This window comes from Serratia sp. szju, from assembly GCF_044594185.1.
Lineage (GTDB): Bacteria > Pseudomonadota > Gammaproteobacteria > Enterobacterales > Enterobacteriaceae > Serratia > Serratia bockelmannii.
In genome coordinates this window covers 3081438-4004183 of the sequence record NZ_CP172576.1, presented here as the reverse complement: position 1 = coordinate 4004183, position 922746 = coordinate 3081438, and the positions used below count along the sequence as shown (strand labels likewise).

General features: G+C 59.5%; 837 protein-coding genes, 7 tRNA genes, 1 other RNA gene, 7 pseudogenes, 4 riboswitches and 1 other annotated feature (2 of these 857 running past the window's edge). Of the genes and pseudogenes, 399 read left to right on the top strand and 453 right to left on the bottom strand.

Annotation, left to right across the window (positions count from 1 at the left end; genetic code table 11):
- Together RE418_RS18845 and RE418_RS18840 are read right to left on the bottom strand one after the other, a co-directional pair.
- On the bottom strand, window positions 1-6033 hold the 5' portion of the coding sequence (locus RE418_RS18845; RefSeq protein ID WP_399675439.1) for an RHS repeat domain-containing protein. Its footprint begins 1914 nt before the window's first position; only the first 6033 of its 7947 coding nucleotides appear in the window; it begins with the start codon at window positions 6031-6033; its stop codon lies beyond the left edge, outside the window.
- A gap of 355 nt (window positions 6034-6388) precedes the next feature.
- The gene (locus RE418_RS18840) at window positions 6389-6598 is read right to left on the bottom strand and encodes a hypothetical protein (RefSeq protein WP_049207659.1); all 210 of its coding nucleotides are present in this window, start codon (window positions 6596-6598) and stop codon (window positions 6389-6391) included.
- A gap of 556 nt (window positions 6599-7154) precedes the next feature.
- Here RE418_RS18840 and adhP point away from each other — a divergent pair.
- Entirely contained in the window at window positions 7155-8171 is a 1017-nt protein-coding gene (gene adhP, locus RE418_RS18835) for an alcohol dehydrogenase AdhP (protein ID WP_004928541.1), read from the top strand.
- A gap of 52 nt (window positions 8172-8223) precedes the next feature.
- Here adhP and RE418_RS18830 read toward each other — a convergent pair whose 3' ends face one another.
- On the bottom strand, window positions 8224-9744 hold the full coding sequence (locus RE418_RS18830; protein ID WP_025302811.1) for an aldehyde dehydrogenase family protein: 1521 nt from the start codon (window positions 9742-9744) through the stop codon (window positions 8224-8226).
- Between the two features lie 276 nt (window positions 9745-10020).
- Between RE418_RS18830 and RE418_RS18825 the strand changes: the two genes are divergently transcribed.
- Window positions 10021-11799, top strand: a complete 1779-nt coding sequence (locus RE418_RS18825) for a sigma-54-dependent Fis family transcriptional regulator (RefSeq protein ID WP_089180894.1) — start codon at window positions 10021-10023, stop codon at window positions 11797-11799.
- A 55-nt stretch (window positions 11800-11854) separates the two neighbouring features.
- Here RE418_RS18825 and RE418_RS18820 read toward each other — a convergent pair whose 3' ends face one another.
- Complete coding sequence (locus RE418_RS18820) at window positions 11855-12772, bottom strand: ABC transporter substrate-binding protein (protein ID WP_021504584.1); 918 nt, start codon at window positions 12770-12772, stop codon at window positions 11855-11857.
- Between the two features lie 149 nt (window positions 12773-12921).
- Here RE418_RS18820 and RE418_RS18815 point away from each other — a divergent pair, with 149 nt between their 5' ends.
- Window positions 12922-14118, top strand: a complete 1197-nt coding sequence (locus RE418_RS18815; protein WP_043137426.1) for an MFS transporter — start codon at window positions 12922-12924, stop codon at window positions 14116-14118.
- On the opposite strand, the gene RE418_RS18810 is transcribed toward RE418_RS18815, so the two are convergent.
- Window positions 14115-16208: a bifunctional diguanylate cyclase/phosphodiesterase gene (locus RE418_RS18810; protein ID WP_043137424.1), complete on the bottom strand. Its 2094-nt coding sequence runs from the start codon at window positions 16206-16208 to the stop codon at window positions 14115-14117. The two genes, RE418_RS18815 and RE418_RS18810, sit on opposite strands and share 4 nt — an antisense overlap.
- A gap of 907 nt (window positions 16209-17115) precedes the next feature.
- On the opposite strand from RE418_RS18810, the gene RE418_RS18805 reads away from it, so the two are divergent.
- Complete coding sequence (locus tag RE418_RS18805; RefSeq protein WP_089180895.1) at window positions 17116-20151, top strand: autotransporter domain-containing protein; 3036 nt, start codon at window positions 17116-17118, stop codon at window positions 20149-20151.
- A 140-nt stretch (window positions 20152-20291) separates the two neighbouring features.
- Here RE418_RS18805 and pqqF read toward each other — a convergent pair whose 3' ends face one another.
- From pqqF to RE418_RS18765, 8 genes are all read right to left on the bottom strand, one after another.
- Window positions 20292-22607: a pyrroloquinoline quinone biosynthesis protein PqqF gene (gene pqqF, locus RE418_RS18800; RefSeq protein WP_089180896.1), complete on the bottom strand. Its 2316-nt coding sequence runs from the start codon at window positions 22605-22607 to the stop codon at window positions 20292-20294.
- Between the two features lie 2 nt (window positions 22608-22609).
- A complete protein-coding gene (gene pqqE / locus RE418_RS18795) occupies window positions 22610-23746 on the bottom strand; it encodes a pyrroloquinoline quinone biosynthesis protein PqqE (RefSeq protein WP_089180897.1) in 1137 nt (378 codons plus the stop codon).
- Complete coding sequence (gene pqqD / locus RE418_RS18790; RefSeq protein WP_016927749.1) at window positions 23739-24017, bottom strand: pyrroloquinoline quinone biosynthesis peptide chaperone PqqD; 279 nt, start codon at window positions 24015-24017, stop codon at window positions 23739-23741. The genes pqqE and pqqD overlap by 8 nt, the downstream gene beginning before the upstream one ends.
- The gene (pqqC, locus tag RE418_RS18785) at window positions 24017-24772 is read right to left on the bottom strand and encodes a pyrroloquinoline-quinone synthase PqqC (RefSeq protein WP_025302820.1); all 756 of its coding nucleotides are present in this window, start codon (window positions 24770-24772) and stop codon (window positions 24017-24019) included. The genes pqqD and pqqC overlap by 1 nt, the downstream gene beginning before the upstream one ends.
- A 9-nt stretch (window positions 24773-24781) precedes the next feature.
- Window positions 24782-25693, bottom strand: coding sequence for a pyrroloquinoline quinone biosynthesis protein PqqB (gene pqqB / locus RE418_RS18780; RefSeq protein ID WP_043137388.1), 912 nt, complete (start codon window positions 25691-25693; stop codon window positions 24782-24784).
- 58 nt (window positions 25694-25751) lie between these two features.
- Window positions 25752-25829 carry a pyrroloquinoline quinone precursor peptide PqqA gene (pqqA, locus tag RE418_RS18775; RefSeq protein WP_004937827.1) on the bottom strand — a complete coding sequence of 26 codons (78 nt, stop codon included), beginning with the start codon at window positions 25827-25829 and terminating at the stop codon, window positions 25752-25754.
- Window positions 25830-25946: 117 nt separating this feature from the next.
- The gene (locus RE418_RS18770; RefSeq protein WP_049207640.1) at window positions 25947-26996 is read right to left on the bottom strand and encodes a dipeptidase; all 1050 of its coding nucleotides are present in this window, start codon (window positions 26994-26996) and stop codon (window positions 25947-25949) included.
- Window positions 26997-27077: 81 nt separating this feature from the next.
- On the bottom strand, window positions 27078-27740 hold the full coding sequence (locus RE418_RS18765) for an O-methyltransferase (RefSeq protein ID WP_089180898.1): 663 nt from the start codon (window positions 27738-27740) through the stop codon (window positions 27078-27080).
- Between the two features lie 93 nt (window positions 27741-27833).
- Between RE418_RS18765 and RE418_RS18760 the strand changes: the two genes are divergently transcribed.
- Complete coding sequence (locus tag RE418_RS18760) at window positions 27834-28475, top strand: TetR family transcriptional regulator (RefSeq protein ID WP_089180899.1); 642 nt, start codon at window positions 27834-27836, stop codon at window positions 28473-28475.
- A 7-nt stretch (window positions 28476-28482) separates the two neighbouring features.
- Here the strand turns inward: RE418_RS18760 and RE418_RS18755 are convergent, their stop codons facing one another.
- Window positions 28483-29415 (bottom strand): LysR family transcriptional regulator, encoded by a 933-nt coding sequence (locus tag RE418_RS18755; RefSeq protein ID WP_089180900.1) that lies wholly within the window; start codon window positions 29413-29415, stop codon window positions 28483-28485.
- A 69-nt stretch (window positions 29416-29484) separates the two neighbouring features.
- Complete coding sequence (locus RE418_RS18750) at window positions 29485-30291, bottom strand: AraC family transcriptional regulator (protein WP_226905806.1); 807 nt, start codon at window positions 30289-30291, stop codon at window positions 29485-29487.
- Here RE418_RS18750 and RE418_RS18745 point away from each other — a divergent pair.
- Both RE418_RS18745 and RE418_RS18740 read left to right on the top strand, forming a co-directional pair.
- Window positions 30290-31207, top strand: coding sequence for a cyclase family protein (locus RE418_RS18745; protein WP_235614442.1), 918 nt, complete (start codon window positions 30290-30292; stop codon window positions 31205-31207). The genes RE418_RS18750 and RE418_RS18745 overlap by 2 nt on opposite strands.
- Before the next feature lie 3 nt (window positions 31208-31210).
- A complete protein-coding gene (locus RE418_RS18740; RefSeq protein ID WP_089180901.1) occupies window positions 31211-31738 on the top strand; it encodes a carboxymuconolactone decarboxylase family protein in 528 nt (175 codons plus the stop codon).
- Window positions 31739-31814: 76 nt separating this feature from the next.
- On the opposite strand, the gene RE418_RS18735 is transcribed toward RE418_RS18740, so the two are convergent.
- From RE418_RS18735 to RE418_RS18725, 3 genes are all read right to left on the bottom strand, one after another.
- Window positions 31815-33284 carry an aspartate aminotransferase family protein gene (locus RE418_RS18735; RefSeq protein ID WP_043137457.1) on the bottom strand — a complete coding sequence of 490 codons (1470 nt, stop codon included), beginning with the start codon at window positions 33282-33284 and terminating at the stop codon, window positions 31815-31817.
- Between the two features lie 18 nt (window positions 33285-33302).
- The gene (locus RE418_RS18730) at window positions 33303-34685 is read right to left on the bottom strand and encodes a diaminobutyrate--2-oxoglutarate transaminase (protein WP_071826114.1); all 1383 of its coding nucleotides are present in this window, start codon (window positions 34683-34685) and stop codon (window positions 33303-33305) included.
- 505 nt (window positions 34686-35190) lie between these two features.
- On the bottom strand, window positions 35191-36411 hold the full coding sequence (locus tag RE418_RS18725) for an NADH:flavin oxidoreductase/NADH oxidase family protein (protein WP_025302830.1): 1221 nt from the start codon (window positions 36409-36411) through the stop codon (window positions 35191-35193).
- A gap of 70 nt (window positions 36412-36481) precedes the next feature.
- Here RE418_RS18725 and RE418_RS18720 point away from each other — a divergent pair, with 70 nt between their 5' ends.
- Window positions 36482-36889 carry a MerR family transcriptional regulator gene (locus RE418_RS18720; RefSeq protein WP_025302831.1) on the top strand — a complete coding sequence of 136 codons (408 nt, stop codon included), beginning with the start codon at window positions 36482-36484 and terminating at the stop codon, window positions 36887-36889.
- On the opposite strand, the gene eno is transcribed toward RE418_RS18720, so the two are convergent.
- The 3 genes from eno to RE418_RS18705 are packed head-to-tail and all read right to left on the bottom strand — an operon-like array spanning window position 36886 to window position 39583.
- A complete protein-coding gene (eno, locus tag RE418_RS18715) occupies window positions 36886-38169 on the bottom strand; it encodes a phosphopyruvate hydratase (RefSeq protein WP_043137369.1) in 1284 nt (427 codons plus the stop codon). The genes RE418_RS18720 and eno overlap by 4 nt on opposite strands.
- 16 nt (window positions 38170-38185) lie before the next feature.
- Window positions 38186-38614: a universal stress protein gene (locus tag RE418_RS18710; protein ID WP_025302833.1), complete on the bottom strand. Its 429-nt coding sequence runs from the start codon at window positions 38612-38614 to the stop codon at window positions 38186-38188.
- 3 nt (window positions 38615-38617) lie between these two features.
- Window positions 38618-39583, bottom strand: coding sequence for a DHHA2 domain-containing protein (locus tag RE418_RS18705; RefSeq protein ID WP_080287115.1), 966 nt, complete (start codon window positions 39581-39583; stop codon window positions 38618-38620).
- A gap of 40 nt (window positions 39584-39623) precedes the next feature.
- Window positions 39624-39699, bottom strand: a riboswitch (Fluoride riboswitch).
- Window positions 39700-39879: 180 nt separating this feature from the next.
- Between RE418_RS18705 and RE418_RS18700 the strand changes: the two genes are divergently transcribed.
- From RE418_RS18700 to RE418_RS18690, 3 genes are all read left to right on the top strand, one after another.
- The gene (locus tag RE418_RS18700; protein ID WP_043137367.1) at window positions 39880-41760 is read left to right on the top strand and encodes a diguanylate cyclase domain-containing protein; all 1881 of its coding nucleotides are present in this window, start codon (window positions 39880-39882) and stop codon (window positions 41758-41760) included.
- Window positions 41761-41831: 71 nt separating this feature from the next.
- Window positions 41832-42680: an AraC family transcriptional regulator gene (locus RE418_RS18695; protein ID WP_043137364.1), complete on the top strand. Its 849-nt coding sequence runs from the start codon at window positions 41832-41834 to the stop codon at window positions 42678-42680.
- A gap of 58 nt (window positions 42681-42738) precedes the next feature.
- Window positions 42739-43146: a DUF2000 family protein gene (locus tag RE418_RS18690; RefSeq protein ID WP_043137360.1), complete on the top strand. Its 408-nt coding sequence runs from the start codon at window positions 42739-42741 to the stop codon at window positions 43144-43146.
- 82 nt (window positions 43147-43228) lie between these two features.
- Here RE418_RS18690 and RE418_RS18685 read toward each other — a convergent pair whose 3' ends face one another.
- Window positions 43229-44098: a LysR substrate-binding domain-containing protein gene (locus tag RE418_RS18685; protein WP_043137356.1), complete on the bottom strand. Its 870-nt coding sequence runs from the start codon at window positions 44096-44098 to the stop codon at window positions 43229-43231.
- 181 nt (window positions 44099-44279) lie between these two features.
- Between RE418_RS18685 and RE418_RS18680 the strand changes: the two genes are divergently transcribed.
- The 5 genes from RE418_RS18680 (at window position 44280) to RE418_RS18660 (ending at window position 49918) form a co-directional block, all read left to right on the top strand.
- On the top strand, window positions 44280-45452 hold the full coding sequence (locus RE418_RS18680; RefSeq protein ID WP_225735576.1) for a nitrate/nitrite transporter: 1173 nt from the start codon (window positions 44280-44282) through the stop codon (window positions 45450-45452).
- A 38-nt stretch (window positions 45453-45490) separates the two neighbouring features.
- Window positions 45491-46837: an FAD-binding oxidoreductase gene (locus tag RE418_RS18675; protein WP_235211361.1), complete on the top strand. Its 1347-nt coding sequence runs from the start codon at window positions 45491-45493 to the stop codon at window positions 46835-46837.
- On the top strand, window positions 46830-47147 hold the full coding sequence (locus tag RE418_RS18670) for a cupin domain-containing protein (RefSeq protein ID WP_025302841.1): 318 nt from the start codon (window positions 46830-46832) through the stop codon (window positions 47145-47147). The genes RE418_RS18675 and RE418_RS18670 overlap by 8 nt, the downstream gene beginning before the upstream one ends.
- A 357-nt stretch (window positions 47148-47504) precedes the next feature.
- Complete coding sequence (locus tag RE418_RS18665) at window positions 47505-48296, top strand: helix-turn-helix domain-containing protein (RefSeq protein ID WP_025302842.1); 792 nt, start codon at window positions 47505-47507, stop codon at window positions 48294-48296.
- A gap of 86 nt (window positions 48297-48382) precedes the next feature.
- Complete coding sequence (locus tag RE418_RS18660) at window positions 48383-49918, top strand: phospholipase D family protein (protein ID WP_043137350.1); 1536 nt, start codon at window positions 48383-48385, stop codon at window positions 49916-49918.
- Here the strand turns inward: RE418_RS18660 and RE418_RS18655 are convergent.
- A complete protein-coding gene (locus RE418_RS18655; RefSeq protein WP_050505128.1) occupies window positions 49899-50255 on the bottom strand; it encodes a thioredoxin family protein in 357 nt (118 codons plus the stop codon). The two genes, RE418_RS18660 and RE418_RS18655, sit on opposite strands and share 20 nt — an antisense overlap.
- Window positions 50252-50674, bottom strand: a complete 423-nt coding sequence (locus RE418_RS18650; protein ID WP_025302848.1) for an MAPEG family protein — start codon at window positions 50672-50674, stop codon at window positions 50252-50254. The genes RE418_RS18655 and RE418_RS18650 overlap by 4 nt, the downstream gene beginning before the upstream one ends.
- A 185-nt stretch (window positions 50675-50859) precedes the next feature.
- Here RE418_RS18650 and RE418_RS18645 point away from each other — a divergent pair, with 185 nt between their 5' ends.
- Window positions 50860-51174 carry a helix-turn-helix transcriptional regulator gene (locus RE418_RS18645; RefSeq protein WP_025302849.1) on the top strand — a complete coding sequence of 105 codons (315 nt, stop codon included), beginning with the start codon at window positions 50860-50862 and terminating at the stop codon, window positions 51172-51174.
- A gap of 30 nt (window positions 51175-51204) precedes the next feature.
- Here RE418_RS18645 and RE418_RS18640 read toward each other — a convergent pair whose 3' ends face one another.
- Complete coding sequence (locus RE418_RS18640; protein WP_049207593.1) at window positions 51205-51618, bottom strand: energy transducer TonB; 414 nt, start codon at window positions 51616-51618, stop codon at window positions 51205-51207.
- Window positions 51619-51911: 293 nt separating this feature from the next.
- Between RE418_RS18640 and RE418_RS18635 the strand changes: the two genes are divergently transcribed.
- A complete protein-coding gene (locus RE418_RS18635) occupies window positions 51912-52997 on the top strand; it encodes an NAD(P)-dependent alcohol dehydrogenase (protein ID WP_043137344.1) in 1086 nt (361 codons plus the stop codon).
- A 43-nt stretch (window positions 52998-53040) separates the two neighbouring features.
- Here the strand turns inward: RE418_RS18635 and RE418_RS18630 are convergent, their stop codons facing one another.
- The 3 genes from RE418_RS18630 to RE418_RS18620 form a co-directional block, all read right to left on the bottom strand.
- Window positions 53041-53982 (bottom strand): sugar phosphate isomerase/epimerase, encoded by a 942-nt coding sequence (locus RE418_RS18630; RefSeq protein WP_025302851.1) that lies wholly within the window; start codon window positions 53980-53982, stop codon window positions 53041-53043.
- A gap of 10 nt (window positions 53983-53992) precedes the next feature.
- The gene (locus tag RE418_RS18625; protein WP_043137340.1) at window positions 53993-55168 is read right to left on the bottom strand and encodes a Gfo/Idh/MocA family protein; all 1176 of its coding nucleotides are present in this window, start codon (window positions 55166-55168) and stop codon (window positions 53993-53995) included.
- Between the two features lie 67 nt (window positions 55169-55235).
- Window positions 55236-56159: a substrate-binding domain-containing protein gene (locus RE418_RS18620; protein ID WP_043137335.1), complete on the bottom strand. Its 924-nt coding sequence runs from the start codon at window positions 56157-56159 to the stop codon at window positions 55236-55238.
- Between the two features lie 317 nt (window positions 56160-56476).
- On the opposite strand from RE418_RS18620, the gene RE418_RS18615 reads away from it, so the two are divergent.
- The 3 genes from RE418_RS18615 to RE418_RS18605 all read left to right on the top strand — a co-directional run bounded on the left by RE418_RS18615 (window position 56477) and on the right by RE418_RS18605 (window position 58506).
- Entirely contained in the window at window positions 56477-57487 is a 1011-nt protein-coding gene (locus RE418_RS18615; protein ID WP_043137331.1) for a LacI family DNA-binding transcriptional regulator, read from the top strand.
- 39 nt (window positions 57488-57526) lie between these two features.
- Entirely contained in the window at window positions 57527-58039 is a 513-nt protein-coding gene (locus RE418_RS18610; protein ID WP_043137327.1) for a hypothetical protein, read from the top strand.
- Between the two features lie 86 nt (window positions 58040-58125).
- Window positions 58126-58506: a DUF4440 domain-containing protein gene (locus tag RE418_RS18605; RefSeq protein WP_043137323.1), complete on the top strand. Its 381-nt coding sequence runs from the start codon at window positions 58126-58128 to the stop codon at window positions 58504-58506.
- Between the two features lie 181 nt (window positions 58507-58687).
- On the opposite strand, the gene RE418_RS18600 is transcribed toward RE418_RS18605, so the two are convergent.
- Complete coding sequence (locus RE418_RS18600) at window positions 58688-59050, bottom strand: GrpB family protein (RefSeq protein WP_233494392.1); 363 nt, start codon at window positions 59048-59050, stop codon at window positions 58688-58690.
- 354 nt (window positions 59051-59404) lie between these two features.
- Between RE418_RS18600 and RE418_RS18595 the strand changes: the two genes are divergently transcribed.
- Entirely contained in the window at window positions 59405-59782 is a 378-nt protein-coding gene (locus RE418_RS18595) for a VOC family protein (RefSeq protein WP_043137320.1), read from the top strand.
- An 85-nt stretch (window positions 59783-59867) separates the two neighbouring features.
- On the opposite strand, the gene RE418_RS18590 is transcribed toward RE418_RS18595, so the two are convergent.
- Window positions 59868-60326 carry a YbaK/EbsC family protein gene (locus tag RE418_RS18590; protein ID WP_025302859.1) on the bottom strand — a complete coding sequence of 153 codons (459 nt, stop codon included), beginning with the start codon at window positions 60324-60326 and terminating at the stop codon, window positions 59868-59870.
- Between the two features lie 168 nt (window positions 60327-60494).
- Between RE418_RS18590 and RE418_RS18585 the strand changes: the two genes are divergently transcribed.
- The 5 genes from RE418_RS18585 (at window position 60495) to RE418_RS18565 (ending at window position 65568) form a co-directional block, all read left to right on the top strand.
- Window positions 60495-60920 carry a DUF2231 domain-containing protein gene (locus RE418_RS18585; protein WP_025302860.1) on the top strand — a complete coding sequence of 142 codons (426 nt, stop codon included), beginning with the start codon at window positions 60495-60497 and terminating at the stop codon, window positions 60918-60920.
- A gap of 10 nt (window positions 60921-60930) precedes the next feature.
- Window positions 60931-62232 carry a sorbosone dehydrogenase family protein gene (locus RE418_RS18580; protein ID WP_043137316.1) on the top strand — a complete coding sequence of 434 codons (1302 nt, stop codon included), beginning with the start codon at window positions 60931-60933 and terminating at the stop codon, window positions 62230-62232.
- Window positions 62233-62570: 338 nt separating this feature from the next.
- Complete coding sequence (locus RE418_RS18575; protein WP_072008230.1) at window positions 62571-62972, top strand: DUF2946 domain-containing protein; 402 nt, start codon at window positions 62571-62573, stop codon at window positions 62970-62972.
- A gap of 226 nt (window positions 62973-63198) precedes the next feature.
- The gene (locus RE418_RS18570; RefSeq protein ID WP_399675429.1) at window positions 63199-65265 is read left to right on the top strand and encodes a TonB-dependent copper receptor; all 2067 of its coding nucleotides are present in this window, start codon (window positions 63199-63201) and stop codon (window positions 65263-65265) included.
- 141 nt (window positions 65266-65406) lie between these two features.
- On the top strand, window positions 65407-65568 hold the full coding sequence (locus RE418_RS18565; RefSeq protein WP_162837924.1) for a hypothetical protein: 162 nt from the start codon (window positions 65407-65409) through the stop codon (window positions 65566-65568).
- Between the two features lie 22 nt (window positions 65569-65590).
- Here RE418_RS18565 and RE418_RS18560 read toward each other — a convergent pair whose 3' ends face one another.
- Window positions 65591-66484, bottom strand: a complete 894-nt coding sequence (locus RE418_RS18560; RefSeq protein WP_043137307.1) for a LysR family transcriptional regulator — start codon at window positions 66482-66484, stop codon at window positions 65591-65593.
- An 84-nt stretch (window positions 66485-66568) separates the two neighbouring features.
- Here RE418_RS18560 and RE418_RS18555 point away from each other — a divergent pair, with 84 nt between their 5' ends.
- The gene (locus tag RE418_RS18555) at window positions 66569-67345 is read left to right on the top strand and encodes an NAD(P)H-dependent oxidoreductase (RefSeq protein ID WP_025302865.1); all 777 of its coding nucleotides are present in this window, start codon (window positions 66569-66571) and stop codon (window positions 67343-67345) included.
- A gap of 15 nt (window positions 67346-67360) precedes the next feature.
- Here RE418_RS18555 and RE418_RS18550 read toward each other — a convergent pair whose 3' ends face one another.
- Together RE418_RS18550 and RE418_RS18545 are read right to left on the bottom strand one after the other, a co-directional pair.
- A complete protein-coding gene (locus tag RE418_RS18550; RefSeq protein ID WP_072008229.1) occupies window positions 67361-68011 on the bottom strand; it encodes a LysE family translocator in 651 nt (216 codons plus the stop codon).
- 92 nt (window positions 68012-68103) lie between these two features.
- Entirely contained in the window at window positions 68104-68658 is a 555-nt protein-coding gene (locus tag RE418_RS18545; RefSeq protein ID WP_089180911.1) for an NAD(P)H-dependent oxidoreductase, read from the bottom strand.
- Window positions 68659-68760: 102 nt separating this feature from the next.
- Between RE418_RS18545 and RE418_RS18540 the strand changes: the two genes are divergently transcribed.
- On the top strand, window positions 68761-69120 hold the full coding sequence (locus tag RE418_RS18540; RefSeq protein ID WP_025302868.1) for a helix-turn-helix domain-containing protein: 360 nt from the start codon (window positions 68761-68763) through the stop codon (window positions 69118-69120).
- 4 nt (window positions 69121-69124) lie between these two features.
- Here RE418_RS18540 and entS read toward each other — a convergent pair whose 3' ends face one another.
- Genes entS through fes form a run of 4 tightly spaced genes read right to left on the bottom strand, consistent with a single transcriptional unit; the run spans window position 69125 to window position 80590 of the window.
- Window positions 69125-70408 carry an enterobactin transporter EntS gene (gene entS / locus RE418_RS18535; RefSeq protein WP_089180912.1) on the bottom strand — a complete coding sequence of 428 codons (1284 nt, stop codon included), beginning with the start codon at window positions 70406-70408 and terminating at the stop codon, window positions 69125-69127.
- Window positions 70409-70466: 58 nt separating this feature from the next.
- Window positions 70467-78977 carry an amino acid adenylation domain-containing protein gene (locus tag RE418_RS18530; RefSeq protein WP_399675425.1) on the bottom strand — a complete coding sequence of 2837 codons (8511 nt, stop codon included), beginning with the start codon at window positions 78975-78977 and terminating at the stop codon, window positions 70467-70469.
- Between the two features lie 51 nt (window positions 78978-79028).
- A complete protein-coding gene (locus RE418_RS18525) occupies window positions 79029-79253 on the bottom strand; it encodes an MbtH family protein (RefSeq protein WP_049295632.1) in 225 nt (74 codons plus the stop codon).
- A 29-nt stretch (window positions 79254-79282) separates the two neighbouring features.
- Complete coding sequence (fes, locus tag RE418_RS18520; protein ID WP_233494393.1) at window positions 79283-80590, bottom strand: enterochelin esterase; 1308 nt, start codon at window positions 80588-80590, stop codon at window positions 79283-79285.
- Between the two features lie 201 nt (window positions 80591-80791).
- Here fes and RE418_RS18515 point away from each other — a divergent pair, with 201 nt between their 5' ends.
- Window positions 80792-82981: a TonB-dependent siderophore receptor gene (locus tag RE418_RS18515; RefSeq protein WP_089180915.1), complete on the top strand. Its 2190-nt coding sequence runs from the start codon at window positions 80792-80794 to the stop codon at window positions 82979-82981.
- Window positions 82982-83157: 176 nt separating this feature from the next.
- Here RE418_RS18515 and RE418_RS18510 read toward each other — a convergent pair whose 3' ends face one another.
- Window positions 83158-83934: an SDR family NAD(P)-dependent oxidoreductase gene (locus tag RE418_RS18510; RefSeq protein WP_049204054.1), complete on the bottom strand. Its 777-nt coding sequence runs from the start codon at window positions 83932-83934 to the stop codon at window positions 83158-83160.
- A 176-nt stretch (window positions 83935-84110) separates the two neighbouring features.
- On the opposite strand from RE418_RS18510, the gene RE418_RS18505 reads away from it, so the two are divergent.
- Window positions 84111-85025, top strand: a complete 915-nt coding sequence (locus RE418_RS18505; RefSeq protein ID WP_043137436.1) for a LysR substrate-binding domain-containing protein — start codon at window positions 84111-84113, stop codon at window positions 85023-85025.
- A 67-nt stretch (window positions 85026-85092) separates the two neighbouring features.
- On the opposite strand, the gene RE418_RS18500 is transcribed toward RE418_RS18505, so the two are convergent.
- A complete protein-coding gene (locus RE418_RS18500) occupies window positions 85093-85713 on the bottom strand; it encodes a transcriptional regulator (protein WP_016927684.1) in 621 nt (206 codons plus the stop codon).
- Between the two features lie 110 nt (window positions 85714-85823).
- Window positions 85824-87281 (bottom strand): amino acid permease, encoded by a 1458-nt coding sequence (locus tag RE418_RS18495; protein WP_025302876.1) that lies wholly within the window; start codon window positions 87279-87281, stop codon window positions 85824-85826.
- Window positions 87282-87899: 618 nt separating this feature from the next.
- Between RE418_RS18495 and RE418_RS18490 the strand changes: the two genes are divergently transcribed.
- Window positions 87900-89174, top strand: coding sequence for a Glu/Leu/Phe/Val dehydrogenase (locus RE418_RS18490; RefSeq protein ID WP_043143546.1), 1275 nt, complete (start codon window positions 87900-87902; stop codon window positions 89172-89174).
- A 67-nt stretch (window positions 89175-89241) separates the two neighbouring features.
- On the opposite strand, the gene RE418_RS18485 is transcribed toward RE418_RS18490, so the two are convergent.
- A complete protein-coding gene (locus RE418_RS18485) occupies window positions 89242-90231 on the bottom strand; it encodes an ankyrin repeat domain-containing protein (RefSeq protein ID WP_089180916.1) in 990 nt (329 codons plus the stop codon).
- Between the two features lie 336 nt (window positions 90232-90567).
- Between RE418_RS18485 and RE418_RS18480 the strand changes: the two genes are divergently transcribed.
- The 7 genes from RE418_RS18480 (at window position 90568) to RE418_RS18450 (ending at window position 100471) form a co-directional block, all read left to right on the top strand.
- Window positions 90568-91137, top strand: a complete 570-nt coding sequence (locus RE418_RS18480; RefSeq protein WP_043143542.1) for a DJ-1/PfpI family protein — start codon at window positions 90568-90570, stop codon at window positions 91135-91137.
- 171 nt (window positions 91138-91308) lie between these two features.
- Window positions 91309-92469, top strand: a complete 1161-nt coding sequence (locus tag RE418_RS18475) for an efflux RND transporter periplasmic adaptor subunit (protein ID WP_272932650.1) — start codon at window positions 91309-91311, stop codon at window positions 92467-92469.
- Complete coding sequence (locus RE418_RS18470; RefSeq protein ID WP_089180917.1) at window positions 92466-95639, top strand: efflux RND transporter permease subunit; 3174 nt, start codon at window positions 92466-92468, stop codon at window positions 95637-95639. The genes RE418_RS18475 and RE418_RS18470 overlap by 4 nt, the downstream gene beginning before the upstream one ends.
- Entirely contained in the window at window positions 95623-97101 is a 1479-nt protein-coding gene (locus RE418_RS18465; protein ID WP_089180918.1) for an efflux transporter outer membrane subunit, read from the top strand. The genes RE418_RS18470 and RE418_RS18465 overlap by 17 nt, the downstream gene beginning before the upstream one ends.
- Before the next feature lie 61 nt (window positions 97102-97162).
- On the top strand, window positions 97163-99733 hold the full coding sequence (locus RE418_RS18460; RefSeq protein ID WP_089180919.1) for a heavy metal translocating P-type ATPase: 2571 nt from the start codon (window positions 97163-97165) through the stop codon (window positions 99731-99733).
- Window positions 99730-100200: a Cu(I)-responsive transcriptional regulator gene (cueR, locus tag RE418_RS18455; RefSeq protein WP_049295646.1), complete on the top strand. Its 471-nt coding sequence runs from the start codon at window positions 99730-99732 to the stop codon at window positions 100198-100200. Before RE418_RS18460 ends, cueR begins: the two co-directional genes overlap by 4 nt.
- 70 nt (window positions 100201-100270) lie before the next feature.
- A complete protein-coding gene (locus RE418_RS18450; RefSeq protein WP_049295648.1) occupies window positions 100271-100471 on the top strand; it encodes a heavy-metal-associated domain-containing protein in 201 nt (66 codons plus the stop codon).
- A gap of 14 nt (window positions 100472-100485) precedes the next feature.
- Here the strand turns inward: RE418_RS18450 and RE418_RS18445 are convergent, their stop codons facing one another.
- The 7 genes from RE418_RS18445 to RE418_RS18415 form a co-directional block, all read right to left on the bottom strand.
- Entirely contained in the window at window positions 100486-100839 is a 354-nt protein-coding gene (locus RE418_RS18445) for a DUF1493 family protein (RefSeq protein WP_025302880.1), read from the bottom strand.
- Between the two features lie 155 nt (window positions 100840-100994).
- Window positions 100995-102437 (bottom strand): efflux transporter outer membrane subunit, encoded by a 1443-nt coding sequence (locus RE418_RS18440; protein WP_145956980.1) that lies wholly within the window; start codon window positions 102435-102437, stop codon window positions 100995-100997.
- Between the two features lies 1 nt (window position 102438).
- Complete coding sequence (locus RE418_RS18435) at window positions 102439-105576, bottom strand: efflux RND transporter permease subunit (RefSeq protein ID WP_089180921.1); 3138 nt, start codon at window positions 105574-105576, stop codon at window positions 102439-102441.
- 1 nt (window position 105577) lies between these two features.
- On the bottom strand, window positions 105578-106720 hold the full coding sequence (locus RE418_RS18430) for an efflux RND transporter periplasmic adaptor subunit (protein ID WP_089180922.1): 1143 nt from the start codon (window positions 106718-106720) through the stop codon (window positions 105578-105580).
- Window positions 106721-106844: 124 nt separating this feature from the next.
- A complete protein-coding gene (locus tag RE418_RS18425; RefSeq protein WP_049207561.1) occupies window positions 106845-107495 on the bottom strand; it encodes a hypothetical protein in 651 nt (216 codons plus the stop codon).
- A gap of 56 nt (window positions 107496-107551) precedes the next feature.
- Window positions 107552-108232: a bifunctional 2-polyprenyl-6-hydroxyphenol methylase/3-demethylubiquinol 3-O-methyltransferase UbiG gene (locus RE418_RS18420; protein ID WP_049207558.1), complete on the bottom strand. Its 681-nt coding sequence runs from the start codon at window positions 108230-108232 to the stop codon at window positions 107552-107554.
- A gap of 76 nt (window positions 108233-108308) precedes the next feature.
- On the bottom strand, window positions 108309-109448 hold the full coding sequence (locus RE418_RS18415; RefSeq protein WP_049207556.1) for an agmatine/peptidylarginine deiminase: 1140 nt from the start codon (window positions 109446-109448) through the stop codon (window positions 108309-108311).
- Window positions 109449-109591: 143 nt separating this feature from the next.
- Between RE418_RS18415 and RE418_RS18410 the strand changes: the two genes are divergently transcribed.
- The 3 genes from RE418_RS18410 to RE418_RS18400 all read left to right on the top strand — a co-directional run bounded on the left by RE418_RS18410 (window position 109592) and on the right by RE418_RS18400 (window position 114791).
- Complete coding sequence (locus RE418_RS18410; RefSeq protein WP_025302888.1) at window positions 109592-110455, top strand: LysR substrate-binding domain-containing protein; 864 nt, start codon at window positions 109592-109594, stop codon at window positions 110453-110455.
- Window positions 110456-110616: 161 nt separating this feature from the next.
- A complete protein-coding gene (ggt, locus tag RE418_RS18405) occupies window positions 110617-112290 on the top strand; it encodes a gamma-glutamyltransferase (RefSeq protein ID WP_089180923.1) in 1674 nt (557 codons plus the stop codon).
- A gap of 206 nt (window positions 112291-112496) precedes the next feature.
- Window positions 112497-114791, top strand: coding sequence for an FdhF/YdeP family oxidoreductase (locus RE418_RS18400; protein ID WP_089180924.1), 2295 nt, complete (start codon window positions 112497-112499; stop codon window positions 114789-114791).
- Between the two features lie 48 nt (window positions 114792-114839).
- Here RE418_RS18400 and RE418_RS18395 read toward each other — a convergent pair whose 3' ends face one another.
- From RE418_RS18395 to RE418_RS18385, 3 genes are all read right to left on the bottom strand, one after another.
- Window positions 114840-115610, bottom strand: coding sequence for a DeoR/GlpR family DNA-binding transcription regulator (locus RE418_RS18395; protein ID WP_049205697.1), 771 nt, complete (start codon window positions 115608-115610; stop codon window positions 114840-114842).
- Between the two features lie 113 nt (window positions 115611-115723).
- Complete coding sequence (locus RE418_RS18390; RefSeq protein ID WP_089180925.1) at window positions 115724-116947, bottom strand: FAD-dependent oxidoreductase; 1224 nt, start codon at window positions 116945-116947, stop codon at window positions 115724-115726.
- Window positions 116937-118340: an NAD(P)/FAD-dependent oxidoreductase gene (locus RE418_RS18385; RefSeq protein WP_049207552.1), complete on the bottom strand. Its 1404-nt coding sequence runs from the start codon at window positions 118338-118340 to the stop codon at window positions 116937-116939. The genes RE418_RS18390 and RE418_RS18385 overlap by 11 nt, the downstream gene beginning before the upstream one ends.
- Before the next feature lie 257 nt (window positions 118341-118597).
- Here RE418_RS18385 and RE418_RS18380 point away from each other — a divergent pair, with 257 nt between their 5' ends.
- The 3 genes from RE418_RS18380 to RE418_RS18370 all read left to right on the top strand — a co-directional run bounded on the left by RE418_RS18380 (window position 118598) and on the right by RE418_RS18370 (window position 121739).
- On the top strand, window positions 118598-120058 hold the full coding sequence (locus RE418_RS18380) for a glycerol kinase (protein ID WP_089180926.1): 1461 nt from the start codon (window positions 118598-118600) through the stop codon (window positions 120056-120058).
- Window positions 120051-121283, top strand: a complete 1233-nt coding sequence (eutH, locus tag RE418_RS18375) for an ethanolamine utilization protein EutH (protein ID WP_033643135.1) — start codon at window positions 120051-120053, stop codon at window positions 121281-121283. Before RE418_RS18380 ends, eutH begins: the two co-directional genes overlap by 8 nt.
- 99 nt (window positions 121284-121382) lie before the next feature.
- A complete protein-coding gene (locus tag RE418_RS18370; RefSeq protein ID WP_089180927.1) occupies window positions 121383-121739 on the top strand; it encodes a DUF1937 family protein in 357 nt (118 codons plus the stop codon).
- Window positions 121740-121777: 38 nt separating this feature from the next.
- On the opposite strand, the gene RE418_RS18365 is transcribed toward RE418_RS18370, so the two are convergent.
- Window positions 121778-123703 carry a DUF3857 domain-containing protein gene (locus tag RE418_RS18365; RefSeq protein ID WP_089180928.1) on the bottom strand — a complete coding sequence of 642 codons (1926 nt, stop codon included), beginning with the start codon at window positions 123701-123703 and terminating at the stop codon, window positions 121778-121780.
- Between the two features lie 123 nt (window positions 123704-123826).
- Window positions 123827-124396 (bottom strand): helix-turn-helix domain-containing protein, encoded by a 570-nt coding sequence (locus RE418_RS18360; RefSeq protein ID WP_043143518.1) that lies wholly within the window; start codon window positions 124394-124396, stop codon window positions 123827-123829.
- A 129-nt stretch (window positions 124397-124525) separates the two neighbouring features.
- Here RE418_RS18360 and RE418_RS18355 point away from each other — a divergent pair, with 129 nt between their 5' ends.
- Window positions 124526-125422 (top strand): DMT family transporter, encoded by an 897-nt coding sequence (locus RE418_RS18355; protein ID WP_089180929.1) that lies wholly within the window; start codon window positions 124526-124528, stop codon window positions 125420-125422.
- Window positions 125423-125619: 197 nt separating this feature from the next.
- Here the strand turns inward: RE418_RS18355 and RE418_RS18350 are convergent, their stop codons facing one another.
- The 5 genes from RE418_RS18350 to tetR form a co-directional block, all read right to left on the bottom strand.
- On the bottom strand, window positions 125620-126237 hold the full coding sequence (locus RE418_RS18350; protein ID WP_089180930.1) for a nitroreductase family protein: 618 nt from the start codon (window positions 126235-126237) through the stop codon (window positions 125620-125622).
- Window positions 126238-126306: 69 nt separating this feature from the next.
- Window positions 126307-127605 (bottom strand): cytochrome c, encoded by a 1299-nt coding sequence (locus RE418_RS18345; protein ID WP_089180931.1) that lies wholly within the window; start codon window positions 127603-127605, stop codon window positions 126307-126309.
- Window positions 127606-127633: 28 nt separating this feature from the next.
- Window positions 127634-129892, bottom strand: coding sequence for a molybdopterin cofactor-binding domain-containing protein (locus RE418_RS18340; protein ID WP_089180932.1), 2259 nt, complete (start codon window positions 129890-129892; stop codon window positions 127634-127636).
- The gene (locus tag RE418_RS18335; protein ID WP_025302897.1) at window positions 129889-130362 is read right to left on the bottom strand and encodes a (2Fe-2S)-binding protein; all 474 of its coding nucleotides are present in this window, start codon (window positions 130360-130362) and stop codon (window positions 129889-129891) included. Before RE418_RS18335 ends, RE418_RS18340 begins: the two co-directional genes overlap by 4 nt.
- A gap of 175 nt (window positions 130363-130537) precedes the next feature.
- Complete coding sequence (tetR, locus tag RE418_RS18330; RefSeq protein ID WP_043143511.1) at window positions 130538-131179, bottom strand: tetracycline resistance transcriptional repressor TetR; 642 nt, start codon at window positions 131177-131179, stop codon at window positions 130538-130540.
- Window positions 131180-131255: 76 nt separating this feature from the next.
- On the opposite strand from tetR, the gene tet(41) reads away from it, so the two are divergent.
- The 4 genes from tet(41) (at window position 131256) to RE418_RS18310 (ending at window position 136137) form a co-directional block, all read left to right on the top strand.
- Complete coding sequence (tet(41), locus tag RE418_RS18325) at window positions 131256-132422, top strand: tetracycline efflux MFS transporter Tet(41) (RefSeq protein ID WP_399675414.1); 1167 nt, start codon at window positions 131256-131258, stop codon at window positions 132420-132422.
- A 198-nt stretch (window positions 132423-132620) separates the two neighbouring features.
- A complete protein-coding gene (locus tag RE418_RS18320; RefSeq protein WP_089180934.1) occupies window positions 132621-133577 on the top strand; it encodes a sulfonate ABC transporter substrate-binding protein in 957 nt (318 codons plus the stop codon).
- A gap of 258 nt (window positions 133578-133835) precedes the next feature.
- Complete coding sequence (locus RE418_RS18315; protein WP_025302900.1) at window positions 133836-134570, top strand: MurR/RpiR family transcriptional regulator; 735 nt, start codon at window positions 133836-133838, stop codon at window positions 134568-134570.
- A gap of 130 nt (window positions 134571-134700) precedes the next feature.
- Entirely contained in the window at window positions 134701-136137 is a 1437-nt protein-coding gene (locus RE418_RS18310; RefSeq protein WP_089180935.1) for a 6-phospho-beta-glucosidase, read from the top strand.
- 48 nt (window positions 136138-136185) lie between these two features.
- On the opposite strand, the gene RE418_RS18305 is transcribed toward RE418_RS18310, so the two are convergent.
- From RE418_RS18305 to RE418_RS18285, 5 genes are all read right to left on the bottom strand, one after another.
- A complete protein-coding gene (locus tag RE418_RS18305) occupies window positions 136186-137523 on the bottom strand; it encodes a D-serine ammonia-lyase (protein WP_049205680.1) in 1338 nt (445 codons plus the stop codon).
- Between the two features lie 109 nt (window positions 137524-137632).
- A complete protein-coding gene (locus RE418_RS18300) occupies window positions 137633-138322 on the bottom strand; it encodes a VIT family protein (protein WP_049205678.1) in 690 nt (229 codons plus the stop codon).
- A 27-nt stretch (window positions 138323-138349) separates the two neighbouring features.
- Window positions 138350-138823: a VOC family protein gene (locus tag RE418_RS18295; RefSeq protein WP_025302904.1), complete on the bottom strand. Its 474-nt coding sequence runs from the start codon at window positions 138821-138823 to the stop codon at window positions 138350-138352.
- 11 nt (window positions 138824-138834) lie between these two features.
- Window positions 138835-139185: a DUF1428 domain-containing protein gene (locus tag RE418_RS18290; protein ID WP_025302905.1), complete on the bottom strand. Its 351-nt coding sequence runs from the start codon at window positions 139183-139185 to the stop codon at window positions 138835-138837.
- A 104-nt stretch (window positions 139186-139289) separates the two neighbouring features.
- Entirely contained in the window at window positions 139290-140732 is a 1443-nt protein-coding gene (locus RE418_RS18285) for a diguanylate cyclase (RefSeq protein WP_025302906.1), read from the bottom strand.
- 387 nt (window positions 140733-141119) lie between these two features.
- Here RE418_RS18285 and RE418_RS18280 point away from each other — a divergent pair, with 387 nt between their 5' ends.
- A complete protein-coding gene (locus tag RE418_RS18280; RefSeq protein ID WP_233494394.1) occupies window positions 141120-143258 on the top strand; it encodes a TonB-dependent siderophore receptor in 2139 nt (712 codons plus the stop codon).
- A gap of 50 nt (window positions 143259-143308) precedes the next feature.
- On the opposite strand, the gene RE418_RS18275 is transcribed toward RE418_RS18280, so the two are convergent.
- Entirely contained in the window at window positions 143309-144124 is an 816-nt protein-coding gene (locus RE418_RS18275) for an alpha/beta fold hydrolase (RefSeq protein WP_089180936.1), read from the bottom strand.
- Window positions 144125-144253: 129 nt separating this feature from the next.
- Here RE418_RS18275 and RE418_RS18270 point away from each other — a divergent pair, with 129 nt between their 5' ends.
- Window positions 144254-144421 (top strand): hypothetical protein, encoded by a 168-nt coding sequence (locus RE418_RS18270; protein WP_164550866.1) that lies wholly within the window; start codon window positions 144254-144256, stop codon window positions 144419-144421.
- A gap of 48 nt (window positions 144422-144469) precedes the next feature.
- Here RE418_RS18270 and RE418_RS18265 read toward each other — a convergent pair whose 3' ends face one another.
- The gene (locus tag RE418_RS18265) at window positions 144470-146899 is read right to left on the bottom strand and encodes a DUF3772 domain-containing protein (RefSeq protein WP_065424061.1); all 2430 of its coding nucleotides are present in this window, start codon (window positions 146897-146899) and stop codon (window positions 144470-144472) included.
- A gap of 450 nt (window positions 146900-147349) precedes the next feature.
- On the opposite strand from RE418_RS18265, the gene RE418_RS18260 reads away from it, so the two are divergent.
- The 3 genes from RE418_RS18260 (at window position 147350) to RE418_RS18250 (ending at window position 150480) form a co-directional block, all read left to right on the top strand.
- Window positions 147350-149080, top strand: a complete 1731-nt coding sequence (locus RE418_RS18260) for an ABC-F family ATP-binding cassette domain-containing protein (protein ID WP_089180937.1) — start codon at window positions 147350-147352, stop codon at window positions 149078-149080.
- Window positions 149081-149127: 47 nt separating this feature from the next.
- Complete coding sequence (locus RE418_RS18255; RefSeq protein ID WP_043143491.1) at window positions 149128-149568, top strand: GNAT family N-acetyltransferase; 441 nt, start codon at window positions 149128-149130, stop codon at window positions 149566-149568.
- A 66-nt stretch (window positions 149569-149634) separates the two neighbouring features.
- A complete protein-coding gene (locus tag RE418_RS18250; protein ID WP_025302913.1) occupies window positions 149635-150480 on the top strand; it encodes an inositol monophosphatase in 846 nt (281 codons plus the stop codon).
- Here the strand turns inward: RE418_RS18250 and RE418_RS18245 are convergent.
- From RE418_RS18245 to RE418_RS18225, 5 genes are all read right to left on the bottom strand, one after another.
- On the bottom strand, window positions 150423-151799 hold the full coding sequence (locus RE418_RS18245; RefSeq protein WP_043143489.1) for a cation diffusion facilitator family transporter: 1377 nt from the start codon (window positions 151797-151799) through the stop codon (window positions 150423-150425). The two genes, RE418_RS18250 and RE418_RS18245, sit on opposite strands and share 58 nt — an antisense overlap.
- A gap of 26 nt (window positions 151800-151825) precedes the next feature.
- Entirely contained in the window at window positions 151826-152005 is a 180-nt protein-coding gene (locus RE418_RS18240) for a hypothetical protein (protein ID WP_025302915.1), read from the bottom strand.
- A 107-nt stretch (window positions 152006-152112) separates the two neighbouring features.
- A complete protein-coding gene (gene mgtS, locus RE418_RS18235) occupies window positions 152113-152205 on the bottom strand; it encodes a protein MgtS (RefSeq protein WP_004938109.1) in 93 nt (30 codons plus the stop codon).
- Between the two features lie 132 nt (window positions 152206-152337).
- The gene (locus RE418_RS18230) at window positions 152338-153360 is read right to left on the bottom strand and encodes a magnesium transporter (RefSeq protein ID WP_025302916.1); all 1023 of its coding nucleotides are present in this window, start codon (window positions 153358-153360) and stop codon (window positions 152338-152340) included.
- Window positions 153361-153435: 75 nt separating this feature from the next.
- Window positions 153436-153609, bottom strand: a riboswitch (M-box (ykoK) riboswitch).
- 142 nt (window positions 153610-153751) lie between these two features.
- Window positions 153752-155371 (bottom strand): ABC transporter substrate-binding protein, encoded by a 1620-nt coding sequence (locus tag RE418_RS18225; RefSeq protein WP_089181678.1) that lies wholly within the window; start codon window positions 155369-155371, stop codon window positions 153752-153754.
- Window positions 155372-155782: 411 nt separating this feature from the next.
- Between RE418_RS18225 and RE418_RS18220 the strand changes: the two genes are divergently transcribed.
- From RE418_RS18220 to RE418_RS18210, 3 genes are read left to right on the top strand one after another with little or no spacing between them, the layout of a single operon-like run.
- The gene (locus RE418_RS18220; RefSeq protein WP_043143486.1) at window positions 155783-156799 is read left to right on the top strand and encodes an iron ABC transporter substrate-binding protein; all 1017 of its coding nucleotides are present in this window, start codon (window positions 155783-155785) and stop codon (window positions 156797-156799) included.
- A gap of 33 nt (window positions 156800-156832) precedes the next feature.
- Window positions 156833-158416, top strand: coding sequence for an iron ABC transporter permease (locus RE418_RS18215; protein WP_043143484.1), 1584 nt, complete (start codon window positions 156833-156835; stop codon window positions 158414-158416).
- Window positions 158413-159450, top strand: a complete 1038-nt coding sequence (locus tag RE418_RS18210; RefSeq protein WP_025302920.1) for an ABC transporter ATP-binding protein — start codon at window positions 158413-158415, stop codon at window positions 159448-159450. Before RE418_RS18215 ends, RE418_RS18210 begins: the two co-directional genes overlap by 4 nt.
- 30 nt (window positions 159451-159480) lie before the next feature.
- Here RE418_RS18210 and RE418_RS18205 read toward each other — a convergent pair whose 3' ends face one another.
- The gene (locus RE418_RS18205) at window positions 159481-160977 is read right to left on the bottom strand and encodes an alpha/beta hydrolase (RefSeq protein WP_043143479.1); all 1497 of its coding nucleotides are present in this window, start codon (window positions 160975-160977) and stop codon (window positions 159481-159483) included.
- A 221-nt stretch (window positions 160978-161198) separates the two neighbouring features.
- Between RE418_RS18205 and RE418_RS18200 the strand changes: the two genes are divergently transcribed.
- Together RE418_RS18200 and fusA are read left to right on the top strand one after the other, a co-directional pair.
- Window positions 161199-161447 (top strand): CsbD family protein, encoded by a 249-nt coding sequence (locus tag RE418_RS18200; protein ID WP_016927634.1) that lies wholly within the window; start codon window positions 161199-161201, stop codon window positions 161445-161447.
- Window positions 161448-161696: 249 nt separating this feature from the next.
- On the top strand, window positions 161697-163802 hold the full coding sequence (gene fusA, locus RE418_RS18195) for an elongation factor G (protein WP_049205661.1): 2106 nt from the start codon (window positions 161697-161699) through the stop codon (window positions 163800-163802).
- Window positions 163803-163829: 27 nt separating this feature from the next.
- On the opposite strand, the gene RE418_RS18190 is transcribed toward fusA, so the two are convergent.
- Complete coding sequence (locus RE418_RS18190) at window positions 163830-164798, bottom strand: DMT family transporter (RefSeq protein ID WP_089180939.1); 969 nt, start codon at window positions 164796-164798, stop codon at window positions 163830-163832.
- Between the two features lie 98 nt (window positions 164799-164896).
- Entirely contained in the window at window positions 164897-165724 is an 828-nt protein-coding gene (locus RE418_RS18185; RefSeq protein WP_089180940.1) for an AraC family transcriptional regulator, read from the bottom strand.
- A gap of 196 nt (window positions 165725-165920) precedes the next feature.
- On the opposite strand from RE418_RS18185, the gene RE418_RS18180 reads away from it, so the two are divergent.
- Window positions 165921-167354, top strand: a complete 1434-nt coding sequence (locus RE418_RS18180) for an NAD-dependent succinate-semialdehyde dehydrogenase (RefSeq protein ID WP_089180941.1) — start codon at window positions 165921-165923, stop codon at window positions 167352-167354.
- Window positions 167355-167403: 49 nt separating this feature from the next.
- Here the strand turns inward: RE418_RS18180 and RE418_RS18175 are convergent, their stop codons facing one another.
- Genes RE418_RS18175 through RE418_RS18165 form a run of 3 tightly spaced genes read right to left on the bottom strand, consistent with a single transcriptional unit; the run spans window position 167404 to window position 170271 of the window.
- Entirely contained in the window at window positions 167404-168306 is a 903-nt protein-coding gene (locus RE418_RS18175) for an alpha/beta hydrolase (protein ID WP_089180942.1), read from the bottom strand.
- Window positions 168296-169189, bottom strand: coding sequence for an alpha/beta fold hydrolase (locus RE418_RS18170; RefSeq protein ID WP_089180943.1), 894 nt, complete (start codon window positions 169187-169189; stop codon window positions 168296-168298). The genes RE418_RS18175 and RE418_RS18170 overlap by 11 nt, the downstream gene beginning before the upstream one ends.
- Before the next feature lie 26 nt (window positions 169190-169215).
- The gene (locus tag RE418_RS18165; protein ID WP_089180944.1) at window positions 169216-170271 is read right to left on the bottom strand and encodes a sugar phosphate isomerase/epimerase; all 1056 of its coding nucleotides are present in this window, start codon (window positions 170269-170271) and stop codon (window positions 169216-169218) included.
- 140 nt (window positions 170272-170411) lie between these two features.
- Between RE418_RS18165 and RE418_RS18160 the strand changes: the two genes are divergently transcribed.
- Window positions 170412-171002, top strand: a complete 591-nt coding sequence (locus tag RE418_RS18160) for a TetR/AcrR family transcriptional regulator (RefSeq protein WP_043143468.1) — start codon at window positions 170412-170414, stop codon at window positions 171000-171002.
- Here RE418_RS18160 and RE418_RS18155 read toward each other — a convergent pair.
- Both RE418_RS18155 and RE418_RS18150 read right to left on the bottom strand, forming a co-directional pair.
- A complete protein-coding gene (locus tag RE418_RS18155) occupies window positions 170999-171301 on the bottom strand; it encodes a cupin domain-containing protein (RefSeq protein ID WP_043143548.1) in 303 nt (100 codons plus the stop codon). The genes RE418_RS18160 and RE418_RS18155 overlap by 4 nt on opposite strands.
- Window positions 171302-171378: 77 nt before the next feature.
- The gene (locus RE418_RS18150; RefSeq protein ID WP_043143466.1) at window positions 171379-172311 is read right to left on the bottom strand and encodes a LysR substrate-binding domain-containing protein; all 933 of its coding nucleotides are present in this window, start codon (window positions 172309-172311) and stop codon (window positions 171379-171381) included.
- A gap of 170 nt (window positions 172312-172481) precedes the next feature.
- Here RE418_RS18150 and RE418_RS18145 point away from each other — a divergent pair, with 170 nt between their 5' ends.
- The 9 genes from RE418_RS18145 to RE418_RS18105 all read left to right on the top strand — a co-directional run bounded on the left by RE418_RS18145 (window position 172482) and on the right by RE418_RS18105 (window position 179915).
- A complete protein-coding gene (locus RE418_RS18145) occupies window positions 172482-173432 on the top strand; it encodes a branched-chain amino acid ABC transporter permease (RefSeq protein WP_043143464.1) in 951 nt (316 codons plus the stop codon).
- A gap of 10 nt (window positions 173433-173442) precedes the next feature.
- Window positions 173443-174555: an ABC transporter ATP-binding protein gene (locus RE418_RS18140; protein ID WP_089180945.1), complete on the top strand. Its 1113-nt coding sequence runs from the start codon at window positions 173443-173445 to the stop codon at window positions 174553-174555.
- A complete protein-coding gene (locus tag RE418_RS18135) occupies window positions 174552-175322 on the top strand; it encodes an ABC transporter ATP-binding protein (protein ID WP_089180946.1) in 771 nt (256 codons plus the stop codon). The genes RE418_RS18140 and RE418_RS18135 overlap by 4 nt, the downstream gene beginning before the upstream one ends.
- On the top strand, window positions 175315-176028 hold the full coding sequence (locus RE418_RS18130) for an ABC transporter ATP-binding protein (RefSeq protein WP_089180947.1): 714 nt from the start codon (window positions 175315-175317) through the stop codon (window positions 176026-176028). The genes RE418_RS18135 and RE418_RS18130 overlap by 8 nt, the downstream gene beginning before the upstream one ends.
- A gap of 76 nt (window positions 176029-176104) precedes the next feature.
- Window positions 176105-177214 (top strand): branched-chain amino acid ABC transporter substrate-binding protein, encoded by a 1110-nt coding sequence (locus tag RE418_RS18125; protein WP_375547450.1) that lies wholly within the window; start codon window positions 176105-176107, stop codon window positions 177212-177214.
- An 18-nt stretch (window positions 177215-177232) separates the two neighbouring features.
- Window positions 177233-177724, top strand: coding sequence for an L-2-amino-thiazoline-4-carboxylic acid hydrolase (locus RE418_RS18120; protein WP_043143456.1), 492 nt, complete (start codon window positions 177233-177235; stop codon window positions 177722-177724).
- Complete coding sequence (locus tag RE418_RS18115) at window positions 177721-178947, top strand: Zn-dependent hydrolase (protein ID WP_399675404.1); 1227 nt, start codon at window positions 177721-177723, stop codon at window positions 178945-178947. The genes RE418_RS18120 and RE418_RS18115 overlap by 4 nt, the downstream gene beginning before the upstream one ends.
- A gap of 83 nt (window positions 178948-179030) precedes the next feature.
- Window positions 179031-179378: a helix-turn-helix transcriptional regulator gene (locus RE418_RS18110; RefSeq protein ID WP_004938187.1), complete on the top strand. Its 348-nt coding sequence runs from the start codon at window positions 179031-179033 to the stop codon at window positions 179376-179378.
- A 3-nt stretch (window positions 179379-179381) separates the two neighbouring features.
- A complete protein-coding gene (locus RE418_RS18105; RefSeq protein WP_025302939.1) occupies window positions 179382-179915 on the top strand; it encodes an SRPBCC family protein in 534 nt (177 codons plus the stop codon).
- Here the strand turns inward: RE418_RS18105 and RE418_RS18100 are convergent, their stop codons facing one another.
- Window positions 179916-180944, bottom strand: a complete 1029-nt coding sequence (locus tag RE418_RS18100) for a transporter (protein ID WP_089180949.1) — start codon at window positions 180942-180944, stop codon at window positions 179916-179918.
- 186 nt (window positions 180945-181130) lie between these two features.
- Here RE418_RS18100 and RE418_RS18095 point away from each other — a divergent pair, with 186 nt between their 5' ends.
- The 5 genes from RE418_RS18095 (at window position 181131) to RE418_RS18075 (ending at window position 186288) form a co-directional block, all read left to right on the top strand.
- Window positions 181131-182741, top strand: coding sequence for an inorganic phosphate transporter (locus tag RE418_RS18095; RefSeq protein ID WP_025302941.1), 1611 nt, complete (start codon window positions 181131-181133; stop codon window positions 182739-182741).
- A 26-nt stretch (window positions 182742-182767) separates the two neighbouring features.
- Entirely contained in the window at window positions 182768-183682 is a 915-nt protein-coding gene (ppk2, locus tag RE418_RS18090; RefSeq protein WP_025302942.1) for a polyphosphate kinase 2, read from the top strand.
- Between the two features lie 120 nt (window positions 183683-183802).
- Window positions 183803-184228 (top strand): nucleoside triphosphatase NudI, encoded by a 426-nt coding sequence (gene nudI / locus RE418_RS18085; RefSeq protein ID WP_049207497.1) that lies wholly within the window; start codon window positions 183803-183805, stop codon window positions 184226-184228.
- Between the two features lie 93 nt (window positions 184229-184321).
- A complete protein-coding gene (gene pbpG, locus RE418_RS18080) occupies window positions 184322-185158 on the top strand; it encodes a D-alanyl-D-alanine endopeptidase (protein ID WP_089180950.1) in 837 nt (278 codons plus the stop codon).
- A 143-nt stretch (window positions 185159-185301) separates the two neighbouring features.
- Window positions 185302-186288, top strand: a complete 987-nt coding sequence (locus tag RE418_RS18075) for an MsnO8 family LLM class oxidoreductase (protein ID WP_043143445.1) — start codon at window positions 185302-185304, stop codon at window positions 186286-186288.
- Here RE418_RS18075 and RE418_RS18070 read toward each other — a convergent pair.
- On the bottom strand, window positions 186285-187589 hold the full coding sequence (locus RE418_RS18070; RefSeq protein ID WP_043143443.1) for an aminotransferase class I/II-fold pyridoxal phosphate-dependent enzyme: 1305 nt from the start codon (window positions 187587-187589) through the stop codon (window positions 186285-186287). The two genes, RE418_RS18075 and RE418_RS18070, sit on opposite strands and share 4 nt — an antisense overlap.
- A gap of 66 nt (window positions 187590-187655) precedes the next feature.
- Here RE418_RS18070 and RE418_RS18065 point away from each other — a divergent pair, with 66 nt between their 5' ends.
- The 3 genes from RE418_RS18065 to pdxY are packed head-to-tail and all read left to right on the top strand — an operon-like array spanning window position 187656 to window position 189469.
- Window positions 187656-187910, top strand: coding sequence for a hypothetical protein (locus tag RE418_RS18065; protein ID WP_025302947.1), 255 nt, complete (start codon window positions 187656-187658; stop codon window positions 187908-187910).
- Window positions 187907-188623, top strand: coding sequence for a glutamine amidotransferase (locus RE418_RS18060; protein WP_043143441.1), 717 nt, complete (start codon window positions 187907-187909; stop codon window positions 188621-188623). Before RE418_RS18065 ends, RE418_RS18060 begins: the two co-directional genes overlap by 4 nt.
- Before the next feature lie 3 nt (window positions 188624-188626).
- A complete protein-coding gene (gene pdxY, locus RE418_RS18055; RefSeq protein ID WP_025302949.1) occupies window positions 188627-189469 on the top strand; it encodes a pyridoxal kinase in 843 nt (280 codons plus the stop codon).
- Between the two features lie 43 nt (window positions 189470-189512).
- Here pdxY and RE418_RS18050 read toward each other — a convergent pair whose 3' ends face one another.
- The 4 genes from RE418_RS18050 to RE418_RS18035 form a co-directional block, all read right to left on the bottom strand.
- Entirely contained in the window at window positions 189513-190226 is a 714-nt protein-coding gene (locus RE418_RS18050) for a flagellar brake protein (RefSeq protein ID WP_025302950.1), read from the bottom strand.
- 76 nt (window positions 190227-190302) lie between these two features.
- The gene (locus tag RE418_RS18045; RefSeq protein WP_025302951.1) at window positions 190303-191085 is read right to left on the bottom strand and encodes an N-formylglutamate amidohydrolase; all 783 of its coding nucleotides are present in this window, start codon (window positions 191083-191085) and stop codon (window positions 190303-190305) included.
- 101 nt (window positions 191086-191186) lie between these two features.
- A complete protein-coding gene (olsF, locus tag RE418_RS18040; RefSeq protein WP_049295692.1) occupies window positions 191187-192908 on the bottom strand; it encodes an ornithine lipid synthase OlsF in 1722 nt (573 codons plus the stop codon).
- Between the two features lie 155 nt (window positions 192909-193063).
- Window positions 193064-194734: a DUF4091 domain-containing protein gene (locus tag RE418_RS18035; RefSeq protein ID WP_099817216.1), complete on the bottom strand. Its 1671-nt coding sequence runs from the start codon at window positions 194732-194734 to the stop codon at window positions 193064-193066.
- Window positions 194735-195200: 466 nt separating this feature from the next.
- On the opposite strand from RE418_RS18035, the gene RE418_RS18030 reads away from it, so the two are divergent.
- The 13 genes from RE418_RS18030 (at window position 195201) to uspE (ending at window position 208311) form a co-directional block, all read left to right on the top strand.
- Complete coding sequence (locus RE418_RS18030; protein ID WP_025302954.1) at window positions 195201-196454, top strand: sugar ABC transporter substrate-binding protein; 1254 nt, start codon at window positions 195201-195203, stop codon at window positions 196452-196454.
- 78 nt (window positions 196455-196532) lie between these two features.
- Complete coding sequence (locus RE418_RS18025; protein WP_025302955.1) at window positions 196533-197474, top strand: carbohydrate ABC transporter permease; 942 nt, start codon at window positions 196533-196535, stop codon at window positions 197472-197474.
- A gap of 10 nt (window positions 197475-197484) precedes the next feature.
- Window positions 197485-198303, top strand: coding sequence for a carbohydrate ABC transporter permease (locus RE418_RS18020; protein WP_004938251.1), 819 nt, complete (start codon window positions 197485-197487; stop codon window positions 198301-198303).
- Window positions 198304-198324: 21 nt separating this feature from the next.
- Window positions 198325-199437, top strand: coding sequence for an ABC transporter ATP-binding protein (locus RE418_RS18015; protein ID WP_025302956.1), 1113 nt, complete (start codon window positions 198325-198327; stop codon window positions 199435-199437).
- A gap of 19 nt (window positions 199438-199456) precedes the next feature.
- Window positions 199457-200740 carry a Gfo/Idh/MocA family protein gene (locus RE418_RS18010; protein WP_399675395.1) on the top strand — a complete coding sequence of 428 codons (1284 nt, stop codon included), beginning with the start codon at window positions 199457-199459 and terminating at the stop codon, window positions 200738-200740.
- Between the two features lie 18 nt (window positions 200741-200758).
- Complete coding sequence (locus RE418_RS18005; protein WP_049275861.1) at window positions 200759-201664, top strand: ROK family protein; 906 nt, start codon at window positions 200759-200761, stop codon at window positions 201662-201664.
- 332 nt (window positions 201665-201996) lie between these two features.
- Window positions 201997-202767, top strand: a complete 771-nt coding sequence (gene agaR / locus RE418_RS18000) for a transcriptional repressor AgaR (RefSeq protein ID WP_025302959.1) — start codon at window positions 201997-201999, stop codon at window positions 202765-202767.
- A gap of 26 nt (window positions 202768-202793) precedes the next feature.
- On the top strand, window positions 202794-203960 hold the full coding sequence (locus tag RE418_RS17995) for an SIS domain-containing protein (protein ID WP_043144075.1): 1167 nt from the start codon (window positions 202794-202796) through the stop codon (window positions 203958-203960).
- Between the two features lie 9 nt (window positions 203961-203969).
- The gene (locus RE418_RS17990; RefSeq protein WP_025302961.1) at window positions 203970-204824 is read left to right on the top strand and encodes a tagatose bisphosphate family class II aldolase; all 855 of its coding nucleotides are present in this window, start codon (window positions 203970-203972) and stop codon (window positions 204822-204824) included.
- Between the two features lie 306 nt (window positions 204825-205130).
- Window positions 205131-205442, top strand: coding sequence for a hypothetical protein (locus RE418_RS17985; protein WP_197758779.1), 312 nt, complete (start codon window positions 205131-205133; stop codon window positions 205440-205442).
- Between the two features lie 219 nt (window positions 205443-205661).
- Window positions 205662-206186 (top strand): methylated-DNA--[protein]-cysteine S-methyltransferase, encoded by a 525-nt coding sequence (gene ogt, locus RE418_RS17980; protein WP_025302963.1) that lies wholly within the window; start codon window positions 205662-205664, stop codon window positions 206184-206186.
- A 271-nt stretch (window positions 206187-206457) separates the two neighbouring features.
- Entirely contained in the window at window positions 206458-207222 is a 765-nt protein-coding gene (locus tag RE418_RS17975) for an FNR family transcription factor (protein WP_004938278.1), read from the top strand.
- A gap of 126 nt (window positions 207223-207348) precedes the next feature.
- Window positions 207349-208311, top strand: coding sequence for a universal stress protein UspE (uspE, locus tag RE418_RS17970; protein WP_004938281.1), 963 nt, complete (start codon window positions 207349-207351; stop codon window positions 208309-208311).
- Between the two features lie 57 nt (window positions 208312-208368).
- Here uspE and pntB read toward each other — a convergent pair whose 3' ends face one another.
- Window positions 208369-209763, bottom strand: coding sequence for a Re/Si-specific NAD(P)(+) transhydrogenase subunit beta (gene pntB, locus RE418_RS17965; protein WP_089180957.1), 1395 nt, complete (start codon window positions 209761-209763; stop codon window positions 208369-208371).
- Window positions 209764-209773: 10 nt separating this feature from the next.
- The gene (gene pntA / locus RE418_RS17960) at window positions 209774-211303 is read right to left on the bottom strand and encodes a Re/Si-specific NAD(P)(+) transhydrogenase subunit alpha (protein WP_043143611.1); all 1530 of its coding nucleotides are present in this window, start codon (window positions 211301-211303) and stop codon (window positions 209774-209776) included.
- Between the two features lie 537 nt (window positions 211304-211840).
- On the opposite strand from pntA, the gene ydgH reads away from it, so the two are divergent.
- The 4 genes from ydgH (at window position 211841) to RE418_RS17940 (ending at window position 215559) form a co-directional block, all read left to right on the top strand.
- Entirely contained in the window at window positions 211841-212791 is a 951-nt protein-coding gene (gene ydgH, locus RE418_RS17955; RefSeq protein WP_025302966.1) for a DUF1471 family protein YdgH, read from the top strand.
- Window positions 212792-213035: 244 nt separating this feature from the next.
- Complete coding sequence (locus RE418_RS17950; RefSeq protein ID WP_025302967.1) at window positions 213036-214427, top strand: amino acid permease; 1392 nt, start codon at window positions 213036-213038, stop codon at window positions 214425-214427.
- 217 nt (window positions 214428-214644) lie between these two features.
- Window positions 214645-215130: a hypothetical protein gene (locus tag RE418_RS17945; protein WP_089180958.1), complete on the top strand. Its 486-nt coding sequence runs from the start codon at window positions 214645-214647 to the stop codon at window positions 215128-215130.
- Window positions 215131-215163: 33 nt separating this feature from the next.
- Window positions 215164-215559, top strand: a complete 396-nt coding sequence (locus RE418_RS17940) for a pyridoxamine 5'-phosphate oxidase family protein (protein WP_089180959.1) — start codon at window positions 215164-215166, stop codon at window positions 215557-215559.
- Window positions 215560-215658: 99 nt separating this feature from the next.
- Here RE418_RS17940 and RE418_RS17935 read toward each other — a convergent pair whose 3' ends face one another.
- Window positions 215659-216069 (bottom strand): hypothetical protein, encoded by a 411-nt coding sequence (locus RE418_RS17935; protein WP_025302970.1) that lies wholly within the window; start codon window positions 216067-216069, stop codon window positions 215659-215661.
- Window positions 216070-216253: 184 nt separating this feature from the next.
- Between RE418_RS17935 and folM the strand changes: the two genes are divergently transcribed.
- The 4 genes from folM (at window position 216254) to RE418_RS17915 (ending at window position 220613) form a co-directional block, all read left to right on the top strand.
- The gene (folM, locus tag RE418_RS17930) at window positions 216254-216976 is read left to right on the top strand and encodes a dihydromonapterin reductase (RefSeq protein WP_025302971.1); all 723 of its coding nucleotides are present in this window, start codon (window positions 216254-216256) and stop codon (window positions 216974-216976) included.
- A 75-nt stretch (window positions 216977-217051) separates the two neighbouring features.
- Window positions 217052-217777: a two-component system response regulator RstA gene (gene rstA / locus RE418_RS17925; RefSeq protein ID WP_004938307.1), complete on the top strand. Its 726-nt coding sequence runs from the start codon at window positions 217052-217054 to the stop codon at window positions 217775-217777.
- The gene (rstB, locus tag RE418_RS17920) at window positions 217774-219078 is read left to right on the top strand and encodes a two-component system sensor histidine kinase RstB (RefSeq protein WP_089180960.1); all 1305 of its coding nucleotides are present in this window, start codon (window positions 217774-217776) and stop codon (window positions 219076-219078) included. Before rstA ends, rstB begins: the two co-directional genes overlap by 4 nt.
- A gap of 35 nt (window positions 219079-219113) precedes the next feature.
- Window positions 219114-220613, top strand: coding sequence for a carboxypeptidase M32 (locus RE418_RS17915; RefSeq protein WP_025302973.1), 1500 nt, complete (start codon window positions 219114-219116; stop codon window positions 220611-220613).
- A gap of 166 nt (window positions 220614-220779) precedes the next feature.
- Here the strand turns inward: RE418_RS17915 and RE418_RS17910 are convergent, their stop codons facing one another.
- Window positions 220780-221685 carry an alpha/beta fold hydrolase gene (locus RE418_RS17910; RefSeq protein ID WP_049207473.1) on the bottom strand — a complete coding sequence of 302 codons (906 nt, stop codon included), beginning with the start codon at window positions 221683-221685 and terminating at the stop codon, window positions 220780-220782.
- Window positions 221686-221870: 185 nt separating this feature from the next.
- On the opposite strand from RE418_RS17910, the gene asr reads away from it, so the two are divergent.
- Window positions 221871-222146, top strand: coding sequence for an acid resistance repetitive basic protein Asr (gene asr / locus RE418_RS17905; protein ID WP_025302975.1), 276 nt, complete (start codon window positions 221871-221873; stop codon window positions 222144-222146).
- Between the two features lie 294 nt (window positions 222147-222440).
- Window positions 222441-223253 carry a serine protease gene (locus RE418_RS17900; protein WP_043143623.1) on the top strand — a complete coding sequence of 271 codons (813 nt, stop codon included), beginning with the start codon at window positions 222441-222443 and terminating at the stop codon, window positions 223251-223253.
- A gap of 98 nt (window positions 223254-223351) precedes the next feature.
- On the opposite strand, the gene hrpA is transcribed toward RE418_RS17900, so the two are convergent.
- A complete protein-coding gene (gene hrpA, locus RE418_RS17895) occupies window positions 223352-227239 on the bottom strand; it encodes an ATP-dependent RNA helicase HrpA (RefSeq protein ID WP_089180961.1) in 3888 nt (1295 codons plus the stop codon).
- A 269-nt stretch (window positions 227240-227508) separates the two neighbouring features.
- Here hrpA and azoR point away from each other — a divergent pair, with 269 nt between their 5' ends.
- A complete protein-coding gene (gene azoR / locus RE418_RS17890) occupies window positions 227509-228114 on the top strand; it encodes an FMN-dependent NADH-azoreductase (RefSeq protein WP_015377994.1) in 606 nt (201 codons plus the stop codon).
- Here the strand turns inward: azoR and RE418_RS17885 are convergent.
- From RE418_RS17885 to RE418_RS17865, 5 genes are all read right to left on the bottom strand, one after another.
- Window positions 228111-228248 (bottom strand): hypothetical protein, encoded by a 138-nt coding sequence (locus tag RE418_RS17885; RefSeq protein ID WP_127145959.1) that lies wholly within the window; start codon window positions 228246-228248, stop codon window positions 228111-228113. The genes azoR and RE418_RS17885 overlap by 4 nt on opposite strands.
- Window positions 228233-228556 carry a YdbL family protein gene (locus RE418_RS17880; protein ID WP_025302978.1) on the bottom strand — a complete coding sequence of 108 codons (324 nt, stop codon included), beginning with the start codon at window positions 228554-228556 and terminating at the stop codon, window positions 228233-228235. Before RE418_RS17880 ends, RE418_RS17885 begins: the two co-directional genes overlap by 16 nt.
- Window positions 228557-228564: 8 nt before the next feature.
- Window positions 228565-228762, bottom strand: coding sequence for a YnbE family lipoprotein (locus RE418_RS17875; protein WP_025302979.1), 198 nt, complete (start codon window positions 228760-228762; stop codon window positions 228565-228567).
- Entirely contained in the window at window positions 228759-231371 is a 2613-nt protein-coding gene (locus RE418_RS17870) for a YdbH family protein (RefSeq protein ID WP_089180962.1), read from the bottom strand. The genes RE418_RS17875 and RE418_RS17870 overlap by 4 nt, the downstream gene beginning before the upstream one ends.
- Before the next feature lie 324 nt (window positions 231372-231695).
- Window positions 231696-232520: a LysR family transcriptional regulator gene (locus RE418_RS17865; RefSeq protein ID WP_089180963.1), complete on the bottom strand. Its 825-nt coding sequence runs from the start codon at window positions 232518-232520 to the stop codon at window positions 231696-231698.
- Between the two features lie 139 nt (window positions 232521-232659).
- Between RE418_RS17865 and RE418_RS17860 the strand changes: the two genes are divergently transcribed.
- From RE418_RS17860 to hslJ, 3 genes are all read left to right on the top strand, one after another.
- Window positions 232660-232950, top strand: a complete 291-nt coding sequence (locus RE418_RS17860) for a putative quinol monooxygenase (protein WP_089180964.1) — start codon at window positions 232660-232662, stop codon at window positions 232948-232950.
- Window positions 232951-233091: 141 nt separating this feature from the next.
- Window positions 233092-234084: a 2-hydroxyacid dehydrogenase gene (locus RE418_RS17855; RefSeq protein WP_089180965.1), complete on the top strand. Its 993-nt coding sequence runs from the start codon at window positions 233092-233094 to the stop codon at window positions 234082-234084.
- A 50-nt stretch (window positions 234085-234134) separates the two neighbouring features.
- A complete protein-coding gene (gene hslJ / locus RE418_RS17850; RefSeq protein ID WP_049205463.1) occupies window positions 234135-234563 on the top strand; it encodes a heat shock protein HslJ in 429 nt (142 codons plus the stop codon).
- A gap of 21 nt (window positions 234564-234584) precedes the next feature.
- On the opposite strand, the gene RE418_RS17845 is transcribed toward hslJ, so the two are convergent.
- Entirely contained in the window at window positions 234585-234839 is a 255-nt protein-coding gene (locus RE418_RS17845) for a DUF333 domain-containing protein (RefSeq protein ID WP_015377999.1), read from the bottom strand.
- Between the two features lie 500 nt (window positions 234840-235339).
- Entirely contained in the window at window positions 235340-235672 is a 333-nt protein-coding gene (gene ssmE, locus RE418_RS17840; protein ID WP_025302985.1) for a multidrug efflux SMR transporter SsmE, read from the bottom strand.
- Between the two features lie 238 nt (window positions 235673-235910).
- On the opposite strand from ssmE, the gene nifJ reads away from it, so the two are divergent.
- Complete coding sequence (nifJ, locus tag RE418_RS17835) at window positions 235911-239444, top strand: pyruvate:ferredoxin (flavodoxin) oxidoreductase (protein ID WP_089180966.1); 3534 nt, start codon at window positions 235911-235913, stop codon at window positions 239442-239444.
- An 87-nt stretch (window positions 239445-239531) separates the two neighbouring features.
- On the opposite strand, the gene RE418_RS17830 is transcribed toward nifJ, so the two are convergent.
- Window positions 239532-239846: a hypothetical protein gene (locus RE418_RS17830; protein ID WP_025302987.1), complete on the bottom strand. Its 315-nt coding sequence runs from the start codon at window positions 239844-239846 to the stop codon at window positions 239532-239534.
- 294 nt (window positions 239847-240140) lie between these two features.
- On the opposite strand from RE418_RS17830, the gene ttcA reads away from it, so the two are divergent.
- Window positions 240141-241079: a tRNA 2-thiocytidine(32) synthetase TtcA gene (ttcA, locus tag RE418_RS17825; protein WP_025302988.1), complete on the top strand. Its 939-nt coding sequence runs from the start codon at window positions 240141-240143 to the stop codon at window positions 241077-241079.
- Window positions 241080-241225: 146 nt separating this feature from the next.
- Entirely contained in the window at window positions 241226-241624 is a 399-nt protein-coding gene (locus RE418_RS17820) for a VOC family protein (protein WP_049205465.1), read from the top strand.
- A 218-nt stretch (window positions 241625-241842) separates the two neighbouring features.
- Here RE418_RS17820 and zntB read toward each other — a convergent pair whose 3' ends face one another.
- Window positions 241843-242826 (bottom strand): zinc transporter ZntB, encoded by a 984-nt coding sequence (zntB, locus tag RE418_RS17815; protein ID WP_025302990.1) that lies wholly within the window; start codon window positions 242824-242826, stop codon window positions 241843-241845.
- Window positions 242827-242980: 154 nt separating this feature from the next.
- On the opposite strand from zntB, the gene RE418_RS17810 reads away from it, so the two are divergent.
- From RE418_RS17810 to RE418_RS17800, 3 genes are all read left to right on the top strand, one after another.
- Entirely contained in the window at window positions 242981-243682 is a 702-nt protein-coding gene (locus RE418_RS17810; protein ID WP_089180967.1) for a hypothetical protein, read from the top strand.
- Window positions 243634-244725, top strand: coding sequence for a hypothetical protein (locus RE418_RS17805; RefSeq protein ID WP_213928067.1), 1092 nt, complete (start codon window positions 243634-243636; stop codon window positions 244723-244725). Before RE418_RS17810 ends, RE418_RS17805 begins: the two co-directional genes overlap by 49 nt.
- A 194-nt stretch (window positions 244726-244919) precedes the next feature.
- A complete protein-coding gene (locus RE418_RS17800) occupies window positions 244920-245168 on the top strand; it encodes a hypothetical protein (RefSeq protein ID WP_004930507.1) in 249 nt (82 codons plus the stop codon).
- Between the two features lie 159 nt (window positions 245169-245327).
- On the opposite strand, the gene RE418_RS17795 is transcribed toward RE418_RS17800, so the two are convergent.
- Both RE418_RS17795 and RE418_RS17790 read right to left on the bottom strand, forming a co-directional pair.
- Complete coding sequence (locus RE418_RS17795; protein WP_049205471.1) at window positions 245328-246962, bottom strand: ABC transporter substrate-binding protein; 1635 nt, start codon at window positions 246960-246962, stop codon at window positions 245328-245330.
- Between the two features lie 158 nt (window positions 246963-247120).
- Complete coding sequence (locus tag RE418_RS17790) at window positions 247121-247471, bottom strand: hypothetical protein (protein ID WP_025302994.1); 351 nt, start codon at window positions 247469-247471, stop codon at window positions 247121-247123.
- A 206-nt stretch (window positions 247472-247677) separates the two neighbouring features.
- Here RE418_RS17790 and mpaA point away from each other — a divergent pair, with 206 nt between their 5' ends.
- Complete coding sequence (gene mpaA, locus RE418_RS17785) at window positions 247678-248385, top strand: murein tripeptide amidase MpaA (RefSeq protein WP_060433156.1); 708 nt, start codon at window positions 247678-247680, stop codon at window positions 248383-248385.
- Window positions 248386-248388: 3 nt separating this feature from the next.
- Here the strand turns inward: mpaA and ycjG are convergent, their stop codons facing one another.
- Entirely contained in the window at window positions 248389-249363 is a 975-nt protein-coding gene (ycjG, locus tag RE418_RS17780; protein WP_043143636.1) for an L-Ala-D/L-Glu epimerase, read from the bottom strand.
- Between the two features lie 225 nt (window positions 249364-249588).
- On the opposite strand from ycjG, the gene tpx reads away from it, so the two are divergent.
- The gene (gene tpx / locus RE418_RS17775) at window positions 249589-250092 is read left to right on the top strand and encodes a thiol peroxidase (RefSeq protein ID WP_004930536.1); all 504 of its coding nucleotides are present in this window, start codon (window positions 249589-249591) and stop codon (window positions 250090-250092) included.
- Window positions 250093-250149: 57 nt separating this feature from the next.
- Here tpx and tyrR read toward each other — a convergent pair whose 3' ends face one another.
- The 7 genes from tyrR to pspA all read right to left on the bottom strand — a co-directional run bounded on the left by tyrR (window position 250150) and on the right by pspA (window position 256149).
- The gene (gene tyrR, locus RE418_RS17770) at window positions 250150-251721 is read right to left on the bottom strand and encodes a transcriptional regulator TyrR (protein ID WP_025302997.1); all 1572 of its coding nucleotides are present in this window, start codon (window positions 251719-251721) and stop codon (window positions 250150-250152) included.
- Between the two features lie 313 nt (window positions 251722-252034).
- Window positions 252035-253096 carry a YcjF family protein gene (locus RE418_RS17765; RefSeq protein ID WP_004930545.1) on the bottom strand — a complete coding sequence of 354 codons (1062 nt, stop codon included), beginning with the start codon at window positions 253094-253096 and terminating at the stop codon, window positions 252035-252037.
- Window positions 253093-254490 carry a YcjX family protein gene (locus RE418_RS17760; protein WP_025302998.1) on the bottom strand — a complete coding sequence of 466 codons (1398 nt, stop codon included), beginning with the start codon at window positions 254488-254490 and terminating at the stop codon, window positions 253093-253095. Before RE418_RS17760 ends, RE418_RS17765 begins: the two co-directional genes overlap by 4 nt.
- Window positions 254471-254737 carry a phage shock protein PspD gene (gene pspD / locus RE418_RS17755; RefSeq protein ID WP_072008280.1) on the bottom strand — a complete coding sequence of 89 codons (267 nt, stop codon included), beginning with the start codon at window positions 254735-254737 and terminating at the stop codon, window positions 254471-254473. The genes RE418_RS17760 and pspD overlap by 20 nt, the downstream gene beginning before the upstream one ends.
- A 96-nt stretch (window positions 254738-254833) precedes the next feature.
- Window positions 254834-255193 carry an envelope stress response membrane protein PspC gene (gene pspC / locus RE418_RS17750; protein WP_004930552.1) on the bottom strand — a complete coding sequence of 120 codons (360 nt, stop codon included), beginning with the start codon at window positions 255191-255193 and terminating at the stop codon, window positions 254834-254836.
- Between the two features lie 5 nt (window positions 255194-255198).
- Window positions 255199-255420 carry an envelope stress response membrane protein PspB gene (gene pspB, locus RE418_RS17745; RefSeq protein WP_213928069.1) on the bottom strand — a complete coding sequence of 74 codons (222 nt, stop codon included), beginning with the start codon at window positions 255418-255420 and terminating at the stop codon, window positions 255199-255201.
- A gap of 63 nt (window positions 255421-255483) precedes the next feature.
- Window positions 255484-256149, bottom strand: coding sequence for a phage shock protein PspA (pspA, locus tag RE418_RS17740; protein ID WP_025303000.1), 666 nt, complete (start codon window positions 256147-256149; stop codon window positions 255484-255486).
- 184 nt (window positions 256150-256333) lie between these two features.
- Between pspA and pspF the strand changes: the two genes are divergently transcribed.
- Window positions 256334-257341: a phage shock protein operon transcriptional activator gene (pspF, locus tag RE418_RS17735; protein WP_025303001.1), complete on the top strand. Its 1008-nt coding sequence runs from the start codon at window positions 256334-256336 to the stop codon at window positions 257339-257341.
- Between the two features lie 193 nt (window positions 257342-257534).
- On the opposite strand, the gene zigA is transcribed toward pspF, so the two are convergent.
- Genes zigA through folE2 form a run of 3 tightly spaced genes read right to left on the bottom strand, consistent with a single transcriptional unit; the run spans window position 257535 to window position 260209 of the window.
- Window positions 257535-258722, bottom strand: a complete 1188-nt coding sequence (gene zigA / locus RE418_RS17730) for a zinc metallochaperone GTPase ZigA (RefSeq protein ID WP_025303002.1) — start codon at window positions 258720-258722, stop codon at window positions 257535-257537.
- 10 nt (window positions 258723-258732) lie between these two features.
- Window positions 258733-259293 carry a carbonate dehydratase gene (locus RE418_RS17725; protein WP_148123490.1) on the bottom strand — a complete coding sequence of 187 codons (561 nt, stop codon included), beginning with the start codon at window positions 259291-259293 and terminating at the stop codon, window positions 258733-258735.
- Window positions 259283-260209 (bottom strand): GTP cyclohydrolase FolE2, encoded by a 927-nt coding sequence (gene folE2 / locus RE418_RS17720; RefSeq protein WP_025303004.1) that lies wholly within the window; start codon window positions 260207-260209, stop codon window positions 259283-259285. Before folE2 ends, RE418_RS17725 begins: the two co-directional genes overlap by 11 nt.
- A gap of 204 nt (window positions 260210-260413) precedes the next feature.
- Between folE2 and sapA the strand changes: the two genes are divergently transcribed.
- The 6 genes from sapA to RE418_RS17690 all read left to right on the top strand — a co-directional run bounded on the left by sapA (window position 260414) and on the right by RE418_RS17690 (window position 267317).
- Entirely contained in the window at window positions 260414-262063 is a 1650-nt protein-coding gene (gene sapA / locus RE418_RS17715) for an ABC transporter substrate-binding protein SapA (protein WP_025303005.1), read from the top strand.
- Window positions 262060-263025: a putrescine export ABC transporter permease SapB gene (sapB, locus tag RE418_RS17710; RefSeq protein ID WP_004930575.1), complete on the top strand. Its 966-nt coding sequence runs from the start codon at window positions 262060-262062 to the stop codon at window positions 263023-263025. The genes sapA and sapB overlap by 4 nt, the downstream gene beginning before the upstream one ends.
- Window positions 263012-263902: a putrescine export ABC transporter permease SapC gene (sapC, locus tag RE418_RS17705; RefSeq protein ID WP_004930580.1), complete on the top strand. Its 891-nt coding sequence runs from the start codon at window positions 263012-263014 to the stop codon at window positions 263900-263902. Before sapB ends, sapC begins: the two co-directional genes overlap by 14 nt.
- Window positions 263902-264894, top strand: a complete 993-nt coding sequence (sapD, locus tag RE418_RS17700; RefSeq protein ID WP_019452674.1) for a putrescine export ABC transporter ATP-binding protein SapD — start codon at window positions 263902-263904, stop codon at window positions 264892-264894. Before sapC ends, sapD begins: the two co-directional genes overlap by 1 nt.
- A 1-nt stretch (window position 264895) precedes the next feature.
- On the top strand, window positions 264896-265708 hold the full coding sequence (gene sapF, locus RE418_RS17695) for a putrescine export ABC transporter ATP-binding protein SapF (RefSeq protein WP_004930589.1): 813 nt from the start codon (window positions 264896-264898) through the stop codon (window positions 265706-265708).
- Window positions 265709-266132: 424 nt separating this feature from the next.
- Window positions 266133-267317 (top strand): peroxidase, encoded by a 1185-nt coding sequence (locus RE418_RS17690; RefSeq protein WP_025303007.1) that lies wholly within the window; start codon window positions 266133-266135, stop codon window positions 267315-267317.
- Window positions 267318-267360: 43 nt separating this feature from the next.
- Here RE418_RS17690 and RE418_RS17685 read toward each other — a convergent pair whose 3' ends face one another.
- Window positions 267361-268266, bottom strand: coding sequence for a LysR family transcriptional regulator (locus RE418_RS17685; protein WP_025303008.1), 906 nt, complete (start codon window positions 268264-268266; stop codon window positions 267361-267363).
- Between the two features lie 64 nt (window positions 268267-268330).
- Entirely contained in the window at window positions 268331-269500 is a 1170-nt protein-coding gene (dacD, locus tag RE418_RS17680) for a serine-type D-Ala-D-Ala carboxypeptidase DacD (protein ID WP_049207451.1), read from the bottom strand.
- Between the two features lie 282 nt (window positions 269501-269782).
- Here dacD and RE418_RS17675 point away from each other — a divergent pair, with 282 nt between their 5' ends.
- Window positions 269783-272089, top strand: coding sequence for an FdhF/YdeP family oxidoreductase (locus RE418_RS17675; protein WP_099817199.1), 2307 nt, complete (start codon window positions 269783-269785; stop codon window positions 272087-272089).
- A gap of 15 nt (window positions 272090-272104) precedes the next feature.
- Here RE418_RS17675 and RE418_RS17670 read toward each other — a convergent pair whose 3' ends face one another.
- Entirely contained in the window at window positions 272105-272959 is an 855-nt protein-coding gene (locus RE418_RS17670) for a LysR family transcriptional regulator (RefSeq protein WP_049207449.1), read from the bottom strand.
- A gap of 99 nt (window positions 272960-273058) precedes the next feature.
- Here RE418_RS17670 and gloA point away from each other — a divergent pair, with 99 nt between their 5' ends.
- Complete coding sequence (gene gloA / locus RE418_RS17665; protein ID WP_025303012.1) at window positions 273059-273586, top strand: lactoylglutathione lyase; 528 nt, start codon at window positions 273059-273061, stop codon at window positions 273584-273586.
- Between the two features lie 187 nt (window positions 273587-273773).
- The gene (locus RE418_RS17660; RefSeq protein ID WP_043140667.1) at window positions 273774-275708 is read left to right on the top strand and encodes an exoribonuclease II; all 1935 of its coding nucleotides are present in this window, start codon (window positions 273774-273776) and stop codon (window positions 275706-275708) included.
- A gap of 65 nt (window positions 275709-275773) precedes the next feature.
- Here RE418_RS17660 and RE418_RS17655 read toward each other — a convergent pair whose 3' ends face one another.
- Entirely contained in the window at window positions 275774-277084 is a 1311-nt protein-coding gene (locus RE418_RS17655; protein ID WP_060447740.1) for an MFS transporter, read from the bottom strand.
- A gap of 30 nt (window positions 277085-277114) precedes the next feature.
- Window positions 277115-278278, bottom strand: a complete 1164-nt coding sequence (locus tag RE418_RS17650) for a M20 aminoacylase family protein (protein ID WP_262237119.1) — start codon at window positions 278276-278278, stop codon at window positions 277115-277117.
- A 385-nt stretch (window positions 278279-278663) separates the two neighbouring features.
- Between RE418_RS17650 and RE418_RS17645 the strand changes: the two genes are divergently transcribed.
- Window positions 278664-280730, top strand: a complete 2067-nt coding sequence (locus RE418_RS17645; RefSeq protein WP_213928070.1) for a carbon starvation CstA family protein — start codon at window positions 278664-278666, stop codon at window positions 280728-280730.
- A gap of 48 nt (window positions 280731-280778) precedes the next feature.
- Here RE418_RS17645 and fsa read toward each other — a convergent pair whose 3' ends face one another.
- Window positions 280779-281444 carry a fructose-6-phosphate aldolase gene (gene fsa, locus RE418_RS17640; protein ID WP_049205488.1) on the bottom strand — a complete coding sequence of 222 codons (666 nt, stop codon included), beginning with the start codon at window positions 281442-281444 and terminating at the stop codon, window positions 280779-280781.
- Between the two features lie 149 nt (window positions 281445-281593).
- On the opposite strand from fsa, the gene RE418_RS17635 reads away from it, so the two are divergent.
- The 4 genes from RE418_RS17635 (at window position 281594) to osmB (ending at window position 286226) form a co-directional block, all read left to right on the top strand.
- Window positions 281594-282493 (top strand): glycyl-radical enzyme activating protein, encoded by a 900-nt coding sequence (locus RE418_RS17635; protein WP_399675370.1) that lies wholly within the window; start codon window positions 281594-281596, stop codon window positions 282491-282493.
- A 4-nt stretch (window positions 282494-282497) separates the two neighbouring features.
- A complete protein-coding gene (locus tag RE418_RS17630) occupies window positions 282498-284930 on the top strand; it encodes a formate C-acetyltransferase/glycerol dehydratase family glycyl radical enzyme (protein WP_399675368.1) in 2433 nt (810 codons plus the stop codon).
- Window positions 284931-284980: 50 nt separating this feature from the next.
- Window positions 284981-285727 carry a DNA-binding transcriptional regulator YciT gene (locus RE418_RS17625; RefSeq protein WP_004930631.1) on the top strand — a complete coding sequence of 249 codons (747 nt, stop codon included), beginning with the start codon at window positions 284981-284983 and terminating at the stop codon, window positions 285725-285727.
- A gap of 280 nt (window positions 285728-286007) precedes the next feature.
- Window positions 286008-286226 (top strand): osmotically-inducible lipoprotein OsmB, encoded by a 219-nt coding sequence (gene osmB / locus RE418_RS17620; RefSeq protein ID WP_004945176.1) that lies wholly within the window; start codon window positions 286008-286010, stop codon window positions 286224-286226.
- 190 nt (window positions 286227-286416) lie between these two features.
- Here the strand turns inward: osmB and yciH are convergent, their stop codons facing one another.
- Window positions 286417-286743: a stress response translation initiation inhibitor YciH gene (yciH, locus tag RE418_RS17615; RefSeq protein WP_025303019.1), complete on the bottom strand. Its 327-nt coding sequence runs from the start codon at window positions 286741-286743 to the stop codon at window positions 286417-286419.
- Window positions 286744-286753: 10 nt separating this feature from the next.
- Window positions 286754-287482 carry an orotidine-5'-phosphate decarboxylase gene (gene pyrF, locus RE418_RS17610; protein ID WP_301480317.1) on the bottom strand — a complete coding sequence of 243 codons (729 nt, stop codon included), beginning with the start codon at window positions 287480-287482 and terminating at the stop codon, window positions 286754-286756.
- 329 nt (window positions 287483-287811) lie between these two features.
- Between pyrF and RE418_RS17605 the strand changes: the two genes are divergently transcribed.
- Together RE418_RS17605 and RE418_RS17600 are read left to right on the top strand one after the other, a co-directional pair.
- Entirely contained in the window at window positions 287812-288072 is a 261-nt protein-coding gene (locus tag RE418_RS17605) for a YdgH/BhsA/McbA-like domain containing protein (RefSeq protein WP_025303021.1), read from the top strand.
- Between the two features lie 172 nt (window positions 288073-288244).
- A complete protein-coding gene (locus RE418_RS17600; protein ID WP_025303022.1) occupies window positions 288245-288544 on the top strand; it encodes an Arc family DNA-binding protein in 300 nt (99 codons plus the stop codon).
- A gap of 61 nt (window positions 288545-288605) precedes the next feature.
- Here RE418_RS17600 and lapB read toward each other — a convergent pair whose 3' ends face one another.
- The 11 genes from lapB to RE418_RS17545 all read right to left on the bottom strand — a co-directional run bounded on the left by lapB (window position 288606) and on the right by RE418_RS17545 (window position 299473).
- Window positions 288606-289778, bottom strand: coding sequence for a lipopolysaccharide assembly protein LapB (gene lapB / locus RE418_RS17595; protein ID WP_025303023.1), 1173 nt, complete (start codon window positions 289776-289778; stop codon window positions 288606-288608).
- 6 nt (window positions 289779-289784) lie between these two features.
- On the bottom strand, window positions 289785-290087 hold the full coding sequence (locus tag RE418_RS17590) for a LapA family protein (protein ID WP_025303024.1): 303 nt from the start codon (window positions 290085-290087) through the stop codon (window positions 289785-289787).
- 292 nt (window positions 290088-290379) lie between these two features.
- Window positions 290380-291177 carry an SDR family oxidoreductase gene (locus RE418_RS17585; protein WP_060433167.1) on the bottom strand — a complete coding sequence of 266 codons (798 nt, stop codon included), beginning with the start codon at window positions 291175-291177 and terminating at the stop codon, window positions 290380-290382.
- Window positions 291174-292697: an FGGY-family carbohydrate kinase gene (locus tag RE418_RS17580; RefSeq protein WP_337147133.1), complete on the bottom strand. Its 1524-nt coding sequence runs from the start codon at window positions 292695-292697 to the stop codon at window positions 291174-291176. Before RE418_RS17580 ends, RE418_RS17585 begins: the two co-directional genes overlap by 4 nt.
- Window positions 292690-293754, bottom strand: a complete 1065-nt coding sequence (locus RE418_RS17575) for an ABC transporter permease (RefSeq protein WP_049295734.1) — start codon at window positions 293752-293754, stop codon at window positions 292690-292692. The genes RE418_RS17580 and RE418_RS17575 overlap by 8 nt, the downstream gene beginning before the upstream one ends.
- Before the next feature lie 10 nt (window positions 293755-293764).
- Window positions 293765-295264, bottom strand: coding sequence for a sugar ABC transporter ATP-binding protein (locus tag RE418_RS17570; RefSeq protein ID WP_046898951.1), 1500 nt, complete (start codon window positions 295262-295264; stop codon window positions 293765-293767).
- 9 nt (window positions 295265-295273) lie between these two features.
- A complete protein-coding gene (locus RE418_RS17565) occupies window positions 295274-295891 on the bottom strand; it encodes a DUF2291 family protein (protein WP_025303029.1) in 618 nt (205 codons plus the stop codon).
- A gap of 64 nt (window positions 295892-295955) precedes the next feature.
- Window positions 295956-296888: a D-ribose ABC transporter substrate-binding protein gene (locus tag RE418_RS17560; protein WP_025303030.1), complete on the bottom strand. Its 933-nt coding sequence runs from the start codon at window positions 296886-296888 to the stop codon at window positions 295956-295958.
- Between the two features lie 63 nt (window positions 296889-296951).
- Complete coding sequence (locus RE418_RS17555; protein ID WP_025303031.1) at window positions 296952-297752, bottom strand: GolD/DthD family dehydrogenase; 801 nt, start codon at window positions 297750-297752, stop codon at window positions 296952-296954.
- Window positions 297753-297761: 9 nt separating this feature from the next.
- A complete protein-coding gene (locus RE418_RS17550) occupies window positions 297762-298667 on the bottom strand; it encodes a transketolase family protein (protein ID WP_141998208.1) in 906 nt (301 codons plus the stop codon).
- A gap of 2 nt (window positions 298668-298669) precedes the next feature.
- Complete coding sequence (locus tag RE418_RS17545; protein WP_004930671.1) at window positions 298670-299473, bottom strand: transketolase; 804 nt, start codon at window positions 299471-299473, stop codon at window positions 298670-298672.
- A 398-nt stretch (window positions 299474-299871) separates the two neighbouring features.
- Between RE418_RS17545 and RE418_RS17540 the strand changes: the two genes are divergently transcribed.
- Entirely contained in the window at window positions 299872-300666 is a 795-nt protein-coding gene (locus RE418_RS17540) for a DeoR/GlpR family DNA-binding transcription regulator (RefSeq protein WP_164063296.1), read from the top strand.
- A 22-nt stretch (window positions 300667-300688) separates the two neighbouring features.
- Here the strand turns inward: RE418_RS17540 and pgpB are convergent, their stop codons facing one another.
- Window positions 300689-301450, bottom strand: a complete 762-nt coding sequence (pgpB, locus tag RE418_RS17535) for a phosphatidylglycerophosphatase B (protein WP_167324350.1) — start codon at window positions 301448-301450, stop codon at window positions 300689-300691.
- Window positions 301451-301729: 279 nt separating this feature from the next.
- Here pgpB and ribA point away from each other — a divergent pair, with 279 nt between their 5' ends.
- Complete coding sequence (ribA, locus tag RE418_RS17530; protein ID WP_025303036.1) at window positions 301730-302323, top strand: GTP cyclohydrolase II; 594 nt, start codon at window positions 301730-301732, stop codon at window positions 302321-302323.
- Between the two features lie 56 nt (window positions 302324-302379).
- Here ribA and acnA read toward each other — a convergent pair whose 3' ends face one another.
- The 5 genes from acnA to topA all read right to left on the bottom strand — a co-directional run bounded on the left by acnA (window position 302380) and on the right by topA (window position 312259).
- Window positions 302380-305052 carry an aconitate hydratase AcnA gene (acnA, locus tag RE418_RS17525; RefSeq protein WP_399675360.1) on the bottom strand — a complete coding sequence of 891 codons (2673 nt, stop codon included), beginning with the start codon at window positions 305050-305052 and terminating at the stop codon, window positions 302380-302382.
- A 218-nt stretch (window positions 305053-305270) separates the two neighbouring features.
- Window positions 305271-305666: a hypothetical protein gene (locus tag RE418_RS17520; protein WP_043142513.1), complete on the bottom strand. Its 396-nt coding sequence runs from the start codon at window positions 305664-305666 to the stop codon at window positions 305271-305273.
- A gap of 17 nt (window positions 305667-305683) precedes the next feature.
- Entirely contained in the window at window positions 305684-307993 is a 2310-nt protein-coding gene (locus RE418_RS17515) for a type VI secretion system Vgr family protein (RefSeq protein ID WP_060447748.1), read from the bottom strand.
- 333 nt (window positions 307994-308326) lie between these two features.
- A complete protein-coding gene (gene cysB / locus RE418_RS17510; RefSeq protein ID WP_004930690.1) occupies window positions 308327-309301 on the bottom strand; it encodes an HTH-type transcriptional regulator CysB in 975 nt (324 codons plus the stop codon).
- Window positions 309302-309661: 360 nt separating this feature from the next.
- Window positions 309662-312259: a type I DNA topoisomerase gene (gene topA, locus RE418_RS17505; protein WP_004930691.1), complete on the bottom strand. Its 2598-nt coding sequence runs from the start codon at window positions 312257-312259 to the stop codon at window positions 309662-309664.
- Between the two features lie 427 nt (window positions 312260-312686).
- Here topA and RE418_RS17500 point away from each other — a divergent pair, with 427 nt between their 5' ends.
- Window positions 312687-312938, top strand: coding sequence for a YciN family protein (locus RE418_RS17500; protein WP_025303039.1), 252 nt, complete (start codon window positions 312687-312689; stop codon window positions 312936-312938).
- Between the two features lie 51 nt (window positions 312939-312989).
- Here the strand turns inward: RE418_RS17500 and sohB are convergent, their stop codons facing one another.
- Complete coding sequence (sohB, locus tag RE418_RS17495) at window positions 312990-314036, bottom strand: protease SohB (RefSeq protein WP_004930703.1); 1047 nt, start codon at window positions 314034-314036, stop codon at window positions 312990-312992.
- 359 nt (window positions 314037-314395) lie between these two features.
- Between sohB and RE418_RS17490 the strand changes: the two genes are divergently transcribed.
- Window positions 314396-315157: a YciK family oxidoreductase gene (locus RE418_RS17490; protein WP_025303040.1), complete on the top strand. Its 762-nt coding sequence runs from the start codon at window positions 314396-314398 to the stop codon at window positions 315155-315157.
- A 13-nt stretch (window positions 315158-315170) separates the two neighbouring features.
- Window positions 315171-315761, top strand: coding sequence for a cob(I)yrinic acid a,c-diamide adenosyltransferase (cobO, locus tag RE418_RS17485; RefSeq protein ID WP_049200634.1), 591 nt, complete (start codon window positions 315171-315173; stop codon window positions 315759-315761).
- 38 nt (window positions 315762-315799) lie between these two features.
- Here the strand turns inward: cobO and rluB are convergent, their stop codons facing one another.
- The 5 genes from rluB to RE418_RS17460 all read right to left on the bottom strand — a co-directional run bounded on the left by rluB (window position 315800) and on the right by RE418_RS17460 (window position 319839).
- Window positions 315800-316705, bottom strand: a complete 906-nt coding sequence (gene rluB / locus RE418_RS17480; RefSeq protein ID WP_025303042.1) for a 23S rRNA pseudouridine(2605) synthase RluB — start codon at window positions 316703-316705, stop codon at window positions 315800-315802.
- A 162-nt stretch (window positions 316706-316867) separates the two neighbouring features.
- Window positions 316868-317665, bottom strand: a complete 798-nt coding sequence (locus tag RE418_RS17475; RefSeq protein WP_049205501.1) for an alpha/beta fold hydrolase — start codon at window positions 317663-317665, stop codon at window positions 316868-316870.
- Between the two features lie 149 nt (window positions 317666-317814).
- Window positions 317815-318174 (bottom strand): Rap1a/Tai family immunity protein, encoded by a 360-nt coding sequence (locus tag RE418_RS17470; RefSeq protein WP_025303044.1) that lies wholly within the window; start codon window positions 318172-318174, stop codon window positions 317815-317817.
- Between the two features lie 115 nt (window positions 318175-318289).
- Window positions 318290-318910: an L-threonylcarbamoyladenylate synthase gene (locus RE418_RS17465; RefSeq protein WP_025303045.1), complete on the bottom strand. Its 621-nt coding sequence runs from the start codon at window positions 318908-318910 to the stop codon at window positions 318290-318292.
- A 47-nt stretch (window positions 318911-318957) separates the two neighbouring features.
- Window positions 318958-319839, bottom strand: a complete 882-nt coding sequence (locus RE418_RS17460; protein ID WP_043142502.1) for a PHP domain-containing protein — start codon at window positions 319837-319839, stop codon at window positions 318958-318960.
- Window positions 319840-320091: 252 nt separating this feature from the next.
- Window positions 320092-320195, top strand: a sequence feature (Trp leader region).
- 24 nt (window positions 320196-320219) lie between these two features.
- Between RE418_RS17460 and RE418_RS17455 the strand changes: the two genes are divergently transcribed.
- The 6 genes and pseudogenes from RE418_RS17455 (at window position 320220) to RE418_RS17430 (ending at window position 327313) form a co-directional block, all read left to right on the top strand.
- Window positions 320220-321782: an anthranilate synthase component 1 gene (locus tag RE418_RS17455; protein ID WP_025303047.1), complete on the top strand. Its 1563-nt coding sequence runs from the start codon at window positions 320220-320222 to the stop codon at window positions 321780-321782.
- Window positions 321782-323378, top strand: a pseudogene (gene trpD, locus RE418_RS17450) (bifunctional anthranilate synthase glutamate amidotransferase component TrpG/anthranilate phosphoribosyltransferase TrpD). Before RE418_RS17455 ends, trpD begins: the two are co-directional and overlap by 1 nt.
- 3 nt (window positions 323379-323381) lie before the next feature.
- On the top strand, window positions 323382-324743 hold the full coding sequence (gene trpCF / locus RE418_RS17445; RefSeq protein WP_342116479.1) for a bifunctional indole-3-glycerol-phosphate synthase TrpC/phosphoribosylanthranilate isomerase TrpF: 1362 nt from the start codon (window positions 323382-323384) through the stop codon (window positions 324741-324743).
- A 41-nt stretch (window positions 324744-324784) separates the two neighbouring features.
- Window positions 324785-325975, top strand: a complete 1191-nt coding sequence (trpB, locus tag RE418_RS17440; protein WP_025303051.1) for a tryptophan synthase subunit beta — start codon at window positions 324785-324787, stop codon at window positions 325973-325975.
- Window positions 325975-326781: a tryptophan synthase subunit alpha gene (gene trpA, locus RE418_RS17435; RefSeq protein ID WP_025303052.1), complete on the top strand. Its 807-nt coding sequence runs from the start codon at window positions 325975-325977 to the stop codon at window positions 326779-326781. Before trpB ends, trpA begins: the two co-directional genes overlap by 1 nt.
- Window positions 326782-326998: 217 nt before the next feature.
- Window positions 326999-327313 (top strand): BON domain-containing protein, encoded by a 315-nt coding sequence (locus RE418_RS17430; protein WP_025303053.1) that lies wholly within the window; start codon window positions 326999-327001, stop codon window positions 327311-327313.
- A gap of 44 nt (window positions 327314-327357) precedes the next feature.
- Here RE418_RS17430 and ompW read toward each other — a convergent pair whose 3' ends face one another.
- Window positions 327358-327990 (bottom strand): outer membrane protein OmpW, encoded by a 633-nt coding sequence (gene ompW, locus RE418_RS17425; protein WP_016927514.1) that lies wholly within the window; start codon window positions 327988-327990, stop codon window positions 327358-327360.
- Window positions 327991-328276: 286 nt separating this feature from the next.
- On the opposite strand from ompW, the gene RE418_RS17420 reads away from it, so the two are divergent.
- Entirely contained in the window at window positions 328277-328717 is a 441-nt protein-coding gene (locus tag RE418_RS17420; protein WP_025303054.1) for a YkgJ family cysteine cluster protein, read from the top strand.
- Between the two features lie 34 nt (window positions 328718-328751).
- The gene (locus RE418_RS17415) at window positions 328752-329504 is read left to right on the top strand and encodes a YciC family protein (RefSeq protein WP_016927513.1); all 753 of its coding nucleotides are present in this window, start codon (window positions 328752-328754) and stop codon (window positions 329502-329504) included.
- A gap of 53 nt (window positions 329505-329557) precedes the next feature.
- On the opposite strand, the gene RE418_RS17410 is transcribed toward RE418_RS17415, so the two are convergent.
- Entirely contained in the window at window positions 329558-331261 is a 1704-nt protein-coding gene (locus RE418_RS17410) for a SulP family inorganic anion transporter (protein WP_399675353.1), read from the bottom strand.
- 222 nt (window positions 331262-331483) lie between these two features.
- Between RE418_RS17410 and RE418_RS17405 the strand changes: the two genes are divergently transcribed.
- Both RE418_RS17405 and yciA read left to right on the top strand, forming a co-directional pair.
- Window positions 331484-332023: a septation protein A gene (locus tag RE418_RS17405; protein ID WP_004932082.1), complete on the top strand. Its 540-nt coding sequence runs from the start codon at window positions 331484-331486 to the stop codon at window positions 332021-332023.
- A gap of 76 nt (window positions 332024-332099) precedes the next feature.
- Window positions 332100-332528, top strand: coding sequence for an acyl-CoA thioester hydrolase YciA (gene yciA, locus RE418_RS17400; protein ID WP_004932085.1), 429 nt, complete (start codon window positions 332100-332102; stop codon window positions 332526-332528).
- A gap of 69 nt (window positions 332529-332597) precedes the next feature.
- Here the strand turns inward: yciA and bioB are convergent, their stop codons facing one another.
- From bioB to RE418_RS17385, 3 genes are all read right to left on the bottom strand, one after another.
- Window positions 332598-333620 (bottom strand): biotin synthase BioB, encoded by a 1023-nt coding sequence (bioB, locus tag RE418_RS17395; protein ID WP_117286753.1) that lies wholly within the window; start codon window positions 333618-333620, stop codon window positions 332598-332600.
- Between the two features lie 581 nt (window positions 333621-334201).
- Window positions 334202-334945 (bottom strand): TonB system transport protein TonB, encoded by a 744-nt coding sequence (gene tonB / locus RE418_RS17390; protein ID WP_049295747.1) that lies wholly within the window; start codon window positions 334943-334945, stop codon window positions 334202-334204.
- A gap of 236 nt (window positions 334946-335181) precedes the next feature.
- Window positions 335182-335835 carry an epoxyqueuosine reductase QueH gene (locus tag RE418_RS17385; protein ID WP_025303057.1) on the bottom strand — a complete coding sequence of 218 codons (654 nt, stop codon included), beginning with the start codon at window positions 335833-335835 and terminating at the stop codon, window positions 335182-335184.
- 175 nt (window positions 335836-336010) lie between these two features.
- On the opposite strand from RE418_RS17385, the gene RE418_RS17380 reads away from it, so the two are divergent.
- A complete protein-coding gene (locus RE418_RS17380; RefSeq protein WP_004932096.1) occupies window positions 336011-336307 on the top strand; it encodes a YciI family protein in 297 nt (98 codons plus the stop codon).
- 108 nt (window positions 336308-336415) lie between these two features.
- Here RE418_RS17380 and RE418_RS17375 read toward each other — a convergent pair whose 3' ends face one another.
- Window positions 336416-337270: a LysR substrate-binding domain-containing protein gene (locus tag RE418_RS17375; protein ID WP_261456413.1), complete on the bottom strand. Its 855-nt coding sequence runs from the start codon at window positions 337268-337270 to the stop codon at window positions 336416-336418.
- Between the two features lie 91 nt (window positions 337271-337361).
- Here RE418_RS17375 and RE418_RS17370 point away from each other — a divergent pair, with 91 nt between their 5' ends.
- Window positions 337362-338318, top strand: a complete 957-nt coding sequence (locus RE418_RS17370) for a DMT family transporter (RefSeq protein ID WP_151428584.1) — start codon at window positions 337362-337364, stop codon at window positions 338316-338318.
- A 24-nt stretch (window positions 338319-338342) separates the two neighbouring features.
- Here RE418_RS17370 and RE418_RS17365 read toward each other — a convergent pair whose 3' ends face one another.
- Together RE418_RS17365 and RE418_RS17360 are read right to left on the bottom strand one after the other, a co-directional pair.
- Complete coding sequence (locus tag RE418_RS17365) at window positions 338343-339344, bottom strand: LacI family DNA-binding transcriptional regulator (RefSeq protein ID WP_025303060.1); 1002 nt, start codon at window positions 339342-339344, stop codon at window positions 338343-338345.
- Between the two features lie 70 nt (window positions 339345-339414).
- Window positions 339415-339969 (bottom strand): D-lyxose/D-mannose family sugar isomerase, encoded by a 555-nt coding sequence (locus RE418_RS17360; protein WP_025303061.1) that lies wholly within the window; start codon window positions 339967-339969, stop codon window positions 339415-339417.
- Between the two features lie 228 nt (window positions 339970-340197).
- On the opposite strand from RE418_RS17360, the gene RE418_RS17355 reads away from it, so the two are divergent.
- The 5 genes from RE418_RS17355 to RE418_RS17335 all read left to right on the top strand — a co-directional run bounded on the left by RE418_RS17355 (window position 340198) and on the right by RE418_RS17335 (window position 346351).
- A complete protein-coding gene (locus RE418_RS17355) occupies window positions 340198-341232 on the top strand; it encodes an NAD(P)-dependent alcohol dehydrogenase (RefSeq protein WP_043142480.1) in 1035 nt (344 codons plus the stop codon).
- Between the two features lie 4 nt (window positions 341233-341236).
- Complete coding sequence (gene xylB, locus RE418_RS17350; RefSeq protein WP_151428586.1) at window positions 341237-342754, top strand: xylulokinase; 1518 nt, start codon at window positions 341237-341239, stop codon at window positions 342752-342754.
- On the top strand, window positions 342751-344256 hold the full coding sequence (locus RE418_RS17345) for a sugar ABC transporter ATP-binding protein (RefSeq protein WP_060433196.1): 1506 nt from the start codon (window positions 342751-342753) through the stop codon (window positions 344254-344256). Before xylB ends, RE418_RS17345 begins: the two co-directional genes overlap by 4 nt.
- A gap of 76 nt (window positions 344257-344332) precedes the next feature.
- Complete coding sequence (locus RE418_RS17340; protein WP_016927501.1) at window positions 344333-345310, top strand: ABC transporter permease; 978 nt, start codon at window positions 344333-344335, stop codon at window positions 345308-345310.
- Between the two features lie 33 nt (window positions 345311-345343).
- Entirely contained in the window at window positions 345344-346351 is a 1008-nt protein-coding gene (locus RE418_RS17335; RefSeq protein WP_025303066.1) for a substrate-binding domain-containing protein, read from the top strand.
- Window positions 346352-346493: 142 nt separating this feature from the next.
- Here the strand turns inward: RE418_RS17335 and RE418_RS17330 are convergent, their stop codons facing one another.
- Window positions 346494-347057, bottom strand: a complete 564-nt coding sequence (locus tag RE418_RS17330) for a TetR/AcrR family transcriptional regulator (protein ID WP_025303067.1) — start codon at window positions 347055-347057, stop codon at window positions 346494-346496.
- A 127-nt stretch (window positions 347058-347184) separates the two neighbouring features.
- On the opposite strand from RE418_RS17330, the gene smfY reads away from it, so the two are divergent.
- A complete protein-coding gene (smfY, locus tag RE418_RS17325; protein WP_399675347.1) occupies window positions 347185-348657 on the top strand; it encodes a multidrug efflux MFS transporter SmfY in 1473 nt (490 codons plus the stop codon).
- 200 nt (window positions 348658-348857) lie between these two features.
- Complete coding sequence (locus RE418_RS17320; protein ID WP_043142470.1) at window positions 348858-349349, top strand: Dps family protein; 492 nt, start codon at window positions 348858-348860, stop codon at window positions 349347-349349.
- 45 nt (window positions 349350-349394) lie between these two features.
- Here RE418_RS17320 and RE418_RS17315 read toward each other — a convergent pair whose 3' ends face one another.
- Window positions 349395-349571 (bottom strand): YciY family protein, encoded by a 177-nt coding sequence (locus RE418_RS17315; protein ID WP_025159792.1) that lies wholly within the window; start codon window positions 349569-349571, stop codon window positions 349395-349397.
- Between the two features lie 242 nt (window positions 349572-349813).
- Between RE418_RS17315 and cls the strand changes: the two genes are divergently transcribed.
- Together cls and RE418_RS17305 are read left to right on the top strand one after the other, a co-directional pair.
- On the top strand, window positions 349814-351274 hold the full coding sequence (gene cls / locus RE418_RS17310; RefSeq protein WP_025303070.1) for a cardiolipin synthase: 1461 nt from the start codon (window positions 349814-349816) through the stop codon (window positions 351272-351274).
- Between the two features lie 56 nt (window positions 351275-351330).
- Entirely contained in the window at window positions 351331-351654 is a 324-nt protein-coding gene (locus RE418_RS17305) for an HI1450 family dsDNA-mimic protein (RefSeq protein ID WP_004932139.1), read from the top strand.
- Between the two features lie 72 nt (window positions 351655-351726).
- Here the strand turns inward: RE418_RS17305 and oppF are convergent, their stop codons facing one another.
- The 7 genes from oppF to RE418_RS17270 form a co-directional block, all read right to left on the bottom strand.
- Entirely contained in the window at window positions 351727-352728 is a 1002-nt protein-coding gene (oppF, locus tag RE418_RS17300; protein WP_025303071.1) for a murein tripeptide/oligopeptide ABC transporter ATP binding protein OppF, read from the bottom strand.
- On the bottom strand, window positions 352725-353741 hold the full coding sequence (locus RE418_RS17295; protein WP_043142468.1) for an ABC transporter ATP-binding protein: 1017 nt from the start codon (window positions 353739-353741) through the stop codon (window positions 352725-352727). The genes oppF and RE418_RS17295 overlap by 4 nt, the downstream gene beginning before the upstream one ends.
- Before the next feature lie 11 nt (window positions 353742-353752).
- Window positions 353753-354661 (bottom strand): oligopeptide ABC transporter permease OppC, encoded by a 909-nt coding sequence (oppC, locus tag RE418_RS17290; protein ID WP_025303073.1) that lies wholly within the window; start codon window positions 354659-354661, stop codon window positions 353753-353755.
- A 14-nt stretch (window positions 354662-354675) separates the two neighbouring features.
- Window positions 354676-355596 carry an oligopeptide ABC transporter permease OppB gene (gene oppB / locus RE418_RS17285; RefSeq protein ID WP_004932150.1) on the bottom strand — a complete coding sequence of 307 codons (921 nt, stop codon included), beginning with the start codon at window positions 355594-355596 and terminating at the stop codon, window positions 354676-354678.
- A gap of 83 nt (window positions 355597-355679) precedes the next feature.
- Window positions 355680-357317 (bottom strand): oligopeptide ABC transporter substrate-binding protein OppA, encoded by a 1638-nt coding sequence (gene oppA / locus RE418_RS17280; RefSeq protein ID WP_399675343.1) that lies wholly within the window; start codon window positions 357315-357317, stop codon window positions 355680-355682.
- A 147-nt stretch (window positions 357318-357464) separates the two neighbouring features.
- On the bottom strand, window positions 357465-359102 hold the full coding sequence (locus RE418_RS17275) for an ABC transporter substrate-binding protein (protein WP_089180989.1): 1638 nt from the start codon (window positions 359100-359102) through the stop codon (window positions 357465-357467).
- Between the two features lie 696 nt (window positions 359103-359798).
- Window positions 359799-360443 (bottom strand): YchE family NAAT transporter, encoded by a 645-nt coding sequence (locus RE418_RS17270; RefSeq protein ID WP_015378089.1) that lies wholly within the window; start codon window positions 360441-360443, stop codon window positions 359799-359801.
- A gap of 531 nt (window positions 360444-360974) precedes the next feature.
- On the opposite strand from RE418_RS17270, the gene adhE reads away from it, so the two are divergent.
- A complete protein-coding gene (gene adhE, locus RE418_RS17265) occupies window positions 360975-363647 on the top strand; it encodes a bifunctional acetaldehyde-CoA/alcohol dehydrogenase (protein ID WP_399675340.1) in 2673 nt (890 codons plus the stop codon).
- A gap of 119 nt (window positions 363648-363766) precedes the next feature.
- On the opposite strand, the gene RE418_RS17260 is transcribed toward adhE, so the two are convergent.
- Window positions 363767-364351, bottom strand: coding sequence for a thymidine kinase (locus RE418_RS17260; RefSeq protein WP_015378091.1), 585 nt, complete (start codon window positions 364349-364351; stop codon window positions 363767-363769).
- A 700-nt stretch (window positions 364352-365051) separates the two neighbouring features.
- Here RE418_RS17260 and hns point away from each other — a divergent pair.
- Window positions 365052-365459: a histone-like nucleoid-structuring protein H-NS gene (gene hns / locus RE418_RS17255; RefSeq protein WP_004932170.1), complete on the top strand. Its 408-nt coding sequence runs from the start codon at window positions 365052-365054 to the stop codon at window positions 365457-365459.
- 186 nt (window positions 365460-365645) lie between these two features.
- Here the strand turns inward: hns and RE418_RS17250 are convergent, their stop codons facing one another.
- The 5 genes from RE418_RS17250 to rssA form a co-directional block, all read right to left on the bottom strand.
- Window positions 365646-366656, bottom strand: coding sequence for an NAD-dependent epimerase (locus RE418_RS17250; protein WP_049205526.1), 1011 nt, complete (start codon window positions 366654-366656; stop codon window positions 365646-365648).
- Between the two features lie 9 nt (window positions 366657-366665).
- Window positions 366666-368009, bottom strand: a complete 1344-nt coding sequence (locus RE418_RS17245) for a UDP-glucose/GDP-mannose dehydrogenase family protein (RefSeq protein WP_025303078.1) — start codon at window positions 368007-368009, stop codon at window positions 366666-366668.
- Window positions 368010-368049: 40 nt separating this feature from the next.
- Window positions 368050-368967 (bottom strand): UTP--glucose-1-phosphate uridylyltransferase GalU, encoded by a 918-nt coding sequence (gene galU / locus RE418_RS17240; protein ID WP_025303079.1) that lies wholly within the window; start codon window positions 368965-368967, stop codon window positions 368050-368052.
- Between the two features lie 212 nt (window positions 368968-369179).
- Window positions 369180-370193 carry a two-component system response regulator RssB gene (gene rssB, locus RE418_RS17235; RefSeq protein ID WP_025303080.1) on the bottom strand — a complete coding sequence of 338 codons (1014 nt, stop codon included), beginning with the start codon at window positions 370191-370193 and terminating at the stop codon, window positions 369180-369182.
- Between the two features lie 103 nt (window positions 370194-370296).
- Window positions 370297-371199: a patatin-like phospholipase RssA gene (gene rssA / locus RE418_RS17230; protein WP_025303081.1), complete on the bottom strand. Its 903-nt coding sequence runs from the start codon at window positions 371197-371199 to the stop codon at window positions 370297-370299.
- A 118-nt stretch (window positions 371200-371317) separates the two neighbouring features.
- On the opposite strand from rssA, the gene RE418_RS17225 reads away from it, so the two are divergent.
- From RE418_RS17225 to RE418_RS17190, 8 genes are all read left to right on the top strand, one after another.
- Window positions 371318-371782: a YchJ family protein gene (locus RE418_RS17225; protein WP_025303082.1), complete on the top strand. Its 465-nt coding sequence runs from the start codon at window positions 371318-371320 to the stop codon at window positions 371780-371782.
- A gap of 68 nt (window positions 371783-371850) precedes the next feature.
- Window positions 371851-372699 (top strand): formyltetrahydrofolate deformylase, encoded by an 849-nt coding sequence (gene purU, locus RE418_RS17220; RefSeq protein ID WP_004932187.1) that lies wholly within the window; start codon window positions 371851-371853, stop codon window positions 372697-372699.
- A 175-nt stretch (window positions 372700-372874) separates the two neighbouring features.
- Window positions 372875-372959 (top strand) — tRNA-Tyr (locus RE418_RS17215).
- Between the two features lie 189 nt (window positions 372960-373148).
- Window positions 373149-373233 (top strand) — tRNA-Tyr (locus RE418_RS17210).
- Window positions 373234-373280: 47 nt separating this feature from the next.
- Window positions 373281-373408: non-coding RNA, RtT sRNA (locus RE418_RS17205), on the top strand.
- Window positions 373409-373675: 267 nt separating this feature from the next.
- The gene (locus tag RE418_RS17200) at window positions 373676-374248 is read left to right on the top strand and encodes a TIGR00730 family Rossman fold protein (protein WP_060447756.1); all 573 of its coding nucleotides are present in this window, start codon (window positions 373676-373678) and stop codon (window positions 374246-374248) included.
- A gap of 101 nt (window positions 374249-374349) precedes the next feature.
- Window positions 374350-375156 carry an exodeoxyribonuclease III gene (gene xthA / locus RE418_RS17195; RefSeq protein WP_025303083.1) on the top strand — a complete coding sequence of 269 codons (807 nt, stop codon included), beginning with the start codon at window positions 374350-374352 and terminating at the stop codon, window positions 375154-375156.
- A gap of 44 nt (window positions 375157-375200) precedes the next feature.
- Window positions 375201-375602 carry a pyrimidine (deoxy)nucleoside triphosphate diphosphatase gene (locus RE418_RS17190; protein WP_025303084.1) on the top strand — a complete coding sequence of 134 codons (402 nt, stop codon included), beginning with the start codon at window positions 375201-375203 and terminating at the stop codon, window positions 375600-375602.
- 21 nt (window positions 375603-375623) lie between these two features.
- On the opposite strand, the gene RE418_RS17185 is transcribed toward RE418_RS17190, so the two are convergent.
- From RE418_RS17185 to RE418_RS17165, 5 genes are all read right to left on the bottom strand, one after another.
- A complete protein-coding gene (locus tag RE418_RS17185) occupies window positions 375624-375920 on the bottom strand; it encodes a YnjH family protein (RefSeq protein WP_025303085.1) in 297 nt (98 codons plus the stop codon).
- Window positions 375917-377842, bottom strand: a complete 1926-nt coding sequence (locus RE418_RS17180) for a DNA topoisomerase III (protein ID WP_043142985.1) — start codon at window positions 377840-377842, stop codon at window positions 375917-375919. Before RE418_RS17180 ends, RE418_RS17185 begins: the two co-directional genes overlap by 4 nt.
- A complete protein-coding gene (gene mnmH / locus RE418_RS17175) occupies window positions 377842-378951 on the bottom strand; it encodes a tRNA 2-selenouridine(34) synthase MnmH (RefSeq protein ID WP_043142988.1) in 1110 nt (369 codons plus the stop codon). Before mnmH ends, RE418_RS17180 begins: the two co-directional genes overlap by 1 nt.
- Before the next feature lie 8 nt (window positions 378952-378959).
- Window positions 378960-380003, bottom strand: coding sequence for a selenide, water dikinase SelD (selD, locus tag RE418_RS17170; protein WP_025303088.1), 1044 nt, complete (start codon window positions 380001-380003; stop codon window positions 378960-378962).
- Window positions 380004-380160: 157 nt separating this feature from the next.
- Entirely contained in the window at window positions 380161-380712 is a 552-nt protein-coding gene (locus RE418_RS17165; protein ID WP_004932204.1) for an NAD(P)H nitroreductase, read from the bottom strand.
- Window positions 380713-380872: 160 nt separating this feature from the next.
- On the opposite strand from RE418_RS17165, the gene sppA reads away from it, so the two are divergent.
- The 4 genes from sppA (at window position 380873) to RE418_RS17145 (ending at window position 386005) form a co-directional block, all read left to right on the top strand.
- Window positions 380873-382729 (top strand): signal peptide peptidase SppA, encoded by a 1857-nt coding sequence (gene sppA / locus RE418_RS17160; protein ID WP_025303089.1) that lies wholly within the window; start codon window positions 380873-380875, stop codon window positions 382727-382729.
- A 93-nt stretch (window positions 382730-382822) separates the two neighbouring features.
- Window positions 382823-383839 carry an asparaginase gene (ansA, locus tag RE418_RS17155; protein WP_025303090.1) on the top strand — a complete coding sequence of 339 codons (1017 nt, stop codon included), beginning with the start codon at window positions 382823-382825 and terminating at the stop codon, window positions 383837-383839.
- 22 nt (window positions 383840-383861) lie between these two features.
- Window positions 383862-384494 (top strand): bifunctional nicotinamidase/pyrazinamidase, encoded by a 633-nt coding sequence (gene pncA, locus RE418_RS17150; protein WP_049203352.1) that lies wholly within the window; start codon window positions 383862-383864, stop codon window positions 384492-384494.
- A gap of 233 nt (window positions 384495-384727) precedes the next feature.
- Window positions 384728-386005, top strand: a complete 1278-nt coding sequence (locus RE418_RS17145) for a glycoside hydrolase family 18 protein (RefSeq protein ID WP_025303092.1) — start codon at window positions 384728-384730, stop codon at window positions 386003-386005.
- 42 nt (window positions 386006-386047) lie between these two features.
- Here RE418_RS17145 and RE418_RS17140 read toward each other — a convergent pair whose 3' ends face one another.
- Both RE418_RS17140 and msrB read right to left on the bottom strand, forming a co-directional pair.
- Window positions 386048-386320 (bottom strand): YeaC family protein, encoded by a 273-nt coding sequence (locus RE418_RS17140; RefSeq protein WP_025303093.1) that lies wholly within the window; start codon window positions 386318-386320, stop codon window positions 386048-386050.
- A gap of 63 nt (window positions 386321-386383) precedes the next feature.
- Window positions 386384-386797, bottom strand: a complete 414-nt coding sequence (gene msrB, locus RE418_RS17135; protein ID WP_004932219.1) for a peptide-methionine (R)-S-oxide reductase MsrB — start codon at window positions 386795-386797, stop codon at window positions 386384-386386.
- Window positions 386798-387145: 348 nt separating this feature from the next.
- Here msrB and gapA point away from each other — a divergent pair, with 348 nt between their 5' ends.
- Window positions 387146-388141, top strand: a complete 996-nt coding sequence (gapA, locus tag RE418_RS17130) for a glyceraldehyde-3-phosphate dehydrogenase (RefSeq protein WP_004932222.1) — start codon at window positions 387146-387148, stop codon at window positions 388139-388141.
- Between the two features lie 83 nt (window positions 388142-388224).
- The gene (locus tag RE418_RS17125) at window positions 388225-389100 is read left to right on the top strand and encodes a D-hexose-6-phosphate mutarotase (RefSeq protein WP_025303094.1); all 876 of its coding nucleotides are present in this window, start codon (window positions 388225-388227) and stop codon (window positions 389098-389100) included.
- A 94-nt stretch (window positions 389101-389194) separates the two neighbouring features.
- On the opposite strand, the gene RE418_RS17120 is transcribed toward RE418_RS17125, so the two are convergent.
- Together RE418_RS17120 and RE418_RS17115 are read right to left on the bottom strand one after the other, a co-directional pair.
- Window positions 389195-389959 (bottom strand): MipA/OmpV family protein, encoded by a 765-nt coding sequence (locus RE418_RS17120; RefSeq protein WP_025303095.1) that lies wholly within the window; start codon window positions 389957-389959, stop codon window positions 389195-389197.
- Between the two features lie 108 nt (window positions 389960-390067).
- Window positions 390068-390343, bottom strand: coding sequence for a hypothetical protein (locus RE418_RS17115; protein ID WP_160310831.1), 276 nt, complete (start codon window positions 390341-390343; stop codon window positions 390068-390070).
- 42 nt (window positions 390344-390385) lie between these two features.
- Between RE418_RS17115 and yeaG the strand changes: the two genes are divergently transcribed.
- The 3 genes from yeaG (at window position 390386) to RE418_RS17100 (ending at window position 394287) form a co-directional block, all read left to right on the top strand.
- Complete coding sequence (gene yeaG, locus RE418_RS17110) at window positions 390386-392320, top strand: protein kinase YeaG (RefSeq protein WP_025303096.1); 1935 nt, start codon at window positions 390386-390388, stop codon at window positions 392318-392320.
- Window positions 392321-392452: 132 nt separating this feature from the next.
- Window positions 392453-393721 carry a YeaH/YhbH family protein gene (locus RE418_RS17105; RefSeq protein ID WP_004932234.1) on the top strand — a complete coding sequence of 423 codons (1269 nt, stop codon included), beginning with the start codon at window positions 392453-392455 and terminating at the stop codon, window positions 393719-393721.
- A gap of 335 nt (window positions 393722-394056) precedes the next feature.
- A complete protein-coding gene (locus tag RE418_RS17100; protein ID WP_004932237.1) occupies window positions 394057-394287 on the top strand; it encodes a hypothetical protein in 231 nt (76 codons plus the stop codon).
- Window positions 394288-394487: 200 nt separating this feature from the next.
- Here RE418_RS17100 and RE418_RS17095 read toward each other — a convergent pair whose 3' ends face one another.
- Window positions 394488-395177 carry an alpha/beta hydrolase gene (locus RE418_RS17095; RefSeq protein ID WP_043142997.1) on the bottom strand — a complete coding sequence of 230 codons (690 nt, stop codon included), beginning with the start codon at window positions 395175-395177 and terminating at the stop codon, window positions 394488-394490.
- 821 nt (window positions 395178-395998) lie between these two features.
- Between RE418_RS17095 and RE418_RS17090 the strand changes: the two genes are divergently transcribed.
- Window positions 395999-396175, top strand: coding sequence for a GhoT/OrtT family toxin (locus RE418_RS17090; protein ID WP_025303098.1), 177 nt, complete (start codon window positions 395999-396001; stop codon window positions 396173-396175).
- A 265-nt stretch (window positions 396176-396440) separates the two neighbouring features.
- Here RE418_RS17090 and RE418_RS17085 read toward each other — a convergent pair whose 3' ends face one another.
- Window positions 396441-396734: a hypothetical protein gene (locus RE418_RS17085; protein ID WP_043142999.1), complete on the bottom strand. Its 294-nt coding sequence runs from the start codon at window positions 396732-396734 to the stop codon at window positions 396441-396443.
- 225 nt (window positions 396735-396959) lie between these two features.
- Between RE418_RS17085 and RE418_RS17080 the strand changes: the two genes are divergently transcribed.
- The 3 genes from RE418_RS17080 to RE418_RS17070 all read left to right on the top strand — a co-directional run bounded on the left by RE418_RS17080 (window position 396960) and on the right by RE418_RS17070 (window position 399581).
- A complete protein-coding gene (locus RE418_RS17080) occupies window positions 396960-397442 on the top strand; it encodes a hypothetical protein (RefSeq protein ID WP_025303100.1) in 483 nt (160 codons plus the stop codon).
- Window positions 397443-397749: 307 nt separating this feature from the next.
- A complete protein-coding gene (locus tag RE418_RS17075) occupies window positions 397750-398304 on the top strand; it encodes a 3'-5' exonuclease (protein WP_038629407.1) in 555 nt (184 codons plus the stop codon).
- A gap of 83 nt (window positions 398305-398387) precedes the next feature.
- Complete coding sequence (locus RE418_RS17070; RefSeq protein ID WP_025303101.1) at window positions 398388-399581, top strand: multidrug effflux MFS transporter; 1194 nt, start codon at window positions 398388-398390, stop codon at window positions 399579-399581.
- Window positions 399582-399589: 8 nt separating this feature from the next.
- Here the strand turns inward: RE418_RS17070 and dadX are convergent, their stop codons facing one another.
- Both dadX and RE418_RS17060 read right to left on the bottom strand, forming a co-directional pair.
- Window positions 399590-400663: a catabolic alanine racemase DadX gene (gene dadX / locus RE418_RS17065; RefSeq protein ID WP_043143003.1), complete on the bottom strand. Its 1074-nt coding sequence runs from the start codon at window positions 400661-400663 to the stop codon at window positions 399590-399592.
- Between the two features lie 76 nt (window positions 400664-400739).
- Window positions 400740-402044, bottom strand: a complete 1305-nt coding sequence (locus tag RE418_RS17060) for a D-amino acid dehydrogenase (RefSeq protein WP_043143005.1) — start codon at window positions 402042-402044, stop codon at window positions 400740-400742.
- A 539-nt stretch (window positions 402045-402583) separates the two neighbouring features.
- Between RE418_RS17060 and RE418_RS17055 the strand changes: the two genes are divergently transcribed.
- Entirely contained in the window at window positions 402584-402901 is a 318-nt protein-coding gene (locus RE418_RS17055; protein ID WP_025303104.1) for an antibiotic biosynthesis monooxygenase, read from the top strand.
- A 45-nt stretch (window positions 402902-402946) separates the two neighbouring features.
- On the opposite strand, the gene zinT is transcribed toward RE418_RS17055, so the two are convergent.
- Window positions 402947-403597 carry a metal-binding protein ZinT gene (gene zinT / locus RE418_RS17050; RefSeq protein WP_025303105.1) on the bottom strand — a complete coding sequence of 217 codons (651 nt, stop codon included), beginning with the start codon at window positions 403595-403597 and terminating at the stop codon, window positions 402947-402949.
- Window positions 403598-403893: 296 nt separating this feature from the next.
- Between zinT and RE418_RS17045 the strand changes: the two genes are divergently transcribed.
- Window positions 403894-405429 carry a SpoVR family protein gene (locus tag RE418_RS17045; protein WP_025303106.1) on the top strand — a complete coding sequence of 512 codons (1536 nt, stop codon included), beginning with the start codon at window positions 403894-403896 and terminating at the stop codon, window positions 405427-405429.
- Window positions 405430-405489: 60 nt separating this feature from the next.
- On the opposite strand, the gene fadR is transcribed toward RE418_RS17045, so the two are convergent.
- Window positions 405490-406209 (bottom strand): fatty acid metabolism transcriptional regulator FadR, encoded by a 720-nt coding sequence (gene fadR, locus RE418_RS17040; protein ID WP_025303107.1) that lies wholly within the window; start codon window positions 406207-406209, stop codon window positions 405490-405492.
- Between the two features lie 242 nt (window positions 406210-406451).
- Between fadR and nhaB the strand changes: the two genes are divergently transcribed.
- The 3 genes from nhaB (at window position 406452) to RE418_RS17025 (ending at window position 410069) form a co-directional block, all read left to right on the top strand.
- Window positions 406452-408017 (top strand): sodium/proton antiporter NhaB, encoded by a 1566-nt coding sequence (nhaB, locus tag RE418_RS17035; RefSeq protein ID WP_025303108.1) that lies wholly within the window; start codon window positions 406452-406454, stop codon window positions 408015-408017.
- 119 nt (window positions 408018-408136) lie between these two features.
- Window positions 408137-408667 carry a disulfide bond formation protein DsbB gene (dsbB, locus tag RE418_RS17030; RefSeq protein ID WP_004932277.1) on the top strand — a complete coding sequence of 177 codons (531 nt, stop codon included), beginning with the start codon at window positions 408137-408139 and terminating at the stop codon, window positions 408665-408667.
- A 640-nt stretch (window positions 408668-409307) separates the two neighbouring features.
- Window positions 409308-410069 carry an aspartyl/asparaginyl beta-hydroxylase domain-containing protein gene (locus tag RE418_RS17025; protein ID WP_049209184.1) on the top strand — a complete coding sequence of 254 codons (762 nt, stop codon included), beginning with the start codon at window positions 409308-409310 and terminating at the stop codon, window positions 410067-410069.
- Between the two features lie 120 nt (window positions 410070-410189).
- Here RE418_RS17025 and RE418_RS17020 read toward each other — a convergent pair whose 3' ends face one another.
- From RE418_RS17020 to RE418_RS17005, 4 genes are all read right to left on the bottom strand, one after another.
- A complete protein-coding gene (locus tag RE418_RS17020; RefSeq protein ID WP_025303110.1) occupies window positions 410190-410636 on the bottom strand; it encodes a YcgN family cysteine cluster protein in 447 nt (148 codons plus the stop codon).
- 122 nt (window positions 410637-410758) lie between these two features.
- Entirely contained in the window at window positions 410759-411415 is a 657-nt protein-coding gene (locus RE418_RS17015) for a fumarylacetoacetate hydrolase family protein (RefSeq protein WP_004932286.1), read from the bottom strand.
- Window positions 411416-411473: 58 nt separating this feature from the next.
- The gene (locus RE418_RS17010) at window positions 411474-412424 is read right to left on the bottom strand and encodes a lytic transglycosylase domain-containing protein (protein ID WP_233494404.1); all 951 of its coding nucleotides are present in this window, start codon (window positions 412422-412424) and stop codon (window positions 411474-411476) included.
- Between the two features lie 88 nt (window positions 412425-412512).
- The gene (locus tag RE418_RS17005) at window positions 412513-412785 is read right to left on the bottom strand and encodes a YcgL domain-containing protein (protein ID WP_033643340.1); all 273 of its coding nucleotides are present in this window, start codon (window positions 412783-412785) and stop codon (window positions 412513-412515) included.
- A gap of 136 nt (window positions 412786-412921) precedes the next feature.
- Between RE418_RS17005 and minC the strand changes: the two genes are divergently transcribed.
- The 3 genes from minC to minE are packed head-to-tail and all read left to right on the top strand — an operon-like array spanning window position 412922 to window position 414728.
- On the top strand, window positions 412922-413617 hold the full coding sequence (gene minC / locus RE418_RS17000) for a septum site-determining protein MinC (protein WP_025303113.1): 696 nt from the start codon (window positions 412922-412924) through the stop codon (window positions 413615-413617).
- 25 nt (window positions 413618-413642) lie between these two features.
- On the top strand, window positions 413643-414455 hold the full coding sequence (gene minD, locus RE418_RS16995) for a septum site-determining protein MinD (RefSeq protein WP_016927452.1): 813 nt from the start codon (window positions 413643-413645) through the stop codon (window positions 414453-414455).
- A gap of 3 nt (window positions 414456-414458) precedes the next feature.
- A complete protein-coding gene (gene minE, locus RE418_RS16990; protein ID WP_004932303.1) occupies window positions 414459-414728 on the top strand; it encodes a cell division topological specificity factor MinE in 270 nt (89 codons plus the stop codon).
- A gap of 237 nt (window positions 414729-414965) precedes the next feature.
- Here the strand turns inward: minE and rnd are convergent, their stop codons facing one another.
- The 5 genes from rnd to RE418_RS16965 form a co-directional block, all read right to left on the bottom strand.
- Window positions 414966-416087 (bottom strand): ribonuclease D, encoded by a 1122-nt coding sequence (gene rnd, locus RE418_RS16985; RefSeq protein ID WP_089180993.1) that lies wholly within the window; start codon window positions 416085-416087, stop codon window positions 414966-414968.
- 81 nt (window positions 416088-416168) lie between these two features.
- On the bottom strand, window positions 416169-417857 hold the full coding sequence (gene fadD / locus RE418_RS16980) for a long-chain-fatty-acid--CoA ligase FadD (protein WP_025303115.1): 1689 nt from the start codon (window positions 417855-417857) through the stop codon (window positions 416169-416171).
- A 209-nt stretch (window positions 417858-418066) separates the two neighbouring features.
- Window positions 418067-418657 carry a Slp family lipoprotein gene (locus RE418_RS16975; protein ID WP_021503867.1) on the bottom strand — a complete coding sequence of 197 codons (591 nt, stop codon included), beginning with the start codon at window positions 418655-418657 and terminating at the stop codon, window positions 418067-418069.
- Between the two features lie 100 nt (window positions 418658-418757).
- Window positions 418758-419459, bottom strand: coding sequence for a tRNA (adenosine(37)-N6)-threonylcarbamoyltransferase complex dimerization subunit type 1 TsaB (gene tsaB / locus RE418_RS16970; protein ID WP_025303116.1), 702 nt, complete (start codon window positions 419457-419459; stop codon window positions 418758-418760).
- A 79-nt stretch (window positions 419460-419538) separates the two neighbouring features.
- The gene (locus RE418_RS16965) at window positions 419539-421455 is read right to left on the bottom strand and encodes an ATP-dependent DNA helicase (RefSeq protein WP_004932318.1); all 1917 of its coding nucleotides are present in this window, start codon (window positions 421453-421455) and stop codon (window positions 419539-419541) included.
- Window positions 421456-421588: 133 nt separating this feature from the next.
- Between RE418_RS16965 and RE418_RS16960 the strand changes: the two genes are divergently transcribed.
- Window positions 421589-421933: a RidA family protein gene (locus tag RE418_RS16960; RefSeq protein WP_025303117.1), complete on the top strand. Its 345-nt coding sequence runs from the start codon at window positions 421589-421591 to the stop codon at window positions 421931-421933.
- Between the two features lie 62 nt (window positions 421934-421995).
- Here the strand turns inward: RE418_RS16960 and mdtI are convergent, their stop codons facing one another.
- The 4 genes from mdtI to zwf all read right to left on the bottom strand — a co-directional run bounded on the left by mdtI (window position 421996) and on the right by zwf (window position 425504).
- Window positions 421996-422325, bottom strand: coding sequence for a multidrug/spermidine efflux SMR transporter subunit MdtI (gene mdtI / locus RE418_RS16955; protein ID WP_016927446.1), 330 nt, complete (start codon window positions 422323-422325; stop codon window positions 421996-421998).
- Window positions 422312-422680, bottom strand: a complete 369-nt coding sequence (gene mdtJ, locus RE418_RS16950; RefSeq protein WP_089180994.1) for a multidrug/spermidine efflux SMR transporter subunit MdtJ — start codon at window positions 422678-422680, stop codon at window positions 422312-422314. The genes mdtI and mdtJ overlap by 14 nt, the downstream gene beginning before the upstream one ends.
- Window positions 422681-423232: 552 nt before the next feature.
- Complete coding sequence (locus RE418_RS16945; protein ID WP_025303119.1) at window positions 423233-423874, bottom strand: bifunctional 4-hydroxy-2-oxoglutarate aldolase/2-dehydro-3-deoxy-phosphogluconate aldolase; 642 nt, start codon at window positions 423872-423874, stop codon at window positions 423233-423235.
- 154 nt (window positions 423875-424028) lie between these two features.
- Window positions 424029-425504: a glucose-6-phosphate dehydrogenase gene (gene zwf, locus RE418_RS16940; protein WP_019452799.1), complete on the bottom strand. Its 1476-nt coding sequence runs from the start codon at window positions 425502-425504 to the stop codon at window positions 424029-424031.
- 448 nt (window positions 425505-425952) lie between these two features.
- Here zwf and RE418_RS16935 point away from each other — a divergent pair, with 448 nt between their 5' ends.
- The 3 genes from RE418_RS16935 to RE418_RS16925 all read left to right on the top strand — a co-directional run bounded on the left by RE418_RS16935 (window position 425953) and on the right by RE418_RS16925 (window position 429424).
- Window positions 425953-426825: a MurR/RpiR family transcriptional regulator gene (locus RE418_RS16935; RefSeq protein ID WP_025303120.1), complete on the top strand. Its 873-nt coding sequence runs from the start codon at window positions 425953-425955 to the stop codon at window positions 426823-426825.
- 190 nt (window positions 426826-427015) lie between these two features.
- Complete coding sequence (gene pyk, locus RE418_RS16930) at window positions 427016-428458, top strand: pyruvate kinase (protein WP_004932339.1); 1443 nt, start codon at window positions 427016-427018, stop codon at window positions 428456-428458.
- An 84-nt stretch (window positions 428459-428542) separates the two neighbouring features.
- Window positions 428543-429424: a leucine-rich repeat domain-containing protein gene (locus RE418_RS16925; RefSeq protein WP_043143025.1), complete on the top strand. Its 882-nt coding sequence runs from the start codon at window positions 428543-428545 to the stop codon at window positions 429422-429424.
- Window positions 429425-429473: 49 nt separating this feature from the next.
- Here RE418_RS16925 and lpxM read toward each other — a convergent pair whose 3' ends face one another.
- The 3 genes from lpxM to znuA all read right to left on the bottom strand — a co-directional run bounded on the left by lpxM (window position 429474) and on the right by znuA (window position 432882).
- Entirely contained in the window at window positions 429474-430442 is a 969-nt protein-coding gene (lpxM, locus tag RE418_RS16920; RefSeq protein WP_015378127.1) for a lauroyl-Kdo(2)-lipid IV(A) myristoyltransferase, read from the bottom strand.
- 151 nt (window positions 430443-430593) lie between these two features.
- Window positions 430594-431916 (bottom strand): murein DD-endopeptidase MepM, encoded by a 1323-nt coding sequence (gene mepM / locus RE418_RS16915; protein WP_004932347.1) that lies wholly within the window; start codon window positions 431914-431916, stop codon window positions 430594-430596.
- Window positions 431917-431937: 21 nt separating this feature from the next.
- Window positions 431938-432882 (bottom strand): zinc ABC transporter substrate-binding protein ZnuA, encoded by a 945-nt coding sequence (gene znuA, locus RE418_RS16910; RefSeq protein WP_025303123.1) that lies wholly within the window; start codon window positions 432880-432882, stop codon window positions 431938-431940.
- A gap of 78 nt (window positions 432883-432960) precedes the next feature.
- Between znuA and znuC the strand changes: the two genes are divergently transcribed.
- A complete protein-coding gene (gene znuC / locus RE418_RS16905) occupies window positions 432961-433719 on the top strand; it encodes a zinc ABC transporter ATP-binding protein ZnuC (protein WP_089180995.1) in 759 nt (252 codons plus the stop codon).
- Window positions 433716-434501, top strand: a complete 786-nt coding sequence (znuB, locus tag RE418_RS16900; protein WP_089180996.1) for a zinc ABC transporter permease subunit ZnuB — start codon at window positions 433716-433718, stop codon at window positions 434499-434501. The genes znuC and znuB overlap by 4 nt, the downstream gene beginning before the upstream one ends.
- Before the next feature lie 61 nt (window positions 434502-434562).
- On the opposite strand, the gene ruvB is transcribed toward znuB, so the two are convergent.
- From ruvB to RE418_RS16865, 7 genes are all read right to left on the bottom strand, one after another.
- Complete coding sequence (gene ruvB / locus RE418_RS16895) at window positions 434563-435567, bottom strand: Holliday junction branch migration DNA helicase RuvB (RefSeq protein WP_049209179.1); 1005 nt, start codon at window positions 435565-435567, stop codon at window positions 434563-434565.
- Window positions 435568-435586: 19 nt separating this feature from the next.
- Complete coding sequence (gene ruvA, locus RE418_RS16890) at window positions 435587-436201, bottom strand: Holliday junction branch migration protein RuvA (RefSeq protein ID WP_025303126.1); 615 nt, start codon at window positions 436199-436201, stop codon at window positions 435587-435589.
- Between the two features lie 112 nt (window positions 436202-436313).
- On the bottom strand, window positions 436314-436835 hold the full coding sequence (gene ruvC, locus RE418_RS16885; RefSeq protein WP_004932367.1) for a crossover junction endodeoxyribonuclease RuvC: 522 nt from the start codon (window positions 436833-436835) through the stop codon (window positions 436314-436316).
- Between the two features lie 57 nt (window positions 436836-436892).
- Window positions 436893-437636 (bottom strand): YebC/PmpR family DNA-binding transcriptional regulator, encoded by a 744-nt coding sequence (locus RE418_RS16880; RefSeq protein WP_004932370.1) that lies wholly within the window; start codon window positions 437634-437636, stop codon window positions 436893-436895.
- 22 nt (window positions 437637-437658) lie between these two features.
- A complete protein-coding gene (gene nudB, locus RE418_RS16875; protein WP_399675315.1) occupies window positions 437659-438102 on the bottom strand; it encodes a dihydroneopterin triphosphate diphosphatase in 444 nt (147 codons plus the stop codon).
- Window positions 438102-439886 (bottom strand): aspartate--tRNA ligase, encoded by a 1785-nt coding sequence (aspS, locus tag RE418_RS16870; RefSeq protein ID WP_025303127.1) that lies wholly within the window; start codon window positions 439884-439886, stop codon window positions 438102-438104. The genes nudB and aspS overlap by 1 nt, the downstream gene beginning before the upstream one ends.
- Before the next feature lie 74 nt (window positions 439887-439960).
- Window positions 439961-440152 (bottom strand): FmdB family zinc ribbon protein, encoded by a 192-nt coding sequence (locus RE418_RS16865; protein WP_033632845.1) that lies wholly within the window; start codon window positions 440150-440152, stop codon window positions 439961-439963.
- Between the two features lie 254 nt (window positions 440153-440406).
- On the opposite strand from RE418_RS16865, the gene RE418_RS16860 reads away from it, so the two are divergent.
- The 5 genes from RE418_RS16860 to cmoB all read left to right on the top strand — a co-directional run bounded on the left by RE418_RS16860 (window position 440407) and on the right by cmoB (window position 444166).
- Window positions 440407-440985: a hydrolase gene (locus RE418_RS16860; protein ID WP_089181680.1), complete on the top strand. Its 579-nt coding sequence runs from the start codon at window positions 440407-440409 to the stop codon at window positions 440983-440985.
- Window positions 440986-441038: 53 nt separating this feature from the next.
- Entirely contained in the window at window positions 441039-441854 is an 816-nt protein-coding gene (locus RE418_RS16855; RefSeq protein WP_089181681.1) for a DUF72 domain-containing protein, read from the top strand.
- 102 nt (window positions 441855-441956) lie between these two features.
- Window positions 441957-442352 (top strand): MAPEG family protein, encoded by a 396-nt coding sequence (locus RE418_RS16850; RefSeq protein WP_004932387.1) that lies wholly within the window; start codon window positions 441957-441959, stop codon window positions 442350-442352.
- Between the two features lie 102 nt (window positions 442353-442454).
- Entirely contained in the window at window positions 442455-443198 is a 744-nt protein-coding gene (gene cmoA / locus RE418_RS16845) for a carboxy-S-adenosyl-L-methionine synthase CmoA (protein WP_089180997.1), read from the top strand.
- Entirely contained in the window at window positions 443195-444166 is a 972-nt protein-coding gene (gene cmoB, locus RE418_RS16840; RefSeq protein WP_025303131.1) for a tRNA 5-methoxyuridine(34)/uridine 5-oxyacetic acid(34) synthase CmoB, read from the top strand. Before cmoA ends, cmoB begins: the two co-directional genes overlap by 4 nt.
- 36 nt (window positions 444167-444202) lie before the next feature.
- On the opposite strand, the gene RE418_RS16835 is transcribed toward cmoB, so the two are convergent.
- Both RE418_RS16835 and RE418_RS16830 read right to left on the bottom strand, forming a co-directional pair.
- Entirely contained in the window at window positions 444203-446035 is a 1833-nt protein-coding gene (locus RE418_RS16835; RefSeq protein WP_399675312.1) for an FKBP-type peptidyl-prolyl cis-trans isomerase N-terminal domain-containing protein, read from the bottom strand.
- Window positions 446032-446436: a hypothetical protein gene (locus tag RE418_RS16830; RefSeq protein WP_025303133.1), complete on the bottom strand. Its 405-nt coding sequence runs from the start codon at window positions 446434-446436 to the stop codon at window positions 446032-446034. Before RE418_RS16830 ends, RE418_RS16835 begins: the two co-directional genes overlap by 4 nt.
- A 437-nt stretch (window positions 446437-446873) precedes the next feature.
- Between RE418_RS16830 and RE418_RS16825 the strand changes: the two genes are divergently transcribed.
- Entirely contained in the window at window positions 446874-448694 is a 1821-nt protein-coding gene (locus RE418_RS16825) for a hypothetical protein (protein ID WP_060447816.1), read from the top strand.
- A 131-nt stretch (window positions 448695-448825) separates the two neighbouring features.
- On the opposite strand, the gene cutC is transcribed toward RE418_RS16825, so the two are convergent.
- Window positions 448826-449584, bottom strand: a complete 759-nt coding sequence (gene cutC / locus RE418_RS16820) for a copper homeostasis protein CutC (RefSeq protein ID WP_043143046.1) — start codon at window positions 449582-449584, stop codon at window positions 448826-448828.
- 101 nt (window positions 449585-449685) lie between these two features.
- Here cutC and RE418_RS16815 point away from each other — a divergent pair, with 101 nt between their 5' ends.
- On the top strand, window positions 449686-450834 hold the full coding sequence (locus RE418_RS16815) for a MalY/PatB family protein (RefSeq protein WP_049203941.1): 1149 nt from the start codon (window positions 449686-449688) through the stop codon (window positions 450832-450834).
- Here RE418_RS16815 and RE418_RS16810 read toward each other — a convergent pair.
- Window positions 450831-451397 carry a VOC family protein gene (locus RE418_RS16810; protein ID WP_025303137.1) on the bottom strand — a complete coding sequence of 189 codons (567 nt, stop codon included), beginning with the start codon at window positions 451395-451397 and terminating at the stop codon, window positions 450831-450833. The two genes, RE418_RS16815 and RE418_RS16810, sit on opposite strands and share 4 nt — an antisense overlap.
- 829 nt (window positions 451398-452226) lie before the next feature.
- Here RE418_RS16810 and argS point away from each other — a divergent pair.
- Entirely contained in the window at window positions 452227-453957 is a 1731-nt protein-coding gene (argS, locus tag RE418_RS16805) for an arginine--tRNA ligase (RefSeq protein WP_025303138.1), read from the top strand.
- Between the two features lie 62 nt (window positions 453958-454019).
- Here the strand turns inward: argS and murJ are convergent, their stop codons facing one another.
- The 4 genes from murJ to rimJ form a co-directional block, all read right to left on the bottom strand.
- Entirely contained in the window at window positions 454020-455555 is a 1536-nt protein-coding gene (gene murJ, locus RE418_RS16800; protein WP_399675308.1) for a murein biosynthesis integral membrane protein MurJ, read from the bottom strand.
- 106 nt (window positions 455556-455661) lie between these two features.
- Window positions 455662-456582: a Gfo/Idh/MocA family protein gene (locus RE418_RS16795; RefSeq protein ID WP_089181000.1), complete on the bottom strand. Its 921-nt coding sequence runs from the start codon at window positions 456580-456582 to the stop codon at window positions 455662-455664.
- Entirely contained in the window at window positions 456575-457222 is a 648-nt protein-coding gene (locus RE418_RS16790) for a YceH family protein (RefSeq protein ID WP_089181001.1), read from the bottom strand. Before RE418_RS16790 ends, RE418_RS16795 begins: the two co-directional genes overlap by 8 nt.
- 9 nt (window positions 457223-457231) lie before the next feature.
- Window positions 457232-457816, bottom strand: coding sequence for a ribosomal protein S5-alanine N-acetyltransferase (rimJ, locus tag RE418_RS16785; protein ID WP_025303142.1), 585 nt, complete (start codon window positions 457814-457816; stop codon window positions 457232-457234).
- Between the two features lie 346 nt (window positions 457817-458162).
- Between rimJ and mdtH the strand changes: the two genes are divergently transcribed.
- The 5 genes from mdtH (at window position 458163) to RE418_RS16760 (ending at window position 462856) form a co-directional block, all read left to right on the top strand.
- Window positions 458163-459368, top strand: coding sequence for a multidrug efflux MFS transporter MdtH (gene mdtH / locus RE418_RS16780; RefSeq protein ID WP_043143594.1), 1206 nt, complete (start codon window positions 458163-458165; stop codon window positions 459366-459368).
- Window positions 459369-459441: 73 nt separating this feature from the next.
- A complete protein-coding gene (locus RE418_RS16775; protein WP_043143592.1) occupies window positions 459442-459690 on the top strand; it encodes a hypothetical protein in 249 nt (82 codons plus the stop codon).
- 127 nt (window positions 459691-459817) lie between these two features.
- Window positions 459818-460465 (top strand): glutaredoxin 2, encoded by a 648-nt coding sequence (grxB, locus tag RE418_RS16770; RefSeq protein WP_043143590.1) that lies wholly within the window; start codon window positions 459818-459820, stop codon window positions 460463-460465.
- A 34-nt stretch (window positions 460466-460499) separates the two neighbouring features.
- Window positions 460500-462140, top strand: coding sequence for an AarF/ABC1/UbiB kinase family protein (locus tag RE418_RS16765; protein WP_089195965.1), 1641 nt, complete (start codon window positions 460500-460502; stop codon window positions 462138-462140).
- A gap of 152 nt (window positions 462141-462292) precedes the next feature.
- On the top strand, window positions 462293-462856 hold the full coding sequence (locus RE418_RS16760; protein ID WP_089181003.1) for a lipoprotein: 564 nt from the start codon (window positions 462293-462295) through the stop codon (window positions 462854-462856).
- 56 nt (window positions 462857-462912) lie between these two features.
- On the opposite strand, the gene yebF is transcribed toward RE418_RS16760, so the two are convergent.
- From yebF to cspC, 5 genes are all read right to left on the bottom strand, one after another.
- Window positions 462913-463272: a protein YebF gene (yebF, locus tag RE418_RS16755; protein ID WP_089181004.1), complete on the bottom strand. Its 360-nt coding sequence runs from the start codon at window positions 463270-463272 to the stop codon at window positions 462913-462915.
- A 70-nt stretch (window positions 463273-463342) separates the two neighbouring features.
- Complete coding sequence (gene yqfB, locus RE418_RS16750; RefSeq protein WP_004927562.1) at window positions 463343-463651, bottom strand: N(4)-acetylcytidine aminohydrolase; 309 nt, start codon at window positions 463649-463651, stop codon at window positions 463343-463345.
- A gap of 39 nt (window positions 463652-463690) precedes the next feature.
- A complete protein-coding gene (locus RE418_RS16745; RefSeq protein ID WP_025303149.1) occupies window positions 463691-464014 on the bottom strand; it encodes a YebG family protein in 324 nt (107 codons plus the stop codon).
- Between the two features lie 88 nt (window positions 464015-464102).
- The gene (gene dbpA / locus RE418_RS16740; protein ID WP_043143580.1) at window positions 464103-465485 is read right to left on the bottom strand and encodes an ATP-dependent RNA helicase DbpA; all 1383 of its coding nucleotides are present in this window, start codon (window positions 465483-465485) and stop codon (window positions 464103-464105) included.
- Window positions 465486-465632: 147 nt separating this feature from the next.
- Window positions 465633-465842 (bottom strand): cold shock-like protein CspC, encoded by a 210-nt coding sequence (cspC, locus tag RE418_RS16735; protein ID WP_004927572.1) that lies wholly within the window; start codon window positions 465840-465842, stop codon window positions 465633-465635.
- Window positions 465843-466088: 246 nt separating this feature from the next.
- On the opposite strand from cspC, the gene purT reads away from it, so the two are divergent.
- The gene (gene purT, locus RE418_RS16730) at window positions 466089-467267 is read left to right on the top strand and encodes a formate-dependent phosphoribosylglycinamide formyltransferase (RefSeq protein ID WP_089181005.1); all 1179 of its coding nucleotides are present in this window, start codon (window positions 466089-466091) and stop codon (window positions 467265-467267) included.
- 34 nt (window positions 467268-467301) lie between these two features.
- On the opposite strand, the gene RE418_RS16725 is transcribed toward purT, so the two are convergent.
- Together RE418_RS16725 and RE418_RS16720 are read right to left on the bottom strand one after the other, a co-directional pair.
- Window positions 467302-467541: a YoaH family protein gene (locus tag RE418_RS16725; protein WP_025303152.1), complete on the bottom strand. Its 240-nt coding sequence runs from the start codon at window positions 467539-467541 to the stop codon at window positions 467302-467304.
- A 70-nt stretch (window positions 467542-467611) separates the two neighbouring features.
- A complete protein-coding gene (locus RE418_RS16720) occupies window positions 467612-468613 on the bottom strand; it encodes a glycosyltransferase (RefSeq protein WP_049209167.1) in 1002 nt (333 codons plus the stop codon).
- 524 nt (window positions 468614-469137) lie between these two features.
- Between RE418_RS16720 and pabB the strand changes: the two genes are divergently transcribed.
- The 4 genes from pabB (at window position 469138) to RE418_RS16700 (ending at window position 474752) form a co-directional block, all read left to right on the top strand.
- A complete protein-coding gene (pabB, locus tag RE418_RS16715; protein ID WP_060447825.1) occupies window positions 469138-470511 on the top strand; it encodes an aminodeoxychorismate synthase component 1 in 1374 nt (457 codons plus the stop codon).
- Window positions 470508-471086 (top strand): CoA pyrophosphatase, encoded by a 579-nt coding sequence (locus RE418_RS16710; protein WP_025303155.1) that lies wholly within the window; start codon window positions 470508-470510, stop codon window positions 471084-471086. Before pabB ends, RE418_RS16710 begins: the two co-directional genes overlap by 4 nt.
- Before the next feature lie 446 nt (window positions 471087-471532).
- Window positions 471533-472897 carry an L-serine ammonia-lyase gene (gene sdaA, locus RE418_RS16705; RefSeq protein ID WP_043143577.1) on the top strand — a complete coding sequence of 455 codons (1365 nt, stop codon included), beginning with the start codon at window positions 471533-471535 and terminating at the stop codon, window positions 472895-472897.
- Window positions 472898-473165: 268 nt separating this feature from the next.
- On the top strand, window positions 473166-474752 hold the full coding sequence (locus RE418_RS16700) for an EAL domain-containing protein (protein ID WP_089181006.1): 1587 nt from the start codon (window positions 473166-473168) through the stop codon (window positions 474750-474752).
- Window positions 474753-474768: 16 nt separating this feature from the next.
- On the opposite strand, the gene RE418_RS16695 is transcribed toward RE418_RS16700, so the two are convergent.
- Window positions 474769-476313 carry a TerC family protein gene (locus RE418_RS16695; protein ID WP_089181007.1) on the bottom strand — a complete coding sequence of 515 codons (1545 nt, stop codon included), beginning with the start codon at window positions 476311-476313 and terminating at the stop codon, window positions 474769-474771.
- A 562-nt stretch (window positions 476314-476875) separates the two neighbouring features.
- Here RE418_RS16695 and manX point away from each other — a divergent pair.
- The 5 genes from manX (at window position 476876) to mntP (ending at window position 481042) form a co-directional block, all read left to right on the top strand.
- The gene (manX, locus tag RE418_RS16690) at window positions 476876-477835 is read left to right on the top strand and encodes a PTS mannose transporter subunit IIAB (protein WP_025303159.1); all 960 of its coding nucleotides are present in this window, start codon (window positions 476876-476878) and stop codon (window positions 477833-477835) included.
- A 56-nt stretch (window positions 477836-477891) separates the two neighbouring features.
- Window positions 477892-478692 carry a PTS mannose/fructose/sorbose transporter subunit IIC gene (locus RE418_RS16685; RefSeq protein WP_015378156.1) on the top strand — a complete coding sequence of 267 codons (801 nt, stop codon included), beginning with the start codon at window positions 477892-477894 and terminating at the stop codon, window positions 478690-478692.
- 15 nt (window positions 478693-478707) lie between these two features.
- Window positions 478708-479550 (top strand): PTS mannose transporter subunit IID, encoded by an 843-nt coding sequence (locus RE418_RS16680; RefSeq protein WP_015378157.1) that lies wholly within the window; start codon window positions 478708-478710, stop codon window positions 479548-479550.
- 50 nt (window positions 479551-479600) lie between these two features.
- The gene (locus RE418_RS16675; RefSeq protein WP_025303160.1) at window positions 479601-480059 is read left to right on the top strand and encodes a DUF986 family protein; all 459 of its coding nucleotides are present in this window, start codon (window positions 479601-479603) and stop codon (window positions 480057-480059) included.
- A gap of 218 nt (window positions 480060-480277) precedes the next feature.
- Window positions 480278-480465, top strand: a riboswitch (yybP-ykoY riboswitch).
- Between the two features lie 7 nt (window positions 480466-480472).
- Window positions 480473-481042 (top strand): manganese efflux pump MntP, encoded by a 570-nt coding sequence (gene mntP, locus RE418_RS16670; RefSeq protein ID WP_025303161.1) that lies wholly within the window; start codon window positions 480473-480475, stop codon window positions 481040-481042.
- Between the two features lie 61 nt (window positions 481043-481103).
- Here the strand turns inward: mntP and rlmA are convergent, their stop codons facing one another.
- A complete protein-coding gene (rlmA, locus tag RE418_RS16665) occupies window positions 481104-481922 on the bottom strand; it encodes a 23S rRNA (guanine(745)-N(1))-methyltransferase (protein WP_089181008.1) in 819 nt (272 codons plus the stop codon).
- A gap of 161 nt (window positions 481923-482083) precedes the next feature.
- Here rlmA and pgeF point away from each other — a divergent pair, with 161 nt between their 5' ends.
- On the top strand, window positions 482084-482800 hold the full coding sequence (gene pgeF, locus RE418_RS16660; protein WP_089181009.1) for a peptidoglycan editing factor PgeF: 717 nt from the start codon (window positions 482084-482086) through the stop codon (window positions 482798-482800).
- A gap of 52 nt (window positions 482801-482852) precedes the next feature.
- Here pgeF and cspE (RE418_RS16655) read toward each other — a convergent pair whose 3' ends face one another.
- The 3 genes from cspE (RE418_RS16655) to RE418_RS16645 all read right to left on the bottom strand — a co-directional run bounded on the left by cspE (RE418_RS16655) (window position 482853) and on the right by RE418_RS16645 (window position 484935).
- Window positions 482853-483062 carry a transcription antiterminator/RNA stability regulator CspE gene (cspE, locus tag RE418_RS16655; RefSeq protein WP_002221949.1) on the bottom strand — a complete coding sequence of 70 codons (210 nt, stop codon included), beginning with the start codon at window positions 483060-483062 and terminating at the stop codon, window positions 482853-482855.
- A gap of 41 nt (window positions 483063-483103) precedes the next feature.
- On the bottom strand, window positions 483104-483220 hold the full coding sequence (locus RE418_RS16650; RefSeq protein WP_002211058.1) for a DUF2627 domain-containing protein: 117 nt from the start codon (window positions 483218-483220) through the stop codon (window positions 483104-483106).
- 680 nt (window positions 483221-483900) lie between these two features.
- The gene (locus RE418_RS16645) at window positions 483901-484935 is read right to left on the bottom strand and encodes an MBL fold metallo-hydrolase (protein ID WP_089181010.1); all 1035 of its coding nucleotides are present in this window, start codon (window positions 484933-484935) and stop codon (window positions 483901-483903) included.
- Between the two features lie 220 nt (window positions 484936-485155).
- On the opposite strand from RE418_RS16645, the gene RE418_RS16640 reads away from it, so the two are divergent.
- Window positions 485156-485446, top strand: coding sequence for a hypothetical protein (locus RE418_RS16640; RefSeq protein WP_025303165.1), 291 nt, complete (start codon window positions 485156-485158; stop codon window positions 485444-485446).
- 45 nt (window positions 485447-485491) lie between these two features.
- Here RE418_RS16640 and RE418_RS16635 read toward each other — a convergent pair whose 3' ends face one another.
- The 3 genes from RE418_RS16635 to RE418_RS16625 all read right to left on the bottom strand — a co-directional run bounded on the left by RE418_RS16635 (window position 485492) and on the right by RE418_RS16625 (window position 487642).
- Entirely contained in the window at window positions 485492-486853 is a 1362-nt protein-coding gene (locus RE418_RS16635) for an amino acid permease (protein WP_089181011.1), read from the bottom strand.
- Window positions 486854-487028: 175 nt separating this feature from the next.
- Window positions 487029-487265, bottom strand: coding sequence for a DUF4060 family protein (locus tag RE418_RS16630; RefSeq protein ID WP_025303167.1), 237 nt, complete (start codon window positions 487263-487265; stop codon window positions 487029-487031).
- Window positions 487266-487339: 74 nt separating this feature from the next.
- Window positions 487340-487642 (bottom strand): phage protein NinX family protein, encoded by a 303-nt coding sequence (locus RE418_RS16625; RefSeq protein ID WP_004927682.1) that lies wholly within the window; start codon window positions 487640-487642, stop codon window positions 487340-487342.
- A gap of 169 nt (window positions 487643-487811) precedes the next feature.
- On the opposite strand from RE418_RS16625, the gene fos reads away from it, so the two are divergent.
- Entirely contained in the window at window positions 487812-488219 is a 408-nt protein-coding gene (gene fos / locus RE418_RS16620; protein ID WP_025303168.1) for a fosfomycin resistance glutathione transferase, read from the top strand.
- A 39-nt stretch (window positions 488220-488258) separates the two neighbouring features.
- On the opposite strand, the gene RE418_RS16615 is transcribed toward fos, so the two are convergent.
- A complete protein-coding gene (locus tag RE418_RS16615) occupies window positions 488259-488537 on the bottom strand; it encodes a YebO family protein (RefSeq protein ID WP_025303169.1) in 279 nt (92 codons plus the stop codon).
- 81 nt (window positions 488538-488618) lie between these two features.
- Window positions 488619-488777, bottom strand: a complete 159-nt coding sequence (locus RE418_RS16610) for a PhoP/PhoQ regulator MgrB (protein WP_004927688.1) — start codon at window positions 488775-488777, stop codon at window positions 488619-488621.
- A 161-nt stretch (window positions 488778-488938) separates the two neighbouring features.
- On the opposite strand from RE418_RS16610, the gene RE418_RS16605 reads away from it, so the two are divergent.
- Entirely contained in the window at window positions 488939-489172 is a 234-nt protein-coding gene (locus RE418_RS16605; RefSeq protein ID WP_004927690.1) for a YobH family protein, read from the top strand.
- Window positions 489173-489212: 40 nt separating this feature from the next.
- Here RE418_RS16605 and RE418_RS16600 read toward each other — a convergent pair whose 3' ends face one another.
- Window positions 489213-489452, bottom strand: a complete 240-nt coding sequence (locus RE418_RS16600) for a DUF2766 family protein (RefSeq protein ID WP_025303170.1) — start codon at window positions 489450-489452, stop codon at window positions 489213-489215.
- A 183-nt stretch (window positions 489453-489635) separates the two neighbouring features.
- On the opposite strand from RE418_RS16600, the gene RE418_RS16595 reads away from it, so the two are divergent.
- Both RE418_RS16595 and RE418_RS16590 read left to right on the top strand, forming a co-directional pair.
- A complete protein-coding gene (locus tag RE418_RS16595) occupies window positions 489636-489848 on the top strand; it encodes a YccJ family protein (protein ID WP_004927694.1) in 213 nt (70 codons plus the stop codon).
- A 447-nt stretch (window positions 489849-490295) separates the two neighbouring features.
- A complete protein-coding gene (locus tag RE418_RS16590) occupies window positions 490296-490682 on the top strand; it encodes a helix-turn-helix domain-containing protein (RefSeq protein ID WP_004927697.1) in 387 nt (128 codons plus the stop codon).
- 21 nt (window positions 490683-490703) lie between these two features.
- Here RE418_RS16590 and RE418_RS16585 read toward each other — a convergent pair whose 3' ends face one another.
- From RE418_RS16585 to lysM, 5 genes are all read right to left on the bottom strand, one after another.
- Window positions 490704-491057 carry a DUF1304 domain-containing protein gene (locus RE418_RS16585; RefSeq protein ID WP_089181012.1) on the bottom strand — a complete coding sequence of 118 codons (354 nt, stop codon included), beginning with the start codon at window positions 491055-491057 and terminating at the stop codon, window positions 490704-490706.
- Between the two features lie 427 nt (window positions 491058-491484).
- Entirely contained in the window at window positions 491485-492426 is a 942-nt protein-coding gene (locus RE418_RS16580; RefSeq protein ID WP_089181013.1) for a pirin family protein, read from the bottom strand.
- Between the two features lie 100 nt (window positions 492427-492526).
- The gene (locus RE418_RS16575; RefSeq protein ID WP_162837923.1) at window positions 492527-492691 is read right to left on the bottom strand and encodes a hypothetical protein; all 165 of its coding nucleotides are present in this window, start codon (window positions 492689-492691) and stop codon (window positions 492527-492529) included.
- A 23-nt stretch (window positions 492692-492714) separates the two neighbouring features.
- Window positions 492715-492870, bottom strand: a complete 156-nt coding sequence (locus RE418_RS16570) for a hypothetical protein (RefSeq protein ID WP_016927390.1) — start codon at window positions 492868-492870, stop codon at window positions 492715-492717.
- A gap of 265 nt (window positions 492871-493135) precedes the next feature.
- Window positions 493136-493582 (bottom strand): peptidoglycan-binding protein LysM, encoded by a 447-nt coding sequence (lysM, locus tag RE418_RS16565; RefSeq protein ID WP_025303174.1) that lies wholly within the window; start codon window positions 493580-493582, stop codon window positions 493136-493138.
- Window positions 493583-493810: 228 nt separating this feature from the next.
- Here lysM and RE418_RS16560 point away from each other — a divergent pair, with 228 nt between their 5' ends.
- Both RE418_RS16560 and RE418_RS16555 read left to right on the top strand, forming a co-directional pair.
- Complete coding sequence (locus RE418_RS16560) at window positions 493811-494002, top strand: YebW family protein (protein WP_004934567.1); 192 nt, start codon at window positions 493811-493813, stop codon at window positions 494000-494002.
- Between the two features lie 123 nt (window positions 494003-494125).
- The gene (locus tag RE418_RS16555; RefSeq protein WP_016927388.1) at window positions 494126-494350 is read left to right on the top strand and encodes a biofilm development regulator YmgB/AriR family protein; all 225 of its coding nucleotides are present in this window, start codon (window positions 494126-494128) and stop codon (window positions 494348-494350) included.
- 242 nt (window positions 494351-494592) lie between these two features.
- Here RE418_RS16555 and RE418_RS16550 read toward each other — a convergent pair whose 3' ends face one another.
- From RE418_RS16550 to RE418_RS16525, 6 genes are all read right to left on the bottom strand, one after another.
- On the bottom strand, window positions 494593-495675 hold the full coding sequence (locus RE418_RS16550; protein ID WP_025303175.1) for a porin: 1083 nt from the start codon (window positions 495673-495675) through the stop codon (window positions 494593-494595).
- A 567-nt stretch (window positions 495676-496242) separates the two neighbouring features.
- On the bottom strand, window positions 496243-497226 hold the full coding sequence (gene astE, locus RE418_RS16545; RefSeq protein WP_089181014.1) for a succinylglutamate desuccinylase: 984 nt from the start codon (window positions 497224-497226) through the stop codon (window positions 496243-496245).
- 10 nt (window positions 497227-497236) lie between these two features.
- The gene (astB, locus tag RE418_RS16540; RefSeq protein ID WP_043143870.1) at window positions 497237-498577 is read right to left on the bottom strand and encodes an N-succinylarginine dihydrolase; all 1341 of its coding nucleotides are present in this window, start codon (window positions 498575-498577) and stop codon (window positions 497237-497239) included.
- A gap of 52 nt (window positions 498578-498629) precedes the next feature.
- Complete coding sequence (gene astD, locus RE418_RS16535; RefSeq protein WP_089181682.1) at window positions 498630-500102, bottom strand: succinylglutamate-semialdehyde dehydrogenase; 1473 nt, start codon at window positions 500100-500102, stop codon at window positions 498630-498632.
- On the bottom strand, window positions 500102-501136 hold the full coding sequence (gene astA / locus RE418_RS16530; RefSeq protein WP_049204091.1) for an arginine N-succinyltransferase: 1035 nt from the start codon (window positions 501134-501136) through the stop codon (window positions 500102-500104). Before astA ends, astD begins: the two co-directional genes overlap by 1 nt.
- A gap of 52 nt (window positions 501137-501188) precedes the next feature.
- Entirely contained in the window at window positions 501189-502403 is a 1215-nt protein-coding gene (locus tag RE418_RS16525) for an aspartate aminotransferase family protein (protein ID WP_025303180.1), read from the bottom strand.
- A gap of 676 nt (window positions 502404-503079) precedes the next feature.
- On the opposite strand from RE418_RS16525, the gene RE418_RS16520 reads away from it, so the two are divergent.
- Entirely contained in the window at window positions 503080-504054 is a 975-nt protein-coding gene (locus RE418_RS16520) for an alpha/beta hydrolase (protein WP_043143872.1), read from the top strand.
- A 2-nt stretch (window positions 504055-504056) separates the two neighbouring features.
- Here the strand turns inward: RE418_RS16520 and RE418_RS16515 are convergent, their stop codons facing one another.
- The 6 genes from RE418_RS16515 to RE418_RS16490 all read right to left on the bottom strand — a co-directional run bounded on the left by RE418_RS16515 (window position 504057) and on the right by RE418_RS16490 (window position 511219).
- On the bottom strand, window positions 504057-505025 hold the full coding sequence (locus RE418_RS16515) for an ABC transporter ATP-binding protein (RefSeq protein ID WP_043143874.1): 969 nt from the start codon (window positions 505023-505025) through the stop codon (window positions 504057-504059).
- Window positions 505015-506001 carry an ABC transporter ATP-binding protein gene (locus RE418_RS16510; RefSeq protein WP_043143876.1) on the bottom strand — a complete coding sequence of 329 codons (987 nt, stop codon included), beginning with the start codon at window positions 505999-506001 and terminating at the stop codon, window positions 505015-505017. The genes RE418_RS16515 and RE418_RS16510 overlap by 11 nt, the downstream gene beginning before the upstream one ends.
- Window positions 505998-506948, bottom strand: a complete 951-nt coding sequence (gene opp4C, locus RE418_RS16505; protein ID WP_025303184.1) for an oligopeptide ABC transporter permease — start codon at window positions 506946-506948, stop codon at window positions 505998-506000. The genes RE418_RS16510 and opp4C overlap by 4 nt, the downstream gene beginning before the upstream one ends.
- Before the next feature lie 4 nt (window positions 506949-506952).
- Window positions 506953-507909 carry an ABC transporter permease gene (locus RE418_RS16500; RefSeq protein WP_004934604.1) on the bottom strand — a complete coding sequence of 319 codons (957 nt, stop codon included), beginning with the start codon at window positions 507907-507909 and terminating at the stop codon, window positions 506953-506955.
- Between the two features lie 48 nt (window positions 507910-507957).
- Window positions 507958-509613, bottom strand: a complete 1656-nt coding sequence (locus tag RE418_RS16495) for an ABC transporter substrate-binding protein (RefSeq protein ID WP_399676294.1) — start codon at window positions 509611-509613, stop codon at window positions 507958-507960.
- Between the two features lie 187 nt (window positions 509614-509800).
- Window positions 509801-511219, bottom strand: a complete 1419-nt coding sequence (locus RE418_RS16490) for a PLP-dependent aminotransferase family protein (protein WP_025303187.1) — start codon at window positions 511217-511219, stop codon at window positions 509801-509803.
- A gap of 144 nt (window positions 511220-511363) precedes the next feature.
- Between RE418_RS16490 and RE418_RS16485 the strand changes: the two genes are divergently transcribed.
- From RE418_RS16485 to RE418_RS16475, 3 genes are read left to right on the top strand one after another with little or no spacing between them, the layout of a single operon-like run.
- Window positions 511364-512764, top strand: a complete 1401-nt coding sequence (locus RE418_RS16485; protein ID WP_016927376.1) for a cytochrome ubiquinol oxidase subunit I — start codon at window positions 511364-511366, stop codon at window positions 512762-512764.
- 2 nt (window positions 512765-512766) lie between these two features.
- The gene (gene cydB / locus RE418_RS16480; RefSeq protein ID WP_025303188.1) at window positions 512767-513774 is read left to right on the top strand and encodes a cytochrome d ubiquinol oxidase subunit II; all 1008 of its coding nucleotides are present in this window, start codon (window positions 512767-512769) and stop codon (window positions 513772-513774) included.
- 14 nt (window positions 513775-513788) lie between these two features.
- Window positions 513789-513941: a DUF2474 domain-containing protein gene (locus tag RE418_RS16475; RefSeq protein WP_071605360.1), complete on the top strand. Its 153-nt coding sequence runs from the start codon at window positions 513789-513791 to the stop codon at window positions 513939-513941.
- 9 nt (window positions 513942-513950) lie between these two features.
- Here the strand turns inward: RE418_RS16475 and RE418_RS16470 are convergent, their stop codons facing one another.
- The 27 genes from RE418_RS16470 to RE418_RS16340 form a co-directional block, all read right to left on the bottom strand.
- Window positions 513951-514217 (bottom strand): hypothetical protein, encoded by a 267-nt coding sequence (locus tag RE418_RS16470; protein WP_049204096.1) that lies wholly within the window; start codon window positions 514215-514217, stop codon window positions 513951-513953.
- Complete coding sequence (locus tag RE418_RS16465) at window positions 514214-514438, bottom strand: hypothetical protein (RefSeq protein ID WP_025303190.1); 225 nt, start codon at window positions 514436-514438, stop codon at window positions 514214-514216. Before RE418_RS16465 ends, RE418_RS16470 begins: the two co-directional genes overlap by 4 nt.
- A 106-nt stretch (window positions 514439-514544) precedes the next feature.
- A complete protein-coding gene (locus RE418_RS16460; RefSeq protein WP_089181015.1) occupies window positions 514545-515630 on the bottom strand; it encodes an acyl-CoA desaturase in 1086 nt (361 codons plus the stop codon).
- Window positions 515627-516709: an acyl-CoA desaturase gene (locus tag RE418_RS16455; protein ID WP_025303192.1), complete on the bottom strand. Its 1083-nt coding sequence runs from the start codon at window positions 516707-516709 to the stop codon at window positions 515627-515629. Before RE418_RS16455 ends, RE418_RS16460 begins: the two co-directional genes overlap by 4 nt.
- Entirely contained in the window at window positions 516702-517835 is a 1134-nt protein-coding gene (locus tag RE418_RS16450; RefSeq protein ID WP_025303193.1) for a sterol desaturase family protein, read from the bottom strand. Before RE418_RS16450 ends, RE418_RS16455 begins: the two co-directional genes overlap by 8 nt.
- Window positions 517832-518449 carry a phosphatase PAP2 family protein gene (locus RE418_RS16445; protein ID WP_089181016.1) on the bottom strand — a complete coding sequence of 206 codons (618 nt, stop codon included), beginning with the start codon at window positions 518447-518449 and terminating at the stop codon, window positions 517832-517834. Before RE418_RS16445 ends, RE418_RS16450 begins: the two co-directional genes overlap by 4 nt.
- The gene (locus RE418_RS16440; protein ID WP_049204099.1) at window positions 518446-519732 is read right to left on the bottom strand and encodes a F390 synthetase-related protein; all 1287 of its coding nucleotides are present in this window, start codon (window positions 519730-519732) and stop codon (window positions 518446-518448) included. Before RE418_RS16440 ends, RE418_RS16445 begins: the two co-directional genes overlap by 4 nt.
- Complete coding sequence (locus RE418_RS16435; protein ID WP_089181017.1) at window positions 519729-520535, bottom strand: MBL fold metallo-hydrolase; 807 nt, start codon at window positions 520533-520535, stop codon at window positions 519729-519731. The genes RE418_RS16440 and RE418_RS16435 overlap by 4 nt, the downstream gene beginning before the upstream one ends.
- The gene (locus RE418_RS16430; protein WP_089181018.1) at window positions 520528-521544 is read right to left on the bottom strand and encodes an NAD(P)-dependent oxidoreductase; all 1017 of its coding nucleotides are present in this window, start codon (window positions 521542-521544) and stop codon (window positions 520528-520530) included. Before RE418_RS16430 ends, RE418_RS16435 begins: the two co-directional genes overlap by 8 nt.
- The gene (locus tag RE418_RS16425) at window positions 521541-522548 is read right to left on the bottom strand and encodes a 3-oxoacyl-[acyl-carrier-protein] synthase III C-terminal domain-containing protein (RefSeq protein ID WP_025303198.1); all 1008 of its coding nucleotides are present in this window, start codon (window positions 522546-522548) and stop codon (window positions 521541-521543) included. Before RE418_RS16425 ends, RE418_RS16430 begins: the two co-directional genes overlap by 4 nt.
- Before the next feature lie 273 nt (window positions 522549-522821).
- Window positions 522822-523499, bottom strand: a complete 678-nt coding sequence (gene narI / locus RE418_RS16420) for a respiratory nitrate reductase subunit gamma (protein ID WP_025303199.1) — start codon at window positions 523497-523499, stop codon at window positions 522822-522824.
- Between the two features lie 2 nt (window positions 523500-523501).
- Complete coding sequence (narJ, locus tag RE418_RS16415) at window positions 523502-524224, bottom strand: nitrate reductase molybdenum cofactor assembly chaperone (protein ID WP_025303200.1); 723 nt, start codon at window positions 524222-524224, stop codon at window positions 523502-523504.
- Window positions 524221-525765: a nitrate reductase subunit beta gene (gene narH, locus RE418_RS16410; RefSeq protein WP_025303201.1), complete on the bottom strand. Its 1545-nt coding sequence runs from the start codon at window positions 525763-525765 to the stop codon at window positions 524221-524223. The genes narJ and narH overlap by 4 nt, the downstream gene beginning before the upstream one ends.
- Window positions 525762-529523: a nitrate reductase subunit alpha gene (locus RE418_RS16405; RefSeq protein WP_089181019.1), complete on the bottom strand. Its 3762-nt coding sequence runs from the start codon at window positions 529521-529523 to the stop codon at window positions 525762-525764. The genes narH and RE418_RS16405 overlap by 4 nt, the downstream gene beginning before the upstream one ends.
- 292 nt (window positions 529524-529815) lie before the next feature.
- Entirely contained in the window at window positions 529816-531675 is a 1860-nt protein-coding gene (locus tag RE418_RS16400; RefSeq protein WP_399676292.1) for a carbohydrate-binding protein CenC, read from the bottom strand.
- Window positions 531676-531686: 11 nt separating this feature from the next.
- A complete protein-coding gene (locus RE418_RS16395; protein ID WP_038876984.1) occupies window positions 531687-532430 on the bottom strand; it encodes a glycosyltransferase family 2 protein in 744 nt (247 codons plus the stop codon).
- 7 nt (window positions 532431-532437) lie between these two features.
- Window positions 532438-533493, bottom strand: coding sequence for a glycosyltransferase family 4 protein (locus RE418_RS16390; RefSeq protein ID WP_399675285.1), 1056 nt, complete (start codon window positions 533491-533493; stop codon window positions 532438-532440).
- A 1-nt stretch (window position 533494) separates the two neighbouring features.
- Window positions 533495-534400, bottom strand: coding sequence for a glycosyltransferase family A protein (locus tag RE418_RS16385; protein ID WP_025303206.1), 906 nt, complete (start codon window positions 534398-534400; stop codon window positions 533495-533497).
- Window positions 534401-534403: 3 nt separating this feature from the next.
- On the bottom strand, window positions 534404-535558 hold the full coding sequence (locus tag RE418_RS16380) for a hypothetical protein (protein ID WP_038629451.1): 1155 nt from the start codon (window positions 535556-535558) through the stop codon (window positions 534404-534406).
- Between the two features lie 6 nt (window positions 535559-535564).
- Window positions 535565-536413 (bottom strand): ATP-grasp fold amidoligase family protein, encoded by an 849-nt coding sequence (locus tag RE418_RS16375; protein ID WP_089195975.1) that lies wholly within the window; start codon window positions 536411-536413, stop codon window positions 535565-535567.
- Window positions 536394-537692 carry a flippase gene (locus RE418_RS16370; protein WP_049204106.1) on the bottom strand — a complete coding sequence of 433 codons (1299 nt, stop codon included), beginning with the start codon at window positions 537690-537692 and terminating at the stop codon, window positions 536394-536396. Before RE418_RS16370 ends, RE418_RS16375 begins: the two co-directional genes overlap by 20 nt.
- 4 nt (window positions 537693-537696) lie before the next feature.
- Window positions 537697-539880 (bottom strand): polysaccharide biosynthesis tyrosine autokinase, encoded by a 2184-nt coding sequence (locus RE418_RS16365; RefSeq protein WP_399675282.1) that lies wholly within the window; start codon window positions 539878-539880, stop codon window positions 537697-537699.
- Between the two features lie 27 nt (window positions 539881-539907).
- The gene (locus RE418_RS16360; RefSeq protein WP_025303211.1) at window positions 539908-541041 is read right to left on the bottom strand and encodes a polysaccharide export protein; all 1134 of its coding nucleotides are present in this window, start codon (window positions 541039-541041) and stop codon (window positions 539908-539910) included.
- Between the two features lie 45 nt (window positions 541042-541086).
- Window positions 541087-542136, bottom strand: coding sequence for a UDP-N-acetylglucosamine--undecaprenyl-phosphate N-acetylglucosaminephosphotransferase (wecA, locus tag RE418_RS16355; protein ID WP_025303212.1), 1050 nt, complete (start codon window positions 542134-542136; stop codon window positions 541087-541089).
- A gap of 174 nt (window positions 542137-542310) precedes the next feature.
- Window positions 542311-543273, bottom strand: coding sequence for an NAD(P)-dependent oxidoreductase (locus tag RE418_RS16350; protein WP_025303213.1), 963 nt, complete (start codon window positions 543271-543273; stop codon window positions 542311-542313).
- A gap of 180 nt (window positions 543274-543453) precedes the next feature.
- The gene (locus RE418_RS16345) at window positions 543454-544353 is read right to left on the bottom strand and encodes a helix-turn-helix domain-containing protein (protein ID WP_043138557.1); all 900 of its coding nucleotides are present in this window, start codon (window positions 544351-544353) and stop codon (window positions 543454-543456) included.
- A 772-nt stretch (window positions 544354-545125) separates the two neighbouring features.
- The gene (locus tag RE418_RS16340; RefSeq protein ID WP_049204107.1) at window positions 545126-546520 is read right to left on the bottom strand and encodes a NarK family nitrate/nitrite MFS transporter; all 1395 of its coding nucleotides are present in this window, start codon (window positions 546518-546520) and stop codon (window positions 545126-545128) included.
- Between the two features lie 350 nt (window positions 546521-546870).
- Here RE418_RS16340 and narX point away from each other — a divergent pair, with 350 nt between their 5' ends.
- The gene (gene narX / locus RE418_RS16335; protein WP_049204108.1) at window positions 546871-548655 is read left to right on the top strand and encodes a nitrate/nitrite two-component system sensor histidine kinase NarX; all 1785 of its coding nucleotides are present in this window, start codon (window positions 546871-546873) and stop codon (window positions 548653-548655) included.
- Window positions 548656-548665: 10 nt separating this feature from the next.
- Window positions 548666-549316: a two-component system response regulator NarL gene (gene narL / locus RE418_RS16330; RefSeq protein WP_025303216.1), complete on the top strand. Its 651-nt coding sequence runs from the start codon at window positions 548666-548668 to the stop codon at window positions 549314-549316.
- On the opposite strand, the gene RE418_RS16325 is transcribed toward narL, so the two are convergent.
- Window positions 549313-550824 carry a YchO/YchP family invasin gene (locus RE418_RS16325; protein WP_089180477.1) on the bottom strand — a complete coding sequence of 504 codons (1512 nt, stop codon included), beginning with the start codon at window positions 550822-550824 and terminating at the stop codon, window positions 549313-549315. The two genes, narL and RE418_RS16325, sit on opposite strands and share 4 nt — an antisense overlap.
- A 430-nt stretch (window positions 550825-551254) precedes the next feature.
- On the opposite strand from RE418_RS16325, the gene RE418_RS16320 reads away from it, so the two are divergent.
- Window positions 551255-551923 (top strand): A24 family peptidase, encoded by a 669-nt coding sequence (locus RE418_RS16320; protein WP_025303218.1) that lies wholly within the window; start codon window positions 551255-551257, stop codon window positions 551921-551923.
- On the opposite strand, the gene RE418_RS16315 is transcribed toward RE418_RS16320, so the two are convergent.
- The 10 genes from RE418_RS16315 to chaB form a co-directional block, all read right to left on the bottom strand.
- Window positions 551920-553530 (bottom strand): hypothetical protein, encoded by a 1611-nt coding sequence (locus RE418_RS16315; protein ID WP_025303219.1) that lies wholly within the window; start codon window positions 553528-553530, stop codon window positions 551920-551922. The genes RE418_RS16320 and RE418_RS16315 overlap by 4 nt on opposite strands.
- Window positions 553531-553761: 231 nt before the next feature.
- Window positions 553762-555336 carry an ABC transporter substrate-binding protein gene (locus RE418_RS16310; protein WP_089181023.1) on the bottom strand — a complete coding sequence of 525 codons (1575 nt, stop codon included), beginning with the start codon at window positions 555334-555336 and terminating at the stop codon, window positions 553762-553764.
- Between the two features lie 132 nt (window positions 555337-555468).
- Complete coding sequence (locus RE418_RS16305) at window positions 555469-556140, bottom strand: ABC transporter ATP-binding protein (protein ID WP_043138574.1); 672 nt, start codon at window positions 556138-556140, stop codon at window positions 555469-555471.
- A complete protein-coding gene (locus RE418_RS16300) occupies window positions 556137-556979 on the bottom strand; it encodes an ABC transporter ATP-binding protein (RefSeq protein WP_025303222.1) in 843 nt (280 codons plus the stop codon). Before RE418_RS16300 ends, RE418_RS16305 begins: the two co-directional genes overlap by 4 nt.
- Window positions 556969-557838, bottom strand: a complete 870-nt coding sequence (locus RE418_RS16295) for an ABC transporter permease (RefSeq protein WP_089181024.1) — start codon at window positions 557836-557838, stop codon at window positions 556969-556971. The genes RE418_RS16300 and RE418_RS16295 overlap by 11 nt, the downstream gene beginning before the upstream one ends.
- Entirely contained in the window at window positions 557835-558890 is a 1056-nt protein-coding gene (locus tag RE418_RS16290; protein ID WP_213928400.1) for an ABC transporter permease, read from the bottom strand. Before RE418_RS16290 ends, RE418_RS16295 begins: the two co-directional genes overlap by 4 nt.
- On the bottom strand, window positions 558890-560458 hold the full coding sequence (locus tag RE418_RS16285) for an ABC transporter substrate-binding protein (RefSeq protein ID WP_197770695.1): 1569 nt from the start codon (window positions 560456-560458) through the stop codon (window positions 558890-558892). Before RE418_RS16285 ends, RE418_RS16290 begins: the two co-directional genes overlap by 1 nt.
- A gap of 175 nt (window positions 560459-560633) precedes the next feature.
- Entirely contained in the window at window positions 560634-561587 is a 954-nt protein-coding gene (gene cbl / locus RE418_RS16280) for an HTH-type transcriptional regulator Cbl (protein WP_025303225.1), read from the bottom strand.
- A 301-nt stretch (window positions 561588-561888) separates the two neighbouring features.
- A complete protein-coding gene (locus tag RE418_RS16275) occupies window positions 561889-562584 on the bottom strand; it encodes a gamma-glutamylcyclotransferase (protein ID WP_025303226.1) in 696 nt (231 codons plus the stop codon).
- A 251-nt stretch (window positions 562585-562835) separates the two neighbouring features.
- Complete coding sequence (gene chaB / locus RE418_RS16270; protein WP_399675274.1) at window positions 562836-563063, bottom strand: putative cation transport regulator ChaB; 228 nt, start codon at window positions 563061-563063, stop codon at window positions 562836-562838.
- 130 nt (window positions 563064-563193) lie between these two features.
- On the opposite strand from chaB, the gene RE418_RS16265 reads away from it, so the two are divergent.
- Together RE418_RS16265 and chaA are read left to right on the top strand one after the other, a co-directional pair.
- On the top strand, window positions 563194-564012 hold the full coding sequence (locus RE418_RS16265; RefSeq protein ID WP_337147261.1) for a siderophore-interacting protein: 819 nt from the start codon (window positions 563194-563196) through the stop codon (window positions 564010-564012).
- A 294-nt stretch (window positions 564013-564306) separates the two neighbouring features.
- Window positions 564307-565410, top strand: coding sequence for a sodium-potassium/proton antiporter ChaA (gene chaA / locus RE418_RS16260; RefSeq protein ID WP_025303229.1), 1104 nt, complete (start codon window positions 564307-564309; stop codon window positions 565408-565410).
- A gap of 36 nt (window positions 565411-565446) precedes the next feature.
- Here the strand turns inward: chaA and lpxO are convergent, their stop codons facing one another.
- The 6 genes from lpxO to putP all read right to left on the bottom strand — a co-directional run bounded on the left by lpxO (window position 565447) and on the right by putP (window position 573131).
- Window positions 565447-566349, bottom strand: coding sequence for a lipid A hydroxylase LpxO (gene lpxO, locus RE418_RS16255; RefSeq protein ID WP_025303230.1), 903 nt, complete (start codon window positions 566347-566349; stop codon window positions 565447-565449).
- Window positions 566350-566583: 234 nt separating this feature from the next.
- The gene (gene phoH / locus RE418_RS16250; protein WP_015378226.1) at window positions 566584-567372 is read right to left on the bottom strand and encodes a phosphate starvation-inducible protein PhoH; all 789 of its coding nucleotides are present in this window, start codon (window positions 567370-567372) and stop codon (window positions 566584-566586) included.
- Window positions 567373-568088: 716 nt separating this feature from the next.
- Window positions 568089-569387 carry an iron uptake transporter deferrochelatase/peroxidase subunit gene (efeB, locus tag RE418_RS16245; RefSeq protein WP_060447835.1) on the bottom strand — a complete coding sequence of 433 codons (1299 nt, stop codon included), beginning with the start codon at window positions 569385-569387 and terminating at the stop codon, window positions 568089-568091.
- An 11-nt stretch (window positions 569388-569398) separates the two neighbouring features.
- The gene (gene efeO / locus RE418_RS16240) at window positions 569399-570535 is read right to left on the bottom strand and encodes an iron uptake system protein EfeO (protein ID WP_043138585.1); all 1137 of its coding nucleotides are present in this window, start codon (window positions 570533-570535) and stop codon (window positions 569399-569401) included.
- 20 nt (window positions 570536-570555) lie between these two features.
- Window positions 570556-571401 carry an iron uptake transporter permease EfeU gene (efeU, locus tag RE418_RS16235; RefSeq protein WP_049209047.1) on the bottom strand — a complete coding sequence of 282 codons (846 nt, stop codon included), beginning with the start codon at window positions 571399-571401 and terminating at the stop codon, window positions 570556-570558.
- A gap of 245 nt (window positions 571402-571646) precedes the next feature.
- Window positions 571647-573131, bottom strand: a complete 1485-nt coding sequence (putP, locus tag RE418_RS16230; protein ID WP_025303234.1) for a sodium/proline symporter PutP — start codon at window positions 573129-573131, stop codon at window positions 571647-571649.
- A gap of 571 nt (window positions 573132-573702) precedes the next feature.
- Between putP and putA the strand changes: the two genes are divergently transcribed.
- A complete protein-coding gene (gene putA / locus RE418_RS16225; RefSeq protein ID WP_025303235.1) occupies window positions 573703-577674 on the top strand; it encodes a trifunctional transcriptional regulator/proline dehydrogenase/L-glutamate gamma-semialdehyde dehydrogenase in 3972 nt (1323 codons plus the stop codon).
- 325 nt (window positions 577675-577999) lie between these two features.
- On the opposite strand, the gene tcyN is transcribed toward putA, so the two are convergent.
- The 7 genes from tcyN to RE418_RS16190 all read right to left on the bottom strand — a co-directional run bounded on the left by tcyN (window position 578000) and on the right by RE418_RS16190 (window position 583959).
- Window positions 578000-578752: an L-cystine ABC transporter ATP-binding protein TcyN gene (tcyN, locus tag RE418_RS16220; RefSeq protein ID WP_025303236.1), complete on the bottom strand. Its 753-nt coding sequence runs from the start codon at window positions 578750-578752 to the stop codon at window positions 578000-578002.
- 3 nt (window positions 578753-578755) lie between these two features.
- The gene (tcyL, locus tag RE418_RS16215) at window positions 578756-579418 is read right to left on the bottom strand and encodes a cystine ABC transporter permease (RefSeq protein WP_025303237.1); all 663 of its coding nucleotides are present in this window, start codon (window positions 579416-579418) and stop codon (window positions 578756-578758) included.
- Entirely contained in the window at window positions 579418-580218 is an 801-nt protein-coding gene (gene tcyJ / locus RE418_RS16210) for a cystine ABC transporter substrate-binding protein (protein ID WP_025303238.1), read from the bottom strand. Before tcyJ ends, tcyL begins: the two co-directional genes overlap by 1 nt.
- Window positions 580219-580333: 115 nt before the next feature.
- On the bottom strand, window positions 580334-581326 hold the full coding sequence (locus RE418_RS16205) for a D-cysteine desulfhydrase (RefSeq protein ID WP_025303239.1): 993 nt from the start codon (window positions 581324-581326) through the stop codon (window positions 580334-580336).
- Between the two features lie 125 nt (window positions 581327-581451).
- Complete coding sequence (gene fliZ / locus RE418_RS16200) at window positions 581452-581961, bottom strand: flagella biosynthesis regulatory protein FliZ (RefSeq protein WP_025303240.1); 510 nt, start codon at window positions 581959-581961, stop codon at window positions 581452-581454.
- A gap of 55 nt (window positions 581962-582016) precedes the next feature.
- Entirely contained in the window at window positions 582017-582739 is a 723-nt protein-coding gene (locus RE418_RS16195) for an RNA polymerase sigma factor FliA (RefSeq protein WP_004934752.1), read from the bottom strand.
- A gap of 182 nt (window positions 582740-582921) precedes the next feature.
- Window positions 582922-583959, bottom strand: coding sequence for a flagellin FliC (locus tag RE418_RS16190; RefSeq protein ID WP_025303241.1), 1038 nt, complete (start codon window positions 583957-583959; stop codon window positions 582922-582924).
- Between the two features lie 281 nt (window positions 583960-584240).
- Here RE418_RS16190 and fliD point away from each other — a divergent pair, with 281 nt between their 5' ends.
- From fliD to RE418_RS16170, 4 genes are all read left to right on the top strand, one after another.
- On the top strand, window positions 584241-585641 hold the full coding sequence (gene fliD / locus RE418_RS16185) for a flagellar filament capping protein FliD (protein ID WP_197790865.1): 1401 nt from the start codon (window positions 584241-584243) through the stop codon (window positions 585639-585641).
- A 26-nt stretch (window positions 585642-585667) separates the two neighbouring features.
- Window positions 585668-586078: a flagellar export chaperone FliS gene (fliS, locus tag RE418_RS16180; protein WP_043138600.1), complete on the top strand. Its 411-nt coding sequence runs from the start codon at window positions 585668-585670 to the stop codon at window positions 586076-586078.
- Window positions 586078-586446, top strand: a complete 369-nt coding sequence (gene fliT, locus RE418_RS16175) for a flagella biosynthesis regulatory protein FliT (RefSeq protein ID WP_004934765.1) — start codon at window positions 586078-586080, stop codon at window positions 586444-586446. Before fliS ends, fliT begins: the two co-directional genes overlap by 1 nt.
- Before the next feature lie 308 nt (window positions 586447-586754).
- Entirely contained in the window at window positions 586755-587615 is an 861-nt protein-coding gene (locus RE418_RS16170) for a helix-turn-helix transcriptional regulator (RefSeq protein WP_025303244.1), read from the top strand.
- A 479-nt stretch (window positions 587616-588094) separates the two neighbouring features.
- Here RE418_RS16170 and RE418_RS16165 read toward each other — a convergent pair whose 3' ends face one another.
- Window positions 588095-589024, bottom strand: coding sequence for a LysR family transcriptional regulator (locus RE418_RS16165; protein ID WP_025303245.1), 930 nt, complete (start codon window positions 589022-589024; stop codon window positions 588095-588097).
- Window positions 589025-589152: 128 nt separating this feature from the next.
- On the opposite strand from RE418_RS16165, the gene RE418_RS16160 reads away from it, so the two are divergent.
- The gene (locus tag RE418_RS16160; RefSeq protein WP_025303246.1) at window positions 589153-589752 is read left to right on the top strand and encodes an FMN-dependent NADH-azoreductase; all 600 of its coding nucleotides are present in this window, start codon (window positions 589153-589155) and stop codon (window positions 589750-589752) included.
- 173 nt (window positions 589753-589925) lie between these two features.
- Here RE418_RS16160 and RE418_RS16155 read toward each other — a convergent pair whose 3' ends face one another.
- Window positions 589926-590129: a hypothetical protein gene (locus RE418_RS16155; protein WP_141998313.1), complete on the bottom strand. Its 204-nt coding sequence runs from the start codon at window positions 590127-590129 to the stop codon at window positions 589926-589928.
- Between the two features lie 77 nt (window positions 590130-590206).
- Window positions 590207-590521: a flagellar hook-basal body complex protein FliE gene (gene fliE, locus RE418_RS16150; RefSeq protein ID WP_025159836.1), complete on the bottom strand. Its 315-nt coding sequence runs from the start codon at window positions 590519-590521 to the stop codon at window positions 590207-590209.
- Window positions 590522-590836: 315 nt separating this feature from the next.
- Between fliE and fliF the strand changes: the two genes are divergently transcribed.
- From fliF to sra, 14 genes are all read left to right on the top strand, one after another.
- A complete protein-coding gene (fliF, locus tag RE418_RS16145) occupies window positions 590837-592537 on the top strand; it encodes a flagellar basal-body MS-ring/collar protein FliF (protein ID WP_049209054.1) in 1701 nt (566 codons plus the stop codon).
- Window positions 592534-593526 (top strand): flagellar motor switch protein FliG, encoded by a 993-nt coding sequence (gene fliG / locus RE418_RS16140; RefSeq protein ID WP_025303249.1) that lies wholly within the window; start codon window positions 592534-592536, stop codon window positions 593524-593526. The genes fliF and fliG overlap by 4 nt, the downstream gene beginning before the upstream one ends.
- On the top strand, window positions 593519-594223 hold the full coding sequence (fliH, locus tag RE418_RS16135) for a flagellar assembly protein FliH (protein ID WP_025303250.1): 705 nt from the start codon (window positions 593519-593521) through the stop codon (window positions 594221-594223). Before fliG ends, fliH begins: the two co-directional genes overlap by 8 nt.
- Window positions 594223-595584 (top strand): flagellar protein export ATPase FliI, encoded by a 1362-nt coding sequence (gene fliI, locus RE418_RS16130; RefSeq protein ID WP_004934781.1) that lies wholly within the window; start codon window positions 594223-594225, stop codon window positions 595582-595584. The genes fliH and fliI overlap by 1 nt, the downstream gene beginning before the upstream one ends.
- A 21-nt stretch (window positions 595585-595605) precedes the next feature.
- The gene (fliJ, locus tag RE418_RS16125) at window positions 595606-596052 is read left to right on the top strand and encodes a flagellar export protein FliJ (protein ID WP_043138615.1); all 447 of its coding nucleotides are present in this window, start codon (window positions 595606-595608) and stop codon (window positions 596050-596052) included.
- Entirely contained in the window at window positions 596049-597278 is a 1230-nt protein-coding gene (locus RE418_RS16120) for a flagellar hook-length control protein FliK (protein WP_164067338.1), read from the top strand. The genes fliJ and RE418_RS16120 overlap by 4 nt, the downstream gene beginning before the upstream one ends.
- Window positions 597279-597443: 165 nt before the next feature.
- Entirely contained in the window at window positions 597444-597929 is a 486-nt protein-coding gene (gene fliL, locus RE418_RS16115) for a flagellar basal body-associated protein FliL (protein ID WP_025303253.1), read from the top strand.
- Window positions 597930-597934: 5 nt separating this feature from the next.
- On the top strand, window positions 597935-598939 hold the full coding sequence (fliM, locus tag RE418_RS16110; RefSeq protein WP_025303254.1) for a flagellar motor switch protein FliM: 1005 nt from the start codon (window positions 597935-597937) through the stop codon (window positions 598937-598939).
- Window positions 598932-599348 (top strand): flagellar motor switch protein FliN, encoded by a 417-nt coding sequence (gene fliN / locus RE418_RS16105; RefSeq protein ID WP_038876868.1) that lies wholly within the window; start codon window positions 598932-598934, stop codon window positions 599346-599348. The genes fliM and fliN overlap by 8 nt, the downstream gene beginning before the upstream one ends.
- Window positions 599348-599752, top strand: a complete 405-nt coding sequence (fliO, locus tag RE418_RS16100; protein ID WP_025303256.1) for a flagellar biosynthetic protein FliO — start codon at window positions 599348-599350, stop codon at window positions 599750-599752. The genes fliN and fliO overlap by 1 nt, the downstream gene beginning before the upstream one ends.
- Window positions 599749-600510: a flagellar type III secretion system pore protein FliP gene (gene fliP, locus RE418_RS16095; RefSeq protein ID WP_164067342.1), complete on the top strand. Its 762-nt coding sequence runs from the start codon at window positions 599749-599751 to the stop codon at window positions 600508-600510. The genes fliO and fliP overlap by 4 nt, the downstream gene beginning before the upstream one ends.
- Before the next feature lie 21 nt (window positions 600511-600531).
- Complete coding sequence (gene fliQ, locus RE418_RS16090; RefSeq protein ID WP_004934803.1) at window positions 600532-600801, top strand: flagellar biosynthesis protein FliQ; 270 nt, start codon at window positions 600532-600534, stop codon at window positions 600799-600801.
- A 2-nt stretch (window positions 600802-600803) separates the two neighbouring features.
- On the top strand, window positions 600804-601586 hold the full coding sequence (fliR, locus tag RE418_RS16085) for a flagellar biosynthetic protein FliR (protein WP_043138626.1): 783 nt from the start codon (window positions 600804-600806) through the stop codon (window positions 601584-601586).
- Window positions 601587-601942: 356 nt separating this feature from the next.
- A complete protein-coding gene (gene sra / locus RE418_RS16080) occupies window positions 601943-602077 on the top strand; it encodes a stationary-phase-induced ribosome-associated protein (protein ID WP_087763075.1) in 135 nt (44 codons plus the stop codon).
- A 272-nt stretch (window positions 602078-602349) separates the two neighbouring features.
- Here sra and flgL read toward each other — a convergent pair whose 3' ends face one another.
- The 11 genes from flgL to flgB all read right to left on the bottom strand — a co-directional run bounded on the left by flgL (window position 602350) and on the right by flgB (window position 612504).
- Window positions 602350-603309, bottom strand: a complete 960-nt coding sequence (gene flgL / locus RE418_RS16075; RefSeq protein WP_016927302.1) for a flagellar hook-associated protein FlgL — start codon at window positions 603307-603309, stop codon at window positions 602350-602352.
- A gap of 59 nt (window positions 603310-603368) precedes the next feature.
- Window positions 603369-605018, bottom strand: a complete 1650-nt coding sequence (flgK, locus tag RE418_RS16070; RefSeq protein WP_033643519.1) for a flagellar hook-associated protein FlgK — start codon at window positions 605016-605018, stop codon at window positions 603369-603371.
- 285 nt (window positions 605019-605303) lie between these two features.
- Complete coding sequence (gene flgJ, locus RE418_RS16065) at window positions 605304-606248, bottom strand: flagellar assembly peptidoglycan hydrolase FlgJ (RefSeq protein ID WP_399675262.1); 945 nt, start codon at window positions 606246-606248, stop codon at window positions 605304-605306.
- Window positions 606248-607348, bottom strand: coding sequence for a flagellar basal body P-ring protein FlgI (locus tag RE418_RS16060; protein ID WP_004934816.1), 1101 nt, complete (start codon window positions 607346-607348; stop codon window positions 606248-606250). Before RE418_RS16060 ends, flgJ begins: the two co-directional genes overlap by 1 nt.
- 10 nt (window positions 607349-607358) lie before the next feature.
- Window positions 607359-608060 carry a flagellar basal body L-ring protein FlgH gene (flgH, locus tag RE418_RS16055; protein ID WP_004934817.1) on the bottom strand — a complete coding sequence of 234 codons (702 nt, stop codon included), beginning with the start codon at window positions 608058-608060 and terminating at the stop codon, window positions 607359-607361.
- An 83-nt stretch (window positions 608061-608143) separates the two neighbouring features.
- Window positions 608144-608926 (bottom strand): flagellar basal-body rod protein FlgG, encoded by a 783-nt coding sequence (flgG, locus tag RE418_RS16050; protein WP_004934819.1) that lies wholly within the window; start codon window positions 608924-608926, stop codon window positions 608144-608146.
- An 18-nt stretch (window positions 608927-608944) separates the two neighbouring features.
- A complete protein-coding gene (locus tag RE418_RS16045; protein WP_043138634.1) occupies window positions 608945-609700 on the bottom strand; it encodes a flagellar basal body rod protein FlgF in 756 nt (251 codons plus the stop codon).
- Between the two features lie 12 nt (window positions 609701-609712).
- On the bottom strand, window positions 609713-610936 hold the full coding sequence (gene flgE / locus RE418_RS16040; protein WP_213928392.1) for a flagellar hook protein FlgE: 1224 nt from the start codon (window positions 610934-610936) through the stop codon (window positions 609713-609715).
- A 54-nt stretch (window positions 610937-610990) separates the two neighbouring features.
- Window positions 610991-611668, bottom strand: a complete 678-nt coding sequence (flgD, locus tag RE418_RS16035) for a flagellar hook assembly protein FlgD (protein ID WP_016927297.1) — start codon at window positions 611666-611668, stop codon at window positions 610991-610993.
- 12 nt (window positions 611669-611680) lie between these two features.
- Entirely contained in the window at window positions 611681-612085 is a 405-nt protein-coding gene (gene flgC, locus RE418_RS16030; protein WP_004934826.1) for a flagellar basal body rod protein FlgC, read from the bottom strand.
- Window positions 612086-612090: 5 nt separating this feature from the next.
- Complete coding sequence (gene flgB, locus RE418_RS16025; protein ID WP_025303263.1) at window positions 612091-612504, bottom strand: flagellar basal body rod protein FlgB; 414 nt, start codon at window positions 612502-612504, stop codon at window positions 612091-612093.
- A gap of 160 nt (window positions 612505-612664) precedes the next feature.
- Here flgB and flgA point away from each other — a divergent pair, with 160 nt between their 5' ends.
- The 5 genes from flgA to RE418_RS16000 all read left to right on the top strand — a co-directional run bounded on the left by flgA (window position 612665) and on the right by RE418_RS16000 (window position 615134).
- Window positions 612665-613318 carry a flagellar basal body P-ring formation chaperone FlgA gene (flgA, locus tag RE418_RS16020; protein ID WP_025303264.1) on the top strand — a complete coding sequence of 218 codons (654 nt, stop codon included), beginning with the start codon at window positions 612665-612667 and terminating at the stop codon, window positions 613316-613318.
- A gap of 129 nt (window positions 613319-613447) precedes the next feature.
- Window positions 613448-613759: a flagellar biosynthesis anti-sigma factor FlgM gene (gene flgM, locus RE418_RS16015; protein ID WP_004934832.1), complete on the top strand. Its 312-nt coding sequence runs from the start codon at window positions 613448-613450 to the stop codon at window positions 613757-613759.
- Between the two features lie 40 nt (window positions 613760-613799).
- Entirely contained in the window at window positions 613800-614234 is a 435-nt protein-coding gene (locus tag RE418_RS16010; RefSeq protein WP_025303265.1) for a flagella synthesis protein FlgN, read from the top strand.
- Between the two features lie 230 nt (window positions 614235-614464).
- Complete coding sequence (locus tag RE418_RS16005; protein WP_025303266.1) at window positions 614465-614839, top strand: type II toxin-antitoxin system RelE/ParE family toxin; 375 nt, start codon at window positions 614465-614467, stop codon at window positions 614837-614839.
- Window positions 614832-615134, top strand: a complete 303-nt coding sequence (locus tag RE418_RS16000; protein ID WP_015378258.1) for a DNA-binding transcriptional regulator — start codon at window positions 614832-614834, stop codon at window positions 615132-615134. The genes RE418_RS16005 and RE418_RS16000 overlap by 8 nt, the downstream gene beginning before the upstream one ends.
- A 2-nt stretch (window positions 615135-615136) precedes the next feature.
- On the opposite strand, the gene RE418_RS15995 is transcribed toward RE418_RS16000, so the two are convergent.
- From RE418_RS15995 to flhD, 17 genes and pseudogenes are all read right to left on the bottom strand, one after another.
- The gene (locus tag RE418_RS15995) at window positions 615137-615541 is read right to left on the bottom strand and encodes a flagellar protein FlhE (RefSeq protein ID WP_141998323.1); all 405 of its coding nucleotides are present in this window, start codon (window positions 615539-615541) and stop codon (window positions 615137-615139) included.
- Window positions 615541-617619, bottom strand: coding sequence for a flagellar biosynthesis protein FlhA (gene flhA, locus RE418_RS15990; protein ID WP_025303268.1), 2079 nt, complete (start codon window positions 617617-617619; stop codon window positions 615541-615543). The genes RE418_RS15995 and flhA overlap by 1 nt, the downstream gene beginning before the upstream one ends.
- Window positions 617612-618763 (bottom strand): flagellar biosynthesis protein FlhB, encoded by a 1152-nt coding sequence (gene flhB / locus RE418_RS15985; protein ID WP_043138644.1) that lies wholly within the window; start codon window positions 618761-618763, stop codon window positions 617612-617614. Before flhB ends, flhA begins: the two co-directional genes overlap by 8 nt.
- A 126-nt stretch (window positions 618764-618889) precedes the next feature.
- Window positions 618890-619287 (bottom strand): annotated as a pseudogene (vapC, locus tag RE418_RS15980) (tRNA(fMet)-specific endonuclease VapC).
- On the bottom strand, window positions 619287-619520 hold the full coding sequence (gene vapB, locus RE418_RS15975; protein WP_089195989.1) for a type II toxin-antitoxin system VapB family antitoxin: 234 nt from the start codon (window positions 619518-619520) through the stop codon (window positions 619287-619289). The pseudogene vapC and the gene vapB overlap by 1 nt, the downstream one beginning before the upstream one ends.
- A gap of 125 nt (window positions 619521-619645) precedes the next feature.
- Complete coding sequence (gene cheZ / locus RE418_RS15970; protein WP_004934858.1) at window positions 619646-620290, bottom strand: protein phosphatase CheZ; 645 nt, start codon at window positions 620288-620290, stop codon at window positions 619646-619648.
- A 10-nt stretch (window positions 620291-620300) separates the two neighbouring features.
- A complete protein-coding gene (cheY, locus tag RE418_RS15965) occupies window positions 620301-620690 on the bottom strand; it encodes a chemotaxis response regulator CheY (RefSeq protein WP_089195991.1) in 390 nt (129 codons plus the stop codon).
- Window positions 620691-620792: 102 nt separating this feature from the next.
- On the bottom strand, window positions 620793-621842 hold the full coding sequence (locus RE418_RS15960; protein WP_025303269.1) for a chemotaxis response regulator protein-glutamate methylesterase: 1050 nt from the start codon (window positions 621840-621842) through the stop codon (window positions 620793-620795).
- The gene (gene cheR, locus RE418_RS15955; RefSeq protein ID WP_399675256.1) at window positions 621842-622714 is read right to left on the bottom strand and encodes a protein-glutamate O-methyltransferase CheR; all 873 of its coding nucleotides are present in this window, start codon (window positions 622712-622714) and stop codon (window positions 621842-621844) included. Before cheR ends, RE418_RS15960 begins: the two co-directional genes overlap by 1 nt.
- A gap of 37 nt (window positions 622715-622751) precedes the next feature.
- Window positions 622752-624368 carry a methyl-accepting chemotaxis protein gene (locus RE418_RS15950; RefSeq protein ID WP_038629515.1) on the bottom strand — a complete coding sequence of 539 codons (1617 nt, stop codon included), beginning with the start codon at window positions 624366-624368 and terminating at the stop codon, window positions 622752-622754.
- 76 nt (window positions 624369-624444) lie between these two features.
- Window positions 624445-626115, bottom strand: coding sequence for a methyl-accepting chemotaxis protein (gene tsr / locus RE418_RS15945; protein ID WP_043138649.1), 1671 nt, complete (start codon window positions 626113-626115; stop codon window positions 624445-624447).
- Between the two features lie 196 nt (window positions 626116-626311).
- The gene (gene cheW, locus RE418_RS15940) at window positions 626312-626812 is read right to left on the bottom strand and encodes a chemotaxis protein CheW (RefSeq protein ID WP_025303271.1); all 501 of its coding nucleotides are present in this window, start codon (window positions 626810-626812) and stop codon (window positions 626312-626314) included.
- Window positions 626813-626844: 32 nt separating this feature from the next.
- The gene (gene cheA / locus RE418_RS15935) at window positions 626845-628866 is read right to left on the bottom strand and encodes a chemotaxis protein CheA (RefSeq protein WP_043138653.1); all 2022 of its coding nucleotides are present in this window, start codon (window positions 628864-628866) and stop codon (window positions 626845-626847) included.
- On the bottom strand, window positions 628863-629939 hold the full coding sequence (motB, locus tag RE418_RS15930) for a flagellar motor protein MotB (protein WP_043138656.1): 1077 nt from the start codon (window positions 629937-629939) through the stop codon (window positions 628863-628865). The genes cheA and motB overlap by 4 nt, the downstream gene beginning before the upstream one ends.
- Window positions 629936-630826 (bottom strand): flagellar motor stator protein MotA, encoded by an 891-nt coding sequence (gene motA / locus RE418_RS15925; RefSeq protein WP_015378266.1) that lies wholly within the window; start codon window positions 630824-630826, stop codon window positions 629936-629938. Before motA ends, motB begins: the two co-directional genes overlap by 4 nt.
- A gap of 145 nt (window positions 630827-630971) precedes the next feature.
- The gene (flhC, locus tag RE418_RS15920) at window positions 630972-631556 is read right to left on the bottom strand and encodes a flagellar transcriptional regulator FlhC (protein ID WP_016927281.1); all 585 of its coding nucleotides are present in this window, start codon (window positions 631554-631556) and stop codon (window positions 630972-630974) included.
- A complete protein-coding gene (flhD, locus tag RE418_RS15915; protein WP_004934891.1) occupies window positions 631556-631906 on the bottom strand; it encodes a flagellar transcriptional regulator FlhD in 351 nt (116 codons plus the stop codon). The genes flhC and flhD overlap by 1 nt, the downstream gene beginning before the upstream one ends.
- 1337 nt (window positions 631907-633243) lie before the next feature.
- On the opposite strand from flhD, the gene ydgT reads away from it, so the two are divergent.
- The 3 genes from ydgT to RE418_RS15900 all read left to right on the top strand — a co-directional run bounded on the left by ydgT (window position 633244) and on the right by RE418_RS15900 (window position 635193).
- Window positions 633244-633459: a transcription modulator YdgT gene (gene ydgT, locus RE418_RS15910; RefSeq protein ID WP_025303274.1), complete on the top strand. Its 216-nt coding sequence runs from the start codon at window positions 633244-633246 to the stop codon at window positions 633457-633459.
- 197 nt (window positions 633460-633656) lie between these two features.
- Window positions 633657-634076 (top strand): universal stress protein UspC, encoded by a 420-nt coding sequence (gene uspC, locus RE418_RS15905; RefSeq protein WP_025303275.1) that lies wholly within the window; start codon window positions 633657-633659, stop codon window positions 634074-634076.
- 85 nt (window positions 634077-634161) lie between these two features.
- A complete protein-coding gene (locus RE418_RS15900) occupies window positions 634162-635193 on the top strand; it encodes an NADP-dependent oxidoreductase (RefSeq protein WP_025303276.1) in 1032 nt (343 codons plus the stop codon).
- A 34-nt stretch (window positions 635194-635227) separates the two neighbouring features.
- Here the strand turns inward: RE418_RS15900 and pcp are convergent, their stop codons facing one another.
- Entirely contained in the window at window positions 635228-635875 is a 648-nt protein-coding gene (pcp, locus tag RE418_RS15895; protein ID WP_346402140.1) for a pyroglutamyl-peptidase I, read from the bottom strand.
- Between the two features lie 97 nt (window positions 635876-635972).
- On the opposite strand from pcp, the gene RE418_RS15890 reads away from it, so the two are divergent.
- The 40 genes from RE418_RS15890 to RE418_RS15695 all read left to right on the top strand — a co-directional run bounded on the left by RE418_RS15890 (window position 635973) and on the right by RE418_RS15695 (window position 682254).
- Entirely contained in the window at window positions 635973-636905 is a 933-nt protein-coding gene (locus tag RE418_RS15890; RefSeq protein WP_025303278.1) for a LysR family transcriptional regulator, read from the top strand.
- Window positions 636906-637417: 512 nt separating this feature from the next.
- Window positions 637418-639757, top strand: coding sequence for a type VI secretion system tip protein TssI/VgrG (locus tag RE418_RS15885; RefSeq protein ID WP_346402141.1), 2340 nt, complete (start codon window positions 637418-637420; stop codon window positions 639755-639757).
- Between the two features lie 10 nt (window positions 639758-639767).
- Complete coding sequence (locus RE418_RS15880) at window positions 639768-640157, top strand: DUF3592 domain-containing protein (protein WP_025303280.1); 390 nt, start codon at window positions 639768-639770, stop codon at window positions 640155-640157.
- Between the two features lie 100 nt (window positions 640158-640257).
- Window positions 640258-640758 carry a hypothetical protein gene (locus RE418_RS15875; protein ID WP_346402142.1) on the top strand — a complete coding sequence of 167 codons (501 nt, stop codon included), beginning with the start codon at window positions 640258-640260 and terminating at the stop codon, window positions 640756-640758.
- A 171-nt stretch (window positions 640759-640929) separates the two neighbouring features.
- A complete protein-coding gene (locus tag RE418_RS15870; protein ID WP_197822363.1) occupies window positions 640930-643482 on the top strand; it encodes a DUF2169 domain-containing protein in 2553 nt (850 codons plus the stop codon).
- Complete coding sequence (locus RE418_RS15865; RefSeq protein WP_043138675.1) at window positions 643479-644546, top strand: pentapeptide repeat-containing protein; 1068 nt, start codon at window positions 643479-643481, stop codon at window positions 644544-644546. Before RE418_RS15870 ends, RE418_RS15865 begins: the two co-directional genes overlap by 4 nt.
- Before the next feature lie 30 nt (window positions 644547-644576).
- Entirely contained in the window at window positions 644577-645212 is a 636-nt protein-coding gene (locus RE418_RS15860; protein ID WP_025303284.1) for a DUF3540 domain-containing protein, read from the top strand.
- A gap of 16 nt (window positions 645213-645228) precedes the next feature.
- Window positions 645229-645621, top strand: a complete 393-nt coding sequence (locus RE418_RS15855; RefSeq protein ID WP_004934933.1) for a DUF4150 domain-containing protein — start codon at window positions 645229-645231, stop codon at window positions 645619-645621.
- Between the two features lie 48 nt (window positions 645622-645669).
- Window positions 645670-646170 (top strand): type VI secretion system accessory protein TagV, encoded by a 501-nt coding sequence (gene tagV, locus RE418_RS15850; protein ID WP_197826500.1) that lies wholly within the window; start codon window positions 645670-645672, stop codon window positions 646168-646170.
- A gap of 29 nt (window positions 646171-646199) precedes the next feature.
- Window positions 646200-646730, top strand: coding sequence for a type VI secretion system lipoprotein TssJ (tssJ, locus tag RE418_RS15845; protein WP_049209066.1), 531 nt, complete (start codon window positions 646200-646202; stop codon window positions 646728-646730).
- A 40-nt stretch (window positions 646731-646770) separates the two neighbouring features.
- The gene (gene tssK / locus RE418_RS15840; RefSeq protein WP_025303287.1) at window positions 646771-648117 is read left to right on the top strand and encodes a type VI secretion system baseplate subunit TssK; all 1347 of its coding nucleotides are present in this window, start codon (window positions 646771-646773) and stop codon (window positions 648115-648117) included.
- A gap of 21 nt (window positions 648118-648138) precedes the next feature.
- Window positions 648139-649341 carry a DotU family type VI secretion system protein gene (locus RE418_RS15835; protein ID WP_049272050.1) on the top strand — a complete coding sequence of 401 codons (1203 nt, stop codon included), beginning with the start codon at window positions 648139-648141 and terminating at the stop codon, window positions 649339-649341.
- The gene (gene tssM / locus RE418_RS15830; RefSeq protein WP_399675248.1) at window positions 649341-652976 is read left to right on the top strand and encodes a type VI secretion system membrane subunit TssM; all 3636 of its coding nucleotides are present in this window, start codon (window positions 649341-649343) and stop codon (window positions 652974-652976) included. Before RE418_RS15835 ends, tssM begins: the two co-directional genes overlap by 1 nt.
- An 18-nt stretch (window positions 652977-652994) precedes the next feature.
- The gene (tagF, locus tag RE418_RS15825; protein WP_025303290.1) at window positions 652995-653714 is read left to right on the top strand and encodes a type VI secretion system-associated protein TagF; all 720 of its coding nucleotides are present in this window, start codon (window positions 652995-652997) and stop codon (window positions 653712-653714) included.
- 23 nt (window positions 653715-653737) lie between these two features.
- Window positions 653738-654769, top strand: coding sequence for a type VI secretion system protein TssA (gene tssA / locus RE418_RS15820; RefSeq protein ID WP_038629525.1), 1032 nt, complete (start codon window positions 653738-653740; stop codon window positions 654767-654769).
- A 120-nt stretch (window positions 654770-654889) separates the two neighbouring features.
- On the top strand, window positions 654890-655426 hold the full coding sequence (gene tssB / locus RE418_RS15815; RefSeq protein WP_016927260.1) for a type VI secretion system contractile sheath small subunit: 537 nt from the start codon (window positions 654890-654892) through the stop codon (window positions 655424-655426).
- A gap of 3 nt (window positions 655427-655429) precedes the next feature.
- Window positions 655430-656935, top strand: coding sequence for a type VI secretion system contractile sheath large subunit (gene tssC, locus RE418_RS15810; RefSeq protein WP_016927259.1), 1506 nt, complete (start codon window positions 655430-655432; stop codon window positions 656933-656935).
- 67 nt (window positions 656936-657002) lie between these two features.
- A complete protein-coding gene (locus RE418_RS15805) occupies window positions 657003-657386 on the top strand; it encodes a Rap1a/Tai family immunity protein (protein ID WP_043138684.1) in 384 nt (127 codons plus the stop codon).
- A complete protein-coding gene (locus tag RE418_RS15800; RefSeq protein ID WP_025303293.1) occupies window positions 657383-657874 on the top strand; it encodes a T6SS effector amidase Tae4 family protein in 492 nt (163 codons plus the stop codon). Before RE418_RS15805 ends, RE418_RS15800 begins: the two co-directional genes overlap by 4 nt.
- A 26-nt stretch (window positions 657875-657900) precedes the next feature.
- Complete coding sequence (locus tag RE418_RS15795) at window positions 657901-658329, top strand: T6SS amidase immunity protein Tai4 family protein (protein ID WP_025303294.1); 429 nt, start codon at window positions 657901-657903, stop codon at window positions 658327-658329.
- A 195-nt stretch (window positions 658330-658524) separates the two neighbouring features.
- Window positions 658525-659007: a type VI secretion system tube protein Hcp gene (locus RE418_RS15790; protein WP_004961372.1), complete on the top strand. Its 483-nt coding sequence runs from the start codon at window positions 658525-658527 to the stop codon at window positions 659005-659007.
- An 81-nt stretch (window positions 659008-659088) separates the two neighbouring features.
- Window positions 659089-659883, top strand: a complete 795-nt coding sequence (locus RE418_RS15785; protein WP_043138771.1) for a lysozyme inhibitor LprI family protein — start codon at window positions 659089-659091, stop codon at window positions 659881-659883.
- Window positions 659861-660235, top strand: a complete 375-nt coding sequence (locus RE418_RS15780; RefSeq protein ID WP_049206018.1) for a T6SS amidase immunity protein Tai4 family protein — start codon at window positions 659861-659863, stop codon at window positions 660233-660235. The genes RE418_RS15785 and RE418_RS15780 overlap by 23 nt, the downstream gene beginning before the upstream one ends.
- 69 nt (window positions 660236-660304) lie before the next feature.
- The gene (locus RE418_RS15775) at window positions 660305-660640 is read left to right on the top strand and encodes a T6SS amidase immunity protein Tai4 family protein (protein ID WP_227711491.1); all 336 of its coding nucleotides are present in this window, start codon (window positions 660305-660307) and stop codon (window positions 660638-660640) included.
- Window positions 660603-661196: a hypothetical protein gene (locus RE418_RS15770; protein WP_233494397.1), complete on the top strand. Its 594-nt coding sequence runs from the start codon at window positions 660603-660605 to the stop codon at window positions 661194-661196. The genes RE418_RS15775 and RE418_RS15770 overlap by 38 nt, the downstream gene beginning before the upstream one ends.
- Before the next feature lie 170 nt (window positions 661197-661366).
- Window positions 661367-663100 (top strand): type VI secretion system-associated FHA domain protein TagH, encoded by a 1734-nt coding sequence (gene tagH / locus RE418_RS15765; protein ID WP_089181038.1) that lies wholly within the window; start codon window positions 661367-661369, stop codon window positions 663098-663100.
- On the top strand, window positions 663100-663873 hold the full coding sequence (locus RE418_RS15760; RefSeq protein ID WP_025303297.1) for a PP2C family serine/threonine-protein phosphatase: 774 nt from the start codon (window positions 663100-663102) through the stop codon (window positions 663871-663873). Before tagH ends, RE418_RS15760 begins: the two co-directional genes overlap by 1 nt.
- A gap of 28 nt (window positions 663874-663901) precedes the next feature.
- Window positions 663902-664888 carry a type VI secretion system-associated protein gene (locus tag RE418_RS15755; protein ID WP_089181039.1) on the top strand — a complete coding sequence of 329 codons (987 nt, stop codon included), beginning with the start codon at window positions 663902-663904 and terminating at the stop codon, window positions 664886-664888.
- Between the two features lie 15 nt (window positions 664889-664903).
- Window positions 664904-665725, top strand: coding sequence for a type VI secretion system accessory protein TagJ (locus tag RE418_RS15750; RefSeq protein ID WP_043138708.1), 822 nt, complete (start codon window positions 664904-664906; stop codon window positions 665723-665725).
- A gap of 2 nt (window positions 665726-665727) precedes the next feature.
- On the top strand, window positions 665728-666303 hold the full coding sequence (locus RE418_RS15745) for a type VI secretion system baseplate subunit TssE (protein ID WP_043138711.1): 576 nt from the start codon (window positions 665728-665730) through the stop codon (window positions 666301-666303).
- A 4-nt stretch (window positions 666304-666307) separates the two neighbouring features.
- Window positions 666308-668194, top strand: coding sequence for a type VI secretion system baseplate subunit TssF (tssF, locus tag RE418_RS15740; protein WP_089181040.1), 1887 nt, complete (start codon window positions 666308-666310; stop codon window positions 668192-668194).
- On the top strand, window positions 668191-669261 hold the full coding sequence (gene tssG, locus RE418_RS15735; protein ID WP_049206010.1) for a type VI secretion system baseplate subunit TssG: 1071 nt from the start codon (window positions 668191-668193) through the stop codon (window positions 669259-669261). Before tssF ends, tssG begins: the two co-directional genes overlap by 4 nt.
- Window positions 669262-669317: 56 nt before the next feature.
- Window positions 669318-671972 carry a type VI secretion system ATPase TssH gene (tssH, locus tag RE418_RS15730; RefSeq protein WP_089181041.1) on the top strand — a complete coding sequence of 885 codons (2655 nt, stop codon included), beginning with the start codon at window positions 669318-669320 and terminating at the stop codon, window positions 671970-671972.
- Between the two features lie 49 nt (window positions 671973-672021).
- Complete coding sequence (locus tag RE418_RS15725; RefSeq protein WP_049209073.1) at window positions 672022-673467, top strand: serine/threonine-protein kinase; 1446 nt, start codon at window positions 672022-672024, stop codon at window positions 673465-673467.
- Window positions 673468-673609: 142 nt separating this feature from the next.
- Window positions 673610-675538 (top strand): type VI secretion system Vgr family protein, encoded by a 1929-nt coding sequence (locus RE418_RS15720; RefSeq protein WP_025303305.1) that lies wholly within the window; start codon window positions 673610-673612, stop codon window positions 675536-675538.
- Between the two features lie 54 nt (window positions 675539-675592).
- A complete protein-coding gene (locus RE418_RS15715; protein ID WP_025303306.1) occupies window positions 675593-676033 on the top strand; it encodes a DcrB-related protein in 441 nt (146 codons plus the stop codon).
- Between the two features lie 2 nt (window positions 676034-676035).
- The gene (locus tag RE418_RS15710) at window positions 676036-680457 is read left to right on the top strand and encodes an RHS repeat-associated core domain-containing protein (RefSeq protein WP_213928271.1); all 4422 of its coding nucleotides are present in this window, start codon (window positions 676036-676038) and stop codon (window positions 680455-680457) included.
- A 1-nt stretch (window position 680458) separates the two neighbouring features.
- A complete protein-coding gene (locus RE418_RS15705; RefSeq protein WP_071826121.1) occupies window positions 680459-680947 on the top strand; it encodes a hypothetical protein in 489 nt (162 codons plus the stop codon).
- Window positions 680948-681124: 177 nt separating this feature from the next.
- Window positions 681125-681502, top strand: coding sequence for a hypothetical protein (locus RE418_RS15700; RefSeq protein WP_049295879.1), 378 nt, complete (start codon window positions 681125-681127; stop codon window positions 681500-681502).
- A gap of 53 nt (window positions 681503-681555) precedes the next feature.
- Entirely contained in the window at window positions 681556-682254 is a 699-nt protein-coding gene (locus tag RE418_RS15695) for a hypothetical protein (protein ID WP_213928270.1), read from the top strand.
- A gap of 97 nt (window positions 682255-682351) precedes the next feature.
- On the opposite strand, the gene sbmC is transcribed toward RE418_RS15695, so the two are convergent.
- Together sbmC and kynA are read right to left on the bottom strand one after the other, a co-directional pair.
- Complete coding sequence (gene sbmC / locus RE418_RS15690; protein WP_049204947.1) at window positions 682352-682819, bottom strand: DNA gyrase inhibitor SbmC; 468 nt, start codon at window positions 682817-682819, stop codon at window positions 682352-682354.
- Between the two features lie 23 nt (window positions 682820-682842).
- Entirely contained in the window at window positions 682843-683685 is an 843-nt protein-coding gene (gene kynA / locus RE418_RS15685; protein WP_025303311.1) for a tryptophan 2,3-dioxygenase, read from the bottom strand.
- A gap of 297 nt (window positions 683686-683982) precedes the next feature.
- On the opposite strand from kynA, the gene RE418_RS15680 reads away from it, so the two are divergent.
- From RE418_RS15680 to RE418_RS15665, 4 genes are all read left to right on the top strand, one after another.
- Window positions 683983-685017, top strand: coding sequence for a LacI family DNA-binding transcriptional regulator (locus tag RE418_RS15680; RefSeq protein WP_025303312.1), 1035 nt, complete (start codon window positions 683983-683985; stop codon window positions 685015-685017).
- 270 nt (window positions 685018-685287) lie between these two features.
- Window positions 685288-686523, top strand: coding sequence for an MFS transporter (locus tag RE418_RS15675; RefSeq protein ID WP_016927236.1), 1236 nt, complete (start codon window positions 685288-685290; stop codon window positions 686521-686523).
- A 21-nt stretch (window positions 686524-686544) separates the two neighbouring features.
- Window positions 686545-687309 (top strand): SDR family NAD(P)-dependent oxidoreductase, encoded by a 765-nt coding sequence (locus RE418_RS15670; protein ID WP_025303314.1) that lies wholly within the window; start codon window positions 686545-686547, stop codon window positions 687307-687309.
- A 48-nt stretch (window positions 687310-687357) separates the two neighbouring features.
- Window positions 687358-687774, top strand: a complete 417-nt coding sequence (locus RE418_RS15665) for an RbsD/FucU family protein (RefSeq protein ID WP_213928269.1) — start codon at window positions 687358-687360, stop codon at window positions 687772-687774.
- 50 nt (window positions 687775-687824) lie between these two features.
- Here RE418_RS15665 and RE418_RS15660 read toward each other — a convergent pair whose 3' ends face one another.
- The 7 genes from RE418_RS15660 to RE418_RS15630 all read right to left on the bottom strand — a co-directional run bounded on the left by RE418_RS15660 (window position 687825) and on the right by RE418_RS15630 (window position 716534).
- Window positions 687825-688559, bottom strand: a complete 735-nt coding sequence (locus RE418_RS15660) for a thioesterase II family protein (RefSeq protein ID WP_167324405.1) — start codon at window positions 688557-688559, stop codon at window positions 687825-687827.
- Between the two features lie 146 nt (window positions 688560-688705).
- Window positions 688706-704752 (bottom strand): non-ribosomal peptide synthetase/type I polyketide synthase, encoded by a 16047-nt coding sequence (locus RE418_RS15655; protein ID WP_213928268.1) that lies wholly within the window; start codon window positions 704750-704752, stop codon window positions 688706-688708.
- The gene (locus RE418_RS15650) at window positions 704752-711882 is read right to left on the bottom strand and encodes a non-ribosomal peptide synthetase (RefSeq protein WP_213928267.1); all 7131 of its coding nucleotides are present in this window, start codon (window positions 711880-711882) and stop codon (window positions 704752-704754) included. The genes RE418_RS15655 and RE418_RS15650 overlap by 1 nt, the downstream gene beginning before the upstream one ends.
- Before the next feature lie 21 nt (window positions 711883-711903).
- Window positions 711904-712815, bottom strand: a complete 912-nt coding sequence (locus tag RE418_RS15645) for a class I SAM-dependent methyltransferase (protein WP_025303319.1) — start codon at window positions 712813-712815, stop codon at window positions 711904-711906.
- 14 nt (window positions 712816-712829) lie between these two features.
- A complete protein-coding gene (locus tag RE418_RS15640) occupies window positions 712830-713786 on the bottom strand; it encodes a diiron oxygenase (RefSeq protein ID WP_025303320.1) in 957 nt (318 codons plus the stop codon).
- Window positions 713787-713884: 98 nt separating this feature from the next.
- On the bottom strand, window positions 713885-715066 hold the full coding sequence (locus tag RE418_RS15635; RefSeq protein WP_049209473.1) for an MFS transporter: 1182 nt from the start codon (window positions 715064-715066) through the stop codon (window positions 713885-713887).
- A gap of 304 nt (window positions 715067-715370) precedes the next feature.
- Window positions 715371-716534, bottom strand: coding sequence for a colicin-like pore-forming protein (locus RE418_RS15630; RefSeq protein ID WP_225735639.1), 1164 nt, complete (start codon window positions 716532-716534; stop codon window positions 715371-715373).
- 485 nt (window positions 716535-717019) lie between these two features.
- Here RE418_RS15630 and RE418_RS15625 point away from each other — a divergent pair, with 485 nt between their 5' ends.
- Window positions 717020-718099 (top strand): transketolase-like TK C-terminal-containing protein, encoded by a 1080-nt coding sequence (locus RE418_RS15625; protein WP_213928265.1) that lies wholly within the window; start codon window positions 717020-717022, stop codon window positions 718097-718099.
- On the opposite strand, the gene RE418_RS15620 is transcribed toward RE418_RS15625, so the two are convergent.
- Window positions 718100-718537 carry a MarR family winged helix-turn-helix transcriptional regulator gene (locus RE418_RS15620; protein WP_025303324.1) on the bottom strand — a complete coding sequence of 146 codons (438 nt, stop codon included), beginning with the start codon at window positions 718535-718537 and terminating at the stop codon, window positions 718100-718102. It lies immediately after the preceding gene.
- A 154-nt stretch (window positions 718538-718691) separates the two neighbouring features.
- On the opposite strand from RE418_RS15620, the gene aceE reads away from it, so the two are divergent.
- Window positions 718692-721367: a pyruvate dehydrogenase (acetyl-transferring), homodimeric type gene (gene aceE, locus RE418_RS15615; protein ID WP_089181048.1), complete on the top strand. Its 2676-nt coding sequence runs from the start codon at window positions 718692-718694 to the stop codon at window positions 721365-721367.
- A 27-nt stretch (window positions 721368-721394) separates the two neighbouring features.
- Here aceE and umuC read toward each other — a convergent pair whose 3' ends face one another.
- The 7 genes and pseudogenes from umuC to RE418_RS15580 form a co-directional block, all read right to left on the bottom strand.
- Window positions 721395-722711 carry a translesion error-prone DNA polymerase V subunit UmuC gene (gene umuC / locus RE418_RS15610; RefSeq protein WP_089181049.1) on the bottom strand — a complete coding sequence of 439 codons (1317 nt, stop codon included), beginning with the start codon at window positions 722709-722711 and terminating at the stop codon, window positions 721395-721397.
- A 205-nt stretch (window positions 722712-722916) separates the two neighbouring features.
- A complete protein-coding gene (locus tag RE418_RS15605) occupies window positions 722917-723648 on the bottom strand; it encodes an energy transducer TonB (protein ID WP_158523380.1) in 732 nt (243 codons plus the stop codon).
- 250 nt (window positions 723649-723898) lie between these two features.
- The gene (locus RE418_RS15600) at window positions 723899-724816 is read right to left on the bottom strand and encodes a FecR domain-containing protein (RefSeq protein WP_038629539.1); all 918 of its coding nucleotides are present in this window, start codon (window positions 724814-724816) and stop codon (window positions 723899-723901) included.
- A gap of 17 nt (window positions 724817-724833) precedes the next feature.
- Entirely contained in the window at window positions 724834-725346 is a 513-nt protein-coding gene (locus RE418_RS15595) for a sigma-70 family RNA polymerase sigma factor (RefSeq protein ID WP_025303329.1), read from the bottom strand.
- 168 nt (window positions 725347-725514) lie between these two features.
- Window positions 725515-728052, bottom strand: coding sequence for a TonB-dependent receptor (locus RE418_RS15590; protein ID WP_025303330.1), 2538 nt, complete (start codon window positions 728050-728052; stop codon window positions 725515-725517).
- 96 nt (window positions 728053-728148) lie between these two features.
- Window positions 728149-728577, bottom strand: a complete 429-nt coding sequence (gene umuD, locus RE418_RS15585) for a translesion error-prone DNA polymerase V autoproteolytic subunit (protein WP_049209475.1) — start codon at window positions 728575-728577, stop codon at window positions 728149-728151.
- Window positions 728578-728772: 195 nt separating this feature from the next.
- A pseudogene (locus tag RE418_RS15580) lies at window positions 728773-728952 on the bottom strand (hypothetical protein); the annotation flags it as partial.
- A gap of 21 nt (window positions 728953-728973) precedes the next feature.
- On the opposite strand from RE418_RS15580, the pseudogene RE418_RS15575 reads away from it, so the two are divergent.
- Window positions 728974-729207, top strand: a pseudogene (locus RE418_RS15575) (resolvase); the annotation flags it as partial.
- A gap of 58 nt (window positions 729208-729265) precedes the next feature.
- On the opposite strand, the gene RE418_RS15570 reads toward RE418_RS15575, so the two are convergent.
- The 6 genes and pseudogenes from RE418_RS15570 to RE418_RS15545 all read right to left on the bottom strand — a co-directional run bounded on the left by RE418_RS15570 (window position 729266) and on the right by RE418_RS15545 (window position 733132).
- Window positions 729266-729637 (bottom strand): hypothetical protein, encoded by a 372-nt coding sequence (locus RE418_RS15570; protein WP_126502249.1) that lies wholly within the window; start codon window positions 729635-729637, stop codon window positions 729266-729268.
- A gap of 75 nt (window positions 729638-729712) precedes the next feature.
- A pseudogene (locus tag RE418_RS15565) lies at window positions 729713-730168 on the bottom strand (recombinase family protein); the annotation flags it as partial.
- A gap of 84 nt (window positions 730169-730252) precedes the next feature.
- Window positions 730253-730498, bottom strand: a complete 246-nt coding sequence (locus RE418_RS15560) for a hypothetical protein (RefSeq protein ID WP_025303333.1) — start codon at window positions 730496-730498, stop codon at window positions 730253-730255.
- Window positions 730499-730512: 14 nt separating this feature from the next.
- Window positions 730513-730704, bottom strand: a pseudogene (locus RE418_RS15555) (DNA polymerase V); the annotation flags it as partial.
- Window positions 730705-730967: 263 nt separating this feature from the next.
- Window positions 730968-731909 carry a LysR family transcriptional regulator gene (locus RE418_RS15550; RefSeq protein WP_025303334.1) on the bottom strand — a complete coding sequence of 314 codons (942 nt, stop codon included), beginning with the start codon at window positions 731907-731909 and terminating at the stop codon, window positions 730968-730970.
- Window positions 731910-732187: 278 nt separating this feature from the next.
- Entirely contained in the window at window positions 732188-733132 is a 945-nt protein-coding gene (locus RE418_RS15545; RefSeq protein ID WP_025303335.1) for a S9 family peptidase, read from the bottom strand.
- Window positions 733133-734028: 896 nt separating this feature from the next.
- Between RE418_RS15545 and fdhD the strand changes: the two genes are divergently transcribed.
- From fdhD to RE418_RS15530, 3 genes are read left to right on the top strand one after another with little or no spacing between them, the layout of a single operon-like run.
- The gene (gene fdhD / locus RE418_RS15540) at window positions 734029-734871 is read left to right on the top strand and encodes a formate dehydrogenase accessory sulfurtransferase FdhD (RefSeq protein WP_025303336.1); all 843 of its coding nucleotides are present in this window, start codon (window positions 734029-734031) and stop codon (window positions 734869-734871) included.
- Between the two features lie 58 nt (window positions 734872-734929).
- The gene (locus tag RE418_RS15535) at window positions 734930-735847 is read left to right on the top strand and encodes a bestrophin family protein (RefSeq protein ID WP_025303337.1); all 918 of its coding nucleotides are present in this window, start codon (window positions 734930-734932) and stop codon (window positions 735845-735847) included.
- A 34-nt stretch (window positions 735848-735881) separates the two neighbouring features.
- The gene (locus RE418_RS15530; protein ID WP_025303338.1) at window positions 735882-736844 is read left to right on the top strand and encodes a Dyp-type peroxidase; all 963 of its coding nucleotides are present in this window, start codon (window positions 735882-735884) and stop codon (window positions 736842-736844) included.
- 26 nt (window positions 736845-736870) lie between these two features.
- Here the strand turns inward: RE418_RS15530 and arsC are convergent, their stop codons facing one another.
- From arsC to RE418_RS15515, 3 genes are all read right to left on the bottom strand, one after another.
- Complete coding sequence (gene arsC, locus RE418_RS15525) at window positions 736871-737302, bottom strand: glutaredoxin-dependent arsenate reductase (protein WP_025303339.1); 432 nt, start codon at window positions 737300-737302, stop codon at window positions 736871-736873.
- A gap of 14 nt (window positions 737303-737316) precedes the next feature.
- A complete protein-coding gene (locus tag RE418_RS15520; protein WP_049295895.1) occupies window positions 737317-738606 on the bottom strand; it encodes an arsenic transporter in 1290 nt (429 codons plus the stop codon).
- A 70-nt stretch (window positions 738607-738676) separates the two neighbouring features.
- Window positions 738677-739003, bottom strand: coding sequence for a metalloregulator ArsR/SmtB family transcription factor (locus RE418_RS15515; RefSeq protein WP_025303341.1), 327 nt, complete (start codon window positions 739001-739003; stop codon window positions 738677-738679).
- A 151-nt stretch (window positions 739004-739154) separates the two neighbouring features.
- Here RE418_RS15515 and RE418_RS15510 point away from each other — a divergent pair, with 151 nt between their 5' ends.
- The 4 genes from RE418_RS15510 to RE418_RS15495 all read left to right on the top strand — a co-directional run bounded on the left by RE418_RS15510 (window position 739155) and on the right by RE418_RS15495 (window position 742124).
- On the top strand, window positions 739155-740264 hold the full coding sequence (locus tag RE418_RS15510; RefSeq protein ID WP_213928264.1) for a YbdK family carboxylate-amine ligase: 1110 nt from the start codon (window positions 739155-739157) through the stop codon (window positions 740262-740264).
- A 95-nt stretch (window positions 740265-740359) separates the two neighbouring features.
- Window positions 740360-740539, top strand: coding sequence for a hypothetical protein (locus tag RE418_RS15505; protein ID WP_019453520.1), 180 nt, complete (start codon window positions 740360-740362; stop codon window positions 740537-740539).
- Between the two features lie 212 nt (window positions 740540-740751).
- Complete coding sequence (locus tag RE418_RS15500) at window positions 740752-741348, top strand: hypothetical protein (protein WP_089181054.1); 597 nt, start codon at window positions 740752-740754, stop codon at window positions 741346-741348.
- A 2-nt stretch (window positions 741349-741350) separates the two neighbouring features.
- Window positions 741351-742124: a DUF3307 domain-containing protein gene (locus RE418_RS15495; protein ID WP_089181055.1), complete on the top strand. Its 774-nt coding sequence runs from the start codon at window positions 741351-741353 to the stop codon at window positions 742122-742124.
- A 48-nt stretch (window positions 742125-742172) separates the two neighbouring features.
- Here RE418_RS15495 and mgtA read toward each other — a convergent pair whose 3' ends face one another.
- Both mgtA and RE418_RS15485 read right to left on the bottom strand, forming a co-directional pair.
- The gene (gene mgtA, locus RE418_RS15490) at window positions 742173-744872 is read right to left on the bottom strand and encodes a magnesium-translocating P-type ATPase (protein WP_025303345.1); all 2700 of its coding nucleotides are present in this window, start codon (window positions 744870-744872) and stop codon (window positions 742173-742175) included.
- 241 nt (window positions 744873-745113) lie between these two features.
- A complete protein-coding gene (locus RE418_RS15485) occupies window positions 745114-745812 on the bottom strand; it encodes an MgtC family protein (protein WP_089181056.1) in 699 nt (232 codons plus the stop codon).
- A 724-nt stretch (window positions 745813-746536) separates the two neighbouring features.
- Here RE418_RS15485 and RE418_RS15480 point away from each other — a divergent pair.
- Window positions 746537-747922, top strand: a complete 1386-nt coding sequence (locus tag RE418_RS15480) for a CoA transferase (protein ID WP_049295897.1) — start codon at window positions 746537-746539, stop codon at window positions 747920-747922.
- On the opposite strand, the gene RE418_RS15475 is transcribed toward RE418_RS15480, so the two are convergent.
- Window positions 747919-748794 carry a LysR substrate-binding domain-containing protein gene (locus tag RE418_RS15475; protein WP_043140557.1) on the bottom strand — a complete coding sequence of 292 codons (876 nt, stop codon included), beginning with the start codon at window positions 748792-748794 and terminating at the stop codon, window positions 747919-747921. The genes RE418_RS15480 and RE418_RS15475 overlap by 4 nt on opposite strands.
- Before the next feature lie 101 nt (window positions 748795-748895).
- On the opposite strand from RE418_RS15475, the gene RE418_RS15470 reads away from it, so the two are divergent.
- Complete coding sequence (locus RE418_RS15470) at window positions 748896-750311, top strand: pyridoxal-dependent decarboxylase (RefSeq protein ID WP_049296076.1); 1416 nt, start codon at window positions 748896-748898, stop codon at window positions 750309-750311.
- 12 nt (window positions 750312-750323) lie between these two features.
- Here the strand turns inward: RE418_RS15470 and RE418_RS15465 are convergent, their stop codons facing one another.
- The gene (locus RE418_RS15465) at window positions 750324-750965 is read right to left on the bottom strand and encodes a GNAT family N-acetyltransferase (RefSeq protein ID WP_080352506.1); all 642 of its coding nucleotides are present in this window, start codon (window positions 750963-750965) and stop codon (window positions 750324-750326) included.
- 795 nt (window positions 750966-751760) lie between these two features.
- Here RE418_RS15465 and rcsA point away from each other — a divergent pair.
- A complete protein-coding gene (rcsA, locus tag RE418_RS15460; protein WP_025303351.1) occupies window positions 751761-752390 on the top strand; it encodes a transcriptional regulator RcsA in 630 nt (209 codons plus the stop codon).
- 217 nt (window positions 752391-752607) lie between these two features.
- On the opposite strand, the gene dsrB is transcribed toward rcsA, so the two are convergent.
- Both dsrB and cspE (RE418_RS15450) read right to left on the bottom strand, forming a co-directional pair.
- A complete protein-coding gene (dsrB, locus tag RE418_RS15455) occupies window positions 752608-752808 on the bottom strand; it encodes a protein DsrB (RefSeq protein ID WP_004935117.1) in 201 nt (66 codons plus the stop codon).
- A gap of 316 nt (window positions 752809-753124) precedes the next feature.
- Window positions 753125-753337 (bottom strand): transcription antiterminator/RNA stability regulator CspE, encoded by a 213-nt coding sequence (cspE, locus tag RE418_RS15450; RefSeq protein ID WP_004935122.1) that lies wholly within the window; start codon window positions 753335-753337, stop codon window positions 753125-753127.
- A 375-nt stretch (window positions 753338-753712) separates the two neighbouring features.
- Here cspE (RE418_RS15450) and RE418_RS15445 point away from each other — a divergent pair, with 375 nt between their 5' ends.
- The 3 genes from RE418_RS15445 (at window position 753713) to RE418_RS15435 (ending at window position 755973) form a co-directional block, all read left to right on the top strand.
- Window positions 753713-754090, top strand: coding sequence for a hypothetical protein (locus RE418_RS15445; RefSeq protein ID WP_025303352.1), 378 nt, complete (start codon window positions 753713-753715; stop codon window positions 754088-754090).
- A gap of 512 nt (window positions 754091-754602) precedes the next feature.
- Window positions 754603-754812 carry a hypothetical protein gene (locus RE418_RS15440; RefSeq protein ID WP_004935132.1) on the top strand — a complete coding sequence of 70 codons (210 nt, stop codon included), beginning with the start codon at window positions 754603-754605 and terminating at the stop codon, window positions 754810-754812.
- 153 nt (window positions 754813-754965) lie between these two features.
- A complete protein-coding gene (locus tag RE418_RS15435) occupies window positions 754966-755973 on the top strand; it encodes an NAD(P)H-quinone oxidoreductase (RefSeq protein WP_043140545.1) in 1008 nt (335 codons plus the stop codon).
- Window positions 755974-756017: 44 nt separating this feature from the next.
- Here the strand turns inward: RE418_RS15435 and RE418_RS15430 are convergent, their stop codons facing one another.
- Entirely contained in the window at window positions 756018-757070 is a 1053-nt protein-coding gene (locus RE418_RS15430; protein ID WP_049209440.1) for an SDR family oxidoreductase, read from the bottom strand.
- A gap of 110 nt (window positions 757071-757180) precedes the next feature.
- Between RE418_RS15430 and RE418_RS15425 the strand changes: the two genes are divergently transcribed.
- Window positions 757181-758113, top strand: coding sequence for a LysR family transcriptional regulator (locus RE418_RS15425; RefSeq protein ID WP_049209441.1), 933 nt, complete (start codon window positions 757181-757183; stop codon window positions 758111-758113).
- 3 nt (window positions 758114-758116) lie between these two features.
- Here RE418_RS15425 and RE418_RS15420 read toward each other — a convergent pair whose 3' ends face one another.
- The 3 genes from RE418_RS15420 to RE418_RS15410 form a co-directional block, all read right to left on the bottom strand.
- Window positions 758117-758506 (bottom strand): YidB family protein, encoded by a 390-nt coding sequence (locus tag RE418_RS15420; protein ID WP_025303356.1) that lies wholly within the window; start codon window positions 758504-758506, stop codon window positions 758117-758119.
- A gap of 95 nt (window positions 758507-758601) precedes the next feature.
- A complete protein-coding gene (locus tag RE418_RS15415; protein WP_004935146.1) occupies window positions 758602-758850 on the bottom strand; it encodes a GlsB/YeaQ/YmgE family stress response membrane protein in 249 nt (82 codons plus the stop codon).
- 14 nt (window positions 758851-758864) lie between these two features.
- Window positions 758865-759062, bottom strand: a complete 198-nt coding sequence (locus RE418_RS15410) for a membrane protein (protein WP_025303357.1) — start codon at window positions 759060-759062, stop codon at window positions 758865-758867.
- A gap of 628 nt (window positions 759063-759690) precedes the next feature.
- Here RE418_RS15410 and RE418_RS15405 point away from each other — a divergent pair.
- Window positions 759691-760611, top strand: a complete 921-nt coding sequence (locus RE418_RS15405) for a Kdo(2)-lipid IV(A) acyltransferase (protein WP_060447860.1) — start codon at window positions 759691-759693, stop codon at window positions 760609-760611.
- A 176-nt stretch (window positions 760612-760787) separates the two neighbouring features.
- On the top strand, window positions 760788-761207 hold the full coding sequence (gene yjdN, locus RE418_RS15400; RefSeq protein WP_025303359.1) for a VOC family metalloprotein YjdN: 420 nt from the start codon (window positions 760788-760790) through the stop codon (window positions 761205-761207).
- Window positions 761208-761222: 15 nt separating this feature from the next.
- Here the strand turns inward: yjdN and RE418_RS15395 are convergent, their stop codons facing one another.
- A complete protein-coding gene (locus RE418_RS15395) occupies window positions 761223-761417 on the bottom strand; it encodes a hypothetical protein (RefSeq protein ID WP_043140533.1) in 195 nt (64 codons plus the stop codon).
- A 160-nt stretch (window positions 761418-761577) separates the two neighbouring features.
- Here RE418_RS15395 and RE418_RS15390 point away from each other — a divergent pair, with 160 nt between their 5' ends.
- Both RE418_RS15390 and RE418_RS15385 read left to right on the top strand, forming a co-directional pair.
- On the top strand, window positions 761578-763131 hold the full coding sequence (locus RE418_RS15390) for a sensor domain-containing diguanylate cyclase (RefSeq protein WP_049209443.1): 1554 nt from the start codon (window positions 761578-761580) through the stop codon (window positions 763129-763131).
- A 479-nt stretch (window positions 763132-763610) separates the two neighbouring features.
- The gene (locus RE418_RS15385; RefSeq protein WP_399675228.1) at window positions 763611-764504 is read left to right on the top strand and encodes a Kdo hydroxylase family protein; all 894 of its coding nucleotides are present in this window, start codon (window positions 763611-763613) and stop codon (window positions 764502-764504) included.
- A 43-nt stretch (window positions 764505-764547) separates the two neighbouring features.
- Here RE418_RS15385 and paaZ read toward each other — a convergent pair whose 3' ends face one another.
- Window positions 764548-766614, bottom strand: a complete 2067-nt coding sequence (paaZ, locus tag RE418_RS15380; RefSeq protein ID WP_089181057.1) for a phenylacetic acid degradation bifunctional protein PaaZ — start codon at window positions 766612-766614, stop codon at window positions 764548-764550.
- Between the two features lie 317 nt (window positions 766615-766931).
- Here paaZ and paaA point away from each other — a divergent pair, with 317 nt between their 5' ends.
- The 13 genes from paaA to paaY all read left to right on the top strand — a co-directional run bounded on the left by paaA (window position 766932) and on the right by paaY (window position 778225).
- Window positions 766932-767870, top strand: a complete 939-nt coding sequence (paaA, locus tag RE418_RS15375) for a 1,2-phenylacetyl-CoA epoxidase subunit PaaA (protein ID WP_199559661.1) — start codon at window positions 766932-766934, stop codon at window positions 767868-767870.
- 21 nt (window positions 767871-767891) lie between these two features.
- Entirely contained in the window at window positions 767892-768179 is a 288-nt protein-coding gene (gene paaB / locus RE418_RS15370) for a 1,2-phenylacetyl-CoA epoxidase subunit PaaB (RefSeq protein WP_004935173.1), read from the top strand.
- 8 nt (window positions 768180-768187) lie between these two features.
- A complete protein-coding gene (paaC, locus tag RE418_RS15365) occupies window positions 768188-768946 on the top strand; it encodes a 1,2-phenylacetyl-CoA epoxidase subunit PaaC (RefSeq protein WP_049209445.1) in 759 nt (252 codons plus the stop codon).
- Window positions 768947-768955: 9 nt separating this feature from the next.
- Window positions 768956-769453: a 1,2-phenylacetyl-CoA epoxidase subunit PaaD gene (gene paaD, locus RE418_RS15360; RefSeq protein WP_025303365.1), complete on the top strand. Its 498-nt coding sequence runs from the start codon at window positions 768956-768958 to the stop codon at window positions 769451-769453.
- Window positions 769454-769466: 13 nt separating this feature from the next.
- Window positions 769467-770525 (top strand): 1,2-phenylacetyl-CoA epoxidase subunit PaaE, encoded by a 1059-nt coding sequence (gene paaE / locus RE418_RS15355; RefSeq protein ID WP_049209446.1) that lies wholly within the window; start codon window positions 769467-769469, stop codon window positions 770523-770525.
- An 8-nt stretch (window positions 770526-770533) separates the two neighbouring features.
- A complete protein-coding gene (gene paaF / locus RE418_RS15350; RefSeq protein WP_049203970.1) occupies window positions 770534-771307 on the top strand; it encodes a 2,3-dehydroadipyl-CoA hydratase PaaF in 774 nt (257 codons plus the stop codon).
- 3 nt (window positions 771308-771310) lie between these two features.
- Complete coding sequence (paaG, locus tag RE418_RS15345) at window positions 771311-772102, top strand: 2-(1,2-epoxy-1,2-dihydrophenyl)acetyl-CoA isomerase PaaG (RefSeq protein WP_025303368.1); 792 nt, start codon at window positions 771311-771313, stop codon at window positions 772100-772102.
- Window positions 772103-772104: 2 nt separating this feature from the next.
- Complete coding sequence (locus RE418_RS15340; protein ID WP_089181059.1) at window positions 772105-773637, top strand: 3-hydroxyacyl-CoA dehydrogenase; 1533 nt, start codon at window positions 772105-772107, stop codon at window positions 773635-773637.
- Window positions 773634-774074: a hydroxyphenylacetyl-CoA thioesterase PaaI gene (paaI, locus tag RE418_RS15335; RefSeq protein WP_016927190.1), complete on the top strand. Its 441-nt coding sequence runs from the start codon at window positions 773634-773636 to the stop codon at window positions 774072-774074. Before RE418_RS15340 ends, paaI begins: the two co-directional genes overlap by 4 nt.
- Window positions 774071-775276, top strand: a complete 1206-nt coding sequence (gene pcaF / locus RE418_RS15330; RefSeq protein ID WP_025303370.1) for a 3-oxoadipyl-CoA thiolase — start codon at window positions 774071-774073, stop codon at window positions 775274-775276. The genes paaI and pcaF overlap by 4 nt, the downstream gene beginning before the upstream one ends.
- Window positions 775277-775291: 15 nt before the next feature.
- Window positions 775292-776599, top strand: coding sequence for a phenylacetate--CoA ligase PaaK (gene paaK / locus RE418_RS15325; RefSeq protein WP_016927188.1), 1308 nt, complete (start codon window positions 775292-775294; stop codon window positions 776597-776599).
- Between the two features lie 78 nt (window positions 776600-776677).
- Window positions 776678-777616 carry a phenylacetic acid degradation operon negative regulatory protein PaaX gene (gene paaX / locus RE418_RS15320; RefSeq protein WP_399675223.1) on the top strand — a complete coding sequence of 313 codons (939 nt, stop codon included), beginning with the start codon at window positions 776678-776680 and terminating at the stop codon, window positions 777614-777616.
- Window positions 777617-777628: 12 nt separating this feature from the next.
- Entirely contained in the window at window positions 777629-778225 is a 597-nt protein-coding gene (paaY, locus tag RE418_RS15315; protein WP_021505794.1) for a phenylacetic acid degradation protein PaaY, read from the top strand.
- Window positions 778226-778275: 50 nt separating this feature from the next.
- Here paaY and RE418_RS15310 read toward each other — a convergent pair whose 3' ends face one another.
- The 5 genes from RE418_RS15310 to RE418_RS15290 form a co-directional block, all read right to left on the bottom strand.
- On the bottom strand, window positions 778276-779673 hold the full coding sequence (locus RE418_RS15310; protein WP_025303372.1) for an amino acid permease: 1398 nt from the start codon (window positions 779671-779673) through the stop codon (window positions 778276-778278).
- A gap of 20 nt (window positions 779674-779693) precedes the next feature.
- On the bottom strand, window positions 779694-780881 hold the full coding sequence (locus RE418_RS15305) for an amino acid aminotransferase (RefSeq protein ID WP_049209451.1): 1188 nt from the start codon (window positions 780879-780881) through the stop codon (window positions 779694-779696).
- 58 nt (window positions 780882-780939) lie between these two features.
- Window positions 780940-781311 (bottom strand): RidA family protein, encoded by a 372-nt coding sequence (locus RE418_RS15300; RefSeq protein ID WP_025303374.1) that lies wholly within the window; start codon window positions 781309-781311, stop codon window positions 780940-780942.
- 1 nt (window position 781312) lies between these two features.
- Window positions 781313-782110, bottom strand: coding sequence for an alpha/beta hydrolase (locus RE418_RS15295; RefSeq protein WP_049209452.1), 798 nt, complete (start codon window positions 782108-782110; stop codon window positions 781313-781315).
- A 147-nt stretch (window positions 782111-782257) separates the two neighbouring features.
- Window positions 782258-783169, bottom strand: a complete 912-nt coding sequence (locus tag RE418_RS15290) for a LysR family transcriptional regulator (RefSeq protein ID WP_089181060.1) — start codon at window positions 783167-783169, stop codon at window positions 782258-782260.
- Between the two features lie 98 nt (window positions 783170-783267).
- On the opposite strand from RE418_RS15290, the gene RE418_RS15285 reads away from it, so the two are divergent.
- Both RE418_RS15285 and RE418_RS15280 read left to right on the top strand, forming a co-directional pair.
- On the top strand, window positions 783268-783885 hold the full coding sequence (locus tag RE418_RS15285) for a glutathione S-transferase family protein (RefSeq protein ID WP_060447866.1): 618 nt from the start codon (window positions 783268-783270) through the stop codon (window positions 783883-783885).
- 4 nt (window positions 783886-783889) lie between these two features.
- Window positions 783890-784804 carry a pyridoxamine 5'-phosphate oxidase family protein gene (locus tag RE418_RS15280; protein ID WP_025303378.1) on the top strand — a complete coding sequence of 305 codons (915 nt, stop codon included), beginning with the start codon at window positions 783890-783892 and terminating at the stop codon, window positions 784802-784804.
- A 37-nt stretch (window positions 784805-784841) separates the two neighbouring features.
- On the opposite strand, the gene RE418_RS15275 is transcribed toward RE418_RS15280, so the two are convergent.
- Window positions 784842-785057: a glycogen synthase gene (locus tag RE418_RS15275; protein WP_004935234.1), complete on the bottom strand. Its 216-nt coding sequence runs from the start codon at window positions 785055-785057 to the stop codon at window positions 784842-784844.
- A 214-nt stretch (window positions 785058-785271) separates the two neighbouring features.
- Between RE418_RS15275 and gabD the strand changes: the two genes are divergently transcribed.
- The 3 genes from gabD to RE418_RS15260 all read left to right on the top strand — a co-directional run bounded on the left by gabD (window position 785272) and on the right by RE418_RS15260 (window position 787650).
- On the top strand, window positions 785272-786747 hold the full coding sequence (gene gabD / locus RE418_RS15270) for an NADP-dependent succinate-semialdehyde dehydrogenase (protein ID WP_049209454.1): 1476 nt from the start codon (window positions 785272-785274) through the stop codon (window positions 786745-786747).
- Window positions 786748-786845: 98 nt separating this feature from the next.
- On the top strand, window positions 786846-787259 hold the full coding sequence (locus RE418_RS15265; protein ID WP_025303380.1) for a GyrI-like domain-containing protein: 414 nt from the start codon (window positions 786846-786848) through the stop codon (window positions 787257-787259).
- Window positions 787260-787281: 22 nt separating this feature from the next.
- The gene (locus tag RE418_RS15260; protein WP_089181684.1) at window positions 787282-787650 is read left to right on the top strand and encodes a glyoxalase superfamily protein; all 369 of its coding nucleotides are present in this window, start codon (window positions 787282-787284) and stop codon (window positions 787648-787650) included.
- A gap of 6 nt (window positions 787651-787656) precedes the next feature.
- Here RE418_RS15260 and RE418_RS15255 read toward each other — a convergent pair whose 3' ends face one another.
- Window positions 787657-788052, bottom strand: a complete 396-nt coding sequence (locus RE418_RS15255; protein ID WP_089181061.1) for a cupin domain-containing protein — start codon at window positions 788050-788052, stop codon at window positions 787657-787659.
- A 172-nt stretch (window positions 788053-788224) separates the two neighbouring features.
- Between RE418_RS15255 and RE418_RS15250 the strand changes: the two genes are divergently transcribed.
- The gene (locus RE418_RS15250) at window positions 788225-789118 is read left to right on the top strand and encodes a LysR family transcriptional regulator (protein WP_043140030.1); all 894 of its coding nucleotides are present in this window, start codon (window positions 788225-788227) and stop codon (window positions 789116-789118) included.
- On the opposite strand, the gene RE418_RS15245 is transcribed toward RE418_RS15250, so the two are convergent.
- Window positions 789115-790104: an aldo/keto reductase gene (locus RE418_RS15245; RefSeq protein WP_089181062.1), complete on the bottom strand. Its 990-nt coding sequence runs from the start codon at window positions 790102-790104 to the stop codon at window positions 789115-789117. The genes RE418_RS15250 and RE418_RS15245 overlap by 4 nt on opposite strands.
- Window positions 790105-790409: 305 nt before the next feature.
- Between RE418_RS15245 and pqqU the strand changes: the two genes are divergently transcribed.
- The 4 genes from pqqU (at window position 790410) to RE418_RS15225 (ending at window position 795657) form a co-directional block, all read left to right on the top strand.
- Window positions 790410-792548 (top strand): TonB-dependent receptor PqqU, encoded by a 2139-nt coding sequence (gene pqqU, locus RE418_RS15240; RefSeq protein WP_025303385.1) that lies wholly within the window; start codon window positions 790410-790412, stop codon window positions 792546-792548.
- Window positions 792549-792695: 147 nt separating this feature from the next.
- On the top strand, window positions 792696-795068 hold the full coding sequence (locus tag RE418_RS15235) for a glucose/quinate/shikimate family membrane-bound PQQ-dependent dehydrogenase (RefSeq protein WP_025303386.1): 2373 nt from the start codon (window positions 792696-792698) through the stop codon (window positions 795066-795068).
- 227 nt (window positions 795069-795295) lie between these two features.
- Window positions 795296-795481 (top strand): hypothetical protein, encoded by a 186-nt coding sequence (locus RE418_RS15230; RefSeq protein WP_025303387.1) that lies wholly within the window; start codon window positions 795296-795298, stop codon window positions 795479-795481.
- Window positions 795478-795657, top strand: coding sequence for a hypothetical protein (locus RE418_RS15225; protein WP_019453466.1), 180 nt, complete (start codon window positions 795478-795480; stop codon window positions 795655-795657). The genes RE418_RS15230 and RE418_RS15225 overlap by 4 nt, the downstream gene beginning before the upstream one ends.
- 30 nt (window positions 795658-795687) lie before the next feature.
- Here RE418_RS15225 and RE418_RS15220 read toward each other — a convergent pair whose 3' ends face one another.
- The 3 genes from RE418_RS15220 to RE418_RS15210 all read right to left on the bottom strand — a co-directional run bounded on the left by RE418_RS15220 (window position 795688) and on the right by RE418_RS15210 (window position 797910).
- A complete protein-coding gene (locus tag RE418_RS15220; RefSeq protein WP_089181063.1) occupies window positions 795688-797121 on the bottom strand; it encodes an EmmdR/YeeO family multidrug/toxin efflux MATE transporter in 1434 nt (477 codons plus the stop codon).
- A gap of 113 nt (window positions 797122-797234) precedes the next feature.
- Entirely contained in the window at window positions 797235-797633 is a 399-nt protein-coding gene (gene gspS, locus RE418_RS15215) for a type II secretion system pilot lipoprotein GspS (protein ID WP_025303389.1), read from the bottom strand.
- 76 nt (window positions 797634-797709) lie between these two features.
- Complete coding sequence (locus RE418_RS15210) at window positions 797710-797910, bottom strand: hypothetical protein (protein ID WP_016927170.1); 201 nt, start codon at window positions 797908-797910, stop codon at window positions 797710-797712.
- Between the two features lie 217 nt (window positions 797911-798127).
- On the opposite strand from RE418_RS15210, the gene RE418_RS15205 reads away from it, so the two are divergent.
- Window positions 798128-798562: a DoxX family protein gene (locus RE418_RS15205; protein ID WP_025303391.1), complete on the top strand. Its 435-nt coding sequence runs from the start codon at window positions 798128-798130 to the stop codon at window positions 798560-798562.
- Window positions 798563-798619: 57 nt separating this feature from the next.
- On the opposite strand, the gene RE418_RS15200 is transcribed toward RE418_RS15205, so the two are convergent.
- The 4 genes from RE418_RS15200 to RE418_RS15185 form a co-directional block, all read right to left on the bottom strand.
- Complete coding sequence (locus RE418_RS15200; protein WP_025303392.1) at window positions 798620-799252, bottom strand: helix-turn-helix domain-containing protein; 633 nt, start codon at window positions 799250-799252, stop codon at window positions 798620-798622.
- 155 nt (window positions 799253-799407) lie between these two features.
- Window positions 799408-799878, bottom strand: coding sequence for a MarR family winged helix-turn-helix transcriptional regulator (locus RE418_RS15195; RefSeq protein ID WP_025303393.1), 471 nt, complete (start codon window positions 799876-799878; stop codon window positions 799408-799410).
- Entirely contained in the window at window positions 799868-801355 is a 1488-nt protein-coding gene (locus tag RE418_RS15190) for a UbiD family decarboxylase (protein WP_043140020.1), read from the bottom strand. The genes RE418_RS15195 and RE418_RS15190 overlap by 11 nt, the downstream gene beginning before the upstream one ends.
- 470 nt (window positions 801356-801825) lie before the next feature.
- Window positions 801826-801915, bottom strand: a tRNA-Ser gene (locus tag RE418_RS15185).
- Between the two features lie 92 nt (window positions 801916-802007).
- Between RE418_RS15185 and mtfA the strand changes: the two genes are divergently transcribed.
- Together mtfA and RE418_RS15175 are read left to right on the top strand one after the other, a co-directional pair.
- Complete coding sequence (gene mtfA / locus RE418_RS15180; protein ID WP_025303395.1) at window positions 802008-802808, top strand: DgsA anti-repressor MtfA; 801 nt, start codon at window positions 802008-802010, stop codon at window positions 802806-802808.
- Window positions 802809-802907: 99 nt separating this feature from the next.
- A tRNA-Asn gene (locus RE418_RS15175) sits at window positions 802908-802983 on the top strand.
- A gap of 54 nt (window positions 802984-803037) precedes the next feature.
- Here the strand turns inward: RE418_RS15175 and gap are convergent.
- From gap to RE418_RS15155, 4 genes are all read right to left on the bottom strand, one after another.
- Complete coding sequence (gene gap / locus RE418_RS15170) at window positions 803038-804048, bottom strand: type I glyceraldehyde-3-phosphate dehydrogenase (protein WP_025303396.1); 1011 nt, start codon at window positions 804046-804048, stop codon at window positions 803038-803040.
- A 77-nt stretch (window positions 804049-804125) separates the two neighbouring features.
- On the bottom strand, window positions 804126-805100 hold the full coding sequence (locus RE418_RS15165; protein ID WP_060447871.1) for a GlxA family transcriptional regulator: 975 nt from the start codon (window positions 805098-805100) through the stop codon (window positions 804126-804128).
- Window positions 805101-805226: 126 nt separating this feature from the next.
- A complete protein-coding gene (locus RE418_RS15160; protein ID WP_043140014.1) occupies window positions 805227-805961 on the bottom strand; it encodes an SDR family NAD(P)-dependent oxidoreductase in 735 nt (244 codons plus the stop codon).
- A gap of 13 nt (window positions 805962-805974) precedes the next feature.
- Complete coding sequence (locus RE418_RS15155; RefSeq protein WP_025303399.1) at window positions 805975-806997, bottom strand: LLM class flavin-dependent oxidoreductase; 1023 nt, start codon at window positions 806995-806997, stop codon at window positions 805975-805977.
- Between the two features lie 149 nt (window positions 806998-807146).
- A riboswitch (TPP riboswitch) is annotated at window positions 807147-807249 on the top strand.
- 62 nt (window positions 807250-807311) lie between these two features.
- Between RE418_RS15155 and RE418_RS15150 the strand changes: the two genes are divergently transcribed.
- The 4 genes from RE418_RS15150 to RE418_RS15135 are packed head-to-tail and all read left to right on the top strand — an operon-like array spanning window position 807312 to window position 810467.
- A complete protein-coding gene (locus RE418_RS15150) occupies window positions 807312-807995 on the top strand; it encodes a TenA family protein (RefSeq protein WP_043140011.1) in 684 nt (227 codons plus the stop codon).
- On the top strand, window positions 807992-808732 hold the full coding sequence (locus tag RE418_RS15145) for an ABC transporter ATP-binding protein (RefSeq protein ID WP_025303401.1): 741 nt from the start codon (window positions 807992-807994) through the stop codon (window positions 808730-808732). The genes RE418_RS15150 and RE418_RS15145 overlap by 4 nt, the downstream gene beginning before the upstream one ends.
- Entirely contained in the window at window positions 808729-809496 is a 768-nt protein-coding gene (locus tag RE418_RS15140) for an ABC transporter permease (RefSeq protein ID WP_049209462.1), read from the top strand. Before RE418_RS15145 ends, RE418_RS15140 begins: the two co-directional genes overlap by 4 nt.
- 35 nt (window positions 809497-809531) lie before the next feature.
- Window positions 809532-810467, top strand: a complete 936-nt coding sequence (locus RE418_RS15135) for an ABC transporter substrate-binding protein (RefSeq protein WP_089181064.1) — start codon at window positions 809532-809534, stop codon at window positions 810465-810467.
- On the opposite strand, the gene RE418_RS15130 is transcribed toward RE418_RS15135, so the two are convergent.
- The gene (locus tag RE418_RS15130) at window positions 810468-811208 is read right to left on the bottom strand and encodes a transporter substrate-binding domain-containing protein (protein ID WP_089181065.1); all 741 of its coding nucleotides are present in this window, start codon (window positions 811206-811208) and stop codon (window positions 810468-810470) included. It abuts the gene before it with no gap.
- 285 nt (window positions 811209-811493) lie between these two features.
- Between RE418_RS15130 and opgB the strand changes: the two genes are divergently transcribed.
- On the top strand, window positions 811494-813797 hold the full coding sequence (gene opgB / locus RE418_RS15125) for a phosphatidylglycerol--membrane-oligosaccharide glycerophosphotransferase (RefSeq protein WP_089181066.1): 2304 nt from the start codon (window positions 811494-811496) through the stop codon (window positions 813795-813797).
- A 137-nt stretch (window positions 813798-813934) separates the two neighbouring features.
- On the top strand, window positions 813935-815398 hold the full coding sequence (locus tag RE418_RS15120; protein WP_043139988.1) for an AMP nucleosidase: 1464 nt from the start codon (window positions 813935-813937) through the stop codon (window positions 815396-815398).
- Window positions 815399-815434: 36 nt separating this feature from the next.
- Here RE418_RS15120 and nac read toward each other — a convergent pair whose 3' ends face one another.
- Window positions 815435-816358: a nitrogen assimilation transcriptional regulator NAC gene (gene nac, locus RE418_RS15115; protein WP_043139985.1), complete on the bottom strand. Its 924-nt coding sequence runs from the start codon at window positions 816356-816358 to the stop codon at window positions 815435-815437.
- A 338-nt stretch (window positions 816359-816696) separates the two neighbouring features.
- On the opposite strand from nac, the gene RE418_RS15110 reads away from it, so the two are divergent.
- Window positions 816697-816772, top strand: a tRNA-Asn gene (locus RE418_RS15110).
- Between the two features lie 57 nt (window positions 816773-816829).
- Here RE418_RS15110 and RE418_RS15105 read toward each other — a convergent pair.
- Window positions 816830-817270 carry a DMT family transporter gene (locus RE418_RS15105; protein ID WP_025303411.1) on the bottom strand — a complete coding sequence of 147 codons (441 nt, stop codon included), beginning with the start codon at window positions 817268-817270 and terminating at the stop codon, window positions 816830-816832.
- Window positions 817271-817287: 17 nt separating this feature from the next.
- On the bottom strand, window positions 817288-817806 hold the full coding sequence (locus tag RE418_RS15100) for a GNAT family N-acetyltransferase (protein WP_089181067.1): 519 nt from the start codon (window positions 817804-817806) through the stop codon (window positions 817288-817290).
- Between the two features lie 38 nt (window positions 817807-817844).
- Here RE418_RS15100 and RE418_RS15095 point away from each other — a divergent pair, with 38 nt between their 5' ends.
- A complete protein-coding gene (locus tag RE418_RS15095) occupies window positions 817845-818414 on the top strand; it encodes an XRE family transcriptional regulator (protein ID WP_025303413.1) in 570 nt (189 codons plus the stop codon).
- Window positions 818415-818426: 12 nt separating this feature from the next.
- Here the strand turns inward: RE418_RS15095 and RE418_RS15090 are convergent, their stop codons facing one another.
- The 3 genes from RE418_RS15090 to RE418_RS15080 all read right to left on the bottom strand — a co-directional run bounded on the left by RE418_RS15090 (window position 818427) and on the right by RE418_RS15080 (window position 820406).
- A complete protein-coding gene (locus RE418_RS15090) occupies window positions 818427-818720 on the bottom strand; it encodes a DUF2623 family protein (RefSeq protein WP_025303414.1) in 294 nt (97 codons plus the stop codon).
- A 132-nt stretch (window positions 818721-818852) separates the two neighbouring features.
- Entirely contained in the window at window positions 818853-819440 is a 588-nt protein-coding gene (locus tag RE418_RS15085) for a nitroreductase family protein (RefSeq protein WP_043143183.1), read from the bottom strand.
- 69 nt (window positions 819441-819509) lie between these two features.
- Entirely contained in the window at window positions 819510-820406 is an 897-nt protein-coding gene (locus RE418_RS15080; RefSeq protein WP_089181068.1) for a LysR substrate-binding domain-containing protein, read from the bottom strand.
- 115 nt (window positions 820407-820521) lie between these two features.
- Between RE418_RS15080 and RE418_RS15075 the strand changes: the two genes are divergently transcribed.
- Complete coding sequence (locus RE418_RS15075; protein WP_025303417.1) at window positions 820522-821157, top strand: flavodoxin family protein; 636 nt, start codon at window positions 820522-820524, stop codon at window positions 821155-821157.
- 8 nt (window positions 821158-821165) lie between these two features.
- Here RE418_RS15075 and RE418_RS15070 read toward each other — a convergent pair whose 3' ends face one another.
- The 8 genes from RE418_RS15070 to ssuD all read right to left on the bottom strand — a co-directional run bounded on the left by RE418_RS15070 (window position 821166) and on the right by ssuD (window position 830666).
- A complete protein-coding gene (locus tag RE418_RS15070; protein WP_089181069.1) occupies window positions 821166-822383 on the bottom strand; it encodes an acyl-CoA dehydrogenase family protein in 1218 nt (405 codons plus the stop codon).
- 17 nt (window positions 822384-822400) lie between these two features.
- Complete coding sequence (locus RE418_RS15065; protein ID WP_043143179.1) at window positions 822401-823834, bottom strand: MFS transporter; 1434 nt, start codon at window positions 823832-823834, stop codon at window positions 822401-822403.
- Window positions 823835-824017: 183 nt separating this feature from the next.
- A complete protein-coding gene (locus RE418_RS15060) occupies window positions 824018-824893 on the bottom strand; it encodes a MetQ/NlpA family ABC transporter substrate-binding protein (protein ID WP_049203558.1) in 876 nt (291 codons plus the stop codon).
- A gap of 2 nt (window positions 824894-824895) precedes the next feature.
- Complete coding sequence (locus tag RE418_RS15055) at window positions 824896-825600, bottom strand: methionine ABC transporter permease (RefSeq protein WP_016927110.1); 705 nt, start codon at window positions 825598-825600, stop codon at window positions 824896-824898.
- Window positions 825597-826616 (bottom strand): methionine ABC transporter ATP-binding protein, encoded by a 1020-nt coding sequence (locus tag RE418_RS15050; protein WP_043143177.1) that lies wholly within the window; start codon window positions 826614-826616, stop codon window positions 825597-825599. Before RE418_RS15050 ends, RE418_RS15055 begins: the two co-directional genes overlap by 4 nt.
- A 7-nt stretch (window positions 826617-826623) precedes the next feature.
- Window positions 826624-828030 carry an LLM class flavin-dependent oxidoreductase gene (locus RE418_RS15045; protein WP_025303423.1) on the bottom strand — a complete coding sequence of 469 codons (1407 nt, stop codon included), beginning with the start codon at window positions 828028-828030 and terminating at the stop codon, window positions 826624-826626.
- A gap of 84 nt (window positions 828031-828114) precedes the next feature.
- Entirely contained in the window at window positions 828115-829494 is a 1380-nt protein-coding gene (locus RE418_RS15040) for an FAD/NAD(P)-binding protein (RefSeq protein WP_089181070.1), read from the bottom strand.
- Window positions 829494-830666, bottom strand: a complete 1173-nt coding sequence (ssuD, locus tag RE418_RS15035) for an FMNH2-dependent alkanesulfonate monooxygenase (RefSeq protein WP_049203566.1) — start codon at window positions 830664-830666, stop codon at window positions 829494-829496. The genes RE418_RS15040 and ssuD overlap by 1 nt, the downstream gene beginning before the upstream one ends.
- Before the next feature lie 277 nt (window positions 830667-830943).
- Between ssuD and RE418_RS15030 the strand changes: the two genes are divergently transcribed.
- Window positions 830944-832857 carry a sigma-54-dependent Fis family transcriptional regulator gene (locus RE418_RS15030; protein ID WP_089181071.1) on the top strand — a complete coding sequence of 638 codons (1914 nt, stop codon included), beginning with the start codon at window positions 830944-830946 and terminating at the stop codon, window positions 832855-832857.
- Window positions 832858-832936: 79 nt separating this feature from the next.
- On the opposite strand, the gene RE418_RS15025 is transcribed toward RE418_RS15030, so the two are convergent.
- Window positions 832937-833947, bottom strand: a complete 1011-nt coding sequence (locus RE418_RS15025; protein ID WP_089181072.1) for a GntR family transcriptional regulator — start codon at window positions 833945-833947, stop codon at window positions 832937-832939.
- Window positions 833948-834293: 346 nt separating this feature from the next.
- Here RE418_RS15025 and RE418_RS15020 point away from each other — a divergent pair, with 346 nt between their 5' ends.
- The 9 genes and pseudogenes from RE418_RS15020 (at window position 834294) to RE418_RS14980 (ending at window position 843388) form a co-directional block, all read left to right on the top strand.
- Window positions 834294-835661 (top strand): amidase, encoded by a 1368-nt coding sequence (locus RE418_RS15020; RefSeq protein ID WP_089181073.1) that lies wholly within the window; start codon window positions 834294-834296, stop codon window positions 835659-835661.
- Between the two features lie 65 nt (window positions 835662-835726).
- Window positions 835727-836608 (top strand): polysaccharide deacetylase, encoded by an 882-nt coding sequence (locus RE418_RS15015; RefSeq protein WP_025303429.1) that lies wholly within the window; start codon window positions 835727-835729, stop codon window positions 836606-836608.
- Between the two features lie 35 nt (window positions 836609-836643).
- Window positions 836644-837984, top strand: coding sequence for an MFS transporter (locus tag RE418_RS15010; protein ID WP_089181074.1), 1341 nt, complete (start codon window positions 836644-836646; stop codon window positions 837982-837984).
- Between the two features lie 43 nt (window positions 837985-838027).
- On the top strand, window positions 838028-838807 hold the full coding sequence (locus RE418_RS15005) for an SDR family NAD(P)-dependent oxidoreductase (RefSeq protein WP_089181685.1): 780 nt from the start codon (window positions 838028-838030) through the stop codon (window positions 838805-838807).
- A gap of 14 nt (window positions 838808-838821) precedes the next feature.
- Complete coding sequence (locus RE418_RS15000; RefSeq protein WP_025303434.1) at window positions 838822-839568, top strand: SDR family NAD(P)-dependent oxidoreductase; 747 nt, start codon at window positions 838822-838824, stop codon at window positions 839566-839568.
- Window positions 839569-839636: 68 nt separating this feature from the next.
- Window positions 839637-839894 carry a hypothetical protein gene (locus RE418_RS14995; RefSeq protein WP_225735623.1) on the top strand — a complete coding sequence of 86 codons (258 nt, stop codon included), beginning with the start codon at window positions 839637-839639 and terminating at the stop codon, window positions 839892-839894.
- Window positions 839891-840919 (top strand): GTP-binding protein, encoded by a 1029-nt coding sequence (locus RE418_RS14990; RefSeq protein ID WP_089181075.1) that lies wholly within the window; start codon window positions 839891-839893, stop codon window positions 840917-840919. The genes RE418_RS14995 and RE418_RS14990 overlap by 4 nt, the downstream gene beginning before the upstream one ends.
- A 29-nt stretch (window positions 840920-840948) precedes the next feature.
- Window positions 840949-842142: a PotD/PotF family extracellular solute-binding protein gene (locus RE418_RS14985; RefSeq protein WP_089181076.1), complete on the top strand. Its 1194-nt coding sequence runs from the start codon at window positions 840949-840951 to the stop codon at window positions 842140-842142.
- Window positions 842143-842286: 144 nt separating this feature from the next.
- Window positions 842287-843388, top strand: a pseudogene (locus RE418_RS14980) (glycosyltransferase family 9 protein).
- Here the strand turns inward: RE418_RS14980 and RE418_RS14975 are convergent.
- From RE418_RS14975 to RE418_RS14940, 8 genes are all read right to left on the bottom strand, one after another.
- Window positions 843327-844550 carry an O-antigen ligase gene (locus RE418_RS14975; protein ID WP_089181078.1) on the bottom strand — a complete coding sequence of 408 codons (1224 nt, stop codon included), beginning with the start codon at window positions 844548-844550 and terminating at the stop codon, window positions 843327-843329. The pseudogene RE418_RS14980 and the gene RE418_RS14975 sit on opposite strands and share 62 nt — an antisense overlap.
- Window positions 844528-845436, bottom strand: a complete 909-nt coding sequence (locus RE418_RS14970; RefSeq protein WP_025303440.1) for a sugar glycosyltransferase — start codon at window positions 845434-845436, stop codon at window positions 844528-844530. The genes RE418_RS14975 and RE418_RS14970 overlap by 23 nt, the downstream gene beginning before the upstream one ends.
- A gap of 291 nt (window positions 845437-845727) precedes the next feature.
- On the bottom strand, window positions 845728-846840 hold the full coding sequence (locus tag RE418_RS14965) for an alkylhydroperoxidase domain protein (protein WP_043143172.1): 1113 nt from the start codon (window positions 846838-846840) through the stop codon (window positions 845728-845730).
- Entirely contained in the window at window positions 846837-847880 is a 1044-nt protein-coding gene (locus tag RE418_RS14960) for a putative FMN-dependent luciferase-like monooxygenase (RefSeq protein WP_089181079.1), read from the bottom strand. Before RE418_RS14960 ends, RE418_RS14965 begins: the two co-directional genes overlap by 4 nt.
- Window positions 847877-849535, bottom strand: a complete 1659-nt coding sequence (locus RE418_RS14955) for an ABC transporter ATP-binding protein (RefSeq protein WP_049203573.1) — start codon at window positions 849533-849535, stop codon at window positions 847877-847879. The genes RE418_RS14960 and RE418_RS14955 overlap by 4 nt, the downstream gene beginning before the upstream one ends.
- A complete protein-coding gene (locus RE418_RS14950; protein ID WP_089181080.1) occupies window positions 849532-850422 on the bottom strand; it encodes an ABC transporter permease in 891 nt (296 codons plus the stop codon). The genes RE418_RS14955 and RE418_RS14950 overlap by 4 nt, the downstream gene beginning before the upstream one ends.
- The gene (locus tag RE418_RS14945) at window positions 850419-851363 is read right to left on the bottom strand and encodes an ABC transporter permease (RefSeq protein WP_049208728.1); all 945 of its coding nucleotides are present in this window, start codon (window positions 851361-851363) and stop codon (window positions 850419-850421) included. Before RE418_RS14945 ends, RE418_RS14950 begins: the two co-directional genes overlap by 4 nt.
- A 9-nt stretch (window positions 851364-851372) precedes the next feature.
- Window positions 851373-852932: a TIGR04028 family ABC transporter substrate-binding protein gene (locus RE418_RS14940; RefSeq protein ID WP_233494407.1), complete on the bottom strand. Its 1560-nt coding sequence runs from the start codon at window positions 852930-852932 to the stop codon at window positions 851373-851375.
- Between the two features lie 241 nt (window positions 852933-853173).
- On the opposite strand from RE418_RS14940, the gene RE418_RS14935 reads away from it, so the two are divergent.
- The gene (locus RE418_RS14935) at window positions 853174-853416 is read left to right on the top strand and encodes a hypothetical protein (RefSeq protein ID WP_025303447.1); all 243 of its coding nucleotides are present in this window, start codon (window positions 853174-853176) and stop codon (window positions 853414-853416) included.
- A gap of 15 nt (window positions 853417-853431) precedes the next feature.
- Here RE418_RS14935 and RE418_RS14930 read toward each other — a convergent pair whose 3' ends face one another.
- Complete coding sequence (locus tag RE418_RS14930; RefSeq protein ID WP_089181082.1) at window positions 853432-854061, bottom strand: hypothetical protein; 630 nt, start codon at window positions 854059-854061, stop codon at window positions 853432-853434.
- Window positions 854062-854146: 85 nt separating this feature from the next.
- Between RE418_RS14930 and RE418_RS14925 the strand changes: the two genes are divergently transcribed.
- On the top strand, window positions 854147-855082 hold the full coding sequence (locus tag RE418_RS14925) for a LysR family transcriptional regulator (RefSeq protein ID WP_197825220.1): 936 nt from the start codon (window positions 854147-854149) through the stop codon (window positions 855080-855082).
- On the opposite strand, the gene alkB is transcribed toward RE418_RS14925, so the two are convergent.
- A complete protein-coding gene (gene alkB / locus RE418_RS14920; protein ID WP_399675206.1) occupies window positions 855065-855712 on the bottom strand; it encodes a DNA oxidative demethylase AlkB in 648 nt (215 codons plus the stop codon). The two genes, RE418_RS14925 and alkB, sit on opposite strands and share 18 nt — an antisense overlap.
- A gap of 139 nt (window positions 855713-855851) precedes the next feature.
- Between alkB and rarD the strand changes: the two genes are divergently transcribed.
- A complete protein-coding gene (rarD, locus tag RE418_RS14915) occupies window positions 855852-856730 on the top strand; it encodes an EamA family transporter RarD (RefSeq protein WP_049295949.1) in 879 nt (292 codons plus the stop codon).
- A gap of 1 nt (window position 856731) precedes the next feature.
- On the opposite strand, the gene dhbA is transcribed toward rarD, so the two are convergent.
- The 11 genes from dhbA to citC all read right to left on the bottom strand — a co-directional run bounded on the left by dhbA (window position 856732) and on the right by citC (window position 867897).
- Window positions 856732-857490, bottom strand: coding sequence for a 2,3-dihydro-2,3-dihydroxybenzoate dehydrogenase (dhbA, locus tag RE418_RS14910; protein ID WP_346402145.1), 759 nt, complete (start codon window positions 857488-857490; stop codon window positions 856732-856734).
- 102 nt (window positions 857491-857592) lie between these two features.
- The gene (locus RE418_RS14905) at window positions 857593-858783 is read right to left on the bottom strand and encodes an isochorismate synthase MenF (RefSeq protein WP_141998473.1); all 1191 of its coding nucleotides are present in this window, start codon (window positions 858781-858783) and stop codon (window positions 857593-857595) included.
- A 190-nt stretch (window positions 858784-858973) separates the two neighbouring features.
- Window positions 858974-859666 (bottom strand): 4'-phosphopantetheinyl transferase superfamily protein, encoded by a 693-nt coding sequence (locus RE418_RS14900; protein ID WP_346402146.1) that lies wholly within the window; start codon window positions 859664-859666, stop codon window positions 858974-858976.
- A gap of 161 nt (window positions 859667-859827) precedes the next feature.
- On the bottom strand, window positions 859828-861057 hold the full coding sequence (gene agp / locus RE418_RS14895; RefSeq protein ID WP_089181085.1) for a bifunctional glucose-1-phosphatase/inositol phosphatase: 1230 nt from the start codon (window positions 861055-861057) through the stop codon (window positions 859828-859830).
- A 146-nt stretch (window positions 861058-861203) separates the two neighbouring features.
- The gene (locus RE418_RS14890; protein ID WP_016927089.1) at window positions 861204-862667 is read right to left on the bottom strand and encodes an anion permease; all 1464 of its coding nucleotides are present in this window, start codon (window positions 862665-862667) and stop codon (window positions 861204-861206) included.
- Between the two features lie 25 nt (window positions 862668-862692).
- A complete protein-coding gene (citG, locus tag RE418_RS14885; protein WP_399675205.1) occupies window positions 862693-863577 on the bottom strand; it encodes a triphosphoribosyl-dephospho-CoA synthase CitG in 885 nt (294 codons plus the stop codon).
- Complete coding sequence (gene citX / locus RE418_RS14880; protein ID WP_049204979.1) at window positions 863558-864106, bottom strand: citrate lyase holo-[acyl-carrier protein] synthase; 549 nt, start codon at window positions 864104-864106, stop codon at window positions 863558-863560. The genes citG and citX overlap by 20 nt, the downstream gene beginning before the upstream one ends.
- Window positions 864107-864109: 3 nt before the next feature.
- A complete protein-coding gene (citF, locus tag RE418_RS14875) occupies window positions 864110-865615 on the bottom strand; it encodes a citrate lyase subunit alpha (protein ID WP_060433538.1) in 1506 nt (501 codons plus the stop codon).
- Window positions 865615-866535: a citrate (pro-3S)-lyase subunit beta gene (citE, locus tag RE418_RS14870; protein WP_089181086.1), complete on the bottom strand. Its 921-nt coding sequence runs from the start codon at window positions 866533-866535 to the stop codon at window positions 865615-865617. The genes citF and citE overlap by 1 nt, the downstream gene beginning before the upstream one ends.
- Window positions 866519-866827: a citrate lyase acyl carrier protein gene (gene citD, locus RE418_RS14865; RefSeq protein ID WP_060433540.1), complete on the bottom strand. Its 309-nt coding sequence runs from the start codon at window positions 866825-866827 to the stop codon at window positions 866519-866521. The genes citE and citD overlap by 17 nt, the downstream gene beginning before the upstream one ends.
- Complete coding sequence (gene citC / locus RE418_RS14860; protein ID WP_154746495.1) at window positions 866827-867897, bottom strand: [citrate (pro-3S)-lyase] ligase; 1071 nt, start codon at window positions 867895-867897, stop codon at window positions 866827-866829. The genes citD and citC overlap by 1 nt, the downstream gene beginning before the upstream one ends.
- Window positions 867898-868210: 313 nt before the next feature.
- Between citC and dpiA the strand changes: the two genes are divergently transcribed.
- From dpiA to RE418_RS14840, 4 genes are all read left to right on the top strand, one after another.
- Window positions 868211-868897 carry a two-component response regulator DpiA gene (gene dpiA / locus RE418_RS14855; protein ID WP_021505854.1) on the top strand — a complete coding sequence of 229 codons (687 nt, stop codon included), beginning with the start codon at window positions 868211-868213 and terminating at the stop codon, window positions 868895-868897.
- A gap of 102 nt (window positions 868898-868999) precedes the next feature.
- The gene (locus tag RE418_RS14850; protein ID WP_399675203.1) at window positions 869000-872089 is read left to right on the top strand and encodes a beta-galactosidase; all 3090 of its coding nucleotides are present in this window, start codon (window positions 869000-869002) and stop codon (window positions 872087-872089) included.
- A gap of 114 nt (window positions 872090-872203) precedes the next feature.
- Window positions 872204-872279: transfer RNA gene (locus tag RE418_RS14845), tRNA-Asn, on the top strand.
- A gap of 294 nt (window positions 872280-872573) precedes the next feature.
- A complete protein-coding gene (locus RE418_RS14840) occupies window positions 872574-873539 on the top strand; it encodes a sugar-binding transcriptional regulator (RefSeq protein ID WP_089181089.1) in 966 nt (321 codons plus the stop codon).
- Between the two features lie 28 nt (window positions 873540-873567).
- Here the strand turns inward: RE418_RS14840 and hxlB (RE418_RS14835) are convergent, their stop codons facing one another.
- The 5 genes from hxlB (RE418_RS14835) to RE418_RS14815 are packed head-to-tail and all read right to left on the bottom strand — an operon-like array spanning window position 873568 to window position 876825.
- Window positions 873568-874089 carry a 6-phospho-3-hexuloisomerase gene (gene hxlB / locus RE418_RS14835; protein ID WP_089181687.1) on the bottom strand — a complete coding sequence of 174 codons (522 nt, stop codon included), beginning with the start codon at window positions 874087-874089 and terminating at the stop codon, window positions 873568-873570.
- 53 nt (window positions 874090-874142) lie between these two features.
- Window positions 874143-874601, bottom strand: a complete 459-nt coding sequence (locus RE418_RS14830) for a PTS sugar transporter subunit IIA (RefSeq protein ID WP_089181688.1) — start codon at window positions 874599-874601, stop codon at window positions 874143-874145.
- A gap of 7 nt (window positions 874602-874608) precedes the next feature.
- Complete coding sequence (locus tag RE418_RS14825) at window positions 874609-874893, bottom strand: PTS sugar transporter subunit IIB (protein ID WP_074054856.1); 285 nt, start codon at window positions 874891-874893, stop codon at window positions 874609-874611.
- Window positions 874894-874914: 21 nt separating this feature from the next.
- A complete protein-coding gene (locus RE418_RS14820) occupies window positions 874915-876285 on the bottom strand; it encodes a PTS galactitol transporter subunit IIC (RefSeq protein WP_089181090.1) in 1371 nt (456 codons plus the stop codon).
- Window positions 876286-876288: 3 nt separating this feature from the next.
- On the bottom strand, window positions 876289-876825 hold the full coding sequence (locus RE418_RS14815; protein ID WP_089181091.1) for an RpiB/LacA/LacB family sugar-phosphate isomerase: 537 nt from the start codon (window positions 876823-876825) through the stop codon (window positions 876289-876291).
- Window positions 876826-877204: 379 nt separating this feature from the next.
- Here RE418_RS14815 and RE418_RS14810 point away from each other — a divergent pair, with 379 nt between their 5' ends.
- From RE418_RS14810 to hxlB (RE418_RS14780), 7 genes are all read left to right on the top strand, one after another.
- Window positions 877205-877960 carry a DeoR/GlpR family DNA-binding transcription regulator gene (locus tag RE418_RS14810; RefSeq protein ID WP_089181092.1) on the top strand — a complete coding sequence of 252 codons (756 nt, stop codon included), beginning with the start codon at window positions 877205-877207 and terminating at the stop codon, window positions 877958-877960.
- Window positions 877961-878309: 349 nt separating this feature from the next.
- Window positions 878310-878759: a PTS galactitol transporter subunit IIA gene (gatA, locus tag RE418_RS14805; protein WP_089181093.1), complete on the top strand. Its 450-nt coding sequence runs from the start codon at window positions 878310-878312 to the stop codon at window positions 878757-878759.
- Window positions 878760-878779: 20 nt separating this feature from the next.
- Window positions 878780-879073, top strand: a complete 294-nt coding sequence (locus tag RE418_RS14800; protein ID WP_074053719.1) for a PTS sugar transporter subunit IIB — start codon at window positions 878780-878782, stop codon at window positions 879071-879073.
- A gap of 26 nt (window positions 879074-879099) precedes the next feature.
- Window positions 879100-880353: a PTS transporter subunit IIC gene (locus RE418_RS14795; RefSeq protein WP_089181094.1), complete on the top strand. Its 1254-nt coding sequence runs from the start codon at window positions 879100-879102 to the stop codon at window positions 880351-880353.
- 25 nt (window positions 880354-880378) lie between these two features.
- Window positions 880379-881023 (top strand): ribulose-phosphate 3-epimerase, encoded by a 645-nt coding sequence (gene rpe / locus RE418_RS14790; RefSeq protein WP_089181095.1) that lies wholly within the window; start codon window positions 880379-880381, stop codon window positions 881021-881023.
- Window positions 881024-881136: 113 nt separating this feature from the next.
- Window positions 881137-881889 carry an SDR family NAD(P)-dependent oxidoreductase gene (locus RE418_RS14785; RefSeq protein ID WP_089181096.1) on the top strand — a complete coding sequence of 251 codons (753 nt, stop codon included), beginning with the start codon at window positions 881137-881139 and terminating at the stop codon, window positions 881887-881889.
- A gap of 15 nt (window positions 881890-881904) precedes the next feature.
- Window positions 881905-882465 carry a 6-phospho-3-hexuloisomerase gene (gene hxlB, locus RE418_RS14780; RefSeq protein WP_089181097.1) on the top strand — a complete coding sequence of 187 codons (561 nt, stop codon included), beginning with the start codon at window positions 881905-881907 and terminating at the stop codon, window positions 882463-882465.
- A gap of 45 nt (window positions 882466-882510) precedes the next feature.
- Here the strand turns inward: hxlB (RE418_RS14780) and RE418_RS14775 are convergent, their stop codons facing one another.
- Window positions 882511-883089 carry a hypothetical protein gene (locus RE418_RS14775; protein WP_089181098.1) on the bottom strand — a complete coding sequence of 193 codons (579 nt, stop codon included), beginning with the start codon at window positions 883087-883089 and terminating at the stop codon, window positions 882511-882513.
- A gap of 129 nt (window positions 883090-883218) precedes the next feature.
- Between RE418_RS14775 and RE418_RS14770 the strand changes: the two genes are divergently transcribed.
- Entirely contained in the window at window positions 883219-884109 is an 891-nt protein-coding gene (locus tag RE418_RS14770; protein WP_089181099.1) for a LysR substrate-binding domain-containing protein, read from the top strand.
- Here RE418_RS14770 and RE418_RS14765 read toward each other — a convergent pair.
- From RE418_RS14765 to RE418_RS14735, 7 genes are all read right to left on the bottom strand, one after another.
- Window positions 884106-884834: a PA1136 family autoinducer-binding transcriptional regulator gene (locus RE418_RS14765; protein WP_089181100.1), complete on the bottom strand. Its 729-nt coding sequence runs from the start codon at window positions 884832-884834 to the stop codon at window positions 884106-884108. The genes RE418_RS14770 and RE418_RS14765 overlap by 4 nt on opposite strands.
- Window positions 884831-885706, bottom strand: coding sequence for a glyoxalase III HchA (hchA, locus tag RE418_RS14760; protein ID WP_016927070.1), 876 nt, complete (start codon window positions 885704-885706; stop codon window positions 884831-884833). Before hchA ends, RE418_RS14765 begins: the two co-directional genes overlap by 4 nt.
- A gap of 102 nt (window positions 885707-885808) precedes the next feature.
- A complete protein-coding gene (locus tag RE418_RS14755) occupies window positions 885809-886576 on the bottom strand; it encodes an ABC transporter ATP-binding protein (RefSeq protein ID WP_089181101.1) in 768 nt (255 codons plus the stop codon).
- Entirely contained in the window at window positions 886563-887573 is a 1011-nt protein-coding gene (locus RE418_RS14750) for an iron ABC transporter permease (RefSeq protein WP_043143129.1), read from the bottom strand. The genes RE418_RS14755 and RE418_RS14750 overlap by 14 nt, the downstream gene beginning before the upstream one ends.
- Window positions 887574-887615: 42 nt before the next feature.
- Window positions 887616-888692, bottom strand: coding sequence for an ABC transporter substrate-binding protein (locus RE418_RS14745; protein ID WP_025303468.1), 1077 nt, complete (start codon window positions 888690-888692; stop codon window positions 887616-887618).
- 46 nt (window positions 888693-888738) lie between these two features.
- A complete protein-coding gene (locus tag RE418_RS14740) occupies window positions 888739-889137 on the bottom strand; it encodes a hypothetical protein (RefSeq protein ID WP_100225590.1) in 399 nt (132 codons plus the stop codon).
- A 16-nt stretch (window positions 889138-889153) separates the two neighbouring features.
- A complete protein-coding gene (locus tag RE418_RS14735) occupies window positions 889154-890524 on the bottom strand; it encodes an MFS transporter (protein ID WP_089181102.1) in 1371 nt (456 codons plus the stop codon).
- Window positions 890525-890858: 334 nt separating this feature from the next.
- Here RE418_RS14735 and amiA point away from each other — a divergent pair, with 334 nt between their 5' ends.
- Together amiA and RE418_RS14725 are read left to right on the top strand one after the other, a co-directional pair.
- Window positions 890859-891701, top strand: a complete 843-nt coding sequence (gene amiA / locus RE418_RS14730; protein WP_025303471.1) for an N-acetylmuramoyl-L-alanine amidase AmiA — start codon at window positions 890859-890861, stop codon at window positions 891699-891701.
- Between the two features lie 54 nt (window positions 891702-891755).
- Window positions 891756-892808, top strand: coding sequence for a porin (locus tag RE418_RS14725; protein WP_025303472.1), 1053 nt, complete (start codon window positions 891756-891758; stop codon window positions 892806-892808).
- A gap of 120 nt (window positions 892809-892928) precedes the next feature.
- On the opposite strand, the gene RE418_RS14720 is transcribed toward RE418_RS14725, so the two are convergent.
- Complete coding sequence (locus RE418_RS14720; protein WP_399675196.1) at window positions 892929-893873, bottom strand: NAD-dependent epimerase/dehydratase family protein; 945 nt, start codon at window positions 893871-893873, stop codon at window positions 892929-892931.
- A gap of 67 nt (window positions 893874-893940) precedes the next feature.
- On the bottom strand, window positions 893941-894771 hold the full coding sequence (locus RE418_RS14715; RefSeq protein WP_089181104.1) for an alpha/beta fold hydrolase: 831 nt from the start codon (window positions 894769-894771) through the stop codon (window positions 893941-893943).
- Window positions 894772-894996: 225 nt separating this feature from the next.
- Between RE418_RS14715 and RE418_RS14710 the strand changes: the two genes are divergently transcribed.
- The 5 genes from RE418_RS14710 to RE418_RS14690 all read left to right on the top strand — a co-directional run bounded on the left by RE418_RS14710 (window position 894997) and on the right by RE418_RS14690 (window position 903499).
- Window positions 894997-896400 carry a coniferyl aldehyde dehydrogenase gene (locus tag RE418_RS14710; protein WP_089181105.1) on the top strand — a complete coding sequence of 468 codons (1404 nt, stop codon included), beginning with the start codon at window positions 894997-894999 and terminating at the stop codon, window positions 896398-896400.
- A 259-nt stretch (window positions 896401-896659) separates the two neighbouring features.
- On the top strand, window positions 896660-898855 hold the full coding sequence (katG, locus tag RE418_RS14705; RefSeq protein ID WP_089181106.1) for a catalase/peroxidase HPI: 2196 nt from the start codon (window positions 896660-896662) through the stop codon (window positions 898853-898855).
- A 630-nt stretch (window positions 898856-899485) separates the two neighbouring features.
- On the top strand, window positions 899486-900283 hold the full coding sequence (locus RE418_RS14700; protein WP_089181107.1) for a glyoxalase: 798 nt from the start codon (window positions 899486-899488) through the stop codon (window positions 900281-900283).
- Window positions 900284-900324: 41 nt separating this feature from the next.
- Window positions 900325-901614, top strand: coding sequence for an alginate export family protein (locus RE418_RS14695; protein ID WP_089181108.1), 1290 nt, complete (start codon window positions 900325-900327; stop codon window positions 901612-901614).
- 502 nt (window positions 901615-902116) lie between these two features.
- Window positions 902117-903499 (top strand): serralysin family metalloprotease, encoded by a 1383-nt coding sequence (locus RE418_RS14690; protein ID WP_089181109.1) that lies wholly within the window; start codon window positions 902117-902119, stop codon window positions 903497-903499.
- A gap of 107 nt (window positions 903500-903606) precedes the next feature.
- Here the strand turns inward: RE418_RS14690 and RE418_RS14685 are convergent, their stop codons facing one another.
- The 6 genes from RE418_RS14685 to RE418_RS14660 all read right to left on the bottom strand — a co-directional run bounded on the left by RE418_RS14685 (window position 903607) and on the right by RE418_RS14660 (window position 910526).
- Window positions 903607-904659 carry a nitronate monooxygenase family protein gene (locus tag RE418_RS14685; protein ID WP_049209250.1) on the bottom strand — a complete coding sequence of 351 codons (1053 nt, stop codon included), beginning with the start codon at window positions 904657-904659 and terminating at the stop codon, window positions 903607-903609.
- Between the two features lie 96 nt (window positions 904660-904755).
- The gene (locus RE418_RS14680) at window positions 904756-906366 is read right to left on the bottom strand and encodes an MFS transporter (RefSeq protein WP_049203315.1); all 1611 of its coding nucleotides are present in this window, start codon (window positions 906364-906366) and stop codon (window positions 904756-904758) included.
- Complete coding sequence (locus RE418_RS14675) at window positions 906359-906784, bottom strand: DoxX family protein (RefSeq protein ID WP_043143109.1); 426 nt, start codon at window positions 906782-906784, stop codon at window positions 906359-906361. Before RE418_RS14675 ends, RE418_RS14680 begins: the two co-directional genes overlap by 8 nt.
- A 9-nt stretch (window positions 906785-906793) precedes the next feature.
- Window positions 906794-907624 (bottom strand): alpha/beta fold hydrolase, encoded by an 831-nt coding sequence (locus RE418_RS14670; RefSeq protein ID WP_043143107.1) that lies wholly within the window; start codon window positions 907622-907624, stop codon window positions 906794-906796.
- 142 nt (window positions 907625-907766) lie between these two features.
- Window positions 907767-909161, bottom strand: coding sequence for an MFS transporter (locus RE418_RS14665; RefSeq protein ID WP_199559651.1), 1395 nt, complete (start codon window positions 909159-909161; stop codon window positions 907767-907769).
- Between the two features lie 174 nt (window positions 909162-909335).
- Window positions 909336-910526 carry a sugar transporter gene (locus tag RE418_RS14660; protein WP_025303485.1) on the bottom strand — a complete coding sequence of 397 codons (1191 nt, stop codon included), beginning with the start codon at window positions 910524-910526 and terminating at the stop codon, window positions 909336-909338.
- A gap of 268 nt (window positions 910527-910794) precedes the next feature.
- Between RE418_RS14660 and RE418_RS14655 the strand changes: the two genes are divergently transcribed.
- Window positions 910795-911481, top strand: a complete 687-nt coding sequence (locus RE418_RS14655) for an aspartyl/asparaginyl beta-hydroxylase domain-containing protein (protein ID WP_089181111.1) — start codon at window positions 910795-910797, stop codon at window positions 911479-911481.
- 17 nt (window positions 911482-911498) lie between these two features.
- Here the strand turns inward: RE418_RS14655 and RE418_RS14650 are convergent, their stop codons facing one another.
- On the bottom strand, window positions 911499-912446 hold the full coding sequence (locus tag RE418_RS14650; RefSeq protein WP_089181112.1) for an aromatic alcohol reductase: 948 nt from the start codon (window positions 912444-912446) through the stop codon (window positions 911499-911501).
- Between the two features lie 86 nt (window positions 912447-912532).
- Between RE418_RS14650 and RE418_RS14645 the strand changes: the two genes are divergently transcribed.
- Window positions 912533-912955 carry a helix-turn-helix domain-containing protein gene (locus RE418_RS14645; protein WP_089181113.1) on the top strand — a complete coding sequence of 141 codons (423 nt, stop codon included), beginning with the start codon at window positions 912533-912535 and terminating at the stop codon, window positions 912953-912955.
- A gap of 30 nt (window positions 912956-912985) precedes the next feature.
- On the opposite strand, the gene RE418_RS14640 is transcribed toward RE418_RS14645, so the two are convergent.
- The 5 genes from RE418_RS14640 to RE418_RS14620 all read right to left on the bottom strand — a co-directional run bounded on the left by RE418_RS14640 (window position 912986) and on the right by RE418_RS14620 (window position 918026).
- Complete coding sequence (locus tag RE418_RS14640) at window positions 912986-913702, bottom strand: ABC transporter ATP-binding protein (protein ID WP_025303489.1); 717 nt, start codon at window positions 913700-913702, stop codon at window positions 912986-912988.
- Window positions 913699-914574, bottom strand: coding sequence for an ABC transporter ATP-binding protein (locus RE418_RS14635; RefSeq protein ID WP_025303490.1), 876 nt, complete (start codon window positions 914572-914574; stop codon window positions 913699-913701). The genes RE418_RS14640 and RE418_RS14635 overlap by 4 nt, the downstream gene beginning before the upstream one ends.
- Window positions 914571-915857: a high-affinity branched-chain amino acid ABC transporter permease LivM gene (livM, locus tag RE418_RS14630; RefSeq protein WP_049209259.1), complete on the bottom strand. Its 1287-nt coding sequence runs from the start codon at window positions 915855-915857 to the stop codon at window positions 914571-914573. Before livM ends, RE418_RS14635 begins: the two co-directional genes overlap by 4 nt.
- A gap of 10 nt (window positions 915858-915867) precedes the next feature.
- Window positions 915868-916782, bottom strand: a complete 915-nt coding sequence (locus RE418_RS14625; RefSeq protein ID WP_004928592.1) for a branched-chain amino acid ABC transporter permease — start codon at window positions 916780-916782, stop codon at window positions 915868-915870.
- A gap of 125 nt (window positions 916783-916907) precedes the next feature.
- Window positions 916908-918026, bottom strand: a complete 1119-nt coding sequence (locus RE418_RS14620) for a branched-chain amino acid ABC transporter substrate-binding protein (RefSeq protein WP_016927040.1) — start codon at window positions 918024-918026, stop codon at window positions 916908-916910.
- A gap of 456 nt (window positions 918027-918482) precedes the next feature.
- On the opposite strand from RE418_RS14620, the gene RE418_RS14615 reads away from it, so the two are divergent.
- A tRNA-Asn gene (locus RE418_RS14615) sits at window positions 918483-918558 on the top strand.
- Window positions 918559-918631: 73 nt separating this feature from the next.
- On the opposite strand, the gene RE418_RS14610 is transcribed toward RE418_RS14615, so the two are convergent.
- The 3 genes from RE418_RS14610 to RE418_RS14600 all read right to left on the bottom strand — a co-directional run bounded on the left by RE418_RS14610 (window position 918632) and on the right by RE418_RS14600 (window position 920926).
- Window positions 918632-919840 (bottom strand): aldose 1-epimerase family protein, encoded by a 1209-nt coding sequence (locus tag RE418_RS14610; protein WP_060433584.1) that lies wholly within the window; start codon window positions 919838-919840, stop codon window positions 918632-918634.
- A gap of 425 nt (window positions 919841-920265) precedes the next feature.
- Complete coding sequence (locus RE418_RS14605) at window positions 920266-920568, bottom strand: XRE family transcriptional regulator (protein ID WP_016927038.1); 303 nt, start codon at window positions 920566-920568, stop codon at window positions 920266-920268.
- A gap of 4 nt (window positions 920569-920572) precedes the next feature.
- Window positions 920573-920926, bottom strand: coding sequence for a type II toxin-antitoxin system RelE/ParE family toxin (locus RE418_RS14600; RefSeq protein ID WP_089181114.1), 354 nt, complete (start codon window positions 920924-920926; stop codon window positions 920573-920575).
- 438 nt (window positions 920927-921364) lie between these two features.
- On the opposite strand from RE418_RS14600, the gene RE418_RS14595 reads away from it, so the two are divergent.
- Window positions 921365-922660 (top strand): MFS transporter, encoded by a 1296-nt coding sequence (locus tag RE418_RS14595; RefSeq protein ID WP_089181115.1) that lies wholly within the window; start codon window positions 921365-921367, stop codon window positions 922658-922660.
- A gap of 26 nt (window positions 922661-922686) precedes the next feature.
- Window positions 922687-922746, top strand: partial view of a substrate-binding domain-containing protein gene (locus RE418_RS14590; RefSeq protein WP_049203514.1) — the 5' end (the start) only. Its footprint extends 747 nt past the window's final position; only the first 60 of its 807 coding nucleotides appear in the window; it begins with the start codon at window positions 922687-922689; the stop codon falls past the right edge of the window.

The following is a 922746-nucleotide window of genomic DNA, read 5'->3' as shown; positions in this document are numbered from 1 at the left end:
GGCATGGTAACGGTAGCGAACGAACTTCTCCGGATCGTCCGGCGTGCCGATGGCGGCGGTTTGTCCCATGTCGTTATAGCGATAGGCCACGCTGGCGAGCGGCGCGCCGGCGGGATAATCGATGCGGATGACGTTGCCGAGGTTGTCGTAGGCATAGCCCGTGATGTAATCGCCAGCGTCCGGCAGACGCAGTTGCGACAGGGTCGCATTGCCTCCCGTATCGTAGCCATAGCAGTTTTCGACGCAGAGTCCGTCAGCGGCGCGACGGTACATTTTCCACAGGCGGCCGCGCAGAGTCGGCTCGTCGCCTTCGCCGTCATAGACGTTTTGCGTTTGCCAGTCATCATGGTGCGGGTAGTGCGGATCGTTATCGGCGATCGCCTGCAGCGCCGAACCGTCACCCCAGGCTTGCGCCACTTCGCCATCCTCGCTCAGGCGCCCCAGAACGTCATATTTTTTATACAACACGCGGTCTTTCGCGCGGCTCAGCGGCGTTGAGCTGAAACGCAGACGTCCGGCAGGATCGTAGATATACGTCGTTTCTCCGGCATCCGGCGTGACGCGTGCAGCGAGCTGACACAGGAAGTTGTAGCGATTGTGGCTGATGAAGGCGTCATCCGCCGGGGAAGACGACGGGTGGCGAACCTGCACGATATTGCCCGCCGCGTCGAAGATCTGTTGGACAGCGTCGCGAACAACGCCGCCGGCCTCGGTCTGCTTGCTCAGCGTCTGGCCACGGCGATCGTTGAGTGACAGCACGCCGGTGCCATCGGCATCGTACAGGGCGCTCACCCGCAATTCTCCAGGGCGACAGGCGATACCTGCCACCTGCGTGTGATCGGTGACGGCGTAAATGAACCGTGTAATATGCGGGTTGTCGCCGGTAATGGCGAAGATTTTGCCTGGCATGCCTTTGGCCACCGGGCGTTTCAGCGAGGAAGCCTCATAACGGGTGCCGCTATAGGGGTAACCTTCGTCCTGCGGGTAATAATCACTCACTTCACCGGTCATCACGCCGTTTGCGGCGTCCAGTGTGCGGACAAAGGCCGCCCGGTAGCCGAACAACGTGCGTTCAAAGGCGGCGATCTTGGTTTCGGCAACCGTATTGCCCAGCGCGTCGTACAGCGTTTCACGCACCAGGCATCGTCCTTCGTTCAGCACCTGATGCTGCGTTTCCTGCCGGTTGGCGTTTTTATACGTGATGGCCAGCTGTGGCGAGCGGAAGGTAACCGCATTGGCAAAATAGATTTCCCCCTGTGCCTGCAGGCTGAATTCACCGTCGATCCTCGCATCGGTCTGAAGGGCGAAAACCTGACGACCGTCGGCATATAACAGAACGGCATCGTCGCCCGGTACCAGCAGCACCGAGGTGGGCAGGCAGCCGTTGGTCGCGTCGTCAGTGTAGGTGTTGCCCGCCAGCGTCAGCCGCCATCCCGCAATGGCGTCCCACTGGGCGCTCAGACTGTCGCCGATCGTCAGGCCGAAGGCGAGGTTCTGCGTCGCCGGCGACGAAAGGGTGAAGCCCACCGCGTAGCGGCCGGCGGTGGCCAACCAACGCAGGCGGTTGAGCGTCGTACCGCAATGCAGTAGCCGGCCCTGGCTGAGACGCCAGGCGCTGTCGTCGTCGCGCCGCCAGTGCGTCCAGGTTTGTTCGCCCTGCGTGAAGGTTTCGTATTGCCCGCCGTCGGCGGCCAGAATTTCGCAGCTGCTGGCGGGATCGTGCTGCGGGTAGCTGAATGGCAGCGTATCGTGCCAACTGCGTGGCGCATAGTTCACCACGCCTTTCTTGCTTTCGCCTTGTGGCCCGGTCTCAACGAACTTTTGCCGCAGCGGATCGTAGCCGCAGCGCAGGACATCGGCGTTGTTACCCATAACGGCGATCTCATCCAGATACAGCGGATCGTAGCAGCGGGCCTCCATCTTGCTGGCCAACGGCGTGACGCTGACGGTGTTGAACAGCACATAGCCGACCGTTTTTTGGTTGTCGAAGGCGAGCGCGAGCGGACGCTCCGGATCGCCGCTATAGGGGATGACGCTTTGCCAGTAAACCCAAGCGCCTTCTGCCGTGGGGACGATCGGCGTGGTGTGCGGCGCGGCGTTGCCACTACGGCTGATCAAGTTTGCCGCACCGGGCGCCGCGTTGAAACCGGGCGAGGTTTTGATCCAGGCGGAGACAACGACCGGCTGCGTTTGCCGCAGCGGCGCCGTTCGGGTCAGGGTCGCACCGACGCCGAGTTTGAGGCTGCGGCTGCCGACATAGGCGTCGTCGTCGACGATCGCCGTATCGCCGTCGAGCCGCCAGGGATCGGTGCTGTGTTGATAGGGTTCGAAACCGATGAAATCGCACTCATCCGCCGCGCCGCTGACGAACGCCGCCACCGGCAGGATCTGGTTGTTGTCCCACAGCGTGCTTTCGACCTGGCTTTCGCTGTTTTTCTGGGAGAGGATCGCACCATAGAATGTTCTGGCCAGTATCGTGCCTACCGGCAACCACGCGTCACCCGGATCGCTTGCCAGCGCCGGCGGGCTGGGGGGCTGGGCGCCAATCGCGGCTTGCAGCACATAGGCTTGCGTGGCGGCCCACACTGTCGGCGCAGCTTCATCGGCAAGCGGCTGTTGCCGTTGCAGAGCGCCGTAGCGTTGCAGACTGCCGGCGTAGATTGGCAGCGCCTCTCCCAGCGCCGCGCTCCCCGCTGCGTCGAATTGGCTGAAGGGCGCGTCGATCGCATTTTTCAGTAAGAACCAGGGATAGGCTTCGAACGCATAGCCGTAGAGTTTGGCAACGCCCTGCGTTTCTCCGGTGGCGGTCACATTGTCAAAGCGCTCGCGGATCAATTTGCCGAAGCGTGAGTCATAGCGATAATCGGTACGTATCGCCAGGCCATCATTAAGGCTGTTGTCGGCGATGCAGCGCGTATAACCGCCGAACAGCGGTCGCTCGACGCCGTCGATCGCTACGGAGGTGAAGGCCATCAGGTTTTTTTGTTCGTGAACCAACAGATTGCCGTCGGCGTCAAACACCTTTTGCTCGATCAATTGGCCGTCCAACAGCCCGGATGACGCTTGATCTGCAGCGCGAACTCGCTCGCCGACCTGCGGATCCTGGCGCGTCAGGCCATTGAAGTAATAGTTCTCGCGATAGCCGAAGCGCGGCGCGGACATGCTCTCGCTGCCGGGATAGCTGGCACTCTTGTAGTACTTGAAGACCGCGCCGGTAGGGTCGCAGGTCGCTGTCGCAATGTCGAACACGTAGCAGGTGGTGCTGACGGCGTAGCCGTCATCGATGCTGACCGTGTCGACGCAGTAATCCACCAGTGCGCCTTGCAGCGTGTTGTCGAGGTAGCGATTCAGCGTCAGGCTTTCCGCATTATCGAAGTCTTTGTTCAGCGGTAGATAGGTAACGAACGCGGACAGGCCGGCGGGATATTGGCCGTTGATATTGGGTTTGACCATGCCGGAGACGCCAATCTGCGTGAAATAACGTTGCGTGAGCGTGTCATCGCCGGCGAAGGCCTGATTGCGGAAGGTTTTCACGGTGGTGTTTTTGGCTGCCGTGCCGTCCAGGTTCAGATAAGAGATAAAGCGCGGTCCCTGATTGATCATGGTGGTGCTGTCTATCGCGTAGGGCACTTCGGCATATCCGGCTGCCGCGTCCAACCAATTGCACCAGGAACCGCGGTGATAGACGCGGTTGCCCATGGTGGCGATATCCGCGCCTGCCGTCGGGAAGTAGTGTCTTTTTCTTTCCGAAGTCGGATCGTCACGGGTATAGAGATCGCGCGCCGCATCGTTCCAGGCGGTGATTTGCCGGTTGGGATCGTAGGCTACCATGCGCGCCTGAGCCGCGAATTCGCGGTTGCTGACGGCGATTGCGTAATCGGCGCCGTAGGCGAACCAGTTGATGTCCTGATCGCTGCAGGTACTGCGTAACAGCAGGCTGTCGTTACGCAGCCAGTCTGCGCCGTTATAGCGCAGCAGATAGGGGCCGGACGCAATCATGGCGTTGTTGACGAATTTTGCCAGGAACGGAATGGTGAGGGTTTGCGACGGCGCGCTTTTCGGCAGGCGGCAGGGAAAGTCAGTGCTGGTCATGGCGCCGAATGCCGCGTCCCATCCGATGACCTTGACGGTGTAATCAACGCTGAGCGAAACCTCCTGCGTGGTGTAGGTCAGCGCGATAAACGAGGCGCCGGCGGCAAAACCGAAACGGGTGGCCGACGCATCGCCGCCGAGGGTGAACACCAGCGGGAGTGAGGCGCCGTTTCGCCATTGTTCTTGGCTATCCTGATAATAAAGCGCCAGCCGATTACGGTGTTCGCCGCCGGTGAGGGGGGCATAATCCAGGACGGCGTAATAGCCGTTGGCCGCCGCGATGTAGGGGCGGGCGGTGGCGTTGAGATCGCCAGACCTATCGGCGATCGCCCACCGTTTGGTGAAGTTATCCCAGGTGTAGCGCAGCAGCGTCCGTTGATCCTTGTCGCAGACCACAAAAAAGTTGTCGCCGGCGGCCAGCTGCAGTTGGGTGGTGTTGGCGGCGATTGGCGCGCTGTCGAACCACTCGCCCCATTTGCGGTTATCCTTGTGATAGACATGCGCATAGGATTTGCCGCTCTGCGGGGTGGCATAGGTCAGGCAGGCGAAATCACCGGCAGTGACGACGTTGACACTGTTGATGTCGAAAGCGGCCTTGATCGTTTGCTGCTCGGGAGCCCAGCATTGCCAGCGCCCAAGCCAGGTGTAAAACGTGACGTGGATTTGGTCGCTCGACTCGTTAAGCCACAGGCAGACCGCGTAATCGCCGCCGAACCATACGCGCGGTTTGGCGCTGCGCGGCCAGGGACTGACGATCTGCCGCTGGCGATCGCACAGCGGCAGCGTTTGTTGCTTATACCGGTAGGCGATTTTCGCACCGTCCGGCGTGACGGCGCCACTGAGCGCGCCGGCATTGACCGTACCCGCCGGCCAGTAGCTGAACTGCATCTGCGGCAGCGCACAATTTTCCGCATAGCGCCGCTGGACGCCGGTGAGCGTGCGTTTGACGGTATCACCGTAAAGCGGATCGCTTTGCGGGTAACCGCTGAAATTACTCTGCGTGTCATAGCTCAGCTGCACCGCATAGAGCAATGTGCCCTGCGAGTTTTTGACGACGATGTTGTCCAGATAGCGCGTTTCGTAGCGATCCTGATAGGCTGAAGCGGCGTTGGCGGGGGCCTTGCTGTAGGGGGTATCCCAATGCGGAGACAGGTATTCCCGTGGGCCTGCGGGCGACTGCGTGTCGTACCGCTTCTCCTGATAGCCAAAATCGACGGTGCGATCGAACATGTCGGTGATGCGCGTCAGGTAGCAGGCTTTGGTAAAACTTAAGCCTCGTTCGCCAACCGGCTGTTCAACGGCCTCGTAACGGAAGGCGATCCGATCGCCCCACAGGCTTTCCACCTGCGCCAGATTCCAGATTGCCGCAAAGCGAGACTGCAAGGCATCGCCCTGGGGAGAGTGGGTCAAAGCGGATTGTCCCGACCAGTTGCCCCAGCGCACTTTCCATTGAATGCTCTGATCATCCTGCGCGTTGCCGCCGTAGAAGTAGCTGACCCCGTTGTCCTTGACCAGCTCCCAGCGTTCGAACTGCGGATAATACAGGACCTTGCTGAAATCATAGTGGAAGCACTCAAACGCTTCACCGCCGGAGAAGACGGCGAGTTCGGCGTCCTGGCGCAGCACGTTGAAGGTGCGCTGATAGACTGGGTCGATAATTTCCCATTGTCGATCGTCGAACCGCGTGACGACCTGAGCATGGCAACCCAACTGCAGGCCGGCGGCGATGAAAGCGGATTGGATTTCGGTGTCCACTTTGCCGCTATTGAGCGCGGTGGTGGCGGCGATTGGTAATTTCGCTCTCAGCCAATCGTTGGGCGCGCGAATTAATTCTGATGAGGCGTTGTTGGTATAAATTCGATAAAGGTTGTCACCGGGTGTTGCATTATCCCGGTGATCGACTTCAATGCGTTCGAAAGGCAATTGCCAGCCTAATCCCATAATTCCGGTTGGTGCGCTAACATTTGATTGATAAATTTCATTTTTGATGTTGCTGCCATAAAATGCAGTGACTTTGACGTCGAGTTGATTCCTTCCGGTTAACGCAACCAAATCAAGCGATAAATTCACATCGCCGCGAAACAGATTGACGCTGTCTTCGAATATGTTTTTTTCATTGCTTTCGAATTGGCTTGGCCGTACTGGCGGGATCTGACCGTTGGTTTTGTCACTCATTTTTAAATACCCTCATCGATAAAGCGCAGGGAAACAAAATGGCTTTCAATCGCCAGGGGCGATTGAAAGCCAGGCGATGCGCCTCTGCGCCCAAACGGCGGGCCAGCGGCCGCTCAACGTCTCAGGATTCGCATTCGGCGATCACCAGCACTCTTACCGTACCTGAGGTTTTATTGTTGGATTTGTCCTCCATAAAGCAGGTGGCGGACACCGTGACACTGCTGCCGCTGAGGCCGGCGATCGCGCTGGAGACGTCGATTGTTTTCAGGTGGTGGTCGGTGTTGCCGTAAGAAACGTTAAACCCCTGAACGGCGACGGAAGCATTAATCACCCGTGAACCAAAATCCAAACTTTGAGTGGAGCCGGAACTGACGCTAATAACTTTAAATTGTGTCGTCGACATATATAACCTCGAATTTTTAGACAGCTGTGGGTAGCGCCGCTAAAAATAGCGGCGATGAAAAATAGAAGGTGAAGAAAAGTCTTATCAGAGATAAACAGCATAGTTAAAACTAGGGGAGGTAATTGATTCTGTCAATGCAAGTATAAATAAAATTAAACCATTTCAAAATCATGATGATAAATAAAATAACTTTTTTATCAATGATATTAAGCGTGTTAATTATAATCTTATTCAGTCGTTATTGAACTAAGGGTATTTCTGTGACAGGTGATGTTACATTAATTAGAGAGCGTTGTTTTTATTGTGTTAAGTGAATGGCACTCATGCTTCTGCAATGCCGTGCAATTAATTCAATAAAAAAAATTTCTCTGCTATATTTTAAAGCTAACCGTTTAGCGGAAAAAGAGAATGTGAATTGTCGCCCTGGGTGACAGTAACGACCGTGATCAAGACCGTTTTTATAATCCGGCTGGAGGAATACAGCATGAAAGCTGCCGTAGTGACGAAAAACCATACCGTAGACATTCAGGATAAAGTGCTGCGCCCGCTGAAGCACGGCGAGGCGGCGTTAAAAATGGAGTGTTGCGGGGTGTGCCACACCGACTTGCACGTGAAAAACGGCGATTTCGGCGAGGTGCCGGGCATTACGTTGGGACATGAGGGTATCGGCGTGGTCTCCGCCGTCGGTGAGGGCGTTACCTCGTTAAAAGTGGGTGACCGCGCTAGCGTCGCCTGGTTTTACCAGGGTTGCGGCCATTGCGAATATTGCGTCAGCGGCAACGAAACCCTGTGCCGCTCGGTGAAAAATGCCGGCTACAGCGTTGACGGCGGCATGGCGGAAGAGTGCATCGTGGTGGCGGACTACGCGGTGAAAGTGCCGGACGGGCTCGATTCTTTCGCCGCCAGCAGTATCACCTGCGCCGGGGTCACCACCTACAAGGCGGTGAAAATTTCCGATATCAAGCCGGGGCAGTGGATCGCCATCTATGGCCTGGGCGGGCTGGGCAACCTGGCGTTGCAGTACGCCAAAAACGTGTTTAACGCCAAAGTGATTGCCATCGACGTCAACGACGGCCAGTTGGAGTTCGCCAAACAGATTGGCGCCGATCTGACCATCAACTCCAAAACGCAAAATGCGGAGGAGATCATTCAGCAGCAAACCGGCGGCGCTCACGCGGCGGTGGTGACGGCGGTGGCGAAAGCCGCCTTCAACTCGGCGGTCAATGCGGTGCGCGCCGGCGGTAAAGTGGTGGCCGTGGGGCTGCCGCCGGAGAGCATGGATCTGAGCATTCCGCGCCTGGTGCTGGACGGCATTCAGGTGGTGGGGTCGCTGGTCGGCACACGCGAAGATCTGAAAGAGGCGTTCCAGTTCGCTGCCGAAGGCAAAGTGACGCCGAAAGTGACCAAACGGCCATTGGGCGATATCAACGCCATCTTCGACGAGATGAAGGCGGGCACCATTCGCGGTCGCATGGTGATCGATCTCGGCATGGCGAAATAAGCATCGCTAAAAAAGGCCACCCGCGGGTGGCCTTCTTGTCGCTATGCCCGGCTCAGAACAGGCCCAGCGGTTTGGCGTCGTAGCTGACCAGCAGATTTTTCACCTGTTGATAGTGCGACAACGCCGCCTTGTGGGTTTCGCGCCCGATACCGGAGTTCTTGTAGCCGCCGAACGCGGCGTGCGCCGGGTACAGGTGGTAGCAGTTGGTCCACACGCGCCCGGCCTTGATCGCGCGTCCCATGCGGTAGGCGCGGTTGATGTCGCGGGTCCAGAGCCCGGCGCCCAGTCCGAACTCGGTGTCGTTGGCCAACGCTAGAGCTTCGGCCTCATCCTTGAAGGTGGTGACGCCAATCACCGGCCCGAAGATTTCCTCACGGAAGAAACGCATACTGTTGTTGCCGGTAATCAGCGTCGGCTGCAGGTAGAAACCGTTTTGCACTTCGTCGCCGCGCTGAGCGGGTTCGCCGCCCGCAACGATTTTGCCCCCCTCGTTTTTAGCGATGTCGATGTACGACAGGATCTTGTCATACTGCTGTTTTGACGCCTGGGCACCGATCATGGTCTCGGTGTCGAAGGGATCGCCCTGGCGGATGGTGGCGATGCGTGCCAGCACTTTCTCCATAAACTGCGGGTAGATGGATTCCTGGATCAACGCGCGTGAAGGGCAGGTGCACACCTCCCCCTGATTGAAGAAGCCCAGCACCAGCCCCTCAACCGCCTTGTCGATAAACGCCGGCTCCGCCTGCATGATGTCTTCAAAATAAATGTTCGGCGATTTGCCGCCCAGCTCGACGGTGCTGGGGATGATGTTCTCCGCCGCACAGGCGAGGATGTGGCGGCCGACCGGCGTGGAGCCGGTGAAGGCGATTTTTTCGATGCGTTTGCTGCGCGCCAGCGCTTCGCCGGCCTCGGCGCCGAAGCCTTGCACCACGTTGAGCACCCCCGGCGGCAGCAGATCGCCGATCTCTTCCATCAGCACGCTGATGCCGAGCGGCGTCTGTTCCGCCGGTTTCAGCACCACGCAGTTACCGCCCGCCAGCGCCGGCGCCAGTTTCCAGGCGGCCATCAGCAGCGGGAAGTTCCACGGTATGATCTGACCGACTACGCCCAGCGGTTCATAGATATGGTAGGCCACGGTATTTTGGTCGATCTCCGCCGCAGTGCCTTCCTGCGCGCGCAGGCAGCCGGCGAAGTAGCGGAAATGGTCGACCGCCAGCGGCAAATCGGCATTCAGGGTTTCGCGGATCGGTTTGCCGTTGTCCCAGGTTTCGGTCAGCGCCAGCATCTCCAGCCGCGACTCGATGCGATCGGCGATCGCCAGCAGCACGTTGGCGCGTTCTTGCACGCTGGTTTTGCCCCAGGCGTCCGCCGCCGCATGCGCCGCGTCGAGCGCCAGTTCGATGTCTTTGGCGTCGGAACGTGGGAATTCGGCGATCGGCTGGCCGGTCACCGGCGAGGTGTTGGTGAAGTAGTTGCCGGATACCGGTTCGACGAATTTACCGCCAATGTAGTTGCCATAGCGTTTGCGGAACGAAACCAGCGAGCCAGGCAAACCGGGGTGGACATATTTCATGTGAAGCACCTCTCTGCAGATGATAACCGGCGCTATTGGGCTGCGCCTGTGAGTGCGGCATGTCGCCGCAGCACGGAGAAGCACGGCCCGTGCCAGATTGATGAATGGCGAAGATGATCGTTAAAAGATCTTATTTATTAACGCGTTAAAAATTGATATGACGTGACGAATCATGCGGTACCGCCGCTGGCGATGGGTTTTTGTGTTCCGTGTCGCAACGCCTGATACACATCTGTGATACATATTTGCAACACTCGTAAACGGGGGGAGAAACGCATGTTGCCTGATGACCGCTTGCCCACCGAGGGCGCCAGTTTGTTGACCCGCCCGCTGGCGGAATCCTGGCAGCGCAGCCGGGGCTACGGCCTGACGCGCGCCGATCAACATATCCCTTTTATCAAAGCCGGATTACTCGAAGAGCTACGCAGCCGCAATGACTGGGTGCCGCAACGGGTACAGCCGCTGATCGAGCAGCTGGGCGCGCAAATTACGCGCCAGCCCGCCATCGTGGTGATCGCCGACGCCGACGGACTGGTGCTGGAAACCCGCGGCAATACCGACTTTCTGCACAAGGCGTCGCGCTTTGCGCTGGCGCCGGGCAACCAGTGGGGCGAAGCGGATCGGGGTACCAATGCCATCGGCACCGCGCTGGCACTCGGCGCGTTCTGCGAGGTCCGCGGCGACCAGCATTTCCTCAACCAAAATGCCGGTTTGAACTGCACTGCCGCACCGATCTATCGGCCGGATGGCCGCATTGCCGGCATACTGGATCTCTCCGCCCCCGCGCAGCGCCCGTACCGTGATGCACAGCGCCTGATCATGCAGGCGGTGCGGCATATCGAACACCGCTGGGTCAGAAGCGCGATCGCCGACCGTCACTGGACGCTGCGCCTGCACGCCAACGCCGGGAGCCTGGGCAGCGCGCAGGAGCTGCTGCTGGTGTTTCACGACGAAGTGCTGGTCGCCGCCAATCGGCTGGCGATGCTGGAGTTCCGGCTTTCACCGGCCGCATTAGGCTCGGTTGAGTTTGCCCAGCTGTTTCCCGACCTGCTGCGACAGCCCTCCGGCGCACCGCACCAGACGCTGGCCGGCAATCAACGGCATTATTATTCGCTGCTCGAGGCGCCGCAGCGCCGCGTTAGCGCCCTGCGTTCGGTTCCGCCGCCGGCGGAACGGCATGACGAACAGCATCAGAAGGCGCTACGCATTCTCAACGCCGGCCTTTCGCTGTGCGTGACCGGCGAAACCGGCTGCGGTAAAGAGCATTTCAGCCGACGCTTGTTTCAACAGAGCCGCTGGCGCAACGGCAACTTCGTGGCGATCAACTGCGCGGCTCTGCCTGAGCCGCTGATCGAATCCGAACTGTTCGGCTATGCGCCGGGGGCGTTTACCGGCGCCAACCCGAAAGGGTATATCGGCAAGATCCGCGAGGCGGACGGCGGCGTGCTGTTCCTCGATGAAATCGGCGACATGCCGGCGGGCCTGCAAACGCGCCTGCTGCGGGTGTTACAGGAAAAAACGGTCACGCCGCTCGGTAGCCGCAGCGCTTATCCGGTCGATTTCGCGCTGGTCTGCGCCACGCACCACGATCTGCATCGGCAGGTAGAGGCCGGGGCGTTTCGTGAGGATTTGCTGTACCGCATACAGGAATACAGCCTGTGCATCCCGCCGCTCAGAGAGCGGGCGCAGCTGGAGACCTTCATTTTGCAGTTGTGGCGAGAGCTGGGCGGCGATCGGCGTGACATTCGCCTGTTGCCGGAGGCGCTGGCGATGCTGGTGCGCTATCCATGGCCCGGCAACGTGCGGCAGCTGTTGAGTACGCTCAAGGTGCTGCTGGCATTGGCGGACGATCATGCGGTGCTCACCCTGGACGATCTGCCTCAGTCCATCGCGGTGCTGGCGCCGCGCCAGGAGAACGCCGATACCGGCCAGGCGGATCTGCAGACGGCGATCGACAGGGCGGGCGGCAATCTCAGCCGGGCGGCGAAGGCGCTGGGCGTTTCGCGCAGCACGCTGTACCGCAAGTTGGGGAGGCAGAAAGCGGTGGCGGAATGAAACGTCATGATTGCTCATCAATAACCGGCCCCTCGATGCGGGGCCGGTTCATGCTCTAGTCCCCCAGCCCCGGCGGGTTAATCTCCGAATGGGCAATCTTCTCGTCGCTTTCCGCCCAGCGATCCAGCACCTGCAGATAGCTGCCGTTGGCGATGGCGCTGTTGAGCGAAGCCTGCACCGCGTCCACCAGACCGTTGCCTTTCTTCAGTGTGACGGCGATGTTGGCGGTCTTCGGCCAGCCGCCGGGCACAATGCCCACCAGCCGGGTTTTGCCGGTCAGCCGCGCCTGATAAGCGCCGGAGACGTTGGGCCCGAAGGTGGCGTCGGCGCGGCCAGACTGAATGGCCAACGTGGAGGCGGCCTTATCGGTGACGTACACCGGCTGCAGCGGCGCTAATCCCTTGGCGCGGTTCTCCTTGTCCCAGGCCAGCAGCACCGCTTCCTGATTGGTGCCGGAATCGACGATGATTTTTTTACCGGCGATATCCGGCGCCGTTTTGATCTGGGTGATTTTACTGTCGGACTTGACGTAGAAGCCCAGCGTATCCTGCCGATAGGTGGCGAAATCGAATTTGGTCTTGCGTTCGTTGGTCACGGTGATGTTGTAAACCGCGGCGTCATATTTGCCGGAGGCCACCCCCAGCGGCCAGTCTTCCCACGACGTGGGCACCAGTTTGAGTTTCAACCCCAAGCCGTCGGCCACCAGGCGTGCGATGTCCGCCTCGCTGCCGATCACCGTTTTATTGTCTCGGGCGTACAGGCCGAACGGCGGGCCGCTGCCCAGCAGGGAAATGGCCACCGTCAGCGTGCCGGGTTCCACGAACCGGAAGCCGGCGGGGATTTTGGCCACGGCTTCGGCGCTCTTCACCGTGTGGATCGGCGTTTCGTTAGCGACGAGATCCACGCCCGGTGCGGCGGCGGCGGAAAAACTCAGCAGCGCCGCAATCACTATCATCTTTTTGCTATATATCATTATGTTAATTACCTTCATTATTATGGGTGTCACACGGTCGTTGCACTATCTCTAAAGGCTGCAGATCTGTGAACGAACAAAATCAACTAACCAATCTTGGAAAAATCATGAGGCGCCTCTGGCGGCGCTGAATCGATCGAGGATGAAGCATGTCGTCGCGTTTCGCTACGTTGGGCCGCATACCGCGCGGCGTGTGGGTATTGGGTGGCGTGAGCCTGCTGATGGACGTTTCCTCGGAAATGATCCATAGCCTGCTGCCGCTGTTTATGGCGACGACGCTCGGTGCCAGCGTGATCGTCATCGGGCTGATCGAAGGGCTCGCGGAGGCGACGGCATTGATCGTCAAGGTGTTCTCCGGCGTGCTCAGCGATTACCTCGGTAAACGCAAAGGGCTGGCGCTGCTGGGCTACGGGCTGGGCGCCATCAGCAAGCCATTTTTCGCTATCGCATCGTCGTCCGGCATGGTGATGAGCGCGCGCCTGCTGGATCGCGTGGGCAAAGGCATCCGCGGGGCGCCGCGCGATGCCCTGGTGGCCGACGTTACGCCGCCGGAAATTCGCGGCGCGGCCTTCGGGCTGCGGCAGTCGCTGGATACCGTCGGCGCCTTTTTAGGGCCGCTGCTGGCCGTCGGCCTGATGCTGCTGTGGCACAACGATTTTCGCGCCATCTTTTGGGTGGCGACGGTCCCGGCGGCGCTGGCGATTGCGCTGCTGTTTTTCGGCCTGAAAGAGCCGACCGCCGCGATAACCCACAAGCGCACCAACCCGATCACCCGCGCCAACCTGCGGCTGCTGGGGCGCAGCTATTGGTGGGTGGTGAGCATCGGCGCGATCTTTACGCTGGCGCGCTTCAGCGAAGCGTTCCTGGTGTTGAAGGCGCAGCAGGGCGGCACGCCGCTGGCGCTGATCCCACTGGTGATGGTCGCCATGAATCTGGTCTACGCCTGCTCGGCCTATCCGTTCGGAAAACTGTCTGACCGCATGAGCCATGAAGGATTGCTGAAAGCCGGGTTGCTGGTGCTGGTCGCCGCCGACCTGGTATTGGCGCTGAGCGATCATTGGGGCGGGGTGCTGTTTGGCGTAGCGCTGTGGGGGGTGCACATGGGCATGACCCAGGGGCTATTGGCGGCGATGGTGGCGCATACAGCGCCGGCTCATCTGCGCGGCACCGCGTTTGGCATGTTCAATCTGATCAGCGGCGTGGCGCTGCTGCTGGCGAGTCTTGGGGCTGGAACCTTGTGGGAGCTGTTCGGTTCCGCCTCCACCTTCTACGCCGGGGCACTCATCTGCGTAGTGACGCTTATCGGTATGCAGCTGGCGCCGTTTGGCGCACGGCAGGGGGCTTAACGGCCCTCGACAGATTGCGGCACCGCTTGCAGCAGCTCGGGCACCCGCTGGGATTCCACCGCCCGGCTGAACAGAAAACCCTGGCCAATATGGAAACCGGCTTCGCACAGCGTTTGCCGCTGCTGCTCGGTTTCCACGCCCTCGGCGATGATATCGATCGACAGCTTCTGACCGAGGATACCGATGCTTTCTACGATCGCCAGGATCGCCGGTTCGGTGTTCATGCGTTGAACGAAATCGCAGTCCAGCTTAATGCAGTCCAGCGGGTAATCCATGATATGGCTGAATGAGGAATGGCCGGTGCCGAAGTCGTCCAGTGCGATGCGGATGCCCATCTCTTTGAGCATTTGCAGCGCGCGCAGCACGTACTTGGAGCCATGTTTGTTGAACGCGTGCTCGGTCACTTCCAGTTCGATCAGGTGGTGGGGAATATGGAATTTCAGCAGGCGCTGCAGGAAGGTTTCGGCGTAGTTGTCGCGTAAAAATTCGATCGGCGACACGTTCAGCGAGATAGGGCGTACCGCCACGCCGGCCGCGCGCCAGCGGGCGATATCGGCGAAGACCTTCAGCTGCATGGCTTCGCTGATCTTGGTCGCCAGCTCGTAGTCGTTGAAGGCTTCGCTGACCGTCGCCGGCAGCTGTATGCCTTTTTGCGGGCAATGCCAGCGCAGCAACGCTTCGAAGCCGACGATGCTGCCGTCGGAGAGGCTGACCTTCGGCTGGTAGCTGGGACGGATGCAGTTGTCGCGCACGATCTGGCGCGCGTAGTTGAGCTGGCTGGCGCGCGCGCGGGCCTTGTCCATCATCTTGCGATCGAACATATAGACGCCGCCGCGGCCGCCGTCTTTCAGCTCATACAGCGCGGTATCGGCGCATTTCATCAGTTCCGAAGCGTCGCGGGCATCTTTGGGGTAGATGGCGCCGCCGATGCTCATGCCGCAATGCAGCGTCTTGCCACCGTGGGTGATCGGCGTCTCCAGCTGCAGCAGAAACTTGTTGGCGATGCGGAAAATATCCTGCTCGTTTTCAACGTCGCTGATTACCACCGCGAATTCGTCCCCCCCGAGGCGGGAAACGAACGAATGCGTATTCATGCAGGCGCTGAGCCTTTTACCCAGAACCCGCAGCAGATGGTCGCCCGCCGCGTGGCCCAGCGTGTCGTTCACCAGCTTGAAGTGGTCAAGATCCAGCAGCATCAGCCCGAGGGACTTGTTGCCATGCAGGGCGCGCTTCATCTCTTGCTTCAGCTTTTTCTTGAATAAGCGCCGGTTGGGCAGGCCGGTCAATTCGTCATATTCGCTGGCGAGCAACAGACGCTGTTCCATCACGCGTTGCGACGTCACGTCGCGCGAGACGCACAAGATCTCGGCCACGGCGCCGTGTTCATCGCTGACGGGCGAGAGAATGTTGTCCCAATGCTGTTTTTTTCCTTGCGGCGTCACGCTTAATCCCGCGAAGCGCGCATTTTTACCGGCTCTGACGCTGTGCAGCGCCTTGCTGCCACGGCGGCGGACTTCGGGCGACAACAGCCCCAGCCAGGGCATGCCAAACTCTTTTTGCGCCGGATCCAGGCCGAGCGCCAGGCTGCCGGAGCGGTTCATGTGCCGCAGCGTGCCGTCGCGATTGATCACTTTGATGCAGTCGACGCTGGCGTCCAGCATGTCTTGCTGGATAGAGAGCGCCTGAACGTTTTGCTGACGTTGCAGCATTTGCGGGTGGATGTCGGTAGCGGTGAGGTACCAGCTGGGCTCCAGTGCCATGCCGTCCTGACGGGCGTTAAACGCCAGCATAAACCAACGGTAGGCGCCGCTGCGATCGCGCAGGCGTGCCTCGCCGGCGAATGAGGAGAGGGCAACGATCGCCTGGCGCCATTGTGTGGCTAGCCGATCGCGATCGTCGGGGTGCAGGGTATCGAGCCAATCAGCGGCGCCGTGTTCACCGGCGATTGCGCCGGTATAGTCGCGCCACTGTTTATTGAAGTAGCCGCCAAGGCGGTTGCCGAAGCAAATCAGACCGGGCAAGTCGTCTACGATTTCGCTATAGAGATCAATCGGATTTTTGTTATTGGTCTGCTTGGGCAACAGGGTCATGCGGCATTTCCTCGGAAAATTACCCATATTCTCGCTCTCTAGCAGAGCCTCTTTCAATATAGTCTTGCCAATGAAATTGGGAATAGCCAGCGGGCGCGGCTAAAAATCAGCCCGCTAGCATGGAATACATCCAGCGTGAACGCATTAGGAATACTCCTGTTATTTATAAGCCCCCCTTATATTGCAACGAAAAATAAGTGATCGGACCACGGTGGGTTTTTGCCATAAAAATTAATCAATCTGATGTTTCTATTTGATGAAATGTTCAGGTGTTTTTATGCTCTTCCACCGGCTGCTCTGCCGGCGCTATGCGTCTTCACTGACGAAAATCTCACTTATGGCGGCAATAACCGCCATTTTATGCACTCTTCAGCGGTTGTCGCAGCACCGTCGCCCGGCGTTTAGAGAAAAGTTATGATGCAAATCAAGAAATGTTTTGTTTCATCTGTTGACACTTTGCTTACGTATAAGATAGCCTCGCGAATGATAATCATTAGCAAAACTGGATGGTGAGGCGAAATGCACCCACAGCCTGATCCTTACGCCCGCACCCGATGGTCGGGGCATTTCGGCGCAACGGCGCCGGCAAGCGTACATTCGCCTCCTCTCCAAACGTCTGCGCCATAGGCGCCCGGCGCGATGGCATCTCTTTGTCTGTCTGCGCCCATTTGCATCTCTCAGCCTGTCTGTTCGCGCGGCCCGCGTCGGGCCCGCATGTGTTATCCGTCGTTTCACGATCATAGGAGGTTTCAGCGCGGTTAAAACGTAAGTTTTCTTCTGGGTATAAATAAACATGGAGCGTAAAATGATACTTAATAAAAGATTGAAGTTAGCGTATTGCGTTTTTCTGGGTTGTTATGGCTTATCCATTCATTCTTCTCTTGCCGCTTATCAGGATCCCGGTCGATTGGGCGTACCTGACAGTTGGAAAACCGCGGAGTTTAATCGCCAATGGGGGCTTAAGGCTATTTCCGCCGAATTCGCCTATGTCAGAGGCTATACCGGAAAAGGTATAACCATCGGCATTATCGATAACGCCATTCTTTCCCATTCTGAATTCGCCGGTAAACTGACGCGCCTGGATAACGGCAGTTATAACTTCTCGTATGATAAACAAGATAATATGTCTTTCGGCGATCACGGCACGCACGTAGCCGGTATCGCGGCGGCTAAAAGAGATGGCGCAGGTATGCACGGCGTTGCTTTCGACGCGGATATTATCGGCACCAAATTGAATGATTACGGTAATCGCAACGGCCGTGAAGAGCTGATTCAGAGCGCAGCCCGCGTCATCAATAACAGCTGGGGGATCGCGCCAGATATACGGCGAGACGCCAAAGGCGATATCATCTGGTTGCCGAACGGCAGGCCGGACTACGTGGCATTTGTAAAAAGCGAAGTGATCGCCGAGATGATGCGCAGCAAATCCAGCGTGGAATGGGGCAGCGAACAACCGGTGCCCACCGGCGGGCACAGCGCCATGTCGACGCTGCTGCGGGCGGCCAGGCATGGCAAGCTGATCGTCTTCTCGGCAGGAAATTACAACAACTACAATATCCCGGAAGCGCAAAAGTCACTGCCTTACGCTTTCCCGGACGTACTGAATAATTACCTGATTGTGACCAACCTGAGTGACGAAAATCAGTTAAGCGTTTCCTCGACCAGCTGCGGACAAACGGCCAGCTACTGCGTTTCCGCGCCGGGTTCTGATATTTACAGCACCGTTGGCCGGCTGGAATCCAATACCGGTGGCGCTGTGAATCGCGAAGCTTATAATAAGGGCGAGCTGTCGGTTAATCCCGGCTACGGCAATAAATCCGGCACCTCAATGGCGGCGCCGCACGTTACCGGCGTTGCCGCCGTATTGATGCAACGTTTCCCTTATATGAGCGCCGATCAAATATCCGCGGTAATTAAAACCACCGCCACCGATTTGGGTGTTGCCGGTATTGATAATCTGTTCGGCTGGGGACGTGTCAATTTACGCGATGCGATTAACGGTCCGAAAATGTTTATTACCCAAGAGGATATCCCGCAGGAATATTATGTACCGGGCTCCTACAGTGAAAAACAGTTCGTGGTGAATATCCCCGGCCTGGGAAATATCGTCGAACCCGGTACCTCTGTTGAGCGGCGCTGCACGTCGAGCGAATGCGACTTCGATTCGTGGAGTAACGACATCAGCGGGCACGGCGGCTTGACCAAAACGGGCGCCGGTACGCTGGCGTTGTTGGGTAATAACACCTATCGCGGTGATACCTGGGTGAAACAGGGCGTGTTGGCGATCAACGGTTCGGTGGCCTCCAACGTCTATATCGAAAATAGCGGCACGTTGTCCGGTGAGGGTACCGTAGGCGCCTTCAGAGCGGTTCGGGGCGGCAGCGTCGCGCCGGGTAACGGCATCGGCACGCTGCATGTGTTGCACGACGCCATTTTTGATCGCGGTTCGCAGTATAACGTGGAAGTGGCGGACAATGGCCGCAGCGATAAGATCGCCGCGCGGCGCGCTTTCCTCAACGGCGGCAGTGTGAATGTCAGCCTGGAGCGCAGCCAAAACCTGCTTTCGCAGAATGAGGCGCAGAGTCTGCTGGGCAACAAGTACACCATCCTGACCACGACGGACGGCGTCAACGGCCGGTTCGAAAACGCCAACCCATCGTATCCGTTTGTTAAAGTCGCGCTGGATTATCAGGGCAATGACGTCGGCCTTGGCATCACGCGCACCGACGCCAGCTTTGACAGCCTGGCCAGCACTGAGAACGAGAAAGCGGTAGCTCGTGCGGTGGAGACGCTCAACGCGACGGAACCAGTCACGGAAACGGTGAAGCGCAGCGTGGCGGCCCCTACCGCTGAGGCGCTAAGCGCACTGCAAGGTGATGAAGGCAAAGCGCAAGCCGCTACCGAAGATGCGGGCGTCGTAACCGGCCATCCGGTGTATGAAAGCTTCCTCGGCTTCACGTCGGCCAGAGAGCTGCAACAGGCGACCCGTCAACTGTCCGGCCAGATCCACGCGGATATGGCTTCCGCCCAGATTAACGAAAGCCGTTACCTGCGCGATGCCGCCACCGAGCGCTTGCGCCAGGCGGAAGGCCGCCGTATCGCTTCCGATATCAAGGCGGATGATAATGGGGCCTGGGCGAAACTGCTGGGCAACTGGGGGCATGCTTCCGGCAACGACAACGCCACCGGCTACCAGACCTCTACCTATGGCGTACTGTTAGGTCTGGACAGCGAACTGTTTGACGACGGCCGGCTTGGGGTGATGACCGGGTATACCCGCACTTCGCTGGATGGCGGTTATCAGTCAGATGCCCACAGCGACAACTACCATCTGGGGCTGTACGGCGACAAACGCTTCGGCGCGTTGGCCCTGCGAGCAGGCGGCACCTATACCTGGCATCGCATCGACACCTCGCGCTCGGTGAACTACGGCGCGCAGTCGGATCGCGAGAAGGCCAAGTATAACGCGCGTACCGGTCAGCTGTTCATCGAAAGCGGCTACGATTGGTCGAGCGATGCGGTCAACCTTGAGCCGTTCGCCAACCTGGCGTATACCCATTACCGTAACGAGGAGATCAACGAGCAAGGCGGGGCAGCGGCACTGCGCGGCGACAAACAAAGTCAGTCCGCCACCGCCTCGACGCTGGGTCTCCGCGCCGACACCGAGTGGCAAACCGACAGTGTGGCGATCGCGCTGCGCGGCGAGCTGGGTTGGCAGCATCAATACGGCAAGCTGGAGCGCAAAACGCAGCTGATGTTCAAACGCACTGATGCGGCGTTCGACGTAAACAGCGTGCCGGTTTCCCGCGATGGCGCGATTCTGAAAGCGGGCGTCGATGTGTCGATTAACAAAAACGCCGTCCTGTCCCTTGGCTACGGCGGGCAGCTGTCGTCCAACCACCAGGATAACAGCGTCAACGCCGGTCTGACCTGGCGCTTCTGATCGCGGTTAGCGTGCTTCGCTTTATTCAGCCCTCATCGTGACGATGGGGGTTTTTTTCGCGGCCAGCCGGCCTTCTTTGGCATGAGGTGATACTTTCTCCGCGTCCTATTCCCCCCGGCCGGTGTTCCCCGTCGGGTTAATCAATCAGAGGAAAGCAAACGCTGCTGCCAGTGCAACAGTTGGGTCAGCGTGACTGGCGCAGCGGCAGCCATGGCCGCGCGATCTTCCAAGGCAATTTCTCGGGCGCGCTGCAACGATTCGGTGCTGAGGCGCTGCAAGTTTTGTTGCGTCGCCTGTTGTATTTGCGCCAGTTCACCCGCGCTAACGTGCGGCAACTCATGACGCATCTGCAATAAGAATTCGTCGGTTAACTGCCTCAGCTGTTCAACGGTGAACGTCGGGGATTGCAGCGCGAACAGCAGGCCTTCGGCATCGGCGCAGCGGTGGAAGGCGCATTGCACCACGTAACCCACGTTGCGTTCCACGCGCAGCCGCTGAAAATAGCGCGGCGCGTAAAGCTGGGCCAGCACCCGCAGCGCCCAACGGCCTTCGGCTTCATCGTTTTGCAGCGGGTAAAACTGCAGTAAGGCACTTTCGGCGCCGCTTTCCGTCAGCGTGATGGGGCAATGATGTTGATGTGTCGGCAGCGGCGGCTCCGCGGCCACGAAATAGGGGAAGTCGTACAGCAGGTGCGACAGCTGCCGTTTTAACTCGTCATCGCCGCCGATCAAGGTGGCATGCCATTGTGCTGCTTCGGTTGGCGCACTGAGCGCCGCCGGCAATTGAGCTAACAGGCGGCGAATGGCGATATCGCTTTGTTCTTTCAGCTGCGTATGGCGCAGGTTTCTCGCCGCTTCGCTGAGAACGGTCGGCGGCAACACCGCCAGCGCTCGGTTCACCTCACTCAGCCCGTGGCAGATCAGCGCGTGGCTGCCCGCCAGTTGCAGCAGCCACACGCCCTGATGGCGCTCGAAGCTCAAATGTCCCTCCCGATGCGTCAGTTCTGCCGCCCCGGTGCGCAGCGCCGCCTGTAAGCCGTAGGCCTGTCCATCGCTGAAGCGGCTCGACGGCGCCGGCCGCAGCAGCAGCACAGGCTGCGCTTCGCCGGGGAGCAGATGCCGCAGCGGCGCCAGGCCGGAAGGCAATCTCGGGCTCGGCAGCGCCGCCGAGGTGGCGAAAAAGCGGAATAGTTCCGCGGCAGACGTCAGCGCGGCGCCGGCGAAGGGGCCAAGCGCCAGAGGCAGCCCTTGAATTTCACGGGTTTCGCCGTGGCCATCAGACCGCACGGCCAGGCGACGGCGCGGCGCGCTAATCAGCGCCGCAATATGCCGCGGCCAATCGTCGTTCGACTCCACCGGCGGTAGCCCAAGCGCTCTGGCCCGCAGCTGATCGAGCGGCGCCAAACGGTGGAAATCGCGATTTGCCAGCCGCTCGTAATGCGCAAGCTGAGCCGGTGTCAGCACCAGCAGCGCCTGTAGCCACGCCAGCAGAGCGCTTTCGATGTGGGCAGCTTCAGCGGCTGAACCGTGATTAACGGTAAAGATAAAACTCAGCAGGGCGTTGTTCTCACTGCAGCGCGAATAGTCCAGCCGAACGGCGTCACACCACGCCTGAGCGCGCAGCCGCGCCAGCAGCCCGCCGGGGGCTTCGTCCAACAGCAGGCGCTCCAGCCGCCGCAGCCAACCGCGTGAATGGGAACGCGACAGGGCAAACACCAGCCTCAGCTGTGGCGTGCCGGGAAGAGACAGGGTGTAATCTTTCGCAGCGGTCAGCGGCGGTGAGGCTTCGTGCGGTATGGCGCTGCCCGATGGCAAGCGGCTGCCGTAGCGCTGTGCCAGCGCATGCAGCTGCGCCAGCGATTGCGGGCCTTGCAGCCACAGCGTCATGTTTGGCGCGCGAAAATAGCACTGGTGAAACTGCCGCAGCGCCTGCTGCAACGCGGAAATGTCGTTGCCGAAAGCGGCGCGGCTGCCGATATGAAAGCGATGCATTGCACCAAGGCCGCCGAACATCTGCCGCTGCGCCGCTTCGCAGCGGGTTTCTACCTCGGCGCGCAGCAGGCGGTATTCGGCGTCGATGACCTCGATCTCCTGCTCAATCGCCTCGGTCGCCAGCTGTGGGGCGGCGAGCATATCGCTTAGCCGCGTCAACCCCTGCGCCAAATGTTCGGTGCCCACCTCGAAGAAAAACGCGGTTTGCGTAGCCTGGGTGGTGGCGTTCAGTCGGCCAGTGACCGACGGTACCCAGCTCATCAGGCCCTCTTGCGCGCTGAAGTTCGCGCTGCCGCGAAACAACATATGCTCCAGCAGGTGCGCCAGGCCCGGCCAGGCGACGGGCGCCTGAAAACTGCCCGCCTCAATGCGCACCAGCGCGGCGGCGCAGCCGACAGCAGGGTCGCTTATCGCCTTGACGGCCAAACCGTTCTCGAGCTGCCAAGAGGCGCCGGCGAGTGCCATCGTCAACCCTTGAAGATCAGACGGGAGTTGGTCTGATTGCGAAAACGCAGCTGATCGATACCGATCTGCGAACGGTTCGCCGCTTCCCGCGCCGCCAGAATGGTGCCGTGGTGCGGCGATTTGCCGCACACCGGGTCGGCGTTGTCGGCGTTGCCGGTTAGCATGAACGCCTGACAGCGGCAGCCGCCGTAGTCTTGCTCTTTCTCCGAGCAGGAACGGCAGGGCTCCGGCATCCAGTCATAGCCGCGATAGCGGTTAAAACCGAACGAGTGGTACCAGATATGCTGCAGATCGTGCTCCAGCACCGACGGGAAGGCGATCGGTAACTGACGGGCGCTGTGACAGGGTAACGCCATGCCTTCCGGCGTCACGCTCATGAAGATGGCGCCCCAGCCGCCCATGCAGCCTTTGGGGCGCTCCTCGTAGTAGTCCGGCGTGACGAACAGCAGGTTGGCCAGCTTGCCGTCGGCGGCCATGCGTTCGCGGTAGCGTTTCACCACGGTTTCCGCATCGGCGATCTGTTCGCGGGTCGGCAGCAGGCCCTCGCGATTGAGGTGCGCCCAGCCGTAGAACTGGCAGGTCGCCAGCTCGACGTCGTCGGCGTCCAGCTGGATCGCCAGTTCGATAATGCGGTCGATCTGGCCGATATTATGGCGATGCAGCACGAAGTTGAGCACCATCGGATAGCCGAGCGCCTTGACCGCCTTGGCCATGGCCAACTTCTGCTGAAATGCTTTGGCGGAGCCCGCCAGCGCGGCGTTCAACGTTTCATCGCTGGCCTGAAAACTGATCTGAATGTGATCCAGCCCGGCGTCGGCGAAGGTCTGCAGCTTTTTCTCGGTCAGGCCGATGCCGGAGGTGATCAGGTTGGTGTAAAACCCGAGATCGCGGGCGGCGGCGATCAGCTCGGGCAGGTCTTTACGCACCAGCGGCTCACCGCCGGAGAAGCCGAGCTGCACGCTGCCCATCGCCCGCGCTTGGCGAAACACCTCGATCCACTGCGCGGTGGTCAGCTCTTTTTCCTGCGCGGCAAAGTCGAGCGGGTTGGAGCAATAGGGGCACTGCAGCGGGCAGCGGTAGGTCAGCTCCGCCAGCAGCCAGAGCGGCGGGTTCACCGCCGGCGCGCGTGCTTCAGTCACGGAAGGTCACCCATTTTTGTTCGTAGGCGCGCTGGAAAAATTCCAGCACGTCGTCCGCTAACCCTTCGGCGCCGGGGAAGCGGGCGTTCAACTGGGCGATGATGCCGTTCAGCGTAGTGTGGCCGTCGACCAGTTGCAAAATGGCGGCGGCGCTGTCGTTCAGCTTGGCCATGCCTTCCGGGTAGAGGATCACATGGCTGTTTTGCACCTGCTCCCATTGCAGGCGGTAACCGCGGCGGAAGACGGGGGTGTGTTCAGGGTTCAGCGTCATTACACCAGCCTCTGGTTGTGCCATACCCGCGCGGCGGTCACGCTGTGGTAAGGTGGGCGGTTCAGGGTGTAGGCCATGCTCATGGCGTCCAGCATGCTCCACAGAATGTCCAGCTTGAACTGCAGGATCTCCAGCATGCGCTGCTGCTTTTCAACGGTGTCGCAATAGTCCAGCGCCAGCGCCAGGCCGTGTTCCACATCGCGGTTGGCCTGGCCGAGGCGGCTGCGGAAATAGTCGTAGCCGGCGGCGTCGATCCACGGGTAGTGCTGCGGCCAGCTGTCGAGGCGCGATTGGTGGATTTGCGGCGCGAACAGTTCGGTCAGTGAGCTGCAGGCTGCTTCCTGCCAGCAGGCGCGGCGCGCGAAGTTGACGTAGGCGTCCACCGCGAAGCGCACGCCCGGCAGTACCCGCTCTTCAGAGAGCAAAGTGTCGCGCTGCAGCCCAACCGCCTCGCCGAGGCGCAGCCAGGCCTCGATGCCGCCTTCGCTGCCGCCGTAACCGTCGTGATCCAGAATGCGCTGCACCCATTTGCGGCGTGTTTCCGGCTGCGGGCAGTTGGCCATGATCGCCGCATCCTTAATCGGAATGCTGGTCTGGTAGTAGAACCGGTTGGCCACCCAGCCCTGGATCTGCTCGCGGGTCGCTTCGCCGTTGTGCATCGCGATGTGGTACGGGTGGTGGATATGGTAATAAGCGCCTTTGGCGCGCAGCGCCGCTTCAAACGCCTGTGGGTCAAGGGGGAGTGGTTGCGTCATGGCGGTTCCCTATAGTTCGATATTCATGCCGTCCCAGCTCACTTCAATGCCGGCGGCGGTCAGGCTTTGTCGCTCTACCGAGTCTTCATTGAGGATAGGGTTGGTATTGTTAATGTGGATCAGGATTTTGCGCCTGGCGGGCAAGGTGGCGAGCAGGGCCGCCAGCCCATGTTCTTCCGCCAGCGCCAGATGCCCCATGTCCTTGCCGGTATTGCGGCCCACGCCGGCGTTGGCCAGCTCGTTGTCGCGCCACAGCGTGCCGTCGATCAGCAGGCAGTCCGCGCGGCGCAGCCACGGCATTAGGGCCTCGTCCGGCTCACCCAGGCCCGGTGCGTACAGCAGCCCGACCCCGCGTGCGGTATCTTCGATAAACAGCGCCACGTTGTGGCCCGGCAGCGGACGATCGCGGTACGGCGAATAGGGCGGCGCGTTGCTGAGCAGCGGAATGGCGGTAAAGCGCACGGTCGGACAGACCGCCGTGTGGAACGGTTCGCCGGGCGTCACCGGGTGGTGAATCAACCCGCCGTTCCAATGGGAGAGCATGGGAAACACCGGGAAGCCGGTGCTGAGATCGTCATGTACTTCAGGCGTGCACCAGACCTGGTGCGGACAGCCCTCACGCAAATTGAGTAAGCCCGCGCTGTGATCGATCTGGCTGTCGGTCAGCACGATCGCGCCGATGCCGGTGCCACGCAGCACGTCGGGGTTATTCAATTCGGGCGAGGCCAACAGTTGATGGCAAATGTCCGGGGAAACGTTGCACAGCACCCAGTTTTTACCGTCGTCGCTGATAGCGATGGAAGACTGCGTGCGGCGCGTGGCGCTGATGCTGTGGTCGCGAACGCCCCGACAGTTGTCGCAGTTGCAATTCCACTGGGGAAAGCCGCCGCCCGCCGCCGAGCCGAGAACTTTTATCTGCATGTCTAAACCAGAAAGAGAGGGAAAGAAATGCCCGCGCGAAGGGCGGGCAGACGGGCGATTAACGGTTGGAAATGTACAGCGTTACTTCCAGCCCCAGACGCAGGTCAACAAACTCAGGTTTAGTCCAGGTAGTCATAGCGGTGCTCCTTAGCATGCATCGTAATATGTCGAACCCAATGAGAAACGTTCGCATTCGGCCGGCACAATGTTGGCGAAATGTGACGGAGATCGCAACCTTTAAAGCGTAACCGGGTTATTCACCCCAGGTGGCGGCGAGCACGTTCAGCCAGTTGCGCCAGGTCAGCTTCTCCAGCAGCCGGTTATCGAACCCGGCCTGCGCCAGCGCTTGCGTCAGGCGCGGCAGGCCTGCGGCGTCCTCCAACGGTTGCGGTACGTTGACCCCGTCAAAATCAGAGCCAAACCCCACGCGATCTTCACCAAGTTTAGCGATCAAATACTCAACGTGTTTAACAATTTCTGTTAAGCCGGTCGTTGCACTGTCACGTTTACCGTCCGCCCGCAGGAAGGCGGTGCCGAAATTGACGCCGACCATCCCGCCGCTCTGGGCGATGGCGTCCAGCTGCGCGTCGGTCAGGTTGCGTGGCTGCGGGCAGAGGGCATGGGCATTGGAGTGGGTAGCGACCAGCGGTGCGGTGCTCAACGCGGCGGTTTGCCAGAAGGCTTTCTCGTTCATGTGCGAGACGTCTATCATGATGCGGCGCTGATTGCAGGCACGGATCAGCGCCTCGCCGGCCGGCGTCAGGCCGGGGCCGGTATCGGGTGAGCCGGGGAACGACCCGCTGACGCCGGTACCAAAGGCGTTTGGCAGATTCCAGAATGGCCCGATGCTGCGCACGCCCAGCCGGTAGAAGGCCTCCAACTGCGTCAGTTCTGCATCGATCATGCCGGCGCCTTCGATATGCAGCACCGCGGCGATTTGCCGGTTGAGGCGGCACTGTTCTATTTCGGTGGCGGTGCGACAGATGCGCAGCTGCCCCTGAGAAGCCTGCTCCAGCTGCTGCAGGATGGCGATCTGCCGTTCGGCGATCGCCAGCGGATCGAAGGCGGCCTGCGCCTCGTCTTGCGTTTGATTACGCATCTGGGCGATATAGCTGACCGGAGGAATAAATACCGCGAACAGCCCGCCGAAAAATCCGCCGCGCCGCATGCGGGAGAAATCGAGGTGGCCCGGCGTGACGCGGGAATAAAAGGCGGCGACCGGATCGTCGTCATGCTGCAGCCACAGATTGAGCAGCAGGTCGTTATGGCCGTCGAAGACCGGCCAGAGAGGGGGAAGCGTCATGGGCGTTTCACTGAGTCAGGCATCGTGAACGCTATGTTCTCCCATCGAGCGAGGGGGAACAACCCTCGCTCGATGGGGATTTTAAAGCCGAATTGTCAATTCGACGTCATCCGCGAACGGCGTGGAGAGATAGCCCGTCGCCGGATCGCGCACCCGCGCCAGGTAATCCGGGCTGTCATCGGCGTTGTCCGCGACGATCAGCGCACCGGGCCGCAGACGGCTCTCAAGCAGGTCGAGAATATCGGGATAAAGTCCCTTGGCGCCGTCGAGCAGCAGCAGGTCGACCGTGGCCGGCAGATCGCCGCGCAGCGTTTCCAGGGCGTCGCCGACGCGGATCTCCACCAGGTCGATGACGCCGCCTTCGGTCAGGTTGTCACGCGCCCGCGCCGCTTTGCTCGGTTCAAACTCGCAGGTAATCAATCGGCCGCCGCCGTTATCGCGCAGTGCGGCGGCCAGGTGCAGGGTCGAAATACCGAACGACGTGCCGAATTCGACGATGTTTTGCGCCCGACAACCCCGCGCCAACATGTAGAGCAAGGCACCGGTCGCCGGCGACACGGCCAGCGGGAAATCCTTCAGGCGGTGGTAGAGTTCGCGGTACTCGGTTTTGCTCTGCATCAGCCGGCTTTGCTCTGCGTCCGGCACGTCGCGGAACAGGGCGGCAAGCGCCGGGGACCGGCGGGATGCCTGTTGGAACAGACGGGTTAGCAGCGGCGCTAAGGGGGCAGTGGTCAGGGTACTCATGGCAAATTTCCTGTCGTAAATGGAGCGCGTTAGCGCATGCCGTTATAATATGACGAACTATTCGCATTCCTCTATTCGCATTGGCCGCCCGCTATGACTGAACGCCGCAGTAAGCAAATTTCTTCGAGAAAACAACCGCAACAGGCGCGCTCCGCCGAACTGGTGTCCGCTATTCTGACCGCCGCTATTCAGGTTTTGGCGCAGGAGGGGGCGGCGCGTTTCACCACCGCCAGGGTGGCCGAGCGTGCCGGCGTCAGCGTCGGGTCGCTTTATCAGTATTTCCCCAATAAGGCGGCGATCCTGTTTCGTTTGCAGAGCGACGAATGGCGGCAGACCACGGATATGCTGAGCCGTATTTTGGCCGATCGCGAGAAAACGCCGTTCGCGCGCTTGCGGTTGTTGGTGCAGGCGTTTATCCGTTCGGAATGTGAAGAGGCGCAGATGCGCGTAGCGTTGAATGATGCGGCGCCGCTTTACCGCGATGCGCCGGAGGCACAGGCGGTAAAGGCAGCCGGCAAGGATATCGTGCAGGTTTTCATGTGCGAAGCGTTGCCTGGTGTTCCGCAGGTCACTCGCCGGTTGGCGGGCGATCTGATCGTCGGCACGTTGGGGGCGGCGGGCAAGCAATTCTCCGAAACGCCGCGAACCGATACCGAGATCGCGGCTTATGCCGATGCGATGGCGGACATGTTTTGCGCTTATCTGGCCGATTTAAACCGGCATCAGAGGCCGTAAACGCTTTTTAGGTGACATTGTCATTCACCGAGGGCTGCGCCTCCCGATGACAAACCGACAACACCAACTGCCGCAGCCAGCGGTGATCTGCCTCGGCGTCCAGGCGCGGGTGCCACATTTGCGAGACGGTAATGGGCGGCGTTTTCACCGGCAGCTCGAAGACGCGCAGCGGGCCATCGGCAGGTTGAGCCTGCAGGAAAGAGGTGGGCAGCAACGCCAACAGGTTTGAGGCTTGCGCCACCGCCAGCGCGGCGGGAAAGCTTGGCACCACGGCGGCGATATGGCGTGCCAGCCCCAGCTCCGCCAGCGCGGCATCTACCGGCCCGAGAATGCGCCCGCTGCGCGAGGCCACCACGTGGCCGCAGGCGGCGTAGTCGGCGACGCCAATCTCTGGCTGTTGCGCCAGCGGATGTGCGGTTCTCATCACGCCAACGAAGCGATCGCGGAACAGCGCCTGCAGGCGGATTTCCGGGCCCATGTCACCCAACACGCCGATCTCCAGATCGACCAGACCTTCACGCAGGGGGCGGTCGCTTTTCTCCGGCTTGGGCGCAAAGCGCAACCGCACCCGCGGCGCCTGTTCGGCGGCGGCGGCGATCAGCGCCGGGCCGAAGGCCTCGACGAAGCCGTCATTGGCGCGCAGCGTGAAGGTACGATCCAGCGCGGCGGGATCCAATGCTCCCTGCGCCGGACGCAACACAGCGCGGGCTTCGAACGTCGCGTGCCGCGCCCGCTCGCGCAGCGTTTCGGCATAGGGCGTCAGCACCATATGACGGCCGGCGCGCACCAACAGAGGATCACCGGTGGCCGTGCGCAGCCGGCTGAGGGTGCGGCTCATCGCCGAGGCGCTTAAACCGAGACGCCGCGCCGCGCCGGCAACGCTGCCCGCCGTCAGCAGCGCGTCGAGTGCGATCAGCAGGTTGAAATCAGGGTCGGTCATGCGTGCGCATCCTGTCGTGCTGAATAGGGGGGAAGGCGTTCGATGCAGTTTGTGCGTGCGAATGCTGCATCAGTCGCCATGCATTATGCCTGAGCCTGTTTTCGCTGTGCCATGACTTACCGCTAAAAAACCGGAGGGGGACTGGCCCGTTTGCCGTCTGAACATGGCGATAAACGCGGACGGATCGTTATATCCCAGGGTAGAGGCGACATATTTGACGGCTTTCCCTTCCTGTAACAGCGTCATCGCCATGAGGGTTTTGCTTCTCAGCTTCCATTCATTGAAAGAGATGCCGGTAGCGGCGAGAAATCGCCGCGACAGCGTACGCTCACTCAAGCCCAGCATGCCCGACCATTGTGTCAGGGTGTTGAGATCGTGCGGCGCGGCGCTCATCTTTTCGGTCATGATCTTGACAACGTCATCGCTGCCGAGCGGCAGGTAGCTGTCAAAACGCTCCGACAGCGCCAGCTGCTCAAGCAACGCGGTAACCAGCGTCTGGTCCTGAGGCGTGTGCGGATAGCCAATAAGCCTTTCTGAAAAATCGGCCAGCACCGCTTTGACGATCTTATTCAGCCGCAGGGTTTGCGGTCTGCTCGGTAAGGATTGGCATAGCGAGGGGCTGACATGAAGAATGACATAGTCAATTGCACTCTTTGCTACGGATTCATGTTCGGTATTAACGGGGAGCCAAATGGCATATTCCGGTGTGGATAAATAAATATTGTTCTCAATATTTATTTCCGCCAACCCTTTCATGGAATACATCAGTTTGCCCCATGGCAACGCCTGTAAAGGGAATTGCGTTCCTGCCGGCCAGGATTTATTTCTGAACCAAATCGATATTGGGATTTCCCCGGTCAATTCTGACGGTTTCATGACGCCTTCCTGTCCGTTCATGGCTGCGCCTTCCTATTATAACAATAAGTTGTCTGATAATCGGCATTTCTATTCTATGGGGAAAGCTTACTCTGGGCAGGTCATTCCCCTGGATAAAGGTAACAATATGTACGGTAAAATCATTGATCTTTCGGTGCCGCTGATGAGCGGGATCGCTTCCGATCCGGAGCGGTTTCTGCCGGAAATCGAGTATGTTGACAACAAGCGCGGAGCGTTGCAGCTGGCGGAATCATTTCCCGGCCTGGATCCCTTAGCGCTGCCGCGTCAGGAGGGCTGGGCGGTGGAATTTGTCCGCATGAGCACCCACGCGGGAACGCATATGGACGCCCCGTATCACTACCATTCGCATATGGATGACGGATCGGCGTCAAAAACCATTGATGAAATACCGCTGGAATGGTGTATCGGCCCTGGCGTCAAATTGGATTTCCGGCATTTTCCCGACGGTTATGTGGCCACTGCGCATGATATTGAGCGTGAATTAGCGAGGATCGGCCATCCTATCGCCGCCGGCGATATTGTCTTGGTCAACACGGCGGCCGGCGGGCGTTACGGCAGCGAAGATTTTATCCATCGCGGTTGCGGCATGGGCCGTGAAGCGACGCTGTATCTTACTGAACGCGGAGTCAGGGTGGTGGGCACCGATGCCTGGAGCTGGGACGCGCCATTCAGCCATACGCGCACCAAATTTGAACAAAGCGGCGATATTTCGCTTATTTGGGAAGGGCACTATGCCGGCAGTCAATATCCTTATTGCCAGATTGAAAAACTGTGCAATCTTGAATTGCTGCCGCCCTGTGGATTTAACGTGATCAGTCTGCCGGTGAAGGTTTATAAGGCATCCGCCGGCTGGGCTCGGCCGGTTGCAATTATCGAAGCTCAAGCGGGAGAATAAGCGATGGCCAGAATAAAACTGCCGGCAGTGAGTGAATTAACGGCTGAGCAGCAGCAGCAATATGCCCGTTTTCCCGCCAATCTTACGCTGGGTCTGTTGAAAACCAGCCGTTCGGCGCAGGGATATCTGTCCCTGGGCGCTTCTTTTCCGGCCGGGCGACTGTGTGATAAAGATCGGGAAATGATCATATTAAGGGTTGGCGCGTTAAGCCACAGCGCTTATGAGCGTATGCAACACTATCCGCTGGCGATCCTTGCGGGGTGGCGCGATGACGACATCGAGAAAATAGAGCAGGGTGTGGGCATCGACGCCAGAGAGACGGCCATCTTGCATTTTGTCGATGAATGCGTGAAGCAGGTGAAGGTCTCTGCCGACACATTTAACGCGGTCAGGCGCTATTATGACGAGGTTCAACTGGCTGAACTGGCATTAATGATTGGGCACTACATGATGACGGCGCGCTTTTTGGAAACGCTGGAAATCGATCTGGACCTACAAGCGACATCCTGGGAAAACATGTCAACGGATTGAATACGCGCACGGCGTGAGCGCAATAAAAAAGCCGATAACCTGGGGTTATCGGCTTTTAATGCGCAGTGGCAGAGGGTTACGCGGGCAGCTGCTGGGCGGTTTTCTCGACCAGCGCCAGCAGCAGCTTGATGTCTTCCAGCGTCACGATCGGGTTCAGCAGCGTCATCTTCAGGCAGGTCACGCCATCGAACTCGGTCACGCCGACGTTGGCGCGGCCCGATTCCAACAGGGCGTCACCGATACGCTGGTTGAACAGCGCGACGGCCGCATCGCCGTTCGCCGCCAGTTGCGCCGGACGGTAGCGGAACAGCACGCTGGCCAGCTGCGGCTGCATCACCAGTTCCAGTGCTTCCTGATCGGCGATGTAACGCGCCACCTGTTGCGCCAGCGTCACGCCATGATCGATGATCTCGGCGTATTGCTTCTGCCCGAGCGCTTCCAGCCCCATCCACAGCTTCAACGCATCGAAGCGGCGGGTGGTCTGCAGCGACTTGGACACCAGGTTCGGCACGCCTTGCGCTTCGTCGAACTCGGAGTTCAGGTAGGCCGCCTGATAGCGCATCAGCTCATAGTGGCGCTCGTCTTTCAGCAGGAAGGCGCCGCAGCTGATGGTCTGGAAGAACTGCTTGTGGAAGTCCAGGGTGATGGAGTCCACCAGCTCCAGGCCGTCCAGGTAGTCGCGGTACTGCTCGGAAAGCAGCAGCGCGCCGCCCCAGGCCGCATCCACGTGCACCCAAATCTGCTGCTCCGCCGCCAGCCGTGCGATGTCGCGCAGCGGGTCAATGGCACCGGCGTCGGTGGTGCCGGCGGTGGCGACAATCGCCATCACCTGCTCGCCGTTGGCCTTGGCCTGCGCCAGTTTTTCCGCCAGATCGTTCACGTCCATGCGGGCGAAGCGATCGGTTTTCACCAGGGTGACGGACTGATAGCCGAGGCCCATCAGCGCCATGTTCTTCTGCACCGAGAAGTGGGCGTTTTCAGAACAGAACACCTTCAGCTTGCGCAGATCGCCCACCAGACCGTCCTGCTGCACGGAGTGGCCCTGACGCGCGAAGAACGCGTCGCGCGCCAGCATCAGCCCCATCAGGTTGCTCTGGGTGCCGCCGCTGGTGAACACCCCGGCGTCGCCGGACGGGTAACCGACCTGGGCGCGGAGCCACTCGATCAGCTTCATTTCGATCAGCGTGGCCGACGGGCTCTGATCCCAGGAGTCCATGCTCTGGTTGGTGGCGTTGATCAGCACTTCGGCAGCCTGGCTAATCACCAGGCTCGGGCAGTGCAGGTGCGCCACGCACTGCGGGTGGTGCACCGACAGGCTGTCTTTCAAAAAGTACTCGATGGCGCGCTCGATCGCCGCCTGGTTGCCCAGGCCTTGCGGGGTAAAGTCTAGCTGGATGCGCTCGCGCAGTTCGGCAACGCTTTTGCCCTGATACATTTCGGGCTGTTGCAGCCACTGCACGACGGCTTCACTGCTCTGTGCGATCGCCTGGCGGTAAGCCTCGGCGCTGTGCGCCGAGGAAGCCAGAATCGGGTTTAACTTGGACATCGCGGTCATTCGCTCCAATCAGACAGGCTTGACGCCGGCGGCCAACAGCGCCTGCTCAAATTTATCCAGGAAAATACCCAGCTCATCATTGGTGATCAGCAGGGAAGGCAACAGGCGCAGCACACAGCCGTTGCGCCCGCCGCGCTCCAGGATCAAGCCGGATTCGAAGCATTTTTTCTGCAGCAGCGCGGACAGCTCGCCATCGGCCGGGTAACAGCCCATGTGATCCTGCGCTTCGTTCGGCTTGACGATCTCGATGCCGATCATCAGGCCCAGACCGCGGACGTGACCGATCACCGGATAACGTTTCTGCAGCTCGGTCAGCTTGCCTTTGAGCCATTCGCCCTGAGCGGCCACTTTATCGGCGACCTTATGCTCTTTCAGGTACTGCAGGGTGGTCAGGCCGGTGGCCATCGCCAGCTGGTTGCCGCGGAAGGTGCCGGTGTGGTGGCCCGGTTCCCAGGCATCGAACTCTTTTTTGATGCCCAGCACCGCGAGCGGCAAGCCGCCGCCGACCGCTTTCGACATCACGATGATGTCCGGCTCGATGCCGGCGTGTTCGAAGGCGAACAGCTTGCCCGTACGGGCGAAACCAGCCTGAACTTCGTCGATGATCAGCAGAATGCCATGCTCCTGCGTCACTTTGCGGATGCGCTGCAGCCACTCGGCCGGCGCCGGGTTAACCCCGCCTTCGCCCTGAACGGCTTCCAGGATCACCGCCGCCGGTTTACGCACGCCGCTTTCCACGTCGTTGATCAGGTTGTCGAAGTAGTAGGTCAGCGCCTTGACGCCGGCTTCGCCGCCGATGCCCAGCGGGCAGCGGTATTCATGCGGATAAGGCATGAACTGCACTTCCGGCATCATGCCGTTGATCGCCGCCTTCGGCGACAGGTTGCCGGTGACTGACAGCGCGCCGTGGGTCATGCCGTGATAGCCGCCGGAGAAGCTGATCACGCCGGAACGGCCGGTGTGCTTTTTCGCCAGCTTCAGCGCGGCTTCCACCGCATCGGCGCCGGACGGGCCGCAGAACTGCAGGCAATACCCTTTGCCTTCGCCAGGCAACAGAGAGAGCAGGTAATCGGAGAAACGATCTTTCAACGGGGTCGTGAGATCGAGAGTATGTAACGGCAAGCCGCTGGTAATGACATTTTGGATGCTTTGCAGGACGTCGGGGTGATTATGTCCAAGAGCCAACGTTCCCGCCCCGGCCAGGCAATCAAGATATTGATTATTCTCAACATCAGTGATCCAAACGCCCTGGGCTTTCGCAATTGCCAACGGCAATTTGCGCGGATAACTCCTAACATTCGACTCAAATTCGGCTTGACGCGCCAAATAGGTTTCATTGTTTCCGTTTAATGAGTTTGCAACTAAAGTATCAATACGGACTTTATCCGTCATCATATCTCTCCTACAACCGAAGGTCTCAAGACGCAACGATTGAATTAATGAATTAGAAAAGTAACTGCCTTGTGAAAAGCGCGACCAATATATGGCTTTTTTGCCTGGGACTCAATAGCCGATTTTGTTTTGAATTGTTTAGTTTTTTCTTAGGCTCATCAATATGTTGTTGATTTGTTGACCGTTGGTTTTGCCAGCAAAAAACAACATTTCTTTAACATTGCGTAAAAATCCTTTTCTGCTTTCCTTTGGCTACTTCTTTAATGCATTTATTATTAAGGTGAATTTCCGATTAATAACATAAATAGAAAATAGCGGCTTATTTTCATCTATTCACCACCTTAAGTCCTATAGCGGTTATATACACAAAATTTGTGATGAATATAAGCGGTCGAGCGTTAAAAGCGCAGTACCCAGAGTGGTGATTTCTTGCAGATTTTACGTAGCGCGATCAAAAAAGCGGGATTTTTGTGCGGTGCCGGCGAGTCTGCCGGCACCGCGGTTATTAACGTTGCCGTAACCAGGCGTGATAGCGCCGCAGAGTGCGGCGGGTGCGCCACCGGTCGATGAGCAGCGACCACAGCGGGGAGTAACGCACGTTGCGCGTCCGATCGCGGCTCAGGGCGTGCATGCGGCGCTTGATCAGCGCCATACGGGCGAGCAGCGTCAGCGTTTTATCGCGCCATTTTACCGGCGCGGGCAGCGCATGAGGGGCTTCGCCGGTTTGCCAGCGGTGCGGCAGATCGGGAATTTCCGCCATGGCGGTGGCGATGCCGACCACCGCGATGCCGCTGTTCAGCACCCGTTGCGCCACCGACGGGCGGGCGATGCCGCCAGTAGTCATCACCGGCATGCGGGCCACTGCGGCGAGATCGCGGGCGAAGGTCAGAAAATAGGCTTCGCGCGCCAGGGTGCTGTCGTCCGCCGCTTCGCCCTGCATCGCCGGGCTCTCATAACTCCCGCCTGACAACTCCACCAGATCGACCGGCAGTTCGTTGAGCATCAACAATACCTGTCGGGCCTCGTCCGGCGAAAAGCCGCCACGCTGAAAATCGGCGGAGTTCAGTTTGACCGCCACGCAAAAGCCTGGCGAGACACGCTGGCGCACCGCGCGCACCACCTCCAGCAGCAGGCGGGCGCGATTCGCCAGCTCGCCCCCCCAACGATCGCTGCGCTGGTTAGACAACGGCGACAAGAACTGGGAGATGAGGTAGCCGTGCGCCGCATGGATCTGCACGCCGGTAAACCCGGCCTGTTCGGCGGCGTGCGCGCTGGCGGCGAAGCGGGCGATCACCTCGGCAATCTGCGCTTCGCTCATGGCCTGCGGCGGGGCAAACTGCTTGCTGTACTTGCCCATCGCCATTGGAATGGCGGAGGGCGCCCAGGCGTTACCGCCCATGTTGGCCATCACCTGACGGCCCGGGTGGCTGAGCTGCATCCATACCTGTGCGCCTTCTTGGCGCGAGGCCGCCGCCCAGGTTTTGAACGCCTCGAGCGGCGTATCCTGTTCCAACACTACGCCGCCGGGGCCGGTCATGGCGCGTCCGTCGATCATCACGTTGCCGGTGATGATGAGGCCGGCGCCGCCGATACCCCAGTGGCGATACAGGCGCCATAGCGCGGGGCCGGGCAGTTGGCCCTCATCGGCCAGATTTTCTTCCAACGCGGCCTTGGCCAGACGGTTGGGTAAGCGGCTGCCGTTGGGCAGAATCAGTGGGGTAAACATCGGGTACGTTCCTGTCGCAGGGGGAATGGCGCTATACTAGGGTTAAAGTTAACTTTAAGGTCAATAGGGCATGAAAATCGGAGAGTTGGCGGAGCGCGCCGGCATGGCCGCCTCGGCGATACGTTACTACGAACAGCAGGGTCTGCTGCCCAAAGCGGTGCGCGGCGTTAACGGATATCGGGTGTATAGCGAAAGCGCGCTGGAGCGGCTGCACCTGATCCAAATCGGCCAGAATCTGGGGTTTTCGCTGCAGGCGATCCGCGGGGTATTGGCGCTGCAGGGCAGCGCCTATCAGGATGGGTTGATACAGGGCGTCGACAGCCGGCTGGCGGAAATCGAGCGGATGATGGCGACGCTGAACGAGCAGCGTGAGACGTTGATGGCGACGCGGCGTATTCTGTTGGAATCCGGCGTGGCGGGATTATGCCGCGCAAAAAATGAAAAACAGGCCGGTGCGTGGCCGGCCTGCAAAGATTAACGGTGTTTAAAGGCGGCGCGCCCGGCATATACCGCCGCGATGCCCAATTGGTCTTCGATGCGCATCAGCTGATTGTATTTTTCGATCCGCTCGCCGCGGCACGGCGCGCCGGTTTTCACATGGCCAGCTCGCATCGCAACCGTCATATCGGCGATAAAGCTGTCGACGGTTTCGCCGCTGCGGTGTGAGATAAAGGCGCCCCAGCCATTTGCCTGGCAAAGCTGCACGGCGGCGAAAGTTTCGCTCAGCGTGCCAATCTGGTTCAGCTTGATCAGCGCCGCATTGGCCAATCTTTCATCAATCCCGCGCTGGATGTATTTCACGTTGGTGACGAACAGATCGTCACCGACCAGTTCCACCTGATCGCCCAGGGCGTCGCTGAGAATGCGCCAGCCCGCCCAGTCGTCCTCGGCCAAACCGTCTTCAATCAGCACGATGGGAAAATCTTGCACCAGCCGCTGGTAATAGGCCGTCATCTGTTCGGCATCCAGTTCAGCGTTTTCGCTGCGCAGGCGGTATTTGCCGTTGGCATAGAATTCACTCGAGGCCGGGTCCATGCAAATGGCGATATCGTCTCCCGGTTGATAACCGGCTTTCTCTATCGCCTGTACGATCAGCTCCAGCGGTTGCCGGTTCGAGGCAACCGCCGGCGCAAAACCGCCTTCGTCGCCAACGCCGACCGACAGGCCTTTCTCCAACAGAATTTGGCGCAGCGCCTGATAAACTTCACTGCCCCAGCGCACGGCCTCGCGCAGCGACGGCGCGCCCAGCGGCGCTATCATAAATTCCTGAAAGTCCGCACCTTGCCAGCGGGCATGCACGCCGCCGTTGATGATATTCATGCAGGGCACCGGCAGCAGGTTGGCGCCGAGACCGCCCAGATAACGATACAGCGGCAGCTGCGACAATTGCGCCGCGAGGCGGGCGGCGGCCAGAGAAACACCGAGCAGGGCGTTGGCCCCCAATCGGCTCTTGTTCTCGCTGCCGTCCAGTGCGATCAACCGGCGGTCAATCTCCCCTTGTTGGCGTACATCCACCCCGCGCAGCGCTTCATTGATCGCCGTTTTGACGCTTTGCACCGCCTCCAGTACGCCTCTGCCGCCGTAACGGTGCGGATCGCCGTCGCGGTGTTCCACCGCCTCGCGTGAACCGGTGCTGGCGCCGGAGGGAACCGAAGCCCGTGCCACGACGCCCGCCGCAGTCATTTCAACTTCGACGGTGGGGTTGCCGCGCGAATCCAGGATCTCTCTGGCGGTTACGTTTTCAATTTCATAGCTCATGGATGATCACCTCATTCTAGGGAGTGGGCACGTGCTTTATCAGCACGTCGATCGACAAATGGTTAATGAACTCGAAGCCGAAGGAGGCAAAGACGCCGAACGGACGGTTCTGATGGCCGAGCAGCAACAGATCGACGCCTTCACGGGCAATCAGGGCCTCGATGTCTTTGAAGCGGTGAATACTGACAATTGCGCGCACCTCCAGGGGGATTGTGCAGTCTTCCACCAGCCGGCTGAGCATGGCTTTGGCAGCGATCACCTCGCTGGACTGGCGATCTTTGGTTTGTGCATCGCTGAGGTAGTCCAGCTCGGCATAGTCGGCGCTGATGTGCGCCACGGTAATGCGCGTATTCATCTGCTGATTGAGGCGTTCGGCATGGCGTAACAGCAGCCGGCCGTCGCGTTCATCCTGCACCAGCAGTAAAGCATGTTGATAGAGCGACATGACTTATCTCCCTGCGTTAGCAATCTGTAGGGTTAACCACGGTAAAACCTCTTTTTTCCGGCTCGTCATGCCGGGCAGCGACACCTGCCGAATGGCGAGCACCCGGTTCGACGAGAAATACAGGGTAGAGCGGTGGCGGGTGATATCGGTAACCAGCAGCGCGGCCATCTCCAGCCCGGCCTCCTGCTTAGCCTGATCGAGCGCCTGTTGCAGCGCGGGCAACAGCGGATCGATATCGCTCATAGCCCGCACTTCTATCTGCGACAGCAGCAGCGAGACGCTATGGATGCGGTAATTCTTAGCGTCACGGTGCAGCAACTGCGGGGCGGATTGCCCCGAAAGATCGGTTTTGGCGGCAAGCAATCCGGCGGTGAAGGCGTCATAGTCAACGTGAGAGATTGCGCATAACCGCGCGACCGCCACCCGATCCTGTTCGGTGGTGGTCGGTGCGCTCAGCGCAACGGTATCGCTCAAAATCGCGCCCAGCAGCAGCGTGGCCTGGGCGGAAGAAAGCGGCATCGGCGTATCTGACGTCAGTATGGACAGGATCACGGTGGCGCAACAGCCAACGGCGCGGATCCAGACATCGGGCGGGTTGCGGGTGATCAAGGTGCCCAGCCGGTGATGATCGATAACGCCGACCACATCGCTGTCGGGCAATGAGGCCGGCCCTTGTTCGACGTCGGTAAAATCCACCAGCCAGACTTTGCGGTCACGGAGATCGCCTTTCAGCAGCGCAGGCGCTTGTACGCCGGCGGCGGCCAGTATGTAGCGGGTTTCCGGCGTCAATTCGCCAAGGCGGAAAGCGACGGCCGGTTTGCCGAGGTGATTGAGCCAGTCCGCGACCACCAGCGCGCTGCAGATGCTGTCGCTGTCGGGGTTTTTATGGCCGAAAACGTACAGCGGCATTTCCCGCACGGCGAGATCAGGCTGGGACGGAAAAGGGGTAATACGTGAGATTTCATTCATAGCGACTCCTGACATACCTGCCTAAAAAATAAAGCGAAGTTGTATATCAGGCGTCATCATCCGGTTCGAGCGAACGCGGCGGTTGGGAAAGGTGGAACACCATCACCTTGTGAACGACTGTAGCGCAGCGCGGTGGCAAACGCAACGCCCGGCAAAGCTGGCGAGAATGCGCAATCGGATTGATACTGAGTGAGTCTATGATGGACAAGGATATTTGCCGCTAACCGACGGATAGGCTGAACGGAATCACGCAGGCTGGCTGCGCCGGATCCGTGGGTGACACAATGGGAGACAACATGCTTGAACCCTGCTTCCCCGAAAACGAAGCCGAACGTCTGTCGGTACTGAACTCGCTGAACGTGCTGGATTCGAACTCGGTGGAAAAACTGGATCGTATTACACGGCTGGCGGCGAAATACTTCGGCGTCACCATTGCGCTGGTGTCATTGATCGACCGGGATCGCCAATGGTTTCTATCGCGCTACGGTCTGGATGTCCGGGAAACGCCGCGTAACATCTCATTTTGTGGCCATGCGATCTTGCAACGTGAAGCGCTGGTGGTGCCCGATACCGCCAACGACCCGCGTTTTTTCGACAATCCGCTGGTGATCGGCGGGCCGCGAATCGGTTTCTACGTTGGGCAACCGCTGCTGTCGCTCGACGGTTTGCCGCTCGGCACCCTGTGCATTATCGACAGCCAGCCGCAGCCGTTTTCTCCGGAACAGGTGGCCGACCTGCACGACTTCGCCGCCGTGGTGGAAGAGTACCTGCAGAGCATTGAACGCCATGTCTATACCGAAAACCTGAAGTCCAACCTGCAACGCTCGGAAGCCTTGTTCGAACAGACCTTCGCCCAGGCGGCGGTAGGGATGGCGCTGGTGTCGCTGCAGGGGTATTGGCTGCGGGTCAATCCGCGCATCTGCGAAATGTTGCACTATTCCGAGCGCGAGCTGATGGATCGCACCTTTCAGGACATTACCTATCCGCTCGATCTCAACACCGATCTAGAAAAACTGCAGCAACTGCTGAGAAACGAGATCAGTACTTACTCGCTGGAGAAACGCTATTTCCGTGCCGATGGCTCGATCGTCTGGGTGCAGCTGACGGTGGCGTTAAACCGGCTGCCTAACGGCAAACCGGATCATTTCATCTCGGTTATCGTCGATATCAGCGAGCGCAAGGCGGCGGAGGCCGATCTGTTCTCTCTGCAACACGAGCTGGAACAACGCGTCGAAATCCGCACGCGGGAGCTGAACGTGGTCGTCAAGAAACTCAACGAAGAGATTGAAACCCGGGTACTCGCCGAATATCAGCTCAGCACGGAGAAGGAACGCCTGCGGGCCATTACTGACAACATGCCGGCGTTGATCAGCCAAATCGACGGTAATGAACGCTACCTGTTCGCTAACAGCGCCTATAAAACCTGGTTTGGCCTGGAAGAAAGCCGCCTTAGAGGAATGACGGTGCGCGATTTTATGGGGGAGAACGTTTATCAGATAGCGAAACCGATGATAGACAGGGCCCTGGCGGGGGAAATGGTGAGCTTCGAAAATGAGCTCCAGACCCAGAAGGGGTTGCTGATGATCCACACTACGCTGGTGCCGTGCGAGGCTCAGGGGTTTTACATTCTGTCCATGGACATTACCGAGTTGAAGCGCCTGCAGCAACGGCTGGAGTACGATGCTACGCACGACATGCTGACTGGGTTGACCAACCGCCGCGCTTTTCTGCGTCGGTTGTCCAGCACGGTGCAGGCCTGTTGCGAACAGCGGCAAATGGCGCTGGTGTTCATCGATCTCGATGGTTTCAAAGCCCTCAATGACAGCTATGGCCATGACTTCGGCGATCTGATCCTCAAGACGTTCGCCAGGTTGCTCAGCGCCTGCGCCGGCGAGCGCCATAGCGTTTCGCGCCTGGCCGGTGACGAATTCACGGTCATCCTGTGGCCGTTGGCGGAACCGCAGCGCGAGGTCAGCGAATTTTGCGAAAACGTGTTGGCGCGGCTGGCTGATATTTCGCAGATCGGGCAGCAGACGGTGAGCCTGTCCGCCAGCCTGGGGGCGGCGATTTCCTCACACACTGACGTGACGGAGGAGATGCTGTTGACCCGCGCCGACGGCGCGATGTATCAGGCGAAATCGGCCGGTAAGGGCACTTATGCCATCTGCGAGTTATGAGCGTGAAACGGTGACCGTCTCGGGGTAAGCTGTTTTCTTCTTTCCTATGGGCAGAACTCCGGACTGACTGCATGGCGTCTAATCATCAACACAAAGACTGGCTGGAACTGCGGCGCGATGACGAAACCGGCATCGAAAGCGTCAATGCCCACTTTCAGGGGCATGCCTACGATCCCCACGATCATGACGAAATGCTGGTGGGCGTGACGCAGCAAGGTTTACAACGTTTCAACTGTCATCGTTCCTTGCATACCAGCCGGCCGGGACGTGCCATGCTGATCGAGCCGGGCGCGGTGCACGATGGTCATGCGCCGCAGGCCGAAGGGTTTACCTATGCCATGCTTTATCTGCCGCAGCATTGGGTTTCCGATGCGATGAACCGCCGCGGATTAGGGGACGTTTCTGTGCTGGAAGGCGCCTTCCACAGCACGTTGACCGACGATCCGATGCTGGCGACCGCGATACAACAGGCTTTTTTTGCGTTGCATCAGGGGGAAGGCCGGCTGGCGCGCGATCAAAGCCTGGATCAACTGCTGACGCTTTTGGCGCGGCATATTCGCGTCAGGCCGACTTCCCAAAGCGATGATGCTTTGATTGTGATGAATCGCTTACGAGACTACCTGCACGAGCACATGGCGGGTAACCCCAGCCTGGATGAACTTGCGCTTCAGTGCGGCCTGGACCGCTTCCGCCTGACTCGCCAGTTCACCCGGGCCTTCGGCCAGTCGCCGCATGCTTACCTGGTCCGGCTGAGGCTGCGGGCTGCACGCTTGTTGTTGGCGCAGGGGGAAGAACCGGCGCAGGTCGCGATGCAGGTGGGCTTTGCCGATCAGAGCCACTTGGGCCGCTGGTTCCAGCGCGCCTACCGTTTATCGCCGGCGGCCTATCAACGTCAGTGCACAAACGTTCTATACCGCTGATTCGCCCATCGCCGATGATGCGCTTTTATTTTAAGAGCACAACGGAGTAGAGCGAAACATGTTTGATACCAAGATAGCGTTTATCGTACGCGACGATCTGCAGACCTGGCAGCGGCTGAATGTGGTGGCCTTTCTGGCGACGGGCATCGCCGCCGCCGCCCCGGAAATCATCGGCGAGTGTTATGTGGATGCGCAAGGCAGACGCTACGGCGGCATTTCCGGGCAGCCGATGCTGATTTTTGCCGCGGATCTGCCGGGCCTGCAAAAGGTGCATCGCAAAGGGCTGGAGCGGGAATTGACGTTGGTTCCCTATGTGCACGCCATGTTTGCGACCGGGCACGATGCAGCCAACCGGCAGGTTTTTCTCGCTGAAGACGCGGACAATCTGGATTTGGTCGGCCTGGCGCTGCGCGGGCCGAAGAAAGCGGTGGATAAGGCGATAAAAGGCCTGACGCTCCACGCCTGAGAATGTCTTTGCCTGGTTTACCGAGTGGACGCGCGAAACGCTCGCGCATGTCCAGGAGGGTGACGCGTTTCCGATACGGCGCTTACGCCTGGAACGTTTGCAGCCAGGCGGCGAATTGGCTCACGACCTCATCGTCCCGATCGCGCAGCAGCAGGGAGTAAACGCCGGTTCGGATAGTCAACGCTGGGAAAGGCGACACCAGCCGGCCAGACGACAGATGTTTGGCGCAGAACAGGTAAGGCACGACGGCCAGTCCCAGGCCGTCTTCGGCCGCCTGAATGGCGGCGAAGGTATGGTCGAGCGTCAGCGGCGGCGGCGAGGCGTCCAGTGCCGTCGGATAGGTATTCAACCAGCTGTGCCATAAATCCTCACGGGCGCGGATGCGAATGGCGGTATGCCCGGCCAGATTGTCTGGCGCGCTGATCGGCATGGTGCGCAAATAGCTCTGGCTGCAGACCAGCAGGCTGTCTTCCTGCAAAAAAGGGATCGCTTTCAGTCCGGAGAAGTGCGCGGGATCGCGCCGGATCGCCAGGTCAAACGGCATATTGCGATCGACGGCCCCAGTGGCGGTGGTGATATCAATCGCGACCTCCGGATGAATCTCGTTGAACGCTGCCAATTTCGGCATCAGCCAGTGCATGGTGAACGTCGGCAGGCTGTGTACCACCAGCCGCTGCCGGCCGACGCTCGCTTTCAGTGCGCTTTCCGCCGAAAACAATTCGCTTATCACTCGGGACGCAGTGCGGGAAAAATTCTCGCCGGCCTGCGTCAGCCGCACGGACTTGTGTCCGCGATAAAACAGTTTGAGCTCCAGCTGTTCTTCCAGGCTGCGGATGTGGCGACTGACCGCGCCGGTGGTGAGAAACAGCTCATCCGCAGCGGCGCTGAAGCTGCCGAGACGGGCGGCGGCTTCGAAAGCGGACAGGTGCGGCAGGGAGTGAATTTTTTTCATAGGTTGAGTCTAGCTCAACCAAGTGAGGGAGGAAAGATCGTTTGTCAGCCGTTGATTTTGCTCACTATGATGAGGCATCTCCTTCTGATTGCTGAGTTTATGATGCGGATCTTTTGGCTATCGGTCATGCGTGTTAATGGCGTTATCCTCACCCTGCGGTTGACAGGGAGGCGCCCCTGAGATGCGAGCTTTCTTTTTGCTTTGCGTGAGCCGGGCCGGCCTCTGCCTGGGCACCATGATGTTCGCCGGCGCGCTGCCGACCATCAGAAGCGAGTGGCAGCTCGACGCCGCCTCCGCCGGTACAGTGCAAACGGTGTTCAGCCTGACCAACGCCCTGGCGTTGCTGGTGGCTTCCTGGTGGTGTGATTCGCTGGGCGCGCGTCGGGTGTATCTGCTGTTTTCCTGGCTGGGTGCCGGTGCGCTGATGCTGTTCGCCGTGTTTGCCCATTCGTATATCGGCGCACTGGTGTTGATGGCCTTCGTCGGCCTGACGCAGGGCGGCGCCTATACGCCGGCGCTGCTGTTAGCGATGGGGATGAACGGCCCGGCCCGACGCGGTTACGCCATCGGCATGATCCTGGCGGCCAGTTCGTTGGGGTATTTTCTGTCGGTTTTCATCGCCGGTTGGAGCGCCATGCGCTGGGGCGCCGGCGTGGCGTTTGCCCTGTGCGCCGCCGGTGCGCTACTGGGGGCGCTGGCGGGTTCGTTGGCCCTGGTCGGTTATCAGGAACCGCAACCGCGCACGCTGGGGAGGAAGACGAAACGAGAAAGCTATGCTATCACCTATGCGACCCTGCTGTTGCTGATCGGGTATATCGCTCACAGCTGGGAACTGCTCGGTAACTGGGCCTGGGCACCCAGCCTGGTCAGCGAGGCGTTGAGCGGTTTCTCTCTGGATCCGCTCAGCGCCGGATTGATCGCCGCGGCGGTGATCCACCTGGCCGGCATGATCGCCACGCTGATTGTCGGCACCGTTTCCGACTATTTCAATCGTGCCTCGGTGCTGACGTTTGTGGGCGCCGCCGGTGCGTTGGGATCGCTGCTGATGGGGTGGTCGGCGAACTGGGGGCCGGGCTGGACGCTGCTGTTCGTCAGCATCGGCAGTTTCTTTATTCTTGGCGACTCCGGCGTGCTGTCGGCGGCGATGGCGGACAACGTGCCGCCGCAACAGCTCGGCAGCGTGATGGGCTGGCGATCGTTGCTGGGGTTCGGCATCGGTTCGTTCGCCCCGTTATCCTTTGGCATCGTGATGGATACCACCCAGAGCTGGGGCACGTCTTATGCCGTGTTGGCCTGCGGCGGCGGGGTAGCCTGCCTGGCGGCAGGATTGCTTTGGCGACAACACTTGAAATGAGGTTCGGACATCATTAAATGAATGGAACATCATCACGCATGGTTATCGTGGGCGCCGGGATTGTCGGCGCATCGATCGCCTATCATCTCGCGCGCCAAGGGCAGCACGTTATCGTGGTTGAGCAGGCGCATCCCGCGGCGGGAGCCACAGGCCGCTCGTTTGGCTGGATCAGCGAAGGCGTGCCTGAGGGCGCGCCCGACGCGTTTCTGCGGCGCGAGATCGTGGCTGACTGGATACGCCTGGCGCAGGAGATCCCGGATCTCTGGGTGAATTGGTCCGGCGCGCTCAGCTATGGTCAGGCGCCGGCGACGCAAAACCCCGATAATCGGCTTTTGCCCTCCGCCGAGGTGACCGCGCTGGAACCGGGGCTCAGGCAGCCCGATAGTCAAGCCTATTTTGCGGCGCGTGACGGCGCCGTCGATCCGCAAGAGGTGACACAGCGGTTGCTCGAATGCGTTCGCGCGTGGGGCGGGGAGTTGTTCCTGGGGCGAACCGTCAGCGGATTTTTGCGTGAAGACGGGCAGATAATCGGCATCGTTACCGAGGAAGGCGCGATTACCGCCGATCGGGTGGTGCTCGCCTGTGGCACGGGGATCTCGGCGCTGTTGGACGGTAGCGGATTCTCGCTGCCGATCGAGGCGTCGCCGGCCATTTTGTTACGCTATCACGCGGCGGCGCAGGTGGTGAACACGCTGATTGCGGGCGACGACATCGAAGTGCGTCATGCACAAAATGGCGATCTGCTGGCGGCGGAAGATTATCCTGCGCACGGCGATGAAAATCGCGTGGAGGGCGAAGCGCAATCGGCGATTGAAGGGCGCCTGCCAGGCACGGCGCCCTTGAAACTGCAGGCGTGTTCGGTGGGGATGCGCCCCCGGCCGCGCGACGGTTATCCCATCGTTGGGCCGCTGGGCGCCACCTGCCTCTATGTGGCGGTGATGCATCCGGCCGTGATGTGCGCACCGACGCTTGGCCGGCTGATCGGAGACGAGCTGCTGCATGGCGTCAATTCCGCCATTCCGCACGCTTATCGCCCGGCGCGATTTATTAATGATGGGTGTGAAGGGGGAGACCATCGCGATCTCCGGCAGACGGCGCCTTGGTCTCGCCGTTCAGGTTTTCCGACTACGGATCAGCACCGTAATACGCTCAACCCTGCAGCGGTTTTTTGCGCCCTCGGCGAGGCTCTTATATATTTAGTAGCATGCCTGAGGCAGGTTAGGCATGAAACGGCGGTCGATCTGGCCGCTGCAAGTACGACAGTTAATCCGTTCGCCAAGAGGCTGCGAGCCGGTGCTTTCGGTAGGGACAGCCGCCAATCGTTTTTACGGCGACCGAAGGCGGAGCAGCTACTCACAGGTCACGAGGACACTTACCATGCATAAGAGAACACTGGCGTCACTGCATTACGAAAACATGCCTTACGATGGGGTACACTTTCACATTTTGAAACGGGAGACGCCTGGCCATACGGCGTTGCTGAAGCTCGATGCGGGCAGCCAACAACCGGCGCGTTTTCATCCGGGCTGGGTGAAACTGATGGTGCTGAGCGGTGAACTGAAGGTTGACGATCAGACGTTGCAACCCCATGAGATGTTAATCATTCCTGCCAAGACCGCCTATACGGTACAGGCCATCACGGAAGTGATTTGTCTGGCGATTTCCGAGCTGGACGGCGCCGAGTTGGCCCGTTGACGAGATAACCATTCTGGATGGAGGAGAGCCTAGGCGCTCTCCCTATCCCTTTAGCATTAAGCCGCCCCCCAGGCTGAGCTACCTGCTGATTGATGCGCATACCTCCTGATTTAAGCCACCGCGCTTTCCCTTTCCATCACTTTCGGCCGCGTCGCCCCCGCAACGAGCCGCCATTGCGCAGCGCATGCGCAACGTCATCGCCTTCGTTTTAAGCAGAACGATGAAATTTTGGTGTAAATAGTGAGTTTCTTTGCATAAGGCCCCTGGTGTGGCTTGCGAGAACGTCACTATATGGAGGATCATGCGGCCTCTCTATCAAATAAAAGACATTCGCGTTATCAAAAGGGACAAACGACCATGGGATTCGACGTCGACAACGCCGAAACGAAACGCATTGACCTCAGCAGCCACGAAAACTCTGCGTTCGAGGTGACGGGGCTGGTGAAACACTACCCGGCGGGCTTTGTCATTCCTTACCACTCGCATAAACGCTGCCATTTGCTCTATTCGCAACAGGGTGTTATGGCGGTCGAGGCGAGCTGCGGACGCTGGATCGTACCGCCTACCACCGCAGTCTGGCTGCGGCCGGGGGTAGAACATCAGCTGGTCATGCAGAGCAACATTTGCGTTTACGGGATTTTTGTTGATGAATTCACCGCCGCGCGGTTGCCGTTGCGCGACGGCGTCTTGCAGGTGTCGCCGCTGCTGCGCGAGCTGATCGCCCAGTTGGCGACGCTGGCGCCCGAGGGCGAGGAGACCAAACGCCACGCGTTGCTCAGAGCATTGTTCCTCGAGGAACTGAGCCTGCAGCCGCAGCTGGCGCTGCATCTCCCTTGGCCGATGGAAGCGAGAATGGCTGACATTTGCCGGCAGTTGGTCATCACGCCGGCCGACGATCGCGGCATTGAGATCTGGGCGGATTCATTGTCGATCAGCGCGAAAACCTTCCAGCGTCACTTCACTCAACAAACCGGCATCACCTTTGGTCAGTGGAAACAGCGTCTACGGCTGTTGTCGTCCATCCCGCTGCTGCTGGCGGGCAACTCGATCATCCACGCCGCCTTCGAAAGCGGTTATGAGAGCCACAGCGCCTATTCGGTGGCATTCAAAAAACTGTTTGGCGTTTCGCCTTCGCGCTTTACGCTATAGCCTTATGGCATAGCGCGCTTCTCCTATAGATTGAAGCAACCTAATGACGTATAAAGCAAAGCAGTCAACCTCCGAGGCCGCCTCCCGTGATAAAAATTGTCGTGTATCTGATTATCGCCGTGACGATCGCCATTATTGCGGCAAGAGTCATCTTTCGTTTGCCGGATATTTCGCAGCGTCTGCCGCAGGCGGCATTGCCGGCGGATCCTACCGCGCTATTGCCGGCGCGGGCCGCCGAACAGATGGCGGCACATTCCGGCCTGAGCGGCGTGGTGCCGCTGGTCAGCGGCCACGATGCGTTCGCCAGCCGCCTGGCGCTGGCGCGGATGGCGGAAAGGTCTATCGACGCTCAGTACTACATCTGGCATAACGACACCTCCGGGCAGATCCTGCTGAAAACCCTGTATGACGCGGCCCAACGTGGGGTGCGCGTGCGGCTGCTGCTGGACGATAACGGCGTCGCCATGGATGAGACGCTGGCGGCGCTGAACGCCCAGGAAAACGTCGAGATCCGTCTGTTCAATCCGTCCACCGTACGTACGCCGAAGCTGGCCGGTTACGCCTTCGACTTTATGCGCATGAACCGGCGCATGCATAACAAGTCCTACATCGTCGACGGCGCCGTGGCGATCATCGGCGGCCGCAACATCGGCGACGAGTATTTTCAGGTCGGTGACGAAAACTATTTCCTCGATCTCGACGTGTTGAGCGTCGGCAACGTGGTGGCGGAGACCGCCGAGGTCTTCGATCGCTACTGGAACAGCGCCTCGGTGTTCGGCGTTGAGCAGATTATTCGGGGAAAAGGCGATCTTTCCGCCTTCCTGACGCAGGCCGCCGCCACCGAAACCAGCGAGCGCGCCCGTAAACTGGCGGTGCAGCTGGAAACCAGCGCGGTGCGCTTTCGCGATGGCGCCGTACAGCCGGAATTCACCCAGGTAGAGCTGGTGGCCGACGATCCGGCGAAAGGGTTGGGCAAGGCTTCGCGCGATCGTTTGATGGTGACGCAACTGGGTAAGATCATCGGCGGCGTCAGCCAGCAATTGGATCTGGTCTCCGCCTATTTCGTGCCGGGGCGAGAAGGGGCGACTTTCTTTGAATCGCTTGCCAAACAGGGGAAATCCATTCGCGTGCTGACCAACGCGATGAACACCACCGACGTGCTGGTGGTGCATGCGGGCTACGCCAAATACCGACGTGAGCTGCTGCAGGCGGGCGTCGAACTGTTCGAGCTGAAGCTGCGCGCCGGTCAACCGTCCGGGCGCAAGGAGCTCAAGCCGCTGGGGCTGTCCGGCGCGGCGCTGCATGCCAAAACCTTCGCCATCGACGATAAGCGGGTGTTTATCGGCTCGTTCAATTTCGATCCGCGCTCGGCGCACCTGAACTGCGAAATGGGATTCTTGATCGACAGCCCGGCGCTGGCGGCCGACACCCGCCAACTGTTTGATGGCCCGCTTGAGTACGCCGCCTATCGGCCGGTATTGACGCCCGAAGGCAAAATGGTGTGGAAAGAAGCCTTCGAAGACGGCTATACCGAGGTACACCAGCAAGAACCCGGCGCCGGCTGGGTAAAACGCATCGTTCTTACCGTGGCCGGCTGGCTGCCTATTGAGTGGATGTTGTAACGCCGGCGAATGCCGCCGCCACCCGGTGAGATAGCCGTTGCAAGGGAACCTCGCCCGCAATGATCGCGATGAGGCACGCATCCTCAAACAGGGCGAGGGAGGGCACGGATTTAATACCGAATGCAGGGGCGAGCGTCGGCGCCTGCGCGACGTCAATGCTGCCGAAGGCGATCTCGTTGGCGTGACGGTGCAGCTGTTCAACGATCCCTTGCATATTCTGGCAGGGGCGACACCAGGAGGCGGAAAAGTAGAGGATGGCCCGCTGCCCCTTGGGTTTATCCGCATCATAGAGGAAATGGGCCATCTCATGGGGCTCTGCCAGGTTCGTTATCGTCATGGCAGGCTCCCGACGATCTCTATCCCCATCCAAAACATCGTGACGATTTGTGTGAAAAAGAAAGCGAAACGCCATGTGGCGACGTTTTCCGTCTGCTCGAAACCGATGTGAACCAGACTCTGCGCCATGCGCGCGCCGAGCAGCACCAGAGACAAGACATTCAGCGTCGTGCTTTCCACCTGAAATACGGCTATCGCCACGACGAGGGCCGTATAAACCGGTAAATTTTCAATGCAGTTGCGATGCGCCGCAATGGCGCGCTGGTAGCTATCGCTGCCCTGTGGTTTGTTCGCTTGCCATTCGCTCACCGTGGCACGGCCGGTTAAAATTCTGGACCAGCGATAAACGCCGACGGTGCCGAATAGAATCAATAATGTCCAGCCGGCAAACGCCAGCAGTACCAGGGTTGGCATATTCATAATGCATTCTCACTTGTGTTGGGGAAGGCCTGCGGCCTCAGGGAGAGCCACTTGGCATGAATACAAGGTTATATTAGATTTATATAAATTAGCAATATCTAATTTAAAGAGTGCTAATGTAATGCTGTGCCAGCGTCTGAAAGCCGCTATAATGCGGCTGAATGATGACGGGGCCGTGATTGACCATGAATGCAAAAGCTAACCAAGATCCCTTTCTGATCGAAGGGGCGATTGAAGCCGCCAGGCTGTTGAAAGCGATAGGCAACGAACACCGCTTGCTGGTGCTTTGCCTGCTATTGAAACACGATGAGATTGCCGTGGGGGAGCTACAACAATTGGTGCCGCTAAGCCAATCGGCGCTGTCGCAGCACCTGGCGAAAATGCGCAATGAAGGTCTGGTGACGTACCGACGCGAAGCGCAAACCTTGTTTTACCGCATCGATAACCCAAACGTGGCGAAAGTGATCGCCACGCTCAGAGAGATTTACGCGCCGAAGTGAACAGGGCGTTGATCGCCGGCCGAGATTCGCTTATCGGTTGGCGTCCGCATCACCAGAGAGTTTAAAAGTAAACAACGCCGTTTCATGAACACGGCCCGGTGTCCAGCAGCTGCGTGCGATGGCGCTTTTGGTGTCGCGATAGAACTCTGGGGTGCCCGTCAGCACGATATTTCTGGCTTTACCCTTATCATCAACATCAAACGTTGCGCTCACTTCGCCTTCGCGTTTTTCTGCCTTCGCAGAGGCGGAATAGTGCGGCCGCTCATAAAAAACTTGTCCGTCGCATCCCAAATTAGGCGGTTGCTTTGCCGTTGGAACATCGCTGCCTGCACGCCAGGCATAAACGCAATCATTCACCGCACTGGCTTTTTCACAGCCATCAGGCTGCATTGGCACGCAGCCGGCAAGTGCCAGGCTCAGCGGGAGGAGGGTGAGTCGTGACATGGCATTTCCTGCATGACTTATCAATCAGATAACGTATATTTTCGCTGAGCGTAGAGTATTTGGAAAGAGAAATGATGCAGCGTCTGTCGATATAAATCGACCGTGTTTTTCGGCAGCGTGACAAAGCAGAGTTTATTGGCTGTTATTTTATTGAATTATATTTTTTATATTATTTACCGATAAAGATTACTGGCGTGTTTAATTATTTCCCAAGGCGGTAAAATCGGAAAAAATGACCGATTGGATTATTCTTTTCTGTAGCCACTTCGGCAGAAACCAAAGGATCTTCCGCCATGCGCATGATGAAAGCCGCTGCCTTTATCGAAAAGGGGCGAATAGAACTCATTGAAAAACCTATTCCTTCCCCTGGTCCCAACGATGCCTTGCTCAAAATAACCACGACGACAATCTGCGGCACGGATATTCATATCCTCAAGGGAGAGTATGCGGTGCCGCGTAGGTTGACCATTGGCCATGAGCCGGTCGGCATTATTGAAAAGTTGGGAAGCAATGTTAAAGGCTTTCAAGAGGGGCAGCGGGCATTGGCTGGGGCTATTTGCCCCTCTTTTACCTCCTATTCATGTCAGGACGGCTTTCCCGCGCAGGACGGTTCCTATTTACCCGAATGCCGCTGCCATGGCTATAAAGCCACGGCGGGTTGGCGCTTCGGCAACGTTATCGACGGCACTCAGGCTGAATATGTCTTGGTGCCTGATGCGGAAGCTAATCTGGCGCTCATCCCCGACGGTCTGACAGATGAACAGGTGCTGATGTGCCCGGATGTGATGTCTACCGGTTTCAAAGGGGCAGAAAATGCCAACATTAACATTGGCGATACGGTAGCCATTTTCGCCCAGGGCCCGATCGGCTTATGTGCCACCGCGGGGGCTCGCCTGCGGGGCGCCAGCCTGATTATTGCCATCAGCAGCTCTCCCGAAAAGCTGATGATGGCGGGAAAAATGGGGGCAAACGTCTTGTTGAATTACAAGGAAACCGATGTGATTGATGAAATATTCAAGATTACGGCAGGGCGCGGCGTGGATGCCAGCATCGAGTGTTTGGGGACGCAGGCCACCTTTAATCAGGCGCTGCGAGTCTTAAAACCCGGTGGCACATTGTCCAGCCTTGGCGTCTATAGCGACGATATTCAATTCCCTGTCGAGGCGTTTGCCTATGGGCTTGGCGATCATACGATTCGGTCGGCTCTGTGCCCCGGCGGCAAGGAACGGATGCGCAGAATGATGAACGTGATCCAGCATGGCGGTTTGGATCTCACGCCGTTCGTGACGCATCGTTTTCAACTGGAGAATATTGCCGAGGCTTACCACCTGTTCTCCGAAAAGCGCGATGGCGTGATTAAGTTGGCGATAACCCCGTAACGTGATGAACTCTGCGCAGCGGCCGTGGCCGCCGCGCAGGGTGTTATTGGCTGATCGTCTGCTGTAGCGCCTGAACGGAAGAGACGATGCCGGCATCGACCGACATGGTCAAATCTTCCATTTCCAACGACACCCAGTCGTTGTAGCCCATCATGCGCACCACCGAGAAGAATTCCTTCCACCACTGCAGATCCCGGCCGCAGCCGACGGCGACATAGTTCCAGGCGCGGCCGGCCACCTCGTCGATCGGTTTGGTTTCCAGCAGTCCGTTAACTTCGACGACACCGCGTTCCAGGCGAACGTCTTTGCCGTGTACATGGTGAATGGCGGGGCCAAGGGCGCGAGCGACCGCGATGGGATCCGCGCCCATCCAGATTAAATGGCTGGGATCGAGGTTCAGGCCCACCATCGGGCCAACGGCCTCGCGCAGCCGGAACAGCGTTTCCGGGTTCCACACCAGCATGGCGCTGAAGTTTTCCAGCGCAAAGCGCTCAACGCCGCACGCTTTGGCTCGGGCGACCAGTGCCTGCCAATAGGGGATTGCCACCTCATTCCATTGATAATCCAGACAGTTTTTCACCGTCGGCGGCCAACTGACGGTATAGGTGATCCAGTTGGGGATGGTGTCATGCGGGCTGGCCGGCGGCAGGCCGCTCATCATGACGATCTTCTTCACCCCCAACAGGCCGGCCAGCTCCAGCGTATTGTCGGTTTGGCGCAGATGGCGCTGCCCCAGCTCGCCCGGATCGAGCGGATTGCCGGAGACATTGAGCGCGGCAATCTCCATGCCGCGGCTGGCCAGCGCCTGTTGCAGCTGCCGGCGTTTGGCGGGATTGGCCAGCAGATCGTCGGCATCCAAATGGGGCGCCGGGGACCAACCGCCGGTGGTCATTTCCACGCCGCGCACCCCCAGCTCCAGCAGCCGATCCAGCATCGGCTCGAAGGGTAAATGGCCCAGGCTGTCGGTACAGAACGAAAGTTTCATGGTGCTTTCCTTATTGGTAATTGACCCAGGTGGCGCCGTTGTCGGCGGAGCGAACGCAGTTTTCAATCCAGCGCACGCCTTCCAATCCGGCATCGATATCCGGATAGATCAGCGCGGCCAGCGTCTGCCGATCGCCGCGCTGACTGGCGCTGATCGCGATGGCGAACTTGAGGTAGATATTGGCCCAGGATTCGGCCAGCCCTTCGGTATGCAGCGCGCCGAGCCGCTCTTCGGCCAGCGCGCTGTCGTCCAGATAGGGCATGCCGTGGTGCAGCGTTTGGTTGGGCCGCCCCTGGATCTCATAGCGCAATTCGCCGGGCGTGGAATCGCTCCATTGCAGGCTGGCGCGTGAGCCCACCACGCGGATGCTTTGGCTGTCCATCGCGCCCGCGTTGATGGCGGAGGCCCACATGCGCCCGACGGCGCCGTTTTCGTAGTGCATGAGCACCATGGCGTTGTCTTCCAACGGAGCGCGGGAAGAGATAAAGCTTTGGCGATCGCACAGCAGGGAGGCAATTTTCATGTCGGGCATCACCAGCTGCGAGATGTAGAAGGTGTGGGTGGAAATATCACCCAGCACAAAAGAGGGGCCGGCGATTTTCGGGTCGACGCGCCACTTTTGTGCCTCGAACGTGTCCGCGCTTTCGTTGGCATTGAAGCCGTGGGTGTACTGCAATTCGACCATGCGTATTTCGCCGATGTCGCCGTTCGCGATCATGGCGCGCATCTGCATCAGCAACGGATGGCCGGAGAAGCCGTAGGTTACGCCGACGATAAGGCCTTTCTCCGCCGCCAGCGCCTTGATTTCTCTCGCCTCCGCCGTGGTGAAGAACAGCGGCTTTTCGCAGATGACATGCAGGCCGGCATTCAGCGCGGCGCGCGTGATTTCATAGTGGGTGCCGTTGGGAGTGGCGATGGTTACCACCTCAACGCCATCTTCGCGGTTAGCTTCTTGCTCCAGCAACTGTTGATAGTTGTCATAGCAGCGTTCGGCGGGCACGCCGAGATTGACGCCAAACTCACGTCCGCGCGCCGCGTCGATATCAAAGGCACCGGCAACCAGCCGATAGGCGGTGTTGTCGCGCAGTGCGCCGGAACGGTGTTTGTAGCCCACCTGGCTGAGGCGGCCGCCGCCGATCATCGCCCAACGCAGCGGGCGAGGGATGCTTCTTTCACCATTTAACATGCTGACTCCTGATACTGTGGTTTTGCACTCGGGTGCAAAGTGGGTTGAAAAAGAGAGTGGCAACGGCTTATTTCTGATTCATCTGTGCAAATTGCGGGTAGTTTTCTCGCGTCACGGTGGCGTAGGGTACCCAGTTATAGGGCTCGGTTTTGGCGTGATCCAACATCGCTCGGGTCACCTGCACCGCGCCGATCGCCTGGGCTTTGGCATCCTGGAAAATGGTCACCGCCAGGTCGCCATTTTTGATAAATTGCAGGCCGTCGGGTGTGCCGTCGATACCGGCAACCAGCACGTCGCGCTTTTTGGCCTGTTTCAGCGCCATGATCGCGCCGATGGCCATCTCATCGTTGTTGGCGGCGATCGCATCGATCGCCGCGCCGTTCAGCAACCAGCCGGAAACCACGTCGACCGCTTCATTGCGTTGCCATTTGGCGGTCTGTTTCTCTACCACTTTCAGGTCTTTGTATTTGGCGATCACCGTTTCCACTGCACGGGTGCGTTCGCGAGTTTCTTCGTTGGAGAGGGCGCCCATCAGGATCGCCACGTTGCCGCGGTAATTCATTTTTTTCGCCAGGGCCTCCATCTGCAGGCGGCCACTGAGCGCCGAGTCGGAGCCGACGTAGGCCGTCGCGCCGCTGAGCGGCACTTCGGGTTTGCGGTTGACGAAGATAAGGGGGATCGCGGCGCGTTGGGCGGCCGCTATCATCGGCTGGACGCCTTGCGTATCGACCGGGTTGAGGATAATGGCGTCCACGCCCTGATTAATCAGATCGTCTACCTGCTGCACCTGCAGGGCGACATCGCCTTTGGCATCGACGAACTGGCCTTGCAGCTGTTGCGCAGCCAGTTCTCGCGCCATTTGGCTGCGCAGGATGGAGACGAAGTTGAGATCGAAGTTGGCCAGCGCCACGCCGACCTGGTAGGTCTTGGCCTGGGCGGTCACGACAAACAGCGAGCAGGCTAACATCAACAGCAGTCTGGTTTTTTTCATTACGGTATCCTGTTGAGAAGAGAGGTGTTATGTAAAAACAGTTCTTTTGCAACCGGGTGCAAAGCAGGAGACAAAACCGCGATGAGTCTCTGAATGCCACCGTGAATGTCGGCCATGAAGAAAATTTGGTCAACAGGGGAAAGGTGAAAACAGCGCGGACGATCACAAACTCTTTACCTTTTGCACCCGGTTGCATAACAAATTGCAATCGGGTGCAAAAACGGGACATAATCGCAGCAGGTATGCCGGCAGGCGCTTAGGGGATCTGAGCGAGCAGGGTATAGTGTGACTTCACCGAAGCAGGGATCGACGCAACCATGACGAAACACCACAAAGCCACCGCCAGCGACGTCGCCGAAAAGGCCGGCGTCTCCAAATGGACGGTATCGCGCGCTTTTACGCCCGGCGCGTCGATCTCAGACAGCGCGCGTGAAAGCGTACTGGCGGCGGCGGCCGAGCTGGGCTATCGACCCAATCTGCTGGCGCGCAGCCTGTCGCAAAAACGCACGCACATCATAGGCGTAGCCATCGACGAGATGAAGAACCCGCATTCGATGATGATGCTCGATATGGTCACCAAACAGCTGCAAACCCGCGGCTATATGGCGCTGCTGCTGAACATCACCGCCGGGGAAAACTACCGGGCGGTAATGGCGATGGCCGACCAGCTGCAGGTCGATGGCATTCTGTTCCTGGCGACGGTGTTAACCCAAGAGTGGGCGGCGATTGCGCAAGATCTGCATCAGATCCCGCTGGTGCAGGTATGCCGCAATACGGAAAGTGAACACATTGATGTGGTGAACATCGACGGCTACCGCGCTGGCGAAGAGATCGCCACGCTGCTGATAGAGCAAGGTCATCGGCGCTTTGGCTACATGAAGGGGCCGGATACGCAAAGTAGCCATTTGCTGCGCATGGAAGGCTACCGCGACAAACTGATGGCCGCCGGTTTTCAGCTGGATCGGGTGCTCACCGCTGGCCACTACGATCGCCAGCGCGGTTTCCAACTGATGAGTGAATACCTGCAGGCAACGCCGGAAAGTGAGCGGGTTGAGGCATTGTTCTGCGAGAACGACGTGTTGGCGCTGGGGGCGCTCGAAGCGCTCAGGCAAGTGGCACCGTCGTCTTCGATGGCCGTGGTAGGTTTCGACGATATCGACGAGGCCGGCTCAGCCAACTGGGCGCTGACCAGCTACAGCCAACGTATTGACCGGCTGGTCGAAGAGGCCTTGAATCGCCTGATCGACAATCGCGCCACGGCGGACGGCGCCTGGCGGCACGGGGAATTGCGGGTTCGGCGGTCGCATTTGGCTGGGAAACCGGCGTAAGGATTTCTTTTTGTGTGACAATGTCACTATTGAGGCTTGATGAGAGCACATCGAGATGTAAAGAAGAAACTCTATAGAAGAGAAAGCGTTACATCCAGAGGGCCCATCGCCAGCGGTGGTAAGTACCGCTGGGAACGCCATGGCAAACAGGCAGACGATGAGCAGTTGCCACTGCGTGAAAGTATGCATGGGCAGATACAACATGGCATGGATTACACGCCGCTATTTCAATTTCTGCTCAGTAAAGTGGGCCAACCCTGGAATGAAGTACATAGCGAAGCGGTAAGTCGGTTGGATAAAGAAGCGCCTATTTTTTACCTGGTGGCGCTGCACCGTAAAAACTGGCAGAGCTATGTCCGCTGTGGTGAGTCGAGCTATTACAGCGGACTATGCATAGATGATCACGGGATACTGCAGAAAGTGAACCCGGCATTCACCGCAGAAGATGTGCCGGTGAGATGCCGCTGTTGTACCTATACGTTCAACGGGGAACTCGTACCCGTCACGGAAAAGAACTGGCAAAAACCCTATGAGAAGGAATCCTGGGAATAGTCAGGTTTCACGAGTGTCATTCTGGTGTAGATTGACTGCCGAAGTTTGCCAGATTTCACGTAGCGCGATCAAAAAAGGAGGGCATTTTGACCCATTTTGCACAGTGGCTTAGCCAAATTCAGGCGCTTGAGGTTGAACTGCACCAGCCAACAACGCGCTGCGATCCGAAACATGTCGCGGCATTGTTGCATGAAGACTTTGAAGAGATTGGTCGTTCAGGCCTACGTTATGACAAATGCCAAACCGTTGCGGCGCTGGAGATGGAAACGGATTATCCGCCGATTTTCGCCGAAGGGTTTAAGCTGGCGAAAATCAGTGAAGGCGCCGTGTTGCTGACGTATAAAAGTTTTCAGCGTGACGCGCAGGGCCGCGTCGTTCGTTGCACCGAACGCTCATCGATTTGGCTCCTGACGGAAAAGGCGGGTTGGCAGATGCGCTTTCATCAAGGTACGCCGACTAAGGGCTAAACTGAGATGGGTTGACAGATGGGCTTAAACATAAAAAAGGATGTCAGCCTGATAAGCCTTGAAGGTGAGGTGAGAAAGGACGGGCAGGATAATCCCGGTGCGTACCCAGTAATTCTATTTAACATAATATACATTATGCGCACCTGGGTGGTGATATGTGGATTCTGCCGTCCAGGCCTGATCATGGGCTTTCTCCTGCGGCCAGCCATGCCAGCGCCAGCTGCTCATGCCGCTGAACAAATTCGTTTTTCAACCGGCCATAAGCCGCCGGGTTTTGCCGGCTGTCTTCTGCTGCCTGGCGTTTGATTGCCGCATATTGCTGAGCAACACCCTGATGCTTGCGCAGATAATCTCTGAACGCCAAATGTCTGATCGCCTGTTCACTTCCTGTAGTAAATGCATGTACGTGATGCGTGCGATCGCCGTTTCCCTTGATGTAGTAACGTCTGCCAGCAATGCCGTTCTCGCCACGCGGCGTATATCCCATGTTACGCATCCCGTCATTCAAGCCATCCAACGCCGCCAGACTTTCAACCTCCAGCAAGGTATCAATCGCTGGTTTGGCCGGCAGCGCCGGCCTGCTGATGAATTGCCGTTAACATGCCGGCCGGTATGCGCTCTGCCATTTCCCGCTCCAGTAATGATGACCGGACATGATTTTCTATGGCGGCTACCTGCCGGTATTGGCCAGAAATCCTCTGCTTTTTTGATCGCGCTACGTGAAATCTGATAAAACGTGGCGGCTACGATACTGCAGATTTCATCCAAACGCGTCACTTAAACGGGCAGTATTTGCCTGTTAAATGCGCATTGGCGTGCGTTTGCATCGCTTTCTGCGTCCAACACGGCGTTGGCTATACTGAATGGGAACATTCTTTCACGCTCAAGGAGCCTCCCCATGTTTGATCATGTGAAATTTGGCGTCAGCGACTTTGCCCTCAGCAAAGCGTTTTTCCTCAATGCGCTGGCGCCACTGGGCGTAAAGATCGTTGCCGACGGCGAACCCGACTATGGCGTTGAGCTGTGCCGCGATCGAGATAACGTGTCATTATGCCTGTTTCAGACCGATGAAAAACCGGCGCATCTGCACCTGGCATTTGCCGCAAGCAGCCGTGAACAGGTCGATGCGTTCTATCACGCCGCGTTAAACGCCGGCGGCAAAGACAATGGCGCGCCCGGCTTGCGGCCCAATTACCATGCCCATTACTATGCGGCATTTGTGATCGCCCCGGATGGCCACAATATCGAGGCGGTTTGCCATCACCCGATGGATTAGTAATTTTCCCTGTTAAAACAGTCTATTAATTAAGAATTGATACAATCTATTTAACATAACGTAATTGTGACACGGTCACCTATAGTTACCCTGTCACGTCAATCCACTCCGCTCCGGTGATGCTGGCCAGACGTTGCGGCGCAATTCTCACGCCTGAGTTATCGCTGCCGCCTGCCGGAAGCACTTCACCGTAACTGCACAGGCTGCGGTCGCAGTAAATTCTCACCGTTTCCGGTGCGGCAAAGGGGCAAACGCCGCCGGGCGGATAGCCGGTTAATGCTTCAACCTCTTCCGCCGGCAGCATACGCGCCTTCACGCCGAAGAACTGCTTGTACTTCTTGTTGTCGATTCTGGCGGTTCCCGCCATCACCAGCAGCACCACGCCATCGTTCACGCGAAACGACAGCGTCTTGGCGATCTGCCCGCTCTCCACGCCAAAGGCTTCCGCCGCCAGCGCTACCGTCGCGGTGTTCTTTGCCAGCACCGTCACCGTCGTCTCCGGTGCGTGCTCGGCCAGAAATCGCTGAACGCGCTCTATACTCATGCCCTTCCTCCTGATATTGCTAAGCCATTGATAATGCCGCAGTGATGGTTTCGGTTTTAACATCGCATGCTAAAAATGAGAATCAAAATTGTTCAAATCGCTGGATCTGAACAAAGCTTTAAGGGGCCAATGGCCTTTTTACCCATCATTTTTCATGGAGATGCCTGCATGACCACGCAAACGACAGCAAGGCCCTCAGCGGCCGCAGTGGCCGTCTATGAATGGCTCAACCCGATACCTTATGGATTTTTCACCGCGGCGCTAATTTTCGACATCATTTATGCCTGCACTGCCAATATTCAGTGGGTTAATGGCGCCAGCTGGCTAATCGCCATCGGCCTGATTTTTGCCATCATTCCTCGCCTGATTAACCTGGTGCAAGTATGGTTCGGCAGCGGCCGGCTGCTGGGTTCGTCGGTCAAACTCCATTTCTGGCTGAACCTGTTGGCCATCGTTCTCGCCATTATCAACGCTTTCGTGCATAGCCGGGATGCGTATGCCGTGGTGCCCCAAGGCCTGGTGCTGTCTGCGATCGTGGTCGCGCTGCTCAGCCTGGCGAATATTCTGCTGGCCCTTGGCGCCCGCGCAAAATAAGGAGGTTTTCATGAAGCTCTCATCTCTGGCGCTCACCCTTTCCGCCGTATTGGCCTTGGCCGGCTGCGATAACAGCGCCGTCATTTCGCCAGAGCAACAAATGGGCCCGGACCCGACGTTGCCGGCGGCGCAAGACTTTCTGATGCCGCCGATGCAGGTGCCTAAGGGCGTTGGCTGGCAACAAGATCAGACGCCGAAAGTGGCGGAAGGCTTGAAAATCGATAAGGTGGCGGACGATTTGCTTCATCCGCGTCAGTTGCTCGCGCTGCCCAATGGCGATGTGTTGGTCGTGGAGGCCAACGGGCCGGGCACGGAAGCGGTGGGCACGCCCAAGCAGCTGATCGCCGGCCTGGTGAAAGGCCAGTCCGGTAAAGGCGGTAAAGGGGGCAATCGTATCACCCTTCTGCGCCCGACCGCCGGCAGCAACTGGGAAAAGCATGTCTTCCTCGAGGGGCTCGATTCCCCGTTCGGCGTCCAGCTGATTGGCAATACGCTGTACGTGGCCAACACCGGCAATATCATGCAGTACGCCTATCAACCGGGCGAAACGCGCATCAGCGATCCGGGTAAAGAGCTAGCCGATCTGCCGAACACGATCAATCACCACTGGACCAAAGCTCTGCTGGCCAGCCCGGACGGCAAAAAGCTGTATGTTGGCGTCGGCTCCAACAGCAACATCACCGAAAATGGCCTGGCCGTAGAGTACCGGCGCGCCGCGGTACTGGAAGTGGACACCGCCTCCGGCGCCAGCCGCATCTTCGCCAGCGGGCTGCGCAACCCGACCGGGCTACAGTGGGAACCGCACAGCGGCAAGCTGTGGGCCATCGTCAACGAGCGTGACGAGATCGGCGCCGATCTGGTGCCGGACTACCTGACCTCGGTGCAGGACGGCGGCTTCTACGGCTGGCCTTACAGCTATTTCGGCCAGCACGTCGATCGTCGGGTGCAGCCGGCGCGGCCGGATCTGGTGGCGAAGGCCATCAAACCGGACTACGCCCTCAGCTCGCACGTCGCACCGCTGGGGCTGCTGTTCTACACCGCGAGCGCTCTGCCGGCCGAGTATCGCGGCGGCGCCTTTGTCAGCGAGCACGGCAGCTGGGATCGCTCGCCGCTGAACGGCTACCGGGTCAGCTACGTGGCATTTGAACAAGGCAAACCGGTCGGTAAGCTCAAGGCCGTGGTGACAGGTTTTGTCTCCGATGATGAGAAGGAACTCTATGGCGCCCCTGTGGGCCTGGCGATCGACAAGACCGGCGCTTTGCTGGTTGCGGATGACGTCGGCAACACCGTCTGGCGCGTCAGCGCGAAGTAAGGTTACGGGCGGGTTCCGGTGAACTCGCCCGTGACATTGTCACTCATCCCTCTGCGCCAGCCAGATCGTCATAAAGCGGAATAATCGTGCTCGCCAGTTTTTCCGTCATTAATATTGTCCCCGTCATGTCATTGGCGCAAAAAAATAGCCTTTGGTCAGAATTAAAGCGCTTATCCGATAATATATTCATCAACAGAGCGTTGACCAGAAATAAAAGGTTTTAACATTTCGACATAAACCAGTACAATTCCCTACCCTGTGTTAACCCTTTTTTTAGGTTGATTGTGTCGTTAATTCAGCCCTCTGCATCGCGAAATCGGGCCGCCGCCTGGTTAGGGATGTTTGCCATTCTGATGCTGTTCATTGCGCCGGTGGTCTCGCGATCCCTGGAGCATGTACGCGCCGGAAGTGCTGGAACGACCGCCATGGCGGATTGCGGCATGGATATGCCGATGCATCACGGGATGCACTCGCCGCCGTCTGAACCTGAAAAAGCCTCGCAGCCGCTGATGCAGCACGGCGGCGGCCACCACAACATGGCGATGATGATGGACGACAGCGCCTGCGGCTACTGCGTGCTGTTGCTGCACGCGCCGCTGCTGGACGTGAGCCACGCCCCGCTGTTCTGGTCCCAGTCGCTGGCTTCGCGCCCGCCGCCGATCCATTACCTCGTTCCCCTGTTTGCCCACGTCGTTCACACCGAATTACAGCCGCGCGCGCCCCCCGTCTCTTTCCTCTGATTTAACAATAAGCCCATTGCCGTTCTCTGTATTGCCGTTGATTGCTTCAACCCGGCGGAATTAACTCGCCCAACGGTTAATCATCGAGACGACATTATTAGTCCGGTTATTTCCACGTCGATGGAATTAACCTCCCGTATTTACCGATGGTGATTTTCGCCAGGCCGCCCTACGCCTGAATAATCCCTCGGCCAAGAACGGAATAGAGTTAGCTTAAGGAAAGATGATGTTTAAACCGACTTATAAAAAGAACGCTGTCACCCGCGCCATTACCAGCGCCATGCCGTTGTTCCTGCTGGCTGGCCACGCGGCGCAGGCGCATCAACCCCCTACCGGCGCACAGGTTAATGATGGCGACGTGATCACCGTTACCGCACCGCTCTACTCTCCGCTGACCATCGTGACGTCACCGAAAACTCCGCGCCAGCCGGTGCCGGCCAGCGATGGCTCGGACTACCTGAAAACCATTCCCGGCTTTTCTCAGATCCGTAACGGCGGCACCAACGGCGATCCGGTGTTCCGCGGCATGTTCGGTTCGCGGTTGAAGATCCTCACCGACGGTTCGGAAATGCTGGGCGCCTGCCCATCGAGAATGGATGCGCCCACCTCTTACATCTCGCCGGAAAGCTTCGATCTGCTGACCATCACCAAAGGGCCGCAGACGGTGCTGTGGGGGCCGGGATCGTCGGCGGGCACCGTGCGTTTCGAACGCGAACGCCCACGCTTTGACAAGCCGGGCGTCAAGGGCAACGCCAGCGTACTGACCGGCTCCAACGGCCGCTGGGACGAGAATATCGACGCCAGCCTCGGCGCCGAGCAAGGTTACTTGCGGGTGATGGCCAACAAATCTCGTTCCAACGATTATCAGGACGGCACCAATACGCGTGTGCCGTCGCGCTGGGACAAGTGGAACGGCGATCTGGCGCTCGGCTGGACGCCGGACAACGATACGCTGCTGGAAGTGACCATGGGCCGCGGCAACGGCGAAGCGCGCTATGCCGGCCGCAGCATGGACGGTTCGCAGTTCAAGCGCGAAAGCCTGGGCATGCGGGTGGAAAAATACAACATCGGCGAGGTGCTGGATAAGCTGGAAGCGCAGGTCTACTACAACTACGCCAACCACGTGATGGACAACGTCACCCTGCGCTCGCCGGGCAGCGGTGGCATGGGGGGGCACGGCGGCCATGGCGGTATGAGCATGGGCGGTCACGGCGGGCACATGATGTCTTCCGGCATGACGATGCAGCTCGATCGCCGCACCGTCGGCGGCCGCGTGATGGGCACCTGGCAGTGGCAGGACGTGAAGCTTGAAAGCGGCCTGGACACGCAGACCAACACCCACCGCAGCATGAGCCGCGGTAGTTGGGAAAAAGACGCCCAGTTCAACAGCTACGGCGCCTTCAGTGAGCTGACCTGGTCCACCAGCGAGCAGGATAAACTGATCGGCGGCGCGCGTCTTGACCGCACCCTGGTGGAGAATTTCCGCAGCGGTAGCGATGGGGAGCGTTCAGACACCCTGCCTAGCGGCTTTATGCGTCTTGAGCATACGCTGGTCGACCTGCCGCTGATGTTGTATGCCGGCGTCGGTTATACCGAGCGCTTCCCGGATTACTGGGAGTTATTCTCGCCGAAGCGAGGCCCGAACGGCAGCAAGGATCCGTTCTCCAGCGTCAAGAGCGAGAAAACCACGCAGCTCGACATCGGCGCGCAGTACAACGGCAAGCGCTTCAACGGCTGGGTCTCCGCTTATGTGGGCCGCGTCGATGATTTCATCCTGTTCAAATACGATCCGCACAATGCGCGTCTCAGCCAGGCCGATAACGTCAACGCTAACATCATGGGCGGCGAAATGGGCATGGGTTATCAGTTGAGCGAGCAATGGAAAACCGACGCCAGCCTGGCCTACTCCTGGGGGAAAAACACCAGCGACGGCCGCCCGCTGCCGCAGATCCCGCCGTTGGAGGCACGCTTGGGGCTGACCTATGAGTACGGCGACTGGAGTGGCACCGGGCTGTGGCGTTTGGTCAGCAGCCAAAACCGCGTGGCGATCAACGAAGGCAACGTGGTGGGCAAAGACTTTGCCGAAAGCGCCGGCTTCGGCGTGCTCTCCGCCAACGCCGCCTACAAGGTGAATAAAAACGTCAAGCTGAGCGCCGGTCTGGATAATATCCTGAACAAGACCTACAGCGAGCACCTTAACCTGGCGGGCAACAGCGCCTTCGGCTATTCGGCCAACAGCGCGGTGAATGAACCGGGCCGCACCCTGTGGGCCAAGGTTAACGTCACCTTCTAAGCCATCCACCGGGCGATGGGCAACCGTCGCCCGGTCATGCGATATGCGATCCGGTTCTTAGGATATGAGTTTTAAGTTTTTCCCATTCGGTTTAGCGGCGATTACTATCACCCTCAACGTAATCAACGATCCGGAGGGAATATGCAAAAGCTCACTCGTTTTCTGGCCCTGCTCGGCGAGCTGATGATCGAAAAAGCCGACGATGTCGCGCCACAGGCTACTCAGCCAGACGATCGCGACGACGCGTTGCCACCGCGCCTCGAACGCGGCGTTCCGCTGGCCGACCGCTTCCTGTTCATGTAATTTCCCGCGCAGTTTAACCCGCTTACACTGACCGCACGATATGTTCGCGCAGCCACCGGTGAGCGGGATCCCGATGCGATCTTTCGTGCCACAGCATGGTCATTTCAAAACCCGGCACCGCCAGCGGCGGCTCGAGTTGTTGCAATAAAGGCTGGGTGCGCACCAGCCGCTCCGGCAGCATCGCCACCAAATCGGACTGCGTCAGCACCGAGATCACGAAGAGAAAATGCGGCACGGAAAGCACCACGCGCCGCGTCAGCCCCACGTCCGCCAGCGCTTGGTCGGTGATGCCGTAGAAACCGCCGCCGTCCGGTGAGACCATCACCTGCTCCAATTGGCAAAATTGCGTTAGCGTCAGGTTTTCATGCAGTTTAGGATGGCCGACTCTGCCCACCAGCACATAGCGTTCACTGAACAGCGTGCGCTGACGCAAACCGGGCGGCGCCCCTTCACGGGTGTGAAACGCCAGATCGATCTCTCCCTGTTCCGCCAGTTTGGCGATGCGTGACGGCGCGGTTTCCAGCACCGCCAGCCGGGTGCCGGGCGCCGCCGTGCGCAAACCGTTCAGCGCCGGCAGGACGATGGTGGATTCGCCGTAGTCGAAGGCGGCCACACGCCAGGTATCGGTCGCCACGGCGGGATCGAACGGCGTCGCCGGCGTTACCGCCAACTCAAGCGCCGCCAGCGCCTGGCGCAGCGGTTCCCGCAGCTGCTCCGCTCTGGCGGTAGGACGCATGCCGCGCGGGCCGGGCAACAGCAGCGGATCGTCAAAGATCGCCCGCAGTTTGGCGAGATGCACGCTGACCGCCGGCTGAGAGAAATTGAGCCGCTGCGCCGCGCGCGTAACGTTGTGCTCCGCCAGCAGCGCGTCGAGCGTCACCAGCAGATTGAGATCCAGCCGCCTTAAATTATTCATGGTTATACCTGGGATAACGGTAATTCATTTCTAATATACCTTGTGACGCCCTAACCTGCAGCTCTCACACCAAGGAGAGTTGCTATGAATGTGCTGATTGTTTACGCCCACCCGGAGCCGCAGTCGCTGACCGGCTCACTGAAAAACTTCGCCGTTGAGCGCCTGACGCAGGCCGGTCATCAGGTACAGGTGTCCGATCTGTACGCCATGAAGTGGAAAGCGGCACTTGACGCCAACGACAGCCTGGAAGGTGCATCAGGGCCCCGTTTCGATCCTTCGTTGGATTCCCAGCGCGCGTTTGCCAACGGCGTGCAGAGCGCCGATATCGAACGGGAGCAGCAAAAATTGCGCTGGGCGGACGCGGTGCTGCTACAGTTTCCGCTGTGGTGGTTCTCGATGCCGGCGATTCTGAAAGGCTGGTTCGAGCGTGTCTATGCCTATGGTTTTGCCTATGGCGTCGGTGAGCATTCCGATACGCATTGGGGCGACCGTTACGGCGAGGGTATGTTGGCGGGCAAACGGGCGATGCTGATCGTCAGCGCCGGCGGGTGGGAATCCCATTACGCCCCGCGCGGTGTCAACGGGCCGATCGACGATATCCTGTTTCCGATCCAGCACGGCATACTGCATTACCCGGGATTCGAGGTGTTACCGCCGTTTGTCACCTATCGTGCCGGAAAGACCGACGAGACGCGCTTCGCCGCCCTGTGTGAACAGCTCGGACAGCGGCTCGATAATCTGTGGCACACTGAGCCGATTCCGTTTCGGCGGCAGAACGCCGGTGACTACCTGATCCCGCAGCTGACGCTGAAAGCACATCTCGCGCCGGGGCAAGACGGTTTTAGCATTCACCTGAAATAGCGCGAACCGCTCCTCTTATCGCGGTGCTGACGCAGCGCCGCCCCCGAGGAGGAGTTTGGCGCCCAATCCCATCATGACCAAGCCCGTAAATCTCTGCTGCCACACCAACAACCGAGGATTGCGGGCGAGCCATTGCCCCACGGTGCCGGAGGCCATAGCGACAGAGCCCAGCGAAAGGATCCCCGCCAGCTTCTGAATGGAACCTAAAACGAGCAATTGCAACCAAACCGGCCCGGTTTCAGGGTTAACAAACTGCGGGAGGAAAGCAAACATGAACAGCAGCGACTTAGGGTTGGTCAGGCTGTTAATTGCCCCTTCTTTCACCGCCTGCCACCCGGTCATCATCCGGGGTTTCAGCACGGCATCGGAACGCTGCCGGCTTACCTTCAGCATTTTTATCCCCAGCCAGACCAGATAGGCGGCCCCAACCCAACGCAATACGTCCAACGCCAGCGGATAACTATGCAACAGCGTGGCGAGGCCGAGCACCAGCATGGAAACCTGCACCATACCGGCGACAAAAACCATGCCGAAAACATTGAGCAGCGCGATGCGACGGCCTTGGCCGATACCCCGGGCCAGCGTGAGCATCATGTCCGGTCCGGGAGAGAGTTCCAGAAGGGTGAGTGCAACAAGAAAAGCAATAAACGTTTCGGCTGAAGGCATGGGGGTTATCACCGGCGAGTCAAAGGATACGGCAATCATATTCCTCCCCGGACATTCGCAACAGCACTATCAGACGCATCCGGGGAGTGTCGTTAACTCAGGGCGGCGAGAAATGCCTGATAGCCTTGCGCGCTGCTATCCAATTCGTGGAATTGCAGCGGTTCCACCGTCCCGTCCGAAGCGGCTTCCTTGCCGTAAAAGGCAAAGAACGAGGCATAATCAGCCCGCACGTAATCGGCGGTCACTTCAAACGGCCGGAAGATCTCCTCCAGCGAGTAGCGATAACGCCCTTCACGCGCGTAATCTTCTGCGCGCACGCCCGCCGTGACCGCCAGCGCCAGTTTCTTGTTCTGCATCTTATAGCCGCTGCGGGAACCGTAGGCCCAGCCGTAAGTGAGCACGTCGTCCAGCCATTTTTTCAGCAGCGGCGGGCTGCTGAACCAGTAAATCGGGAACTGCAGCACGATGTTGTCATGCGCTTCAATCAACTGCTGTTCTTTGGCGACGTCGATCTGCCAGTCCGGATAGGCCTGATGCAGTTCGTGCACCGTATACCGCTCCGGATAGCGACGCAGTTCCTCCAGCCAACGTTTGTTAACCACCGAGTTCGCCATATCGGGATGGGCCACGATCACCAAGGTTTTCATACTGATTTCTCCAGTCAGGTGTTTCGACGCATCTTAGGGTATGCTGACAGAATGTAAAATACGCACACTCACGACACATACTTACCTTGGAGAAAGTATAAAATGACCGCCGAATCTCACTGCAGCCCAACGGGCATCAGTCTCGAAGACACCGGCTATGGCTACACCCTGTCGGTGATCAACGGCAAATATAAAATGATTATTCTCTACTGGCTGGCGCTGTATAAGCCAGTATTGCGGTTCAACGAGCTGCAGCGCTGCATCGGCACCATTTCGTACAAAACGCTGAGTTCGACGCTGAAAGAGCTGGAAAAAGATCGCCTGGTGGTGAGAAAGGAGTATCCGCAGATCCCGCCCAAGGTGGAGTACAGCCTGTCCGAACGCGGGCGTTCGCTGATCCCGGTGATCGACATGATGTGTAACTGGGGGGAACAGCACCGGCCGGAACAGCCGGTGCCCTGAGGGGTTAGTTGTCCGCCGCCGCTGAGGTTGCCGGAGCGGGATCGTCGTGCTCAACCAACGCGTCCGCCGGCTGGCACTGGCGCAGCGTGCGTACGCTGAAAGCCACCAGCACGCCCAACAAGGCGGCGAATGCACCAAACGACAGCACGCTCATCAACGGGGTGAACACCCTGCCCAGTACGCCGAGCCCCAGCGCACCGATCGAGTCGCCGGTTACGTCCTGCGCGGTGCCGAGGCTGTTCACCCGTCCCAGCAAATGATCCGGCGTATTGCTCTGGATCAGCATGAACTGCAGAAGTGAGGCGATAGCGTTGGCGTAGCCGTAGCACACCAGCGCCAGCAGCGCCGGCGCCAGGTGGCTGAACAGCCCCAGTGACGCGATGGCGGTGAACGCGACGATAGCGGCGATCAGGATCAGCACGCCAGGGCGAGCGTATCGCCCCACCCAGCCGCTGGTCAGCGCGCCCAGCATCGCACCGAGCGGCACCGCGGAGTACATCAGGCCGATAGAGGACGCGCCAACGTGGTAAGCGTCCTGCGCCAGCGCCGGGAACAGCACCCTGACGGCGCCGACGATGCTCATCAGCATCCCCAGCAGCACCACCGAGCCGACCACCTTATTGCGCCAGACAAACTGGAAGCCGCTGGCGAGCGCGCGCAGCGGGTGTTCCGGCTCCTGCAGCTGCGGCAGCAGCGTCGGCAAGCGCACCAGCGGGACCAGGGTGCCCAGCGTCCCTGCCGCCGCGACGGCGAAGGCGAGACCGACACCCCCGAACACGATGATAATCCCGCCCAGCGCCGGTGCGAGGATCGCGCCGATGCGCACCGTCACCATGCTCAAGGCCCCTGCCGCCGCCAGGTTTTCACGCCCGACCAGCAGCGGGATCACGGCCATCAGCGCCGTCATACCCAGCGCGCCGAAGAAGCCGTCCCAGGCCGCCAGCAGGTAGAGCGCCCACAACGACGGTGCCGGGGCGAAGGCGTTCAGGCTCAGGGCGACAAAACCCAGCCCGCAGGTGCCGCGCGCAAACAGGATAAGCTTGCGGCGATCGTAGCGATCGGCCAGCACCCCGCCCAGCATCAGGCCGATAAACATGCCCACCCCGTCCAGCGCCACCGCCACGCCCACCTGCAAGGTGGAGCCAGTCATCGCCTGGATCTGAATCGGCACCCCTACCGCCAACATGCCGAGGGAAAACACCGACAGCATGCGGGCGCAGAAAATCGCGCGGAAATGCGCATTGCTTCTCAGCAAACTGAAATCAAGAAAAAAAGAAGGTCTGGCCATAGTGTCCTGCATAATGTTTTTGTACGGGCCGGGACGCACGCCCCCCGGCCCGGTTGCGTTATACCAACCCGTATTGCCGCGTCAGCAGCGAATGCAACAGCGGCCCAAGCGTTTCCAGCGAAACCGGCGACAGAATGTCCGCGTGTTCGCAGCGCTGATGATGGCAGATCAATCCATCCAGATACGGCGCCCACACGGCGTCGATATCCATCTCCGGCGGTAGCGTCTGGTCGGCGACAAACAGCGTTGCCGTGCCGTGGAAGCGCCGGCTGCGCGCCTGAGACAGAATGCGCACCGCGTCGCGGTAGTTGGCGACGATGCTGTCGAACATCGCCGCCTTCTCCGCCATCAGCGCCGGATCGCCATGATCTTCCGCCATAAACTCGGCCTGTTCCTGTGCCACCTCTTTCTGCGCGTCCTCCTCGCTGGGGCCGGTCCAATCCTGGCCTTCCGGCGGATAGGTATCCAGCATGCCGAGGAACGCCACCTCTTCACCCTGCTGCTGCAGGCGCGCGGCCATCGAGTGTGCCAGCGTGCCGCCGAGCGAATAGCCCAGCAGGTAATAAGGTCCCTGCGGCTGCAGGCGGCGCAGATTGGCCAGATGACGATCGACCATCTGCTCAATGTCCTCGCAGGTGGCGATAGCGCCATCCGGCCTTGGCGACTGTAGGCCGATGATCGGGTAGTTCCCCGGCAGATAACGGCTCAGCCCCGAGTACTGCCAGGCGAAACCGGAAGCCGGATGCAGGCAGAACAGCGCGGGGCCTTGACCCGCCCGCAGCTGCAGGCACTCGCCGACGCCACGGCTCTCGGCCGAGTTGGCGGCCTGCGCGTCATCGAGCAGGTGCGCCATCTTCTCTAGGCTACGGGCAAACATGATCTGCCCGACGCTCAGTGGCCGAGGGACGCGCCGACGCAGTTCCGCCGCCAGACGCATCGCCAGCAGCGAATGGCCGCCCAGCGCGAAGAAGTCGTCGTCGGCATACACCGTCTCACGCCCCAGCAGTTCCCCGAACAGCGCTGCCAGCAGGCGCTCGCTGTCGCTCTCCGGCGTGCGGCCGCTCTGGTGGCTCAGCTGCGGCCGTGGCAATGCCTTGCGATCCAGTTTGCCGCTGGCACTGAGCGGGAAGCTGTCGGTCATGACATAGCTGACCGGCATCATGTGCGCCGGCAAACGTTGCTCCAGCGCCTGATGCAGAGCGCCGGTATCCAGCGTCACGCCCGGTTGGGCGATCAGCCAGGCAACCAGTTGGCGCATATCGGCCCCGCCCAGCCCCGTCGCGCCCTCGCCCAGTTCGATGGCGTGCACCGCCGCTTGCGCTACCCCCGGCTGCGCCAGCAGCGCCTGCTCGATTTCACCCAGCTCGATACGCTGGCCACGGATCTTCAGCTGATCGTCGCTGCGGCCCAAATACTCGACGCTGCCGTCTTCCAGCCAGCGGGCGATATCGCCGGTGCGATACATGCGCGCGCCGTTGCCGGCGGGATCGGCGACAAACCGCTGCGCCGTCAATCCCGGCCGATGCAGATAGCCATCGGCCAGCTGAATGCCGCGCAGGTAGAGATCGCCGGCGCAGCCGACGGGCACCGGCCGCAGCATGGCGTCGAGAATGCTCAGTTGGGTGTTCCAGACCGGTTTGCCGATCGGCACGCCGGCGCCGTTCACCGCCGCCAATGCCGCGCCGGACGCCGGTTGATAGGTGACATCGACCGCCGCCTCCGTCGGGCCATACAGGTTGTGCAGCGGTGCGGTAACCAACGCCTGATAGCGGGAAGCCAGTTCACACGACAGCGCTTCGCCGCTGCAGAACACGCGTTTCAGGCTGGCGGCGGCGCGCTGTGGCGCCCGCTCGTTCAAGGCCTCCACCCAGATAGCCAACATGGATGGAACGAAATGCAGCGTGGTCACCCCATAGTCGTCAATCAACGTCGTCAGCGCCTGCGGATCGCGGTGCGCCTCCGGCGGCGCCATCACCAGACGCGCGCCGACCATCAGCGGCCAGAAGAACTCCCAGACGGAAACGTCGAAGCTGCACGGCGTTTTCTGCAAGACCACGTCCCGCGCATCGAGCGCATACTCGTGCTGCATCCAGAACAGGCGGTTGACGATCGCCCGGTGGTTCACCACCACACCTTTCGGCCGCCCGGTAGAGCCTGAGGTATACAGCACGTAGGCGGGATGATCGCCGCTCCCCGCCGGTGGGCGCGGCGCCGGTTCGCGCCCGCTGTCGTCCAGCACATCGAACCGCAGCGTCGGCGCCAGTGCGGCAAAGCGGGCGTCCAACGCGCTTTCGGTGATAATCAACCGTGGCTTGGCGTCCTCCACCATGTAGGCCAGCCGCTCGTCCGGGTAGCCGGTGTCCAGCGGCAACCAGGCGGCGCCGGTCTGCACAATCGCCGTCAGCGCCAGGCTGAGTCGCACGGAGCGTGGTAACGCCACCGCGACAATATCGCCCGGCTGAATGCCGGCCGCCGTCAGCCGCTCGGCCAACAGCGCGGCCTGGCGCTGCATGTCACGGTAGCTGAGGCTGTGCCCGGCATCCTGCAGCGCGATGCGTTCCGGCGTGCGCCGCGCTTGATCGGCGATCGCCTGATGCAAGGTGGTGTCCGCCACCGCCTGTCCAGTGCGGTTGACCGCCGCGATCAGCGCCTGCTCCTGCGGGATTTGCAACTGCCAGCGCGGCAGCGGCAGATCCGGCTGGGCGATCCACTGTTGCAGCAGCGCCATCAGCCGCGCGGCGAAGCGCTCAGGCTGCGGCACCGAGGCGCGGTACTCCATCAACAGGCGCAGACGTTCGCCCGGCAGCACCAACAGCGTCAGCGGATAGTGGGTATAGCCTTTGTTGCGGATGGCGTCGCAGCGCAGCGACCCTTCGCCGCCCAGCAGAGCGTCGTTGTCCGGGTAGTTCTCTACCACCAACAGCGTATCGAACAGCGTGCCCGCCCCGGCCAGGTGCTGGATCTCCCCCAACCCCAAATCGTCGTGCTCCAGCAGTTCAATCTGCCGGTGCTGCAGTTCGGTCAGCTGTTCCGTCAACGAACGGTCATGCTGCAGACGAACCCGCACCGGCAGCGTGTTGCTGAATAGGCCAACGTGTTCCTCGACCCCTTCTATCTGGCCAAAGCGGCCGGAAACCGGCGAGCCGAACACCACGTCCTGATGGCCGCAATAGCTGGCCAGCTGCAGCGCCCAAATGCCCTGCATCACGGTATTGAGCGTCAACCCGCGTTCGCGGCACAGGGTCAGCAAGCGTCTTTCCTCGGCCGGCGGCAGCGTCATTTCCAGCTCATGCACGCGATCGTCCTGCACTTCACCGAACAGCAACGTTGGGCGCACATCCTGCAGCGTATCACGCCAGATGCGGCGCGAAGCTTCAGCATCCCGCGCGGTCAGGCGGCGCACGATATCGGCGTAGTTCGAACGCAGCGTCGGCAGCGCCTGCTCGCCTTCACGCAAGGCCAGCATCAGATCGTTGAGCACTACCGGCGTCGACCAGCCGTCGACGATCAAGTGATGGGCATTGAGGAACAGCGTGTGGCGTTCGCTATCGCCGTGTTTGACCCACAGCGCATGCAACATTGCGCCCGGCTGGTTGAACAGATCGCGCTGCAGCTCTTTCTGCTCCAGCTCATTCAGCGCCTGCATTTCTTGCTCGTCGGACAGCGGCAGCAGCCTGTGGCTGTCCAGCGGCCAATGGCTTTCCTGCGGTATCAGCTGCAGCGGTTCGCCCTCGCGGTTGAATCGGGTGGCCAGCTGCGGATGGCGGCGGATCACCGCATCCAGCGCCTGCTGAAGGCGATGTACGTCCAATTCTCCGCAGAGGCTCAGGCGCGTCAGCGAGTTATAGCTGCCGCCCTGCTGCGCCGTCTGTGCATGGAACAGCAGGCCGTGTTGCAACGGCAACAGCGGCAGCGCCGCGGCTAACGGCCCGCACTCCCGCTCCCAGGCGCGCACCGCCTCATCGTCGGCGCCCGGCTGGGCGATCTCGGCCGCCACCAACGTTGCCGCCGCGCGATCGGGATGCCGTTCGGCAAATTCGCACAGTGCACGCACCGCTTGCTCGATGTCGCTGTGCAGCTGCGTAATGTCGCTCTCGCTGAAAATCCCCTCCAGCCAGCTCCAGTTGATCGCCAGGCAGGCGCCGTCGCGCCGCTCTTCGACAAAGATATTCACCTCCAGGCCATACGACAGCGCCTGCTGCGCATCCTGCGCCACGGCGAAGGCGTCGCGGAAGCGGGTTTGGCTGCGTTGCGGCGCCCAGTTCCCCTCGTCCTGGCTGAAGCGCCCGAGGTAGTTGAATAAAATCTCCGGCGCATTGCGCTGCGCCAGCGCCGCCAGTTCGTCACGCCGCGGATGCAGATAACGCAGCTGGCCGTAACCGATGCCGCGATCGGCTACCGCACGCGTCGCCCGTTTCACCGCGCGCACGGCCTCATTGTGCTCAGCGTCATGCAGTTCGATGCGCAGCGGATACTCCGCCGTCAGCCAGCCGACGGTGCGGGCCAGATCGAGGCCGTCGTCCAGTTCGGCGCGGCCGTGCGACTCCAGAGAGAAACGCAGCGAAGCGGCCTGGAAACGCTGGCGACAGGCCTGAGCCAGCGCGCACAGCATGATCTCTTCAACCTGGGCGCGATAGTTCTGCGGCAAGGTGCCGAGCAACGCGGCGGTCAGCCGGCTGTCGATCAGCGTGCGCCGTTCGCTCACCGAGGCGAGGCGATCGGTCTGCGGATCCAGCGCGCGCCGGCCCAAACGCGGCACGTCGTCCGCCAGCATCTGCCGCCAGAACGGCAGCTCGGCTTCGCGGCGTTCGACGTCGGCTCGTAGGCGTGCAGACCACTCATAGAGCGAGGTTTCTTCCGGCGGCAGCATGATCGGCTGCCCCTGCATGGCGCTGTCGGCCACTTGCCGCAGTTCGTCGAGCAAGATGCGCCAGGAAACGCCGTCGACCACCAGATGGTGGATCGCCAGCACCAGCCCCAGGCTCTGCTCGTCGCGCTGCAGCAGGATGGCTTGCATCATGGCGCCGGCCGCCGGATCGAGATGGTCAAGCGCGGCATCAAACGCCTGTTCTGCCGCTGATTCCAGCTCACCGGACACGGTATTAACCTGCATCAGCTCACCGGCGGCGGCGGTTTCAACCACCAACTGACCGTCGCGGATCCGCGCGCCCAGCGCCGGGTGTGCCGTGTGCAGCTGTTCCAACGCATAACGCAGCTGTTGCGGCTGCAGCTCGGCAGGTACACGCAGGAAAACGCCGTGCGCGAAGCGGCGATGCATATCGCCCGTCTCGGCAAACCAGTGCAGGATCGGCAGCCCGTCGATCGGGCCTTGCTGTACGCTGCGTGCAGCCTGAGAGTCTACGGCCAGCGGCTGCATCGCCTGCGCCATGCGCGCGGGGGTGTGCAGCGCGAAGATCTCGCGCGGCCGCAACAGATACCCTTTGCGCCGCAGGGCGGTACCCAGCCCCATCGCCGAGATGCTGTCGCCGCCGAGCGCGAAGAAATCGTCGTCGGCGCCGACGCGATCCATCCCCAGCAGCTGCGCCATGGCGCCGCAAATCAGCCTTTCCTGCTCGGTGGCCGGCTCGCGAATGCTTTGCGCCAGCGTCTCCTGCGGTTTTGGCAGCGCCTGGCGGTCAATCTTGCCATTCACGTTAAGCGGCAGCTCCGGCATCACCACCAGGATCGCCGGCACCATATAATCCGGCAGACGCTGCGCCAATTGCCCCAGCAGCTCGCTTTGCAACGTTGGCGAAGCGCGACGCGCGTCATCCTGCACCGAGCAGTAACCGATCAAACGATAGGTGGCGCCGATCGGCTCGGCGATCACCACCGCCCGCCCCACGTCCGGCAAGGCGGCCAAGGCGCTTTCCACCTCACCCAGCTCGACGCGGAAGCCGCGCACCTTGATTTGGTGATCGGTCCGGCCAATGAATACCAGCTGACCCTCCGCGCTCCAGCGCATCAGATCGCCGCTGCGGTACATCACCTCGCCTTCGGCGAACGGGTTGGCGACAAAGCGCGCCGCCGTCAGATCCGGGCGCCGCAGGTAACCGCGCGCGATGCCTTTGCCGGAAATGTACAGCTCGCCCGCCGCGCCGATCGGCACCGGCTGCAGCCGGCTGTCGAGCAGCCAGACGGCGGTATTGGCGAGGGGACGCCCGATCACCGGCTGATCGGCGGCCGTGACCGGCGCGCCGAGGGTATCGACGGTATATTCTGACGGGCCGTAATAGTTGTGGATCTCCACCTCCGGATGCTGCTGCATCAGGTTCCACAGCGTCGGCGTTGCCGCCTCACCGCCGATCATCACGAACGCCGGCAGCGGGAACTGCCCCTTCAGCAGGCCGCAGTCCACCAGTTGTGAGAAGAACGACGGCGTGATGTCCAGCAGATCGATCGGCGTCTGTTGGGTTTGTTCCAGAAGCGCCCAGGGGTCGCGGCGCAGCTCCTCGTCGAAGATAACCAGTTCGCTGCCCATCATCATGCAGAACAGCGGTTCCCAGGAGGAGTCGAAAGAAAACGAGGCGGTATGGCCGGCGCGCAAGCGGCGCGCGTGGCGAGCCTGGAATTTTTCGATCGCCGGGCCAAACAGAGAGGCCTGGTGCGACAGGAACAGGTTCAGCAGCCCGCGGTGCGTGGACATCACGCCCTTGGGTTTGCCGGTCGAACCGGAGGTGTAAATCATATAGGCCAGATGCGCCTCGTTCAGCGGCGCACGCCGTTCGTCGTCCGTTATCGGCGTGGCCTCGGCAGCCGCGCAGCGCGCCAGGCACGCTGCGTCGTCCAGGCACAATACCTGCGGCAGATCCGGCATATTGAGCTGCGTCGCGCGGTGGGTCAGCAACATTACCGGCCGCGCGTCGTCGCACATCAGCGCCAGGCGTTCACGCGGGTAATCCAGATCGAGCGGCATATAGGCCGCGCCGCTGGCCAACACGCCGAACAGCGCGACCAGCGTGTCCACCGAGCGCGGAATGCCGATGGCAACCACGTCTTCAGCGCCGATGCCGCTTTCGATTAGCACTCGCCCCAACTGCATCACCCGTTCGGAGAGCTGCCGGTAGCTGAGGCGCTCGTCGCCGCAGGCCACCGCCAATGCCTCAGGCTGGCGTTCAACCTGGCGCTGGAACGCATCCAAGATTGACACCATGCCCGTCGGCGGCGTCAGATCGGCGCCGCGCCCCCAGGCCGCGAGTTGCCTTAGCTCCCCTTCGCCGATCAGCGCCAGTTGAGCGTTCGGCTGGTGCGGCTGTCGCGCCAACTGCTGCAGCCAATGGCCGATGCGCTCCGCGTGATGATGCAAGGTGCGCGGCGAGTATTTGGCCGGGTTGGCCACCAAAGACAGCGTCAGCACGCCGTTGCGAAAGCCGATCTCAAACTCCAGGTCATCGACCGGCCCCATCGCCAGCGTATGGGTAACGGCCGCTTGGCCGTCGAACGACAAGGCGCTGTGGTAGACCTTGACGTTGATCACCGGCCCGTACAGTTCCTGATGGCCACCGACCAGGCCGAGATCGCGCTTGATCTGCTCCGCCTCATAGCGTTGATGGCGGCGCGCCTGTTTGATCTGCGCTACGGTCGCCTGGCAGACGTCCGCCAGCGACAGCTCCGGCGTCACGTTCAGCAGCAGCGGCAGCACGTTGACCACCGGGCCGACCGCCGCCAGCGCCTGCGACCCCATCCGCCGCATGAAAGGAAAACCGACTGAGAAGCGGGTTTCGCCGCTCATGCGCGCCAGATACATCGCCAGCGCCGCCGTGACGATGTCGGCCGGTTGCAGCGCCTGCAACTCGTCGTCGCGCAGCGCTTCGTCAAACAGTGACTCCGGCAGCACCAGCACCTGTTTGAGCGGCCGGGCGCCCGGTTCAACCTCCCGGCTTTCCGTCGATAATGACAGCGGCGACGGCAGTTCGCGCAGATGCTGGCGCCAGAATTCGGCCGCCCGCTCACGTGCGGGCGACGTTTGCCATTGCTGAAACTCTTCCACTACCTTGCCGAACGGGGTAAACGGCGAGGCCACCGGCGACAGCCCGTGGCGCAGCGCGCGATAGATATCGGCGATCCGGCGGGTGATGGCTTCGAAACTGAAGCCGTCCAGGGTCAGATGATGAAAGCGCTGGTACCAAAACCAACGATCGGCGCTGACGCGGATTATCGCATGGCGATAAAGCGACCGTTCGCCGTCCGCAGGCAAATCCTGCGCCAGATCGTCGTTCATCAGCGCCAGCGCCGCCTGTTCGGCGTCCGGCTGCGCGCTGAAATCGAACCACTCCGGCGCCTGTACGCGCGCAGGGTCGGCTATCAACGGGAGACGCTGCACCGGCTGGCCGTCCTGCGCCTCAAAGAACCGCGCCTGAACCGTATCCGCTTCGGCCAGCCCCTGACGGATCGCGCGCTCCAGCGCCGAACGATCGATAGCGCCGTGCAATTCGGTGTAGTGCGCCACGGCGAAGCTGTTGCGCCGCAGCGCGATTTGGTCGGCGATCCAGATCCCCGGTTGCGCCGCAACCAGCGGATAATCCCGATACTCGACCTGAGTATCCGGTAAAGAAAGCGTTTCTGACATGGTGTCTGTCCTTTCCCTCAAACGGAATGTATCGATGTGGCTGCCTGGCGCTTAACGCGCCGCATCCGCCGCTTTCAGCGCCGCCGGCCGCATGTCCTGCCAGTGCGTTTCGATGTAGTCGATGCATTCGCCGCGCGACGCCGGCCCCATCAGCACGCGCCACCCCTGCGGCGTATCGGCAAACTGCGGCCACAGCGAGTACTGCTGTTGCGCGTTGATCAGCACGGAGAAACGGAGATTTTCGTCATCGAACGGGTTCTGTTGTTCCTGAGTCATTTGCCTTACCTGTCTGTCAAAATGTGGGATTACTTCATTGCGGAAAGCAGCTGGCGCACGCCGTCCACCAGGCCGCCACGCCAGCAGAGCGCATCATGTCCGCCGGAAAACACGCGGTATTCGGCGCGGTGCCCTGCCGCCGCCAGCGCCTGATGCATCTGGCGATTAACGAATTCGATGTCCGCCTCCCGATCGCCGGCTTGCTGAATCACGGTGAGCTTGGGCGCCGCCGGGTTGCGTTGCCGAACCTGGCGTATCAGCCAGCCTTCTTCCAGCTCGTGGCGTTTTTCGAACTGGGTAACGAATTGCACCGTAGGCCACCAGAAGGAGCCGGACTGGCTCAGCACGTGGCCGAAGCGCTCTGGCCAGTGCAAACCGGCATATAACGCCGCCAGCCCGCCGTAGCTCTGGCCGGCGACGACGGTGCGCGCCCCTGCCTCGCTGAACGGTTCGCGCCGCTGCGCCTGCGGCAACAGTTCGTCGATCACCGCCTGCCAAAACGCGGCGTTGCAAGGCAGCTCGTTTTCCCGGTGTTCGCCGTCGATCGCATCGATCAGCAGCCAACATGCGGCCGGCAGGTGCCCTTGTGCGGTTTCGTGCTCGATCACCGGCAACAGCGCGTGCTTTTCGATCCAGTTTTGGCCATCGAGCAGCAGCACCAGCGGGCGATTCGCTTTCATCGCCGCGTCGCCGCTGGCATACAGCCAAACTCGCCGCTGGTTATCCAGCCGTTCGCTCTGCCACTGGAAAAGCTGCAGCCGCGCCTCCTCCAATGGCCGATCGGCGGCCTGCCAGGCGCTTTGATCGTCGGCATCCGGCCCTTGCGCCAGGGATACGGGCCGCGGGCGATGAGACGGTCCCAACGAGAGACGATTCAGCGGATCGGCAATCGCCAACGGGAACAGCGATACCCACCAGGCGCGCTGTTGGCGATCGCGCAACGTTTCGTCGTCGCTAAAGACGGGGGGAAGATCCCGGTCGGTAATGGGGATCAGGCTGTAGCTGCCGCGCCAGCGGCGATCGATAACGACCGCGCCGTACCAAACGTCGGTGCCGGGGAGCCGGGTCAGGCTGCTGGGGGACGTGCTGTGGTGATCGGTAATGCCGTTGATATCGGCGTAAACGCGGCATATCGGCGAGTGCCGTTCATCGCCGTCGGGATCGCGCCACAGCCAGGTCATTTTGACGTGGCTGTCATCGTGCGGTTCGACCACGGGTGTGCCGTGAGCGGCAACCTTCTGCCACCACGCGGATTGCCCTGCCGCCTCTTCACGCAGCCACTGCGCCGCCAATCCCTCACGACCGTTTTCTGGCCTCTTTTCCGGCAAAAACTCCATAGCGCCCCTTACATAACATGAGTGTCTTTTACAAAACCTGACAATCGTATTGATACTCATTATCATTTTCAATACTATTTGTCGGATTTTTACCGTCGTGCAAACACGACGTCTCCACGTCGACGGGACAAGACCGCTTGTCGGCATTTCGGGGTTTATCAGGGTGGCATGACACACAAAAGTAGGTATTCAGGAGAGATAATGAAGATTAAAAACAAAGGGATAGCAAACGGAAGTGCGGAGGCGATGTCCGCCAAGCGTCTGTTGCTGGGATCGGCGCTGGCCTTACTGCCCTTGGCGCAACACGCGTCCGCCGCAGCGGACGAAACGATTTTGGTGACCGCCGACGCGCAAAACAGCGTGACCGCACCGGTCAAAGGGATCGTCGCCAAAGAGAGCGCTGCCGGCACCAAAACCGCCACCCCTCTGCGCAAGACGCCGCAGTCCATCTCGGTGGTCACGCGCGAGCAGATGAACGATCAGGAGCCGGCGTCGGTCGCCGACGCGCTGAACTACACCAGCGGGGTGATCACCACCTACCGCGGCAACTCCAACCGCAATGACGAAGTGATCAGCCGCGGCTTCCGCTATGCACCCAAGCTGCTCGACGGTCTGCACTTTGGCCTCTCGAGCCAAAACGGCGGCGCCGGGCAGATCGATCCCTGGTTGCTGGAGCGTGTGGAGATGGTGCACGGCCCGGCCGGCGTGCTGTACGGCCAGGTCAGCCCCGGCGGCGTGGTGGTGATGACCAGCAAGCGCCCTACCGCCCAGAGCATTCACGAGGTGAAATTCAGCACCGGCAACCGCCATCTGGCGGAAACGGCGTTTGATTTTGGCGGCAAGCTCAACGACGACAACACCCTGTTCTATCGCCTGAACGGTATCGCCCGAACCGAACATGAGTTTGTCAAAGACAGCAAGCAGCAACGGGTGGCCATCGCCCCGGCCTTCACCTGGCTGCCGAACGAAGATACCAGCTTTACGTTGCTGACCAGTTACCAGAACGATCCGAAAGCCGGATCGCGTAACTTCCTGCCGCGTTCCGGCACGCTGTTCCCGACCAGCGCGGGCTACGTGCCTTACGACTTCAACGTCAGCGAACCCAGCTTCAACAAGTCGCGGCGCGAGCAGGCGTCGATCGGCTACAGCCTCGAGCATAACTTCAGCGATGCGCTGTCGTTTACCCAGAACCTGCGCTTCACCCACCGTGATGAAGACTATAAATATCTGGTTTATAACGTAAACTCGACGGTCAACGACCACACCGTCACCCGCATGGCGCAGCATGAATCGCAGATGACCAACGAGTTTGGCGTGGATAACCAGCTGAAGGGTTTGTTCGACACCGGCGAGGTGAAGCACACGGTGCTGGGCGGGTTGGATTACCGCTACAGCCATATCGATTCGAAGATGTATCGCGATCGCGGTAACGATTACCCGATCGACTGGGCCAACCCGGTTCGCCCCAGCATCGATGGCAGCACGTTGGCGCTGGTTTCCAGCGATTTGAAGACGCTGAATCAGGTCGGGGTGTATCTGCAGGACCAGCTGGAGTGGAATAACTGGAACCTGCTGCTGTCCGGCCGTCAGGACTGGTCGCAGGTCAACACCCGCGATCGCACCAGCGGCGGCAAAGAGCAGACCTATAACGATGCCCAGTTCACCGGCCGCGCGGGCCTGCTCTACGCCTTCGACAACGGCATTTCACCGTATGTCAGCTACAGTACCTCGTTCGATCCTAACCTGTACCCAAGTGCCGCGGGCGCCGATCCGCTCAAGCCGACCACCGGCAAGCAAACCGAGGTGGGCGTGAAGTACCAGATCCCGGGCGGCAACACCCTACTGACCCTCTCCTGGTTCGACATTACCCAGCGCAATGTGGCGTCTTATAACCGTCTCACCTCCGCCTACGAGCAGATCGGTGAGGTGAAATCCAAAGGGATTGAGGCGGAAGTACACGCTCAGCCTACGCCGGAGATCACGCTGACCGCCGCTTATACCTACACCGACGTAGTGACCAAAGACTCCAACTCGGCGGATGAAATTGGCCACAGCCCGGCGGGCATCCCGCGCCACGCGGCCTCCGCCTGGGGCAGCTACAGCGTCCTGAGCGGTGCGCTGAACGGCCTGACCGTCGGCAGCGGCGTGCGTTACATCGGCGATGCGCCGGCCGACGCCACCGGCCAGTACGACGTGCCGCACTACACGCTGTACGATGCCATGGTGAAATATGACCTCGGCCAGGCTTCGTCGGCGCTGCGCGGTGCGGCGCTCCAGCTCAACGTGCAGAACCTGACGGACAAGAAATACGTCTCATCCTGCAGCGGCGAGTACGCCTGCTTCTACGGCAGCGGCCGCAGCATCATCGCTTCGGTCAACTACCGCTGGTAACAAAAAGGGGTGGCCAACATCGTAATGTTTGTCAGTTAGCGTTTTTCTGAAGGTATTGATGACGTTTTCGGGCGATAAATGAAAATGAGCAAGGGGCCGTAAGATGCTGCCCCTTGCAACCCACGCCTTTGTCCAATCCCCATGCCGCACGCGGGTTAACTCGTGCGGCATGGTCATCAGGCGTTACGCCCCGCCATCACGCCGCCATCGATATCCCAGATAGCGCCGGTCACCCAGCCAGTCTTGTCAGAAAGCAGGAAAGTGATGGTTTCCGCGATGTCGACCGGTGAACCCACGCGTCCGATCGGATGAAAGCTGTCGAAGCTGTTCATCACATCCTTCACGTCGTCTTTCGGAATGAAGCCCTCATAAATCGGCGTGTGAACGACAGCTGGAGAAACCGCATTCACACGGATCCCTTTTTCACCCAGTTCAATAGCCAGGTTTTTGGTCAGCGCGTGCAGACCGGCTTTGGCCATTGAGTAGGCTGAAGACGGTGTGGCACCGATGGCCTGTCGTGCCCACATAGAGCCAATATTGACGATAGCGCCTTTGATATCGGCCTCGACCATATTGCGCACTACGTCGCGGGTGATAAAAAACGTGGCGCGGTTAATGCTCATGTACATGTCATAGTCTGACGCTTCATGTTCTGTAAACGGTTTCGGGAAGAACACGCCAGCCGCATTGACCAGCAGGCTGATATCTTTGTGTTCGGCGTTAATGATGTTCACTACATGCTGCAGACCTTCTTCTTTCATCAGGTCTGCAACGATGACGGAAACCTGGCCGTCTGCAGCCAGCGCCTGACGGGCCTGCTCGGCTTTGTCCTGACGATGGCCAACAAGCACCACGCTGCCGCCGCTTTTCAGGACCCGCTTCGCCGTTTCGAAGCCCATACCGCTTGTACCGCCGACCACTAACAGTTTTTTGCCAGCAAAAGATGTATTCATCGCTAACCTCTTTACATTCATCTGGTTGTCATTAATAAGAAGCCTGGCTTCTCATCGTGTGAAACCAGATTGCCACCCTGAAAACCGATTGACGACTGAGAAGAAATTGCGACACAGGAAAGAAAATCTTTCTCGCCGGCGTATACTGAGGAAAAGAATGAATCAGGATGATCACAATGCGATCGTTAAACCGACTTAAATGGCTGCACGCTTTTGAAGCCACCGCCAGGCATGGCAGTTTTACCGGCGCGGCGCAGGAGCTGGGTGTCACACCCGCCGCCGTAGGTCAGTTGGTCCGTTCGCTGGAAGACTGGGTCGGACACCCGCTTCTTCACCGCACCCGCTCCGGCAAGGAGCGACTGACGCTGGTAGACGAAGCGCAGGAGGCCCTACAAGATATCACTCAAGGTCTCGATAAACTGGAAACCGGTTTAAGTAAGCTTCGTGGTCGCCGGTCACGCTCGGTGGTCGTGGTGACGGCGTCCCAGGTACTGATGATGAACTGGCTGATGGACCGCCTGAACCGGTTTGCGGAAACGCATGAGAATATCGATCTGCGGCTTAACGTCACGGAAAAGCTGATGGACGTGTCGTATGGCGAGGCAGATATCGGCATTCGCTGTGGACAGGGAGAGTGGCCCGGCGTGAGTAAAACCTGGCTAATGGATGAGGAAGCCGTGCTGGTCTGCAGTCCACGCCTGGCTCCCCCCGAGAAAATGGCCTGCAGTGAATGGCTCGCCACGCAAAAACTCATTCACGATGACACGCCGCATCCTGGTGCCGATTTTCCATCATGGGGTGATGTACTGAGAGCGGTCGGTGCGCCCGAAACGCGGGAAAGCGGGCTGCATATCAATTCTACTTCAGCAGTGATCCTGTCGGCGCTGAGCGGCAGGGGCGTGGCCATCGTTCGAAACGCTCTGGTAAAGCAGCTTATCGAGACCGGGCAGTTGGTTCATCTCCATCCCGACCATCGCTGGCCACTTAGATGGTCCTACTATCTGGTCACCCCGCAGCAACATGTCATGCGTGATGAAGTGAAAATTTTCCACGACTGGCTTCTTCAGGACGTCGTCTCAGACCGTTCATAAACGATCATCGCAGCTATTGCGCTACCTCGGCATTCGCCCTGGGGCGTCGTGCCCTTTCCCGCCGCCTTTACTCCTGCTTCAATTCCCGCAAGTGCTTGTACACCGTGGCGCGCCCCATCGACAGCACGTTGGCGATGTAGTCCGCGGCGCTTTTGGCCTTGAACGCGCCCTGATGGTAGAGATCGCTGACCAGTCGCCGTTTTTGTTCGCGGCTCAGCGCGCCGAGCGCGGCGTTTTCGCGCCGCAGCCAATCGTGCAGGAAAGTGTTGATCTTCTCCTGCCAGTCGTCTTTGAACAGCTCTTGTGGCTGAGGTTGCAATCGCGTGACCGACAGGAACATGTCCAGCGCGTTGCGGGCGTCCTCGAACATCGCGGTGCTCAGGTTGATGCACAGCAGATAGCTGGGCTTGCCCTGTTCGTCGCGTGCGGCAATGCTCACCGAACGCATCTTTTTGCCGTCCCAGTTCAGCTTCTCATAGGGGCCGGTCACGCCGGCGCCGCCATCGAGCTCGAAGTCTTCCAGCCCGGCGTCGTCGCCCGGTTTACGCTTTGACAGGTTGTTCGCCAGATAGGCAATTTTGTTGGTGGCCAGATCGTGGATCACCACTTCCGCATTCGGGAAAAACAGCGCCGCGATGCCGTCAGCGACCGAGCGCAAAAGTTCGAGTTGAGAAGAAGAGTTCGGCACGCTGGGGGTCTCCGTATGGCCCGGTTTGGTTTGCTGTTCAGCCGCTTAGCATACCGCAGTTGCCGCCGCTTGCCGAGTGGAGCGGCGGCAAGCGGCGTATCCTTTGCCGGTTATTCCGCCTCGGCGCCACGCCGATAAAACACGTAGCTCTCGCGCGCCACGCTGTCGCGGACCCGATAGCGCCAGATCAGCCCGAGCGTGGTAAACCACAGCGGCATGCTGCACAGCGCGATCAGCGTCTCGCTATCGAACACCATCAGCACCAGCGTAAAGGCGAAGAATGCCAGCGTCAGCCAGGCCATCGCGACCCCGCCTGGCATTTTGAAATTGGAATCGGCGTGCAGATCCGGTCGCTTCTGGCGATACACCAGGTAGGCGACCAAAATCATGCCCCAGCTGTAAACCACCAGGATTGCCGCCACGGTAGAGACGATGGTGAACAGCGTCATGACGTTCGGCACCAGTATCAGCAGCAAGGTGCCGGCCACCATGCAGAAGCAGGAAAACAGCAGGCTGCGGATCGGAATGGCCGTGGTGCGAGACAGAATGCGGAACTGACCGTGGGCGTGCTTTTCCATCGACAGGCTGTACAGCATGCGGGTGCTGGAATACACCCCGCTGTTGGCCGAGGACATCGCCGAAGTCAGCACCACGAAGTTGATCACCGCGGCGGCAGCCGGCAGCCCCGCCCGATCGAACAGCATCACGAACGGGCTGCTGTCCGGCGAGATGTGGCTCCACGAGGTGACGGCGATAATGGTCAGCATCGAGCACACGTAGAAGACGATGATGCGCGCCGGGATCGCGTTGATCGCCTTCGGCAACACCTTCTGCGGGTTTTTGGTCTCCGCCGACATCGTGCCCAACAGCTCGATGCCGGTACAGGAGAAAATGGCGATCTGGAACCCGGCGAAAAAGCCGAAGATGCCGTGCGGCATGAAAATGGCGGGATCGGTGACGTTATGCAGCGAAGCGGTCACGCCGTCCGGCGAGGTCCATCCGCTGAACACCATCCAGGCGCCGGTGGCGATCAACGCGACGATCGCCACCACCTTGATCATCGCAAACCAGAATTCGGCTTCGCCGAACATCTTGACCGACAGCATGTTGAACAGACACAGAAACCCCAGCGTCAGCAGCGCTGGCAACCAGGGCGAGACGTTAGGCAGCCAATACTGCACGTAGCCGCCGCACACCACCACGTCGGCAATGCAGGTCACGACCCAGCTCAGCCAGTAGGACCAGCCGAGAAAAAAGCTGGCGCGCGGCCCCAGGTATTCGGAGACGAAATCGGCGAACGAACGGTAATCGAGCCGCGTGAGCAGCAACTCCCCCATCGCCCTCATGACCATGAACATGAAAAAGCCGACGATGGCGTAAGTCAGTACGATGGAGGTGCCCGACAGCGCGAGGGTTTTCCCGGCGCCCATAAACAGCCCGGTGCCGATGGCGCCGCCGATCGAAATCAGTTGAATGTGGCGCGCGCTCAGCCCGCGCTGCAAGGTTTGGGCACAGTTTGGCCCCTCGGCTGAACCTGGGTTCAGCCGATCGCAGTGATTTTTTGTCATGGTGTTACCTGTCCGTCATTAAGGCGATTAAGCAACCGATATGCGGCTGCAGCAGGAGTGAAACGCCCGTGAGCGTTCTAACCGGCAAAAAAGTGAGACCGAACGCTGCCCGCCCCGTTGTAACAGGGAGGTAATAATAATGGGTACCGAGAAAATGCTCTCGTGAGCCGTCGTATCGCCCACGTTTGGCGAACATAGCCTGAGCGTGGTGGGTAAATACTACAATATCAAATAGTTATGCTTTCCCTTGTGCAACAAAAAAACGACGCCGGAGTCGTTTTAACATTAATTTAACTCTGGCGAGGGGAAATGCCATTGTCAACATGGCAGTTAAATAAAATGAAACTTTTTGATCACATTCAAGCTTCTGAAAAATAGATAAAAAGGGGTTTTATGCGCTTTATATGCATAAAATATGCATGAACTCGCTCACCGTCGACAAAAAGTAATTAACTATTCATTTGCCGCCCTGCAGGCGGCGAAAAACCGTCCGCTGGCCCGATGAGAGGGGGGCTAACAACCGGCATAATTAGTGGTAAATTTAGCGTCGCAAAGTGTTATGCGCTTGCTAATCCACGGTTAAACGAAATAAATACCTCTAAAATATAAAGGTTGGTTATGGAAAAGCTATCCTACGCTTCAGACAGCAGCACCACCGCTTGGGCTACATATCTGCAACAAATCGATCGCGTCGCCCCTTACCTCGGCGACCTCTCACGCTGGGTTGATACGCTGCGTCACCCTAAACGCGCTTTGATTGTTGATATCCCGCTGCAGATGGACGATGGCACCATCCGTCACTTCGAAGGTTTCCGCGTACAGCACAACCTGTCGCGCGGGCCGGGTAAAGGCGGTATCCGCTTCCACCCTGACGTCGATCTGAACGAAGTGATGGCCCTGTCCGCCTGGATGACCATCAAGTGTGCCGCGGTCAACCTGCCGTACGGCGGCGCCAAGGGCGGCATCCGCGTCGATCCGTTCAAACTGTCTGAAGGTGAACTGGAGCGACTGACCCGCCGCTACACCAGCGAAATCGGCTTCATCATCGGGCCACAGAAAGACATCCCTGCGCCGGACGTCGGCACCAACGCCAAAGTGATGGCCTGGATGATGGATACCTACTCCATGAACCACGGCACCACCATCACCGGCGTAGTGACAGGCAAGCCAATCCACCTCGGCGGTTCCCTGGGCCGTGAGAAAGCGACCGGCCGCGGCGTGTTCGTCACCGGCAGCGAAGTGGCCAAGCGTCTGGGCGTGCAGATCGAAGGCGCCAAAGTGGCGGTACAAGGCTTCGGTAACGTGGGCAGCGAAGCGGCCCGTCTGTTCGTCGGCGTCGGCGCGCGCGTCGTCACCATCCAGGACCACTCCGCTACCCTGTTCAACGCCAACGGTATCGATCTGGTCGCGCTGACCGAATACCAGGCCAAGCACAAGCAGATCGCCGGCTTCCCGGGTGCCAGCGAGATCGAGAGCGAAGCGTTCTGGTCGGTTGACATGGACATCCTGATCCCTGCGGCGCTGGAAGGCCAGATCACCCGCCAGCGCGCCGAAATCCTCAGCGCCAAGCTGGTGCTGGAAGGGGCTAACGGCCCAACCTTCCCAGAAGCGGACGACATTCTGCGCTCCCGTAACATCACCGTAGTTCCGGACGTTATCTGTAACGCCGGCGGCGTAACGGTCAGTTACTTCGAGTGGGTGCAGGATATGGCGAGCTACTTCTGGAGCGAGTCCGAGATCAACGAGCGTATGGACAAGATCATGACCGACGCGATGGTCCACGTCTGGAACAAGGCCGCAGAGAAAGAGTGCAGCCTGCGCACCGCGGCTTACATCGTGGCTTGTGAGCGCATCCTGACCGCACGTAAAGAGCGCGGCATCTACCCAGGTTGATGCCGGCTTATTTGGCCTGCGAGCGGGCCATTGTTTCAGGGGGCGAAAGCCCCCTTTTTCGTTTCACCTATTTTTGAAACAAGGCCACGATTTCTGGCGAATACAGGTCGGGATATTTTTCTGCCGACCCGAGTATATTCTGACGAACCGTTTTACCTTTTACGCTTGGATCTGCTGCCACATACTCTGCCGGGAAAGCCAGCGCATCTTTATCGGCACCCGCAGCCAACAACGCCTTGACGCAGTCAGGATTATTGCTGGTCAGGCTTTCCAGCAGTGGTGTGCCAACAGGCCAGGCCTGTTGCTGGGGCGGTTGAGCATCGATAGAGGTTCCGGGTTTATGCAACAAGGCGATACGCTGTGCCGCTTGCGGGTCCGGCTGGCCGTCTTGGGAAGCATCCCGCGTGCAAACAAAGTGCAAAGGCGTTGATCCTACCTTGCTGACGCCATAAGGATCTGTACCGGCGGCTACCAGCAGTTTGATGACCTCCAGATTAGTCGCCCCTTCCCCCATTATCGGTGAGAATCCCTGCGGGGTAACCTGCTTGGCATCCGCACCAGATTGCAGCAACAGTTTTACCAGCGCGGGCGCGGCTCCTTGGCTTTGGGCGGCGGCAATAAGTGGTGTATTAGTCCCCCCTTGTGCAATGACGTTGGTATTGGCACCTGCTTTTAGCAAGCTCTGTAAAATGTGAAGGTCATCATCGGATAATTCAGACTTGTCGGTATTTCCCAACGCTGACAACAATACGGTTTCTCCATTGTCACTGATGGCTTGATTCACATTCACCGACATATCAAGAAAACGATCGAGCAGCGCCGGCTGTTTGTAATAGGCGGCATACCATAACGTTTGAATAGTAGGGTGAGCGCCATTTTTTATCAGTTCATTAATGGTGTCCATATCGCTACTGCTCTTAGAGTAAGCATACGTCATTACCGACTCATCGAGTTTTTGGGTAAGTTCCTCTTGTTCCCCAGCGTGTGCTGCAACCGAGCTCCCCAGCAGGCTCAGCGCCAGTGCGCAGGCTGTGGCACAGCGATTTAAAATAGGCATTTTTTTGTTCCTTCAAAATAATAAAAAAATTAAACAAGTGCTTTCCATTATTACGCAATGGTCATAATCACAGAACTCTGAAGTATTCGTATGAAGCGTGCTAACAGATTTCTCTTCCATTTTAGTGGGGAGCCGTTTTTCTACCATAGGAAACAAACGAAAATCAAATTCATTACTGATTAGACCGCCAAGATAATTATGGCCTTTATTCTTGCCAAGAAAGTCAACTCAATTTTTACGCTTTTTAATCGTGTATTCCACAGCACTTTGCGGTTCGCATTCCCAGGGGGGCTGGGCTATACCTTAGGCATTCCCCCTCCTGCAGGAGTTGTGATCATGAGCAAGAAAAAAATCCTGATGCTGGTCGGCGACTACGCCGAAGATTACGAAACCATGGTGCCGTTTCAGGCATTGCAGATGATCGGCCATTGGGTGGACGCCGTGTGCCCCGGCAAAGCCGTCGGCGACTACATCCAGACCGCGATCCACGACTTTGACGGCGCACAGACCTACAGCGAGAAACCCGGTCATCGTTTCACCCTGAACGCCGACTTTGCCGCCGCCAAAGAAGAACACTATGACGCGCTCTTGATCCCCGGCGGTCGGGCGCCCGAATACCTGCGTCTGAACCCCGAGGTGATCGCGCTGGTGCAGGCGTTTGACGCCGCGAAAAAACCGATCGCCGCCGTTTGCCACGGCCCGCAGTTGCTGGCAGCGGCCGGGGTGTTGAAGGGCCGCACCTGCAGCGCCTACCCGGCTTGCGCCCCGGAGGTGCGACTCGGCGGCGGCCATTATGCGGAGATCGGCATCGATCAGGCCCACGTCGACGGCAATCTGGTCACCGCCCCGGCCTGGCCGGCGCATCCGCAGTGGCTGGCGAAATTCGCCGAGGTATTGGAGCAGTAAACGCGCAACCTCGTACCGCTCTTGCGGCACGAGGTTATTGTCACTCGTCATGCGGGTATCAGTGCCCCCGCCCTAAATCGCTTGACCTTGCCAACGTTGGAAGCCGGATAACGCAGGATGAGCTGCTGCTACGCAGTAAATTCCACAGTCGACGTCGGTAGAAAAGGTCAAATGATGAAAGCTAAAACTCTCCTCTCGACGGCAGCGGCGGTAAGCATCGCTTTCGCCGTTGCCGGATGCAACGACAGCGCACCGTCCGCCACCGCACCGCCGCCACCCGCCGTACCGGTGGCCGAGGTGCTGGTGCGTCCGGTCACCCCTTTTGTCGAATTCAGCGGTTCCCTGACCGCCGTCCAGCGCGTTGAGCTGCGGCCGCGGGTCGCCGGGTACATACAGGCCGTGAACGTCCCTGAAGGGCGCGTCATTGAAAAAGGCCATCCGCTCTTTCGTATCGATCCGCGGCCCTTCCAGGCGGCGCTGGACGCCGCAGCGGCGCGGCTGCAAGAGGCTGAAGCCACCGCTATGCTCGCCCAGGCCGACTTTGCGCGCGCCCGAACGCTGTTCAACCAAAAAGTCATCGCCCGCGAGCGTTTTGATGCCGCCACTGCCGCGATGAATGTGAGTAAAGCGCAGGTCAACGCGGCAAAGGCGGCGTTGACGGCGGCGCAACTGGACATGACCTTTACGCGCGTCACCGCGCCAATCACCGGGCGAGTCGGGCGGACGCTCATCACCGAAGGCAACTATGTCGCCAGCGGCGTCACGGCGCTCACCACCATCGTTTCCGTCACCCCACTCCACATCTACTTTGACGTCGATGAACGCACCTATTTTCAATCGCTGGCCGCCTGGCGCGACAAGACGGCAACGCATGAGATCAAGGTCATGACGGCGTTGATCGGCGACAAAACATACTCACGTCCCGGCCGCGTAGACTTTATCGCCAATGCTGCTGAACGGACGACCGGCACGGTACGCCTGCGCGCGGTGATCGATAACCCCGATGGACGGCTGTCCCCGGGGCTGTTCGCCAAGATCAAGCTGGAAACCGGCGCGCCACAGGCCAAGGTGTTGATCGCCGATCTGTCGATTGGCACCGATCAAAGCCGTCGTTATGTCCTGGTCGTCGATAAAAACAACCAGACCGAATACCGCCCGGTAGAACTTGGCCCGGTTGTTGATGGGATGCGCGTGATAGAGCGAGGGCTGCAACCGGGAGAACGCATCGTGGTGAAAGGGCTGGTGCGCCCCGGCATGGCGATCACACCCCGCCCTTCGATGATTGACGGCACGCCTGCAACACAACCGAACACGATGGGAGATGCGACATGACGTTTCCCCGCTTCTTCATCAAACGCCCGATCTTCGCCATTGTTCTTTCCATCTTGACGTTGATCGCCGGCATCGTGGCGCTGTTCCAATTGCCGCTGAGCGAATATCCGGCGGTCACGCCGCCCACCGTCCAAGTGACCGCCTCTTACCCCGGCGCCAATCCCAATGTGATCGCGGAAACGGTGGCCGCGCCGCTGGAGCAAGCCATCACCGGCGTCGAAGGTATGCTTTATATGTCTTCACAGGCGGCGACCGACGGCCGAATGACGTTGACCGTCACGTTTGCGCAAGGAACGAATGCCGACATGGCGCAGATCCAGGTGCAAAACCGGGTGGCGCGCGCGTTACCCCGGTTGCCTGCAGAGGTGCAGCATCAGGGCGTGGTGACGCAGAAAACCTCACCGGACATCCTGATGGTGGTGCATCTGCTGTCGCCCGACCAACGCTACGATCCGCTGTATATCTCGAATTACGCTTATCTGCAGGTTCGTGATGAGCTGTCCCGTATTCCGGGCGTCAGCGATGTCCAGGTTTGGGGAGCCGGCGAATACAGCATGCGGCTCTGGCTGGATCCGGATCTGATCGCCGCACGCGGGCTAACCGCCGGCGATGTGATCGCTGCGGTGCGCGAGCAAAACGTGCAGGTGGCGGCCGGTTCCGTCGGTCAGGCGCCCGATACCAATGCCGCATTTCAGGTTACGGTCAATACCCTGGGGCGGCTGGCCGATGAGAAACAGTTTGGCGATATCATCATCCGCACCGGCAGCGACGGCCAGGTGACCCGCTTGCGCGACGTCGCCCGTATAGACATGGGCGCCGATGCGTATGCGCTGCGCAGCCTGCTCGACGGCGAGCCGGCCGTCGCGCTGCAAATCATTCAGAGCCCGGGCGCCAACGCGCTGGACGTCGCTCAGGCGGTCAGAGCGACCGTCAAACGCCTGGAAGGCGACTTCCCAGCCGGGCTCAGCTCACGAATCGCCTATGATCCCACGGTTTTCGTGCGGGCATCGCTCGAGTCGGTGGTGACGACCCTGTTGGAAGCGATCCTGCTGGTGGTGATCGTGGTGGTGGTGTTCCTGCGTAGCTGGCGAGCCTCGCTCATTCCGCTGCTCGCGGTGCCGGTCTCGCTGGTCGGCACGTTCGCCATCATGCATTTGATGGGCTTCTCTCTCAATACGCTGTCTCTGTTCGGTTTGGTATTGTCTATCGGCATCGTCGTCGATGACGCGATCGTGGTGGTGGAAAACGTCGAACGGCACATCGAAAACGGTAAAACGCCGCAGCAAGCCGCACGGCTCGCCATGGATGAAGTCACCGGGCCGATCGTCGCCATCACCTCGGTGTTGGCCGCTGTGTTCATCCCAACGGCGTTCCTGAGCGGTTTACAAGGGGAATTTTACCGGCAGTTCGCACTGACTATCGCCATTTCTACCCTGCTGTCGGCGCTCAATTCCCTGACGCTCAGCCCGGCGCTGGCCGGCTTGCTGCTGCGGCCGCACCCGGCGGAACATCGCGCTCCCGGCCGCATTCAGCGTATCTTGCAAGCCGCCGTCCGGCCTTTCCAACGCGCGCCGGACGCGTATGCCAATGCCGTACGTAAAACGGTGCGCGTCAGCGGCGTGGCGCTGGCCATTTACGGCGGGCTGCTCGTTCTGACGTTTTTCGGCTTCCAGGCCGTACCGCCGGGCTTCGTGCCCATGCAGGATAAGTACTATCTCGTCGGCATCGCCCAACTGCCCAACTCGGCCTCGCTGGATCGCACCGATGCGGTCGTTAAACAGATGTCGAAGATCGCGCTGGCGGAACCCGGCGTGGAAAGCGTCGTGGCCTTTCCGGGGCTGTCTATCAACGGCTTCGTCAATGTGCCGAACGCCGCCGTGATGTTCGTTATGCTCGATCCGTTTAAAGAGCGCGCCACGCCCGATCTGGCCGCGTCAGCCATAGCGGGTCGGCTGCAGGCGAAGTTCGCCGACATTCCCGATGGTTTCCTCGGCGTATTTCCGCCACCGCCCGTCCCCGGTCTCGGCGCCACCGGCGGATTCAAGATGCAGGTGGAAGATCGCGGCGGCGTGGGGCTTGAGTCTCTGGTTGAGCACACGCGGCTCCTGATGGTGAAAGCCACCGAATCGGGACAGGTCGCCGGTCTGATGACCAGCCTGGACATCAATGCGCCGCAACTTGATGTGGTTATCGACCGTACGCAGGCGAAAAGTCAGGGTGTCAGCCTGGCGGATGTGTTCGAGTCGCTTCAAATTTACCTCGGCTCGCTTTACATCAACGACTTCAACCGATTTGGCCGCACTTACAAGGTGACCGCCCAGGCCGATGCCGACCATCGCATGCAGGCGGAAGCCATCGGCCGACTGCAGGTGCGCAACGCGGCCGGTGACATGCTGCCGCTGTCTTCCTTTGTTACCGTGACGCCCGGCTCCGGCCCGGATCGCATCATCCGTTACAACGGCTACCCATCGGCTGATATCTCGGGCGGCGCGGCGATAGGTGTCAGTTCCGGTCAAGCGGTGGCCTTGATGGAGCAACTGGCAAAAGAGACGCTGCCGGAAGGCATGACCGTCGAATGGACCGATCTCACCTATCAGCAAAAGCTCGCGGGCAACGCGGCGCTGTTCATTTTCCCACTGTGCGTACTGCTCGCTTATCTCATTCTGGCCACGCAATACAACAGCTGGCTGCTGCCTTTGGCCGTACTGCTGATCGTGCCGATGTGTCTGTTGAGCGCCATGATTGGCGTCTGGCTGTTGGGGGGCGACAACAACGTTTTCGTGCAAATAGGCCTCATTGTGCTGGTCGGTTTGGCCGCCAAAAACGCCATCCTGATCGTCGAGTTTGCCCGCGGTCTGGAGGATGAAGGTGCTAACACGCTCGAGGCTGTGATTAAGGCTTGCCGGCTGCGGTTAAGACCGATCGTGATGACTTCGATCGCGTTTATTGCCGGCGTCATTCCGTTGATCTTCGCCAGCGGCGCGGGTGCGGAAATGCGCCATGCCATGGGGGTTGCGGTATTCGCCGGCATGCTGGGCGTGACCTTGTTCGGCCTGTTCCTGACACCGGTGTTTTATGTGGTGATTCGCGGCCTGACGGCGCGATTCGAGCAATACCGTACCAAAGGCAAAGCCAACGTAAGGAGCGAGTCTGATGAGAAATCTTCGTAGAACCTTTTTATTGCCGCTGAGTGCGATCGCCTTGTTAGCCGGGTGTGCAGCGGTCGGTCCAGATTACTCGCCGCCCGCCCCCCGGGCTCTCTCCGGCTTCGGCCCATCGCCGGTGGGACTCGGCGCCGGCGATGTCGAGATCGCATGGTGGCGCATCTTCGACGATCCGGCGCTCACCGAATTGATTCGGCGCGCGTTGGCGGCGAACCATGATGTCGGCATCGCCGTCGCCCGGTTAGACGAAGCCAAGGCCCTGTTGCGTGAACAACGGCAGGATTTCCTGCCGCGCGGCGACGTCGCGTTGAGTTATGAGACGCGTCGACGGGGGGAGGCAGAAAAAATGGCCGCCCAGCCGCGCCATGCGGAAACCTACCGCGGCGCGCTTGACGCCGCATGGGAAATCGACCTCTTTGGGCGCGTTCGGCGCTCGGTTGAGCTCGCTCAGGCGCAAGCAGGGAGCCGTGAAGCACTGCTGCGGGGCGTTCAGGCGGGCGTCGCCGCCGAAGTGGCCGCCACCTGGTTCGAACTGCGCGGTTTTGAGGCCGAACTTAAGGTGGTCGCCGACATCAACCAAAGCCAGCGTGAAAGCCTGGCGCAGGTTGAAAGACAAATGCGCGCCGGCGTCGCCAGCGAAGTAGACCGATTGCGCGCCGAGGCGCTCTTGCTCAGCGTCGAAGCGACGACGCCGGAACTGGAACGTCGCCGATCCGCCGCCGTCAACGTATTGGCGACGCTGCTTGGCGAAACGCCCCAAACATTCCGTCCTCCGGCCACCGAACGGGGGAGTCAGCTGCCTGCGCTGCGGACTATCGCCGTGGGTACGCCCGGCGCCCTGCTTGCCCGACGCGCCGACATTGCGACGGCGGAGCGGGAGCTGGCCGCGGCCACCGCCCGGATTGGCGTTGAAACAGCAGATCTCTACCCGCACGTTGAGGCACGAGGCTCGATCGGGCTGGTCGCCGGCAATCTCGATGCGATAAATGGCGCCGGCGTGCTGTCTGGCTTCATCGCGCCAATCATTCGTTGGTCATTTCTTGATATCGGCCGCGTGCGCGCCAGGATCGCCGCCAGCGAGGCGCAGGCGCGACAGGCGTTATTGATTTATGACCAGACGGTGCTGCGTGCGCTGCGTGAAACGGATGATGCCTTCAAAGCCTACGCCGAAGCGGCCGACCTGCTTGCTCTGCGGTTGCTCGAAGCGGCGGCGAACCGCGAAGCGGCAAGGCTCTCACGGCTGCGCTTTGCGGCGGGACAGGGCATTTACCTGGAGGTGCTCGAAGCCGAACGGGCCGACTTCAGCAGTCGGCGGGCGGTGGAGCTCGCACACACCCGGCAGCGGCTTGCCGTGGTGAGCATCTATAAAGCGCTCGGCGGTGGCTGGGAAGTGTGCGCAACGGCGATGAGCGACTGCCGCGGCGCAGGCAATTCGGCCATAGCGAAAAAAGTTGGCGGTAAACCTTGACCTTCCCGCGATGGGAAGCTCTAGCCTTTTGATATCCGTTACTCTTTTAAGGGCACGTAACATGAACTCATCCCATACCCACTTACCTCAGCCTTCGTCCGCGCGTCTGAGCCTGCCGGTTGAAGGCATGACGTGCGCCTCATGCGTCGGGCGCGTCGAGCGTGCCTTGACCGCGATTCAAGGCGTACAGGCGGCAACGGTTAATCTCGCGACCGAACGCGCCGACATCACGTTCAACGGTCAGGCCGATCCGCAGGCAGCCGTTCGCGCTATTGAAGGCGCCGGCTATACGGTGCGAGAGGAAACTGCCGAACTGGCGATCGAAAACATGACCTGCGCCTCCTGTGTCGGCCGGGTGGAGAAAGCGTTGGCCCAGGTTGCCGGCGTGATCGAGGCCAATGTCAACCTGGCGACCGAACGCGCGCGGGTGCGCTACCTGGCCGGCACCGTATCCGCAGGCGATCTGGAAGCCGCCGTCACCCGTGCCGGTTATACGTCTCGTCGCTTGACGGCGGATAGCGCCAGCGCGGGCGACCAGGCCGCCGAACAGCGCGAAAACGAGGCGCGCGCGTTGCGGCGCGCCCTGTTCGGTGCCGCCCTGTTTACCCTGCCGGTATTCCTGTTGGAAATGGGCTCGCACCTCATTCCCGCCATACATGAGTGGGTCATGCAGGTGTTGGGCGCGCAGACGAGCTGGTACATCCAGTTTGTCCTTACCACCTTGGTTTTATTTGGCCCCGGCCTGCGCTTCTTCCGCAAAGGCGTTCCGGCGCTGCTGCGCGGCGCCCCCGATATGAATTCGCTGGTTGCGGTCGGCACGGCGGCGGCTTACGGCTATTCGCTGGTCGCCACCTTCGCCCCCGAGGTGTTGCCGCAGGGCACCGCCAACGTTTATTTCGAAGCCGCCGCCGTCATCATCACGCTGATCCTGCTCGGACGCGTGCTGGAGGCGCGCGCCAAGGGGCGTACCTCGCAGGCCATCAAACGGCTCGTCGGCCTTCAACCCAAGGTCGCGCGCGTCCAGCGGCATGGCGAAACGGTCGAAATCCCACTCGAGCAGGTGGTTGCCGGCGATGTGGTGTTCGTCCGGCCGGGGGAGAAAATCGCGGTGGATGGCGAGGTCATCGAAGGCGCGTCTTATGTCGATGAAAGCATGATCACCGGTGAACCGGTGCCGGTCGAGAAAATCGTGGGGGCCGACGTGGTCGGCGGCACCATCAACAAAACCGGCGCGTTCAGTTTCCGGGCGACAAAAGTCGGCGCGAATACCGTCCTGGCGCAAATCATCCGACTGGTGGAAGAAGCGCAGGGGTCCAAGCTGCCGATTCAGGCGCTGGTCGATAAGGTCACCATGTGGTTCGTTCCTGCGGTGATGGCCGCTGCGGCGCTGACGTTCCTGATCTGGCTGGTCCTCGGCCCCACCCCGGCGCTGACGTTCGCACTGGTCAATGCGGTCGCGGTGCTGATCATCGCCTGCCCTTGCGCCATGGGCCTGGCGACGCCAACCTCGATCATGGTCGGCACCGGGCGCGCCGCCGAACTGGGCGTATTGTTCCGCAAAGGTGAGGCTCTGCAGGCGCTGCGCGATGTCAGCGTTATCGCTCTCGATAAAACCGGCACGCTGACCAAAGGCCGCCCGGAGCTGACCGACCTCGAACCCGCAGAGGGCTTCGACTATGACGAGGTGTTGGCCCTGGTTGCCGCGGTCGAGACGCGATCCGAACACCCCATCGCGGAAGCGATCGTCGCGGCGGCAAAACAGCGTGATCTCACGCTCGCCATCGTCGACAGTTTTGATGCCGTACCGGGTTTCGGCGTCTCGGCCAGCCTCGGCGGCCGGGCGGTTTCCGTCGGTGCGGATCGCTTCATGACACGGCTCGGGCTTGATGTGACAAGTTTTCAGTCCGTCGCAGAACGCCTCGGTGCCCAAGGTAAAAGCCCGCTTTATGCCGCCATCGATGGCCGTTTGGCTGCGGTGATCGCCGTTGCCGATCCGATTAAGGAAACAACGCCGGAAGCCATCGCGGCATTGCATGCGCTCGGGCTCAAGGTTGCGATGATCACCGGCGACAACGCCGCAACGGCGGCGGCGATCGCCCGGCAACTGAGGATTGATGAAATCGCGGCCGAAGTGCTCCCCGAGGGCAAGGTGACGGCACTGAAATCCTTCCGCAGTAACGGCGCGAAAGTCGCCTTCGTCGGCGACGGCATCAACGATGCGCCGGCGCTGGCGGAAGCGGACGTAGGGTTGGCTATCGGCACAGGCACCGATGTGGCGATAGAAGCGGCCGACGTGGTGTTGATGTCGGGCGATCTGCGCGGCGTAGCGAACGCCATTGCGCTCAGCCAGGCGACGATCCGCAACATTCAGCAGAACCTGTTTTGGGCCTTCGCCTACAACGTCATACTGATCCCGGTAGCGGCGGGCCTGCTCTATCCGTTGAACGGCACGTTGCTTTCACCGATCTTCGCCGCCGCCGCGATGGCGCTTTCCAGCGTGTTCGTCCTTGGCAATGCGCTGCGGCTAAAACGTTTCCACGCGCCGATGGCCGTCGAGAGCCGCGCTGCAGCGGTGGCAGAAGCAGCCCCCCCACCGGGATATCGGCATCATCGTAACAGGAGGACAGGATGAATATCGGACAAGCCGCCAAATTATCCGGCGTTTCGGCGAAGATGATTCGCTATTACGAGCAAATAGGCCTGATCCCGAGAGCGGCTCGCTCCGATGCGGGATATCGCCACTACGGTATGCCTGAGGTGCATAGCCTGCGCTTTATCCGGCGCTCACGCGACCTGGGTTTTTCCGTTGAGCAGATATCTGCATTGCTGCTGCTGTGGCACGACCGCGAACGTGCCAGCGCTGATGTTAAAGCCGTCGCGCTGTCACATATCGCGGTGCTGAAAACCAAGATTGTTGAACTGCAGGCGATGGCGCAAACGCTGGAACGCCTTGCCGGCCATTGCCGCGGCAATGCGCGCCCCGACTGCCCTATTCTGGCCGATTTGGCGGAGCCGGAAGCCGCCGCCATACCGCGCCAAACGCCGCGTTTCGGGCTGATGCGCGAGCCGAAACCAAGGCGTCTGCGTGAATCGCCGTAAAAAGAGTTTGACCCTGCCATGCTGGCAAGCTTTACCGTTATCAAACACCGTAATCGACGAGGAGAGTAAAATGATTCGTTTTCATATTCCCGCCATGACCTGCGGCGGCTGCGCTAAATCTGTCACCCAGACGCTGCTGAGCGTTGACCCGCAGGCGCGCATTCAAACCGAGCCGGCCAAACGGGAAGTGCTCATCGAGAGTCTGTTACACAGCGATACCTTCATCGCCGCGCTGGACGAAGCCGGTTTTCCTCCGGCCGAGGCGGATTAAGCGCCGCATCAGGCTTAGCGCAATTGCTCGATCAGGAAATGGATGTCGTACAGCCAGCGTTTGGCGCGTGCGGAGCGTACCAGCATCGACACGCACAGCGGCCGGGGGTGTTCTTTGCAGGCGGAGGGGGAAAACCAGCGCCCGGTGTTGGCCGGCGGCTGGAAATACAGCTCGTGGTTGTAATTGCTGCTGTCGACGCCGAAGGTATCGAAGTAGCGGCGCATCAGCGTGTTGGAGTCGCTGAACGACAGACTGAGCGCGGTGTTGATCTCGGTTTCCGGGGTGATGACCACGCCCTTCTTCTGCCGCCCAGGCGCGTTGAATGCGGCGATAAGCGCGATGACCTGTTGCTGAATGTCTTCTGCCATGACGACCTCAAGCCGGTATGAATAAAGATGAATGCGGTTCTCTGTCTGACTCTGCTCGCCGCGGCGAGTTCGGGCCGCCGCGCGGGTTTTCTGTTTCTTTACACTTTCCATAAAAAACCGCGCGCAGCCACACTTCTGGCGCGCGCGGTCGATGGTTAGCGGCTGAGCGTCGTCTTGTCGGCGATGACGCCGTCCCCCTGCCGCTCGGCGGCAATGCCGCCGCCCAACACTTTATACAGGGTGGCCTGATTGTCGTACGCGGTCTGCTGCGCGGCGATCAGCGACTGCTGCGCCGTGTACAGCGTGCGCTGCGCGTCCAGCAGCGTCAGGTAGCTGTCCACGCCCTGGCGGTAACGCAACTCGGCCAGGCGATAATATTGCTGCGCCGCCGCCACATAGCCGGTTTGCGCCGCCAGCTGTTCCTGCAGAGTCGCTTTACGCGCCAACGCGTCGGCGGTTTCCTGAAATGCCGTCTGCACCGCTTTCTCATAGGTGGCGACATACAGATCTCTCTGCGCTTTGCTGTAGTTCAGTTGCGACGTGTTATAGCCACCGCTGAAGATCGGCAGGCTGATGCTCGGGGCGAACGACCAGACGCCCGCGCCGTGGCTGAACAGCGACGAGAGTTCACCGCTGCCCACGCCGCCGCTGGCGGTCAGGCTGATCGACGGGAAAAACGCCGCCCGCGCCGAGCCGATGTTGGCGTTGGCGGATTTCAGGTTATGCTCAGCCTGCAGCACGTCCGGCCGCGTCAGCAGCACCTGCGAAGACACCCCAGCCGGCAGATTGCGCATGATTTCGCCGAGCCCATCGATACCGCTCGGCAGCAGATTTTCCGGCACGCTTTGCCCCACCGCCAAATCCAGCGCGTTTTTCGCCTGCGCGGCGCTGGTCGCATAGCTGGCGGCGTCCGATCGCGCCTGTTGATAAACGGTCTCCGCCGACGCCACGTCAACCAGCGACGCAATGCCGTGCTGCTGGTTCTTACGCGTCACCTCCAGCGAACGTTTGGCGCTTTCCATCGTCTGCTGCGCCACCGCCAGATTGCTGCGCTCGGCCGCCACCGCCACCCAGTCGGTGACGATATCGGCGATCAGCGTCAGGCGAGTACTTTTCGCCGCCTCCGAATTGGCCAGATAGGTTTCGAACGCCGCGCGCGACAGGCTGGCGTTTTTGCCGAACAGATCCAGCTCGAACGCGCTGACGCCGACCTGCGCTTCATAACTCTGACTGATGGCGGTGGCATTGCCGCTACCGGTCAGCGAACGCCCGCGGCTGCCGTCGGCGGTGGCGTTGATCGTCGGGAACAGCGCCGAGCGCTGCTCACCGTACAGGGCGCGCGCCGAGGCGATATTGGCGATCGCCTCGCGCAGATCGCGGCTGCTGTCCAGCCCCAGCGCCACCACCTGCCGCAGCCTGGCGTCCTGCACATAGTCGCGCCAGGCGACGTCCGGGTAGCTCAACGCCTGCTTGCCGGCGGCCTCGCCCTGCGGCAGGTTGGCGGGCACCGGCGCCGCCGGGCGCTGGTAGTGTGGATCCAGCGACAGACACCCGCTCAGCAGCAGCGGTAAAGTTAACATCATGACTCGTTGCAACACGTTATTCTCCTGCCTGAGACGGCGAGTTGGTGGGCCGGCGGGTAAACATGCGGCGCACCAACACATAAAACAGCGGTACGAAAAAGATGGCCAATGCGGTGGCGGTGATCGTACCGCCGATAATGCCGGTACCGATGGCGATTCGGCTGTTGGCGCCGGCGCCGCTGGATACCGCCAGCGGCAGCACCCCGGCGGTGAACGCCAGCGAGGTCATCAGGATCGGCCGCAGGCGCATGCGTGCCGCGTGGACCGCCGCGCCAATCAGCGTTTCCCCCCGCTGGTGCATCTCCTCGGCGAACTCGACGATCAAAATGGCGTTCTTCGCCGACAGGCCGATGATGGTGAGCAGCGCCACCTGGAAGTAGATGTCGTTTTCCAGCCCGCGCAGCGTGATCGCCAGCAGCGAGCCCACCACGCCCATCGGCACCACCAACATCACCGCGAATGGAATCGACCAGCTCTCATACAGCGCCGCCAGGCACAGGAACACCACGATGAGCGAAATGGCGTACAGCGACGACGCCTGGCCGCTGGTCAGCCGTTCCTGATAGGACAGCCCGCTCCAGGAATAGCTGCTGCCGGCGGAGTATTTCGCCGCCAGTTTCTCCATCTCGCTCATTGCCGTACCGGAGCTGACGCCGGCGGCGCCCTGCCCGGTGATCTCGAACGACGACAGCCCGTTATAGCGCGACAGGTTCTCCGGCCCGTAGATCCAGTGCGAAGACGCAAAGGCGGAGAACGGCGTCATGCTGCTGGCGCCCGACGCATTGGTGCCGCGCACAAACCAGCGGTCGAGGTCTTCCGGCTTGGCGCGGTACTGCACGTCGCCCTGCATATAGACTTTTTTCACCCGGTTGCGGTCGATAAAGTCGTTGATGTAGGTGCTGCCGAACGCGCTGCTGAGGGTGCTGTTGACGTCACCGGCGCTCAGGCCGAGCGCCTGCAGCTTGCCGTTGTCGATCACCACCTGCAGCTGCGGGGTGTCCGGCAAGGTGTTGGCGCGCACTGCCAGCAATGCCGGATTGTTGCCGGCGGCGGCGACGATCTGGTCGCGCATCGCCTGCAACTCGGTGCGGGTGGTCGCCCCTTTGGCCTGCAGCTCGAAAGTGAAGCCGTCGGACTGACCGAAACCGTCGATCGCCGGTGGGCTCATGGAGAACACCTGGGCGTCGCGCAGCGAAGCGAAGTGCGCCATGGCGCGTTTGGCGATGGCGTCGGCGGTGTTCTCGCTGCCGCTGCGCTGGCTCCAGTCTTTGAGGCTGACGAACGCCATGCCGGCGTTTTGCCCGCTGCCGCTGAAGCCGAAACCGTTGATGGTGAAAATGGTGCTGACGTTGGCCTTTTCCTGATCGAGGAAATAGGCGGTCACCGCCTCGCTCACCGCCGAGGTGCGGGCGTTGGTGGCGCCGGCCGGCAAGGTGTACTGCACCATCACCGAACCCTGATCCTCATTGGGCAGGAAACCGGTCGGCAAACGCAGGTACATCACGGCCGCGGCGATCAACAGCAGACCGTACAGCAGCAGATAGCGCGTTGGCCGGTGGATCACTGCGCCGACCTTGTCGGCGTACTTCTCCTGCAGCCGGTTATAACCGCGGTTGAATCTACCCAGCAGCCCTTTGTCGGTCTGTTCTTCATGCGTCGATTTCAGCAATGTGGCGCACAGCGCCGGCGCCAGCGTCAACGCCAGCACCACCGACAGCACCATCGAGGAGACGACGGTGATTGAAAACTGACGGTAGATCACCCCGGTGGAACCACCGAAGAACGCCATCGGCAGAAACACCGCCGACAGCACCAGCGCGATGCCGACCAGCGCGCCGGTGATCTCGCGCATCGATTTCTCCGTCGCCTCGCGCGGCGGCAGTTTATCTTCACGCATCACGCGTTCGACGTTTTCCACCACCACGATGGCGTCGTCCACCAACAGCCCGATCGCAAGCACCATGCCGAACAGCGTCAGGGTATTGATCGAATAGCCGAACGCCGCCAAGACGCCGAAGGTGCCCAGCAACACCACCGGCACGGTGATGGTCGGGATCAGCGTGGTGCGCAGGTTTTGCAGGAACACGAACATCACCACCACCACTAACACCACCGCTTCAAACAGCGTTTTCACCACCTCCTCGATCGAGATGTTGATGAAGTCGGTGCTGTCTTTCGGGTAGGCCACCTTGTAGCCCTGCGGCATCGCGCTTTGGTATTCCGCCACCTTGGCCTTAACCAGTTTGGCGGTGCTCAGGGCGTTGGCGCCCGCCGCCAGCTTGACCGCGATCCCCGCCGCCGGGTGGCCATTGAGGTGCGCGCTGGCGGAGTAGTCTTCGTTGCCCAGCTCAACCCGCGCTACGTCACCCAGCCGCACCAGCGCGCCGCTGCTGTCGCTTTTCAGGATGATATTGCGAAACTGTTCCGGCGTTTGCAGCCGCGACTGCGCCTTTACCGTGGCGGTCAGCTGCTGATCGGCGGCGGCCGGTAGATCGCCGATCTTGCCGGCAGACACCTGGGTGTTTTGCGCTTCGATCGCCGTCTGCACGTCGGAAGGCATCAGCGCATAGCTCGCCAGCTTGGTCGGATCCAGCCAGATACGCATCGCATATTCCGAGCCGAACACCTGCACGTCCCCCACGCCCTCAATGCGCGACAGCGGATCCTGCAGGTTGCTGACCAGATAGTCGGAGATATCGGCCATTGTCGCCTTGTCGCTTTCGTCATACAGCCCGACGATCAGCAGGAAGCTGCTCTGGGATTTCTTGACCGTCACGCCCTGCGCAGTGACCGCGCTCGGCAAACGGCTTTCCGCCTGCTGCACCTTGTTTTGCACCTGCACCTGAGCGATATCCGGATCGGTGCCCTGATCAAAGGTGACGTTGATGCTGACCGAGCCGCTGGAGCTGCTGGTCGAAGAGAAATACAGCAGGCCGTCCAGGCCGGTGAGCTGCTGCTCAATCACCTGCGTGACGCTGTTTTCCAGCGTTTCCGCGTCCGCGCCCGGGTAAGTGGCGGAGATGGAAATCTGCGGCGGTGAGACATCCGGGTACTGCGAGACGGGCAATGAATTGATCGACATCAGGCCGCACAGCATGATGATGATGGCGATCACCCAGGCGAATACCGGCCGCCGGATAAAGAACTGCGCCATATCACTGCTCCCCGCGTTGGGTTTTGTCGACTGAAACCTCAACCGGCTTCACCGCGGCGCCGATCGTGACCTTGCCGGTGCCTTCGACGATCAGGCGATCGCCTTCGTTCAGCCCGCTGCCGATCAGCCAGTTGCTGCCCACCACCCGTTCGGCGCTGACGGTGCGCTGCGCCACGTTGTTTTGCTCGTCCACCACCAACGCGGTGGCTTCCCCTTTGGCGTTGCGGGTGATGCCCTGCTGCGGCGCCAGAATGGCTTTGGGCTCGACGCCGTTATCCACCGTGGCGTGGACGTACATACCGGGCAGCAGCTCATGCTCGGGGTTGGGGAACACCGCACGCAGCGTGACCGAACCGGTGGCCTCATCCACCGCCACCTCGGTCAACTCCAGCTTGCCGGCGTGGGCATAAGGCGTGCCGTCCTCCAGCTTGATGGCGACCGGCGTGACCGCACCGCGCTGCAAAGCGGCCTGCTGACGGCGCAGTTTAAGCAACTGGGCGCTGGACTGGGTCAGATCGACATAGATCGGATCCAACGCGCGGATGGTGGCCAACGCATCGGTCTGGCTGGCGGTGACCAGCGCGCCCGGCGTCACCGATGAGATGCCGATGCGGCCGGCGATCGGTGCCCGCACCTGGGTATAGGCGAGGTTGATGCGCGCCGTCTCCAGCGCTGCCTGATACTGGGCCACCGACGCCACGGCCGCCAAATAGGCGGCTTTGGCATCGTCCGCATCCTGCTGAGAAACGCCGTTCTCTTTCACCAGCGCCGCATAGCGCTGTGATTTGAGCCGGGTGGATTGCACCGTGGCCTGGGCGTTTTTCAGCTGGGCGGCGGCCTGATCGTAGCTGGCCTGATAGCTGGCGGGGTCAATTTGGTACAATACCTGCCCGGCTTTCACCTCGGCCCCTTCGGTAAACAGCCGCTGCTTGATGATGCCGTCGACCTGCGGCCGCACGTCGGAAGTCATGGTGGCGTTGACCCGGCCGGTCAACTCGCTGCTCAGGGTCACTGACTGGCCGCGCAGCGTGACGACGCCGACCTCCTGCTCACCGCCTGCGCCCGTCGGCGCACCGGCGTTTTGCCCATCGCAGGCAGCCAGCAACAGCGACAGCCCAAGCACCAAAAGCGTTTTTCTCTGCATTGCAATACGATCCCATTGAGAATGACTATTCTCAATATATCGAATGCAGACATTCGCTTCTGAAAGGGTTGCGTAAGGATAGCGTAAAATCTTGTCGAAGCGGGAAACGGTGGAGCAATATCGTTCAGCGTGGTTTCAGCACATTGGCGCAGCGATTTTTTGCCAATGCAATAAAGCGTTCCACTTCAGCCGGCGGCTGCGTCGTTTCAGTCGCATCAGGCTCTTGCTCCCGATGAGCATCGCTCGCCGGCTGTTTGCAACGATAAACCAGACCATACAGGGGATGACGTCCGTCTTCGGTCTGATAATAGTGGGCCACGCGGGCGAATGAATAGTAATAATAAGGCGTTGAATGTTCTTCGCCCCGATAAACGTTTTGCGTACCGCCGTAGTCGAATGTCAAGTTGGCGGTCTTTTCCATCAACCGATCCAGGTCGTCGATGACCTGTTCGGTACAACGGTTCAATTGTCGCCGCGCTTGTTCATTCAATTTATCGGCATCGTCGTCGGCGCATCGGGTGATATAGCCTTCATACTGGAGATTGTCGGCGAGCTGAAGTACGAAATAACGGTATGACTGCCCGGCGATTTTCACCCCCTCGCGTTCTTGAATCAGCTTCGCGTCCGGAATGAGATACACCGCCGCCGGATCCTGATTATCGAGCGTAAGCGTAGCGGCACTGGCCCCAACAACGGGCGCCAAGAGCGAGACCATAAGCAGGGATAACCGGGTGTTCAAACGAAAGTCCATTGTTTTCGCATCCTCATCCATCATAAATCTCGCCATCTTATCTCGTCAGCGGCGGCGTACCGAGCGCCGCGTGGGGATTTTTAGGGTTTAACCAGTCTAAACACCGTTTTGGTGTGCCAATAGTAGTCGATCGCCGCCGCGATATTCGGCATCCAGCCGTCCGGCTCATAGGGCACGAAGCCGGAAAAGCCCAGCCGGCGGGCAGAGACCTGGAATCCCGCGGCGGAGAAAATGCGCGCATAGTCGTCCAGAGCGCGATCCCGCACCACGGTATGCGTCTGTTCAGCCACCCTTTCGCGCCATTGCGGCCACAGCGGGTTGTCGGTGTGGCAACCGGTCACCGCATAATAAACACCGCCCGGTTTCAGCACCCGCAGCATATCGGCGGCATGCTGCGCGATATCTTCAATCAGGTAGATGACTTCATGACTGAAGGCGATATCGAAGTGGTTCTCATAACCCGTCAACCGCGTGTCGGTCTGATAACCGATCGGCAGGTTTCCTTTCAGGCGGTTGGCCTGTTCGACGGACTGGCGGGCGATATCGACGCCGAGTCCTTCACGAAATGGCCGGATTTGGTGCAACAGACGCAGAAAACCGCCCTGATTGCAGCCGAAGTCCAGCACCCTGACGCCGGACAATTCGTGTTCCGGCACCAGGCTCAGCAGATGCCGCCAGATGGGCGCATGGCCTTCGGCCATGGCCTGTTCTGCGTGCGGATCGCGATACCAGGTGGGAATGCTCAAGGGTGAGTCGTTCATTATGGCCTCCTTATGTTTCCACTCAGCCAATCACACCCTATGGCGACAAACAACCGCGTGCGCATTTTTTGAACATTCACTGGTCTGGCTTGCCATGCACCGGCAATTGGCTGGTCACGCAGTGAATGCCGCCGCCGCCGGCGGCGATGGCGTCGATCTCCAGCTGCACCACCTTGTGCTGCGGATAGAGCGCCGACAGCAGTTCAAACGCCGCCTTGTCCGCCTGCAGGTCGCCAAACTCCGGGGCGATCACCGCGCCGTTGATAACGAAATAGTTGATGTAGCCCGCCGCGAAATCGGGGTTGCGGCGACTGAATCGGCTTTCGCGCGGTGCCCGCGGCGGCGAAAGCGTATGTACCTGCAGCGTGCGGCCGTCGGCGTCGGTCGCTGCTTTGAGGATCGCCAGATGCGCTTGGGTAACCGCATGATCATAAGAGGCCGGATCGGTATCCAGGTTGGCCACCACCACGCCAGGCCGCACGAAACGGGCATAAAAATCGACGTGGGCATCGGTGATGTCCCGGCCTTTAATGCCCGGCAGCCAGATAATTTTGCGCAGGCCGAGCATCGCCTTCAGCTCTTGCTCAACCCGGTCTCGGCTCCAGCCCGGGTTGCGGTTCGCATTCACCCAACTGCTCTCGGTCATGATGCCGGTGCCGTGCCCATCCACCTCGATGCCGCCGCCTTCGCCTACCAGCGCGCTGCGGCGCGGTTGAGCGACGCCGTATCGCCTGGCGACAAACCCTGCCAGACGCGCATCCCTGGCATGTTGCTGCTTATCGCCCCAGCCGTTGAAGTTGAAATCCACCGCGCCCAGTTCGCCGGCGTCATTGACGACGAAATTGGCGCCGATGTCGCGCATCCAAATATCATCCAGCTCAGTGACAACATAGCTGACGTTGTGACTGCCGCAGGTGGCCTCAGCCAATTGCCGTTCATTGCCGCGGCAAAAAACCGTCAACGGCTGAAAGTCGGCGATGGCGCGGGCGATGCGCCCCTGCGCTGCCTGCACGTCCGCGGTGAACCCGCCCCAAATCGCACGCTGCGCGCCGAAAGCGAGAAACGCCCGCTGTTGCGGTTCCCCTTCGTCGGGCATCCGCCAGGCCGGATTAAGCGCAGCTTTCGCGTGACCGCGTAACGGGATGCCCAATGATGCCGTCAAGCTCACACCGGCCACCGCCGAAAGCTGCTTGATAAAGGTGCGACGCGTTGACATAAATAGCCTCTTTAAATTGATTTAAATTCAAACTGTTAGCCGGTTTTTTTACGCTCCAGCGCTTGAATCCCATGCTAGTCTTCCCCTGCCACCGCGACAAACGATATATTTAGCGGATATCTGATTAGACAGGCTTATCGATAATGTTAAAACACTGGCCCCCCTTGAGCGCCCTGCGCGGTTTCGAAGCGGCGGCGCGCCTGGGCAGTTTTCATCAGGCTGCCGAAGAGCTGCACCTGACTCAGTCGGCGATCAGCCAGCAAATCCGCAGCCTCGAGGCGTTTCTGGAGCAACCGCTGTTCTTCCGCACCGGCCGCAGCGTGGCGCTGACCGACGCCGGCCACGATCTGTTCAGCACCGCACAGGTGATGCTGCAACAGCTGGCCGTCGGCATTCGCCGTTTGGATCAGTACCGCAAACCCAACCAACTGATCGTTAACACCACCCCGGCCTTTGCCCGCCACTGGCTGACGCCGCGGCTGGGCGATTTCAATCGGCAGCATCCGCAGATCGATCTGTGGCTGTTCACCAGCTTTGAACCGCCGGATATGGCGACGGACAGCATCGATCTGGCGATCCGTGACGATCTCAGCGCGCAGGCGGACTGCACCTTTAACGTTCTCTGTACCGACCGACTCTACCCCGCCTGCCACCCCAGCCTGCTGGCGTTGACGCCGGAGCAGCGCGTGACCTTGCACGGCGAACGCGAGATGGATTGGAGCCACTGGGCGGTGGCGGGCGGCGCGCACGTCGGCCAGCGAGACAGCGGGCTGAACTTCTCCGATCCTGGTCTGCTGCTGGACGCCGCCTGCAACGGCCTCGGCATCGCGTTGGTCAGCCAATTGCTGGCGCAACACGCGCGCGACGCCGGGCTGCTGCAACCGTTAACCGAGCAACGCGTGCGCGGCGCCAACTGGGCGTGGCTGCTGCACCGCGACAGCGAACACAATCCGCTCGCCCGGCACTTCTGCCAATGGCTGCAGTCGGCGCTGCCCGCCGGCGCATAACGCGCCACGTCACGATTTGCTACTCTGGTCAGGCGGCCCCGCCTGCCCGCTGCTACTTTCAATAAAGCGTCGCAACAGCCCGAAGAAAACGCGCTAACCTGCTGTTTCAAAATAATTAGTTGAATTCACCTGATAACTGAACATCGCTAAAAGGATCTTCTATGTCTGCCGGTTTATTGAAAACGATAGCTCTGAGCGTGGCCCTTGCCTGCACCGTTCCCGCTGCCTTTGCCGCCGAACTGACCGCCGGCGCGGTCGCCGCCCCGGATCAGTATGGCGCCAAGGTCGCCGCGCACATTCTGCAGGCCGGCGGCAATGCGGTCGATGCGGCGGTCGCCACCGCCTTTACCCTGGCCGTTACCTACCCTGAAGCCGGCAATATCGGCGGCGGCGGCTTTATGACGCTGTACGTCGACGGCAAACCCTATTTCCTCGACTACCGCGAAGTGGCGCCCAAGGCCGCCGGCAAAACTATGTATCTGAACGAGAAAGGCGAAGTGATCGAGAATCTCAGCCTGGTGGGCAGCCGCGCCGCCGGCGTGCCGGGCACCGTGCTGGGATTGTGGGAAGCGCATAAACGCTTCGGCAAGTTGCCCTGGGCCGAGCTGCTTACGCCGGCGATCGGTTACGCCCGGCAAGGTTTCACCGTGGCGGATCAGCAGTATCAGTACCGTGAAGACGCCAACAAGCTGTTCGCCGGTAAAACCAACTTCGGCGACTATTTCGGCGCCATGAAGCCCGGCACGGTGTTCAAGCAGCCGGAGCTGGCCGCCACCCTTGAGCGCATCGCCAAATCGGGCGCCGACGATTTTTATCACGGCGAAACCGCTCGCCTGCTGGTGGCGCAAATGCAGCGCGACAACGGGCTGATCGGCGCGGCGGATTTGGCCGACTATCGGGTGAAATGGCGTGAACCGATGCGCATCAGCTGGCGCGGCAACACCGTGTATACCGCCCCGCTGCCCAGCTCCGGCGGCATCGCGCTGGCGCAGCTGCTGGGGATCAAAGAAGATCGCGCCGCCGACTTCAAGAGCGTGCCGCTGAATTCGGCGCGCTACATCCACCTGCTGGCGGAAATCGAAAAACGCGTGTTCGCCGATCGCGCCGACTACCTCGGCGATCCGGACTTCACCCAGGTGCCGGAAGCGCAACTGATCGCCCCCGACTACCTGAAAAAACGCGCCGCCGAGATCAACCCGACGGCGATCTCGCCGACCGAAAAGGTGCGGCCGGGGCTGGAAACCCACCAAACCACCCACTTCTCGATCGTCGATGCCGCCGGCAACGCGGTCAGCAACACCTATACGCTCAACTGGGACTTCGGCAGCGGCGTGGTGGTCAAAGGCGCCGGCTTCCTGCTTAACGACGAGATGGACGACTTCAGCGCCAAACCCGGCGTCGCCAACGCCTTCGGCGTGGTGGGCAGCGACGCCAACGCCATCGAGCCGGGCAAGCGCATGCTCTCCTCGATGAGCCCGACCATCATCACCCGCGACGGCGACGTCACCCTGGTGATCGGCACCCCGGGCGGTTCACGCATCTTCACCTCGATCTTCCAGGTGATCAACAACCTCTACGATTACCACCTGCCGCTGGCGCAGGCGGTCGCCGCCCAGCGCGTGCACCATCAGCTGTTGCCGAAGGACACCGTCTACTATGACAGCTTTGCGCCGCTGACCGGCAAACCGGCGGACGAGCTGAAGGCCATGGGTTACACCCTCGAAGACCAGGGCTGGAACATGGGGGATATTCAGGCTATCCGCATCGATGGCCGCACGCCGGAAACCGCATCAGATCCGCGCGGCCGCGGCGTCGGACTGGTGGTGAAAAAGTAACGCGCCGGCGGCCCGCTTCAGCCACGCCGGGCCGCCGTTCTCCCCGCACAGACTGACGTTGCTCCCTTTTTCACTCATCTATACTGAATCGACAGGCTCGCGTTTAACGGCGACGGCGCTTGCGTTCCATCTTGGACGATAAAAATAATATTTTCAGTAAATCAATCACCTGCATTTATCGTAAGCGATGTCGGAGGCAATCAACAATGGCGAAAAGACGAGCAGTACCTGGGGTGCATCCCTACGATGGGCCCGCCGGCGGTTGGGGCGCACTAAAAGCGACGGCCATCGCCGTGCGCACGCAGATGGACACCTTAGAAGCGCCGGTGACGCTGATGCGCACCAATCAACCCGACGGTTTTGATTGTCCGGGGTGCGCATGGCCGGATAAAGAACATCGATCTACCTTCCAGTTTTGTGAAAACGGCGCCAAAGCCGTGACCTGGGAAGCGACCAGCAAGCGCGTGACGCCCGAATTTCTGGCGCAGAACACCGTAACGTCGCTGCTGCAGAAAACCGATTACCAGTTGGAAGACTATGGCCGCCTGACAACCCCTCTGTGCTATGACGCCGGGACGGACACCTTGCGCCCGCTGGCCTGGGATGAGGCGTTTCAACGCATCGCCGCCGTTTTGCAAACGCTGCCGCCGGAGCAGGTGGAGTTTTATACCTCCGGCCGGGCGTCCAATGAGGCGGCCTATCTGTTCCAGCTGTTTGCGCGGGAGTTCGGCAGCAATAACTTCCCCGACTGTTCCAACATGTGCCATGAGCCGACCAGCGTTGGCCTGCCCCAGTCGATCGGCATCGGTAAAGGCACCGTGTCGCTGGACGACTTTGACAGCGCGGAGCTGATTATCTCCATCGGGCACAATCCGGGCACCAATCACCCGCGCATGATGGGCACGCTGCATGAACTGGCGCGTAAAAAGGTGCCGATTATCGTGTTTAACCCGCTGCGCGAGCGGGCGCTCGAGCGTTTCACCGATCCGCAAAACGTCATCGAAATGGCGACCTACAGTTCGACCCCTATCGCGTCCACCTACTATCAGGTCAAGGCCGGCGGCGACGCCGCAGCGCTCAAAGGCATCGCCAAAGCGCTGCTGCAGCTGGATGAAACACAAGGCAACGCCGTGGATCACGCCTTTATTGCCGAGCACACGCAAGGCTTTGCCGCTTTCGCCGCCGATCTGGCGGCCACCCATTGGGAGGCTATCGAAGTGGAGAGCGGCCTGGCGCGCCAGGACCTGGAACGGGTCGCCACCGCCTACGCAAAATCCAACGCCACCATCGTGACCTACGGCATGGGCATTACGCAGCACAATAAAGGGACGGCCAATGTGCGCCTGATCGCCGATCTGCTGCTGCTACGCGGCAACATCGGCAAACCGGGCGCCGGCATCTGCCCGCTGCGCGGCCACTCCAATGTGCAGGGCAACCGCACCGTCGGCATCACCGAAAAACCGTCGGCCGATTTTTTGGCAAAGCTGGAAACGGTGTTTGGCTTCACGCCGCCCAAAGCCCATGGTCACGATGCCGTGAAATGCATGCAGGCGATGATCGATGGTGCCTCGAAGGCGTTGATCTGCCTGGGCGGCAACTTCGCCGTAGCATTGCCGGACCCCGAGCAGAGCTTCCCGGCGATGAAAGCCCTGGAGTTAAGCGTGCATATCGGCACCAAACTCAACCGCAGCCATCTGTTGGTGGCAAAAGAAACCCTCATTCTGCCCTGCCTGGGCCGCACCGAACTGGACATGCAGGCCGGCGGGCGGCAATCGGTGACGGTGGAGGATTCGATGTCGATGGTGCATGCGTCATCCGGCAAATTAAAACCGGCGTCGGAACTGCTGCGTTCGGAACCCGCCATTGTGGCCGGCATGGCCAAAGCGGTGATGCCCGCCAGCAAGGTGCCCTGGGATGAGCTGATCGAAGATTACGACGTGATCCGCGAGCTGATCGAAAAAACCATTCCCGGCTTCGACGATTACAACGCGCGTATTCGCCAACCCGGCGGCTTCCGCATGCCGCTGCCGCCGACCGAACGCCAGTGGCCGACGGCGACGGGCAAGGCGATGTTTTCCGTGTTCAACGGGCTGCATGAGGACGAGATAACGACAGACAAAGACACGTTGCGGCTCATAACGCTGCGCAGCCACGATCAGTACAACACCACCATCTATGCTCTGGACGATCGCTACCGCGGGGTCTTCGGCCGGCGCGACGTGCTGTTCATGAATGACAGCGATCTGCAACGTTTGGGGCTGGAACATGGCGACGTGGTCGATCTGGAAACGGCGCTGCCCGGCAGCACCCAGCGCCTGGAAGGCATCACGGTGATCGCCTACAACATCTCAGCCGGTTCGGTCGGCGCCTACTACCCGGAGGCCAACGTGCTGGTGCCGCTGCATTACATCGATGAGGAGAGCGGCACGCCTTCGTATAAATCGGTGCCGATCCGCGTGAAGTTGAGATCCAAAGAGGTGCGCGCGGTCGATATCGCCTGACGGAAGCGGTTTGAGCCTTTCTCCGCATGGAGAAAGGCTTCTCCCCCTTTAGACCTGCGCCACCAACACATTAACGTTGGCGGGGAAAACCAAGCCTTCTAATGCGTTACCGCTGTCGGAGGTCACCAGATAATCGACCTCGGGCCATTTGGCCACCAGCGTCATCGCATGCCCGCGCAGCTTATTTTCGTCGGCCAGCACGATGCACTTGCGGCTCTGGGCAATCATTTTGCGCGCGATGGCCGCTTCATTGACGTTCTGATCCATTACGCCGGTCTGCACGTTGACCGCGCCGGCGCCGATGATGGCGTAGTCGGCGAAAAACGCCTCGATATTATTCAATGCGATCGCGCCCAGGCACGCCATTTTGGAGTCGATGAACTGCCCGCCGATCAGCACCACGTCAATGGAGTCATTCTCCAGACAGACGTTGGCAATCAACGGCGAGTTGGTGATGACCGTTAACTGATCGACCGTCGCCAACTGCCGGGCAAACTCCAGCGTGGTGGAGCCGAAATCCACGAACACCGTATCGCCCGGTTGGAGCAGCGTCGCCGCTTTCTCCGCGATGGCGCGCTTCTCGGCCTCGGCGATTTTGGCCCGCTCGTTGAATTCATGCTCGAATTTAAACTGGCTGCTCACCGCGCCGCCGTGGATCTTCTTGATCAGCCGATAGTCTTCCAGCTTGTTCAGGTCGCGCCGAATGGTTTCCTGCGAAACCTGGAATTTATCCGCCAGCTCATTCACGTAAACCCGGCCGTTGGCCTGGATCAGCGCCAGTATTTCATTGCGCCTTTCCACGGAATTAGAGATATCCATTCACATTACACTCGCTGCCTTTAGTAAGAGTGACTGCCTCCGCCGAGACTTGCGGCGTTAACTGACGGAATACTACGGGTTTCAGGGCGTTAGACGCAAGCCGTTGCCATCGTTCACCCGGCGGATTCTATGCTGATGTGCAGTGCGTCACGCTCGCCGTCGGGCGGCAAGGCGATGTTGCGCAGCAGGATCCGCCGTTCCGGCAGGCAGCGGTGCGTTTTGCGATACAGCACTTCGTCGCCCAGCCGCACCACCACCGAACCGGACACCGCCTGTTCCACGCGCATATTGATCGTGACCGTGGTGGCTTTGCCTGACAGCGCCACGTTGGTAGGCGCGGTCAGGCGGATCCGTTCGTCATGCCGCACCGGGAGGATTTGCCGCGCCGGTGGCAGCGTGCGCTGCAGCGAACGGGCAACGGCCTCGCCAACGCGCAGCCCTTCCTGATAGCACTGGTCGCCCATGTCCGCCGGATGCAGCATGTTGCCGACGGCGAAATAGGCGGCGTCGGAACAGCGGCCGAACTGGTCTGTCAACGGACAGCCGCTGTCCGGCCGCTGCGCCAGGTGGCTCTGGCGGATCAGCGTATACTCCCCGGTGAAGCGGCCGGTGAAGATCAGGCTGTCGCAGGCGATGCGCCGTTTCTCCCCCTGGCGGTTTTCCACCTCGATGGACTCAACCCGATCGCAGCCGGCAATATCGGTCACCCGCGAATAATAATGAATCGGCACCCCCATCAGACGCGCATAGAGCGCGCTCAACCGCCAGGCGACGGGCCTGCCGCCGCTTTCAATCATGGCGACGGCGCGCACGCCGGCGTTGCGCAGCGTCCATAGCGCGGAGAAACTGACCAGCTCGGTGCCGACCACCACCGGCGCCTTACCTGGCTGCAGCCCGCGCAGATAGACGAACTGCTGCAGCGCACCGGCGGTGAGTACGCCCTGCGGCCGCAGCCCGCTCACCAGTCGCGGATGGCGCGGCGTCTCGCGCACGCCGGTCGCCAGGATCACCCGCTGCGCTTTCAACGTGCTGACGCCGCGGCAGTCCGTGATGGTCAGCTCGCCGTCCGGCTTGATGGCGAGCACCGTCACGCCGGTACGGATCTCCACCTGCCCGGCGCGCGCCAGTATTTTATCGACATAGGTGGATCCCAGCATCGGCCTATAAAACGTTTGCAGCCCAAAGGTGGGGTGCCGACAGTGTCTGGGCACGCCGCCCGCCTGCCGTTCCCGCTCCAGGATCACCACATCCTCGATCCCCGCTTGCCGCAGCGCGGTCGCCGCCGCGATCCCGGCCGGCCCGGCGCCGACAATCGCCACCTGATACTCAGTTTTCATCAATGCTCCCTACGGCCAGCGTTTGGCCAAAACGATCGCCTACCATTTCCGCTACCCGGCTGCAGCAATAAAACCCGTTGCAGCGCCCCATCATCACGCGCGTGCGGCGCCGCAGCCCGCCGATGCACTCCGGCGGCACGGCGGAATCGAACGCCGCCTCGATCTCCCGTTGGGTCACCAGCTCGCAGTGGCAAACGATGCCGCCGTTGTCCGGGCGCGCGTAATCGCGCAGCGCGTAGTCGGCAAGCATCGGCATCTGCGGCCAATGCACAGTCTCCGGCGTTTTTGGCGTGAAGCACGGTGTAAAGTGGTCGCGATAGAGCTGTTCCACATATTGCGCGATGCCGAGCGCCGCCGTCAGGCCGGTGGAGCGAATGCCCGCCACGCAGATCCACTGCCGCTCGGGATAGTGCTGAATGCGGTAGTGTTTCTGTTCGGTCGCCGGGCGTAATCCGGCATAGCTAGCGGTCACGCTGTAATTCGCCAGCGAGGGCAGCAGCCGGGTGCCCTGTTCGATCAGTTCGCGCATTTTGGTTTCGTCTACCGTTGCCGTTTCTCGATCCTGCTGTTCTTCGGCGGTCGGCCCCAGCAGCAGATTGCCGAAGATGGTTTTCGACAGCAGCACCCCTTTGGTGATGGCCGTCGGCACCGGCAAGATAATGGCGTTGACCTGCCCGGCGGCGGCCTTGTCGAACACCAGGAACTGCCCTTTGCGAGGGCGAATTTCAAACTCGGGCTGGTGGCAGAAACTTTCTACCCGGTCGCCCTGATTGCCGGCGCAGTTGATGACGATTTTGCCGTGAAACTCGCCCCGGTTGCTGGTTAGCCGCCAGCCGGTCGGCAAGCGTTCGGCGCCGGTCACCTCGGTATTGAAGCGATAGTCGCCGCCGTGTTTAACGCCCTGCGTCAGGTAAGCCAGCGGCGTGCTCCAGGGATCGATCACGCTCTCGCCCGGCACCTCTACCGCCGCCAACGCGCCGGGCGCCAGCTGTGGCTCACGGCGATACAGCTCGGCGGCGTCGATCTGTGCCACGTCCAGCACGCCATTGTCGTGCGCCTGCTGCACGATCGCGGGCAGCGCCGCCAACTGCTGCTCATCCCAGGCCACAACCAAGGCGCCGGTGGGTAACAGCGGCAAATTCATCCGTTCGCGGATGGCGATAAATTCCCGGTACCCGGCCTGCATGCAATGCAGTTCCAGGCTGCCGCTGGGCGCATCGAAGCCGGTGTGCAGCAGCGCGCTGTTGGCTTTGCTGGCGCCAGACAGGATATCGCCTCCCTTTTCCAACAGCAGCGTTCGGGCGCCCATCAGGCAGAATTGGCGGAATACCGCACACCCGACCACACCGCCGCCAATCACGACAATGTCCCAATCCGTTTGTTCTTCCATCATGCTGATGTCCCGTTTTGATGTGATAACCACAATAAAACCACACAATAACCGCATTTGAAATGGTAAAAACAACACAACTCCCAAAAAAAAGCCGCAGAACGCGGTGATAAGCAAAAAGTATGAGGTCGATCACGCGGGGTTATTTTATCTTGTGATTTATGTTGCTTTAATGTGTGAAATTGAAGATAGATTATTAAAACAGTCATACAACCAACACCAGGCACAATAAAAAACAAAACCTATAAGAGAGCGAAGCAATGATGAATCAACGTTATGCCGCGATTGATCAGGGGACCACCGGCACCCGGGTCGTGGTGTTCGGCGAAGACGGCAGGCACCATTCGCCGGCCAGCATGCCGCACAAGCAGATCACCCCCAATCCGGGCTGGGTGGAACACGACGCCCTGGAGATTCTGGCGAATATCCGCCGCTGTCTCAGCCAGTGCGACATGGTGGACGCCATCGGTTTAGGGCATCAGGGCGAAAGTCTGCTGGCCTGGGACGCCGACAGCGGCCTGCCGCTGTACAACGCCATCGTTTGGCAAGATCAGCGCACCGAGCCGGAGATCCAGCGCCTGAAACGCGAAGGCGTCGAACCGCTGGTGATGGCGAAAACCGGCCTGCCGCTCGATACCTACTTCTCCGCCAGCAAGATGGGCTGGCTGATGAACAACGCGCCGGGGGCCAGGCAGCTGGCGCAACGCGGCCGCCTGCGGCTCGGCACCATGGACGCCTTCTTCCTGTTCCACCTGTGCGGCAGGCATCTCACCGACTATAACTCGGCCTCGCGCACCTCGTTATTCAACATTCATACCCTGCAGTGGGACGAGGAGCTGTGCCGTTTGTTCGGCGTGCCGATCGACAGCCTGCCCGAGGTCAGAGACAACATCGGCCACTTCGGCGACGTCGTGCTCAACGGCAAACCGGTACCGCTGACGGCCTGCATCGTCGACCAGTTTGCCGGTACATACGGCCACGGCTGCCATCAACCTGGGCAGATGAAGATCACCTTCGGTACCGGCGCTTTTTTACAGGCGATCACCGGGCCGCGTCCGATCGATGCCGGCGAGTCCGGCCTGTTGCCCACGCTGTGCTGGAAGCTGCCCGGCAGCGAGCCGGTGTATGGCCTGGACGGCGGCGTTTATAACGCGGCCTCCGCCATTAACTGGGCGAGAAAGATAGGCCTGTTCAACGATTTCGATGAATTCGGCGATTTCCCGGCCCAGCCGGCCATCGCGCGCGGCCTGGCCTTTGTACCGGCGCTCTCCGGGCTGGCCTGCCCGTACTGGGATCGCTCCGCCGCCGGGATGTGGGCCGGCCTGTCGCTGGAAACCGAACGCAAGGATCTGCTGCAGTCAATACTCGAAGGCATCGCCATGCGTTCCGCCGAGGTGATCAACGCCATGGATAAGTTGAAACCGATCGGCGACAGCATTTCGGTGGACGGTGGTCTGTCCGCCAACCGCTATTTCACGCAGTTCCTCGCCAACCTGATCCAAAAGCGCATCGTTACGCCCGCCAATAAAGAGATCACCGCTCAGGGCGTGGCTCTGTTGGCGCGTAAAGGGCTGGGCGTGGAACAGCCGCTCAAGGTGCTCAACCGCTATGAAGTGACGGAGCCCGCCGAGGTCGATATGGCGGTCTGGTTTGCCCGCTATCAGGAAATCATCGCGCGTTCGCGCGGCTTACGTTCATCGCAGGAGGAACACCATGGCTGAGTTCGGTAATTTCATCATCTATATCATCATGGCCGGCACTCTGATCGGGGCGTTGGCGTCGATCGTCAAACCGGAAGGCGAACTGGGACGTGAGTTCGTCAACGGCATTCACGCCATCGGCCCGGTGTTTCTCGCCCAGGCGGGCATCATGGCGGCGATCCCAATCATCTCTTACCTGATCATGTACAGCATCGGCCCCTTCTTCTCGGCGCTCGGCTCCGACGCCTCGATCGCGGCGCTGGCGGTGATCGCCGTGGACATGGGCGGCTATCAGTTGGCTGACGCCATCGCCGCCAACCGCGACATGTGGATCGTCGCCATGTTGGTGGGCTACACCTCCGGCGCCAGCATCGTGTACCTGATCCCGGTCGGGCTTATCATGCTGAACCGCGACGACCATAAATATCTGGCGCTGGGCGCCATGGCGGGCCTGATCAGCATTCCGTTCGCCGTGCTGATCGCCCTGGTGACCATCACCTTCAACAACCTGCCGGTCAGGGAGATTATCTCCACCACGTCACCTGCCGCGCACTATCTGCAGTTGGACTTGCTGCAGGCGCTGCGGCTGCTGTCCCCGCTGTTCGCCCTGTGCTTCCTGTTGGCGTTGGGGCTGAAGCTGCGGCCGGCGGCGATGGTGAAAGGGTTCCTGATCTTCGGCAAGGCGGCGGATGCCTTTATCAAGCTGGTGTTGGCGCTGTGCATCATCGAGCATTTCACCGGTGTGTTTAAAAAGGTGTTCGGCGGCTGGGTATTCGATCCGTTATTTGCCGACAAAGACGAATTATTCCGCGCTATCGAGATCGCCGGTTATATCGGCATTATGCTGGCGGGCACATTCCCCATTTGTTATTTATTCCAGCGCTATTGCCGCAAGCCGATGCATTTCATCGGTAAAAAGCTCGGTTTATCGGATACCGGCGCGCTGGGCTTTATTATGGTATTGGCCAATATCATCGCCGTTTATCACCTGTTCAAAGGCATGCGCGCCCGCGATAAGGTGCTGTGCGTGGCCTTCGGCATCTGCGCACAGGCCACGCTGGGCGATCACCTAGCTTTTACCGCCAACTTCCAACCTTCGCTGGTGTTGCCGATCATGATGGGCAAATTCCTCGGTGGCATGATTGCTGTCCTGATCGCCATCAAGATCTCGGTGCCGGAAGCCGAATTGCTGGAAAAAGAACAGACGCAAAGGCAATCGACGGCCATCGCCGCCGCCGCTCGCTAAATTTATCCCTAAGCCATAAAAATAAACGGGGCGCCGCCTCACGGGGAAGCTGCGCCCTTTTTTCGCCCCGACCATCAATTATTGAGAGAACAAACGGTAATGAGAAAAATATTTTTAGCCTGCCCCTACAGCCACGCCGACGCCAACGTCGTGCAGCAACGCTTTATCGCGTGCAACGACGTCGCCGCCGCTATCGTACGCGCCGGCAGCGCCGTTTTTAGCCAGGTCAGCATGTCACATCCGATCAACCTGTGTTTGCAAGAGCTCGACAAAACCGCCATCGGCAAGCTGTGGGCGCCGATCGACGCCCTGTTCATGGCGGCGATGGATGAGTTGATCGTGCTCGATTTGCCGGGTTGGCAAGAGAGCGGCGGCATCAAGCGCGAGATGGACGCTTTCGCCGCACGCGGCTGCCGCGTCAGCCTGTGGTCTGGGGTCGCGGGCGAGTTCAACTGAGGCGTGCGCCCCGCCGCTAAGCGCGACGGGGCAGCGGCTTATTTGCCGTTGGCCAATTCGCCGTACACCACCTGGCCGCGGAAACCGCGCCGCACCTGCTGGAACAGCTCGCGGAACGCCGGGTAATCCTGTGCCTGGCACAGCGCCTCCTTGCCGCGAATAGCGTTCACCTGCAGGCGGTGATTGACGATCACCTGCTGCCCGTCGCGCCGCCACGCCACGCGATAGTCGCCCGCCGCATTGCGGAACTGTCTGTCTTGCGGAATGGCGATGATCGGCACGTTGGCCGGCAGCTGCAGACGGTAGGTTTCGTCGTAGCGCTGCGCGCTGCAGTAGAACGGCGTTTCGTTGTCCGGTGCCGCCGTGGTGGTATACAGCGTGCGGAACGATTTGCCACCGGGCGGATTAGGTAGCGTCATGCCGCCCACCACGCCGAAATCGACGTAGTCGTCCGCCTTGAAGCGGAAGCGGTAACCGAACTGTTTTTTGAGATCCAGCGGATCGCTGTTCATCGCCACTTCGCCGCTGCCGTCGATACCGGAGGCGGACATGATCGACGCTTCGGCCTGCGCCCGGTTCTGCCGGTTGATCTGCGAGAAATAGCCCCGCAGGTCAATTTCTTCCACTTCGCTCAGCCGACGCTCGGTTTGTCCGTGCAGATTGCCCGCTTTGTCAAACACGAAATCGACGCTCAGCGCGCTCTTGACCGGCTGCTCATCGCTGCCCGGCGTGCGCGCCAGCTTGGCGTCGCGCGTCAGCAGCACCGGCGCCCCCAGATCGCCTTGCGGCAGTTGCCCGAACCGCGCCCAGGGGTTGGTGGAGTCCAGGTACAGTTTGAACTCCGGCACATAGGTGATGGCGTGATTAAAGCGGCTGAGCAGCGGCACTTTAGGCAGTAACGGGCCTTCATCCATACCGATCAGCACCGGTGAGCTTTCAATACCCTTGGCGGCGAGCAGCGCCTCCAGGATCACCACGTGGTCCTTACAGTCGCCGTAGTGGTTGTCGAGAATGCTCTGCGCCGAATTCGGCTCCAGCCCACCGTTGCCAAGATACACCGCCACGTAGCGAATGTTTTGCGCCACCCAGCGATAGAGGGCCTCCGCCTGCTCGCGCCGATCGCTGATGCCGGCGGTGATGTTGTCTGCCAGTGCCTGGACGCCCGGCGTCACCTTCGCCGCCGCACCGGCCTTCAGCTGATAGGCCTTGGCCAACTGCGGCCACTCGCGGTAGGTGCTCGCCATGATGGTCGGGCTGAAGGTCCAGCTGTCCGCTGCCCAGTTTTGTGATTTCATCGGCGCGCTGCGCGAATAATGCCAGCGCCAGTGCGCTTGGCCGTTGCGGATCTGCGGCTTGTCCCCGCCTTCCACGCCACGCGTGAAGATATGCATCGGCAGCTTGGCCGGTGCCTGCAGGGTCACTTCGGCGTCGTCGAACTGATCGAAAACGCTGAACGTCTCCCACAGGCCGAAATAGTCGGGGAAATACGGGGTGTTTTGCGTGCGGCGCAGCTCATACACCACCCGCGAGCCCGGCGCCAGGTTGGAGAACACGATGACGCGCACTTTGCGGTCGGCATACAGCGGGGCCGTGGCGCTGGAGTAACTCTCCTGGGTATAGATGCGATCGGGCGCCACGTCGTGCCGCTGGCCGTCGGCAGTCAGCGTGTAGGCGGCGACCACCTCCAGCGTTTCCATTTTTTCGCTGTAGCTCAGGCGGATCTGGCTGAATTTTTCGACCGCCGCCTTGGTCTTCAGCAGCACTTCGTAGCTTTCCGTCTTCACGTTGGTGGCGTTGGCGTTGACGCGGTAATCCGCGCGATAGCGCACGAAGCTGAAATCGTTGTTGGCCGTGTCGTTCTGGCCCTGATCCGCCGCGACGGGCGGTGTAGCGGCCAACACGGTGGCCGGGTGCGTTGCCGTCAAACCGGCGAATAACAGCAGGGAAGGAATAGCGATTTTCATCTTCGGTCCTTGAAGGGCAATAAACGGCGACGCCGGGCTACGCGCCTGCCCCGGCGTCAAAACAGGCGGGCACACTAATATAATTGAGAATCATTTTCAATAAACGGACCTTCAACGCCCGGGCTAACCCTGTTCTATCAACATCACGGCGGTGGTCTCCGGCTCCAGCGCTTCGAAAACGTGCTCGCGATCGGCGGAGTAGCTGATGTAATCGCCGGCGCTCAGCTCCAGCGGCTGCTCCGCCGGCCCGAGGCGCGCTCGCCCGCTGCTGATGATCACATGCTCGACGGTGCCGGGGGGATGTGGCCGGGAAAGTTTCGCCTCTCCGGGTTGCACCCGCAGCCGGTAAATGTCGCGCTGCGCGCCCGGCGGGCAGGTGGCCAGCAGCGTGGCGGCGTAGTTGCCCTGCTCCGACAGCGCCGGCGTTCCCTCATGGGCGCGGATCACTTGCACCGGCCTGCTGGGTTGCGAAATCAGTCGGCTGACCGGCACGTCCAGCGCCATCGCCAACGCCCACAGCGTTTCCAGGCTGGGATTACCGCTGCCGGCTTCGAGCTGCGACAGCGTGGACTTGGCGATGCCCGCGCGCTTCGCCAGCTCGGTCACCGACAGGTTCAATCGCTCACGCTCGCGGCGGATCGCCGCCGACAAGAGGCCGATCGGCGTAATGTTCTGCATCAGGTTATTGCTCATCGTTCGCTATATCATCCGATTGTTCGACTTGACGAACAGCTGCATGCATGTTCATCATAATGTCCAATTGTTCATTTTAATGATTAAGCGGCTTCACCACAAGTACGGTCAGGCAGCGAGGGCAACAACATGAAAACAAAGACGCGCGGCGCAGTGCAAATGTTCCTCGCCATGACCATCTCAGGCACCGTCGGTTGGCCGGTACTCGTTTTAGGGCAGCCGCCCACAACGGTGGTGTTTTGGCGCTGCGCGTTCGGCGCGCTGGCCATGCTGGCGACCTGCGCCGCGCTTGGGCAGTTGAAACCCGGCGCAATCAACCGGCGGCAACTGGCTGTCGCCATCCTCGGGGGTATCGCGCTGGTGCTCAACTGGACGCTATTGTTTGCCGCCTATCAGCATGCTTCGATCGCTGTCGCCACCGTGACCTACCATGTTCAGCCGTTTATGTTGGTGGCGCTGGGGGCGCTGCTGTTCGGCGAAAAACTAACGGCTAACCGGCTGGGCTGGCTTCTGCTGGCGTTCGCGGGGATGGTGTTGATCGTCGCCGGCCGGCAAAGCGGCGGCAGCGGCGATGACTACCTGCTCGGCGTGGTACTGGCGCTCGGTGCGGCCCTGATGTACGCCATTGCGGCGGCGATCGTCAAACGGCTGGCCGCGTTGCCGCCGCAGCTCATCGTGTTGATTCAACTGACCGTTGGCACGTTGGCACTGGCACCGTTCGCCGGTCTGGCCACGCCGCCTGCGGCCCCCATCGACTGGCTGCTGCTGGCAACCCTCGGCCTGGTGCATACCGGTTTGATGTCCACGTTGCTCTATGGCGCCATTCAGAAGATCCCCACGGCCCTGGTCGGCGCCCTGTCGTTCATCTACCCGGCGGTGGCGATCGTGGTGGACTGGGCAGTGTTCGGGCACCGTCTCAGCCTGCTGCAGTTGCTGGGCACGCTGGCCATTCTCGGCGCGGCAGCGGGCATGAACTTCGGCTGGCGATGGACGCTCGCCGCGCACCGGGCCGGTAAAATCGGTTAATCCCGCCCGACGGGCAAGCTATGCACAATAAGGCATTCGCCTTGTGTCCGGCGCGGTGCTATTTATTTAAACCGTGTAGGGTAGAAGGAGTTTTCTATGTGGCATCACCGCCTGCAACGGCGCATCCGTTTCAGCTACTGGAACGAACTGTGCGTCACCAAAAAATAAGGGAAGGCGCAAGCCTTCCCTTTTGTCATTCACCGCTCAGAGCAGAAACGGTCGGTTTTCACCACGTCGTCGAACGGCAGTTTGCCGATGCGCGGATAAGGTTGCCCCGCCGCCTTGCCGATGGCGACCATCAGCGCGATCTGATAGTGCGCCGGCTTATTGATAATCTCACCCACCGCGTCGAAATCAAATCCGTCCATCGGGCAAGAGTCGTAGCCCTGCGCCTTGGCCGCCAGCATCAGCGTCTGGGCGAAGATGCCGCTGCTGCGCATCACTTCGTCGCGCTGCACCTGCGGCTTACCGCGATAATACTGATCGACGGCCGGGATCATGAACTGCTGTACCGGCTCCGCCGCCTCGGCCCAGACGTTTTTAACCTGTGACTCCCAGCTCGACAGATCGCCGCACAGCACGACCAGCATCGATGCGTCGGTCACCTGCGCCTGCCCCCACGCCGCTTCGCGAATTTTCTCGCGCTGCGCGCGATCTTCGATCAGCAGCGGGCGCCAGTGCTGCAGGTTAAACGCGCTGGGTGCGCCCTGCAGCGCAATGTTCAACAGCGCTTTTTTCTCTTCGAGCGTCATCACGTACTGCGTATCGAACTGCTTGGTGGCGCGGCGTTGGCGGATCGCGTCTAACGTATTCATTTTACTGCCTCTGTCCATGTGAAAAGGTCTATTGTCGTCACCGCGGCGCGGCTGTCCAGCCCCAGGCGGCTATTTCTGCGCGGTTTCGGTGCGCAAACGGCTGACCTGCGCCGCCAAGTCCGGCCACGGCGCCTGACCGGCGTAATGTTGCCGCAGGTAGTTGAGCAGAATGGCGATCTGCGCGTCATTCAGGTTATGGCGAAAACCCGGCATATAGCCCAGCTCGGCGTTCGCCGGCCGCTGTATGCCGTCCAGCACCACACGAATGGCGTTGTCCGGCGCATCGGCGAACAGGTTGGTGTTCAGCGCCAGAGACGGCCGCACCCCCGCCATCTGCGCGCCTTTTTCCTGCGCATGGCATGCCATGCAGGCGCCGGAAAACAGCCGTGCCCCTTCCGAACTCAGAGGCTCCACCTGCCGTTCCGCCTGAGCGTTTAACGTTGCCGCCGTAGCGCCCGCCGCCGTTTCAGGATGATAGCTGCGCAGATAGACGGCGATCGCCTGCAGATCGGCCTGCGGCAAGCGCGACAGCCCTTCTTCGATCACCGGCGCCATCGGGCCGGCGGCGACGCCGTGGTTGGCCGAGTAGCCGGTGCGCATGAAATCGACCAGATCCTGCTTCGTCCAGGCGAGCGGCGCGGGTGAGCGGCCGGTCAACGCCGGCGCCGTCCATCCCTCCGCCACGCCGCCGGCCAGGTGCTCGCCGCCGGTTTTCTCGCCGAACAGCACGTTGCGCGGCGAATGGCAGGCGCTGCAGTGCCCCAGCCCTTCGACCAGGTACGCGCCGCGGTTCCAGTCGGCGCTTTGGGCCGCCTGTTCCGGCATCGCGCCCGGCGTCAGGAACAGCAGGTTCCAGGCAAAGATGCCCTGGCGAATATTGAACGGAAAGTGCAAATCGGTGGCCGGTGGCCGGTATTTGACCGCCGGCTGTGACATCAGGTAGGCGTACAGCGCCTGCAGATCCTCGTCGCGGGTGCGAGTAAAGGCGGTATAGGGAAACGCCGGATAGAGATAGCGGCCCTGGCGATCGACGCCGTGCCGCATGGCGCGTTCGAACGCCGCGTAACTCCAGCTGCCGATGCCGGTTTCCACGTCCGGCGTGATGTTGGTGGTGTAAATGGTGCCGAAGGGGATCTCCATCGCCAGCCCGCCGGTGTTGCGCTCACCACCCGCACGGGTGTGGCACACGGCGCAGTCGCCGAGGTCGGCCAGCGTTTTGCCGCGCGCGATCTGCGCCTCGCTGAAACGGTGGGTCGCATCGGCGGCGAGCGGCGCGATTTCCGGCTGCCAACTGGCGACCACGCCGGCCACCACAACGGCGATCACCGTGACGCCGCCCCACCCGACGATTTTTTTCATCTTACTCATCTTTGCTGTCCTTGTTCGTTACGGGGGATTAATGGCCGGCCTGGGCGCGCAGCGCGGCGAGCACCCGCGCCGGCGTAAACGGCACCTCGCGCAGACGCACGCCGAGCGCGTCAAACAGCGCGTTGCCGATCGCCGCCGCACTCGGTACCGAGGCGGACTCGCCGGCACCCATCGGCGCTTCGTCCGGGCGGTCAATCAGCTGGATATCGATCTGCGGCAATTCGTCGAAGCGCAGGATCGGATAGCCGCCCCAGTCCAATGACGTCACCCCCGTCTCGTTAAAGGTCACAAACTCTTTCAGTACCCGGCTGGCGGATTGGATAATGTTGCCGTGCACCTGATGGCGCACCCCGGCCGGGTTGATCATGCGCCCGCAGTCATGCGCCACGAAGATTTTATCGAGCGTGATCTGCCCGGAAAGGCGGTTGACGCTGAGATCGCACACCCAGGCCGCCCAGGCGGCGCCAAAGCCGGGGAATTTGCTGTGGAAGTAGCGGGCATAGGCGAAGCCGCGGCCGCTCACCACTTCGGCGCCGGCGGCGTGCGACCGGTACGCCGGGCCGTCTTGCCAGTTGGCTTGCCGCTTCAGGGCCTCAATCAAGGCCACCGCGCGCGGATCGCTCAGGTAACGCAGGCGAAACGCGATCGGGTCCTCGCCGGCGTGCCAGGCCAGTTCGTCGATCCAGGATTCATGGGCGAACACGTTGGGCAGCGCCGAAACGCCGCGCATCCACGATGCCCGCACGATCGGCGCGGCGTCCTGACAGATCACCCGCATGTGCGGATACGCGTATTGCGGAATGGCGGTGCGATCGCCCATCTGTTGCACGTCGGCCCGGTTGGCCACCTTGCCGGTCAACACCAGCGGCAAGGTCACCGCATTGTTGGAGGGATAGCTGGTTTTCAATTCGTAGGCCGCCACCCGGTTTTGCGCGTCGAGGCCGCCGCGCACCCGGATCAGCTGGCCGGTGCCCTTCGGCTCCCAGCCAGATTCCTGTTCGCGCATCAGCTGCACCCGCACCGGGCGGCCGGTGGCCCGCGCCAACAGCGCCGCGTCCGCCGAGACGTCGTCGGCGCAGTTGCGGCCATAGCAGCCGGAGGCCTCCATGCGGGTGATGTGCACCTGCTCAGGCGGCAATTCCAGCAGCGTGGCGATGTCTTTGCGCAGATCGTGCGGGTTTTGCGTGCCGGACCACACCTGCGCCCGCCCGTCTTTAACCTCCGCCACCGCGCAGGAAGGGCCGATCGAGGCGTGCTGATGGTAGGGCCAGACATAGTCGGCCTGCACTTCGGTATGCAGCGCCGCCAGCGCGGCGTCCGTTCCCGCATCGTCGCGCAGGACGCGGTCGGTTTTCGGGTTGGCTTCCAGCGCGGCGGGCAGCGCTTCCGGCGACAGATCCGGCAACCCGGCCCAGGGTTTCCATTTGGTTTTCAGCTGGCGCATGGCGGCGATCGCCTGCTCCTCGCGCTCGGCCACGATGCCGATGAAATCGTTGATCACTACCAGTTTCACGATGCCCGGCAGGTGCGCGATCGAATTTTCATCCACCGACAGCAGGCCGCCGCCCAGCGGGGCGCTGCTGTCGGCGCCTACGTAAGGCGGGCGCACCACCCGGCCATGCAGCATGCCGGGCAAGCGCAGGTCGTGCACGTAGGTCAGCCCACCGCTCACTTTGGCCGGAATGTCGACCCGGGCAACGGCGCGGCCGACGTAGCGATTCTGGTGTTCGCTGTTCAACTGAACGTTTTTATCCAGCATCACGTGCAGATTCTGCCCACTCGCCAGCTGCGCATAGCTCAGTGAGCGCCCCGGGTTTTTGGTCACAAATACCTGCCCCGCAGCCGCAGTCAGCTGTTCGGCCGGAAGTTCGAAGGCTTTGGCCGCCAACGCCGTCAGCATGTGCCGCACCTGCGCCGCCGCCTGTCGCAGCGGCACCGACGTGACCTGAATGGTGGCGCTGGCGATGGTCGGCCCCTGATCCGGCGTGCGCTGCGTATCGCCAAGGATCATCGTGACGTGCTTGAACGGCACGCAAATTTCTTCGGCGACGATCTGCGCCAGCGCGGTGCGAATGCCGGTACCCAGATCGACGTGACCATTGAAGGCCGTTACCCGGCCGTCGGCGGTGAGGCTGATAAAGCTGTCCACCCGATCCAGCGGCAGATCGGCAGGCGCTACAACCGCCTCGGCGGCGAAGGCGTTAAACGGCGCGGGCAGCAGGCTGCTGACCATCACCACCCCGCCGGCCTGCAACAACTGGCGGCGAGTCAGTTCGAGGCGGCTCATGCTTGCCTCCGTGCTGCCAACAGGTCGCGGGCGCGCTCGGCGGCGTGCAAGATCTCAAGGTGAGTGCCGCAGCGGCACAGGTTGTAGGCCAGCGCTTTCTTGATCGTTTGCTCGTCCGCCTCCGGCTCGCGTTCGAACAACGCGACCAGCGTCATGATCATGCCGTTGGTGCAGTAACCGCACTGCGCCGCCTGCTCATCGACAAACCCCTGCTGCACTGGATGCAGCGCGTCCGGTGTGCCTAAGCCTTCCAGGGTAGTGACGGATTTGCTTCCTACGGCGGACAGCGGCATTGAACAAGAGCGCGCGGCGACGCCGTCGATCAGCACCGTGCAGGCGCCGCATTCCCCCAAGCCGCAGCCGTATTTGGGGCCATTCAATTGCAGATCGTTGCGTAAAACGTACAGCAGCGGCGTGTCGGGCGCGAGATTGCCGAGTGGAACCACCCGGCCATTAACATTGATTTCCATCGTGAAACTATCCCTTAAACAAACGGATTTAATCCGTAACATCACTGCGAAGAACAATTGAGCAGCGTGCTAATAATTATTATCAAAAGACATGATAATGTTAAGGGAATGTAGCGGCCATGGCTTTAACGAAAAGTGGGTATTTCCTATAAATTTCCTATAGATAAGCCCGGTTTTATGATTGCTGGCCGTGATTATTGTCGATCGTCAATTCGGCCTCGGCGCCGTCAACCAACAGCCGCACGCTGGCTTCGAACAGCGCGTCTGCGCCCTTATCCTGCAATGTTTCCCAGCCTTCGCACAGCAGAGGGTAACGCCGGCGATCGGCGTCATTCAGCGCATCGTCCGACTGCATTTGTTGCTCTTCCAGCACCCAGCCCACCACGAAACGTCCGACGGCGAACAGCAGATTAACGGCGCGTTCCGGCGTCAACCCCGCCCGACACAACAGCGCCACCTTGGCCTCAATGATGGCGAATTGCGGTTCCTGCGGCCGGGTGCCGGCATGCAGACGCGCGCCGTCGCGGTAAGCCAGCAGCGCCCGACGGAAATGGCTCGCATTGGTAACGACCCAATCCTGCCAGGGCATGTCGGCGGGCACCTCTTCACGGTGATCCAACATGATGGTTTCCGCCATCGCCTTCAGCAGTTCGGCCTTGTTCTTGAAATGCCAATAGAGCGTGGGAGATTGCACCCCCAAATGTTGTGCCAGGCGACGGGTGCTCAGGGCATCGATGCCGATGTCATTCAACAACGCCAGCGCCCCGCGCAGGACGGTCTCTCGCGTTAAACGCGTCGCGGTATTTTTTTCGCTCATCTCTCTATCACTGATAGGGTTACTATGGAATACTCAATACTCTATCACTGTTAGAGTCGCAATTTTGAAAAAACCTATGCTGGTTATTTTGTTGACGGTATTGCTGGATGCGGTAGGCATCGGCCTGATCATGCCTATCCTGCCGGCGCTGTTGCGCTCACTGGGCGGCCTCGACGCCGGCAGCGTGCATTACGGCGCGCTGCTGGCGGCGTATGCGTTGATGCAATTCCTGTTTTCACCGATCCTCGGCGCACTGAGCGATCGTTTCGGCCGGCGTCCGGTGCTGTTGATTTCGCTCGCCGGCGCGGCGGCCGACTATCTGCTGATGGCGTTCGCGCCGACGCTGGCCTGGCTCTATCTGGGCCGGTTGCTGGCGGGCATCACCGGCGCCAACATGGCGGTCGCCACCGCTTACGTCACCGATATTACCCCCGCCGGTCAGCGCGCGCGGCGTTTTGGCCTGGTGGGCGCGGTGTTCGGCGTCGGTTTTATCGTCGGTCCGCTGCTCGGTGGATCGCTGGGCGAATGGCATCTGCATGCCCCCTTCCTGGCGGCGGCGGCGATGAATGCCCTCAACCTGATCATGGCGTTTTTCCTGCTGCCGGAATCGCGTAAACCCCGCGCCCGCGCCGCCGAGAAAATCCGCCTTAATCCATTTTCGTCATTGCGTCGGCTGCACGGCAAACCGGGCCTGCTGCCGCTGGCCGGTATTTACCTGATCATGGCGCTGGTTTCACAGGCGCCGGCCACGCTGTGGATTTTATACGGTCAGGATCGTTTCGGCTGGAGCATGATGGTGGCGGGCCTGTCGCTGGCCGGTTACGGCGCCTGCCACGCGCTGTCGCAGGCCTTCGCCATCGGCCCGCTGGTCGCACGGCTCGGCGAGCGCAAGGCTCTGCTGATCGGCCTGGCGGCCGACGCGCTGGGTCTGGTGCTGTTATCGATCGCCACCCGCGGCTGGGCGCCCTTTGCGCTACTGCCGTTCTTCGCCGCGGGCGGCATGGCGCTGCCGGCGCTGCAGGCGTTGATGGCGCACAAGGTGGACGACGACCATCAGGGTGAGCTGCAAGGGACGCTGGCCAGCATGGGCAGCCTGATCGGCGTCGCGGGTCCGCTGGTCGCGACGGCGCTGTATGCCGCCACGCGCGATGTCTGGCCCGGCCTGGTCTGGGCGTTGGCCGCCGCCCTGTATCTGTTGGTTCCGCTGTTGCTGGGGCGTTCGCGCGAGCGTGACGCGGCATAACGTCGAGTTTTCCCTCTCCCGCTTAAGTTGATTTATGGCTAAGCAAGGCATTATTCAGCATAAGCGGGCGCTTTACACGCCACTGCGCCGCTCATTATCATCGCCCTTATCCCGCCGCAGGAAAATTTAAATGCCGTTTCATGGCGTTACGCCCAGCGCGTCATCGCTACCGTTCACTTCGCCTATCGGAAAATCAGGATGAGAAAACTCACAACGCCGCTGATCGCCGCCCTGCTGCTCGGCCTGTTTGGCCTGCCGGCCGGCGCGCAGGAGAAACCGCAACAAATCACCATCGGTTACCAGAAAGCCAACATTTTTGCGCTGCTGAAATACCGCGGTACGCTGGAAAAAACCCTGGAGCCGCAGGGTATCAAGGTTCGCTGGATAGAATTCCCCGCCGGCCCACAGATGTTGGAAGGGTTGAACGTCGGCAGCATCGATCTGGCGGCGACCGGCGACGCTCCGCCGGCCTTCGCGCAAGCCGCCAAGGCCGATCTGGTTTATTTGGCGCATTCGCCGCCCAGCCCGAAAACCGAAGCCATCGTGGTGCCGCAGGATTCGGCGATCCGCTCCGTGGCCGATCTGAAAGGGAAACGCGTGGCGTTGAACAAAGGGTCTGACGTCAATTACCTGCTGGTGAGCGCGCTGGAACAGGCCGGCTTGAGCTACAAGGACATCACGCCGGTCTATCTGCCGCCGAGCGATGCCCGCGCCGCCTTCCAGCGCGGCAGCGTCGACGCCTGGGTGATTTGGGATCCCTACTACGCCGAGGTGGAAACCCATGCCAACGCCCGTCGGCTGAAAGACGCGGAAGGCCTCGTGCCGCACTACACCTTCTATCTCGCCAGCCGCCGCTTTGCCGAAACCTACCCGGACAGCGCCAAGCAGGTGATTCAACAGCTCGGCGTGCTGAGCGACTGGGCCAACGGCCATCCGCAGGAAGCGGCGGCGATCCTCGCTCAGAGCACCGGCCTGGATCAGGCCATTTGGGCCAGAGCCATCGCCCGCATGCCGTTCGGCAGCCAGCGCATGTCGCCGGAGGTGTTCAGGCAGCAACAGCAGTTGGCGGATAAATTCACCGCCATCGGGCTGCTGCCGGTTAAGGTGGACGTCAACGCCGCCCGCTGGTCCGAAGATAAACCCGAGACGCCATAGCCTTTGCCGCGCTTTGGCTTTAGAAAGCAGAAACCGGCATTTTGCCACCGGAATAAGCTGACCTATGCTAACCCTGTGTGATGAAACGCGTTTTCATGGCATGTCTTCCGGAACGTTTTGCTTTAATTTGTTCGTCGTGAACCCTGGGCCGCGCCTGACTGGTGCGGCTTTTCTTTTTGCCCGGCAGTGCCAGCGGCGGTGAATTTTGCTATGTTAACCCGCAGATAAGCTTCCCGTTTTCAGCCGCCGGACCGACTCATGTTTACCCATAAAGCAATCGCCGAGCTCAACGCCCTGGAGCTGATGGTTTATACCTACGTCAGCAAACACAAGAATCAAGTGATGTACATGACCATCCGCGAGCTGGCCGAGGCCGCCGGCGTCTCCACCACCACCGTGCTGCGGTTTTGCAAGAAAATGGGCTGTGACGGCTATTCGGAATTTCGCATCCGTTTCAAGCTGTATCTGGAACAAACCGATGCGCCACCGGTCGATTCTGGCATCGGCGAAATCCTCAGCTTTTTTAAAAGCGTCAGCAACGAAGAATTTAATCAGCTGATCGATCAGGCGGTGCAACATATCGCCGCCGCCGAGCGAATTATTTTCGTCGGCATCAGTACGTCGGGCGCATTGGGGAAATATGGCGCGCGTTTCTTTTCCAACGTCGGGAAATTCAGTACTCATATCGACGATCCTTATTATCCCGTCAACAGCGATATGTATAAAAACGCGGTGGCGATCATGCTGTCGGTCTCTGGCGAGACCGAAGAGATCCTGCGTTTGGCCAGCCAGTTCAGCCTGCACCACTGCAAGATCATCAGCATCACCAACAACGAAACCTCTTCGCTGGCGCGGCTGGCGGACTTCAACCTCTCCTACCACGTTCCACAGCATTTGATCGGCGGGCATCACAATATTACCACGCAGATCCCCGTACTTTACATTATTGAAACCATCGGCAAACGGCTCGGGCATATTAATTCGGAAAAATAAAACAGGCTGTTTTTTTATTGTGACAAATCACTTTTCACGGTGATTTGTTATATCGTGACATTTCTTTCGGTCTTGCTACTCTGTTCTCAACGCAGCGTTATTACCCTTCATTAAATAAACCGATGAGACATTGACGATGAAACAGTTGCCGAAGGATTTTCTGTGGGGGGGCGCGGTCGCCGCGCACCAGGTTGAAGGCGGTTGGGATCGGGACGGCAAAGGGCCAAGCATCGCCGACGTGCTGTCCGGCGGCTCACACGGCGTGGATCGCGTGATGACCGACGGCGTGCTCGACGGCTATCGTTACCCCAACCACGAAGCGGTGGACTTCTACGGCCGCTACAAGCAGGACGTGGCACTGTTCGCCGAGATGGGCTTCAAGTGTTTTCGCACCTCGATCGCCTGGACGCGCATTTTCCCGAACGGCGACGAAGCGACGCCGAACGAGGCCGGCCTGCAGTTTTACGACGACCTGTTCGACGAACTGCTGAAATACGGCATCCAGCCGGTGATCACCCTGTCCCACTTCGAAATGCCTTACCATTTGGTGAAAGCTTACGGCGGCTGGAAAAATCGCCGGGTGGTGGAGTTCTTCGTGCGCTTTAGCGAGGTGGTGATGCGTCGCTACCGCGAAAAAGTGAAGTACTGGATGACCTTCAACGAGATCAACAACCAGAGCAACTACCGCTACCCGCTGTTCGGCTACTGCTGTTCCGGCGTGGATTACACCCAGGAAGACAACCCGGAACAGGCGCTGTACCAGGTGTTGCACCACCAGTTCGTCGCCAGCGCGCAGGTGGTCAAACTCGGCCATCAGATCAACCCGGAATTCAAAATCGGCTGCATGCTGGCCTGCGTGCCGTTCTATCCTTATTCCTGTAAACCGGACGACGTGATGTACGCCGTGGAAGCGATGCACCAGCGCTATCTGTATACCGACGTGCAGATGCGCGGCTACTACCCAAGCTACCTGCTGCGCGATTGGGAACGCAAAGGGCTGAAGATCGAGATGCAGCCGCAGGACGCGCAGATCCTGCGCGAGGGCTGCACCGACTACATCGGTTTCAGCTACTACATGAGCAATGCGCTGCAGGCCAACGCGGTGGACGGCAGCGACGGCATGTTCGGCTTCCCGGGCAACGTGCCGAACCCGCACGTCAAGGCCTCCGACTGGGGCTGGCAGATCGATCCGGTCGGGCTGCGCTATTCGCTGAACGTGCTGTATGAACGTTACCAGAAGCCGCTGTTTATCGTGGAAAACGGCTTCGGCGCCTTCGACAAGGTGGAGGCGGACGGCCAGATCAACGATGACTATCGCATCGACTATCTGCGCGCCCATATCGAAGAGATGAAGAAAGCGGTGATTGAAGACGGTGTAGATCTGATCGGCTACACGCCGTGGGGCTGCATCGACTGCGTGTCGTTCACCACCGGTGAGTACAGCAAACGCTACGGGTTCATCTACGTCGACAAACACGACGACGGCACCGGCACGCTCGAACGTTCGCGCAAGAAAAGCTTCGACTGGTATCGCCAGGTGATCGCCAGCAACGGCGAACAGCTGTAACCGCACGACAGACAATCAGGGGCGATTTTCGCCCCTTTTTACTGTGCCTTACTCCGCCGCCTGCCCGGCGGCGAGGTACGTCGCCATTTCCGCCGACGGCACCATGCCGCCGCCGGTCGCCCACACCAGATGCGTCGCCTGCGCCAGGTGCTCGGCGCTGATGCCTTGCTCGCTGAGCGCCTTCGCATGGGCGGCAACGCGCCACGGTCCGGCCATGCCCGCCAACGCGGACGGCTCCAGTTGGATATGCTCGTACCGGTCCAACAACCCGAGCAGCGCAAACATCTCTTCATCGCTGAGAGTGTAAAACGCGTTCAGCAGACGTTCCATCGCCCGGCCGACAAAGCCGGAGGCGCGCCCCACCGCCAGCCCGTCCGCCGCCGTGCGGTTGTCGATGCCGAGATCTTGCACCGCAATGCCGTCATGCAACCCGCTGTAGACGCCGAGCAGCATGCAGGGCGAATGGGTCGGTTCGGCAAAAATGCAGTGAACGTGATCGCCGAACGCCAGCTTGAGGCCAAAGGCCACACCGCCCGGCCCGCCGCCAACGCCGCACGGCAGATACACGAACAGCGGATGCTGCGCGTCCACCACAATGCCCTGTTCGGCAAATTGCCGCTTCAGGCGACCGCCGGCCACCGCGTAGCCGAGGAACAGGGTTTGCGAGTTTTCATCATCGATAAAGAAGCAACTCGGATCGTCCGCCGCCTGTTTGCGCCCTTGTTCGACCGCCACGCCGTAATCGTCGGCGTACTCCACCACCGTCACGCCATTTTCGCGCAGCTTCTGTTTTTTCCACTCTCGCGCATCCGCCGACATGTGCACGCTGACGTCAAACCCCAACCGGGCGCTGATGATGCCGATGGATAATCCCAGATTGCCGGTCGATCCGACGGCGATGCGGTACTGGCTGAAGAATTGACGGAACTCGTCGGAAAACAGCCGGGCGTAGTCGTCGCCGGTGTGCAGCAGCCCCGCCTCCAGCGCCAGCTTTTCCGCGTGCGTCAGCACCTCATAGATGCCGCCGCGCGCCTTGATTGAACCGGAAATCGGCAGATGGCTGTCCTTTTTCAACAGCAGGCGTCCGCCCAACGTCTGCCCATAGCGCCGATCCAACGCGAGCTGCATGGCAGGGATCGCCACCAGCTCGGATTCGATGATCCCCTTTGTGGGTTGGGTTTCCGGGAAGGCCGCGGCGAGATAAGGCGCGAAGCGCGCCAGGCGCTGCTCCGCGTCGGCGACGTCGGCGGCGGTCAACCCGACGTGGGGCAAGCCTGCGGCCAGCGTTGTCGCGCGTGGATTGAACCAGGTGATCGGCTCTAGCGCGACCATGCGTTGCAACAGCGGATGCTGGGCGACCCACGATAGGATCTGTGATTTCTGCATAAGTGTCCCTGACTGAGGTTGGCGTTGCCGTCACCTTGCCGCGAACGCCGGCGGCTGACAAATGATAAATTCTGAGCTTGAGGTGCAATAGATTGATGCAAGTGCGACGTTAGCCGGCCGTCACGCCAAACAGCAGGCCGACGCCGGAAGAAACCGCCATCGCCAGTGCGCTCCAGATGAGGATGCGCGCCACGCCCGGCAAGATCGGCGCCCCGCCGGTTTTCGCGGCGATGCCGCCGAGAATGCCGAGGGAAATCAGCGCCGACGCCACCAGCGCCGGCCGCGTCCAGGCGACCGGTACCCACAGCGCCACCAGCAGCGGCAACAGCGCGCCGAGAGAGAAACTCAGGGCCGACGCCAACGCGGCCTGCAGCGGCCGGGCGCGGGTGGCAGAGGAAATGCCCAGCTCGTCGCGCGCGTGGGCCTCCAGCGCATCATGCGCCATCAGCTTTTCCGCTACCTGCCGGGCCAACGCCGGATCCAGACCACGATGCACGTAGATTGACGTCAGTTCGCGAAACTCCCCCGGGTAGTCTTCAAGCAGTTCCGCCTGTTCCTCCGCCAGCGCGGCCTTTTCGGTATCCGCCTGCGATGAGACCGACACATACTCGCCGGTGGCCATCGACATTGCGCCGGCCACCCACCCGGCGACACCGGCGATCATCAGCGCGGAATGCGAGGCGCTGGCCGCCGCGACGCCCAGCAGCAGGCTGGCCGTTGAAACGATGCCGTCGTTGGCGCCGAGCACCGCCGCCCGCAGCCAGCCGATGCGTTCAATACTGTGCCGTTCTCGGTGCATCCGTTCTCTCCCTCAGTGAGCGTTGCACTACTCGCGCGCCGCCGCTTCCAACCCGGCGATGTCGATTTTGCCCATCAACAGCATCGCTTCCGTGACACGCCGCACGCGGGCGGCGTCGGGATCGTTCATCAACTCCGTCAGGCGCCGCGGCACGATCTGCCAGCACAGCCCCCAGCGATCGCGCAGCCAGCCGCACTGCTCCGCCTCGCCGCCCTCGCTCAGCGCGCCCCACAGCCTGTCGACCTCCGCCTGATCGTCACATTCCACCATCACGGAGAAGCTGTGATTGAACGGATCCAACGGCCCGGCTTCGATCGCCGCATAGCGCTGGTCGCCCAACGTGAAGGAAGCCAGCTTCACGCTGCCGGCCGGGCCGCTCGGCGTATCCGCCGGCAGCTCGGAAAACCAGTTCACGGACGAACCGGGGATCAACGCGACATAGCAATTCAGCGCCGCTTCCATGTCTTTTTCAAACCACAGATGTTGCGTAATTCTGGCCATCTGTGCCTCCTTTACGCATCGAGGATCGGCGCGAAACCGCCGAAGATCATGCGTTTGCCGTCGAACGGCATCTCGCCCAGCGCTTTCATGCGCGGGTCGTTCATCATTTTTTCGTTGGCGGCGTCGCGTACCGCCTTGGAGGGGTACTCTATCCAACTGAACACCACCACTTCGTCTTCCTGGGCTTTCACCGCGCCGCGAAAGTCGGTAAGTTTGCCGTCGGGCACGTCATCGCCCCAACATTCCACGATGCGCGTGGCGCCAAACTCTTTGAACAGCGGCGCCGCTGCGGCCGCCAACCGGTGATAGGCCTCCTTATTGGCGGCCGGTACCGCCACCACAAACCCGTCTACGTATTTCATTCTGGCATCCTCTTGTCTGATTAAGGACAGTCGGTTCGGCGCAGGCGGAAATGCCCGCGCCCCCTACCAGTTTAGACGGCCGGGGCAGAGCGCGGATCGGAAGTTCAGCGGCCATGAGCAGCCGGCGGAGACGATTCCGGTGTGGCAACCCGGTTACGGCCGGCGTTTTTCGCTTTGTACACCGCCAGATCCGCCAGCTTCAGCAGATCCGCCAGGCTTTGGCCGGCGCCGCCCGGGCAGGTCACCATGCCGATGCTGACGGTGATCTGCAGCGGATGCCCGGCCGGCATGAGGATAGACTCCGTTTCGATGCGTTGCCGCAGGCGTTCGGCCAATTGCCATCCTTGCTGCGGCTGGCCGAGCGTCGAAACGATGGCGAACTCTTCGCCCCCCATGCGGCCGAACAGGTCACCGACGCTCAGATCGGCGGCGATCGCGCGGGTAAAGGCCATCAGTGCCTGATCGCCGCCGGCATGGCCAAAACGGTCATTAATCGATTTGAAATAGTCGATATCGAGCATCATGACGCACACCAGCTCGCCCTTTTGGTCTATCAACCGTTCGCCGCGCTGCATAAACGCATTGCGCGTCAGCACGTGCGTTAACGCATCGTGATTCGCCACGTGCTCCAGCGTGCGCAGCAGCGCATTACGCGCATAGTTCATGCTGGCCACGGCGATGGGCCCCAGCGCCAGCAGCGCGATGCCCAAACGCATCGATACCGCGTTTTGCAACACCTTCATGTCGAGCGTCGTGCTAAGCAACCCGAAATCGATCGCCAGATGGCACCACAGCACATAAATCAGCACCGCAATCATGGTGCAGAACAATGAGAAGGACATCGCCAGCCATAGCAGCACCGGCATGGGAAAGATCACCGCCCCGGGGCCGCCGATCAGCACGCTGCACACCGCCGCCAGCAACAGCAGCGCCAATACCGTGAGTTTTCGCCCCGCCCGCGGCCATTGGCTGCGCTGGGTGAACAGGGCGCCGGCCGCCGCAAGGCGACGTCGCCAATCGGCGGGAAACGCCAGAATAAACGGCATCAGCGTGACGTAGTTGGTGAACTCGGACGAGAACCACAGCGCCAGCGAGGTCAGATACGGTCTGCCGAACAGCCACTGCGAAGTTGCGGCGCCCACCGCGCCGGTCGCGGCGGCGGCAGCCAGGCAGATACCGAACAGGTACATGCTGGACGTGCCGCGCTGCAACGTGCGCGCCGGCGGCGACAGCCGCATGAACAACAGATACCCCACCACGACGCCGGTCAGATTGGCGACGTTCAGCAGCAGCGTCTTTTGCAGCGAACTGCCGGTCAACAGATCCGCCGCCAGATAGCCCAGCACCGCCATGCCCCAGCCGGCCCGCGTAGCCCACTGTGGCCGCCGCACCAAAACGGCCAGCAGTACAGCGTTCACCGGCCAGAATATCGCCAGAAAGCTGCCGGGGCGACTCACGATGCCCAGCAGACACAGGGTGAACACCAGCAAAAAAATGATGAGCGCGGGCCAGATTTTCCGGGTATCGGACAACGAGGTGGTTTGCATCTTGGATCCAGAGACTTCCGCTAGCATAAAGTGACCGTCTGTTCGCGTCACAACCGTCGGCGATGAGGCGAAGATAAACGGCCGACCCGCCTATTATTGCCAGTTTTGCCTGCCCGGACACCTGTTTATTCATCAAGGGAAAATATATTTGTGTATCAATATATTGACAGGAATCCCCCTTCCGGCGAACAAACTGCCGCGCCCCTCCCGTCACTACGATCGTTATTGCCACCCAGCCGATTTTTTACCGGCAAAATCGCCGCCTTTTACCGTAAAGACAAAATTAAATCGCGCAGTGAAGGGATACAGGCATTCCCCACTATTCAAAACGTATAAATGATAATTATAATGATAATCGTTACTATTTATTATTTTTTACGGAATTATATGCGCCAGTCAGTTCTTCGCCACCCCAACAAAAACAAAAAAAATCACGTTTTTCGCTCGCTGCCCCTGTTCGCCGGCCTGTTCCCCGCCCTGGCGAGCGCCGCCGCACCCGGCGCAAAAACGGAGGAATCCATTACGGTGACCGCCGCGGCCCAGCCTTCTGGCAGCTATAGCGCCGACACCGCCTCGACCGCCGGCAAGACCGCCGCGCCGATCGCCGAAGTACCGCAATCGGTCAGCGTCGTCACCTCTCAGGTCATTGACGACTTCCAGGTCAAAAGCGTCAATGACGCGATGAAGTTCGTCAGCGGCGTCACCCAGGGCAACACGCTCGGCGGCACGGAGGATGGCTTCGTCAAACGCGGGTTCGGGGTTAACTCCGACGGCTCGGTCTTCATCGACGGCGTGCGCAGCAATCAGGGGTTGAGCATGGACGCCACCACCGATCGCGTTGAGGTCCTGAAAGGTTCCGCTTCGCTGCTGTATGGCATCCTCAGCCCCGGCGGCGTCATCAATCTGATCAGCAAAAAACCGCAGTATGACTGGAACACCCGCATCAGCGGCGCCACCAACAGTGTTGGCGGCGGCAGCGGCAGCGTCGATGTGACCGGCCCGCTGGGCGGCGGCTTCGCCTTTCGCCTGATCGCCGAACGCCAGCACGCAGATTACTGGCGCAATTTCGGCAGCGACGAACACACGCTGATCGCCCCCTCGCTCAGTTGGTTCGGCGACCAGGCTTCCTTTAACATCGCCTACAGCGAATACAAGTACGACATTCCTTACGATCGCGGCACCGCATTTATCGACGGCAAACCGGTCGATGTGCCCTATGACCGCCGCTTGGATGACTACGCGAACCATGCCTGGGGCAAGAACAAACGTCTGAACGCCCATTATGAGTACGCGCTGGATCCGATCTGGACGACCCGCTTCAACTACGCCTGGCTGCAACGCCGTTACGACAGCAACGAAGTGCGCGCCACCGCGGTCGACACCACGACCGGCATCGTCTCGCGCCGCGCCGACGCCAATCGCGGTTTCAATCATCAAACCCACTATTACTCCTGGGATCTGACCGGTTCGCCGCAGCTGTTCGGCATGCAGCACGACCTGCTGCTGGGCGTGGACTTCGAGAAGAATCAGACCTACAAGGCCTATTCCTACCGCGGCAAGGTCTCGAAGACCTTCAACATGTACGATCCGGTGTATGGCGAAACGCCGGTCACCGACAGCACCACTTACAGTGACGCGTCAAGCAACCTGCGCGCCACGCTGTTCAGCCGTTCCCTGTACGCCAAGGACAGCATTCATCTCACCGATCAATGGATCGCGGTGCTGGGCGCGCGCTATCAGTCGTATTACCAGAACAACAGCAACGGTTTCCAGAAACCGAAAAATACGCTCAATGACAAAGACGACCAGTTTTTGCCGCAGGCGGGGTTGGTGTATAAGCTGACGCCGAGCCTGTCGCTGTACGGCAATTACAGCCGTTCGTTCACGCCGTCCACCGCCATCGACGACAATGGCGACGTCGCTACGCCGGAAACCGGCACCACCTATGAGGTAGGCGGAAAATGGCAGATCACTCCGGCGTTCGACGCCACGCTGGCGCTCTATCGCATCGATGAAAGCAATATGTCGATCTTTATCAACGGCGTGACCCGCAGCATTCCCAAAGCGCGCTCCACCGGTGCGGAATTGGAGTTGAACGGCGAAGTGGCGCCCAACTGGGATCTCACCGCCAACTACAGCTACGACAAAACCGAGATCGTCGAAGACAACCTCAATCCGACCAACGTCGGCAATCGGCTGGTCAACGCCCCGACCAACATGGGCGGCCTGTACCTCAGCCACCGCATGACGCTGCCGGTGGTGCCCGGCGAGGTGCGCATTGGCGGCGGCGCGCGCTACGTCGGTCGCCGCGCCGGCGATCCGGAGAACAGTTTCACCATGCCGGCCTATACCGTGGCGGATGCCTTTGTCGCCTGGGACAGCAAGCTGCTGGGGAAACATACTCAGCTGAAACTGAATGTGAAAAACCTGTTCAACCGCGAATACTATGCTTCCAGCGCCGGTAATTTACGCGTGATTGAGGGTGAGCCGCGCAGCCTGAGCCTGCAGGCGACGGTCGATTTCTAACCTGTCACGCCTTGGGCGCCGTTTGGCGCCCGTTTTCTTTGCGGCGGCCCTCAAAACGCCTTGCGACACATCACATCGGCGAGAAAATCCAACAGCGCGCGGTTGAACACCGCTGGCCGCTGCAGCGGCGCGAAGTGGCTGACACCCGGCAGCATCACCAGACGGGCGCCAGGGATGCTGCGGCTCAAGTAGACGGCATGCTCGACGCGGATAAACTCATCGTGCTCGCTATGAACGATCGTCACCGGCACGCGAATGGCTGCCAATTCCTGTACGCGGTAGTCTGGCTGGCTGCTCATCATCAGGCTCACGGCAGCGACGAACGCGTCGAACTCCTCCGGCGTCGGCGACAAGGCGGCATAGTCCTGCGCATGACGCGCAAAACAGCGCTCCACGATGGGGTTGGACGCGGGCGGTTTAACGCCGCTGGCGTCCATATTGCAACCGAAGAAAAAAACGCCGTCCACCCGCTGCGGCGCCCGATGGGCAGCGATAAGCGCAACACAGGCGCCATCGCTCCAGCCCGCCACCGCGGCGTGCGGGATCCGCAACGCATCCATCACCGCCAACAGATCATCGGCCATGCGAGCGTAACGATACGGCCGGGCGTCGCGCGTGCTGCGCCCGTGCCCGCGGCTGTCGATGACCAGCACGCCGTACCCGGCGGCCAGCAGCGTCGGCAGCTGATACCCCCAGTTGCCGCTGTGGCCTAGGCCGCCGTGCAGCAGGATCACCGTCGGATCCGCGCCATAGGCCGCATACCAGATGCGCGCGCCGTCATGTTCGACATCACCCTGCTTGGTAAAGGGCGGCAACGGCGGCGCACCCTGCGCGGCAAAGTGGGTCAAATCGTCGTCGGTTTGCATCTTTCCCTCCTCGTTCGCCGCCGTTGTGCGCCGAAACGTTATCAAAGGAGTATAGATTGCACCGGTGAGCGGTGCCGTTCGCTTTCCCGACATATACTTAAGGGAGGAATCGCAATGGAGGACGGTGAGATGAAGAAGATAATTCTCGTGTTTTTGATGCTGATGCTGAGCGGTTGTATCGGCGGAGGCGGCGGCCCATCGAATGCGCCTTCGGCATCGCCGAATGAACCTTACACCTGCACCAAATCCAGCGCCAACAGCGACTGCTCGCAATCGGTGGAGCCGTCGATGTACTAGCCACGTTCGGCGGGCCGTCACTTAACGGCCCGCCGCCTCAGGGCTGGATTAGGAGGAATGTTCCTCTTCGTTGGCCTGATACCGCGTCGCCTGCTGTTTCATAAACACCACTTCTTGCGGGCTGGACAGGCTCACTTCCTGCGCGCGCAGCAGCTTGAGGATATTGAACAGCAGTTCGCTCTTGGTGGCGCCGACCATGCGCGGGCTCGGCACGTAGCCAGTCACGCTCAGGATAATACCGTCCGGCCCCAGCTGGCTAAAGCGCACATAAGGTGCCGGCGTCTCCAGAATGGTTTCGTACTCGTTATAGGCGCTGAGCAAGATATTGCGCACCTGCTCCGGATCGATCGAGGTCGGGAACGTCAGCGCGATGGTCACTACCCCTTGCGCGTTGCCCATGGTGGCGTTGCGCACGTTCTGCGAGATCAGCTGCGAGTTCGGTACGATCATGGTGGAACGGTCGCTGAGCTGGATTTCGGTGGCGCGCACGTTGATGCGCCGCACGTCGCCTTCCACGCCGCCGATGCCGATCATATCCCCGACCTTCACCGGGCGCTCGGTTAGCAGGATCAGGCCGGAAATAAAGTTCTTCACGATCTCCTGTAAACCGAAACCGATACCGACCGACAAGGCGCTGACGATCCACGCCAGGTTGCTCCACTGGATGCCGAGCGCCGCCAGGGTGATCAGAATCACCAGCACATAACCGATATTGCTGAACAGCGTCACCAGCGAGGCCCGGATGCCGACGTCCGAAATGGTTTTCGGCAGCAGCTCAGAGCCCAGCCAGCGCCGCACCGCGCGCAGAATGTAGATACCGATCGCCAGACAGATCACGGCGTTGAGCAGGTTGCCGGGCACGATGTTGAAACGCTGCAAGCCTTCGCCGGTCAGGATCGAGACGATTTTCTCCATCAACGACCCCGGCGTGGTGCTGCCGAACGAGCCGTTGAACAACGCGACGATCATCAACAGCAACAGCGAACATTTGGCCAGCGCGGTGGTGATGATCGCCACCTGTTCGAGATGGCGATCCTTGAAGCTGAGCGTTTTCTTCAGCATCTTGCCGCTGACGGTCTGCGGCGAAAACAGCGCGGCGCACAGGTCAGTGGCGAACAACACCATGAAGTAGAACGCCATCAGCACCAGCACCACCCAGATCAGCTGGTAGGTCAGGAAGCGGGCGAAGGCGATGTAACCCACAAGCAAGGAAAGCAGGATCACCACCGAACACACCAGGGTGACGATGTGCACCAGCCCGCCGACCAGCGTGCGTTTTTCCAGGTGCGCGCCCTGCTGCTCCAGACGGCGACGAATGCGCTGGCCGCGCAGCGGCGCCGCCAGCAGCACCATGCCGATCAGCCCCGCTACCAGGCCGTTGCCGAAGATGGTGGTGGCCAATGAGGCGCTGACGACGTTGTTGATCAGCTCAACGGTGCCGAACGCCAGCGCCAGACCGGCCAGCAGCGGCGAGAAGTAACGCAGCCCGGCGGCCACTTCATTGTCCAGCGAAGCCAAACGCCACGACGGGCGATTCAGCGACAGCGCCGCACGCCCCAGCCCGGCGATCAGCGCGCAGAAAATCCCCAGACGGTTAAAGCCTTCGGCGAAGTCTTCCAGCATCACCGGCAGCGGCTGAACGCGAATAAAAACGTAATACAGCAAATTCAGCGCGATCGAGGTAGTGAACACCGTCACGGCCACGGTGATGATCGCCATAAAGCTGCGGCGCAGGCGCCCGTCCGGCAGGAAGCGAATGCTGACCCAGGCGAGGAAACGCTCGGACAAATAGCGCCCCCAGGACCAGACGATCACCGCCAGCGCCAGCAACGCCAGCGTGCCGTAACGCCATTCGTCCTGCCAACTGGCGTCCCAGGCCGCTTTCATCTCGGCGTTGAACTGGTCCAGCCGCTGCACGTCATCCGCTGACGGCTGCACCACCGGCGTCCAGAATTTGACGCCCAAAATGCTGCCGGTGTTCAGCGCCAGCTGGGTTTTAAACGCTACCCGGCGCAGATCGCTGATCTGCTGCCCCAGGTCGAAAGCGCTGGTCTTGATGGCCTGCGCGCGTTTTACCGCATCGTCCAGCTGCTTCTTGCTGCTGTTCAGCGCATTACGCTGCTGGGCGACAGCCGGGGTTTCCGGCAGCGCGCCGGCCGCCGGGGCCGGCCCCAGCACGTCCAGCTGTGCCTGCAGTTTTTCCTGCAGCGGCTGCAGATCGGCAGACAATTTATCCATGCTGGCGACCAGATCGTCGGTCGCCAGCCGCAGCTTGCTGAGCTGGGTGTCGGTGGTAGCCTTTGAAACCAGCTGCTTCATGCTGTCCAACTGCTTTTGCGCGGCTTTCAGCTGCGTAGCGGGATCGGGTGCGCTTTCGGCGGTGGGATCATCCTGGGGGGCGGCGACGGCGCCGAGCGGCGTCAGCTGCAAACCCAACAGCAATAACAACAACAGCAGGAACGAACGGGGCTTTAACATAAATTCAGTGCTCAGCATCATTATCTGATAGACAGACGAAAAGGCGGCGGATGAACCGTCGCTTAACCATAAACGCTAATTATAATAGCTGCTTAATGTCGGCCGAAATACAGTAATTATTCCCATTGTGTGCCACGCGCCCGTGCTCGCCTTAGCCTACTGATTATTCAGGCGCTTTTACACTGGCGATACGGCATAAAGCGCTCTATACTCCAGCCACCGATTAACCTGCAACCAATAAAAGGAGACTTACTATGCTGACGTGTGAATTGGTTTTTCACTCACACTTCTTTGGTAATCGTCGCCGCTCAAGCATTACCGGTATCGTGCTGCGATAACCCAGCTTGAGCGAAGCTTACTAAAATCCAGGATCTTCCCTCCGGCTTACCGGGTTGTCGTCAGCGATGTTTGACGATAGGCATTGTCATGCCTGTAACTCTTGAGTAAGCAATGAGCACATTACTGTCTGCACAATCTGTCGGTTACGACAACGCGTTCGGCGTCCTGCTGAGCGAGATTTCCTTCAGCCTGAAAAAAGGCGACCGCATCGGTTTGATCGGCGATAACGGCTGCGGCAAAAGCACCCTGCTGCAAATTCTCAGCGGTGACCTGCCTGTGCACACCGGATCGGTGACATTGTCACACCAATGTCTGATGGCGCGCATCGAGCAACACCTGCCGCCGGAGCTGCACGCCAGCACCCTGCTGGATGCGGTGCTGGCGCGGCTGCCTGCGGGCCAACACCTCAGTGAACGCTGGCGCTGTGAAGCGTTACTGGCCGAGCTGGGGTTTGAACCGGCGAGCTGGACGTTGACCGCCGGCACCCTCAGCGGCGGCCAGCATACGCGGCTGCTGTTGGCGCGCGCGTTGATCCGCCAACCCGATCTGCTGTTGCTCGACGAACCCAGCAACCACCTGGACCTGCCCACGCTGCTGTGGCTGGAACAGTTCTTGCGCAGCTGGGCCGGCAGCTTCGTGCTGGTGTCGCACGATCGCTACCTGCTCGATCAGGTGACTAACTGCACCTGGATCCTGCGCGACAAAACGCTGCAGTTCTTCCGTTTGCCCTGCTCTGCGGCGCGCACCGCGCTGGCGGAACAGGACGCCGCGGACGAACAGCGGCGCTACGCCGAGCAGAAAGAGATAGACCGGGTGGAAAAAAGCGCCAAACGCCTGGCGACCTGGGGCAAGGTCTACGACAACGAAGATCTGGCGCGCAAGGCCAAGCAAATGGAGAAGCGCGTCGATCGGTTGAAGGAAGAACAGACCCCCCTGACCGCCGGCAGCCCGTGGCGGTTGCGGCTGCAGGGAGAAGCGCTGGATGCCGATCGCCTGCTGGCGCTGCCGCACTGGGCGGTGCGCCCGGCGCCGGATGCGCCGGTGCTGTTCAGCCTCGAACATCTGCGCGTGAAAAGCGGCGATCGCATCGCCATCGTCGGGCGCAACGGCTGCGGTAAATCGTCGCTGCTGCGCCTGTTGTGGCGTGAGTATCAGCAACAAACGGAGCGCCCGGCGCTGTTCCATCCGCGCGTGCGCATCGGCTATTACGATCAGAGCCTGCAACAGCTGCGCGATGAAGACACGTTGAGCGACGCGTTGGCGCAGTTTGCACCGCTGACCGAGGAACAGCGGAAAATGGCGCTGATCGGCGCCGGTTTTCCTTACCTGCGCCACCATCAGCAGATCCGTTCGCTGAGCGGTGGCGAGCGTTCGCGGCTGCTGTTCGTCGGTCTGACGCTGGCCAACCATTCGCTGCTGCTGCTGGACGAGCCCACCAACCACCTGGACATGGCGGGCAAAGAGGAGCTGGCGGAAACGCTGCGCCAGTTCCCCGGCGCCGTCATGCTGGTTACCCACGACAGGATGCTGATCGAACAGAGCTGCAACCGCTTTTGGCTGATCGACCAGCAAAAACTGGAGGAGTGGCACGATCTGGCGCCGGTGTATCAGCGCCTGGCGGGCGAAGCGCCGGTACTGCCGACGGCGGACAGGGCTAATGCTGATGGCCCGATGCCGGACGATCGATTGGAAGGCGAAGAAGCGCTGTTGACCGCTCTGTTTGCCCTCGAAAGCAAATTGGAGGCCGACCTGGCGCGCAAGCCGAAGCATCAGAAACCGGAGCTTCAGGCGCGCTGGCGCCGCGAGATTGCCGACATCACCGCCCGGTTGCATCTGGGCTAACCTTGACAGGCCGCCATCCGGCGGCCTGTTTTTTGATGGAGTGCGACATGGCATTTTCCCTTGAGCAAGCCTCACTCTCGCAGCGGCCACTGCTGGCGGCCATGCTGTCCGATTGCCTTCGCGAGTTGGGCGCCGATGGAGATTACCCCTATCTGCCGCTCTACTGGCGCGAGGTCGGCCGCTACCCTTATTTGATGTTGAGCGATCGGCAAACCGCCGGTTTCGCGTTGGTCAGGCGTCTGGATAGCGCCACCGTCGAAATGGCGGAGTTCTACATCAAACCCGAATGGCGACGCAACGGGCTGGGACAACGGGCCGCTCATTCCTTGTTCGCGCAGCATCCCGGCGGTTGGTCGCTGTCGGTCAGCCAGGATAATCCGCGCGGGCTGGCGTTTTGGCGCTCGATAATACCGGCCGAGGCCAAGACCGAACCGCTTTCAGCCCACGACGCCCTGATACTGCTACGTTTTTATTATCCGCCGCGTTGAACGACACATTACGTTCATTCTTTTATGGCAGAGTAAATCGATTCGTTCTTTGCTATCGAGCCTGCCATGACTTCACTTTCCCCACGGGACATCGAGGCGCGCTACCGCTTCGCGCGTGAGATCGCCCGCGCCGCCGCCGATCTCGCTTTCAGTTTTTATCAACGGCGGCAAAGCCTGGCGGTCGACTTTAAACAGGGGCTGCAGGACGTGGTCAGCGAAGCCGACCGCCGCGTCGAAGCGCTGATCCGCCGCATGATCAATCGCCGGTTTCCCCAGGATGGCTTTCTCGGCGAAGAGAGCGGCAGCAGCGGCGAGCACGCCGCCTGCGTTTGGGTCGTCGATCCTATCGATGGCACCGCCTGCTTCCTGAACGGATTGCATACCTGGTGTATCGCGATAGGCGTGGTGATCGACGGCGAGCCGACGATCGGTGTGGTCTACGATCCCAACCACCGCGAGATGTTCCGCGCCTGCCGCGGCGGCGGCGCCTTCCTCAACGGGGAACCGATAGGCGTGCATGCCGGGCGCAGCGTTGCGGATGGCGTGATGGGCGTCGGGATATCACCACGCGCCTCGGCGGCGGAATTCAGCGGCTTTCTCTGTCGCCTGCTGCAGGCGGGAGGAATGTTTGTGCGCAGCGGCTCCGGCGCGTTGATGACCGCCCAGGTGGCCGCCGGACGGCTGCTGGGCTATTACGAACCGCACATGAATGCCTGGGACAGTCTGCCTGGACTGGTGCTGACGCGCGAAGCCGGCGGCGTGGCGAATGACTTTATGCACAACAACGGGCTGCGGCGCGGCAACCCGCTGCTGCTGGCCAACGCGGTGCTCTATCCGCAGTTGGCCGAGCTGATTCAAATGCCGGGCTTGATCGGCTCGACGTGCCCTATCGCGCGCGTGATGGCCGGATAAAGCGCGCGCAGCCGCCGCTCGACCCGATCGACCGCATCGTGCGCGGCGGCGATGGTTACCGCCGGCGACACGCGGCAGTGGAAGTTGACGATGATGCCGCCGTCGGTCTTGCGCGCACGGATGTTGTGTACGTCTTGCACATTCTCCCCCTGCTCCAGCGCCGATTGCAGGATGCGGCGAATAGCAGCCAGCTCCGCCGCATCGACATCCTCGCTGGTCAGCCAGTGCGGCGTCTGCGGCTCCAGGTGCGTCTCTATTTCAGTGTCTTCGCCGATCGCCTGGCGCAGGATCCCTTCTATTTCCGTGGCGATGTCATGCGCCTGCGCCACGCTGACGTGGGCCGGCACCGCCAAATCCATGCCGATCGCCATACGCGTCGGCAACTGCTGCAAGGTCACATTCTGCACCTGCGCGCCGTGGTTGGCGGCAATCGCCCGAATGCGCGTCGCCATGTCTTCGTCGCTGCGGGTCTGCGGCACCGCGATGACAGTGAATTCCGCCCTGGCGTACTGCTCCCGCAGCCGTTCGATGATTTCTCGCTTCAACGTATCGATGCGCTCCAGCGGCAAGGTGCGGCACACCGCCACCGTGATCTCGACAAACATTACGGCGCCGGCGTTGCGAATGCGCACGCTGTCGCAGGCCAGCACCGCCGGAAAGCTGTCCAGCGTGGCGCGAATCGCTTCGGTGGCTCCGGCGGGCGCAGTATCCATCAACGAGTCGAAGGAGCGTTTACCGAGCTTGATTGCGGCGACAAAGATAAAACCGGCGACGATCAGCGCGGCGATGGCGTCCGCACGGCCAAAGCCTAGCAGCACAAACACCATGCCCAGCAGCACCACGCCGGATGAAAGCATGTCGGAGAAGAAATGCAGCGCATCCGCCTCCAGCGCCGCGCTGTCGGTGGCTTTGGCGACGCGGTTGAGCGCCCGCACGCGGAAGAAATCGACGCAGATGGAGATCAGCAACACCGCGATCACCACCGGCGCCGCGACGATCTCATGCGGTTGCCCGAGCAGGCTGCTGCCCGCCTCATAGACAATCCAACCGGCGGCGCCCAGCAACAACAGCACTTCGAACAGCGCCGCCAGGTTTTCCACTTTGCCGTGGCCGAAGTGGTGATCGTCATCGGCGGGTTTATCGCTGATGCGCACCGCCAGCCAGGTGATGCTGGTGGCGATAAAATCGGTGAAAGAGTGGATCCCTTCGGATATCAGGCCAATACTGCCGGTAAAAATGCCGGCGACGAATTTGCCCGTGGCCAGCACCCCGCTGGCAATCATCGAGTTTCTGGCCACGGCCTGTTTTTCATTCTGCATGATGCTGCTCACATTCAGACGGTGATTTATTTTTTTACTTTAGCGGATAATTGCCAGACAAAGGCGATCAGCAGCATACTGCCAGAGAATGTCAGCATGAGGCTAGTAAGAAAATTGGATTTTCCGGTGGAATAAAAATAAATCTCATTAACGCCCACCGAGATCATTAAAATGGCGTAGAGCAATCCCAGAATAAGAATCGTCATTATTATCAACTCCCGTATCAGGCCGCGCGTTCAGCGCGCCACTAAATCCTCCCCATAATAAATAGCGGTTACGGGGAGGATGCATCTAGGCGGATCTTTAGCGTTCATCAATCATCCCATTTGGTGCTCATATAGGCCGCCAACAGGCCCAGCGAGCTGATCATTGCCAGGAATCCCATAAAAATAGTCATGTTTCCCATTATTTTGTCCTCAGGTTAAATGTTATCGATAAAAGCCCCTTGCGTTAAATATCGGGGTTGGTCGGTATCCATGGTTTTTTAACGTCCTCCTCTTTTTGGCAACATCCCCGCGCTTTCAAGCGCGGGACCCGTTTAAATTCCCAGGACGTGCTGGGCGATTTTGAAATAAATAATCAGGCCGGTGCCGTCGATAAAGGTGGCGATAAACGGCGCCGACACCACCGCTGGATCGATACCGAGCCGTTTCAGCAGCATCGGGATGATCGACGAAACAATGGCGCTCCATACGGTGATCGCCACCAGCGACAGGCTGACCACCAGCGTCACCTCCATGCCGACGCCCATGATCCAGGCGCGCACCCAGGCCGCCAGACCGATGGTGACGGCGATCAGCAGCGAGGTCGTGACCTCTTTGCGGATCACCGCGCCCAGATTGCGCAGGCTGACCTCGCCCAGCGCCATAGCACGCACCAGCGTCGAGGTGATCTGGGTGCCGCTGTTGCCGCCGGTGCCGATCAGCAACGGGATGAAGAACGCCAGCGCAATCGCCGCTTCGAGCTGATCTTCAAACGCTTTCAGCACGTTGCCGGTGTAAGCTTCGGCCACGAACAACATCAGCAGCCACACCGAGCGTTTGCGCCACAGCGCCCACGGGCTGGTCTCCAGATAAGGCTTGTCCAGCGGCAGGCTCGCGCCCTGACGCTGCGCGTCTTCGGTGTTTTCATCTTCGACCAGCCGAGCGATCTCGCGCTCGCCCAGCACGCCGACCAGCGTGTTGTTCGCCACGACCGGCACCACGTCCAAACCGCCTTTGCCCAGCAGATGCGCCACGTCATTGCGATCGTCGTCGGGTGAAACCTGGAAATAGCTGTAATCCATCATTACGCCGACCGCTTTATCCTCATCGTCGCACTGCAGCAGTTTTTTCACCGACAGCGTGCCGCGCAAATGATAGTCGTCCGCGGTAATAAAGACCCGGGTGGGAATTTCGTCCGTTTTTAGCTGCGAAAGTAAATATTCCCGGGCATGCGTGACCGTCATCGTCGCGGGAACGGTAATAAAATCGGCGTTCATATAACCGGCAACTGAAGTTTCATCGAGAGTTTCAGTCGCGCGCAGCGCCGGAGAAGAAGAGTATTGATGTGACTTGATCATTTTGTCAGTCCCTATTTCTGTTGTGAACTTCAACAGCGAATCGCATAGGGGCGTAACCACAGAGGGAGTGCAGACTGCCTATCTCCGCGTCCAGGTTTTAGCACTATACAACGTATCCGAATTGTTGCTCGGAAGTTACTTTGGGCTGAACCTTAATCCGATAAAGCCTGTCTTAACCTTGGGCATCTCTCGATGTCGTCAGATCAGTAACCTGTGTTTGTATAGGAGCCTCGCCAAACGAGATACTGCATATAAACTACCGGCGCAGTATAGGCGTTGTTTTATCCGGCGGGAAGAAAAGATTGCCCGTCGTTTATGGAGTATTTAGGATAATTTTATTAAATGTGAATCTATAAAAACGGCTGATATAAATCAGCCGTTTTTTTATTTCTCAGTGCGCGAGAATGTAGACGTTTTTATCGTATAGCGCGCCCTGACGGGTAAAGTCGATCCCCTTCACGTAAGGTTTGACCAGCGTGGCGTTGGCTTCGTAGTACACCGGCGCGACCGGCGTATCGACGGCCAGCACCGCCTCGGCCTGCTGGAAATACTGCTGCACCTGCTGCGGTGTCGGCGCCGCCGTCGCCTGATGCAGAATGCGATCGTACTCCGGATTGCGGTATTTGGGGCTGTTTTCGCTGCTGTCGGAACGGAACACGTTCAGGAAAGTAGACGGATCGTTGTAATCCGCCAGCCATCGAGTAAAGGCCACGCCGTACTGCCCGCGGTTGATATTATCCAGCGTCACTTTACGCTCCTGGCTTTGCAAGGTGGCCTCTACCCCGAGGTTCTTTTTCCACATGGCGGCGGCGGCGATGACGATCTTCTTGATGGTGGCGTCGTTACTGTACAGCACGGTAAAGCGCAGCGGATGCTCGGCGTTGAAACCGGCCTGCGCCAGCAGTTGCTTCGCCTGGGCGTGCCGTTGTTCCGGCGTCCAGCCGGCCGCGGCACCGGGCTGCAGGCGATAGCCGCCCGCCCCCGTTGGGGTAAAGGTCCAGGCCGGCTGCTGGCCATATCCCAGCACCTTGCCGGCGATGATCTCTTTATCCAGCGCCAGATTCAGCGCCTGACGCACCCGCACGTCGTTGAACGGCGCCTGGCGGTTGTTGAAGGCGAAATAGCTGGTGGAGAGCAGCGGATAGGTCACCAGCTGTTGCTCACCGAGCGTTTTTTTCAGCTGCTGATACAGCTCCGGCGGCGTGGTATACCCCAATTCCACCTCGCCGGCGCGAAAACGCGCCACTTCCGGGAATCCCTGTATCGGCAAGAACGTCACCTTGTTGAGCACGGTGTTGGCGTTATCCCAATACTGCGGATTGCGTTCCACCACCACCTTTTCGTTCACCACCCACTGGCTGAGGCGGAACGCGCCGTTGCCGACAAAATGCGCCGGTTGAGTCCAGTTTTTGCCGTACTGCTCCACCACCTTGCGGTTAACCGGCAAGACCGGAAAATGCACCAGTTGTTTGAGCAGATAGGAGTTGGGCTCCGACAGCGTCACCTGCAGGGTGTGCGCATCTAGCGCCTTGACGCCCAGCTCGCTCGGCGGCTTGCTGCTGGCGTTGATCGCCGCCGCGTTCAGCACGTAGGCCGAAGCCAGATAGCTGCCGTACGGCGACGCGGTTTTCGGATCGGTGAGGCGCTGCCAACTGTAGACGAAATCGTCGGCGGTGACCGGATCGCCGTTCGACCACTTGGCCTGCGGCCGCAGATGGAAAGTCCAGACGTTGCCCTGGTGCTCCCACTTCTGTGCCAGCGCCGGGATCACTTCGCCGTCTTTTCCGACGCGCAGCAAGCCTTCGAACAGATCGTTGAAGATGTAGAACTCCACATTGCTCTCGGCCAGGTTTGGATCCAGCGTCGCCGGTTCATACCCGTTGGCGCGCACCAGTTCTTGCGCCGCCGCCAGTTTAGCGCCCGCCGGCACCTCGGCCGCCTGTGCGACCGTCGCGTTAAAAGCCAGGATGATTAAACCAGCCAATTTCTTGCCATTGAATGAATATTTCACGTCGATATCCCTGATGAGTGTTTTATCGCGTTCAATATGCAATGAGGCAGTGGAATAAATTAAATCATTAATCGCTATGAGTCATAACCAAAAGCGGTGTTGAATTTCTTTCATTATCAAAGGAGTACTGGTGACGGAACGATAAAGAACACGAGGATAAACGCGGAGACCGGCATTGCCGCCGGGAACGCCGTGAATCGGCGGTGACATAAATTCAGGCAATCAATATAGATTATTCCAGCCGAAGCTTAACGTATCCTTAGGGCAATTCATTTTGTGAGCGATCGTCAAAAATAATTTAATACGAATCGTTTTCACTATCATTATTGATGTTCTTGGCTAAAATCGGCCTGCTTGCGCTTGCCAGGCGATATTCGTTTTCTTCATTCGAACGCTAAAAAGGATAACTGCATGAAGCTGCGTATTTCATCTCTCGGCCCCGTCGCCCTGCTCGCCTCCTCGATGATGCTGGCCTTTGGCGCTCAGGCGGCCTCCGCCGACCAGGGCATCGTTATTTACAACGCCCAGCATGAAAATCTGGTGAAATCCTGGGTCGACGGGTTTACCAAAGACACCGGCATCAAAGTCACGCTGCGCAACGGCGGCGACAGCGAGCTGGGCAATCAGCTGGTGCAGGAAGGCAGCGCCTCGCCTGCCGACGTGTTCCTGACGGAAAACTCCCCGGCGATGGTGTTGGTGGATAACGCCAAGCTGTTCGCCCCGCTGGACGCCGCGACGTTGGCCCAGGTAGAGCCGCAATATCGCCCCAGCCACGGCCGCTGGACCGGCATCGCCGCCCGTTCTACCGTGTTCGTCTACAACCCGGCCAAACTGACCGACGCGCAGTTGCCGAAGTCGCTGCTGGATCTGGCCAAGCCGGAATGGAAAGGCCGCTGGGCCGCTTCGCCATCGGGCGCCGATTTCCAGGCGATCGTCAGCGCGCTGCTGGCGCTGAAAGGCGAGAAAGCCACGCTGGAGTGGCTGAAAGCGATGAAAACCAACTTTACCGCCTATAAAGGCAACAGCACGGTGATGAAAGCGGTCAATGCCGGCCAGATCGACAGCGGCGTGATCTATCATTACTACCCGTTCGTCGACGGCGCTAAAACCGGCGAGAACAGCAACAACATCAAGCTGTATTACTTCAAACATCAGGATCCGGGCGCGTTCGTCAGCATCTCCGGCGGCGGCGTGCTGGCTTCCAGCAAGCATCAGCAGCAGGCGCAGGCCTTCATCAAGTGGATCACCGGCAAACAGGGCCAGGAGATCCTGCGCACCAACAATGCCTTCGAATACGCCGTCGGCGTCGGTGCGGCCTCCAACCCGAAACTGGTGCCGCTGAAAGATCTGGACGCACCGAAAGTAGACGCCGCGCAGCTGAACAGTAAAAAAGTGGTCGAACTGATGACCGAGGCCGGCCTGCTGTAAGGCCCGCCGGCAAACCGAGAGTTTTTGATCGTTATGTCAAACCTGAGTACCCACGCCGCGCAGACCGCGCGGCGTTATTCTGTTGTCCCCCTTCATCCGCGGCCAGGGGCGATCGTGATGGCCAGCGCTGTGTTACTGTCGCTGCTGGCGCTGTTGCCGCTGGGATTCGTTATCGGCGTGGCGTTTGAAACCGGCTGGCAAACGGTCAAAGCACTGGTTTTCCGCCCACGCGTGGCGGAACTGCTGTTGAATACTCTGCTGTTGGTGGTGTTAACGCTGCCGATCTGCGCCGTGCTGGGCGTGGCCCTGGCCTGGTTGACCGAACGCACCACGCTGCCGGGCCGCCGTCTCTGGGCGGTATTGGCCACCGCGCCGTTGGCGGTGCCGGCCTTTGTGCAAAGCTATGCCTGGATCAGCCTGGTGCCGTCGATGCACGGCCTGGGCGCCGGCGTTTTCATCTCGGTGCTCGCCTATTTCCCGTTCATTTACCTACCGGCCGCCGCGGTCTTGCGCCGTCTGGATCCCGGTATCGAAGACGTCGCTACCTCACTCGGCTCGCGGCCGCCGGCGGTGTTTTTCCGCGTGGTGCTGCCGCAGCTGAAGCTGGCGGTCTGGGGCGGTTCGTTGCTGATCGCGCTGCACCTGCTGGCGGAGTATGGCCTGTACGCCATGATCCGTTTCGATACCTTTACCACCGCGATCTTCGATCAGTTCCAGTCGACCTTCAACGGCCCGGCGGCCAACATGCTGGCCGGCGTGTTGGTGCTGTGCTGCCTGGGGTTACTGTTGCTTGAGGCGATAAGCCGCGGCCGCGCGCGCTATGCCCGCGTCGGTTCCGGCAGCGCCCGCAGCCAAACGCCGCGTCGCCTGTCAGCGCCGTTCGCCGCACTGGCGCTGCTGCTGCCGATCGCGCTGACCGCGTTGGCGCTGGGCGTGCCTTTCATCACCCTGGCCCGCTGGCTTTGGCTGGGTGGATTCGAGGTGTGGCGTAACGCCGAGCTGTGGCCCGCGCTGTGGCAAACGCTGTCGCTGTCCGCCGCTGGCGCATTGTTGATTACGCTGTGCGCCATTCCGATGGCCTGGCTGTCGGTACGCTATCCGGCCCGGCTGTATCGGGTGCTGGAAGGCTGCAACTACGTGACCAGCTCGCTGCCTGGTATCGTGGTGGCGCTGGCGCTGGTGACCATCACCATTCACAGCTTCCGGCCGATTTACCAGACCGAAATCACCCTGCTGCTGGCATATCTGCTGATGTTTATGCCGCGGGCGCTGATCAATCTGCGCGCCGGTATCGCACAGGCGCCGGTGGAATTGGAAAACGTGGCGCGCAGCCTCGGCAAATCGCCGGCGCAGGCGCTGTGGAGCACCACGCTGCGGCTGGCGGCGCCGGGCGCCGCTGCGGGCGCCGCGCTGGTGTTTCTGGCGATCGCCAATGAACTGACCGCCACGCTGCTGCTGGCGCCGAACGGCACCCGCACGCTGGCCACCGGATTTTGGGCGCTGACCAGCGAGATAGACTATGTCGCCGCCGCGCCTTATGCGCTGATTATGGTGGCGCTGTCGCTGCCGCTCACCTGGCTTCTTTACTCTCAATCTAAACGTACGGCGGGACTATGAGCACGCTCGAACTGCACGGTATCGGAAAATCTTACAATGCCATCAGGGTGCTGGAACACATCGACCTGCAGGTTGCCGCCGGCAGCCGCACGGCGATCGTCGGCCCTTCCGGCTCCGGCAAAACCACCCTGCTGCGCATCATCGCCGGCTTTGAAATCCCCGACGGCGGCCAGATCCTGCTGCAAGGGCAAGCCATGGGCAACGGCGGCGGCTGGGTGCCGGCGCATCTGCGCGGCATCGGCTTCGTCCCGCAGGATGGCGCACTGTTCCCGCACTTTACCGTTGCCGGCAACATCGGTTTTGGCCTTAAAGGAAGCAAACGCGAGAAACAGCACCGTATTGAGGCGCTGATGGAAATGGTAGCGCTGGATCGCCGCCTGGCCGCGCTGTGGCCGCACGAGTTGTCCGGCGGACAGCAGCAGCGGGTCGCGCTGGCGCGCGCTTTGTCGCAACAACCTCGGCTGATGTTGCTGGATGAGCCGTTCTCGGCGTTGGATACCGGCCTGCGCGCCGCCACCCGCAAAGCGGTGGCCGAACTGCTGACGGAGGCCAAAGTGGCGTCGATTCTGGTTACGCACGATCAGAGCGAGGCGCTGTCGTTCGCCGATCAGGTGGCGGTGATGCGCAACGGCCGGCTGGCGCAGGTGGGCGCGCCGCAAGATCTCTATCTGCGCCCGGTCGATGAACCGACCGCCAGTTTCCTTGGCGAAACGCTGGTGCTGACCGCCGAACTGGCGCAGGGCTGGGCAGACTGCGCATTGGGGCGCATCGCCGTCGACGATCGCCAACGCAGCGGCTCAGCGCGCATCATGCTGCGCCCGGAGCAGATTCAAATCGGTTTATCCGATCCGGCGCAGCGCGGCCAGGCGGTGATCACCGGCATCGATTTCGCCGGCTTCGTCTCCACCCTCAATCTGCAAATGGCGGCCACCGGCGCACAGCTCGAGATCAAAACCGTCAGCCGCGAAGGCCTGCGGCCCGGTGCACAGGTCAATCTCAACGTGATGGGCCAGGCGCATATTTTCGCCGGCTGACTCTCTTGTGGCCGGGCTGCCCCGGCCTCCTCAGCGGCAAACCTTGTCGCGGCGCGGCTTTTTCGGCGCCAGCAGATACTCCACCACGCTTTCGTCAACGCAGCTGTCGATGCCGTTCAGCGCCAGCGTATGTCCGTCGCGTTCGCGGGTGATCAGCGGGCTTTTAAAGGCGGCGGCCATCACCTGGGCGTTGCGGTACGGCGTGGTCGGATCGTAGCGCTGGGCGACGAACAGCAGCGGCGGCAGCGCGGCGGACGCCACCGGGGTGTGCGGCCGATCTTTGCCGCGGTACGGCCATAGATCGCACATTTCCAGCGGATACTCGTGTAGCGGCAGGTAGTGAGCGTACAAAGCGGCGGTATTGATCTCCTGCCGCTGCCTGCGCAACTGCTGCGGATCGGCCGTCGGGTTGGCGACGTCGGCGCAGGTGATGACGTTCAGGGCATCATCGGCATCCGGCGAATAGCTTTCGTCAATCAGATCGGAAACCTGCTGCCCGGCGATGCCGGCATCGAGTTGACGCAGCACGGTCGCCAGCTCATGCCAGCGCTCCGGCCACAGCAGCAGCGAACGCGTGACCGTCAGCACATCGTCGGCGGAGATTTCATAGCCCGCCGCAGTGACGAACGGTTGATCGTGCAGCTTGCGCAGTAAGGCATGATAGCGCTGCAGCGCCTGATTAGCGCCGCCGCCCAGCTGGCAGCTGTCGGTTTTGCCGCAGTAGGCGGCGAAGCGCAGGAAGCTTTGCTGGAAGCCCCGCTCCTGGTTCATGCGCTGGGTGAAGTCGTCCTCCGCCAGATCCACCACCCCGTCCAGCACCAGCGCGCGCGTCTTCTTCGGAAAACGTTCGGCATACAGCGCCGCCACCTTGGTGCCGTAAGAGTATGCCACCGCCGTCAGCCCCGGTTCGCCCAGCGCGTGGCGGATCGCGTTCAGATCGTTGACCGCCTCGTCGGTGCCGATGTGTTGCAACACGTCCGCGCCGGTCTGTTTGATGCAGGCGGCAATCAGGGTGCGCGTCTGATTCTCCGCGCCGGCAACGTCGTTATCGTCCGGCGTCGGGGTTTCGTCGCCTTCGGCCAGCTGACAAGAAATTTTCGGCGTCGACTGACCGACGCCGCGCGGATCGTAACCGATGATATCGTAGGATTTTCGCAGTCTGGCGACGTGGGCGTCGTTGCCCAGATAGGGGTTGATGCCCGGCAGGCCTGGGCCCCCGCTGATCATTACTACGCTGCCCTTTTTCGGCCCGGTAGCGGGCTGCAGGGTCAGTGCCAGACGCACGGTCTGTTCGCCCGCCTGCGCCGCATGGGCGGGCGGCGTGGCGTAGGCTAACGGCACCTCGAGGTAACCGCAGCGCAGCCCCGGCGGTGGCGCCTCATCGAACCAGCGCTGAAAACCGCTGTTGAGACAAGATTGCCAACGAATGCCGTTCTCGACCGCCATGCCGTGAGCCGCCGGCTTGGCCAGGGCGGGCAACGCGGCGGCGGTCGCGGCGAACAGCGCCAGAATACGCAGTACTGACATGGGGAGTCCTTTCAACTCAACGAATCGGTCAAAGGGTAAAGATACTCGGTTAAACCGCTAGCCAATAGAACATAAAAAAACGCGCGGGTGAAGCCGACGCCGTGCGTATGGAAAGACTTTTCTTTGCTCAGATTGATCTTATAACGCACAGAATGCTGCAAAAAATGCCATTCACCTGCTAGGCTTAGTGTTCGTTAACCCACAAGGAACAGGAGAGCAGCATGTTTGGTAAAGCGGAAGACAAAGCCAATGAAGCCGCAGGCGCGGTACAAGAAGCGTTCGGCAAAGCCGTTGATTCGCCGGAGCATCAGGTGCGCGGCGCGGCGCGCAAATACGCCTCCCAGGCCAGCTATGCCGCCCGTGACGCAGCGGACAGCGTAAGAACGCAGGTGGAAGCCAACCCGCTGGCCGGCGTAGCCGTTGCAGCAGCGGTCGGCATCGTTTTCGGCTTCCTGCTGGGACGCAAATAAGCGGCGAATGCGCCCTACGACAACAGGCCCGTTACGGGCCTTTTTTTTCGCCCTTTTCTGCACCGGCGCCGTTATGCGCGCAAACTTTCATCTATCACAGCCATCGCTTAAAAAAACTAACGCCTTCAACTACGATTAGTTTGTGACCAGAGCGAGGCTCTGCAATCCGGCGGATAACCCTATGAGGATTATCATCATTATCCATGCTGTTTAAGCCGCTCTCCTTCATGCGGCTAAGAAAGGTTAATTATGGCTCGCACCACCCCTATCGAACGTTACCGCAATATCGGCATCTCCGCGCATATCGATGCCGGCAAGACCACCACCACCGAGCGGATTCTGTTTTACACCGGGGTCAGCCACAAGCTGGGTGAAGTGCATGACGGCGCGGCGACCATGGACTGGATGGCGCAGGAACAGGAGCGCGGCATCACCATCACCTCGGCGGCCACCACCTGCTTCTGGAACGGCATGCAGCATAATTATCCGCAGCACCGCATCAATATCATCGACACCCCCGGGCACGTCGATTTCACCATTGAAGTGGAGCGTTCGATGCGCGTGCTGGACGGCGCCGTGATGGTCTATGACTCGGTGGGCGGCGTGCAGCCGCAGTCGGAAACCGTCTGGCGCCAGGCCAACAAGTACAAAGTGCCGCGGCTGGCGTTCGTCAACAAGATGGACCGCATCGGCGCGGATTTTTTCCGCGTGCGCAAAATGATGATCGAGCGCCTGAAAGCCAACCCGGTGCCGATCGTTATCCCTATCGGCGCCGAAGATCACTTCAGCGGCGTGGTGGATCTGGTGCGGATGAAAGCCATTCTGTGGGACGAGGCCTCGCAGGGCATGAACTTCAGCTTCGAAGAGATCCCGGCAGAGCTGCGCGACTCGGCGCAGGAGTGGCGTGAAAACATGATTGAGGCCGCCGCCGAAGCGTCGGAAGAACTGATGGAGAAATACCTCAACCAGGTGCCGCTGAGCGAAGAGGAGATCGTTCACGGGCTGCGGGTGCGCACCGTCGCCGGCGAAATCCAGCCGATGCTGTGCGGGTCGGCGTTCCGCAACAAAGGGGTGCAGCGCATGCTGGATGCGGTGATCGAGCTGATGCCCTCGCCGCTCGACGTGCCGCCGATGGAAGGCCACGGTGAACACGATGAAATCATCACTCGCAAAGCCGACGACAACGAAAAATTCTCGGCGCTGGCGTTCAAGCTGATGACCGATCCGTTCGTCGGCCAACTCACCTTCGTGCGCGTCTACTCCGGGGTGCTGGCCAAAGGCAGCAGCGTTTACAACCCAATCAAGGGCAAAAAGGAGCGCATCGGCCGCATCGTGCAGATGCACGCCAACGATCGTAAGGACATCGACGAACTACACGCCGGCGACATCGCCGCCTGCGTCGGCCTGAAGGACGTCACCACCGGCGATACGCTGTGCGACCCTGGCGCCATCATCACGCTGGAGCGCATGACCTTCCCCGAGCCGGTGATCGCCCAAGCGATCGAGCCGAAGACCAAGGGCGACCAGGAGAAAATGGGCATCGCGCTGCAGCGGCTCTCTTCGGAAGATCCGTCGTTCCGCGTGCGCACCGATGAAGAATCCGGCCAAACCATTATCTACGGCATGGGCGAGCTGCACCTGGAGATCATCGTCGATCGCATGCGCCGCGAGTTCGGTGTGGAGACCACCACCGGCAAACCGCAGGTGTCTTACCGCGAAACCATCCGCAAACGGGTGGCCGACGTGGAAGGCAAGTTCGTGCGCCAATCCGGCGGTAAAGGGCAATACGGCCACGTGGTGCTGACCGTCGAGCCGAACGAACCCGGCAAAGGCTTCGAGTTTTTCGATGAGATCAAGGGCGGCGTCATTCCGGGCGAGTTTATCCCGGCGGTGAAAAAAGGCGTGCTTGAGGCGCTGAATAACGGCGTGCTGGCCGGTTATCAGGTGGTGGACGTCAAGGTACACCTGACCTTCGGTTCTTACCATGATGTCGACTCGTCGGAACAGGCGTTCCGCATGGCGGCGATCTTCGGCTTCAAGGACGCCTGCCGCCTGGCGGACCCGGTGATCCTTGAGCCGATCATGTCGGTAGAAGTGGAAACGCCGGAGGATTATGCCGGCAACGTGATGGGCGACCTCTCCTCACGCCGCGGTCTGGTACAGGGTATGGAAGAGATCCCGGGCGGCGGCGGCAAGGAAATTCGCGCCAAGGTGCCGCTGTCCGAGATGTTCGGTTACTCGACCACCCTGCGTTCGATGTCGCAGGGCCGCGCCACCTACACCATGGAATTTAGCCACTACGCCGAAGCGCCGCGCAACGTGGCCGAAGAAATCATTCACCACAGCAAGCGTTAACCCTCGCGCCCGCCTTCGCGGCGGGCGTCACCTCGGCTTGTCCTCCAACGCCACCACCACCGGCTGCGGCTTGATACGCATGGCGTACACCACGCCGGCGATCAGGCAAACGATGCCGGCCAATGTCAGCAGCGGCGGCCAGGCCTGGCGCAGCAGAAAGGTATAGGCCAACCCCGCCAGAATTTCGAACACGATAAGCGGCCCCACCAACACCGTCGGCAGCCGCTGGCTGGCTTCGTTCCAGCACAGCGCCCCCAGCCAGGAGCAGAACACGCCAATAACTAGCATCAGCGGGATAAACACCTCAGGGCGCGGGCCGAACGGCAAGGCAAACGCCGGTTCGCTCAGCGCCAATTGGCCGCAGACCGCCAGATAGCCCAGCAGCGCCAGCGGCAGCGTCACCAGCCCCTGCGCCGTGGCCCAGGTGGCCGGCCGCTGCGTCGGGTTCTCCCGCAGCCAACGCGAATTGCGCAGCGGGAACCAGGTCCAGCACGCCACCGCCAACGCGGCCAGCCCAAGGCCGCTGAGATAGCGCCAGCCGTCGATCGGCACCGCATTGCCGCGCAGTTCGGCGATGTTTACGCACGCTAACCCGCAGACGATCAGCAGCAGCGCCGGCGCCAGCTTGCTCCAGGCCAGCCGCCCGTCGTGCCTGCCGTAAAACAGATTGGCGCAGATGGCGATCACCACCGGCAAGGTGCCGATGATCATGGTCGATACCGGTGCGCCGGTACGCTGAATGGCGCTGGCCAGGCACAGGTAGTACAGCAGATTGCCGATGGCCGTCAGTTTGAGCGCTTCCAGCCAATCCTGGCGCCGCAGCTTGCGCAGGCGGCGGCGATCGAACCACGCCAGCGGCAAGGTGATCAGCCCGAAGGCCAGATAGCGCCCGGTGGACTGCAGCGCGGCGGGATAATCCGGCACCAGCAGCGGGCCGACGAAAATCAGTCCCCACATCAGCCCGGCGGCCAGGGCAAACACAACGCCAATGAACATAACGACTCCGACAAACGGCCGGCGCGGCCAACCCGCCCGACAAGACAGCGGCAGAGTAACGAAAACGCGGGGAGGAATTATTGTAGCAGGTTGCTGTTTTAGCCCAATTTCACCTGTTTCTGGAAACGCACTGGCGTGACGCCGTAACGGTTGGCGAAGGCACGCGTCAGGTGAGCCTGATCGGTCAGCCCCGCCGCCGCCGCCACCTGTGCAGCGGGCATGCCGCGCTCCAGCATGCGTTTGGCCTGTGACAGCCGGATCGCCATCAGCATCTGCTGCGGCGAAACGTGATATTCGGCCTTGAACTTGCGCAGGAAATGGTACGGGCTGAGCGACACCAGCTCGGCCAGTTGGTTGAGGGTCACGGCCTCGGCGAAGTTATCGTGCAGGTAGCTTTTCACCACCTCGAAACGGTGCGCCGCCTCGGCTTTCTCTCGCCGCCCGGTACGGATGTGCGGGTGCAACACCTCGACCGCCTCCAACAGCAGGCCGTCGAGCGTGAGCGGATCGTCGGTTTGCCACAGCGTGGCGAGAATGGCGGACAGGCGCTGCGCCGCCCGCGGATCGTGGCGCACCGCATCGGTAAACCACTGGCACCGATCGCCGGACAGCTGCTCCAGCGCCTCGGGCGCCAGGTAGAGCATGCGATAACACCAGCCGCCCGGCGTTTCGGCTTCGCCGGTGTGCAGCTCGTCCGGGTTCATCAGCACCAGCGCGCCCGGCGCCGCCAGGTGCTGCGCCCCGCGATAGCGAAAACGCTCCGCCCCGGTGTCCACGGTGCCGATGGCGAAGGCGTCGTGGGTATGCGGCTCGAAGGCATAGCGTTCGATATGCGCCTGATAGAGTTCGACGCCGGGCAGATGCGACAAATGCCGGAACTGCGCGCAGTCCTTCTCGAACGGAAACTGTTGTGGAACCCCTTGCACCCGACCTCCTCATCCGTGCTGACAATCTGCTCAGCATAGCCAAAACATCGCCGGTTGAGTAGCCGCCCTGCTCCTTTCGTGCCCCTCGCCTGGACGATCGCCGCCATTCGGCGTAGGGTTAAGGTCCCTGTCCCTTTCAGACGGGCCGCATCGCGAAGCTCATCGGCCCCTGACACTCCGCAAACAAGAGGCAACAATGTATCCGGATACTCAACTGTATATCGATGGACAATGGCGCAGCGCACTGGCCGGAAAAACCCTGCCGGTCACCAATCCCGCTACCGACGAGGTCATCGGTCAAGTGGCGCATGCCGCCGCAGAGGATCTCGATCTGGCGCTGGCCGCCACCGAGCGCGGATTTAACGTCTGGCGCGACACCGCCGCGCACCAGCGCGCCAACCTGATGCGCAAAGCCGCGGCGCTGCTGCGCGAACGCGCCAACGCCATCGCCGCCGTCATGACGCAGGAACAGGGCAAACCGGTGGCGCAGGCCAAAGTCGAAATTCTCAACGCCGCCGACGTTATCGACTGGTTCGCCGGCGAAGCCACCCGCACCTACGGGCAGATCATTCCTTCCCGCGCCCGCGATGTACAGCAGCAAACCCTCAAGCTGCCGGTCGGCCCGGTGGCCGCCTTCACGCCGTGGAACTTCCCGATCAACCAGATCGTGCGCAAGCTGTCCGCCGCGCTGGCGGCGGGCTGTTCCATCATCGTCAAAGGCCCGGAAGAAACGCCGGCCTCACCGGCTGAGCTGATCAAAGCCTTCGCCGACGCGGGTATTCCGGCCGGGGTGATCGCGCTGGTGTACGGCACCCCGGCGGAAATCTCGGAATACCTGATCCCGCATCCGACCATTCGCAAGATCTCCTTCACCGGCTCCACCCGCGTGGGCAAGCATCTGGCGGCGCTGGCCGGCCAGCATATGAAAAAGGCCACCATGGAACTGGGCGGCCACGCGCCGGTGCTGATCTTCGACGATGCCGATCTCGACGCGGCGGCCAAAGAGCTGGCGCAGTCCAAGTTCCGCAACGCCGGCCAGGTCTGTATCGCCCCGACCCGCTTCCTGATCCAACAAGGCGTTTATGAGGCCTTCGTGGAGAAATTCACCGCCGCGGTGCGTGAGCTCAAGCTCGGCAACGGGCTGGAAGACGGCGTGACGATGGGGCCGATGGTGCTGGGCCGCAGCGTCGACAATATCGAGGCGCTGGTGCAGGATGCCGTCGCCCACGGGGCGAAGGCCAGCACCGGCGGCAAGCGCGTGGCGGGCAAAGGCAACTTCTTCGAGCCGACGGTGCTACGCGACGTGCCGCTGAGCGCGCGCGCCATGTCGGAAGAGCCGTTTGGCCCGGTCGCCCTGCTGCGCCCGTTCGCTACCTATGACGAGGCGATCGCCGAAGCCAACCGCCTGCCGTACGGCCTGGCCGCCTACGCTTACAGCCGCAACATCGCCACGGTCAATGCGCTGGGGCGCGACGTGGAGAGCGGCATGCTGAGCATCAACCACATCGGTTTCGGCCTGCCGGAAACGCCGTTTGGTGGCGTGAAAGACTCCGGCCACGGCACCGAAGGCGGCAGCGAAGCGATCAAATCCTACCTGGAAACGCGCTTTGTCACCGTCGCCGGCCGATAATCGCCCGGCGGATGAATAGCCAGAAGCCCCGCAATGCGGGGCTTTTTTTTTACTCACCGGCCAGTTCGAACAGCTGCCGCGCCGCCGGGGTCAGCCCCAGCATGTGAATACAGGCATGCACCATGCCCGGCAACCGTTCGCAGCGCACCGGCACGCCCGCCTCGCGTAGCCGCTGCGCATACTGCTCGGCCTCATCGCGCAGCGGATCGTATTCGCAGCTCAGGATGGTGGCCGGCGGTAACCCGCGCAGCGTGGCGGCATACAACGGTTCCGCGCCGGGATCACGCCGCTGGCCCAGATACTGCTGCCAACAAAACCCCATCGCGTCGCGCGTCAGAAAGTGCCCCTCGGCAAACTCGCGATAGCTCGTCGTCGCCATCTCGCGGCTGAGCGCCGGGTACAGCAGCAGCTGGCGCTCGATGTGCGGGCCGCCGCGATCCCGCGCCAACAGCGCGACCGCCGCCGCCAGATTACCCCCGGCGCTGTCGCCGCCCACCGCCAGGCGCTGCGCGTCGATCCCCAACTGCGACGCCCGTTGCGCCACCCAGCAGAGCGCCTGATAGACATCTTCCAGCGGCTGTGGAAACGGGTATTCCGGCGCCAGACGATAGTCAACCGACAGGATCACCCGGCCGGTGGCGTTAGCCAACGCCTGACAGGGCCGATCGTACAACGCCAGTGAGCCGAGGCACCAGCCGCCGCCGTGGGCGAACAGCATCGCCGGCTGCGCGGTCGTGCCGTTTTCCCCCGCCGGTAGATAGGCGCGCAGTGCAATCCGGTGTCCATCGGCGGCGACCACCGTATGGTCCCTGACGCCGCCGCTCGGTTCCGCCTCGCCCTGCAGCTGGCGTAAACCGGTTTCCGTGGCCGCGCGCATTGCCGCCAACGAAGCGGGTAGCGGCGCGTCGGCCGAGGCCGCCAAAAAGGCGGCGATGTGTTCATCAAGCGGCATGTTGCTCTCCCGCCAGGAACGGCGCAATCAGCGCGATAAACGCCTCATGACACTCCTCGGTGATGAAATGGCCGCAGCCGGCGACGGTTTCGCCCCGCAGATCGCGCGCATTGCCATGTAGCGTCGTCAGCGGCGCGTCGCCGGTGGCGTGCTCCGCTCCCACCGTCAACACCGGCATAGTCAACGGCGTGGCGGCGCGCAGCCGGTTCTGGCGAACGGTCTCCGGGATCGCCCGGTAATAGTCGAATCCGGCGCGCAGGCCGCCCGGCGCCGAATAGGCGGCGATATAGACCTCAGCCGCCACCCGATCGCGCCGATAAGACCAGCGGTTGAAGATATAGCCAAGATACTCCCGCTCGCGCCCCTGGGTCAGGGTCTCCGGCAAATCCGCCAGCTGGTTGAACATGAAATGCCACAGGAAGATATTCTCCTCCGGCGCGACGAAAATCGGCGGCGGCGGCGCCAGGCCGGGGATCACCGCCTCCGTCAGTACCAGACGCTCCACCGCCTGCGGGAAATCGCTCGCCATGGCGTAACCGATCCACATGCCGATGTCGTGGCCGACCAGTTGGTAACGTTGATGGCCCAGCTGCGCCATCATCGCGTGCAACGCCGCACCGATGCTGCCGGTGTCGTAGCCGCCAGCGGGCTTGTCAGAGTCGCCGATGCCCGGCGGATCGACGGCGATCGCCTGAAAACCGGCCGCCGCCAAGGCGCGCATCACATAACGCCAGGTGTACCAGGTTTGCGGCCAGCCGGGGATCAGCAGCACCGGCCGCCCTTCGCCGGCCACCACGCAGTGAAGGCGCCGGCCGTTGACCTGGGTATAGACGTGTTCCGCCGCGAGATCCTGCAACAGGATCTCGTTTTGACTGTGTTTCATGGGGTTAACTCCCTGTGGGGTCAGGCTCAGCGAATGCCGAGCAAGGCATTGATCTGCTGAGGATTGACCGGCGCACCGGCGAAGTCATCGAACACTTTGTCGGTGACGCGGATAATGCGATCGCGAATGAAGGCTGCGCCTTCGCGCGCGCCGTCCTGCGGGTTTTTCAGGCAACATTCCCACTCCAATGCCGCCCAGCCCGAATAGCCGTACTGCGTCAGGCGCGAAAAGATGCCGTTGAAATCAACCTGGCCGTCGCCCAGCGAGCGGAAGCGGCCGGCGCGATCGATCCAGGATTGATAGCCGCCGTAAATGCCCTGGCGACCGGTCGGATTGAACTCGGCGTCCTTGACGTGGAACATGCCGATAACGTCCTTATAGATATCGATAAACTCCAGATAGTTAAGCTGCTGCAGCACCATATGGCTCGGATCGAACAGCACCCGACAACGCGGGTGGTTGCCGACGCGCTCAAGAAACTTCTCGAACGTCACGCCGTCGTGCAGATCCTCACTTGGGTGAATTTCATAACACAGGTTGATGCCCTGTTCTTCGCAGGCGTCGAGCACCGGCAGCCAGCGTTTGGCGAGTTCGTCGAACGCGGTGTCGATCAATCCTTCCGGGCGCTGTGGGAACGGGAACAGATAGGGCCAGGCCAGCGAACCGGAAAAGGTGCCCAGCTCGCTGAGCCCGAGCCGCGCCGACGCCTTCACCGCCAGCAGCATTTGCTGCCGCGCCCACTCGCCGCGCGCCTGCGGATTGCTCTGCAGCGCCGGCGGCGCGAAGCTGTCAAACAGCGCATCGTAAGCCGGGTGTACCGCCATCAGCTGGCCGAAGATATGGCTGGTCAATTCACTGACCACCAACCCCTGCTCCGCCAACATCCCGGTCAGATCGTCGCAGTATGTTTGGCTTTCCGCGGCAGTGGCCACGTCGAATAAACGCCGATCCCAGGCCGGGATCTGCAAGGCGGTAAAACCGGTTTGCGCCGCCCACTCGGCGATGGCCGGCAGGCTGTTGAACGGCGCTGTCTCATCGCTGAACTGCGCGAGATGTAGGCTTGGACCTTTGAGGGTTTTCATCGTAAACTCCTATTGGTTGTCGATTGACAAACAATAGAGGCAAGGCGCGATGACCGCAAGCGAAATTTATAAAGACATTGGTATTCCCGCCGATTTAAGCGATCCTATGTCGCTGAATGGCAGGTAAATTGGAGCAGAGAATGGCTGGCAGACCGCGTGAGTTCGACCGCGAACAGGCGCTCTTGAAGGCGCGAAACTTATTTTGGCGGCAAGGTTACGAAGGCACCTCGATGTCGGATCTGGTGGCGGAATTGGGCATTGCTTCCGCGCGCATCTACAAGGCGTTCGGCTCCAAAGAGCAGCTGTTCCGCGAGGCAATCGCCAGTTACGAAACCGAGGAAGGCGGCTTCGCCGATCGCGCCTTCGCGCAGGAAAGCGGCATTCGCCCGGCGATCCAACGTATGCTGGAAGATGCCGTGCGCCTCTACAGCCGGCCAGATCTGCCGCAGGGCTGCATGGTGGTCTCCGCCGCCGCCAGCGTCAGTGCGGAAAACGATGGGCTCAAAACCTGGCTGGCAGAGCATCGGTTGCAGCGTACGCAGCAGATCGTCGAACGGCTGCGGCAGGCGATGCAAACCGGCGAATTGCCGGCCGATACCGACGCCGACAGCCTGGGTGACTATTTCGCCGTCTTCCTGCACGGCCTGTCGATTCAGGCACGTGACGGCGTCACTGAAGAGCGGCTATTGGCAGCGGTAAAGGTGGCGCTGGCGGTCCTGGGCGCCGCTTAATCCTCCGGCAGATCGACAATCACCAGCGTGCCTTCGCTGCCCGGCAACACGCGATGCGGCACGCCGGCCGCGGCCTGATACAGCTGGCCGGCGCGCACCACCACCACTTCCCCCGCCACCTGCAGCCGCAGGTGGCCGCTGATCACCAGCAATCCTTCGCTGTAATCATGCACTTCATCCGCAATGCTGCGCGCGTCCATGCGCAGCACTTTGATATTGGCCGCACCGACGCGGCCCAGCACGGCAGAACGCCAAGCCTCGGGCAGTTCGGCCGCCTGCTGGTTTAAATCGAACAGCATCGTCATACCTTATCGCGACACAGGAACCCGCACTCTACTGCAAGCCGCCAGGTGCTGAAAGACGCGTTGGTTGTAGATTATGCCCCGACGTTCTGAGCCGCCGCCTCACGCCGCAGCCATTGCCGCAGATTTTCGCCTTCCTGCGACAGCTCGCTATCCAGTCGAGCGCACAGGTAATAATCGCGGCCGTCGTCGATCGGCAGATCGAACATTTTGATCAACTCACCGCTCTCAAGGTACTGGGCGATTAACGGTTCACGCATCAACGCGCACCCTAGCCCCGCCTGCACCGCCGCCAGTGTCAACAATCCGTCTTCAAACATCGGCCCGATGCTGCGCAGCGGGCGTTTAACGCCGGCCAGCTGAAACCATTGCATCCAGGTATTGCGCTCCTCGTCGTGCAGCAGCGGCAGCGTCGCCAGCTGATCCGGCGTATCCAGCAAACCGTGCAGTTTACTGAATGCCCGGCTGCACACCGGCACCATTTGGCCAGACATCAGCTTTTCGCTGCGATAGCCGGTCCACTGCCCAACCCCGAAGCGAATCGACAGATCGGCGGCGTCGCTCAGGTAATTGCGGTGGTTGGCGTAAACCACATTGATGTCGATATCCGGATTTTCGCGCAAAAAGCCACGCAGCCGCGGAATGAACCAGCCCATGCCGAACAGCGGGATCAGGCTGATGGTCACCTGCCGCGATGCGGACTGCTCGCGCACGTGTTCGGTCGCCTGGCGCAGCACGTTGAACGCCGAGCGAATCGAACGGTAATACTCCCGCCCCTCGCTGCGCAGCACCAGGTTACGCCCCTGCCGTTCGGTCAACGGCATCTGCAAAAATGCCTCCAGCGTTTTGAGTTGATGACTGACCGCCGAAGGCGAAATCATCAGCTCGTTAGCCGCCGCGCTGATGCCACCCAGGCGCGCGATGGCTTCGAACGCCCGCACGGCGCGCAGCGGCGGATCGTTCGGCAGCATCGGCAATGGCTCATCGTACTGTTCTGTTTTTTTCATATATTGACTGTTTTTGGGAAATCGACACTGAAGGGATGGGTTCAATATACATAAAAATCAACGTATTAAAATCACTCGTTTTTTGTATAAGAAAGTATTTTTCCGTATTTTACAATTTTTTTAAATTCTCTACTGTGAGCCTCCTGACTCATTATCTCCGGACTCTCCTTATGGATACGCTGGTACAGCAAACCGTCAACGGTTTGATGCTCGGCAGCATCTATGCGCTGATCGCGCTCGGTTACACCATGGTGTACGGCATCCTACGCATCATCAATTTCGCGCACGGCGACGTGCTGATGGTCGGTGCCCTGAGCGCGTTGTCGGCGATCGGCGTGTTGCAACACCACTTTCCCGCGTTATCGCCGTACGCCACGCTGCTGCTGGCGGCCCTGTTCGCCATGGCGGTCTGCGCCATTACCTCGATGGCGATCGAGCGTCTCGCCTACCGCCGGTTGCGCACTGCGCCGCGCCTGGCTCCGCTGATCAGCGGCATCGGCGTCTCGCTGCTGCTGCAAACCCTGGCGATGCTGATCTGGTCACGTAATCCCCTGATGTTTCCGCAGCTGCTGCCAATGACCCCCATCGCCCTGACCGCAGGCAGCGGCGGGCATGCGCCGGCGGTGATCACCGGCACGGCGATCGTCACGCTGGCGGTGGCCGTCGCGGTCATGGCCGGCCTCTGGCTGCTGGTCGAGCACAGCCGTTTCGGCCGCGCCATGCGCGCCACGGCGGAAAACCCGCAGGTCGCCGGCCTGATGGGCATCAGTCCTGACCGCATCATCGTTCTGACCTTTGCGCTCGGCGGCGCGCTGGCGGCGGTGGCCGGCATCATGATGGCCAGCAACTACGGCAACGCCGGTTTCTCGATGGGCTTTCTGCCGGGCATCAAGGCGTTTACCGCCGCCGTGCTCGGCGGCATCGGCAACCTGCGCGGCGCGATGCTCGGCGGATTGCTGCTGGGCCTGTTCGAATCGCTGGGCACCGGCTATCTCGGCGAGCTGACCGGCGGCGTGTTCGGCAGCAACTACCAGGACGTGTTCGCGTTTCTGGTGCTGATCGCCGTGCTGGTCTTCCGCCCCTCCGGGCTCTTGGGCGAACGCATCGCCACGCGCGCATAAGGACATCACCATGACCGTTTTGACTCCCCCCGTTCCTCTGGCCACGCCGCGTCGCGCCAGGCTGGGGCTGACGCTGTTCATTCTCGCGCTGCTGCTGGCGCCCTGGGTGGCGGGCGCCACCGGCGGCAACTACTGGGTGCGGGTCGTCGACTTCGCCCTGCTGTACCTGATGCTGGCGCTCGGGCTGAACATCGTGGTGGGCATGACCGGGTTGCTGGACATGGGCTTTATCGCCTTTTACGCCGTCGGCGCCTATTTGGCCGCGCTGCTGTCGTCACCGCATCTGACGCAGCAATTCCCGCTGCTGCTGCAGTGGTTCCCCGACGGGCTGCACCTGTCGATGCTGTGGCTGATCCCGCTGGCGGCGCTGCTGGCGGCGGCGTGCGGCATCCTGCTTGGCGCGCCGACGCTGCGGCTGCGCGGCGACTATCTGGCGATCGTCACGCTCGGTTTCGGCGAGATCGTGCGCATTCTGATGCGTAACCTCGATCGCCCGGTCAACCTCACCAACGGCCCTAAAGGCATTTCCGGCATCGACCCGGTCAGCCTGTTCGGCCTGAAGTTCTCCGGCATGCATGAGTGGTTCGGCGTGCGTTTCTCCGGGCTGCATCTCTATTACTACCTGTTCGCCGCACTGCTGCTGGCGATCCTGTTTATCAGCCTGCGGCTGCAAAACTCGCGCATTGGCCGCGCATGGACAGCGATCCGCGAAGACGAGGACGCCGCGCGGGCGATGGGCATCAATACCCGCAACTTCAAGCTGCTGGCCTTCGCCATCGGCGCCACCTTTGGCGGTGTGGCCGGCGCGTTGTTTGCCGCGTTTCAGGGCTTCGTGTCGCCGGAATCGTTCACTCTGCAGGAATCGATCGCCGTACTGGCGATGGTGGTGCTCGGCGGCATGGGGCACATCCCCGGCGTGATCCTGGGCGCGCTGCTGCTGGCCGCCCTGCCGGAGCTGCTGCGCAGCAGCATGGGGCCGCTGCAGCAGGCGCTGTTCGGCCAGGTGCTGATCGACCCGGAAATCATTCGCCAACTGTTTTACGGCCTGGCGTTGATCCTGGTGATGCTGTATCGCCCGGCGGGCCTGTGGCCGGCTCGCCATGCTGGGAGGACCGCCGCATGACGCCACTGCTCGCTTTAAATCACGTCAGCAAACGTTTCGGCGGCCTGACGGCGGTGGATGACGTCAGCATGAGCATCCGCCAGGGGGAAATCTACGGCCTGATCGGGCCGAACGGCGCCGGTAAGACCACCTGCTTCAACCTGATCACCGGCCTGTATCGCGCCGACGCGGGCGAATTCCGCCTGGCGGGCCAGCGCTATAAGCCCCAGGCGATCGACAAAGTGGCGCAGGCCGGCATTGCCCGCACCTTCCAAAACCTGCGGTTGTTCAATGAAATGAGCGTGCTGGAAAACGTGATGGTCGGCTGCCACGTGCGCACCCGCAACGGCCTGTGGGCGACGATCGCCCGGCACCGTCGCGCCAGGGAGGAGGAACAGGCGGTGCGCGATAAATCTCATGCGCTGCTGGAGTACGTCGGCATCAGCCAATTCGCCCATTACCGCGCCGGCGATCTCGCCTACGGCCATCAGCGGCGGCTGGAGATCGCCCGCGCGCTGGCGACCGAGCCCCGGTTGCTGGCGCTGGACGAACCGGCGGCCGGCATGAACGCCGGAGAAAAAGTGGCGCTGCGCGAACTGCTGCTGCGCATCCGCGACAGCGGCAAAACGCTGCTGCTGATCGAACATGACGTCAAGCTGGTGATGGGCCTGTGCGATCGGCTGACGGTGCTGGATTACGGCAAAGCGATCGCCGAAGGCGAACCGGCGCAGGTGCGACGCGAACCGGCGGTCATTCAAGCCTATCTGGGAGGCGGCGCGCATGTCTGAAGCCCTGCTGAGCGTTAAACGACTCAAAGTGTCTTATGGCGGTATTCATGCGGTCAAAGGCATCGATTTCACGGTGAACGCCGGCGAACAGGTGACGCTGATCGGCGCCAATGGCGCGGGAAAAACCTCCAGCCTGCGGGCGCTGACCGGCCTGCAGCCGTTTGAGGGCGACATCCTGTTCGACGGCCGTTCGATTCGCGGCATGCCGCCGCACCGCTTGCTGCAACAAGGGCTGGTGATGGTGCCGGAGGGACGCGGCATTTTCACCCGCCTGACGGTGCGAGAAAACCTGCAGCTGGGCGCCTATGCGCGGCGTGACGCATCGGCGGTGCGGCAAGATTTCGAACGCGTGTGCGCCACCTTCCCACGGCTGAGCGAGCGCCTGCATCAACCGGCCGGGCTGCTTTCCGGCGGTGAACAACAGATGGTGGCGATGGGCCGCGCGCTGCTCAGCCGCCCGCGGCTGCTGATATTGGACGAACCGTCGATGGGGCTGGCGCCGATTGTGGTGGAGGCCATTTTCTCGGTCATCAAGCAGTTAGCCCGTGACGGCGTCACGCTGCTGTTGGTCGAGCAGAACGCCCGCCTGGCGCTGGCGTCCACCGATCGCGCCTACGTATTGGACAGCGGCAGCCTGAGCCACAACGGCCGCTCCGCCGACATGCTGGACGATGAAAAAATCAAACAGATCTATTTGGGTGAATAACCGTTGTTACCTTTAACCGCACCAGGAGTATGACATGCAGCAGAACATTCGCATCAAGCCGTTGGCGCTGGCCGCCATGACAATGATCCTGAGCCTCCCGGCGCTGGCGGACGACACCGTGCTGATCGGCCTGGCCGGGCCGCTGACCGGCCCTTCCGCGCGCATCGGCAAAGATCTCGAAAACGGCGCACGGCTGGCGATCGCCGACGCTAACGCACAGAAACCGACGCTGAACGGCAAACCGGTCACCTTCAAATTACTGTCCGAGGACGATCAGTCCGACCCGCGCACCGCCGTGGCCGTGGCGCAGCGCTTGGTCGACGAAGGCGTCGCCGGCGTGGTCGGCCACTGGAACACCGGCACCAGCATCCCGGCGGCGCGCATCTACCACGACGCCGGTATCGCTCAGGTGGCGCCGGTGGCGACCGGTCACGGCTACACGCAGCAAGGCTTTGACACCAGCTTCCGCGTGATGGGCCACGACGACGACGGCGGCAACTACGCCGGGCAATATGCGGTGAAAACGCTGAAAGCCAAGCGTATCGCGGTAATCGACGATCGCACCGCTTTCGGCCAGGGGCTGGCGGACGAGTTTATCAAATCGCTGCAGGCCCAGGGCGTGCAGCCGGTCACCCGCGAGTATGTGGATGACAAGACCGTCGATTTCAGCGCCGTGCTGACCACCGTGCGCAGTAAAAACGCCGATCTGATTTTCTTCGGCGGCGTGGATTCTCAAGCGGCGCCGCTGGCGCGCAAACTGAAACAGCTGGGCATGAACGCGCAGCTGATGGGCGCCGGCGGCTTTGTCAGCCAGACCTTCCTGACGCTGGCGCAGCGGGAAGGCGAAGGCGTGGTGGCGCTGGAGCCAGGGCTGCCGCTGGAACAGATGCCGGGCGGCAAGGCGTTTGAACAAGCCTACCGCGATCGTTACCACACCCACATCGAACTGCATGCGCCCTTCGCCTACGACGCCACCCGGGTGCTGATCGCCGCCATCGAACAGGCCGGCTCGGCCGATCCGGCCGATTATCTGCCGACACTGCGCGCCATACATTACCAGGGCGTGACCGGCGCCATCGCCTTCGATGCGCAAGGCAACCTGCAGCAGCCGAGCTTCACCCTGTACCGGGTGGTCGACGGCAAATGGCAGCCGCAAACCGTGTTGGGCGGCGCCAAACCACAATAAATCAAGAGGAGCAAGGCGATGAGCTGTGCAAATAACGAATTGGGCATTTTGGCCCGCAGAAAGATTGAAGCGGAGATCATCAAACCGATCTACCAGATCCTGGTGCGTGAAATCGGCAAGGCGCGCGCTCAGGCGGTGATCGGCGAAGCCATCGAGAATGCCGCCATCGCGGCGGGCAAACAGTTCGCCGCCCAGGAGCCGAACGGCGCGGATCTGCGCAGCTTCGCCGCCTTGCAGTACCTGTGGGAAAAAGACGATGCGCTGCGCGTCGAGGTGATCAACCAGGATGCGCAGCACTTCGACTATAACGTCACCCGCTGCCGCTACGCCGAGATGTATCACGAGATGGGGCTGGGGGAGATCGGCCACCTGCTCTCCTGCGCCCGCGACAGCCAGTTCATCGTCGGCTATGCCCCAGAGGTTGACCTGCAGCGCAGCCAAACCATCATGTCCGGCGCCCCCTGCTGCGATTTTCGCTACACCGCCAAAACGTCGGGAGAAGAACAATGACGTATCGGGTCAACGGCGAGCGCCTGTGGCAAAGCCTGCAGACGATGGCGCAGTTCGGCGCCATCGCCGATAACGGCGTCACCCGGCTGGCGCTGAGTGAAGAAGATCGCCAAGCGCGCGAGCAGCTGCGCGCCTGGGCGCTGGAGGCAGGTTGTAACGTGCGCGTCGATCGGATGGGCAACATGTTCCTGCGCCGTGAAGGCGCGCGCCCCGAATTGCCACCGGTGGTCACCGGTTCTCACGGCGACTCGCAGCCCCGCGGCGGCCGTTTCGACGGCATCTACGGCGTGCTGGCCGGATTGGAGGTTATTCGTACCCTTAACGATCGGCAGATCGTCACCGAACGTCCGATTGAAGTGATCAACTGGACTAACGAAGAAGGCGCACGCTTTGCGCCGGCGATGATCGCCTCCGGGGTGTTCGCCGGGGTATTCGACCTGGAATACGGCCTGACGCGCCGCGACGAGCACGGCGTCAGCCTTGGCGACGCACTGGAACGCATTGGTTACGCCGGCGAGCACCCGGTGGGCGGCACGCCGATCCACGCCGCCTTCGAACTGCACATCGAACAGGGGCCGATTCTGGAAGCGGAACATCTCGACATCGGCGTGGTGACCGCCGCACAAGGGCAGCGCTGGTATGAGCTGGAGGTCGTCGGCTTCAGCGCCCATGCCGGCACCACGCCAATGGATCGGCGCCGCGATGCCCTGCTGGGCTTTACGGCGCTGGTCACGGCGGTCAACCGCATCGGTTGGGATTTTGCGCCCGATGCGCGCGCCACGGTGGGCATGGCGCAAATTACCCCCCATTCACGCAACGTGGTGCCGGGACGCGTCTTTTTCAGCGTCGAATTCCGCCATCCGCAAGAGTCTACCCTGGAGCAGATGGAGCAGCGTCTGCTGACGGCGGTAAACCACGTCAACGGCGACGGTCTGACCGCCCGCGCCGACCGCATCTTCCAGTATCCCCCTATCGCTTTTGATCGGGGCTGCATCGACAGCGTACGCCACGCCGCGCAAGCATTGGGCTATCGCCATCGCGACATGATTTCCGGCGCCGGCCACGATGCCTGTTACCTTAACCGCGTCGCCCCGACCGCCATGATTTTCATTCCCTGCGTGGATGGCATCAGCCACAACGAGCGGGAAGATATCACCCCCGCCTGGGCCGCCGCAGGCGCCGACGTGTTGCTCAACGCCCTGCTGGCGCACACCTGCGCCTGATCCTCGCCCCGGTTTCTCGCCGGGGCAAAAAAATATTCAACAAAACGGTTGAATATTAGCCCACCTGTTCTATATTCAACCATATGGTTGAATTATCTTCCTCACAGCTGGACGCCATTTTTCATGCGCTGGCCGACCCGACCCGCCGCTCGATGTTACGCGCGCTGGCCGGCGGTGAGCGCAGCATCGGCGAACTGGCCGCGCCGTTGCAGATGTCGTTCGCCGGCGCCTCCAAGCACGTGAAAGCACTGGAACATGCGGGCCTGGTGCAACGCACCGTGCAAGGAAGAAACCATATCTGCCGGCTCGAACCCGAGCCTATGGCGCAGGCCATGCACTGGCTGCAAACCTATGAACATTTCTGGACTGAACGGCTGGATGCGCTCGAACAGGCGCTGCTACAGCCCGAACAGCTTCCTCCCAAGGAGTGAACCATGAATGATTACGGCATGATTATCGAACCCGGCACGCTGCGCATCCAGCGGCTGCTGCCCGGGCCCATCGAGCGGGTGTGGGCTTACCTGACCGAATCCGACAAGCGCGCCACCTGGCTGGCGTCCGGCGCCATGAAGTTGGAAAACGGCGCACCGCTGGAGCTGGAGTTTCGCAACTCCGATCTGGCCGGCGAGCACGAGCAACCGCCGGCCAAGTACAAACAGCACGGCGGCTGTGTCAGCAACCGCGGCCACATCACCTGCCTGTTCCCGCCGCGCCTGCTGAGCTTTACCTGGGCCGAACAGGATCAGGGGCGCCCTTCCGAAGTGACCTTCGAACTGACGGAGCAGGGAAACGCGGTGCTGCTGACGGTCACCCACCGGCGCTTGGCCAACCGCGACGAGATGCTCAGCGTCGCCGGCGGCTGGCACACTCATCTGGATATCCTGCTGGATCGCCTGCACGACCGGGCGCCGCAGCCGTTCTGGAGCACCCATGCCCGGCTGGAAGAAGAGTACCGCGCCCGCCTGTAATTACGTCTCGTCCCTGCGCCTGAACGCCAAATAACCGGCGATCAGCGTAAAACTGCCGACCAGCAACACCAGCAGGATAAAACCGTGGTGATTGCTGGCCAGCGGGATCCCCCCCACGTTCATACCAAAGAAACCGGCGACGATATTGATCGGCAATGCCAGCACGGTGATCACCGTCAGCGTATAGAGCGTGCGGTTATTCTGCTCCATCAGCTTGGCGCTCAGCTCCTCCTGCAGCAGCCGAATGCGTTCGGTCAAACTGGCCAGATCGTTCAACACCACGGTGAACTCTTCGGTAAACTGCCGCAGATCCTGCACCACCTCACGGCTCAGCCAGCTCGGCGGCCGGTTCAACAGGCGAAACAGCGCGGCCGGCTCAGGCGCCAACAGGCGCTGAAAGCGCAATAGCATGCGGCGCATGCGCCCCAGCTCGGCGCGGTTGCGTTTGACGCGTCGAGTCAGCAGACGATCCTCGATGGTATCGACATACTGGTTGGCCTGCCGCACCACCTGCTCCAGCACGTCCTCCTGCTCTTCCAGCAGGTGCGCCAGCAGCTCGGTAGACGACGCCAGCTGCAGCGCCGTCAGGCGGCCGAGCAGCCGTTCAATCAGTCGCACCGGTTTGTGACGCACGGTGACCACCAGCCCACGGCAGCAATAGAGCCACAGTGTCGCCGTTTCCGGGTTACTGTCCTCGGGGTGGAAAATCACGTCGTTGAGTACGGCGAACAGATCGTCGCCCTGGCGCTCGATGCGCGTGGTGTGGGAACCGTGGCGAATTTCGTGAAAGAAAAAATCGGAAATGGCGAAATGGTTTTTCAACCACTTCTCCGCCGCCGCGTGGTTGAGATTGAGGTGCAGCCAGACAAAACCGTCGCCGGGCGGCAACGCTTGGTAGGCCTGACAAACCTGCTGCGAGTTCAGGCGCGCCGGCACCTCACCGGAGCGGAACACATGGCCGTAGATCAGCCCGGTCACCTCATCATCAAAATCCAGCTTGTGCATCTTTTCCGCTAACCGTTGCACCATAACGCCATATCCTGCCTGTTGCCGTTAACCCAAGACCTTCCCCGCTGTTATAACAATCTTTATTTATCGGCGTTAATGATTTTCGCCGTTCCCGATGATTAATATTTTCGTCATAAAAAGGCCACATTCATTCAGAATACTTTTCAGGCGACAGCTACCGCATTCAATCCTTTCAGGAAGGTCATTATGAGCGATAACAGCGCCGTTCAAACGGGTGTGCCGGCCGCATCCAGCCTGCCCAAGCTGCATCAAAAGAACAGTCGACTCACTGTTCTTTTTTTTGTTTTCTTATTAATTCTGGGGATCGCGTTTGCCGGGGTGAACTTATTTAACGACGTCAGCGATGCCGGCGCCGTCTATACCAGTTACATTCCGTTTTTATTATTGGGGCTGGCGCTGCTGATCGCGCTGGGCTTTGAATTCGTCAACGGCTTCCACGATACCGCCAATGCGGTCGCGACGGTGATTTACACCCACTCGCTGTCGCCGATGGTCGCCGTGGTGTGGTCCGGTTTCTTCAACTTTCTCGGCGTGTTGCTCTCCAGCGGCGTGGTGGCCTTCGGCATCATTTCACTGCTGCCGGTCGAGCTGATCCTGCAAGCCGGCACCGGCAACGGTTTCGCCATGGTGTACGCCCTGCTGTTCTCCGCCATCATCTGGAACCTCGGCACCTGGTGGCTCGGGCTGCCCGCCTCGTCGTCGCATACGCTCATCGGCTCGATTATCGGCGTCGGCGTGGCCAATGCCCTGATCCACGGCCGCACCGGCACCAGCGGCGTGGACTGGGGCCAGGCGATCAAGGTGGGCTATGCGCTGCTGCTGTCGCCGGTGATCGGCTTCGTATTCGCCGGCCTGCTGCTGCTGGCGCTAAAGCTGTTCGTCAAGAACCGCCAGTTGTACAGCGCGCCTAAAGGCAATACCCCGCCGCCGCTGTGGATCCGCGGGCTGCTGATCCTCACCTGCACCGGCGTTTCCTTTGCCCACGGCTCCAACGACGGGCAGAAAGGCATGGGCCTTATCATGCTGATCCTGGTGGGCACCATGCCGATCGCCTACGCCCTGAACCGTTCGATGCCGCCGGAGCAGATCCCCCGGGTGGCGGCGCTGGCGGAGGTGACCAAAAACGAGCTGCTGCGCCAGTTCCCGGCCGGCGGCCAAACCCCGCCGCGTGAGGTGTTGACCGGCTATGTGCGCACCAGCGAACTGACGCCGGAAGTCGTACCGGCGCTGGCGCAGCTGGCCGGCGCGATCGGCGATCAAATCCGTCAGTACGGCTCGGTCGACAAGATCCCGGCGCAGGCGGTGTCGAACACCCGCAACGACATGTACCTGGCGTCCGAGACCATCAAGCACCTCAAAGCAGAGCGTCAGCTGCAGATCAATCCCGATGCGCAGCGCAACCTCGACGCGCTGAAGGGTGAACTCGATAACGCCACCCGCTTCATTCCCTTCTGGGTGAAAGTGGTGGTGGCGATTGCACTGGGGCTCGGCACCATGGTCGGCTGGCGCCGTATCGTGGTGACGGTGGGCGAAAAGATCGGTAAATCGCACCTGACCTACGCCCAGGGCGCCAGCGCCGAACTGGTGGCGATGACCACCATCGGCGCGGCCGACGCCTTCGGTTTGCCGGTTTCGACCACTCACGTACTCTCGTCCGGCATCGCCGGCACCATGGCCGCCAACCGCTCCGGCCTGCAGATGGCCACCCTGCGTAATCTACTGATGGCCTGGGTGCTGACGCTGCCGGCCTCGGTGCTGCTGTCGGCGGTGCTGTACTGGATCTTCAACCATTTCTAACACCGGGATGATACGGAGAAAATCTGATGACCATGCATGAATTCAACCGCGATGACGGTTTCAACCAGCGCCTGCTGCAAGAATTTTACGACAGCTACGATGAAGAGCTGGAAATGGAGCTGGACGACCTGCGCTTCGACGCGGCAGAAGTCGACAGCGACGCGAAAAAAGCCTGGCGCAAACAATACTTCCGCGAACTGCTGCGCCTGCAGGGCGAACTGGTGAAGCTGCAGGATTGGGTGATGCGCACCGGCCACCGGCTGGTGATCATCTTCGAAGGCCGCGACGCCGCCGGCAAGGGTGGCGTGATCAAACGCATCACCCAGCGCCTCAACCCGCGCACTTGCCGCGTGGCGGCGCTGCCGGCGCCAAACGATCGCGAACGCACCCAGTGGTATTTTCAGCGTTACATCGCGCATCTGCCCGCCGCCGGCGAAATGGTGCTGTTCGACCGCAGCTGGTATAACCGCGCCGGCGTGGAACGCGTGATGGGCTTTTGCAACGACGAAGAGTATGAGGAGTTTTTCCGCAGCGTGCCGGAATTCGAAAAAATGCTGACGCGCAGCGGCATCCAAATCGTCAAATATTGGTTTTCGATCACCGATGACGAGCAGGAGCTGCGGTTCCTCAGCCGCATTCACGATCCGCTCAAACAGTGGAAGCTCAGCCCAATGGATCTGGAAAGCCGCCGCCGCTGGGAAGACTACACCGAAGCCAAAGAGATCATGTTAGCGCGCACTAACATTGCCGAGGCACCCTGGTGGGTAGTTCAGGGCGTCGACAAGAAAAAGGCCCGCTTGAACTGCATCACTCACCTGCTGCAGCAGGTGCCTTATGAGGAGGCCGAAGGCAACGTCATCACGCTGCCGCAGCGCAAACGCAGCCCGGAATACCACCGTAGCCCGGTGCCGGACAACATGGTGGTGCCGGAAATCTACTGACCTTAGCGCAGAGAAGCGGTTGCCGCTTCTCTGTACGAGGACAACGCTTTGATTTCTCTCACGCTACTGTGCCAAACCCCATGTTAAAGTGGTTGTTTTCCATTTTGACAGGAGTCTTCCATGCGCCAACGCATCATTGTTTGCCCGCTGATTGAAAACGATAACGCCTTCCTGCTGTGCAAAATGGCGGCGCACAAAGGCGTGTTTCCCGGCCAGTGGGCGCTGTCCGGCGGCGGCGTCGAGCCGGGTGAACGAATAGAACAGGCGCTGCGGCGCGAAGTGCGCGAAGAGCTGGGCGCCGCGCTGATCCTCGACAACATCACGCCCTGGACCTTCCGCGACGACGTGCGTATGAAAACCTACGCCGACGGCCGCCAGGAGCAAATCTACATGATTTACCTGATTTTCGACTGCCATGCCGCCAACCGCGACGTAACGATCAACGACGAGTTCGACGACTACGCCTGGGTGCCGCGCGAGCGCCTGGGGGACTACGATTTGAACGAGGCTACCCGCTTCACGCTGCAGCAAAAGGGATTGTTGTAACAGTTTGAGCGATTATCGCCCTATTTCCTTCACATTTGCCGGGCAGACTCTTTTGATATTTTTTAATCACTTAGGGTCACTATTTCCGCCGTTATGCTTTTATCTCACGCTTTTCTCCGTCTGCCTGTCCGGCGCTTCGGCGCCGCCCTTCTGTTCAGCCTGCTGTTCGTTTTGGCGCCCGTGTATGCCGCTGCGCCACCGCTGGTGCTGAATGCCAAATCGGTGCTGGTCGTCAATCAACGCACCGGAAAGACCCTCTATCAGAAGCAGCCGAACCGCGTACTGCCGATCGCCTCGCTCACCAAGCTGATGACCGCCATGGTCGCCCTGGACAGCAAACGTCCGATGGCCAGCAAGCTCAAAGTCACCGCCGCCGATCGCGATCTGCTGAAGAAAACCCATTCGCGCCTGACCATCGGCTCGGTGCTCAGCCGCCGCGACATGCTGCACATCGCCCTGATGTCTTCGGAGAACCGCGCCGCCGCGGCGCTGAGCCGCAATTATCCCGGCGGGCGCAAGGCCTTCGTGGCGAAAATGAATCAGAAAGCGCGCGCCATCGGCATGAAACGCGCCCGCTTCTACGATCCGACCGGGCTGACGCCGCGTAATGTGGCGAGCGCCAACGATCTGCTGAAAATGGTCAATCACGCCTATCGCTATCAGTCGATTCGCCGCTTCAGCACCGACAAGCAGCAGATCGTACGCCCCGGCCGCGGCCAACTGGTCTACCGCAGCTCCAATGGCTTAATCAATAACCCGGCCTGGAAGATCCAGCTGCAGAAAACCGGCTTTACCGACGAGGCCGGCCACTGCCTGGTGATGCGCACCACCATCAAAGGCCAACCGGTGGTGATGATCCTGCTTGGCGCGCAGCCGCGCTACGGCCATTACCGTGACGCCATTCGTCTGAAGGCCTGGCTGGAGGGGTAACACCGCGGCGCTTTACCGGCCTGCGCATATCCAAATCCGTTTTGGATCAATGGAATATTCTATCGCCAATCAGTATTAAGGTACGCGCCGCCCGCATGGTATTTGTCAGGCATATCTGATGATGAAAGGAAAGGAGCGGGAAAATGGCTTATGCCTTGAGCATATTGGAAAAAAGTCCGATCGCCGACGGGGAAAGCGCCGCGCAGGCGTTGGCGCGCACGCTGCATCTGGCGCAACAGGCGGAACGCTGGGGCTATCGGCGTTTCTGGCTGGCGGAACACCACAACACGCCGCAGCTCGCCTGCCCGTCGCCGGAAATACTGATCGGCTACCTGCTCGGCCAGACGTCGCGCATTCGCATCGGCTCTGGCGGCGTGATGCTGCAACACTACAGCGCCTACAAGGTAGCCGAAAACTTTAACCTGCTGGCGGCGCTGGCGCCGGGGCGCGTCGATCTCGGGGTAGGCAAAGCGCCCGGCGGGCTGCCGCTCGCCACCCAGGCGCTGCAGGCCGCCCATGACCGACAAAACAAACCGGCATTCCCGCAGCAGCTGTCGCAGCTGACCGCCTACCTGAACGACGACGCCGAACCGGGCCTGAGCGCCACACCGCTGCCGCCGCACGCCGCCCAGCGCTTTCTGCTCGGCGCCAGTAAAGAGAGCGCGACGCTGGCGGCCGAATCCGGCTGGGCCTTCGTGTTTGCCGCGCATCTGAACGGCAATCCGCAAGATATCCGCGAGGCGCTGGCGCACTACACCGCACTGAGCGGCGGCCGCAAGGCGCTGCTGGCGGTGGCGGCGATCGTGGCGCAGAGCCCGGAGCAGGCCGCGACGCTGGCGGCGGATATTCAGCAATACCGCGTGCACGTCGCCGGTGAGCAGAGCGTGACCGTCGGTAGCCTGGCGCAGGCAGAGAGTTTCGTGCAGCAGGCCGGCGCGACCGACTACCGCATCGAGCCGCGGGAAAGCCATATCCTGCTTGGTACCGCGCCGCAGGTACATCAGCAACTGGCGCAGCTGCAGCAGCGGTACGACGTGGACGAGTTCATCATCGACACGCCGATCGGCGAACCGAGCGCCCGGCTCACTTCGCTACAGCTGCTGGCGGAGGAGAGCCTGACGCCGGCCTAGTTGATCGCCGCGCTGGCCCGCATGGCGTCGGTCAGATCCTGCGCCAGCGGCGCCAACTGCGCCGGCGTGACGTTAGCCAGGCTGACGCGGAGCGCCGGGCCGCCCTTCAGGCGGAAAGGTTCACCACCCTGCACCAACCACCCCCGCTGCGCCATCAGCTGCGCGGCGGCGGTTTCTGATCTCACCGGCAACCACAGATGCAGCCCTTCACCCGCCGCCAGCGCCGTGTGATTCAACGTATTGAGCCGCTGCACCAGTTCATCCCTTCTGGCCTGATACGCCTGTTGAGCCCGCTGCAGTTGCCCTTCCTGCAACGCCTGTTCCCACAGTCTGGCGGCGATCTGCTGCAAAATATGGCTGACCCAGCGTTCGCTGATGTACTGATCGGCGCGCATCGCCTGCAGCAACGTCGGGTCGCCGCAGGCCAGCGCGATACGCAGATCCGGGCTGAGAAACTTGCTCAGCGACAGCACGTACAGGCCGCGATCGCCGTCGAACGGCAGATGCAGCGGCTGCTGCGACAGCGGCCCCCAGAAATCGTCGACGATCGCCAGACACTGCGGGTTGTCGTGCAGAAAACGCCGCCACTGCTGCGCGCGTTGCGCAGAGAGCGAGGCGCCGGTCGGATTGTGGGCGCGCGGCGTCAGGATCACCGCAGCGGCCGCCCCGCTTTCCGGCAACCGACAGCCCTGTTCATCTACCGCCAGCGGCAGCGGCCGCAGGCGCAGGTGGCGCAACAGCGTCAATAGCGGCGGCCAGCAGGGATCTTCCACCCACACCGCCGCGCCCGGCTGCACATGGCAGCGCAGCGCCTTTTCCATCGCATCCAGCGCGCCGGAGAACACCGCCGGCTCCCCCAGCGCGACGCCCTGGCGGCCGAGCCACTCGCGACCCAGACCGGTCAATATCGGCAGATCACCGCTGATGTCATAGCCGTTTTGCTGCGGGAACACCTCCGCCGTGCCAAGCGCCAGCACCGGCAACAATGCGGCATCCAGGTTACCGCTGGCCAGATCGCACATCCCTGCAGGCACCTGACGCGGCACATAGGCCGCACTCACCGCCGCCAGCGGCGGCTCCAGCACCACCGTTCCGGCCCGCCCGCGCGTCGCCACCAGACCGGCGTCGCGCAATCGGGCGTAAGCGCTGGCGACGGTATTCGGATTGACCTCCAGCTCCGCCGCCAGTTGGCGTACCGGCGGCAACAGCTCACCTGGCCGCAGCGCGCCATCTTTGATGCGTGCGGCGATCTGCTCGGCAATCTGGACAGCGCCGCCGCCTTTTGCATACAATGAATTCATACATAAATCCTTTTGTACTAGTTCAAAATAGATTACCCGTTTCCGCGGCCAAAAGTAAGGGGTTCCATGGATAAACATTACGTGCTCGACATTCAGTATGCAGGAAAAGCCTTTGCCCGCCTGCAGATGTTCACTCCCTGGGCAGCCGATCAGCTGGAACAGGCGTGCGCGCTGTTCCCGGCCGCTCAGGGTTATCAGGTGCAGCTCAGCCAGGTCAGCGAACGTCGCATCGTCTACCAGAGCGGTGCGCAAGGCATCACTGTGCTGGGCGAGTCGCTGGCGCTGACCCCTTTCACTCACGCTAGCGAGGTTGAACAATGAAAAAAGCCGTCGCCATTCGACACGTCAATTTTGAAAACCTGGGTATCCTCGGTTCTCTGCTCTCGCTGCGCGGCTATCAGATCGACTATTACGATGCCGGCCGCGATGATATTCGTGCTATCAATAATGAAGAGACCGATCTGTTGGTAGTGCTCGGCGGGCCGATCAGCGCCGCCCAACACTTTTCCGGTGAGCAGCGCTATGATTTTCTCGACCATGAATTAGCGCTGGTCAAACAGCGCCTGGCGCAGCGGCGACCGACCCTCGGGGTTTGTCTCGGCGCGCAGGTGATCGCCCAGGCACTGGGCGCCGACGTGATCTCGCTCGGCGTCAAAGAGATCGGCTTCGCCCCGCTGAGCACGCTCGCGGCGGAAGACGACTCGGTGCTGGCCCCGCTGGCCGATACGCCGGTGCTGCATTGGCACGGCGATATGTTCATGATCCCGGACGGTGCCCGCTGCCTGGCCGGCACGGCGATTTGCCCACATCAGGCTTTCGACTATCAGGGGTTCGCGCTCGGCCTGCAGTTCCATCTGGAGGCGGATCATCGCGATATCGAACGCTGGCTGATTGGCCATGCCTGCGAGCTGGAACTGGCCGGCGTTGCGCCACAGAGCCTGCGCGAACAGGCGGCGTGCCACGGCGCACAGCTGGAACAACGCGCGCGGCAGGTGTTCGCACGCTGGCTGGATAATAACGAACCAAGGATGTAACTCATGCAACAGTCTTCACCCTTGCGGTCACCGTCCATCGACGTGATCAGCATTCAATCTCAGGTGGTCTACGGCAGCGTCGGCAACGGCATCGCCTACCGCGCCCTGCTGAAAAAGGGGCTGGAAGCGCTGCAGGTGCCGAGCGTGCTGTTCGGCTGCCCGCCCTATTACGGCAAGCCGCACGGCGGCGTCATTTCCGGCGAGTGGTTCGGCGGCTTTCTCGACGATCTGATTGCCCGCGGCGTGATGAAGCGCACCCGGGCGGTGATTGTCGGCTACCTGGGCGATGTGATGCAGTGCCATATTCTGGCCAACTGGCTGCAGCGGGTGCGCTCGCTCAATCCTCAGATAAAAATCTATATCGATCCGGTGATGGGCGATTACGGTGAAGGGATCTACGTGGATGAGCGCATCGTCAACTGCTATCGATCGCCGTTCCTGCGGCTGGCCAACGGCCTGACGCCGAACGGCTTTGAACTGGAACAGCTGTGCGGCCGACAACTGAGCAGCCGGGAGCAGACGCAGCACGCCGCGCAGGCGCTGTTGAACGACACCACCGAATGGGTGCTGGTCACCAGCGCGCCGGGCGTCGCGCAGCACGAAGACGAGGTGGGATTGATGCTGGTCACCCGGCAGGAAACACAGTGCTTTACCCATCCGAAGGTTAAATCGGCGGTCAAAGGCACCGGCGATCTGTTCGCCGCATTGCTGGTCAGCCATCTGCTGCACGGCGCTGCGCTCGACGCGGCCGTGGTCGCCGCCGGGGGTGAAGTGTGCGACGTGCTGGCCGAAGCGGCACATTTCGGTTGGGAAGAAATCGGCAGCCTGCGGGCGTTAAAGCCGTAAGGCCGGTGGAGAGTCAGGGGCAGCGTGCCGCCCCTGATCACTATCAGCGTTTTTTCTTTTTGTTGAAATCCAGCTCGAAGGCGAACACGGCGCTCTGAATTTTGCGCTCCATCGCCAACCCCAGCTTGAGGAAACGGCATGACAGGCGCGAGAAGTGCACCACCTGATCGTTATCGTCGGTTTCCTGATCGTCGTTGACCACCACCAGCTCCATGTTGACCTTGAAGCTGCCGTAGCTGCCCAGATCCAACTCCGCTTTCTTGAACTGCAGGCCCGGCTGGAAGAAATCCGGTAGCGGCCCGTCGAAGCGCAAACCGACGCCGCCGGCAGACAGATCGTGGATCCGCAGCTCATAAGGCGTGCCGTCCGGGTATTCGCCGGTACAGAAGAATTGGCGCCAGTGTGGCGTGGTGATGCGGAACTGACGGCGGCGCTGGATGTAGACCAACTCCTGCGGCAGCCGGGTCGAGCAGGCCTGGACGCCTTGATGTTCGGTCAGTTCCGCCTGGCCGACGGAAAACTCGATTTTGGCGTCGTTGCTTTCAATCACGATGGTGCAGGCGCCGTCGATGGCATTTTCCGCTTCCTCACCGCTAAACACGATATTGTCCGGCCCGACGCTCAATAACAGACTTTGAAACCGGTGCTGCTGATTTTCTACGCGCAGCGGCGTGCGTTGTTTGCAAATTTCACGCAGAATCGCCAGAACTTCAAAACGCTCCCGTTTGATAAACAGTCCGTTATCGCTGTGCTCCACACGTCTCTCCTGACTTTTTTTCTAATGACGTATTACGTATTCCTTACGGTTATCATCTCTGGGAATATTCCTAAAGTCAAATTTGCCAACGCTGCCAGGCCTGCGGCAGCAGGCGTGCGAAACGTTTCGCCCACGCCTGCTGCCCGCGTTCATCGGCGATCAGATCCTGGCGGATTTCGATGCCGACATAAGGCAAACCGCGACGTTCCGCATGCACCGGCAACGTGTAGTCGGTGGCGTCGGTCATAGCATAGGGTTCGTTGATCCCCACCTGCAAATCCCCCTCTTCGCGCAGCAGTTCGGCCAGCAGCAGCGCAAATTCCGGGTAGCGGTTAAACAGCAGGCCCACCTGCCAGGGGCGCGATTCGCCCTTGAACACCGGCGTGAAGCTGTGCATGGCGATCACCGCCGTCGGCAGTTCGCGCAGTTGGCGTTGCCCCAGATGATCGTCGATGGCGTGGTGATACGGCAAAAATACCTCACGCTCGCGCGCCAGCGCGTGTTCGCCGTCGATGCCGATATTGCCGGGGATGGGCGTCAGTTCGGACAAAGGCGGGATCGAGCTGGCGATGCCGGGCGCCCGGTTGCAGTCGATCACCAGCCGTGAGTAACGCTGATGGATCAACGTGGCGTCCAGTTGGCGGCTCAGATGGCGCGACACGCTCAGCGCGCCGATATCCCAGCCGATGTGGCGTTCAATCTCCCCCGGCGGCAAACCGAGGTCGCCAAGGGACTGCGGTATCGCCTTGCCGGCGTGATCGCACAGCAGCAAAAAAGGCGCTTTGCCGCGCGGGATTTCAACGGCAGCTGCGGGCGGTTCATCGGCGGACAATAACGGCGGGATAAACGAATGGGGCATGACGGGCTCCGGCGGTGGAAAGCAAAACGTTTATCGTAGCGCTATCCCGTCGCCGGCCCCAAGGTCGTGCTTAGATCAAAAAGGCATGAGTCAGACTGTAGTCATGCCGTCTCGGCTGGCTGTGGCTGGTGCACCGCGATATAACGCTGATAGCGCGACGGCTTGAGCCGCGTGGTATCCACCAGCACCAGTCCGTCGATACAGTTGTTGAACGCCGGATCGGTGCCGAAGTCGATGAACTGCACCCCACCCGGTTCGCACAGCTCGGTGTATTGCTTGTACAGCGTCGGGATCGAGCAGCCGATGTTGCTGAGCAGGCTCTTTAACCGCACCAGGTCTTCCTGGTAGTTGTCCCCGGCAAACTGCGCCAGCACCTGCGGCAGCGACGCCGGATAAGGCCGACGCGACTGTGCGAAGGCGTGATCCGGCGAGAAATAAAGCCGGTAGAAGGCAATCAGCAAATCGCGCGCCGCCAGCGGCATGCCGCCGGAGATCGACACCGGGCCGAACAGATAACGGTACTGCGGGTATTTCGACAGGTAGGCGCCGATGCCCAGCCACAAATAGTCCAGCCCACGTTTGCCCCAATAGGCCGGCTGAATGAAGCTGCGCCCCAGTTCAATGCCCTGCGCCAGGATCGGTTCCATATCGCGGTCGTAGTGGAACAGGCTGTTGCTGTAGATGCTTTCCAGCCCTTTGCGTTCGATTTGTTCGGCGGTGGGGATAAAACGGTAGGCGCCGACGATCTCCAGCTCCTCCTCATCCCACAGCACCAGGTGGTAGTAATCGTCGTCGTAGCTGTCCAGATCGCGGCGGCGGCCGGAACCTTCCCCCACCGCGCGGAAAGCGATCTCGCGCAGGCGCCCCAGCTCACGCAGGATCGGCGTGCGTGCTTCATCGTGGCGACGATAGAGGTAGATAGTTTTGCCGTCCGGCGTGACCCCCAGCCGTTCGCAGTTCGCCAACGCCTTTTTCAGTTCCAGGCGCTCTTCCGGCAGCGCGATCGGCGATTCGCTGGCGAACAGCCCCGGCTTACCCTGGCCCAGGCGATAGACGTGGCGGCGAAAACGCTCCGCCAGATCCTTGGCGCTGGTGTGGCCGTCGTGCCAGTTGGCGAACGGCACGCGGCCGCCGACGCGGATCTTGATGCGCCCGCCCCGCTGCTGGAACATTTCGCGCACCAGCAGCAGCGTCGACAGCGGACGGTAGACCAGCGACGTAAAGTAGAACAGGTTGCTGTTGCGCGCGCTGATATGAATAGGCACGATCGGCGCGCGCGCCTTGGCGGCCAGGCGCAGAAAGCCGGTATGCCAGTGGCCATCGCGGATGCCTTTCGGGCTCATGCGCGACACTTCGCCAGCCGGGAACAGGATCAGCGCGCCCTGATTGTCCAGTTGCTGCTGCATCCCTTCAATCTGTTTGCGGCTGGTTTTATAAGCGACGTTATCCACCGGCACGAACAGGTTGCGCAGCGGTTCGATATAGGTCAGCAGCTGGCTGGCCACCACTTTCACATCCGGGCGCACCGCCGCGACGGCACGCAGCAGCACCAGGCCGTCGAGCGAACCGATCGGGTGATTGGCGACGAGCACCACCGGCCCCTGGCTCGGGATGTTTTCCAGATCGCCGTCCACCAGCTCGCAGCTGAGGTTGAAGTAGTCCACCACCTGCTCGATCAGATCGAGCCCTTTCAGGTGGGGATAGTCGGCAGCGAACTGTTTGAATTCTTTTTCGAAGAGAAGGGTTCTTAGCAGGCTGCGCTGCCAGGCAGGGGTATTGCGGTGTGGAAATGCATCTTGCAACAGAGAATCCAGGCTGAACATCGCGTTATCTCCTGACGTAGTCGCTGCAAACTTAAGCCAGAGCCGTGACTCTGACGTGTCAGTTACATGACAATAAAATGAATCCATCGACTATCAGGTATAGCAAAGTAATGACGAATTGGGAGCGAAAGACGCATTTTCGCCCCCACTTGCCCTCACATCGGCGCCAGCAGCGCTTCAATGCGGCGGTTCACCGCTTCGCGCAAGCGCAGCAGCGGCCCGGCCTGGTGCGGATAACGTTTGAAGGTAATGCGCATGCCCAGCTCGCGTTCGATCAGCGCCTCAACCGTTGCCCGGTCGGTCAGACTCTCCAGCAGCTGCAGCGCGCGCATGTCCTGCAGCCCCTGATGCAGCACCCGCAGGCGCAGCGACTCCAGCGGCTGCAGATCCTCGCCCGGATAGACCACGAACGGATCGCCGGAGGGAAACGCATGGCCGCTGTCGGTCACGGCGTAAGGGTTGATGCGCTCGCGCGAATGAGCGCTGTTATAGAAGTTGAATCCCCAATGCAGGAAGCCGGCGATGCGGTACAGATAGAGCTGCACGCCCAATATGCGGTTGCGCGCCGAAGGCTGGGCGAAGAACCGGTTGGCGACCTCGGTCTTCTGTACGCAGCAATAATAGGCCCACAGGCCAGGCACCCGGTGTTCGATAAAGGGTTCGATATGATCGGTGGCAGCGACCGGGATTTCCACCAGGCCTCGCTGATAGAAAGCGAAATCCGACAGCGCATCGAAGGTGCGAAAGCCATCCAGCAATGGGCGTAGCGCGGCGCTGGCGCGCTGGTAGGCCGCCAGGTTGTCCAGCGTCGGCTCATCGGAAACATGGAACCACACCTGCCGTTCCAGCCCCCGTTCGCGGAACCAGGCGGTCAACGCCGGCAGCAGCGCCTGCAGGAAACGCTGATACGCCTCGCCCTGCGCATCGGTGTGCCAGCCGAAAAGCGGTCGCGCCTCGCCCTGCTCCTCCACCACGATCTTCGGCGCATGTGCCGCGCCCCATTGGGTAAACAGCGGCGCGATTTCGAAGTGCTCGATGCCCTCTTCCTGCGCCAACGCTATCCACTGCGCCAGGAGACTGAAATCGAAGTCATACCCCTGCGCCGAACGCGACACCCTCACCAACTGCACCGTGGTGCGTTCACCGCCGACGGCGGTATCCAGCGGCGGCGTAAACAGCGGCGTCAGCAGCATATTAACCCCGGCCTGCACCGCACAGCGCACAAAGTTGCGCACCGCGCGCCAGTAATCCGGGCTGAACACCGCCAGACGGTAGTAATCCGCCAGGCAGTCGGTGTGCAACCACTCGGTGTGCAACAGCGTTTGCGGCGGCAACGCCGCCGGCACCAGATGCAGCGTCAGCGTGGCCTCGGCCAGCGCCTCGCCGCTCTGGGCATCCCGCAGCCGCAGGGTCAACGGAAAGTCACCAGCCAGTTGCGCGTCGGCCGGCGGCGTCAAGGTCAGCCACAGGCTGCCATAATAGCGGCAGGCGGCAAAAAAACGCCGTTGCGGCAGCGGCATCAGCGGATCGGGAAATAAGCCCGGCTCGGTCGTCAGGTAATTCTCATCGATCTCGCGATAACAGGGAAAACCGCTCGGTACCGATTGCACCTGGCGCACGCTGATATACGCCGCCAGCGGTCCGTCAAGTTGATAACTGAGCTCATGGCGAGTCTCGTTGCCCGGGGTTTGCAAACAGTACACCGCCTGCCAGGAAAGCACCTCGTTATTTAACCCGCTCAGCCGATTTTCTACGGCAACGGGCGGCATATTTTGGCAATGAAATACTTTCTCCAGGCAATGCGTAAATACCAGAGACAGGCGCATGATAATAGGGCCTCTTTATTTTGGATAAGTCAATATTGTGAAATTCAGGCTAACGTCTTTTATCGCCACAGACAATAGCCGGCAATAAAAAACGTTCCTGCACCCTCCTCTGACAGCCACAGCAAGATTTTTTTTGTTTATTTGCATCACAAAAATGAAAGAAGCAGAAGCTTGCACAATAAAAATGTTTTTAATCCCCATTATGGTGCAAGGGTTATCAGTTATTCCTATGCCTGCGAAGGCCGCTAAATGCCGCGCCACCGGGGAAAAAACCCGTCAAAAGGTTAACAAATTGTGAATAAACACACCTTTCACTTGGCCGTCAAAGCCTTTCTATTTTAACAACAATGAAACATCAACGCCCCATTGTTGGGCGTTTGGGTGTGTATTGACACATTGAAAGTTAAGGGATAGAAAGAATTTACGTTGCGAAAAACGCTATTCGTCGCTCACCGAGGGGAAAGCAATGTCACCGATAAAAAATACCGGCCGCCTGCTGGCGCACTCTATTCTTGCCAGCGCATTATTATTACCCACGCTGCTCCACGCCGCAGATAAAATAACATTGCGCTATGCCGTTTGGGACAGAAATCAATTATCATCCGAACAGGAGATTGCTAAGCGATTTGAGCAGGCCAACCCGGATATAAAAATAGAAATAGAATTAACCCCCTCGGCACAATATTTCGTTAAATTAGATTCCGCAGCCGCCGGCGGCGTGGCGCCGGATATATTCTGGATCAATATGCCTTATTTTGTGCAGTACGCCAAAAACGGCATTATGGAGCCGCTGGCACCCTATATTAAAGACAGCGGCCTTAAGCTGGACGACGTGGTCGCCAGCTCGGTGAAAGCCTACCAGTACGACGGCCAGCAGATGGCCATCCCGCGCGACGTCGATTCCATCGCCGTGTGGTACAACAAAAAACTGTTCGATCAGGCCGGCGTCAGCTACCCCACCAGCGACTGGAGCTGGGACGATCTGAAAAGCAAGGCTACCGCGCTGAAAAACGGGCTGAAAGGCACGGCCTTCCCGCTGGTGATGGATCTCAGCATCGACGGTCAGGACAGTTACATGAACCTGCTGTTCCAAAACGGCAATCACATCGTGCCGAAAGACGGCCAGCCCACCGACATCGCCAACGACAAATCCCTCTGGGTCTACCAGCAGCTGCAGGGCATGATGAAAGACGGCCTGATGCCAAGCGCCCAGCAGATGAGCGAAGTCAAAACCGAGAACATCTTCCAGTCCAACCGCGCGGCGATGGTCTATGCCGGTTCCTGGCTGGCGGCACCGTTCGCCAATAACCCGCTGATCAACGACCACATCGGCGTGGTGATGATGCCCAAAATTGAACGCCAGTCCGGCGTGGCGCACAGCCTGGCCTTCGCCATGTCGGCCAAAAGCGCCCATAAGCAGGCCGCCTGGAAATATATTGCCTTCATGAGCAGCGAAGCCTCACAGGCTGAGCTGGCCAAGGTGGTGATCCCGGCCAACAAGACGGCGGCCAAGGTCTGGGCGCAGCAGATTCAGAAAGTCGACGTTTCACCTTATATCCAGACCCTTGAAGTGACCCAGGCTTACCCCACCGCCGGCACCAATACGCCGAAGTGGCAGAACATGTGGATCGCCAGCCTGAAGAAGATCTTTATGGGCGCGGACGCTAAGCAGGAAATGGACAAATCGGTCAAGAAGATCGCGCGCGTCATGGAGCAGTAATCGCCCCGCCGCGGCGCGCTGCCCCGAGCGCGCGCCGCGGTGGACCCACGCTGAACGTCATAGGTGAGGAATGGCAACATGTCGCTGGCAGAAACGGCTACGGTCACCCTGAAACCATCCCGGCGCACCGCCCGCCCCGCGCTCAATCGGCTCGAACGCGCCGAACGCTTCTGGGGCTGGGTGATGATCCTGCCGCTGTTGTTGGGGGTGACGGTGTTTTACCTGATCCCCTTTTTGCAAAACATTTTTTACAGCTTTACCGATCTGAACCAGTTCATGCGCTGGAGCAGCATCAGCGTCGATAACTATCTCAACCTGTTCGAAGACGACGACTTCTACACCGCCGCCGCCAACACCTTGTTCTACGTGGTGGTGTGCGTACCGATCAGCCTGAGCCTGTCGCTGCTGCTGGCGATCGGCCTCAATCAGAACATCCGTGGCAAAGGCCTGCTGCGCACCCTGCTGTTCCTGCCGGCGGTCACCATGCCTGCGGCGGTGGCCATGGTGTGGCAATGGCTGTTCAACAAGGATTTCGGCCTGATCAACCAGGCGCTGGGCCTGCTGCACATTGCGCCGGTCGCCTGGCTGTCCGATCCGGACGTGGTGCGCATCAGCGTGTCCATCATCATCATCTGGTCGTCGCTGGCGCTGAAGATCATCATTTTGCTGGCCGGGCTGCAGAGCATTCCGCGCCAGCTGTACGAGGCGGCGGATATCGACGGCATCGGCACCCTGCGCCGCTTCTTCTGTATCACGTTGCCGATGATGGTGCCGACGCTGTTTTTCGTGTCGGTGATGAGCTTTATCGAGATCCTGCAAATCTTCGACGTGGTGTTCCTGATGTTCGACCGTGCGCTGGTGGAAAACGACGTGATGACCGTCACCAACCTGTTCTACAAGTACGCGTTTTACCTGCAGGAAAAAGGCTACGCTTCCGCCATCACCGTGGTGCTGTTCGCCGTCACGCTGGTGATCACCCTGATTCAAATGGCGATCGGCAAGCGCCTGAAAGTCAGCTGAGGAGCTGCACATGAACGCAAGCAAGAAAACGCTGGTGTACCTGTTTATGGGGCTGGCGGCGCTGGCCTCGGTGGTGCCCTTTATCTGGATGCTGGTGACCTCGCTGAAAACCCAGGCCGAGAGCATTCAGATCCCGCTGACGCTGCTGCCGGCGCACCCTAGCCTGCAGGCCTACGGCCGGGTGATGCACGAAATCCCGTTCGCCGGCTTTTACCTCAACTCGCTGCTGGCGACTTTCTTCACCGTCACCCTGCAGATGGCGATCGCTACCCTGGCCGCCTATGGCTTCTCGCGCCTGCATTTTCGCGGCCGCGACGCGGTGTTTCTGGTATGCGTGTCGATCCTGATGGTGCCCGGCCAGGCGTTTCTGATCCCGCAATTCCTGGTGGTCCAGAAGCTGGGGCTGGTCAACAGCATCACCGGGTTGGTGCTGCCGGGCATTTTCAGCGTTTACGCCACCTTCCTGCTGCGCCAGTTCTTCCTGGCGGTACCGAAGGAAATGGAAGAAGCGGCTTTGATCGACGGCTACAGCTACTTCGCCATCTTCTGGCGCATCATGCTGCCGCTGATCCGGCCAGGCATTATCGCCTGCGTCATCATCAATGGCCTGTGGAGCTGGAACAACCTGATGTGGCCGCTGATCGTCAATACCACCACCGAGAAGCTGACGCTGCCGGTTGGCCTCGCCTCGCTCTCCAGCCGCGCCGGGGTGGAATACCCGTTGCTGATGGCCGGGGCGCTGATGGCGGTGATCCCGATGTTGATGCTGTTCATTATTTTCCAACGCTATTTCATCCAGGGCATCGCCAGCGCCGGGGTGAAAGGCTAACGCGCAGACAAGGTAAACGACATGGCCGGAATTCAGTTAAACAGCGTTAAAAAAGTCTACCCCAACGGTTTCCACGCGCTGCACGGCGTCGATCTGGAAATTGAAGACGGGGAATTTATGGTGTTCGTCGGCCCGTCCGGCTGCGCCAAGTCTACCCTGCTGCGGATGATCGCCGGGCTGGAGAGCGTCAGCGAGGGGCAGATCCTGATCCACGATCGCTGCGTCAACGACAGCATGCCGAAGGATCGCGGCATCGCCATGGTGTTCCAGAACTATGCGCTGTACCCGCACATGACGGTGTACAAGAACATGGCGTTCGGCCTGATCGGCAAAGAGAGCAAGGCCGAGATCGACCGCCGGGTGCGCGACGCGGCGGAAAAACTGGAGATCACCAACCTGCTGCAGCGTAAGCCGGGCCAGCTCTCCGGCGGCCAGTGCCAGCGGGTGGCGGTCGGCCGAGCCATCGTGCGCAAGCCCAAGGTGTTCCTGTTCGATGAGCCGCTGTCCAACCTCGACGCCAAGCTGCGAGTGTCGATGCGCGTACAGCTGATCGAACTGCACAACCAGCTGAAGCAGGAAGGCGCCGCCGCCACCATGGTGTACGTCACCCACGATCAGGTCGAAGCGATGACCATGGGCGATCGCATTTGCGTGATGAATCGCGGCGCCATCATGCAGGTGGATAAACCGATCAATCTGTACCACCACCCCGCCAACCGTTTCGTCGCCGAGTTTATCGGCAGCCCGTCGATGAATTTGCACGATCTGGCGATCGTGCGCGACGGCCAAACGGTGCGGCTGCGTATCGGCCTGCAGCACCAGCTCGATCTGCCGCCGGCGCTGCAACGGCAGTTGGCCGACTACCCGCATGCGCGGGTGTGTCTCGGCATCCGGCCGGAGTCCCTGCGGCTGTGTGCGCCCGGCAGCGCCAACTGTTTCCCGGCGCAGATCGTCACCATCGAGCGCATGGGCAACGAAGAGTTGCTGCACTGCGAACTGGCTGACCTGCGCTTCGTGCTGCGCATGGCGTCGCTGCCGGACTGGGAGCCGCGCCTCGGCGAAAGCATTCATCTGGCATTCGATCTGACGCGCGCGCATTTGTTCGACGAGCTCAGCGGCCAAAACCTCAAATAACAACAGCGGAGTATCAGCAATGTCGTCAACACAACCCAACAACGTTGCCCAGCGCCCGGTGCGAGTGCTGGTCGTCGGCGCCGGTGCGCGCGGTGAAATCTACTCGCGCTATGCGCTGGCGCACCCCGATTTGATGCAGGTGGTGGCGGTGGCGGAACCGCGCGATGCCTACCGCGAGCCGTTCGTGGTGCAGCACGCCATCGCGCCGGAAAGCATCTTCACCGACTGGCGCCAGGCCGCCGACGCCGGCAAGCTGGCCGACGCGGTGCTGATCTGCACTCAGGATCAGATGCACCTGGAGCCGGCGCTGGCCTTCGCCCGTCAGGGCTACGCCATGCTGCTGGAAAAACCGCTGTCGCCGGACGCCGACGAGTGCCGGGCCATCGTCGCCGAGGTCGTGCGCCAAAAGCTGATCTTCTCAGTCGGCCACGTACTGCGCTATACCCGCTATACCCAAAAGCTCAAACAGCTGCTGCGCGATGGCGCGATCGGCGACATCGTCAGCCTGCAACACTTAGAACCGGTCGGCTACTGGCATCAGGCGCACTCCTTCGTGCGCGGCAACTGGCGCAACGATCAACAGGCCGCGTTTATGCTGTTGCAGAAATCCTGCCACGACATCGACTGGATCCGCTACGTGATGGAACAGCCCTGCGAACAGGTCAGCTCCTTCGGCAACCTGCACCACTTCCACCAGGAAAACCAACCGGCCGGCGCGGCGGACAACTGCCTGGATTGCGCGGTGGAGGCAGCCTGTCCCTATTCCGCCAAACGCATTTATCTGGGCGACGACCACAAGGCCACGCCCGGTTTTCTGCGGGTGCTGACGCCGGAACCCGACCAGACGACGCTGCGGGCGGCGCTACGCGACGGGCCCTACGGCCGCTGCGTCTACCGCTGCGACAATAACGTGGTCGACCATCAGGTGGTCAACATGCAGTTCGCCGGCGGCCGCACTGCGTCGTTCACCATGACGGCCTTCACTCGCCACGAAGATCGCCACACTCGCATCTTCGGCAGCCGCGGCTGCCTGGAAGGCGACGGCCGCCATATCCGCATCACCTCGTTCCTCGACGACGGCGAAACGCATTACGACACCGACGCCGGCCAGGATCTGCACGCGATGGGTGGCCACGGCGGCGGCGACTACTACCTGATGCAGCACTTTATCGCGGCCATTCGCGCCAACGATCCGAGCCAGGTGCTGGCCGGCCCGGCCGAAGCGCTGGAGAGCCACCTGATGGTGTTCGCCGCCGAACGCGCACGCCGTGAAGCGGCGGTGATCGCCCTGAACGGAGCCTGAAGCATGGCCACGACAGAGATGCGTTACGGCTTCGACATCGGCGGCACCAAGATTGAAATGGCCGCTTACGATCGCCGGCTCAATCAGGTGCTGATCCAGCGGGTGCGCACCCCTACCAGAGATTACGGCGAATTCGTGGCCTGCATCGCCGGGCTGGTCGAGCAGGCGGATCGCGAACTGCATACGCGCGGCAGCATCGGCATCGGTTTACCGGGGATCACCGATCCCGTCAGCCGCCGCCAGCTGGCGGTCAACGTGCCCTGCCTGACCGGGCATTGCCTGGCGGATGATTTAACGCGGGCGCTGGCGCGGCCGATCGCCATCGAGAACGATTGCCGCTGTTTCGCGCTGTCGGAAGCCAGTACGCCGCAAACCGCACACCTGCCGCTGGTGTTCGGCGCCATCATCGGCACCGGCGCCGGCGGTGGCCTGGTGGTGAACCGGCAACTGCATAAGGGACGCAGCGGCGTGGCGGGTGAATGGGGCCATATGCCGATCTCGGCCCAGTTGGCGCAGCGTTACGATCTGCCGCTGTTCGGCTGCAACTGTGGGCTGACCGGCTGCTTTGAGCGCTACGTCTCCGGCAGCGGACTGCTGGCGCTGAGCCGCCATTTCGCCCATCCGGCCGCCGACGTGCCAGCGCTGGTCGCCAGCTATCGTGCCGGTGATGCGCTCGCGCATCGGCTGATGACGATTTACGTCGACATTCTGGCCAGCGCACTGGCCGGCTTACAGCTGCTGCTGGATGTTGATGCCTTCGTGCTGGGCGGTGGATTGTCCAACGTCGGCGAGCTTTACCGGCTGTTGCCGCCGGTGATGCGGCGCTGGCTGCTGCCGGGCGTGGAACCGGCGGCGGTGTTCCCGCCGGTGCACGGTGACAGCAGCGGCGTACGCGGCGCGGCGCTTTTACGCGCGCCGGCATAAAAAAACAGTGAAAGCCTGGCGGTTGTCGAGCGATCGTTGCGGCTTTCGGCCTCGACGGGCTGAATAATTAAATGCCGGGAATTGGCGACTGAAAAATAACGAATTTGCCGTTTTCACTTTGCGTTAACACCGCTTTCGGTTGGCATTAAACTGAAAGCAAAATTAAATATAAACGTCTGATAGATATAGATATTTTAAAATTAATCGATTGCATTTCAGTGTTTCGTTTGCTGTAATTCGCCACGAACTACTGAAAGCGCTCCGGTCGGTATCGCTGCGGCTTATTAAGCCGCGGTCGGGCACGGCTACAGGTAAATCAGGAGTCTGCGTTAATGATCAATACCGCAAAACGCCGGGAATTAATTATCGACCAGCTGTGCCGCGAGGGCACGGTGCGCGTGGAGCAGCTCAGCCAGCAGTTTTCGGTGTCCAGCGTCACCATCCGCAGCGATCTGCGCCAGCTGGAAAAGCACGGCTGCGCGGTGCGCGCCTACGGCGGCGCCATGTTGAACAAACAGTTCGCCTTCGACCGCCCATTGCAGGACAAGGGCCGCCTCAATCGCGACGTAAAACACGTCATCGCCTGCGCGGCCGCGGCGCTGATTGAAGACGGCGATGCCGTCATCCTCGACTCCGGCTCCACCACCAGCCAGATGGCGCCGCAGTTGGCGGGGAAAAAGGATCTGGTGGTGATGACCAACGCGCTCAACATCGCCTTCGAATTAGCCAGCAACGAGCAGATCGATCTGATGGTGGTCGGGGGCAGCGTGCGCCGCAAAGCCTGGTCGCTTTACGGCCCTGCCGCCGAACAGCAGCTGCGCCAATACCGGTTCGACAAGCTGTTTCTCGGCGTCGACGGTTTCGATCTCACGAGCGGCATCACCACGCCGGATCCGGGCGAAGCGCAGCTGAACCGCGTGATGTGCGAGGTGGCGCGTGAAGTGATCGCCATCGCCGACGCCAGCAAATTCGGCCGCACCAGTTTTTGCATGATCCGCGAAATCGGCCAGATCCACCGCCTGGTCACCGACAGCCGCATTCCGGCGCACTACCTGCAGGCGCTGCACCATTTAGGGATCGACGTGATTATCGCCGACCGTTAACCGAGGCTTTTTAAGGAGCTGTCATCATGAACGCGTATTTCTCTTACGAGGCGGATTGGCTGAAGCAGCGCAACGCCTGGCACACCGCCGCAGAAATTTGGCAACAGCCGGATCTGTGGGCAGCGCTGCACCGGCAGCTGCAGGATCAACAGGCGCAGTGGCAGCCGTTCCTGGCGCCGCTGCTGGCCAATCCGCGCCTGCAGATCGTCCTGTGCGGCGCCGGCAGTTCGGCATTTGCCGGCCGTGCCCTGGCGCCCTGGCTGCGCGAACGCACCGGCCGCGACGTGGTAGCCTACGGCACCACCGATATCGTCGCCAACCCGCTGCAGTATCTCGACCCTGATCGGCCGACGCTGCTGGTCTCTTTCGCCCGCTCGGGCAACAGCCCCGAAAGCGTGGCGACGGTGGAGCTGGCCGACCAGCTGCTGCCGGAAAGCTATCACCTGATGCTGGTGTGCAACCCGGACAGCCGGCTGGCGCAGTACGCGCATCGGCGTGACAACGTCTGTTCGCTGGTGATGCCGCAAGGCTCCAACGATCAGAGCTTCGCCATGACCTCCAGCTTCAGCTGCATGATGCTGAGCGCCGCGCTGCTGCTCGGCCCAACGTCGCTCGAGGCCGCCCAGGCACCGCTGAGTGCCATGGTGCAGCGCTGCCGAGAACTGCGTGAAACGCTGCAGGCGCAGGTGAAAGCGCTGGCCGCCAGCGGCTTCCGCCGCTACATCACCCTCGGCGGCAGCTGCTTTACCGGCCTCGCCGAAGAAGCCTCACTTAAGATGCTGGAGCTGACCGCCGGCCGCATCGTTACACGCTACGACTCGCCGCTCGGCCTGCGCCACGGCCCGAAATTCATGGTCGACGGCCAGACGTTGGTGGTGCTGATGTTCTCCCACGACGACTACGCCCGCCAGTATGACCGCGATCTGTGGAACGAGCTGCAGCGCGACGGGCTGGCGATGCAGTTGGTCGGATTGACCGGCGAACGCCAACCCCTGTCCGACGCTCTGCTGAATATGCACGACGCGGCTGACGATATCTGGCTGCTGTTCCCGTATCTGCTGTTCACCCAGATGCTGGCCTTCGAGAGTTCGCTGGCGCTGGGGCTGACCCCGGACAACCCTTGCCCGACCGGCGAGGTCAACCGGGTGGTGAAAGGCGTGACGATTTACCGTTTTCCCTCCCCTGAGTTGTAAGGAGATCCCATGTATCTGATAGCCAATCGAGAAATGCTGCTCAAGGCACAGCGCCAGGGTTACGCCGTTCCGGCGTTTAACGTCCACAATCTGGAAACCGTGCAGGTGGTGGCGGAGACCGCCGCCGAGCTGCGCTCACCGGTGATCATGGCCGGCACGCCCGGCACCTTCAGCTACGCCGGCACCGACTACCTGATCGGCATTTGCCAATCGGCCGCGCACCGCTACGATTTGCCGCTGGCGCTGCATCTGGATCATCACGAAGAGCTGGACGACATCGAGCACAAGGTGAAAAGCGGTATCCGCTCGGTGATGATCGACGGTTCCCATCTGCCGTTCGAGCAGAACATCGCCAAGGTGGCCGCCGCAGTGGCCCTGTGCCACCGCTATGGCGCCAGCGTGGAGGCGGAGCTGGGCCGCCTGGGCGGGCAGGAAGACGATCTGATCGTCGATACCGCGGACAGCTTCTATACCGACCCGATGGCGGCACGCGAGTTTGTCGCCGCCACCGGCATCGATTCGCTGGCGGTGGCGATCGGTTCCGCCCACGGCCTGTATCACGGCGAGCCGAAGCTGGACTTCGAGCGCCTGGCGCTGATCCGCGAACAGGTGGACGTGCCCCTGGTGCTGCACGGCGCCTCCGGCATTCCGGAAGCGATGGTCAAGCGCGCAATTTCGCTCGGCGTCTGCAAGGTCAACGTCGCTACCGAACTGAAAATCGCCTTCGCCGATGCGGTAAAAAGCTACTTTTCGCAGCACCCGGATGCTAACGATCCGCGCAAATACATCGTCCCCGGCAAGCTGGCGATGAAAGAAGTGGTGGCGGAAAAGATCCGCATCTGCGGCAGCAGTGGCATGCTGTAAGCCCGCTCTCGCCCCCGGTTCCTGCCGTTACACCACGGGGGCGAAAACATCCCGCCATTCCCCGCTTTCCTGAGAGAACGATCACAGCCTTTTACCCTGCTCGCACCGGAAACCATTAACCGGTCTTCACTATGATCCAAATCATGGTTTTGCTCACCCTACCTCCCTATTATCAAATCCATTGGATGAAGGCAGTAGGAATTTTGCCCATTCGTTTTTATTTCGCCACACGAAATAGCTTATTTAATGAAAACAAGCATGCTTGTTTTTAATTGGCAGCATTCTTTACTCTAAGAGGAACAGCGTATGAACCATTACTTAGCCGTATTAAGCGCATTGGTCATTCTGCCCTTCGCTCTGCAAGCAAAACCGCTTTCCGGAAGCCAGGTCGCCTCCGGCGCCGTGCGCTTCACCGGCGCCATTACTACGCCAACCTGCGCCATCACACATCAGGATGAACAGCTTATCTCCAACTGTTTCGGCAAAGTGACGGAATATCAGAACGGGTATATTTCTTCTTCGTTAAAAGAGATGCCAAAAGAATTAGTCTCTGCCGTCACCAGTGAAATGGTGAATAACAATCCCCATTTAAAGCGTGTGACCATCAGCTATAAGTAACCCCAATGTGTCAATGCTTGATGAAATAATAAACAAGAAACAACTTGTCTTGATAACTTATAAATTTATTTTACAAATTCGTCGAACAATGCCTCCCTGGCTTCCCCTGAGCCGCCTATTTGGGTAACCCTGCGGTTGCCCATCAACATGTCCGAAATCCGCCATCGTCTCCCTCCGTTTCATGCGATAATCCCCACACTAAACCGAGGAGTGATCCAGATGCAGACTTTTTTGATTGATCGTACCGCTACGCCGGTGGGTGAACTGGTGCTGATTGCCGATGAACAGGGGCGCCTGCGGGCGATTGACTGGACCGATCACGAAGCGCGCCTCATGAAGCTGCTGAATACCCACTACCGCGCCGATCGCTTCACCCTGCGCGAACAGCGCGATCCCAGCGGGCTGACCGACGCCATGCAGCGCTATTTCGCCGGTGAACTGAGCATTATCGATCGGTTGCCGGTGATGACTGCCGGCACCGAGTTCCAACGCACCGTGTGGCAACAGCTGCGCCAAATCCCCTGCGGCGAGATCCTGACCTACGGCCAACTGGCGCAACGCATCGGCCGTCCGACCGCCTCGCGCGCGGTCGGCATGGCCAACGGTTCAAATCCGATCAGCATCGTGGTGCCCTGCCACCGAGTGATCGGTTCGCAGGGCGCGCTGACCGGCTATGCCGGCGGCGTACAACGCAAGCAGTGGCTGCTGCAGCACGAAGGCTACCTGCCGAAAAATTTGCTGTAGCCACCTATCCAGCGCCATTGTTTGGCGCTGCTTAATAAAACACATTGCTCTACGCCGCGCGCGTGACCACTTGGGTACTATTAATAGCTTGTGTGAATAAAACGCATAAGTCACAAATAATACTCATAACTTCAGTCCCATACAGAATAATCGGCGGCATGTGTGCGCAAAATTCGCACACAATACCCCTATTCATGCTAATGCCACCCTTATCAGCTGCAGCAAAAGATGTTAAAATTGACTCATATCAATTATTGAATGAGCGTAATCTATGATCCCGGAAAAACGCGTGATTCGTCGTATCCAGTCTGGTGGTTGTGCGATCCATTGCCAGGACTGCAGCATCAGCCAGCTGTGCATTCCTTTCACCCTTAATGCTCACGAGCTGGACCAGCTCGACAACATTATCGAGAGGAAAAAGCCCATCCAGAAAGGCCAGACCCTGTTCAAGGCCGGCGACGAGCTGAAATCGCTGTACGCGATCCGTTCCGGGACCATCAAAAGCTACACCATCACCGAGCAAGGCGACGAGCAAATCACCGGTTTCCACCTGGCGGGTGACCTGGTGGGCTTCGATGCCATCGGCGGCCTGAAGCACCCGAGCTTCGCCCAGGCGCTGGAAACCTCGATGGTGTGCGAGATCCCGTTCGAGACCCTCGACGATCTGTCCGGCAAAATGCCCAACCTGCGTCAGCAGATCATGCGGCTGATGAGCGGCGAGATCAAAGGCGACCAGGACATGATCCTGCTGCTGTCGAAGAAAAATGCCGAAGAGCGCCTGGCGGCGTTCGTTTACAACCTGTCGCGTCGCTTCGCGGAACGTGGCTTCTCACCGCGCGAGTTCCGGTTGACCATGACCCGTGGCGACATCGGCAACTACCTCGGCCTGACGGTGGAAACCATCAGCCGCCTGCTGGGCCGCTTCCAGAAAAGCGAAATTCTCAGCGTGAAAGGCAAATACATCACCATCGAAAATGCCGACGCCCTGTCGGTGCTGGCCGGAACGCCACGTATCAACGTGACCGTCAACGCCTGATCCCCCTGCCGGATCAACATTTCCCCGAAATTGTTGATCCGGCACGCTTCTGTTGTTGTTCTGTTTTTCAATGTTGGGTTACTCTGTAAATTAACAGACTGTTGATTTCAGCTGTAAGGAGGCCCTATGGCGAAGTATCAGAATCTTCTGGTGGCTATTGACCCCAATCAGGACGATCAGCCGGCATTGCGCCGCGCCGTGTACCTGGTAAAACGGAACGGCGGGCGCATCAAAGCCTTCCTGCCCATTTACGACTTCTCTTACGAAATGACGACCCTGCTCTCCCCGGACGAAAGAACGGCGATGCGGCAAGGTGTGATCAGCCAACGCGCCGCCTGGATCAATGAACAGTGCCGCTTCTACCTCAACGACGGCGTGCCGATCGAAATCAAAGTGGTCTGGCATAACCGCCCCTTCGAAGCCATCATTCAGGAAGTGCTTTCTGGCCAACATGACCTGCTGCTGAAAATGGCGCACCAGCACGACCGGTTGGAGTCGGTGATCTTTACCCCCACCGACTGGCACCTGCTGCGCAAATGCCCTTGCCCGGTGTGGATGGTGAAAGACCAGCCCTGGCCGGAAGGCGGCAAAGCGCTGGTGGCGGTCAACCTGGCCAGCGAAGAACCCTATCACGACCCGCTCAATATCAAACTGGTGCAAGAAACCGTCGAACTGGCGCAAAACGTCAACCAGACCGAGGTTCACCTGGTCGGCGCCTATCCCGTCACGCCGATCAACATCGCCATCGAACTGCCCGACTTCGACCCGAGCGTCTACAACGACGCCATTCGCGGCCAGCACCTGATCGCCATGAAGGCGCTGCGGCAGAAATTCTGCATTAAGGAAGAGTTCACCCACGTAGAAAAAGGCCTGCCGGAAGAGGTGATCCCCGATCTGGCCGAACACCTGCAGGCCGGCGTGGTGGTGCTGGGCACCCTGGGCCGCACCGGCATTTCAGCCGCCTTTATCGGCAACACCGCGGAACATGTGATCGATCATCTGAAATGCGACCTGCTGGTGATTAAACCGGAAAACTTCAACTGCCCGATCGAAGCGGATGAAGACGACGAACACGACGACGAAGATTAAGCTTCGCGTATAAAAAACGGGCCGCTAAGCGGCCCGTTTTTCTTTGGTTGCCCAATTTTACTTCTGCAACGCCCGCAGAATCGCTTCCACGCTGTCTTTGGCGTCGCCAAACAGCATCTGAGTGTTCTCCTTGAAGAACAGCGGGTTCTGCACGCCGGCGTAGCCGGTGTTCATCGACCGTTTGAACGCGATCACGTTCTGCGCTTTCCACACTTCCAGTACCGGCATGCCAGCGATCGGGCTGCGCGGATCTTCCAGCGCCGCCGGGTTCACCGTGTCGTTGGCGCCGATCACCAGCACGGTGTCGGTATCCGGGAAATCTTCGTTGATTTCATCCATCTCCAGCACCACATCGTACGGCACCTTCGCCTCCGCCAGCAGCACGTTCATGTGGCCCGGCAAGCGCCCCGCGACCGGGTGAATACCGAAACGGACCTTCACGCCGCGCGCCCGCAGTTTCTCGGTGATTTCCGCCACCGGATATTGCGCCTGTGCCACCGCCATGCCGTAACCCGGGGTGATGATCACCGAGGTGGAGTTCTTCAACTGCTCGGCCACCTCTTCCGCCGTGGTTTCACGGTATTCGCCCATCTCTTCGGCGTCGCCGGTGGATGAACCGTCACTGCCGAAACCGCCGGCGATCACGCTGATAAACGAACGGTTCATCGCCTTACACATGATGTAAGACAGGATCGCCCCCGAAGAGCCCACCAGCGCGCCGGTGACGATCAGCAGATCGTTGCTCAGCATGAAGCCCGCCGCGGCCGCGGCCCACCCCGAGTAAGAGTTGAGCATCGACACCACCACCGGCATGTCGGCGCCGCCGATCGAGGCAACCAGATGCCAGCCGAACGCCAGCGCGATCGCCGTCATCAGCAGCAGCGTCACCACCTGCCAGCCCACGCTGTCGGCGCGCACGAACGCCACCAGCAGCAGGAACGAGATCACCAGCGCCGCCAGGTTCAGCTTGTGGCGATTCGGCAGCATCAGCGGCTTGGAAGAGATGATGCCGCGCAGCTTACCGAAGGCGACGATCGACCCGGTGAAGGTCACCGCACCGATAAAGATGCCGAGGAACACTTCGGTCAGATGGATATTCGCCATCACCGGTTCCATCGGCGCGCCGTGATCCAGGTAGCTATTGAAACCGACCAGCACCGCGGCCAGGCCAACGAAGCTGTGCAGCACCGCCACCAGTTCCGGCATTTCGGTCATCTCGACCTTCTTCGCCAGATAGACGCCGATCGAACCGCCGATGATCATGGCGATGATGATCCAGCCGACGTTGCCGGAATCCGGCCCCAGAATGGTGGCGAGCAGCGCGATCGCCATACCGGCGACGCCGAACAGGTTGCCCTGCTTCGACGTTTCATGACGCGACAGGCCCGCCAGGCTGAAAATAAACAAAATAGCGGCAACAATGTATGCAGCTGTAACCAATCCTCCAGACATTTGTTACCCCTTAGTTCTTGCGGAACATCTTCAGCATGCGCTGAGTGACGGTGAATCCACCAAAAATGTTGATGCTGGCGATCAGCACGGCGATAAAGGAGAGGAAACTCACCCAGCCGCCGTGGCCAATTTGCAGCAGCGCACCGACCACGATAATCCCTGATATCGCGTTGGTGACCGACATCAACGGAGTATGCAGCGCATGGCTGACGTTCCAGACCACGTAGTAACCGACCACGCAGGCCAGCGCGAACACGGTAAAGTGCGACAAGAACTCTTTCGGCGCCGCGTCCGCCAGCCAGCCGAACAGCAGGATCGCCAGGGCCATCAGGCCGTACTTCAGCCACGGCGAGGTCGGTTTGGCTTCGGGTTTGGCGACCGGTGCAGCGGCAGGTGCCGCTTTCGGCTGGGCGGAGACCTGGATTGGCGGCGCTGGCCAGGTGACTTCACCGCTGCGCACCACGGTAACGCCGCGGATCACCGTATCGTCGAAATCGATGTCGATCTCGCCGTTTTTCTCTTTCGATAGCAGCTTCAACAGGTTGACCAGGTTGGTGCCGTACAGCTGCGAAGATTGGGTCGGCAAGCGGCTCGGCAGGTCGGTATAGCCGATGATTTTCACGCCGTTGTCGGTCACGGTAATGGTGTCGGCCACGGTCAGTTCGCAGTTGCCGCCGGTTTGCGCCGCCAGATCGACGATCACGCTGCCCGGCTTCATCGACGCCACCATCTCTTTGGTGATGAGCTTCGGCGCCGGTTTGCCTGGGATCAGCGCGGTGGTGACGATGATATCAACCTCCGCCGCCTGTGCGGCAAACAGCGCCATCTCGGCCTTGATAAAGGCTTCGGACATCACTTTGGCGTAACCGTCGCCGCTACCCGCTTCCTCTTCAAAATCCAGCTCGAGGAATTCCGCGCCCATGCTCTGCACCTGCTCTTTCACTTCCGGGCGGGTGTCGAAGGCGCGCACGATGGCGCCGAGGCTGCCCGCAGCGCCGATCGCCGCCAGGCCGGCCACGCCGGCGCCGATGATCATCACCTTAGCCGGCGGCACTTTGCCGGCGGCGGTGATCTGGCCGGTGAAGAAGCGGCCGAACTCATGCGCCGCTTCGACGATCGCGCGGTAGCCGGCGATGTTGGCCATCGAGCTCAGCGCATCCATCGACTGGGCGCGCGAGATGCGCGGCACCGAATCCATCGCCAGCGCGGTGACGTTGCGCGCCGCCAGCTTGGCCATCAGCTCGGGGTTTTGCGCCGGCCAGATAAAGCTGACCAGCGTGCTGCCTTCGCGCATCAAGGCGACCTCGTCGTCTTGCGGCGCGTTGACTTTCAGGATCAGATCCGACTGCCACACTTCGTTTTCGTCGACCAGCGCCGCACCGGCGGCTTCGTAGGCGACGTCGTCAAAACTGGCCAGTTTGCCCGCCCCGCGTTCAATCGCGACGGTAAAACCCAGCTTCAGCAGTTGTTCCACCGTTTTCGGCGTGGCTGCGACCCGGGCTTCATTGGCCAACCGCTCTCTTGGTACACCAATACGCATAATGTTCCCTTCTCACCTGTCTTGGATGATGTTTATTATTTTCCTGCCCATAGCACGACGCCACCGGCGAGCAAGGCGTTAACTTGCCCGCACTGATTTCAGACGCCAACTATAACCTACTGAAAATAAGGTCGATGATCCATAATTGCTTACGCATTCAGCTCTGTTTTTACATAAAAATGCCGCGCGTGATATGACAAATCGCAATTTACTGTGAAAAAATCCATACAGAACAGCACATTCTGCGTGACAAGAGGTTTACGCCCGGCGTAACGATTGATGGCCACGTGCGGCGAAAGAGCATAAAAGTTATCATTTTGTGAATAATTAACATTAATGACACCAAAGCCTTTATTATGGAAACTTATGATGATGGCGCCATCCGTGCGGCCCGCGTCAACGTAAGCGATTTGTCGCACGGGATAACATAAAATGCTGAGACAGTTTTCAGAATTACATGTAATAATCGACGGCTGAATTACACTTAAACAGTTCAGTACGTTATAAACGTTAATGCGCTAGGCGAAAGGATTTTTTATGAAGCTGAAGACCACGATCATCGCGTCAGCCTTGTTATCACTCACCGCGCTGTCTGCTCATGCGGCGCAAGAGTTAACTCCTGAGAAAGCAGCGGCGCTGAAGCCGTTTGATCGCATCACGATTACCGGCCGCTTCAATGCCATCAATGAAGCCGTCGACGCCGTATCCCGCCGTGCAGACAAACTGGGTGCCGATTCCTTCTATATCCAGGACAGCAACAACAGCAACAACGGCGGCAACTGGCGCGTCACCGCAGACCTTTATCATAAAGATGCGCCAGAAGTGAGCAAAACACCAAAATACCGCGTATTTAACGGCGTGAATGAACTGCCTAAAGAGGAAGCCTACCTGCTGGAGCCTTACGATACCGTGAGCGTCAGCGGTTTCTACCGCAGCCAGCCGGACATCAACGACGCCATATCCAAAGAAGCGCAGAAAAAAGGCGCCGCCTCGTTCTTCATCGTGCGCCAGGTTGACGCCAACTCCGGCGGCAACCAGTTCGTCACCGCGTACATCTATAAGGCCGATGCGCCGAAACGCCGCGTGCAGAGCCCGGACGCTATCCCGGCTGATTCTGACGCCGGCCGCGCCGCACTGGCCGCCGGTGGTGCCGCAGCCGCGAAAGTCGAAATCCCTGGCGTCGCGTCTTCCGGTTCGCCAAGCCGCGAAGTGGGCCGTTTCTTCGAAACGCAGTCCTCTACCGGCCAGCGCTATACCGTCACGCTGCCTAACGGCACCAAGATCCAGGAAGTGAACAACGTGACCGCCGCGCAGATGGTGCCGTTCGATTCCGTCACCTTCACCGGCCACTTCAACAGCATGACCGACGTGTCCACCGAAGTGGCGAAACGCGCGGCCGAGAAAGGCGCCAAGTACTATCACGTCACTCGCCAATGGCAGAATAAGAGCGGCGGCAACCTGACCGTCAGCGCCGATCTGTTCAAATAAAACCCGCTTTTCGGTTTACCATCGGGCAGCCCTTGAGCTGCCCGTTTTTATTGCCGTTCTTTTCGCCGCTCGTTGAATAGTTTTTTGTAAATTCCGCATATTCAATCATTGCATCTCTAATCATCCCTCCGTAGAATTTGCGCCAATTTTTAGGGCTATTGTCTATTCGCGCAGTGTTTGTTAACACATTGCTGCCGCCAAGCAGTTCCCTTCCAGTTGTTTATTCTGCGTTCAGGATCCGTCATTGGAAAAAAAACTCGGTCTTACCGCGCTAACCGCTTTGGTGCTCAGCTCGATGCTGGGCGCCGGCGTGTTCAGTCTGCCGCAAAACATGGCGCAGGTCGCCAGCCCCGCCGCGTTGCTGCTGGGTTGGGGGATCACCGGCGTCGGCATTCTGTTTTTGGCGTTCGCCATGCTGTTGCTTACGCGTCTGCGCCCGGATCTGGACGGCGGCATCTTCACCTACGCCAAAGAAGGATTCGGCGAGCTGATGGGCTTCTGCTCCGCCTGGGGTTACTGGCTGTGCGCCGTGATCGCCAACGTCTCGTATCTGGTGATCGTGTTTGCGGCGCTGAGTATTTTTACCGATCGCGGCGGCAACGTGATTCTCGGTGACGGCAATACCTGGCAGGCGCTGATCGCCGAATCCGCCCTGCTGTGGATCGTGCACGCGTTGGTACTGCGCGGCGTGCAAACTGCCGCCAGCATTAACCTGGCGGCCACCCTCGCCAAGCTGCTGCCATTGGGGATGTTCGCCGTTTTGGCGGCGATCGCCTTCAAAATGGACGTGTTCACGCTGGATTTCAAAGGTATCGCCCTCGGCAAGCCGGTGTGGGAACAGGTCAAGGACACCATGCTGATCACCCTGTGGGTGTTTATCGGCGTGGAAGGCGCCGTGGTGGTTTCTGCTCGCGCCCGCAATAAGAAAGACGTGGGCCGCGCCACCATGCTGGCAGTGCTGTCGGCGCTGGCGGTGTACCTGATGGTCACCTTGCTGTCGCTGGGCGTGGTGCCACGCAGCGAACTGGCCGACATGCGCAATCCGTCGATGGCGGTGCTGATGGTGGAACTGATTGGCCCGTGGGGAGACGTGATCATCGCCGCCGGTCTTATCATCTCCGTGTGCGGCGCCTACCTCAGCTGGACCATCATGGCGGCGGAAGTGCCGCTGCTGGCCGCACAGCACGGCGCGTTTCCGCGCGTGTTCGGCAAGCAGAACCGCCATCACGCCCCAGCGTCTTCGCTGTGGCTGACCAACATCGCGGTGCAGCTGGCGCTGGTGCTGATCTGGCTGACCGGTAGCAACTACAACTCGCTGTTGACCATCGCGTCGGAAATGATCCTGGTGCCTTACTTCCTGGTCGGCGCATTTCTGTTCAAGGTGGCTTACCGCCGCCGCGACAAACGCCTGATCTTCGCCGCCACCGGCGCCTGCGTCTATGGTTTATGGCTGCTGTACGCTTCCGGCCTGATGCACCTGCTGATGTCGGTGCTGCTGTATGCGCCGGGCCTGTTGGTGTTCATGTACGCCCGCCGCGGCCATCAGGATATCAATCTGCTGAATCGCCTGGAAAAAGGCAGTATCTTACTGCTGTTGGTGGCCACGCTGCCCGCCGGCTGGTTTATGCTGCACTAAAGTGCCCCGTCAATGCGGCTGCCCGTCAGCCGCATTTTGCTTCCTCTTTTCCCTGCTACCACGCTCCCCCCCTTTGCACAGTCAGCCATGCGCCACGCTTGCGATCTCAAATGCAATTAATTATCATTATCATTTATTGATTAATGGTAAGACGCGAGTGCCCCTGGCGAGAGGCGTCAGGCGGCGGATGAAGACAGGCTAAAATGGAAGGCATTTCATGGCTGAGAAACTGCTGCACGCATTACCTTTGTTTGCCGCCTGGGAGGCGCTGATCGCCGAGGGCAACACGGCGTTTAATCAGCGGCACGATCGCCAGGCGATGACCAGCTATCAACAGGCGCTGGAGGGGGCTCAGGCGATCATCGCCGAGAAGCCTTGGCTGAATGCGGACTATACCGCCAGATTTGAAGCGCTGAATATTTTCGAGTCTGCCCTTGCCGCGCTGATCGTCACGTTCAACAACATCACCCATCTGCGCCTGCGGCAGAAGCCTCTGCGCGGCGTCGAGCTGCATGTTCATCGGGCCCGAGTCGCTATCGAGCAACTCTTGGCCGATTCGTCGCTGTGCGAACAGATGCAGCAGACCGCTGAGCGGCACCTGCTGCGCTTCAGGATTGAAACCCTGCACTTACTGCGCGAGCACCGTCTGCCGGAAACCAGCATCTGCGCGCCCGCTACCCACCATTCCGCCACCGTGCATTAACAGTGACACATCAACCTGAGGGGTAATCTGCCCATGAATGAATTGAATGACGAGATGAAGAAGATGCTGGCTAAACAGCTGCCAGTGCAGGCAACCAGCAGCCCGAGCGGCGTGCCCGATATCGGCCCCAAGCGTTCTCTGCGCCCCTATGATGACCGTACACTGATTTACAACGAAAATACCGGTGGCCAAACGCTGCAAAACATCAAGGAAGGCTCGAAAATGGCCGTTGTGGTCATCGACCGCGAGGCACTGGACGGCTACCGCTTCGTTGGTACACCCGAACTGTTTCTGACGGGCAAACCGTTTGACGAGGCGCTGGCATTTGCAGAAAAAAACGGGATGAATCCGCCGAAATACGCGGTGTTAATACATATAGACAGTATTTACACCCTGCGTTCCGGTCCCAATGCCGGGACCCGACTTTAGACAGCACGCGTCACGCGGCGTGAGATTTCACGTTCATGGTTAGGCCATCTCAGCAGGTCAATTGCCTAACCATGAACGGGCGGCCGGGTTGATTCCCGGTCAGCTTTTAGGGGGAATGGTGACGGTCATACGCTCACCCACCAGGGCGATCGCAATGCCTTCCGCGCACTCTTTTTGAATGGCCGCCAGCTGTTGCGCCTCCAGCGCATAGGGCAGCTGAATATCAAATACCGTCAGGCCCTGCTGCTGCGCCAGGTCAATCAGGCGCACGATATTGGTTTCATCGCTAACCTGCGTTGACACCACCTGCAACGCCAGCTCTTTCAACTGCTCTTTGCGCGTTTGTGACGTGGTCACGCGCGATTTCAACACCATGCCGAAGATCGGCATCACACCATAAATAGCATCAACAAAGCGCCAGTGCTTCCTGCACGATGCGGACAGAAAATCCATGTAGTCAAAACAGATTTTCTCACTGCGCGCGATGGATGCAAGGTGATTGCTGTTCATCCCCTCATTCCTCTCATGGCCAGTGTTAACCCGTGGTCTTTCAAGCCGCCGCCGGACGGCAACCTGAAATGCATTGGGGATCTTACATCCAGAAATGGATAATCATGCGAAGCTTTAACGACTTTCCGCCGTATGATGGCATAATTCCCCTATTGTTTGCCAGTCTGTCCAGGAGCTTTAATCAATGGAACACCCCAACTCTGCCCCGGTGCTGATTACCGGCGGCGCGCGGCGCATAGGGCTGGCGCTCGCCAGAGCGTTTCTCCAGCGCGGCGTTCCGGTCATTATCGCCTATCGCAGCGAATATCCGGCGATGGCCGAGTTGCAGGCCTTGGGCGCCCGCTGCATTCAGGGCGACTTTGCCACACATGAAGGTATCTACCGTTTCGCCGACCAGGTGCGGCAAGTGGCGCCCAAGCTGCGCGCGATGATCCACAACGCCAGCGCCTGGCAGGCCGAGTCACCGGAGGTGCCGCCGGAACAGGTGATGGCAGCAATGCTGCAAATTCACGTTTACACGCCCTATTTGCTCAACCAGCTGCTCGAATCCTGTCTGACCGGCCAGGGCCAGGCTGGCGCCGACATTATCCATCTCACCGACTACGTGGTGGAAAAAGGCAGCGACAAGCATATCGCCTACGCCGCCAGCAAGGCTGCGCTGGACAATATGACTCGTTCGTTTGCCCGCAAGCTGGCGCCGGAGGTCAAGGTCAACGCCATCGCGCCGGCGCTGATCATCTTCAATCCGGGCGACGACGAAGCCTACCGCCAGCAGGCGCTGGCGAAATCGCTGATGAAGGTCGCACCCGGCGAAAGTGAAGTGGTCAATCTGGTGAACTACCTGCTGGAGAGCCGCTACGTCACCGGCCGCACCCACGGCGTCGACGGCGGGCGGCCGCTGCGCTGACGCCAAGATCCGCATGGCGCAACGTCGCGGGCCGCGCTATGCTCAAATCCGCTTTTTATATTAAAACACGGGCATATGCATAAAATTGTTTTTGTGGAAGACGATCCTGAAGTCGGCAAACTGATCGCCGCCTATCTGGGCAAACATGACATCGAGGTGCTGATCGAACCGCGTGGCGACAGCGCGCAGGCGCGCATCGAGCGCGAGCAACCCGATTTGGTGCTGCTGGACATCATGCTGCCCGGCAAAGACGGCATGACGCTGTGCCGCGATCTGCGCCCTACCTTCCCCGGCCCGATCGTGCTGCTCACTTCGCTCGACAGTGACATGAACCATATCCTGTCGCTGGAGATGGGCGCCAACGACTATATCCTGAAAACCACGCCACCGGCGGTGTTGCTGGCGCGCCTGCGTTTGCACCTGCGCCAACACAGCCAACAGCCGAAAGAAGAGTCGGTTCAGCCGCTCACCCAGCATAACGCGCTGCATTTCGGGCTGCTGTGCATCGATCCGGTCAACCGTCAGGTTACGCTGGGCGAAGAAACCATCACCCTGTCCACCTCGGATTTCGATCTGCTGTGGGAGCTGGCGACCCATGCCGGGCAGATCATGGATCGCGAGGCGTTGTTGCAAAACCTGCGCGGCGTGAGCTACGACGGTATGGATCGCAGCATCGACGTGGCGATCTCCCGCCTGCGTCGTAAGCTGTACGACAATGCGCTGGAGCCTTTCCGTATCAAGACGGTGCGCAACAAGGGCTATCTGTTCGCCCCTAACGCTTGGGCTTCGGTGCAACAATGAGAAAACTTTTCGTCCAGTTCTTCCTGCTGCTGTTCGTCTGTTTTCTGGTGATGGCGATGCTGGTCGGCCTGGTGTACAAGGTGACCGCCGAGCGCGCAGGCCGCCAGTCGATGGACGATTTGATGAAAAGCTCGCTGTACCTGATGCGCAGCGAGCTGCGCGAAATCCCGCTGAAGGACTGGAACAAGACTATCGCCACGCTGGATCTCAATCTGTCGTTCAAGCTGCATATCGAACCGCTCGGCAAACAGGAACTGAGCGAGGATCTGAAAAAGCGGCTGCGGCTGGGTGAAATCATCGCCCTCGACGATCAGTACACCTTTATGCAGCGCATTCCGCGCAGCCACTATGTGTTGGTGGTCGGCCCCATTCCTTATCTGTTCTATCTGCACCAGATGCGCCTGCTGGATCTGGTGTTGCTGGTGTTTATCGGCATGTCGCTGGCGCTGCCGGTGTTTCTGTGGATGCGGCCGCACTGGCAAGACCTGCTCAAACTGGAAAACGCCGCCCAGCGGCTCGGTGCCGGGCATCTGGATGAACGCACCCACTTCGATCCCACTTCCAGCCTAAGCCGGCTCGGCGTGGCGTTCAACCAGATGGCCGACAGCGTCAACACCCTGATCGCCAGCAAGAAACAGCTGATCGACGGCATCGCGCACGAGCTGCGCACGCCGCTGGTGCGCCTGCGCTATCGGCTCGAGATGAGCGATAACCTGTCCGAAGGCGAACAGCAGGCGCTGAACCGCGATATCGGCCAGTTGGAGTCGCTGATCGACGAGCTGCTGACCTATGCCCGCCTGGACCGGCCGCAGGTTGCGCTAAACATTGAACCCATCGATCTGCCAAAGTGGCTGGAGGACAAGATCGACGATATCCGTCTTATTCATCAGGAACGCGACATCCAGCTCGATATCCCGCACGTCGGCGACTTTGGCGGCGTCGATCTGCGCCTGATGGAACGCGTGCTCGATAACCTGGTCAATAACGCGCTGCGCTATTCCGAGCAGCGTCTGCGCGTGGGTCTGTGGTTCGACGGCGACCTCGCCTGTTTGCAGGTCGAAGATGACGGGCCGGGTATCCCGCCGGAAGAGCGCGAGCGGGTATTCGAGCCTTTCGTTCGCCTCGATCCCAGCCGCGATCGCGCCACCGGCGGCTGCGGACTGGGGCTGGCCATCGTCCATTCCATCGCCGTCGCCTACCAGGGACAGGTGTTCGTCGAGAGCAGTTCGCTCGGCGGCGCCAGTTTCCGTTTCTGTTGGCCGGTGAAGCCGACATTCAGTTTAAAAGCCGATCTGGCGTAATACCGCCGGACCCTTCTCATTGGAGTCGAATAATAATGACATCTGCACATTCCAACACGTCTGCTTACGATCACCTGCGCGCGCTTTTTAGCCGTCTGTCGCGTTTCGGCCACCTGTCCGCCATCGCCGGTTGGGACATGCAAACCATGATGCCGCCGGGCGGCAGCAAGGCGCGCTCCGAAGCACTGGCCGAGCTGAGCGTGCTGCAGCACCAGCTTTTAACAGCGGAAAGCACCGGCGCGCTGTTGGATCGCGCGCAGCAAGAGACGCTGGACGAGATCGACCGCGCCAACCTGCGCGAAATGCGCCGCCAGTATGAAGACGCGGTGCTGCTACCGGCGTCGCTGGTCGAAGCCAAATCGCTCGCCGGCGCGCGCTGCGAACACGCCTGGCGCGCCCAGCGCCCGGCCAACGACTGGGACGGCTTCGCCGAGAACCTGCGCGAAGTGGTCAAACTCAGCCGGGAAGAGGCGCAGATCCGTGCGCAGGCGGCCGGCACCAGCCGTTACGACGCCCTGCTCAATCTGTATGAACCGGGCATGCGCAGCAGCGATCTCGACCGCATCTTCGGCGATCTGAAAACCTGGCTGCCGGATCTGCTGCAGCGCGTGGTGGCCAAACAGGCTAATGAGCCCTGCCAGGCGCCACAAGGCCCGTTCAATGTGGACACCCAGCGTCAGCTGAGCCTGAGCGTCATGAAACTGCTCGGTTTCAATTTCGACAACGGCCGTGTCGACGTCAGCGCCCACCCGTTCTGCGGCGGCGTGCCGGAAGATGTACGCATCACCACGCGCTACAACGAGAAAGAGTTTTTGACCGCGCTGCTCGGTATCGTGCACGAAACCGGCCACGCCCGTTACGAACAGAACCTGCCGCGCGATCTGCTCGGCCAGCCGGTCGCCCTGGCCCGCTCTACCGCCATCCACGAATCGCAGAGCCTGCTGTTCGAAATGCAGCTGGCGCGCGGCAATGAATTCCTGAAAATCTTGCGTCCGCTGGTCACCGCGCAATTTGGCGAACAGCCGGCGCTGGAAGAAGCCAACTTCATTCGCCTCAACCAGCGCGTTAAACCGGGCCTGATCCGCGTCGACGCCGACGAGGTGAGCTATCCTGCCCACGTCATCCTGCGCTACGAAATTGAAAAAGCGTTGATCGAAGGCGAGGTCGAAGTGGAAGACATTCCGGCATTGTGGAATGAAAAGATGCACGCTTACCTCGGCCTCGACACCATCGGCAACTATCGCAACGGCTGCATGCAGGATATCCACTGGACAGACGGCGCGTTCGGCTACTTCCCGACTTACACCCTCGGCGCGATGTACGCCGCGCAGCTGTTCCACAGCGTGCGCCAGGCCCTGCCTTCGCTGAGCGAGGATATCGCCGCCGGCAATCTGCAGCCGCTGTTCCACTGGCTGCAGCACAACATCTGGCGCCACGGTAGCCGCTTCCCGACCGAGACGCTGATCGCCAACGCGACCGGCGAAGCGCTCAACCCACGCTACTTCCGTCAGCATTTGGAAAACCGCTACCTGTAATCTCTCCTGGCGCGGCCCTGCCGCGCCCTTTTTTCCTCTGGTTGACCTGACACTGTTCCATAGTGCACTTTCCTGCGGGTAACGCCTTGGCTACAGAGTGGCGGGTGGCCACCCACCATTAGTATGTTGTAACTAAAAAAGCAAAAATACCGAACCAACCGGCCTCTCATCCCAATGCATGGCGGGCGATCATCGCCGCCAGCTGCGGCCTCAACGCGGCGGGCAGGTCATGCCCCATGCCCGGCATAATCTGCAATCTGGCGTTGGCGACGGCCCGAGCGATCGCCACCCCGCCGGCCTTGCGCACCAGCCGATCGCGATCGCCGTGAATCACCAGCGTCGGCGCGGCGATGCGCCGGCTGTAACGCCGCAGATCGCCGCTGCCGAGCAACGCGGAAAGTTGCCGCTGCATGCCTGCCGGATCCACACCCCGCTTCAGCAACCGCGTCACCAGGGCATCCAGCTCCGCCTCCTCCGGTGGATAAGTCGCGGTGCCAAGCGCGCGCAGAAAGGCCTTCATCCCTTCCTGGCGCTGCTGCAGCGTCATATCGGCGGCAGGCCGGCGCACCAGCAACCACAGCAGCGAAGGCGCCGGCGGCGGCAACAGCGGCTGATTGGTGCTGGAAAACAAGATGCATAACGAGGCGACGCGCTGCGGGTATTCGGCGGCCAGCACCTGGGCGATCATCCCCCCCATCGAAGCGCCCAGTACGTGAGCCTGCGGAATTCGTAAATGATCGAGCAGATGCGCCGCGTCCGTTGCCATGTCCGCCAGGGTATAAGGCACCGGCGTTTGCCAGCCAAGCTGGGCGCGCAACATCAGCAGCCACAATGGCTGTGAGCGTTGTGCCTGCGTTTTTCCTGAAAGGCCGACGTCGCGGTTGTCATAACGGATCACCCGAAACCCCATGGACACCAGGGCGCGGCAGAAGTCGTCAGGCCACAACAGGAGCTGCGCGCCGATGCCCATGATGAGCAACAACGGCGGGTGCGTCTCATCGCCCCAGTCCTCATAGGCCAGCGGCACCTCGCCCTGTTCAGTCACGCCACAACGAATCGTTATCTCGTTCATTTTAAATCCCTTTTTCCTTGTCTGGCGGTCATTATAGCAGCAATCCCCCTCGCCACCGCCGCCCTGTACATTAGGTTACATGCCGAAACCAATCACTCACGGAAAGCCGGACGCCGTTTGCCTACTATCATCTCAACGGCCCCGCAGTGGGGTTGGTACCCAAAAGTCATGTTGAGGATTCTGCGATGAAAAAAGTATTAGCTCTGGTTGTTGCCGCTGCAATGGGTCTGTCTTCCGTGGCTTTCGCTGCCGAGGCTGCCACCACCGCACCTGCGGCTACCGCAACCACCGCCACCGCTGCGCCGGCTAAAGCTCAGGTGAAACACCACGGCAAGAAAGCCCCGGTTCAGAAAGCTCAGGCGGCCAAAAAGCATCACAAAAAAGCCGGCAAGAAAGCCCCGGCGCAAAAAGCCCAGGCGGCTAAAAAGCACCACAAGAAAGCCAGCCACAAAAAAGCGTAATATCGTGAGGGTCCCCTCACCGTTTCAGGCTTGACGTGTACGACACCCGGTTCACCGGGTGTTTTTTCATCGGGGGGTTCTCATTGATGCTGCGCCGCTACCTGTTCGAGATCGTTCTGACCGCCCTGATCCTTTGCGGACTGATCGCCGTCTTTTTTTACCTGTAGCCTGCCGCATCGCCGGCGGGAAATTATTGAAAAATCAATTATTGCCCATCCACATGGCTGCTAAATCAGTCTATAGTTAGCATTCAGTGTGTTTATGGATGATCCGTATTTGTCAGGCAAGAGATCTATGCGCATATCCGTTTTACTGTTGCTGTGTTCACTCCCGCTCATCGCTTCTCAGGCGGCACGCGCAGACGGCCCGTCCAAGGCCGAGCAAACGCGTCTGTTTTTCGGCAAAGATGAACGAATCAAGGTCACGGATACCGCCGCCAAGCCGTGGCAGGCCATCGGCCAGGTCGAAACCGCCAGCGGCAATCTGTGTACCGCCACGCTGATCTCCCCACACCTGGCGTTGACCGCCGGCCACTGCGTGCTGGCACCGCCGGGGCAATTGGATAAAGCCATCGCTCTGCGCTTCGTGGCGGGTGATAAGTCGTGGCAGTATCAAACCGACAATATCGAGACCCTGGTCGACAGCAAACTGGGCAAAAAGCTGAAGCCGGACGGTGATGGCTGGATCGTCCCGCCCGCCGCGGCCGCTTATGACTTTGCGCTGATCCGTCTGAAAGACAAAAAACCGCTGCCGATCGCACCCTTGCCGCTGTGGCAAGGCGACAGCAAGGCGCTGACTCAGGCCCTGAAACAGGCCAAACGGCTGATAACTCAAGCGGGCTACCCGGAGGATCATCTGGATGACCTCTACAGCCACCAAAACTGCAAGGTCACCGGCTGGGCCCAGCAAAGCGTACTGTCGCACCAGTGCGATACTCTGCCCGGCGACAGCGGTTCGCCGTTGCTGTTGAAAACCGCCGACGGCTGGCAACTGATCGCCATCCAAAGCTCGGCACCGGCGGCGAAAGATCGCTATCGCGCCGATAACCGTGCCCTGGCGGTGCCCGGTATCCGCGAAGCGCTGGACGCGCTGGCGGCAGGCAAATAATCCTCTCTCAACGGCGCATTATGCGCCGTTGCTGTTTCTCTGCTCTGCGAATTTCAACTTGCGCTGCGCCGGCCGCTTGCCGGCCGGTGCACCCGAGCTTAGCTCGAAAGCTGCTCGATAGTTTGCAGAATGCGCTTATCGGAGATCGGGTAAGGCGTGCCCAACTGTTGCGCGAACAGGCTGACGCGCAGCTCTTCTATCATCCAGCGCACCGCTTTTACTTCTTCCTCCTGCTGTCGCTTCGGCGGCAGCTTGTTCAGCCACTGCTGCCAGGCCTGCTGCACCTGCTCCACCCGCAACATCTGCGCGCGATCGCGGTGCGGATCAATAGCCAATTTTTCCAACCGCCGCTCGATCGCCTGCAGGTAACGCAGCGTATCCGGCAGGCGTTTCCACCCGTTGCCGGTCACGAAGCCGCGGTAGACCAGCCCGCCGAGCTGGGTCTTGATGTCCGACAGCGCCAGCGCCAACGACATGTCCACCCGGCCTTTCAGCCGTTTGTTGATGTTGAAGACCGCCGTCAGGATCTGTTCAACCTGCTTGGCCACCTCGACGACCGTGTCGTTCAGCTCGGCGCGGATCTGCTCCTGCAGCCGTGCAAAGTCTGCTTCTTGCCAGACCGGGCCGCCGTGTTCGGCGATCAGCTTGTCGATGCCGCACGATATGCAGTCGTCGATCAGCTCCAGCACCTTGCCGTACGGGTTGAAATAGAGCCCCAGCTTGGCTTTGTTCGGCAGTTTCTCATGCAGGTATTTGATCGGTGAAGGAATATTCAACAACAGCAGGCGACGCGTGCCCTGCCACATCGCCTGTTGCTGCTCGCTTTCGCTGTCGAACAGGCGGATCGCCACGCTGTCCTTTTCATCCACCAGCGCCGGGTATGCCTTCATCGAATAGCCGCCGCGCTTCTGCTCGTAAAACGCCGGCAATTGGCCAAAGCTCCAGACATGCAGGTTACTCTGCTCCAGTCCGTCATCGGCCACCGCCGACAGCGTCTCCTGCACCTTCTCTTTCAACTGCAGGCGCAACGCGGCCAGATCTTTGCCTTCGCGCAGCGTCTGGTTTTTCTCGCCCACCACGCGGAAGGTCATCTTCAGATGATCGGGCACCTGATCCCACTGCCAGTCATCACGTGACACGGTCACGCCAGTCATGCGCCGCAGCTCGCGCTCCAGCGCGTCCAGCAGCGGCAATTCCAGCGCCGTTACGCGGCCAAGGAACGCCTCGGCGTAGTTCGGTGCCGGCACGAAGTTGCGACGCACCGGTTTCGGCAGCGACTTGATCAGCGCAATCACCAGTTCACGGCGGATGCCGGGGATCTGCCATTCGAAGCCCTGCTCTTCCACCTGGTTGAGGATCGGCAGCGGGATGTGCACCGTCACGCCGTCAGCGTCGGTGCCCGGTTCAAACTGGTAGCTCAGCCGCAGCTTGAGGTTGCCCTGATGCCAGAAGTTCGGGTAATCCAGCGCGCTGATCTTGTTGGCGCCGTCTTTGATCAGCATCTCTTTTTCGAAGTTCAGCAGATCCGGCTGCTGCTTGGCCGCGCTCTTCCACCAGCTGTCGAAATGACGGCCGGACACCACGTCGTTGGGGATGCGGCGATCGTAGAAGCCGAACAGCATTTCGTCATCCACCAGAATGTCGCGGCGGCGCGATTTATGCTCCAGTTCTTCCACCTCGGCGCGCAGCTTTTGGTTTTCGCGGAAGAAGGCGTGGCGCGTCTGCCAGTCTCCCTCTACCAGCGCATGGCGGATAAACAGCTCACGGCACAGCAGCGGATCGATGGCGCCGTAGTTGACCTGGCGCGCCGCAACGATCGGCAGACCAAACAGCGTGACCTTTTCGCTGGCCATCACCGCCCCCTGCGACTTCGACCAGTGCGGTTCGCTGTAGCTGTGTTTCACCAAGTGCTGAGCCAGCGGCTCGATCCATTCCGGTTCGATGCGCGCGGCGATGCGTCCCCACAGGCGGCTGGTTTCCACCAGTTCGGCCACCATGGTCCACTTCGGTGGCTTCTTGAACAGGCCGGAGCCGGGGAAGATCGAGAAGCGGGCGTTGCGCGCGCCGGTAAATTCCTGCTTGTCCGTATCCTTCTGGCCGATGTGCGACAGCAGGCCGGTCAGCAGCGCGGTGTGGACGCTGCGATAATCGGAAGGCGTGCTGTTGATCGGCAGCCCCAGTTCTTTCACCACCTGGCGCAGTTGGGTATAGATATCCTGCCACTCGCGCACCCGCAGGTAGTTGAGAAAATCGTTGCGGCACAGCCGGCGGAACTGACTGGAAGAGTTCGCCTTTTGCTGCTCCTGCAGATAATCCCACAGGTTGACGAACGCCAGGAAGTCCGAGTCTTTGTCGGCAAAACGGCGGTGTTTTTCATCCGAGGCCTGCTGCTTATCCATTGGGCGCTCGCGCGGATCCTGAATCGACAGCGCGGCGGTAATGATCATCACCTCGCGCACGCTGCCGCTCTTCTGCGCTTCCAACACCATGCGCGCCAGACGCGGGTCGATCGGCAACTGCGCCAGCTGCCGGCCCTGCGGCGTCAGCTGATAGTGGCCGTTATCGGCGGTGGTGATCGCCCCCAGCTCTTCCAGCAGGCGCACGCCATCCTGAATGTTGCGCTTGTCCGGCGCCTCGACAAACGGAAACGCGGCGATGTCGCCCAGCCCCAGCGAGGTCATCTGCAGAATGACCGACGCCAGGTTGGTGCGCAGAATTTCCGGATCGGTAAACGCCGGCCGCGAGAGGAAATCCTGTTCAGAGTACAGACGGATGCACACGCCCTCCGACACGCGGCCACAGCGCCCTTTACGCTGGTTGGCGGAGGCCTGCGACACCGGCTCGATCGGCAGGCGCTGCACCTTGGTGCGGAAGCTGTAGCGGCTGATGCGCGCGGTGCCCGGATCGATGACGTATTTGATGCCCGGCACCGTCAGCGAGGTTTCCGCCACGTTGGTGGCCAGCACGATGCGGCGGCCGTGGTGCGACTGGAAAACCCGGTTCTGCTCGCTGTTCGACAGGCGCGCATACAGCGGCAGCACCTCGGTGTGCGGCAAATTGAGGCGGTTCAAAGCGTCGGCGGTATCGCGGATCTCGCGCTCGCCGCTCATGAAGATCAGAATGTCACCCGGCCCTTCGCGCCCAAGCTCGTCCACCGCATCGAAAATCGCCTGCAGCTGGTCGCGGTCGGTATCATCGCCGTCGTCCACCACCGGGCGGTAACGCACCTCCACCGGGTAAGTGCGGCCGGAAACCTCGATGATCGGCGCATTGTTGAAGTGGCGCGAGAAACGCTGCGGATCGATGGTCGCCGAGGTGATGATCACCTTGAGATCCGGGCGCTTCGGCAGCAGTTCGCGCAGGTAGCCGAGAATAAAGTCGATATTCAGGCTGCGCTCGTGCGCTTCATCGATGATCAACGTGTCGTACTGCATCAGCAGGCGATCCTGCTGTATCTCCGCCAGCAAGATACCGTCAGTCATCAGCTTGACCAGGGTGCTTTCCCCCACCTGATCGTTGAAGCGCACCTTGTAGCCGACGCTGCCGCCGAGCGGGGTTTCCAGCTCGTCGGCGATGCGGTTGGCGACGGTGCGCGCCGCCAGGCGGCGCGGCTGGGTATGGCCGATCAGCCCTTTCACCCCACGCCCCAGCTCCAGACAGATCTTCGGCAACTGGGTGGTTTTTCCCGAGCCGGTCTCCCCGGCGACGATCACCACCTGGTGGTCGCGGACAGCGTTTAAGATGTCCTGCTTTTTCTGGCTGACCGGCAGGCTTTCCGGATAGGTAATGCGCGGGCAAGACGCGGCGCGCGCCTGCACTTTTTGCCGCGCCGTCGCGATGTCGCTTTCCACGTCGGCGGCGACCGCCAACTGGGCATCGGGATTTTTGATTTTTCGTGCGCCCTGCAGGCGACGACGCAGGCGTTGTTGATCGCGGAGCATCAGCTCGCCCAGTTGGGCCGGCAGTGCCTCGAGCGGAGATTTCACGTTCGGTGTTCCTTGTTTCTTCGCCGCCAAGGCCAGGCTTGGCAACGGTTTAATGTTTTTTTAGCGATTTTTTTGCTTTAGCCGCACAGCCTATCACAAACGGCTTTCTCCCCCTACTTCCGCGAGTAAAGCGTCGCCATGTCATTCAATAAAATTGAACGGAGATCTCGAAATATTGCGCTATCACTGTTGGGGGAATGTGAATAGCATGTACTTCATGCAAGGGACGCTGAGTCCTGATGTCACTGTCACAACGTAAGGAATTATCGATGAGCAACGTATTGGTTCTGAAATCAAGCATCCTGGCGACCTACTCTCAGTCTAACCAACTGGCCGATTTCTTCGTAGAGCAATGGAGCAACGCCCACAGTGGCGACACCATCACCGTGCGCGATCTGGCCGCACAGCCAATCCCGGTGCTGGACGGTGAACTGGTCGGCGCGCTGCGTCCTTCCGATGCTCCGTTGACTCCACGTCAACAAGAAGCGCTGGCCCTGTCGGACGAGCTGATCGCCGAGCTGCAGGCCAATGACGTCATCGTGATTGCCGCACCGATGTACAACTTCAACATTCCGACCCAGCTGAAAAACTATTTCGACCTGGTTGCCCGCGCCGGCGTGACCTTCCGTTACACCGAAAACGGTCCGGAAGGCCTGGTAAAAAACAAACGCGCCGTGATCCTGACCAGCCGCGGCGGCATCCATAAAGGCACCCCGACCGACCTGGTAGAACCTTACCTGCGTCTGTTCCTGGGCTTCATCGGCATCACCGACGTGGAGTTCGTCTTCGCGGAAGGCATCGCCTATGGCCCGGAAGTGGCGACCAAAGCACAGGAAGACGCCAAGGCGGCCCTGTCTCAGGTGGTTGCTGCCTAAGACCCTGCGCAGGGGCGCCGAGCCCCTGCCGGACAAGAGGCAAGTCCTGTCAAACCTGCACTACCCTCATAATAATCATCTATCCGTATCTTTTGGCGCGCCAGACGGCGCGCTTTTTTTATTTCTTCAGCCACTGCCCGTTGATGCCGCGCACATACTCGCCGCTCTGCGCCCGCGTCACCAGCTTCTGCCCGGCCATGCGCGCCACTTCGTCGACGGCGATATGGTTGCCGTTCGCCACTTCCTGATACTTCTCGGCGCGGCCGGCGTTGATGCGTTTCACCAGCGCCAGGGTTTCCGCGTCCTGCTTCACCGGCGCGATGTAGCCGCTCAGGGTTTCACCTACCCGCCCTTGCTGCTTCGCCTCATCCAGCGTCAACGCCATCGCCATGCCACTGAACAACCAGGCGGCGCCGGCCAGCCACAAATAACGTTTTTTCATGTCGGCTCCTAGAACAGACCGCTTTGGGTTTTCAGCAGGTTTTCGACGTCCTTATCCACCTTGATATGAATTTCATGCTCGATCTTGACGTTCATATTGATGGTGATCGGATCCTTCGGCGTCGCCACCTCGATGCGCGGCACGCAGCCGCTCAGCAGCGAAACGCACAGCACCGCTGCCAGCGTCGACACACTCATGATTTTCATTGTTGCTCCCCAGGTTGTGAGAGGGCCTGCTCCAGCCACTCCTGTAAATTGTCGCCGAAGCGCAAACTGCGCCACAGCTGAAACACGTTTTCCTGATGGCGATAGTTCAGGATCACCTCGCGCTTGGCGCTTTTCTGCGGGTTGATGCCGTCGATGCGCGCGCTTAGCGTCAACTCGCCCAGGTTGTCGAGATCGACCCGGGCATGCGAACGGTTGATTTCCATGTAGCGCAGCCAGTCGATCGCCGCGCCGGTCGCCAGGTTATTGCTGCCGATGGCGTCGGCCATGTCTTTGTCCAGGCGCAGCGTCAACGTGCCGGCGTTGGCGATCCAGCCGTTTTGCACCAACCACTTCGGATGGTTCAGGAACAGCGGCAGCTCGCCGTCGACCCGGCCGGACATGGCGAACTGCTTCGGTTTCAGGGCGGTAAACAGCGCGCTGAGATCGACCTTATCCAGCTTCAGTACCGCGGCGTCATGCTGCGGCAACCGCAGCGCCGACAAGCTGATATGCCCGTTGAGCATGTCCACGCCGACGTTGCTCAACGTCAGCGGCTGCCCTTCGCTATAAGGATAGGTGCCCTGCAGATCGGCGGAAATGTTCTGCATCTCGAATAGGTTGGTGAAAGACTTGATGCGCAGCGATACCGGCTGTTTAGCTCCCAATTGCCAGTGATGCTGCTTGAAACGGTACGACAGGATGAAATCCAGGCCGCTCATTTCGCCGTCTTTCAGCCACATGCCGCCGTTTTTCACCACCCAGTGGCCACCGGCCTCGAACCCTTGTTCACGGGCGGCGGAAAACGCCGACTGCGCGTAAAACTCGCCGTCGCGCAGCGTGAGATTGAGATCCGGTGCCAACAGCGGTTGGAAGACCTTCAGCGACTGTTTCGGCCACCAGCCTTCGCCGCGCAGACGTTCGCCGTCCCAACGGCCGCGCAGCGCGATCGGCCCGATCTGTTGCGCCTGCAGCTTGCCCTGCATCTGGAAACTGTTCGGCGAACGGCCGTTCACCTGCAGCGCCAGCACCGGCGCCGGCAGATAGCCACCGTCGCTGAAGCTGACCTTATCCGCCGCCAGCTGGAATTCGCCGTTGAACTGCGGGCTTTGTTCATCACGCTGCCAGCGCAGCGGCTGGTTGAGGCTCAAGCGCGGCGCGGCGACCGTCACCAGACCGTACTTCAATTTGTCGAAACCGGTGGAGAGCTTGTCGAGCACCAGCTCGCTGTCCTGCCAACGACCGCTGCCGGCGACGTCCCAGGCGGCCTGCAGCGGCGGCAACCGGCCGTTGCCCCAGTAACGCCACTGCCAGTCGCCCTTGTCCGGCCAGAAATCCTGCGCCTGGCCGTCCAGGTGGAGCTTGAAACGCCCCCAATAACTGTCGCTGGCGCTCAAAATCGCCTGCAGGCGGCCGGTGATGCCGGCGGCGGTCACCTTCACGCCGGCCAGCGGTAGACGCGCCTCTTCCAACGTCATTTCCGGCGTCGCTTTGCCCCACAGACGCAGCAGCGAACCTGGCTGCAGAACCAGCGTCGGGTTAAGAATGCTGCCGCCGATCACGCCCGGGATCGACGCGGTGGTGGAGAAATCGGCCAGATTGGCCTGCCCGGTCAGTTGGAAGCGCAGATCGCTGTCGGTCAACCCCACCTTGCCCGGCCCGAGGGTGAGCACCGCATTACCCTTGCCGTTGTGGCCGGCGGTGATCACGTTCAGCCGCGCGCTGATCTCCGTTTCATCCAATCCCTTGCTCCAGTCGTGCAGCGCGATGCTGAGGCCGCCGTTCAACGGCTGTCCGCTGTAGGGCCAACGCCACTCGCCCTGCTTGATGCTGACCCGCTGCGGGGTCACTTCCCACGGCAGCACCGCCAGCGGCCGATCGTCGCCTTTCTCGCTCACCGTCAACACGCCCTGCTGCTGTTGCCAGCGCATATCCAGCAAAACCGGTTTTTCCAGATAGGCCGTCTGCATTTCACCCTGCAACGCGCCCTGCTTCGGCAGGCTGGCCAGATCCAGCGGGAGAGTTATCTTACCGGCTAGGTGCAGCGGTTGCGCGCTGTTGGGCGGGACGACGGTCAGACTCTGCAACGTCAGCTGCTGTTTTTCATCCAGCCGCGCCTCGGCGCTGAGATTCGGTCCCCGATAATGCAGACGTTGCCCGTCGGGGCCGGAGGAAATCTGTAGCTTGCCGGCATAGCGCTGCCAGGGAATAAGCGTCAGATCATTAATGGTGAGATCCAGCGCCGGCAGTTGCCGCTGCAATTGATCGAGCGCGAGCGGCGCGCTGTTGGCGTCGCCGCCCGGCAGTTTTGACAAACAGGCGCTATCGACGCTGACCTTATCGCTCGACAGCTGCCAGCGGCCTTGGCGGTAAGCCAGCCGCGTCGGACCGACGTTGGCCAGCAGGCAATCTTGCGCGGTGAAACGTGCCCCCGGCAACGCCAGGCCGCCTTGGCGCCAATGCAACTTGCCCTGTAACTCAAGTCGGCTTCCCGCCGGGAACCAATGCGATAACACCCCCGGCAGCCAGCGCGGCAAAGTTTGCCATAACGCCAGCACCAGAATTGCACAGCCCGCCACGGTCCCTATGAATACTTTCAATCGCCTGGTCATTAAATGATTGCTTCGTTCCTGAGTTAGGCATTGGTTAAGTCTATGCCTGAATTGACAATAATGATGGCACGAATTTGACATAGGGTGAAGCTGAGCGGGGTCGCAAAGGCGATTTGCACCTTTTTAGCGCAAACGTGTGCGAAGTTGTAGATTTTCGTTACATATACATCACATAAATAGGACGGTTTTCAGACTTTTGTTATTGTCGTTACCGTTGATGATTAATAGTCTTGCAACCATTCTAATAAAAGTTTAGCTGCTAGCTAACTGTGTACTAGAGAAGCCATTCCCCACACCCCCGTGGGGATTTTTTTGCCGCTAATTTCAAATCACGGCCTCAATAAAAGCCTGTACTATGCGGTTGTCGCTCGCTTTACGCCAGATAGCATAAATATCGCTGCGCATTTCATTCCCGCACTCGGTATACGCAACCTCCCGCTGTCGCGCCAGGCTCTCAGGGACAAACGCATACCCCAACCCCGCGCTTACGCAGGCGAATATCACGTCATAGCATTCCACCTCCAGCAGCGCGGCGGGGATCACTTGCTGCTTTTGCAGCCAGGCGTCCACCAGATGGCGATAGTGGCATTGACGCGAATAAACATAGAGATCGCTTTTTGCCAACAACGCTGGCTGATACGCCCCGCCAATGAAGACCAAACGCTCCTGAAAAGCACGCCGGCTCTGCAGCTGCGGATGTTCTATCGGCCCATCTGAAAACACCACGTCCAGAGTTCCTTTTTGCAATTGAAACTCCAGATCCAGCGAATAGCCCTGCACCACACTCAACTGAACGCGGCGGTTCTGCGCACGGTAATGCGCCAACTTTTGCGGCAGATGATGACTCAAGGCGATATCCAGCGCGCCAAGCTTCAGTTCACCCTGCACCGGATCCTGTTCAAGCTGCGCTCGCGCCCGCTCTTCGATAGCCAAAAAGCGCTTGGCTTTATGGTAAAGCGCCCGACCTTCCGGTGTGAGCGACAGTCGATTGCGCTCACGATCAAATAGCGTAACGCCACACGCCATTTCCAACTCTTTTAATTTCTTGGTCACGTTAGAGGGCACGCAAAACAGCCTCTCAGCCGCTGCCGTGAGACTCTCTGACTCAACCACCATGCAAAAGGTCACCAACTGAGCACGTTTCAACATCACAAACCTTCACCAAAAATGAATAGCAACGGAACTTTATTTCACTTTTAGTCAACCATCAAGTCCGTAGAATCCTCGCAGTCAGCACATTGCTGCCACCTGGAAATTCCAGTTTCATTATCGACTGAGGAAATAAACCATGATCACGCTCAATGTCTTTTTTCAGGTCAATCCGGCCAAACGCCCCGCGTTTCTCAGCCTGCTCAACACCATGGTGCAGGAATCCAATAAAGAAACCGGCTGCTCTTTTTACCAGCTTTGGCAATGCCAGAACGATGAAAACAGCTACGCGCTGATCGAAAACTGGGACGATAAGGTGGCGCTTTCGGCACACCAGAAAACCCCGCATTGGGTCGCCTTTAACGATGCCGTCAACGGGTACTTGACCCATGACTACGATGAGCATCATTACACAGAAATCGCTCGCTAACATCGCGTGAACCGGCCCTATGGGGCCGGTTTCATCCTCCTGGTTGACCGAACAAACCCCACGCTGGCCAAACCGCTAACCAATTGTCGAATTTACTAAAATCTGTTAAATTGATCACAAAATCACGGTGGAGAAACCACGATGAAATTGGCGATATACAGTACCAAACAGTATGACCGTAAATATCTCGAACTGGTGAATCAGCAGTTTGGCTATGAGCTGGAATTCTTCGACTTTTTACTCAGCAAAAAAACCGCCAAAACGGCCGCCGGTTGCAAGGCGGTGTGTATCTTCGTCAACGACGACGGCAGCCGTGAAGTGCTCGAAGAACTGGCGGCACTGGGCGTCGAGATCCTCGCCCTGCGCTGCGCCGGTTTTAATAACGTCGATCTGGACGCCGCCAAAGAACTGGGCATCAAGGTAGTACGCGTGCCGGCCTACTCGCCGGAGGCCGTGGCAGAACACGCGGTAGGCATGATGATGTGCCTGAACCGCCGTATTCACCGCGCTTATCAACGCACTCGCGACGCCAATTTCTCGCTGGAAGGGCTGATCGGTTTTAACATGCACAACCGCACCGCCGGCGTGCTCGGCACCGGTAAAATCGGCGTGGCGACGATGCGCATTTTGAAAGGCTTCGGCATGAAGCTGCTGGCCTACGATCCGTTCCCGAGCGAACAGGCGCTGGCGCTGGGCGCGGAGTATGTCGACCTGAAAACGCTGTACGCGCAATCCGACGTGATTACCCTGCACTGCCCGTTGACGCCGGAAAACCACCATCTGCTGAATGCCGACGCCTTCGCGATGATGAAAAACGGCGTAATGGTGATCAACACCAGCCGCGGCGCGCTGATCGACTCTACCGCCGCCATCGACGCGTTGAAGCAGCAAAAAATCGGCGCGCTCGGGATGGACGTCTACGAGAACGAACGCGATCTGTTCTTTGAAGACAAGTCTAACGACGTGATTCAGGATGACGTGTTCCGCCGCCTGTCGGCCTGCCACAACGTGCTGTTCACCGGCCATCAGGCTTTCCTGACCGAAGAGGCGCTGACCAGCATTTCGCAAACCACGCTGCAGAACATCAGCCTGTTGGATCGCGGCGAAGCCTGCCCGAACCAGCTGAACGCCTGAGCGTAACTTCGGGGCGCCCTTGCGGCGCCCTGTTTATTTGAGAGAACGCAATGAGAAAAACCACGGTGGCCGCCCTTGCGACGCTGGTCCTAGGGGGATGCAGCATGAAACCACAGTCTACCGTCACACCCGGCGATCTGTTGCATCACAACTTCGTGTTGCAGAGCGTAGATGGTGAAGCGGCACAATCACGAACGGATGGCGGCCTGCTCAATTTGGAATTTGGCGAGAACCTGCATGTCTCCGGCGCGATGTGCAACCGCTTCTTCGGCCAGGGGCAGTTACGCGACGGCGTGCTGACGGTAAAACCGTTGGCCTCGACGCGCAAGCTGTGCCCTGATGAGCAGCGCAACCGCTGGGATCGGGTGATCGGCACCGTGCTCGAAAACGGCGCCGACGTGATGCTGAACGCGCAGCAACTGACGCTCAACGGCAGCGGCCACACGCTGGTTTATACCCTGCGCGACTGGGTGTATTGATCCGGGCCTGTCGCTGCGGGCTTACCCGGCGCAGCTGCCCAGGCCCAGCGTGCGTTCTTCGCACTGCTTGCCATTCGGCATTTGGCACATGCGCAGCGCTTCACCGTTCAGGTTATGCGCGATGGTAGTAACGCCACCGACCGCCGCGCAACCGGCGCTGGTCTGCAACGTATTGATTCTGGCACTGTTGCCCTGCTGTACTGGCTCTTCGTTATTGCTGCTGCAGGCGGCTAAAAGCAGCACGGCGCTGGCAAGCAACCATTTTGATGTCGTCATTATCCCACTCCTGAACCCGGAACTGCGCTGTGTAAAATCGCCATTGCTGATAACGCGCGTCACTTAGCGGACACGTTTCGCTATCTTTGATGCAAACTTGTTTAATCTAGCTCGATATATAAATAATGAAAATATATTCCAGCCATTATTTGTCATTTTTTTGCACCGGCCGGACATTTATTTTGTTTGCAGAATATTTCCGCCCCGGAGCGATACGCCAAACGTGACAGCGCCACCCTGTGCCTGGCCCCGGCCGCACGCAGAAAGTGATAACGTCACCGCTGCTGACGAAGAGATTTCTCCCGCGATGTCGGTATTCATTATCTTCACGTGCTTTCAGTGAGACGACGCATTTTTTGCTACCGGAGAGGACGATATTTACGTCTATGCTGGCGGCGCTAAGTAATTAGCATTCCACTATTTTCAGTGAATGATGGCTGAATTCTTCAACCGGCGCGACTTGCTGTCACGCCGGCCTTTTTTTCACATTAAAATAACACTCAGTGCACCGAGGCTTTCGACAGTAAATTAATCACCAGCACGCCGGCAATAATTAATCCCATGCCGACAATCGCTGGCCAATCCAATTTTTGCTGGTAAACGAATACCGCGGCGATCGACACCAGCACGATCCCCATACCCGACCAAATCGCATACACGATGCCCAGCGGCATGCTCTTGACCACCATCGACAGCCCCCAAAAGGCCACGCCGTAACCCAGCACCACCAGCAGCGACGGCCACAGGCGGGTAAAGCCCTCGGAGGCTTTCAACATGGTGGTGGCGATCACTTCCGCGACTATCGCCATCGTCAAATACATAAATGCGCTCATGATTTTCTTCTGTCAGTTTGCCGATGCGCAATTATGACGCGCCGGAAATAAATTGTCTTTAAACGGTGAAAACAATTTATTGCCACCACATCTCATTCGGCGAGGAAATACGCCATTGACGATTGTTCACCCGCCACACAAACGCGATAAAGCCACGTTCAAACCCTCTGTTAGACTTTTTCCCATTACTGCGAAAGTGTGCTTTCGCGGCTTTGTGAGCAATGAAAAGGTAACGTCGATGATAACTACAGATGGTAATAACGCAGTCGCTTCCGTGGCCTATCGCACCAACGAAGTGATTGCCATCTACCCTATCACGCCAAGTTCCACCATGGCGGAGCAAGCAGACGCCTGGTCCGGCGATGGCCGGCAAAACATCTGGGGCGACATCCCCCGGGTGGTGGAAATGCAGTCTGAGGGCGGCGCGATCGCCACCGTGCACGGCGCCTTGCAAACCGGCGCGCTGTCGACCTCATTCACGTCATCGCAGGGTCTGCTGCTGATGATTCCGACGCTGTACAAACTGGCCGGCGAGCTGACGCCGTTCGTGCTGCACGTCGCCGCGCGCACCGTGGCCACGCACGCGCTGTCGATCTTCGGCGACCATTCGGACGTGATGGCGGTGCGCCAAACCGGCTGCGCCATGCTGTGCGCCGGCAACGTGCAGGAGGCGCAGGACTTCGCGCTGATCTCACAGACCGCCACCCTCAACGCGCGCGTGCCGTTTATCCACTTCTTCGACGGGTTTCGCACCTCGCACGAGATCAACAAGATCGTACCGCTCAGCGACGATACGCTGCGGCAAATGCTGCCGCAGGCGGCGATCGACGCCCACCGCAGCCGGGCGCTGTCGCCGGATCATCCGGTGGTGCGCGGCACTTCCGCCAACCCGGACACCTATTTCCAGTCGCGCGAAGCCACCAACCCGTGGTATGACGCCACCGGCCAGCACGTGATCGACGCCATGGCGGCCTTCGCCGCCCTCACCGGCCGCCACTATCGGCCGTTCGACTACTACGGCCACCCGCAGGCCGAACGCGTGGTGGTGGTGATGGGTTCCGCCGCCGGCACCTGCGAAGAAGTGATCGACACCCTGTTGACCCGCGGCGAGAAAGTCGGCGTGCTGAAAGTCCGGCTGTTCCGACCGTTCTCCGCCAAATACCTGCTCGACGCCCTGCCGGACAGCGTGCGCAGCGTCGCGGTGCTCGATCGCACCAAAGAACCGGGCGCGCTGGCCGAACCGCTGTATCTGGACGTGATGACCACGCTGGCGGAAGCCTACAGCCAAGGCGAGCGCGCCACGCTGCCTCGGGTGATCGGCGGTCGTTACGGCCTGTCGTCGAAAGAGTTCGGTCCGGATTGCGCGCTGGCGGTATTCCGCGAGCTGGCCCAGCCGCAGCCGCGCCCGCGCTTTACCGTCGGCATCTTCGATGATGTCACCGGGCTTTCACTGCCGCTGAGCGACGAAATCCTGCCGCAGCGCGCCTCGCTGGAAGCGCTGTTCTACGGTTTGGGCAGCGACGGTTCGGTCTCGGCCACCAAGAACAACATCAAAATCATCGGCAACGCCACGCCGCTGTATGCCCAGGGCTATTTCGTCTACGACTCCAAAAAGGCCGGCGGCCTGACGGTGTCGCACCTGCGCGTCAGCGAGCAGCCGATCAATTCGGCCTATCTGGTCAGCCAGGCGGATTTCGTCGGCTGCCACCAGCTGCAGTTTATCGATAAGTATCAGATGGTTGAGCGCCTCAAACCCGGCGGCACCTTCCTGCTCAATACCCCTTACGGCGCCGACGAAGTCTGGTCGCGCCTGCCGCAGGAGGTACAGGCGCTGCTGCACCAACGCCAGGCGCGTTTCTATATCATCAATGCCGCCAAGCTGGCGCGCGAATGCCGGCTCGGCGCGCGCATCAACACCGTAATGCAGATGGCGTTCTTCCACCTGACGCAGATCCTGCCGAGCGATGTGGCGCTGCAACAGCTGCAGGACGCCATCGCCCGCAGCTACAGCAGCAAGGGCCAGGAGATCGTCGAGCGCAACTGGCAGGCGCTGGGCGCCACTCGCGGCGCGCTGATTGAAATCCCGCTGCAGCCGATCGACGACAGCAGCCCGATGCGCCCGCCGGTGGTCTCGGACGCCGCGCCGGACTTCGTCAAAACCGTTACCGCCGCGATGCTGGCCGGGCTGGGCGATGCGCTGCCGGTTTCCGCCTTCCCGCCGGACGGCACCTGGCCGGTGGGCACCACCCAGTGGGAAAAGCGCAACATCGCCGAAGAGATCCCGGTCTGGCAGCCCGATCTGTGCACCCAGTGCAACCACTGCGTCGCCGCCTGCCCGCACTCCGCCATTCGCGCCAAAGTGGTTCAGCCGGCGGAGATGGAACACGCCCCCGCTTCCCTGCAGTCTCTGGATGTCAAATCACGCGATATGCGCGGCCAGAAATACGTACTGCAAGTGGCGCCGGAAGATTGCACCGGCTGTAACCTGTGCGTCGAGGTCTGCCCGGCGAAAGATCGCCAGAACCCAGAGATCAAGGCGATCAACATGGCTTCGCGCCTCGATAATCTGACGGCGGAAAAAGACAACTACGACTTCTTCCTGCAGCTGCCGGAAATCGATCCAGCGCAGCTGGAGCGCATCGACATTCGCACCTCGCAGCTGATCACGCCGCTGTTCGAATACTCCGGCGCCTGCTCCGGCTGCGGCGAAACGCCGTACATCAAGCTGCTGACCCAGCTCTATGGCGACCGTTTGCTGATCGCCAACGCCACCGGCTGTTCCTCGATCTACGGCGGCAATCTGCCGACCACGCCGTACACCACCAACGCCGAAGGGCGCGGGCCGGCGTGGGCCAACTCGCTGTTCGAAGACAACGCCGAATTCGGCCTGGGCTTCCGTCTGACGGTCGATCAACATCGCGCACGGGTGCTGCGCCTGCTGAATTCGCTGGCGCCGCAGCTGCCGGAGCAGTTGGTCAATGCCCTGCAGATGGAAGATGTGGCGCCGGAGCCGCGCCGTAAGCAAATCGCCGAACTGCGCACGCTGCTGACGAGTATTGAAGGTGAAGACGCACGCCAACTGGCGGCCGACGCCGATTACCTGGTCGATAAATCCATCTGGCTGATCGGCGGGGACGGCTGGGCCTACGACATCGGCTTCGGCGGGTTGGATCACGTCCTCAGCCTGACGGAGAACGTCAACGTGCTGGTGCTCGACACCCAATGCTACTCCAACACCGGCGGCCAGCAGTCGAAAGCCACGCCGCTCGGCGCGGTGACCAAGTTCGGCGAGCACGGCAAGCGCAAGGCGCGCAAGGATCTGGGCGTCAGCATGATGATGTACGGCCATGTCTACGTCGCGCAGATCTCGCTGGGGGCGCAGCTTAACCAAACGGTGAAAGCGATTCAGGAGGCCGAGGCCTATCCGGGCCCGTCGCTGATCATCGCCTACAGCCCGTGCGAAGAACACGGCTACGATCTGGCGCTCAGCCACGATCAGATGAAACAGCTGACCGCCACCGGCTTCTGGCCGCTGTACCGCTTCGATCCGCGCCGTAGCGCCGAGGGCAAGGCCGCGTTAGCGTTGGATTCGCGGCCGCCAAACAGCAACCTGTCGGAAACGCTGCTGAAAGAACAGCGTTTCCGACGCCTGAACGCGCAGCAGCCGGAGGTGGCCAGCGCGCTGTATCAGGCCGCCGAGAAAGAGCTGAAGGAGAAATACGATTTCCTCAGCCTGCTGGCCGGTAAGGCGGAAAAGTCCGCTGCTGAGTAACCTCCCTCAGGGCGCGAGCGATTCGCGCCCTGTTTTTCACATACCGTTTGAATCAGCGGTGGGCCTCAATGCTCAGGGGTTTCACACTTAGCGAGCCGCACTTTTTTCTTTTATCCATTGGGCCATGACGCGTGCCGAGAACGGCTTATCCGTTTTAATCTCCGCTAAAGCGCAAACCTTGTCTTTGAACGTGGCGCCCAGCGAGAATAATTTCCCGTCATAATAACAATAAAGTGCATCTCCCTTATCCTTGCCATCAAGACGCTCTTTTTGCTCGCGCGGTACCAGTACCACGGTTTCGGTCGGTTCGCTCAGACCAACAGGTATCGTGTCAAACGCCAGTGCGTTTTCTGCGTAGGCAAAAAACGATGCGTAAAATCCAACAACAGCGATTCCTTTCATGCTCTCAGTGCCTCTCGAAGTAAGTTCTGTCTGAGATGAGACCTGCACCGCGAAACAACGTTCCCTCAAGGCCTTCGTTCAAATGACGGCGAAGGCTTTTAAGGGAAACCGATAAAGCGGCGAGCTGAAAAACCTGCTGGTATTCATCGCTACAATCCGTACCATACAGACCTCGCGTCGGGTGCGTGGCGGCTGGATGATGAATAATGATCAAAATCGGCCGGTTGAATGGTAAACTCGCGGTCTACAACGCCATGCCCCTAGTGCCCCCTATTGAGAATGAGCACGATTTAAATGTCAGAAAAGCAATCCGTTAGCCAAAAAGAGCAGTACAACCTGAACAAATTGCAAAAGCGCCTGCGCCGCAACGTGGGCGAAGCGATCGCCGATTTCAATATGATTGAAGAAGGCGACCGCATCATGGTCTGCCTGTCCGGCGGTAAAGACAGCTACACCATGCTGGAGATCCTGCGTAACCTGCAGCAGAGCGCGCCGATCAACTTCTCGCTGATCGCGGTGAATCTCGATCAGAAACAGCCCGGCTTCCCTGAGCATATTTTGCCTGCCTACCTGGAAAGCCTGGGGGTGGAATACAAGATCGTCGAAGAGAACACCTACAGCATCGTCAAAGACAAGATCCCGGAAGGCAAAACCACCTGTTCACTGTGCTCGCGCCTGCGCCGCGGCATTCTGTACCGCACCGCCACCGAACTGGGTGCCACCAAGATCGCGCTGGGCCATCACCGTGACGACATTCTGCAGACGCTGTTCCTCAACATGTTCTACGGCGGCAAGATGAAAGGCATGCCGCCCAAACTGATGAGCGACGACGGCAAGCACGTGGTCATTCGCCCGCTGGCCTATTGCCGCGAGAAAGACATCGAGCGTTTCTCGATCGCCAAAGCGTTCCCGATCATTCCATGCAACCTGTGCGGCTCGCAGCCTAACCTGCAGCGCCAGGTGATCGGCGATATGCTGCGTGACTGGGACAAACGCTATCCTGGCCGGCTGGAAACCATGTTCAGCGCTATGCAAAACGTGGTGCCTTCGCACCTGAGCGATATCAATCTGTTCGATTTCAAGGGCATTCACCACGGGAGCGCCGTGGTAGACGGCGGCGATTTGGCCTTCGATCGCGAAGACATCCCGATGCAGCCGGTCGGCTGGCAGCCGGAAGACTCGGACGACGCGATACCTGCGCCAGAACGTTTGAACGTGCTGGAAATCAAATAAGCCCCCTCGCCGCTTGCCATCCTGCGAGCGGCGACATTTCCCTTTCTCGACGATCTCGATCCTGTTCACAGTTTGCGCAAAATTTACTGGGCAGTGCCGTTTTTACCCTATACTGTTTATTTATACAGTCATATGGAGATCGCGCAATGAATATTACCCCCTGCCTGTCCCACATCTCGCTGGGCTCCAACGATTTCGAGGCCGCCGCCGCCTTTTACGATCGTGCGCTGGCCGCCTTGGGATGCCGACGGGTGCTGGAGCATCCCGGCGCCATCGGTTACGGCCGCGACTACCCGGAGTTTTGGCTGCAGGTGCCGATCGACGGCCGCCCGGCCTCACCCGGCAACGGTACGCACGTCGGTTTTTTCGCCACCAGTAAGCAACAGGTGGAGGAATTCCATCGCCAGGCGCTGCTGGCCGGTGCCGTCGATGAAGGCGCGCCCGGTTCGCGGCCGCATTACGGTGAGGCTTACTACGGCTGCTTTGTCCGGGATTTGGATGGGCACAAGATTGAAGCCAGCTTCTGGGATGAAAGCGCGGCCTGAAGAAGAAGGGAAGCCGAATAAAAAAATGCCGGTGATTAAACCGGCATTGTACGAATCAAATGTGCTATGCAGTAATTCAAAAATAAGAAAGTAAGACAATTATGGAGCGCAACGCCCATCGCTTGACGTTGCATTCACCTGCGAGAGAGATCATGCCCCATTTCCCCCGGCTAAATGTTGATTTTGCTCAATGTTAACCGGGTTTTCGTCATTTTCACCTACAGCCAGCGGCTGCGCTTCAGCCACCAGGCGACGCCAAGCACCAACCCGACCAGCATCAGGCAAAATGCCGCGAAACCGAAGGGGTTACCGCCGCCCGGTATGCCGCCAAGGTTGACGCCAAACAGCCCAGTCAGGAAGGTGGTAGGTAAAAAGACCATCGCTAACAATGACATGGTGTAAGTGCGGCGGTTCATCGCGTCGGCCATCACTGTGGTGATTTCGTCGGACAAGATAGCGGTGCGCGCGATGCTGCCGTCCAGATCGTCCAACCCGCGCCCCAGGCGATCGGCGATGTCCTGCATGCGGCGGCGATCGTCGTCGCTCATCCACGGCAGGCGATCGCTGGCCAGCCGTGCGAAAACGTCACGCTGCGGCGCCATGTAACGGCGCAGCACGATAAGCTGTTTACGGATCAACGCCAGCTGACCACGCTCCGGCACCTGCTGTTCCAGCAAGGCGTCCTCCAGATCGATAATCTTGTCGTGCAGATCCTCAATGAATTCGCTGGTGTGATCGGTCAACGCATCGGAAATCTCCACCAGCCAGTTGCCGCTGTTGGTCGGCCCGGCGCCGCTTTGCAAATCGTTCACCACCTGATCGATGGAATACACCTTGCGGTGCCGCGTGGAGATAATCAGTTTATCGGTGATGTACACACGGATGGTGACCAACTGGTCCGGCCGTGAGTTGGCGTTGAAGTTGATGCTGCGCAGGGTGATCATGGTGCCTTCGCCCTGGCGGCTGACGCGTGGCCGAGAGCTTTCGCCGGAGAGCGCTTCGCGCACCGAGTCCGGCAGCAGCGGCGTGGTGCTCAGCCATTCGGCGCTGGCCGGGTGCGCGTAATCAAGATGCAGCCAGCACGGCGCGTCGCAGGTGATCTTGTCATCTTGCTCGATCGGCGTGACGCCGCCCTTGCCGTCCAACTGGTAGGCGTAAACCGCATCGGCGATCTGCAGCTCGCTCCCCTCAATCACATCCATTCATTTATCCCCTCAGTCTTACTTATGTTGCTGAGTCTAGCCTTAACGCCTTGGAGATCAAAGGCCAAGCTGTAACGCCAGTTTTCACGCCAGGTGAAAAACGTGCTCTATACTTCTGGCCTTAGGGAACACATCGCAACGACAGGAAGCCCCCATGTTTGAGATCAGCGCCGCAGATATTCTCAAAGTCAGTTTGACCGTTATCACCCTGTTTATCGCCGTTGTTAAAACGCCATTTCGTATTCGGCGGGAAAACCATGACAAGCTGCTCAAGCTACTCGAATCCGTCGAGAAGCCCCACAGTGAGCGCATGCAGCTCTTACTGTTTAGGGATTACATCGGTAGCAAAACCGTCGGGCTGGCGGAGTTGCAGCAATTGCTGGCACTGCCGGACGGCGTAACGGCGCTGGAGCGCTACAGACCTACTGGCGGCCGACAGCAGATCCTGCGCACCACGTCCGAGGGTTTCGTTTTGCAACGACGCGCCGACAGTGCGTTAAAACGCTCGCTGCTTTCCTGTCGCTATCTGTTGAAATACCTGCTATTCGTCACTCTATTGGTGCTAATGCCTGTGCTGGCGCAATGGGGCTTGCGGCAGCTTGGCGTGCTGGTTATCGCGCCGTCGCTGGTGTTTATGTCCGGTGCGCGCATCACCGACGGCTGGCAGCTGCTGTTCCCCGGCTTTATATTTATTATCATCATGCTCAGTCTGACATACTTAATCTTCAGGCAACTGGCGCTGGCGGGTAACCTCAGTTCGGAACGCGCCTTTTATCGCTACTATCAACGAGCGCGTGAGGAACAACGATGCCGGGAAGTCCTGAGACAACTGCGCACTGCGCTGCGCCGAACCTGACGAGGATGCGCCGCCTGCGCTGCATCGCAATGGCCGCCCTGCTGCTGTTCGACCAATCGGTTCGTGCAGAGCCGGTATTAGAACGCCTCGCCACGCCCTATCACGCGCCGACGGCAGCGGGTTCACTGCCTTATTTTGTCGCTCACACTCACTCCCGCCAGCCGCGCACCGCACTGGTGGTGATGCACGGCCGCCCGCGCGATGTCGCCAAGACGTTGCAAGCGGCGATCGATGCCGCACAGGGAGCGGGAGACAACGGCTTATTGGTCGCCCCGCTGTTCCAGGTGCCGGAGAAACTTGCCGTTCATTGCCATTCCGCCGGGCTCCCGTCACCGCAAGACGGCGAGGCCCTGTGGCGCTGCGGCTCCTGGATCGCAGGCGATTTGGATAATAGCGGGAAAACCGGTTCGTTCAACGCCCTGGATAACCTGCTGGCCGATCTGAAACGGCGCTGGCCATCGCTGCAGTCGATAACCGTGGCCGGTTTTTCTGCCGGCGCCCAGTTCGTGCAGCACTATGTCGGCTTTGCCCATCCGCCAAACGGGGTGCGTCTGCGCTATGTGGTGGCCGATCCCGGCAGCTGGCTCTACTTTGAGAATCTGCGTCCTCAGCCCACAAGCTGGGGAAGCTGCGGCAGTGAAAAAACCTGTCGATTCCGTTGGCAAACGGTGAATGGCGGCCAGTGCCCACAGGCTAACCAGTGGAAATACGGTCTGGAAGCGCTTCCCGCTCATCTGCAACGCACCGCAGACACGGCACGCCGGCGTTACGCCGCAGCCGATATCACCTATCTGGCTGCCGCCGAGGATACCGGCACCGCGCCGGGCGCCTACTATCGGATACTCGACAAATCCTGCGCCGCCCAGCTGCAGGGCCCCTACCGGTTGCAGCGCGCCCTGGCCTATGCCGACTACGATCGGCGTTACCTGGCGCCGAAGAAGCCACATCGGTTAACGATCGTTCCCGGCTGCGGGCACAACGTCGCCTGCGTCTTTCCCGCCCCAGCGGCCAGGCAGGCGCTTTTCCCGATTAATGCAGACTAATAATAACGGTAATGAAATAAACCATTGCCGATAAATCGGGCAATATCGCCGATAAAGCACTGGTAATGCCGTTATTATTATGACTTAACATATTACTATCACTTTTAATTCAAAATGATAATAATAAATCAACATAAAGCTGTTTCAGCGCAAATTTTAGGGGCATATACTTTTCTCACTACGAGGAGGTAGTTATGTTACGCGACCATTTAAAAATAAACGCCAGCGATACGCTGGAAAAAATCAGCAATATCCATTTGCAAAACCAGGGGCAGGAAGAGATCAGTGAATTCGTGGTAAAAAACGCCGCCGGCCTGCAGATTGGCAAGGTCTCCGTCCACGATCGTTTCAGCACTCGCCGCTCTTATCCCACCAGCTATCGCATCACCCAAACCGACATGAGCGGCCGTGTGGTGGTGGATGCCATGCGGGACTGTCTATAAGCGTAACCGCTCTCTGAAATAGCAAAAAATAATGTGATGATGGCAACCCTGTTTATTATTAAACGGGGTTTATCGCGTGGGTAAATTAATTACCTTCTTCATTTAACCGTCAATAAAAATAAATCCCCCGCGTTACGCGGGGGTGAAAAATAAGCCCAATCAGTGTTTGATAATATACATCGTTTGGCTATAGGCCACGTCTTCCGGATTGGTGATCGGGTAGCCTTTTACCCACGGTTTGATCAGGCGGCCGTTGGTGTACTGGTAGATCGGCGCGATCGGTGCCTGATCGGCAATGATTTGCTCCATCTTGTTGTAATCGGCGGTCACCGCCGCCGGGTTGGTTTCCCGCCCCGCCTGCGCCAGCAGCTTGTCGTAGTCCGCGTTCTTGAACTTGGCAATGTTGCCGCTGTGGGTAGAGGTCAACAGCGACAGGAAGGTCGACGCCTCGTTATAGTCACCTACCCAGGAGGCGCGGATCACGTCGAAATTACCGGTATTGCGGCTGTCGATATAGGTTTTCCACTCCTGGTTTTGCAGCTTGACGTCAATGCCGAGCTTTTTCTTCCACATTGAGGCCACGGCGATGGCGATCTTCTGGTGGCTTTCCGAGGTGTTATACAACAGCGTCAGCTTCAACGGGTTGTTCGGGCCGTAACCGGCCGCCTGCAGCAACGCCTTGGCCTGCGCATCCAGCTCCGCCTGCGATTGCTGTTGCAGCAAACTCGCCTCCGGTTTGAACCCGGCAGTCACGTCCGGCGTGAAGTGATAGGCCGGTTTTTCGCCGGTGCCCAGCACTTTTTCCGCGATAATCTTGCGATCGATGGCGTAGGACAAGGCCTGGCGCACCCGCACGTCGTTGGTCGGCGCGCGCTGGGTGTTGAACGCGTAGTAATAGGTGCCGAGCTGATCCGGCGTGTACACCTGCCCCGGAATATCTTTCAGCAGCTTCTGATACATGTTTTTCGGGAAGGATTCGGTGATGTCGATATCGCCCGCCAGGTAACGCTTGGTGGCGTTGGATTCCTGATTGATCGGCACGAAGGTCACTTTGGTCAGCACGGTTTGCGCATGATCCCAGTAATGATCGTTAGGCGTCAGCACCAGCTTCTCGTTCACCACCCGCTCTTGCAGTTTGAACGCGCCGTTGCCCACCAGATTGCCGACCTTGGTCCAGTCGTTGCCGTATTTTTCCACCACCGCCTTATTCACCGGGAACAGGCTGAAGTTAGCCGTCAGGCTGACGAAGTACGGCACCGGCTTGTCCAACTGCACCTTGAGCGTATAGTCGTCCGGCGCCGACACGCCCAAGCGATCGGCCGGCAGTTTGCCGCTGATGATCTGCTCGGCGTTCTGGATCCCCGCTAACTGCGCGAACCAGGCGAACGGCGACAGGTTTTTCGGTTCGACCAGCCGCTGCCAGCTGTAGACGAAATCCTTCGCCGTGACAGGGTCACCGTTTGACCACCGCGCATCTTTGCGCAGATGGAAAATATAAGTCTGGTTATCGCTGGTCTGCCAGCGCGTGGCGACGCCGGGGATCACTTTCCCATTGGCGTCCTGATTGACCAGCCCTTCGAACAGGTCGCGCGCCAGCTGGGCCTCCGGCAGGCCTACCGCTTTAATCGGATCGAGCGAGGCCGGTTCGTCTTTAATGTGGCGCACGATTTCCTGTTTGGCCGCCAACGCGGTGCCCGGGGGAACCTGCGCCGCCATAGCGCTGCTCATACAGGCGCCGATCGCCGCCGCGCAAAGCGCCAAACGAAAACCCCGTTGCATTTTTCTTCCCGTCATTATGATTTACCCCCGTTAACCATCTGAATTTTTTATCATATAGCACAAGATCCGTCCGGCCTAGCGCTCACGGCCGAGAAGTTGCAAAAAGTGCGATTCAGGCAATAAAAAACCCGTGCGGCGCAGGGCGGCACGGGCGGTGTTTGCAGCGGCGACCGTCAGTCGTACAGGTGGATGCTGTTGATGCGGTAGCTGAACTCTTCACCCTCTTCTTCATCGAACACGGTGAAAAAGCCTTTCTCGGCCAGCGGACGGGCCGAGATATCGGTTTTTTGCAGCTGGCGCGCGTCGGCGTCGTCGTAGCCGTAGTCGAGGTAGAAGACATCTTTTTGGTAATCGATATGCAGGGTGAACGGATAGTTCGATTCGTCCCCGCGCCCGTCGTCATTTTTCACCACGCCGAACCATTCCCCCTGACGGATCTGGTTTTCAGCATCCACGCCGCACAGCAGCGTGATGGTGTCATTTTCATTTTCGCTATAGCTGGCGATGATTCTGGCTACTGGCATGTTAAATCCTCTTGCGGGTGATTGGCTTAGCTCTGCCGTTAGTATAACAACAGCGTCAGGCCAGGTGCGGTTTAATTGGCGTTTTCACCGCCGCGGCGTCACAGATTGCGCAAACGTCGCACAATTGCGATGGGAAAGATGCCTCAAAGCGTAATACACTGAATAAAATGACAATGACTCTCGACCTTTAATCCAGGGACAACACCATGACCGAACATCGACCACGCAGTGAACGTGGCCAGTTGGCCATCGCAGGAGAGAACTACGGCAGCTCGCTGCTGGGCGCGCCGCTGCTCTATTTCCCGGCGGCGATCAGCGGCCCGGAGACCGGGCTTATCATCGCCGGCACCCACGGCGATGAGAGCGCCGCCATCGTGACCCTATCTTGCGCGCTGCGCAGCATCGCCCCCGAACAGTTGCGCCACCACGTGGTGCTGGCGGTCAACCCCGACGGCTGTCAGCTGGGGCTGCGCGCCAATGCCAACGGCGTCGATCTGAACCGCAACTTCCCGGCTGCCAACTGGCGCTCCGGCGACACCGTCTACCGCTGGAACAGCGCGGCGCCGGTGCGCGACGTCAAGCTCTCCACCGGTGGGCGCCCCGGTTCCGAACCGGAAACCCAGGCGCTGTGTCATCTGATCCATCGTCTGAAGCCGCACTGGGTGGTGTCGTTCCACGAACCGCTGGCCTGCATCGAAGATCCCGCCAGCTCGCGGCTCGGCGTTTGGCTGTCGCACAAGTTCGAACTGCCGCTGGTGACCAGCGTCGGCTATGAAACGCCCGGTTCGTTCGGCAGCTGGTGCGCAGATCTGTCGCTGCCGTGCATCACCGCCGAATTCCCGCCGATCTCCGCCGATGCCGCCAGCGAGCGCTACATCGACGCGATGATCGAGCTGCTGACCTACCCGAATTAATCCCTACGGGGCGATATCGACGATCGCCCCGCATTCGAACGCCAGACCCGGTTCGACGTCCCGCGCCAGCCAGGTCGGGCCGTCCAGATCGACGAAGCGCGCCGCCGGCGCCAGCGGCAAGGCGGCGGATATCGCCCGTGACGTGCACAACATGCAGCCGAGCATGATGGCGAACCCTTGTTCGCGCGCGGCCTGCGCCAGCGCCAACGCCTCAGTCAAGCCGCCGGTTTTGTCCAGTTTGATATTGACCATCTGATAGCGTTGCGCCAGCCGCGGCAGATCGGCACGGGTGTGGCAGCTCTCATCGGCGCAGATCGGCAGCGGATGGATAAAGTGCTCCAACGCAGCGTCGTCACCGGCCGGCAGCGGCTGCTCCAGCATCGCCACGCCGAGATCGGCCAGCAGCTGGCAGCGCGCCGCCAGCCCTTCCGCCTGCCAGGATTCATTGGCGTCGACGATCAGCGTCGCCTGCGGGACCGCGGCGCGGATCGCTACCAATCGTTCGCTGATATAGTGATCGTCGAGTTTGATCTTCAGCAGCGTGGCGCCCTGCTGCTCCAGTTCACGCGCGGCGAAGGCCATCGCTTCCGGCGTGCCGATGCTGACGGTCTGCGCCATACGGATATGCGCCGGGGCCGTCACACCGCTGCGCTGCCACAGGCTCTGCCCGTGCAGGCGGCACTCCAGATCCCACAGCGCCGAATCCAGCGCGTTGCGGGCGGCGCCCGCCGGCATCTGCACCAGCAGCTGTTCGCGGGTCATGCCTTGTGCGATCGCCGGCGCCATCTCTGCCAGCTGTGCCATCACCGATTCCTCGCTCTCGCCGTAACGCGGGTACGGCGTACATTCACCGGTGCCGCGCACGCCCTGCTGTTCGATTTCGACCACCACCACCCGGGCTTCGGTGCGGCTGCCGCGCGCAATCACGAAGGCAGTATGCAGCGGCCAGGCTTCCGGGTAAAAACGCATGTCTCTCATAACGGCTCCTGAGCGAAAACTGCGCATTCAGCCAGGCTGATGCGCCGGTGATGTTTTATAGAACAGCCTAATATATACAACTATTTAGCAAACTTTGATATCCAATCCGCCCCGGTTGTCATAAACTGGCGCCAGGGTGTGAACCTGATGTTAAATGCCGTTGCCGGCGCGCCGTTTCATCAGGTTCATACCCTTTGTATAAACACCTGTAAAAGGAATCTAGCAATGACTCAGACAGTACATTTTCAAGGCAATCCGGTCAGCGTAGCAGGCAAACTGCCACAGCAGGGCGAACAGGCCAAGGCCTTCTCGCTGGTTGCCAAAGACCTGTCAGACGTGGCGCTGAGCAGCTTCGCGGGTAAACGCAAAGTCCTGAACATCTTCCCAAGCATCGATACCGGCGTCTGCGCGACGTCGGTGCGTAAATTCAACCAGCTGGCCAGCGGCCTGGATAACACCGTGGTGCTGTGCATCTCCGCCGATCTGCCGTTCGCGCAGTCTCGCTTCTGCGGCGCGGAAGGCCTGAGCAACGTGGTTACTCTGTCTACCCTGCGCGGCGCCGAGTTCAAGCAGGCGTACGGCGTCGAAATCGCCGAAGGCCCGTTGGCAGGCCTGACCGCGCGTGCGGTCGTGGTGCTGGATGGCCAGGACAACGTGCTGTACAGCGAGCTGGTGAACGAAATCACCACCGAGCCTGACTACGACGCGGCGCTGGCTGCGCTGAAATAACAAAGCCGGCGAACGCCGGCTTTGGATACCCATTAAAGGCGCCGCAAGGCGCCTTTCTTATTCTTCGCCCTCAGCGCCGCCTTTGCGGCTGCTCAGGCCATACTCGCGCAGCTTGTTGGCGATGGCGGTATGGGAAACGCCCAGCCGCTTCGCCAGCTTGCGGGTGCTGGGATAGGTGCGATACAGGCGCGTCAGCACCGAGCGTTCGAAACGCTTGCTGATGTCGTCCAGCGAACCGTCCAGCACCTCGTCGCCCAGCGACATCTCCACCTCAAACTCCGGCAACACGATATCCTGTGGCCGCAGTTCGTAGCCTTCGGTTTGCGTCAGCGCGCGGTAGATAGCGTTTTTCAGCTGACGCACGTTGCCCGGCCAGCCGTACTTGCTGAGGAAGCCGCCCAGATCGTTCGCCAGCTTGGGCCGCGCCACGCCCTGCTCATCGGCGAAGCGCGCCACGAACAGCTCGGTCAACGGCATGATGTCCTGCGGACGTTCGCGCAGCGGCGGGATGGTGATGGTCAGTACGTTGAGGCGATAATAGAGATCTTCGCGGAATTCGCCGCGCTGCACCAGCTCGGTAAGGTTTTTCTGGGTGGCGCAGATCACGCGCACGTCGACATGCACCTCATGCTCTTCGCCAACGCGGCGGAACGTGCCGTCGTTGAGGAAACGCAGCAGCTTGGTCTGCATACGCGGCGACATTTCGCCGATCTCATCCAGCAGCACCGAACCGCCGTTGGCCTGCTCGAAGAAGCCCTTCTTGCCTTCCAGCGCGTTGGGATAAGCGCCCGGCGCATGGCCGAACAGTTCGCTCTCCACCACGTCATCCGGCAGCGCGGCGCAGTTCAGCGCCAGGAACGGCTGTTTGCCACGCGGGCTGCGCAAATGGCAGGCGCGGGCCAGAATATCCTTGCCGGTACCGGTATCGCCGACGATCAGCAGCGGCGCATCGAGCATCGCCAGCTTGCGCGCCTGCTCCAGCACGTGACGCATCTTGGCGCTCACCGCCACGATGTGGTCGAATTCGGTATCGTCGTTCACCGATAGATTTTGCAACTGGCGGCCCATGCGCGCGGTGGACTTCAGCATCACCACCGCGCCGACCGCGGCCGCCTGCTGCTGTTCGTCTTCCAGATAGATGGGCGTGATGTCCATCAGGAAGTCCTGGCTGCGGATCACCACCCGCTCGGCGTGCGGCGCCGTATGCTCGCTCTCCAGCCAACGGCTGAAGTTATAGCCGCCGATCAGCGCCCCGGCGGTCTGGTTGCGGATCTTGTCTTCGTTCAGGCTGAACAGCGCCTGCGCCGCCGGGTTGGCCAGCTCGACCTTGCCCTTCATGTCGATAGAGAACACCGGTTCCGGCATCGATTCCAGCAGCGCGCGCAGCGCGCGATGTTCGCGTTCGGAAGGCATAAAGCTGACGGTGCGCACGTCGGTCACGCCGGCGATGCGGCGGATCTCCGCCATCAGGGCGCGGAAAGTATCGAAATCCAGCTGGGAGAAATTGAGGTAAATGCGGCCGATGGGATCGATCTCGATGCCACGTAAGTCAATGCTGCGCGATACCAAAAGATCGAGTAATTCTCGAGTGAGACCGAGGCGGTCTTCGCAAAATACTTCCAAACGCATCAGTGTTGGCCTTATCTCTGCAGGTGCGGGGATCGTTGACGATGATGATACTCCCTCGCACCGGGCGGTAGAAGCGATCTGTCAGCAAAAGTTGACAGAACTCTGATTTATTGCCGTGGTTGCTGATTTTAAACGCAAGCGGATAACAGCATCGGCGTCATTTTAGCCTACAAACAGAGAGTTATCACAATCAGAATTAATTTTGCAGAGATTTATCACGCAATCACAGGGGGATCGACTGTCGTCAAGTCTCGATTACGTCCGGCGTCGGTGCCGTTGAGAAAACGGCGCTCCTGGGAGCGCCGTCGCGGGGTTATTTGGCCTTGCCGTCGCTCTTTTTCAGCGTGTCTTTCAACTGGCCGATCAGCTGGCTGCGGAAATCGCCAAGCTTCGGTTTTTCCCCTTCCAGCCACGGCAGCGGGCGACACAGCTCCATCGCCTTGATGCCCAACCGCGCGGTCAACAACCCCGCGCCGATGCCCTGCGCCGCGCGCGCCGACAGCCGCGCCGCCAGATCCTGCGACATCCAGTCCATGCCCACTTCACGCACCAGTTCAGAGGCGCCGGCGAAGGCGATGTTGAGCAGCACCAGCCGGAACAGACGAATGCGGCTGAAGTAACCCAGTTCGATGCCGTACAGCGCCGCGATGCGGTTAATCAAACGGATGTTGCGCCAGGCGATAAACGCCATATCCACCAGCGCCAACGGGCTGACGGCAATCATCAGCGTCGATTCGGCGGCGGAGCGGCTGATTTCGCGCCGCGCCTGGTTGTCGAGCACTGGCTGTACCAGCTTGGCGTACAGCTCCACCACTTCACGGTCATTTTGGGTTTCATGCAACGAGGCCTGCCAGCGCTGCAACGCCGGATGCCCCTGATCCAGCCCGGCCTGACGCGCCAGCTTCTCGCAGAATTCGCGCCCTTGCCCCAGCCCGTGGCTGTGCAACAGCTCGCGCGCCACGTCGCGCTCTTCCGCGCGCTGGCGCAGCCGATACAAACGCCGCCATTCGGTGACCACTGAACCGACGCCGGCGAACACGATCAGGCCGCCGGCCACGCCGCCGCCCATGGCGATCCAGTCCTGTTGCACCCAGGCGGTATGCACCCACTGCACGCCCTGCGCCACCACGCTGACGCCGAACAGCGCCAGCCCGGCAGTGACCATTTTGCGCCACAGGCTGCGTTTAGGTTTCAGCGCGGCGTTGATGATGCCTTCGGCGCGCCCTTCTTCCTCTTCCTGCTGCAGTTCCGGCGCCGCCGGGAAAAAGCTTTCTGCCTGTTCGGCATCGAAAGCGACGCCGGCGCGCAACGCCGGCTCCTGCGGCGGCTGCAGCGGCTCGTCAAAATCGATACGCGGTTTGATCGGCTCGCTCATCGCAATTTGTCTCCCAATAAAAACTCCATCACCGCATCCAGGCGGATGTGCGGCAACGGGCTGTCCACGCTCATGGCGCGCGGACGAAACTCATCGAAGTGGAACCCCTGGTTCTGCCAGAACGCCGGTCCCGGCAGGCGGGCGGGCACTTCGCCGGGGAACACCGTCAGCGGTGCGCCGTCGCTCAGGCGGTTGCCCTTCAATGCCGGAATGCGTTGCCCCTGGTGATCGACGATGCCGCTCTCGGTCGCCTGCACCGAGGCCAGGCCGACGCAATCCATGCTAATGCCCTCGAACGCCGCGTTCTGCCACGCCTCTTGCACCAGCTGCTGCAGCAATGACACCAGATTGGCGTGCTGATCGGCGGTGATATGGTCCGCCTTGGTGGCGGCGAACATCAGTTTGTCGATGGTCGGCGAGAACAAGCGGCGAAACAGCGTGCGCTTGCCGTAATGGAAGCTCTGCATCAGTTGGGTCAGCGCCAGGCGCATGTCGTTGAACGCCTGCGGGCCGCTGTTGAGCGGCTGCAGGCAGTCAACCAGCACGATTTGCCGATCGAAACGAACGAAGTGTTCTTTGTAGAAGTTTTTGACGATCGACTGGCAGTAATAGTTGAAGCGAGCGCGCAACATGCCGATGTTGGTGTGTTTGTCGGCCTGCGCCAGCTTCGATTCGCCGATCGCGGCCACGTCGGGCCACGGGAAAAACTGCAGCGCCGGCGCGCCGGCCATGTCACCCGGCAGCACGAAACGCCCCGGCTGAATGAAGTGCAGCCCTTCGCTTTTGCAGCGCAACAGATAATCGGTGTAGGCCTGGGCGATCGCCGCCAGCCGGTTTTCGTCGGCCGGAGCCAGCGGATCGCAGGCCTTGCACAGTTCAAGCCAGGGCTTGGCCCATTCGGCGCGTTCGCCCTGCAGCAGCCCGGTCATCTGGCGCGACCAGGCCAGGTAATCCTGTTCGAGCATCGGCAGATCCAGCAACCATTCGCCCGGATAATCGACGATCTCCAGGTACAGCGTGGAAGTGTCTTTGAAGTGCCGCAGCAGCGAGTCGTTGGAGCGGTAACGCAGCGCCAGCCGGATTTCGCTGACCCCGCGCGTCGGCGTCGGCCAGGCCGGCGGCGTGCCGTACAGCTGCGCCAGCCCTTCGTCATAGGTGAAACGCTGGATGCCGAGATCGCGTTGCGGGATGCGTTTGACGCCCAGCAGGCGCTCTTCGCGCACCGGTGAAAACAGCGGCATGCGCGCGCCGCTGTGCACATGCAGCAGTTGGTTGACGAAGGCGGTGATAAAGGCGGTTTTGCCGCTGCGGCTCAGGCCGGTCACCGCCAGGCGCAGATGGCGATCCATTCCGCGGTTGACCAGCGAGGTTAACTCATTTTGCAGTCGTTTCATTGCTCTCCTTGACGTAACGCCCGAATGCCTTGTTCAGGCCTTTACGGAACAGCGGTTCCAGCACCAGCGCCAGCACGACGCGCACCGGTTTACGGCCGACGGTTTTCAGCAGCCAGCCGGCGGCGCCCGCCGGGCCATAGTTCAATAACACTATGATGATGACTTTAGCCAATGTCTTCAACATTGCCGCCGCTCCTCGTTTAAATCCACCCGTTCTGGCGGTGTTTGCAACATCGATTTTATTCATGACAATGCCCTCCGGCACAAGAGATTAAGGTTACATTCAACGGGATAACGGCGGCGAAGATGCCCGGCCTGCGCAGGCCGGGTATCGCAAGAAGGGTTACAGCTTGCGGAAACGGCTCTGTACGCCGAAGGTATCGGACGTCACGTAGCGCTCGACCTGACGCAGCTGCTGCTCGCCGCTGCCCAACTCATACTCCAGCTGATCGAGCAGTTGGCGCGGCGTCTTCTGATGCTCGCCTTCGAAACGGCTGGCCGGCGCTTCATCCAACACGAACACCAGCGCGATATAGGCCACCAGCGTGAAGAAGAACAGCCCGAAGAACAGCGACAGCACCACCATCACGCGGATCAGTCGCACCGGTACGTCGAAATAGTGCGCCAAACCGGCGCAGACGCCTTTCACCATGCCTTCTTCGGGAACGCGATAAAGCTTTTTACTGCCCAGCGTCGTGCTCATCAGGACTATCTCCAGTTCGGGTGTTCCGCATCGAGGATCTCTTCCAGCGCCTGAATGCGTTCACGCATGCGTTTGGCATCTTCCGCCAGCTGCGCCAGGCGCTGCATTTCTTGCTGACTCAGCTGTATGCCGGTCTGTTGCCGATTGCTGTAATGCAGCCAAAGCCAAATCGGCGCGACAAACAGCACGAAAATTGTCAGCGGAATGGCAAGTAATAAAGCACTCATTGTTGTTCCTTCTTATCGGATCCTGGATAGGCGGCCACCTCCGGCGTGTGGCCGCGGCTCGCCTTACTCGGAGCGGTTCATTTTGGCTTTCAGCGCCGCCAGCTGCTCACTGATGGCGTCGTCGGCTTTCAGCTCGGCAAACTCCTGGTCCAGCGACTTCTTTTTACCAATGCTGATGCTTTCCGCTTCGGCTTCCATATGGTCGATGCGACGTTCGAACTGTTCGAAACGCGCCATCGCCTCATCCAGCTTGCCGCTGTCGAGCTGGCGGCGCACGTCACGAGAAGAAGATGCGGCCTGATGACGCAGCGCCAACGCCTGCTGCCGCGCACGGGTTTCGGTCAGTTTGTTTTCCAGCTCGCCGATTTCGCTCTTCATGCGCGCCAGCGTTTCTTCTACGGTCGCCACTTCCTGCGTCAGCGTAGCGATCAGATCGGCCACTTTTTGTTTTTCGATCAGCGCCGCACGGGCCAAGTCTTCTTTATCTTTGCGCAGCGCCAGTTCGGCTTTTTCCTGCCAGTCACTGACCTGGTTTTCACCCTGCTCGATGCGACGCAGCAGCTGCTTTTTCTCCGCCAGCGCACGCGCCGACGTAGAGCGAACTTCAACCAGCGTGTCTTCCATCTCTTGGATCATCAACCGCACCAGCTTCTGCGGATCTTCCGCCTTGTCCAGCAGGGTGTTGATGTTGGCGTTCACGATGTCGGCAAAACGAGAAAAAATACCCATAATTCACTTCCTCTTGGTTCTGATGGCGTCTGAAGCGCCGCGTTAAGTCGTACAGCTTGCCCAAAGAGATAATCAAAACCCGTGCCAACTTTTAAATTATTGAAAAACAACAACTCTTTATTTTTGACTCTCTGCGCGCTTGCTGTAGAGTGATTATTTTCACCAAACATTGGCGAATTTCATCATGAACGAACAGCCAGAGAATTTGTTGGGCGAGGCAAACGCCTTTGTCGAAGTCTTGGAGCAAGTCTCCCAGGTCGCCAAGCTGAACAAGCCGGTGCTGGTGATCGGCGAACGCGGCACCGGAAAGGAGTTGATCGCCCACCGTCTGCACTACCTCTCCAACCGTTGGCAAGGGCCGTTCATCTCGCTTAACTGCGCGGCGCTGAATGAAAACCTGCTGGATTCCGAACTGTTCGGCCACGAGGCCGGCGCGTTTACCGGCGCCCAAAAGCGCCATCTGGGCCGCTTCGAACGCGCCGACGGCGGTACGCTGTTCCTCGATGAGCTGGCAACCGCACCGATGCTGGTGCAGGAGAAATTGCTGCGGGTGATCGAATACGGCCAGCTGGAACGCGTGGGCGGCAGCCAGCCGCTGCGGGTGGATGTGCGCCTGGTGTGCGCCACCAACGACGATCTGCCGGCGCTGGCGGCGGCGGGCAAATTCCGCGCCGATCTGCTAGATCGGCTGGCGTTCGACGTGGTGCAACTGCCGCCACTGCGCCAACGGCGGCCCGATATCATGCTGTTGGCCGAGCATTTCGCCATTCAAATGTGCCGCGAGCTGGCGCTGCCGCTGTTTCCCGGCTTTACCGAACGTGCCAGGCAAACGTTGCTCGAGTATGGCTGGCCGGGCAACGTGCGCGAACTGAAAAACGTGGTGGAGCGTTCGGTCTATCGCCACGGCGACAGCGACAGCCCGCTGGATGAGATCGTCATCAACCCGTTTGCGCCACGCGAGGCCACGCCGGTCGCGCCCATTCCTGAAGACGCCGGCGCGTTACCGCCGCTGCCGTTGGATTTGAAACTCTGGCAGCTGGAGCAGGAGAAGGCATTGATCGAGGCGGCGCTGCAGCAGGGGCGGTTCAATCAGCGCAAGGCGGCGCAGCTGCTGGGGCTCACCTATCATCAGCTGCGCGGTATGCTGAAAAAGCATGCGCTGCTGCAAAACGGCGAAGCGGACGAGGAATAACAGGCAAAAAAAAAGCCAGCACCCGAGCTGGCTTAAAAAACACTGGAAGCAATGTGAGCAATGTCGTGCCTTCCACATCAGAGCCGCAAACTGTGGCCTTCCGTGAACTGCCAGGCGATGATAATAGTTATCAGTATCGTCTGTAAAGCACTTTGTTGAGAATTTTTCTCATTTCCACACGAAGATTGCGCAATTACCACTCAGGGAACGGGTCTGCCATGTCCAGCCAATAGTCCACGCCGGCGGCCATTTCATCGTCGCTCAACAAGCAGTCGTCCAGCAGACGCACGATCGTCGCCTGCTGCAAATGCTGGCCGATAAACACCAGCTCCTGGCGCATGTCGCCGAACGGTTCCACCCATTTCTCCTGAATATGCGCCCGCGTTTCGGGATCCTGTGGCCAGTTGTCTTGCGGGATGGCGCGCCAAAAGGTGCCCGCGAGGCCATAATGGGCGATGCCGCCCGCCTGGCTCCACTGCCCGGCCTGCCGCGGCCGCGTCGCCAGCCAGAAGAAGCCCTTCGACCGCAGCAGCTTGCCGCCTCCCCAGTCGCCGTTGATCACGCGGTAGAACTTGTCCGGCGCAAACGGCCGCCGAGCCTGATAGACAAAGCTGCTGATGCCGTAGCTTTCCGTTTCCGGCACGTGTTCGCCGCGCAGCTCTTTCAGCCAGCCGGGTGCCTGCTGAGCCTTTTCAAAGCTGAAGCTGCCGGTATTCAGCACTACCTCCAGCGGCAGTTTGCCCGGCGCGATCGGCACAATGCGGGCGTCCGGGTTCAGGCTGGCCAGCAGCGCCATCACTTCGCCCTGCTGGGTTGGCGTCAACAGATCGGTTTTGCTGACCAGGATCACGTCGCAGAATTCGATCTGCTCAATCAACAGGTCCGCCACGCTGCGCAGATCGTCCTCGCCCAGGCTTTGACCGGCCTCCTGAAGGCTTTGCGCCTGCTGATATTGCTGGATGAAATTCACCCCGTCGACCACCGTCACCAGGGTATCCAGCCGGGCGAACTGCGACAGGCTTTCCCCTTCTTCATCCTCGAAAGTAAAGGTTTCCGCCACCGGCAGCGGTTCGGAGATGCCGCTCGATTCGATCAGCAGATAATCGAAGCGCCCGTCCTGCGCCAGCTCGCGCACCGACACCAGCAGGTCTTCGCGCAGCGTACAGCAGATGCAGCCGTTGCTCATCTCCACCAGCTTTTCCTGCTGGCGATCGAGGTGCACTTCATTCTCCACCAGCGCGGCGTCGATATTCACCTCGCTCATGTCGTTGACAATCACCGCCACGCGCATGCCCTGCCGGTTGTTCAGGATGTGGTTCAGCACCGTGGTCTTGCCGGCGCCGAGAAAGCCGGAAAGCACGGTCACGGGAAGTTGTTTCATGAGAGCCTCACTAAAATTCATTGCGTAATGCCTGGTAACCGCGCACCAGCTCGACGTTGGTGGCGGCCACTTCTTCCGAAAACTGCAGCGCGCCGCGGTCGACCTGGCGATAGCGCGACAAATCACTGTCCGACCCCACGCGCTCGGTCGAGGGGATATAGCGGTTTTCCGGCAGCGTCACGCCATCCACCACCGCGTTATAACGCACCACGCAGCCGGACTGGATGTGGCAGTTGAACAGCACGCTGTTGAAACCGATAAACACCCGATCGTCGATGCGACACGGGCCGTGAACGATGGCGCGGTGGGCGATAGAGCTGTAACGGCCAATGGTGACCGCCGCCCCGCTCTTGGAATGGATCACCACACCGTCCTGAATATTGGAGTGCGAGCCGATGACGATAGGTTCCATGTCGCCGGCGGCGTTCAACTCGTCGGCGCGAATTACCGCATACGGCCCGACGTAGACGAAATCTTCGACGATCACCCGGCCGCAAATAATGGCGGTGGGATCGATGTAGGCCAGCGGCGAGACCTGCGGCAGATGGCCGCTGGGATTTTTACGCAGCATGGTGTTCTCCCCGCCAGCTCAGCTCCGCCACCGCATTGTGGGCATGCAGGCTCTCCTGATGCTCGACGCGCAGCGAAAAAGCGCGGTAGTCGCACTGGCTGCGCAGCATGCCATACAGACGGCGCGCCGCGTCCTCACAAAACATCAGGTTCTGACCGTTGGCCAATGCGAAAGCCTGTTCGTCGCGGCGTTTCACCAGCGTTTGTACCGGCGTGCCCAGCGCGTGTTCGATGCGGTCAATCAGTTTCACCGGTTCGAACGCCCGTTCATTCTCGGGCGTCACGGTGATCCAGGCCCAGCTGCGTTGGCTGTGGGGCGTGGCCGGCATACCTTGCTCCAGCAGCCACTCGCTCACCTGGCGTTGGCTGACCCGCTCCGCCGCCTGTTCAAAATCAAACTGAAACTGTTGCTGCGCCAACTGACGGCTGAGCGCCGCCGAACTCGGGCAGGTAGAGGAATAAGGCACGCCGACGGTCAGCGCCAGCGTCAGCGTGCCTGCCAGGGTGGCCTCGATGCGCAGTGGGTAAGCCTTCCAGCCACGCTGTGGCGACAGCAGCGCCGGACGTGACAGCAACAGCTCGCCGCCGATCGACAAGCTGGCGCGATCGCTGTGTTCTGGCTGCGAATCCAGAAAGGCCTGCAGCGTCCGGCCGATGCGCTGCGGCGTCAGCTCGCCCTGCGTCAATTCGTCCAGCGCCAGATACAGCCGCGACATGTGAATACCGCGTTCGCCCGCCGCTTCGGCGCGCAGGTTGATGCCGGCGTCGACCTTCGCCATCAATGGCTTGCCAGCCAGTTCCAGCGGCAGCGCGATCCCTTGCATCCCGACCCAATCGAGCCCGACATCACTCATTTCGCCGCGCCATGCCTGAGCGTCCGGCAGCGAACGGCGTGGTGGAAGTGCAACTTCGTTCATACATCCCCTTGCGTTATTGTGACTTTGCCGGGGAACGGTAACACGGTTTTGTTATATTATAACATAACATGAAAAACTTTTTTCTTGCCGCTGAACGGCCTGATTAATCAAGTCGCAGAAAACTCAGCGATTTTGTTCAATGGATTGGGCTGCTGGTCAGAGTACGATACACTAACGCTATTGCTGATTAACCCATGAGCCTCTATGCGTGGTTTACCCTTTTGGATACTGTCGTTGTGCCTGACGGGCTCTGCCCTGGCCGCGACAACACCGCCCGTGCCCAGCGCGGCGCCGCTGCCGGACATTCGCCAGAGCGGCTTTGTTTATTGCGTCAGCGGCATACTGAATACCTTCAACCCGCAAATGGCCAGCAGCGGCCTGACGGTGGATACCCTGGCCGCCCAGCTGTACGATCGCCTGCTGGACGTCGACCCGTACACCTACCGGCTGATCCCCGAACTGGCGCAAAGCTGGGAGGTGCTGGACAACGGCGCCACCTACCGCTTCCATCTGCGCAAGGACGTACCGTTCCAGACCACCGCCTGGTTTACGCCCACCCGCAAGATGAACGCCGACGACGTGGTGTTCAGCTTCGCGCGCGTATTTGACCAAAAACACCCGTATCACGACGTCAACGGTGGCGAATACCCCTATTTCGACAGCCTGCAGTTCGGCGATTCGGTGCAGAGCGTGAGAAAGCTCGACGACTACACGGTGGAGATTCGCCTGCAGTCACCGGACGCCTCGTTCCTGTGGCACCTGGCGACCCACTACGCGCCGGTGCTGTCCGCCGAATACGCCGACACGCTGACGCGCCAAGGCCATCAGGAGCTGATCGACCGCGAGCCGGTCGGCAGCGGCCCGTTCCTGCTCAACGAATACCGCTCGGGGCAATATATTCGCCTGGCGCGCAACGCCGCCTACTGGAAAGGCCTGCCGCGCATGCCGCAGGTGGTGATCGATCTGGGCGCCGGCGGCACCGGCCGCCTCTCCAAGCTGCTGACCGGCGAGTGCGACGTACTGGCTTATCCGGCGGCCAGCCAGCTGTCGATCCTGCGCGACGATCCGCGCCTGCGCCTGACGCTGCGCCCTGGGATGAACATCGCCTATCTGGCGTTCAACACCCGCAAACCGCCGCTCGACAACCTCAATGTGCGCCAGGCGATTTCGCTGGCGATCAACAACCAACGATTGATGCAGTCGATCTATTACGGCACGGCGGAAACCGCCGCCTCAATCTTGCCGCGCGCCTCCTGGGCCTATGACAACGACGCGCACGTCACCGAGTACGATCCGGCCAAATCGCGCGAGATGCTGCGGCAGGCCGGCGTCGGCCAGCTGAACCTGAAGCTGTGGGTGCCGACCGCCTCGCAGTCTTACAACCCGAGCCCGCTGAAAACCGCCGAGCTGATCCAGGCCGATCTCGGCCAGGTGGGCATCAACGTCACCATCGTGCCGGTAGAAGGCCGTTTCCAAGAGGCGCGCCTGATGGAAATGAACCACGATCTGACCCTGACCGGCTGGGCCACCGACAGCAACGACCCGGACAGCTTCTTCCGGCCGCTGCTGAGCTGCGCGGCAATCCGTTCGCAAACCAACTATGCTCACTGGTGTGACCCAGGCTTCGACGAGGTGCTGCAGAACGCGCTGTTGTCGCAGCAGCTGTCTCAGCGCATCGACAACTACCGCAAGGCGCAGAAAATCCTCGAGCAGCAACTGCCGGTGCTGCCGCTGGCCTCTTCTTTGCGTCTGCAGGCCTACCGCTACGACATCAAGGGATTGGTGCTGAGCCCGTTCGGCAACGCCTCGTTCGCCGGGGTGTACCGTGAATCCGCGCCGGAGGTGAACAAGTGATTATCTTTACCCTGCGCCGCATTCTGCTGTTGTTGATCACGCTGTTCTTCCTGACGCTGGTCAGCTTCAGCCTGAGCTATTTCACGCCGCGCGCGCCGCTGAACGGCGCCGCCCTGCTGGACGCCTATCAGTTCTACTTCGTCAGCCTGCTCCATTGGGACTTCGGCGTCTCCAGCATCAACGGCCAGGCGATCAGCGAACAGCTGCGCGAAGTATTCCCGGCCACCATGGAACTGTGCCTGCTGGCGTTCGCCCTGGCGCTGTTTATCGGCATTCCGCTGGGCATCATCGCCGGCGTGCTGCGCGGCAAGTGGCAGGACACCGCCATCAGCACCTTCGCGCTGCTGGGCTTTTCAATGCCGGTGTTCTGGCTGGCGCTGCTGCTGATGCTGTTCTTCTCGCTGCATCTCGGCTGGCTGCCGGTTTCCGGCCGTTTCGATCTGCTGTATCAGGTGAAGCCTATCACCGGTTTCGCGCTGATCGACGCCTGGCTGTCGGACTCGCCGTACCGCGCCGAGATGATCGGCAGCGCCCTGCGCCACATGATCCTGCCGATCGCCGCGCTGGCGGTGGCGCCCACCACCGAAGTGGTGCGGCTGATGCGCATCAGCACCGACGACGTGCTGAGCCAAAACTACATCAAGGCCGCCGCCACCCGCGGCCTGTCGCGCTTCACCATCATTCGTCGCCACGTGTTGCACAACGCGCTGCCGCCGATCGTGCCCAAACTGGGGCTGCAGTTCTCCACCATGCTCACGCTGGCAATGATCACCGAAGTGGTGTTCAGTTGGCCGGGCCTCGGCCGGTGGCTGATCAACGCCATTCGCCAGCAGGACTATGCGGCAATTTCCGCCGGCGTCATGGTGGTCGGCACGCTGGTGATCACCATTAACGTTCTGGCCGACATTCTGGGTGCGGCAACCAACCCGCTGAAACATAAGGAATGGTATGCCCTTCGATAACGTATACCGCGAGAAAAAGATGCCGAGCCCGCTGCGCTACACCTGGCGGATTTTCTATGGCGACGCGCTGGCGATGATCGGTTTTTACGGGGTGATTGCCCTGCTGCTACTGTCGCTGTTCGGCAGCCTGCTGGCGCCCTACGCGCTGGATCAGCAGTTCCTTGGTTATCAGCTGCTGCCGCCGTCGTGGTCGCGCTATGGCAACGTGTCGTTTTTCCTCGGCACCGACGATCTCGGGCGCGACATCCTTAGTCGCCTGTTGACCGGCACCGCCGCCACCTTCGGCTCCGCGCTGGCGGTGACGCTGGCCGCGGCGTTCTGCGGGGTGATCCTCGGCGTGTTCGCCGGCGTCACCCACGGGCTGCGCTCTGCGGTGCTCAACCACATCCTCGATACCCTGCTGTCGATTCCCTCGCTGCTGCTGGCGATCGTGGTGGTGGCGTTTATCGGCCCCAAACTTGAACACGCCATGCTGGCGGTGTGGCTCGCCTTGTTGCCGCGCATGGTGCGCACTATCTACAGCGCGGTGCACGACGAACTGGAGAAAGAGTACGTGGTGGCGGCCCGGCTTGACGGCGCTTCCACGCTGCAGATCTTGTGGTACGCGGTCATGCCGAACATCGCGGCGGTGTTGGTGACCGAATTCACCCGCGCGCTGTCGATGGCCATTTTGGATATCGCCGCACTCGGCTTCCTCGATCTCGGCGCGCAGCTGCCTTCGCCGGAATGGGGAGCGATGCTCGGCGATTCGCTCGAGCTGGTGTACGTTGCGCCCTGGACGGTGATGCTGCCCGGCGCGGCCATCCTCGTCAGCGTGCTGCTGGTTAACCTGTTAGGCGACGGTATGCGCCGCGCAATCAATGCCGGGGTGGAATAATGCCGTTACTCGATATCCGCAATCTGACGATTGAATTTATGACCGCCGAAGGGCCGGTCAAGGCGGTCGATCGCGTCAGCATGACGCTGACCGAGGGCGAGGTGCGCGGCCTGGTGGGTGAATCGGGCTCCGGCAAGAGCCTGATCGCCAAGGCCATCTGCGGCGTGACCAAAGACAACTGGCGCGTCACCGCCGATCGCTTTCGCTTCGACGACATCGACCTGCTGCAGCTAAGCCCGCGCGAGCGGCGCAGGCTGGTGGGCCACAACGTCTCGATGATCTTCCAGGAGCCGCAGTCCTGTCTCGATCCTTCCGAAAGCATCGGCCGCCAGCTGGCGCAGGCCATACCGGGCTGGACCTACAAGGGCCGCTGGTGGCAACGCTTCAACTGGCGCAAACGCCGCGCCATCGAACTGCTGCACCGCGTCGGCATCAAGGATCACGACGACATCATGGGCAGCTTCCCGTACGAGCTGACCGAGGGCGAGTGCCAGAAAGTGATGATCGCCATCGCGCTGGCCAACCAGCCGCGCCTGCTGATCGCCGATGAGCCGACCAATGCCATGGAGCCGACCACTCAGGCGCAGATTTTCCGCCTGTTGGCGCGCCTCAACCAGAACAACAACACCACCATTCTGCTGATCAGCCACGACCTGCAGATGATGAGCAAGTGGGCCGACCGGGTGAACGTCTTGTACTGCGGGCAAACGGTGGAGAGCGCCCAGTGCGAAGAGCTGCTGGCGGCGCCGCACCACCCTTATACCCAGGCGCTGATCCGCGCCATGCCGGACTTCGGCCGCTCGCTGCCGCACAAAAGCCGGTTGAACACGCTACCGGGCGCCATTCCTTCGCTGGAACACCTGCCGATCGGCTGCCGCCTGGGGCCGCGCTGCCCTTACGCGCAGAAGAAGTGCATCGAAACGCCGCGCCTGCGCCCGGTCAAAAACCACTTCTTCGCCTGCCACTTCCCGCTGAACATGGAGGAGCAATAACATGGAAACGCTGTTGGAAGTGCGCAACCTGAGCAAAACCTACCGCTACCGCACCGGGCTGTTCCGCCGTCAGCACGTCGAGGCGGTGAAATCCGTCAGCTTTACCCTGCGTGAAGGTCAGACGCTGGCGGTGATCGGTGAGAACGGCTCTGGCAAATCCACGCTGGCGAAAATGCTCTCCGGCATGGTGGAACCGACCGCCGGCGAACTGCTGATCGACGATCATCCGCTGGAGTTCGGTGATTATCGCTACCGCAGCCAGCGCATTCGTATGATTTTTCAGGATCCGAGCACCTCGCTCAACCCGCGTCAGCGCATCGGCCAGCTGCTGGATGCGCCGCTGCGGTTGAACACCGATCTGGAACCCGCCGAGCGCGAGCAGCGTATCAACCAAACGCTGCGCCAGGTCGGCATGCTGCCGGATCACGCTTACTACTATCCGCACATGCTGGCTTCCGGGCAAAAACAGCGCGTCGCGCTGGCCCGTGCGCTGATCCTGCAGCCGAAGGTGATCGTCGCCGATGAGGCGCTGGCCTCGCTGGACATGTCGATGCGCTCGCAAATCATCAACCTGATGCTGGAACTGCAGGAAAAACACGGCATTTCCTATATCTACGTCACCCAGCACCTCGGCATGATGAAGCATATCAGCGACCAGGTGCTGGTGATGCACGAAGGGGAAATCGTCGAACGCGGCAGCACCGCCGAGGTGTTGGCGGCGCCGCTGCACGAATTGACCAAGCGTCTTATCGCCAGCCACTTCGGCGAGGCGCTGACCGCCGACGCCTGGCGACGCGACGGCGGCCGTTTCTGAGCCCCGTCCTGGCCTGCAACAAACCCGCTGCGGCGGGTTTTTTATTGCTGCGCGCCTCGGTCGCTTAGCGAGAAAATGCACATACAAATTACATTCTTGTTATATATCCTTATATTTTATTCCTTTCAGTTATTGATTAGTCCGTAACATTATTTTATCTCGCCAGGGCGATCGGTGAGGATATCCCCTACGTTGAGCCTCTCATACGACAGGATATCGCACTGATGAACAGCCTTCGCCATCGCCGCCTCGCGCAGTTTCTGCTCACGCTGGCCACCGGTTTCTCTGTTTACGGCCACGCACTGTACTGCGATGAGCTGCGCTAAATCCGCCTTTCGCCCCGCCTGCGGGCATGTTGCCTCTTTGTCCAGCCACCGCTGCCGTACGCAGCGGTGGTTGTTGATCATGATTAAGGATTGACCCTATGGAACGACTCCGTCGACAACATAATGCCCAGTGGTATCACGAAACCCAAAGCAGCGTGCGGGGCGATACGCCGTTGGAGCCGCAGGCGGCTACCCTGCGCGATCGTTTTCTGCTGGGGCTGGGTGCCTTCGCCGATGAAGCGTTAAACAGCGCGCTCGGCGCCCGCGCCGGGGTATTCAACGCCTCACTGGCCGGTTACCACGCCCTGTTTCCCGACCAGGTGTCGCTATCACGATACGTGACATTGTCACCCTACGATCGCCTCAGCACCGCACTGACCGTCGCGCAGGTGACCGGCGTGCAGTCCCTCTGTAGCCACTATGCCGCCCGCCTCGCCCCGCTGCACAGCCCGGACGCCTCCCGGGAAAGCAATATCCGGCTCGCCCAGATCACCCAATATGCCCGCCAGCTTGCCAGCCAACCCACGCTGATTTGCCGCAAGGCGCTGCAACAGCTTGTCGACGTCGGGCTGAGCCCTGCGGATATCGTCACCTTTTCGCAAATCATCGGTTTTGTCAGCTATCAGGCGCGTGTGGTAGCTGGCATCGCGGCGTTAGCCGGCCGACCGGCGGTAGTGGTGCCCGGCTTCCCGAATGTCGAAGACGCCGATGGCGTCGCTTTCAGTACCGAAGAATTGAGCTGGACTGCGCGGCTGTCGCCGATCGACACGGAAACCGCCGCCGCCGAACAGCTTGACGTGTTGGATCAGAGCCACCCGCAGGCGCGCGCCGAATCTTATTATCTGCTGTTAGCGCACGATGCCGCCGCACTGCGCGAACGCAACGGCGTGTTCAATGGCATCAATGCCGAAGGGTATGGGTTATCGAGCCGCCTGAAGGCGCTGGCGACGCTGGTGGTCTCGCGCATCAACGGCAGCCGTTACTGCGCGGCCACGGTGGCGCATGAAATGCAGGATGACGGATTGGTACAGGCGCTGTTCACCGGGCTGCCTCAGGGATTGGCCTCTACCGAGGATACGGTCAAACGCGCGGTGATCCACACCGCCGCCGAGCTGACGCGCGCACCGGAGAAATTTACCCCGCAGAGCGTGCAGCCGTTGTTCAACAGCGGTCTGAATCAGGCGCAGGCGCTGGAAGTGATCCTCACCGCCGCACTCTACGCCTGGGAAAATCGCCTGCGCCAAACGTTGGGCGATGCAACATCTTCCATCACCGCCGACTGAATACCGCTATGCGGCCTTATTACCGGCCGCAATACGGCGCGTTTTAGACATTCTGCTGACGCAGCCACTCGCTGGCGGCATCGAAGAACTTTTGCGCCAACGGCGTAGCGCGCTCCGCCATATCGACGACCACCGCCGCATGACGCGGCATGGCGCCGATGGCCACCGGACGCCGCTGCAACGCCGGCATCAACGGCGATTGCAGCTGGCCGCGCGGGAACAGTCCGCAGCCCAAACCGACGAAAATACCTTCGAGCAGTTGGAAGATCGACGCGGTCTCAAGCCGCGTGTGCAGCGTCAACCCGGCGTCGCGAAAGTGTTGATCGAGATAGCGGCGGAAATAACGCGTCGGCTCGGCGAGACACAACGGCAAGGCGGCCACCGCCTCCAGCGGCAACGGCGTATCGCCCACCAGCTTCGGGAAATGTTGCGGATGAAATACCAGCTCGACGCCGGTTTCCACCAGCGGTTGCGATTGGAAATGCAGCTCCTTCAAGGTCGACAGCTCGAAAAAGCCGATGCCGATGTCGACGGTGTGCGCCGTCAGCGCCTCCAACAGCTGATCGGCGCTCAGCACCGCCAGCCGGTAATCGAGATGCGGGTAACGTTCGCTGACCGCCTTGAGCATTTCCGATACCGAGATACTGCACTGCGGCACCACGCCGAGGCGCAGCGTGCCGTGCAAACCGTGCTTGAGCGACTCCACTTCCAGCTTCAGCCCCTGATAAACCGAGACGATCTCACGCGCCCACGCCAACACCCGCTCGCCTTCGGCGGTAAAACCGCCGAAATGGTTGCCGCGGTTAATCAGCGAAACGCCCAGCTCTTTTTCCAAATTTTTCAATCGCATGGATAGCGTCGGCTGGCTGACGAAGCTGGCCTCCGCCGCCCGGCCGAAGTGGCGCTCTCGTTCCAGATTGCACAAATAAATCAGTTGTTTAATATCCATAGCGCAGCTCAATGATCGGCATTCGCACCAGTATACCACCGGGGGCCGCCGCCCGCCCGACGAGTCAGAGCCTCAGCTTCACGTAATCCACCAGGCGCGAGAACACGCCGCCCTGCGGTACCGCCTGCAGCGCCACCAGCGGTAGGGTTTTCACTACCTGGCCATTGTCGCTGATGCGGATCTCGCCGACGGTTTGCCCTTTACCAATCGGCGCTTCCAGCCGCGCGGTATTGATCACGTACTGCGCCTTCAGCTTGTCCGCTTCGTTTTTTGGCAGGCTGAGCGACTGCTCTTGCACGCTGCCGACCGGTAACCGGTGATTCTCGCCGTACCAGACTGGCTCTTCCCCCAGGCTCTGGCCGGCGCTGAACAGGTGTACCGTGGTAAAATCGCGCAGCCCCCAGCTCAGCAGCTTGCGCGCCTGTTCCTCGCGGCCTTTGGAACTTTTGCCGCCCATCACCACGGCAATCAGGCGGCGATCCCCTTCGGTGGCGGAGGCGATGATGTTGAAGCCGGCAGAGGCGGTGTGCCCAGTTTTCAACCCATCGACGTGCAGCGTCTTATCCCACAGCAGGCCGTTGCGGTTCTGCTGCGTGATACCGTTCCAGGTCAGCGATTTCTCGCTGTACATGTGGTATTCCGCCGGCTCACTCATGATGATGGCGCGCGCAATCACCGCCAGATCGCCGGCGGTGGTGAATTGCCCCGGCGCATCCAGCCCGTGTACCGTTTCGAAATGGGTGTTCTGCAGGCCCAGCTGCGCGCTCTTCTCGTTCATCAGCTTGACGAAGTTGGCCTGGCTGCCCGCCACATAGTCCGCCATCGCCACGCAGGCGTCGTTACCGGAATCGATAATGATACCGCGGCTGAGATCGCGAACCGTGACCCTGTCACCAGGCTTCAGGAACATCAACGAAGAGCCTTTGAACACCGGGTTGCCCTGCGCCCAGGCGTCTTTCCCCACGGTGACGACATCGTCGAGGCCAATCTTGTGCTGATCGAGCGCGTGGTCGATCACCAACCCGGTCATGAGTTTGGTCAAGCTGGCCGGGTTGCGCCGTTCGTCGGCATTGCCGGCCGCCAGTACCTGGCCGGTGGTGTAATCCATCAAAACGTAAGAGGCGGCGTCTATCGCCGGTGGGGTCATGGTGGGAAAATGGGGCGTTGTTTCCGCCGCCTGCGCCGCTAAAGGCAGTAATATACCGCCGATCACCACTGATACTGAACGCTTCACGCTGTGTTCCTCAGGCCCGCAGGCTGAATAAAATGCCAATATAATCCGCGAGATAGACTGCATGAATTCACTTTCAGACGAAACCATTACTCTTTTGCAGCGGGTGTCTTTATGCAACCATTTGTTTAGGTCAGCGTCCGCCTGCGATAGATACGCTCTATGCCGCCATTGCCCCATTCGATTAGACGCCTGCCTGCCACGCCCCTAAACTTGTGACATAAATACGCAAGACGCATAAAAAAGCGTTTACTTTTTAGCTACAACCACCTGCGAAGTGTCACCATGAAATTCAAACCGTCAATCAAGCCTTATACCGGCCCAGCGGGCGGCTGGGGTTCGCTTGAAGCCACCACCCGCTTTGTCCTCGACAGTAAACAAACGCTAAAAAACATGCGCAACCTGATGCGCGTCAACAAGGCACGCGGCTTCGACTGCCCCGGTTGCGCCTGGGGCGACGACAACCACAGCACCTTCAGCTTCTGCGAAAACGGCGCCAAAGCGGTCAGTTGGGAAGCGACGCGCAGCGCCGTGGAGCCTGAGTTCTTCGCCGCCCACAGCGTCAGCACCCTGCAGCAGCAGAGCGACTATTTCCTCGAATACCAGGGTCGCCTCACTCATCCGATGCGCTACAACGCCGAAACCGACCACTATGAGCCAATCCATTGGCCGGACGCGCTGGCGCTGATCGCCAAGCACATCAACGGTATGGACAACCCGAACCAGATCGAGCTGTATACCTCGGGCCGCGCCAGCAACGAAGCGTCGTACCTTTATCAGCTGTTCGGCCGCATGCTCGGCACCAGCAATTTCCCCGACTGCTCCAACATGTGTCACGAAGCGAGCGGCGTCGGGCTGAAGCAGAGCATCGGCGTTGGCAAAGGCACCATACGCATCGATGACTTCGAAAAGGCCGACGCCATCTTCGTGTTCGGTCAAAACCCCGGCACCAACCACCCGCGCATGTTGCACAGCCTGAAAAACGCCGCCCGACGCGGCGCGCGTATCGTCAGTTTCAACACCCTGCGCGAACGTGGGCTGGAAAGGTTCGCCGATCCGCAGGATCCGGTACAGATGCTGACGCCAAAATCCTCGCCGATCAGCTCTTCCTATTACCAGCCAAATCTGGGCGGCGATATGGCAGCGGTGCGCGGCATGGTGAAAGCGCTGCTGGAAACTCACCGCCAGCGTATGGCCGCTGGTGAACCCGCCCTGTTCGACCTGGCATTTATCGAACAGCACAGCGTCGGCGTGGAGGCTTACCTGGCGCAGGTGGACGCGACCGAGTGGCAGACCATTACCGCGCAATCGGGCCTGAGCGAAGCGCAATTGCGCCAGGCGGCGGCCACCTACCAGGGTGCCGAACGGGTGATCTGCACCTGGGCGATGGGCGTGACTCAGCATAAACACTCTATTGCGACGGTGCGTGAAATCACCAACCTGCAGCTGCTGTTCGGGCAACTGGGCAAACCGGGCGCCGGTCTGTGCCCGGTGCGCGGCCACAGCAACGTCCAGGGTAACCGCACCATGGGGATTGATGAGAAGTCGCCGAAGGCACTGCTCGACAGCCTGGAACGCCACTTTAACTTCACCGCCAATCGCGCGATGGGGCACAACACGGTGGAAGCGATCGAAGCGATGCTGCGCGGCGAAGTGAAAGTGCTGATCGCGCTGGGCGGCAACCTGGCCGCCGCAGCGCCGGACACCGAACGCACCGCCCGCGCCCTGCGCAACTGCGATTTGACGGTGCATATCAGCACCAAGCTTAACCGCAGCCACCTGGTGACCGGCAAAGACGCGCTGATCCTGCCGACGCTCGGCCGCACCGAACTGGACATGCAGGCCAGCGGCTCGCAGTACATCACGGTCGAGGATTCATTCAGCATGGTTCACGCTTCGGAAGGCATCGGCAAACCGCTGGCGGATACTCAACGTTCGGAGACGGCGATCGTCTGCGGCATCGCCGACGCCGTGCTAGGTACGCAACAGCTGGACTGGCTGGAACTGGCCGACGACTATTCGCTGATCCGCGATCATATCGCCGCCACCATTCCCGGCTTCGAGGATTTTAACCGGCGCTGCGACCAGCCCGGCGGTTTCTACCTGGGCAATGCTGCCGCCGAACTGCGCTTCGCCACGCCGAGCGGCAAGGCGGAATTCAGCGCCGCCGCGCTGCCGACCACCCTGTTCCCGCAGCTGGGCGACGAGCAAGCGCCGTTTACCCTGCAGACGCTGCGCTCGCACGATCAGTACAACACCACCATCTATGGTCTGGATGACCGCTATCGCGGCGTTTACGGCCAGCGCGAAGTGTTGTTCATCCATCCGGAGGATCTGGCGGCACTGGGCCTACAGGATGGCGAACGGGTAGAGATAGAAACCCTGTGGAACGATGGCGTGGTGCGTAAAGTGGACGGGTTCAAGCTGGTGAGTTACGACATTCCGCGTGGCAACCTGGCGGCCTACTACCCGGAAACCAACCCGCTGGTGCCGCTGGCCAGCTTCGGCGACGGTACCGGCACCCCGACCTCGAAGTCGATCCCGGTGGTGATTCGCCGCAGCGAGCAGCAACCCTCGCTGCGTATTGCCTGAACATGCGCGCCCGGTTCACGCCGGGCGCGCCAATATTTCCAGGATAGTCTGCAACTCGTCGGACAGCTGATGCCGTCGCCAGACGAAGTACAGATCGCTCACGCCCTCCTCACCCATTTCCACCACCTTCAACCCTGGTGCCGGCAAGATCAGCGGCAGCAACGAACCGGGCACGCAGGCCACGCCGCAACCGGCCTGCACGCAGGCCGCCATCGCGGCATAAGACTCCATTTCCAGCGTCATGCGCGGTTTCAGCCCGCGCGAGGCCAGCCAGTGATCCACCTTCAGGCGAAACGAACATTCGCGGCTGAACGTGTAAAACTCCAGCGGCACCAGTGTGGCGGCGTCGGGTTCCCCGACATCGGCCGGCATCAGCAATACCAGCCGTTCATCGAATGCCTTTTGGCTGGCCAGTAACGGATGCTCAATCGGGCCGTCGGTGATCGCCAGGTCGAGATCGCTGTCGATCAGCATGCGTTCCAGCACCAGCGAGTCGCGGCTCAGTACGTTGATGTGCAGATGAGGCTGTAAACGGCGCAGCCGGGCAATACGCGCCGGTAAATGGCTGACCAGCGAGAAATCCAGCGCCCCGAGGTTCAGCAGCCCATGCTGATGCTCGCCGGCGAACAGCTGCTTGCTGCGCTCCGCCTGCGCCACGATGTCGCGCGCCTGCTGGTAGAACAGCCGCCCTTTGGGATTGACGTACAGCCGGTTCTTGTCGCGGAAAAACAGCTCGCCGCCCAGCGACTCCTCTAGTTCGCGCAGCCGCAGCGTGACGTTGGAAGGCACGCAGTGCAGCTCGCGGGCGGCGGCGGCGATGGTTTTTTGTTCCACCACGGTGCAGAAATACTTCAGTTGGCTCAGCTTCATCTATCATTCACTTTTAGTTAGTGTTTTAGTTAAAAACAATTACTTTAGATTAGCATCGATTTCACCTACAGTCTGCCGACACCCTGAGGAGGATCACTGATGCCACTGAATGATTTACTGACGCTGCCCGGCGTGGCGGCCCAACCGGACGCGGTAACCGACGGTTACGTGTTCAACCACACCATGATCCGCGTGAAGGATCTGGCCAAAGCGCTGGATTTCTATACGCGCGTGCTGGGCTTTACCCCGGTCTATCTGGAAGAGTTCAAAGAAGCCGCTTTCACCATCTGCTACCTGACGCGCAGCCCGCGCGAGCAGATCCCGCAGGATGACGACGAACGCAAACGCTGGGCGCTGAGCCAGCCGGGTATTCTCGAGCTGACCCATAACCACGGCACCGAAAATCAGGCGGATTTCCACTACCACAACGGCAACAGCGAACCGCGCGGCTTTGGCCACCTGTGTGTCACGGTGCCGGACGTGCGCGCCGCCTGCGAGCGGTTTGAGCGCCTGGGCGTCACCTTCCAGAAACGCCTGCATGAAGGCCGCATGAACTACGTGGCGTTCATTCGCGATCCGGACGATTACTGGATTGAAATCCTGCAGCCGACGCCGCTGCGGGACTGATTGTCCCACGCCCTTCACCCCGGCCTGCGCGCCGGGGTTTTTCATCGTTCGCCCTTCGATTGACCATTCTTGCGCAAAATCGCGCGGCAACGCGGGGTTCCGTGACGTTAGGCTTGCTCGCAGCGGGTGATTCGCGTAAAACTGTCAGCCGCAAATCTTGCCACTCACAACCCATTCACTGGACGATATGTTTCAAGATAACCCGCTGCTGGCGCAGCTTAAACAGCAACTTCACTCTCAGACCCCGCGCGTTGAAGGCGTCGTGAAAGGGACCGAGAAAGGCTTTGGCTTTCTTGAAGTAGACGGTCAAAAAAGCTACTTCATTCCACCGCCGTACATGAAGAAAGTCATGCACGGGGATCGCATTATCGCCACCCTGCACACCGAGAAAGAGCGCGAAATCGCCGAGCCGGAAACCCTGGTCGAGCCGTTCCTGTCGCGCTTTGTCGGCCGCGTGCAAAAGCGCGACGATCGCCTGTCCATCGTGCCCGATCATCCGTTGCTGAAAGATGCGATTCCGTGCCGCCCGGTGCGTGAACTGACCCACAATTTCCAGGCCGGCGACTGGGCGGTGGCGGAAATGCGCCGCCATCCGCTGAAAGGCGATCGCGGCTTCAACGCCGACCTGACCCACTTTATCACCGAAGGCGAAGACCATTTCGCCCCGTGGTGGGTGACGCTGGCGCGTCACAACCTGGAAAAAGAGGCGCCGGAGATGCAGGCCCTCAGCGAGCCGGACGCTGCGCTGGTGCGTGAAGATCTGACCGCGCTCGAATTCGTCACCATCGACAGCGCCAGCACCGAGGACATGGACGATGCGCTGTACGTGACCGACAACGGTGACGGTTCGCTGCAGTTGACCATCGCCATCGCCGATCCGACTGCCTACGTCGAACAAGGCAGCAAGCTGGACGATATCGCCCGCGTGCGCGCCTTCACCAATTACCTGCCGGGCTTCAACATCCCGATGCTGCCGCGCGATCTGTCGGACAACCTGTGCTCGCTGCGCCCTAACGAGCGCCGCCAGGTGCTGGCTTGCCGCGTGACCATCGCCGCCGACGGCGCGCTAGGCGACGATATTCAGTTCTTCGCCGCCGAGATCGAATCCAAAGCCAAACTGGTGTACGACGAAGTCTCCGACTGGCTGGACGGCATTGCCGGCTGGCAACCGCCGAGCGACGCCATCGCGCAACAAATCACCCTGCTGAAGCGCGTTTGCGATGCGCGCAATGCCTGGCGCCACCAGCATGCGCTGGTGTTCAAAGATCGTCCGGACTACCGCTTCGTGCTGGGTGAAAAAGGCGACGTGCTGGAGATCGTTACCGAGCAGCGCCGCAGCGCCAACCGCATCGTTGAAGAGTGCATGATCGCCGCCAACGTCTGCGCCGCCATCGTGCTGCGCGATCGCCTGGGCTACGGCGTGTACAACGTGCACACCGGTTTCGATCCTGCGCTGGTTGAACAAGCGGTCACCGTGCTGCAGGCCAACGGCGTGGAAGCCGAAGCCGAGAAGCTGCTGACCCTCGACGGTTTCTGCGAACTGCGCCGCCACCTGGATGCGCAGCCGACCCAATTCCTCGACAGCCGCATCCGTCGCTTCCAGACCTTCGCCGAGATCAGCACTACGCCGGGGCCACACTTCGGTCTGGGGCTGGAGGCTTACGCCACCTGGACATCGCCGATCCGTAAATACGGCGATATGGTCAACCATCGTCTGCTGAAGGCGATCATCAACCAGCAACCGGCGGAAAAGCCACAGGATGACGTCACGGTGCAGCTGGCGGAGCGCCGCCGCCTGAACCGCATGGCGGAGCGCGACGTCGGCGACTGGCTGTACGCCCGCTTCCTGCAGGACAAGGCCGGTACCGATACCCGCTTCAACGCCGAGATCATCGACGTGACCCGTGGCGGCCTGCGTGTACGCCTGCTGGACAACGGCGCGGTTGCCTTCATCCCGGCACCGTTCATTCACGCGGTGCGTGACGAGATGCAGTGCAGCCAGGAAACCGGCACCGTGCAGATTAAAGGCGAAGTGGTTTACCGCCAGAGCGATACCTTGCAGGTCACCATCGCCGAAGTGCGCATGGAAACCCGCAGCGTGATCGCCCGCCCGGCGGCCTGAACGCCAGCCTGAAACGGTCGCAACGCAAAGCGCCGACGGTGAAAACCGCCGGCGTTTTTTTTCGGCTAGCGCAGCGGCTCTCCGCCGGTTTCACGCAGCAATGGCAGCACCGCCAGCGAAGCCAGCGTAGCCACCATCAGATAGACGGCGGGCGCCAGCAGCGAACCGCTCAGCGCGATCGACTGCGAAGCGATGTACTGGGCGAAGCCGCCGAAGATCGCCACCCCGAGGCTGTAGACCAACGCAAACCCCAGCGCACGAATGCGCTGCGGGAACAGCTCCGAAATCATCAACATGGTCGGCACCGAACCGAGCGTGGTCAACCCGACCAGCACCGCGACGATCAGCAGCAGCACCGCAGGATGCGGCACCGCGCTCAGCCACCAAAACGCCGGCAGGGCCACGATCAGAATCGCGATCCGCGACCCGCGGATCAGCGGCAGACGGCCGTAACGATCGCACCAGTGCCCGACCAGCAGACTGCCGCCGAAGGTGATGAGCCCCGCCAATAGCATCGCGGCATAACCGTAGGCCTGCGCCATTCCCAGGTATTTCACCGCGTAGGTGCCGAGATAATACATCGAGATGTAAGTGGCGACGGTGGCGCCGATGGTCAGCATCACACCGAGCACTACCGCCCGCGAGTGCTGGCGCAGCTGAGCAGGCGGCTCGTGAGCCCGCGCCACCGACGGCCGATCGCTTTCCAGCCCGAGACGCAGCCAGCAACCGAGCGGCGCCAGCGCCACGCCGATAAAGAATGGAATGCGCCACCCCCACTCGGCCATGGCGTTCGGTTCGCCGGAAAGCACCGGCAAGGCCGCACTGAGCGCCAGCGCGGTGACGCCGCCAACCACGGTGGCGATGCCCTGCGTCGCCAGTGACCAGCTGGAATAGAAACCGCGCCGATGGGGCGGCGCCGACTCCACCAGCAACGACATCGACGCCCCCACCTCGCCGCCCGCCGCTACGCCCTGGATCAGACGCGCGGCCACCAGCGTGGCGGTTCCCCAATAGCCGGCGCTGGCGTAGGTCGGCGCAAAGCCGATCATCGCCGTGCCCAGGCTCATCAAGGAAATCGTCAGGATCATCGCCGGCTTGCGGCCACAGCGATCGGCATAGGCGCCAATCAGAATGCCGCCCAGCGGCCGCATGAAAAAGCTGACGCCGAACGTGGCAAACGCCAACAGCAACGCCAGATGCGGATCGCTAGACGGGGGAAAAAACAATACGCTGATATAAATAACGAAGAAGTTATAAATACCGAAATCGAAAAACTCCAGCGCATTACCGAAGGAGGCGGCGAATATGACCTTTTTGCCACCGACCTTCGGGGCCGATATTATTTCCGTTTGGGTTTCAGCCGTATTTTCACTCATCATTATCTTCCCTGTTATTATTTTTCGCGTTTATTTTAAATACGCTTCCGCCAACGCTCCCCAATACTGGCTGCCGGCCGCCAGACAGCCGTCATTGAAGTCATATCCCGGGTTATGCACCATGCAGCTGCCTTCGCCATCGCCGTTGCCAACGATCAGGTAGCAGCCCTGCGGATGTGCATCGAGCATGAAGGCGAAATCTTCGCTGCCCATCAGCGGCCGGGCACCGTAGTGCGCGCGGGCGGCGCCGAACTGCTGCTCCGCCACACGGTGGGCAAAGCGGGTCATCGCTTCGTCGTTGACCAACACCGGCGTACCGTTAACGTGCTCCACCACCGCGTGGGCACCGAAGCTTGCCGCCTGCGCCTCGATCAGCGCCGGAATGCGCGCCAGCAGGATTGCGCGCGCCTGACGATCCAGAGAGCGTACGCTGAGCTTCATTTCCGCGCTGTCCGGGATCACGTTGGCCGCCTCACCGGCCTTGATGCTGCCGACGGTGATCACGGCCGCCTCCAGCGGATCGATATTACGCGAAACGATGCTCTGTAGGGCGACAGTGATATGCGAGGCCACCAGCACGGGATCGACCGCCAGCTGCGGGATGGCGCCGTGGCCGCCACGCCCCTGCACCCGCACGTTGAACTGATCCATCGAGGCCATAAACGGACCGTGTTGGAAGAAGAACTCGCCGAGCGGCATCCCCGGCATGTTGTGCATGGCGAAGATGGCGTCGCAGGGGAAGCGCTCGAACAGCCCCTGTTCCACCATGCGCGCGCCGCCGTTCAGCATCTCTTCCGCCGGTTGGAAAATCAGGTGCAGCGTGCCGTTGAAGTTGCGCATTTGCGCCAGATAGCGGGCGGCACCGAGCAACATAGTGGTGTGACCATCATGGCCGCAGGCGTGCATGCGGTTGGCCACGCTGCTGCTCCAGGGCTTGCCGTTGTTCTCTTCGATCGGCAGAGCGTCCATATCGGCACGCAATCCGAGGCGTTTAACGCCGTCGCCCACCCGCAGCGTACCCACCACGCCGGTGCCCGCCAATCCGCGGTGCACCTCATAGCCCCACGAACTCAGATAATCCGCCACCAGATCGCTGGTGCGAAACTCTTCGAAACCCAATTCAGGGTGCTGATGAATATCGTGCCGAATGGCCGTGAGCTGCGGTAAATACCCTTCGATGATTTTATTTATCATAATTAAATTCCTTTCGTAGCTTTATTATTTATTTGATGAATGATTAAGCCTGCGGGTGAAAATAAAGGTATAACACGGCATGAATAATTTTATTTCGGCACGCCTCGACAGATAAAATAATAATCCGCCAGACACCGTGCCCAGATAAAAAACGACGATAATTCGCTGTGCGCGCCGTGAAAATGCAGAATGAATAACTGCTCAGGATGGTGTGGGCGACAGCCTGCGCCAACGCGGTTTCATCACGTTGTTTTTACACTAAAACCCCACCTGCTTCACATTTCTCATCCGACCTGCCGCGGTTCGGCGGCAAAACTTCTACTGTTAAAACGTCATTCCTAATAACAACGTTGATTTTTACCTCTGCACGCCAAGGAGTTGTTTCATGAAAAACATCAGGTCCGGATTTATCTGGCTGCTGGTGGCGTTGGTCGGCGCCTTCGCTTTCGCCATGCTGGCGCTCAGCCGTGGCGAGCACGTCAACGCCGTCTGGCTGGTGGTCGCCGCCGTCGCCTGCTACAGCATCGCCTACCGCTTCTACAGCCGGTTCATTGCCGACAAGGTCTTTGAACTGGATGACCGTCGTCTGACCCCGGCAGAACGTCACAACGACGGCCTGGACTACGTGCCCACCAACAAATGGGTGCTGTTCGGCCACCACTTCGCCGCCATCGCCGGTGCCGGGCCGCTGGTGGGGCCGATCCTGGCCGCGCAGATGGGCTTCCTGCCGGGAACCATCTGGATCCTGGTCGGCGTCATGCTGGCCGGCGCGGTGCAGGATTTCCTGGTGCTGTTCATCTCCACACGCCGCGACGGCCGTTCGCTGGGGGAAATGGCCAAGCAAGAGCTGGGCGCATTCGCCGGGGTGATCACCATGCTCGGCGCACTGGGGGTGATGATCATCATCCTGTCGGCGCTGGCGCTGGTGGTGGTAAAAGCGTTGGCCGACAGCCCATGGGGGCTGTTCACCATCGCCGCCACCATCCCGATCGCCCTGTTCATGGGCATCTACATGCGCTTTATCCGGCCGGGCAAAATCGCTGAAATTTCGGTGATTGGCTTCGTGCTGATGCTGCTGGCGATCGTTTACGGCGGCAACGTGGCGCAAGATCCCTATTGGGGGCCGTTCTTCACGCTGCACGGTACCACCCTGACCTGGGTGCTGGTGATCTACGGCTTCGTCGCCTCGGTGCTGCCGGTGTGGCTGCTGCTGGCGCCGCGCGATTACCTTTCCACCTTTATGAAAATCGGCGTCATCATCGGCCTGGCTATCGGCATCGTCTTCGCCATGCCGGAGATGAAAATGCCGGCGGTCTCGCGCTTCATCGACGGCAGCGGCCCGGTGTTCGCCGGCGCCCTGTTCCCGTTCCTGTTCATCACCATCGCCTGCGGCGCCATTTCCGGCTTCCACGCGCTGGTCTCCAGCGGCACCACGCCCAAGCTGGTGGAACGCGAAAGCCACATTCGCTTTATCGGTTACGGCGCCATGCTGATGGAGTCTTTCGTCGCCATCATGGCGCTGATCTGCGCCTCGGTGCTGGATCCGGGCGTTTACTTCGCCATGAACTCGCCGGCGGCACTGATCGGCACCACGGTGGAAAATGCTTCGCAGGTGATCAACAGCTGGGGCTTTATCGTCACGCCGGAAACGCTGGCGCTGATCGCCAAAGAGGTGGGCGAGAACTCCATCCTGTCGCGCGCCGGCGGCGCCCCGACCTTCGCCGTGGGCATGGCGCACATCATCAGCGAGGTATTCAACAGCCGGGCGATGATGGCCTTCTGGTACCACTTCGCCATTCTGTTCGAAGCGCTGTTCATCCTGACCGCCGTCGACGCCGGTACCCGCGCCTGTCGCTTTATGGTGCAGGATTTGGTGGGCGTGGCGGTACCGCAGTTGGCCAACAACCGCTCCTGGTTCGGCAACCTGGCGGGCACCACGGTGGCGGTGGCCGGTTGGGGTTTCTTCGTGTATCAGGGCGTGGTCGATCCGCTCGGCGGCATCAATACCCTGTGGCCGCTGTTCGGTATCGGCAACCAGATGCTGGCGTCGATGGCGCTAATCCTCGGCACCGTGGTGCTGTTCAAGATGAAAAAACAGCTCTACGCTTGGGTGACTATTCTGCCGACCGCCTGGCTGTTTGTGACCTCCATGACCGCCGGCTGGCAGAAGATCTTCCACGAAAAACCGAGCATCGGCTTCCTGGCGCAGGCGAAGAAGTTCTCCACCGGCATCGAGCAAGGCACGATCATTGCGCCGGCCAAGTCGCTGAAAGACATGGAAACCATCGTGTTCAGCAACCAGATCAACGCCGCGCTGTGCGGGTTCTTTATGCTGGTGGCGGTAACCATGCTGATTGCCGCCTTCTTCGCGATCCGCCGGGCGTTGCGTTCCGAACAGCCGACGACGCACGAGGTCGGCGCCGCGCTGCGAGAGGAGACCGGCCGCGGCTAAACGAACCGAGCATCAAGCAAGGGCGCCGCGGCGCCCTTTTTACTGGCTTTAGCCTAACAGCGTTGAGCCGAACGCCCCCTGCCAATCCTGCTCGAACTTCTCGACCGCGGCCTGCACCGCCGGCGCACTGAGGAACTGCTCCGCCACATCCACCGGCAGCGTGATGGCCTGGCAGCCCGCCAGCAGGCATTCCAGCGCCTGGCGCGGTGTTTTGAAGCTGGCGGCCAGCACCTGCGCCGACGGCGCGTGCAGGCTCAGCAGCTGCTGCAACTCGTGCACCATTTCAATACCGTCGCCGCCCTGCGCGTCAACCCGATTGACGTAAGGCGCCACATATTCCGCCCCGGCCAAGGCGGCCAACAGCCCCTGCCCGGCACCGTACACCGCGGTGCCCAGCGTCGGGATGGACATCGTTTTAAGCTTCTTGATCGCCGCCAATCCCTCCGCGGTTGCCGGGATCTTCACCACCAGCCCCGGTACCCGCTGGCTGAGCAGCGACGCCTCCGCCACCATGCGCTCCGCATCGGCCGCCATCACCTGCGCGAATAGCTTGCCGGTGCCGCCAAGGGCGTCGCGCAGCGCAGGCAGCACTTCCCAGATCGGCTTGCCTTCCTTCGCCACGATGCTCGGGTTGGTGGTGACGCCGTGCAGCGGCAGAATGCGCGCCAGGCGTTTTACCGCGGTCACATCGGCGGTATCGAGATAAAGCTCCATCACGGACTCCTGTGTCATGTTCTGTGGGCGGATTCAAACTCTGATCATCATAGGGCAAAAACCCCGTCAACTTTTGATCAAAATCAATTCAACTTTCATTCGAAAGATCTTTAATGGCGAAAGATTCAGCAACGCCAAACGGGTGATTCATGTTCTTCAATCTGCAGCGCTACTCGACCCATGATGGCCCCGGCATCCGCAGCGTGGTCTTTTTAAAAGGGTGCCCGCTGAGCTGCCGCTGGTGTCAGAACCCGGAAAGCCGCTCGCGCCACGCGGATCTGCTGTTTGACGAGCGCCTGTGTCTGAGCGGCTGTACGCTGTGCACCGAGCGTTGTCCGCAAGGGCTGCAGCGCACCGACGGGCCGCTCACGCTGCAACGCGAGCTGATTAGCGCAGACGACTACGCGGCGCTGGCCGCCGCCTGCCCAACCGGCGCGCTCAGCCTGTGCGGCAGCGTGGTCAACCCCGACGATATCATGGCCGAGGTGATGCGGGATAAGCCTTTCTACCTGCGCAGCGGCGGCGGTTTAACGCTGTCCGGCGGCGAACCCTTTATGCAGCCGGAAGTCGCGGCGGAGCTGCTGCGGCGCGGCCGCGAAGCCGGCATCCACACCGCCGTCGAATCCTGTCTGCACGTGCCGTGGCATTACATCGCCCCTTCGTTGCCCTGGCTGGATCTGCTGTTGGCCGATCTCAAACACACCGATGAAGCGCGTTTCAAAACCTGGACCGGCGGCTCGGCCCGCCGGGTGATGAACAATTTTCGCCGGCTGGTGGCGCACGGCGTGCCAATGACCGTGCGCGTACCGCTGATCCCCGATTTCAATGCCGATCGCCACTCTGTCCGCGCGATTGTCGACTTCGCCGCCGACGAGATCGGCGTATCGGAGATCCACTTTCTGCCGTACCACACGCTGGGCATCAACAAGTATCACCTGCTCGGCGAACCCTACCGCGCCGCCCGCACACCGCTGGACGCGCCCGATCTGCTGGCCTTCGCCGAAACGTACGCCGGCGCCAAAGGCCTGACCGCCATTTTGCGAGGATAACGCCATGACCACATTGGATTTGACCACCCTCAGCGCCCGTATTCAGGCGCATAAGAACGCGCTGATCCACATCGTCAAACCGCCGGTGTGCACCGAACGCGCGCAGCACTATACCGAGGCCTATCAGCAGCATCAGGATCGGCCGCTGCCGGTGCGCCGTGCGCTGGCGCTGGCCAACCACCTGGCGAAGCGCAGCATCTGGATCGCCAACGACGAGCTGATCGTCGGCAACCAGGCCAGCGAGCTGCGCGCCGCGCCGATCTTCCCCGAATACACCGTCGGCTGGATAGAAAACGAAATAGACCAGTTGGCCGACCGGCCGGGTGCCGGTTTTTCGGTCAGCGAAGAGAATAAGGCGATTTTGCACCGTCTGTGCCCATGGTGGCGCGGCCAAACGGTGCAGGATCGCTGCTACGGCATGTTCACCGACGAACAAAAGGCGCTGCTGGCCACCGGCATCATCAAGGCCGAGGGCAACATGACCTCTGGCGACGCCCATCTGGCGGTCAACTTCCCGCTGCTACTGGAACAAGGCCTCGACGGCCTGCGCGAAAAAGTGAACGCGCGCCGCAGCCGCCTGCGCCTGACCGAGTGGGAAGATCTGCACAAAGCGCAGTTTCTCAACGCTATCGATATCGTGCTGACGGCGCTGAGTGAGCACATCCTACGCTTCGCACGCCTGGCGCGCGATATGGCGCAACGCGAAACCCGCGACTGGCGTCGCACCGAGCTGCTGGCTATCGCAGACAACTGCGACCTGATCGCCCATCGCCCGCCGCAAACCTTCTGGCAGGCGCTGCAACTGTGCTATTTCATCCAGCTGACGTTGCAGATCGAATCCAACGGCCATTCGGTTTCCTTTGGCCGCCTCGATCAGTATCTCTATCCCTGGTATCGGCGCGACGTGGAGCTGGAGCAAAACCTGGCGCGGGAAGACGCCATCGAGCTGCTGCACAGCTGCTGGCTGAAGCTGCTGGAGATCAACAAGATCCGCTCCGGCTCGCACTCCAAGGCCTCCGCCGGCAGCCCGCTGTACCAAAACGTCACCATCGGCGGGCAAAAACGGGTCGATGGGCGGCCGTGTGACGCGGTCAATCCGCTGTCCTACGCCATTCTCGAATCCTGCGGCCGCCTGCGTTCCACCCAGCCCAACCTCAGCGTGCGTTACCACGCCGGGATGAGCGCCGATTTCCTCGACGCCTGCGTACAGGTGATCCGCTGCGGCTTCGGCATGCCGGCATTCAATAACGACGAAATCGTCATTCCCGAGTTCATCAAGCTGGGGGTCGAGCCGCAGGACGCTTACGACTACGCCGCCATCGGCTGTATCGAGACCGCCGTCGGCGGCAAATGGGGTTATCGCTGCACCGGCATGAGCTTCATCAACTTCGCCCGCGTGCTGCTGGCGGCGCTGGAACAAGGCCGCGACGCCACCTCCGGGCAGATCTTCCTGCCGCAGGAACAGGCGCTGTCCAAAGGAAACTTCGCCGGTTTCGAACAGGTCTTAACCGCCTGGGATCGGCAAATTCGCTACTACACGCGCAAGTCGATCGAGATCGAGTGCGTGGTGGACAGCGTGCTGGAGGAGAACGCCCACGATATCCTCTGCTCCGCGCTGGTGGATGACTGCATTGAACGCGGCAAAAGCATCAAGCAAGGCGGCGCCAAATACGACTGGGTTTCCGGCCTGCAGGTCGGCATCGCCAACCTGGGCAACAGCCTGGCGGCGGTGCGCAAACTGGTGTTCGACCAAGGGGCAATCGGCCAGCAGCAGCTGGCGGCCGCGCTGGCCGAAGACTTCGCCGGACTGGATGGCGAACAGCTGCGTCAGCGGCTGCTCAACGCCGCGCCCAAATACGGCAACGATGTGGACGAGGTCGATCGGCTGCTGGTGCGCGCCTACCAAACCTACATCGAAGAACTGAAACAGTACCGCAACACCCGCTTCGGCCGCGGGCCGATCGGCGGCGGCTACTACGCCGGCACCTCGTCGATTTCGGCCAACGTGCCCTTCGGCGCCGCCACCCTGGCCACGCCGGATGGGCGCAAGGCGCACCAGCCTCTGGCGGAAGGCGCCAGCCCGGCGTCCGGCACCGACCACCTGGGGCCAACGGCGGTGTTCAATTCGCTCGCCAAGTTGCCAACCGAGGCGATCCTTGGCGGCGTGCTGCTCAATCAGAAGCTGAATCCGGCGACGCTGGACAACCCGCGCGATCGGGAAAAGCTGATGCTGATGTTGCGCACCTTCTTCGAGAGCTATCGCGGTTGGCATGTGCAGTACAACATCGTGTCGCGCGAAACGCTGCTGGCGGCGAAGCAACACCCTGACCAATATCGTGATTTAGTGGTTCGCGTAGCTGGCTATTCCGCTTTCTTTACCGCATTATCCCCTGAGGCGCAGGATGATATTATTGCGCGCACAGAACATACTCTTTAAACCTTTGACTCTTAGCGGCCGCGCCTTGGCGGCCGCATCATCAGGCCGATATGAATTTACGACAACAGACCATATTGCAGTTGGTTAACGATCGCCGGCGGATCAGCGTCAATGAGCTGGCGCGGGCCTCGGGCGTATCGGAAGTCACCATCCGGCAGGATCTCAACCTGCTGGAAAAACGCAGTTATTTGAAGCGCGTACACGGTTCCGCCGTGGCGTTGGAAAGCGACGACGTCGACGCTCGCATGATGTCCAATTTCACCCTCAAACAACGATTGGCACAGTACGCCGCGGCGCAGGTCAACGACGGTGAGACGATCTTCATCGAGAGCGGCAGCGCCAACGCCCTGCTGGCGCGCTACATCGCCGAACGCAAGCGTATTACGCTGATCACCGTCAGCCACTATATCGCCAACCTGCTGAAAGAAACCGACTGCGACGTGATTGTCCTCGGCGGCATGTATCAGAAGAAAAGCGAGACCGTGGTCGGCCCGCTCACACGGCTGTGCATTCAGCAGGTGCATTTCAACAAGGCGTTTATCGGCATTGACGGCTTTCAGGCCGAAACCGGCTTTACCGGCCGCGACATGATGCGCGCCGACGTGGTCAGCGCGGTGCTGGCCAAGGGCGTGGAGAATATCGTGCTGACGGACTCCAGCAAATTCGGCCAGATCCAACCCAACCCGCTGGCGCAGCCGGGGCAAATCAGCCGAGTGATCACCGATTCACGCCTGGCGCTGGAGTATCAGCATCAGCTGAAACGCCAGGGCGTACAGGTGGAGCTGGTCAACGAATAACGCGGGCCGCCACCGCACCTCTCGCGTCGCGCGGGCCACGCCGCGCGCCGTTTCCCTTGTGCAACGGGATTTTAAGACTATTTACCTGTTTATCCTTTCAGAGAAACCTATACTCAGTTTCGGTCACTTTTGGGCCGTAACCTGCTAATTATTCGGCCGTTAACAAAAAGTGCCATTTTTTATATCGATACTGTACGGGAATCAACAGCAGGCCTGATTTATGGTTAGCGCCTATACTTAGAGGGCACTTCCATATAGCCAATGCTAAGGAGAAGTCATTATGATGATTATCAATAAACGTTTCGCCACCGCCGCTCTGGCTCTTACTCTGGCATTTTCACTGAGCGCCTGTTCCAACATGTCCAAACGCGATCGCAACACCGCTATCGGCGCCGGCGCCGGTGCAGTCGGCGGCGCAGTGCTGACAGACGGCAGCGCGTTGGGCACGCTGGGTGGGGCTGCGGTAGGGGGCATCATCGGTCACCAGGTTGGCAAATAACCTTTCCGATGTTCCTCTGCCGACAGGCGGGCAAAAGCGCCGAGGCGCTTTGACGTATTAACCAGAATAACGATGATTTCAGGTCTGCTTTACTTTAAGTCTATGGTTCTTTCGCCGTTAACGGGCTAACCCCCGGCAGCAACAGCCTCAAGCCATGCCGCAGCATTGCACTGCGGCATGGCGATTCGCCTCAACCGCCCGCCAGTTTGACCTTCATGCCTTTGGCTTCCAGTAGCTGTTTGAGCAGATCGCGTTTATCGCCCTGGATCTCGATGATCCCGTCTTTCACCGAACCGCCGCAGCCGCATTTCTTTTTCAGTTCGGCCGCCAGTTTGTCGAGCGCAGCGTCATCCAGATCGACGCCGGTAATCAGGCACACGCCCTTCCCCTTGCGGCCGCTAGTCTGACGCTGGATGCGCACGATGCCGTCGCCCTTGGCGCGTTGCGGTTTAACGTCTTCCTGCTTGATGCGGCCGGTGTCCGTGGAATACACCAGGCGGCTGTTATCGTCATTCATCGGCGGTTCCTCAGGCCAAAGAGGCGCGGATCGCGCGCAGCGTCGCGGCCGGATCCACAGATTGGGTGATCGGACGCCCAATCACCATGTAGTCCACGCCAGCGGCCTGCGCCTGCACTGGCGTCATAATGCGGCGCTGATCGCCCGCCGCGCTGCCTTCAGGGCGGATCCCCGGCGTCACCAGCTGGAAAGCCTGCCCGCAGGCGGCCTTCAGGCGCTGCGCTTCATGAGCCGAACACACCACGCCGTCCAGCCCGCAGTCGCGGGTCAGGCGCGCCAGGCGCTCGGCGTGTTCCGCCGGGCTGGCTTCGATACCAATGCCGCGCAGGTCTTCCGCTTCCATACTGGTGAGCACCGTCACGGCGATCAGCAGCGGCGCATCCGCCCCGAATGACGTCAGCGCTTCTTTAGCGGCGGTCATCATGCGCGCGCCGCCGCTGGCGTGGACGTTGACCATCCAAACGCCCAGCTCGGCCGCCGCCGCGACCGCATGCGCGGTGGTATTGGGAATATCGTGGAATTTCAGGTCAAGAAATACGTCGAAGCCACGCCCGTGCAGATCGCGCACCAGCTGCGGCCCGAACAGCGTGAACATTTCTTTGCCCACTTTCAGCCGGCAGTCTTGCGGATCGATACGGTCGGCGAACGCCAGCGCGGCATTCTTATCGGCGTAATCTAACGCCACAACGATTGGAGATGATTTTAAGTCATTGTTATTAGCGTTATTTTCAGACTTCATTTCTTCTACCTTCTGTAAAATAGACATAATCAGGGACTCACCCGCGAAACTGACCGCCGCATTCTACATGCCGGGGGCCAGAAATCCCAGCCGCAGCGCGCACCGGCGCTCTGTCATGTTACCTCTCACCTTTGTCATGGTGCGTCAACGAAAGCGCGCCAGCGATAAACCACGCAGCGTAAAACGCCGTAAAGATGCGTAAATTATCAATCAAATATTTTGAATAAATTACTCAGCATTATCAGATTTTCAATCGGCCAAGATGCTTTATTATTCACCACATCGGAAGCGAATGGCTTCCTTCCTAAATAAACAGACTGGAGTCACCTATGAAAACCATCAAATATTTTGCAGCCGCTGCCGCTATCGCACTGACCTCTTTCGCCACTTTCGCCGCTGAGCCGATCAGCAGCCAGCAGGCCGATAGCCTGACCGCCACCGGCGTCGTTTCCGCAGGTCATGCGACCACCCTCAGCAGCCTGGAGAAAAAACTGGCCGCTAAAGCGGATGCCCAGGGCGCCAGCAGCTACCGCATCATCTCCGCCGGTGGTAACAACATGCTGAGCGGCACCGCGGTCATCTACAAATAATGTTTCCGGTACAGGGCCCGCTCGCTCGGGCCCTGCCTCTGTTTCCCGCCTGAAAAAACCGCATCTTGCTCGCCTTACACTGTTACAAAAATATTAAATTTTTATTACACACTAGACACCCGATCGCCAGTGGCTTAGCTTGAAGGCATCTTCCTGCAGAAAGGCTTTCAAAATGAGCGAGATATCGACACTTACCATTAAAATTCCTCTGGCACTGAAGGAAAAAATCCGCGCCGCCGCCGCTGAAAACGAGTTTTCATTGAGCGTGGAAGTGTGCCAGCGCCTGGAAAGCAGCTTCAGCGCCCCCGCCGCCAAGGCAGAAAAACCGACCAAAAAGGCGGATGAGCTGCACCACGGCGAGATCGACAATCAAAGCACTGAAGAAGAGATTGAACAGCCGCTGAGCCAGAAAGAGCTGAAGAAACTGCGTCAGCTGTTGAAAACTGGCGCCAAAGGCGGCAAGAAAAAGTAAGCGATGAACGTAGAAAAACGGGGCGATGAATCGCCCCGTTTTATTTTGTCGCGCCGCCGCGTTATTGTCCGTCCAGACCGCGGATCGGTTTGACCGATGACCAGGCGCGGCACGACGGACAATGCCAATAGAGCGAGTGTGCGGTAAATCCGCACTTGTGGCAGCGGTAACGCGGCTTGGTGCGAATTTGCTCGCCGACCATATCGCGCAACAACAGCAGACTCTCTTTCGCACGGCCGTCTTCGGCGTCCGCCAGGTGATAATCCATCAACCGATAAAACACCCGCATAGTAGGATGACGCTGTAGCTGACGGTTGATATAGACCTGCACCACGTCGCGCCCTTCGTGCTGCTCGATGATCTCGGCCAACATCAGATCGGCGGTAGCGCCGGTGTTCTCTTCTACGCAGCGCTTAAGGAATTCAGCCCAGTTGTGCTGTTGTTCCGGCAGATGCGTGTAGCATTCCTGCAGCATCGGCAGCGTTTCGCTGACCAATTCTTTGTCCTGGCTCAGTACGCGCTGCAGCGACTCTGCCGCTTTGGCGTAGTCGTTTTGCGCCATGTAGATGCGCCCGAACATGATGGATACTCGTGCACACTGTTTATCGGCCGCGTCCGCACGCTTAAGTAAGCTCATCGCCCGATCGAGATCGTCACTGCCCATCGCCTGCAATGCCAGCTCACAGTAGAAATGCGCAATCTCGACGCGCTGTTTCTCTTTGCCCAGCTTGACCAGCTTTTCCGCCACGTCGATGGCTTTCTGCCAATCGCTGGTGGCCTGATGGATCACCAGCAACTGCTGCAGCGCCGATACGCGGAAATCCGCTTCGTCAGTCAACTGGCTGAACATGTCTTCCGCGCGATCGTACAGCCCGGCCGCCATATAGTCGCGGCCCAACTGCTGTACCGCCAGCAGGCGCTGTTCGAAGGTCAGGGAAGCGCTTTCCATCAAAGCCTGATGGATGCGGATGGCGCGGTCGACTTCACCGCGCGAACGGAACAGGTTACCCAGCGTCAGGTGGGCTTCAACGGTGTTGCTGTCCTCTTTCAACATGTCGAGGAACAGATCGACCGCCTTGTCCTGCTGGTTGGAAAGCAGAAAGTTCACCCCTGCCACGTATTCGCGCGACAGGCGGTTGGCTTCTTGCTGTTTATCCTGCTGAGCGCTTCTGCGCCCCATGTACCAACCGTACGCGGCAGCCACGGGCAGCAACAGAAACAGCAGTTCTAACATAGAGGGTTATTCCTTGCTGACAACGGCCTGAGCCGCCGGTTCAGCGGGCTGCTCAAGCTGCAGCTCCAGCCTTTTGATCTTGCGCTCGGCGCGGCCCAGCGCAATGCGCGTGCGCAGGTAGAACAGGCCGCAAATGATCCAACCGAGAACGAAGCCGGCGCCAAACAGCGTGGCCAACAGGGTCGATACGCGATAATCGCCCTGCGCAACCAGATAGTTAAAATTGACCACCTGATCGTTATGCGCACCCAAAGTGACGGAAATCACGAAGATCACCAGAACCAACAAAAAAATCAGCAAATATTTCACATTCTTTCCCGCGATGCCGAGTGAATCGGATGAACGATGCCAAAACGTGGCGTCCCTAACCCTTAAGTTAGCATTTCCCGCTGCGGCAGGGAAACCCTGCGGCACGATAAAACCACATATCTGCTGGCATATTCGGCAGTAAACGGCTTTAGCGAACAAATTGATGAGAAAGCTTCTCAAAACGTCGAATTTATAAGGATATGGGGGCAACCGCGTGGATTGCAATGGCGGGAAAATGTAAGCGATTGATGCGGCGCCGATCCGACGCCGCGCTTTTTGTGACATCGTCACGTTAAGACATGATTAACCCGCCATCCACATTGATGGTTTGGCCGGTGATATAATCGGCATCATCTGAGGCAAGGAAGGCCACGAGACCCGCCACATCTTCGGGTTGCCCGGCACGCTTGAGCGGAATACCCGCCACCCACTCGGCCATCAACTCCCCTTTGCCGTAAGTTTTTTCCGGGCCGCTGAGAATTTCTCCCCAAACGCGGTCGTTATATTCCCACATCTCGCTTTCAATGATGCCGGGGCAGAATGCATTGACGGTGATGCCATGTGGCGCCAGCTCAAGCGCTAAACTCTGCGTAATGCCGATCACCCCCATTTTGCTGGCGGCGTAATGCGGTGTGTAAATAAACCCGTTACGCCCCTGGCCGGAAGAGGTGTTGATCAGGCGCCCCTTGCGCTGGCCGACCATATATTTAGCCGCCTCCCGGCAACAGAGCCAGACCGCCGTAGTATTTACCGCCAACACTTTCTCAAAATCGCTTTTGGGCATCTGGTCAAAACGATCGATAGTGATCACCCCGGCGTTCTGAATAGAAACGTCGATCGCGCCAAATCGCTCCCAGACCTGACGATAAAAATCAACTACCTGTGCTTCATCGGTAACGTCGAGGATGACCGGCAGCACCGCCACCCGATAACGCTGGCGCAGCGTTTCCGCCGCGGTCAGAATGCGCTCCGCATTCGATGCGATCGCCAGATTGGCACCCAAACTGGCGAAATGCTCGGCGATACCGGCGCCAATGCCGCGGCATGCGCCGGTAATCACCACGGTTTTCCCCGTGAAGTCACGATTCATGATTGTTCTCCTGTTATCAATGAGGCCGTCTGCGGCCGCCACAAGGTGCGCTGTACCGCCTGCCGCCACGCGCTGTAGTTTTCCTGCAGCTGGTGGTGGCGCTGCATATCGGGTTTAAACTCATCATGTTGAGGCAACAGTGCCGCCAGTTCCCGATCGGTAGCTCCCCACAGGCTGCGCATCGCCATCAACGCCGCCCCCAGGGCCGACAGTTCCGCCGTGTTGCTGCGCCACACCGGGCAACCCAGCAGATCGGCCTGAAACTGCATCAGCCAGTCATTGCGGCTGGGGCCGCCATCGGCCATCAGCCCCTGCAGCGCAAAACCCGGTTGTTGCCGCAGTACGCCGATCACATCGGCGATTTGATAAGCCACCGATTCAAAAGCGGCCCGCACCAAATGTTCTCGCCGCGTGCCGCGGCTGAGCCCGCAAATCACGCCGCGCGCCTGCTCATCCCACCAGGGTGCGCCGGCACCGGTCAGCGCCGGTACAAAATAGACGCCACCGCTGTCGGGCACGCGAACAGGCAGTTCACTCAACGGCGCTTCGTCCTCCGACGGCATGGCGGCGATATCCAGCATCCAGGCGATAGCGTCGCCGGTGTGGGGAATATTGCCCTCCAGTGCGTACTGCATGCGTCCACCGTCATGCCAAGCGATGGTCGTTGCCAGAGCGCTCGTATCGCATTGCGCGTCGGCGATTGGCGCCATCACCGATGATCCGGTGCCATAGGTGGCTTTGACCTGCCCAGCCTGACCCAGCGCATGGCCATAAAGCGCCGCATGCGAATCCCCTACCATCGCAGCAATTGGAATGCCGTCGGCAATGCCGTCCAATCCCAACGTCGTACCGAACAGATGGCTGGAGGGATGGATCGTCGGCAGCGCCTGACGGGGAATATTGAACAGCGCCAGCATCTGCTCGTCCCAATCGCCGGAAACAAGGTTCAGCAGCTGAGTGCGAGCGGCGTTGGAGATATCGCAACCGAATGCCCGCCCCCCGCTCAACTGCCACAGCAGCCAGGCATCGATGGTGCCCAGACACAGCTCGCCGTTCTCCGCCAACCGCTGTCCCTCTTCGCAGTGATCGAGCAACCAACGCATTTTCGACGCCGAGAACAAGGGTGAAAGCGGCAAACCGGTGGCGCGACGCACTGCTTCTTCCTGCCGATCGCGTCGTAACCGCTCACAAAAGTCAGCAGAACGTGCGCATTGCCAGGTCAGTGCTGGCCCGATCGGCTGGCCATTGGAACGCCGCCAGCCGATGGCGGTTTCACGCTGGTTGCTGATGGCGATACCGGCAATGCGGGATGCTCCGGCCAACGCAATAGCCTCCCGCAATACCGCCAGAGAGGCCGCCAGCAAGGTCTCGCCCCGTTGCTCCACCCAACCGGGCTGCGGCGTCTGCAACGTCAGTGGCCTGCTGGCCCTGGCGACGATCGTACCCTGCGCATCCACCACCACGGCCTTGGCGTTGCTGGTGCCCTCGTCCAACGCGACAATGCAGTCTGCTTTAACCATGGCTCACCTCAACCAGCGGCTGCACCGCTTTTTTTTCCTGGCGCTGCATCAGAATGACCTTGCTCTGCAAACGCTGCTGGAACTGGTCAATCACCACGGCGGTGACGATCACCAGCCCTTTAATCACCATTTGCCAGAACTCGCTGACGCCCATCATCACCAAGCCGTCCGCCAGAAAAACGATCACAAAGGCGCCGATGATCGAACCGAATACCCTGCCGCGACCACCGCTGAGCGCCGTACCGCCCAGCACCGTCGCGCCGATGGCGTCCATTTCGAACATATTGCCGGTCATCGGGTGCGCGGTTTGCAATTGTGAAGCGATGACCAGCCCCACCAGCGCCGCGCACAGCCCGGAAAACGCATAGACGAACATTTTCACTTTGACGATCGGCACCCCCGACAACCGCGCCGCCGGCTCATTGCCGCCAATGGCATAGATATAACGGCCCAGCGGCGTTTTCTTAGTGAGATAGATCCCCAACAACACGATGGCCAACATCAGCCAAATCGGGTTGTAAATCCCCAAAAAGGTGCCGGACCCCAGGGCCGCGAAACCGGTGTTGCCCAGCGCTTCCATGCCCACCAGATTGGGATAGGTTTTGCCGTCCGCCGTCAGCAACGCCGCCCCACGCGCCACGTACATCGCCCCCAGGGTGCAGATGAATGGCGCAACGCCGAGCCGCGTGATCAGCGTGCCGTTGATCAAACCCAACAACACGCCTAACAGCGCCACCGCGCCGATCACTTCAAAAACGTTGAGAAACAGCCGATTGCCCTCCCACAGCGGGATACCGACGGTCAATAGCGCACCGGCAATCATCCCGCACAAACCTGCCACCGCGCCGACCGACAAGTCGATGCCGCCGGTGAGGATCACCAGCGTCATGCCAACCGCCAGCAGCCCGGTAATCGCCACGTGCTGTGTCATGATCAGCAGATTAGAGACGGTCAGAAAATTCGGCACCATGCTGCTGAAGAACAGCACCACCAGCAACAGGGCGATGAAGGTGCGCGCCTGCAGCAAATACATATACAACCGATACTTGGTTTGCATTGCCTTATCCTTATGCATGAGGGGTTGAGGCGCGGATCAGCGTTTCGCGATCGGCCCGTTCACGCGGCAGATCGGCCGTCAGCTGCCCGTCCGCCATCACCATCACCCGGTCGGCCAGTGAGACCACCTCATCCAGCTCCGACGAAGAGAACATCACCGCCAACCCCTGGCGCGCCATCGCGCCAATCAGGTGGTAAACGTCCGTTTTGGCACCGACGTCAATTCCGCGCGTCGGCTCATCAAGAAACACCACCTGCGGCCCGGTCAGCAGCGCCTTGCCCAACACCACTTTCTGCTGATTGCCGCCGCTCAGGCTGGTAATTGGCAGCTCCCGGTCACTGACCTTGATCGCCAGTTTTTCGATCATGCCATCGACCAACGTACACTCCCCGGCCGACGCCAACGGCCGTAGCGCATTACGTCCCAGGCTGGCCAGGGTCATGTTGGCCTTGATCGACATCATCTGCACCAACCCCTCCGCCTGCCTGTCTTCCGGCACCAGCGCCATGCCCAACGCCATGCGTTGACGGAATCCCAGCCGCTCCACGCTTTTGCCATTGAGCAAAATGCGACCTGCCGTCTGGCGCATCACGCCGTTGAGCACTTTGAACAGTTCGGTACGGCCGGCCCCCAGCAGGCCATAAATGCCGATCACTTCCCCTTTGCGCAGTGAAAAACTGACGTCGTTAAGGCAATAGCCGCCGTTTTCACGCGGCAGCGTCAGCTGTTCGACCTTCAACACTTCATCCCCTTGTTCTGCCGCGCAATAATCAAAGTGCTTGCTCTTTTCCCCCACCATCTTTTCGATGATCCACGGAATGCTGACGTTACTGACCGGTTCGGCGGCAACAAAACGCCCGTCGCGAAACACCGTGATGCGATCGCCAATCTCCATCAGCTCTTCCAGTCGGTGAGAAATGTAGATGATGGTGACGCCGCGTTTTTTCAGATCGGCGATCACCCGAAACAGCGTGCGCACTTCGGCCTGACTCAGCGCCGACGTCGGCTCATCCATGATCAGCACCCGGGTGTCCTTCGCCAGGGCACGGGCAATTTCAACCAGCTGCTGATGACCGATACCGAGGCTGCCCAACGGCGTATGCGGATCGATATCCAACTCCAGCCGCTGCAGCAAGGATTTGGCCAGCTGATACTGATAGTCCACATTGATACGGCCGCGCTGGAAGAACTCGTTGGCCATAAAAATGTTGTCCATGACCGACATGTTGGGGAACAGGTTCAGCTCCTGAAAAATAATGCTGATCCCGAGCCGCTCCGCCTGCTGCGTGGAGGTTAACGTCACCGCTTTCCCCTCCAGCTCGATAGTGCCGGAGGACGGGGTTTCCACCCCCGCCAGCAGCTTCATCATGGTCGACTTGCCGGCGCCATTCTCGCCGATCAGCACGTTGACCTGGTTGCGAAACACTTGATAACTCACGCTATCCAACGCGGTGACGCCCGGATAGAGACGCGAAACGTTGCGCGTTTGAATAATGATCGGATCGCTCATCACGCCCCCTTAAGGTTGAATGCGCACCGGCGTGATCAACAGCGGCTCGGCAGGTGCCTGCCAGCTGCTGAATACGCCATACACGGTAATGTGGTCACCCACCTTGGGCTGGGATCCGGTCAGTTCGTCGATCGAAGCCTGGTTAATCGCCCTGGCAAAATCGCCGAACAGCGCTTGGTCATTGAAATCGCTGTAGCTCAGGCCGCGATAGCTGTCGCGTAACGCCGTACCGCGGTAGACCGGCCCGATCTGCACCTCCACGCTGCTGAGCGGCGCATCGGTCAGTGCGAGCGTTAATTTTCCGCTGCGCGAGCGGGTGTTGACCGCCGCGACTTCACCACTGACCTTGACGTTGAAGTAACAAGGAAACTCCGGTTGAGCACGGTACCCCAGCAGGCCGCAAGCGCTGTCAAAATCCTTGGCTTGGGCGATCCGGGCGATCAGCTCGCCCAGCGGCTGCGCCGTTTTGACCGTTTGCGGGGCGATTTTGCTGCGGTAAATCTCCGCTGCCTGCGCCACATGTGGATTCACCGGGGAGCGAAGCTCCGCCAGCTTTTTCTCCGAGACGATACGGCAACCGCTCAACGTCAGGACGACGATGACGGTCAACGCAATGCGCATCGACATAACAACACCTCCGATCGCACCCCGCCACCAGGACGGGGTGGTGAAAGACGCCGCTCAGCGCGGGTTACGGTTTGAAGTTGAAGTCACTGACCCGTTGCGCATTGTCTTTGCCGATCAGGATGCCGCGGAACATCACGCGTTCCTTGCCGGTATAGCTGCCGGATTGGAAATAACCGTCGAGGATTTCAACGCCCTGCGCAGCGATAGCCTGCGCCTGCAACATCACGCTGGCGTAGAGGTTGCCGTTAAGAATGGCGTCACGTTCATCGTTGCTGCCGTCGATGCCCACCACGGTGACATCCTGCCGGCCAGCGGCCTTCAGCGCCGCCACTGCGCCCAGCGCCACCGGGCCGTTGCCGCAGATCACGCCCTTGATGTCCGGATGCGCCTGCAAAATGCTGTCCATGATGCGTTTCCCCTCCAGCAGATTACCCTTGGCATCCTGACGCGCCACGCTGACCATCTCAGGATATTGGTCGATCACGTTGTGGAACGACTGCGAACGCGTAACGCAGTTATTGTCCGCCAGGTTGCAGGTCAGCTCGGCGTATTTGCCGGTTTCCCCCATTTTTTCCACAAACTGGTTGGCGACGTCCGAGCCGGCCTGGAAGTTGTTATGGGTGATCTGCGCCAACGCCACGCCATCAACCGGGATCTCGCGGTTGATCAGCACCACTGGAATGCCGGCGTTTTTCGCCTGCTGTACGGCGGCGACGCTGGCCTGGGAATCGGCGTTATCCAAAATGATGCCCTGAACCTTACGGCCGATAACCAGGCTGATGAGCTCTCCCTGGCGCTTAACGTCTTCGCCGTGCGACAGCACCAGCGTCTGATAGCCGAGAGACTTGGCTTTGGCCTCGGCCCCCTTGGCTTCCGCGGAGTAATAAGGGTTGTCCAATGAGTTGACGAGGATGGCGATCGTGCCCTTTTCCGCCGCCATGGCAGAGGTGAAGGCAAAACCGGTGAGCAGGGTAAGGTAAGTGGCTATTTTTCTCATGATGGTGTTCTCTTATCGTTGTGTTGAACATCGTCTGGTGTTGGCGATCGCTGCGGTTGCCGCTTACCAAATGGTAAAACCGCCGTCGATCATCAGGTCCGCGCCGGTAATCATGTCGCTGCCGTTGCTGGCAAAAAACAGGATCGCCGCCGCGATTTCATCGGTATAAGCAAAACGCCCCAGTGGGATCAGCTTTTTCATCGCCTCGCCCTTTTCGCCTCGCCAGGCTTTCTCTCCCATAGGCGTCAGCACCACGGTGGGCGATAACGTATTGACGGTGATGCCGTGCGGCGCCCACTCTTTGGCCATCACCTTGGTCATGCCTAGCAGCCCCGCCTTGGCGGAGGTGTAAGCACAGTGATCGTCAATGGCGATGGAAGCCGCCTGCGACGCGATGTTGATGATTTTCCCGCCGTGGCCGGCGGTTATCGCGCGGCGCGCCAGTTCTTGTGAGCACAGGAAAGGCCCGGTGAGATTGACCGCCAGATGGCGCTGCCACTCCTCGAGCGTGACTTCTGTCGCCGGCTGCAAATTAACGTAGCCGGCGCAGTTGACCAGGATATCGAGCCGGCCAAAGCGCCGCTCAGCCGCGTTGAAGGCGGCAGCCACCGAGTCGGGTTCGGTCACGTCGCACACCTGACAGAACACCTGTTCATCGCCCAACTCTCGCAGCGCTGCCGCGGCCTTGTCTTGTTCAAAGGCCGGATACATCAACACCAGGCGCGCGCCCTTTTCCAACAGCAGGCGATTGGCTGCCATCGCGATGCCGCCCAAACCGCCGGTGATTACCGCAACCTTCCCTGCCAGCGACATCCGGCTATCGACACCGTAGCGTAAATTAACGTCATATTCGTTCCGCTCCATCGCATCCCCCTATTGAGTTAACTGTGCATGCAATCCTGCCGCATCGATGGCGTATTGCCGCCGCAGCGCCGCCCGGCTGCTGCTGTGGGTAAATTCGTAAGCCGGCATGCCCAGCGCGGTAAACGGCCGCGGCAGCTGATGCCGCAGCAACAATTCACCGATGATGGTGCCTAAACCACCGCTGAGCGCATGCTCCTCCATAGTCAGCACCTGGCGGTGCGAGCGCATCAACGCCACCACCGCCTCCTCATTGAGCGGCCAGAGCGAAGGGAGAGAGACAATGGTCGGGTTATCGCCCAATGCCAGCACCTTCATCGCCTCATGAGCCACCGTGCCCAAACAGAACACCAGGTTATCTTCCCCCTGGTGCAACACCTCCGGCTCTCCCGGACGGAATTGGTAATCCGCGTTCAACACCGGCAGCTTGTCACTGTCCATACGGATATAGGCCGGACCGGGTTGCGCGATGACATGACGGACAATCTCTGCCGCTTGCCTTGCATCCGCCGGCGCATAGACGCTGAGATTGCCCAACGTACGGGCGATGGCGATATCGTTCATGCAGTGGTGCGTCGCACCCAGTGGCCCGTAACCAAATCCGGCATTCAGGCCAAGCATTTTCACGTTGGTCTCCGTGTAGCAAACATCGTTTTTCATCTGTTCGTTTGAACGAGCGAACAGGAAAGGTGCCGCGTTGGCGGTAAAGACCGTACGGCCGCTGAGCGCCATGCCGGCAGCCATGCCAACCATGTTCTGTTCGGCGATACCGACGTTCACTACCCGCTCCGGATAAGCCTGCTCAAAGGGCGCGATTTTCGACGTGGACGTGGAATCCGCCACCATCACGCTCAGATCCGCACCCGCCCGTTGCTGTTCGATCAACACCGTCACAACGGCATCGCGTAAATCCTGCATGTTTACCCCTCCAGTTCCGCCAGCGCCTGCGCCAGCTGTTGTTCGTCCGGTACCGCGTGATGCCAGGCGGCAACGTTAGCCATAAACGACACACCGTGCCCCTTTTCGGTATTGGCCAAAATCACTCGCGGCTTGTCCTGGCTCGGGCGTTGGATCGCCGCCACCAGCGCCGCCGGATCGTGGCCGTCACATTCCAGAGTTTCAAAGCCGAAAGCGCGCCATTTTTCCGCCAACGGTTCCAGCGGCATGATGGCCTCTGTCTTTCCCGCCAGTTGCAGCCGGTTGCGATCAACGATGGCAATCAGGTTATCCAGCTTAAATTTGCTGGCCGCCATCGCCGCCTCCCAATTGGAACCCTCTGCCAGTTCGCCGTCGCCCAGCAGTACGAAAGCGCGACGATGCGCACGCCCCGCCAGCTTGTTGCCCAGCGCCAGCCCCACGGCGATCGGCAGCCCATGCCCCAAACCGCCAGAGTTGATCTCCACCAGCTCCGGCAGCTTCTGCCGCACCGGATGCCCGGCCAACAAGGTGTCGTCGCCCATGAACTGATCGAGCACCGCTGGATCCAGCAAGCCCATCGCCGCGCAACTGCAATAGAAACCGCCGGCGCCATGCCCTTTAGACAAAATGAACCGATCCTGATCGGGCCGGGCATTGCTGCGATCCATCACTGCCATATACAAAGTGCAGATGATGTCGATTTCCGACAGATCGGCGCCGGTATGACCCTTGCCTGCCTTATGGTTCATGGTCACCACATATCGGCGCGCCTGGCGTGCCGTGTTTTTAATCGCCTGAAAGTCCATCGTCACCTCTGCATAAGCGCCCTGATTATCGTTATCGCATCGAAATTGATCCGTTAACTCACCATTGATTTTCGAATGGAAATCATATGCAGCAAAAACGATAATTAATGTGGGCAAGATCAAATTTCAAGCAAAAGCGCTTACCAGACAACACCCATGCCGATAAAAACCAATAAATAACAACACGATAAAAATCACCCGGCTGCTTTGATTTAGTTTTTACCGTTGATTTGATCGGATGCCAATGATTTTCGAATAAAAATCAATACTGCTTAGCCGGGTTTATCCGTGGCTTTATCAATAATCGCGAGCTAAAATTCAACGCATCAATAAGGAGTTGCCGTAGCAAACCGCGCGGCGGGAACTGACAGGTACTGATAGGTGCAGGAGTCTTTCGATTGAAAAGCAAAAGCGAACAGCTGGCGGAAATGCAGCAACGGCGCGAAAAGATCCTCGACATGATCCGCGAAGACGGCTCGGCGACGGTCAAAATGCTTACCGATACCTTCAAGCTGACCGAGGCGACCATTCGTACCGATCTGCGCGTCCTGCAGCAGCAAGGCTATGTGCAGCGCTTCCACGGTGGTGCAACTCTGGTTGATGGCAAGCAAAATACTCATGCCATGCTGCTGGAACGCCAGGTTAACCTGACCGCCAAAGATCGCATCGGCAAGCTCGCCGCCGGTTTTATCGAGCCCGGCGACACCATCATTCTTGATTCAGGCACCACCACCACGGCTATCGCCAATCACCTGAATCACATAAAGAAACTGTCCGTTATCACCACCGGCGTCAATATTGCACTGCAGCTGGGCGGCGAACCGGGTGTGAATATTTTGCTGACCGGGGGCTCATTCAAATTCCCCACGCTCTCCACCTCCGGGGACAAAGCCGCCAGCTTCTTCGAAAACGTGCTGGCGCAAAAGCTGTTCCTCGCGACGGCCTGCATCTCGCCCCGCCACGGGCTCAGTTTCCCAAGCGAAACCGACATCAAACTGAAAATGGCGATGATCAATGCAGCCAACACGGTGTATGTGGTGGCCGACTCAAGCAAGATCGATAAGGTTTCAATGTTTGCGCTGCCTTGTGACTGGCAGCATATCGACTATTTGATTACCGACAACGGAATTAGCGATTCCGCACTGCAGGCATTTGAAAAGGTAGGCGTTAAGGTCTTGGTGGCAGGCGCCTGAACGGCGTCTGTGAAAGAAGTGATTATTCCGGCTTGCGCGCCGCGATTTCCTGCTGCTCTTGCGGCGGCGGCGTCAGCGGACCGAACCAACGCTGCGCCAGCCAGCAGGTGATCACCACCAGCAACCAACTGATCAACGTGGCCATTGCCAGATCGCGCGGCCAGTGCATGCCCAGCAGCAGACGGCTGCCCATCACACCCGTTGCCCACACCATCAGCAGCGCGACAGTTTTATAATGGCGGCGCGGCCACAGCAGCCCTACGCCCAACAGTGCCCAGGTGGCGGCGAACATCGTATGCCCCGACGGGAAAGCGAAGCCGGTTTCAAACTGCCAGTGCTTACGCAGCCAGTTCGGCACCAGCGTCTGGTCTTGCAACTGCTCGCGCACCAGCGCGCTGCGCTCTTTGCGGTGCAGCGAATAGAAATATTTTCCGTCCACACCGTGGGTTTGCTCGAGCCATACCACAAACGGTCGCGGTTCTTGCACCCGATCCTTGATCAACGATTTGACCCCCTGCCCAATCAACAGTGCGGCGAAAAGCAGGATTGCCAGACCGATGGCCGCCTTCAACCGAAAGCGCAGGCACCACAAAAACCAACCGCAAAGGATCGCGCTGGTCAGAATGCCCCACGGCGAGGTCACGGTTTCGGTCACCCAGTACAGCGCTTTGAGCAGCCGATCATTGCCGCCGGGCTGCCAGTGCCAGCCGGATGCCCATACTACCAGCGGCATCAACAGCAGCAGCAGCGCGCCGCCCGCCGTACGTTTCGCTATCTCATACATTCCCGTTTTCCTCTGCGTGAATCAGTCTGCAGTGTAACAAGAGTGCAATATTGATAACACGCGAAAAATTAAACAGATAGGCAACCTATCGCAATAATAGGTGGTCAGAAAACGCCATCTGCTGGTTTGCTGAGCACCGCCCGGCAAGAAGTTGTGGCAAAATAGCCGATAATTAACGAAATAGAGATCGGCGTAGCACGTTTTAGTCTTGGTCAATTCACTGAACCGGACTTAGGATGCGCGACAATGATTGAATCGTAGGTTTTTGTGGAGAATGACATGCAGCTTAAACGGGTGGCAGAGGCTAAACTGCCGACACCTTGGGGCGATTTCCTGATGGTAGGATTCGAAGAACTGGCGACCGGGCATGACCATCTGGCACTGGTATTCGGTGATATTTCCGGCGAAGTGCCGGTACTCGCACGCGTGCATTCCGAATGTCTGACCGGTGACGCCTTATTCAGCCTGCGCTGCGACTGCGGTTTTCAACTCGAAGCCGCACTGGAACAGATCGCCGAAGAAGGCCGCGGCATCCTGCTTTATCATCGCCAGGAGGGCCGCAATATCGGCCTGTTGAACAAGATCCGCGCCTACGCCCTGCAGGATAAGGGCGCAGACACCGTGGAAGCTAACCATCAGCTCGGCTTCGCCGCCGACGAGCGCGACTTCACCCTGTGCGCCGATATGTTCAAACTGCTGGGCGTCGACGCGGTGCGTTTGCTGACCAACAACCCGAAAAAGGTCGAGATCCTGACCGAAGCCGGTATCAATATCAGCGAGCGCGTGCCGCTGATCGTCGGCCGCAATCCGAAGAACGAACGCTATCTGGCCACCAAGGCCGCCAAAATGGGCCATTTGCTCGACCAGAAGTGATCGCTACCGCGGTGGAAACAATCAGGGCGCCTCGCGGCGCCCTTTTTATTGCTTAATTACAGCATTTTCCTGATCACATAGTGCAGGATACCGTCGTTTTCGTAGTAGGTCAGCTCATTGCCGGTATCGATGCGGCAACGGGTGTCGACCACTTCCTTGCGCCCGTCGGCATAGGTGATATGCACCGGCACCGTCTGGCCCGGCTGCAGCTGTTGCAGGCCGCCAACGCTGATCTGCTCATCCCCGGTCAGCCCCAGGGTTTTGCGCGTCACCCCTTGCGGGAACTCCAGCGGCAAAATCCCCATGCCAATCAGGTTTGAGCGGTGAATGCGCTCGAAGGATTCGGCTATCACCACCCGCACGCCCAGCAGGCGCGGCCCCTTCGCCGCCCAGTCGCGACTGGAGCCGGAACCGTACTCTTTACCGGCGATCACCGCCAGCGGCACTTTCTCCTGCTGGTACTGCATGGCGGCGTCGTAGATAGACAGCTGCTGTTGCGACGGAATATGGCGGGTATAGCCGCCTTCCACGCCCGGCACCATTTCGTTGCGAATGCGGATGTTGGCGAAGGTGCCGCGCATCATCACTTCGTGGTTGCCGCGGCGTGAACCGTAGGAGTTAAAATCCTGCGGCGCCACGCCGTGCTCGCTCAAGTAACGCCCCGCCGGGCTGTCGCGCTTGATGTTACCCGCCGGCGAGATGTGGTCGGTGGTCACCGAGTCGGCCAGAATCGCCAGAATGCGCGCGTCCTTGATGTCCTGCACCGGATCCGGCTTCACCTTCATGGTGCTGAAGAACGGAGGATGGCGGATATAGGTAGAATCCTCCTGCCATTGATAAGTCGCCGAACCGGTCACCTGGATCGCCTGCCAGTTGGCGTCTCCGTCGAACACTTCGCCGTATTCCTTGTGGAACATCTCGGTGCGCACTTCTTCCACCGCCTGAGCGATGTCCTGGCTGCTCGGCCAGATGTCCTTCAAATAGACCGGCTGACCGTCATTACCCTCGCCCAGCGGCTCTTTGGTCAGATCGATCTTCATGCTGCCCGCCAGCGCATAAGCCACTACCAGCGGCGGCGAGGCCAGCCAGTTGGTTTTCACCAGCGGGTGGATGCGCCCTTCGAAGTTACGGTTGCCCGACAGCACCGCGCCCACGGTCAGATCGCCCTCTTTGATCGCCTGCTCGATGGGATCCGGCAGCGGCCCGGAGTTGCCGATACAGGTGGTACAGCCATATCCCACCAGGTTGAACCCCAGTTCTTCCAGATAGGCGGTGAGTTTGGCACTGTCAAAGTAGTCGGTCACCACTTTGGAACCCGGCGCCAGCGAGGTTTTTACCCAGGGTTTGCTGCGTAGCCCTTTCTTGACGGCGTTTTTCGCCAGCAGGCCGGCCGCCATCATGACGCTCGGGTTGGAGGTGTTGGTGCAAGAGGTGATCGCCGCGATCACTACCGCGCCGTCGCGCAGTTCGTGCTGCTGCCCGTCCAGCGTGAAGGTTTTGCTGTCGGCATTGGCCTTGTGTCCCCCGATATCCAGCTCGGTGGCGGCCTTGAACGCCTGCGGCACATTCGGCAGCGCAACGCGATCCTGCGGGCGCTTTGGCCCGGCGAGGCTGGCTTCCACGGTTGACATGTCCAGCGCCAGCGAGCTGGTGAAGACCGGTTCATCACCCGGATTACGCCACATGCCCTGCGCTTTGGCGTAGGCTTCCACCAGCGCGATTTGTTCGGCGCTGCGGCCGCTGAGCTTCATATAGCCGAGCGTAACGTCATCCACCGGGAAGAAACCGCAGGTGGCGCCGAACTCCGGCGACATATTGGCGATGGTTGCCCGGTCCGCCAGCGGCAGATCGGCCAGCCCATCGCCGTAAAACTCGACGAACTTGCCGACCACGCCATGCTTACGCAGCATTTGAGTCACCGTCAGCACCAGGTCGGTGGCGGTAATGCCCTCGCGGAGCTTGCCGGTCAGCTTAAAGCCGACCACGTCCGGGATCAGCATCGACACCGGCTGGCCCAGCATCGCCGCTTCCGCTTCGATACCGCCGACGCCCCAGCCGAGGATACCCAGGCCGTTGATCATGGTGGTGTGGGAATCGGTGCCCACCAGCGTATCGGGATAAGCCACGCGGCGGCCGCTTTCGTCGCTGTGCCAGACCGTTTGGCCGAGGTATTCGAGGTTGACCTGGTGGCAGATGCCGGTGCCCGGTGGCACCACGCGGAAGCGGTTGAAGGCTTTCTGCCCCCAGCGCAGGAAGGTGTAGCGCTCGTGGTTGCGCTGCATTTCGATACGCACGTTGTCTTCGAAGGCGTTATCGTCGCCAAATTCATCGACGGTAACCGAGTGGTCAATCACCAGATCCACCGGCGACAGCGGATTCACCTGGTCGACGTTGCCGCCCAGTCGCCGTACCGCTTCGCGCATCGCGGCCAGATCCACCACCGCCGGAACGCCGGTAAAATCCTGCATCAGCACGCGCGCCGGACGATAGGCGATCTCACGGTCAGCATGGCCGGTTTGCAGCCAGGCGACGATGGCCTTGAGGTCGTCAACCTGCACGGTATCGCCATCCACATGGCGCAGCAGGTTCTCCAACAGCACTTTCATTGATTTCGGCAACCGGTCGATATCACCCAGCTGCTTCGCCGCCAGCGGCAGACTGTAGTAGTAATATTCGCTATTCAGTGCAACCAGCTTATCCAGACTTGTTTCACGAAGATCGGACGACATAGCTCCTCCATTTCTTATTGTGACTAAAACAGGGTAATCAGTGAGGTCTTGTTTAAAGATACCACAAAGATAAGTTAACGTTTTGATAACAACACGATTTGATCACAACGATAGGTGGGAACAATCAGCGGAAAGGAAGTGCGAGCCCAGCCAAGGGGTTAGGCAATACGCCAACAAAAACGCCGCAACGATGCGGCGCTTTGGCAGGGAAAGGTTAGCTACAACAGCTCAGCGGGGAAATCCATCTCCACAACCGCCAGCTGATTCTTACGCCCCTTCTTTACCTTGATGTCCATCCCTTTGCGCAGTAGATGCATCTGGCCTGGTTGAACCAGGGCCTTGGCAGTGTGGAGTCGGGTGTCGCCCGGGAGATAAAAATCAACGTCAAAGAAAAAGTCATTGCCATATCGAGTGTTGGTTTGCCGACAGGATTCGAGGTGTGAGGCGATAATTTCACCTTGCCAGCTGTCCTTGTTGAGATAGTTTTTAACTGCAGACATCTCGGTCGAGTTACCGCCGTTGTTTTTAAAAATACAGTAAAAGAAAATGCCCATCACGACAGGGGTGGCGATCCCCGCATACAGGAAGTACTTCGACATATCAGCCAGAGACATAAGCGTGCTGCTCCATTTTATGTAATTATAAACAATGAGTTATTCGTTACATTCAGCGTTCTGTTGCTGATATTGGTCACCTCGACATTCACCACCACCCCGTTCGTTTCCGTTTTGAACGCCGTCTTTGAAAACTCTTTCAGCTTATAAGAATTGGATAGCCCCGTCAGGCCGTTGGACACGCCAACGATGCTGCTGGCTATCGCCGATGCCGATACGCTATTACCGGTAATGCTTTCACTGAAGGCAGTCACGGTCAGGCTGTGCAGCTTGGGATTGAACACGGACTCCGGCGCTTCGAGGCTGATCTTTTCGCCGCTGACAATTTTTATCTGATGCGGGCTGTAAATCGTAATGGTTCCCGCGTTGACGTTTTGCGTCCAGTCGCCGCTATTGATATTGGTGGTAACGCCGTCTTTGATCGTTTCGTTGACGCCGCCCTTGATCTCGCGGGTAACGCCCCCCGTGATGTTCTCTTTATGGCCGCCAGCGCCGATCGTAACGTCCCGCCCTTTATCCAGGGTCTCAGTCAGTTTGCCGGAGACATGGTGGCTTTCATTCCCGTCGATATCGCTGGTACGGTCGCCTTTGATCGTTACCTTGTCACCGCCGTCCTTAATGTCGAACGTCCGCCCTGCCTTGATCTCCGTAGCGACACCGCCATTAAAATAGCCGGTTTCTTTTTTATCCACCGTGGTGGTGCGCTGGCTCTTGTAATGGAAGGTGGCATTGCCCGTCACTTCGTCTTGCTGTTGCTTGAGGATAGTTGTCGACCGGTTACCGTCAATATTGACCTGCTGGTCATTTTCCACCGAAACCTTCATATCCTTTTCGGAGTGCAGTTCCACGGCCTCGCTGCCCACCTTATCTTCGAAAAAAAGATAGCTGGCGTTGTCCCGGCTTCCGTCCTTACTGCGAGTCATAAAACCCATTTGCGTAGCCGCCGCCGGCAACACCCACGGCGGCATGCTCGCTTCATTGTAGACGCGCCCGGTGACAATCGGCCGATCCGGATCGCCATTAATAAAGTCCACCACCACTTCATCACCGACGCGCGGTATCTGTACCGAACCGAACCCTTGCCCCGCCCAGGCACTCGAGACCCTCACCCAGCACGAACTGGTATCATCCCCTTTGGCGCGGCGATCCCAGTGAAACTTCACTTTTATCCGGCCGTATTTGTCCGTCCAGATATTCTCGCCGACGGGCCCCACCACCTTGGCCGTTTGCGGGCCATAGGTGCGCGGCCACGGCGTCACCGTCAGCGGACGAAAGACGGTAGCAGCCGGGATAACCGTAAAGTCGATGCGATGAATCGTCTCTCCTTCTTCGCCGCTGGCGTAGCGGTTCTCGGAGAACGTATAATCGGCGGCCGTCGTCAGGTATTCGCCGTTATCGCTGAAATACGGGGCGTTGATCAGGGTAAAGGTATAGCCCGGCGCGATTCCGATCGCCGTTGCTGTGCCATGTACCTGCTGATGTTCCACCTGCCAGCGTTCCTGGCGCACGCGTGCGTAGAATTCTCCATCGGCGTGCTCGACATAGCGGCCCGGCCAATCGTAGACGTCGATGCTGCCCGGCATCGGCGAGGCCGGGTTTTGGCGAGCCTGGAACAGCCAGGCGTTCGGTTTGCGAAAGTCATAGTCGTCCAAACCGTAAATGCCCGGCGTTACGCTGTCTTCCGGTGCCCATTGGCCGATGCCCTGCTCGAGGGTGCTGCCGCCAGACGGAGTCTGATGGTAAGGAATCGTCTCGTAGCCGCTAAACGGCTGATACTGCCCTGCCGCATCCGTCAGCACCAGCGTGTGGCGGCCCGCCTCATGGCGAAAATGGTAAACAATACCCTCCAGCTCCATGAGGCGGCTGATAAAATCGAGACTGCTCTCCTGATACTGAACACAGTAATCCCACACCCGATAGCGACCGGTGAGTTTATCCTCTACGTTAACCTGATATTCGCTGAGCAAAGCATGCACCGTTTGCGGCACCGTCTGGCCCTGGAAGATGCGCAGATTGCGATCCCGCTTCATCGGCCATAGATCCGATTCCACCGTCAGCGTATACACAGCATAACGCGTGCCACTTAATTCGACGGCACTGACGGCAACGCGGGTCACTTTGCCATTGATATGGCGATCCGCTGACAGCAGTCCCGTCGGTAGATTCACCGTGACCGGTTGCCCCAACAGCTCGCTGCGATTAATGCGGGCATCCCGGCCCAGCAAGGTCAGCGTAAGCGCAAACGGCTCGGACAAGGCCTCACGGCCCGCCAGCTTCCAAAAAAGCAGGCCCTCAACGGGCAATTGAACAGAGATACGGCTGGTCATGAGATAAGCGGCTCCGCTGGCAATTGGTTAGCATTACTTTAACTTCCGAGAGAAAAAAAACTCTTTGCCAGAACAAAAACACTTTGTTTTCAGATGATTCCTAACAAGGAAGACATAAGCTGTCTTAAGGCAGAATGGGCGTTATTCAGAAACTTAGTGGAAATGACAGAGGGAGTCGGTCTGACGTTAAAGCGCCATTACGCGTTCCCCCAACCAAGATTGGATTAGCGCAGCTTGCGAATGGGGTGTGTTATGGCGCAGGGTTTTACGCATAAAAAACCCGGAGAGGCGCAGGCCTGTCCGGGTGTTGTTTGATGTCGTCAACGCTGGCGGCTATTTAATCGGCAGCTTGATGTCCTTGAACATCGCTTCAATCTCTTCGTTGGAACGCAACGCCACCGCGCTGTCGACCACGTCGCGCGTCAGGTGCGGCGCGAAGCGCTGAATAAAGTCGTACATGTAGCTGCGCAGGAAGGTGCTGCGGCGGAAGCCGATCTTGGTGGTGCTGTAGGTGAAGATATCGCGCGCATCCACCGTCACCAGATCCGGATCCTGCACTGGATCCACCGCCATGCTGGCGATCACCCCCACCCCCAGTCCCAGACGCACATAGGTTTTGATCACGTCGGCGTCGGTGGCGGTAAAGACGATGCGCGGCGTCAGGCCGGCGCGGTTGAAGGCGGTGTCCAGCTCCGAGCGGCCGGTAAAGCCGAAGGTGTAAGTGACGATCGGGTAAGCCGCCAGTTCTTCAATGCTGATGCTGCTTTTGCCCGCCAAAGGATGATCGGGCTTCACCACCACCGCACGGTTCCAGTGGTAGCACGGCAGCATGATGAGATCGTCGTACAGGTGCAGCGCTTCGGTGGCGATGGCGAAATCGGCGGTGCCCTTGGAGACCGCTTCGGCGATCTGCGTCGGCGACCCCTGGTGCATGTGCAGCGAGACGCGCGGGTAACGCTCGATAAAGCCCTTAATCACGTTGGGCAAGGCGTAGCGAGCCTGCGTATGCGTGGTGGCGACGTACAGCGAGCCTTTGTCCGGGTAGGTGTGTTCACCGGCAACGGCTTTGATGGCGTCCACTTTGGACAATACTTCACGCGCGATGCGAATGATTTCCTGGCCGGCGGGGGTGACCTGGGTCAGGTGCTTGCCGCTACGGGCGAAAATCTGGATGCCCAGCTCATCTTCGAGCATGCGCACCTGTTTACTGATGCCGGGTTGCGAGGTATAGAGCCCTTCTGCCGTCGAGGAGACATTCAGGTTGTGGTTAACCACTTCCACAATGTAACGAAGCTGCTGCAATTTCATATCTTATACCATCCTAGGTTAAACACTGCGGCTTACCCGCAGCCAGGTATATCGGTGTCGCCCCGGTATGCTGAAACTCACAAGCCATAAACACCGTGTTCTACCCTGATGGTGAAGAAAGCGCCGTTGTTAATAAGCTTTAATAATAAAAAAACTTTTTATATAACCACTATACCACGTTGCAGCTTCAAGTATAGATCCGCGTCACACTATGATAACGATTATTTTGCATTGGTATCAACGTGAAACGGCGGTGTCGGAGGGATAAAAACAGCAAAGGATAGATCCGTTTGCCCCTTTTCACCAATAAAAAACCAGCCGCCAGGGCTGGTTTTTCATCTTGCAGGCAGGACATCAGCCTTACTTCTTGCCTTCAACCCACTTGCCGTCCACGTAGAACGCAGACCAACCGGTCGCCTTGCCGTCTTTTTCAGAGGAGACGTACTGCTGCTTGGTTTTACGGCTGAAACGCACCAGCGTTTTATTGCCTTCGGCATCCGCGACCGGCGCATCGGCCAGATAACGCAGTTTCTCCGGCAGACGATCCTTGAAGCGAGCCAGCTCTTCCACCAGCGGCGCACGGGTTTCGCGCGATTTAGGGAAGGTATTGGCCGCCAGGAACACGCCGGCAGCGCCGTCACGCAGCACGAAATAGGCGTCGGACTTCTCGCACGGCAGCTCTGGCAACGGTACCGGATCTTCCTTCGGCGGCGCGACATCGCCGTTACGCAGGATCTTACGGGTGTTTTTGCAGTTCTCGTTGGTGCAGCCCATGTACTTGCCGAAGCGCCCCATTTTCAGGTGCATTTCCGAGCCGCATTTGTCGCACTCCACCACCGGGCCGTCATAGCCTTTCAGACGGAACTCGCCCTCTTCGATCTCATAACCGTCACACGCCGGGTTGTTACCGCAGACGTGCAGCTTACGCTGGTTGTCGATCAGATAGCTGTCCATCGCCGTACCGCATTTCTGGCAGCGGCGGCGTGCGCGCAGCGCGTTGGTTTCCGCGTCGTCGCCTTCGAGGATGTTGAGCACTTCCGCTTCAGGCACCAGGTTGATGGTGGTTTTGCAACGCTCCTTCGGCGGCAGCGCGTAGCCGGAACAGCCGAGGAACACACCGGTGCTGGCGGTACGGATGCCCATCTTGCGGCCGCAGGTCGGGCAGTCAATGCTGGTCATCACCATCTGGTTAGGCCGCATGCCGCCTTCTTCCGGATCCTTCTCCGCCGTTTCCAGCTGCTCGCTGAAGTCGACGAAGAATTCGTCCAACACCGCTTTCCACTCGGCCTGGTTGTTGGCGACCTCATCAAGGCCGTCTTCCATGCGCGCGGTGAAGTCATAGTTCATCAGCTCGCGGAAGTTCTCTTCCAGGCGATCGGTGACGATCTCGCCCATTTTCTCGGCATAGAAGCGGCGGCTTTCCACCCGCACATAACCGCGATCCTGAATGGTCGAGATGATGGAGGCGTAGGTGGACGGACGGCCGATACCGCGTTTTTCCAGCTCTTTCACCAGTGAGGCTTCGCTGTAGCGCGCCGGCGGCTTGGTGAAGTGCTGGCTTGGGATCAGTTTCTGCAGATCAAGTTCGCTGCCGATTTCGACGTATGGCAGAGTGCGATCTTCATCGCCCTTGCGCAGCGCCGGCATCACCTTGGTCCAGCCGTCAAAGCGCAGCGTACGGCCCTTGGCGCGCAGTTGATAATCGCCGGCTTTCACCGTCAGCGTGGTGGAATCGTATTGCGCCGGCGTCATCTGGCAGGCAACGAACTGGCGCCAGATCAGCTGATACAGCTTCTGCGCGTCCGCCTCCATGTCTTTCAACTGCTCGGCGAGCACGTTCACGTCCGAAGGACGGATCGCTTCGTGCGCTTCCTGCGAATTCTCTTTGCTGCTGTACTGATTCGGCGCCTTCGGCAGGTATTTGTCGCCGAAGTTGTCACCGATGTAGCCACGCACCATGTTGAGCGCATCCTGGCTCAGGTTGGTGGAATCGGTACGCATATAGGTGATGTGGCCGGCTTCATACAGCCGTTGCGCCATCATCATGGTTTTCTTCACGCCGAAGCTCAGGCGAGTGCTGGCGGCCTGTTGCAGCGTGGAGGTAATGAAAGGCGCGCCCGGCTTGCTGCTGGTCGGTTTATCTTCGCGATCCAGCACCGTGTAGCGGGCTTTTTCCAGCAGCTTGACCGCGGCGTGAGTCTGCTCGCGGTTGACCGGCTTGAACGGTTTGTCGTGCGCATGGGTCACTTCCATCTGCAGCGCGGTTTCACCCTTCGCCAGCAGATCGGCATGCAGCTCCCAGTACTCTTCCGGCACGAAGGCCTTGATGTCGCGTTCGCGCTCAACCACCAGGCGCACCGCCACCGACTGCACGCGGCCGGCGGACAGGCCGCGGGCGATTTTCTTCCACAGCAGCGGCGAGACCATATAGCCCACCACGCGGTCCATAAACCGGCGTGCCTGCTGCGCGTTGACGCGGTCAATGTTCAGCTCGCCCGGCTGTTTGAACGCCTGTTGGATTGCGTTTTTGGTGATTTCGTTAAACACCACGCGGCTAAAGCGTTTGTCATCCCCACCGATCACTTCCCGCAGGTGCCAGGCGATGGCTTCCCCTTCGCGGTCAAGGTCGGTTGCGAGATAAATGTGGTCGGCGTTTTCCGCCAACGATTTTAACTCGGCGACCACTTTTTCTTTACCCGGCAGGATTTCATAATGCGCTTTCCAGCCGTGGTAAGGGTCGACGCCCATGCGATTTACCAGCGCCGCCTTCTCATCTTTTTTAACTTTTTTCTTGGCTTTGTCTTCGGTTGAGTCAGCGCTCTTTTTGCTGGCTGAGCCACTGGTCGGCAAATCACGGATATGACCGACGCTGGACTTCACCACGTAGTCACTTCCTAAATATTTATTAATAGTTTTGGCTTTTGCCGGGGACTCAACTATTACGAGAGCTTTACCCATATTTACCTTTACCTAATTTATTTCTTCTAAAAAGAAGTCTTTTATCTCGCCGTGCCGCGGCAATTCGTGTCTCTTTTTTTATATTGCGGCAGTCTGGCAAGAGATCAACAGATTTTTTTCTTTTGGTTGCCCAACTGCTCAACCTGAACGCAAGTTGTTGATCCTGCCTGCTATTCACCCATGCCCCAGAAGTATGGCTGTGTGAGTTTTATTCATGGCGTAAACAAAACCTTCCACCCGACGCCGCAAAATCCCACACTGTACCTGATAAAAAGCGTCACGCAACCTAATTAGCACGGAAAGGCAGATTTCGCCAACCGGCGGCCGCCCATGGCCATCCAGACGGCAAATAAACCTTAGTCGGTTTGCGGATAAAAGCGAACCGGCGTTAGAATATGCGCAGCGTTTTTTGTTTGGAGTCTAATAAATGCACAAGAATACTGCACCTATCGGCCGCGAGGCCCTACTGGCGGAAGCAAATAACATCATCCGCCAACACGAAGATTATCTGCACGGCATGCTCGCCACCGACGTTGAACAAAAAAGCGGCGTTTTAGTTTTTCGCGGCGAATACTTTTTGGATGCCGACGGATTGCCCACCGCCAAAACCACCGCGGTATTTAATATGTTTAAACATTTGGCCCATCTGCTTTCGGAAAAATACCACCTGGTCGATTGAGTAAAGAAAACGGGGGCACCTGGCCCCCGTTGATTCCTGCTCTCATCGCCGTTACAACAACGGCTTTTCCCCACGCTGCCACCAGCGCAACAGTAAACGATCGACGCTTTCCGCCGCGCTGCCGGTGAAGCGATCCATCAGGCGTTTGCGGCGCGTGTAGCGCACGGCGATCACTTCGTGGTTATCCAACTCGGCGATCAGCAAATCGTCGCTGGTGCCGATGGCGTCGATCAGCCCCTTTTCTTTGGCCTGAGAACCGAACCAGTGCTCACCGGTGGCGACGCTATCGATATCCAGCGACGGGCGCTGCTCATGCACGAAGCGCTTGAACAGTTCGTGGGTTTCGTTCAGATCTTCGCGAAACTTCTCGCGCCCTTGCTCGGTGTTTTCACCGAACAGCGTCAGCGTGCGTTTGAACTGCCCGGCGGTGTGCAGCTCCACGTCGATGTCATTCTTTTTCAGCAGGCGGTGGAAGTTCGGGATCTGCGCCACCACGCCGATGGAACCGATGATGGCGAACGGTGCCGCCACGATGCGATCCGCGACGCAGGCCATCATGTAGCCGCCGCTGGCCGCCACTTTATCCACCGCTACCGTCAGGCGAATGCCGCCCTTGCGCAGGCGCTCCAACTGCGAGGCCGCCAGGCCATAGCCATGCACCACCCCGCCAGGGCTTTCCAGGCGCAGCAGGACTTCATCCTGCGCCGACGCCACCGCCAGCACCGCCGAGATCTCTTCACGCAACGACGTCACCTCATGCGCGTCCATGCTGCCTTTGAAATCCAGCACATACAGGCACGGCTTGGCCACTTCCACCGCGCCGGACTTGGCGCGCTGCTTCTTCAATTTGTCATCAGATTTGGTCTGCTTCTTGAACTGTTTCAGCCAGACCTTCTGCTCGGCGGCATCCATGCGCGCCAGGCGCATATCGCGCTGCATCTCGCGATACTGTTCGCCGAGGTCGGTCAGCTGCAACTCCCCTTTTTGGCGGCTCTTGCGTTGCCCCAGGCTGACCGCCAATATGGCCAACGCGGCGATGGCGAGCACCACCGTGGCGACCTTGGCCAGAAACAGGCCATAAACAGATATAAACTCCACAGATTCCGCCTTTATTTACAGGTTGTTAGTATACTTCTTTCCATTCTAGCCAACCGCAGCGGCTGCTGTCGCGGCTAAATGAAAATTCATTGCGCACGGAGCATCACTATGGGGACGATTTACGGTCGAACCAAGCCGCCGCTGCCGCGCTTTTGTTACAAAAGAATGCCATTTCAGCCTGCTACGCATTGAAAATGCCCGCGGATTAAGGCATATAACACCCATTATTCATCAATACGATGAGACGGATTCGCTGCGCGGCCCGCAGACGGTCGAGCCTTTGCTCCCGCCCCGGCCGCGCGTTTCACCCTTGCTCCCCGATATTCGCGGGAGAACAGCCACCCAGGCGAGGATGTATCGTGCATTACCAACCCAAACAAGACCTGCTCGAACAACGTATCATTTTAGTTACCGGCGCCGGTGACGGCATCGGCCGTGAAGCGGCGCTGACCTACGCGCGCTTCGGTGCCCAACTGGTGCTGCTGGGCCGTACCGAGAGCAAACTGCTGGCGGTACAACAAGAAATTGCGGCCCAGGGCGGCGCCCCGGCCTTGGTGGTGACGCTGGACTTGCTGCACGCCACTCAGGAGCAATGCCGGCAGATAGCCGACGATCTGGCTAGCCAGATCCCCCGCCTTGACGGCGTGCTGCACAACGCCGGCCTGCTCGGCGACATCGCGCCGATGGCCGAGCTGTCGATGACCATGTGGCAAGAGGTGATGCAGGTTAACGTCAACGCCACCTTTATGCTGACCCAGGCACTATTGCCACTGCTGCTGAAATCCCACGCCGGTTCGCTGGTGTTCACCAGCTCCAGCGTCGGGCGTACCGGCCGCGCAGACTGGGGTGCCTATGCAGTGTCGAAGTTCGCCACCGAGGGCATGATGCAGGTATTGGCCGACGAGTACAAAACTCGCAATTTGCGGGTGAACTGCATCAATCCGGGTGGCACCCGCACCAAAATGCGCGCATCCGCCTTCCCACACGAAGACAAGAACAAACTGAAGACCCCCGCCGATATCATGCCGTTGTACCTGTATCTGATGGGCGAGGACAGCCGCCGCAAAACTGGCATGAGCTTCGACGCGCAGCCGAACCGTAAACCCGGCGCGGCCGAATAATAAGGAGCGTTTCATGGCGGAAGATCGTCATCAACAGCGCCAGCAGCGCCTGAAAGAACAGGTCGATGCGCGCATCGCCGCGGCGCAGGATACCCGCGGCCTGCTGCTGGTGTTTACCGGTAACGGCAAGGGTAAAACCACCGCCGCCTTCGGCACCGTCACCCGGGCGGTTGGCCACGGCATGCGCGCCGGGGTGATCCAGTTCATCAAGGGCGAGTGGCCCAATGGCGAAAAGAATCTGCTGCAGCAACACGGCGTTGAATTCCAGGTGATGGCCACCGGTTTTACCTGGGAGACGCAGAATAAAGCCGGCGATACCGCCGCCTGCCAGGCGGTGTGGCAGCACGGCAAGCGCATGCTGGCCGACAGCAGCCTGGATCTGGTGCTGCTGGACGAAGTGACCTACATGCTGACCTACGGCTATCTGGAACTGGAAGAGCTGAAGGCAGCGTTGCTGGGGCGCCCTGCGCACCAAACGGTGATCTTGACCGGGCGCGGTTGCCATCGCGATTTGCTGGAACTGGCGGATACGGTCACGGAGATGCGGCCGGTGAAACACGCGTTCGATGCCGGCGTGAAGGCGCAGCAGGGGATCGATTGGTAACAAAAAGTTCTGGCCCCGAACGGGGCCAGAATGAGGAATTAGCTGCGTTTGCTTGGCTTGCCCGGTTTACCCGGCTTGCTGCCTGGCGCACTGCGGCGGCCGCTGCCGGCCACCTGAGAGTGGCGCTTGACCGCACGGCGGATCTGGTTAGCCTTCACGCGGCGGCGCTCACGCTCCACCGGCATTTTGCTGACCGTTTCCGGTTTCAATTCAACCAGCTCGCGCAGGTAGTTGATCGCCGGCAGATCCAGTTCCGCCCAGCCGCCACGCGGCAGGCCTTTCGGCAGATCGATGTCGCCGTAGCGCACGCGGATCAGGCGGCTCACCTGCACGCCCACGGCTTCCCACAGGCGACGCACTTCACGGTTGCGGCCTTCGGTCAGGGTCACGTTGTACCACTGGTTGAGGCCTTCACCGCCCTGGAAGCTGATGGTGCGGAACGCGGCCGGGCCGTCTTCCAGCTGCACGCCCTTGCTCAGCTGCTTCACTTTCGCATCGTCGACCTGGCCGAACACGCGTACCGCGTACTCACGTTCCACTTCACGGCTTGGGTGCATCAGACGGTTCGCCAGTTCACCGTCGGTGGTGAACAACAGCAGACCGGAGGTGTTGACGTCCAGTCGCCCTACCGCCACCCAGCGTGAACCGCGCAGCTTCGGCAAGCGATCGAACACCGTCGGGCGGCCTTCAGGATCGCTGCGGGTACACAGCTCGCCTTCCGGTTTGTAGTAAGCCAGCACCCGGCAAACCACCTCTTCGGATTCTTTGATCGACAGGACATGGCCATCCAGACGAATTTTCATCGCCGGGGTCACTTCAACGCGGTCGCCCAGCTTGGCGACCTTGCCGTCGACGCTGACGCGCCCGGCTTCAATCATGGTTTCGATTTCACGACGCGAGCCATGCCCGGCGCGCGCTAATACTTTCTGTAACTTTTCGCTCATTGAGCAACCTCTAATGTCGCCTTCACAGGCGTCGGGGGGATACCGTCGTGGCCAACAGCCACAACGGTCATAATACGTTTATCAGGATCGAACCGCGTATTATACAGGCTTTCTAAGGTGTTGAAACCCACTTTATCGGCGGTGCCCCCCTTCAGACGGCGTTCACGGCGCCAAAAAATCCTCCACAGCCCACAGCACCGAGTCAGGCCGTTCCAGAATGCCGAGGTGAGTGCGGGCCTCCCCGAGACGCACCACGGAGAAAAACGGCTGCTCGGCGGCAAAGGCCTGCTGTTGCCGCAGATAGTCGTCACGGCGATCCAACGAGTAGATGTGCCGGCACGGCGGCGGTGCGCTCATTCCCGCCAGGCGTTGCAGCGGTGAGCCGAATTGCCGATAGGCCTGTTCGATGGCCACGCCGGCGGCACGCCAGAGCCGGTAATCTTCCTGCGCCATCTCAACCTCCAGATGGCGTTTGACCCGATCGTGGCGGATGCCGCCCTGCCAGAAGTCGAACAAGGCGTCGCGCGCCGCCAGCCACTGCTGCGGCTCCTGCATGCGGCTCACCGCCGTAAAGAACGCCGGTTCCGGCTGCGTCATGATCCAGTCGAGAAACACCATGCCCTGCACCCGCTGCGGCAACGCTTCAGCCAACGCTACCGCCAGCCAGCTGGCGTGCGCCACCGACAGGGTGACCACGTTATCCAAACGCAGCGCCGTCAGCAGTTGGCGCACATCCTCCAGCAAATCGTCCGCCGTCAGCGACATCTCCGCGGCTTTCGACGACAGGCCATGGCCCCGCCAGTCGATGTTGATCACCCGATAACGTTCGGCCGCCAAAGCAATGAACGGCTCGAACACGGTTTTCGGTTCGCACCAGCCGGGCAACAGCACCAGCGTGAGCGGCCCTGAGCCGATATCCTGATAGTCGAGCATCATGTTGGCACTGTGAAATGCGGTCATATTACCTCCTGCGCGTCTCTCCCCGACCCGTTCGGGAAATACCGACGGGAATAAGGTGACAGCGCAGCAGGCATTGATCTATTGAAGTTCGTGCGGAATGCGCCCCGAGCGCACCTTAAGAAAAAATGCGCACTAATTGGAACGGGAACTTAATGGCGCACGCAGGGATAGGCAGCGCTTAATGCCAGCATGATCACCGACGGAGCGGAATAATGCAGTTGCTCTGGGTGCTCGTTCAAATACTTCATCACCGCGTCGGCGGCGACACCGATGCTCATCCCGGCAGCCGGACAGATATTGCGATTGCCCTGCATAGAATAGGTATCGAATACGCCGGCGACGTATCCCATAAACATGCCACCATTCAGCGCTTCGGCCACGGTGGCTTCACCGCTTTTATTTTTTACGTAACCGCCGGATTCCGCCAGCAAACCGCTGCCTGAATAAAAACCCGCATTTGCCATTGAGGAAAATAATAAGGCCGCTAAAAAAGAAACCTGTTTAATCATTGCTGCGCATCCTGCCCATTATCAATTCTGAAGTAATCAAGAATAGCGGCTTTCACGCGAAATAGCCTCGCTTCAGCCGATTTTCAGACAATGGGCAAGGTGGCAACCTTTTACATCAGCGGAAAGGCGCCGCGTCGCCCGCCCCTTCGCGCACCACTTCTGGCGTGGATTCGGTCAGATCGATAACCGTTGTCGGCTGTTGGCCGAGGAAGCCGCCGTGGATCACCAGATCGACCACCTTGCCCAAATGATCGCTGATCTCTTCCGGATCGGACTCGGCAAAATCATTGCCCGGCAGCATCAGGGTGGTGGACATCATCGGTTCGTTCAACGCCTCCAATAGCGCCAGCGCGATCGGGTTTGAGGGCACGCGCAGGCCGATAGTTTTACGCTTTTCATTCATCAGACGGCGCGGCACTTCTTTGGTCGCCTTCAGAATGAACGTGTAGTGGCCCGGCGTATTGTTTTTGATCAGGCGGAAGGCCGTGTTATCGACGTGCGCATAGGTCGATAATTCGGACAGATCGCGGCACATCAGGGTAAAGTTGTGGTTGCCGTCCAGTTGACGGATGCGGCAAATGCGCTCCATCGCCGCCTTCTCTTCCAGCATGCAACCCAACGCATAGCCGGAATCGGTGGGATAAACGATCACTCCGCCCTTGCGTAGCACGTCGACCGCCTGGTTAATCAAACGCGGTTGCGGGTTGTCCGGATGAATATAAAAAAGCTGACTCATGACTTGCTCCTAAAATGATGCCCGCGCGCGTTGCCACGCGCGTAAAATCAGACCGCCTGGCCCGGTTGCGGCCAATCGCGCCACACTGGCTCGACACCGCCCGGCAGCCACAGCTTGCGCCCCAGTTCGATCCACGAACAAGGTTGATGGAAATCAGAGCCTTGCGAGGCCAACAGGTGGTAGTCCTGCGCGTATTTCGCCAGCTGCGCGCGCTCATGCGGCGCCTGCTGACACTGCGCCACTTCCATGGCGTCGCCGCCGTGTTCGGCGAAATGCGCCAGTAAACGTTTCAACCACTTCGCGGTCAGATCGTAACGGCCGGGATGCGCCATCACCGCCTGACCGCCCGATTGATGAATCGCATCAATGGCTTGTTCTATTGTACACCACTGCGGCGGCACGTAGCCGGTTTTGCCCTTGGCCAAGTATTTCTTGAACACCTGCGCCATGTTGTTCGCCACGCCAAGCTCCACCAGGTAACGGGCGAAATGGCCGCGGGTGACCGCGCCGGCGCCCGCCAGCCGTTGCGCGCCGGCATAAGCGTCAGGGATCCGCGCTTTACCCAGGCGCACGCCAATCTCCTGCGCCCGCCAGTTGCGGCGTTCGGTTTGTTCCGCCAACAGTGCCACCAGCGCCGGATGCGTGACGTCCATGCCCAACCCAACGATATGAATTTCATGATTTTCCCACAGCGTCGAGATTTCAACCCCGTTGACCAACCGCAGCGGCAACGCCTGCTCCGCAATGGCCGTGGCGGCCTCGGCCAATCCGGCGGTGGTATCGTGATCGGTGATCGCCAGCACGCCTACACGCATCTCGACCGCCCGCAGTACCAGCTGCGTCGGCGTCAGATAACCGTCGGAGGCGGTCGTGTGGCTGTGGAGATCGTACAGAGTAAAAGCGGTGGATGGGGGGTTACTGTCTGTCAAAACGGCTATCCGGCAATGGCTTGGTTTTCTATCATACCCGCGATCGACGGCCGGACGGAAATCTATTCTGCCCTGGCCGCAGGCGCCAGGCGGATGATGAATAGAATTCACGCTGGCCGCTAAAACATTGTGCAAAAAGAGGGTTGACTTTGCCGCCACGAACCAGTTAACTAGTACACAAGTTCACGGCAACGGCCGTGTCAGATGAGCGTTAACAGAGAGAGTCGGCAAATGAACAACTATATTTCTCTTCACGGTTGGTGGCGTACCTCCCTCTTGCGGGCGGTGTAATCGCGCATAGCTGTCATCTGACAATGCAGATTTCCTGAGCCCGCACTTGATGCGGGCTTTTTTATGGACAGAATTCACTGGAACCACCGATGATGAACACCAAACCACAACTGACATTGCTGAAGGCGCAAGCCAGCTACCGGGGCGACCCCACCACCCTTTTCCACCAGCTGTGCGGCGCCCGTCCGGCCACCCTGCTGCTGGAATCGGCGGAAATCAACAGCAAACAGAATCTGCAGAGCCTGCTGGTGATCGACAGCGCGCTGCGCATTACCGCACTGGGCCACACCGTCAGCGTGCAGGCACTGACCGCCAACGGCGCGGCGCTGCTGCCGCTGCTGGACGAAGCGCTGCCGCCTGAGGTACGCAACCAGGCACGCCCCAACGGCCGCGAGCTGACCTTCCCGGCGATCGACGCGGTGCAGGACGAAGATGCCCGCCTGCGCTCACTGTCGGTGTTCGACGCGCTGCGTACGCTGCTGACCCTGGTGGACTCTCCGGCGGACGAGCGCGAAGCCGTGATGCTGGGCGGCCTGTTCGCCTACGATTTGGTCGCCGGTTTCGAAGACCTGCCGGCACTGCGCCAGGATCAGCGCTGCCCGGACTTCTGCTTCTATCTGGCTGAAACGCTGTTGGTGCTTGATCACCAACGCGGTACGGCCCGTCTGCAGGCCAGCGTCTTCAGTGAACAAGCGAGTGAAGCGCAGCGTTTGCAGCAACGTCTGGAACAACTTCAGGCCGAGTTGCAACAAACCCCGCAGCCGATCCCGCACCAAACGCTGGAAAACATGCAGCTGAGCTGTAACCAGAGCGACGAAGAGTACGGCGCGGTGGTCAGCGAGCTGCAGGAAGCGATCCGCCAGGGCGAGATTTTCCAGGTGGTGCCGTCGCGCCGCTTCACCCTGCCGTGCCCGGCGCCGCTGGCGGCCTACCAGACGTTGAAAGACAACAACCCCAGCCCGTACATGTTCTTCATGCAGGATGATGACTTCACCCTGTTCGGCGCTTCGCCGGAGAGCGCGCTGAAATACGACGCGGGCAATCGCCAGATCGAAATCTACCCGATCGCCGGCACCCGCCCGCGCGGACGCCGTGCCGATGGTTCGCTGGATCTGGATCTCGACAGCCGCATTGAGCTGGAAATGCGCACCGACCACAAAGAGCTGGCCGAGCACCTGATGCTGGTCGATCTGGCGCGCAACGATCTGGCACGCATCTGCCAGGCCGGCAGCCGCTACGTGGCCGACCTGACCAAAGTGGATCGCTATTCGTTCGTCATGCACCTGGTTTCCCGGGTGGTGGGCACCCTGCGCGCCGATCTCGACGTGCTGCACGCCTACCAGGCCTGCATGAATATGGGCACCCTGAGCGGCGCGCCAAAAGTGCGGGCGATGCAGCTGATCGCCGCCTCAGAAGGCACGCGCCGCGGCAGCTACGGCGGCGCGGTAGGCTACTTTACCGCCACCGGCGATCTGGATACCTGCATCGTCATTCGCTCAGCCTACGTCGAAGACGGCATCGCCACCGTGCAGGCCGGTGCCGGCGTGGTACTGGACTCCATCCCGCAGGCGGAAGCCGACGAAACCCGTAATAAAGCCCGTGCCGTGCTGCGCGCCATCGCCACTGCGCACCATGCCAAGGAGGTGTTCTGATGGCCGATATCCTGCTGCTCGACAACGTCGACTCCTTTACCTACAACCTGGTCGATCAGCTGCGCGCCAGCGGCCACCAGGTGGTGATTTACCGTAACCAGATCGCCGCCGAGGTGATCATCGAACGCCTGGAGCACATGACCCAGCCGGTACTGATGCTGTCGCCCGGCCCCGGCACGCCGTCCGAAGCGGGCTGCATGCCGGAACTGCTGCAGCGCCTGCGCGGTCGGCTGCCGATTATCGGCATCTGCCTCGGCCACCAGGCGATCGTCGAAGCCTACGGCGGCCAGGTCGGCCAGGCGGGTGAGATCCTGCACGGCAAAGCCTCGGCGATCGCTCACGATGGCGAAGGCATGTTCGCCGGCATGGCCAACCCGCTGCCGGTGGCGCGCTACCACTCGCTGGTCGGCAGCAACATCCCTGCCGATCTCACCGTCAACGCCCATTTCGGCGAGATGGTGATGGCGGTGCGCGACGACCACCGCCGCGTGTGCGGCTTCCAGTTCCACCCGGAATCGATTCTGACCACCCATGGCGCGCGCCTGCTTGAGCAGACCCTCGCCTGGGCGCTGGCGAAGTAATATAAGGAACACGACGATGCAACCTATTCTTGAGAAACTGTACCGCGCCGAGTCGATGAGCCAGCAGGAAAGTCAACAGCTGTTCAGCGCTATCGTGCGCGGCGAACTGGAACCTAGCCAACTGGCGGCGGCGTTGATCAGCATGAAAGTCCGCGGCGAGCGCCCGGAAGAGATCGCCGGCGCCGCCAAAGCGCTGCTGGACGACGCTCAGCCGTTTCCGCGCCCTGACTACCCGTTCGCCGATATCGTCGGCACCGGCGGCGACGGCACCAACAGCATCAATATTTCCACCGCCAGCGCCTTTGTGGCGGCGGCGTGCGGCGCGAAAATCGCCAAACACGGCAACCGCAGCGTCTCCAGCCGTTCCGGCTCTTCGGATCTGCTGGCGGCGTTCGGCATCCGTCTGGATCTGCCGGCGGAAGAAGCGCGCAAGGCGCTGGACGACCTCGGCGTGTGCTTCCTGTTCGCGCCGCAGTACCACACCGGTTTTCGCCACGCCATGCCGGTGCGCCAGCAGCTGAAGACCCGCACGCTGTTCAACGTGCTGGGCCCGCTGATTAACCCGGCGCGTCCGCCGCTGGCGCTGATCGGCGTATACAGCCCGGAACTGGTGCTGCCGATTGCCGAAACCCTGCGCGTGCTGGGTTATCAACGTGCGGCGGTGGTTCACGGCGGCGGCATGGACGAGGTGGCGATCCACGCCCCGACGCACGTAGCGGAATTGAACAACGGCGAAATCAGCAGCTACCAGCTCACGCCGCAGTCCTTCGGATTGGAAACCTATCCGCTGGAAGCCTTGCTGGGCGGCACGCCGGAAGAAAACCGTGACATTTTGGCGCGGCTGTTACAAGGTAAAGGCGAGCCGGCGCACGCCGCGGCGGTCGCGGCCAACGTCGCGTTGCTTCTGAAGTTATTCGGACATGAAGACCTGCGCCAAAATGCGCGGCAGGCACTGGATATGATCAACAGCGGGCAGGCCTATGAGCGTGTCATCGCACTGGCGGCAAGAGGATAAATGATGCAGGAAACCGTGCTACACAAGATTGTCCGCGACAAAGCGCAATGGATCGCGGCGCGACAACAGCAACAGCCCCTGGCCGGCTTTCAGAATGACATCGTACCGAGCGAACGCAGCTTCTACCACGCGCTGCAGGGCACCCGGACGGCTTTCATTCTCGAATGCAAGAAGGCCTCGCCTTCCAAGGGGCTGATTCGCGAAAACTTTGATCCGGTGGAGATCGCCACGGTCTATAAAGATTTCGCCTCGGCGATCTCGGTGCTGACCGACGAGAAATACTTCCAGGGCAGCTTTGATTTCCTGCCGCTGGTCAGTAAAACCGTCAGCCAGCCGGTATTGTGCAAAGACTTTATCATCGACCCGTATCAGATTTACCTGGCGCGCTACTATCAGGCCGACGCCATTCTGCTGATGCTGTCGGTGTTGACCGACGAGCAGTACCGCCAGCTGGCCGCGGTGGCCCACAGCCTCAATATGGGCGTGCTGACCGAAGTGATCAGTGAAGAAGAGCTGCAGCGGGCGATCGCGCTGGAAGCGCGCGTGGTCGGCATCAATAATCGCGATCTGCGCGATCTGAGCATCGATCTGGACCGTACTCGTCAACTGGCGCCGCGCGTGCCGCATGGCGTGACGGTGATCAGCGAGTCGGGCATCAACAACTACGGGCAGATCCGCGAGCTGAGCCATTACGCCAACGGCTTTCTGATCGGCAGCGCGCTGATGTCTGAACCCGATCTGCGCGCCGCCGTGCGCCGCGTGATCCTGGGCGACAACAAAGTGTGCGGCCTGACCCGCCCACAGGACGCCGCCGCCGCGTATCAGGCGGGCGCCATCTACGGCGGGCTGATTTTCGTCGGCCGCTCCCCGCGCTACGTGGATATCACCCGCGCCCGCGAAGTGATTTCCGGCGCGCCGCTGAAGTACGTCGGCGTATTCTGCGACGCCCAGGTCGAGACCGTGGCGTTGACCGTTGAGCGCCTCGGTCTGCACGCGGTGCAATTACACGGCGCGGAAGACCAGGCTTATATCAGCGCCCTGCGCGCCCGCTTGCCGGCCGATTGCCGCATCTGGAAAGCGCTGAGCGTGAAAGATCAGGTGCCGGCGCGCGATTTGCAGTATGTCGATCGCTACCTGCTCGACAACGGTGCCGGTGGCACCGGCCAACGCTTCGACTGGTCGGTATTGCAAGACGAAGATCTGACTAACGTGATGCTGGCGGGCGGCCTGCGCGCCGACAACTGCGTCGAAGCGGCCAAGCTCGGCTGCGCCGGGCTGGACTTCAACTCCGGCGTGGAAAGCGAACCGGGCATCAAAGATCCCGCGCGCCTGGCCTCGGTCTTCCAGACCCTGCGCGCCTACTGAATACGGCTCAACATTAATAACGGATAATAACGGGAACTCTCATGACGCTGCTTAACCCCTACTTCGGCGAATTTGGTGGCCAGTATGTGCCGCAAATTCTGATGCCGGCCCTGAAACAACTGGAAGAAGCCTTTGTCAGCGCTCAGCGCGATCCGGCGTTTCAGGCGGAATTCATCGATCTGCTAAAGAACTACGCAGGCCGCCCGACGGCGCTGACGCTGTGCAAAAACCTCACCGCCGGCAGCAACACCAAGCTTTATCTGAAGCGTGAAGACCTGCTGCACGGCGGCGCACACAAGACCAACCAGGTGCTGGGCCAGGCGTTGCTGGCCAAGCGCATGGGCAAAACCGAGATCATCGCGGAAACCGGCGCAGGCCAACACGGCGTCGCGTCGGCGCTGGCCTGCGCGCTGCTCGGCCTGAAATGCCGCATCTATATGGGCGCCAAAGACGTCGAGCGCCAGTCGCCGAACGTGTTCCGCATGCGGCTGATGGGCGCGGAAGTGATCCCGGTGCACAGCGGCTCCGCCACCCTGAAAGACGCCTGCAACGAAGCGTTGCGCGACTGGTCCGGCAGCTATGAAACCGCGCACTATATGCTCGGCACCGCCGCCGGCCCGCATCCGTACCCGACTATCGTGCGTGAATTCCAGCGCATGATCGGCGAAGAAACCAAAGCGCAGGTGCTGGAGCGCGAAGGCCGCCTGCCGGATGCGGTCATCGCCTGCGTCGGCGGCGGCTCCAACGCCATCGGCATGTTCGCCGATTTTATCGATGACGCCGACGTTGGGCTTATCGGCGTGGAACCTGCCGGCCTGGGTATCGAAACCGGTCAGCACGGCGCGCCGCTCAAGCACGGCCACGTCGGCATCTACTTCGGCATGAAGGCGCCGATGATGCAGACCGACGAAGGCCAGATTGAAGAGTCCTATTCGATTTCCGCCGGGCTGGACTTCCCATCCGTCGGGCCGCAGCACGCCTACCTGAACAGCACCGGCCGCGCCGAATACGTGTCGATCACCGACGACGAAGCGCTGGAAGCGTTCAAGGCGCTGTCGCGCCATGAAGGCATTATCCCGGCGCTGGAATCCTCACACGCCCTGGCGCACGCGCTGAGAATGATCCGTGAAACGCCGCAGAAAGAGCAAATCTTGGTGGTCAACCTGTCCGGCCGCGGCGACAAAGACATATTTACCGTTCACGACATTTTGAAAGCTCGGGGAGAAATCTGATGGAACGTTATCAGCAACTGTTCACGCGTCTGGAAAGCAGCAAGGAAGGCGCCTTCGTCCCGTTCGTGACGTTAGGCGATCCCAATCCGACGCTATCGCTGCAGATTATCGACACCCTGATCGAAGCCGGTGCGGACGCGCTGGAGTTGGGCATCCCCTTCTCCGATCCGCTGGCGGATGGCCCCACTATCCAGAGCGCGACGCTGCGCGCTTTCGCCGCCGGCGTCACGCCGACCCAGTGCTTCGAGATGCTGGCGGCCATCCGCCAGAAGCACCCGACCATTCCCATTGGGCTGCTGATGTACGCCAATCTGGTGTTCCATAAAGGCATCGATGCGTTTTACCAACGCTGCGCCGAAGTGGGCGTGGATTCGGTGCTGGTCGCCGACGTGCCGTTTGAAGAGTCTGCGCCGTTCCGCGCCGCGGCCATTCGCCACGGTATCGCACCGATCTTCATCTGCCCGCCGAACGCCGATGACGATCTGCTGCGTGAAATCGCGTCGCACGGCCGCGGCTACACCTACCTGCTGTCGCGCGCCGGCGTCACCGGCACCGAAAGCCGAGCGCAGCTGCCGTTGCATCACCTGGTGAACAAGCTGCGCGAGTATCACGCCGCGCCGCCGCTGCAGGGCTTCGGCATCTCCGAACCCGAGCAGGTGAAGGCGGCGCTGCAGGCCGGGGCCGCCGGCGCGATCTCCGGCTCGGCAATCGTCAAAATCATCGAACAGCACCATGCCAACCCGGCGGAGATGCTGACTAAGCTGGCGGCCTTTGTCAGCAATATGAAGCGCGCCACCCGGGCGTGATCCTCTTTAGCGAGCGCCCTGCCGGCGCTCGCTTTAACAGCTTGTTTCCCTTCAAAGTTTGTTCCATTTATTTACAGCAAAAATTTGAACAAAACCCAGTCTTGTCTCACAATGAACTTTGTTCGCTATGCATTTCTTCGTTTGATTTGGGGAATGCGCTCGCTGCGGCGAAAAACCGTAGCGAATTTCAACCATAACATTGCATGGAGAGTAATTTATGAAGCTGTTTAAAACCCTTTCGGCCTTGTGCATGGCAGCCGTTGTGGCGGTCGCGGTGAGCGCTTGCGCGCCGACGGCAAAATCAGAGGGAACAGGCGGTTATATCGATGACACCGTGGTCACCACCAAAGTGAAATCGGCGTTGCTGGCGGATAAAAACATCAAGTCACGCGAGATTAGCGTGGAAACCTTTAAAGGGCGCGTACAGCTGAGCGGCTTCGTGACGTCCAGCGATGACGCCAACCGTGCGGTGCAGGTCACACGCGGCGTAGCCGGCGTGAAATCTGTTGAAAACGTGATGCAGATTAAATAATACTGACACAGGGAGGCGCAACGCCTCCCTGCTTGAAGCCTTCATCAGAAGCGGTAACCCGCCCCGAACATGAACACCCACGGATCCAGACGCGTATCGAAGCTATGGTGCCCACCATTCGCATCGTTGAAGCGAGTTTTGGTTTCGATGTTCATCCACCACACCGACATGTTCAGCATCCAGTGCTCATCCAGGTTGTAATCCAGGCCGGCCTGCGCCGCCACGCCCCAGGAATCTTTCAGATCGAGGTCGCTCAACCCGGCGCTTTTGCCGTAGTCGTTGAACTTCTCGTCGAAGAAAGTGGTGTAGTTAACGCCGACGCCCAGGTAAGGACGCAGTTTGTCCTGCTTGTCGCCGAAGTAGTATTGCGCCATCAGCGTAGGCGGCAGTTGGTGAACGGTCGCCAGATCGGTACCGCCCAGCGTCACCTTGTGGCGGAATGGCGTTGCGGCCAACAACTCAACGCCGATGTTGTCCGTCACCATGTAACCGAAGGTCAGACCGAGCTGGGTGTTGTTTTTCGCATCCAGCGAGCCCAACCCCAGTACGTTGTCTGAACCCGCATTTGGACGCACGGTCGCGGTTCCCGCGCGGAACAGGAAATCACCGGCCTGATGCGCACTTGCCAACATAGGCGCCATCATCGTCGCCAATACCATCAGAGTTGTCTTTTTCATTATCCATTCCATTTGTGTGGTTAATCGCTCGAGGGGGAATATACCTACTTTCGGGTATTTGTGATCCCATCGAGATCACATCTTATGTGTAAAAATTTAAAATCCCACTAAAAACAAGGTTACCTAACCGTCTAATAAATCAAGGATTGATCTGCATCAAAAAAACGATTTTGTTGCAAATTATCTACATGTTCAAATTTCAGTTGCGGAGAAAAATGCGGCTGAGGTAATTTCATTTTCCGTGTTGGTTTTGGTTGGTGCCGTGAGGAGTCGGCGGGCAATCAAGATGAGCGAAATCCTTAATCCCTGTGTCAGCTGCGGCGCATGCTGCGGTTATTTTCGAGTGTCATTCTATTGGGCCGAAGCCGAAGACGGCGGCGGCACCGTCCCCCTTTCCCTGACGGAGCCTTTGAGCCCGTTCCTGCGCTGCATGCAGGGGACCAACAGCAAGTCCCCCCGCTGCACCGCGCTGGACGGCGAGATCGGCAAAGCCGTGTCCTGCTCGATCTACCTCAATCGACCCAGCCCGTGCAGAGAGTTCGATCAGTCCGGTGAAAACGGCCTGCGTAACGAAGCCTGCGATCGCGCCCGGGAACGCTACGGCCTGCCCCCCTTGCCGGTGCCCTTGCCGCTATCGCTGCCTGAGACGACGATCGTTGAAGAAATAGGCGTAGTGCAATTCGCGGGGTGCCACAGCGGCGTGGAACAGGGTACAATCACCCACTGATTTATCTCTGTTTTCCCGACGCCAAGGAGTCTGCATGCCTATCACGGCCAACGCTTTGTACCGTGACAGTTTTAACTTTTTACGCAACCAACTGGCCAGCATCCTGATGCTGGCGCTGTTGACGGCGTTTATCTCCGTGCTGCTGAATCAGGCCTTCAGCCCCGATGCCGAACAGTTGGCGACGCTCGCTGCCACCACCAGCGATTTCGCTTCCTCTACCGGCATGGGCATTCAGGAAGTGATCCAGCAGATGACGCCGGAACAGCAGATGGTGTTGCTGAAAGTGTCGGCGGCCGCCACCTTCTCCGCGCTGGTCGGCAACGTGCTGCTGGTCGGCGGGATGCTGACGCTGATCCGTCTGGTGTCGCAAGGGCAACGCACCAGCGCCCTGCGCGCGCTCGGCGCTTCGGCGCCCGATCTGCCGCGCCTGTTGTTGCTGCTGTTTATCTGCACCCTGCTGATCCAACTTGGCCTGACGCTGTTTGTGGTGCCGGGCGTGCTGATGGCTATCGCCTTCGCACTGGCGCCGGTGATCGCCTCCGTCGACAAAAAAGGCGTCTTCGCTTCGCTCAAGCTGAGCAGCAAATTAGCCTTCGCCAATGCGCGCGTGCTGGTGCCGGCGATGATGCTGTGGCTGGCGGCCAAGCTGCTGGTGCTGTTTTTGGTGAGCCATCTGTCGGTACTGACGCCGAACGTCGCCAGCGTGGTACTGACCGCGTTGAGCAACCTGGTGTCTGCTCTGCTGCTGATCTACCTGTTCCGTCTGTACATGCTGCTGCGCGGCTAACGCCGGCGCAAGCAAAAACCAAGGGGCACGCTTCGGCGCGCCCCTTTTTTTGTTTACCCCACCACGGCGGCTTCCGCCTGCTCCTTACTCTGAATCAGTTTCAGGGCCAGATACAGGTCCGGCACCAAAATCAGCTCTTTGTCGCGCCCTAAGCGGTTGATGCGGAACCAACGCGTCAGCTCGGTACGGCGCCCCGCCAGCACCAACTTAACGTTACGCTGTAACAGATCGCGTTTCAGTTCGTCGATGGCCGCCAGCACGCTGATATCGGCGTGGGTGAAACTGGCCACCGCATCCACCACCACCCAACGTGGCTGGAACGGCGTGCCGTCGACCAAATTGAGAATACGGCGTTTGAAATACGCCACGTTGAAATAGGTCAGCGGCGAATTGAAGCGATACATCATGACGCCAGGCACCGCCTTCACCCCATTGTTATTGCCCATGGAATGGATCATGCCTTCGTCGTTGACGCCCAGCAGCTGTTCCGTCGGCCGGAAGACGGTGCGCAGAAACTGCATCAGCCCCAGCAACACCGCCAGCCCAATGCCGCTGATCACTCCCACCAGCAGCACGCTGAGGAAGGTAAACAGCGCCAGGCGGAACGCCTGCGCGTTGCGACGGCGCAAGATCCAGATGCCGCGGATGTCCAGCAGCGACCAGGCCGCATACATCAGCACCGCGCCCAACCCGGCCACCGGAATAAACTGCAGCGGCGCCATCAGGAACAGCAAGACAAAGGCAATGACCGCGGCGGCGATGATCGACACCAGTTGGCTCTTGCCGCCGTTGGCATCATTCACCGCGGTGCGCGAATCCGCGCCGCTGATGGCGAAACCTTGCGACAGCGCAGAGACGATATTCACCAGCCCCAGCGCGCGAAACTCGGCGTCGGCGTTCACCTCATAACCGTTTTTGGCGGCGAAGCTGCGGGCGGTGAGCATCATGCTGACAAAACTCACCACCGCCAGGTTAAGCGCCGGGATCACCATGTCGCGCAGCAAACCGGGCTGGAAGTCCGGCCACTGGACGATCGGCAGCACGCCGCTGAAACCGCCCACCGTCACCACGCCATGCTGCTGCAGGCCGCCCGCCCAGGTCACGAACGCCGCCAGCACGATAGCGAACAGCGGCGCCGGCCAGTTAGGCCGCCATTTTTTAAATCCGAGCAGCGTCACCAGCGTCAGCAACGACACCGCCATCGTCAGCCAGTCGCTGTGCAGCAGGTTACCGGGCAGCGCGTAGATGCGCTCGATCAGCTGTGCCGGGCGCATCGTAAACCCCAACACCTTGCCGATCTGATCGACAATAATGGTGATCGCCACTCCGTTCAGCAGCCCGCTGAGGATCGGTCGCGACAGCAGATCCGCCAGCGCCCCCAGCTTGAACCGGCTGGCCAGCAGACACCAACCGCCCATCATGGCGGTCATCATGATGGTCAGCTGCCAATGGCGTTCCATATTGCCCGCTGCCAGCGGCGTCACCACGGCGGCGATCACCGCGCAGGTGGCAGCGTCAGGCCCAACGATCAGCTGGCGCGACGAGCCGAACAGCGCGTAGGCCATCATCGGCAAGATACAGGAATAGAGCCCCACCACCGGGCTAACCCCGGCCAGTTCGGCGTAGGCGATGGCCACCGGTAGGGCGACGGCGGCGACGGAAAGGCCGGCGCGAATATCCGGCTTGAGCCAACTGCGTTGATAGCCCAATAAATGCGTCAAACCAGGCGTCAGGGCCTGGAGAGATTTCCACTGCATGCTTGTTTTCCGCGGTAAATTATCTGGTTATTATGACACTTACTATGCGACCTGCGGCCCGCGCTGGCAATGTGCCGGCGCTTTCTTGCGTAAGTTTATGCAAATTCCTGCTTTCGCGGCAGAAATCCGCCGACCAAACGCCGATAATCGGCAACGCCCGGCGGTACACAGAGCTCGCCGAATCCGGTATAGTCGGCCGATGAACAGATGATGGATTGATTTATGAAGCAGTTTCTTGATTTCCTCCCGCTAATTGTCTTTTTCGCTTTTTATAAGCTGTACGACATCTACGTCGCCTCCGGCGCGTTAATTGTCGCCACCGCACTGGCGCTGGTGTTCACCTGGGTGAAATACCGCAAGGTCGAGAAGATGACGTTGATCACCTTCTTGATGGTGCTGGTATTCGGCACCCTGACGCTGGTATTCCATAATGATTTGTTTATCAAATGGAAGGTCACGGTGATTTACGCGCTGTTCGCGCTGGCGCTGCTGATCAGCCAATGGGTGCTCAAAAAACCGCTGGTTCAGCGCATGCTGGGCAAAGAGCTGACGTTGCCGGACAAAGTGTGGAGTAACCTCAACCTGGCCTGGGCGGTCTTCTTCCTGGCCTGCGGCCTGGCGAACATCTATGTCGCCTTCTGGCTGCCGCAAAGCGTCTGGGTCAATTTCAAAGTCTTTGGCCTGACGGTACTGACGCTGGTCTTCACCCTCCTCAGCGGTATCTATATTTACCGGCACATGCCGGAAGAACAGAAAAAATAGTTACAAAATTGTTAATGCCTGCGGCGCTTGCCGCGGGCAGTATGATGTTATTCCCTCCTTTTAAAAGCAGACTGCTATGACACAACAACGACCTTTACCCAGCGGCGAGCTGGTGCTGCGCACGCTGGCGATGCCGGCTGATACCAATGCTAACGGTGATATCTTCGGCGGCTGGCTGATGTCGCAAATGGATATCGGCGGCGCCATTCAGGCCAAAGAGATCGCCGAAGGGCGCGTGGTGACGGTACGCGTAGACGGCATGACCTTCCTGAAACCGGTGGCGGTAGGCGACGTGGTTTGCTGCTATGCGCACTGTATCCGCACCGGGCGCAGCTCGATCACCATTAATATCGAAGTGTGGGTAAAGAAAGTTTCTTCCGCCCCGATCGGCCAGCGTTACCGGGCGACCGAAGCGGTGTTCACCTATGTGGCGGTCGATGCGGAAGGCAACTCGCGCGCGCTGCCTGAGGGCAAAATGAATTTCCGCGTCGGTTTCGAAGAATAAGATGATTGAAGCCAACAGCATACTGCTGTTGGCTTGCCGCTTTATCCGTGGGCATATTTAAATGCCGCATCAAATAACCTGATAATAGTTCTCATCATCCATAGTCATTACGTCTTTCAGCAATGACGCGCCCTCTTCCTCGTCTGTCAGTGATTGGCGCACTTTTTGTGTTTTCAGACCCAACTTCCGTATCAATTTCATATCCTGATCCTCATCGGGATTCGTTGCCGTTAACAATTTGCATCCATAGAAAATTGAATTGGCCCCCGCCATAAAACACATGGCCTGCATTTGCTCATTCATTTTCTCGCGCCCTGCCGCGATGCGCACATAGGAGGTCGGCATCATGATTCTGGCAACGGCAATGACGCGGATATAGTCAAAGGCATCCACCGGCTCACTGTCTTCCAGGGGGGTGCCCGCCACCTTGACCAGCATGTTAATGGGCACACTTTCCGGCGCTTTAGAAAGGTTTGCCAATTGCAAAAGCAGACCAATCCGGTCTAGGTTACTTTCACCTAGACCCAATATTCCACCGGAGCAGACCTTGATGCCAGCCGCCCTGACTTTATCGATCGTCGTTAATCTATCCTGATAAGTGCGGGTTGTGATGATGCTGCCATAATATTCGGGAGAGGTATCCAGATTGTGGCTATAGTAGTCTAAGCCAACGTTAGCCAATCGCTCGACCTGAGAATCAGTCAGTTTTCCCAGCGTCATGCAGGTTTCCAACCCCAACGCCTTAACCCCTCTGACCATCTCCTCCAAATAAGGCATATCGCGTTCGTGCGGATTACTCCAGGCCGCTCCCATGCAAAATCTCGAGGAGCCAGCCTCTTTCGCTGTACGGGCTGACTGTAAGACTTTTTCTACCTGCAACAACTTTTCTGCCCGCAATCCTGTTTTATACCTTGCGCTTTGCGAACAATATTTGCAGTCCTCTGGGCACCCTCCTGTTTTAACAGACAGCAAAGTGCTCATTTGTATTTCCAGCGGATCAAAATGTTGACGATGCACCTTTTGCGCATCATAGAGCAAATCCAACAAAGGCTTATTAAACAGCACTTTCACTTTATCAATCGTCCAGCTCATATTTTCATCCTGATGTTATTCGCAGTGACAGCCTCGTCAGACAGCCCCCGTTCTGTCACACAGGTTAACGGAGACTTCACTGACCTGAGTGGCTGTTTGAGACCGCACCTTCCCTCGCTCACCGACGAACAATGCAGTGGTCGTCGGCTTAGCGGGCGTAGTGACAAATCTCGCTCCGCATTCAAGCAAATCACCCCTCACTTGTAAACCTGAATTACATATCACATGTTTACCATTGATTATTTTTTACACCAATTTGACGCATAATCACGACAGGAATAAATTTAAAACCTGCGTATCCATGTCAAAAAAACTCATAACCTGATGAAAATGAATGTTTTTCAACAGGCATGTAAAAGTATTGCTATGAGAACGGTGAAGTTTGCCGGCAGATTGCGAATATTTATGAGGATAAATTTGGCATTGCGGTAGGAAAAAGAGGACGTTCACGTAAAACAATCAACGTGAATTATCAGGTCTGGATAGCTTCCTCGCCCAGGCATCGGGCGAGGAAGTCAAGGAGGGTAGTCAGATGAAGCGACAAACGATCAACACGCTTGATATCTGTCGCCAGATCTACCTCAGTTCAATTCGGTCGAGCCATCCAGCTTGAAGCGAATGTTGACGATGAGATCTTTCGCTTCTTTGGCTTCATAGCGCCATTTGCGTAGCGCCTGCTTCACTTCGCGCTCGAACATATTGCGCGGTTCGGCCGACAAGATACGCACGTTACTCAAGCGACCATCGCTGTCGACATCAAACTGGACCCTAACACTGCCTTCAATCTGTAAGGCCAGCGCGCGCGGCGGATACATCGGTTTGGACTGCACCAACGCCTTCGGCACGACCTCGCGCGAGTTCCCCTGCACTGGCGCGGCAGGCGCCTGTTTCACCGGCGCTTTGTCGATCGGCTTGGCCGGCGAATCGTTGTCGAACGGCGACGGTTCGCGCGGCTCGACTTTTTTCGGCTCCGGTTTAACCTGTTTTTCGACCTTTGGCTTCGGCTTAGGTTTTGGTTTCGGCTTGACCGGCTCCGGCTTCACGATCGCCTTCGGCGGCGGCTCCACAATAGGTTCCGGTTCTGGCTCCGGCTCAGGTTCGACCTGCGGCGGCTCCGGCTCGGCCGGCGCCGGCGGAGGCGGTTCGGCCATCGCGGCGGTATTGACCATCATGACGCTGATCGGCGCGTCCTCTGGCTTCGGCAGCTCCACTACTTCGTTTACCGAAGCGTAAAGCAATCCCGCCACCAGGGCGCTGTGCAGGCCTACGGACAAGACGAAAGGCACGGATATACGGCGATTAAGGAACATCTTTTTTAGCGGCATAATGATTCTGTTTCCTCTGGTTCGCCAAGTTTAAATGCAAATAGCAATCATATTCAATAACGAAAGGCAAACTATCGCTTTAATCGTCAGTATGCGCGGCTAAAACCAGCAAACTCATAAGGATATTAACCTGGCCGTTGCTTTTTTACCGCCGGGGCGACACGCTTCATTAACGTTTGGCCAGGCGTCAAAAAGTAAAAAACCCGCCGGAGCGGGTTAATTGCGGTGAGTCAGCGCTATTCTTCATCACCATAGTAAAGCACGCCCAGTTTGATCAGCGGTCGCCCTTGCGCCTTACGGTGCAGGTTGGTGTCGCGCAGCGAATAGACGCAGCCGCAGTATTCCTGCTGATAGAAGCGTTCGCGCTTGCTGATCTCTATCATGCGCGACGAACCGCCCTTCTTGCGCCAGTTGTAATCCCAGTACACCAGATCGGGATACTTTTCCGCCGCCCGGATGCCGCAGTCGGTGATCTGCTGCATATTCTTCCAGCGCGAGATACCCAGCGAGCTGGAGATAGTGTCATAACCATGCTCATGCGCATACAGCGCCGTGCGCTCGAAACGCATGTCGAAACACATGGTGCAGCGGATACCGCGCTCCGGCTCATTCTCCATCCCCTTGGCGCGGGCGAACCAGTTGTCGGTGTCGTAATCGGCATCGATAATCGGCACCCCGTGCTGCTCGGCGAAACGGATGTTCTCTTCCTTGCGCAGCAGATACTCTTTTTGCGGGTGAATGTTGGGGTTATAGAAGAAAATGGCGTACTCGATCCCGGACGCCTGGATCGCTTCCATCACTTCGCCGGAACAGGGCGCGCAGCAAGAGTGCAGCAGCAGTTTACTTTTGCCCGCCGGCAAATCGAGTTTTTCCCTTACCAGTTCCGTCATGTCCTCACCTCAATGGCATATCAGTTTAAGCGCGCCGCACTATACGAATAAAAAGTAGCGGCTTCAAGGCATAAGCGCCAATCCGCGGGGAAATTCGCCGCGTACCGTTCCCCTGCCGCGCCTTTTGCGATACCTTGGTAGCACCGTTTTATAGCCATGATTTTAAAGGTGAAACATGCTTTATCTGATCTACGCGCAAGACGTCCCCAACTCGCTGGAAAACCGTCTGGCGGTGCGCCCGGCACACCTGGCGCGCCTGCAGGCGCTGCGCGACGCCGGCCGCCTGGTGGTCGCCGGCCCTAACCCGGCCATCGACAGCAACGATCCCGGCGCCGCCGGCTTTACCGGTTCAACGGTGATCGCCGAATTCGCCTCGCTGGCGGAAGCCCAGGCCTGGGCGCAGCAGGATCCCTATATCGCCGCCGGCGTCTATGCCGACGTGACGGTGAAGCCGTTCAAACAGGTGTTCTGATCTCCAGCCCTCGAATACCGGGAACGCCCCGCGATACAGCGTTCCCGGCGCTAGCCACATCTCTCCGTCACCGTCATGCTCGATTCGTCTTCCCCACGCGGCCGATATTCATGTTCTCCCCCGTAAATACTCACCGATGACGCTTTCCAGCATCGCCACCGCCGGTTGGCTGGCGGCCGTGGCAGAACGGAGCAGTTGCACTTCATGTGGTGCGACCGAAGGCAATTCGTCGAGTATCCGCATCGCCGCCGAAACCCGTGCGCGGTCAAGCAGCGTGACGGCCAATCCTGCCTCGATGGCAGCCGCCACCACGCTGGCCGAAGGGCTGCTCACAACCACTCGCCAATGCCTTCCCGCCCTGGTCAATGCATCGATCATAGCCTCACGATAAGGGCAATCGGCGGCATGCAATGCCAGCGGCAGCGGCCGGTTAGCCTGCAGCGCCAGCGAACGGCCTCCAACCCACACTGGTACTGTCACCGCGAGCGGTGTCGGACACTGTCTCTTCGAGGGTTGAACCACCAGCGCAAGATGCAGCCGATTACGGCCAATTTGTTCCACCAGCGCCTGACTGGCAGCGGTAGAGACCTCCAGCTCCACCGCGGGGAAACTGTCGGCAAACCGCGGCAAAATATGGCGTATCACATGAGAAGCGTACTCATCAGGCAATCCCAATTTGATATGGCCGCTTAGCGGCGCGCCCTGCAGTTCCCGCAGAATATCGTCATGGGCGCTCAGCAGCCCGAGCGTCGATGCCAGCAGCTTGCTTCCCAGCGGCGTCAGCACCACGGCCTGATTGTCACGCTCCAGCAGGCGGCCGCCCACCACCTGTTCCAGGCGCTGGATATGCACGCTCACGGCGGCGGGGCTGCGATTGACAAATGCCGCCGCCGCGCGAAATTGCCCCAAACGTGCAATGGCGTGAAAAGTGCGCAAGAGATCGATATCCAATGTCGGCCGCATGATTTAACTCCATTAAACAACTGAACGAAAATTATTCGATTTATTAAATTATAGCCACACACTACCATCGGGCGGAAAGGAGGTGACCATCATGTCCCTGCCATCATTTCGCCCCTCGTCCCACTGCGGCAAACATCGCGGCAAAGCCGCCCTCTGGCTGGCTGCGGCCGAGGTTCTGCTGATCGTGGCCTGGAGCTCCGGTTTCGTCGGCATCCGCTTCGCCGCCGATTACGCGCCGGTGTTGCTGGTGGCGTTCTGGCGCTGCGTGGTCGTCGCTCTCGCGTTGCTGCCGTTTAGTCTGAACGCCATCAGGCGTGCATCTCCTCTGACGATAGCGGTTCACGCCGGGATTGGGTTGCTTGCCATGACCGGTTACCTGGCCGGCGTCAGCAAAGGCATCGAATATGGCGTGCCGGCCGGGTTGGCCGCACTCATCGCCGATTTGCTCCCTCTCGGCACCGCGCTGCTGAGCATGCTGTTGCAACGCCGTCTGCCCGATGGTCGCGTTTGGTCCGGCTTAACCTTGGGGGTTAGCGGGGTAACGCTGGCGACCGGCAGCGCCATCTCATGGGGAGAAGCCCCATTGTGGAGTTACCTGTTGCCGCTGGCGGGGATGCTCTCGCTCGCGCTGGCAACCCTGTGGCAGGAACGGCTGCCGCGGGCGCACGCAATGAGTTTGCCGGCCTCGCTGGGGATACAAAGCGCGGCTTCGGCGCTGGCTTTCGCCGCGCTGGCCGGCAATGAAGGCCCGCTGCTGCCCACGGTAACGACGGGGTTTGCGATCGGCGTGCTTTGGAACGCGCTACTGGCGACGCTGGCCGGTTACGGCCTGTACTGGTTGTGTCTAAAGCTCACTTCTGCGCTGCGCGTGACGAGCCTGCTGTTTCTCAGTCCCTTCGTTACCTTCTGCTGGGCCGGGTTAATGTTCAATGAACCCCTTTCCTGGCCCATGCTGCTAGGCGCGGCGACGGCAGGAAGCGGTTTGTGGCTGCTCATCCGTCCCGCCGGGCGGGATGAGCCAAAAACAGCGCAACACGCTGAAAAATGAAGGATAAGGAGAACGGGTGCGCCGTTACGCGACGAGTTTTCCTCGCACCACCACCTTGCCCGGTTTGATCTCGGGGTCGGCAATACGACGGATCGCCAGATTCAAGGCTTGCCAGGCGATCTCTTGCAAATCATGCGACACGCAAGGGAAATGGAAACCGTAGATCTCGGCATGCGAAACCTCATCGATGCTGAACAGCGACACGTCCTGCATCAACGGCAGCCGATGTTCGATACAGGCCTTGATGATACCCAGGGAGATCTGGTTATTGCAGCCGACGAAAAAGTCCGGCGCGCGGTGATTGGCCAGCCAGCGGCTCGTCTCTTGCCAGGCGACGTCCATAAAGAAATCGGCATACAGCACTTCAAACGACGCCACTTTCCCTTGCAACGCCGCCTGCAGCCCTGTGACCCTGTCCCGTGCAACGTTGGAGTTCTCCGGTCCGGACACCACCACCACCCGCTGCGCTTTCTGTTCCAAAAGCCAGCGCCCCGCCTGGAGACCGCAGTCCAGGTTATCGATATACACGCCGCTGCAGTGGCGATTGTCCAGTTCCCGGTCGATCAGCACCACCGGGATATTCAATGTTTCCAACCGTTTTAGATAGGAAGGCTGGTACAGATGATCGTTGGAAATGACCGAGAGAATGATCGCATCGACGTTGTAGCCAATCAGTTTGTCGATGATTCTGTCTTCGCTTTCCTGAGACTCATAGGAGTCGAACACCAGGGTGTCGTACCCCATTTTTTGCGCTTCAAGCGTCATCAGGCGTGTCAGGCCGCCAAAGAACGGGTTGGCCATATCCGGGTTGACGATGCCAATGGTTCTGCTGCTTTTCGCCCGCAGGTTGCGCGCCGCGGCATTGACCACATAGCCGAGTTCGGCAGCCGTCTCCCGAATGCGGCGCAGCGTTTCCGGATGAACCTTGTCCGGCTGTGAAAATGCCCGCGACGCGGTGATTTTACTGACGTTTGCCTGTGCGGCCACGCTAGCCAGCGTCGCTTTCCGTCCTCGACCCACTGCCAAATGCAGCTCCTTAGCTTAAAGTATCATTTTGTACCATTGGCAACATCATGACAGAACTTTCATCGTGGCGCTAATGGTTTACGCCTGCTAGGCGGTTAATCCGGGGATCGGTAAAGATATCCAGCTCGTCACGGCTCTCGGAAGAGAACTCGGACACCACTGCGCCCCGCTTCCCAGCCTGAAACCAGTGCCGGGTATTGGGGGCGATGGTGTATTGTTCGCCAGGCCGCAAGAGAATATAGCGATTGCAGGTGTACCAAGGTTCTGCGCCCTCTGGCACCCGACATACCGGTTCGCCGCCGGCATCATTAAGCGTCAGGTTTTCATCATCGACAAACAAAAACACCTCTCCCCAACGGCAACGGAACGTCTCTTGCTTGCCGGGTGTGCCGGCAAAGGGAGGATGTAAATGTTCCGGGCAAGTCTGACCAGGAAACAGCACCAGCTCTTTCGCGCAATACCGAGGTGAGTTGACATAGGTCAGCAGTTGCAGCCCTGAGACGGGATAGTCAGCCAAGCCAAACGTCGCAATTTCAATACGTTGCTGTTCTTCCTCAGTCAAAACAATGTCCGCCTCACGCAAGTATTCCAGCGTAGCGGCTATGGCACGTTGTTGTTTGTTCATCATTTCCCCTGCAAAGTAACGGTATCGATATCAGCATGCTGATATTAAAACCGTCATTGCATCGCCGATTTTGTGATCTTCATCCCTATATTGAATAACAACCCACCAGCAAAATTAACTCCCGTCGAGTAATTCCAACATCGATCACAGTTTAACCCCCCGCTTTAGCCCACTATCGCCGCATTGAAATGATATCGTTACCATAAAAATGATTCACCAGGAGGCAATATGAAAGCATTAGTGTTGGCCAAAGCGGGGGAAATCGCTATCGAGGACGTCCAGCTTGCCGAAACGCTGGGGCCCGATGATGTGCAGATAAAAATTCATTCCGTGGGCATCTGCGGCAGCGATGTGCACTATTACCAACATGGCCGCATTGGCCCGTTCGTGGTTAACGCCCCGATGGTGCTTGGCCATGAAGCCGCCGGCGTGGTGCTCGCGACCGGTAAAAACGTCACTCACCTCAGCGTCGGCGATCGCGTTTGCATGGAGCCCGGCATTCCCGATCTCAACTCGGCGCAGACGCGCGCCGGGATTTACAACCTGGACCCGGCCGTTCGCTTCTGGGCGACGCCACCGGTGCACGGCTGCCTGCGCGAAACCGTCATCCACCCCGCCGCCTTCACGTTCAAATTGCCGGACAACGTCAGTTTCGCTGAGGGCGCCATGGTGGAACCCTTAGCCATCGGCATGCAAGCGGCCACCAAAGCCGGGATCAAACCCGGCGATATCGCACTGGTGATCGGCGCCGGGCCGATCGGCGTGGTCACCGCCCTCGCGGCGCTGGCGGGCGGCTGTTCGGACGTCATTATCTGCGACCTGTTTGACGAAAAACTCGCCGTGGCGGCCAGTTATGAGGGGCTGCACGCCGTCAATATCAAAACCGGCGACCTGGCGGGGAAAGTGGCCGCGCTCACCAGCGGCAATGGCGCCGATGTCGTGTTTGAATGCAGCGGCGCCAAACCGGCTATCGCTACGCTGGCCGAGCATGCGGCGCCCGGGGCGACCGCCGTGCTGGTCGGCATGCCGATCGATGCCGCGCCGATGGATATCGTCGCCGCGCAGGCCAAGGAAATCACCTTCAAGACCATTTTCCGCTACGCCAACATGTACCCGCGCACGCTGCGGCTGTTGAGCAGCGGCAAATTGCGCGTCCAGCCGTTGATAAGCCAAACCTACAAGTTTTCCGACAGCGTAGCCGCTTTCGAGCGCGCGGCGGCAGGACATGCCTCGGACATCAAAATCATGCTGGAAATGGAGTGATCCTATGGCGCTCTATGCTGGCATAGACTGCGGTACGCAAGGCACGAAAGTCGTGATTGTCGACAGCACACAGGGCGTGATCCTCGGTGAGGGCAACGCCCCTCACCGTCTCATCAGCCAAGCCAATGGCCGGCGCGAACAAGAGGCCGACTGGTGGATTGAGGCGTTAGTCATCGCTTTTCGCCAAGCCGTGACTAACGCCGGCGTTGATGCACGGGAGATTCATGCTCTGGGGGTCTCGGGCCAACAACATGGGTTTGTGCCACTGGACGCAGACGGCAACGTGCTGCACAGCGTCAAGCTGTGGTGCGATACCGAAACCGCAGAGGAAAACGAACGACTCCTGCAACAGCTCGGCGGAGCCAACGGCTCGCTGGAAACACTCGGCCTGCGGATCGCCACCGGTTATACCGCGTCAAAAATCCTTTGGTTCAAAACACACCATCCGGCGCTCTGGGCAAAACTGCACACCGTGTTGTTGCCTCATGATTATTTGAACTTCTGGCTGACCGGGGAGCGCGTAGCGGAATATGGCGACGCTTCCGGCACCGGGTTGTTCGATGTACGCACCCGTCGCTGGAGCAAAACCGCGGTCGATCTCATCGACGACAGCGGCCGCCTGTGGCAAGCCCTGCCGCCGCTCAAAAGCGCGGAATGCTGCATCGGCACGGTGCGCCCCGCCGCCGCGGAAAAACTCGGCCTCGGCCCGGCAGTTCGGGTATCGACCGGCGGCGGCGACAACATGATGGCGGCCATCGGTTCCGGCAACATCGAGGCCGGCACCCTTACCCTGAGTCTGGGCACCTCCGGCACGCTATTCGCCTGGTCTGCCGCCCCCGTCGCGGCGGAGTCGGACATGATTGCCGGCTTCTGCTCCAGCACCAACGGGTGGCTGCCATTGATTTGCACCATGAATGTCACCTCGGCCACCACTGCGGTACAAATGCTGCTGGACGAAGACCTTGCCGGCTTTAACGCTTTGTTGACGCAGGCCGCGCCCGGTGCAGGCGGTGTCGAGATGCTGCCGTTCTTCAATGGCGAACGTGTTCCGCCGTTGCCCCACGCGCGCGCCAGTCTGCATAACCTCGATAGCGACAATTTTACCCGTGCCAATCTCTGCCTGGCGGTAGTCGAAAGCGCTACGTATGGGTTGCGCTATGGCATCGAGCTGTTTCGCCGTCAGGGCATCGAAGCGCGCGAGATCCGCCTCACCGGCGGCGGCGCCCGCAGCGCCGCCTGGCGACAAATCGTCGCGGACGTGATGGGGTGCCCGGTAGTCTGTCTGAAAGCCAAAGAGACCGCCGCGCTGGGCGGCGCCATTCAGGCGATGTGGGCGACGACGTTGGCCGACGATCCGCAGCGGAACGCCGGCGCGTTGCTGGCCGAACTGTGCCAGCGTTTCGTTGCGCTGGATGAGGCCACGCGCACACGGCCACATGCTGGCAGACAGGCGCAATACGAGACGCTTTATCAACGGTACCTGCAACGCTTGCAGCAGACCTATCCGGAGGTGCAACTGTGACGCGAGATCCCCAGACGCAAGCGCCCGCCTACCTGCTGGAGGTCAGCGGCGTCAGGAAAGCTTTTGGCCCGGTCGTGGCGCTCAAGAATGCGGAGTTTTGCCTGCGGCGTGGATCCATCCATGCCCTGTGCGGCGGCAACGGCGCGGGTAAATCCACCTTTCTCAGCATTCTGATGGGCTTTATTCAACCCGATGGCGGCGACATTTTTATCAATGGCCAACGCTGTGAATTTCATCATCCCCGGGAAGCCCTCAACGCCGGCATCGCCATCGTGCAGCAGGAACTGAGCGCGATCCCGGATCTGACGGTGGCCGAAAACATTTGGCTGGGCCGCGAGCCGAGACGCCTAGGGTTCGTCGATTTCGCGACGCTCAATCAACGCACCACCAGCTTGCTCAAGGAACTCGATTTCAAGATCGACGCCCGAGAGAAAATGCGCAACCTGAGCGTCGCCGAGCAGCAGTTGGTCGAGATCGCCAAAGCGCTGTCGCATGCCAATGCCGACATCATCATCATGGATGAACCCACCTCGGCGATTGGCGAGGAGGATGCGCAAAAAATCTTTCAGACGCTTCAGCAACTGGCGGCGAAAGGTAAAGGCATTATCTACGTCTCCCACCGTTTGTCAGAGATATTCCAAATCGCGGACAGCTACACCATTTTCCGCGACGGCGCCTATATCCATGAAGGCTATATCGCTGACATTACCCGTGAGCAGCTGATCGAACACATTATTGGCGGCGAGTACGACAGCGAGTTCGCCAAATTCAATCAGCCCGGTGAAGAGGTCTTGCTGGAGGTCAACAACCTGTGTTGGCGCAGCAAGATAAAAGATATCAGCCTGCAACTGAAGCACGGTGAGATCCTGGGCATCTACGGCCTGGTGGGATCGGGCCGCAGCGAGTTTCTCGATCTTATCTTCGGCATTCAGCATGCCGACAGCGGCACGATCCGCTTGGGTGACAAGACGCTGAACCGCCATTCTCCGCGCAAGGCCATCGACAGCGGTATTGCCTACGTGACGGAAGATCGCAAGGAAACCGGCCTAGTGCTGTGCCGTTCCGTCAGTGAAAACATCAATATCGCCTCTTTTGCCGGCATCAGCCGGATGGGGTTTGTCAGCGAGAAACGGGAGCAGGCGCGAACCCGCGACATGATCCAGCGCTTCAACGTTAAAACCCACGATGGCGAACAACCCGTGGGTAACCTGAGCGGCGGCAACCAGCAAAAAGTGGTGCTGGGCCGTTGGGCGCTGCTGGATCCGGAGGTTTTGCTGCTCGACGAGCCGACGCGCGGCATCGACGTCGGCGCCAAGAAAGAGATCTACCGATTTATGTCGGAGTTCGCCTTGCAAAACAAAGGGATCATCATGGTTTCCTCCGAGCTTTCGGAAATTATCGGCATGAGCGATCGCATATTGGTGTTTCGCGACGGGCAGTTGGCCGGCGAGCTTTCGGCGGCCGATGCGACCCAGGCAGCACTGATGAAACTTGCGGTTTAACAGAGAGAGAAAAAAAATGAGCAGCGCCCACTCCTTATCACCAGGAATTTCATTTTTCACCCGCAATAAGCGCCGTATGCACAAATACGGCATTATCATCGCCTTTTTCGCCCTGTGCCTGATCGTGGCGCTGATTGGCGAATATCAGGTCGCTCAGGGGGCCTGGAGCAGCAATTATTTTCTCAGCAATGAAAACACCCTGATCGTCCTGCGCCAGGTCTCGATCAACGGCATTCTGGCGATCGGCATGACCTTCGTCATCATTACGGCCGGCGTCGATCTCTCCGTGGGCTCGGTGCTGGCGTTAAGCGGGATCGTCGCCGCTCGCTTCGCCACCAACAACAGCGGATTAGCTATCGGCGACACCGCGACCGCCGTCATGGCGCCGCTGATTGTGGCGCTGGGCATCGGCATCGTTTGCGGCCTGGTGAACGGCACCGTGTTAGCCCGTTATCGGCTGCAGCCGTTTATCGTCACCATGGGCATGCTCTCCGCGGCGCGCGGGTTAACCATGTTGACCACCAACGGCAATCCAGTATCGCAATTGAACAGCGATTTCCGCTGGTTAGGCAATGGCTATGTCGGCGGCGTTCCGGTGCCCGTCATCATCTTCATCGTGCTGTTCGCCCTCGCCTGGCTGGTGCTGAATAAAACCCTCTTCGGGCGTTACATCTACGCCGTCGGCGGCAACCCGAAAAGCGCGCGCACCTCGGGGATTAACGTCACCCGCATCAAAATACTGGTGTATACGCTGTGCGGCGCACTGGCCGGCATCGCCGGCCTGATCCTCACCGCACGCACCGGTTCGGCGCAGACCAACGCCGGCGCAGGGTATGAGCTGGACGCCATCGCGGCGGTGGTGATCGGTGGCACCAGCATGGCCGGCGGTGTCGGTACGCTGGTCGGCACCTTCTTCGGCGTGCTGATTATCGGGGTGATGAATAACGGCCTCGATCTGCTCGGCGTGCAATCGTATTACCAACAAATTATCAAAGGCGCATTGATCGTTCTTGCCGTATTGCTCGACCCATCGCGTAAGCAACAGCGCGATTAATAACATCAGACCCAACTCTACCAGGAGAAAACCATGAATAAGACCAAGATAGCGTTGTTTGCCTCTGCCATGATGCTCGGTAGCCTGTCGGCAGCTCAGGCCGCCCCGGTAAAAATCGCGGTATTGATGTACGGCAACAAAGCCGAGTTCGTGCAATTGATGGAAAGGTTCGGGAAGGAACACCCGGCGGTGAAAAGCGGCGAAGCCGTGCTGACCTTCTACGATGGGCGTTATGATGCATCGGTGCAAAACGATCAGGCCGCCACCGCTATCCAAACGCGCGCCGATGCCATTATCGTCAACCCGATGGATTTTGAGGCCAATATCGATATCGTCACTAATGCCAACGAAGCCAAAATCCCGGTGGTGGTCACCAACGCGCGCCTGAACACGGACGCGATGACGTCTGAAGTGGTGTCTAATGACGAGTTGGGGGGGTATCTGGAAGCCAAAGCCGTCCTGGACAAACTCGACTGCAAGAACCAGAAGGTGAATGTGGTGATTATCGAAGGCCCGAAAGGCGGCAGCGGCGAGATCCAGCGCGGCAAGGGTAACGATAAAGCGATTGCCGAGTGCGGCGCCGGCCAGGTCACGGTACTTGAGCGCAAAACGGCCAACTGGTCACGCGCGGAAGCGCAGCCGCTGATGGAAAACTGGCTGCAGAAGCACCGGGGTAAAATCAACGGCGTGATTGGTCAAAACGACGAGATGGCGCTGGGCGCTATCGAAGCGATCAAAGGCGCTGGCCTGAATGTGAAGGACTTCGCGATTGCCGGCGTTGACGGCGTCTCCGACGCGATTCATGCGGTGCAGGCCGGTGAAATGGTCTCTATTCTGCAAGATGCCAAAGGCCAGATGCAGGGTTCCATCGACGTCGCGCTGCGCGCCGTGAAAGGTGAAAGCTATCAACCACAGTCGGATATCTGGAAACAGTACGCCAAGGATCTGAAATGGGAGGGTGGCACGCAGAAGCATTACTACATTCCGTGGACCGTCGTTACCACAGAGAATGCCCAGCAACTGTTGGACGCGCGCAAGTAATGTCCGGAGCCCCCTGCACGCAGGGGGCCTTTGCTCCGAAGCTTGCCGCAGGCAAAAAAAAGCCAGCACGGAGTGGCTGGCTAAAAAGTTCTTCGAGGGAATATCTTGTGCGATAAACATACGCCTTTCACTGCGGGCTTTACTAGCTATCAGTGCGATAGGCACCCTCAGTTAAAATCAACGCCTGCATATCGGTGAACATCGTTTCCCATTCCGCCTGGTCGATATCCATCAAACCAAAGTAACGCAGCATAAAGGCGCCTTCGGTGGCGAGAAACGCCAGGCGCGCGCGCTTGCCTTCTTCCGTCGTCAAATCCAAACCGGCGATGCGGCTGCGATACCATTCACGCGTGCTCGCCAGATGCTCCGGCGTTTGAATCAGCGTCGCCATTAGCCCGGCGGCCTTGGCGCTGGCGGTCTGATCCGAGCTTTGCGTCGCCAACATATGCGCCCGCACGCCGGTCTGCGGCGAAGGATCGTCACCGGCGATAGCGGCGAACAGCGTCTCGTAGGCACTGCCCCAGCGATCGAACATGGCATCAATCAGGGCGTCTTTGCTGCCGAAACAGTACTGCACCCCGCCCTTGGAGATCCCCATCGCTTTGGCGACGGCGTCAATGGTCAAGCCGGCGGCGCCCTGGGTGGCGACGATCTCTTCGGCGGTGTCCAAAACTTTGTCGCGATCGATGCTGCGTTGACGTCCCATTAAGAAACCCTTCTTTTCAATACGAACGTATGGATATATATTATCGCCAGTATACCACCCGGCATCGCCGGAGGGTTACCACAATGGCGGCGCCTTCGCGCCGCCCACGTTAACTGGATTATGACTTATGTACGCCAAGAACCGCTGGTTAATCCTGACAATGGTCGCCAGCGCCCTGTTCCTGATTGTTATCGACATGACGGTGCTCTATACCGCTCTGCCACGCTTAACCCAGGCGCTGGACGCCAGCGCCTCGCAAAAACTCTGGATCGTCAACGCCTACCCGCTGGTGGTCGCCGGGCTACTGCCCGGCGCCGGCATGCTGAGCGATCGCATCGGCCATAAGCGGCTGTTTCTCGCCGGGCTGCCGGTGTTTGCCGTCGCTTCGCTGTGCGCCGCTTTCTCGCCCACCGCCGAGTGGCTGATCGCCGCGCGGGTATTCCTCGCCGTTGGCGCGGCAATGATGATGCCCGCCACGCTGTCCATCGTGCGCCACGTCTTTACCGACGAACGCGAACGCGCGCTGGCGATCGGCATCTGGGCCTCGGTGGCCTCCGGCGGCGCGGCCATCGGCCCGGTGGTCGGCGGCCTGCTGCTGGAGTATTTCTGGTGGGGATCGGTGTTCCTGATCAACGTACCGGTGGTGTTGCTGGTCTGGCCGCTGGCGTGGAAACTAATCCCCCGCTGCGGCGGCGATAACCCGCGCCCCGCCGATATCGTCGGCTCGGTGCAGATCATGATCGGTCTGGTCGGCGCTATCTATGCGCTGAAGGAACTGAGCAAGCCGGCGCCTGGCCTCAGCGCGTTGCTCGCAGCGGCCCTGATCGGCATCCTGTTCCTGGTGCTGTTTGTGCGTCGTCAGCAGCGCAGCGCTCACCCGATGATCGATTTCTCCCTGTTCCGCAACCGGCTGTTCGCCGGCGGCATCGGCGTGGCGTTGCTGTCGATGGTGGCCCTGATCGGCGTCGAGCTGGTGCTCAGCCAACGCTTGCAACTGGTGCTCGGCCTCAGCCCGCTGCAGGCAGCGCTGTTCATCTTGCCGATCCCGCTGGCCTCGGCGCTGGCGGGGCCAATGGCCGGTTTACTGTTGCCGCGCTACGGTGAGCGCAGCATCATCCTCGGCGGTTTCGTCCTGACCGCCTTCGGCATCGCCGGCCTCGCCCTGTGGTATCAAAGCAGCATGGCACCGCAGCTGGTGAGCCTGGCGTTGGTGGGCTTTGGCCTCGGCGGCGTGATCACCGCCGCGTCCACCGCCATCATGCTGAACGCGCCGGAGGAGAAATCCGGCATGGCGGCCTCTATCGAAGACGTCTCCTACGAGCTGGGTGGCGTGCTGGGCGTGACGCTGCTCGGTGGGTTGATGACGGCGGTCTACAGTCACAGCCTGGCGCTGCCGGCGGCGCTGCCGGTCAGCGATCTGGCCTACGACAGTATCGACGAAGCCCTGCGTCTGGCCGCCGGAATGGCGGCCGATCGCGCGCAGCAGCTGACGCAGCTGGCGCGTTTGGCCTTCGATCGCGCCTTTATTACGGTGCTGATCGCCGCCGCGCTGTTAATGGCGCTGGGCGCCGGCGTGGTAAAACTGGCGCTGCGCAAGTAACCGATAAAAGCGGCTTTTTTCGCCGGCGGATCCTGCGTAAACTGATTCGGCAATTTGCTCGACGGATTTATCGTCATCGGTTTAAGCGATGGTAATGATGCCTGTTATCGTGTTTAACCCTGCGATAAATCCGGTTACTGTAACAGCTATGGAAATTGATTCTGTCTACCCTTGGAACGAATAATCAGGAGAAGATTATTATGGCAACGGCGAAGAAAGCAGCGAAAACCCATATCGGCCTCGACAGTAAACAATCGGCAAAACTCGCCGAAGCGCTGAATGCGCTGTTGGCGAATTATCAGGTGCTGTATATGAACGTGCGCGGCTATCACTGGAATATTACCGGCCCGCAGTTCTTTGAGCTGCACGCGAAATTCGAAGAAACTTACAACGATCTGCTGACCAAGGTGGATGAGCTGGCGGAACGTATCCTGACGCTGGGCTCGCAGCCGCGTCACGCTTTCAGCGACTATCTGAAAACCGCCGACATCAAGGAACACACCAACGTGACCGATGATAAGGGCACGCTGCGCGGCCTGTTGGAAGGGTATTCAATCTTGCTGCAGCAGCAGCGTGAACTGCTGACGGTAGCGGCAGGCGCCGGCGACGAAGGCACCGCGTCATTGATGAGCGATTATATCAAAGAGCAGGAAAAACAGGTCTGGATGCTCAACGCCTACCTCGGCAAATAACCCTGACGCCATAACAAAACAGTCCCTCTCGGGACTGTTTTCGTTTTACCACTCGCAGGATACCGCAAACAGCAGCGCACGCCGATGCTGATCGTCCAGGCGGCGCCGCACCCGGATAATATGGCGATTGCTGCACGACTGGCGTTCCAGCCAGCGATGCCGGCGACGTTGGCTCTGTCGCAACATGCGCCAACGGCCCACTTCATTTCTACTGCGTCTCATAATTCCGTCACTCGTTCGTCTAATGCCAACCGCGGGCATTATAGCCCTTTCCGCCCGTGATCCAAGCCGCCGTTATCGGCAACATAACGGACGTCGCACCGGCAAAAACCCCCCTTTCAATTTCGGCAAGTGCCTTAACTTCATCATATTTATGTAACATAAGCGCCGATAAAAGGTTTCGCCTTGCCCGATCTGTGCGTACACTCATCATTGGTGGTTTGCGAACGGGATTTTTCGCCTTTATGACAACATTTTATACCGTAATCAGTTGGCTCATGGTGTTCGGCTACTGGCTGCTGATCGCCGGCGTGACGATGCGCATTTTGATGAAACGCCGTGCGGTTCCCTCTGCCATGGCCTGGCTGCTGGTTATCTATATTCTGCCGCTGTTCGGCATCGTGGCCTATTTATCGTTCGGTGAGCTGCATCTGGGCAAGCGCCGGGCCGAGCGCGCCAAGGCCATGTGGCCGTCGACCGCGCGCTGGCTGAAGGAACTGAAAGAGAGCCGTCGCATCTTCGCCACCGAATACAGTAAAGTCGCCGAACCGCTGTTCCAGCTGTGCAACCGCCGCCAGGGCATCGACGGCGTCAAGGGCAACCAGCTGCAGCTGCTCACCACCACCGACGACACGCTGAAAGCGCTGATCCGCGACATCGAGCTGGCGCGCCACAACATCGAAATGGTGTTCTATATCTGGCAGCCCGGCGGCCTGGTCGATCAGGTGGCCGAATCGCTGATGGCCGCCGCCCGGCGCGGCGTACACTGCCGCCTGATGCTGGACTCCGCCGGCAGCCTGCAATTTTTCCGCAGCCCCTACCCGGCGATGATGCGCAACGCCGGCATCGAAGTGGTCGAAGCGCTAAAGGTCAACCTCTTGCGCGTGTTCCTGCGCCGCATGGATCTGCGTCAGCACCGCAAGGTGGTGCTGATCGACAACTACATCGCCTATACCGGCAGCATGAACATGGTCGATCCGCGCTACTTCAAACAGGATGCGGGCGTCGGCCAATGGATCGATCTGATGGCACGCATGGAAGGCCCGGTGGCCACCACCATGGGCATCGTCTATGCCTGCGACTGGGAAATTGAAACCGGCAAGCGCATTCTGCCGCCGCCGCCGGACGTCAACATCATGCCGTTCGAGCAGGAAAGCGGCCACACCATTCAGGTGATCGCCTCCGGCCCCGGCTTCCCCGAGGAAATGATCCACCAGGCGCTGCTGACCGCGGTTTATTCCGCGCGCGAGCAGCTGATCATGACCACGCCGTACTTCGTGCCGAGCGACGATCTGCTGCACGCCATCTGCACCGCCGCTCTGCGCGGCGTCGAGGTCAGCATCATCGTGCCGCGCGACAACGATTCGATGATGGTGCGCTGGGCCAGCCGCGCGTTCTTCTCCGAGCTGCTGGAAGCCGGAGTGAAAATTTATCAGTTCGAAGGCGGTCTGCTGCACACCAAGAGCGTGCTGGTTGACGGCCAGCTTAGCCTGGTCGGCACCGTCAATCTGGATATGCGCAGCCTGTGGCTGAATTTCGAAATCACCCTGGTGATCGACGACGACGGCTTCGGCAGCGATCTGGCCTGCGTGCAGGAAGATTACATCGCCCGTTCCCAGTTGCTGAACGCCAAAGAGTGGCTGAAGCGGCCGTTCTGGCATCGCCTGGTTGAGCGCCTGTTCTACTTTTTCAGCCCGCTGCTGTAAAAGCCGCAGCGAGCGTGCTTTAATAGCGCCAAATCATTTGTTATCAGGATTTTTTTATGGATTTGAATAACCGCCTTACCGAAGACGAAACGCTGGAACAGGCCTACGACATCTTTCTCGAATTGGCCGGCGACAATCTGGATCCGGCGGATATTCTGCTGTTCAATCTGCAGTTTGAAGAGCGCGGCGGCGCAGAACTGTACGATCCCTCCGAAGACTGGAGCGAGCACGTGGACTACGATCTGAACCCAGACTTCTTCGCCGAAGTGGTGATCGGTCTGGCGGACAGCGACGGCGAGCCAATCAACGACGTGTTCGCCCGCGTGCTGATCTGCCGCGAGAAAGACCACAAGCTGTGCCACATTCTGTGGAAAGAGTGATTCGCCGCCAGCGCATCGGATAAAAAAGCCCCGCTTATTCAGCGGGGCTTTTTGTTGCCGGCTAGCGGCGCATTACAGCGGATCGACCTTCAGGCAGGATACCGCGTGGCGGAAGCTGCCCTCCAGCAGCGGACGCGTCTTGGCGCACTCCGGCCCGGCGATCGGGCAGCGGGTGCGGAACACGCAGCCGGTCGGCGGGTTGATCGGCGAAGGCAGCTCCCCTTCCAACAGCTGGATCTGTTTTTCCTTCTCCTTGTCCGGATCCGGGATCGGCACCGCCGACATCAGCGCTTTGGTGTAAGGGTGCTGTGGGTTGTGATACACCTCGTCATAGGTGCCCAGCTCCACCGCATGGCCCAGGTACATCACCAGCACGCGATCGGAAATGTGCTTCACCACCGCCAAATCGTGGGCGATAAAGATCAATGACAGCCCCATCTCGCGCTGCAGCTGCTGCAACAGGTTCACCACCTGCGCCTGAATCGACACGTCCAACGCGGAGACCGGCTCGTCGCAGATCACCAGCTTCGGTTCGAGGATCAGCGCGCGCGCGATGCCGATACGCTGGCACTGACCGCCGGAGAACTCGTGCGGGTAGCGGTTGATCAGGTTAGGCAACAGGCCGACCTTCAGCATCATCGCCTTGACCTTGTCCTTCACTTCCTGACGCGGCATTTTCGGGTAGTAGGTGCGCAGCGGCTCGGCGATGATCTCGCCGATGGTCATGCGCGGGTTGAGCGAAGCCAGCGGATCCTGGAAGATCATCTGGATATCGCTGCGGGTTTTACGCCAGTCGGCGTCGCTCATGCCCAGCAGATCTTTGCCCAGCCAGGCGACGCGCCCGCTGGTGGCCTTCACCAGGCCGATGATGGCGCGCGCGAAGGTGGATTTGCCGCAGCCGGATTCGCCAACCACGCCCAGGGTTTCCCCCTCGAACAGCCGCAGCGTGACGCCATCGACCGCCTTCAGGGTTTTCGGCGGCTGCCAGAACCACTGTTTGTCGTCATGAATGTCGAAGTGCACTTTCAGATCGGCGACTTCGAGCAGCACTTTCTTGTCGGTTACCGCTGTCATACTAACGCCTCCACCGGTTTAAAGCAGGCGCGCAGGCGCCCTTCCCCAAATTGCTCCAACGGCGGAGCGCTCGCGCACTGTTCCATGGCGTACGGGCAGCGCGGCTGGAACGGGCAGCCTTTCGGCAACCGCAGTAGGTTCGGCGGGTTGCCGGGAATGGTCAACAACGCTTCGCCTTCGGCGTCGAGACGCGGCACCGCATTCAACAGACCAATGGAGTACGGATGACTCGGCTGGTAGAACACCTCGCGTGCGCTGCCGTATTCCATGGTGCGGCCGGCGTACATCACCAGCACCTTGTTGCAGATGCCGGCCACCACGCCCAGGTCGTGGGTGATCATGATGATGGCGGTGTTGAACTCGCGCTTCAGCTCGTTGAGCAGCGTCATGATCTGCGCCTGGACGGTCACGTCCAGCGCGGTGGTCGGCTCGTCGGCGATCAGCAGCTTCGGCCGGCACAGCAACGCCATGGCGATCATCACGCGCTGGCGCATACCGCCGGAAAACTCGTGCGGGTACATGCGCATGCGCTTGCGCGCCTCCGGCATTTTCACCGCGTCGAGCATGCGGACCGACTCTTCGAAGGCTTCGCTTTTGCTCAGTTTCTTATGCAGCATCAGCACTTCCATCAGCTGTTCGCCAACGCGCATATAAGGGTTGAGCGAGGTCATCGGGTCCTGGAAGATCATCGAGATCTCCTCGGCCCGCAGCTTGTTAAGCTGATTTTCCGGCAGGTTGAGGATCTCGCGGCCGTTGAATTTGGCCGAGCCGCCGATGCGGCCATTGCTCGCCAGCAGCCCCATCAGGGCGAACGCGGTCTGCGATTTGCCTGAGCCGGATTCACCGACGATGCCCAGCGTTTCGCCGGCGCGCAGATCGAAGTTCAGATCGTTTACCGCCGTCACGTCGCCGTCCGGCGTGGAAAACGTGACGCGCAGGTCTTTCACGTCCAGCAGCGGCGACGTTTTGACGCCGGCGCCGGTTTGCAGTTGAGGATGTTCAATGGTGCTCATGGTTGCACTCCTTAACGATCTTTCGGGTCGAGGGCGTCACGCAGGCCATCGCCGATAAAGTTGAAACAGAACAGAGTGACTACCAGGAAACCCGCCGGGAACAGCAGCAACCACGGTGAAACTTCCATTGAGTTAGCGCCGTCGCTGAGCAATGCGCCCCAGCTGCTCAGCGGCTCCTGCGTGCCCAACCCCAGGAAGCTGAGGAAGGATTCGAACAGGATCATGCTCGGCACCAGCAGCGACGCGTACACCACTACCACGCCGAGCACGTTAGGCACGATATGCCGCAGCACGATGTTGCGCGTGGAGACGCCGCACACCAGCGCCGCTTCGATGAACTCCTTACGCTTGAGACCGAGCGTTTGGCCGCGCACGATACGCGCCATATCCAGCCACGACACCATACCGATCGCCACGAAGATCAACAGGATATTCTGGCCGAAGAAGGTCACCAGCAGGATCACGAAGAACATGAACGGGAAGGAGTTGAGGATCTCCAGCAGACGCATCATCACCGAGTCGATCTTGCCGCCTAGATAACCGGACATCGCGCCGTACAGGGTGCCGACGATCACCGCCACCAGCGCCGCCGCCACGCCGACCATCAGCGAGATACGCCCGCCAATCGCCACGCGCACCAGCAGGTCGCGCCCGGAGGAATCGGTGCCGAAATAGTGCCCCGATTCCAGGCTTGGCGCGGCGGACATCATCGCCCAATCGGTATCGTCGTAGGCAAATTGCGACAGCATCGGCGCCAGCACCACAAACAGCGTGATCAACACCAGGATGAACAGGCTGCTGACCGCCGCACGGTTATGCATAAAGCGCCGGCGCGCGTCTTGCCACAGGCTGCGTCCTTCCACTTCCAGCTTCTCGCTGAAGTGTTCCAGAGCTTCGCTGTTCTTTTTAGTCAACATCATTCGCGTGCTCCAGATTAATAACGGATTTTCGGATCGATGACCGCATACAGCACATCGACGATCGCGTTGAACAGAATGGTCAGAGCGCCCACCAGAATGGTCAGGCTCAACACCAGGGAGTAGTCGCGGTTCAGCGCGCCGTTAACGAACAGCTGGCCGATCCCCGGCAGGCCGTAGATGGTTTCGATCACCATCGAACCGGTGATGATCCCGACGAACGCCGGGCCCATATAGGACAGCACCGGCAACAGCGCCGGCTTCAGCGCGTGGCGGAAAATGATACGGCGCATCGGCAAGCCTTTAGCGCGCGCGGTGCGAATGAAGTTGGAGTGCAGCACTTCAATCATCGAGCCGCGCGTGATACGGGCGATGCTGGCGATATAGGCCAGAGACAGCGCTACCATCGGCAAGATGATGAACTTAGGCGCGCCGCCGTTCCAGCCGCCGCCCGGCAGCCATTTCAACGTGATGGCGAAGATCAGCACCAACAGCGGCGCCACCACGAAACTGGGTATCACCACCCCGGTCATGGCGAACCCCATCACCGTGTAGTCCCATTTGGTGTTCTGATTCAACGCGGCGATCACGCCGGCGCTCACGCCCAGCACCACCGCCAGCAGAAACGCGGCCAGGCCGAGTTTGGCGGAAACCGGGAAAGAGCTGGCGACCAGATCGTTGACCGAATAGTCCTTGTATTTAAAGGACGGGCCGAAGTCTCCCTGCGCAAGCTGCGCCAGATAATGACCGTACTGTTTCCAGATCGGGTCGTTCAAATGATATTTGGCTTCGATATTCGCCATAACTTCCGGCGGCAATGCGCGTTCCCCGGTAAATGGACTGCCGGGCGCCAGGCGCATCATGAAGAATGAGATGGTGATAAGGATAAATAGTGTCGGGATCGCTTCCAATAAGCGACGAAGTATAAATTTAAGCATTGCCCTAACCCTGTGCGACAGCCTGATGACGGCTTATTATTCTCAACATGGGCCGGCGGCCTGCGCCGCCGGCTCTTACCGTATCAATGCTTGATGATGTACAGGTTTTTGTCGTACACGTTATCAAGCGGGTCTTTGCCGGTGTAGCCACCGACGTAAGGTTTCACCAAACGGGCGTTCACATAGTAATACAGCGGAACGATGGCGGAATCTTTATCCAGCTGAACTTCCGCTTTCTGATACAGATCGGCGCGCTCGTCTTTGCTCTTCGCGGTCAACACGTTGGCCATCAGCTTGTCGAACTCGGCGCTCTTATAGTGCGGGGTGTTACTGCTGCTGTCGGACAGCATCATGTTCAGGAACGAACTCGGCTCGTTATAGTCGGCGCACCAGCCGGCGCGCGCCACGTCATAGGTCCCCTGATGACGGGTATCCAGGAAGGTTTTCCACTCCTGGTTCACCAGCTTCACGTCCACGCCCAGGTTTTTCTTCCAGATGGACGCGGCGGCGATCGCCAGCTTCTTGTGCAGATCGGAGGTGTTGTACAGCAGGGAGAAGGTCAACGGTTTACCCGGGCCGTAGCCGGCTTCCGCCAGCAGTTTCTTCGCCACTTCGTTGCGTTTTTCCTGCGTCCAGCCGAACCACTCCGGCGGAGTCAGCTTGGCGCCGTCGGTGTATGGCGGCGTAAAGCTGTAGGCCGGCAGATCGCCCTGGTTTTTCACCTTGTTGACGATGATGTCGCGGTCCATGCCCAGCTTCAGCGCTTCACGCACGCGCGCATCGGTGAACGGCGCCTTCTGGTTGTTGATTTCGTAGTAGTAGGTGCACAGGTAAGGATCGACATGCACCTCTTTCGGGATCTCTTTCTTCAGCTTCTGGAACAGTTCGATCGGCATGTTGTTGTAGGTCATGTCGATTTCGCCGGTGCGGTAGCGGTTAACGTCGGTCACTTCCGACGAAATAGGCAGGAACGTCACTTTATTGATGATGGTTTTGGCGTTATCCCAATATTCCGGGTTGCGTTCCAGTACGATGCGTTCGTTGACAATCCAGTCTTTCAGTTTGTAAGCGCCGTTGCTGACGTAGTTGGCTGGCAGCGTCCACTTCTCGCCAAACTTCTCCACCGCGTCTTTGTAAACCGGCTTCATGGCGTAGTGTGGGGTCATTTCAACCAGATAAGGCACCGGCTCGCTCAGGGTCACCTGGAAGGTGTGGTCGTCGATGGCCTTCACGCCCAGCGTCGACTTGTCTTTTTTACCGGCGATAATGTCATCGACGTTTTCCACATGGGCGTACTGCAGGTAGCTGGCGTAAGGCGATGCAGTTTTCGGATCCACTACGCGCTGCCAGCTGTAGACGAAATCTTGCGCCGTCACCGGCTTGCCGTTGGACCATTTGGCGTCTTTACGCATGTGGAAGGTCCAGACTTTGAAATCTTTGTTATCCCAGCTTTCCGCGACGCCCGGCACGATGGAACCGTCCGGGCTGTTGTTCGCCAAGCCTTCCATCAGATCGCGGGTGACGTTGTTTTCCGGCACGCCCTCGATTTTATGTGGGTCAAGCGACTGCACTTCGGAACCGTTATTTTTGACAATTTCTTGCTTGTCGGCCAGTTGCACGCCGGCAGGAACGTCGGCGGCAAAGGCGGAGGTGGTTGCTGTGATGCCCAGCGCGGCGATGACGCCGGCGGCAATGAGCGTTTTCTTCGTGATGTTGGTCATACTTATCGACTCCAGTTTTTATTATCACAGGCTCTTCGTGGAACCTGCGTTGCCCGTAAGCGGACTCTGTTTTCCCGCCGCCGCGGAACGAATGCGGCGGCCGGCCTTCCCTATATTCCTCCGCGAGTTAGCGCAAGGAATACCCCTTTACTGCTTGATAATGTACAGATTTTTAACGTCGGTATAGTCCAGCGGGTCTTTGCCGGTGAACCCGCCTACCGTCGGCTTGATCAACCGTGCGCTGACGCGGTAATAAACCGGGACCAACGCGGAGTCTTTGTCCAGCTGAGCTTCCGCCTGCTGATAGAGCGCGGCGCGCGCGGCCTCATCCGGCGCCTTCAGCGTAGCGGCCATGATGGCGTCGAACGCCGGGCTCTTATAGAACACGGTATTGATACTGCTGTTGGACAGCACCAGGTTCAGGAACGCACTGGGTTCGTTGTAATCGCCGCACCAGGTGGCGCGCGCCACATCGTATTGCCCCTGATGGCGGCTCTCCAATGAAGTCTTCCACTCCTGATTGCGCAGCGTGACCTCCGCACCGAGGTTCTTCTTCCACATCGATGCGGCGGCGATCGCCTGCTGTTTGTTTTGATCGGAGGTGTTGTAGAGCAACGAGAACTTCAGCGGTTTGGCATCGCTGTAGCCCGCCTCCGCCAGCAGCTTCCTGGCCTCGGCGTTGCGCTGTTCCTGGCTCCAGCCGGCCCATGCGGGCTGCGTAAAGTTCGCGCCCTCCGTAAAGGTCGGCGTGAAACTGTAGGCCGGGATCTGTCCCTGGCCCATGATCTTGTTGGCGATGATGTCGCGATCCAGCGTCATCTTCACCGCCGTACGCACGCGTGGATCGGTAAACGGCGCCCGCTGGTTATTGAGCTCGTAATAGAAGGTGCACAGATAAGGGTTAACGTGCAGCTGTTCGGGCATTTCGCGCTTCATCTTGACGTACAGGTACGGCGGGATCGCGCTGTTGGTGATGTCGATCTCGCCGCTGCGGAAGCGGTTGACGTCGCTGACTTCCGAAGTAATCGGCAGGAAGGTCGCCTGATTGATCACCGTCTGCTTGTTGTTCCAGTAGCTCGGGCTGCGCTCCAGCACGATGCGCTCGTTCACCACCCACTCTTTCAGGCGGTAAGCGCCGTTGCCGACGTAGTTGGCGGGTAGCGTCCATTTATCGCCGAATTTCTCCACCACCGCCCGTTTGACCGGTTTGAGCGACGTGTGGCTCAGCATGCTGATGAAATACGGCACCGGTTCGCTCAGCGTCACCTGCAGCGTCTGGTCATCCAACGCCTTGACGCCGAGGGTCTGCGGAGGCTTCTTGCCGGTCAGGATGTCGTCGATATTGTCGACTTTGGTGTATTGCAGATAGCTGGCGTAAGGCGAGGCGATTTTCGGATCGGCCAGGCGCTGCCAGCTGTAGACGAAGTCTTGCGCGGTCACCGGGGTGCCGTCGCTCCACACCGCACCGGGGCGCAGGTGGAAGGTCCATTGCTGATAATTCTGGTTTTCCCAGCTCGCCGCCGCCGCCGGCACCACATGCCCGTTGGCGTCGGTGCTCACCAGCCCTTCAAGTAGGTTAAGAATGATATTGCTTTCCGGTACCCCCTCGACCTTATGCGGATCCAATGAAGCCACTTCGCTGCCGTTGTTGATCACAATATTCTGTTGCTGCGCCAACTGAACGCCGGCCGGCACTTCCGCCGCCAAACTGTTATTTATGACGCCGACGCTCAGCGCGCCGCTAATCAACAAGGTCAAAGAAGTACGCTTCAGGGTTTGCTGCATAATCGAGGCTCCTTTTCACCGACAAGCATCGCTTATCGAAGTTTGTGAAGTGTTTATAAGAATTCTAAATAAACGGATACCAGCAAAAATCATTCCCGTTTTTATGGCGCATTTCAGTTAATTGACCACGGGAAAGTTGCTCGGAAATTAGCAGAAGCCAAATTCCATAGCCAATAAATTTTACGAAAATGTTAAGCAATTCTCTTTTATCGCACGAAGCCCGATCCGCTCCCCGAGAGCGGGGCACCGAAAAAACAAAATCATCACTTTGATTTTAAAGACAAAAAAACCAAAATCATTTCGTTTGAAACCGTCAGCGTCATCTCACCGCCGCACAAAGAAACATTCAGTTAACAATCCAGCCATTCAAAGAACAAACACCTGCCTATGGTCGGTTAATCACTAATAACACCTGGATGAAAGTGAGACAAGCCCCACAGAATGATGTGATTAATTTAACAACAGCTTTACCGTTGAACGGGGACAAAACGCGCGGAAATGGAGGAAGAAAAGTGTCTGAAATAACGCTTAGCGTTTTTTTTGCACAGCAAGATGAGATTTATGCAACATAAGGGTGCAACCGAATAAATTTTATTCATCCTCTGCACTATAATAATGCGAACCAATAAATAATTTAAATTTTAAAATTAATTTTAGCCGCGCCAACGCGAAAGATGCGCGGCTAAACAAAGGGTATTACAACAGGCCGGGGAATATCGCCTTAATGCCGGTAACGATAAACTCGATCCCGAGCGCCATCAGCAACAGGCCCATGATTCGGGTGATCACGTTGATGCCGGTCTGCCCAAGCAAACGCACCAACAGCGGCGCGGCGCGGAACAACAGCCAGCAGCAAAAGGCGAACAAGGCGATCGCCACCGTAAAACCGAGCAGGCTTTGCCAGTTGTGATAACGTGAACTCCAGACGATGGTAGAACTGATCGCCCCTGGCCCCGCCATCAGCGGCAGCGCTAACGGCACCACGCCGATACTTTCGCGGATCGCGCTCTCCGACTTCTCTTGTTTGTTCTGTTTGTCTTCCCCCAGCTTGCCGCTGATCATCGACATGGCGATGGTCACCACCAGAATACCGCCGGCGATGCGGAACGAATCGATAGAGATGCCGAACATCCGCAGGATCCCTTCGCCCAGGAACAGCGAGGTCCACAGAATGATGGCGACCGACAGGTTGGCGGTCAGGTTGGTTTTGTTGCGCCCCGCTTCCGCCTGATAACTGGTCATACTGATAAACACCGGCAAGATGCCCACCGGGTTGACCAGCGCAAACAGACCGACAAAGAACTTGATAAAGCCGGAAAGATCCAACAGAGATTGGCCCACAGATGGCTCCGCATTAAGTACTATAAAAAGGTGTGCTGCCTATGCGCGCTAATGTAATGGAATTGCCGCGGGTAATCCATCCGGCCAGAGCAGCATTTTTGACTACCAGCAGGTTATGCAACAAAACAAATGCCCTTTGTTAAAGTGATGTATGGCCTTTTGATTTTTTATGTTGAAAAAAGAGTCACCGCTCACAGTTATCGAGAATAATTCCCAACACCAGCAAGCTGAAAGGTGTCAGCTTGCACTTTTCATGATTTAGATCACAAATCAACTACCCAACTGTGGGTAAGCTCTTAGTCGTAGTCAGGGAGTAGAACAAAGTAGGCCGCGGCATCGCCGGTTCTGTTCTCCTCACTGCCTGCCCCTCCGGTTGGCGTAGGGTGAAGCTCTTTAAGCAAATCAGCAGCATGCGAAGAAATAACGCGGGAAGCCCCCGGTATTCTCATCACCGCTTATCCCCGTTACGACTATACTAGTGGCTCGCACGGCTTATTTACTGAAAGAGTTTAACATTATCAGGAGAGCATTATGGCTGTAACGAATGTCGCTGAACTGAACGAGCTTGTCGCACGTGTCAAAAAAGCCCAGCGCGAATATGCCAACTTCACTCAAGAGCAAGTGGATAAAATCTTCCGCGCTGCCGCCCTCGCCGCTGCTGATGCCCGTATCCCATTGGCCAAAATGGCCGTGGAAGAATCCGGAATGGGTATCGTCGAAGACAAAGTGATCAAAAACCACTTCGCTTCCGAGTACATCTACAACGCCTATAAAGATGAAAAAACCTGTGGCATCCTGTCTGAAGATGACACTTTCGGTACCATCACCATCGCCGAACCTATCGGCCTGATTTGCGGTATCGTTCCTACCACCAACCCAACTTCTACCGCGATCTTCAAAGCGCTGATCAGCCTGAAAACCCGCAATGGCATAATCTTCTCGCCGCACCCGCGTGCGAAGAATGCCACCAACAAAGCCGCCGATATCGTGCTGCAAGCCGCTATCGCCGCCGGTGCGCCGAAAGACATCATCGGTTGGATCGACCAACCTACCGTCGAGCTGTCCAACCAGCTGATGCACCACCCTGACATCAACCTGATCCTCGCCACCGGTGGCCCGGGCATGGTGAAAGCCGCCTACAGTTCCGGCAAACCGGCAATCGGCGTCGGCGCCGGCAATACGCCGGTCGTGGTAGACGAAACCGCAGATATCAAACGCGTGGTCGCCTCTATCCTGATGTCCAAAACCTTCGACAGCGGCGTTATCTGCGCTTCCGAACAGTCGGTCATCGTTGTTGACGCTATCTATGATGCGGTACGCGAGCGCTTCGCTTCCCACGGCGGCTATCTGCTGCAGGGTAAAGAACTGAAAGCGGTGCAGGACATCATCCTGAAAAACGGCGGCCTGAACGCGGCCATCGTCGGGCAATCCGCACCAAAAATCGCCGAAATGGCCGGCATCAAAGTGCCGGCCAACACCAAAGTGCTGATCGGTGAAGTGAAGCTGGTCGACGAGTCCGAACCTTTCGCACATGAAAAACTGTCGCCTACCCTGGCGATGTACCGTGCCAAAGACTTCGAAGACGCCGTCGCCAAAGCCGAAAAACTGGTCGCCATGGGCGGTATCGGCCACACGTCCTGCCTGTACACCGACCAGGATAACCAAACGGCTCGCATCGCCTACTTCGGCGATAAAATGAAAACGGCTCGCATTCTGATCAACACCCCGGCTTCTCAGGGCGGTATCGGCGACCTGTACAACTTCAAACTTGCGCCTTCGCTGACGCTGGGTTGCGGTTCCTGGGGTGGTAACTCCATCTCTGAAAACGTCGGACCTAAACACCTGATCAACAAGAAAACTGTAGCGAAGCGAGCAGAAAACATGTTGTGGCATAAACTTCCGAAATCGATCTACTTCCGCCGTGGCTCACTGCCTATCGCGCTGGAAGAAGTGGCGACCGACGGGGCGAAACGCGCCTTCATCGTGACCGACCGTTTCCTGTTCAACAACGGCTATGCCGACCAGATCACCAAGGTTCTGAAGTCTCACGGTATCGAAACTGAAGTGTTCTTTGAAGTGGAAGCCGATCCGACGCTGAGCATCGTGCGCAAAGGCGCCGAGCAGATGAACTCCTTCAAACCGGACGTCATCATCGCGCTGGGCGGCGGTTCGCCGATGGACGCCGCGAAAATCATGTGGGTGCTGTACGAACATCCTGAAACCCACTTCGAGGATCTGGCGCTGCGCTTCATGGACATCCGCAAGCGTATCTACAAGTTCCCGAAAATGGGCGTGAAAGCGAAGATGATCGCCATCACCACCACCTCAGGCACCGGTTCGGAAGTCACACCATTCGCCGTCGTGACCGACGACACCACCGGACAGAAATACCCGCTGGCCGACTATGCGCTGACCCCGGACATGGCGATTGTCGACGCCAACCTGGTGATGAACATGCCAAAATCCCTGTGCGCCTTCGGCGGTCTGGATGCGGTAACCCACGCGCTGGAAGCCTACGTGTCGGTGCTGGCGAACGAATACTCCGACGGCCAGGCGCTGCAGGCGCTGAAACTGTTGAAAGAGTATCTGCCGGCCAGCTATAAAGAAGGCGCGAAAAACCCGGTTGCCCGTGAACGCGTGCACAACGCCGCCACCATCGCCGGTATCGCTTTCGCCAACGCCTTCCTCGGGGTCTGTCACTCCATGGCGCACAAGCTGGGTTCGGAGTTCCACATTCCGCACGGCCTGGCCAACGCGATGCTGATTTCCAACGTCATTCGCTACAACGCGAACGACAACCCGACCAAGCAAACGGCCTTCAGCCAGTACGACCGCCCTCAGGCGCGCCGCCGCTACGCTGAAATCGCCGACCACCTCGGCCTGAGCGCACCGGGCGACCGCACCGCGCAGAAGATTGAGAAACTGCTGGCCTGGCTGGACGAGCTGAAAACCGAGTTGGGCATCCCAACCTCCATCCGTGAGGCGGGTGTGCAGGAGGCGGACTTCCTGGCGAAAGTCAACAAGCTGTCGGAAGACGCATTCGACGACCAATGCACCGGCGCCAACCCTCGCTATCCGCTGATTGCCGAACTGAAGCAAATCATGCTGGATACCTTCTACGGCCGCGAATTCAGCGAAGCGGTCGACGAGGAAGCGGCGACTCCGGCTGCAGCCAAAACCGCGGTAAAGAAGCCCAAGAAATAACGGTTCCGTGAACCGATAAAAAAACCCGCCAAACGGCGGGTTTATTATTGCGCCTGGCGCGCGGTTTTTCTTATCCCACCGCCAAAACGCCTCAGCGGGCGCTGGCGGCATTTTCGCTCCTACTCCAGGGAGTGAATCGCCTCTTTATAATGCTTGCGACAGACGGAGACATAGCTCTCGTTACCGCCAATCACCACCTGTTCACCAGCGTGCATCGCCTGGCCGTTTTCATCCAACCGCAACACCATGTTGGCCTTGCGCCCACAGTGACAGATGGTTTTCAATTCCACCAGCTTATCGGCCCAGGCCAGCAAATATTGGCTGCCGGTAAACAGCTCACCGAGAAAATCGGTACGCAGGCCGTAGCACAATACGGGAATGTCCAGTTGGTCCACCACATCGCACAATTGCTCAACCTGCGCCTTGGTCAGGAACTGGCTTTCATCCAGCAGCACACAATGCACCGGCTGCTGTTGATGCTCTTGCTGAATCATGGCGTACAGCATCGAGTCGTTGTTATAGAGCTGGGCCTGCGAGGATAAACCGATGCGCGAGCTGACTTTACCGACGCCAAAGCGGTGATCGATCTCCGCGGTGAACACCAGCGTGCGCATACCACGTTCTTGATAGTTATATGAAGACTGTAGCAGCGCGGTGGACTTGCCGGCATTCATCGCAGAGTAATAAAAATAAAGTTGAGCCATGGCCCCGCAACTCCGATGGTATAAGAAATATTCAAATGTTGATTAGGACGGTAAGTGTACCATAAGCCGCCCCCCGGCTCAGCCCAAAGCGAACGAATATTGCGTTCGCCGTAATAATGCGCTTTCAAGCGAAACATATCGTTCTGTCGGCCCGTTCTTTTTACAGCTATTTACAGGATAATGTATGCCTGTCATCACTATTAATTCTTGCTAATGGTTAACCCCGAACATTTGCCCATTAATGCATAATCCTCTTTCACTGCGGCAGGCACCGCAGCCGCGGGAGAGTGCTTGTCTATTATACGTGAGGCCAATACAGGGCATTTAATCACCTTCGCTATCCCCCCGACGTTTCCTGACGCAACCTTTACCTATATACCCCTATTGTTTACAATGTCTGCCTTACCATGGCGTGATTAAGCCCACAGAACTCATTGTAATATTGATATAAATTACGACGATAACTTATCGATGAAAGCCTTGCGACACGCGCCTTTTAAAGCATGCCTGCTGAAATTTTGACTTAAGTGCGGTGAGGATAATAGTTAACAGCCCTTCCTATATTAGTCGGACAGATCCGATTAACGGTTTTTTAAAAGGTAAATTTGAGTATTCAAGTCAATTTGGCTATTGCAGAAAAGAAAATAGCACTCTATTATTATCGAGACGCCCCCCACCAATATAATTTGAGACTAGGACAATGAGCGAAGCATTAAAGATTTTGAACAACATCCGCACTCTGCGCGCCCAGGCAAGAGAATGCACACTGGAAACGCTGGAAGAAATGCTCGAGAAACTGGAAGTTGTTGTGAACGAACGTCGCGAAGAAGACAGCCAGGCTCAAGCAGAAATCGAAGAACGCACTCGTAAACTGCAGCAATACCGCGAAATGCTGATTGCTGATGGTATCGATCCAAATGAGCTGCTGCAAACCATGGCTGCCAACAAGGCTGCCGGCAAAGCAAAGCGTGCAGCACGTCCTGCTAAATACCAATATAAAGATGAAAACGGCGAACTGAAAACCTGGACCGGCCAAGGCCGTACGCCTGCGGTGATTAAGAAAGCTATCGAAGAGCAAGGTAAATCTCTGGACGATTTCCTGCTGTAATAGCGATTCAGTCCGTATCTGAAAGGCTCCCTCCGGGGGGCCTTTTCATTTTAAAGCTTATCGACGTGATCCCACCTCACCCCTCTCCTTTTAGTAAATATCCTAATTCGCATTTTCTTCCCTGCATGGAGCCCCAATGAAAAAAAGGGGCCCTAAGGCCCCTTTATCGCATTTACCCCCGTTCAATTATTGAACCTGGTAGAATGCCTTATACCAATCAACAAAGCGCTTTACACCCTCTTCAACGCTGGTTTCCGGTTTAAAACCAATGTCACGATAAAGCTCTGCGGTGTCCGCACTGGTATCCATCACGTCGCCAGGTTGCATCGGCAGCATATTCTTGCGGGCAGTTACCCCCAAAGCCTGCTCCAGCGCCGTGATATATTCCATCAGTTTAACGGGGGTGTTATTGCCGATATTATAAACATGATACGGTGCGGAACTGGTCGCTGGCGATCCCTGTTCAACGCTCCATGACGGATCTGCCTGCGGAATAACCGCCTGCAGCCGCACAATCGCCTCGGTGATATCATCGATGTAGGTAAAGTCACGGTGCATTTCACCGTGGTTATATACATCGATGCTCTCCCCCGCCAATATGGCCTTGGTAAACTTGAACAGCGCCATATCCGGACGCCCCCAGGGACCATATACGGTAAAGAAGCGTAACCCCGTCGTCGGGAGACTGTATAAATGAGAGTAGCTGTGTGACATCAGCTCATTGGCTTTTTTGGTGGCCGCATACAGTGACACAGGGTGATCGACAGAATCTTCGGTAGCAAACGGCAGCTTGCGATTGAGGCCATAAACAGAGCTGGAGGAAGCATAAAGTAAATGCTCGACCTTATTATGGCGGCAGCCTTCCAGAACGTTCAAATGGCCGATCAGGTTGGCGTCCGCATAAGCCAACGGGTTAACCAACGAATAACGCACGCCGGCTTGTGCCCCCAAATGAATGACTCGTTGGAACTGATGCTCGGCGAACAATGCCGCCATCCCTTCACGATCGGCCAAATCCAGCTTGATAAAGCGGAATCCCGGCTTATCCGCCAGTCTGTCCAGACGGGCCATTTTCAGGCCCACGTCATAATAGTCATTCAGGTTATCGATGCCGACAACCTGATGCCCGGCGGTCAACAAACGCTCTGCAACGTGATAACCAATAAACCCTGCGGCGCCTGTAACCAGGAATTTCATGCCCACTCCTTAAATAACCGGTTTAATCGAGGCGCCGCGGCCAATCGCGTAATAGGTAAAGCCGCGATTCTCCAAACGCTCCGGATCGTACAGGTTACGTCCATCGAAGATCACCGGCTGCTTCAACGCACTCTTGATCACATCGAAGTCCGGTGCGCGGAAATTCTGCCATTCGGTGCAGATCACCAGAGCATCGGCGCCGTGCAATGCAGCCTCTTTGGTCCCCATCAGCTTCAAGTCGTCGCGCTGGCCATAGATGCGCTGAACTTCGTTCATCGCTTCAGGATCGTAGGCTTGAACGGTGGCGCCGGCAGCCCACAATTGCTCCATCAGCACGCGGCTGGACGCTTCACGCATGTCATCGGTATTCGGCTTGAACGCCAGGCCCCACAGCGCAAAGGTTTTCCCCTTCAGATCGCTGCCGAAGTAATCTTTGATAAAGCTGTTCAACTTATCTTTCTGTTGGTAGTTGACCTGCTCTACCGCCTGCAGCAGCTTCGGTTGGTAACCGATCTGCTCCGCCGTGCGGATCAACGCCTGGACATCTTTCGGGAAGCAAGAACCACCGTAGCCGCAGCCAGGGTAGATAAAGTGATAACCGATGCGTGAGTCGGAACCGATGCCCTGACGCACTTTCTCGATGTCCGCACCCAGCATTTCCGCCAGATTGGACATTTCGTTCATAAAGCTGATTTTGGTCGCCAGCATGCAGTTGGCGGCGTATTTGGTCAGCTCTGCGCTGCGGATATCCATCATGATCATACGATCGTGATTGCGGTTAAACGGCTCGTACAGTTCGCGAATCGGTTCGATTACCTCTTTATTATCGGTACCGATCACGATGCGTTCAGGGCGCATGCAGTCAGCTACCGCAGCGCCTTCCTTCAGGAATTCAGGGTTGGATACCACGTCGAACGCCACGTTGCTGCCGCGTTTAGCCAACGTTTCCGCCATCACCTGACGCACCTTGTCCGCCGTACCGACCGGCACGGTGGATTTATCGATCACCACTTTGCGATCGGTCATGTGTTCGGCGATGGTACGTGCAACCGCGGTGACATATTTCAGATCGGCGGAGCCATCCTCATCCGGCGGCGTGCCGACGGCAATAAACTGGATATTCCCGTGTGCCACGCCCGCTTTGGCATCGGTGGTGAAATGCAGGCGCCCAGCCTCATAGTTTTGCTGTACCAGCGGCGTCAGGCCCGGTTCAAAAATCGGGATATTCCCTTTTTTCAGGTTTTCGACTTTTCGCTCATCAACATCAATGCACATAACGTCATGGCCAACTTCAGCCAGTACGGCGGCCTGTACCAGCCCCACATAACCAATACCAAAAACTGTTACTTTCATGTGAAAATCCTAGTTTTTCAAATTAATACGAAAGATCAAATTACTTCTTGTCAGCGGCAACAACCTGTTGCAGCCACTGAGAAAATTCTTTGCCCAGGCTGGCATGACGCATGCCGTACTCTACAAAAGCCTGCATGTACCCCAACTTGTTACCGCAGTCATGGCTTACGCCCTTCAGGTGATACGCTTCCACCGTTTCCTGCTGCATCAACATTTCGATACTGTCAGTCAGCTGAATTTCGTCGCCGGCGCCAGGGGGCGTTTTAGCCAACAGCGGCCAAATATCGGCGGATAACACGTAACGACCGACAATCGCCAGGTTGGAAGGGGCTTTATCCGGCGAAGGTTTCTCAACCACACTCACCATCGGCGCACTTTCGCCCGGTTGCAAAGCAACGCCCTTACAGTCGGCTACGCCGTAGTTTCCGACATCTTTATGCGGCACGGGTTCAACCATGATCTGGCTGACGCCGGTAGTTTCGAAGCGCTGCAGCATTTCGCGGAGGTTGTCTTTTTTCGGATCGGCGCTGTATTCGTCGAGGATCACGTCCGGCAACACCACCGCCACCGGTTCATCGCCCACCATCGGGTAGGCACACATAATCGCGTGCCCCAGGCCTTTGGCATTGCCCTGACGAACCTGCATCACGGTAACGCCTTTCGGGCAGATCGACTGCACTTCATCCAGCAATTGGCGCTTGACGCGTTTTTCCAGCATCGCTTCAAGTTCGAAACTGGTATCAAAATGGTTTTCGATCGAGTTCTTGGAGGAGTGGGTGACCAGCACAATCTCGTTAATCCCCGCCGCAATGCACTCATTAACGACGTATTGGATCAGCGGTTTATCAACCAGCGGCAGCATTTCTTTCGGAATGGCTTTGGTGGCCGGCAACATCCGCGTACCCAAGCCTGCAACCGGGATCACGGCTTTTCTGACTTTGCGATTTACAGCAGGCATTATTTCCTCTCTTGAAGCTAAAGCGCTCATTTTATGAGCTTGGGCTCAATATAAAAAACCTTCGGAGTATACCAGCTTATGCGCGCCTGGCATTAACCAGAACACAAATAGAAAACATTTAGGACTATTACCCGTTCGGATAATCGGGAGAATAAATAAACGGTTTAATTACCGATAAGTGAATAGCTTAAGATCTCGCCGTTCGTTGCCTGTTATTCAGCGCTGAGCATCAGCCGCAACCGACCACCGCTTCCCCATACCTGACACTGCCAGGCAGTGCAGCGCTGGCTGATCTGATTCATGTAGGTGGCCCCCAGCGTCCCCAGTGGCACGCCATTGCTCAGCTGGATTTGATTGTCACCGGTATTGACGTTGGCATGCAGCCCGGCAGAAACCAGAATCAGGTTTTTATTTTCGGCGTGATAATATCCCAGCAACAGCGGGAATTGACCGTCTAATTTCCCCTGCCGCAATAATTGATTAACCTGCTTTAACAATGCCGACATTTGCGGCAGACGATGCTGTTGATTAGCCAGATGGTCTTGCAGCAGCCCATTAAATAATGCACGCAACAGCAATGCCGCCAATACGCCATTATCGCCGGCGCGCGTGACGTCCAGGCAATAGAATGCCAGGTCCTTTTCTGACAAAGCGGCGATATCCAGCACCAGGCCAGGATTTTCGCCGGTGGTTAACTGCCGATAGTTGATCCGGCAATGCGCAATAGTCTGCTGTACCGGCGGTTGCAATTGTTTAAGCAGTTTGACGGCTTCGGAGGGATTTTTGCTCAACGCATCCCAGTCCTGAAACAGTTCAACCTCTTCAATCGCCTGGGAAGTGAACATATTGGGGTATAAGCATGCCAACACCGCTTCACGCAGGCGATTGAGATCGGTCAGCGGCTTGAGCAGCACATCCTGCACGCCCAACCTCAGCACCTTGGCGATGTCAGCCATCTTGTCGGTGGCCGAGATCACCAGCACCGGGATTTGCAGCCCCTGCAAACGCAGGTGCTCTACGAATTCGATCCCCCCCATTTCCGGCATCGCGAGATCGCACAGGATCAGATCCGGCTTGAAGTCATCGACGGCACCCAGCGCCTGTATACCGTTGGTCGCCTCGCCGGTTTCAGCACCCAGTGAGGCCAAATAACCGACCAGCACTGAACGAAAAACCTGTTCGTCCTCAACGATCAAGATGCGCTTGTGAGTAAGTGGTAATGCCATCAGCCGAGCCTCGTCCCTTTCCATAGTGTAATAGTGGCTCAAAAAGGTCACTTATGCTCGTCTGAAACAGACTGACCGCGCATTGCCAACCGAGAACCGAGAATTATCTATTTTTTATCAACGGCAACAACCGATCCAGTTGTTTTTCCACCGCCAGCAACCCCGCTGCGATCGCTTCATCGGCGCGGTGGAAATCCAGCGTCGAGATTTGCGGACAAAAAGGTTGAATCAACACATCCGGCGGATCGCTCGCCATCCGATTACGCTTCAAACGATTTTCCAGCATTTGAATCGATGTGCTCATAATCTCCATCGCCGTCGGCGCCGTCGCCGGTTTGCGCTTACGCATTCTGCCGACGCGTTCCCGCAGACGCCCGCGCCAGGTCGCCGCAGGCGCATCGTTCGGGCTTTCTTCCTCGATACGTATCGAGAACAGATCCTGCTGCATCAGATGCGCATCATGCTGCAGATCGACCGCGATGACGATATCGGCGCCCATGGCGCGGCAAAGCGACACCGGCACAGGATTGACCACCGCGCCATCCACCAGCCAATAGCCGTCGGCCCATACCGGCGCCAACAGGCCAGGCATACTGCAGGAGGCGCGTATCGCCTGATGAATATCGCCTTCGGTCAGCCACAGCTCGCGCCCGGTGCTGAGATTGGTGGTCACGGCACCGAACTTCAACGCACAATCGGCGATATCATTGACCTTCAGCAGCTGTCCGACGGCGTTAAACACCCGCTCGCCGCGCAACAGGCCGCCGCGCTGCCAGGAAAAATCCATCAGGCGAATGACGTCCCAATAGCTGAACGATCGCACCCACTGCTCCATCGCCGGCAGACGATGGCTGGCGAACGCCGCGCCCACCAACGCGCCGACAGAACAGCCGGCAACGACATCAACCTCAATCCCCAATTTCTTTATCGCATTGATCACGCCGATGTGCGCCCAGCCTTTGGCCGAGCCCGCTCCCAGCGCCAGTCCGATCTTGATTTGCCGCATCGCGCCATCCTCAGGGTGAAAGGTGTTCTCTGCTTTCAGGGTAGATTGTCACTGACGAATATTGTTAGGTAACATATGCGCTAAATTCATTTTCTGCCTCGTGTTCTCAGGAGTTATTTTGCCCGAATTATGCCCATGCGGCAGCGGACTGGCGTATAACGCGTGCTGCGCCCCTTTTATCAGCGGCAATCAGCCAGCGCCGACGCCCGGCCAGCTGATGCGTTCACGCTTCACCGCCTACGTGAGTCATAACGTCGACTATCTGATCGCCACCTGGCACCCCGACTGCGGTGCCGAAGCGTGGCGCAATGCAATCGTCGACAGTTTTAAGAATACCGAATGGCTGGGCCTGACGGTCGTGGAAGAGAAAGCCGGTCATGAGCCGGATGAAGGCTTCGTCGAATTCATCGCCCGTTTTACCGATGGCGAAAGCGGCGAACCGCAAGCGATGCATGAGCGCTCACGCTTCCTTCGTCGCGATCAACGTTGGTATTATATCGACGGTACCAAACCCCAGCCCGGCAGAAATGCGATGTGTCCCTGTGGCTCAGGGAAAAAATATAAGAAGTGCTGCGGGCGCTAACCGGCCGGCGCTTCACGTTTACGCCTGCGCAGACAGGCCGTTCAGTATCAGACAGGATCCTCAAACCCATGCCACACCAAAATGTACAACGAAAAGTGTTACGCACCATCTGCCCGGACGCCAAAGGGCTGATCGCCAAGATCACCAACATCTGTTACAAGCACGAACTCAATATCGTCCAGAATAATGAGTTCGTCGATCACCGCACCGGGCGTTTCTTTATGCGCACTGAGCTGGAAGGCATTTTCAACGACAACACGCTGCTGGCCGATCTGGACAGCGCGCTGCCGGAAGGTTCGCTGCGCGAGCTGCACAGCACCGGGCGCCGGCGCATCGTGGTGCTGGTCACCAAAGAGGCCCACTGCCTGGGCGATCTGTTGATGAAAAGCGCCTATGGTGGCCTCGACGTTGAAATTGCCGCCGTGATCGGCAACCACGACACGCTGCAAACGCTGGTGGAGCGTTTCGATATTCCTTTCCATCTGGTGAGCCACGAAGGCTTGACGCGGGAACAGCATGACCGCGAAATGACGGCCAAGATCGATCAATATCAGCCGGATTACGTCGTGTTGGCCAAATATATGCGCGTGCTGACGCCGGCCTTCGTGCAACATTATCCGAACCAGGTGATCAACATTCACCATTCGTTCCTGCCGGCGTTTATCGGCGCACGCCCTTATCACCAGGCCTATGAGCGCGGGGTAAAAATCATCGGCGCCACCGCCCACTACGTTAACGACAATCTCGACGAAGGCCCGATCATCATGCAGGACGTGATCCACGTCGATCACACCTATTCCGCCGAGGATATGATGCGCGCCGGCCGCGACGTAGAGAAAAACGTGCTCAGCCGCGCGCTTTATCAGGTGTTGGCGCAGCGCGTCTTCGTCTACGGCAACCGCACCGTTATTCTGTAATCGCTCAATAAATCGGTGCATTTCGTTCAGGGATGCACCGCCAAGAATAAAAAAACGGCAAACGATTCATTTTCTGCATTTCAATGCTTTACACATCCGCTTCATTTGATATGATGCGCCCCGCTTACCGAGACAGCGCTCTCGCAAGCAAGGCCAGTTAAATAGCCATGTATATGGTGGGGTTCCCGAGCGGCCAAAGGGAGCAGACTGTAAATCTGCCGTCACTGACTTCGAAGGTTCGAATCCTTCCCCCACCACCATCTTCTCTTTGTTGATGAACTTGAAGCGAAAGCTGAAATCTCATTAAACGCCGAGGGGGAGGATGAGAAGCTTCGACAAGGTTCGAGCCGAGCGTAGCGAGACAACGCGCTTTAGCGCGGTAATCCTTAGAAGCACACAATAGGAATTTAGCCCATTCCTTAAAAAATCAGTAAATCCATGAATACCATGGTGGGGTTCCCGAGCGGCCAAAGGGAGCAGACTGTAAATCTGCCGTCACAGACTTCGAAGGTTCGAATCCTTCCCCCACCACCATCCCTTGCAAAAAATCCCTGAACCAAGTTAAAACACATCGCATCCATATTGCTCCGCACCGGGGAAGGATGAGAAGCTTCGACTAAGGTTCGAGTCTCACGCAGTGAGACAACGCGCTTCAGCGCGGCCCGCAGGGTGAGTCGCACAGCGACGAATCATCCTTCCCCCACCACCATCCCTTGCAGAAATCCCCAAACCGAATTAAAAGTTCATCGCCTCCATAACGCTCCGTATTGGGGAAGGATGAGAAGCTTCGACCAAGATTCCCAAATCGACTTAAAGCACATCGCACCCAATGCCCTCGTATCAATAAACTCAATTTATCTCCCCTTATTCCCCGCTTTCACCTCGATGTTTTATTTCCTCACTCCCAGCAGTAACTTGAACTCCGGCCGACAATTCGCTATACCACTGGCTTCTTTAGTGCAGTAAGGAAAGGTGGATGCGAAACAATATTTGCGTTTTTTGTGGCGCCAGTGAGGGCGTCAATCCCGCTTATGCCGAGCAGGCTCGTCAACTGGGGCAGCTGCTGGCCGCTCAGGGGCGCCGTTTAATCTACGGCGGCGGCAAAAAAGGATTGATGGGGATCGTGGCAGACGCGGTGTTGGCAGCGGGCGGTGAAGCTGTCGGCATTATCCCCGAGCGCCTGGTGGAAGCGGAAACGGCGCATCGCGGCCTGACCGAACTGGAAGTGGTACCCGATATGCATACGCGCAAAGCCCGTATGGCGGCGCTGGCGGACAGTTTTATCGCCCTGCCCGGCGGCATCGGCACGCTGGAAGAGCTGTTTGAAATTTGGACCTGGGGGCAAATCGGCTATCACAACAAGCCGGTCGGCCTGCTGAACGTCAACGGTTTCTACCGCCCGCTGAGCCAGTTCCTCGAGCACGTCGCCGATCAGGGCTTTATGCGTCACGACTATCTCGGCACCCTGCACATCAGCGAATCGGCACAGATGCTGCTGCAACAGTTTGACGACTATCAACCTAAAAATTACGACCGCTGGGCGAAATAAACCCGCTGCGCAGTCAGCGGTCCCGCCGCTGTCTGCGTTACATTTCCCGCCAAACTCTGCTACTATCACAGCACATTTTTCTCGTGAAAACGGCACCGCTCATGAAGTTTGTCTCTTTTAATATCAATGGACTGCGCGCGCGTCCGCATCAGCTGGCGGCAATTATCGAACAGCACCAGCCCGACGTGATCGGTCTGCAGGAAACCAAAGTTCACGATGACATGTTCCCATTGGAAGACGTCAGCCAACACGGCTACCACGTATTCTATCACGGGCAAAAAGGCCATTACGGCGTGGCGCTACTGACCAAAGCGGAGCCTCTGGCCGTGCGCCGCGGTTTCCCGACCGATGAAGAAGATGCGCAGCGTCGCATCATCATGGCCGATCTGGCTACGCCGCAGGGCACGCTGACGGTGATCAACGGCTACTTCCCGCAAGGTGAAAGCCGCGACCACCCGATCAAATTCCCGGCTAAAACACGCTTTTATCAGGATCTGCAAAACTACCTGGAGCAGCAGCTATCGGCGGAATCCCCGGTGCTGATCATGGGCGACATGAATATCAGCCCCAGCGATTACGATATCGGCATCGGCGAAGACAACCGCAAACGCTGGCTGCGCACCGGTAAATGCTCCTTCCTGCCGGAAGAGCGTGAATGGATGGACCGCCTGCTGAACTGGGGCCTGGTGGATACCTACCGCCACGCCAACCCGGGGCGCAGCGACGAATTCTCGTGGTTCGACTACCGCTCCAAAGGGTTCGACGACAACCGCGGCCTGCGTATCGATCTGCTGCTCGCCAGCACCCCGCTGGCTTCGCGCTGCATCGCCACCGGCATCGATTACCAAACCCGTGGTATGGAGAAACCTTCCGACCATGCACCGGTCTGGGCGGAATTTACGCTGTAACCCCATCACCCCGGCGCCCGCCGGGGTTTTACTCTGTGAAGCCAATGAAAATTATCGACGTGGTAGCCGCCATTCTGGAAAAAAATGGCCGCATTTTGCTGGCCCAGCGCGGCGCAGGCAGCGACCAGGCCGGTCTGTGGGAATTCCCCGGCGGCAAGGTTGAAGCCGGCGAAAGCCAGCCAGAGGCGCTGGCGCGCGAGCTGGATGAAGAATTGGGAATTTGCGCCCGTATCGGCAACTATGTGGGCAGCAATCAGTGGCAGCAAGGCGAACGCCTCATCCGGCTGCACGCCTGGCAAGTCGCGGAGTTCTCCGGTGAACTGCAACAGCGCTGCCACTCGGCGCTGGTCTGGGTCACGCCGCAACAGGCGCAGGAATACGCTCTGGCACCCGCTGACGTTCCACTGCTGGCGGGCTATATCGCCGCGCAAGGCGATGTACGCTGAGCGCGGCGATAGGTTACATCGTCACTTCTTCAATCGCACCCAAATCAAGGGGTTGGTGCCGATGGTGTTAGGCTCACGCACGCACTGCAGCACTTCCCCTTCCACTTTAAGCACCGCGCCCTCGGAATAGTTCTGGTTCTGGTAGACGCAACAGCGGTTGCAGGGCTGCGCCGGCGGCGGGTTGACGCCGCTTTTGGCCGTGCCCCAAATCTCCGGCGAAACCGGCAACACCACGTCCACATCGCCCCGGTTGGCGGCCGCCAGGCCGCAATACGCCAGGGCAGCGGCAGCCAGCACCCCATTGAGTCCACGCTTCATTCACTTTTCTCCTGCGCCTTGCCGGCGCTTTTCCTGCGTTTTTTGCCCCCGCTGGAGGGCGGCGGCGGCAATCCACGAAACGCCATGCTCGCCCGGCTCTGCTTGGCCTGATAAATCAGCTCTTGCAGCGTGCCGACCAACGGCTGCATAAAGTCCTGATAGCGGCAGGATTTCTCGCTGATTTGCGTCAGCGTGGCTTCCCAGTTTGCCGTCATATCAGGGCGTGCAGCAAGATCCGGCAGCGAGTGAATCAACGCGCGCCCGGTTTCGCTGGAGTGAATATAGCGTCCCTTCTTGTACAGAAACGCCCGCTTGAACAGCAATTCGATGATCCCCGCTCGCGTCGCTTCCGTACCTAAACCATCGGTCGCTCGCAGGATTTTCTTTAGCGCTTTATCTTGTACGAACCGCGCGATGCCGGTCATGGCCGACAACAGGCTGGCGTCGGTAAACGGCCGCGGGGGCTGCGTCTGGCGCTCCACCACTTCACCGCGCTCACACAGCAGCTCATCATCTTTAGCCACCACCGGCAACGGGGCGCCCTCATTTTCCTCGTCGCGTTCCTTGCTGCCCAGCAGCGTACGCCAACCGGCCTCCGCCAGAAAACGCGCCTTGGCGATGAATTTGCCGCCGGCGATATCCAGCTCGATCACGCATTTGCGGAACACCGCATCCGGACAAAACTGCATCAGATACTGGCGCGCCACCAGCCCATACACGTTCCGTTCATCCTGCGTCAGGTTAATCTTGCCGGCACGGGCGGTAGGAATGATAGCGTGGTGCGCATCGACCTTTTTATCGTCCCAGCAGCGGTTGCGGCGATCGCTGTCGATCACCGGCTGCGGGTAAAGTTCAGGCTGGTGCACGCTGATGGCGTTCAGCACCGCATGGCGGCCGGCGAAATGCTCTTCCGGCAGGTAACGACAGTCGGAACGCGGATAGGTAATCAACTTGTGGGTTTCGTACAGCCGCTGGCAAACGTCCAGCACCTGTTGGGCGCTGAGGTTATAACGCCGGGCCGCTTCAATTTGCAGCGTGGAGAGCGAAAACGGCAGCGGCGCGGTATCTGATTCCCGTTTATCGTTATAGGACGTGACCAGCGCCGGCTGGCCCTCGATGCGCTTGACCACGTGCTCCGCCAACGGCCGGTGCAGCAAACGCCCCTCTTCATCCTGATAAGGCTCGCAGGAGTCGCTGGGTTGCCACAGCGCCACGAAGCGTTCTTCTTTCGGCGTAACGATGTGCGCCTTGACCTCAAAGAAATCTTTCGGCACGAAGTTTTCGATCTCTTCATCGCGCCGCACCACCAATCCCAGCACCGGCGTCTGCACCCTGCCCACCGACAGCACACCGTCGTAACCGGCGTTGCGACCCAGCAGCGTATAAGCGCGGGTCATATTGATGCCGTACAGCCAGTCTGCGCGCGAACGTGCCAGCGCAGACACGCACAGCGGGATAAAGTCTCGGTTGTCGCGCAGCCGCTCGACCGCGCGCTCCACCGCCTGCGGGTTGAGATCGTTGATCAGACAGCGGCGCACGTTCTGGCGCTTCTCCGCCGTCAAATCCAGGTAGTCCAGCACCTCATCCACCAGCAGTTGCCCTTCGCGATCCGGGTCGCCGGCGTGAACCACTTCATCGGCTTCAAGCAGCAACTTTTTAATGGCGTTGAGCTGTTTACTGACCGAAGGCCGCGGCTGCAACCGCCATTTTTCGGGAATGATCGGCAGATCCGCCAACGACCAGCGCGCATAGCGGCTGTCATAAGCGTCAGGCTGAGCCTGCTCCAACAGGTGGCCGACGCACCAGGTCACCACGTCGTTGTTGCCACAGGCGATATACCCGTCGCCGCGGCGATGCGGCTTGGGCAAGACGTCGGCAATGGCGCGCGCCAAACTCGGTTTCTCGGCTATGAACAGTCGCATTATTCACCGTTTTTCTGGCTGAACGTCATCAAGAATTCTCTTACTTCTGCATAGTTCCCACGGAAGACAATCCGCTGGGCTTTCTTTTCCAACTGATAGCAATACATCGGATCGTAGTACTGCTGCAACAGGGGCGCCAGCCACTCGCGGTGCGCCTCGCCCTGGCCGCTGAGCCGCTGTGCCCGCAGCGCCGCTTCCAGTCGTTGCGTCAGCTGCTGGAAGCGTTCCAGCCCCAGGCGGCGGCGTATGGCGAACAGGCCGTGGTGCAGATAGTCGTCGTACTGTCGCCAGCCGTCTTCCACACCATAGGCCTGTTCGAACTGTTCGCGCATGCCGTCGATATATTCCGCCTGCAGACGCGCCAGACGAATGTCGAACGGATCGTCGATCACCGCCACCGGCGCCTGCTGCATCCCATTGAACAGCGGCAGCGGCAGATTGTTGCTGCCGATGATCCGCCCTTCGTCTTCCAGCACCCAACGGCGGCTGCCACCATGCTGTTTTTTCAGCAATAACACAGCCAGACGATTCTCAAAATCGATCTGCGAGCTCTGGCCCGCCAGCGTTCGACCAAAAGATGAACCGCGATGGCGCGCCACGCCTTCCAGATCGACGCCGTCGGCCAGTTCGTTGACCAGCAACGTCTTGCCGCTGCCGGTATTGCCGCCCACCAGGGCCATCGGCAATGCCGCGCTTTGCGCCAGCACGCCGAGCAAATAATTGCGCAGCGCCTTATAACCGCCAATGATACGCGGGTACTCGACGCCGGCCTCATGCAGCCATTGCTGCACCAGCTGCGAGCGCAGCCCGCCGCGGAAGCAGTAAATATAGCCTTCGGGCCGCTCTGTGCAGGCCGCCAGCCAGGCGGCGGTGCGCTGTTCGCGCAGTTTGCCGTTCACCAGGCTGTGGCCGAGCGCGATCGCCGCTTGTTGCCCATGCTGCTTATAGCAGGTGCCGACCGCCTGGCGTTCGCTGTCGATCATCAGCGGCAGATTCAGTGCCTGAGCGAAGGCGCCCTGCTGAAACTCGATCGGTGCGCGCACGTCAATCAGCGGTACGTCCTGCAGGAAAATGCGTTGGTAATCGTCGCTGTCCGCCCTTCCTTGCATGTTGGACACTACGCGACCTCGATCAGCGGCTTATCGGCCGATGCCACATGCAATTCACCGATAGCGTTGAGCGTGATACCGTGCTGTTCGGCAATCGCCAGCACCTGCGCTTCCGCCTCCGGCAATACCGCCAACAGCAAGCCGCCGGAGGTTTGCGGATCGCACAGCAGCTGGCGCTGCAAATCGCTCATCTCGCCCACCAGATGGCCATAGCTGTCGAAGTTGCGCCCGGTGCCGCCCGGCACACAGCCCTCGGCGATATACGCCTCAACGTCCGGCAGTTTCGGCACCCGATCAAACCAGACCGTCGCCTGCAGACCGGAGCCCTGGCATACCTCGCTCAGGTGACCCAGCAGGCCAAAGCCGGTGATGTCGGTCATCGCTGTGACGCCCGCCACCTCGGCAAAATCAGCACCCGGTTTATTCAGGCGACACATCACTTCAGTCGCCAGGCCCTGATGCTCAGGACGCAGCTTGCTTTGCTTCTCGGCGGTCGTCAGCACACCGATGCCCAACGGCTTGGTCAGATAAAGTTTTGATCCGGCCTGTGCCGCGCTGTTTTTCTTCACCCGCTCGGTATTGACCACGCCGGTCACCGCCAGGCCGAAAATAGGTTCCGGTGCATCGATAGAATGGCCACCGGCCAGCGCGATCCCCGCCTGCTGGCAGGCGAAACGGCCGCCGTCGATCACCTGCTGCGCCACCTCCGGCGGCAGCTTGGCGATCGGCCAGCCGAGAATGGCGATCGCCATGATCGGTTTGCCGCCCATGGCGTACACGTCGCTGATGGCGTTGGCAGCCGCAATGCGGCCGAAATCGAATGGATCGTCGACGATCGGCATGAAGAAGTCGGTGGTGCTGATGATACCGACGCCGTTGCCAATGTCGTACACCGCCGCATCGTCGCGGGTTTCATTGCCGACCAGCAGGCGCGGATCGACAAACTTTTCCCGCTCGCTATGCAGGATGGTTTCGAGAACTTTCGGTGAGATTTTGCAGCCGCAGCCAGCGCCATGGCTGTACTGGGTTAAACGGATCGCTGGCGATGTCATAGTCCACTCCCTTCGGTAACGGCACTCAAGATAACATAGGGTAGCGCTTGCCGAGGGGATTGATAAGAGCGGGCCGCCGATAAGCGAACGGCCTGCTCAGAAACCATGCAATTTTGCGGGGTTTGGCGCATTTTCACCGCGCCCCGTTGGAAAAAACTCAGAAATAGCTGACGAAAGGCGTGCTGTCCGGCGGCGTCACCTTGGTGGCAGCCTTCAGCTGCGGCGTCCCCAGATAGAGGAAGCCGACGATCTCGTCCTGCTCGCGGCAACCGAAGGCTTCACGCACCAACGCATGCTCGGTCCAGGCGCCGGTGCGCCAGATGCCGTTAAAGCCCTGCGCCAGCGCCGCCATCTGCATCGCCTGCACGGCGCAACCGGCGGAAACCACCTGCTCCCAGCGCGGCACTTTGGTCTCTTCCGTGCAGTGCGCGATGACGGTGATGATCAGCGGTGCGCGGAACGGCGCCTTGGTGGCTTTTTCGATCGCCGCCTCGTCCAGCTGATCCTGCTTCGCCGCCGCCTGCAGCAGCTGACTGAAGCGTTCCAGGCCCTGATTCTCGATCATCACGAAACGCCACGGCTGCAGCGCGCCGTGATCGGGTGCACGCAGGCCCGCGTTGATGATATTTTGGCGCACTTCCCCCGCCGGCGCCGGTTCCGCCAGGCGCGAAGCCGAGCGACGATTCAATAAAAGATCCAGAGCATCCATCGTAAACTCCTGATAACAATTTTCATTCCGGCCACGTTAACATAGCTAAACGACGAGTTACAGCCTCGGCGATAGCGTCTGTGTGCCACGATTTAAAGCTGACATTTACCCGGCCGCTCATTAGGATAGCGGAACATTCTCGACTCTTGTTGGAGAGCACATGCGCACATTGTGGCAAATTATTGCCGGCATTTTCCGGTGGACATGGCGTCTGCTGAATTTTATCAGGGAACTGATCCTTAACCTGTTCCTGGTCTTGCTGATCCTGGTTGGGGTCGGCATCTATCTGTCCTTCCAAAGTTCCTCCACCTCGACGGCCCCGGCGCGCGGCGCGCTGCTGGTCGATTTAAGCGGCGTGGTGGTCGATCAGCCTTCGGTAAACAACCGAGTGCGGCAATGGGGCCGCGAACTGTTGGGCGCCTCCAGCAGCCGCCTGCAGGAAAACTCGCTGTTCGACGTAGTCGACAGCATCCGCAAGGCCAAAGACGACAAAAACATTACCGGCATGGTGTTGCAGCTGAATGATTTCGTCGGCGCCGATCAGCCGTCGCTGCGCTATATCGGCAAAGCGCTGCGCGAGTTCCGCGACAGCGGCAAACCGATCTTCGCCATCGGCGACAGCTACAACCAGACGCAATACTATCTGGCCAGCTACGCCAACAAGGTCTACCTGTCGCCGCAGGGCGCGGTCGATCTGCACGGTTTCGCCACCAACAACCTGTATTACAAGTCGTTGCTGGACATGCTCAAGGTCACCACCAATATCTTCCGCGTCGGCACCTATAAATCGGCGGTCGAACCGCTGATCCGCGACGATATGTCTCCGGCGGCGCGCGAAGCAGACAGCCGCTGGATTGGCGGCCTGTGGCAGAACTATCTGGAGACCGTCGCGGCCAACCGCCAGCTGACGCCGCAGCAGCTGTTCCCCGGCGCCGCCGGCGTGCTGAGCGGCCTGCAGGCGGCCGGTGGCGACACCGCTCGCTATGCGCTGGACAACAAGCTGGTGGACGAGTTGGCGTCGCGCACCGCGATCGAAAATCAGCTGGTCAAGACCTTCGGCTGGGACAAACAGGTAAACGATTTCAACGCCATCAGCATCTACGACTATCAGCCGAAACCGGACGCGAACCAGGGCGGCAAGATCGCCGTCGTCTTCGCCAACGGCGCCATCATGGACGGCCCGCAGACGCCGGGTAACGTCGGGGGCGACACCACCGCCGCCGAGCTGCGTCAGGCGCGTCTGGATCCGGCCATCAAAGCCGTGGTGTTCCGTGTCAACAGCCCTGGCGGCAGCGTCAGCGCGTCCGAAGTGATCCGCTCCGAGCTGGCCGCCGTGCGCGCCGCCGGCAAACCGGTGGTGGTGTCGATGGGCGGCATGGCCGCATCGGGCGGTTACTGGGTCTCGACGCCGGCCGACTACATCATCGCCAGCCCGAGTACGCTGACTGGATCCATCGGCATTTTCGGCATCATCAATACCTACGAGAAAACCCTGGATACGCTGGGCGTGCACACCGACGGCGTGGCGACCTCGCCGCTGGCCGACATCGCGGTCACCAAGGCGTTGCCGCAGGAGTTCTCGCAGATGATGCAGCTGAACATCGAAAACGGGTATAAGAACTTCCTCGATCTGGTTGCCAAATCGCGCAAGATGACCCCGCAGCAGGTCGATCAAATCGCCCAAGGCCACGTCTGGCTCGGCAGCGACGCCAAGGCCAATGGCTTGGTCGATCAGTTGGGCGATTTCGACGACGCGGTGAAGAAAGCCGCTGAGCTGGCGAAGCTGCAGCAGTGGCAGCTTGACTGGTTCGTCGATACCCCGAGCCTGAGCGATATGGTGCTCAGCCAGTTCGGCGTTTCCATTCACGCCATGCTGCCGGCGGCGATTCAGGCCATGCTGCCTGCCCCGCTGGCCTCGGTCGCCAATGCGGTGAAAGAGCAGCCGGGTTTGTTCAATAACTTGAACGATCCGCAGAACCGTTACGCGATCTGTCTGACCTGCGGAGAAGTCCGCTAACAAATAATTCTACAGCCCGGCCATCGCCGGGCTTTTTTTCTGCCGCCATGCCCCTATAATTCAGCCCATCTTATCTTTGTTAAAATCATGACCATGCAAAAGAAATCCATTTACGTCGCCTACACCGGCGGCACCATCGGCATGCAGCGCTCCGATCACGGCTATATCCCGGTTTCCGGCCACCTGCAGCGCCAACTGGCGCTGATGCCGGAATTCCATCGGCCGGAAATGCCGGATTTCACCATTCATGAATACGCGCCATTGATTGACTCTTCGGACATGACGCCGGAAGACTGGCAGCACATCGCCGACGACATCAAGCAGAACTACGATCGCTACGACGGCTTCGTGATCCTGCACGGCACCGACACCATGGCGTTCACCGCCTCGGCGCTTTCCTTCATGCTGGAGAACCTGGCTAAGCCGGTGATCGTCACCGGCTCGCAGATTCCGCTGGCGGAGCTGCGCTCCGATGGCCAAACCAATCTGCTGAATGCATTGTACCTGGCAGCCAACCATCCGGTGAACGAAGTCAGCCTGTTCTTCAACAACAAGCTGTTCCGCGGCAACCGCACCACCAAGGCGCACGCCGACGGCTTCGACGCTTTCGCTTCACCCAACCTGCCGCCGCTGCTGGAAGCCGGTATCCACATTCGTCGCCAGCACGGCATCGACAGCCCGACTTGCAACGGCGGGTTACGAGTGCACGACATCACGCCGCAGCCGATCGGCGTGGTCACTATCTATCCGGGCATTTCCGGCGCGGTGGTGCGTAACTTCCTGCTGCAGCCGGTCAAGGCGCTGATCCTGCGTTCCTACGGCGTCGGCAACGCGCCGCAGAAGGCCGAGCTGATCGACGAGTTGCGTGCGGCCTCCGAACGCGGCATCGTGGTGGTAAACCTGACGCAGTGCATCTCCGGGCGCGTCAATATGGAAGGCTACGCCACCGGCAACGCGCTGGCGCACGCCGGGGTTATCAGCGGTTTCGACATGACGGTGGAAGCCGCCCTGACCAAGCTGCACTATCTGTTGAGCCAGCCGCTGACGCCGGAACAAATCCGCGCCCTGATGCAGCAAGATCTGCGCGGCGAGCTGAGCATCAACGGTTAATCGACTGAACTCTGGAGCGGCGATGAAAACGGCCCTGTTGTTGATCGATCTGCAAAACGACTTCTGCCCCGGCGGCGCGCTGGCGGTCACGGCGGGCGACGCCGTCATCCCGGTCGCCAATCAGGCGATCGCCGCCTGCCTGGCGCGGGGCGAGCCGGTGGTGGCCAGCCAGGACTGGCACCCCGCCAATCACCGCAGCTTTGCGGTGAACTCCGATGCGCAGGTCGGCACCCTCGGTGAGCTGGAAGGCCTGCCGCAGGTATGGTGGCCGGTGCACTGCGTGCAAGGGAGCCACGGCGCCGATTTTCATCCCCAGTTACAGCGGCAACACATCAATGCCGTCTTTCGCAAAGGGCAAGATACGAACATCGACAGCTACAGCGCGTTCTTCGATAACGGCCACCGTGCGCAAACCGAACTCCACGGCTGGCTGCAATCGCAGGGCGTCCGGCGGTTGGCTGTCATGGGCCTGGCGACCGACTACTGCGTGAAGTTCAGCGTGCTGGATGCGCTGGCTGCCGGCTATCCGACGCAAGTGATCGTCGACGGCTGCCGCGGCGTGAATCTGCAGCCGGACGACAGTGAGCGAGCGCTGCAGGACATGGCGCGCGCCGGCGCGCAGCTAGTTACCCTGTCACAGTTTCTCGCCAACTAAATCCGCTCGGGCGCCACCGGCGCCCTCTCTGCGCGGCGGCGAAATTATCGACGCTGCTCACAATACCGCCTTTCTTCTTCCCCAACGGCTTGTGACCGGCAGGCGCTTTTGCTGTTATGACTGCGACGCTTTTGGCGTCAATCGGTTATACGCATCCGGGGCCCACTGAGCCCGGCTTTATTGTGCCCGCCCCTGGCGGTACGGTCGGCCTTGCCGACCACAAGGAGACTGACATGAAAATAACCCGAAAACTGCTGCCTTTGCTGGCGGCGGTGCAATTGGCTATGGCTGGCGCAAGCACGGCCCAGGCGGCCTATCTCTCCGTCGGCTACTTCAACGGCGGCGGCGACGTCACCGCCGGCCCCGGTGGCGATATCGATAAGCTGGACGTCACGCAAATCACCCACCTCAACTATTCGTTCGGCCTGATCTACAACGGCGAGAAAGACGAAACCAATGCGGCGCTGAAAGACCCCGCTCGCCGCCACCAGATCTACCTGTCGCCGAAAGTCACGGCCGATCTGCAACGGCTGCCGGTGCTGCGCAAACAGAACCCCGAGCTGAAAGTGCTGCTGTCGGTCGGTGGCTGGGGCGCACGCGGTTTCTCCGCCGCCGCCGCTACCGCGGAAAACCGGGCGATATTCATTCGCTCCGCGCTGCAGGTGATCGCACAGTACCGGCTGGATGGGATCGATCTGGACTGGGAATACCCGGTGAACGGCGCCTGGGGGCTGGTGGAAAGCCAACCGGCGGATCGCGATAACTTCACCCTGCTGCTGAAAGAGCTTCACCAAGCGCTGGGGCAAGGCAAGCTGTTAACCATCGCCGTCGGGGCCAACGTCAAAAGCCCACAGGAATGGGTCGATGTGAAAAGCATTGCCCCTTACCTCGACTACATCAATCTGATGACTTACGACATGGCTTACGGCACACAGTACTTCAATGCCAACCTGTACGATTCAACGCGTTGGCCAACCGTGGCGGCCGCCGACCGCTACAGCGCCGATTTCGTGGTAAAGCATTATCTGGCTGCCGGACTGAAACCGGCACAGATGAACCTGGGCATCGGTTTCTACGGCCGGGTGCCGAAACGGGCGACCGAGGCGGGCATCGACTGGGACAAACCGGACGCCGCCAAGCATCCGGTGACGCAGCCTGACTTCAGCGCGCGCGAAACCGCCCTGTTCAACGCGCTGGGGCTGGATCTCAGCAAAGACACTTACTTTAAATACCACGATATCGTCAGCAAATTGCTCAACGATCCGCAGCATCGTTTTCGCGAACACTGGGATGACGACGCCAAAGTGCCATACTTGACGCTGCAATCCGCCGAAGGCAAGCCGCTGTTTGCCATCTCCTACGAGAACCCGCGTTCGGTGGCCATCAAGGCCGAATACATCAAAAGCCAGGGATTAGGCGGTGCGATGTTCTGGGAATACGGCGCGGACGACAACAACCGGCTGGCACAGCAGCTGGCGGAATCGTTGGGGATTAAGGGCGAAAAACGGTGAGTCGACGGGGCGATGGCGACATCGCCCCGCTTTAGGGTCGCGTTATTGCGGTTTGAGTTTAGCCAGCGGCTCGGCAACGAACTGCTGTTTCAGCTCTTGCTTGCTCTTCATCACAATCTGCCCGTCGGTGCCGATGCTCATGTGCTGCGGATCGACGTTGTGCATCGACTGCCACAGCATCACCGCCTGCAGGCTATTTTCTTTCTGCTCCGGCGTCAGCGCCACGCCGTCCGGCCATTTACCCAGCTCAACCGCCAGTACCAGGCGCTGGTATATCTCGGGCGTCATCGCCGCAATCAGATCTTTCACGTCCATCAGAGCCCTTCTCGCTTACGGATGAATAATTAGCTGAATCGATTTTGTTAGTTAAATTACCACTTAACCGGCCGTTTGGTCGCCATTTTCGCCATCGGTGAAACTCAGCGAGGCGGAGTTGACGCAGTAGCGGTCGCCTGTCGGCTGCGGGCCATCGGGGAAAACGTGCCCCAGGTGCGCGTCGCAGTGGCCGCAGCGGATTTCAACACGATGCATATTATGCGAATTATCATCAAGATAGCGGATTGCATCGGCGGAAACCGGCTCATAAAAACTCGGCCAACCGCAGCCGGAATCGTATTTGGTTTCGGAATAGAACAGCGGCTGGTTGCAGCACAGGCAATGGTACACGCCCTCGCGCTTGTTGTGCAGCAATTTGCCGCTGAACGGCGCTTCGGTACCACGCTGTTGCGTCACATAACGTTGGATTTCATTCAGTTCCGTGACCGGATGACCGGGGGTTGTCTCTTTAGCCATTTGTGCTTATCTCTGAATGTGGATAATGTCAACGAAAACAATGATTAATAATAACAAAAAATTAACACCGCTGCAGGGGTTTTTGGCCTAAACTGTAGCCCATAAAGGCTACGTCACGATGATATGTGATAGCGATCACACATCTTGCGTATGCTGACTTTATACTTGGCGGCTTGTCCCCATCTAACGGATGAGGCCAAGCGCAAATGGACTGTGCAATAAGCGTGCAAAACCACCCTTCTGGTTTGACTTGCCGCAAGAATTGACACGATTCCGCTTGACGCTGGGTAAGGTTTTTGTAATTTTACAACCAACCTTTTATTCACTAACAAATAGCTGGTGGAATATATGACTATCAAAGTAGGTATCAACGGTTTTGGCCGTATCGGTCGCATTGTTTTCCGTGCTGCTCAAGAGCGTTCTGACATCGAGATCGTTGCAATCAACGACCTGTTGGACGCAGAGTACATGGCTTACATGCTGAAGTATGACTCTACTCACGGCCGTTTCAACGGTACGGTAGAAGTTAAAGACGGCCACCTGGTTGTTAACGGCAAAACCATCCGTGTTACCGCAGAGAAAGACCCGGCTAACCTGAAGTGGAACGAAGTAGGCGTTGACGTGGTTGCTGAAGCGACCGGTATCTTCCTGACCGACGAAACCGCGCGTAAACACATCACCGCCGGCGCTAAAAAAGTGGTTCTGACTGGCCCATCCAAAGATGCGACCCCAATGTTCGTGCGCGGCGCCAACTTTGACAAATATGCCGGCCAGGACATCGTGTCCAACGCCTCTTGCACCACCAACTGCCTGGCGCCACTGGCTAAAGTCATCAACGACAACTTCGGTATCGTTGAAGGTCTGATGACCACCGTTCACGCGACCACCGCTACTCAGAAAACCGTTGACGGCCCGTCCCACAAAGACTGGCGCGGCGGCCGCGGCGCATCCCAGAACATCATCCCTTCTTCTACCGGCGCAGCGAAAGCGGTTGGCGTGGTTCTGCCAGAGCTGAAAGGCAAACTGACCGGTATGGCGTTCCGCGTACCGACGCCTAACGTATCCGTTGTTGACCTGACCGTACGTCTGGAAAAAGCGGCTACCTACGAAGAAATCAAGAAAGCCATCAAAGACGCCGCTGAAGGTTCTATGAAAGGCGTTCTGGGCTACGTTGAAGACGACGTGGTTTCCACCGATTTCAACGGCGAAGTGCTGACTTCCGTGTTCGATGCCAAAGCCGGTATCGCACTGAACGACAACTTCGTGAAGCTGGTTTCCTGGTACGACAACGAAACCGGTTATTCCAACAAGGTTTTGGATCTGATCGCTCACATCTCCAAGTAATGGCATGATGTTAAGCTGATAATGAGGGCGACATTTTTGTCGCCCTTTTTTATTTGTCTCTCCGGCAAACAATAGGTCATGAAATGAACGAGAAAATTTTCACCCTGCCCGTTTCCGAACAGATTTCACCTTACATCAGCCAACGTCAGCTCGATGAGCTGGGCGTGGTGGTGGTCTCGCACCCGAAAGTGCGCGCGGCCGTCGCGCTGCAGGGCGCCCATTTGCTGGCCTGGCAGCCCAGCGGTGAGCAGCCGGTAATTTGGCTCAGCAACAATACCCCGTTTGCCAAAGGCAAGGCCATCCGCGGTGGGGTACCGATCTGCTGGCCGTGGTTCGGTCCAGTGGCGCAACCCTCCCACGGCTTTGCCCGTAACCAGCCCTGGAGCCTGACGGCGCACGATGAAGATGACAACGGCGTCATTCTGACCTTCACGCTGAAAGACAATGAGCAGACCCGAAAACTGTGGCCGCACGCCTTCACGCTGATTGCCCGCTTCAAACTGGGTGCAGAGTGCGAGATCGAACTGGAATCGCACGGCGATTATCAGGCCACGGCGGCGCTACATAGCTACTTCCAGGTCGGCGACATCGAACGGGTCAGCGTGGCGGGTCTGGGCGAGCCTTATATCGACAAGGTGGCGGGCGGTGCAGAGGCACGTCAGGCAGGTGAAGTGACCTTCGTCGGCCAAACCGACCGTGTCTATACTCGCCCGGAGGCCTTCAGCCAGATCCGCGATCCGGCGCTCGCACGCACCATCGAGGTTCACCACCATCATATGAGCGACGTCATCGCCTGGAACCCCGGCGCAGAACTCTCCTGCAGCATGGGGGATATGCCGAACGACGGTTACAAGACCATGGTTTGTATCGAGACCGGGCGCGTCAGCAAACCGCTGATCGCCGCCGGCGAGCAACCCGCCCGTTTGGGAGTCACCTTCCGCAGCCGTAAAAAAGCCTGAGGGATCGTGCGCGGCAGCGCACTGCAGATGTGCAAAAGGGGCGCTTGCGCCCCTTTTTAATGCACGCCATGCACGATAATCGTGCAATGCGTGATTAGAAGGTGTAGCTCACACCCGTCATCAACAAACCGGTGTAGGATTTATCCACCATCGGACTGTCTTTTACTTCATCCGACAGCTTCACATAGCGGCCGACGAAGAAAGCGTTCCAGCTCTTGTTGATCTGGTAATTGGCGCTCAGCTCGAGATACGGTGCCCAGCTATCGCCTGGGGTGTAGCTATCCAGGCCGCTGCGGCGGGATTCATTGGCGCTGACGCCGTAGTAATATTTGTTCTGGTTCTTGCTGTTCCACATTACGCCCACGCCCGGGACCAGCGTCAATGCGTCCAGATCAAACTTGTACAGGTAAGCCACATCGCCCACCAGCCCGTTGCTGTTGTTCAGCGTGTCGCCGGTGAAAGTAGTACGGATAGTGCCCCACTCCGCGTTGTGCGAATAGGCCAGGCCGGCCATCAGCGTGCCGCGACGCTTGTCGAGGCGCTTCATGCGATCGTCGTCGCTGTCGCCCGGACGGTAGCCCCATGGCGTGTAGTAACCCATGATGCTCAGCTGGTTTTCTTGATCTTTCCACAGGTAGTAACCGGCGGTCAGAGTACGGAAGTAGAAGTCATCACCTTCATAGTCGATGACGGGCACCGGATAAACGCGGTCCTGATAACCGCGATACGCGTCCGGGCTAACCAGCGCGGCAGCGCCAAGTGACCAGGTCCCCGCCTGAGCACTTTGCGCACAAACCATTGCGGAAGCGATAATTGCTAGCGTTTTGAGTTTTGAAATCTTCACTGGTTCTTTTTCCATAAATTACAGGGTTAATAGCCGCAATAGTTTATGTGAAAATTTAGTTGCGCGCCTAATCTTTACAATAGAAAACGACCAAGATCGAATAACTTATAGCGGAATTATGAATTAATCATGGCGGAACGATGACGTTTTATCCCGCAGGCCGCGCCAGACAAGGCATTTGGCTAACACGGTAATAACTGAGTCATTGATATGACTTAAAAAAAGCTTTTTCTGCGGCAGGAAATTTTCCGGCAAGCAAACTAAGCTTAAATCAGAAGGCGAATTTATCCTGGGCCCAGTGGCATACAGCGCAACTCGCGATAATAAGCGCACCAAGTTGGCATACGGGTTGCTGTACTCAGGCGTATTCTCATCTTCCGGGGGCCAGAACACTATCACACGCTCTCTTTAACCTGTGCTAATAACGAAAGGACGGGCATCATGAACATATTTGACCACTATCGCCAGCGCTACGAAGCTGCCAAGGACGAAGAGTTCACACTGCAGGAATTTCTTACCATTTGCCGGCAAGATCGCAGTGCCTATGCCAACGCGGCCGAACGTCTGCTGATGGCTATCGGTGAACCTGTGATGGTCGACACTGCGCTAGAATCACGCCTGTCGCGCCTGTTCTCCAATCGCGTGATCGCACGCTATCCGGCCTTCGAGGAATTCTATGGCATGGAAGAGGCCATCGAACAGATCGTCTCTTACCTGAAACACGCCGCGCAGGGCCTGGAAGAGAAGAAACAGATCCTTTACCTGCTGGGCCCGGTGGGCGGCGGTAAGTCCTCGCTGGCAGAACGTCTTAAGGCGTTGATGCAGCGCGTGCCCATCTACACCCTCAGCGCCAATGGCGAGCGCAGCCCGGTCAACGATCATCCGCTGTGCCTGTTCAACCCGCAGGAAGATGCCTCGATCCTGGAGAAAGAGTTCAACATCCCGAGTCGCTACCTCGGCACTATCATGTCGCCGTGGGCGGCGAAACGCCTGCATGAGTTCGGCGGCGACATCACCAAATTTAAAGTCGTGAAGGTGCGCCCTTCCATTCTGGAACAGATCGCCATCGCCAAAACCGAACCGGGCGATGAAAACAACCAGGACATCTCGGCGCTGGTCGGTAAAGTGGATATCCGTAAACTGGAGAACCACGCGCAGAACGATCCGGACGCCTACGGTTACTCCGGCGCCCTGTGCCGCGCCAACCAGGGGATTATGGAGTTCGTCGAGATGTTCAAAGCGCCGATCAAGGTGCTGCATCCGCTGCTGACCGCGACCCAGGAAGGCAACTACAACGGCACTGAAGGCATCTCCGCCCTGCCGTTCAGCGGCATTATTCTGGCGCACTCCAACGAATCCGAGTGGGTGACCTTCCGCAACAACAAGAACAACGAAGCGTTCCTCGACCGCGTGTACATCGTCAAAGTACCTTACTGCCTGCGCGTGTCTGAAGAGATCAAAATTTACGACAAGCTGCTGGATCACAGCGAGCTGACTCACGCGCCTTGCGCACCGGGCACCCTCGAAACATTGGCGCGGTTCAGCGTGCTGTCGCGGTTGAAAGAGCCGGAAAACTCGAGCATTTACTCGAAAATGCGCGTGTATGACGGCGAAAGTCTCAAGGATACCGATCCGAAAGCCAAGTCCTATCAGGAGTACCGCGACTACGCTGGGGTTGACGAAGGCATGAACGGCCTCTCCACCCGTTTCGCCTTTAAAATCCTCTCGCGGGTATTCAACTTCGATCACGCCGAGGTGGCGGCCAACCCGGTACACCTGTTCTATGTGCTGGAGCAGCAGATCGAACGCGAACAGTTCCCGCAGGATTTGGCCGAGAAATACCTGGAACACCTGAAAGGCTATCTGATCCCGAAATACGCCGAGTTTATCGGCAAAGAGATCCAGACCGCCTATCTGGAATCCTACTCGGAATACGGACAGAACATTTTTGACCGTTATGTGACCTACGCGGACTTCTGGATCCAGGATCAGGAGTATCGCGATCCCGATACCGGCCAGCTGTTCGATCGTGAGTCTTTGAACGCCGAACTGGAAAAAATTGAAAAACCGGCCGGTATCAGCAACCCGAAAGATTTCCGTAACGAAATCGTGAACTTCGTGCTGCGCGCTCGTGCCAACAACAACGGCCGCAATCCGAACTGGACCAGCTACGAGAAGCTGCGCACCGTGATCGAGAAAAAAATGTTCTCCAATACCGAAGAGCTGTTGCCGGTGATTTCGTTCAACGCCAAAACGTCGACGGACGAGCAGAAAAAACACGACGACTTCGTCGACCGCATGATGGAGAAAGGCTATACCCGCAAGCAGGTGCGCCTGCTGTGTGAATGGTATCTGCGGGTCAGAAAATCCTCATAACGCCTCAGGTAAGCGGCATTATCAGGGCCATGTCCACAGTCATGGACGTTGCAGCGCAGCCCACGGAGGGGCTGGCACATTGCGCTGCCGCGACCGGGACATGAAGAGTTGGCAACGTCGTTTGGGGGAAGTATGGCCTATTTCATTGACCGACGGCTGAACGGCAAAAACAAGAGCATGGTGAACCGCCAGCGCTTCTTGCGCCGTTACAAGTCGCAAATCAAACAGTCGATTGCCGAAGCCATCAACAAGCGTTCGGTCACCGACGTAGACAGCGGGGAGTCGGTCTCCATCCCCACTGACGATATCAACGAACCGATGTTTCATCAGGGGCGCGGCGGCACTCGCCATCGCGTTCACCCGGGCAATGACCACTTCGTGCAGAACGATCGCGTTGAGCGGCCTCAGGGCGGCGCAGGCGGTGGCGGCGGCCAAGGGAACGCCAGTCAGGACGGTGAGGGCCAGGATGAATTCGTCTTCCAGATATCCAAAGATGAGTATCTCGATCTTTTGTTCGAGGATCTCGCCCTGCCCAACTTGAAGAAGAATCAGTACAAGCAATTGACCGAGTTCAAAACCCATCGCGCCGGCTATACCGCCAACGGCGTGCCGGCCAACATCAGCGTCGTGCGTTCGCTGCAGAACTCGCTGGCGCGGCGTACCGCCATGACCGCCGGTAAAAGACGCGCGTTGCACGAGTTGGAAGACGCGCTGACCCAGTTGGAAAACACCGAACCCGTGCAATTGCTGGAAGAGGAGCGGCTGCGCAAAGAAATTGCCGAACTGCGCAAGAAAATCGAAAGCGTGCCGTTTATCGATACCTTCGACCTGCGCTACAAAAACTATGAGCGCCGGCCGGAGCCCTCGAGCCAGGCGGTGATGTTCTGCCTGATGGACGTGTCCGGTTCGATGGATCAGGCGACCAAAGACATGGCCAAGCGTTTTTACATTCTGCTTTATCTGTTCCTGAGCCGAACCTACAAAAACGTTGAGGTGGTCTATATTCGCCATCACACCCAGGCAAAAGAGGTTGATGAACAGGAGTTCTTCTATTCACAGGAAACCGGCGGCACCATCGTCTCCAGTGCGCTGAAGTTGATGAACGACGTCGTCGAAGAACGTTATGACCCGGCGCAATGGAATATCTACGCCGCGCAAGCCTCGGACGGCGACAACTGGGCCGACGATTCACCGCTGTGCCATGAACTGTTGGCGAAGAAGATCCTGCCGATGGTGCGTTATTATAGCTACATAGAGATCACTCGCCGCGCTCACCAAACGCTGTGGCGTGAATATGAGGATCTGCAGGCGAAGTTCGACAACTTCGCCATGCAGCATATCCGCGAACCGGACGATATCTATCCGGTATTCCGCGAACTGTTTCGCAAGCAGACCGTGTGAATAACATCGCGTGAATGTCACCACAGCCGGAAAACGCCGTTTTCCGGCTGTTTCTTTTCCGCATTATATTTACATCATCCGTGTTTGTTTTTTACACAATAACAATGTCAATAATAAGTCGCGTTCCCCAGAACGACCCTCTCTATTATTTGTTCTTCTGAGGTTATTCCTAAACATTCGCCTCCACGTCCACACGGCTTGATAGGAATATTCCCATTCAGTTATCGTTATCCCATCGCTTAAGACCTCTCCTAAGCGAAATTTGCCTCATTTTATTTTTCTATGGCTTCTCAGCCCGCTGCGGCGGGCATCTACCTGTCAGCAGGTTAAACATCATGATCGACTACACCCTCTATGGCCTCAACAAACACGACGTTGATGAATACCATAAGCAAATATGCTGCCTGCTCGGCAAAAACGTGCTTCTGGTGCTGACCGCCAACAAGCCGATAACCAAACAGAACCTGCTCGCCAGCCTTATCCAGGAGATAGAAAAACAGCCCGATGATTATTTTCAGAGGCTGCATCGTGCGGCAATAGAAATGATCGGGGTTAACGGGCGTTAAGGCGATATGCGTAAGGCAGACATCTACGCCATTATTGCCACCGCCGTCGTGCTGATGATGCTGTTAATCATTAATGTCGATAGCGATATCAGCGTTTATCCTTAATGGGCCCCTATTACGCCGGCTCTTTAGCCCGGCGTAATAGGCAGCGGAGGAATAGTCTGTCACCTTTTATTCCGAAGAACCTTTCGGCTCTTGCTTTATTGCGAACCGGCCGCTTCGTCAATCAAACTCGCCACCTCCTCGGCGTGAGAGACCAGCGAGGCGTGGCTGGCATTGAGTACCATCACTTTCTTAGGCTGCAGCCGCTGCGCCATACGTCGCTGATTCTCCGGGGCTATCATGCGATCGTCGCTGGAGAGTTGATACCATGACGGTTTATGTTTCCAGGCAGGTTCACCGAGGGTGTTACCAAAGGTATCAGCCAGCGGAGCCTTCTGCGCCACCGCCATCACCAGCGCCTCGTCGGCGGTCAGATCCTGGCAAAAGCTTTCGTGAAACTTGTCGGTTTTGATCCACAGATAACCGTCGCTGTCCGGGGTCAAATTCTCGACTGCCGCAGGAGGATGCGCTTGCGTAATACCGCCGGCACTTTCACCGGCATCCGGCGCAAACGCGGCGATGTAGACCAGCCCAACCACGTTAGGCTGGTTGCCCATTTCCGTGATCACGGCACCACCGTAAGAGTGCCCTACCAACACTACCGGTCCCGCTTGCTGCGCGACCATCTTACGCGTACGTTCCGCATCCTCAGCCAACGAGGTCAACGGCATTTCTACCGCATGAATCGCCGAATAGCCCCTGCGTGACAACTCGATGATAACCTTACTCCAGTGCGCGGCGCCGCCCCAGAATCCATGTACCAGCACGATAGTGGGTTTTGTGCTCATTGCCGACTCCTCATCTCATAGGAAAGCGCCGTAGACAGATGAACGGCCCCCCTTAAGAGACACGCCTGGCTGCCTTCGACGTCACACAGTCCCTATTTTATATAGTCAGCCCCACAGCGTTCAGCAATAGCTACGACGAGTTAACGCCCCCTGCTTTTCCGGCGTCGCCACGGCCTATCGACGCGGCTTACGCCGCAATGCCAGAGAAAAAAACGGGATTAAAACTAGGATTTTTACCCATGACGATCTAAAATTTCGCGCAAAAACAAAGAGAAGTAAATTTGACTCACGGGAAAAGGAATGAAGTTGTGAAGGAAATGATCTCCATCGTTTTTATGGCATGCCTGCTGGCGCTGCTGTTTTCGTGGCTGTTCGTCTACGGTCTTAACATTCATTAAACCTACAACGACAACAATCCCTCTTCCCAACTCGTCAGCGGCGCATCGTTACGATGCGCTAAAACCGACGCTTAAAGGGCTCGCGAACGGACAACGGCACTTCACCTCAGCCTTTTTGCCGCAAATACATCATTAATTTTTATGAATTATAGCCTCATCGCGTTTCCCCCCCTCACCGGCCCTTTTACTGCTCAGCGGAGTTCCTCCAAAACAATGGCTTGCCTGACGCAGAATGTTACCGGTAACTATGCTGTTGATTTCTTTTGGTAATAAACGTAAAGCCGTTAATAACCCCACGTTCTTTATAGAAATGAATTATGCGTCCTTATGAATAAAGGTTTGAATAAACGGCCTTTGGTCATTGATTATCCCCCGCCAAGCTCCTAGAATTCGCGCGTAAAAATACAATTGGGATCGGGTTTCATGTCGCCGCTGTGGGTTGCAACGCAATACTGTTATTTTATTGGTCTTTTAGTTTCTATGGTTTTCACCTACCTGGTTAGCCGGGACACCGTCAAAATTCGCTGTATCAGCGCAGTGACCATCGGGTTAACCTGGCCGTTGAGCCTGCCGGTCGTGTTGCTGTTTTCGCTGTTCTAACGCCCCCATGCCGCGCGGTGGCTTTTAAGCAATCGTGTTAATGAAATGAGGCTGACCACCGACGTCGTGGTTTTGGGCGAGGGATAAAAAAACGCCAGCGCAAGGCTGGCATGAAAACTGGAAGCAATGTGAGCAATGTCGTGCCGGATCGGGGGGCACAGAAGGAGACAACCCTTTTCCCCTCACCGGCGAAACAAATGATAATACGTCTCATTATTGAATGTAAAGTCATTTCCCCACGCAACTTTTTCCCTTTGGAAAACTATCAGCCGCGCGGCGCTCGCCAGCGCTGATACAGTCGCCCTCCCCCCCACACCAGCAGCCAGAGCAAAACATTGAACCCCAACCATAGCATCAGCAAATAGAAGAAAGTCTGATAGCTGGGTATGCCCCGATCGGCCAAAAACGGGTTAAAGTGAAAAAATTTGACGATCGCGAACGGATTAAGATTGAAACGGTTGAACACGGCCGTCGTCAACAACGGTGGCAACAGTGTGTAAAATGTCAGGCTGAACAGCAGCAGGATTTTTGTGCCAGAAGTGTTTTTATAATCTCTCATATCAATGTATTACGTCTTCCATTGTGGTGGGAAAACCGCCAGACATTCGCACGCTAATCGACCCCGCAAGCGCCAAAGAGTTCCAGGTCAACGCGGAAATAAAGCCGTTCATGCGTTTAATTGTCATTTAGCGCACGGGTGATATATACCCAGTGGATTTAAAATTACGATGTCGCCGCGTCATCTTCAACCGCAGCGTTTGCATGGCATCATCAGGAGGCATTAATGAAACCGGACGCACTCTCCCTGCCGCCGAACCCGAAAAAGCTCAAAGTCATCTACGGCTGGTATATTTACGTGATCTATATCCTGCTGGTTTTCAACATTTACATGGCGGTCTACAACGTCTGCGTTCGGCATCCGATCGAGGCCCCGCTACTGTCGCTTTTTCACAGCCTGTTCATCGCGTTGATGCTGCAGCAGGTACTCAGGAAGAACGTCGTTTTCGCCTGGATCTTGCTGAGCTATTTTATTCTGATGCGCCTCTATTACGCCAATGTGCTGCATGTCGAGTTCACGCTGGTGAGCCGCGGCCTGGTGCTGCTGATTCTGACGCTGCTGCTGACCGGCGGCGTGGCCGTCGGGCAGTTGGCCACGCCGCCGCAGCGACATGACTGGCTGGCGCGGCTGGGCTGGCGGCAATGGGGAGCGCTCATGGCGCTGGCGGCCATCCTGACCCCGTTGATTACCACCGACTATCTGGGGTAAACAGACTGCTACTTGGGGATATGAGGTTCGGAAATGTCTACGACGCGGCATATTTTAGTGAAGTTGCCCGCCTTCTCACAGATCTTGTCCGTGACGAACATGCTAAGGTAGCCCAGCAACAGCAAGTAGCCGACCATGCACAGAATAAAGATAAGCGTTCTCACCGATAACGACCAACCTGATAAGAGTATCCCGAGCATCATAACCTGAACGCGGCGCTTTAAAAGGATTTCATGTGCGCATCGGCCCGCATCGGCGCACGTTCTGTAGTAATATTAAGCCACCACGCCTACCACCGGAAACGCCGATGCACCATCTGATGTTAGACATTGAAACCCTGGACACAAAACCCAGCGCCGTCATTCTGGTGGTTGCGGCGGTGTTTTTCGATCCCCGAACCGGGGAACTGGGCGCCGAATTCGAAGCCGCCGTCAGTTGCCAGAAAGAGCAACCGGGCCGCACCATCAGCCTGGATACGGTTGCCTGGTGGGCGAAACAGTCCGACGAAGCGCGCAAACAGGCCTTCGGCGGCACCGAGAGCCTGAAACGCGTGTTGAGCAGCCTCAGCCGCTTTATCCATATGAACAGCACCGATACGGTGAAAGTCTGGGGCAACGGCAAAGAGTTCGACTGTGCGATCCTCGAACACGCCTTCCAGCAGCTGGAAATGCCCTGCCCGTGGAAATTCTGGGATACTCAGGACGTGCGCACGGTGATCACGTTGGCAGAACTTCACGGCTTTAACCCCAAAAAGACACGCCCGTTCGAAGGCATGCCGCACCGTGCGTTGGATGATGCTCGCCACCAGGCCCGTTACGTGGCCGATGCCGTCTCGGCGCTCTATTACCGCCAGGGGGCGTAGCGCTGACCCGCTTTGCCCCTTTTCATTTGTCGCCGGAGTCTCTACTCTAGCCCTCTTTGTCACTCGGACGTGCCTTTCCTGTTATGCAAAAGTTTCTGTTTATGCTTCTCAGCCTGGTGCTGCTCGGCCCATTAGGCATCGATCTTTACCTGCCGACCATTCCCGCCATTGCCGTCGGCCTGGGCAGCAGCGAAGCGCTGATCCAATCCACCATTTCACTGTTTATTCTGGTGCTCGGCCTCGGCCAGGTCATCGCCGGCCCGCTGGTGGATAACTATGGCCGCAAGCCGGTGGCGCTGGCCGGCATTATCCTCTACATGATCGGCGCCGCGATGGCGGCGCTGGCTACCAGTCCGACGCTTTTCATCGCTTCGCGTCTGCTGCAAGGGGTGGCGGTTTGCTGCACCGCCGTCGTCGCCTTCAGCGGCGTGCGCGACCGCCTGAATGGTGACGACGCTGCCCGCGCCTTCGGCTTTCTCAATGGCACGCTGAACATCATCCCCGCGCTGGCGCCGCTGCTCGGCGGCCTGCTCGCCGAAGCCTTCGGCTGGCGAGCCCCTTTCTGGTTCCTGGTCGGTTATGCGCTGCTGGTGTTGGTGCTCATCGCGCTGCGCCTGCCGGAAACCCGCCCTGCCGACACCGTCCCGGTCAAGGGGCTGCCGGTACGCCAATATGCGCGCATCCTCAGCGAACGGCGTTTCCTTTCCTTTGCGGTAGTGAACTCCGGGGCGATGGGCATGGCGCTGACCTACGTTTCCCTGGCACCGAACGTGCTGATGGGCACCGCCGGCCTGACCCCGCTGCAATTTTCGCTGGTGTTCGGCGCCAACGGTTTTTGGATCATGCTGGTCAGCTTCTTCGCCAACCGCATCATCCACAAGGTAGGCCGTCCGGTTTGCCTGGCGACCGGCGGCATTTTGATGGGGCTGGGCTGTCTGGGGTTGCTGCTGGGCGTCATGCTGCTGCCCGCGGCGGCGCAAGCGCACTGGCTGGCGTATATGCTGCCGGTCGCCAGCGCCTGCGCCGGGTTGGCGTTCGTGATGGGTCCGGCCACCAGCTACGCGTTGGAGCCGTACTCCAATGAGGCAGGCGTCGCGTCCGCGCTGGTCGGTTTCGTACAGATGGCCGGCGGTGCCGCACTGGGGCTGGTGGCGATGGCGTTGCCGTTGCAGCCGAAGTTGTCGCTGGCATTGGTCATGCTGGCGGGCTGCCTGCTGGCGCTGCACGCACGGCGGCTCAGCAAGCAGATTAAAGGGCAGATAAAAAAAGTCGCCTGAGCCGCGGCTCAGGCTTCGGTGACGACCGGCACCCGCGCCGCTAACGCCGACAGCAGCTCATAACCCAACGTTCCTGCCGCCGTGGCCACCTCGTCCACCGGCAGGCGTTTCCCCCACAGCTCCACGTCGGCGCCCAATTCGACTTGTGGACAGGGCGTCAGATCCACCGCCAGCATATCCATCGACACCGTTCCCAGGGTGCGCGTCAGCACGCCGTCAACCCACACCGGCGTACCGGTCGGCGCATGACGCGGATAGCCGTCGGCGTAACCGCAGGCCACCACGCCGATACGCTGCGTGCCGGCGGCGCTGTAACGGCCGCCGTACCCCACGCGATCGCCAGACTTCAGTTGCTGAATGCCGATGATCTCGCTGCTCAGCGTCATCGCCGGCTGCAGCCCCGTCCCCGCAACATCATTCCAGCAACCGCTCGGCGAAGCGCCATAGAGAACAATCCCAGGGCGGACCCAACTGCCGTGGGTCGAAGGGTGCCACAGCGTGGCGGCCGAGTTGGCCAGGCAGCGAGGCAACGGTATATCGACTGCCGCTGCCTCGATAGTGGCCATCTGCTGGGCCACGCCTTCCGGGCCGTCGGCGGTGGCGAAATGGCTCATCAGCGTAAGCTCGCCGATATTGGCAACCGCCTGCGCCCTGCGCCACACCTCATGCAGCCGATCGGGTGCGAACCCCAACCGATTCATGCCGCTGTTCACTTTCAGATAGACATTGAGCGGCGCGTTCAGCGTGGCGTCGGCGATCGCCGACAGCTGCCAGTCGCTGTGCACCGCCGTCGTCAGGCGATAACGGTCGAGCAACGCCAGATCCTGCGGCTGGAAGAATCCCTCCAGCAGAAGAATCGGCCCTTGCCAACCCGACTCGCGCAGCAGCACCGCTTCGGCCAGATCCAGCATGGCGAAGCCGTCGGTTTGCGCCATGCTGCGCCAAACGTGTTTGATGCCGTGGCCATAGGCGTTGGCCTTGACCACCGCCCAAACTTTGGCGCCGGGAGCGAAACGGCGCACCACCTGCAGGTTATTTTCAATCGCGCCGAGATGCATCGTGGCAGTTATCGGACGGGGCATCGGTTCTCCTTGGGGCAGCGTACAGCGGCCACGCGCGCCTGCGCGTGGCCGGAAAAGTCTATGACAACGTCGACGATTAACGTGCGGGATGCACGTCGTTCAGCGGAACCGCGTGTTGCTGGCGAAACCCGGCGCTGTAACGCGCCACCGCCAGGTCATCGGAAGGGATCGCCGGCGTAATGCCGGACATCAGATCGGACAACAACTGCCCGGAGCCGCAGGCCATCGTCCAGCCCAACGTGCCATGCCCGGTATTGAGATACAGGTTCTTCAGCGAAGTGCGGCCGACAATTGGCGTGCCGTCCGGCGTCATCGGCCGCAGGCCGGTCCAGAACGTCGCCTCTTCCACTCTGCCGCCGTTCGGGTAGAGATCGCGCACCACCATCTCCAGCGTTTCGCGCCGTTTTTGCTCCAGCTGGGTATTGAAACCGACGATCTCCGCCATGCCGCCGACGCGAATGCGCTGGTCAAAACGCGTGATGGCGATTTTATACGTCTCATCCAATACCGTAGAGAACGGCGCCGCCGCTTCGTCGGTGATAGGAATGGTCAACGAATAGCCCTTCAGCGGGTAAACCGGAATGGACACCAGGCCGCGCAGCAGCGCCGTGGAGTACGAGCCGAACGCCACCACATAGCTGTCGGCCTTAAACACTTCCTCGCCGCACTGGACGCCGGCGATCTTGTCGCCTTCAACCAGCAAACGATCGACGCTGCGGTTGAACAGGAAGGTTACGCCCGCCTGCTCTGCCATCTTCGCCAACTGTTGCGTAAACAGCTGGCAATCGCCGGTCTCGTCGTTCGGCAACTGCAGGCCGCCGGTCAGCTTGTGCGCCACCTGCGCCAACGCCGGCTCGACGCTACCGAGTTGGCCGGCTTCCAGCAATCGGTAAGGCACGCCGGCATCTTCCAATACCGCAATGTCTTTCGCGGCGTTTTCGAACTGTTGTTGAGTGCGGAACAGCTGCAGCGTGCCGCCCTGGCGACCTTCGTACTGGATACCGGTTTCCTGACGCAGCGCCTTGATACAATCGCGGCTGTATTCCGCCAGACGTACCATACGGCCTTTGTTGGTCATGTAGTGTTCGGTGTTGCAGTTTTTCAGCATCTGCCACATCCAGTTCAGCTGGAAGCTGCTGCCATCGAGACGGATGGCCAGCGGCGCATGGCGCTGGAACATCCACTTGATGGCCTTAAGCGGCACGCCCGGCGCTGCCCAGGGTGCGGCATAGCCCGGTGAGATCTGCCCAGCGTTCGCAGCGCTGGTTTCCAGTGCGGGGCCTGGCTGACGATCGATCACCGTCACCTCATGCCCCGCCTTCGCCAAATACCAGGCACTGGCTACGCCCACCACTCCACTACCTAAAATTACCACTCGCATCGCTGACTCCAGCCCAAGGCTTCACAAAGCATAATCTTCTGCTCACAGGAAATTAACTCAGTGAAAAAATCCGTCCAACAACTTCGTCATCAAACGTGACAATATTCACAATTAATTTATCGTCGATGGGTCATGCATTTGCAATAGCCACCTGAAAATAGCGATAAGATGCGGTTTAGAGGGGCCTATGGCGTCAAACCGCCGCTGAATAGATAGCAATGCTATCAATGATAGCAATCAAAAAAGGCGTAATAAGCAACATTGATTTAACAGAATATAAAAATACCAGCCAACACATAAACAGAACAAAAAACTAATAAAATAAAAAATTCCAACATAACAAACAAAGAGAGCCCCCTCCCTCCGCAGCAGAAAAATCGCGTAAAATTACAGCTACCGTTAACCTTGCTTTCAGTGCTGGAATAAAACACCCGAGCCCTTAGCCCGCCCGTTTACATTGAACGCTGCAGCACGATATGAACGTTAACGCCAGAAGCAACGCCTAAAGTTCACACTGTCGCTATCGTGGAGAACGCCTTATGTTCATCGCCATCTACCAGTTTTCAGTCAAAACCGGGCACGAACACGCCTTTCGCCAGGCCTGGCTTGAATTGACCCAAGGTATCTATCTGCAGCGCGGCAGCCTGGGCTCGCGCCTGCATCAGGATGTGAGCGGGCAGTTTATCGGCTATGCGCAATGGCCAAGCCGAGTCGCATGGGAAAGCGCCGGTGATATTCAGTTGGATGAACGCTACCGGCAAGCCCGGGAACGAATGCGTGCGACCTTGCTGGCGGATAAAACGCTGTTTGAAATGGAAGTGACGGACGATTATCTGCAAGTCAGACCGTTTGACTGAGGACAAGCCCACCTAAGCGGGCTTGGGGTCGCGGGAGCGGGGGCATCAATGATGCAGCATCTCGTCCACGACTTCTTTGGTCTGCAGTTGGAATGGGTAGTAAGTCGGCCAATTATCCATTTCTTTCAGCAACGCTTCCTGCGAGGTGTTGCCCATAAAGATATGGAAATGTGCCGATTTGCGCGGGCCGATAATGTGATCGCTGAACTGCACGAATTTCGGCGCCAGGCTGCCGGCTTCCTGGCATTCGAACAGATAACGCACGCCCTTTTTACCAGAGACATAGGTCAGGATCTTATGCCCGGCGTACTTATACTGACAAGCGCTGGCTTGGTCGCCGCGGTGAAACTCCATGACGCCGTTTTCAATACCGATGGTATCCACATCGGTGGCGTACCCTTTACGGTAATACGCCTTCACTTCTGCGAAGGTCTTGCTCTTATCCTGCGCCGCTTTCTTCTTGAACACCGGATCGAGATCCCCATTGAGCAGGTAAGGGTACACGGATTGCCACACACCTTCCCAATCCGCCAGGTCGCGATCTTTGACGTCCTTATCGTCGAACACGCCCGCCTCGGCCTTTTTTTCCACTTCCGTCAGCGGCTTGCCATGTGAATGATGCCCGTGGGCAAACGCCTGCCCGCTGATAAACAGCGCTGCCAGCGCCACCGCCACTTTGCCAAAATGCCTCGCCAAAATGCGCTCCTTGTCCGTTATTGAGAAAATGAAAAGTTACAATATAACATAACAACTTTCAATCCCTGTCGTACAACAGGCATGTGTTGCACGCCCTTGCCGCAGGGCTATACTCGGAGAAGACGCGCGGTGCTATGCCGCCTTCTGCCAGGACGGGCGTCGAATTGAGCGCCGTTCGCGCCTTTGCGTACCGGCATTTTTATTTCACTGATTTGCAATGATTAATTATGACTTGAACTATGCTTGTTACAGGGTCTGCCGTTTGAGCAAGACCCGTGAATAATGAGGGTGCGCTGATGACTACTTCAACACATGAAAAGGTTAAGGATGATAAACGTCTGAGCGATGGACCGGACTGGACGTTCGAACTGCTGCAGGTGTATTTGGAGCAGATCGACCGCGTCGCCAAGCATTACCGGCTCGACACCTACCCCCATCAGATCGAGGTGATCACCTCCGAGCAGATGATGGACGCCTATTCGAGCGTCGGCATGCCGATCAACTATACCCATTGGTCCTTCGGCAAGAAGTTCATCGAAACCGAACAGCGCTACAAACAGGGCCAGCAAGGGCTGGCGTATGAAATCGTCATCAACTCCAATCCCTGCATCGCCTACCTGATGGAGGAGAACACCATCACCATGCAGGCGCTGGTGATGGCACACGCCTGCTATGGCCACAACTCGTTCTTCAAGAATAACTATCTGTTCCGCAGCTGGACCGACGCCAGTTCCATCGTCGATTATCTGTTGTTCGCCCGTCACTACATCAGCCAGTGCGAAGAACGCTACGGCGTAGAAGAAGTGGAACGGTTGCTGGACTCCTGCCACGCACTGATGAGCTACGGCGTCGACAGGTACAAACGCCCGCAGAAAATCTCCTTGGTGGAAGAAAAAGCGCGCCAGAAAAGCCGCGAAGAATATCTGCAAAGCCAGGTGAACACGCTGTGGAAGACCCTGCCACGCGTCGAGCGCGAAGAGTCGCCGGAGCAGGCTCGTCGCTATCCAAGCGAACCGCAGGAAAATATCCTCTATTTTATCGAGAAGAACGCACCGCTACTGGAACCTTGGCAGCGTGAGGTGTTACGCATCGTGCGCAAAGTCAGCCAGTATTTCTACCCGCAAAAACAGACTCAGGTGATGAACGAGGGCTGGGCCACCTTCTGGCACTACACCATCCTCAACCATTTGTACGACGAGGGCCGTGTGACCGAGCGGTTTATGCTGGAGTTTTTACACAGCCACACCAACGTGGTGTATCAGCCGCCTTACAACAGCCCGTACTATAACGGCATCAACCCTTATGCACTGGGCTTCGCCATGTTCCAGGACATCAAGCGCATCTGCCAATCACCGACCGAGGAAGACCGCTACTGGTTCCCGGACATCGCCGGAAAAGACTGGTTGGAGACACTGCACTTCGCCATGCGCGACTTCAAGGACGAGAGCTTTATCAGCCAGTTCCTGTCGCCCAAAGTGATGCGCGACTTCCGCTTGTTCACCGTGCTGGACGACGATCGCAACAACTATCTGGAAATTGCCGCGATCCACAACGAGGCCGGCTACCGGGCGATCCGTCAGGAGCTGTCTGCACAATACAACCTGAGCAATCACGAGCCGAACATTCAGATCTGGAACGTGGACCTGCGCGGCGACCGCTCGCTAACATTGCGTTATATCCCACAGGAGCGTGCGCCGTTGGATAAAAGCCGTCGCGACGTGTTGAAGCACCTGCACCGCCTGTGGGGCTTCGACGTGATCCTCGAGCAGCAAAACGAAGACGGCAGCGTGGAGCTGCTCGATCGGTGCCCGCCGCGACCAACGCCGCTGTAATCCACCATAACGACAAAGGGCGCCAAAATGGCGCCCTTTCTTAATTTCATTAATACGCAATCAGCGACGCGCTTCGGTCAGATCGCTCGGCATGGTGCCCTGCATGCTCTGCCAAATCGCCCCGCTGTCTTTACCGTAGTTGCGCACGGTGTCCATCACCTGGTCGTACAGCTTCTCATGGCACAGCGTGGACAGCTTGCTGTAGAAGGTCAGCGCCAGCTTACGCGCTTCCGGGTTGGAGAAGTAGTAACGGCCCACGCGGGTGTACAGCCCTTTCAGGCCGTTGAAAATCAAGCCGTAGATCGGGTTGCCAGAAGCGAACGCCAAACCACGGAAGATCTCGTAATCGAGCAGATTGAACGCGTCTGCCTGATCTTCTACCTCGGCGGCTTTCGCCAGCACTTCCTGGGCCTGTTCCGGATGATTGCGCACCGCGGCGCGAATAAAGATTGACGCGATATTGGTGCGCACGGACAGCAGGTTATCGATCAGCTGCGGGACGCTTTTGTGATCGAGACGGGCGACGGTCTCAAGGATATTGAGGCCGGACGTTTCCCAGAAATTGTTCACTTTGGTCGGTTTGCCATGCTGAATGGTCAACCAACCATCGCGGGCCAGACGTTGCAACACTTCACGTAACGTAGTGCGCGTGACGCCAATCAACTCCGAAAGCTCACGCTCCGCGGGCAAAATAGAGCCAGGGGGGAAGCGATTATTCCAAATACTCTCAATAATGTACTCTTCCGCGAAACCGGCAGGACTCTGCGCCTTTATGACCATGTGTTTGACGTTCCGTTGCGACGATAAAATCAGTAAAAGTAATCAGCTCATCATACCAGATCGTGCTGACATGACATAGCGTGAGCGAAAAACAATAAACGAAAGTGTGCATAAAGTGGCAAAAAACGCGCAAAAACACCGGCCGAAGGAAATTTGCCGCCGTAAAACAAGCTCCGGTTGCACACGCCCCCACCGCATTGTTAGGGTACGTGCTACGACTGATTAAGGATGCATAGAGGACAATGGAAACAACCCTGCGCAGCGCCCTGCTCAAAAATTTTCTGGGGCAATCTCCCGACTGGTACAAACTGACCATTCTCATTTTTCTGGCGATCAACCCCCTGGTGTTCTTTTTCGCCAGCCCGTTTATTGCGGGTTGGCTGCTGGTGGTCGAGTTCATCTTTACCCTGGCGATGGCGCTGAAATGCTACCCGTTGCTGCCGGGCGGCCTGCTGGCGCTAGAGGCCGTGGCCATCGGCATGACCAGCCCGGCGCAGGTTTCGCAGGAAATCGAACATAATCTGGAAGTGTTGCTGCTGCTGATCTTTATGGTGGCAGGCATCTACTTTATGAAGCAGCTGCTGCTGTTCGTGTTCACCAAGCTGCTGCTCAACATCCGTTCGAAAACGCTGCTGTCGCTGGCGTTTTGCCTGGCCGCCGCCTTCCTTTCTGCCTTCCTCGACGCGCTGACGGTCGTGGCGGTAGTGATCAGCGTGGCCACCGGTTTCTATTCCATCTATCACAACGTGACGTCAAACCGCCCTGACGGCGACATTGGCGATGACAGTGATTTTACCGGCGAAGAGCGCAAACAGACGCTGGAGCAATTCCGCGCCTTTCTGCGCAGCCTGCTGATGCACGCCGGCGTCGGCACCGCGCTCGGCGGGGTCATGACCATGGTGGGCGAGCCGCAAAACCTGATTATCGCCAAAAACGCGGGCTGGGGTTTTATCGATTTCTTCCTGCGTATGGCGCCGGTCACGCTGCCGGTGTTGGTGTGCGGCCTGCTGGTGTGTTGGCTGGTAGAACGTTTTCGCCTGTTTGGCTACGGCGCGCAATTGCCGGGAGCGGTGCGCGACGTGCTGAAAGAGTATGACCGCAAGGCCAGCGCAGGCCGTAGCAAACAAGAACGGCTTAAATTGGTGATGCAGGCGCTGATCGGCGTTTGGCTGGTGCTGGCGTTGGCCTTCCATCTGGCAGAAGTTGGGCTGATCGGCCTGTCGGTCATCGTTCTCGCCACCTCCCTGTGCGGCGTGAATGACGAGCACGCCATCGGCAAAGCGTTCCAGGAAGCGCTGCCATTCACCGCTCTGCTGACGGTGTTCTTCACCGTGGTCGCAGTGATCATCGAACAGCACCTGTTCAGCCCGGTGATCCAGTTTGTGCTGCGCGCCGAGCCCTCCTCTCAGCTTTCGCTGTTCTACCTGTTCAACGGCCTGCTGTCGTCGGTTTCCGACAACGTGTTCGTCGGCACCGTTTACATCAACGAGGCGCGCACCGCGCTGGAAACCGGCGCGATCGGGCTGAAGCAGTTCGAGCTGCTGGCGGTCGCCATCAATACCGGCACCAACCTGCCCTCGGTCGCCACCCCTAATGGGCAGGCGGCGTTTCTGTTCCTGCTGACGTCGGCATTGGCGCCGCTGGTGCGTCTGTCGTATGGCCGCATGGTCTGGATGGCCCTGCCTTATACGGTGGTGTTGACGGTAGTTGGCCTGCTGTGCGTCCAATTCACTTTGGAGCCGGCGACCGAGCTGTTGACGCAGTGGCATTGGCTGACGCTGCCGCCCATCGACACCGTCAGCCACTGAGACGGCGCCGGCAGGGTGAACCGATATTTTTACGCTGAAACCGGCCCAAGTGGCTGGCAGCGAGGGGGAATTGGTTTACACTGCCGGTTCAATTGCTTACTGCATGGAAGAATCTAGATATGTTGCAATTCTTTAACCGCTGTTCACAAGGACGCGGCGCCTGGCTGCTGATGGCCCTGACAGCGTTGGTGTTGGAACTGGTCGCGCTCTATTTCCAGCACGTTATGCTGCTGCAGCCGTGCGTGATGTGCATTTACGAGCGTTGCGCGCTATTCGGCATCCTCGGCGCCTCGTTGGTAGGCGCTATCGCGCCGAAAACCCCGCTGCGCTACGCGGCGATCTTGCTGTGGATCTACAGCGCCTGGGAAGGCGTACAGCTGGCGTGGAAACACACCATGATCCAACTGCACCCCTCGCCATTCAATACCTGCGATTTCTTCGTCAGCTTCCCGTCCTGGCTGCCGCTGGACAAATGGTTGCCGGCGGTGTTCCACGCTTCCGGTGACTGTTCCGTGCGTCAATGGCAGTTCCTGACGCTGGAAATGCCACAATGGCTGGTTGGTATCTTCGGCGCCTATCTGCTGGTGGCGCTGATTGTACTGATCGCACAGTTTGTCCGCCCACGCCGCCGCGATCTGTTCGGCCGCTGAACGGCAGACAAACAAAAAACGGCGCCACCTGGCGCCGTTTTTTTAGGGTATTACTGTCAAATTCAGAGATAACCCCATTTCAGGTATGTGTAAGGAAGTAAACGAGCACGATTAGCGCTCCAGCTACGGCAAACAGACGGACCATTTTCATTGTTATGCTCTCGAACTTGCGGGAGAGCGGCCAAATTACCCAACTTATCGTTTAAAAAGAAGCATCCCGGCTCAGTTCAGCACGTAATTTACATAACATTAAACTTCTGCAATACCGGCGGCTAAAACCGGCCCTTCCTTTCAACCTTCGAGCATCAATAAATTACCGTTACTTATGAACGACTGCGCCTTTGTCACATTCAGAGCACAATATTTTGGTGAAGTTTACCCATAAAATCCTTATAGTATCGGCAACGTGAGTACTACCGATTTCCCTGGTGTTGTTGTGTGTCTTGCCCCTCATCTTTGTAGGGGCTTTTTTCCTTCTGCCCCCAACCGTCAGTCCCCGCTGCCTTTAAATAAATCATTCAAATTTAACTCTGCGCGGTATCACTCATCGGCCACCGTTCGCGCACTAATGATTAAAATCGTTCGTGATTCTTTCCTTATGCTGAATGCAGTAGGCCAATGACATCAAGGACACGATACTATGCCGGATACCACATTGCCCCCTTCGTCTCAGCGCCCGTTCCTGCGGCGCATGCTGCTCAAAGCCGGGAAAAAATTCCTGCGCTGGAACGGCGAATTTCAGACTCGCCATTCGCTGATCTCCACCACGCCGCGGATCGGTAATCATGAATTTAATTGGGTGACGGCGCTGGAAGCCCGTTGGCCTGCCATTCGCGAGGAGTTGGATCGGTTGCTGGAGCACCCGGAGGATATCCCCGCGTTCCACCAAATATCACCGGATCAGCAACGCATCTCCAAAGGGGATAATTGGAAAACCTTCGGGCTGTTTGTCTACGGGCAGCGGGTTGATGAGAACTGCGCCATTTGCCCGCAGACCGCACAGGCGGTCAGCGAGATCCCCGGCATGCGCACCGCCATGTTTTCGATCCTTAAGCCGCACTATCACATCGTCCCCCACAAAGGCCCGACTCGTGCCGTGGTGCGCGCGCATTTGGGATTAATCGTGCCAAAGGATCGGGAAAAGCTCTGGATCCGCGTTGACGACCAAATTCTGCACTGGGATGAAGGCAAGGTGATTTTGTTTGATGATTCCTACGAACACGAGGTTCGCAATGATACCGACGAACTGCGCGCTGTGCTGTTTCTCGATATCGACCGGCCAATGGACAAAGTAGGTACGGCGGTGAATAAACTGCTGTTCAGCCTGATCAAGGCCAGCCCGTATGTGAAGCAGCCGCTGAAAAATCTGGCTAACTGGCATCGCCGCGACAAAAAAGCGTGAAATGGCGGCTTATGCCATGAGCCCCACACCCGGTGGTTAGCTCAATAACGCAGAGGGCGGCATGTCTGAACACGCCGCCCTCTTGCATGAAAACGCGTATTGCTCTGCAGGCGCCCGCCTTTATCTGGCCCAGTCCGGCTTGTTAAGGATATGGTCCTGCCAGTCCACCACCTCGCTTTCACGCACCGCGATATGCCGCACCGTAATGCGCTCGCCATGCATTGCCGCCTTGGAACCGCTCAGCAGCGGATGCCAGGGGAACAGCGGCTTGCCTTCACCGATCAGGCGATAGGCGCAGGTCGGTGGCAACCACTCAAAGGTAGTGAGATTCTCGCGCGTCAGTTTGATGCAGTCTTCTTCCAGCTCGAAGCGCCGCTCATAGTTACGGCATTGGCAGGATTTGATGTTGAGCTGGTTGCAGGCTACGTTGGTAAAATAAATCTCGTCGGTATCTTCGTCGATCAGCTTATTCAAACAGCATTGCCCGCACCCGTCGCACAGCGATTCCCACTCTTGTTCTGACATTTCCGCCAGCGTTTTCTGTTGCCAAAAAGCGAGTTGTGACATGTTAGCGTCCGGTTTCGGTAAATGGATAAGTCACCTGCGCACAGGTTCGAGGGGGGACTATATAGACATTTTAGCCACAAGATGCAAGCTTTGCCGCCGACACCGCCGGCGGCAAGGAGAAATCAGATCACCCGGGTGCTGAGCGTTTTGCCGTTCAGGCTGATTTTCAGCATGTCGCCGGAAGCCATCGGGCCCACGCCCTGCGGCGTGCCGGTCAGGATGATGTCGCCGGCGCGCAGCGTGAAGAAACGGCTCATATAGCTGATTAGCGGCAGGATCGGCGTGATCATGTCGCGCGTATTGCCCTGCTGGCGCAGTTGATCGTTGACGGTCAACGACAGCTCGGCGTTTTGCGGATCGCCGAATTCCGCCACCGGAATAAACCCCGACATCGGGCAGGAACCGTCGAAGGCCTTGGCCTTTTCCCACGGTTGGCCGGCTTTTTTAAAGCCCGCCTGCAAATCGCGCAACGTCAGATCGAGCGCCACGCCGTAACCGGCAATCGCACGCGCCACGCGATCTTCGTTGGCCTGCTTCAACGGCGTGCCGATCAGTACCGCCAGCTCTACCTCATGATGCACCGCACCGAACTCTTTAGGGATGGCCACCGGCTGGCGGATATCGCATAACGCCGTTTCCGGTTTGATGAACACCACCGGCTCGACGGACACCGCGCTGCCCATTTCCTTGATGTGATCGGCGTAGTTGCTGCCGACGCAGACCACCTTGTTCACCGGGAAATCGAGCAGCGAACCCTGCCAGTCTCTGTGTTGATACATACCGCTTCTCCCAAACTGTAGAGGCTTGGCGCGCCAAGCCGATTATTGGTGTGCCGGATCAATGTCCGATCGCGTCCGCCATCATACCCACGGCGATAGCGAAGTAGTAAGAGCGATTCCAGTGCATGAGGGTGCGGAAATTATCATAGACCAGGAACGTCCGGCCCTGCAGATCATCCGGCGCGATGATCCAACCGCGCAGAACGGCATGCGGCAACGCACTGCCATCCGCACGACGCACCCCACGTTGTTGCCAAGCGTTGACGCTGCGCGCCTGCTCGTCTTTCAACCCCAGCTCGGCCCGATTGAAACCGGCGGGCAGTTTGACCTCACGCCCCCAGCCGATGCCGGGCTGCCAGCCCTCTTTGGACAAATAACTGGCCGTAGACGCGAAGACATCATCAATGTTGTTCCAGATATCGATGCGCCCGTCACCGTCACCGTCCGCCGCATAGCGCAGGAAAGAGCTCGGCATAAACTGGCATTGCCCCATCGCGCCGGCCCAGGAACCTTTCAGCGGTGTATCGCCGACGTGCCCCTGCTCGACTATCTGCAGTGCCGCCATCAGCTCCTGGCTGAAAAAGGCTTCGCGGCGCCCTTCAAACGCCAGCGTCGCCAGCGCGGACACCACATCTTCCCGCCCCTGAATCTTGCCGTAGGCGCTCTCCATGCCCCACAGCGCGATGATATAGCGCCCCGGCACCCGGTAGCGCTCGCCGGCGCGCGTCCATTGCGCGTGGCGCTGCCGGTACAGTTCGCGCCCCTGGCGCACTTTAACGGGCGTCATTACCCGCCGCAGATAGTCGTCCAGGGTTACCTTCTGCTCCGGCTGATTGCGATCGGCCTTGATCACCCGATCGACGAAATGGATTTGCGCAAAGGCGCGGTCGAGGGTGGCCTGACTGATGCCCTGCTCCCGCGCCCGGCGCTTGAGCTGTTCGACATACGCCGGGAACTGCGCCGGATCCCGGCCGCTCGTCTCCTGCGCCGCCTGCGCTGCGCCCGGCATCAGCACCCCGCCCAACGTCAGCCAGGCGGCCAATACAATTCTTCTTGCCGAAGGTGTCATCGCGCCTCCCCTGGCCGTGGCAACTGTCTCAGGCCTTGTCGCCCGCCAGATGCTGGTTGAGCAGGTTTTCTACCGGCGGCGGGAACTGCAGGTAATAGCCTTCGTCTTTCAACGCCTGCTTCACCTTTTCGATATCCGCCGAGGCCAATTTCTTGCGCTCATCGAGCGACAGCATCATGGCGAATTGCGGTACACCGAAACTTTTCATCAGCGCTTCCGGCACACGAGAGAAATCGTCTTTTTTTTCGACATAAAGATAAGTTTGATCGCGTTTCGGGCTTCTATAGATCACACAAAGCATTTTTTTAACTCTATTTAATTGAGGGAGCGTCTTGCCTGGATATAACTCTGACTATAACATGCTTATAGTACATCGGAATATCGCACCCCGAGTGGTATTCCGGGGATTTAAAGTTGCTGAGACTGAGTCAGGATAGATGTCACAATCGCCAATTGAGCTAAAAGGCAGCAGTTTTACCCTATCGGTTGTTCATTTGCATAATTCACAGCCCGAGGTAATACGTCAGGCGTTACAGGAAAAAGTTGAGCAAGCGCCCGCTTTTCTGAAAAACGCCCCTGTTGTTATCAACGTCGCAACGCTGGAAGGCGATGCGAACTGGAAAGAACTTCAACAGGCTGTCGCGGCAGCAGGCCTGCGCGTTGTGGGTATCAGCGGTTGCAGAGATGAGCGTCAAAAGCGCGCGATAGCCCGTGCCGGGCTGCCGCTGCTGAGCGAAGGCAAAGGCCAGAAGATGGCTGCGCCGGAGCCTGCACCTGCGCCCGTGGTGGCGGATAACGCCCCCGCCAAAACGCGCATCATCAGTACGCCTGTCCGTTCCGGCCAACAGATTTACGCCCGCAACTGCGATCTTATCGTGACCAGCAGCGTCAGCGCCGGCGCCGAATTGATTGCCGATGGCAATATTCATGTCTACGGCATGATGCGCGGTCGCGCACTGGCAGGCGCGTCAGGCGACACGCAATGTCAGATTTTTTGCACCCACCTGGCGGCTGAGCTAGTCTCTATCGCAGGGCAGTACTGGTTGAGCGACCAAATCCCGTCCGATTACGTCGGGCAGGCCGTACGACTCAGCCTGTTGGATAACGCTTTAACCATACAACCTTTAAATTAAGCCCTTTTGACAAGGAATCCATTTCATGGCACGCATTATTGTTGTTACATCGGGTAAAGGGGGCGTTGGCAAGACCACTTCGAGCGCGGCCATCGCTACCGGCCTGGCCCAGAAAGGCAAGAAAACCGTCGTGATCGATTTCGATATCGGCCTGCGTAATCTTGACCTGATTATGGGCTGCGAACGTCGGGTAGTGTATGATTTCGTGAACGTGATTCAGGGCGATGCCACGCTGAATCAGGCGTTGATCAAAGACAAACGCACTGAAAACCTCTATATCCTGCCGGCTTCGCAGACGCGCGACAAAGACGCGTTGACCCGCGAAGGCGTTGAAAAAATCCTCAACGATCTCGGCGAGATGGATTTTGACTTCGTGGTGTGCGATTCACCGGCCGGTATCGAAACCGGTGCGCTGATGGCGCTGTATTTCGCCGACGAAGCTATCATCACCACCAACCCGGAAGTGTCTTCGGTACGCGACTCTGACCGTATCCTGGGTATCCTCTCTTCCAAGTCACGCCGCGCCGAGAAAGGCGAATCGCCAATCAAGGAACACCTGCTGCTGACCCGTTACAACCCGGGCCGCGTCAGCCGTGGCGACATGCTGAGCATGGAAGACGTGCTTGAAATTCTGCGCATTCCGCTGGTGGGTGTGATCCCGGAAGACCAGTCCGTGCTGCGCGCTTCCAACCAGGGTGAGCCTGTCATTCTGGATGCCGAGTCAGACGCCGGTAAGGCGTACGACGATACCGTTTGCCGCTTGTTGGGGGAAGAACGCCCATTCCGCTTCATTGAAGAAGAGAAGAAGGGTTTCCTGAAACGCCTTTTTGGGGGATAAACCATGGCCTTATTAGACTTCTTTCTGTCCCGCAAAAAACAGACAGCCAATATAGCCAAGGAACGGCTGCAGATTATCGTCGCAGAGCGTCGTCGCGGGGACAGTGAGCCCCCGTATCTGCCTGATCTGAAACGCGATATTCTGGCGGTTATTTGCAAATACATTCAGATCGATCCTGAAATGCTGCATGTGCAGTTCGAGCAGAAAGGGGACGATATTTCGGTACTTGAACTTAACGTGACATTACCGGAATCGGAAGAAGCAGCTAAATGATTGCGACGCATTAATTACCCCCTGTATATTTTATGCAGGGGGTAACTGTATGTGTATCCAGTTATTAAGCATTATCGGCAGCAAAAAATTGATTTTTCCCTTTGGGACAATTCCCAATTAACTTTGCCGCCACCTCGTTTAAAGTAAATTCTGGCCAGATTTACCTTCAACGCATTATTTCCTGCCTATATTCACCCGAGCAGAGTTTCCCTACCCTGCCCTGGTGATAACCAGCGATTAATAATCTTTCAGGATGTCCTGCAACGGCGCCATTAATAAATCGCCGCGCCAGCCGCTGATTAATTCAGGGCGACTCTCGCCGTCCTTCAGTTTCCAATGCCAGTTCAACAATTGGTTAATTTGGCGACGGGATGCCAGCAGCTCGCTGCTCAACCCGCTTTGCTCGCTGACGGTAGCGATAGCGGCCTTGATGTCCTTAAACACCTTCTTGTAGCCCGGCTGATCGATAAGGTTAGCCAATGGCGCGGGCAACTCGGACTCCTCCAGCGCTTCGGCTTCGGCCACCAGCGCCAGCAGCGTTTTGCCGTGATAACGGATCTCCGGCCCGCTCAGCCCCAGAGAATCCAGTTCTCCGAGCGAAGACGGCATATAGCGCGCCACCTGCCATAGGTTCTCCTCACGCACCACGAAGTTCACCGCCAGATCGCGCTCGCGCGCCTGGCGCAACCGCCATTCTGCCAACTTCTGCAAACAGCCGAGCTGACGCGGGCGCAGCTGCCAGGCATTGCTGATTTCGCGATAGGCCACTTCCGGCGCCAGCGTCTCGCTACGGCGTTGGCACAGCAGCAGGCACTCGTTATGGGCCGCAGCAGTCCAGCCGGCCTCTTCGGTCTCCTGCACCAGCTGTTTGGCCATCGGCAGCAGGTAGAACACGTCGGCGGCCGCATACACGCACTGTCTTTCGGTCAGCGGGCGCGCCAGCCAGTCGGTGCGCGACTCGCTCTTGTCCAGTTCAACCTTCATGTACTCCGCCACCAGCGTCGCAAAACCGCAGGAGAGCGGCCGACCGGTAAAGGCCGCCAGGATCTGGGTGTCGATCATCGGCGTCGGCAGCGTTTTAAAGGTGTTGAGAAACACTTCAAGATCTTCACTGCCGGCATGCAGGAACTTCACCACGGCGGTGTCGGCCAGCAGGTCGACAAACGGCTGCCATTGCTTGATCGGCAGAGGATCGATGAGGGAGAGTTGTTCACCGTCGTAGAGCTGGATCAGGCCCAGCTGAGGATAGTAGGTGCGCGTTCTGACAAACTCGGTGTCCAGCGCAATCTGGGCATGCTTTCTCGCCTGCTCGCAGACCTGCTGCAATCCGGCATCGGTAGTGATCAACTGATAATTCAAAACATCATTCTCTTGTAGGATTCAAACACAACAACGCCGGCATTCACCGGCGTTGTTGATAGTCAGACGCGAAAGCGACACCTAGGCGGCATCGGCCGGCTTCGGCGTTTTTAGCTCATCGCGCAGTTCTCGCCGCAAAATCTTGCCGACGTTCGACTTCGGCAGTTCATCGCGGAACTCAACAATTTTAGGCACTTTATACCCGGTCAGGTGGCGACGGCAATGGGTCAACAGCTCTTCCTTGGTCAGCGAGGCGTCTTTCTTCACCACGCAGATCTTCACCGTTTCACCGGAGGCCTCGCTGGGCACGCCGATTGCCGCACATTCCAGCACTTTCGGGTGCTGGCTGACCACATCTTCAATCTCGTTCGGATACACGTTGAAACCCGAGACCAGGATCATGTCTTTCTTGCGGTCGACGATGCGCACAAATCCCTGATCGTCCACGGTCACCACATCGCCGGTCGCCAGCCAGCCATCTTTAAGCACTTCGTCGGTGGCTTCCGGGCGCTGCCAATAGCCTAACATAACTTGCGGCCCTTTGACCCACAGTTCGCCCGGTTCGCCCGGCGGCACGTCATGGCCGTTGTCGTCCACCAACCGAATGTCCGTCGACGGCACCGGCAGGCCGATGCTGCCGCTGTAGTGTTTCAGATCGTAAGGGTTACCGGCCACCAGCGGCGCGCACTCGGTCAGACCATAGCCTTCCAGCAGGTGTTTACCGGTGGTTTTCTCCCACTTCTCGGCCACCGCTTTTTGCACCGACATACCGCCGCCGACCGAGAAACGCAGCGTAGAGAAATCGAGTTTGTGGAACTCTTCGTTGTTCAGCAACGCGTTGAACAGCGTATTCACCCCGCTCATGGCGGTGAACGGATATTTACCCAGCTCCTTCACCAGACCCGGAATGTCACGCGGGTTGGTGATCAGCAAATTACGCCCGCCCAGATCGATAAACAGCAGGCAGTTCACCGTCAGCGCGAAAATGTGATACAGCGGCAGCGCCGTCACCACCAGCTCCTGCCCTTCACGGAACAGCGGCGAATAGGCGGCCTTGGCCTGCTCAAGGTTGGCCTGCATGTTACGGTGCGTCAGCATCGCGCCCTTCGCCACGCCGGTGGTGCCGCCGGTGTATTGCAGGAAAGCCAAATCGCTATTAATGATGTCCGGTTTTACATATTGCAGACGGCGGCCGCGCTGCAGCGCGCTGCGGAAGGAAATGGCGTCCGGCAGGTTGTATTTGGGCACCAGGCGCTTGACGTATTTGACCACGAAGTTGACCAACGTGCCTTTGGCGGCCGAAAGCTGGTCGCCCATGCGCGTCAGGATCACGTGTTTGACCTGGGTGTTGAACACCACTTTTTCCAGCGTATGGGCAAAGTTGGAAACGATAACGATGGCGCTGGCCCCGCTATCGTTCAACTGGTGCTCCAGCTCGCGCGGGGTATACAACGGGTTGACGTTGACCACCACCATGCCGGCACGCAGAATGCCGAACAGAGCGATGGGGTATTGCAACAGGTTAGGCATCATCAGCGCGACACGGTCGCCTTTCTTCAGACCCAGTTCATTTTGCAGGTAAGCCGCGAAAGCCCGGCTGCGTTCTTCCAGTTTGCGGAAGGTCATCACCTCGCCCATGTTGATAAAGGCGGGCTGATCGGCATAACGCTGCACGGCATGCTCAAACATTTCGATCAACGACGAATAGCGATCGGCATCAATCTCTGCGGGCACATCTGCCGGATACCGTTTTAACCAGACCTTATCCAAGGTATTACTCCTGAAATCATTACTAATTATCATCGCAGCCCTCAAACTCGCAGCCTAACCATAACAATATTTTAACTCAGCAGACCAGTTCGGGTTTTAAACATTATTCAGGTTGCGATGTACGTCACTAATTGTCGGATATTCCCTATCCCAAAAAGCAAAAGGGCGGCCTGAGCCGCCCTGTCAAATATGTTCACATCAAGCGTATGCTACTCGGTTACGATGGTTTGCACCTGTGCCGGACCGGGGTTGTACCAGCCATAGCCTGCGCCCCAGCCGGGCCCCCACGGACCACCGCGCCAGCCCCAAGGGCCCATCGGCGCAGGCGGCATCACCACCTGCTGCACCAGATGCCAGCGCTTGAAACCGGTCACGTTCATCGTTACGAAACGATATGGCGTCATGCCGATCCGCCCCTCTTTCAGGCCGGTGATAGGGCCGACGACGGTCACCAGTTGGCCTTTGAAATCGACCGGTTCGAGGAAGCCGTTCACCGTGGCCAGCAAGCGGCCGTTCGACGGTTCACCCAGTATCGGCCGCGCACCGCTGTCGAGCGGCACCGCCGCGATCTCCAGCAGCGTACGCCCTTGTTCGTTGGCGACGTTCACCACAGTGCCGCCGAAGCGGGCTTCCGCGCCAGTAAACAGGTTCGGTGCATTTTGTACCGAGGAAAGCTGAGTCACCGGCGAAGGGCTGGAGCCTTTGATCGCATCCGGTACGGTGACGCACCCGGTCAGAACCAGCGCGCCGCAGGCGACGGCCAGCAGCGACAGCTTTTTACTTGCAGTGCGGATTAACATGGTCGCAATCTCCTGAAATGCCTGTAACTTTGACCGCGTTTCGTCGTTCAAGTTGCAGGCCTTCATCGCCCGGCATCAACAACAGCACAATACGCCGCGATTACTCGCGGCCCGGCAGTTTTTTCCAGGTGACTTCATTGCGAAGATAGGTCGGCTCGGCGTTTTCCACCGCCACCGCCAACCCCTGTTGCCAGGCGTGCAGCGCCAGCGGCAGCATGTCTTGCGCCTGCGGCAGCAGCATTTGGCCGTCACGCACGCTCAGCGTAGAACCGTTGACCAGGTCGGGATAGGTTTGCCAGCCGGTGCCGACGTGGGCCCATTCGCCCTGCAGACGCTGTGCACGCTCGAGCGCCTGCGCCGGCGACAGCACCGCCTCGCCTTCGCTTTCCAACCAGCTGCCGTCCACTTGGCGTTCGAACTGCCCCCAGTAGACTTCCCCCATGCGCGCATCGATCGCTGCCAGCACGCGCGCCGCGCCGCTGACGCGCCAGGCGCCCTGCGCCATGGTTTGCAGCGTGGAAATGCCAATCATCGGCAAATCGGCGCCCAGCGCCAGGCCCTGAGCGATGCCGATGCCGATGCGCACCCCGGTAAAACTGCCGGGGCCGCGGCCGAAGGCCAGCGCATCGAGCTGGTTGAGCGCCAGACCGGATTCCGCCAGCACCTGCTGCACCATAGGTAAAATTCGTTGCGTATGCTCGCGTGGGCACAGCTCAAACAGGGCGTGGATTTCGCCTTGATTCCAGACGGCGACGGAACAGGCTTCCGTCGCGGTATCGATCGCTAAAATTCGCGTGGACATGCCAACCTCTGGCGGGAATAAAACTGGGTTTTTCATACAGGGCGCGCATTGTAGCACAGCCCCGTAAGCCCTTCATCTTTCACGTGGCCGACGTATCGGCGGCCTGCAGGAAGGCGATGGCCTGTTTCAGATCGCGGGTACGCGGCGTAGGCGGCAGGCTATTGAGGAACACCTCGCCATAAGGGCGCATCACCAGACGGTTATCGCAAATCACCAGCACGCCACGGTCGTCGGTATCGCGGATCAAACGGCCCACCCCCTGTTTCAGGGTGATGACCGCATCCGGTAACTGTACGTCATTGAACGGATCGCCGCCGCGCAGGCGGCAATCTTCAATGCGCGCCTTCAGCAGCGGATCGTCCGGTGAAGTAAACGGCAGCTTATCGATGATGACACACGACAGCGCATCGCCACGCACGTCCACCCCTTCCCAGAAGCTGCTGGTCGCCACCAACAGCGCGTTACCGGCGGCGACGAACTGCGCCAGCAGCTGCCCTTTGCTGGTTTCCCCTTGCAATAAGACCGGCAGCGTCATCGTGGCGCGGAACTCTTCCGCCAGCTCGCGCATCATCTGGTGCGATGTGCACAAGAAGAAGCAGCGGCCGTTGTTGGCTTCGATTAATGGGCGCAGCATGCGCGCCAGCTGGCGCGCCCCACCGGGCTGATTCGGCGAAGGCAAAAAGCGCGGCACGCACAGCAACGCCTGTTTGGCATAGTCGAACGGGCTCGGCAACAGCAGCGTTTTGGCCTTGGTCAGCCCCAGCCGTTCGGTGAAGTGGCCCAACTGATCGTTGACCGACAGCGTGGCCGAGGTAAAGATCCAGCTGCCCGGCTTCTCGTCCAGCATTTCGCGGAAACGATCGGCTACCGTCAGCGGCGTCAGCGCCAGCACGAAGTGGCGCGAATTGCACTCATACCAATAGCTGTAGCCCGGTTCCGTTACCGCCTTGAGGCGTTTGAGACGCGCGCGGTACAGCGTGGCGCGCTCAAAGGCGGCGTCCAGCAACGCCGAACGCCCCAGCGACAGCTTCATCACGTCATAACACAGCTCCAGCGCGTCATCGAGCAGCAACAGAGCACGCTGCACGTTGGGTTCGCCGAGCACGTCACGCAGATTACCGCGGAACCCCGGTTCTCCCAGATTCAGACGGAAATCTTGCGTGCTCAGGCTGAGACGATCGGCGCTCTTTTGCAGCTGAGCCGCATCGCGCACCTCGGTGCGGTAGGCGATGGTGATGTCCTTCGCCAGATCCAGCAGCTGGCGGCTGGTGAGCTGCTGGCCGAAATACTGGCTGGCGATGTCGGGGATTTGGTGCGCCTCGTCGAAAATCATCACCTCGGCTTCTGGGATCAGCTCGGCGAAACCGCCCTCTTTCACCACCATATCCGCCAGGAACAGGTGATGGTTTACCACCACCACATCTGCATCCATCGCGCGGCGGCGCGCCTTGACCACGAAGCAATCCTGATACAGCGGGCAGTCGCTGCCCAGACAGTTGTCATTGGTGCTGGTCACCAATGGCCAGACGAAGCTGTCTTCCGCCACTTCGCTACAGGTGCTGATATCACCCTCTTTGGTCTGCGACGACCACTTGCGCAGCTGCACCAGATCGATCAGCGTCTGCCCCGCCAGCTCGCCGCCGGCCATCGACTGCTGTTCCAGCCGCTCCAGACACAGGTAATTGGAGCGCCCTTTGAGCAGCGCCAGCTTGCCTTTGTACTTCAACGCCTTGGCGACGGTGGGCAGATCGCGCGCATACAGCTGATCCTGCAGCGCTTTCGAACCGGTGGAGATGATCACTTTGCGATCGGCACGCAGCGCCGGCGCCAGATAAGCGAAGGTTTTGCCGGTGCCGGTGCCGGCTTCCACCACCAGTTCCTGCTTGAAATTGATCGCTTCGGTAACGGCTTGCGCCATCTGCCGCTGCGGCTCACGCGGTTTAAATCCCTTGATAGCCTGCGCCAATGCGCCGTCTGTTGCAAAATCGTCTGTCACGCTGTCTCTCTGCCGGTGTCATTCAACGGTGATTATGCCAAGCCTGCCGCCCGGCTACCACCCACTTTATCGCCGCGCTTTTTTATCACCGGCTGTGCTACCCTTAGCGCGACTATGATATGGAGATAAGCAAATGAATATCGAAAGAATTGATCCCGATCAGCGCTGGTCCGAAGCCGTAGTGCACAACGAGACCGTTTACTACACCAGCGTGCCGGAGAACCTGGACGACGACGCGACCGCGCAGACCGCCAACGCCCTCGCCGCCATCGACGTGCTGCTGGAACGCGTAGGGTCGGACAAAAGCCGTATTCTGGATGCCACCATTTTCCTGGCCAACAGCGCCGACTTCGCCGCGATGAACGCCGCCTGGGACGCCTGGGTGGTCGCCGGCAGCGCGCCGGTGCGCTGCACGGTGCAGGCGCAGCTGATGAATCCGAAGTACAAGGTGGAAATCAAAATCATCGCCGCGCTGTAAGCCTGAGCGCAGACGAAAAAAAACCGCAGACGGCGACGCCTGCGGTTTTTTATTGCCCGCTATCAAGACAGTTTAAGGATCACCATCCCCGTCAGCAACAGCGCCAGGCCAATCCAGCCTTTGGCGTTCAACCGCTGGCCGAACATGATCCAGCCTGCGGCGATGGTGGCGGCGATACCGAAACCGCCCCACAGCGCATAGGCGATCGACAGATCGATACCCTTAACCGCCTGCGCCAGGGCGCTAAACGCACCGAGCACCGACAGCAGCGACAGCAATCCCAGCCAAATTTTACGGAAGCCGTCCGACATCTTCAGGAAGATGTTGGCGATAATTTCCAGTACGATGGCCAGCCCCAGGAACCCAATGTGGTACAACTCAAACTGTTGCATGGTTGTCACCTCGCGGGCTGACCTGTTTTCGCTCTTTGCGGGTACCGGATTTCACCAGCATGATGCCGGCGATCAGCGTAGCCAAGCCCAACACCTTCAGCGCCGAGATCGGTTCGTCGAACCACAGCACGCTGAACAGGGTGATGAACAGAATGCCGATGCCTTCCCATAGCGCATAGGCCACACCCAGCGCCACGCGTTTTATCGCTACCGACAACAATACATAAGACGCGGTAATCATCATGTACATCACGATGTGCCCGATCATGCCGCCATTGACGCTAGCGTATTTCATCGACAAGGTGCCGATGATTTCGGTCATGATGGCCAAACCTAAAAAGATCCAATAAATCATAATTTTTCTCCCAAACGGCGAATAACGCGCGCCAAGGCATATTTATCCCGATTTATCTCGTCGGACGGCCGCAATGCGGCGCGCAAGACGCAGAGATCCCTGGGGATAAACTGACCCAAACGCAAAAAGAATGTTTGCCCGGCTGAACGGTAATGCGAAGGCCTAAGCCCGCTACCAGCACCGGTTAAGGGAGAAAGACGCTATAGCTCGCTGCACCAGTGATGCTCACTGGCAAGGATCGCAGACAGGAAGAGTTGGCACGTAGAGGTTCTGAGGGTAGTTCCGTTAATAGTCATCATAATAGTTCTCTATTATCAGCCGCACACCGTGCGATTTGCCCAATATCCTCATAAAAGTAAAATTTTCAACTGAGATATTTTTACCACAGCCAAAATTAGAAAGCAAACTGCCGTTTTCATAAAAAAGCAGAAAAAAACGGGTTAAAAATAAGAAAGTTAATTGCGATAAAAATTAAAAAAGGCCCAACGGAGCGTTGAGCCTTGCGATATCCGCGGGTGAGCAAATAAGCGCCAACCCCAGGCCTGGCGCGGGTTACAACGCGGCGCCGCTGACCGCGCTGCGCGCCAGTTCAGTGATGCGCGCATAGTCGCCGCTTTCGAGCGCATCGGCCGGCACCAACCAGGAGCCGCCGATGCACAATACGCTTTTTAGCGCCAGATAATCGCGGTAATTGTTCGGCGTAATGCCGCCGGTCGGGCAAAAACGCACCTGCGGGAACGGGCCGCCGATCGCCTGCAGCGCCTTAACGCCGCCGTTGGCTTCCGCCGGGAAGAATTTGAATTCGCGCAGGCCGTAATCCATGCCCAGCATCAGTTCAGATACGGTGCTGATGCCCGGAATCAGCGGGATTGACCCCGCCGTCGCCGCCTGCAGCAAAGCGTCGGTCAGCCCCGGGCTGATGGCGAACTGCGCCCCCGCCTCGGTCACCTCCCGCAGCTGCTGCGGATTGATCACCGTACCGGCGCCGATGATCGCCTCCGGCACCTCTTTGGCGATAGCGCGGATAGCCTCCAGCCCGCAGGCGGTGCGCAGCGTCACCTCCAATACCCGCACGCCGCCGGCAACCAACGCTTTCGCCAGCGGCACCGCCTGCTCCAACTTGTTGATCACGATAACAGGCACCACCGGCCCTGCCGTCAGGATCTGCTCGGCGCTGGTTTTCCAGTTTTTCATCGTTATTTCTCCATGACTCGCGGTTAACAATGGCACGCCCCTGCCACAGGGCTCCGCGCAAGCGCGCGAACGTCCGGCCGTACCGTAAGTGATGTGGCCCACGCGCAGATCGCAGGCAAAAAAAAGCCGGCAGACAGGCTGCCGGCATTGCGCATTATTCGAACTCGTTCCAGGAACGGCCGTCGCGGGTGATCATTGCCACCGAGGCCACCGGCCCCCAGGTGCCCGCCTGATAAGGTTTAGGCGCCTCGTTGTCGGCTTTCCATGCATCCATGATGGAGTCGACCCACTTCCAGGCCTCTTCCACTTCATCGCGGCGCACGAACAGCGCCTGAATGCCTCGCATGGTCTCCAGCAGCAGGCGCTCGTAGGCGTCCGCCACGTGCTCCTGGTTGAAGGTTTCCGAGAAGCTCAGGTCCAGCTTGGTGGTCTGCAGACGGTGCTTGTGATCCAGCCCCGGCACCTTGTTCAGTACCTGAATTTCGATGCCTTCGTCCGGTTGCAGACGGATGGTCAGCTTGTTCTGCGGCAGCTGCTGGTACGAATCGCTGAACAGGTTAAGCGGCGGGTTTTTGAAGTACACCACCACTTCCGAACATTTGGTCGGCAGGCGTTTACCGGTACGCAGGTAGAACGGCACCCCGGCCCACTGCCAGTTGTCGATATCCACGCGGATGGAGACGAAGGTTTCGGTGCTGCTGCTCTTGTTCGCGCCTTCCTCTTCCAGATAACCCGGCACTTTCTTGCCCTGGACGAAACCGGCGGTGTACTGCCCGCGCACGGTGGTTTCCCGTACATTGGTCTGATCGATGCGGCGCAGCGAGCGCAGTACCTTCACCTTCTCGTCGCGGATACGGTCGGTCGTCAGGTCCGCCGGCGGCGACATGGCGATCATGGTCAGGATCTGCAGCAGGTGGTTCTGGATCATGTCGCGCATCTGGCCGGCCTGGTCGAAGTAACCCCAGCGCCCTTCGATGCCCACCTCTTCCGCCACGGTGATCTGCACCGAATCGATGGTGCGGTTATCCCAGTTGGATGCGAACAGCGAGTTGGCGAAACGCAGCGCCAACAGGTTCAGCACCGTCTCTTTGCCGAGATAGTGGTCGATACGGTAAACCTGGGATTCGTTGAAGTACTCCGCCACCTGATCGTTGATCACGCGGGAAGACGCCAGATCGGTGCCCAACGGTTTCTCCATCACCACGCGCGCCGGCTCATGGTTCAACTTGGCTTCGCCCAACCCTTTGCAGATGGCGCCAAAGGTGCTTGGCGGCATGGCGAAGTAGTTGATGGTGGTGCGGTGTTTCTGATCCAGCATTTTACCCAGTTTGGTAAAGTTCTTGCTGTCGTTGACGTCCAGGTTGCAAAAGTCCAGGCGTGCGCTCAGCGTGGCCCAGAGTTCGTCATCCAGTTTTTCCTTCATGAAGGTGCCAAGCGCTTCCTTGACCACTTCGGTATACGCTTTTTTATCCCACTCCGCGCGGCCGACGCCGATAATCCGCGTATCCGGGTGGATGTGTCCGGCTTTCTCTAACTGGTACAGGGAAGGCAGCAGCTTACGGCGCGCCAAATCACCTTTCGCGCCGAAAATAACCAGGTCACACGCCTGGGCTGTAGAGGTTACCGCCATGTTCATCTCCTCGTTGCAGGATATTTGTAATTTTCTTACATTACTAATGTACTCTGTTTGACTACGGCCAGCAAACCCGGTGCAGAAGCAGGAAAAAAGACCTCAAGATTCCAGTGATAGCGCCAATGCGCGCCAGAGCCCGCACAGGCGGGCAAAACTGTAATTTTTCGTCTTTTTTGACGCTCTGTTACCATTATGAAAGTTAGACACAGGTCATATTCTGGTGAAAAAAGCCTGCATACGCCCTGTCGAGACTGCCAACGGTTACCAGCACGTAGTATATTTTCACTAAACCGGCATTGATTTCTCCTTTGTTTGAAATCGACATACCCTATCGATTCCAGGTTACAGCCGCTCGTTTGGCGTCTGCGTGCACGGCGAACACGGGCGAAATTCGGCGCTGTTGCTTGAAAGCCACAGGGATAAAACCATGAGTGACTCTCGTTATATGAATACGCTGGACAAAATCCAGAACCATCTGGAACGCCTGAGCAAATCTGAAAGGAAAGTCGCCGAGGTGATCCTGGCCTCCCCACAGACCGCCATTCACTCCAGCATTGCCACGCTGGCGCGCATGGCCGACGTCAGCGAACCTACCGTCAACCGTTTTTGCCGCCGCCTTGATACCAAAGGCTTTCCCGATTTCAAACTGCACCTCGCCCAAAGCCTGGCTAACGGCACGCCCTACGTAAACCGTAACGTTGAGGAAGACGACAGCGTCGATTCCTATACCAGCAAGATCTTCGAATCGGTCATGGCCAGCCTGGATACAGTAAAGGCAAATTTGGATATTGCCGCAATCAATCGTGCGGTTGACCTGCTCACCCAGGCAAAAAAGATCTCTTTCTTCGGCCTGGGTGCCTCCGCGGCGGTGGCGCACGACGCGATGAACAAATTTTTCCGCTTCAACATTCCGGTGGTCTACTTCGATGACATCGTCATGCAACGCATGAGCTGCATGAACTCCGGCGAGGGTGACGTGGTGGTGCTGATCTCACACACCGGCCGCACCAAAAATCTGGTGGAGATGGCTCACCTGGCGCGGGAGAACGACGCCACGGTACTGGCTATCACCTCGCGCGACACCCCGCTCGCCCAAGCGGCGACCCTCGCGTTGCTGCTCGATGTGCCTGAAGACACCGACGTTTACATGCCGATGGTGTCGCGGATCGCGCAATTAACGCTCATTGACGTGCTTGCCACCGGATTTACCTTGCGCCGAGGGGCTAAATTCAGAGATAACTTGAAGCGGGTCAAAGAAGCGCTCAAAGAATCGCGCTTTGATAAAGGCGTGGTCATTCCCAACAGTTTTGATTCGTGACCCGACGAAGAAAAAAATCGCCGTTCAACAGACATTTGAATGACGGCATCAGAGGCGGTACCCTGTTAACATGCTCATGCGGGTAACCCGGGTGAAATATCAGTGTTGTAAAATTACATTTCACGCCTGGTTTCGTTATCCGACGTTATCGCAACACCAATATTTGCTTCACCAGTCAACGGAGTAATACATGTCCAGACGGCTCAGAAGAACCAAAATCGTTACCACCCTGGGTCCGGCTACAGACCGCGACAATAATCTGGAAAAGATCATTGCCGCCGGTGCCAACGTAGTTCGGCTTAACTTCTCCCACGGCAGCCCGGAAGATCACCAGGCTCGCGCAGACAAAGTGCGCGAAATCGCTGCCAAACTGGGACGTCACGTCGCTATCCTCGGCGATCTGCAAGGGCCGAAAATCCGCGTATCCACCTTCAAGGAAGGCAAAATCTTCCTCAACGTGGGTGATAAATTCCTGCTGGACGCCAACCTGTCAAAAGGCGAAGGCGATAAAGAAAAAGTCGGTATCGACTATAAAGGCCTGCCTGCCGACGTCGTGCCGGGCGATGTCCTGCTGCTTGACGACGGCCGCGTTCAGTTAAAAGTGCTCGAAGTTCAGGGCATGAAAGTGTTTACCGAAGTGACCGTCGGCGGCCCGTTGTCCAACAACAAGGGCATCAACAAGCTAGGCGGTGGCCTGTCAGCCGAAGCGCTGACCGAAAAAGACAAGGCGGACATCGTGACCGCCGCCAAGATTGGCGTCGACTATCTGGCGGTCTCCTTCCCGCGTACCGGTGAAGACCTGAACTATGCCCGCCGCCTGGCGCGCGATGCGGGCTGCAACGCCAAGATCGTGTCCAAGGTTGAGCGCGCCGAAGCGGTTTGCACCGACGAAGCGATGGACGACATTATTCTGGCCTCCGACGTGGTGATGGTTGCCCGTGGCGACCTCGGCGTCGAAATCGGCGATCCGGAACTGGTCGGCATTCAGAAGAAACTGATCCGCCGCGCCCGCACCCTGAACCGCGCGGTGATCACCGCGACTCAGATGATGGAGTCAATGATCACCAACCCGATGCCGACCCGCGCCGAAGTCATGGACGTGGCCAACGCCGTGCTGGACGGCACCGACGCCGTCATGCTGTCGGCGGAAACCGCTGCTGGCCAATACCCGGCGGAAACCGTGGCGGCGATGGCGCGCGTTTGTCTGGGCGCCGAGAAGATCCCGAGCATCAACGTTTCCAAACACCGTTTGGACGTGCAGTTCGACAATATCGAAGAGGCGATCGCCATGTCTTCGATGTATGCGGCCAACCACCTGAAAGGCGTCACCGCGCTGATCGCCATGACTGAGTCCGGCCGCACCGCGCTGATGATGTCACGCATCAGCTCCGGCCTGCCGATCTTCGCCATGTCGCGTCATGAGCACACGCTGAACCTGACTGCGCTGTATCGCGGCGTGACGCCGGTATATTTCGACAGCCACAAAGACGGCGTGATCGCCGCCAATGAAGCCGTCAATCGCCTGCGTGACAAAGGCTTCCTGGTCTCCGGCGATCTGGTGATCGTCACCCAGGGCGACGTGATGGAAACCGTCGGTACCACCAATACCAGCCGTATCCTGCGCGTCGAGTAATTCACGCCGCAGACGAAATGCCGGCCGGCTCACGTTGGCCGGCATTTTTTTGCGCTGACATCGCCATAAACGACGGAGAACGCCATGCTCCACCAACACAACCCCGCAGCGAGCGCTGATGAGCTCGATCTCGACGGCCGTAGCCTGACGCAGCTCGACGAATCGCAGCTTGCCGGCCGCGCGCTGCGCAAGGTCAGCCTGTACGACAATCAGCTGACGGCCTTCCCCACCCCAATCTTCCGGCACCAGAATCTGCAGGTGCTGAATATCTCCTGCAATCAGCTCGACCGTCTGCCGCCGGAGATTGGTCAGTTGCAACAGCTCGAGATGTTCGACTTTGGCCACAATCGCGCGAGCGAACTGCCTGAAGCGTTGGGGCAACTGCACCGGCTGAAATACCTCTATCTGAGCGATAACGGTTTTAGCGACCTGCCCCATTCGCTGGCACAGCTGCAGCAGCTCATCTATCTCAACGCGACCGATAACCAACTGACCGCCTTGCCGCAGGCAATACCGAGGCTGGCGGCGTTGCAGGAGCTGCGTTTATACAACAATCGCATCCGCAGCCTGCCCGCCGAAATCGGGCAGCTGCGCGCGCTGCGCGAACTGCATATCATGAAAAATGCCCTGACCACGCTGCCGGCGGAAATGGCTCTGCTCGGTGAGTTGGAGATACTCGATGCGGCCAACAATGCTATCACCGAACTGCCGGCAGCCTTCTGCCGCCTGCCGCGATTGAGCGAGCTGAACCTGCGTTTCAATCAACTGACGCGCCTGCCGGAAAATATCGGTGAGCTGACAGCGCTGAGAAGTCTGGATCTGCGCGCCAACCGCCTGAGCGAGCTGCCGGAAAGCCTCGGCGAACTGAGCCGGCTGCGCAAGCTGGATCTGCGCTGGAATGATTTCACCCGCACGCCTAAAGTCATCGACATCCTGCGGGCGCGCGGCTGTATGGTGCACATCTGAAGTGATACCGGCCGGGTTATAGCCCGACCGGCGTTAACGTTAGGAAGGATTAGCGATACAGATCGTCGCGCGAGTAAGGCTCAATCTCCCCTTCCTTGCGCGTCTTCAACAGTTTTAGGATCCAGGTGTACTGCTCAGGGTTCGGGCCCACCAGGTTTTCCACTTCTTCATTCATGCGGCGCGCAATCCGTGGGTCATCGGCTTCGGCCAGATCGTCCATGGGCTCGCGAATATAAATATCCAGCATGCTGGTTTTGCCATCGTACACCGGGAACAAAGGCACGATCGCCGCACGACACACTTTCATCAACCGGCCTACCGCCGGCAGCGTCGCCTTATAGGTCGCGAAGAAATCGACGAACTCACTGTGCTCGGCGCCGTGATCCTGATCGGGCAGGTAGTAGCCCCAGTACCCCTGCCGTACCGAACTGATAAACGGTTTGATGCCGTCGTTGCGCGCGTGCATGCGGCCGCCGAATTTACGACGCACGGCATTCCACAGGTAGTCGATCAGCTGATTGCGCTGGTTGTGGAACATCGCCGCCATCGGTTGGCCGCGCGCAGCCATCAGCATCGCTGGCACATCCACCGCCCAGCCGTGAGGCACCAGGAAAATCACGTTACGCCCTTCCGCCCGGATCTTGTCCAGCACCTCTTCACCGTGCCAACGCACGCGCTTTAGCACTTTTTCGGGCTTGGTGCAGGCCAGTTCCGCCATCAGCACCATCGACTGCGGCGCGCAGGCGAACATCTGGTCGATAATGTGCTCGCGTTCGCTTTCAGGCAGCTCAGGCAAGCAATACAGCAGGTTGATGCGGGCACGACGGCGCGCGCCCTTCGCCAGCTTGCCGGCCAGTTTGCCGACCGCACCCAGCACCGGATCGCGCAGGCGCGCAGGCACCAGCGAAATGCCGGCCATCAGACCGGTTCCCAACCACACGCCCCAGTAGCGCGGATATAAAAAGGCTTTTTGAAACTGCGGGATGAACTCTACGTTCGATTTCTTCTCGTTTTGCATGCACGTGCTCTTCGCTTAGCGATTCGGCTAATCATAATTGCCATCACCGATTTTGCAATTAACAACCGCGAACCACCCAGATAAAACAGCATCGGCCCGCAATCAGGCCGATGAAATTAACGGCGCCGGAGCGCCGGAAAAAAGGGGGACGTTAATCCAACTGCAGCTGAGGAACCACTTCCTTCACCTGTGCCAGATAATCGCTGCGGTCTTTGCCGCCCAGCCCTTCGGAACGCGGCAGTTTGGCCGTCAGCGGGTTCACCGCCTGTTGGCCGGTCCACAGTTCAAAGTGCAGGTGTGGCCCGGTGGAACGGCCGGTGTTGCCGGAGAGCGCAATGCGATCGCCGCGTTTCACCTTCTGGCCTGGTTTCACCAGCAGTTTTTTCAGGTGCATATAGCGCGTGGTGTACTGACGACCGTGGCGGATCGCCACATAGTTGCCCGCTGCGCCGCTGCGTTTGGCGATCACCACCTCACCGTCGCCGACCGCCAGCACCGGCGTGCCGACCGGCATGGCGAAATCGACGCCCTTGTGCGGCGCCACGCGGCCAGTCACCGGGTTCACGCGGCGCGGGTTGAAGTTGGAGGAGATGCGGAACTGTTTCATGGTCGGGAAACGCATGAAGCCGCGCGCCAGGCCAGAGCCTTGGCGATCGTAGAATTTGCCGTCTTCGGCGCGGATCGCATAGTAATCTTTGCCGCCGGTGCGCAGACGCACGCCCAACAGCTGGCTTTGCGATTTCTTACCGTCGAAATGCTCGCGCGACATCAGCACGGAGAACTGGTCGCCTTTGCGCAGCTTGCGGAAATCGAGCTGCCACTGCAGGGCTTTGATCACCGAGTTGATTTCGTTACGGCTCAGCCCGGCGTCGCCGGCGCTGCTGACGAAGCTGCCGTTAACCCGGCCGCTGATCACGTTGTTGCGCCATTCGCCCTGCTGCGCCTCTTTCGACTCTTTGAAGCTGTTGCCGACGCGATCGTAGGTGCGGGTTTCGCGGCGGGAAACTTCCCAGGTCAACTGCTGCAAATCGCCCGCATCATTCACAGTCCACGACAGCTGTTGGCCGATCTTAAGGTTGCGCAGATCGCGGTTTTGCGAAGCCAGCAGCGTGACATCCGACATATCGATGCCGTACTGCGTCAGAATGCTGCCGAGGGTATCGCCGGTGGAAACCACATATTCATGCACGCCATCATCGCCGGCATCTTTTTGATCCAGCTCATCCTGCGGGATTTCGTCATCGGGGGTGGGTTGGTCGACATCTATCGGTTCACTGGCTTCAGGGAGCAATGACCGCATCTGGCTGGATTCTAACTCGACGCTCTTGGCGATGGGGTTGTGTTCTGGGTGGTAAACAAAAGGCCGCCAAACAGCGACGGCCAATGTGACGACTGTCAGCGACCCCAGCATGACGCGATGGGGCCGTGGCAGGTTGTTATACGCCAGAGCGATAGTTCGGACTATCTGCTGCACTCGATATTATCCTCATAAGCTTTACTTCAGGCAGCTCACGTACTGGTTTGACAGCTGAGTCAGGAATTTCCCGTAGCTGTCCTTCCCCAGCGCGATGCCGATGCCCAGCGGGTCCAGCGTTCCGGAACGCACTTTGGTACCCTTGGCGACGGCATTGATTACGGCCGGCCTGAATTGTGGCTCAGCAAAAACGCATACCGCTTTCTGCTCAACCAACTGTGTTCGAATTTGGTGTAGGCGCTGTGCTCCAGGCTGAATTTCGGGATTGACGGTGAAATGGCCCAGCGGACTCAAACCGTAGTGTTTCTCAAAGTAGCCGTAAGCATCATGAAAAACAAAATAACCCTTACCTTGCACAGGCGTAAGCATGTTACCAACATTTTTGTCAGTTTGCGTCAGCAGATTCTCGAACTGGCGCAGGTTTGCGTCTAATTTGTCCTTATTTTGCGGCATAAGTTCCAACAATCTGTCGTGAATCGCGATCGCGGTCACTTTTGCTATCTCCGGCGACAGCCAAACGTGCATATTGTACTCGCCGTGATGATGCCCATGATCGTCATCGGCATGGTTATGCGCTTCGCCTGCATGATCATGATCGTCGTCATCTTCGCCTTTCATCAGCAACGGCTTCACCGCCGGCAGTTCGCTGACAGCCAGCTTTCGGGTTGCCGAGATAGGCACCAGCGCCTTGTTCAGGAACGCTTCCATGTCCGGCCCAACCCATAGCACCAGGTCCGCAGAGCGCAAACGCTGGATATCGGAAGGACGCAGCGCAAAATCGTGCGGTGAAGCGCCGTCCGGCAGCAACACCTCGGTCGGCGTCACGCCGTCGGCGATCGCCGAAGCGATAAAGCCCAGCGGACGAATCGTGGTCACCACCGCCGCGGAAGCGCTGCTCAGCGGGCCGGCCATCAACAATGCGCTGGCCAACAGCGTACGCTGCAGCCATTTATTTTTCTTTGCCATCATCAGTAATCCCATCGTTTTCATCAACAAGGCGTGATATTATAACATTCGCTTCGTTCTGCAACCTGTAATCTCGAGATGTCTACACTGATAACGCTAAAAAATATCTCCGTCGCCTTCGGCAGCCGCAAGGTGCTGTCGAACATTTCCCTCAGCCTGCAACCCGGCCGTATTCTCACGCTGCTTGGCCCGAACGGCGCGGGCAAATCCACGCTGGTGCGCGTGGTGCTGGGATTGATCAAACCGACCGCCGGCACGCTGGAGCGTGAGCCCGATCTGCGCATCGGCTATGTGCCGCAAAAGCTGCACCTCGACGCCACCTTGCCACTGACCGTCAGCCGCTTTATGCGTCTTAAACCTGGCGTAAAGAAAGCCGACATTCTGCCGGCGCTCAAACGCGTGCACGCCGCCCACCTGCTCGACCAGCCGATGCAAAAGCTCTCCGGCGGTGAAAACCAGCGCGTGCTGCTGGCGCGAGCGCTGCTGAATAAACCGCAGCTGCTGGTGCTGGACGAACCCACGCAAGGGGTGGACGTCAACGGCCAGCTGGCGCTGTACGATCTGATCGATCAGCTGCGTAAAGAGCTGGGGTGCGCCGTGCTGATGGTCTCGCACGATCTGCATCTGGTGATGGCGAAAACCGACGAGGTGTTGTGCCTCAATCAGCACATCTGCTGCTCCGGCGCGCCGGAGGTGGTCTCGATGCATCCCGAATTCATCGCCATGTTCGGCAACCGCGGCGCAGAGCAGCTGGCGGTGTATCGCCACCATCACAACCACCGCCACGATCTGCAGGGAAGAATTGTCTTGAAGAAAACCGGGAGCCGCGAAGCATGATTGAACTGTTACTTCCCGGCTGGCTGGCCGGCGTGTTGCTGGCTAGCGCCGCCGGGCCGCTGGGTTCCTTCGTGGTCTGGCGCCGCATGTCCTACTTTGGTGATACCCTGGCGCACGCCTCGCTGCTCGGCGTCGCCTTTGGTCTGCTGCTCGACATCAACCCCTTCTATGCGGTGATCGCCATTACGCTGCTGCTGGCTCTGGCCCTGGTTTGGCTGGAACGTCGCCCGCAGCTTTCAGTGGATACCCTGCTCGGCATTCTGGCGCATAGCGCCCTGTCGCTGGGACTGGTGGTGGTGACATTGATGTCTAACGTGCGGGTCGATCTGATGGCCTACCTGTTCGGCGATCTGCTGTCGGTTACGCTGAGCGATATCGTGATGATTGCCGGCGGCGTCGCCGTGGTGCTGTTGGTGCTGTGGTGGCAGTGGCGCGATCTGCTGTCGATGACCATCAGCCCAGAGCTGGCGCACGTCGACGGCGTTAATCTGGTGCGCGCACGCACCGTGTTGATGCTGGTCACCGCCTTGACCATCGGTCTGGCGATGAAATTCGTCGGCGCGCTGATCATCACCTCACTGCTGATCATTCCGGCAGCCACCGCTCGGCGCTTCGCACGCACGCCGGAGCAGATGGCGGGCGTCGCAGTGCTGCTCGGCATGGTGGCCGTCACCGGCGGCCTGACCTTCTCGGCATTTTACGATACGCCGGCCGGCCCTTCGGTGGTGCTGAGCGCCGCCGTGCTGTTCACGCTGAGCCTGTTCAAAAAACAGCAGGCTTGATTAAAGCCGGGATATGACAAGGGCCGCATCTGCGGCCCTTTCTTATTGGCGGATTAAAAATTTACTCTTCGCGTTCGAGGCCGAAATGCCGGTAGGCATGCTGCGTCGCCAAACGGCCGCGCGGCGTGCGCTGGATAAAGCCCTGCTGGATCAGGAACGGTTCGATCACATCTTCGATGGTTTCACGCTCTTCGCCGATCGCCGCCGCCAGGTTGTCCAACCCGACCGGGCCGCCGGTAAACTTGTCGATAATCGCCAGCAGCAGCTTGCGATCCATATAGTCGAAGCCTTCGGCATCGACGTTGAGCATATCGAGTGCCTGCGCCGCCACTGCGCCGCTGATCACGCCGTTGGCGCGCACTTCGGCGAAGTCACGCACCCGGCGCAGCAGGCGGTTGGCGATACGCGGCGTACCGCGCGCGCGGCGGGCCACCTCATGGGCGCCCTCGTCGGACAGCTCCAACCCCAGGCACCCGGCGCTGCGTGAGACGATATGCTGCAGATCCGCCACCTGATAAAACTCCAGCCGCTGGACAATGCCGAAGCGATCGCGCAGCGGCGAGGTCAGCGAACCGGCGCGGGTGGTTGCACCCACCAAGGTAAACGGCGGCAGATCGAGCTTAATCGAACGCGCCGCCGGCCCTTCGCCGATCATGATATCCAGCTGATAGTCTTCCATCGCCGGATACAGCACCTCTTCCACCACCGGTGACAAACGGTGGATTTCGTCGATGAATAACACGTCGTGCGGTTCGAGGTTGGTCAGCATCGCCGCCAGATCGCCCGCCTTCTCCAGCACCGGGCCGGAAGTGGTGCGCAGATTCACGCCCATTTCGTTGGCCACGATGTTGGCCAGGGTGGTTTTCCCCAGCCCCGGCGGGCCAAAGATCAGCAGGTGGTCGAGCGCGTCGCCGCGCTGCTTGGCCGCCTGGATGAAGATCTCCATCTGCTCGCGTACGTGCGGCTGACCCACGTATTCAGTCAACAGCTTGGGACGAATGGCGCGATCGAGGACTTCTTCCTCGTTGATCGGTTCGGCGGAGATCAGGCGATCGGCTTCAATCATTATCTACCTCTTAGCGGCCTTACAAAGCAGCGCGCAACGCGTCGCGGATCAGCGTCTCGCAGTCGGCGCCCGGTTTGGCAATTTTGCTGACCATGCGACTCGCTTCCTGTGGCTTGTAGCCCAGCGCCACCAGCGCCGAAACGGCTTCGGCTTCCGCGTCCGCTTCCGGCGCGTTGTCGGCGGCGGACGGCAGGCTGATCTCGCTGCTGCTGTTGAACAGGTCGCCGTTAAGCCCTTTGAAGCGGTCTTTCATCTCTACCACCAGGCGCTCGGCGGTTTTTTTGCCCACGCCCGGCAGCTTGACCAGTGCGGTGATCTCTTCACGCTCCACCGCGCTGACGAACTGCTGCGCGGACATGCCTGACAGGATCGCCAGCGCCAGCTTCGGCCCGACGCCATTGACCTTGATCAGCTCGCGGAACAGCGCACGCTCCTGCTTGTCGTTGAAACCGTACAGCAGCTGCGCGTCTTCACGCACCACGAAGTGGGTAAACACGATGGCCTCTTGCCCCAGTTCAGGCAGCTCGTAAAAGCAGGTCATCGGCATGTGTACCTCGTAGCCCACGCCGTTCGCCTCCAGTAACACCAGCGGCGGCTGCTTTTCCAGAATATTTCCTCTGAGACGACCTATCATTTACCCTCCTGCAGAATGACCGGGCATGGCGCCCTGCCATGCCGTTGCTGGTAAAGCTTATAACATAAAAAAGGCTGGATGAATATCCAGCCTGAGCAATCATCGCTTTGCGTCAGCGCAAACGCCCGCGCGCCAGGTTCAACCGCCCTTCGCTCATCCGCAGCACGTTCTGGCTGAGGTGGCAGTGGGTGATGGCGATAGCCAGAGCATCGGCGGCGTCCGCCTGCGGGTTGGCCGAGAGTTTGAGCAGCGAGCGCACCATGTGCTGTACCTGCGCCTTTTCGGCCGCACCGGTGCCGACCACGGTCTGTTTGACCTGCCGCGCCGCATACTCGAACACTTCCAGATTCTGATTCACCGCCGCCACGATCGCGACGCCGCGTGCCTGGCCGAGCTTGAGCGCCGAATCCGGATTCTTAGCCATAAACACCTGTTCGATGGCGAAGAAGTCGGGCTGAAACTGGGTGATGATCTCACTGACGCCGGCGTAAATCAGCTTCAGCCGCGTCGGCATGTCGTCCACCACCGTGCGGATGCAGCCGCTGGCGATATAGCTCAACTGACGCCCCTGCTGGCGGATAAGGCCATAGCCGGTGACGCGTGAACCGGGATCGATACCGAGTATGATCGCCATATCTACATCCACCTTGCTTGCACGGCGCCGCCGAACGGCGGCGCCCGTTTTACCGGATTACAGCGTCGCCGCCACTTCGTCGGAGATTTCACCGTTATGGTAAACTTCCTGCACGTCGTCGCAGTCTTCCAGCATATCGATCAGACGCAACAGCTTAGGCGCGGTCTCCGCGTCCATGTCGGCCTTGGTCGATGGGATCATCGACACTTCCGCCGCTTCGGCCTCGAAGCCCGCCGCGGTCAGCGCGTCTTTCACCGCGCCCAGGCTTTCCCAGGCGGTGAACACGTCGATGGCGCCATCGTCATAGGTCACGATGTCTTCCGCACCGGCTTCCAGCGCCGCTTCCATCACGCTGTCTTCATCCAGGCCCGGTGCGTAAGTGATCACGCCCTTCTTAGTGAACAGATAAGCTACGGAACCGTCGGTGCCGAGGTTGCCGCCACACTTGGTGAAAGCGTGACGCACTTCCGCCACGGTGCGGTTGCGGTTGTCACTCAGGCATTCGATCATGACGGCGGTGCCGCCAGGGCCGTAACCTTCATAGATGATGGTTTCCATATTGGTATCATCATCGCCGCCCACGCCGCGCGCGATCGCACGGTTCATGGTGTCGCGCGTCATGTTGTTCGACAGCGCCTTGTCCATCGCCGCGCGCAGACGCGGGTTGGAATCCGGATCGCCGCCGCCCAGCTTCGCGGCAGTGACCAGCTCACGAATAATCTTGGTGAAAATTTTACCGCGCTTGGCGTCCTGCGCCGCTTTACGGTGCTTTGTGTTGGCCCACTTACTATGACCTGCCATAAAAAATCTCCGAAAAAAACTACTAGACTGAATTGATCACGAACTCTTCAATCGCCTGCTGATTGCTCCATGACTTGGTCAACTTCACGGCTTCGGCCGCCTCAAGCCATTGGTAAGCGTGGTGCTCGGTAATCACCGGATCGCGCTCCTCGGGCAACGCCAGACAGAACCAGTGCTCTTTATTGCGCGTGGTTCCCGGCGCATAGCGATGTCGCAAATGGACAAAGAGTTCAAACTCCACGCAGCGTTGGCAATCGAACAACGGCAGGTGCTCTGCTTCGATATCGATGCCGACTTCTTCCATGACTTCACGCCGCGCGGCATGCGGCGGTGACTCATCCTGTTCCAGGCTGCCGGTGACCGACTGCCAGAACTCGGTATCGTCGCGCCGCTGTAACATCAGCACCCGACCACTGGATTTCGCGTAAATCACTACCAGGATAGATTCAGGGCGCTTATAACTCATCACTCGCTCTCTTGTTCCGCACCGGCTTTCTTTACCACGCTGATCGCCAGCTCCTGCAGCGACGCCGGGTTGGCGAAGCTCGGTGCGTCGGTCATCAGACAGGCCGCCGCGGTGGTTTTCGGGAAGGCGATCACGTCGCGGATGTTATCGGTGCCGGTCAGCAGCATCACCAGACGATCCAGGCCGAAGGCCAGGCCGGCGTGCGGCGGCGTACCATACTTCAGCGCGTCCAGCAGGAAGCCGAACTTCTCGCGCTGTTCATGTTCGTTAATGCCCAGAATGCTGAATACCGTCTGCTGCATTTCGCTGCGGTGAATACGCACCGAACCGCCGCCCACTTCGTAACCGTTGATCACCATGTCATAGGCGTTGGCGATAGCGTTGACCGGCGCTGCCGCCAGCTCTTCCGGGCTCATGTCGCGCGGCGAGGTGAACGGGTGGTGCATCGCCGCCAGGCCGCCCTCTTCGTCTTCTTCGAACATCGGGAAGTCGACCACCCACAGCGGCGCCCAGCTGTCGAGTTGGGTCAGCCCCAGATCGCGACCCAGCTTCAGGCGCAGCGCGCCCATCGCGTCGGTGACAATCTTGAAACTGTCTGCGCCGAAGAACAGGATGTCGCCGGTCTGCGCGTTGGTGCGCGCCAGGACAGCTTCCAGCACTTCCGCGCTGAGGAATTTGGCGATCGGGCTCTGCACGCCTTCCATGCCGGCGGCGCGGTCGTTGACCTTCAGCCAGGCCAGGCCTTTCGCGCCGTAGATGTTGACGAAAGCGCCGTACTCGTCGATCTGCTTGCGTGTCAGCTGTGCGCCGCCCGGTACGCGGATTGCCGCCACGCGGCCTTTGGCGTCGTTAGCCGGGCCGGAGAACACTTTAAACTCGACGTCTTTGACCAGGTCGGCCACGTCCACCAGCTCCAGCGGGTTACGCAGGTCCGGCTTGTCGGAGCCAAAGCGACGCATCGCTTCGGCGAAGGTCATGACCGGGAAATCGCCCAGATCCACGCCCTTCACATCCAGCCACAGCTCGCGCGCCAGTTTCTCCATCACTTCACGCACCTGATCGGCGGTCATGAAGGAGGTTTCGACGTCGATCTGGGTGAATTCAGGCTGACGGTCCGCACGCAGGTCTTCGTCACGGAAGCATTTGACGATCTGATAGTAACGATCGAAGCCGGACATCATCAGCAGCTGTTTGAACAGCTGCGGAGACTGCGGCAGCGCGTAGAATTTGCCCTTGTGCACGCGGCTTGGCACCAGGTAATCGCGGGCGCCTTCCGGCGTCGCCTTGGTCAGCATCGGCGTTTCGATATCGAGGAAGCCATGGCTGTCCATGAAGCGGCGTACGAAGCTGGTGATTTTGGCGCGGGTCTTCAGACGCTCAGCCATTTCCGGGCGGCGCAGATCCAGGTAGCGGTATTTCAGGCGCGCTTCTTCACTGTTGACCTGGTTGGAGTCCAGCGGCAGCGGCTCGGAGCGGTTGATGATCTCCAGCGCGTGGGCGAACACTTCCACTTCGCCGGTGGCCATATCTTTATTGATCTGGCTGTCCGGACGCGCACGCACGGTGCCGACGATCTGGATGCAGAACTCATTGCGCAGGTCGTAGGCCTTGTCGAACGCCACTTTCTCGTCCGGATCGAAGAACACCTGCACGATGCCTTCGCGGTCGCGCATATCAATAAAGATCAGGCCGCCGAGATCGCGACGACGATTGACCCAACCACACAGAGTGACTTCCTGGCCCACGTGGGACAGATTCAACTGTCCGCAATATTCAGTACGCATACGCTATCCTTTTACACAGCCGATGCCGCGCCGGGCTACTGCGCCCCTGTCGCGCGGCTGTTATCTGATAAATTCTACTTGTTACCCGGTTTAAAATCCGTCGCATACCAGCCGGTACCCTTAAGCTGGAAACCGGAGGATGAAATCAACTTGGTCAACGCGGGCTGCCCACACGCCGGGCAGTCTGCCAGCGGCGCATCGGAAAATTTTTGCAATTTCTCTAACCGATGGTTGCAAGCACCACATGCATATTCATAAATCGGCATAGGTCGTTGGATTAAAGAGTGTTGAAAAAAGGGAGTCATTATAAAGGAAATTCATCCGCCCGATAAGTGCGAACACAGCATTGTTACCGCACTAAATGGCGCGTTTTTGTTCGAATCAACACATCGGTTAACAAATTTCCCATTAACCTGCGACAGTTTTTTCACGTAGCCTGATTCTCCCCCGGTTTTGCGCCGTGCGCTGCTCGCCTGGCGCGCCGAACAGTTTTTATTCACTTCGCAACGAGATGAAATCCATGCTGAAACTTGACGCCCAAACCACCGCTCTGGTGCTGATCGATTTGCAAAACGGCATTCTGCCCTACGCCGGTGGCCCGCACAGCGCCGACCAAGTGGTCGCGAACGCCGCTTTGCTGGCCGCGCGTTTTCGTCTGCTGGGCTCGCCGGTGCTGCTGGTGCGCGTCGGCTGGTCCGACACTTTCGCCGAGGCGCTGAAACAGCCTGTGGACAAGCCGGCTCCCGCGCCCGCCGGCGGCTTGCCGGCCAATTGGTGGGAATTCCCCGCGCCGCTGGCGGTCAGCGACAGCGATATTCTGGTCACCAAGCGCCAATGGGGCGCCTTCTACGGCACCGATCTGGATTTGCAGCTGCGCCGCCGCGGCATCAAGTCTGTGGTGCTGGGCGGTATTTCCACCAATATCGGCGTGGAATCCACCGCCCGCGCCGCCTGGGAACACGGCTATGAGCTGGTGATCGCCGAGGACGTCTGCAGCGCACAGAACGCGGAAATGCACCGTTTCGCGTTCGAACACATCTTCCCGCGGTTGGCGCGAGTGCGCGACACCGGCGAAATTCTTGCCGCGCTCGACCGGTAACGTTAAGTTGTAGCCTGATAAGCCAAGGATAAGTAAAGGAAGACGACGCCGTGATCTACATCGGACTGCCCCAGTGGCAACATTCAGCCTGGAATCGTATCGGGCTGCGTGACTTGGCGGATTACAGCCGCTACTTCAACTGCGTGGAAGGCAACACCACCTTCTACGCGCTGCCGAAGCTGGACATCGTGCAACGCTGGCGCGACATGACCGGCGACGATTTTCGCTTCTGCTTCAAATTCCCGTCGGACATCAGCCACAAGGCGGCCCTGCGCAACTGCGCCGCCGAGCTGCAGGCGTTTTACCACTGCCTGACCCCGGTGCATCAACGCATCGGCCAATTGTGGCTGCAGTTGCCCGCCGCCTTCGGCCCCGACGAGCTGCCGCGCATGTGGCAGTTTTTCGAAAGTCTGCCGAAGGAATTCACCTACGGCGTTGAAGTGCGTCATCCGGCGTTTTTCGCCAAAGGCGAGGCAGAGCGTGCGCTGAATCAGGGGTTGCACCAACGCGGCATCAATCGGGTGATCCTCGACAGCCGCCCGGTGCATCACGCCGCCCCCAACACCGCCGCCGTACGCGATGCCCAGCAGAAAAAGCCGAAGCTGCCGGTGCATGCCCTGGTCACCGCCGACCAACCGCTGGTGCGCTTTATCGGCGGCGACCAGCTGGCCGATAACCTGCGCTGGTTCGAAGCCTGGCAGCAAAAGCTGCCGCTGTGGCAGCAACAGCACCAGCCTTATCTGTTTATTCATACGCCGGACAACGGCGATTCGCCCCAGCAGGCGCAAAAAATTTGGCAGCAGCTGCGCCTGACAATCCCCGATTTGCCTGCGCCGCCGGACTGGCCGGAACAGGATGCACTGTTTTGACCTATTAATCTGACCAATAACATCAAATATTTCCCCGCGACAGTAAATACAATGACGGCTATGATGCTGGCTGCCAGTTTTGGTTAGGGAACGGAGTTAAAAATGGTAAGCGCGCTTTATGTGGTGCTCGGCGCATTGTTGTTGATCAAACTCTCTTATGACGTAGTCAGATTAAGGATGCAGTACCGCGTAGCCTACGGCGACGGCGGTTTTTACGAGTTGCAGACCGCCATCCGCGTGCATGGAAACGCCGTTGAATACATTCCTATCGCTGCCGTATTGCTGGTGATTATGGAAATGAACGGCGCGGAAATCTGGATGATTCACCTCTGCGGCCTGATGCTGATGGCCGGGCGGCTGGTGCATTACTACGGTTTGCGTAACCGCGAGGTTCGCTGGCGCCGTTCAGGCATGGCCGCAACCTATATCTCTTTGTTGTTGATGGTTCTGGCAAATATCTTCTATCTGCCCTGGGATCTGATTTTCAGCCTGCATTGATCCCGTTTTATCATCAGGCGGCCGCGCCGCCTGCTTCCGCTCCGCTTTTTTGCGCTTTTCTGTTAGACTACGCAGCTTCGAATTCTGAACTGATTTGCCGCTATGCCAAACCGCGATACCCTTTTCTCCGCCCCCATCGCCAAATTGGGCGACTGGACCTTCGACGAACGCGTTGCCGAAGTGTTCCCCGACATGATCCAACGCTCCGTTCCCGGCTATTCCAACATCATCTCGATGATCGGCATGCTGGCCGAACGCTTTGTGCAACCCGACAGCCGGGTGTATGACCTGGGCTGCTCGCTGGGCGCGGCGACGCTGTCGATGCGGCGGAATATCAAGGTGCCCGGCTGCACTATCATCGCCGTCGACAATTCGCCGGCGATGGTGGAACGTTGCCGCCGCCATATCGACGCCTTCCGCGCCGACACGCCGGTCGACGTCATCGAAGCCGACATTCGCGACATCGACATCGAAAACGCCTCGATGGTGGTGCTGAACTTTACGCTGCAGTTCCTCGAGCCGGCCGATCGCCTGCGTCTGCTGGAGAAAATCTATCGCGGCCTGCGCCCAGGCGGCGCACTGGTGCTGTCGGAGAAATTCAGCTTTGAAGACGCCGAAGTCGGCGAACTGCTGTTCAACATGCATCACGATTTCAAACGCGCTAACGGGTACAGCGAGCTGGAGATCAGCCAAAAACGCAGCATGCTGGAAAATGTGATGCTCACCGACTCGGTAGAAGCGCACAAAGCGCGACTGCAACAGGCCGGGTTCGAGCATGCCGAAGTGTGGTTCCAGTGCTTCAACTTCGGTTCGCTGATCGCCCTGAAAGCGGGAGAGGCACAATGATCGAGTTCGGTGATTTCTATCAGCATATTGCCAAGAGTCCCCTCAGCCATTGGTTGGATACCCTGCCCGCGCAGCTCAGCGCCTGGCAACGCGAATCGCTGCACGGCAAATTCAAACAGTGGTTCAACTCGGTAGAACATTTGCCGACGCTGACCCCAACCCGCCTCGATCTGCTGCACGGCGTGCGCGCCGAAATGGAGCCCGGCCTGTCGCCGGGCCAGCTCGAAGGCATCGAGAAAATGCTGCGCACCCTGATGCCGTGGCGTAAAGGGCCGTTCTCGCTGTATGGCATCGATATCGATACCGAATGGCATTCCGACTGGAAGTGGGATCGCGTGCTGCCGCACATTTCTCCGCTGGCCGGCCGCACCATTCTCGACGTTGGCTGCGGCAGTGGTTATCACCTGTGGCGCATGATCGGCGCCGGTGCCCACTTCGCCGTAGGCATCGATCCCATGCAGCTGTTCCTATGCCAGTTCGAAGCGGTGCGCAAGCTGTTGGGCGGCGATCAGCGCGCCCACCTGCTGCCGCTCGGCATCGAGCAGTTGCCAGATTTGGCGGCGTTCGACACCGTGTTCTCGATGGGGGTGCTGTATCACCGCCGCTCGCCGCTTGATCATCTGTATCAGCTGAAAAATCAGCTGGTGGCTGAAGGTGAACTGGTGCTGGAAACGTTGGTGGTGGAAGGCGATCGCCACCAGGTGCTGGTGCCGGGCGATCGTTATGCGCAGATGCGCAACGTGTATTTCATCCCTTCCGCCGAAGCGCTGAAATGCTGGCTGGAGAAGTGTGGCTTCGTCGACGTGAAGATCGCCGATATGTGCGTCACTAGCCTCGAGGAGCAGCGCCGCACCGACTGGATGACCAGCGAGTCGCTGGCCGAATTCCTCGATCCGAACGATCGCAGCAAAACGGTCGAAGGCTATCCGGCGCCCCTGCGCGCCGTACTGACCGCCAAAAAACCCTAGTACTCGCTAATCGGGCCGGCCTGCGCCGGCCCGAATTCACCCGTTACTGACATCGACAATTCGCAGCTCATAGACCATCGTCGCGTTCGGCGGGATCTGCGGCGCATAGCCGGTTTCACCGTACGCCAACGCCGGCGGCACCACCATCGTCAGCGAGCCGTGATTTTTCAGGTGGCCGATCGCCTCGCGGAACAACGGCGGATAGGCGGAGAGCGGCTGGGACATCACCTTCCCACTGCGATCCATATCCTGAATCACGCGACCGTCGGTTAAACTTTCTTTCACCACGATGTCCACCCGCGCGTTTTCCTTAATGGCCTCATCACCCGCATAATCGATGCGATACCAGAAACCGGCAGGCGACTTCTGCGTACCCTTCTTCTTTTTAAACTCGGCGACGAACGCCTCACCCTTGCTGGTCTGCGTCTTCGCCGCCTGGTTTCTGGCGTCATTTACCGCTTTTTCCGACTCCGCCAGTGCGCTGGTCAACTGCGCATCGCTCAACTGGTAATGGCCGCTGAAGGTATCGATCACGCCCGCCAGCAGCACGGTTTTGTCGGGCGTGATACCCCAATTTTTACGTTCCGCCAGCATCGTTTGAATATCGCGCCCCAAAGCGACACCGGCGGCGTAGCTCTGTTGCTCCGGCTTTTTCTTGAGCGTCTGACTCTCCGGCAGCCATTTAGCCCGCGATCTCAGCCCATCCAGTTCCTCGCGCAAGGCTTGCTGTGCCTGTTGCGCGGCCGCCAGCTCCGTCGCCGTTTTATCCGCCTGTTGCGCCGCTTTATTCCGTAGCTGCACTGTCTGCGCGTTTTCCGTCGTCAGCGCCGCCAGACGCTGTTCCAGCGCCTTAGCCTGCTCGGTTTGCGTTTTGTTTTTTCCCTGCAGCGTTGCCAGCTGCTGTTGAAGTTCACCCGCAGCCTTGGCGGCTTCCGCCTTTTGCTGCGCCAGCGCCGTCTTCAGGCTTTTTTCTTGCCGCTCGGCCTGTTGGCGTACGATATCCCTCTCTTTTTGCACCTGCGCCAGCTGCTGCTGAAGTTCACCCGCAGCCTTGGCGGTTTCGGCCTTTTGCTGCGCCAGCGCCGTCTTCAGGCTTTGCTCTTGCTGCCCCCCCTGCTGCCGTTGACTCTCCTGCTCTTTTTGCAGTTTCGCCAGCTGCTGCTGCAGTTCGCCCGTCAGCCTGGCAGCCTCGGCCTTCTGCTGTTCCAGCTCAGCGGCGGCCGCTTTTTTATCCTGCTCATAACGTTGGCGCGCTTTATCGTGGGCGGTCTGCACCGCGGCCAATTTCTCCTGCCAGGCGTTATCCGCCTGGCCAGGCAGCACCGCCAGCCGTTGTTCCAGCAAGGCAATACGCCGATCGCGCTCCGCGGTTTGTTGCTTTTGCCGCGCTAACGCCGCTTGCGTTTCGGCGATCTGCGCCTTAGCCTTACGCTCCTGCGGCGTCAGGTTCAGCGCCTGCCGCACGCCGCTGGCGAAGTTGCTCAACGCGCTCAGATCGGGCGCCGGTGACGGTTTGTCGGCAGCCGTCAGGGTGGACGCGACGCGCAACGCGGTCAGCTCCTGCTGCAGTGATTGAATTACCGCTTGCTGTTGCTCCAATCGGGCCTCTTTCTCGCGCAGCGCCTTTTGCCACTGCGCCAGCTGCTTCTTATGCGCCGCCGTCTCACGCGTTTGAATCGGCCGGGATGCTGACTTTTGTGGGGCCTGGGATTGAGTGACTGCGGTATCCGCTGCCGGTGCATCTTGCCGCTGATAGCGCTCGGCAAACTGCAATAACGCCGGCACGTCGTCATCCGCAGCGACCACCGCCGGCGCAAACGCCAACGCTATCATCAGGCTCAGTAGCGCCTTTCTCGCACGGAGAGTCATTGGGCGCGTTCTCCGCGCTCAGCCAGGCCGGTCATCATGGCAGAACTGATGTCTGCGCACAGACGGCTGGTGCGATAACGATACAGGGCGTCAACGGTTTCCTGCGTGCCCGTGTTGACCCGCTGGCGTACCCCGGCATACTGCGCCGCGCCGCCCATCAAAGTATCGAACTCGCGTTTGAATTTTTGGTATTTTTCGTTATCCATACCGCGCATGGCATCCAGTTCGCGCTGGCACTGCTGCATGCGCTCAGCTTCACGCTGCCGTTTGTCTTGCTCGGCAACTTCTTCCGCGCTGGGCGGCTTACTTAATGTAGAAACAGGCCGCTTGGCGGTCTGGCAGCCGGTCAGGGCCAACGTCAGCAAAAGTGCAGCGGTCAAACAGTGTGCCGTTCGGGTCATTATCGTTATCTCCTTGTAAAGTCCGCCGTCGGCGTGTTCTGTGGCTGCGCCGACGGCTCTCCTCAATTGATGCTGTGATGTTCCGGCCATAAAACCGGCGGTGAGCAGGTATAAAATGCAGACGCGATAATGAGCGGCAGAGCGCAAAACATTCACCACGCAAATAAATACCAAAAAATCATTTAATATCATGATATTTAAAGGATTTTAACTCACAAATTTATCAGCAGGGCATAGCGAGCGCAAGAAGAGATGGGGCCGCCGACCGAATAACAGCGTTGAAACGGTGCTGCGTCTTTACAAGGTACCAGGCCAATCCATGCTCCACTTTTCGCGACCTGAACTTCACGCTGTATCAGCACCCAGCAAACCTCATCGACTTTTTGAAACGTCCAGCCTGATTGAGAATAGTGTTGCCAACCAACAGGAGAAATTTCATGAACAATATGATTAGTGTTAATAACATCAGTGAATTGCGTAATCTGACGCCAGTTACAGATGACCAGATTGTCTTTTTAGTTTCTCACACCGCTGGACACTTCACCGGAGGCGGCGAATTCTATTATGCGAAAACGGATACAACCAGTGCGGACAATAACGGTACCGTGGTGGTTACAACGGGAGGAGCGCGCTGGAAACGACTGGATCAGAAACTGACTTTCGATCACTTCGGTGCCGATCCTAGTGGCACTTCCGCCTCTGACGCAGCAATCAGCGCGACATTAAACTATGCCGCGAGTTTAAAAAACAAAGTGGTCTATGCTTCGGAAAATGCTCAATATCTGCTGACCAGCACTCAACCTATCAACGTCGCAAATGGCGTCACAGTCAGAGGATCCCGCCGCGGTATTGCTCAAGGCCCTGCAAGTCTTACAAACAATGGCCCTAATCGGGCAGGCCTTGCTGACGATAGTGCTTTCATCATCAAAAAGCCGGCAGGTACGGTTTGTTTCGCCTGCGATAAGAACGTTGTCTTTGATGGTTGGTCGTTCCTCTATCCAGATCAGAAATATACTGCCACCCAGCCGGAGGCGTTTGTTCCATACGGAGCCACCATTACCGCAACCGGCGCTCTGTCAGTCGCCAACTGCCGTTATGTAGGCGCCTATGATTTTGTTGAAGCTCGTGGAGAAGCCAACAGCTTTGAGAATATCTACGGTTGGGCAGTACGCTGCGACTACAGGGTTTATGAAAGCAGGGACATCAACAGATTTACCAATGTTCACGTCAATGCCAACGTCGTGCGCCCGACAGAAAACGCGGTGACTGCCTCTATCGCCGTAGCCGGTTCTTGTGCTTTCAATCTCGATCGCCACGACAATACGTTTATGGTGAATGTGTTCTCTTATGGCAAAAAGATCTTTATCAAAACTACAACACAAGGAACCTCCTATTTAGGCGGCCTTAGCCTGAGCAATTTCATGGCAGACAGAAATGGTACCGGAATTGATATCGACTCGGATTCCTCCGCCAATATTCAAATCGCCAACGGTTCTTATATTAATGACTATGGTGATACCGTTGGAGGGTTCCTGGTATTAAGAAAGTCTACTGGCCAATCAAATATCACCCCAGTGCAAATCAGCAATGTTAACTTCGCTACCGCTAATGGACCGAAGGGTTCACTCTCCCCTCAGGCCATTCGCTTCGAAGCGAACGGCGGGTATCAACTTTCATTCAGCAACACCGTCATGCCAATGTGGACGAACGGCAGTCTGAACAATGAAGCGGGTTACAACATTCTTAGAGGCACACTGAGCATTGCGCAACGCAGCTATCAGCTACATGCGGCTCCGCTAAATTGTTTGACGAACAGCAACATGATCGCCATCGGTGCTGACAAACAGCCTGTTGGCTGGTTTATTGACGGGAATCTGACGGCGGATAGCAATATCCTGACCGCCAATGGAGACAACCCGGCTTATAAAGGTTTGGGTCAACGTATTCATCGGAGCATGGGATTGAGAACATTCTGGGCCATCGCATCCTCTATCGGCGATCAATCTACCGCGCAAGCTTCGACTGGCATTTGGGCCCGCTCGTACAACGATAATTATACCGACACTGTCGAGAGCAATGAAGCTATTCCCTGGATACGCATCGGCAACCTCTACTACGCGCGTTTTGTCATGAACAACAATCGCACTATCCACGATATCCTGGTCAATCCCGGAAGTGGCAATAATGCGGTGCGCGTTTTAAACTGCGGCATTACTCCGGGCGAAGTCTTCAACTTCTCGCCCGATGCACAGCACTAATCATCCGCAAAATAAAAAAAGCCCCGGCAAAACGCCGGGGCCTGGTACTTGCGTGATCGCCGAGGGCTCGGTGACACGCAAAGGGGTCTTACGGCCCGGAAACCGGTTATCAAACACGGTTAGCTGCGTGTTTATGCGCTTTGCGCCAGGGGATCAACCAAGGCCAGCGCGTTTTTCATCGCCTCCACCATTTCGCCATCCACGCAATAATGGCTAAATTCGTCAAACTCGTTATCGGAGCACATGGTGACACCCGCCTTGCGATAACGCATGGTCGACGGCGCTAGATGGCCGGAAGAGCTGTGCAGTTCATGCAGGCCGATATCGACGAACTTGTGCAGATTGCTGAGGCGCACACCGGCACCCGCCATGATCACCGGGCCCTGGCTGGCCTGACGCAAATCACGCAGCAACGGCAGGCCAAGTTCGGCGCTCTGCTGTTGGCCGGAGGTCAGAATGCGCGCCACGCCCAGCTCAGTCAGTTGCTCCAGCGCCACCATCGGATTCTGGCACATGTCGAACGCGCGGTGGAACGTCACCGCCATCCCCTCGCACAGCCTCATCACTTCGCGCATGCGCGGCAGATCGATGTGCCCTTCTTCGTCCAACATGCCTACCACTACGCCGGGGAATCCCATCTCGCGGATGTGGCGGATATCTTGCTTGATCACCTCGAAATCCACCGCGCCGTAGCAAAAATCACCACCGCGAGGGCGAACGATCGGATGCACCGGGATCGCAACCCGCTCGCGCGCCAGACGCAGCGTGCCATAGCTCGGCGTCAATCCCCCTTCGCTCTGGCTGGCGCACAACTCGATGCGATCGGCGCCCGCCCGTTCGGCCGTCAGCGCACAGTCGACGCTAAAGCAACAAACTTCCAGTTTTATCATTGTCACCCCCAGATAACGGCCAACATACGGCGGCAATTGTTCATTTCTTCATTTCTCACGTAGGCTCATGCATAGGCATAAACCGGTTCAGGGTTGTAACTATGGCATTCAATTTTGATCAATGGGTAGACCGCAGTCACAGTGACAGCGTTAAGTGGGATAAATATCGCGGCCGCGACATCCTCCCGCTTTGGGTCGCCGACAGCGATTTCGCCTCGCCGCCGGCGGTGATAGAAGCCTTGCAGCGGCGCGTAGCGCACGGCGTATTCGGCTACACCCACCCATCCCCTGATCTTCTTGAGGTTTTTATCCGCCGCATGGTAGAGCGCTACGGCTGGCACATCAAGCCTGAATGGATCATTTTCCTGCCTGGGTTGGTGTGTGGCCTGAACCTGTGCGTGCACGCCTGCACCGAAGAACATCAGAGCACGCTGGCTCCCTCCCCCATTTATCCGCCGTTTCGCAAAGCGGCCAAATTCGCGGGGCGTAAACACCTCTCGGTGCCGCTAACGGCGGCAGGCCAACGTTGGGTGCTGGATTTTTCCGCGATGCATGATCGGCTCAGCGGCAATGAGAAGCTCCTGCTGCTGTGCAACCCGCAAAATCCCGGAGGCACCGTTTATCGCCGGGATGAACTGTTGCAGCACCATCAGTTCGCTCGCGAGCACGATTTAATCGTCTGCTCCGATGAAATCCACTGCGAGCTGCTACTTGAACCCGGCGTGCGACACATCCCTTTCGCCACCCTGAATGAAGATGCGGCCCAACGCAGCGTGACGCTGATGTCACCGTCTAAGACATTCAATCTCGCCGGGCTCGGCGCCTCGATGGCGATCGTCCCCAACGAAGCGTTGAGACAAAAGCTGAAACGCGCACGCAGCGGCATTGTCCCGGAGGTTAATCTGCTGGCGCTGGTCGCCGCCCAGGCGGCCTATCAATACGGGCAACCCTGGCTGGATGAGCAGTTAATTTATCTGCGCGCCAATCGCGATCGGTTGACAGAGCGCATCAACGCTATGCCGGGATTGACGTTGTTACCGATCGAAGCCACCTATTTGGCCTGGATCGACTGCAGCGCTTTGCCGGTGGATAACCCGCATCAGTTCTTCGAGCGCGCAGGCGTTGGGTTAAGCGCCGGTTTGGATTTCGGCGATCGGCGCTTTGTACGGCTGAACTTCGGTTGCCGGCGGGCCCTGCTCAATGAAGCGCTCGATCGCATGGCGCAAGCCTGTGCGGCACTGGCTGGCTAGCCTTGTTCGCTGGCGACGATGTCTCTAATGGAATAAGGATGAAACTTGATCGTAACCGTTCCATCGGTGATGGCCAGCGTCGGGTTCGGCAGCCGTTCGCCTTCGCCTTTTGGCGAACTTTGCTTCAGCTTGATCCCCGGCGCCAACAACGCTTCATCAGCAAGGTGACTCAACGCCCGTGCATGCAGCGTCTGCGGATCGCCGCTGAGCACCAATTCGACATGTTCCCACCCTTCATGCGGATAGCGTTTCTCCCCGGGGTACGGCAGCTCAACGCAATCTATGCGCCACGGCCCCACGGCCAGCGGCTGCTGTAAATCAAACAAACAGATAGGCCGCCCGTTGATCATCGATTCGGACAGCAGTGTCCCACACTGCATCAATCCCTGGCGCCAGCGTTCGGCGGTAGCGTTCTGGTGACAACGCAGGGAGATGTGATCGGCGATAAAGGCAGACAGATCAAGCCGCAATCTGGCGGCAAATTGTTGCAACGCCTGCTCGAAACGCGGCAGGTCGAGCTTCAGATCGTCAAGCTCGGCAATGGCCTGCAAGGGAGTGGTCATAGGAACCTCAAAACAACGGAGCACAAAGTTAAACGCCGTAATTTACACGGTGGCGACAGCGCTCGCCAGCGTTGAGAGGGTTTTCAGCAGTCATTCAGAATGATTTTCGGTTGCGTGCGGAGAGAGCAAAAAACCAACTTTTTATTAAGAAGGCAGCTTATTAAGTCAACAGAAAAATAAAAATTAAGAATTTTCGCAAGCCATTATAACCCTTCATCATGACGTTATGATTTAAGTTATTTTTCACAAAACCATTCGTGATTCGCGGGTTAAACCGATTGAATCGCTTCATTTAATCACACTTTAGCCACTTATCAAATTCACAAAAAAACAACAATCAACCCATTGTAAACAAAGACAATAAAATTCAATAATTAATAAAAAACTAAGGATTATCTTAATTTAACCTCGGACAATTGATTCACCAGTACAACTCAGCTACTTTGGAGAAAATTTAAATTAGAGATGATCATTATGTTATTGCTGACGATTTCCTTGGTGTTGATAATTATCGCCGTATACGCCATCTACCGTCATTTTAAATCACGCCGCACCAACACGCTGGATGCCAGGCGTCACAATAAAAAGCGTTAGCCTCATAACTCTCCCCTCCGTACATTCTGGTCAGGTCATTCTGCTTTTCACCTTCAGGCATTCTACGCGCCGCACCCGACAACTGTTTCATCGCAGCGGCCGCGCCAACTGCTGACGGGCTCCGTCAGATCGGTTACAATTGCAGGCTGTTTTGTGGAGGTCGCCCGTCGCGCCCGCCACCGTTGAATCCCGCAGGGGCTGGCTTCAGCTCCTCGTTCGTCATTAAGGTAACCCGGTGAATATTCAGGTTCTTCTTTCAGATAAAGTCAGCCAGGCGCTGATCGCCGCTGGTGCGCCAGCCGATTGCGAAGCGCAGGTCCGCCCTTCCGCCAAGGCGCAGTTTGGTGATTACCAGGCCAATGGCGTGATGTCAGTCGCCAAAAAGCTGGGCATGCCGCCCCGTCAGCTGGCGGAAAAAGTGGTGCAACTGCTGGATCTCGGCGATGTCGCCAGTAAAGTGGAAATCGCCGGTCCCGGCTTTATCAACATTTTCCTGAACAGCGACTGGGTCGCCCGCCAGGCCGACCAGGTGCTGAATGCACCGAAGCTGGGCATTGCCCCGGTTGAACCGCAAACCATCGTTATCGACTACTCTGCGCCGAACGTGGCGAAAGAGATGCACGTCGGCCATCTGCGCTCCACCATCATCGGCGACGCCGCGGCACGTACCCAGGAGTTTCTGGGCCACAAAGTGATCCGCGCCAACCACGTCGGCGACTGGGGCACCCAGTTCGGCATGCTGATTGCCTACCTGGAAAAAATGCAGAATGAAAACGCCAGCGATATGGGCCTGTCCGATCTCGAGCAGTTTTACCGCGAAGCCAAGAAACATTACGACGAAGACGCCGAGTTCGCCGAGCGCGCGCGCGCTTACGTCGTGAAGCTACAGGGCGGCGATCAGTACTGCCTGAAAATGTGGCGCAAGCTGGTCGACATCACCATGGCGCAAAACCAGCTGACCTATAACCGCCTGAACGTCACGCTGACCGAAGACGACGTGATGGGCGAAAGCCTGTATAACGCGATGCTGCCGGGCATCGTCGCCGATCTGAAAGCCAAAGGGCTGGCGGTGGAAAGCGAAGGCGCCACCGTGGTGTTCCTCGACGAATACAAGAACAAGGACGGCGACCCGATGGGCGTCATCATCCAGAAAAAGGATGGCGGCTACCTCTACACCACCACCGATATCGCCTGCGCCAAATATCGCTACGAGACCCTGGGCGCCAACCGCGTGCTGTATTACATCGACTCCCGCCAGCATCAGCACCTGATGCAGGCCTGGACCATCGTGCGCAAAGCCGGTTACGTGCCTGAGTCCGTTTCGCTGGAACACCACATGTTCGGCATGATGCTGGGCAAAGACGGCAAGCCGTTCAAAACCCGCTCAGGCGGCACCGTGAAGCTCTCCGATCTGCTGGATGAGGCCATCGAACGCGCCGAACAGCTGATCGCCGGCAAAAACCCGGACATGCCGGAAGAGGAAATGAAGACCGTGGCCCGCGTGGTCGGCATCGGCGCGGTGAAATACGCCGATCTGTCGAAAAGCCGCACCACCGACTATGTTTTCGACTGGGATAACATGCTGGCCTTCGAAGGCAATACCGCGCCTTATATGCAATACGCCTATACCCGCGTGGCATCGGTATTCAAACGCGCCGGGATCGACGAAAGCAGCCTGACGCTGCCGCTGACACTGACCGAAGAGCGTGAAATTGCACTGGCCACTCGCCTGCTGCAGTTCGAAGAGGTGCTCACTACCGTTGCACGTGAAGGCACGCCGCACGTCATGTGCAGCTACCTGTACGATCTGGCGGGCTTGTTCTCCGGTTTCTACGAGCACTGCCAGATCCTCAACGCCGACAGCGAAGAAGCTCGTCAGAGCCGCCTGAAGCTGGCGCTGCTGACCTCTAAAACGCTGAAAACGGGTCTGGACACGCTCGGCATCGAAACCGTCGAACGTATGTAAACCGCACTGCGCGGAAAGCAAAAAGGTCGCCAAGGCGACCTTTTTTTATTCTTGCATTCGGCTCAGGCGACGCGGCGCGAAAAATCACGCGGGCGGAAACCCAACCCGGCCAGCACGCCGAAGTAGGCCACCACGCCGGCCACGACCACCGCCGCCAAGCGCAGCAAACGCTCCAGCATATTGCCCTGATCCCAGGCCGGCATCAGCCACATCACACCAATCAGCACCGCCGACATCACCAGCACGGCGATCACCAGCTTGGTGAGGAACAGTGCCCAACCCGGCTGTGGCTGGAAGATCTTCTGCTTGCGCAGCTGCCAATACAACAACGTGGCGTTCAGGCAGGCCGCCAAACCGATCGACAGCGCCAGACCGGCATGCTTAAGCGGACCAATAAACGCCAGGTTCATCACCTGTGTCATGATGAGCGTGATGATGGCGATCTTGACCGGCGTTTTAATGTCCTGCCGCGAATAGAAGCCTGGCGCCAACACTTTAACCACGATCAGCCCCATCAGCCCTACCGAGTACGCCACCAACGCGCGTTGCGTCATCGCTGCGTCAAAGGCGCTGAACTTGCCGTACTGGAATAACGAGACGGTCAACGGCTTGGCCAAAATACCCAGCGCGATGGCGCTCGGCAACGCCAGCAGGAAGCACAGGCGCAGCCCCCAATCCATCAGGCGCGAATACTCGTCGTGGTTGCCGCTTGAGAAGCTTTTGGCCAGCGACGGCAGCAGGATGGTACCCAACGCCACGCCCAACACGCCGGACGGAAACTCCATCAGGCGGTCAGCGTAGTACATCCAGGACACCGAGCCGGACACCAGGAACGAAGCGAAAATGGTGTTGATGATCAGCGAGATTTGGCTGACCGACACCCCGAGGATCGCCGGCCCCATCTGGCGCATCACGCGCCAGACCCCGGCATCACCCAGTTTGAGGCGCGGCAATACCAGCATGCCGATCTTGCGCAGGTGCGGCAGCTGATAACCCAGCTGCAGCACGCCGCCCACCACCACCGCCCAGGCCAGTGCCAGCACCGGCGGGTGGAAATACGGGGCGGCGAACAGCGCGAAGCCGATCATGCTGACGTTAAGCAACGTGGGGGCAAAGGCCGGGATCGAGAAGCGGTTCCAGGTATTGAGAATAGCCCCCACCAGCGACGCCAGTGAGATCAACAAAATGTAGGGGAACGTGATGCGCAGCAGCGCCGAGGTCAACGCAAATTTGTCGGGCGTGTCGGTAAAGCCCGGCGCAGTAATGTAGATCACCCAGGGCGCGGCCAGCATCCCCAACACCGTCACCACCGCCAGCACCAGCGTCAACAGCCCGGAGACATAGGCGATAAAGGTGCGCGTCGCTTCTTCACCCTGCTGGCTCTTGTATTCGGCCAGGATCGGCACGAAGGCCTGCGAAAACGCGCCTTCGGCAAAGATACGGCGCAGCAGATTAGGGAGTTTGAACGCCACGAAGAAGGCGTCCGTTGCCATGCCGGCCCCGAACACGCGCGCGACGATCGCATCGCGGGCAAAGCCCAACACCCGCGAAAACATCGTCATCGAGCTGACGGCAGCCAAGGATTTGAGTAGGTTCATGTGGTTGTCTGATAGGTACCGTAAATATCAACGCCTGCAACAGCAGGCGTCAGTGAAACAATCGGCTCAGTTTACGCATCCGGAAAAGAATAGCTACCGCCATATGTTACATAGAGTTATCCCGCAGCAAACGCTCGACCACCCGCTGGGCGACCAGCGCCTGTTCGCCGCCGGTTTCCGGCGCGCTCTGGTTGGCGACGGCATCAAGGAAATGCCGTACCGCCCCGTCGAAGCCGCGTTGCACCAGCGTGCTTTGCCAACCCGGCACCGGCTGTTCCAACTCACCCTGTACATCTTCACGCAGCCAGTGACGCATATCGGTCAACTGATACAGCGCGCCGTCGGTCACCGCCTGCACGCTTTCGCGCTGGCTGCCGCCGCGGCGATGCATACTGGTCGTCACCTGCGTGTCGCCGCAGGCGAAGTGGTGCTCGGCGTACAGCATCTCGCCTGCAGCGTTGGCGCGCACGCTGCCGCTCAACAGTTGCTCGCGTCCGCCCGCCAGCCACAGCGCAGTGTCTACCACGTGCAGGTAATCATCCAATAGGGTAAAACGCAGATCGTGCGGACCGACGCTGTCCGCCCGATGTTTATCCATACGGATAGAGGCCGGCTGGTTCATTTCCAGCTTGAGCTGCCGGTAAAGCGGCGCGAAACGGCGGTTGAACCCCACCATCAGCGTTTTGCCTCGCCGCTCGGCCAACTCGAGCAGCTGCTCGCCCTGCTCCAGCGTTTCCGCCAGCGGCTTATCGACGTAAACGTGCACGCCGCGGTTTAGCAGCTCGCCAATGACCGAAAAATGGCTGGCGGTGCTGCTGTGGACAAATACGGCGTCGCACTGTTCGGCCAGGCTGTTCAGCCGGGAGAAACAGGCCATGCGGTAGCTGTCGCACAGCGGCTGCGCTTTTTGCTGATTGGGCGAAAAACCGCCCACCAGCGTCCAATCCGCCGCTTGGCCGAGGATTGGCAGATAAGCCTTCTGCGCGATACTGCCCAATCCCACCACGCCTACTCGTAATTTAGTCATTCGCATCCCTCGCCAACAGGTGTTGCAGCTGCCGTTTCAGCTCCGCCACTTCGTTTTCCAATGCGCTGACCCTGGCGCTCAGTTCGCTGTCTTCCTCGGATTCGAACGCCGCCGGCAGCGCTTCATCAATCTGGCCGCTGAACAGATGCATGAACCGGCTTTCGCGCTTGCCCGGCTCACGAGCCAGGCGCACCACGAACGGGCCATCTTCCCGCGTGGCCAGCTGTTGCAGCACCTGCTCGACCTCGCTGACATCGCTGAACTCGTGCATCCGATTGGTGCGGGTGCGTAGCTCGCCCGGTGTTTGCGCACCGCGCAGCAACAAAGTGGCGATCACCGCCAGTTCGGCGGGTGAAAGTTTCAGCTGGCCAAACTCGGAATTGCAAAACCGCTGCTCGTATTTCACTACCCGATTGCCGAATCCGCTGAGGGTGCGCAGGAAATGTTTGCGCAGCAACAGATCGAGGAGTTGCTGCACCTCACTCTCGCTCAGATCCATCACCGGCTCGCGGTTGGTCTTTTGGTTACAGGCCAGGGTAATGGCGTTAAGCGAAAGCGGGTATTGGTCCGGCGTCGTCACCTGTTTTTCCAACAGGCAGCCGATGACCCGGGCCTCTTTGGCGTTCAATTCATATTTCATCGTTTGGCCTCAACGTGGGGGGAGCCACTCTTTATTGGTGTATGCCGTCAAAACGTGGTCTTGCCACTGGCCATCGATCAGCAGGTAATCCTTGGCGTAACCTTCGCGTTCGAATCCCAGACGCGTCAGCAATGCGCCACTGCGCTGGTTGTGCGGCATATAGTTGGCCATGATGCGGTGCATGCGCTGTTGGCGCAGCATATAACGGATGGCGGACTGCAAGGCTTCGAACATCAGCCCTTGCCCCTGCCATTTCTCCCCCAGCGAATAGCCGAGGAAACAGGCGTGAAACGAACCGCGCAACACGTTACTGAAGTTCGCCACGCCGCGGACTTCCTGCTCTTCCGGATCGAGCAGGATAAAATAGTAGGCGCTGCCCTGCTTTTGCATTTCAGCGATCATCCCCAGGCGCGCCTGCCAGCCGGACGGATAACAGTGGCTTTCATCGCGCACCGGCTCCCAGGGTTTGAGAAAGGTCCGGTTCTCGGCATAATAGTCCGCCAGACGATAGGCGTCCCGTTCATGCACTAAACGGACCACCATCCGGTCGGTAGTAAGACGTACTTTTGGCGATGCAGAGCGGTAGCCGAACATCATTTCCCCCGCAGTCAAAACGGTTCGATAAGAAGTATTTATTGGGAAGCCGCATGGTTAATTATCCGGCGTCGATCTAATGCCATGACTTTATTTAGCCAATAGCGCCTCAGAACCGCACTTCCCTGCATTCAATATAACCGTAGCCCGCCCCCGAGGTAAAATCCCGGTCGCTCAGTAAATCGCCGAACACACGTTTTACGGCGTTTTTCCGCCCATTTTGCAGTGCAGGTAACACCTTGACGATAAAAAAATATTATCTACTCCGCCCCTGTCGCCGCCCGGCAATTGGGTAGAGAATGGTGGGGTTGCCTTCCCCCTCTCTCTTAATTGCTCATGGTGATGCATGTCTCTGGTGTCGCAAGCGCGCAGCTTGGGTAAATATTTTCTGTTGCTCGACAACCTGCTGGTGGTTTTAGGCTTCTTTGTCGTGTTCCCGCTTATTTCGATCCGCTTTGTCGATCAATTAGGGTGGGCGGCGCTGATCGTCGGCATCGCGCTGGGTTTGCGTCAGCTGCTGCAACAAGGGCTCGGCATCTTTGGCGGCGCCATCGCCGATCGCTTCGGCGCCAAGCCGATGATCGTCACCGGCATGCTGCTGCGCGCCGCCGGTTTCGCTACCATGGCGATGGCGGATGAGCCTTGGATCCTGTGGTTCTCCTGCGCGCTGTCCGCCCTCGGCGGCACGTTATTCGATCCGCCGCGCACCGCTTTGGTAATCAAGTTGACCCGCCCGCATGAACGCGGCCGTTTTTTCTCGCTGCTGATGATGCAGGACAGCGCGGGGGCGGTGGTCGGCGCGCTGATCGGCAGTTGGCTGCTGCAGTACGATTTCCACTTTGTCTGCTGGGTTGGGGCGGCGATCTTCGTGCTCGCCGCTGGCTGGAACGCTTGGCTACTGCCGGCTTACCGCATCTCTACCGTGCGTATACCGATGAAGGAAGGCATGTTGCGGGTACTGCGCGATCGCCGCTTCCTCACCTATGTCCTGACGCTGACCGGTTACTATATGCTGGCGGTACAGGTGATGCTGATGCTGCCGATCGTGGTCAACGAAATCGCCGGTTCACCGGCGGCAGTAAAATGGATGTATGCGATTGAAGCGGCGCTGTCATTGTCGCTGCTCTATCCGTTGGCGCGTTGGGGAGAAAAACACTTCCGGCTTGAGCAGCGCCTGATGGCGGGCCTGTTGCTAATGACGCTCAGCCTGCTGCCGATTGGCCTCGCCACCACCCTGCAGGGGGTGTTCACACTGATCTGCTGCTTCTATCTGGGATCGATTATCGCCGAGCCGGCGCGCGAAACGCTAAGCGCTTCGCTGGCGGATCCGCGTGCACGCGGCAGCTATATGGGCTTCAGTCGCCTTGGCCTGGCGCTGGGTGGCGCGTTGGGTTACACCGGCGGCGGCTGGATGTACGATACCGGACGCACGATGAACATGCCGGAGCTGCCCTGGTTGCTGCTTGGGGCAGTAGGCTTCGCTACGCTGCTGGCGCTGTACTGGCAGTTCAGCCCACGACGCAGCGCCCCGATGATGCTGCGCGGCGGTTAACGCCATAGAAATCCGGCCGAATCGGCAACAGCTGCTATCCTGTTAGTAAAAACACCCACAGGAGCCCGTCGGCATGAGCGAAGAAGCAAAATTACCGCAACTACTCGAACATATGATACTGAACTTGCGCATGATTTATGCGCGTTCCACCCTGGTGGAAAAAGCACTGGCCCACATCCTCGCCAGCGACGCCGGCCTGAAGGACGATATTATCAAGCAGCTGCAGGTCGTCACCGCCGCCAACGAACGTGACAGAATCGACCTCGAAGAAGCTCGCATTCACCTGATCGATGTGCTCAACTCGGTACCGGCCAAGAAATAACGCCCTCTAGCCCGTGCCGGTGCGCGGGCAATATCGCAATAACGCACCATCCAACACACGCACGTCAAGACAGCCTCGATAAGCTGTGGTAACTATTGCTGTTAAAACCTGACAACCCGGAGCAAGCATGAAACTGTTCATTTACGATCATTGCCCATTCTGCGTTAAAGCCCGCATGATTTTCGGCCTGAAACGTTTGCCGATTCGCCTGGTCACGTTGCTCAACGACGATGAGACGACCCCGTTCAACCTGATCGGCAAAAAAATGGTGCCGATTCTGATTAAAGACAACGGTGAAGCGATGCCGGAAAGCCTGGATATCGTACGCTATGTCGATGGGTTGGACGGCAAGCCGGTCCTGACCGTCCGCACCAACCCGGCTATCGCCGAATGGCTGCAGCGGGTCGGCGGTTACAGCGCAAAATTGCTGCTGCCGCGTATTGCGCATGCCGATTTCGAAGAGTTTGCCACCGCCAGTGCCCGCCAGTACTTTATCGATAAAAAACAGGCGTCAATCGGAGATTTCGCCGAACATCTCGCCAACAGCGCCGATCTGATCGCCCAGTTGGAGGCCGATCTGCAAACCCTGTCACCGCTGATCGTCTCCGCTGACGCGGTGAACGGCGAGCTGTCCGAGGACGACATTCACCTGTTCCCGCTGCTACGTTCGTTGTCGATCGTCGCCGGGGTTGCGCTGCCGGATAACGTGGAAGCCTACCGCAACCGCATGGCGCAGCGCAGCGAGGTGCCGTTGCTACTGGATATGGAACAATAACGTTCGAGAGTCACAAAAAGGACATGGCGTACTGATGTTGAAAATGGTGCTCGCCACCGCTCGCGATCGGGCGCGGCTGAAGGAAATTACCTCCGTTCTGATTCGTTATGGTCTGCAAGACGTTCTGCGTTTGCTGGGCCTGGGGGCATTGCTGCGCGGTGTCCGCGGCGAGCCCGCCCTGCAGGACGCACAGACCCTGCCTGAACGGCTGCGGGAGGCGCTCGAGGCGCTGGGCCCCACCTTCGTCAAATTCGGTCAGATCCTGGCCACGCGTTCTGACCTCCTGGATCCGGCCTGGACCGACGAACTGGATCGCCTGCACAGCCAAGCGGCGGTATTGCCATGGGAGACACTGGCGCCGCAGATCGTTGCCGATCTGGGGGGCGAGCCCGAGCACCTGTTTGCCGAGTTCGATCGCACGCCGCTGGCGGCAGCGTCGATGGCGCAAATTTACCGCGCCCGCTTGCACAGTGGCGAACAGGTGGTGGTGAAAGTGCTGCGGCCCGGCCTGGCGAAAACCATCCACGCCGATCTGCGGCTGCTGGCCTCGCTGGCGGAAACCGTGGAGCAGCAGAGCCCCACGCTGGCACGCTATCGGCCGCGGCAGATGGTCCGAGCGCTGGCGACGGCGCTCAATCACGAGCTGGATTTGACTCACGAAGGGCATAACTGCGATCGCGTCGCCAAGATGTTTGCACGAGAACCCGACGTGGTCGTGCCGAAAATCTATTGGCAATGGTCGTCTCCGCGTCTGTTAGTGCAGGAATACTTGCCCGGTACCGCGCCGGAGAACCCTCAGCAATTGGCGGCGGCAGGCTTTGACGGCCCGCTGCTGGCACAACGCGGCGCCCGCGCCTTTATGAGCATGGTGCTGGAGCATCGGCTGTATCACGCCGATCCCCACCCCGGCAACGTCATGGCGCTGAGCGGTGACCGCGTCGGTTTTATCGACTTCGGTATGGTGGGCCAGCTGTCCGAGCGGCGGCGCAACCAGTTGCTCCTGCTGCTGCAGGCCATCGCCGATCGCCAATCCGAAGGCATCGTTAACACGCTGATCGCCTGGTCGGACAGCGAACCGTTGGACCTGCTGGATCTGGAGTTGGCGGCGCAAAACTTTCTCGACAAACAGGCCGCCGCCACCCTGACGCTGGGCAAAGCCTTGACCGACCTGCTGGTGATGGCGCGTGAACACCAGCTGGCGTTGCCGCCTGACCTGGTCCTGCTGTTCAAGGCATTAATCACCGCCGACGGCGTGCTGCATCGGTTGGATCCGGCCTTCGACATCGTCGCCACGCTCAAGCCGATGTTGCAACAAACGGTGCTGCAGCGCTATGCCCCCGACGCCGTGCGCCAGCGGTTGTTGGCCCTGGGCGGGGAAGCGCTCGACGCCGGAGAGGAGCTGCCGCAAACCCTGCGGTTGTTGGTACGTCGCCTGAAGCGGGGGCAGCTCAATGCCGAGATCAACGTCAAGAACCTCGGCCAATTGAGCAAAGCGCTGGAACGCGCCGCCGTCACGCTGGCTATCGCCATCGTCACCGCCGCTTTTGCTCTGGGCCTGGCGCCTTATCTGATGCATTCTTCGCTGCGGCTGTGGGGCATCCCGCTGTTCCCGCTGTTGGGGAGCGCGGCCTGCGTGGCCGGCGTAATTCTCTTGGCGCTACGATTGCGGCGCTGATGCTTTCGGCGTTATCCGATAGGTCTCACCCGCTTTTGCGCGCACTATCCTTTGCACATCGCCGCCTGTCGTTTTCACGCGCAGGCGGAACGTTTATAATGATTAATCAATTATCTGCAGCACTTTTCGCCAGCAGTCGCAATGAGGCATTAATGAAGAAGATCCTGATGGGCGCAGCCGCCCTGCTGTTCACCGGCGTATTGGCCGGTTGCAATCAACTGACCCAGTACACCCTGAGCGAGCAGGAAGTGAATGATTACCTGCAGAAACACAACGACTATCAGAAGCAGATCGGCGTGCCCGGCTTGGTGGACGCCAATATCGTGCTGACTCAGCTGCAAAGCCAAATCGGCCGCAGCGAACCGGGTAAAGTTACTCTTTCCGGCGACGCCAAGGTCAATATCACGTCGATTCTCGGCCCGCAGACCGCGGATCTGAAGCTGACGCTGAAGGCGCAGCCGGTTTACGACCGGGCGCAGGGCGCCATTTTCCTGAAGGACATGGAGCTGACTGATTACAGCGTGCAGCCGGAAAAAATGCAGACGGTAATGAAAGCGCTGACGCCGTATCTGAACCAGTCACTGAAGTCTTACTTCGACCAAAAGCCAGCTTATGTGCTAAATCCTGACAACAGCAAAACCGAAGCGCTGGCCAAAAAACTGGCGAAGGGGTTGGAAGTGAAGCCGGGTGAGTTGGTGATCCCGTTCAGCGACTGACCTCGTCTTGATGCATCAAGCCCGCCACCAGGCGGGCTTTTTATTGCAAAACAGTATTACTGCGGCGCGCTGTAGGCGATTTCGCCGGTGTTGCAGTTGAGCGTCACGTTGTAGGTTTTATCTGCCTTGGTGCCACGCACCGTCAACGGTACCTGCCACACCTGATCCTTGCCGGTGATGGCATCCGGGCTCACCCAGGCGATCGGGGTTGCGGTGCCCAGCAGTTTTTTGTCCGCCTCCCAACGCGTGATACGGTTCTGCAAGAAGTCGCGCTTGACCTGGGCGGCGATATCCGCCGGCTGCAGGCCTGCACACTGCCCCACCTTGGCAGTGCGTTGCTCTTGATCCTGCGCCCACACCGCAGTTGATGCTCCCATCATGGCCAACAAGGCGATAACCAAACCCATTTTTTTCATATGTCCTCCCGTTGTGATTAGCGCTATCCGGGCGCCCATCCCTGGCTCACAACAGGGTTTCGGCAAAGAGTTACCGTTTGACGAACTCGATGACAAACAGCGCATCCAGGCCCGGATAGATTTCCTTGATCACCTGCTTCAGTTCGCCGAGCGACATGTTTTCCTGCTGTGCGTGGCGTTCGGTCAGCGCATCCAGGCGCACCGGCGTTACCGACAGCACTTCGATAAAACAGAAAAAGACGCCGTCTTCATTGCGGCTTACGCGCAATACCTCGCCCGGTTCGAAGTGCGACTCACTGGCATCCCGAATGGTGATGGTTTTACGCCCGGCCAGAATGTCTTGCTCAAAGCGGCTGAAGAAAGTTATTTCACGGCTCATTTTAGATCCTTTTTCATCACAACACCGCAACATAAGTCATTATGCTGCTTGCTTTTCTGACGCAGATCCCTCTTTTGGGTTAGATGTCGCTTTTTTCGCTTTGCTTTCCGCCGGTTTCTTGAGGGTTTCCGCCGGCGAAGCGCCACGCAAAATCAGACCCAGCGCGTCCTTATTCTCCGCCAGGAAGAAGCTCAAGCCTTCGCGCTGTTCGTCATCCAGAGTCAGCGGTGCCTGCTGCAGCCACTCCCCGAGATTGTCCGCCAGATCCAGCATTTTGTCGTAGGCGTCGGCTTCTTTCTTGCTCGCGAAAGTCATTTTTTCCTCACCGTTTCTCACCACCACATATTTAACTTCAACCGCCATGCGTGCGTCCTCAAAAACTCAAATTACTGTAATTATGTACAGTATAAATAGATCGTGGCGGGAAGGCAAACCGCCGCCCGCCTTCGGCTTATTTCAGCAGCCGCACCTTGCAGCTTTTGCCTTTGATTTTGCCCTGCTGCAACTGTTGCAGCGCCTTGCGCGCGCTGGCTTTGCGGATTGCGACATAGGCATGCACTGGGAACATGTCAATCTTGCCCACTTCCGCCGCCGTCAGCCCGGCATCACCGGTCAGCGCCCCGAGAATATCGCCGGGACGGATCTTCGCCTTGCGGCCGCCGTCGATGCACAGCGTCACCATCTCCGCCTCCAGCGAGCCGTTGGCCGCCCCGCTCAGCTCGGACACCGGCGACCAGTCGACGCTCATCTGCAGATAGTCTTCAATCGCGTGCGCACGCGCCATTTCCTGCGGCGTGCACAGGCTGATCGCCAACCCGCTCATGCCGGCGCGGCCGGTACGGCCAATACGGTGCACATGCACTTCGGGATCGAACGCCAGCTCGTAGTTGACCACCAGCTCCAGCTCTTTAATATCCAGCCCGCGTGCGGCAACGTCGGTCGCCACCAATACCCGGCAACTGCGGTTGGCGAAACGCACCAACACCTGGTCGCGGTCGCGCTGTTCCAGATCGCCATGCAGCGCCAGCGCGCTGATGCCGCGGGCCTCCAGGGCCTCAAGCACCGTCTGACAATCGCGTTTGGTATTGCAGAACACCACGCAGGACGCGGGTTGATGATAGCGAATAGCCGACACCAGGAGCGCCGGGCGCTGATCGCGCGTAGTCTCATAAAAGCGTTGTTCGATGGAGGCCTGCGCTTCTCCATCGTCCACCTCGACGCTCAGCGGCTGGCGTTGAACGCGCGCGCTGATGCGCTCGATACCTGCCGGGTACGTGGCGGAAAACAGCAGCGTCTGACGTTGCGGCGGCGTATAGCTGATCACATCGTCGATGTCGTCGGCGAACCCCATGTCCAGCATGCGATCGGCCTCATCCAGCACCAGCACCTTCAGCTCGTCCAACTGCAGCGTTTTCTTGCGCAGGTGTTCCTGGATACGGCCCGGCGTCCCCACCACGATGTGCGGCGCATGCACCAGCGAATCGAGCTGCGGCCCCATCGGCTGACCGCCGCACAGCGTCAGGATCTTGATGTTTTGCGTGAAACGCGCCAGGCGGCGCAGCTCTTTGCTCACCTGATCGGCCAGCTCGCGGGTGGGACAGAGCACCAGCGCCTGCGTGGCGACCTGACCGACGACGATACTGTTCAGCAGACCAATGCCGAAGGCCGCCGTTTTACCGCTGCCGGTTTTCGCCTTGGCGCGCACGTCCCGCCCTTGCAGGATGGCGGGCAACGCGGCGGCCTGTACCGGCGTCATTTCGGCGTACCCCAGTTCGTTGAGGTTGGCCAACTGTTCGGCTGGCAGCGGCAGGGAAGAAAAAGAAACTGTGCTCACGGCGATAACTCTTATATGACGAATGGAATGGCGGCGCGCCCGCAGGTTGGCGCCGAATCAGGGGTAAATGATAACAGAGATGGGCGGCGTTACGGGGTGCGGGCATAAAAAAACCCGCCGGCGGCGGGTTTCTTGGCAACGCAGTCGTTAAATCGCAACGACGTTGGCTGCAGCAGGGCCACGTTGGCTGTCCTGGATGGAGAATTCAACCTGCTGGCCTTCAGCCAGGGTTTTGAACCCATCGCTAACGATAGCGGAAAAATGAACGAAAACGTCTTTAGAACCGTCGGCAGGCGTGATGAAGCCGAAACCTTTGCTTTCGTTGAACCATTTAACGTGACCAGTGATCTTGCTCATTTGTGTTTCCTTTACTTGATAAACCTGCCTTAACGGCACGAGACGCGAAAACCTTTCGATAAGTAGGCCTTCTTTCGCCGTCGGTTATTAACGCACAATCGCTCATACAGGGCAAATATTTCTGTTTGTTATAAAAACAGCCAGTTAGCAACAAAACCGGCGCGGCGGCTGCGCGCGCAATCGTTTTCGTATATACTGCCCGCCGATCATCAATCCGCTTACTTTCACCGATCCAGGTACGAAACTATGTTAACGATTGGAACCGCCCTGCGCCCTTCCGCCACCCGCGTCATGTTGCTCGGCTCCGGGGAGCTGGGTAAAGAAGTCGCCATTGAATGCCAGCGCCTCGGTCTGGAGGTGATCGCCGTCGATCGCTACGCCGATGCGCCGGCCATGCATGTGGCGCACCGCAGCCACGTCATCAATATGCTGGACGGTGACGCGTTGAAAGCCGTCATCGAACACGAGCGGCCGGACTATATCGTTCCCGAAATCGAAGCGATCGCCACCGCCATGCTGGTCGAGCTTGAACGCCAGGGCCACCACGTAGTGCCCTGCGCCGAAGCCACACGCCTGACCATGAACCGTGAAGGCATCCGCCGTCTGGCGGCGGAAGAGCTCGCTCTGCCCACCTCCAGCTACCGCTTTGCCGACAGTGAAATCGCCTTCCGCCAGGCGGTTGAGCATATCGGCTACCCGTGCATCGTCAAACCGGTGATGAGCTCTTCCGGCAAAGGCCAGAGCCTGATCCGCACGCCCGAACAGCTGCAAAGCGCCTGGGATTACGCCCAACAGGGCGGCCGTGCCGGCGGTGGCCGGGTGATCGTCGAAGGGCTGGTAAGATTTGATTTTGAAATTACGCTGCTGACCATCAGCGCCGTGGACGGCGTGCATTTCTGCGAGCCGATCGGGCACCGTCAGGAAGACGGAGATTATCGCGAATCCTGGCAGCCTCAGCGTATGTCGGCTACGGCGCTGAGCCGTGCTCAGGCTATCGCGGAGAAGGTGGTGAAAGCCCTGGGTGGCTTCGGCCTGTTCGGCGTGGAGCTGTTCGTCTGCGGCGACGACGTGATCTTCAGCGAAGTGTCGCCACGCCCGCACGATACCGGCATGGTTACGTTGATCTCACAGGATCTGTCTGAGTTCGCCCTGCACGTGCGCGCGTTTCTCGGTTTGCCGATCGGCGCTATCCGCCAGTTCGGCCCTTCCGCTTCGGCGGTGATCCTGCCACAGCTCACCAGCACCGATGTGCGCTTCAGCGGATTGGAAAACGCGCTGCGCGGGCACAACCAGCTGCGTCTGTTCGGCAAGCCGGAAATCGCCGGCCAGCGCCGCCTGGGTGTAGCGCTGGCGACGGCGGACACCACGGAACAGGCGGTGGAACAAGCGAAACAGGCCGCCACCGCAGTGGTGGTCAACGGTTGACACTCACGGGGCCGCTTGCGCGGCCCCGATAACATCAATAGTCTTCGTCTTCTTCAGCATCGTCATCCCGCGACGCCTCCGGTGCGGCATCCTGCTGCTCGTCTTCGTCATCGAACAGCACCGCAACCTGAGCGCCCTGATGCTGCTCACGAATTTCCTGCGCAACGCGAGCAATGGCCTCACCGCTGCTCATGCCCTGTTCCATCAGCTGATGGATGCGATCCGCCGCTTCCTGCTGCTCCGCGTGGCTCAGTAATGGCATACCTGCATGCATGTGTCGTTCTCTCCGGCAAAAGGGAGAGCGAGTATACGCGCTAACGCGACGGATCCCAACGTCTTGTGGCTCAGGCCGGTTGCGAACAGCCGTTATCGCTGCGCCACTGCTTCAGGCGATGCCGCCACAGCATGACATGCCACCCCTGCTTCAGGCCGCGCGTATTGGCGAACATCGCTCTGTCGATGCCGCGCTGATAGAACTCTTCGGTAATCTGACTCTGGGCGGCCGGATCCGGCTCACGACGGATACTGTGACAAATGCCCAACGCCTCACGGGTGATTTGCCAATGGAAAGCGGGACGAATGGCGACAGTGCCCGCATAGCGCCGGTTGAGCCGCTCCAGCATTTCGACGATTTTCATATAGTGACGCTGATACTCTACGTTCGCTTTGCCGGTGCGACGACGGTTACTGATCGACTTGTCGTGCACCCGTTGCCGGTACAGCGGCGTGCTTAAATATTTGACCCGTTTGGCATTAAACATGACTTCCGTCGTCCAGGGAATATCCTGGTGATGCAACCCCGGCTCAAAATAAAGCCGATGCTGGCGAATAAAATCGAGGCGATATATTGCCAGCCATACAACATGAATAAACTTTCGCGACTTCAATGCACGTTCGAACCACTGAACGCCAGTGATAACGTCGGTAGTGCGTAAACGCGCCTCGGGAAAAATCGGCTGTAATTCGTCTTGGCTGGTAAAATAGCGTTCACCATTACATTGCATCACGTCTAATTGGTGTCGTTCTGCCTGTTCCAACAGCGTGGAATACATCTCGGGCGCCAATAAATCGTCGGCGTCCGGAAACGCCACATATTTACCTCGGGCAACGGCGAGCCCGGCATTACGTGCATTAGAAACGCCGGCATTGGCTTGATCGATCACGCGAATATGCGGATGCACCGCCGCGTAACGGTGCGCGATCTCTCCCGAACCGTCGGTGGAACCATCGTTGACGATGATCACCTCCAACCGTTGCTCGCGCTGGGCCAGCAGCGAGACCAGGAACGGCTCCAATAACTCCCCCGCATTGTGCATCGGGACGATGACGCTCAGCATTAACGACATAGGTAGCTCTTCACTAATAATGTAACAAAATGATAATTTTATTTTTTTAAAAAATAGAAACCGCTTCAGCGCACGAGCGAAATAAAACGCGAACCTTCACATTTCCGCCGCAGGCTAAATAAGATTAATCTTGTTTGTCTTTTCATGCTTTCGACAAGAAAAGCGTTCCACAACAAGGGATAACTTTCACAAGACGGCCACCATGAAAAAACACAGGCAAAACCGTTTCGCATCGCCAGCTTAATAACAGCAAGCAACAATAAAAGTATGAAATTAACGAACCTTTTTATATTTCTCGGGTCTTGCGCCCTCGATAAATAAACGTCCAGTGCATTTGACGTTAAATTTTTAACATATCGAAGTATAATCAATGGCGCAAAAAATGCCTTATCTCAGGTTTATTGAACTGCCGTTTATGTGAACTGTGCTCCATGTCGCGCGTGGCAAAACATGCATGACGTGACCGTCTATGGCACACTAGCCGCCAGATATCGCCGCCCTCACAGCCAGGTTTATTGACGTTCATGAGCGTAACCGCCCCAAACATAAAATCTTTGCCCTACAGCCGCAGTGCCCTGATGACGCTTTTCGCCCCGATTTCAACCCACCCGTGGGCGATGCTGCTGCATTCGGGCTTCGCCGACCATTCGCATAACCGCTTCGACATCCTGGTCGCGCAGCCGTGCGTTACGCTCACCACCCAGGGCGCCAGCACGAAAATAGAAAGTGACAGCGTCACTATCCAGTCAAAGGAAGATCCATTCTCCCTGCTGCAGCAACACCTGGTGGCGCAAGGTTGGCAACCGGCGTTTAACCCGGATCTGCCATTTCAGGGCGGCGCACTGGGGCTGTTCGGCTACGATCTCGGGCGGCGGGTGGAAAGCTTGCCGCAGTTGGCCGCAGCCGACCTCGCCTTGCCGGACATGGCGGTGGGCATTTATGACTGGGCGCTGATCGCCGATCACCGTCTGCAAACCCTGACGCTGCTCAGCTATGGCGACGTGGAACAGCGCTGGTGCTGGCTCAATAGCCAAACCGCGCCGACAGAACGCCCTTTCACGCTGCTGAGCGACTGGCGCGCCAATATGAGCCGGCGGCAATACGGCGAGAAATTCCAACGTATTCAGCGCTACCTGCGCAGCGGTGACTGTTACCAAATTAATCTGGCGCAACGGTTCTCCGCCGACTATCAGGGAGATGAGTGGCAGGCTTTCTGTCGATTGAGCGCCTGCAACCGCGCGCCGTTCTCGGCCTTCCTGCGCCTTCCGCACAACAGCGTACTGAGCGTCTCTCCCGAGCGCTTCCTGTGGCTGGAGCAGCAGCGCATCCAAACCCGCCCGATCAAGGGCACGCTGCCGCGGCTGGCGGACGCGGAACAGGACGCCGCTCAGGCTCGCCGTTTGGCCGATTCCCCCAAGGATCGCGCTGAAAATCTGATGATCGTCGATCTGCTGCGCAACGATATCGGCCGCGTCGCCCAGCCTGGCAGCGTACGGGTGCCGGAACTGTTTGCCGTGGAGCCGTTTCCCGCCGTGCATCACCTGGTGAGCACTATCACCGCAACCCTGCCGGAACAGACCTCGGCGGCCGAACTGCTGCGCGCCTGCTTCCCCGGCGGCTCGATCACCGGCGCGCCCAAGGTGCGGGCGATGGAAATCATCGAAGAGCTGGAGCCGCAGCGCCGCAATGCCTATTGCGGCAGTATCGGTTACCTAAGCGCCTGCGGCACCATGGACACCAATATCACCATCCGCACGCTCGTCACCGAAAACGGCCGCATCCACTGCTCCGCCGGTGGCGGCATCGTGGCGGACAGCCAGGAGCAGGCGGAATACCAGGAGACCTTCGACAAGGTTGGCCGTATTCTGCCGCAGCTTGGGGAGTGTGCCCTGTCGTGATCCCATCGAACACACCGGCCTCGCTGCACGCCTTTATCAGCCGTTTTCAACTGCAGCTGCCCCAGGCGGCGCAGATCTCGCACAATGTGCGCCCGGCGGCGGTGCTGATCCCGATCGTTTGCCGCGCAGAGCCGACGCTGCTGTTGACCCGCCGCGCCGACTCGCTGCGCAAACATGCCGGCCAGGTGGCCTTCCCCGGCGGTAAAACCGACGCTGAAGACGGGTCGGCGATCGTCACGGCGCTGCGAGAAGCGCAGGAAGAAGTGGCGATACCGCCGCAGGCGGTGACCGTCCTCGGCCAAATGGCGCCGCTCGACAGCAGCACCGGATTTCAGGTCACGCCCATCGTCGGCCTGGTCTCGCCGGATGTGCAGTTCCACGCCAATGAGGGTGAAGTGGCGGACGTGTTCGAGATGCCCTTGAGGGAAGCGCTGACCCTGTCGCGTTACTATCCGCTGGATATTCATCGCGCCGGCCATACGCACCGCATTTACCTCTCCTGGTATCACAGCCAGTTTATCTGGGGGCTGACCGCAGCCATCATTCGGCGTCTGGCGCAGCAGGTCAGTATTTAGCCCATATTACGTGATCTGACTCGCAATCTGGCATGGCCGACGGCCTCCGCTGCCGGTAAAGCGATCGAAATCACTTCATTTGAACGCTTTTTCAACTACCGTTCCGATTGAATGGTTTTAAAAAAACTGTAAACCCTCTCTTAAACCTTACGAAATACCTGTAAAATACCACCGTCCGAGATAAACCACTGTAGAAACAGGGATTAAGCCGGCGGCGTTCAGCACGGAAAGCTGGCGCGATTACCGCTAATGGAGCTTGGGCGAAAGCGGATACCTCGCATAAGGGTTCGCCCTGGGTAATCAGTAAAAAAAGCGACACCACGGATTATTTAATTTCATGCGAAAAAGGCAGCCGAACCCGCACGGCCCTTTTACAATATCGCTGTTCCCTGCGCGGTTTTTAACCGCCGCAGCCATAACAATACGTCTCTTTAAGGAGTTTTAGCGTGATTAGCGTTTTCGACATGTTTAAGATCGGCATCGGCCCGTCCAGCTCTCATACGGTTGGACCGATGAAAGCCGGCAAACAGTTTGTCGACGATCTGGTAAATAAAGGCCTGATGCCTTCTATCACGCGTGTTGCCGTAGACGTTTACGGCTCACTCTCATTGACCGGTAAAGGTCACCATACCGATATCGCCATCATTCTCGGCCTGGCCGGCAACATGCCGGACACCGTCGATATCGATAGCATTCCTGGCTTTATTCGCGATGTAGAACAACGTCAACGCCTGATGCTGGCCAACGGCCTGCATGAAGTCGATTTCCCACGCGACGGCGGCATGGTCTTCCGCAGCGACAACCTGCCGCTGCACGAGAACGGCATGCAAATCCACGCCTTCGCCGGCGATAGAGAAGTGTACAGCAAGACCTATTACTCCATCGGCGGCGGTTTCATCGTCGACGAGGAGAACTTCGGTAAGGACGCCGAGCAAGAGCTGCAAATGCCTTATCCATTCAACTCCGCGCGCGAAATGCTCGACCACTGCCGCGAGACCGGGCTGTCACTGTCCGGCATGGTGATGCAGAACGAACTGGCGCTGCACAGCAAGCAAGAGATCGAAACCTACTTCGGCAACGTCTGGCAAACCATGCGAGCCTGTATCGATCGCGGTCTGAACACCGAAGGCGTGCTGCCGGGGCCGCTGCGCGTACCGCGCCGTGCTTCCGCGTTGCGCCGCATGCTGGTGGCGTCGGACAAACTGTCCAACGATCCGATGAACGTGATCGACTGGGTCAACATGTTCGCACTGGCGGTTAACGAAGAAAACGCCGCCGGCGGCCGCGTCGTCACCGCGCCGACCAACGGTGCCTGCGGCATCGTGCCTGCGGTGCTGGCTTACTACGATCACTTTATCGAGTCCGTCAGCCCGGATATCTACATCCGTTACTTTATGGCAGCGGGCGCCATCGGCGCGTTGTACAAGATGAACGCGTCCATTTCCGGCGCCGAAGTCGGGTGTCAGGGCGAAGTCGGCGTGGCCTGCTCCATGGCGGCCGCAGGCCTGGCTGAACTGCTGGGCGGCAGCCCTGAGCAGGTCTGTGTGGCGGCGGAAATCGGCATGGAACACAACCTGGGGCTGACCTGTGACCCGGTCGCCGGCCAGGTACAGGTGCCGTGCATCGAGCGCAACGCCATCGCCTCGGTCAAGGCGATCAACGCCGCCCGCATGGCTCTGCGCCGCACCAGCGAACCGCGCGTTTCGCTGGATAAGGTGATCGAGACCATGTACGAAACCGGCAAAGACATGAACGCCAAATACCGAGAAACATCACGCGGTGGCCTGGCAATCAAGGTGCAATGCGACTGACAGACAACCCCGCCGCCCGGCGGGGTTTTTTATGGGCAATCAATTCATTGACCGTTTTTAGTGACAATGTCACCAGAAAATATCCTGCATTTTTCTCATCGATCCAGCGGTTAGCCTGCAAATTGACCTTCTGTTTTGCCAAATCGAAATAATTTACTGAGTTACCATCAATCTTGTATAACCTCAGGCTAGAATTAGCCGAGCGCAACTTAAGGAGCTGTGGCCTGACTGTGACTCGGAGCTGGATTACCGAACAAGGATTTACCGGATGTTGATGACCCACCTCGCCGCGTCCCAATATCGTTACTACCGTTGGCTGCTGGCCGGAGCGGTGGGCGTGGCTATTCTGTTGGTATCGCTGTGTACCCGTTACTATCAAGAGGTCAAAAGCATCGAGCAGAGCCAGCAAACGTTGGCCACCCGCACCGTCGGCAAAATTGACCAGCTGTTGTCCCCCGCGCAGCTGCAGGCGGAACGCAGTATGGACATGCTGGAACAACCCTGCGAGAACGTCTCATCGACCCTGCGTTTTCGCGCCGCGCAAAATCAGGCGCTGCGCGCCATGCTGCTGGTAAAAAATGGCATCATCTACTGCTCCAGTCTGTTTGGCGCCCGACATTATCAGTTGGCTGCAGTGCTGCCGATTTTCGTCAACAGCAACGTCAGGCTGGCGCTGCGCCCTTCGTTGGCGGTGAGCAAAGGACTGCCCACGTTGGTGATGTGGACACCCTCCCCCGGCGATAGAAGCAGCGGCGTGCTGCACGTCTTCAATATCGAGCTGTTATCGAACTTTTTACTCGAACCCCAGGAGCCTTATGTTCAGCGCATGGTGCTGAACGTAGCCGACAGCAGCCTGGAATACGGGCGCCGCGAAATCCTGCGCCGCGACACCCTGACCAACGATCTGCGTTACACCGCCGGTTCCGAGCGTTACCCGTTCTCGATTTCGCTGTTCGGCCCGCAGGTCGGCATGTTGGCGTTTTCCGCACTGCCGCGCCATATCCCGCTGGCGCTGCTGATCAGCCTGCTGGCGGCCTATGTGGTCTACCTGCTCACCGCTAACCGCATGAGCCTGTCTTACCACATTGGCCATGCCATTACCCATCGGGAGTTCCGCGTTTACTGCCAACCGATCATTCACAGCGATACCGGGCGCTGTGCCGGCGTCGAGATGCTGCTGCGTTGGAAAAAGAAGCGGCAGGGGTGGATCTCGCCAGACGTGTTTATTCCGTTGGCCGAGCAGCATGACCTCATCATTCCGCTCACTCGCTATCTAATGAACACCGTGACGGAAAATCTGCAGCTGTTCCCGCCACGACCGTCCTTCTACATCAGCATTAACGTTGCTGCCGAGCATTTTAAAACGCTCAACATCATCGACGATATCCGCCAGATTTGGCTGCCGGCACATCCGATGCCCTCATTGATGCTGGAGCTGACCGAACGCACCGCGCTGTCGGCGATCCAGTATGACCAGATTCGCACGCTGAAAGACATGGGGATCATGCTGGCCATCGACGATTTCGGCACCGGCCACAGCTCGCTGAGCTACCTGAAAAACCTCAGCCCGGACGTGTTGAAGATCGACCGCGGGTTTACCGCGGCCATCGGCACCGACGCGGTCAACGCCACGGTGACCGACACCATCATTACGCTGGCGCAGAGGCTGAAGCTGAAACTGGTGGCAGAGGGTGTCGAAACGGAGGAACAGGCCGACTATCTGCGCTCACGCGAGGTCAATGCCCTGCAGGGGTATTATTTCGCCAAGCCGATGCCGATCCACGTTTTCCCGCTGTGGTTGCAACAGTACGAATCGCGCGTCAGGAAAGCGGAAGAGGATCCGCCGGAGGCCTGAGCCCCCGGCGGGAGGGTTACGACTGCGTCGGCTCGTCAAAGACGACGCGGGTAACACGCACCAATTCGATGCGATAGTCGGAGACCTCGACGATATCGAAACGCTGGTGGTTCAGTTCAATGGTGTCCCCCACCACCGGCATCTGGCCGTAGTGAGCCAACAGCAGCCCCGCCAGGGTGGCGTAGTCTGCGGTTGGGCTGACCAGGTCATCGCAGGCCAGTGCCTGTTCCAGCGAGTGCAAATCGGTTCCCCCCTTCACCAGCCAGCCGTCGCCTTCCGCCACGATATCCGGCGTTTCATCCTCGTCCGGGAACTCACCGGCAATCGCTTCCAGGACGTCCAGCGGCGTCACCAGCCCCTGCACGACGCCAAATTCATTGGTGACCACCACCAGACGCCCTTTGGCGCGGCGCAGCACCGCCAGCAGTTTGATGACGTCCATGGTTTCCGGCACCACGATCGGCGGCGTGCGGGCGGCAAACTCGGCAATATCTTCCCCTTGCTCCAGCGCCACCAGCAGATCCTTGGCGCGTACCACGCCGACGATCTCATCCACCGAATCACGACACACCGGGAACAGACTGTGTGGCGTATCCAGCAACTGGGCGCGCACCTCCTCGCGGGAGCGCTCGCAGTCGACCCAGGAGATGTCCGTGCGAGGCGTCATCACACTGCGTAATGAACGCGAGGCGAGTGTCAACACGCCGCTGATCATATAACGCTCTTCCGCCGCAAAGGTTTCATCCCTCGGCAAAGCGACCTCATCGTCCGACTGCTGCGCGCGCTGCTGCCCCATCAGGCGCATGATCGCTTCCGCGGTGCGCTCGCGCATCGGCCGACGCGCTTGATGCTTGATGAAGTTGCGACGCGCGATCTGGTTGAACAATTCAATCAGGATCGAGAAGCCGATCGCGGCGTACAGATAGCCTTTCGGAATATGCAAACCGAAGCCTTCGGCGATCAGGCTCAGGCCGATCATCAACAGGAAGCTCAGGCACAGCACCACGATGGTCGGGTGCGCATTGACGAAGTTGGTCAATGGCTTGGATGCCAACAGCATCACCGCCATCGCGATCACCACCGCCGCCATCATTACCGGCAGATCGTTCACCATGCCTACGGCGGTAATCACCGCATCAAGCGAAAACACCGCGTCCAGGATCACGATTTGCACCACCACCGCCCAGAACTTGGCGTAACCGCGGTTGGCGCCATCCTGGTGCGTCTGCCCTTCCAGCCGCTCATGCAGCTCCATGGTGGCCTTGAACAGCAGGAATACCCCGCCGAACAGCAGGATAAAATCGCGGCCAGAGAAGCTGAAATCGCCGACGCTGAACAGCGGTGTGGTCAGGGTTACCATCCAGGAGATCACCGACAGCAGGCCCAAACGCATCAGCAACGCCAGCGACAGGCCGATAACGCGCGCCTTATCGCGCTGCTTCGGCGGCAATTTGTCGGCCAAAATGGCGATGAACACCAGGTTGTCGATGCCCAGCACGATTTCCAGCACCACCAGCGTAAGCAACCCCGCCCAAATAGAGGGGTCCATTAAAAATTCCATATCAGACTCCAGAAAAAAGTGGGAATGAGCGCTCGCCGCTCAGACGTGACGATGCCGCCGCTGCATGGGCGCAGTCGACAATAGCAAGGTGACGGGATGGGGTTACCGGGAGATGGCCGAAGGGCCGAACAGCATATACAACGCCAGCAGGTGGCGGGTGAAACCTGGAAAAACAGTAACTTCGGTGACAGTCCATAGGGAGGGCTGAGGCCCTTCACTCCTTAGTGATGAAAGAAGAAATTACTGTATCAGGATTTTTCTGGGGGACAAAGCGGCTTTTTCAACGGCGGTTTAGGGTGGCGCCACACCATATCGTCTGCGACAGCTAAGATTTCCCCGAGCATTCAATAGCGGAGCAGCGTCACAAAAAATATTTTTTCACTCACTAAAATAAATCTCGCGTTCGTGAAGTATCACGCACAGGCATTTGAAACTGCGTGAGAAATGTTAGGCGTGCGTTTCTTTTTTTCTACCATAATGTATCTGAACCGCGGAAGTGACTGCCAAGACGGCGCGGAGAAACGACACACACCGCGTCTGGAGTTCAACGAGGAGGTAGCGAGTGGCAATAGCTATTATCATCGGCACACACGGGGCTGCAGCGGAACAACTGCTGAAAACGGCGGAGATGCTATTGGGCGAGCAGGACAACGTCGCCTTTATAGACTTCGTTCCCGGTGAGAATGCCGAAACGTTAATCGTCAAGTACAACGAAAAAATCAGTGGGTTGGATACCAGCGGCGGCGTGCTGTTCCTGGTGGATACCTGGGGCGGCAGCCCGTTCAACGCCGCCAGCCGCATTGCGGTCGACAAAGAAAACTATGAGGTCGTCACCGGGGTCAACATCCCGATGCTGGTGGAAACCTTCATGGCGCGGGACGACAACCCCGCTTTCGATGAACTGGTGGCGCTGGCGTTGGAAACCGGCCGTGAAGGCGTGAAAGCGCTGAAAAAACCGCAGGAAGAACCCGCAAAACCCGCAGCACCCGTCGCCAAAGCCGCTGCCCCTCAGGCGCCGTTGGGGCCGAACGACCACATGAAAATCGGCCTGGCGCGCATCGATGACCGCTTAATCCACGGCCAGGTCGCTACCCGCTGGACCAAAGAGACCAACGTCAGCCGCATTATCGTCGTCAGCGATGAAGTCGCCGCCGACCATGTGCGCAAGACCCTGCTGACCCAGGTTGCCCCGCCGGGCGTCACCGCCCACGTGGTGGACGTGGCGAAGGCCATCCGCGTCTGGAACAACCCGAAATACGCCAACGATCGCGTGATGCTGTTATTCACCAACCCGACCGACGTCTGGCGTTTGGTGGAAGGCGGCGTGGAGATTACATCCGTCAATATCGGCGGCATGGCGTTCCGCCAGGGGAAAACCCAGGTGAACAACGCCGTTTCCGTCGATGAAAAAGATATCGAAGCGTTTAAGAAACTGAACGATCGCGGTATCGAGCTGGAGGTACGTAAGGTCTCGTCCGACAGCCGGCTAAAAATGATGGACCTGATTAACAAACTCAATTAGTGGCGCCAGCCGCTAATTATTTTACTCAGAGCTTTTTTGGTCATAGGAGAAGTGCAATGGAGATCACCACTCTTCAGATTGTGCTGATATTTATCGTTGCCTGTATCGCCGGGATGGGTTCCGTCCTCGACGAGTTCCAGTTCCACCGTCCGCTGGTCGCCTGTACCCTGATCGGCTTTATCCTCGGCGATATGAAAACCGGCATCATCATCGGCGGTACGCTGGAAATGATCGCCCTGGGCTGGATGAACATCGGTGCGGCCGTCGCGCCGGATGCTGCCCTGGCGTCCATCATCTCGACCATTCTGGTCATCGCCGGCGGGCAAAGCGTCGGCGCCGGTATCGCCCTGGCCATTCCGCTGGCGGCGGCCGGCCAGGTATTAACCATCATCGTGCGTACCCTCACCGTGGCGTTCCAGCACGCGGCGGATAGCGCAGCGGAGCGCGGCAGCCTGCGCGCCATTAGCTGGATCCATGTCGGCGCCCTGCTGCTGCAGGCGATGCGTATCGCCATCCCGGCGGTCATTGTCGCCATCTCGGTCGGCACCGCCGGGGTACACGCCTTGCTCAACTCGATCCCGGAAGTGGTCACCAGCGGCCTGAACATCGCCGGCGGCATGATCGTCGTGGTCGGTTACGCAATGGTGATTAACATGATGCGCGCCGGCTACCTGATGCCGTTCTTCTATCTCGGTTTCGTTACCGCCGCCTTCACCAACTTCAACCTGGTGGCGCTCGGCGTCATTGGCGTGGTGATGGCCGTGCTGTATATCCAGCTCAGCCCGAAATACAACAAGTCTCAAGTTGTACAGGCCGGCCCGGCTAACGCGAACGATCTCGATAACGAACTCGACTAGGAATAGGTGAGAGAAATGGTTGATACAACTGCTCAAAAGAAACTCACGCCGGCCGATATTCGCGGCGTATTCCTGCGTTCGAACCTGTTCCAGGGTTCATGGAACTTCGAACGCATGCAGGCGCTGGGTTTTTGCTTCTCGATGGTGCCGGTGATCCGCCGCCTGTATCCGGAAAACAATGACGATCGCAAACAGGCGATCAAGCGTCACCTGGAGTTCTTCAACACCCACCCTTACGTGGCGGCGCCGGTGCTCGGTGTGACCATGGCGATGGAAGAGCAACGCGCCAACGGCGCGCCGATCGATGACGCCGCAATCAACGGCATCAAGGTCGGTTTGATGGGGCCTTTAGCGGGCGTCGGTGACCCGATCTTCTGGGGCACCGTGCGACCGGTGTTCGCCGCGCTTGGGGCGGGCATCGCCATGAGCGGCAGCCTGCTTGGACCGATCCTGTTCTTCGTGCTGTTCAACCTGGTGCGCCTGCTGACCCGCTACTACGGCGTGGCCTACGGTTACCGTAAAGGGGTCGATATCGTCAACGACATGGGCGGCGGCTTCCTGCAGAAACTGACGGAAGGAGCGTCCATTCTCGGCCTGTTTGTCATGGGGGCGCTGGTCAACAAGTGGACGCACGTGAATATCCCGCTGGTGGTGTCCAAGATAACCGACCAGACCGGGCATACCAACGTCACCACGGTGCAGACCATCCTCGACCAGCTGATGCCGGGCCTGGTGCCGTTGCTGCTGACCTTCGCCTGTATGTGGCTGCTGCGCAAGAAAGTCAACGCGCTGTGGATCATCATCGGCTTCTTCGTCATCGGTATCTTTGGCTATTGGATTGGCCTGCTGGGCCTGTAATCGTTCGAAACGGCCGGGGGGCAACCCCCGGCTTTTTTATGGAGCAAGAGATGTCACTGACCGACGCCGTACTGATGCTGTTTATCGCCCTGCTGTTGCTGTATTCGCTGTACGACGAATTCGGCATGGATCTGCTGAAAGGTAAAACGCGGCTCAAAGTACCGCTTAAACGCCGCCACCGCCTCGACAGCCTGATTTTCGTCGGCCTGATCGCCATTCTGATTTACCGCAATGTCACCGACAACGGTGCGGTATTAACCACCTATCTGCTTATTTCTTTGGCGTTGCTCGCCATCTATATTTCTTATATTCGCGCTCCCAAGATGGTGTTTAAAGCGCACGGTTTTTTCTTCGCCAATGTGTTTGTCGAATATAACCGCATTAAAGCCATGAATTTATCGGAGGACGGCATTCTGGCCGTCGACCTGGAACAGCGCCGGCTGTTGGTTCAGGTGACCCACCTGGACGACCTGGAGAAGATTTACCACTTTTTTGTTGATAATCAATAAATAAAGAAAAATTAACGTTATTTTAGCTCAAACCTTGCGCTGCTTGTGGGTAATTAATCGGCAGCGCAATCTCCTTTCTGACTATTATTTCTGCAACATTGTTACCCCTGGCTACATTATATTCCCGCATGAAATTAGATTAATGAAAACGAGTCTCAATTAAGAACAAACATTGCCATAGAATAAGGTTGTCCGTGGCGGAAATAATATGATATGGTTGCGCCGTCATTGGGGAGTAGCCGGTTTCTGGAGAATAAAAAGCCAGAAACGCCCGTATCAACATACTCGTTTCGCCGTAAGAAACGTGGTGCGGGCAGCCAGGTAAGGTTGGCGAGACCATAGACACGTAACTCCGTCGTTTGGTTGGGGGTGGGTTACGTGTATATGGAGCCACCCGGCCGAGGCTATTTCACATGAACCTTTCAGCAACGCTTATTCTCGCTTTTGGCATGTCCATGGATGCTTTCGCCGCGTCGATCGGCAAAGGTGCCAGCTTGCATCAACCCCGTTTCCGCGAAGCGATCCGCACCGGCCTGATCTTCGGCGTGGTCGAAGCGATCACCCCGCTCATCGGTTGGGCCATCGGCCTGTTCGCCAGTCAATACATCATGGAATGGGACCACTGGGTCGCCTTCTCGCTGCTGTTCATTCTCGGCATGCGCATGATCGTCGAAGGGGTACGTAACAAGCCCGATGAAGAAGAGAAGGTCAAACGTCATGGTTTCTGGTTGCTGGTCGCCACCGCCATCGCCACCAGCCTCGACGCGATGGCCATCGGCGTCGGTCTGGCTTTCCTGCAGGTGAACATCGTGCATACCGCGATGGCCATCGGCTGCGCCACCATGATCATGGCGACGCTAGGCATGATGATCGGCCGCTTTATCGGCCCGCTGCTGGGCAAGCGCGCCGAAATCCTCGGCGGCGTGGTGCTGATCGGTATCGGCGTCAACATTCTGCTGGAGCACCTCGGCTACCTGGCCTGAAGCGCTCGCTTTGAAAAAAACCTGCCGCGGCAGGTTTTTTTGTTTTTGAGTTCAAGGCCCCTTAAGCGCGACGTCGGTACAACGCCAGCACGAAGTCCGTCTCGCACACAAACTCGCCGCTCTCGGCCAACCGCTGTTGCACCTCCGGCGTGGCGCGCCAGGCGAACGGCGTCATCTGCAGCAGATTGGCGGCCTGCGTGCCCGGTAGGGTCATCGTATAGGCCAGCGCCTCTTTGCGCTCGCAGTCGAATCCGTCGAACTGTTCATCCTGTTCGGCATGCAGCTGCACCTGCTGGTACACCTGCTCTTTCAGCTGGTACAGATGACGCGGGCCCGGCGACACCGTCAGCACCACGCCGCCCGGCTTCACTACCCGTGCCAGCTCCTCCGCCTTGCAAGGTGCATAAATGCGCAAGACCGCATCCAACGCCCCATCGGCGAACGGCAAACGGTGACTGGAAGCGACGCAGAACGAGACCGCCGGATAACGTTTAGCGGCGTAGCGGATCGCCACCTTGGCGACATCCAGCCCATAGACCGCCATATTGCGCTCCTGGGCCAGCCTGGCGGCCACCGCGGCAGTGTAATACCCTTCCCCACAGCCTATGTCCAACAACGCGCCAGCATCGGCCGCCAGCGCCAAATCCAGCCACTCGGCCACCTGCTCTTGCAACGGCTGATAATATCCACCGTCGAGAAACGCTCGCCGCGCCTGCATCATTTCCGCGCTGTCTCCCGGCTGCTTCGATCGCTTGTGCTGTACCGGCAGCAGATTGACGTAGCCCTCTTTAGCTTGATCGAACTGATGATTGCCGTCACAACGCCAGTGTTGTGATGAAAAATGCAGCGATTGATGACACAGGGGACATTGATAAGACATGAATGGGCTTCCAGAGAGACAGGGCGCGGCTAGTCTAAAGAAGGCGCCGGTTTGATGCAAGGCGCATCCCCACTCGCTTTCGCCGCCAACAACACCTGGCCAAGCGGGGAAAAAGCTGGCTACACTGAGAGTCTGTTTTCTCACGCAGGTGAACATAACTTATGAGCGATCGTTCCGCGCTGCTCGATGCGGTGCCTCACATTCAGCACGGCTTCGGCAGCAAACTCGCGCTGCTGCCAGGGCATCTGCTGCCCTACAGCGCCACGCTGCCGGAAAAAAAGCAGGTACACGGCACCCGCATCGTCGACGTGCTGCAACCGGCGCAGGCGTGCGGCGAGGCCGATGGTTTCTACACTCGCCAGCCCGGCATTCTGATCAGCGTACTGACGGCGGACTGTCTGCCGGTGCTGTTCAGCCGCCGCGACGGTGGCGCTATCGCGGCGGTACACGCCGGCTGGCGCGGGTTACTGGACGGCATTCTGGAGCAGATGGCGTCCCGCATTCGCCAAGATGGCGACACCGCCGATTGGGTGGTGTCTATCGGCCCCGCCGCCGGCCCATGCTGCTACGAAGTCGATGAAGCGCTGGTGGAAAATTTTAAACAGCGCCTGCCGCTGCCCGCCACGCTGATCAGCCCGCATTACCGGCATCTGGATCTGGCCGCAATTGCCGAATACAAGCTGACGGCGCTCGGTTTCGCCGCCGTTGACCACGCCGGCAGTTGCACCATCTGCACGCCGGACGTCGACCCGCAGCGGCCGCAGCGCTTCAAATACACCAGCTATCGCCGCAATAGCCATCGGCGCGCGCAGGATCCGACGCATCCGGGAATCAAAGGCCGCAACCAGTACGCAGGCATCGTCATCGCCGCCGGATGACGGAAACGAAAAAGCCCGCGCGAAGGCGGGCTTTTTGTACAGCTGACGCTGATTAGATAGCAGTAACGTTTACTGCAGATGGGCCTTTCTGGCCATCTTGGATTTCGAACTCAACGTTCTGGCCTTCAGCCAGGGTTTTGAAGCCGTTACCCTGGATTGCAGAGAAGTGTACGAACACGTCTTTGCTGCCGTCAGCCGGGGTGATGAAACCGAAACCTTTAGACTCGTTGAACCACTTAACTTGACCTTTGATCTTTGCCATCTTGAGTATTTCCTTTGGATTGTTTAAACCGCCCGTGGGCGTTACATAGACAAACTAGAGTCGTTACTGCTTGAGGCACTAAGATAAGGATCGGCAGAGAAGCGGTATTCAACGCTAACGTCTTTACTCAGAACTTCTTTACTGAAAATGCCACACATATACAGAACTGTACCTCGTTTTACCCAGATGCGTTATCACATACTCTGTATGCGATGGCAAGCCATTTTTAATCACTGAACGACATGTCGCACATATTTGAAACGGTCGAGAGCCACATTTGCTTAAATAGGCCAAAAGATGTTGAAGCATCGGCTATTTTCTGCTTGCTAAAACCACCGCACCAGACCCCGCATTCTGGTGGAGTTTTAACAAAACTTTCATCGTTTTGTCGCATGTCCGTCTCGTCATTTCCGCTTTTTTGCCGCTTATAGCGTTAAAAAATTTGAATCTTTATGGAATTTGATATGCAACATTTGAATATCGATGAACGGGGGCCAATTTATTCATCGCTGCTCCGCCCCTTTACCGTCGAAAACGCATCATCATCAGCCTTCAGCCCTGCCGCCACACCGCGCGAGCAGGAGCAGCACACAGGCGGGCGATGATGTTACCGTCCTGCACAACGGTTGCATAAGCATGCAACGTCCAGACGCCTCTCCCGCTGGCCAGTGGCTTCATCCTAAATAATCCGAAAACCATCAGTCCGAATAACCGGAATAATCTTATGAATAGCAAAAGTGTGGCGTTGAATTAAATCCTGAAGATCGGGTGGTTATTTGAATCACCACCCGCACTTATCAATTTTGCTAATTACTGCCGCGCTTTCAAACCGTTGCTCTTATTCTTTCCTCTGTACCGCAGGGCGAAGAGACCACACTTGCTGAGAATCCTGCAACGCGATGCGCTCGCCAATCTTCAGCGGGTGGAATTGATGCTGTTCAAGCCCCGCCTCACTCAGCGCCAGATTCAACTGCTGCGGCGGTTCGTCCAGCGACTCATCCGCCAATTCGAATACCCCCCAATGGATGGGAATGGCGCGCGGCTGATTGAGTTGACGGTACAGCGTCACCGACTGCTGCGGATCCATATGCTGCTCCTGCATAAACCAGCGCGGTGCGTAGGCGCCGATGGGCAGCGCCGCCACGTCGAACGGCCCCAGACGTTGACCAATCTCCGCCAGCCGTTCCGAATAACCGCTGTCGCCGGAAAAATAAAACCGCAGCCCCGGATGGTGGATCACCCATCCACACCACAGTGAGCGATTGCGATCCCACAGCGTGCGCATGCTCCAGTGCCGCGCCGGCGTGGCGTAGACCGTCAGCTCGCCCAACGGCAGACTTTGCCACCAGTCCAGCTCATGCACCTTCAGCCGATAACGGCGGAACCAGCGCTTCAAGCCGAGCGGCACGATGAACTCGGCCTGAGGGAAACGCCGCGCCAATTGCCGCACCGTGCGCCTGTCAAGGTGGTCATAATGGTTATGGGAGATCAGTACCGCATCCACCGCCGGCAGTTGCTCCACCGTCAGCGGCGGCGGCGTTCTGCGCTTCGGGCCGTAAAAGCTCAGTGGCGATGCACGTTCGGACAACACCGGATCGATCAGGATATAGCGCCCGCTCAACCGCAGCAGCATCGAGGCATGCCCCAACCACCAGACGCTGTCGTCGTTGCCGCTGAGATCGGCAGGCTGCCACCAGCGTTCGGTAAATTGTGCGTAACCCTGCTGCGGCGGCTTGGGCAATCCCTGGCGCTTGCGTTCATCTTGCCAACGTTGAAGGTCCCCCTCCTGACGCCGCGAAGGTTCCAGGTTGCGAAATCCCTCCGGCGTATGATGCGCCTTGGCCGCGTCGTAATAACGGTTGATTCTTTTCATCCAGCCTTTTCTCCCGACCACTGCGCCCTGCACGGGCATGACTTTCAGTGTAACAAACCCGATGAAGCTCGCACTTTGTCAGCCGTGCGCTGCATCTCGGGACCTTTTGCCGTATGCTGTTGTCTCACTCCGGTGAGACAGCCAGGGCCGCCAAGAGCCCGTTAAGACTCTCTTAAGATCTTTGTGATTGACTTGTAGGGCATACAGAAAAGGAGAAGTTATGAGTCGTTCTACATCCCGCAAATCAGGCTCAAGCCTGGGGCGCCGTATTCGCAGCGCGCTGCTGGCGCAGAAGCAATACTGGAAAATGTATTTCGCCATGAAGTTGCGCCGTCTGCGCGTACCTGCACCGCTGGTGCTGCTGGGCGGTTCGCTGCTCGGATTCTTCATGTTGACCCTGCTGATGCTCAGCGTGGTGGCCATCGACGTGATCAGTACTCTGCTGCTGCTGTGCCGGAAACTGCTGGGGCGGGGTCACGCTGAGGGGCGCGCCTTTATGCCGCGCGGCTGACGAGAAAAGCGCGGAGGCGCAGACTACGCCTCCGCTGCATACCGTTTAGCGCTTGACGCCTTTACGGCGCGTCAGCATAAACCCGCACCACAGCACCGCAATCCACACCGGCATCAGCAACACCGAAATGCGTATCCCTTCGCTGAAATACATAATCACCAGAATCAGGCCGAGGAACGCCAGGCACAGGTAGTTGCCGTACGGATACCACAGCGCCTTAAAGCTGGGAATGACGCCCTGACGGTTCTTGGCAGCGCGGAATTTCAGGTGTGCCAGGCAGATCATCACCCAGTTGATCACCAACGTTGAAACCACCAGCGCCATCAGCAGCTCAAACGCCTTACCGGGCATCAGGTAGTTAATCAGCACGCCGATCGAGGTAATCAACGCCGACAGCGCGATGGACAGCACCGGCACGCCGCGTTTATTCACACGCGTCAGCGCCTGCGGCGCGTTGCCCTGGCTGGCCAGCCCGAACAGCATGCGGCTGTTGGCGTAAACGCCGCTGTTGTAGACCGACAGCGCGGCGGTCAATACCACCACATTGAGCACGGTCGCCACCAGATTGCTGTTCAGCGCATGGAAGATCAACACGAACGGGCTGCCGCCCTCCACCACTTGCCCCCACGGATAGAGCGACAGCAGCACGGTCAGCGAGCCGATATAGAAGATCAGAATGCGGTACACCACCTGATTGGTGGCTTTGGGAATGCTGCGACGCGGGTCGGCGGCTTCCGCCGCGGTGATGCCGACCATTTCCAGCCCGCCGAACGAAAACATGATCACCGCCATCGCCATCACCAGCCCCGAGAAGCCGTGCGGCATAAAGCCACCCTGCTGCCACAGGTTGGTGATGCTGGCCTGTGGCCCGCCGTTGCCGCTCGCCAACAGCCAGGCGCCGAACACGATCATGCCGACAATCGCCACCACCTTGATGATGGCGAACCAGAACTCGGTTTCGCCATACAGGCGCACATTTACCAGGTTAATCAGGTTGATCAGCACGAAAAACAGCGCGGCGGAGGCCCAGGTGGGGATCTCCGGCCACCAGTACTGAATGTAGATGCCGACGGCGGTCAATTCCGCCATGCCGACCAGAATGAACATCGCCCAATAATTCCAGCCGGAAAGAAAGCCGGCGAAGTCGCCCCAATACTTATAGGCAAAGTGGCTGAAAGATCCGGCGACCGGCTCCTCCACCACCATTTCGCCCAGCTGGCGCATGATCAAAAACGCGATAAAACCGCCGATGGCGTAGCCCAACAGCACGGCGGGGCCGGCCATCTTGATGGTTTGCGCAATGCCGAGAAATAAACCGGTGCCAATGGCGCCCCCGAGGGCAATAAGCTGTATATGTCTGTTTTTTAAGCCGCGTTTTAGCGGAGTATCCTGATGCTGACCGCCCATCTTATCCTCATATGGCGTACACCCTTGCCGTTATCGGCCAAGATTTCACCAATCAATAAATGTATCTGCGGGCGGCTTTTTAACACTTAACCCCGTGAGCATCAAGGAGAAGCGCCCCGAGACGGCGTAGCGGAGCGCGATTTTTTAACCGTGAGAAAGCGTGAAATGGCGGCGTTCAGCCTGGCATGCCGCACAGTTTGGTCAGGTTGCGCGCGCCTATCATCAGCGTGGCGACATAAGATTGGCGACGCGTGACCACTTCCACCGCCACGCGATCGTTTTGATATTTTATCAGGTAGGTCGAGGGCCAACCCTGACGACGCTGGCCAAAGCTTTCGGCATGACGATCGATCGCCGCATGGGCAATCACCAGATGAGACAAGTTTTTATCACCTTTGATAATGCGCTTCATAAACAGCCTCCGCCAACGACAGCTCTGTTATTAGAAAAAGGAGAAACTCTTACCAATCACCGGTATTGTTCGACTCAGTTAGCCTGCCGGCTCATCAGGAAGCAGATCATCGCCGCGCGCAGCGGGCTGGCGCTGTCCGCCTGCCATTCACCGCCCTGGGTGCTCATGCGCGCCTGCCACTGCGGGCTGTCGCTTTGGTTGTCGGGGTTCAGACTGATTTTGTTGGCGCAAATGATCGGCCAGGCATCGGAGGGATTCTTGCAGTAATCTTTACCTTTCACGCCACCGTAGGGATACCACTTGTCCGGGTTCTCTCCGGTCAGCAGCGCGATGCTGCGGTTCACTTCGGCATCGCTTTCTTCGTACCATTTAATCATCGGCTTCATCCATCTTTCGTAAGGTTCGCGCTACATTACGATGTCTGTAAGACAGTTTTATGACAGTGCCGCCGGTTTTCACATTATCTGAACTAATGTTTTGCTCCCTTTAACTTTTCTCCCCTTCTGCGTACACTTTTCCTCTGTTTAGCGCCCAGGAAACGCACGCATGTTGACCGGCCTCAACCACCTGACGCTCGCCGTCAGCGATCTCGATCGCAGCTTCGATTTTTATCGTCATCTGTTGGGGTTTACCCCTCACGCCCGCTGGCAAGGCGGCGCCTATCTGTCGTTGGGGGCGTTGTGGCTGTGTCTGTCATTGGATGAGGCCCGCATGCAACCACGGGAGCGTGATTACACCCATTACGCCTTCAGCGTCGCGCCGGAACACATTGAACGGGTCAGCGAGCGGTTGCGCCAGGCCGGCGTCGAAGAGTGGAAAAGCAATCGCAGCGAAGGCGAATCGCTCTACTTTCTCGATCCCGATGGGCATCAGTTGGAGATCCATGCCGGCGATCTGGCCAGCCGCCTGGCGGCATGCCGGGAAAAACCGTATCAGGGCATGGTGTTTTACTGAAACGCCCCGGCGACGCTGCCGCCGGCCGGAGCATCATGTTCAACGTTCGGGGATAAAACCTTTGAAATCCAGCGCGGGGCTGAGATCGTCGTCGTCAGCCGCAGCGGCGCCGTCAGCGCCTGCGCTGTGCGCCAAACGCTTCAACAGCGCCGTTTGCTGGCGTTGTTGCTCGGCAATTTCCTGCAGCAGGCGAATCTGCTCGTTGGCGCGCACACTGGCGCGGTTCACCAGGAACCAAACCCACAGCCCGGCCAACAATGCCACAACGGCGAGCGCCAGCGACAACAGGCCGTTCTGGCCAAAACCTAAATCGTACATGGACAACCCTATCTACTGCGAAATTCAGGCCGCCATCTTAGCACTCGCGGCGGCCGTGCGAACATCCCTACCGAAAATTGCTTACCAGGGCACGAAGCGGGTCACCGAACAGATGCCCAACGCAAAATTTCCACCGTCGTCGCAATAGCTATCCAGCGCCAGCAGGTAGAAAAACAGGCAGGCAGCGACGGCCGTCATTATCACGAGGATTTTTTTTCGCAACAAATTTAGCAGCCTCATTGTTATCTGGGTAATCTATCGCGCATGTTATCACAGCGAAGTTAAACGAAGTTTAACTTTCCGTTTAGATTTCTGGCTATTGCCCGGTTTTCAGACTGTTACCCTTGTCGTCGCGCGGCAGTCATGGCTAGATGAACCCTCAGGGATAATGAGGAAGCGCAATGAGCAAATTGATTAAGTGGGTACTGGTGCTAGCGGTCATTTACGGCGGTTTTTTGATCTCGGGTTACGGCGTGCTGATCGGCAGCAACAAAAACGTTGGCGGGTTGGGATTGCAGTGCAAATACCTGACGGCGCGCAACGTGGCGATCGCCCAGTACGTGAATGGCGACAACGGTTTCATCGGCGTAGCCGACTGCCCGTTGTTCAAGAAAATCGAAACGGTGGTGGATTAACCGCCACCGCCCGACGCCGTCGCTTTGCGGCGGCCCCGCCTCAGCTGCGGGTGAATTTCATCTCGATCAGCGCAATCGCCTTGTCAATCGCTCGGCGTGTCACCGGATCGGCACCTGCCGGGTGCGTGGAGAAATCGATGCTTTTTAGCTGACCCGCCATCTTGTCGCGCACTTCGGTCGGCGCAATCACGTCGATAACGTCCAAAATCTGTTTGATGACCAGTTGGCAAGCGACCAGATCGGAAGCCAGTTCCTGCTCGTTGCTCAGCATGTCAGACATAATAACTTTCCCTCTTGATTCAAACGCCGCACAGAATAGCACGGCGTCCGCGCCATTGCCCGCTCTCCCCGTTTTTTTCCCCTTCTGCGCACCGCCGGGCAAAAGCCCGCGTCGGATTAGCCTATACTTGCAGCATGACGGTGGCAAAAACCACCCATAAGCCACAACCAACAGGAGAAAGTTATGGCGAATCACAATGTGAAATCCTGGGCGACAGTGCGTGAAACTTCGGTGGAAATCGCCGAAGCCATTTTTGAGCTGGCAGGGAACGACGAAGTGTTGGCGCAGAAAATCTGGGAAGAAGGCAGCGATGAAGCACTGGAGAAGGCGTTTGCCAAAACCACCGCCGACCAGCTTTATTGGGGAGAGGAAACCGTCGAGCGGAAAAACGTTTGAGCGCCCGCGCAACAAAAAGCCCGGGTTTCTGACCCAGGCTTTCCCGATTAGCGAACGCCCCGCTCAGCGGCGTGCAATGTCTCTTGCTCTCACGGCTCTTCACCTCCCACACTTTCCGCATTTTTCATGCTCATCACCGGCATCGCCATAAAAGCGCCGACGCCCACGATTACAACCAGAGTAATAATCACTGTCATTAACATGCGATCACCCCATCAACGTTGAGTTGTTACGGCTGACTCTGTTTTGGCGGTTACTTGCTGTGGCCTTCTTTCCGTCCCCCACCGCGGCGGCGACAGTCTCAGATTAGCCGTTTTTCCTTTCTGCTGACAAGCGGCGGTTCAACGGTTTTTCCGAATAATCCCCCCCGGTCATCGGTGGCGTTTTTGTCCACGGCGGCAAGTTGTGTATACTTCACCGCTATGTAGGTCTCACACTGACGCACTGATGATACAAGAACACCACCTCTCATTGGTCTGCGCCCTCAGCAAATGGGTCGAAACTCACCTCGGACGAGTGATCCATCTCGAAGAGTTGGCCGAGTACTCCGGCTACTCGCTGTGGCACATGCAGAAGCTGTTCAAAGAAGCGACAGGGATTTCGCTCGGCAAATACATTCGCGAACGCCGTCTGGCCGGCGCGGTCTATCAACTGCGCAGCAGTGAAGCGTCGATCTTCGATATCGCCCTGGACTTTGGCTTCGGTTCACAGTCCCACTTCACCTACATGTTCAGAAAGCGTTTTAATATCACGCCCTATGATTTTCGCCAGGATTTGAGCGTCGATCTGCACATCGATCCGCCGCTGCACGTCATTCATCAAAAATCCGCCTGAAGCCCGCCGTAAACCGGCGGGTTAACGCGTCCCCCAGACCGCCAGTATCGCAATCGCGGCCGGCAGCGCCTGCACCCAGAGAATTTTGCGGCTGGCGCTCAGGCCGCCGAATACACCGGCCGCCAGCACACACCCGAGAAAGAACAGCTGCAGCGCCATATCCTCACGCCAGTAGCCCCATGCCAACCCCAACGCCAGAAAGCCGTTGTACAACCCCTGATTGGCGGCCAACACCCGCGTGGCTGCAGCGAACTCCGCCGTCGTGCCGAATGCGCGTCTGCCGAGTGGCGTACGCCACAGGAACATTTCCAACACCAGGATATAAAGATGGAGCGCTGCGATGAGCAGCAACAAAATATCGGCAAAGAGCTTCATGATGATCCCTGTCGTTTATTGAAGATGTCGTCAATTATAAACGCCGCCTCTCACCTCCCCATCGATAGAGATAAAAAAACCCGCCGAAGCGGGTTTATGCAGGAGTCATTTTTTGAGGTTAGTTTAATACGGCGACCAACAATGCCGCGACAGAGACCCAAAACAGCGCCGTGGCAACCACGACATGGGACAGTCTTGCACGATAGAGTACCTGGCTCATAATGACCTCACTGACATCTGACTAACGGGAGACAACCTGACTTCCTGAGGATTATCCTAAACTTCTTCTCGTTGTCATTATATGCGCCAGATCACTTTTCCGCCGAGAAACCTTATATTGTCCTAAAGCTGGAGCCGCGATCACATTAATTACGTCTTATTAGAGCGAAATAAGCCGAATAACCGCGGCGATTATATCCTAACGCTATCAAACATCGCTCCAGGGCAGGCGTGGCGCGGTCATGCGCTCACCAGAATAACCGTCAACCGCCGGGAAACGCGGCGCCTCTTGCTCCCAATCATGCTGAGCCTGAGTAATTTCAGCTTTGGTATAGCCAACGAAATTCCACCAGATAAGGATCTCTTCGTTTAGTGGCACTCCACCGATTAATAATCCCCGGCTGCCCTTCCGTGCATTTAACCCAATAGAGTTATTCTTCATGCCCAAATAGGCAAACTCATCAGGTGAAAAAGTTTCACCATTAAGTTCAAATGCACCAATAAGGGGCAAAAAGCCGATTTCATAATCATCGCGCAGCGGCAATTCTATCCTCGCCGCTTCCTGCCACTCCATATCAATGGCAATTAGTGGCGAGAAAGCAAACACCGGTGAACGATAAGCGCCAAACTCCCCGACCAACAAACGGTGATTCACGCCGTTATTCTGCCATTGTGGCAAGTCAGGATAGTGATCGAAACGTGGCGCCATGTCGGCATGTTCGGCCGGCAGCGCGATCCATAATTGTGCGGCATGCAATCGCCGCTGCTCGCCCACCGACTGTTCCGTATGCGCAATGCCACGCCCTGCGGTCATCAGATTAACCTGCCCTGGGCGAATCACTTGCTCACTGCCGAGGCTGTCACGGTGCAGCACTTCACCCTCTATCATCCAGGTGAACGTTTGCAGCCCGATGTGCGGATGCGGCCCCACATCCATGCCGGGCGAGGTGCCGTTGAATACCGTCGGTCCAGCGTGATCGAGAAAACACCAGGCGCCGACGGTGCGCCGCTCCCGAGTTGGCAACGCACGATTGATCGGGATACCTCCCACTTCGGCATTACGCACGGCAATACGTTGTATCTGGCGCACGCCGTCAACGACAGGGCATTCGCGTGAAGATGAAGAGAGCGTAGGACGTGACTGACTCATCGCAAAGACCTCCTGAATGGCGCCGATTCGCCAAGGGTACCCCCAATCTTAACACAGGGTAGCCCCCACAGAGCGGCGACGCTCAGCGCGTTCGCGCGATTCAGGACGCTTTGATATAGCAGCTCTTGATGTCTATATCGTCATGCGCGTGCCTGAGATCGGAGAAATAGGTCACGCCAAAGAGAATTGATACCACCAGCAGCACGGACACCAACAGGCCGATGATCGCCAGCAGTTTGGTTTCATCATGGAGATTAGGCTCCATTTTATCTCCCCTAGTTAATCGCGTCAGGTCACCCACAGCGTGACCGCCAGCGTAAAGATAATCAGTGAGCAGGACGCCACCGCCAACACGACGATCGCAAATTGCGCATCACCCAAGGTTTCTCGATAATTTTTATCCGTTGAGGCGTTACGCTGTTGTTTCACTAAATCGGTTTTCACTCGTTCAACTGCTGCATTGCTGTTTGACGGGGCAAAATATCCCCTCAGAATAAGGCACGCACGTTGGCGCCTTGGTCGTTCCGGCCTCAACCGGGAGATGACGCTATCAATTTTCCCCATCAGGGTCAACACCGCCCCTGCCGGCGAGCGAGCAGGGACACAGGGGAGATGTAACTGGCATGGAGATCGCAGGGAAATAAGAGACGCTTATTGCAGAGGACAAAAAAAAGCCCGGTACGCAACCGGGCTATGACAGACCGATGCGTTATTGCGGGATACGCAATACCTGCCCCGGATAAATCTTGTCCGGGCTCGACAGCATCGGCTTGTTGGCTTCAAAAATCTTGTTATACAGATTGGCGTTGCCGTACATCTCTTTAGAGATCGCGCTCAGCGTATCGCCCTTCTTCACGGTATAGAAGCGGCTCTCGGCGTCGGGTTGCGTCACCGCCACCTTGTCTTCCACCCCGCTGATACCCGCCACGTTGCCGATAGCCACCAGGATCTTCTCTTTTAACTCCTGGCTGACGGCATCGCCGGTCACTACGGCTTTACCATCGACCACCTGCACATCGACTTTGTCGGTGCCCGGCAAGCCGCTCTTATCGAGATGCTCCTTGAGTTTGGCGCCTTGATCTTCGGCGGAAGCATTGCCGGTGACTGTGTCCCACAGTTTTTCTCCCGCTTCTTTGACGAAGTTAAACAAGCCCATATTCACTCCTTTTGATGGTTGCATTAATGCGTTTAAGTAAGGCTTGTTAAGCTTAGCATCGTCAAAAGGATATGCCATCCGCTCACGGCGCCAGAAACGGGTAGAGTATTCCGAAAGTGTCGTCAGCGGCGTTTCAACGGTGATTAATTGCGCAATGATGCTGAAAAATCGTGCTTTTTTACCTACACTGTTGCAGACAAGGCAACTCGACGAAGGAGGCGTGCAACGATGTACGCATTGGTGATGTTTGTCTGTTATCTGGATGGTGGCTGCAGTGAAATGGTGGTCGACATATTGCGCGACGAGCCACAATGCCTGGTCGCGATGAAGGAACAGAACTTGCGACACGCCGGTTGTTATCCCATGGAAGAGTTCATTGACGGCTTCTGGTTGCCAGCCAGCGAATATTCGGATTTTTAATTCCCTCCCCGCGCGATGCTGAGGAATTTCTGATTTCATCAGAAACTTCGCCTTCCTCCGAGGCATAAGGCCGCTGTTTTGCTAAATTGCGGCTCCCGAAGAAGAGAGAGACAGAGAAAGGTCATGCCAGCATCAGCTCATTCCAACGAGCAATATGAAACTCTGCTGCGCGACGTCAGCCTGGCGTTAGGCGACGCAGTGTTGCAGTTAATCAAAAACCATAAAAAAGTATCCGGCGGCAATATTCTTTCACAGCTGGTGACCGAAATAGAGCGGGAGCAGGATCAGCAACGTTTCGCCGCGCTGCGTTCCGCCATTGAGCTGGTCGGGTTGGCACCCAAAGGCTGAGTTCCCGATAAAACAAAGGCAGGGCTTGCGCCCTGCCTGAGGTTAATGACAAACCTGATGACATTACCAGGTTTACCGAAGACAACCTTTAAAATAAGGAAAATCAATTCATTGATTTTCGACTGCTCACCACAAAGGAGGAAAAACCACGCTTTTTCCTCCTTTGTCAGCAAGCTAAGGCAGGGCTTACGCCCTGCCTGATTACCACTCCCGACACAGGATGAAGGTAATGAAATTGCCGCTTAGAAGCGATACGTCAAGCTGACGGCAACGATATCATCGTTGGCCAGTTTCAGTTTGTTATTGTCGCTCAGCTGGTTGATTTGATAATCAACGTAGGTGTACATATTTTTGTTGAAGTAGTAAGTCGCCCCCACTTCCACATATTTCACCAGGTCGGCATCACCGATCCCTTCGATATCCTTGCCTTTGGACTGCACGTAGCCCAAGGAAGGGCGCAGGCCGTTTTCGAACTGATACTGGGCCACCACTTCGAAGTTTTGCGTTTTATTGGCGAAGCCGGAGGTGCCATTGACGCTGATCGGCGTCATGTTACGGGTTTCGGCATACATCGCGGCCAGGTAAACCTGGTTGGCGTCGTATTTCACTGCGGTGGTCCATGCAGTGGCGCTGTCGCCCTTACCATACTGCAGCTCTTTTTGCTTGCTGGTGCGGTTAGAATCAGAGAACGCCGCCGCTACGCCGATGCCGGAACCGCCGATGTCCTGGTAGTCCAGGGACAGGCCGTAACCGTCGCCGTTTTGCTTGGTCACGCTGCGACCGTCGCCGTCGTTTTTACCCTGATACTGCACCGCCAGATTCAGGCCTTCCACCAAACCGAAGAAATCACGGTTACGGTAGGTAGCCAAACCGTTGGAACGGGCGGTCATAAAGTTATCGGTATAGCTGTAGGAGTCGCCGCCGAATTCTGGCAGCATGTCGGTGTAAGCCTCGGCGTCATACACCACACCGTAGTTACGGCCGTAGTCGAAAGAACCGTAGTTGCCGAATTTCAGCCCCGCGAAGCCCAGACGCGTTTTGGTGCCGGCGGTGCCCTGCGCTTCGTCGTGATTGGCCTGGACGTTGTATTCCCACTGACCGTAACCGGTCAACTGGTCATTGATTTGCGTTTCGCCTTTGAAGCCCAGGCGAACATAGGTCATATCGCCGTCATTGGACTTACTGTCGCTGAAATAATGCTTGGCGTTAACGCGGCCGTACAGGTCGAGTTTATTACCATCCTTATTGTAGATTTCAGCCGCGTTGGCGAAGGAGGTGATCGCCCCGAGGGCGACAGCTAAGGCTAATACACTGCGTTTCATCATTTATTTTCCTAGATATTATAATTAGAACCCTGCCCGTCACGCCCAATTTATAGTTTGGGCTGTGATTTTATCTTTTGGTATTTTATGAGCCCCCCTAATGTGGGGTGATGTGACATTAGCATCATGAATCAAAACTTAAAATCAAAAAGTTCATGAAACAACGAGGAGAAAGCATGTTTATTTGTAACTAAATATTTCCAAGAAGAAAGCATATAACCTATTGAATATAAGAATTTTTTATCACATAACTTATAACCAAAATGGTGCATCGCACTCTTTTGGTGCATTTTGGTTTCGTTTTGCGTGCTTTCTGCGCGATTCAAAAGTAACAACAAAATTAGCATGGTTATTAAAAACGTTACTTATTTCACATTTTTATCTTAACAATCTCACCAGGCAATTAAGGCTTTCAGATAACGACCTGATACAGCCTTTTATTCACGCGTATAAAAGGAGGTATTAGGAACGAATAAAATTCGCCTTAGGGCAATTAAAATAGCGGGAAATAGCAGAGCAAAATAATGAACGGAATAACGGCGGCGCGCTGACGGCGCCGCCGAGGATAAATCAATAGAGCGTAGAACGGGAAACTTCGCTCAACAGCATGCCAGCGCGCAGGCCCAGCGCCACAGTGGGGTTAGGGAACAGTATCCACGCGCCCTCTTGGCCAACGCGATAGTCCTCCTGCGGCTGCTCGCACAGCAACATCCCCGGTTTCAACTCGGTGAAGTTGGCCGTGTCATCATCCAGGTGCAGCTTGAAATCCTCGCTGTGTTTGATCAACGAATGCATCACACGGAATACCCGGATCGCCTCGCCCTCGCGCTCCGGCAACGGCCCCTCGCTGACCGCCGCCCGCAAAGCGCGATCGATGGCAGCAAACTGCTGTAGATCGTTGCTGCCAAACGGTCGCGCCTTGCCCAGCTCGAGCGTACAGCTCGCCGCATTGAGATGCTCGCTGGAATAGTGGCTAAACGTCCCGCCTGGTGCGCTGTGCACCACCAGCGCATCCAAATCGGCGGCATCCAGCAGCTTCAGCATCGGCTCACTGTACGGGCGTTTCTGGAAAGGCAGAATGCCGAAACGTGGCAACCGCGATTCACGGATGGCGGTGTGCAGATCGTAATGGAAACGCGCCGCCAGTTCCCCATCGAAAAAGGCGGCGAGCGCACGCTCCAACTGCTGCGCACGCACGGTCTCGCCGCTGGCGGCGAAGTTGCGGTAGCGGCCGCCGAACATGCGGTTCATGTCGCTGTGCAGATAACGCTTGCCGGCCCGCATCGCCACCGGGTTGCCCAGCACCACCAACAGCCGCACCGTCAGCGGCAACCGGCCGATCAGCAGATCGCCAACCAGCTGATTGAGCAGTTCAATCGGCGCGGTTTCGTTGCCGTGCACGCCCGCCGACATGACCATCGCCTGGCGGTAAGGCTGCCGCGGCATGAGCTCCAGCACGCCTTCCCCCTGCCAACGCCAGCGCAGCTGCGGCGTTTCACCTTGCCATTCGACGGGTTCGTTCCCTTCCAGCGTCAGGGGCAGTAGATCGATCATGCCGCCTCCCTTAGCGTTGGAACGGATAAATGGCGCCGAGACCGAGAATCGACGTCAGCGAATCCAGCGCCTCACGCCCTTCGCGCAGCAGCAGCGGATCGGCCAGGTCATCCTGCGTCAGGCGATCGCGGTAATGGCGATCCACCCACTCGTTCAGCGTCGCGAACAGCCGCTCGTTCATCATCACGCGTGGATTCACCGCCCGCAGCTCCTGCTCGTTGAGCGCCACCCGCAACCGCAGGCAGGCCGGGCCGCCGCCGTTGCGCATGCTTTCGCGCAGGTCAAACACGCGAATTTCATCGATCGGGCCGCCGCTGCCGACCATGTCGTTCAGATAACGCCACACGCCGGCATGTTGGCGCGACTCTTCTGGCACCACGATCATCATCTTGCCGTTCGGCTTGGTGAGAATTTGGCTGTTGAACAGATAGGTCGCTACCGCGTCCGCCACCGAGACGCGCTCTGTCGGCACCTCGATTGCCACCAGCTCGCTGTCCAGCGTCGCCATCTTGCGGCGCACGTCATCCAACGCCTGTTGCTGGCGGTAAAACGCCTGCTGGTGGTGGAACAGCACGTTCTGGTTACTGACCGCTATCACGTCGTTATGGAATACGCCCTGATCGATCACCGCCGGGTTTTGCTGTACGAAGACCGTATGCTGCTCGTCCAGTTGGTGCAGGCGAGCGATTGCCTCGCCGGCTTCGCGCGTTTGGCGCGCCGGATAACGCGTCGGCGCCGTTTCGCCACCGAATTCCTGACGACCGTAGACGAACATCTGCACGCTGCGCTTGGCGTAGTCGCCGCCCAGACGGTTATGGTTGGCCGCCCCTTCGTCGCCGAATAACGCCACCTGCGGCAGCGCCTCGTGGTGGGCAAAATGCCGATCGTCGCTGAACATCGCCCGCAATACGGCGGTGGTGGTTTCCGCCTCGATGGCGCGGTGGAATTTATTGTTCAGGTTGGCGGCAGTGAAGTGCACCTTGCCGTCGGCGCTGTCCGCCGAGGGCGACACGGTGGCCGCATTGGCGGTCCACATGCAAGACGCCGAGCTGAGCGCCGACAGCAAACGCGGTGATTGACGCATCACCTGCGCCAGCACCGTCTCATCGCTGCCGCTGAAGCCCAGGCGACGCAGCATCGGCAGATGCGGCCGCTCCTGCGGCGGCAATACCCCTTGCTGGAAACCGAGATCGGCCAGCGCCTTCATTTTCAGCAGACCTTGCTTCGCCGCCAGCTTCGGGTTCGATACGCTGTTTTGATGCTGCGTAGAGGCCTCGTTACCGAACGACAGCCCGGCATAGTGGTGCGTCGGCCCCACCAAACCGTCGAAATTGACTTCATATCCTGACATGGCTATCCCCTGGGGATGGCCTGCGGCAGCGCCATCGCGCCGCCGCAGACGATTAACGGAACGACAAGCCCGGCGAGAGCGTCGCCGGCAGCGACAGGCTTTCGCTTTCCAGCGACGCCATCGGCCAGGCGCAATAGTCCGCCGCATAGAAGGCGCTTGGGCGATGGTTGCCGGAGGCTCCCACGCCACCGAACGGCGCCGCGCTGGACGCTCCGGTCAGCGGCTTGTTCCAGTTGACGATGCCGGCACGCGCTTCCAATAGCAACCGCTCGAACAGCTCACGCTGCGGCGATACCAGCCCCACCGACAGGCCGTAGCGCGTCCGGTTGGCCAGCTGCAGCGCCTCGTCGAAATCGCGGTAACGCACAATCGTGGTCAACGGCCCGAAGTACTCTTCGTCCGGTACGCCGGCCACGCCGGTCAGCTCGATGATGCCCGGGCTGAGCAGCGAACTGCCCGGCTCCAGCAGGCGCATGGTCAGCAGCGATTTGCCGCCCAGCGCCAGCAAGTTTTGCTGCGCTTTCAGCATGTTCTCCGCCGCGGCTGCCGACACCACCCCGCCCATGAACGGCTGCGGTTCGGCATCCCAACGGCCAACGCGCAGTTCGCCCGCGACCTGAACCAAACGCGCGATAAAGGCGTCGCCTTCCGCCCCCTGCTTCACCAAAATGCGGCGTGAACAGGTGCAGCGTTGGCCGGCGGAGATAAACGCCGATTGGATAGCCAGGTTGACCGCCGCGTCGCGATCCTCGAAGCCATCGACGATCAGCGCGTTGTTACCGCCCATCTCCAGCGCCAGGATCTTCTCCGGCTGCCCCGCCAATTGGCGATGCAGGTGATAGCCGGTGCCGGCGCTGCCGGTGAACAGCAGGCCGTCGATATTCGCACTGGCCGCCAGCGCTTCGCCGGTTTCCCGGCCGCCTTGCACCAGATTGATCACCCCGTCCGGCAGGCCGGCCTGCTGCCACAGCTTCAGGGTTTCCTCGGCGGTCAGCGGCGTCAGTTCGCTCGGTTTGAACACCACGCAGTTTCCGGCCAGCAGCGCCGGCACGATATGGCCGTTCGGCAGATGGCCGGGGAAGTTGTAAGGCCCAAACACCGCCAGCACGCCGTGCGGGCGATGACGCAGCACCGAAGCGCCGTCGGCCATCGCCGTCTGGCTAAAACCGGTGCGCGATTGGTAGGCCTGCAGCGAAATGCCTACTTTACCGATCATCGCCTGAATTTCGGTCAACGTTTCCCAACGCGGTTTACCGGTCTCACGGCTGATGGTTTCCGCCAGCGACTGTTTGTGCTCTTCCAGCAAGGCGGCGAAGCGTTTCACCAGCTGTTCGCGCTGTTCAAACGGCGTACGCGCCCAGGCGGGAAACGCGGCACGCGCGGCCTCGCAGGCGGCGGCGACGTCGTCAGTATCGGCGGCGTTAGCGCGCCACAGCGGCTGGTTGCCGACCGGATCGGCTTTGCCGAACTCGGCGCCGCGGCCCTGCCGCCAGACGCCGTTAATCAACAGAGCAGGATGGGACATCATGCTTTCTCCTGTGCAATAAGGGGGAGCACCCGCACCGGGCTGCCCTGCTCGACGCCCAGCGCCGCAGCGGTGGCGGCGTTGATATGCAGGCGGTCGTCATACAGTTCGGCATTGACCAACAGTGCGCGGTAGTTCTGATAGTTGTCGTTGGCCACCAGATGCACCGGCGCATCAGCGCGCATCGGCGTGTCATCCAGCACCACTTTCACCAGGCGGCTCTGCTTCACCGCGCGGATATGGTCGATCTCGGCTTCCAGCGTCGGGCCGCCGTCGAAGATATCGACGTAGCCCTGATAGCTCAGGCCTTCCGCCTCCAGCAACCGGCGTGCCGGCAGGGTTTGCGGATGCACTTCGCCGATCACTTTCTGCGCGTCTTCGGCCAGGAAATCGACATACAGCGGATGTTTCGGCATCAGTTCAGCGATAAACGCCTTTTGTCCGGTGCCGCTCAGGTAGTCCGCCTTGGCGAACTCGATGGAGAAGAAACGGTGGCCGACGCTCTCCCAGAACGGCGAACGGCCGTTTTCATCTGAGAAGCCGCGCATCTCGGCGATCAGACGGCGGGAGAAACGCTCGCGGAATGCGGCAATAAACAGGAAACGCACCTTCGACAGCAGTTTGCCGTTCTCACCGTGGCGATAGTCCGGATCGAGGAACAGCGTGCACAGCTCCGAATGGCCGGTATGATCGTTGCTGAGGAACAGGGTCGGTACCGATTTATAGACGTTCAGCTGTTTGGAGGCATGTACCTGCGTGCCGACGCGGAAGCTGTACCAGGGTTCTGCCAGGCCGACAGCCACTTCGATCGCGCAGACCCCCACCGCCTGCCGGCGCTCGCTATCCTCCAACACGAACAGATAACACTGGTCACTTTGCGGAAGTTCGCCTTGCCAGGTTTTTAACGCCCGCTCAATGCGTGCCGACAGGGTATCTTCATTTTGCGGCAGTGAAGTGAGACCGATGCCAGATTTACCGGCAAGCGTCAACAAATCCGCCAGATCGCGACGCTCTATAGGGCGAATAATCATCATAATGCGAACCTCTTCTGAATCAGGCTGCGCCGGTGAAGGCGCAGCCCGCTGATTAGCTGCAAATGCGCGCCACGGCGCGCGCGAATCGCGCCAGCCCCTCTTTCACATCCTGCTCAGGGATGATCAGCGACGGCGTGAAACGCACCACGTCCGGACCGGCGATCAGCGCGATGACGCCTTCTTCGTTGGCCAGTTGGGTGATCTGCTTCGCTTTGCCGGCATAGTCCTTCGTCAATTGGCAGCCGATCAGCAAACCGCCGCCGCGAATGTCGGCGAAGATCGGGTACTGGCGATTGATGTCGTTCAACCCGTCGATGAACCACTGGTGACGCTGTTTGACGCCTTCCAGCACTTCCGGCGTGTTGATGATGGAGAACACTTCCCCCGCCACCGCCGTCGCCAGCGGGTTGCCGCCGTAGGTGGTGCCGTGGGTGCCGACGCCCAGCGTTTTCGCCAGCGCATCGGTGGTCAGCATGGCGCCGATCGGGAAGCCGCCGCCCAGCGCTTTCGCGGTGGTCAACACGTCCGGCACCACGCCGTACTGCATATAGGCATACAGGTGGCCGGTGCGGCCGACGCCGGTCTGTACTTCGTCGAAGATCAGCAGCGCGTTATGACGATCGCACAGTTCACGCAGCCCCTGCAGGAAACTGGCTTCCGCCGGCAGCACGCCGCCTTCGCCCTGGATCGGCTCGACGATCACCGCGCAGGTGCGATCGTTGATAAGCTCGGCCGCTGCGGCCAGATCGTTATACGGCGTATGAGTGATACCGCCCGGCAGCGGCGCAAAGTCCTGCGAATATTTTGGCTGGCCGCCGGCGGACACGGTAAACAGCGTGCGGCCGTGGAACGCGTTGTTGAACGCCACAATCTGATCTTTACCGGCGCCGTGCTGATCGTGCGCATGTTTGCGTGCCAGTTTCAGCGCCGCTTCGTTAGCTTCGGCGCCCGAGTTACAGAAGAACACCTTGTCGGCGAAGGTGGCGTCGATCAGTTTTTTGGCCAGGCGCAGCACCGGTTCGTTGGTATAGCCATTGCCCAGATGCCACAGCTTGCCTGCCTGCTCCACCAGCGCCGCCTTGACCGCCGGGTGCGCATGCCCCAACGCGTTAACCGCGATGCCACCGGCGAAATCGATATAAGACTTACCCTGCTGATCCCACACCTGCGATCCTTCGCCCCGCACCAGAATAAAATCGGCAGGGGCATAAACCGGGACCATCCAGTCATCGAAAGACTGGCGGGTAACTGCGATTGGCTGTTCCATAGTGACCTCATAATCTCAGCAAAGGCTGAATTTTGACTGTAAGGGTCGCTCAAGCCCGGTTAGGCCGCCACAATGCAAAAAAACCGTTGTTCAAAACCGACTTTCGCGGCGGAGAAAATACTGTCCCTTACCGCTGATTTAGAAACAAATCTGTTACATAAAATCGATTTTTCACTATTTATGGCGTATATCCGGTCCCTGAGCGGGGAGTAAATGTTAACGAGCAGTTAAAATACATGTCGTTTGATAAAGAGTGTAGAGCAGCTATCGTGCCAAAACGGGATTTTTGCCGGATTTTGCTATTTTTTACGTTAAAACAACGGCTTATATTGAATATTTATTCATTTTCTATGCATTGGTAATGCATAAATTAAAAAATAAGGCCTAAAATCATCATTGCGCGCGAAATCCTATTCAATTACGAAAAACTTTAGAATTTCTGATCGGGCTCGCAAAAATAATTTCACCCAATTTGCTCGCCCTCACACTTTTTGCCCCAATTGGGTGCAGCGGTGCGTCAGGATTGTGCAAGACGGCAGTGACGCGGAGATCCCACCTGCAACATCCCCAAAACACGGGCCGCGCTGACCGTCGTCAGCCTCCGCTCCCGCTTTGTTTGCCAGCGGCTACACTGTGATTCTGACCGCCCCTTCTCTTCTGCGCCCAAGGAGTCACCATGCCCAAGAAAACCGTCGATCTCAGCCAGCCACACGCCCAGCACGACATCCGCGCATTTCTCGACGCGCTGAATGCCGCCGGCGGTAAACCCATGGAACAGATGAAGCCTAAAGAGGCACGCAGGGTCTTGGAGGACGCGCAACGCAGCGTCGAGGTGCCGCTGCGCGAGGTCGAGATCAGCGAAAAAACGATTCACGTAGAAGGTCAGGATATTCTGCTGCAGCTGGTGCGTCCGGCCAGGGTCAACGAGGCGCCGCCGGTATTCATGTTCTTTCACGGCGGCGGCTGGGTGCTGGGCGATTTCCCCACCCACGAGCGCCTGGTGCGCGATCTGGTTTACAGCTCCGGCGCGGCGGCGGTGTTCGTCAACTATCCCCGCTCACCGGAGGTGCGCTACCCCGAGGCGATCAACCTGGCTTACGCCGCCACCGAATGGGTGGCCGAGTACGGTGAGAAGATCAACGTCGACGGTTCACGGCTGGCGGTGGTCGGCAACAGCGCCGGCGGCAATATGGCGGCGGTGGTCAGCCTGATGGCCAAAGAGAAAGGCATACCGGCACTGCGTTGCCAGATCCTGCTGTGGCCCGTCACCCGTGCCCAGTTTGATACCGACTCCTATCATCAGTTTGCCGAAGGCCATTTCCTGACCCGCAACATGATGAAGTGGTTTTGGGACAGCTACGCGCCCGATAAGGCGCAGCGCAAAGATATCTACGCTTCGCCGCTCAACGCCACGCCGGAACAGCTGCGGGGCTTGCCGCCGGCGCTGGTGCAGACCGCCGAGCTGGATGTGCTGCGCGATGAAGGCGAAGCTTACGCGCGTCTGCTCGATGCCGCCGGCGTCGAGGTCACCGCCACCCGCTACAACGGGCTGATCCACGACTACGGCCTGTTGAATCCGCTCGCCCACGTCCCGGCGGTGCATTCGGCGATCCACCAGGCCGGGCGCGCGTTGAAGCACTACCTGTCCTGACGCTAGCCGACCAGGTGGCAAGCCACCTGATGGCCGGGCGCCACGCTGCGCAGCTGCGGCGCCTGTTCGCGGCACTGCGCCGTGGCCAGCGGGCAGCGGGGATGGAAACGGCAGCCGCGCGGCGGGTTGGCGGGGTTCGGCGGCTCGCCGCCGGCCACCCACGCCGGCGCGCGTTGCGCATCCAGCGTCGGCACCGCCGCCAACAAGGCCTGCGTGTAGGGATGCAGCGGTTGGCGAAACAGCGCATCGCGATCGGCGCTCTCAACGATCTGCCCCAAATACATCACCGCCACATCCTGGCACAGATGCTCCACCACGCCGAGATCGTGCGAGATAAACAGTAGCGTCACCCCCTGCCGTTCCTGCAAATCGGAGAACAGATTGATGATCTGCGCCTGAATCGACACGTCGAGCGCCGATATCGGTTCGTCTGCGACGATAAACTCCGGCTGCAGGATCAGCGCGCGCGCGATGCCGATGCGCTGGCGCTGGCCGCCGGAAAACTCATGCGGAAACCGCCCATAATGCTGCGGCGACAGCCCGCAGATCGCCAGGGTATCGAGCACCCGTTCGCGCAGTTCCGCCTTGCTCGCCAGGCCGTGTTGCAACAGCGCTTCCCCAATGGCGTCGCCCACGCGCAGGCGCGGGTTCAGAGAACTGTACGGATCTTGAAACACTAACTGCATTTTCGGCCGCAGGGCGCGCAGCGCATCTTTACTCAGGCTATCCAGTGCCAGCCCTTTGAACATTACCTCACCGGCGGTTTTGTCGTGCAGGCCGAGCAGCGTGCGGCCGACGGTGGTTTTTCCGCTGCCTGACTCGCCCACCAGCCCGAAAATGCGCCCCTTGCGAATGCTGAAGCTGACGTCGTCCACCGCCTTCAGTTGACCGGTGGTGCGCCCGAACAGTCCGTCGCGCAGCGGAAAATATTTCTTTAATCCTTTCACTTCCACCAAAGATTCAGTCGACATGCGGGCGCCCTCCGGCGTTGAGGAAACAGGCGGACTGGCGCTGCGGCGTGCCGTACAGCGGCGGAATGCCATCGCGGCAGCGAGCGGAAGCCTGCGCACAGCGCTCGGCAAACGCACAGTGATCAGGCAAGCGCGCCAGATCCGGCACCTGGCCGGGAATGGAATACAGACGGCAACGCCGCTGCCCCGGCACCGGCCGCGAGGCGATCAGCCCCTGAGTATAAGGGTGCCGCGGTTCGGCGAGCACTTCCCGCGTCGTGCCCTGCTCGACGACGCGCCCGGCGTACATCACCGCCAGCCGATCCGCCATCTGGGCGATCACCCCAAGATCGTGGGTGATCAAGATCATCGCCATGTTGTGTCGCCGGTTCTGCTCACGCAGCAACGCCAGGATCTGCGCTTGCACCGTAACGTCGAGCGCCGTGGTCGGTTCGTCGGCAATCAGCAGCGCCGGACGGCACCCGATCGCCATAGCGATCATCACGCGCTGCAGCATGCCGCCGGAAAGCTGATGCGGATAGCAGCGCATCAGTGCCTCGGCGCGCGCCAACCCCACTTCAGTCAAGAGTTGAATCGCCTGACGCCAGGCCGCTTTCGGCGACAGGGTTAGGTGGCGAATCAGCGGCTCCACCAGCTGTTCGCCGAGGGTCAACACCGGATTGAGCGCGCTCATCGGTTCCTGAAAGATCATCGCCAGTCGGTTGCCGCGCAGATCGGCCATCTTGGAGGCCCGCAGCGACAGCAGGTTTTGCCCTTCAAAGCGAATTTCACCGCCGTCTACCTGCGCCAGCGGCTGCGGCAACAGCCCCATCAGCGCCATGGCGGTCACGCTTTTGCCGCAGCCCGACTCACCGACGATCCCCAGCGTTTGCCCGGCCTGCAGCTCAAGGCTGACCTGCTGCACCGCCCGCACCGGCCCTTGTTCCCCCTGAAACGACACCGACAGTCGCTCGAACGCCACCAGCGGTTGGCTCATCGTGTTACCCCGTTCATTTTCGGATCGAGCGCGTCCCGCAGGCCGTCGCCCAAGATATTGATCGCCACCACGGTGACGAAGATCGCCAGCCCGGGCGGCATCCACAGCCAGGGGCGGCGCTGAAAGTCGATCAGGCTATTGGCTGCGTCCATCATGTTGCCCCACGACGGCGTCGGCGGCACCACGCCCAGCCCAAGGTAGCTCAACGCCGACTCGCTGAGGATGGCGTTGGCCACCGCCATGGTGGCGACCACCACCAAAATCGGCACGGTATTGGGCAACAGATGGCCGAAGAGGCGCCGCCGGGTGGAGAGCCCCAGCACTTCGGTGGCCAACATGAAATCCCGCTCACGCAGCGACAGGATCTGGCCGCGCACCAGCCGCGCCAGCGACGGCCAGCCCAGCAGGCTCAGCATGATCATCACCATGTAGATGCGGTAGTCCGGCGACACGTCGAGTTCGGTCAGCATCGCCCCCATGATGATCAGCAGCGGCAGGCCGGGAATGGTCATCAGCAGATCGGCGAAGCGCATGATCAGCCTGTCCGCCACGCCCCCCAGATAACCGGCGAGCGCCCCCAGCACATAGCCCAGCGTTACCGACAGCAGCATCGACACCAGGCCGATGGTCAGCGATATCCGCCCCGCCAGCAGCAGCCGGGTGCAGATATCGCGGCCGAGAAAGTCGGTGCCCAGCCAGTGCGCGCCGCTCGGCGCCTGGTTGATATTCAGCACGTCGCCGGCATCGTCGCGCCACGGCGACAGCGACGGCCCAATCAGGCACAGCAGCGCCAACAGCACCAGCAACGCCAGCGAAATCATCGCCGGTCGGTGGCGGCGCAAACGTCGCCAGGCCTGAGCGGCGGGCGGTGGCGACAGTTGCGCCAGCGCAGGCAGCTGTGCCTGTCGCCAGCGGCGACGGCGGCCGAAAAACAGCGTAACCAACATCGTGTTACCTCAAGCGAATGCGCGGGTCGGCGTAGGCGTACAGAATATCCGCCAGCAGATTACCGAGAATGGTCAAGGCGGCCAGAAACAGCGTGAACCCCATCAATACCGGGTAATCACGCGCCGCCAACGAATCGATATGGATATGTCCGGCGCCCGGCCAGTTGAAGATTTTTTCGGTGATCAGCGCGCCGGAGAACAATCCCGGCAGCTCGAACCCCAGCAGGGTGATGATCGGCAACAGCGCATTGCGCAGCGCGTGTTTGAGGATCACCGTTTTCTCCCTGAGCCCCTTGGCGCGCGCGGTGCGGATATAGTCCATGCGGATCACCTCCAGCATGCTGGCGCGAAAATAGCGCGTCAGGCTGCCGGCCTGCAGCATCACCAGCGCCAGCACCGGTAACAGCAGGTGCGCCGCCACCTCCAGCGCCCAGGCCAGTCCGCTCGCTTCGCTGCCGGTGCGCAACATGCCGCCCGCCGGTAGCCAGTGCAGGTCGACGGCGAACCATTTGATCAGCAACAGGCACAGGAAGAACGTCGGAAACGACATAGCGGCGAACACCGCCACGGTGATCAGATGATCGAACAGCGAATAGGGTTTCATCGCCGAGATCACCCCTACCGCCAACGCGATGCCCCAATACAGCACCATCGCCACCGCCGCCAGCAGGAACGAGTTCCAGATGTATTGATTCAGCAACGTGCTGACCGGGATCTGATACTGCAGCGAAAAACCGAGATCGCCCTGCAGCAAGCGGCCGAGCCAGTGCAGGTAGCGGCTGAACAACGGCTGATCCAACCCATACAGCGCCCGCAGCTCGGCGGCGCGTTGCGCGGTCAAATTGATGTTGCCGTCGATAAAATCGCCGGGCGCCAGGGCGAAAATGCAAAAAATCAGCAAGGAAGCCAACAACAGCATCGGGATAGTCTGCAACAGACGGCGCAGGATAAAGTTTCTCATCGCGGGTTCCATCGCCGCCGCCCGGAATGGCGCGGCGGCGTCAGGGCGTTACGGCACCGGTTTGACGTTCGGCAGGCTGCCGACCAATCCGTTGTAGATATCCGGTTTAAAGCCGGTGACGCGCGCGCTGCTGGCGCTCAAAATCTCGCGGTTGCCGAGCAGGATCACCGGCGGATCGTCCGCCAACGCTTGATACAGCTGGTGATACAGCGGCTTGCGCTGGGCGATATCCAGCGTGGCATTGGCCCTGGCGATCAGCGCGTCTACCTGCGGGTTGTGATAACCGGTCTCGCTCTCGCTGCTGATGAAATCGCGTACGCCGTCGTGCGGATCGTTCAGCGTACTGGTGCTGAGGGACGCCAGGTCGTAATTGCCCGCCTTGCGCTGCGCCAACAGCGCGTTGAAGTCCAATACCTGCGGTTTCAGCACCACGCCGAGCCGGCGATAGTTATCCTTGGCGATCGGCACCAGCGCGTCGTTGATCAGCTTTTTGGTTACCAGCAGCGTCAGCTCCAGCTTTTTACCGTCTTTCTGCCGGATACCGTCAGCGCCCATCTGCCAACCGGCCTCGTCCAACAGCTTTTTGGCCTTATCGAGATCGTAAGCGTAGGGATTGATGCCGTTCGCGTCATAGGACCAGGAGATCGGCGAAATCGGCTGGTTGGCGACCTTGCCGTACCCCTGGTACACCACGGCGATCAGCTTTTGCCGATCGAGGCCGTAGATCAGCGCCTGGCGCACCCGTTTATCCTGCAGCGCCGGGCGTCTGAGGTTGAAATCAACGCGGCTGTAATCGCTTGAGCTGTAAAGGTTGATATTGGCGAAGCCGAGCAGCTTGAGCTGTTCGATATCGTCCGGTTTGGCGGTAAAGGCGTCGTAGTCGGTCTCACCGGTCTGGAACAGCTGGAAGTTGGTGGCCGGGTTGGTGACGCGGTAGATAAAGCGCGCCATCGGCGGCGGGCCGAGGTAGAAGTTCGGGTTGGCGTGGAAGCGGATCTCCTGCCCCGGCACGTACTTGTCGTAAATATAGGGGCCGTTGCCGAGCGGCTTGCCGTTCAAGGCGCGCACGCTGTCGAGCTTGCCGCGCTGATAGTCTTTGCCGTAGTAAGCCCGCGACAATACCGGCCCGCCAATCAGTTGCAACGTGGTCGCGCCCGGCTGGGTGGTGACGATCTGAATGGTGCGATCGTCGATCACCTTCAGCCCGCTGATGCCGGCGGCGGTACCGTTTTTATACTCGGCGCCGCCCTGGATGTGCGCCGGCGTGATATCGGTGTCGCCGTCATAGGCCGGATCGTGCAGCAGCGTCAGGGTAAAGGCGATATCGTCGGCTTTCAGCGGCGAGCCGTCGCTGTAGACCAAATTCGGCCGCAGCTTAATGGTGTAGGTCAGATTATCGGGGCTGACCTGCCAGGACTCCGCCAATCGCCCTTCTGGCTTGCCCTGGCTGTCCAGGCCGATCAGGCGGCTGAAGATCACGTCGGTTACGTTCTCGTCCCAGCCGTTGGTGAACAGATACGGGTTGAAAATCCCCTGCGGTTCCGAGATGCCCGCCACCACGGTGTCTTTACGCAGTTTGGCGGCGGCCGGCACCCGAGCGGTGTCGCTGGCCGGCGTGATACCTTCGGCCAGCGTTTCCGCCTGAACGACGCCGCTCAGCCCCAGCGCGCAGACCAACGCCAGCGGTGTCAGGCGATATCGCAACAGTTTGTTTAGCTTATTTTTTATTCTTCTCACCCACAGCCCCTCGTCTTCCCGTTGATAAAAATGTGACAAAATTTATCGCAGAGTAATGGGCGGCTGGAGGGCTGTCTAACAACGAAACCGGCATTCCATTGCCGAAAAAAGCATTATGAATTTTTCTGGGGCAAAGCCCGCTGCAAATCGCGGTTCAACCGGTCGCAGCCAGCCCCCGGATAAGTTTGGCTAAGGTTTTGATCGCCTCTTCAAAGCGGTCATTCCATTCAAAAGAGGCGTTGAGGCGGAAGCAGTGGTTGAAATGGTCGCCGGTCGTGAACATGCGCCCCGGCGCGATGCTGATGCCCCGGGAAAGGGCCCGCCGGTACAGTTCCATCGACGACAGCGCCGGATCCAGCTCCAGCCACAGGAAATAACCGCCGTCGGGCTGGCTGACCTTCACCGTCGGCGGGAAATGGTGGGCGATCGCCTGACGCATCGCGCTTTGGCGTTGAGCCAGCAGGCGCCGCAGCCGCCGCAGATGGGTATCGTAGCCGCCGTGCAGCAGATAATCCGCCAGCGCCATCTGGGTCGGCACGCTGGTGGAAACGGTGCTCATCAGCTGCAAACGCTGGATCTGCTGCGCATAACGCCCCGCCGCCACCCAGCCGACGCGAAAGCCCGGCGCCAGGCATTTGGAAAACGACGAGCAGTGCAAGATCTGGCCGCCGCTGTCGAGCGCCTTGGCCGGCAGCGGCCGTTCGGCGCTGAAGTACAGCTCACCGTAGACATCGTCTTCGATCAGCGAAATCTGCCGTTCGCGCAGCAGCTCCACCAGGCGCTGCTTGTTGGCCTCCGGCAGGGTGGCGCCCTGCGGATTTTGGAAGTGGGTCATTAGCCAGCAGGCCTTGATCGGATACTGTTCCACCGCCTGCTGCAACGCGTCCAGATCGATACCGTCCTGCGGATGCGTGGCGATCGCCACCGCCTTTAACCGCAGCCGTTCCAGCGCCTGCAGCGCGCCGTAAAACGCCGGCGATTCGATCGCCACATAGTCGCCCGGCTGGGTCACCGCCTGCAGGCTGAGGCTGAGCGACTCCATCGCCCCGGCGGTGATGACGATTTCGTCCGGGGCAACCTGCATGCCGCTCAGCGCATAGCGTTGGGCAATGTGCCGCCGCAGCGCGTCGTTGCCCGGCGGCAGGTTGGCCAGCGAACTGTGCGGCGTGAACTTGCGCGCTACGCTGCTCAGCGCCCGCGCCAGCTTCGGCTGGGCGAACAGCGTGGCGTCGGGAAAGGCCGAACCGAAAGGCACGATGTCCGGATCCTTGCAGGCCTGCAGCACGTCAAAAATAAAGGCGTTGATGTCCACCTGCTCGCTCAGCAACAGTTTCTCGCCGCGCGAAGGCTGAGGCAGCGGCTGCGGACGCGCCGCCACATAGTAGCCCGACTGCGGGCGGGCGACGATCCACCCCTGGCTCTCCAGCAGTTGGTAAGACTGCACCACCGTCATCAGGCTTAATCCGGCGCGTTTGCCGCTCTCGCGCAGCGAAGGCAGCTTGTCGCCCGCCCGCCACACCCGGTTCTGGATCTGTTCTCTAATCTGCTGCGCAAGCTGCTCGTATCGGGTCATAACCATTAACTGTTATATGAAAAAGTAAAATAACTGTCACTATTATAGTCACTGTACTTCGTGATTAACTTAACGCCAAGCTTTTCACATAAAAATGACAGCTATACTCAAGAGGTTAATTTATGTTCAACCCTAGGAGGCGCCATGCTGGGTCTTGATGCACTGGAACTCGCCAGAATACAGTTCGCCTTCACCGTGTCTTTCCATATCATCTTCCCCGCCATCACCATCGGTTTAGCCAGTTATCTGGCGGTGCTGGAAGGGTTATGGTTGAAAACGCACAATGAAGCCTACCGCGAGCTTTACCATTTCTGGTCAAAGATTTTCGCCGTTAACTTCGGCATGGGCGTGGTGTCCGGGCTGGTGATGGCCTATCAGTTCGGCACCAACTGGAGCTTCTTCTCCGAGTTCGCCGGCAGCATTACCGGGCCGCTGCTGACTTATGAAGTGCTGACCGCCTTCTTCCTCGAAGCCGGTTTCCTCGGCGTGATGCTGTTCGGCTGGAACCGCGTCGGCCCCGGCCTGCACTTCTTCGCCACCTGCATGGTCGCGCTCGGCACACTGATCTCCACCTTCTGGATCCTGGCCTCCAACAGCTGGATGCAGACCCCGCAGGGGCATGAAATCATCAACGGCCAGGTGGTCCCGGTCGACTGGCTGAAGGTGATCTTCAACCCGTCCTTCCCGTACCGCCTGCTGCACATGTCCACCGCCGCCTTCCTCTCCTCGGCGTTCTTCGTCGGCGCCTCCGCCGCCTGGCATCTGCTGCGCGGCCGTGATACCCCGGCGATGCGCAAAATGCTGTCGATGGCGATGTGGATGGCGCTGATCGTCGCGCCGGTGCAGGCGATGATCGGCGATGCGCACGGCCTGAATACGCTGAAACACCAGCCGGCGAAGATCGCCGCCATCGAAGGCCACTGGGAAAATCCGCCGGGCGAAGCCACGCCGCTGATCCTGGTCGGTTGGCCGGACATGCAGCGCGAAGAAACCCGCTTCAAGCTGGAGGTGCCTTACCTCGGCAGCCTGATCCTGACGCACAGCCTGACCGAACAGGTACCGGCGCTCAAATCCTTCCCGCCGGAAGATCGCCCCAACTCCACCGTGGTGTTCTGGTCGTTCCGCATCATGGTCGGGCTGGGCATGCTGATGATTCTGGCCGGGGTGTGGAGCCTGTGGCTGCGCTGGCGCGGCGGGCTGTATCAGTCGCGTCCGTTCCTGTACTTCATTTTGTGGATGGGCCCTTCCGGGCTGCTGGCGCTGCTGGCGGGCTGGTTCACCACCGAGATCGGCCGCCAACCGTGGGTGGTGTACGGCCTGCTGCGCACCAAGGATGCGGTCTCCGCGCACGGCGACCTGCACATGAGCATCAGCCTGCTGGCGTTCATCATCGTCTACTGTTCGGTGTTCGGCGTGGGGTATTCCTACATGATGCGCCTGATCCGCAAAGGGCCGCAGCCGCATGAACACCAAGAAGACAATACCGAGGGCCGGCCGGCGCGTCCGCTGTCCGCGGTCAACGACACTCTGGACGACAGGAGCTGAACATGGGTATCGATCTTCCGCTGATTTGGTTTGTCATCATCGTGTTCAGCACCATGATGTACGTGGTGATGGACGGTTTCGACCTGGGCATCGGCATCCTGTTTCCGTGGGTGAAAGAGAGCGGCGACCGCGATCTGATGATGAACACCGTCGCCCCGGTGTGGGACGGCAATGAGACCTGGCTGGTGCTGGGCGGCGCCGCACTGTTCGGCGCCTTCCCGCTGGCCTATTCGGTCATCCTCGACGCGCTGGCGATCCCGCTGACGCTGATGCTGATCGGGCTGATTTTCCGCGGCGTGGCCTTCGAGTTTCGCTTCAAGGCGACGCCGGAGAAGCGCCATATCTGGGACAAGGCGTTTATTTGGGGCTCACTGTTCGCCACCTTCAGCCAGGGTGTGGTGGTGGGCGCCGTGATCAACGGCTTCCCGGTAGAAGGCCGCACCTACGCCGGCGGCGCGCTGGACTGGCTAACGCCGTTCGCGCTGTTCTGCGGGCTGGGGCTGGTGGTGACCTATGCCCTGCTCGGCTGTACCTGGCTGGTGATGAAAACCGCCGGTGAACTGCAGGCACGCATGTATCACCTGGCGACGCCGCTGCTGGCCATCCTGTTGCTGGTGCTGGCTGCGGTCAGTGTCTGGACGCCGATCGCCCATCCGGAAATCGCCGCCCGCTGGTTTACGCTGCCTAACCTGTTCTGGCTGCTGCCGGTACCGCTGCTGGTGCTGCTCAGCGCCTGGGGAATTCAACGCGGAGTGAAACGCGGCGCGCACTACTCGCCGTTTATGCTGACGCTGCTGCTGGTGTTCCTCGGCCTGAGCGGACTTGGCATCAGCATCTGGCCGCACCTGATCCCGCCGGCCATCAGCCTGTGGGACGCCGCAGCACCACCGCAGAGCCTCGGCTTTATGCTGGTGGGCGCGCTGTTCATCATCCCAATCATTCTGGTCTACACCTTCTGGAGCTACTACGTGTTCCGCGGCAAGATCAGCCATGAACACGGCTATCATTGAGAAGGGAGGACGCTATGCAAGATAAAACGGCAACCGCCGCTCCGGCGCCCTGGTGGAAACGCATCGGTTGGCTGGTGATCATCTGGAGCGCCAGCGTGCTGGGGTTATTCGTGGTTGCCTCACTGTTCCGCCTGCTGATGACCGCGGCGGGCATGAAGTCGCATTGACGCGGCGCCTTATCTGGACGCGCTGTTGGGAAAGTAAAAAGAGACCACCAGCGTGACCAGCGGCAAGGCGCCGATCTTCACCAGCTCAAACACCTGATTCAGCGCTTCGTTTTTCTCCCAATACGCGTGGGCGGCGAATACGCCCACGCTGACCGCGAATATCCCGCACAGCACCTGGCGTGCCAGGCGCAGCCGCTCCATTTCGTCGAAGACCAAGACCTGCTCCAGATAAACCTGGCTGGCCTCATCGCGCAGATTACGGCTTTCGATGCTCATGGGAAGATCTCCACGACCCGCCCCACCGCTTCAAGCTGTTCACCCTTCTCCCGTACAATGCCAAGAGAAGTACCATCCTGTTTCATCCAGTACTTATCGGCAAGGGTAATCAGTGCAAACGCCATTTTGATTACCTCGGTTTTTTCCATCCCGTGACGCCGGGCGATATCGTTCAGATCATCATCAATTTTGTTCGATAACCGAATCGGCAAGCTGCGCATAGTCCACCTCCTGTGGCCGTTGATTCACAGAGGGAAAGTCTACTGGAAGGGCAAATATCGTTCAATTAGTGAACTGCGTAACGCCTCGCACAATCCGCATGCAACGCTAGTGCGGTTTGCGGCCCATCGCGCTGAGGAAGCGTTGCTGCAGACGCAACAGCTCCTCCAGTTCCAGCAGGCGGTAGTCGATGCCGAAACGCGGCGCCACCTCGCCGATGATGCGGCTCAGCGCCGGGTAATGCCGGTGGCTCCAGTGCGGGAACAGATGATGCGTCAAATGCAGGTTCGCCCCGCCGAGCCAGTACCCCAGCCAACGCGGCCGGGTCAGCCAGTCGAAGGTGGTGGCGAACACGTGATGATACCAGCCGTGCGGCATCGTGCCCTGCGCCGGCGCCTGATAAAAGTTGGCCTTGGCCCAGTGGGTGCCGATGATCAACATCACGAACAGCAAGGAAGAAAGCATCTGGCTCAGCAAATAGACCAGCAGAATTTGCCCGATGCCGATAGCCGGCGGCAGCAGCCAGCATGGGATCGCCAGCGCCAGCAGCAGGTGTGCCGCCTTACCCGCCAGAAACCCGCACCAGCCACGCACGCCCTGCTGCGCCATGCGCGCCGCCACGCGGGTGCGGCCCGCCCTGTCCAGCCAATCGAACAGCCAGATGTAGTACGGGAACGTCAGCGCCGCCACCAGCGGCCAATAGTAACGCTGCGCGCGCATAAAGGGGCGCCAGCGCTGGAACGGCGTTTGCCGCAGCACGCCGTTGGCGTCGATGTCGGGATCGTAATGTTCGATATTGTTATGGGCATGGTGGAACAGCACGTGCCGCACGCGCCAGCAGTCGGGATCCAGCCCCAGCGGCACGCTCACCAGGGCGTTCAGCCAACGGTTGGCCCAGGGCCGACGGAAAAACGCGTTGTGCGAAGCATCGTGCACCACGTTTACCGTCAGGAACATGCCGATAAAGATAAAACCGAAATAGCAGGCGAAAAACGCCCAGCCGTTTTGCTGCTGCAGGCTCAGCCCGTAACACAGGCCGCACAGTGCCAGCAGCAGCGTCACCTTCGCCAGCATGCCGCCGTCGGCGAAACGGTGATCGCCGTTGGCCGCCAGATAGTGCTGGGCGGCCTGCATCAGCGCGCGATGCAACCCGTTGTCGTCGCGCCGATAGGCCAACGGACGCAGCGGTTTCATGGCTGCCCCATCCGCCGCAAGAAGCGCTGTTGCTGCGCCAGCAGTTCGCGATAGCCGATGCAGCGGTACGCCATGCCGTGCCGCTGTGCCACTTCCGCCACCGCGGCGGCCAGCGCCGGATAGTGGCGGTGATTCCAACCGGGAAACAGGTGATGGGTCAGGTGATAGTTCAGTCCGCCGGTCAGGTGCTCCAGCCAGCGCGGTTCGGGCTGCCAGTCGCAGGCGGTGGCGAAATTGTGCCGGTACCAGCCTTGCGGCATGCTGTCGCCCGTCGGCGCAGGGTAAAACTCGGCCTGCGCCCAATGGGTGCCCAGCAGCAAGAACACCACCAGCAGCGAGGCGCACATCTGGCTGAGCGCGTAAGCCAGCAACACCCAGCCCCAGCCGATGCCGTGCAAGTGGCCCACGATCAGCGGCACCACCAGCACCAGCGCCAGATGCGCGAGCTTGCACAGCACGAACAGCGTCCAACCGCCGCGCCCCGCCAGCACGCGTTTTTCCCGCAGCGGCGTTTTATCGAGCCGATCGGACCAATCGAAAATCCAGGCGATATAGGGCAAGGAGAGCGCGGCGATCAGCGGCCAGTACAGATGCTGATAGCGCATATGGGGCCGCCAGCGCTGGAAAGGCGTCTGGCGGAAAAAGCCGTTCTCTTCGGTGTCCAGATCGTAATGCTCCACGTTGGCGTAAACGTGGTGGTAATCCACGTGCCGCGTACGCCAATAGTCCGGATCGACGCCCAGCGGCAGCGTCACCACCCGCCCCACCAGGCGATTGGCCCAGGGCGCACGCAGGAAGGCGTTATGCGAAGCATCGTGGTTGACGTTGACGTTGAGCAGCATACCCATGGTCACGAACAGGAAATAGCAAAGGAAAAACGCCCATGGCTGATGCTGCATCAGGCTGAGCGCGTAAAACCCGGCGCACAACACCAACAACAGCGCGGCCTTGACCAGCCGCGCGGCATCGGCATAGCGATGATCGCCCGCCAGGCAGGCGTGCGCCGCGCGCTTGAGATCGCGATGAAACGCCTGCTCGCCATCGGCGGGAAAACGCAGCGGCGGCAATGACTCAGCCATGCGGTTCCTCCACGGCGGCCGATGCGGCCACTCGCCCCCAGCCCAGCGCGATGCACAGGGCATGCAGCGCCACGGCGGCCATGGCGATATGCCAATAGCGCTGCGGCCAGCCAAGATAGCCGATAAACAGCAGCGGCATGCCCAGCGCGATCAGCAGCCAGACGGCGCTCGCCCACGGCCGCCCTTCCGTCATGCCGCCCAGCGCTACCGATCCCAACGCCAGCAGCACCAGCAGCGCCATTTGCGGCCAGCTGATGTCGCCGTAACCATAGCCGTATTGGTAGACGTAGCCGACCACCAGCGTGAACAACAGCATGGCGCCGCTGAATACGCTGAGTGCCGAACGGCGGTCGCGTGGTCGGCCCGGCGCCGGGCGCCATGTCAGACGCAAATAGCGCAGGAACGGCAGATTACTCGCCCAGAACGGGTTGGCAGACGGCCTGTCACCGCTGACGCCATAGCTGAACGGCGTGGTCGGCAACGCCGGGCAGAAGGTGCCGAACAGCTTGTCCCAAAAGATAAAGCTGCCGCCGAAGTTCTTATTGGAATACGCCATGTCCTTGACGTGGTGCACCCGGTGGTGCGCTGGCGTGACCAGGATTTTTTCCAGCACGCCCAGCTTCGGCGTCAGCGCATTGTGGTTAAACAGCTGAATGCTGTAGTGAAAAATCGACACCGCGACGAACACCGACAGCGGCACGCCCGCCAGCGCCAGCAGCAAAAAGAACGGGATCGACGTCAGCGACGAATACCAGGAGTTGCGCACCCCCAGCGACAGGTTGAAGTGCTCCCCCTGGTGGTGCACCACGTGTACCGCCCACAGCACGCGGAAGCGGTGGTGCAGGCGATGCAGCCAGTAGAAACCGAAGTCCCACGCCAGCAGGGCGAACAGCCACATCAGCAGCGGCGGCCAGGCGTCCAGCAGCCCCAGGCTGAAATGCGCGGCCACGTAGCCGTAGCAGGTGATCTCCAGCCCGCGGAACAGCCACAGCATGATATGGCCGGAGTTCAGGTTGAACACCAGATCGTGCCAGTTGACCGGCTCACGGCGCCCCCACTGCAGCGCCACCGCCTCGGCCACCACGATGAACAGCATGAACACTATCGGCAACGCCAGATCGCTCATCCCATTTCTCCTTTAACCACGCGCCTGCGCAGGGCCTTTATACGCAGCGCCAGCCCACCGGCGCATAGCGCCAGCAAGGCGCCACCTGCCAAATCGACAAACAAGTGACGGCGCAGCTGCAGAATGGAGAACGCGATCGCCACGCCCCACAGCATCCACAGCGCCGTCCGCATTTTGCGCTCGCCGTCGCTCAGCGCCCACACCGCCAGCACCGTCAGCGCCATGTGCAACGACGGCAGGCAGTTCTGCGCCGAATCCACCTGCGTTAACGCCGCCAGCAGCTGCGCGCTGATCCCAACGCCCTCGTTCTGCGGATAGGCCATGGTGGTCGGCCACAGCAGGTAAACCGCTCCGGCGCCCAGCGCCGTCAGCTGCATCGCCAGCGTCAGCCATTTGATTCGCCGCAGCGGCGCCAGCAAATAGCCAGCCGGGACGATGAGGAAGAACGACAGGTAGAGCCAGATGGCCGCCGGGTTGAACGGGATCGCCCGATCAAGCGCCGACGGCGGCAACAGGGTTCCCGCCCCCTGCAGGCGATCGGTCAGGCTATACACGACCCCGACCGTCCCCCAGCCGAGCAACATGTGCCCTAGCCTGAACAGCGTATTTTTCATGCTTCCTCCGCCTGGCGCACGATGCGCCGCCGCTTGCGATCGAACTGCGGCAGCACCGCCTGCGTCGTCAGCCGCCATTCGAGCCGCTCGGTGGCGATGCCCTGACGGGCGAACAGTGCGATCAGCTGCGCCTGGCAGTGCGCCAATTCCGCTTGGCTGCAATCGGCAATCAGCTCCAGCCGCTGCTCGCCGCGCTGGATCAGGCGGTAATCGCTGGTCAGCGGCAACGCATTGGCGATCGTCCGGCTGCAGGCATCGGCGAACACCGCCTGCGGTTGCCGCTGCGCATCGGGTAACATCAGCTGATCGTCGCGCCGCCCTTCGATACGCGCAATCGCCCGCGTCGGTTGCCCGCATGGGCAGGGTTCCTGGCGCAGCACCAATACATCATCCAGCCGATAGCGCACGATCGGCTGCGTACTGCGGGTAAAGTCGGTGATCAGCGGCGTGAAGTGCAGTTCGTCGATCCACTGCGGTTCGATATGCAAAAACTCTTCGTTCAGATGCAGCGTGCCGTGCGCGCAGGTCGCGGCCAGGAACCCCTCGGTGGCCTGATACACTTCGCCAACCGCCGGAAACACCTGCATCAGCAGGCGGCGATCCTGTTCTTCAAGCACCTCGGCGACCGAGATCACTTTTTTGACCGGCAGCGTCACCTGCCCGGCCAGCACCGCCAGCGCCAGGGCGCGCAGCACCTGCGCCGGCGCCACGATGATGCTGGGCGCCTGCCGTTCCAAGGCGGGCAGATGCGCACTGAACGGCGCGAGCAGATCGTAAAACGCCAGGCTCAGCCAACGGTTGTTCACGCTGTGATAGAGGTTATTGTCCGCCCGCAGAAACAGCGCAACGCGCTCGCCGGCCAACAGCCCGTCCGGCAGCATCTTCGCCAGCATGCCGCCGGCCCACACCTGCTGTTCGCGCGGGCTGACGACAAACACGCCGCGCTGCCCGGAGGTGCCGGACGACAATCCGACGCTGTAGCGCCCGATCTTCGGCGTGAAATCGCGATCCGCCTCGCTGCGCTGCGCGCAGGCCAGCACCGCATCGCGCTGCAGCCCGGCGGTATTCATCCGGTCGAACTGCGCCATCATCAGCGCCTTGTCCATCTGCGGCCATTCGGCGAACGGCCGGCGGCTGAAACACTGAAAATAGGGGCTCTTGCTCAGCACCCGGCGGGCAAATCCCGTGAGCTGCCGGGCCTGATACGCCTCCAGCGCCGCACGATCGCCAAAGCGCAGGCGTCGGGCGCGAAAATAGTGCCAAAGGGTCATGAAGGGGATCACAGGTCCCCCTCATGACACAGCAAAATGTTGACCTGGCCGCCCGCCCACAGCTGGTTGAGCCGCTCCAGCGTGCGGGTGTACGCCGCCGCGTCGTCCATCACCAGATTGGCCAGGCGCGAAGGCCCGCGCAGCGTCTGGTAGCTCTGCGGCGACCAGGCGGCGTCGCTGGCCAGCAGTGTCCAACCGGCATCGGTGAGGATAAAGGCGCCGATATGGCCGGCCGCATGCCCCGGCAGCGGCACCAGCACGATCTGCCCTTCGCTGCCCGGCAGCGCGTAACCGCGAACGAACGGCGCCAGCAGCGCGGGCAACGCCACCGAGGGAAAAGCCTCCATAAACTGCAGGCGGCTCTCGAAGTCCGCCGGGATCAGGCCGGGAATAAAGGCGCGCTTCAGCGCCGCAAAACCGCGCAGCCCACGGGTTTGCTGCCAGCCTTCACCAGAGCAAATAAAATCGAGTTGGCTGAAATCCTGCAGCCCGGCGATGTGATCCGCGTGAAAATGCGAGACGATCAGCGCCTGGATGTCATCTTCGGTGTAACCGGCTTCGCGCAGCTGGTGTGCCAACGACTCGGCGGGATCGAAATAGACCGGCGTCATGCGGCGGTAAAGGCTGAACAGCCCCGACTGCGTGTGCTGCTGAAAATAATGCGCGTAGCCGGTATCCCACAGCCAGCGGCGCTCCCCTACCTCCAGCAGATAGGCGCGCGCCGGGAATTTGCACACCCGGAACCCGGCACCGCGCAGCGCCATGCAGCCGATATGCGTGCAATAGCCCACTTCAAAAACGGTGACTTTAGCCATGTTGTCCGCCTCCTTGCTGCCGCAGCCACTCGCCGGTCAGGCGGATCCCCTCTTCCATCGAGTAACGCGGCCGATAGCCCAGTTCTTCGATCGCGCGGGTCTGGCTCAGGGTCATGTCGAAGTGCACCGCCGCCACGCTGTAGCGCGTCAGCATCGGTTCCTTGCCGCTCAGGCTTGCCCACAGCTCCATGCCGCCGGCCAGCGAATGCAGCAGCGGATAGGGCACGGCCTGCAGCCGGTAACTCAGCCCCAGCGCCTGACGCAGCAGCGCATCCAGCACGTCCGCCAGCCGCTGCGGTTGGTGATTGGTGATGTTGTACACGGCGCCGGACGGCAATCCGCGCTGCCGGCTGGCCAGCTCCATGGCGTGCACCACATTGGGGGCAAAGGTCAGATCCAGCAATGCCTGTCCGCCGCCGGGCAATCGCAATACGCCGCGATCGCGTTCGAGCTGCTGCAACAGCCGCGGCACGATCACCCGATCGTGCGGGCCAAACAGGCCGCGCGGCCGCAGCATAATGTAGGTGGTTTGCGGATAGATCTTCGCCTGCGCCAACAGTCGCTGTTCGGCCGCATACTTGCTGGCGGCATAGTGATTGGCGAAGCGCCGGGCGCGGTAACCCTCGTCAAGATCGTAATGCGGCTGAAAATCGAAGTAGATTGCCGGCGTGGAGATATGCACGAAGCGGCGCACGCCGCAGCGCCCGGCCGCCTCCGCCAGCTTCTCCGTCGCCGCGGCGTTGATGCGGTGAAATTCCGCCTTGCTGCCCCAGGGCGAAGACTTGGCCGCACAGTGCCACACCCACTCGCAGTCGGTCACCAGCTCCCGGCACTGCTGCGGCGTGGCCTGCGCCAGATCGAGCGCGCAAAACTCGGCGCCCAGCCGACGCAGCGTTTCACCGGCCCGCTCATCGCGGCCGGTGGCGCGCACCTGATGTCCGGCCTCCAGCAACCACTGCGCCGCGTTGCGTCCCAGCCCGCTGGTCGCCCCGGTGACCAGCACCCTCATGGCAGCAACACCATGCCGGCCAGCGCCAGCCCAGCGGCGGTGCCGATCAGCATCACCGGCTGACCGGGATTGAAGCGCCCGGTGGTCGCAGCGGCATGCAGCGCCGTCGGGATGGACGCCGCCACCTGATTGCCATGATGGCGGTAGATGTCGACCAGCGCCTCGCTGGAGACGTGCAGCCGCTTGCGCATATGTTCGAGCGACAGATGGCTGGCCTGATGCGGCACCACGGTGGCGATCTGGGCCAGGGTCAGGCCGCTGGCGTTCAGCAGCCGGTCGAGGTAGCCCTCAATCAGCGCCGACGCCTGACGGAACAGCGGCTTGCCCTGCATATGGAACAGGAAGTCTTGCTCACACATGCCGGCGCGCGGGTTACGACGCGTACCGCCGGCGCGGATCTCGCACAGTTCGCTCCCGGCGGGATAGGTTTCCACCAGGCTGGCGAGGATACCGCTGGCGCCGTCGCCGCGCTCCACAATGGCACAGGCGGCACCATCGCCGAAAATCAGCGACGACTCTTCGTGCTGCCAGTCGATGCCGCGTGAAGCGAGATCCGCCGAAACGATGGCGATACGCCGATACGTCCCGGCGTTCAACAGCCCCGCCGCTACCTGCAGCGCAGAGATAAAGCTGACGCAGCTGCTGTTGATGTCGAAGCCCGGCGTGCCCGCCGCCAGCCCCGCCACCTTGAGAATATGCGCGGCGGTGCATGGCAGCGCCTGCACCGATATCGCCGAGGCGGAGATCAGCAGGTCAATGGAAGCTGCCGGGATGGCGTGGCGAGCCAGCGCATCTTGCAGCGCAGCGGCAGCGAGTTCGGCCTGGCTGGCATCGTCGGCGGCGTGATAGCGGCAAACGATGCCCGAGCGTTTTTCAACGTAGCCGGCCGGTTTCCCCAGGCGAGCGTCGAGCGTAGAAGACGCCACGCGGTTGGGCGGCAACGCGGCCCCGGTGGCAATGATTTTCAGAGGCAACAGCTCGGGTGAGCGACATTGTGTGGTCATTATTGTTATTGATTAACCTGACTATCCATAAAGCGATTCTCCCGCACGGCACGAAGGCCACGCGGATCATCCCCGGTTTTTATGTCCCAAAATGCCTTTCATCAAGGCGGTATCTCTTGTTATCGGCTACCACGGGCCGACGTCCGTCGGCGGAAGCATAAGCGTAACATGACTGAGATAATTAGTTTACGACAAGGCGGCGAGAATGGGCAGACGGCGGGGGAATTATCGGAATAGCGCCGCCGCTGGCGATCGGCGGCGGCGGGGTCAGGCTCAGCGGCGGTTGCGCACCAGCTGATAACGGCGGGTCAGGTACTCTACCGGCGCACTCCAGATATGCACCAGGCGGCAGAACGGGAACAGCACGAACAGCGTCATGCCCAGCACCATGTGCAGTTTGAAGATAATCGCCACCCCTTCCAGGTGCGCAGAGGCGCCGGCGTGGAAGGTCACTACCGCCTGCGCCCAGGCCACCAGCTTCATCATTTCGCTGCCGTCCATATGCTGGGCGGAGAACGGAATGGTCAGCAGCCCCAGACACACCTGCACCACCAGCAACGTCAGGATCATGATGTCGGCGAAGCTGCTGGTGGCGCGCACCCGTGGGTTGGTCAACCGGCGCTTCAGCAACAGCGCGCCGCCGATCAGCGTCATCAGGCCGCAGGCGCCGCCGGCGATCATCGCCAGCTTCTGCTTCACGTCGATCGGCAGGAAGGCCTCATACATCCAGTGCGGCGTCAGCATGCCGAGGAAGTGGCCCGCGAAGATGCCGATAATCCCGATGTGGAACAGGTTGGACGCCAGCCGCATGCCCTTTTTATCCAGCATCTGGCTGGAGCCGGCGCGCCAGCTGTACTGCCCGTAGTCGTAACGCAACCAGCTGCCGATCAGGAATACCGCGCCGGCCAGATAAGGGTAGATATCGAAGAAGAACTGATTCAAAAATTGCATGATTAGCGTCCTTTGGTTCCGGTTAACGCATCCGTCAGATCCAGATACTGTGGCGCCACCGCGCCGGCGAAGCGCCGCTGGTGCGCCGTCTGCTGGGCGGAGGCGCAGCCCTGTTCGCCGAGAAACTTGACCTGCTCCTCTTCCCACACCGCATCCAGCGCCTGCGGCGTATCGTCGCGCGCCTCTTGCGCCACCTGGGTCTCCAGCGCCTGGGCCTGCACCTCGCTGCCGGACAGCGCCAGCAGTAGATCGAACAGCACCGCGTACGGGCTTTCACGCTGTTGCAAGCGCGCGCCCAGCAGCGCCAGGATCGGCGCGATGTCCTGCAGCCCTTCCCGCGCCTGCGCCGCGCTGCGGCTGGCCAAATACTCCAGGTACAGCGGCAGGAAGTCCGGCAGCTCGCGGCTGTCGATCTCCAGCCCGGCGGTGCGGTACTGCGCCATCAGGTCAACCATCGCCTGGCCGCGATCGCGCGACTCACCGTGCACGTGCTCAAACAGCAGCAGCGAGGTGGCGCGGCCGCGATCGAACAGCTCGCAATAGTCAGCCTGAGCATCCAGCAACGGGCGCGCGCACAGGCGGCGGATAAACAGAATCAGCTGCGCGCTGTGGTGCAGATCCAGCTCGCTGGCCGGCTCCAGCGCTTCGATCAGCGCCTGCTGATGGTCAAACAGCACCTGCTCCGGGTAATCCAGCAGGCGGGCGATCACTTTCAGGCTGATCATGAGGCATCCTCCGGCCGCGCGGTTTTCGCGGTCACGTCGATGGCGTCGATACGGCGGCTGTTGAACAGATTGAACTTACCATCGCTGCCGTGGCAGCCGTCGCCGAAGCTAAAGCCGCACCCCTTGCTTTCCGGGAAGGCTTCGCGCGCCAGTTCGCGGTGGCTCGACGGCACCACAAAGCGATCTTCATAGTTGGCGATCGCCAGGTAGCGATACATCTCCTGCGCCTGCGCTTCGCTCAGGCCAACCTGCTCCAGCGCGCTGGTGTCCACAACGCCGTCGACGGTTTCCGCCCGTTTGTAGTGGCGCATCGCCAGCATGCGCTTCAGCGCCAGCAGTACCGGTTCGGTATCGCCGGCGGTCAGCAGATTCGCCAGATACTGCACCGGAATGCGCAGGCTCTCGACGTCCGGCAATACGCCGTTGTGCGCCAGCTCGCCGGCGTCGGCGGCGGACTGAATCGGCGACAACGGCGGCACGTACCACACCATCGGCAGCGTGCGGTATTCCGGGTGCAGCGGCAGCGCCAGCTTCCAGTCCATCGCCATTTTGTACACCGGCGACTGCTGGGCGGCTTCAATGACGCCCTGCGGCACGCCGTCCGCCAGCGCCTGAGCAATCACCTTAGGATCATGCGGATCGAGGAAGATATCGAGCTGGCTCTGATACAGATCTTTGTCGTTCTCCACCGCCGCCGCCTGCTCGATGCGATCGGCGTCGTACAGCAGCACGCCGAGATAGCGGATGCGGCCCACGCAGGTCTCCGAACAGACCGTCGGCTGCCCGGCTTCGATACGCGGGTAACAGAAGATGCACTTCTCGGACTTGCCGCTTTTCCAGTTGAAATAGATTTTCTTGTACGGGCAGCCGGTCAGGCACATGCGCCAGCCGCGGCACTTGTCCTGGTCGATCAGCACGATGCCATCTTCGCCGCGTTTGTAGATCGCCCCGCTCGGGCAGGTGGCGACGCAGGCCGGGTTGAGGCAGTGCTCGCACAGGCGCGGCAGGTACATCATGAAGGTGTTTTCGAACTGGCCGTACATCGCCTTCTGCAGGTTATCGAAGTTCTTGTCCTGCGAGCGTTTTTCGAATTCCCCGCCGAGGATCTCCTCCCAGTTCGGGCCGCTTTCGATCTTGTTCATGCGCTGGCCGGTAATCAGCGAGCGCGGGCGGGCCACCGGCTGGTGCTTGCCCTGTTTGGCGGTGTGCAGATGCTGGTAGTCGTAATCGAACGGCTCGTAGTAGTCGTCCAGCGCCGGCACGTCCGGGTTGGCGAAGATTTTCGCCAACACGCCGACGCGGCTGCCCATGCGCGGCTCCAGCTTGCCGTTGATTTTGCGGATCCAGCCGCCCTTCCATTTTTCCTGATCTTCCCAGGCGTGCGGATACCCGACGCCAGGCTTGCTTTCCACGTTGTTGAACCAGGCGTATTCCATACCTTCACGGCTGGTCCAGACGTTTTTGCAGGTGACCGAACAGGTGTGGCAACCGATGCACTTGTCCAGATTCAGCACCATGCCGACTTGCGAACGAATTTTCATTTGCTGTTCTCCTGCTGACTGCCCTGCGCGTAGTCGTTGCCTTCGTCGTCCAACCAATCAATGCGGTTCATCTTGCGCACCACCACGAACTCGTCGCGGTTGGAGCCGACGGTGCCGTAGTAGTTGAAGCCGTAGGCCAACTGCGCATAGCCGCCGATCATGTGGGTCGGCTTCGGACAGGCGCGGGTCACCGAGTTGTGGATGCCGCCGCGTTGGCTGGTGATCTCCGAGCCCGGCAGGTTCACGATGCGCTCCTGCGCGTGGTACATCATGGTCATGCCGGCCGGGATACGCTGGCTGACCACCGCGCGCGCCGTCAGCGCGCCGTTGGCGTTGAAGGCCTCGATCCAGTCGTTGTCCGCGATGCCCAGATCTTTGGCGTCGTCTTCGCTCAGCCAGACGATCGGGCCGCCGCGCGACAGCGTCAGCATCAACAGGTTGTCGCTGTAGGTGGAGTGAATGCCCCACTTCTGGTGCGGCGTCAGGAAGTTCAGCGCCTTCTCCTTGTTGCCGTTCGGCTTGCTGTTCAGCAGCGGCTGCGCGGCACGGGTGTCGATCGGCGGCCGGTATACCAGCAGGCTTTCACCGAAGGCGCGCATCCACTCATGGTCCTGATACAGCTGTTGACGGCCGCTGAGGGTGCGCCACGGGATCAACTCGTGCACGTTGGTGTAGCAGGCGTTATAGGAAACATGTTCATCCTCCAGACCGGACCAGGTCGGGCTGGAGATAATTTTGCGCGGCTGCGCCTGAATGTCGCGGAAGCGAATTTTCTCGTCTTCCTTGTTCAGCGCCAGATGCCGGTGATCGCGGCCGGTGACGTTGCTCAGGGCCTCCCAGGCTTTTACCGCCACCTGGCCGTTGGTTTCCGGCGCCAGCGACAGGATCACTTCCGCCGCGTCAATCGCGCTCTCGACCTTCGGCCGCCCTACCGCCGGGCCGTCGGCCTTGACGTAGTTAAGCTGCTTGAGGAAGTCGACCTCGGTTTGGGTGTTCCAGCTGATGCCCTTGCCGCCGTTGCCCAGTTTGTCCAGCAGCGGCCCCAGCGAGGTGAAGCGCTCGTAGGTGGCCGGGTAATCGCGTTCCACCGCAATGATGTGCGGCGCGGTTTTGCCGGGGATCAGATCGCATTCGCCTTTCTTCCAGTCCTGCACGCCGTAAGGCTGTGCCAGTTCGGCGGCGGAGTCGTGCTGGATAGGCAAGGTCACCACGTCGGTTTCCTGGCCCAGATGGCCGACGCACACTTCGGAGAAGGCCTTGGCGATGCCCTTGTAAATCTCCCAGTCGCTCTTCGAATCCCAGGCCGGATCGACCGCCGCCGACAGCGGATGGATGAACGGGTGCATGTCGGAGGTGTTCATATCGTCTTTTTCGTACCAGGTGGCGGTCGGCAGCACCACGTCGGAGTACAGGCAGGTGCTCGACATGCGGAAATCGAGCGTCACCACCAGATCCAGCTTGCCTTCGCCGCCCTGCTCGCGCCATTCCACTTCCTGTGGCTTCACGCCGCCCTGCTGGCCGAGATCTTTCCCCTGGATGCCGTTTTCGGTGCCCAACAGGTATTTGAGCATGTACTCATGGCCCTTGCCGGAAGACCCCAGCAGGTTGGAGCGCCAGACGAACAGGTTACGCGGGAAGTTCTGCGGATTGTCCGGCTGCTCGGCGGCGAAGCCCAGCGTGCCGTTTTTCAGGCCGTCGACGGTGAACTCGACCGGTGACTGGCCGGCGGCGCGGGCCTGTTCCGCCAGGCGCAGCGGGTTGGTGCCCAGCTGTGGCGCCGACGGCAGCCAGCCCATGCGCTCGGCGCGCACGTTGAAGTCGATCAGGCTGCCGCCGAAGCGCGACTTGTCCGCCAGCGGCGACAGCAGCTCGTCGGTGCCGACAGTTTCATAGCGCCATTGGCTGGAATGGTTGTAGAAGAACGAGGTGCTGTTCATGTGGCGCGGCGGGCGCTGCCAGTCGAGGCCAAACGCCAGCGGCAGCCAGCCGGTTTGCGGTCGCAGTTTTTCCTGGCCGACGTAGTGCGCCCAGCCGCCGCCGCTCTGGCCGACGCAACCGCAGAAGATCAGCATGTTGATCAGGCCGCGGTAGGTCATGTCCATGTGATACCAGTGGTTGACGCCGGCACCGACGATGATCATCGAACGGCCGTGGGTCTTCTCGGCGTTTTCCGCGAACTCGCGGGCAATGCGGATGATGTTGTGGCGCGACACGCCGGTGATCTGTTCGGCCCAGGCCGGGCTGTAGGCCTTGACCTCGTCATAGTCGGCGGCGCAGTTGGCGTCGTCCAGCCCGCGCTCCAGGCCGTAATTGGCCAGCGTCAGGTCATACACGCTGGTCACCAGCGCTTCGCTGCCGTCCGCCAGCCGCAGGCGTTTCACCGGCAGCTTGTGCAGCAGGATCTCGTCCAGCGCCACGCTGTTGAAATGCTCGCTGTCGGCGCCGCCGAAGTACGGGAAGCCCACCTCGGCGACGTCGTCATGCATGCCCAACAGGCTGAGCTGCAGCTCGACTTCCTGTTGCGATTTGCCCTCGCGCTGTTCCAGGTTCCACTTGCCCTTCTCGCCCCAGCGGAAACCGATGGAACCCTGCGGCGCCACCAGATCGCCGCTGTGGCTGTCGATGGCGACGGTTTTCCACTCGGGGTTGTTTTCCTGGCCCAATCCGTCCACCAGATCGGCGGCGCGCAGCAGGCGGCCGGCGGCGTAATGGCCGCCTTCACGCGCTTCCAGCAGCACCAGCATCGGCATGTCGGTATAGCGGCGTACATAGTCGCGGAAGTAGCCAACTTCGCGGTCGAGATGGAACTCTTTCAGCATTACGTGGCCCATCGCCAGCGCCATCGCGCTGTCGGTGCCCTGCTTCGGATTCAGCCAGTGGTCGCACAGCTTGGCGACTTCGGCGTAGTCCGGCGTCACCGCCACGGTTTTGGTGCCCTTGTAACGCACTTCGGTAAAGAAGTGGGCGTCCGGGGTGCGCGTCTGCGGCACGTTGGAGCCCCAGGCGATAATGTAGGAGGAGTTGTACCAGTCGGCGGATTCCGGCACGTCGGTCTGCTCGCCCCAGGTCATCGGCGAGGCCGGCGGCAGATCGCAGTACCAATCGTAGAAGCTCAGGCAGGCGCCGCCGATCAGCGACAGGTAGCGGGCGCCGGCGGCGTAGGACACCATCGACATCGCCGGGATCGGCGAGAAGCCGATAATGCGGTCCGGGCCGAAGGTTTTGGCGGTATAGACGTTGGCGGCGGCGATCAGTTCATTGACCTCTTGCCAACTGGAGCGGACGAAACCGCCGCGGCCGCGCGCCACCTTGTAGCTTTTGGCTTTTTCCGCATCGCCGACGATAGAGCCCCAGGCCGCGACCGGATCGCTGTGCTGCGCTTTCGCTTCGCGCCACAGTTTGAGCAGACGCTTGCGCATCAGCGGGTATTTCAGCCGGTTGGCGCTGTACAGGTACCAAGAGTAGCTGGCGCCGCGCGGGCAGCCGCGCGGTTCATGGTTAGGCAGATCGGGACGGGTGCGTGGATAATCGGTTTGCTGGGTTTCCCAGGTCACCAGACCATTCTTCACATAGATCTTCCAACTGCAGGAACCGGTGCAGTTCACGCCGTGGGTGGAACGCACCACTTTGTCGTGTTGCCAACGGCTGCGGTAGCCGTCTTCCCAGTCGCGGTTGGTGTTCAAGGTCTGGCCGTGATCGCCAGAAAAAGGCTCCGCCAACTGCTTGAAATAGCGGAAACGGTCTAAAAATTTGCTCATCCGGAATGCTCCTGAAGGCTCTTGTCGTTATAAGAAGACATGCTCAATCTGCCGCCAGCCTACTGACGGCCAACCGGCGGCAAATTGATTGCGATCAAGAGAAAGCGGGAGGCGACGCGCGCGTCGGGGATGAAATACCACCAAAGTATAGGTGCGAGACTTAACTTTAATTAATTGAATTTGAATGAATAAATCAGGAATTCATGACAGAGACTGACGGGCGGGGGGCAAGGTGGGGTATTTGGGGGTAGGACGCGGGAGAAACCTCCCGCGTGATGCTAACTCGTCGCTTTCAGCGTTGAAGCCACAGCGTCGCGGTGCCCACTGCGGGCAACGCCAGCTTGACCTCCGTGCCCTCTCCCTGCTGCCGCCAGCCCGCCGGAAGGCGCAAGCGGGTGCTTCCCTCTCGATAGTAGGGGTTGGCTACCAGCAGCAAGGCGCGATCGCCCAGAATAAACATCCGCGCCGGCATTTGCGGGTCGCTTCCCGCCAGCGGCGTCGATTTTCCCGTCAGCAGATAAGGGGTGAAAGCGGCAATTTGCTGCGACACGGCAGCCACGCCACGCCAGGTGGCGTCAAACTCCCGTTGGTCGAAGCGGCCGGTTTTACGCTTGTAAAACAGATCGGTATAAGAATAAAACAACAGCCCCTTAGCGCCGCCGATCAGCGCCTGCCAGGCCTGGTTGCGGATTTCCGCCTCTGACGGCGGATGTGGCTTGCGGCGGGCGTCATAAGCGGCGTGATCCATGATTTGCATCACCACCCAGGCCCCGCGTGCCTGGCGGGCGGCCTGCACCGTCAGTTCGGTATAACGCGTGGTGCGCGTCAGATCGCGATCGTTCCCCACCGGGTAAGGGTCGGTCGCCAAAATGTCGCTGCTGTTAAAGTAGGCGTCCAACTCCCCGGTTTTGTTCAACACCTGGAAGGTGGGATGATCGCCGTCAAGCCGCTTTATTTGCAGGTTTTTTTCCTCGATCTTATCGAGATATTCCGGCCCCAGTTCATCGTTGATGTACCAGGCGAGCAGGTTGGGCTGAGAGCGCAAGCGCTGCACGTACCAGGCCGTCATCGCCGCGTAGTCGCCACCGCGCACGGCCGGCGCGAAACGGCTGCCGCGGTACTGATCTTTGACGGAGTAAATGACCAGCAGCCCGCGCTTGCGTGCGTTGCGGAAAAAGGCGTAAGGATCTTTCTTTTCCCCATAATCATAGTTCAGCACCGTGTTGAATCCCGCCGAGGCGATGCGCGCCAAATGTTCATCGGTAGCCACGTTGGCGTAAATGCCCAACGGGAAAAGCCGTTGACCATCGCGCAGGGTAAAGCCTTTGCTGTCGATCGCCACTTTGGCCGCAGGCTGGCCAACGCGAAAAGACAGCTCGCTGCCCTGTGCCGGCTGGGATTGCTGACCGGTGACCTGCTGACGCAGGCGGTACTCCCCCTGTGCCAGACCGGTCGGCAGTGGGTATTCGATACGGCGCTGCCCTTCAACTTGATAACGGTCGCGGCTACGGTGAACAACCTGCCCCTCGGCATTAAGCAATTCGCTATCGACCTGCAAATGCTGCGGCTGCGCAGTGACTATCAGCGTGTCGACCTTTCCCTGCGCCGACGCGCCGAGCTGATACAATGCCGGCTTAGGCGCTCGAGTACACGCATAGGCGTCGTCAAACCAGACGGTACCGGTGGTCCCCTTACGCAGGTAAACGCCAAAAGTGATTCGCGCCGCCTGCGGCGGCACGGTATAGCTGGCGTTCACCTGCCGCCAACCGCTGTCGCCGGTCACGCCAGCCGGATAGCTGCCTTCCAGAAAGCGCCCCTGCGCATCAAAGCTTTGCAGATAAACCCCGGCGCCGCCGTCGCGGCTTTGCCCGCGTACGCCGCGGGTCTTGAGCCAGACGCCGAAATCTATCGTCTGCCCGGGCACAACCTGCAGCGCCTGGTTGAAGGTACGGTACTGCGCTGCATCTGCATTGTCATAACGCAGACTGCCACGGCCGCTGTGCGTATCGCCGTCGCCCTGTGCGCCCTGCGCGCGCCAGTCGCTGAGCCCCTGCTCAAAGCCGGGGTTGGCCAACAGATTGGGTTGGCAGCTCTGCGCCAGAGCCGAAGCGCTCCACAAGGCGCAACAGCCCAGAGCCACCCTCTGATACATCCCCCTCATGGTCACTTCCTTTTCACCACGGCATTGAACAGATAGGTGGCGAACAGATAGCAGGATTTCTGGTAAGACAGCCCCAAATGCTGACGGTAAATCCGCCATTGCCAATCCGCGGCGCGGATTTTGTTGCCCGACAGCGAATGGGTAGACAATCGGTAACAGGCCAGCGGTTCGGGAATGCAGTAGGCCAGACCGTTACGCGCCTTCTGCAGCACCGCCAGCCACATCAAATAGTCCTCATGGCCCACTTTTTGCTGATACACCTTACCGATGCGCTTCTGGTTGTAGATGCCGGTGAGATTGCCAATCCAGTTGCTTTTCAACATATCCTGATAGCCAATAAGCTCATCCGCACCACGGGTGTTTTTGATCAATTTCAGGTCGTCTTCGAAGGTGTAATAATGGGAGCACACCACGTCGTAGCGGCGGGTTTGCAAAATGCTCGCCTGGCGCGACAGCTTGTTGGGCAGCCATACGTCATCACTGTCGCAGAAGGCGATATAGTCGCCTTTCGCCGCCTCAATGCCGATGTTGCGCGTTTCCGCCACGCCCTGGTTATGCTCATTACGGATATAGGTGAGGCGATCGTGGATGAACGGCCGTACCACCTCGGCAGTATCGTCGGTAGACGCATCATCGATCACATACAGGTGATAATCGGTAAATCGCTGATTCAGCACGCCTAGAATCGACTCTTTAATAGAGTTCGCAGCATTGTAGGCCGGCATTATCACGGATATCTTTTCCATTCTGTCCTCACTCGGTGAGCTGTTGCCACTGGGGATAAATACGTTCGGGAGAAAAACGACGAGACTTCTCTAACGCGGCGATAGAGAAGTGCTCGCGCAACCCCGGATCGAGCATCAGTTTGATCACCCCTTCGCTGAAGGCGGCGGCGTCGTCATCGGGCACCAGATAGCCGTTGACGCCATCGTCTATCAACTCGGCCGGGCCGGTCTTGCAGTCGTAGGCCACCAGCGGCAGGCCGAAACTCATGGCTTCGATCAGCACCATCGGCAATCCCTCATAGCGAGAGGTCATCAAATACAGGCTGGCCTGGCGATAATAGTCCGCCACGTTAGCGGTGGCCGGCAGCAGACTCACCTGCCGCTCCAGCCCGGCGTCTTCAATCTGTCGCCGCAATGCGTCGCGCTCCGGACCGTCGCCAATAATCAGCAGACGCCAATCCGGCGCCTGTGCCACCACCCCTCGCCACAGTGCGATCAGTCGATCGAAGCCTTTCTGATTGCTCAATCGCCCCACCGCCAGTGCCACCTTTTTTTGCAGCGCCGACGTCGGCGCCTGTGCGCCGAATGGCGAAACGTTCTCGATCACCCGACATTTTCCGGCCCCCACCCAGCGAGCGATGGCGTCGCTATCTTGCCGCGTCAGGAAAATCACGCTATCGCTCAGCCGGTAAACCAGCAACTTCAGCCACTTAAATACGCGCGGATACTGGTGAAAGCTGACGTGCTCACTTAATAGCAACCGGCTGCGGGCACAGAACAAACGCAGAAAAGGCGTCATCACCACCGACAGTTTTCCCATAGAAACGGTAATGATCACGTCCGCGCGTTCACGCCGCAGCGCCAATGCCAGCCGCCATGGCCAGAACAGCGAATCGCCACCGCCGCAGCGCAACCGGACGTCACTCGCCAGCGGAAAGAAGCTCCGCTCGCCAAACAGCGAAAACACCGCCACCTCATAACCCGGCAGACGCGCCAGCGCGTTGGCCAAACCGCTGGCGACCCGTTCAGTACCGCCCTTGCCCGCGATATTTTCGATAACGATGATTACCTTGCGTGCTTGCATATCATCTCCTGAATCCCTGGCGCACATTGCGCAGCAGCCGGCCGCCAACCGAGAACAACCCCAACCGCGCCAGACAATCGCCATACCATTTGATCACCTTGAACTTGCCGCTCAGGCTGTGCCGCACGATGCGCGACGAGTAATAATTGAACGCCTGGGCGTTTTCCGAATACAGCGAGGCCAGCAGATGCTTGCAGGCGAATCCGCTGATATGGCGATCGCTGGGGCTGAGGAAGGTATTGATAAACCGGTCGCTGGCCTCCAGATTGAGCTTCGCCGTCATGCGCCCATAGCGCCCTACGTCGAGAAACACCCCTCCGCCGGCGTCGTGCGCCACATGCGCGCCCAAATTGGTGGCATTGACCAAAAAACCCCAGTCCTGATGCTTATTGAGGAACTCGGGAAATAAAAAGCGGCGATCGCTTTTTTTACGGATGCTGATGGTGGATGAACGAATATCGCCCATTTCCAGAAAAAGAAAATCCTCGCCGGAGGAACCGGATTTATAATGGAAGTTGAAATCACGCACCGAATCGCCGCTCACCTCCGCATAGTTGCCGAAGATAATATCAATATGGCGATCCTCATGTTTATTCATGCGACGAATAATATAGTTGGTCGTGAAGTAATCATCAGAGTCGAGGAAAAACACGATCTCCGATTGCGCTAACTTGGTACCTAAGTTGCGCGACACCGCCGCATTGCTCTTCTGTTTTTTCTCATGCAGCATCACATTGCTATTCGTCGCCGCTATCTGACGAATATATTTGATATCATCCTCGTCAGAGCAATCATCAACCAAAATCACCTGATAGTCGAATCCTTGACAAGCGTTGAAAATCCGCTTCAGCGTTTTCGGCAGGTAGCGTGCACTATTATAAATAGGGATAACGATCGAGAAATCCATTTCTTAACCCTCCAACTTAGAATTTATCATTTCTTTTCCACGGCAAAGCAACAATAACGACACGTTAAATACCGGGACCAAAAAATAGGTTTCCGTAAAGGTTGTCAGCAGGAAAACAACCACCACCCAGCGCATGAACCGACTCAGCCTGCGCATATTGCCCAACAGGTGAAAATAACAAAAAAGCATGACGACAGAAGCGATGCCACCGGCCGAATAAAACATGGCGATGAAGAAGAAATCGACGGGCTTATAAGGCTCTATATTCATGCCGAACAGCGGATTGGGTAGCCCCACCGCCTGAAACATCTGCCAGGAGAACCAGATTCGCCCGGTCAACGCCTGGTTCAAGAGGACGTCCAAGGCCGGATTACTCCCCCAGCGTATAACGCTGGCGAATTGAAAGCCTACAATGGCCAACGTCAGCGCGATGCAGACTTTTCTGTTCGGCGCGACACGCAGCAGCGGCGCCAGCCAAAACAGCAACAACATCAACAGCGCCAACATAAAACAGGTGCGAGAATAGGAATACATCAGCACCGGGAGAATTAACGCCGATACCGCCAGCGAAGCGATATTTTTCATTCCTCGCGTTAATTTCGCATGGTCGATCAGGCACAGCAGTGTGGCGAACAAGGCAAAAGAATAATACGCCAGGGTATTCGGATTATCGAACCCCAGCGTTAATCGATTGCCGTAACGCTCATCAAGGTAAACAAACCCATCGGTGTAAAAGATATAGGGAATAACCACCAGTAACCCTGCCACCACAAAGGTGATGGCAAACATTTCAGCGCCACGCCCCATTTCGATGCGACGGAATAAAATTATCACCGCCGTGCTGAATACCGCACCAAACAGATAATCACCATGACCGGTGGCAATATTAACAAGAAACAGCAGAACCAAAAAACCCGCAACCGCCTTTTCCGCCAGCGTAGCGATAAAAAATGCATAGCCAACATAGAGCAACATCAAGCCATTAAGCCCCATGACCGCTTTATTAATCAGCTCGCTATTGAACGATCCCGAGGTCAGGAACGTTTTCACGAAAAACATCAGCAGGAAGGTCAATACAATTGATTGATTGACTAAATCTCGCGACTGATTATAACCCGCATTGGCATGCATTTGAAAATTGGAGGCGACTCTTTGCATAAGCGTTTACTCAGTAAAATAACTGCCCCATTCCTGCTCAATGTTTTTCGGCATCAGCTTGCTTAACCCCGCGCCAGGCGTAAACGTCAACTCACCGAAATACACCTTCTCACCGACCTGGTAGAAATCCACACGGACATAAGAGAACTGCTGCGCGGTCTGGCGAGCCAAACGTATCATTTCTTCCAGCCGTGTAGGACGCGGCATCGGTTCGTCTGCATTCGGCAAGTTGATACGAATTTCGGTGCGGTTCCAGTCGATATCAAAAATATCGCGCCGATGGGTGCCGAAACGCTGGTAATCCACCTGGATGAACATACGAATTTCATGATTGTCGTTGAAACAATGAAACTTGATATCGTTCGGCACCTGTTCGCCATCCAGCAACAGGCGCTCCACCATGATGCAGGGTTCGATATCCAGATAATGCTTTTCGCGGCTCTGCTCATAAAAGTTGCTGCGCATCCACGCGTTGCTGAGATCGTACAACTCCGCGTAGCTAATCTGCTGCTTGTCGAACACCAAGCGGTTATAGCCGCTGCCGTGGTTGGCCTTCAGCACAAAGGCGTTAGGCAATTGCCTGAACATGTCGTAGCTAAGTTCAGTGCCATGCGTATACAGCTCCACCAGATACTCCTCGCCCCACAGGCCGGCGATAAATTCACGCACCTTGAACTTGTCCGACAAAGTGGTGTAGATGCTGCGCGGATAAATTTTGCGGCGCATGATCTTTTCGCTGAAGCCGGTCGGTTTTGACAGGTGCGGCAGCTTCTTGAAATAGAGCGCGTATTTAACCTGATGGTGCCAGGCATCGGGCAGGCGCTTGGAAATATTTTTAACCAGGATGTTTAACATGCTCTCTCCTTAATTTGCTGACAAGACGCGGCAGGCAGTAAAAACAGGTCAGCTGCAGTCGGGTAATTTTTCCGCCACGGAATAAACTGTTCAGCACGAAGAACGAAATGAACTCCGCCAACAGCGTAGATACCGCCGCACCGATCAGGCCGTAGCGCGGGATCAGCAGCAGATTCATCACCACGTTCGCCACCGCCACCAACGGCATCTTGATGGCGATAAAACGATAGCCGGCGAACAACACGATGCTGCGGTACGAAACCGTCCCCATTACCGAGAACAGCGAGGTCAGCGTGCAAATAGCCAGGATATTGGCGGCCGGTTGGAAAGCGGCGCCGTACAGCAGCGCAATCGCCGGGTGGGCGAACCACCATAGGCCCAGCAACACCGGCAACGACAGGCCCAAGACCACCAGATAAAGCACCCGAATACGGTACTCCTGCTCCAACGGATCGCGACAGCTGGCAATGCCCGGCATCAACGAAGTGATCAGCGCCATCGGCACGAAAACCCAGCCTTGGCTGAGGGTGGTGGCGGCACTGAACCAGCCTACCGCCTGCTCGCCGACCAGATTGCCCAGCATGATTTGATCGATGCGGGTGTAGATCACTATCGACAGGCTGGAGATGGCCAACGGCAGGCCCACCTTTAGCAAATAACGGCCATAGCGCCTGGCCTGGCGCGGCGTAACCCGCGGCGAGGCCGCCGCTTCCGCACGGAATAACCAGAGGCGCGCCAGGTAAGGTACGGCGCTGCTGAGGATGTAGGGTACCGCGAACCACACCAGCGGCAGCGCCGCGCTCACCAGCGCCAGCCGCAGCCCGATCGACAGCAGCAGCGCCAGGTTGTTGATCAGCGTATTGCGTTTCGACTGCAGGCGGGCATCGTAATAAATTTTGTACACGTCCTGAATCGAGAAATAGGCGCTGATAAGCAGCAACAGCGTCATCAGTTGGCTGGCGGGCGATTGGCTGAAATAGCTCCATATCAGCATCGGCAGCGCCACCACCAGGAACAGCCAACGACGCAGGCGTATTGACGCCAGCATCAGGCGAATGCCGCTCGGCTGTCGGCGGGCGACGCGGTTGAAAATGATGCTGTCGGCGCCCAACTGCACCAGTGGCACTACGATGGCGATCGTCGCCAACAGATAGTTGAGGGTGCCAAACTGCGCGGGCCCCAGATAGCGCGCAACGTAAATGGAGACGAAGATGCCGGACAGGCTGAGCGAAACGCGTTCAAGCATCAGCCACAGGGCATTGGTGATAATGGCCTTCACCCGCTTATTCCCCTGCCTGCGGGTGATCTTCCCGATGGCTTGGGTAGGCGAAGTTGTAATAGCTCATGTCGGTTGCCGCCTTCTTCACCATCCCGTTGAGGATCACGCCCTTGATCGCCACGCCATTCTGTTCGAAACGACGCATGCTGGTTTCGATCTGCTTGACGGTATTCACCTCAAAGCGCACCACCAGCAGTGAGGTACCCGCGTGATTGCCGACGATCGCCGCGTCCGTCACCGCCAGAATCGGCGGCGTGTCGATCAGCACCAGATCGTAGTTCTGCCCGGCCCAGCGCAGGAAATCGGCGAAGCGGCGGTGCATCAGCAGTTCGGACGGGTTCGGCGGCACCTGACCGCGCGGCACGAAGTCCAGATTGGCGATGGCGGTTTTCCGCACCGCCTGTTCCGCCATCACGTTGCCCACCAGCATGTCGGACAGCCCCTGATGCCCATCATCCGCCAGCCAGCGGTGCAGGAAGCCTTTGCGCATATCGGCGTCGATCAACAGCACCCGCTGCCCGGCCTGCGCCACCACCACCGCCAGGTTGGTGCTGGTAAAGCTCTTGCCGCTTTCCGGGCTGGCGCCGGAGACCATCAGAATGTTGTTCTTGGCCTCCATCATGGCAAAATGCAGGCTGGTGCGCAGGCTGCGGATCGCTTCCACCGACAGGTCCGTCGGTTCGGCCACCGCCAGGATCGGCAAGCGCCGCCCCCCGGACCTTGGCAGCAGCTGACGTTGCTCGCGGTTGCGCTTCACCTGCCACGGCGACAGCGGCACGGTGGCGTAGACGTTGATGCCCCGCTTCTCCAGGGTATCGATGTCATTGATGCCGCGATGGAAGGCCGCACGCAGCAGCACTACGATGGCGCCGCCCCCGGCGCCAAGCAGCAGCGCCAACAATACGATCAGCATCTTTTGCGGCTTAATCGGCCGCAGCGCGGTTTCCGCTTCGTCGATGATGCGCACATTGCCCACCGTGCCGGCCTTGCTGATGCTCAGTTCCTGCTGCTTGTTCATTAGCTGCATGTAAACCTGCTGATCCACCTGCACGTCGCGGGTAAGACGCAGGATCTCCTGCTGCATTTTCGGCAACGTCTGCACCTGTTTACCCAGCCGTGCTTTTTCCGCCTCCAGCGTGGCGCGCTTCTCCAGCAGCGCCCGGTAAGCCGGGTGCGCGCGGGTGTAGAGTTTGGAGATTTCCGCTTCCTTGAAGGTCAGCTCGTTGAGCTGGGCCTCGAGCTGCACTTGAGTATCCAGCACCGATTTGGCTTCAAGCGACAGATCCACCGAGTCATTTTGCTGGCGGAACTGATTAAGTTGGGTTTCGGCGTCGTTCAACGAGGTTTGCGTTTGCGGCAGCTGCTCTTGCAGGAACGCCAGCATTCGCTGAGCTTCTTCCGTTTTGCGATCCACGTTCTGCTGCAGGTAGTTGTCGGTGATGTTCTTCAGCATTGTCTCGGCGCTCTGCGGATCTTCGCTCGGCAGCGTAAAGGTCATGATGCCGCTGTCCTTGCCACTCGGCACCACGTCCAGGTATTTACGCAGATCGTCCACCGCTTCTTGACGCGCGACTTTGACCACGGTAAAGCTGGCGCCCGGCGAAGCGTCCAGCGCCGAGACGGTCATGTTCCAACCGCCTTGCGCCACCGGCTGCCCGACCACGCCGCTGAACAGTTTGCTGCCGTCATAACTCAGCTCGTAATGCTGCCCATCGCGCACCGTCAGCGTCAGCGCTTCGCCCTCCATGTCCGCCGGCGTCGTCAGCGTGGCAATACTCAGCACCGGCGGCTTTTCACCGCTCAAGCGGGCAAAGCCTTTGCCGAACACCGGGAAATAGTCCGGGCTGACGCGCACCGTCAGACCGAGGGTGTCCACCGTTTTTCCCAGCACGTAGCGCGACTTAGCCAGCGTCACCTCATCCTGTGTCGCCGAATTTTGCCCCATCATTGAACTGTCCAACGTTTCACGCAGCAGCGAATCGCCGGACAGCTGCTTCTCCACCTGTACCACCGCCGTAGCCTGGTACACCGGGGTGGCCAACAGGGCGTAGGCGACGCCCAACATGCCTGCCACGCCGGTCACGACGGCGATCCGCCAGCGGTTATCCCACAGCGGCCCAATCAGGCGTTCCCACTCCAGCTTTTCGTCTTGTTCGGCCACCATCACGGACAGCGCATTATTTTTCATCTTCTGTTCCTTATTCACCCTGCGGAGTTACCAGTTGCGCACGCGCAAGGTCGCCTCGCTGAGATCGTTAAAGCTGCTGATGGTCGGCACCAGCTGGCTGATCAAACGGTTCCAGCGCGCGACCGGCGCCGCAGTGACGTACACGACGTCGTAAGGTTGCAGCTGAAATTCAGCGCCCATCGCCAGCGCGCTGGCGTCGGAGAGATCGAACTGATACAGCGTCGCCAGTCGCTGCGGTGTTTTACCGCCGCTCGGCCGGATCACGAACACCCCGGTCGCATCCGCCACCGTCTGGCTGATCCCTTCGGAAGATCCGAGGGCCTCGGTCAGGGTCATGCCGCTGCGATCCATCTTCAGCGTCGCTTGCTTGCCCACCTCGCCCATCACGAACACTTTCAATTCGTCATTGCGCGGGATGTAGAGGATGTCGCCCGGCTGCAGCAGCGCGTTCTGGCTGATGTCGCCGCGCTGCATCAGCGCCTGCAGCGAGATAGCCCGCTCTTTGCCCTGATGGGTCAGCACGACGTTGCGCCAATCGGCGTTGTCCGTCAGGCCGCCGGCGGCGTTAATCGCATCCAGAATGGTCAACGGCACGTTGGTGATCGCCTGTTGGCCGGAGGTTTTCACTTCGCCGGTCACGTAAGCCTTCTGCGAACGGAAAGCGGCAATACTGACGTCTACCTGAGGGCTTTCCACATACTGCGCCAGACGGCCGGCGATCAGGCTGCGCACTTCGGTGACGGTCTTGCCCACCACCGCCACTCGCCCGATATAGGGATAAAAAATCGTGCCATCCGCATGCACCCAGTTGCCGGTGTCGCTGGCGCTGCGGTATTGCCCGGCCGGCGTGGTCAACTCGGGGTGATCCCAGACGGTGACGTTCAACACGTCGCCGACGCCGATGCGGTATTGATAGCTCTGCAATCGCTGATCCAGCGCCGGGTTCGGCCGGGCGACCGGTTCTACGCGCCGCATTTTCTGCAGCAGCATCGGCGACATGCGATAAACCTGTACCTGGTCATTCAAATCGAAATCGTCGTCCTGTTGCACGACGATGGCTTTTCCGCTGGTCGGTAAATGTGAACCGGGAACCACCGTACATCCACTCAACAGCGCGGAGGTGAAGGCCAATGGCATCAAAAGAGGCAAATGAAAATTCATGGAAGTACCGTGATAAACGGGCTGCTGCCGCAGCCCGTGAGGGGATTAACGGCCGACGGTCGGATTATCGCTGAACACCGTCGCCTGACGCGGTTCGCGCAACATGACGAAATAACCGCAAAAACAGAACAGAAACGCCACCAACATTTGGCTTTCCTGCAGCTGCAACACTTCACTGCAAATGCCAATGCAGGCCAACGTCACCGCCAGCATGGTGCTCATCGCCAGCGCCTGACGCGCATTGAGCCCACGACGCATCAGAATATGGTGCAAATGATCGCGGCCCGCTTTGAAGGGGCTTTGGCGACGCAACAGGCGACGCACCATCACAGTCACCATGTCCATCAGAGGAATGGCGATCAGCCACAGCGCGGTGACCGGACGCATTACCGCCTGTGGCCCCTGCGTCGCCAGCAACACCAGCCACAGCACGCTGAAGCCGATCACCATGCTGCCGGCGTCCCCCATAAAGATCTTGTTGCGCGCGCCGAACAGGCTCAGGTTGAACAACAGATAGGCCGCCAGCGCGACGATCAGGCCCAGGCACCACAGCGCCAGATCTTCCCTGCCGCCCAATCCGAACACGATAGCCAACGCGACGAAGGTCACGCAGGACAAGGCGCCCAGTTGCCCATCGATGCCATCCACCATGTTGTAGGCGTTGATCGCTCCCCATACCGCCAGCGGCGTGAGCAGCAACGCGCCATAACCGAGCATCACTTCCTGATGCCCCCAAACATAGCCCAATGAGGAAAGCTGCATCCCTGCCGCCAGCATCATCGCCAGCGCGATCCCTCCCTGCACCATGACGCGTGGCGCCACGGGCAGATCAAAGCGGTCATCCAGCACGCCCAACACCACCAGCGCCGTAATGCACAGCAGATAGACGGTGCTGTCAGGCAGCCAGGCGGGTTGCCACAGCGTCATCAGCATCAGCGTCAGGTACACGGCGATACCGCCGACCAGCGGAATGTGTCCCAGATGTTGCTTACGCGCATTGGGCTTATCCACTAATCCCACCGTTAAGGCGGCCCGGCGGGCAATAAGGACCCACGCTACCGCCAGCACAAATATCACGCTCAGTTGATATAACATCGTTCCTCCAGCGAATAAGCACGCTACCGCCCTTGAGTTACAGCTCCCAATGCGCTATTAACAAAAACAAAATTGATCCTGCCAGGATATAAGTCAGCATGAATTAATCCTGAAAAATACAGATTTATCCGCTTGTCGGCGGAAATAAGTAAATAACGTCAGCGTGCGGTTAAGTTATCTATCAGAAAACTCATGTTTAATGGTTCTTTCGATTGCCGAATCAAGTTCAACCGGCGCCACGAAATTATTTTGCACATTACTTTTAAATTGCGTTCTGGCGCAGAATTTCTGCACTCTGACGCGACTGATTGGGAATTTTTTACGACTTATTTTACTCACGACATCCAATGCGGTCGCCCCACATATTCCCACCACATAAGGAATGCGAATCGTCTTATTTTCTCTGCCCAGCGAGGAGGAAATAACGTCGACCAATTGATTCATCGTAAAGTCCGGTTTATCGACGTAGTTGCTGACCTGATAACTTGACTGCTGGTCCAACGCATGCTCCAGCCGCGCGGCAATATTTTCAACGTAAGCCATCGACTTCATATTATTGCCACTGCCAATCATCACGAATCGGCCGCTGGCGATCTGGCGGAACAGGTTATACACATTGCCGCGGTTGCCTTCACCGAATACCACCGTCGGGCGAATGATGGTCAATTTGTTGGCGCTATCCGCCTTGCGCCACGCTTCATAAACGTATTCCGCTTCGAGCTTGGATTTGCCGTAATGATTGAAAGGATCGAAACGCCCTCCTTCATCGGTTTCCTGCTCGACGAACCCATAAACGGCAACCGAGGAAGTGAAAATGACTTGGTGGATATTCAACGCGGAGGCGGTCATGCAGACATGCCGTGCACCTTCTACATTGACCTGATAATAGAGCGAAATGGGATCGACGTTGTCCTGATGTTCCGCCGCCAGATTAATGATGGCGTCGCAGCCCGCCAGCGGCTCTTGCAGGGTCTCGGGTTGCGTCACGTCGCCATACTGATAGAGCGCCGGAAAATGTGCGCTAGGTTGTTTATCAACGATGACCAACGTCAGATCATCGCGCACACTGAGACGTTTCGCCAGGCGTGTTCCGATAAAACCGGAACCCCCGATAATAGCTACTTTACGCTTATCCATAATTTGTCACTCAGCAGGTTCTCATTATTCCTGTCACCTCGATGGAAACAGGACGCTAATATGCGTTAGGTAATGAGTTCCAGACTGGACAAATCGAACCCGGCTTTCAAATAACAAATAATGAAATAAAATATTTCATCAAATGTAAAATTATCGCTAAAGATAAAACCTCATTCAGCACTAATTTTTAACATCGTAAGCAACTTGATATTGCAAGGTTTTATTCGGCAATATGAGATTAATCCGACCTTTACCCGGCGTAGAAGAGGTCTCATATTTTACCGGTAATTTAAGCTGCCCCTGCTTAGGGTCGACACATTCGATGGTCGCCTGCTCCATGCTCTCCCCCTGGTACAGGCAGAACAGGGTTTGTGGGCTGTTGGTATGGGGGTTATTCAACGTCAGCGTCAACACGACGCGCGTATTGTTCTGAATATCATTGATCACCGGCGGGCGAGTTTGGTTGCCGAGCACATATGAAAAATGTGAAATAACCAGCAAAGAAGCAAATGCCGTCAGGTATTTCACTACGCGACTGGCGGGCATGCTGAAAAATCGGCGCACCGTCGCCGACTTTTTATCACGAGTGGGTTCCTGGGAGGGTTCTACCGTTGCAACAGGCGCTGCAACAAGCGTCGTTTTACGCGGCTTATCTATTTTTTCATCGTGTGCCTCAGGGGACTCACTTTCACTTTCAGAAAGTTCCGCTTGAATATTAACGCCAATATCCTCACCGCCATTTAATATATCATCATCAGCGTAGTCTTCATCCTCGGATATAAAGTGAAAAGCCGCTTGATTTTCCACCTTGTAACCCAGCCGAGGAATGGTTCTGATAAGCGTATGTTCCGAGTCGCTGATTTTTTGGCGAATAGATTTAATTGTTTGATTTATCGTTGAATCTGAGCAGTAAGTTCCTTTCCAGATATTTTCTATAATTTCCGTTCGGGTTACCAGTTCTGGTGATCTGGCGACAAGCAGCGAAAGAATTTGATACTCCTTCCAACGCAGACGAAATTTCTCCCCGGCAGGAGTCAGAACATCGAGATTCCTAATCTTTATTCTTCTATCAAGATTCACTTTTAATTTCCTTAGCGTGCCTGTCCTGCACACTTTGTATAGAAATATCAAAAAATGTTCAAGAAATTAAATGTAAACTCAACAGGTTGCATTCATCGGATATTGGCCTTTATAAAAATTTTCTGATTTCATTTTTTACATTAGGCCTTATTAAGGATGTTCCGTTTATCCAAATGACTCTTTTTCCCTGTTGGCAACATGGATTTCCTTCATGACTACCGTAAAGTTCAAATGATCACCTCATTGATTTAAAAAGAAAAAAATAACAACCCTGTTCAGTTGTTAACCGAATGAAATTGTGAAATTTCATTCTTCTCCGTGAGTTCATTGTGTTTTTCCACCTAATCGGATTGTCAGATAGACTACAAAAAGCCGGAAAAAACAGAATGAGAGTTATCTGATTTAACCCTGTCACACATTCCACACGGCGCGTGCAGCATCTAAGACAAAACCCTATTGCTGATTTTATAACAATCGCACTAATTATGCCTTACCCTCCCAGAAATTTCATTTAACCTGCGGGAAAGACATTAATCTTTTAATGTAAGAATACTCTCAACAAAACGAAAAAACCGTGCAAATAATATAATACGCTTGGGAGAAGACATTCCCATATTGAGAGATATAACTATAAAAAAAGAAAAAAACGGCAAGCGGAGATGAGAATTTTACCTAAAGGCAGAAAATTTCACTGAGAGAGCGAGGAGAGATGACTCGGAATGAGCGAAATATCCCTCCCCTGTCGGGAGGGATTGAGAAAATCGTTTGATACTCAGGCCTTTTTCTTGCGGCCATACACCACCCAAGTGATGACCACACACAAGATATAGAACACCAGGAATACTTTCATTGCCCCCGCCGGGGAACCGGTCAGCGCCAGCGAAGTGCCGAATGCCTGGGGAATGAAGAAGCCGCCTGCGGCACCGATCGCCGAGATAAAACCCAATGCGGCGGCGGAGTCCGTCACCGCTTCACGCTGCGCGCTCTCGTCGCTGCCGCCGGCCGCTTTCACGCGATCGACAGTGATTTTACGGAAAATGACGGCGATCATTTGGAAAGTCGACCCGCTGCCCAGCCCCGCCGTGAGAAACAGCACCATAAAGATACCGTAGAAGGCGATGAACGAACCGCCCTCACCCGCCATCGGCAAGGTCAGGAACAACAGCGCGGCGAACACGGCCATCACTACAAAGTTGATCAACGTCACCCGCACGCCGCCGAAACGGTCAGACAGCGCGCCGCCGACTGGCCGTGCCAGCGCACCGAGGAATGGCCCAAAGAAGGCGTAATGCAGGATCACTACGTCCGGAAATTGCGTCTTCGACAGCATGGCGAAACCGGCGGAGAAACCGATGAAAGAACCAAAGGTCGCGAGGTACAGCAAACTCAGCATCCATAAATGCCCACGCTTGAGCACCGGCAGTTGCTGGCGCAGCGATGCCTTGGCCGCGGCCAGATCGTTCATGCCGAACCAGGCCGCCAGGGTGGCAACCAGCAGGAACGGTACCCAGATCCAGGCGGCGTTTTCCAGCCACAGCTGCCCCCCCTCTGCCTGATTTTGCGCCGTGCCGCCAAACAGGCCAAACAGGCTGAAAGAAATCGCCAGCGGCGCGACCAGTTGCATGACGCTGACGCCCAGATTTCCCAGACCGCCGTTGAGCCCCAACGCACCGCCCTGACGCGCTTTCGGGAAGAAGAAGCTGATATTGGCCATGCTGGAGGCAAAGTTCGCCCCGGCGAAACCGCACAGCAGGGAAATAATGACGAACACGCTGTACGGCGTGCTGCTGTCCTGCACCGCGAACCCCAGCCACAGGCACGGCACCAGCAGGAAGCAGGTGCTAATGGCGGTCCAGCGACGGCCACCAAACAGCGGGATCACGAAGGAATACGGCACGCGTAAAATAGCGCCCGAGACCGACGGCAGCGCGGTCAACAGGAACAGTTGGTCGGTGGTGAAGTTGAAACCGACCTTGTTCAGGTTGACCGCAACGGCGCTGAACAGCATCCAGACGCAGAAGGCCAGCAGCAGGCAGGGAATGGAAATCCACAGGTTGCGGGTGGCGATGCGATGGCCACGCTGCTGCCAAAAGGCGCTGTCTTCAGGACGCCAGTCCTGAATCAGCGCACCGGTTTTCTTTGATGAAGGCGTTGCAAGTTGCGACATAAAAACCTCAGACACGGGGGATCATTCCGCACACCCTAGGGGGCGGCCCCGGCGGCAAAGTTGATGTATATCAACCCGAATGCAAGTAGTTGGCGGCACAAATAGCGCCTTCATCCCCTTAGGGGTACACCCCGAATAAAAATTAAATCACTTTTAATCAATGCATTAGAAAGCATCACTCCGTCATTTTTACCGCTTCACCGTCCTGCTGGAAACTAATGGGTACTTCATTCGAGGTATGGGGTTATGCTCAGGGATAATCAAAAATACGGCTGAATCGTTACTTGTTTACCTCGTCGCCGCCTTCGCCCCTGAGCTTCATCGGCGCCAAATGCCAGGAACCCGCGCTTATGAAACGCCTGTTGGCCCCGCTTTCGATCGTGAATCAGGTCGCCCTGCTGATGTTGCTGTCGGGCATTCTGGGCGTGGCCGGCATGGGGATTTCCGCCTGGATGTCGCAAAGCATTCAGGGCAACGCGCATGCCATCAACAAAGCCGGCTCGCTGCGTATGCAAAGCTACCGACTGCTGGCGCAGGTGCCGCTGGATGAACGGCATGAAACGTTGATCCGCGAACTGGAGCGCGACGAAAACAGCCCCGATCTGCAGCGTTCGGTGGAGCAGGAAGGGTTGACGCAACCGTTCGACGCCTTGCGTGATTACTGGCAACAGACTCTGCAACCTCGCCTGCGCAGCGCGCAGCGCCCGGCCGATGCCGCCCCGCAGGTGGCGCACTTCGTGCAGCTGCTGGACAAGCTGGTCTCGGATATCGACAGGCAAACCGAGCGCCGCCTGCTGATGGTGACGCTGGTGCAGGCCGGCTTCATCGCGCTGACCCTGCTGCTGTTGATCGGCACCACCTGCTACCTGCGGCGCCGGTTGCTGCATCCGTGGCGGCAACTGGTGGAGATGGCCTTGGCGGTAGGCCGCGGCGATTTTAGCCGCCGCTATGCACAACGCGGCCACCAGGATGAAATGGCGTCGCTTGGCGGCGCATTGAACACCATGTCCGACGAGCTGTCGGCGACCTACAGTGGGCTGGAGCAGCGCGTGGCCGAGAAGACCGCCGACCTGCAGCAGAAAAATCAGGTGCTGAGCTTCCTCTACCGCGCCAGCCGCCAGCTGCACGCCAGCGAGCCGTTGTGCAGCCGCCTGACGCCGCTGCTCAACCAACTGCAAACCCTGACGCCGTTGCGCGCCATTCAGGTGCGGCTGTATGAAAACGACAGCCGGGAACCGCTGCTGCAGCTGAGCGGCAACCAACCGCTAAGGCCGGAGCATTGCCATAACCCGGTGTGCAGCGCCTGCCTGAACGACAGCCACCGCCAGCATCCCGACAATCCGTCGCTGAGCTGGAGCCTGAGCGACAAGCTCGGCGACTACGGCGTGATCGTGGCACAGCATGCGCCGCAGCAACCGCTGAACGATGAACATCGCCAACTGATCAATACCCTGGTGGAACAGCTGACCAGCGTGCTGGCCATCGAGCGTCAGGTCGACCACCAACAGCAGCTGATGCTGATGGAGGAGCGGGCGGCGATCGCCCGCGAGCTGCACGACTCCATCGCCCAATCGCTCTCCTGCCTGAAAATGCAGATCGCCTGTCTGCAGATGCAGGGCGAAACGCTCTCTTCGGCCAGCCAGGCGCTGGTGCAACAGATGCGTGAAGAGCTGAACGGCGCCTATCGCCAGCTGCGCGAGTTGTTGACCACCTTCCGCCTGCAGCTGACCGAACCGGGCCTGCTGGCGGCGCTGCAATCGACGGTGGCGGAGTTCAATCCCAAGCTGGGCCTGACCATCAGCCTCGATTACCAGCTGGGGCCACGCACGGTTCCGGCCTATCAGGCCATTCACCTGCTGCAGATCGCCCGCGAGGCGCTCAGCAACATCCTTAAGCATGCCGCCGCCAGTGAGGTGAGCATTCAGGTCATCAATAAACGGGGCGAAGTGACCCTAAGCGTCTGCGACAACGGACGCGGCCTGCCGGCCGAGACGTCTCGCCCCGACCATTACGGCTTGATCATCATGCGCGATCGCGCCAAGAGCCTGCACGGCCGCTGCGACATTTTACCGCGCAGCGGCGGCGGCACTGAGGTGCGGGTCAGCTTCACGCCAGATAACCACGCCATCGACTAACGGAGACACCATGACGACAGAAACCGCCGCCACCATCTTACTGATCGACGACCACCCGATGCTGCGCAACGGCGTAAAACAGCTGATTGGCATGGACGCTCGTCTGCAGGTCATTGCCGAAGCCAGCAACGGTGAACAAGGGGTCACGCTGGCGGAGCAGCACGATCCGGATCTGATCCTGCTCGACCTGAACATGCCCGGCATCAACGGGCTGGAAACGCTGGATCGTCTGCGCCAAACCGACCTGTCAGGGCGCATCGTGGTGTTCAGCGTGTCCAACCATGAAGATGACGTCGTCAGCGCGCTCAAACGCGGCGCCGACGGCTATCTGTTGAAAGACATGGAGCCGGAGGATCTGCTGAAGGCGCTGCATCAGGCGGCAGCCGGGCAGATGGTACTGAGCGAAGCGCTGACGCCGATCCTCGCCGCCAGCCTGCGGGAAAACCGCCCCAGCGCCGATCGTGATATTCAGCAACTGACGCCGCGGGAACGAGATATCCTGAAGCTGATCGCCCAAGGGCTGCCAAACAAGCTGATCGCCCGTCGCCTGACCATCACTGAAAGCACCGTCAAGGTACACGTCAAACACCTGCTGAAAAAGATGAAGCTAAAATCCCGCGTCGAGGCCGCCGTATGGGTGCTGCAGGGCAAAAACGGTTAATCGCCGCCGTACAGCGGCCCGGTTTGCGCCGGGATCGGCGGTGGCGTCAGGGTTTTGATCGGCGGCAGGCCCGCGTCATCGCCGGCGGTTGCCGTCAGCGGCGGCGCCACTTTCAGCTCTATCCAGTTGGACGTCACGCGCTGCTGTTTATCATCCTCCAGCGTGACCGATAGCCGGTAGCTGTTGGCGGCGTCCGGCGCGTCGTCCCACGGCGGCACGATCGCTGTCCAGCCCTGCGGATCGTTGGCGTTGTGCGGCGGCGTCAGGCTCAGCGCCTGCGTATCCCCCTGCCAACTGACGTGAGTGATGCCGTTCAGCGCCTTGATTTCCAGCACCAGCGGCACGGTTTCCCCCGCCTGCAGGCTCCACGGCGGCGTAGCCAGGAACACCTGCAGCGACTTGCGCTGACGGAACTCCAGCACCGGCACGTTCTTGCGTTCGATAGGATCGTAGCGGCTGCCGCGCAGCGACTTGGCCTGCGCCACATACTCCGGCGAAATCTGCTTCACCAGCGGTACCCCGAGCCGATAGCTCAGCGCCAGTTCGACCTGATCCTGGCTCTGCCCGCCCGCGCCAATCTTATGCAGTGCCTTCATCGTCACCAGCGGCACCGGAGTGTAATTGAGCCCCAGCTGCATCGCGCGCGGATCGTTTTGTTTTTTGCCGCTGCCGAACAGATCGACATTATCGCCCAGATACTGCTCATAACTGAGCGAACCGCCGATCTGGCGATAAAACGGCAGATAACCTTGCGTCGTGATGTCGTAACCGCGCGCCGGACGGCTGAAAAATACCCCATCGCCGGGCTGTTGCGACAACGCCGACAGCGGGTAGTAATAGTTGGTGGAGAAACGCAGATAATCCCCCCAGGCTTCCGCACCGACGCTGCCTCTATTGCGCTGCCGAGCAAAATCGCTGTCGAGCGCCGTGTTGTACCCCAGCAGCCAGTCGCCGGCGATCCAGCGTTGCCCCAGCGCGAAATTGCCAAGCGCCCCGGCGCTTTGCTGCAGCCAGCCGATCTGGCTGTAGGTCAACAATCCGTCGACGTCGTACAGCGGGCTGAATAACTGCCCGTTGCTGCCGGTAAAGTCCCCCTCGCCGCTCATCTTCAGCGATAGCCTGGCGGTACCCAACGGCGACAACAGCTCCTGCGCCTGTTGCTGCAGCGCACCGGTCGCCTGGCCCAGCAAATAATCTTCGGCGCGGCTGCGCATCTGTTGACGTGAAACGTTGTTCAACTCTTTTTCGCCGAGTTGCTTGGCCATCTCGGCCCACTGCTTCTCGCGCGCGGCATCGTCGGGCGCACCGCCCAACTCCGGCAAATTCGCGGCCGGGTCCGCGGCGGCCTGTTCAGAAGAGATGACGCTGTCCGGCGCCGGCGGGGATTCGGCGCACGCGGCCGCTGCGCCGGCCAGCCACACCAGTGGCCCGGCCAGCCACGCCGTCTGGCGTCGGCGCCAGAATCGTTTTTTGGTCTTGATAAGTATTGCCTGAATCACGTCTTTCATGACACCGTTGGCCTCCCTCCCTCCTGGAGCATGCCAACCCACTGCTTTGCTGCCGCCTTTCCCACGGCAGATCTGAAAAACCTTACGTCCCGGCCTGGCGGGGACGCCTCTCTCTTAAAGCCTAACGGCTTGACGAGCAGAAACAATAGGATAAACCCCAATCGCGCTTCAGTGACAGCGTCACTTGCACCATTTACCGATCCATTCCCGCCGCCAAATGAATTCACCGTATTTTAGCGTCGATTTTGCCGATAAAAAGCACAGCACACCACTGCTGAGCGCCACCGCGCAAGGCATTGTATCACTCTGCAATACGTAAAGTGGCGATGCGTACGACTGCGCATTCCTCACAATCCACCGCATTTCACCCCGATGAAATATGCATTTTGCCGTTATTTTAAACATCTGTTTCACGACTGGCGGAGCCTTGATGTTTATTTCCTCACTGTGGCACGCGCTGTTTTTCACCGCGCTGCTGTCGGCGGGTCTGGTCGCCTTCGCGCTCATCACCCGCTTGGAGCGAACGGCGGCCGTGCGCGCCAGCCCGCCGAGATTGCGCCGCCGCAGCCTGCTGCTAACGGCCCTGGGTTTGGCGTTGACGGCGTTGCCCTTCGACCTGCCGGCAGCACACCGGCTGTGGTTACCGCCGGCCGCGGCACTGCTGATCGCCCTGGCCTGGCTAGACGGACGTCACCGGTGGCTGCCGGACCGGCTAACCCAGCCGCTGCTGTGGGGCGGGCTGCTGTGCAATCTTGACGCTCGCTGGGCAACGCTTGACGACGCGGTTCTCGGCGCCGTGGCCGGTTACGGGGCATTGTGGCTGCTCAACGCGCTTTATCGGCAGGTGCGGCGGCGTAACGGCATCGGACAGGGCGATTTCAAACTGTTGGCCGCGCTGGGCGCCTGGCTCGGTTGGACAATATTGCCGCTGCTGGTCTGCCTGGCGGCAATGTTCGGATTAGGCATGGCATTGGCGCGCGGCCGACGCAACCGTCGCGCCTGGCGAACGCCGCAGCCTTTCGGCATCGCCTTGGCGGCCGCCGGCTGGTTGCTGCTCTTGCTGGACGCCGGCCAGAACGCGCCGGCGTTATTCGGTTAATTCTTCAGTGTCTCGATCAGCCGATTGAGCAATCCGGCCACTTCCGCCGTGCTGGCCGTTGTCGGATTGGCCAGTGGTTGGATCACCGCGAGTCTGGTCGTGGATAACACCTCATCGCTGCGGATTTCCAACGCATCGGAGGGCGGCGTGCTCAACGAAACGCCGTCCGGCCGCCAGTAGCTGCCGCGTGTAGTCTGCACCTGATAACTGCCAAAGCCGAAATCTTTCTCGACACGGTAATATATTTCGCAGCTCAACGGCCCAGTGCGACGCAACATAAAGGCGCCTTTCGCGCTATAGCTGCCTTTATTGACGACAAAGGCGGTCGCCTGCGAGGTCAGATCGAACGTGATATATAAATCGCACGCCAGCACCTTGGTGCTTACGCCCTGTTGAAGAGTAATGCGCGTTGTAGGTTGCCGATCCGGCGCAGTCAGGGTGCCTAAAAAAGTCCACGATGGCTGTTTCGATATATTGCGCGGCAAATGGTTGCTGGAGGCGGAAGGGGCAATACCCCGCTCGCCCAGACTGTACATCGCTTCAACCCCGCTTAAAAACGACGTCACATCGACGGTGCTTTTGCCGGCCACCGGGACGCCGCCGTTGTATACGTTACTGAAGGTTACCTCGGTATTGTTGCTGCAGGCGGCGATCGCCACCGGGAAAGGCGTCTTAGAACCGCTGTAAAGAGTCAACTGACCGATATCCCAACGAGATTCGTTGATGAATCGGCACAACACGCCCCCGCTCTCCACATTCTGCGCGTCCTGGATATTGATATTGCCTATCGTGCCTTGGGCAAAGTTGGTGGACAACACGCTGACATTGGCGGCGCGCTGCGTGTTGCGGTTCTCGCAACCCAACGAATTGATCGTGCCGTTAAAATCTTTGAAAGAGTAGATATCGCCGATGCAGTCATCCGCAGCCAACGAGCCGATAGTAGAGTAAAACCCTGAAATTCTGAACGCCGTACCCTTCGCGCGAGCGGCGTAGAGGCCGTCTATAAAATTGGTGGTGCCAGACTTGTCCATCCACAGCACCCCATCGCCCGGGCGATTGGCGTTTGCCTCCATCTGCACGTTCACCAGCCAGTTGATGAACATGTCGCCCGAGACAAACAGCGAATAACCGCCGACCTTGGTGTAAATGTCGCGAATATCAAACTTCGTCATATTGCGGTCGCTGAACCACACGCCGTGGGTGTCGTCTACGCCGGTATCATCCCGCAACGTCAAGCCGTGCAGCGTCAGATTGGCGAAGCCTTTTACCACGATCACCGCTTTCTTCGTTTCGCCCTGTTCGTTGGTGTAACTGCTGTCTGCCGTCTTGACAATTTTGGTCGCCCGCCCCAATCCGACCACCCGTAAACCGATGCCGCCGTAGATGTCCGTTGTCGTCTGAATGAGTACGTGTCCGGCGACCGTATACACCCGCTTCCCCAGGGACAACGTACCGCCGGCTTGCAGCGCCGCCGCCGCCGCTTTGTTGATCGCCGGCCCCCAGTTGCTTCCGTCGCTGTCCTGATAAAACTGTTCCGGCGTAACCACCTCACCGGTGGCAAGCAAGGTTGCTGCGCGCGCTGCTGAAGCCTTTTCGTTATTGTCCATAATCTCTCCTGACGTGATGTGTCCGCATCATTGCGGACGACCGCGGTGAAAGGCGTAAACAACGCCGCCTTTCGAAGCCAATCTATCACCGTCATATGAGCACGTTATGAAATTTCATTTTATTTCACCCTGACACAACATTTCACGATTCGTGGTGGCAACAGCAAGCGATTTCACGCGCTGTCGGCCTATGGCGCGACAGAAAGCTCGGCCAGGCGCACGGCGTTGCCGTCACTTACTGACCCGATCCAGATACAACATGCTGTTGGCGATATCCAGCCGGGCACCTTCGACATTGTCCCGCAATGCCACCAGCGTTTGCCCCTGCAGCGCCACCACATAGGGCGAACTGGCCTGTAATTCCCGTTGCAACGTGACGTAGCGTGCGCTGCGCGCGGCGCTATTCCCTTCCGCAGCCGCGGCACGCGTTTCCGCGCTGATGGCGGGAATGTCCCACTGGGTGCGCCAGGCCAAGGTTTTCGGCCCGCCTGACACGTTGTAAGCAAAGGCACTGGCGTTGGTGTTCGGATCCAGGTAGTCGGCGCCCCAGTAGGTGAAGATCGCCTGAAAATCGCGGCCGCGCATCTTGCCCCACAGATCGCTTTCCACCACCGGATGGATATCCAACCGCAGTCCGGCCTGCGCAAAACTGGCCTGCAGCGCCTGCGCGATGTCGGTATACGGCGGTTGGTTGATGACGATAAGATCGATGCGCGTACCTTCAGCGATGCCGGCATCGCGCAGGATCTGTTTGGCTTTGTCTACGTCGAGCTTAAATGGCCGATCGTCGAGCGCGCCGTCCAATCCCTGCGGCAAGAAGGCCTGATGCACGCGATATTGCCCTTTCAGCAGCTGCTCGGCGATGCTCTGATAATCCACCAGCCAGCGCGCGGCCTGCCACAACGCCGGATTGCCCAGCGCCGGATTGTCTTTGCTGCCGGTGTTGAAACCGAGGTAATAGATCCGGGGCGCATCGGCCTGTTCGATGCGCACGCCCGGCGCGTTGCGCAGCGAGTCGAACTGGTCGGCGCCCAGATCGTAGGCCACGTCGGCATCCCCCTTCAGCAACAGCAAACGGCGGGTGCCGGCGTCGCTGACGTTCTTGAATAGCACCGTTTTCAACCTTGCCGGCGACGGCGCGTAATCGTTGCGGCCAAACAGCAGCGCCTCATGCGGCACATAGTTATTTACCCGATACGGGCCGCCGCCGGCGGAATGGCTGCGCAGCCAGGCGTTACCGTAGTCCCCCTGCTGCGCGTGCTCGTTCAGTAGCTTCTCATCCACGATCGAAGCCACGTTCGCCGTCAGCAGCCGCAGCGCCAGCTCGCTGCCGATGTTGGCGGGCCAAGTGAGTTGCACCTGGTTATCCCCCACCTTCTTCAGCTGCTGCTCAACGTTATCCGGCGTCCAGCCAAACTCACCGAGAATAAACGACGGCGCCTTGTTCAGCTTTACCGCACGCACCAGCGAGAAAATCACGTCTTCAGGCCGCAGCGGATTGCCGGAAGCAAAACGTTGCTGCGGTTTCAGGGTAAAGGTCAGGCTGTGGCCATCGGCGCCCGCCTGCCAACTGCCTGCGGCGTCCGGCGCCAGCTTTTGCGGCGCGGCGCGATCCGGCGCCACCAGGCGCTGATAGAGGTTGACCAGATTGGCCGAGCTGACGGTTTCAAAGCTCTCCGCCGGATCGAGGCTGATAATGCCCTCCAGCGAACTGACCACCACCAAGGTATCCTGCGGGGTGGCGGCCTGCGCACCGAAAGCGGCCGCCAGCGCGCCATACAACAAGGTTGGGATTAACCGTTTCATCGATACACTCTCCACAATCACGCGGTTGCGCTGTTTGACGAGTGTAGAGGGTAAGAATTAACAGAAGAACGACGATAAATTGCTTTATTTATTACCAAGATGGATATGCCCGCCACGTTGGCGGGCATAGGGTTAAACGATGATGCGGCCGTGCGCCATTGCCACCGAACGATCGCACATGTGGTCAATCACGTCCGCATCGTGGCTGACCAGCACCATAGTCAGATCGCCCGCCTGTTTCAGCTCGTTAAGCAGGTTAAGGATTTCCGCCTGCACTGACATGTCCAGCGCCGAGGTCGGCTCATCCAGCAGCAACAGCTTCGGCCGCAGCAGCAATGCGCGCACGATCGCCACGCGCTGCCGCTGCCCGCCCGATAGCTGATGCGGATAGCGATCCAGCAGGCGCGGATCCAACCCCACCTGGCGAAAGCCCGCGCCGATTTTGCGTTCGATGTCGCTTTCCTGCAGCAGTTTTAGCGGTTCCGACAGCGTACGCAACAGCCGGTGTTTAGGGTGTAGCGAAGCATAGGGATCTTGAAACACCATCTGCACCTCGCGCCGCAGTTCGCCGGTAAATGCCTGCCCCGGTTGTAGCTGCCGCCCGAGCAGTTCAAAACCGCCGCGCCAGCTGTCGTTCAGCCCGGCCAGCACCCACAGCAACGAGGACTTGCCGCAGCCGGAAGGCCCCACCAGGCCGAAACACTCGCCCGGTTCGATGCGCAGGTTAACGTCGTGCACCACGGTGCGCTGTTCATAGCCCTGACGGTGACTGACGCTGAGGTTCTCCAGTGCAATTACGCTCATTTCAACGTCTCCAACAGCGCGCGGTCCAGTACCGGCAGCGGTTTGCCGCGCGTCTCGCGGCTCGGCCGACACGCCCACAGCGTGCGAGTATAAGGGTGCGTGGCCTGCGCCAGCTCTGCTGCCGGCAGTTGATCCAACAGCTCGCCTTTGTACATCACCAGCACCCGCTCGCAGTGGTGCGCCACCTGCTGCAAATCGTGGCTGATCAGGATCAGCCCCATGTTGCGTTGCGCCACCAGATTGTCTATCAGTTGCAGCACCTGATCGCGCATCTGGTGATCCAGCGCCGACGTGGGTTCATCGGCAATCAACAGCTGCGGATCGTTGATCAACGCAATGGCCAGCATCACCCGCTGCCCCATCCCGCCGGAGAGCTGATGCGGATAACGGCCGCACAGCGCCGCCGGATCGGGCAAACCCACCGCCGCCAACATATCCAGCACTTTTTCACGCCGCTCGGCGCGGCTTAGCTTGGCATGCAGCACCAGCGGTTCCTCCACCTGACGGCCGATCGGCTGATTGGGATTCAGCGCATGTTTGGGATCTTGCATCACCATCGCCACCCGGTCGCCGCGCAGGCGGCTCCACTGGCGTTCGCTCAGGCGCGTCAAGTCTTCATCGCCCAACGTCAGGCGCTGCGCCTGCAGCTGCAACGGCGGCGGCAATAGCCCCATCAGCGCACGCGCGGTCAACGATTTGCCGGAGCCGGACTCACCGACCAGCGCCAGTCGCTCCCGCCCCATGCTGAACGAAATATTCTTCACCAGCGCCACCGGCTGCGGCCCCGGCACGCCGATCGCCAAACGTTCAACGGTCAATAAGGTGTTATCAGTGCCCATGACGAGGATCCATTTTGTCGCGCAGGCCATCGCCCAGCAGGTTAAACGCCAGGCTGGCGAACAGGATCGCCCCGCCCGGTGCGGCGGCGACCCACCATTGGTCGAAAATCACTTTACTGCCTTCGGCCACCATCGATCCCCATTCGGCGGTCGGCGGCGCGACGCCCATGCCGAGGAACCCCAGACCGGCGGCGGACAAGATGATGCCGCCCAGACTCAGCGCCGCGCGCACCACCGCGCTCGGCAGGCATAAAGGCAAAATGTGGCCGACCATCAGCCGCAGCCCGTTGATGCCCTGCATACGCGCTGCCGCCAGGTAGTCGCTGCGGCGCAGCGCCAGGGTTTCGGCCCGCGCTTGGCGGGCAAAGGCCGGCCAGCTGGTCAATGCCAACGCCAGCGCGCCGTTCATCAGCCCCGGCCCCATGACCGCCACGAACGCCAGCGCGATCACCAGGCTCGGCAACGACAGGAAAATGTCGGTCAGACGCATCAAAATACGCTCTACCCAGCCGCCGAGATAACCGGCGCAAATGCCGACCAGCAGACCAATGGGAATGGTCAACACCAGAATCAACGACACCAGGATCAGCGTCGGCCGTGCGCCGTAAATCACGCGGGAGAGCAAGTCGCGGCCGAAGCCGTCGGTGCCCAGCCAATGTGCGTCGGAAGGCGGCAGTAACCGCAGCTCGATATGCTGCAGATTGGGATCGAAAGGCGCCAGCCACGGAGCCAGCAGCGCGGTGACGATCAGGATCGCCACCAGCGCCGCGCCCAGCGTCAGCGTGGTCAGGCGCCGACCGCGGCGGTAACCGACGGCCGGCTCGCTTTGCGGTTCGTGTTCAGAGAGATATTGGCTCATCGGGTTCGCGGATCCACTAAATAGGTCAAGGCGTCAGCCAGCGCATTCAACAGCACGAAACAGGTGCCGATCAGCAGCGTGGCGCCGAGGATCGCCGGCGTGTCGGCGGCAAACAGCGCCGAGGTCAGGTAACGCCCGACGCCGGGCCAGGCGAACACCGTTTCGGTCAATACCGCGCCCTCGAGCAGGCTGGCGTAGGAGAGAGACAGTACGGTGATCAGCGTGCCCAGCACGTTGGGGAACACATGGCGCAGCAGAATGCGCAGGCGGCCGGCGCCCTTGGAGCGCGCCAGCGTCACGTATTCCTTGTTGCATTCTTCCAGCATCGCCGCGCGCAGCAGCCGGGTGATACCCGCCATCGACAGCAGCGCCAGCGCCACCACCGGCAGCCACAGGTGGCTGATGGCGTTGTAGAACATTTCGCGATCGCCGGACAGCCAGCTGTCAATCAACACGAAACCCGAACGCGGCTCCATGCTGTACAAGTAAATGTCATCCAGCCGCCCCGGCCCCGCCGACCAGTGCAGCGTGGCGTAGAACAGCAGTAGCCCGAGCAGGCTCAACCAGAAAATCGGCACCGAATAACCGATCAGCGACAGCAAGCGCGCCGCGTTATCCAGCCAACTGCCTGGTTTGAGCACCGCCAGAAACGCCAGCGTAATGCCGCCGAGAGCGCCGAGGATAATGGCGCAGGTGGCCAGTTCCACCGTCGCCGGGAAGGTACGCAGCAGATCGCTCAACACCGGCTGGGCGGTGATGCGCGAAATGCCCAGATCGCCATGCGCCAGGTGCACCAGATAGCGCCAAAATTGCACCGGCAGAGGCTGATCCAGCCCCAGCTCGTGCCGCACCTGCGCATAGGTGGCTTCGCTGGCGTGATCGCCCGCCACCTGCAGCGCCGGATCGATCGGCGCTAGGTGCGACAGCATGAAGGTGAACAGCAGCAGACCAAGCAGCGTTAACGCCAGCGACAGCGCGCCGCCGAGCAGCCGCCCGCCCCAGCGCCAATACCGCCGGGCCGCCCCGGCGCTGGCGGACAGGTCAGCAGCCATTACTTGCTGACCTTGCTGTAGAACACCATGTCAGGGTTGATGCCCTGCACATAGCCCTTAAGGTTGTCACGCACTGCGATCAGGCTGCGCGCCTGCAGGCCGATGACAAACGGCGAGCTTTGCTGCACCTCTTTCTGCAGTTGCTGGTAGTCGGCCACCCGTTTGGCGGTGTCGTTTTCTGCAGTGGCGGCCAGCGTCAACTTGCTCAGCGCCGGGATCTGCCAGTTGGCTCGCCAGGCCAGCGTCTTGCTGCCGTCCTCCGGGTTGTAGGCAAAGGCGGCCGCGTTGGTGTTAGGATCGAAGTAATCCGGTCCCCAGGAAGTCAGCGTCGCATCGTAGTTAAGCGTTTTCACCTTGGTGGAGACCTGTGAGCTGATGCCCGGTACCAGTTCGACCTTCACGCCGCCCTGAGCAAAACTGGCCTGCAGCGCCTGAGCGATATCCAGGTACGGCGGCTGGTTGTTGACGTCCAGACGGAAACTGACGTTGCTCAGCCCCGCTTTGGCCAGTATTTCTTTGGCTTTCTGTGGATTGAAGCTGTACGGCTGATCCTTGAGCGCGCCCAGATAACCGTCCGGCAGGAATGCCTGATGGCTCTGGAACTGCCCTTTCAGCAGATCGTCGGCGATGCCTTGGTAATCGAACAGCCAGCGCGCCGCCTCCCAAAATGCCGGGTTGCCGAGCGCCGGCGACGCCTTGGCGTTGAACTGCAGGTAATAAAGCGAGGCGTAAGGAATGGCCAACGGTTTGACGCCCGGCTTGCCCTTCAGGGCCGCCATTTGGTCCGCCCCCAGGTTGCGCGCGATATCGGCATCGCCCTGCTCAATCAGCAAACGGCGCGCGGCCGGATCGGGCACGTTTTTGATCAGGATGGTTTTCAACGTCGGCGCCCCTTCCGGCGAGCCGGGGTTCGCGTCCAGCACCACCACTTCGTGCGGCACATAGGTGCGAATTTTGTAAGGGCCGCTGCCGGCGGAGTGGCTGTTCAACCATTGGTGCCCCAGATCGTCGCCCTGCTGGTGCGCCAGCGCCTCTTTGGCGTCGACAATCGAGGATACCGGCGCCGACAGCAGGCTGAGCACGAAGGCCGGGCTGACGTTTTCACTCCAGCTGATTTTTACCGTATGGTCATCCACCTTGGTCAGGTGTTGATCCACGTTCTTCGCGTTCCAGCCCAGCTGCGTTAGGATAAACGACGGCTCCAGATTCAATTTCACCACCCGTGAAAGCGAAAAGATCACGTCCTCCGGCCGCAGCGGGTTACCGCTGGCGAATTTAGCGTCCGTGCGCAGGCTGAAAGTTAGGCTGCGGTTATCGGCGCCGGCCTGCCAGCTGCTGGCCAGAGTCGGCTTGAGATCGATGGGGTTGTGCGGATCGGACTGGATCAAACGTTGATACAGGCTGTTGAACGACTGCACCGTGGTTAACTCAAATCCCTGGGCCGGGTCAAAACTGACCACGTCATCGATAGACTGTGCGATCACCAACGTGTTGGCCGGCGTCGCCGCCTGTGCGTTAACGCTGGCCGCCACGGCCAAAAACAGCAAAGAAGGAACGAGCGCTTTCATCTGAAACTCTCCAAGCGGATGGAATTTATAATAATTTTGCGAGTGTATGCGAGCGCGATCGGCAGCTGAAGGTACTTAAATCACTATAGATATTCTTTTTATGTATATAGATGGGGTTTTGATTATTAGGCGGGCAATGCAGAATGCGCGGCAGGAATTGCCTGCCGCTTATCGGTTAAATCTGGTAATCAATCACCGCGTCCAGCTGCGACGAGAAGACCTTGTCTTTGATTTCGGTCAGCGACAGCGTTGGGTTGCACAGTTGGATAAAGCGCCAGGCATAGTTGCGCTGCAGCTGGCTGCGTTTCAGGCCCAGCCATACCGTATTGGGTTCAAACAAATGCTCGGCGTTGAGGCTGACCAACCCGCGATCGCGCTCTTTTTCATACGACATGTCCGCCAGCACGCCCACGCCCAATCCCAGTTCGACATAGGTTTTAATCACGTCGGAGTCTTGTGCGCTGAGCGCGATGTCCGGGGTCAGGCCCGCCGCTTTGAACGCCGCATCCAGCTTCGCGCGCCCGGTAATGCCCTGCCGGTAAGTGATCAGCGGCAAAGTGCTGAGCATCTCCAGCGTCACCTGCGGCTGACGCGTCAACTCGTGCCCTTCCGGCACCAGAATGGTGTGATGCCAGCGGTAATATGGGAACGACGCCAGCGATTCGTCGCTCATCAGCCGTTCGCTGGCAATGCCGATATCGGCTTCGCCGGCGGCCAACATCGAGACGATCTCTTCAGGGCTGCCCTGATTGAGCACCACCCGCACCCGCGGATAAAGCGCGCGAAACTCTTTGATCACCCCCGGCAGGCTATAGCGCGCCTGGGTGTGCGTCGTCGCAATATGCAGCTGGCCCGAGTCGTTGCTGCTGAAGACATCCGCCAGGCGACGGATGTTATTGGCGTCGTTGAGAATGCGCTCCGCCACCACCAGCAGCTCTTTGCCGGGCTCGGTCATGCCCAGCAGCCGTTTGCCCCGGCGAATGAATATTTCGATGCCCAGCTCTTCTTCCAGCTCGCGAATATGCCGACTGACGCCGGACTGCGAGGTAAATAACGTATTGGCGACCTCGGTCAGGTTGTAGTTGCAGCGCGCCGATTCACGAATAATTTTTAATTGTTGAAAGTTCATCCCCGTCTCCCTGTTTCTTCCAGTAGCGTTAGCCATATTGATACGGAGTCCCGCGGGGCTGAACAAATAAGAAATAACCTTTACTTATGCAATTTAATACTAAGTCGATCATTCTGCTTCGCATAGGGGATGGGAAACTGACAAAAAACAGCGAATGACTTTAAAAATAAAGGGATAGATAACCACAATAAAAACATGCCTTCAATCACTGTGCAAATTAAAGTTATTAAATATAGGCATTAGATATAAAAAAAGGGCTCAGCATGCTGAGCCCCTCACCGTTCGCATTCCCGCAGCAGCCTCAGGCGGTGGCCTCACTGCCGATGCCGCCGGTGCGGTTCTGCTGCAGCCATTGCTGCACGCAGCGCACCAGATCGCCGATGCAATCATCCTGCATGCCGTGGTGCTTCAACTCGTTATCCAGCGCAAACAGATATTGCGCGTTGGTGCCCAGCGGGCCGCTGGCGCTGGCGATCAATGGCGCGATCACCTGGTAGCTGGTGTCTTCTTCAAACAGCGGATGCTGCGGGTTCATCACGAATACCAACGCAGTAACCTTCTCGCCGCCATCCAACTCCAGCTCGCACCAGGTCGGCACGTAGCAATCGGTCACCATTTCGCGCTTCCAAAGCAGCTCCAACTCTTCACGCAGTTTGCTTTCCGGCAAGCGAAAGGCCAGGCCCGTAGTGTGGCCGCCGGCCTTCAACGCCAGCATGCGCCCCGGCTGATGCAGCGTGCCGCGCCCGGCGGTCAAGCGCATACAGAACGCCCGGTGCCAACCCTGCAGCTTGGCCGGCCGCACTTCTTCCGATTCGAAAACCGGGTTCCACATCAGCGAACCGTAACCGAATATCCATACGGGGCTGTGACCCGGCCGGCGCGATAAGGTGCAATCCAACGAGGCTGCACGCTGTTCAGGCGTCAGCAACAACGACTCCTCAATAGCGCCGAATGCAGTTTTGCAATCCGCTTTTTGCAGAAAATCTCGCGTTAACACTGATATTACCTCCCGGGAATACGATTTCTCGCCTTCCCTCGCCACTGCTGAACCTTTGATGTTTTATTTTCGGCTGCGGATTTTTATTAATTCAATCACCGCGCCTTATAAGAATGACCTTATTCTTTTCCTGACGTGCAATCAAGTTACAAAGCGGCGTTAAAGTGAAAAAGTATTTGTACTGAGCAGCAATAATATTAATTGCCGGGCTCCACATAATGTCTGCGCGATTTTTGCTGCGTGATAATTCGTTACTTTTTATGCCAACGTTCGTCATCGCCCTTACGATAGCTTTGCTTGACCGCCGCCCAAGCTACCTTATGCGCCCTCTCTTCACGGCTGTCGTCACCGCGCCGGTCATCGGGATCGCGGTATTGTTGCCAGGCGCTGTTGAACGCTTCTTTATAGATCGCCTGCGCATGTTCCGGCAGCACATGCTTCACATTGTCCGGCAAGTCGTTCGTGCTGTGGTAGGGCATATGGCCTCCCCTTTCAGGATGAGTGAACCTTAAGCCTAGCCCACATGCGGTTTCGTCTCAATTAGCAAACAATTCTCATTATCAAACGACATGTTATACTCACCGCCAAACGAACTATAAGGAGATCCCCGTGACTACCGAAGCCCCTCGCTCACGCGCCCCCTACCTGATCGCCGTCAGCCGCGTACAGGACATTACGCCGCACCTGCGCCGCATTACCTTTACCGCCCCCGATCTGCGTTACTACCCGGCCAATGCCGCCGCTGCACACATCAAAGTCTTTTTGCCGCTCGCCGGCCAGACGCAGCCGGACCTGCCGACGCTGACCGAAAACGGCCCGCGTTGGGCCGCAAATGCCGTACGCCCGATCGTGCGCACCTATTCCATCCGCGCCGTGCGCCCGGAACTGGCGGAAGTGGACATCGAGTTCGCCATTCATGACCATCAGGGCCCGGCGGTCGACTTTGCGCGCCAGGCGAAAGCCGGCGATAAAATCGGCATCAGCAACCCAGGCGGCCCCAAACCGATGCTGCCGGCCGCCGACTTCTACTCCCTGGCGGGCGATCCCTCCTCACTGCCTGCGCTGGCCGCGCTGTTGGAAAACCTGCCGCCGCACAGCGCCGGACGCGCTTTCGTCCGCGTCGACAGCAACGCTGACGTCATTGACCTGAAAAAGCCTGCCGGCGTTGAAGTGAATTGGGTTGTCGGCGGCACAGAGAAAACCGACGAATTGGTCGCTCGGTTCCGCGCGCAATCCGTGCCGCAGAGCGATACCCACTTCTGGCTCGCCGGTGAAGATCGCCTGGTGGTAGAGCTGCGCCGCTACCTACGCCGTGAACGTCAATGCGATCGTAATCGTCTTTATGCTGTGCCTTACTGGCGTGAGGGGCTAAATGAAGAGGGTTACCACAATAAACGGCATGAAATCATGGATAATATTGACGACTGATCGTCTCATTTTCCTTGATTAACCGAGTACTAAACAAGTAAACATGACTTTTCTCAAATCTAACGTTAAAACTTGGCGTTATTGCGTAAAAGTAAGTAAATAAAACCGCACCCCGTGCGGTTTTTTTGCTACCCTGATCACATAAAGCAAGCAATTGCTTTCTCAGATAAAAACAACATCACACCGGCGCCGTGGGTGTATCCTAATATAAAATACCTACTGGAAACGCAGAGTTGCCGTATCACGGCAACCGGCGCTGACGGGCTACGCTGTTTGAGAAGGAGTGCCACCCTCATGAAGTCGCAACACGATCCTGGCCGATCCACCAAATCTCGCCACACCGAATACTCTCTGATCTTCCCTATCGCCGCGTTGGTAGTGCTAAATCTATGGGGTAGCACCGATAACTTTCCGCTAATCGTCGGCATCAATATTCTCGCGCTGGTGGGGATCCTCAGCAGCGCCTTCAGCGTGGTGCGCCACGCCGACGTGCTGGCCCACCGATTGGGCGAACCCTACGGCTCGCTGATCCTCAGTTTGTCGGTGGTGATCCTCGAGGTCAGCCTGATTTCCGCGCTGATGGCCACCGGCGACGCCGCACCGGCGCTGATGCGCGACACGCTGTATTCCATCATTATGATCGTTTCCGCCGGCCTGGTCGGTTTCGCGCTGCTCCTCGGCGGGCGCAAGTTCGCCACCCAGTACGTCAACCTCGGCGGCATCAAACAGTATCTGATGGCGATTTTCCCGTTGGCGGTGATCGTGCTGGTGTTCCCGAGCGCGCTGCCTGGCGGCAACTTCAGCACCGGGCAAGCGCTGCTGGTGGCGTTGATCTCCGCCGCCATGTATGGCGTGTTCCTGGTGATCCAGACCAAAACCCATCAGAGCCTGTTCGTGTACGAGCATGAAGACGACGATGGCGATCCGCATCACGGCAAGCCCTCTTCGCACAGCAGCGCCTGGCACGCCGCCTGGCTCATCGTGCACCTGATCGCAGTGATCGCCGTCACCAAGTTCAACGCCAATCCGCTGGAAGGCCTGCTGACCAAGATGAATGCACCGGCGCAGTTCACCGGTTTCCTGGTGGCGCTGTTGATCCTGTCGCCGGAAGGTCTGGGCGCGCTGCGCGCCGTGTTGAACAATCAGGTGCAACGCGCCATGAACCTGTTCTTCGGTTCGGTGCTGGCGACCATCTCCCTGACCGTGCCGGCGGTGACCATCATCGCCACCCTGACCGGGCAGACGCTGATCTTCGGCCTGCAAACGCCGCATATCGTGGTGATGCTGACGGTGCTGCTGCTGTGCCAGCTGTCGTTCTCGACCGGACGCACCAACGTGCTGAACGGCACCGCCCACCTGGCGCTGTTCGCCGCCTACATGATGACTATCTTCGCTTGATCAAAAAGGGGCGCACTCTGTGCGCCCCTGCCTTCGTTATACCGAGAAGAATATCGCCGCGGCGATCCCCCCGAACAAAATCCACTTGATGATGTAATAACCGGTGCGGTTCCAGGCCTTCAAGCGTTTCCCCACCCGGCGTATCGCATAGATGTATTTGAACATCTTGTTGACGCCGCCGGTACGATCGCCCTCTTCGTTCGGCGCGGTGGCGGCGCTCATCAGATTGCGCCCCAGCCAGTGGTTAACCGCCTGTGCCCAGCGGTAGCGCATCGGCCGTTCGATGTCGCAGAACAGGATCAGACGATTCTGCCCGCTCTGGTTTTCCGCGTAGTGCAGATAGGTTTCATCGAACATCACCCCTTCACCGTCGCGCCAGCTGTAGCGCTCACCGTCCACCTCAATGAAGCAGCGGTCATCGTTGGGGGTAATCAACCCCAGGTGATAACGCAGCGAACCGGCATAAGGGTCGCGGTGACGCGGCAAACGGCTGCCGTCCGGCAGTTCGGCGAACATCGCCGCCTTGACCGAAGGCAGGCTGCGCAGCAGTTCCGTGGTCTGCGGGCACAGGGTCATAGCGGAAGGATGGCTGTCTTCATACCATTTCAGGTAAAAGCGCTTCCAACCGGTCTTGAAGAACGAGTTGAAACCGGCGTCGTTGAATTGATCGGACGCCTTGATCTGCTGGATCTCCATCAGCTTCTGTCCTTCGTCGCGGATGGTTTCCCAGTTCTCCCGCAGTACCGCCAGCTCAGGGAACTGCTCCGGCTTCAGGTACGGCGTGGTCGGCACACGGGAAAACAGATACATGAAAACGTTCAACGGTGCGGTAAAAGTGGAATGGTCAGACAGCTGTCGCCACACGTTGTAGCGCACCCGTCCGCGGTAATGCACATAGACGACGCATAAAATAAGCAAAATCAGAATGATGTATTTCATGTTTGAATCGCATCAAGGAACCCACACGCTATGCGCCGCGCGGCGCACACCCCAGATAATGTCCTTTTGGCGGCACAGGCAAATTGCGCGCCAATCTGGAACCCATTAATCATTAACGCTAACTCAACGAAAATCTATACAGAAAACCACAATAATTTACACAAAGGTTAAACGAGAGAGGAAATTGCGGAGATAAAAAAGGCCGCCGAAGCGGCCTTTCCATTAGCGGATAGGTTAACTGTAAGCGTTGAGCGTGCGCTGGCACAAAGCGGAACGCACGCAGTCCTGTTTTTCAAAGCGGATAACGCCGATCATCTCGTCCTCTTCGAAGCGTTCCAGGGCATCGCTGAGGCCGGATTTCACGCCGCGCGGCAGGTCGCACTGGGTCACGTCGCCGTTAACGATAACCGTCACGTTTTCCCCCAGGCGGGTCAGGAACATTTTCATCTGGCTGGCGGTCACGTTCTGGGCTTCATCCAGGATAACGACCGCATTTTCGAAGGTGCGTCCGCGCATGTAAGCAAACGGTGCAATCTCTACCTTGCCGATTTCCGGGCGCAGGCAGTACTGCATAAAGGAAGATCCTAAACGACGTACCAGAATGTCATACACCGGGCGGAAATAAGGGGCGAACTTCTCGGAGATATCCCCCGGCAAGAAACCGAGGTCTTCATCCGCCTGCAAAACAGGACGGGTAACGATAATCCGATCCACCTCTTTATGGATCAGCGCCTCCGCCGCCTTGGCGGCGCTGATAAATGTTTTGCCACAGCCCGCTTCGCCGGTGGCGAAGATCAGCTGCTTATTCTCTATGGCTGATAAGTAATGACCCTGAGCTTCGGTTCTAGCCTCGATGGGTGAGCTATCGCGCTTGTCTCGCGCCATGCCGATAGACTCGACTCCCCCCATTTGCACCAGCGAGGTCACAGACTCTTCTTCCAGCTGGCGATGACTACGAGCGTCACGACGAATAACGCGTTTCGCTTCACGACGTGCTTTGATCACTGCTTTCTGTCTACCCATAGTGGCACCTTACAGTTTGTTTCACCTACCGCAACGGCCAGGCCGTGCGATTATGTTTCACACACGTATTAGGTTTTGGCCTCCTCCGAGCCAATAAGAGCCAAGGGACAATGTGAATTGACGGCAACGCTTAAGCGCCGTTTTTTCACGGGACAACGCGGACTGCATCAATAAACGTGGAGTAAAAAGTGGTGAGATTCGGTAGCGATAAGAGTGCGGAGTTGCCGGTAAAAGAGAGTCGGAGAGAGAACCCTCGTTACAACGAGAAATCAGGGGAGATGTGTTATTTTTTCTTTCCAGCCCAACCAAGGACTTTACCATTAGCGATCCCCGCAGTGATATTTACAGCTTCAAGCTGTGCACCGTGTGAAAACTACCGCCAGATGATTACAGTATAATGACATTCAATCCTGTCGCGTTACTAAAATGTAAAAAAATTTATATTTTTTGTTTTTAGTTATCGCTAAAACACTATATCACGCACGACACGTCATTCCACAAGAATTTATAATCTATAAATATCAATAAATTATAATTAAACAGTGCGAATGACACTTTGGTTTCCTGATTAAATTTTGCACACCACAAAAGCGCACGCGGTGCGTGCTTTTTAATCCATAGGCCAGGTGTTGAATTGACTTTCGACGCTCAATCTTCCGTACGGCAGGCAAAACAAAGTAAAACGAGGCAGGCGAACCCGCCTCGTCATTTCGGGTTCAGGCCTTGAGCAGGCCGCTGGCCAGATAGTCACCGTTCTCTTTCACGCCCGGCAGCACGAAGAAATACCCGCCGCCAATCGGCTTGATGTATTCCTCCAACGCTTCGCCGTTCAGCCTTTTTTGCACCGTCAGGAAGCCTTTCTCCAGATCGGCCTGATAGCAGACAAACAGCAGCCCCATTTCCAGCTGCCCGGCATTGGAAACGCCAAGGGAATAGCTGTAGCCACGCCGCAGCATCAGGTTGCTTTGGCTTTCCGGCGTACGGGGGTTAGCCAATCGAATGTGCGCATCCATCGGGATCACCTTACCGTCGGGATCGTTCGCGTAATTCGGCTCGTCATGTTCATGCTTCATGCCGAGCGGCGCACCGCTGTGCTTCTCGCGGCCGAAAATGGTTTCCTGCTCCTGCAGCGGCGTGCGATCCCAAAACTCGACGCGGAAACGAATAATACGCGCCGCCTGATAGCTGCCGCCGGCCGTCCACGCCGGTTCACCAACGCTGTCGCCGACCCAAACCACTTTATCCATCAGCGATTTGTCGTCGGTCTTCGGGTTGGCGGTGCCGTCTTTGAACCCCAACAGGTTAATCGGCGTCTCTTTGCCTTTGCTGCGCGCCGCGTGCGCGGAGATGAACCCTTCCCGCTTCCAGCGCACGCTGAGCAGATCCGGCGAGTGCTTGATGATGTCACGCAGCGCGTGGAGAGCGGTTTCGTTGGTGTTGGCGCAGATCTGCAGCAGCAGGTCGCCGTGGCAAAGCCCGGCGTCCAACGCATCGTTGGGGAAGCGGGTCATTTTCTGCAATTTCAGCGGTTTGTGCGCCTGCAGACCAAAGCGTTCGTCGAACAGCGATGCGCCGACCGAGACGGTGATGGTCAGGTTGTCCGGGTAAATCTCCGGCCCCATGATGCCGGAATCGAGCGGTGGTAGTTTGGCGTCCACCTCCGGCGCCTTGCCGCCGTGAGTCAGGAAGGCGATGCGATCGGTCAGTAGCCGAAACAGGCGCTCCAGCCCCGCTTTGTCGGTCGCCAGCACATCGAACGCCACCAGCATCATCGCCGCCTGTTGCGGCGTCAGCACCCCGGCCTGATGGCGGCCATAAAACGGCTGCTTCTGCCAGCGCTCATCCTGCGGCGTCGCCAACGGCTCCGCCGCTTTGTCCGCCGCCTGCACCAGACGGGTGCCGCCCAGTGCCAGTGCGCCCAGCCCCAGCCCTTGCAGCAAACGGCGCCGCGAAGGCGATGCCGCCCCCTGAGAGTGCGGATGAGGCCCGTTATTCGGGCCTACCTTGTTGCTCATAACCTTATGCCTCAGTCCAGACCCAACACGCCGCGCAGTTGGGAAAGATCTTCCGCCAGCGTGGTGATCGGCCCTTTCAACGCATTGCGATCGGCATCGGTCAGCTTCTCATAGGACTCATAGCCGTCTTTGGTTTGGTACTTCGCCAAGATGGTGTCCACGGTTTTGAAGTTGGCGTCGATCTTGTCCAGCAGCGGCTTATTGGCCTTGACCAGCAAAGGACGCAGCAGGTTGACTATCTTCTGTGCGCCGTCGACGTTGGCCTGGAAGTCCCACAGGTCGGTGCGGCTGTAGCGGTCTTCTTCACCGCTGATCTTGCTGGCCGCCACCTCTTCGATCAGCCCGGCTGCGCCGCCCACCACTTTGCTCGGCGGGAAGGTCAGTTCACTCACGCGCTTTTGCAGCTCGACGGTGTCGTGGTACAGGCGATCGGCGTAGGCGCCCATGTCTTTGGTTGAGTTGTCGGCAAACAGCGCCTTCTCCAGACGGTGGAAACCGGTGAAGTTCGGATCCGCCGATTTCTTCTCGTAGTCGTCTTCGCGGGCGTCGATGCTGCCGTCCAGATCGGAGAACAGCTCGGCGATCGGCTCGATGCGCTCATAGTGCTGGCGGGTCGGCGCGTACAGCTTGCGCGCTTGCTCCACGTTACCGGCCTTCACCGCGTCGGTGAACAGCTTGGTCTGTTTCACCAGCCCATCGACTTCTTTGGTGACGTAGACTTTGTATTCGGCGATCGGGCCAACCAGATCCAGCGCGCTCGGCTTGCCGTCGGTAGCGCCGTTGGCCGCCGCAGTGACAATCAGTTTGCCTTTCGGATTGCTCAGCAGCCCGCAGGTCATGTCATATTCGCCCGCTTCCAGCGTGGCGGTCATTTTCTGGGTGAAGCCCGGCGCGATGTTTTCGCGCTCTTCCACCACCATCACCCCTTTCAGGATTTCCCATTCGACATTTTTCTGGCTGGTGTTATGCACCACAAACTGCGTTTTGCCGGCTGGCACCGTCAGCTGCATCGGTTCGCACTGCTTGTCGTTGACCGTGACCTTGACCTGCGGCACGTCCGCCGCCAAGGCGTCGATGCTCAGCGCAAACGCCGGGATAGCCAGTAATGCTGCGTGCAACGCCTTGCGGCGAAATAACGGAGTAGACATACGAGATTCCCTATTAAACATTAATGATTGATTTTACGTTGCGCCGGGGCCGCTGCCGGCTCCGCGCGCTGCGGCAGGAAAAAGAAAATCAGCGCCGGGATCAGATACAGGAAGTAGACCGCCACTTCGCTGACCGTCGGGGCTTCCTGATAACCGAGAATGCCTTCCAGCAGGGTGCCGAACAGCGAATGGGTCGACAGGGTGTTGCTGAAATCGAAGGCGATGTCCTGGAAATGGTTCCACAGACCGGCTTCGTGGAAGGCGCGGATCGCCCCGGCGGCCAGGCCGGCGGCGACGAACAAAATGAACAGGCTGGTCCATTTGAAGAATTTGGCCAGGTGCAGCTTCACACCGCCCCAGTAAATCATCATGCCCAGCACGATGGCGGCAACCAGCCCGAGCACCGCACCGATCGGCGCCGCGGCGCCCACGTCTTGCTGAAACGCCGCCAACAGGAAGAACACTGACTCCAGCCCTTCTCGCGCTACGGCGAAGAACACCATCGCCACCAGCGCCCAACCCTGCCCTTTACCGGCGTTAAGCGCCTGATCGATCGCGCCTTCCAGATGCACCTTGACCGATTTGGACACCTTACGCATCCAGAACACCATATAGGTGAGGATCAGCACCGCCACCACCGCCACGATGCCTTCAAACAGCTCCTGCTGTTTTTGCGGGAACTCGCCGGTGGTCTCATTGATGAAGATGCCGAGCGCCAGACACAGCGCCGCGGCGACAATCACGCCGATCCACACCGCACCGAGCCATTGGCTGCGCTGCGTGCGTTTCAGGTAGCTGGCGATCAGGCTGACGATCAACGCAGCCTCCAGCCCCTCGCGGAACATGATAAGAAAGGGAACGAACATAAATAAACACCCCTGAAAAGACCGCGGCGGCAGAGAAAACTGACTCGAAATGAGCGGCGGCAACTCTGTAAAGAAACGTAAAATACAACGAGAGTGATTATCATTCTGCCAAGAAGAAATACAAGAGGCGCAAGCGTGATTTTTTCTAATCAAATGTCGCCAGGTGTTACAGCTGAGTGACAGTGGCGAACAGGCAAAAAGAAGGGGCGCTCTGCGCGCCCCTTGCTGACTGACATCGAACAGCGTTATACCGTTTTGTACTCGGCTTCCGCCTGATCGAAACGTTCGGTCATGGTGGCGGAAGGTTGGCGGCCCATCAGGCTCACAACCACGATGGCGAAACAGCCCAGAATAAAGCCCGGGATGATTTCATACAGGCCCAGCCATTCATACTGTTTCCAGACGATCACCGTCACCGCACCGACCAGCATGCCGGCCAGCGCGCCGTTGCGGGTCATGCGCGACCACATCACCGAAATCAGCACCACCGGGCCGAAGGCGGCGCCAAAACCGGCCCAGGCGTAGCTCACCAGCCCCAGCACGCGGTTCTCCGGGTTGGCCGCCAGCGCGATGGCGATCAACGCCACCACCAGCACCATCACGCGGCCGACCCACACCAGCTCGCGCTGGCTGGCACCTTTACGCAGGAACGCCTTGTACAGGTCTTCGGTGATCGCGCTGGAGCACACCAGCAGCTGGCAGCTCAGGGTACTCATGACCGCCGCCAGAATCGCCGACAGCAGCACGCCCGCTACCCATGGGTTAAACAGCAGCATCGCCAGTTCGATGAACACGCGTTCGCCGTTCTGCGACACGTTACCGGCTTGATCCGGGTTGTTGGCGAAGTAAGCAATGCCGAAGAAACCGACGGCGATGGTGCCGGCCAGGCACAGGATCATCCAGGTCATGCTGATGCGACGCGCGCTGCGGATGGTGCGGTGAGAATCCGCCGCCATGAAACGCGCGAGGATGTGCGGCTGGCCGAAGTAGCCCAGGCCCCATCCCAGCAGCGACAGGATGGCGACGAAGTTCAGCCCCTTCAGCATGTCGAGGTTGGCCGGGTTCTGCGCCTGGATCACCAGCATCGAGGTATCGATGCCGCCGACGGCGAAGATCACGATCACCGGCGTCAGGATCAGCGCGAAAATCATCAGGCTGGCCTGCACGGTGTCGGTCCAGCTCACCGCCAGGAAACCGCCGATAAAGGTGTAGAGGATGGTCGCTGCGGCGCCGGCCCACAGGGCGGTTTCGTAGCTCATGCCGAAGGTGCTTTCGAACAGGCGCGCGCCGGCCACGATGCCGGAGGCGCAGTAAATGGTGAAGAACACCAGGATGACGATGGCCGAGATCACCCGCAGCAACTTGCTGTTGTCTTCAAAGCGGCTGGTGAAATAGTCCGGCAGCGTCAGGGCGTTGTTGTTGGCTTCGGTATGTACGCGCAGCCTTCCTGCCACCAGCTTCCAGTTCAGGTAAGCGCCAATGGTCAGGCCGATGGCGATCCAGCTTTCGGAGATGCCGGAGAGGAAGATGGCGCCCGGCAGGCCCATCAGCAACCAGCCGCTCATGTCGGAAGCGCCGGCGGACAGCGCGGTCACCACGCTGCCCAAACTGCGACCGCCGAGAATATAGTCATCAAAGTTGTTGGTTGCCCGGTAGGCAAGCAGGCCGATCAGCACCATCCCGAAAATGTACACCAGGAAGGTCACCAGCATAGGTGTGCTCATTGTCATTTAATTCTCCACTTTCATTATTATTCGCGTTTCGCTCCGGCCAAGCCGGCGCCGGTAAACCCACGCGCAATGCATTTCACTGGCCGCCGCGCCGGAACGTGGCGCAGCCTGCGAGCAAGTGCAGGTAAAATAGTTTCTGCCCGTAATTGTTGACCGTCGGTTATCCTAGATGAGCCTTTCATCAACCAACAAGATATTTAACAACAAAGTTACACAAAGTTTACCCTGCGTCACATTTACTGGGCTCAAAGGTTGCACTCACGACAAACAAAATGAGTTGCACCCTGCTATTACCCTCATATACCGCAAGGTAAAGCGCCTGCGGCGTAATAAACCCCGCCGCGTTCGCTCAATAACGCAACATTCGTGCCAACTGCCTGTGTTAAAAAATCGATGAAACTCACACTTCGTTCATCCGCCTGATTTAACAAGGTTGCACAAAGTTGCAACATGCAGGATATTGTCTGCATTCTTGACACCACACATCACACGAACCTATCCCAACAGGCTTTCCAGCCTGCTGTTTGTCTAGCCTGATGGGATAGGTTCTAAACACAGGAGTTGGATAGGCATGGGCACTACCACAATGGGCGTGAAACTCGACGAGGCAACACGCGACCGGATCAAGAGCGCCGCGCAGCGCATCGATCGCACGCCGCACTGGCTCATCAAGCAGGCCATCTTTAATTACCTCGAGCGTCTCGAGAGCGGTACCGATATTCCTGAAATTCCAGCGCTGGCCGCTGCGGGCCAGCCTGAAGCGGACGACATTATGCCGCAAGCGCAGGAAGAGTCACACCAGCCATTCCTCGATTTCGCCGAACAAATTCTGCCACAATCGGTGACCCGCGCCGCCATCACCGCCGCCTATCGTCGCCCGGAGACCGAAGCGGTGCCGATGTTGCTCGAACAGGCGCGATTACCTGCCGATCTTGCTCAGGCTACTCACAAAATGGCCTACGGCATCGCCGAGAAGTTGCGTAACCAAAAAAGTGCAAACGGCCGCGCCGGCATGGTGCAAGGCCTGCTGCAAGAGTTCTCCCTCTCCTCGCAGGAAGGCGTAGCGCTGATGTGCCTGGCGGAAGCGCTGCTGCGCATTCCGGACAAACCGACCCGCGATGCCCTGATCCGCGACAAGATCAGCAACGGCAACTGGCATTCGCACCTCGGGCGCAGCCCGTCGCTGTTCGTCAACGCCGCCACCTGGGGCCTGCTGTTCACCGGCAAGCTGGTGTCGACCCATAACGAAGCCAATCTGTCCCGCTCGCTGAACCGCATTATCGGCAAGAGCGGCGAGCCGCTGATCCGCAAAGGCGTGGACATGGCGATGCGCCTGATGGGCGAACAGTTCGTGACCGGCGAAACCATCGCCGAGGCGCTGGCCAACGCGCGCAAGCTGGAAGAAAAAGGTTTCCGCTACTCCTACGACATGCTGGGCGAAGCCGCCCTGACCGAGGCCGACGCCCAGGCCTACCTGGTTTCCTACCAGCAGGCGATCCACGCCATCGGCAAAGCCTCCAACGGCCGCGGCATCTATGAAGGCCCCGGCATCTCCATCAAATTGTCCGCCCTGCACCCGCGCTACAGCCGCGCGCAGTACGAACGCGTGATGGAAGAGCTTTACCCGCGCCTGCTGTCGCTGACCCTGCAGGCACGCCAGTATGATATCGGCATCAACATCGACGCCGAAGAGGCCGACCGACTGGAAATCTCGCTCGATCTGCTGGAGAAACTGTGCTTCGAGCCGCAGTTGGCCGGCTGGAACGGCATCGGCTTCGTGATCCAGGCCTACCAAAAACGTTGCCCGTTCGCCATCGACGCGGTGATCGACATGGCACAGCGCAGCCGCCGTCGCCTGATGATCCGTCTGGTGAAAGGCGCTTACTGGGACAGCGAAATCAAACGCGCCCAAATGGACGGCCTGGAAGGTTATCCGGTTTACACCCGCAAGGTGTACACCGACGTATCCTACCTGGCCTGCGCCCGCAAGCTGCTGTCGGTGCCGAACCTGATTTATCCGCAGTTCGCGACCCACAACGCCCATACGCTGAGCGCCATTTATCACCTGGCCGGCAATAACTACTACCCTGGCCAGTATGAGTTCCAATGCCTGCACGGCATGGGTGAACCGTTGTACGAACAGGTAGTGGGCAAAGTGGCCGACGGCAAACTGAACCGCCCTTGCCGCATCTATGCACCGGTCGGCACCCATGAAACGCTGCTGGCTTACCTGGTGCGCCGCCTGCTGGAAAACGGCGCCAACACCTCGTTCGTCAACCGCATCGCCGACGCCACCCTGCCGCTCGACGAGCTGGTGGCCGATCCGGTCAGCGCCGTGGAAGCGCTGGCGGCCAGCGAAGGCCAGATTGGTCTGCCGCATCCGCGCATTCCGCTGCCACGCGAGCTGTATGGCGAGAAACGTACCAACTCCAGCGGCCTGGATCTGTCCAACGAACAGCGTTTGGCTTCGCTGTCCAGCGCCCTGCTCACCAGCGCCAGCCATCCATGGCGCGCGGAACCTATCATCGATGCCGAGTTGGATCAGGGCGTCGAGCAGCCGGTGATCAACCCGGCAGAGCCAGGCGATGTGGTCGGCTACGTGCGTGAAGCCACCGAAGGCGAAGTCAGCCGTGCGCTCGACGCCGCCGCGGCCGCCGGCCCAATCTGGTTCGCTACGCCGCCGACGGAGCGCGCCGCGATCCTCGAACGCGCCGCCGAGCTGATGGAGAGCCAGCTGCAAAGCCTGCTGGGCATTCTGGTGCGCGAAGCGGGTAAAACCTTCAACAACGCCATCGCCGAAGTACGTGAAGCGGTCGATTTCCTGCACTACTACGCCGGCCAGGTACGCGACGATTTCGCCAACGACAGCCACCGCCCGCTGGGCCCGGTGGTCTGTATCAGCCCGTGGAACTTCCCGCTGGCGATCTTCACCGGCCAAATCGCCGCCGCGCTGGCGGCGGGCAACAGCGTGCTGGCCAAACCGGCCGAGCAAACGCCGCTGGTGGCCGCGCAGGCGGTGCGTATCCTGCTGGAAGCCGGCATTCCGCAAGGCGTGCTGCAGCTGCTGCCGGGCCAGGGTGAAACCGTCGGCTCAACGCTGGTTAACGACGCCCGCGTCCGCGGCGTGATGTTTACCGGCTCCACCGACGTCGCCGGCATTCTGCAACGCAGTATCGCCGGCCGTCTGGATCCGCAAGGCCGTCCGACGCCGCTGATCGCCGAAACCGGCGGCCTGAACGCCATGATCGTCGACTCCTCCGCCCTGACCGAGCAGGTGGTGACCGACGTGGTGGCCTCCGCCTTCGACAGCGCCGGCCAACGCTGCTCCGCGCTGCGTATCCTGTGCATTCAAGAAGACGTGGCCGAGCACACGCTGCAAATGCTGCGCGGCGCGATGGCCGAATGCCGCATGGGCAATCCGGAGCGCCTGTCGACCGACGTGGGCCCGGTGATCGACGCCGAAGCCAAAACCGGCATCGAACGCCACATCCAAGCGATGCGTGCCAAAGGCCGCAAGGTGTACCAGGCCGCCAAAGGCAGCGCGCAGGATGAGAAAGAGTGGGCGCGCGGCACCTTCATCAAGCCGACGCTGATCGAGCTCGACAGCTTCGACGAGCTGCAGAAAGAGATCTTCGGCCCGGTGTTGCACGTGGTGCGCTTCCAGCGCAACAATCTGGACGCGCTGGTCGATCAGATCAACGCCGCCGGTTATGGCCTGACGCTGGGCATTCACACCCGTATCGATGAAACCATCGCCCGGGTGACCGAACGCGCCAAGGTCGGCAACCTGTACGTCAACCGCAACATGGTCGGCGCAGTGGTCGGCGTGCAGCCGTTCGGCGGCGAAGGCCTGTCGGGCACCGGCCCGAAAGCCGGCGGTCCGCTGTACCTGTACCGTCTGCTGGCCAACCGCCCAGACGACGCGCTGCAACGTACACTGCACCGTCAGGACGAAGAGCGCCCGATGGAAGCCACCGCACGGCCGCAGCTGCTGGGTGCGCTGCAATCGCTGGAGAAATGGGCGGTCACCAGCCAACACGGCGAACTGGCGGCATTGGCGCAGCGCTATGCGGAACTGGGCCAGGGCGGCACCGTACGCCCGCTGCCGGGCCCAACCGGCGAGCGCAATACCTATGCCCTGTTGCCGCGTGAACGCGTGCTGTGCCTGGCGGATAACGAAACCGACGCGCTGACCCAGCTGGCCGCCGTGCTGGCGGTTGGCAGCTGCGTGCTGTGGCCGGAAGCGGAACTGCAGCGCAATCTGTTCCGCCGCTTGCCGAACGATGTGCAGGCGCGCATCGCCTTCAGCAAAGACTGGCAGCAGGATAAGGTCGAGTTCGACGCCGCCATCTACCACGGCGATGCCGACCAGCTGCGCACCCTGTGCGAGCAGATCGCGCAGCGCGGCGGCGCCATCGTTTCGGTGCAGGGCTTCGCCCACGGTGAAACCAACATCCTGTTGGAACGCCTGCTGATCGAACGTTCGCTGAGCGTCAACACCGCCGCCGCCGGCGGTAACGCCAGCCTGATGACCATCGGTTAACGCATCGTCAAGGCGGCCATGCATCGCCGCCTGATTTGCTCACCGCTACGCAAACCCTGCACTCGTGCAGGGTTTTTTATTGCCCCCAGGCGGATCAGCCGTTAGCGCCTTATTATCCTTACAGGGTGGGGCGTCGCTCTTGGACGATAACAACATAGACGGATTATTCTGTTTGAAAGCCGCGTCAGAGCGCTACGAGACGCATTGACTTTCGGGATCGGCAATATTCGGAATACGGCAGCCGCAGCGAATTTCTCGCCGCCGCCGCGCGAAACGAATGGTTGAAAGCGGAGTGAATGCGGTCGGGGGAAACGCCCCCGACGCCTTATTGATTCCGGAACTTGTCGAGGAATTGCTGGGTGCGCTGATGCTGCGGATTGGCGAACAGCGCTTTGGCCGGGCCCTGTTCAACAATGCGGCCGTGATCCATAAAGATAACCCGGTCGGCCACGTCGCGGGCGAAGCTCATCTCATGGGTGACGATCACCATGGTGCGTTTCTCTTCCGCCAGTGAGCGCATGGTATTGAGCACTTCCCCCACCAGCTCGGGATCGAGCGCCGACGTCGGCTCGTCGAACAAAATCACCTCCGGCTGCATCGCCAGCGCGCGCGCGATCGCCACCCGCTGCTGCTGCCCGCCGGACAGACGCCGCGGATAAGCCGCCTCTTTGCCGCTCAGGCCCACCTTGGCCAGCAACGCGCGGGCGCGCTGTTCAGCGCTGGCTTTCGCCTCGCCTTTAACGATAACCGGCCCTTCGATGATGTTTTCCAGCACCGAACGGTGCGGAAACAGGTTGAAGTTCTGGAACACGAAACCGACCTGCTGACGCAGCGCGCGCACCTGATTTTTCTGTTTGCTCAGCGGCTTGCTGCCGTCGATCTGAATATCGCCGACGCGAATAGTGCCGGAATCCGGCTCCTCCAGCAGATTGATGCAGCGCAACAAGGTGGTTTTCCCCGAACCGCTCGGCCCGATGATCGCCACCACTTCACCGGCGTCCACCGCCAGATCGATCCCATGCAGCACCGTCTGACCCTTGAACTGCTTGGTCAATTGCTTAACTTCAATGGCACTCATGCGTTACTCCTGATCCTGGCGATTAACGTGGGCTTCCAGACGGTTTTGCAGTGCGGAAAGCAGGGTCGCCATCACCCAGTAAATCAGCGATGCCGCCAGGTACATGGTGAACACTTCCAGCGTGCGCGAGGTGATCAGCTGCGCCTGGCGGAACAGTTCCGGCACCTGAATGGTGGCGGCCAGCGAGGTGTCCTTCACCAGGCCGATAAAGCTGTTGCCCAGCGGCGGCAAGGCGGTGCGCGCCGCCTGCGGCAGGATCACCCGGCGCAGGGTTTGCCAACGGGTCATGCCAATGCTGGCGGCGGCTTCCCACTGCCCTTTATCGATCGACGAAATCGCCGCGCGCAGCGTTTCCGAGGTGTAGGCGGCGGTATTGAGCGACAGGCCAATCAGCGCCGCCGGGAAAGGATCGAATTCGATGCCGAACTGCGGCAGACCGTAATAGATCATAAACAGCTGGGCAATCAACGGCGTGCCGCGGAACAGCGACACGTAAATACGCGACAGCCACGACAGCGGCCACAGCGGCGAAAGGCGCATCAGCGCCAGCAGAAAACCGAGTAACAAGCCTAGCGCCATACCGCCCAGGCTGAGCTGAAGCGTCAGTATTGCGCCCTTCAATAAAAATGGCGCTGAATCCAGCGCCAGTTGAATACTTTCGTGCATTATTTAGTTACGTCCGCGCCAAACCATTTCTCGGAGATCTTCGCCAGCGTGCCGTCTTTTTGCATCTCGGCGATCGCCTGGTCAATCGCGGCCAGCAGCTCTGGGTTGTTCTTGCGCAGCGCCACGCCGGATTCCTGGCGAGAGAACGCCGGGCCGGCTACCGCCAGCGTATCGCCGGTTTTCTTCACCAGATCCAGCGCCGCCAGGCGATCCACCAGAATGGCGTTGATGCGGCCAACGCGCAGATCCTGATACTTGGTCGGATCGTCGTCGTAGGTGCGCACGTCTACGCCCTGCACGTTCTCGCGCAGCCATTGCTCATAGTTGGTGCCCAGGCCAACGCCGACCTTCTTGCCCTTCAGGTCTTCCGGCTTGGTGATGGTGCCTTCGTTGCCCTTTTTCACCAGCGCCTGAATACCGGAAACGGTATACGGAGTGGAGAAGTCATATTTCTTCTTGCGCTCATCGGAGAGCGTCACCTGGTTGATGACCACGTCGATACGTTTCGAGTCCAACGACGCCAGCATGCCGTCCCACTTGGTCGGGTTCAGCTTGGCTTTCACGCCCAGATGTTCCGCCAGCGCGTTGGCGAAATCCACTTCAAAACCGGTCAACTTGCCGTCTTCACCCTGGAAGCTGAACGGCGGATAGGTGCCTTCCAGCCCGACGATCAGCGTGCCGCGCTGTTTCACCTGCTGCAGCAGGTTATCAGCGGCGTAGGTTTGAGTCGTCACACCGGCGGCCAACGCAATACCCACCACGCCCAACAACCATTGACGACGAACTTTCGCAAACATCATAAACACCCCTGTGTGTTATTTATCTTTTTTGATATCAGCACTTTAACAGTGCGACCGCCCGCATAAAGGAATATAACTTTATAAATATAGTTCAAAATGGAATAACAAGCGGTTTTTACACCTGCGGATGGTAGGCGAACAGCGCCGGCGCACCACCGGTGTGAACGAACAGAATAGGGCCCTCATCGCGGAAGCGCCGCTGGGCGATGCCGTCGATCAAACCGGCCATCGCTTTGCCGGTGTATACCGGATCCAGCAACACGCCCTCTTGCTGCGCCAGCAGCTGAACCGCCGCCATGCCCTCTTCGTTCGGCATGCCGTACTGCGGCGCGAAATAATCGTCCCACAGCGCGATCGGCGCCAGCTCGTCGATATTCAGCGAACAAGCCAGGGCTTTCTGGATCTGCTCCACCTTCGGCAGTTGATCGATCACGGTGCGCGAGACCGTCACGCCGATCAACTCGGTTTCCGGCAGCAGCTGTTGCAGCCCCACTGCCAGCCCGGCGTGAGTGCCGGCGCTGCCGGACGCCACCACCACAGAACTGAACGCCACGTTGCTGCGTTGGCTCTGTTCGGCGATTTCCAATGCGCACTGCACGTATCCCAGCGCACCCAGCGCATTGGAGCCGCCCACCGGCACCACGTAAGGCCGGAACCCCTGCGCCTCAAGGCGCGTCGCCAGTTCCGCCAGCTGTTGCTGCGGATCGTGCAGCGCTTCGCACATCACCACCTCGGCGTTGAACAGGCCGAGCAACAGGCGGTTGCCGTTGGTCAGATAGTTTTCCGCGCGGGTGTCGATAGGGTTTTCCAGCAGCGCGACGCAGTGCAGGCCCAGCTTCGCCGCCACCGCCGCCGTCTGGCGCACGTGGTTGGATTGAATGGCGCCGGCGGTGACCAGCGTATCGGCGCCTTGTCGCAGCGCGTCGGCGGCCAGAAACTCGAGCTTTCTCAGCTTGTTGCCACCCATGGCCATTGGAGTGACATCGTCACGTTTGAGGTAGATTTCGCGGCCGAGGTAATCGGAGAGACGGGACAGCTTTTCGAGCGGTGTGGCGGTGCCAACCAGATCCAGACGCGGAAATTGCGCCAGTTGTTGTTGCAGGTTCACTACTTCCCCCCAGGGAATCGAATATCAACATCTGATAACCGATAGATTTAGCAGATGTGAACTGAATAATCATCCTTTATCACGGGGGAAACAGCAGGCCCCGGCCCAACGGCCGGGGAAAAGTCTCAGTAGCTGCGCTGCCAGGCGAGATACTGATCGTATTTGCGCAGCGCAATGCGGTAGTTATTGTGCGCCGCGGTAGGCAGATCGTCGATGATGCGCTGATGGCTGGCGCTGCTGGCGAATTTATCCGCCGGATAATTGCGCGCCACCAGCATTTCGTCCAGCCGGCGCAGCCGCACTACATACTCACGGATGGTGCTGTGGCTCATCTCGGTCTGTTCGAACAGATACTGCTTGAACGCCATGATGTCGAAATAGCTCGGGTGGCTGTTGCAGGAGATCTCGCTGCAAAAGCGGCACAGTGCGGTCAGCTCGTGCTGCACGTTTTGCCAGACCGCATCGTCGATCGGCTGATCCATGCGCGCGATGGCTTCTTTATTGATAATCTTGCCGCGAAACACCAGCGCCATGCGGTCCAACAGTTTGCCGCACTGGGAGCAATGGGTCTGGCTGTGCTTGTAGTCTTTCAGGTAACGGCTAAGCGGCCGTTTCTTCAACAGTATTCCTGGCATAAAGGGCAGTCCGATTGTCGCATGAGTCATCGAGTTGAGGGGCAGCGGGTCGCCGTCAGGTATCGTTCGCCAGCCGCGCACGCAGCCGTTTGATCGCCTGACTGTGCAGTTGGCTGACGCGGGACTCCCCGACGTCCAGCACGGCGCCGATCTCTTTGAGATTCAACTCTTCCTGGTAATACAGCGTCAGCACCATTTTTTCGCGCTCCGGCAACGCCTCGATGGCGTCAATCACTCGTTGGCGCAGGCTGCCTTCCAACAGGTGATGCAGCGGGTTGGCCTCTTCATGCCCTTCCAGCATCGGTTCCGCGTTCTCGCCATGCTCCTCGCGCCATTCGTCGTAGGAGAAAAGCTGGCTGTTATTGGTGTCCAACAGAATTTGACGGTACTCATCCAGCGAGATATTCAGCGTCTGCGCCACTTCCGTCTCGCTCGCCGGGCGGCCGTAACGCTGTTCCAGTTGCCGCATCACCTGCGCGACCTCGCGCGCATGGCGCCGCACGCTGCGCGGCACCCAGTCGCGGCTGCGCAGCTCATCGAGCATCGCGCCGCGAATGCGCTGCACCGCATAGGTGGTAAAGGCGGTTCCCTGTAGGGCGTCATAACGCTCAACGGCGTTCAATAGCCCGATTCCCCCGGCCTGCAGCAGGTCGTCAAGCTCCACGCTGGCGGGCAGCCTGACCTGCAGGCGCAACGCCTCGTGGCGTACTAACGGCACGTAGCGCAGCCAGAGAGAATTTTTGTCCATCACGCCTTCGGCGGTATACAGATCGCTCACTATGTCTTAAACCTGCGGATAAGAGAGTCAGCGCTATTATGCGTAGGGGGCGAAATGCCAATCGGCTGAACAGTCGCACAAAACAGGCTTTATTTGCGCCATGTAATAACCGCGCGGTGCGCGAGCATAAAAAAACCCCGCCGAAGCGGGGTTTCTTTGCGACAGTTAATCGGGAGAGACGATTAACGCAGCAGGGACAGAACGTTCTGAGTAGACTGGTTAGCCTGTGCCAGAACAGAGGTGCCAGCCTGTTGCAGGATGTTGGCACGGCTCATGTTGGACACTTCGGTCGCGTAGTCAGCATCCTGGATACGGGACTGAGAAGCGGACAGGTTGTTCACGGTGCTGTTCAGGTTGTTGATAACAGAATCGAAACGGTTCTGTACCGCACCCAGAGAAGAACGCAGGCCGTCAACCTGTGCCAGCGCTTTGTCCAGAGTGTCCAGTGGCGTTTGTTTCAGATCGGCATCTGCACCAGCAGTCACTTTACCATCATCAGCGATGGTTGCGGCTTTATAAGTTTTAGCACCATCTGAAGCGGTGGTTTGGACATAGAAAGCTTCCTTGCCGTCTTTATCTTTGGCAGTTACTAAAGCTTCGCCATCTTTCAGACCCGATGTTTTAGAATCGTAAGTGATGTCTTTAGTACCGTTATTGATTGTAGCGCCGTCAGCGATAGCTACTGGTTTTGCAGTTACATCAAATTTTTCCAGGCCCAGTTGCTTAGCGTCGATTTTTTTCAGGTCGATATCGATGGTTTCACCGTCGTTAGCGCCAACCTGAATGGTCAGTTTCTGATCGCTGCTCAGCACTTTCACGCCGTTGAAGTCAGTTTGTTCGGAGATACGGTTGATCTCTTTCAGGCGCTGAGTGATTTCGTCCTGGATAGAGTTCAGGTCGCTGGTGGAGTTGGAACCGTTCTGCGCCTGTACGGTCAGACGACGGATGTTCTGCAGGTTGTCGTTAACTTCGTTCAGTGCGCCTTCAGTGGTCTGCGCCAGAGAGATACCGTCGTTGGCGTTGCGAGAAGCCTGAGTCAGGCCTTTGATGTTCGCGGTGAAACGGTTGGAGATCGCCTGACCCGCAGCATCGTCTTTCGCGCTGTTGATACGCAGACCGGAAGACAGACGCTCAATCGCAGTGCCCAGAGAAGACTGAGATTTGTTCAGGTTGTTCTGCGCCATCAGCGACAGGCTGTTAGTGTTGATTACTTGTGCCATTGTTTGCTTTCCTTACGAGTCAGTTGCGTTCTTCGCAACACGGTTAAAAGGTTCGGGCTTATTTGCCCACGGCGTCAACCACCGTCCCCTCAGGTATCGGCCCTCCCCTAACAACCTTTAGCAATTTTTTAAAATTTTTTGCGTCTGCGGCAATGGCAGAAATAACGCGGTTTTTCCCTCCTCTATTGCGCCATCAGTTTTTTGCTTTTATCGGTAAACTTTTTCATCACTGGGCCGATAACGCGTAAAGCGAATAAAGTCATCATCAAGGAGAATTACTCATGGCAACGATCAGTTCATTAGGTCTCGGCTCAGGACTCGACCTCAACGGCTTGCTGGATAAGCTGACCAAAGCGGAACAACAGCGCCTGACCCCTTACACCACCAAGCAATCCAGCTATAACGCCCAGTTGACCGGTTACGGCACGCTGAAGGGCGCGTTGGAAAAGTTCGACAACCTCAGCAAAGAGATGGCGAAAGAGGACTTCTTCAAGGCCACCACCGCCACCGAACACGACGCCTTTAAAATCACCACCAACGCCAAGGCGGTGCCGGGCAACTATGTGGTGGAAGTGAAGAACCTGGCGCAGGCGCAAACCCTGACCACTCAGGCGAAAGTCAGCGACCAGGGCGCCAAGTTAGGCACCGAAGGCGCCACCGACCGCTCCCTGACCATCACCGCCGGCAACCCGCCGAAAGCCACCAAGATCCCGCTGAGCGACGATCAAACCTCGCTGGTTGAGATGCGCGACGCCATCAACGGCGCCAAGGCCGGCGTCACCGCCAGCATCATGCGCGTCGGCGACAACGACTACCAGTTGGCGATCAGCTCCTCCACCACCGGTGAAAACAACAAGATTTCCCTCCAGGTCGATAATGACGACAAGCTGGGCGATATCCTGAACTACAACGCCACCCGCGGCACCACCACCGCCATGAAGCAGACGGTCGCGCCGCAGGATGCGGAGCTGATGGTGAACGGCACGGCCATCAAACGCAGCACCAACTCGATCAGCGATGCCCTGCAGGGCGTCACCATCGATTTGAAAACCAAAACCAAAACCGATGAACCGCAGCACCTGGTGATCAGCACCAACACCGCCGGCACCACCGACAAAATCAAAGAGTGGGTCGACAGCTATAACTCATTGCTGGATACCTTCAACGCGTTGTCCAAGTTCACCCCGGTGAAAACCGGCGAAGCGCCAAACCCCAGCAACGGTCCGCTGCTGGGCGACAACACCCTGCGCGGCGTTCAGTCGTCGATCAAAAGCGCCCTGAGTGCAGCCCAGGACAACCCGGAGTTGAAAGGCCTGGGCAACCTCGGCATTTCCACCAACACCAAAACCGGCAAGTTGGAAATCGACAGCGCCAAGCTGAAGAAAGCGATGGATGAGAAGCCGGATCAGGTCAGCAACTTCTTCGTCGGCAACGGCAAAGACACCGGCATGGCCACCGAGATCCACAACCAGATCCAAAGCTACATCAAATCCGGCGGCATCATCGAGAACTCGACCAAAAGCATCAATACCAATCTCGATCGCCTGAACAGCCAGATCACCACGGTCACCGCCAGCATTCAGAACACCATCGATCGTTATAAACAACAGTTCGTTCAGCTGGATACCATGATGTCGAAAATGAACGGCACCAGTAACTATTTGGCTCAACAGTTCAAGTAACCCTTTAACAAGGTAAAGAAAACAGCATGTATAACCGTAGCGGCACTCAGGCCTATGCGCAGGTCAGTCTGGAAAGCGGCGCCATGAGCGCCAGCCCGCACCAGTTAATCGTGATGTTGTTCGACGGGGCGCTCAGCGCCCTGCTTCGCGCACGCATCCTGATGAACCAGGGCGATATCGCCGGCAAAGGTATGGCGCTGTCCAAAGCCATCAATATCATCGACAACGGCCTGAAAGGCGGCCTCGATCCTCAGCAGGGTGGCGAGATCGCCGAAAACCTGGCGGCGTTGTACGACTATATGAAGCGTCGGCTGATGCAGGCCAACCTGCACAACGACGAAGCGGCGATCGCCGAAGTGGTCAAACTGCTGGAAAACATCGCCGACGCCTGGCGCCAGATTGGCCCTAACTACCAACCTTCGCAGGACGCCATGTAATGGAACGTCAACAGCAGCTGTTAGCCGCTTATCAACAAATTTATAGCCTGAGCAGCCAGATGATCGCGCTGGCGCAAACCGGGCGCTGGGAGGAGCTCGTCGAGCTCGAATTCGCTTACGTGACGGCGGTGGAAAAAACCGCCGCCTTCACCGGGCAAGCCGGCCCGTCAATGGCCTTGCAGGAGATGCTGCGCAATAAGCTGCAACAGATCCTCGACAACGAAACCGAGCTCAAACGTCTGTTACAGCAGCGGATGGATGAGCTGAAGATGCTGATCGAACAGTCCACGCGCCAGAACGTGGTCAACAATACCTACGGCCAGTTTCATGATCGTGCGCTGTTGCTGGGGGAACCACAGGTCCGATAAGATCGACAATACTGACGAAAATGGATTAAATAGCACTATGCGCTATTACTCTCGGGTTACGTTAGGATATTAATCTATGGCATTTGAATTATTCAGTTTATGGGTAATTGGTAAAATGCGCGCTTCGAGCCTGGCTCTCACTTTAATGGATAAACATTATCCCGACACGGACGTTTTCTGTTCAGCAGGAAATTGATTTTTGATAGATAAAACACGCCGCTGTGTTTCACGGCCCATGGAAAAATGTTGCTCCAACGCGGATCAAAGCGTAAAGATATTCTCAGATAATGGCTGCGAAATGAATATCGATGGAACGTACAATTAATCTCTGTCCAGGAATTGGCGCCTCAGCGCACATCATTCAGCATACTGAATTATTATTCCCTTCAGTCTATTTTGAGCAACCACATCTGTATCTGATACAACAAGGCCATAAGCGCGTACGCTGGCAACAACACGAGGTGGTGGCTCATGCCGGCGAGCTGTTGATTATCGACGGGGGGCAAACGGTGGATATTATTAATGGCCCATCCGCAGAAGGTGTTTTCAGCTGCCAGTTGCTGACCTGCGATCCACGGCTGCTCACGATTCAGCCTCCGGCTGAGGAAGCGCCGACGCCAATGCCGTTCGATGCCGTCCTGGCGCTGCGCAACCTGCCCTGCGCCCTGAAGCACAGTTTTGAGACGACCAGCCTGGCGCTGGCGCTCCGGCAGCGGTTTCCCACCATCATCGTGCGGCACAAAATGCTGGAAATTCTGCTGTGGCTGGCCCAGTTCGGCATTCGCTTCATCCACAACGAAGCCAAAGACCTCACCCAACGCGTGCGTCGCTGCCTGGCAACCGATCCGCACAGCATTTGGACGGCGGCCAAAGTGGCGGAAAGCCTGTCGATGAGTGAAGTGATGCTGCGCCGCAAACTGTCGATGGAAAATACCGCATTGCGTAATCTGATGATCGACGTGCGCATGAGTAGCGCGCTGGCCCTGCTGCAGTCGACCGACTGGCCGATCTCCGCCATTGCGCAACATGTCGGCTATGAAAGCGCATCACGTTTCGCCGAACGTTTTCGCAAACGTTTCGGTTTCGCCCCTACCGCTATTCGCGGTCATCAAAGGATTATGGAACCCGGCTCTCAAGGCATTGAGTCGCTGGTCGCCGGAGAAACCTAAATAGACGCGTAACAAAATGGCTTTATTTGACACAGATCCCTAACGATTGTCACACCGCCGAGATACGCTACGCAACGTTCATCCGCCGAAGAGCGAAATAAATGATGCGTAATGAAAAGCGATTATTTTCTCTAGCAATCACGTTGTTGGGGCTGTGGCTGTTGGTATTGTTGTATGAAGAAGACATGATGCGTTTACTTGCCGCACAATAAAACGGCCAGGCTTTTTATCGCCTGGTCAGACTTCAGTCCAGTTTAACCAGAACGCCAATTAATACGGCAAGTACCGTCAGCATTAAAATACTGATCAGACGCCATCTGGATTCGCTTTTCGTGCTCATTGACCTGCCTCGAATAATAACCCTACTAATCAGGCTATAATAAACGGTCACCTGCGTATTCAATAAGCCTGACAGCACCGTTTTCGCCCCTCTATTCGGTAGATTAGCGCCCATTCCTTGTCGGTTGCGACACCGGCCATTAGCACGGCAATACCGGTGGTGCCACAAGCGCCAATTTCCCCGGTAGCTCCGCCACCAGTTTTTCCACCGCCAGCCGCACCTTGAGCGGCTGGTAAGGCATATAGGGCCACACGGCATTCACCGGAAAACTGAGGCTGGATCCACCGCGCATGATTTCCACCAGCGTCCCTGCCATCAGCCGCTCGCGTACCAGCCACTCCGGCAGCCAGGCAATACCGGCTCCGGCGGAAACGGCATCGACGATCCCCTGCATGTCATCCATCATCATCTTGGCCGGTGGCCTGAACGACTGCAGCTCACCGTTTTCGCCGCGAAGTTGCCAGGGCAACACGGCGCCGGCGTGCAGATACCCCACCGCCTGGTGTTGGCTTAACGCGTCCAGCGTGCTCGGTTCACCACTGCGCCGCAGGTAGTCGGGCGAGGCGCACAGCAGCATGCCGTGTTCGCCCAGGCGCCGGGCAACCAAACTGCCGCTGTCCGCCAGTTCGCCGATGCGAACCGCCAGATCGAACCCCTCATCGATCAGATCGATCCTGCGGTCGTTGAACGAAATTTCCAGCGTCAGTAAGGGATGCTCATTCGCCAGTGCCGTCATCAAGGGTGCAATGCACAGATGGCCGAACAACACCGGCATCGAGATCCTGAGCCGGCCTCGGACCTGCATCTTGCCACTGTCCAACTGGTTTTCCGCCGCCTGAACGTTCGCCAACGCCTGCCGGCAGTGCTCATAGTACAACGCCCCTTCATCCGTCAGGCTCAGGCTGCGCGTCGTGCGCATAAACAACATCACGCCCAGCCGCGCCTCCAGACGCGACACGATTTTGCTGACCGCAGAACGTGTCAGATGCAGTTTTTCTGCGGCGGCGGCAAAACTGCCGCCTTCCGCTACGGCAACAAACGCCGGCAGTGCGCTGAGATCGCTTTTCATCTTAATGCTTCCAAATTGGAATCAATTAAGTGAAAACCTATCACCACTGGTGAGCATCAGGCAATGGTAACCTGCAGTCATTCCGGAGTCCCGGTGAAAACCACAGATTACCGTCAGAGGACAACAGCATGAAAAAAATACTGGTACTCAAATCCAGCATTATGGGAAACGACTCGCAGACCAATAACCTGATTGACCACTATCTGGCGGCGCGTCGGGCCAAAGGATATGAAGATCAGATCGTCGAACACGATTTGACGGCCTTGGATCTGCCGGTATTGGACGGCGAGCTGTTCGATGCGCTGCGAGGCGCAGAAAACATCAGCCCACGCGCCAAAGCGACGGTAGCGCTCTCCGACCGGCTGATTGCCGAACTGAAAGGGAGCGATCTGCTGCTGATCGGCGCGCCGATGTATAACCTCAACGTTCCAACCCAGCTGAAAAACTGGTTCGATCTGGTGGCCCGCGCCCGGGTGACGTTCAACTATACCGCCACTTACCCAGTGGGGCTGGTAGAAGGCGTCAATGCGCTGGTATTCAGTTCACGCGGCGGCATACACGCCGGCCAGCCGACCGACGCCGTGACGCCGTACCTGCGCTCGGTGATGGGGCTGATGGGGATCGGCGACGTGCAGTTTATCTATGCCGAAGGGCTGGATATGAAACCGCACGGCCTCGCTCAGGGGTTGGCGAACGCCCGCGAGCGGATCGCAGAATTGGCAGGCTGAAGCAAACGCACAGCAGCATTGATTTGTTATAACATAACAAATATGATAACCGCGTCGGCACCACTTCGAGCGGGCGTCGACGCTCCTACATCACATACATAAATGTTTTATCGCACCTTCAGCCAGCTATTTCGATAGCTGGTTTTTTTTGCCTATTGGCTGAAGTCGTGACTTCAGTATTGCCGGGCAGCGCGTTTCATTTCTCGCTCGCCGGGCGACTGCGTTTTCACCGACAGTGGCGCGACAAACGCTTTCCATTCTTTGCCGGCGTCCTGATGAGCCGCGTTTTTTTGTGCCGATGAATAGTCATCGTTTTGCCCGGCGCATCCAGACAACGCCATGATCCCCAGAGCAAGATACAGCGATTTGTACATCATCCTATCCCGATAAATGACCGTCGCTATAGGGTAACAGCGCCGACCCAAATTTCACTGAAAAATGATCGGCACGTTCATCACACCGGCATATTCATAATATCCTGGTAGGCCGCCACCAGCTTGTTGCGCACCTGTACGCCCAGCTGTAAAGACACCGACGATTTCTGCAGATCGACCATCACATCGTTCAGGCTGATGCCCGGCACGCCCAGTTCGAAATCCTGCGCCTGTTTGCGCGCCGTTTGCTGGGTCTCGCTGATCTTGCCGAGCGCCGCGGTCAGTTCGCTGGCGAAGCTGACGCCCTGCGGCGCCGCATTCTGCCCCATCTTGCCGGCCTGAACCGCCATGGTCTGCATCTGCTGCAGTACCCCTTCAATGCCCTGAATCGCCATCTGATCCTCAATCATCTCGTCTCGCCGGGTGACGTTTTCACCCTGCACTTCTCCAATGATGCACACCCTAGCACAGCGTTTTCAGACCTAAAGCGGTTAATTAACTGCAAAAAACCCGGCTTATCGGGCAATCGGAATCGTCTGATAAGGCGAATAATGGCCTGCCCAGAAATGGGAGCGCCGCTATTTAGAAGATATGTGTATCAGGGAGTCTGTTTTGTCACACAACGCTAACCATACCGTTCATCAGCCTGGCAGGGAGCTGCTCAGCCGCCCATACGGGATCGTGAGCGCCATTGAAGGACGAGACCTAAAATGAGTGCTTCGATAACCGCCGGCGAAAGCCGCGACAACGGCCTGCAAGCCATCTGGAATCGTCTGCGCGCCAACCCGAAAATTCCGTTGCTGGTCGCCGCTTCCGCCGCGATCGCGATCGTCGTCGCGCTGCTGTTGTGGGTGAAAAGCCCCGACTACCGCGTGCTGTACAGCAATCTGAACGACCGCGACGGCGGCGCCATCGTCACCCAGCTGACGCAGATGAATATCCCTTATCGCTTTGCCGAAAATGGCGCAGCGCTGCTGATCCCGGCGGAAAAAGTGCATGAAACCCGTCTGCGCCTCGCGCAGCAAGGGCTGCCGAAAGGCGGCGCCGTCGGTTTCGAACTGCTGGATCAGGAAAAATTCGGCATCAGCCAGTTCAGCGAGCAGATCAACTATCAGCGCGCCCTTGAAGGCGAGCTGTCGCGCACCATCGAGTCGCTGGGGCCGGTGCAAAACGCCCGCGTTCACCTGGCGTTGCCGAAACCTTCGCTGTTCGTACGCGAACAGAAATCCCCTTCCGCGTCGGTGACGCTGACCCTGCAACCCGGCCGTGCGCTGGACGACGGCCAGATCAACGCCATCGTTTATATGGTGTCGAGCAGCGTCGCCGGCCTGCCGCCGGGCAACGTGACCGTGGTCGACCAGGCTGGCCGCCTGCTGACGCAGTCCGACGGCACCGGGCGCGATCTCAACGCCTCGCAGCTGAAATACGCCAACGAAGTGGAAAACGGCTTCCAGCGCCGCATCGAGGCGATCCTCGCCCCGGTGGTCGGCAGCGCCAACGTGCGCGCGCAGGTCACGGCGCAGATCGACTTCGCCACGCGCGAACAAACCGATGAACAGTACCAACCTAACCAACAGCCTGACAAAGCCGCTATTCGCTCTCAGCAAACCAGCCTGAGCGAGCAGATCGGCGGGCCACAGGTGGGCGGCGTGCCAGGCGCGCTGTCCAATCAGCCAAGCGCACCGGCCACCGCGCCGATTGAGACCGCCAAGCCGGCCAACGCCGCAGGCAACAATGCCAATGCCACCGCGCAAAACGCCGCAACCACCCGCAGCGCGGCGGCCAACGGCGTACCGCAAAATACCCGTCGCGACGCGACCACCAACTACGAACTCGACCGCACCATTCGCCACACCCAGCAAAAAGCCGGCACCGTGCAGCGTCTGTCGGTCGCCGTGGTAATCAACTACCTCGGCGTAGATAAAGACGGCAAACCGCAGCCGATGAGCAAAGAGCAGTTGGCGCAGATCGAAGCGCTGGTGCGTGAAGCGATGGGCTACTCCAGCAGCCGTGGCGATACCCTGAACGTGGTCAACACGCCGTTTACCGACAGTCAGGTGACCGGTGGCGAACTGCCGTTCTGGCAAAGCCAGTCGTTTATCGATCGCCTGATCGACGCAGGCCGCTATCTGCTGGTGCTGCTGGTGGCCTGGCTGCTGTGGCGCAAACTGGTGCGGCCACAGCTGCAACAGCGCCAGGCGGCGCAACAGGCCGCCATCGCCGCCGCCAATGCCCCTGCCGCCAAACCGGCCGACAGCGGCAAACCGAGCAACGAGGAGCTGGCGCAGCGTCGTAAATCGCAGCAGCGCGTCAGCGCAGAAGTCCAGAGCCAGCGGATCCGCGATCTGGCTGATAAAGACCCACGCGTGGTCGCTCTGGTAATCCGCCAATGGATGAGTAACGAGATATGAGCCTGACCGGAACCGACAAAAGCGCCATCTTGCTGATGACGCTGGGTGAAGATCGCGCGGCGGAGGTGTTCAAGCACCTCTCCTCGCGCGAAGTACAGCTGCTGAGCGGCACCATGGCCGGCATGAGCCAGGTTTCGCACAAACAGCTCGGCGAAGTACTGACCGAGTTTGAAGACGACGCCGAGCAATACGCGGCGCTGAGCGTCAACGCCAGCGACTATCTGCGCTCGGTGCTGGTCAAGGCCCTGGGCGAAGAGCGCGCCGCCAGCCTGCTGGAAGACATTCTCGAATCGCGCGAGACCACCACCGGCATGGAAACGCTCAACTTTATGGAGCCGCAGAGCGCTGCCGATCTGATCCGCGACGAACACCCGCAGATCATCGCCACTATTCTGGTGCACCTCAAACGCGGCCAGGCGGCGGATATCCTGGCCCTGTTCGACGAACGTCTGCGCAACGACGTGATGCTGCGTATCGCCACCTTCGGCGGCGTGCAGCCGGCGGCGTTGGCGGAGCTGACCGAAGTGCTGAACAACCTGCTCGACGGCCAGAACCTCAAGCGCAGCAAAATGGGCGGGGTGCGCACCGCCGCCGAGATCATCAACCTGATGAAAACCCAGCAAGAAGAAGCGGTCATCGACGCGATGCGCGAATACGACGGCGAGCTGGCGCAGAAGATCATCGACGAGATGTTCCTGTTCGAAAACCTGGTGGAAGTCGACGATCGCAGCATCCAGCGTCTGCTGCAGGAAGTGGAAGGCGAGTCGCTGCTGATCGCATTGAAAGGCGCCGAACAGCCGCTGCGCGAGAAGTTCCTCAAGAACATGTCGCAACGCGCCGCCGACATCCTGCGCGACGATCTGGCCAACCGTGGGCCGGTGCGCATGTCGCAGGTGGAGAACGAGCAGAAAGCCATCCTGTTGGTGGTAAGACGCCTGGCGGAAACCGGCGAAATGATCATTGGCGGCGGCGAGGACACCTATGTCTGATCGCATTAACACCCTGCCCTGGCAGCCCTGGTCGCTCAACGATTTGGGTGAACAGAAACCGGCGTTCGACCTGCCGCCGCTGCCGGATCTCGAACAAAGCGATCCGTCGCCGGACGCGCAGGCCGAATTGCAACAGCAGCTGGCGACGCTGCGGCTGCAGGCTGAGCAACAGGGCCAGCAGTTGGGCTATGCCGACGGCCAGCAAAAAGGCTATGAAGCCGGTTTTCAGTCCGGTCTGGAAGAAGGCCGTCAGCAAGGGCTGCTGGAAGCGCAGCAGCAGCAACAGCCGCTGACCGCCCACTGGCAGCAGTTGGTTACCGAATTCCAGCACACGCTGGACGCGCTCGACAGCGTGATCGCTTCACGGTTGATGCAGCTGGCGTTGACCGCCGCCAAACAGGTGCTGGGCCAGCCGCCGGTGTGCGACGGCACCGCCCTGCTCGCGCAGATCCAACAGCTGATCCAGCAGGAGCCGATGTTCAACGGCAAGCCGCAGCTGCGGGTCCACCCGGACGACTACCCCCGCGTCGAGCAACAGTTGGGGGTTACCCTCAGCCTGCACGGCTGGCGCCTGTTGGCGGACGGCGAACTGCATCCGGGCGGCTGCAAGGTCAGCGCCGAGGAAGGCGATCTCGACGCCAGCCTGGCGACGCGCTGGCATGAACTGTGCCGCCTGGCGGCACCGGGAGAAGTCTGATGACCGCGCGTCTCGGCCGCTGGCTGAGTTCTCTGGATACGCTGGAAAAACGCATCGCCCGCGCGCCGACGGTGCGCCGCTACGGCCGCCTGACCCGCGCGACCGGGCTGGTGCTGGAGGCTACCGGCCTGCAGCTGCCGCTCGGCGCGACCTGCCTCATCGAACGGCACGACGCCGGTGAAGTGCAGGAAGTGGAAAGCGAAGTGGTCGGCTTCAACGGCCAGCGGCTGTTCCTGATGCCGCTGGAAGAAGTGGAAGGTATCGTGCCGGGCGCGCGGGTTTACGCCCGCATCGCGCCGGAAGGCCAAAGCGCCGGCAAACAGCTGCCGCTCGGCCCGGCCCTGTTGGGACGGGTGCTGGACGGCAGCGCCAAACCGCTCGACGGCCTGCCTTCACCGGAAACCGGTTACCGCGCGCCACTGATCACCGCGCCGTTCAACCCCTTGCAGCGCACGCCGATCGAGCAGGTGCTGGACGTGGGGGTGCGCACCATCAACGGTCTGCTGACCGTCGGTCGCGGCCAGCGCATGGGCCTGTTCGCCGGCTCCGGCGTCGGCAAGAGCGTGTTGCTCGGCATGATGGCCCGTTATACCCAGGCGGATGTGATCGTCGTTGGCCTGATCGGCGAGCGCGGCCGCGAGGTCAAAGACTTTATCGAGAACATTCTCGGTGCCGAAGGCCGGGCGCGCTCGGTGGTGATCGCTGCGCCGGCGGACGTATCGCCGTTGCTGCGCATGCAGGGGGCGGCCTACGCCACCCGCATCGCCGAAGATTTCCGCGATCGCGGGCAGCACGTGTTGCTGATCATGGACTCCCTTACCCGCTACGCCATGGCGCAGCGTGAGATCGCCCTGGCCATCGGCGAACCGCCGGCGACCAAAGGCTATCCGCCTTCGGTCTTCGCCAAACTGCCTGCGCTGGTGGAACGCGCGGGTAACGGCATCAGCGGCGGCGGTTCCATTACCGCCTTCTACACCGTATTGACCGAAGGGGACGATCAGCAAGACCCGATCGCCGACTCGGCGCGCGCCATCCTCGACGGCCACGTGGTGCTGTCCCGGCGCCTGGCGGAAGCCGGCCATTACCCGGCTATCGACATCGAAGCGTCAATCAGCCGCGCCATGACGTCGCTGATCGACGAAGAGCATTATCGCCGGGTACGCACCTTCAAGCAGATGCTGGCCAGCTATCAGCGCAACCGCGATCTGATCAGCGTCGGCGCCTACGCGGCCGGCAGCGATCCGTTGCTGGACAAAGCGATGACGCTGTACCCGCAGATGGAAGCGTACCTGCAACAGGGCATCTTTGAACGCAGCGGCTACGATGAAGCCTGTCAACAGCTGCAGCAGTTGATTGTTTAACGTCACCAGAGGCGCACAGCGATGAAATCACAATCTCCCCTGATTACCCTGCGAGATCTGGCGCAGGATGCGGTGGAACAGGCCGCGCAACAGCTGGGCCAGGTACGGCAGGCGCAGCAGGCGGCAGAGCAACAGCTGTCGATGCTGCTCAACTATCAGGACGAATACCGCCAGAAGCTGAATCATACGCTTTGCGACGGCATGGACAGCTCTAGCTGGCAAAACTACCAGCAGTTTATCGGCACGCTGGAACAGGCCATCGACCAGCACCGCCAGCAGCTGCTGCAGTGGGGGCAGAAAGTGGATCATGCGGTGAAGCAATGGCAAGACAAACAACAGCGGCTGAACGCTTTCGAGACCCTGCATACCCGCGCCTTAAATGCGGAGCAGCAGCAGGAGAACAAACGGGATCAAAAACTGATGGATGAGTTCGCTCAACGCAGTGCACAAAGGAATATCAACCCATGAATCTGAACGCCCTGCCCGGCCTGGCCTTACCCGGCGACGTCGGCGGCCTGGCCGAACTGACGTCGGCGCTGGATGAGAGCCAGTTGTCGTCGGCCTTCGCCCAGCTGCTCGGCGCACGTTTTGCGCCCGCCGCCGACGGCAAACAGCCGCCGGTCGCGCTGAGCGCGGACGAGGAACGCGCCCCGGCCCTGAGCCGCAACCAGCTCAATCAACTGCTAGCCACCTTCGGCGAGCGCGGCGGCCTGCTGCAGAACCCGGCCACCCCAGCCGATGCGCTTTCACCTGAAGGCGCCGAAGCCGAGGCACCCACCGCCGGCGACAAACCGGCGCAACCACCGTTCGCCGCCGCCAAAGAGCTGGATGCCGCAACGCTGCAGGCGCTGTACGCCATGCTGCCGGCCGCGCTCGTCGCCCAGGCGCAACCGACCGAAGGCCAACGTTCGCTGCCGGTGGAAAACGCTGACGAGGCGACTGCACTGCAGCCCGGCAATGGCCTGCTGAACATTGCGGCGGCCGGTGATAAAACCGCCGCGCGTTCATCGGCATCCCCTGCTCCGTCGCTGACAGGGGCGAAAACGCCGGCCACCGGCGACGATAATGCCAAGGCGGCGCTCCCGCAACCGACCAGCGGTGAGCGCGCAAGTACCGCACAGCCGCTGCCGGCGAGCGATGCGCAGCAGCAACCGACGCTCAACCATGCCGTCGCCCTGGCCGCCGCCAGCCCAACGCAAACGGCCGCACCGGCCAGCGCACTGGTGACCGCACCGCCTACGCCGCAGCTCAACGCGCAGCTGGGCAGCCCGGAATGGCAGCAGGCGTTGAACCAACAGGTGCTGATGTTCCACCGCAACGGCCAGCAGAGCGCAGAACTGCGCCTGCACCCGCAGGAGCTGGGCGCCTTGCAGATCACGCTGAAACTGGACGATCAGCAGGCGCAATTGCACATTGCCTCCGCCCACGGTCAGGTGCGCGCGGCGGTGGAAGCAGCGATGCCGCAGCTGCGTCACGCGCTGGCGGAGAGCGGCATCAACCTGGGGCAAAGCAGCGTGGGCGGCGAGTCCACCCCGCAATGGCAACAGGGGCAGCAGCAGGCGTCCAACGGCCAGGGGCGTTCCAGCTATGCTGAACATGCTGGCGGTGAGGCTGCGGCCGCCGACGGCGTCAGCGCGCCGGTGGCGCTGCAGCGCATGGCCAGTGCGGTCAACGGCGTCGATATTTTCGCCTGAGCCGCCGCAAACGCCCAAGCTGGCACCCATTTGCGCGTCTATTCAGGCTATTGCACGCCGTGATAGACGCGATAATACCTTTACATGTCATGCGTGCGGCTTTGCCGCGCGCCATGCCCGCCGCCTCGCAGGCTGCGGGTGGAACAACAGGAATTAGATTTGGCTATGTCTCAGAACACCCTTCCGGCAGCACCGAAACGCTCCCTTCTGGTCATCCTGCTGGTATTGATCAGCGTCGTCGCCTGTGGCGCCGCGGGCTACAGCTGGTGGCTGCTGCAACAGCATAAAAACGGCGCCGAACCGGCCGCCGTCAAACAGCAACCGCCGGCCGCGCCGGTGTTCATGCCGCTCGACACCTTTACCGTCAACCTGGTGACGCCGGACAACAACCCGGATCGCGTGCTGTATATCGGACTCACGCTGCGTCTGCCGGACGAAAGTACCCGCCGTCAGCTGAACGATTTTCTGCCGGAAGTGCGCAGCCGCTTGCTGATGCTGCTCTCCCGTCAGGAAGCGGGCCAGCTGGCCAATGAACAAGGGAAGCAACAGCTGGTGGCGCAGATTAAGGACGTGCTCAGCCCGCCGCTGGTTAAGGGACAACCGAAGCAGGTGGTCAGCGACGTGCTGTTCACCGCCTTCATACTGCGGTAATCACTATGGGCGATAGCATTCTTTCACAGGCAGAGATCGACGCCTTGCTCAACGGCGACAGCGCGGGTGATGAACCCGAAGCGATAGTCGGCAAAGAGAGCGAGGTTAAGCCTTACGATCCGAACACCCAGCGCCGCGTGGTGCGCGAGCGTCTGCACGCGCTGGAAATCATCAACGAACGTTTTGCCCGGCAGTTCCGCATGGGGTTGTTCAACCTGCTGCGCCGCAGCCCGGACATTACCGTCGGCCCGATCAAAATCCAGCCGTATCACGAGTTCGCCCGCAACCTGCCGGTGCCGACCAACCTGAACCTGGTGCATTTGAATCCGCTGCGCGGCACTGCCCTGTTCGTGTTCGCGCCGAGTCTGGTGTTCATCGCCGTCGACAACCTGTTCGGCGGCGACGGCCGCTTCCCGACCAAAGTCGAAGGCCGCGAATTCACCCCGACCGAACAGCGGGTGATCAAACGCATGCTGCGCCTGGCGCTGGACGCCTATGGCGACGCCTGGAGCGCCATCTACAAGATCGACGTGGAGTACGTGCGTGCCGAAATGCAGGTGAAGTTCACCAACATCACCACCTCGCCGAACGACATCGTGGTCACCACGCCGTTCCAGGTGGAGATCGGCGCGCTGACCGGCGAGTTCAACATCTGCATTCCGTTCGCGATGATCGAACCGCTGCGCGAGCTGTTGACCAACCCGCCGCTGGAAAATTCGCGGCAGGAAGACAGCCACTGGCGCGAAACGCTGGTGAAGCAGGTGCAGCACTCCGAACTGGAGCTGATCGCCAACTTCGTCGATATCCCGATGCGGCTGTCGAAAGTCCTGAAGCTGCAACCGGGCGATGTATTACCGATAGACAAGCCGGAACGCCTGATCGCCCATGTGGACGGCGTACCGGTTCTGACCAGCCAATACGGCACGTTAAACGGGCAATATGCCCTGCGTGTTGAACATTTGATTAACCCTATTTTGAATGCTCTGAGTGAGGAACAGCCCAATGAGTGATCCTAAGCAACCGTCTGGCGAAGGAAAGGAATCCGTAGACGATCTGTGGGCTGATGCGTTTAACGAGCAGCAGTCGACAGAGAAATCCGGCGCGAGCACCGAAGGGGTGTTCAAGTCGCTGGAAGCTCAGGATGCGCTCGGCAGCCTGCAGGATATCGACCTGATCCTGGATATTCCGGTCAAGCTGACCGTGGAACTGGGGCGCACCAAGATGACCATCAAAGAGCTGCTGCGCCTGTCGCAAGGCTCGGTGGTGGCGCTGGACGGCCTGGCCGGCGAGCCGCTGGACATCCTGATTAACGGTTACCTGATCGCACAAGGTGAAGTGGTGGTGGTGGCCGACAAGTTCGGCGTGCGCATCACCGACATTATCACCCCGTCCGAACGCATGCGTCGACTGAGCCGCTGATGACCGTTGCGGCGCCCGTTACCGTCCAAAGCAGCCAATCCCCCGCCGCGCCGGCCTTGCCGGCCGGTTCGGTGTTGATGCAGGTCAGCAGCGCGCTCGGCGGCATTCTGCTGCTGATCCTGCTGGCCGGTTGGCTGTTCCGTCGGCTGGGTTTCGCCCCGCAGGCGCGCAACAACAAACTGCTCAACCTGCGCGCCAGTTGCCAGGTCGGGCAGCGCGAGCGCGTGGTGGTGGTGGAAGTCGATGACACCTTGCTGGTACTGGGCGTCACCGCCCAGCAGATCACCCCGCTGCACACCCTGCCCGCCCCGCCGAAAGACGAGGGCGCGGCCGACGTGGCGACGCCGGCGGACTTCCGCCAACTGATGCAAAAAGTTCTGAAACGCCCGGAAAAATCGGCATGACCTCGACTCTTCAAACCCTCGTCCGCCGTCCGGCGGTTTGGCTCCCTGCCGCCCTGCTGTTCATCAGCCCGGCGGCTTTGGCACAACTGCCGGGGCTGATCAGTCAGCCGCTGGCCAACGGCGGCCAAAGCTGGTCGCTGCCGGTGCAGACGCTGGTGCTGTTGACCTCGCTGACCTTCCTGCCGGCCATGCTGCTGATGATGACCAGCTTCACCCGCATCATCATCGTGCTGGGCCTGCTGCGCAACGCGCTGGGCACGCCGTCGGCGCCGCCGAACCAGGTGATGCTGGGGCTGGCGTTGTTCCTGACCTTCTTCATCATGTCGCCGGTGTTCGACAAGGTTTATCAGGACGCCTACCTGCCGTTCAGCCAGGACAAAATCGGGCTGGAAGTCGCGCTGGATAAAGGCGCGCAGCCGCTGCGCGAATTCATGCTGCGCCAAACGCGCGAAACCGATCTCGCGCTGTACGCCAGACTGGCCAATCAGCCGCCGCTGGCCGGCCCTGAGGCGGTGCCGATGCGCATCCTGCTGCCCGCCTACGTCACCAGCGAACTGAAAACCGCCTTCCAGATCGGCTTTACGGTGTTCATTCCGTTCCTGATTATCGACCTGGTGGTCGCCAGCGTGCTGATGGCGCTGGGGATGATGATGGTGCCGCCCGCCACCATCTCGCTGCCGTTCAAGCTGATGCTGTTCGTGCTGGTCGATGGCTGGCAGCTGCTGCTCGGCTCGCTGGCGCAGAGCTTCTATTCGTAACCCCTGACCGGAGAACGCGAGATGACACCTGAATCGGTTATGGCGCTCGGCACCGAAGCGATGAAAGTCGCGCTGGCGCTGGCCGCCCCGCTGCTGCTGGCGGCGCTGATCAGCGGCCTGGTCGTCAGCCTGCTGCAGGCCGCCACCCAGATCAACGAAATGACGCTGTCGTTCATCCCTAAAATTCTGGCGGTGGTGGCCACCATCATCATCGCCGGTCCCTGGATGTTGAATCTGTTGCTGGACTACATGCGCACTCTGTTCAGCAACCTGCCCACCCTGATCGGCTGACCGTGCTCACCTTCGACAGCGCCCAGCTCACCGTCTGGCTCAGCCACTACTTTTGGCCGCTGCTGCGCATTCTGGCGCTGATCAGCACCGCGCCGATATTCAGCGAAAAACAAATCAGCAAAAAGGTCAAAATCGGCCTTGGCGGGCTGATCGTCATCCTGATCGCGCCGACGCTGCCCGCCAGCAATATCCCGATCTTCTCCGCCGCCGGCCTGTGGCTGGCGGTTCAACAGATTCTGATCGGCGTGGCGCTGGGATTGACCATGCAGTTCGCCTTCGCGGCGGTGCGCCTGGCGGGCGAAGTGATCGGCATGCAGATGGGCCTGTCGTTCGCCACCTTCTTCGATCCCAGCGGCGGCCCGAACATGCCGGTGCTGGCGCGCCTGCTTAACCTGCTGGCGATGCTGCTGTTCCTCAGCTTCGACGGCCATCTGTGGCTGATTTCACTGCTGGCGGACAGCTTCCATACCCTGCCTATCCAAACGCAGCCGCTGAACGGCAACGGCTTCCTGGTGTTGACCCAGGTTGGCTCGCTGATTTTCATCAACGGCATGATGCTGGCGCTGCCGCTGATCTGCCTGCTGTTGACGCTGAACATGGCGCTCGGCCTGCTCAATCGCATGACCCCGCAGCTGTCGGTCTTCGTGATCGGTTTCCCGGTCACCATGACCTTCGGCATCATGACGCTGGGTATGATGATGCCGATGCTGGCGCCGTTCTGTGAACATCTGTTCGGTGAAATCTTCGATCGACTGGCGGCGGTAATCGGCGGCATGACCTTCTAAGCCCCTGCAACGCCCCTCCCTTTCCCCCTAATCTGCCTGAGACAAAATGGCAATAAAAACGCTTTCTTGGGACAAAAGCCTGAGAAACGCCTTTTATCCGGATTAAGGTTCAAATGTCTCCGGCGGCTTGAATAAATAAAACCCCGACCTAGAATAGACCCGGCAACAGAAATATCGCTTGTACCACGCTAGCCATCAGCGGCGATAAAAACGCTGGCTCCCAATTGGAAATAAAAAATAACGCAGTCACGCAGGGTAAAATGCGCGACAGATAACTTACACCCTGAATAAATGCGTCCGGCGCCTACCGGCTGCAGGGCGCAGCATCGACCTTTGCTAACCACAGGAGCGAGAAAATGATTAAAGCGAAAAGCAACCGCAAAGCACGCCGGTTATTCGGTCTGACCCACTGGAAAAGCAACAAGTTTAGAGTTTCGTTTACCGAGACGGCCGACGGCGGAAAATGGAAAGTGGAGAAGAAAAAGAAATAGCAGCGCTATTTATCGTCAGGGAAATAATATCCATCGCGATTCTTCCACCGCTGATTTCAATAATGCCATTGCGCATTAAACAGGGGTGACAATCGTATTATTTCTTTCCTGATGAAAAAAAGGCGCGTCACTCAGTCAGTAGTGGGAGAACGAGCGACGCGCCAAACGAGTGCACCCGGTTTCAAGAAGCCTCCCTCCCCGCGAGGCGGAGAAGGCATTTTCTAAGCGCACTAAAGGGAAACCCGTCGCGGTCAGGCAACGGGGTATTGCTCTTAACGATTCATCTGGAACAGCGACATGCCCTGCATATCGCTGAAGGTTTTATACGACGCCTGCAGCGCTGCCTGCTGCATGAAATAAGACGAGATAGACTCGGCCAGATCGGCATCCGTCAACGCGCTCATCTGGATCTGGTTGGTCATGTCACGCTCTTTACCGATGCTGTCCAGCTGATCCATTTCCTGCAGCTGACTGCCCAGCTCGGCGCGCACGCTCAACACGTTGTTGTAGGAGTTGTCCAGACCGCGGTTGGCTTTCGCCAAGGCATCGTTCACCTGCTGCTTGGTGGCCTCATCGGCGCCCTGCAGCGGGGTTTTCAACGCGTTCAGCGCAATATCGATGCTCTCGAATACGTTGCTGACCGGCGCGCTGCCGTCCGGCTCGGGCTTCGGATTGCTGGTCAACGACATGAACACCGCGTTGCCGGTATGGCCGATGGTCATGGTGCGGTTGGCGTCCACTTTCTGCTGAACCGTCTTGTCCCCGCCCTGATAACTGACGGTGCCGCCGTTATCGACGAACGGCGCCTTGTCGTTCACGTATCCGCCGAACATATAGCGGCCGTTGCCGTCGGTGCTGTTGGCCTGGTTCAGCAGCTGATCTTTCAGCCCCTGCAGTTGGGTGGCCAGCGACTGGCGATCGTTATCGCTTTCGGTGCCGCCGGCGTTGACGATCAGCGCCTTCATATCCGCGATGGTGGACGTCGCGCCGGCCAATACCGTTTCTTCCATCGACACGTTCTGACGAGCGAAGGTGCGCGCCAGCGTGTACTGGCTGTTTTCCGCCTGCGACTGCGACAACATCACCGCGCGCGACGCCGCCAGCGGATCGTCGGACGGGTTGATCACCCGCTTGCCCGAGGAAAGCTGCTCGGCCGCCTTCATGAACAGCGACTGGTTGCCCGTGATGCCGTTCATGTTCTGTTGGTACATCATGCTGGTGCTCATGCGCATGCTGTGGGTTCCTTACTCTGAGCGACCGGCGCCGTTATCGGCGCCGATTAACAATGAAATCAACGAATATTCAGCAGCGCGTCGAACAGCGAGCTGGCGGTCTGAATCACCTGCGCGTTGGCCATGTAGTACTGCTGGAAACGCAGCAGTTCACCGTACTCTTCGTCAAGGTTGACGCCGGACATCGACTGCTGTTGCGCACCCAGCTGCGTGACGATTTTGGCCTGCGAGGTAGCGATGGCCTTGGCGGCGGCGGTCTGGTTGCCGACGCCGCTGACGATGCCGGCGTAAGCGCCGCTCAGGGTCGCTTTGCCGTCCACCAGGTTTTTGGTTTGCAGATCCAGCAGCTTCTTGGCGTTCTCGTTATCGCCGCGGCCGCTGTCGTCTTTACCGGCGGCGGCGATCTTGGACGAATCGGTGATGGCCACTTTCAGGTTGCCCGCCACGTCGCTGACCGGCTTCACGGTGAAGCTGTCTTTGGCCTGCGCATTGCCGTCGATGCTCACTTCCAACCCGTCGAAGTTCAGCGTCGGTTTGCCGTCGGCGCTGGTGCCCGGCGTGGCGTTGACTTTCACATTGTCCGGCAGGCGGCTGACCTGCCAGTTGCTGCCGTCGAACTCAACGCGATAATCGTTAGCCTTCACCTTGCCGGTATCGGTGTAAGAAACCGACAGCGACGCGTCGCCGGTGTTGCGGGTGTTATCCACCACCCGGCCACCGCTGAAGCTGAAGAAGTCGCCGCCTGCGTCACCGTTCAGATCGAAGCCGGCGCGATGCTGTTGGTTAAAGCTGTCCGCCATCGCCAGCGCCAACTGGCCCAGCTGATTGCGCACGCCGTCCAGCGTTTCGCTGCGGAATTTCAGCACGCCGCTCAGCGTGCCGCTGGTGATCTGGCCTTCCGGCACTTCGCTGGCGCCGTTGCCGCGGTTATAGCCGATGGTCAGACGGGAAGGATCGCTGCTGGAAGGCACGGCTTCCACCTGATACGTATTGCTGCCCTGCACCAGCGTCAAGCCGTTGGCGAAGGAGACGGTATAGGCGTCGCCGTCCTGTTGCGTGACCTGTACGCCCACCAGTTGGTTCAATTCGGTGACCAACTGATCGCGCTGATCCAGCAACGCATTCGGTTCGCCGCCGGCGCTGCCGCGCAAACGGGTGATCTCGTCGTTCAACTTGGCGATCTGTTGGCCGTAGCTGTTGATCTGCTGCGCCGTATCGCTGATCTGCTGATTAACGCCGTTGTCCATGTCGCGCAGGAATTTATCGGTGTTGTTGAACTGGTTCACCAGGCCGTTGGCCTTGCCCAGCACCGTCTGGCGCGCGGCGTCGTCACCGGCGTTGCTCACCAGGTTCTGCAGGTTGGTAAAGAAATCCTGCATGTTGGTCGACAGCGGGTTGGTCTTGCTCGCCAACAGATTGTCGATCTGCGAAATCTTCTCGTAATAGGCGTTCTGCGCCCCGAACGCGCTTTGTGCGCCGCGCAGCTGGTTGGTGATGAACTGGTTGTACTCGCGGTTAACGCTGGTGACGGTCACGCCGTTGCCGATAAAGCCGCTCATGGTGGCCATGCCGCCGTTCTGCGCCAGGATCGCGGTCTGGCGGTTGTAGCCCGCCACGTTGTAGTTGGAGATGTTGTTGCTGACGGTACTGAGCGCCACCTGAGCCGCATTCAGCCCGCTCATCGCGGTATTGATTAAGCTATTGGACATCGGAATTCCTTATGCTGCGGCGCCGGTGGCCCACAGGGTTCTTAATTGAGCTGCTGAGCCTGTTCGCTCAGCCTGTTTCGGTTATCGGCCAAAATGAGAAGAACTTGAGGAAAAAAAGCGGCAACGCGGTCAGCATCCAGCTAGCCTTCGTTACCGCCTATCCCCTAAATAATTGGCGTCGCAGCAAGGCGACAAGCAAGGGCGTCCCCGGGCGCTTGGTTAAGCCAAGTGACCGGGGCGAGCTTGTGCAGTCAACGCCGCTGCGGCGTCAAGAATGACGGGGATTTAGAACAAATCTTTCAGATCGTGGGTATAGGCTTTCACCGCCTGTTCCCCCGCGTTCTTCATCTGCTGAATCACGCTGACCAGTTTGCTGGCGTACTGCGGATCGGTGGCGTACCCGGCGCGTTGCAGCGCATGCGCCGCCTGCTCCGGGCTGCGCGCGGCGGCCACGTCGGCATAGCGCGGGTTGTTGGTCAGCAGTTTGACGTAGTCGGCAATCGCTTCGACATACGACCCGTAGACGCGGAACTTCGCCTTCACCTTCTTCGCCGCGCCCTGTTCGAACTCGGTGGTGGTGATCTCCGTCACCGGCCCGTTCCAGCTGCCGCCGGCCTTGATGCCGAACAGGTTGTAGCTCGGCGTGCCGTCTGAGGTCGGGATCTCGCGCTGCCCCCAGCCGGACTCCAGCGCCGCCTGCGCGACGATCAGCTGATGCGGAATGCCGCTCTGCTGGCTGGCGACCTTCGCCGGGATCGACAGGCGAGCGACGAAGTTGCCGTTGTTGAGCGACAGCGGCGCGGCGGCCGGCGGGGCTTTCGGCATCGCCCGGCGCACCATCTGCTCCAGCGCCTGGTTCGGCAGCGTTTGCAGCACCTCGTTGTCCAGCGCCATCGGCGACATGCCCGCCGTTTCGCTCGGCACCGCGTTGGCGTTGCTCATCTGCTTGACCATCATGTCGGCCAGCCCCAGCCCTTTTTGCGACATCTGCTGGGCGATTTGCTGGTCGTACATCGAGGTATAGAGCCGCGTTTGATCGCTGCTCAATACCCCGTCCTGCGGCAAGGCGGATCGCATGCTTTTCAGCATCATCTGCACGAACATGCCTTCTACCTGCTGGGCCACCTGCTTGAGGTTGCCCTGCGGGTCGGCCGCCGCATCACGCTTCAGACCGTTCAGCGCCTGGGCGTCATAGGCCGCACCCGACATTGCCATCAGATCGCCGGCCATCAGATGATTTCCAGCTTGGCGCGCAGGCAGCCGGCGCTCTGCATCGCCTGCAGGATCGACATCAGATCGATCGGCGTGGCGCCCAACGCGTTCAGCGCGCGAATGACGTTGTTCAGGTTGGCGCTGGCGTTCACCTTCTGCAGCGATCCGCCCTGCTGTTGCACCGAGATCTGGGTGTTTGGCGTCACCACCGTCTGGCCGCCGCCGAACGGCGTCGTCGGTTGGCTGACGGTGTTCTGCCGATCGACCACCACCGACAGGTTGCCCTGGGCGACGGCGCAGGAATCGAGGATCACATCGCGGTTCATCACCACCGACCCGGTGCGCGAGTTGATGATCACTTTGGCGTCCATCGCGCCGACGTTGACGGTGATGTTTTGAATCTCCGCCAGGAAACGCACCTGAGAGCTGTTGCCCTGCGGCACCAGCACCTGGATCGTGCGGGCGTCGAGCGGCGTCGCGGTGCCGCCGCCGCGTTGGCGGTTGATGGCGTCGCTGATCTGCTGCGCCAGCGTGAAGTCTTCGTCGTTCAGCTGCAGGTTGAGTACGCCGCCGCTGCCGAAGGTGGTCGGCAGCTCGCGCTCAATGGTGGCGCCGTTGCTGATGCGCCCGCCCGCCAGCTGGTTGACCTGCACGCTGCTGCCGCCGGCCGCCGCGCCCGCGCCGCCGACCAGCACGTTGCCCTGCGCCAGCGCATAGACCTGGTTATCCACGCCTTTGAGCGGCGTCATCAGCAAGGTGCCGCCGCGCAGGCTCTTGGCGTTGCCCATCGATGAGACCACCACGTCGATGTTCTGCCCGGCGCGCGAGAACGGCGGCAGTTTGGCGGTCACCATCACCGCCGCCACGTTTTTCAGCTGCATGTTAGTGCCCGGCGGCACGGTGATGCCCAACTGCGACAGCATGTTACTCAGACTTTGGGTGGTGAACGGCGTCTGCATGGTCTGGTCGCCGGAACCGTCCAGCCCCACCACCAGGCCGTAGCCGATCAGGGCGTTGTCTCGCACGCCCTGCACCGTCACCAGATCGCGGATGCGCTCCGCCGCCGCCGGCAAGCACACCAGCCCGACGCACAGCGCGATAAACCATTTTTTCAGCATCAGTCAATCCTTAGAACGGTGAAACATTTAAGAAGAAGCGCTGCAGCCAGCCCATGGTCTGCGCTTCGTTGATATAGCCATTGCCGACGTATTCGATACGCGCGTCCGCCACCTGCGTCGAGGTGACCGAGTTGTTGCCGCTGATGGTGCGCGGGTTGACGACGCCGGAGAAGCGAATGAATTCGGTGCCCTGGTTGATGGCGATCTGCTTTTCCCCCACCACGTGCAGGTTGCCGTTGGCCAGCACCTGGTTGACCGTCACCGTAATGGTGCCGTTGAAGGTGTTGTTGGCGTTGGCGCCGCCCTTGCCACCGAAGGTGCTGTCGCCGGAAATGTCCATATCGGCGCGCGCATTGCCCAACAGACCGTCGAGGTAACGCGGCGAGGTGGCGACGCCGAACTTGCTGGCGCCGTTGCGGCTGGCGTTGGCGGAAGAGCTCTTGCTGGCGCTGACGTTTTCCTGCAGCACGATGGTCAGGGTGTCACCGACGTTGCGCGGACGGCGGTCTTCGAACAGCGGCTGATAGCCGTAGTTCATCGGCTGCACCGTCTGGAAGATCGAGCCGTTCGGCATCGGCGCGCTGGCCGGCGCGGGCTGCGCCGTGGTCGCACCGTCCACCAGCGGTTTATGCGGAATATAAGCGCAGCCGCTCAGCGTCAGCATCACCATTCCCGCCAGCCAGCGTTGTCCCTGCCGCGGCAGGATTGCCATCGAATATGTGGTTACCACGGGTATCGCCTTTGTTTCACGAAAGAGAATGACGGGCGCGGCAAGCCGGGCCCGTCAATGACAGATTACAGTTGCGTCAGCTTTTGCAGCATCTGATCGGAAGTCGAAACCGCTTTGCTGTTGATCTCGTAAGCGCGCTGAGTCTGGATCATGTTGACCAGCTCTTCCGCCACGTTAACGTTGGAGGTCTCCACGTAGCCCTGATACAGCAGACCGGCGCCGTTCAGCCCCGGCGTGCTCTCGTTCGGCGCGCCCGAGCTTTCGGTTTCCTGATACAGGTTCTCGCCCACGCTCTCCAGACCGCTGTCGTTGACAAAGGTCGTCAGCGTCAGTTGACCCACCTGCTGGGCGGCGGTTTGCCCCTGCTGGGTGACGCTGACGATGCCGTCGCGGCCGACGGTGATGGACAGCGCATTCGCCGGAATGGTGATCGCCGGCTGCACCTGGAAACCGCTGGAGGTGACCAGCTGGCCGTTCTGATCGATCTGGAACGAGCCGTCGCGCGTGTAGGCCTGGGTGCCGTCCGGCAGCATCACCTGGAAGAACCCCTGCCCCTTGATGGCGACGTCTTTACTGTTGTTGGTCTGCGACAGGTTGCCCTGGCTGTGCAGACGCTCGGTCGCCACCGGGCGCACGCCGGTGCCGATCTGCAGACCGGAAGGCAGCGTGGTCTGCTCGGAGGACTGTGCCCCCGGCTGACGCATGGTCTGGTACAGCAGATCTTCAAATACCGCACGCTGGCGTTTGAAGCCGTTGGTGCTGACGTTCGCCAGGTTGTTGGCGATCACGTCCATGTTGGTCTGCTGCGCGTCCAGACCGGTTTTGGCAATCCATAAGGATGGAATCATCGGTTATTTCCTTGCTGCTTAACTCATTGAGAGCAGTGAGTTGGCACGCTGTTCGTTTTCATCCACGCTGTGGATGACTTTCATTTGCATTTCAAAACGGCGGGCGTTGGCGATCATGTCGACCATGGTCTCCATCGGCTTGACGTTGCTGCCCTCCAGCACGCCCGGCATCACCCGCACCTGCGGATCGTTTTGCAACTGATTGCCGCGCTGCTGTTGAGTTTCCGGCGTCAGGCGGAACAGCCCGTCGTCACCGCGCATCACTTCGCGCGCATCGGCTTTCACCAGCTTCAGACGGCCGATCTGCGCGATGGTGTTCGGCGGATCGCCGGCGTTCAGCGCCGAAATGGTACCGTCGGCCGCGATGGTGATCTCCGCCGACGGCGGCACCTCGATCGGGCCGCCGTCACCCATCACCGGCAATCCCTGCACCGTCAACTGCCCGGTGGAGGAGATCTGAATGTTGCCGTTGCGGGTATAGGCTTCCCCCCCACCCGGCAGGCTCACCGCCAGGAAACCGTCCTGCTGCAGCGCCACGTCCAGCGGACGCGCTGTGTAGTTCAGCGCCCCCTGGCTCATATCGGCGCCCGGCGTCGACGCGGTCACCAAGGTGCGCGTCGCCATGCTCGGCCCGTCGACCGGCACCGCGCGCAATGCGGCGAGCTGGGCGCGAAAGCCCGGCGTCGACGCATTGGCCAGGTTGTTGGCGGTAATGGACTGCTGTTCCAGCGTTTGGCGCGCCGCGCCCATCGCGGTATAAATCGCGTGATCCATAACTCGGCCTTATTAGCGCAGGCTAACCAACGTCTGCAGGATGGAGTCCTGCGTCTTGATGGTCTGGGCGTTGGACTGGTAGTTACGCTGTGCGACGATCATGTTCACCAGCTCCTGGCTCAGATCGACGTTGGAAGACTCCAGCGCGCCGCTGGTCAGCTTACCGAAGCCGCCGCCGCCCGACAGACCAACGCGCGGCTGACCGGACGCACCGGTTTCCTGCCACACGTTATCGCCCTGCGACGCCAGCCCTTCCGGGTTGGAGAAGTTGGCCATGACGATCTGGCCCAGCACCTGAGTCTGCTGGTTGGAGTAGATGCCCACCACTGTGCCGTCATTGTTGATCTGGTAGCCCGTGTATTCACCGGCGGCATAACCGTCCTGCGATACCTTGCTCACCGAGTCGCTGCTCACGTTCTGCTGCATGCTGCCGGCGAAGCTCAGGGTAAAGTTTTGCGCCGGAGCACCGTCTTTGGCGGTCATCGGGATCACCATGCTGAACTCGCCCGGTGCGCCGTTGGTGCTGGTGGTTTTCACCAGGTTGCCGCTGGGGCTGAACTCCATGGTGCCGGCGTCAACCGGCGCGGCGCTGCCGTCCTGGGTGTAGACCTGCCATTTATTGTCTGCTGTCTTCACAAAGTAGGCGTTGATGTTGTGCGCATTACCCAGCGAGTCGTAAGCGGTGATGGTGTTGACGTAGTTGTAGCTGTCCTGCTTGGTCGGATCGAAGGTCTTGTTCTCCGGCACTTTATGGGTGGACTTCAGGTTGGCCACCATCTCGCCGGAGGTGGACGCCTTGGCGTTCATCATACCTTCAGGAATGCTCAGCGGCACCGGGTTGGCGCCCTGCTGGATGGTCGGCGGAGAGCCGGCCGCCGGGTAGCCGGTCAGCTGTAGCCCCTGCATGTTGGTCAGGTTGCGGTTTTCGTCCAGCTTGAACTGACCGTTGCGGGTATAGAAGATGCCGCCGTCTTTATCCTGCATGCGGAAAAAACCGTTGCCGTTGATGGCCACATCCAATGAACGGCTGGTGCCGGTGGTGGTGCCACCCTTGAAGTTCTGAGTGATGCCGGACACTTTGACGCCCAGACCGACCTGTGAACCGGCGAACATATCGGCAAAGGAGACGCTGCCGGATTTGAAGCCCGCAGTCGCGGAGTTGGCGATGTTGTTACCGATCACGTCCAGGTTGGTTGCTGCCGCGTTTAAGCCGCTGACTGCCTGAGAAAAGGCCATGTTATTCTCCGAATAGTGGTCAGGCTATCGTCCGATTGAGCCTGATGCTTAGGGTTATAAGATCTGTCGCACGTCTTCCAGGGTGGCGTTGCCCGCCAGACCGAGATCCAGCTTGGCGCCGTTGCCGTCGCGGATCACGCCGTTCACCAGGCCGAAGTGCAGGCTGCGCGCCACCAGTTGCTCGCCATTGCCTTTGGCGTTAATCGCCACTTTGTAGGCGCCGTCGGGTGCGGTAGAGCCGTCATCCAGCGAACCGTCCCAGGTAAAGGCATGCACACCGGCGGTCAGGCCGCCGATTTCGATGGTGCGCACCACCTGCCCACTGGCGTTGGTGATGGTAGCGGTCACCTGATCGGCAGCGCGCTCCAGTTCCACGCCGAACGGCGTCGTGCTGACCTTGCCGTCCTTGCTGCCGACCAGAATGTTATTGCCCGGCACCATCACGCCGTGGCCGATCAGCGCAGTGGCTTGCAGCGACTGGTTGCTGTTGATCTGGCCGGAGATCGACCCCAGCGTGGTGTTGAGTTTTTCGATGCCCTGCACGGTGTTGATCTGCGCTAGCTGCGAGGTCAGTTCGTTGTTCTGCATCGGATTGGTCGGATCCTGGTTTTTCAACTGCGCCACCAGCAGCGTCAGGAAACTGTTGTGCAGATCCTGGCTGTTGGTATTTTTGCTGTTGTTACCGATGACGGTGTTGTCCAACGACTCGTTCGTGGTTGCGGCGATAGCCATGGGAACCTCCGGTTACTGACCCAACGTCAGGGTTTTCATCATCATCGACTTGGTGGTGTTGAGCACCTCGACATTGGCCTGGTAGCTGCGGGAAGCGGAGATGGTGTTGACCATTTCACCCACCACGTCGACGTTCGGCATGCGCACGTAGCCCTTGGCGTCCGCCAGCGGGTTGCCCGGTTGATAGACCAGACGCTCGGGCGCCGGATCGTCCACCACCTGAGCGACGCGTACGCCGCCGGTCGGCTGCCCGGGGGCCGCCGCGACCTGGAACACCACCTGCTTGGCGCGGTAAGGCTCGCCATCCGGGCCGGTCACGCTGTCGGCGTTGGCCATGTTGCTGGCGCTGACGTTCATGCGCTGGGATTGCGCCGATAACGCCGAGCCGGAGATATCAAAAATATTCAGTAAAGACATGCGCCTTATCCTTGTTGCAGCACGGACATCATCCCTTTGATCTGACCGTTGAGCAGCGTCAGGTCGGTCTGATATTTCAGGCTGTTATCGGCAAAGTTGGTGCGTTCGCGATCCATGTCCACCGTGTTGCCGTCCATCGACGGCTGATCCGGCACCCGGAACAGCAGATCGAGCTGCGGCGGCTGCAGGGTCTGCGCCGGGATGTGGCGCGCCGCCGTCAGGTTCAGCGACATGCCGTTGCCGCTGACGCGCCCCTGCTCCATCACTTTGTTCAATTGGCTGGCGAAATCGATATCCCGCGCCTGATAACCCGGTGTGTCTGCGTTGGCGATGTTGGCGGCCAGAATTTCCTGCCGCTGGGCGCGCAAGTTCAGCGCCTCTTGGCCAAAGCGCAGAGCCGCGTCCAGTTTGTCGAGCATGCTCCCTCCGCGAGGTTAGAATTTGGAGTCGACAGCATAAACGCCCCCCGCGCTACCCTATCGCGGGAATAAACGCAAAATGGGGTGCTATTTATCTGCTTAGCCTGCGCGCGCTGCGGGTACACTTACGCGTATCCCGATGAAGCTTGAGAAGATGACGATGAAAGGTAAAATGCTGCTGCTTATCGGCCTGCTGTGCAGTCTGAACGCGCGCGCCGACGATCTGGCGACGCAAATCGAAAGCTTCATCCAAGGCAAGTTCAGCGGCGAACCGGTACAGGTAAAAGTGCGGGTGCGCACGCCGCCGAACCAATGGCCCGCTTGCGAACTGCCGCAGCTGTCGCTGCCGCCCAACGCGCGGATCGGCGGCAACGTCAGCATTTCGGCGCGCTGTGGTCAGGAGCGGCGTTTTATCCAGACGCAGGTGCAAGTGTTTGGCCGCTATCTCGTTTCGGCGCGCGGCATCAGCGCCGGCAGCCGGTTGACGGCGGCGGATCTGACGTTGAAAGCAGGCCGGCTCGATACCCTGCCGCCGCGTGCGCTGACCGAAGCGAGCAAAGCGTTAGGCGCCGTCAGCCTGCGCAACATTAGCCCCGGTCAGCCGCTGACCCTCGCCATGCTGCGCCGCGCCTGGATTATCAAGGCCGGGCAATCGGTACAGGTCAATGCACAGGGCGAAGGATTCAGCATCAGCGGTGCGGGTAAGGCGATGAACAACGCCGCCGCCGAAGACAGCGTGCGGGTGCGCATGGCGTCCGGGCAGATCGTCAGCGGCGTGGTCGGGGACGACGGCGCGATCCGCATTACGTTATAAAAAAGTAAAGGTTCCGCAAACCTTGCCGATAAGACAAATCAAGCAGCATTTTATTGGCCACCAGGGCCGCAAAACTTTCATTGCAGCGTCGTCGCCCCCGAGCGGCCACGGCGTAAACGGAGATGGACCATGAGTATCGATCGCACCCAGCGGTTACAGCCGGTTTCCACTGTGCAACCGCGTGAAACCCCGGCCGACAACCCGCTCCAACCGCGCAAGGCCGCCGTGGCCGAAACCGCCGTCAGCGGCACGCAGGTCAAACTGAGCGAGGCGCAGGCGCGCCTGATGCAACCGGGCACCCAGGATATCGATATGGGCCGGGTCGAGGCCATCAAACAGGCGATCCGCAACGGTGAACTGAAGATGGACGCCGGCAAAATCGCCGACGCACTGCTGCAAGACGCGCAGAGCGATGTTCAATGGATCGCCGGACGCGACTGACAACGCGGCGGCGGGTAGCGATAAAGGATAAGTCATCACTATGGAAAAGCTGGTACAACTGCTGGACAAACTGTTGGAAACACTGCAGGCGCTCAATGGCGTGCTGGAGGAAGAGCACGACTTGCTGTGTTCCGGCCAGTTGCCCGGCGTGGCCTTGCAGCGCGTCACCGATGCCAAAAGCCAACTGCTGGCGACGGTCGCTTACCTCGAGCAACAGCGCCTGGGGCAGGAAAAAACCTGCGGGCAACGCGCGCCCTATGCCAGCCATGCGCCTCTGGCCGATCGCTGGCAACGCGTTCAGTTGCTGAGCCAAACGCTGCGTGAGAAGAACCAGCACAACGGCCTGCTGCTCAATCAGCAGATCGACCACAACGCTCAGGCGCTGGCTATCCTCAGTAAGAACAACAAATCGCTGTATGGCCCGGACGGCCAGTCGCACGCCGGCAGCCTGCTCGGCAGAAAAATCGGCGTCTGACCTGACTCATTTCGCCCGGTGAGCCTATCACCGGGCACGCGTTAGCCGACTTTTGCGCATCCCCTCGCATTTTCACCTCATCACCTCCTGAGTTCCCTTAACGTTATGCGTCAGGCTGCGCAGAACGTGAATTTAGCTGTTTCTTTCCCTTTGGCCACTTGTCACCCTGTGGTGATTTTTAAATCACTTGAAATATACCCTTAACGGGTATAGATTCGCAGGGAGAGCGAATGGCTGATATCTATCTCACCAAAACCTTTCAGGGTTTTGCCGCACGCGAGCGCATTAGCGACGCCACGATAGTGAAAGCGGCGCGAGAAATGCAGCATCAGCGGTACGACGCCAATCTTGGCGGTTGCGTATACAAAAAGCGCATCGCTCGGGCTGGTGCGGGCAAACGTGGCGGCTATCGGGTGCTGATCGTTTTTCGCGATGAAGACCGCCTGTTTTTTATGCGCGGCTTTGCCAAAAGCGAGAGAGAAAACATCAGTGCGGATGAGTTACAGGGATTGAAACATCTGGCTGCGCTGTATCTGGATTATTCGCCATTCAGACTCTACCAGCTGGTCAACAACAGGGAGTTACGGAGGCTAAGCGATGAGTAAAATTCTTGCCGAGATCCACCAGGAAGTTCAGGGCCTGCACCGCGCCGGTTTCGTCGACGACGTGACCATGCGTACCTTCGACATGCTGTGCCTGCGGCCGGTGAAGCAGTTCGGGCCGGCCGAGATCCGCGCGCTGCGCGAACGGGAAAACGTCAGTCAGCCGGTGTTTGCGCTGTATCTCAACGTCAGCAAAAAGGCGGTACAGAAATGGGAGCGCGGCGAAGCGCAACCAAACTCCGCCGCGATGAAGCTGCTGACGCTGGTGGAACGCAACGGCCTGCAAATTCTGGCCTGATCTTACTGATAATTGACGATCACCTGATTGCCAATCACCCGCAGCGGCGGGTTCAACCCGCCTTGCGACTGCACGTAATAGACGAAACGCAATTCCGCATTGGCCGGCTCGCCCTGCAGACCGTTGCTGCTGCCGCTGCCGCCGCCCAGCGGAATGCAGCGGTTCACCGTGCAAAGCTGCGCCTGCAGCCCCACCGGTTCAGGCCCCAGCAAACGGTAGCGCCAGCTGACGCGGGTGATGCGCGCATTGGCATCCGGCAGCGCGTTCGGCGGCCGCAAAGCGGCGGACTCATCGCGCATGCCACCCTGTTCCAACGTCACGCCCGCCCCTTCGGCCACCCAGGAGCCGGACACCGCACCGGCGGTTAACGGCGCCAGCAAACACAACACGAACAGACAGCGTTTCATCAGGCGGCTCCAATGGTCGACGTCATGCGAATCTGGCGATCGTCGTTAATCTCCAGGTTGGACAGCACCACGAGCTGCGGCAGGCTGCGGCGCAGGAAGCGCGCCAGTAAAGGACGCAGCGCATGGTTAACCAACAGCACCGGCGGCGCGCTGAGCATCTCTTGCCGTTGCAGCGCCTGACGCGCCTGTTCCAGCAGGCGATCGGCCAGCCCCGGCTCCAGACCGCCGCCGCCCTGCAACGCCTGCAGCAACAGGCGCTCCAGCTGGGTATCCAAGCCGATAACCTGAATCTCGCCGTTGCCCGGGAACCACTGCTGCGTGATCGCCCGGCCCAGCGCCACCCGCACCACGGTCGTCAGCTCATAAGGATCGCTTTGCGCCGGGGCATGTTCCGCCAGCGTTTCGACGATGGTGCGCATATCGCGGATAGAAACGCGTTCAGCCAACAGGTTTTGCAGCACTTTGTGCAGCGTCGTCAGCGACACCACGCCCGGCACGAAGTCTTCGGTCAGCTTCGGCATCTCTTGTGAAACACGGTCCAGCAGCTGCTGAGTTTCCTGGCGGCCAAACAGCTCGCTAGCGAACTGGCCGATCAGGTGATTAAGGTGCGTCGCCACTACGGTACTGGCTTCCACCACGGTAAAGCCCTGGATCTGCGCCTGCTCGCGCAAGGCGCTGTCGATCCATACCGCCTCGAGCCCAAAGGCGGGATCGACGGTTTTGTCTCCCGCCAGCTCGCCCACGGCATTGCCGGGGTTGATCGCCAGCCAACGGCCCGGCTGCGCTTCACCGCTGCCAATCTCAACGCCTTTCATCAGGATGCGGTAGCTGGCTGGCGGCAGTTCCAGATTGTCGCGGATGTGTACCACCGGCGGCAAATAGCCCATGTCCTGCGCGAATTTCTTGCGGATCCCGCGGATACGCCCCAGCAGCTCGCCGTTCTGTTGAAAATCGACCATCGGAATCAGCCGGTAGCCCACTTCCATCCCCAGCGGATCTTCCAACTGCACGTCGGCCCAGCTGGCCTCGGCGGCCTGCGGATTCTCCGGCATCGCCGGTTCTTCCACCGTTTTCGGTGCCTGTTGTTCACGGCCACGCAGCCACCAGGCCAGGCCCAGCAAAGCGGCGGTAAACAGCAGGAACACCAGGTTCGGCATGCCCGGCACCAGGCCCAACAGCCCCAGTACCCCGGCGCTCAGCAACATCACGCGCGGATTGTTGAACAGCTGGCCCACCATCTGCTCGCCGACGTCCTGATCGGTCGCGACGCGGGTGACGATGACGCCGGCGGCGGTGGAGATCACCAGCGCTGGGATCTGCGCCACCAGGCCGTCACCGATGGTCAGCAGCGTATAGCTTTCCGCCGCCGCCCCCAGCTCCATGCCATGCTGCACGACACCGACCAACAGGCCGCCGACGACGTTCAGCACCATGATCATCAGGCCGGCAATGGCATCGCCACGCACGAATTTACTGGCACCGTCCATCGAGCCGTAGAAATCGGCCTCCTGGGTCACTTCAGCGCGGCGTTTCTTCGCTTCGTCTTCACCGATCAGCCCGGCGTTCAGGTCGGCGTCGATCGCCATCTGTTTACCCGGCATGCCGTCCAGCACGAAGCGCGCGCCCACTTCGGCGATACGCCCTGCACCTTTGGTAATTACCATAAAGTTGATCAGCACCAGGATGATGAACACCACGATGCCGATGGCGAAGTTGCCCCCCACCAGGAAGTGGCCAAAGGCTTCCACCACGCGCCCGGCGGCGGCGGAACCGGTGTGGCCCTCCAGCAAGATGATGCGCGTCGACGCGACGTTGAGCGACAAACGCAGCAATGTGGAGAACAGCAGAATGGTCGGGAAGGCGGCGAATTCGAGCGTGCGCTGGGTGAACATCGCCACCAGCAGCACCATGATCGACAGCGCGATGTTGAAGGTAAACAGCAGGTCGAGGATAAACGCCGGCAACGGCAGCACCATCATCGACAGGATCAGCAGGATCAACACCGGGCCGGCCAACACCTGCCACTGCGTATCTTTAAAATTGCCCGGCAAACGAAGCAGGGAGGCCAAATTAGCCATCAGAGTCACTCTCTCTTGCAAAATCCAGTGCTTCCGGCACCGGTAAACGTTCAGGTTTTTTCGGGATCAGGCCGCCCTCGCGCCGCCAGCGGCGCAGCTGGTACACCCAGGCCAGCACTTCGGCGACGGCGGCATACAGGGTGGCCGGAATATGTTGTCCAATCTCGCTGTGTCGATACAGCGCACGCGCCAGCGGCGGCGCTTCCAGCATCGGGATGCGGTGCTCCGCACCGAGCTCGCGAATGCGCAAGGCGATTTCGCCGGCCCCTTTGGCCAGCACCTTCGGCGCGCTCATTTTCTTGTCGTTGTACTGCAACGCGACGGCGTAGTGCGTCGGGTTGGTGACGATCACGTCCGCTTTGGGCACATCGGCCATCATGCGGCGCCGGGCGATCGCCCGCTGCTGCTGACGAATACGCCCCTTAACGTGCGGGTCCCCTTCCTGGTCTTTGAATTCGTCGCGAATATCCTGCTTGGTCATCTTCAGCTTCTTGAAGTGGCTCCACAGCTGGTAGAACACGTCGAACGCCACCATCGGCGTCAATCCCAACACCACCAGAAAACCGCAGAACAGGATCATCTGCAGCGCATTGCCCAGCGCATCGAGCGGCTGCTGGGTCATCAGATGCAGCATTGCCGCCCAGTTGTGCCACAGATAAAGACCGGTCACCCAGCCGACCAGCGTCGCTTTCAGGATCCCTTTCAGCAGCTCGGCCAGCACCTGGGTGGAAAAGATGCGCTTCAACCCGGACAACGGGTTCAACCGCTTCAAGTCGAATTTAATCGACTTGCCGCTGAACAGAATGCCCCCCAGCAGCATCGGCGCGGCGAGCGCCACCAGTACCAGCCCCGCCATGATCGGCAACAGCGCCAGCACCGCCTGGCGCAGCAGCATGCCGAGTTGGCGCACCATCTGTTTATCGTTGCTGACCATGCCGTGGTCGAAGTTCAACCCCTGCGTGAGCATCGCCGCCAGCTGTTGCGCCATGTTGCTGCCGGACATCAGGATGATCGCGAGGCCCGAGAGCAGCATCAGTACCGAGGTCAGCTCGCGGGAGCGCGGGATCTGGCCGTCTTCACGCGCCTTCTCCAGCCGGTGGGGCGTGGGGGCCTCGCTTTTTTCCAGATCGCTGTCTTCAGCCACGAAACGCCGTTCCTGTGTCGGGAGGGTAAAGAATGGCGGTCAGCATGCCAAAAAATTGGCGATGTCATTGGCGGAACAACGGGGAAAAAGGCGGGTTATTTAGGGGATGAGACCATCAGGGAGACGTTACAACCAATTTTCCAGCCGCAAACCCTCAACGCGCTCAAGTTCGCGTCGATTATTGGTCACCAGGATCAATCCTTCGCTGCGCGCATGCCTGGCGATATGTAGATCGTTTACGCCAATAGGCGTTCCCTGGCGTTCCAGCGCAGCCCGGATATTGCCATAGTGCGATGTCGCTTTGGCGCTGTAATCGAGAATGTCCAATCGGGAGACAAAATCTTCAACGACTCTGGCGTTCACCGCTGGACGAGCGCTTTTCTCCACCCGTGAACCAATTCGCCATAGGTGATCGACGAAATGACCATTTTACCTGCATAGCGATTGAATGCCTCCAGCACTTCCAGCGGCCGGCGCTTGATGACATAGATAACAATGTTGGTGTCCAGCATATGACTGAACATCAAAAATCTTCCCGCTCGCCCTGGTGCTGTCCTGCACGTTCATTGAGGAAATCATCGCTCACCTCATTTGCCGCACAGAAGAAACTGTCCCAAGTATTCTCCAGGGGGGCAAGAATGCGCTCTTTGCCCACTACGCGAACGGTCACTTTAGAAACGGTATCAGGGAAACGCACCTCTGCGGGCAAGCGTACAGCCTGTGTCCGATTATTGGTAAAGACAGAACCTAACGTCATGGCGACCTCCTTAAATTGGAGTACAAATTATAACCGCCATGATGTATATAGTAATGCTATATACATTAATCTTTGCGGGACACCGCGCAACTTTCGGGGCGCGCCGTCGCGCGCCCCGAAAAGCCTCAGAAACCGAGGCTGTCGAGCAGATCGTCGACCTGCGCCTGGTTGGCGATGACGCCGACGCCGTTCTGGTCGAGCTGCGGGCCGTTCAGCAGGCTGTCGTTCGGCCGTTTTTCCTTCACCGGCTGCTCCGGCATGTTTTCCATCAGCACCATCAGCAGCTGCTTTTCGATCTCCTGCACCACATCCATCATGCGCTTGATCACCTGACCGGTCAGATCCTGGAAGTCCTGCGCCATCATGATTTCCAGTAGCTGGGCATTGGTGAAGGCCGTATGGCCCGGCACCTGATCCAGATACTGGCGCGTGTCGTTGACCAGAGAACGCGCATCGTCCAGTTCGATGGGATTGGCGAACCACTCGTCCCAGCGCCCTTTCAACGCGTTGGCGCCGGATTCCAGCTCCGCCTGGCGCGGTTGCGCCGCCTCCACGCAGTTCAACGCCCGTTCCGCCGCCTGCGCCGTCATGGTTACGACATAGTCAAGACGGTCGCGCGCATCCGGGATCGCCTCTGCCGCCTGGGCGATCGCCTGATCGAGCCCCAGTTCGCGCATGCTGTCGCGCAGCATTCGGGTCAGTTGGCCGATGCGGGAGATGATCTCTCCCGCGGTCGCTGCATCGCTGGCAGGCATTGGAATGTCTCTCATCGCCCTCTCCTTACATGCCCAATTTTTCAAAAATCTTGTTGAGCTTTTCTTCCAGCGTCGCCGCCGTAAATGGTTTCACTACATAACCGCTGGCGCCGGCCTGCGCCGCCGCGATGATATTTTCTTTCTTGGCTTCCGCCGTCACCATCAGTACCGGCATCGCGGACAGCGCGCTATCGGCGCGAATGGTCTGTAACAGTTCGAGTCCGTCCATGTTCGGCATGTTCCAATCGGACACCACGAAGTCGAAACCGCCGGCGCGCAGCTTGTTCAGCGCATCCGCGCCATCTTCAGCTTCTTCGACGTTGTTGAAGCCCAGCTCTTTCAGCAGATTTCTGACGATGCGGCGCATGGTGGAAAAGTCGTCCACAACCAGAAATCTGAGGTTTTTGTCTGCCATTGTTACTCCTGAAATAGTTAACTGTTTAATGATGCAAAACCGCAGGCCGCCGCGCGGCGAACCAGGGTCATATCGCCGCCGGGTAAACCCTGCGGACTAAAATCAAATACGCAATGCCTGGCCGCCGGAAATCTGCGCCAACATGCGCTGGCTCATCCTGTCCAACTCGACCACTTCGCTGACGCCGCCGCTGGCGATCGCCTCGCGCGGCATGCCGAACACCACGCAGCTCGCCTCGTTCTGCGCCAGGGTATAGGCCCCGGCGCGGTGCATCTCCAGCATTCCCGCCGCACCGTCGTTCCCCATGCCGGTGAGGATCACCCCCACCGCATTGCGGCCGGCATATTGCGCCACCGAACGGAACAGCACGTCGACAGACGGACGATGACGGTTGACCGCCGGGCCGTCATGCAGCTTCACCTGATAGTTGGCGCCGCTGCGCGCCAGCTCCAGGTGGCGGTCCCCCGGTGCGATGTAGGCATGGCCCGGCAGCACGCGCTCGCCGTCCTCCGCTTCTTTCACCGTGATCTGGCACAGTTTGTTCAGCCGTTCGGCGAACGAACGGGTGAAACCGGGCGGCATGTGCTGGGTGATCAGCAGCGCCGGGCTGGTGGCCGGCAGCGGCTGCAGTACCTGGCGGATCGCTTCGGTACCGCCGGTGGAAGCGCCGATGGCGATCAATTTTTCACTGCTCAGCAGCGGCGCGTGGCTGAGGATCGCCGGCGCCGGGCTGTTGGAACGCTGCGGCAGGCGCGCTCTGGCGGCGGTGCGGATCTTCTCGGCAATCAGTTCGCTGTAGGCCAACATGCCCTCACGGATACCGAGCTGCGGTTTGGTGACGAAATCCACCGCGCCCAGCTCCAGCGCGCGCAGCGTGATCTCAGACCCTTTACCGGTCAGCGAAGAGACCATCACCACCGGCATCGGCCGCAGGCGCATCAGCTTCTCGAGGAAATCCAGCCCGTCCATGCGCGGCATCTCGACGTCCAGCGTCAGCACCTGGGGATTAAATTTTTTGATCAGATCGCGCGCCACCAGCGGATCCGGCGCGGTCGCCACCATTTCCATGTCGGGATGGCCGTTCACGATTTCCGTCATCAGCTGACGCATCAGTGCCGAATCGTCTACGCATAACACTCTGATTTTACTCATTACCTCTCCTTGGTCAGCCCATACACGGTCTGCCCACGCAAGTAGAAATCCCGGCTGATCTGGCTGAAGTTCTCGGAGTGGCCAGCGAACATCAGCCCCCCCGGCTTAAGCAAGGGAACGAAGCGGCGCAGAATGCGCTCCTGCGTCGCCTTATCGAAATAGATCATGACGTTGCGGCAAAAAATGGCGTCGAATTGCCCCGGCAGCGCCCACTCTGGCGCCAGCAGGTTCAACGGCTGGAAGTTCACCCGCGCCGCCAGTTCCGGCCGCACGCGCACCAGCCCCTGATGCGGCCCGGTGCCACGCAGGAAATAGCGCTGCATTTGGGTCGGCGTCAGGGTGCGCAGATCTTCCTGGCGGTAAACGCCCGCTTCCGCTTTTTCCAGCACCTGCGTGTCGATGTCGCTGGCCCAGACCTGGCAACTGCCGGCCCGCTGGCCCAATGCATCGCTCAGCGTGATGGCGATCGAATACGGCTCTTCACCGGTCGAGGCCGCGGTGCTCCAGACGCTGTAGCCGTTCGGCCGCGAGCGCGCATGCTCCGCCAGGATCGGGAAGTGATGCGCCTCGCGGAAAAAGGCCGTCAGGTTGGTGGTCAACGCGTTGATGAACGCCTGCCACTCCGCGCTGTTCGGATCGCTTTCCAGCAGCGCCAAGTAGTCGCCGAAATCGTGCAATCCCAACAGCCGCAGCCGGCGCACCAGGCGGTTGTAAACCATCTCGCGCTTATGCTCCGCCAGCACAATGCCGGCGCGTTGATAAATCAACTGGCTGATACGGCGAAAATGCACGTCCGACAGCGACAGACGCTGCACCATTTGCGTCAACATCGACGCTGTATCCCGGTTAGAAGTTGACGGCGCCTGTTTCATGCCGCTTCACCGGAGAAAAACGTGCTGCTTATGCGGTTTAACAATCTTGGGCTTCCTTTACCACGGGTGAAACTGCGTTGCTGCTGTTACCTGGCGCGACGAAGTTATCGTCCGCCAGACGGAATACCGCGACCGCGTCGGCCAGGGTAATGGCCTGCTCTTCCAGCGCGGTGGCGGCAGAAGCGGACTCTTCCACCAACGCGGCGTTCTGCTGGGTGACCTGATCCATCTGGGTCACCGCCTGCGTCACCTGCTCGATGCCGCGGCTCTGTTCATCCGACGCCGACGCGATCTCGCCCATGATGTCGGTCACGCGGGTCACCGAACGCACAATGTCCTGCATGGTGGCGCCGGAGTTTTCCACCAGCACCGAGCCGTGTTTGACGCGGCTGACCGATTCGTCGATCAGCCCCTTGATCTCTTTCGCCGCCTGCGCGCTGCGGCTCGCCAGGTTGCGCACTTCGCCGGCGACCACGGCGAAACCGCGCCCTTGTTCACCGGCGCGCGCCGCTTCCACCGCCGCATTGAGCGCCAGAATGTTGGTCTGGAAGGCGATGCCGTCAATCACGCTGGTGATGGCGCCGATTTTCTGCGAACTGTTGGCGATATCGTGCATGGTGGTGACCACATCGCCGGCCAGCTCGCCGCCCTTGGCCGCGGTGGCCGAGGCGTCACGTGCCAGCTGAGAGGCCTGCCGCGCATTGTCGGCGTTCTGTTTCACCGTCGCGGTCAGCTGTTCCATGCTGGCGGCGGTCTCTTCCAGCGAAGCGGCCTGCTGCTCGGTGCGGGAAGACAGATCGTTATTGCCTTCGGAGATTTCCTGCAGGCCGATCAGAATCGACTCCGCCCCGTCGCGCACCGCGCCGACGGTGCCGATCAGCGACTGCTGCGTGCGTTGCAGGCTGGCGAACAGCATGCTGATTTCATTGCGGCCGTACACCTGAATCGGCGTCGCCAAATCGCCGGCGGCGATGCGTTCAAAGTGGCTGCGGATTTGGTTCAACGGCTGTACCAACATGGTGCGCAACCACCACATGGCGCTGCCGGTCACCACGATCAGCATCAAGACCGCCCCCGCCAGCATCAGGCCCGCCAGCGTGAAGGAGAACTGGTTGGCGTCCCTGGCTTCGCTGATGTCGCCGTTGACCAACTGCAGGTACTGCACGAAGTCGGCCTCGAACAGGTCCTGGGTTTTCTGCGTCGGCTGATCCATAAACGCCTGCAGCTCGCCCTTTTCCAGGAAACCGATCAGTTCACGCAGCGCGCCGCGCAGCCGCTCGTAGCTGGCCTTGGTGGTGGCCGTCTGCTGGCTTTGCTGTTCACTGCTGCGTTCAACCGCCATGAACTGATTGAAATAGAGATCGGCCTTCTGCAGCGAACTGCGGGCGCTGCTCATCAGTTCGTTCACCTGCTCCTGCGGCAGCTTCAGCGCCGCGCGGGTGCCGGCGCGGTTCAGCGTATTGCGCGCCTGCAACAGCGACACCCAACTCAGGCTGAGCGAATCGCGCTGCTGGCTGCCGAGGGTGATGATGTCGAGGTTGTGGTTATCGGAGCGAAACGCGGAATACGACAGGCCGCTGCTGGCCAACTGCAGAACGCAGAAGGTCATCAACAACAGGAATAAGCTGGTAGAGATACGGATTCGGTTAAACACTGTGAACCTCCTTGCAGCCGGCCGGCGACCGGCCTACGTAGGGAAAAGGGCCCCTGCGAGAGAGGCCCGATACCGGTCAGAACGTTTCCCAGTTATCCTGCAGATCGCTGGCGTTCATTTTCTTATGATTGATTACCGGTGTTACCGTCGCCTTGCTGGTGACAGGCGCTTTAAACTCTTCCTGGCCTTCCTGCCTCAGGCGGAATACCGCCACCGACTGGGTCAGCATGCTGGCCTGTTCTTCCAGCGCCGCCGCCGCCGAGGCGGATTCTTCCACCAACGAGGCGTTCTGCTGGGTGACGCGGTCCATTTCCGCTACCGCCTGGCCAACCTGATCGATACCGCGGCTCTGCTCGTCCGACGCCGAGGCGATTTCGCCCATGATGTCGGTCACGCGGGTGACGGCATTGACGATGTCGCCCATGGTTTCACCGGCGCTTTCGACCAGCACAGAGCCCATATCGACGCGGCTGACCGAATCTTCGATCAGGCCTTTGATCTCTTTCGCCGCCTGCGCGCTGCGCTGCGCCAGGTTACGCACTTCGCCGGCCACCACCGCGAAGCCGCGGCCCTGCTCGCCGGCACGCGCCGCTTCCACCGCGGCGTTCAACGCCAGGATGTTGGTCTGGAAGGCGATACCGTCGATCACGCCGGTGATATCGGCAATTTTCTGCGAGCTGCCGGCGATGTCATGCATGGTCTGCACCACGTTGGCCACAACCTTGCCGCCTTTCTGTGCGGTTTCGGAGGCGCTCAACGCCAGCTGTGAAGCCTGACGGGCGTTTTCGGCGTTCTGTTTCACCGTCGCGGTCAGCTGTTCCATGCTGGCGGCGGTCTCTTCCAGCGACGCGGCCTGCTGCTCGGTGCGGGAGGAGAGATCGTTGTTGCCCGCAGCGATTTCTGACGCGCCGCTGTAGATGGCATCCGCGCCCTGACGTACGCCGCTGACGGTTTCAATCAGTTCGCCTTGCATGTGTTTCAGGCTGGCCGCCAGCACGCCCATTTCGTTGCGGCTGTTGACGACGATCTGCTGAGTCAGGTCGCCGGCGGCGATCTGTTTGATGTGATCGATCATGCGGTTCAGCGGGCGCACCAGGATGTGATGGATACCGGTCCAGACCAGCACGATCACCGCCAGCACCACCACCAGGATCACGATCAGCGTCCAGATGGCCGAGTTATAGGAGCTGTTGCTGCCGTCGACTGCGATCTGGTACAGCTTGCCGTTTTGCTCCAGGTAAACGTTGTAGCTCTGCTCAAAGTTGTCCTGGTAGCTCTGCGTAGGCTGATCGAAGAACGCGTTGATTTTGCCTTCGCCCAACAGTTGGATCAGCTCGGAGAGCGCGCCGTACAGCACATCGTACTGATGCTTGAGGCGCTCCGCCGCCTGAGGATCCTGGCGCGGATCCTGAGGGATTTTCTCGTACGCGGCGTAGTGTCTTTCCGCTTCGCCCAGCTCTTCTTTCGCCTTGGCCAGCAGTTCATCAATGGTGGCGCCGCTGCCGATCTTGTTGGTATCCATCATGTAGCGAATACCGGCACGGTTCAGGGAGTTGCGCGCCTGCAGCAGGTCAACGCGGCTTTCACTCAGCTGCAGCTGCTGCTGGCGGATAGTTTGCAGGACGGTAAAGTTTTCCTTATCGCTTTTCAGCGAGGAGAAAAAGAGTCCGCCCGAAATCAACTGCAAGGCGCCAAACAGCACCAACACCAGCAACAGGCTGGTGACCACCTTCATACGATTTAACATGATTTCCCTTGTTGAAGCCCGCGCAGACAGGCTCTGATGACGTTGAATGAGAGAGTTATCGGCGCCGCGCGGCAAAACTTTATGCGGGAAAGTAACTATTTTTAGTAAGGGTTCCGGGCGCGGCTGACGGCATCGCGACAGGTCAGGAAGAGTGATGGGTCAAGGGGGCAGCGCCCTGCCCCCCTGGAGTCTTGAATCAGACGCTTTTCGCTACGCTGTCGACCAGCGACATCTCTTCGCTGCTCAGCAGCTTTTCGATATCCACCAGGATCAACATGCGCTCGCCCAGCGAACCGAGGCCGGTCAGGTATTCAGTCGCCAGCGTCACCGCGAACTCCGGCGCCGGACGGATCTGCTCGGCGGTCAATGACAGCACGTCGGAGACGCCGTCGACCACGATGCCCACCACGCGCTGGCCAAAGTTCAGTACGATCACCACGGTGTTCTCATCGTAAGACACGCTTTGCTGCGAGAATTTCACCCGCAGATCGATGATCGGGACGATCACGCCGCGCAGGTTAGTGACCCCCTTGATGAACGCCGGGGTGTTGGCGATGCGGGTCACCTGATCGTAGCCGCGAATTTCCTGCACCTTGAGGATATCGATGCCGTACTCCTCGTTGCCCAGGGTGAAAATCAGAAACTCTTGCCCTACCGTTTCGCCAGCCAATTTGCTGACGGCTGCCAATCCTGCCATATCATTCACCTTTTAAATCAATAAACTCATTATTATGCGGCGGCGTCCGTCAGACGCTTTTCACGGTTCAAGGTTTGCAACGCCGAGACATCGACGATCAAGGCCACGCTGCCGTCGCCCAAAATGGTCGCGGCGGAGATGCCCGGCACTTTGCGGTAGTTGCTTTCCAGATTCTTCACCACCACCTGATGCTGGCCGATCAGCTGATCCACCAGCAGCGCATAGCGGCGGCCGGCACTTTGCAGGATGACGACGATGCCCTGCGTAGCGTCGGTTTTGGCGCCTTCCACTTCAAATACCCGATACAGTTCTACCAGCGGCAGGTATTCGCCGCGCACCTGCAGCACGCGTTCGCCGCCGGCCAACGGATGAAGATCTTCCGCCTGCGGCTGCAGCGATTCCATCACCGCGTTCAGCGGCAGAATGAAGACTTCGTCGTTCACCTTGACCGACATGCCGTCAAGGATCGCCAGCGTCAACGGCAGCAGGATGCGGATGGTGGTGCCTTTACCGGCCTGTGAACGGATCTCGACGTGGCCGCCCATCTCCTGAATATTCCGTTTCACCACGTCCATGCCGACGCCACGGCCGGAAACGTCGGTCACCTGCTCGGCGGTAGAGAAGCCCGGAGCAAAGATCAGCATGCCGACCTCTTCGTCGCTCATGCTGTCGCTGACCGCCAGCCCTTGCGACGCGGCCTTGGCGAGAATTTTTTCGCGGTTCAGGCCGGCGCCATCGTCGATGACCTCAATACAGATGTTGCCACCCTGATGTTCGGCCGACAGCACCAGATTGCCCACCGCCGATTTACCGGCGGCGATGCGGGTGGCCGGTTCTTCGATACCGTGATCGAGGCTGTTGCGCACCAGGTGCGTCAACGGATCGATAATCCGTTCGATCAGGCTCTTGTCCAGTTCGGTGGAGCTGCCCTGCAGCGTCAGTTCCACCTGCTTGTTCAGCTTGCCGGCCAAATCGCGCACCAGGCGCGGGTAGCGGCTGAAGACATATTCCATCGGCATCATGCGGATCGACATGACCGACTCTTGAAGATCGCGCGCGTTACGCTCCAGCTGGCTCATGCTGTTCAGCAGATCGCCGTGGTTCACCGGATCCAGCGTGCCGGAGCGTTGCGCCAGCATCGACTGGGTGATCACCAGTTCGCCCACCAGGTTGATCAGCTGATCCACTTTTTCCACCGCCACGCGAATGCTGGTGGATTCGCTCGCCTTGGCGCGCGCTTTTGGCGCTTCCGCCGCTGCGGCCGCCGGTTTGGCGGCAGGCGGCACGGCGCTGGCGACCGGCGCTGGCGCAGGTTCCGGCACGGCGACCGCTTCCGGTAAGCTCGCCTCCGCGACGGCCGGCACGCTTTGCGTCGGCGTCGAGAAGCTGATTTGTTCCGGTTCCAGCACGAAGCACAGCACGGCGCTGATGTCGTCTTCGCTGGCGGAGGTGAGCAACGTCACGTCCAGACTGTGTTCCGTCTGATGCGGGTCTTTAACCTCGCCGAGGTTGCCCAGCTCTTCCAACATCAAGGGGATTTCACTGGCTTTTAGCCCGTTCAGGCTGATGCGCATGCCGCCTTCGATCGCCGCCGGCGCGGCTGCGTGCTGAACAACGGGCTGCTGAACGGCCGGTTGAACCGCGGGCGCCTCCTGCTGCTGTTGCGCTTCCAACGCCAGCTGGCGCAGCGCCTGGCAAATGTATTCAAAGCTTTCGGCGTCAGGCTGTTGCGAGGTTTTATAGGCGTCCAGTTGCTCCTGCATAATGTCTTTGGTTTCCAGAAACAGGTTGATAATCTCGGTGCTCAGGCTCATTTCCTGGCGTCTTGCACCGTCCAGCAGGTTCTCCAGCAGGTGGGTAGTTTCCTGCAGCACCGAAAAGCCAAAGGTCGCCGCACCGCCCTTGATCGAGTGTGCCGCGCGGAAGATGGCGTTCAACGGCTCGATATCGGGGGCCAGCGGATCCAGCTCCAGCAGGTGTTGCTCCATGTCGGCCAGCAACTCGTCCGCCTCATCAAAGAAGGTCTGATAAAAATCGCTAATGTCCATGCTCACGGGGTCACCTCTGGCTGTGAGTCGCGGTTAGTCGGTGCGGGCGCAGCCGCCGATTGTTCCGGCGTTTGGCCGGCCGGGGCTATCGCCGGGGATGTCTGCGATTGGGCGGCAGGGTCCATCGCCGGCGGCGTCGCTTGATCGGTCGGCGTTACCGCCTGGGGTTCCGGCGTTTGGCTGGCCGGCGCAGTCGCCGACGGCGCCAGCTGCTTCAGGCTATCCGGCTGGGCGATATCCATCGCGTTGCTTTCGGCATTTTCGTGTTCGATGCCCTCTTGCGTTTGCTTGTTCAGCACCAGCACGGTGATACGACGGTTGATCGCATCATCGGCGCCGTGCTGTTTAAGGCTCATGGTGGCCGCCATGCCCACCACCCGCAGCACCTTGCCTTCCGCCAGGCCGCCGGCAATCAGCTCGCGTCGGGAGGCGTTGGCGCGATCGGCCGACAGTTCCCAGTTGCTGTAGCCGCGCTCGCCGGTGGCGTAAGGGATATCATCGGTGTGGCCGGACAGGCTGATCTTGTTCGGCAGGTCGTTGAGGATCGGCGCTATCGCCCGCAGAATATCGCGCATATAACTCTCGACCTGCGCGCTGCCGGTTTTGAACATCGGCCGGTTCTGGCTATCGATAATCTGAATGCGCAGCCCCTCATCCATCATGTTGATCAACAGATGCGGACGCAGCGCCTTCAGGCGCGGATCGGACTCAATCAACTCATCCAGCTTTTCGCGCAGCTTGTTCAGGCGCAGCTCTTCGGCGCGCGAGTCCGGCGAGTCGACCTGCTTTCTCACCAGGCCATGCTGTTGCGTAGGATCGTCGCCGCCGCCCGGGATTGGGCTGCTTTCGGAACTGCTCTTGTCGCCGCTGGTCAGGGCAACCTTGAGCGGCGTGCGGAAATATTCGGCGATTTGCGTCAGCTCCTGCGGGCTGGCGATCGCCAGCAGCCACATCACCAGGAAGAACGCCATCATCGCCGTCATAAAGTCGGCATAAGCGATCTTCCAGGAGCCGCCGTGATGGGCGGCATGATGCGACTTGCGCTTTCTGACCAGAACGACCGGATGATTCTGTTTCATGCTTCTTCTTCTTCCGTCGCCTGCTGCGCCGGCGCTTTCACGCGGCGCACGTGTTCTTCCAGCTCAACGAAAGAAGGACGTTCGGTGGTATACAGCGTTTTGCGGCCAAACTCGACCGCGATCTGCGGTGCGTATCCGTTCAGGCTCGACAGCAGCGTGACCTTGATGCACTGCATCATCTTGACGTTTTCGGCGCTCTTCTGGCGCAGCAACGTGGCCAGCGGCGAGATGAAGCCGTAGGCCAACAGAATACCGAGGAAAGTGCCGACCATGGCGTTAGCGATGAGCGCGCCCAGTTCCGCGGCCGGCCGATCGGCCGAAGCCAGGGCGTGTACCACCCCCATCACCGCCGCGACGATACCGAACGCAGGCAAGGAGTCACCCACCATCGCCAAACTGCCGGCGGGCACTTCGCTTTCCTGCTCGTAGGTTTCGATCTCTTCGTCCATCAGCGCTTCGATCTCGAACGCATTCATATTGCCGCTCACCATCAGCCGTAAATAGTCGGTAATGAACTCCACCAGGGTGTTATCGGCAAGGATGCGCGGATAATTAGAGAAAATTTCACTTTCTTGCGGATTATCGATGTCGAACTCGAGCGACAGCATGCCTTGCTGACGCGATTTGGCCAGCAGGCGGAACAATAGCGCCATCAGATCCATGTACAGATCTTTGTTGTATTTGGAACGGCGCATCAGCCGCGGCAGCGCGCGCAGCGTGGCCTTGATCGCCTTGCCGTTGTTGCCGACGATGAAAGCGCCGACACCCGCCCCGCCGATAATCAGAAACTCCGCCGGTTGGTATAACGCACCGAGATGACCGCCCACGATCAGGTAGCCGCCAAACACCGCACCCAATACCACGAGATAACCCAAAATAACTAGCACACGCATTCCTTAAATTAACAATGTGGATGGAAGGTGGGGCAAACGCGCCCTGGCGCGACAGACCAGGCTGCGTGTCTGGGGGCGGCATGCCGCCCCTGCGTATCACACGTCGGTATTCATTGCCGAGAGCCGGCAACGTGGCGGCTCAAATGGCGCGTTTGACCTGCTCGTCCAGCAGTTGAGGAATAATATCGGCCAGTTGCGGCGAAAGTTTACGTCTTTTTACGGCGCGGGATGGAGGTTGGCATAAACTGCAGATGAAACCATTCAGCGGCTGATGCGCATGAGTGATAAATGCGCCGCCGCAGCAGCTGCAGGCGGAGAGCTGCAACATGCCGCTATCGACGAAACGCACCAGCGTCCAGGCACGGGTCAGCGCCAGCAGCGGCGCCTCGCCGGCCTGCTGCGGGCACTGTTCCAGGTAGAGGCGATAGGCTTTGATCACCGCCTCCACTCCGCTGCACTGCCCGCTTTTCATCAGAAACAGGTAGGCGTTGTAAAACATCGACGAGTGAATATTTTGTTCCCAGGTCATAAACCAGTCGGTTGAGAACGGTAACATTCCTTTTGGCGGCGGGCTGCCGCGTAACTCCTTGTAAAGTTTAATCAAGCGCCCACGGCTGAGCTGAGTTTCACTCTCCAGCATCTGCAGTCGGGCTCCCAGCGAAATCAGCTCCATAGCGAGCTGAATGTCCTTGGCTTCTTGAACGATACTTTTCTCAACCATCATCAGGCTCTTTTCTTCGTCGGGCTAGCGTCTTTACTCGATAGCTCTTGCAGTAAATGGCTTGATAGCAAAATGCCGGTATGGATTTGTTGCAGATCGTCGACGCGCGACTCTTTGGTCAGGCGTTCGATGGTCTGGCTTTCGTTAAAGCGGAAGTGGCAAACCAGCTGGTTGGTCTCGGCCAGTTTGACCATTTGCGGCAAAGTCAGCTGCGCCAGCGCATCGGCCATGGTTTCATCAATACCCAGGCGGAACATCGCGGACGCTTTTTCATCGTTGATCAAACGCTGTGCTAAAAGTAAATATGACAAATTGATGTCATAAATATGCTTAAGTAATTCAGACGTACCCATATTCCCCATCCCGACAGACTATGTTTAAAAACATACGCTGGGTGATAAATTTTATCGCCCGTGACTTGGGTTGTTTCCCAAAGTTGGCAAATTAATCTCTCAAAAACGACTGCTATAATTTTCTACAATCGCTAAATTCGACCACTGTTCAGTATTTGCTACGAGCGTAAACCTACGTGTATGGATGTACAGCATTCTGCTTCGATAGTGTTTAGTCACCATGAAACTATTTTTACAAATTTAATAAGATTATTCCTAAAGCAGCGCAACTCTACCCCCGAACCATTAGCACACACAATGTAAGTGAGAGGCAATTTTAAATACAATGTGACATAGATCACAAAAATAAAAAATAATTAAGCCAAATACCCCCAAATACGCTCACTTATTGACCGCCATTTTGTACACAAAACAACCATAGGTAAAAAAACGTCTTAAAAACAATGTTTATCCGCCAAAAAATTATCTTTTTTAGATCAATTCGAACAAAAGCATCACCAAACCAAAATAACAGAACAAAAATCTGTATATAGGCAACAAACTCAGTATAAATAACCATTTGAGTTACTAAAAAATATCCAAGCTGAAAAATAACCAGTGTAAACTATAAGGTTATTAGCTATCGGATTTGACTTAAGCCCCCAGCCTGAGGCTGTTTTAATTTTCAACATCAGGTGATTATGGCTTATCAATGATTCGCGGGCGTAGTGAACAAGCTCACAGACGTAACGATATGTTTCCGTATTAGCACGATGCAAGAATACTTTTTTTGCGTTAAATTCCGCCAAAACGATATATCGGCAGCACGCCATAAAACTTTAATGCTTTTTATTTCTTTTTTGTCGTCGTGATAATTTCCCCTCATCCCCAGATGATTATTTACATGGCTTACGATTTCATCCCCTTATGGTCATAAAATAAAACGCAGTTTTGTTTTACTCTTCATATTTCTCCATCGAGAAAAACGGCGTTTTAACGTCAGCGGCGGCGAAAAACACCACCCAATGCCGCGGCCGGGTGAAAAAATCACTGCAGAATGAGGCCTGGCACGGCGGCGCGTGCTTGTGCACAGCAGCGACGACGACGCGTCTGCCGTCAGCCGCCCTGAGACTTTCCCTATTTCTCCATTTATCAGCAGGATGAGATTGCTGACGGCGCACGGGCATATTATGATTTATCAAAGCGCCGCTACGGGCGGCGTGACATCATTACCCAGTGCAATTTATCTACTTGAAATGATTTTTGTCAGGTCGTACATCGCTACCTCGACGGCGTCGCCGTGAGCCGCCGATGTGTTATTCACCCGGCTTTAACTATTAACAGGCTATATTTTAATCATGACCGATACGCTCGAATATCTGCTGACATTCCGTAAATGCTCCTCTTTGGACAGCCTGGAGAAGGTGTACGACAAACTGAACTACTCCATTGAAAATGATACAGAAATGAGCAATATGTACCGCGCTGCCGACCACCGTCGCGCTGAGCTGGTTGCCGGTAAACTGTTCGATCTGGGCAAGGTGCCGAAAACGCTGTGGACGCAGGTGCTTTAATTCAGTGAAATTACGTGCGGCAACGGTTTTATCTTTTATTGCTATATAACCGGTGCAAATTCAGCTTTTATTGCCGCGCGTGATGCGAAACACATTTATTCCACCCGCCAGGTTCTACCCTTTATCCGACGCAAGACTTCCACCAAGGCCACCGATGCGGCAGCCTGAAACACGATGGATACAACAAGGAGTAGGATATGGGGTATCAAAACGTTCTGGTCACCGTTGCCGTTGCCCCTGACAGCCACCGTCTGGTGGAAAAGGCCGTCTCCATCGTCCGCCCTTACAGCGGCAGCATCACCTTGCTGAGCACGCTCGCCAACCCGGAAATGTACAATAATTTCGCCGGGCCAATGCTGGGCGATTTACGCACGTTGATGGAGGAGGAAACCCGGCTGTTTATGGAGGAACTGCGTCAACGCGCCGGTTACCCGATCGCCGATACGTTGATCGTGCACGGCGAGCTGGGTGATAGCCTGGAATACGCCAGCCGCCGTCAGCCGTTCGACCTGCTGCTCTGCGGCAACCATCGCGACGGCATGATGAATAAGGTCTCCTGTTCCGCCGCCCGCTTTATCAATATCAGCCATATCGACGTGCTGATCGTTCCGCTCTAAGGCTAAGCACATTCGGTAACGTTGCCTTGCCGCCCCTGGACTAGGCTTAACGAATCTTGTTTGTCGCAACGCAAAGGAGCTTTCGATGTCCCCTTCTCAACAGAACCGCCGCTTCCTGCTGGCTTCGCGTCCGCACGGCGAACCGACGGCGGCCAACTTCCGTCTCGATACCGTCCCCGCACCGCAGCCCGCCGCCGGGCAGCTGGTGCTGCGCACTGTTTATCTGTCGCTGGATCCTTATATGCGCGGGCGCATGAGCGATGCCCCCTCCTACGCGCCGCCGGTGGAGATCGGTCAGGTCATGGTGGGCGGTACGGTATCGCGCGTGGCGGCTTCACAGCATCCCGATTTCAACGTCGGCGATTGGGTGTTGGGTTATGACGGCTGGCAGGATTACGCCCTGTCTGACGGCAGCGGCCTGCGCAACCTAGGCCCGCACCTGCCGCATCCTTCCCGCCTGCTGGGCGTGCTGGGCATGCCGGGATTTACCGCTTACATGGGGTTGCTCGACATCGGCCAACCGCAGGCAGGTGAAACGCTGGTGGTCGCCGCCGCCAGCGGTGCGGTCGGTTCGGTGGTCGGCCAAATCGGGAAGCTGAAAGGCTGCCGCGTCGTCGGCGTCGCCGGCGGTGCGGAAAAATGCCGCTATGTGGTGGAAGAGTTGGGTTTCGACGCCTGTCTCGATCACCGCGCCCCTGACTTTGCCGAACAGCTGGCGGCCGCCTGCCCAAAAGGCATCGACATCTATTACGAAAACGTCGGTGGGGCGGTGTTCGACGCCGTGCTGCCGCTGTTGAACACCAAAGCACGCATTCCGGTGTGCGGCATCATCGCCCATTACAATGCCACCGGATTACCTGCGGGGCCGGACCGCTTGCCCCTGCTGGAAGGGCTGATCCTGCGCAAACGCATCCGCATGCAGGGCTTTATCATCTTCGACGACTACGGCTCACGCTTTGACGAATTCTTGCAACAAATGAGCAGTTGGGTCGAACAGGGGAAAATCAAGTTCCGCGAGGACATCGTTGATGGGCTGGAGCAGGCGCCGCAGGCGTTTATCGGCCTGCTGCAGGGCAAAAACTTCGGCAAACTGGTGATCCGCGTCGCCGACGAATAACCCGTAGCAGGGCGTGGTACACCACGCCCTGCTTTTAATGTACGGCGCCGTCGCCGAATCGCACATCTTCCTCTACCGTCAGCGTCACCTGTACGACCGTGCGCACCGCTTCCACCATCGTCGCCAGCGCCATGCTCGGCTTGCCCGGATGGGACGCCGCCAGTTCATGACTGTACGGAATATGTACGAATCCACCCCTGACACTCACGTGCTGCGTCTCCAGATAGTGCCGCAGACCGTAAAAAATATGGTTGCAGTTATAGGTACCTGCCGTATAAGAGACCGCCGCCGGGATCCCCTGTCGGCGCAGCTGCTGCACTGCGGCCTTCACCGGCAACGTGCTAAAATACCCTACCGGCCCGCCCGCCACCACCGGTACGTCGATCGGCTGTTTACCGGCATTGTCGGGAATGCGGGCATCGATCAGATTGATGGCCACCCGTTCCAGCGAAATCTCGGCCCGGCCGCCGGCCAGGCCCAGACAAATCACCGCCAGCGGCTGCAGCGCCTCAATCGCCGCGATCAATTGCTGATTGGCCATGCCCAATACGCAGGGCAGCTCGAGCACCGCGATCTCCGCGCCGGCAATATGTTCACCGGCCAGCGCCTGCGCAATTTGCCAGGAAGGATTCACCGCATCGCCATCGAACGGCTCAATGCCGGTGACCAAGACTTTGTTCATCATTTCCCCTGATTGAAGGCTAAATTTGTGTGCTTTCAGCCTAAAGAACACAGTATGATTCTGGAAATGGATTATCTGTATATAGAGTATTCATAAAATGAATTTAGCCAGCGTCGATCTCAACTTGCTGGTGGTGTTTGAGGCGTTGTATCAGACGCGCAACGTCACCGCCGCAGGCCGGCGTCTTAACCGCGCTCAGCCCTCCGTCAGCAATGCATTGGCGCGGCTGCGCATTCTTCTCAACGATCCCCTGTTTGTGCGCAGCGGCGGCGGCATGTCACCCACGCCGCGCGCCCACCAATTGATGCCGCAAATACAGCAGGTGCTTGAACAGATCCATCTGGCGTTGGCCCCCCCTGCCCGTTTCGATCCGGCCACCGCCGGGCAGCGGCGTTTTACGCTGGCGGCCGGCGACTATGCCGATATCTTGCTGCTGCCCACCCTCATCAGCCGGTTGCGTCAGACCGCCCCCGGCATCGATATTCGCGTTTCGCGTCTGGATCGCCACAATATTTATCGGCAACTGGATCGCGGCGAGGTGGATATCGCGCTGGGAGGACATCTTTCCGGTGCGGAAAGCCACTATGTGCGCACGTTGTTTGAAGAGCACCTGGTGTGTATCGCCAGCCGTTCACACCCCCAGCTGGCGGATGGCCGCTGGGATCTGGCACGCTACCTGAGCCTGCCGCATGGGCTGTACGCACCGGCAGACGATGGCTCTGCCAGAGGGCTGGTCGACCGGCGTCTGGCGGAAATCGGCGGTCAGCGGCGAGTCGCCGTGACCTTTTCACATATTGCCGCTCTGCCGGCCGTGGTCGCCGACAGCGATCTGATCGCCACGCTGGCCGCCAGCGCGGCCCGGCATTTTTCCGATCCGCAACGCGTACGCATTCTCCCACTGCCTGACGAGTTGGCCATCGCGCCTTTCCCCATTGAGCTGATCGCCGGCCGGCAGGCGCAACGCGACCCGGCTTTAATCTGGCTCTGCGAGCTGGTAGGTCAACTCTCCTTCGACTCCTCTCCACGTTAACGACGGTATTCGCTGCATTTTCAACCGTTCAAACGCATGTTCCCAGGCCCGTCGGTGGGCCCTGGGACGCCCACCAAATAGGAATCATCCGAATTAACATTCGCCAAATTTATATATTTGATCATCTTTAACTGGCAAATGGTAAGGATAAAAAACAGTCAGCGACTTTTTTTACGTAAAAAAAGAGTTGTTTTATAAGCACGTTGACTTATGTGTTACACATTTATTCTTTGGTATTACCAATTTCCCAATAATTTGAGATAAAAAATGATCTGCTCGCATCTATATGTTTTAGATAATAAAAAACAAGATCGTGAGCAAGTTAACGAATTGAGCATTGATCCACAAGGCTATTTTGCAAATGCAGAGCTCTATTGTAGACTGCACAAATCGTGCCTTTGTGTAAACTTTGTTAAATCTTTCGTCAGTTCCTGTCTCTATTCGTGACAGATACGCCATCGGGATCGCGCGTCAATTCTCGTGCGGTAGCTATGCCTAAAGCGGGGAATAGTATGGATCGTCTTATCATTGCGCACACGCCCTTGCCCTCCCATCAGCTGTTGTTCAGAAGCCTTTCCGGCGAGGAAAAACTGGCCGGATTGTTCGAGTTCGACGTCGAGTTGCTCAGCCCCGACAATCGGCTCGATCTGAAAGCGCTGCTGGGACAAAAAATCACGCTGGAGCTGCGGGGCAATCCGTTGGCACCGCGTTATCTCAACGGCAATATCACGCGCATGACCCTCTCCGGCCGAGAAGCTGGCGGCAACCGTTACTATATCTACCGCGCCGTGCTGCGCCCCACGCTGTGGTATCTGACGCAAAACCGCGATTTTCGCATCCACCAGGAAAAAACCGTTCCCGACATCCTGACTCAGGTGCTGGGGCAGTATCAGGTGAAAATCGATAACCGCCTGAGTTACGACTACCGCATCTGGGGATACTGCGTGCAGTATCAGGAGAGCGATTTCGATTTCATCAGCCGTCTGATGGAACACGAAGGCATCTATTATTATTTCACGCACCAGCAAGACGGCCATACGCTGGTGCTGGCTGACGCGCCGGCGGCCCATCAGGAACTCGCCGGCTACGCCAGCATTCCCTACCAGCTCGCGGAAGGCGGCCTGGTGGAAAACAAGGACAGCATCAATAGCTGGAGCGTTTCTGACGCCATCACGCCCAGCCTCTATAGCCTGGATGACTACGATTTTCGTAAGCCACGCGCGCGGTTGCTGGAGGCCCGGCAGAATCCCGCCTCGTTCGCGCAGGACAAAGCCGAGGTGTTCGACTGGCCCGGTCGCTATACCGATCACTCCCACGGCCAGTTTTACGTCAAGGTTCGCCAACAGGAGTTCGAAGCGCAGCACGAGCAGATGAGCGGCGAAGGCAATTCGCAGGGCATTGCGCCCGGCTACCGTTTTCAACTGACCCAGGCGCCGCGTATGGAAGACAACCGCGCCTACCTGGTGGTCAGCGCGCAGTACTTCATGCAGGAAAACAGCTACGCCAGCAACGATAATGATGTTGGCGAGCAGCGAACCGAATTTCAGGTCGTTCCGGCGGACATCAATTGGCGCCCGGCGCGCACCACACCTTGGCCGAAAACCCACGGCCCGCAAACTGCCGAAGTAGTGGGCCCGGAAGGCGAAAGCATCTGGACCGATAAATATGGCCGGGTGAAACTCAAATTCCGTTGGGATCGCCACGGCAGCGGCAATGAAACCAGTTCCTGTTGGGTGCGCGTCTCGAGCGCCTGGGCCGGCTGGAAATACGGTGGGATCCAGATCCCGCGCGTGGGTGAGGAAGTGGTGGTCGACTTTATCAACGGCGATCCGGATCGCCCTATCATCACCGGCCGCGTTTACAACGAAGACAGCATGCCGCCGTGGGATCTGCCCGGCGACGCCACTAAAATGGGCTTTATGAGCCGCAGTAAAGGCGGCGGCGCCGACAACGCCAGCTTCCTGTTCCTGGAAGACTCGCCCGGCAACGAATCGTTCGACATGCATGCCGAACGCAACATGAACATGACGGTGGAAAACGACAAGAACGTCAATATTGACGGCAGTCGCACCACCACCATCGGGCGCCAGCAGGACGACACCGTCACCGGCGACGCCACGTTCCTGTACAAAGCGAAACGCACGACGACCGTCAATGGGCTGGACACCGCCAACCTGAACGCTCACCAGACGGTGAACATCAAAGGCGGCCGCGACCTGACGATTATCGACGGCGGCGATAAAATCGACATCACCGGCAATCAGTCTTTCAAGCTTGACGGCGCGCAGACGCAAAACATTACGCAAACCCAGCATGTCACGGTGAAAGGCAACCAGACCCTCGACATTACCGAAGGGCAACAGACCAGCACCATCAAGCAGGGGCAGACCGTCAACATCACCGCCGGCGGTCAGCACACCACCATTACTGCCGGCGGGCAAGTCCTGACGATTGAAGCGGGCGGCCAGACCGCTACCGTGACCGGGGATGTCACCGAAACCTATAATAATAACCAGAACACGACGATCACCGGCACGCTGACCATCAAGGCGAAAACCATTGATATCACCAGTGCGGACGGCGTCTCGGTACAAACGCCGAACTGGAAAGATAACTGCCACGGCTGGAAATGGGTGGCGACCGGGGCCAATTTTGCCTTCTACGGCTCCAATCTTTCGTTGACGGCGACCAGCCTTAAACACACGATGCTGGATATCTCGCATAACCCGCTGTCGATCAGCAAAACCAATTTCAAGCTCAGTAATGATCCCATGACGTTCACTCAGCTTGGCGCGCTGGTCACCAACGGTGCCTTACGATTGAGCACCAAGGCGCTGGCGATCTTCTTGTAAAGGGACTCCCATGTCGAAGGCCAAAAATGTTTTCACCGTTATCGGGTTGATTTTATTGGCTCCCATCCTCAGTCTGGTGGGCTTTTTCAAATTCATCACGGTCGATATCTGGGGTTATTTCAAACATATCGGTTCTTCCCTCAGCGTGATGGAGAACGGTATTTCCGCCTCTGGGCAAATCGTCAGCATTCGCCAGACCAACCTGTGGGACGGAAATCGGCCGGTCTGCGAAGTCGAAGTCAAGTACATCGCCCAAGACGGGAAAAACCATACGGCCGTGGCGAAAGGCCCGATCAGCGTCGTGGATCTGCCTCGTTATCAGCCGGGCCATTTCACCGCGATAAAGTACGACCCGAAGAACCCCAAAAAAGCGGTGATCGAAGAGCTTTCCCGGCTTTAAGCGAAAAGGATCCCTCAATCACGCGATCCGATTTCAACGTTCTGCAAACGGCTTATCGTTCATCAGTTCGCTAAATCACCTTGCATAAGGAAGTGTCACGATGGGCGCGTTCATTGCCTTTTCGACGCAGGACAGCCTCTGGGGACAGATCCTGTTTACCGTCTTTGGCATCCTGGTCGGCTGCGTATTGCTCGCTGCGATCGGCAAAACCTTTTTGTCGGCAAGCCAAGCGGCCGCCTTACCCATGCGGTTGCTGATCTTTGTCGCGCTGATGCTGGCGCTCCTGAAATACAATCAGCAGGTGATGTCTGCAGTGAATGCTCCCGCAGAGCTGATCGGGTTCCTGATTTTGCCCGGTTTTTTGATGCGTTACCTCGGTGCGGCGACACCCGGCAGACTGACGCTGGCGATAGAGCTGCCCTGTTTTGCGGCGCTCGTCGCGCTGCTGGTTCTGAGCACCGCCGGCGTCGGATTTTTTGCGCCCTATCACCTGGAGAGCACCGGCCAATTTACCGCCAAGGCGATCGCCGCGTCATTGTCCGTCGCCGCCGTGCTGCTGGCTCGCGGAATAAACGGGAAGGACAACGCACTGTCCTCTTGATCATCCATTTCGAAGTGGGACTCTCCCCGCATTAGCGATCGGCGCTGAACGCCGCATCGTTTTCTTCATCTGTTGTGACATAGCCTGATATCTATTAAACCGAAAAACGGATTGTTTTTGAGCAAGCAGCCTGGCTGCCAGCTGATATCCACAGGAAGCTTTACACACACAATGAAAGTCGTAAAACCTCTGCGCCTCAGCGCGCTTCATCGCCCCTTCTCTTGGCAAGGGCAAAATCATCTGGGCGTTTCCGTTTTGGCCTTGGCCGACATGGGGGCCTCCCCGCGTCTGCGCCCCGAACCGGAACTGTGGCAGTTGGCCGCCGACGAACTTACGTTAAGTGGCGGCGTGCTCGATCTGGCTATCCCAAAAGCCTGTGCGGAGTTTCTCGCCACTGGCAACGCCTACACCCACCATCAACAAGACAAAACCGCCTGCGCCGTGAAGATCCAGTTTGATTCGCTGGAGAAAACGCTGGTGGTTTTCGGCGATCGCCATTGGATCAACGATCGTCCCTCCACGCCTCTTCCCTTTGCAGAAATGCGTCTGGACTGGCGCCGGGCTTACGGCGGCACCCAGTTCGCCGATAATCCGCACGGCATCGGCGCCACTCCCGAAACATTTCCGCAGGGCCGCATCCATCGCCTACCCAATGTTGAACCGCTGCAGGGACGCCTTGCGTCTCCTCGGCAAAGCGCCCTGCCGGCAAGCTTTGACGCGCTGGATATCACCTGGCCGCGTCGCTTCTCCCGCATCGGTAAAAACTACGACGCCGACTGGTTGAAACACGGCTTTCCCGGCTTCGCCAACGATATCGACTGGCGCCTGTTCAACATGGCGGAAAGCGATCAGCAGTTTCCTCAACGTGATAGCTTGCCGCCGCGGGCTGCCTATCGGATTTGGAATATGCACCCTTCAGAACCGGTGCAGCAAGGGCATTTACCGCCGTGGCGCGCGCGCTGCTTCATCAACCGACTGTGCGGCGGTGAAACGCATTTCGAAGAGATCGCGATGCGCCATACCACCGTCTGGTTCTTCCCGCATCGGGAACAGATGCTGTTGATCTATCAGGGTAGCGCGCGCATCAATGAGGACGATGCCGCCGACGTGATGCAACTGATGCCGGCCCTGGAAACCGAAGGGGAGCCCCGTTCCACAGCGCATTATCGGCAGGTGTTGGCCCAGCGGCTGGATAAAGAACAGGGTGCTTTGCACGCTTTTCGCGAACAAGAATTGCTGCCGGAGGCGTGCATCGGTGCCTGGCTGGATACGGAAACGCCGACGCAGCAAAGCCCAATGGCGGAAAATATCGCCGCCTACGAGCACCAGCAGCGCGAAGAGCATCGCCAGCGCCTGCTGCGTGAAGGCCAGGACATAGATGAACTGTTCCCGCTACCGTCGCAAGAAGCGCCGCCGAAGCTGGACCAACTCGCCGAATTCGTCGAGCGTCTGGAAAGCCAGGCCGAGGTGCAGTATCAGGACATGCTCAAGCTGGCGCACGCCGAGGGTATCGACCCGCTTAACCCCGGAGGGGATCACGTGTCGCCCTCCGGTGCGGAAAGCTACCAGCAGCAGCGCGATCTGCTGTTCCAGGAGGCGCGCCAGCATCCCGACGCGTTCAGCGAGAAGCAGCTGGGGGAAAGCGAGCGCGCGCTGCACCAAATGTATTTAATGTCAGCGCAGGCGCAAAGCCCTGCACTGCGCTTAAGTGGCGATCTGGCGCAAATCATTCGCCAACGCGTCGCCGCCGCCATGCTGCGCGATAAAGATCTCAGCGGCCTTGATCTCACCGGCGCCGATCTGTCCGGCATGGATCTCTGCCAGGCTAACTTACGCGGCGCTTTATTGGAAAACGCCAATCTACGCCAAACCCGACTGGTGGGTTGCGATCTTCGCGAGGCGATGTTGGCGCGCGCCGATCTCAGCGGCGCCGTCTTGCAGCAGGCCGATCTGAGCCACGCCTCTTTGGCCCTGGCGAAATGCGAAGCGACAGATTTCGGCGGCGCGCAGCTGCATGAGACTAATATTCAGCAAACGTTGTTTCAACGCTGCGATTTCACGATGGCGTCATTACGCGATTTGCTGGGATACGAAACCTTGCTCGGACAATGTGATTTCAGCCGCGCCACGCTGGCCAACATTACCCTGATGGAACTGCAGCTGGAGCAGTTGACATTCAGCCACGCCCGGCTCGACAAAGTCAGCTTCGTCAAATGCCGGTTGCTGGCGGTGAACTTCAGTCAGGCGCGGCTGGAAAGTTGCGCCTGGGTTGACACCGAGACGCAAAGCCTCAGCTTCCACGCCGCACGTCTCACGGCCTGCGCCTTTGCAGCGAAGACACTGTTGCCGCAGGCGGATTTCAGCGACGCGACGCTAAACCAGTGCAATTTACGCCAGATGCCGTTGCAGCGGGCCAATTTTAGCCGGGCGCGTCTCAATAATTGCGATCTGTCGGAAACCCGATTGAACGAGGCCGATTTCCGCCAGGCCAACGGCAGTGGCAGCCTGTTCCTCCGCAGCGATTTGTCTCGCGCCAGCCTGCGCGATGCCAATTTCATTGCGGCTATCCTGCAAAAATGCGTGCTGTCAGGCGCCGACCTGCAGGGCGCCAATCTGTTCCGGGCTGACCTGTCGCAGTCGCAAGTGGATCAGGCAACCCGGCTAGAGAGAGCCTATACCGCCAGGGTGAAAACATTGCCTCGCCACAACGGGAAGGAAGTATGACCTCAAAACCAGAGCAGATACGCCAGCGCGTAAAACGCGGCGAGCCGATCGCCGGAGAGGACTTGCACGGTCTGTCATTCGCCGGTCTGGATTTGGCCGGCGGCATGTTCAACGAACTGAACCTGAACGGCGTGAACTTCTCTGACTGCGATCTGCGCGACAGCGTTTTCAGCGATTGCCAGCTCGAACACGCACAATTTACGCGGGCGGATCTGAAGCAAACGGCCTTCAATCAGTGCGCCATGTCGGCCAGCCGCTTCAGCGAGAGCCATATCGAACTGACGATGTTCAACGATTGTCGGCTTGAACAGAGCGACTTCAGCCGGCTGTCGCTCAACCAAAGTCACTGGATGTCGTGCCAATTGGCCGGCGCGAATTTTTCCGCCACTCAGCACGATCGCACTACCTTTTACGAAAGCCCGCTCGACGGCGCCATGTTGAATCAGGCGCGCTTATGCCTTGTCACGTTCTTTCGATTAAATCTCTGTAAAACGCAGTTTGAAGGCGTGAACTTCGACCGCGTCACGTTTTTCGAATGTGACCACCGCGGCAAAAGTTACGCCGGGCAGAGCCTGATCGCCTGCCAGTTTACCGATAACCAATTGGACGACGTCGACTTCAGCCAGGCGACGCTGCGCCAGAGCAATTTCAAGGGCGCTTCGCTGCGGCGCGCCAACCTGACCAGCGTACAGGCGCAGCAGTCGCTGTGGCTGGAGGCCAATCTGACTCAGGCGCAGTGTCGCGGCGGGCAGTTCGATCAGGCGATCTTCAGCGAAGCGACGTTGGATGCCGCCAACTTCAGCCAGGCGCGCCTGTATCAATGCGTATTTCAGCACAGCCGATCGGCGCGTTGTGATTTCAGCGACAGCGACCTGACCTACGCCGACTTCTGTTATGCCGACATTGGCGCCGCCGATTTCCGGCGCGCGCGCTTTATGCGCACCCGTATGCATCGCGCCCACCAGCAGCAAACGCGCTGGAGCGATCGCAGCGGGATCCTCGAGAGCGACGAAGAGCTGTACGCCGCCGAAACCTGGAGCGCACAGCGCCAGAGCCGAATCTGAATGCATTGACCACTTCACGAGGGGATCACCATGAGCGTTGCCAACACAACTCGCGCCGTCAACATCGCACCGCCCCAACAGGCCGCTGGCCAGGTCGTCAACCTGTTGCCGGACGGCAGTCTGGTGGTGGAATGTGAAGGTCGTGGCTGGCATTGTCGCCGGGCGGCGAGCTGCCTGCTGACGCCGGCCCTCGGCGATAACGTGCTGGTCGCCGGCTGCGGCCACCAGCTGTGGGCGATCGCCGTCCTCGAGCGGGCAGAGCCGCAAAGCACGGCGCGGCTCTGCGTCGCAGGCGATCTGCAGATTGAAACGCCGAACGGCTCGCTGTCGTTGCACAGCGCGCAGGCGCTGAAACTGAGCGGCGACGCCATGACGCTGCAGGCGAACAGCGGCGACTGCCACGTCGACAAGATGAAATACAGCGGCGAAGAGCTGTCGGCCTTCGTCAGCATCAGCCGTTTGGTCGGTAAACGCTGCGAGTCGCTGTGGCATTCGGTCAGCCAGATCAGCCATTCGCTGTTCCGCAAAGTGCGCCAAACCGAGCACGTGCGCGCCGGGCAGCTGGATTATCAGGCGGAAGATTACGCCCGCATTCATGCCCGCAACACGCTCATTACCTCAAAAGACATCACCAAGCTGGATTCGGAACAAATCCACGTCGGATAACCTGCGGAGGCCTTTTATGTTTGCCAACAGCCAAATGATCGGCGTGGACCTGGCGTTTCCCGACGTCTGTCTGACGCCAAGCCCGGCGCCGGTGCCCGTACCCTACCCGGATATCGCCCTCGCGCCGACCGCCATCCCGAACGCGTTCAACATTCTGTTCGTCGGTACCCCGGCGCACAACATGGCGACGGTAACGCCCCTGACCAACGGCGACAACCCCGGCGTAGCCACCGGTGTCGCTTCCGGGACGGTGATGGGGCCATCCCGCCACCTGACCGGCGCCTTTACCGTGTTGCTCAAAGGCACTCCGGCCACCCGGCTGACCAGCCTCAGCCTGCAGAATTCCACCAACGCGCTCGGCATGCGCATCGTGCCGAGCCAATTAAAAGTGTTGCTGCTTGCGCCCTGATGACGGCGCCTTATTACACAGCCATTCAATCAAGAAAAAGAGGACATTGTGAAAACACGGATTACCCTGACGCTGCTGACCGCCCTGACGCTTGCCGGTTGTTCCACCCCGCCGCCACCGCCGCCGGCGCTCAATAACGACGCCCTCATCAGCAGTGAAGTCAACGGCGTCACCCTGCAGCACCGCGCCGCGGTAAGCGCGCCGAAACAGTTCAAGCCGATCGGTGAGGAGTACCGCAGCCTGTATGCCGCCAGCATCATGAGTAGCCCGAATTATACCGGCACCGCCGTCGGCAGCCTGGACAACGCCGCCGCGTTCTACGCGCTGGGCGAAGTGGAAAACAACTGGCTGGCGATCTCCGCCATCCGCGGCGGCGACCTGGTGGGTTATATCCAGGCCAACGCCGGCGTGCCGGAAGCGCGCTACAAATCAACGCTGCGCAAAGATCTGCCGCGTCGCGCGCGCGCCGCCAAACAGGACTGCGTCAAAGTCGGCGGCGACAGCAAGGCGTGTAAAAACGCCGGCTCAGCCACCTGGATCCTCCAGTAGTCAGCACGCCTGCGGGCGACGAGATTCCTATGATGACGACCCCTATCGCTTCCCGCTGGTGCGGGATGCTGTTTCTGCTGCTGGGCGCGCTGGCGCTCGGCGGCTGCATGTCTTCCGCCAAAAGCGTGCCGTCGCGTTACAGTCTGGTGTTTGACGCTGACCGCCAGGTCAACGCCGCCGCCGGCGCGCAACCTGCGCCGATCAAAATTCGCGTGCTGCTGCTGCGCTCGGATGCGGAATTCATGGATGCCGACTTCTTCAGTCTGCAAAACGACGCCAAAAGCGTGCTCGGCAACAGCCTGCTGGACAGCGATCAGTTCTTCCTGACGCCAGGCCAGACCGGCAAGAAGCTCGGTGGGCAAAGCGCATTGGACGCACGTTACATCGGCGTGATCGCCGAATATCAAAATCTGGACGGCAAGACCTGGCGCATGTCACTGCCGCTGCCGGAACCTACCGAAACCAATTTCTACAAGGTATGGCAATTCTCGCCGGATGAGCTGGAAGCGCATATCGTCGCGGGCGTGAGTGGCCTGCGCCCCGTAAAAAAGGTCGACTGACCTACCGCTGCGCTGAAGCGAAGTAACTATAGGTGTGATGATGAAAGATGCTCATAAGGTTGTCTGGACTGAGGGGATGTTTTTGCGCCCTCACCATTTCCAGCAGGCGGAAAACTATCTCGAAGGCTATATGCGCAACTGGGGCCAGGCCCACAGCGGCTGTTTCTGGGGGTTCCTCACCCTGGATCTGGACCAAACGCTGCTGCGCCAGGGCAAGATTGCGCTCAACGCCGCCAGCGGCATCATGCCGGACGGCACGCCGTTTCGCTTCTCCGGCGCCCAGCAGGCGCCCGCGCCGCTGACCATCGCTGAAAACAAGACCGGTGAAAACGTGGTGCTGGCTCTGCCGACCTACCGCGCGGGGCGTGAAGACGTGATCTTTCAGGAAAGCCCGGAGGCGCTGGCGCGCTATCTGGCTTATGAGAACGAAGTCGACGATCTCAACGCCGTCTCGGTGGGCAGCGCGGCCTTGCAGTTCGGTCGCCTGCGCCTGCGGCTGATGCTGGAGAGTGAGCTCAACGCCGAATGGACGGCGCTCGGCGTTACCCGCGTGCTGGAAAAGCGCGGTGACAACAGCCTGCGTCTCGATACCACGCAGATCCCGCCGATGCTGAACTGCCAGGGCAACCCGGTACTGAAAACCTTCATCAACGATCTGCAGGGCCTGCTGCAACAGCGCAGCCAGCAGATGAGCCAGCGCCTGCTGCAGCCGGGCCGCGGCGGCAGTTCCGAAATGGTCGATTTCATGCTGCTGCAGTTGATCAACCGCCATCTCGGCCAGGTGAGCCACGCCTACCACCTCGATCATCTGCACCCGGAGCGCCTGTTCGCCGATTGGCTGCAGTTCGCCACCGAGCTCGCCAGCTTCTCGGCGCAGCGCACCCCGGAAGGCCGCCTACCGGTGTATGACCACGACAACCTGGCGCTGTGCTTCGGCAAGCTGATGCTGTTGCTGCGTCAGGGGCTGTCGGTGGTGCTGGAAGACAACGCCATTCAGCTGACGCTGGTCGAACGCTCCCACGGGCTGAACGTCGCCACCGTGCAGGACGCCAAAATGATGCGCGACTTCGGCTTCGTGCTGGCAGTGCGCGCCGACGTGGCCGCCGAGGTGTTGCTGACCCACTTCCCGGCGCAGATGAAGATCGCCCCGGTCACGCGCATCCGCGATCTGGTGCAGCTGCAGCTGCCGGGCATCGGTCTGCGCACCATGCCCGCTGCGCCGCGCCAGATCCCCTATCACGCCGGCTACACCTACTTCGAGCTGGAAAAAGGCGGCGACCTGTGGAAACAGATGGAGAAATCCAGCGCCTTCGCCCTGCACCTGGCCGGCGAATTCCCGGGGCTGGATATGGAATTTTGGGCGATTCGCAGCCATACGGACCGGTAACCTATGACTCAGGAAAATAGCATGGCGCCGGCGGCCAACCCGCTGGTAGACGCCGCCAACCCGCTGCTGAACGCCATTTCGCAGATCCGCCAATCGGCCACGCACGCCAACCCGGCGCAGCTGCGCCAACAGCTGATTGACGAAATGCGCCGCTTCGAGATCCGCGGCCAACGCGCCAACCTGCCTTACGAGGTGATCATCGGCGCGCGTTATTGTCTGTGCACCGCGCTGGATGAAGCGGCGGCGCTGACCCCGTGGGGCAGCAACAGCGTGTGGTCCGGCAGCGGGCTGCTGGTGACTTTCCATAACGAAACCTGGGGCGGCGAGAAGTTTTTCCAGCTGCTGGCCAAGCTGTCGCAAAGCCCGCGCGAGCACATCAACCTGCTGGAACTGATCAATTATTGCCTGCTGTTGGGCTTTGAAGGCCGCTACCGGGTGATGGAAAACGGCCGCTCACAGCTGGAAACCATGAAGCAGCGCCTGCTGCAGCTGATCCGATCGGTGCGTGGCGGCTATGCCCCGCCGCTGTCGCCTCATGCGCTGGACCTGCCGGTACAGCAGAAACTGTGGCGCCCGCTGGTGCCGCTGTGGGCCTGCGTGGCGTTGACCGGCTTCCTGGCTTCGCTGCTGTTCATCGCCCTCAACTGGCGACTGGGCGACAACACCAGCCCGGTGCTGGCGGCGATTTACCAAACCAATCTGCCGCAGGTGGCGATCGGTAACCCGGCGCCGGCCGCGCCGCCGACGCTGAGCCTGAAAAGTTTCCTGCGTAAAGAGATCGCCGAGGGGTTGGTGGTGGTGCGCGACGAAGCGCAGCAAAGCGTGGTGATCCTCAAAGGTGACGGGCTGTTCGACTCCGCGGCCACCACGGTACGCGCCAACTATATCCCGGTCATCGACCGCATCGCCGCCGCCATGAACGGCGTCAGCGGCAAGATCCTGGTCACCGGCTACAGCGACAACGTGCCGATCCGCAGCGCCCGTTTCGCCTCCAACTGGGAGCTGTCGCTGGCGCGCGCCGAAGCGGTCAGCGCCCGCTTGCAAAAACACCTCGCCAACCCGCAGCGGGTCAAGGCCGAGGGCCGCGGCGAGAGCAACCCCGTCGCGCCGAACGATAACAAAGTGAACCGCGCGTTGAACCGCCGGGTAGAAATTACGCTGTTGGTCGCCCCTGAAAACACCCAGGCGGAAATCAACGGCTTGCCGCAAGGAACCGGAAAGTAATGCTCAGTACGTTATTCTCCATCATCACCAGCCGCCTGCTGTGGGGCTTTGTCGGCATCACCGCGCTGGCGTTCATCATCTGGACGATCGGCCCGCTGGTGGCCATCGGCGACTATCGCCCGCTGGAGCCGGAACTCAACCGCCAGATCGCCATCGGCGTGATTTACCTGATCTGGTTCCTGTGCCGCCTGATCCCGCGCCTCTACAGTGCCTGGTTCAACAGCCGCCTGCTGAGCAATCTGCGCGCCGCCGAAGCGGTGCCGGCGGAAGACGGCAAGCCCGAGGTCAAACAAGACGATCAGTTGGCGCAGCGTTTCGACGAAGCGGCGCAGCTGCTGAAAAAGGCGCGCTTCGCACCGGGCCAGGGCGACGGTAAACATCGCTGGATGACCCGCTTCAGCCGTCAATATCTGTACCAGTTGCCGTGGTATGTGATCATCGGCGCGCCCGGCGCCGGCAAAACCACCGCGCTGGTCAACTCCGGCCTGCACTTCCCGCTGGCGGATCGCTTCGGCAAAGCCGCGCTGCGCGGCGTGGGCGGCACCCGCAACTGCGACTGGTGGTTTACCAACGACGCCGTGCTGCTCGACACCGCCGGCCGCTACACCACCCAGGAAAGCCAGCGCGAAGAAGACGCCGGTGAATGGCAAAGCTTCGTCGCGCTGCTGAAAAAATACCGCACCCGCCAGCCGATCAACGGCGTGATGGTGACCATCAGCGTCGCCGATCTGCTGAGCGACAGCGCCGAAGCACGCGCCGCCCAGGCCAGCGCGCTGCGCAAACGCCTGATTGAACTGCACGAACAGTTGGGCATTCACTTCCCGGTCTATGTGCTGGTGACCAAAACCGACCTGCTCAACGGCTTTATGGCCTACTTCGGCAGCTTCGATAAAGCGCAGCGCGACCAGATCTGGGGATTCACCTTCCCTTACGAGCGCTCACGGCAGCCGGACTTCAACCTGAACGCCGCCTTCGAACAACAATGCGCCCTGCTGCAACAACGGCTGGATGCGGCGCTGCCGGATACGCTGCTGATGGAGCACGACGCGCGCCAACGCGCCGAAAGCTACCTGTTCCCGCAGGAGTTCGCCGCGCTGCGTCCGCTTCTGAGCCACTATCTGGATCAGGTGTTCGCCACCTCCAGTTTTGAAACCCGCTTTACCCCGCGCGGCATCTATTTCACCAGCGGCACCCAGGAAGGCCTGCCGTTCGACCGGGTGATGGGCGAGCTGAACCGCTACCTGCAGCTGCCGACGGCCAACTCAGGGGCGCAGGCCAACGCGGCCTGGGACAGCGTGGGCCAGGAAACGCCGATCCCGGCAGCCAAAGGTCAAAGCTTCTTCCTGAAAGAGACGCTGGAATCGGTGGTTTTCCAGGAGTCCGGGCTGGCGGGCAGCAACCGCTGGTGGGAATACCGCAACCGCGCCCTGCACTGGGCGGGGTACATCGCGCTGGCGGTGATCCTGGCGGTGCTGGCGATGCTCTGGTTCACCAGCTACGGCAACAACAAGGCCTATCTGGCGGAAGTGGCCGCCAAGGTGCCCGGCGTCGAGCGACAGGGGCAAAGCCTGACGCAGTTGGGCAACGGCGACATGTTCTCACTGCTGCCGTTCCTCAACAGCCTGCTGCATCTGCCGGACAGCCAAAACTTTTCGCTGGACGATCCGCCGTTCACCTACCGCATGGGGCTGTTCCGCGGCGATCAGGTGGGCGACGCCGGCAATGCGTTGTACCAAAAAGCGCTGAAAGAGCTGCTGCTGCCGCAGGTGGCGCAACAGATCGCCACCACGCTGCGCAACGACAACCACGGCGACGCGGACTTCAGCTACGAAGCGCTGAAGGCCTATCAGATGCTGTATCTGCCAAAGCAGTACGACGGTAAATTCCTGCGCGCCTGGGTGATGCTCAACCTGCAACGCAACCTGCCGCAGGGCAGCACGCAGAAACAGCTGCAGCAGATCGAATGGCACCTCAGCCAACTGCTGGATGCGCAGATCCAGGCCTCGCCTTACGCCAAAGACGAACAGCTGGTGGCGCAGGCGCAGGCCGCACTCAATCGGGCGCCGCTGTCGCAGCGCGTCTATGGCCGCCTCAAGCGCCTGCTGCTGAAACAGACCGACATCAAGCCGGTCAGCCTGGTCGATTTGGCCGGCCCGCAGACCGAACTGGCGTTCAGCCGCAAAAGCGGCAAACCGGTCACCGACGGCGTACCGGGCCTGTTCACCTCACAAGGGTACTGGAAAGCGTTCAACGACAACATCGACCCGGTGACCGACACCTTGCGCAAGGAAGACGTCTGGGTGTTGAACAGCCAGACGCCGGAGCAGAAAAGCGCCGATCTGACCAAGACCATCCGCCAGCTGTACATGCAAGATTTCATCAGCGCCTGGGATGAGCTGCTGGGGGATATCCAACTGGCCAACATCGGCAACCTGACCCAGCGCATCAGCAGCGCGCGCCTGCTGTCCGGCAACCCGTCGCCAATGCGCAATCTGCTGGTCAACGTCAGCAAAAACGTCACCCTGCGCGACGAAAAAAACGACGCCGATTCGCGCTCGCTGCTGGCAAAAACCGAAGATAAGCTGAACCAAAATGCCAACCGCACGCTGGAAGCGCTGTTCACCAACCGGCCGGCCAACGCCGACGGTGACGTGTCGGCCCAGCCGGAACAGCTGGTGATGGCGCACTTCGCGCCGCTGCTGGAACTGGCGCAAAGCCAGGGCGAAGGCAATAAGGCGATCCCTTTCGACAGCGTGCTGAAACAGGTCGATGAACTGTACAGTTACCTGACGGCGGTGCAGGGCGCGGCCAACAGCGGCATGTCGGCGCCGCCGAGCGACATTATCCCGCGTCTGCAGGCCGAATCCGGCCGCTTGCCGGTGCCGTTCAAACAGATGCTGCTGTCGCTGGCGATCGGCGCCAGCAGCGATACCCAGCGCAAAGAGATGGAGAACGTGAAAAAGCGCATCAGCTTCGAGGTCGGTAGCTTCTGCCGCCAGGCGATCGCCGGCCGTTATCCGCTGGTGGCCCGGGCGCGGCAGGAAGTGACGCCGGACGATCTGGCGCGCATGTTCGCGCCGAACAGCGGGCTGATGGACAGCTTCTTCCGCGACAATCTGCAGGGCAAGGTCGATACCACCCGCGCCAACTGGCGTTTCACGCCCGGCGTGGACGGCAAGACGCTGCCCGGCGGCGAAGGCATCCTGCGGTCGTTCCAGCAGGCGCAGCGCATCCGCGACGCCTTTTTCGCCAACGGCACGGCGACGCCCTCCTACCGCGTGACCGTGCGGCCGGTGCGGATGGATAACGACATCCTCAACCTGACGCTGGATATCGACGGGCAGCTGTTCAAATACAGCCACGGCCCACAGGTACCGCTGGTGGTCAGTTGGCCGGGCACCCGCAATACCAACCAGGTGCATCTGCAGCTGGCGCTGGCCAACGGCACCACCGCCAGCCTGGTGACCAGCGGACCATGGGCGCTGAATCGCCTGGTCGACATGGCGCAATCGTCGGGCACCGGCGGCCTCGGCCGCCAGGCGACGTTTAATCTCGACGGCCACCGCGTCACGCTGGAGTTCACGCCCAACAGCATCCGCAATCCGTTCCAACTGCCGGCCTTCTCGTGCCCGTAGCCCCGAAAGGACATGACCATGAGCACTGATTCAAGCGCCCCGACGAGCATCGGCTGGTACGGCAAACTTCCTTCCGCCGGTGACTTCCTGCAACGCCGTTTGCCTGACCCGGTGGTCAACAACTGGGCCCACTGGTTCCATAACGGGCTGGTGAATTTACAGCGCGATGCACAGGGGCCGAACGGCCACCCGTTCAGCAACGCACCGGTGTGGAACTTCGTGATCCCCGCCACGCTCGGCAGCCCGTACGTGCAGATGGGTTGCCTGTTGCCGGCGCGCGATCGCGTCGGGCGGCGCTACCCCATCTGCGCACTGCGCCTGTTCAGCCTGCAAGAATGGCGCCCGCAACAGCTGAACATGGCGGCGAGCTGGTATCAACAGCTCGGCCATACCCTGCTGAACGGCGTGCGCAACGGTTTCTCCGCCGAGCAGATCGATCGCACGTTGCAGGCGATCCCGGCGCTGCCCAGCCCACCGGCGGAAGCGGATTCCGAGATATTGTCGATTATCGGTTTCCAGCATCCGGACGTACCGGGCCTCGGCTGGCAACAGGCCGCCGACTGCTTCGATCCGGCGCAGTACACCAGCTTCTGGTGGACCAATCAGGCCGACGGACATCCGCTCTACACCCACGTGCACAGCGGCAACCTCACCGTGCAGCTGTTTTCACTGCTGTTCGAACCCAACGGCTGGGCGCGCCCCGGCCGCGGCGGCCAGTACCCGCAAATGTTTGATTAACATCGTTCGTTGAAGGAAATTCTATGGCTATCGATACCGATACCCTGCTGGCCCCGGTTGACGCGGACAATCCCTGCGGCGACAACCTGGAATACGACGCCGACTTTCTGGCGATGGAACAAGCCGCCACCGGCAAGGCCGAACAACAGTTCGGCAGCACCATCATTCCGGAAGAAGCGCCGGATTGGGTGCAGGTCGAGCGCCTCGCGACCTCGCTGCTAACGCGCACCAAAGACCTGCGCATCATGCTGTATCTCACCCGCGCCTGGACCCAGCTGCGCGGGTTGCCGGGCTACGCCGACGGGCTGACGCTGGTCCACCAGTCGATGACCCGTTACTGGAACACCCTGCAGCCGCCGCTGGAGTTCGATGGAGAAGCCGATCCGCTGTTTCGCATCAACGCGCTGGCCGACCTTGGCGACAAAGCGGCGCTGGCCGCCAGCGTACGCGCCGCGCCGCTGCTGAAAAGCGCCGCCGGAGAAATCTCGCTGCGCGATGCCGGTGCCCTGCTCGACGGCAGCAAACAGGAGTGCCCCAACTTTCCCGGCGGCCGTGCGCGGCTGCAGGATGAACTGGCGCAGCAGGATCGCCCCGAAGGCGCCCTGGTGACGCGCATCGCCAACACCCTGAGCGCCATTCGCAGCGAAGTGACCCGCCATCTGGGGGAAAGCGCGCTGCCGGAAATGAGCGCGCTGACCAAGGTGTTTTCTCTGGTGGCGCTCGCCGGCCAGAGCGATGCCCCGGCCGCCGACGAACCAGACGCGACGCCTGAAGCGGCTGCCATGCAGCAACCGGCCGCCGTACAGAGCGCCACCGCTCCACTCAACTGGCGCAGCGCGCAGATCCAGTCGCGCGACGACGCCCAACTGATGCTGGACAAGGTGAAAAACTATTTTCGTCTTCATGAACCGAGCCACCCGGCGCCGCTGATGATCGATCGGGTCCAGCGGTTGATTACGCTGGACTTTATGCAAATCGTCCGCGATTTGGCGCCCGATGGGCTTAACCAACTGGAGACCATTCTCGGTCGCCCCGACAACGAGGAGAACAGCTAGCCGCCGACCTTTGTTCTCTTGACGCATCCGATACCGTCTGCCCTGCGCAGACCCGAATCAGAACCTGACTCTCCCAGCCGGACGAGGCGCGTTCCCAATCGCCATTAGATGGAGTAAATCATGTCAAACTCGAAATCCCGCAGCGGGCAGAAATTCATCGCCCGCAACCGCGCGCCGCGCGTACAGATTGAATACGATGTCGAAATTTATGGCGCAGAGCGCAAAATCCAGCTGCCGTTCGTGATGGGCGTGATGGCGGATCTGGTGGGGAAAGCGGTCGATCCGCAAGCCAGCGTGGAAGAGCGCAAATTCATGGAAATCGACGTCGACAACTTCGATGAGCGTATGAAATCGCTGAAGCCACGTGTCGCTTACCAGGTCGACAACACCCTGACCGGCGAAGGCAAGCTGAACATCGATCTGACCTTCGAAAGCATGGAAGACTTCTCCCCCGCCGCTATCGCCCGCAAGGTCGACGCGCTGGACAATCTGCTGGATGCCCGCACCCAGCTTTCCAACCTGCTGTCCTACATGGACGGCAAGAACGGCGCCGAAGAGCTGATCTCCAAGATCCTGCAAAACCCGGCGCTGCTGCAATCTCTGACCGACGCGCCGAAGCCGGCGGTTAACGACGACAACAACGAGCGTGAGGATTAATCGATGAGCAACTCGCCTCAGCAACAGAATGCGTTGCAAACCACCGAGACTTTTTCCAGCGATGAATTCAGCGCGCTGCTGAACAAAGAGTTCCGGCCGAAGACCGATCAGGCCAAAGAAGCGGTCGAGAACGCGGTGAAAACCCTGGCGCAGCAGGCGCTGGAAAACACCGTCACCGTTTCTTCCGACGCCTATCGCACCATCCAGGCGCTGATCGCGGAAATCGACGAAAAGCTGTCGCAGCAGATCAACCAGATCATTCACCACGACGACTTCCAGAAGCTGGAAGGCGCCTGGCACGGCCTGCATTATCTGGTCAACAACTCCGAAACCGACGAGATGCTGAAGATCCGCTTCATGAGCATTTCCAAGCAGGAGCTGGGCCGCACGCTGAAGCGCTATAAAGGCGTGGGTTGGGACCAGAGCCCGATCTTCAAGAAAGTCTACGAAGAAGAGTATGGCCAGTTCGGCGGCGAACCGTTCGGCTGCCTGGTGGGCGACTACTACTTCGATCACAGCCCGCAGGACGTGGAGCTGCTGGGCGAAATGGCCAAGATCGGCGCCGCCTCGCACTGCCCGTTCATCGCCGGCACCGCGCCGAGCGTGATGCAGATGGAGTCCTGGCAGGAGCTCTCCAACCCGCGCGATCTGACCAAGATTTTCCAGAACACCGAGTACGCCGCCTGGCGCAGCCTGCGCGAATCGGAAGACGCACGCTACCTGGGGCTGGTGATGCCGCGCTTCCTGGCGCGCCTGCCGTATGGCATCCGCACCAACCCGGTAGACGAGTTTGACTTCGAAGAAGACACCGACGGCGCGACCCACGGCAATTACACCTGGACCAACGCCGCCTACGCCATGGCCGCCAACATCAACCGTTCGTTCAAAGAGTTCGGCTGGTGCACCGCCATTCGCGGGGTGGAATCCGGCGGTGCGGTGGAAAACCTGCCGTGCCACACCTTCCCGAGCGACGACGGCGGCGTGGACATGAAGTGCCCGACCGAGATCGCCATCAGCGACCGCCGTGAAGCCGAGCTGGCCAAAAACGGCTTTATGCCGCTGGTGCATCGCAAAAACTCCGACTTCGCCGCCTTTATCGGCGCGCAGTCGCTGCAGAAGCCGGCGGAATACTACGACGCCGACGCCTCCGCCAACGCCCAGCTTTCCGCGCGCCTGCCGTACCTGTTCGCCTGCTGCCGCTTCGCGCACTATCTGAAGTGCATCGTGCGCGACAAAATTGGCTCCTTCCGCGAGCGCGACGACATGGAGCGCTGGCTGAACGACTGGATCATGAACTACGTGGACGGCGATCCGGCCAACTCCTCGCAGGAAACCAAGTCGCGCAAACCGCTGGCCGCGGCGGAAGTGCAGGTGGAAGAGATCGAAGACAACCCGGGCTATTACAGTGCCAAGTTCTTCCTGCGCCCGCACTACCAGTTGGAAGGCCTGACCGTCTCCCTGCGCCTGGTGTCGAAGCTGCCTTCGCTGAAACAAAACGACGCGTCCTGATGGGCTGAAGTCAGGCCGCGGTAGTGCGGCCTGGCTGATACATTAACCTCATCACAGGGAAAGAAAGATGAAGACAAAACGGTTTTATCTGGCATCGCTGTTGGCAGTCGTCTGCTCGCTCTCCGCCGCGCCGCCAGCTTTCGCAGAGCAGACATCGATAGCGCATTTGACGTCCGATGATGTCAATCTGCCAGGCAGCGACTTTTTCCGTTTCTATCGCAGTGCAGATAAACAGGAAAAAGAGAAAGCGCGGATTTATTTGCTGGGCGTGCTGGACGCGACGGAAGGAAAAAGCTGGTGCCAATACAGCCAGCTACAAACCGTCACTCTGCAGGAGTTTGTGTTCGAATTCTTTAATAAACTTCCCGCTACGCGCCTGCACGAAAGGGCTGCCCCCCTGATTGAAGAGGCTCTGGCGACTCGCTTCCCCTGCAAAGGAGGCAAAGCATGAAACCTTTATATCGTCAGCTAAAAAGCAGCCATTACTCCTCTGATTACTCTAGCCCGGGATATTTGGCAGCAGAAGCCGTTTACGCTGAGATTGGCTATGAGCTTGATACGCTTCTAAAGCAAAATCCTGGTTATGCCAATACCTGTGCCGTCCGCATGAGCCTGGCGCTGTTGAAAACCGGTATCAGCTTCAAAGGCCGCCTGCCAATCAAGAAAGGCGCCTATAAGGGTAAAACGATTGAACCGGGAGCCAAATTGCTGGCCGATCAGTTGCATCGCTCCAGTAGTTTTGGCAAAGCCAAAATTTTCTTTAATGCTCCAGATGCAGAGAAAGGTATTGGCAATAAAAAAGGAGTCGTGTTCTTCAATAAGATCACCAACTATGATGGCGGACACATTGATCTTATCGAACCAGAAAACTCGCTATTAACCTGCCATTCCCATTGCTATTTTAACTGCAAAGAGGTCTGGTTTTGGGAGTTGAGCTAGTGTTCCATCGGCTTATCAGTAAATGCATGAGGTTTGGTTTAACTGCATGCTTGCTTATCACCTCATTAAGGCTGCAAGCAGCGCCGATTCAGGATCCGGTGGCATTTATCAAACAGATGCCTTATCACCAGGTCGTAAAAGAACTGGCATTGTCACGCTGCCTGGCACAGGTCTCCGATTCGGATAAAGCATTCTCTCTTGATGCAGCCAGAACGGCGAATGCGATGAGAGAATGGATGCCATTCGATATCGAATCAGGTGATGAGAAAATCAATGTTCTCATCGACAAATATAAATCCAGAATCAATGAGTTTCACAGCGAAACTAAAGACAAGAGTCAAGGTGTCACCCTAAACTGCCTGCGGTTGTACCATAGCCCTGAATTGGACAAGCTTTCTCGACAGCTCATAGCAGGCAACCCAGATCGCACGTGGAATCAAGATAACGCGAAATAATTAAGCATTGAGCCATTAGCACTTAATAGTGGCTCGGTAACCCGTACCGATAGTTTTCGGTATTTAAGAAGGTGCATGGCACAAGGATATAAATTGGTAATGCATTACCACACTTGCAATTCCTGCTGCTATTACCTGAGTTTTTCAACGTAACGTTAATACTACTGTTAACCCTTAATAAAGAGTGAAGAAACTATGGCTATTGATATGTTCCTGAAAGTTGAAGGTGCCAGCGGCGAATCCAAAGATTCGAATCACAAAGGCTGGACCGACATTACTTCTTTCTCCTGGGGCGCTTCTCAACCGGGCAATATGGGCGTTGGCGGCGGCGGTGGCGCCGGCAAAGTGTGCTTCAACGATCTGCACGTTAACGCGCTGGTCGACAAGTCAACCCCGGCGCTGCTGAAGCACTGCTCCAGCGGTAAGCATCTGACCAAGGTTGAGTTGTCTGTCTGCAAGGCGGGCGGTACTCAGGTTGAGTACGTTAAAATCACCCTGGACGACGTGCTGGTCACCGCCGTGCAGTACACCGGCGCAGGCGGCGAAGACACCGTGGGCGTCACCTACTCCTTCCAGGCGGCGAAAGTGAAACAGCAATACTGGGAGCAGAGCGACAAAGGCGGCAAAGGCGCCGAAAGCAGCGCAGGTTGGAACATCAAGGAAAACCGCGAAGCTTAATTGTTATACAACCTCCCCGTTATGGGGAGGTTTATTAGCAAGCAAAGGACAGTTCTCTGCAGAAAGAAGGGCATCACTCTATTGAAAAAAAATAAACTTCTAATCAGCGGCGTCTTATTATCGTTCAGTGCATATGCAGCAGAAAAAAACGTTAATGCCCCAACATCATCAACTATTGATGGCTTATGGCAAGTAACTCAGGTCAACATAGACAATGAGACTACCCGCACACTTAACTATCAACTCAACGACCCTCGATTACTAGGAAGGGTAATCACTATTTCCACTAAATCAATAGAAAACAATCTGCCGGAAAAAGACGTCTGCACAGCGCCAACCTTAAGTATTGAGAGAAGCACGCTAAATCAATTCATCGGCAAGTCGATGGGCGGAGATAAAAGCATCTCGGCTAAAAACTATTCATTGAAAGAAAACGGCCAAGCAGAAGTCTCTCTTTTCAAGATCGCGTGTCACTCCGGATCATTCGGCCCATCCGATAATGGTGTAGGCTCCAGTTTTGCTGCTCTCAATCCACAAAAAATGCTGGTTAATTGGTACGATGGCTCGCTACTGCAATTAGAACGGTTACCGAAAGCTCCTAAACCTGCAGCGTCTTTCGACTGCGCTAAATCTAAAAGTATTGTTGAAAAAACTATCTGCTCAGATTTCAATTTATCCGCCTATGATAAAAGCGTTTCCCAAGCTTGGCTGTTGGCAAAAAAGCAGGCGACCGATGCAGGAGATAAAAAGCTGGCAGCCTCTTTAAACAGCACGCAAAAATCTTGGTTACTGCAAAGGGATAAATGCCGAGATGACAAAGACTGCCTGGCCGATACGATGCAAAAACGAATCGATGAACTCACATCATACGATTAAAACTGTATTCCTACTCACGTTGGCGGTATTGAATACTGAAGCTTCCGCCAACGGAAAGTACTCCTCTGCCGAGTACCTCAAAAACTACGCGCTTAGCGTTTGCATCGCCGAGGGGTACTCAGCAAAAGAAGTCAAAAACGATGCCGCCGCCGCCGCTCGGGGTTACACGGAATTCGGCGATTATTCTCTGGAAGCGCATACCGCCGTCAGGGCGCTGGCAAAAGAATTTCTGGCAAAGCCCTATGACAGTATGTCAGGGGAGCCGATGACGATGGCCAAGTGCATCGATCTTGTACACAGCCAAGCGTTGCAAGCCATCATCAAGAAGTACCAAGGGAAAGACGACAACTGATATCAGAGTTGCTCAAACGACGGCTCATATCAAAGGTTATCTCGGATGAGAAGATACACGTACTTTTTAATGTCTCTGCTGCTCGGAAGCCATGTAGCCCTTGCTGAAAACTCACTCAATATTTTATCGCAAGAGGCACTATATAAAAATTGGTTAGTCAGCCGCTGCATTGGGAAGTCCACTGACTCAGAAAAAACCAAGCAAGACGCCTTCCGTTCCGCTTCCGCCTATTTAGAATTGAGTAAACTGCCGATGGATGCATTCGAACAAGGCGAAAAGCTGGCTGAACAGTACGCCAATAAAAATAGCCAAGGCTCAGTTAAAGGAAGTTATCATATTTTAGATTGCCTTTCACTGCAGAACGCCAGTGAAGCTGAAGCCATTTTTAAACGTTACTCAAAGTAATAGCCGCAGTGATAGAATTCATTTTTTTTGCAGCCATCAGCCTCAAATTAATTACATTTTTATCACTTATAATTTATTACTTGAAAATATACCAGCACCATTAATCATCAGTCATTGGGAAAATATTCCTTGGCTTTCTATTACTCAGTACAAACCATATGGAATTTTAGAGCATTGGGATAAGGAAAAAACAGTGATCGATGACGTCACGCTTTCCACCTACTCTTACTCATTTGTGTTTTTATACTTTTTCCTGTCAGTCTTAGTATTTGTCGGGCTTTATCACCTAAAACAAAAAACCAACAATAGAAAATCCTATTCCCTTTTTGTGATAGCTACCACAGTAAATTTATTTGCAAGCATCATCCAAGGTTTAGTATTTAACTATGGTTCTGAGATACTGGATCCAATGCTCAATATAAAATTTCAAGATTATGACGAGGTCTGGTACGCCAGTATTATATTCGCCCTTACTTACTTATCTCAACTACCGACTAATCTCTATTACAAAAGAAAGGGTAAGAACAATGAGAGTAATAGCAAAGACATCATCTGACATATACAGCCTCACGTTACTAAATTGAAGCTTGCGAACATATAATGCGTTAACCAAAGAATTTAGTCACTCACATTCAAAGCTCTCTCTTAGGAAAGAAATCAAGTCGAACTCATCCAGTTATCGAGTTCCACTGTCTGGCCATAAGATCTTATCAGCAGGAATGCCTTATGCGATTTTCCATTGTAAAAAATAAAAGCGGCCAGGTTCCGCCGCAGAGCAGTTGCGATTTTCTGCCGCCGGGCGGCACCATCGGCCGCAGCGTGGACAACAACCTGGTGCTGCCGGACGAAGAGCGCGCCATTTCCCGCCTGCAGGCGATCGTGCACATTTCCGCTGACGGCGAATGCCGCATCACCAACCGCGGCAACGTTACCCGCGTGCTGCTGAACGACATTCCGCTGGAACGCGGCCGCCAGGTTGAACTGCAGGATGGCGACGTACTCGGCATCGACGATTACCAGATTGAAGTCAGCGCGCTGCACCAGCACGCCGCGCCGCAGGCTCAACCGGTGGCCAAGGCCGTTGCCGCGGCTGCGGCCCCCGCAGCCGCCGCCAAAGAAAAATCCGCCGCGCCGATCCCCAACGAAATCTGGGACAGCCTGGTGGAAGAATTTACGCCGAATGCGCCGGCCGCCGTCACGCCGCCGCCAGTCGCCAATCCAGACAGCCATCCACTGCTGGAGACCCCCGCTCGCGAGCTGAACCCGGCCGATCCGCTGGCGCAGCTGGCGGGCGATGTCGATCTGCGCCAATTGCAGCAACAGCAAACCGATCCGGCGGCGCTGTTCAACACCGACACCACCTTTGAGCGTGAGCATATCCTGGCCGACACCACCCCCAGCGCGCTGCTGGCGGAGCAGGCTGCGCCGACGCGCCCGGCTCCCCCCGTCCAGAATGCGCAGCAACCGGAGCAAGAGCTGGATCCGCTGGCGCTGTTCGGCGGTTCATCCGCGCCCGCTTCGCCAGAGACGTTAAACAGCAACGATCCGCTGGGGCTGCTGATGGGCGGCGCCGTGCCGCTGGCTCAGCCGGAGGAAACGGTACAGCCGCCGTCCCCGCCGCCAGCACCGGCTCCGGTCGCCGCACAGCCGGTAGCGCAGCGCCCACAGCCGACGCCGCCGCCCGTGCAGACGCCTGAGCCACAGCCCCAACCTGCGCCGCAGTTCAGCCAGCAGGAACCGCCTGCACAGCCGCCGCGCCCGCGCCAGGGCAACCGCCTGGGCATCGATCCAGTTGCCTACCAGTCTGCCCAGCGGCAGCACGCCGCCGCGCCAAGTGGCGACGCATTGGAAGGGCCGTTGCTGGCGGCGCTGCTGCAAGGCATCGGTCTCGACGATCTGCAACCGCAGCCTCACTTTGACGAACAACAGATCCGCCAGGCCGGTCGCCTGCTGAGCCTGTTCTCGCAAGGCACCGTCGCCCTGCTCTCATCCCGCTCGATCCTCAAGCGCGGCGTGAAGGCCGAGATGACCATGATCCTCGACGAAGCCAACAACCCGTTCAAGCTGCTGCCTTCGGGAAAAACGGTGCTGATGCAGATGTTCGGTAGCCAGATGCCGGGCTTTATGCCGCCGGAACAGGCGGTGCGCGACGCGCTGATCGACCTGCAGGCGCACCAGCTGGGGATGATCGCCGGTATTCGCGCCATCATCGCCGCCATGCTGCAGTCGTTCAACCCGGAGCGTCTCGAAGAAGAAGCGCGCAAGGAAGGCGTGGCGCCGCGTCTGTCGCTGCCCGCCAACCGCAAGGCCGCGCTGTGGGACTACTTCGTGAAGAACTATCAGCAAACCTCCGGCGAAATCGAGGACGATTTCCACACCCTGTTCGGCGAAGCCTTCCTGCACGCCTATGACGTTGAAGTGAATCAATACAAAGACTCACAGACCAAACCGGACGCGTAATGAATATCACCATAGCCTCTACCTCCAACCAGGGCGGCCGCGCCTCCAACCAGGATCAGACCGGCGAGGTGCTCGGCAACCGCGCCGCCTGCTTCGTGGTGTGCGACGGCATCGCTGGTTTTCCGGGCGGCGATATCGCCGCCAAACTGGCACGCGACACCATTTTGCAAAACTTCGACGGCGAAAAGCACCTGAACGCCCAGAGCATTCGCCAGCACATCACCAGCGCCAACGCCGCCATCCACCAGCAGCAGCGGCAGTCGGACGAATACAGCAAGATGGGCACCACGCTGGTCAGTCTGTTTATCGATCGCGATTACCAGCTGGCCTACTGGGCGCACGCCGGCGACAGCCGCCTGTACCTGTTCCGCCGTGGCTACCTGCATACCGTCACCACCGACCACAGCCTGATCCAACAGATGCAGGACGCCGGCTACCAGACCAACGGCATCAACAGCAACCTGCTGTATTTCGCGCTGGGGCTCAACGAAGAGCGCGACGCCACCTACAGCGACGTGCTGCAGCTGGAAGACGGCGACGTTTTCCTGCTGTGCACCGACGGCTTCTGGCACAGCTTCAGCCAGGCCGAACTGGAACAGTCGCTGCATATGGTCAACTCCCCCAGCGAGTGGATCGCCCTGATGCAGCAGGCATGGAAGAAAAACAATAACAGCGATAACTACAGCGCTATCGCCGTCTGGATTGGCTCACCGCAGGAAACCACCCTGCTGCATTCGCTGGCGGATGCGGAGCGGTTTCTGAGCCGCGACTGAGCAGCGCACATTCACAGCAAGGTTCACTATGAAATATTGGATGCCGGGGCTCGTCGCCCTGATGGCGGTGCCGACCGCGCAGGCGATGAACTATCGCCTGGTTTACTCCCCCAGCCAGAAGCTGGAAGTGTTTATCGATGACGTCAAAAACAGCAATCCGGCAAGCTGGTGCGGCAAGAGCATCCCGCTGCGCATCGTCTCGGCGCAAAGCCAGGATCCGGCGGTGCTGAACGACTTCCTGCCGCGCGTCGGCAATCTGTTGGAAAAGCAGTGCCCGAAAGCCGGCCACCTGCCCTGGACGCTGACCGACAAGCGCGGTGAGAAGCTGGCCAGCGGCGAAGCCGCCAAAGCGCGCGGCTGGAAACCGGTGGTCAAACAGGAAGCCGTCGAGCAGCCGGAAACCCCGCCGCAGCCGGCTATCCCTGCTGCAGTGGCCGTGACTTCTCCGCAGGCGGACACCGCGCCGCCTCAGCGTTTCAGCCTGCCGCAGGGCTGCCGCTTCCGCACCTTCTGGGGTGACGAAGCCAACGGCGGCGCGCTATTCATTCCCGCTGGTGAGGCGCTGCGCTGCGGCGAGGACGGCTGGCTGCAGGGCAGCGGCGCGGTCACGCTGCAACAGGGCGGCCAAACCCTCTCGCCGACGCTGTGGTTCCTGCAAGGTTACCCGCTGGCGAAGGTGAACGGCGGCGATCGCGCGCTGACCGTCGTCAGCGCCAACGCCCAACGGCTGGTTTTGGGCGGCAACCCGCAGGCGCCGGGCAGCTTCCTGCTGCTGAGCTTCGAACCGAAGCTGCACGCCTGGGCGTTCAACGGTGAAGCGATCGTTGAAATGCCGCGCGTCGATGCCGCCGACGAGAACAAGGTCAAACAGCGCGTACAGCAGGCGCAAACCGCCTGGCAGCCGCTGCTAAGCGCCCCCGCCCCGCTGACCTTCAAGCTGGTGGAAAAGCTGGCCGCAGACCGCGTCGATCCCGCCAGCGGCAGCTACCTGTCGGTTAACGGCGCCACTCACTGATTATAAGGAAAGCCTGTGAAATCATTAGCAAGCATGCTGCAAGGCCAGTCGATCGCCGCGGCCATCACCGCCGTCGAAAACGATATCAAGGCGAAACCGGCGGATGCCGACCTGCGCGCTGCGCTGGTGCAACTGCTGTGCCTGAGCGGCAACTGGACGCGCGCCAACGCGCAGCTGAAATCCTGGCAGGCGCTGAAACCGATCGCTCAACCGACCACGCTGCTGCTGATGCAGTCGGTCAACGCCGAGCTGCAACGCCAGGCGGTGTTTGCCGGCGCGGCCGCGCCGGCGCTGCTGCGGCAGGATCAGCCCTGGCTGCAACTGCTGGTGCAGGCGCTGCATCAGGATGCGCAAGGGGCGGCCGAACAGGCCCAGACGCTGCGCGACGAAGCGCTGGAGGCCGCACCGGCCGGCGCCGGGCAGTTAACGCTGGCTGAAGGGAACCAAGAGCGGCAGCTGAGTTTCGACTGGCTGACCGACGGTGACGGCCGCCTCGGGCCGGTATGCGAGCTGGCGCTGAACGGCGTTTACTACTGGCTGCCGTTCGCCGATATCGCCGCGATCCAGTTCCAGGCGCCGCAGAGCGCCATCGATCTGGTGTGGAGCCATGCACTGGTGCGTCTGACCGACGGCCGCGAACAGGTATGCCAACTGCCCGCCCGTTACCCGCTGGCCGAAGGCAGCGACGACGCGCTGCTGCTGGGCAAACGCACCGAATGGCAACCGCTGGGCGACGGCACCCACTATGCGGGGCTAGGCCTGAAGACCTGGCTCAGCGAAAGCGACGAATTCCCGCTGCACAGCCTGCGGCAGCTGAGCTTCGACGCGAGCGCCTGAACATGAACGATAAACGCCCACCCCACTACGACGGCGGCGATCTGCGCCGCCAGGGCTATCGCAATCGTCAGGACAGCGAGCGCCTGACTTCACGCGACAAAATGCAGCCGGTGCTGCTCGACATGCTGACCGACGACGAACCGCAGAAAAAACAGGAGGCGCAGGTGCGCAACCTGGTGTCGCACAGCGAGTTGCGCCGTCGGGTGCTGCGCGATTTGCAGTGGCTGTTCAACTGCGTCAACAGCGAATCCAATCTGGATCTCGGCGATTTTCCGCAGGTGCGGCGCTCCACGCTGAATTACGGCATCGCCTCGCTGGCGGGCAAGCGCATGTCGGACATCGAATGGCTCGACATTCAGCGCGCGCTGACCGATTCCATCCTCCATTTCGAACCGCGCATTCTGCCCGAAGGGCTGCAGGTGCGCTGCATCTCGGACACCGGCTCGCTGGAACTGCACAACGTGCTGTCGATCGAAATCAAGGGCCGCCTGTGGTGCGTGCCCTATCCGCTGGAGTTTCTGTTCCGTACCGACGTGGATCTGGAAAACGGCCACTTCGATCTGAAAGACATAGGGTAAGGCGATGGACAGTAAACTTTTAGATTATTACAACCGCGAGCTGGCCTATCTGCGTGAGATGGGCGCCGAGTTCGCCGAACAGTACCCGAAGGTCGCGGGCCGTCTCGGCATGCGCGGCATCGACGTGGCGGACCCTTATATCGAGCGCCTGATGGAGGGCTTCGCCTTCCTCACCTCGCGCGTGCAGCTAAAAATGGACGCCGAGTTCCCGCGCTTTTCTCAGCGCTTGCTGGAGATCATCTACCCCAATTACCTGTCACCGACGCCGTCGATGGCGATCGCCGAGCTGCAGCCGGACAGCAGCAAAGGCGACATCAGCAACGGCTTCGTGGTGCCGCGCGGCACCATGATGGACAGCCAGACGCTGAAGAAAAGCGGCATCACCTGCAGCTACACCACCGCCCATGACGTCACGCTGCAGCCGGTGCGCATCGCCGGCGTCGAGCTGGGCGGCATTCCGGCCGATATCCCGCTGGCCTCGCTGGGGCTGCAGCACAGCGGCTGCGTCAGCGCGCTGCGCATTCGTCTCGAGTGCTACGAAAGCGTAACGCTCAACAACCTGCAGTTGGACCAATTGATGTTTTACCTGGCCGGGCCGGACATGCAGGCGCAGCAGCTGCTGGAGTTGCTGATGCAGCACAGCGTCGGGCTTGTCTGCCAAACGGTGGAACCGCAGCCGCAGCGGCGGGCGCTGGCGCTGGACGGGCTGCGGCAGGAGGGCTTCGCCGCCGAGCAGGCGCTGCTGCCCAACGACCTGCGCAACTTTGAAGGCTACCGGCTGCTGCAGGAGTATTTCGCCTTCCCGGCGCGCTTCCAGTTTTTCAGCGTCAACGGCCTGCGTCCGCTGCTGCAGAGCGTGCGCGAAGGGAAAAAAGCGCTGCGCCAGTTCGAGATCGTGGTGCTGCTGGATCGGCACGACGCCGCGCTAGAACGGGTGGTCGACGTTGCCCATTTGGCGCTGCACTGCACGCCGGTGATCAACCTGTTTCCGAAGATCGCCGAACGCATCGCGATCAACGAAAAAAACCACGAATACCATCTGGTGGTCGACAATATCCGGCCGCTGGATTACGAAGTGTTCTCGGTGCAGCGGCTCGGCGGCAGCGCCAGCGAAAAACGCTACGAGCAAGAGTTTCGGCCGTTTTACAGCACCCTGAGCGCGGACGACGGCAACTATGGCGCCTACTTCTCGCTGCGGCGCGAACAGCGCACGCTCTCGGAGCACGCCCGCCGCTATGGCACCCGCACCGGCTATGCCGGTTCGGAAGTGTTCGTATCGCTGGTGGACGAACGGCAATCGCCGTGGCACAGCGATCTGAAATACCTCACCGCCGACGTGTTGTGCACCAGCCGCGACCTGCCGTTGATGTTGCTGCAGCAGGATCAGGGCAACTTCGTGATGCCCGACTCGATCCCGATCAAGCAGGTCTCGCTGCGCAAAGGCCCCACCCCGCCGCGCCCGGCGCTGGCCGAAGGGATGATCACCTGGCGGCTGATCAGCCAGCTGCAGCTGAACTACCTCAGCATGATGGACGGCGATCCGGAACAGGGTGCCGCCAGCCTGCGCCAGCTGCTGGGGCTGTACGGCAACCTGAGCGAACCGGCGATCGCCAAACAAATTCAGGGCGTGCGCCACTGTAACCTGCGGCCGGTCTATCGGCGAGTGCCTGAACCCGGCCCCATCGTGTTCGCGCGCGGCATCGCCATCGATCTGACGGTCGATGAGCAGGCGTTCTCGGGCAACAGCCCTTACCTGCTCGGCAGCGTGCTGGAGCGCCTGTTCTCGCGCCTGGTGGCGATGAACACCTTCACCGAGATGACGCTCTCCAGCCAGCAACGCGGCGAAATCGCCCACTGGCAGGCGCGCATGGGCAAAAGGACGCTGATATGAACGCGGAGATGATCGCCACCGAACTGGCGCCGCCGCAGATCAACGCGCTGTATCGCCTGCCGGACGACTTTTGGCCGCGGCTGCGCAGCGCGCCTTACAAGCACGATCTGTTTCAGCTGCTGCGCCGCATCGACGCCCAGGGCGGCCAGCCCTACCTGCTGGGACGCGCGCCGCTGCCGCGCCACGAGATGCTGCGCCTGGGGCAGGAACCTTCGCTGTCGTTCGCACCCTCCACGCTGGCGCAGGTGACGCCGCGCGCCAACAGCCCGCTGCACGACGTTTCGATCTTCAGCTTCGGTCTGTTCGGCCCCAACGGGCCGCTGCCGCTGCACCTGACCGAATACGTGCGCGAACGGGTGTATCACCATCAGGACACCACCCTGCTGGCGTTCACCAATCTGTTCCATCACCGGCTGACGCTGCTGTTTTACCGCGCCTGGGCCGACGCGCAACCGACGGTATCGCTGGATCGCCCGGACAACCGGCGCTTCGACGAGTACCTGTCGAGCCTGATCGGCCTCGGCCAGCCGGCGCAGCAGGAACGCGACAGCATCAACGCCCACGCCAAACATTTTATGGCCGGTCATCTGATTCGCCACAGCCGCGATCCGGAAGGCCTGAGCAAGATTTTGCAGCAGTATTTCAAGGTGCCGGTGCGCATCGTCGAGAACGTGCCGCACTGGCTGCGGGTGGAGCCGCGCGAGCAGGCGCGGCTCAAGGCCGGACGCGGCGCGCCACGGCTAGGCGAGTCGGCTTTTCTCGGCATCGCGGTGCGGGATATCCAGCACAAGTTCCGCATCGAGCTGGGGCCGATGCCGCAGCGGGACTATGACCGCTTTCTGCCCGGCGCCGATCTGTGCCGGCAACTGCGCGACTGGGTGCGCCAATACCTGGGCATCGAGTTCGTCTGGGAAGTGCGCCTGATCCTGGCGAAGGAACAGGCGCACGGCATCCAGCTCGGCGGCGCGCAGCGGTTGGGCCTGAGCAGTTGGCTGGCCGACCATCGGCGACAGCGCGATCTCGACGATCTGATCTTCAGCCCTGAACCGCTGGAAAACCCGTTCTGACCCTATTTCGGCCGGCGCCCTGCGGCGCCAGGCCACTCTGAGACCTGAGGAAAACCATGTCTGAAATCAGCCGCTCGGTATTATTTGGCAAACTGGATAGCCTGTTATTCACCTCTCTGGAAAGTGCGACGGCGTTTTGCAAGCTGCGCGGTAACCCCTACGTCGAACTGGCGCACTGGCTGCATCAGCTGATGCAATCGCCGGACGGCGATCTGCAGCAAATCGTTCGCCACTTCGCGCTGGACGAGGCGCAATTGGCGCGCGACATCGTCGAGGCGCTCGATCGCCTGCCGCGCGGCGCCAGCGCCATTTCCGATCTGTCCGAGCACATCGACAGCGCGGTAGAACGCGCCTGGGTCTATGGCTCATTGAAATTCGGCGCGGCGCGCATCCGCGGCGGCCACCTGCTGCTCGGTATCCTGAAAACCTACAGCCTGCGCCATCTGCTGAAGGCCATTTCCCCGCAGTTCGAGCGCATCAACGCCGATCTGTTGATGGATCAGTTCGCCGCCATCACCGCTCACTCGGCGGAAAACGCCCAGGATGCGCCGGCGGAAAGCGGCGCCGAGAACGTATCCGGCGCGCCGCGCAGCGGTGAAAGCGTGCTGGCGCAGTATGCCCAGGATCTGACCGCCAGAGCGCGCAACGGCGAGATCGACCCGGTGGCCGGCCGCGATGAGGAAATCCGGCAAATCATCGATATCCTGATGCGCCGCCGCCAGAACAACCCGCTGCTGACCGGCGAGGCGGGCGTCGGCAAAACCGCGGTGGTGGAAGGCCTGGCGCTGCGCATCGTGGCCGGCGACGTACCGCCGCAGCTGCGCGACGTGAAACTGTGCCTGTTGGACATCGGCATGCTGCAGGCCGGCGCCGGCGTCAAAGGCGAGTTTGAAAAACGGCTGCAGGCGGTGATCGACGAAGTGCAGTCCAGCCCGACGCCGATCATCCTGTTTATCGACGAAATTCACACCCTGATCGGCGCCGGCGGCACCCAGGGCACCGGCGACGCCGCCAACCTGCTGAAACCGGCGCTGGCGCGTGGCCAACTGCGCACTGTCGGCGCCACCACCTGGTCGGAATACAAGAAATATATCGAGAAAGACCCGGCGCTCACCCGCCGTTTCCAGGTGGTGCAGGTGCACGAGCCAAGCGAAGACAAAGCGCTGCTGATGCTGCGCAGCACCGTCAGCCCGCTGGAACAACACCACCGCGTGCTGCTGCTGGATGAAGCGGTGGACGCCGCGGTGCGGCTGTCGCATCGCTATATTCCGGCCCGCCAACTGCCGGACAAGGCGGTGGCGCTGCTGGATACCGCCTGCGCGCGCGTGGCGGTCAGCCAACACGCCGAGCCTGCCCAGGTCGAAGACTGCCGCCACCGCATCGATGCGCTGCAGATAGAGTTGGATATCGCCCGCCGCGAGGCCAAAGTCGGCATTGGCGATCCCCTGCGCCCGCAGGAAATTGAAACCCAGCTGACCGCGCTGCGCCAGGCGTTGGAACAGCTGACCGACCGCTGGCAGCAGGAGCTGGCGCTGATCCAAGAGATCATCACGCTACGCGCCCAGTTGCACCAGCAGGAAGCGGAGCCTACCGGCGAAGAAACAGAGGCGGCCCCTGACGCCGACGCGCTGCGCGCCCAGCTGGGTGAACTTCAGCAGCAGCTGAACGCGCTGCAGGGCGAGGCGCCGCTGATCTTCGCCGCCGTCGACGCCAACATCGTGGCGGCGGTAGTGGCCGACTGGACCGGCATCCCGCTGGGCCGCATGGTGAAAAACGAGATTGAGGCGGTGCTGCAGCTCTCCGACACCCTGAACCAGCGTGTGATCGGCCAACGCCATGCGCTGGATCTGATCGCCCGCCGGGTGCGCACTTCGCGGGCGCGGCTGGACGATCCGAACAAGCCGGTCGGGGTGTTCCTGCTGGCCGGGCCGTCCGGCGTCGGCAAGACCGAAACCGCGCTGGCGCTGGCGGAAACCCTGTACGGCGGCGAGCAGAACGTCATCACCATCAACATGAGCGAATTCCAGGAGTCGCACACCGTTTCGACGCTCAAAGGCGCGCCCCCCGGCTATGTCGGCTACGGCGAAGGCGGCGTGCTGACCGAGGCGGTGCGCCGCCGCCCTTACAGCGTGGTGCTGTTGGACGAAATCGAGAAGGCGCACCCGGACGTGCATGAGATCTTCTTCCAGGTGTTCGACAAGGGCTGGATGGAGGACGGCGAAGGCCGCCATATCGATTTCCGCAACACCATTATCATCCTGACCTCCAACGTCGGCACCGATCTGATCGCCGGGCTGTGCAGCGATCCGGAGCTGCTGCCGGAGCCGGAAGCGCTGAGCGGCGCGCTGCGCCAACCGCTGCTGTCGGTGTTCCCGGCCGCCTTGCTCGGCCGCCTGCTGGTGGTGCCGTATTACCCGCTGACCGACGCCACGCTGGGCAACATCGTGCGCCTGCAGCTGGGCCGCATCCAGCGTCGCCTGGCGGAGAATCACGACATCGTCTGCACCTTCGACGACGCGGTCATCGAGCAGATCGTCAGCCGCTGCACCGAGGTGGAGTCCGGCGGCCGCATGGTCGACGCCATCCTGACCAACACCCTGCTGCCACAGATCAGCCACACCCTGCTGACCGGCAGCGCCAACGACCAGCGCTATCGCCAGCTGCATATCGCGCTGCAGAACCACGAATTCATTTGTCAATTTCAGGCATAACGCCGCGGCCGCCGAGACGGCGGCCCTTTGAACACAGAGAGTCATCACTATGTCGGGAACCGGGATAACCAAACCGAATTCGAACAGCCTGCCGAGCGGCTATCGATTCAATGAATTCGAGATCCAGGAAGCGATCGGCGAAGGCGGCTTCGGCATCGTCTACCGCGCCTACGATCACCAACTGGAACGCACCATCGCCATCAAGGAGTACATGCCAACCTCGCTGGCGAAACGCAACGACGATCTCAGCATCGGGCTGCGCGGTGAACGCTTCAGCAAAACCTTCCAGGCCGGGCTGAACAGCTTTATTCAGGAGGCGCGTCTGCTGGCGCGCTTCTCGCACCCCGGCCTGCTGCACGTGTTGCGCTTCTGGGAAGAGAACGGCACCGCCTACATGGGCACCCAGTTTTACAGCGGCACCACGCTGAAGAACCTGCAGGCGCAGCAACCGGAGAAAATCGACGAGGCGTGGATCCGGCGGCTGCTGCCGCCGCTGTTCAGCGCCATCAACACCATCCACCAGGAAGGCTATCTGCACCGCGACATTTCGCTGGATAACATCCAGATCCAGGAAAGCCAGCTGCCGGTGCTGCTGGACTTCGGATCGGCGCGTAAAGAGATCGGCAACCTGTCAGACGAAACGGAGATCATGCTCAAACCGGGCTTCGCGCCGATCGAGCAGTACACCGAGAACAGCGACGGCGAACAGGGGCCCTGGACCGATATCTACGCGCTGGGCGCCGTGCTGCACACGCTGATCGTCGGTTCGCCGCCGCCGGTCAGCGTGGTGCGCAGCATCGAAGACAGCTACCAGCCGCTGGCCGAGCGCCGCCCCGCCGGTTACTCGCCGGAGCTGCTGCGCACCGTCGATCGCGCGCTGGCGCTGAAGCCGGAAGACCGCCCGCAGACCATCGATGAAATGGCCGAGCTGCTGCATCTGCCAATCGCCGATGAGAACGAAATCATCAGCACCCCTGCGGCTGCGCCGGAGAACCTGCTGGTCGCCGCCAACCCGGCTGCCGCTGCGGCCGCCGCCGGCGCCGTTACCGCGCGCGGCACCCAATTCTCGCGGCCGATGATGGCCGGCGCCGGCGTCGCGGCGCTGCTGGTGATCGGTGCCGTCGCCTGGCTGAGCGGCGGCGAGGACGATACCCAGGCCGTGGCCCAAAACACTGAGGCGTCACCGGCGCAGAAAACCCTGGCGGAACAGCCGAGCGCGCCGCAAACCGCGCAGCCTGCAGCCGCGGAACCTGAAAAGGTGGCACCGCCACCGCAGCCGGTGGCGTTGGTGTACTTCAAACTGCAACCGGGCGAACAGGTCAGCCTCGACGGCAAGCCGCAGCAGGTGACGCCGGGCGCAAACGGCTTCGCCAGCCTGAACCTGGCGCCAGGCCGCTATCAGCTGGAAATCCGCCACGACGATCGACTCCGCCGCCAGCAGCTCAGCATCGACACCGCCGGCACCTGGCTGGTCAATCCGGCCACCGCCGGTTAATCCCGTTCTGAAACTCCGCCTCGGCGGGGTTTCCCTATTTCATGAGACTGACGCACCACTGCCCATCCTCATTGGCCGCGCGGCAAGGCCGCTGCAACGCCGGAGTATGCAGGGCATGACGTCAATCACAGAGGACGTTCTCATGTTGGACCGCATTATTGCGCACACGCCGCTGGGCCAGGAACAACTGTTGTTCCGCTCACTGGACGGTATCGAAGCGCTTTCCACCCCTTTTGACTTCTCTATTGAATTGCTGAGCACCGACGCGCGGCTCGATCGCAAAGCGCTGCTCGGCCAACCGCTGACGCTGGAGATCCCAACCCAGGGCTTCCTCAGCGCCCCGCGCTACCTGAACGGCAAGATCACCGCCATCGCCGTCAGCAGCGAAGAGATCGGCGGCACGCGCTACGCGGTGTATAACCTGCACGTGCAGCCGGATCTCTGGCCGATGACCAAGGACCGTAACTTCCGCATCTTCCAGGAACAGACGGTGCCGCAGATCGTCAAGACCCTGCTGGCGGAGCACAACGTGCAGCTGGAAGATCAGCTGACCGGCGACTATCGCCTGTGGGGCTACTGCGTGCAGTACAACGAAAGCAGTTTCAACTTCATCAGCCGCCTGATGGAGCTGGAGGGCATCTATTACTATTTCAAACACGAGATGGGCAAACACACGCTGGTGCTCGGGGACGCCCCCCACCACCACCAGCCCTATCCCGGCTATGAGATGATCCCCTACCACCTGACGCCGTCCGGCGGCAGCACCAGCGAGGAAGGCATCAGCCAGTGGACGTTGTCCGATCGCGTCACGCCGGGTATCTACAGCCTGGACGACTACGATTTCCGCAAGCCGAACGCCTGGCTGTTCCAGGCGCGGCAAAACCCGGTCTCGCCGACGCCGGGGCAGATCGACGTTTACGACTGGCCGGGCCGCTACACCGAGCATCAGCAAGGGGAGTTCTACGCCCGCGTGCGCCAGGAGGCCTGGCAGGCCGAACATCAGCAGATCCGCGGTACCGCCACCGCGCTGGGCATTGCTCCCGGCAGCACCTTTACGCTGTATAACGCCCCGCACGCCGACGACAACCGCGAGTACCTGACGCTGCAGGCCAACTACCATCTGAAAGAGAACCGCTATGCCAGCGGCGACGATCAGAGCAGCGAACACCGTATCGACTTCATCGTGCTACCGGCGGACGTGCCCTGGCACCCGCCGCAGCAGGCCACCTGGCCGAAAACCCACGGGCCGCAGACCGCCCGGGTGGTCGGCCCGGCCGGCGAATCGATTTGGACCGACAAATACGGCCGTATCAAGGTGAAGTTCCACTGGGATCGCTTCGGGCCGAAAGACGACGGCAGCTCCTGCTGGGTGCGCGTCTCCAGCGCCTGGGCCGGCCAAGGCTACGGCGGCGTGCAGATCCCGCGCGTCAACGACGAAGTGGTGGTGGACTTTATCAACGGCGATCCGGATCGGCCGATCGTCACCGGGCGCGTCTATAACGAAGCCAGCATGCCGCCGTGGGCGCTGCCGGCCGCCGCCACCCAGATGGGCTTTATGAGCCGCACCAAGGACGGCACCGCCGACAACGCCAACGCCCTGCGTTTCGAAGACAAGGCCGGCGCCGAACAGGTGTGGATCCAGGCGGAGCGCAACATGGACACCCAGGTGAAAAACGATGAAAGCCACACCATCGCTAACGACCACACGCATCTGGTGGGCGGTAACCAGATCAAACGGGTGGTGCTCAATCAGGCAACCGGCGTCAAAGGCGAATCCTCCGCGCTGACCGGCAAAACGCGCAGCGACGCCGTGGTTAACGCCTTTACCCTCGGCTCCGGCGAATCGCTGCGGCTCGAGTGCGGCGAAAGCGTGATCGAGCTGCTGGCGAACGGCCAAATCAACATCACCGGCACCAGCTTCAATATCACGGTGAAAGAGGACGGAGAGATCAATACCGGCGGCCAGCTGGATCTCAACCAGCCTGGCGGCGCCGCGCGCACCGCCGCACCGGGCGGTGGCCATCAGGCGGCAATCCAGAGCGCCGTCGATCAGCTGTTCCCGAAATCCTGATGCCGACGCGGCCCTGCGCCGCGTCCTTTCCACTGATTACTTGCAAGGACATCCATGGATTACCTTTTCCAGGAAGGCCATTTCACCCTCCCCGCCATCGCCTGGCAGGACTGCACGGTCAATATTCTCAAAAACCCGCAAACCGGCGCCTCGCTGGTCATCACCCGCGGCATCATTCCGCAAGGTGCCACGCTGGAGGACGAATTCGAGAAGCAGTGGCAAGCACTGCTGCCACAGATCAGCGATTTGCAACAGTCGCCGCGCCGGCGCATCAGCGCCGGGCCGCAGGGCCATCTCAAGGCGATTGAAGTCACCAGTCGCTTTATCCGCGCCGGACACCACCATCATCAGCATCAGTTGGCGGTGCAGCCGGACGAGAGCCAGACGTTACTGATCGTCACCTATGCCGCCATGCGCCCCTTCACCCCCGAGGATGACGCTCACTGGCAGCAGGTGAAAGCGTCGCTGGTCTTGACCGAACACAGTGAACAATAGCCATGGCTGAGATCTGGGCAGCAAGAAAGGATGATGAACTGATCCACACCAGCGCGTTGGCGGACATCGCCAGCGCCGTCGCCGAAGTCGCGGTGTATGCGGTGGCGACCGCCGCCGTGTCCGCAGCAGCCGCCGCCGCAGCGCCGGCATTGGCAGGGGTGGCGGTGCTCGGCGCAGCGGCGACGGCGGCCTCCGGCTGCGTCGGCGCCGGGCTGATCGTCGGTTTTGCCACCAGCCTGACCGGCGTCGGAGAACATATCAGCAACGGCTGCGACGCCGTGGCCAACTGGCTCTTCCCGCCTTCCGTCTCCGGCGTCATTCTCACGGGCTCCCCCAACGTCTTCACCAACGCCAAACCGGCGGCACGCGCCGCAGGTCGTTTACTCACGCCCGCAGAGATCAAAGCGTTACCGGCGCCACAGCCGCCGCAAAGCTTCTGGGATTATGGCGCCGAGCTGCTGGCCGCCGGCGGTAATATCCTCTCGCAGCTATGGCAGCCCGGCGTCGCCGGCCCCAGCCAGCCCAGCCAACCGCTGGAAGAAGATAAAATCAGCTGCGACAAACACCCGCTTCCGCAATACCTGGCGGAAGGCTCCAGTAAAGTATTTATCAACGGCCAACCGGCCGTACGCAGCAATGACCGTTCAACCTGCGAGGCGAAAGTCTCGACCGACGTCTCCAAAAATGTGCAGATCGGCGGCGGCACGGTGGTGGTACGCGACATCAAGAGCGGCAAGCTGCCGGGTATCGGTTTGGCGCTGACCGTGCTGCCGCTGCTGCTCGGTAATCCGGCCAAGCTGGTTAAGAACCTGCCTTGCATGATCGGCGGCGGTCTGGCGGCGGCGGGCGTTAACGCCCTCGGCGAAGCGATCCACGCCGCCTTTAACCCGGTGCATGCCGCCACCGGCGCCAAGGTATTGAACGACGAAGAAGATCTGGACCTGTTGCTGCCGGCGCGCTTTCCGCTGATCTGGCAGCGCAATTACAACAGCCGCAATGGCTATCAGGGACTGTTTGGCCACGGCTGGCGCACGCCTTTTGAAATTTGGGTCGATCTTAACGACCGGGACGGCGTCATTGAGTGTTGCCTGCATGATGAAACCGGTCGTGAGCTACGCTTCCCGCTGCCTGAGGTGAACCAGCCGAGCTTCAGCGCCGGTGAAGGGCTGATGTTCCGCCGCGGTGAAGAGGGACAGCTGCTGATCGCCGACACCGACGGCAGCGTCTGGCGGCTGTTCGTGCCGCTGCCGCAGACCCCTTCCCGCCTGAGGCTGGTGTCGTTGAGCGATGAGTACGATAATGCGCTGCTGCTGAACTACGACGAACGACAGCGCCTGAGCCACATCGTCGACAGCGCCGGCACCATGACATTGCGGCTGGAATACGGCGATCCGCGCTTCGACGATCGCGTCACCGCCTTGCGGCATAACGACGAACCACGCGTGCGCTACCGTTATGACGACGGCGGCGATCTGCATCAGGTGATCGACGCCGGCGGCCTGGTCACACGCGAATTTCACTATAACGCCCAACACCTGCTGACCCGCCACCAACAGGCCGGTGGGCCCAGCTTCGAGTATCACTGGGCGATGTTCGACGACTGGCGCGTGGTGGAACACCGCGACAGCGCCGGCGGCGGCTGTACAATCGACTACGATTTGGCCGCCGGGTTAACGACGGTCACCGAGAATGACGGCTTGCGGCACCAGCACCGCTGGAACGCCCAACGGCTGATCGTCGAATATACCGACGAGCGTGGTGAGGTCTGGCATTACCAATGGAATGACGAAGACATGCTGATCGCCACACGCGATCCGCTCGGCCACGGCTGGCATTTCCGCTACGATGAAGCCGGTAATCTGGTCGAGGAAGAGGATCCGCTCGGCCATATCCGCCTCACCGGTTGGCTACCGCAGCGCGCACTGCCGATCAGCGTCAAGGAGCCCAACGGCGCCACACAGCATTTCTACTACGACGAGCGCCATGCCTTGATTGCCGAGATCGATGCGCTCGGCCATACCCAGCGCTACCTGCGCGATGGCTATGGCCAGGTGGTGCAAGCCGTCGACGCCAACGGCGGCATCAGCCATTTCGCTTATGATGAGCACGGGCAATTATTGCGCGCCCGCGATTGCTCCGGCAAACAAACCCTCTACAAATATACGGCTCAAGGCTGGCTCAGCGAGGTGACCGACGCCGCCGGCGAACGCGTCCATTACCGCTACGATGCCGCCGGCCGCCTGACACAGCTGCAGCGCGCCGAGGGCTGGCAAGAGACGCTGAGCTGGAACGCGCAGGGCCAGCTGGATCGCTATCAGGGGGCCGATGGGCGCCTGACGCATTATCGCTATGACGCAGCCGGCCGCCTGTTGGCCACGCGCAATCCGCTCGATGGCGAGGTGGTGCGCCACTACGACGCCCGCGGCAGATTAACGGCGCTGCGCAACGAGAATGCCGAAAGTTACCTGTTCCATTGGACGGCCTGCAATCTGTTGCAGGAAGAAATCGGGTTGGACGGCGTCAGCACCCGCTATCGTTACGACGAATGCCGCCGGGTCGTCGAGCGCCGCTTCGCCGCCAATACCTCCGCCGCCTTCTCGCACTATTTCAGCCATGACGCCGCCGGCCAACTGGTGAGCAAACAGACGCCCGATGGAGAAACCCGCTACCGCTACAGTCCGCTCGGCCAACTGCTGCATGCCGCCAGTGACCGCGGCAACGCATGGCATGACGAGCCGACAACGGCTCAGAGCGAGGTCAGTTTTGACTATGACTTGCTGGGGCGGGTAACCCGTGAACAAGGTGCCAACGGTACGCTGCGCTATGATTACGATCCGATGGGTAACCGCACGCAAACCACCTTGCCCGACGGACGCGCGCTGCGCGCGCTGTACTACGGCAGCGGCCACCTGCTGCAGCTGGCGCTGGACGATATCACCCTCAGCGAGTTCGAGCGTGACAATCTGCACCGCGAGCTGAGCCGTACGCAGGGTCGCCTGACCAGCCGAGTGCATTATGATCGGCTGGGGCGCAAAGACCGGCGGGAGATCTTCAATGACAACCGCCAGCGCCCGGCGCCGGCCAGCAGCTCGCGCCAGTGGTCCTACGACTATCAAAACAACCTGACGCGCGAAGAACACAACGCCAACCCGTTCTCCTACCAGCGTTATCAGTACGATGCCACCGGTCGATTGCTGAGCCGGGACGGCACGCTGCCGGATACCGAGCGCTACCGGTACGATCCGGCATCCAACCTGCTGGATGAGGGGCAATTCCGCCAGCGGCACAACCGCGTACTGCATTATCAGGGAATTGATTACCGATACGATGTCTTTGGCCGCACGGTGGAAAAACGCAAAGGCCACTACCGTTGGCAATATCTCTACGACGCCGATCATCGCCTCTGCGAGGTGGTGCGCTACAGCCAACATCGCAGCGAAGCCCAGCAGCATGTGCAGTTCCACTATGATCCGCTCGGGCGGCGCACGCAAAAGCGGGTGTGGCAGCAAAGTCAGGATCTGCGCCAACCGGCCGGCAAATGCCAAACCACCACGTTTTTGTGGGAAGGTTTCCGGCTGCTGCAGGAAACTCGCGACGGCATGCCCCTCACCTATGTCTATGCCGATCAGGGCAGCTATGAACCTTTGGCGCGCATCGACGGCCACACGCCGGCCCAAGTATTTTACTTCCACACGGCGCCGAACGGCGAACCGGAAAGCCTGACCGACAGCGACGGAACGCTGCGCTGGCAGAGTCACAGCAGCGCCTGGGGCCGCATAAAGTATGAGGAAAATCAGCAAGATCTGGATTATTCCCAAAACCTGCGCCTGCAGGGTCAATACCTGGATCGGGAAACGGGATTGCACTACAATTTGTTCCGCTATTACGATCCGGATATCGGCAGATTTACCCAGCACGATCCGATAGGTTTGGCCGGCGGGATCAACCTGTACCAATACGCGCCGAATCCGCTGGGTTGGGTGGATCCTTGGGGATGGAAGCCACGATGCGCAGCAACCAAAGCCAACGATCATAATCAGGCAGCTTTTGGTCGACAATGGCAAGGTCGAGGTATCTACAAAGGACGAGACTCTTGGTCAAATATCATGTTGAAAGAAGGTGACATTGTTTATGGCGGCGCTCCAGGGCAATCTGGTTTTTACTTCAACAAGGCGACGCTAGATGCTGCAGGTGGCAGTAGAGCCAAGCTATGGGAAAGTTTGCAGGTGCTTCCACATGAAAAATTTGGTTATAGATCTAAAATACAAGCATATAGAGTAAAAAGAGAAACGATTGCAGGAACAGGTAAAGCGATATCTCAAGACCCAACGAGATTCGGCGAAGGCGGAGGAACTCAATTTTTCCTTTCTAACTATAAAACTGTTCTTGAGCCAATTGATAAGCCTTTTGAAATTGGATTGTAAAATGCAACTAGATACTTATGACGGAACACTAGAACTCGCGGGAATAACGCTAGGTACAGCGACAACCCGAGAAATGCTAATAAAAGGCTCCAGATTGTGGGAGGGTTGGCCAGAAAAGTCAGATGGTAGGACTACATCATACAGAACAATAATCAGTACAAAAAAAGAAAAAGCCGGCGATATATATATAATTGCCGACTTCTCCGGGGCCTTCATTACAGATGCAGTGCTTTGCAGTTGGCGTTTTGCGCCTGAAAAACTCATGATGGGAATACAAAAAAAAGTAGAAGGTGCTATTACCAAAAATCTTCGAACATGGTTTTATGAAAAAACTCATATACAACTTCCAGTTAGTGGTTCATGGGGGCATATTGACGCTGCTTATGACCCACATAATTTAACGGGAACAATAGTGTGCAACTATCGCAGTGCATTTCATACTGAGGATGAATGGCGAAAATATTGCAAAAGGAATAACATAATTTATTAAAAAAGAGGAAACTCATCCACATTATTATATAAAAATTCACACACTCATTCCATAATGCAGAGTGTGTGTGATTTTTCACCCCCCCCCTCGAATATCGCAAATAACTACATCTTCACTTCGCACACTAACAATCAATAAAGGCATGAATCATTTACTCACTAGATCTATTTAAATATTATGAACAAAGAGAAAATTGTCATTACCCCATCAAACAGGCAACTATTTGATGGTAACGAAGAGCAGTTTCGTTTATTTAAAAAAGAAGTATCCATCCCTAACTCTAACGAAAAAGTACTTTATGATAACAGCTCTGCGATACCCATATGGGATATAGATGAAAACATCAGGAAGGCGATCGCAGAAAAAATAAGCGGGATAAAAGTCATAGAGTACCCATATGACCCAATACCTTCATATAAAAATGAAAATCTGGATATCTACATTCAGAATGTAGAGTCGAAAATGCACAAAAACAGAATAACAATAATCACGGCGACGGGTGAGTCACAACCAGCAAGATATAAGATAAAGTTGCTGGGTTTCATTTTTCACTAGCGCTCTCTTAGAGGCGACCCCACTGAAATCTTTATAACACTCTGAGGTAACAGATGATGAATATTTCCTGGGATATCGCCAACTTTAATATATCAATGAAAAGCCAGTACAGTGATATCTATGAGTTAGAAAATGATATCAGTAATTTCTTTGGAAGCAGTAATTTTAGTGAAATGGACTCCCTTGACTGGTTTTTAATCAACAAGAAAACAAACGAGCTTTCTTTTTTGTTGTTGAGCGTTCCTTCTTTTTTTAAAGCATCAAGCGAGCGTCATGCCCTTGATGTTGACTCATTACGAGAAATAAAATTATCAGAATGTATCGATAGCTTCGTATCTCACGTCACTATTCAAGACGAAGCAGTTTTCCAATCCAAAGAGAACATTTTAATTGTCGCATCGGATACATCGGCCATCGTTTATAAGACACCAATCAAAGAGGGTCTTTATTTCTTGTCGGGCTGTGATTTTTCGCATCATGGGTTTTTATTGCTCAGTGCGACCCATCATATCCCAGGGGAAACACCACCATCAGATGAGACAATTTCCGATTCGTTATTCTTAAGAATGCTAGATTTGTGCAACCAAGATTTTTATGATGCCATGGACGAGCAAGATGAAAGATGTTTATCCATAATAAACCAGTTAGAGAAGGATTGTTTGGCATATCAAAAGATAGACGTTCGCTTACTGCAAACAATAGATTTTATAAAAAACCTTAAATATACATTCTATGATATAGACATGGAATAATTATCTTATGACGGTTCCTCTTTTAAATGAATCTTTAAATATCCCATCAAAAGGCTCCCAAAGAGCCTTTTGATATGCTACCGCGCCGTTAGCCCCCTCACCACTTCTTCACCGTCTGGTAAATCTCGAGGTCGAAATAGCCGTCGGCCTCGCAGTCGTTGAGATAGTGTTCATAGCTCACCCCCTCAACCGGCTGGTAGCCGCTGGCCGGCAGCAGCTTCTGATAGAACTCGCCCCACACCCGCTCGAAATCGCCATCGCTGATGCGCACGTGGTAGACCGCATACTGCCCGGCGGGCAGCGTCTGCACGGTCACGCCCTCGCTGCCCGCCGGCAGCGCGAAATCGTCCGCCACGCTTATCACTACGTCGGCACGCAGCTTTTCCGGCGCCACTTCCGCCGGATCGTCCCAATACAGCACCAGCCATTTGCCAAACGGCACGCCGTGGCGTTTCCGCCATGCCAGCAGTTGCTGCGAGCCCTGCGGGATGGTCTGCGGATACGGCCCCACGACTCTCACTCCCACCACCTTCTCCGCCGCTTTATCGATAATCCTCACGCTCATCGCCCTTATCCTCCCACGTTATTTCAGGCGCCGATTTCGGTGCGCACGTCCAGCAGCTCGGGGAAAAAGGTCAGATCCAACGCCTTTTTCAGGAAGCTGACGCCGCTGGAACCGCCGGTACCTGACTTAAAGCCAATGATCCGCTCCACCGTTTTCATATGGCGGAAACGCCACAGATGGAAACTCTCCTCGATATCCACCAGCTTCTCCGCCATTTCATAGGCTTCCCAGTAGGTCTGCGGGTTGTCGTAGATCACTTTGAACGCCGGCAGCAGATCCGGGTTGCGCTGGTAGGGCTGCGTCCAGTCACGCTCGAGGCACTCCTGCGGGATCGGCAGGCCGTGGCGTGCCAGGTACAGCAAGTATTCGTCGTACAGGCTCGGCGCTTCGAGGATCGCCTTCAGCGCGGCGTGCTTTTCCGCATCGCTGCTAAACACCGCCAGCATCGCCGCATTCTTGTTGCCGAGCAGGAACTCGATCGATCGGTATTGGTGCGACTGGAAGCCCGATGAGCTGCCCAGCACGTCGCGAAACTCGACGTACTCCGACGGCGTTAGCGTTTCCAGCACCGCCCACTGTTCGAACAGCAGCCGCTGGATCTGTTTGACGCGCGCGAGGATTTTGAAACAGTGGCTGAGTTTGTCCTGCTGCACCAGCCGCACCGCCGCCTGCAGCTCGTGCAGCATCAGCTTCATCCACAGCTCGGAGGTTTGGTGCTGTATCACGAACAGCATTTCGTCATGATGCGGCGGGTTGGAGAGTGGGTGCTGGCAGTCCAGCAGCGAGTCCAGGCACAGGTAGTCGCCATAGCTCATGCGTTTGGAAAAATCGGTGACAATCGCGCTTTCTAATTCCCGTTTGTTCATCTGTTCTCTCCGTTGCGCCCAGCGCCCCATCGGCCTGGAACGTGCCGCAAAGAGAAAACAATAGTACAGAACCCGCCGCCCCGAAGGGCGATAAACGAGAGGTGCTTCGCAGATCTCACTCATCTGCGTTAACACATTGCCCCTCTCCCCCTGTGTTGTTTAGTAAACAACACGGCTGCCGCCTGACGATTCTCACAAATGCGCAATCCCATGCGCGCAGCGCCCCGGTTCCGGCTTGCCTGCGGCCGGCTTCCCTTATAGATTGCAGGCTAACGGCAGGCAGCAAGGTATCGGCAAATGGCAAATATTCGTGATGTGGCGCGGTTGGCCGGCGTGTCCATCAGCAGCGTGTCGAACCTGCTGAACAATCGCAGCCACCAGATGAGCGCGCAGACTCGTGAGCGCATCGAACGGGCGATGGAAACCCTGGGATACCGGCCGGCCCGAGCGGCGGTGCCCGCGCCGCAGGCGAAGATCATCGGCCTGCTGCTGCCGTCGATCGTCAACCCGAGCTTTTCGGCGCTGGCGCATGCGGTCGACGGCGCGGCGCGGGTTCACCGTTACCGCGTTTTGCTCGGCAACGCCTACCGCCAGGAACAGGAAGAAGCCGCGTTTATCGACGATATGTTCCTGCACGGCGTGCGCGGCATCATCGTAGCGGCGAGCGACATTCGCCAGACTCATTTTGTTCGGGCCGCCGAGCGAGGCATGAAGATTGTCAGCTACGACAGCCCGTTCGCCGAGCCGATGGCCACCGATACCCGACTGTTCGACAGCGTGTCGATGGACAATATCGCCGCCGGGCGCCTGGCCGCGCAGCACCTGCTCGAGCGCGGCTGCCGACACATCGTGTTCGCCACCGAAGCGACGCTGACCGTCGGGCGCAGCCACAAGATCGACGGTTTTCTGAGCGCGCTGGGGCACAGCCTGAGCGAACGCCAACGGGTGATCGAAGGCAAAGCCAACAGCGCCTACGGCGACACGGAAATGTTCGAATTGGGGCTGACGCTGGCGCCGCGCGTTCTCGCGTTGGCACCGCGCCCGGACGGCATCGTGGCGATTAACGATGCGCTGGGCATCGGGCTGATGGTGGGCCTGCGCGCCGCCGGCATCCAGGTGCCCGCAGACATCTCGGTGATCGGCATCGATAATATCGCGCTGGCCGGCCTGGCCGAACCGGGGTTGACGTCGATTGGCCCACCGCTGGCGGAGATGGCGCAGCTGATGGTCGAACGCCTGATCGGCCGTATCAACAATGATTTGCAACCGCCCGGCGAGTTTCTCTTCCCGCCGTCGGTCATCAGCCGGCGCTCGGTCAAAACCGCCGGTTAATACGGTAAAAACGACTTTCCCAGACGATGCGCAGCCGGCATCGTCCGGATCGTCGCAGCTAAAAGCAGAAAAAATAGAATCGTCGCAATAAATAAACGGCGCGACGCTTTTATGCACGCAACGTCGTTATTCAGCACGCCGCTCATGACTTTGGGCTGGGCCGCTATTATTCCGATTAACCACATGGGAAAAACCATGATGAAAAAAACAATGCCAACGGATATTGAACGCAGCGCCATCAGGAAATTGACGCTGCATATCGTCCCCCTCATGATCTTATTGTATTTCCTGGCCTTTCTCGACCGCAACAATATGGCCTACGCCGCCAAAGCGCTGGAAGATAATCTGGGATTGACCGCCTCGGCTTTCGGCTTCGCCTCCGGGATTTTCTTTATCGGCTATTTCCTGTTTGAAATACCCAGCAACGCCGGCACCATTAAATTTGGCCCGCGTATCTGGTTCGCCAGAATATTAATTTCCTGGGGCATCTTCGCGACCCTGCTCGGTTTTGTGCGCACGCCGCTGGAGCTGTATATTTGCCGTTTTATGTTGGGCGTGTGCGAAGCCGGTTTCTTTCCCTCGGTGGTGTATTACTTCACGGTTTTCTTTCCGGAGAAATACCGCACCAAAATTCTCGGCATGTTTATCATCGTCCAGCCGCTGTCCAACGCGGTCGGCTCGCCGATTTCCGGCTTTATTCTCAATATTCAGCATGACTGGTTCGGGTTCGCCCCCTGGCAGCTGCTGTTTATCCTCGAAGGGTTGCCGCCGATCGTCATCGGCCTGCTGATCCCGTTCCTGATCAAGAACTCCCCCAAAGACGTCGGCTATCTGAACGTGGAGGAAAAAGCCTGGCTGATGAGCAACGCCGGCCGCTCCAAATCCGGCTCTAAAATCACGCTGGCTGACTTCCTGAAGGGGATTAAAAACAAGAAATACCTGCTCTACGCGCTGCTCAACTTCGGCATGGTGTGCGGCATTTATGGCTTCGGCACCTGGCTGCCGTCGATCATCAGCGCCCTCTCCGGCGGCGATATCTTCCGCGTCAGCCTACTGGCGCTCATTCCCTACGGCCTGGCCGCGCTGCTGGTCTATCCGTGGAGCCTGTGGGCCAGCAAAACCAAAAAGCTCGGCGTATTTGCCGGCCTCAGCATGGTGGTTGCCGCCATCGGCCTGATGGGGGCGGTGACGTTTTTTAAATACGACCCGCTCGTCGCGCTGTCGTTCCTGTGCATCGCCGCCATCGGTATCTACACCGCCGTGCCGCCGTTTTTATCCATGCCCGCCAATATCTCCACCGGCGCGGCTGCGGCCGCCGGGCTGGCGGTGGTCAGCTGCATCGGCAATATCGGCGGTTTTGTCGCCCCCTATGCGGTGGGCGTGCTGAACGATCTGACCGGCAGCAGCGCGCCGGGGCTGTTTTTCCTGGCCTCGTGCCTGCTGGCCACCGGGCTGATCTGCATTTTCTACTGCGCCAAACAGCGTGAAGGCGTCATCAATTCTTAACGAACCAATAAGGAGTCAATCATGGGCGATCTTGCGGGCAAAAAGGTCTTTATCACCGGAGCGGAACAGGGCATTGGCCGCGCCACTGCGGAGCGGCTGATCAAGGCCGGTTGCGACATCTATTTTCACTATCACAGCGACGAAAGCGGCCCCAAGGCGCTGGTGGCGCTGGCCCATTCTCTGGGGCAAAAAGCCGCTTACGGCTACGCCGATCTCATCGATACCGACGAAACGCTGCGCTGCGTCGCGGCCGGCGCCGAGTTTCTCGGCGGCATCGATATTCTGGTCAATAACGTCGGCGGCATCGTCGGGCGCAAATGGCTGGGCGAGATCGACCGCGCCTTCTGGCAAACCGTGATCGACGTGAACATGACCACCATGCTGAACGTGACGCAGAGCGCGCTACCGTTCCTGAAGGCGGCGGCAAACGGCGCCAGCATCGTCAACCTGGCCTCGCAGGCCGGCCGCGCCGGCGGCCACTCCGGCTCGCTGGTCTATTCCGCCACCAAGGGCGCGGTGCTCACCTGGACGCGCTCGCTGGCGGCGGAGCTGGGCGAGCACGGCATCCGGGTAAACGCGGTGGCGCCCGGCCTGATCCTCGGCACCCGCTTCCATAATCGCCACACCACCCAAGAATCGGCGGAGGAAACCGTTCGCGCCATCCCGCTGGGCCGCGCAGGCACGCCGGACGACGTGGCGCGCGCCATCACCTTTCTGGCGGCGGAATACGACGGCTTCATCTCCGGCGCCACTCTTGATATCAACGGCGGCATCTACCGCATGTAATTCAGCTGCGGGCGGCACGGCTGCCGCCCCCTATTCAGGTATCGCCTTATGATTAAATCCGCCATCACCCACCCGCCGCTGCTCGCCGCGCTGGCGCAATGCGGGCATAAAACCCAGGTGCTGATCGCCGACGGCAACTACGCCTGCATGACCCACGCGCCGAAAGACGCCACCGTGGTCTATCTGAACCTGGCGCCCGGCACGCTCGCCGCTCCGCCGATCCTGGAAAAACTGCTGGCCTGCATCAACGTGGAAAGCGCGGCGCTGATGGCCTGCCCGCCGGACTTCACCAACACTATCGAAGCCGAATACCGGCAGCTGCTGCCAGAACATTGCCCGATCGAATACCTGCCGCGCGAGGCGTTTTACGCCGAGGTCAAATCGGATCGGACGTTGCTGGTGATCGCCTCCGGCGAACAGCGCCGCTTCGCCAACCTGCTGCTGACGGTGGCGCCGGTGGTGTGATGACGCCATTGCGTTAATGGCGGTTGTGCCCCAACCGCCATACCTGCGCTTTACGCCAGCTGCTGATTCACGATATCCGCCACTTCTTTCGGCTGATGATTGATGAAGAAATGATCCGACGAAACGGTATGCAGACCGATATGCGCGCTTGTATAGCGCGCCCAAGCCGCCATGTCCGTCTTGGAAACAGTGCTGTCGCGGCTGCCGTGAATCAACACCAAAGGATAATTGATCGTCTTCTCCTTCAACGCCCGTTTCATATGAAAATTAATCGACAGCTCGTTGCGTATAATAGGAAAAAATAAGCTTCTGAAATCAACGTCATCCAAAATATCAGGTTGAGTTCCGCCATAACGACGCAATACTTCGGCCATTTCATCATCATCTGAATGCATCGGATCATGCTTAAAATCCGTAATGTGCGGCGGTGCTTCTGCGGCGATAAAAATTCGCGCCGGCGGTTTATCCTTAGCGATAAAACGACTCGCCAATTCAAAGGCGAATAATCCGCCATTGCTGTGACCAAGAAATGAGTACGGTTTTCCCGACATCAGGCTCGTGGCTTCTCGTTCAACCTCATCCAGAATTTTGCAGACATCATTGCACAACGCCTCTGAAAAGCGGCGCCCATTGCCGGGCAGTTGCATGGCGTACACGGACGTATTGCTATTGACGTAGTGAGAGAATGGCACGAATACCTCGGCATTTCCGGCGGCATAAGGGAAACAAAATAAAATATGCTCATCATCCCCACCGGTACCCCTTTTTATTTGCTCAAACCACATACGGCCTCCTCTGCTTTGCAAGAATATGACGCTATCCGCCACCGCGGAGAACGGGAGCGGCGTAATCAAAATCAATACCGTAGCGGGATCAGCGGGATAGTTTATCCCGCTGATTTCCCCTCAGGTATAGCGAACACGCTGCGCCATCAAGCCAGCGTCCAATGCCCTAACCACGAAGTCATTTTTTCCGCCATCATTGCCGCGCCTTCTCCCGCGTTCATCGTCAGGTGGTTCCCCGGAATTACCTGCACCTCGAAGCGGCCCAACACCCAGGGATGCCAGAACTTGCTTTGATTTTCAGGAAAATCTGCAATCACCTCACGGTGAGAGAAAAACAGCACATCACTCATCAACGCATGCGGGTGGTAACGCTGCATCATCACGTTATGCCGTTGCCAGGTGCTCAAGTAACGAGGTAAGAACGCCGAGGAAAAGAGCGTTTCGGCCGCAGTTCCTTTGGTGATCTCAGATAAATAATGGATTTTATCCGCCATTTGGGTCATCGCCTTCCAGGCATCCCAATCAATGTCCAGTGACACCAGGCCAAATGAAAGCAGGTAGTCCAAAATCTGTTCATCCGTCATGGCCGCAGGCAGATTTCCCTGTCCTGGGGAATCAATCATCACTACCGGCAGAGACACATGTTTTCCCTCTTGGTACTGCCGCGCCATTTCAAACGCGATAATACCGCCGAACGAAGAACCGGCCAGGCAACATTCGCCTCGCTCAAGATGCGGCTCCAGCAAAGCCAGATACTCTCCCGCCAATTGTTCGATGCTCTCGAAGGCGCCCGAGCCATTCAGCAGAGGTGAACGTATGGCATAAATCGTTCTGCTGCTTCCCAAGCATTGAGCCAACTCCCGGTAGAAATAGATGTCGCCGCCGATGGGGTGGATCAACACAAGTGGCATCATCCCCTCATCCTCACCGTCGCGCAGCTTCACCAAACCGCTTTCGCCCTGAGGCTTCGCTGTCGCATGAGCCTCTAGCGATTGCGCTATTTGCACGACGCTCGGCTGTTCCATGGCCATAAGCTCAAGACGTATACCGGTCATTTTTTGCAGGCGGCCAATCAGTTGCAATGCGCTCAGCGAGTCGCCGCCCAGTTCGAAGAACCCGCGCTGTGGATCGACCGACTCACACCCCAGAACCTCGTTGAACAACATTGCCACCCGTTGTTGCATATCCCCTTGGTGCACGGCTGCCTCCGCCGGAACCGGGGCCGGCCGCGAATGAGCGGGTGCATTCATCACACCGAACCAATGCCGCTGAGGCGCGAAAGGATATGCCGGTAGACGCAAAGACGCTTGCCCCGTACACCGCCAGAAACGCTCCTGGTTGATTTCCACACCTGACATATGCAGCACGCCAACGGAACGCCACAGCATCTGCGCAGCCTGCCGCTCATCCGTAGCGTTGCGCGGTGAAGAAACGACAACGGCCGCATTCCCCAATGCCGGATGGCGCGACGCCAGCGTACTCAGAATTTGACGCGGCCCTACTTCCAGCAATACCCAGTTGTCATCGGCACGGCGTTCAAGCAAGGTACGCAGGCCGGCGTCATATTGCACCGTATGCCGCAGGTGCTGCACCCAATATTCGGGCTGACAAACCTGTTCCGCCGTTGCCCACTGGCCGGTCAAATTGGAGATAAACGGTAACTGCGGCTCGTTGAAGGCAATGTCTTGCAGTGCGGCCTTAAACTCTGCCAACACAGGCTCCAATAAACGCGAATGGAACGCGTGCGAAACCTTAACCGGATGGCAAGATACCCCTTGGGCGATCAAGCTCGCCTGCAAAGAGGCGATTGCCGACGCCGCGCCGGAAATGACACAGCTTCCCGAATCATTAACGACGGCGATATCGACGCCCAACGCGGCAGCCTGTTCGCTTACGCCCTCCGCCGACTGTTTGATAGCCAGCATCGCCCCCGGTGCGGTGTGCGCCAATAGCGCACCGCGTTTGAGCATCAACTTGAGCGCATCCTCCAGAGAAAATACGCCGGCGATACATGCGGCAACATATTCGCCCAGGCTATGGCCAATCATCACCGTCGGCTCAACACCGAGGAAGCGATACCACTGCGCCAACGCATATTCATACACAAACAGCGCCACTTGAGTGATTGCGGTGTGGTGTACGCTCTCCCCGTTCGCCAATACGTCTTCCCGCGTTATTTCACCGCCCATCATCGGCTCGAGCAATCCGAGGCAACGATCGACCTCCACTCGGAATTGCGGTTCGGCGTCATATAACGCCTGTGTCATGCCGACGAATTGTGCGCCCTGGCCCGGGAACATAAAGGCCACCTGCGCCTCGAACGCAGGTCGGGCCATCGTTTCGCCCTTCTCGCGCAACCGCGCGACGACCGCTTCCCGTGAATCTCCGGATACCCACCGTTGGCATGCATAGCGGTGTCGCTGCGCCATCAGGGCATAGCCAACCGCCTCCATCGAATGCTCAGGATGCGTTGCCAAATGATCGGCCAAAGCCTCACTCATCCGTTCGAGAGCTGCGTCATCCGCCGCAGAAACGCACAGCATATTGCGCTGAGCGGACCGAGGTGCGGTTGTCGGCGTGTTCGGCGCCTGCTGAAGGATAACGTGCGCGTTGGTGCCGCCAATGCCGAAAGCGCTGACGCCGGCGGTGCGGAGCCCTGTGGCGCTTTCCCAGTTGCGGGTTTCAACATTCACATAAAACGGCCCTTCAGCCAGTTTTAATGCCGGATTCTCACGCTGCATATGTAGCGTGGGAACTAACGTGCGATGCTGCAGGCACAACGCCGTTTTAATCAAGCCGGCGATGCCTGCCGCGACATCCAAATGCCCCAGGTTACTTTTCACCGAGCCGATTGCGCAGGCGTGTTCCGCCTGTTGTCCGGCGAAGGCCGCTTTCAACCCGGCAATTTCAATAGGGTCGCCCAATGGCGTGCCGGTGCCGTGCGCTTCGACATAGGAAATGTCCGCCGGCGTGACATCGGCATCGGCCAATGCCTTGGCAATCACCGCCTGTTGACGGCTCTCGCTTGGCGCAGTGAATCCCATTTTATCCCGCCCGTCATTATTTACGGCCGACCCTTTCACAACGGCATACACAGCATCACCGTCCGCCAGCGCTTGCGCCAAAGGTTTCAGCACGACAATACCTACCCCTTGTCCTTCAATGGTTCCCGCCGCTTGCGCATCAAACGGACGGCAGTGACCATCAGGTGAGAAGATCATCCCTGGCTGGTACAGGTAACCACCGCGCGCTAATTGACCAATGGAGATACCGCCTGCCAATGCGACCTGACAGTCGCCCGCCTGCAAGGCGCGACAAGCCTGATGAACAGCGACCAGCGAGGATGAACAAGCCGTTTGGATCGTCATCGCCGGCCCGGTCAAATTCAACTTGTACGCCGTTTTTGTCGCCAGGAAGTGGGATTGGTTATGAATCATCAACTGGTAATGATCGATCAAATCAGCCTGCGGCATGTTCGGTAGAACAACGTCTCTTTCGTAGTTGCTGTTGCCGATGGCCGCATAGACGCCGATATCACCGGCAAAGCGCTGCGGATCGCAGTTCGCATCTTCCAAAGCATGCCAGGCGCATTCCAGGAAAATTCGCTGCTGCGGATCCATCAGACGCGCTTCCTGAGCCGTACAGCCGAAGAAATCGGCGTCAAAGCGATCGATATCGTCGAGCATCCCCTGGGCGCGAACATAATGCGGATGATCCAGCAGTGCGGAGTCAACCGATGCCGCCAGCGCCTCGCGCGAGTAATGCGTAATAAACGCCTCGCCATCGCATAACCGTTGCCAGAATGCCGCCAGCGTTTGCGCGCCTGGGAAACGGCCCGCCATCCCCACAATGGCGATATCGTCCCGGGCATTGATCGGTCCAGTCGTCGGTGCCGGCGCCGCTTCATGTTGGCGACCTTCGATATGCGCGGCAATGCGGGCAATGGTCGGCAGACGGAAGAGATCTATCAGACCGATTTTTTGCTGAACCTGGTCGGGTAACATGCCATAGAGCCGGGTCAACATGATGGAGTTCCCACCCAGTTCAAAGAACGAGGTATTGACGCCCACCGCCTCGCAACCGAGCAATTCTTGCCAGATAACCTGCAACTGCTTCACCAGCGGCGTAGCGATTTCGCTCTGCGCCGCTGGAGATGCCTCACCGGCGTCAACCGACGGCAACGCACGCACATCCAGTTTGCCGTTAGCGTTCAGCGGCAAGGCAGACAACGCAATCCAATAGGCAGGCACCATATAATCCGGCAGTTGTCGACCGACGTGTTCATTCAACTGCCCGGCGTTAATTTCGCCCTGCGCCACATAATAGGCAACCAACGCCTGACCGACGTTCCCATCCCCCGCCACTTGGCATATTTGCACGGTAACCTGCAAGATCGACTCGTGCTGCAATATAACCTGCTCAATCTCGCCCTTCTCAATACGATGGCCGTGCAACTTGACTTGCTGATCCTGCCGCCCAAGGAATGCTATTTCACGATTTGGCAAAATGCGTGCGCGATCGCCGCTGCGATACCATATCCCCTCAGCAAACGACAGTGAGACAAAGCGTGAGGCGGTCAGCTCAGGCTGGTTGTGATAACCCTCGGCCACGCCGCTGCCCCCGATATAGAGCTCGCCGATGGCCCCGACAGGCAAAGGTCTGCCGGCCGGGTCCAACACCAGACAACGTTCTCCCGGCAAAGGGCGGCCTATCGTTAAAACGCGATCCGTCGCGGCACGCCGATAATGTTTACCGGTTGACCAAATGCAGGTTTCCGTCGGACCGTAGACATTGACGAGCGCCGTGAAAACAGCCAGGGCCTTCTGCGCCAAATGCGGCTCAAGCTTTTCACCGCCGACCAGAAGTAAACATTCCTCGTCCCCCTGCAATACCGGTAGGACAATTTCCAGCATGCTGGGCGTTGACTGGATGAAATCGAACTTACGGCAATCCAGCCCAGTGACATGGTGAGTTCCCAAGGTAACGCAGCCGCCGCTCAATAACGGCAAACCGTATTCAAGACCGAAAATGTCGAAAACGGGGTTGGTCATGCTGTACGTTTTCAGCGCTTCCCTGCCCTGGAAGTACTGCTGCCAGAAACCTCGCAATGTGGCGAGCAGCGCCCCATGCCCCACGCTAACCCCTTTGGGTTTACCCGTCGTGCCGGACGTGTAAAGTATGTAGGCGGTCTTCTCCGCCGCAGGTGTGAACGTCGGCATCGTGGCCTGTTTGCGCCACAGCGCTTCTCCCGCGGTGCCGAACAAGGGAATAGACGGAATACCGTACTCGGCCCCTTCATCCCCAGACATCGTCAATACGGCGATAGCCTGGCTGTCACGCAGAATGAAATCGATACGCTCCTGCGGATAGTCTTTGTCCAGCGGCACATAAGCTGCGCCCAGTCGTCCTATCGCCAACAAGGCCATGACCGTCAAGACTTTGCTGTGCAGTCGCAAGGCAATAGGCGCGTGCGGCGTCTTCTCAAGGCGGCCGGCGATGAGATTGGCGAGTTGCGTCACTTCTGCGTCAAGCTGGGCGTAGCTCCAGCTGCGCTCGCCGTCACTCAGCGCCGGAGCGTCTGACCGGCTGCATGCGTAGTGCGCCAACACTTGCGATAAGGTGGCGGCATTCCCCGGCGCAGGAAGCAACAAGGGTTGCTCCGGCTCACAATAAACCGGAGCTATCGCCACCGTCTCCGTACTCGCGTCTTTCGCCATGTGGCCGACGATGTCCTTTAACAGTGCCATCGCTTGCCGCATCATCGCCGCATCAAAGTACTCTGCCGCATATTCCAGCTTAATCAGCAGAACGTCCGGCTCCTCCTCCACGCTGACGACCAATGGATAATCCCTCTGCTCATTGCGACCGACGAATTGATGACGCAGTTCGCGGTGGCGGTCTTCATCAGGCTGCGGGTAATTTTCATAAATGAACAACGAGTCAAACAGGCGCTGGCCCGCAGGCTGCAGATGAGCCAGATCGACCAGGCATCGGGTATTGGCTTCATTAATATCTTGCTGCAACCGATGTGCCTGCTGAATCAGAGGCACATCGCTTTGATGCTCCACCTTCAACGGTAGCGTATTGAGGAACATGCCCAGCGTGTTTTCGATACCATTCAACGGCAGCATCCTTCCCGCCACCACGGTGCCCACCACGGTCACGGCAGCACCGGAGTAGAGTGCGAGCACCTTGTGCCAGGCGTATTGCAGCAAGGCGTTCAGGGTCATGCCTTGGCGCTGGGCAGCTTCGAGCGCGCACCGGCGCTCTTCGGCGCTCAGTTCACAGCGGCAAATCCCTGCAGCAGAGACGCTCTTAATGGCTGCTAACGCCGATGACTCCGCATCCGGACGGCGCCATCCGCTCAGATCCGGCGAGGTGTCGACCGAGCTCAGGTAGTCGCGCCAGAAATCCGTGTCCCTATCGCGATGCCGTTGAATGTAGTGCTGCACTGAAGCAAAGAGATCCGGTCTGTCCGCCGGCTCACGTCCGTGAGAAAACGCCAGGTAAGCGTCATGCAGCGCCCCCACCAGCAGCGGACTGCTCCAACCATCGAGGATGGCGTGATGTACACAGAACAGGCAAGCGAAGTGATCATCCGCCAGTTTGACCAGGCAGACACGGTACAGTCCGCTTTGTTGGAGATCGAAGCTGGCCTGCTGCTCACTTTCCTGCAGCCTGTGCAAGGCGTGTTCCCGCTCTTCAGGCGACAGATGGCTGATGTCATGGACGTGCCAAGGGAAGCGCCCTTCATGATCCACGACCTGCACGATTTCACCGCGCCAATCGAACCGCAACCGCAGGCAGGAGAACTGCTGTTGCACCCATTGCCACGCCCGCTTGAACGTCTCGGGCTCGATCGCACAGTGATAATCCCAGCGCGTAGCCACGCGATACACCCGATCGGCGTCGCCAAAGGCCAGCGAATGGTGCAACATCCCTTGCTGCAGACTATTGGCCATGAAGACCGCATCAACCGCCTGCGCATGTTGCAGCCGATCCAGATGGGGTTGCGGGAGGGCGAAATCGACATCCGATTCGGTTAACCAACGCCAGGATGGCCAATTCATTGATACCAGGCCATCTTCCAACTCTCGAATAAGCCGCTGCGTCAACCAGGCCGCGTCATGCTCCCGCAGCCGGCTTTCGACCCGCAATTCAAGACGATCGCCAACGTTCAACACGACGATATCGATCAGATGCGTCCCTTCCTGGGAGGCATGGCGATGCAGCCCCACAAAGTGGTGATCCAGCGCCCAGTCTCCCGCCGCCTCCATCTTGCCCAGGTAGTTGATGCTGATGCCGTCCTCTTTCACCACGGGCAAACCACACAGGACACCGAAGTTTTCCGCCCGCTGCGACCAACGTCTCAGATTATTTTTCACCGCGAGCAAATGCTCCCTGGCATCGCGTTGATAGCTAAAACGCACGGGATAACGACTGGTGAACCAGCCCATCGTCCTGGAGATATCCAGCGTTCGCTCATCCGCTTGCCGACCGTGCCCCTCAAACCATAGGCTAAAGGCGGTTTGTCCGGTCAAATCATGCAAAACGCGGCCAACCGCCCAGGCCACCATGTCCTGCGGCTGCATGCCGAACATGGCGAGGTGCTGCATCAAGCGACAGGATGGCCCTTCCCCCCACGCAAGGGCATGACGCGTCGTCGCGGTTCCGCCCAGCGCTTGCAACGCATGAACTTCGCTGCCCGGCAATTGCCCCAGCCACTCTTCACGTTCATGAGAGGTAATTTGCGCACGTTGCCGCAGATGGTTCACCCATTGGCGATAGCTGCTGGCCTTCTCCGGCAGCGTTTCCTCTTGGCTCAGGCGTCGTAAATCGTCGACGATCACCTGCAGACTGACCGCATCGACAATCAGGTGATGGCAAGCGACGAACACCCTGGCCTTGCCGTCCGCGTACCCTTCAAGAACGGCGAACGCGGCCAAAGGCCCGCTCTGCAGATCGAACGCCTGCTGCCAGTCGGCAAAACGCTGCAACAGCGCGGCGTCAAAATCCGGGTGGTCTTCCGGCAGCGACAATGCGCGAATGTCCAAAGCGTGGCATGGCGGCAGCGCAGCCTGCGGCTGGTAGCATTGGCGCCATTCTCCCTGGGTATCTTTTTCGAAGCGCAGATTGAACGCGTCGTGCTGCGCCACGAGGCGCGGCAACAGGCATTGCAGACGGGCCATTGTCATGCCAGGCGCCACCAACAGCCCGTACTGGTTCCACTGCTGCGGATGCGGCAGATCATGTGCCAGGAACCATTGCTGGATGGGCAGCAGCGGAACTGCGCCGCTCAAGGCCCCTGTTTCGCGCTGCACGGTCTGGATGCCGCCAACGGTTTGACGGCCGAGCAGAGTGTCGTAGAACGATGCGATGGTGCGATACGTCAGCAACTCTTTCAGCGTGACATCCAGCTGCAATTCGCGCCTTAACCGCCCCGCCATTTGGATACTGGCGATACTGTCGATGCCCAACTGGAACAAATCCGCCTGGGTACTGAGTTCATCCGCCGGCACGTGCAGGATCTCGCCCCACAGCCGACACAGTTGATGTTCACGGTCGTCACGCGGCGGGCAATAAGTCGCCTGCTCTTCGGCTGCGGGTAGCGGCAAGGCGTTGCGATCCAGTTTGCCATTCGCCGTCAGCGGCAAGGCATCCAAAGCGATAAGATGCGCCGGTACCATATACTCCGGCAATTGTTCAGCCAGTCGCGAACGGAGCATTTTCTCGTCAGCGTTCGCTTCGCCGACGTAATAAGCCACCAGCATCGGTGCCGGCTGCGCCATCACCAGTGCCACGGCCTGGTGGATCCCGCCGCATTGCAGAAGCCGGCTTTCAATCTCCCCGAGCTCAATGCGATGCCCGCGCAGCTTGACCTGGAAGTCGTTGCGCCCCAGGAATTCGACATAACCTGCCGCATGCCAGCGCCCTAAATCGCCCGTCTTGTAGAGGCGTCCGTGACGAGGGTGCGAAATGAAACGCTCCGCCGTGAGCTGTGGATTTCGCCAATAATTTAATGCCACCCCCATCCCGCCAAGATAGAGCTCACCGGTCACGCCAACCGGACACATCTGTCCCTGCGGATCCAAAACATAAAGCGCCTGATGAGGCATCGCGGTGCCATAAGGGATGGAGCGCCAGGCCGGATCGATCGCCTCTATCGGGTACCAAACGGACCAAATGCTGCCCTCAGTCGCCCCGCCCAGGCTGATGCAGTCAGCGTGCGGCCAAAGTGTGCGCAACGTCTCCGGCAGATTCAGCGGGATCCAATCACCGCTCATTAAAAACGCGCGCAGCCTTGGCAGTGAGCATCCCTGCCGTGCCACGGCATCGGCCAGCAGCCCGGCAAGCTGTGGAACGCTGTTCCAGACGGTGACTTCACGCTCAGCAAGCAGCGGCAACCACCGCTCCGGATCTTTTACGCTCTCTTGAGCCGGTAAGACGATCTCCGCACCGACGCTAAGCGCGCCGAAGATGTCATAGACGGAGAGATCGAAGCTCAATTCAGACAGCGCGAACAGGGCATCTTCAGCGGTCAGCGAGAGGCGTCGATTTACCGCTTGCAGCGTATTCACTGCGCCACGGTGATCGATGGTGACCCCTTTTGGCCGCCCGGTGGAACCGGAAGTGAAAATGACATAGGCCACATCGGCGGCGCTGACGTGCGGCAAGCCGAAACACGGTGGCAAAGCGGTCGCCTCATCCAGCATATCCTCGATGACCAGCAGTTGATAACCCGCTTCGCTCAGTGTCCGGATATCCGCACGCGCCGACTGTGCCCGGGTCAGCCAGAGCTGTTCTACACCGGCCTGTTGTAAAATATCGGCGATGCGCCCCGCCGGCCACTCGACATGCAACGGTAGATAGCCCTTGCCGGCCTTCATGATCGCCAGACAGGCACAGACCTGGGCGTAGCTTTTTTCCGCCAATACGGCAATCAGCGGCGCAGATGAGCCCATCCCCTGCTGCGCCAACGCATCGCTGTCTTGTTTCAATTGGCCATAGGTCATGCCGATCGCCGCTTCCCCGTCATACACCGCGATCGTTTCTCGATGCCGTGCTTGCGTCGCCAACAGATCGAACGCGCTGAACAGGGTTTCTTCACTGAGAGGCTGAGTGACGGCATTTGCCCGCTGCATCATTTCTCTTTGCGCTTCAGGCAAATAGTTTTCGCATCCCACCGGCGTTTCCCAAGGCTGCTGCGCTAATAGCGAGATCAGACGGCAATAGGCGCGATTCAGATGCGCAATGGTTTCTTCATCAAACAGCTGTTCGACATAAAGCCACTTGCTCATAAAGCGGCCATCGACTTCAATAGCCTGCAGGTCGATCCAAGCCTGAGAGGTTTGCGCACACCAATATCGCTGCTCGCGCACCTCGCTGTCTTCCAGATACGCCTGTTTATCCCAATCGCCGGTTTGTTGCCCTACGACGCCAGTGAAGACCAACGGCGACACCGCCGAATGGCGATCCAGGCCGTGCAGTTTCACCAGATCGCGCTGCACATCCAACCCACTGTACAACGCATGCTGAATGTCGTCCCACATGCGCTTATGCGTCGTCTCGATGGTGGTGAACAGATCCTCGCCGGCATCGCGAAAGTGGAACAGGTTGGTCGAGGTAAAATCACCCAAAATGTCGTTTACGTCCTCGCAAACCGCGTAGCGGTTGAACAGCGTCATGGTAATGAGAAACTCGCTGTTGCCGGAATATCGCGCGATGAGGTAGCCATAGAGGCTCAGCAATACCGACGAGTATGAGACCTGATAATGCTGCGCTTGCCGTTTGAAATCCTGCCAAATTTGTTTGTCTATATATAGCGTATGCTCTGCAAAGTGCGGGTGTTCAACCGTGGCCGACGGTACCTTGAGCGGTAAGTTTGGCCGCAGCGGCATATCGGCCAGCTTGTCCTGCCAATAAGCGCAATCTCGTTGATACCAACGGGAGGCCTTCAGATGGGCCAGATGCTCCTGGTAGTCTTTGAAGTTCACGGTTGCCAGCGGCGGCAAGACATTTCCCCGATACAGCGCATTAAGCAGTTGATACAGCGCCAGACGGCTTTGCACATCCAGCAAAATCAGATCGAGACTGATATGCAGCACGTCGCGCTCGCGCAGCCGGCTGATTTCAAAAGTGAACAACGGGAAACGGTCGACCTGATAGACCTGATGGGACAGGCGCTTGCGCACGCGCGCCAGCGCGGTAGCCTCATCGTCGAGGCGCAGGTCATTCACCGCCAAGGCATAATGGCCGGCCTGCGACACCGAAATGAAGCGCTGAGTCATGCTTTCCGCGTCATACACGGTGCGCAGCACCGGACAGAGGGCGATCAATCGGTTAATCGCCAGCTCCAGACGTTCGTCATCAAGGCGCGGATACACGAACTCGTTGTAGATGTGGTTGGCGACGTTGCCGATCTCATAGTTTTCAAAGCGCCCAACCAGATAGGCTTTCTGAATCTCGGTCATGGCAAAGCAGTCGCCGTTTTCGGCACCGCCCTGCAGAGGTAAATGCTGTAAGTCGCGTTCATCCGCAACATTGATGAAATCGCCAAGGCCGTATTGGGTTCTTCCCTGCCGTTCACAGCACGCTATCAGCGTGTCTATAGCCGCCTCCCAGGTCTCCAGCAACTGTTGATTTTGCTCACCGGACAGACCGCTGACGACTTCGAGCTGCAACCGACCTTGCTCTATGTAGCTAAAGAGCGTAATACCGAAAGGCAAGCCGTTGTCAGGATGGCGCGTCTCACCGACCGGCGACATGACCAGCGCCCAATCCTTTTCATCCGGCGAAGTCAGCTGTCCCAGGTAGTTGAAACAAACATTGGGCAGCGGCAACCCTAGCTCACGGGCAAACGCGCCAAATCCTACGCCCTGATGAGGCACGCCGCGCAGTTGCGCTTTGGCCGCCTGCAAACGCATTGCCGGATCGGGAGAGGATGAGAGCGCACAGGGATAAAGTGACGTGAACCACCCGACGCAACGATGAACGTCCAGAGCGGCATCAATCTCTTCGCGTCCGTGCCCTTCAACGGTGACATGGGTCAGCTCTCCGTTAAACCAGTGAGCGAGCATGCCGTCTGCACACGCCAGCAAACATTCGTCGACTTTCGCATTGAAGGCACGTAAACCCTCGGTTTGCAGCGCCTGCGTCACTTTTATTGATAACGCGAGGCGGCTGCATGCCATCGTAGCGCCGCGCGCAGCCGGCAACGCAACGGGGCGGTAGTCCGCCATCCTGGCCCGCCAGTAAGACGCCTCTTCCGCGTGATTGGCACAATATTGCTCGAAGTGCTCAGTCCACTGACGATAACTCGTTCCCTTATCTCCAAGGCTTTCACCGTGGTAGGCGTTCGCCAGATCGCGGGCCAGAATGCCCCAGCTGACGCTATCGAGCACCAAATGGTGGCAAGCGCAGAAAATACGGGCTCGCCCCTCGTCGAACCCCGTGACATAACCAAAACGATAAAGCGGCCCGTCGGCCAGATCGATATCGCTTTGCCATTCGGTCAGCACGGCGGACAGGGCCTCTTGCCATTGCGGTGCCGAGCGTTCGACATGATGACACCGCAGTTCGATGGCGTCCGTCATCGGTTGATAGCCTTGGCGCCAATGCGACGAATCCTCAGACGTAAACGTCAGGCGTAGCGCATCGTGATGTTGAATCAATGCGTGCAGCGCTTCGCGCAGGCGTTCGACGTCCAGCGCCGGCACATCCAGCAGAAACGCCTGGTTCCAATAACTCGGATAAGGGAATGCGCAGTCAAAGAACCAGCGTTGGACAGGCAGCAGCGGCAACTCGCCAACCAATACGCCCTGCTCCCGTTTGCCTTCAATCATCACCTGCTGCTGATGCTGAGCGAGACGTAAATGGAGTGCATGCACGGTTTTGCTGGCGAACACGTCTTTCACCCGGATCGATACGCCCATCGCCTGGCGCAATTTGCTCACCAGCTTGATCGCCATGATGCTGTCCAGCCCCAACTGATACAGGTTAGCCTCACAGCTGAAATGCGCTTCATCGATCCCCATCATTTCCGCAACAATGGCGGCGATCTGCGCTTCCCTCTCCGACTGCGGTGCGACACGTTCCTGTACGACCGGCAGAGACGGTTCAGGAAGCGCACGCCGATCCAGTTTGCCATTCACCGTGACGGGCCATTCTTTCAACCAGATAAAGGTCTCCGGCACCATGTACTCGGGCAAGGCGGCGGCAAGAAAGTGTTGTAGCGTCGCCTCCGGCAACGGTGCCTGCGCCGTGTAATAGGCCACGAGGCGGGGATGGGGCTGTTGATAAACCAGCGCCACCGCCTGGCGCACCAAGTCAAACGCTTCGAGACGCTGGGCGATTTCACCCAACTCAATGCGATATCCGCGTATTTTCACCTGAAAATCATTGCGGCCAACATAAACGATTTGCCCATCATTCCGCTGATACACCAAATCACCGGTTTTATACAAACAGGCATAGTCATCCGCCCGCTCATCCCATTCGGTGCAATACGGATTGACGATGAATTTCTCCGCCGTCAGCGCCGCTTTATTCAGATAGCCGCGCGCCAGTCCGACGCCGGAAAGGTAGAGTTCACCCACCGCACCGGGCGGCAAAAGCCGCTGCCCTTTGTCCAGGACCAACACTTTCATGTTATCAATCGGCCGCCCGATCAGGACATTATCTATATCCGGATCGTTACAGTCGAAATACAGCACATCGATGGAGGCTTCGGTTGGCCCATAAAGATTGTGCAGGGCGATATGAGGCAAACACTGCTTAATCCCTTTGACCTGGGTCAGTTTGAGCTCTTCACCGCTGCAGAACACGTAGCGCAAGCTCGGCAAGCTGACGTTTCGATCGCGTTGAATGCCCTGTAATGTCTCGGTAAAAGCCGCCAGCATGGATGGCACAAAATGCAGTACGGTGATGGTTTCGCGCTCGATCAGCTCAATCAGATAATCCGCGTCCTTGTGGCCATCCGGATCGGCAAAAACGATGTTGGCGCCGTAAAGAGAGGCCCAAATCAGTTCCCATACGGAGACGTCAAAAATGTACGGCGTTTTTTGTAACACCCGATCGGCTGCCGTCAGCGGATAGGATTTATTCATCCATTGGATACGGTTGATCAAACCGCGGTGCGTGCACATCACGCCCTTGGGCTGCCCTGTGGTCCCGGAGGTATAGATGACATAGGCCAGATCGTTCGGTGATATCTGACGCGCCATGTTTTCATCGCTCAACAACTCAAGCTCGTGGCGCAGCGATTCATCATCCAACACCACCAGCCGCCGCCCTGGCGCCGCCACCCGGTGTCGGTAGGCCTGATGGCAGATAATTACGTCGGCCCGGCTATCCTGTAGAATGTAATCGAGACGATCGTCGGGGAATGCCGGGTCGACAGGCAAATAGGCGGCCCCCAATTTCAGGATCGCCCAAATACCGACCAACAGCTCGACGCTGCGATCCAGACACAGCGCAACGCAGGCGCCATGCCCCACCCCACGTGACGATAAGGCGGCCGCCAACTGATTGGCTTGTAGATTCAACTGGCGATACGTCAATTGCCGATGCCGATCCGCACAGGCGATATTGTCCGGCGTCAGCGCTACCTGCGCTTCCAATAAAGACGCGATATGCTCATCTTCTGAATAATCGCAGCGCGTGTCATTCCATTCAGACAGCACCTGCCGACGCTGGGCTGGCGTGATTAAATCGATTTGTTCGAGCGGCGTCTCCCAGGATTGCCGATCAAACTGGCCCAGCGCATAAACTAACGCCTCGAGAATATTGCGAACGTAGTCCTCTTCGTAACGATTCTCCGCCGCGGTTAACGTGAAATCGATTTGACCGTCTCGTTGAGCGGCAAATAAGGACATGCCAAACTTTTCCGCCAGATCGGGATAAGGCTCCAGACGATATTCCACGCCGGGGACGGCGATATCGCCGTTTTCAAAGTTATGGAAGGTAAATAGCAGCTGAACCAGTTCATTGATGCGCACCGCGCCACCGTCGATCTCCGGCGCCAAGTGCCCAATGTTCACCCACGGATGTTCCTGCAACTGCAAAATATCGTGCTGAATGCTTTTGACATTGCTCAACACGCTTTGGTCTGCGCGCAATGCGGCGATGACCGGCAGGGTGCTGATAAACGGCCCAATGGCGCGGCTGAACGCCTCGGGGCGATTCATCACTGTCAGTCCAATAGGGAAATCGCTGTCCTGGCCGCTAAAGGTCCGTAATACATGGGCGAACGTCGTAAACAACAGAGAATAGAGCGTCAGTCCCCGTTCGCCGCATGCCTGCGTCAAACGCTCGACAACCTCCGACGTCAATCCTGCCTGCACGGCAAAGGCACGATTCTCCACGCCAGAGAGATGGCGCTGTCGCAATGCCGGCGGTTCCGCCTGATTCAAACGGGCGGCCAACGATGTTCTGAACGCCTGAACATCATCTTGCCGCACCCGCCACTGTTGATATGCGGAGTAATCCAGGTACCCCGCTTCAGGCTGCGCCGATACAGACGGTGTGGCGTACGCACTCAACAGTTGATGAGCAAAATGCTGGACGGAAGGGGCATCAGACAGCATATGATGGTGAACGCACGCCAAAACGGCCTCTTGCGTCTCAGCCCGCACCAGCAGCACAAAGCGCGCAAACTGCCCTTCCGGCATAGGGAAGGTTTGTTGTGCCAACGCCCGTTTCTTACTTTCCAGCTCGGACCAGGAAATCCTTTCTACTTCCAGTGCAAACTGCTCAGGCGCCAGAAAAACGCGCTTCATATCGCTATCAATCGACTGACGCAACAGGGGCTGATGCCGTAAAAAGGTTTGCAGCGCGTTTCGCAACCGCGCGATATCCACCTGCGGCAATCCAATGAACAACGGTACCGTATAGGTATACGGCAAGCCGTCGATGTCGCTTTGCAGATACATGCCTTGCTGAATTGAGTCCAGCGCAAGTGGCCAGCTACTTGGCGGTAGCCTCAGAAAAGACGTTTCCTTCGCGAATTGTTCGCTGGTCACGCCATTGTCCTGTAACAGCGCCAACAATTCGTCTTTGCGTGCCGCCACTTCAGCCTTCAGATCGGCATCAAAGCCGATATCCTTGTCGACAGAAAAACCCAACCGATCGTCCGCTTTAGCCCACAATAAAATGTTATTTTTTTTCAGGTTGTTCAATAAATCCGTCAACATCATTACAGCGCCCCTTCTTCTCTGCCGTTGCCACAAGGTTGCCCGGCGACCCACGCCGCCATTTCCTGAATCGTATTGTTGTTGTAGAGGTCTTCCAGACGCATCTCGGTTCCCGTCGCGAGGTTGATCTTGCGTACCAGTCGCATAGCCAGAAGCGAATTCCCCCCTTGAGTGAAGAAGCTTTGGTCACAACCGATTCGCTCTTCACGCTTGTCCAGAAGCTCCGCCCAAAGTCGGCGCATCCGTATCTCATCATCGCTGCGCGGAGCCAGACATTCGCTGTGCTTGACGACTTTCGGCAAGCGTGATGTATCGACCTTACCGTTGTTAGACAAGGGGATTTCCGGGATCAAAGTAACGTGCTGCGGCAACATATAGTCCGGCAAACGACGCGCCAAATGCCGTCTGATCGCCTGGGTCATCGAGACAGTGAGCGCAGGAACGTCAAAGACCGGTTCATCCTCGGCCCGCGCATACCCTATCGCCATGCTGCACAACGTGTCCTCGGCCGGCGTGACGCCAAGAATGCAGCCGCCAATTCGCCGCTGGGCGGCGAGCGCGCCAAATCGCTGCATCATCCAGCCACTGGCCTGATAATGGCACGCGTTCTTAGCGCCATGGACCTGCAACAACACCTGAGACGACTGCAACACCCCGTACACGTCTGATGATTCGGCCAGCACGGAGGTCTCACCGAGGCAATAGTGTCGCCCTGACGCGCGAGCGACATAGGTTCCCCCCTCGTTTTCCATCACGCTGAAATCGACGCTGACTTGCGGTGGTGAAGTGACGGCGCAAACGCCGAGGTGGATCCGACACGCTAATGCCCCCTCGTCAGGTGAAACGGCGTCAGCGGGCTTGACGTAATAAGCGACGCCCAAAGACTGGAGATGCTCAGTCAGCAAGGCCAACATGTGGCCGACTTCTATCTGCGCCAAAGCGAATGCGCGCTCGGCATATAACGCGGTGATGGTTTCCCACCGAACCACCAAGTCCAGATAAGGCCCGGTGTGTTCTCCCGACGCTTCTGCCTGGTACAAATGCTGTTCCAGCGGATGGTAGTAGTAATAACCCGCGGCATATTCTCCCATCGCCGCCGGGAGCCCGAGATACACTTGCACCGCATAGAGGCTGCTGGCCGAAGGATAGCGATATTTTGGCAACGCGCGCTGCGGCGAACGGAAAGCGGCGCATACGGCCAACAGCCCGGCCAAAGACGCAGGCGGCAGCGCGCTTCCCTCTTGCGCCATCTGTTGCGTCAACCACCCCGGCAGCGCTTCGTACAGACTGCTGATGGTTTCGGCGGATAACGCCTCCGCGGTAAACTGGCGAGTGCTCTTGCGGGCACGGTAAACCGCTTCATCCAACGGATAGGGTATCGCTCGCGAAGGTTGCAGATCTTGACGTAACGCCGGCAGCGAAAGCACGAATGCGTCGCGGTTAGCAAAATAGAGCGGCACCGGCTGTTGCGCCTCGGGAACAACGTAAGCCATGAGGTCACCCTCGCTGAGCCGCACGATCGTCTGCCGGATCCCAGGTAATTGGCTCAAGTTATTCTCGATATCCTCCAGCTCCACGCGATAACCGTTAAGCTTGACCTGGGCATCTCTTCGGCCGAGGAACTCGATATAGCCTTCCGCCGACCAGCGACCCAGATCGCCGGTTTTGTACAGGCGTCCATAGGTTGGATGATAAATGAAGCGTTCTCGAGTCAGCGTTTCAGCCTGCCAATATCCCTGAGCAACGCCGAGCCCACCGATATGTATTTCTCCGGTTACGCCGAAAGGACAAGCACTCCCCCACTCATCCAGCACCCACATCTGTTGATTCGGCATGGCGACGCCATAAGGAATGCTTTTCCACCTCGCGTCTACCCGATCGATTTCATGCCAAATGGACCAGATGCTGCCCTCCGTCGCGCCCCCCAGGCTCACCATCTTGCTGTCTGGCGATTGGGTTTTCAGGCGATGAGGCAAATTGAGCGGCAACCAATCGCCGCTCAACAGGAACAGCCGTAACCGGGTTAGCGCCTGCGTCGCAGGTTCGACTTCGTCAACCAGCAGGCCCGCTAATTGCGGCACCGAGTTCCAGAGGGTCACGTTATGTCGGCGCAGCGCGGCCACCCAAGCTTGCGGCGCTTTGGTCTCACGCTGGGAAGGGATCACCACACCGCCCCCCACGGCCAACAAGCCAAACAGATCGTAAACGGACAGATCAAAGCTCAACTCGGACAGCGCCAGTATCCGGTCTTCCCGACCGACCGACCAACGTTGGTTAACAGCCAGGATGGTATTGACCGCCCCCTGGTGATCGATCGCTACCCCTTTCGGTTTACCGGTAGAGCCAGAGGTAAAAATAATGTAGGCCAGATCGTCAGCCCTGACGATCGGCCAGGCAACCTCCGTCGACGCACGTTCCTGCGCCGGCGCCACTATCTCGTCGAACACCAAAATCGTGATATCCGAAGGCAACGCCGACAGCTCATGTGCCAGGTCATGACGCTGCTGAGCAGAGAGCAGCAAGATATCGCACCGGGCTTGCTGCAGAATGTCGCGTATGCGCTCCCATGGCCATTCGATGTGCAACGGCAGATAAGCGCCGCCGCTTCTCATGATCCCAAGGGTTGAGACGGCCTGCGCATACCCTTTCTCCAGCAGAATAGCGGTAATACGTCCCTTTTCGCCCTTGGTATGCCGCAATAGCGCACGCCCCAGCGTGTTGCTGTCCTGTTCCAGCCTGGCGTAGGTAAAGTGGCGTTCGCCTTCGGTTTCGATCACCGCAATGCGCTCGGCCGTTTGCGGCGTTTCCAGACTGGAAAGGAACAACCCGTGCAGCGTTTGCTCCGACACCGTACTTTGCGTGGCATTCCAGCGCATGACCGCTTCCGCATGTTCCGCCGGCAGTTCAGGCTGCGGGAATGACATGGTTTCCCAATCGTGTTCTGCCACCCATCGAATCAGAGAACAATAGCCTTCGTGCATGGCCTTGATGGTTTTCTCATCAAACAATTGTTCGACATAATCCCACTCGGCAACGAACCCTTCATCGTTTTCGTAGGCTTTATGGTCGAGCCACACCTGAGACGTTTGGGAGATTGCGTATTGAACGCCGCGATATCCTTCATTAAGCGGCAATTCAAACATGCTCGCTTTATTGTTCATGCCAAGCACGCTGGTCAGCACCACCGGCGCGATAACCGTATTGGCGGGCAGATTCCGCCGCTGTTTCAACAAACGCTGTACGTCAATGCCGTCAAATAAATTATTATCGACGTCATTAAGCAAGGTGCGGTGGATAGCCGATAGCTGTTCGCTCATCGCAACGCCATTTTGACGTTGGTAATTGAACAGGCTTAAAACGGTAAAATCGCCAATAATTTGCTCGACCTGAGAATGTAACGGCAAACGGTTGAACAGCGTTAAATTAAGGCAAAGGCTCTCTTGACCAGACCAATAACATAACGTTCTGCTGTAGAGCTCAAGGATCAGAGCGGTCGGACTAATATTGAAGCGCTGGCATTTGTCGACGATCTTTTGCCAACTCAACATGGGTATCGTCGCAGACAAACGCCGGAAGCTCGGCTTATCGATCCTGGCGGGATGCGCGGCCAGCGGCAATCCGACCTCCAGCGTATAATCATCGATTTTCTGCAGCCAATATTGCTGCGCCCGCTCAAATAATGCGCTGCCGCGCAGGCGCTCGTACTGCAGCTGATAATCGCGGTAGCTGATATCCAGCGGCGGCAGCGCCAGATTTTCGTCGTGATATAACGCAATCCACTCGCCGAATAATATTTCAAAACTGGTCATGTCAATGATAATGGCATCAAAGCTGACATGCAGAAGGTATTTCCCTTGATACTCGCTCAGGAAAATATCGAACAGCGGATAACAATCCGGTTTGTAAACCTTGTGCGAGTACTCGGCGCGCAAAGCCAATAGCTCGTCTTCATTTCTCAGGGGGTGGTAGCCTATTTTGTAATGCGCTGCCGCACTTAAAAATCGCTGTTCTCCCTCTTCAAATACGGTGCGCAACGCAGGATGGCGTGCAATAAGTTGATTATAGGCACGCTCCAATTTTTCGTGATCAATATGGTCGAAAACAAATTCATTATAAATATGGGTAGAGACCTCGCTGAGATCGAAACTTTTCATTCGTCCCAGATAATAAGATTGCTGAACATTATTCAGCGGGAAAGGATGGTACAGATGGGTCTCATCACATTGTGCAATCTGGTAGTCTTGGTAAAGAAAACTGCCGCGCCCGGCGGCCACCAATGGCGTTAACCTGGCCACATTTTTTCTTTCGAAAATATCTTTAACTTTCAGATCGCACTGAAGCGTACCGTTTATGCGATTTACCAAGCGAATGGCCGACAGGCTGTTGCCTCCCAAAGCAAAAAAGTCGTCGGTAATGCCGATTCGTCCGCTTTCGCTCCCCAATACATCCTGGAATAGCTGGCACAGGCATCGCTGGAACTCGTTTCCCGGCGCTACGTAATGCGCTTTATCTTGCGCTTGTACCTGCGGCAAGGCTTTACGATCCACTTTGCCATTCATATTCAAGGGGATCTCAGGCAGGTACATATAAGCGCTGGGGAGCATGTAGTCCGGAAGCAGCGTCACCAGATAATCCTGCAGTTGCTGGCGTGCCACCGGCGATTTGGCCTGATAATAGGCAACCAGGAACGCCTGTTGTTCTTCCTTGGCCGGCTGTAAATTTACAACAACCTGCTGCATCCCGGGGTAGGTTCGCAAAACCGACTCTATTTCACCCAGTTCGATCCGATGTCCCCGCAATTTTATCTGGTTATCCCATCGGCTGAGGTATTCAAATCTGCCGTCGGGCAAACAACGCACGCGATCGCCCGTCTTGTACATGATGCGACCGAACCAGGCTGACGGCGTGCTGGAACATATGTTCGGCAAAAAGCTTGCTTGCGTCTGACGCGCATTGCCGTAGTAACCGCGCGCAACGCCCAACCCCGAAATATACATTTCCCCGATCACGCCGGGAGGAAGTAAACGCCGCCGTTCGTCCAAGATAAAGCACTGGGTATTCGCCAGCGGGCGCCCAATGGTGACGCTATCACCCCCAGGCAACAGTTCATCCGCGGTAGACCAAACCGTCGTTTCGGTTGGCCCATACACATTCCACGCACGCTCGGTGTTTTCTGACAACCAACGCGCCACCGCATGCGGCACCGCTTCCCCACCGCACAATGCCCGAACGGGTAGCGTTGTCTCGGCATATTGCTGCGCGACCTGATGCCAAAAAGAAGGCGTCCCCTGCATCAGGCTCACGGAATGACTCGCGATAAAGTGCGGCAAGTCATTATTCGCCAACAACGTCTTCTGGTCGGTTAATACCACCGTGGCGCCAAACATGAGCGGCATAAATATTTCCAGAGTTGAAATATCAAATGCCAACGTCGTGATCGCCAGAAAACGATCCTGATGCGTCACAGACATGCGTCGAGAAATATCGCTGGCGATATTCACAAAGCTGCGATGTTCTACGGCAACCCCTTTAGGCTTACCTGTCGTTCCCGAGGTGTAAATAATATAGGCCAATGCTGAAGCCTCAGCCTGGGAGGGGAATTCGTTGCAACCGTCGGCCCCAGCGAAAGGAGAAGCGGCATATTCACGCCAATCCAAATAACTCAGCCCTTGCGGCAGGCTGCCAGCTGACTGAGCATGCGCACCGATGATTAACGCCGGCTGGGCATCGGCCAAAATAGAATAGGTCCTCACTACGGGCGCATTTTTGTCGATCGGAACATAGGCGCATCCCAGCTTAAGCACGGCCATCAGGCATACTGCCAACTCCGCCTCACGCGGCATCATCAAGGCAATTTTGTCGCCTGCCGCTACCCCATATTGCCGTTGCAGATAGTCGGCCAGGCGACTGGCCTGTTGCTGCAGCATTCGATAACTGAGCGTTTCATTTTTCGTTATCACTGCAGGGTGATCGTTAAGCGCCCTTGCCTGTTGTTCAAACATCCCGACGATAGTCTGTCTCGGATATTCACATTGCGTGGCATTAATTTTCGCATAATAACGTTGGTAGCTATTTTCAGACACGCCGGTCAACGCATCTATATCCCCTTCATTACGCATGAATGTGGCGAGCGCCGCCATAAACTCATCGATATTTGCGGCTACAACGTCGAAAAAGGGGTTTTCGCCGTAAAATTGCAAACTGAGCGTACAGCGCGTGCTGTTCCATACGATCCTGATCGGGGCCGCTGCCGCGTCGACCTCCCCCTCATCCATGATGACATCTACGCCAACCACAGATAAAAAACGGCCGTCATGATGGGATTCGTAGAATGGGTTCGCCGGGTCCCCCTGCAGTACCCGCACTAACCAAGGAGAGAGCTCGGCGTATGTTTCCGTTCCGTTGAGTAACCGTAATACTTTGCTGCTGCGTTGCCTATCTTGCAATTGCAGAGCATAAAGCCCAGGCCGCCGTGCATTGAGCAGAAACTGCAACTGGAAAGCCAACAGCAAAGCCTGTTGCGGCTGCGCAACGCCATCGATGGTCCGTTGAACCACTGCAGCATCGTTAACGGCAGACACTTCATCCGTCAGGTTGAAGCAGCCATAACGCGGTTCATCGTTTTCCAGCGCTCGCTGCTCTTGCTGTACCCTCTGCTGGGCAACTAGCCAATCCGTAACTCGGTTTGGCCCTTCGGGCAGAGCAATATCCAGATCTTTCGCCTCACGGCTGAGCATGACCACGCCATCGATGAACAACTCGCCCAACACCGTCTGCGACAACGCTCGGCGGGCTTCCCGCCACGGCAGCTCACGCTCAGCTAACGCCCTGATATTCCCGTCTTCTTCAGCATGAATCTGGAACAACACATTTTGTCGATCGGCGAAAACGGCTAACCGGACGATGGGGCCTCTCACCGAGGCGCTTTCTTCGAGACAGAGCTCATAGTCGATACGCTGATCGCCAACGTCGGAATAGCAAAAGAGGTTGTGCTGCGAACCTGTCCAGCGCGTTCGCTCAGCGTCGCTCAGACCGATTAAGTAGACAAAGTGGCCGGCATCCAGCAAGTAACGGACAATATGGCTGCGCAACGGTTCTACGGTGTGGTTGACAAGAATGTTCAGAATCTTCATGGATATTACTCTTTTGGGTTATCAGGGTTTTACCGCCACGAGGATCGGCAACACGCCGCGTGAGCTGTAGTTGATATCTTTAACCGTGAACCCTGCCTGGGTTATCTGTTGCCTGATCTCTGCTTCTGAAGTGAAATTAAGGTAGGTAGCCTGAATAATGTCGCCAAAGATCGCGAACTCCTGCAAAAGGTCCGCCATTGGCGTTTCATATTTATCCCACTCACCGGTGGGCGCGTTCTTTTCCGGCGGTGGCGTGAGGAAACTGAGCAACAAGGTTCCCCCTGGTTTTAATGCCTCGAAGAACCGACGATACAAAGCCACCAGCCTGTCCGGGTCAGACTCATACATATTCAGGCCGTTACTGGTAATCACATCGAAAGCGTTTTTTTCTTTTAACTCCCAGGCATTCTGCTGCGAGAATCGGCAACGGTTCGCCATGCCAACGCGCTTGGCCTTTTCGTTGGCGTGATAAAGTGACTCCGGGTCAAGATCAATGCCGGTCAATTGCACCGCGCCATGGCCGCTGTAATCCAAATCCAATAAATCATCCATCACCCCGCACGGGATTGAAGCCAGCGTCTCCGCCTGCGTAATCAACTCAGCCAGCAAGGTCTGATAACGGTAGTAACGCTCGCGCGCCCGGCACAGCAACGAGCGATTCAGAAGCCAGTCTTCCAAAACATGTTCGGCGGGTTTTCCGGCGGGATGCTGGAAAATGTAAGACGTCCAGTAGCCATTGAGGCCGCGGTTATGCAGGAGGAAACGACCAAGCTCAAACTCCGTCAATTGATCGACCAGTTCAAGATTTCTCTCTAATGGAAGAATAAGCGAATTGCTATTCCGTAAACGCGCTTTTATTTCATCGGCCAACATCTTTGTTTCAGTCAAATAGGCCAGTTTAGAATGTGTTTTATGCGAGGCGAAACTATCCATACCCATCTCCATGATTAAATTATCCAACCAATATTTTCGAATCCCTGGCGCACTATCGGCGAATTCAGAATGCCGGTTCGTTTCAAAGCCATTAGCACGTTTTTAACAATGGGGACATCAGGCGTCACTTCAAAACCGCGATAAACCTTATTGATTGACTCCCGACTGGCTTCGCAATCATGAGTTATCTTCGATAACAGCTCAATGTTAAACTGTTTCTCTGATTCAACATTCAAATACATTTTTACGAAATCAGCGATCTGCCCGCCGATCATCGCCTGATCGTTTTCATCCAACCTCGTCCAGATATAGCCAAGTAATTCGAGAAAGAAAATATAGTGTCTGGACTCATCGTTCATATGGTCATTAACATAGTATTTAATCGATGGATGAACGCCGTCACTATTAAAGAACTCCACCAGCTCTCTCACCAGGGTCGTTTCGAAAATGCACACCGCAATGATCTCGAAAATGTCATGGCAGCGCTCAGGTAACCGTTTCATCACCTCTGTAACGGCCACATAGGCGTCAGAATCCGGGTAACTCAGCGCACCGAGATCGGCATCATGCTCTCTAAGTTGATTGATCATATGTCTGGCGATATAAACATGGTAATACTCATCGATGATGACGGTATAAGCATTCAATTTAATCTGTTCGTCAAATTTGACAGCGAGATCGCCGTAGATAATTTTATTGCATGCTGAGTTAATGAGTTTGATCTCAAGATTAACGATATCATTGAGGTATTTAAACAATGACTGAGTAAGTATTTTTGACTTCCTCTCATTGTCCATGCCGCTCATCATGTCAGCCAAAAATATCGGCTGATTCTCCTCGGGGAAAAATGCGCCAGGAATAGTAAAGTCGATAAATTTACCGGGGCGGGTTCTTATTGATGCGCGCTGTTCCCATTTATCAGTATAGGCGGCAGACAAACCGCCCTTCGAAACCATGGTTTCGTTTTCCATAGATATTCTCCAGATGAAGGAATACATGTATTTAAAAAAGTCATGCCGATCCCGGCCAAATATAAATATTTAGCCGGGGGTCACGCGAAAACGATTATTTATTCTTCAGCTTTGCTTGGGGATGCCACGATACTCAACATAGACAACAACACGACAACGCCTATCACACTCGCCATCACATAGCTCATTTCCTCCGGCCGCCCGATAAAGACGTAGCTGGCCATCCCCGTGATAGCCACAACCAGCAGCGAGCGCATGCTCATGATATAGGAGGCCGCCACACCATAAATTTCCGGGTAGACACTCATGGAACGTGCGAACAGCGTCGGATAGCAGATAGAAAAACCGAAGCAGAACAGGCTCATCAGCAGGGTAATAGCCCAAGGCGTTGTCGCCGTCAGTAGAGCGAGAATGCTGACGATGGCTAACGCCATACCGATTTTCTCAGCGCGCCGATCGCCACCAAACGCGGCGATAATACGGGCGGAAAAGAGGCTAGGGATTGAAAATGACGCCACGATAATAAAAAAGTGAACGACAAATGCCGACAGCGAGAACGCAAAGGTTTCACGGTAAAGAAAAGCGCTGGAGGCGATGAATACCATATAAGCAGCAAAGAAAAGTGAAGGAATCAACGATAATCGCATGAATTGGAAACTCGCCGTCAGCCGGGCATAGCTTCCCACAATGGCTTTGAGATCGAATGGCGTTTTTTCTTTCTTCGTCTCCGGCAGGAACAACAATTCCAGCAGTACCGCCGCTGCGGTGATCACCGCGACAACCGCATAGTTTCCTCTCCACCCCCAATGCTCATTAATCCAACCACCGGCGATTGGCGCTAGCGACATGAAAATCGAGATACAGGCATTAACCAGACCGATCATGCTGTACATGGCCGCCCCTTGATAACGGTCTGCGATGATCGCGTAAGCCACTACCACCGGCGTGCAAGCCCCCAACCCCTGAATAAAGCGGGACAACATCAAAAGATCGATTGAAGTGGCGTAGGTACATCCCAGAGCACCTAACAGCATGATAGCCCCACCGATCAACATGGTTTTGCGTCGACCAATCGACTCTGACAGTGGGCCATAAATCAACGCGCCAAACACAAATCCCAAGAAGTTATAGGTGATCGTACGCTGAATATGCCCTTCAGAAACACCGAAACTGGCAGCCATATCCGGAAAGCTGGGAACGGACATATCCACTTCAATACACCCAGCCAATAAGGAAACCACAAGGATAAAGGGCAGAGGCACCCACTTTCCTGTCAACATATCCATACTCCAACAGAACATTAATCCGAATGTTAATAACCATGAACAAACTAGGAGAACAATTGTTATATGTAAATATCACTAATGAATAAAGGATGATAAATAGTGTTTTACGTGAAGAAAATCACATAACAGGAAGAAAAATAATGAAATTATCCGATGACGGGGAGATGGCTACATAAGACGAACTACACAGATAAAAATCATCAACTTAAGAAATACATGAGACATGCTAATGCATTGTTCAGGGCGCGTTCATACCCCATAAAAGAGGGGGCATGCCCCCTCTTCTGTCATGAGCTTGTTACATCTCGAGGATGAATTTTTCCAGTTCTCCTGCAAGGGCCGCATCGATATAGCTGGTGGCCCAGCCAAACAGGTAAGCGAAGGCGAAAATGCCCACCGTCGACGACACCAGCGTCGGCGCGAAAAACGCGGCGATAACGGAGAGCGTATACCCTGCGCCGATCGACAACCCGAGCGCTTCGAGCTGGTTGCGGAACGCTTTCCAGTTGCCGGTAGAGAAACCTTCAATCGCAGCGTTTACCAGATCCGCGCCCTTGATCGCCCAGTCCACCCCGGTGAAGACCTTGCCCAATACCCGCGCATTGCGGGCATACTGTTCCGCATCGATCATTTTCAGCCAGGCGACAATCGCCGCTTTGTCCTGCGCCTTGAGCTTTTTGTTCAGGCCCTTCGTCAATTGCTCGTAGGTTTTCTCCGCATCTTGCACGTTGCGGATATATTTTCCTTGAATTCCCGCCTCCAAATCCTTGGCGAGTTTGGCGTATTTCGCGCCGATCTTTTCCGCGATATCTTTATTGATACCTGCGGCCAGGCTGACGCCATCCTTGATGGCTTTTAATTCCGCATTTTGATATTCGACGAAGTCCTTAACGATCGTTTTTACCGAGCCGGGCGATTTTACCGGCTTGCCGTTGGCATATTTCACCTCCATGGCATTCAGGTTATCCCCTCTCACCACGGCGATAAACGCGGGCCGGTTCTTATTGGCCTTATAGTAGAGGCTGTAGGTCGCCACTCCGTCTTGCTTTTCCACCTTCAAATGATGAAAACCGTAGTAACTCCCGGTCGTGCGGGTCGTCGAGAATTCGCCGGTTTTGCCGTTGCCATGCCAGCCGCTGACGGGCCGATCGCGATGCGAGTCTGTCACGAAACTGCCTAACGAAGAGGCGCCGATCTGCCCGGCATTCAGGCCATTGTTGCCGCCTTTGCCAGGCGTTGAGGGCTTGCGCGCATGGCCGGTTTCGATATCCCCGATCGCCACTGTCACCCCCTTGGCGTTGACTCCCATCACCAGTCCCCCCAGGCCAATGTGCTTCGCCTGATCGGCCGTCAAACCGGTGGCGGAAAGGCTCAGCGTGCCGGATGGGCTGACGCTTTCAATATGCAATTTCGCATCCGGGTTAATTCTGCGCGCCGCCTTAATCACCGCCGCCAGCTTCATGCGCAGCGCCGGATCGTTTTGGATCGCCGCTATCTGTTGCTGTTCCGGGCTGCTGCCAACGCCGGCGCCGCCGCGATCGCCGGAATGGCCTTTATCGCCGCCCCCCGGCTCTGGGCCCGTACCGCGTTCAGAACTCCAATTAGTTCCATCCCCTTTACCACCATAATTAAATCCAGGCATATGCTTTCATCCTTATTTCGTTTTATTTTTAAGATGCCGATATCCTCGTTTAGCGTTCACTAACGCGTGCCTGAGTAATATCGGCAAACCGTTTTTAGCTGCCCGCCATTTATAAAAAACCGCAGAAATAAGGACAACGGATGACGGCTGTCTGGTCGGTGAAACAAATAGGCTCCCTTCCGCAGAACCTGAATATACCGGCGCAGGTCATGCCTGGACGGCGGCGGCCTGTTCAGAAGTCATTGGCATACGCCATGAATTGCAATTACAATCATCGTAATTGCAACTAAAAAAGGGTACTCCGCATGTCGCCTCAACGTATAACACTGCCCGCCGCTTCGGCCAGAACCCAAACCCTGGCCGAAGCCTGTATCCGCAAGATGACCTCCGTCAGCCAAAAAGCCGGCGCCTCGCGCCCTTCTTCCAGCGCCTGGACGGCGCAAACGCTGGACGAACTTAACGCCAGCGGCGACATCTGGCTTATCGACGGCAGAAGGCGCGCCGAGCCACCGAGTTCCCACTACGCCACCGCCTGGCCGCTCTGGTTTGGCCATCAATCAGAGCGTTATGAGAAGCCGCTGTTTTACTTCGTCAACACGCCCTCGGTGGACATGCTTCGCGGGCTTGAGCCGGAAACCAATCGTAAAGGGATTTTCATCAGCGATGCGGATACTGGCAGTGCCGATTTGCCCAAAGGCGTTCAGGCCTGGTTCCCGCTTCAGCTCACGGCCATGCCGGGCTGGTTGCCTTTCGATCCGGCCAATGCCCGAGAAACCGGCGCGATACTCCATCACGCCCTCCACGCGCTCTATCTGGAGGGAACGAGGAAGATGGTGTATCTCGCGACCAACGCAGACAATGGCCCCCTCTCTTCAGGGGAACCGTTTGTCGCAGAACAGGCGTTCAAGGGAATGTATCGTGTCGCCGCCGCGGCAGACTCGCCGTTGCAGGTTCGTCTGTGCGGCGCTGGCCGAGCGCTCGCCCGCGTTCAGCAGGCGGCCAAGGTGTTGAAAAACTGGGGGATTGCGTCTGAAATCTGGAGTTGCCCCAGCTACACGCGGTTGGCGCAGGACGCCGAACTCGCCGACATGCAGCGCCAGGACAGCGGCGGCGAATGCCATCTGAAAACGTGCCTGGGTACCGGGAATACCCCCGTCGTCGCCGTTACCGACTACTCGCACCTGATTGCCAATCAGCTCAGGCGATTCATTCCCGCGCGCTTTGCCGCGGTGGGCTCAGATTCACGGGTGCGCGGCGAAATCCACTACCCGCAGGCGGAATGGATTGCGCTCTGCGCCCTTAAACTGCTGGCCGACGAGCAGAAAATCCCTTCGGCGCTGATCGCCGATGCGCTGCGCGTTCTGCACATCACGCCCGATGCCTGATCACTCTCTGGCCAGCTGCATCGCATTGTTCAACGCGTCGGAGAAGCGTGCGACCTCTTCTTCGCTGAACTGGTTGAGAAAGTGGGTGTTGACCACCGAACGGTAGATCTCCCACATCTTTTTCCGCAGGGCCTTGCCTTCCTCGGTGATAGTCGCGAAGGAGGCCCGGCGATCGTCATCCGATCGAAAACGCGTGACCAGCCGCTCTTTTTCCAGGCGATCCATCAGGCGGGTCAGGTTGTAACGCTCAATCACCAACACGTCCGCCAGCTCATGCATGCGGCGTGTGCCGTTTTCCCCGCTTTCCAATCCCCATAACACGTCATACCAGGCGTAAACCGGCAGCCCCGCTTCCGACAACTTCGCCTCTATCTTTCTGATCATCGCCCGATGCGCGCGCACAAAGGAGAACCACAGGTCGGGTTGTTTATCTGTCATGTCATTTTTCTCGTCAAAACCGGTGAGTTGCAATTGCAATTGTAAAGGGATAGAGTGGCTTTCGCTATTATTGCATTTGCAACTCTTGCATTTGCAATTCACTGAATCCCTGTATCGCTCAGCGCCTTATCAGGTAAGTACATTTGGAGCTTTTATGAACCAACCCGCGGTAAAAGCAGATCTTGACCCACAAGAGACGGCTGAATGGCTTGAGGCATTTGAAGGTGTCACTGACATCGACGGCCGTGAACGCGCGCATTTTTTGTTGGAAAGAATGGCCGAAGCCGATCAGCGAAAACACGGTGATTTCTTCAGCATGGTCACCACGCCCTACGTGAATACGATCCCGGCCTATAAGCAACCGACGTATCCCGGCGATCTGGCCGCTGAAGCGCGCATCAATGCGTTTATTCGCTGGAACGCCATGGCGATGGTGCTGCGTGCCGGCAAACATTCCAACGTCGGCGGGCATATCGCCACCTACCAATCGGCCGCGGTGCTTTACGATGTGGGGTTCACGCACTTCTTCCGTGGGCGCACCGATGATTTCGCCGGCGACATGGTGTATATCCAGGGCCACTCCGCCCCCGGCATATACGGCCGCGCCTATCTTGAAGGCCGCATCGACGAGGAACTGCTCGACAACTTTCGCCGCGAATCCGCGCGCCGCGGCCTCTCCTCCTACCCGCACCCGCGGCTGATGCCGGATTTCTGGCAATATCCCACCGTTTCGATGGGGCTGGGGCCGCTGACCGCCGCCTACCAGGCGCGCTACATGCGCTATCTGGAATACCGCGAGTTGAAACCGCACCAGGGGAGAAAGGTGTGGGCGTTTCTCGGCGACGGCGAGATGGATCAGCCGGAATCGCTGGCGGCGATTGCGCTGGGCGGGCGAGAAAAACTCGATAACCTGATCTTCGTCGTGAACTGCAACCTGCAACGGCTGGATGGCCCCGTGCGCGGCAACGGCAAGATTATTCAGGAGCTGGAAGGCACCTTCAAAGCCGCCGGCTGGCAGGTGATCAAGGTGATCTGGGGCAGCGGCTGGGACAAACTGCTGCAAAAAGACCGCTCCGGGCTGCTGATGCAGCGCATGATGGAGTGCGTCGACGGCGATTACCAAACCTTCAAGTCGCAAAGCGGCGCCTATGTGCGGGAGCACTTCTTCGGCAAGTATCCGGAATTGCTCGAGCTGGTCGCCGACCTGAGCGACGATGAGATCTGGGCGCTGCACCGCGGCGGCCACGATCCGCAAAAGGTGTACGCCGCCTACCATCAGGCGGTCCATACCCCGGGCAGGCCGACGGTGGTGCTGGCCAAAACCGTCAAAGGGTTTGGCATGGGGGAAGCCGGTGAAGGGCAGAACATCAACCACCAGCTGAAAAAAATGAGCCAGGATGCGGTGAAAGCCTTCCGCGACCGTTTAGGGCTGACCATCTCCGACGCCCAACTGGCAGAGATCCCTTACCTGAAGCCCGAACCCGACAGCGCGGCGGCGAAGTACATCACCGCGACGCGCACCGCGCTGGGCGGCTACATCCCTGCCCGCTTCGGCCAATCCGCTCCGCTGGCGATACCGGAACTATCGCGCTTCGACGGCCTCCTGAAGGGCAGCGGCGAACGCAACATGTCGACCACCATGGCTTTCGTTAATATCCTCGGCACGCTGCTCAAAGACGTCAACATCGGCAAACTGATCGTGCCCATCGTGCCGGACGAGTCGCGCACGTTCGGCATGGAAGGCCTGTTCCGCCAGATTGGCATCCATTCCTGGCTCGGCCAGCTGTATACCCCGCAAGACGCCGGGCAGCTCAGCTACTATAAAGAGGCCAAAGACGGCCAGATTTTGCAGGAAGGCATCAACGAATCCGGTGCGATATCGACCTGGATCGCCGCCGGCACCGCCTACAGCAACCACGATGTCGCGACGATCCCGTTCTATATCTTCTACTCCATGTTCGGGCTGCAACGGGTGGGCGATCTCGCCTGGGCGGCGGCCGACGCACGCACCAAGGGTTTCCTGCTCGGCGCCACCTCCGGCAGAACCACCCTGATGGGCGAAGGCTTGCAGCATGACGACGGCCACAGCCACGTGCTGTCTTCGGTGATCCCCAGCTGCGTCTCCTACGATCCGACCTATGCCTATGAACTCGCGGTGATCGTCCAGAGCGGCATGCGCAGGATGTTCGTTGAACAAGAGGATATTTACTACTACATCACCTTGCTCAACGAGGGCTACCCGCAGCCGCCGATGCCGGCGGGCGTGGAGGACGGGATTATCCAGGGCGCCTATTTGCTCAAACAGAGCGAAACGACAAACCAAGAGAGCCCGCGCGCTCAGCTGGTCGCCAGCGGTGCCATCATGCGCGAGGCGCTGGCGGCGGCGGAGCTGTTGGCGGCGGACTTTGGCGTCGCCAGCGATATCTGGAGCGCCACCAGCCTGAGCGAGCTGCGCCGCAACGGCATGGCGGCCGAACGCTGGAACCTGCTGCATCCGGAAGAACCGCCGAAAGTTCCTTATATTCAGAGCCTGCTGGCGGCGCATCCCGGCCCGGTGGTGGTGGTGACGGACTATATGAAGATCGTCGGCGATCAGATCAAACCGTTCTTGCCCGACCGCACCTTTATCGCCTTGGGCACCGACGGCTTTGGTCGCTCGGACACCCGCGAGGCGCTGCGTGAGTTCTTCGAGGTCAACCGCCATTTCATCGCGCTCGCCGCGTTGAAACTGCTGGCTGACGAAGGCCGTATCGCCCGCAGCGAGGTCAACCGCGCCATGGCGCTGTATGGCATCGCCCCCGATAAGCCGGATCCGGCGGCGGTGAAGTAACACTCAGCCTACCCACGCCGCCGGTTGTCACCCGCGGCGTTTTTCTTCCTTCGATTCGGCGGAGCACGGCGCCCGCTCCCCCAGCCGCACCACCGGAATGTCCGCCAGCCGGGTGGTGTAGGCCGGCGACAGCATGTCGCGCTTCATTTGCCACGGCTTGACGATCCCCTGCCCGGCGAACCACACGCGCCCGCGCCCTTCCTGATTCAGGCGATCGAGGGTCGCCATCAGCCGCTCGCTGTTGCGGCGCGGCGGGCAGTCGTCGAACAGATCGATCTGCGCCATGGCGGCGGCGCTGAAATCTCCCAGCACCACGCCGCCCTTCAGGTAACGTCGCCCCTCCTGCCAGATGCTTTCCAGCGCACGTACCGCCATGGCGATGATGTCGCGGCTGTCATTGCTCGGGGTTTGCAGCCGGGCGGTGCCCATATTGCTGTAATACCCTTCGCCCGCCGAATGCGGGCTGGTTTTGATAAATACCGACACGTTGCGGCAATAGCGCTTTTCCTGCCGCAGCTTTTCGGCGGCGCGTTCGGCGTAGCTGCAGATCGCCTCGCGCATGTGTGGGTAGTGCGTCAGCCGCTGGCCGAACGAGCGGGAACAGATGATCTGCTCTTTGGCGGCCGCCTCATCTTCCCACTGCAGGCACGATTCGCCGCGCAGCTCGCGTATCGTGCGCTCCAGCACCACGCTGAAGGTTTTACGCGCCAGCCGGGTATCGCAGTCCGCCAGCTGCAGCGCGGTGTGAATACCCATCGCCTGCAGTTGGCGAGTCAGGCGGCGCCCCACGCCCCACACCTCTTCCACCGGAAGCAACGCCAGCAGTTTGCGCTGGCGCGCCGGATCGGATAAATCCACCACGCCGCCGGTGCCGCGCCATTTCTTGGCGGCGAAGTTGGCCAGCTTGGCCAGCGTTTTGCTCGGCGCAATGCCGACCCCGACCGTCAAATGCAGCTCGCGCCGGATGCGATCACGTACCCGCTGGCCGAATGGCTCCAGCGCCTCGCAGTGCGCCACGCCGTCCAGCCGCAGAAAGGCTTCGTCCAGCGAATAAATCTCCACCGCCGGCGCCATCTCTTCCAGCGTGTCCATCACCCGGCGGGACATGTCGGCGTACAGCGCGTAGTTGGAGGAGAACACCGCAACGTTGCGGCGGCGCATCTCCTCTTTGATTTTGAAATAAGGCACCCCCATCGGCACGCCCAATGCCTTCGCCTCGGCGCTACGGGCGATCACGCAGCCATCGTTGTTGGACAGTACAATCACCGGCCGCCCCCGCAGATCGGGCCGAAAGATGGTCTCGCAGGAAGCATAGAAACTGTTGACATCTACCAGGGCGAACATGGCTACTGCCCCTTCATCGCCAGAGGCCAGACCGGCGTTATCGTCAGTGGGTTGTTATTCATAACGGCACCAGGTTACTGTTCATACATACAGTATTTGTATTTTTCTGGCGACGATCAAGTAGAAACCACCTCATCGCTGCTATCCGTTTGATGCACTTTGGCTTTTAACTCAGCCCTCCGTTTACCTGGAGCCGAGTTTTTCATTAACGGCGAACTTCACGCAGATCGAAACGAATCGGAATGGTCACGCTGAATTCCGCCTGCCCCGCTGCGATCTCGTTGCCGGGTGCGGGCAGTGGAGAAGCGCGCTGCGGTAACTGAAGCGCCTCCCGGTCGAGCGAAGCAACGCCGCTCGATCGCAATAGCTTCACGCCCAGCACGTTCCCCTGTCGATCCAACGTCACGGCAACCTGAACAATACCCTGGCGCTGCTGGCGTACCGCCAGGGCGGGATAGCGTTTGAAACGGCTCAAATGCGCCAACAGCAGGCCGCTCCAGACCGAGGCATCCTGGCTAAGCTGCGACGCCACGCTGGTTTGCGGCGCGGCAACACGCTTTCCATCCAGAGACGGCGGCGCGCTGGTGCTTGATGCTCTTGAGTTTGCAGACGCCATTTTTTCCTGCTCCTCTTGCCTTGGGCGCGGCGGTTCCGTCTTCGGTTTGATGGGGTCGTTCCGTTGCCCTTTGGCCTTGCTCTGCCGCTCCGTTGCACGCGGTGCATGAATCAGCGGAGGCATCGCCGCCTCCGGTTCCCGATTGGCCTGCCGTTGCGCCACCGCCTGTACCTGGCGCACACCGGTTGGCATCGGCTCCGTATTGGGTGTCGATTCAGCCGGCTCGGCAACCATCATCAACACCATCGGTTGCGCCGCGGGCAGCAACGGTGGCACCAGGTGATAACCAAGGCCAAGCAACAACGCACCATGCAGACCCAACGCCAACACATTGGCGGTAGCCCAGCGCCATCGCCCGCCTGTAGGGGGTAAAGAGAAATCGCCAGATAATACGTTGTGATTGAACATAGGGAGCGGTACTCAGGTTAAGCGTAAAACAGACCAACGTACGCAGCGGTCAACGGCAGTCGGGGTATGTCAGAAAGGTCGTTTAGGCACGCGGCACCGGGCAGGTAACGAGAAAGAACAGGTCAATAGAAAAGGAAATGCCCTAATGGCAGAGTAAAAAACTTTAGGATACGGTGATGAAGTATTTTGACAGCATATTTACCCTAACCGGCAACGCGCCGGGCAGTGCCGCGATGACGCGCTCGGGGTCAGCCAGCGGGAACGCACCGGAGAGCCTCAGGCCGGCGACCTCCGGCCGGCAGCGAATAACGCCCTGACGATAACGCCCCAGTTCCATCAGGAAGTCGTCCAGCCGCATGTTGTCGGCCAGCAGCATGCCTTGCCGCCAACCGGGCTCTTGCGTCACGCGATACGGTTCGCCAATGCCTTGCCGGCTTAATCTGCCGCCCTGACCGGCGTTGAGCACCGCGTTCCGATGCGCCGGTGAAAGGATCGTGACCCGGCCAAGATAAACGGCGATATCACTGTAAGTTTCCCACAGGCGAATGCTGAAGCGAGCAGCCTGCACCATGAGCTCGCCCTGCGGCAATCTCACCGTCAACGCACCGCTTTCCGGCGGCAGATTCACCATCATTTCGCCTTCCAGCAATGTGGCCTGCTGACGGCTGACGTTGACCGCCGTTTGCGTGTTCAGCATCAACTGCGCGCCATCCGCCAACGCGACGGTTTGCTGTTCCCCCACCGCCGTACGGTAATCCGCCAGCCAGGGGCGCCATGGCAGCGCGCCCGAACCGACACCAACCGTCCCCACCACGCCGATGGCCGCCAGGCTTCTCAATAACCGGCGACGTTGCGGGTTCGGCAACTGCGACAGACTACGCTGCGCCGCCGCCCCGTTAAGCAGAGAAAAACGGGATGAAAACGCGGCGATATGCCGCCAGGCGCGTTCATTTTCCGGTTTCGCCTGATACCAACGTCGCCAGTTTTCCCTATCCGCGTCGCTTGCCTCTTCCGACATCAGCTGCGTTAACCACGCGGCGGCCTCTCGCGCGCTCTGCCGATCGATATCCGATTCCATCATGGGTTCCGCACCTGCCGTTACGCCGCCAATGCAAAGAAACAGTGCAAATTAGCGCGCTGCAGATATTGTTTCACCGAGCTGGTCGACACCCGTAAACGTTCAGCGATGTCGCAATAACGCATGCCCTGCAGGTGCGCCAACAGGAAAGCCTCGCGGACGTGCGCCGGCAATCCGTCCAACGCCTGATCCAACTGTTCGAGCATTTCGAGGGTTTGTTGACGAACTTCCGGCGAGGGCGCCTCGATCGCCGGCAACTCGCTCAAGGCCTGCAGATAGCTCTCTTCGATTGTTTTACGCCGGTAATAATTCGCCACCAGCCGGCGCGCTACGGTCGCCAGGAAGGGGCGTGGTTGCCGAATGGCGAGCAACTGCGGGCTCAGTAAAATACTGATGAAAGTATCCTGCGCCAGGTCTTCGGCGTGATGCGCACACCCAACCTTCTGTCGCAGCCAATGGCATAGCCAACTGTGATGCTCAAGGTAAAGCTGTTGAGCAAACCCGTTGGCTGCCGCGGCCTCTTTCCTCGCCATTCGGTGATACCAATTGATAATGAGATTGAAAATGATAATTATTATTATTTTAAAATTGTAACTTCTGTGTCAAGCGATTGCTGATGATTTATAAACGGCGAAAAAGTAGGGAAATCCGGGGGAGGAAATGTGAAAAGGGGCCTAAATGGCCCCCTGCAGACAGGATCGTCAAAAACGCTGACTGACGCTGAACTTGATGTTGCGCCCTACGCCGGACACCGATTCGCCCAGGTAAGGGTAATAATCGCGGTTGAACAGGTTGTCCACCGCCACGCGGGCTTCGAAGCCGTGCAAGCCGCTGGGCTGCCACGAGGCGAACAGGCCGTGCAATGCATAACCCGAGGTTTTCGGCAGGGCCCAGACAACGGCCATCGGATCGCCGTCGGCCGGTGAACGATCCTGTTTACGTACGAAATCGCCGGTCCAGCCGAAGGCCATGTCCCACTGCGGCACTTTCATGCCCAGCATCGCGTGTGCCGTAACGGGTGGAATTTCGGCAATCCAGGTTTCGTTGCCCCACGGATCGCGCGGTGAAGCGTCGCGTTTGCCGCGGATCGAGGAGAACGACAGGCTGCCGAACAGGCTTTCACTGTCATAAAACGATTCGAGCTCCACGCCCTCAATGGTATAGCCCGGCAAGTTGCGATAGTTCGACAACGGTTGCCCACATTGGCCCCCGTGCCGTGCGGCGTCACACACTACGCCGCGACGATAGAAAATCTCGTCCTTGCCGCGATTGCGGAACAGCGTAGTGCGGATCTGCAGGCTGTCCCGCGCCATCAACACATCGTTGAAGTCCAGCACCGCGCCGAGACGAACGCCCGTCATGCGTTCCACCTGCAGGCCGCGGCTGGTACCGGGCACGCTGGAAGCGGCGTATTGCACTTCGTACTGTTCGTCGATCACCGGGGCGCGCCAGGTGCGGCTAACGTCGGCAAACAGGGACAGATTCGACGTCGCTTTCCACATCACGCCCAAATGCGGCGACCAGCCGGTATAGGTCACGCTGCTGTAATCATGGCCCACGAGCGGATCGCTGTCGTTATAGCGCGGCGCCCGGTTCGGTTGCCCGGTATTGGTCACATGATCGTAACGCACGCCCGGCGTCACGGTCAGGCTGCCGAAGCTGACCGCATCCTGCAGATAAACGCTGCGGGTTTCCTGTTCGCCCGCCGGCATGTAGTACGGCTGGAAATAGCCGTAGTTGTAACTGGCGTTTTTCACCTGCGAAGGGTAATACATCAGGGTATCGCGCTGATGTTTATGCCAACGCGCACCGAGCAACAGCTTGTGCTCCAGCGGACCGCTGGCGAAACGGCTTTCATTGCTGACGTCAAACTGCCGATCGGTATAGTTCACCCAACTTTCATTGCCCAGCGTACCGAGATAGCTGAACTTTGAAGCGGAATCCGGCCGCTTGTCATGCTGCTCGGTCTTCGAATAGGCGTAAGACAGCGTCAGATTCAGCAACGGCTGCGCTTCCGGCGCCAGATTCCATTTCACCGAATAATTGGTGTCTGTCTGGTCGCGATACACCAGAATGCGGCGCCACGCTTCTTCCCGGCCATATTTATCGATGTCCGCCTGGCTGGGCGCGGCGATATCGTCCCGCTTGGCGGCGAAAGGCTGCCAGCCATCGGAATCAGATCGCATCGCCGACAGCGTCAGCGTTTGCGCCTCGCTCAGATAAATATTGGTTTTTAACAGGTAGGAAGCCTGATCGTTGGCAGAATAGGCAAAACGCGTGCCGTCCGGCCGCTTCAGGTTGCCGCCGTCACGCTTGCTCATGTAGAGCAAACCGTCGGCGGATCCTTCCGGCGTACGACCGTACAAGGCACCGCTGTAAATGCCCTGACGATCGTTAGTGTGGTAGCTGTACTTCAGCAAGCCGCCAAAATCTTCGCCCGGCAGCAGCATGTCCCCAGCATCTTTGGTCTCCAGCGTAATGGTCCCGCCAAAGCCGCCATTGCCGTTCAACAGATTGTGCGGCCCCTTATCGACCTCAACCTTTTTCAGCAGTTCGGGTTCGATGAATACCGAGCCCTGCCGATATTTCTCAAATCCCTTCGGCGCGCCGTCCAGCACCACCTTCACATCTTCCATGTCCCCCATGCCCCAGATATTCAGGCTTTGGCCGCCCGGGCGCGGCGAGCCCGCCATCCCTACGCCAGGCAAGCGATCAAGCAAACTGGCGATATTGTCAGCCTGCACGCGTTCGATGTCTTCTTTATCCAACACCGAACGGCCGGCGGCGACGCTGTCGGACAAACCGCCGACCACCGACAGTTCCGGTATCGTCAACGGCTGAACCGGCCCGGCGTCGACCAACCGATATCCCTGTGCGGTTTGCTGAGCGCGCAATCCGCTGCCCGCCAACAGCGTATCGAACGCGTCGGTGAGGCGATAATGCCCCTGCAGGCCCGCGGTGTTTTTTCCACGCGTCTGTTCGGGCGTGAAAATCACTATCACGCCGGCCTTAGCGGCCGCCGTCTGCAAGGCGGGCGCCAGGTCACCGGCGGGAATGGCGAAAGGCAGGATAGCGGACTGCTCGACCGCCGCCGGTGGCACCGACGCACCGGGCGCCGCCATCGCGGAGGTGAGCATGCCCGATAATGCGCACCCTACCCCGATAGCGACCCGCTTCCCGGCGGTACGTTTGGCTGATGTGAACGTACGCCCTGCGCCGTTCTTGTTTTTTATGGCCATGAAGGATTCCCCTGAGTGTAATGAACTGGAAACTCAGTAGAGAGGTCACGCCAACGAAAAGATCGGGCAGAAAAAAAATGAAAAAAAGGGCCGAAGTCACCGGGCCGCGTAGACGATAAAGGTCACCACGCCGAAGATCTCCAGTTGCGCTTCGTCGTCGAACACGATCGGCGCGTAGGCGGGGTTCATCGGCAACAGCCGCACATCGGGGTGACGCTGCAGTTTTTTGACGGTGAATTCGCCGTCCACCGCGGCGATCACGATATTGCCGTGCTCCGGCGTCAGGGCGCTGTCGACAATCAGCAGATCGCCATCCCGGATATTGCCGTCGATCATCGATTCGCCGCTGGCGCGCACGAAATAGGTGGCGTTGGGGTGCCGCACCAGCAGCTTGCCGATGTCCAGCCGACCTTCGACATAGTCTTGCGCCGGGGAAGGAAAACCGCAGGCCACGCGATCGGCAAACAGCGGTAACGTTAGGGGTTCACCTGGTGAAAAAGCATACAATCTTGAATTACTCAGCATAATCACAACCAAACTGTATATTTATACAGTATAAGCATAAACAAAACGCGAACGCGTGCAACCCCCTATCCCCCTGCGGATCGCGCTTTGCCGCGTAATATAATAATTTTCTGAGCGATTTTTTTTTATGCCTGCTAAGTGTTTTACTGCCCCTTGCACACACGTTATCCACCAAAACTGTGGATAATGCGGCACTCAGACCGTTGGCGTATCGATGGGCAGGATGAGTGAGGGGTTGTCATTGCGAACGGCGCCGACGGCGGGCGATACCGGTTGCCAGACGAAATCCTCTGCCTGCAGGCTGCACACGTCAGCCTGCATTTGACCAGAGGGCGGGACTAAGCGGGTGTCGAGCCAGTCGCGCGCGGCCGTCGGTCTCTGCTGCGTACAGCGCCGCAAAGAACAGCGGCAGGCCTTGCCTCAGCAAGAGCCCACGGGAGGAACGGCGGACGGCCTTACAAAATGACGCCAATAAAATTGCGACTGGCAATGGCATCAATGGGACGGCCAGAGACGAAAGTCAGTACGTTATGCCAGGAACTTGGGATAACCCGACAAACGCTGTACCGCCACATTTCCCCTGATGGTCCACTGCGAGCTGACGGTATAAAGCTGCTCAACCGGGGATAATTTTAGCGGACGGAAAAATCTGGGGTTCCGGCGTAGAACCCCGAATAAGGAATAATCCTTAATTCATTTCAGGATTATTAATTCCATCTAAAACCTCTCGGCAATATTCTTTTTTATAGGCTTCATCATTACTTAATGACTTAACCAAAAAATCAGCATTTTTCCAACCATTATCCCAATGCGTATCGAATCCTGACTGTTCATACTTTAATGTTCTAGTTAATGAGTCTTTTATTTGTTTTTTATATTTATCAATTTTCTCATTGGTTGCCCCACAAACATCATGTGCAACACGAGCATTTGAGCCAGAAAAACCTATTGCTGAAATTGCCATCGCTTCATTTGATTTGTCGAAATCATTCGCATATGCCACAGCATTAGATAAAGCGAATATGACAAGAGCAGGTATGATTTTTTTGTATGAAATCATCTTTCACCTCTAACTCATTGATTGTTCATGGGGTCAGTTTGGATATCGAAAATTATTGTACATTAAGGCTGCTTTTTAATCAGTCTCAACTTCTTTATAGAAGGCCTGAATGCGACAAACTTGGGAAGTACTGTAGCCTGTCGCGTCTGCTGTTTCTCGGATGCTCAGTTTCTTAATCTGTCGGTAGTACAGGACTTTCTGATGTCGTTCCTGATCTGCCTGCTTTCCCCGGTATCTACCCAACGTATGCGCCCGTTCAATTCCCTGCTTTTGCCGTTGGCGGCGACTCAACCAGTCCTTATGTGACATCGCGGCCATCAGGTCGATTAGCATGTTATTGATGGCGGTTATTACTGCACGGGTGATCGGGCCCGCCTGTGGAGGATCTTTCTCTAACAGCGCCTGCCATGAGGTAGGGACATCCAGGCTGACAATCCGTAACTCATGCTGCTCAATCTGCTTTTTCAACGTCATCCAGTCACTGTTGCTGAGACGGGTCAGGCGGTCTATCTGCTCAACCAGCAAAATATCAGTTACCGTTTGGGGGCGGCCAGCACAATCAGCATCCGTCGCTGCAGCGGCGACGGCCGGCGGACGTTAACCGTTGCCACGATGTCACCCCTCTCTCTTATAGATGAGGACATGCAGGCGCAGCCGGTCGGCATCAACACGTTCATCCATTATTGTGCCCGGATAGCCCTGCAGCGCCAGACCGTACCAGAAACTCAGAATGACAGAAGCCTTACCCAACTCTAGGGTGTAACCCATCCCGCCCTGGTTCAGATTGCATTTTTTAATCGCATCTTCTGCTTCCCGGGTCAGCTGCGCATAGCTGAGTGAAAAATTCAGTGCCTGATCCATCCTGCTCGCTCCATCTCACCGCTGGCGCGCACGAAATAAGTGGCGTTAGGATGCCGCACCAGCAGTTTGCCGATATCCAGCCGGCTCTCGACATAGTCCTGCGCCGGGGAGGGAAAACCGCAGGCCACGCGATCGGCAAACAGCGGTAACGTCAGGGGCTCAACTGGTGAAAAAGCATACAACCTTAAAGTACTCAGCATAATCATAACCAAGCTGTATATTTATACAGTAAGGCATAAACAAAACGCGAACGCGTGCAACCCCCCTATCCCCCTGCGGATCGCGCTTTGCCGCGTAATATAATAATTTTCTGAGCGATTTTTTTTTACGCCTGCTAAGTGTTTTACTGCCCCTTGCACACACGTTATCCACCAAAACTGTGGATAACCTGGCACTCGCCCCCACGGCATATCGATAGCCATGGTGAGTCATGCACTGTCATGGCGAACGGTGCCGAAGACCGTGATATTCAGCGATTAATCGGCGTGTTATCCCGTACCGCGCCCTTCTTCGTAAGCCAGGGTGCGAGCTGCTCGGTTATCCAATCCATGAATACGTTAACTTTACGGGACAAATTATGACGATGCGCGACGACGAACCAGAACTTCATCGGCTCAGGCTCACAATCAGGCAGAATCTGCAGCAGCTCGCCACGCTCGACGTGGTTATGCACGCCAAGCATCGGTGACTGGATTAAGCCAATCCCCGCCAACCCAGCAGCAATAAACGACTGCGCATTGTTCAGCTTCAGCGATCCTGGCAGATTTAAATATTCATATTTACCGTTTTTCAGGTAGTCCCAGCCCATCGGCTTACTACCAATATTCGGCGTATAGTGCACGGCCACATGCTGATACTTGAGAAGGTCATCGATACTGTATGGCGTGCCTTTTCTCGCCAGATAATCCGGGCTGGCGAGGTTGAATACGGGCATTTCTCCAATCAGTTTCGCCACCAGGTTCTTATCGTAAACGGCACCCGCCCGGACAACGCAGTCGAAGCCTTCCTGTACCAGATCCACCCGCCGGTCGGTGCAAGATAATTCCAGCGTAATGCCGGGATAACGGGAAAAAAAATCGGGGAGTTTAGGGATAATAATGCTGTTGGCTATATCCGTAGGCATATCCACCCTCAGCTTGCCTTTCAGTTCTGTCCTTTCGACAAACATCGTCTGCAGGTCATCTACCGAAGAGAGTATTTCTACTGCGCGTTCGTAAAACGCCAAGCCGTCTTCCGTCAGATGCACTGCCCTGGTGGTTCGATGTAACAGGCGTACGCCAAGCACGTCTTCCAGCTGGCGGATAACAATGGAAATTCGACTCTTATTCACCCCCAGATCGTCTGCCGTTTTTGTGAAGCTGCAGGTCTGGGCCACACGCAAAAAAATCCTCAGATTTTCCAGGGTATTCATGCGATATCTCCTAACGTTTTGCATATTCATGGGGAGGTCCAGACGTTATGCCACCGCAAAATATTATCCAGAACGACTATTCCGTCACAACCAGAAATAAATATATTAATTGAATAACAAAAAAAAGAAAGAAAAGCACCGCCAAAACGAGCGATGCCCTAGGAGAATTCCGTGAAATAAAAAGGTGATGGTGAAATGCAGTTTTTATAACTCCATGTGGACACACTCACTTATTCATCACATTAAAAATAAATACTGCTTAAAAGATCCATTCACCCTCAGTTCATGTAATTATTGAACCAGTCCAACATCAGCTTTGGCTCGCGTTGGAAGTACAGATAACCATCCCAGCGGTGGGTGGTATTACGGATCCAGTGCAGCTGTTTCTCTTTAACCGGCATGCTGTCGAAAATGTTCTGCACATCGGATGGCCGGGTCATCACGTCGTCATGTACCTGATAGATGAAGGTGGGAACGCTGGTGTTGGTCCGCGCAGGCACGGAAGGATCCATGTCATCCAGATGGAAACTGGTGACCATCGCCAGACGTTCGTCAATTTCATCAAGACGGTCCGGGATACCGGCCAATTCCGTCGCGACGCCGACGGCGGCACGCATGGAAATCGGCTGTGGCATAACCACACAACGGACATCATTGAACTGCTCCGGATATTTCGCCATCGCAAAGAACGTCGCGTTACCGCCCATGCAGCGACTGAACAAACCGATTTTCTTTCCTTTCAGGTCAGGACGGCTGCGGACATAGTTCAATGACCCCACAACGTCGCGCGCTTCCAGCACGCCGATGCTGCCGATACCGCCGTTAGCTTCGCCGCTCAGACCCAGATTGCGCAGGTCGTAAGCCAGTACGTTGTAGCCTGCATCGTGCAGAATTTTATAGTCCGGCAGGAAGCTGAAAGCAAAATCGTTACCGCCTGCAGCGCCGATGGAACGCCACGGCTCGCGGTCGGCAGGCAGGCCAGTCCGGCTGCACCACACAGGGTGGTTACAGATGATGACCTTGTCGGAACCTACGCAAGGGATGAACCACGCTTCCAGCGGCACGCCGTCCAACGCTGGGAAAAAGACGTCTTCATACTGCAAACCGAAGTCAGTGGGTTTGCCGATGACCGGAGAACGGATAGGTTTACTGAAAATAGCAACCATGCTTTCAACGATGGCATCGGCTTCTTCACGGCTTGGCGTAGACGTTGTCTGTGTCATGATATTGTGCTCCATTTATAATATATTGGTTAAAGTGCATATTAGTTAATCAATAGTTCGCAGATGCGCTGTATTGCTTAGCTGAGATGGATACTAGTAAGGATATTGTTTGCGATAAATAGCAAAAATATAAACGTATTGTTTCACTAAACAACAACAATAGGGGGCGATGAGAAAAAGACAGAAGCAGCAATCAGACAGAGGCTGACCTCAGCGATAATAAAAAAATCACTTACACCAATAACAAGTCACAAGTCACAAGTCACAAGTCACAAGTCACAAGTCATTATTAATAACGCCAAAAATTCCATGACGTAAAAACCCACATAAAATGCCGACAACGTTTCAATTTGATAAGTCAGCGGCTCATTTGAAATCACGGTGAATATATCGATAGGGTTATGTTCACTCTGGTGGCTTGTCAGAAGAAAAAGTGCCGCGGCTGTTCAAGCGCAGACTCGTCGCAATGCCGCATCGTCGAGTACCAATTTTGACATTTTTGCACCGGTGCTTAATCACGTAAGGCTCATTGCCAGAGCAAACGACGACAGGATAAACCTGCTGATTAAAAAATGCGCCTCTTCTCCATGCCCCCTGACTTTCTAAAGCACTGTATTTTAATACCGTCATTGTGTTCGTGGCGCAAAGCGGCATCCATCGCCAAAAGTCGCCATACGCTGCAGTCCTCTGCGTAATATAATAATTTTCTTAGCGATTTTTTTACGCCTGCTAACGGTTTCACTCTGCCTTGCACACACGTTATCCACCAAAACTGTGGATAACCTGCAGGGCGTGATTCCCTACGCGAGCGGGATCAGAATCCTGTATAATCCCCACACCTGCTAATAAGAATTCATCCCCGTCGGCGCCTCGTCACCGACAGTCACGAGAACGTTATGAACAAGCACCTACTCCTCGCAGAAACCGACGATATCAAACAGGAATGCCTGTCGCGCCACGCGGTCTGGCAGCGCAACGATCTGGCTCAGGCGCAACAGGATTGGCTGGCGGAAGAAGTACCGGTCGCCCTGGTGTACAACGGCATTTCCCACGTGGTGATGATGGCGACGCCGAAAGATCTGGCGGCCTTCGCCATCGGTTTTTCGCTGTCCGAAGGCATTATCGCCTCCCCCGACGACATCTACGACATCCGCCAGCAACCGGCCTGCAACGGCATTGAAGTGCATGTGGAACTCTCGAGCCGCCGCTTTATGCAGCTGAAAGAGAAGCGCCGCAGCCTGGCCGGCCGCACCGGCTGCGGCGTCTGCGGGGTGGAACAGCTGCAGGAGGTTGCTCAGCCCATCGCACCACTGCCTTTCACGCAACGTTTCGATTTGGCGCTGCTCGACCGGGCGTTAGCGCAGCTGCAGGAGGTGCAAACGGTAGGAAAACTGACCGGCTGCACCCATGCGGCGGCCTGGATCCAGCCGGACGGCGCGCTCAGCGGCGGATGTGAAGACGTCGGCCGCCACGTGGCGCTCGACAAGCTGCTGGGCTACCGCAGCCAACAGGCGTGGCTGCAGGGTGCGGCGCTGGTGTCGAGCCGCGCCAGCTATGAAATGGTGCAAAAATCCGCCATGTGCGGCGTCGAGATCCTGTTCGCCGTTTCCGCCGCCACCCGCCTGGCGGTGGAAGTGGCCGAACGCAGCAACCTGACGCTGGTGGGCTTCAGCAAACCGGGGCGCGCCACCGTCTATACGCATCCGCAGCGGCTCTGGCAATCGACAACGGCGGCCTAACGCCGCCGGATAAGAATCGACTATTCTCAATAGCAGGACACCAGGAAGCACCCACGTCATGATAATTCGCCCGAATCAGAACTGGTTTTTTCGCCTGTTCGCCTGGCACGGTTCCGTGCTATCAAAGATCACCTTTCGCCTATCGCTGAACGTGCTGATGTCGATAGTGGCGGTGATCAGCTACCAATGGTACGAACAGCTCGGCGTGCATTTAACCATCGCACCGTTCAGCCTGCTGGGCATCGCCATCGCCATTTTTCTCGGCTTTCGCAATAACGCCGGCTACAGCCGCTTTGTCGAAGCGCGCAACCTGTGGGGCTCGCTGCTGATTACCGAGCGCTCCCTGCTGCGCCAGATCAAAAGCCTGCTGCCGGACGAATCGGCGGTGCAGCAAAAGGTTGCCAAGCTGCTGATCGCCTTCAGCTGGAGCCTGAAGCATCAGCTGCGCGGCACCGACCCGACCGCCGATCTGTACCACAATCTCAGCAGCCAAGAGCTGGCCGAGGTGATCGCCAGCCCGATGCCGACCAACCGCATCCTGCTGATGCTGGGCCAGGAGATCGGCAAGCTGCGCCGACAGGGGCTGCTGAGCGACATCACTTTCGAGCTGCTCGACAACAAGCTGAGCGAACTGTCCCACGCCCTCGGCGGCTGCGAACGGCTCGCCAGCACGCCGGTGCCGTTCGCCTATACCCTGATCCTGCAGCGCACCGTTTACCTGTTCTGCAGCCTGTTGCCTTTTGCCCTGGTGACCGACCTGCATTACATGACACCGTTTGTTTCAGTGTTCATTTCTTATACCTTCTTATCCTGGGACTCACTGGCCGAAGAGCTGGAGGATCCGTTTGGCGTGTCGGCTAACCATCTGCCGTTAAACGCCATCTGCAACACCATCGAGCGCAACCTGCTGGAAATGAACGACCAAAGCCCGCTGCCACCGCCGATGAAACCCGACGAGCACTTTAATTTGATCTGATCTATTTCACCCGAACACACTGGAGCCGAATGCAATGAATGCAAATAACCCTCTGCCGCAAGCCGTATTCACACCGGTGACGCGCCATGCCATCTTCATCGTCGCTACCCTGTCGCCCGTTCCCGCCCATCTGGCGGCGGTGCGCGCCTGGTGCGGCGACATTGCCGCCGTGGTGCGTTCGGTCGGCAAACGCGCGCCGGCAGGCAATCTCACCTGCGTCTGCGGCTTCGGCTCCGAAGCCTGGGATACGCTGTTCGGCGCGCCGCGCCCTCGCCAGCTGCATCCGTTCAGCCCGATCGGCAGCGGGGAGCGCGTCGCCGTCGCCACGCCCGGCGACATCCTGCTGCACATCCGCGCCGATGAAATGGATCTGTGTTTTGAACTGGCCTCTCAGTTGACCGCCAAACTCGGCGACGCCGTGACGGTGATAGAAGAGGTGCACGGCTTCCGTTATTTCGATCAGCGCGCCATGATCGGCTTCGTCGACGGCACGGAGAACCCGGAGGGGCACGAAGCCTTCGACTACACGGTGATCGGCGACGAAGACGCGGCGTTCAGCGGCGGCAGCTATGTGCTGGTGCAAAAATACCTGCACGACATGCAGGGCTGGAACTCGCTCAGCGTGGAAACGCAGGAGAAGATCATCGGCCGCCATAAGCAGTCCAACATCGAGCTGGATGAAGCGGTCAAACCGTCGTCGTCGCACAGTTCGCTGACCACCATCACCGACGAGCAAGGCAACGAGGTGAAAATTCTGCGTGACAACATGCCGTTCGGCCGCCCCGGCCTGCGCGAATTCGGCACCTACTTTATCGGCTATGCACGCTCCCCGCAGCCGATCGAGCAGATGCTGGAAAACATGTTCATCGGCCGCCCGGCCGGCAACTACGATCGGCTGCTCGATTTCAGCCACGCGGTGACCGGCACCCTGTTCTTCGTGCCTTCCGCCCCGCTGCTGGAAGCGCTGGCCGACCGCAGCGGCGCCGAACTGCACTGATTGAATGAAATGCGGGGCCACAGCGATTAGCCGTTGGTTATCCTGTGGCCCTGCGCATCAATCACCGGCTCTCCGTCCTCTTTGCTGAAAGCGCCACGCTGCGGATCCGGCAGAATCTCCAACACCGCCTCCGACGGACGGCACAAACGCGTGCCAAGCGGAGTCACCACAATGGGGCGATTGATCAGGATCGGCTGTTGCAGCATGAAGTCGATCAGTTGATCATCGTTCCAACGAGTCTCGTCCAGTTTCAACTCGGCGTAAGGCGCGACGTTTTTACGCAGCAACGCGCGCGGCGTCATGCCCATCTCGGCCAGCAACGCAATCAACCGTTCGCGGCTGGGCGGCGTTTCCAGATACAAAATCACCTCAGGCTCAGCGCCGCTGTTGCGGATCAGCGCCAACGTGTTGCGCGACGTGCCGCAGGCCGGGTTATGGTAAATCTTGATACTGCTCATGACGGTTTCTCCGGTTAGGACAAAACGGACAGCCGCAGCGCCAGCGCGGCCAGGGTGACGAACAGGATCGGCAGCGTCATCACCAGTCCCACGCGGAAATAATAGCCCCAGGTAATGACGATGTTCTTTTTTGCCAACACATGCAGCCACAGTAACGTCGCCAGGCTGCCAATCGGGGTAATTTTGGGGCCGAGATCGCTGCCGATAACGTTAGCGTAAATCATCGCCTGTTTGATGACGCCTTCCGCACTGCTGCCGTCGATAGACAACGCCCCCACCAATACCGTCGGCATGTTATTCATGATGGAAGAGAGAAATGCGCTCAGGAAGCCGGTGCCAAACGTCGCTGCCCACAGCCCCTGCCGCGCCAATGCGTCCAGCACACCGGAAAGCCAATCGGTCAAGCCTGCGTTGCGTAGCCCGTAGATCACCAGATACATGCCCAGTGAGAAAATGACGATCTGCCAGGGCGCTCCGCGCAACACCTTACCGGTATCGATCGCTAGCCCGCGTTTCGCCACCGCCAACAGAACCAGCGCGCCGCAGGCAGCGACCAAACTTACCGGCACACCGAGCGGTTCCAGGGCGAAGAAGCCAATCAGCAACAGTGCCAATACCGCCCAGCCGGTTCGGAAAGTCGCACGATCGCGAATCGCTTCCCGTGGCACCGGTAAACGCGTCAATGCGTAGCGCTGCGGAATATCCTTGCGGAAGAACAGATGCAACATCACCAGCGTCGCCGCGACGGCGCCAAGGTTGACCGGCACCATCACCGCCGCATACTCCGTAAAGCCCAGCCGGAAGAAATCCGCGGAAACGATATTCACCAGGTTGGACACCACCAGCGGCAGGCTGGCAGTATCGGCGATAAAGCCCGCCGCCATGACGAAAGCCAGCACGGCAGCAGGTCGAAAACCGAGCGCCGACAGCATGGCGATCACGATCGGCGTCAGAATCAACGCGGCGCCATCGTTCGCGAACAGCGCCGCCACTACGGCCCCCAGTAGAAGCATATAGGTAAACAGCCATCGACCTTTGCCGTTGCCCCAACGTGCGACATGCAAGGCGGTCCAGGTGAAGAAGCCGCTTTCATCCAGCAACAGGCTAATGATGATGACGGCGATAAAGGTCGCGGTCGCATTCCAGACTATCTGCCACACCACGGGAATATCGCCGACGTGCACCACGCCGCTCAATAATGCCAATCCCGCCCCGAACGACGCACTCCAACCGATACCCAGCCCTTTCGGTTGCCAGATGACCAAGATCAACGTCAGAATAAAGATCGCCCCTGCCACTATCATCGCTGCTCTTTCGCCCTTTTAAGTTTACATATTCGATTTTTCATATGTATTTACGTAAATTTTTTTACCGTTACGGACAACCTTTCGCCACACGTTGCGCTAACTTCGTCATCTGTTCTGGCCGACACTGATAAGCCTGCTCAATAATCGCCGCGGCCCAAGCCGGCATATGTGGCGACAGGCGATAATGTATCCATTTACCATCGCGCCGATCGAGCAACAGCCCGCTTTCGCGCAGCATTGCCAGATGCCTTGAGATTTTGGGTTGCGGCAGCGCCAGTGCGCCCGACAACTCGCAAACGCACAGCTCGCCGGCGTGGCGCAGCAACAGCACCAGCGTCAGACGCGTCTCGTCAGACAGGTTTTTAAACAGCTTCAGCGGCGTCAATGACGTCATGTCGCACTCCCGTTAACCTTTATCTTCTCCACAAATCGCTCGTGAAGATACCATCTTCATATTCGAAAAAACAAATATAAAATGCAAAACGTTGCCCTCCTCACCGAGACATATACTTATCTTTATGCCGTTCTTGCAGGAAGGAGGCACCATGCCGCTCACATTCAAACGTTCGGAAAGGCTCTCCATCGGCACCGAAATAGAGTTACAGCTGGTCGATGCCGAGCACTACGATCTGGCGGATCGGGCCGACCAGGTGGTCAGCGCGGTCGGCGACCGCCGGCGCGTCAAGCATGAGCTCACCCAATCGATGGTGGAGCTGAACAGCTCGGTTCACCGCGATCTCGATGAGCTGCACGCCGAGCTGCACGCCCTGACCCATACCGTCCGGCGCAGCGCGCAGCGCCTGGGCTGTGACGTCTGCGGCGGTGGCCGGCACCTGAGCAACGACTGGCGCAAGCAGGTCATCAGCGACAGCGCGCGCTACAGGCAGCTGGCCAGCCGTTTTGGCTATCTCTCCAAGCTGGCCTGCGTATTCGGCCAACACATTCACCTCGGCGTCAACGACGGGGACGAGGCGATGTACCTGTGCCATGCGCTGACGCCCTATTTTCCGCAGCTGATCGCGCTCAGCGCCTCGTCGCCGCTGTATCAGGGGGTCGACACGCGCTTTGCCAGTTCCCGCTTCAGCGCCCAGAATTCTTTCCCCAACTACGGGTGCCTGGAACACATCTACAGCTGGCGCGAATTCAACGCTTACTACGAACGCTTGAACGCCGCCGGCGTGATTGAAAGCGTCAAGGATATTTACTGGGATGCACGGCCGAAACCGGAGCTGGGCACGGTGGAGATCCGCATCTGCGATACGCCGCTTCGCCTCGCGCACGCCGTGCTGCTGGTCGGTTACTGCCGTCTGCTGGCCGATTTTCTGTTGCAACGCCGGACGCCGATCGCGCCGGAATACGATGCCTTCACCCACTACAACAAGATCAACGCCTATCGCAGCGGTTTCGCCGCCGAATACGTCGATCCTACGACGCTGCGCCGCAGCAGCCTGACCGCCCACATCCTGCACACCCTCGAGGCGCTGAGCGATTTCGCCGAGCGGCGGGAGGATCGGGCCGTGTTACAGGCCGTCGAGCGCCATGTCCGCCAGGGCATCAGCGATTCGGAGCATATCCGCCAGATGTTGCACAACGGCCTGCCGCAGGCTCAGGTGATCAAACGCCTGTGCGATGAGCTGTTGCAACCGGCAAGTTAAGTTTCGGCTATCGATTCCATACGCCAAAGCCACTGTTCATTATGTGCTCTTTCGCTACAATCGTGAGCACTGACATTCACCGTATCGAGGACACCATGTACAACTTCTCCCGCTATCAGGCAAAAGAACTGGCGCTGGCTTACATGAGCGGCAAAAAACACGATCTGTCGCCGCAGGAGTTTTTGCAACAGCTGAAAAGCAGCGAACGATCGTTTGAGCACCTGCTGAAGCACGGCAGCGAAATGCCGCGTGAAGTGCTGGTTAAAAGTTTCTGAACGGCCGGTTGCCGGCCATTTTCCCTCTACGCCGCCGGTGGCGAGCCTGACAGGCCCGCGCATTCCCGGCCGTTCGTCCCCTTTCCTCACGCCACCGCATTTCGTTCTCACAGGCGAATTCCCTACAAATTCGTATCCAAAGACGAATTATTGACATATTCGTATCCAGGTGCGAATTTATAGTCATCCCTCGGTAAGCAACGGAACACGCTATGTCGACGCCAATCAGCGTAATCAGCGGCGATCTGGTCGATTCTCGCCGATCAGATACCGTCAACTACCTCAACGAGCTGCACAGCCTGCTCGATCGGCTGCAGCGCGACGGGCAGCTTCATCAGGTGGAAATCTTTCGCGGTGACGCCTTCCAGGCGCAGGCCGCCCCGAAGGACGGGCTGCTGCTGGCGGTATATATTCGCCTCGCGCTGCGAGCGATGGGCGCCGCGCACTGGGATGCGCGCGTCGCCGTCGGGCTGGGCAGCCAACGGCCCGACGCCGCGGGTTACGGCAGTGCCTTTATCAACTCCGGCAGCGCGCTGGACGCCATGGCGAAAAATTGCCGCCTGGCTCTGAAAACCGACAACGATCGGACAAACGCCATTGTCAGCGATCTGCTGCCAATGTTAGATCATGTGATTGGCCGCCTGTCGCAGACCGAAGCGCGCATCGTCCAGATGAGAATGTTCGCCGACAGCGGCGCCGCCGTGGCGGACCAGCTGCAAAAAGCCGCCTCCACGGTCTCCGCCGCACTGAAACGCGCGGCCTACGAGGAAATCATGCGGTTTATTCACGCCATTAACAGGATCGTCTGACTATGGATCTGACCTATGCGCCTTTGCTGGCCTGGCTGTTGCTCGTCCATCTGCTGGCGGATTTTCCGCTGCAGCCGCTGAGTTGGGTGGAAGACAAAATCCAACATCGCGCGCGTTCGCGTTTTCTGGTATTGCACGCGTTGCTGCACGGGGTGCTGGCCGCCTGGGTGGTGGCCGGGTTCGGCCTGCTGCACGGCGGGCTTTCTTCACTTCAGGTGCTGGTCAGCCTGCTGGTCATCGCCGTCAGCCACTACCTGATCGATTTGCTGAAAGTCACCGTCATGACCCGCCTGAGCCCGGCCCGCAGTTTCCTGCTCGATCAGGGGTTGCATCTGGCGGTGATCGCCTTGCTGTGGCTGGGGCTGACGCCGAATGCCGGTGAACTGCTCGCCGCGCTGGGGCAGCAGTTGGGGCGTTGGCAAACCGGCCTGGTGCTGGTGGCCTACAGCCTGATTTATCTGCCGATGAGCCTGCTGATCGGGCAACTACTGGCGCACTGGACGCCGCAAATGCCGCCTTCGGCCAAGGCCGACAACGATTCGCTGCTGCGCGCGGGCAAACAGATTGGCTATCTGGAGAGAACGCTGATCCTGACCTTCGTGCTGCTGGGGCAAATTCCGGCGATCGGTTTTTTGCTGGCGGCCAAGTCTATCTTCCGTTTCGGCGATCTGCGCCAGAGCGACGATAAGATGCGCACCGAGTATGTGCTGCTCGGCACGCTGTTTTCCTTCACGCTGACCATCATGCTCGGCCTGCTGGTCAACAAACTGCTGTAGCGGTGCGGGGGCGAAGAATTTCGCCCCCGAAGTGAACGCCGAGGCGGCTTACAGCCACTCGCCGAAGCGGCGGATGTAGAAACGCTTCATCAACTGCGCGACCACGCAGTAGCTGACCAGCGTAGCGGCCAACCACGGGAAGTATTCCCACGGTAGCGGCTGCAGGCCAACCAGGGCGCCGAGCGGCGAGAACGGAATGTAGATGCCGAGCGCCATCACCAACCCGGTGGTCAGCAACACCGGCAGCGCCGCGGTGCTCTGAATGAACGGGATCTTCTGGGTGCGCAGCATATGCACCACCAGCGTTTGCGACAACAGCCCCTCAATGAACCAGCCGGACTGGAACAGCGCCTGGTGTTCCACGCTGTTGGCGGCAAACACGTACCACATCAGCGCATACGTCGTAATATCGAAGATCGACGAGGTCGGCCCAATCCACAGCATAAAGCGCCCGATGTTTTTGGAGTCCCACTTGCGCGGTTTGCGCAGGAACTCTTTGTCCATCTTGTCCCACGGCAGCGACAGCTGGGAAATGTCGTACATCAGGTTTTGAATCAACAGGTGGATCGCCAGCATCGGCAGGAACGGGATGAAGGCGCTCGCCACCAGTACCGAGAACACGTTGCCGAAGTTGGAACTGGCGGTCATGTTCAGATACTTGATGATATTGCCGAAGGTCTCGCGCCCTTTGATCACCCCCTCCTCCAGCACCATCAGGTTCTTTTCCAACAGGATGATATCCGCCGATTCCTTGGCGATGTCGGTGCCGGTGTCGACCGAGATGCCGACGTCGGCGTCGCGCAGCGCCGGCGCATCGTTGATGCCGTCGCCGAGGAAGCCGACGGTATGCCCGTTGCTCTGCAACATTTTCAGCACTCGCGATTTTTGCAGCGGCGTCAGCTTGGTGAAGACCGTGCGCTGTTCAACTTCGCGCGCCAGCTCTTCGTCATCCATCTGTTCAATCTGCAGCCCGGAGAGTGGTTCGCCCGGCTCCAGGCCTACATCGCGGCAAATCTTACAGGTGATCACCGGGTTGTCGCCGGTCAGCACCTTCACCGTCACACCGTTTTCCTGCAGCGCGGCGATCGCCTGCTGCGCGCTCTCCTTCGGCGGGTCGAGGAAGGTCAGCAGCCCTTGCACCACCATGTCGCGCTCGTCGGCCACGCTTAGCGGTTCGGCCGGGCGCTGCGCATCCAACTCACGCGTCGCCAGCACCAGCACGCGGAAACCGTCTTCGTTGTACTCGCGGGCCAGCGCCTGCAACGCCGCACGGCGCGCGTCGTCCAGCTCCAGCATCTTGTCGCCTTCACGCACGTGGGTGGCGATCTCCAGCATCTCCTCCACCGCGCCCTTACAGATCAGCTGCTGCTTGCCATTCTCATCCGCCACCACGATCGACAGACGGCGGCGCACGAAATCGAACGGCAGCTCATCCACCTTGCTGAAACGCCCCAGGGCTTCAATCCCCGGTTTGCCGCGCCCGAAACGGATCACCGCCTGATCCATCAGGTTCTTCATGCCGCTCTGATGGAAGCTGTTCAGCCAGGCCAGGTGCAACACTTCGTTATCCCTGGCGCCAGTGACGTCGATGTGGTGCTCGAGAATGATGCGGTCCTGGGTCAGCGTGCCAGTCTTGTCGGTGCAGAGCACGTCCATAGCACCGAAGTTCTGAATGGCGTTCAGACGCTTCACCACCACCTTGCGACGCGACATGGCGATCGCCCCTTTCGCCAGATTGGAGCTGACGATCATCGGCAGCATTTCCGGCGTCAGGCCGACCGCCACCGCCAGCGCGAACAGCGCCGCCTCGCTCCAGTCACCTTTGGTGAAACCGTTGATCAGCAACACCACCGGCACCATCACCAGCATGAAGCGAATCAACAGCCAGCTGACGCTGTTCACCCCGCGATCGAACGCGGTTTGCGCCCGCGAACCAACGATTGACTTGGCCAACGAGCCGAAGTAGGTGCGCCCGCCGGTCGCCACCACCACCGCCGTAGCGGTGCCGCTGGCGACATTGGTGCCCATCAGGCAGATGTTGGAGAGCTCAAGCAGCGCATTCTCGCTGGACACTTCCCCTTCGCTCGACTTCTGCGCCACGTTGCCCATGGCATCGTATTTCTCGATAGGGATCGCTTCGCCGGTCAAAATCGCCTGGCTGATGAACAGATCGCGCGAGGCGATAAGGCGTACGTCGGCCGGCACCATATCACCGGCGGAGAGCTGGATGATATCCCCCGGCACCAGTTCGCGGATCGGCACTTCCAGCGTCAGCGGATGCGCGCTGTAGCTGCTGCGGCGCAGCACCGTGGCGGTGGTGCGCACCATCGACTTCAACGCTTCCGCCGCTTTGTTGGTGCGGTATTCCTGCCAAAAACGCAGCAGCCCGCTCAGCGTGACCATGGTCAGGATGATAATGACGCCGGTGAGTTCAGTTTCTTCACCGCTCTGGCGCGGCAGCCAATAATCGGTAAAGAAACTGATCGCAGCCAGCACCATCAGCACGAAGATAAACGGGTTGTTGAAGGCCTTGATCAGCTGGATCAGGGCATGCGGCGCCTTGTCATGGGCGACCTGATTGGCGCCGAACTGTTCCAGCCGCTCATCGGCGTCGTCCTGGGTCAAGCCGTTGCGGTTGCACTTAAGATTCGCCAGCGTTTGAGCGATGCTGTTGGTCGCCTCTTGCGCAATGGCGTAGGTCACCGCGTCTTTATCACGGCGACGCGTTCTTTCATTAATCTGAGTCATAACGCTATTCTCTTATTTTCGTTCTGCGCACAGCGAAGCCCCGCCCGATAAACAGGTGACTCTGCGCAGCTTGGAATTTTTTATTAGCGTGACTAAATGGCGGAATTACCCTGTCAGCCACGCTGGAATCATTTTCCTTCCGGGGTCATCGTCCATAACGCCTCCTTAATGCTCCGCGTTATTCAGGCGAGCCCGAATAACCTGAGCATATAATCAAGTTAATAAATATTTATATAATTAATCAGACCGGTAATGCGGACGCGACGCGCCAGCGAACGGCACTCACGCTTTTCTCCAGGCTGACGCGGCAGACAATACCCTCAATTTCTTTTTGCGCGGCCGGCGTGGCGGTAATTTCCGCGCACACTTCCAATTGCCCCGGGCTGGAGATATCGGCGCTGCGCAAGGATTGCAGCCGCAAGGCCACGCCGTTCAGCGCCTGCAGAATCAGGGTGCGCACCAGAATTTCGTCCTGCTCGCCGCAGGTCACCTGAATGCGATAGCACAGTTCCAGATCGGTTGCCTGCTGGTGCGGCTGCAGATTGATACGCTGCGCGGCTTCGCGCAGCAGGATATTGGCGCACAGGATCACCAGCGTAGCAACCACCGCATCCCAATGCTGGCCCAGGCCGCACAGGACGCCGATCCCCGCCGAACACCACAGCGTGGCGGCGGTGTTAAGGCCGCGAATGTTCAGCCCTTCACGCATGATAACGCCGGCGCCGAGGAAACCGATACCGGATACGATCTGCGCAGCCACCCGGCCGGCGCTGGCCGGATCGGTGGACATGGAGCTGAGAATAAAGACCGCAGCACCGGTCGCCACCAGTGCATTGGTGCGCAGGCCGGCCATGCGTTGGCGCCACTGGCGCTCGGCGCCAATGACCGCGCCCAGGCACATCGCCAGCAATAAATTTAAAACGAAAGGAGTCATAGCCATGACTGTCCCCTTAATTAACCGCAGGAGATAAAATCATGTGCTGTTTAGCACACGCGAAAGCGCGCTGAAAATAAATCAGCGAATCAGCGTGTCGTGCCTGGAGGGAAAAGGCTGTGGCTGCAAAATACCATAATAACGTCCAACTCGATTCACCTGAAACCGTCAGGCATCAGGAAACGTTTATTACTCGGGTATGCACAGCTCAGAAATAACTGGAGAGGGGTGCTGCCCGCCGATAACGGCAAGCAACAAATCAGAAGAGAATTGGTCAGCTTGCCTTATTTGTTTTATTACAACTACAACTGTCCAATTGAGTTTCTCCACCGAAATTTTGGCTGAGTATAGTGACGTCGGATAATGAAGTAAAGGCTAATTTATTAAACGAAAAATAAACTGGAATACGGCGATTATATTTCGATGTCACAAATAGAAGGTGCCAACATTGGGCGCCGACGCCGCCTTCCGGCCGCTGCATCAGGCTCTGTGGGACAAAGCGTTGTTGGACTTCCGCTAGCTCGATCGGGACGGCTGGGTGCAGCAGACGACCTTCAGCGACGGTTCGACGCTGGCCGCCAACTTTACGCGCAGCCTTTCACTGTCATCGCGGCCCACAGCCTGCGCGCCAAACTGGCCGACGGCCGCACATTCGACGTTACGCCTTAGCAAGGTCGCCGGCGGTGGGCTACGCTAGGCTATATTTCCGACAACCCGTAAGGAGTGGCCGATGACGCCTCTGATCCACACTCTGCTCGACGAGATTTGGCAAAGCCTGGGGCAGCGCCCCGCCCCTACCGACCGGTTAACCGTTAGCGGCGTCGGCGCATTGCCTTCGGCTTTTCCCGTCACAGAATTGGCGACCGCCGCCTGGAGCGCCGCCGGTTTGGCCTGCGCCGAGTTGCTTCGCTGCGAGGCCGCCGACGCGCCGCAGGTCTGGATCGATCAACGCCTGGCCTCGCTCTGGTTTGGCTGGACGCTGCGGCCGCTGGGATGGACGCTGCCTGCGGCCTGGGACGCACTGGCCGGCGACTACGCGACGGCGGATGGCTGGATACGTCTGCATACCAATGCGCCGCACCATCGGCGAGCGGTGGAACAGGTGCTGGGTTCGGCATCGGATAAAGGCACGCTGGCGGAACGTGTGCTGGACTGGAAAAAAAGCGAGCTGGAGGAAGCCGTGATCGAGGCCGGCGGCTGCGCGGCCCAAATGCGCTCGGCGGCCGCGTGGCGACAACATATTCAAGGCAAAAGCGTAGCGCTCGAACCGCTTATCCACGCCTCGCTGCAGCCGGAAGCGCCACCGCCGGGCTGGGCGCTTCCCGTCGCCCGGCCGCTGCACGGCGTGCGGGTGCTGGATCTGACGCGCATTCTCGCCGGGCCGATCGCCACCCGTTTTCTTGCCGGTTTGGGCGCCGACGTGCTGCGCATCGATCCCTACGGCTGGGATGAACCCGGCGTCGAGCACGAGGTGATGCTGGGCAAGCGCAGCGCACGCCTCAACCTGACCAATGCGCGCGATCGCCATACGTTTGAACATCTGCTGAAAAACACCGACGTGCTCGTGCACGGCTACCGTGCCGGTGCGTTGGAGAAATTGGGCTATGGCGCGGAGGAAAGACGCGCGCTGGCGCCGGGCCTGATCGACGTCTGCCTGAATGCCTACGGCTGGAGCGGGCCGTGGCGGACCCGGCGCGGTTTCGACAGCCTAGTACAGATGAGCTGCGGGTTGGCGGAGGCGGGTATGGTTTGGCGCAGCGCCAGTTTGCCGGTGCCGCTGCCGGTACAGGCTCTGGATCACGCCACCGGCTATTTGATGGCGGCAGCGGTGCTGACCGGTATGACACAGCGCCTGAGCCGCGGTACCGGCTACCACGCGCGGCTGTCGCTGGCGCGCACGGCGCAACTGCTGCTGGCGCACCCCTGTTCGGCAGATTATCGACCGGAACCGCTGGCACCGGCCGGCCCCGCCGACGAGAACCCGGAAACAGAACTGACTTACTGGGGGGCCGCGCAACGCCTGCGCGCCCCGTTAAGCCTGCAGGGTACGGCGCTGCAATGGGCGCTGCCGGCGACTACGCTCGGCACCTCGCAACCGGAATGGCTACGCCGCTAAATCGCCGCCAACTGTCGCTGAAGCCACTGCAGCAAGCGGGTAACCGCCGGCGTCAACCCGGCGGTCTGCGGCCACACCAGGTAAACGTCGTCATCGCTCAGACGACGGGGCGCGGCCAACGCCACCAGTCTCCCCGCGTCAAGCGCATCCTGCACCAGCAGCTTTTTCGCCAACGCGATGCCAAACCCTTGCTCCGCCGCGCGAATCAGCAATCCGGCATCGTTGAATAACGCCTGTTGTCGCCCGCATAACGGCCGCCCCTGCGCGTTGAACCAGTCGCGCCAAGGACTGACGTCGTGCTCGAGCAACGGAATATCGCCACCGTTCTCGAACGCCGCCCTCCATTCTCGCGCCATATCCGGCGAAGCGACCGGCAGCACGTCACCCGACGCGATGCGCTGCGCCTGCAGCCCCGTCCATTGACCGCTGCCGATACGGATCGCCGCATCGAACCCTCGCTGCGACAGATCCTGCAGCGCCAGTGACGCATCAATATCCAGCGCAATATCGGCGCAGGCCTCATGAAAAGCAGGCAGACGCGGCAACAGCCAATAATGGGCAAAAGACGGCAACACGCTGATACGCAGCGTCTGGCTTGTCGCCGCACGCCGGGCGCGGGCGACGCCCTGCTGCAGTGCCTGCAGCGCCGGCTCTACCGCCGCCAACAACTCTCGCCCGGCGGCATTCAGGCGTACACCGCGCCCGCGCCGTTCAAACAGCGGATAGCCGACCGCCTGCTCCAGCAACTGAATTTGCTGGCTGACCGCGCCGTGCGTCAAATGCACCTGTTGCGCCGCAGCGCGCAAATTTTCCAACCTGGCGGCGATCGCAAAGGTCGGCAAGACATGCAAGGGAATGCGTTCATTCATCATTGGTTAACCAGGCTATCCAAAAAGGTTATTTTTCATCGATTTTGACCGGCAGGCAAATGTTCTATGTTTACCCCATCATCCCTGACGCTTTCGGAGCCACCATGCACCCACGCTTACAACAGGACCTCGCGCAGTTTCCGCAGATCCTCGACCACACCCGCCAGTTGGCGGAGGATTTCCTGGCCGGGCTGCAGCAACGCTCGGTCTGCCCACCGCTCGAGCATCAGCAACTGCAACCGGGCGACGATCGGTTGGAGGAAAACGGCGAAGGCGCCCTGGCAGCGCTGGAGCGCTTTTGGCAACGTTATCAGGCCGGCATTTCCGCCAGCGCCGGCCCGCGTTATTTCGGCTTCGTCACCGGCGGCGGCACCCCGGCGGCGGTCGCAGCGGACTGGCTGGTTAGCGTGACAGACCAAAATAGCCTGCTCAGCCATGATACCATTGCAGCCACGATCGAGCTGGCGGCCGTGACGCAGTTGAAATCCCTGCTGGGCCTGCCGGAAACGTTCAGCGGCAGCCTGGTCAGCGGCGCGACCATGGCCAATTTCACCGGGTTGGCCATTGGCCGGCAGTGGCTGGGACAACAGCAAGGCGTGGATATCGCCCAACAAGGCCTGGCGGCGCTGGGCCCCATCCGGGTATTGGCGGCCAATCCGCATTCCAGCAGCGTGAAGGCGCTCAGCATGCTCGGCATCGGCCGCGAGGCGTTGACGATCGTCGCCAGCCTGCCGGAGTCTGAAGCCATGGATATGGAAGCGCTGGCGCGGCAGCTCGCCGCCGGCGCTGGCCAGCCAACGTTGGTACTGGCCAGCGCCGGTACGGTCAACACTGTCGCTTTCGACGATCTGCCGCAGCTGCTGGCGCTGCGGGAGCGTTATCCATTTTGGCTGCATGTCGATGCGGCATTCGGCGGCGTGGCGGCCTGCTCACCGCTATACGCCTCAAAGCTCGAGGGCTGGCAGCATGCCGATTCCATCACCGTCGATGCGCATAAATGGCTGAATGTGCCTTATGACAGCGCGATCCAATTTACCCGCCATTTGGATCTGCAAATGCAGGTATTTCAGAACCATTCGGCTTACCTGGAAGCACCGACGCTGCGGCCAGACAACTATCTGCATCTGACGCCAGAAAATTCGCGCCGCTTCCGCGCCTTGCCGCTTTGGCTGACGCTGAAAGCCTATGGCCGCAGCGGTATACGAGATATCGTCGAGCGCAACGTCGAACTGGCGCAGGCGCTGGGGGCGGCGTTAGCGGCCGATGACGGTTTCCATCTGCTGGCGCCGGTGAATTTGAACGTGGTGTGCTTCGCCCTCAGTCATCCACAGGGTGAGAGCGAAGCGGCGCGCGATCGCTTTCTCGAACGCCTTAGCCGGCATGGCGTGGTGCGTTGCACCCCTACGCGTTACAACGGCCAGCCGGGGATCCGCGCCGCGCTGGTCAACTGGATGACAGAGGAACAGGACATCCGCTTGACGTTGGACTCGCTGCGCCATTGCCTGGCGGAAACGGCCTAACACGCGCGGCGATTACCCGCGTTGGAAGGCCTGCAAACGACGTTCTTGCCGCCCGTCTTCGCTGATGTTATCCGGCGACAGCCAGGCGGCAAACGCCGCGTATCGTGCCGGCCATTCTCCATCAACGATCGACAGCCAGTCGGTGTCGCGCGAGCGTCCTTTAACAACGACGGCCTGGCGGAACGTGCCTTCATAGCGGAAACCCAGGCGCTCGGCGGCCTGGCGTGAAGGCAGATTGAGGCTATCGCATTTCCATTCGCAGCGCCGGTAGCCAAGATCGTCGAAAAGATGCCGCAGCATCAAGAAAATCGCCTCGCTGCCCAGCGCACTGCGCTTCATCAGCGGCGACCAGTTGATGGTGCCCAGTTCGGCCACGCCGTTGCCAGGATCGATGCGTAAAAAAGCGCAGGTTCCCACGGCGTGCCCGTTCGTCTGATCGATCACCACCATCGTGTTTCTGTCTGCGCTGGACACCTGCGCCTGAAGATAACGCTGGAAATCTGCGTGCGACTGCGGCCGTTCCCAAAACAGATAGGTCCAGTCACGATCGTCCTCAGCGGTTTGGTAAGCCTGATAAAGCGCATCCCCCCAGCGCGCGAGGTTAAGCGGTTCGAGGCGGCAAAACCGCCCTTGCAGCGGCGTGTGCCCGGGTATGCCTGCCGGCTGCCAATGAGGAAGGGCCTCACCTATCGGCTGCCCATACTGATTCTGTCTCACCGCGACATCCTGTTTTTGAAAGGTGGAGAGGCAAGTTAAAACCAACGCGGGCCAGAGACAACTCCGACCTGCCATTCCTCCCCGTGGATCGGACTGCAGGATGATAGTTTAGAGAAATCACTCAATCACCGTTAAACATTCACGAAAACTATTTCATGCGAAATAAATATCTATATAACTCATTGTAAAACGGTGATTTATAGCAACAATTAAGCTACACATTCCGGTCATAATGTTAACTTTTGTTTGTTGTTATGATAAAAAAAGAAGTGCTTATCATTAGCATGGAGAGCAAAAACACCTATAAGATAATGATTTTTATATGTAAAAAGTCAAAAACTCCAGAGGGAGCGCTTTTTGACCACTCAAAAAACGCGCTGAAAGACATCAAAAAAACGACACATGAATTTTTTTTAAGACTTTTCCTAGCAAACTAAAATTTTGTTTCGTGACATGATGAACAGATTAGCGGCAAGCAATGCAGACAGGCACGGGCGCCAAGCGCAAATCAGGCTCAACATGCCTAAGCTGGACGAGCAGCAGATCGCCCTGACTTAAGCCAAACTTATAGATTCATGCAATTAATAAGTTTAGTATGAAAATATCATTGAGTGCCGTCGTGTTTATTGATAGAACACTCGCTACACTGAATTATTGTTCCATTTTGCCTTTCGGCTTTTTAGGCTTTTTCTCATATTACCGCAGTAAAACGGATTTAAGTGGGGGTGCGATATGCCAACGATTATCATGGATTCATGTAGCTATACCAGATTGGGGTTAACCGACTATCTGACTTCGCATGGCGTGAAGAGGCGCCATATTAATGCCATCGAGGACATTGACAGCCTGCATGAAAAATGCAGCAAGTTAAATCCGAGCCTGGTGTTTATTAACGAGGACTGCTTCATCCACGAAGCAAACGCCACCGAGCGAATAAAACGGGTGATTTCACTGCACCCGGATACGTTATTCTTCATCTTCATGGCCATTACCAACGTACATTTCGACGATTATTTATATGTTCGCAAGAACGTCATCATATCGTCAAAATCCATCAAACCAGAGACTATGAATCAGCTACTTAGTCACTATCTCGAGAGAACGTCCCTCCGTACGGAGAAATCCTCTCTGGATCAAACGCCGGTAACGCTGAGCCAGACTGAATCAAACATGCTACGCATGTGGATGTCCGGTCAAGGTACCATCCAGATATCAGACCAGATGCAAATAAAGGCCAAAACGGTCTCTTCCCACAAGGGAAACATCAAGCGGAAAATAAAAACGCACAACAAGCAGATCATTTATCACGTTGTTCGTTTGACCGATACATTGACCAGTGGAATATTCGTCAATAGCCGCTGAACCACAGAGAACGCCCCCGCTCTGTTTTACCAGCCGTTAAATACCCGGTGATAATGTCATCTGGATAGCAGCCGCTGGAACCACAAAAAAATACCTGCTGCGTTATCCCCCGCTAGCGCAACGGGTATTTTTTTGCCGCCGATAAAAAAAATCTTACCGCAATGAAATAATCTCAAAATGGACAATTTCATTAGCAAATTAATGAGATTAACCTAAGTTACTGCCCGTGCTCGCGGCAGGGCTCCACAAACGTGCCGTCACGGCTGTCGATTTCATTAAAAAACCATACGCCCGCCGGGTAGTCGTCAAGAGAAACCAGATACATGGTGCCTTCGTTGAACACCTCTACGGCCAAAATCACGCCTTCACGCCGCGGGCCTCCGTCTGTTTTTACCGTCACTCGATCGTTAACCTGCATACCCTTCCCCATTATTTGCGATTGCCGTCAGTGTATTACAAAAGCGAGGGCGATGGACACCACTCCAGCCCTGCCGGCCTCTGCTATCAGCGTAGCAGCCGCCTGGATTTTCACTTTCTTAACGGTTTGGCCGCAGAATCTTAAGCCGGTCTCGCGTAGCCTGTCTTCAGGCGTTTCCCCCCCAGAGAAGCGCTCGCAAATGAAGTAACAAGGAACTTTTGCCCGCAGACTTGCGGGCTTTTTTTACGCGCTGCCAAATTGCAGGCATAAAAAAACCCGCCGCAGCGGGTTCTTTTCAATCAGCGGTAGACGCCAATTAGATAGCGGTAACGTTAGCCGCAGATGGACCTTTCGCACCGTTCTCGATAGAGAACTGTACGTTCTGGCCTTCAGCCAGGGTCTTGAAGCCTTGATCCTGGATAGCAGAGAAGTGTACGAATACGTCTTTGCTGCCGTCTGCTGGGGTGATGAAACCAAAACCTTTAGCTTCGTTGAACCACTTCACTTGACCTTTGATCATGTTGGACATGTCTAATTTCCTTCAATAATAATGTTAGCCGCCATGGGCGAGATAGCCGGTCATCAGTTACTTATGGAGGCACTGGAAAGGAAATTCGTCAGAGAAGGGCTATCCGGGATAACGCTTTAAATTTGAACTACTTTACTCAAAATGTCGTGCATAAATAGGTCTGTACCACAGGCCGACATCATTAACTCATGAGCGAGCGGCAATAGCAACCTTTTTCGCCGTGATGGGGCGTGAATCTCGGCTAAACGCACAGGATTTGACCCTGTCGGTCGATGGAATCACCGCCTGGCCCCCCGTAACAGCCAAGGTAAATGATAGTAATTCTCGTTCTGCTGTTTTATAGTTGCCTACAGAAATCATTCAGGGAGATTCATCATGCCGAGATGGCTTACCTTACCAACTGCCAGTGCCGCCGCCCTGCTGGCCTTTGCCGCTTACAGCGCTCCGCAGAGTGCACTGGAGCTGAATTATCAAGCTCCAGAACCCAGCGTGACTCCCGCTCCCAAGCCGACAGCACCGTCAGGGCCAGCCCCTAAGGCGGCGAAACCGCCGATTACCTGGGCAGAGGCACGCGACAAGAACGGCTTTCGCGTCGATATCGAATGCGATCATCCGGGCTGCAGCAAACCGCGCACCAAACCTTATCCCGCGTATGAAGGCCCGGTGAAGAAAACCGATCGCCGCCGCCAATCCGATCCTTACTCCACCAACCAGGATCCCGATTACAACATCCAGTTGGGCTATGAGTGGTAGCGCCGCTTTCGGAGTAATACCTATATCAGCCGCCCTCGCCGCTGCATAGAATAGCGCCAGTTCACCACTCCTCCTGGTGTTGAACACAACAAGCTGTGTTGCAAATCTTTATGCGCCTCCCTATAGGCGCTTTTTTTTTTTGCTCCTCCCTCATGCCAGTTTCCCGATTACAGATTGCTCTCATTGCCCCGTAAAGTGATGAATGTCACAAATACGCCTCCTTGCCATTCTTATTCGGAGGTGATGTTCATGGCCACAGGATCCCTTGCCCTCTTGGCTGTCTTAGCCGGCATTGCGGGCTATTCGCTCTATAAGCATTTCAAATCTCAGAAAAAAAGCACATTCGTTCGCCCGCACGATCGGTAATCGATAACGCATTTTCACCGCGAAGGCGCGGCACGCCGCACGCCGCACCTTCGTGGACCGTCATGTTTTCATCACAAAATTGTCACACTATGGCCATATGATGATTCGCGATTATCCGCTCTGGCTTAACACCAAGGATTTCGCCCATGACCATAATTAAAGCTGCAAACCATCAGGAAGCAGAAAAGCTCATCCGCGCCGGCACAGCCAAGAAAATCGAACTGGCCTACGATATCGGCAGCGATGACTTCTTCCAGCTTGCCAGCCTGTGGTGCGATAAAGGCGCCAAGATCTCCAAAGGGAAAGAACATTTTATCGTCTCGTTGAAAGGCTTCCGCATCCCCCCTAACGATTGATATCCAGCCGCCCATCGCGGCGGCGTCCTCTCCTCCTCGCAAAACCGCTCTATTCGACCACGCGCACCTCCTTCGATTTCGCTAAGCTAACAGCAGACTTTATTGCGGGCGTTCAGCCTGATAACCACGTCCGCCACGATGAGGAGAGTGACCATGTCAACAAATGCAGCGCAGCCCGGCACGATGAAAGCGATTGAGATTAGCCAACCGGGCGCCCCCGAGGTTCTGGTTGTCACCGAACGCCCGGTACCCGAGCCACAGGCGGGCGAACTGCTGGTGAAAATCGCCGCCGCTGGCGTTAACCGTCCCGACGTGCTGCAGCGCCAGGGGAACTATGCGCCACCGCCCGGCGCCTCGGATATCCCCGGCCTGGAAATTGCCGGCGAAGTGGTGGCCATCGGTGAAGGCGTGACCCACTTTGCGCTCGGCGATCGGGTTTGCGCCCTTATCGCCGGGGGGGGCTATGCGGAATACTGCACCGTGCATGAAAGCAATGCGCTACCGGTACCGGCGGGTCTGAGCCTGACCGAGGCTGCCGCACTGCCGGAAACCTTCTTTACCGTCTGGGTCAACGTGTTCCAGCGCGGTCATCTCAAAGCCGGCGAAACCGTGTTGATCCATGGTGGCACCTCCGGTATCGGCACGGTCGCCACCATGCTGGCGAAAGCCTTCTGCGCCCAGGTGATCACCACCGTCGGATCCGAAGAGAAACGTCAGGCCAGCCTGGCGCTGGGCGCCGACGTGGCGATTAATTACCGCAGCGAAGACTTTGTCGCACGCACCAAAGACGCCACCAACGGCAAAGGCGCCGACGTCATCGTCGACCTGATCGCCGGCGATTATGTCGCCAAAAACTATCAGGCTGCGGCGATGGAAGGCCGCATCGTGCAAATCGGCACGCAAAACGGCGTGGTAAAAGAGCTCAATCTGATGCCGCTGCTGTTGAAACGCCTGACCCATACCGGGTCGACGCTGCGCTCGCGCAGCGTGGCGGACAAAGCACTGATTGCCGCCGAGCTGCGCGAGAAGGTTTGGCCGCTGCTGGAGCGCGGCGTGCTGAAACCGCAAATTTTTAAAACCTTCCCGCTTGAGCAGGCCGCCGCCGCGCATACGCTGATGGAGTCCAGCGAGCACATCGGCAAGATCATGCTGACGTTCTGAGGCCATTCCCCGCAGCCTGTGCTGCGGGGAAACCGATGCCACGCTCAGGGAATGATGCGGCGGCGGCGGAACTCATCGAACAGCGAGAAAAACATGGCTTCGGTTTCGACAAACTGATGGAAACCGAAACGCCGCGCCTTGCTGCCATCCGCGAACATGTCATAGTCCCAGGAAAAGACGAAGTCGGCGAAACGCCAGCCGGCCACCGCGCGATAGTCCGGTTCGGTCAATTGGTGCCGTTGCACCAGCTCTCGCCACAGCGGCGCTTTGTCCGCCATCATGCTCTCCAGCGGCATCGGCAGCGGCGCCGCGCATTCCAGCCCGAAGTAAGCGGCGATTTTCGGCCACATCTCGCTCCAGCGAAAGAGATCGCCGTTGTTGATATTAAACGCCTGATTGGCCGCCGCCGGCTCGGTCGCCGCCCAGAGCGTGGCGCGCGCCAACAGCCCGGCGTCGGTCATTTCCAGCAGACTGTGGTAAGCGCCTGGCTTACCGGGAAAGCGCAGCGGCAGCCCGAGCGCTTTACTGATTGAGGCATAAACCGCGATGCTCAACGCCAGGTTCATCGGATTGCCAAGAGAGAAGCCCCCCACCACGCTCGGACGAATGGCGCTCCAACGCCAGCGCTTGCCTGCCTGGCACAGCGCCAGATACTGCTGCTGCGCCACGTTAAACTCCGGCGGCATATGCCCGGCGTCGCTTTCGCGCGCCGGCGTTTTAAACGGCCCCAAATGCGCGCCATACACTTTGTAACCTTGCATTAGGCTGATATGCTCCAACGCCGGCGCGACCGGCTCCAGCCCCTCGACGACGTGTTGCAACATCTGCAGATTGGGCGCCACCAGCCCCGCCCAGTCCGGCGCGTCCTGATAGGCGGCATAGAAAACGTGGCTAATCGCGCTCAGCGGCCGCAGCGCGTCCCGCGTCGCCGCCGCATCCAGCAGATCAACCTGAAGGTGGCGCACCCCAGATGCCGGTTCGCCCCCCCGGCGCGAGACGCCCACCACTTGCCAACCTTGATCAATCAGCTCCTCAATCAATCGGCGCCCAATCACGCCATTGGCGCCGATCACCAATGCCTGTCGCTTTGTATTCATCTTGCCACTCCTCAGGTTATCGATACCCTGAGTGTCATTGATTAGTGATACTTGCGGTAGAAGAGGATTTCCACTAACACTTATAAGAAAAATCTATAGGCAAGATCGACATGGATAAGCTGAACGCAATGAAAACCTTTATGCGGGTGGCGGAACTGGGCAGCCTGTCGGCCGCCGCTCGCGATCTGCGTTTGACGCAGCCGGCGGTCAGTCAGCAAATCGCCGGCCTGGAGCAGCGACTGGGGGCCCAGCTGCTATTTCGCAGCACCCGGGCGGTCACGCTGACCGATGCCGGCAGCGGTTATTATCAGCGCCTCAAACCGATTCTGGCGGCGGTCGACGAAGCGGAAGACGCACTGCACGGCCAGCACCACCAGTTGCAGGGTAATCTGCGCATCCACGCCCCGACCGGGTTCGGGCAGTTGCACGTCACACCGCTGGCCATCGCTTTCCAGCAACGTCATCCGAACCTCGCCATCGAGCTGCTGCTGGACGATCGTCGCGCCGACGTGATCGGCGAAGGCATCGACGTGGCGCTGCGCTTCGGTGAACTCCATGCGCCCGGCATGGTGGCGAAACGTTTGGGCGAGCTGCAACGCCTGCTGGTGGCATCGCCGGCCTATCTGGACAAGCATGGCACGCCCCGTTCGCCGGCGGAGTTGGCGAAACATGCGCACATTCGTTACAGCGGTTTGAACGACGGCGATACGCTCACTCTGTTCGGGCCGCACGGCCCCGAGATGGTTGCTCTGCGGCCCACGTTCCGCGCCAACAATACGCTATCGCTGCTGGCCGCCATCGAGGCTGGAGTGGGTATCGGCGGCGCCCAACGGCCTTTAATCGCCGAGCAGTTGGCGACGGGGGCGCTGGTGCCCGTTTTGCCGGAATACCGCTACCCGCCCATGGCGCTGCACGCGGTCTATCCCGCCTTACGATTTATTCCGGAGAAAGTGCGCGCCTGGGTGGCGCATCTGCAGCAAGCGTTGACGGCGATCGAGGGAATTAGCGGAGTGAATGCTCCCGGCCAGATGCCGGGAGCCTAATCATTATTTGAACAGTTTGCCGACCATGTCGCCCAGTTCGTTGCTGTCTTGCTGCACTTCACCATTTGGCGAGGCGGCATCAGCGACCGTTGGCAAGAACTGTGCAATGGTGCTGGAGGCTTGTGCAGGATCGATACCCAGCTTTTCAGCCAGTTGGTTGATCGCATCGCTACCCAACGCCTGCTGCACATGATCGCCGGTAATCTGCTGATTTTCGCCATTGCCGAGCCAGGAACCGACGATATCGCCGAACTGCCCCTGACGGAATTTGTCCAAAATGGCCTGTAGGCCGCCTTGTTGCTCAACCCACTGCATAATGGCGATGTAGTCGATGCCTTTACCGTTGGCGCCGCCGCCCAGAATGTTACCCAATACGCTATCGAACAGACCCATGATATTCCCCTTTCAGCCGGTACGGCCCGCGCCGCACCGCCGGATTGATTTCACGAAAAAGGGCCGCCGCGGCGACCCTGTTGAGCAACGGCTGCTTAGCCTTTGATCTTCCTGTAGACAAAAAGCACCACCAGGGCACCGATTACCGCCACCACAAAGCTGCCCAGGTTAAAACCGTCAACGCGGCCCATACCGAAGAAGGTGCTGATATAGCCGCCGACGACGGCGCCCACGATCCCCAATATAACGGTCACAATAAAGCCGCCGCCGTCTTTGCCCGGCATAATCCACTTGGCCAGGATACCGGCGATTAAACCAAAAATGATCCAGGAAATGATGCCCATCTTTACTCTCCCTATTACCTTTTGCCTAACAGAAATCCTATTACCAGGCCCACGACGGCGCCGGCGCCTATCCCCGCCCAAGGGTTATCCTTAAGGCAGGCACATGATTGCTCGAGCGCCGCTTTTACACCGCTGCGCACTTCGCAGGCGGTGGCTTTCACGTAGTCGCTCGGTTGCTCAACACCGTTTAGTTCGTCATTTTCATATGACATGTCAAATCCTTACAGACCAACCCTCTGAGAATCTCGTCACATGTTTCGCGCCAGGCGCCGTCCGCTCCGCGATCTTGCTCTGGGCAACCTGCCCGCTGCCGCTCAATGCAGAGGCGTACGCCGACAAACGCACAACTTCACACTATGACTATAGTAAAAAATCAGCGGTTTACCCATTTCCGTCCGTCTGAATTTCACCGTACAAAAAACGATCTAACTTCATCCTGCCGTCATCTCGAGAGGCTAAACTTTAAACAAATCCTCATGGAGGAAACAACCATGTTCAATGCCCCCCTTGTCCTGATTCTCGCGCTACTGTACGCACTGGCCGCCGTTTGGGACGGTTCCGTCGCGTTACTGTTTCATTAAGGTTACATAGCAGTTGTCACTTTTGCGATGCGCTTAATTGTGTCTTTATTTTTCAATTGCACCAGCCGGTTGAAATAGCGGAAAATATCTTCCCTTCCCTCGGTAAAAATCCTATCTCACTCCATTTTTCGCATGCGCTTAAATAAAGTGAAAAAAAAGCATTAATGGAAAATCCTATTTAGCACGAAATGTTCTACTATTCGCCTTATAAAAATTTGGGTTAAGGTCCCATTGGGAAAGAAAAGGAATCATAGAAAAAATGCTTTCTAACCAACGCTTTGAGCGCAAATTCTTGCGCCCTCGTTATTGGTTGCTGTGGATAGGGCTGGGAATACTCTATCTCTTGGTGTTACTGCCCTACCCGCTCATTTATCGACTCGGACACGGCCTTGGCAGAATCGCCATGCGCCTGATGAAACGCCGGGTAAAAATAGCACGCCGCAATGTAGAACTCTGCTTCCCTGAGATGCTCGCCGCCGAGCGCGAGGCGCTGATTGTCAAAAATTTTGAGTCCGTCGGCATGGGCCTGTTCGAAGTCGGCATGGCCTGGTTCTGGCCTGACTGGCGCATCGCCCGTTGGTTTAAGGTGAGCGGCATGGAAAACATGCAGTTGGCGCGTCAGGACGGGAAAGGCGTGCTGCTGATCGGCCTGCATTTCCTCACTCTGGAGCTGGGTGCGCGCATCTTCGGCATGCAAAACCCCGGCATCGGCGTGCATCGCCCGCACAATAACAAACTGATGGAATGGGTGCAGACCCGCGGCCGGCTACGCTCGAATAAATTCATGATCGATCGTAAAGATATCAAAGGCATGATCCGCAACCTGAAACAGGGTGAAATCCTGTGGTATGCGCCGGACCACGATTATGGCCCGCAAAGCAGCGTGTTCGTACCGTTCTTCGCCGTGGAAAACGCCGCCACGACGACCGGCACCTATATCCTGGCGCGCATGGGGCGGCCGTCGATCGTGCCATTCGTGCCGCGCCGCCTGCCGCATGCGCAGGGTTATGAGCTGATCGTACAGCCACCGCTGACGGACTTCCCGCTGGACGATGAAACGCGCGCGGCGGCCATGATGAACCGCGTGGTGGAAGAACAGGTGCTGCTGGCACCCGATCAATACATGTGGTTGCACCGCCGCTTTAAAACCCGCCCACCCGGCGAACCTTCGCTGTATTAACCGCCTTCGCACCTTCGCCCGCCCTGCCGGCGGCGAAGGCGCTCACCTCGCACGAGCATTCTGCGTCAGGGGAACTACACTAATAAGTCACCGACGGCAATTATTGCCGCCAGCAACCATTTCTTCCTGCCCGAGGGCCGGTCGTTGCCTGTCGGGCCACAACCGAGGTCAATGTCATGCTGGTACAACCCTATTTGTTTTTCAGCGGTAACTGTGAGCAAGCGATTAACTTCTATGTACAGCAGTTGAATGCCAAAATTGAAATGGTCATGCGCTTCAAAGACATGCCCGAAGAAGCCCGCCAAGGCGGGCCGCAGGACGCCAATCCTGAAGCGATCATGCATGCGCGTCTGCTGATCGGCGACGGTGTACTGATGGCCTCCGATGGCTGCCCACAAGATGACAGCGGCGGCGCTTCTCACAAAGGCTTCTCGCTGTCGCTGAACCCCAGCGATGCGGAGCAAGGACGCAAACTGTTCGACAATCTGGCGCAGGGCGGCCAGGTGACGATGCCTTACCAAGCCACCTTCTGGGCCAAAGGCTTTGGTATGCTGACCGACAAATTCGGCGTCAACTGGATGATCAACGTCGAATAACCCGTCATGGCGCCGCTAGCTGTAGCGGTGCCAGTCATACGCCACCTTGGCGAACAGCACGAACAGCAGCGCCAACAGCGCCAATCCCAACCGCCAATAGGGCGACCGGCGCCGCCGCCAGGCGAAGAACATCATCACCGCCAGGCCCCCCAGCGTGAGGGGGTAATACACCGCCAGCGTCAGTAAAGCGATAATGATGTAATCCGACATGGCCCTTTTACTCCTTCGCGTTCACGCCGCCGCAAATGCGGGTTGCGATCGCCCTTTCGCCTTATCGCCTCGTTAAGGGCTAGAGGTCTGGCGCGTTTATGCATAAAATATAAGATTGCTCTTAACTCGAACTAAATAGTAATCAAACAACAAGGGTGACATGACTCAGCAGCAACCCATACAGGATGCCGTGCCGCCGCGCAGCGTTAAAAGCTCCCCATTATTATTTCAGGCCGGCGTGTTTGTCATCATCGTTGCCGCCACGCTGATCCTCTTTAACAGCTGGCAAATCTGGAACGCGCACCAGCGCGATCTGCGCAGCGCCGAGCATGAATCCGCCAACCTCGCCCGTTCGCTGGCGCAGCATGCCGACGATACTTTCATGCAGGTGGACGGCAATCTGCTCGATCTGACCGAACGTCTCCAGAACGACGGACTGGGTCCATCGCAGCTGATGCGGCTGCAGCGCGTCATGCAGACGCAGGTCGGCAACCTGCCGCAGCTGCATGGGCTGTTTCTCTACGATGCGCGCGGCCGCTGGCTGGCGACCTCCTCGGGCAAATTCATCAAGAACGCCAACAACGCCGATCGCGATTACTTCAAATACCATCAAAACCGCGACGGCGGCGGCCTGTACATCGGCAAGGTGATCCGCAGCCGCACCACCGGCGATCTGATCATTCCCGTTTCGCGGCGCTTCAACCACCCGGATGGCAGCTTTGGCGGCGTGGTGCTGGCGACGCTGTACGTCGATTATTTCCGCCAGTTTTACGACAGCTTCGCCCTCAACACTGACGCCTCGCTGAACCTGCTGCTGGCGGACGGCACCATCCTTTACCGCCGCCCCTACTCGGCGGCGTCGATCGGTAAAAACATCGCCAAGGGCGTGCTGTTCAGCGAAATTTTGCCGCATTCGGAATTCGGCAACGCCACCATCACCTCGCTGTACGACAAAGTGGAGCGCATCTACGGCTATTCGCGGGTCAACCGCTTTCCGCTGGTGATCGCCGCCGGGCTATCGAAACGCGACGCGCTGGCGGACTGGCGCACCGACGCCGGGCTGTTCGCCGCCGGTGGCCTCTCGCTGCTGATGATCCTGTTGGCGATGGGCATGGTGCTGCTGCGACAAATCAAGCACAGCATGCAAACCGAAGCCGAGCTGATGCGCACCCGCGATCAGCTGACCAGCATCAACCAGATGCTCGAAGAACTGGCGCTGCTGGACGGCCTGACCGGGCTGGCCAACCGCCGCCAGTTTGATATCGCGCTGAAGAACGAGCTGGCGCGGGCTTCGCGCAACTACCGCAGCGTGGCGCTGCTGATGCTGGATATCGACTATTTCAAACAGTACAACGACAGCTATGGCCACGTCGCCGGGGACCAGTGCCTGCAGCAGATCGGCCAAACGCTCAAAGGGTTGGCGTGCCGCAGCAACGACGTTTTAGCGCGCTACGGCGGCGAAGAGATGGGGATTATCCTGCCGGATACCGACATTCAGGGCGCACTGATTTTCGCCGAACGCGTCATCCAGGCGGTACGCGATCTGAAGATCCCGCATCAGGGCAACCCGCACGGTATCGTCACCATCAGCATCGGCATCTGCGCCAAAGTGCCACATATGTATAACGATACGCCGATCAGCTTTATCAATGAGGCGGACAGCGCGCTGTATCAGGCCAAGAAAAAAGGCAAAAACTGCATTTACGGTGCTTAATCAATAATCGGGTCTCCAAATTTGGCGGCCCGATTTATTCCCGACAAGATGAAATAATTCCACTCCGCAACATTATTTCCCCGGTTTGCCCTGCTATTTGAATGAAATAACGCCAATAAATAAGCAGCATATTTATTTCCATTACAATTCAATAAGATAAAAAATACACCATTCCGCAGACAATTCGTGCCATTTTTGATTATTCGTGCCTACGCGCAGCCCCGTTTAGCCCTCGTTTACTTTTCATTGGTATTGCCGGTGATATCCTTATTGGGAATATTCTCTCTATCAGGAAGCCATCGCACGCTTCGGCGCACTGCGCCCTGCTGATACATCCATAATAGAACCCACAAATTTCACGTTGCAATTGAGCGGCCTGCTGACGCCGCTCCAGCCAGCCACTGCGCAAGCCAGTGCAGCCAATCACGCGGCAACCTGAAAGACGGGAATAAAGCGATATAGATTTGCGAGGAGATCTCATGCCTACTGGCGATATTATGCGTGAACAGGCCGTCCTGACGCTGCCGTTGCGACAATGGGCGGCAGCGGAATCATCCAGCGCGGTCAGCGAACTGGAACAGGGCAAGGTACTGTTTCTGCCCGAGCTGGCCTTCACCCTGTCTGAACAGGAAATGCCACTGCTGGATCCGACGTTGGTCGATCCGAAGCGCAAAAACATCAGCTATCAGCCGCTGTCCGGCAAGCTGACCGGCGTCGCCGTCGCGGAACGCCGGCAGCAGGTTCAGCAACTGCTGGAGCGCTATTACCAGTCGTGCCGCCAGCTGATCGCCGGGCTGTTGCCCGAGTATCAGGAGGCGCTGCACCATCCGACCGGCAGCCTGCGTTTGCACCCGGTTTCCGCCTGGCGGGCGACCAGTTCCTGGCGCAAAGACGACAGCCGCCTGCACGTTGACGCTTTCCCGTCGCGCCCGAACTACGGCGAACGCATTCTGCGCATTTTCACCAACATCAATCCGCACGGTGAACATCGCCAATGGCGCGTCGGCGAACCGTTCCCTGAGCTGGCGCAACGCTTCATGCCGCGTCTGGCGCGCTACTCCGCCTTCAGCAGCTGGCTGCAGCACCGGGTACGCATCACCAAAACCCGCCGCAGCCATTATGACCACCTGATGCTGCAGTTGCATGACGCCATGAAGGCCGACGGCGATTATCAGCAGCAGGGGCCGCAGCTGGCGCTGGCGTTTCCGCCGGGCAGCAGTTGGATTTGCTTCTCGGATCAAACGCCGCACGCCGCGATGGGCGGCCAGTTTATGCTGGAACAGACCTTCCTGTTGCCGGTGAACAAGATGCAGGATCCGCAGCGCTCGCCGCTGAAAGTGCTGGAACAGCTGCGCGGTCAGCCGCTGATCTGAATAGATTGCCGCCGCCGGGGCTGCCGGCGGCGGCAAACGCGTATTACGCCTCGAAGTCCCCCTGCTGGCGCGCCACCAGTGTCAGGATGCTGTACAGCGCCACCGGCTGCTGTTCCTGATTCAACACCTGCACATCCCACACCACCACGCCGTGCGGCCGATCCTCGGCGGTTTTTTGCGGCTTGCGGATTTTCTTCTTGCAGGTCAGCCGCACCTGAATGGTGTCGCCGATCTTCACAGGTTCGATAAAGCGCAGATTCTCCATGCCGTAGTTGGCGATCACCGGCCCGACGGCGGCATCGACAAACAGCCCGGCCGCGGCGGACACCACAAAGTAACCGTGCGCCACTCGCTCGCCGAACAGGGAATCGGCGGCGCCGATCTTGTCCATGTGCGCGTAGAAATGATCGCCGCTCAGGCAGGCGAAGTTGACGATATCCGCTTCGGTCACGGTGCGGCGCGCGGTCAACAGGCTGTCGCCCAGCTGCAGCTGCTCGAAGTATTTACGGAACGGATGTACCGGATGCTCGGCGACCGGCGCGCCGCGCACCCATTCACCGCCGATGGCCGCCAGCATCGCCGGGCTGCCCTGGATCGCCGTGCGCTGCATATAGTGCTTCACCGCACGCAGTCCGCCCAGCTCTTCCCCGCCACCGGCGCGCCCCGGGCCGCCGTGTACCAGCATCGGCAGTGGCGAACCGTGGCCGGTGGACTCCGCCGCCGCCTGTTCATCCAAAATCAGCATTCGGCCGTGGGCGCAGGCCGCCGCGCGAATGAAGCGCTTGGCCAACGTCGGATCGGCGGTCACCAGCGATCCCGCCAGGCTGCCCTGCCCCAGCAACGCCAATGCGATCGCCTGCTCGGTATCCGCATACGGCATCAGCGTTGCCACCGGCCCAAAGGCCTCGGTGCCGTGCACCGCCTGATGGGTGAACGGATCGGCGCAATACAGCAGGGTCGGTGGATAAAACGCCCCACCGCGCGCGCCGTCGCCCAGGATCTCCAGCTTATCCAGCGCCGCGCCACAGAGCGCTTCGCAACCATTGCGCAGCAGGAACTCTACCTTGCTTTGCACATCCTCACGCTGCTCGTGGCTGACCAACGCCCCCATGCGCACCGGCTCCAGCTGCGGGTCGCCCACCGTCACCCCCGCCAGGCGCTGCAACAAGGCCTGACGCACCGCCGTCACCTGCGCCGCCGGCACGATGATGCGGCGGATCGCAGTACATTTCTGCCCCGCCTTGGCGGTCATTTCACGGCACACTTCTTTGATGAACAGCGCAAACTCCGGCATCTCCGGCGTCACGTCCTCCGCCAACACGCAGCAGTTGAGCGAATCCGCCTCCATGGTGAACGCGATCGATTTTTCCAGCAGGCGCGGATGCGCACGCAGCCGCTGTCCGGTCTGCGCCGAGCCGGTGAAAGTCACCGCATCCTGATAATCCAGGTGCGCAAACATGTCGCCGACGCCGCCGCAAACCAACTGCAACGCCCCTTCCGGCACCAGCCCGCTGTCGACGATCAGCCTGACCATCGCCTGCGTCAGCTGCGCGGTGGCGGTGGCCGGCTTGATGATGGCCGGCATGCCCGCCAGCCAGGTCGGCGCCAGTTTTTCCAGCATGCCCCAGCACGGGAAGTTGAAGGCGTTGATGTGCAGCGCCACGCCAGGGCGCGAAGTGAGCACGTGGCGGGCGGCGAACTGCGCCTGTTTCGACAGCGGGATCAACTCGTCTTCCGGCCACAGCGTATCATCCGGCAGATCGCGGCCGGCCATGCCGGCATAGGCGAACAGCGTGGCGATGCCGCCTTCGATATCGACCCACCCGTCGCTGCGCGTCGCACCGGTTTGATAGGAAATCTGATACAGCGCCTCTTTATGCGCCAGCAGGTGTTTGGCCACCGCTTTCAGCATCTGGGCGCGCTGCTGGAATGTCATGTTCGCCAGAGCCGGGCCGCCGTGGCTGCGGGCATAGCTCAGGCTCGCCGCTAACGGCAGGCCGTCGGAGCAGACCTGGTACAGCGCTTCGCCGGTCACGGCGTGACGGATCTCGCGGCCCTCTCCCTGCCCATACACCCAGGCGCCAGATAGATAACTGTGTAACTGCTGCATGTGCCCTCCAAAATTCATAAATTTTCACCCTACAGCTTAATTACGTATCACATAAATGCCAGTCAACGCCAAATCAAATTTTAACAAAAACAGAACAAAACCCGTTTTCAAGCCGCTTACCCTGTCATTAATACGGAATTGATGGTTTTATTTATCAAATAAAATCAACAAAATAACAAAAAACCTTGTGAGTGAACTCGCAAAACCACATGAATCTCGTTTGATCTTTTTGTTATCAGTTTGTAGCCTTATGGTTAGTTAAAGTGATTCACATTTTTATATCTAATGTGAAAAACACGAATCACCAAGAGGCGAGCATGACAACTGACGCACAATATCAGCAGCATTTCGACGACAAGATCGCGGCGGATATCGCCATTGAGGCCAAAGACTGGATGCCGGACGCCTACCGTCAGAACCTGATTCGGCAGATCGGCCAACACGCCCACTCGGAAGTCATCGGCATGCTGCCGGAAGCCAACTGGCTGACGCGCGCCCCCACGCTGCGCCGCAAGGCGGTGCTGCTGGCCAAAGTGCAAGATGAGGCCGGCCACGGTCTGTACCTCTACAGCGCCGCCGAGACCCTCGGCTGTTCGCGCCAGGACATCTACCAAAAGATGCTCGACGGCAAGATGAAGTATTCCTCCATCTTCAATTACCCCACGCTCAACTGGGCGGATATCGGCGTGATCGGCTGGCTGGTCGACGGCGCCGCCATCGTCAACCAGGTAGCGCTGTGCCGCGCCTCCTACGGCCCCTATGCGCGGGCGATGGTGAAAATCTGCAAAGAAGAAAGCTTCCACCAGCGCCAGGGCTACGAGGCGGTGATGGCGATGGCCCACGGCAGCGATTCGCAGCGCGCGATGTTGCAAGACGCCATCGATCGCTTCTGGTGGCCGGTGCTGATGATGTTCGGCCCGAGCGACGCCGACTCCCCTCACAGCGCCCAGAGCATGGCGTGGAAAATCAAACGCCACAGCAACGATGAGCTGCGGCAGAAATTCGTCGACAACACCGTGCCGCAGCTTGAGGCGCTGGGCATGACGGCGCCAGACCCGAGTCTTACCTGGGACGAGGCCGCCGGCCACTATCGCTTCGGCGAGATCGACTGGAGCGAACTGCATGAAGTGATCAAAGGACGCGGCCAATGCAACCACGAACGTCTGCAGGCCAAACGCCGCGCCTGGGAAGACGGCGCCTGGGTGCGCAACGGCGCCATGGCCCACGCCGCGAAAAACGCCGCTTCCGCCGCATAGCCAACATAAGGAACCGAGATCATGAGCCACGTTGAATGGCCGCTGTATGAAGTGTTTATCCGCAGCAAACAAGGGTTGGCGCATCGCCACGTCGGCAGCCTGCACGCCGCCGACGACCAAATGGCGCTAGAAAACGCCCGCGACGCCTACACGCGCCGCAACGAAGGCTGTTCGATCTGGGTGGTGCAATCGCGCCATCTGATCGCCTCGCAGCCGGAAGATCGCGGCGCGTTCTTCGATCCGTCCGAAGACAAGATCTACCGTCATCCGACGTTTTACACCATCCCCGACGGCATCAAGAACATGTAGAGGCGACCATGACGGTTAACGATCCGCGCATCAGCTATTTGCTCCGCCAGGGCGACACGCCTCTGATCCTCGCCCAGCGTCTGTGCGCCTGGTGCGGCCACGCACCCGAACTGGAAATCGATCTGGCGTTGGCCAACATCGGTCTCGATCTGCTCGGCCAGGCGCGCAACTTCCTGAGCTACGCCGCCGAACTGGCCGGGCCGCCCTGCAGCGAAGACAGCCTGGCCTTCGGCCGCGACGAACGCCAGTTTCATAACCTGTTGCTGGCGGAACAGCCGAACGGCGGTTTCAACGACACGCTGGTGCGTCAGTTCCTGCTCGATGCCTACCACGTACAGCTGCACCAGGCGCTGAGCCGCAGCCGCGATGCGCAGATCGCCGCCATCGCCGCCAAATCGTTGAAGGAGGCCGATTATCACCTGCGCTTCAGCCACGGCTGGATGATCCGCCTCGGTGACGGCAACGACATCAGCCACCGCAAGATCCAACAGTCGCTGGATAACCTGTGGCGCTTTACCGCCGAGCTGTTCCACGCCGACGCGTTGGAACTGGCGTTGGCGGAACAAGGCATCGCCGTCGATCCGCGCACGCTGCAGGCCCCCTGGCTAGCGCAGGTGGAAGAGACGCTGCGGCAGGCGACGCTGGCGCTGCCCGCCGAGCAGGCGTTCCGTCACGGCGGCAAGCAAGGTCAGCACAGCGAACACCTCGGCCCGTTGCTGGCGGAGATGCAGTTCCTGCAGCGCGCCTACCCAAACAGTCAGTGGTAGGAGGCCGCGATGAACGTCACTCGTTTGCAACCCGCCGAAATCCCGCAGATTTGGCACTGCCTGCAGCAGATCAGCGATCCCGAGCTGCCGGTGCTGTCGATCACCGATTTGGGCATGGTGCGCGACGTGGTGCGCGACGGCAGCGGCTGGCGCGTGACCTTCACCCCAACCTATTCCGGCTGCCCGGCCACCGAATTTTTGCTCAACGCCATCGAGCAGCGGCTGGCGGCCGCCGGTTTCAGCCCGGTGCAGGTGGACATTCGCCTCAGCCCGGCCTGGACCACCGACTGGATGAACGCCGACGCCCGCGAGCGGCTGCGGCAATACGGCGTAGCGCCCCCGCAGGGCCACACCTGCGATCGGCCGCATGCCCACGGCCCGGTCGCCTGCCCGCGCTGCGGCAGCACCCACAGCGAGAAGATCAGCGAGTTCGGATCCACCGCCTGTAAAGCGCTGTACCGCTGCTGCGACTGCCGGGAACCGTTCGACTATTTCAAATGCATATAGGAGCGCTGACACCATGACGGTCTTTCATCGCCTGAGCGTCGCCGCCATCGAGCGCGAAACGCCTGACGCCGTAGCCATCACCCTGCGGGTGCCCGAAGAGCTGCAAAACCAATACCGCTATACCCCCGGCCAGCACCTGACGCTCAAGGCGCTAGTCAACGGCGAAGAACTGCGGCGTTGCTACTCCATCTGCAGTTCGCCGCAGGAAGGCCTGCTGCAGATCGGCGTAAAAGCGATTGATCAGGGCCGTTTCTCCGGCTTCGTCAACCGCATGCTGAAAGTCGGCGACGCACTGGAGGTGATGGTGCCGCAGGGGCGCTTCGGCTACCAGCCGCAGGCAGAGCGCCACGGCAACTACCTGGCGATCGCCGCCGGCTCCGGCATCACGCCAATGCTGTCGATCATCAAGGCGACGCTGCTGCTCGAACCGGGCAGCAGCTTCACCCTGATCTACGGCAACCGCAACAGCCGTTCAATGATGTTCAAAGAGGCGCTGTCGGATCTGAAAAACCGCTACCCGCAGCGTTTTCAGCCGCTGTACCTGTTCAGCCAGGAAAGTCTCGACAGCCCGCTGCTCAGCGGCCGCATCGACCGTGAACGCCTGACGGCGATCGGCGGCGCGCTGCTGGATTTCCGCGACTATGACCACGCCTTTATCTGCGGGCCGGAATCGATGATGGACGACGCGCAAACCGTGCTGGAGCAGGCCGGCGTACCGGCCAATCACATCCACAGCGAACGCTTCAACACCAGCGGCCTGGTCACCCGCCCGCGCCACAGCGGCGATCGCAACGCTACCCGGGTGGCGATCCTGCTCGACGGCCGCCGGTTGGATATCGAGATCGGCGAACAGGACGACAGCATTCTCGATGCCGCGCTGCGCCAGGGCGCCGATCTGCCCTACGCCTGCAAAGGCGGCGTGTGCGCCACCTGCAAATGCCGTCTGAAGGCCGGCCAGGTGGAGATGGGCGTCAACTACAGCCTGGAGCCGGATCAGCTGGCGGCGGGCTACGTATTGAGCTGCCAGTCGTGGCCGAAAGGCGACGGCGTGGTGTTGGACTTCGACGTCTAGGAGCCGCGATGGATACCCCCTTTATTTTGCATCAGCAGCAACACCGCGTGGTCACGCTGACGCTGCACCGCCCGGAGGCGCGCAACGCCCTGAGCACGCCGTGCCTGGAACAGCTGGTTGCCCGTCTGGAGCAGGCAGATGCCGACAGCGGCGTGGGCGCCGTGGTGATCGCCGGCGCGGCGCGCTTTTTCGCCGCCGGCGCCGATCTGCGCGAACTGCAACAGCAGGATCTGCCGGCCGCGCTGGCGGATCGCCGTCCGCAGCTGTGGCAGCGGCTGGCGCAGTTCAGCAAGCCGCTGCTGGCGGCGGTGAACGGCTATGCCCTGGGCGCCGGCTGCGAGTTGGCGCTGGCCTGCGACATCGTTATCGGCGGCGAAAGCGCCCGCTTCGGCCTGCCGGAGATCACCCTCGGCCTGATGCCGGGGGCCGGAGGCACCCAGCGCCTGATCCGCTGCGTCGGCAAGGCGCGCGCCAGCCAGATGGTGCTGACCGGCGAAGCCATCGACGCCCGCACCGCGCTGCAGGCTGGCCTTATCAGCGAAGTGTGCGTCGATGCCCTGACGCTGGAGCGCACGCAGCAGATTGCCGATCGCATCAGCCGTCAGGCGCCGCTGGCGCTGCGCGCCGCCAAGCAGGCGCTGAAACAGGCCGAGGAAACCGGCCTTAGCCAGGGGCTAGCGATGGAGCGTCAGCAGTTCGTCACCCTGGCCGCCACCGACGATCGCCGCGAAGGCATCGCCGCCTTTTTCGAAAAACGTACGCCAAACTATCAGGGGCGCTGATTTATGGATAACGCATTGATTCTCAGCCATCTCGACGCCGGCGTGTTGACGCTGACCCTCAACCGGCCGGATCGGCTCAACAGCTTTAACGACGAGATGCATCGCCAGCTGAGCGAAGCGCTGACGCAAGCCGAGCGCGACGACAGCGTGCGCTGCCTGCTGATCGCCGGTGCCGGGCGCGGTTTCTGCGCCGGGCAGGATCTCAACGATCGCAACGTCAGCGCCGATCAACAGGCGCCGGATCTCGGCCTGTCGGTCGAACGTTTCTACAACCCCCTGATCCGCCGCCTGACCGCCCTGCCGAAACCGGTGGTATGCGCAGTCAACGGCGTGGCGGCCGGCGCCGGCGCCGCGCTGGCCCTGGCGTGCGATATCGTCATCGCCGCCGACAACGCCGGCTTTATTCAGTCGTTCTGCCGTTTGGGGCTGGTGCCGGATTCCGGCGGCAGCTGGTTCCTGCCACGGCTGGCCGGCCACGCCCGCGCGATGGGCATGGCCTTGCTGGGTGACAAAATCAGCGCCCAACAGGCGCTGGAGTGGGGCATGATCTGGCAGGTGGTGCCGGCGGATGAATTGGCCGACCGCACGCAAACGCTGGCGCGCCATCTGGCCACCCAGCCGACCTACGGTTTGGGGCTAATCAAGAAAGCCCTCTACAGCTCGGCCACCAACAGCCTCGATCAACAGCTCGATCTGGAGCGCGATCTGCAGCGATTGGGCGGCCGCAGCGACGACTATCGCGAAGGCGTCAGCGCGTTCTTCGCCAAACGCACGCCAAATTTCAGCGGGAAATAGCCATGAACGCGCCCCTTCTTAACGGCCAGGTGGCGGTGATCGGCGCCGGCACCATGGGCATCGGCATCGCCCAGGTGGCCGCTGCCGCCGGCCATCCGGTGCGGCTGTTCGATATCGCGCCCGCCGCCGCCCAGCGCGCGATCGACGATCTCGCTCGCCGCCTGCGCCAGCGGGTAGACGGCGGCAAGGCCGACGCCGCGACCACCGAAGCGCTGCTGGCGCGCCTCGAATGCGCCGATTCGCTCGAGCAGCTGGCCGACTGCGCACTGGTGATTGAAGCGGTGGCGGAAAATCTGGCGATCAAGCAGAGCCTGTTCCGCGATCTGGAAGCGGTCTGCTCGCCCACGGCGCTGTTCGCCAGCAATACCTCCTCGCTGTCAATCACCGCCATCGCCGGGGCACTGCAGCGCCCGGCGCGCATGGCCGGGCTGCACTTCTTCAACCCGGCGCCGCTGATGAAGCTGGTGGAGATCGTCAGCGGTCTGGAGACCGGGGTAGAGACCCTCGCCGCGCTGCAGGCCCTGGCGCAGCGCTGGGGTAAGCAGAGCGTTGTATGCCGCTCGACGCCGGGATTTATCGTCAACCGCGTGGCGCGGCCATTCTACGCCGAAACCCTGCGCGCGCTGGAGGAACGGGTGGCCGACGCCGCCACCCTGGATGCAGTCATGCGCGACGCCGGCGGCTTCGCCATGGGCCCGCTGCAGTTGACCGATCTGATCGGCCAGGACGTCAATTACGCCGTGACCGACTCGGTGTATCAGGCCTTCTACCAGGATCCGCGCTTCACCCCCTCACTGGTGCAGCAGGAGCTGGTGGCCGCCGGACATCTCGGCCGCAAATCCGGCCGCGGCTTCTACCGCTACGACGCGCAACGGCCCGCCGCAGAGATGATCGCCTTTGCGCCGCCGGCGCAGGCCGCGCCGCCGCAACGCGTCACGCTGCACGGCGACTGGTCTTCGCTGGCCGATTTGGCGGAACTGTTGATCGAAAATGCGGGGGCGATCAAACAACCTGGCCAGACCAGCCCGTACCTCACGATCGACGACGTTACAATGATGTTAACCAATGGTAAAACCGCCGGCCAACTGGCCGACGAACGTGGAACGCCCGTGGTGCTGTTCGATCTCTGTGCCGACTATGCGCATGCCTCCGCCATCGCCATCAGCTGCGCTGCGCAAAACGGCGCGCAACACAATGCCAACGCGATTCGCCTGCTGCAGTCCCTCGGCAAGCAGGTCATTCAACTGCCGGATTATCCCGGCCTGCTGACGATGCGCACTCTGGCCATGCTGGCCAACGAAGCGCTCGACGTGGTGAACAAAGGCGTCGCCGGCGCCGAAGATACCGATCTGGCGATGCTGCGCGGCGTCAACTATCCGCGCGGCCCGCTGGCCTGGGGCGCCGCACTCGGCTGGCGCCACATTCTGACGACGCTGGAAAACCTGCAACGCTATTACGGCGAAGCGCGCTATCGCCCGATGCCACTGCTGCGCCGCTACGCTTCCCCCGCCTCTTTCTCAGGAGCCGAACGATGAACGCCAATACGCCGCGCGCGCTGGCTCAGCGCTGCGCCGAACAGATGTTCCAGCAAGATACCTGCGCTCAGGCGATGGGGATGCATATCGACGCCGTCGATGCAGGGTACGCACAGGTCAGCATGACCGTCGGCCCGCAGATGCTCAATGGCCACCAGACCTGCCACGGCGGCCAGCTGTTCAGCCTGGCGGATACCGCCTTCGCCTACGCCTGCAACAGCCAGGGATTGGCGGCGGTGGCCTCCGGCTGCAGCATCGATTTCGTCCGCCCGGCACTGGCCGGCGATCGCCTCACCGCCAGCGCGGCGGTGCGCCACCAAGGCAAAGCCACCGGGCTGTACGACGTCGAGATCGTCAACCAACTGGGCAAAACCGTCGCCTGGTTCCGCGGCCGCGCGCACCGCCTCGGCCACAGTATTTTAGGAGATCAGGCATGAATCAGGCATTTATCTGCGACGGCGTGCGCACCCCGATCGGTCGCTATGGCGGCGCGCTGGCCCAGGTGCGCGCTGACGATCTCGCCGCCCTGCCGCTGCGCGTGCTGCTGGAACGCCATCCGCAGGTGGATTGGGCGCAGTTGGACGACGTGATCCTCGGCTGCGCCAACCAGGCCGGGGAAGACAACCGCAACCTGGCACGCATGGCGCTGCTGCTGGCCGGAGTGCCGATCGGCGTTTCCGGCACCACGGTGAACCGCCTGTGCGGTTCGGGCCTGGATGCGCTGGCGATGGCGGCGCGCAGCATCAAGGCCGGCGACGCCGGGTTGCTGCTGGCGGGCGGCGCGGAATCGATGACCCGTGCGCCGCTGGTGATGGGCAAGGCCGACAGCGCCTTCAGCCGCCAGGCGCAGCTGTACGACACTACCCTCGGCTGGCGCTTCGTCAATCCGCGGATGCAGGCCGAGTTCGGCACCGATTCGATGCCGGAGACCGCCGAAAACGTCGCGGCGCAGTTCAACATCAGCCGCGCCGATCAGGACGCCTTTGCGCTGCGCAGCCAGCAGCGCGCCGCCCGGGCGCAGGCGCTGGGTCACCTGGCGCAGGAGATAGCGCCGGTCAGCCTCACCGGTAAAAAAGGCGCGGTCACCCTGTTCAGCCAGGATGAACACCCGCGCGCCGACACCACCTTCGAGCAGTTGCAGGCGCTGAAAACCCCGTTCCGTCAGCCCGGCAGCGTCACCGCCGGCAACGCCTCGGGCCTGAACGACGGCGCGGCGGCGCTGATCGTCGCCTCTGAAGCGATGGCGGCGCGCCAGGGGCTGACGCCGCGGGCGCGCATCGTCGCCACCGCCACCTGCGGCGTAGAGCCGCGGCTGATGGGCATCGGCCCGCTGCCGGCCACCCGCAAGGTGCTGGAGATCGCCGGGCTGAGCCTGGCGCAGATGGACGTCATCGAATTGAACGAAGCGTTCGCCGCCCAGGCGTTGGCGGTGATGCGCCAGCTTGGCCTGCCGGACGATGCCCCGCAGGTTAACCCCAACGGCGGCGCGATCGCTCTGGGGCATCCGTTGGGCATGAGCGGCGCGCGCCTGGCGCTAGCCGCCCTGTTTGAACTGGAACGGCGAGCCGGCCGCTACGCCCTGTGCACCATGTGCATCGGCGTAGGCCAAGGCATCGCCATGATCATTGAGCGTGTCTGACCCCTGAGGCTAACCATGACAATAAATCCACAGCCCCTCGAAACGATCGAATTCGCCTCGCGCGATGAGATTGAAGCGTTGCAGTTGGCGCGTCTGAAGTGGACGCTGCACCACGCCTACGACAATGTGCCGATGTACAAACGCAAATTCGACCAGGCCGGCGTACACCCCGACGATCTCAAACAGCTGAGCGATCTGGCGCGCTTCCCCTACACCACCAAGCAGGATCTGCGCGACAACTACCCGTTCGACACCTTCGCAGTGCCGATGGAACAGGTGGTGCGCATCCACGCCTCCTCGGGCACCACCGGCCGCCCGACGGTGGTCGGTTACACCCAGCGCGACATCGACAATTGGGCCGATATCGTCGCCCGCTGCCTGCGCGCCGGCGGCGCCACCGCCAAAGACAAGGTGCACGTCGCCTACGGCTACGGCCTGTTCACCGGCGGCCTGGGGGCGCACTACGGCGCGGAGCGGCTCGGCGCGACGGTGATCCCGATGTCCGGCGGCCAGACGGAGCGCCAGGCGCAGCTGATCCTCGACTTCAAGCCCGACATCATCATGGTGACGCCGTCCTATTGCCTGACGCTGATCGACGAACTGGAGCGCAAAATGGGCGGCGATGCGCGCGGCTGCTCGCTGCGGCTCGGCGTGTTCGGCGCCGAACCCTGGACCGAAGCCCTGCGCCACGAGATCGAAACCCGCATGGGCATCAAGGCGCTGGATATTTACGGCCTGTCGGAAGTGATGGGGCCGGGCGTAGCGATGGAGTGTCTGGAGAGCGGCGGTGGCCCGACCATTTGGGAAGACCACTTCCTGCCGGAGATCATTTGCCCGGAAACCGGCATTGCCCTGCCGGACGGCGAACACGGCGAACTGGTGTTCACCACCCTGACCAAAGAGGCGCTGCCGGTGATCCGCTACCGCACCCGCGATCTTACTCGGCTGCTGCCGGGCGACGCGCGCCAGATGCGCCGCATGGGCAAGATCACCGGCCGCTCCGACGACATGCTGATCATTCGCGGTGTCAACGTTTTCCCGTCGCAGGTGGAAGAGCAGATCATGCAGTTCGAGCAGTTGTCGCCGCACTACCAGCTGCAGGTCAGCCGCAGCGGGCATCTGGACACGCTGGCGGTGCGCGTTGAGCTCAAGGAGTCGGCGCTCAGCCTCAGCCACCAGCAGCGTTGCGACATCTGCCACCAGCTGCGCCACCACATCAAATCGATCGTGGGCGTCAGCACCGACGTCAGCATCGCCAACTGCGGCGATATCCCGCGCTCAGAAGGCAAGGCGCAGCGCGTGGTCGATTTGCGGCCGCGCTGAAGCGCACGGCGTCACGGATGACGCCGCCTTAAATTATGGTAATGTTATGGCTCATCGAAGGCTAACCCATGGAAAAATATGGAACATAAACTGGATGAGTTCATTCGCCATGCCGTCGACGCGCAGCCGATCAGCGGTACCTCGCTGATCATTTCGCTGTACGGCGACGCGCTCAGCCACCGCGGCGGCGAAGTGTGGCTCGGCAGCCTGAGCGCGCTGCTGGAGGCCTTCGGTTTCGGCGATCGCTTCGTGCGCACCTCGGTGTTTCGCCTGCAGAAAGAGGGTTGGCTGGCGGTGGAGAAAATAGGCCGCCGCAGCTTCTACCGCGTGACCGAGCAGGGAATGCGCCAGTTCCGCCACGCCGAGTCGAAAATCTATCTGCGCGAGCAGCCTGCCTGGGACGGCAAGTGGGAGCTGTTGCTGCTGGAATGCGCCGAAAAAAACGCGCGCGCGCGGCTGAAAAAAGAGCTGGGCTGGCTCGGGTTCGGGCAGATCGCCAACAATCTGATGGCCGCCCCCACCCATGCGCAAACCGACGTGACGGCGCTGCTCGGCGAATTGAACGCCAGTGAGCAGGTGATCTACTTTCGCGCCGATTACCCCTACAATCGCTCCGAGCAAACCCTGCAAAAATTGGTGGCCGACTGCTGGTCGCTCAGCGATGTGGCGGCTGGCTATCACGAGTTTATCGTCTCCTTCCGGCCGCTGATGGCGCTGCTGCGCGAAGTCGACCCGGCGGCGCTGACGCCGCTGCGCGGTTTCCAGATTAAGCTATTATTGATTCACTTCTTCCGTCGCGTGGTGTTGAAAGATCCGCTGCTGCCGGACGCGCTGCTGCCCGCGCAGTGGGAGGGCCAAATCGCCCGTAATCTGTGCATCAATCTCTATCAGCAGGTCGATCGCGCCGCGACGGAGTACGTCAGTGCGCTGGCGGAGACCACCATCGGCGCCCTGCCCGCGCCGGCCACCGGTTACTATCGGCGCTTCGGCGGCCTGCCGCGCGACCCTACATATTAAGGAACTCACGCTATGCCTGTGTATCAGATTGACGGCCTGACGCCGGTCGTTGACCCAAGCAGTTACGTGCACCCGACGGCGGTGCTGATCGGCGACGTGATCGTCGGCAAACACGTGTATATCGGCCCGAACGCCAGCCTGCGCGGCGATTTTGGCCGCCTGGTAATCTGCGACGGCGCCAACATTCAGGACAACTGCGTGATGCACGGCTTCCCGCAGCAGGACACGGTGGTGGAAGAAGACGGCCATATCGGCCACGGCGCCATCCTGCACGGCTGCCGCATTCGCCGCAACGCGATGGTGGGCATGAACGCGGTGGTGATGGACGGTGCGGAGATCGGCGAGAACACCATCGTCGGCGCGATGGCGTTCGTCAAAGCCGCGGCGGTGATCGAAGCCAACAAGCTGGTGGTCGGCAGCCCGGCGCGCGTGCTGCGCGATCTGACCGAACAGGAGCTGGCCTGGAAGATCGCCGGCACCCGCGAGTATCAGGATCTGGTACAGCGCTGCAAATCCTCGCTGCACGAAGTGGCGCCGCTGACCGAAATCGAACCGGGCCGCCAACGCCTGAGCTTCGGCGACCACCTGATCCCGAAAAGCCAGCTTTAATCCCCGGGGCTGAGATGCGCCTCAGCCCCTCCCCTTATTACTCCACCTCATTACTCCACCTCCGGCGCCTTGAACGGCGACGGTGTAGCCGCGCGGCGGCTCTGGAAGTGATAAGCCACCACCAGCAGCAAGGTGAACGGAATGCCGAACCACAGCGTCATGCGGAAGAATTCGGTAAACGCCGTCGAGATCATCAGCGCCGCCATCAGCCCGGCGCCGAGCAAGGTGGTATAGGGAAAGCCCCACATGCGGAACTTCAGGTGGGTCTGCCGATGCCGGCGGCGGAAGAACAGGTGGGTGACGAAAATCATCAGCCAGGTAAAGCAGGCGCCATACACCGAGATAGACATCATGGCGGCGAACGAGGTTTCCGGCGCCACCAGGCTCAGCACGATGGACACCACGATACCGATGCACGACATCGCCAACGCATTGACCGGAATGCCGCGCCGGCTGACGCGCCCCAATGCCGCCGGCGCCTGCCCGGCACGCGACAGCGAGAACATCATGCGGGTGGTGATGTACAGCTGGCTGTTCATTGCCGACAGCGCTGCCACCAGCACGATAAAGTTGAAAATACCGGCGGCGGCGGGCAGATGGATCACGTTCATCGCCATCAGGAACGGGCTTTCGCCGGTGCCGGACTGGCGCCAGGGCACGATGGCCAGCATCAGGGCGATCGACAGCATGTAGAAGATGAACAGCCGCACGATGGTGCCCTTGAACGCCGCCTTCACCGCAATCACCGGATTTTTCGCCTCGCCGGCGGCCACCGCAATCATTTCAATGCTCAGGTAGCTGAAGATGGACACGATCACCGCGAACCACATGCCCTTGACGCCAAACGGCATGAAGCCGCCGGCGGTCAGGTTGCGCAGGCCGTAGGCCGGGTTGCCCGAGAATGCCAGAATGCCGATGCCGATCAGAATAAACGCCACGATCGCCGTCACTTTGACGGTGGACAGCGCGTATTCCACCTGGCCGAACGACTTCACCCCGATCACGTTGACGACGATCACCGCCGCCGAGAACAGCAGCACCCACGGCCAGGTCGGCGTCGCCGGGAACCAGAACTGCATGTACATGCCGATGGCGGTGACTTCGGTACCCACCGCCAGCACCACACAGGACCAGTAGGAATAACGCACCAGAAAACCGAACAGCGGGCCGAGATAGAATTCGGCGTAGTCGCCGAACGAGCCGGGCGTCGGGTGTTCGGAGGTCATCTCCGCCAGGCTGCCCATCAGCAGCAGCGCAATGACGCCGCCGATCAGGTAGCTCAACAATACCGACGGCCCCGCCATCTGAATGGCGTAGGCGCTGCCGAGAAACAGCCCGGTGCCGATGGCGCCGCCGATCGCCAGCATCGACATCTGCCCGGCGGTAAGATGCTTGTTCAACCCGCCCTGACGGCGGGCGATATGCTCAAAATCATTCATCTGTGGCATGGCTGGGTTCCCGAGCGGAGTTAGGCGGTACGGGTGACGTCGAGAATGGCGGCGGTCACATAGTCAATGTTGCCGGGATTGAGCCCCGGCAGGCACATGCGGCCGGGCGAGACCAGATAGATGGCATAGCGCTGCCGCAGGGTCTGCAGCTGCGCTTCGTTCAGGCCGGTATAGCTGAACATGCCGCGCTGATCGCGAATACGCCGGTGATCCAGCGAAGAGCCACCCTGCGCCAGCCCGGCGGCCAGCTGTTCACGCATTTGCTTGATGCGCGAGCGCATTTCTGCCAGCTCATTGCGCCAAAGCTCGCCAAGTTCGGCGTCGCCGAGCAGGGTTTCCACGATCTGGCTGCCGTGCGTCGGCGGGCAGGAGTAGCTGCGGCGGATCAGCGTTTTTAACGCCCCTTTGACGTTGGCGGCATTTTCCGCGTCGGCGCAGCGCACCGACAGCGCGCCCAGACGCTGGCCGTACAGCGCGACGTTTTTGGAAAACGAATTGCAGACCAAAAACGGCAGATCGGTTTTCAGCGCTTCGCGCAACGCAAAGCAGTCCTCCTCCAGCCCGTCGCCGAAGCCCTGATAGGCGATATCGAACAGCGGCAGCAGGTTACGCCGCTGCAGCACGGCGAGCGTGGCGCGCCACTGCTCCGCCGTCAGATCGGTGCCGGTCGGGTTATGGCAACACGGGTGCAGCAAGACCACGCTGCCGGGCGGCAGGCTGTCCAACGCGTCGAGCATGGCGGCGAAACGCAGGCCGCCCGCCGCTTCATCAAAGTAGGGATAGGTATTCACCCGCAGCCCGGCGCCTTCGAAAATCGCCCAGTGATTGGCCCAGGTGGGATCGGACACCCAGATTTCGCCGCGCGTCAGAAAGTGGCGCAAAAAATCCGCCGCCAGCTTCAACGCGCCGGAGCCGCCGACGGTCTGCACCGTGGCGATCTCGGCCGCCTGTTGCTCACCGAACAGCAGCGCCTGCACCTGGCGGGCGAACTGCGGCGAACCTTCGATCGGCGGGTAGCCGTGCGGGCGGCGCAGCGCCAGCAACCGCTGCTCGGCGGCCTCAACCGCCTGCATCAGCGGAATATTCCCCTGTCGGTCGTAATACAGCCCAATGCCTAAATTCACTTTTTGCGGATTGGGGTCCTGCAAATAGGCTTCCATCAGCGACATAATAGGATCGGCCGCGGAAGGTGCAATCTGTTTAAACATGACACATCCTTAACTCGTTATTGAATTAATATAAAGGCGAACTTAAGAAGAAATTAAATCAGGCGATGGCGCTGACGGTAATTTCTATTTTCATTCCCGGCACCACCAATTTTTCGACAATGACCGTGGAGCGATTGGGATAAGGATAATTAAAGTATTTCCGGTAAATATCATCGAGGCATTTAACGTCGTTGACGTCGGTGAGATACACGATCACCTGCAGAACCTTATCGCTGTGGCTGCCCGCCGCCTTCAGCGTCTGCGCCAGATTATCGAAGGTCAGCGTAATCTGTCGCTCCGGCGCGCCGGTGTCGATGCTGCCGTCCGCCCGCACCGGGCCGTGAGCGGTAAACAGCATGCCGCCGCCCCGGGTGGCCCAGGAAAAAGGCTGGCCGATCTCCGGCAGCCCGGTATCTACGATCTCGCGCATGTCAGTGGTTCCCGTGGTGGTTAAGTTGGCGAAGCAGCGCGCCGTCGGCGGCGAACAACGCATCCAGAATGGTGAAATGATTGGCGCCGGGCACCACGACCAGTTCTGCCGACAACCCGCGTTGGCGCAGCGCCGCATGATAGTGTTGCGACTGGCCTCTCAGTTCCGGCAGCTCCAATGCGCCGTAATACAGCGTAAGCGGCTTGCCGCGCGTCGGCAGGTGGCGCGCCGGGCTGAGCGTTTCAATTTGCCGCGCAGTCAGCTGCAGCGCCCGATTGACATAGCTTTGTTGCAGCGGCGCCAGCTCGAACAGGCCGCTGATGGGAAAGACCGCATCCACCAACGCATGCTGCTGCCAAAACGCCGCCAGATGGCCGCCGGCGGAATGGCCACACAGATGCACCGGATAGGCATAGTGCGGCGGCAGGCGGCGCTGAATGGCATTCAACGCCATACCGATCTGCCGGCATATTTCGTCGAGATCCACCGCCGGCGCGAGCGCATATTCCACCAACACCACGTCAAAACCCAACGCCAACGGCCCGGCGGCGATAAAGGCGAAATCTGCCTTATCGCAGAATTGCCAATAGCCGCCGTGAATAAAAATTAACGTCCCCTGATGCTGCTTTGCAGAATAGAGCCAATCCAATGTTTCGCGTTCGCCGTTGCCATAAGCAATATTGTTTTCATGGCGCGTCTGTTTATAAACAGCCGCACTGCGGGTTTGAAATGAAGTCAAAATAGCCGCTTCATTATCCACCGTGGCGCCGTTGTCATAACTCCCCGCAAGTGGTTTCATATATTAAACTTCGTTTATTATTTAAGATGTGAATTAACTATTAGCACCGGCAACATTATTGTCAAGACGGGCGCATCAGCAATGCGCGCCCGGTAAAATAAAACCTGATGAATAATGAAAAAGTTTAACCCATGAAACTTTTTGCGCTTATTTCCCCCGCACACCCGGATGAATTTGCGGCAAGGCGCTGAGCCGTTCAAATGCATAATCCCAAAAGGCGCGCACCTTCAGCGGCATGTGCTGCGCCTGCTGCGCCACCAGCTGTACCGGCATAGGCAACGGCTCGTAATCCGTCAACAGCCGCACCAGCGTACCGGCGGCCAAATCGTCCGCCACCTGATACGAGAGCAACCGGGCGACGCCCTTGCCGGCGCGCACCGCCAGCAGTTGCGCTTCCACGTCGTTGAGCAACAGCCGGGGAGCCAATCGCACGCGCTCGCCGTTTTCCTGCGGGCCGAAGCGCCATTCGCGCAGCGACGGCCGCTGGGTGCCGACGATGGTGGCATGATCCGCCAGCTGCGCCGGTGAGCGCGGTTTCCCCCAACGCGCCAGATAATCCGGGCTGGCGACCGTCACCCGGCTGACCTGCCCCAGCCGCCGCGCCACGCGCGAAGAGTCCTGCAGATGACCGATGCGCACCGCGATATCCAATCCTTCGTCAATCAGATCGAGATTGCGATCGTTCAATACCATTTCGATCTGCATCTGCGGGTAATCATCGAGAAACGCCATCACCACCGGCGCCACGTAGCGGCGGCCGAACTGCACCGGCGAAGTGACGCGCAGCAAGCCGCTCAGCTGCGCTTCGGCGGTATCCTGCACCACCGCCTGATAATCCTGCAGCAGCTGTTGCGCGCGTTCCAACAGCCGCATACCCGCTTCGGTGGGCGCCAGCCGCCGGGTCGTTCGCTCCACCAATCGGGTGCCGAAACGCTGTTCCAGCGCGGCGATCGCCCGGGTGATCGCCGGCGCCGAACGCCGCAGTTTGCGCCCGGCCGCCGCCAGGCTGCCTTGCTGCACCACCGCCACGAAGATCGCCAACTCGTCTAACCGATCCATAGATTCTTCCGAAAAGTGAAATTATCAATTTCCACATTGCCGGATTTCGCTCGTTCAACGCAAGAGTATGCTGACAAAAAGCACTGAGGAGAAACGCCATGTCCACCATCACACTCTACGGCACCCCGCTTTCCGGCCACGTTCATCGCGTGGCGTTGCTGCTGCGTATGCTGGCGCTGCCCTATGCATGGGTCGAAGCCTCGGCGGACGTACGGCAGAGCGCAGCCTTCCGCCGGCTCAATCCGTTCGGCCAGATCCCGGTCTTACAGGATGGCGATCTGACGCTGGCCGACAGCAACGCCATTCTGGTCTATCTGGTGAAGCGCTATGCGCCGGACAGTCACTGGCTGCCGGAACAGCCGGCGGCGGCCGCGCGGGTGCAGGCCTGGCTTTCCAAAGCCGCCGGTGAAGTTCGCTACGGCCCGGCCTCTTGCCGACTGATCGCCCAATTCGCGGTGCCGGAGGATTATCAGGCGGCGCGGGCGGTCAGCGATCGTTTTCTGCCGCAGATGGAACAGCATCTGAGCGAGCGGGAATACCTGGCCACCGAACAGCCCACCATCGCCGATCTGGCCTGCCACAGCTACGTAGCGGTCGCGGCCGAAGGCGGCATTTCGTTGGCGCCTTACCCTGCGATACGGCGCTGGGCGGCGCGCATCGTTGCACTGCCCGGCTTCTTTGCCATGCCGGCCCTGCCGGAACCGGCGGCGAGCTGACGCCATGATCCCGCAACTGTTCCATCCGGATGAGCTGCGCGCACAGACGCTGGCCGGGTTTGGCGGCGTAGGCGGCGGCATCTACCCCGCAATGCCGGATCAGCACCGCGCGTTTTTCGCCGCGCTGCCCTACCTGTTCGTCGCCACGCTGGATGAACAAGGCTGGCCCATCGCCACCCTGTTTACCGGCCCGCCCGGATTTTTACGCACGCCGGACGACACGCATTTACGCATCAGCGCGCCGCGCCGCAGCGACGATCCCGCCCAGGCGCTGTTGCTGCCCGGCAAGCCGGTCGGCGCGCTGGGGCTGGATTTCAGCAACCGGCGGCGCAACCGCGCCAACGGCGCCGTCAGCCGCACCGACAAAAACCGGGTGGAAATCCTCGTTCAGCAAAGCTTCGGCAACTGCCCGCAGTACATTCAGCGCCGCGAACTCTACCCGGTGGACAGCCGGCCGCAGCCGGTTGAGCATTTAGCCTCGCTGGATGCGGCGGCGCAGGCGCTGATCCGCGCCGCGGACACCTGCTTCGTCGCCAGCGGCGCGCACCTGGCACTGGCGCAGGGCGGCGTGGATATTTCCCATCGCGGCGGCCGCCCCGGCTTTATCCATCTGGAAGGCGACACGCTGTGGATGCCGGATTTTCGCGGCAACCGCTACATGAACACGCTGGGTAATCTGCTGGCCGAACCGCGGGCGGCGCTGCTGTTCATCGATTTTGAACGCGGCGACGTGCTGCATCTGCAGGGGGAAACGCAGATCCTCTGGCAAACGGAGGGGCATCCCGCCGTTGAAGGCGCAGAACGCTATTGGCGGTTTGACGTGCGCCGCACCTGGCGTTTTGCGGCAGCGCTGCCGTGGCGGGGACGAAATCTGGAGTATTCGCCGGCAACGCTGGCGACCGGGGTGTGGCACCGCTGAAATGAAAAGCCCCGCTGCGGCGGGGCTGGATCGGAAATTACAGGCTGTGTTCGGCCGCCGATGCGGCCTGATAAAGTTGACGAAAATAATTCAACCGCGCAAAGAACAGGCGGCTTTGCTGCTCCGACATATTGCCGGCCACCTGCCCGGCGTCAATCTGCCGCCCTTGCCATTCCATCAGAGCGATGCTCGACGCCAAAAAATCCATTTCGCTGCCGTAGGCCGCGAGATGTCTGTCCACTGATTTCATCATTCGCACACTCCTTTTAATTACATCGAAAAGGGTCATATGCCTGCTCTTTCAGTATCGGCCCGACAGAGGATATTTTTTGTACAGAAGGTGCGCATAAAGAAAACGACCATCTTGTTGCCGCGCGGGCAAACGGCGGCGGCAAAATTTGCTAGGGTAAAGGGTAGCCGTATGGGATAGACCACTCTGTTGAACTCAGGAAAGAAGGAAGAGACTCATGAGCACCAGCATCTGCGCTACCCTCAAGGATCCCACGCTGTTCCGCGAGGCCAACTACATCGACGGGCAATGGTTGCCGGCCCAGGAAGGCCGTTCGATCGCCATTCATAACCCCGCCAACGGCGAACGGGTCGGCCACGTACCGGCCTTCGGCGCCGAAGAAACCGCTCGCGCCATCGCCGCCGCCAAAAAAGCGCTGCCCGCCTGGCGCGCGCTGACCGCCAAAGAGCGCGCCGGCAAGCTGCGGCGGCTGTTTGAATTGATGATGGAAAATCAGGAAGATCTGGCGCGCATCATGACGGCGGAACAGGGCAAACCGCTGGCCGAAAGCCGCGGTGAAATCGCCTATGCCGCCTCCTTTATCGAATGGTTCGCCGAAGAAGGCAAACGGGTATATGGCGACACCATTCCACAGCCGCAGGCCGGTCGCCGCATCATCGTGCAAAAAGAGCCGATCGGCGTGTTCGCGGCCATCACCCCGTGGAACTTCCCGGCGGCGATGATCACCCGCAAAGCCGGCCCCGGCTGGGCCGCCGGCTGCACCGGGGTGATCCGCCCCGCCAGCCAGACCCCGTTCTCGGCGCTGGCGATCGCCGTGCTGGCGGAGCGCGCCGGGCTGCCAGCCGGGGTATGCAACGTGATAACAGGCCCCAGCAAAGGCATCGGCGGCGAACTCACCGCCAACCCGGACGTGCGCAAACTCTCCTTCACCGGCAGCACCGAAGTCGGCGCGCAGCTGCTGGCCCAGTGTGCGCCCACCATCAAGAAAACCAGTATGGAGCTGGGCGGCAACGCGCCGTTTATCGTGTTTGATGACGCCGATCTGGACGCCGCCGTGGCCGGCGCGGTCGCCTCAAAATACCGCAACGCCGGCCAGACCTGCGTCTGTACCAACCGTTTTCTGGTGCAGGACGGCGTATACGATGCGTTCGCCGCCAAGCTGAAAGCCGCCGTCGCCAAGCTGAAAGTCGGCAACGGCCTGGATGATGGCGTCACCATCGGCCCGTTGATTAACTCGGACGCGGTGGAGAAAGTGCGCGAGCATATCGCCGACGCCGTCGAGCACGGCGCCTCGGTGCTGTTGGGCGGCAAGCCTGACGCGCTGGGCGGCAATTTCTTCACCCCGACTATCCTGACCGATGTGCCGCGCACGGCGAAAATCTTCCGTGAGGAGACGTTCGGCCCGGTGGCGCCCTTGATCCGCTTCAGCCAGGAGGCCGACGCCGTCGAACTGGCCAACGACACGCCGTTCGGCCTGGCCGCTTACTTCTACAGCCGCGACATCGGCCGGGTGATGCGCGTGGCCGAAGCGCTGGAGTACGGCATTGTCGGCATCAACGAAGGGCTGATCTCCACCGAAGTGGCGCCGTTCGGCGGCATGAAACACTCCGGTTTGGGCCGTGAAGGCTCAAAATACGGCATCGAAGACTATCTCGAGATCAAATACCTGTGCCTCGGCGGTTTGGGCGCCTGATGTGAGGGCCCCCGCGCCTGCGGGGGCCCTGTCTGGCGGTTTTGGGGAGCCTTTGCTACCTTTAGGCATCTTTTCAGCGGTTAAAAGGAATTGCCTCTATGCAGCCCCTCTCGGTACACCTGCCCGATTTTTACGTCGCCGGCCAGACAATCAGAACCACCAATCAGGACGAAACCCAGCCCGAGACGGCTAAAATCCCCGCGCTGTGGTCAGACTTTTTCGCCACCTCGCCCGCCATGCCGGTTTACGGGGTCTACTCCAACTACGCCTCCGACGCCAGCGGGCCGTTTGATGTCACCGCCGGCAGTGAGGCACAGAGCGGTTTGCACATCCAACCTGGCCGCTATCTGGTGTTCCAGGCCCGAGGCGCCATGCCGGCGGCGGTCATCGAAGGCTGGCAAGCCATCTGGGCCTACTTCGAGCAACACCCGGAAATCGAACGTCGCTTCCTGACCGACTTCGAAGCCTATACCGGCCCCGACGCGGTCGATATCCATATCGGCTGCCGCTAACGCGACAGTGAGGTCAACAATGATGACGCTCTCCCCCGCCATTCCGATCCTGCGTATCTTTTCCGTCGACAAGGCCAAAGAGTTTTATCTGGATTTTCTCGGTTTCACGCTGGCGTGGGAGCACCGCTTCAGCGAAGACCTACCGCTGTACATGCAGATGACCCGCACCGGGCTGACGCTGCACCTGAGCGAACACTACGGCGACAGCACGCCCGGCGCCGCCATTTTCATCCCGGTGCACGATATCGACGCGCTGCACCGGGAGCTCACGGCCAAAAACTATCGCTATGCCCGGCCGGGCCTGGAGATTGTCGACTGGGGCAAAGAGCTGAACCTCACCGATCCGTTCGGCAACCGGCTGCGGTTTTGCGAACAGAGCCCCTCGGCCTGATCGGCGTTATGGCCGATATTCCGCCTCGCTGACCGGCTCAAGCCAGGTCACCGGGCTGCCGTCCACCGCTTCGGCGATGGCGATATGGGTCATGGCGGTGTCCGATGTCGCACCGTGCCAGTGTTTGACGTCGGCCGGTATCCAAACGATATCGCCGGGATGCATCTCCTGCGTCTTCTCGCCCCACATCTGGATCCACCCGCGCCCCTGAGTGACGATCAGCGTCTGGCCGAGCGGATGCGTATGCCAGGCCGTGCGGGCGCCGGGTTCGAAGGTGACGGTCGCGCCGCCCACCCTGGCCGGCGCGTCACCGGCGAAGGGGGCATCGATGCGTACCTGCCCGGTAAAGTAATCCGCCGAACCGCACTGTGATGGGATAGAACCGCTGCGTTGTATTTTCATCTGTCGTGTCCTCCACGTCGGCTTTCCAACCGACGCTGATAGTTATAAGTCAGCGATGCCAAGATAGCGCCATGCTTTTCCGGTGACTAGCGGGTAAAATGCGCAAGGAGCTATGAGCTCAATTCATAAATCTACGCGCGGCAGCGCCCCAACTTTGCTCTCCGGTGCCGGTATGTTGAAAGAAAACTTTAACGATCTGATCGCTTTCCTGATGGTGGCCAGGGAGCGCAGCTTCACCAAAGCGGCGGCGCAGCTTGGGGTTTCCCAATCGGCACTCAGCCACGCTATTCGCGGCCTGGAAGAACGCCTGGCGCTGCGCTTGCTCACGCGCACCACTCGCAGCGTCGCCCCCACCGAGGCCGGTGAGCGGCTGCTCAACAGCATTGGCCCGCGCTTGGCGGAGATTGAAAGCGAGCTGAACGCGCTGGGTGAAATGCGCGATCGGCCCGCCGGCAACATCCGCATCACCGCCGGCGAACACGCGGTGGATGCAGTACTGTGGCCGGTGCTGCGCACTTTTCTCGTCGATTACCCGGATATCAACGTGGAAATCACCGTCGACAACAGCCTGACCGACATCGTCGCCGGGCGATTCGACGCCGGAATCCGGCTGGGGGAACAGGTGGCGAAGGACATGGTCGCGGTGCGCATCGGGCCGGACATGCGCATGGTGCCCGTCGCCTCCCCTGACTATTTCGCCCGTTACGGCCTCCCCGCTACGCCGCAAGCGCTGCAAAACCATCGCTGCATCAACATGCGCCTGCCCACCCTCGGCGGGCTGTACGCCTGGGAATTTGCCCGCGATGGCCGGGAGATTAAAGTGCGGGTGGAGGGGCAACTGACCTTCAACAGCCTGCGCCAGCGAATCGACGCCGCGCAGCTCGGCCTCGGCATCGCCTTTGTGCCGGAAGATACCGTCGCCGAGCCGCTGGCCGACGGTCGGTTGCTAATGGCGCTGGACGACTGGTGCCCGCCGTTTCCCGGTTATTACCTCTATTATCCAAGCCGCAGGCAACACACTACCGCCTTTGCGCTGCTGATTGAGGCGCTGCGACGCGGGGCTTAACGCCCGACGTTCTTCTGCAGATACGCCGGGTAACGATCGCCGATCACGTCGATAGCGGAGAGCGCACGCTCGATCGCGCCCAGTTCGTCCGCCGCCAACACCACCGACGCCGCCGCAAGGTTTTCTTCCAGCCGGTGACGCTTGGTGGTTCCCGGGATCGGCACGATCCACGGCTGCTGGGCCAGCAGCCAGGCCAGGGCGATCTGCGCCGGCGTCACGCCTTTGCGCTGCGCTATCTGCCCCAGCACGCTCACCAGCGCCTGATTGGCCCGGCGCGCTTCGGCGCTGAAGCGCGGCACCAGGTTGCGAAAATCGCCGCTGTCAAAGGTGGTGTCCTCGGTAATGGCGCCGGTGAGAAAGCCTTTGCCGAGCGGGCTGAACGGCACCAGACCGATGCCCAGCTCTGCCAGCGTCGGCAAGATTTCACGCTCCGGCTCGCGCCACCACAGCGAATATTCGCTTTGCAGCGCCGTGACCGGCTGCACCGCGTGAGCTCGCCGAATGGTTTGCGCGCCGGCTTCCGACAGGCCGAAATACTTCACTTTCCCTTCGCGAATCAGTTGCTGCACCGTACCGGCCACCTCCTCGATAGGCACCTCAGGATCGACACGGTGCTGATACAGCAAATCGATCGTCTCTATCCGCAGGCGCTTCAACGAGCCTTCCACCGCCTGGCGAATATGCTCCGGACGGCTGTTCAACACCTGTTGCCCCGCCGGCTGCGGCAGATCGAAACCGAACTTGGTGGCGATGACGACCCGGTCGCGCACCGGCGCCAGCGCTTCGCCCAACAATTCCTCGTTGGTGAACGGACCATAAATCTCGGCGGTATCGAAGAACGTCACGCCCTCGTCAACCGCGGCACGGATCAGATCGACCGCCTGCCGTTTGTCGGTGGCCGGGCCGTAGCCAAAGCTCAGTCCCATACAGCCCAACCCCAACGCCGAGACTTCCAGCCCTTCGCGCCCCAATTTGCGTGTTTGCATCTTCACTCTCCCACTGATTGATACCGGCCCCGCGTGACGCGGAGCCGTTCCGGTGTGGTGACTGTAAAACGCGACTGCCGCCATGACTATGGGGCGAAATACGCTTGAGCTTATGAGCCAGGCTCATGAATCCATTAACCGTCGCTGGGACCGGAGTTTTTGCGGGAACGTTCCTGCCCAAGATACTCTATACTGATATCAGGATGCCTTACCCTTTTCGTTTAGCGTCATGTAGATGGAGCGACAGATGGCTAACTCTGAATCGACCTGCAATTCCCTTTCAATACCAGTGGCAGATTTATTCCATGACCAATAAGAAAAGCGCCGTGCTTACCCCGGCTGCAATGCTATTGCTACATCCCATGTTTGCCAGTCAGGCGCTGGCGGCAGAAAATAATGAAGAGAAAAGCGACACCCTGGTGGTGATGGCGCAACCCACCGGATTGACCGAGCTGGGATCGCCGGTGTCCGTCAGCGTGATCGACGGCCAGGACCTGCGCAACGCCGCACCGCAGATTAACCTGTCGGAAAACCTCGGCAGCGTGCCGGGCCTGCAGCTCCAAAACCGGCAAAACTATGCGCAGGATCTGCAGCTGTCGATACGCGGGTTCGGCAGCCGATCGATGTTCGGCGTGCGCGGGGTGCGCATGTACGTCGACGGCATTCCCGCCACCATGCCCGACGGCCAGGGACAAACCTCCAACATCGACATCAACTCCGTCGAGCGCATCGAGGTGCTGCGCGGCCCCTATTCCGCGCTGTACGGCAACGCTTCGGGCGGGGTGATCAACGTTGACACCCAGACCGGCACCCAGCCGCCAACTCTGGAGGCCGGCGGCTATTTCGGCAGCGACAATACCTGGCGCTATGGGGTGAAAGCGACCGGCGCCACCGGCGACGGTACCCAGGCCGGCGACGTCAACTACGCCATCTCGGGCACCCGCTTCACCACTCAGGGCTACCGCGATCACAGCGCCGCGCGGAAAAACCTCGGCAACGGCAAGCTCGGTGTGCGGCTGGACGACGTCAGCACCCTGACGCTGATGTTCAACAGCGTCTCAATCGATGCCGGCGATCCGGGCGGCCTGACCGAGGCAGAGTGGAAGGAAAACCCGCGCCAGGCGCCGCGCGCGGATCAATTTAACACCCGCAAGTCGCTCGATCAGACCCAGGCCGGCCTGCGCTATCAGCGCCAGATGAGCGAGCGCGACGAACTGACGCTGACTGCCTACCACGGCGAGCGCCACACCACGCAGTACCAGTCCATCCCGATGGGGCCGCAGCTCAACCCCACCCACGCCGGCGGGGTGATCGTGCTGGAAAGAAAATATCAGGGCATTGACACTCGCTGGAAGCATGAGGATACTCTCGCATCGTTACCGGTAACACTGATCGGCGGTCTGGATTATGAAACCATGACCGAACGCCGCCAGGGGTTCGAAAACTTTATTCTGCGAGACGGCACTGTGGACTACGGCGAGAAAGGCGACCAGCGGCGCAACGAGAAGAACCGTATCTGGAACCTGGATCCTTACCTGCAAACCTCCTGGCAACTGACGCCGCGCTGGACGCTGGACGCCGGCCTGCGCTACAGCACCGTCAGCTTCGACTCGACCGACTATTACATCACGCCGCGCAACGGCGACGACAGCGGCAGCAAACGCTACCACCAGTGGCTGCCGATGGGCTCGCTCAACTACAAGATCAACCCGGCGTGGAACGTCTATCTCTCCGCCGGCCGCGGCTTTGAAACCCCGACCATCAACGAGCTCTCCTACCGCCCCGACGGCCAGACAGGCCTCAATATCGGCCTGCAGCCGTCCACCAGCGATACCGTCGAACTGGGCAGCAAGCTGCGCCTCGGCAACGGCCTGGTGAGCGCTGCGCTGTTCCAGACCGATACCGACAACGAGCTGGTGGTGGCGGAAAGCAGCGGCGGACGCACCAGCTACGCCAACGCCGGCAAAACCCGGCGGCGCGGCCTGGAGCTGGCGCTGGATCAAGAGTTCGCGCTGGACTGGCGCCTGCATATGGCCTGGACGCTGCTGGACGCCACCTACCGCAGCGAAATGTGCGGTAAATCCGGCTGTACCCCCGCCGGCAATCACCTGCCAGGCATCGCCCGCAACATGGGCTACGCCTCGCTGGCCTTTGCACCGCCGGAAGGCTGGCACGCCGGCGCGGAGCTGCGCTACATGAGCGACATTCAGGCCAACGACGCCAACAGCGCGCAGGCCCCCTCTTACACCGTGGCCGGCGTAAACGCCGGTTATCGCTTTACCTGGAACCGCTGGGCGCTGGACGTGTTCAGCCGGGTGGACAATATTTTCGACCGCCGTTACGTCGGTTCGGTGATCGTCAACGAAGGCAATGGCCGCTATTTCGAGCCGGCGCCGGGTCGCAACTGGGGTGGCGGCGCCACCTTGTCTTACCGCTTTGAATAAGGCAAAGCACCTTAAGGTTAAAAGACGGGATGGGTTTTACGTCACCCTAGCGGCTTCCCGCTGAAATAATAGGGAGAAACCGCGTGTTTTTTCCGATTTGGCTTAATCTCTAAATCGGGGACTTTCATTTTTGGTAAGGGTATTGCTATGCAAAATAAAGCGTCACTATCGCCGCTTATCGTCATAACGGCGCTGTTTGCCGCGCTGAGCGGGCTTTATCTGCTCGGCGGCGGCATCTGGCTGGCCAAGTTGGGCGGTTCGCTGTATTACATCATCGCCGGGCTGGTGCTGCTGGCGACCTCCTGGCTGCTGTTCCGCCGCCGCGCCACCGCGCTGCTGCTGTACGCGGTGTTCCTGCTGGGCACCACTATTTGGGCCCTGTGGGAAGTCGGCCCGGACTTCTGGGCGCTGACGCCGCGCCTGGACGTCACCTTCTTCTTCGGCCTGTGGCTGGTGCTGCCGTTTATCTACCGTAAGCTGGTCGCCAACGGCAAATTCGCCTACGGTGCGCTGAGCGCGGCGCTGGCGATCACCGTCATCGCACTGGCCTATGCCGTATTCAACGATCCGCAAGAGATCAACGGCACCCTTGACGCCGCGCAGGTCCAGCCGAAAGACGCCACCGGCGCCGACTGGCCGGCCTATGGTCGCACCCAGGAAGGCACCCGTTACTCGCCGCTGAGCCAGATCAACGACAAAAACGTTGGCCAGCTGCAAGAAGCCTGGCGTTTCCAGACCGGCGATCTGAAGACCGCCAACGATCCGGGTGAGATCACCAACGAAGTCACGCCGATCAAGATCCGCGATACCCTTTACATGTGTACGCCGCACCAGAAGCTGTTCGCGCTGGATGCCGCCACCGGTAAAGAAAAGTGGAAATTTGATCCGCAGCTGAAGTACAACCCGACCTTCCAGCACATCACCTGCCGCGGCGTGTCTTACCACGAAACCGCTGCAGCCGCGGGCGCCGCCGGCGATGCCGCACCGGCGATGTGCGCACGCCGCATCATTCTGCCGGTCAACGACGGCCGCCTGTTCGCGCTGGACGCCGAAACCGGCAAACCGTGCCCGGACTTCGCCAACAACGGCGAGCTGAACCTGCAGAGCAACATGCCGTATGCGACGCCGGGCCACTACGAGCCGACCTCGCCGCCGGTGATCACCGATAACGTGATCGTCGTTGCCGGTGCCGTGACCGACAACTACTCCAACCGTGAGCCTTCCGGCGTGATCCGCGGCTTCGACATCAACAGCGGCAAGCTGCTGTGGGCCTTCGATCCGGGCGCGAAAGATCCGAACGCCATCCCGGCGGACGAGCACCATTTCGTGCCGAACTCGCCGAACTCTTGGGCGCCGGCCGCCTATGACGCCAAGCTGGATATCGTCTATCTGCCGATGGGCGTCGCCACGCCGGACATCTGGGGCGGCAACCGCACCCCGGAAATGGAGCGCTACGCCAGCGGCCTGCTGGCGCTGAACGCCTCCACCGGCAAACTGGCCTGGTTCTATCAGACGGTCCACCACGACCTGTGGGATATGGACGTGCCGGCGCAGCCGACCCTGGCGGACATTACCGACAAGAGCGGTAAAAAAGTGCCGGTGATCTATGTGCCGACCAAAACCGGCAACATCTTCGTGCTGAACCGCACCAACGGCGAGCTGGTGGTGCCGGCGCCGGAGAAACCGGTACCGCAGGGCCCAGCCAAGGGCGATCGCCTGTCACCGACCCAGCCGTTCTCCGAGCTGACCTTCCGTCCTGAGAAGAAACTGACCGGCGCCGACATGTGGGGCGCGACCATCTATGACCAGCTGGTCTGCCGCGTGATGTTCCACAGCCTGCGCTATGAAGGCACCTTCACCCCGCCTTCCGAGCAGGGCACGCTGGTGTTCCCGGGTAACCTGGGCATGTTCGAATGGGGCGGCCTGGCCGTCGATACCGATCGCGAAATCGCCATCGCCAACCCGATCGCGCTGCCGTTCGTCTCCAAACTGATCCCGCGCGGCCCAGGCAACCCGATTGAGCCGCCGGAAGGCGACAAAGGCGGCAGCGGCACCGAGTCCGGCGTACAGCCGCAATATGGCGTGCCGTTCGGCGTTACCCTGAACCCGTTCCTGTCACCGTTCGGCCTGCCGTGCAAACAGCCGGCCTGGGGTTACATTTCCGCCGTGGATCTGAAAACCAACGACATCGTGTGGAAAAAACGCATCGGCACCGTGCGCGACAGCTCACCGCTGCCACTGCCGTTCAAAATGGGCATGCCGATGCTGGGCGGCCCGGTAACCACCGCCGGTAACGTGTTCTTCATCGGCGCCACCGCAGACAACTACCTGCGCGCCTTCAGCGTGACCAACGGTGAAAAACTGTGGGAAGCGCGCTTGCCGGCCGGCGGCCAGGCGACGCCGATGACCTATGAGGTCAATGGCAAGCAGTACGTGCTGATCTACGCCGGCGGCCACGGTTCCTTCGGCACCAAGCTGGGCGACTATGTGATCGCTTACGCCCTGCCCGATCAGAAGTAACCACCGCCGTTAGTACCTCGCAAAGCACGCCGCAAGGCGTGCTTTTTCTTTTCCCTCCCCGCTGACACCCCTCTCGCAATACCCTTAATTTTTTCACTTTCATTATTGATAATGGTTATCATTCGCAATATTATGAATGCATGGCCCCGGCAGCGGCCTGCAATCCTACTCCAGCTTAATGGTAATACTACGATCAGCCGCCTGCGGGCGGCCTTATTCGGAGGCGCATGGTCGACCATACTCGGAAGCATAGAAAGAAAATTCTGCAAGCGGCGGTGAACACGCGGCGCGCCGGCCTGCCGTTCGCAGCGGATCCCCCTGTCGCCCCGCCCTTTATTGGCTTGGCCCATCAGACGGAGGCGGTGCTGGTGCACCTGGTCGGCCATGATGACGTACAGGAGAAGCATAAATGAACCTGCAACCCTTTACCGCCATGCTGATGTTCGCCTACGTGCTGCTGATGGTGCCGCTGCTCTACGTCATCGACAGCCGACTGAGCGCCAGCAGACTGGTGCGCAAAGCCACGCAAAACGTCATCATTATCGCGTTGACGCTGTTGTTCTTCAGCGCGATGACGCTTTTATACTGAGGCCATCTCGCCGGTGCCCCGCGGCCGACGTTACTCGGCCTCCCGGCGTTTGGCCCGCGGATATTTCCACAGCCAGCGCCCGCTGATCATGCGCCAGTAGAACAAGGCGCCGCGCACCGCCCAATCGAAGAACATCCCCAACCAGACGCCCACCACGCCCATGCCCAGTTCGATACCCAGCACATAGCCAGCCACCACGCGGCAGCCCCACATGCCGAGCATCGTCACCCACATGGCAAAGCGGGCGTCGCGCGCGCCTTTCAGCCCGGCAGGCAACACCCATGAAGCGGCCCAGATCGGCATAAAGGCGGCGTTGAGCCAAATCAGGTTTTTCACCACCGTTTTCACATCATCCTGCGAGGTATAAAACGCGGCGAATACCCCGGCCAGCGGTGCCGTGCCCCAGGCGATGGCGGTCAGCCCAAGGGTCGATAGCCAGAAAATATGGCGCAGTTGCCGCTCCGCCTGACCGATCTCGCCCTTGCCGAGCCGCCGACCGACGATGATGGTCGAGGCCGATCCCAATGCGTTGCCCGGCAAGTTAATCAACGAAGCGATGGAGAAGGCGATGAAGTTGCCGGCGATAACGTTGGTGCCCATGCCGGCGACGAACATCTGCGTCAACAGCTTGCCGCCGTTGAACAGCACCGATTCGACGCTGGCGGGAATGCCGATCCCCAACACTTCCCACAGGATGCTCATCTTGAGCGGCGTGAAATAACTTTTCAGCGTAATGTGCAGCGCCGGATTAAAGCCGATCGCCAGCACATAGAGGATGGCGATGGCGCCGATATAGCGGGAAATCGTCAGCCCCAGCCCGGCGCCGACAAAGCCCAGCCCGTGCCAGCCGAGCATGCCGTAAATCAGGATGCTGCTGATGATGATATTGAGGATATTCATGCCACCATTGATCAGCAGCGGGATCTTGGTATTACCCGCGCCGCGCAACGCGCCGCTGCCGATCAGCGCAATCGCCGCCGCCGGGTAGCTCCACACCGTGGTCTGCAGGTAAGAGAGCGCCAGCGCTTTCACCTCCGGCGACGCCGCGCCGGCGATCACATCGATGATCGATTCGCCCGCCAGGTGAATGCCCGCCGCCAACAGCACCGCCACGCCGGTCATCAAGACCAGCGACTGACGCGCCGCCGCCCGCGCACGCCGGCGATCGCGCTTGCCGAGGCTGAAGGCCACCACCACGGTGGTGCCGAGATCCACCGCGGCAAAAAAGGCAATGATCACCATGTTGAAGCTGTCCGCCAGCCCCACCCCGGCCATCGCCTCTTTGCCGAGCCAGCTCACCAGAAAGGTGCTCAGCACCCCCATCAGCAAAACGCAGGCATTCTCCAGAAAGATCGGCACCGCCAGCGGCGTGATCTCGCGCCAGAACAGCACGCGGTAGCTTTTCCGTTTGGCGTACCAGGGCGTATTTTCCACGCGCTGACGCAGTGCGGCATACAGATTCAAGGTGGGCTCGATGGATAAAAGTGAAACATCATTTCAAATGATGATCGATAAATCGTTATCCTGCAAAGAATTTTTAGGCGCCCGTAACGAGCGCACGACAGGCTTACCCAACGCTACTCCATGTAGTCTTCCTGATCGGCCTGCGCCGCCGCGATAAAACGCGCGGTACTGCGGCTGAGCGTGGCGCATTTGTCCGTCAGCAGCTGATTGTCCTGCTGCAGAGTCAGGTAACGCGCCTGGGTGAGCGTCGGCAACTGTCGATACCCTACCGCATGCGTATCCCAGCCGCGATGCTGCGCCGCACGCATCGCGGTGCGTTGCAATTTCACGTCGTCCGGCACGTCGCTGCGCCCGCAGTCCACGCGCAGGAAATGCCCGCCGGCCAGCATCAGAGCGATGTGATCCAATTGCGCCTGCAGCGGCGGCGCCGGTCGATGCGCCGTCTGCTGACAACCCGCAAGCAGCAGCAACGCCACCGCGCCGCAAAGAAACGTGCGAAACAGAGTAGACATGGGCGCTCCCGGAAACCTGTGGGTGATGCAATTATCTTAGGTGAGCGGATGCCGGGCGGCAAGGCGGGCAGCGCGCTTAGCGCCGGCCGCTGCTGACCTTGGTGGCGCGAGCGGGGTTGCCGGCGACGAATTCCAGCGTAGGGGAATAATAAAACGGCAGCCAGGCGTTATAGCCGCTCTCCCACTCCCATTTGACCGGGCAGGGCCACAGCATGTCTTCATGCAGGATGTAATAAATCCACCGCCCGGGCGGACGACGGGGTTTGCGCATTTTCATAGCGAGTACGACGGCCTGATGACGTGCGATAAGGTGAACTGCTGCATTTTACCGCGATTTGGGTCGCGGGGACAGCCTGCGTTGCCGTGTGAAGCACCCGCTAAATCTCACCCGGTGATTCGGCGTAAAGTCCGCCGTTTTACTGATCCAGAACATCTTTCGCATTCACCTTATTGATATATTGATTGAAAATCATTCCTATTCAGGAGGAAGGGCCATGGTTAAGTCATTGAATGCAGTGTTCACGCGCCTTTTTGATCGTCCGGACGCCGGCAAGCTGGCACTCAGACTGACCTTTGGCGGACTGATGCTGTTTCACGGCGTGGCGAAAATTCAGCACGGCGTCGGCTGGATTGCCGGTGCGTTGCAGGAACAGGGGCTGCCCGCCTTCATCGCCTACGGCGTGTATGTAGGGGAGATCCTGGCGCCGATACTGATCATTTTGGGACTGTTCACCCGCCCCGCCGCGCTGGTTTACGCCTTTACGCTGGTGGTGGCATTTTTGATGGTGGGCACCGGCAAGGTGTTCAGCGTCACTGACGTCGGCGCCTGGGGCATTGAAAACGAACTGGTGTTCTTTATGGGCGGGCTCGCCATTCTGCTGCTGGGCAGCGGCAAATACACGATCGCGCGTAATGAAGCCTATCGGTAAGCCGCGCATTCCATAAGGAGGTTTTTGGTTTGAACCTCCTCGGTGCGGAAACGGCGTTTAACTCTCGGCCAGGCGGTACACTGGGACCTTGCGCGTCGTGCCGGTCAGGGTGTCGAAGATCTCCGTTTCCGCCGTCACGATCGCCATGCCAGTTTTTCTTAGCCTGCGCACCTCGGCAGCAATGCGCTGAATGCCGAACCAAAACAAGCCATCCAGCGCCGTCACCGGCAACCCTTGCTCCAGCGCCAGCTTAAGCCGCTCACGCGGCGCCTTGAGCGCTTTGGCAATTTCCCGGTAAGGCAGCGCATCCACGCCCGACGCAGATGTTCGGTGAATACGGGTCGACAGGCCGTATTGGAAAGCCTCCGGCACGCCGCTCAAATCGCTTTTCAGGCTGTAGACACAGCCAAAGCGCTTGCCGTTGAACACCACATTTTTTTGACTGATCGACAACTCATCACGCAGGCCGGCAATCAGCTGCGGTGCCCGCACCAGCAATAAGCGAAATGGCAATTCGAAACTGGTCACGTAGTCCACATTGAGCAGCGCAATGCGCAGACGCTCTTCCGCCCCGGCCTGCGTCTCGCGGCACTCGTTCAACACCTCGCTCCACTGGTGCGCGAGCCGCGGGGCTTCATCCAGCGGCGCGAAATGGTATTTCTCGATGTGGTAGTCGATTCTTTCGTTCATGTCCGTTGCCCCCGCGTCAGTCATCATTGCCATCAGCAAATTACCTTACCTGCGGTCAACAGTACAACACCGCATCGTGCAGCAGAATGCGGTCAAGCGGGATAAAACGGCGCCCCCGCCACCGAGCGTTTTCTCCGCAACTGGGACCGGAATAGCTAAGGGGTATCGATAAACAACATCATGCGTTGCAAAGCGTCATCCAGGGCACTGAGCCCCGCGTCATCCAGGCAGGCCATCAGCTGGGCGTCATAATCCGCCACCCATTGCCTCGCCTGGTCAAAAATGGGGCGAGACGCCGGCATGACGCGCAGATATACCGCGCGCTTATCTTCCGGATCGGGGAAGCGCGCGACCCACCCCCGATTAACCAGTTGGGTGATCGTACGGCCTAGCGCGGTGCGATCGGTCTGCGAATGCGCTATCACCTCGCTCATGGCCACGTCGCCCGGAAAACTGTAGAGAATACGCAACGCGCGCCACTCATGGAGGCTGAGCCCTTGCAATGCGAGTAACGCAGACAGCCGTTTTTCGCGGTGACGCACCACCTCCGTCATCCTGTAAAGCGCACCGTCGGGCAATCCCATTCCCTGTCGGCCGCTATGCCTGTCTTTTTTTTCAGAACCCATACTGTTTCCAATTAGCCTCGACTTTTACCCTGACCTGTTCCGGATACGAGTGCCTGAAAGAGGCGGTACCCGCACGTGTTACGCCGCTGAACTGCTCGGGGAACAGGCAGTTGATGATGGCTTTGCCGCCGCTGCCGCGCGCCTTGTCTTCTTCCGACAGGTACGGCACCATCGGGAACTCGCGTACGTCCGGGAAAATAAAATGATCGCGCGCCGGATGTGAGCGCGTAGCCAACGCCCAAACCACCTGATTGATATCGACAATATCAATGTCATTGCCGACCAGGATCAGTTTGGGGATCAGGTAGCCCGCATGCGAACCGAAGACCGCCTCCGCCACCTTGCCGGCAAAATCCGCCGCGTTGGTCTTCATTCCGGCCAGTTTTTCGGTATCGACGGAGACCACCGCCCAACAGGTCGCCGCCTCATAGGAACACCAGACAAAGTCGACGGGCAATGCCGCGCTCTGCAGGGTCTCCAGCAGCTGGGCCGATATCATGGTGCCCCAGATCGTATGATTTTCCTCCGGTGGCGTGCCTGCGACGCAAATCGGCAAAATGGGGTCATCGCGAAACGTCATCGCGTGCACATGGAACACCGGCTGTTCATGACCCTGCTGGTGTTGATAGCCGTGATACTCCCCCATCGGCCCTTCCAGCGCCGTCTCCGTCAGGCTGATTTCACCTTCCAGCACAATTTCCGCATTGGCCGGCACCCAGAGATCGTTGGTTTCCGCTTGGGTGAGCGTGACACTTTTACCGAGCAACGCGCCGACATAGTCAGGCTCACTGACGCCGGCCGGCAACGGCATCCCCGCGACCGCCACCGCGGCAGGCGGCGCCCCGAGCACCATCGCCCACGGCGTAGGTTTCCCTTCCCGACGCCACATTTCACGGATCATGCCGATGTGCTGGGTGGGGATTGCCGGGCCGGTGAGACGATTGCGATCGAGCATCATGAGCCTGCCGATGCCCCAGCTGTGCCACTTCCCGTCCGGGGATTGCACGACATGGAACCCGTAGGTGCCAAAATAGCGCCCGCCATCCCGTTCATGCAGCAGAGGCACCGGGAAGCGTGCCAGATCAACCTCGTCACCTCGCCAAATATTCTCTTTCACCGGGCCGGTCGAACAATAATCGGGGGCAAGCGGTTCCGCCTTCACCGCCCGGCGAATCGCCGCCACGATATCTCGCGGGGAGCTCTCTGGCGGTAGGCCAAAATGGAGGGCGAGGCGAGAATAGGCATGTTCCGCAGAAGCGAGCATGCCGGCCGGCGCGCCGAGAATGCGAGCCCCCGGCATCGCGCCCGCCACATGATGAAATAGCGGAGCCGAAAGCCGTTGCTCATAGACCCGGCGGCAGACAGCCGCTATCTCCAAGTCGGCGGAAACTTCCTGATGCACGTCGACCAAATCGTTTCGGCGACGCAATTCCTCAATGAAGTGACGAAAATCCAGTGCGCAATCGAGCAAACTCATGGCAAATCCTCCAGTTTCCGGGCGTTCAGTCCCTTCTATTCCCATCGCGGCGGAGAGGAGACCGTTTTTATGTGCATGTGCACACATATTAGTGCACGAAAAATCGCGTGTAAATACACGCTACCCTGGAGATGTGGGGCATGTTGTCAGTCTGGCAAACGCTTCAAGGGATAGCGGAGTCAGGCCATGCACGCCCCTGCCGGCAGGCATTATCACCGTGGCGGTTTCACACCTTCAGCATGATTGGCCTGCGCCTGGCACTGGGCTTACCACAAGCGCCGCACCGGGTTTAAGCGCAACATGGCTCACAAAATGAAGAACATAATCGCAAAATGCTATTCGTTGATATTGCACGGGTTATAATGCGGAAAAGGATCTCGGCCAACGCAAACCGGTTTCAGATCGAACGGTTTACAAGCATTAGCGAAAGAAAAGGATTTTGATTCGATAGGGAACAACGAGGGGTAAAGTGGCGGAGAGAGGGGGATTTGAACCCCCGGTAGAGTTGCCCCTACTCCAGTTTTCGAGACTGGTCCGTTCAGCCGCTCCGGCATCTCTCCTAACAACGCTTGCTATCATGCCCGCTTTTACGGCATTTTTACAGCATTAGCACACCGCTGAACGTTCAAGTGACGACTTTACGAGCAACCTGATGATTAAATGGCCGTGGAAAGCGACTCAACCCTCTCAACCCCAGGCAGACACTCAGGCCCAGTGGCAGGACGCGCTGGCGATCCCGCTGCTCTCGCCGCTGAATGAGCAGGAGCAGCAGCGGCTGGTGGCCGTTGCCGGGCAGATCTTGCAGCAAAAGCGCATCGTGCCGCTGCAGGGGCTGCAGCTCACCTCGCAAATGCAGGCGCGCATCGCCCTGCTGTTCGCCTTGCCGGTGCTGGAACTCGGCGCGGAGTGCCTCGACGGCTTCAACGAAATTCTGCTCTACCCCACCCCGTTCGTGGTGGAAGACGAATGGCAGGACGAGATCGGCCTGGTGCACTCGGGGCCAGTGGTGCAGTCTGGCCAAAGCTGGGAACAGGGGCCGATCGTGCTCAACTGGCAAGACGTGCAGGACTCTTTCGATCTCTCTGGTTTCAATCTGGTGATCCACGAAGCGGTGCACAAGCTGGATATGCGCAACGGCGGCGTCGCCACCGGCGTACCGCCGATCCCACTGCGCGAGGTGGCCGCCTGGGAGCACGATCTGCACGCCGCGATGGAAAGCCTGCAGGACGAGATCGACATGGTCGGTGAAGAGGCCGCCAGCATGGATGCCTATGCCGCCACCGATGCGGCCGAGTGCTTCGCCGTGCTGTCGGAGTATTTCTTCAGCGCTCCCGAGCTGCTGGCCGAACGCTTCCCGGCGCTGTATCAGCACTTTTGCCGCTTCTACCGCCAGGATCCGCTGGCGCGCCTGTTGCGCGGCCAGGTGGAAAACGACGCGCAATGGGCTGATTGACGGGCTTATTGCTCAGATACCGAGCAGTCGCACCGCCTGGGGCAATTTAGCGTTGACACACCCGGGGCCGCTGGATATCATGCGCCCCGTTCACACGATTCCTCTGTAGTTCAGTCGGTAGAACGGCGGACTGTTAATCCGTATGTCACTGGTTCGAGTCCAGTCAGAGGAGCCATATTTAGAGAAGCCCGCTTAAGGAAACTTAAGCGGGCTTTTTGCTATGGGGCGTTTACAGCCCGCGTTTTTCCATCAGCAGCGCCAGATCGACCAACCGATTGGAGAAGCCCCATTCGTTGTCATACCAGGCGAGCACTTTCACCAGATTGCCGCCGATCACCAGCGTGGACAGCCCGTCGATGATCGACGAACGCGCATCACCCCGGTAGTCGCTCGACACCAGCGGTTCATCGCTGTAGCCCAGGATCCCTTTCAGCGGGCCGGATGCCGCCGCCGCGCGGAAAGCGGCGTTAATCTCTTCCACCGTCGCCGGGCGTTTCAGCGTCACCGTCAGATCGACGATCGAGACGACCGGCACCGGCACCCGCAGCGAGTAACCGGTCAACCTGCCGTCGAGATCCGGGATCACCTTGCCGAGCGCCTTGGCCGCGCCGCTGGAATAAGGCACGATCGATTCCGCCGCCGCCCGCGCGCCGCGCAGATCTTTTTCCGGCTGATCGTGCAGCGCCTGGCTATTGGTATAGGCGTGAGTAGTGTTCATCAGCCCGTATTCGATGCCGAACGCCTGATGCAGCACCTGCGCGGCGGGCGCCAGCCCGTTAGTGGTGCAGCTGCCGTTGCTGACCACTTTATGCAGCGCCGGATCGTAGAGCTGGTCGTTAACCCCCATGACGATGGTGATGTCGTCGTTCTTGGCCGGCGCCGAGATAATCACCCGCTTGGCGCCGCCGTGCGTGATGTGCACTTCCGCCTTGGCCTTGTCGGTAAAGAAGCCCGTCGCTTCGATCACCACGTCAACGCCCACGCTGCTCCAGGGGATCTCGGCGGGATCGCGCTGCGAAAATACCTGAATCGGCCGGCCGTCCAGCAGCAGTTGGTTGTCGCCGGCTTCCACCCTGGCCGCCAGCGTGCCGGAAAGCGTGTCGTATTTCAGCAGGTGCGCCAGCGTTTTGCTGTCCGTCAGATCGTTGATCGCCACCACTTCAAAATCGCTGCGCCCCAGCGCCGCGCGCAGCACGTTGCGTCCGATCCTGCCAAATCCATTAATGCCTACTCTCACCATGATGCACTCCTCGTTTTGGGCTTTGCCTCGACTCTAGCCCTGCCCCGAGGCGGCGTAAATGACGTTTACCGATCAATTTACGCCAAATTGCGCGCATGGAAGCGTTCGCGGTATTCACTCGGGGTCAGCTGCAGTTTGCGCTCAAACACCCGCCGTAGGTTAAGGCCGTTGCCAAAGCCGGTGGCCAGGGCGATCTGCTCGATGCCTTGCGCACTCTGCTCCAGGCGCTGCCTGGCGGTATGCAACCGGCCTTCTTCGACGAATTTGGCGGGAGAAATGCCCGTCTCGCGGGTGAATACGCGGGTAAAGTTGCGCGGGCTCATCGCCACGCGTTCGGCCAACCGTTCGACGCTGAGATCGTCGGCGAGGTTTTCCAGGATCCAGGACTGCAGGTCGCGGATCGGGCCCGGCGATTTGGCCTGGTTGAGCGGGTAGCGGCTGAACTGCGCCTGCCCGCCGGGGCGGCGCAGAAACATCACCAGATCCTGCGCCACTTCGCGCGCCTGCACGAAGCCGTAATCATCCTCCACCAGCGCCAGCGTCAGATCGAAGCCGGAACTGACGCCGCCGGAGGTCCAAATCGGCCCGTCCTGCACGTAGATCGGGCCGTTTTCAACCTGCACCCGCGGGAAGCGCGCCTGCAGCGTTTCCGCCAGCCGCCAGTGGGTAGTCGCCCGCCGCCCGTCCAGCAATCCGGCTTCGGCCAGCAGCAGAGCCCCGCCGCAAACGGAAGCGATACGGCGCGTCTGCGGCGCCGCGCGGCGCAGCCAATCCGCCACCAGGGCGCCCTCTTCTTCGGTTGCCCCCTTGCCGGCAACAATGACGGTATCGCGCGGCAGGGCCGGATCGAGATCCGCCAGGCGATGGTCAGCCAACAGGCTCAGCCCGGACAGGCCGTGCACCACCCGGTGAGATTGCGTAGTGGCGACCGCGATCTGATACAGCGGCGTCTCGGCGGAACTCAGGCGATTAGCCTGCATCAGGATATCTGCGATGCCCGCCGCTTCGAACAGCATGCCCCCTTCAGGGACGATAATCAGGAATGTATGCATGGCGATAATTACAAGAAAGAGCAAAACAGGCCAGACAACCACTGTATAAGAAAAGCGCCGCGGGTTCACCCTGCGGGCATAAAAAAGCCCGCCGATAACCTCGACGGGCCTGGAAGGAATAGCCATTCAAACCTGCGGCAAGCTCACCCCGCCGGCGCGCGCCAATTGCGCCAGCAGCGCCGTTTGAAACGCCTCGTCGTGTACCGCTGCATGGGGTTCGAGGCGCTGCTGATGGTGCCAATAGCCGCCGGACGCCAGGGCCTGCGGTTCATCGCTGCTCACCAGCCACGCCTGCGTCACATGCCCCAGCGCCAGATCGTCGGGCGCGTCCGCGCCGCCCATTTTTGTCGGCACCCAACCGGGATCGACCGCGCTGCTGATCACGTCAGGCCACAGGCGCGCCACGGCGGCGGCCAGCGCGGTGACGAACAGTTTGCTGTCCGAATAAGAGCCTGCGGCGCCGCCAAGCCAATCCACGCCGTTCAGTTCCGCCACGCCGTCAAAGTGCATACTGCTGCTCAGATAGACGATACGCTTGGGGCGTTCGATCAGGGCCGTCAGCAGGTAGGGCGCTATGACGTTCACCGGCATCACCTGCGGTCCGGTAAACATACCGGCATTGTGGATCACCGCGTCCGGGCGACCGAGGCGATTGACCTGCTCGGCGAGCTGCCGGATCTGCTGCACATCGGACAGATCGCCGATCGTCGCCTGTGCACCGCGATCCAGCAGATCGCGCACCGCGTCCAGACGGCCGGGCTCACGCGCATGCAGAATCACCTGATGTCCTTCGTCCAACAGCGTTTGCGCGGCGGCGCGGCCCAGCCCGTCCACCGAGCCGGTAATGAAAATGCGTGACATGCAGCTCCTCCGTTTAGCGCCAGCCGAGCGCCGGCGCGACATGGGTTAAAATCGATTCGATAACGTGGGCGTTGTAATCCACGCCCAGTTGGTTAGGCACGGTCAGCAGCAAGGTATCCGCTTCGGCGATGGCCTCGTCCTGCGCCAGCTGTTCGATCAACGCGTCAGGTTCTGCGGCGTAACTGCGGCCAAAGATCGCCCGGGTTTGCGCATCGATATACCCCAGTTGGTCGCCTTCCTTACCGCTGCCGCCGAAGTAGTTGCGATCCCGCTGATCCACCAGCGCGAAGATGCTACGGCTCACGGAAACCCGCGGCTCATGCGTGTGGCCGGCCTCTTGCCAGGCGGCGCGGTAGGCGCGGATCTGCTTGGCTTGCTGGATGTGGAAGGGTTCGCCGGTCTCGTCGTTCTTGAGCGTCGAGCTTTGCAGGTGCATGCCGAGCTTCGCCGCCCAGACGGCGGTGGCATTGGAGCCGGCGCCCCACCAGATGCGGTCGCGCAGCCCGGCGGAAAACGGCTCCGGCCGCAGCAGCCCGGGCGGATTCGGGAACATCGGCTGCGGATTGGGCTCGGCGAACCCTTCGCCGCGCAGCGCTTCCAGGAACACTTCGGTATGGCGGCGGGCCATGTCCGCATCGGTTTCGCCGTCGGCCGGGGCATAGCCGAAATAGCGCCAGCCGTCGATCACCTGCTCCGGCGAGCCGCGGCTGATGCCGAGCTGCAGCCGCCCGCCGGCGATCAGATCCGCCGCGCCAGCGTCCTCCACCATGTACAGCGGATTTTCATAGCGCATGTCGATCACGCCGGTGCCGATCTCGATGCGTTGGGTTTTGGCGCCGATGGCGGCCAACAGCGGGAACGGCGATCCCAGCTGGCGCGCGAAGTGGTGCACGCGAAAATAGGCGCCGTCCGCTCCCAGATCTTCGGCGGCGACCGCCAGATCGATGGACTGCAGCAGCGCATCCGCCGCGGAACGGGTGCCGGACTGGGCGGAAGGCGACCAGTGGCCAAACGAGAGAAAACCAATCTTTTTCATCGGGCATCATCCTCAGAGGCAAAACATGAGCCTACAGTGACAAAAACCGCGCGCCTTGCGCCAGCAAAATCACCCTCGATCGCACTAAACGAACCGATTGCCGCCGCACCGCCCGGCGATTGTAATCAAAAAACAAATGTCGTATAACAGGCAGCTCCGAGGGGTGTCCTGTTACGGGCTGAGATGGCGCAAGCCGAACCCTTTGAACCTGATCTGGGTCATGCCAGCGAAGGGACGGTTAGGCAACAACGCTCTCACCCGTTGCCTGTTCATACCCCAGCGTGCCCGGATCTCCACTGACTCAAGGAGGTCCCATGTCCATCACTACCCTGTTCGAAAGCGGTCTTTACGGCCGGCTGCGCCACCATGCCGGCAGCCACTGGCAAGATTACGTCGATCATCCATTTCTGCAGCAGCTGGCCGCCGGCACCTTGCCTGAACGCGCTTTTCGCCGCTACCTGACCCAGGACTATCTGTTTCTGCTGCACTTCGCCCGCGCCTACGCGCTGCTGGTCAGCAAGCTACGCACCCTGCCGGAGATGCGCGCCGCCACCGCCTCGCTCAACGGCATCGTCGCCGAACTGCCGTTGCACGTGGCCTACTGCGCCGAATGGGGGCTGAGCGAAGCGCAGATCGCCGCCCAGCCGGAAGCGGCGGAAACCATGAACTACACCCGCTACGTGCTGGATATCGGCCATGCCGGCGACGCCCTCGATCTGCTGGCCGGCCTGCTGCCCTGCGTGGCCGGCTATGCCGAAATCGGCCTGCGGCTGCTGCACGATCCCGCCACTCAGATGGAGGGCAATCCTTACGCCTCCTGGATCCGCAACTACGGCGACGAGGGCTATCTGGCCGGCGTGCGTGCCGCCATCGAACTGCTGGAAACCGTCGGCCACCAGCGCGGCGCACAAGGCCGCTTCACCGAGCTGGCGCAGATTTTCACCACCGCCACCCAGCTGGAATCGGCATTTTGGCAGATGGGGCTGAACGCCTCATGACCTCCCCGCTTCTCCCACCCGGCATCCAGGTGCGGGATCTCAGCCTGCGTTTCGGTCAGCAAATCGTCTTCGACCGGCTGAGCTTCGACATCGCCGGCGGCAGCTTCGTCGCCCTGCTCGGCGCCAGCGGCGCCGGCAAAACCAGCCTGCTGAAGATCATCGCCGGCCTGGCGCAGGCCAGTTCGGGTACGGTGACCGGCAGCGACGGTTTGCCGATCGCCGGGCGCATCGCCTACATGGGGCAAAAAGACCTGCTCTACCCGTGGCTGACCGTCGAAGAGAACGTCGCCCTCGGCTCGCGGCTGCGCGGCGAAGTGGCGGATCGGGCGTGGGTGGCGCATCTGCTCGAACGCGTAGGCCTGGCCGCGCATGGCCGCAGCCTGCCCGCCGCGCTGTCCGGCGGCATGCGCCAGCGCGCCGCCATCGCCCGCACGCTCTACGAACGCCAGCCGATCGTGCTGATGGACGAACCCTTCTCCGCATTGGACGCCATTACCCGCGCCGAGATCCAAAGCCTGGCCGCCGAGCTGCTGGCGCAAAATACCGTACTGCTGATCACCCACGATCCGATGGAGGCCTGCCGCCTGAGCCACCGGCTGCTGGTACTGTCGCCCTGGCCGCTGGGCCTCGACGATACCCACCGTATCAGCGGGCAACCGCCGCGCGCGCCGGATGACGCCGACCTGCTGAAAAGCCAGGCCGAGCTGCTGCAACAGCTGGTGAGGGCCGCGCAATGAAGATTGCCGAAGAGCATGGCCTCACCCGCCTGCGGCGTGGGCTGACGGTGTTTGCCGGCCTGCTGCTGCTGTGGTGGCTGGCGGCGCAAAGCGGCATTCCGGCCTTTCTGCTGCCCACGCCGGGCGCGGTGGCGCAGGCGCTGTGGGACGGGCGCGGCTATCTCGCCTGGCACACGCTGGTCACGGCTTCGGAGATCGTCAGCGGGCTGGTGCTGGGCGTGCTGCTCGGCGCGGCGCTGGCGCTGTGCATGATCTTCTCGCCGCGGCTGCAGCGCTGGCTGATGCCACTGGTGCTCACCAGCCAGGCGATACCGGTGTTCGCCCTGGCGCCACTGCTGGTGCTGTGGTTCGGCTTCGGCATGAGCGCCAAGGTGGCGATGGCGGTGCTGGTGATTTTCTTCCCGGTGGTGTCGGCCTTTTTCGACGGGCTGCGCCGGGTCAACAACGACTATCTCGATCTGGCGCGCACGATGCGCGCTTCGCGCTGGGCGCAGCTGCGGCACGTGCGGCTGATGGCGGCGCTACCGGCCTTCGGCTCCGGCCTGCGCATGGCCGCCGCCGTCGCGCCGATCGGCGCCATCATCGGCGAATGGGTCGGCTCGGCCGAAGGGCTGGGCTACGTGATGCTGAACGCCAACGCGCGCATGCAGACCGACGTCTGCTTCGCCGCGCTGTTTATTTTGGTGCTGATGACCGTGCTGCTGTGGGCCGCGGTGGATGCGCTGCTGCGGCGTCTGATCGCCTGGGCGCCGGAAAACGACTGATGATTGCAACCATAACCAGGGATAAAGGAACGACCATGATCAAACAAACCGTTCGCGGGCTGCTGCTGGGCGCTGCCCTCACCGGCCAGGCCGGTGCGGCCGAGAAGCTGACGCTGGTGCTCGACTGGTACATCAACCCCGATCACGCGCCAATTATGGTGGCCGAGCAGATCGGCGCCTTCAAGACCGCAGGGCTGGACGTCAAGATCGTGCCGCCGTCCGATCCGGCGCTGCCGCCGCGGCTGGTGGCCGCCAAACAGGCCGACCTCGCCATTACCTATCAGCCGCAGCTGCACTTCTTCGCCGATCAGGGCCTGCCGCTGATGCGCGTCGGCACCCTGATCAACACGCCGCTGAATACGGTGATCGCGCTGGACAAAAACATCACGTCGCCGGCGGATCTCAAGGGAAAAACGGTGGGTTACTCGGTCAGCGGCATCGAACAGGCGACGCTGACCACCATGGTCGAACACGAGCACCTCAAGCCGCAGGACATCAAGCTTATCAACGTCAACTTCCAGCTGACCAGCGCCCTGCTGGCGGGCCAGGTCGATGCGGTGATCGGCGGCTACCGCAACATCGAAGCGCTGGAGCTGAAGCTACAGGGTAAAGAACCGGTGGTGTTCAACGTCGAAGACTACGGCGTGCCGGCCTATGACGAGCTGATCATCGTCGCCAACCGCGATGCGGTGAACGAGCCGAAAATCCGCAAATTCCTCGCCGCGCTGAAGCAAGGCAGCGACTACCTGCATGCACATCCGCAGGAGACCTGGCTGGCGTTCGCCAAGGCGCACCCGGAGCTGAATACCGAGCTGAACAAACAGGCGTGGCAAGCCAGCCTGCCGCTGTTCGCGCGCGATCCGGCCAAGTTGGATCGGGCCCGCTATGAGGCTTACGAACAGTTCCTGTTCGACAACAAGCTGATCAAGAAAATCACCCCGGTGGAACAGTACGCGGTGGAGCTCGACTGATCACGCCGAGGCGGCCGGCGGCGCCACCGTCACCTCGCCCTGGCCGCTGCGCTGCAAGGCCGCCTTCACCAACCCGTTGGCCTTGCAGCGTTCGATAAACGCGTTCACGTAGGCGGCGCCCTGCGTTTTTTGCCGCGGTACCGCCATCGCCTGGCGGATGGCGGTGAAATGCCCGTCCAGCACCCGGTAGCCGGGATGGGCGGCCGCGGCGGCCAGCAGCGGTTGACGCACGCCGGCCGCCGCCTCCAGCCCCCGTTCGAAAAACAGCGCGATCGCCTCGGCGGAGGTTGCCGCCCGCACCAGCTGCGCCTGCTGCAGCGTGCGCGATAAAAACAGATCGTACGCCGCCCCCTGGCCGACCGCGATGCGCACCTCCGGCCGGTCGAGCTGCGCCACCTCAAAGTAAGGCGCGTCGTTCGCCACCAGGTAAGTCCCCTCGATGATCACGTAGGGTTCGCTGAAGGCGATTTGCGCCGCACGCACCGGCTCGATAGCCATAAACGCCAGGTTCCAGGCGCCGCTGTCCAGGTCGGCAAACACCTTGCCCGCCGCGTCATAGGTGACCAGCTCGAGCGCCACGCCCAGCTCCTGGGCCAGCGCGGCGGCCAGCTCCACCGAAGCGCCTTGCGGTTTACCGCCGGCCCCGGCCTGTGCCAGCACCGGATTGCCGTAGTTGATCGCCGCGCGCAACACGCCTTGCGGGGCCAGATCGTCGAGTACCGCGGCGGGAATCGTCTGCATACTTCCTCCTGTGAAAGGCTGATGGGCGCACCGTCGTGGCGCTCATTAAGCGTAGAGCGAAACCTCCGACCAGCAAGCTTTCGCCGCCGAGGCCGCCGTCGGCGTGATTAACGTCACACTATTGTCATAAAAATGTACAATAGCCGCCGTTCGTCGGCCGTAGCGGGAGATCGCGCGTTGTTCCGCCGCCGGCAATAGGCTATACCCTTCACTTTTCGCGCCGCGGCACGGTCGGCGGCGCAGACCAGGGCAGCAACGTTTTTTCAATCAGACAGGGTTTGGCGGATGGTTTTAGCAGTCGTTTCTTTTGTTCTCTTTTTGGCGTCGATTTTGATTTATCGCACCCGGGCCGCCGCCAACCGCTGGTGGTTCGCCATTCTGCTGACGCTGCTCGGCAGCTATCTGGTGCTGAACGTCATCCTGATCGCCAGCAACTACTTCACCGGCGACGGCATCACCGACGCGGTGATTTACACCGTCACCAGCAGCCTCAAAGGCGCGGGCATCAGCAAATACGTGCTGCCGTTCATCGGCCTGCTGGCGGCGTTGGGGCTTATCTTCGCGGTGCTGGCCCGCAGCCTGCTGCGCCGCAAAGCCAAAGGCAGCAGCGTGGCCTACAGCCTCGTCGCCGTGCTGCTGGCGCTGTTTTCGGTCGGCACCACCCCGGCATTTCAGGACATCTCGCTGCTGGTCAAGAGCCAGATCGTCGGCGATACCGCCGATTTCACCACCTACTACAAGGCGCCGAAAAAGACCGTGCAGGGCAAGCGGCCGAACCTGGTGTACATCTATGCCGAGAGCCTGGAGCGCACCTACTTCGATACCGAGCTGTTTCCCGGCCTGGCCGACGAGCTGAACGCCCTGCGCGCGGACAGCATCGATTTCAGCAACACCCAACAGCTGCCGGGCACCGGTTACACCATCGCCGGCATGGTCGCCTCACAGTGCGGCATTCCGCTGTTCGCGCCCTTCGACGGCAACGCCTCCAGCGCGGTCTCCACCTTCTACCCGGAGAACGTCTGCCTGGGCGACGTGCTGAAGGCCGCCGGCTACAGCAACTCTTTCTATCAGGGCGCCGAGCTGGCGTTCGCCGGTAAAGACACCTTCCTGAAATCCCACGGCTTCGACCACGTTTACGGCTTCAAAGAGCTGCGCGAACAGGTCGCCGATCCGAGCTACAAAAACGACTGGGGCTGGTACGACGATAGCGTGCTGGACGTGGTGTACGGCAAGTTCGTCGAGCTGTCCAAACAGCGCCAGCCGTTCTCGCTGTTTACCCTGACCGTCGATACCCATCACCCGGACGGCTTTATCTCCGCCGGCTGCAGCAAGAAGAGTTACGCCTGGCAGAACAAGGAAAACCGCTCGCTGAGCGCGGTGGCCTGCAGCCAGCAACACATCGCCGCGCTGATCGACAAAATCAAACGCTCGCCCTATTTCAGCAACACCGTGATCGTGGTGTCCTCCGATCATCTGGCGATGAACAACACCGCCTACGACATCCTGACCAAACAGAAGCGCCGCAACCTGTTCTTCATCATCGACGGCACCCGGCCGCAGGCGGAGCAGCGCAACGAGAAGCGCAGCACGCTGGACAACGGCGCCACGGTGCTGGACGTGATGGGCGGCGACAACTACATCGGCCTCGGCCGCAGCAGCCTGTCGGCGCCGTCGCTGTCTACGGTGTTCCTGAATATCGAAGAGAAAATTAACGGCTGGAAACCGGCGGTGATCAACCAGTGGGGCCTGCCGAACCGCATCAGCGACTACAGCGTGGACACGCGCCAACGCAGCTTCAGCTTCTCCGGCGTCACTTACAAGGTGCCGTTCATCCTGCGGGTGGGCGACAACCGCATCGAACCGATGTTCAACGTCTACCTCTCCACCCCGCTGCGCAAACAGCTGGCCGGGCTGGGCGCGGGGGAGAAATTCGTCTGGGTCGATAAATGCTACGAGATCGGCCGGGTCTGGGCGCCGCAGCTGGCGCTGAGCACCGACATCTGCGTGGCCTCCGGCACCCTGGCCTCGCCGCCGCAGATCGCGCAGGCCAGCGGCGAACGCTTCAACGGCAAGGTGAACTTCACCGGCCCGGCGACGGACAGCGTCGCCGATTACCAAAACGCCGTCGCTCGCCTGCAGGTGGACGACGCGGCGGTGAAATACCGGGCGGACGCCATCGAGTTCATGCTGCCCGGCCTGCCGGAGCAGGTGAAGGCCATTACCGGCGTCTCCGCCGTCGAGGAGTGGGGCCGCTGGTCCGACGCCAACCTGGCGCCGGCGGTCGACATCGATTACGTCGACCCGCTGCCGAAGACCTTTGATCTGGTGCTGCGCGCCCGCGCCTACGGCAACAACGTCGGCGAACCGATTTCGGTGCGCGTCGGCGACGAAGAGCGCTTCGTGTCGCTCGGCGAGCAGGACAGCACCGTCACCCTGCGCTTCGACAACCCGCGCGGCGCGCAGAAGATCAGCATTACCCCGCCGGCCCCCACCGAGCCGAAAGAGAGCGCCAGCGGCGGCTTCACGCCGAAGAAGCTGGGCATCGGGCTGGTGTCGCTGAAGGTCGAAGCGGCCGCGCCCGCCTCCTGACCCCCGGCACGCTACGGGCGCGGTAATTTCTTTGCCGCGCCCGTCATTTCGACCAAGCTTTTACGCCCTTCTTCGGCTAACCTGTGACGGTGAAACGCCGCCAATCCCGCCAGAGCCGGGACATCGAAGGAGAAAGTATGAGCTATGCCCCACCTCGCAGCGGCCTCAGCGCCGATCAGGCACTCGATCAACTGGAAGCCCTGTATGACGCCGCGGTAGACGCGCTGCGTCAGGCGGTCAGCGATTTTATCAGCCACGGCACCCTGCCGGATGAGCAGGCGCGCGCCGCGGGGCTGTTCGTGTATCCCGAGCTGCGCGTCAGCTGGGACGGGCAGCAATCCGGCCCAAACAAAACCCGCGCCTTCGGCCGCTTTACCCATCCCGGCAGCTACAGCACCACCGTGACCCGGCCGCAGCTGTTCCGCCACTATCTGGCCGAACAGCTGGCGATGCTGGAACACGATTACGCCGCCCATATTGAAGTGGCGCCGTCGCAGCAGGAGATCCCGTTCCCTTACGTGATCGACGGTTCCAGCCTGGCGCTCGATCGCTCAATGAGCGCCGGCATCGCGCAGCATTTCCCCACCACCGAGCTGGCGCAGATCGGTGACGAGACCGCCGACGGCCTGTATCACACCACCGACAACCATTTCCCGCTGTCGCATTTCGATGCGCTGCGCGCGGATTTCTCGCTGGCGCGTCTGCGGCACTACACCGGCACCCCGGTGGAGCATTTCCAGCCGTTCGTGCTGTTCACCAACTACACCCGCTATGTGGACGAGTTCGTGCGCTGGGCCTGCGCGCAGATCGCCGATCCGGCCAGCCCGTACATCGCGCTCTCCAGCGCCGGCGGTACCTACATCACGCCGGAAACCAGCGCGCCCGAACAGGCGGTGTCCGATCTGGCGTGGAAAAACCACCAGATGCCGGCCTATCACCTGATTTCACGCACCGGTCAGGGCATCACGCTGATCAACATCGGCGTCGGCCCGTCCAACGCCAAAACCATCTGCGATCACCTGGCGGTGCTGCGCCCGAGTGCCTGGCTGATGATCGGCCACTGCGGCGGCCTGCGCGAAAGCCAGAAGATCGGCGATTACGTGCTGGCCCACGCCTATCTGCGCGACGATCACGTGCTGGATGCGGTGCTGCCGCCGGATATCCCGATCCCGAGCATCGCCGAGGTGCAGCGCGCCCTGTACGACGCCACCAAGATGGTCAGCGGCATGCCCGGTGAAGAGGTCAAACAGCGTTTGCGCACCGGCACCGTGGTCACCACCGACGATCGCAACTGGGAGCTGCGCTACTCCGCTTCGGCGCGGCGCTTCAACCTCAGCCGCGCGGTGGCGGTCGATATGGAGAGCGCCACCATCGCCGCCCAGGGTTACCGCTTCCGGGTGCCGTACGGCACGCTGCTGTGCGTCTCCGACAAACCGCTGCACGGCGAGATCAAACTGCCGGGCCAGGCCAACCGCTTCTACGAAGGGGCGATCTCCGAGCACCTGCAGATTGGCATCTGCGCCATCGATCTGCTGCGCGCCGAGGGCGATCGTCTGCACTCGCGCAAGCTGCGCACCTTCAACGAACCGCCGTTCCGGTAACGGTGCTCAGGCCCGCTGCGGCGGGCCGTTTTTTCCTCAACGCACCAGTGCCAGTGCGCGTTTTTCCTGGCTTCGACCGCCGGCGATCGACAGCAGCAGGTCTTTGACCAGCAGCGCCGGGGCGGACAGCGCCTGTTGACCCGACATGCACAGCGCCAGCGGCACCGACATCGTCGGCGCATTGATGCGTGCCATCCAGGCCTTGGCCGGGCCGATCATCGCGCGCGCCACCGATTCCGGCAGCACGGTCGCCCCCAGCCCGCTGGCGATCGCGGCGCTCAGCGCGCCCGAGGATTCGATCTCCCCCACCACGTTGGCAGCCAGCTTGCGCAGCGCCATCGCCTCCTCCAGCTGGTTGCGCACCGCATCGCCCTCGCGCGGCAGGAACAGGTTCAGCCGCGCCACGTCCAGCAGCTCGACGCTGTTGCCGGGATGCGGCACCGCGCGCGTCGCCACCAGATAAAGATCTTCGCGCATCAATGCGATGGCGTGCAGCCCGGCGGGCATCTTGGCGCCGTAGACCATCGCCATGTCCAGCGTCTGGTTAGCCACCTGCCCGGTGAGCGTCGTGCCGCCGTTTTCATGCAGGCTGAGCAGGATGCCCGGCTGCTGATCGCGCAGAGTCTGCAGCAACGGCAGCGCCAGCTGCGCCGCGGTGCTGCCCGACGCCAGCCCGAGAGACACCTGGCCGCTCATCGCCTGTCCGGCGCTGTTAACCGCGCTCTGCGCCTGCTCGCACTGGCGCAGAATGGTCTGCGCGTGGGCATACAGAATGTTGCCGGCCTCGGTCGGCTGTACGCCGCGCTTGGTGCGGATCAGCAGCTGTTGCTTCAGTTCCCCTTCCAGCGTCGCCAACTGCTGGCTGAGCGCCGGCTGGGCGATGTGCAACACTTCCGCCGCCTGGGTCAGGCTGCCAATATCGACGATTTTCACGAAGTACTTCAGACGTCTGAAATTCATAGTGCCTCCAGCGAGCCGCTAAATTGAGAATGCCGAAATCCGGTCATGCAATCACAGCAAGATCCAGGCCAGAGTCGGTAAACGGCCGTGGAAGCGGGGTACAAGGCGGTAAATGGCCGTTCGCCGGGCGGCGCGCGCCACCGCGCAGGGCAACCGTTGCACCATCGGCAGGCAAATGCGCCAAACAACGGGCAACCCGGCGGCGCTGCGCGCGGGATAAGCAATAAAAGCGAGAAAAAGCAGCAGGTTGGGCAATCTTGCAGCAAACGGACGCATCGGGCATTTTCGCGCTTTACAAGCCGCAACCGCCCCGCTATTATTCGCCCCGTTCACACGATTCCTCTGTAGTTCAGTCGGTAGAACGGCGGACTGTTAATCCGTATGTCACTGGTTCGAGTCCAGTCAGAGGAGCCATATTTAGAGAAGCCCGCTTAAGGAAACTTAAGCGGGCTTTTTGCATGTCAGCCGCCGTCAAAAGCTGCGTTTCGCCACCAGATAGGCGCCCGCCACCAGCAGCAGGGCGCCCAACAGCGCCGGCAGATTCTCGCGCAGCGCCGCCGGGCCGGCGCGGTAGACGTCCACCAGCAGCCCCATGCACAGCTGGCTGGCGACCAAGATCGAGATGGTGGCCGCCGCGCCCAGTTTTTGGTAGCCCAGGATGCCGGCGAACACGAACAGCGATCCCAGCAGCCCCGGTAACAGCATCCACCACCTGGCGGCGCCGGTCACTTCCGCCACCGCGCCGAGGCCGTTTTTGGCCAGCAGCAACCCCACCAGCAGCAACAAACCGACGCTGGAGTTGATCACCAGCGTGATAAGGATGGTCGAAACGCTTTCGGTAATACGCACCATCAACAGATTCTGCACCACCAGCCCCATCCCGGCCGCGATCAGCAGTAACAGCATATTCATCGCCCTGCCTCCCGGGGTCAGCGCGCCGGCGGCGCCGCCCGCTCGTCGAGCGTCAGCTGCAGGAAAGTCAGATCCAGCCATTGGCCAAATTTGGCGCCCACCTGCTCCATACGCCCCACCTCGCGGAACCCGAGCGCCAGGTGCAGCTGAATGGAGGCCCGATTGCCGGATTCGATGCCGGCCACCATCACATGCTTGCCGATCTCTCGCGCCCGTGCGATCAGCGCCAGCAGCAACGCTTTGCCAATCCCCTCTCCGCGATGCGCCTGGTGGACATACACCGAGTGCTCTACGGTATGGCGATAGCCGTCCCAGGCTCGCCAATCGCCGAACGACGCGTAGCCGATCGCCTCGTCCGCGCCGTTCACCGCCACCAGCACCGGGTAACCTGCCGCCTGCCGCTCGCCGATCCACGCCGCGCGGTTGGCCGCATCCACGGTTTGTTCATTCCAGATGGCGGTGCTGTTCAACACCGCGTCGTTATAGATAGCGGCAATCGCCGCGCTATCGTTGAGCGTCGCATTTCGTATAATCATGGTTTACCCCGGCCAATTGTCCACTATAATACTACGATATGAATATTAAATTAGACAATCTAAATCAGCTGATCGGCGCACGCATTCGCATTGAGCGCGAGGCGCGCCACTGGTCGCTGTCCGATCTGGCCGAACGGGCGGGCGTCTCACGGGCGATGGTTCATAAGATCGAGCGCGGCGAGAGCAGCCCGACGGCGATGCTGTTGGGCAGGCTGGCGGGAGCGTTCGGCCTCAGCATGTCCAAGCTGATCGCCCGGGCGGAAACGCAGGAAGGCCGGCTGCTGCGCCGGGAAGATCAACCGGTCTGGGTCGATCCGGAGAGCGGCTACGTGCGGCGCCACGTGTCGCCGCGCACCGATCTGCCGCTCGATCTGGTGCGCATTGAACTGCCGGCCGGCGCGGCGATCCCGATGCCGGCTTCGGTGTACGCGTTCAAACGTCAGCTGATCTGGGTTTTATCCGGCGAGCTGGTCTTTCTTGAGGGTGAGGCGCGCCATGAAATGGCCGAAGGCGACTGTCTGGAGCTCGGCCCACCGGCGGACTGCCGCTTTGAAAACCAGAGCGACCAACCGTGCGTGTATATGGTGGCGGTGCTGAGCGCCGCCTGACGGCCGTCTGCGCTACCCCTGCGCCGGTCGGTTATAGCCGGCGCGGAAAAACTTCTCCGCCAGCCGGCTGTCGCCGCCGGAGAAGAACTCGCTCATCGGCTCACTGCCAAGGCCATAGGCACGGCTCAGCTGACCGGCTTCGAACGCCGCCCGGTTCTCGTCGCCGCAGCGCTGCGCTAAATGGTGCGCATAGCCGAGCACAAAGCCACGCTTGTAGTCGGAGCAAAAGCGCGACAGCTCCGCCTCCGGCTTCAGGTTCTCCGCCTTTAACCCCGCCAATAACCCTTTGCCAAAATGATCTCCCACGGGTTCCTCCTCATTACGCAATCGTTATATAAAAAAATATACAGCGAATAAGCGAACGCGAACATACTCCCAAAGTTTTACTCGCCGCATAAAAAAGGCCCGCAAAGCGGGCCTCGGCGAGAACGCGGGCAATCACAGCGTGAAATTCAGCCCTTCGCTGACGGTCTTGCCCAGCGGCAGGCGGCCCGACGGCGCCTCTTTTTCCTGCAGGAAATCCGGCAGGCGGGCTTTGTCGCCCGGTTTGCCGATCGCCACCATGGCGTGCACCGCATAGTCGTCCGGCAGCTGCAACGCCGCTTTGATCTTGTCGTGGTGAATGCCGCTCATGCAGTGGGTCAGCCAGCCTTTCAGGTGCGCCTGATGCGCCAGGTTGGCCCAGGCTGCGCCGGTGTCGAACGCGTGGGTCGGGTTGTCCACCAGCCGCTCGCCGTTCAGGCTGGTGGTTTTGGAGACGATCACCACCAGCGCCGAGGCGTGCTGCGCCCAGCCGCGGTTGAAGTCGATCAGGAACTCCAGGTAGTTCTCCCAGCTGTCGGAGCCGTGCTTGCTGTAGGCAAAGCGCCACGGCTGAATGTTGTAGGCCGAAGGCGACCAGCGCGCCGCTTCAAAGAAGCTCAGCAGCGTTTGATCGTCGATGGCGTCGTTGGTCATCGCGCGCGGCGACCAGCGCTCGATAAATTGCGCGTCAATCGGGTAATCGGAGGTTCTTGGCTGGCTCATGATAGGTTCTCGCAGTGAAGTAAAAACAAAAGTTCGCTGATATTCCCACAGCTTAGGACGGTAAAACTTTTATTTCGTGCCATTGCCTTGCGGCAGTTCCTGCTGCAGCCAGGCGAGAAACGCCCTGACCGGCGGGTGCCGCTCGCGTCCCGGCGCGCACAACACGCTGTACGCGGCACCCGGAACGCGCACCTCCGGCCGGTACGCCACCAGCAGACCGTTGTCCACCATCTCGGACACCATCACCGAGCTGGCGAGCACCAACCCCTGCCCGGCCACCGCCGCCTGCAGGGCGTAATGTTCCTCGTGATAGCTGCGCATCGCCGCATGGCGCTGCCACCAGTCCACGCCGGCGGCCCGGCACCAGTCATGCCAACCGCTGTCGTACAGCGCAGAATCCCCCCACTTCACGGTGATCAGCACCGGATTTTCCGGTTCGGCGGCAGCCAGCCCCGGCGCGGCGTAAACGCCAAAGCTCTCCTCCAGCCGCGCCGTCTGATGCAGCGAGGGATAGTGTGCGCGACTGTAACGCACCGCCACATCCACGCTGGCGTCCTGCTGCAGATCGATCACCTCGGCGCAGGCCTCCAGGCGCACCAGATAGTGCGGGTACGCCTGGTAGAAACGCCCCAGGCGCGGCACCAACCACAGCGCCGCGAACGAGTGCGTCACCGAGACGCACAGCGAGCCGCTGCTGGGCTGCGGCCGCAGGCCTTCGAGCGTGGCGGCGACGTCCAGCAGCGCGCCGTGCACCCCGGCGAACAGCGTTTTTCCCTTCGCCGTCAGCCGCACGCCGCGCGGCACTCGCTCGAACAGCGCAAACCCCAACTGCTGCTCCAGCGCTTTGATCTGGTGCGAGATCGCCGTCGGCGTCACCGCCAGCTCGGCCGCCGCCAGCTTGAAGCTGCGCAGGCGAGCGGCGGATTCAAAGGTGCGTAATGCGTTGACGGGCAGCGTAGCGAACATGGCGAAATCCCTCTAGGTGAGTTGAATTCATCCTGGCAGAAAAGCCGTCATTTGTCTCCTGCCGTCACTTGTTTCTAAAGTAGGGTTGAATTCACTTCATACCGAGGAACATGACATGAATACAACTCATCAATCCAAACGTCTGGTTGTGCTGGTCGGCAGCCCGCGCCGTGACGGCAACAGCGCCACGCTGGCGCAGGCGATCCTGGTGGGCGCCGCCGAAGCCGGCACCGTCGCCAGCCTGCATTTTCTCGATGATTACCTGAGCGGTTTTCTGAGCGATGAACGCCATACGCCGCCGCCGGGCGATCGCTACGCCGAGCTGTTCCTGGAGCACTTCCTGCCGGCCGACGGCGCGGTATTTTGCACGCCGATTTACTGGTACGGCATGTCGGCGCAAACCAAGGCCTTTTTCGATCGCTCGTTCAGCTTCTATTCCAACGCCTACCCTCAGGCGGAACAGGTGCACCAACGCATGAGCGGCAAACGCATCGGGCTGGCGGTGGCGTCGGAAGAAACTTATCCTGGCGCGGCGCTGGGCATCGTGCATCAGATCCAGGAGTTCAGCCGTTACACCCATTCCGCCTTCGTCGGGCTGGTGCACGGCACCGGCAACCAGCGCGGTGAGATCGCCCGCGATCCGCGCAACCCGCTGCAGGCCGCCCGCGAGTTGGGGCGCGAGTTCTTCACCCGCCCCTACTCGGATTATCAGATGGACAGCCCGCGCAGCACGCAAGTTTGGACGGAATAGCCACGGCCTCAACCGCCACTGCCGATTTGCCAGATAAAGGTCGGCGTATGGCGGTTAATTTCCCAGTCACCGATATTGCGCGCCTTGTAGATCACCGGATTATGTGAAGAGAGCGTGCGCGCATTGCGCCAGTGGCGATCCAACGCCTTGCCGGTACGGGTATCTGAAGCGCCGAGCGCATTGAACAATTCACCGGCGGCGCGCTGCACCCACTCCCCGGCGATGACCTGCGCCCTGGCGGCGTCCAGCTCCGCCGTCACGTTAAGCGCCTGCAGCAGCGCTTCATCGCCGGATCGATGCGCCTCGTAAGCCTGCTGCAGCGAGGAAGTCGCTTTTAGCACCGTCGCCTCAACCGCATAGGCCCAGGCGCTGATTTGCCCCACCACCTGCTGGATCTGCACGTCGTCCTTCACCCAACCGGCGTTGCCGTGGCTATAGATCCTTTTACGTTGCCTCACGCCCTCGCCGACGTCTCGCAGCACCGCGCGACCGATCCCCGCCAGCGTCGCCAGCAACACATGCTGATAGAACGCAGTTTGGTAACGGAAGCGCTCGGCAAAGGCGTAGACGTGCGCCTGCTCGACCTGCGCATCAATAAAACGCGTGGTGCCGCTGCCGGTAGTACGTTGGCCAAATCCGTCCCAGTCGTCGTCGCGCTCTACGCCCGGCTGGGTGACGTTCACCAAAGCGATCACCGGGCCGCCGTTGTCGCTACGCTCGGCATACACGTCGATCCAATCGGCAAACAGACTGCCGGTGCTGTAAAATTTCTCGCCGTTGAGCGACCAGCCGTCGGCCTGCGGCGTTACCCGGGTATTGACCTGCCCCAGCTTCACGCCGCCGATCTCGGTCCAACCGCTGCCGACCAGCTCGCCGTCGAGAAAGCGTTCGAACCAGCGATCGCGTTCCGGGCCGTCCGGCGCGTTCAGCCGATCTTCCACGAAGGCGAAATGCGCCCGCAGCGCCTGCGGCAGGTTAGAGTCCGCCTCCGCCAGTTCGGCCAGCAGTTCGAACAGCTGCGGCAACGAAGCGCCGTCGCCGCCCTTTTCACGCGGGAGGCGCACCTTGCCGAACCCCGCCTCTTTCAGCCAACGGATCGGTTCATGCGGCAGCGTGCGCGACAGCTCTCGCTCCACCGCCCCGGCGGCGATTTCGGCGAAGATCGGCCGAAAACGCGCGGCCAGCTGTGCGTAGTCTGCTCCGGCGGATAACAGGTGTTGCGTCATGTCAGTGTCCTCTGTGGTTAAGCGCGATCGGCCAGATCGTCGATATCGTGCGCCGTCGGTTCAAAGCGAATGATCAGCAGGAAGACGATGGGGATCGCCGCCGCCAGTGAAACAATCCAAAACATGTCGGTGCCGAAGCGCGCCTGCAAAATCGGCAGAATAAACAACGCCAGCGCGCTGCCGATACCGGACAGCGAACGGCCGAAACCGACGCCGGTGGCGCGGATCGCCGTCGGGTAAGAGAGCGCCGGGTAAATCATCATCTGCGCGCCGGGGCCGAATCCTTCGGCGAACAGCCATAGGCCCAACATCAGGATCGCCAGCCCAACGCCGAACGCCGCCTGCGGATGTCCGATCAACGCCAGGGCAATCAGCGCGATAAACTGCAGCGCAAATCCGGCGATCGCCACCTGGCGCGACGGATACTTCCATGCCAGACGCATGCCGAGCAGGCCACCGGTAAAGGCGAACAGCACGTTCAGCCCGAGCGAAGCGGAGATAGTTTCAAACACCCCGGCGCCGAGAAACTGCGCCAGAATCGACGGCAGAAAGAAGGCGATGGCGGTGTATTCAAAGGAAATGCAAACGTTCATCACGCTGGCGACCAGCGTGCGCTCGCGGTACGGCTTGCGGAACAGCACGCGGAAGCTGACCTTCGGCGGCGCCGCCGGTTGGGCGGCGTCAGGTTCCGCCTCATGGGCGGCAATGCCGTATGACTCGCGCAGGATGCGCGCCGCCTCTTTCAGATCGCCCTGGTTAGCGGCCCACAGCGGCGACTCGTTCATAAACTTGCTGCGCACCATGATGATGAGCAACGCCGGCACGGCGCCGAAAATTAACGAGGCGCGCCACAACCAGTTCGCATATTCGGCCGGCAACAGAAAATAGAGCGCAAAGATGATCAGAAAACACACCGACGAAGCGGCGTACCACATCGGGCACCAGGCCGCCAGGCGCGACGCCTTGTTGGCCTTGCCGGTGAATTTGGAGAATTCGGCCAGATAGGCCATCGCCACCGGCAAATCGATGCCAACGCCGATCCCCATCAAAAAGCGCGCGCCGATCAGCACCCAGACGTTGGGCGCCAGCCCGGCGGCGATGGCGGAAACCACAAAAAACAGCATATCGGCCATAAACACCTGATAGCGGCCGTACTTGTCGGTCAACCAGCCGCCGACCAGGTTGCCGAGAATGGTCCCGACCATGATCGAAGAAGTTACCACCCCGGTCAGCAGCGGGCTGAGGCTGAATTCACGCACCACGTCATCGATGCCGTAAGACAGCGTGGTCAGGTCATAGGCATCGAGAAAAACACCGCCCAGCGCCAACAGCACGATCATGCGCGCATGGGTATTTTTCTCGCTGCGCTGGTTAATCAAACGCGCCACATCGCTGGCCGAGCCGATGGGCGCAGATAACGGCGGCGCGGTATCGATATTTAAGGTACTCATAGCTTCCTCGTTGTAATTGGCAGGTGACACCTCGTTTATAGGGTGAAAAAATTACGCCGACAAACAACAATTTCTTCTATAAATATCATTAATATCAATAAATTAAACACAGTTACAGCGTAACAAAAACGCCGGATTAACGCGCGTTAATCCGGTCTTTATCACGGTCATTTCGGGCGGGGATTATTCTGCCGAGACCGGCACCAGCACGCCTTTCACCAGCGGGTCGTCGGTGCTTTTCAGCCACGCCTGCAACCTGGGATCGGCAAACGCCCGCTGCAGCTTGCGAATATTTTCGTCCTGCAGATAGGGCGTGCCAATCACCAGCTGCGAGGCGAAGGTTTTCGGCGCCGGTGGGAACAAGATGCCCTTCTCACGCGGCACTTTGCCGGCGTCGAACTGCGACACATAGCCAATGGCCGCATCTACCGAATTCAGCGCGCGCGGCATGGTCAGCAAATCCAGCTCCTTGAAGTTAAAATGGCGTTTGTTCTCGCGAATGTCTTTCAGCCTGGCGGTGCGCGCCTCGATCGCCGGATCCAGCCCGATCAGTCCAATGCGCTGCAGCAGCCACAACGCCTGCCCCTGATTGGCGCCGTCGTTGGGCACCACGATCTCCGCGCCGTCCGGCAACTCCGCGATCGACCTATAGCGGTCGGAATAAATGCCAAACGCCCACTGAAACACCGGCAGCGTCGGGGTCAGCTTAAAACCATTGGCATCTACCACCTGTTTTAGCCACCATTGGTGCTGGTAGATCGTGGCGGCGTACTGCCCCTGCGCCACCGCACGATCGGCCTGCACCGGATCCTGCAGGCCAACCGCCTCCAGCCTAAGGCCGTAATCCGGCGCGATATGGTCGCCGACGTACTCGATCACCCGCTGCTCTCCGGCCATCGCCGGCTCAAAGTGCACTTTCAACGTGCTGCCGAACTGCACCGTCTGCTGCTGGCCGGCGCTGAAGTGCCAAACCGCGGCGGCGATAATTGCCACCGCCGCGATACCCACCGGCCACGGCCAGCGTTTCTTCTTCACTATCTCAAAATCGTGATTAGGCATGATTAAAAGGTTTCCTGATGATGACGCAACGCGGCGACCAGGCGGTCACCAATAAACTGAATCAGTTGAATCGTGGCGATCAGCACCACAATGGTGGCGATCATGATGTGATTGTCGAAACGCTGGTAGCCGTACACCACCGCCAGATAGCCGATGCCGCCCGCGCCAATGGTGCCGGCGATGGCCGAATACTCGATCATCGAGATGACGTTCAGTGTGATGGCGGCGACGATCGCCGGCAGCGCCTCGCTGAGCTGCGCGCGGGTGACTATCTGCCAGATCGAACCGCCGGACACCAGCCCCACCGCCGTCACCTCCGGCGGCAGTTCGCGCAGCGCGTTCTCCACCAGCCGGCCAAAGAACGGAATGCCGGCGACGATCATCGGGATCACCGCCGCCGGAATGCCGATGGTGGTGCCGGTCAACCAGAAGGTGAACGGAATAATCGCCGCCATCAGCACCAGAAACGGCAGCGAACGGCCCATGTTCACTAACCAGCTCAGCGCGCGATTCAGCGCCGGACGCGGAAACAAGCCGCGCGATGAGGTGTTGAACAACACCACGCCGACGGCGCCGCCGATCGCCACCACAAACAGCATCACGATGCCGACCATCAGCCAGGTTTCGCCGTAGGCCGGCAGCATCAACCGATGGATCTCGCGCCAGGGTGTGTCCTGGCTCATCACGCTGTCAGACAGATTTTTCATACCGCCTCCTGCAAGGCCGCCGGCTGTTCCAGCACCTCGGCGAGAATGCCCAACCGCCGCAGCTCGCCCTGCAGTTCAGCCACCGAACGCGAACCGCCGCCAAAACGCACCGCAATCTCTAACCGCCCGGCCAGGCTGCCGCCCACCACTTCAACGTGGCCGCCCAGCAGATCGATCTGCAGGTCGAGTTGGCGGCTGATGCGGCTGATCCAGTCGGTGGCCGCCGGCTGACGGGCGGAATAGGTCACCTGCAACCGCAACGCGGCGTCGGACGCCAGCGTCTTCAGCGGGAACAGCTGGCGGCCCAGCGAGGAATCGGGCGCCGCCAACAGCTCGCGCACCGGCCCTTGCTGCACAATCACGCCGTCGCGGATCTCGGCCACCGCGTCGGCGGCGTCGCGCACCGCATCCATCTCGTGGGTGATCAGGATGATCGACAGGCCATACCGATCGCGCAGCTGTTTAAGCAGGCTGAGAATGGCCCCGGTGGCGTCCGGATCCAGCCCGGAGGTGGCCTCATCCGCCAGCAGCACCGACGGATTCAGCGCCAGCGCGCGGGCGATGCCGACCCTTTGGCGCTGGCCGCCGGACAGCTGAGCCGGGTAAAACGCCGCCTTGTCCGCCAACCCTACCGCTGCCAGCAGGCTCTTTACCCGCTTGTCGATATCGCGCGGCACCACGCCCAGATAGGTCAACGGCAGCGCCACATTCTGCCAGGCGGTTTTACGCTGCAGCAGCGCGGAAGACTGGAACACCGTGCCTATCGCCCGCCGCTCCCTGCGCAGCGCCTCGCCCGCAAGCCGCGACAAGTCCTGGCCGTTCACCCGGATACTGCCGCTGCTCGGCCGCTCCAGCAGGCTGATGCATTTCGCCAGCGTCGATTTGCCCGCCCCGCTGGGGCCGACCACGGCGGTAATCGATCCGGCCGGCACCTGCAGCGAAACGCCCTTCAGCACCTCAATCCGTCGCCCGTCCGGCGCGCGGTAAGCCTTGTGCAATCCTTCAATCTCTATCATCGCATCCTCACTTGACGCTCAGTGCATCGGCCAAGAGCGCGCCGGCCGGCCAGCGGTAGCCCACCGCCGGGTGCGGCTCTGCCAGGCGCGGCCCCTGATTGAACAATTTTTCTCGCAGAGTGCCCGCTGTGTAGTCGCGCTTGTACACTCCGCGTTTTTGCAGCTCGGGGATAAGCAGTTCCACCACGTCGGTGAAGGTTTCATGGGTAACGGCGTAGGCCAAATTGAAACCGTCAACATCCGTTTCCTCCACCCACGCCTGCAGTTCGTCGGCCACGGTTTGCGGGCCGCCCACCAACAGCGGGCCGAAACCGCCGATGCCGACCCATTCGGCGATGCCCTGTACGGTCCATTCACGGCTGGGATCGGCGCTGGAGAAAGTTTCCACCGCCGACTGAATGGCATTGGTGTGCAGATGCTTCAGCACCTGATCCGGCTGATACTGACCGAAATCGATGCCGGTCCAGCCGGACACCAGCGCCAGCGCGCCTTCGTAGCTGGTATAGGATTTGTATTCCCGCCATTTTTCCTGCGCCTGCCGGTCAGTTTCACCGACGATCACCGTCTGCAGGTTGAAGATCAGGATGCTGCGCGGGTCGCGCCCGGCCTCGGCGGCGCGGCGGCGGATATCGGCCACGGTTTTTTTCAGCAAGGTTTTCGAAGGAGAGGCGACAAACACGCATTCGGCGTGCTCCGCGGCAAATTGCTTGCCACGGCTGGAAGCGCCGGCCTGATACAACACTGGCGTGCGCTGCGGCGAAGGCTCGCTCAGGTGAATGCCCGGCACCTGGAAGAACTCGCCTTTGTGGTTGATCGGATGAATTTTCGCCGGATCGCTGAAGATGCGCCGCTGACGATCGCGCAAAATCGCGCCGTCTTCCCAACTGCCCTCCAGCAGCTTGTAAACCACCTGTAGGTATTCATCGGCGTAGTCGTAGCGCGCATCGTGATCGGTCTGCGCCCGGTGGCCAATATTGCGCGCGCCGCTCTCCAGGTAAGAAGTGACGATATTCCAACCGATACGCCCCTTGGTCAGGTGATCAAGCGTCGACAATCTGCGGGCGAAAGGATAAGGGTGCTCAAATGACAGCGAGGCGGTCAACCCGAAGCCGAGATGTTCGGTAACCAGCGCCATCGGCGTCACCAGCGCCAGCGGATCGTTAACCGGCACCTGCGTCGCCTGGCGGATCGCCGCGTCGCCGCTGCCGTTAAGCACGTCGTAAATCCCCAGCACGTCGGCGATAAACAATCCATCGAACTTGCCGCGTTCCAGCAGGCGCGCCAGATCGGTCCAATATTCGAGATCCTTATACTGCCAGGAACGGTCGCGCGGGTGCGCCCACAGCCCCGGCGACTGATGGCCGACGCAGTTCATATCAAAAGCGTTAAGACGAATTTCACGTTGCGATGACATAGCGAGCTCCACAATTATCTGCCGGCCACGGGCGGAGCCGGGCCGGATGGGGGGTCTTAGGGTGTTAAAAACGGGAATGGACGATCAGTTTGCAGCCGGACATCGCGCCAGCAGATATTGCGCGACGCTTTGGGCGTGTTCCGCCACCTGCGGCAGCCCCATCAGTTCGCCGAAGCGGCCACGCGCCGCCGGGCCGGCCACCAGCAGGCGCGGGTTGGCAAGGCCGTCGCCGCCGATCGCCTGGCTGTCGGCATTGACCCACAGCCCCAATCCCAGCGGATCGGCGCGCAGCGCCCCCTGCTCCGCCAGCGAGCTGAGCAACGGGCTGGCGGCGATCAGGCCAGCATGGGCCGGACCCGTAGCGATCAGCAGCCGCTGCGCCTGCAGCGCCCGCTCTGCGCCCTGGCGCGGCAGAATCGTCAAACGCACGCCCTGCGGCGTGGGTTCTGCCCGCCGCAAACGAGCGGCCAATACCTGCAGCGTGCCCGCCGCCTGTTGCTCCGCCAGCAACGTGCTCACCTGCGGTGCAATGCGATAGCGGTGCACGTCCCAATAGGCGCGCAGATGCCGCAGAAAGCGCTGCTGTTCGGTCGGCGTCAATGCTTGCCACAGACGCTGGCCCTGGGCGCGCACCTCGTCCAACACCGCCTGCCACGGCACCCGTTGCCCAGCGGCGCGCGCCACCTCAAGGCGCACCTGCCGCACCCCGTCACGCAGTCCGGATGGCGGGGTAAACGACCACGTCGGGTACTCCCCTTCGGCATTGGCACGCGGCAACAAGCCATGACGAGAGAACGCGGTAATCGGCCCACGATGCCCGCGGCGGTACAACGCCGCCACCGCATCGGCCATCGTCAGCCCGCTGCCGACGATCGCCAACGATTCATCGGGTTCAATCTCATCCAGCGCCCCCTCCGCCCAGGGATTGGCGATTAACCGCGCGTCGCGCGCCAGTTCCGGGGCGATCTGCCGCGGCAGCGCGGGCGGCGGATGGCTGGTCGCCAACACCACATAATCGCCCCACAGCCGTTCGCCGCCGGCGGTGATGACGGACGCGCCCTGTGCCTGCGGCTGCAGGTACTGCGCCCGATCGCGCAGGTGCCGCAAGCGGGCCTGGCCCGACTGCGCCGCCTGATGAAAACGCTCCTCGACATAACGGCCGAAGGCGCCGCGCTGCGGATAGGCCTTACCGTCGCGCCATAGCGCCTGCGGATCGGCCGTCAGCCCGCCGCCCTGACGGAACCAGCGGTCAAAATCCCCCGCGGGCTCATCCGCCAGCTGCATCCTATCGGCCGGGACGTTGATGCGGTGGGTCGGCTCGGTGGTCGAATACGCCACGCCATAGCCCGGCGCGGCGCGCGGTTCGATCACCGTGACATCCACCGCTCCGCGCGCCAGCTGGATCGCCAGCGCCGCGCCGGTGAAACCGCCGCCGATAACGATAATATGGGCACGCTTCGCCATCAGCCCTCCCGCTGCGCCGGGCCGGGACGACGATCGCCGCCGATGGTTTCGCCAAACGGGCCGGTATTGATCGTGCGAGCCGTCTGATGGGCCGACTGCGCCAGCGGCAGCAGCGGCATCACCAGCTCGGCGAAGCGGTGAGCCTCTTCCAGATGCGGATAGCCGGAAAGGATGAAATTGTCGATGCCCAGCGCCTGATACTCGCGTATGCGCGCCGCCACCTGCTGCGGATTGCCCACCAATGCGGTGCCGGCGCCACCGCGCACCAGGCCGACGCCGGCCCACAGGTTGGGGCCGATGCGCAGACTCTCGCGCGAGCCGCCGTGCAGCTCGCTCATGCGGCGCTGGCCGGTGGAGTCCATGCGCGCAAAGATCTGCTGCGCCGCCGCGATGGTGTCGTCATCCAGATGCGCGATCAGTCGCTCGGCCGCCGCCCAGGCTTCGTCTTCAGTTTCGCGCACGATAACGTGTAGGCGAATGCCATAGCTGAGTTTACGCCCCTGCCGCTCGGCGCGCTGGCGCACCACCGCCAGCTTTTCCGCCACCTGAGCCAGCGGCTCGCCCCAGGTCAGGTAGGTGTCGATCTGCCCAGCGGCGATGTCGATCGCTTCCGGCGATGAGCCGCCGAAATAGAGCGGCGGGCCGTTTTCCTGCACCGGCGGGAACAGCAATTCGGCGCCTTCGACGCGAATATGCTTACCGCTGAAATCCACCTTCTCCCCTTGCAGCAGCCGTTGATACACCGTGAGAAATTCCTGTGTCACTTCGTAACGTTCGGCATGGCTGAGGAAGATGCCATCCCCTTTGTTTTCCACCGGATCGCCGCCGGTCACCACGTTGATCAGCAGGCGTCCGTCCGACAGCCGATCCAACGTCGCCGCCATGCGCGCCGCCAGGCTCGGCGGCTGCAGGCCTGGGCGCACCGCCACCAGGTAGCGCAACCGGCGGGTGATCGGCGCCAGCGCCGCCGCCACCAGCCAGGAATCCTCGCAGCTTTTACCGGTTGGGATCAGCACGCCGTAATAGCCGAGGTTGTCGGCAGCCAGCGCCACCTGCTGCAAATAAGGCAGGTCCACCGGGCGCCCGCCCTGCGCCGTGCCCAGATAGCGGCCGTCGCCGTGGGTCGGCAGAAACCAGAAAACGTTGATGCGCTCTTTCACTGACTCAGTCATTTATGCCTTTCCTATATAACTATTTTCAGTATTTATCGATAGAAAAACTTTGCTTGGTTATAAAAAGAAAAGCAGGATGCATGCCACATTGCAGATTTTAAAAAACCAATAAATATCAATACATTGATGAAATATCGACGTCAAAACACTGCTGCATTGGCAGCAGGCAGCGGCGGAAAGCTGTTGCCAATGCAGCACCGTGCGCCTTTTATCCTCTCGCGGCTGCCCATTGGCTGGGATAAGATTTTTTTCCCATCGTCGTAGACAGGAGACGCCCATGTACGATCCCCAACCGTTCGCCGCCGACAAGCCGGTGCTGATCGATCCGGCGTCGCTCGCTCTGCAAAGCGTGCTCGATCGGCTGGCTCCCACCGACGCCACCGTGCTGATCGTCGGTGAAACCGGCACCGGCAAAGAAGTGGTGGCGCGCTATCTGCACCACCACAGCGCGCGCCGCCATCAACCTTTCCTGGCGGTCAACTGCGGCGCGCTGACGGAAAGCCTGGCGGAAGCCGAACTGTTCGGCCATGAGAAAGGCGCCTTCACCGGCGCCGTCGGCACTCATCAGGGCTGGTTCGAAGCGGCGGAAGGCGGCACCCTGCTGCTGGACGAGATCGGCGAGTTGAACCTGTCGCTGCAGGTCAAGCTGCTGCGCGTGCTGCAGGAACGGGAGATCACCCGCGTCGGTTCGCGCAAACCGCTGAAGATCGATGTGCGGGTCATCGCCGCCACTCACGTCGATCTGGCCGGCGCGATTCGCCAACGGCGGTTCCGTGAAGATCTCTATTACCGCCTGAACGTGGCGGCGGTGACTTTACCGCCCTTGCGCCAGCGGCCGGAGGATATTCCGGTGCTGGCCAGACATTTTCTTGCGCTGTACGCCCGCCGTCTGGAACGGCCACTGCCGCGGTTGACGGCGGAAGCGCAGCAGGCGCTGCTGGACTACCCTTGGCCTGGCAACGTGCGCGAGCTGGAGAACACGCTGCATAATGCGGTCTTGCTGAGCCAGGAGGGGGCGATCGCACCGCAGCAACTGCAGCTCACCCATCGCCTGACGGATAACGACGGCAGCAGCGACGACGCCATCGACCGCTTTGTGCAGCGGCAGTTGCAAGGCGACAGCGCACAGCTTTACCAACGGGTGCTGGATGCGCTGGTGCGCAACGCCTTCGAAAGCAGCGGCGGCAACCAGCTGCAAGCGGCGTCGTTGCTTGGCGTCAGCCGCAATACCCTGCGCACCCATTTGGCACATCTTGGTCTGATCAAACCGCGCCGTCGCAGCGCCGGCGCACCCGCACATTCACCGGCCATCGCCGCAGCGTCTCTGCCCGAACGTGAACTGCGCATCGGCTATCAAAAGTTCGGCAACCTCGGGGTGCTCAAGGCGCGGCAAAGCCTGGAACAGCTCTTCGCCACACAGCGCATCAGCGTGTTGTGGAGCGAGTTTCCCGCCGGGCCGCAGCTGCTGCACGCGCTCGACGGCGATGAGATAGACTTCGGCACCACCGGCGAAGTGCCGCCGATCTTCGCCCAGGCACAGGGCAATGCGCTGGTGTACGTCGGTTTTGAGCCGCCTGCGCCGCAGAGCGTGGCGATGGTGGTGCCGCAAGACAGCCCAATACGCAGCGCCGCCGATCTGCGCGGCAAACGCATCGCGCTCAACAAAGGCTCCAACGTGCACTATTTATTGCTGCAGATGCTGGACGAACAGGGATTGACGTTGAACGACGTGCGTATCGTCTACGCGCCGCCGAAGTATCCGCTGTCGGCGACCGACCTGCAGGCGGTGGACGCCTGGATGATGTGGGATCCGCTGCTCAGCGACGCGCAGCGCAACGGGGAACTGCGCGTGATCGCCGACGGCACCCAGCGGGTGCTCAATCAGCAATTCTACCTGGCGCGCCGCGGCTTCGCCGAGCGTTCGGACGATCTGTTGCGGCCGCTGATGCAGGCGCTGCAGCACACCGGCCGCTACATCGCCGCGCAGCCGAGAGAAGCCGCTCGTCACCTTTCCAACGAACTGGGGCTGGCGAGCGCCTCACTGGAACTCGCGCTGTCGCGCCGCAGCCACGAGGTTCGCGCCATGGATTTACAGGTGATCCGCCAGCAGCAAAGCATCGCCGACCGCTTCTACGCCCTCGGGCTGCTGCCCAGAGCGATCGCCGTGCGCGAGGCGGTTTGGCTGATGTGACTCCCTCTCGCCGGAGGCTCCGGCGCGGCGAGATCGGCCGCCCCGCGCAGGCCCGGGCGGAATAAACGCGACCGTAGACCTAGCTTAGCCGCAACAGGTAAGGCGGCAAGGCGGGTTCCGGCAATACCGAAATGACCTTCAGCCGTTGCAAGGTACGCATCTGTGCGCGGCGCAGATGCTCCTGCAACCCCAGCGCAGCCGCGTCGTTAGCGCCCTGCAACAACATCTGCAACACCAGGCGGTGTTCATTCAACATCGCTTCCTCAATCTTAATCCCCAGCATATCGTAGAAAATACGCGTGACGATGAGCGGCGACTGGCTTTGACGCAACACCCCCAGCAGGGTTTTATTCCCCGCCGGCGCCAGACAATGAATATGCAAGTCTTCCTCTACCCGCTCCAGGCTCGCCAGGGAAAATGTGCCTTGTTCCAGCTGAGTCAGGCGTTCCAGGCTGTCTAACACATGCTGGCGCGAGAGATGGGGTGCCGCCTTGAGCAAGGCGGCGGGCTCCAGACAGGCCCGAATTTCATAATGATCGGTGATTTCTCGGGCGGTGAGTGGCCCGGCCAGCCATTGCGCATAGGGCTCTTTCTCTACCAGCCCTTGATCGCGCAGTCTCATCAACGCTTCGCGAATGGCGCTGCGGCTGACATTATAAAATTCCGCCGCGCTGGCTTCATTGACCTGGTAGTGACCAAACACCATGCAGGTAGACAACGCCTCCTGCAAATCGCTGAATACCTTCTCACTCGTGCTACGGGTATCCATCAATTCTTCCTGCGGGCACAATCCCAACACGGCTCGGTTAAGCGGCAAACGCTGCGGCTCTACTTCACCCCCTTCAGGCGTCACGATGAAACCTCGGCCTTCGAAACGCGCTATCAGCCCCTCTTGATGGAGCAGCCCCAACGCTTTGCGAACCGGCACCCTGCTGGTACCGAACATGTCCGCCAGCGGCCCTTCAAGCAATACCAACCCTGCGGGCACCGACCCCGCACGAATGGCCTCATCCAGGGTTTGTCGGATCATTTCATAACGCGCGCCGGCGCGTGTTTCACCGCTGCTTTTCTCCACTCTCGTTTTTTCCATTAGCTCGTCACTCAACCACCGTTCCCCATGGAGTGACTGGCATTATGGCACACTCCACCCACCAAATTGGCGCTCACTCGTTCTTATCCCGTCATTGCCCTTTCTAAGGGCAATTGCCCCCCGGCATGCACCATAACGGCTAATTTAAATAAAAATACATTTTCAATACCGTGCTAGACCAACGAAAAACGTGCCCCACATCACCATTTTCAGCTTAAATAACACGTTATTTATCATTTCGATCACAACTCAGCACGAATTTTAACCAAGGGTAATGACAACCTGGCATCCAGCTTGCTACCTTAAAATGTATATTTTAATAAAAGATACATTTTAAGGTCATCCTATGAATCACACCCCTGGGCATGCCTTCCCTGATGCCATCCAACTGACGAGCGCGTTTCGCGAAGGAACGCTGACACCGAGCGAACTCGTGGAACACGCTTTGTCATCAGCCGCCGAAGCGCCAACGGTTTTCATCTGCCTGACCCCGGATCGCGCCCGTCGCGAAGCGGCTGAAGCGACCCGGCGTTGGCGCAGCAATGCGCCGCTCAGCGAGCTGGACGGGATTCCCATGGCCGTGAAAGATCTGCTCGATATGGCCGCAACGCAAACCAGCGCCGGTTCCGCGACCCTAGCCACCGCCCCGCCGGCGACACACGATGCGGCGACGATCGCGCAGCTTCAGAAGGCCGGGCTGGTCAGCATCGGCAAAACCAATCTCAGCGAGTTCGCCTATTCCGGTCTTGGCCTCAACCCACATTTTGGCACCCCTGCGCTCTTGGATCGCCACGGCACGGCTCGCGCACCAGGCGGATCGTCCAGCGGTTCGGCCAGCGCGGTCGCACGCGGTATCGTCCCCATAGCCATGGCGACCGATACCGCCGGTTCCGTTCGCATACCCGCCGCCTTTCACGGACTGATTGGCTACCGCAGCAGTAGCCAACGCTATAGTCGACGCGGCGTTTTTCCGTTATCCCCCAGCCTGGATACCCTCGGCCCCCTCTGCCGCAGCGTTCGCGACGCGATCGCTTTCGATCGGGTGCTGGTACCCGCGTCCCATCCGCTGTCGCCCTATCCGCTCACGGGCATGACGCTGCGGGTCGATCCCGATGTCTTGCACGATCCGCACGTACAACCTGCAGTCCGTCAAAATTTGCAGGCTGCTCTGGCGCGCCTGAGCGCGGCCGGCGCACATATTGACGAGCGCCCGGTCGCCATGCTGCGTCAGGCGCTCATCTGGGTAGCCGAACGAGGGTGGCCGGGCGCCGCAGAAGCGCTGGAACAGCATCGGGAACGTCTGCACAGCCCCTTGGCCGAGAGTATGGATCCGCGCGTGCGCAGCCGCTTACTGGCGGCGGAAACGCTCCCCGCCGATCTGCTGGCGCAGTTTTTGCGCCAGCGCGCCGGCTGGCAGCAGCAAATGCACGATGAATTGGCCGGTGCGCTGCTGATAACGCCGACCGTCGCCCACGTTGCCCCTCCGCTGGCCGCACTGGAAAACGACGCTGCGCTGTTTGCCCAAGCCAATCTGGCCACGTTGCGGCTCACCATGCCCGGCAGCCTGCTGGACATGCCGGGGATTGCCATGCCTACCGGCCATGATGGCGATGGTCTGGCGACCAGCGTACTGCTGTCGCTGCCGGCCGGCGACGATGAGCGTCTGCTCCGGATGGCTCTCAGTATCGAATATCGGTTGACGCAACAGAATTAACCCACGCAGGCCGCTGCTGTTGCGGCCGGCTCTCGCGATTGTTCGCACACTCAGGAGATAACAACATGGCTAAAGAAATACTTTGCGCATTCGGCGTCGATGTGGACGCCGTTGCCGGTTGGCTGGGGTCTTACGGCGGCGAAGATTCACCCGACGATATTTCACGCGGTATGTTTGCCGGTGAGGTAGGTGCGCCGCGCTTGCTTAAGCTGTTCGCCGATCACAACCTGCGCACTACCTGGTTTATTCCCGGCCACTCCATCGAAACCTTCCCGGCACAGATGAAAGCAGTCGCAGATGCCGGGCATGAAATCGGCGTGCATGGCTACAGCCACGAAAACCCGATCGCCATGACCCCGGCGCAAGAAGAGGCAATCCTCGATCGCTGTATTGAGCTGGTGACACAATTATCCGGCAAGCGCCCTACCGGCTATGTCGCGCCCTGGTGGGAGTTCAGCAACGTCACTAACGAACTGTTGTTGAAGAAAGGCATCAAGTATGACCACAGCCTGATGCACAACGACTTCCACCCTTATTATGTCCGCGTCGGCGACAGCTGGACCCGCATCAACTACAGCCAGCATCCCGACAGCTGGATGAAACCGCTGGTGCGCGGTGAAGAGACCGATTTGGTGGAGATCCCAGCCAACTGGTATCTGGACGATTTGCCGCCCATGATGTTCATCAAAAAATCCCCCAACAGCCACGGCTTCGTCAACCCTCGCCATCTCGAAGAGATGTGGCGCGATCAGTTCGACTGGGTCTACCGCGAGCACGACTACGCCGTCTTCACCATGACCATCCACCCCGACGTCTCCGGCCGCCCGCAGGTGCTGTTGATGTTGGAACGCTTGATCAAACACATCCAGAGCCATCAAGGGGTTCGCTTCGTGACCTTTGATGAAATCGCCGACGACTACCTGCGCCGCATGCCGCGCAAAGTCTGAAACTGCCGCTTTCCACCGCATGAGTGACAGCAAACATGAGCCTCTATAAAAAGACAACGGTCAACGGCTGGCAACCCCAGCAATTAACCATCAGGGACGCCAAATTCGCAACATGGATCGCTTTCTTCGCCTGGGTCTTCGCCGTCTATGATTTCATTCTTTTCGGCACATTGCTGCCGGAAATCGGCGATCACTTTGGCTGGAGCGAAGTAGAACAGGCCGAACTGGCCACCTGGGTGGCGGTAGGCGGCGCGATCATCGCGCTGGCTATCGGCCCGTTGGTCGACAAACTCGGCCGGCGGCTGGGCATCGTCGTTACCGTCGGGGGAGCCGCCGTTTGCTCGCTGCTGACTGCGATCGGCGGTGCCTGGGGGAAAGGCGCGCTGATCGGCATCCGTTCCGTCGCCGGGCTCGGTTACGCGGAACAAACCGTTAACGCCACCTACCTCACCGAGATCTACGCCGCTCTCGACGATCCGGCCCTCAATCGCCGCAAGGGATTCATCTACAGTCTGGTCCAGGGCGGCTGGCCGGTCGGCGCGCTGGTCGCTTCGGCGCTGACGGCATTGCTGATGCCGATCATAGGCTGGCAAGGCAGTTTTATTTTCGCCGCGCTGCCGTCGTTTATCATCGCGTTGCTGGCGTTGAAACTGAAAGAGACTCCGCAGTTTCAAATCCACCAGCACATTCATCAACTGCGCCATCTCGGTGATATCGAGCAAGCTCGGCAGGTCGCTCGCGATTACCAGGTCGATTATGACGCTCATCAGCAGGCCGGGCTGTCAGCCGCATTCCGCGGCGCTTCGCTGCGCGCCACATTGGTGCTGGGCGGTGCCGTGCTGATCAACTGGTTCGCTATCCAAATCTTCAGCGTGCTCGGCACTACGGTTCTTACTAAAGTGCACAGCGTCTCCTTCGCCAACTCGCTGCTGATTCTGGTGCTGTCCAACCTGGTGGGCTATTGCGGCTACCTGACGCACGGCTGGTTGGGCGATCGTTTCGGTCGCCGCAATACCATCGCCGTCGGCTGGATGATCGGCGGGGTGTCATTCGCCGTGATGCTTTTCTGCTCCAGCAACCTCCCGACGATCGTCGCGCTGTACAGCATCGGTTTGTTCTTTCTGATCGGCCCCTATGCGGCGGCGCTGTTTTTCATCAGCGAAAGCTTCCCTACCGCCATCCGCGCCACGGCCGGTGCGCTGATCGGCGCGATGGGGCCGATCGGCGCCATTATCGCCGGCATCGGTACCACCACCGTACTCAGCGACGGCGGCCACTGGCAAACCGCCGCGCTGTGGTTCGGCGCCGTACCCTGCTTCGCTTCCGGCGTCATCATGCTGTTCGCCCGCCATGTGGCGCCGCACAGCGTGCACTAAGTGCTCGAGGGGGGGGAGCCCCCTCATGTTCGAGGAATCGTTTATGACTGAAAAATTATCTTCATCTCAACCGGTGGCGCTGATCAGCGGTGCGGCCAGTGGCATAGGATTGGCCCTGGCGGAAGAGTATGCCCGCCGTGGCGTCAGGATCGCCGCCGGCTATTTTCCCCAGGATCCGCACGACTATCGGCAAGCGGCCGAGCGCGTCGCCAACGCCGGCGGTGATGCCTTGTGGCTGGAATTGGACGTGGCCTCCACCGCCTCGGTGGAGGCCTTTGCCCTGCGCGCGGCAGAACACTTCGGCCGCGTCGATTATGCGGTGGCCAACGCCGGCCTGCTGCGCCGCTCACCGCTGGAAGAGATGAGCGACCAACAGTGGCATGAAATGCTCAATGTTGATCTCAGCGGCGTGATGCGACTGTTTCGCGCGGCGATCGGCCAGATGCGCGGCGGCGGCAGCCTGGTGGCGGTATCTTCCATCGCCGGTGGGGTCTACGGCTGGCAAGATCATGCTCACTACGCCGCCGCTAAAGCCGGCATCCCCGGCATCTGTCGTTCACTGGCGGTGGAATTGGCCCCACGCGGCATTCGCTGCAACGCGGTGATCCCCGGTTTGATTGAAACGCCGCAGTCGCTGGATGAAACCCACTCGCTGGGGCCGGCGGGCCTGGCCAAAGCCGCACGAGGCATTCCGCTGGGACGCGTAGGACGGCCGCAGGAGGTCGCCGCCCTGATACGTTTCTTGACCAGCGACGAGGCCTCGTACATCACCGGACAAAGCCTGATTATCGACGGCGGCCTGACGGTTCGCTGGCCAGAGTGAGCGGGGAGGAAAATATGATGCTGAAACACCGCCGCGCAACGATCACCGGCGCCGCCAGCGGCATAGGCGCCGCGATTGCCCTGTTGTTTGCCAGGGAGGGGGCAGCGCTGATGCTGAGCGACCGCGACGGCACCGGGCTGAACGTTATCGTCGAACGCTGTCGGGCTGAGGGCGCAACCTGCCATGGCACTGTCGCCGACGTCGGCAAACCGGACGGCGCCCGACGGGGCGTGGAGGCCTGCCTGCAACGGTTAGGCGGTATCGACATTCTGGTTAATAACGCCGGCATGCTTACCCAGGCGCCCTGCAGCGAACTGACGCTGGAGATGTGGGACGAGATGATGGCGGTCGATCTGCGCAGCGTTTTCCTCGCTTCGCAGCACGCACTGCCTTATATGCGCCGACAACGCTGGGGCCGCATCATCAATATCGCGTCGCAATTGGGCATTAAAGGCGGCGCCGAACTGAGCCACTATGCCGCCGCTAAGGCCGGGGTGATCGGCTTCACCAAGTCGCTGGCGCTTGAAGTCGCCTGCGACAATGTGCTGGTAAACGCCATTGCACCCGGCCCGATCAAGACCCCGTTGGTGGCCGGCATCAGCGATGCCTGGAAAGAGGCCAAAGCAAATGAGCTGCCGCTGGGACGGTTCGGCCTGGTCGAGGAAATCGCGCCGGTGGCGCTGCTGCTGGCCAGTGAGCCGGGCGGCAACCTGTTTGTCGGCCAAACGCTGGGGCCCAACGCCGGCGATGTGATGCCCTGATAGGAGAACCCCGAACGATGTGCGGACTCTGCGGACTATTGAACGACACGCCGCAATGGAGCGATCCGTTGCGACATTCTGACCTGCCCATGCGCCAGCGTCGGCTGCAACAGCTGGCGATACTGAATCGCGCTCTGGCCCCCTTAAAGCTGACGCTAAGCGATATCCACGGCAGCAGTTGGCTACTGGCCGGCGCTACCGGACAGCAGGCGATCGTTACCCGCCTGGATCAGCTTTGGCAAGAGGCCGAACGGCTGCTGAAACGGCCGATTGACCCGCTCGATGAACGCTATCTCACCGCCCTCATCTCTGCGGAGGCGCCATGAGCCCAGAAGATAAACTGCCGGTACACGTGTTGAGCGGTTTCCTGGGCAGCGGCAAAACCACCTTGCTTCAACGTTTGCTGGCAGGGCAGAACCTGGATGATGTCGCTCTGCTGGTCAACGAATTCGGTGAGGTCGGCATCGACCATTTGCTGCTGGGGGAGATCGCACCGGACACCGTGCTGTTGCCCGGAGGATGCGTCTGCTGCGCGATCCGCGGCGAGTTGAAACAGGCGCTGTTGGCGCTGTATGAACGCCGTCAACGTGGCGAGGTGCCGCCATTCAGCAAAGTGATCCTGGAAACCACCGGCCTGGCGGATCCGGCACCGATATTTGCCACATTGCTGCAAGACCGGCAGTTACAGTACCATTTCACCCCCGGTACCATGGTCACGCTGATCGACAGCGAACATGCCTGGCAGCAAGCCAACCATCATCCCGAATGGTTGGCCCAGGTCAGCGCCGCCGACTGGCTGGTGCTGAGTAAGACCGATCGTGTGCCGGCCGGCGAAGGGCCTGCGTTACTGGCGTACCTGCAGCAATTGAATCCGCTCGCGCAAACCGCCATGAGTCATCAATTGGCCAATGGCGATCTCAGTCTGTTCGATACCCCATGCTCCCCTCAGGTGCCTACGCGTTTTCGGCGTTGGCCGGCCGTTCCGGCCAAACAGGGGGCAACATCTTACAGCAAGCCTGGGCAGCAGACGCACCCTACCACCGAGACCTGTATCATCACCTTCGAGCAACAGATAAACTGGTCGGCTTTCACCGTCTGGCTGTCGATGCTGCTGCATTGCCACGGACAATCTATACTGCGGATAAAAGGCATGCTGAACGTGCTGGAAAGCGATACGCCGGTGGTGATCCACGGCGTGCAGCACAGTCTGCATCCCCCGGAACATCTTGCCGCCTGGCCGGACGGCCGGCGGCGCACGCAGTTGGTCTTCATTCTGCGCGGCCTTGACCCCAAGCGGCTGCAGAACGCTTTTCAACGTTTTCTACACCCTTTTACGCAGCCATCCTTCTGATGGCTCCCCTTTGACGGAGCTGCCACCTCATGACCTCGACACCTTCACCCCGCGGTCGCCCCACGTTACGGGTATTGGGTACTTCGGTGACCTTGCTCGAACTGTTGCGTCAACGGGCAGAGCAGGATCTGGGATTGCATATCGAATATCACATTCACGATGTGCAAGACGCCCAGCGTATCGCCGTTATGCACCCGGAGCGTTACGATCTCTACGACCAATGGTTTCACAACGTGGATTTTGTCTGGCCGGCGCGAGCCATCCAGCCGTTGGAGATTAAGAGGTTGGCTTACTGGGACGAGATTAACGATTTACCTAAACTCGGCGCCCTGTTTCCCGGTGGGCGGTTGGGTGACGGCAGCGTGCCGGTAAACCGCCTGTATGTGCAACATGACCGTAGTCTGAACAGCCGGCCCACCGATCACATCAGCATGCTGCCGCTGACGCATAACGCCGACAGCTTCGCCTATCATGAAGCTCGCTTGCCGCCCGCGCTGCAGGAAGAAGAAGAAAGCTGGGGATGGTTGCTGCACCCGGCATTTTCCGGCCAGTCGGCGCTGCAGGACGATGCGGCGATGGGCGGACTGGATGCGGCTCTGGCTGCGCAAGGCGCAGGGCTCGCGCGTTTCGCCAACGTTGGCAACCTCAGTCTGGAGGAGATAGACAGCCTGACCGACGCGCTGTCCCTGCTGCATCGCCAGGGGCACTTCGCCGCATTCTGGACCAGCCAGGACGAAGCCTGCCGATTGATTGACGATCCGCGCGTCAATATCCAAAGCCTGTGGGCGCCAACGTATTTTCGTCATCACTCGCGGCAAAAAGATTACCGGCTGGCGACGCCGCGTGAAGGCTACCGCGCCTGGTATGGCGGTCTGTCGCTTTCACGCTGCGCCACCGGTAAAACACTCGACGCCGCCTATGCTTACCTTAACTGGTGGCAATCCGGATGGCCGGGCGCAGTGATGGCCAGGCAGGGATACTATATTTCCAATCCTCAGCGCAGCCGGCCTTACCTGTCTGCCGCCGAATGGGATTACTGGTATGCAGGCAAAGCCGCCAGTGAAGATTTGCCGGACGCTTACGGCAACCCGCTCATCGCTAAGGGGGAAATCCGCGATGGCGGCAGCTATGAGCAGCGCATGAGTCACATTGCCGTCTGGAATTCCGTGATGGATGAACATAACTATCTGGTACGACGCTGGCAGGATTTTCTTCGCGCCTGACCGGCGGCGCCCGAAGGCAATTGCAAGCATAACGTTAGCATCTGTCGCAATCTGTTGCGGGCCATTGGCCTGCCGTGGCCGCGCTTGTATGATACGACGCGGCGCCAGACGGTGGCCACCGAACTCAAGCGGAAGCGAACGGCAATGTCTAAACAGTGGAAAATAGCGGCGGCCAACGCCGGTTTGCGTCTCTATACCGCGCATCGCGGGCAATTTCCGGCCCGCAGCGAGCTTCGATCCGCAGCAATCCTTTGAACGCATCGTGATTTTCTCCACCAGTGCCCTCGGCGATCTGATGTTCAATACGCCCGCCATCCGCGCACTGTGTGAGCGCTATCCCGGTGCGCAAATCACGTTGGTCTCCAGCCACAAAAACCGGCAGCTGGTCGAAGGCAGCCCCTGCTTTCATGACGTAATTTACTGGGATCATAAGGCTAAAGACATGTTGGGCGTTATCCGGCGCCTGCGAAAAAACCGGCCGCAGCTGGCGGTCATCCTGCACTCGAAGGCGCCTTATGACGTGCTGGTCGCCATCACCGCCGGCTGCCAATACCTGTTCAAAGACATTTATGGCGACAAACCGAGCGGCATGGAACGCTGGCTGACCGGCGTCAGCCGCAGCACCGGCGGCCATTTGATTCAGCGCAAGCTGGATATGGTGGGGCAATTGGGATGCCGTACCGACAATCCTGACATGTTCATCCCGGTCGCCCTACCCGCACTGGCGAAACCGACGGGCAAGATCCCGATCGGCTTTCAGATGGGCGCCTCCGAAACGCTGCGTCGTTGGCCGGTCGAATGCTTTGTTCAGCTGGCGCAACGGCTGCTGGCGCACTCCCCCGACTGCCAGATCGAGTTGATTGGCAGCAAGGCGGAGCGCAGCCTCGAGCGGGAATTTATGGCGGGTTTGAGTGAGGAACAGCAACAGCGGGTGGTAAGCCATATCGGCGCGACCACGTTACCGCAACTGCTGGCGACCATCGCCAATCTGCAGGTGCTGGTGACCGGCGATACCGGCCCGCTTCACCTCGCCGTGGCGTTGAAAACCGCCACCGTCAGCCTGTTCGTCACCGCTAACCCGCGGCATACCGGCCCCTATCAGGACAGCGAGCGGCATCAGGTGATGCACGTGCCGGTTGATAGCGCCGCGCTGGATACGGCCCAGCGCAGCCAACCGCTCAGCCTCATCGCGGCGGAACAGGTGCTGGAGAAGACCCTGGCGGCGTTACCGCCGGTACACCCCTGATCGGCAACCGCTTAGGCTGCGACAGCAGCATCGCCAGCGGCAGCCAAAACAGGTACCAAAACTCCGCCGGATTGGCGATCACAAACATGCCCTGCGAACTGTAGAACACCAGCATAAACAGAAACATGGCCGCTTCCCAACGCCGCCCTGCGCGCCAGTGCGCGATGGCGAGCCGCGCGCCATATCCCAGCAGCGCCAGCAGCAACAGGAAACCCACGCAGCCGCCCTTCAGCAACGCGCCGAGGTACAGGCTGTGCGTTGTGTGGTTCAGCTCGCCGGTGTAATTGAGAAAGTTAAGCTGCTTATCAAAGCCGTAGCCGAAGAACGGCGCCTGTCCGATCAGCGCCAGGCTGTGGCGCCAGATGCTGATGCGAACAAAGCTCTGTTGATACAGCTCGCCAAAACGCGTCAGCAACATTTCGCCGATCGCGCTGTAAACGACGACAAGAACCACAGCCAGCACACCGGGCAACAGAAACCACAGCCACCGTCCCGGCCGGTGTCGATAAGGCATCGCCACTACCACCGCGAGCGCCAGTGCGATCAGCGGGCCGCGGCTTTGCGTCAGCACCATGAATGCCAGCAGCGGCGGGATAAAGCACAGCGCCGCTTTTTGCCCGGTATCGCGGAAAATCATCAGGCTCAACAAAATGGCGATGGCGGCGTAACCGGCCAGATCGATCACGTTGCTCGGCCCCGGATTGCGGGCGGTGGTTTCCCGCAGATGATAAATCGACGGGGCGTCTACCAGCGTCAGATACAGGCACAGCGCCGTCATGCCGGCCAGCATCGCCCACAGCAGTTGATGACGCCGCTCACCGTCGAGCAGCGTCACCAGCCAGGCGAGATAGAGCAGAATATAGGCGCTGTGGGTCAGGGCCGACGGCATGTCGCCCGGCGTCTCGCCCCACAGCGCACTGAGGGAATAATAAAGCAAAAACATCAGCGCCAGCCCGCCGCCCCAGCGCGCCTGACGATTGGCCCACAGCTGCCGCCGCAGCGGCGGCCAGGTGAACACGACGGCCAGCCACAGCAGCGCCGCCAAATGAAACAGGTTGTTGACGCGGGTCTGCCCGCAAAAGATCGCGCTGAAAAACGCGAAGGCTAAAAACAGCGCGCTGCCGAAGCGATAACACCGCTCAGGCTTGCTGAAAGTAAACATTGCCGTCCACCTTCTCGAAGATATCGCTGCCGATAGCGCTGTGCAGGGAGAGGTTTTTAATCGCGATCTGCTGCTTTTTCATGATCGCGCCGGCGTGTCGAAAAGCGGGGATCACCAGCGACGCCACCTTGTCCGCCAGGAACGTCGGCAAGCGATCCTGCTCGGTTTCGTAAAAGCGCGGCTGGTGGAAGTTGTTCATGTCCAGTCCGGCGATAAACAGCTGCCTGAAGCCGAGATAGGCGATGATTTGCAGCGCCCAATAGGCCACGGTGCCGGCATCGAAAATGCCGCAGCGGATATCCTGGCTAAAGCCGAGCATGCGGCTCTCGGCGGCAAAGACCACGCCGTTTTCCCGGCAGTAGTGATCCCACAGCGCGCCGCTGTCGATCCGAGGGCGGTAAATCTTGCAGGCCGCGTCTTCGACGATCGCCAATCGGCAACCGATCGCCGCCGGGCCAAAGCGATCGAGAATGCGCGCCACGCCGTGCACGGTGGTGAACAGCGTCAGCTCAGGCCGTTGAATGACGTCGCGCACGATCTCTGGGCGGCTGTCGATAAACCCCATGTCCACGATGACGTAGAAGCGAAAATCCACCTGCCGATGCAGAAAATAGGCGCCGTTGACCCCGATGGCGGGCATGGCGGGAATATTTTCGAAGCGCAGCGCCTTCACCGACGGGCCGGTAGCCGTCAGCAGCACCTCTCCCCGGCAACTGCTGCGCAGTTCGCTCAGCGGGACGATCGGCACCGCCCGGTGCTTGTACCATAAGGCGGCGATTTCACCGCCTTCGCCGCGCGCGATCTTCACGTAGGGCCAGAGGTTTTCGTTATGCCGATAAGGGCGCGCGTGGGAATAGCGGTAGATCTGCTTAAAAAAAGAGCCCATGGTGGCGATGTCCTGTCCAGAGTGCGTGACGATACCTACAGAGGCATCTTTCTGTATGCTCAGAATTTAAAAACGTGTCAGCACTGGCCAGGCTGCCCAGCGAGTATCTAAATATTCGTTTAGTCGGGCAATTTTTGTAATTTGAATTATCTGTCTGCGTATCGGCAAAAGATGCGTCAAAATGTTAATCGGGTGAGAAACTGTTACAGCGCGTAACAATAACGTCAATGGCAATACCCGAGCGCGTTCAGGCGGCAGCCAACGGCGCTGCCGCCTGAACGGTTAAGAGGATCAGAGATAAGGTTCGCCCAGCGTCAACATCAACCGGTTGGCCCAGGCAAAAAACGCCGTCGCCTGCACCAAATCCAACAGCGCCAGCTCATCCAGGCCCTGAGCGCGCAACGCCGCCAGCTGCCCGGCGTCGGCCTGCGGCGGCGTTGCGGATAGTGCGGCGGCAAAGGTTATCTGCGCTTGCCTGGCGTCATCCTGCCCCTGGCTCAACGCGCCGCCCGGCGCCACCGCCAGCAACCGATCTATCTCGGCTTCGCGCTTCGACAGTTGCGCCGCCTTGCGCGCATGCACCGAGGCACAGTAGATGCAGCCGTTCACCTTGCTGGCGACCGTTGCCGCCAGCTCGCGATCCTGCCGCGCCAACCCGCCGGAGGTATAAAAAATCGCCCGGTCCGCCAGCGTGCGTTGTTCCAGCACCGGATGGTTGCGCGCCAACAGGCGGAAGTAATCGGAATCGGCGTGGCCAAACCGCTCTAGCAACGCCCGGCCGGCGTCATCGAATTCCGCCAACGGTTTGGCGGCGATCCACGGCTCCCACCCCAGTTCTTGCCGGGTAAACGCCGGCGGCGCGTGACGGCCGCCTCGCGTCGTGCGCTCCGTACGCCAGCGGCCGGCCGTTACCGGCTGATGCGCCGCAGCGTCGTCCGTCTTGCCGCCCAACAGCCGGTAGCCCCGCAGCAAGCGGCTTTGGAAACTGACAAAGGCGATTAACTGCGACAATGTGACGATGGCGTCCAGCGACCAGCCGGCCTGCCGCAGCGCCTGCAAGTGCTGGGCGTTGGCGTTGGCCGGTTGAAACGCCAACCGTTCTGCATGCGCCAACGCCAGCGGCAGCCGCTCGTCTTCCGGCGCGTCGCCCTGACGTTCCAGCAGAGCAGCGTAGTGCGCGGCCAAGCGCGGCTCGCCGTGCCATTCACTGATGCGCTGAGCCAAGCGCAGCCGCTGCGCCAGCGGAAAATCGCCGGCGTCCGCAGGCGCAAACAGCGCCAGATAGCTGGACTGAACGGCATCGGTCGCCGCCTGACGGGTGGCTCTGGCCTGCGCCAGCGTGGAATCCGGCGCAATCTCGGCCAGTTCGGCCAGCAGATCGACCTGGTGCGATAATGTCGTCATAGCTTTTCCTCAACGTGATATTCATAAGCAGCGGCAGGCGTGCCGCGCCGCCAGCCCAGTTCAGGGGCCACGTGGCGGGCGATAAGATCGATAGAACGCAGAATATGGGCGTGCGGTGGATCGATAGAGTGCACCTGAAACGCCAGATCGGTGACGCGCGCCAGCGCGCTGTCCCGTTGCAGCGAGGCTATCACCTGATCTGGCGTGCCCAAGTGCACGTCGAAAGCGCGGATCAGGCCGTCGAGCGACGTATCGGCCAACCGGTGGCCGCTGGCGCGCATACGCTCCAGCCCACGGCTCAACCCGGCCGTGGCGAAGTCGCGCGCCTGCTGGCCGTTCTCGCTGACAAACGCGGTGCGCGACCCCATGATGCGCGGTGCCACCCCTGGCGGCAGCGCCGCCAGATAAGCGTCAATGATCGGATTCTGCAGTTCGTCCAGCGGCAGGTCAGGCGCGTCCGCGGGGCGCGGCTGCGTGCGCGACAGCATCAGGCCGTCACCGGCGCGGCCGGCCCGTCCCCCCCCTTCCACCGAGAACGTGGCCTGCCAGACACGTTGCGCCAGCTGCGGCGCCGCCGGGTACAGCCGGTTGTCTTCGCCGCCCAACGCCTCTGCGCGCCAGGCACTCAGCAACGTGCGCAAATTCTCGGCGAATGCCGTGTTGCGCTGACCGGCGTCGAGACCGAAAGCGGCGAAAGAAGACGGCGTGCCGCCGCCGGCCACGCCCACCTCCAGTCTGCCGTCGGACAACAGATCCAGCACCGCAGTGTCTTCCGCCACCCGCAGCGCCGACTCCATCGGCAACGTGATCACCCCGGTGCCCAGCCGGATACGGCGGGTGCGTGCCGCCGCCTGCGCCAAAAACACCAGCGGTGATGGCAGACCGCCCTCATCAGCATGAAAGTGGTGCTGCGCCACCCAAGCGGTGTCGAACCCGGCTCGTTCGGCGTGCACGATCTGTTCGATCGCCAGCCGGTAGCGCTCCTGCGCGCTGCCCTGATCCAGCAATCGGGTGAAGAAACCGAGTCTTTTTCCGCTCATATCGCCTCCTCAAATTTTGGCTGTCCGGCATGCGATGCGCGGCCGGGAATGGCGGCGATCAATTGACGGGTGTAATCGCTCCCCGGCATGGCGAACAGCTCGGCGGTGGCGCCGCCGTCCACCCGTTCACCGCGGTGCAATACCGAAACGCTGTGCGAAATCCGCCGCACCGTCGCCAGATCGTGAGAAATAAACAGGTAGGTCAGGTCCCGCTCCTGCTGCAACTCTTGCAACAAATGCAGGATCTGCGCCTGCACCGTGACGTCGAGCGCCGACGTGGCCTCATCCAATACCAATATTCGCGGTTGCAGCACCAGCGCGCGGGCAATCGCCACCCGCTGACGCTGGCCGCCGGACAACTCGTGCGGCCTGCGGTTCAGCAAATCGGGCGGCAGCGCAACCCGTTCGAACAGCTCACGCACCCGCCGATCGCGCTCCGGTTTGCCGATCGGCGCGAAATTCAGCAGCGGTTCTTCAATCACCCGATAGAGAGTCTGTTTGGGATCGAGCGAGCTGAACGGATTCTGATAAACCAGCTGAATGCGCTGCCGAAACTGACGCAGCGCTTCGCCCCTGAGACCGATAACGTTGACGCCGTCGATCAGGATCTGCCCGGCATCCGGCCGCTCGAAGCCCAGCAGGCAACGCGCCAGCGTGCTTTTGCCCGACCCAGACTCTCCTACCAACGCATGGGTGGTGCCGCGCGGCACGCTAAACGACACACTATCCAGCGCGCGGAACCCCTGGCCGCCGGACAGCCGAAAATCCTTCACCAGCGCCTGAACCACGATCGCCGGCGGCTGCCCGCTGCGTTTCGGCGGCGGCGCAACGGCGCCGCTCAATGAAGGCACATCGGCAAACAGTTTGCGGGTGTATGCGCTGGCAGGCGCGCGCAGCACCTCGGCGGTAGCCCCCTGTTCCTGTACCCGGCCGTGGCGGAACACCAGCAGTCGATCGGCGCGTTCCGCCGCCACGCCCAAATCGTGCGTCACCAGCAACACTGCAGTGCCAGATTCGCGCCGCAGCTCGTCGATCAGATCGAGAATGCGTTTTTGCACCGTCACGTCCAGCGCGCTACTCGGTTCGTCGGCAATGATCAACGCCGGCTGCAGCGCAATAGCGATGGCGATCAATACCCGCTGCTTCATGCCGCCGGAAAGTTGATGCGGAAACTGGCGCGCCCGCAGTTCCGGGTGCGTCAGCCCGACGCGGGTCAACAGTTCCGTCACCCGCTGTTGTACCTGCGCGCGCGGCAACCGGCGGTGAATATTGACGATCTCCGCCACCTGCTCGCCGATGGTTTTTACCGGGTTGAGCGAGCTGGCGGGATCTTGCGGGATCAGGCTGATTTGCGCCCCTCTCACCGCATCCAGCCGCCGCGATGACCAGCCGGCGATATCGGTACCGTGCAGCCGGATGGTGCCCTGTTCAAGGTGGCCGTTGTCGGCCAGCAAGCCGATGATCGCCTGCGCCGTGGTGGTTTTGCCGGAACCGGATTCGCCAACCAGCGCCACCACCTCGCCCGGCTCAATCGTGAACGACACCTCATGCACCACCCTTCGCCTGCCTTCGTTGCCCTCATAGGCGATGGAAACCTTGTCCAGCGCCAGTACCGGCGGCCGCGCCGCCCGTTGCCATGCCGCTTGCATGCTCATCGCGCTTTTCCTCCCAGCGAACGGCTGATGTGGTTAGCCGCCAACACTACCGCCACTACCACAATGCCCGGGAAGGTGGTCAGCCACCAGGCGGTGGAAATGTAGTTGCGCCCTTCGGCGATCAGTAGCCCCCATTCCGGGGTTGGCGGCGGAGTGCCGTAACCGAGGAAACTCAGGGTGGCGATCGCCAGGATCGCGCTGCCGAACTGCAGCGCCGAGAAGGCGATCACCGAAGTCAGCGAGTTCGGCAGGATATGCCGCCACAGCACCGCCCAAAAGCTACCGCCACTGCCGTAGGCCGCTTCAACGTAATCGCTGTGCCGCACTCGCACCACTTCCGCCCGTGCCAGACGGGCAAAGTTGGCAACTGAAGTGACACCTACCGCGATGGCGGCGTTGACCGTACCGAAACCAAGCAGGATGATAATGCTCAGCGACAGCAGCAGGCCGGGGATCGACAACAGCACATCGACGACGCGCATCACCGCGTCGTCCGCCACGCCGCCCAACGCACCGGCGATCAGGCCGAGCCCGGTGCCGAACACCAACCCCAGCGCCACCGCCACTACCGCGCCGGCCAGGGTTTGCGACGCGCCGTACACCATGCGCGCATACAGGTCGCGTCCCAGCTGATCGGTGCCAAGCCAATGGTCACCGCCGGGCGCCAGCCGCTGCGCGCCGGCAATGCCTTCGGTGCCGCTGTAGGCGGTAAACAGCTGCGGCGCCAACGCCCACAGCACCACCAGCGCAATGACCGCCCAGGCCAGAAAAAGCGTCAGGGGGACACGGCGGCGGCTGGGGCGACTGGCGGGCAGCGCGCCTTCACTTTCAGCGCCGGACAGATCGCGCTCAGGAACCGTGGCTTTTTCAAAGGAGATACTGCTCATAGGGATGCTCCTGCCTGGGTTTTCAGCCGCGGATCCAGCAGTGGGAACAGCAGATCCACCAGCAAATTGATGATGACGAAAGCGGTGGCCGAGATCAGCACTATCGCCTGCAGCACCGCCACGTCCTGGTTGACCACCGCTTGCTGGGTCAATTGCCCCAGGCCGCTGCGGCCAAACACGGTTTCGGTGATCAGCGCCCCGGCGATCAGTTCGCCGAACAACATGCCGGCGATGGTCAGCGCCGGCAGCATGGCGTTGCGCGCCACATGCCGCCATAGCACCCCGCTGCGGCTGGCGCCCTTGGCCCGCGCCACCGCGACGAACGGCTGGGTTTGCACCGCATCGATGCTGCGGATCAGAATTTGCGCCAACGGCGCAGAGATCGGCAGCGCCAGCGTCGCGATCGGCAAAATCAACCCCTGCCACTCGCCGGGGTTAATGATCGGGATCAGCTTCAGGCGGAACGAAAAGAGCTGAATCAGCACAATGCCCAGCCAAAAGGTGGGCACTGAAACGAACAGCGACGGCAGCATCTGCAGCGCCGAACGCAGCCAGCCGAAGCCGGTCAGGTTGGAAGCAAAAGCGATAATCAGCGCCAGCAGCAACGCCACCGCAAAGCCCAGTACCGCCAACTGCAGCGTGGCGGGCAGATTAGCCGCCAGCAGCGCGGTAACCGGCACCCCGGCCTGCATTGAGAAGCCCAAATCGCCATGCAGCACGCTGCCCAGGGTATGCAGATACTGCCGCCACAAGGGGACATCCGCGCCATAGGCCGCGCGCATGTCGGCGATCTGCGCCGGGCTCAGCCCCATGTCCGGGTTCTGGAATTTGATCAGGATCGCATCGCCCGGCAGCACCTGCAGCAGGAGGAACGACAGGGTAAAGGCCGCCCACAGCACCAATGCCGCCTGCCCGATGCGCCCCGCCAGATATCGCTTCATTGCGCCCCCTTAATGTTTCTCTAACCAGGCGCCGTAGAAGCTCGGGCGGCCGACCGCTTCGAAGCTCACCCCCTTCAAATAAGGCGCGCCGGCGAACACCTGCGGCTCCTCAAAAAACGGGATCACGTAGGCCTGGTCAATCAGGTAGTTTTGCGCCTCACCGGCTGTCTGCAGGCGCTTTTGCGCGTCAACCTCGGAGGCAATGCCGAGCAGCAGGGCGTTCAGCTTGTCATCGCTAAAATTGCTGTTGCTGCTGGTACCGCCCTTCTGCAGCAGCCCATCGCGATTGGTTGGATAAAACTGACTTTTGATCACGTCCGGATCGGCGCGCCCCACCTCCACCACCGTCGCCGGGGTTTTCTGTGGGTCGAGATTATCCGCCACCCGGCTGCCGGCGTCGCCCGCCAGAATGTTCAGCCGCGCGCCGACCTTCCCCCACTGCTGAGAAACCAGCTGCAACACCGCCTTGTTCTGCGGCTGCGGCAACGATTCATACACCGTCAGCACCAGCTTCTTGCCGTCCTTTTCCCGCAGCCCGTCGCCGCCCTTTTTCCAACCCGCTTCATCCAACAGCCGGTTAGCCTGCTGCGGGTCAAATTTCAGCTTGTCGGACAGATCGACAAAGCCGGCGGCCGAGGAGGCGATCACCGATTTGGCCTGCGGGTAGTTGGCGGAGAACAGCGTATCGACGATCTGTTTGCTGTCGGTGGCATGCAGCAGCGCCTGACGCACGCGTAGATCGGCCACCAGCGGATTATCCGGCCGGAAAGCGATGCTGTCGTTGACGCCGCGCGTCGGTGCGGCATAAATGATAAGGCCCTGATCCTGCGTTTGCTTCTCGTCATAGGCCTGGATCTGGCGGATAAAATCCGCCTGCCCGGCCTGCAGCGCACCGATGCGCACGCTGTCCTCACCGGTGACGATCACCTTGATGCCGTCCAGATTGGCTCGCCCTTGTTGGGGCGATTTGGCCGGCCCCCAGTCATAATCCTTGCGGGCGCTGAGCTCGACCTCACGCCCCAGCTTTTCGCCGCTGACCACAAACGGACCGGAACCGATGATATGGCGCGCATCGCCCAGTTCGTCGTAGCTGCGGTTCAACGTGCCGAGCGATACCAGCCCGGAGCCAATAGTGGCGGTGCCCTGCAGGAAACCCGGCGACGACCGCGTGAAGTAGAATTTAACCGTCAGCGGATCCACCACTTCGCTGCGCTGGTAGTTATTGATTACCTCGGAAACCGGCAGGCGTTTCTCCTTGTTGCCCAGCCCGTAGGTGTCGAAGTTCTTCGCCACCGCGTTGGCGTCCAGTGGCGTGCCGTCGGAGAAAGTCACGCCGGGGCGCAGCTTGAAGGTATATTCGGTTTTGTCGGCGTTGCTGCTCCAGGACTCGGCGATCCAGGGTTCAATTTCCAGCGTCTTGGGGTTCTGGTAAGTCAGCTTATCGGTGATCTGATTGAGAATACCGCCGTTGGGGTAAAACCCACCGGAAGGCGGATAAAGATTGGTGTGCGCCTGCTGTTCGAGGTAGATCAGCGTGCCGCCCTGCACCGCCGCCAACGCCGGGCTCATCGCCGCCGCCCCTCCTAACGCCACCGCTATTCCACCGGTTAATACCTTGAAAGAAAACTTAAACATTCGCGCCGCACCCATATTATTTCTGAAAGTTATGGGTTAGATAACAAACCAAATCGGCGGGGAATTGAACGAACTAATTTCGCTAACCAATGGTGTAAATCGCACAAGACGCGTCGCTTGGCGGCGAATGCATTTTGTTATAAAGTATCAAAATCTAAGCCAAAGGAAGACGACGATGAAAATCCAGCTGTCGCTGCTGTTTCTCAGCCTGTTGGCCGGCAAGGCCGCGGCGTTTCAGTCAAAAGTGCCCGAACCGCGCCCGGAACAGGCGCGCGCGGCGGAACAAAACATCGAAAATCTGTTTTACGGCTTTCACGCCATGGACGCCCAGCCGGTGAACATCGGCAGCTGCGCGGCAGTGCCGGTAGCGGGATGTCAATGCGCATTCTGCACCCAGCTGCGGCAGGCCGGGCGTTGAGCCGCTCTCCCTTATTCAACCCAGCTCATACTGCACATTCAACTGCCCTTTCTTCATCTTTATGCCGGTGATCGCGATCGCGCCCACCTCGCCCAGCGCGGCGACATGGGTGCCGCCACAGCCGTAGGCGGGCAGCTCGCCGAAACCGATCTGGCGCAAACCGTCCACCGCCTGCTGGCGGCGCGGTAAATCGGCAGCAATCAAGCGCGTCAGCTCCGCCTGCAAAAAGTCCGCTTCTATCGTCTGTGCATCCGGTCCCGGCGCGAAAGTGATGCGCCCTTCCCCCGGCCAATGATGCGCCTTGACCGGCCGCCACCCCCGGGTTTCGCCCAGCCAGCCAATCAGATGCCCGCCGGAGTGCCAACGGGCGTGCAGCCGACGCTGCGCTTCATCGATTTGCATCGTGACCGGCCCGATCGGCAGCGGCGCGGCGGTAAAGTGCACCACGGAATCCCCCTGCTGCTGCACCCGTAGCACGGCGACGCCGTCTAACGCTCCCACATCGGACGGCTGGCCGCCGCCCTGCGGGTGGAACAGCGTGGCGTCCAGCTCCACGGCGTAAGCGCCCGCCTCGGCCGGCGCGCAGCTCAACACCTGTGCCTGGCCCTGTAAATCGTCGCTGTAGTAATAACGTCGTTCGGTCATCATTTTTCTCCTCGGTTCGAAGAGCCATTATATTCATGTCATAATCGGAGCATAATCCGCCGCCATCACAATGGACCTTTGCGTCATGAGCACAAATCTTTCTTACGCGCTGTTGCCCGAAATGGCCATTTTCGTTCAGGTGGTAGAGAGCGGCAGTTTTTCCGCCGCCGCCCGCAAGCTGGGCACTTCGCCTTCCGCCGTCAGCCGCAGCGTGGCGAAGCTCGAGCAGGCGCTGGCGCTGCAGCTGCTGCACCGCACCACCCGCAAACTGCGGCTGAGCGAAAGCGGCGAAGAGGCGTTTGCGCACTGCCGCACCCTGCTGGCGGCGGCCGACGCGGTCATGGCGATCGGCGGGCGCGGCGCCGTGGAGCCCGAAGGGCTGGTCAGCGTCAGCGTACCCAAAGCGGTGGGCCGCTTTGTGCTGCATCCGCACATGCCGGAGTTCCTGCGCCGCTACCCAAAGGTGGACGTGAGGCTGCGGCTGGAAGATCGCTACATGGATTTGATCGACGATCGGGTCGATCTGGCGCTGCGCATTACCGATCGCCCGTCGCCCGGGTTGATCGGCCGCCAGTTGATGAGAATAGACCATCTGCTGTGCGCCACGCCGCACTACCTGGCGCAGCACGGCACACCGCAGCACCCGCACGATCTAGCGGCGCACAGCTGCATCTATCTGGGAGAAACGCCGAGCGACGCGCAATGGAAGTTCCGCCGCAGCGGCAAAACGGTGACGGTCAACGTGCACGGCCGCTACGCCGCCAACCACACCGGCGTGCGGCTGGACGCGGTGAAACGGCATATCGGCATCGGCAGCCTGCCGTATTTTACCGCTCGCCAGGCGCTCGACGACGGCGAGATCGTGCAGGTGTTGCCGGAATGGGATTTCCTCAGCAGCTATCACGGCGGCCTGTGGTTGCTTTACGCGTCCAACCAGTATCTGCCGCCCAAACTGCGGGTGTTTATCGACTATCTCGTCGCCTGCCTGGCGCAGGAGCCGCCGTTAAAGCGCCTTGCGTAGCGTGATGTTGATGCGGTGCGGCCCCACCAGCGAGTGGTAGCCTTCCTTGACCGGCAGGATGCCGTGAAAACAGAGCCGCGATGGGCCGCCCCACACCACCACGTCGCCGTGCGCCAATGGGATGCGCTGCGCCCGGTCGCTGCGTTGCAGGCCGCCGAACTGAAACACCGCCGGCAGCCCGAGCGATACCGAGACGATCGGCGCGCCGAAGTCGTGTTCGTCTTTATCCTGATGCAGCGACAACTTGCTGCCCGGATCGTAACGGTTCATCAAACAGGAATCCGGCACGAAGGGGCCAAAGCCCGCCTGCTGCGCGGCTTCGTCCGCCAACGCCATCAGGATCGGCGGAATGGCCGGCCAGCGTTTGCCGCTGCGTGCATCGCGTTCCGAATAGCGGTAGCCGCGGCTGTCGCTGGTCCAGCCGTTGCCGCACCAGCTCATCGCCACCGACATCACGTGCCCGCCGGGCGTGGTCAAGTGCTGCCACGGCACCTGGGCCACCACGCCCTGCACCGCCGCCAGCAGCTCCGGCCCGTGATCGCGCACAAAACCGTGCATCACCACCGCGCCGGGGGCGATCTCTTCGCGCCACGGCGGCGGCAGCGCGTCTTCAAAAAGATCGATTGTCATCGCCATATCCTGTATGAATACACAGTAGTCATTGTAACCCGCCGCCGCCGATTGTCCAGCGCCCGGCAACGCCATTGTCGTTGGCGGCAAATTTCTCTACAGTAGCCGCCATAAAATCAATCACTCACCAGGAATGCGTGTGATTAAGGGCATCACTCTTTCGGTCGTCGCCTCCATCTTGTTCGGCGCGATGTACTACTTCACCTCTACCCTCACCCCGCTGAACGGCGAACAGGTCTACGGCTGGCGCACGCTGCTGACGCTGCCGTTCCTGACGCTGTTCATGGCGCTGTCCGGCGATTGGCGCAGGGTGAGCGACACGCTGGTCGGGATCGGCCAACGGCCGCAGCGCCTGCTGGGCCTCCTGCTCACCTCGGCGCTGCTGGGGGTGCAGCTGTGGCTGTTCCTGTGGGCGCCACTGCACGGCAAGGCGCTCGACGTGTCGCTCGGCTATTTTCTGCTGCCGCTGACCATGGTGCTGGCGGGCCGTTTGATCTACCGCGATCGGCTGTCGCTGCTGCAAAAGCTGGCGGTGGCGTGCGCCATGGTGGGGGTGGGCAATGAGCTGTATCAGGCGGGCGGCGTATCATGGCCGACGCTGGTGGTGGCGCTGGGCTATCCGCTCTACTTTATTTTGCGGCGGCGTTTCGGCACCGACAATCTCGGCGGGCTGTGGTGCGAGCTGGCGCTGATGCTGCCGGCGGCGGCCTGGTTCGCCTTCGGCGACGGCGGCGCGGCGGCGCTGTCGATCAATGCCGAGCTGTATTGGCGCATTCCGCTACTCGGCGTCATCAGCGCCGTGGCATTGGTGTGTTATATCCTCGCCAGCCGCCTGCTGCCGTTCAGCCTGTTCGGCCTGCTGAGCTATGTGGAACCGGTGCTGCTGGTGATCGTCGCGCTGCTGCTCGGCGAGAGCATCAGCCAAAGCGAATGGCCAACCTATCTGGCGATCTGGCTGGCGGTGCTGCTGCTGGCGGCGGAAGGCGCGCAGCACCTGCTGCGCCGCCAGCGGGTCTGACTCAGGCGGCCAGCGTGGCGCCGCCGTCGATCACGATGTCCTGCATGGTGATGTGGCTGGCCAGGTCGGAGGCCAGGAACAACACCGCGTTGGCGATCTCGTCCGGGCGAGCGATTTTACCCAGCGGGATCCCCAGCTTGAACATCTCGGGGAAGCCGGCGATGGTGCGTTGCTGCGCATCGTCGGTTTGCCACATGCCCCGCTGCATCGGCGTGTCGGTCGAGCCCGGCGACACCAGATTGCACCGCACGCCGAACGGCGCCATTTCCAGCCCCACGCAGTGGTTCAGGCTGGTCAGCGCCGCCTTGGAAGCGCAGTAGGCCGCCATCTGCGCGCGCGGTACGTGCGCGGCGTTGGAGCCGATGCTGACGATCGTCCCGCTGCGCTGCGCCTTGAAGTGCGGCAACACGGCACGGAACAGGTAAAACGCCCCCGAGGCATTGACGTTGATGCACTGATGCCAGTCATCCACGCTCAGATCTTCGGTATTGCCCATGCGCAGAATGCCGGCGGCGTTGACCAACACGTCCAGTTGCGGGTTCTCCGCCAGCTGTTGGCGGCACACCGCCTCCACCTGCTCCGGCCGGCTGATGTCCAGCGTCACGCAAGGGTAAGGCAAATCCGGGTTGGCGAACTCGCGGTCAAACCCCACCACCTCGGCGCCCTGCGTCAAAAAATGCCGGGCGATCTGCTCGCCGATGCCGCGTGCCGCGCCGGTCACCCACACGCGTTTGCCGGTGAAATCCATCTGAATGCTCATGCGCGCACCGCCATCCGGGCGCACAGCCGGGTCATATTGTTGTTCATCGTTGTCTCCTGCGAAAAGGATAGGATGCGGCGCGCGCTGCGCCGCAAAGTGGCCCTACAGCGCGCCGCTGTTCAGGCCGAAAGCGTTGAGCATGGTGCCCAGTTTGGCGGCGGTTTCCAGCCACTCGGACTGCGGCGTCGAGGCGGCGACGATACCCGCGCCGGCGAACAGCCGCACCCGGTTGCCGCGCAGCAGGCCGCTGCGGATGACGATCGCCCACTCGCCGTCGCCGTTGGCGTCGCACCAGCCGACGATGCCGCTGAACAGGCCGCGATCGTGCGGTTCCAGATCGGCGATCAGTTGGCGGGCGCTCTCGGTCGGGAAGCCGCACAGCGCCGGCGTCGGATGCAGCAGACAGGCCAGCTGCATCACGTTGAGATTCGGGTTCAGCAGCTCGCCGCGAATGCGGGTGGACAAATGCCACATGGTGCCGGTACTGAGCAGCGACGGGCCGCTGGGCACGCTCAGGCTGGCGCACAGCGGTGCCAGGTGCCGACGGATGTCGTCGATCACCAGCTTGTGTTCGTATTTGTCTTTGGTCGAGCGCATCAGGCGCTCGCTGCCGAGGCGATCCTGTTGCGGATCGTCCTGACGGCGCGCCGAGCCCGCCAGCGGGTTGGTGTGGATCTCGCCGCCCTGCTTGCGGATCAGCAGCTCCGGGCTGGCGCCGATCAGCACGCCGCCATCGGCCAGCGGCAGGGAAAAGTGATAACCGGTCGGGTTCTGCACCATCAGGTTATTGAGGATCTGGTGGCCCGCCACCGGCTGCTCCAGCTCGATGTCGAGGATGCGCGACAGCACCGCCTTGTCCAGCTTGCCCTGTTTAAAGCGGCTGACCGCTTCCGCCACCGCATGCTTGAAGCGCGGCTCGTCCGGAATGCTGGTGCAGGCGGCCAGGCGATGCGGCTGTTGCAGCATCGGGCGCGCGGCGCGGGTAAAGCTGTCGTTGGCGACAAACTGGCAGTTTTCAGGCACGTACAGGCAGGAAGGCCGGCGCGTATCGAACGGAATGGCGCCCACCACCACCGGCGTCTCTTGGCCGGCGGCTTTGGCGCGCGCCAGCGCCTGGCGAATATGCTGCGTCAGCGCGCTGCCTTCCTGCTCGCCGCCGAACGCCGGCGTTTCGATACGCTCAAACACACCGTCGGCGGAGAGGGACCGGAATTCGGACCGGTACAAAAAGGTCGATTGTTCGGCGTACACAAACCCGGGGAAGGTTTGGTTTTCTGTCGTCAGTGTCGCCACAAGACCACTCCTTTGTTGCGCCTTACCAATGATAATGTTTATGCGAATAATTATCATTAGCTATAAAAAGGAGAATAAACTACACCGGAACCCCACCGTGGGTCAATCTCCGATGAATGAATCTTTCCGCCCGCCGCGGCACATCCGCGTTACGGTGCCGCAAGAAATAACACACTGTTATTATTATGTTTTAGCAAAAAATAAAAGTCGTGACATCGTCACCTTCACGCCAAAAACGCCCGTTAAACCGGCGGCCGGCGGGGCAATTTGGCGTCAAGGTCTTAAGCAACGCTAATACAAACGTCTGCCGCTGCGTATCCACGGCGACCATGCGCGCATCGAGAAAATCGAAGTAACAGCGCACCTGCGGATAAAGCGCCTTGAACAGGCTCTCTTTGGCGGAAAACGTCAGCGTCAGCAGTTCGTTGAACGCCAGCGCCTCGCGCAGTAACGCCTCGCGCTCCCCCGCCGAAACGATCGCCCCCCACAGCTCCTCCGCCCGCACGTCGGAGAGCAGCGTCTCCACATCCAACCCAACGCCACCCAGCCCGCTCTCGCGGTGTACGGCGCACAACGCGGTATCCGAATTATGGCTCAGCGCCCCGGCGATACCCGGCGGCCACTGCGGCGCGCGATCTTCGCCGCGCGCCAGGGTGAAGTCGGCGAAACCGAGCGGCGCCAGCAGCTGCCGCGCCAGAACACGCCCGGCCAGATACTCCGCACGGCGTTTCGGCACCGCACGCGCCAGATGATCCGGCAGCGCAAAGCCCGCCTCGGGAAAACGCTCGTCGCGATACTCCGCCAGCGCAAACTGGCAGCGCGCCACCTGGCCCGGATAGCCGTCCGGCGTGAAAAATTCGATATTGCGGATAAAAGTGGGCAACGGCGATATCCATGATAAACAGGCAGGCTGATGATGTTAGCCCCCGAACCGGCCTGCAACAATGACCCTGGGCAAAATAAATGGCGTTAAGGCCGGCATGGCGGCGCGTTATCCGGGATGGGGAGAAGCCTCTCCCCCGCGATCGGAAGAGAGGCCGGGCATTACAAGATGCCTTTCATGGTCTTTTCGAAATCGCTCCAGGCACAGAAACCGTCTTTGTCGATCGGGCAGCCTTTCAGCGCCAGCTTCACGCGCTGCGGCGGGGTTTGCAGCGTCAGCGGCGTCGCCTTGCGCAGCTGTTCGGTGGACTGATAGACGTACTCAATCTTCAGCAATTCACGGTCGTTCTGCGCGTCGCGCCAGCGCTGGAACACCAGTTTGCCGCCGATCGGCGTTTTCTCGTACTGCTGCGGCAGCTGATACGGCTGGAACTGCATGGCCGACAGCAGCGAGGCGATATTGGAGTCATGGCCGACCAGCACCGTCAGCTTCGGCGCGTCCGGTTTGCGCTCGCCCAGCAGCGCGTTGTTGATGTAGGTCAGCAGCGGTTTGGCGACGTTTTGCGCCACCACCGGCGAGGTGAACAGCGAATCCTGATAGCCGTCTTTCAACTGCGCCAGCTGCTGCCACTGATGCGGGGTGGCGATTTTGCCCCAGGCCACCTCTTTCATCGGGAAACCTTCGTAATACTGCAGCATAAAGGCGTCCACCAGCGAGTTGCCCACCCGCAGCGGGCCGGAGACGCCCGGCTCTTTGCCCGGCACCGCGCTCATCACGCTGGCTTCTTTGGTCAGGTCACAGTGTTTGTCGGTCTTGCAGGCGGCGGAATCCTTGTAGTCGATGATCTTCGCCAGCTGTTGGTAAGAGGCGTCCAGCTTCAGCGATCCCAGCGCGGCGTTCATCGCCGCCAGCGCCTGCTGGTTGAAGGCTTCGCTGGTGTCAGTGATGATCGGGTTGAAGGTCGGATCCATCTCGCCCATCTTGTCCTGATGGTGCACGCTGACGTCGCAGCCAGGGAACGCACCGTTGCTGAAGAACTGCGCGGTGGCCACCGTGCGCTGCAGGCTGTTGGCGTAGACGTACACGCTGCCGGCGGTCGGGCAGCCCTCTTGCGGCAACAGGCCGGTCTGCTTCAGCCAGGCGTTGAAGTAGTGCCCCATATACACTTCCAGCACCCCGCCCTTGGTGGTCAGCTGGCCGCCCGGCGTTTCCCAGGCCGGCCAAGCCTTCGGCGTGGACTGCGCCAACACGCTGCCGTTGTTGGCCAGCGGCGCGCGCAGGTTATGGCGGCTCATCACCAGCACCTGTTCCAATTGATAACCGCCGGCGTCCGCCAGCGCGTTCCCGGTGAATAACAAAGGCAGGCACAGCAATAACGTTTTTTTTCTCATCCGCAGAGGCTCCCGGAAAATGATTATTTTTAAGGTGTTAGCGTTTGCCTGCGTATGATGGCGGGGTTAGTGTGACAAGTGTGTGACAGGGTTCACGGGAAAGGATCGTAACCGCGGCCACCGGGCGGTGGCCGCGTGGCTTCAACTCAGTACCACAGGCTCATGATCGGCCAGCCGATCAGCAGCAGCGCGGCGATGTACACCACGCCGAGAATGCCGCCCAGGCGCCAGTAGTCTTTCGATTTCACGTAGCCACAGCCGTAGATGATCACCCCCGGCCCGGTGGCGTACGGCGTCAGCACGCCCATGATACCGATCGACAGCACCAGCAGCATCGACAGCTGCTCCATCGGCACGCCCGGCAACCCTTTGCCGACCGCCAGGATCACCGGCAGCATGGTGGCGGTATGCGCCGACAGGCTGGCGAACAGATAGTGGGCGAAGTAGAACACCAGCACCAGCGCCACCACCGTCATGTTCGGCGAGAAGCCGTCCAGGTGGGTGCTCATGGTCTGGGCGAACCAGTCGATAAAGCCGGAGCGCGTTAGGCCGTTGGCCATCACCACCAGCGTCGCCAGGTTAACCAGCGTATTCCAGGCGCTGGAGTATTTGGTGATCTCTTTCCACGACACCACGTGCAGCGCCAGCATCAGCGACACCGCCAACAGGCACACCGCGGTGGCGTCCAGCACCTTGCCGCCGAACACCCACAGGCACAGGCTGAGCAGCACCAGGCCGATCAGGGTGTACTCCTTGCGCGTCAGCTTGCCCATTTCCCCCAGCGCGGTATTCGCCCAGGCGGCCACTTCGCTGCTGTGGGTCACGCCCGGCTTGTAGAGGTAGTAGGAGATCAGCGGCGCGATGATCAGCAGCAGCAGGCCGACCGGCAGGAATGCCAGGAACCACTGCATCCAGCTGATGTGCACCCCGGCTATTTTGCCGACGAACTCGATGCCCAGCACGTTCGGCGCGGCGCCGGTGACGAACATCGAAGAGCTGATGCTGGTACCGACCACCATCATCCACATCAGGTAGCCGCCGATGCGGCGCGAAGAGGGATCGTTAGGGAAGGAATCGAACAGCGGCGGCAGGTTTTTCACCACCGGGAACACCGTGCCGCCGGTGCGCGCGGTGTTGGACGGCGTGAACGGCGCCAGCAGGATATCGATGATCACCACCGCATAGCCCAGCGTCAGCGTGCGCTTGCCCATGAACTTCACCAGGAACAGCGCGATGCGCCGCCCCAGCCCGGTGGCCTCGTAGCCCAGCGCGAAGATAAAAGCGCCGAACACCAGCCAGACGGTGGTGCTGGAGAAGCCCGCCAGCCCCCATTTCAGCGCCTCTTTACCGGCCTTGAAGCCCGGTTCCGCCAGCTCCTGCGCGCCGAACAGCACCCAGTTGGCGCTGAGCACGCTGACGGTCACCGCGATAAAGCTGATGGCGGTGGCCGGGATCGGCTCCAGAATCATGCCGACGATCATCGCCACGAAGATGGCGAAGTAGTGCCACGCCTGCGGCGGCATGCCGTCGGGCACCGGTATCAATAACAGGATCGCGAGCACCGCCAGCGGCGCTATCGCTTTCCAGATCTTTTCCTGGGTTTGGGACATAGGGACTCTCCTGAAGGCTTGGTTATTATTCTTGGGCACCCAGCTGCGCCAGCAGCCAGGTCACTATCAACAGGTCGGCGCTGCCGCCGGGGCTGAGGTTACGGGCGATGCAGTCGGCATCGAAGCGTTGCAGGCGCGCCAGGCCCGCCTCCCCGGCCGAGCCGCCCTGCGCCAGCAGCCAGGCCGCCCGGCGCCGCAGCCAGCGCAGCCCGTGCAGGCCGCCGCGCGAGGCGACGTTGGTGTCGTCGTTGTGGGCCATCAGCCACAGCAGGCTGTCCAGCAGCGCCCGCTGTTCGTCGCCATCGGCGGCCAGCCGTTGCCGATACAGCGGCAGCGCGCCGTCAAGCACCAACCGAAAACCGGACTCCGCCTCGCCGCGTGCGCCGCTCAGCCCGTGCGCGGCGAACAGCCGCTGGCCGGCGGTCTGCCCGGCGTTGTTGCGCCGCAGCTCACGCTCCACCAGCCCCCTGCACATCGCCGCCACCTCGGCGCACAGCGCCTCCGCGCCGATGGCTTGCCCTTGCTGCTGCAGGCGGCCGAAGGCGGTGCACAGCAACCCGAGTGAGAACACGCTGCCCTTGTGGGTGTTAATGCCGCCGGTGGCGCGAAACATCTGGTTTTCGCAGGCCATGCCGAGCGGCCGCAGCCGCGCCAGCTGCTGCTCTGCCGGCAAAGCCGCGTCTTCCCGTCCGCGTTGGATAAAGCGCGGCAGCCACACGCCGATGGCGCGGGCGCTGCGGTAGAAGTACCCGAGATCCATGTCGCGGTGAGCGCCGGTGTTATGGCGATCCACCAGCCCCGGTTTGGGCGTGAGGTTGACCTCCACCAGCAGCGCGCGGAAAGCGGCGCGGGCGAAGCCGCAGGCCGGCTCGGTGTGACGGGCGGGTGGATTAATCGGCAGAGATCGCATCGTTGAACATCCTTTCCATTTCATGCAGCAGCTGCTCGCTGCTATGCCGCCGCTGGCGGGCGCAGATCTTGGCCGGTTGGCCGCACAACAGGCAGCGCCGTTCCGGCAGGCCGATGTCGCGGCGCGACAAAATGCGCCCCTGCGTATCCAGCACGTCGATATCCCACAGCCGGCCGATCGGTCGGCTCACCTCCAGCTGCATGGCGCAGTCTTTCACCCGCTGGGCATCGGCGCGCAGCGCCACAAACCCTTCGCAACCGGTGGCGAGCGCCAGCGCCTCGGCCTGCGGGCTGGGCCAACCCTGTTCGGCGCACAGCCGCAGCAGCGCCGCCCACCCCAGGTTGAAGATGCCGCGCGTCAACGCGCTGTCCTTCACTGGGCCGGGCACCACCAGCGTCAGCACCAGCAGCGTGCACTCGTGCTGCGCCAGCCACGCCTGCTGGCGCGCTTGGCGGCATTCGCGGCTGGTGAGCAGCGCCGGCAGGCTGACCGCGCGTTCGGCGGCCAGTTGGGGATCGACGGCGGCCATCGGTTACTCCGCCACCTGATGCACCACGTCGATCACCGAGCCGTCGCGGTAGCGCACCACCGCCACCACCTTGTCGGTAAAGGCGATCGGCTGCGGTTCGCCGGTCAGCTGCAGCGCGCGGGCGCGCAGCCAGTCGATGCTCACCACCTCGAGGCCGGCCTCCCGCAGGCGCTGCGCCAGCTCCGGCCGCGCCGGGTTGACGGCGATGCCGTGGTCGGTCACCAGAATGTCGATGCTGGAGCCCGGCGTGACGCAGGTAGTCACCTGCTCCACCAGCGTCGGGATGCGCCCGCGCACCAACGGCGCAACGATGATCGCCAGCCGCGCGGCGGCGGCGGTGTCGCAGTGGCCGCCGGACGCGCCGCGCAGCACGCCGTCGGAGCCGGTCAGCACGTTAACGTTAAAGCCGGTGTCGATTTCCAGCGCGCTCAGCACCACCACGTCGAGCCGATCGACCGACGCGCCCTTGGAGCTGAAGTTGGCGTACTGGTTGGCGCTGATTTCGATATGGCGCGGGTTGCGCGCCAGCGAGGTCGCCGCCGCCCGATCGAAGCTCTGCACGTCCAGCAGCTTGCCGATCAGCCCTTTCTCGTGCAGATCCACCATGGTCGAAGTGATGCCGCCGAGGGCGAACGCGGCGCGAATGCCACGGGCGCGCATCTTGTCCTCCAGGAACCGGGTCACCGCCAACGAGGCGCCGCCGGTGCCGGTTTGCAGCGAGAAGCCTTCGCTGAAGTAGCCGGAACCGGCGATCACCTCGGCGGCGCGGCGGGCGATCAGCAGCTCGCGCGGGTTCGAGGTCATGCGCGTGGCGTCAGCGCCGATCTTGTCGGCATCGCCCACCCGCTCCAGCTGCACGATCAGATCCACCCGATCCTGCGCCAGGCTGGCGGGATGATGCGGATACGGCACCAGTTGCTCGGTCAGCAGCACCACGGTGCCCGCCGCCTCGGCGTCCACCCGCGCATAGCCGAGCGAGCCGCAGCAGGCTTCACCGCTGTAGCCGTTGGCGTTGCCGAACTCATCGCAGGCCGGCACGCCGAGGAAGGCCACGTCTATCTTCAGCTCGCCGGATTCGATCAGGTTGACCCGGCCGCCGTGCGAGTGAATTTGCACCGGTTCCGCCAGCAGGCCGCGCGAAACCGCGTCCGCCAGCGGGCCGCGCAGCCCGGAGGTGTAAATGCGGCTCACCACGCCGTGGCGGATATGCTCAACCAGCGGCGCATGGCAGTCGGTCAGCGAGCTGGAGGCCAGCGTCAGGTTGCGGAACCCCATCGCCGCCAGCGTCTCCATCACCTGATTGAGGGTCAAATCGCCGCCGCGAAACGCATGGTGGAAGGAGATGGTCATGCCGTCCTGCAGCCCGCTGCGGCGCACCGCTTCCTGCAAGGAATCGCACAGCTTGAGATCGCGCGGTTTGCGCGCCTGCAGGTTGGCTTTGGACACGTCCTGATAGCCCGGCAGATCCGCCGGGTTGGCGAAGGTCATCAATCGTTGTTGGCGGTTCATCATGCTTCCTCCCCGTGCTGCGCCGGTTCTTCCCGCAAGCCGGACAGCGCGGCGCGCTCCAGCACCAGCCGGGCGCGTTCAATCACCGGGCTGTCGACCATTTTTCCGTTGAGCGACACCACGCCGCGCCCTTCCCGCTCCGCTGCTTCAGCGGCGTCCACCACCCGCTGCGCGTGCGCCACCTCTTTGGCGGTCGGCGCGTACAGGTTGTGCAGCAGCTCAATCTGGCGCGGGTTGATCAGCGATTTGCCGTCGAAGCCGAGCTGTTTGATCAGCGCCGCTTCCTGCAGGAAGCCGGCCTCGTTGTTGGCGTCGGAATACACGGTGTCGAACGCCTGAATGCCGGCGGCGCGCGCCGCCTGCAGCAGCGAGCAGCGGGCGAACAGCAGCTCAATGCCCTCCGGCGAGCGCTCGGTGCGCAGGTTGCGCACGTAGTCTTCAGCCCCCAGCGCGATGCCGATAAGACGCGGCGAAGCGTGCGCGATCGCCACCGCGTGGGTGATGCCCTGCGCCGATTCGATCGCCGCCAGCAGCCCGGTGCTGCCGACCGGCCGGCCGCAGGCCACTTCGATGGCGGCAATCTCGCGCTCCATGTCGACAACGTCCTGCGCGCTGTCGGTCTTCGGCAGGCGCACGATGTCCGCGCCGCCGCGTACCACGGCCTGCAGGTCCGCCAGGCCGTAGGCGGAGTCGAGCGCATTGACGCGCACGATGGTTTCCACCTCCTGATACAGCGGATGCTGCAGCGCGTGGTACACCAGCCGGCGCGCCGCGTCTTTTTCACGCAGGATCACCGAGTCTTCCAGATCGAACATCAGGGCGTCGGCCTGGTAGATAAAGGCGTTGCTGACCATCGCCGCGTTGGCGCCGGGAACGAACAGCATGCTGCGGCGCAGCCGGGTTTTATTCAGCGTTTTCATCTTTCGCCTCCCACGGCAGTTGGCCGCCCTCGCAGGCGCGCATCAGCGCGGTTTCCAGCCGGGCGCGCAGCACGCAGTCCAGCGCCCCCTTGTCGTCGACGATCACCTGCACCGGCTCCACCTCATAGCGCTGCAGCACCTCCAGCAGGGTGCGACGGATCGCCGTGCCGAACTGTTTTTCCACGCTGCTGGCGATCAACAGATCGTGCTGCGGCCCCTCGGCGGGCGCGATGCGCACCATGACATCGCTGGATTCCAGCGTGCCGGCCATTGCTTCTCGGATAATTTTCATCATTCACCTGATTGTGCGGACTCAAAAGGATGCGGGGCCGCCTTGGCCCGGCGCTGCGTTTGCAGATCCTGCAGGTAGTACAGGGTGTCCGGCGGCACCAGCGGCGCGGCGGCGTGGAAGTCCCCCGCCGCCAGCAGCTTGCGCACCCAGGAGGCGGAGATCGCCGTGCCCTGATATTGCAAACGCTCGATTTCCACCAGCGCGATCGGCGGGCTGGGCAGCGCCGGCGTTTCCAGCCAGTAACGCATGTCGCGGTTGTATTTCGCGGTCACCGCGCAGAACGGCTCGTTGCCGACGAAGCGGTGGGTGATGCCCAGCGCGGGCGCCAGATACTGGCGGAAGATCTTCAGATCGATTTCGGTGTAACAGTCGTCGGCCACGCCCTGATCCTTGATGAAGTAACAGGGGAAGGTGGCGCGCGAGATCACGTACTGCGAGCCTTCGTGTACCGTGAGGTTGGGAATATCGGCGGTGCCGGCCAGCACCAGCCGGCGCCGGTCTTCATAGCTGAAGCGCGAGGTGTTTTCCTTTACCAGAAACAGGTGCAGCCAGTCGCAGCGTTTGGCCGCCTGACGCACCAGATACTGATGCCCGCGGGTGAAGGGGTTGGCGTTCATCACGATGCTGCCGATGGTGTCGCCCGGCCGGCGCTGGCTCGCCAGTTGGGCGGCGTAGCGCTTCAGGCGACACGGGCTGTTTTCCATCAGCACCACGATGCCCGGCACGGTGGCGATCGGGTAGAAACCGCACTGGCGGAACAGCGGCTCGTTCTGCACCTTGGTGTAGATAAACAGCTGAGTGTGATGGCGCTCGTAGGCCAGGTTCACCAGCTCGGTCGCCAGCGCCAGCGCCAACCCTTCGCCACGCATCAGCGGACTGATGGCGACGCATTTGATAATATTGTCGGCGATACCGCCGCAGGCGACCAATTTTTCGTGCTGGGTAACGGTAATAAATATTTCAACCGTGGTGTCGATATTCAGATCGTTACTGCGCAAGAAGGCGCTTATTTCCGAAATCGCTTTATGATCCGATCGCTTTACCCGATTAAATACGGCATCGCCTAACATAACACGCTCTCTGGGTTAACTGACAAACAACAAATTAAATACAAAAAAGCATTTCAATTAACATCAACAAGAATAATTAAAACCTTAAAAACCATGGAGATAAACACCATCTCGCGTTCGATAAAGCAATGGTAAACAGAAAAAAAACGCCGATTATTGACCTATTTCACAAACCGATCCCGGTTAATAAGTTATTTAATGTTCTTTATTTGCTTAATTAATCTTATGGTGTTTATTATTGAGATAATCTTTATTTGGCGCCGCAATTTACTTACATTCATTTAGCATCTTGATTGCAATAGTAGGTTTCATTATGGAATGGCTGAACATCCTGATCGTTGAAGACGAAACGCCGCTGGCGGAAATGCACGCGGAGTTTATCCGCCAGAACGGCGGCTGCCGCCAGATTTGGCTGGCCGGCACCCTGGCACAGGCACGCGCCATGACCGAGCGCTTCAAGCCGGACCTGATTCTGCTGGACAACTTTCTGCCCGACGGCCAGGGCATCACCCTGCTGCGCGAACTGACGCTGAGCGGGTATCGCGGCGGCATCGTGTTCATCACCGCCGCCAGCGACATGGCCACCGTGGCCGAGGCGTTGCGTTACGGCGTGTTCGACTACCTGATCAAACCGCTGGCCTATGACCGGTTGAGCCAGACCCTGCAGCGCTTCAGCCAACGCCGCGAAGCGCTGAAGGACAAAGCGCGCCTCAACCAGCGCCGCATCGACGAGATGTTCAACACCTACGCCCGCGGCGAGCAGCAGGCGGCGCTGCCCGCCGGCATCGACGAGCTGACGCTGGGCAAGGTCCGCGCGCTGTTTGCCGAACCCGCCGCGCGCCACACCGCTGAAAGCGTTGCGCAAAAAATGGGGCTCAGCCGCACCACCGCGCGCCGTTATCTGGAGTTTTGCACCGCCGCGCAGCAGCTGCGCGCCGAGATCATTTACGGCAAGGTCGGCCGCCCGCAGCGGATCTACCGCGCCGGCGAACCGCATTAACGGTTATTTGATCGCCCTTGCAAGGTTGCGTGTAACCGCTTTACTTTTTATGCGCCTGTCAGCATCTTGGTGAGCATCACCTAGCCGACTGGACGATCGCCGATGCCCGCTGCGCCCCTTGCTTCCCTGACCGAGATCCTCGCCCGCCGTGACTGGCAAAACCCGGCCTGCACCCACTACCGCCGGCTGGACGCTCACCCGCCGTTCGCCAGCTGGCGCACGGTGGAAGACGCGCGCGACGATGCCCCCAGCGCCAGCCGCCGGTCGCTGAACGGCGAGTGGCGCTTCAGCTATTTCCCGCGCCCAGAGGCGGCACCGGAAGGCTGGCTGCAGCAGGATTTGCCGGACGCCGCCCCGCTGGCGGTGCCAGGCAACTGGCAGCTCGCCGGCTACGATGCGCCGATCTACACCAACGTGCGCTACCCGTTCCCGGTCGATCCGCCGCGCGTGCCGGAAGACAACCCGACCGGCTGCTACTCGCGCACCTTCAGCGTCGATCCGGCCTGGCTGGCCGCCGGCCAGACGCGCGTTATCTTCGACGGCGTCAACTCAGCGTTCTATTTATGGTGCAACGGCCACTGGGTCGGCTATTCGCAGGACAGCCGCCTGCCGGCGGAGTTCGATCTCAGCCCGTGGCTGCGGCCGGGTGAAAACCGGCTGGCGGTGATGGTGCTGCGCTGGTGCGACGGCAGCTATCTGGAAGATCAGGACATGTGGCGCATGAGCGGCATCTTCCGCGACGTCAGCCTGCTGCACAAACCCGCCGCGCACCTGAGCGATGTGCGCATCACCACGCCGCTGCATGACAGCTTTACCCGCGGCGAACTGGTGGTGACGGCGCGCGCCAACCGGCCCGGCCCGCTGCAGGTGCAGGTTCAGCTGTGGCGCGATGGCGCGCGGGTGGCCGAACGCACCCAGCCGCTCGGCAGCGAGATCGTGGACGAGCGCGGCGCCTATGACGATCGCGCCACGCTGCGCCTGCCGGTGGAACGCCCGGCGCTGTGGAGCGCCGAAACGCCCGCGCTGTATCGCGCCACCGTCGCCCTGCTCTCGCCCGAGGGGGAGATTATCGAGGTGGAGGCCTATGACGTCGGCTTCCGTCAGGTAGAAATCAGCGGCGGGTTGCTGAAGCTCAACGGACAGCCGCTGCTGATCCGCGGCGTTAACCGCCACGAGCATCATCCGCGCCACGGCCAGGTGATGGACGAGGCGACGATGCGCCACGACATCCTGCTGATGAAGCAGCACAACTTCAACGCGGTGCGCTGCTCGCATTACCCCAATCACCCGCTGTGGTACCGGCTGTGCGACCGTTACGGGCTGTACGTGGTGGACGAAGCCAATATCGAGACCCACGGCATGCAGCCGATGAACCGGTTGGCTGACGATCCGCTGTGGCTGCCGGCGATGAGCGAGCGCGTCACCCGCATGGTGCAACGCGATCGCAACCACCCTTGCATCATTATCTGGTCGCTGGGCAACGAGTCCGGCCACGGCGTAAACCACGACGCGCTGTACCGCTGGGTGAAAAGCCAGGATCCGACCCGCCCGGTGCAATATGAAGGCGGCGGCGCCGACACCGCCGCTACCGACATCATCTGCCCGATGTATGCGCGAGTGGATCAGGATCAGCCGTTCCCGGCGGTGCCCAAATGGGCGCTCGGCAAGTGGATCGGCCTGCCGGAGGAACAGCGCCCGCTGATCCTGTGCGAATACGCCCATGCGATGGGCAACAGTTTCGGCGGTTTCGAGCGCTACTGGCGCGCATTCCACCACTATCCGCGCCTGCAGGGCGGCTTTGTCTGGGACTGGGTCGATCAGGCGTTGATCAAACGCGACGAGCGCGGCGAAGAGTTCTGGGCCTACGGCGGCGACTTCGGCGACACCCCCAACGATCGCCAATTCTGCCTGAACGGGCTGGTGTTCGCGGATCGCACCCCGCACCCAGCGCTGTTCGAAGCGCAGCGGGCGCAGCAGCTGTTCCGCTTCGCCTTCGACGCCACCTCGCTGACGCTGACCGTCACCAGCGATTACCTGTTCCGCCACACCGACAACGAGCAGCTCAACTGGCGGCTGGAGCTGGACGGCGTGGAGCGCGCCAGCGGCAGCTTCGATCTGGCGCTGCCGCCGCAGGGCAGCACTCGCTTCACCCTGCTCGATCGCCTGCCGATGCTGCATCAGCCCGGCGAGCTGTGGCTGAACGTGGAGGTGGTGCAGCCGCAGGCCACCGACTGGTCCGAAGCGCATCACCGCAGCGCCTGGGATCAGTGGCGGGTGCCGCGCGCGCTGCATCCCGCGCCGCCGCCGGCGCAGGGCCTGCCGCCCACACTGACTGAAGACGAGCAGGGGCTGACGCTCACCCACGGCGACCAGCGCTGGCGCTTCGAGCGCAGCAGCGGCCACCTGACGCAGTGGTGGCAGAATGAACAGCCGCAGCTGCTGACGCCGCTGCGCGACGGCTTTGCGCGCGCGCCGATCGATAACGACATCGGCGTCAGCGAAGCGGACCATATCGATCCCAACGCCTGGGTCGAACGCTGGAAGCTGGCGGGCCTGTACCGGCTGGAGGAGCGCTGCACGCGGCTGCAGGCAGATGCGCTGCAAAACGGCGTGCAGGTGGTGAGCGAACACCAGTTCGGCGTGGACGAGGAGATTTTGCTGATCAGCCGCAAACAGTGGCTGTTCGACGCGTTGGGCGCGGTGAGCGTGAACGTGGAGGTCGAGGTGGCCGACGCCCTGCCGCCGCCGGCGCGCATCGGCCTGCACTGCCAACTGGCAACGGTGCAGCCGCAGGCGGAATGGCTGGGCCTGGGCCCGCACGAGAACTACCCGGATCGATGCCTGGCCGCGCAGCACGGGCGCTGGCGCCTGCCGCTGGCGGATCTGCACACGCCGTATATTTTCCCCGGCGAGAACGGCCTACGCTGCGACACCCGCAGCCTGCGCTACGGCGGCTGGCGCATCGACGGCCACTTCCACTTCTCGCTCAGCCGCTACGGCCTGCAACAGCTGATGACCTGCAGCCACCAGCACCTGCTGCAGCCGGAAGCAGGCACCTGGCTGCACCTGGACGGCTTCCACATGGGGGTGGGCGGCGACGATTCCTGGAGCCCGAGCGTGCACCGGGATTACCTGCTCACCGCCGGCGTTTACCGCTATCAGCTGCGCCTGCAGCGGGCGCTCGAGGGCTAAATCTGCCAAAAAACTCAACGGGTTGCGCATTCTGTAAGCAAACAGTCACAGAATGTGTAATCCGCCTTTGACATGCCGACGGCGCCTCGCTATTATTCGCCCCGTTCACACGATTCCTCTGTAGTTCAGTCGGTAGAACGGCGGACTGTTAATCCGTATGTCACTGGTTCGAGTCCAGTCAGAGGAGCCATATTTAGAGAAGCCCGCTCAGGGAAACCTGAGCGGGCTTTTTGCTGTTGGGATTTTGCATGGGTTCTGTCGGCGATGAGCGAGGGGTAGAAGTTGGTAGGGTTCTGATCCTTGCTGAACGCGCTGCGTCATATTTCCCAAAAGCCAACTTAGTGTTCTCAATCACAGATATGCAACGCCTCTCTCACTTGATGCAACCTTTTGAGCATATAAATGTATACTCTTATGAGTAGATTTTAGCTGGAAGAATTGAACGGATAAGGTCTGCCGTTTCAGCCCCAAAAGGATACATGACATGCCCAGAACCAAAGCCCCCTCTCGCTGGCAACATTCCGATCCCCGCTATCTCTATTCCTTGGTAGCCCGGCGTTACTTTGCGGAGATGAAAACCAAGATTGAAATCGCTGAAGAGCTGGGCGTTTCCCGTTTTAAAGTTGCCCGTCTGATCGATGAAGCCATTGAGCAAGAGTACGTCAAATTCGTGTTCCCCAAACAGCAAGCGCTCGATGAAGAAATTGCCGGAAACCTCTGCGAAAAATACCGCCTTAAAGAAGCTGTCGTCCTTCCTGCTTCTGAAACCTGGTCCACCCAAGAGCAGCTGAACGTCAAACTCGGGGGGATCACGGCGAATTATCTCAGTGAAACCCTCCAGGAGGGAATGAAATTTGGCATGGCTTGGGGACGGGTTTTGTCCAGCACCGTCAGTCAATTGGTTTCTTTACCCTCTCTGGATGTTATCCAACTCTCAGGTGTACATCCAGGCATAGAGTTCAGTCAGGGCCCCGTAGATCTCATTCATAAAATTGCGGCCATTTCGCACGGGAAGGCCCACCCGATGTACGTTCCAATGTGGGTCGATGACGAGAGTCTGGCGGAAAAATTAGCAGGCGATCAGGCCGTTCTGGACGCCCAGAAGTTTTACCCGCAAATGGACGTGGTGATCACCGGCATTGGTGCCTGGAAAACGGGTTCATCCAGTCTGTGCGATATTTTCCCAAAGTCCTGGCGTGATTCGCTGCTCGATCAAGATATCGCTGCCGATGTCTGCGTGACACTGGTCAACAGCGAGGGAGAGATCCTGGACAGTCCCATGAGCCGGCTGGGCTTTGGCATTACAACTGAACAGCTGAGAACCACGAAGAAATTGATCGGTGTGGCGGGCGGTGAAGAGAAGTATGAAGGGATTGTTGCCTCGTTAAAATCCGGGCTTTTGAAAGTGTTAATCACAGACTTTGATACGGCCATCAAACTTCTGGAGTGATGGCCGCACAACGAACTCCGCGCCGGCATTACTCAATGTCGGCGTGACGCGCTTTCATCGTCTGGTTTGTTTCATTAAGCTTTTCCATTAACCCCAACACAATGCTGTCGTACGTCAGCAGGCAAGCCTGCTCAAAGAGCGAGCCCATTGGCTGTAAACTGTCGCCGGCCGGAATGGTCAGCACATGATCAGCCAGCCCCGCCAGCGTTGAGCCTGGTGCCGCGGTGATCAGGGCGATCTGCACCCCGTTTTTCCTCGCAATGTTCACTTGATTAATCAGGCGCTGAGTCTCCCCAGAACCGGATCCCACAATCAACAAATCGCCTTCATGTGAATGAGGGGAACTGACTTCACCCACCACGCTGACTGACATCCCCAGGTGCATCAGTCTGTTCGTCAATGCATTAATCATCTGCCCCGAACGACCAGCCCCGGCAAGGAAGATGTGGTTCGCGGTGACGAGGGAATCAATAACGGCATTAAATTCTCGCTCATCGATTTTTCCAGCGAGCGAGGCTAGTTCGTTCAAAACGAGAGAGTAGTTTTTCATCGTGCAATTCTTCTGTAAAAAAGGCAGATACCTGCGTATCTGCCTCTTGTTTATCAAGATGCCGAAAGCATCTCTTCAACGTATTTTCCGACTTCGTGCGTTTTCAGGTTGCGGCAGGACTCAATGAACGACAGATCCTGGAAAAGCGTGAAAAGGCGACGCAGTACCGCCATGTGCTGATCGCTTGTGGCGAACGCAAGGTTGAACATGATGCCGCATTCAACGGTCAGATCCGCATCTTCCATCTGGCCGAAGAGCACGCCCTTGTCAAAACGAACGATACTGATGCTGTTGGTCTTCACCAGCGTGTAATCCGCATGGGGAATGGCAATCCCCTGCCCATTTGCCATCATCAACCCCGTCGGGTAGGTTTTTTCACGTACCAGACAGGCCTGGATATATTCCAGTGTGATGTAGTCTTTCTCCAGCAGCTTCTGGCCGGCAAACTCAATAGCAGCGCGCCAGTCAGCGATGGTTTCCTCAACGTCGTTTACCAGAATTTCGAGTTTCATCATTCACCTACTTCAGCATTTCTTCTTTAACGGCATCGAAGATTTCGTCTTCACCCAAACCGGTTAACAGGCCTGCGCCCACAATAACGCGTGTCGTGATCCCCGGGTTGTCCAGTTTGGTGGAAGAGACGATCAGGTCATATCCGTTGAAGGTGTCCGTGGTGCACGCCATCAGAGAGGACTTATCAACCTGCGCTTCCATTTTCTGCTCTTTCAGAAAGTCTTGCAGGACAGAAACCATGATGGAGGAAGAAGCAATACCGTTACCGCACACGACTAAGATCTTTTTCATTTTCATTACCTTTTTAAATGGTTAAATCGTTTTTTCTGCTTCTGCTTTTAACTGACGGCGTGATTTCTGTTTAAGCAAGTATCCCGCTGATACCAGCAAAGCGGCAGCAAGCGCGTAACCAACGATGCCCACGTGGCTGAGGGCGGCAAAAAGGCCGGTGAACGGGTTGGCCGACGGGTTCAGAGATGAATACATCACGCTCGCATCCGGATTGGTGCCGAACTGCTGAAACACTTCGTTAGTGGCTGGCGCCATCCAGGAAGCAATGTACAGGCCACCACCAAACAGGATGATGGAGGTCACCCAAGTGCGAATAATATTGCCGTTGAAAACAGGCACCATGCATGCAATAAAGAACACGAACTGCGACAGGTCACCCAGCGGCATCACGCGGTTGCCAGGCAGGATCACGGCAAGGATTACAATCACCGGGATCAACAGCAGTGCGGGGGCGATAACCGACGGGTGTCCAACAATCAGCGCTGTATCCATACCGACGGTAATCTCGCGATCGGGGAAACGTTTGACCAGTTTCTTACGCGCCACGTTGGACAGCGGTACCAGTCCTTCCATCATAATGGAGGTCATACGCGGGAGAAGAAGCATGACGGCCGCGAGGTACATCCCCAGCTGAAGGCTCGCTATGACCGTATGATACGGAGACTCCCAGCCATAACCACAGAAGCCCAGCAGGATGCCGATGATGAAACCAACCATGGTCGGATCGCCGAGAATGCCAAAACGTTTCTGGATACTTTCTGCGGTCACGTTCAGATTACGGAAACCCGGGATGCGATCGTAAATCCAGTTAAATGGGTAGGCAAACAACAGGTAGGTATTCGCAACCGGATGTGAGATAGCGACACCTTTCGGCAGATTGAAGAACTGTTCGTTCTTTTTCGCGCCCAGATCCGCCGCAATCAGTGCCCAGACATGGAACAGCGCGGCAGTAAGAACACCGTACAGGAAGCTGCCAGAGTAAGCCCCCACGATTGCCCCCATGGAGGCATTCTGATGCAGGTTAAACACATCGACGTTCACGCAGTCAGTCAGGCGAGCGACCAGCATGGCAATGTTCACGGCCACGCACAGCGGGATGATAATCGCCCCCATACTTGAGCCGAAACCCATGACGGCTGTTGCCGCCCCTCCCACGTCAATGGCGCTGAGTGACGATCCTGTGGCTTCTGCGAGCCCAGTGACCGCTGGCTGCATTTTTTCCAGCATTAACATGATGGTCATGGTTAATGCGATGAAACCGATACCGACTTTGATCGCGGATGAAATGCATTCGGACAGCGGACGGCCCAGCAGCTTCATCAGGATAAGGAAGATGACGGGTATGAAAATAAAGTTACCCAGATCATTGATAAACTGTGTGATCAGTTCCATTTTTTAGCCCTCGGAAATCTCATCATCGGGTCTGAACCCCATATTCCAGCGAACATCACCCGGCTTTATCAGCAACGAGTTATCGCTGCGTTCAGCTTCCAGCAGGTTCTTTTTGGAGTTTTCTCTTGCTGTGGCGAAGTCAAACGGATTGTCATACCACGCGTCCACGATCATTTTGGTGTATTCGAGATCATTAACCCGGCAGCCGAGTCCAATCACCTGCGCATTGTTGCTCAGCCGCGCGCGTTTCGCAGAATAAGGATTCGTTACGGCAACCGCACGAATACCCCAGTGCTTATTCACCTGGCACGTAAACCCGATGCCGGTCCCGCAGATATAAATACCTATGCGGCATTCGTCACGCTGGATCACCCCCGCCATTTCGTCTGCCAGACGGGCAAAATTATTCACGCCGTCCTCCTTGCGTTTGACGGGATCGTACACAATCTCCGCACCTTTCTCTTCTACAAGGTATTTTTTGATCTCCTCCTTACGTTCGAACCCTACATCATCGCTTGCGATTGCAATTTTAGTTTTCATCTCAACCCACCTCATTAGCAACTTAAGCCAAGCATAGAGTTGGTAAATATTGGTTGTCAACTGAGATCAAAATCACAAAATCAACAACCAATTGATATACAAAGATTTAAAAACCAACAAATACAAATAAAAGCTAACAAATAACAATATTGAGCAAATTTTAAACAAAACTTGACGTTACCATCGTGGCAAGTTAGCTTTTAAGGTCATCATTAAAAATATCATTTATATCAATATATTAAATAAATTTAAGTTGAAGGCCAATGTAGATATTTCATTGAAAATGCACGACCTCGCATTCGCTTGGGGTTTGCTTTTGTTTGTATCACTTGTGCTATGCTGTCACCCAAACCAGCCGCTAAACCGTTCAGGAGGAAAGATGTACCTGGTTGATGAAAGGAGAAAACTGATACTCGAAGAGATTATTTCGGCAGGTACCGTGTATGTCAGTGACCTTGCGAAAAAGTATGAGGTGACTTATGAGACGATACGAAAAGATCTGACTTACCTTGAACAAAAGGGGCTGTTGGTTAAAAGTCATGGCGGCGCAACCCTAAAACAAGGCGCCATCGAACATCCCTTCCAGGTTAGGGAAAAAGAGAACAGTTCCTTCAAGCAAGCCATTGCCAGAAAAGCTCTGGAATTCATCCCACCAAACAGTTCCATGATAATCGGTACCGGCAGTTCCAACTTTGAACTGGCCAATCTGTTGTGTCTGAAATCCGGCTTCAAAATCTTTACGGACTCTCTCCCCGTGGCAAGTGTTCTCATCGAATCGGATAATCAGGTCTTTCTTTTCGGTGGAGAACTAAGGAAAAAAAGTTCATCCGTGTTCGGCGGCTGGGCGGTCTCGATGATCAACGATATCAACGTTGACCTGTGTTTTATCGGTACGGATGGTTTCAGCAAGATGGGGGGACCTTCGACACCGTCATCCTCTGATGCCTTTTTAGACAGAACCATCATCGCCCGATCTGAGAAAAAATACATCTTGGGTGACTACACAAAGTTTCAGCGAAGCAGCCTGTTCAAAATTTGCGATTGGTCAGAAATTACCGCCCTCATAACCAATGAGGTTGCAGATAAAGAAAGCATCGCGGAAGTATCAAGGTTCACGACTGTCATCACGTGTTGAATCGCTTATCACCGACGGTGTAGGTGTGGTTCTACGCCGTCCGGCCTTTGTACACGCCTGGAAAGTGCTCATAAGAGCTATATGGTGTTATTCAGTGAATTCGCCCCGCAAAAGCGAAGAATTGATTAATATCTATAAAATTCAATTAATTGCATCAAACCCTGCATATTCACACCTTGCCAAATCGCTCATTTGAGCAAAAATAAAACCGCACCAATGTGATTTATTGTGATCAACTTATAAATTTTGAAACCTCCTTAGATCCCTACAAAAGCGATGTGCTATAAATGCTCATATGATAAACAAACAACTCATATGAGCATTTCATGTCTCGTGAGGGGAGGATAAAGTGAGTGCGATTACCGTCAATGTTGCGGATGCCGCTGCATTCAAGAATTACGATGAGGTGCTGCAGCATATCCATGCAACACAGACAGCTGCGGGCATTGTTAAAGATACTTATCTCAGTGCCCTTCGTGAGCGAGAAGCGGATTACCCTACCGGTATCCAGTTGGATGGATATTCTGTAGCCATCCCACATTGTGACAGCCAGCACGCAATTAAGCCGGCTATTTATATTCTCCGTCTCGCGGAAGCTATTGAGGTTAATGCAGCTGATGGTGATGGGAAGTTATGGGTCAACTTGGTGATTAATTTAGTTGTGACTGACCCGGCCGATCAGTTGCAGTTGCTAAAAGCATTATTTAACCATCTTCAGATGACTGATTTTTACCAGCAACTGCTTGGGCTTCCTGCTGCGGAAGCAAAAGCAATGTTCCTCAATACAATAATTAAATAACAAACACCAGGAGAATTATTATGATTACTATCCTCGTAGCCTGCGGAAGCGGCGTAGCAACCTCTACGTTAGCAGCTGATGAAGTTAAATCAGTTTGTGCGGAATACAATATTGCTAACGTTAAAATCAACAAATGCAGCATGTCAGAATTAGCTTCTGAGATGCAAAGTGCTGATATCGTTTTAACCACCAATAACTATAAAGGTGATATTGGGAAGCCTCATATGAGCGTTTCCGGTTTTATCACTGGTATCAATGAAGCGGCCCTTCGAAGAAAATTAGGCGAATTATTAATCGAGACAGCCAAAAAATAAATCCGCGTAAACCGGGGGATGGTAAAATGGAAACATTAAAAAGCATCATGTTTACAATCACAAGCATGGGCGCTACGGCAATATTACCGCTGGTTATTTTCCTTTTAGGTTTGGTTTTCCGTATGAAAATCGGTGCAGCCATTAAATCGGGCATCACCGTCGGTATTGGTTTTATCGGTCTCGGCCTGGTTGTCGGCCTACTGAATACCGCCCTTCACCCGGCAATTGAGTATTATTCCAAAATCGGCAGCGGTTTCACTGTTGCTGATATTGGATGGCCTGCAGTAGGCGCTGCGGCATGGGTAGCCCCGTTTGCGGCGATGGTCATTCCGATTGGTATTGTCCTGAATCTGATCCTGGTACGCCTAAAGCTGACCAAAACCTTGAACGTCGATATCTGGAACTATATGCACTTCCTGGTACCCGGTGCCCTGGCATACTTTGTTTTTGACAGTTTCTTCCTGGGACTGGGTGTGGCTGTTGCGCTCAGCGTAGTTGCGTTGTTTATTGGCGACCTGATTGCGCCAAGATGGCAAAAATACTATGGCCTCGAAGGAACAACCTGTACCACGATGATTCATATCGGCTGGACATTACCATTCGCCTGGCTTGTAAACAAAATTATCGATTTCATTCCAGGTCTGAACAAACTTGATGTGGATTTAGAGAGCGTTCAGAAACGGCTGGGTGTTTTTGGCGAACCGGCAATCATTGGCGTCATTGTCGGTGCCCTCTTGGGTCTTTTAACCAAGCAACCGATCACGACCATTGTACCGATGGCAATGGGCGTTGCCGGCGTCATGGTACTGCTGCCGAAAGTCGTTGGCGTTCTGATGGAAGGGCTAAACCCGATTGGTAAAAGTGCCAAAGAAATCATGCAGAAACAGATGGGTAAGGATGCGGAACTGAATATTGGGATGGACTGCGCCCTGGCTCTCGGCGATCCGGCAACGGTAACCGTTACCGTCATTACCATCCCTCTGACCATGCTTTGCGCGCTGGTTTTACCGGGCATCCAGATATTCCCAATCGGCGTGCTGATGTCAATCATCTATATGACGACCATGACGGTTATGGTCAGCAACGGCAACGTTATTCGCTCAATTATCTCTACCCTACTGTTCTGTGTGGTGGTCATGTATTTGGGGGGCTATGTGGCGCCAGGCGCAACGCAATTCCTGAATGGTGCGGGGGTTGGCCTGCAGGGACAAGGAACAGATTTTGTTTTAACGGGTCCATGGGAAATATTCACTTACTGGCTGAGTACAGTAACTCACTAATTAGCAGAGCAGGAGGCTAATTAAAATGGCAACGATTCTACCTTCTATTTTTGGCGCAGACATACTCCGCTTGCAGGAGGAGATTAAATTCCTGGAAGCAGAGAACACGGCAATTTTGCATGTGGATTTGATGGATGGTACCTATGTCAGTAATATTGCATTCGGGCCCAACCAAATCGCAGCAATGAAAAAAGCCAGTTCAATGATCTTTGATGTCCATATGATGCTGGCAAATCCGGAAAGACATATTGATGAGGTAATCAAAACTGGCGCAGAAATGATTTCGGTTCATTATGAATCAACGCCTCATGTGCACTATATTATTCAAAAAATAAAACAGGCTGGACGCAAGGCCGGTGTGGTACTCAACCCGGGGACACCGGAAGTCATGATTGAATATCTGCTGGATGACATTGATTATATTTTAATCATGACTATTAATCCCGGCCAACCAGGCCAGAAGTTTATTGAAAAGAGCCTGGAGAAAATAAAAAACACTAAAAAAATGATTGCAGGCCGTGCCATTCAAATTGAAGTCGATGGCGGCGTTAATGCTGAAGTTGCCAGAAAGGTAAAGGAAGTTGGTGCTGATTTAATTGTTGTCGGTGGCGCTCTGTTTAATGGTTCCCCGCAAGAAAATTATCAGGCACTAAGAATGGCGATCCAGTAATAGCTAAAAAATGCCCCAAAGAAGCCACAGATTATTATCTCCATCAATTAAACCACCCGTTACCAGAAAGGGGGCTCCCCCCCTTTGTCATGAGACTTAAGGAGTAAACTGAAATGAGTAATTTTGAAGGAAAGGTCGCGTTAGTCACAGGTGGGGCTCACGGGATTGGTAAAGGCATTGCAAAACAATTCGCTGAGCGCGGAGCACACACGGTTATCGTTGACTATAACGAAGAGAATGGCAAAAAAACGGCAAAGGAACTGACCTTTGATGGAGTGACGTCTTTATTTGTCAAGACTGATGTATCCGACCCCAAGGCGCTGGAAAACGTTCGTGACAAAGTATTTGAGGCCTTTGGCCGCATCGATATTTTGGTCTTAAATGCCGGTGTGGCATTTGCTAATAAAGTCAACGACATCACTTTTGAAGAGTGGAATAAAACCATTGCCATTAACCTTACCGGTTTATTCAACACCGTTAAGGCGTTCTATGCCGATTTCACCAAGAACCATGGTTCCATCGTGTATATCTCTTCCGGATCTGCCCTTTCCGGCACGGGGGGCGGTGTGAGCTATCCGGCCAGTAAAGCTGGCGGTGAAGGCCTGATTCGCGGCCTGGCTAAAGAACTGGGTCCAAAAGGCGTCAACGTTAATGCTATTGCTCCGCGCCTGATTGATACCGGAGAAATGATGCGTGTCAATTACCCCACACAGGCGGATCTTGATGCCGTTCTGGAGAAGATTCCAGTGCGTCGCCTCGGTACGATCGACGACGTGGCAAACCTGGCCATCTTTTTGGCTGACAAGGAGAACTCCTACATTCAGGGACAAACCATTCTGATGGATGGCGGGCGTACTATCGCTTAAGCGGGAGAGCATGATATGAGCGTTCAAAAAAACACATACGATATTTTGAGTGAGCTGCAAAGAAACGCCCGCAACATCGACGATGCGCAGGCAGAACAGTTTGTTAATCAGATAAAGAGAGCCAATCACATCTTCCTGCAGGGCGCGGGGAGAAGTGGCATCGCAATCCGCGCTTTTGCCAATCGTCTGCTGCATCTTGGATTTTCGGTGAGTATCGTGGGTGAAATTTCATCGCCTCATACGCAGCCCGGCGATCTTGTCATTATTGGTTCCGGCAGCGGTGAAACCGGTAGCCTGGTAAGCCTGGCGCAAAAGGCCATCGCCTGCGGGGTCGACGTGGCGCTTGTCACGATGAAAGCCGAGTCTACAATCGGCAAACTGGCCAAAAGTATCCTTGTGCTGCCTGGTACTGTGAAAGAAGATAATGCGCGAGAGGCAGAGGCTTTTTCCCAACCTATGGGATCAGCTTTTGAACAGCTGTGCCTGATTACTTATGACGCTATCGTGCTTGAACTGATGGCTCAACTCAGCGAAACCAGCGACACAATGTTTAAGAGACACGCGAACCTCGAGTAAACGCCAAGAAACGCCCGCCAGGTTCTCCTGACGGGCTGTCTACTCTCAATAATCCCCCGAATCCCGCTCCGCAACCCGCGCCATCAATGCCCCCAGCAACGCCAGGTCGACCAGCAACGCCAGCGCGAAACAGGCTCCCTTTATCCCCGGTGCGGCATAGGTTTGCACCAGCGAAGCGGCAATCACTACGGCCACGATAGTCACCACCGTCGTCAGCCTGCACGCCACGGCGAACGCCGCTTTCTCCCCCACTGCCGTGCGGTAGGCGACGCCCTGCCCCAGGCCGCCGAGGGCGATGCCCAGCAGCAGGGCCGGCCAATCATGGCCGCCGAACAGCATCAGCAGCGTCAATAGCCACCCCACCGCTGCCAGTAAAAAGCCGTAGCGAAGAATCGCCAGCGCAGGCCGGTTCCGCAGCGGCCGTAGACGGGCCAGTGCGGCGCCGCCGAGAAACGCCAGCGCCAATGCCGTTAGCAGCATCAGGGTCGCGCCGATGCCCAGCAGATTTTCGGTCTTCAGCAGCAAGGCGCCTGCCGCGGCCGGCACGCTGAGCGCCAGGGCGCTCGCCGCCGCTCCCGTGTGTGCCATGGCGCCCAGGGCACCGTTGTTGATATAAAGGCTCATCGTTCACTCTCGACATGATGGAAATGATGAAATAAATTCATTTCCCTGTTCACATGTCAGTAGCCTATCTCTTGTATAATCGCTCAGACAAACTCATAGTTTTCAGCCTTGGATGAGAATAATTCAGCCATGAGAAAAACCCGTTTGCCGCCGCTGGGCGCGCTGCGCGCCTTCCACGCCGTGGCCGGCTGCCGCAGCTTCAAGCTGGCCGCCGAGGCGCTGGGCGTCAGCGCGACGGCAGTCAGCCACCAGATCAAGCTGCTGGAGTCGGTGCTGGAATGCCGGGTGTGCGAGCGCAGCGCACAGGGCGTCAGCCTGACCGAGACCGGCGAGATCCTGTATGCCGGCACCCAGCGCGCCTTCGCCGCACTGGAGCAGTCCGTCGCCCAAATCACCCGCGCCCAGCAGCCGCCGGCGCTGACCGTCACCACCACCTCCAATTTTCTCACCCACTGGCTGGTGCCGCGCCTGGCCGATTTCAAGGCGGAGTTTCCCGCCATCGATCTGCGCCTGCACACCAGCGTCGAGCGGGTCGATCTCAGCCAGCGCACCGTGGACGTCGCCATCCGCTACCGCGAAACACCGGAAAGCGATCTGCACTGCACCTTGCTGCATGAGGATCGTTTTATCGTGGTGGCCAGCCCGGCGCTGGCGCTGGAGCGCATCGAAGATTTGCAGCGGGTGACGCTGTTTCACGTGGAACATCGGCAGGTGCCCGCCGACGCGCCGACCTGGGAAAACTGGCGACGGCGCTACGGGCCGGAAGGGTTGAACGTGGAAGCCGGGCTGACCTTCAGCGACGAAACCCATGCGCTGCAGGCGGCGGTGGCCGGCCAGGGGGTGGTGATCGCCAGCCGGCTGCTGGCGCGCGATTTGTTGCAGCGCGGCGTGCTGGCCGCGCCGTTCGAGATGTCGTTACCCGGCGCCAACTACTATCTGGTGGCCACCGAAGAAACTGCGCAGCGCCCCGATATCATTGCGCTGCGCGAATGGTTGCTGCGGCAAATGGCGACGGGCTAACGGCGCTCGGGGGCGATCTCCCCCAGGCGGATCGCCACGCCGATCGCCTGCGCGGTGGTGGCGGCGCCGAGGCGTTGGCGAATACGCCGCAGGTGGTTTTCCACCGTGCGTTCAGACAGGCCGAGCATCGCAGCGATATCCGCCTGCCGCCGGCCGATGGCGGTCCAGCTCAGCACTTCGCGCTCACGCGCCGACAGTCGGCCCTCTCCCTCGCCGGCCGCCGGTGCGAACAGCCGCCGTGCCGCCTGAAAGGCCGCCGTACCCACCAGCGACAGCGCCAGCCGCACCGGCGGCGAGGCATCGATGCGCTCGCCCCCCAGGCTGACGGCCCCCTCCAAACCGGCCGGGCCAAACACCGGGATCTGCACGCCGTGCAGGCCGGCGCCGCGCGGCGTGCGCACAATCCGATAGCGCTCGCCCTGCTGCGCCCGGGTTTTAGTCCAGAAGAACGGCTCGCTGGCCCGCAGCATGTGCCGGGTCACCGGGCAGTGCCGCACGTAGGTCAACGCATCGACGGCCTCGCCGTCGCCGAACCAGTCGCCCTCGACCCAGTAGATATGCTCGATCCCCGCCTCCGCCGTGGCGGAAGCGGAAAACAGCACAAAGCGATCGAAGCCGAACGGCGCGGCGAAGGCGCGAACCCGCCCCTGAATGGCGGACAGGGTTCGCTCGTGGTCCATCGCCAGCGCCGTCTGGAAAGCGCGCTGCGCGATCTCGTCGCTCATCGCGTGGCGACGTCGGCCAGCAGCGTCTCTGCCGCCAGTTTGCCGAGGTTGTTGGAAGCCAGCGGGCTGTCGCCGGTCAGCAGGCGCCGATCTTTATGCACCTTGCCGGTGATGTCGGCGTTGACGATCTTAACGCCCCGCTCGCGCAGGCGTTCGCCCACCAGCCAGGGCATCGGACCGGGAATATAGCCGATGTCGATGTTGGCGCCGGTATCGAGCGAGTCCGGGAACACGCACATCTCATAGCCACGATAGAGGAAATCCTCTTTGTTCTCGCCGATGCCCGCCGCCAGCAAACCGGCCGGCCCGTGGCACAGCGAAATCACGTAGCGATCGTTGTCATGCGCCCAGTGCAGGGTCTTTTTCACCTCTTCGCTGAACGGGATATCATTGAGCACGCCGTGGCCGCCGGGAATGAAAACGCCGAGGTAGTTGCCGCCATCCAGATCCTTCACCACTTCCGTCAACTTTTTCGGCTGCTTGAGTTGGCTGCGGTACTTCTCGTAGGTGGCCTTGACCGCTTCATCTTCATGCGGGAACGCCCACATCTCCAGCTTCACCGGATCGCCGGACGGCGTGGCGATGTCGATCTCGAAACCGGCGAGATCCAGGTGATACATCGGCAACAGCATCTCGACCGGGTGGTTGCCGGTAGAAAAGAACTTGCCGTTTTGCATCAGCAGGTAGCGCTCCTGCGAGGCGATCATCAGCACCTTCCACTTGCCGCCGCGATAGGCGTTCGGGTAGCTGGCGCCCGTGAAGTCGGTTTTGGACGAGGTGTACTGGCTGAGGGAGTAAGGGGATGGGAAGAATGCGTTGTCTTCCGCCACATCCGGGGTGGGATTACGATCGTTGGATACTGAATCAGTCATGATTATCTCCATATTCACCGTTGCATTTCTCTTTCAGCTTAAATAACCGCCGGCGGGGCCGCAATGAGGGATATCCCTCAATCACCCTCGCGCTGGCGGCGCTCAAGCGGAGTGCGGTAGCGCGACAATGAACGTTTCTTCGCTGACGCCGGCATATTCGTACCGGCACTTTCTCACCGGTACCTGGAAGTAACGCTCCAGGATATCCTCTTGCAGCAAGGCGTTTTTATCGCCAAACATGCACTGTCGCTGGTTCATCAGCAGGCACTTGTCGGAGATGCGGTCGGCATAATGCAGAAAATGCGTATTCAGCACGATCGTCATCTGCCGCTCTTTGGCGAGGCGCCAGAGCATCTCGATCATTTTAGCCTGATTGTAAAAATCCAGGTTCGACTCCGGTTCGTCGAGGATCATGACGTCGGGGTCCGCCGCCAGCGCCTTGGCGAAATAACACATCTGCAGTTCCCCGCCGCTGATCTGGTTGATATTTTTCTGCGCCAGCGGCGCGATCTCCAGCGCATGCAACACCGCCTGCGCCTTGGCGACATCTTGCCGCCGCGGCCTGGCGAACCACCCCGCCTGGCGGGCACAGCCGAAAGTGACAAAATCGAGTACCCCATAAGCGAAATGCGGCGTTTTCGCCTGCGGCACATAGGCCAACCGGGCGGGCCGATTGTCGACCAGGCCGATCTTGCACCCGCCAGACAGGGGCCGGCACAGGCCCGCGATGTGTCTCAGCAACGTGGTTTTACCGGCGCCGTTCGGCCCGAGCACGCTGAGGATCTCGCCCCGCGCCAGATGAAAACTGACGTTGTCGAGAAGGGGTTCTCGCCCCTTGAAACCCAGGGTCAGCTGGTTAACTGTGATCATGTTTGCTGCTCGTAATAAAAAGGAGAGCGAAAAGCGGCGCGCCGATCAGCGCGGTCAGGATGCCGATCGGGATTTCAGCATAGGTGGCCCCTCTGGCGATATTGTCGATCACCAGCAAAAACAGCGCCCCGCTCAGCGCCGAAGCGGGGATCAGGCGGCCGTGGTTATACCCCAACACGCTTCTCACCAAATGCGGGATCACCAAGCCGACCCACCCCACCACGCCGGCCAAGCTCACCGAGGCGGAAACCAGCAGAGAGGCGGCGATCAGCAACAGGATCTTCAGCCGAGGCGGATTCAGGCCGGCGATGCGCGCCTCGTCGTCCCCAAGAGAGAGAATGTTCATGTTCCACCTGAGCCGGTAGATAGTCAGGTAACACGCCGCAAACAGCGGGATCAGCCAATAAACCTGCGCTTTCGCTACCGAAGCGAAACTGCCCATCAGCCAGAAGACGATCGCCGGCAAGGTATCCTGCGGATCGGCGACATATTTTATGACCGAGACAAACGCGATAAACAGCGACGCGATAATCATGCCGGACAAAATCGTGGTGAGTGCATCCTGCCGGCGTTTGAGGCGGCAGATGCCCAGCACCAGCAGCAAGCTCACCACGCCGAAAAGAAACGACAGCAGGGAACTCAGGGCAAAAGGCAAACTCAACAAAATGCCCAGCGCAGCGCCAAAGGCGGAGGCGGAAGAGGTGCCCAGCACGTCCGGGCTGGCCAGCGCGTTTTTCAGCACCGCCTGAAAGGTCGCGCCGGCAACCGCCAACCCGCCGCCCACCAGCATCACCGCCACCACCCGCGGCGCGCGCAGGTTAAAAATCACCGAATAGCGGGCCTGGTTTTCCCCCGGCATGTTCCCCTGCCATAAAATCTGCACCACGTCATGGGCCGACAAGGCGTAGCGGCCGGCAAACAGCGATGCGAAGGCGACCACACAGAGCGAAATAAACAATCCCGCCATGATCGCCACATATTTTCCTCTGCCCGGCATCCCCAAACTCCTCCAACGAACTCACGCTATTCAACCGTGGCACTAGCGTTGCGCCAGCACCTCATCCAGCAACCGGTCCGGGATCGCATAAGAGAACATCGTCTGATAATAGCGACGCGTCTCCTCCCGCAGCGTTTTGTCGCTAATGTCTTCAGGGGCATACCGGTTGATCATAAACAGCGGCAGCAGTGACGTTTCCGCCGACAGGCCCCCCCAGTTGTGAATGCCCACCGGCGTCGAGAAAACCTTGCCGTTTTTCACCGCCCTGAGCGTCTCCCACGCCTGGCCGGGGATCCCCCCGTGCAGCAGCGCTTTGGCGCTGCCGAACACCACGAAAATCACATCCGGGTCCCAGGCCATGATTTGCTCCATCGAAACGTTGATGTACCTGCCGGCATCCCCCTTCACCGGCAAATCCCCGGCGACGTTGTCCATGCCGGCCATTTTCAGATAGGTGTCGCCGTAGGTGTGCGGGCCGCTCACCTTCAGCTGCCTGCCGTCGCTTTCTTCCAGATATAACGCCCTGACGTGCTGCGCGCGGATGGCGGCGGCATAGGGGCGGATCTGCTTCAGGGTCTTTTCCCAGGCGTCTTTGAATTTATGCGTACGCGGCAGGCCGAGGGTGTCGGCGAAGGTATTTTCCCAATACACCTGGGTGACCATCGGCTGGTATTTGGTCTTCCCGCCGGCGTCCAGATCGACCGTCATCACGCCCGCCCTTTCCAGCCGATCGTCCTGGCTTTTGCCGTAGTAATAAATGATGTCGGGCCGCAGATTCATTAACGACTCCATGTTGACCCGATAGTCTTTATTGATGAAATCGGACGTGATCCTGCCGATATCCGGCTTCATGTCCTTCAACACATGCCTATCGGCATGCATGAACGCCCAGGGCCCCACGCCGACGACATGCCGATAGGCCGCCTCGTTCGCCAGGATCACGCCGAAGGGGCAGTTGCCGGTGATGACGATCCGCGGGTAGCTGCCGGGCAGCGTTTGCGTCGCCGCGCTTTGCAACGGCTCGGCCGCCGCCGGCAGGCTGGCGCCGGCGCAAGGCACCGTCGGCAAGGCAAATAGGGCCAGCAGCGCGGTGGCGATAAATTTCACTGTTACGCACATGGTGCCTCCTGCGCGCACGCTCGGCGGCGCGCGTCGATGGGCTGTATTAGGCCGACGCGGCGATGCCTGCTGCCATAATGGTTATCCCGGCCACAAAGACGATTGCCGTGGTGGCTACCGCGCCGCCGCCAACCAACGCGGCGGTTTTTCCCGTGGAAAGGTCTTTTCGTTGCAGGAAAGAAAGCTCTGCCAGGGGAATGATTTTTCCGCTGTCGGCGACGATGTCTTTAGGTTCCACCTTCGCCACCTTCAGCTCGCCGCCGCTGCCGTCCTTCAGGCCATATTTCAACTGGTCGCCGACATAGACCGGCGGCTGCAGCAGGTAATACGGGCTATTGAGCCCCGCCTCTTTTTGTTGCAACGCCACGTCGTGGTAGGTCGTGCAACCGGCAAGGGAAAACGCCGCCATCCCGATAACCAACGGCACTAATGGGATAAATCGCATGGGAAACCTCGTGCTTCTATTTGCTGGTTTTTAACGTAACGGCGGACTTGAAGCGCATATAGCTCACGGCCAGAGAAAGGAACGAGAATGCCGCCCCCGCCATTAAACTGATATTCGTCGCTTGCGCGCCGCGCATATTGAAGAAAATCGCCACTAACGCCGAACCGACGATTTGCCCGATCAACCGGGAGCTGCCCAACAGGCCGCTGGCGATGCTGCTGTTTTCGTGCGAGACCGAGGTCATGATCAGCAGGTTGTTCGGTGATTGAAACAGGCCGAAACCGATGCCGCACAGCGCCACACGCCATACGATCGCCCCATTCGACGGATCGCTCGGCAAATTGGCCATCAGCAGCATGCCTGCCAGCAGACAGGCGAGGCCCGAGAGGGCAACAAGATTGGGATCGTATTTCTTGGCCAAATCGCCGGAAATTAGCGAAGACGCCATGGTGGCCAGCGGCCAGGCGGTCAGCAGCAGACCGATGTCCACCACGTTTCTTTGCAGGACATTGTGGAAATAGAAAGGCAGCGATACAAAAGCCAAAAGCTGGGTGCTGTAAGACAGCATCGACATCAGCAAAGACAATGACAGCGTCGGGTTATGCAGCATCGCGATCGGGATCAGCGCGGCGTTGGCCTTTCTTTTCTGATTGATATACAGCCACCCGGCCAGCCCGGCGAATACCGCAAAGCTGAGCGCCGCCGCCGGCAGATGGTGGGTGGTCATGCTCATCGTGCTGAGCGAGAAAGCGATAAACAGCACAAACACCAACAGAGCCCCCCCGCTGTCGAATCCAACGCTGCGCCGCTCGCGGGGGGCCAGGAAGATCAGGCTCAGCAGCAGCGACAGGCAGGCGATGGGAACATTGATGGTAAACAGCCAGTTCCAGCTCGTCTGAGAAAGTATCGCCGAGGCGATGGACGGCCCGGCGGCGGCGGAAACCGACACCACCATCACATTGATCCCCAGGCCGCGCCCCAGCAGCCTTTCCGGGTATATCTCCTTGATCAGCGCCGCATTGACGCTGAGCACCGCCGCCGCACCGAAGCCCTGTATCACCCTGAATGCCGTCAGCATCGACAGCGTCGTGGACAGCGCGCAGCCCAAGGATGAAAAAGCGAACAGCACCACCCCGGCTATAAAGATCTTTTTATTGCCCACCGCGCGGCCCAGCGCCGCGAAGGGCATCAAAGAGGCGACAACGGCAAACTGGTAGGCATTAATAATCATGATGGAGGCCGATTCGGAAACGCCGAAATCTTTGGCGATCACCGGCAATGCCACGTTGGCGATGGTACTGTCGAGCATGGCGATGACCGTGCTTAACGAGACCGCGAGAACGGCGAATATATTTAGTGTCTCTTTTTCCTGGTGTTTAAAAGTCATGTTAACGCTCCAAAAACGTGAGTAGCTTCATGCCGGCGGCAAAGACCCCGCTTTTTATCCGTTTTAATATTTACGTTATAACATATCAATTAAAGAGGAGAATAAATCTCATTTGAAATATTAGATTAAATAGTGTGTCAAAATAAGAATTAACAAATGCAAAACAAATTAATATCAATACAAACATTCAATAAACAAAATAAATGCAGTATAAAAAACCAGTGAATTTAAGGAATGACATTAAAAGTAACAGCCGCTAACAGACAACCCCGCCGGCGCGTGAAATTGTTATGTTATAACAAAAACACCCTTTCCTTTTATGCTGGTTAACCTTATGGCTAAGACGGACCTTTTGAACACCCGGTTATCTCGCCGCAGAATGATGTTGGCAGGGTTGGCGGCCCTGGCGCTGAACGGCGCCGTTTCCCCGCTGGCTCACGCCCACGGCCTGCCACGTCCCAAAAAGCAGAACGGCCCTCAGGGGGCGCGAAAAAGATTCCTGGTCATGTTGGATCCCGGTCATGGCGGCATCGACTCCGGCGCCATTGGCCACACCGGTTCGCTGGAAAAACATGTCGTTCTGGAGATCGCCAGAAATGTGCGTGCACAGCTTGATCGACACGGCATCGATGCCCGCCTGACGCGCGACAGCGACGTTTTTATTCCGCTGTACGATCGGGTGGAGATCGCGCACCGGCATGGCGCCGATCTTTTCATGTCCATCCACGCCGACGGCTTTACCTGCCCCAGTGCCTGCGGCGCGTCGGTTTTTGCGCTTTCCAATAAAGGCGCCAGCAGCGCGATGGCGAAATACTTATCGAACAGTGAAAACGCGGCGGACGATCTCGCCGGCCCCAACGTCATCAAGAAAGACCGCTATTTGCAGAAGATACTGTTTGATTTGGAGCAGACGGAAACGATCAAAGAGAGCCTGGCGCTGGGCTCGCACCTGATTCAGCATATTGCGCCCATCCATCACTTGCATGCCAAAAATACCGAACAGGCGGCCTTCGTGGTCTTAAAGTCCCCGTATATTCCTTCCGTCTTGGTGGAAACCTCTTTCATCACCAACCCTGAGGAAGAAAGGCTGCTCGGCACCCCCGCCTTCCGAAATAAAATTGCCACGGCGATCGCTCAGGGGATCGTCAGTTACTTTAAACGCGAAACGCACGCTTAAGCTTCGCCGGGGCGGCAAGCACACGGGCTTGCCGCGCACAGGGACGGTGCCATCATGATAAAACGCAATCCTCGTTATTTTTCGGCGGGCATGCTGTTCCCCCTGCTGGCCCTGTTGCCGCGCGGCGCCTTCGCCGTGTCGTTGACGGGATCGCAGCAAAACAGCCTGAATTTCTACGGCACGATTATCGCCAGACGCTACAGCGGCCAAAACGAACGCGACGACGGCGACCGCAGCTACCTCTATTTCGGCCTGATAGGCAAAAAAAAGATCGCGCCGCGCTGGCAGGCCTACGCCCACTGGGAATATACCGTCAGCTTCGCCGACGCGACTCGCAACAGCACCCGGCTCGCCTATATCGGCGTGCAAAACGCCACCCTGGGCAGCCTCGATATCGGCCGCAACTGGGGCGTGCTTTATGATGTGACCGCCCTGACCGATCGCTCCCCGCTGTTTAGGGAAATGGCGTACAACTACATCGATAACTTTATGCGCGGCCGGGCGCATAACCTGCTCACCTACCGCCAAACTTTCAGCCTGTTTCAGCGGCGCGCCGCCCTCGCGTTGCAATATCAGTTCAAAGACGGCGACGATCGGCAAGCGCCGGGCAAACAAAACGGCAACGGCTTCGGCGCTTCGTTCCGTTATGCGCTGACGCCGACGCTCAGCCTCATCGCCGCCGCCTCGGCGTCTCAAACCACGCAGCGGCAGCAACACGCCGCCGGCTATCGCCGACGCATCGATACGCTGGCCGAAGGGGTTCTCTATGCGTCGAAAAAAATCTATCTTGCGGCCGTGTTCACCCAAAGCGACAACGCCATCAGCCCACAACAAACCGCTAACCGCGGCTCGGCGTCAAGTTATGAAGCGCTCGTCAAATACCGGCTGACGGACCATATTCAGCCCAACATCGGCTATACCCGTTTAATACAGGCCCGGGCAGGCCGCAACACCGACTTATTGAACTACGAGGAGCTGGGGGTGACCTGGTTGCTCAACAGCAACATGCAGGTGTTTATTAACTATGAATTCAATAACCTTTCGCAGCACGCGGCCGGCGTCGATGCGTCGGACAAGCTCGATATGGGCATCAGCTATCACTGGTGATCCGCTTTCGCGCAGCCAATAAAAAGCCCCGCCCGGTGAGGGGCGAGGCTCGCTTAATGGCTCGAGTGGGCCGGCAGCCCAGCGTAGCGCGCTATGGCTAGCCCTGGCGCGGCGGGCATCTTAACGCGGCGCTTGCACGTTCTTCCACTCCCGCCAAATCGTTTCCAGCCCGGCGCGATACGTCGTGACGGCGAAGTCGGGAAAGCGCTGCTTGAACTTGGTCGAGTCGAACAGGTTGTCGTACTCGTAGCGCGGCAGCAGCTCGCGCATCTCACGCGCCCCGGACGAAACCAGCCCTGCGGCGATCAACGCCCATTTGCCGATGACGGAATATGAAATGTCCTTCCCAAACACCTCGCAGGCCAAGGCGGCGAACTGCGCATAGGTGAGCCGTTCGTCGCAGCACGGGAGATGCCACGTCTGGCCGAACGCGTCGGGCGTATTGCCGAGCCGGGCTAACCCACGGCTGGCGTCGGGCGTCCAGATCAGCGTGCGCAGCCTGTCGTCGCGAACCGGCACGCGCGGTTTTTCCCCCGCTTTCAGCCTGTCGACGATCAACGCATTGGTGAAGCTCTGCGTTTTTCCCGGCCCATAAAACTCAGGAGCACGGCCGATCAGCACGGGGATCTGCTTGCGCTCCATCTCGTCGAGCACCTTCTCGGTCATCAGAGCGCGCACCCGTCCCTTGCGCCCCCGAGGCGCGAACGGCGTCGATTCCGTCTGCAGTTCGCCGTTCTGCGGATACATATAGGTATTGTCGAAATAAACAAAGGGCACGCCCGCGGTACGGCTGGCGTCCAACGCATTCTGCAGCATGGTCGGAAATTGCCGCTCCCACAGCGCCGAATCCGGCGGCAGGCCGGCGGCGAAATACACCACGTCGCTGCCCTTCACCGCCGCCAGGGTCTGCTGTGCATCGAGCAGGTCGGCCGCGACCAGCGTATCGCTGTCGTTGACCTTCTTCGGGTTGCGGCTGACCAATCTTAAATCATCGGTGTACGCGCGCTTCAGTTCACGCGCCAGCTCTTGGGCGATCTGGCCACTGGCGCCCAGGATCGTTTGCATTTCCGTTCCTCATCGTAATGAAAAAAGCTCCGCCCACTCAGGGCGGAGCAAAAGTGCTTGTTCGCGCTTAACTGTTCACGAACGCCAGCAGATCGGCGTTGACCTGATCGGCATGGGTGGTCGGGATGCCGTGCGGCGCGCCCTTATAGGTATGGAGCGTGCCGTTTTGCACCAGCTTGGCCGAGAGCACGCCGGAATCCTGATAAGGCACCACCTGGTCGTCATCGCCGTGGATCACCAGCACCGGAATGGCAATCTTCTTGAGATCTTCGGTGAAATCGGTCTGCGAGAAGGCGACAATGCCGTCATAGTGCGCCTTGGCGCCCCCCATCATGCCCTGCCGCCACCAGTTCCAGATAATCGCCTCCGACGGTTTGGCACCCGGGCGGTTATAGCCATAGAACGGGCCTGCGGGCACGTCGTAATAGAACTGCGCCCGGTTGGCGGTCAGCTGCGCCTGGAAATCATCGAATACCGATTTTGGGGTGCCCTGCGGATTGGCGTCGGTTTTCACCATCAGCGGCGGCACCGCGCTGATCAGCACCGCTTTGGACACCTTGTCCTCGCCGTGGCGCACGATATAGCGCACCACCTCGCCACCGCCGGTCGAGTGGCCTACGTGCATGGCGCCCTGCACGCCCAGGTGTTTTACCACCGCGGCGACGTCATCGGCGTAATGATCCATGTCGTGCCCTTCCCACACCTGGCTGGAGCGGCCGTGGCCGCGGCGATCGTGCGCCACCACGCGGAACCCTTGGTTCACGAAGAACAGCATCTGGGCATCCCAGTCGTCGCTGGACAGCGGCCAGCCGTGGTGGAAATAGATAACCTTGCCGTTTTTGGGGCCCCAATCCTTGTAGAAAATCTCGACGCCATCGCTGGTCGTTACATAACCCATGTCGTTTCTCCCGTTTACACTATGGTTAAAAAAGAAGGTTTATACTGCGCGCGGCGCCGGGATCTCTGGCTCCCTCATCCCGGTTGGCCGACGATCTTGCGTTGATCGTTTAACGAGTATAGGTTTAAAGTTCACTTTAAGGTCAATGGCGGCCCGGCAAGCGGTATTTCCCTCAGTAACGCAATCGGCATCAGGAGAATTCAAGTGCAGGGAGATGACATCCTCATGACGATGGAGCAACGGCTTGCCGCCCAGCGCCATGCCTTCCTGCGCGACGGCGCGCCGACGATCGCTCAGCGCAAAACCGCCCTGCGCCGCCTGCGGAGCGCCATTCTGGCCCAGCGCGGCGCGCTGGCGGCGGCCGTCAGCGCGGACTTCGGCCACCGCTCGCCTTACGAAACCGACATTCTGGAGATTCTGGTCACCGTTCAGGCGATCGATTACCTGCTGCGCAATCTGAAACGCTTCATGCAGCCGGAACGCCGCCACGTCGCCCTGCCGTACCAGGCCGGGCGCGCCTACGTGCAATACCAACCTAAGGGTGTGATTGGCGTCATGGCGCCGTGGAACTACCCGTTTTCGTTGACCTTCATCCCGCTGGCCACCGCCCTGGCCGCCGGCAACCGCGTGATGCTGAAACCTTCGGAGCTCACGCCGCATACCAGCCGCCTCATCGAAACGATGCTGGCGGCGCTGTTTCCCGCCGATGAGGTCGCGGTGGTGACCGGCGGGCCGGACGTCGGGGCCGGGTTTAGCGCACTGGCGTTCGATCACCTGGTATTCACCGGCAGCACGGCGATCGGCCGTCAGGTCATGCAGGCGGCCGGTAAAAATCTGGTGCCCTTGACGCTCGAGCTGGGCGGCAAAAGCCCCGCCGTCGTGGCGCCCGGCGCGCTCACCGCCAGAACCGTTAACAGCCTGGCGTTCGGCAAGCTGTCGAACGCGGGCCAAACCTGCATCGCGCCCGATTACCTGTTGATCCATCAGGACGATCTGGCAAGCTTCATGGCGCTCTATGACGCGGCGGTTAAAAGCTTTTATCCCGACGGGCCAACCGGCGACGACTACGGCGCCATCATCAACGACAGGCACTACCACCGCTTGCAAGCGCTGCTTGCCGACGCACAGGCGCGCGGCGCGCAAATCCATCCGGTCGGCCACCGCCCGGACTCGGCGTCTGAACGGCCGAACACGCTGGCCCCTACGCTTATCGTCGGCGCCCCCGACGACAGCCGGATCATGCAAGAGGAGATCTTCGGGCCGCTGCTGCCGGTGCGCACCTACGCCGCCCTTGATGAAACGATCGACGTTATCAACGCCGGGCCACGCCCGCTTGCGCTCTACTACTTCGGTCCGCCGGGCGAGGATCGGGACCGGCTGCTGGCGCGCACCACCTCCGGCAACGTCAGCGTTAACGCCACCCTGCTGCATTTCGCCCAGGACGATCTGCCGTTCGGCGGCATCGGCCCCAGCGGCATGGGGGCCTGTCACGGCATCGAAGGATTTCGGGCGCTGAGCCACGCCAAAGGCGTCTTTATCCAGAGCCGCTGGCGTTTTACCGACCTCCTGCGCGCGCCGTTCGGCAAGCTGGCGGACGCGGTGCTCAAGGTTATGCTGCGGCGCCGATAACACGGCGTGTTGACTATCAATAGCACACCCATAAATCGCCGCAAGCTATCACAATATTCACTCATTCCTATTTTATCTCTCCGCCACCGCTGACTAAGCTTAGCCATGAGTCGCCTTTTGCCCGTTAGCGGCCGGGGCGATGCGAATCCATTGAGTTCAGTTATTTAGCGCAACACCCGACGCAAGCCTTACCCGCATGCCTTGTTAACCGCTCCACGCCCGGCGGCTGGAGCACCTTTATGGAAGCAGAGAGCGCATTATGACAACTGAAAGCAAATGCCCGTTTTCGGGCGGCAAGCAGCCCGCACCGCAGAACGGCCCCACCAATCAGGATTGGTGGCCTAATCAGCTCAGCCTGAAACCGCTGCACCAACATTCCCCCCTGTCCGATCCGATGGATAAAGACTTCAACTACGCCGATGCCTTCAACAGTCTCGATCTGGCGGCGGTCAAACAGGATCTGCACGCCCTGATGACCGACTCGCAGGAATGGTGGCCGGCAGACTTCGGCCACTACGGCGGCCTGTTCATCCGCATGGCCTGGCACAGCGCCGGCACCTACCGCATCGGCGACGGCCGCGGCGGCGCGGGCGAAGGCCAGCAGCGCTTCGCCCCGCTCAACAGCTGGCCGGACAACGTCAGCCTCGACAAGGCGCGTCGCCTGCTGTGGCCAATCAAACAGAAATACGGCCGCAACCTCTCCTGGGCCGACCTGATTATCTTGACCGGCAACGTGGCGCTGGAATCGATGGGCTTCAAAACCTTCGGCTATGCCGGCGGCCGCGCCGACACCTGGGAGCCGGACGACGTCTACTGGGGTTCTGAGAAGATCTGGCTGGAGCTGAGCGGCGGGCCAAACAGCCGTTACTCGGGCGACCGCGATCTGGAGGACCCGCTGGCGGCAGTGCAGATGGGCCTGATCTACGTCAACCCGGAAGGCCCGGACGGCAATCCCGATCCGGTGGCCGCCGCACGCGACATCCGTGAAACCTTCGCCCGCATGGCGATGAACGACGAAGAAACCGTGGCGCTGATCGCCGGCGGCCACACCTTCGGCAAGACCCACGGCGCCGGCCCGGCGTCTAACGTCGGCGCCGATCCGGAGGCCGCCGGGCTGGAGTCGCAGGGCCTCGGCTGGCACAGCACCTTCGGCACCGGCGTTGGCAAAGACGCCATCACCAGCGGCCTGGAAGTCACCTGGACCACCACCCCGACCCAGTGGAACCACGACTTCTTCCGCCACCTGTTCGAATACGAATGGGAGCTGAGCCAAAGCCCGGCCGGGGCGCATCAGTGGGTAGCGAAAGACATCGGTGAAACCATTCCCGACGCCTTCGATCCCAACAAGAAACACCGCCCGACCATGCTGACCACCGACCTGTCGCTGCGCTTCGATCCGGCCTACGAGAAGATTTCGCGCCGTTTCTATGAGCATCCGGAAGAGTTGGCCGACGCCTTCGCCCGCGCCTGGTTCAAGCTGACCCACCGCGATATGGGGCCGCGCGCGCGCTACCTCGGCCCGGAAGTGCCGCAGGAAGAGCTGATTTGGCAGGATCCGATCCCAGCGGTCGATCATCCGCTGATCGACGAGCAGGACATCGCCGCGCTGAAAAACGCCGTGCTGGCTTCCGGCCTGCCGGTGTCCGCACTGGTCTCCACCGCCTGGGCTTCGGCTTCCAGCTTCCGCGGTTCCGACAAACGCGGCGGCGCCAACGGCGCGCGCATTCGCCTGGCGCCGCAAAAGGACTGGGCGGTCAACCAACCTGCGCAGCTCGCCGCGACGCTGGCCAAGCTGGAGAGCATCCAACGCGCCTTCAACGATGCCCAGACCGGCGGCAAGCGCGTCTCGCTGGCGGATCTGATCGTGCTGGCCGGCGCGGCGGGCGTGGAACAGGCGGCGAAGAACGCCGGTTTCGCCCTGACGGTGCCGTTCGCCCCGGGCCGCATGGACGCCTCGCAGGAACAGACCGACGTGGACTCCTTCGAGGCGATGGAGCCGCTCGCCGACGGATTCCGCAACTTCCTGAAGGGCAAATACCGCGTGCCGGCCGAAACGCTGCTGGTCGACAAGGCGCAGCTGCTGACCCTGACCGCGCCGGAAATGACGGTGCTGGTCGGCGGGCTGCGCGTGCTCGGCGCCAACGTTGGCGGCACGCAGCACGGCGTGTTCACCCAGCGGCCGCAGGCGCTGACCAACGACTTCTTCGTCAACCTGCTCGACATGGGCACCACCTGGCACCCGATCGGTGAAGACGGCCTGTTCGAAGGCCGCGATCGCCGCAGCGGCGCGGTCAAGTGGACCGGCACTCGCGTCGATCTGGTGTTCGGTTCGCACGCGCAGCTGCGCGCGCTGGCCGAAGTCTACGGCAGCGCCGACGCGCAGGAGAAGTTCGCCCACGACTTCGTCGCCGCCTGGAACAAAGTGATGAACCTCGATCGTTTCGATCTGGCGTAACGTCCCCCCAACGGCCTGCTTTGGCAGGCCGTTTTTTCCCCTGAGATCAGCACCACCTCCGCTCCACGTCAGCCCTGTCAGGCGCCGCGATATTCTCTTTCCCCGCTTATTCGTATTTACTCAACAAGTCATATAAAAATTTGATGGGCGGCAATTCTTTTAATGCTGTATTTATATTTAGACGGCAATGAAGACCGTAAACTCAGCTGGCTCATGCGATATATCCCATCTAGGAGAACACCATTATGGATTATCTTCGATTCACCTCAACACGCGGCGAAGCGGGCCTCATGACCACCGCCATTCCTTAGCGATAGCGGGCTGAGCCGGCAAAGGCGCCCCACCGTTCCACGCCCATAAAAAGAGATATTTTGCACCTGCGCGATATTCGCTTAGGCGCCAGAACATCGCCCTTATTTAATGTTTCACGACGCACATTGCGTTTTTCGTTTTTATTTTTCAGCCGACGGGAAAGCTCATAGGGAATTACGCTTCACTCAGGAAAATAACCGCTACCTGGAGGTCATCATGCAACATATTATCGGCATTTCTTCTCGTCGGCTGAGGATATCGGCCCTTGCGCTACTGCTCCCTGCCGTATCATGGGCGGCCGATACGGCGCCTCTTGCCATGGGGCCGCAATATGACACCACCCATGTCTACGTCGAACGCGGCAAGATGGACGCCTTTGTCGACAGCATCCTGAAAACCTTCGGCGGCACCAGTACCGAACGCGTGCTGGTCAACGTCACGCCCACCCCCAGCGAAACTTACTCCCAGCTGATACTGACGCCGGCCGGCAGCTTCTCGGTGTTCGATTTCAAAACGCCGATCCCGTACCCGTTCGGCGCCGAGCGCAACGGTTTTCTGGTCAGGGATATGGACGCCGCCATCCGGCAGGCCAGGGCCGCCGGCGCCGATGTGCAGGTTGCGCCTTTCAACGATCCGATCGGCCGCGACGCGGTGATCCAATGGCCCGGCGGCGTCAACATGCAGCTCTATTGGCACACCAAGACGCCTGACTACAAGCCGCTGCTGAGCGTGCCGGAAAACCGCCTGTATCTCTCCGCCTACCGCGTCGACGATTTCCTGAAAAGCTACCAGGCGTTCTCACACGGCAAGGTCGTGAGCGACGAACAGGTCAGCGATACGGCGATCGGCCGCAGCGACAACGGCAAGGTCCGCCAGATCGAGCTGGACTCCCACTTCGGCAAAACGCGCATTTTCGTCACCGACGGGCATCTGCCTTATCCGTTCGGCCATGAGCGCACCGGCTATGGCGTCGACGATCTGTCGGCCACGCTGGCCAAAGCGACGGCCAGCGGCGCGCAGGTGCTGTGGCATTCGACGGCGGCGGAACGCCGCGCCTCGGCGCTGGTGAGTTTCCCCGGCGGCTACATCGCCGAAATTCACCAGACGGCTAAATAAACCCAAGGCGCGCTGCGGCGCGCTCTTTTCTTCGGATATCCATGATGAAACGCACGCTACCCGCACTGTTGCTGTTCTCCACGCTACCCGCGCTGGCGGCGGAGCCCGCCGCTTCCCCCTGGAAAAACATCCCGTTGGGCGATGCGGCCACGTTGTCTTTCGACGGTTCACTGCGCGAGCGCTATGAATGGACGGATCAGCGGGATCTGAACGGCGGACGCGACGACACTTTCATGCAGCGCTTGCTGGTTGGCGCGCGCCTCGACTACGGCGACTATTTCGGCGCCTATGTGCAGGTGGGATCGTCGCTGGCCACCCCGCGCGACCGCGGGCGCAAGCCGACTGACGAAGATCATGCCTACCTCGGCCAGGGCTATGTGGACTTAAAACTGCCCACCGCCTACGGCCTCGGCACCCTGCGGATCGGCCGCCAGGAGATTGCGCTGGGCTCGCTGCACCTGCTGGGCACCCGCGACGGCCCCAACGTGCGCCGTTCCTTCGATGCTATCCGCGCCAGTTGGGCCAAGGATAAAAACCGCCTCGACGCCTTTATCGGCCATCCCGTCACCCTCAAAACCGGCAGTTTCGACGACGATACTGACAACAGCCAAAAGGTCTGGGGGCTGTACGGCACCACGCCGCTGGCAGCGCTGGCCTCCTCGCTCGATCTCTACACCTTCGGCTTTGAGGATAACGACGTCCACTACGCGCAGCTCAGCGGGCAAGAGCGGCGCTATACCGTCGGCGCGCGCATTTTCGGCGCGGCACAGGGGTTCGACTGGGATAATGAAGCCGCCTGGCAGTTCGGCAGCGCAGAACAGCGTGACATCCGCGCCTGGTCGGCGTCGGCGCACGCCGGCTATACGGTCAACGACTGGCGCTGGCAACCGCGCTTCGGCGGCAAGATTGGCATCGCCAGCGGCGATAAAAACGGTCACGATGGGCAGCTCAACACCTTTAACGCCATGTACCCCAAGCTGCCCTACCTGACCGAGAACGGGCTGGTGGCGCCGGCTAACCTGATCGCCATCCATCCTTCGGTCACGATTATGCCGTGGCAAACCCTGGCCATCGACTTCAGCTGGGACGCGTTGTGGCGGCAACGCCGCGAGGATGCCTTCTACCTCGGGCCAATGCGCCCGGTGAAGGGCAGCGCGCAGGGCTCGCGCTTTATCGGCAACCAGTATCAGGTTGAAACGACCTGGACACCGCGCAGCGATCTTCAGTTCAAGGTGGCCTATGTCTACTTCGACGTCAGCAACAGCCTGCAGCAACATGCCGGGCTGAAAAACATGAACTTCGTGCTGGCGCAGGGCACCTACAGTTTTTAAGTATCAGGTAAGTTAATCGGTGTACGCGGACGCCCTTAATAATCCCGTACTCAATTAATGACGAGCGCCGGCGAGTAGCCGCCCATATGCATTGCGGCAATGGCGGGTACTCGCCGCCATTCACAGATAAAAGCTAAATAAAAGCAAAAAGATAAATCAATCACGTAAACTCCGCTAGCCAATTACAGTGTAATATTAAATAAAAATTTAATTCCACCTGGTTATTTAAGCACGCCTTTTACGCATATCTTATGTAAAAGATTCATATAAGAATAACTCATTAATGAAATAATTGTGTTTATACTGCTTTAACTCAATCACAGTGCACAATTAATTCCTCACCGTGATTAATGATAAGGATATATTCCGCTTGAACGCAATATTCAAGCCAGACCAAGGAGGCAAACCAATGATATCACATTAATTACCCCTGATTTTCAAACCTGTGTACGAGCATATAGAGCGTTAGGTGCAATATTGTCAACGTCCAAAGGAGTTTGATATGTCATTAGCGACCGATAAGATTTCCGATTATTTAACCCGTTATGAAAGAGGCGATCACGCGGGGAGCAGTAAACCGTCATATACCACGCAAGAGGTTTCAGATCTGCTGCTGAGGAGCCATTATTCCGCCAATGGCAAAGGCGTGACCGACCATGCGGCTACCTTGACCTACTCTTTCCCCGTCTATACCGACAGCGACAAGACGGGCGCCGCGCAGCTTACCGCCGCCCAGCAAGCCCAAACCAAGCTTTCATTGCAATCCTGGTCGGATGTGGCCAACATCACGTTCACCGAGGTTAAAGGCAACGACGCGAAAAATGCAGATATCAAGTTTGGTTTTTATAAGGCGGCCAGCGGGGGCAATTACACCTCGTATGAAAGTACGCAGAGCAATCTCAAAAGCACCATTTGGATCAGCGGCAATAACGGCTACGACGCCTCCAATCCGCAAACCAATAACTACGCCAGGGATACGCTGACTCATGAAATAGGGCATGCGTTGGGGCTTTCTCATCCCGGCAATTATGATGCGTCAAATGCCACCTACCCCACCTACGCCAACTCGGCGAAGTATTATGAAGACGACCATCAATATTCTTTGATGAGCTATTTTAACGAACAATACACCAGCGCTGACTATAAAGGCGTTTGGCCATCAGGGCCGCAGCTGGATGATATTACCGCCATACAGAAGCTTTACGGCGCGAATACCACCACGCGCACCGGCGATACCACCTATGGTTTCAACTCGAATACGGACAGAGACTTTCTGAGCGTTAAGGCGTCCACGGACAAAATCGTGGCGGCTATCTGGGATGCCGGCGGCAATGACACGCTGGATTTTTCAGGCTACAGCCAGGATCAGCGCATCAACATTAACGAAGGCGCATTCTCTGATGTGGGCGGCTTGAAGGCAAATATCGCCATCGCCTACGGCGCGCAGATTGAAAATATCATCGGCGGCAGCGGCGCAGACATTTTAGTGGGCAACGCGCTGAACAATACGCTAAAAGGCGGTGCAGGCAACGACATCATTTACGGTGCCGGCGGCGCCGATCAGCTCTGGGGCAATGCAGGCGCGGACACCTTCGTCTTCCGCGAAGCCGGCGACAGCCAAGCCGCCGCGCCGGATTGGATCCGCGATTTCCAGACGGCGGTGGATAAAATCGATCTGTCGTGGCTCAACCAGACGGCTAAGGCCGACGGGAGCGAGCTGCACTTCGTGGATAGTTTAAGCGGCTCGTTGTATGAAGCGGCGCTGAATTATGACGCGCAGCAGAATGTCACCGATCTGGCCATCAATCTCTCCGGCAATCAATTACCTGATTTCCTTGTCAAAATCGTTGGGCATGTCGACGCTTCCGCCGATATTCTCGTCTAGCCAAGGCAAACCCGCAGTCCGGCCTTTACGCCGGACTGTTCATCTCTTCTCAGGCCTCACCCCGGCGTCTTTTTACATTGCCACAGCAATAAATCGCGCAGACGAGCTCACACCGCTTCCAGCTCCGCCGCCAGGGTGGCGACCAGCTCCGCCGCCGGCATCGGCCGCGCCAGGCCCACGCCCTGCCCGGCCCACAGCGACATAAACTCCCCGCGCCCGGCCTTGGCCGCCGCCTGGCGGATATCGCCGGTGAGCGCGTTCTGCACCGGATAAGGCAGGATCTGCGCCTCTTCCGCGCGCATCTGCCGCATGAAATCATTGACGATGCCGCGCGCCGGGCGGCCGCTGAAGGCGCGCGTCAGGCGCGTGCTGTCATCGCCGGCGTTGCGCAGCGCCGCCCGCCAGGCTTCGGCGATGCCCGACTCCGGGCTGCACAGGAACGCGGTGCCCAGCTGCGCCGCCTGCGCGCCCAGCAATTGCGCCGCTGCGATGCCGCGCCCGTTCATGATGCCGCCTGCGGCGATCGCCGGGATCTTCACCGCCGCCACCACCTGCGGCAGCAGGGCCATCAGGCCGACGCAGGATTGCTCAATGTCGCCGAGGAAGGTCGGGCGGTGGCCGCCCGCCTCCGCGCCCGAGACGCACACGAAGTCGGCGCCCGCCTCTTCCCAGGCGCGGGCTTCCGCCACCGTGGTGGCGGTGCCGATCACCCGCGAGCCGGCCTTCTTGAACTGCGTGACCGTGGCGCGCGGCAGCACGCCGAAGGTGAAGCTGACCACCGGCGGCGCCGCCTCCAACAGGGCCGCGATCTGGTCGCGGTTGTTTTCGGCGAATTGGATCGGCATGGGCGGCTCACTCAGCCCCAGCGCTTCGCGGAACGGCCGCAGCAGGTGCTGGGCGCGCTTGAGCTCGGCGAGATCCGGGTGCTGCTCATCGAGCAGAAACAGATTGATGTTGAACGGCGCGGCGGTCTGCGCGCGGATCTGCTGCACCCGTTCGAGGATCACCGCCGGTGAAAACAGCGCCGCCGCGCACGATCCCAGCGCCCCGGCGTTGCTCACCGCCACCGCCAACGCCGGCGGCGACGCGCCGTTCATCGGCCCCTGAACGATCGGATAGCGCAGCCCAAGCTCGCGGGCAAAAGCAGAAGGTGCCGTCATCAATGTGTCTCCCTGTGCTGACTACATTCGTCTTACGGCGGCCGCGCCGCCGAACCGACCAAAAGCATAGCACCTTCTCGCCGCCTGGCCGTGCAGTTAATGCTTCACCTGACGCCGGTCGAGCGACAGGAAGTGATGCACCACCGGTTTCTCAGGGCCAATGTGGAAGCGCAGCGCCTCCTGCTGCAGGTCGGCGTCGGCGTGCGACACCCGCTGGTGCTGCCGCAGGTGCTCCGCCCAGGACTCCACCAGGAACCACTCCATGATGCATTCCGGATCGCCGGTATGCTCGGTGATGCCCCAGGCGTAAGCGCCATCGCGGCGGCGCGCCCGTTCCAGCATCAGCAGCGTGCGCAAGAACTGCGGCCGGTCCTGTTCGCGGATGCGGTACTCCACCTGGATCATGACCGGGCCGCGATCGTTTTCAACCGGCGTGTTAACCAACGGCTCCGGCCAATGGTTCGACGGCTGCAGATCGGCCTCACCGGTCGGCAGACGCAGGCGGTGGAACAGCAGCCCCGCCGCCAACAGGCCGACGCCGCCGACCAGCAGCGTGGCGGCCACGCCCAGCTCCTGCGCCACCAGTCCCCACAGCAGGCTGCCCGCCGCCATCGCGCCGTTGAACACCATCAGGTAAATGGCCAGACCACGGCCACGCACCCAGTTGGGCAGCACGCCCTGCGCCGCGCCGTTAAGCGTGGTCAGCGCGATAATCCAGCCGGCGCCCAGCACCAGCAGCAGCACCACCGCCAGCCACTGCGGCGGCGCCAGCGACAGGGCCGCCATCACCACGGCGGTGAGCACCGCCGCCAGCAACACCAGCCCGTCGGCATTCAGCCGCTGGCGCAGACGCGGCAGCACAATAGCCCCAAGGATCGCCCCGGCGCCTACCGCCCCCAGCAGAACGCCGTAGAAACCGGCGCTGCCGCCCAGCATGCGGCGCGCCACCAGCGGCAACAGCGCCCAAACCGAGCTGGAGAAGGCGAAGAACACCGCCGCCCGCAGCAGCACCACGTGCAGCTCGCGGCTGGAGCGGGCATAACGCAGGCCGGCGCGGAAGGCACCGAAGAAATGCTCCGACAGCCCGCTGTCCTCGGCCTTCGGCCGCTTCCACCACAGCAGCGCCGCGATCACCAGCACATAGCTCATCACGTCCGCGCCGTAGGCCGCGCCGGCACCGAAGCTGGCCAACAGCAGACCGCCGGCCGCCGGGCCGATGGAACGGGCGATGTTGATGCCCAGCGAGTTCAGCGCCACGGCGTTTTTCAGCTCGGTGCGCGGTACCAGCTCCGGCACGATCGCCTGCCAGGTCGGCCCCATCAGCGCCGCGCCGATGCCGCCGACGAAGGTCAGCGCCAGCAGGTATTCCACCGTCAGCGCACCGGTCTGCGACAGCAGCAACAGGCTGCCGCTGACGCAGGCCAGCAGAATTTGCACGAAGATCAGAAAGCGTCGCCGATCGAGGATGTCCGACAATACCCCGGCCGGGATCGCCAGCAGGAACACCGGCAGCGTGGCGGCGGTCTGCATCAGCGCCACCGCCGAAGGGTTGCTCGACAGGTCGGTGATCAGCCACGAGCTGGCGACGTCACGCATAAAGCTGCCGACGTTGCCGAGCACCGTGGCACCCCACAGCACCGCAAATAATGGGATTTTCAGCGGCGCGAAGCCGCCCGCCGCCGCCTTGTTTTCCGTCTGTTCAGCCATCCGTTCGCTCCTTCAAATCGTTAAATGCCACCAGCAACAGCGCGCCGGCCAGCCCGAGGTGTTCAAAAAATCCGTTCATCATCTGGCCGCGCTCCGCCCCGTCGAACTGCCAGAACGGATTGGCCATCAGCGTCGCCATCAGGGTAAAACCGGCCAGCGCCAACGCGCCGAGCCAGCGATAAAAGCCGCTCAGGATCAGCGCCGACGCCGCCAGTTCCAGCAGCGTCACCAGCACGGCGAACAGCGCCGCCGGCTGCAGGCCGAAGTGGGTCATTTCGGCGATGGCGCCCTCAACGTTCAACGCCTTGACCAATCCGCCCTGAATATAGGCGGTACAAATCGCGAGCAGCAGCAGCCAGCGCACCGCGGGCGCATGCAGCCGCTGTACGCAGCGGGCGGCGATAGCAGTCAGGTTCATCGCGCCCCCTTAAAACGGCGAATTCTGGATGAAGGCCAGCAGATCGGCGTTGAAGCGATCGGGATCGACCTGCGCCAAACCGTGAGAACCGCCGGCGTAAACATTCAGCTCCGCCTGTTGCATAAGCTTAGCGGCTTTCAGCGCCGAGGCACCGATCGGCACGATCTGATCGGCATCGCCGTGCACCAGCAGCGTCGGCTTGTCGATCGCCAGCAGATCGGCGGTATAATCCACTTCGGAGAACGCGCGCACACACTCGTACTGCCCTTTCACGCCGCCCTGCATGCTCATCAGCCAGAAGTGGTCGATCAGCCCCGCATTGCTCTCCACCTCGTCGCAGTGGAGGCCATAGAACGGCACCGCCAAATCTTTGAAGAACTGCGAGCGGTTGCCCGCCACGCCGCTGCGAATGCCGTCGAAGGCCGCCATCGGCGTGCCCTCAGGGTTGACCGGCGTTTGCAGCATCAGCGGCGGCACGGCGCCGACCAGCACCACCTTCGCCACCCGATCGCTGCCGTGACGGCCGATGTAGCGCGCCACTTCGCCGCCGCCGGTGGAATGGCCGACCAGGATCAGATCGCGCAGATCCAGCGTTTCGATCAGCAGAGCCAGATCGTCGGCGTATTGGTTGATGTCGTTGCCGTGCCAGGTTTGATCGGAACGGCCGTGGCCGCGGCGATCGTGGGCGATCACGCGGAATCCGCTCTGGCCGAAAAACAGCAGCTGGTTGTCCCAGGCGTCAGCGGACAGCGGCCAACCGTGAGAAAACAAGATCGGCTGGCCGCGGCCCCAATCCTTATAGAAAATGCGTGCGCCATCGGGCGCGGTAAGGGTGCTCATGACGTGTTCCCCGCTCGGTATCGAATTGGATTTTGTACGGGTTAACAGTACGGCAGGCGCAAAGGCAGTGATAACGGAATAATTTTCGCATGATCGCGAATTTTTTTGCTGAAGAAGCCGGCGTCACCGCCGGCGCAAAACGTCAGATGTTTTCCAGATCGATGCCGCGCGTTTTCGGGCCGAACAGCCCGATCACCAGCATCACGATCAGCATGCTGGCGACGATAAACGCGATCACCCCCAACGAACCGCCGTACTGCAAGATAATGCCGATGATGATGCTGCTGAACACCGTCGACAGCCGGCTGAAGGAGTAGCAGAAGCCGACGGCGCGGGCGCGGATATGGGTCGGGAAAATCTCGGACTGGTAAGAGTGGTAGCTGTAGGTCAGCCAGGCGTTGGACCAGGTGATGAAGAAACCGCACAGGATCAGCCACAGCGGGTTGCTCTGCAGTGCGAACAGCGAGCCGAAGATCACCGTCACCAGGCAGGACAACACGATCTGCCACTTGTTCTCCATCTTGTCGGCGTAGAAGCTGCACAGCAGCGAGCCCAGCGGGTAAGCCAGCGTGATGAAGAAAGCGTACAGCAGGCTGTGGGTGACCGAAGCGCCCTTGCCCGACAGCAGCGCCGGTAGCCAGTTGCCGAAGCCGAAGAAGCCGATGGCCTGAAAGAAGTTCATCACCACCAGCATCAGCGTGCGATCGCGATACTGCGGCGCCCAGATGTCGCGAAAGCGGCCGCGCAGCGGCGCCCCCTCGGCATCGTCCACCGGGCGCGACGGAAAATCCGTGACCGCCACGCCGCAGCGCCGTTCCATGTCCCGCATCACCTGCCGGGCCTGAGCATAGCGCCGCTGCTGCACCAGCCAGCGCGGCGACTCCGGCAGCCCCTTGCGCACCAGCCAGATCACCAGTGAGGCCAGCGCGCCGGCGATCACCACGTAGCGCCAGCCGCTCAGGCCCCAAATCGTCTGCGGCACCAGCCACCAGGACATCAGCGCCACCGCCGGCACCGACAGAAACTGCACGAAGAACGCGAAGGCGAAAGCCCGGGTACGCAAGTGCGCGGGGACCCATTCCGTCAGGTAAGTGTCGATGGTCACCAGCTCGATACCGAGCCCAACGCCCACCAGAAAACGCAGAAAGATCACCCATTCCGCCTGCTGTTGAAACGCCAGCAGCAGCGAGAACGCGCCATACCAGATCAGGGCGAACATAAAGGTGGCACGCCGGCCGAAGCGATCGGCGTACGGGCTCAGCAGGCTGGCGCCGACGAACAGGCCGAGAAAGGTGGCGGAGGCAAAGGCCGCCTGATCCGATACGCCGAAGACGCCCTGCGCGCCGGTGTGGAAAATGCCGTCGGCGATAAGGCCGGTGCTGATATAGCCGGTCTGGAACAGATCGTAGAGTTCGAAAAAGCCGCCCAGCGACAGCAGAATGATAAAGCGCCACAGGCCGGCCGACGCGGGCAAGGCGTCAATTCTGGCCGCCAAATCCCGCGCATGGATCGGCGACGCCGCTACAGATTCACTCACCGTTAACCTCGCATTAACATTTTTGATGACTTTCTATGCTAGCGAAGCGGCGTCGGAGTTAAATTTTTAATTAGCAGACTATGAAAAAAAGTTAAGCATAAAACGCTGCAGCGGCCTGTTTTATAGCAGGAAAATGCAGCGCGGGATGCCGCAGCGGCATCCCGAATCGGTGGATTAACGACTGTGGTGCTGCTGCAGCCGTTCGCTGCGATAGACGCTCAGCAGGCACCAGCCGAGAGCGATCAGCGCCAACGGCGCGGCGACGAAGCCGATGTTGCCCATGCCCAGATGCAGGCTCACCTGGTTGCCCAGCAGCGCGCCGCTGCCGATGCCGAAGTTGTACAGGCCAGAGAAGATCGCCATCGCCACGTCGGTGGCGTCCGGCGCCAGGCTCAGCACTTTGGCCTGCATCGACAGGCCGATGGCCATGATCGCCATGCCCCAGAAGATGCACAGCACCGTCAGGTGGCTTTCGCTGCCGGCGGCCGGCAACAGCAGCAGCAGGCTCAAGGCCAACAGCACGATGGCGCCGATAAAGAAGCCGGAAGGAAAACGCTCGCTGTAGCGGCTGAACAGCAGGCTGCCGACGATGCCGGCGGCGCCGAACAGCAGCAGCATCAGCGTGGTGAAATTCTCCGACAGCCCGGCCACGGTCTGGATAAACGGCTCGATGTAGCTGTAGGCGGTGAAGTGCGCCGTCACCACGATGATAGTCAGCATGTACAGCGCCACCAGCGCCGGGCGTTTGAACAGCAGCGGCACGCTGGCCAGCGAGCCGGAATGTTCGCTTTTCAGTACCGGCAGCAGGCGCCACAGCAGCACCAGCGCCAGGGTGGCGCACACCGCGATGCCGATAAAGGTCATGCGCCAACCGAGCAACTGCCCCACCACCCGCCCGAGCGGTAGGCCGAGCACCATCGCCAGCGCGGTGCCCCCCGCCAGCAGGCTCAGCGCCTGGGCTTTCTTGCCCGGCGGCGCCACGCGGATCGCCAGCGAGGCGGTGATCGACCAGAACACCGAGTGCGCCAGCGCCACGCCGGCGCGCGAGATAACCAGCGTGGTGAAGTCCCAGGCCACGGCGGTCAGCACGTGGCTGGCGATAAACAGCATGAACACGCCGATCAGCAGCTTGCGGCGCTCAATTTTGCTGGTCAGCAGCATGCACGCCAACGAGGCGGCGGCGACGATCCAGGCATAAATGGTAATGATCAGGCCGACCTGTTCGGTTTGCATCGAGAAGCTGGCGGCGATATCGCTCAGCAGACCGACCGGGATAAATTCGGTGGTGTTGAAGATAAAGGCCGAGACGGCGAGGATAACCACGCGCAACCAGGCGGTTGAGCGCGAAACGGGAGCGTGTTCCATGGTAAACAAAATCCGGACAGGTGCGGGCAAGTAGCGATATTTTAACCAACCGGCCCGCTAAATGCGATACGCGTCACACTTTAATTGTGTGGTTTTTTTCGCCGCATTTCGACACATTCGCAGACACACGGTTGCACAAATGCTGTGCTAATCTCTTGAAGCGTACCAATTTTTCCTGCCGCTCTTCCCCTCCGGCCGCCACACAGGACGCGCCGCGCCGAAGAACCGCGCGCAGTGTCCCTTTGGCGTTTTCTGAGGCGAGGTCATTATGTCTGCGATTTATGATTGGTCCGTGCTCGCATTGCGCAATGTTTACGATCGCCGCATTCAGGGCAAACCAGTGCTCGACAGCGCCTCGCTGTTCCCCGACGCCGAACGTTTCACCGCTCAATGGCGGCAGATCCGCGAAGAGGCGCTGACCGTCGCCCACGATCTGCACAATATTCCCCGTTTTCACGAGATCATGATCCAGCAGGAATCGATCTCCGCCAACGACGCGCGCGACTGGCGCATGTTCATCATGAAGGCCTACGGCCAGCCGATTGACCGCAACCTGGCGCGTTGCCCGACGCTGGCGGCGCTGATCGCTTCGTCGCCGGACGTACTGTCCGCCTCGCTCTCCTTCCTCGCGCCCGGCAAGCAGGTGCCGCCCCACCGCGGGCCGTTTCGCGGCATTCTGCGCGGCTATCTGGTGCTGGACATGCCCAAACGCGCCGACGGCGTACCCGCGGCGGTGCTGAAAGTGGACGGCCGCGAATACCGGCTGCACGAAGGGGAGTTCATGCTGTGGGACGATACCTTCGAACACGAGGTGTGGAACGACAGCCCGCAGGTGCGCACCGTGCTGCTGCTGGACATCCGCCGCCGCGACATGCCCGGCGGGCTGCGGCTGCTCTCCAGCGCCATCATCGCCCTGGTGCGGCTGAACGTGCGCTGGATGCAGCGCCAGTTCTGATTCCGGCGCTCAGGCGACTAACCGTCCTGAGAGATCGGCCATTGCTGCGCCAGCCACTGCTCGGCGGTGGTGGTGGCTATGCCCTGGCGCGCATTGAAGGTTTTCGCCTTATCCCAGGCCACGCCGTCGGGGCGGGCGAAAGCCAGCCGGTATTTGGCGCCGACGTCGCGCGGATGGTTCCGCACCTCCTCCTGCAGCCGCTCTTTGTCCAACAAGACTCTGTTGACCTCAACGCCCCAGTGCGCCTGCATGACATCGGCAAGCTCGCGGTAGGTCAGCGTGTCCCCGGCGATATAGACTACCTGGTTGCGAAACGCGGGCCGATGGAAAAAAATCGCGGCCGTCAGCCGGCCAATGTCCGCGGGAGTGGTCAGCGTCACCGCGTAGCGCCAGTCGCCCAGCGCGCGCACCGTTTTGGTTGCCGCGTCCACCACGCCAAAGCCCGAGTCAAACAGGTAGCTGGTGAAAATGCCCGTGGAAACAATCACCCACTCCGTCGTCTTCTGCGCACGCAACAGGTGACGCACCTCGAGCTGTTCATCCCACACCTGTTGCCCGCTGCCTTTGCCGACAACATCGTAGTCCACGCCGAACTGCCACGGGAAGTAGCGCGCCACGCCCGCTTGCAAGACGGCCTGGGTGATCTTTATCTGCGTGCCCACCCCGCCGACAAAGCCGCTGCAGTTGATCACCGCGTCGAAGGAACGGAATAGCGCACTCAGCGCCTCCACGCCGTTTTGCTGCAGATCGCCTTCCACCACGGCGATACCGAGCCGCGCCAGCGCATCCCGCCGCGCACGATGCGGGCCGCTCACGGCGCGGGCGGCCTCCGGCCGGAGCAGCACGCTGATTTTTAAAGCATGGTGTAACCGAGCCTGCCGGCTCATCGCACGCAATACCGGCAGCCCCAGTTCACCGGCGCCGAGGATGAGCACGGTATTGATAGATGGATTTGTGGATTTCATTCTTGCCTCCTGTCTTGACACTGCGCCATCCTGACAGCTGACAAAAACGGGTTCAATTAGGTACACGCGTGATACCGGAGAGGAATATGACGAACGATCGGGAAGCGCTGCTGCAATTTTCACAGGCGTTCTGTGAAGCATTGAGCAACGACGATGAAGGGCTAAAGCGTGAGATCCTCGCGCATGCGGGCAACCGTTGGTCGCTGGGGGTATTGCATCTCCTGGGTACCCACGGGCCGCTGCGCCACGGCGAGATAGGCCGCCAATTAGCGGGCGTGACGCAGAGAATGCTGACGCGGACGCTGCGCCATCTCGAGCGGGACGGGTTGATATCGCGCTGCGATTATCAGGAAAAACTGCCCCGCGTGGTTTACACCATCACCGACGCGGGGGAAGAGATGCTGCTCAACATGCTGCCGCTCTGGTCGTGGATTATCTCCTCCGCCGGCTCCTTCAGAGCGGCCCGCTCGCGCTACGATGATCAAGAACGAAGCGCCATCGAGGGATGAACGTGGGCATCCCTGCCCGTGGGGCGGCGCTCAGCCGCCGCCCAGATAGGCCTTTCTCACCTCCGGATCGTTCAACAGCTCCTGGCCGCTGCCGGTGAGGCGGATCTGGCCGTTGACCATCACATAACCGCGATCGGACAACTTCAGCGCGTGGTTGGCGTTCTGCTCCACCAGAAACAGCGTCATGCCGCTGCGGGTCAGCTCGCGCAGCACGCCGAAGATCTGCCGCACCACGATCGGCGCCAGCCCCAGGCTCGGCTCGTCCAACAGCAGTAGCTTCGGCCGGCTCATCAGCGCGCGGGCGATCGCCAACATCTGCTGCTCACCGCCGGACATGGTCATCGCCCGCTGGTTGCGCCGCTCTTTCAGGCGCGGAAACAGCTCGAACATGCGCGGCAAATCCTCCTCCAGGTAGCGATTGCCGACGGTGATGGTGCCCATCAGCAGGTTCTCCTCTACGCTCATGTCCGGAAAGATGCGCCGCCCTTCCGGCGCCTGCGCGATGCCGCTGCTGGCAACAAAGTGCGTGGAGCGGCGGCTGATGTCCTCGCCGCCAAACAGGATCTGCCCGCCGGCGATGCGCGGCTGGCCGAAGATCGACATCAACAGCGTGGATTTGCCCGCGCCGTTGGCGCCGATCAGCGCCACCGTCTCCCCGGCGTTAACCTGCAGCGACACCTTGCGCAGCGCCTGGATCGGCCCGTAAAACACGTCCACTTCGCGAAATTCCAGCATCGCCTCGCTCATCCCGCCAGCTCCTCTTCGTCCGCGCCCAGGTAGGCGGCGATCACCGCCTCGTTGTGCTGGATCTCCTGCGGCGTGCCGCGGGCGATCACGTCGCCGTGATCGAGCACGATCACCCGATCGGAGATCTCCATCACCATGCCCATATCATGCTCGATCAGCAGCACCGTGATGCCGTGATGCTGGCGCAGGAAGCGGATAATGCGGCTCAGCGTGGCCGTCTCCACCGGGTTCAGCCCGGCGGCAGGCTCGTCGAGGCAGATCATCTCCGGCGCGGTGCACATGGCGCGCGCGATCTCCAGCCGCCGCTGCTGGCCGTAGGACATCTCCCCCGCCAGCCGGTTGGCGCAGTCCACCAGATCTACCACCTCCAGCCAGTAGAAGGCGTGATCGAGCGCGGCGCTTTCCGCCCGGCGGTAGCCCGGCGTATTCAGCACCCCGGCGATCAGGTTGCGGTTACTCTGCATGTGCTGCGCCACCAGCAGGTTCTCCACCACCGACATTTCGCGGAACAGGCGGATATTCTGGAAGGTACGCGCCAGCCCGGCGCGGTTGACCAGGTGGGTGCCGCCGAACATCTTGTAATAGAGGCGCGAACCGAGCCGCTTCGGGCGTATCCAATCACCGGCGCGAAACTTCTGCCCCAGCACCTGGATCACATCGGTTGGCCGCTTGTGGGTATTGAGCAGGATCGCGCCGCCGGTGGCGCGGTAAAAACCGGTCAGGCAGTTGAACACCGTGGTCTTGCCGGCGCCGTTGGGGCCGATCAGGGCGGTGATGGAGCCGCGCTCCACCTCCAGATTGACGTCGTTCAGCGCCTTGATGCCGCCAAAGCGCATCATCAGGTGTTCCACCCGCAAAATGGCGTCGCTCATGGCGCCACCCCCTTGCGTTCCGCAAAGCTGGCGCGGCTGATGCGCACCAGCCCGCGCGGCCGCCAGATCATCATCGCCACCATCAGCACGCCGAACAACAGCACCCGGTATTCGGCAAAGCTGCGCAGCAGCTCCGGCGCCACCGTCAGCACGAAGGCCGCCAGCACCACGCCAAGGGTAGACCCCATGCCGCCCAATACCACGATCGCCAGGATCAGCGCCGACTCGAAGAAGGTGAACGAGGTCGGATTGACAAAGCCCTGATAGGTGGCGAAAAACACCCCCGCCAGCCCGGCGGTGGAGGCGCCCAGCATAAACGCCGACAGCTTCACCAGCACGTGGTTCAGCCCGAGAGAGCGGCAGGCGATCTCATCTTCGCGCAGCGCCTCCCAGGCGCGGCCGATCGGCATGCGCGTCAGCCGGTGCTTGATGTACAGCACCAGCAGCACCACCAAAAACAGCACCGCGTAGATGAAAATGAACTTGAGATTCGGGTTGTAATCGATGCCGAGAAACTCGTGGATCGGCACGCCGCCGTCTTTGGCGCGCCGGCCGAATTCCAGGCCGAACACCGTCGGCGCCGGCACCGAAATGCCGTTCGGCCCGCCGGTGAGCGACATCCAGTTGTTCAGCACCAGCCGGATGATCTCGCCGAACCCGAGCGTGACGATCGCCAGGTAGTCGCCGTGCATGCGCAGCACCGGGAAACCCAGCAGCGCGCCCGCCAACGCCGCCATCAGCGCCCCCAGCGGCAGCATCGCCCAAAACCCCAGCCCGAGATACTGGTAGCCCAACGCCAGCCCGTAGGCGCCGATGGCGTAAAACGCCACGTACCCCAGATCGAGCAGCCCCGCCAACCCGACCACGATATTCAGCCCCAGCCCGAGCAGCACGTAGATCAGGCCGAGGATCGCCACCGTCAGCAGGTATTTGGTGGCGACGAACGGGAACAGCAGCGCGATCGCCGCCATCAGCGGCAGGAACCAGCGCAGGTTGGATTTATCGCCCAGCGGCCGTACGTAGACGCCGTCGTTGCCGCCGTCGAAGCGCGCCAGCACTCTGCGCCCCGGCGCGGTTTGCAGGAACAGGCTCAGCAGCAGCCGCCCGACCATCACCGCGACGATAATCCACACCAGCCGGTGCGGTTCGAAGTTGAAGCTGTAGCCGTTCAGCACGATGCCGACGATCGGCCCGAACACGATCAGGGCGATCAGCCCGGCCAAGACGGCGTCCAGCAGGCTGCGTTTAACGTCCAGCCCGCCGTTGATCACGGATTGCGACATGGCGTTCTCCTTAAACCTTGGCGATCAGCGGCCGGCCGAGCAGCCCCTGCGGACGGAAGATCAGGATCGCCACCAGCAACCCGAAGGAGAACACGTCCTTGTAATCCGAGTTCACCATGCCGGCGAACTGCGCCTCCGCCACCCCGAGCAGCAGCCCGCCCAGCATCGCGCCCGGCAGCGAGCCGATGCCGCCCAGCACCGCGGCGGTGAAGGCCTTGATGCCGATGATAAAGCCGACGTAAAAATCGAAGGTGCCGTAGTTCATGGTGATCAGCACCCCGGCCAGCCCGGCCATGGCAGCACCGATCACAAACACCAGCGAGATCACCCGATCGGTATTGATGCCGAGAATCGAGGCCATTTTGCGATCCTGCTGGGTGGCGCGGCAGATGCGCCCTAGCCGGGTACGCTGAATGATGTAGGTGAGGATCGCCATGCCGAGCAGTGACGCCACCAGAATGAACACCTTGGTGTAGGTGATCTGCACCACGCCGCCGTCGAACTCCAGGCGGAACACGCCGCTCAGCAGCGTCGGGATGCCCTGCTGGCGCGGCCCCTGGCTTATCTGCGCGTAGTTTTGCAGGATTAACGACATGCCGATGGCGGAGATCAGCGGCGCCAGGCGGGTGGAGTTGCGCAGCGGCTTGTAGGCGATGCGCTCGATCACCCAGCCGTACACCCCGGTGATGACGATGGTGAACACCAGCGTGCCGAGGATCAGCAACGGGAACGAGTGCAGCCCGAAGAACGACAGCAGCGCCAAACCGATGGCGCACAGGTAGGCGGAGATCATGTACACCTCGCCGTGAGCGAAGTTGATCATGCCGATGATGCCGTAAACCATGGTGTAGCCGATGGCGATCAGGCCATACACCGCACCGAGGGTCAGGCCGTTGATCAGCTGTTGCAGAAAGAATACATCCATAATGAGCAGTCTCGCCTGGTAAGGCCGCCAACGCAGTCCGACGCGGCCCAAAGGTCATCGCGGAACGGGCTCGCCAGGGCGGCGAGCCCGTCTGTCATAGAGTCACAACGTCAGTATTGGGTTGTTCAAAGCTGGTGATATTTGCCCTTGTCATCCCACTGATAGACCACGTAGTCCGAGACCTTCAGGTCGCCCTTCTGATCCCAGGCTTTTTTGCCCATCACGGTGTCGACGTCGTGCGACTTCAGCCATTCGGCGGCCTTGGCGCTGTCTTTGCCGCCGGTGGCGTTGAAGGCGGCGGCGATCGCCTGGATCGAGGCATAGGAGTAGAGGGTGTACCCTTCCGGTTCAAAACCGCTGGCGCGGAACTTGGCGATCACCGCCTTGCCTTCCGCGATCTGACGCGGATCGTTGCCGAAGGTCATCAGCACGCCGTTGGTGTACTGCGGCCCGCCGGCGGCGGTCACCAGCTCTTCGGTCACCACGCAGTCGCCGGAGAAGAACTTGGCGGTCACGCCCTGCTCGCGCATCTGGCGCACCAGCGGCCCGGCTTCCGGATGGCAGCCGCCGAAGTAGACCACGTCCGGCTTGACCGAGGCGATCTTGGTCACCAGCGCGTTGAAGTCTTTCTCACCGCGCGACAGCCCCTCATACAGCACTTCCTTGACCCCGCGCTTGTTCATTGCCGCCTTCGCTGCGTCCGCCAGCCCCTGGCCGTAGGTGTCTTTATCGTGGATCACCGCGATGCGTTTGGCCTTCAGGGTATCCAGCATGTAGTTGGTGGCGATCACCCCCTGCTGATCGTCGCGCCCGCACATGCGGAACATCGTCTTCATGCCGCGCTCGGTGATCTGCGGGTTGGTGGAGCCGGGGGTAATGGCGATGATGCCGGCCTCGTCATACACCTCGGAGGCGGGCATGGTGGAAGAGGAGCAGAAGTGGCCGACCACCGCCGAGACCTTGTCCTGATCCACCAGCCGGTTGGCGACCGCGACCGCCTGTTTCGGTTCGCAGGCGTCATCCCCCTGCACCAGCTTGATTTTTTCCCCTTTGATGCCGCCGGCGGCGTTGATATCCGCCGCCGCCTGCGAAGCCCCGCGCCAATACTGATCGCCGTAAGTGGCGTTCGGCCCGGAGAACGGCCCAGCGACGCCGATGACAATATCGGCCTGCGCGGAAAACGCCGTACCTAAACAACCGATGAGCAAAGCAGCGAGCGGACTTTTTATCAATTTCGATGACATTGTTATCTTCCTCAGCACTGTTGTAGCGAAACGCCCTGGGGCGCGGATCAGTCACTTTATGTGTAGACGGGGAAAATAATTTTCTTGAGAGCGCAGTCGCATTCCCCAAAAATGGGTAAGCAAAAATCCAGCCATTGTGACGACGAATACATATTGTTTGCTTATTCATCCTACATATCAGTTGCGGCGCGGCGTGTGGCGGCGTTAGCCGGGGACTGGGCAATACGGCTAACGCGAGAGGAAGTATGGGAGGGAGAACGGCCCTGCACCATCGCCGTGCAAAGGCGTGTGCAAGCGGCGTCAAAACGATTTGGGATGCAAAAATCAACGCATAGCGATGGAAAATGCCGAAAAACAGCGCAAGGTGCTCATTCCCTCAGCAAACGCACTTTTTTTGCAGTTTAGCGCTTTGACAAACCCCAGGCGCCCCGCTATTATTCGCCCCGTTCACACGATTCCTCTGTAGTTCAGTCGGTAGAACGGCGGACTGTTAATCCGTATGTCACTGGTTCGAGTCCAGTCAGAGGAGCCATATTTAGAGAAGCCCGCTTAAGGAAACTTAAGCGGGCTTTTTGCTTTAACGCTAAATGCATCGACAGGCAGCGTTACTCTTTGGCTATCGGCGCGTCATTCTCATCAATTTTTACCTTGCCCTGAATATCCGCAATCTTCTGCTCCAGATCCGCCACCTGCGCTTTGCTGTGCAGCAAGGTATAGGTCAGATCAAACTGCGCACTGGCGCCTGGCTGCAGCTGCTTAACGCGTTTTTGTTCGCGCTCGATAGTGACCGGGTAGGCATAGCTGGTGCCCGGCTCAATCCCCGTGACATACCCCTGTTTTAACGTATCGGTATTCTTCCACAGCGTCAGGACGGGCAACTGGCGGGTATCGAACTGAATCGCCACCCCTTTGTCGCCCGCGTTATTGACCAGCGCCGCCAGTGTCTGATGATTCGGATCCGATAATGGCTTAATGTTAAAGACCATTTCATCGAACCCTTTGGTTGGACCGGCATAGGTTGCCCAGGTCTTCAGCCCGGCTTTGGCATAGTCGTTAAACGGGCTGATGCTGGCCATCGGCGCCAGGAAGCGGGCGCCATTTTCCAGAATCGGTGCGCCGAAATTGCTGTGATAAATAATCTGGTAGTCATGGGGATAATCCGCCCGGTTGGTTAACACATCATGCAGGCGGAAACTGTTGCTGCCGGGCACATAGCGCAATTCGGTCAGGGTTTGCAGATCGGCTTTTTTGAATGTGCTCTCTTTGATCAGGCCGCGAACACGAATTTCATACGGCGCCGTATCCGCGACCTCAACCTCAACCCGCGAGGCCGGCGTATTGCCCGCTTTGCCGTGCAACGTGTACATTTGCCCTCCTTCGGTCACCGGATGACCGGTCCACTCATAGCCACAACGCACCATCATCTCGTTGAAACCTTCCAGCCAGCCGAGCCCATTGCGGCTTTCCAGGTTGATAAAGGCGGGATTGACCACCTCTTTGACCGGGGAATCCCATCCCATTTTCGCGCCAAAGCCTTCTGCCCGCAGGAGGTTCATGCCGCGGGTGGGGCTCAGCGTGATGGTCAGGCCATCCTCGCTGCGGATAATGACGACTTTGCTGCCTTCTTGCTTGCCGCCGTGCAACACTTTCTGCTCAATGCTGAACGTTTTATCCTTCACCTTCAGCGCCTCGCTCGAAATCTTCCAGTTTCCTTTCTCCACGCCATCTTCAGCGCTGGTCAGCACCCAACTCTGCGCCGCCGCCTGTCCTGAAATCAGGGCCGAAAACACCGCCATCACCCATGCCTTTTTCATTTCCCTTCCCCTTTAGCTGAATCGATTTTTTTCTAAGCAAGGAAAATCTACTGTTAAGCAGGTTAAAGAAATGTGATGAGCTTCACCGGGTGAGTATTTGACGAAATAGCGCGATAAAAATACGAATTTCATCGCAGTTTTCATGAAAGACGTTGAGTTTTTGCACACAAAACGAGCTATTTATCAACATAATTTGTATCGTTTCAGCTAAGGAGCAAAGAGACAGTTACGGGCAAGCAAGACATCGCGAAGGGAGTGCGCGTGGCTTGTTTAACGCTATCCGGCCCAAACGAAAGTGCTCAGACAGCCTGCCCGTCTTGCGCCTCTTTGCTTTCACGGCCGCCTGCTTGTGTCAAAGGAGCCCTGGTGCACAAAGCCCGCTCCGGGGAACCTGAGCGGGCTTTGTGCCTTTCTGCCGTTAGCGCTTACAGCACAAACTCGTAGTGAGAGCCGTCCGGCAGTTCGATGTCCAGGCGCAGTTTGCCGCCGGCCGCCTCAACATAGCGTTTAAGCGAAGACAGTTTCAGATCGCGGCCCGGTTTTTCCATCACGGCAACGGTCGGCTGCCTGATCCCCAGCGCCTGCGCCATTTCAACCTGCGTTTTCTGTACTTTTTCACGCAGCTCGGCAAGGTGAATGTTCAGCATGATGTCCGCCGCCAGCGCCTGCGCTTTGGCCACGACCTCGGGCTTTTCATCCGCAATAAGCTGTTCCAACGTTCTGCCCATCGCGTCACTCCTTCTCGTTTAATGTGTTCAGCCAGTTCGTGAATTCCCGATCGGCAATCTGAAGCATTCGATCGTAAAAGCGTTTTTCATTGCCGGCTTTATTGCCCGCGCAAAGCACAATGCCAATACGGTACGGATCGAAAGCGAAGAATGCCCGCAACGGTTCGCCACGGCTCTGAATGCGCAACTCTTTCATATTGCTGTAACGTGAGCCTTTAACCGTATCGGCATAGGGTCTGGGCAGACCCGGCCCCTTTTCCCGCAGGGCCATCAATGCGGCAAGTACGCCGGCCCGATCGGCATCGCTGAGCGATCTGTACCAATGATCAAATGCATCCGTTGTTTTAATTTCCCACACGGGACCTCCCTAAAATATAGATCAGTAACTATATAGATGTAAAGCTATAGCAGAGAGGCGCAGGGATAACATGCAAAGGCATACGTGGATACTGCAAGGCTGAACGTACATCCACGTATTTTGCAAACGCAGTGCGAGGTATTCATCTTTTTACGTACGGTATCGAACAATCGTTCAGAGGCACGGGGCGCTTCCCCGCCGCCCCTTTATGAACCCTGTCACAAAAAGCGCATAACGTTTTCGGCGTTCTGCGCAGCGGGCAATGAGCGACAAACTTGTTAACGCCACGTTACATCGGGTTAGGCAACATTGTTAACGCCGATTGATGCGTCAAACGCATCGCGCCATGCGTTTATTGCGCTTATTTACTTTATTTTCCTGAGCGAGTCTTCAGCAACAGGCGCGGCGTCAAGCGCCAATAACAAACTGGAGATAAAGATGCATTCCTCTACCTCACCCATGACCACCCGGGCCAGAACCGGCGCGATACTGCGCGTCACCTCCGGCAACTTTTTAGAACAGTTCGATTTTTTCCTGTTCGGCTTTTACGCTACCTACATCGCACACACCTTTTTCCCGGCCAGCAGCGAATTTGCCTCGCTGATGATGACCTTCGCGGTATTCGGCGCTGGTTTTCTGATGCGCCCGATCGGCGCTGTCGTGCTAGGTGCTTACATCGATAAAGTCGGCCGCCGCACAGGGCTGATCGTCACCCTGTCGATCATGGCCGCGGGCACCTTCCTGATCGTGCTGATCCCCTCTTACCAAAGCATCGGGCTTTGGGCGCCGCTGCTGGTGCTGTGCGGGCGTCTGTTGCAAGGCTTTTCGGCGGGCGCGGAGCTGGGTGGCGTGTCCGTCTATCTGGCTGAAATCGCCACGCCGGGCCGTAAAGGCTTCTACACCAGCTGGCAGTCCGGCAGCCAGCAGGTGGCTATCATGGTGGCGGCGGCCATGGGCTTCGCGCTCAATGCGGCGCTGGAAGAAAGCGCCATTCGCGAATGGGGCTGGCGCCTGCCTTTCCTGTTTGGCTGCCTGATCGTTCCCTTCATCTTCTTCCTGCGCCGCAAGCTGGAAGAGACGCAGGAATTTACCGCTCGCCGTCACCACCTGGCGATGCGCGACGTGTTTAAAACCCTGCTGAAAAACTGGCCGGTGGTGATCGCCGGCATGCTGATGGTCGCCATGACCACCACCGCGTTTTACCTCATCACCGTCTATGCGCCGACCTTCGGCAAAAAGGTGCTGCTGCTCAGCGCTTCCGACAGCTTGCTGGTCACCCTGCTGGTGGCGATCTCCAACTTCATCTGGCTGCCCATCGGCGGCGCGCTGTCGGATCGCTTCGGCCGCAAACCGGTGCTGGTCGCCATGACGTTGCTGACGTTGGCCACCGCCTACCCGGCGCTGAGCCTGCTCGCCGCCGCCCCCAGCTTCAGCATGATGCTGGCCGTGCTGCTGTGGCTGTCCTTCATTTACGGCCTCTACAACGGCGCGATGATCCCGGCCTTGACGGAGATCATGCCAACGGAGGTGCGGGTGGCCGGGTTCTCGCTGGCCTACAGCCTGGCGACGGCGGTGTTCGGCGGCTTTACGCCGGTAGTCTCCACTGCGTTGATCGAATACACCGGCGACAAGGCTTCACCGGGCTACTGGATGAGTTTCGCCGCGCTGTGCGCCCTGCTGGCGACGCTGTATATGTATCGCCGCATCGCCATGCCGCTGCAAACCGCGCGCTAAGCCGCCATCTCAAAAGGAATGATGTCATGCTAAAACTCACTCGTTCGATCCTCGCCGCGCTGGTGTGCGCCTCCTGCAGTACGGCG

Bases quoted from the DNA above. Each gene is read 5' to 3' on its own strand.
- adhP (WP_004928541.1), top strand. From the start codon at position 7,155: ATGAAAGCTGCCGTAGTGACGAAAAACCATACCGTAGACATTCAGGAT.
- RE418_RS18830 (WP_025302811.1), bottom strand. From the start codon at position 9,744: ATGAAATATGTCCACCCCGGTTTGCCTGGCTCGCTGGTTTCGTTCCGC.
- RE418_RS18825 (WP_089180894.1), top strand. From the start codon at position 10,021: ATGTTGCCTGATGACCGCTTGCCCACCGAGGGCGCCAGTTTGTTGACC.
- RE418_RS18820 (WP_021504584.1), bottom strand. From the start codon at position 12,772: ATGATATATAGCAAAAAGATGATAGTGATTGCGGCGCTGCTGAGTTTT.
- RE418_RS18815 (WP_043137426.1), top strand. From the start codon at position 12,922: ATGTCGTCGCGTTTCGCTACGTTGGGCCGCATACCGCGCGGCGTGTGG.
- RE418_RS18810 (WP_043137424.1), bottom strand. From the start codon at position 16,208: ATGACCCTGTTGCCCAAGCAGACCAATAACAAAAATCCGATTGATCTC.
- pqqF (WP_089180896.1), bottom strand. From the start codon at position 22,607: ATGGCACTCGCCGGCGCCTCTTGGCAGCTCGAGAACGGTTTGGCCGTC.
- pqqD (WP_016927749.1), bottom strand. From the start codon at position 24,017: ATGACGCTGAACCCTGAACACACCCCCGTCTTCCGCCGCGGTTACCGC.
- pqqC (WP_025302820.1), bottom strand. From the start codon at position 24,772: ATGACGCAACCACTCCCCCTTGACCCACAGGCGTTTGAAGCGGCGCTG.
- pqqB (WP_043137388.1), bottom strand. From the start codon at position 25,693: ATGCAGATAAAAGTTCTCGGCTCGGCGGCGGGCGGCGGCTTTCCCCAG.
- pqqA (WP_004937827.1), bottom strand. From the start codon at position 25,829: ATGACTACCTGGACTAAACCTGAGTTTGTTGACCTGCGTCTGGGGCTG.
- RE418_RS18770 (WP_049207640.1), bottom strand. From the start codon at position 26,996: ATGACGCTTCCCCCTCTCTGGCCGGTCTTCGACGGCCATAACGACCTG.
- RE418_RS18765 (WP_089180898.1), bottom strand. From the start codon at position 27,740: ATGAGTACCCTGACCACTGCCCCCTTAGCGCCGCTGCTAACCCGTCTG.
- RE418_RS18760 (WP_089180899.1), top strand. From the start codon at position 27,834: ATGACTGAACGCCGCAGTAAGCAAATTTCTTCGAGAAAACAACCGCAA.
- RE418_RS18755 (WP_089180900.1), bottom strand. From the start codon at position 29,415: ATGACCGACCCTGATTTCAACCTGCTGATCGCACTCGACGCGCTGCTG.
- RE418_RS18745 (WP_235614442.1), top strand. From the start codon at position 30,290: ATGACGCCTTCCTGTCCGTTCATGGCTGCGCCTTCCTATTATAACAAT.
- RE418_RS18750 (WP_226905806.1), bottom strand. From the start codon at position 30,291: ATGAAACCGTCAGAATTGACCGGGGAAATCCCAATATCGATTTGGTTC.
- RE418_RS18740 (WP_089180901.1), top strand. From the start codon at position 31,211: ATGGCCAGAATAAAACTGCCGGCAGTGAGTGAATTAACGGCTGAGCAG.
- RE418_RS18735 (WP_043137457.1), bottom strand. From the start codon at position 33,284: ATGTCCAAGTTAAACCCGATTCTGGCTTCCTCGGCGCACAGCGCCGAG.
- RE418_RS18730 (WP_071826114.1), bottom strand. From the start codon at position 34,685: ATGACGGATAAAGTCCGTATTGATACTTTAGTTGCAAACTCATTAAAC.
- RE418_RS18725 (WP_025302830.1), bottom strand. From the start codon at position 36,411: ATGTTTACCCCACTGATTCTGCCCAACGGCAGCCGCTTACCCAACCGT.
- RE418_RS18720 (WP_025302831.1), top strand. From the start codon at position 36,482: ATGAAAATCGGAGAGTTGGCGGAGCGCGCCGGCATGGCCGCCTCGGCG.
- eno (WP_043137369.1), bottom strand. From the start codon at position 38,169: ATGAGCTATGAAATTGAAAACGTAACCGCCAGAGAGATCCTGGATTCG.
- RE418_RS18710 (WP_025302833.1), bottom strand. From the start codon at position 38,614: ATGTCGCTCTATCAACATGCTTTACTGCTGGTGCAGGATGAACGCGAC.
- RE418_RS18705 (WP_080287115.1), bottom strand. From the start codon at position 39,583: ATGAATGAAATCTCACGTATTACCCCTTTTCCGTCCCAGCCTGATCTC.
- RE418_RS18700 (WP_043137367.1), top strand. From the start codon at position 39,880: ATGCTTGAACCCTGCTTCCCCGAAAACGAAGCCGAACGTCTGTCGGTA.
- RE418_RS18695 (WP_043137364.1), top strand. From the start codon at position 41,832: ATGGCGTCTAATCATCAACACAAAGACTGGCTGGAACTGCGGCGCGAT.
- RE418_RS18690 (WP_043137360.1), top strand. From the start codon at position 42,739: ATGTTTGATACCAAGATAGCGTTTATCGTACGCGACGATCTGCAGACC.
- RE418_RS18685 (WP_043137356.1), bottom strand. From the start codon at position 44,098: ATGAAAAAAATTCACTCCCTGCCGCACCTGTCCGCTTTCGAAGCCGCC.
- RE418_RS18680 (WP_225735576.1), top strand. From the start codon at position 44,280: ATGCGAGCTTTCTTTTTGCTTTGCGTGAGCCGGGCCGGCCTCTGCCTG.
- RE418_RS18675 (WP_235211361.1), top strand. From the start codon at position 45,491: ATGGTTATCGTGGGCGCCGGGATTGTCGGCGCATCGATCGCCTATCAT.
- RE418_RS18670 (WP_025302841.1), top strand. From the start codon at position 46,830: ATGCATAAGAGAACACTGGCGTCACTGCATTACGAAAACATGCCTTAC.
- RE418_RS18665 (WP_025302842.1), top strand. From the start codon at position 47,505: ATGGGATTCGACGTCGACAACGCCGAAACGAAACGCATTGACCTCAGC.
- RE418_RS18655 (WP_050505128.1), bottom strand. From the start codon at position 50,255: ATGACGATAACGAACCTGGCAGAGCCCCATGAGATGGCCCATTTCCTC.
- RE418_RS18650 (WP_025302848.1), bottom strand. From the start codon at position 50,674: ATGAATATGCCAACCCTGGTACTGCTGGCGTTTGCCGGCTGGACATTA.
- RE418_RS18645 (WP_025302849.1), top strand. From the start codon at position 50,860: ATGAATGCAAAAGCTAACCAAGATCCCTTTCTGATCGAAGGGGCGATT.
- RE418_RS18640 (WP_049207593.1), bottom strand. From the start codon at position 51,618: ATGTCACGACTCACCCTCCTCCCGCTGAGCCTGGCACTTGCCGGCTGC.
- RE418_RS18635 (WP_043137344.1), top strand. From the start codon at position 51,912: ATGCGCATGATGAAAGCCGCTGCCTTTATCGAAAAGGGGCGAATAGAA.
- RE418_RS18630 (WP_025302851.1), bottom strand. From the start codon at position 53,982: ATGAAACTTTCGTTCTGTACCGACAGCCTGGGCCATTTACCCTTCGAG.
- RE418_RS18625 (WP_043137340.1), bottom strand. From the start codon at position 55,168: ATGTTAAATGGTGAAAGAAGCATCCCTCGCCCGCTGCGTTGGGCGATG.
- RE418_RS18620 (WP_043137335.1), bottom strand. From the start codon at position 56,159: ATGAAAAAAACCAGACTGCTGTTGATGTTAGCCTGCTCGCTGTTTGTC.
- RE418_RS18615 (WP_043137331.1), top strand. From the start codon at position 56,477: ATGACGAAACACCACAAAGCCACCGCCAGCGACGTCGCCGAAAAGGCC.
- RE418_RS18610 (WP_043137327.1), top strand. From the start codon at position 57,527: ATGAGAGCACATCGAGATGTAAAGAAGAAACTCTATAGAAGAGAAAGC.
- RE418_RS18595 (WP_043137320.1), top strand. From the start codon at position 59,405: ATGTTTGATCATGTGAAATTTGGCGTCAGCGACTTTGCCCTCAGCAAA.
- RE418_RS18590 (WP_025302859.1), bottom strand. From the start codon at position 60,326: ATGAGTATAGAGCGCGTTCAGCGATTTCTGGCCGAGCACGCACCGGAG.
- RE418_RS18585 (WP_025302860.1), top strand. From the start codon at position 60,495: ATGACCACGCAAACGACAGCAAGGCCCTCAGCGGCCGCAGTGGCCGTC.
- RE418_RS18580 (WP_043137316.1), top strand. From the start codon at position 60,931: ATGAAGCTCTCATCTCTGGCGCTCACCCTTTCCGCCGTATTGGCCTTG.
- RE418_RS18575 (WP_072008230.1), top strand. From the start codon at position 62,571: ATGTTTGCCATTCTGATGCTGTTCATTGCGCCGGTGGTCTCGCGATCC.
- RE418_RS18570 (WP_399675429.1), top strand. From the start codon at position 63,199: ATGTTTAAACCGACTTATAAAAAGAACGCTGTCACCCGCGCCATTACC.
- RE418_RS18565 (WP_162837924.1), top strand. From the start codon at position 65,407: ATGCAAAAGCTCACTCGTTTTCTGGCCCTGCTCGGCGAGCTGATGATC.
- RE418_RS18560 (WP_043137307.1), bottom strand. From the start codon at position 66,484: ATGAATAATTTAAGGCGGCTGGATCTCAATCTGCTGGTGACGCTCGAC.
- RE418_RS18555 (WP_025302865.1), top strand. From the start codon at position 66,569: ATGAATGTGCTGATTGTTTACGCCCACCCGGAGCCGCAGTCGCTGACC.
- RE418_RS18550 (WP_072008229.1), bottom strand. From the start codon at position 68,011: ATGCCTTCAGCCGAAACGTTTATTGCTTTTCTTGTTGCACTCACCCTT.
- RE418_RS18545 (WP_089180911.1), bottom strand. From the start codon at position 68,658: ATGAAAACCTTGGTGATCGTGGCCCATCCCGATATGGCGAACTCGGTG.
- RE418_RS18540 (WP_025302868.1), top strand. From the start codon at position 68,761: ATGACCGCCGAATCTCACTGCAGCCCAACGGGCATCAGTCTCGAAGAC.
- entS (WP_089180912.1), bottom strand. From the start codon at position 70,408: ATGGCCAGACCTTCTTTTTTTCTTGATTTCAGTTTGCTGAGAAGCAAT.
- RE418_RS18530 (WP_399675425.1), bottom strand. From the start codon at position 78,977: ATGTCAGAAACGCTTTCTTTACCGGATACTCAGGTCGAGTATCGGGAT.
- RE418_RS18525 (WP_049295632.1), bottom strand. From the start codon at position 79,253: ATGACTCAGGAACAACAGAACCCGTTCGATGACGAAAATCTCCGTTTC.
- fes (WP_233494393.1), bottom strand. From the start codon at position 80,590: ATGGAGTTTTTGCCGGAAAAGAGGCCAGAAAACGGTCGTGAGGGATTG.
- RE418_RS18515 (WP_089180915.1), top strand. From the start codon at position 80,792: ATGAAGATTAAAAACAAAGGGATAGCAAACGGAAGTGCGGAGGCGATG.
- RE418_RS18510 (WP_049204054.1), bottom strand. From the start codon at position 83,934: ATGAATACATCTTTTGCTGGCAAAAAACTGTTAGTGGTCGGCGGTACA.
- RE418_RS18505 (WP_043137436.1), top strand. From the start codon at position 84,111: ATGCGATCGTTAAACCGACTTAAATGGCTGCACGCTTTTGAAGCCACC.
- RE418_RS18495 (WP_025302876.1), bottom strand. From the start codon at position 87,281: ATGACAAAAAATCACTGCGATCGGCTGAACCCAGGTTCAGCCGAGGGG.
- RE418_RS18490 (WP_043143546.1), top strand. From the start codon at position 87,900: ATGGAAAAGCTATCCTACGCTTCAGACAGCAGCACCACCGCTTGGGCT.
- RE418_RS18485 (WP_089180916.1), bottom strand. From the start codon at position 90,231: ATGCCTATTTTAAATCGCTGTGCCACAGCCTGCGCACTGGCGCTGAGC.
- RE418_RS18480 (WP_043143542.1), top strand. From the start codon at position 90,568: ATGAGCAAGAAAAAAATCCTGATGCTGGTCGGCGACTACGCCGAAGAT.
- RE418_RS18475 (WP_272932650.1), top strand. From the start codon at position 91,309: ATGATGAAAGCTAAAACTCTCCTCTCGACGGCAGCGGCGGTAAGCATC.
- RE418_RS18470 (WP_089180917.1), top strand. From the start codon at position 92,466: ATGACGTTTCCCCGCTTCTTCATCAAACGCCCGATCTTCGCCATTGTT.
- RE418_RS18465 (WP_089180918.1), top strand. From the start codon at position 95,623: ATGAGAAATCTTCGTAGAACCTTTTTATTGCCGCTGAGTGCGATCGCC.
- RE418_RS18460 (WP_089180919.1), top strand. From the start codon at position 97,163: ATGAACTCATCCCATACCCACTTACCTCAGCCTTCGTCCGCGCGTCTG.
- cueR (WP_049295646.1), top strand. From the start codon at position 99,730: ATGAATATCGGACAAGCCGCCAAATTATCCGGCGTTTCGGCGAAGATG.
- RE418_RS18450 (WP_049295648.1), top strand. From the start codon at position 100,271: ATGATTCGTTTTCATATTCCCGCCATGACCTGCGGCGGCTGCGCTAAA.
- RE418_RS18445 (WP_025302880.1), bottom strand. From the start codon at position 100,839: ATGGCAGAAGACATTCAGCAACAGGTCATCGCGCTTATCGCCGCATTC.
- RE418_RS18435 (WP_089180921.1), bottom strand. From the start codon at position 105,576: ATGGCGCAGTTCTTTATCCGGCGGCCGGTATTCGCCTGGGTGATCGCC.
- RE418_RS18430 (WP_089180922.1), bottom strand. From the start codon at position 106,720: ATGCAGAGAAAAACGCTTTTGGTGCTTGGGCTGTCGCTGTTGCTGGCT.
- RE418_RS18425 (WP_049207561.1), bottom strand. From the start codon at position 107,495: ATGATGGATGAGGATGCGAAAACAATGGACTTTCGTTTGAACACCCGG.
- RE418_RS18420 (WP_049207558.1), bottom strand. From the start codon at position 108,232: ATGAACGACTCACCCTTGAGCATTCCCACCTGGTATCGCGATCCGCAC.
- RE418_RS18415 (WP_049207556.1), bottom strand. From the start codon at position 109,448: ATGTCAACGCGTCGCACCTTTATCAAGCAGCTTTCGGCGGTGGCCGGT.
- RE418_RS18410 (WP_025302888.1), top strand. From the start codon at position 109,592: ATGTTAAAACACTGGCCCCCCTTGAGCGCCCTGCGCGGTTTCGAAGCG.
- ggt (WP_089180923.1), top strand. From the start codon at position 110,617: ATGTCTGCCGGTTTATTGAAAACGATAGCTCTGAGCGTGGCCCTTGCC.
- RE418_RS18400 (WP_089180924.1), top strand. From the start codon at position 112,497: ATGGCGAAAAGACGAGCAGTACCTGGGGTGCATCCCTACGATGGGCCC.
- RE418_RS18395 (WP_049205697.1), bottom strand. From the start codon at position 115,610: ATGGATATCTCTAATTCCGTGGAAAGGCGCAATGAAATACTGGCGCTG.
- RE418_RS18390 (WP_089180925.1), bottom strand. From the start codon at position 116,947: ATGAAAACTGAGTATCAGGTGGCGATTGTCGGCGCCGGGCCGGCCGGG.
- RE418_RS18385 (WP_049207552.1), bottom strand. From the start codon at position 118,340: ATGATGGAAGAACAAACGGATTGGGACATTGTCGTGATTGGCGGCGGT.
- RE418_RS18380 (WP_089180926.1), top strand. From the start codon at position 118,598: ATGATGAATCAACGTTATGCCGCGATTGATCAGGGGACCACCGGCACC.
- eutH (WP_033643135.1), top strand. From the start codon at position 120,051: ATGGCTGAGTTCGGTAATTTCATCATCTATATCATCATGGCCGGCACT.
- RE418_RS18370 (WP_089180927.1), top strand. From the start codon at position 121,383: ATGAGAAAAATATTTTTAGCCTGCCCCTACAGCCACGCCGACGCCAAC.
- RE418_RS18365 (WP_089180928.1), bottom strand. From the start codon at position 123,703: ATGAAAATCGCTATTCCTTCCCTGCTGTTATTCGCCGGTTTGACGGCA.
- RE418_RS18360 (WP_043143518.1), bottom strand. From the start codon at position 124,396: ATGAGCAATAACCTGATGCAGAACATTACGCCGATCGGCCTCTTGTCG.
- RE418_RS18355 (WP_089180929.1), top strand. From the start codon at position 124,526: ATGAAAACAAAGACGCGCGGCGCAGTGCAAATGTTCCTCGCCATGACC.
- RE418_RS18350 (WP_089180930.1), bottom strand. From the start codon at position 126,237: ATGAATACGTTAGACGCGATCCGCCAACGCCGCGCCACCAAGCAGTTC.
- RE418_RS18345 (WP_089180931.1), bottom strand. From the start codon at position 127,605: ATGAGTAAGATGAAAAAAATCGTCGGGTGGGGCGGCGTCACGGTGATC.
- RE418_RS18340 (WP_089180932.1), bottom strand. From the start codon at position 129,892: ATGAGCCGCCTCGAACTGACTCGCCGCCAGTTGTTGCAGGCCGGCGGG.
- RE418_RS18335 (WP_025302897.1), bottom strand. From the start codon at position 130,362: ATGGAAATCAATGTTAATGGCCGGGTGGTTCCACTCGGCAATCTCGCG.
- tetR (WP_043143511.1), bottom strand. From the start codon at position 131,179: ATGAGCGAAAAAAATACCGCGACGCGTTTAACGCGAGAGACCGTCCTG.
- RE418_RS18320 (WP_089180934.1), top strand. From the start codon at position 132,621: ATGAGAAAACTCACAACGCCGCTGATCGCCGCCCTGCTGCTCGGCCTG.
- RE418_RS18315 (WP_025302900.1), top strand. From the start codon at position 133,836: ATGTTTACCCATAAAGCAATCGCCGAGCTCAACGCCCTGGAGCTGATG.
- RE418_RS18305 (WP_049205680.1), bottom strand. From the start codon at position 137,523: ATGCAGAAATCACAGATCCTATCGTGGGTCGCCCAGCATCCGCTGTTG.
- RE418_RS18300 (WP_049205678.1), bottom strand. From the start codon at position 138,322: ATGCACCGAGAACGGCACAGTATTGAACGCATCGGCTGGCTGCGGGCG.
- RE418_RS18295 (WP_025302904.1), bottom strand. From the start codon at position 138,823: ATGGCCAGAATTACGCAACATCTGTGGTTTGAAAAAGACATGGAAGCG.
- RE418_RS18290 (WP_025302905.1), bottom strand. From the start codon at position 139,185: ATGAAATACGTAGACGGGTTTGTGGTGGCGGTACCGGCCGCCAATAAG.
- RE418_RS18285 (WP_025302906.1), bottom strand. From the start codon at position 140,732: ATGCAAACCACCTCGTTGTCCGATACCCGGAAAATCTGGCCCGCGCTC.
- RE418_RS18280 (WP_233494394.1), top strand. From the start codon at position 141,120: ATGCGCCAGTCAGTTCTTCGCCACCCCAACAAAAACAAAAAAAATCAC.
- RE418_RS18275 (WP_089180936.1), bottom strand. From the start codon at position 144,124: ATGCAAACCGACGACGATTTGACCCACTTTGCCGCGCAGGGTGCGCCG.
- RE418_RS18270 (WP_164550866.1), top strand. From the start codon at position 144,254: ATGAAGAAGATAATTCTCGTGTTTTTGATGCTGATGCTGAGCGGTTGT.
- RE418_RS18265 (WP_065424061.1), bottom strand. From the start codon at position 146,899: ATGTTAAAGCCCCGTTCGTTCCTGCTGTTGTTGTTATTGCTGTTGGGT.
- RE418_RS18260 (WP_089180937.1), top strand. From the start codon at position 147,350: ATGAGCACATTACTGTCTGCACAATCTGTCGGTTACGACAACGCGTTC.
- RE418_RS18255 (WP_043143491.1), top strand. From the start codon at position 149,128: ATGGCATTTTCCCTTGAGCAAGCCTCACTCTCGCAGCGGCCACTGCTG.
- RE418_RS18250 (WP_025302913.1), top strand. From the start codon at position 149,635: ATGACTTCACTTTCCCCACGGGACATCGAGGCGCGCTACCGCTTCGCG.
- RE418_RS18245 (WP_043143489.1), bottom strand. From the start codon at position 151,799: ATGCAGAATGAAAAACAGGCCGTGGCCAGAAACTCGATGATTGCCAGC.
- RE418_RS18240 (WP_025302915.1), bottom strand. From the start codon at position 152,005: ATGACGATTCTTATTCTGGGATTGCTCTACGCCATTTTAATGATCTCG.
- mgtS (WP_004938109.1), bottom strand. From the start codon at position 152,205: ATGGGAAACATGACTATTTTTATGGGATTCCTGGCAATGATCAGCTCG.
- RE418_RS18230 (WP_025302916.1), bottom strand. From the start codon at position 153,360: ATGATCAAGTCACATCAATACTCTTCTTCTCCGGCGCTGCGCGCGACT.
- RE418_RS18220 (WP_043143486.1), top strand. From the start codon at position 155,783: ATGAAGCTGCGTATTTCATCTCTCGGCCCCGTCGCCCTGCTCGCCTCC.
- RE418_RS18215 (WP_043143484.1), top strand. From the start codon at position 156,833: ATGTCAAACCTGAGTACCCACGCCGCGCAGACCGCGCGGCGTTATTCT.
- RE418_RS18210 (WP_025302920.1), top strand. From the start codon at position 158,413: ATGAGCACGCTCGAACTGCACGGTATCGGAAAATCTTACAATGCCATC.
- RE418_RS18205 (WP_043143479.1), bottom strand. From the start codon at position 160,977: ATGTCAGTACTGCGTATTCTGGCGCTGTTCGCCGCGACCGCCGCCGCG.
- RE418_RS18200 (WP_016927634.1), top strand. From the start codon at position 161,199: ATGTTTGGTAAAGCGGAAGACAAAGCCAATGAAGCCGCAGGCGCGGTA.
- fusA (WP_049205661.1), top strand. From the start codon at position 161,697: ATGGCTCGCACCACCCCTATCGAACGTTACCGCAATATCGGCATCTCC.
- RE418_RS18190 (WP_089180939.1), bottom strand. From the start codon at position 164,798: ATGTTCATTGGCGTTGTGTTTGCCCTGGCCGCCGGGCTGATGTGGGGA.
- RE418_RS18180 (WP_089180941.1), top strand. From the start codon at position 165,921: ATGTATCCGGATACTCAACTGTATATCGATGGACAATGGCGCAGCGCA.
- RE418_RS18175 (WP_089180942.1), bottom strand. From the start codon at position 168,306: ATGCCGCTTGATGAACACATCGCCGCCTTTTTGGCGGCCTCGGCCGAC.
- RE418_RS18170 (WP_089180943.1), bottom strand. From the start codon at position 169,189: ATGAAACACAGTCAAAACGAGATCCTGTTGCAGGATCTCGCGGCGGAA.
- RE418_RS18165 (WP_089180944.1), bottom strand. From the start codon at position 170,271: ATGAAAACCCTCAAAGGTCCAAGCCTACATCTCGCGCAGTTCAGCGAT.
- RE418_RS18160 (WP_043143468.1), top strand. From the start codon at position 170,412: ATGGCTGGCAGACCGCGTGAGTTCGACCGCGAACAGGCGCTCTTGAAG.
- RE418_RS18155 (WP_043143548.1), bottom strand. From the start codon at position 171,301: ATGCTGTTCGATTTAAACCAGCAGGCGGCCGAACTGCCCGAGGCTTGG.
- RE418_RS18150 (WP_043143466.1), bottom strand. From the start codon at position 172,311: ATGAAAAAAACAGAACAGTACGATGAGCCATTGCCGATGCTGCCGAAC.
- RE418_RS18145 (WP_043143464.1), top strand. From the start codon at position 172,482: ATGGATACGCTGGTACAGCAAACCGTCAACGGTTTGATGCTCGGCAGC.
- RE418_RS18140 (WP_089180945.1), top strand. From the start codon at position 173,443: ATGACCGTTTTGACTCCCCCCGTTCCTCTGGCCACGCCGCGTCGCGCC.
- RE418_RS18135 (WP_089180946.1), top strand. From the start codon at position 174,552: ATGACGCCACTGCTCGCTTTAAATCACGTCAGCAAACGTTTCGGCGGC.
- RE418_RS18130 (WP_089180947.1), top strand. From the start codon at position 175,315: ATGTCTGAAGCCCTGCTGAGCGTTAAACGACTCAAAGTGTCTTATGGC.
- RE418_RS18125 (WP_375547450.1), top strand. From the start codon at position 176,105: ATGACAATGATCCTGAGCCTCCCGGCGCTGGCGGACGACACCGTGCTG.
- RE418_RS18120 (WP_043143456.1), top strand. From the start codon at position 177,233: ATGAGCTGTGCAAATAACGAATTGGGCATTTTGGCCCGCAGAAAGATT.
- RE418_RS18115 (WP_399675404.1), top strand. From the start codon at position 177,721: ATGACGTATCGGGTCAACGGCGAGCGCCTGTGGCAAAGCCTGCAGACG.
- RE418_RS18110 (WP_004938187.1), top strand. From the start codon at position 179,031: ATGGTTGAATTATCTTCCTCACAGCTGGACGCCATTTTTCATGCGCTG.
- RE418_RS18105 (WP_025302939.1), top strand. From the start codon at position 179,382: ATGAATGATTACGGCATGATTATCGAACCCGGCACGCTGCGCATCCAG.
- RE418_RS18100 (WP_089180949.1), bottom strand. From the start codon at position 180,944: ATGGTGCAACGGTTAGCGGAAAAGATGCACAAGCTGGATTTTGATGAT.
- RE418_RS18095 (WP_025302941.1), top strand. From the start codon at position 181,131: ATGAGCGATAACAGCGCCGTTCAAACGGGTGTGCCGGCCGCATCCAGC.
- ppk2 (WP_025302942.1), top strand. From the start codon at position 182,768: ATGACCATGCATGAATTCAACCGCGATGACGGTTTCAACCAGCGCCTG.
- nudI (WP_049207497.1), top strand. From the start codon at position 183,803: ATGCGCCAACGCATCATTGTTTGCCCGCTGATTGAAAACGATAACGCC.
- pbpG (WP_089180950.1), top strand. From the start codon at position 184,322: ATGCTTTTATCTCACGCTTTTCTCCGTCTGCCTGTCCGGCGCTTCGGC.
- RE418_RS18075 (WP_043143445.1), top strand. From the start codon at position 185,302: ATGGCTTATGCCTTGAGCATATTGGAAAAAAGTCCGATCGCCGACGGG.
- RE418_RS18070 (WP_043143443.1), bottom strand. From the start codon at position 187,589: ATGAATTCATTGTATGCAAAAGGCGGCGGCGCTGTCCAGATTGCCGAG.
- RE418_RS18065 (WP_025302947.1), top strand. From the start codon at position 187,656: ATGGATAAACATTACGTGCTCGACATTCAGTATGCAGGAAAAGCCTTT.
- RE418_RS18060 (WP_043143441.1), top strand. From the start codon at position 187,907: ATGAAAAAAGCCGTCGCCATTCGACACGTCAATTTTGAAAACCTGGGT.
- pdxY (WP_025302949.1), top strand. From the start codon at position 188,627: ATGCAACAGTCTTCACCCTTGCGGTCACCGTCCATCGACGTGATCAGC.
- RE418_RS18045 (WP_025302951.1), bottom strand. From the start codon at position 191,085: ATGCCCCATTCGTTTATCCCGCCGTTATTGTCCGCCGATGAACCGCCC.
- olsF (WP_049295692.1), bottom strand. From the start codon at position 192,908: ATGTTCAGCCTGGATTCTCTGTTGCAAGATGCATTTCCACACCGCAAT.
- RE418_RS18035 (WP_099817216.1), bottom strand. From the start codon at position 194,734: ATGCGCCTGTCTCTGGTATTTACGCATTGCCTGGAGAAAGTATTTCAT.
- RE418_RS18030 (WP_025302954.1), top strand. From the start codon at position 195,201: ATGTCACCGATAAAAAATACCGGCCGCCTGCTGGCGCACTCTATTCTT.
- RE418_RS18025 (WP_025302955.1), top strand. From the start codon at position 196,533: ATGTCGCTGGCAGAAACGGCTACGGTCACCCTGAAACCATCCCGGCGC.
- RE418_RS18020 (WP_004938251.1), top strand. From the start codon at position 197,485: ATGAACGCAAGCAAGAAAACGCTGGTGTACCTGTTTATGGGGCTGGCG.
- RE418_RS18015 (WP_025302956.1), top strand. From the start codon at position 198,325: ATGGCCGGAATTCAGTTAAACAGCGTTAAAAAAGTCTACCCCAACGGT.
- RE418_RS18010 (WP_399675395.1), top strand. From the start codon at position 199,457: ATGTCGTCAACACAACCCAACAACGTTGCCCAGCGCCCGGTGCGAGTG.
- RE418_RS18005 (WP_049275861.1), top strand. From the start codon at position 200,759: ATGCGTTACGGCTTCGACATCGGCGGCACCAAGATTGAAATGGCCGCT.
- agaR (WP_025302959.1), top strand. From the start codon at position 201,997: ATGATCAATACCGCAAAACGCCGGGAATTAATTATCGACCAGCTGTGC.
- RE418_RS17995 (WP_043144075.1), top strand. From the start codon at position 202,794: ATGAACGCGTATTTCTCTTACGAGGCGGATTGGCTGAAGCAGCGCAAC.
- RE418_RS17990 (WP_025302961.1), top strand. From the start codon at position 203,970: ATGTATCTGATAGCCAATCGAGAAATGCTGCTCAAGGCACAGCGCCAG.
- RE418_RS17985 (WP_197758779.1), top strand. From the start codon at position 205,131: ATGAACCATTACTTAGCCGTATTAAGCGCATTGGTCATTCTGCCCTTC.
- ogt (WP_025302963.1), top strand. From the start codon at position 205,662: ATGCAGACTTTTTTGATTGATCGTACCGCTACGCCGGTGGGTGAACTG.
- RE418_RS17975 (WP_004938278.1), top strand. From the start codon at position 206,458: ATGATCCCGGAAAAACGCGTGATTCGTCGTATCCAGTCTGGTGGTTGT.
- uspE (WP_004938281.1), top strand. From the start codon at position 207,349: ATGGCGAAGTATCAGAATCTTCTGGTGGCTATTGACCCCAATCAGGAC.
- pntB (WP_089180957.1), bottom strand. From the start codon at position 209,763: ATGTCTGGAGGATTGGTTACAGCTGCATACATTGTTGCCGCTATTTTG.
- pntA (WP_043143611.1), bottom strand. From the start codon at position 211,303: ATGCGTATTGGTGTACCAAGAGAGCGGTTGGCCAATGAAGCCCGGGTC.
- ydgH (WP_025302966.1), top strand. From the start codon at position 211,841: ATGAAGCTGAAGACCACGATCATCGCGTCAGCCTTGTTATCACTCACC.
- RE418_RS17945 (WP_089180958.1), top strand. From the start codon at position 214,645: ATGGCTGAGAAACTGCTGCACGCATTACCTTTGTTTGCCGCCTGGGAG.
- RE418_RS17940 (WP_089180959.1), top strand. From the start codon at position 215,164: ATGAATGAATTGAATGACGAGATGAAGAAGATGCTGGCTAAACAGCTG.
- RE418_RS17935 (WP_025302970.1), bottom strand. From the start codon at position 216,069: ATGAACAGCAATCACCTTGCATCCATCGCGCGCAGTGAGAAAATCTGT.
- folM (WP_025302971.1), top strand. From the start codon at position 216,254: ATGGAACACCCCAACTCTGCCCCGGTGCTGATTACCGGCGGCGCGCGG.
- rstA (WP_004938307.1), top strand. From the start codon at position 217,052: ATGCATAAAATTGTTTTTGTGGAAGACGATCCTGAAGTCGGCAAACTG.
- rstB (WP_089180960.1), top strand. From the start codon at position 217,774: ATGAGAAAACTTTTCGTCCAGTTCTTCCTGCTGCTGTTCGTCTGTTTT.
- RE418_RS17915 (WP_025302973.1), top strand. From the start codon at position 219,114: ATGACATCTGCACATTCCAACACGTCTGCTTACGATCACCTGCGCGCG.
- RE418_RS17910 (WP_049207473.1), bottom strand. From the start codon at position 221,685: ATGAACGAGATAACGATTCGTTGTGGCGTGACTGAACAGGGCGAGGTG.
- asr (WP_025302975.1), top strand. From the start codon at position 221,871: ATGAAAAAAGTATTAGCTCTGGTTGTTGCCGCTGCAATGGGTCTGTCT.
- RE418_RS17900 (WP_043143623.1), top strand. From the start codon at position 222,441: ATGCGCATATCCGTTTTACTGTTGCTGTGTTCACTCCCGCTCATCGCT.
- azoR (WP_015377994.1), top strand. From the start codon at position 227,509: ATGAGCAACGTATTGGTTCTGAAATCAAGCATCCTGGCGACCTACTCT.
- RE418_RS17880 (WP_025302978.1), bottom strand. From the start codon at position 228,556: ATGAAAAAACGTTATTTGTGGCTGGCCGGCGCCGCCTGGTTGTTCAGT.
- RE418_RS17875 (WP_025302979.1), bottom strand. From the start codon at position 228,762: ATGAAAATCATGAGTGTGTCGACGCTGGCAGCGGTGCTGTGCGTTTCG.
- RE418_RS17870 (WP_089180962.1), bottom strand. From the start codon at position 231,371: ATGACCAGGCGATTGAAAGTATTCATAGGGACCGTGGCGGGCTGTGCA.
- RE418_RS17865 (WP_089180963.1), bottom strand. From the start codon at position 232,520: ATGTTGAAACGTGCTCAGTTGGTGACCTTTTGCATGGTGGTTGAGTCA.
- RE418_RS17860 (WP_089180964.1), top strand. From the start codon at position 232,660: ATGATCACGCTCAATGTCTTTTTTCAGGTCAATCCGGCCAAACGCCCC.
- RE418_RS17855 (WP_089180965.1), top strand. From the start codon at position 233,092: ATGAAATTGGCGATATACAGTACCAAACAGTATGACCGTAAATATCTC.
- hslJ (WP_049205463.1), top strand. From the start codon at position 234,135: ATGAGAAAAACCACGGTGGCCGCCCTTGCGACGCTGGTCCTAGGGGGA.
- RE418_RS17845 (WP_015377999.1), bottom strand. From the start codon at position 234,839: ATGACGACATCAAAATGGTTGCTTGCCAGCGCCGTGCTGCTTTTAGCC.
- ssmE (WP_025302985.1), bottom strand. From the start codon at position 235,672: ATGAGCGCATTTATGTATTTGACGATGGCGATAGTCGCGGAAGTGATC.
- nifJ (WP_089180966.1), top strand. From the start codon at position 235,911: ATGATAACTACAGATGGTAATAACGCAGTCGCTTCCGTGGCCTATCGC.
- RE418_RS17830 (WP_025302987.1), bottom strand. From the start codon at position 239,846: ATGAAAGGAATCGCTGTTGTTGGATTTTACGCATCGTTTTTTGCCTAC.
- ttcA (WP_025302988.1), top strand. From the start codon at position 240,141: ATGTCAGAAAAGCAATCCGTTAGCCAAAAAGAGCAGTACAACCTGAAC.
- RE418_RS17820 (WP_049205465.1), top strand. From the start codon at position 241,226: ATGAATATTACCCCCTGCCTGTCCCACATCTCGCTGGGCTCCAACGAT.
- zntB (WP_025302990.1), bottom strand. From the start codon at position 242,826: ATGGATGTGATTGAGGGGAGCGAGCTGCAGATCGCCGATGCGGTTTAC.
- RE418_RS17810 (WP_089180967.1), top strand. From the start codon at position 242,981: ATGTTTGAGATCAGCGCCGCAGATATTCTCAAAGTCAGTTTGACCGTT.
- RE418_RS17805 (WP_213928067.1), top strand. From the start codon at position 243,634: ATGCCGGGAAGTCCTGAGACAACTGCGCACTGCGCTGCGCCGAACCTG.
- RE418_RS17800 (WP_004930507.1), top strand. From the start codon at position 244,920: ATGTTACGCGACCATTTAAAAATAAACGCCAGCGATACGCTGGAAAAA.
- RE418_RS17795 (WP_049205471.1), bottom strand. From the start codon at position 246,962: ATGACGGGAAGAAAAATGCAACGGGGTTTTCGTTTGGCGCTTTGCGCG.
- RE418_RS17790 (WP_025302994.1), bottom strand. From the start codon at position 247,471: ATGCCAGTAGCCAGAATCATCGCCAGCTATAGCGAAAATGAAAATGAC.
- mpaA (WP_060433156.1), top strand. From the start codon at position 247,678: ATGACCGAACATCGACCACGCAGTGAACGTGGCCAGTTGGCCATCGCA.
- ycjG (WP_043143636.1), bottom strand. From the start codon at position 249,363: ATGAGAGACATGCGTTTTTACCCGGAAGCCTGGCCGCTGCATACTGCC.
- tpx (WP_004930536.1), top strand. From the start codon at position 249,589: ATGACTCAGACAGTACATTTTCAAGGCAATCCGGTCAGCGTAGCAGGC.
- tyrR (WP_025302997.1), bottom strand. From the start codon at position 251,721: ATGCGTTTGGAAGTATTTTGCGAAGACCGCCTCGGTCTCACTCGAGAA.
- RE418_RS17765 (WP_004930545.1), bottom strand. From the start codon at position 253,096: ATGAGCGAGCCGATCAAACCGCGTATCGATTTTGACGAGCCGCTGCAG.
- RE418_RS17760 (WP_025302998.1), bottom strand. From the start codon at position 254,490: ATGAAACGACTGCAAAATGAGTTAACCTCGCTGGTCAACCGCGGAATG.
- pspD (WP_072008280.1), bottom strand. From the start codon at position 254,737: ATGAATAAAATCGATGTTGCAAACACCGCCAGAACGGGTGGATTTAAA.
- pspC (WP_004930552.1), bottom strand. From the start codon at position 255,193: ATGAGCACGACGCTGGGCAGTAAAAAGCTTTATCGCGTTCCCGAAGAA.
- pspB (WP_213928069.1), bottom strand. From the start codon at position 255,420: ATGAGTGCTTTATTACTTGCCATTCCGCTGACAATTTTCGTGCTGTTT.
- pspA (WP_025303000.1), bottom strand. From the start codon at position 256,149: ATGGGTATTTTTTCTCGTTTTGCCGACATCGTGAACGCCAACATCAAC.
- pspF (WP_025303001.1), top strand. From the start codon at position 256,334: ATGAACGAACAGCCAGAGAATTTGTTGGGCGAGGCAAACGCCTTTGTC.
- zigA (WP_025303002.1), bottom strand. From the start codon at position 258,722: ATGAAACAACTTCCCGTGACCGTGCTTTCCGGCTTTCTCGGCGCCGGC.
- RE418_RS17725 (WP_148123490.1), bottom strand. From the start codon at position 259,293: ATGCTGCGTAAAAATCCCAGCGGCCATCTGCCGCAGGTCTCGCCGCTG.
- folE2 (WP_025303004.1), bottom strand. From the start codon at position 260,209: ATGAACGAAGTTGCACTTCCACCACGCCGTTCGCTGCCGGACGCTCAG.
- sapA (WP_025303005.1), top strand. From the start codon at position 260,414: ATGCGTGGTTTACCCTTTTGGATACTGTCGTTGTGCCTGACGGGCTCT.
- sapC (WP_004930580.1), top strand. From the start codon at position 263,012: ATGCCCTTCGATAACGTATACCGCGAGAAAAAGATGCCGAGCCCGCTG.
- sapD (WP_019452674.1), top strand. From the start codon at position 263,902: ATGCCGTTACTCGATATCCGCAATCTGACGATTGAATTTATGACCGCC.
- sapF (WP_004930589.1), top strand. From the start codon at position 264,896: ATGGAAACGCTGTTGGAAGTGCGCAACCTGAGCAAAACCTACCGCTAC.
- RE418_RS17690 (WP_025303007.1), top strand. From the start codon at position 266,133: ATGGAACGACTCCGTCGACAACATAATGCCCAGTGGTATCACGAAACC.
- RE418_RS17685 (WP_025303008.1), bottom strand. From the start codon at position 268,266: ATGGATATTAAACAACTGATTTATTTGTGCAATCTGGAACGAGAGCGC.
- RE418_RS17675 (WP_099817199.1), top strand. From the start codon at position 269,783: ATGAAATTCAAACCGTCAATCAAGCCTTATACCGGCCCAGCGGGCGGC.
- RE418_RS17670 (WP_049207449.1), bottom strand. From the start codon at position 272,959: ATGAAGCTGAGCCAACTGAAGTATTTCTGCACCGTGGTGGAACAAAAA.
- gloA (WP_025303012.1), top strand. From the start codon at position 273,059: ATGCCACTGAATGATTTACTGACGCTGCCCGGCGTGGCGGCCCAACCG.
- RE418_RS17660 (WP_043140667.1), top strand. From the start codon at position 273,774: ATGTTTCAAGATAACCCGCTGCTGGCGCAGCTTAAACAGCAACTTCAC.
- RE418_RS17655 (WP_060447740.1), bottom strand. From the start codon at position 277,084: ATGAGTGAAAATACGGCTGAAACCCAAACGGAAATAATATCGGCCCCG.
- RE418_RS17650 (WP_262237119.1), bottom strand. From the start codon at position 278,278: ATGATAAATAAAATCATCGAAGGGTATTTACCGCAGCTCACGGCCATT.
- RE418_RS17645 (WP_213928070.1), top strand. From the start codon at position 278,664: ATGAAAAACATCAGGTCCGGATTTATCTGGCTGCTGGTGGCGTTGGTC.
- fsa (WP_049205488.1), bottom strand. From the start codon at position 281,444: ATGGAGCTTTATCTCGATACCGCCGATGTGACCGCGGTAAAACGCCTG.
- RE418_RS17635 (WP_399675370.1), top strand. From the start codon at position 281,594: ATGTTCTTCAATCTGCAGCGCTACTCGACCCATGATGGCCCCGGCATC.
- RE418_RS17630 (WP_399675368.1), top strand. From the start codon at position 282,498: ATGACCACATTGGATTTGACCACCCTCAGCGCCCGTATTCAGGCGCAT.
- RE418_RS17625 (WP_004930631.1), top strand. From the start codon at position 284,981: ATGAATTTACGACAACAGACCATATTGCAGTTGGTTAACGATCGCCGG.
- osmB (WP_004945176.1), top strand. From the start codon at position 286,008: ATGATGATTATCAATAAACGTTTCGCCACCGCCGCTCTGGCTCTTACT.
- yciH (WP_025303019.1), bottom strand. From the start codon at position 286,743: ATGAATGACGATAACAGCCGCCTGGTGTATTCCACGGACACCGGCCGC.
- pyrF (WP_301480317.1), bottom strand. From the start codon at position 287,482: ATGAAGTCTGAAAATAACGCTAATAACAATGACTTAAAATCATCTCCA.
- RE418_RS17605 (WP_025303021.1), top strand. From the start codon at position 287,812: ATGAAAACCATCAAATATTTTGCAGCCGCTGCCGCTATCGCACTGACC.
- RE418_RS17600 (WP_025303022.1), top strand. From the start codon at position 288,245: ATGAGCGAGATATCGACACTTACCATTAAAATTCCTCTGGCACTGAAG.
- lapB (WP_025303023.1), bottom strand. From the start codon at position 289,778: ATGTTAGAACTGCTGTTTCTGTTGCTGCCCGTGGCTGCCGCGTACGGT.
- RE418_RS17585 (WP_060433167.1), bottom strand. From the start codon at position 291,177: ATGAATCGTGACTTCACGGGGAAAACCGTGGTGATTACCGGCGCATGC.
- RE418_RS17580 (WP_337147133.1), bottom strand. From the start codon at position 292,697: ATGGTTAAAGCAGACTGCATTGTCGCGTTGGACGAGGGCACCAGCAAC.
- RE418_RS17575 (WP_049295734.1), bottom strand. From the start codon at position 293,754: ATGCAAACCAAGTATCGGTTGTATATGTATTTGCTGCAGGCGCGCACC.
- RE418_RS17570 (WP_046898951.1), bottom strand. From the start codon at position 295,264: ATGAGCGATCCGATCATTATTCAAACGCGCAACGTTTCGCGTCTCTAT.
- RE418_RS17565 (WP_025303029.1), bottom strand. From the start codon at position 295,891: ATGTCGATGCGCATTGCGTTGACCGTCATCGTCGTCCTGACGTTGAGC.
- RE418_RS17560 (WP_025303030.1), bottom strand. From the start codon at position 296,888: ATGAGAAAAATAGCCACTTACCTTACCCTGCTCACCGGTTTTGCCTTC.
- RE418_RS17555 (WP_025303031.1), bottom strand. From the start codon at position 297,752: ATGGAGCGGAACGAATATGACGTTAATTTACGCTACGGTGTCGATAGC.
- RE418_RS17550 (WP_141998208.1), bottom strand. From the start codon at position 298,667: ATGCAGGATTTACGCGATGCCGTTGTGACGGTGTTGATCGAACAGCAA.
- RE418_RS17545 (WP_004930671.1), bottom strand. From the start codon at position 299,473: ATGGACTTTCAGGCGATTAAAAACACGGCACGCCAGGCGCGCCGATAT.
- pgpB (WP_167324350.1), bottom strand. From the start codon at position 301,450: ATGTATGAGATAGCGAAACGTACGGCGGGCGGCGCGCTGCTGCTGCTG.
- ribA (WP_025303036.1), top strand. From the start codon at position 301,730: ATGCAGCTTAAACGGGTGGCAGAGGCTAAACTGCCGACACCTTGGGGC.
- acnA (WP_399675360.1), bottom strand. From the start codon at position 305,052: ATGTCGTCCGATCTTCGTGAAACAAGTCTGGATAAGCTGGTTGCACTG.
- RE418_RS17520 (WP_043142513.1), bottom strand. From the start codon at position 305,666: ATGTCTCTGGCTGATATGTCGAAGTACTTCCTGTATGCGGGGATCGCC.
- RE418_RS17515 (WP_060447748.1), bottom strand. From the start codon at position 307,993: ATGACCAGCCGTATCTCTGTTCAATTGCCCGTTGAGGGCCTGCTTTTT.
- cysB (WP_004930690.1), bottom strand. From the start codon at position 309,301: ATGAAATTGCAGCAGCTTCGTTACATTGTGGAAGTGGTTAACCACAAC.
- topA (WP_004930691.1), bottom strand. From the start codon at position 312,259: ATGGGTAAAGCTCTCGTAATAGTTGAGTCCCCGGCAAAAGCCAAAACT.
- RE418_RS17500 (WP_025303039.1), top strand. From the start codon at position 312,687: ATGCACAAGAATACTGCACCTATCGGCCGCGAGGCCCTACTGGCGGAA.
- cobO (WP_049200634.1), top strand. From the start codon at position 315,171: ATGGCGGAAGATCGTCATCAACAGCGCCAGCAGCGCCTGAAAGAACAG.
- rluB (WP_025303042.1), bottom strand. From the start codon at position 316,705: ATGAGCGAAAAGTTACAGAAAGTATTAGCGCGCGCCGGGCATGGCTCG.
- RE418_RS17475 (WP_049205501.1), bottom strand. From the start codon at position 317,665: ATGACCGCATTTCACAGTGCCAACATGATGCTCGACTATCAGGATATC.
- RE418_RS17470 (WP_025303044.1), bottom strand. From the start codon at position 318,174: ATGATTAAACAGGTTTCTTTTTTAGCGGCCTTATTATTTTCCTCAATG.
- RE418_RS17465 (WP_025303045.1), bottom strand. From the start codon at position 318,910: ATGAGTCAGCTTTTTTATATTCATCCGGACAACCCGCAACCGCGTTTG.
- RE418_RS17455 (WP_025303047.1), top strand. From the start codon at position 320,220: ATGATGAACACCAAACCACAACTGACATTGCTGAAGGCGCAAGCCAGC.
- trpCF (WP_342116479.1), top strand. From the start codon at position 323,382: ATGCAGGAAACCGTGCTACACAAGATTGTCCGCGACAAAGCGCAATGG.
- trpB (WP_025303051.1), top strand. From the start codon at position 324,785: ATGACGCTGCTTAACCCCTACTTCGGCGAATTTGGTGGCCAGTATGTG.
- trpA (WP_025303052.1), top strand. From the start codon at position 325,975: ATGGAACGTTATCAGCAACTGTTCACGCGTCTGGAAAGCAGCAAGGAA.
- RE418_RS17430 (WP_025303053.1), top strand. From the start codon at position 326,999: ATGAAGCTGTTTAAAACCCTTTCGGCCTTGTGCATGGCAGCCGTTGTG.
- ompW (WP_016927514.1), bottom strand. From the start codon at position 327,990: ATGAAAAAGACAACTCTGATGGTATTGGCGACGATGATGGCGCCTATG.
- RE418_RS17420 (WP_025303054.1), top strand. From the start codon at position 328,277: ATGAGCGAAATCCTTAATCCCTGTGTCAGCTGCGGCGCATGCTGCGGT.
- RE418_RS17415 (WP_016927513.1), top strand. From the start codon at position 328,752: ATGCCTATCACGGCCAACGCTTTGTACCGTGACAGTTTTAACTTTTTA.
- RE418_RS17410 (WP_399675353.1), bottom strand. From the start codon at position 331,261: ATGCAGTGGAAATCTCTCCAGGCCCTGACGCCTGGTTTGACGCATTTA.
- RE418_RS17405 (WP_004932082.1), top strand. From the start codon at position 331,484: ATGAAGCAGTTTCTTGATTTCCTCCCGCTAATTGTCTTTTTCGCTTTT.
- yciA (WP_004932085.1), top strand. From the start codon at position 332,100: ATGACACAACAACGACCTTTACCCAGCGGCGAGCTGGTGCTGCGCACG.
- bioB (WP_117286753.1), bottom strand. From the start codon at position 333,620: ATGAGCTGGACGATTGATAAAGTGAAAGTGCTGTTTAATAAGCCTTTG.
- tonB (WP_049295747.1), bottom strand. From the start codon at position 334,945: ATGCCGCTAAAAAAGATGTTCCTTAATCGCCGTATATCCGTGCCTTTC.
- RE418_RS17385 (WP_025303057.1), bottom strand. From the start codon at position 335,835: ATGACGGAACTGGTAAGGGAAAAACTCGATTTGCCGGCGGGCAAAAGT.
- RE418_RS17380 (WP_004932096.1), top strand. From the start codon at position 336,011: ATGCTTTATCTGATCTACGCGCAAGACGTCCCCAACTCGCTGGAAAAC.
- RE418_RS17375 (WP_261456413.1), bottom strand. From the start codon at position 337,270: ATGCGGCCGACATTGGATATCGATCTCTTGCGCACTTTTCACGCCATT.
- RE418_RS17370 (WP_151428584.1), top strand. From the start codon at position 337,362: ATGTCCCTGCCATCATTTCGCCCCTCGTCCCACTGCGGCAAACATCGC.
- RE418_RS17360 (WP_025303061.1), bottom strand. From the start codon at position 339,969: ATGAACAAACAACAACGTGCCATAGCCGCTACGCTGGAATACTTGCGT.
- RE418_RS17355 (WP_043142480.1), top strand. From the start codon at position 340,198: ATGAAAGCATTAGTGTTGGCCAAAGCGGGGGAAATCGCTATCGAGGAC.
- xylB (WP_151428586.1), top strand. From the start codon at position 341,237: ATGGCGCTCTATGCTGGCATAGACTGCGGTACGCAAGGCACGAAAGTC.
- RE418_RS17340 (WP_016927501.1), top strand. From the start codon at position 344,333: ATGCACAAATACGGCATTATCATCGCCTTTTTCGCCCTGTGCCTGATC.
- RE418_RS17335 (WP_025303066.1), top strand. From the start codon at position 345,344: ATGAATAAGACCAAGATAGCGTTGTTTGCCTCTGCCATGATGCTCGGT.
- RE418_RS17330 (WP_025303067.1), bottom strand. From the start codon at position 347,057: ATGGGACGTCAACGCAGCATCGATCGCGACAAAGTTTTGGACACCGCC.
- smfY (WP_399675347.1), top strand. From the start codon at position 347,185: ATGTACGCCAAGAACCGCTGGTTAATCCTGACAATGGTCGCCAGCGCC.
- RE418_RS17320 (WP_043142470.1), top strand. From the start codon at position 348,858: ATGGCAACGGCGAAGAAAGCAGCGAAAACCCATATCGGCCTCGACAGT.
- RE418_RS17315 (WP_025159792.1), bottom strand. From the start codon at position 349,571: ATGAGACGCAGTAGAAATGAAGTGGGCCGTTGGCGCATGTTGCGACAG.
- cls (WP_025303070.1), top strand. From the start codon at position 349,814: ATGACAACATTTTATACCGTAATCAGTTGGCTCATGGTGTTCGGCTAC.
- RE418_RS17305 (WP_004932139.1), top strand. From the start codon at position 351,331: ATGGATTTGAATAACCGCCTTACCGAAGACGAAACGCTGGAACAGGCC.
- oppF (WP_025303071.1), bottom strand. From the start codon at position 352,728: ATGACAGCGGTAACCGACAAGAAAGTGCTGCTCGAAGTCGCCGATCTG.
- RE418_RS17295 (WP_043142468.1), bottom strand. From the start codon at position 353,741: ATGAGCACCATTGAACATCCTCAACTGCAAACCGGCGCCGGCGTCAAA.
- oppC (WP_025303073.1), bottom strand. From the start codon at position 354,661: ATGATGTTGACTAAAAAGAACAGCGAAGCTCTGGAACACTTCAGCGAG.
- oppB (WP_004932150.1), bottom strand. From the start codon at position 355,596: ATGCTTAAATTTATACTTCGTCGCTTATTGGAAGCGATCCCGACACTA.
- oppA (WP_399675343.1), bottom strand. From the start codon at position 357,317: ATGACCAACATCACGAAGAAAACGCTCATTGCCGCCGGCGTCATCGCC.
- RE418_RS17275 (WP_089180989.1), bottom strand. From the start codon at position 359,102: ATGCAGCAAACCCTGAAGCGTACTTCTTTGACCTTGTTGATTAGCGGC.
- adhE (WP_399675340.1), top strand. From the start codon at position 360,975: ATGGCTGTAACGAATGTCGCTGAACTGAACGAGCTTGTCGCACGTGTC.
- RE418_RS17260 (WP_015378091.1), bottom strand. From the start codon at position 364,351: ATGGCTCAACTTTATTTTTATTACTCTGCGATGAATGCCGGCAAGTCC.
- hns (WP_004932170.1), top strand. From the start codon at position 365,052: ATGAGCGAAGCATTAAAGATTTTGAACAACATCCGCACTCTGCGCGCC.
- RE418_RS17250 (WP_049205526.1), bottom strand. From the start codon at position 366,656: ATGAAATTCCTGGTTACAGGCGCCGCAGGGTTTATTGGTTATCACGTT.
- RE418_RS17245 (WP_025303078.1), bottom strand. From the start codon at position 368,009: ATGAAAGTAACAGTTTTTGGTATTGGTTATGTGGGGCTGGTACAGGCC.
- galU (WP_025303079.1), bottom strand. From the start codon at position 368,967: ATGCCTGCTGTAAATCGCAAAGTCAGAAAAGCCGTGATCCCGGTTGCA.
- rssB (WP_025303080.1), bottom strand. From the start codon at position 370,193: ATGGCATTACCACTTACTCACAAGCGCATCTTGATCGTTGAGGACGAA.
- rssA (WP_025303081.1), bottom strand. From the start codon at position 371,199: ATGCGGCAAATCAAGATCGGACTGGCGCTGGGAGCGGGCTCGGCCAAA.
- purU (WP_004932187.1), top strand. From the start codon at position 371,851: ATGCCACACCAAAATGTACAACGAAAAGTGTTACGCACCATCTGCCCG.
- RE418_RS17200 (WP_060447756.1), top strand. From the start codon at position 373,676: ATGCGAAACAATATTTGCGTTTTTTGTGGCGCCAGTGAGGGCGTCAAT.
- xthA (WP_025303083.1), top strand. From the start codon at position 374,350: ATGAAGTTTGTCTCTTTTAATATCAATGGACTGCGCGCGCGTCCGCAT.
- RE418_RS17190 (WP_025303084.1), top strand. From the start codon at position 375,201: ATGAAAATTATCGACGTGGTAGCCGCCATTCTGGAAAAAAATGGCCGC.
- RE418_RS17185 (WP_025303085.1), bottom strand. From the start codon at position 375,920: ATGAAGCGTGGACTCAATGGGGTGCTGGCTGCCGCTGCCCTGGCGTAT.
- RE418_RS17180 (WP_043142985.1), bottom strand. From the start codon at position 377,842: ATGCGACTGTTCATAGCCGAGAAACCGAGTTTGGCGCGCGCCATTGCC.
- mnmH (WP_043142988.1), bottom strand. From the start codon at position 378,951: ATGCAAGGAAGGGCGGACAGCGACGATTACCAACGCATTTTCCTGCAG.
- selD (WP_025303088.1), bottom strand. From the start codon at position 380,003: ATGACATCGCCAGCGATCCGTTTAACCCAGTACAGCCATGGCGCTGGC.
- RE418_RS17165 (WP_004932204.1), bottom strand. From the start codon at position 380,712: ATGGATGCTCTGGATCTTTTATTGAATCGTCGCTCGGCTTCGCGCCTG.
- sppA (WP_025303089.1), top strand. From the start codon at position 380,873: ATGCGCACATTGTGGCAAATTATTGCCGGCATTTTCCGGTGGACATGG.
- ansA (WP_025303090.1), top strand. From the start codon at position 382,823: ATGCAAAAGAAATCCATTTACGTCGCCTACACCGGCGGCACCATCGGC.
- pncA (WP_049203352.1), top strand. From the start codon at position 383,862: ATGAAAACGGCCCTGTTGTTGATCGATCTGCAAAACGACTTCTGCCCC.
- RE418_RS17145 (WP_025303092.1), top strand. From the start codon at position 384,728: ATGAAAATAACCCGAAAACTGCTGCCTTTGCTGGCGGCGGTGCAATTG.
- RE418_RS17140 (WP_025303093.1), bottom strand. From the start codon at position 386,320: ATGGACGTGAAAGATCTGATTGCGGCGATGACGCCCGAGATATACCAG.
- msrB (WP_004932219.1), bottom strand. From the start codon at position 386,797: ATGGCTAAAGAGACAACCCCCGGTCATCCGGTCACGGAACTGAATGAA.
- gapA (WP_004932222.1), top strand. From the start codon at position 387,146: ATGACTATCAAAGTAGGTATCAACGGTTTTGGCCGTATCGGTCGCATT.
- RE418_RS17125 (WP_025303094.1), top strand. From the start codon at position 388,225: ATGAACGAGAAAATTTTCACCCTGCCCGTTTCCGAACAGATTTCACCT.
- RE418_RS17120 (WP_025303095.1), bottom strand. From the start codon at position 389,959: ATGGAAAAAGAACCAGTGAAGATTTCAAAACTCAAAACGCTAGCAATT.
- yeaG (WP_025303096.1), top strand. From the start codon at position 390,386: ATGAACATATTTGACCACTATCGCCAGCGCTACGAAGCTGCCAAGGAC.
- RE418_RS17105 (WP_004932234.1), top strand. From the start codon at position 392,453: ATGGCCTATTTCATTGACCGACGGCTGAACGGCAAAAACAAGAGCATG.
- RE418_RS17100 (WP_004932237.1), top strand. From the start codon at position 394,057: ATGATCGACTACACCCTCTATGGCCTCAACAAACACGACGTTGATGAA.
- RE418_RS17095 (WP_043142997.1), bottom strand. From the start codon at position 395,177: ATGAGCACAAAACCCACTATCGTGCTGGTACATGGATTCTGGGGCGGC.
- RE418_RS17090 (WP_025303098.1), top strand. From the start codon at position 395,999: ATGTCGCCGCTGTGGGTTGCAACGCAATACTGTTATTTTATTGGTCTT.
- RE418_RS17085 (WP_043142999.1), bottom strand. From the start codon at position 396,734: ATGAGAGATTATAAAAACACTTCTGGCACAAAAATCCTGCTGCTGTTC.
- RE418_RS17080 (WP_025303100.1), top strand. From the start codon at position 396,960: ATGAAACCGGACGCACTCTCCCTGCCGCCGAACCCGAAAAAGCTCAAA.
- RE418_RS17075 (WP_038629407.1), top strand. From the start codon at position 397,750: ATGCACCATCTGATGTTAGACATTGAAACCCTGGACACAAAACCCAGC.
- RE418_RS17070 (WP_025303101.1), top strand. From the start codon at position 398,388: ATGCAAAAGTTTCTGTTTATGCTTCTCAGCCTGGTGCTGCTCGGCCCA.
- dadX (WP_043143003.1), bottom strand. From the start codon at position 400,663: ATGCCCCGTCCGATAACTGCCACGATGCATCTCGGCGCGATTGAAAAT.
- RE418_RS17060 (WP_043143005.1), bottom strand. From the start codon at position 402,044: ATGCGAGTGGTAATTTTAGGTAGTGGAGTGGTGGGCGTAGCCAGTGCC.
- RE418_RS17055 (WP_025303104.1), top strand. From the start codon at position 402,584: ATGTTCATCGCCATCTACCAGTTTTCAGTCAAAACCGGGCACGAACAC.
- RE418_RS17045 (WP_025303106.1), top strand. From the start codon at position 403,894: ATGACTACTTCAACACATGAAAAGGTTAAGGATGATAAACGTCTGAGC.
- fadR (WP_025303107.1), bottom strand. From the start codon at position 406,209: ATGGTCATAAAGGCGCAGAGTCCTGCCGGTTTCGCGGAAGAGTACATT.
- nhaB (WP_025303108.1), top strand. From the start codon at position 406,452: ATGGAAACAACCCTGCGCAGCGCCCTGCTCAAAAATTTTCTGGGGCAA.
- dsbB (WP_004932277.1), top strand. From the start codon at position 408,137: ATGTTGCAATTCTTTAACCGCTGTTCACAAGGACGCGGCGCCTGGCTG.
- RE418_RS17025 (WP_049209184.1), top strand. From the start codon at position 409,308: ATGCCGGATACCACATTGCCCCCTTCGTCTCAGCGCCCGTTCCTGCGG.
- RE418_RS17020 (WP_025303110.1), bottom strand. From the start codon at position 410,636: ATGTCACAACTCGCTTTTTGGCAACAGAAAACGCTGGCGGAAATGTCA.
- RE418_RS17015 (WP_004932286.1), bottom strand. From the start codon at position 411,415: ATGTATCAACACAGAGACTGGCAGGGTTCGCTGCTCGATTTCCCGGTG.
- RE418_RS17010 (WP_233494404.1), bottom strand. From the start codon at position 412,424: ATGCCGGGCGCAGCGCAGGCGGCGCAGGAGACGAGCGGCCGGGATCCG.
- RE418_RS17005 (WP_033643340.1), bottom strand. From the start codon at position 412,785: ATGCTTTGTGTGATCTATAGAAGCCCGAAACGCGATCAAACTTATCTT.
- minC (WP_025303113.1), top strand. From the start codon at position 412,922: ATGTCACAATCGCCAATTGAGCTAAAAGGCAGCAGTTTTACCCTATCG.
- minD (WP_016927452.1), top strand. From the start codon at position 413,643: ATGGCACGCATTATTGTTGTTACATCGGGTAAAGGGGGCGTTGGCAAG.
- minE (WP_004932303.1), top strand. From the start codon at position 414,459: ATGGCCTTATTAGACTTCTTTCTGTCCCGCAAAAAACAGACAGCCAAT.
- RE418_RS16975 (WP_021503867.1), bottom strand. From the start codon at position 418,657: ATGTTAATCCGCACTGCAAGTAAAAAGCTGTCGCTGCTGGCCGTCGCC.
- tsaB (WP_025303116.1), bottom strand. From the start codon at position 419,459: ATGTCCACGCGAATTTTAGCGATCGATACCGCGACGGAAGCCTGTTCC.
- RE418_RS16960 (WP_025303117.1), top strand. From the start codon at position 421,589: ATGAATATCGAAAGAATTGATCCCGATCAGCGCTGGTCCGAAGCCGTA.
- mdtI (WP_016927446.1), bottom strand. From the start codon at position 422,325: ATGCAACAGTTTGAGTTGTACCACATTGGGTTCCTGGGGCTGGCCATC.
- mdtJ (WP_089180994.1), bottom strand. From the start codon at position 422,680: ATGATTTATTGGATCTTTTTAGGTTTGGCCATCATGACCGAAATCATC.
- RE418_RS16945 (WP_025303119.1), bottom strand. From the start codon at position 423,874: ATGAAAAACTGGAAAACCAGCGCCGAGCAGATCCTGACGGCAGGGCCG.
- zwf (WP_019452799.1), bottom strand. From the start codon at position 425,504: ATGGCGGTAACCTCTACAGCCCAGGCGTGTGACCTGGTTATTTTCGGC.
- RE418_RS16935 (WP_025303120.1), top strand. From the start codon at position 425,953: ATGAATACGCTGGACAAAATCCAGAACCATCTGGAACGCCTGAGCAAA.
- pyk (WP_004932339.1), top strand. From the start codon at position 427,016: ATGTCCAGACGGCTCAGAAGAACCAAAATCGTTACCACCCTGGGTCCG.
- RE418_RS16925 (WP_043143025.1), top strand. From the start codon at position 428,543: ATGCTCCACCAACACAACCCCGCAGCGAGCGCTGATGAGCTCGATCTC.
- lpxM (WP_015378127.1), bottom strand. From the start codon at position 430,442: ATGCAAAACGAGAAGAAATCGAACGTAGAGTTCATCCCGCAGTTTCAA.
- znuA (WP_025303123.1), bottom strand. From the start codon at position 432,882: ATGGCAAAGAAAAATAAATGGCTGCAGCGTACGCTGTTGGCCAGCGCA.
- znuC (WP_089180995.1), top strand. From the start codon at position 432,961: ATGTCTACACTGATAACGCTAAAAAATATCTCCGTCGCCTTCGGCAGC.
- znuB (WP_089180996.1), top strand. From the start codon at position 433,716: ATGATTGAACTGTTACTTCCCGGCTGGCTGGCCGGCGTGTTGCTGGCT.
- ruvB (WP_049209179.1), bottom strand. From the start codon at position 435,567: ATGATTGAAGCCGATCGCCTGATCTCCGCCGAACCGATCAACGAGGAA.
- ruvA (WP_025303126.1), bottom strand. From the start codon at position 436,201: ATGATAGGTCGTCTCAGAGGAAATATTCTGGAAAAGCAGCCGCCGCTG.
- ruvC (WP_004932367.1), bottom strand. From the start codon at position 436,835: ATGGCGATCATACTCGGTATCGATCCCGGTTCACGCGTCACCGGCTAT.
- RE418_RS16880 (WP_004932370.1), bottom strand. From the start codon at position 437,636: ATGGCAGGTCATAGTAAGTGGGCCAACACAAAGCACCGTAAAGCGGCG.
- nudB (WP_399675315.1), bottom strand. From the start codon at position 438,102: ATGAGTTATAAGCGCCCTGAATCTATCCTGGTAGTGATTTACGCGAAA.
- aspS (WP_025303127.1), bottom strand. From the start codon at position 439,886: ATGCGTACTGAATATTGCGGACAGTTGAATCTGTCCCACGTGGGCCAG.
- RE418_RS16865 (WP_033632845.1), bottom strand. From the start codon at position 440,152: ATGCCGATTTATGAATATGCATGTGGTGCTTGCAACCATCGGTTAGAG.
- RE418_RS16860 (WP_089181680.1), top strand. From the start codon at position 440,407: ATGCTGAAACTTGACGCCCAAACCACCGCTCTGGTGCTGATCGATTTG.
- RE418_RS16850 (WP_004932387.1), top strand. From the start codon at position 441,957: ATGGTAAGCGCGCTTTATGTGGTGCTCGGCGCATTGTTGTTGATCAAA.
- cmoA (WP_089180997.1), top strand. From the start codon at position 442,455: ATGCCAAACCGCGATACCCTTTTCTCCGCCCCCATCGCCAAATTGGGC.
- cmoB (WP_025303131.1), top strand. From the start codon at position 443,195: ATGATCGAGTTCGGTGATTTCTATCAGCATATTGCCAAGAGTCCCCTC.
- RE418_RS16835 (WP_399675312.1), bottom strand. From the start codon at position 446,035: ATGACTCTCCGTGCGAGAAAGGCGCTACTGAGCCTGATGATAGCGTTG.
- RE418_RS16830 (WP_025303133.1), bottom strand. From the start codon at position 446,436: ATGACCCGAACGGCACACTGTTTGACCGCTGCACTTTTGCTGACGTTG.
- RE418_RS16825 (WP_060447816.1), top strand. From the start codon at position 446,874: ATGAACAATATGATTAGTGTTAATAACATCAGTGAATTGCGTAATCTG.
- cutC (WP_043143046.1), bottom strand. From the start codon at position 449,584: ATGATAAAACTGGAAGTTTGTTGCTTTAGCGTCGACTGTGCGCTGACG.
- RE418_RS16815 (WP_049203941.1), top strand. From the start codon at position 449,686: ATGGCATTCAATTTTGATCAATGGGTAGACCGCAGTCACAGTGACAGC.
- RE418_RS16810 (WP_025303137.1), bottom strand. From the start codon at position 451,397: ATGACCACTCCCTTGCAGGCCATTGCCGAGCTTGACGATCTGAAGCTC.
- murJ (WP_399675308.1), bottom strand. From the start codon at position 455,555: ATGAACCTACTCAAATCCTTGGCTGCCGTCAGCTCGATGACGATGTTT.
- RE418_RS16795 (WP_089181000.1), bottom strand. From the start codon at position 456,582: ATGACTAAATTACGAGTAGGCGTGGTGGGATTGGGCAGTATCGCGCAG.
- RE418_RS16790 (WP_089181001.1), bottom strand. From the start codon at position 457,222: ATGAAATATGAATTGAACGCCAAAGAGGCCCGGGTCATCGGCTGCCTG.
- rimJ (WP_025303142.1), bottom strand. From the start codon at position 457,816: ATGTTCGGCTACCGCTCTGCATCGCCAAAAGTACGTCTTACTACCGAC.
- mdtH (WP_043143594.1), top strand. From the start codon at position 458,163: ATGTCTCTGGTGTCGCAAGCGCGCAGCTTGGGTAAATATTTTCTGTTG.
- RE418_RS16775 (WP_043143592.1), top strand. From the start codon at position 459,442: ATGAGCGAAGAAGCAAAATTACCGCAACTACTCGAACATATGATACTG.
- grxB (WP_043143590.1), top strand. From the start codon at position 459,818: ATGAAACTGTTCATTTACGATCATTGCCCATTCTGCGTTAAAGCCCGC.
- RE418_RS16765 (WP_089195965.1), top strand. From the start codon at position 460,500: ATGTTGAAAATGGTGCTCGCCACCGCTCGCGATCGGGCGCGGCTGAAG.
- RE418_RS16760 (WP_089181003.1), top strand. From the start codon at position 462,293: ATGAAGAAGATCCTGATGGGCGCAGCCGCCCTGCTGTTCACCGGCGTA.
- yebF (WP_089181004.1), bottom strand. From the start codon at position 463,272: ATGAAAAAAATGGGTTTGGTTATCGCCTTGTTGGCCATGATGGGAGCA.
- yqfB (WP_004927562.1), bottom strand. From the start codon at position 463,651: ATGAGCCGTGAAATAACTTTCTTCAGCCGCTTTGAGCAAGACATTCTG.
- RE418_RS16745 (WP_025303149.1), bottom strand. From the start codon at position 464,014: ATGGCGGTTGAAGTTAAATATGTGGTGGTGAGAAACGGTGAGGAAAAA.
- cspC (WP_004927572.1), bottom strand. From the start codon at position 465,842: ATGAGCAAGATCACTGGTCACGTTAAATGGTTCAACGAAAGCAAAGGT.
- purT (WP_089181005.1), top strand. From the start codon at position 466,089: ATGTTAACGATTGGAACCGCCCTGCGCCCTTCCGCCACCCGCGTCATG.
- RE418_RS16725 (WP_025303152.1), bottom strand. From the start codon at position 467,541: ATGCATGCAGGTATGCCATTACTGAGCCACGCGGAGCAGCAGGAAGCG.
- RE418_RS16720 (WP_049209167.1), bottom strand. From the start codon at position 468,613: ATGTCGTTAATGCTGAGCGTCATCGTCCCGATGCACAATGCGGGGGAG.
- pabB (WP_060447825.1), top strand. From the start codon at position 469,138: ATGAGCGTAACCGCCCCAAACATAAAATCTTTGCCCTACAGCCGCAGT.
- RE418_RS16700 (WP_089181006.1), top strand. From the start codon at position 473,166: ATGTTGATGACCCACCTCGCCGCGTCCCAATATCGTTACTACCGTTGG.
- RE418_RS16695 (WP_089181007.1), bottom strand. From the start codon at position 476,313: ATGGAATTTTTAATGGACCCCTCTATTTGGGCGGGGTTGCTTACGCTG.
- RE418_RS16685 (WP_015378156.1), top strand. From the start codon at position 477,892: ATGGAGATCACCACTCTTCAGATTGTGCTGATATTTATCGTTGCCTGT.
- RE418_RS16680 (WP_015378157.1), top strand. From the start codon at position 478,708: ATGGTTGATACAACTGCTCAAAAGAAACTCACGCCGGCCGATATTCGC.
- RE418_RS16675 (WP_025303160.1), top strand. From the start codon at position 479,601: ATGTCACTGACCGACGCCGTACTGATGCTGTTTATCGCCCTGCTGTTG.
- mntP (WP_025303161.1), top strand. From the start codon at position 480,473: ATGAACCTTTCAGCAACGCTTATTCTCGCTTTTGGCATGTCCATGGAT.
- rlmA (WP_089181008.1), bottom strand. From the start codon at position 481,922: ATGTCTTATCAATGTCCCCTGTGTCATCAATCGCTGCATTTTTCATCA.
- pgeF (WP_089181009.1), top strand. From the start codon at position 482,084: ATGAGCGATCGTTCCGCGCTGCTCGATGCGGTGCCTCACATTCAGCAC.
- cspE (WP_002221949.1), bottom strand. From the start codon at position 483,062: ATGGCAAAGATCAAAGGTCAAGTTAAGTGGTTCAACGAGTCTAAAGGT.
- RE418_RS16650 (WP_002211058.1), bottom strand. From the start codon at position 483,220: ATGTGTGGCATTTTCAGTAAAGAAGTTCTGAGTAAAGACGTTAGCGTT.
- RE418_RS16645 (WP_089181010.1), bottom strand. From the start codon at position 484,935: ATGAAAAGAATCAACCGTTATTACGACGCGGCCAAGGCGCATCATACG.
- RE418_RS16640 (WP_025303165.1), top strand. From the start codon at position 485,156: ATGAGTCGTTCTACATCCCGCAAATCAGGCTCAAGCCTGGGGCGCCGT.
- RE418_RS16635 (WP_089181011.1), bottom strand. From the start codon at position 486,853: ATGGGCGGTCAGCATCAGGATACTCCGCTAAAACGCGGCTTAAAAAAC.
- RE418_RS16630 (WP_025303167.1), bottom strand. From the start codon at position 487,265: ATGAAGCGCATTATCAAAGGTGATAAAAACTTGTCTCATCTGGTGATT.
- RE418_RS16625 (WP_004927682.1), bottom strand. From the start codon at position 487,642: ATGATTAAATGGTACGAAGAAAGCGATGCCGAAGTGAACCGCAGCATC.
- fos (WP_025303168.1), top strand. From the start codon at position 487,812: ATGTTGACCGGCCTCAACCACCTGACGCTCGCCGTCAGCGATCTCGAT.
- RE418_RS16615 (WP_025303169.1), bottom strand. From the start codon at position 488,537: ATGTACGATTTAGGTTTTGGCCAGAACGGCCTGTTGTCGCTGGCGCTC.
- RE418_RS16610 (WP_004927688.1), bottom strand. From the start codon at position 488,777: ATGAGGCTGCTAAATTTGTTGCGAAAAAAAATCCTCGTGATAATGACG.
- RE418_RS16605 (WP_004927690.1), top strand. From the start codon at position 488,939: ATGAGCAAATTGATTAAGTGGGTACTGGTGCTAGCGGTCATTTACGGC.
- RE418_RS16600 (WP_025303170.1), bottom strand. From the start codon at position 489,452: ATGTCTGACATGCTGAGCAACGAGCAGGAACTGGCTTCCGATCTGGTC.
- RE418_RS16595 (WP_004927694.1), top strand. From the start codon at position 489,636: ATGGCGAATCACAATGTGAAATCCTGGGCGACAGTGCGTGAAACTTCG.
- RE418_RS16590 (WP_004927697.1), top strand. From the start codon at position 490,296: ATGATACAAGAACACCACCTCTCATTGGTCTGCGCCCTCAGCAAATGG.
- RE418_RS16585 (WP_089181012.1), bottom strand. From the start codon at position 491,057: ATGAAGCTCTTTGCCGATATTTTGTTGCTGCTCATCGCAGCGCTCCAT.
- RE418_RS16580 (WP_089181013.1), bottom strand. From the start codon at position 492,426: ATGAGTCAGTCACGTCCTACGCTCTCTTCATCTTCACGCGAATGCCCT.
- RE418_RS16575 (WP_162837923.1), bottom strand. From the start codon at position 492,691: ATGGAGCCTAATCTCCATGATGAAACCAAACTGCTGGCGATCATCGGC.
- lysM (WP_025303174.1), bottom strand. From the start codon at position 493,582: ATGGGCTTGTTTAACTTCGTCAAAGAAGCGGGAGAAAAACTGTGGGAC.
- RE418_RS16560 (WP_004934567.1), top strand. From the start codon at position 493,811: ATGTACGCATTGGTGATGTTTGTCTGTTATCTGGATGGTGGCTGCAGT.
- RE418_RS16555 (WP_016927388.1), top strand. From the start codon at position 494,126: ATGCCAGCATCAGCTCATTCCAACGAGCAATATGAAACTCTGCTGCGC.
- RE418_RS16550 (WP_025303175.1), bottom strand. From the start codon at position 495,675: ATGATGAAACGCAGTGTATTAGCCTTAGCTGTCGCCCTCGGGGCGATC.
- astE (WP_089181014.1), bottom strand. From the start codon at position 497,226: ATGATCGATCTACTGCCCCTGACGCTGGAAGGGAACGAACCCGTCGAA.
- astB (WP_043143870.1), bottom strand. From the start codon at position 498,577: ATGTCAGGATATGAAGTCAATTTCGACGGTTTGGTGGGGCCGACGCAC.
- astD (WP_089181682.1), bottom strand. From the start codon at position 500,102: ATGTCCCATCCTGCTCTGTTGATTAACGGCGTCTGGCGGCAGGGCCGC.
- astA (WP_049204091.1), bottom strand. From the start codon at position 501,136: ATGATGATTATTCGCCCTATAGAGCGTCGCGATCTGGCGGATTTGTTG.
- RE418_RS16525 (WP_025303180.1), bottom strand. From the start codon at position 502,403: ATGGAACAGCCAATCGCAGTTACCCGCCAGTCTTTCGATGACTGGATG.
- RE418_RS16520 (WP_043143872.1), top strand. From the start codon at position 503,080: ATGCCCAAGAAAACCGTCGATCTCAGCCAGCCACACGCCCAGCACGAC.
- RE418_RS16515 (WP_043143874.1), bottom strand. From the start codon at position 505,025: ATGTCGACTGAATCTTTGGTGGAAGTGAAAGGATTAAAGAAATATTTT.
- RE418_RS16510 (WP_043143876.1), bottom strand. From the start codon at position 506,001: ATGAGCCAACCGCTGGTGGCGTTCGAGCGACTGTCGGTGTCGTTTCAG.
- opp4C (WP_025303184.1), bottom strand. From the start codon at position 506,948: ATGTTGGTTACGCTGTTTTTCGGCCGCCGTCGCCGCTGGCGACAGGCA.
- RE418_RS16500 (WP_004934604.1), bottom strand. From the start codon at position 507,909: ATGAGAAACTTTATCCTGCGCCGTCTGTTGCAGACTATCCCGATGCTG.
- RE418_RS16490 (WP_025303187.1), bottom strand. From the start codon at position 511,219: ATGACCCGATACGAGCAGCTTGCGCAGCAGATTAGAGAACAGATCCAG.
- RE418_RS16485 (WP_016927376.1), top strand. From the start codon at position 511,364: ATGCTGGGTCTTGATGCACTGGAACTCGCCAGAATACAGTTCGCCTTC.
- cydB (WP_025303188.1), top strand. From the start codon at position 512,767: ATGGGTATCGATCTTCCGCTGATTTGGTTTGTCATCATCGTGTTCAGC.
- RE418_RS16475 (WP_071605360.1), top strand. From the start codon at position 513,789: ATGCAAGATAAAACGGCAACCGCCGCTCCGGCGCCCTGGTGGAAACGC.
- RE418_RS16470 (WP_049204096.1), bottom strand. From the start codon at position 514,217: ATGAGCATCGAAAGCCGTAATCTGCGCGATGAGGCCAGCCAGGTTTAT.
- RE418_RS16465 (WP_025303190.1), bottom strand. From the start codon at position 514,438: ATGCGCAGCTTGCCGATTCGGTTATCGAACAAAATTGATGATGATCTG.
- RE418_RS16460 (WP_089181015.1), bottom strand. From the start codon at position 515,630: ATGAAACCGCTGCGTCCGTTGGCCTATCGGCGCGACGACAACGGGTTG.
- RE418_RS16455 (WP_025303192.1), bottom strand. From the start codon at position 516,709: ATGGCTGAGTCATTGCCGCCGCTGCGTTTTCCCGCCGATGGCGAGCAG.
- RE418_RS16450 (WP_025303193.1), bottom strand. From the start codon at position 517,835: ATGAGCGATCTGGCGTTGCCGATAGTGTTCATGCTGTTCATCGTGGTG.
- RE418_RS16445 (WP_089181016.1), bottom strand. From the start codon at position 518,449: ATGAAAAATACGCTGTTCAGGCTAGGGCACATGTTGCTCGGCTGGGGG.
- RE418_RS16435 (WP_089181017.1), bottom strand. From the start codon at position 520,535: ATGGCTAAAGTCACCGTTTTTGAAGTGGGCTATTGCACGCATATCGGC.
- RE418_RS16430 (WP_089181018.1), bottom strand. From the start codon at position 521,544: ATGAGGGTGCTGGTCACCGGGGCGACCAGCGGGCTGGGACGCAACGCG.
- RE418_RS16425 (WP_025303198.1), bottom strand. From the start codon at position 522,548: ATGACCACACAATGTCGCTCACCCGAGCTGTTGCCTCTGAAAATCATT.
- narI (WP_025303199.1), bottom strand. From the start codon at position 523,499: ATGCAATTTTTGAATCAGTTCTTCTTCGATATCTACCCTTATCTGGCC.
- narJ (WP_025303200.1), bottom strand. From the start codon at position 524,224: ATGATCAGCCTGAAAGTGATCGCCCGCCTGCTGGATTACCCGGAGCAG.
- narH (WP_025303201.1), bottom strand. From the start codon at position 525,765: ATGAAAATTCGTTCGCAAGTCGGCATGGTGCTGAATCTGGACAAGTGC.
- RE418_RS16405 (WP_089181019.1), bottom strand. From the start codon at position 529,523: ATGAGCAAATTTTTAGACCGTTTCCGCTATTTCAAGCAGTTGGCGGAG.
- RE418_RS16400 (WP_399676292.1), bottom strand. From the start codon at position 531,675: ATGTATCAGAGGGTGGCTCTGGGCTGTTGCGCCTTGTGGAGCGCTTCG.
- RE418_RS16395 (WP_038876984.1), bottom strand. From the start codon at position 532,430: ATGGAAAAGATATCCGTGATAATGCCGGCCTACAATGCTGCGAACTCT.
- RE418_RS16390 (WP_399675285.1), bottom strand. From the start codon at position 533,493: ATGCAAGCACGCAAGGTAATCATCGTTATCGAAAATATCGCGGGCAAG.
- RE418_RS16385 (WP_025303206.1), bottom strand. From the start codon at position 534,400: ATGGATTTCTCGATCGTTATCCCTATTTATAATAGTGCACGCTACCTG.
- RE418_RS16380 (WP_038629451.1), bottom strand. From the start codon at position 535,558: ATGCAAAGAGTCGCCTCCAATTTTCAAATGCATGCCAATGCGGGTTAT.
- RE418_RS16375 (WP_089195975.1), bottom strand. From the start codon at position 536,413: ATGTTAAACATCCTGGTTAAAAATATTTCCAAGCGCCTGCCCGATGCC.
- RE418_RS16365 (WP_399675282.1), bottom strand. From the start codon at position 539,880: ATGAAAAATAATGCGCTGTCCGTGATGGTGGCCGAACAAGACGAAAAG.
- RE418_RS16360 (WP_025303211.1), bottom strand. From the start codon at position 541,041: ATGAATTTTCATTTGCCTCTTTTGATGCCATTGGCCTTCACCTCCGCG.
- wecA (WP_025303212.1), bottom strand. From the start codon at position 542,136: ATGTTATATCAACTGAGCGTGATATTTGTGCTGGCGGTAGCGTGGGTC.
- RE418_RS16350 (WP_025303213.1), bottom strand. From the start codon at position 543,273: ATGGATAAGCGTAAAGTAGCTATTATCGGGGGTTCCGGTTTTATCGGA.
- RE418_RS16340 (WP_049204107.1), bottom strand. From the start codon at position 546,520: ATGTCGCAACTTGCAACGCCTTCATCAAAGAAAACCGGTGCGCTGATT.
- narX (WP_049204108.1), top strand. From the start codon at position 546,871: ATGAAACGCCTGTTGGCCCCGCTTTCGATCGTGAATCAGGTCGCCCTG.
- narL (WP_025303216.1), top strand. From the start codon at position 548,666: ATGACGACAGAAACCGCCGCCACCATCTTACTGATCGACGACCACCCG.
- RE418_RS16325 (WP_089180477.1), bottom strand. From the start codon at position 550,824: ATGAAAGACGTGATTCAGGCAATACTTATCAAGACCAAAAAACGATTC.
- RE418_RS16320 (WP_025303218.1), top strand. From the start codon at position 551,255: ATGTTTATTTCCTCACTGTGGCACGCGCTGTTTTTCACCGCGCTGCTG.
- RE418_RS16315 (WP_025303219.1), bottom strand. From the start codon at position 553,530: ATGGACAATAACGAAAAGGCTTCAGCAGCGCGCGCAGCAACCTTGCTT.
- RE418_RS16310 (WP_089181023.1), bottom strand. From the start codon at position 555,336: ATGAAACGGTTAATCCCAACCTTGTTGTATGGCGCGCTGGCGGCCGCT.
- RE418_RS16305 (WP_043138574.1), bottom strand. From the start codon at position 556,140: ATGAGCGTAATTGCACTGGAGAACCTCAGCGTCAGTCACCGTCAGGGC.
- RE418_RS16300 (WP_025303222.1), bottom strand. From the start codon at position 556,979: ATGGGCACTGATAACACCTTATTGACCGTTGAACGTTTGGCGATCGGC.
- RE418_RS16295 (WP_089181024.1), bottom strand. From the start codon at position 557,838: ATGAGCCAATATCTCTCTGAACACGAACCGCAAAGCGAGCCGGCCGTC.
- RE418_RS16290 (WP_213928400.1), bottom strand. From the start codon at position 558,890: ATGGCTGCTGACCTGTCCGCCAGCGCCGGGGCGGCCCGGCGGTATTGG.
- RE418_RS16285 (WP_197770695.1), bottom strand. From the start codon at position 560,458: ATGAAAGCGCTCGTTCCTTCTTTGCTGTTTTTGGCCGTGGCGGCCAGC.
- cbl (WP_025303225.1), bottom strand. From the start codon at position 561,587: ATGAACTTTCAACAATTAAAAATTATTCGTGAATCGGCGCGCTGCAAC.
- chaB (WP_399675274.1), bottom strand. From the start codon at position 563,063: ATGCCCTACCACAGCACGAACGACTTGCCGGACAATGTGAAGCATGTG.
- chaA (WP_025303229.1), top strand. From the start codon at position 564,307: ATGAAGTCGCAACACGATCCTGGCCGATCCACCAAATCTCGCCACACC.
- lpxO (WP_025303230.1), bottom strand. From the start codon at position 566,349: ATGAAATACATCATTCTGATTTTGCTTATTTTATGCGTCGTCTATGTG.
- phoH (WP_015378226.1), bottom strand. From the start codon at position 567,372: ATGGGTAGACAGAAAGCAGTGATCAAAGCACGTCGTGAAGCGAAACGC.
- efeB (WP_060447835.1), bottom strand. From the start codon at position 569,387: ATGAGCAACAAGGTAGGCCCGAATAACGGGCCTCATCCGCACTCTCAG.
- efeO (WP_043138585.1), bottom strand. From the start codon at position 570,535: ATGTCTACTCCGTTATTTCGCCGCAAGGCGTTGCACGCAGCATTACTG.
- efeU (WP_049209047.1), bottom strand. From the start codon at position 571,401: ATGTTCGTTCCCTTTCTTATCATGTTCCGCGAGGGGCTGGAGGCTGCG.
- putP (WP_025303234.1), bottom strand. From the start codon at position 573,131: ATGACAATGAGCACACCTATGCTGGTGACCTTCCTGGTGTACATTTTC.
- putA (WP_025303235.1), top strand. From the start codon at position 573,703: ATGGGCACTACCACAATGGGCGTGAAACTCGACGAGGCAACACGCGAC.
- tcyN (WP_025303236.1), bottom strand. From the start codon at position 578,752: ATGAGTGCCATTGAAGTTAAGCAATTGACCAAGCAGTTCAAGGGTCAG.
- tcyL (WP_025303237.1), bottom strand. From the start codon at position 579,418: ATGCACGAAAGTATTCAACTGGCGCTGGATTCAGCGCCATTTTTATTG.
- tcyJ (WP_025303238.1), bottom strand. From the start codon at position 580,218: ATGATGTTTGCGAAAGTTCGTCGTCAATGGTTGTTGGGCGTGGTGGGT.
- fliZ (WP_025303240.1), bottom strand. From the start codon at position 581,961: ATGCCAGGAATACTGTTGAAGAAACGGCCGCTTAGCCGTTACCTGAAA.
- RE418_RS16190 (WP_025303241.1), bottom strand. From the start codon at position 583,959: ATGGCACAAGTAATCAACACTAACAGCCTGTCGCTGATGGCGCAGAAC.
- fliD (WP_197790865.1), top strand. From the start codon at position 584,241: ATGGCAACGATCAGTTCATTAGGTCTCGGCTCAGGACTCGACCTCAAC.
- fliS (WP_043138600.1), top strand. From the start codon at position 585,668: ATGTATAACCGTAGCGGCACTCAGGCCTATGCGCAGGTCAGTCTGGAA.
- fliT (WP_004934765.1), top strand. From the start codon at position 586,078: ATGGAACGTCAACAGCAGCTGTTAGCCGCTTATCAACAAATTTATAGC.
- RE418_RS16170 (WP_025303244.1), top strand. From the start codon at position 586,755: ATGGAACGTACAATTAATCTCTGTCCAGGAATTGGCGCCTCAGCGCAC.
- RE418_RS16165 (WP_025303245.1), bottom strand. From the start codon at position 589,024: ATGAAAAGCGATCTCAGCGCACTGCCGGCGTTTGTTGCCGTAGCGGAA.
- RE418_RS16160 (WP_025303246.1), top strand. From the start codon at position 589,153: ATGAAAAAAATACTGGTACTCAAATCCAGCATTATGGGAAACGACTCG.
- RE418_RS16155 (WP_141998313.1), bottom strand. From the start codon at position 590,129: ATGATGTACAAATCGCTGTATCTTGCTCTGGGGATCATGGCGTTGTCT.
- fliE (WP_025159836.1), bottom strand. From the start codon at position 590,521: ATGGCGATTCAGGGCATTGAAGGGGTACTGCAGCAGATGCAGACCATG.
- fliF (WP_049209054.1), top strand. From the start codon at position 590,837: ATGAGTGCTTCGATAACCGCCGGCGAAAGCCGCGACAACGGCCTGCAA.
- fliG (WP_025303249.1), top strand. From the start codon at position 592,534: ATGAGCCTGACCGGAACCGACAAAAGCGCCATCTTGCTGATGACGCTG.
- fliH (WP_025303250.1), top strand. From the start codon at position 593,519: ATGTCTGATCGCATTAACACCCTGCCCTGGCAGCCCTGGTCGCTCAAC.
- fliI (WP_004934781.1), top strand. From the start codon at position 594,223: ATGACCGCGCGTCTCGGCCGCTGGCTGAGTTCTCTGGATACGCTGGAA.
- fliJ (WP_043138615.1), top strand. From the start codon at position 595,606: ATGAAATCACAATCTCCCCTGATTACCCTGCGAGATCTGGCGCAGGAT.
- RE418_RS16120 (WP_164067338.1), top strand. From the start codon at position 596,049: ATGAATCTGAACGCCCTGCCCGGCCTGGCCTTACCCGGCGACGTCGGC.
- fliL (WP_025303253.1), top strand. From the start codon at position 597,444: ATGTCTCAGAACACCCTTCCGGCAGCACCGAAACGCTCCCTTCTGGTC.
- fliM (WP_025303254.1), top strand. From the start codon at position 597,935: ATGGGCGATAGCATTCTTTCACAGGCAGAGATCGACGCCTTGCTCAAC.
- fliN (WP_038876868.1), top strand. From the start codon at position 598,932: ATGAGTGATCCTAAGCAACCGTCTGGCGAAGGAAAGGAATCCGTAGAC.
- fliO (WP_025303256.1), top strand. From the start codon at position 599,348: ATGACCGTTGCGGCGCCCGTTACCGTCCAAAGCAGCCAATCCCCCGCC.
- fliP (WP_164067342.1), top strand. From the start codon at position 599,749: ATGACCTCGACTCTTCAAACCCTCGTCCGCCGTCCGGCGGTTTGGCTC.
- fliQ (WP_004934803.1), top strand. From the start codon at position 600,532: ATGACACCTGAATCGGTTATGGCGCTCGGCACCGAAGCGATGAAAGTC.
- sra (WP_087763075.1), top strand. From the start codon at position 601,943: ATGATTAAAGCGAAAAGCAACCGCAAAGCACGCCGGTTATTCGGTCTG.
- flgL (WP_016927302.1), bottom strand. From the start codon at position 603,309: ATGCGCATGAGCACCAGCATGATGTACCAACAGAACATGAACGGCATC.
- flgK (WP_033643519.1), bottom strand. From the start codon at position 605,018: ATGTCCAATAGCTTAATCAATACCGCGATGAGCGGGCTGAATGCGGCT.
- flgJ (WP_399675262.1), bottom strand. From the start codon at position 606,248: ATGGCCGGCGATCTGATGGCAATGTCGGGTGCGGCCTATGACGCCCAG.
- RE418_RS16060 (WP_004934816.1), bottom strand. From the start codon at position 607,348: ATGCTGAAAAAATGGTTTATCGCGCTGTGCGTCGGGCTGGTGTGCTTG.
- flgH (WP_004934817.1), bottom strand. From the start codon at position 608,060: ATGGCAATCCTGCCGCGGCAGGGACAACGCTGGCTGGCGGGAATGGTG.
- flgG (WP_004934819.1), bottom strand. From the start codon at position 608,926: ATGATTCCATCCTTATGGATTGCCAAAACCGGTCTGGACGCGCAGCAG.
- RE418_RS16045 (WP_043138634.1), bottom strand. From the start codon at position 609,700: ATGGATCACGCGATTTATACCGCGATGGGCGCGGCGCGCCAAACGCTG.
- flgE (WP_213928392.1), bottom strand. From the start codon at position 610,936: ATGGCCTTTTCTCAGGCAGTCAGCGGCTTAAACGCGGCAGCAACCAAC.
- flgD (WP_016927297.1), bottom strand. From the start codon at position 611,668: ATGGCTATCGCCGCAACCACGAACGAGTCGTTGGACAACACCGTCATC.
- flgC (WP_004934826.1), bottom strand. From the start codon at position 612,085: ATGTCTTTACTGAATATTTTTGATATCTCCGGCTCGGCGTTATCGGCG.
- flgB (WP_025303263.1), bottom strand. From the start codon at position 612,504: ATGCTCGACAAACTGGACGCGGCTCTGCGCTTTGGCCAAGAGGCGCTG.
- flgA (WP_025303264.1), top strand. From the start codon at position 612,665: ATGAAAGGTAAAATGCTGCTGCTTATCGGCCTGCTGTGCAGTCTGAAC.
- flgM (WP_004934832.1), top strand. From the start codon at position 613,448: ATGAGTATCGATCGCACCCAGCGGTTACAGCCGGTTTCCACTGTGCAA.
- RE418_RS16010 (WP_025303265.1), top strand. From the start codon at position 613,800: ATGGAAAAGCTGGTACAACTGCTGGACAAACTGTTGGAAACACTGCAG.
- RE418_RS16005 (WP_025303266.1), top strand. From the start codon at position 614,465: ATGGCTGATATCTATCTCACCAAAACCTTTCAGGGTTTTGCCGCACGC.
- RE418_RS16000 (WP_015378258.1), top strand. From the start codon at position 614,832: ATGAGTAAAATTCTTGCCGAGATCCACCAGGAAGTTCAGGGCCTGCAC.
- RE418_RS15995 (WP_141998323.1), bottom strand. From the start codon at position 615,541: ATGAAACGCTGTCTGTTCGTGTTGTGTTTGCTGGCGCCGTTAACCGCC.
- flhA (WP_025303268.1), bottom strand. From the start codon at position 617,619: ATGGCTAATTTGGCCTCCCTGCTTCGTTTGCCGGGCAATTTTAAAGAT.
- vapB (WP_089195989.1), bottom strand. From the start codon at position 619,520: ATGACGTTAGGTTCTGTCTTTACCAATAATCGGACACAGGCTGTACGC.
- cheZ (WP_004934858.1), bottom strand. From the start codon at position 620,290: ATGAGAGACATTCCAATGCCTGCCAGCGATGCAGCGACCGCGGGAGAG.
- cheY (WP_089195991.1), bottom strand. From the start codon at position 620,690: ATGGCAGACAAAAACCTCAGATTTCTGGTTGTGGACGACTTTTCCACC.
- RE418_RS15960 (WP_025303269.1), bottom strand. From the start codon at position 621,842: ATGAGTAAAATCAGAGTGTTATGCGTAGACGATTCGGCACTGATGCGT.
- cheR (WP_399675256.1), bottom strand. From the start codon at position 622,714: ATGAAACAGGCGCCGTCAACTTCTAACCGGGATACAGCGTCGATGTTG.
- tsr (WP_043138649.1), bottom strand. From the start codon at position 626,115: ATGTTAAATCGTATGAAGGTGGTCACCAGCCTGTTGCTGGTGTTGGTG.
- cheW (WP_025303271.1), bottom strand. From the start codon at position 626,812: ATGGCAGGATTGGCAGCCGTCAGCAAATTGGCTGGCGAAACGGTAGGG.
- motB (WP_043138656.1), bottom strand. From the start codon at position 629,939: ATGAAACAGAATCATCCGGTCGTTCTGGTCAGAAAGCGCAAGTCGCAT.
- flhC (WP_016927281.1), bottom strand. From the start codon at position 631,556: ATGATGGTTGAGAAAAGTATCGTTCAAGAAGCCAAGGACATTCAGCTC.
- flhD (WP_004934891.1), bottom strand. From the start codon at position 631,906: ATGGGTACGTCTGAATTACTTAAGCATATTTATGACATCAATTTGTCA.
- ydgT (WP_025303274.1), top strand. From the start codon at position 633,244: ATGACCGATACGCTCGAATATCTGCTGACATTCCGTAAATGCTCCTCT.
- uspC (WP_025303275.1), top strand. From the start codon at position 633,657: ATGGGGTATCAAAACGTTCTGGTCACCGTTGCCGTTGCCCCTGACAGC.
- RE418_RS15900 (WP_025303276.1), top strand. From the start codon at position 634,162: ATGTCCCCTTCTCAACAGAACCGCCGCTTCCTGCTGGCTTCGCGTCCG.
- pcp (WP_346402140.1), bottom strand. From the start codon at position 635,875: ATGAACAAAGTCTTGGTCACCGGCATTGAGCCGTTCGATGGCGATGCG.
- RE418_RS15890 (WP_025303278.1), top strand. From the start codon at position 635,973: ATGAATTTAGCCAGCGTCGATCTCAACTTGCTGGTGGTGTTTGAGGCG.
- RE418_RS15885 (WP_346402141.1), top strand. From the start codon at position 637,418: ATGGATCGTCTTATCATTGCGCACACGCCCTTGCCCTCCCATCAGCTG.
- RE418_RS15880 (WP_025303280.1), top strand. From the start codon at position 639,768: ATGTCGAAGGCCAAAAATGTTTTCACCGTTATCGGGTTGATTTTATTG.
- RE418_RS15875 (WP_346402142.1), top strand. From the start codon at position 640,258: ATGGGCGCGTTCATTGCCTTTTCGACGCAGGACAGCCTCTGGGGACAG.
- RE418_RS15870 (WP_197822363.1), top strand. From the start codon at position 640,930: ATGAAAGTCGTAAAACCTCTGCGCCTCAGCGCGCTTCATCGCCCCTTC.
- RE418_RS15865 (WP_043138675.1), top strand. From the start codon at position 643,479: ATGACCTCAAAACCAGAGCAGATACGCCAGCGCGTAAAACGCGGCGAG.
- RE418_RS15860 (WP_025303284.1), top strand. From the start codon at position 644,577: ATGAGCGTTGCCAACACAACTCGCGCCGTCAACATCGCACCGCCCCAA.
- RE418_RS15855 (WP_004934933.1), top strand. From the start codon at position 645,229: ATGTTTGCCAACAGCCAAATGATCGGCGTGGACCTGGCGTTTCCCGAC.
- tssJ (WP_049209066.1), top strand. From the start codon at position 646,200: ATGATGACGACCCCTATCGCTTCCCGCTGGTGCGGGATGCTGTTTCTG.
- tssK (WP_025303287.1), top strand. From the start codon at position 646,771: ATGAAAGATGCTCATAAGGTTGTCTGGACTGAGGGGATGTTTTTGCGC.
- RE418_RS15835 (WP_049272050.1), top strand. From the start codon at position 648,139: ATGGCGCCGGCGGCCAACCCGCTGGTAGACGCCGCCAACCCGCTGCTG.
- tssM (WP_399675248.1), top strand. From the start codon at position 649,341: ATGCTCAGTACGTTATTCTCCATCATCACCAGCCGCCTGCTGTGGGGC.
- tagF (WP_025303290.1), top strand. From the start codon at position 652,995: ATGAGCACTGATTCAAGCGCCCCGACGAGCATCGGCTGGTACGGCAAA.
- tssA (WP_038629525.1), top strand. From the start codon at position 653,738: ATGGCTATCGATACCGATACCCTGCTGGCCCCGGTTGACGCGGACAAT.
- tssB (WP_016927260.1), top strand. From the start codon at position 654,890: ATGTCAAACTCGAAATCCCGCAGCGGGCAGAAATTCATCGCCCGCAAC.
- tssC (WP_016927259.1), top strand. From the start codon at position 655,430: ATGAGCAACTCGCCTCAGCAACAGAATGCGTTGCAAACCACCGAGACT.
- RE418_RS15805 (WP_043138684.1), top strand. From the start codon at position 657,003: ATGAAGACAAAACGGTTTTATCTGGCATCGCTGTTGGCAGTCGTCTGC.
- RE418_RS15800 (WP_025303293.1), top strand. From the start codon at position 657,383: ATGAAACCTTTATATCGTCAGCTAAAAAGCAGCCATTACTCCTCTGAT.
- RE418_RS15795 (WP_025303294.1), top strand. From the start codon at position 657,901: ATGAGGTTTGGTTTAACTGCATGCTTGCTTATCACCTCATTAAGGCTG.
- RE418_RS15790 (WP_004961372.1), top strand. From the start codon at position 658,525: ATGGCTATTGATATGTTCCTGAAAGTTGAAGGTGCCAGCGGCGAATCC.
- RE418_RS15780 (WP_049206018.1), top strand. From the start codon at position 659,861: ATGAACTCACATCATACGATTAAAACTGTATTCCTACTCACGTTGGCG.
- RE418_RS15775 (WP_227711491.1), top strand. From the start codon at position 660,305: ATGTCTCTGCTGCTCGGAAGCCATGTAGCCCTTGCTGAAAACTCACTC.
- tagH (WP_089181038.1), top strand. From the start codon at position 661,367: ATGCGATTTTCCATTGTAAAAAATAAAAGCGGCCAGGTTCCGCCGCAG.
- RE418_RS15760 (WP_025303297.1), top strand. From the start codon at position 663,100: ATGAATATCACCATAGCCTCTACCTCCAACCAGGGCGGCCGCGCCTCC.
- RE418_RS15755 (WP_089181039.1), top strand. From the start codon at position 663,902: ATGAAATATTGGATGCCGGGGCTCGTCGCCCTGATGGCGGTGCCGACC.
- RE418_RS15745 (WP_043138711.1), top strand. From the start codon at position 665,728: ATGAACGATAAACGCCCACCCCACTACGACGGCGGCGATCTGCGCCGC.
- tssF (WP_089181040.1), top strand. From the start codon at position 666,308: ATGGACAGTAAACTTTTAGATTATTACAACCGCGAGCTGGCCTATCTG.
- tssG (WP_049206010.1), top strand. From the start codon at position 668,191: ATGAACGCGGAGATGATCGCCACCGAACTGGCGCCGCCGCAGATCAAC.
- tssH (WP_089181041.1), top strand. From the start codon at position 669,318: ATGTCTGAAATCAGCCGCTCGGTATTATTTGGCAAACTGGATAGCCTG.
- RE418_RS15725 (WP_049209073.1), top strand. From the start codon at position 672,022: ATGTCGGGAACCGGGATAACCAAACCGAATTCGAACAGCCTGCCGAGC.
- RE418_RS15720 (WP_025303305.1), top strand. From the start codon at position 673,610: ATGTTGGACCGCATTATTGCGCACACGCCGCTGGGCCAGGAACAACTG.
- RE418_RS15715 (WP_025303306.1), top strand. From the start codon at position 675,593: ATGGATTACCTTTTCCAGGAAGGCCATTTCACCCTCCCCGCCATCGCC.
- RE418_RS15710 (WP_213928271.1), top strand. From the start codon at position 676,036: ATGGCTGAGATCTGGGCAGCAAGAAAGGATGATGAACTGATCCACACC.
- RE418_RS15705 (WP_071826121.1), top strand. From the start codon at position 680,459: ATGCAACTAGATACTTATGACGGAACACTAGAACTCGCGGGAATAACG.
- RE418_RS15700 (WP_049295879.1), top strand. From the start codon at position 681,125: ATGAACAAAGAGAAAATTGTCATTACCCCATCAAACAGGCAACTATTT.
- RE418_RS15695 (WP_213928270.1), top strand. From the start codon at position 681,556: ATGATGAATATTTCCTGGGATATCGCCAACTTTAATATATCAATGAAA.
- sbmC (WP_049204947.1), bottom strand. From the start codon at position 682,819: ATGAGCGTGAGGATTATCGATAAAGCGGCGGAGAAGGTGGTGGGAGTG.
- kynA (WP_025303311.1), bottom strand. From the start codon at position 683,685: ATGAACAAACGGGAATTAGAAAGCGCGATTGTCACCGATTTTTCCAAA.
- RE418_RS15680 (WP_025303312.1), top strand. From the start codon at position 683,983: ATGGCAAATATTCGTGATGTGGCGCGGTTGGCCGGCGTGTCCATCAGC.
- RE418_RS15675 (WP_016927236.1), top strand. From the start codon at position 685,288: ATGATCTTATTGTATTTCCTGGCCTTTCTCGACCGCAACAATATGGCC.
- RE418_RS15670 (WP_025303314.1), top strand. From the start codon at position 686,545: ATGGGCGATCTTGCGGGCAAAAAGGTCTTTATCACCGGAGCGGAACAG.
- RE418_RS15665 (WP_213928269.1), top strand. From the start codon at position 687,358: ATGATTAAATCCGCCATCACCCACCCGCCGCTGCTCGCCGCGCTGGCG.
- RE418_RS15660 (WP_167324405.1), bottom strand. From the start codon at position 688,559: ATGTGGTTTGAGCAAATAAAAAGGGGTACCGGTGGGGATGATGAGCAT.
- RE418_RS15655 (WP_213928268.1), bottom strand. From the start codon at position 704,752: ATGATGTTGACGGATTTATTGAACAACCTGAAAAAAAATAACATTTTA.
- RE418_RS15650 (WP_213928267.1), bottom strand. From the start codon at position 711,882: ATGAAGATTCTGAACATTCTTGTCAACCACACCGTAGAACCGTTGCGC.
- RE418_RS15645 (WP_025303319.1), bottom strand. From the start codon at position 712,815: ATGGATAGTTTCGCCTCGCATAAAACACATTCTAAACTGGCCTATTTG.
- RE418_RS15640 (WP_025303320.1), bottom strand. From the start codon at position 713,786: ATGGAAAACGAAACCATGGTTTCGAAGGGCGGTTTGTCTGCCGCCTAT.
- RE418_RS15635 (WP_049209473.1), bottom strand. From the start codon at position 715,066: ATGTTGACAGGAAAGTGGGTGCCTCTGCCCTTTATCCTTGTGGTTTCC.
- RE418_RS15630 (WP_225735639.1), bottom strand. From the start codon at position 716,534: ATGAAGCTGGCGGCGGTGATTAAGGCGGCGCGCAGAATTAACCCGGAT.
- RE418_RS15625 (WP_213928265.1), top strand. From the start codon at position 717,020: ATGTCGCCTCAACGTATAACACTGCCCGCCGCTTCGGCCAGAACCCAA.
- RE418_RS15620 (WP_025303324.1), bottom strand. From the start codon at position 718,537: ATGACAGATAAACAACCCGACCTGTGGTTCTCCTTTGTGCGCGCGCAT.
- aceE (WP_089181048.1), top strand. From the start codon at position 718,692: ATGAACCAACCCGCGGTAAAAGCAGATCTTGACCCACAAGAGACGGCT.
- umuC (WP_089181049.1), bottom strand. From the start codon at position 722,711: ATGTTCGCCCTGGTAGATGTCAACAGTTTCTATGCTTCCTGCGAGACC.
- RE418_RS15600 (WP_038629539.1), bottom strand. From the start codon at position 724,816: ATGATGGAATCGGATATCGATCGGCAGAGCGCGCGAGAGGCCGCCGCG.
- RE418_RS15595 (WP_025303329.1), bottom strand. From the start codon at position 725,346: ATGGCGAGGAAAGAGGCCGCGGCAGCCAACGGGTTTGCTCAACAGCTT.
- RE418_RS15590 (WP_025303330.1), bottom strand. From the start codon at position 728,052: ATGGCCATAAAAAACAAGAACGGCGCAGGGCGTACGTTCACATCAGCC.
- umuD (WP_049209475.1), bottom strand. From the start codon at position 728,577: ATGCTGAGTAATTCAAGATTGTATGCTTTTTCACCAGGTGAACCCCTA.
- RE418_RS15570 (WP_126502249.1), bottom strand. From the start codon at position 729,637: ATGATTTCATACAAAAAAATCATACCTGCTCTTGTCATATTCGCTTTA.
- RE418_RS15560 (WP_025303333.1), bottom strand. From the start codon at position 730,498: ATGGATCAGGCACTGAATTTTTCACTCAGCTATGCGCAGCTGACCCGG.
- RE418_RS15550 (WP_025303334.1), bottom strand. From the start codon at position 731,909: ATGAATACCCTGGAAAATCTGAGGATTTTTTTGCGTGTGGCCCAGACC.
- RE418_RS15545 (WP_025303335.1), bottom strand. From the start codon at position 733,132: ATGACACAGACAACGTCTACGCCAAGCCGTGAAGAAGCCGATGCCATC.
- fdhD (WP_025303336.1), top strand. From the start codon at position 734,029: ATGAACAAGCACCTACTCCTCGCAGAAACCGACGATATCAAACAGGAA.
- RE418_RS15535 (WP_025303337.1), top strand. From the start codon at position 734,930: ATGATAATTCGCCCGAATCAGAACTGGTTTTTTCGCCTGTTCGCCTGG.
- RE418_RS15530 (WP_025303338.1), top strand. From the start codon at position 735,882: ATGAATGCAAATAACCCTCTGCCGCAAGCCGTATTCACACCGGTGACG.
- arsC (WP_025303339.1), bottom strand. From the start codon at position 737,302: ATGAGCAGTATCAAGATTTACCATAACCCGGCCTGCGGCACGTCGCGC.
- RE418_RS15520 (WP_049295895.1), bottom strand. From the start codon at position 738,606: ATGATAGTGGCAGGGGCGATCTTTATTCTGACGTTGATCTTGGTCATC.
- RE418_RS15515 (WP_025303341.1), bottom strand. From the start codon at position 739,003: ATGACGTCATTGACGCCGCTGAAGCTGTTTAAAAACCTGTCTGACGAG.
- RE418_RS15510 (WP_213928264.1), top strand. From the start codon at position 739,155: ATGCCGCTCACATTCAAACGTTCGGAAAGGCTCTCCATCGGCACCGAA.
- RE418_RS15505 (WP_019453520.1), top strand. From the start codon at position 740,360: ATGTACAACTTCTCCCGCTATCAGGCAAAAGAACTGGCGCTGGCTTAC.
- RE418_RS15500 (WP_089181054.1), top strand. From the start codon at position 740,752: ATGTCGACGCCAATCAGCGTAATCAGCGGCGATCTGGTCGATTCTCGC.
- RE418_RS15495 (WP_089181055.1), top strand. From the start codon at position 741,351: ATGGATCTGACCTATGCGCCTTTGCTGGCCTGGCTGTTGCTCGTCCAT.
- mgtA (WP_025303345.1), bottom strand. From the start codon at position 744,872: ATGACTCAGATTAATGAAAGAACGCGTCGCCGTGATAAAGACGCGGTG.
- RE418_RS15485 (WP_089181056.1), bottom strand. From the start codon at position 745,812: ATGGCTATGACTCCTTTCGTTTTAAATTTATTGCTGGCGATGTGCCTG.
- RE418_RS15480 (WP_049295897.1), top strand. From the start codon at position 746,537: ATGACGCCTCTGATCCACACTCTGCTCGACGAGATTTGGCAAAGCCTG.
- RE418_RS15475 (WP_043140557.1), bottom strand. From the start codon at position 748,794: ATGATGAATGAACGCATTCCCTTGCATGTCTTGCCGACCTTTGCGATC.
- RE418_RS15470 (WP_049296076.1), top strand. From the start codon at position 748,896: ATGCACCCACGCTTACAACAGGACCTCGCGCAGTTTCCGCAGATCCTC.
- rcsA (WP_025303351.1), top strand. From the start codon at position 751,761: ATGCCAACGATTATCATGGATTCATGTAGCTATACCAGATTGGGGTTA.
- dsrB (WP_004935117.1), bottom strand. From the start codon at position 752,808: ATGCAGGTTAACGATCGAGTGACGGTAAAAACAGACGGAGGCCCGCGG.
- cspE (WP_004935122.1), bottom strand. From the start codon at position 753,337: ATGTCCAACATGATCAAAGGTCAAGTGAAGTGGTTCAACGAAGCTAAA.
- RE418_RS15445 (WP_025303352.1), top strand. From the start codon at position 753,713: ATGCCGAGATGGCTTACCTTACCAACTGCCAGTGCCGCCGCCCTGCTG.
- RE418_RS15440 (WP_004935132.1), top strand. From the start codon at position 754,603: ATGACCATAATTAAAGCTGCAAACCATCAGGAAGCAGAAAAGCTCATC.
- RE418_RS15435 (WP_043140545.1), top strand. From the start codon at position 754,966: ATGTCAACAAATGCAGCGCAGCCCGGCACGATGAAAGCGATTGAGATT.
- RE418_RS15430 (WP_049209440.1), bottom strand. From the start codon at position 757,070: ATGAATACAAAGCGACAGGCATTGGTGATCGGCGCCAATGGCGTGATT.
- RE418_RS15425 (WP_049209441.1), top strand. From the start codon at position 757,181: ATGGATAAGCTGAACGCAATGAAAACCTTTATGCGGGTGGCGGAACTG.
- RE418_RS15420 (WP_025303356.1), bottom strand. From the start codon at position 758,506: ATGGGTCTGTTCGATAGCGTATTGGGTAACATTCTGGGCGGCGGCGCC.
- RE418_RS15415 (WP_004935146.1), bottom strand. From the start codon at position 758,850: ATGGGCATCATTTCCTGGATCATTTTTGGTTTAATCGCCGGTATCCTG.
- RE418_RS15410 (WP_025303357.1), bottom strand. From the start codon at position 759,062: ATGTCATATGAAAATGACGAACTAAACGGTGTTGAGCAACCGAGCGAC.
- RE418_RS15405 (WP_060447860.1), top strand. From the start codon at position 759,691: ATGCTTTCTAACCAACGCTTTGAGCGCAAATTCTTGCGCCCTCGTTAT.
- yjdN (WP_025303359.1), top strand. From the start codon at position 760,788: ATGCTGGTACAACCCTATTTGTTTTTCAGCGGTAACTGTGAGCAAGCG.
- RE418_RS15395 (WP_043140533.1), bottom strand. From the start codon at position 761,417: ATGTCGGATTACATCATTATCGCTTTACTGACGCTGGCGGTGTATTAC.
- RE418_RS15390 (WP_049209443.1), top strand. From the start codon at position 761,578: ATGACTCAGCAGCAACCCATACAGGATGCCGTGCCGCCGCGCAGCGTT.
- RE418_RS15385 (WP_399675228.1), top strand. From the start codon at position 763,611: ATGCCTACTGGCGATATTATGCGTGAACAGGCCGTCCTGACGCTGCCG.
- paaZ (WP_089181057.1), bottom strand. From the start codon at position 766,614: ATGCAGCAGTTACACAGTTATCTATCTGGCGCCTGGGTGTATGGGCAG.
- paaA (WP_199559661.1), top strand. From the start codon at position 766,932: ATGACAACTGACGCACAATATCAGCAGCATTTCGACGACAAGATCGCG.
- paaB (WP_004935173.1), top strand. From the start codon at position 767,892: ATGAGCCACGTTGAATGGCCGCTGTATGAAGTGTTTATCCGCAGCAAA.
- paaC (WP_049209445.1), top strand. From the start codon at position 768,188: ATGACGGTTAACGATCCGCGCATCAGCTATTTGCTCCGCCAGGGCGAC.
- paaD (WP_025303365.1), top strand. From the start codon at position 768,956: ATGAACGTCACTCGTTTGCAACCCGCCGAAATCCCGCAGATTTGGCAC.
- paaE (WP_049209446.1), top strand. From the start codon at position 769,467: ATGACGGTCTTTCATCGCCTGAGCGTCGCCGCCATCGAGCGCGAAACG.
- paaF (WP_049203970.1), top strand. From the start codon at position 770,534: ATGGATACCCCCTTTATTTTGCATCAGCAGCAACACCGCGTGGTCACG.
- paaG (WP_025303368.1), top strand. From the start codon at position 771,311: ATGGATAACGCATTGATTCTCAGCCATCTCGACGCCGGCGTGTTGACG.
- RE418_RS15340 (WP_089181059.1), top strand. From the start codon at position 772,105: ATGAACGCGCCCCTTCTTAACGGCCAGGTGGCGGTGATCGGCGCCGGC.
- paaI (WP_016927190.1), top strand. From the start codon at position 773,634: ATGAACGCCAATACGCCGCGCGCGCTGGCTCAGCGCTGCGCCGAACAG.
- pcaF (WP_025303370.1), top strand. From the start codon at position 774,071: ATGAATCAGGCATTTATCTGCGACGGCGTGCGCACCCCGATCGGTCGC.
- paaK (WP_016927188.1), top strand. From the start codon at position 775,292: ATGACAATAAATCCACAGCCCCTCGAAACGATCGAATTCGCCTCGCGC.
- paaX (WP_399675223.1), top strand. From the start codon at position 776,678: ATGGAACATAAACTGGATGAGTTCATTCGCCATGCCGTCGACGCGCAG.
- paaY (WP_021505794.1), top strand. From the start codon at position 777,629: ATGCCTGTGTATCAGATTGACGGCCTGACGCCGGTCGTTGACCCAAGC.
- RE418_RS15310 (WP_025303372.1), bottom strand. From the start codon at position 779,673: ATGCCACAGATGAATGATTTTGAGCATATCGCCCGCCGTCAGGGCGGG.
- RE418_RS15305 (WP_049209451.1), bottom strand. From the start codon at position 780,881: ATGTTTAAACAGATTGCACCTTCCGCGGCCGATCCTATTATGTCGCTG.
- RE418_RS15300 (WP_025303374.1), bottom strand. From the start codon at position 781,311: ATGCGCGAGATCGTAGATACCGGGCTGCCGGAGATCGGCCAGCCTTTT.
- RE418_RS15295 (WP_049209452.1), bottom strand. From the start codon at position 782,110: ATGAAACCACTTGCGGGGAGTTATGACAACGGCGCCACGGTGGATAAT.
- RE418_RS15290 (WP_089181060.1), bottom strand. From the start codon at position 783,169: ATGGATCGGTTAGACGAGTTGGCGATCTTCGTGGCGGTGGTGCAGCAA.
- RE418_RS15285 (WP_060447866.1), top strand. From the start codon at position 783,268: ATGTCCACCATCACACTCTACGGCACCCCGCTTTCCGGCCACGTTCAT.
- RE418_RS15280 (WP_025303378.1), top strand. From the start codon at position 783,890: ATGATCCCGCAACTGTTCCATCCGGATGAGCTGCGCGCACAGACGCTG.
- RE418_RS15275 (WP_004935234.1), bottom strand. From the start codon at position 785,057: ATGATGAAATCAGTGGACAGACATCTCGCGGCCTACGGCAGCGAAATG.
- gabD (WP_049209454.1), top strand. From the start codon at position 785,272: ATGAGCACCAGCATCTGCGCTACCCTCAAGGATCCCACGCTGTTCCGC.
- RE418_RS15265 (WP_025303380.1), top strand. From the start codon at position 786,846: ATGCAGCCCCTCTCGGTACACCTGCCCGATTTTTACGTCGCCGGCCAG.
- RE418_RS15260 (WP_089181684.1), top strand. From the start codon at position 787,282: ATGACGCTCTCCCCCGCCATTCCGATCCTGCGTATCTTTTCCGTCGAC.
- RE418_RS15255 (WP_089181061.1), bottom strand. From the start codon at position 788,052: ATGAAAATACAACGCAGCGGTTCTATCCCATCACAGTGCGGTTCGGCG.
- RE418_RS15250 (WP_043140030.1), top strand. From the start codon at position 788,225: ATGTTGAAAGAAAACTTTAACGATCTGATCGCTTTCCTGATGGTGGCC.
- RE418_RS15245 (WP_089181062.1), bottom strand. From the start codon at position 790,104: ATGCAAACACGCAAATTGGGGCGCGAAGGGCTGGAAGTCTCGGCGTTG.
- pqqU (WP_025303385.1), top strand. From the start codon at position 790,410: ATGACCAATAAGAAAAGCGCCGTGCTTACCCCGGCTGCAATGCTATTG.
- RE418_RS15235 (WP_025303386.1), top strand. From the start codon at position 792,696: ATGCAAAATAAAGCGTCACTATCGCCGCTTATCGTCATAACGGCGCTG.
- RE418_RS15230 (WP_025303387.1), top strand. From the start codon at position 795,296: ATGGTCGACCATACTCGGAAGCATAGAAAGAAAATTCTGCAAGCGGCG.
- RE418_RS15225 (WP_019453466.1), top strand. From the start codon at position 795,478: ATGAACCTGCAACCCTTTACCGCCATGCTGATGTTCGCCTACGTGCTG.
- gspS (WP_025303389.1), bottom strand. From the start codon at position 797,633: ATGTCTACTCTGTTTCGCACGTTTCTTTGCGGCGCGGTGGCGTTGCTG.
- RE418_RS15210 (WP_016927170.1), bottom strand. From the start codon at position 797,910: ATGAAAATGCGCAAACCCCGTCGTCCGCCCGGGCGGTGGATTTATTAC.
- RE418_RS15205 (WP_025303391.1), top strand. From the start codon at position 798,128: ATGGTTAAGTCATTGAATGCAGTGTTCACGCGCCTTTTTGATCGTCCG.
- RE418_RS15200 (WP_025303392.1), bottom strand. From the start codon at position 799,252: ATGAACGAAAGAATCGACTACCACATCGAGAAATACCATTTCGCGCCG.
- RE418_RS15195 (WP_025303393.1), bottom strand. From the start codon at position 799,878: ATGGGTTCTGAAAAAAAAGACAGGCATAGCGGCCGACAGGGAATGGGA.
- RE418_RS15190 (WP_043140020.1), bottom strand. From the start codon at position 801,355: ATGAGTTTGCTCGATTGCGCACTGGATTTTCGTCACTTCATTGAGGAA.
- mtfA (WP_025303395.1), top strand. From the start codon at position 802,008: ATGATTAAATGGCCGTGGAAAGCGACTCAACCCTCTCAACCCCAGGCA.
- gap (WP_025303396.1), bottom strand. From the start codon at position 804,048: ATGGTGAGAGTAGGCATTAATGGATTTGGCAGGATCGGACGCAACGTG.
- RE418_RS15165 (WP_060447871.1), bottom strand. From the start codon at position 805,100: ATGCATACATTCCTGATTATCGTCCCTGAAGGGGGCATGCTGTTCGAA.
- RE418_RS15160 (WP_043140014.1), bottom strand. From the start codon at position 805,961: ATGTCACGCATTTTCATTACCGGCTCGGTGGACGGGCTGGGCCGCGCC.
- RE418_RS15155 (WP_025303399.1), bottom strand. From the start codon at position 806,997: ATGAAAAAGATTGGTTTTCTCTCGTTTGGCCACTGGTCGCCTTCCGCC.
- RE418_RS15150 (WP_043140011.1), top strand. From the start codon at position 807,312: ATGTCCATCACTACCCTGTTCGAAAGCGGTCTTTACGGCCGGCTGCGC.
- RE418_RS15145 (WP_025303401.1), top strand. From the start codon at position 807,992: ATGACCTCCCCGCTTCTCCCACCCGGCATCCAGGTGCGGGATCTCAGC.
- RE418_RS15140 (WP_049209462.1), top strand. From the start codon at position 808,729: ATGAAGATTGCCGAAGAGCATGGCCTCACCCGCCTGCGGCGTGGGCTG.
- RE418_RS15135 (WP_089181064.1), top strand. From the start codon at position 809,532: ATGATCAAACAAACCGTTCGCGGGCTGCTGCTGGGCGCTGCCCTCACC.
- RE418_RS15130 (WP_089181065.1), bottom strand. From the start codon at position 811,208: ATGCAGACGATTCCCGCCGCGGTACTCGACGATCTGGCCCCGCAAGGC.
- opgB (WP_089181066.1), top strand. From the start codon at position 811,494: ATGGTTTTAGCAGTCGTTTCTTTTGTTCTCTTTTTGGCGTCGATTTTG.
- RE418_RS15120 (WP_043139988.1), top strand. From the start codon at position 813,935: ATGAGCTATGCCCCACCTCGCAGCGGCCTCAGCGCCGATCAGGCACTC.
- nac (WP_043139985.1), bottom strand. From the start codon at position 816,358: ATGAATTTCAGACGTCTGAAGTACTTCGTGAAAATCGTCGATATTGGC.
- RE418_RS15105 (WP_025303411.1), bottom strand. From the start codon at position 817,270: ATGAATATGCTGTTACTGCTGATCGCGGCCGGGATGGGGCTGGTGGTG.
- RE418_RS15100 (WP_089181067.1), bottom strand. From the start codon at position 817,806: ATGATTATACGAAATGCGACGCTCAACGATAGCGCGGCGATTGCCGCT.
- RE418_RS15095 (WP_025303413.1), top strand. From the start codon at position 817,845: ATGAATATTAAATTAGACAATCTAAATCAGCTGATCGGCGCACGCATT.
- RE418_RS15085 (WP_043143183.1), bottom strand. From the start codon at position 819,440: ATGAGCCAGCCAAGAACCTCCGATTACCCGATTGACGCGCAATTTATC.
- RE418_RS15080 (WP_089181068.1), bottom strand. From the start codon at position 820,406: ATGTTCGCTACGCTGCCCGTCAACGCATTACGCACCTTTGAATCCGCC.
- RE418_RS15075 (WP_025303417.1), top strand. From the start codon at position 820,522: ATGAATACAACTCATCAATCCAAACGTCTGGTTGTGCTGGTCGGCAGC.
- RE418_RS15070 (WP_089181069.1), bottom strand. From the start codon at position 822,383: ATGACGCAACACCTGTTATCCGCCGGAGCAGACTACGCACAGCTGGCC.
- RE418_RS15065 (WP_043143179.1), bottom strand. From the start codon at position 823,834: ATGAGTACCTTAAATATCGATACCGCGCCGCCGTTATCTGCGCCCATC.
- RE418_RS15060 (WP_049203558.1), bottom strand. From the start codon at position 824,893: ATGCCTAATCACGATTTTGAGATAGTGAAGAAGAAACGCTGGCCGTGG.
- RE418_RS15055 (WP_016927110.1), bottom strand. From the start codon at position 825,600: ATGAAAAATCTGTCTGACAGCGTGATGAGCCAGGACACACCCTGGCGC.
- RE418_RS15050 (WP_043143177.1), bottom strand. From the start codon at position 826,616: ATGATAGAGATTGAAGGATTGCACAAGGCTTACCGCGCGCCGGACGGG.
- RE418_RS15045 (WP_025303423.1), bottom strand. From the start codon at position 828,030: ATGTCATCGCAACGTGAAATTCGTCTTAACGCTTTTGATATGAACTGC.
- RE418_RS15040 (WP_089181070.1), bottom strand. From the start codon at position 829,494: ATGGCGAAGCGTGCCCATATTATCGTTATCGGCGGCGGTTTCACCGGC.
- ssuD (WP_049203566.1), bottom strand. From the start codon at position 830,666: ATGACTGAGTCAGTGAAAGAGCGCATCAACGTTTTCTGGTTTCTGCCG.
- RE418_RS15030 (WP_089181071.1), top strand. From the start codon at position 830,944: ATGTACGATCCCCAACCGTTCGCCGCCGACAAGCCGGTGCTGATCGAT.
- RE418_RS15025 (WP_089181072.1), bottom strand. From the start codon at position 833,947: ATGGAAAAAACGAGAGTGGAGAAAAGCAGCGGTGAAACACGCGCCGGC.
- RE418_RS15020 (WP_089181073.1), top strand. From the start codon at position 834,294: ATGAATCACACCCCTGGGCATGCCTTCCCTGATGCCATCCAACTGACG.
- RE418_RS15015 (WP_025303429.1), top strand. From the start codon at position 835,727: ATGGCTAAAGAAATACTTTGCGCATTCGGCGTCGATGTGGACGCCGTT.
- RE418_RS15010 (WP_089181074.1), top strand. From the start codon at position 836,644: ATGAGCCTCTATAAAAAGACAACGGTCAACGGCTGGCAACCCCAGCAA.
- RE418_RS15005 (WP_089181685.1), top strand. From the start codon at position 838,028: ATGACTGAAAAATTATCTTCATCTCAACCGGTGGCGCTGATCAGCGGT.
- RE418_RS15000 (WP_025303434.1), top strand. From the start codon at position 838,822: ATGATGCTGAAACACCGCCGCGCAACGATCACCGGCGCCGCCAGCGGC.
- RE418_RS14990 (WP_089181075.1), top strand. From the start codon at position 839,891: ATGAGCCCAGAAGATAAACTGCCGGTACACGTGTTGAGCGGTTTCCTG.
- RE418_RS14985 (WP_089181076.1), top strand. From the start codon at position 840,949: ATGACCTCGACACCTTCACCCCGCGGTCGCCCCACGTTACGGGTATTG.
- RE418_RS14975 (WP_089181078.1), bottom strand. From the start codon at position 844,550: ATGTTTACTTTCAGCAAGCCTGAGCGGTGTTATCGCTTCGGCAGCGCG.
- RE418_RS14970 (WP_025303440.1), bottom strand. From the start codon at position 845,436: ATGGGCTCTTTTTTTAAGCAGATCTACCGCTATTCCCACGCGCGCCCT.
- RE418_RS14965 (WP_043143172.1), bottom strand. From the start codon at position 846,840: ATGACGACATTATCGCACCAGGTCGATCTGCTGGCCGAACTGGCCGAG.
- RE418_RS14960 (WP_089181079.1), bottom strand. From the start codon at position 847,880: ATGAGCGGAAAAAGACTCGGTTTCTTCACCCGATTGCTGGATCAGGGC.
- RE418_RS14955 (WP_049203573.1), bottom strand. From the start codon at position 849,535: ATGAGCATGCAAGCGGCATGGCAACGGGCGGCGCGGCCGCCGGTACTG.
- RE418_RS14950 (WP_089181080.1), bottom strand. From the start codon at position 850,422: ATGAGCAGTATCTCCTTTGAAAAAGCCACGGTTCCTGAGCGCGATCTG.
- RE418_RS14945 (WP_049208728.1), bottom strand. From the start codon at position 851,363: ATGAAGCGATATCTGGCGGGGCGCATCGGGCAGGCGGCATTGGTGCTG.
- RE418_RS14940 (WP_233494407.1), bottom strand. From the start codon at position 852,932: ATGAGCCCGGCGTTGGCGGCGGTGCAGGGCGGCACGCTGATCTACCTC.
- RE418_RS14935 (WP_025303447.1), top strand. From the start codon at position 853,174: ATGAAAATCCAGCTGTCGCTGCTGTTTCTCAGCCTGTTGGCCGGCAAG.
- RE418_RS14930 (WP_089181082.1), bottom strand. From the start codon at position 854,061: ATGACCGAACGACGTTATTACTACAGCGACGATTTACAGGGCCAGGCA.
- RE418_RS14925 (WP_197825220.1), top strand. From the start codon at position 854,147: ATGAGCACAAATCTTTCTTACGCGCTGTTGCCCGAAATGGCCATTTTC.
- alkB (WP_399675206.1), bottom strand. From the start codon at position 855,712: ATGACAATCGATCTTTTTGAAGACGCGCTGCCGCCGCCGTGGCGCGAA.
- dhbA (WP_346402145.1), bottom strand. From the start codon at position 857,490: ATGAGCATTCAGATGGATTTCACCGGCAAACGCGTGTGGGTGACCGGC.
- agp (WP_089181085.1), bottom strand. From the start codon at position 861,057: ATGAGAAAAAAAACGTTATTGCTGTGCCTGCCTTTGTTATTCACCGGG.
- RE418_RS14890 (WP_016927089.1), bottom strand. From the start codon at position 862,667: ATGTCCCAAACCCAGGAAAAGATCTGGAAAGCGATAGCGCCGCTGGCG.
- citG (WP_399675205.1), bottom strand. From the start codon at position 863,577: ATGCGATCTCTGCCGATTAATCCACCCGCCCGTCACACCGAGCCGGCC.
- citX (WP_049204979.1), bottom strand. From the start codon at position 864,106: ATGGCCGCCGTCGATCCCCAACTGGCCGCCGAACGCGCGGTCAGCCTG.
- citF (WP_060433538.1), bottom strand. From the start codon at position 865,615: ATGAACCGCCAACAACGATTGATGACCTTCGCCAACCCGGCGGATCTG.
- citE (WP_089181086.1), bottom strand. From the start codon at position 866,535: ATGAAAACGCTGAATAAAACCCGGCTGCGCCGCAGCATGCTGTTCGTT.
- citD (WP_060433540.1), bottom strand. From the start codon at position 866,827: ATGAAAATTATCCGAGAAGCAATGGCCGGCACGCTGGAATCCAGCGAT.
- citC (WP_154746495.1), bottom strand. From the start codon at position 867,897: ATGTTAGGCGATGCCGTATTTAATCGGGTAAAGCGATCGGATCATAAA.
- dpiA (WP_021505854.1), top strand. From the start codon at position 868,211: ATGGAATGGCTGAACATCCTGATCGTTGAAGACGAAACGCCGCTGGCG.
- RE418_RS14850 (WP_399675203.1), top strand. From the start codon at position 869,000: ATGCCCGCTGCGCCCCTTGCTTCCCTGACCGAGATCCTCGCCCGCCGT.
- RE418_RS14840 (WP_089181089.1), top strand. From the start codon at position 872,574: ATGCCCAGAACCAAAGCCCCCTCTCGCTGGCAACATTCCGATCCCCGC.
- hxlB (WP_089181687.1), bottom strand. From the start codon at position 874,089: ATGAAAAACTACTCTCTCGTTTTGAACGAACTAGCCTCGCTCGCTGGA.
- RE418_RS14830 (WP_089181688.1), bottom strand. From the start codon at position 874,601: ATGAAACTCGAAATTCTGGTAAACGACGTTGAGGAAACCATCGCTGAC.
- RE418_RS14825 (WP_074054856.1), bottom strand. From the start codon at position 874,893: ATGAAAAAGATCTTAGTCGTGTGCGGTAACGGTATTGCTTCTTCCTCC.
- RE418_RS14820 (WP_089181090.1), bottom strand. From the start codon at position 876,285: ATGGAACTGATCACACAGTTTATCAATGATCTGGGTAACTTTATTTTC.
- RE418_RS14815 (WP_089181091.1), bottom strand. From the start codon at position 876,825: ATGAAAACTAAAATTGCAATCGCAAGCGATGATGTAGGGTTCGAACGT.
- RE418_RS14810 (WP_089181092.1), top strand. From the start codon at position 877,205: ATGTACCTGGTTGATGAAAGGAGAAAACTGATACTCGAAGAGATTATT.
- RE418_RS14800 (WP_074053719.1), top strand. From the start codon at position 878,780: ATGATTACTATCCTCGTAGCCTGCGGAAGCGGCGTAGCAACCTCTACG.
- RE418_RS14795 (WP_089181094.1), top strand. From the start codon at position 879,100: ATGGAAACATTAAAAAGCATCATGTTTACAATCACAAGCATGGGCGCT.
- rpe (WP_089181095.1), top strand. From the start codon at position 880,379: ATGGCAACGATTCTACCTTCTATTTTTGGCGCAGACATACTCCGCTTG.
- RE418_RS14785 (WP_089181096.1), top strand. From the start codon at position 881,137: ATGAGTAATTTTGAAGGAAAGGTCGCGTTAGTCACAGGTGGGGCTCAC.
- hxlB (WP_089181097.1), top strand. From the start codon at position 881,905: ATGAGCGTTCAAAAAAACACATACGATATTTTGAGTGAGCTGCAAAGA.
- RE418_RS14775 (WP_089181098.1), bottom strand. From the start codon at position 883,089: ATGAGCCTTTATATCAACAACGGTGCCCTGGGCGCCATGGCACACACG.
- RE418_RS14770 (WP_089181099.1), top strand. From the start codon at position 883,219: ATGAGAAAAACCCGTTTGCCGCCGCTGGGCGCGCTGCGCGCCTTCCAC.
- RE418_RS14765 (WP_089181100.1), bottom strand. From the start codon at position 884,834: ATGAGCGACGAGATCGCGCAGCGCGCTTTCCAGACGGCGCTGGCGATG.
- hchA (WP_016927070.1), bottom strand. From the start codon at position 885,706: ATGACTGATTCAGTATCCAACGATCGTAATCCCACCCCGGATGTGGCG.
- RE418_RS14755 (WP_089181101.1), bottom strand. From the start codon at position 886,576: ATGATCACAGTTAACCAGCTGACCCTGGGTTTCAAGGGGCGAGAACCC.
- RE418_RS14750 (WP_043143129.1), bottom strand. From the start codon at position 887,573: ATGCCGGGCAGAGGAAAATATGTGGCGATCATGGCGGGATTGTTTATT.
- RE418_RS14745 (WP_025303468.1), bottom strand. From the start codon at position 888,692: ATGTGCGTAACAGTGAAATTTATCGCCACCGCGCTGCTGGCCCTATTT.
- RE418_RS14740 (WP_100225590.1), bottom strand. From the start codon at position 889,137: ATGCGATTTATCCCATTAGTGCCGTTGGTTATCGGGATGGCGGCGTTT.
- RE418_RS14735 (WP_089181102.1), bottom strand. From the start codon at position 890,524: ATGACTTTTAAACACCAGGAAAAAGAGACACTAAATATATTCGCCGTT.
- amiA (WP_025303471.1), top strand. From the start codon at position 890,859: ATGGCTAAGACGGACCTTTTGAACACCCGGTTATCTCGCCGCAGAATG.
- RE418_RS14725 (WP_025303472.1), top strand. From the start codon at position 891,756: ATGATAAAACGCAATCCTCGTTATTTTTCGGCGGGCATGCTGTTCCCC.
- RE418_RS14720 (WP_399675196.1), bottom strand. From the start codon at position 893,873: ATGCAAACGATCCTGGGCGCCAGTGGCCAGATCGCCCAAGAGCTGGCG.
- RE418_RS14715 (WP_089181104.1), bottom strand. From the start codon at position 894,771: ATGGGTTATGTAACGACCAGCGATGGCGTCGAGATTTTCTACAAGGAT.
- RE418_RS14710 (WP_089181105.1), top strand. From the start codon at position 894,997: ATGACGATGGAGCAACGGCTTGCCGCCCAGCGCCATGCCTTCCTGCGC.
- katG (WP_089181106.1), top strand. From the start codon at position 896,660: ATGACAACTGAAAGCAAATGCCCGTTTTCGGGCGGCAAGCAGCCCGCA.
- RE418_RS14700 (WP_089181107.1), top strand. From the start codon at position 899,486: ATGGGGCCGCAATATGACACCACCCATGTCTACGTCGAACGCGGCAAG.
- RE418_RS14695 (WP_089181108.1), top strand. From the start codon at position 900,325: ATGATGAAACGCACGCTACCCGCACTGTTGCTGTTCTCCACGCTACCC.
- RE418_RS14690 (WP_089181109.1), top strand. From the start codon at position 902,117: ATGTCATTAGCGACCGATAAGATTTCCGATTATTTAACCCGTTATGAA.
- RE418_RS14685 (WP_049209250.1), bottom strand. From the start codon at position 904,659: ATGACGGCACCTTCTGCTTTTGCCCGCGAGCTTGGGCTGCGCTATCCG.
- RE418_RS14680 (WP_049203315.1), bottom strand. From the start codon at position 906,366: ATGGCTGAACAGACGGAAAACAAGGCGGCGGCGGGCGGCTTCGCGCCG.
- RE418_RS14675 (WP_043143109.1), bottom strand. From the start codon at position 906,784: ATGAACCTGACTGCTATCGCCGCCCGCTGCGTACAGCGGCTGCATGCG.
- RE418_RS14670 (WP_043143107.1), bottom strand. From the start codon at position 907,624: ATGAGCACCCTTACCGCGCCCGATGGCGCACGCATTTTCTATAAGGAT.
- RE418_RS14660 (WP_025303485.1), bottom strand. From the start codon at position 910,526: ATGGAACACGCTCCCGTTTCGCGCTCAACCGCCTGGTTGCGCGTGGTT.
- RE418_RS14655 (WP_089181111.1), top strand. From the start codon at position 910,795: ATGTCTGCGATTTATGATTGGTCCGTGCTCGCATTGCGCAATGTTTAC.
- RE418_RS14650 (WP_089181112.1), bottom strand. From the start codon at position 912,446: ATGAAATCCACAAATCCATCTATCAATACCGTGCTCATCCTCGGCGCC.
- RE418_RS14645 (WP_089181113.1), top strand. From the start codon at position 912,533: ATGACGAACGATCGGGAAGCGCTGCTGCAATTTTCACAGGCGTTCTGT.
- RE418_RS14640 (WP_025303489.1), bottom strand. From the start codon at position 913,702: ATGAGCGAGGCGATGCTGGAATTTCGCGAAGTGGACGTGTTTTACGGG.
- RE418_RS14635 (WP_025303490.1), bottom strand. From the start codon at position 914,574: ATGAGCGACGCCATTTTGCGGGTGGAACACCTGATGATGCGCTTTGGC.
- livM (WP_049209259.1), bottom strand. From the start codon at position 915,857: ATGTCGCAATCCGTGATCAACGGCGGGCTGGACGTTAAACGCAGCCTG.
- RE418_RS14625 (WP_004928592.1), bottom strand. From the start codon at position 916,782: ATGGATGTATTCTTTCTGCAACAGCTGATCAACGGCCTGACCCTCGGT.
- RE418_RS14620 (WP_016927040.1), bottom strand. From the start codon at position 918,026: ATGTCATCGAAATTGATAAAAAGTCCGCTCGCTGCTTTGCTCATCGGT.
- RE418_RS14610 (WP_060433584.1), bottom strand. From the start codon at position 919,840: ATGAAAAAGGCATGGGTGATGGCGGTGTTTTCGGCCCTGATTTCAGGA.
- RE418_RS14605 (WP_016927038.1), bottom strand. From the start codon at position 920,568: ATGGGCAGAACGTTGGAACAGCTTATTGCGGATGAAAAGCCCGAGGTC.
- RE418_RS14595 (WP_089181115.1), top strand. From the start codon at position 921,365: ATGCATTCCTCTACCTCACCCATGACCACCCGGGCCAGAACCGGCGCG.